This is a genomic window from Rummeliibacillus pycnus, assembly GCF_044359855.1.
Lineage (GTDB): Bacteria > Bacillota > Bacilli > Bacillales_A > Planococcaceae > Rummeliibacillus > Rummeliibacillus pycnus_A.
This window is the reverse complement of record NZ_CP132291.1, coordinates 3,402,617-4,325,362: the sequence shown is the minus strand read 5'-3', so window position 1 is coordinate 4,325,362 and position 922,746 is coordinate 3,402,617. Positions and strand designations below refer to the sequence as shown.

Sequence of the window (922,746 nt, the reverse complement as noted above, 5' to 3'; positions counted from 1 at the left end):
GCTCCTGCCCCTTTGGTTCCCACCACGGAAGTCACGGCGGTTCCAAAAGCATAGGACATCCATCGTGCACGTGACTCGGCATCTCCGTTAATCACATCTCGAACAAAAGAATCACTGATTGATTTCGAAATATAATCGTATGTTTCGATTGGATGGGCTATCGCTTGGATTGTGCTCTCTACCGTTTTTACTGGATGAACGACACTATCATTTTGATACATTTCCGTCTATAACATTACCAGTTTATACCTTATATAAATAACAATCTAGGCATCTCAAATTAATGAAAATCATACTTAAAAAGTCTTCAACCTCTGTAGAGATTAAAGACTTTATTTGCAGCTTATTTTCATAATTGTTTGAGTACCTGGCACCAAAACTTGATGCGTGTTAACGTTTATATAATAATTCTAATTATTTTTTCAGCCTTATGCAATTCTCCTAATAGCGGATTTTGATAGTCATAATAACTATCCATATACGCACGCACACCACCCAAAATATTTATCCCCTTAATATCTTCATTATTCTCTAATATTTCTAATGCCTTCTTATATCTATTATATATAAGTTGTAAAACGCCACTAGTGATAGCTTTAGCATATTCTTCTTCTAATTTATTTATTACCACTTTTATTTGTTCAATTAACTGCTTTTTCTAATCCATTATATCCTCCTATCTACTCGGAACTTCTCGTTGTCTCTTTTATCCATTCAGAGTACCAGCCTTGTGGTAATAATATTTGATCCCCATCGCCTTCTAGTAATGCTCCAGTTTTTGTATATTGCTTTTCAACTTTACCTATATTTAAAACTTGTCCTTTTGGTATTTCTATATTTTTAATCTACTAATAAATCAAGGTAATACTTATCATCTTCTTCTATTTTCTTGAAAATTAGTATCCTTAACCATATCCTATATTATAATCTGAAAATAAAAAGCACTTGTTGTCTTTAATCGACAATCAAGTGCTTTAAGTTCATCTGTTTTTAAATAGTATTAAATTTTTAAGTTTTATAATAACAGTATGACACCTTTTATATGTCATGGCAACTACTACGTTAAAACTTACAAGTTTGTACGAGTTCGTTAGTTTAATATACATTCCATGTGTTTATATTCATCGCCATGTAAAATGTCATCTCACCTAAGCCCGTACTTCCTTTTCCAGTCTATCATTTCACGTAATACTCTATGATGGTACAACCATCATGGAGTATTTACTTTTTAATAGCCTATTTTTTTCTTTCTACTGCAAACATACTTTATTCGTATTAATCTATATATTCTGCCGTACCTATAAAATCCAACTTATAGGTAATCTTATCTAGAAAGTTAACAATTTTACTTTCTTTACTATAATCATAATTATAAATTAAAATGATAGTATTGTATTTAGACTTTAACTTAATGTTATTGTACTGCTGTATTAATTGATTATCATATGAAAAATCCACCAAAATTTTTCCTATGTCATCTTCAGCATTAGGAATCCAGTCTTTTTCAATTAAGTCCCTATCATAATAACCTAATTTAAAATCTTTTTCAAAAATAGAGGGGATACTATCTCCATCTTCATTATATTTTATTTCAGTGTACTTTTCGAGTTCATCAAAGTCACTAAAGTATCCTAACCATAAAGAAACATCGTTTTTCATTTTTTTACCTCCTCAAATCTTCTGGTAAATCCATAATGCCATTTTTCATTCTATTTTCAGCCCATTCATTAAGCCCCTTAACAAAACTTCCATAGTCAGAGGCAGAATCAATAATCTTTAAAATTTCATTATGCGCTTTTGTTGAACCTCTGCTTCCATGGCGCCCAGGTGGATTTACAAATTCAACATCTTTGGTCAGAGACCTCATTTCTTTAATGTCATCCATACTAATTCCCCACTGCTTAAATTTAGGTGTTCTAGATACAAGATGCCATTCATGGTATCCTCCTGGACGTCTAATCCTATCTTCTATTTTACTTCTCAACTGAGGATTATTCCACATTTCCTCAAATTCTTTTGCTGATAGATTATCAAACCATTTATTAAACTCCTTGTTTCTTACTGATGGAATTTTCACATCACTTAAATGTTTACTGCCTTCACCAGTACCCTTAGCTCCCTTACCGCTACCCTTCGTCTCCACCTTAGCCACAGAAAGCAACCGATCTCTCAATCCAACACTATCCACCGTATTATACGGCACACCGCCTACATTCACACCAGCTAATTGGTGTTGGGGCGCATATGGAAATAAGTTTGGGATGGAGGTTTCTTTTAGTGCACCCTTTACTGTGCTTACTCCTGCTTTGGCAGCGGCTTTCGTCGTTGCCATTCCTGCCTTCGTTACAGCGCCTGCCCCTTTGGTTCCTACCACGGAAGTCACGACGGTTCCAAAAGCATAGGACATCCATCGTGCACGTGACTCGGCATCTCCGTTAATCACATCTCGAACAAAAGAATCACTGATTGATTTCGAAATATAATCGTATGTTTCGATTGGGTGGGCTATCGCTTGGATTGTGCTCTCTACCGTTTTTACTGGATGGCGGACGGCATCAAATATCCCTACCACAAAGTCTTTTCCCGATTCGTAGAGGCCGTCTTTGATACCTTTCGCTGTTTTCAGCATGGTGATGAATTGTTTCTGATCTTCATCTAGATTTGCATCGCCAAGTTCTTCCGCAATCTTCAAATATTCATCTACAGAAGATGCCTTTAAAAGTTTCTCTTTCAGTTCTTCGATTTTATCGACTTCTTCTGTGTCTGCTCTAGGACAGGTGCCTCCTACGTCCGTAAGCCAATCATCCAATTGATACTTATTTAAGGTACCGCTTGCATAGTTTTCTAGTTGGAGTTTCCCGCTGTTAGTTAGCGATTTAATCCCGTTTATGTAGTTTTGCATGTTCGATACATCTTTGGATAATTGTTCTAGTGCTTCAGTTTGATTGTAATCAAATTGATGAACTTTTTCTACTGTATCATTAATTTGTTTTTTCGCGTCATTGACTTCTTCAAGAAAGGATGCATCACTTAATTGTGGTAATGCAACAATGTCTTGTACCGAAAGAATCGTATCATTCGTATCGTCTGTTAGCGTGATTGTATGATTGGCTGTTTTTTGCAGACTATTTTTTAACTCTCCTGTTAAAAATTCTTCGACAATCCTACCATCACTAGCAGATTCTAGCGCAAGTAATTCTTTGTCCATGATATCTAGTTTACTCTCATAATCTTTTATAAAATCTTGATAATAGGACATAAATGGAATATGGACTTCTTTATAAAAGTCTCGTAGCGCATCACCGCTTTTTCCTTTAAAGGCATCTTCTAGTGTAAGTATCCCTTTCACTGCCTTTTCAACATCTTTTATCTCATTTTGTTTATTTTTTAATGATTTGAGCGTATCCTTTATTCCATTCTGTAAGCCAGTAACATCTAATATCTTCGTAATATCGATCCACCTCACTTAGCATAAAGTAAAACTTCCCACAGTGTAAATTTCTTATTTCAACAGTGTATAATCCCCCAGCTGATGATCCAACTCCATCATACTCTGAACAGCTTGTCTGCTTGCCTCTTCGTTTTGTATTAATAGGACTTTGTAGGCTTTTAAAGCTTGTTCGAGCGCTTGATGGAGTTTCTCACTTCAATCAAGTGACCAATAACCAATTCGGAAGCATGATGAAATTATGTTAAATTTTATAAATTATATCATGTAAAAAAAATACTATTAAGATTAATTTTACCTATTTATTGGAAATGGTATCGTTTACCCATATAATTACAGAAAAAAGCCCTTAACCTCCGAAGAGATTAAGGACCTTACTCGTACCCTATACTGGAGTTACAACAAGACGATTATCTACAGTATCTTTAGTTACAGTAATTACACTAGTATCGTAATCTAATGTGTAATTAGAAATAATTGCGCGACCATTAGCTACTCCTTCAAATGTGTAGTAATTAAGAGCGTAAGCTACCTCGGGCATAAAGATATTAAAACAACTTCACTATACACAAACATGCGAATAAAGATGGCGAAAAGGTGTTTGATAAAATGGATAAGCATAGAAAGAATACCACTCCTACTGAATAACAGGAGTGGTATTCTTTATTCAAAGCTAGAATCATTAAATTTTGTTAAGTATCTAAAGGTTGAAGCTAATCAAATTCACTTTCTAAAATTGTTTGATAATCTCTTGTTTTCTCCTAAACGCATCTTTTCCCCCTTCTAAATAATTTATTATATGACTCATAATATTTTTATCACTAATATATCCCTGCTTTTTGAGGATACTGTTTGTATCATTTGATTCTAATACTACTACTACTTGTTATTCATCAGCATAAGTTACTAATGTTGAATTATGTGTAACTATTACAACTTGTCGTTGGTTTTTAATATCCTTTAAACTTTTAACTAAAGTTTTATAAATATATAGGTTATCTAAATTATCTTCAGGTTGATCAGCAAAATCTTAAACAATAACAATATAGCCGGATCCATGGGAACCATTCAAATACAAGAAAAAAAAGCACTTTCCTTACTACAGGAAAGCGCCATTTTGTTAAGTAACATTTATTATTATTAATTCGTCTTTAAATTTTTTCCAATATATTGGACAATCTTGCGAAGTTCAGTAGATGACGGGCGTCCAAATGGACTTGTTTGTCTCTGTTGATATAGAAGTTGTCCATTTTCATCAACAAGGAAATACGCTGGCTCTCCATGCGTGCCATGATCCTCATATGGAGCATCTTCTCCATGATAAAAAACATCATATGCTTTTAATGTCTTTAAATCTTCATCAGCTAAAACAGTAAAGGTAAGGTTATGTTTATCAACCATTTCCTTTAAATTATCCAATTGATCTGTTGAAATTGAAATAAGATGTACATTCTTGCCTTCAAAAAAACTTTTGCTTTCTTCAAGCTCTTTTAAGTCATGATTACAAACTGGACACCATGATCCTCTGAAAAAGATAATGAGATGCCAACTTCTATGCTGATTTTGATGAGATACAAAAGAGAATTTTTCACCATTAGTTGTTGGAAGGGTGAAATCGGGAACTTTGTCACCTAAATTAAATGTAGTCATACTTTTCCTCCGTTTGTACTTTTTTGTATTATTTTGTATTTTAGATTTAATGTAAGATAAATTACAAATTAGCATTAATTTCATCGTGCAATGTAGTCATCTTTGTCATTATCTCCTTTTTCATATCAATTAAACCTTAACAAGAAATTTCTCTTTTTCATTTTATCTGCTTATGTGATTTAATTTTTCAAATTCCACCTTTATTTTCGACTTATTTCGGTTCTTTACAATCTGGCCATTCAATAAACAAGAACAAAGAAAAAAGAAGTAATTCATTGGGCTTCCTCGTCGGCCGAGGGACCATAGATTCCCGGTACCGGAATATCAAGCAAACGAAAATAAACCCCGAGTTGCGCACGGTGATGAATCATGTGACTTAATCCGAAGGTACGGAGCGCAATTGCCCGCGGCTCGCGGAGGATAATATGGTCGCCATGGCGCAGCGTCCATTCCTTGTCGAGTATTTTCTCATCGCATTCGTCTAGTAACTTTTTTAACTTACCGACGTTCGCGTCGAACTCCTCCAGAACGTCAGCGCGTTTTTTCAAAGCCTCTCTCCTCTGCGGTACGGTCGCAAGATCGAACTCAGGGTACTGAAAAATCGCAATTTGCCAATTTATCAGGTTGATCAGATGTGTGGCTAGCCCTCCGAGCGTCATTGATTTATCGTGCGGCTTCCAAGACATATGTTCATCTGACAAACCTTCCAGAATGCGGCGCGTAGCGGCCAGTTCATGCGTTGCGTCGCCAACGATCAGTTGTTTAATCATAATTTCCTCTCCTCACTTATGGTTTTGCGTACTATAAACTCAGTCGAGTGGGCAAGCATTCTACTTCACATCAACCCTTCTTTGTCTAAATCGAATTAATTTTGCAGCCTTTCCGTTATTCCATCTAGAATTTCTCCCCAATATACTTTCATTTCCTCTCGAAAATTCTTATCGGCAAGCTTTTCTTGATGAAAACTAATCGTTGTTTTATTACTTGCTTTCGATATAATACGGACTTGAACTGTTGAGGGTTTTTCCCATTCCTCTTTTTGCCATGTTAGGCGAAGCTGTTGTAACGGTTTAACAATCCGAATTTCCCCTGCACCCGTTTTCGCTAAATATTTCTGACCTGGTTCAAGAATGATGCTAGTACTCTCACCCAACCATAAATCTAATCCTTCCTTAGAAGTAATAAGCTCCCAAGCTTTCTCCTGTGAAATTGAAAAAGTTCTTCTAACTCCGACTTGAAATCCGACATCCTTTGTTTGTCCAATAATTCTTTGCTTTTTCATTTCTTCACCTCATAATTCTTAACAGTCTTTGTTAGTACTTTTACTTCGATTTACTTTCTAATAATTCCTTCCCTATTCAATTAAATTGCCCTTAAATGAAAACAGACGGATTTCTTAGAGAAACGCGCCTGATTGTTGGATAAGCCGGAAATTATTTCGTTTCTTTATCGGTCCATAAAACTTTGTATAAAAATGTGAGTTCAGCTTCTTCAATACCCGAGGGTAGTTCCCCATTTTCGCCTCCACCAGAACTCAGTTCATTTTTAGTAGTGCCTAGCCACGCTGCTAAGTAAACAGGTTTATTTTTTTCTAAAGTAACTTTTTCGCCGACTAGCTTACTGAAAGAAGAAGATTTCATGTTATTTGAATAAATCGTTGTAGCAATCCCAGATGATGTACCAATGATTAGTTTTAAAGAATGGCCATCATTTTCGATGTCACTTATTCCAAACGATATGAAGCTGTCTTGATATTTTGTTTCAGATCCATCCCAAGTCTTTAGCAATTCCTCTTTAAACTTACCATTTTTAAATACCTCTACTGAAAATTGCAATTCATCATCTTCTTTCGGAGTGCCATTCAGCTTGAAAAATTCAATTTGCCCCACACCTGTCTTGCTAATAAGAAGGTTTTTCTTTCTCGCTCATGTTATATGACTCAATGGTTATTTGCGTAGTTAATGGCGATTTTTCCTTTTCTAAAGTTTTTTCTTTTTCTACACTTACACACCCTGTTAACAACAAAGCAAAAAATATTAACAAGTAACGGTTTTTAAAGTGTCGCATTTCTTGCCCCAAAATTAATCAAGAGTTCACTAATTGATAGCCATTTTCAGTAGCTTAAGAATTTCAATTATCGGGCGCTATTCTTGAAAAAGAATTGTGCCTTTTTAGATAAAAGGCCATTTAATGGAGTAATTCTATTATGAAAGTTAAGGTAATTCGACAACTTTTAGTAGAACAATTACAAACTTGAGGGTAAGTGATACTTATACATTTCTAATGCATTCGTATGTTCTTTTAAAACAGACACAATTTTAGGATGAGGCTTAGTATAGATAACGGGATAGTCCTTTTCATCAAATTCTTCACTAACACGAAAAGCTAATTTTTCCTCTTCAATTGAAAATTGGGCATTAATTCCCTTTTTATTTCCACGAGCATCTACCCTAATCCATTTATTAAGTGATTTAAAGTAGATAGCATTTAAAGCGTGAATACAATACCCTTTTTCAGGTATATCAGACAACATCAATCTCTGATAACAAAAACCAGTAGGTATCCCCTCTAAACGTAATAAGGAAGCTAAGAGGTGTGATTTTGCATAGCAAATACCCTCTTTAATCTTTAAAACTTCTGAAGCATTACAAGAAACATCTTTCGATTGAATATCCCAAGAATGAGAAATTTCATCACGAACAAAATCAAAAGCTATTTTAGCTTTTTCTATTTCGGTTTGAGATGAATTGAAAAGTTCTACTGCTTTCTTTTTTATAATTGGGTTAGAATAATTAACTTCATTTAATTCGAGTAAATAATTATCTAATTTTTCGGACTCACAAATCAAATTCATTATCTACACTCCGGAATTTGTATAAAATGTAAAATATATAACTATTATACAATATACCTGTTATTCAAGAATATGGGCCTTTAATTGTAGAAAGACACTTTCTTTGTTTCAGAAAAGCGCCCGATTATTGAATAATTAATAATACTTCTATAGGGGTACCGTCAGGAAAATGCGGATCTACAACGTTTAGGAAATTTCAATATTAAAAAGCCTAATTTCTCAATTTAACGCGAAGAAATTAGGATTTTTTCATTACTCAATTAAAGTGTCCGATTATTTAACTTCTAGGACAAAAGCATAAAATGCATCACCATGAGATAAATTTCTATCTTCCTCGTCCATCCACCAGACATCATAGGCATAAAAATAAGTACCTTTTTCATTAGGGGCTATAAACTGATTATCATTTACCTCAATTTGCATTTCATTCTCATTTTTTATCTGTGTTAGATGAACTTCGTTGGGCTTCGGTTTGTAATCCATTTTCAATGTGATTTTCTCACCAGCCTGTACTTGTATAGGCTCTTTACCTTTTAGTAATTCTACTGGACCAGCAGTATCAGCACATTCGGCTTTTCCATTAGATTTAGGTCCCCAACAATATGAACCCAGTTTAGTTTCATATGTTTCTCTGTCAATCTCTATATTTACTTTTGGAGGCTTGTTTCCTGTTAAAACTCCATTTCCATCTGTATTTTTGGTAAGTATGCCATTACAACCACTTATTATAAAAACAAACAATAAAACAGCCATAACGGTAAATTTTCTCATTGATTTCCCTCCCTTTTATAAAAAAGATTTCTTTAACAAAATGGCCCTTTAATGATAAGCGCTGTTTCTTGTTACATAAAAGCGCCCTATAATGGAATAATTAAAATATGGTCTCAATCCAAAAGTCATTTAGTTCTTCTTGAACAAACGCACCAATTTATTGGTTAAGATTTAAACAAGCCTTGCTTCTTCCATTGGTCGAAATACTTTTGATAACCCATTTCCTCAGCAGTCATAGCATATTGAGTATCTCTAAATTTAAAAGTATGTGTTCCCGACAAAGCTTCATAGGTAGGATTTCTCTCTTTACCCCCGAATAGCATTTGGAATGTATTCACTTCCACTGAGTGTGTTGTTCCATTCTCATCTGTTTCAAAAAGAATGAAATCAACATCTTCATGATCTGTATGCCCCTTATACATCAAACCTGCTTCGTTTAATGACAAAAATAATTGATTCATGTTCAACCTCTACTTTATCTCTGAAGAATTCATTACCTTCTTGAACTACCCTGTCCATTAGTTTAAATACCTCTGTTCATAATCTCATATCCATTTTACCATAAATATCCATATTTTTAATTTTTTCGTAATATGCGTTATTCAATTAAATGGCCCTTTAGCTAAAGAAGGCACGATTCATTTTCTCTATAGAAACATTGAAGAATAGCGAGTTGAAAGAAAAAGTTATATTAACACAAACTATTTGATAATATAGACAGCATATTTTTTGGGATTGATAAAACCTAATTTACTACCTAAATTTATTGAAGCACCGTTATCAACATCGCAATCCCAGCGAGGTTGAATGTTTTCGGAGAGGCAATAATCAATAAATTGTTCAGCAACAATACTTGCTAACCCTTTTCCTCTGTAATTCGAGTCTGTTATTATATCTATTTCTGCATAGTTTTCAGATTTAAAAATTGAAACTCCTTCACTAATTATCTTTTCTCTCTCTAATACACAAAAACCAATCCCATTTTGAAGGAAATTCTCTGTAGAATCCCAATATTCATCATAGTATTTCTTATCAAATTCTAAAGAATGTTCAATTATGTAATTATTAATTTTGAAGACTTCATAATCTTTAAAGTTATTTCTTTTTCTATTTTTATATGTTAATAAATCAAAAGAAAAAGAATACCGTTCTATTTTTTTTACTTTATTTTCTAAATACTTTTCAATCAACTGATTCCAGGTACTTTCATTAGAAAATAATGTGAATCTTTTACCTTGAATAACTGATTTTTCAAAAATACTAACGCTTTTTAGAAACAGCTCGTTTGAAGAATACCCTGTAACAAAATACAATCCTGAAGCTGTTTGAATGAGCAATGATTTATATTTATCGGAATCTGCATATACAGAACCTTCAATAATTAAATCTAATACACTATGTACAAAAGTTGGCGCTTCTTTAAGATCTTTTTTTATAAGAGTAAAGTGTTCAGTTGGTACTGCAATCATATTGGCACACCTCCATTTTCGGAATATTCTCAACCTAATTATACATTAGAGCAATCAAATATGACCATACCAATCATTTGTTACCCCATTCAGAACCACTCTGTCTGTTCAATAAAAAACTGAAATCACACAAAAGATTCGGATCATCATTTGTATAAACGATTTAACTTTTTAAACAGGGGTAGCTTCACATGTCCATCAACCTAATATGTTAACTAAAACGAATAACATATATATCTTAAAAAAAGAGAAAAAGCTACTGAATAGGTTCAGTAGCTTTTTCCATAAGAAATTGAAATTTTATATATGAATTTTATAGCATTTTAGTTGTATCTATTAGTTTATATATTCCAATAAGATCGAGTATTACAGTCAAAAAAGAAATCTCTTTCTGTTTTTAGGGCGTAATAAATTTTATATAATAAACCATAACGCAAAAAAAGTCTACAATTTCTTTGATTTTTATTTTATAGTTTGATTACTGAATTCAGTAAAATCCATGGATAAATATAATATTGAAAGGAAAATGTTTATGAAGCACAAGCATGTCTCAGTTTTAATTGTTGGGGGAGGACTTACTGGACTTACCTCTGCCCTATTTCTTGCACGTCATAACATTGATTATTTACTCGTTGAAAAACATGCTGATACAGCTATTCATCCAAAAGCAGGAGGGATAACTTTTCGTACGATGGAATTATTTCGCCAATTAGGATTAGAGGAAGCTATCCGTACTACGAGTAAACCATTAGATAATATTCGTGGGCGTATTGCTGTAGAAACAATCAAAGACATAGACCTAGCAGAATTAAAACAAGGTGAGAGTACTCAGAAGGAAATCGACAATAAAATAGTTAAAATGATTGAAAAGATTAGCCCTTCAAAAGCAGCATCTTGTTATCAAATGAATTTAGAACCTATCCTCCTTCAAGCTGCTGAAAAAGGAAAAGGACATATACGCTTTAATACCGAGCTTGTGACGTATCAACAAGATGATTTAGGGGTAACAGCTACTATAATTGATCGAAACACAGGAACGGAAGAAATCATTCGAAGTGATTATTTAATTGCTGCAGATGGAGCCAAAAGTTCAATCTGTAAGCATATAGGAATTCCAACTACAGGAAGAGGAGTCATAGGTGGCCATTATATTAATATCTATTTCCAGGCGGACTTAAGCACTTTTCTGCAAGGAAGCCAGTTTGGTTTTTATCAAGTCTTGAATCCGGAAGTATTTGGCGCACTTATCACAGTGAATAATCGAGATCAATGGATTTATCATGTCGCTTATGATCCTTCGAAGGGAGATCGTCCTGAAGATTTTACTGAAGAAAGATGCCGTGAGATTATTAAAAAAGCTATAGGGGTACCCGATCTTGATTTTGTCATCTTGAGTACTTTACCTTGGGCAGCTGTTGAAAGAACAGCCACTAGATTTCAAGATAATCGAGTCTTTCTAGTTGGAGATTCAGCTCATCTCATGCCACCAACAGGAGGATTCGGTTCGAATACAGGTATTCAAGATGCTCATAATTTAGCTTGGAAATTGGCGGCAGTGATACACAAACAAGCCCATCCAAGATTGCTCGAAACTTATCATGATGAAAGACACCACGCTGTGCAGGTAACAACGAAATATGCCAGTGATTTGTTGTTTAGTGCTGTAAATAAAGGAATAAGTACCCTCAATAATATGGATCATCTTGCAGTTACTGTAGGTTATAAATATTCCTCGAAAGCCGTTATCGAACAAGAACCAACTACACATAGAATGGATCGGTTAGAGCTAAACGGAAGACCAGGAACACGCGCACCGCATTTGTGGGTAAATTATCAAGGTAAGTGTATATCTACGCTAGATTTAATAGATGGAAATTTTGTCTTGTTTACGGGGGAAAATAATAGTCTGTGGCACACTGCTGCTCAGAATGTATCTTCTCACTTAGGTATCACGATTAATGTTTATAGTATCGGTTCACAGGGAGATTTGGTTGAGCGTGAGGATAGCTGGGAAACATTGTACGATGTTACTCCTCATGGAGCTGTATTGATAAGACCAGATGGTTTTGTAGCATGGCGTACAAAAGAAGGAGAATCAAATCCAAATCTGATTCTTAAACAGGTCATGACTAGCTTACTATGGTAAATCTGTTTAGACTATTGTTTTTTACACTGTAGGTTCCTTTCCCAAAAACAAAAAGCCTAATTTCTCAATTTATTGTAGAGAAATTAGGCTTTTTTCATCACTCCATTAAAGCTCCTTATAGTTTAATGACTTGATTTACTGATTATATTTTATAGATATAGTTTTTGTTGCAACTTTTTCTTGAAATGCCTTATCATGCTCAACAATAACCATTGTGGGATTAAATTGTTGAATAAGCTCTTCAATCTGCATACGCGAATAAATATCAATAAAATTTAATGGTTCATCCCATATATATAAATGAGCTTTTTCACATAAACTTTTAGCGATAAGCAGCTTTTTCTTTTGTCCACCTGAATAATTAGAGATATCTTTCTCAAATTGAATTCGTTCAAAATCCATCTTACGTAGAATAGATTTAAATAACGTCTCATCAATCTCATGCTCTTCAATAAAGTCCGATAACGATCCCTTCAAATGAGAAGTATCTTGTTGGACATAGGAAATGATGAGTCCTGAACCTAAATTAACTGAGCCTGTATGCTGTATTTGATTTCCTAGAATTAGTTTTAGGATACTACTTTTCCCGCTTCCATTCTTTCCATCAAGTATAATTCGGTCCCCTTGTTCAACTTTGAAGCTAATTGGTTCATTTACTATTTGGTCATCATACTTAACAGAAACATCAGTCAAAACAACCAATTCATTTGACTGAAATTTTAATTGTTCTAGTTTTAACGACTCAGTTTTCTCCACATTTTTTAGTAATTTTGACTTTTCTTCAATTGCTTTTTGTTGCCTTGCTTCAAGGTTCTTCGCTCTCTTCATCATCTTGGAGGCTTTATGTCCTACAAAACCCTTATCTAACTTAGATCCTGAATTCGTTGTTCCATTTTTGGAAGCTTCCACTTGATGAGACCAACCTGCTGACGACTTTGCAGACTTTTTTAATCTCCCTATGTCTTTTTGTAGACGCTCATTTGTAGCCTCTTCGTATTCTTGCTGTCTATCAAAATTTAACTTCCAAGAAAAAAAGTTGCCACTTTGCACTTCAATATTTGCTCTATTTATAGACAAGATATGGTCAACACATCCATCTAAAAAGATTCTGTCATGTGAAATCAAAATAAACCCTTTTTTCTTCCTTAGATAATCAGAGACCATCTTTCGTGCATCAGTGTCTAGATGATTGGTTGGCTCATCAATTAATAGAAATTGACCCTCATTCAAAAACAGTGCAGCAAGCAACACCTTTGTTTGTTCTCCATTTGATAATGTGTTAAATGGTCGATATAAGGCTTCGGCATCAACATTTAAATAGGATATTTCACGTAGAAATTCCCAATCTTCTGCTTGGGGACAAATTTCTTCAAGGATTTCATGAGTGAACTTGTTCTTATCCGAAACTGGGTAAGGGAAATAATTAAATTCCACGGAAGAAGTGATTTTCCCACTATACTCATAATTACCTAATAATAAATTAAAGAATGTCGTTTTACCTCGTCCGTTTCTACCTATAAACCCTAGTTTCCAATCCGTATCTATTTGAAAGTTTACACCTTCAAAAATATTATCAAAGCTACCTGGGTATGAAAAAGTTAAGTCTTGAACATTTATCATTGACATAATAATTCCTCCTTTATATATCAAACATTTCATATAAAGTCGGAATATCCATCATTTTTTTATTCCTCTATATAAGTTTGATGGATATTAACGACTTATATAGAGCATTACATGTGTAACAATAGTGTCTGAATCACTCATTTTTCTCTCTCCTTTATTTGTTAGGTTACAGTTACGGATTAAAAAGCATTAACTTACCTATAGGAGAATAAAAAAATCCTCCCAATTTGTAATCGGAAGGATTAGTATTTCACGTATACTTAGTAAGTTCTTATTAATCATTGGAATCATGACAAATAAAGAATGAACTGATTTGTAAAAATGGACAGACTAACCCTATATTTTGTAGTTTGAAGTTATTAATTTCAAATTTTTAAATACAGATTAGTTAATCATTATTCATCCATCAGTCCTCTCATAATTCTATTTTTAGAGTAACATTCTTTTTAATGAAATGCAATTTTACAATTATTTTTTAGCTCAATTTACTGTTCACTAGTACGACGCTCCAGATGGCGCTTTCCGCGGGCTCACCTGTCTCGCTTTCCCGCAGGACTATGAATGTACCTCTCTGAAATAACATCGCACGAAGGAAATGCGAATGCATTTTCGATGACTCGCCATCTTCCGCTCCATAGACAATGTTTCAATAGGTATGGTTAATCGGTAATTCTTTTTAGGATATGCACCACCGATAAAGTTGGCACCAACTTTTTGACCCAATGGAAAGATTGTGAGACACCGCTCTAGTATCCACGAGACCTCTGAAAAACTGTAGTAATACAAATATTTATAGTATATATCTGCTATTGAATGAAGTGGTCATACAAGATTATTATCATAATAATCAAGCTACTTTTACTTTTTCAGTGCCTTGGTATCCACTGGAGCGGTGCTGGATGTATTCAGCAATTACAATATTTCGATATATCCTTCTGTTCCATGCACGCGAATTCGTTGCCCATCTTTTATCAGTTTGGTAGCATTTTCCACTCCGACAACTGCTGGTAATCCGTATTCACGGGCGATAACTGCTCCATGGGTCATCAGTCCACCAACTTCGGTGACTAGGCCTTTTATGGATACAAACAATGGTGTCCAACTAGGGTCAGTAAAGGAGGTGACTAATATATCTCCATCTTCTAAATTAGCTTCTTCTATGTTTAAGGTGACACGTGCTCTTCCCTCTATAACTCCGGATGAAACAGGTAGACCTACAATAGCTTCGGATGGGAGATTTTCTCGTTTGTACTCCCCTACACTGATTTCACCATCTGACGTGATAACGCGTGGTGGAGTTAGTTTTTCATATAATTTGTACTCGTCTTTTCGAAAGCTTACGATCTGGTAATCTAATTTATTTGTGCGTACGACTTCGTGAAGTTCTTCAAAAGTGAGATAGTATATATCTTCTTTTTCATGAATTATGCCCTTTTGTACGAGTTGTTCTGCTTCTTTCATTAAAGCCTGCTTATAAACGAAGTAGCGACTAACCATTCCGTATTTCGGATATTCCCGATAACCGATGAAATTCCGGATTAGATCGATCATTCGTTTTGTTTCTTTAGCTTTTTGTTCACCATCCGGTAATTGCTTCAATCGCTCTATTAACTCTTGTTCCTTTTTCAAAGCAACACGAAGCCCTTGCTCAAATTTCCGATTGCTGGCATTTGGCTCTAAGTTATTGATGTTATTTAGAATCATGGGGACAAGTGTAATTGGTTTTTCACTCCATCGAGTTCTAGAAATATCGATTTCTCCGGCACATCGCATTCCGTATTTGCTGAGATAAGCTATTATTGCGTCTCGGGTATCGTGCCCACCATCAAACTTAATCAGTTCATCCAAAAAGTTATCATCTTTTACATGTTGTAAATAATCAATTATTTCTGGATAAGGACGAATCACATCTGCTACATCCAATAGGGCTAGACCCATTTCAGAAGTAATATTGTTTGGTACAGATTGAGAAAGTGTGTCTGCTACGTTTTTTTCACCTAACCACTCGTTCATTTTTTCATTGATCCATGTTGAAGCATTTATAGCTGCCATAAATAAACGCGTACTCTGTGGGTTAAATAATATCTTCTGTAATTCCTTGATATCTTCTAGAATAAAATTAAATAAATCCGACCCTGATTTCGTTTGGATGTTTTGTTTTAACTCTTCTATCGATGTTTGACTACTTTTGATCAAATCAGTAACGATTGCCGGGTCACTTTCGATTTGTGCTTCCGAATCCGCATGCGACACACCTTTATTGCTTTTACCGGGACTCTGTTCTTCCTTTTCATTTGGTAGCAATTTTATAAAATCTCGCTCTATTATAGTCATGAGTGCGTCTTTCATAAGCGGATCGTGTTGTCCCATGGTATTTAATAAAATGCTTCTACTGACAGGTGAAGCCAGTTGGTGCGTGACTTCAACAAACAATCTTCCACCTGCTTTACGCATAGGCGCACGAGTCGTTAACAGGTAAAAAGACAATCCAAGTGGTTTCATGGGATCGGTCATCATTTGTTGATGACCAACAGATATATAGACGTGATTTTCTTGATCATTCACTTCAGGAACGGGGAAAAGAGTCGTGATTGGGCGACTCTGTACAATATAAAATGTGTCATCAACCAAACACCATTCGATATCTTGCGGGCAACCAAAATAAGCTTCGATCTGTCTTCCGATGCGTGCTAGTTGTAAGATTTGTTGTTCAGTAAGTGTTTGAGTATTTTGCTGATCAGAATCGATCGGCACGGTCTCTGTTCCGCCTTCTTTTCGTGCATAGATAGCCAATTTTTTTGTTGCTATCATCTTATCGACGATTATATCTTCCTGTACTTTATAACAATCTGCAGATACCACCCCTGAGACTAGTGCTTCTCCAAGCCCAAAACTTGCATCGATTGATAGTAACTTTCGGTTAGAGGTAATCGGATCAGCGGTAAATAAAATCCCTGAAGCCTGTGGGAAAACCATCCTTTGAACGATAACGGATAAATATACTTGTCTGTGGTTAAAACCATTTTGTATTCGGTATATTACCGCTCGATCCGTAAATAGAGAAGCCCAACATTTTCTGATATGCTGCAAGATAGCTTCTTTTCCGATGATATTTAAATAGGTGTCTTGTTGACCAGCAAAGGAGGCATGTGGCAAATCTTCAGCGGTTGCACTAGAACGCACTGCATAAGCATGGTCATCGCCAAACTTAGTGAGATAGTCAGCAACTGCGCACGCAACATCGGAAGGAATTTCTACTTCCATAATGATTTGTCGAATCTTACTGCTGATTTCACCAATTTGATCTCGTTCTTCTACTTTTAGCATTGTTAGTCGATCCAACAAAGTATGATACGTTTCGTTTTGTTCGATGGCTTTTTGATATCCCACTGTTGTAACACAAAATCCTTGTGGTACTTGTATTCCTTGAATTTTTGATAATTCCCCTAAATTCAACCCTTTTCCGCCAACAAGCAATAGCTGTGTTTTTTCTATCTCCTGAAAATCGATAACCAAAGAACTCATCTACATCTCTCCTAACCATTAGTGTGTTATCGATTTTAGCAGTAGTAAATGAGAATAAACAGTCTTATATTGAGCATTTCTTATATGTTATAATTAAGGTAGGAAGAGTACAAAAAAGCTAAACCTTACCATAGATATTAAACTGATGCTCGGTTCATCCACTCGAAAGTGTTTCTGTACACAACTAAGTTGTACCCTAGGGTTGGTAACTGAAGCTGGATTTTGTAAAGTAATAATAAAGTTCTTTAAATTTAAATATGAAAATATACGAGGCTGAGAAATAAGTATATTTTCAAAGATAATTTAAAAATTTCACATCGGGGTTTCCCAGATTCCTCAGAAATTAATCGATTTAAACTTGAACAGAATGATTTTGACTAAAGCATACACATTCAAGGCAAATAGTGCCTGTACCATAATACTCGTTCATCAATTTTGTTCAGTTTATTCCGCACACTTACCTTCCTTGAGTTTCTACACATTATCAGGAAATACTGTCACAATCACACCATCCGTATTATTGCCCGATACCTCATAACGAAGATTGGCTGGCACATTAATAGTGGTATTTTCTGTAACTGGATAATAAAAGACCTCATATTTTTGACCATTTACTGTAGCAGAAATATGTTTTTCTTCTTTTATAAAGTCTAAATATTCCTCTAAAACAAAATTCTTTTCTTTCATAATCGCACTATGTGGTAAACCGACATAGCGGATATGCCATGGTTCATATTGAATTCCCGTTATGTCCGTTTTATCCTCTGGATAACGTAGAGTAAACCCGTATTTCCAAGCGTTCTCTTTAATCCATTTTCCCTCAGGTGCTACCTCCATCTTCCCTTGGCTACTTCCTACATCAAGCGATAAACCTAAATTGTGTTCGCTGTAACCTGCTGGCAAGGCACGATTGGAACTCATTTCCTTATAAAGTTTATTTTGTTCGCCAAAATTTCGAAAACCACTCGAAATTAAAAAACTAGAAACTCCATCTTCTTCCGCATCAAGAGTCATATTCGAAAATTTATGTGCTATTTCTTCTGATAAATATGTTTCGTTATTAAACAAGCTGTATCCTTTTACCAATTCATTGCGAGCATTTAAATTGACGACATCTGATTTTATACTTTCAGAGTGAATCGGGTACTTACTGTTGACCAAAAGCAAATTTCCTTGATAGATCTGTTCTGCTAAAATTTCTACTTTTTGTGTATTTTCAGAAGCTGTCCTACCTTCTACTTTATCATTCTCATTATGAGCAGTTATTATAATATCTTTTTCACCTTGAAAGAACGGTACTATATTAAAGGCTTTAACACCTAGACATAATATAAAAATTAATAAAAAACCCCACTTCTTCACCTTAAGTTTCCTCCTTGTTCTGCTTTACTTAAAATATTATAGGTAAAACTAATTAAGAAAAAGGTAGGGTAAATCTTAAGTTTTTCTTAAGTTTTTCTTAAATTCATCATAAATTACGTACTTAAAGTGAAGCGATCTTAACTATTTTGTTCACTTACCTTTTGTTGAAATAAAACATCAAAATCCACTATTTTGAAAAAAATCTATTTTAACATTAACTTCAATATGCACCTAAAAATACTCTTTTCATCTTCAACTAAACTGCCACATTAGTAAAAAAGCGTCTCAACTTATTGCAGAAACGCACACGTTAATTGAATATCATCTAAAGTCTCGCTTTTTAATTTATCAATAAGTTAGTTTCTTTTTTAGGTAATACTGCTGATTTTCTTTGTTTGGATGTTCTTCAATTACACCTACTATTTCATAACCATTCTTTTGATAGAAATTTGGGGCTTGAAAGCTAAACGTATCAAGTTGAATTAGTTTGCACCGGTTCTCTCTAGCTATGTTTTCTATACAATTTAATAACTCTTTCCCATATCCTTTACCCCTAAGTGATTCATCAACCCATAGGTAATCAATATGTAAGTTATACCAGAAAATTGTTCCTGTTATGCCCCCTAAAATTTCTCCTCCTTCATCCCTAAGAATAAAGCTAATATTCTTGACTGGATGTTTTACATCATCAGGTAGCTTAGAAAGATTATGTTCAATTACTTTTTTCCGAATAAATTCATTATCTTCTTGATTCCATTGTTGAGTTATCAGCATAATTCCCCTCCTAATAGTTGCTGAATTTATATTTATTACTTTTCTTTTTAAAGTACATTTCTTCACAATCTTTATAGTGATATTAACATAAATATCCAATAAAAAAGATCATCTCACCCCCACCTCGTAGAAATCTATAGAGTAGAGATGATTTTAAATCAAGCTTTATTATAAACAAACAAGTAAAATAATTTTTTGAAAATACCAACTTTTTACTCAGGAAAATATTGAAAAATTTATAACTCCTGATATTCTTAAATTTGGGGATATGTCCAAAGTAGGAAATGGAGTATTAAAATAATCAAAGGGAGTTCATCGATGAGAAGTAGCTTAAAGATTAAAATGTTAATGGTTTTTTCAATTTTACTTGTTATTTCGTGTTTTCTGATTAGCGTTTTTGTTTATCGTTCATCGTTAGATCTAGTGAAAGAGTCTGTTGGTCAACAAAACTTAGCTATGATTGATCATGCAATCGCTAAGATAGATGATAAAGGTTATCAAAATTTAGAAATTGGTGCTAAAAAGGAAGGGTATTATCTAGAATTACAAAAAGAACTAGGCTCTGTTAAAGAGTTTTATGATGTATCTAGTTTGTATACGATGTCTCGTGTGAAAAAGGGTGGAGACTACGAATACTACTATATGGTAGATAGTACGCCAAGTGAGGAATCAACGATTGGTGTTCAAGAGGAATCACCAGAATCATATCCTAAAATGAAACAAGTATTTGAAACAGGGAAAGTACAATTTCAGTTATCAAATGATGCAAAATATGGTGCTGTACTAGCTATTTATGCTCCGATAAAAAATAAGTCTGGAGAAGTGATTGGATTATTGGGAGCAGATTTGGACGCAACAGCTGTTTATAAAGCCATGGATGCCAATAAAATGAAAATTATTACTATTACACTGATTATCTTAATAGTAGGAATTTGCATTGTTTACTTCTTCACAAATTATTTAACGAAACCTATACGAAAATTAACATCACAAGTGAGAAAAGTTGGTAATGGTGATTTAACTGTCGTGATAGAAACAGGTCGAAAAGATGAAATTGGACTTTTAACACAAGCATTTAAACAGATGGTATTAGATTTACAAAATATTATTCTTGGCATCAACGTTGGGTCCAAACAGTTAATTGACACGACCAATTCAGTGGCTAAAAGTAGCGAGAAGGCAAGTGAAGCAATTAGCCAAATTTCTGCGTCCGTTCAGGAAGTATCTGCAGGAGCGCATGCACAGTATAAAAGCTCGGAGGAAAGCTCTGTTACATTAGAGCAAATGTCAGAGGGTATTCAACAAATTGCTGAAGCTTCTTCAAATGTATCTCAATTATCTTCGATTAACTTACAAAATGTAGAGCTCGGAAATAGTAATATTGAAAAAGTAATTCATCAAATGAATGTTATTCATCAATCTGTTCAATTATCGGCAAATGCAATTAAAAAACTTGAAAATCAATCAAATGAAGTTTCACTTATTATAAATATCATTCGTGACATTGCTTCACAAACGAATCTACTTGCATTAAATGCTGCGATTGAAGCGGCGAGAGCTGGTGAATCCGGAAAGGGCTTTGCTGTAGTAGCTGAAGAAGTAAGAAAGCTAGCTGAGCAATCTGAAAAATCAGCAAATAGCATATCGGATTTGATTTCTAAAATAAATGTTGATACGAGTTTAACAGTACAAACAATGAATGTTGTAACAGAAAATGTCGAAGACGGTATACAAGCTGTTGAAGAAGCTGGAAAATCATTTGAAAGTATTCTCCACTCTATTCATGGCGTAGTATCTCATACGAAACAAGTTTCTGTAACTTCAGAAGAAATGTCAGCATTCTCGGAGGAAATTACAGCAGGAGTCATGGAAACGACGATGCTTGCAAATAAGGCAGCAAAGGCAACAGAAAGTGTTGTCGACCGAACAATAGAACAAGAAAACTACAATCAAGATATCCTTCATGCCGTTTTAAGACTTAATAAAATGGCGGAAGATCTTGAAAAAACTGTTTCAAAGTTTGATGTAGGTGTCAAAAACCCAGACAATTCCCATATGATTTAAGAATGAAAAGATAATCTTTAGTATTAAATTCTAATATTATGTAATTTTGCTATCGATTATTTTTTTGAGGTTGGGATGGGACTGAATCCTTTAAATGAGACAGTCTCAAAAAAGCATCATCCTACCAGTTGTCGATAAGAATCGGCGACTGGTTGTTTAGTTTTATTTGAATTCGAGTATTGTTATCTTTAATTTTTGAGATTTTCCCTCATAAGGGATGCTACTTGTATATTTTCTTGATTAGAAGTCTTTTCTAATTGTTCGATAATTAACTTCTGTCTTTCCACAGGGTGATTCTGACTTAGTTTAGCTTTTGCTTCAATTTTTGTAATTTTAATTTTGAACGCTACAATCCCCTTACTCATTCCCTCAATAAAACTAGGTTCAACTGTGCCCAAATTGTATGGACTATCAGGACTTTCATATTTATTTACTAAGTTATTTAAAGAATCAAATATCACTTTGTCATCTTCAAGTATCTCCATCATTCCATATAAATGTATAGCTACATAATTCCAAGTAGGTACTGCTTTAGTTGTTTCGTACCAAGAAGGTGAAATATAACAGTGTGGACCTTGAAAAACCACAAGAACTTGTTTGTCTTCTACATCCTTCCACTGTCCATTCGCTCGTGCAAAATGACCATATAAAGAATTTTCATCTTTATTTAATATCAGTGGAAGATGAGTAGCGTAGGGTTCTCCTTTATTCTGAGAAAATACTGTCGCGAAGCTGAACCTTTCAATAAAGTCATAAATAATATCTTTATTTTTGATTTCAAAATGTTTAGGTATAAACATAGTTATGCTACCTCGTTTCAATTTAATTTGAAGATGGTTTTATCCTAAATATTTGTGAATCTGAGTAACAGTACCAGATTGATTTTAGGTACCAGTGGTTTCTATTTCTTAACCCTTCGGCATCTTGCTCATATCCATATACAACACATTCCAGCGGTGACCATCTAAATCAGCAAAACCAAATCCGTACATCCAACCTTGGTTCTCAGAGGGGGCACCAAAAATTGTACCTCCAGCCTCTACTGCCCTCTTCGCTATATCATCTACTTCTTCTTTGCTGTCTGCATCAATGGAAAATAATACTTCAGTAGCTTGTTTTGTATCGACTATTTCATGCTTGGTAAAATTTTCGAAAGTGGAAATAGGAAAAAGCATTACGGTAGCATTATTATCTCCGATGACTAATTGCACTTGATCGCTATTGCCAAGTGGTGTATTAGTCGAAAATCCAAGTTTGCTATAAAACTCTTTTGATTTATTTGTATCTTTAACCGGCAAGTTGATCCAAAATTGTTTTGTCATAATCATTTCTCCTTTTGTAGTTTAATTCTACTCTCCCATATATTCTTCAGTAAGGTATTAAACACCTTCTTCCACTACCCTTCCCCTTTAGTTCAATAACTATAAATCTGGAACAGTAAAAGGCTTGCCGATTACTTTTTTCGATCAAGCCTTTTTATAATTAACTGTTTAAAGAAGAAGCACCTTTTTTAAAATATTCCTGCCGTTTAGCACCTGATACAGCTTTCAATGCCAATAACCCTAATAGGAAGAAGGCAAATGAACCTATTAACCCCACCAGACGGATCGAAGTTAATTCAGCGGCTAAACCTATTAAAACCGTTAAAGCAACAATGAAACCTGCTTCAATGACACTAAAGATGCTTCCGAATCTTCCCATCATCCTCACAGGAACATGATTTTGGTAGAAAGTCAAATACCCTGTATTAGCGAACGTTACAGCAATCCCCATTAAAAATACACCCGGCGCTGCATTAAAAAAGCCACTCGAACTATAAAGTACTATATAACCTATTGAGGTAAAAATGGTACCAATACCTATTAAAAGATTAACTGCAAGTTGTTTTGAAAATACTGAATTAATAATTGATCCTATTATTATTCCAGCTCCAAAGATACTTAGTAAAAACCCATAATTGGTGTCTGAAATTGAAAGTACTCCTTTAGCAAATGCTGCCTCGAGAGAATCTATTGCAGTCATGAATATAGTAGTACCACTAAATAATAAATATATCTTTGTGACATAGCTATTTCCCTTACTGAAATTAAAAACAACCCGAAAATCATTTTTTATCAAATTCCATGTAAATCTTTGCTTCTCTGTCTCTTTGAGTCTTGAATCAACATTAGGTAGCATCATTATAATAAGTGCCGAAAAAAATAACGCCACTGCATTCACATGGATGGCAGTATAAGGAGTACCCATCCAAAATAAAATCCCAGCAATAGTAGGACCTATTAGTGAACCACAAGAGTTGATAAAACTACGTAGTGCATTAAAACGTTGCCGATCTTTATCAGGTATTAGTTTAGTCATATAAACCATAGATGTAGGTTCGAAAATAGCACTTCCCATATTAATGATAAACGCTAGTACATAAACATAAATAAGTGAAGGTGAGAATGGAATTAACGCAATACATATTGCTCGAAAAACATCTAATCCCATCATAAGTTGTCGAGTATTTACCCGATCAATTAAACTACCTGCCCAAGCATTCGAACATATAGTTGCAATTGGACGTAGTATATATAATAAAGCAATTGCAAGTGGGGAACCTGTTTCATTCAATATAATTAAATTTAGTGCGATTAGGTAAACCCATGCACCCACATTTGAAATGCCTATTCCCCCTAATAGTATTAAAGGATACTTCCATCTGGACATAATCACCACTCCTATTTTATTTGTTTGTAAAACAAAATAAAAAAACTCACCCCCAAGATAGTTATCTTGGGGGCGAGTCATATCGCGGTGCCACCCCAGTTCATCTCTACATTGCTGTAGAGGCCTTATCAAGTACGGCTTTGTAAATAAATTACCTGCGATACTCTATCTCTTTAACGTGAGAATACGTTGCATCATCATTGTTCCAACAAACAAATCCAATGCACAGCTCCAAGCCTTGTTTCAACACATTTCCTATCCCTCTTTTTCAGCTACCAGAGGTCTCTGTAGATAGTACGGATGTTTACTCTTCTTTTCACAGCTTTTATATAGAATTTTCTAAATATTATACTATATTAAATTAAAATTCAATATAAAAAAGAAGACCACTAATTATTTCTATTTCAATTATAGAATTATTTGCATTTATAGTATTGGTGTTACAGAAATTATTTACTTCATGCATACCACAACTTATTCTTATTCAACAAAACTGCCCTTCTTCTATAAAACTTTCGCAAAAGAATGATATAAATTATACAAGCATATCCCTCAATTTAAATAATCTAGATAATAAAAATTTATTCATTTCTAGATACTCTTTATGAGTAGTAATTAATCTGATTTATGTTAGAACACTTTATTGATACTTCTCCTATTTCATACTTATAAAATCGTCGATTGAGCGAGTGACTGTCACCTAACAGCATGAGTCCATTCATAAAAATCCTCACTTTTTACCACAGGAATCGTAGTTTTCACAACCATAGAAAAGTTATCTTCAATATGTTGTTGAATTACTAAAATTGAATGGTTTAATTGATTATTTTGCTAATGCAAAATACGACTTAACTAAAATTATGTGAAAATAACACATAATTTTGATTAAGTCGTATCGCTAATTTTCTATTTTGTTAAAATGAAGCTCGTATTATTTTAAACTTTTAGATAAAAAACCTGAGCAACACTAAATCTTGTAACCTATTTAAAATTAAACCTTTTAGTCAACTGTTAGTCTAGAATCTAACATTTCGCTTGATTTAAAAATAGCTTATAGTTTCTAATACATACTTTCCATTTTGTAATTGGTTAAATTTCAAATAAACGTTGATTCTGTTCATTGGGCTATAGTTTTTTGGTTGGAAAGAAAACTCAAAAGTTGCAAACCCAGTACCAACATAAGAATCTTCATTTTTTATTTGAGATGTTGTGACTTTTTTTACTGCCTTAGAATAGTTTGCAATGTCTGCTTTTGAATTCGCTTTACGTGCATCTTTTACTTTATATTTGTATTTATCCAACGAATAACCGTATCCGAGCATATAGTTAGTATCTGTTTTGGTCACTAAGTGTTTTTTCGCATATACTTTAAAATTATCTGTGTTTCCGTCACCTAAAGAAGTACCGTAAATTTTGATTAGTTTTGCAGCTTCTGGTCTTAATTCGCTCATAACTGTTTTTGTTTTAAATTTCTTAGGTAAAGTGATTACTCCTTTTTTTGAAACTACCGGTGTAGTACTTGCTGTTTTAACCGCTTTACTTGTAGATGTAACGTTACTTGTCGCTGAAGCTCCTACTGTCCCATATACTAAGCTGCATGCAAGGATCATTGACATAACGATAACTTTTTTGAATTTCTTACTTCGTTGTTTCATAAAGTTTTTACCATCCTTTTCGCATTATCTTTTATCCAATTTTTATCATTGATAATTTATTTTACCATAATAAAATCCACAATTTACTTAACATCACTAATACAGGATAAATTTACTGAATACGAATTATAAGATAGAAATATCTTCCTATCCACTTTTAAAATTCCATTAAATTTTAGCTTTTATTTATTATTTATTGACTATAAAACCCTCCGTAATTCCTAAGTAAAATTGTAAAAAGTAGGATAGATCAACAAGCAATTAAAAATGGAAGATATCAACTTCTCCTTAACCCCAAAAAGGCTATCCTTTTTGGGACGCCTTTTTTCTTCGCTTATCGCTTTTTTTAAATTTTATTTCTAAAGGTGAATTTGGATAAACATTTTACGCATGAATAAAGCATCATCTATTATCATTATACTTGCCATTTTCTTATCCTCTTTCTTTGTTCTAAGTAAACGATTTAAAAGTATGTTTCTAGTACTTTTAGTATTCTACCGTTGTAAAAATTCAGAAATAAATCTTTGTTATGCACAGACTTATGACTCATTGTACCAGTAAGTTTTTTACCGTTTAAGTATGTTACCCCATCTTTTACAACAATGCTGTTACTTACTAACTTATCCTCGACAAACACTTTATTTGTATTTTTCATAACCTTGCTGACTTTCTTAGTCTGACCTGGGGTTACAAAATAGCCATTTTTAACTGATACTTTTATCCCTTGTAGAGTTACTGTTTGGTTCTTTTTCAAAACAACATAACCTGAACCATAAATACGTTTATTACTAGCATAAAAACTTTTTTCATACTTTGAATCGGATGAATTTCTTGCAGATGTGTAATTCTTTTGCGCCTTCATTTCTCTTATGGTGTATTCAGATGTTGTTTTATGCTTGTACTCGAAGTCAAGATTTTTTGCTTGTACTTCTGAAGTTTGCACTGTTGTTAGAGCCGTGATTGCTAGTAAGGCAGTTAAAGCGAAAATTAAGAATTTTTTAAATTTCATGATTAGTTACCCCATCCTTTTTCTTATAAAATTTTATCCAATATTTATCATTTACGATTTATTTTACCATAATAGAAACAACAAATTACTTAACATCACTAAAACAGGATAAATTCACTAAAATATGAATTATAAGATAGAAACATCTTCCTACTCACTTTTAAACTTGCGCTTAAAGAGTAGCTTATCTAACTGTTCGATGAAAAAATGGCAACTCCGTCGTTCACCAACTCTTTTCATAAATGTATTCTTTTTATGATACAAAATATAGAAATAATAAAAAGGACTGCATTTACAGTCCTTTTCATTATTCATCCACCTTTACACGAATTTCCCCTGAATAGTAGTTGCATTAAACCTTTTTAACTACAAACTATCTAAATAGCAAACTTTCGCCTATTTCTTCTATAAAACTTTCGCAAAAGAAAGATATAAATCATGTCATATATAAAAGTAGCAATTGAAAGTATCGTAATCAGTTCTGTTCTGAAATAAATATAGAATGCAATACCAGCAAATAAGCTTCCTAGCATTTTAAAAATCGCGATAGACATAGATTGACCGCTTAAATTACCTCTTCTTAATAATAGAGAAATAAATAGTACAGACATCATTAGATTTTGTGAAAAGGCAGCATATTTCCCTTCAACATCATTAAACTCATATGTCATCGCCATGATGATAAGAAAACTAACTGCGAGTGCTAAGAGAAATGACGAATAAAAATACTTTGATGAAATAGCACTTTTGTTTTCTTTTCGTCCATAGATTAGATATTGCATCAAAATAATAATGTCTAGTAAAAACCAAATAAGTGTAATCATTTCTTGTGGCCCCGTATGTCGGAAAATGAATGTAAAAATAAATTCCCATGAAATATTTGCACAAATGGCTACCATCGGCATTCCATAATTTTTATCTTGAAATCCACGTTTGATGATTAACATATAAGCAATAATCCAAAAAAGACCAGTGCCTAATTGTAAAATAGAAAGAAGGTCTCCCTGATTGAGCAAACACATCCCCCTCTATAAACAATCTTGATAATAAAAAATTTATTCATTATCTAGATACTTTATGAGTAGGAATCTGTTTTATCGATACTCTTCCCAAATTTCAAATGGGCCTCAATAAATCAAATAGTCTTTCTAAATTCTTGAGGATTCATACTACTATTCTCTTGTAATTCTTCAACTTCAACCTTCTTTTTCTTCGGTTTCCAAACAGATAAAATAGCCAAAGCTAAACTAACATCTGCGATCCACTCCAAGGCTATGGTAGATGTATTCCAACTTATTGAATCATCAAAGAAGAATAGTTCGCGTAATCCTTCTGTCATAAAGCGCATTGGCAGCCAAGGATAGATCCAGTCCTTATAAAAGGCTGGCATTACTTCTGGTGTCATTTGTAGTAAAGGAATGCCGAAGAATAATAACAATACGAATATCGGAATACCCGCAAATCCAATCCAGCTTAGGACAGCGAATATCATTAATGTAAAGCTACAGCTTGCTAAAGTTAAAAATAGCGCTGTATCCATAAAACTTGGAAACTCATAATCTAGTATTGATGATGCCACCCAAGTTAGGCCAAATCCTGCTACAACACCGATCAACAAGCTAACCAATAGCTGAAGTAATCGTGCTCCCAATTTTTCTTTTTGATTGTTAAAGCTACGTTTTTGCATTGAAAGATAGATAAAAACTGCTCCTATTAGACTACCAAACCAAAGTGGTTGGAACAGCGATAAAGGTGCATTACTTAAGGTACCCGTTGGATGAACCATTGTCGTTGATTTTGTAATCGGTGTTGTTAAAATTTTAGCCTGCTCTACCGATAATTTTGCATTCTTTGCTTGTAATGCACTTAATATTTCTGTACTCATTTTTCCGTTGATTTTATCAACTATTCCATTTAAAGCTTGGTTTACTACATTTGCTATATTGGCATTTTTCCCTTGATTCACCAAAAGTTTAATTTCTGGTGAAACAGGTGATTTTGTTTGTAAAGACATGTATTTTTCACTAAAATCCGATGGAATGACGATTGCCCCATAATAGCTTTGGTCATCCATTCCTTTTTGCATATCCTCTTGATTTTTTAGGTCCCATTTAATCATTGGCTCGTCATTCGTTTTATTCTTTTCAGACGCTTGTTGAATACCCTTCAAGATGGTTTCACCCACATTATTCTTGCCTATGCCTTGATCTTCATTGACTACCGCAATTTTCAAGTTTTTTGGTGTTTGATGAGCAGTTGGAATTTGCGTACAACTAAAGATGAAAATCAACAGCAACGCAACAATTGGTGCAAGTATTAAAAATTTATAGTTCTTCATCAAATCTCTCCTTTCAGATAATGAACACGATGTTCATTTATAAACATACTGTTTATTATATTCAAGATAGTGTAATATACAATAAACAATAAAATTCACCTTGTTGATTTTTAAACACTTATATACTATATGTTCATTATCTATTGATTTAGGAGATGTTTTTATGACTCAATCCAAACAAGATCGCCGAATACTGAAAACAAAAAGTGAAATTAAGCAAGCATTGACAGAGCTAATGGAAAAGAAGCGTTTTGAAGCGATCACCGTTCGAGATTTAACGGAAAGAGCGAATATTAACCGAGGTACATTTTACTTACACTATCAGGACAAATATGACTTATTGGAACAATGTGAAGACGAAGTTATAAAAAACATTTTAGAGAATGTACGTGACGTACAGGTATACGATTTAGAAGTATTAATCGCAAACGAAAAACCTTTTCCTTTTATCGTTACAATTTTAGAATATATGCGAGAAAATGCCGACTTTTTACGAGCTATTCTTGGACCAAATGGGGACCCCTCATTTCAGGAAAAATTAAAAGAAGTCATGATTCAAAACTTCTTCTTTAAAAAATTAAATAATCCTTCAACAACTGTACCTATTGAAATCTTGACAACTTATATTTCGGCCGCTCATTTAGGAGTGATCCAACAATGGCTAAATACCGGGATGAAGCAATCACCAGAAGAAATGGCCTCGATTCTTTTTAGAATTATTACGAAAGGACCCATTGAAGCAATCGGTCTTGGTAGACATACACATAAAAAATAAACGAATTTTATCTATGTAGAGATACGGTATGATCCAACTGAAAAAAGACAATAAATTTATTTAATTTTAAAACCTAAAACAAGCATAACCCCGTTCTAAACTTAGGACGGGGTTATGCTTGTTTTATTTTCTATATAAGATTCTTCACTGTACTTAAAAATATAACAATAAAGTCGTTTAAAAATCTAGGTTATATTTAATAATAGCGCCCGATTGTTGAATATGTCTTTTTAAGTAAAACGCACCTGAATATATTCTCCTGATACAAGGATAAACTCCATCATTATGGGAATTATATCTTTCAAAAGGTGGTGTGCCTAATGAATAAAACTATACTCCCCATATTCATTATCACTTTTCTTCTGCTCAGTTTAGGTGGAGAAAATACAGAAGCAAAGGTGGATACTGAAGCAATACCCCAAAATCAATTTCCAAGTTTAATGGAAAGGGCATTCCTAAGAAGCTTAGATGGAACAATTCTTGATATAATGCAAAAGCACGGTGATAATCAGTTATTCGAATATGGGAGAATAGAAAAGGTATCTGGAAACGATCGATATGACATTACATTAAGAGTGATCGGATTTGAAGGTGCGCATGGCCCTCCATACAAGTTAATTCGTATGACTATCCGGATACCCGCTGACAAAGGAGATACCAATTATACTGTTTTATCCTATTCCCATCGACATATCTCTGACAAAGAATTTGAGCAGTTAACTAAATATGCTACGTATGATTAATGTAAATATCCTATGGGCCAGCCTTTAGGCAATGGGATAGCGATATTCCTTGTTAAAGAAAATGGCCTTAAATGAAAAAATGAACACTTATCCTTTTTCAAGGATAGCGCCCATTAATTGAATAACGTTTATCCTTCTATTAGCTGGTTTAGTTCAATAAAAAAGGTCATCTTAAAAGACTGAACTGACCCCACTGGGTTAGACAAAACAAAAAAGCATCTTTAAAGGAATTCGGGTATTAGTTACCTAACTATTTCTTTGGAGGTGTTTTTTCTAATGGGGACAAGAGTAAGTTATCCGTATGAAATAAAAATGAAAGCAATTGAAATGAAATTAGCGGGAATTCCAGTACGGGAAGTAATGGAAACTTTGAACATTCGAAATAAAACACAGGTAGAAACATGGATGCGATGGTATAGAAATGGAGAAATTCATCGCTTTGAACAGCCAGTTGGCAAACAATATACCTTCGGTAAAGGTCCTGAATATGAAAGCGAACAGTCAAGATTAGAAATGGAGAATCGTTATTTGAAACAACAAATTGAAGTGTTAAAAAAGTACGCAGAATTGGAGAGGAAGTGGTTGGACAAGTAGCAGTGGAATTAATCGATTCATACAGAGGGAAAGTAACAGTACAAATAATTTGTGCTCATTTAGGTGTACCAAGATCTACTTATTATCGTTGGAAGAAAATATCAACCAATACAAAATCAAAAATCGCTCTTGAACAAAAGATAGGCGATTTATGTAAAGCAAATAAATTCAGATATGGTTATCGAAAAATTACAGCTCTTTTACGAAAAGAGGAGTTAGTAAACCATAAAGTTGTTCAACGTGTTATGCAAAAATATAATTGGCAATGTCGTGTGAAAGTGAAAAAGCGTAAAGCTACTGGACAACCCTATTATGTAGCTGAAAACTTAATGAACAGAGAATTTAAAGCAACGCAGCCACTGCAAAAACTAGTAACCGATATTACGTACTTGCCTTTTGGGGGAAAGCAATTATATCTTTCAAGTATTTTAGATGTATATAATAGTGAGATTGTAGCGTATTCGATTGGAGATTGTCAGGACACAACATTTGTATTAGATACACTGTCTCAAATCGATAATTTACCCGAAGGATGTATTCTTCATAGCGATCAAGGTTCGGTTTATACGTCCTATACGTATCAAAGAGCAGTAAAAGCAAAAGGCATTACCATGAGCATGTCCCGTAAAGGAACGCCCGCTGATAATGCCCCAATCGAATCGTTTCATGCGACGCTAAAGTCAGAAACGTTCTATCTCGACGGATTAACTCGCACTACAACGGCAATTGTAGAGCAAACCGTACGGGACTATATAACTTATTATAACAATACTCGAATTCAAATAAAACTAAACAACCAGTCGCCGATTCAATATCGACAACTGGTTGGATGATGCTTTTTTGAGACTGTCTCATTTTAAGGGTTCAGTCCCAGACAGCTCCGTTGTTTTTATTGCTATTCGCTTTTTTCTGTGCTCGCCAAGTATTAATCATACTAGGAACCCCTACAATCATACTCACCATAAAACTCCACATTACAAACCGCCAATTTGTTGTGAATATCGCCACTCCTATGAAAATTGCTAACTGCCCCACAAGTGCAAACCATGAAGTTATCCAAGCAATTTTTAGATTTTCTTTCATTCCCTTCACTCCTCTTATCTATTATAAATAGGATTGATCCCATACAAAACTACTGTTTTGTTATATACCAATTATTTTAAATCCCCTTATTTAAAGCAATTGCTATTCTCTACTAAACAGTTATATATTCACAATTATAACACATTAAACTATTTTTAGTTTTTCTTATATATACTTTCATCTTTCTTATTCTTTAACTAAATACTGCGTTAGTTTAAGTGAATTCTTCACAATCTTCACTATACAATTTACCATTTTATTCAACAGTCTGGCCCTTTAATGTAAAAAGCACAGATCCATTACTCTGGAAATGCGCCCGATTGTGGCAGATCGTTAGTTCAATTCAATTTACCCTTTAATAGCCCTTTAAATCGCTGACGTTCCTTTTTGTCCCTTAGCAAATTTCTAACCCTCTTTCTCGATGAAAAATATTGCCTAATTTCTTTATCTCCTTCTATCAATTTAAGCACAGATGGTTGAGTAATCACTAATTCTTGGAACCAATATTTTTCTTTAACTAAACTTATATTAACTTCAGTCTTTTCTTCTTTTGATAAGGTTAGGTATTTAACATAAGAAAAAATATTTTTTATTATTCCCCAAATTGCTTCTTCGTTTGTCTTCATCTAATTCCCTCATCTATATTTTTGTTGTTCAATTAACCTGGTTCGTTAGTTCAAGTGTAATCCTCCACAATCTCGATTGCATTATAAATATGTGTTTACTTTTCTCAACAAAATGACACTTTAAATAAAAGACGCGTTTCTAAGTAAACGCGCCCTTTAATGGAATAACTAAAACATCTCTCAAACTTATATTATTTAAAATAAAGCCTCCGGTAGCTTAATTAATACAAACCCCTATATAAAATTTCACAATAGTTATTATTCCTCTAATACAAATGTATTTTCTACCCCTATCATCTTCTTTAATGTTTTACCTAAAGCATAATGATTGGGTAAATCCTTTTGTAAAATACAAATTATATTCCCTGCTTCTTCAGGAGACAAATTTGTTAGCTGCAAAAATTCAGCGTTATCATAAATATACGAAACTAAGTATTCGTAATAATCATCATTTCTATCTTCAACATTTAAGCCCACATTGTATAATCTAACTCTTGTCCCCGCCCATATCTTGCTTTTATCATTAATGTTTGCTAAAGGAATCCATTTATCTATTTTCATGTGACACCTCTTCAAAGTATTGTATCCTAAATTAACCCCACCGTTAGTGTAAGTTCATTTGTTGATAATCTCAATTGGATTATACAGAAATAGGTGATTACTTTCCTCCACAATCTGGCCCTATACATCAAGAAAGAGCGCAATTTCTACTATAGAATTGCGCCCTATAATTGATAAGCCCTCCAATTAAATTTCCACCTAGTTCTTCTTAGTTCTTCAATTATCATTAAAGTCGAGAAAACAATGGTGGCACTAAGAAAAATTATTGCAAAGATTAATCCAGACATAGCAGAATTAAAGACTCCGCTATTTATTCTTCCATCCCCACCTCCAAGACTTCCACCAAGGAACACAGTAAAGACCAAACCTAAAATTAGTACTAAACCAGAGTATAAAAACTTCCTCATATTAATTCACCCTTTTAAACTTTTGTAATTCACTGTAGTTATTGAACAATCCTGCCCTTTAACTCAATACCAATTATTTCAAAAGCTTATTATTTAGGCAATCCCTGGCCCGATTGTTGAATAACATGACTGGCGGATTTTAAACGACTTTATTGTAAATTAAACGACTTTATTATCTCTGTACACCAACCAAAGGAAAAACTGTGTTGCTATCAAATGCTTTGAAAGTTTAATCTGTTTTCAGCTTAGCATAAGGTTCGTCACTAGGTGGTGTTAGAATAAGGAAAGGATATGATTTTGTATCTCCGCTGTGGATTGGATCTTGTTTAGTCATCCTTGGGGTAATTTCATTATTACCATATTTACAAAAGAGAAAGACGGAATAAGTGGTTTAAAGTTTATTTACATCTTTATTCCCTTTTCGCTAAATTTACTTTTTGATTATGCATTGATAATGATAGCTTTTTGCTAGGTGTCTAGTCTTCAATTCGGTAGCTATATTATTCTTATAAAGCAAGCATCTTTCTTGTTAGCTTAGATTACAAAAAAAGATGTAGTGTTTATAATAAATTGTTATCAAACTTTGTTTTATACCAACATACGCAAAATATTACCAAGCTCATTGATCAATAAGTTCTCACTTAAATATGCCTAATAATATTCGAATGTTTAAATGACTTGTAAATACTAAATCCTAAAATAATTCTGTGAGTACCTGGCACCATACTCTAAGCTTCCGTATATCCTCATATAGTTTCACTGCTTTTTCCGTTCCTTTCCTTCCCTTCCCTGCTTGGAAATGCATCAGATAATACAAAAGATTTTTATCGCTGCCTTCCGCTTCAATTTTTTCTACAAGGGCAACATTAAGTTCATATCTTCTTCAATCAACCTTTCTACCGTATTTCATTAGTTTTTCATATCATTTGACAATGAATTTTATTTAATTTAACATAAACTTAAAATATTTTAATTAAATTTTTTTAAGTTTATTGCAGAAAGGAGAAAATAATGTGTTGAATGAACTCTTTGAAGATTTGTATATGAAACTTACTATGAATTTTTATAAAAAGACCGCTCACGGCCAAGTAGAGATTGAAAATTTAAGTGCTGTAGAAATGGCATGCCTTGAAGTTGTATATTTCTTAAAAAAACCTACCTATAGCGAGCTTGCAGAGTTTTTTAATATATCACAGCCGAATGCAACTTATAGAATCAACAAATTGATTAAAAAAGGGTATCTTACAAAATTCAATGACGAAAAAGATAAACGTGTATATTACCTCCAAGTAACAGATAAATTTATGGAGTATTACTCTCTTAATGATAATTTTATTAATAAAATAATTACAAATTTGAAAAACAAATGTACCGCAGAGGAAATAGAACAATTTGAAAAAATGTTAAAAATACTAACAAAAGAAGCTATGGAATAATTACAAATGGAATTAAAATTCGCAAAATAAAATAAGCAATATTTAAACAGTGGTGCAGTTCTACGTAGCAAGAAGATGGATTCAAAAGATATTAATTCGGAACCCATTCAGAGGTATTTCACAACAATGATACTTATAGAAAGAGATGTTAATATATGAAAAAAACAATAAAAGAACAAAAGTCGATATTAATTATTCTTCTAAGCAATATATTCATTGCATTTCTCGGAGTTGGTCTCATCATTCCAGTTATGCCATCATTTATGAATATCATGCATTTATCAGGAAAAACGATGGGTAATCTTGTCGCCGTATTTGCGGTGGCACAACTACTTATGTCACCACTCGCAGGTCGTTGGGTTGACCGTTATGGCAGGAAGAAAATCATCACAATTGGTTTATTCCTTTTTGGTATTTCAGAACTTATCTTTGGTTTAGGCACGCATGTATCGGTGCTTTATCTATCAAGAATGTTAGGGGGAATTAGTGCCGCCTTTATTATGCCAGGTGTTACTGCATATGTTGCAGATATTACATCAGTTCAGGAACGACCAAAAGCGATGGGTTATATTTCTGCCGCAATTAGTACTGGCTTTATTATAGGACCTGGCTTTGGTGGCTTTATTGCTGAATACGGTATACGCATGCCCTTCTTCTTTGCGGCAGCAATTGCCTTTTTAGCGTGTATTTCATCAATATTTATTTTAAAAGAGCCGCTAACGAAGGAACAGCTTGCAGAGATTTCTGCTAAAACAAAGCAAACAAGCTTTATAAACGATTTAAAAAAATCACTTAATCCACTTTATTTCATTCCATTTATCATTGTATTTGTACTCGCCTTCGGTTTATCTGCATATGAAACTGTTTTCAGCCTATTTTCTGATCATAAATTCGGCTTCACGCCGAAGGACATTGCAGCCATTATTACAATAAGCTCAATCTTCGGTGTTATAGTACAAATATTTATGTTTGGAAAAATGATAGATAAACTCGGTGAAAAGAAATTGATCCAATTATGTTTAATTGCAGGTGCAATATTAGCGGTTACGTCCGGCATTGACGACATTTTTATCAAAAACTGCCGGTAACGAACAAGGATTTATTGCTGGAATGAACTCAACCTATACGAGCTTAGGTAATATCATCGGACCAATGTTAGGCGGAATACTATTTGACGTAAACATCCACTATCCTTACCTTTTCGCAGCTGTTATTATGGTCATTGGCCTCGGTATTACATTTGTGTGGAAAGAAAAACAATTGACAGAAAGCTTGGTGGAATAATTAGAAAAGTGCGGGAAGCCTTCGGAACAATCAAAACCCAAATTTTTCCTGTGGTTCTTCAAAGTAACTCTCTTTGTGGGCCTAGACAAACCCATATTTCACGATAAATTTGAAAAATCCCTTTTGAAAAAAGATTGATCAAAAGGGATTCTTATTCAACAGATTTAAGTTTGATATTTATAAAAAAGTTTGATTATTTTCTATCTTTAGGAAATATTAATAAATTGATTGTGAAATAGGATCACTAATAAGGACGACCGAATTGTATCCAATCACTTTTGGTTAAAACGGCCTTGTTCCGGGTCCCCGGACTATTCAACATATGCCAAGATGTATATTGTTCGGCATAAGGATTAAATGCTGAAATTCCGTCAACAGGAACAATGACATGATATCCCCGAAAAGCAGCGCTTGTCGCTGTATGAAGAACTGCACCATTAGCTGCATACCCGGTAACGATTACGTTTTTAATGTCGTGCTCTTTTAGGATTTGATCGAGATCGGTTTCATAAAATTTATCAACGTTTGATTTCACAACAGGTTCATTGGACAAGGGAGAAAGCTGAGGAGCAATATCTGAGGCATTTCCATTATGTGTAAGACTATAGACAACTAACATGCCCCGTTCACGGCTTTTCGTCAGTAACGGTTTGATATTTGAGATGGATGCAATACAGCGAGGATTATTACATATCGTCGCTTCCATATCTAAAACGAGCAGTGCGCTTGTTTTCGGATCAACAGTGACAATTTGCAGCTTAGGCGGAGGCGGAGCAAGAACGTAATTCCATTCATCAATGATCGTCGTGTTATTTCTTGTTGCATAATCGATCAAATGATTACAGTAAGGACAATAATAAATCATCTTCATCCTCCCCAAGGCATCTTATATGTTACCTAATTTATTCAGTCAAATTGAAAAGGTGAGGATAGGTAATTGGTAAAAGTTAATTGAATTCTCTAAATTAGACACTGTTCTGTAGCTTACGTTTTACATTCGCTACAAAAACATTTGCCAAATGAAACCTCTTCTCTATTTTTAAGGTGTGTTGTAAGACTATTTTTTATCATTGTGTTGTTTTGAATTATTTGGAGGTTTATTTAACTATGAAATATATACCCTGTATGATTACAATTGGAAACTTTATTTGCGGACTTCTTGCCATTCGTTCTTTGTTCTTTCAAGATTTCTATTCAGCAGTGTTCTTCATTTTTTTTGGTATGTTTCTCGACTTTTTCGACGGCATGGTCGCACGTAAACTAAATGCAGTTTCGGACATTGGGAAGGAACTGGATTCTTTTGCTGATTTGATCACGTTTGGTGTGGCTCCTGCTATGCTCGCTTATAATGTAGCGTTGTATAGTATTCCGTTTATTGGGATTTTGTGTACGCTGGCATATGGCACTTGTGGAGCGATTCGCCTTTCCAGATTTAATGTTCTTCAAAGCAAGTCTCCGACATTCATTGGAATGCCTATTCCATTAGCAGGAATATGTCTTGTTATATTAAGTTTCATGAATAACTCAATCGTATTGGCATTAAGCACATGTGTACTTTCATATTTGATGGTAAGCACAATTAAGTTTCCACATTTTAAAAGACTTACGGTTGAAAATTCCGAGGTGGAAAAATGGGAACAATTCAGGAATTAATCGCATCTTATGGGTATCTAGCAATTTTTTTAATGTTGATTCTTGGCATAGTTGGATTGCCGGTACCCGATGAAGTCCTAATGACAATTGTCGGTTATTTTACAAATATTCATATCCTGAATTATGAACTTTCTATTTTCATTAGTTTTGCTGGAGCGCTTATGGGGATGATGATAAGTTATGTAATCGGAAGAAAAGCTGGTCGTCCTTTAATAGCCAAATATGGGAAATGGATCGGATTGAAAGAAAAGAGAATGATGAAAGTGGAAAGGTGGATGAATAAATATGGGCCGTATTCACTTGTTTTCGGGTACTTTATTCCCGGTTTCAGACATGTAACCTGTTACTTTGCGGGAATCGGCAAAATGGAATTAAAAACATATATTACGTTTGCTGCGATTGGTGCTTTTTTATGGTGTTTCACTTTCATTACAATTGGAAAGTTCATTGGGATTATACATGATTAATACAATCCCATTTCCTAGATACATAACCCAATTGGCTATCATCGACGTTGAGTGTTGAATTCAGAATGGACCATTCGATACTCGTTTCAGACCATTGAATAACCTAAAAGGAGTCCACTCGATAACCAGACAGTCTATGTCGCAACATCAGAACGATATTAATCAGCTTTAAAGATCTAATTTATTTTCGATAACGTAAGAAGTAATTCTTAGCTTTTTCATTATGGATTTGAAAAATAATCTTATAAAAATGGCATTCAGATACTGGAATGGGCAGGATGGCGTATACTGTTAAAGGTTTTAAAATTAAATAACTTTAATATCAATGAACCCCTGTTTTCCCACTCGCAAATCTGTTGTTTTTTTATTGATCTTTCTTCAGGTTCAATAGACTAAGATCTACAACCTAAAACAAGAAGTACTAACCAAGTTAGTACTTCTTGTTTGTATTCATATTATTTTTTGTCCGAATACACCAATTGGAGCAAATTCATCTAGTGTATCAAGAAATAGAAATTATTTGAAAATCTACCACATCACGCTTATGCTTTAGCTCAAATATTACCACATGTTAAATCAACTGAAGCTTTGTGGGACGCTAAGTATAATAATCATGATTTATTCCCAGGGAAATATGAAGAAATTCATATGCCAAATAACAGCGGAGTTCCTTTTATATTAGGTTGTATTTTCTTTGTTTTGGGTTTTTCTTTCATATTCGGAATGTGGATTCCAACAATTATCTCTACAATCGGGATATTCATATGCTTGGCATTATGTTCATATTGGTGCAGGATTACAAACAAGTGCCTTTACTGCTGCCCTATTAACAACACTGGGGACTCATGGAGCTCACGTAACATTTGGTACATTTTGGGGATTATTAATTGTTCTACAACTAAAAAAACGTGGGTTGACACCAGAAACAACTAATAAATCGTTTATTTTCTCTCTTTATTGGCACTTCTTGGATTTCGTTTGGATCTTTATTTTCAGTTTTATTTACTTGAAAGGAATGGTCTAAAATGGAAAATATATTCCCTCGTAAACAAGTAATAGGTTTTGCACTTTCAATAATCCTAACTTTGATCGCTGTTAGTGTTTATTTTCTTCATGTTTCCTTTCCAGTTGTAATGACAAGTTTACTTGTAACAGCATTTATACAAGCAGTTCTTCAATTGGTTGTATTTATGCATGCAGGTGAAACGAAAGATAAAGGAGCAATATTCACCAATATTTATTATGCTTTAATTATTGCTCTCGTTACTGTCTTCGGGACAATATTATGTATGGTTTGGGGATATTTATAAAATAATTTATAGTAAATAAATTCTATATTTTTAAGATACAAAATAACAACCCTAGGAAGAATAATAAAGGATTCTGACACGCCTTTATTATTCTTCCTTAATTTTTAATAGCAGACAAATCCCTTTGAATAAGAACAAAATAAAAAATGTACATAATCCACTTTTATCAGGGCTATGTACATTTTTATTTTGATAATAGTTAAGTTGACGCATTGAAGCTATTTTTATTATTCAACACATACTCTTAAATTAAACCTTTTCTTTTTAACTCTTCAATTATCTTTGATTCTTCAGGGGTTGGAACTGAAGATTGTTCTTCTTGAACTGGAAGTTCAGATTGATTTAATCCCCAATCATTTAGTATGATTAACAACTCATCAGAAATCCGAATGTCTCTTTCTCGAATTTCATTTAGCCCCCAATCATTATGCTGGTTAGAAAGATCAAGTAATAACTGTACTTTTGATTTCTTGTAACTTTCTTGTTTCTTTTTAAAGTATCCATTACTTGCAATAATGTTTAGCTTTTTCTCAAAAGGAATCTTATTTCCAATATGTTCCACCAACTCTTTTACTTCTCCCTCCGAATTGCTTGGAAAATAACTTGATTGCCATTTTTGAGGAAGAATATGCTCTATTTCCCATTTCTCAGGAAGTAGTTCCTCCTGGTTTTGATAAGCAAGAATCTTCAATATCATACGAACAGTATTACGGTGAGCCATTTTAATCTTCCCTTTTAATTCCTGTTCATTTATTGTAGCAAAATCAAATATTGGCATAGAGGATCTAATAATTTCAGAGTTTAAATTCAAGATTCCTCGCTTTACAGCATTAATAGTTGGCGTAACTATATACCTTGCAGCCAAAACTGCAAGTAGTTTCTTAAGAAATTTCAAGAATAAATCTTCAAAATCTTGCGAACCATGGTATTTAAGATAATATATAACCACTGGGTATTTCCAAAATTCATTTGGATACGAAGTTAACCCATCAAGTACTTGTTTAATTTCAATATTTTTCGACCAGTCTTCATCTTCGATTTCTACACGATTATTAACTACAAGCCATAAGTTAAGCACCGTATTCAGGTTTTTCATCACGTCGCTCTTATATAACTGCTCAAAATTATTCCTTGAATAGTATTTCCTTATTCCTGGTGTTGTTGTATTTCTATCGTTTTCTAATGCTCTCAAATAGAACATATAATAATAAAACAGTTTTTGAATGCTTTCATTCGTATTTGTAGCTTCATCATCAAGTTGTTGCCATTGTTCAATAAAAACTGCCCTTCCTTCAGCATCCAAGTGATTATAGATCTTTGCTTTAAAAATATCTGCATCGGATAAAGCTAATCCTCTATCGTTCAGAGTTGAGAAGATAGTTAACGCCGTATCTTGTGAATCTGCCGTAATTGGTAATAAAATCGCTTTGTTCAAAACATTACGGATGAACCAGAAAAACAACTCTGGCTCACTAGTAGCATATTTCTCTATTAGCTCTGTAAATAATTTGTAGTTTAACGAATAGTTATCTTTCGCACTTTCTTCAATAGTGCCACTGATAAGAATTTTGGCGAAAGTTTCGTTTCCTTCATCTCTCATCACCCTGGATTCAATAAGCGTTTTTTCGAAATCAACCTCAGCAGTTAATTCATCCTGTTCCCACAATGCCGATTCAATTTGTCCCTTAAAATTTTTAACTTCTTTTGTTTCTGTCATTGAATTAAGTTTTGAGTAAAGTGCACGAAGCAATAAAAACAAAGATGTGATTCGTTGTTGACCATCTATAATTTCCTGTTCATAATTCTCATTCTCGTAAGAAACAATCGTTCCCAGAAAATAAGTGCTTTCATTATCATTTTCTGTGTACTCTACTAAATCCTCAAAGAGCGTTTGAATTTGTTCGTCAGCCCACGCATATGGACGTTGATACTCAGGGATAATGAATTTATTAACTTTGCCGGTTTCTAATAATTGTTTGACACTCTGTTTGTTCACTTCGATTGTTGTAGCCATAGTATATTCTCCATTCTGTAATTTACATTGCGTATAGGTATTCTTTGATTACATCAATTCTTTAGTAATATAAACTTCTGAGCTTTTTCAAAAGAGGTTTTTATATTTACGAAAATTATTAACTAAAGAAATTGTATCAATGTTATATATTTACAGCAACAAAAAAAGGACAACCAATAGAAGGAAATAGATTCACAAAATCAACGGTGACACATTCTATTTCTGATAGGTTAATAACATACATTGTAGTTTGGTCTTGCACAATTTTATCTGCTTGCCCGGCATTTTTCATTATGACAAGTGCTCTTTTCTTGTTCTTATCCCACTCTTTAATTTAATAATAAAGGTGTATAATATATTTATAACTTAAATTTATCTGAATTCTCTTTTAAAAAGTGCTTTTCGTTTCGGCGAAAATAATAAATTTTCGGAAAACTTTTATTAACCATTCTCACAATAAATAAGGTATGAAAAATTATGGAGGAATTTTATGATAACTAATTTTGACAATCTATTTTATCAAGCTCTTCAAAAGGTTATAACAGAACAAGAAAAAATAGGGAATAACCTTACTAATGAAGAAATTGAAAAATTAGTTTTAAATACAGTAGATGGGGATTTAATTAAAGAAATTTCTACGAGTTTTTTCCAAACCCTAAAGGATAATATGTATGAACCTCTAGAGATAGATAGACTAGCTCACCTAGAATTTCAATCTCGTATAAAACAAAAATGGTTGCGCCCACTTTCAATGTTAGATGGTTTCATAAATATTTCTGAAGAATTATGCACAGACTCGATAGATACCTCAAATGAAATAGTGAAACTTGATAATAACAACTCAGAACATAGTCTACGGTTTTTTACTATTATGAAATTGCTTTCTAAGCTTATCATCATTTCTAAAGAAATAAGCTATTTGCTTAAAGGTGGTTTTTCTGATGCTGCGTTATCTAGATGGAGAACTTCACATGAAACTAAAATTATCTTAATGTTATTTTGTAAAAACTATAATTCAACAAATTTACTTAACGAGTTATTAAAAAGATATAATGATGCTGCTATTGTTGAAGAATATAAAGAAATTATAAGTTCAGTGGATCTAAATAAAATGGATCCTTATTTTATAAATTTAAAAATCAAATATCGTGATATTCTAGATAATTACGGACAAGAATTTAAATATAGTTATGAATGGTCCAGACCATTATTTAAAGGTTCAAACGGCGTCATTACTTTTAAAATGTTAGAAAGATATATAAGAGATCATAATGAAACTAATACATTTTATAAAAAAGCTAATTATCAAATACATTCAAGTCCATTGGGTACTTTTGAAAGTCTAGGAACTATTGAGTCTAATGATATAGACTATCCACCATATATTTTTGGACCAAGTAATTTTGGATTGAGAATTCCTGGGCAATTAATAGCTCTAACTTTATATGAATCAATCGCTACCTATTTGCTACTAAATACATCTTTAAATTCAGTAATAAATACAAATGTATTAGAATTATTTCTAAATGAAATCCTTAATACATTCGATACCGTAGAAGAAGAAATAATTCAAGAAGAAACCAGCATGATTGAGTAACATTAATAGGTGGCTTTTTTTATCTATCCATAGGTTTAAAGATTGTCTATTCAAGAAAACAACAATGAACATCTATGCTCACGTAACTGCTAAAGTGAAAGAAAGTGCTATTCAGAAGTTTGAAGAGTATTTAAGTATTTAGACAATAATCAGAGAAATGATATACATATCATTTTAGATTCATTAAAATTACTTCAATACTAAAATGAAAAGAGGTATATGCATATGGAAGCTTTTCTATCCCCTTTAAAAAATTTTGTAATTGATGACTACGAGAAAGATTTTGAGTTTACTGATAAAGATCATAACGTTATCTTTCAAATTCATTTTCAAAGTGATGCGAAAAAGTTTATTTTTGAAAAATCTCTTGGAAAATATATCGAAAATATTGGATATATTAATGCAAAAATCATAGAAGATAATTATATCTCCTTTTCACCATTAATAGGCTTAAATGATAAAGAACGTAGTCAGCATATTTTTTCATTTAGCATAGCAAATCAATTTTTTGTACAAGCCTTATGGTTCATTAAAGACAATGCTGTAACTCCAGTGTTTGCAAGTGTTTGTTCTTGTGAATATAATGGGAATCTTGAAGAAAAACCTGTGATTCTATTAAACCAAAAAAATTATTTTACGAAAGCCAATGGTGATATAAATGAAACTCATTTCACTTTAGAAGAAATACAACAAGCAAGTTTTTGGTATTCAGCAATCGTTGAAAATCAGATTAAAAATTCTTCTAAGGTAGAAATCGAACTCAATAAAACGATAAATACAAGTTTGTATAGTTACAATGAGACTACTTCTTTAAGTAGATCCTTCATGTATTTAAATACTGTAAGACAAGAAACTTTCTTACCTGCAAAAATTGCAATGTATATATCCATATTAGAAACATTATTTGCCGTAAAAGGTGAAAATACGCATAAAGTTGCAGAAAGAACCAGTATTTTTATAAGTGAAAAAGCTAAAGATTCTATGAAAATATATGAAGATATTAAAGAATGCTATAAATTTAGATCAGATTATGTGCATGGTTCACATATTAAACATTCCAACGTGAAAACTATACAAGAAATTTGTATTAAGCTAGATGAAATTGTACGTTTGGTAATGAAAAAAATAATAGTTGAACATCCAGAGTTAATTTACGTGAATAAGAAAAAGGAAGGAAAACTTTTATTTGATGATGTTAATAATAAATTCAATGAACTAGTATTAACTAAACATCTCAAATAAAAACCACTCGTTCTTAGCTACGTCTTTAGCTACGGTTTGTTGAAACCATATGAAACTCAATGAAATAAAAAAAGTGCCAAAACCCTCATCTATCAAGGATTTTGACACTCATTGAAACCGTATGATTTCGTCTTATGGAGAGGAGACGGTGGGATTCGAACCCCCGTCCAGAAACTCTGATACTTCAGTTACTATGCGTGTAGTTTGTCTATTTAGTATTCGCGCAGCATTATGCCGATACATAGAACCACAAGGAGTTGGAGGCTTTTACACCGTCCATTATATATCGATTTATTCCAATAGGGAGTATTACATATTTACGAAATAAGAAAAACATAGGGAGATTTTAATCTTCCTATGTTTTCATTCATATTATTTATCTGTTTGTTCTTGCTTTTTTTTCAAATACTCCGCTCGTATTTTTTCAAGTTGCTGCTTTTTATCAAATTTGGCGGGCTTGTGTTTTTCATGATACTTTGTCACAGCTGCCTGACCTTTGGTATCCAATTGATATTTCCCCACTTTATTCACCTACTTTTCTTGTCTTTAAAGAGAATCTATTATACCTTATTTTGCTGAAGTAAACCTAATTACTTTATTATTGTACTGCTAACCTTGCATATATCTGCAAAAACATTAAAAACTTAGTAAAATAATTCATCGCCAAATGATATTCATTATACTTATCTTTACGACCTTGAATTTGCTGATTCATTTTAAAATCACTAATTTTGACCAAAATAAATCCCTTTATTACCTATGTTATTAAATTAATGCATGTCTTTTTTATATCTCCCTCTACTCACGATTAAAAAACCTGTGAAATGCTCCCTTCACTTCATTATCGACTCTAACAGGCTTGTTATGCGCTCTTAAGAGTTTGATACGAAAGGTTATAGTAAGCTAACTCAAAGTTGAATCTGTTAAGACCTTATCGTATCGCTACGAAAAACGGTCAAACGATTAAGTTACACAAATCCTACTAATACCAAAAATATTCTATGCTATCACTTACTTCTTCATTTACAATTACAAGTAAAGAAGGAGGAAAAAGAGAATGGATTTTTTTATAAATAATTCAGTAATAAATACCATGGCAATTCAATTAGCACTTATTCTAATAATTATGCTTGTAGCAGGTGTTGCTATAGGGTTGGTTTTGAAAATTATTAAAGCCCCACAGTGGGTATTCAAGCCTTTTATTACGTTAGCCATCCTAGTTGGAATGTACTTTGCGTTCAAAGTCATAACTTAACTTAACAAACCTTCAATCGAGTGGTCAGCATGGCATTGTGAAAGCCTCTTGTGCTGAACTGTGTACATATGGCAATGCTCCATCTGCTGTCATTCGAGTTCTGTACAGCGCTCTAAGACGCATCGAGAATGAACACATGGATAGTTGGTCATCTCAATCTCGTTGAGTGCTGTATACAGAACAGAATAAAGTTCGATAAAAAGAAATTCTAAAAGCCATTTTTTATAATAAGTTAAAAGAAAGCACATTGAACAAAGATTGATCAAAATGCTTTCTTTTTCGGTAATTTAATATACAGTTTTTATGAATAAGTTGGATTATTTTTTTTGTAGCTCTTGTTCAACTAATGCCCCCAGTAAGTTTAAGTACATTATTTCACAATCTTTAAATTATGAAACATTATTACAAAGCAACAACGCTACATTAGTCAACATCTCTATTAGACATTACTGAACTAATTCTATAGTAAGTGTAGTAATACCAATTGGTGCTGTATCTCGTATCGTACCATCATAACCGACTTTTACCTTATCACCAACCTGAAATGTTACGTCGGGATTCTTCGCAAGATTTACATAAATTATTCCTGAAACTACATTATCTTTATCGTCTTCTTCAGTTACATAGACTATGGCAGTCTGTCCATTTATCTCTTCAATGACTCCTGTAAAAGTTGCTTTTACTTCACTCTCTGTATATTTAAATATTAAAAAGCAGCATAATAGAAATATAAATATCAAACCAAATTTCTTTATCAAAATACAGTCATCCTTTAAAATAATATTTATCTTTTTCACTGATTAATTCTGCAAATAGAAAAAGAAATCCTTCCTACATAATAATCATTCATTTTTATCTGTTTATTCAACTAAACTGCACCATTAGTAAAAATATCAATAGAGACTTAGAGAAGAGTTTTACCAAAAGTGCTTTTAAATGATAAAGGATAACATCTATATGACATTGCCCTTTTTACTAATACACACCAAGTATATACCTTCACAAATATTGAGTTTAATTTTTAGTAAGGTATTGTTTTACCTTATTCGCATCTTCAGAAGGGTATTGATATTCGAGGATACTAGCTACTACAATAGCTACTTGCTCAAACAAGTCAATTGTTTCAAATAACGAATTCCAAACTTGTTCGTAATCTCCATTAGGATATGTTTTCATCAATCTTTCCCAAATGTCGTTATCAAGGTAGCACTTTAGGTATTTGCTGTTTTTTCCTACACTTAATGAAAAATTGGTTTCTATACCAACTTTCCACTCAAGCATTTTTAGTAACATTTCTCTTACACTATTTAAATGGTCATAAGCGTAAAGTATTTCTTGTCTCCATAACCCTTTTGCTACATAAGTTGATACCCACCAAAATTCATTACAGCAATCCGCAAAAAATTCAGCAGAAGGTTTTTTTACCCAGTAAGCTTTATCTGTTGGTTCAGAAAGCTTAGGCATGTTCCCATCTTTATCCAATAAAATTACTGTTAATCCATCTTCAGAACAATAAATATCTTTTTCCTCAATCGGAATCAACATTAAATCAATTCTATTTCCATCCTCAAATAACATTAGATAGGTGAATCTCCCACCCAATTCAGGTGGAAACATTGCCATATCTTCTGGTGTTTGCATTATTATTCTTTTCCCAAAAACATTTACCCAATCAGGTTTGATTAGAAACGATTGAAAGTCAGTCACAAGATAAACAATATCATAATCTCTGAAAGTATCTTTAGGTACATTAAAATTTGTTCGGGAACCATTCATTGCAACAGCTCGTACTCTCTCATCTTTCTCGGCAACTCGTAATATCAATTCCATCATTTCTTTTTCTGAACGCATTTTTTTCCTCCTAAATAATTAAGCAATTATTATGCATTACAAATTATCCTTATTCCTGCAATTGATAAAGTTTCAATAGATTATAGTTCTTCTTTTTACTCGAAAATTTGTGTTTGAATTTTCGTATTACACAAATCAGAATGGTTAAGAGACATTTTACGAGGACTTAAAATGCTAAGAGAGCGAATACAATTCCAAAAAGAGCGAATAAAGCACTAGATGGAGCGAATAAATCTGTTGGAAGAGAGAATAAACCCCTTTAAAGAGCGAATAAACTCTCAAATTCGTTCTTCGCTTATCGTTGACACTTACCAAAACTAATTAAAATTTCAATCGATATATTTTTTTAATTTCTTTATACTTTTTTTAAAATCATCATCATATTTACCATCTGTAATAAAATTTCTTAATTCAATAAATTCAGTACCTGCTTTATAAAATTCTTTTAAAAAAATATCTATATCACACACTAAAATTTGATCTTCTAAAGATAATATTAATTCCTTTTTTGATTTCTTTTCCAACATAATTTCTAATGGCAAATCGGGATAATAAACCTGCCCGTATCCTTCATCTAAAAAATCAAAAAGAGCATTCGTATAGTAATGCCAAAGTGTATTAATACTGTCTAAATTTTCGAAATCTGCTATACTTTCATTTTTGTGTTTAAACGTAATTGTTCCATCTAATATCAATAAATCTTCTACAATTAAATCCTCTTTACTATCTGTAAAACGCTTTATTTCATCTTGTTTAACCAAAGGAACGCAATTATCCTTATCTTCCAGTAAAATGTATGTTTCTATTTTCATTTATTCATCCCCCTTACTCTATTTAGTTCTCGGATATAATTGATGCAAATGTCCTTTATTAATTCCTAAAACATAAGTTACACCATCAATTTCCCAGTTACTTGCTTAGCCTTAGTAGAAGGTAATTCAGATAGCTCTTTTCTATTTTGTTTAGCATACTAATTGCGAATTATTATTTCCTAAATCTCATATAAATTTAGAACCGTAATCTGTTACACCAGCAAAACAAAAATATCCCCTGCAACAAGCCGTTTAAAGTCATATTTCCCACTCTATGATATAATTTTAAATGCAATTTATATCTTATAGTAAAAGATTGGTGAATTATGTAATGATGATACAAAAGACAGGTTCTTGTACAACACTTTTAGTTGGAAAAAAAGCTTCGATTGACGGCTCTACAATGATTGCGCGAAACGAAGATAGTGGTAGTGCTGCGTCTAATCCACAACGATTTGTTGTCATGAATCCAGAAGATCAACCAAAAATTTATAAATCTGTTCAAAGTACGTTTGAAATCGAGCTCCCTGAAAATCCTTTGCGCTATACATCAACTCCAGATGCAAGTGATGAATGTGGGATTTGGGGAGAATCAGGCATCAATAGTGAAAATGTGGCGATGACAGCAACGGAAACGATTACCACAAATTCACGTATTTTAGGTGTTGACCCACTCGTTAAAAGTGGAATTGGCGAAGAAGATATGTTAACGATCGCTCTACCTTACATTCGTTCTGCAAGAGAAGGTGTACTTCGTTTAGGTGAAATTTTAGAAAAGTACGGTACATACGAATCAAATGGTGTAGCGTTCTCAGATAAAGACGAAATCTGGTATTTCGAAACAATCGGTGGTCATCACTGGGCAGCGATTCGTATTCCAGATGATGCATATGTCATTGCACCGAACCGCTTCAACATCGATTATTTTGATTTTGAGTCTCCTGATACACTTTACTCAGAGGATTTACCAGAGTTAATCGAAAAATACCACTTAAATCCAGATACAGATCAAGTGAACTTACGCCACATCTTTGGCAGTGCATCTGTAAAAGATACACGTTATAACAACCCACGCGCATGGTATGTTCAAAAATTCTTTAATCCAGAAATTGAACAACAATCGATGGATCATGATCTGCCATTTATATGTCGGGCAAATCGCAAAATCACTGTAGAAGATGTAAAATGGGCATTAAGCTCACACTTCCAAAACACACCTTTTGACCCTTACGGTGAAGGTGATGAAAAATCGAAGAGCATCTATCGCACAATCGGCATTAACCGCAACCAAGAATCGCATATTTTACAAATTCGTAACGATGTACCTGCTGAAATTGCAGGCGTGCATTGGTTAGCATTTGGACCAAATACATTTAACTCTGTTGTGCCATTTTATGCGAATGTAACGGATACTCCTGCATGCTACCGCGATACGACAGCGACGTTCGATATTAGCAAAATCCATTGGTTAAGCCACACTATCGCTTTACTTGGCGATACGGATTTCAATCTTTATAGCGATTTCCAACGTGCATTTGAACAAAATACCGTTGCAAGTTGCCGCAACGTTCAAATGAACGCAGATAAAGAAGCAATGAAACAAGCTGATATTCAAACTTATTTAGAACAAGTGAATGAACAATTCGCTGATATTTGTTTTAAAAACACGAATAAGTTATTAGGCGACATGGTTGGCGTTGGTACGAAGAGGATGAAACTAAACTTTTCATTAAATGATTAACATATGAAAAAGCTGTGCAAAATTTGCGCAGTTTTTTTGTTTTTCATATATTTTTATTTAGGCGAGTGTTTTCCGAAAGTGTCACTAAGAACTCTTCTTTGGGGTGGTCAGATGGCCATACACTTATACTACTTAATTTTACTTTGCTTGGGAAACTCACATAAACAAAAAAGAGTCTATATTTGTTCACATTATGAGGTATACTTCATCTAGTTCTATACCAAGAATACTCTGGCTTAGGTCTTTTAAATCATTGATGTCTTCTTCTGATAGTTGCACCTTAATATAGCCATTGGTAGAAAGCATTCCTATGGAGAATCTTTTTCATACGAGGATTTTCAAAATCTTAAACAATAGCAAAATATCCGATCCATGGTAACCCTTCAAATACAAGAAAAAAGACCCCTTTCCATACTACAGGAAAACGCCCGATTGTTGAAGAACAATAAGTAGTTCACCTGCTATAGTTGAAAATATTTATATCCAATCAGATTTACTTAGACGGTTGTCTATCTATAAACCTGTTTAAGAATTTGACAATTTATTCCACTCGCTTAAATAAGGGACAAAATCTAATTCTCTTGGTTCATCATTCAGCATGGAAATGAATTCTAATTTATTCCCATCTGGATCTAAAAAATAAATACTGGCAGCTGGCATCCATGCTTGAACAATCGGTTCCTCGTTGCCTTTTCCCTGACTTCCAATAACCTCAATTCCTTGATCTTGCAACCATTGAATGGAATGAATCAAGAATTCAAACTCTACTTCAAAAGCAAAGTGCCTTTTTTCGATTTCACTTGAAACTGGCACCAACCATAAACCTAGCATTTGGTAGCCTGGTTCTCCAATCCAAAAAAGGCGTTTTTTTCTGTTGCATATCCTAATTCAAGTTCTAACTTATCTTGATAAAAATTGATAGCAACTTTTAAATCCTTTACTTCCAAATGAGTTTCATAGAGTTTTTTTATCATTTTAAATGTTCCTCCTTCTAAGATTACTTAACAACAATCATCATATTAAGATTAGCAAAAACATCTAAATATTTCGAAATATCTATTTCGATAATTGGCCCTTAAATGAAAAAAGCACTAATCCTAATATTCAAGGATAGCGCCTTTTAATGGAATAACTAAAACATGATTTCAATCTTAAATCTTCTTTCGCTAAATTAACCCCGTTAGTCTAAGTACAACCGTTTACAAACTTTTTAACTTTAAATGAACAATCTCCCAAAAGGGCTATTTCAGCAACTTCTGAACAACCTTCATTTTCCAAACTCCGAATCCTATCAAAGATCCCAACATATTAAGTATAAAATCATCAATATCAAAACTTCCTCTTTTTGTAACCAATTGTATTACTTCAATAACGAATAACAATATAATCATTGCAATTGAAAATACACTTACTTTGTTTAATTTTTTTATAAAGTAAGGCAGATAGATACCCATTGGCAAAAACATAATAAAATTACCAACAAGGTTTTTTATAGGTATATCAATATTCATACTTCCTCTATAAATTGCCTTTATATATGTACTTATAGTTTTAAATGGAACAAAATTAGAAGACCTCTTCATATATTCAATCAAAGTCAAATCTGTCCATATATAACCTCTTGCCCCCCCAAAGAATAATAGAACTACCAATGCGAGTAAATAAAAAATAAAACTAATGCTTAAAACAATCTTTATAAACCTTTTCATTTCCCTCTCCTTTTTCTCATTTTATGTGTTCTATTGAATCGACTGTTGCAATATTATATCAGCCTTCAACTAAACTGCTAGTTACTTTAAGTACAAAATTTCATATTCTCATCGGAGCTTGAACCTAGATATCTAGTTGTTGTTCAATAATATGTGACTTAAATGAAAACAGACGCATTGCTTAGAGAAACGCGCCCGATTGCGGAAAATCCATTAAATTATAAAAAGAAGGATGCAAATCTCGATAAGTGTTTTGTCCTCCTACACCCAAACCAAACTAATTATTTACTTTTATAAAAAAAGAAGCCTGTTCCATTTTCTTGTTGAAAAAATCCTGATTGAACATTTGAGTTCTCTATCATATTTTGTTCCTCTGCTGTAATATGAATTTTGAATTTTTCTTTTTTGATTTCATTCGTTGCTACCTTTTCTGAGGATGTTTGTTCTTTCGTCTTTCCATTTGACCCATCTGCATGTGCATTTAGTAAGGTTAACGATGAAACGGCAATAACAGCAATAACGCTAATTGCAGACCCTTTATGCGACTTCTTTTGGAATTTTTTTATCATAAAAATTCTCCTCTTTATATTTTTTTTATTTCTACTTAAATTTGCCAAACCGGGTGCTTGATAAAAATTTGAGAAGTGTTCTAAAAGACTGATAATCGTATGGCCATACGAGATTTTTTCCTCTTCCTCCATAAACGTGAGGGCATATGCATCACATGCAAGTTCCTGGTCATCCCTCATGCAAAAGTATGCAAACCAAAGAATTGGGTTAAACCAATTAATGATAAGTAAACTATGCATAATCCAATTTACTCCAACATCTCTCCTTTTAATGTGGGCTAATTCATGGTAAAAAATATGTCGTAGTTGTGGATCAGTGAGCTGATTAATTAGCTCTCTTGAAAGCAATACTCTTGGACGAAAAAATCCTAGTACTGTTGGACTTGATATTTTACCAGCTAAAACTATTGGGATACTATTTTGAACAGACATAGTTTTTTTACAGTTCTCAAAAATGTCTGTAATTCTCTTATCCGTAATAACAGGTTGTTTTTTTATGAAGTTGTATAATCGGCGATTAATACAATACGTTGTAAGGCTTAATGCAAAAACTCCTATTAACCAAATGTATAAAATAATAGTATGAAAGGAAATAGGTGTGTTCTTTTGCTTCTCATCACTGACTATTGCTTTATTACTTATAATATCGTTACTTTCTTTGGCCATTTTTTGTTGCGAAACAGCAGCATAGTGTTCCTTCTCCATGTTTTTATTGCTATGTATAGCTGTCGTTACATGAATACGTTCTTTATTTAAATTATCCTCTGGTTGGGTTTGAAATGAAATGATTGTTTTATAACCATACGATAAGATTGAATAAATACTAAATGAACTATCCGGGGACCAAGGAAGTAGTAATCTGACTATTAATATCATCCACAGTAAGTAGTTCCATCTTGATGTTAGTTTGTTTCTCAAGAGTGTTTTAACTATTAATATCAGTCCCACTGCTATGCTGGCCATAATGGACGTTTTTAGTACCCAATCAAAAAACTGAGGTAGATAGTATACAAAAATATCGGTCATTTTTTCTTATCCTTCCTCTGGATTTCCTTACTCTTTTCATCTAAAATTCGTTTAAGTTCGTTAATGTCTTCGGAAGATAACTTTTCTTCTTTTAAAAAATTTACAAGTAAAGGTTTAAAGGCAGCACCATAAAATCGCTTTAGTAATGATTTTGTTTCTACTTGTAGATAACTTTCTTGTGAGACCAAAGGAAAATACGTATACAAACGTCCTTTATCATGATGATAGGATACTGCTTCTTTTTGAACTAATCTGTTAATAAGAGTTCGAATGGTCTTTGGTTTCCAGTCTGTTGTTGACTCCAGTTTTTCAATTATTTCATTCGCTGTTTGGGGTGGCCTTGCCCAAAGGACTTTCATGACTTCCAATTCAGCCTCCGATATTTTAGGTAATTTCTCCATTTTATAGAATTACACCCCCCTTAATATTACAATTGTAATCTATAAATTAATATTACAATTGTAATCCTATAGTGTCAACCATATTTTTCCTCACGATTTCTCCTAAACTTTATCCAAGTTATCTATGTGTTGTGCAACAATCTGGCCCTTCGTATTATAAGGTCAGCCAGAGAAATCTGGTTGACTATTTTTTATTCAATTTATAGATTGATAATAGCCGGGGTAGAACGTTCTGGCCCTTGGGACTTGATCCCGACATTTAAACTGTTCGCCCTCTATTTGTTAACACACGATTAGGCTGGTTGGGACATAGTGATCCCGTATAACAAGCGAAGATATGAATGACAAGATAGATAGAGGTTACCGGTCAATCCACTACAACCAATCACGATCATGTTAGATACCACCACTAACTACTCGTTTTAGCATACATTCATCATTTGCGTTACTTCTAAATTTTTAGTCCTTGTAACAAAGCTTTTTTCCCGATTGTGTATAATTACTATGAAATTAAATAATGTGATAGTCTTAGAAAAGAAACAATTTAAATAGTAGGACAACCCAATTTTCAACAGAAATTTTGATAAACAATGATTTTGCAATTGGCCAAAGAATGTATATTTTTTCATAAAAAAGTTTGACTATTTTAATAACCTATATCACATTTAATTGTCTTTTAAGCTTTTTTGATATTCCTTAATAAACTTTAGAAAGGGTGTAACAAAGTTTGCGGTATTTGGTAAATTCAATTCAATAAATTCTTCTAAGTTTACGCAAAACAAGTATGAAAATATCGTATTTTGCTTCATCTTCGTTTCGCTTGTACCATTTTCAAATCGTTTCATTGTCGATTCACTAACACGTTCTTCTTGAGTAGCGTGTTGTTCGACAACTTCGTTATACTTCGTTGTTAATTCTGCCAACGTCAATCTAGCCAAATGTCTTTCGTATTTAATTCGTGCTGGAATACCCTTGTTTTTTGTCATTAATAACCCTCCTCAACATCATTATCCAATAAATCAAATCGAAAAACATCCGACAGTTTGAACCGACTTAGTTCAAAAATACGGGTTACGAAAAAACCGAAACGTAAATCACGCTTCGGTATCAGTCGTATCTAATTTATCATTAGAGTATGGTTATTGATCTGCAGGCCTGTCCCCAAAACAAATGAAGTCTTTTTTCACTAAGATTTCATCATACAATTTTTAATTTGATAAATTTTTAAAATATAATAATTAAAAAGACATCAATTGAATGAGGGACTGGCATCCTCCCAAATAGGACAAATATTTCTAAACATTCCTTTAATGAAAGGTGCTTTAAGCTAATTTCTTGTTTTAAAATACTGCTTTTGAAAAAGCAAATCATATTTAGGTCTAATATTTCTAAATTCCTTTATATTTTTTGATAAATCATTATCCCATTTTCCATTAGCTAAAAATGAAAACCATTCAGGTGTACCACACGTGCCTTTTCTTATTCTTAACTTATAATCAAATGGTTCTAAAATTGCAGGCGTTTTTGTATTAAATGGATCGATAATATGAATTTTTAAATGTGGATTCAAAAGCATAGCATTATACAATCTTAAATTAACATGTTTATCTGAAAAACTATAACCTATAATTGTAATTTCCTCTACTTGCTTTAAAATTTCTTCAAAAAGATAGAGCTTTTCTTCACCGGGTTTTAAATCAAATTTTATACTATATTTGTCTCCTCCCATTTTTATAGATGATCTTAAAAATTGCATTATTCCATTTTCATCACTTACGATTATTTCATTTGACATATTCGCAAGAGTACCATTTATATAGTATTTTAAATCATGATGAACTTTATAATTTTTATTTAAATATTCTTTAGCTGTAGAACAGTCTTCTAAAGAAACATGGAGAAGATTTTTATCATCGTTGTATGTAAATTCATTTAAAGCACCATGCAATTTTAAAAGATTTATTCCTCTAGAATTCTGAATAAAATTCATTTTATTTAGATTTAAGTCTTCTCGTTTGATAAGTTCAAAACTCAAGGTATTATTTAAATTATAATTATCAATTGGAATATTTAATTTATTATCACTACCAAAACTAATAGGAATCCCCATCTCTAGACACAACATTTCAATATACAAATCATGGTTTAATGAAACAACCCAAAGTTCCTCATTATCAGGAACATATTCACTAAACTTTTTGTAATAATTCATATTAGAATCAAATATTGAAAAGTTAAATTTTTGATATATCCATAGCATATAGGTGATAATGTCATAAAATTTGCTAAAAGCATAGTGTAATGAATCTCTTTTTGGTTGGTCTACAACCATTTTACCTAAATTTTGTATTTCTTTTAAAAATTCCTCATAGTTGCAGTTATCATCTTGATAAAACTTTATATAAATGTCATATACTTCATCGAATATTTCTTTGTCTAATGGCCTACCTTCACCATATGGATCGTGACTTTTCCACATTTCAATGAAATTTTTTGTTTTCTCAGGAGTTAAGAAAGAAAAGAAATCCCTAGTTAAATTATGGGCTAAAGGCATTCCCAAATCATACGAAAACCCTGCTCCAATAAATAAAAGTTTTTTCAATACATTCATCCCTCTTTCATACAGCAATATAAAAAGCTTCTATTGTTAGTAATAGTTGTGATTTAGAAAAATAGATTATTTATTAATATATAACCCAAATAAATTTTTCCTGAATATATACAATTGAAGGATTAAATCAGTTAAGAATGAATACTTAGCCACGCTAATGTTACACATCAAAAAGGAACTTCTTGTTCTTCAATTGTCCTTGTCATCATTGCTCCAATTCTTTTTTCTAATCTGTTTCCTAGTTCAGAAATACTTCTCCATATTATTGTATTAATTTGTTTTACATCGAAATGCCCTGCTTCGAAATCAGTATCCCTACATGTAAAAATTACTTCTTTCCCCATACCCTGAGCAAATCCTGCTTCATAATAAACTCCATTTCTATGTTGAGTAATATCTGCAATTACAAATTCTGCCTTTCCTATTTCTTCTAATATTTGAGGGACAATTAGTTGATTATGTTCTTTATCATCAATAATCATTGGCTTATACCCCTGCGCTCTAACAACTTCAATTATTTTTTCTCTTGCTTCTTTCATATACTTATCAAATGACATTGCTATAAATACAGACTTTAAAATTTCAGGAATTTGTATTCTGTTTCTAATAATTTCACGATGTACAATTTTTTTAAGTCCTTCAATTGATTTATCAGATGAACCAATATTATCTATATATATTAATGAAATAAAAAATTCTCTATCATCTAACCCATTTACAAACTCCCAAAATTCATCATAAATATAATAGTAAGAATAAAGTCCAAATAAGTCCTCGTACTCTTTATGTCTAGTTATTAAACTAATTTCATATTCCATCTCATTGAAGTAATCCTTTATAAACCCTTCACTTAACCTAAAATACCAGTACTCAAAATCCTCCTTTTTTTCCGCCATTACAGAATAGTCATCATTCAGCTGTTCCCTCCAGAGTTGGTGAGAATTTATTATTCCTGTTCTAAATGATGATAATATTTGGTCATTAGGTAAATAGTTACTATATGTATTCTTTATATTACCCATGATAAAGCTCTCCTTTTTTTACTAAATTTTACTATACACAAAATTACTATATCAAATTAATATGTTCTTTATCTACTATCTATATGGGTCATCTTATGAATTTAGGCTCGATTATTCTTTGGTCGCCTATTTACTTTTTCTTGAAAGATTTCATTACAAACAAGTTTTTGTAATTGCTTTATTTATATTGCTATACTCTGTTCTACTGATAAAACACAAGCAAAGCCCTATATCTTATATCTTAACAGACCGAAAAAAAGCAATATAAAACCAATTCTATTACATTTTTATAGGCTAATTTAACGATGACATTATTACTGATTGTTTTGCTAAAACGGTAACGAATTCAGGTTATATACTTCGAAACCGAACCCGTTATCCTTATAGGAGGGCATTTTTCCGTAATTCAATATCTGGAATTTTTCATAAAAATAGTATAAGACGAATGCGTTTGTAGAAATATAAATTGTAATATTTTACATCAAATCATTGAAAATACTCAACCAACTTTTTCTGTTAATACATAAATAATTGATAGGCTTTTCATTTCTTTTAGACTTTATCGCAGCTGAATATGCCATCTAAACAACTTTACCTTTAAAGATTCTTATTTATTTTCATACAATCTGATTAGTATAATGTAAATAGATAAAAAAAGGAGGGAGAATTGATGTTAACAGGCGTCTATTGGTTGTTGGCTATTGTGATTATTATTGCATTGATTTTTACGCTGACGAATGGCTTACATGATGCGAGTTCCGTTGTTGCTACGATGATTGCTTGCAAAGCTGCTAGTCCAGTTCAAGCGGTGCTGATTGTTGCGATTTTTGGATCGCTAGGGGTTCTTTTTAGTGGAAATCAAGTTGCTGATACTGTTTCAGCAATCGTTAAAATCTCTCCGGGGATTCATCTTATACATATATTAATCGCATCCATTTTCGGTGCTGTAGTTTGGAATCTCATTACTTGGAAAATCGGGATTCCATCCAGTTCCACCCATGCTCTTATTGGAGGGCTTGTTGGGGCTGCCTGGATTGCAAATGGACCTAACAGCATTTTATGGGGAGTTTCGGAGCTCTTTTCAGGTAATCACCAGTTAGTAGGGATTATGAAAGTGATCGTTTCACTGATTCTTTCCCCTGTCCTAGGTTTCGTCATTGCATTTGTAATTCAAAAAATATCTGCTCTGCTGTTAAGAAATGCTAAATTCAGCATTAATGGTACGATCAACAAGTTGCAATGGATTGTGGCGGCTGCTCTGGCATTTAGCCATGGATCAAATGATTCTCAGAAAATAACCGGGTTAATTTCACTGGCACTTATATCTGCCGGGATCGTGAATTCTCATGGTGTTCCACTTTTTATTAAATTAGCAGTAGGCTTGGTGATGTTCATCGGTACTGCTTTAGGTGGATGGAAAATCATGAAGACGATTGGAAACAAAATATATGATCTCAGACCAATTCATAGCTTAAATTCGATGCTCTCTTCAGGAACTTCAATCCTACTCGCTACTTTTACTGGTGCACCCGTTTCTACAACACATGTGGTTGTGGGTGGTATTATGGGGGTTGGTTCAGCAGACGAATATCGAATGGTAAACTGGAACATTGGTAAAGAAATAGTTACAGCTTGGTTTATCACCATCCCATGTTCTGCCATAGCTGCTGCTATTGTCTACTTTTTAATGAATGGGAGGATTTTTTAATGAGTGATCACAATTTTTTAGATAGAATATTCCCTAAAAAGTATGATTTCTATTCCATGCTTTTGAATCAGAGCAAAACAAATTATGAAATCATTAATTCTTTGGACAATTGGATTAAGGACAAAGGTGAATCTGATGATTTACTTAATAAGAAAAAAGAAGCTGATAACATACGTTTTCAGCTTGAGCATGACCTTGTAGAGGCATTTGCAACGCCCTTTGACAGACAAGATCTTTATTCCATTTCTGTTGCGATGAACAAAATTAGTGACTGCTCCATATCTATATTTAAGACCATTAAGGCTTTAAACATCGAAGCGGACTCTACAATCTTAGGAATGACTAACTTATTAAGTCAGGGCGCGTTAGAACTTAGTGACGCAATATTAATTTTGGAAAAAAAACCTGATGAATGCCAAAGCAGAATTACAGAAATTAGAATAGCTCAACAATCGATGGAAGATATCTATATTTCAGGACTGGCAGAGCTCTTTACAAACAATGATTCTATTACCATCTTAAAATATAAAGAAGTATATGATGTTTTAAAAGAAGCAGCTATATTATTGGGTGATACGGTGGATATTTACCATAGGATCTGCGTTAGGATGATATAAAAAGCTATGTTTTACCAAAGTAAAGAAGATGCTGTTCTGTATTTTGCAGACAGCATCTTTTTTGAATTCTATCGGCTACGATAATGATTATTTCTCGATTCACATCTTCTATTGCCTCGCAGTTTCTCTAATCGATTTCTAGGACTTAAAATGCTTAGAGGGCGAATACAATTCCAAAAAGAGCGAATAAAGTACTAGAGAAAGCGAATAAATCTGTTGGATGAGCGAATAAACCCCTTAAGAAAGCGAATAAACTCTCACATGCCCTTCCGCTGCTATTTCGAATATCCAAATCATCATTCCTTCATATCCTCAAATCGAATAGAACGTGTATGGACTGTATGGTGCCAAGCTTTATTTTTGCTTGTGAATACTCCTATTAACGTAATCGGGAACCATGAGAATTGGAACACTGGAAATAGTATGAGCCCCCAATAAGATTTCAAAGGTCGTTTCTCTAACAGCATGACTAATGGGAATTGCAAAAATAAGGCGATGTTTAACGCAATCCAAGCCCAGTCGGGAACTATTTTTAAAAAGGGAAAGTGAGTATATAAAGGAGTTCCTAATTGCAAATAGGTCATGACCCACACCGCTGCAACGAACAGGAACCGGATAGGCTGGAATAAGTACAAAGCCGCATCAAATTCAGAAAAATTACGTGTTCTAACGGCATGGCTTAGAAGTGGCTTCATATATCTCATTGCGCATTCAGTATGCCCCCTAATCCAACGTACCCTCTGCCTAAATGAGCTCCTAAATGTGATGGGTTTTTCATCATAAATAATCGCATCATTAGCCCATGTGGGATAGATTCCTCTCATTACGCAACGCGCCGTAAATTCTACATCCTCCGTAAGCGATGTTGCATTCCACCCCATCTCCTTTAGTAAAGCAGAATCGAAGCACATTCCTGTTCCAGCCAAGGTGTTCGGCATCCCCCAATTTTGCCTAGCCTGTTGCCACATCTTATTCATGAACCAATAACTAATCGCATAAGAGAGTGTAACCCATGAATCATATGGATTTTTCGTTTCTACATAGGCTTGGATTACTCGATGGCCGTTCATGAGCTTGTTATTCATCTCATGCAAAAAGTTTCCACTAACTAAATTGTCCGCATCAAATACGACCACTCCATCAAACTGTCGATCTCTTTGCCATAGCTGATTCAGCATCCACTCAACTGCGTATCCTTTTCCCTTTCTGACATCATCAAACCTCTCCATTGCATGAACTCCATGCTCACTCGAAATCTGAGCGGTGCGGTCTGTACAGTTATCACAGATGACGAATACTTCATACAATTCTTTAGGGTAATCCAAGTTGTTGAGGTTATCTAGGAGTGGGGCAATCACCTTCTCCTCATTATGTGCCGCAACAAGGATTGCAAATGACTTTTCTGGTGAGTGCTTCTCTTCTGTATCCTCTTTTCCCTTTTTATAACCAGCTAAACTGATGATAAATTGAAAAATAGTAATGGAAAAAATAATCACTTGCAATATGTCAGCAATTATTATGAAAAATAGATGCATAAGTTCTTCCTTTCGATATTAAGGATTCTCACTTTGAAATGACAGAGCGATGTCTACTAAGTGCCCTGTATCATCGTAGGATCCAATATCTGTTTTTCCATTGCCATCAAAGTCGGCAACAAATCCGATTCTCCCACTGCCATGAGCCCATGGACCAAAGTTATTATCTAGCGGAACAAACCGGCTATTCCCTTTGTTCTCGTATACTTGCCATACGCCAGTCACCGAATTATAGACGATTAAATCGCTTTTTCCATCTCCATTCGGATTACCAACAAGTAATTGATCACTCGGGTTTAAGTTAATCCCTTTAATTGGTTTAGAGTTCGTATATTGGCCATTCCCCTGATAATAGAGAATAGATACATGACGGTCTTTACTTGATACACAAAGGATGTCGTTTTGATAAGAGCTTTCAAATCGTCCTATGTATAATTTTGAATCCTTAGAAATAGGAGATTGCACCGTACTTATGACAAGTTTATTCTTCACATAATGAATGAGTTTAATATGCCCTTCTTTTGTGCCAATCATCCCTTTTCCTTTTTCTGATTGGAATTCCCCTAAGGATTGAAGCCCAGAAGGCAGCTTACCAAGCAATATAGGAGTTAAAAACTGACCTTCCCCTGCAAAAAAGATCTGGAGCTCCCCTGTTTGTTTGTTGTAGCTAATCAAGTCCTGCTTTCCATCACTGTTCCAATCAGAAAGGATAACCTCTTCTTCAGCCGCAAAGGTATGCTTCGTCCATACTTGTGCTGCATGCTGCGGACGATTACGAGGCAGTCTATATGATTGAGGTATCACCAGCACACGATGCTTTTCGACTACAATCACATCAGCATGTCCTTGTCCTGTTACATCGCCTAATAATATTTGCTGAGTTGTTGTTCCGGGAGGCACCGTCACACGATGAGCCGGGGTAAACGGCACAATATCATGGAGTGACATCCAGCGGTATCCCTCTTTTTCGAAACCATCCAACAGCTTATGAAGATTCGATCTTGTGCCGTCTTCCTTATACTTAAAGACTGGTAACCCATCCCTTATCAATTGTTTTCCATCCACTCCCAGCTGTTCCTCCAAATAAGGAAACTCCAGAAATGGGTGAAAGTATAAAGAAGCTAGACCATCGTCATTAGCCGCCTTTGATAAAATCCGGTCTACTGATTTTTCGTCCTTAACATAACTGTAAGGTGTCGGCACATAAACGGACCCTAAACTGCTTTGACCATAATCATTCGAATCATCGTAAACATTTATATCCTTAAGCGAGCGAAGGGAAAAAAAATCAGGCTGATACAGGATACCTATGAAGGAACGGAACACCTTCTCCTGAACTCTGGTGTCATGATAATGGGGTGTTTCCCAAAACTTCGGTTGTAAGCCAGCTTTATCAAACGCAGCAATACTTTTAGTAATTCGTTGAGCTGCATACGAACTTTCCTTCGTTTCAGGTGCCCCTTTCACTTTAAACTCATTGCCAATTCCAGAATTCTGATTGTCATTAGGCTTGGCGGAATCTCCAAATTGATGACTGTATCCATGCATTCCCAGGATAGCGCCCCGTTTCTCACCTTCTTGTAGTAGTTTGATGAAATTACTCACCACTTGATCGGGATTAGGTTCATCTATTCCTCTTTCCTTCCATGTTCCATCCATTTCAACATTTATCCATCTTGGAATAACGGCCACATGATAAGGTATATCCTTCGTCTGGATGTATTCCATCACAGCTCGTAATTTTCCTAAACCTTCCAAACTACCATATACACCACCAGGCCCGATGTCCTCTAGTCGAATCATCGCATGCCGCTTTTTTGTGTTTGGATAGATGTTGTCTCCTGTAAAAGTAATTTGGTATAGTAGTACAGAAACTGCAACAATTACGGCAGCCGCAATAATGCCTACCCATTTCCAAAACTTACTCTTCAAGCCTTATTCTCCTCCAACCCCATATATTTCAAATATACTTACATTAAGTACTATTCCCTCATTTGAATAAATTAATCATTCTAAAGTGCAATACTCTTAAATTCGTGAAAAGATCAAAATAAAAATACGACTTAACAAAAACTATGTGAAAATAACACATAATTTCGATTAAGTCGTATCGAAAATTTCTTATTTTATTGAAATGGCGTTTGAATAACTCATCTTTTTCAAAGTACGTCTATTATCACATTTTAAATATTTATTAATGCCTATACACGACACTCGACCAGTTATTATAAGAAGTAAGTGATAAGAAAACAAAGAACGGTCTTTGTAGCATTTATTGAAATTCCTCAAAAATTCCATCAAGAAAAATGACAGCACAACAAGGTTTTTGGAAATATTTGTAGTATGATAATCTATAATAGAAAAATTACTTAAGTTAAGAGAAAGAAGATGTAAATATGTTACCAATCATTATAGGAATTATACTCATTGTTTTAGGAATATGTTTGATTCCTATAGGTTATTCAGAATTTAAAGAAGAGTTAAAAATGGTTAAAGAAAAGTCGGTTTTTAAACGTCTTTTTGTATATTTTATCACGTTCATTGGGCTTTTAGATTTCGATGGTTATAGTGGATGGATATTACTTCTGGCGTTATTATTAGTATTTAGTGGCGGTGCATTTATTATTTTAACGATATTATAATAACCCGAATGTATTTAAATTCCCCCCGTAAAAGAAATGAAGAAGATTATTTGATATTTTTAGTCAAATACGCTTCTTCATTTAATATAAAACAACAATCAAAAAAACTAATTAAAGTATACAGCAAAGCGCCCACGAAAAAACACGTGGGCGCTATTTGACGCTTACTTTTAAAATGTTACGTACACAATAACAGTAAATGCATATAAAAGGGCAATCTAAATCTATCCTTACTGTTATTAAAATTATTTGGTCATTCCATATATCATTCCAGATATATAAGGAATCAACCAAATGAACCATACTAATATACTTAACTTATGGAATTTCCCCATCATTTTTGAGTCTTTTTTTATCAATACAATAGTAGCCCAAATTGCATGAAATAACATTAATAAGATTGCTAATAAACCTGTTATGCCATGAAAACTAAATAGAGATCCTTCTGTGGCCATTTTTTCCATCATGGTAGTTCCAAGTGTATCGCATATTAAGCCTATCCAAAAAATAATCACATGCCATAACTTTAATGTTTTTTGAAATTTTTCTGACCATACTCCTACTGAATAAAAAACTAGTGCTGCTGAAATAAATATAGTAGCAAAGATTAGCATTTCAATCACCCGATTCATAGCATTATTTAAATGTTTTTTTCCCTTAAAAGTAATACTTTATACTCTAAAAAAATGTATACACCTATTGCTCAGACTTATTATAAAAAAGAAATATGAACAACAGATGAACAACAACATAAAAATTAACTTCTACTTTAATAATGTGAAATTTGGTATTATCTTTTTGCGGTAAATTACATTGCTAGTCGTATCATTAATGCCCGAAAAACGGAAGACTAGTTAAGAATAATATATTAAAAAAACTACGAAATCATAGTTGGTAGCTTATAATATACAGCCATTCCTTTAAAAATAAACATCAAATCTTCGTAAGCACAATCCCACCAATTGCAGTTAATACACCAATGACTTGATAAGCTTTTAGTTTTTCTTTATAGAGCAAGACACTTCCGAGTACGACGACTAAACAACTTAGACTCACGATTGGGAAGACAATACTTGCGATACCTGTGTCTAGTGAGAAAAAGTAGCTACTGTAGCCTATGACACTAAAGCATCCGATGACAGAGCCAAATTTCACTTCAGAACGAAGCCATTTTTCTCTCGTGATTAGGCTTTGGATGATTAAGTATACGGCGCCACCACCGTACATACAAACTAGCGTATTGATCGAATCGATTTGTAATTGTGAAGAGGTTTTCATCAATATACCAAGAACGCCAAAGCATAGAATTGAAAGTAAAATTCTGTACATCCATGGCTTGTATTTAATTTCCCCAGCGCTGCCAGGTGCATATTGAATGACCGCCGCAGACCCAAGCATGACCACAATTCCAATCCACTGAATGAGTGTAATATGCTCATGGAAAATAAGTGCTGCACTCAAAATCGGAATTACCGTATAGGTGCTAATAATCGGAGATGTTAAACTCGCAGGTCCCTTTTCAAACGCCTTCGACATTTGAATGTTACCATTTGCATTTAATATACCAATCACTGCACCTAGTACAATCGTTAATATATTAAATGGTGCAAATCCTTTGATGGTTCCGTAACCAATCATTAACAAAAATGCGATCAGGTAAAAGAAAAATTGCATATGTACCTTTGACATTCCTTTTCCAGATGTCGCCTTAAAAATGAGATTATTGATACCAAAACAAAACATCGTCAAAACTGCTGCTACAATCCACATAATTATCCTTCTCTCTCGTTGATACTGCTAATTTTAGTATGAAAATTGCGGATATTGAACAATTTTGAAGATTTTCATCATATCTTGCATGAAATTGGTAGGTGACATGCATGAAATAGAAAATCTGATTCGATTTGTTGAATCGGCTATACTGACTTTCAGTAGAATTATTGTAAAAACTTTAACCAGTAATTTAATTATATTTTAATGTCATATTATACTTTCAACTATAAAAACCCAGTTACTTTTACTTACGTAAGAGTAGCTGGGCCTTTATATTACTTTTTTTCTAATCATTTTTTTACATTTTTACTATTTCATTCTTTGTAAAGACTAAAAATGTACTTTTATAAAAGCATCTATCCTATCTTCTATTAATCTGCGGATTCATATTCTTCAAACTCTTCATCATCAATTACAAGGGAATGAAGATTATTTTGAATAAATCTGATGCAATTTAACGCAATCATCTGTGCAGGATTTGATGGATTACCATCTGGTAATATAGGAGCTACAGAAAGGTCGGCAACTTTAAGATTTTTAGTACCATGAACATTCAGGAATCCATCAACAACTCCATTTTGAATGTCCTTTCCCATTTTACATTGACCTCCAAAATGATCGAAATTTGTGTAAGAAGCTTTTGCATATTCAGCAAGTAATTTTCTCTTTTCTTTTTCATCGGTTAAATGAAATATTTTTTCTTTAGGATATACAATCTTATAAATTCCTTTCGGGTCTTTTTTCCGAGCTTTAATAATAATTTTGAATGTTTCAATATACTGATCCACTACATAATTTAAATCATCAAGGTTATCTAGTGGATTAAATTGAATAGATGGATATGCTTCAGGATCACTATGTGCTGCAAGGATGGTACCTCTGCTTTTAGGGTTTAGGTCAGCAATAGCAATACTCATGACATTCCTACATTTATTCTGATTAAATTCCCAATTATGAATGAATACATCTTGAATCGGTATAAAGGCTGGAATTGGAACTCCTAATAATTGAAGACGACGTCCAGGACCATCATCCTTATTAAAAGCACTAAGAACTACTGGCTGAGGATCAGTAGACAGTACTTGCAGAAGGCGGTTTGTTTCTACTTTTACTCCCATGCCAACATAATATTGAGTTTGAAAATTGTGCCCAACTTGCGGGCTTTCTACTAGCGGTTGTATCCCAATATTAGCCAGATCGTCAAGATTACCGATTCCTGAGCGTTGTAAAATGACCGATGAGAAAATACCTGCTGAGATTATTATCCCTTTTCGAGAATAAGCTCGTTGTGTTACTCCGTCTTTGATATATTCAACGCCAACTGCAATCTTTTCACTTTCTTTATGTTTAAAAAGAATTTTATTTACTGTTGATTTTGCGTATATTTTCAATTTTCTACTTCCAATACCGAACTCATCTGGATTGGTCTCATCTCCTTGTGATACGATATTTTCATTTAAATATCCAGTTGCAGTCGACGATCGAATGAACACACCATCTCCTATCTCTTCCTGAATTAATTGTGCTTTAAATGACGTAACATCTCTTATTCCATTATTGTTGTAATCCTCTTTAATTGGAATCTTTAGAACTTTAGATGTTGCCTCAACTAAAGTCTGAATAATTCCATTGCTCGGTATGATTTGCTGTCTTATAAAAATCGGTCCATTCGTTCCTCGATCATTTGGGCTTTGTGTTTGTCCAGTGTATGTTTCATTGGCTTCAAACAAGGAGCTTATATTGTCGTATTTCCATTCATTATTTCCGACAATTCTCGCCCATTCATTATATAGTTCTCTGCTTCCTCGAACTGCAGCCATAAAATTATGTTGTGAGCTTCCTCCTATTACTCTTCCCGACCTTAATCTAATCTGTTGGACGATATTTTCTGCTGTTTGCGATAAAACATTAAATGAAAGTGTATTATCATTTGCTCTATTTGCTGCTGTTAAAAAGGAAGGACTTTCATTCTTCATGTTTGTTCCAGCTTCAAGTACAAGTAAAGAAGTGATATTGTCATCAGTTAGCTGTTTGGCAATTACCCCTCCTGCGGTCCCTGCTCCAATGACTATATAATCAAAAACATTCTTTTTTTGCTCATTATTTTTATGCTTTTTCTGTTCCATTTTCTACTACCTACTTTCTTTTAATATTGGTATGATCCTTATCAAAATATGTAGACAAATTCTTTTTGTATAGGTATAAGTTCTATTATTTATTAGATATTTTTGATTATTGGAACCTTAAAGTAAATATTCTTTTTAGCTGAAGACTTACTTGCAAAAATTGTTTTACTGAGTAGTTTTTTCACATTTAAGTAATATTCTGTATGTTCCTACTGCAAGAAGAATACCAAATTATATATTTTGAATGATGCAATCTGTTATATTTGTTTGTTATTTCAAATACAAATGATGTTTGTAAAAATTCTTTAATTTGCGGTTTAGTATGGATGTGATACAAGCCTGACACTTGAAAAATCCAACGATCCAGACAAAATAATTAAACTGAACAAACACGAAATTCATCCTGCCATCAAATAACAGTCTTATATTTGTAATAGCTTTAATAATGAATCTTACTACTATATACTTTAAAATAATATGAGATTACATATTACATTAAAGGAGCCATACAAAATGAAAAAATCTGTACACGTCGTTGGTGCAATTATTGAAAATGAAAAAAATGAGATTTTCTGTGCATTACGAAGCCCTAATATGACACTTGCAAATTACTGGGAATTTCCTGGAGGTAAAATCGAAGCTGGAGAAACACCTCAACAGGCATTAAAACGTGAAATTTCAGAAGAATTCAGCTGTGAAATTGAAGTTGGACAAAAAGTAGAAGATACAACATATGAATATGAAAAATTCATTGTCCGTTTAGAAACATACATGGCTAAAATTGTACATGGGGTTCCTACCATTAGTGAACATGCTGATGCACAATGGGTACATCGTCAAAATCTTTCACAAATGGGTTTTGCTCCCGCTGATATTCCGGCAGTAAATAAGTTAGCAATCCAAATATAAAATAAGATTGGCGTGAATTGAATGGAACAATTGATCAGTAAAATTGAAAATTCATTACATAAGGGCTTTATCAATCAAAATAAACCGGTGGCGGCTCAATTCAAACCGAAACTACTTACGAATAAAGCACATGAAAATGTTCTATCTACTTTGTTACAAGAGCTAAAAACGTGTAAAACCTTTACCTTTTCAGTTGCTTTTATCACTGAAGGTGGATTGGCTACGTTAAAAACAATGCTCTATGATCTAAATAAAAAAGGGATTAAGGGACGAATTTTAACATCAACATTCCTAAACTTCAATCAACCTAAAATGTTCAAAGAACTATTAAAGCTTGAAAATGTTGAAGTCCGGTTAACTGGAGTAAAAGGTTTCCATTCAAAAGGCTATATTTTCGAACATGAAAATTATTATTCATTAATCGTAGGAAGTTCAAATTTAACAGACAGTGCCTTAAAAGCAAATTTTGAATGGAATGTGTTTTTAACTTCTCTTGAAGAAGGCGAAGTTATTCATCATTTTAAAAACCAATTTGAGGATGCGTGGAACGAAGGTATTCTATTAACTGAGGAATGGATTGCTAATTATAAACAAAACTATGTTGCAGTTCCTTTTATTAAAAATCAAGCAAATATAATTGAAGCTAAAACAGAATATCTAACTAATGCATTGGCTGAAAGTCTATCTATTAAGCCAAATAAAATGCAGTCTGAAGCACTTGAACAACTTAAAGAATTACGAGCAACTAATGCCACAAAAGGGCTAATTATTTCTGCAACAGGTACTGGTAAAACATTTTTATCTGCGTTCGATGTTCGTAATTTCCAGCCCCAAAAAATGCTCTTCATCGTTCACCGAGAACAAATCTTGAAAAAAGCGATGGCAGATTATCGTAAAATATTGGGCGGTCATGAAGATGACTTTGGTATTTTATCTGGCAACTCTAAAGATATAAATGCGCGTTATTTATTTGCTACGATTCAAACAATTTCATCCGAGCGCTATCTACAACAATTTGAAAAAGATGAGTTTGATTATATCTTAATCGATGAAGTTCATCGTGCAGGGGCTAAATCTTATCAAACGATTTTTAATTATTTCGAACCTGAATTTTTATTAGGCATGACAGCTACACCTGAGCGGACAGATAACTTTAATATTTTTGAGTTATTTGATTACAACGTTGCTTATGAAATTCGTCTACAAGCTGCGCTTGAAGAGGACATGCTTTGCCCTTTCCATTATTTTGGTGTAACAGATTATGAAAAAGATGGCATCATAATTGATGAAGTTACCGAACTACAAAATCTCGTTTCACATGAACGTGTACGACATATTATTGAAAAGATAAACTACTATGGTTATTCTGGCGAAAAAGTTCGAGGTCTAATGTTTTGTAGTTCCAAAGAAGAAGCTTATCAACTATCTGCTGCTCTAAATACTTGTGGTTTGAAAACATGTGCTTTAACCGGTGAACACTCTCAAACTGAACGTGAAGAAGCCATTGCTAAATTGAATTCTGGTGTGCTTGAATACATATTAACTGTTGATATTTTTAATGAAGGTATTGATATTCCCTTCTTAAATCAAATCGTTATGCTACGCCAAACACAATCAAGTATTATTTTCATTCAACAATTAGGACGTGGCTTACGAAAACATGATTCAAAAGATTATGTAACAATAATCGATTTTATTGGTAATTATAAAAACAATTATTTAATTCCAATTGCCCTTTCTGGCGATCAATCTATGAATAAAGATAATGTTCGCCGTAAAACTGTTAATACTGATTATATTCAAGGTATTTCTACTATTAACTTTGAGGAAATTGCGAAGAAACGTATTTTTGAGGCCATCGATAATACAAATTTATCGACTTTAAAAACATTGAAGGATGCTTTTACGGAATTAAAAAACCGTATAGGAAAAACACCTTCTATGGCCGATTTTGTGCATTATAATTCACTCGATCCAGAAGTAATTATCAATTATTCTAATAATTATTATTCTTTCCTTGTAAAAATGAAAGAAGAACTCCCATCTTTAACTGAATATGAATTAAATGTTTTGTCTATGATTTCACGTGAATTTGTAAATGGTAAAAGAATACATGAAATAGCACTAATTGAAGCCTTAATAGAAAATGAGACAATTACTAAATCTGAGTATATTGATATGTTAAGAAAATACGGTACTTATTATGATGAAAAAACCCTACTTTCTGTTGAAAGCATGTTTTCATTATCATTCCACTCCAAAAATGATCAAAAGAAGTATGGTTTTAAACCTATTATCGAATTACAAAACAATGTATACCAATTTAATGAAGATATTCAGGAAAGTTTAAGAGACCAATACTACAAAGATTTATTTAAGGATATAGTTAATTGCGCTAAAATTAAATTTGAACAATATGACATCACACGTCCATTGACGCTTTATAAAAAATATTCTCGTCGTGATGCATGCCGATTATTAAATTGGCCTAACGATGATTCTTCTACAATTTATGGTTATCGTGTTAAACATAACACAGTCCCTATTTTCGTTACTTATCACAAAAAAGATGAAGTTGAGTCCAGTGTTGACTATGGTGATGAATTTATCGCTCCTGACGTATTCCATTGGTTTACTCGCAGTAACTTAACCCTAAATTCAAAAGAAGTTAAAGAAATTTTAGCTGCAAAAGAAAACAATACGACCATTCATCTCTTTACAAAAAAGGATGATGGTGAAGGTTTTGACTTTTATTACTTGGGTGAAACAGCAATAGTTGAAAACACACCAAAGGAAGAATCTATGTTAGATAAACAAGGAAAAGAAATTCCGGTTGTAACAATGGACATGGTACTGGAACAACCTGTGCAATATGAGATTTATCATTATTTAGTAGAAGAATAAGCCCACCTGTTAAGTTGAAAAAAACATCTGCACTAGGTATAATTAACTTAACATGAAATACAATAAATAGACCGCCGATGTTGGTCCATTGACGGTTAATTATAATAGTTAGTTCCCTCAGGGGGATTGGCTATCCAGTGGAATTAACCCATCTGAGCTACCGACTCAAGGATGGGTTATTTTTTATGGTTAAATGTGAGTATTGTTACAACTAAAGCTGCGAATGTTACCGCAAACATTAATGCTTCAAATACTGACATGGCATCGCCCCCGGGCCCACACGATGTGGGTCATGCAGACGTTACCACAGGATGTGGTGCTTTTAGTCTGCGTTCCTTGATTGGGAGTGTGCCAACCACCCTTGAGTACCAAACTATTACAAGTATATTATAACGAACATTCGTTCTCGTTTATAGTAAAGAAGGATATTTTTAACACATAATATTCTGTTCCCTCTTATTAACTTGGCGACACAGCTCCAACTCTCGACACCTCAGACCGCTCACTTAATCTAGTTACTTCTTTCTTTAACCAAAAAATAATAACTATCCCCCACTTCCCCCAAATACAAAGGCACTTCCACCACCCTACCCAACATCTCCTTAAAACTCTCCACCTTCCCAGTCCCAACATCATAAACCTCCCGATACAACCACTGCCGATGCACATTATGTATTCTTTCCGGCCGCCATTTATAAATCACTTCATGCAAATCAACAACTTGCTCAGGAGTTTCGGCAAAATAAAATGCATAACTGTGAGTTCTATCCGAAACCTTCACCGCATATAACAGGATTCTCTTCATGCCAAGTTCATCACGATCATACATTTCAAAAAATTCTTCCTTCTCCTGCTCCGTTAACTGAATCTCCATCAGCTTTTCTTTGCGATCTTTTTCATTTATTTTCCCTCTTCCTATCACAAAGTAGATGAAATGAGCTAAAAAGGATTCGTCATATTCAATGGCATCTTTCATTAAATCTTTGACAGAAGTAATGCTCATCACCTACTTTGCATGTTCATTATTAATATCTCGGATTTGTCCTGTTGATTTGGAATAGTTTACCGGGACTGTACCTGTTGGGCCGTTGCGGTTTTTGGTGACGATTAGTTCGAGTACTTCTGAGACTTTGTTATAGTCCATGTTGCCTTCTGCTTCTAGTTTTTCGTAATAGTCTTGTCGGTATAGAAGGATGATGACGTCTGCATCTTGTTCGATATTGCCGGAATCGCGTAGGTCGCTCATGAGTGGGCGTTTGCTGGCGCGATTTTCGACGCTGCGGTTTAGCTGGGAGAGGCAGACGACTGGGCAATTGAGTTCTTTTGCCATTTGTTTGAGTGCCCAGCTGATTTGACCGATGGAAAATACTTGGTTAGTGGTAGCTTCTACACTGGTGATAATTTGTAAGTAATCGATGAAGATAATCGGTTTGCGTGCTGGATTTTGGTGGATGATTTTTCTTGCTTGTGCACGAATTTGATTGACGGTTATTCCCCCTCGATCGTCGATATGGATCATTGCTTTTAATAGTTTGTTTAACGTATTCAACCAATCTTTCCGTTGTTTTTCTGAGAAAAGATTGTAAGGGTCACGCATTTTCAATCTGCTAATTTTGCCACAGTCGGAGATTAATCGCTCGATGAGTATCTTCTTGCTCATTTCGAGTGAAAATACGATTGGTAAATAGCCTGCCCATCCTGCCTGAAGTGCAAAATGGTTCATGACATCCGTTTTCCCCATGGAAGGTCTGCCTGCAATAATTGTCAGCTCACTTGGTCTGAATCCCTCAATGAGCTTTTCCAGATCAACTATGTTAGTTGGGACAACTTGTTGTGGTGGCATCGGTTTGAACGGAAGGTGTTCCAATTCTAGAAGGTCCTGTTGAATATTTGTTTCAGTTGTGTGAAGATCTGTTTGTAAAGTGTCTAAAGCTTTTTGTACGGATTCAATGGACCAATCGTCTGTATGTGCTTGAAACAAAATGGCGTTCTTTTTCTTTTCACGCCAAGAAGTGATGAGCATTTCACAATAAGCATCGAATTTGGGGCTACATGCAAAGTTGGTCAGGCTTGCTAAGTAAGTGGCACCTCCTGAGACATTAGGGTCCATTACTTGAAGTAAAGTGATATAATCAACGGGTTTTCTGTCGTTTGCTAGATTATACATTTCTTGAAAAATAGCAGCATGTCGCTGGATTTGAAACATTTCTCTCCAAATGCCACTATCTGTTACGAGATTGTTTTCCTCAAGCATGGTTCCTAAAATACTTTTTTCTAGCAGTTCAGCACTAATGTTTTTTGTCATTTTATTCTTCCCCCGCATTTAGATTGAGTTCGATTGGTTTGTAATGACTTATTGGTTGATTCGTCTGTGTTCCTTGCTCGTTGAGGTAATTTTCAAAGTTGGTTGGTCGAAATAAGGTACTTGGACGTAAATAGTATTTCATTTTCGGGTCATTTTTCCATTGTTTAACTTTGTGATCAATGACTTTCTGAAAGTCCTCTAGATAATTCCCTTCGATGATTCGTGCTTGGATGATTCTTTCGTGCTGGGCTGTAACTTTGAATTTTTTCCCTGCTTTTTTATTCAAATAATTGATAACGGCAGCTGTTATCTCTTTTTTCTTCTTCTTTTCTTCTTTTAAATACGGGGCCATCTCGATCTCTGTAAAGAGTTTCATCTGATCTGTTGACGCGGTTTCTTTTGAAATATTGGAAGAATCAATTTGAACCTCCAGTTCATGATAAAGAAGATCATAATTGATGCGATACCACTTTCGTTGGTCATATTTCGTCGAATTAAACTTCTTCGTAGAGATGATATAGTTCATTTTTTCAAGTTTAAGAAATGTCCGTTTAATCGTGGTGACCGATAAAAACGGAAATTGTTTGACCCAACTTTCATAAGTATGCTGATACCAAGTGTGGCCGTCGTCTTTAAGTGGTGAACCATTCAAACGATAATGCAGCTGTTGAAGTATCATGGCTTCATTTATTCCTAACATGACTGCTAGATCTGGTATGACCAGAAGTGGTGTTTGATTTATGATTAGTTTCATTACAAATCCCTCCAGTTAAGTTCTCGCAGCAGCATCTGCCACTGCGAGTAGAATTTCCGTTTCCATTGCAAACTATTACTATGTTCCTTGATCTTGATGCTGCCTATTTTCTTCATAGTAGGTAAATACATTTTGCAAATAGGACTCCCATGAGCTGACATCCCGCAGGAATTTGGCCAATAAAAATGCCCCCTCCTCCGTCCATAAATAGAGAATGCATGCGTGTTTGGAATCCTTCAGTTCCCTTTTCACTTTTACAAGCTCATCCCCTGTCACTACAAAAAAATGCTTACCATCCATAAATTTGTTGCGCTGACGATCAAAACCCCTGATCAAACTTCTAGGTCCTACGCCCAGTCTTTCTGCTAGGTTCTTTGTTGTGAGAACGGGTAAATCGTTAAATATCATGTAATCTCCTCCTCACCTCTTAAATAGACAGATGTTTTGAAAAGAGGACAGGTTTGATGAAAATTTTTTGTACGAAAAAAAACACTCGATTTTTTTTCGAGTGTTTTTGGTCTATCATCTAGTACGATCCTTAAATCATTTTTTCAGAATCGCATCATCAACCGAATATAAAGTGAAACTTCCATCAGTGGGGTTTTCTTCATCCCCCACTGATGGTTAGTTGAACCAATCGGGCTTTTACGGGCAGTTATCCCCCACCTATCCTCTTTGCTTCTCTCTCAATCTTGAGGTTGGGGTATTACTGCCCGTTAATGCGGGATAAATCTCTTTCCATGATGCATCTAATTTTAGACTTTTATCATCAATAAATTGTACTCTCTTTGTCTTTTATCTCAGGTATTCGGATGGTAATCTCTGTACCTTTTCCTTCTTCACTATCAAGTCGAAAACTAGCTCCTTTTATAAGAGATAGTTTATTAAATGGATTGGTAAAACCTAGTCTTTCATTTTTACCACTTAATAGTTCCTGTTGTTTTTCTTGAGGAATGCCAACACCATTATCCTGAATAATGATTTTTACGTTCTTCTGTTCCCGTTCGATTATTAGCCGCAGTGTTCCGCCATCTGGATTTTTAGAAATGCCATGTTGAACAGCATTTTCCACTAAAGGTTGAATTGTCATTGTGGGAATATAGGTTTCAATTGCTTCGTCGATATTATACACAATATTTAACCGTTCCCCAAAACGCATTTGTTCGATTGCTAAATAAGCTTGTACTAGTTCTACTTCATCTACTAAAGAAACGAGTGAACGTTGTTTGCGGACATCTAATTTTGCTCGGAAGTATGTAGCCAAATAATCTAACGCTTCACGTGTTTTCTCTTGATCTTTATAACTTAGTCCAATAATGGTATTCAATGTGTTATACAAGAAATGTGGCGTTATTTGAGAAGAAAAGCGACTCAATTCATTATTAACTGCATCTAGTGCGGATTTTTTGATTGATAGTAAGGACTCTATTCGAACTTTTAATTCCTCCATATTAACTGGTTTTTGCAAGTAATCATTTGCTCCCAGCTGGAATGAAAGAACTAAATCGTATATTTGACTAGCTGCTGTTAAAATAATAACTGGCAACTCTACTAAGTCGTATTCCTTTCGAACTGTTTTACAAACCTCATATCCTGTCATATTAGGCATCATTAAATCTAAAATCATTAAATCAACCTTTTCTGTTTTTACAATTTCCAATGCTTCTTCCCCACTACCAACTGCTATCACGCTATATTCCAATGATTGGATCATATTAATGAGGACTTTTAAGTTTGCAGGCTCATCATCTACAACTAATATGGTATAAGGCTTTGTGCCAGAAATTTTTTTTGATAATACCTGCTTTTCTTGTTCTCTTATAGGCGAAGAAATAATTGGCTCTGACTTTTTATTACTTTCTGTTTCCGTAGGTTCGAGCAACTGAAGTTCATTTGCTATTGGAATAGTAAATGTGAAACAAGAACCTTTTCCGACTTCAGAAGCAACCCAAATACGCCCACCTGTTTCCTCTACTATTTGTTTCGTAATACTTAGTCCTAAACCGAGTCCCTTTGCGTTTCCAGACTTACTACTCTCTTCTTGATAAAAGGTAGAAAATATGAAGTCATAATGCTCTTTTGTTATCCCCCGACCAGTATCCTCTACTGATACAATCATTTGTTCATCTCTTACTTTCGCAGAAATAGTTATTGTTCCTTTCTTAGTAAATTTAATAGCATTGTGTATCAGATTAAAAAAGACTTGTTTGAGTTTTTGTTCATCTGTATAGACAAGTGGCAAATTCCTTGGAATATTGTTTACTAATTTGACGGGTTGCGTTGATGGAATTAAATACGCCATCTCAGCAAGTACATCTTCCACTATATAAATGCTTATTGGTCGCGGAACAATAGAAATTTCTCCTTTTTTAATTTTCGCTATAAATAACAAATCGTTTACTAAACTTGCTAACCTTCTTCCAACATTGTGTATTAATATAACACTTTCTTGTTGCTGCTTTTTTAATGGTCCCTCCGTACCTTCCATTAGTGATTGTGAAAGGTTAAGAATTACATGGAGAGGTGTACTCAGCTCATGCGAGGTCTTTGCTAAAAACTCATCCTTTAGTTTGTCATATACGAGAAGTTCTTCAGATAGTTCTTCTACTTTATGAAAGGCCAATTGAGAACGGTAGTTCATCAATAAGGATAAACTCATCGCCATGATTAAAAATAATACGAGCGATGAACTTTCAATTTCTATTTCATATAATAATTGCATTGCAAGTAGGAAAACATAAGCTAAAAAAGAAATTACACTAATTAGAACATATTTAGATTCATCCGTTTTTTGTAAAGAAGCTTTGACTAAAATAGTAAATATATAGATATAACTAACACTAGTAGTAAGTGATACTACTATTTGAACGGATTGAAAAGGAATATATTGGAATATATCATGAATTGTGCAAAACACTAGTAACGAAAATGCTTGAAGAGCCATCATCGTACTTAATAGAGTAACGACTTTTTTATTAGCAAACGAGTTAAAAAAATGATAGATAAACAAAAGGAAAAATATAATGGATAAACTATGAACAAACATCTGTATTTCTACTTGTACAGTTGGGGTGATTTCTGGAAACAATAAGTAAATCCATCTTTCGTTTACAGTAGAGACATACACGCCTTCCGATAAACAATACAGACTAAAATACACTTCATATCGATTTCTTTTTTTATTTTGAAAATGTACAGCTAAATAAATCAAGGAAAAAAGAAGGTATCCTGCAATGAGTAATGCTTGAATAAATCTTTCCCTTTCTTTTTGGGCTAGTATTTGATCAGCCTTACCAAATTCTATTGAGTTGACAATCCCACCTCTAGCATATTCTTGGTTCGCCACTTGAATAACGATATCCAATGTTCGATCACTACTATTCTCTAATAAGACATACTTTTTGAAATCAAATCGATAGTCTTGCTTTTTTTCAGAAGGAACACCTGCTGATCCAAGTTCGACACCGTTTATATACACTTTACTTGCGTCACGAATCGTATTTAGCTTTATCCCATAATGATCATTCTTTGGAACATGAATAAGTAATCGGTAGGTGCCAACACCGTAAGGAGTAGTATCTTTTGAAATATAATTATTCCAATCTTCAGGCACATGAATTAATTTATGTATACTTCGATAATTTTCAAATACATCCTTATTCGGACTAGGAACGATTAATTCATTCGGATAAAAATCCCACTCTCCATTAAGCTCGACAATACTTTCCTTCGTCGAATCCCATTTCTGCAAAGAAAGAACACCATTTTTTGCTAGAAATGTATTCGAATCGAATAAATGAAGGGAACGAAAAATACTTAAAGTAGTTATAAGAACGATACCAATGGATATTATTATGAATGTCTTGCTTTTCTTCACTTAATCATTTCCTTTCAAAAAATTACCACTTCTCTACTGTACAATGAGCATCACTCTATTTACAATGGTTGTCTGTCAAATATGAGTCTATTCCCCCAAAAAATTGTGGGTTTTTTATACACCATAGAGCTTTTTCATGCTTACATCAAATGCAATGACATGTTTCATATAAATTCCCATCTCTTAACTAATTCATAGAAGTCTTCACAAAAACCTTATCGAAACCTGCTCTTGTACGATCTCTTAGGATCCAACATACTAAACTGATTCTCATAAGGGTGTGGTTTGCGATACGAACTCAAAATGGTCCCAGGGTGTCTACTACCTTCCTTCACTTCTACTAATGTTAGTATGTTTGTGTTTGGCTAACCACTGCTTCTGTCTTCGTGGCTCGGGACTTGTACTCTATAGACTACGCTCATGCTGAGCACCAAAAAAAACACTCGATTTTATTTTCGAGTGTTTTTGGTCGATCTAACATGATTCTTAATTTATTTTCACATTCTTTTGCAACTTATCTATTTGGTTTTCAGTTGATTTTATTTCTACTTTGCTGCCTACTTCATCTAATGATTTATCTTTCTCGATTTCATGCATGTCGAGAACGTGTTGTGAAGGCGGGATGATGAGGCTTACAACGACGATTGTAATTCCAGAAATAACAACTCCTGAGAAACCAGGTATTAACCACAGCTCACTTAACAATCCGATAAAGCCATCCGATTCAATTTTCGGTCCAGGAACATGTGTAAGAGATGTAATAATATAATAGACAAGTCCTACAGAGATACTAGCCCAAACAGCTGGTGTACTTACTCGTTTCCAGAATGGACCTAGGACAATTGGCCAGAATATCGTAACAAATATAATATCCCACGCCAAATAGGCTAAATCGATTACTTTTTGTGCACTGACAGCCAATATGAAACCTAATACAGCACTGACTAGTATCATTATTCTTGAGAATAATAATAACTTTTTTGAATCCGGATTCTTATTTATAAAATCGAGATAAATGTTTTTCGTCACGATCCCTGATGTAGCAACGTAACAAGCTGCAACAGTTGACATCCCCATGGCAGCCATCGCTGTTAAGAATATCGCTGATAACAACGGAGGGAAATAACCTTGTGCAAAGGCTAACATCAGTGTTTCAGGATTAGAACTATTTGGGTAAATTGTTTTAAAAGCTTCTCCTAACATACCCGGCATCCAACTGATCGCTATAATGACTATACCTGCAATTATCATACTCTTCTGTGCTACACGCGGACTTTTTGCAGCAGCGACCCTTTGTCCTAAATCCACAGCCGGAATATCACCAAGTGCTAAGACTAAATAGAGCGTCCAAAATTCTGCTCCACCCTTATTAAATAATTCACTTATATTCCACCAGTCAGGGTTAAAAGTAATATCAGGATAATAGAACATGATAAATATTGTGATACCTAGAATCCCAGCAATCGCAAGTGTACCTTGAACCACTTCAGTATATGCAACAGCCCATAAACCACCTATAACGGAATATAACGCTGTTAAAGATACAAACAATAAAGCAGCTGGTAAAAAATCGATTTGTAGAAGGGTTTGGATAATATAGGTTCCCCCAACAGTTAGTGCGCCCGCATTGAAAACACCAAATGCGATTGCCATCACAATTCCTGTATAGGCACCTAATTTTTTGCTACCATATCGTAAGCCATAGTAATCTGCTAATGTCCAACCTCTTAATCTTCTAAGAGGCTTAGTCCATATTAATGCGCCTAATATCATACATGTACCTAGACCACCCATTGTAGCAGATCCCTCAAATCCACCACTTGTATAGCCTGAACCAACTGCTGCAAAGAAGAATGGAGCCGCTAATAATGCGGCAATCAAACTCCCCGTTACAACAGACAATGGCATACTCCAGCCCGCCACTATTAAGTCCTCAGCTGTCTTGACACGTTGATACCCCTTGAAACCAATATAATATATAAAAATCAAGTACAAAGAAAAAACAACTATATTCAACAATTCGATTACTCCCTAACTAAACATTATCCATTCATAACTCCGCCACCATTAGCACCCAAAATTTGTCCTGTATAAAAATCAGCATTTTCTGATGCTAAAAACAAGACACTTTTAGCGATTTCTTCTGGTTGGGCTAATCGTTTTAATGGGTATTTTGCTGACTCTTCCTCGATATAATTGTCACCGAAGGCTAACAAAATATCTGTATGTGTCGCACCTGGTGCTACAGCGTTAACGTTAATATACGGTGCCAATTCTCTAGCCAATGATTTAGTAAATGCATTAATACCACCTTTTGCAGCTGAATAATGCGCATATTCTTCACAGCCTAAGCTTCCTAAGTCAGAAGAAATGTTAACGATTTTACCTTTTTTTCTTTTCTTCATTCTTATCGCTGCTTCTCGGCAATTATAAAAGTTTCCATAGAGATGAACCTTTATCATTTTGTCCCACTGTTCATCAGTCATTTCTGTAATGGGCGCATTTTGTGCAATTCCTGCATTGTTAACAAGAATATCAATTTCACCTAGCTGACGGTCCATGTACTGAAACATTTCAGTTACTTGTTGTGAATCTGATACATCTGCGTTGAATTTTAACGCTTCTACACCATATTCTTCAGCTTGTATACGAACAGTCTCTGCAATTTGATCGTCTCCTACATAATTGATCAAAACATTAGCACCTTCTTTTGCAAATGCTAATGCGATTGCTTTACCTATCCCCATACTTGAACCTGTAATAAGCACATTTTTTCCTGCAAGTTTTAAGTCCATTATTTTCCATCCTCTAATTCAAATTTCGTAATAAGTGCTTGCAATTCCTCTGCTGTATGGCCTAAAGCTGCAGAAGCATCTTTTACTTCCTGCATTGCTAATAATTGATTTTCTGTTGAATTTGAAACACTTAGTGAAAATTCTGCGGATTGTTGTGCAGATGTTTTCATATTATTAAGCGATGCTGCAACTTCTTCAGATGCCGCAGATATTTGTTGTGATGCTGCTGAGATTTCTTGAATTTGTCCCGCTACTTCTTCCGTAGAGTTCAATATATCTTTGAAAATAGAACCTGCTTGCGTTGTAAAATCTATTCCGACTTTTACATTTTCTTTTCCTTTTTCCATGACAATTATGGATGCATCTGATTCTGATTGAATTTCATTAATAATCTTGTATATTTCTGAAGCAAAATGTGAAGATTGTTCGGCTAATTTCTTAACTTCACCAGCAACTACAGCAAACCCTTTCCCCTGCTCACCAGCTCTTGCTGCTTCAATGGCTGCGTTGAGAGCTAATAGATTGGTTTGCTCTGCTATATCGGTGATAAAGTTTACAATTCCACTAATTTTACTTGAGTTATCATTTAGTCCTCGAATCGTAACATCCATCTGACTAACAGATTCTCTGATTAAATTCATTTGATCAATAATTTGTCGAATGACTTCATTACCTTGTTTCGCCGCATTAGTAGTGAGCTGAGATGACTCTGAAGCGGTATATGCTGACTCGGCAATTTTTTGTATACTTTCGGCTGATTCTCCCATTGCAAGTGCTGTTTCTTCAGTCATTACCAATGAAGTTTCAGCATTTTGGGCGATATGTTCCATTTCTTTAGAAACTTGTGAAGCATTACTATACGTTTCATTTGCATTCGCAGTCAGTTGGCTGGCTGATGAAGCCACGTTGTTTGATGTGTTTTTAATATTCGATATGATATGTTGTAAATTTGAAACCATTGTTTTAATCGATTGGGAAAGCTTTCCTACCTCATCATTTGAAGTCTTAAGCTCTACATCTTTTAAATCACCACTTGCCACTTGATTTGCAACGACCACTGCTTTATTGAGTGGTTTGAGTAGGCGCGTGATTGTAACATATAGGATGCCTAGTAAAATCAAAAGACCTAAAACTGCCGTAATTATCTGTTTCGTAATACTTTTAGTAATAATCGTATTAATATAATCGGCTGAATAATCTATCCCTAATACTGCAACTGTCTTTCCGCTTTCATCTTTTAGTGGCGCAAAGACAGTTCTCCATGAACCGTATGGATCCTTGAAAATATCTGTTACTTCAGGTCGATCATTCTCTATAGCAAGTTTTGCAGCTTTTACATGAGCTGGGGCAAGATCAGTAAATAATTCCCCTGCATTATATACATCATTTAAATTTTTGGTATAACCAAGTGTGGTAACCCCATCCGGTTCCATTTTCCATATGTAACTCCAATACATAATTCCTTGTTTTTCTTTTATGTTGTCTAATTTACTTTGCAAGTCTATAAATTTCGGATCATTCTCTCCATTTACTGTTAGTATTTCCGATATCTCTTTCGGGCTTAGGTTCATGGAAGTCAATAAGCCGACACTTTTTAATTCTTGTTTAAGGTTTTTTTCCATCTGGCTTTGTAATTGCGTAATACTTTGAGTTGTAATTACTGCGAAAAGTGCAATTACAATAATAGAGACTGTTAATAATAACTTATACTTTAATGAGAGCTTTTTATAAAAACGCATAGCGACCCCTTACATCTCCTTCTACTTTTTTCTTGCTAGAGTAATATTGAATCAGTACATCTTGAGTAACGAGCAAGTTTTCACACTAAAACAACTTTGGACCCACGATTTTATATGTATCAACATTACAATAAGCCTATATATTTCACTTAAAAAATATAACACACATTCTAATATGTGGCAATGACACATGCCGTTGTAATCATTTATTTTTATCAAATACCTACTAAAAACCCATAAATACATACATAAATTATGCGAATTTTCATACATGAAAATAAAATATTTTGTGTCATGCCTGTTGATTATCCAGTTTTTTTTATTAAAAATGGATGATCAACTGATGCCCGCTACGGATTGCTCTCTTTCCTGCGTGCTTATTTAACTAGCGGCAATTTTAGCACAATAAAAAGTTTGAACATTAAAAAATATTGTATAATTAGGTATATATTACAATACAGATATGGGGGAACTTTATGAAAACTATAGGACTAATTGGTGGAATGAGTTGGGAGTCTTCGGTTGAATATTATCGAATCATAAATGAAGAGGTTAAAAACAGATTGGGTGGATTACATTCTGCAAAATGTCTTTTATATAGCGTTGATTTTACCGAGATTGAACGCTATCAAGCGGAAGGTGATTGGGAAAGTGCAGGTAAATCATTAGGAGAAGTTGCAACATCTTTAGAAAATGCAGGTGCAGAATTTATAGTAATTTGTACAAATACGATGCATAAAGTAATAGATTATATAGAAGCAAAAATTTCAATTCCTGTTTTACACATAGCTGATGCAACTGCCAATCAAATAAAAAAATCAAATATTACAACTGTGGGATTATTAGGTACTAAGTACACTATGGAGCAAGATTTTTATAAATCCAGAATAGAATCTAACGGAATTAGAGTTTTAGTTCCAAATGATATCGAAAGAGAAATGATTAACAAGGTTATATATGAAGAGTTATGTTTAGGTAACATCAAGCAATCATCAAGGGATTATTACAAGGAAGTTATCAAAAACTTAGTTACAAATGGTGCTGAAGGTATCATATTAGGGTGTACGGAAATTGGATTATTAGTCAAACAAGAGGATTCAGAAGTTCCTTTATTTGATACAACAGAAATACATGCAATTGAATCAGTTAATAAAGCATTAAAATATCAGGTGGTATAGGCAATAACGGGGGCTTTTGCTTAAAAGCTATGAGTTGCGTTCATTAAACTTAACAAAATCGAAAAATAGAAAAAAGCATTAACTATTTCTTATGAGGATAGTCATGCTTTTTCTTTTTAATTAAAATGCTTTTTTGTATTTTGTGATTCAAAAGAGAATGTCTTTTTACTAGTGCCCCTTTTATTTATACTTACATATTAAATTATTGAGTTAATAAGATATCTGAGTTCCCTCCAAAATATCCTAAAATCCTACACCCCACTATACATTTCCTTCTCCTCAAATCAGTACGAATCTAAAATGTAAAATTTATTGACTTTTTCCTCATTTTATTTCAAAGTATTGTAATTTTTCACAATTACAGTGGACAAATACCTAATTTCCGTTAGAATTAAACTGAATATAAAGGGAAATTGAACGTCTTTATCCATTAAATCCATTTTTTAACACAAATAATTCACTCATCAATCTTTAGTATGTTTTGCGCCATTATATGGAGATATTTTTTGGGTATGATCTTTCGATGTTTTCTTATATTCATTTCTTTCCCTAGAACATCTAAGTCTCTGGTCTTAGAAAAAATAAGTACCAAGACTGATATGGGTTATTTTCATATTTATTACAATAAAAGGGATTGAAAATTAAAAGAAAGGGGAAAATTGTTTTATGGATATCACTAAAATTTTTATTTTCTAAAAAGTGTGATATTTCACTATGTACTCTACGTATATTTTATTTCGTGTTTAATTTGTTTTTAGGAGGAGATTTACTTTGTCGATTATTACCAAATGGGCTTTTGGTAACAAGCCCGCTGTCGCTTTTTTGACCGTTCTCATATTAATCATCGGTGTTGTTAGCTATTATAGACTGCCTATGGAGTTTTTACCCTCTGCGGATAATCCGCAAGTTACCATTATTTCGATGGGCCAAGGAACGGACTCCAAAACAATGGAATCTGAAGTCACTGATCCCATTGAACAGGCCGTTAAAGGGTTAAAAGGAAAAAAATCCGTCTATTCAACGACTGGAGATGGATTTTCTAAAATAGATCTGAACTTCGAATCAGGCTATGATATGAAACAGGCTAAACAAGATGTAGTAGAGGCAATGAGTAAAGTCACTTTACCTACCAATATCTCAAAGCCAATCATTTCACAGCTGAACACCTCGATGATTCCAATTGTCAATATTGCCGTTACCTTTAAAGATGGGTTGACGGATAAAAACAAGGAATTTGCACGTAAAGAGCTTCAATCTCGTTATCAAGAAATCAAAGGGGTTTCTAGTGTAGATGTTTACGGGATTACTGATTCTATCGTTTCAGTTCATTTAGATGATAAAAAATTGGCTAAAAACCAAGTCTCACTTCAATCAGTTATGGGTATTCTTCAGGGTCAAAACACCGCTGTAGCTGTTGGTGAAAAAAATATTGATGGTAAAGCAAGTAATATCAAAGTCATCGGTGATGTCACAAGCATAAAAAAATTGCAAGATTTAACTGTAGCACCAGGCGTTAAACTTAGCGATATCGCAACGATTAAAGAAACTACGGATGCTAATTTCATCAGCCGTTTTAATGGAAAAGACAGTTTAAACATTAGCATCACGAAGGACAGTCAATCGAATGCTGTAGCGATTAGTAAAGAAGTTGAAAAAGTAACAAAAGAAATCAATAAAGAATATGAACAGCAGGACTCTGTCATCTATGTTTCTTCAGCTGATATGGTACAAAACTCTGTTCATACGATGATTAAAGAGGTGCTCATAGGGGCTCTATTTGCTACTATTGTCATAATGCTCTTCTTACGAAATATCCGAACTACTATGATCACGATTGTATCGATTCCTTTATCACTTTGTTTCACCCTATTCCTTCTATCAAGATCTGGAGTAACATTAAATATTCTAACGCTCGGTGGTGTTGCTGTTGCCGTTGGACGTCTAGTTGATGATAGTATTGTCGTCATTGAAAATATTTTCCGTAAAATGCAAACAGAGAAATTCTCTATCAGTATGGTAATTGATGCAACGAAGCAAGTAGGCGTTGCAATTACTGCTTCAACCTTAACAACTGTGGCTGTATTCTTACCTATGAGCCTGTTAAGTGGAGGCCTACAAGAATTCCTTTTGCCATTCGCGTTAACAGTTACCTATTCCTTACTTGCTTCATTGCTCGTTGCGTTAACTGTAGTACCGTTAATGAGTGCTGGATTATTAAAAAATACAAAGCTTCCGGAACATAAACCAGCTGTTCGTTTCCCTAAAATCGTAAATTGGTCCTTAAACCATAAATGGATTATCTTCTCGATTTCCGTGTTCTGTTTTATCGGATCAATCGGCGCTTACTTTATGATTCCAAAAGGTGCAGTTGACAACTCTTCTGCAGATTTTGTTACAGCAACGCTCACTTACCCGACTGATACACCTTTTGAAAAAGTAAAGGAAAAGTCATTTGAACTTGAATCAACTATTCAAAAAACGAAGAACGTTAAACAAGTGTTTACACAGATTGGCTCTTCTGCTGAAAATGCGCAATACGGCGTAGTTGGCTCTTCAACAGAAGCATCCTATAGTATTCTTTTGGACGATAAAAAGGACACAGATCAGGTAGTTAAAGCGTTAGAAAAGGAAAAAGGTCAATATCAAGATGCCACTTTAGAAGTTAGTGCATCCTCCTTTATGTCTGGCGGAGCGAGTACAAATATTACCATTGATGTAGTTGGTGATAATGTAGGTGAACTCGAAAGTGTAGCAAACAATATTAAAGAAAAAGTAAAAGATGTCAAAGGTGTAGAGAAAGTAACGACCAATCAGGAAGAAAAGAAAACCGTGTATTCCTTTACTGTTAATCCTTCAAAAGGAAACACAGAACAAATTGCACAGCAGTTAGGTGTTATGTTAAATAAAACACCAATTGGCACAATTAATTTAAAAGACACACAAAAAACAGTATTCCTAGAACCACTCATAGACACAAAAACACCTAAGGATTTAAAAAATATAAAAGTACAAACCAATTCAGGCCCTGTACCAGTATCATCCATTGCATCTTTACAAAGTGAAGAACGATCAACTAACCAATTCCATAAAGACGGGAAAACATACCTTCGAGTTACAGCAACTGTTGATCCTGCAAAACTGTCTGAAATCTCACAAGATGTTAATACAGTGATTTTTGGTGATAAAAAAGATAAAAAAGGAATCGATGTACCTGATAATATCAAGGTACTAGTCGGTGGAGCAAGTAGCGATCAAGCGAGTGATTTTGCCGATTTATTCCTTATTATGCTTGTATCAATTGGCATTGTCTTCTTGATTATGGTTATTACATTCAAGTCGATTAAAACACCAATTGCTATATTGTGCTCTCTTCCACTTGCTGCTATTGGGGCTATTTTAGGTATCCTCATCAGCCGCATATCAGTGGATATTACGGCCCTTTTAGGTGCATTAATGCTGATCGGTATCGTTGTTACAAACGCCATTGTATTATTAGACCGCGTCAAACAAAACGAACGCACGATGATTATTCGCGACGCACTAATCGAAGCAACAGCTACAAGAATGCGACCTATCTTCATGACCGCAGTAGCAACAATCTGTGCTATGCTTCCACTATTATTGAAAAAATCCGAGGCAGGAAGTTTAGTCTCACAAAGTCTTGCAGTTGTGGTGATCGGTGGATTAGCGATGGCTACCCTACTTACGCTGATCGTGATTCCATGTGTATATGAACTACTTTACTTTAGAAAATCGAAAAAACAACGCATGAAAAAAGTAACGATTGAAGAAAGCTCAAACGATTCAGAATCAACGATTGCTTAATCACGTTGATATGAAGACGAGAAAAACCAGACTTTAGCTTGAAGGCTAGAGTCTGGTTTTTATTTTATCCTTTTGCAATCTTTTTTTACTTTTACGTCAATGTCAGTTATTTTTAACATCTTTGTACCCTCAATAATACTCTCTATATAAGGATCTTCAAAAATACGTTGACCTAGGTATTTTCTTTAGAGGTATTACTCCACTTTACCACTTACTTAACTATGCAGACTTCCACTTAACCATGGACGTTGTCTATACGGACCTACCGGGATTTGGATAAGGCTGGTTTTTTCTTGTGGACTCATCTTGTAAATCTCATCACATATGTTCGCATCAAACCCGAGGAGTGGGTGCCCTCCGAATCCGAGGGCTGACGCGACTAGCAGGAGTCTTTGCACCAGCATACCCGCTTCCATTTGTTGGATGCGATATCCCCTGTATCCCATTTCCGTTTTGAAATGATTTTTGTCCCCTGCCACATGTAGACAAAGCGGGACTTGGAACATATTTACATTGCCTCCGGACATTCCGTGCTGTAACCGTAATCGCTGATCTCCGAGTTGTACTTGACGTAACGCATGGGCAGAGCTGTCATAGTGATATGCTCCGTTCGGAATGCCCTCGACATTATACAAACATCCGTAAATAGAGACACGGGACTTCTGTTTCTTTTGTACTCCATCCAAATCATTTTGATACGAGAATGAATCCATCGCGCCCTTAAACAGTGTGGCAAGCTGCAGTTGACTTACCTTTTCCAAAACGAAATCTATATCCGGTGAAAATCGCTTTCGACAGGCCGACGCCAAATCATACGATAATTGCTTCACATAAGGCAGAGTCACCGTTTGACCCTCACAATTTATTTGCTCCTCCTTGATCTGTCGGAACGATCTCGTTGATTCCAACAAAGACGCTTCATTCATCTCGGTTAACATCGGAAACTCTGTAATCCTTCGTGATTGGACGTAATGAGTAGACTGAATTGCTGTCAACTCTTGGCATAATTCAGTGGCAGAATCATCCCCATCTATGTTACTTCTGTTGAAACAGCTTGTTGATTCCTCCGATAGGGGAATCAACGCATACACACTCTCCTCTTGTTCGGAAAGCCCAAGCAGGTGGTTGATGGCTCGATCAAGGAATTGAAAGTATACCCCAGTTGCGAAGCCAAAAGATTTCGCTACTTCCAATAATTGTCCAATCAGTACACCAGCATCCAACCCTTGAAGTCGGTAGGCAAAGTTATTGTATTTAAAAAAATTTTTCCAAAACATTGTCGATACAAAAACAGTACCAAAACAATCGGATATGTTACAGCGATTACCAAGTGCCCGGGATATATATGAATCGAAATTTCCTTCTCGCAGCAACACTAAGCCATGATGAGCTACATCATAATGGTAAACGCCGGCAGGCAAATTCTCTATCTTCAAATAAACGTACAATTCGTTTGGATACAGCGCCCCACCGGAAGGAACAAACCGCCGTTTCGACTGCATTAGGTCTATGGCTTGATCGCTGAAATCCAAGTTCATCACAGACTCGCTAAATTGAGTTAGACCAAATACATACCAGAGAAAATGACCGATTCTGCTTAAGTCAGGCTTTACAGTTGCTTCCGGCCTTTTAAGCGTCAACGGTACTTCTAAAGAAAGCGGAATCACAGGTAAGCCACGATAGAGCTTATACGTAAGCGGTGCATCATCCCAATCCACTTCCCTGTTTGGCTCGTTTGCATTTTCAATATCAAAATGGAGATTGTGCAGAAATGCCTCAAGATTCATCCTCCTACCTCCTAACCACTGGTTATGGGAACGGATGCGGATATGGATTTAACTGTCCAAGTGTTAGCGGTTGTTCCTTAAACCTTAGTTCCATTGGCACCCGGAGCACCCTCTCAAGCCCTGTTATTCGGGTAAGATGTTGACCGAATGTCATTGGCAGCATCCCCGGAATTAGTACTTTAACGCAAAACAATCCGTTTTGTTTGATTTCCGGTGTCGTTTGGTCAACCACGATCACATCGAGGTTCAATCCCCTAAACACCTGGAGAATATCCCGCAGATCATCCGTAAGATCTGCATGCACTGCCTCCCATTTAAATTCCTCATCAAACGTTCGCAATGGCCGACTATCATCCAACAAAAACTGTAGGCGTTCTTGCGCTTCCGGCAACCCATACAGCATCCCATGATCATCCATCTGACGTACCAAGGAAGAGTCTTTCAACATTCGCACATACTCCTCCCGGTTTGCTTCTAAATTCGCATCAAGTATTCGCATCATGCCAGCCAACTCATGAATCGCACTTTTCGCCGCTCGTAATGGATCCAGATGAGCACCGGCCGCACTGATGATATTCAACCCCATTTTTTCCCTGTTTTTCGCTAAAACCAAAACACTTGGAATTCCGTTCTCCATCGTCGAGTTATAAAAATAGAGATCATATCCACCAACCGCCCGCACACGATCAATCATCAACTTTAATTCTTGATCATTAGTAGAATAAGGGTCAAGACGTGGGAGTGCCAGCTCTGCGTACCAAGTCATCAGGAACGAATCACGCTCTACAACTTCCATAATACCGTAGAAAATTGCCTCCTCTATACTACCTCCTACCGCACATCCATTGGAAGTTTCATAGACAAATCCCTCATCGTAGCCCAAGCTGTAATAAGCAAGTAACTCTGGAATCAGAATAGGACGCTCTTGCAAAAACGAATAACCCCAAACCCAATCGATGGATTGATCAGGATTAAACGGTTTGAACGGAAAATTAGGCAGCGCATACTGTTCCTTTGAATGCACACCTACCTTGAGAGGATTAAGCGCTCGGTCTTCCAGATTGCGGAAGCTGTCATGAACCACTGTTTGTTTTCCACTTGGAGAAAGGCCACAGTACCGTTCTAACCCCTCCAAGATAGCCGTGGCCTCACTAACCTTGTATGAATGAGTTCGACCTGCCACACCCTCGTCTCCCGTAAACAACGGCAAATTAACACTTGCATCGGCAAATGGCAACATGAGGTTATACATTTTACCATTTAATAAACCAGTCCGCTCATCCAGATAATCCTTGCTTAGAATATTTTTTAGGTCATCCATGGAACGACAGCGGAAGCTGTCAGTACTGATCTTCAGACTAGATTGTAATGTAATTCGGGCCGCGGCTGGTGAATCATTGGGTAATCGACTACAGACCGGACATAACGGGTCAGGAAGAAACGGATGCCATGAACTCTTTAGCGATTTTAGATTGATTAAACATAAACGACCTTCCGAATAAGCCTGATCTCCATCTAATATGCTCTGTACCTCTGCCTCGAGAAGGTGCGCCATTTGCAATAGTCCCGTACGCGATGCCCAAGCATCACACGAAATTCCACCGTGAACCTTAGCCTCAAGTCTCTGGTCCATCTCCCACATCTCTTTACGGTCTAGCCCTGCCATGATACGTCGCTTATCTGCACACTGGGAGCAGCCTGGTATTTCCGGACGTACTAGTGGCCCTATCACTCCTTCTCCATATGAAACAAATCCTCGCAGCCAAGGTATACCGGTTGGCCGCAATACCTCTTCCGACTTTTTATGAATGGAAGGATTCAATGTATCGTGTAATACCAGAACCAGATTAATCGTTTCTGGTACTCCAGCCTCGAAATCGTAGCGGCGTATTACTTCGTATTGAGTGGATAGATCCTCCCACACACGTTCAGCTAATAATCCTTCTCCAACAACCATCACGACCGCACTCACCGGAATCCTCCCTCATCTCGTAATAACACGCCAAACAGCCCTGCGAGTCCCTCTTTCAAAAATGGTTCAAATGCTAGATCAAACACTAAAAGCCGTTTGTGATTCCGTTCTAGGATTTGTATAGCGGACTGCAAAATCTCGGACTTATTCTTCTCATCATAAGCGGAGATAACAAGGCTTAGTGGCACCTTTTCTTCCAGTATAACGGATGAAACTTCCTGCGCTTGCACCAGGTGGGAAGCCGTAGGGCATTGTACCTTCATAAGCGCCTGTTGTAACGCTTTTCGCAACGCCAATGTAATATTCAAATCTACACCACCATACCAGCCGTCATTCGTTCCTACCCAAATGACAGGAAAACCGTTCACTTCCTCTCCTAATCCGATCGTCGGTGAGCCATGCATTGTGGCCAGTGCCTCCAAATAAAACCGGCAGTGTTCATCTTCTACTGTTTCCAAGTGCAACCGAGCAACATGATTTTTTTTATTTATCAGCTGCTTGCTTAGCTCTTTATCCAAACACCTTTGCAATCCCCGGCAAATACCTTCAGTAACCGTTTCCCCCGCTCCAACTCCGATGAATTCCTTTATTTCTACCCCATTCTCCTCTTTTTCCTTATATGATGGTAGGGTAGCAGCGAGTAGTTCGACCGCTTGTGACACATACGATTCTATCCCAGCCAGTCCCGCTTGCCTCCGCGCTTCCTCATGCGTCAGACCTGTACAAACAATGTCTGGTAAAAGCTCAGCGGGTCCCTCAGATAACATATCAACCGCTTGAACGCGACACTGAGCTAAAGGCAGCTGCTTTAGATCTCCTTCCTCCCAAATATGAAAAATTCCTGATACTTCCGATGTCAACTGGCTGAAGTAAAGTAATAATCCATTCGTTTCATCTTTGCTTAAGCTTCGTTCAAGATGCACATCCAAATCTGTTACCCATTCGCTAGATACGTTTCCATCCTCCAATGGATGAGGCAAAAACGAATGCCAGTTTCCTTCCAATGTGTCTAGATCAAGCAGATAGAATAGGTTCCTCTGTTCAGATTCGGTCACTCCTGTAATCTCTTTAAACAATTCAAATGTGATTACATTGGCTAACATTGCCCCTGCTGTTGCAGAGAAAGCGGTGAACTGTTGCTCTTTAGAAAGTACAGCTCGGTGTATGCGCCTCCACGCAGACTCCCAACACCCCTTAGAGTCTGGATGCACTAGCGGACCCGCAATTCCCACCCCCTGTTGGCATATAGCAGGGAGAAACACCTTCTTTTCTTCCCTACAAACCTTATGAAGAACTTGGAGTTTCTCAATATCGCACTCCTGAGACACATACAATATCGAATCAAACGGTTGAACAATATCCCGCCAAGATCGTTCCCCTTCCTTCTGCGGGCTAACCTCTTCTACCTCTACCTCGATGTCTGTTTTACGGGCATGTGCCACGAGTTCCATCAACCGCCGTCTATTGGTCGACACCGAGTCCGTGATTAGAACATGGATCTTGGGCAATCCGGATTCAAGTAATGAAGAAACCAACGAAACAAAAATAGGGCCCCCGCCAACTGCCAACACTTTTGCCTGACGATAGGTTTGAAATCGGTACGCACTCGAATCACCGAAACTGTCCAAAAACTCAATTTGAGAGGCATACTTATTAAGAACCTGATCCGCCAATTGATGAGGAAGATCTTGGCTCACATCCCGAACATACTCATTTCGGTACAGCGCTTCCGCAATCTCATAGACACGATCCCGATATGGTCCAGGCAATCCATCTGTCAAATTCCCTAACGTGTTTTTCCCGTTGAACATCGGTATCAGTTTTTCAATCCACTGAACGATCTCCTGACCTTCCACACGAAAAGAACTTTTATTATTTCGAAAATACACACCACTATTTGAATCGGGGAGAAAAAATGTGTCCCTTTTTACTTTCAGACGCATCATAGGGGTCAAATTTGGCATTACGCTCCTCCTTAACCATAGTTATTCCTAAGCGTATATGACTAACATTTCATCCTATGCACCGTAACTTGTTTCATATGTTTAATCTTATTAAGAAAAGTCCCTGCAACAACTGCAGGGACCTTGGCAATCACGGTTTTTGTTAGAAATCTAGAAATAAGTGTGGCCACGACTACCTTAGCGACCACCGCAACGGAAACAATTAGAGCAACTAAAACAATTAGAGCATCTAAAACAATTAGAACAATTAAAACAGGTAAAGAAGCAACTAGAGCATCTAAAACAATTAAAACAGGTAAAGAAGCAACTAGAGCATCTAAAACAATTAGAACAATTAGAACATCGATTAGAACAACGGCCAAAGCCACCCATAGGACTGAGCTGCGCAACTGGACTTGTGGATCCATTTGGGTCCAAAGCAACTGCCTCACTCATATGGAAATCGCCAACATTCAACATCTGGAGTTCGTTATGGAAATCATTCATTCTTGCCACCTCCTGAAATTAAATTAACAAGATGTGCTAAGATCATAAAAATGTAAACAAATAAAAATGAACTAAATCAGCTGTGTAATAGGTGAATCCACTAGTTCAAATACCTCCTAAACAATTTATGAACAATGAATGGATATTGCTACTGATTTCAATGCCTTATATCTACCAGGCATAGAACATTTCAAATATCTTCTTATAAAACGAAATATAAAAAATCACCAAATCAATTAGTTTTCACCAATGAATATAATGACTTCTTGCAACCTACAAAAACACGAAAATGGATTGTTCAAATCCAAACGAAATATTACCTCAAAGAAGTTTCTACACATGGTTTGCGTCACACTCATTGTTCTTTACTATTTGAGGCAGGAGCAAAAATTAAAGAAGTGCAAGATCGACTAGGACATAGTGATATTCAAACTACAATGAACATCAATGCTCATGTCACAGCTAAAGCAAAAGAATCAGATTCAAAAATTTGAAGCGTATTTAAATATTTAGCTACTACGATTTTTTCCCGTAGTTAGCTACGGTTTGATGAAACTATTTGAAATCAAATGAAATTTAAAAAATGCCAAAACCCCTTTATATCTAGGATTTTGACACTCATTGAAATCGTATAATTTCGTAATCTAGAATCAAATGTTACTATGACGGCTGCTAACTCCTTATAGTTCAATTGTTTATAACTAAATAAGTTACTAAGTGTAATTAATTCACCTTCAACTAAGATAGCTATACAAGATTTTTAATAAAAAAACTAGCTCTTTTTACTTTTTAAGCGGCTTCCTCTCTATCCTGTAGGACTCGCCATCTTCCGCTTCTTAGACAATATTCTAATAAGTATAGCATTTCCATTTAATGTTTGTGTTTTAAATCAAATCTTTGAATTATGAAATTGACTCTAATCTGTAATTATAAGATGGTCCCCAAATGAGTGTGTTTCACTTTCAGTTTTATTATCATTATTTTGCCAAGTAATTGTATAGTGAGCATTTTTTATTTTTTCTTAAATTTCCTTATTAGTAAGATTTTTTACATAAAGAACCATACTATTATTATAGATGAATTTAGGAGTTTCTTTTGTTGAACCTTCCCCAAACCAATAAGCGTCCCCAAAAATTTTTTTCCAATTATCGTTTATAGTTACTTCTGGTTTTTTTAATTTTTCGAAATTTTCGATTTCTAAATGAATAGTAACCTTTTTAAAATTCTCTTTAGTGGGGTTTTCTAAATACTTTACGCCACCAACTTCCGAAAAATCTTTATTAGTCAAAGATGACACTTTTGAATTCATTTGTATTGAAGGGGTTGTTTTGTATGTAGATGATGAACATCCAAATAAAACGACCATTAATAAAAAGAGAACTGTAATAGATGAAAAATTAGTTTTGTTCAAAAATCCATCTCCTCTCATAATCTTAAGAAAGAAGCAAAGGTTTCACAAAAGAAACTTTTGCTTCTTAATCATAGTTTAAAATCACAGTGATTATTACCAATAAATTGGTTATCATCCCATATTGTCCATATGGGGGTTCTAAATTTCTCCTCCCCAACAGGACAAATTATTTCCCCCATAAAATACTCTACTCTAATCACTGAGCTTCCAATATGCTATTTCTCTTTTCACTCTACGTTCCACAATAAGTAATAAACGGCCCGTCCTCTTTTGGCGGTATTTGTAAATGCTGATGTTCTGTTTTTACTGTAAATGGTGAGCGGAGGGCATCGACTAATGTTTCAACATAGGTTAAATCACCTTGATTAGCAAATTTGAGTGCTTCTTCTACATAATAATTTCGTGCAATAATCGCTGGGTTTATCTTTTGCATAGAGGCCTTTGCTGCTTCTAAAGATGTATTTTCTTTTTGTAGGCGGCTATGCCAATTCTGTTGCCACGCTTTAAAATCATCTGTTTCAAAAATTTCTAGCTCTTGGTCAGTACTAAGCCCTCGGAATGTGTTCGTATAATCTGCCTGTTGTTGATGCATTATCGTTAATAGTTGGTCTATTAATGCAGCATCTTCTCCCATTACTACCTGTAGCCCTAACTTTTTACGCATGCCTTCTAACCAATATTGCTGAAATGCTTTTGGGTATTCATCTAGCTTAGCCTGTATTATTTCTAAAGCTTGCTCCTCATCCTCATGCACAAGTGGTAATAAAGTTTCGGCTAGTCGCGCTAAATTCCAACCACCGATTTTCGGCTGGTTTTCATACGCATAGCGCCCTACTCTATCTATAGAGCTAAAAACTGTCGACGGGTCAAATGTATCCATGAAAGCACACGGTCCAAAATCAATTGCTTCGCCACTAATTGTCATATTATCGGTATTCATCACACCATGAACAAAGCCTATTTGCTGCCAGCTTGCAATCAACTTAGCTTGACGATGAACCACCTGACTGAAAAACTCAGCATATCGATTTTCCTTATTTGCAAGTGTAGGATAGTGACGTTGAATTGCATAATCTGCAAGTGCTCTTAAATCCTCTTGCTCACAAAAATGTCGTGCGAATTGGAAAGTACCCACTCGTAAATGACTTGATGCGACTCGTGTTAAAATCGCACCATCTAATACACACTCACGGTAAACAGGCTCGCCCGTTTTAACAATGGCTAAGCTTCTCGTCGTCGGAATATGAAGTGCATGTAATGCCTCACTAATAATGTACTCTCTAAGCATTGGACCAACTGCAGCACGCCCATCTCCCCCGCGTGAATAAGGCGTTCTTCCAGATCCCTTTAATTGAAAATCTTTTAGTCCTTGTTTCGTTTCTTGCTCACCAATTAAAAGTGCCCGTCCATCTCCAAGCATTGTAAAATGTCCAAACTGATGCCCTGCATAGCTTTGTGCAATTTGAGCTGCTGATTCAGGCATCTCATTACCTGCTAAAATTTGCAGTGCTCGTTCACTCTTTAATTTATTAACATCAATCCCAAGCTCATCAGCTAATGGTTCATTGATAACTAAAAACGAAGGATTACTCACTGGATTTAATGTTGCAACTTTATAAAAGGAAGCAGGTAGTGACAGGTAGCTTTGATTCTCTTGCATATTTTCTCCTCACTTTTTTAAATTCTTATTTACAGTATAAAGGAAATTCATGAGAACAAGTGATACAGATATCTACCATCTCGAACATGAGATTTATCTATTGAGTATTTGTATTAATCTACATACATATCCATATCAATTTCACACCCTTTAAGGGCTAAAAAGTTCAGCTTCTCTTTTAAATCCACAAATTCTCAGCATTGCTTTGGTACCTAGCACAAACGCTTTAATATCGTTAAATTTTCTTTTAGAAACATTGCATTTTCTTTTATTCCACGACGTTTACACCAACCAATACTATTAAAAGCATCAGTAAATTGATAAAAAGGTAATATATCTTCTAAACTTTTCAATGGTCTAATACTGTTATAGCCATCTTTATATGCATTATACAATGATCTATCTAAGCTTAAAAAATCTCGATTTATCTTTGTAAAATCGATTTCTGTTGAACCAAATCGTACGCTTTCAAAATCAATCACTCCTGAAACTTGGTCTCCATCAACAATAATATTTGCTGGACGAAAGTCCATATGTATAAAACTAGGTCCATCAGGGGAAGGTAACTGATTTTTCATCTCCTCAAATTTCTTGATTGCCTGTTTGTATAAGCGTTCATCAAGTACTTCCTTTACATCCTCTGCAAAACTATAAAATTGACGCTCCACAAAATTGGGCCAATTAGAATATTCATTTTGTATCCATTCTACTTCTTGTCCGTTAGTTGGATTGACGTTATGCATCGATGCATGTAGGACCCCAACTTGGAAAGCTAGTTTTGGAGAACCTTGAGATGTTAACGGTTTTCCTTGTAGTTTTGATAATAAAAAAGCACCTATACAATCTTCATCACCTTCCCAATAATCGAGCATTTTAGGAATAGCAACGTTTCCTTTTAAGATCTTATATGCCTCTAACTCACGTTGAAATTTTATTTTGGTATAAGGGATTTTAATATAGACCGTTTCTCCATTTAACAAATCACATTTATAGACAGTCGAACTATGAGAATCTTCAACATCATCAATTGATCGTACCTTTAATCCAAATTGATTAACAAGACGATTTAACATTTAGATTCACCCTCTCTTTTAAATCCAATCTTTATTGAATAATAGATTAAAAAATATCTATATTTCATTATATGATAATTAGAATATTTTGTAATTTCAGAGGGCTATCTGATGTAAAATAAATATGCAATTAACATGAAGTAGAAAATATGAATTATCTCATCATAATTAATAAATGAACCTTGAATAAGCTAATTCAAGGTCCATTTTATTTTATATTTTACTTTTTATTTTTTTCGTTTTGTTCAGTTGCATTTACAGCTCGTTTGAAATCTTTTCGATAAATTACTTCTTGCATCGATGATAGTGCATTATCTTTTGTCGTCAACTGTTGATGTGGTAACTTATGATCTTTCAACGAAAACACTCCTTTCTTTATTACTCTTCCACAGTTTTTCCTATGTAACGATGGATATACCTGAGTTTTTTAAGCCAAATTAAAAAAATCAAATAACCACAGTCTTACCATAACTGTGGTTATTTTTATGCTTTATTAAATCCATAAAGGACAGCGACAAATACAAGACCAGTAAAAACGAATCCAGGACAATTAAGACCATTCATATTTGGTCAAAAATAATCAATCATTTCTTTTCCAGCTTCTCAATTTGCTGCTCAACACGCTCCCCTAGTTCTGAAGATGCCTTACTCAAATAATTTAAAACAATCTTTTGCGTTTCAGATGATATACCGGAGAGATCATTTGCTAGGTTATTGACTAAATTTTCTTGCTGGTCTGGCGGTAAAGATTCGTAATACTCACCAGCTTGTGTAAAGTCATCCTGCTTAGGGATATCAGACCGCACCAGCTCTCCTTCCACATACCTACCACTACCGCTTGTTACGAGTGAAGAAGGTGACCAATCTTTTTGGTGATTAACTGGTATGTCACGGAAATTTGGACCAATGCGCCGACGCTGTGAGTCCGTATAAATATTGGCACGACCTTGCAATATTTTATCATCTGATAATTCAGCACCTTCTAGAAGATTGGAAGGTGAAAAGGCCAATTTTTCTACCTGCTCCATATAGTTATGTGGATTTCTATTCAATACGAGTCGGCCAACTTCTTGCATTGGATATTGCCGTTCATCCCAAACCTTTGTAGGATCTAACGGATCATAAGGAAGCTTTGCCACGTCATTTGGATCCATAAGCTGAACATAAAGTCGATATTCAACAGTTTTTCCGGAGGCAATATTATCATATAAATCTTGACCCGCTATATCGGGATTTATTCCTGACAACTTGGCAGCCTCATGACTGTTTAAATACTCCACACCTGCAAGTGGAAGCCAATGGTATTTGATAAAATAGCGAACACCTTGTGCATTTCTCCAAACATAGGTATTCACACTGTGCCCTGGAATATGACGAAAACTTTTCATTGTACCAGCGTCCGAGAAAAGGCGAACAACAAGATGTGTAGATTCCGGCGCGCTAGCTACAAACGCCCAAAATCTTTCTGGAACAATTAGATTGTTTACTGGTGATGGAGAATTGGCTTTGATAAATTCTGGAAATCGCATGGCATCTCGAATAGGAAATACGGGGATATGGTTGAAAAGCAAGTCAAAAACACCTTCATCTGCGTAAAACTTGGTGGAGAATCCAACAATATTACGGGAAGTATCTGGAGTACCTTTCGTACTAACAGCAAACGAAAACCTCACAGTTACGGGAACCTGATGTCCTGGATTTTGTAAAAAGCTAAGCTTCGTATAGTCTTTCATAGAGTTCTCAGTCTGAAAGTATCCGAAAGCACCATAGCCCTTTACATGTACTGGTCTTTCGATAATTTTGGCATGAACAAAGTCCTCCAATGTTTCATGCAAGATTGAATCTTGCTGAAGTACAGGCCCTCTATCACCTACAGTTTGGGAATCAGTTATAACTTTTTTCCAATGTGGTGGAACTTGGTTACTCATTAAATCAGTTTGAGTTTGAGACATTGTGTTTTGGTTCTGAGATTTATTAGAATTAGAATCGTTTTGTACTTTTAACCTATCCAGTGGACCACTATTGTTTTCTTCCATCATTTACCTCCTGTGTTCAAAGGTCTAATCATTCAGTATTATTTACGTAAACACACACGCAATTATTACTTTTGCTATTTCCTCAAACACTTGTACAAGAATAAACTTGTTTAAAAATAATGAAGTCTTTTATAAAATAAAATTGATGTTAAAAAATGGTATGAAATTGGTGTAGATTTATAGTTTGATAATTGGGAGTAAAGTTTAATTCAGAAATTTTTTCATTTACTTTTTATTGCAACGTAGCGTTGCGGCCTTGCTACTATTGGTTTCGTTTGCAACCGAAATAAATCTGGTATGGTGATGATATCAAATATAAAAAGGAGTGATCAAAATGAAAATTAGCAAATCGATTTTAGATTATCGTAAAAAAAATGATTTAAGCCAAGAACAATTGGCAAGTAGAATTGGTGTGACGAGACAGGCAATTTCAAAATGGGAACAAGAGAAAGGTGCCCCTGATATTGAAAATTTAATTTTATTAAGCGATGAAATGAATATTAGCTTAGATAATTTGATTAAAGGTGACAGCAATATTAAAAAGCAAATCGTGAATAATGAAAAAACAGTAAAGTTCCATTTTCTAGTCATTTTATTTTTAGTTGCTATTGTAATTTATATAGCGTATTTTGCACTTGTACATGAAATTTTTATGATTGGATTCTTAATTGCAACGCTCTTTATGCTAGGTATTGAACTTTATGCGTACATGAAAAATTTTCGAATTAAAAAGTAATTATGTTATTTATCTTTCCTCTTCAAATGAGTACAGCAAATCATTTTAGGACAAAGACTGCAACAAATAAAACTTAAAAACCACCTACTTGATTAACTTGTAGGTGGTTACTGTATTTCTGGAGTTAGAATTAAACAACTCTATTATCTCTGCATAATGTCTTGTTTAATATGTTCTTTCCCTTTTCTCCTACTCCATCATTCCAAAAACCGCGGTTCTCTTTTTTCAATAAATGCTGCAACGCCTTCTTTGATGTCTTCTGTTTGGAACACATGGCCAAAATAGTGGGCTTCGGTTAGAAGAGCTTCCGATAGGTTTTGTTCAGATCCCTCATCGATTGCTTGTTTTGCATAGGCTAATGCTTGGCGTGAATGAGTGGCTATTTTTTTTGCCAGTTGTATACCAGTTGTTAAGCCATACCATTTCGGTACAACAGCATTCACTAAACCTATTTCTAGGGCTTGTTCAGCAGCTAGGGATTCCCCTGTGAAAATGATTTCTTTTGCTTTCGCCTTTCCTACTAATCTGGCAAGTCTTTGCGTGCCACCAGCACCAGGAAAAAGTCCAAGTTTTATTTCTGGTAATCCTATGGTAACGTGCTTTTCTGCGATGCGAATATCACAAGCTAAAGCCAATTCACACCCACCACCAAGTGCAACACCATTTAATATACAGATAGTTGGATAAGGCAATGCTTCGATTCGATTTAGTGGGTGTTGTAGCCATTGTGATTTTTCCTTAGCAACATCTACGCCTTTTCCCATCCATTCAGGAAAAGACTTAATGTCTCCTCCTGCCATAAACGCTTTTCCCCCATCTCCCGTTATAAGTACAACTTTGATAGTTGGTGTTTGTTCAATTATATCTATTTTAAAATGTAATTCCTCGACTACATCGGCATCAAGTATATTCACAGGTGGATTTTGGATCATAAGAATTGCTATTTGATTTTCAATTGTTAAACTTACCTTTTCTTTACTATTCATAAAACCCCTCCTTCGATACCATATATATCGCGTAACTCAAACTTCTTTACCTTCCCAGAAGGTGTACGGGGAATGTCATCTACAAAAACTACTCTTTTAGGCGTTTTATAACTTGCTAAAAACTGCTTACTATATTGGATTAACTCTTTTTCAGATATCTTGGCATCCTCTTTCAACACAATTACTGCACATACAGATTCAATATACTTTTTATCGGGTATCCCGATTACAGAGACGGCTTTTACCGCTTCATGTCGATAAAACACATCTTCAATTTCAGCTGCATAAATATTTTCTCCACCACTTCGAATCATATCTTTTTTACGACCTGCTATTGATAAAAAACCATCTTCATCAAATTTTCCTAAATCTCCTGTTTTACACCAACCATTATAAAATGTTTCTGCTGTTGCTTCAGGCTTTTCCCAATATCCTTCAGAAACACCTGGACTTTTAATCCAAATTTCTCCAACCTCACTCGGTAATGCCTCACTTCCATCGTCCTTCATCACTCGCATTTCGGTTAATGGAAGTGGTTTTCCAACCGTTTCACTTTTCGTTATGGAGTACTTTGGATCTAAACAAGTAGCAATTGGTTGTCCTTCCGTTAAACCATACACTTGTACAATCCCAACTTGTGGATATAAACGATATATTTCTTCTATAGCCCAAGGCATCAATGGGTCTCCACCAGTAAAGATTGTTTTTAAATGTGCTAACTGATAATCCGACAGATTCGGTAAATTTAACATCTCGTAAATCATAAATGGGAATAAGAAACAATCCGTCACCTGTTCTCTCTCAATTACCTTTAGTACACGTTCTATTTCGAATCCTTTACTTTTGGTAATGATGACCGTTCCGCCCATTAATAGAACGGGCAATGCCACATCTTCCATTGCGCCAACATGATACAACGGCCCAGTTGTCATGGCAATTTCATTTCCTGTAAAACCCCATTGCATAATTTGAATTGTTGAAAACCAAAAGGTCGTATTATGTGTCCAAAGTGCTCCTTTTGGTCTGCCGGTTGTTCCAGATGTGTACATGAGCATAACCGGGTCATTTAAAGAGATATCGATATTCTCCACTTCTTCGGTCGATCCGTTTGATAATAAACTCCAATCATCCGCCCATGATGGCTTTTTCCCATTATTAGTAAGACAAATGAAATATTCCGTACAGATTTTTTCATATATTGGTGTAATTTTTTCGCCAAATTCTTCGTGAAGACAAAGGATTCTAGTTTTAGAATCATTGAGAATATATTCAAGTTCATTTGCTGTAAGTCTAAAATTAATGCGTACAGCAATCGCACCAACTTTACCAATGGCAAAATATAATGCAAAATACTCTAAACAATTGTAAAGAAGAATCCCTACACGATCCCCTTTTTTCACACCTATTTTCAAAAGCTGATTCGCATAAGCATTGGATTTTTCATGTAGTTCTGCAAAACTCCATGAATGGCCTGATTCTTCTTGCACTGCCGTTTTTTGCTTCAATTGTTCATCTGGTGCTCTATACAGTCGCCTCGTGAAATGACCGATATCCATCTACAATCTCCTCGTTTCTTCTCAAAATCTGATGAGAGTCTATCTCTATTCGCTTTCTTAACATTTATATTATGTTCGAATCAAAAATATTAATATTGCAGATTATTTTGTGGTAGTTATTGATAGAGAATTTACAAATAACTCTTAAATGGATTTATTAGGAGTTTTGCATTTCTCCCTCTTCTTTATCTATTTTCAAAAAAAAATTAGAAAGATATTTCTATCTTTCACTTTAAATATACGTAACTACTAATATTTCTAAATTCAATTGGAGATGTTTATATAATTTGAATCAATTTCATAATTCAAAGTAATTAATTTAGATCTAAATGCTATATCAATTAGAACCATATCAATGGAGCGGAAGACGGCGACTCCTGCGGGAAAGCTAGGTGGGCACTGAAAAAGTTAAAAAAGCGGTATTTTTATGATAAAAATCTTATGTGGCTATCTTAGTTGAAGTGGAATTAGCGAAGACTCCTGTGGGAAAACGGACTAGACGAGACCCCGCAGGAAGCGAAAATTCTTTTTGCTTTGCAAAAGGAATTTTCTGCGACGAAGCTAGCGAAGCGATGCAGGAGCAAAGGGTTCTCGCACGAGGAGGCTCGTCAGTTCGCCCACGGAAAGCGCAGCTAATTCCACTTCATTCAATATTCAATTAAGAATTTATTATCTATATCTATAATCTGATTTAATTTTTTTATATGATTCATAGTTAACATTTAAACTCTTTTTACTAACTTTAACGTTCTTTCAATACTATTAGATTGAAATGTGGCATATGTATGTCAAAAGGGGGTCGATAGAATTGTTAGGATTTATCGGTGTATTTGGTAGTTTGGCATTATTAATCTATTTAACTATTAGAGGTGTGAATGTACTTATTGCAGCTCCTTTTGCCGCATTAATTGCTGCCGTTTTCAGTGAAATTACGCTGTTCCCTCAATTAGCAGCAGAAGGAAGTCCTAATCTTCTTACCAGTTATATGAACGGATTTACCGGATTTATCGGATCATGGTGGTTGATGTTTTTAGCAGGTGCTATTTTCGGAAAAGTTATGGAAGATAGTGGTGCAGCGGATAGTGTTTCCAAATGGATTGTTGAAAAAATAGGAGTGAAATATGCTGCGTTATCCGTCGTTATTGCTTGTGCGGTCTTAACATATGGCGGTGTTAGTTTATTTATCGTTGCTTTCTCCGTGTTCCCAATGGCATTGAGCCTATTCAAACAAGCAGACATCCCTAGACGATTTATACCTGCAACATTAGCTCTTGGCTCTGTTACATTTACAATGACTTCGGCAGGCTCTCCAGAAATTCAAAACTGGATTCCAATTACTTATCTTAAAACAACACCGTATGCTGGGTGGGAAGTTAGTTTAGTTGTTTCCATCTTCATGGCTGCTTTTGGTTTTTGGTGGTTGAAACGTATGATCTCAAAAGCAATGGAAAAAGGCGAAAGATTTGTAGCAAAAGAGTTTGATAAAATCGGTGGAAATAGCAACCGTCCACTTCCAAATCCTTTGTTAAGTATGACACCGTTACTAGTTGTGCTTGGCTTCTCATTTATTTTCCATGAACGTTTAGGAACATCTGCACTTATTATTGCTTTAATTGGCGGAATATTAACTACCTATTTAATTAGTTTCAAATATATGAAAGATAGAAAGAAGGCAATTGCAGATGGTGGACTTGGTGCTGTTATCGCTATAGCTAATACAGCTGCTATTGTTGGATTTGGTGGCGTTGTAAAAGAAACACCTGCTTTTTTGTCAGCAGTAGATTTTATGACACATATCCCTGGTAGTCCATTAGTTGGCGGCGCATTAGCTGTTGCAGTTTTAGCAGGTTTAACTGGTTCCTCTTCTGGTGGCCAAGCAATCGCATTGCCATTAATAGCACCGCATTATTTAGATGTAGGTGTTGATCCAGAGGCGTTACACCGTGTAGTAGCAATATCTTCCGGTTCTCTTGATACACTACCGCATAGTGGCTATGTTGTCACAACCATTCATTCCATTGCACAAGAATCATATAAAGGAGCCTATCCTGCTTTCGGTGCCTTAACTGTCATCATCCCTCTATTAGGTTCTATTCTGGCAATCATATTATTTTCAATCTTTTGATTTTTAGGATGTGGATGTTCCGCTACAGACGGCGCTTTCCACGGGCTCGGCTTCAATCTCCTCGGGCCAACACGATGTTGGTCACGAAGCCGTTGCCACAGGACGTGGCGTTCTTAGGCTTTGTTCCTTAAAAGATGTGATCCTGCATCGCTTCGCTAGCTTCGTTGCAAGAAGGAAATGCGAATGCATTTTCGAGGAGTCGCCGTCTTTCGCTTCACAATTAAATAAATTGATTCATATGGGTAAAATAAAATAGAACATCAAAATCTGAATAAAAATAAAGCTATTTAACTTTTGTTCCTAGATTTGTAAAAACCTTCTATCATATTGAATGATAGAAGGTTTTTAATGAAATACCTAAAATATGATCTTAGTCTTAAAACCAATTAATTCTTCTCTTACCAAAGCGCTGATTGTTTAAGTCTAATATTTAACAATCTTAGATTAGTAAGCACGAGCAAACCAAACCGTATGTTTTGCTTCTTTACCACAATGAAGGCATGTGTGCTTTGTTGTCGGTGGGTTAAATGGAATGTTCCGTGTTGTGAATTTTGTTTTTTCTTTTATATTTTCTTCACAAGCATCCTCTCCGCACCAACCAGCTAATATCCAGCCAGGAATTGTTCCATTTTGTTCGGATTCTGCTAGATGTTGTTCTAACTGTTCGATTGTATCGATATGTGTGTGTGAATTCTCCGCACGGAAAGCTTTTGCTTTTTCAAATAGACGAGTTTGCATTGTTTCAAGTTCTTTTTTAATGCTTTCAACAATTGATTCTAAAGGTACGGAAACTTTCTCCTCTTCATCACGTGCTTTCATTAAACCTTGACTATTTTCTAAATCACGTGGACCAAGTTCAATACGTACAGGTACACCTTTTAACTCCCATTCATTAAATTTATAGCCTGGTGATTGATCAGAATCATCAAGACGAACGCGAATTCCTTTCGCTTTTAAAGCTACATAGATTTCATCTAATTTCTCGATAATTGCAGGGTTCTTTTTCCATGGACCAACTGGAATCAAAACAACTTGAGTCGGTGCGATTTTTGGTGGTAAAACAAGACCTTGTTCATCGCCATGAACCATGATGACCGAACCAATTAAACGTGTGGACGTACCCCAAGATGTTGTATGAACATATGCGTGTTTATTTTCTTTATTTAAATATTTTATATCAAATGCTTCCGCAAATTTTGTACCTAAGTAGTGAGAGGTACCTGCTTGTACGGCTTTTCCATCTTTCATCATTGCTTCAATGGAGAATGTATCAATCGCACCAGCAAAGCGTTCTAATGGTGTCTTTTGCCCATCATAAACTGGAATTGCAAGTAATCCTTCTACGACTTCTTTATAAATAGTTAACATTTGCATTGTTTCCTTACGTGCATCTTCTTCATCCACATGAGCAGTATGACCTTCTTGCCATAAAAATTCAGAGGTACGGATGAATGGAAGAGTTTTCTTTTCCCAACGGAATACATTTGCCCATTGATTAATTAAAACTGGGAGATCTCGATAACTTTTAATCCAGTTTGAATACAAATGTCCAATCATTGTTTCTGAAGTTGGACGCAATGCTAAACGTTCATCTAATTTTTCTCCTGCAGCTTCTGTTACCCAAGGAAGCTCTGGTGAGAATCCTTCAATATGATCCTTTTCCTTTTGGAAGAAGGATTCTGGGATTAACATTGGGAAGTATGCATTTCGATGACCGGTTTCTTTAAACCGTCTATCCATCTCTTCTTGAATATGTTCCCATAATTCATAACCATCTGGCTTAAATGCAATACAACCACGAACTGGGGTGTAATCCATTAAATCTGCTTTTTGAATTGTATCAATATACCATTTTGAAAAATCGTTAGTTTTTTGTGACATCGTCTTATCCTCCTAAGAAAATGAAATAACTTTTAAAAATAAAAAAAGCATAAAGAGTCCTTAAAAAAGGACGTCTTTACGCTAATAGACGTGGTACCACCTTAGTTCGACATTAATAATTAATATTAAGTCCTTTAAACGTTTGTAACGGAACGACTCGGTTAGTTTTTATCTAACATCTCCGTGGTAGGGTTCAATAAGAAGGGGTGATATAGCTTTCAGCCAAGGCTATATTTTCTGTTTCACAATCCTTATTTACTTGATCACATCATTGATTACATATTTATAAATTAATATATCAATTTACTAAAAGCAATTCAATTATTACTGTATCACAAACAAAAGCTACTAAAAAATAACTAAGCAGATAAGGATTTGACGAAGCAGCAGAGACTCTAAAAGAGGAAAAGAATTTAATAAAGCACGGCTAAAAGACTTGTTGTCCGTTTGTAGCCGTGCTCAATCCTATCTTACCAATATCCAAGTAGCTTCCACCATAAGCCACCGATTATAACAAAAATGAGAATCGTAACGACAGAGACCATAAAGCCTACCGTCCACCATTTATTCTGTTCAATATAACCTGCACCAAAGAATACAGGAGCAGGACCAGAACCGTAATGGGTTGTGGAACCAAATAGATTACTGAATGCTGCTAATAGGATCGCCGCAAGCATGGCTGGTGCTCCCGCTTGAAGCATAACAGATAGAAACGCGGCATACATGGCACTAATATGCGCTGTAGAACTCGCAAAGAAATAGTGTGAATAGAAATAGATAAGCGCTAATATCAATACCGCAAACATCCAGTTGTATCCAGACACTACCGAACTGACCTCTTTACTAAACCACGGAATCAGTCCAAGCGTGTTCATGAAAGAGGCCATCATAAATAGCGTCGCAAACCAAACAAGCGTATCCCAAGCTCCTTGTTCATTTTTAATATCTGACCATGTTAGTACTTCTAATAATAAAAGTAAGGAAAGCCCTATTAAAGCAGCTGTTGTGGCACCAATGCCTAAAGAATCCCCACCAATCCAAAGTCCTAAAATAACGATAAACACTGCAATCATGCGTTTTTCAGAGCTTTTTAATGGTCCAAATTCATCTAATTTCTCTTTTGCAATTCGACTCGCTTCTGGAGTTTGTTTAATCTCTGGAGGAAAAATCTTATAGATTAAAAATGGAACAACAATCAATGCTACTAATCCTGGAACAATCATAGCAGTTGCCCATCCAAACCACGTTAATGTCACTCCAGCGGTATCACTCGCAAGCTTAACAATTAAAGGATTGGCTGCCATAGCTGTCATAAACATAGCAGATGTAATCAAGTTCCCTTGAAATCCTACAGTCAAAAGAAAGGCTCCCATTTTACGTTCTGTACCATCTTCCGGTTTTGAACCAAATGTACGTGATAAGGATTGGATAATAGGAAAAATCACACCACCTGCACGTGCCGTATTACTCGGAATAGCAGGCGCCAAAATTAAATCACTTAACAATAAAGAATACGACAAGCTTAACGTTTTCTTCCCAAATAATCGAACAAATACATAAGCTATACGTTCACCTAAACCCGTCTTAATAAATCCACGCGAAATAAAGAACGCAATAACGATAAGCCAAATCGTCGAATTACCAAACCCACTTAGCGTTTCTTCAATTGTTAGCGTATTAGTCACCGCGATTACTGCCATAGCAATAATTGAAATGGCTCCCATAGGTAATGGTTTTGAAATAAAACCGACAATTGTTGCAACAAACACAGCAAACAAATGCCATGCACTTTCTTTTACTCCAGCAGGTGTCGGTATAAACCAAATAATCACACCAACTGCAATAGTAATGAAGAAAGGAATCCATTTTATGTTACTTCCTGATGTTTCTTTCATGCCAACAAACTCCTTTCATGTCTATCTTCTATAACAAGAACGTCCTCCGTCTCAAATTTCCCCATGATTGGTTACTCACATTGAGTTTAACCAATTTAAATTATTAACTATACACCCATTTCTTTGAAAACTATAATATTATAACTAGCTTACGACCTAAATAAAAGTATTTTTTAATCATTTTATGTATTTTTTTCGGATTTCACCAAAACTTGAAGTTAATAAGATTACAAAAGACTTACTCATTCATTAATTCAAACGTCTCGTGAACTGTAGCTTTGTAAAAAAAATTACCATTTGAATCAACTTCATAAATCTATTTTTGTTTTTTAAATACGAACATTTTACACATTTACTTTTCAATATTCAGATTTGGATGTTCCGCTAAGACGGCGCTTTCCACGGGCTTGGCTTCAATCTCCTCGGGCCAACGTTGAAGGCGCCGAAAAACGATTTTACTCCAAACATTTATAGTACAAATCTGCTGTAACATGAAGTGGAATCAGCTTCGCTTTCCGCGGGCGAACCGACGAGCCTCCTCGCTACGCTCCGGGGTCTCTTTGGCTCGCTTTCCCACAGGTAAAGATTGCTCCTGCATCGCTTCGCTAGCTTCGTCGCATAAAATTCTTCTTGCTCCTGCTGAGCAAAAAGAATTTTCGCTGATTCCACTTCAATAAAAATTGCATCACAAAATTTTATTATTAAAACTCATACATTTCGACTTTTCAGTGGTCTCCAATAAATTCCTGAGTGCATTTTCGAGGAGTCGCCGTATTTCGCTCCACAATGAAAAAAATTTGGATACAATTAAATGTTCGTATATTTTTTATTAATTTTGCACTATGAAATTGAATCATTTATAACAAAGTTCGATATTTAATAATAGAGATCTCGAAAAGATACTACATAGTTTCCATGAAATAATCCATATGATGCTCCTCATAAAAAATACCTTATTTTTAGTGCAAACTAATCCTTAATCACTAAAGGTTTTATCTGATTTTTCTAAAACTGACACCTTCATTTTTTATAGAATTGATACTTTTAAAAAGACCAATCCTTTGCTAATGTTATTTGTAATTAAGAAAACTGATTAAACAAGTAGGACTTCGTAGGACTAGTGAGTGCGCAACTATTCCTTGATGTCCATAAAAAGGAAGGTTTTATTATGCAAAAAACTGTAAGTTATTCTACTAACAAAACACGTACTTTTGATTTAATTTTAAAATCAATGTGTATTGCACTTGTATTCGTTGCAACACTCTTGTTAAATATCAAACTTCCGATTACAGCAAATGGCGGTTTGGTTCATCTTGGTACAGCAATGCTCTTTATCGTATCGATTTTATTTGGTCCTAAAACAGGTGCAATTGCTGGAGCCTTTGGGATGGGGTTATTTGATTTAGTATCTGGTTGGACATTGTGGGCACCAATCTCCTTTGTATCTCGTGGCTTGCAAGGGTACATAGTGGGAAAAATTGCTTGGTCGAACGGACGTAATGGGAACAGTATCGCTTTCAATCTACTAGCTACTATCGTTTCTATGCCACCAATGATGGCTGTTTATTATATTGGCGAAGGAATTCTATATGGTAATTGGATCGCACCAGCTGCTTCTATTCCTGGAGATCTTGTTCAAAATATTTTGGGGCTTATCATATGCATTCCGGTTTGCGCTTTCTTGAAAAAAATTCCTGCTTTTAAATCGTAAGAATCTGTTGATTTGCAATTAATAAGCGTATTCAAAATGAATACGCTTATTTTTTATTCCTTTAATCCAAATTTAATACATTTAACCCTCATTTAAATTAGTGAGGTAATATTGAGCAAAATTGATTCTCCTTTATTGGCAATTGGTGGATTCCTTAATATAATGCCCTATCATCATTGTGAACGACAGGACTTTTATTTATGTATTCAAACATCCAAGCACTTATCCTATGCCTAAATACCATAAAGCACCTCATCGTCACAAATGGCATAAAGTAGACGATGTATGGAAGCCTGGAAAACCATATTAAAAAAGGAGATTTTAGAAATGGATCAAAAATCATGGGAAGAAGTTAGAAAAGCTATTGAAGATGAAGAACAAGAAAGACTTTTTTATTATAACGATGAAGAATGGTGGGTTAGTAGACTATATGGTGAAGAAAAAAGTTTTCTACTTACGCGAGGAAAAGACTCCCATACTCAAAGATTTGATACTGCTCAAGAATTATTTAATAAAGGTATTGTTGATGGAAAACCATTTATTGAAAGAATAAAAGACTTTTATTAAGTATATATAAACAAAAAATACCAGGTGCTCATTAAAATGTGAGTCCTGGTTTTTTCATTTAAGAGGCAAGAGCCCTGTTCAATACAAGGTTCTCACCTCCGAGAAAGTCCCTAATATTCAATTAAATATAATGTCCAACTTTTTGGGATTCATTGCAAACATGATCTTTTTTCACATAATATTTTGTCTTAACTGTCCTTTATGTGGGATAGCCCATGAAATCATTAGTATTAGACAAATTGCCGATGCGAGCCAGAACAGATTGGAAAGTCCGAGTTGTTGTTCCAGTCTATATCCTATTACGGGTCCGAGAGCGGCTCCTAAATCAAGGACGATGGTATAAATCGTCATTAACAATAAACGGTTTGTCATATTTGATGCATAATCAGTTGAAACACCATCTAGAACGGTGGTAATGACTGATGCCACTAAAAGATGGGCAAGAAGGACAGGTAGCCAAAGAACTAGCTTTAGTGGGAATGGTATCAAGAATAAAAAGATGGATGCATTTACTAAGAAAAGGACCAATACCATGTTTTTTTGTTTTGCACGGTCAAATATGCTTCCAATTTTCGGTGTTAAAAAAGGTGTTATTCCCCACCGTAACGCCTGCATAACTCCTGAAAGGGTTGCTGCGCCTACCATAAATCCAAACAAATGAATTTGATTCGTAAATTTCCCCTCTATAATATGACTTAAAGTTGCTGTTAACATGCCGTCCAAAAGCATGCTTAAAAGGAATGCCGTAATAAGGATTTTCAGAAACATTTTGTTATGAAATGGTTTCAGCCATGTAAACCAAGTTTGTGCTGGGGGTTTAATACCCTGTTCCGTTTGGATTGTTTTCGGTAAGTATTTAAAAACCAATGGAATGCTCAAAAAGACCATGCTACCCAAGATTAAAGCAATCAACTTCATCCCAAAAAGGTCCGCTAAAAGTCCTCCTAACAACATCCCAAATAGACTCCCAAGACGATACAGACCATTATATGTTCCCATCAAGTTACCGCGGTTAGCATCTGTCGAGTATTCAAGCACCAATAAATATGCACCCAATTTAAAAAGCGACCATGCTAGCCCCCATATAGAACGCAGCAGAATCCATATTGGATAATCTTTAACAAAACCATAACCTAACGTAGTCAATCCACTTAATAGAACAGCAAATAAAATTAAATTCCGAAAGCTAACTTTCTTATAGATATACCCAATCAACGGATTTAACGGTAGCCTAACAAACCGATTAACAGATAAGATGATACCTACCTGCATCAAGGATGTTAATCCAACTGATCTCCAGTGTGTCGGCAACACTATATATAGCATGGAATCACCCGCCAAGCAAATAGCTGTGATTAGTGCGATAGCAATAATCGATTGCTTATGTTGTTGATTCATGTGTCACCCCCTGAACGAAAAACCAGTCCATGGCAGTTGGACTGGTTTATATTCTTTAACCGCAACAAGAGCTAATCAATTCCATTTAGTGGTGTATTTTTTATAGAGATCCGATTTTCTAAAGCTATGCAGTTTCGACTTTTACAACAGCATCTTCAAATATTTTTCAAAGTTAACGCCTGCTTCTTTCGGAGTTTCCTCCAAGGAAGTATCATGGATTGCTGCAGTTAAAAAGCTTTTTGCTAGTTGGACTGATTTTCTTAAATCATCCCCGCGCATCATGCCTCCCATAATGACTGATGCAAATAAGTCTCCTGTACCGGAATAGCTTTTACCGTTGTACGGCATCGCATCATAAAATGTGCTACTTCCATTCAAATACATATTTCCGATAAACTGCTCATTCGTGTGGGCAGTCGGAGGATTGACTCCCGTGATCACTACTTGGGCACCGGTTTCTTGTTGCAAAATCTTGCCACCTTCTTCTATTGCTTGAATGAAGTCTTTTTCATTTGAATAACTATGTAGCTTGTCATAGGATAATCCGGTTAATAGACAACATTCCGTAACATTCGGGGTTATCACATCGGCACACTTTACAAGTTCTCTCATTCGTTGAAGCAATTCATCAGTAAAAAGCTTATAGGCCTCTCCCATATCGCCCATTACCGGATCAACAAGTAAGCGTGTTTCTTTTGTTTGAAATGTATCTAAAAAACGAAAAATATTATTAATTTGCTCTCGGCCTGTAACGAAGCCTGTGTAGATGCCATCAAACGTTACATCCAGCTTGCTCCATTCATCCTCAAAATAGTGCATTTTATCCGTAAAATCCTCGCAAAAAAAGCTTGGATAACCAGTTTGCGCAGACAGTATAGCAGTCGGCAAAGGACATGCCTGCACGCCCATTACTGAAAGAACCGGAATAGCAGCCGTTAATGAGCATCTTCCAAAAGATGATAAATCCTGTATTACCGCAACTTTTTTCATAGTAACCTCCATATGGTGTATGTATATCCAGCTTAAGCTTAAACTTAATCTATCGTATCACAAAAATAGAGTGGGAAGAATCCTTAATAATAGTTAGACTAGGTAATATCTATTTCAACACATTAACTTTTCCATATACAGATTGGTATGCTCCGCTACAGACGGCGCTTTCCACGGGCTTGGCTTCAATCTCCTCGGGCCAACGTAGAGGGCACTGAAAAACGATTTTACTCCAACTTGTATAGTACAAATCTGCTGTAACATGAAGTGGAATCAGCTTCGCTTTCCGCGGGCGAACCGACGAGCCTCCTCGCTGCGCTGTGGGGTCTCTCTGGCTCGCTTTCCCGCAGGAGTCTTCGCTGATTCCACTTCAAAAAAATTGCATTACAAAATTTTATTAAAACTCATTCATTTTGACTTTTTCAGTGGTCTCTAATAAATTCCTACGGGGCTTTCAGCTCAAGCTTTTACCGTAGGACTCTGAATGAACTTCACTGAATGAACATCGCACGAAGAAAATGCGAATGCATTTTCGAGGAGTCGCCGTCTTTCGCTCCACAATGAACAAAATTGGATATCATGAAATATCTACCTAATAAAAAACACCGATTTTCTATTAAAATCGGTGTTTTCTCAAATTATTAATATTATGATCCAAAACTTCAGCTCAAATTGAATGATGGATTGCCATCCAATTCCATCTTTGATCGAATTATCTACCTCTAAAATACAACACTTTAAACCACTGATTCACTAAAAACGGTATAAAGGATAATACATAAATATAGCCTAATTGAAGTCCACTTAGTTTTGCTACTTCAAACACGCCCGTGAGCCATGGCATAAATAATACTAAATGTAAGCACACAACCCCTATTATAAATGCTAGCCAAGTATATTTATTTGAAAATACACCGATTGTAAAGATCGATTCTTTCGATCTGGAGTTGAAGCCGTGTACTAATCTTGATAAGCATAGCGTTGTAAATGCCATGGTGGTTGCTGTTATCGTATCGCCAGTTGCCAATCCCATTCGAAAAGCAATAATTGTAGAGATGGCAATTAATAAACCCTCTATCATCACTTGAGTCGTGAATTTTTTATTTAGTAATGGTAAGTGAATATTTCTGGGTTTTTCCTTCATGATTTTTTTACTATGTGGCTCTAATCCTATGGCAATCGCCGGTAAACTATCGGTCAGTAAGTTAATAAATAATAAATGCACCGGTGCAAAGGGAACTGGCAGTCCGAATACAGTAGCATATAGAACAACAAAAATCGCACCTGCATTGCCGGATAATAAGAACATGATGGCGTTTTTAATATTCGCATAAAGGCTTCTTCCATTAGAAATCGATTTGACAATTGTTGAGAAATTATCATCCGTTAAGACCATAGAGGATGCATCTTTTGCTACTTCCGTGCCGGTGATTCCCATCGCTACACCGATATCGGCTTGTTTTAAAGCAGGTCCATCATTGACACCATCACCCGTCATCGCTACAACATTTCCTTTTTCCTGCCATGCTTTCACGATACGCAACTTATGCTCTGGTGATACGCGAGCGTAGACAGAGATATCTTGAACCTTATCTTGGAGCTCTTCATCTGTTAATTCTTCAATTTGATATCCTTCAATGGCTTCGGATGGACTTTTTAAAATACCTATTTGTTTGGCAATAGCAGTAGCTGTTATTTTATGGTCACCAGTAATCATCACTGGTTTAATGCCCGCTTTTATACAGCTCTCAACCGCTGCTTTGGATTCTTCTCTAGGAGGATCCATCATAGCTATTAAGCCAACAAAAATTAGATCTTTTTCGTCGTCTACATCGATTGTTCGCTTTCCAATGTTTTTGTAGGCGATCGCTATTACTCGTAAACCGTTCTTAGAAAAATTACGATTTACATGTTCAATTTTTTTACGATGTTCTTCCGTAAAAACACTGATTCCATTAGATGTCTCGATTTTTACGATTTTAGAGAAAAGAACATCTAATGCGCCTTTTGTAATCATCACATTTTGCTGATTGATACGATTCACTGTACTCATCAGCTTTCTATCTGAATCAAAAGGGATTTCAGAAATTCTTGGATTGTGTTCTCTTACGGCTAACTCGTGAAGTTGATACGCCCTTCCTAATTTGACGAGTGCCGTTTCGGTAGGGTCACCTATTTCTTTTTGATCACTTGTCACAGCATCATTACATAATAATGCCATTATCATACATTTTTCTTGGATTACATTGTCTTTATTTAGTTGATTATACGGAATGACTTTTTGATCCACATATACATGTTGGACAGCCATTTTATTTTGAGTGAGTGTCCCTGTTTTATCTGAACAAATAACAGATACACTACCCAAACTCTCGACAGCATAGAGCTTTCGTATAATGGCATTTTCTTTTGCCATTTTCTGTGTCCCAAAAGCTAGCACAATAGTAACGATTGAACTTAACGCTTCGGGAATTGCTGCAACTGCAAGCGATACAGCAAACATAAACGATTCTACTAAAGGACGTCCTCGAACAAGATCAATCGTGAAAATGAATAAACAAATGATTGTAATCCCTAAAGCTAATTTTTCACCAAAATGATCAAGACTTACTTGTAAAGGTGTTTTCTTCTCTTTTGCAGTATCTAGTAAATTTGCGATTTTTCCGATTTCAGTATCCATTCCAATTGACGTAACAATAACAGTACCTCGTCCATTAGTGACAAAGCTTCCAGTGAAAACCATATTATTTTTATCGGCAATTGGTACGTTGTCTTCTGCAATAGGATCCGTACTTTTCGCTATTGCTAATGATTCACCTGTCAACGAACTCTCATTTATTAGAAGATTATGACTTTCTAATAATCTTCCATCAGCACTAACATAATCTCCAGCTTCTAAAAAGAGAATATCTCCTACTACTATTTCTTCCGAAAGAATCTCTACGATTTGATTATTTCGCAGCACTTTCGCCACTGGGGAAGTCAATGCCTTCAAATTATCCAAAGACTGTTCTGCCTTGATATGTTGAACAGTGCCAAGAATTGCATTTAAAATAACGACAATCATAATGACAATCGTACTTCCCACTTCACCTAATAGAAATGAGATGGAGGCGGCAACCAATAAAATAATGACTAATAAATCTTTAAACTGTCCAAAGAAAACGGCTAATGTACTTGTTTTTTTACTTTCCTCCAATTCATTAAATCCATATTCTTCTTGTCTTATTTGGACGTCATAATCACTCAAGCCTTCATTTGTCACATCCAACATATCCATAACTTCGACTGATGATTGTTGATGAAATTCTGACATATGCTTCCCCTTTCTTTGTGATCATTAGAATATCTACGAATGAAAGAAAATTTTAGCAGATACCCTAGTAGCTATAGATTCTAAAAAAAATTCAAATGCATCCTGGTGAATTCGCAAATTGATTGGAAGGAAGTTAACTATAAAAGATATTCCCAGAGCAGTAGAATGCCAGTCCAATTGATTTACATGAAACCGTATCTTTGTTATTCACCTTAAACTTCACAATATTAAGCTTTAAAGAATACTTCGATTAACTAATCTTTCAATTTGTAATCTGGAAGATTTCTGTTATGCACTTTACTCTTCTACCTCCAAATCACTGTAGCTCTTATACTATATTCACTGTATTCTTCCAGTATGATTAGAATAGATATAGAAAAGAAATTAATTAAGCTTTTGAATTGATATACTCCCTTCAATAACAAGGTTTCGTATATTTTGGACACTACTTATTGACGGTGGAACTTTTGAAGTGAGGTTAGCAATATGGAATACTTTCTTCTATTAATAATTCATTTTTTCGTTTCACTGTAGAATCTTAATCATCAAATTTTGAGGACTTAAAACGTCTCTAACGTGGCTACAATTCATTTTTCGTGAATTGAGTTTCATATCATTATTTATTGTTGTATGATCCATACGGTCCTTGAATAGTATCAAAAAAATGTTAAAATATTGTTCATAATCATGATTTTTGAAATAAAGGAGAGGTTTTTTTGACAAAAAAAATGAATAAAGCAATTTGTATTTCAATGATGACAGGGTTACTAGGAGCCGCTACGGTTATGACATTCGCTGATACATCAACTGCTTCTGCAAAAAGCTTATATAACATAAAAAGCGGAAAATTAATTTCCATTAAAACAGGGAAAATGGTAAGAGGATACAAAGTCTTTAAGTCAATCTTGTTTAAGGATGGGAAAAAATATACAGGGATTTACAAGGGGGTACGATATAAAAGCGGCAAGAAGTTAACAGGCACTTACAAAGGGTACCAATATAAAAGTGGCAAGAAGTTAACAGGTGCTTACAAAGGAATCCAATATAAAAGCGGAAAAAAATACACAGGAACAAAAGATGGGATATCTTATAAGGAAGGTAAAGTTGTCTCAGCCAAAAATGTAAGTACAGTTGACAAAACCACAATTGTCTATGTACAAGATAAACAATTACTTACAGCATTAAATGATGTCTTAGGTCATAAAAATCTATCTCAAAATATCAAAGTAGCTGATTTAAGAAGTTTAAAAGGAACATTATTCTTGAATGGAGATACAGATGAAAGAGAAACCTTTGGGATGTTCGATATTGAGAATATTCAACCGCTCGCATTCTGTACAAATATAAGCGAATTATCTATTGCCAACAATGCGATTCATAATTTATCCCCACTTTCAAAACTAACAAATTTAAAAAAATTAGATATTCGCTTCAACAATCTACAATCGATTGATTCACTCGAAAAATTAGTAAATCTAACTGAATTAAAAGTGTCAGGAAATACGTTAAAAGATGTCATAATCCTCAGCAATATGACTAAATTACAAGTATTAGATGCGTGGAATAATAAAATTGAAAACTTAGATGGTATTGATCATTTATCAAAATTAGAAACACTCAATCTAAACGATAACAAAATCAAAGATATTTCAAAAATTACCCATTTACAAAATCTAAAAGAACTAAATTTGTCTAACAATATGGTAAAAGATATTCATAAACTAAGTGAATGTAAAAACCTAGAGACCCTTTACTTATCTCATAACAGCATTTTCTCAGTAGATGGATTAGAAACATTAGCACATTTAAAAACACTATATATAAATAATAACTATTTGACATCAATGGCTTCACTTGCACCAATCACAACTTTAACTACGCTTCACATTGAAGAAAATGAAATTCCAAAAGCATCAATCCTTCCAGTTGGAACATGGCCATCTATGCAAGATTATTCAAATGATTCGAATAACTAATTAACGAAGCCCCCTCCCCCTCTCTACCATTCTGAGGGGGTTTTTCATAGTCTAAAATCACTGTTGTTTCGAGAATATTTTGGTTTCTCAACAAGAAACACATTTCTTACCACTTATTCGCTCGATTGACCAACTTATTCGCTCTATTTTAAATTTTATTCGCTCATACAGCAATTTAAGTCTTTCAAACTTCTCTAGATCCACTTGCTTAAATACAATCTATGAGCAACAAAATACACAAAAAAGACCGTCGATGATTATCATCGGGCGGTCTTTTAAATTTGATCTACTTGATTAAATTAATACCCATCTTAGCCCCAACCTATATTCGTTCCCCTATGCAAACACTCTCAATTTATCATTCAATTTTTGGTAGATGATTTTCATGTATGGTTCGCTGCATTTTTCAACTGCTTCATCTAACGTCATCCATTGAATGGCGCTATTTTCATCGGGTTTGATTTTCGTTAGTTCGTTTTCATCTGCCTCGATCAGATAGGTCACGTTAAGATGTACATGTGTAGCAACTTGCTTGCCCTTTTTCACATGACCGTCTACTCCGAGAATTTCCATCGAGTAGATTTCTTCAGATAAAGGTTTGATATTCGTTAAACCCGTTTCTTCCCCCGTTTCCTTTAAGGCAACGTGCAAAAGATCGGAATCCCCATCTGCATGCCCCCCTATCCAAGACCAAGATTGATAAATATTATGATATGCCATCAAAACTTTTGTGTGATTGTGATTCACAATCCAAGCAGAAGCAGTGAAATGGGCAAATTCATTTTCTCTCGTTAAAATATTGGAAAATGTATCGATATACTGCACCATAACGTCCCGTTCTTTTGCTTCTTGCTCATTGTAAGGTTGATAAGCAACTAGTTGATTTCTTAAATTCAAATGTCTCGGCCCCCGTTAGTAATTCTTTATTATCATTTTAATTGTAGCTTTTGAATAATAATTGGTCAAAATCATCTTGCAGAGACTCGTGTAGATTTGTAATAAAGATTGATTTAATTAACGTTTATTAACATTGATATGAGAACAAGTGCACTTCACCACAAAGAATGAAAATGGATACCCATGTCTATACTGTTTCTATGGCTGGCGAAGAAGGTCGATTCACTATGTATGGTGCCATAGAGCCCGTCCGTTAGTCTGACTCCAACTTCTCGATGCATCACAGACTGACGTGCCCTAAATGGGTAGCACTTATGAGAGATTAATCCTTTTTGGTAGTTCAGCCTTACCCTTATTCTAATAGAAGGATGATGCTTTCATTTTTCAATCCAACTTAATAATGATATTACTCAGAGGCTCGGCCTTTTTTAAAAAGTGGTTTAAGCGGGGCTATTTTATCAATTTCAATTTCCAACCTTTTTTAAGTAAGAATTGTTGCTGCTGCTGTCATTAATTAAGATTGGTCGAATCCTTGAAAGACTACCATTCAACACAGCTTCTCTAACAGTCATTCCTTCTTTTCGTTTTCGCTCCATGTTAGTTTCAACTATACCTATAAGCATGAGCACGCCGATTAATTGCAAGGAGAACAAAAATTTATTCATTCTATATCATGGCTTTTTAATAATAACGGAAGAATATACAGAAAATACTACTTAAATAGGGACAATCTGTAATCTTCAGGAGGGCTACCTTGTTCAATCAGATAGTAAAAACTTTACCCAATTTATTTACGATTGGAAATTTATTATGCGGTGTTATTTCAATTACCTTTATTATGAGTGGCTTTTTAGAAGTAGCCTCCATTTTTATTTTCCTTTCGGCTATTTTAGATTTTCTTGACGGAAGGATTGCGAGGAAATTAAAAGTGAATAGTGAACTTGGCGTAGAATTGGATTCCTTAGCTGATATTGTTAGTTTCGGAGTTGCTCCTGCACTACTATTTCATTCTATTGCAACACCTTCAATTTTAACTTCTTTAGCATTTATCCTTTTCCCTACGATGGGAGCATTAAGATTAGCTAAGTTTAGTGTTAAACCAACGATTGGGTATTTTAATGGATTACCTATTCCAGCTGCTGGACTAACATTGGTTGGAATGGGAATGTTTTCATATAGCAATGCATGGATTACCTTAATTCTCGCACTCTTAATGGTAAGTCCAATTAGGATTAAAAAACTTTAATTTTATTGGCCATTGTAAAAAACGTAACCTTTTCGAAAAGGGAATAGTTTTCATAGGAACCTTTCAAATACACGAAAAAGGACACTTTCCTTACTACAGGAAAGTGCCCGATTGCTACCAAGAATTCCGTGTACCGCACCCATTCATCTGGAGTCTTGCCAGAAATAACAATATTTCAATTATTGTTATTTTCCCCCTTTTCTTCAGCCATTGCTGCAGCTTTAGTAGGGTGAACAGTTCCAAACGGATGGTTAGGCGGAGTATAGATTGAATAAAGTTTTAGCGGAATACTTCCTGTATTTGTTACGTTATGCCATGTTCCAGCAGGGATAAAAATGGCAAAATCATCTTGGACATTTCTTTTAAAGGTTAAATTATCTTTACTCTTGCCCATTTGAGCTACCCCTTGACCCTGCTCTATACGTAAGAATTGATCGACATCAGAATGTATTTCTAGTCCAATATCTTCTCCGGGATTTATACTCATTAATGTTAGCTGTAAATGCTTTCCTGTCCATAAAGTAGTACGATACATATTGTTTTGCTTTGACGCTTCGTTAATATTAATGACGAATGGGTTAGCTCCATTATCAGTGACCATTTCTTTATCTTGAAACATGCTGATTCTCCTTAATTTAGATATATCATTAATTCTTGTTCGGCTTGTTTTGCTGCTTGGGCATATCTTTCAAAAATTGCTTTCAACTCAGAATCCGTACAACTCACTGCATATGTTCCAATTTTTTTGTTACGTTTCTATGTCCAACGATTAGCTTCGTAAGTGTTCTACTTCTAGTTCAGTTAAATTATTGTTCATTATTTCCCCTCCTTTATGTTAATAAATTCTCCCTTTTTTTATATTTTATACCCTATTGTTTTGACTACTACTGTTAGTTACAGCTTAATCAATTTATATAAAATTTTAACTATCAAACCCAAACTATCTAGAATGGAATCTGGTCACTTCATTACTTTGAGGAAATAATAGATCAGCTACCTTTTAAAAATTATCCTGATGGTAATCAAGATTTACTATTCTTTGAGTCTTATGGCAAGGGATTCGATATGCTTATAATGGGGACTCGGTACATCTTAAATTCAAACCTTAAACTAATCGAAACTATAGAAGGAATTAGAATTATCATCACATCAGGATTTTAATCAAACTTTATTACAAATTATCAATCTTTATTATAAACGTTCAGACTTTTTTATTAATTATCAAAATTAATTCAAAAGCTACAACTCGTGAGTACTAAAAAGGTCATCGCGAAATCACACATAGAAAAGCGAAAAACCCTACTGACTTAATAACAAAAGCCCCATACTGAACTGACCCAATAAAGTTAGACAAATAGTTTAGGCAGCTTCTAAGACCTGAGTTCGGTATTCTACTGGACTTAGGTCTATTAATTTTGCCTTCATTCGTTTGTGATTATAATACTCGATATAATCATGTAGTTCTTGTTCAAAATGTTCCATACTCTCAAAATCCTGAAGATAAAGAAGTTCAGATTTTAACAAGCCAAAGAAATTTTCAATGACGGCGTTATCTAAACAGTTGCCCTTACGGGACATACTCTGCGTAATGTGGTGTTCTTGTAGGGTCTTCTGATACTTCTTCATTTGGTAATGCCATCCTTGATCGGAATGTAGAATTACTTGATCTCCTGGTTGAAGACGATTAATAGCTTGATCTAACATCTCTCCAACAAGTCGATAAACAGGACGGCTCATCACTTTATACGCAATGATTTCACCATTACACAAATCTAACACAGGTGATAAATAACGTTTCTCTCCGAATAGATGAAATTCCGTAACGTCTGTTACCCATTTTTCATTCATTTTCTTTGCCTTAAAATCACGTTGTAATAGATTTGGTGCGATTCGACCAACGGTCCCTTTGTAAGAACGATATTTCTTTATACGTACAAGACATTTTAAGCCCATCTGATTCATTAGACTATTAATTGTTTTAGGATCGTGAGTATAACCATATTTCTTCAATTCTTTAGCTATACGACGGTAACCATAACGACCTTTATGTTCGTGGTAAATCATTTTAATTGCTTCTTTTACTTGTCCGTATTTATCAGTTTGATCTAATCGATTTTCCCAATAATAATACGTACTACGGGGAATGCCAGCGACTTTAACCAACTCCACAACGTCATATTTATGCTTTAGTTCAACTATTACTTGCGCTTTGATTTTGTTTGTAATTTTTCTTGCATTTGAACTAAAGTATTTAACTTTTTTAAGTAGGCGTTCTCCATTTCTAAACGCTTTATCTTTGCTTGTAAAGCCTCTAGCGAGCCTTCATCTGATACTACAACTTTTGATTGCATCTTATTCGATTCTTTTTTCATTGGAGGGCGCCCCTTTTTCTTTGGTTCTAGCGCATCCAGCCCCTGTGTTTTTAATAACCATTCCCATTTATAAACTGTACTTGGAGAAGAAATATTAAAATTACTCGCTGTTTCTCGAAGAGAAGCGCCTGTTTCGTTCATAAAATTAAGTACGTCTAGTTTAAACTGAACAGAGTAAGCTGTATAGTCTTTTTCAAAACCATTCATTCCTTGGGCCTCAAATAATTTTACCCAGTTGATAACTTGAGATTTGGTTGAACCAATACTTTCTGCAATCTTTTTATAACTTTCAGTTCCATTTAAATAACGTTTCACTGCGTCTAATTTTGTCTCCATTGTAAATTTAGTCATAAAAACACCCCGTAAATGTTAGTTAGTGTCTAACATTTACGGGGCAGTTCATACCTTCTTATAAGGTATGGAGCTTTATTATTAAGTCATTTGTAAAATGAGTATCCAAACATTAAATAACATTAAAACAAGATATATTATCATATACCTTTTTCTAAATTTAATTTTTTTAGAATAAATAATATATAAATATATAATATTTAATATAATTAAAAATAATAGATACACATCAAACAATTTATACATTTTACTGCCTCATTTTTATCTGGGCTTAACTGAATATACTGATGCCGCTCTTGATGTTGTAAGCCATATATTCATGCCATTCTTTCTGAAGACATATAAACTTTTTTATAGTAAAATTACAGTTTTTTCACATAAATTGACTTAATATAAAGGGCGCCAAATCCATCAGCTTTTCCTTCTAAATCGTGTCCATCTACATCAACAAAACGGATATTTTTTACTTTCGTCCCTACTTTAATATTCGAAGTTGCACCTTTGACGTTTAAATCTTTCACAACGGTTACGGTGTCCCCTTCTGTTAAAGGATTTCCTACGCTATCGCGAATAATGCTCGCCTCTTCTGCTTCTTGTTGCTCATGTGCTGTCCATTCGTGTGCGCATTCCGGACAAACGAATAATGCTCCATCTTCATAAGTATATGACGATTGGCATTGTGGACAATTTGGAATTTGTTCCATCTTCTTTCCTCCAATTGATTCTTTTTCCCCTCTAGCTTGCCATAAAATGCTCAATTCTACAATCTATTTCTACAAACGTCATAAAAAAGATATAAATTCCACTAAATAATGGGTTCGGTTAATAGGGGGGAAAATACTAATAGATGAATAACGCGTTAATTAGCAGTTATTTCGAGATTAAATTGGTAATATAAATGGCAAATATAAAAACGCTCAAAATCTGAGCGTTTTTTTGACGAATTAATTTCTAAGCTAATTTAACTAAAGTCCCATTAGTTAAGTATCACAGTTTTTTTAAATGAAATCCCAAGATAACTATATTTTATATGAACCTTATTTATTTCCTTGTTATGAGTTACACTTATTCCATAAATTCCATCATTTTTAGAAGCAGTTCTGTTATCTAATTTTTCAAAGTTAGAAGAAGGAGCAGTGCCTACTTTGATAGCTACATCTTCTATATTCGCAAATCCATATTTTCTTGCCTCCTCGTTGTTATAATTATCCGTTATGATAAAACCTTTTAACGCATTACTAACTTGGATTTTTGTTTTTGAAGGAATATCATTATTATTCACTGAAACATCTAATATTTTCACTTCTTGAAAGCCTTTATTACCAATTCCAACAACAACTGATTCATTATCTTCAGTTGAAGTAATTGTACCTATCTCTAAGGGTGGATTTAATTTCACTAAGAAATAAATACCACCTATTATTATCGCTAAAATTAGAACTAAAATCCAAAGTTTCTTCTTCAAATTTCCCCCATCCTTTGCATTATCTCTCTTCCACTATTTTAACATAATTTTCCTAACCTCCTTCAAAAAAATAAGTTCGCTTGTTTATAAGCGATCTTCCTTAACTAAAAAATTATTTGGATTAAAAAACAAAATGTTTACCTTTATGTATATTAATGTAAAAATATATATATAAAATTTTAAGAGGTAGGAACTAACGTAGTTATTGGGAGCAACTAAACTTACTTCATATCAAGCTAAACACAAAACCATAGGAGTAAAACTTATTGCAGTGTCTGGTATTACTGATGGTGGCAAAACACAAGTACTCCCTGATTTCTCAGTATCTTAGTGAAAAAACAAATTAATACAAGGAAGTGTTATAATGATCGAATCTAAAGATTCATGGTTTTTCATTTATGATACTCAGTTTTTAGTAGGAGCAATTATTATAATTATTCTATTGGTAGCATTTATTATTTTTTCAATTATTAAAAGAAGGAAAAAACTAAACAATTGAGTTTAAACATTCAATAATATTTATTTAATTATTAAAAAGTTATCATACCAGTCATATTAGAAATTGCGTATAATCAACATCATCTAGCTGATGAAACAACAATTATACAAGAATCTAAGGAATGGGAAATGATAGTGTTTAATGATCATAATATCATCTTATTTAATAATCATACTGGAGAATATTGGAAGACTCCTGAGGAGAAAAGGAACAGTCCAAGAACCCTGCAGGAGCGTAGTGAAGCGGATTGGCGCCCGCCCGCGGAAAGCCTCTTTATTGTTGCAATTCAGTAGTATTTACAGGAAGATAAATTTTCTCCGGATAAGTATAATCTCCATACTCCTTGTTATTAATCCGAATATAATTTTCTGTCTCACTCGTTATGATGTTATTTTGTAACGTTTTTTTATTTTCTTCACTTAACGTATTATAAATTGGTTTGTATTCGCTACCTGTCTCTGTATTTTTCCAAACCATAAATTGCATTGCTCTTGGTACTGCGATAAAGGTGTTCTTTTGAATGGTTGGATTACTTACGCCACTTAGCAAGATACCACGGGTTGTATCGTATAGATTGCTTTTATCTCCAATATTCGTAATTGTATTGTTTTCGATAATCGGATTAGACCAATTCATTACGCGGATGGCATCAGAGCGCATATTTTGGATTGTATTATTTCGTATCACCACATTTTTATGTAGGCTGCCTTCTGAATACTTATGTGTCCCGATAGCTCGATCTAATCCATCAAATACATTATTTGTGATGACAACATCGTTATTGGCTTGCTTATCATACTTACTCCAATTATGTGTGAATCCTTGAGTCGAAAGGTCTGGTGTATCTAGATTAATACCTTCTTTGTCATGGCCATCCATATGTAGAGAAGATGTAAAGGAAGAATTCTTGATGACTACATGATTAGAAGCATCCAATTCAATAAAGTGACCACCATTCATATTTTTAAATTGAATATTATCAACCGTGATATTCTGGTTGTGCCCCATGACAATGCCTAATGTTTTCAAATCGTAGTTTAAATCGATTGTAGCCGTCCCTTTACCAATAAGTTGAATATTTTTTTCTCCTTCAAACTTTCCATACACATGCTCTTTTTGAGCTTTCGATGGTCGAACAAATTGTAAAATAGAGTTTGATGGCATCATTTTTTCAGTTCCAGTATCTGTACCTTTTAAGATTGTCACACCATCTTCAAGCTGGATGGTCACATTGGAGGGTACATATAAAGCATTCGTCACTGTATAAGTTCCCTTTTTTAAAATGAGTTTACCACCGCCTGTTTTTTCTAACTTTTCAAGATAAGATCTTAACATGTAATAAGTTTTCGTATTGCTATTATATGTAGAGAACTTCGTCATTTTGGAATCTAATGTTTTCGTTTTTGTCGTTACTGTATAGGTTGGCTTTGGTTGAGCCTTTGCCTTTGCCTTTGCCTTTGTCTTTGCCTCTGCTGTTGAAGCTATTCCCATAACTAATAACAATACTGCTGCGAGTATCACAATCGACAAAGTAGATTGCTTCCAACGTTTAATATTTCTTTTCTTACAACTTCCTACTATTAAATTAGTCAAAATGAATCCCTGCCTTTCTACCTAATTTTAATGCATAGTAAACCCAAATTCCATGGATTTAATTGCTACAATTATTGCATTCCTACGATTTTTTTAGTATAACTTACATTTTCATTATGTTCTCTATAAAATACATAGATGCGTAAATTCATCCAATATTTGATCAAATATCTTACAATTAATGAGATTTCAGAATTAGCCCAGGTACTCATAAACCGCAAAAACTCTAATTCCTTCACCTTTCAATCTCAGGATATAAAGCTTTCATGCATTTAAAAGATAGAATTTCATGACATATTTATCATGAATAAAAAAACGCAGCTGATAAATCATCAGTTGCGTTTTTTGAATTGCTTTATTGTACCCAGTTGTCAAATATCATAGTTTCATTATTTAAGCATTGATAGCTCATATTAATAATAATGAATATCCTCTAACACATATTTCCCATTTTTTAATTGATTAAATTTAAGGTAAACTGTGACAGTATTCATTGGACTATAGTTTTTTGGTCGGAAATTATATGAAAAATTAGCCCATCCATCTCCTTTATATGTGTCATTAATTGTCACTTTAGAAGTAGTTACTTGCATAACAGCTTTCGAGTAACTTGATAAAGAACTTTTAGAATTTGCTTTTCTGTTTGCTTTTACTCTTTGTTTGTAATTATCTTTTGAATATTGATGTCCAAGTAAATAGTTTGTATTTGTATGTGCTGCTACGTGTTTGTCAACATATGAATTAAAAGCTGTTGTCTTCCCATCTTTAAGAGAACCACCGTAAATTTTAATCAGTTTTGCAGCTTCCGGTTTTAATTCGTTTTTCACTGTACTCATTTTAAAATTTTTAGGAAGTGTTAGTACTCCTTTTTTCGAAATAGTAGTCGCTACAGTTTTTGTACTTGTAGATACAGCTGTTGCATTCAAGGTTTTTGCTCCAGCCCATGTTGTGCCAAATAAAAGACTACCTGCCACAATCGTAGAAATTAGCATACTTTTTTTGAATAAATTTTTCCTTTGTTTAAACATGTTTAAATCACTCCTATTTTTCTGATAAAATCCTATTTTGATAAACATTTGTCTATTTTATCACAAAAAATCTAATTTCTACCTTCTCAAATAAAATAAGTATAAATTACTCAATTACTTATTTTTTATATAAATCGATGTTCTTGGTTTTGTTTCATCAAAAAATATATTTTTCATTGTCTATCGTTCAATTTTCATATTTTAAGCTATTCCATTTTAACAGATTGACTTTTCAATATTTAGATATGGATGTTCCGCTATAGAAGGCGCTTTCCACGGGCTTGGCTTCAATCTCCTCGTCACTACGTTCCTGCGGGGCTTTCAGCTCAAGCTTTTCCCGTAGGAGTCGCCTTCTTTCGCTCCACAATGAATAAAATTGGATATCATTAATATTCGTATATTCTATATAAAATATTGGATTTTAAATATGATTAATATGTGAATTTAGTTATAACTTAAAAGTTATTTTTACCATTTAACTACTCTATTTTTACTAAATATTTTATTGGACAAAAGACTTTTTTTCATTTTATTTGATGGATTTCGAGGTATAATATTACTATATATTTCTAAAAAAGGAATGAGTACTTTTATGTTGAGAGAACACACAAGATATTCTCGTCTTGCAAATATTACGAAAATGATCAACACGAAGCTCGATTTACGTGAAGTGCTAAACCAAGTAACAGCCGCTATATCTGAAGAAATTGTTCAATGTCATTCTGTCTGCATCTATTTACCACAACAAGATGGTTCATTTAAGGGGTATGAAAGAATTGGAAATAAGTTAGGTCTGCAAATAATTATCCCTGATAGTGATTTGCTCGTAAAAGAAGTCATTGAAACAAAGAAAACAATCTATATTCCGGATACATCAAAGGATCATCGCCCTGACCCACGAGCTTTGGAAGAATTTCAGATTCAATCATTATTAGTTCTACCTATCGCTTTTGAAGAAGAGTTATTCGGTCTTGTCTATTTATTCGATAATGGAATACCTATGTGCTTGTCTGAAACAGAAATTCAAACGATTGAGGCATATGTGAATATGGCTGCGGTTGCTATTCAAAATGCAAACAATTTAACTTATAAAGAACATCTTATTAAAGAAAAGCAGTTATTGCTTGATGCAACAAGTGATTTAGCAATGTGTTCAACCATGCAAGAGAGTCTTGATAAATGTTTTTTCTATCTTGTTCAAGTTTTAAATACAAATAATATCGGTATTCATTTATTTGATCCGGTGTCTAGAAAGAGATTTAAGCCAGCAACCATAAGTAAAGAAGGTGACTGGACAGAAGAAGAATGGCTCACTATACATAAAAAGGCAAATGTTGACCTAAGCAACGATGCTGTAATGCAAGAAGTATTTAAAACAAAAAAAGCCATTTTCATACCTGATGTCTATAAAGATGAAAGACCTAATCACGATGCTTGTCGTGAATTTGGTATGAAGAGTCTACTAATGCTCCCTTTAAACTCAATGGGTGTGAATTTAGGACAAATATGTGTTGGCATTCTTGAAGAAGAAGAAATTTATTATACAGAAACGGAATTTCAACTAGCCCAGTCCATTATCAATGCGACAGCATCCACTTTATCAAATCTTCTATATATGGAGAAGCAAGCAGTCATTATCGAGGAAAGTACATCGAAAATAATCGTGAAAAATCAAGAACTTGAAAGTGTTGTAGCAGAATTACAACAACTAAGTCGAGAGAAAGAATTACTACTCAACTCTGCAGGAGAAGGAATCTTTGGATTAGACCTTAATCGAAAGATTACATTCTGCAATCCAGCAGGAGCACATATGTTAGGTTACGAAACAGAAAGCGAATTAATCGGAAAATCTGTAAGCACTATTCTTGGAGATCAATCAGAAAGACCCAAAAATATTTTAAAGCTTAACCCGAATAGTTGTATGAAAGAAGGGAAATTTTTTAGAACAGACAATTCCAGCTTTCCTGTTGAATATGTTGTCTCTTTAATCAAGGAAAAAGGTGAAATTATAGGTGAAGTTGTTACATTTAAAGATATCACGCGAAGAAAGCAATTGGAAAAAGAGATCACGTACCAGGCACATTTTGATAGCTTAACAGATTTACCTAACAGAATTCTATTAACAGAAAGATTAACTCAAGGAATACTGTATGCACAAGAGAATGCGGAAAAAGTAGCCGTTTTGTATCTTGATTTAGATCGTTTTAAATATATAAATGATTCACTTGGTCATAGTTTTGGAGACCTATTACTAAGTGAAGTCGCTAGTCGTCTTCGAGAATGCGTACCGAACTCAGCAACATTATCACGTCAAGGTGGAGACGAATTTGCTATCTGTTTACCCCATATCCAAAATGAAAACGATGTCTTACAAGTTGTTAATCGGATCATAGCTACTTTTGCTAAGCCCTTTAATTTACTAAACAATGAAATATATATAAAGACGAGTATTGGAATCAGTCTATACCCTGATCATGGCGAAACGACTGAAATTTTAATCAAAAATGCCGACACAGCTATGTACAAATCAAAAGAAACAACAGGGACTAGTTATCACTTCTTTAGTAAAGCCATGGATATAAAAACCTTTGAAAATATTAAATTAGAAAATGATCTTTACAAAGCTTTACAACAAGATGAACTTGTTCTCTTTTATCAGCCTCAAATCAACTATATAACAGATCAGCTTGAGGGCGTTGAAGCTTTAGTAAGATGGAATCATCCAGAACATGGAATAATACCACCAGATAAGTTTATTCCGATTGCGGAAGAAACAGGTTTAATCGTCCCGATTGGTGAATGGGTTCTTACAGAAGCTTGCAAACAGATAAAAGCATGGCATAATCAAGGTTTTCCATTAAAAAGTATGTCCGTAAACTTATCAGTACGTCAGTTTGAACAAAACAATCTATTTTCTATCGTTAAAAACGTATTAGACAAGGTGGGACTTTCTCCTGAGTATTTACATCTAGAGCTAACAGAAAATCTGATTGTTAAAAATACAGAGTTAACCTTAAAAACAATGAAACAATTAAATAGTTTAGGTATTAACTTAGCGATTGATGATTTTGGCACTGGCTATTCATCTTTAGGATATCTAAAAAAATTGCCCATCTCTACTTTGAAAATTGATAAATGCTTTGTTCAAGACATGATAAGGGATGAAGCTGCAATTACAAATACCATCATTACCTTAGCTCGAAATTTAAAGCTTAACGTGATTGCTGAAGGTGTCGAAACAAAAGAACAAGCAGAATTTTTATCTTCTCATAACTGTTATTTGATGCAAGGGTATTTTTTCAGTAAACCATTGGCTGCGGAGGATTTTGTGGGAAAATATTTTTCGGATAATTCTAAATTGATTAAAATATAATTTATTTCTAGATAAAAAATACGAATATTATTTGCCTGATTTAGAACAAACGATTAGCTCTTCATTACACTACAGACGGACGCTTTCCGCGGGCTTGGCTTCAATCTCCTCGTCATTACGTTTAGGGCACTGAAAAACGATTTTACCCCTAACTTTTATAGTACAAATCTGCTTTAAGTGAAGTGGAATCAGCTTCGCTTTCCGCGGGCGAACCGACGAGCTTCGTCGCAGAGAAAATCTCGCTCCGGGGTCTCTCTGGCTCGCTTTCCCGCAGGTAAAGATTGCTCCTGCGATTACTCGTCGCAGAAAATTCTTCTTGCTCCTTGAGCAATAAGAATTTTCGCTGATTCCACTTCATTAAAAATTGCATCACAAAATTTTATTATTAATATTTCCCTGCATTTAAGCTTTTCCCGTAGGATTAGAATAAGCCCTCACTGAATTAACACCGCACGAAGTAAATACGAATGCATTTTCGAGGATTCGTCATCCTCCGCTTCATAGACAATGTTCTAATTGAAATGGCATATAACGATGGCCCACTTAATGTTCGTGTACTTTATTAAATCTTTGCATTATAAAATTGATTCAGATATAAATAAATCATGAAAGTTACTCAAGATTCCCCTTCTCTATATGGCTCTTTGCAAGCTTTGAGTAAGATTGCAAAGGTACTAGCTACAAAATTAAACATTAGAAAACCTCACCAATATTGAACTGCGCCCCAATTGTTAGACACCATCTAACAATTGGAGGTGCAGTTTTTTTATGGTCAAATATACTGCTGAAGATAAATTACAAGCTGTTGAGCGTTACTTAAGTGGAAATGAAAGTTCTCATGAAATTGCTAAGTCTTTGGGGACTGATAATAAAGCAATCCTTAAATGGGTGAAACAATTTGAACATAATGGGGTAGACGCTTTTATTAAACGATGTACAACTTACACACAAGAGTTTAAACTAGATGTACTAAATTTTATGACTGAAAACGGCACATCTTTAAACGAAACGGCAGCTATTTTTAATATATCTGCCCCTTCCACTATTACTGTTTGGAAAAAACAACTTGAAACACATGGTATAGATGCTCTTCAGTCAAAGAAAAAGGGGCGTCCAACGATGAAAAAAGAAGTATGGAAACAAACAAAACAAGTACCGGCTTCAGGGTCTGTCGAAGCACTTGAAGAACGAATCAAACAACTTGAAATGGAAAACGAGTATTTAAAAAAGTTGAATGCCTTAGTTCAAGACAAGGAAATATCACCAAACAGGACAAAGCACAAGTAGTCTATGAGTTAAGGCATAAATATCCGGTGAAAGCACTTGTAAAACTCGCTGGCATTCCACGAAGTACTTACTATGATTTAGTAAGACGTATGAATCAACCAGATCCAGATGCCGATTTAAAAGCGAAAATAAAGGCGATTTATGAAGAACATGAAGGGCGTTATGGCTATCGCCGTATTCGTGACGAGCTAGCGAATCATGGGCAGAAAGTAAATCATAAAAAAGTTCAACGCATAATGAAAGGGCTTGGTTTAAAATGCCTTGTACGTATGAAAAAATATAAATCCTATAAAGGAACAGTCGGTAAAATCGCACCGAATCATTTAGACCGCCAATTTAAAGCAGAAGCACCAAACGGAAAATGGGTTACGGATATTACAGAGTTTAAATTATTTGGAGAAAAGCTGTACTTATCACCTGTTTTAGACTTATTTAACGGTGAAATCATTACGTATACAATTGGTTCTCGCCCAACGTATTCGCTTGTTTCGGAGATGTTAGAAAAGGCTTTAGAGCGCCTACCTGAAGCGCATCAACTACTGATGCATTCGGATCAAGGTTGGCATTATCAAATGAAGCAATATCGCCATACCCTTGAATCAAAAGGGATTGTCCAAAGCATGTCTCGTAAAGGAAACTGTTACGATAACTCTGTCATGGAGAATTTCTTTGGAATTATGAAATCTGAATTTCTTTATATGAGGGAATTTGAAAGTATAGAGCATTTTAAAATAGAATTAGAAAAATATATTAATTACTATAATACGAAACGGATCAAGGCAAAATTAAAAATGAGTCCGGTGCAATACCGAACTCATTTTACCCAAGCTGCCTAATGAAATAATTGTGTCTAACTTTTAGGGGTCACTTCATATCTACTTTTGCTGGTGAGGTTTTCTAATATACTTTTCCTGCGAATACTAACTTCTATTAAATACAAGCGTGTTGTTTAGGATAAAATAGGAAGAATATTCTTCTATAATCTTACTTTCAAGATGCTTATGTCTCATTGTTTATTGATTGTAGCGGAGGATTGCTCGACTCCCGCCGGAAAAGCGTGGCAGCTGAGTCCCTCCAGGTAGCGCTTAAGGAACAGAGTCTAAGAACGCCACATCCTGTTGCCCCGAAGCGGCTCAGCGCATGCCCGCAGGAAAAGGATCAATCCGTAGTGGGTATCGGTTGATCATCCGTTTTTAATGAATAATAAACACGCATGATCAAGATATAAATTAAATTGTAGTAAGATTTACTCCTCTTATATCAAATATAGCTATAATTTTGCTGTTGTGATGCTTCAAGTTTAAATAATAGTTCATCTGGTGATAATGGTTTACCACACAAGTAACCTTGAATATAATCACAATCAAGTTCAGCTAAAAATTCAAATTGATCGATTTCTTCCACTCCTTCAGCAACGATTTTCAATTTAAGATGTTTTGCCAAAGAAATAATCATTGAAATAAGTAAAGCGTCTCTATCATTTGAGTGGATATTTTTTACAAACGCACGATCTATTTTCAAACAATCAATAGGAAAATCCTTTAAATACGATAATGAAGAATAGCCAGTTCCAAAGTCATCGATTGCGATTTTAACTCCTAACTGCTTTAAATTATGCAACGTCTCAATTGTATAATGTTTATCCATCGTCATACTTTCCGTAATTTCAAGTTCTAAATAATCCGGAGACAAATGCGTTTTTTCCAATGTATCTTTTACAATCTCTACTAAGTTATGTTGTAAAAATTGCCGAATGGATAGATTAACAGCCACGCCCAAAGTTGAAATTCCTTCATCATGCCATTTTTTGGTTTGTCTACAAGCCGTCTCTAATACCCATTCTCCAATTGGAACAATAAGACCCGTTTCTTCTGCAATTGGTATAAAAGTAGCTGGAGAAATCATCCCTTTTTTTGGATGTTTCCATCGCAGCAAAGCCTCTACAAAGTCAATACGCCCTGTACTTACATCAACCTGTGGCTGATATTCCAAAAAAAGTTCTCCATTTTCAAGCGCATTATGCAAATCATGTTCAAGCAACAGACGCTCTTCAAGATGTTGTTCCATTTTTGGTTTATAAAATACGTAACGTTTCACTTCTTTTCGCGCTTTACGCATGGCAATTTGTGCATGTTTTAAAAGCTCTTCAATGCTTTGCCCATGATCAGGATAAATAGTAACACCAATATTTAAATTAACTTTTAACTGAAAATGTTGAATCTGAAATTGTTCTTTCATAACCTGATGAATTTGATTACAAACTTTAACTATTTCCTCTTGCTCTTTTACCTCTTGAAGGATGATTGTAAATTCACCACCACTTATTCTACTGATAAATATTTCAGTTGGAAGTGATTTACGTAAGCGATGTGAGACTTCTTGTATTATTGTATCTGTAAATGTTGTACCAAGCGATTCATAGATGACCTTAAGTCGATCTATCTTTATCATCAGAATAGCTGTTTTTGTATCTTTCTTCTGAAGCTCTGTCGTCAGTAGTTCATTTAAGAGCCTTGAATTTGGTAATCCTGTCAATTCATCATGAAAAGCTGTATAGTGAAGAGATTCTTTAGAACTTTCCAATTTAGCTTTCGTCTCTATTAACAACTTAAAAGGCTCTTCCACTGATGAATAATATAGTGCCTTTAAGAAATAGTGATAGCTCACTAATTGAAGTACATGTCCGATAAAATTTCGAATATCGTTTACTTTAAAATACGAAGTAAACATCACATCACCAAGAATCATAAAGATTGACCCTATTATAATCATTGTTTTTTCAATTAGACTTGAATTTCTATTTTTCCACAAATACACAATCAATGTAATTTGCAATAGAAGAGATAGAAATTGAAGGGACTTCTTTAATAAGGTTGGACCCACACCATCGATGAATAGTGGTGGAAGTAAATTGTTTGTGTTGAAAACCAATATCATCCAAATTGCTGCGTATAAAAATGCAAAACCATATGTAATCCGACGCTGGGCAGGCCTAACCTTTTTGGGCTTCAATATGTATATGATCAATAAACCAATAGGTAATGTTAAACGGCCAATGATATAGAACCAAGTAGCTGAATATGGTGAACTGTTTTCTATAAAAAATGGCATGCCTTTATAGGACAGCGTATGAATCATTTCTATTAGTCCTAATGCGAGAAAAAGTGCTCCAATATACAATCGTCTATTCGATAAAACATAAGGAACAATCAACCATGCCTGAATAGCAATAGAAAAAGACGCAACAATAATGAGTATTTCCATCATCAAATGAATACCCACATAATTTTTTTCTCCAAAGATACTATAGAAATGATTATTATATATTAGGACTAGCGAAAGAAGAATAAGTATACACACTAGTTCCCATCGGTATTTTTTAAAAAAATCAAGAATGTCCATATTATCTCTTTATCTCCTTCAACTTCACAAAATAGAAATGCCAATTAATTACAATTTATTAATTGAATATAGCTATTTATTCCGTAAAAATCAACTTTAACAAATACATTATACCTATAAATAATACAATATTATATAAATAATATAATCATTTTCTTGAATTACTTATTTTTTTCACGTTTTAGTCATTAATTAGCCACTAAACGACACTTAGTTTTACATAATAAAAAAACCGTTGATACTTATCCATCAACGGTCAGTTAAAAAGCTAAAGAAATATTAGTAGTTGTAGTCGTAAAACTTTGGCACTTTCATCCGAATTAAATCTACCTATTCTAGGTTCTACTATTTTTTCATCGCAAACGCAGTACCCTTGACTCTACTCAAAACTAATTAGTGCAATACACTTTTTTACTTTTAGGTTTAAAAATTTTACATCAAGTATCCTCAGATTGACTTGCTTGCTCTGAAATAGCATATACGTCATGTCATATTCTGAAACAAACTTTGTACTATGCTTTTGAGTTGATAACCCACTCTACTTCAATTCCCCGATTATCCTCTATTTATTAGCAAACAAAAAAGGCACCCTATAAGGATGCCTTTTGTACTTAACGAATAAACGTTTTCGTAAGAATTAAAGTTTAGTTACGTTAGTAGCTTGTGGTCCGCGGTTGCCTTCTTCTACGCCAAATTCAACTTTTTGACCTTCTTCAAGTGATTTGAAACCTTCACCTTGGATAGCTGAGAAGTGTACGAATACGTCGTTTCCGCCTTCAACTTCGATGAAACCGAAACCTTTTTCTGCGTTAAACCATTTTACTGTACCTTGTGTCATTTAAATGACCTCCATTATTGTTTATTAATAATTTATCTTCCAATAGATAAAAAAAACGCCTATTAAATGCGATCGATACAAATACGATCACTTTTAACAGGTGAATGCTTTGTTTCCGATTAGCCGAATTAATTATTACATTCATTGTATAGCAGATATTACCATGAGTCAACTATAAAATGAATTTTTTTTGCCAAATATAAAATCTTTTTTAATAAGGCTACTCTTTCTTCTCTCTAAGTATGAACGCACATATCTATTGATGATCATTTTTTGCATACCTGAGTGCCAATCAAAGCTGCTCTAAATATCTTTTATCCCAATTTTAATTGAATAATAGACCTCATCAAAAAGGGACTAAAAAGAATAGCCTTTTTAGTCCCTACCTTCTCAATGTTTTGTAAAGCTGCCAATATCAGTACCTTTGACTCCACTCAATGCTATCCAAATTATAAAACTTGTTATTTTTTTGGTTTAAACGTTTTACAACAAGTATCTGCAGAATGATTAGCTTCTTTAGAAATAGCGTGGAAGTCAAAATCTGAAGCAAACTCTGTATTCATTTTTGGGGAGCTGTAATCCATCTCTACTTCAATTTTTTCAGCCCCACAGATATTATCTTCCTTATGGAAAAAACAATCTGATACAGTACAGTTTACCTTTACATTTGGCATAGCGATCCTCCTCATTGATTTTCATGAAAAATGTAGAAAAGGATTTTCAATTCCTCTTCCATATTCCTCACAATGTATTTTAACCATTCGGAGGTTTTTTATTTTCAATTGAATCAATTTCATAAATCTTTTCAATATTTGGAGCCTCAAATCTCGCCCGCCGAAAGCGCCGTATGGAACGGCATACTAAGTAAATACTTAAAATGATATATTATCCCGAATTATTGAGTTGTTTAATTAGAAAATATTCATATTTTTTTACTAAAAAAGCATTTATGAAATCGACTCATTCAATAACCAAATACAAACAATTTTATTAGTTCTAAATTACCGTTGTTTCCGCACCATAAGAAACAAGAGTAACGACCCTGTTTTTGTCTAATTAGGACGAAAACAAGGTAAAAATTAACTATTAAATTAATTTTTAACACCACATTAATATTAAATATGCTATATTCTATTTTGAGTTAATTAGTCTCAAAATTGGCAAAAGGATGGGTGGAAGAAATGAAAGGCAATAAGTCAGCAGCTTTTAAAATTTTATCAAGTACACTTGCAGTTAGCATGTTGTTAGCAGCCGTTACATCAAATGATGCACATGCTTCAAAACCTTCAAAAACCAAGGTTCAATCACAAGTTAAACTTCGTATTATGGAAACAACAGATGTGCACACTAATCTACTAGACTTTGATTATTACAAAAATAGCGTAGCACCTAAATTGGGTTTAGCTAAAACAGCAACGCTTGTAAAATCAGCGCGATCTGAAGTGAAAAATTCAGTATTAGTAGACAACGGTGACTTGATTCAAGGGACTCCTTTCGGTACTTATGAAGCGAAAATTAATCCGTTAAAGGATGGAGAAGTTCATCCAGCCATTAAAGCTATGAATATCATGAAGTATGACATGGCGACACTTGGAAATCATGAATTTAACTATGGATTAGATTATTTAGATGAAGTATACGATGATGCGAAGTTTCCTTTTGTGAATGCAAACGTATATGTGGATGATCACGACAACAATCCACAAAACGATAAAAACAAGTACACTCCGTACAAAATTGTCAATAAAAAAGTAAAAGATGAATCTGGTAAAACAACCACGATTAAAGTCGGATACATCGGTTTTGTTCCCCCTCAAATCAACGAATGGGACAAAGCAAATCTAGATGGTAAAGTTATTACCAAAAATATCGTAGAAACAGCCAAAAAATATGTTCCTGCTATGAAGAAGAAAGGTGCAGATGTAGTCATTGCATTAGCTCACTCCGGTTTCAATGGAAATTTAGACAATACAGAAGATACAATCTATGCTTTGAGCAAAGTTTCTGGAATTGATGCAATTACTTTTTCACATACACATAAAGTATTCCCTGCTAAAGACATTGCGAGTTTAGACGCATTATTCAAAGATTCGAATGGACAACTATTACCTGGAGTTAATAATGATAAAGGAACAATCAACGGCGTTCCTGCTGTTCAAGCTGGCTACGGCGGTGGTAATTTAGGCATTATTGATTTAACTTTGAAAAAAGAAAAAGGCAAATGGAAGGTATCTAATTCTCAATCTTCAACAAGAGCAATCGAAAATGTAACAGCTGACGAAACTGTTGCAAATGCCGTTAAAGCTAATCACGAAGCTACATTAAAATATGTCAATACACCAATCGGTAAAACAACTGATGATATCTATAGCTATTTTGCACTTGTACAAGATGATCCATCCGTTCAAGTCGTGACAAATGCACAAAAATGGTATGTAGAAAAATATATCGCCCTAAACAAGCCTGAATTCAAAAACCTACCAATTCTTTCAGTAGGAGCACCGTTTAAAGCTGGACGTAATGGCGTGGATGAATACACAGAAATTAAAAAAGGTGATTTAACAATCCGCAGTGCAGGTGATTTATACCTATATGACAACACGTTAAAAGCGGTAAAAGTGAAAGGCTCAGTCGTAAAAGAATGGATTGAAATGTCAGCAGGTCAATTTAACACGATTGATCCTACAAAAACAACGGAGCAGGCTTTAATCAATTCTGCTTTCCCAGTATATAATTTCGATATAATTGATGGTGTTGAATACCAAATTGATGTTACAAAGCCAGCTAAATATGGAACAGATGGTAAACTAGTAAACCCAACTTCAAATCGTGTAGTAAATCTAAAATATAACGGTAAGCCAATTGATCCTGATCAAGAATTTATAGTCGTAACAAATAATTACCGTGCAAATGGTGGCGGAAACTTCCCTGGAATTAAAGGAAGTCAGTTAGTAGTTGATTCAGCTGATGAGAACCGTCAAATTTTAATGGATTATATTTCTGAAAAGAAAGAAATTACACCAACTGCTGATGGCAATTGGTCTATTGCACCAATCTCACAAAACGTGAATGTAACCTTTACGACTTCACCAAAAGCTGAACAATATATCATGAAAGAAAGTCCATTCTCTTATACAGGTAAAACAGATTTAAGAGGCTTTGGAATCTTTAACATTAACCTTCATCGTTAATTAAAGATGCAGTTGTTATCTGAATACACTTAAATACATTACTTAATTTCTCAGACAACTAAATAAATACACAGCATTCAAAACTCTATGCTGTGTATTTTTTTGTGATAAAAAAGCTTTTCCAAGCCATATTAAGAATGATCCAAATTGAAAGGAGAATTTAACATATGGGAAGAGATAATAAACAAGGCAAAAGCAAGAACAAAAGATCATTACCCCAAACTCCGAAAAACGAAAAAATAGCGCCACAAGCTGCAAAAGAAGAGACCGCTCAGGAGTTACTTGAGCTAGAAAGCTTGGTTGCTAAAAATAAACAAAAGAATAAGCAAAAATAGGAGGTCTTCATTTGGAATATCAACGTGCACAAGAAATTGTTGCCTCACCTAAAGAATATGAAGTGAGCTATAACGGCGTTTCTATATGGATCGATAAGTTACTCAATGAAAGAACTGCAACCGTCCATTTAAGACATTCATTAGAAGAACGTTCTGAAGTGGATATTTCGGAGTTGAAAGAAGAATATTTGCTGCAGTAAATTGCTGATCCCATTGGAGTGTTCCAGTGGGATTTTCTTCACTGTGTTTCTTACAGTTTTATGTTGGTTGAAGATTTGACTCTATTTCGTGAATTGAACTGTTTTATTCATAAATACAAACAACCTTATCCCTATTCCATCATACAAAATATATCATTTTAATAATCTGAATATTTTGCATTTTCCGATTATTTTTGTTACTATATTATTAAGGAATCTTCATCACAAAGTTTGTACATTAGTTGAGGATTAAATACTTTTCAAATTCAAAGGAGGTATATATACATGACAAAAGTAGTATTAGTAAATGGACAATACTTAGCGATTATCAATGAATCACATGTCGTTGAAACAAGAGAATTACCAGAAGGTATTCAACTTGGGGCGATGTGTGAAGTTGAATACGACCATACAACGGGTCAAATCATTGTAGATGGACAGATTCTTTAATCTGAATCCATCTTTTTTTGAGGAAAATTATAGTTTACATACTAAGTGTAGCTTGATAAAAAATAACACTCAACTTCTTCTAGTAGATTCCCCTCCATTTTGTAAGCAGAATTGATCCTGATAGCTTACGAAGCATATCACATCCCCTCTTTATCTCATTTGAGGCCACTGAAAAAGCAAGTAAAAAAATAGATGTACGTTTATGTTGAAAATCTAGTATAGCTATCTTCATTGAAGTGGAATTAGCGGAGAGTCCTCGAAAATGCATTCGCATTTTCTTCGTGCGATGTTCATTCAGTGAAGTTCATTCAATATCCTGTGGGAAAACGAGCTAGACGAGACCCCGGAGCGAGATTCTTTCTGCGACGAAGCTAGCGATGCGATGCAGGAGCAAAATCTTTTCTGCGACGAGTAACCGCAGGAGCTCTAGCGAGGAGGCTCGTCAGTTCGCCCACGGAAAGCGGAGCTAATTCCACTTCATTCAATAACAGCTATATACTATAAATATTTGTATTACTCGTAAAAAAGTTCTTATTTAGTTGTATAATCGCCCTGTTAATTCAAATAGTATAAAGACCATTCTCCCGCAGTATTTATACTGTACTACTTTACCTCCTACTGATATTTAATTAAGAAAGCTGCTAAACATCTATTTGCACTCCCCGTATCTGCATTTACTTCAAAACCTTCATAATCTGCATAGTCGCTAACATTTAAATCATTTTCCGATTTATACTTTTTATAACTACTAAAATACCCTCTCCCCTACCCTCATTTATATTAAGAATCTGAATCACATAGTCCCTATCCATAACAAACAGTTCCTATCTTTAGTTTTATAAATACATCAAAAAAAACGATTAAATTTATTTAAAAACACTATTGTATAAAAATCAAATATTATGTATAATAACAACCTATCGAGATACAATTTAAGTCATTTTAATTTTTTTAATATATAAGATACATTAGGATTAGTAAGGAGCATGGCTATGTTTAAGAAAAAGAAAGCAGATAAAGGAAGTAAAGGAGTTAATGCATATGTATTAATTTTTTCTTTAATCGTAATTTCTGCAATTTTAACGTATATTGTGCCAGCTGGACATTATGATACAAAAGTAGTGGATGGTAGAAGTGTTATTAAGCCAGAGACTTTTTCATTTGTGAATAATCATCCAGTTGGTCTATTAGATTTATTTAGTGATATTCACAAAGGAATGGTGAATGGTGCAGGTACGATTTTCTTCGTATTAATTATTGGTGGTGTATTCGGTATTATTAATGCCACAGGTGCACTCGATTCATTTATCGTAACATTTGCACGCAAAATGAAAAACCGTGAGAAATTAGTTGTACCCATTTTTATGCTGTTCTTTGGGATTTGTGGAGCAACAATGGGGATGTCAGATGAAGTGGCTGTTTATGTAGCACTTCTTGTACCATTAACCATTGCATTAGGATTTGATGCCGTTACAGGCTTTGCTATAGTAGTAGTCGGTGCCTCAATGGGTTTCACAGCGGGCTTTTTAAACCCATTCTCTGTCGGGGTTGCACAAGGAATCGCTGAACTCCCAACATTCTCAGGGATCGGTTATCGTCTAATTGTATTCGTTGTGTTCTACGCAACAGCAGCTATCTTTGTTTATCGTCATGCGATGAAGGTTAAGAAAAATCCTGATTTAGGAATTTACGGTAAATTCGAAAAGTTAAGTCCACATACAAAAGAAGATGTGTCAATTACTTTCACATTACGTCATAAATTAGTGTTAACTGCCTTTTTATTAAACTTTGTGATTTTAATTATCGGTGTTATGAAATATGGCTGGTACATTCCAGAAATCGCAGGGTTATTCTTAATGTTCGGTATTATTATGGGGATTCTCGGTGGTCTTGGAGCATCTGAAATTGCCGATAGTTTTGTAAAAGGAACATCAGAACTAATCGGTGGTGCCTTAATCATCGGATTAGCACAAGCTGTATTAGTTATCTTTAAAACAGGTGGTTTGATGGATACTATCCTACATTTTGCCTCCACCCTATTAAATGATCTGCCATCAACATTCACAGCTGTTGGTATGATGATTTTGCAAATGATCATCAACTTCCTAGTCCCATCACAAAGTGGACAAGCTGCACTGACAATGCCAATCATGGCACCATTAGCTGATTTAGTAGGTGTCACACGCCAAACTGCTGTACTTGCCTTCCAATTAGGTGACGGTATCGCAGCAAGCATGTTCCCTACAAACGGCGCGCTAATCGCGGCACTTGCAGTTGCAGGTATCCCATGGAACAAATGGGTGAGATGGTACTTAAAATTCTTTATCATTATCTTCATAATTTCAGTGATTTTGTTAGTGATTGCAGAAAAGATGAATTATGGTCCATTTTAATAGATAAAATAAAAACTCTAAAGCGAATGAGATTCGTTTTAGAGTTTTTTTGTTTGACTGTTTGGATATTTCAAAGCATATTATTGCAACAAACTTACGCTGACATATCCTTGCGTTCGTTTTCTACTTTTTTCGGTATGGCATCATTATACGGCATATTGCTATGTCCGTAGCTACGATGAATCATCATATACACTAAACCAATCACAATAACTACAACTCCTGAAACAATCACGATATAGTTATCATACCAAGCTACATCTGGTGTTCTTGGCCAACACATGTTGATCATTGCGATTATTCCATAGATAAGCGCTCCAATATTGATAGGTAGCCCCCACTTGCCCAATTGATACTTACCACTTGGTTTCCATCCTTTTAGTCTAGCTCTAAGTGCAGCGAGAACGACCATTTGGAATCCAAGATAAATGCCAAATGACGCAAAACTAACTACCTTTGTAAGCGCATCTGTAGATACTTTTGATCCTAACACAATTATAGCTGGAACAATTGCGGCAAGTAGCAACGCATAAGGAGGAATATGACGGGTAACTGAAAATTTCTTTAACCATCGGCTTCCAATAATCATGTCATCTCGTCCATACGAATAGGCAAGTCTACTTGCTGCCGCCTGTAAACTTATTGCACATGAAAGGAAAGAAATCAGCACAATACATAGTACAATTTTCGCGCCAACAGCACCAAATGCCTTGTTTAGCACTGTATCAACAGGCGTTGCATCCTTACCTGAAATAACTGCTGGGATATCAGCAACTGAAAGTACTAAAGAAAGGCAAACAAAAGTTGCTGCAGCTCCACCAATGTAAATCGTCCGACGCATTGCCTTTGGGATAAGTACACCTGGATTCGGTACCTCTTCAGCAACATCACCACAAGCTTCGAACCCATAATATAAAAATGCTCCAATTAAGCCAGCTGCTGCAAATGCATACATGAAGCTATGATTACCTTGAGCTCCAAAAGAATCAAAAAGCACACTTAGATTATGATGCCTTTCTGTGATAAGCAGCCAAAACCCAACTGCAAGCGCTCCAATAATCTCTGCAACAAAACCAATAACTGCTGCAGCTGCAAGAACCTTTGTGCCAAGAAAATTGATGATCGTTGATAAGACAAGTAAACCTACTGCACAAAGAATTGTTGAATTCACCGATACCTCAAAACCTAAAACTTGTGCTATAAAAGGACCAGCTCCGTATACAACACTAGCAATTGTCACAAGTAAAGCCATTAGGTAAACCCAGCCCGTCATCCATGCATACTTACGTCCCCATAATCTTCGAGCCCAAGGATATACTCCTCCTGCTACAGGGAATTGCGCAACAATCTCACTAAAGACTAGTGCCACTAATAACTGGCCTAGTCCACAGATGAGAAGACTCCAAATCATAGGTGGGCCACCTTGCGCAAGTGCGAAAGCAAATAGCGTGTACACACCTACTACAGGAGAGAGGTAAGTGAACCCAAGCGAAAAGTTAGCCCAGGGGCTCATGTCGCGGCGAAATTCAGATTCATAACCAAGTGCAGCCAGTTGTGCAGCATCACTATCATGATGGTCCGACGTAGATCCCTCAATATTTTTGTTCAAATTTTCTTGCATGTTTTGAACCTCCTTTTAAATGTAATTACATTTTTATAAGCAAGTATTGTGCCAACACACAGAAATATATGAACATTCAGTGAATTATGATTAAGTAGAAATATTATTTAGAATTTGAATTTCATTTTTGATATTATGTATTCAATTATGAATCAATTATTTGTATTAGTAGGACTCACTTACTATAATTAATCCCGTTTACAATATTGCCATATAATATAGTTTTGCTCCCACCTATGTTCCTATGAGGTTTTGAATAATTTATGCATAATTGCCTACCCATCCCTAATACACCGACAAGCAAATCTTCTGCATCCTTTTTCTAAGTTTCTTCGGACCATGCTCTCAGAAACTTCACTAATAAACATCACCTCTATTAAATATTGGGCATGTAAATATTGAGTAGAGTATGATATGGTATATTCTCGACAACTAATGATTTGAAGGTGAAGAACATGCTAGAAGTAAGTGATAGTAAATTAGCACAGTATGTGGTACACCATGTAAGCGATGTGCTTGTTTTGGGAGAAGAGGCATTCTCTCAGCCAGAGGTCATGCTCGAAGCTGCCTTTACCCAATTAGCGTTTAACAAAATCGATTGGGATCAGCAATACGAATTTTTTCACGAAACGGATATTGGATTAAATGAAGTGTACACTTATGTGAAGTCTATCTTTGATAATGAAAGTAGTTTCCTAGAACAATCAAATCATATCGCTACACACCTACAAAGTGTATCCCAACATCCTAATATAAAAGATGGCGAATTGTTTATTGGATTATTCGAAAATTGCCTTTGGAATACAGAGATGAAAAAGGTCATCGCCATTGTAAAAATTGATGAAAAAGAAATATTCTTAGATGTTAAAAACGAACAAAACAAAGTGATTGTCAATGGCATCGATGGTATTAATGTGAAGAAAATCAATAATATGGCCGTCATCGTAGATATGGGGCCTGATGAAGCACCTGCTGTCTTTATCAAAACGAAAAAGAAAGAAGATGTTATCTACTGGCAGGAGCGCTTTTTAAAGATTAAGGTAGCGGATGAAGATTATCATAAAACGAAACTAGCTTTAACAGAATGTAAAAAATACATTTTAAAAGAAGATGGTTTTTCGAATACCGAGAAGTTGGGTTTTTTAAACAAAACGCTCGATTATTTTAAAAATGAAGAAGAGTTCGAAGTAAATGACTACATTGACTCGGTTTTTGAAAGTGCTGAGCCCGTACAAAAAGATATCATCGTAAATACAGTAAAGCCCTACGAAACAGTTATTTCTGAAAGTGCAATTGAAAAAGCCGAAAAAAGTTATAAGCGTAAAATTAAACTCGATTCCAATATTGAAATTCAGGTTAACGTACGTGATATCGAACAAGTGGATGAACTAATCGAAGTTGGCTATGATGAAACAACAAATCGTAAATTTTATAAAATCTATTTCCAAGAAGAAATATAATCATAATTACGTATTTTACGTGGTATCAAGCGTTTATACCCTACTATGCTCTAAACGAAAGAAAGATAAAAAATCGAGTTGGCTCTTACCTAGAATCAACTCGATTTTTTTCATTGGACATTTGAAGAATCACACCAGCTATTTTCTAGTTCTTTTTTCTCTGGTAGTTCCTTGTAAATATCAATTAAAAATTTTTCCTTGATTTTATTACAATAAAGGATGGTCTACGTTCTTCACTAATTAATTGAGGCATTTGTTCTAACCCAGCAGGAATGGACTTTGGTTCAATAATTTTTTCCAATACAAGACCATTGTTAATAAGTGTATTTATTAGTGTTGAAATTGTTCTATGATATTTAATTACTCCATCAACATACCAATGTTGCTCTCTTTTTCCTTCTTCTTGATAATGATCCAAAGCCCAATGCAATCTATTTCCATCAAGATCCTTTTCCCAGTTATCCATTTCTTTTCGAGCTGTTACAATAGGATGTTCCGTTGAGAAAATGAATTCTCCATTGTTGTTTAATAAATTACTAACCTTTTCAATTAAAGTTGAGTAATCTTCAATATAATGAACTGCCAAAGAGCTTATGATGATATCGAATTTTTGATTTAGTATTTCTAAATCTTCCATTGGCATACAAATATATTCTATTTTCTCGTGATTATTTTCTTTTAAAGCACTTTCTATCATATTTCTAGAGATGTCGACACCTAAAACCTTTGATGCACCGTTCTCAGCACAATACTTTGCAAATTTACCATTCCCGCATCCTAAATCTAATATGCATTTATCATCAAGAGCTGAAATTACAGATTTTATTGCTGGTTGTTCCACAAAATCATTATAGGTTACTCCACTTTCACGTAAAGAAGAGTAGTTTTTAAAGAAAATCGGATTGTCATAAATATTTTGTTTCAAAAATATCCCTCCAATTTGGATTACATCTTAAACACTAATTTCCTTGAACTACCTTAAAAACAATACCATATTTTACTAATTTAGCATAACTTCTTTATTCTACTCCCTCTCCCATCAAAAGCTACTTATAAAGGTACTCTCTCTGTTGCACCTCAAAATATGTACATTGCTCCAGGCGAAAGAACAAAGAAGGATCTTATTGCCTCTGTACCAGAAGGAATCCTTGTAACAGATTTATCTGTCCTTCATTCAGGTACGAATACAATCTCTGGTGACTTCTCGGTTGCCGCAATAGGATTCCATATAAAAGACGGCAAGATTGCATCACCTGTCAAACAAATTACAATCGCCGGAAACTTCTATGAATTATTGAATGACATTGAAAAAACTGGCACAGATCTACATTTCAAACAAGGCGGATTTGGTTCCCCTTCTCTATTAGTGAAAGAACTTTATGTAACGGTTGATTAAGTTAAAGTCATACTAAAAAGAGTTGAATCTGCGAATACGTAGATTCAACTCTTTTTGTGATTATCGAGAAGTTAACTTTTCATAAATGCTGTTTTTTTCTCAAGTTTTCTTTAACTACTACTTCTTCTAGTATATCCACATTAAAAATTGTGTAGATTTATTCCCATGAGTATCTATCAAATACACTTCCAACTGGGTTCCTATTTTATATAGGGGGATTGTCCCTTTAGCTGTGCCGTTGCTTGAAGACATTAATGTTTTAATCTTTTTCTTATTTTTGTAGATGTAAATTTTTGCTTTAGGTTCGGTGTTGATTGTTACTGTTTTACCTTTTATGGACGAACTGTAAATCCAAGGTCCGGTTTTATCTTTTACCGTTACTGTGATAGTTTTGCCCTTTTGTCCCAATTGATTTTTTCCATAGACCGCTACTTTTGTTCTTGCTTTAAGCTTCGGCATAACATAACTAAATGTACCATTATTAGATACATGCACAATCTTAGATTTATATTTTGGCGCTTTCACAATAACATCTGTATATGGCTCCGCATTACCTTTAATCGTATGTTTGTTATCATCAATTGTCACAGAAGTCGGTGTTTTCGGAGCTTTTTTAAAGATATTTTTTACAACAAATGTATGTGTTTTTTTATGTTTTGCATAGTCTTCAGCAATGATTTTGTATGTGCCATTTTTCGTCGCTGTAAAGGTTGTCGTCGCATTAGTCGTTGTTTTGCCATCTGGTAATGTTAGTTTTTTGATACCTACATAATCTGTAGCTTTAATGGTAACTTTAACATCGTTTTTCGTATTTTTTGTCGTGCTTAAAGATGAACTAATCTTTGGACTATCCGTATCGATGGATGCATTAAAACCGTCTTCTTTTACGATATGACCAAAGTAGTCTTCTACTGAAATATGATAGGATCCATTTTTCTTCATAGTGTAAGTTGCATGATTTCCGCTTACTGTTAAAGAGTTTGGCAAAGTGAATGTCTTGATGCCAACATTGTCATTTGCAGTAATATCAAGCGTCATTGTATTTTCATCACGATTGTAAATTTCTTTGACGTTTAATGTTGGGGCTTCGTCGTCTATTGGATTGACGGTTATTCTATTCTTTTCATCATAGATATTTCCCGATTCTTTGCTTCTAGCTTGTACTATGATCTGATATTTACCAGAACTATTCGGTTCGAAGACAAATGTTTTTTTATCGCTATAGGGTTGAACGACTCTTTCATCGTATCCTGATTCACTACTCACTAAAAATTGATACTCGACATCCGTACCACCCTCTGCTTGTGCAGAGAAATTGTATCGTATCGGTGCTTCTTTATCATCTAATGATAAATCAACCTTTTTTACTCTATCTGCCTTTGTTTTGAAATGGTATATTATATCTGAATCGTTCGGATTTGATTGGTAGCCAGAAACTGCACTCTTTTCAAATGTTAGCGTATAGTTTGTATACATTTCAAGTGGGTCCATTGTAATTTGGATGACATTCTTGTTATAGGTCACAGTGATCGGAACCACTTTACCTGAATCTGATTTTACAATTACTTTGGATGGATCTAAAGCGGTGATTTTTTCATTCATATAAACAGTAAAAGCAAGATCTGTTGGCATAGCATGCTCATTATCATTAAAAGGGGAATCTATGCTGTATTTTGACCCACTATAAATTGTTGCTACACCTAGCTTGTCAGATTCAACTGATTTGTCATAATGAACAACAGCTTGTTTGTTATCTATATTTTCAATAGAAACGAGCCCATCGTCCGCAAAGGCATCAATCATGTTTTTGTTGCCATAGAGTGTATACAAATAGTCTGATGTTCCATATGTATAAACGTCAATTCCTTGTTTAGATGATATACCAAATGTATAGTCATTACTAAATGCGAAGCTATCATAACCTTCATCAAACTTCACTTTTCGAATCAAATCTTCAGTCTCATTTGACGCTAAACTGTAACCACCATCATTTGTGTAAATATATTTTTCATCTGGTGTAATATCAACACCCCAAGCATATTGTTCAAATCCACTTTTCCATTCATAAGAATTTTTCAATTCACCTTTTTCCACTTCAATGGCAAATAGATTTGCAGATTGAGGATAATATAATTTTGATAAATGTTGATTATAAATAATATGCCTTCTTAAACGAAGACTTCTATAATTTGAACTGCTAATGATTTCTTTGTCACCATCATTTAAATTATAAATATGAATTTTTTGTTTTTCACCAGAACCTGGTGTTACATATAAAAAGCCATCCTTATCTATTGCCATATCAAATGGATCTTGATTTAAATGGATGATACGATCAACCTTAAATGTTTTCGTATCAATAACAGCAATGGCTCCCTTTTCTAACTTGTCCGCGCCTGTATGCTTTTGCTTCAATTGCGTAACATACAACTTGCCATCATACAAAGTCATATTTTCTGCGGGATACGGCAATATCAATTCGTCTACTTTCCCTGTTTTATAATGATTGCGATAAATCATATTCTTACCTTTATCCGTCATATATAGAATATCTTCTTTAGCATCGATCTCGCTATCGTACGGCAAAAAATCCAACTTTGTAGTCTGTGCAGAACTATCTGTTGGCTTCCAAAGAAAAATACCAACAAACATAAAACTCGCTAGCATTAAAATTCTCAGGCTAGTTTTCAACTTTATCTCCCTCACTTCCTTATGTAATTATATCATTTTTCTTGTATCTAACTTGAAATAAAGCAAAAATATATTATTTCAGATGATAATTACAAAAGAAGGAAATTTCAAGATTAAAACGAATTCTACATAAAAATAGGGCGATTCTTTTTGATAAAGATCGCCCCTACTTTCTATTTAATGTTATATCAATATCCGTATTAAACTATAAATAATATATGAAAAATACTATAAATGATAAGATTGCAAGTAATAAAATCGTTAAAGTTTCTTTAAAGGTATCCTTCACCCTAATATGCGTTAAGATTCCACCTATCCCAGTAATCCCAAGAACAAGTGCTCCTGCCATCGCATAACTAAGTTCCCAATAGCCTATGAGAAGTAGTGCAGCACCCACTATTTCCACAATTCCTGTTACCACTCTAAACCATTGTGGTAATCTCCAATGTTTAAAACTTTCCACATGCATTTCATAACCTACTACCTTGCCTATTCCCGCCAGAGCAAACATGAGTATAAGAATTGCTTGAAAAATGTAAGCTAATATTTCCATGTTTTTTTCTCTCCTTTTTTGATGACTAAATTGGCTATTACGCAAAAATTGTTACTACATTATATTCATTCACGTAATTTGATGTTCCAACATTTTCTACAAAATAAGTCTACGAGTGAACTTTCAATGAAGAGAAGCCCTTAGTGTGTTCTATAAAGATGCAGATGGAAACATATTTCACACGTATTCAACCTATGCTCGAGGTATTGATATGCTTAACAATACGTATCAATTTCTAGATTTGGTTCCAAAGGACAGCTTCACTAAATAATGCGACTGCATCTTTGGATAATGGTTGTGTACTTCCAATTCAGACTGAGATTGATGCATGGATGAATGAAGAAACTAAACAGCAGAACAGATATAGGAGAAAATAAATGGGAAGAAAAAGTTATGATAATTCTTTAAGTATAAAATGATTAAAGAACTTTGCAACGGCAAATCAGCAATGGAAATTGAGCGAGAATATGATATTCAACGTTCTACTGTTTTGAAATGGCTCCGAGATTTCATTAAAGACGGAGCTTTTGGTGATTATGCATTATCGCCAACAGAAAATCTGAGGCTTGAACAGTTAAAGGGAAAAGCCAGAAAAAGAGAAGTTGAGTTAAGGCTTCATGGAACGTCCACGAGTGAAAACTTAGAATGGCTTTTAGAATATGATTCTGATTTACAGCAATGGAATGAATATGCCACGGAATGGATAAAAACGGTTGTAAGAAGCAAATCCTTAACACTTTCATCTCTATCAAACTTTTTTAAGAAATATGTTATTCCCTATAACTAGGTCTGTGCAGGAGTTCATTTCTTAATGAAATATAAATGTAGCTTTAAAATAAAATTTGAACAAAAACACCTCATAAATCCTTACACTAAGATTAATAAGAAGCATCCATTTTGAAAAAAGATTAATCAAAATGGATGCTTCTTTAGCATTTTTTAGTTTTATTATAAAAAAGTATGATCATTTTCTACAGCGTTACTTCATAAACGCGCCCGATTGTTGAAGATCGTTATCACAATAAAGCAACCCGTTAGTTCATCAAATTTACTTATTTTTACTATGCAGTTCAAATGATTCTTCAAATTCTCCCCATTTTACATTTACTTTTATAATTTCATCCACATTTACTTTTGCCCCACCTCGTGAACTTCCTTTAGAAGTAAATATTAATTCTTTAGGAGGTTCAGTGAATTCCTCTGTTGATTTCCCGCCACTACTAATTGTTTCGTAAGAATATTCAAGTTTTTTCATAGAAGACAACTCTTTTAAAGTTCCTTTGTATTTTAATACAAATTCATGGTTATCTTCGTTAGAGTAAGTTAGTGTTCCCTTATTATCTCCCCATGTTTCTGTTCCTTTATAAATATACCGACCAACCGGATTGGGGCTATAGTTTCCTAGACCTCTTATATTGACGTGAGGCACTTCATGTTCTTTACGGCACTGCACACAATAAAATACAAAGCCACTTAGATCCTGTAAATTTTGACAGTTTTTTTATTTTTAGGGGGAATATTGAAATTCATGTCGTATTTATTATATTTAATAGACTATATAGGGTACAAATTAAATCTAATATTATTTAACAGTTGAAACTCTACCGTTGTTTGGAGCTTTATATAAAGACTCTTTAGTTCAATTTGAGATTTAATATCTGGCGATATAATCCTGACATGCTACATTGGGCTTTAAGCTCTAACAGAAACTTGGATAGTCAGATATGTCATACTGTTTTTATTGGAGGAAAAGTGATGAAAAAAACTAATAGTCCATTTAGTTATGGAAATGAAACTGAAGGTGAATACCGTCATGGTATACTACAACTAATAATATATAAGAAAAAAGGAATTAGATATTCAATTACAAGTTAGAGGTGAAATTATAATGTATGCAGATTTACATATTCATTCACACTATTCCGATAGTACCCGTTCTCCTGAGGAAATTGTCAAGAAGGCAAGAGAGCTCGGCATTGACTTATTATGTGTAAGCGACCACAACACAACAGCAGCTTATAACGAGCTTATACCTTTGTGTAAAGCGAACCAAATTAAATTAATTCGAGGAGCAGAAATCTCTACCTCTTTTGAAGATAAAGAATTTCATGTCCTCGCTTATGATTTCAATTTTGAAAATAAAGAGATTATTGATATTTGCAAACAATGCGAGTCGGTTTATGCTGATATTGATTTAGAATTAATAAAAAAGATGAGTGTTGACTACAAGGAAATAAGTATAGAAGATTTTAATTCTTACAATCGAAATCTAAAAAACGGTGGTTGGAAAGGTTTTGACTACCTAAAGACCAAAAACTTAGTTATTGATGTTCCTAGTTTTTTTAAGCTCATCAGTGATTATAATGTTAAACCAAAAAATTCATTTCCATCAATAGAATATGTAATAAATGTAATACATAATGCAAATGGTAAAGCAGTTATTGCCCATATCGGAGAAACAATGAAGAATAATCTTTTAGAAATAGAACCTCGTTTAAAAAAACTTAAAAATATGGGCGCAGATGGCTTTGAATGTTATTACACAACTCATACAGAAGAAACAACAAATGTTCTTATAGACTTTTGTCAAAAAAATAATATGTTAATAACCGTAGGCAATGATGACCACGGTGGATTTAACAATAGATCAAATGTTATATATGAAATGGGAGCAATTAAGGTAGATTTTAGTAAGTTGAATTTGAAAGATATTGAGATTTTGGGTTAAATTTAATAACCATGTATGGTAGCACAAAACAGGCTTTTTTCATTATAATAAAAAATCGCCATTAAAAACGGTGCGGTGAACCCTACTATGTCTTCAGAGTAAATAGCTTGTCTTGAAAAGGCTGACAATTTTATTGTGTTTTTAAAGAAAAGGATTACAGAATATACAACCATTGTTTCATTAACAGGGGCTTTAATAAAGTCCCCTTTTTTTCACATATCCCTAAGTCTATTAAAACACCAAAATTCCCTACTTTTATTTTGAAAGAAGGGACTTTTCTTTGTATTAAATTATAAAATTTTAAATTAAAGCACTACACTACATTGAATAAGAAAACTGCATTCCATACAGGTTTTTTATCAAACTTTATTATAAATGATAGAACTTAATTATAAATTATCAATCTTTATTTAAAAACCACAATTAAAAATACATCCATTATCTCTATAAAGATTTAATGGATGTATTTTTATTACAAATAAAAGTTTGATTATAAAGTTTGATTATATATAATCAAACTCAAATCTCCTGAATATAAGGTCTAGTTTTATTCTATTATACTATTTACCCTATATTATATAACTCTCGCTTGTTTTCATTTGGTAAGCTTAACTTTTAGATTCCATTAAAGTTTCAAAATCCTCCACACTTAAAGGGCGGCTAAATAAATATCCCTGAAGTTCATCGCATTCAATTTCTTGAAGGAATGTTTTTTGGGTTTCATTTTCCACACCTTCTGCAATCACTTTGAAATTCAAACCTTTCGCCATCATGACAATCAATTTAACGATTGCCGCATCTTTCTCACTCTTCTCTAACGCGGAGATAAATGAACGGTCTATTTTTAGATGATCAATTTGGAATTCACTTAAATATTGCAGAGATGAATAGCCAGTTCCAAAATCATCTATTGCTATTTGGAAGCCCATTTGTTTTAGCGCTGAAAGTTGAGCGAGATTCTTTTCGATTGGGCCCATAGCAATACTTTCTGTAATTTCCAATTCAATATCATTTGGATTTGCACCAGTCTCATTGATAATGTTTGAAACCATATCCATAAAGTCATTATGTTTAAATTGTAAAGAAGAAATATTCACTGCTATTCTTAGTTTTGAAAATCCTTTCTTCCTCCATGAAACGGACTGACGACATGCTTTCCTTAAAACGCTTTCTCCAATCGGCAATATCAGACCGGTTTCTTCTGCAAATGGAATGAAATCTAAAGGTGGTACAAGTCCTTGCCCAGGTCTTTCCCAGCGAAGTAAAGCTTCTGCACCAATAATTTCATTGTTTTTCAGTGAGATTTGAGGCTGGTAGTGGATTATAAATTCATCCCGTTCAATACCCTTTCTTAACGAACTTTCTAACTCCATCTTAGGTTCCATACTCATTGTCCCATTGTAAATCTTATAATTATTTTTCCCGTTATCCTTTACCTCGTACATGGCCGTATCTGCTTTCATTAAGAGGGTATCCCAATCACAACCATGGTCAGGATAAATCGATATACCAATACTAGGTGTGATGTGAAGCTCAAATCCCTTTATATAAAAAGTTTCTCTCAAGGTTGTTAATATGTTTGATGCTATTTTTTCTATCTTCTGCACGTCTGTATTTTCGATTAATAATGCATATTCGTCTCCACCAAGGCGACAAACAACTTCGTTTGGAACGCTTTTAACCAGTCTATCTCCTACTTCTTTCAACAATAAATCACCATATGAATGGCCAAGACTATCATTAATTTGTTTAAAACGATCCAGGTCAAGGAGCATAAATACAATCTTTTTTTGATCTACATTCGAATTATTAATGGCTTGTGAAAGCCTTTTCTGAATATATCTGCGATTAGGCAAACCTGTAACCACATCATGAAACGCAAGAAATTCCATTGAATTAACTGTTTCTACTAGTTTATTCGTTCTTTCTTTTACTTTTAATTCAAGACCTTCATTTAAATTATTTAAATCCTTCACTAATTTATCATTTTCTAACAAAGTAAAAATTTGTCTTAAAATTACCAACAGGATACATACTACCAATCCGATAATAACAGGATACATTTTGTATAGGGTGAAAATAAAATAAACAGACAGCAATAAGACACCCATATATGGAATAAGATATTTAATAAATATGTTTTCGCTTTGTTTCGCATTATTTGTAATCGGCTCTTTCGTTGGAAAAGGCTCATGATATATACCTGACAATCCGATCATAAGAATGGATAGGATCCAGCAAGGTTCATTAATACTTCCCAAAGAATATGAATTCGTCATTTTTAGATAGGAAAAAATAGTATCCGCGATAACTTGAATTAATAATCCAGAAATTAAAAAGAAAGTTGTCTTCTTAGAAAAGATACTATTTGATGCGATTAAAAGGCTTAAAATCCCTACAAGTACACCGAGGTCTAAAACTGGATAAAGTAATTCGGTGATATAAAATTGAATGTTTGTATGTTGATTTAGTAATGGATATATTAAGAAGATCCAACTAAACGTTATTGCTGCAGACATTACAATTAACGTATCGAGGCAATATCTAATCGTAAACAATTTACTTTTAATCGCATTCATTAGTAAAAGGAGAGCTATGAAATAGAATCCATTTTGCACTACCCAAAATATTTCTGCCGTATAAGAAATGTCTTCACTGCGATTAAGAATGAATGCATTAACAATCCAAATAACCATTCCGGTTAGATAACTAAGAACGCCTAAACCAAGAAATAGCCAGAAACTTTTAGCTTGTCCTTTATGCTTTAAAAAAGTGGAAGTGAGCCATCCAATCGACGCGCAGCATGCAACTATTTGAAAGGCAACTCCGCCCCATTTGATAAAATCTTGGTTATTTCTAAAGACCATATTCCAAAGGATGTTTGCAAGAATAAATATTACGATAAAGGAATATGCAAACCGCTTTGTTCTAAGACCGTACATCTTGTTTCTCCATTCTTGATTTACTCAAAACTATGTAAAATTTATAATCATTATTTATTTGATACATTCCAGCTGTATTTTTCCTTATTTTGATATACTTCTTTAGAATAAATTATAGAAGGGATTACATAATCGCCCTTGTAGTATATTTTTTCACTAACTGCTTCCAATGGAATTTTGTATACAATTTTTAATGCTTTGTAGAAAGATCTTTCAAGGAGAACAACACAATAATCTATATGATGAGACTCAGTATATTTAGTGAACAACCGAATTAGTCTTTCAAGGTTTTTACCTCTATATTGTTTCAATATAGCAACCTTATCAATTTCTATCACTGAGTTTGGATCAAGTTGAATCAATTCTTTCTGATGGAATGGATATACCGTGTTTATGTTATTAGTAGGATCTAGAGCATATTTCTTGAATTCAATAGTTCCCACTTTTTGATCATCTGAATCTGTTATTATATATCGATCTGATGGTACGGTTCCATTTTCCAGACCATATCCCTTCTCCAGCCAACATTCCATCCAAATTTGATTAAAATCATTTAACAATGCCAAAGAATCTACTTTTATGTACATGACGTGCTCCTCCAATAAAATAAAAAAAATCACAAAAATATCAACGTTTATATATCATAGGTCTATTATACCTATAATTCATTAAAAATTTAAGTAGCATTGTCAAAATAAACGTACATATATTTTCCTGTTTTTTGATGCTTTCCTTTAACTATAAGCCAATTGTTATCACAAATCAGACCTTTTGGATTATTTTTCAAATAAACCTTTATTATCATTAAATTACCAACTCAATTTCCGCTATCTACGAAATATTGAGTTGTATCCAAGATAAGCACTTTTTATATCCTAACAAACACTTAATCTCACTACATTTCCATATAAAAAACTGCTACCCATTTGGATAGCAGCCTCAATAGTTCTTACATTCAATCTAAAATTTTCGTATACCAAGCTGGATGCCCTTTTGTCGATTGACTACCTTTACTGATATAGCGGAATGAAACATTACACGATTCTAGTTTTTCCATAAATGGTTTTATTTCCTCGTTTGCTACTACCCAAATGCTCCCATCTTGTAGTCGATAATCGACAATTTCAAAACCTAGATCATTCAAAAATTTTACGATCGATATTTTCCCTTGTATTAATACATTCTGAATGAGCTCTGGTGGAATGTCATTGATTGTAGATGCTGAGACTATTTTTGATTCATTCTTTTCCTTATTCGTATAAATTAATGTGGGATTTTTCGGTAAATCTTCTTTAATGGCTAGCTTTTCTACTACATTTTTATATTCTTCTATGAATGAATGATTTTCATCAGTAATCTTCTCAGTAGTAAATGGATCACTCAATTTGTTTTCTTGAACAGGTTTAGTAGATATTTTTTTATTTTGAGTTTGAAAGTGTATTTTAGGTTCTTGCTCAGTCATCATATTCACGCTAAAATCATGGAGTACTTTTGAAGTTTCTTCAGCACCTATAGGTAAAATCCCTAGATCAGAGAGCTTTGACCACAGACCTTCCATTGCTTTCTTTTGATTGCAGTAAAAGTCCCTACCGCTAACATGCCAGAATTTCCACCCCGCTTGCTCAAGTGTTTCTTGACGTTGTTGATTTTCTTCATACTTTTCGGGACCTTTCCATCTCTCTCCGTCGCACTCCACAGCAAGACGATCATGCATGCCCTCAATTACAAAATCAATTTTGTAAGGACCTACTTTTACTTTAGGAGTAACTCGATAATCCTTTGATAAAATCATGTTAAGTACATCGATTTCAAAAGTTGATTCACATAGGCTTTCTAATTCTTCAATCTGGCCTATTTCACTCTTTGGATTTTGGCTTTCATTAAGTAAATCTGCTTCCATTAATTCTACAATTTCTACCGATGGGAAATTCTGCTCTGCGATTTTATATAAGGATATTTCACCATCAAATAAAGATCGATTTGGAACGTCTTGAATATAATTATGCATTAATTCAGCTACAACCTCACGATTTGCTCCAATTAGTTGAGGATTAGTTTGTTCAGAATCCCCGACCACAATTACTTTTTCTCCTCTTAGTAAAGCATTTATAGTAAATAAATCGCATTGACTACTTTCATCAATGATGATGACATCAAATTTCTCATTTGTAATTGGGAAGTTTTGGATTACTTGGTCAATTGGCATCATCCAAACTGGAATCGATGATTGTGCCCGTTTCACAGCTTTCCGTGTTTCACGATTTAATCTTGTAGTATATTTTCCTTCGTCTTTTTCGATTTTTTGACTATAGGATTTCCATGCTGATAAAGCTTCTTTTTCTTCATCAGTTATTCGAGCGAGTTGTGTAGCCCATGTTGCATCTGATACGATTTCTCGAATGTATTTCTTTTGCGTATTTAATTCATTTTGAAGTTGTTCATTCAGAGCATTACAATTCGTATCATCATCTTCATTTAACCATGTTTCCATTTTCTTCAATGCAAATGCTTCTATATACTGATCCTTTTCCAGTTTCACCTCACCGAAGTTTTTATTTAGTCCCTCAACGGTGAGTGGTAGTTTATGTTCTAATAGATCGGTGAATTTTTTCCACTTCGTAATCTTTTTGTCCACTTTGTGTAATTCTTTTAGTTCCCCTAATAAAGCTTTCCAAGCATCATCGTCTTTGACTTGCATTGCATAAAGGAATTGTTTTACAATAGCATGCATATTTTCACTATTCACCAAAGCTACTAACTTCTCAATTTCAACATCATATTTTTCTTGCCATCTTTCTAATCTGATATAGTTTAATGTATGTTCGATTTCTCTTTTTAAGTTTTCGTAATATGCGAGATCAAAAATATTACTTATTTGAAGCTGTTCAACTTGAAGTTTCGATGATAATTCATAATCTAGATCTACAAGGTCAATGATTTGTGATAAAGCGTCAATTCTTTCTTCCAGTATTTGAGGGAACTCTCGCCACGTGATATCGACGCCTGGAATACCCATTTCATTCATATTCCCATTAAATAATCTCGATAATTTTGTAATTAGATTCCTGTATTCTAGATGCTTTTGGATTGTCGTAACATCTTCTAGCTTCTTAAGAGGTTTTCCGTCTAGTACAGCTGTTTGAAATAAATATTGCGTCGTTTTTCCTTTTCGAATGAAGAACAATCGATTCGGCTTTTTACCTGAAAGAATCCTCTCTCGCGCGATAATCAAGTCTAATTGAATTTCACTATTTAGCTTTTTAGGCAACACAATTTTGTGGTGGATTAACTCATGATATAAAGCAAGTGCTATTTTAGTATGCTGCTTTAACTCAATAACGAGTTGCACCCAAAACGCTCTTCGCTTCTCACTAGAAAGTAAATCCTGAATAAACTTACTAACATTTTCATCCTCAACTAGATGATGATTGGCGATGATTTCCTCAACTAATGCTTTCATAATGAGTAGAGTTGATTTTTTTTCAGGTGTACGTTCTATTGGCATTATATATTGCAAGTCAATTTCATCGAGTAATTGCTTCTCTTCCTCAAGTAACGCTTTAAATGTTGATCCATTTAGAATATCCGAATTGGTAGGCAATATTGTATCAATTAACGTAGAATCTTCTTTTTTGAAAGAATTTTGTAATGTACAGAATTCTTCCCACTCGTCATGACTCAAAGGAAATTTCATAATTAAAGGAAGATCGTCTTTTATCCATTGATAATGGACATCTGTTTCGGCTAGACGTTTTGCTACATCATATTTAAACAGTTGCTGATCTCCGTACAAAATAGGTGTTCCTTCTGATTTCGCATATTGTTTCAGGCTATTTCTGTACGTTGCTTCATTTTGTATACTTTGATTTAATAATTGTTGATTTTGCTCTATATTTTCTTTTAATTTTTGTAGATTTAAGGCTTCTAACTTTTCTCCAATTAGTCGAATGGATTGTTCGATTTCATTGAATGCATTTGTATCCTCACTTAAGAAAGGTGCACATAAATCTCGAATTTCTTCTGGAATTTTATTTTTCAATTCTCTTAATTGACTATCTTCTTGAGTTGTAATGAGGATTTTTTTGCCTTCAGCTAAATAGTGAGAAATGAGATTGGCGATAGTGTGTGTCTTCTCTGTTTCTGTAGGCACATGAACTGTTACTCCATTATCTTGTTCAATACGTTTTACAATCTCTTTTTGCTGCTCATTCGCATTTAATGGGAAAAATACTTGATTTGGTAATGTTGATTTCAACAAATTCGATTTATTTGTACTATTTGGATGATATTGTTTAGGAATAGGAGTATCCCCTAAAAAAGCATGGATTGAATCAGGAAGTTCTATCTTGTTTTGATCAATCGCAGAAATAATTTGTTGCAAATCATTTCTAATAATCGCTGAACTTTTTGCACGTACGATTAGCAATGACTGATTTATGATGACAGGTGCATGATTATTACTTGTTTCAAAGCTACTATTTTCAATAAAACGTCCGTTTGGATCTAGTAAATGAACCAACTGTTTAAATTCACTTGATAGGTCATCTGAAAAGTTGAAATTCTCAATATTGTCAATTAGGATATCGATTTGTTCTCTATTCAGAAATGTCTTCCCACTAAATAATTCATTTTCAAACTTTAATCCTTTTGTTTCCTCTTTTAACGTAATCAAGTCTGATTCAGCATGAAGCGTCAACATCACATTTGTCGTAAACAGTGGGAGCTCTATCGTTTCTCCTTCATCTGCTCCTGACCATTTCAATAATCCCTTTGATAGTACTAATTCGATTGAATCATTTTCTAGCTCTAATCTATTGACCAATTCGAGAAGTTCAGCGTAGAAATCATTGGCACGAGCTAACCGTTTTTTCCTTTCTATCCACACTTTCCATTCTGATAGACGTTGTGAATCTAATTTGATGTTTTCTTCATTTTCACCGAAATGAAAGAACGTTTCGTTCACTTTTAACGTGTGTTTGTAACTCGGTGTACTCGGCTCTTTTTTATAATCTGCATCACTCATCCATTTGTCTAACTCAGGATATGGACTTGGACTTTTGAGTAATGTGTTGTCGATTGTAGGCTTATGTATTTCTAGAAGATTTGACGGTCGCCCACATCTATTTCCAATAGTGCATCCTTCAACTTTACCTAATTCGTCCCAAATCCATGTCTTTTCATAATCTTGAATCGAACGAATGGGTTTTCCATTTAATGATGAAAGTGCTAATAAATATTCAAAAAAACGTTTCGCTTTATCATTCAATTGCTCTTTCAAAATCGACACCCCTATCTTTTATTCGTTTTCTCAATAAAGTGAACCTTTACTCAATACGGGATTTTCACAATCCACACTGAGTATTAGTTGAACCCCATTTCCCCTCTTGTCTCTTACTTGATTCTTAAAGTGGGATCCTTTACTTTCCGTTAATGCGGAATAAAAAGCCTAGAAGTATATATAAACTCCCTTAACTCTTAATGTATATGCTCTAGAAAATGGACTATGCCCTGTTTTCTTTATTCGATCATTTTTATAGTTGAATTAATTTCATGAATGCTTTTCTAATTAAATTGCGAATATTATACTCTTTATTTCCTCTATAGACGAAACTAGATTTTCTATGCTGAATATCAAAAAAGTAGCCTTACACATTTAGTTTCGTGTAAGGCTACTTTGATCTATTATTAGCTGCATTTATTTATGATTTTTCAAAAGCGCTTGAATTTCCTGTAATGTTGGAAGCCCCGTCATGGCACCTTTTTTAGTCGTAGATAATCCTCCTGAAATATTTGCAAAGCGAATCATCTCGGCAATTTCTGTTTCTAAATGGTCTTTTAGTGATTTGGCTGATTCATTGAGTGAATAGAGAATCCCAGAAACAAATGCATCACCTGCTCCAGTAGTATCAATCGCCTGACATGTCAAAGCAGGAACTGTTCCAATCTTCCCTTTAAAATAATACAAACATCCTTCAGATCCTAAAGTGACCAAAATCAGCGGCACTTTAGGTAATAGTGCAATTCCTTCTTCCATGTTACTGCAACCTGTTAAAAAGGATAATTCTTCATCGGAAACCTTTAAGATATCCACATAGGGAATTGTAGCAAGTATGGTTTCTTTGGCCTGCTTTTCGGAACGCCAAAGGTTTGGCCGAAAATTCGGATCGTAGGAAATCAGCATTCCCGATTCTTTTGCCCTCTTAATCGCCTCAAATGTCGCTGATTTAGAAGGCTCGTTAATTTGAGAAATCGACCCAAAGTGAAAAATCTTATGTTGTGTAAATAGCGATGCGTCTAATTCTTCTTTTTGCAAAAATTGGTCCGCACTTGGGTTTATGTAGAAACTAAAATGGCGTTCCCCTGAAGCCTCCAGTGAAACGAATGTTACACCAGTTCGTGTTTCTTTCGTAAAAATCATTGAACGAGTATTCACGCTAACCCCTTCTAAAGTTTCCTTCAAAAAATGCCCAAGCACATCGTCTCCAACTTTACCAAGAAAAGTCGCTTCCCCTCCAAGTTTCGCAACACCAACAGAAACATTCGCTGGTGCACCACCAGGAGCTTTCTGATACGTTAGATTGTCAGCATCTAGAGGAATAAAATCAATTAAAGCCTCTCCTAAGCATAAAACACCTTTCATGAACATTACACCTCCTCATTTAATTGAAATCACTAACAACATTGTTTACTAATCAATTTTATAAACGTTGCATTGTTTTTTTCAAACGACAATTATGCTTTTTTTAAATGAATACTTTTCGTACGACTAATAGGTATAGTTGAATCATGCTCGACAACTATGACTGTGGCAAAGTTAGCATAATATTGATCTTCGTGAGCTTTTGGCGATAAAATAATCAGTTTTCGTTGTAGTTCGGTTTCATATAATTTAAACACTTTTTCTTTCCTTGTTTCATCTAGGGCACTATCAAATTCATCTAGTATTATAAAACTTGGCGAAGTATTCAAATTTTGTAATAAAGCTAAGGCGAATAATAGTGAGCTTAGTGATTCCTCTCCACCGGAAACCCCTTTTCCAAGCTTGCCGCGACGAGCTTTTGTCCCAACATCTTCTAATTTTCCACTATGACCGATTTTGCGGACTTTAATAAATAATTGGAAGATAATTCTTCCTTTTTTATCTTCGAAGCGCTCACATTCGATTTTCCCTTCAAATTGAAATTCATCCATATACTTTTCAAATAATCGGTTAATTTTTAACACGTTCATATTAATGGTTGTTTCTAGTTTATTTTCCATCTCTTGCGTACGTTCACGATGGAGTACTAAAAATTCTTCTGTTTTACTGACCGCTTCACTTTTTTCATCATAGTCTTTTTTAACGGCGTAGTAATTGTGCTCCGCTTCTGGTTTAACCTCTTCTGTTCTGGCATTATTAAAATTCACTTTAGCAGTTGAATTATCGTTTATTAATTGTGTAATCGAGGAATTCATCATTAAATCTTCTTGTAGTGCTTGTTTATAAATATCTGGGACAATTTTTTGTAATTCTATCAATGTTAATTGCTGATTTAAAATGGATGCATCTAGTGTTTCAACTTCTTCTTTTGTTTTGATAATAATTTTGTTGATTCCTTGTATTTCATAATTCGTATCTCGTTGGTCACTTTTAAGGTCTAAGTTTTGGTGACTATATTTTTGTTTTTTTTCATTTAAATCACTCATCTTTTGTTGAAGTTTTACTAATTGTAATTCGAATTCGTTAAGTTCCGTACGCACTTGAGAGAATTGTTGTTTTTTTGTTGTTAATGAGTTTTGCAGATGTTTTACTGTGCCAAGCTGCTTATAAATGGATAACTCTTCTTGTAAACGTTTTAGATTATAATCTTCTTGACTAAACTGTTGGTGCATTTTTGTTTGTGATAGCTGTAATGATTCTATTTCTGAAGTAATTTGCAATTTTTGTAGTTGTAAGTTTTCGAGGTACTGCTGTTTCATCTTTTTCCGATCGGCTTCAAGCATTTTTGATTCGGCTGCTTGTACATCTTTTAACACACTGTATAATGTTTCGACTTCTTGTTGAGCTTGTTGAAATGTTTTCTTAAGCATTGTCAACGTTTCTTCTAATTTTTGCAGATTTGTTTGTACGAGTAGACGTTCCTCTGCAACGGCTTTCTCATTTAAGATAAAAGTCTCTTTTTCTTGTGCGCCACGAAGTCCTTGCTGGTCGACTAATATGTTTTGTTGAATGATTGGATAATCTCCATCTAAAAACTGCTCAATCCACCAAAGGGCTTTTACAGCATAGTTTTGCTTTCTTTCACTTAATCCGTCTCGTATTTTTAATTTTAAATATGGGATCGATACGATTAGACGACCGGGAACAATTTTAGGTAAGGAAACATAATACAAATCATTCACTGGTGTAAAGTTTATTGCATTGTAAAAAATCGTGTATTTAATGGCATTCAATTGATTTTCGTCTTTTAATTTTGCTGTCGAATCTAATGTTACTAAGTCTCGTAGTGCGAATGCTTCAATATTTCTCGCTTCGATTGCTTTAAATCCTTCTTTTTGCCGTTCGGATAAAAGCTGATTGTTGTTTAAGTATTCTAATTGAGCACGTAATGCTAGTAGCTTTTGCTCAGTTTCAGATTGTTTTTTATATGATTTGCGTATAAATGTTTGCAATGTTTCAATTTGTTCTTTGACTTGCTGAGAGCTGACATGTTGTTGAAGAAGCATTTTGGCGTGTTTTTCTTCTTTATTTAACTGTGCGAGCTCTACTTGAAGTGTCGCTAGCTCGTTTGTCACATCGTCTTTGTTATGATTTTGCACTGTTAGCTGTTTTTCGATTTTAGTAAGTTTAGAACGGATTTCTTGTAATTTCTTTTGTGCCGCCAATTCATGCTGTTTCGTTTCTTGTTCAGAATATCGTAAGCCATTTCGAAGTTGTTCGGTTTCAGCTAATTGTTCTTTTAGTTTGGTTATCTCTTCAGCTAAATTAATATGTTGAATTTGCAATGTTCTATGTTTTGATTTTGTTTGTTGCTGAATGCTATTTTGTTCATTTGTCTGTTGCTCTAATTGAATCAGTACTTTTTGGTTCTCTGAAATTTTTTGTTCAATCGTAGCGAGTTTCGTTTTTTCATCCAACATTGCCCTTTCTTTTCCCTTGATAACTTCGGTAGCTTGCGTTTTTTTCTCTTTATATTTTTCTATCAAAGTAAGAGTAAAAATAATGTGGCGTTTTCCGAATAGTAAAAGCCTTTTTTGATTGTCTTTTAACCGATCGTATTCCTGCTTGGCAATTTTCAATAAAAAATCTGCTTGTTTTACCGTACCTTTTGCGGATTCAAGTTCAACTTCTAATTCTTTTAATTTATCAATAGCCGCTTCCCACGAACGTAGGATTTCATCGATTTTATGCATTTCGCTAAATCGTCGGAAACGTTCTTGTGGTGCCATTTCTGCAAATTGGTTTACTTCTTGTTGGTACCAAATTAAATAAAATAAGTCGGGGTCTATCTTATATTTATACTGTAAATCTTCTTTATACATTGTGAAATTCTGATGTTGACTATCACCAGAACGATAGATATCTTTTTTAGAAAGTTCATCAATTCCATCCCCCACCCAGACTTGATATTCACGCTGGATTATCCCTCGATTTTCAGCTTGTTCAAGGATGAGACGAAAAGAAATATATTGTGGTGCATCAATACGAGAAGGGCCTTCATTTTTAAATGTTAACTCTAAATTTGCATACCATTTTTTCTCATAAGGTAAATTGTTGGAACGCAATCCTTCCAAATCAATTTTACTTGAATATAAAATTGCTCCCATACAAAAGGAAATAGTTGATTTTCCTACACCATTTGGACCTGTAATCAAAACATGTTCACCGATTTCATCTCCAAGAATAAGGCGCGTTGGTTTAAAATCTCTAACACCACTAAATTGAAGTCGAATTGGAATCATTCAAATTCCCCTCCTGTACATACAAATTATAGCGTTTAAAAAATTTCAACACTTCCTCTTTACTGAGTTGTGTGGAATGTGCAAATTCAGCTGAACGACGTAAGAAGGAATCGGAAAACATGTGCACTCCTATTGTCGTTAAACTATAAGCTTTTTCTGTTGTGGCTTGATCATACTCTTCTACTGCACCGATTTTTTTCAACTGATCAATATTCGCTTGTAACTTGCTACTAGCATTTAATGTTTCATGACCAAAGTCTGTTAAAATTTGTTGTAACAAGGTATATTCATGGTTTAGTACCTCTTGTTGGTAGAACATATACAATAGAATGGCCAATGCTTCTTTACTCAATGTCGATTTGGCATCTTTAGCAGATACGCGCATCATCACAATGACACGATCGCGTTTTTCATCATATAAAACTTGAAAATAGCGGCTTAATGCTTCATTTGTTCGATTAATAAATGAAAAAAAAGCCTCATTATCATTTTTTATATTTAATATTTTTTCAACTTCTTTTCTTTTTAATCCATAATTGCCTCCACGAATAGATGCGGATGAAGAAAATAGCAATTGCATAAAGGCTAATTCTTCTTCAACAGATAGATAGGCATGTAAATTATTCATTATGCTGAGATTGTTTATGTTTTGATTGTACATGGAATTTTCGATCGTCATCTTCTATCCACTCCCATTCTTTCTCATATTGCTTCGGATTGTCTTTTGTCGGATCTATATAAACTTTTTGATTGTTTGATAAAGCTGAAATCGCCAACAGAGAACGGATAGCATCCCCCCATTTTTCTGAACTCGATTCTATAATTAACGCCTCAATCTCACTGCTACCTTGTTCACCTAAATAAGTTTCAATGACATCTGTATGTATAACCGATTTTGTCATTTGCCAAGAAGCATTTTGGAACATATCATGCACCGTTTCCCCTTCGATTACCTCTTCATCAAAAATTGTTTCTTCCATTTCTTCGATTGGTTTGTTTACTTTCGGTTCGTATGTTTCTAGATAATGAATGGCATCTCCAATATCTTGACCACCAATGGGTGCTGCAAATTTGACAGGTATCCACATTCCATCTAATTGTTCATCCTCATACTGTCCTTGTTCCATAAAACTAAATAAATCGTAGGTAGTTGGAATATTAGAATCCATAGGTGGATTGTACATTTTCAATATAAATGCACGCATTTTCTCTGGAGAAATACGATGGATAATCGGTGTATGTTGAAGTGATACAAATCGAATATATTTGGTTAAAAGCCCTAAGCTCATTTCCGTTCCTTTGGATAATGACGCTGTACCACGCTGAACAAGGTTACTCATCACTAAACTTTCTTCCATAGTTTGAAACTGCTCCAACCGTTCTTTCATCTTATCTTCAAGTTCTTTCATCAATTGATGGATAATTTCTAACTGTGGCAAGGCATTACGATCAGCCAAATATTCCAATTGACGATATTCCAACTTTTCGATTGCTTCTTCCACATTTCGAATCATCGAAGCGATTTTATTTCCTCCTGAGATGCCATGGTCATCATAAGCTGCACTAAGTTCTGCATCACGTCTTGCCTGAAAGAGTGACCTTCCAATATCATCTTGCAGATAATAAGCTAAAGAATCATTTGCTAACCGAATCAAAGCATCCATCATTCGTTTGCCACGGTCCATCATTTTGATCTGTCGACTTTGTTTGGATAACCAACTATATTTAGTTAATACATGAATAATTGACTTTAGCTGTTCTATTGAAAATGGCTCTTGATCTTGATATTTGTTACGAAATCGATAGTACAATGTATCAACGTTATCAATTTCTTCAGCAAGTCCAAGGGATTCTTCATACAATAATTGCAACACTTTTAAGAAACGAAGGATTTCAAGTGGTGAATCATAAATTTGTTGGGATTTTAATTCGTTGAGTACACCAGCAAGTGATGCGATATCACGCATCGTTGTTTTTAGTTCTGATTGGTTAATGGGCGTTTGAAATATGGAAATAGGAACATCATTTACTTTTGAATCCATTTCATCCATTGCTGCTCACCTCCTAACTGTTGTTCTTGCTCATGTTGACCATTTTGTAGTTCTGTTTGAAGCCAGATTTCATAGTTCTCGATAGTTGAATATTCATGATAATCGCGTGCAATTATTACAGTTGGAATCCTTTCTACAAGTTTTACTGCATTCTGTGCAATTATAAGACCCGCTTCATCATAATCTGTCCAAACGATTATCTTTTTTACTTGCTTTGTTGAAGTTAATTGCTTCAATAGCATTTTGTGAGCAGTTCGAATTTGTCCATCTAAACAAAGCACAAATGACATTGTTTTTTCAATAAATGACGGCTCCTTAACCATTCTCGTTAAAACAGCACGATTTTCTACAAGAAATAAGTAATGTGCCTCCGATTGATAATGATCTTGTAAAATACTATCATCCGTTAACGCATGGACAGCACCGTATGTATATTGACTCATTTTACCGCAAAGTTGGCCGCTAAAATAAACCGGCACAATTTTCCCAAGACTAACTAATCCTAATATTGCACTGTCCAAGTCAAAAATTCGTTCTAGTTCCTCAACAAATTCTTCACGATCTTTATCAAACATTTTAGAACCACCAATGTCATCAAATACAGTTGCACCAATTTGCTTAAAATCAAACAATGTTTCTTTACTTGCAAGTTGGAAGTACCCAATACAAAACATTAAAAATTTTTGACGTTTCTGAATCGACCAATTTGCTTTCAATGTTGCTTCATTTGCAAGTTGTGAAGGTATTTGATATAGGAAAGTTTCAAATATTTGAATATACGGCTGTAACTCTTGATTAAATGTACATGAATGGAAGTAGTCCAGAATGAGTTGGTATTGATCTTCTAATTGCTGATTCTTGTCATGCATTGTTTGATGGGTATATTTCACATAACTCGGTCCCATGCGATAATGCATTTCCTTTGACGTTCTTCCATCTGATTGTAGTCGAATTTCTTGCACAATCCATCCTGCAGTAAGCCAATCTTGAATTGTTAAAAAGGGTTCGTCTAGTTGTCTTTTTGCATGTAACGTAAAATGATATGTTAATAGTTTAGATGGGGGCTGGGAAGACTGAAGCTGTGTACCAATTTTAATCAAGGCTACCCTTTTATATGTACGAACTGTTTGTTTGGTAATCGTATATTCAACTATATGGTTAGTAATTGGTCTTGGAGTTTTTTCTACCGTTTCTCCTTTTTTTAAATAAGTATCGATTATAAATTGCTCAAGCATTTTTCCCCCTCATTTCATCTCAAAATATGTACGTAAAATTAGAATAAATATCATGTTTATGTTCCTCGTATATAATAAACGATACACTATTTTTATCTTTGTTAATAACATTCCATTAAAGTTACATTATCTCTTTAATTGTAAGTGAAAAGGACTAACATTGCATTTTAAATAGATTTTTGGTGCACTGTCACGGACACTATTGATGACATTCTTGTACATTTTTATCACATTATTGATTAATCATAAAATTTCAATTGAAATCGTAATAAATAGTAACTTAGATTCAATAAGTGACAGGTGACGGGTACCCAGCATCGAACTCGGTGAAGTATTCAAATTTTGTAATAATGCTCAGGCGAATAATAATGAGCGGTTTAAATTAGACGATGGTAAAGACGTTATTAAAGGCTTGTATTACATCTAAAATTGTAAATGGTCTCCATTTCCGTTTAGGAAAGTACCCATTTATCAGGGTTTCCCCCATCCTTGTTAAACCAGCGTACCTGTTTGTTTAATGATTTCTATCTAAAAAAAGCAGTAGATAACTACCTGCCCAAAGAAAATATGCAAGCTTAATTATTATAAACATCGAAAACTCAAATGAAGAAAGTTTTCTTTCACGCTTGGTCTTTTTCAAGTGCCAATAATAAAAGAATGTACATAGAAGTAGCAAAACAATCGATAATTCGTTTATATTTTCTAATAGGTTAATAATAATAATCACCTCACATTGATTGTATAAATTCCCCTTTTGAAATATTGTAGACCTTTACCAAAAACTTTATCATAAAAACCATTTAGAAAATTGTTCAACATTAAAACTAAATAGAGCTAAATCATAAATAAAAACAGCCTAATCATATGTTTAGACTGTTTCCTTTCAAAAATAAAAAACTTATTTATCTCTTAAACTACAAATAATCCTTTTTGTGTTTTTTTCAATTGCTCAGTTAACTCTTCAATTTTACCAATCACTTCAAGTCGTTGTTGTTTTTGTTCCTCAAGTGAGGTTTTCACAGTGGACTCCAAATGGTTATTTGCTTGTACGACAATATCTAAAATGGAACGGCTAGGAATACTGACTAACTCTTGTGATTTGTCAGTAATTTCTTGAATATTCGTTATCCAATTAGAAAATTGCTCGAATTGGTTATTACTAATGACTTCATTTACACTGCTTTGTACTTTTTCTTGTATTTCTTTTGTCGCTTTTTTTGAATCTTCCTCAATTGTGGTAATGGTCGATACAGTAGACTCAATGAGGTCCTTTTGATAAGTGAATGCTTGTAATGTTTTTTCGCCTACTTCTGTTTGAAGTTGTTGCCATGTTTTTAAACTGTTTAACAATCCATCCCATAATATATCCACACTCTTTGCTACTTGTTCGTTCGCCATTTAAAATTCCTCCCTTGTTTTCGTTCATATATAATGAATGCAAACCATTGCATATCATCCAAATCACTCATCCTCTTCCCCTTTTTCTGGTGAAGACTGATTGAGGGTAAAGAAAGGATTGTATACATTAAAGAAATTATTCAACAATGTTTGATACTGACTTAAAGAACCTGCCCACATATCCAAATATCGTTCCCCCGCCTCAGTTATTGCATAAATACGTTTAGCAGGTCCCTTTGTTGTTGTATCCCATTCCGATGACACTAAGGCGTCTTTTTCAAGCTTTCGAAGTAGACGGTAAAAATTCCCTTGATCAATAGAATCAACACCAAACTGTGTGATTTTCTCCATCAATTCATAACCGTGTGAATTCCAATTACGTAAGTGTAACAACATGAGCGGGATTAAGAAATTTTGGGGTGCGCCAAGATTTGAACTGTTTTTTTTATTCTTTCCTTTCCCTGATTCCATCACTCTCACCTCCCCATTCATCACTACACATAAGTGTAATTTACACCTATATATCCACATAGTATGTTGACTGCATAAAAAAAATTAATAAATTACTAATCTATTTTTATTCATATTTTTAAAACCATAGCCATAAGTTAGATTTATAAGTGTTTGAAAAGGAGATGATTTCCAATGAGTCAAACTGCAACACTCGATCCTTTTAAGATTTGGAAGGATATGTACGAAAAAACGGAAAGTACATGGCGAGGAGCGATCCAAGACACGCTTGGAACAGAGCAATTTGCACAAGGTTTAGGGCAAATCCAAAATCAATATGTACAATATCAAGAAATGGTCAACACAATAACTGAATCCTATTTGAAACAAGTAAATATTCCAAGTCGTGAAGAAATAGCAAAAGTAGCATCCCTGATTATTAACGTCGATACAAAAATTGACGACATGGAAGACTTAATCGATGAACAAAAGGAATCTACTACTGATGAAATTGATCTACTGAAAAAAGATATCAGCAATTTAAATCATAAATTAGATCAAGTGCTTGAATTACTAAAAAAATAAAGCAATGATCGCAATCTCTACCACTACTAGTTTTTTTACAAATCAAAATGAATGGTAATTTCTAAAAAAAAAACGATAAATTGAGGAGTGAATTTTTTTATGTCAGCAATGGAAATAAGAGAATCAGGACAATCAAACCCCTTAAAACCACTTACAAATCAAGTAGCAATCGTGACAGGTGCATCACGTGGAATTGGTGCAGAAATAGCAAAAGTATTAGCAGAACAAGGTGCAACAGTTGTTGCTACTTATAGCTCATCTGAAAAAGAAATGCAAAAAGTCGTACATGAGATTGAAGAAAAAGGCGGTCATGCAATTGCATTAAAAGCGAATGTTAGTGAAGCAGACGATTCACAACGCCTTATCGAAGAAGTATTAAAACAATTTTCTAAAGTTGATATTCTTATTAATAATGCTGGGATAACAAAAGATCGCTCATTCCGCAAAATGTCAAAAGACGAATGGGATCAAGTGATTAATGTCAATTTAAATGGGATTTTCCACACGACATCTGCAGTGATTAATCACATGATTGAAAGAAAGTATGGACGTATTATTAATATTAGTTCCATTATCGGCCAAGCTGGTGGCTTTGGTCAGACGAATTATGCAGCTTCAAAAGCTGGAATACTAGGATTCACAAAATCCCTTGCTTTAGAGACAGCTAAAAATGGGATTACCGTCAATGCCGTTTGCCCTGGGTTTATTGAAACAGAGATGGTTGCAGCTATGCCTGAAAATGTCAAACAAAACATTGTTGCAAAAGTACCTATGCAACGATTAGGCACAACATGTGAAATAGCGGAAGCTGTACTGTATCTCATTCAAGCAAGCTTCGTGACTGGCCAAGAGATTAATGTCAATGGCGGACTATATATGTAACGAATTAGAAATTTAAAGTAGACTATACAAATTGAAATTATCGGAGGTATCATATGCTTGCTTCAAAATTAAAGTCTCCAACTGATGAAAGCTTGAAAAAAGTAAAAAGACTAACAGAAGTTTTCGTAATGGAACCGGAGCCACAAGTAGGTCAAACGCCAAAAGAAATCATTTGGACAAAAAACAAAGCAAAATTATACCGCTATCAGCCAGCAGTAAAAAAGACGAATAAAGTACCCATTTTAATGATTTATGCACTTATTAATAAGCCCTATATATTAGATTTATATCCTGGCAACAGCTTGATTGAACATTTAACGAATAAGGGCCATGATGTCTATCTTTTAGACTGGGGAGTACCTGGCCATGAAGATCATCATATGAAACTAGATGATTATATCGTAGACTATATTCCACGGGCTATCAAAAAAGTGCTGAGAAAGTCAGAAGCAAAAGAATTAACGCTGCTTGGGTATTGCATTGGTGGAACCATGTCAGCTATTTTTACTGCATTGAATCCACATCTTCCCATCCGCAATCTCGTTTTATTGACTAGTCCAATTGACTTTACGGATGCTGGACTCTTTACAAATTGGTTGGATAAACGATACTTCCAGCTTGATAAATTGGTGGATACGCTAGGCAATATTCCATTTGAGATGATAGATTTTGGAAATAAGTTACTAAGCCCTATTTCAACTACGTATGGTCCTTATGTTTCTATAGTGGATCGTGTAGAAGACGAGAACTTTGTTTTAAACTGGAAACTCATGCAAAAGTGGTTGAATGATGGCGTTCCTTTCCCTGGTGAGGCTTATAGACAGTGGATTCGAGACTTCTATCAGGACAATAAACTCATTAATGATGAATTAGAAATTCGCGGAGAAAAAGTGAAGTTAGCCAATATTAAGGCAAATCTTCTCAACATTTCTGCTACGCGCGACAACATTGCTCTACCACATCAAGTTGCTCCGTTAAATGATAAAGTATCAAGCCAAAATAAGACACTTCATAGCGTTGAAACGGGTCACATATCAGTTGTCACTGGACGCAAAGCAATCAAAGAAATTCATCCTTATATTGAAAATTGGATCACTGAAAATTCAAAGTAAGTTAAGAAAAAGAAGCAACGGATCAACCGTTGCTTCTTACTTATTTCAACATTTAAATTGAATTTCTGATTTTGTCTGGTTAACTGACAATATGATGTTCAGATAAATATCGTTAGGGTAAAAAAACTCCTGATTAGTATATATCTGCTACTGAATGAAGTGGAATTAGCTCCGCTTTCCGTGGGCGAACTGACGAGCCTCCTCGTTCCTGCGGGGTCTCGTCTAGTCCGTTTTCCCACAGGAGTCTACGCTAATTCCACTTCAACTAAGATGGCAATACAAGATTATTTTACTTTTTCAGTGGACTCACGATATTCCTATAGGAGTCAGTACCCTACACTCCAATCAATTTTTCAACTATTTAAATAACTACATTACTTATTAAACTATACTTATTAGGAACACCACTTATTAGAACAATGACAAATTAAATTCCCACTAATTCCCTCTCGTTATAGATAATTTCTCCATCAATCATAGTTGTTTCTACTTTTAAATCTTTAATCTGATCTTGGCTGGTATTTAAAATGCTGTCATTTAGGATAACAAGATCAGCCAATTTCCCGATTTCTATGCTTCCTTTTATCTCTTCTTCAAAACTCGCATAAGCGCCATTCCAGGTGTATAGTTTGATAGCTTCCATAACGCTTATGGATTGACTGGAACCAATCTCCATACCTGACTGACTTTTTCTATTAACAGCCACATGAATTCCTAATAAAGGATTATAGTCAGTAACTGGAGCATCTGATCCACCTGCTGCTATGATTCCACAATCAATAAAGTCACGAGCTGCATACATATGATCAACGCGATCACCATAGTGATTTACATATATCTCTCCGAATTCATAAGGAAATGGAGGATTTGGAATCGGTATAATCTCAAGTTTTTTCATTCTTTCTTGTAAATCCGGCGATGAAATTCCAGCATGCTCAATCCGATGTCGATGGTTTTTTCTTGGTGATTCCTCTAGCGCCTTTTCTACACAATTTAAATACATTTCAATGGCTTTATCACCTTGTGCGTGTACAGTAATTTGGTAGCCTTTTTTATGTGCTTCACCTAAAACTCGGTAAATTTCTTCTTCGCTATAATAAAGAATTCCATAATTGTTAGGATCACTGGAGTATGGCTCACGGGTTGCAATTGTAGGTCCGGTGCTACTTCCATCAGTAAACAATTTTGCTGGTCCTACTTTAAATCTTTCATCTCCTGTACCCGTTACCACACCAGCTTCGACCATTTTATTCACAAATTCTTGGGAGTTACTTATCTGACATATCATTGCGTATACTCTGACACGAATATCCCTACTTTTCACAGCCTGTTGCAGTAAACGATAACTCTCAGGGCCCTGCCCACCAGCCTCATGTACACTTGTTATGCCTGCAGCAATGAAATGATCTGAAGCAATTTTCACACCATTCCGTAGTTCAATGTCTGTATAACTTGCAACATCGCCCATTGCCATATTTGCTGCTTCCATTAATTTCCCTGTCAATCTTCCTTCCAGATCCTTTTCAATAACCCCTCCAGCAGGATTCGGTGTATTCTCGTCTATTTGCGCTATTTCAAGTGCTTTACTATTTACCACGCTTATATGGTTACAGGTTCGTGATATAATAATAGGATGTTCTACTGAAATTGCATCTAATTCAGCGATTGTTGGATATCGTTTTTCCTTTACAGCGGTTTCATTAAAGCCACAAGCGCGTACCCATTCACCCTTAGGAGTTTCTAAGGATTTCCTTTTCAAATCATCTAATAGAGCCTCAATGGAATCTATATGTTCAGCTTTACAATTTACTGCAAGCTGATCCAGCCCATAAAACATAAGGTGAATATGGGAATCTATGAATCCAGGGAGAAGTGTTTTTCCTTGCAAATCGATGACATTCGTTTTTTCACCAATGAAACTCTTAACCTGTTGATCTAAACCAACAAAGACGATGCGATTATCTTTAACAGCTACTGCCTCTACTACAGTATTATTTTGATCTACCGTGATAACTTCTCCATTTACAAATACAATATCCGCTTCCATAAACACACTCCTCTTTAATTAATTAAAATGAGCCAATTTCATAAATCTATTTTCGGTTTTTAAATACGAACATTTCAGCATATTAACTTTTCCATATTTAGACATGGATGTTCCGCTACATACGGCGATTTCCACGGGCTTGGCTTCAATCTCCTCGGGCCAACAGGATGTTGGTCACGAAGCCGTTGCCACAGGACGTGGCGTTCTTAGGCTTTGTTCCTTAAAATCGTTCCCTGCGGGGTCTCACCTGTATCGCTTTCCCGCAGGAGTCTTCGCTAATTCCACATCTACAAATATAGCTATACAAGATTTTTATAATAAATTTACATCTATTTTTACTTTTTCAATACCTTTCTACGTTCCTTCAGGCATTCTATTATTGTATTAACAATAAACGTAAAATCTTCTTCAAGCTTAACGGATAAGCTGTCCCATATTTATTTCAAATCAATTTCATAGTTTAATTTATAATTCTTATTCAAAAAGGCTGGACAATCCCATTCACAGACAAGGTCTTTAGCCAAGGAAACCAGCCAGTCCTTCGTTATATGGTGCTTTACTCCATCTACAGTGATAAATACTTCACCATCCGTTACATAGAAAACCTCCTGTTCTTCCAGATGCCACATTCCTTTATCCTGTTCACCTACCCAAGGTTCCCACGTTTTCACGCCTAATTGCTGTGCTTCTTCGGCTGTAATTTTTTTCGCAAAAAACAATATCATCACCTCACTTTCTTATAGGTAATTATGGAAAAAGACGTTCTACAAACGTACTGTCTCAACATTTATCTCTTTTAACTGTTTGAATTCCTTTTTTATAAAGTAAATAGCAATAAGAACTCCAGGAATTTCTGAAGCAGGACCTGAGTACCATATACCTTCTACACCCCAGATTTTCGGAAAGATAAACATAAACGGGAACGTGAACAACAGCGTTTTACTTACATTTATAAATGTTGCTCTCCAGTTTCTCTCCTGTGCTTCGTAATAGCCTGAGATAAGTAAACTAACAGCATTTAATGTAAACATGCAATTAAATACGATTGTCGTCCAGATGCCGAGCTGCTGTAATTCCGGATCGCCGCCCGAGAAAAATGACACAATGGGACTTGCAAAAATGATGAGTATAGCTGTTATCACTGCAAAGAAGGCTAATGTAAAAACGAGCCCCATCTTAATTGCATCTCTAACACGATCATAATTGCCAGCACCGTAATTATAACTAATGATAGGTTGAAGTCCTGTCATCCCACCGAGTGCTGCTAAGGCAAGCAGATTTGTAATGTAACCGTTTTGAATAGTGAAAGCAGCAACATGCAGGCCACCACCGTAACGTTGCAGTAAATTATTGAAGAAAATGATGGAAAAAAACATCATCAACTGACCTGAGAAAGAGGCAAATCCCGTCCAAGCAACTTCACCGATTGTCTTGATGTTAATCATAATATCTTTGATTTTTGGTTTAAGTTTTGTTTTGCCAAACCAGAAATACAACATCAATAAAACAGGTATAGATTGCGAGATTGTATTGGCCCATGAGGAACCCATCATCCCCATATCAAACTTTGTTACCATAATCCATTCTGTAATCCCTCCAACAGTGGCACCAACAAGCCAACTGTTCATGGATAAAATAGGTTTTTCATCAATATTAGTTAAAATACTTAAAACAACGGCCAATATCGTTAATGGCAAGGAAATCCATAAAAGATGGCTGTATTGCACCGCATATGGAAGTACTTCCTGACTTGCCCCAAACAATGTCATTATTTGATTTTCAAAGATCAATCCCAGTCCAGCTATCAATACGGAGATGAAAAGTGTAAACCATAAAGTTTGTCCCATTATTGCTCTAGCTTCTTCAAGCTTTCCCTGTCCAAGTCGAAGGGAAATGACTGCTCCAGCACCCACTCCAAAAAGAACACCAAGCATACGAGTAATAACCATAACTGTAAATCCTATTCCAATTCCTTCAATTTCTAAAACTTGAAAGCCACTAACGAAATAGCCATCGATTACAGCTACAACCCCTAGAATCACGTTAGCCATAATTCCTGCTAAAGCAAATCGCAAATATAGTAATGGAATACTTTTGGTTCCCAGCATTGAATCATTCGCAGTCTTCATTAATACTTCTGACTGTTCATGTTCTCTCTCAGGTGAAGGATGTTTTTTCGCTATTCCCATAGGCATATCCCCCCTATTAATAATTTACGAGCAAGTTAAGCCAATTAATTTGCATACCAACCTACAGGTTTGACATGCTGATGAATATTGATTTGCTTCATTTCCATAAAATGTTCCAGTCCAGCAGAACCTAATGATCTGCCGATTCCACTTTGCTTATACCCTCCCCAAGGGCTATCAACATAGGCAAGGTGATAACTATTAATCCAAGTAATTCCTGCTCGTAATTTACTAACAATACGTTTTGCTCGATCCATATCTTCAGTAAATACTGCACCTGCTAATCCATAGATGGAGTCATTTGCCTTCTGAATGGCATCTTCCTCATCTTTAAACTTCTGTACGACAAGGACTGGACCAAAAATCTCTTCCTTAACAATACGCATATCCTCATTTACATCAGCAAAGATTGTTGGTGCAACGAAAAACCCTCGCTCTAGCCCATTTTCTGTTAAGCGCTTTCCTCCGCACACTAATCTTGCGCCTTCTTCAATCCCACTTTTAATATAACTTAAGACTTCATTCATATGAAACTCGTTTGTAAGCGCTCCCATTTCACTGTTCTCGCTTTCCCCGTTACCCACTACAATTTTGTTTGCGCGCTCCGCCAGCCTTTCCACAAACTTATCGTAAATAGGCTCTTGTACTAGTAAACGAGATGCAGCTGAACAAACTTGACCGGCATTATGGAAAATACCAAACATCGCATTTTCTACAGCGGCTTCAAAATCCACATCGTCGAACATAATAAGTGGAGATTTACCACCCAATTCAAGCGTTATTTTCTTCATATTGCTTGTAGCTGCATGCATAATACTTTGACCTGTTTTTGTTCCCCCAGTAAAGGAAACCTTGTCAACATCAAGGCTCTCAGCAAGCTCGTTCCCAACTTTTGACCCTGGTCCCAAAACCAAGTTCGCCACTCCAGCGGGAATTCCTACCTCTTCAATAATCTCAAATAATTTGAAGGCGCTTACAGGTGTTAACTCAGAAGGCTTAAGTACAATCGTATTCCCTGCTGCAAGTGCCGGAGCAATTTGCCAAGCAGCCATCATTAGAGGGAAGTTCCAAGGTACAATCAAACCACAAACACCAATCGGTTCATGAATAATGATTGTTTCAGAAGAATCAGCACGAATGTACGATTCCTTTTTTAATTCTTTAACCTGATCAGCGTAATAACGGAAGGTTTGTATTGCTACAGGAATATCCGCAGTAGTAGTAGCTCGAATAACCTTTCCATTATTCAACGTTTCCAAAAAGGCTAATTCAGTTGCCTTTTCTTCAAGTCGGTCTGCTATCTTATAAAGGTAAGCTGCTCTTTCTTCAGCCGATAAATTTGACCAGATACCGCTGTCAAATGCTTTACGAGCGGCCTTGATTGCCTTCTTTGCATCATCCACTGAACCGTCAGCGGTTGATGCAATTACCTCTCCGTTTGCAGGATTTATAATATTTTTTCTTTCTCCAGATAACGCTTCTACCCATTCCCCATCAATGTACATGTTAATTTTCATGAATATCTCTCCTTTAACCAATCATATCGAGCATTTTGAAACTAATATGCGCTAGATTTACCAGTAGTGTTTTTTGATTATAGAGAGGGAATGATTTGAGACGTTCTTTTTCAAATCGGAATCCGCCCGCATCTCCCGTAATAATCCATTGAGCTAATAACTTACCGAATAAAGTCGAGAGAGAAGCACCATGGCCAGAATAACCTGTTGCAAAATATGCACCTTCTTTGGATTTACCTATTAACGGGAATGTATCAACTGTAACCCCGATAAATCCACCCCAACGATAATCTATTTTGCTTCCGGCCAGTTTTGGCATTATTTTAACCATGGCATCATAAACACTTTGATACACTTCTTCCCCTAAGTTAGGACGTATATCACCACCGCCGAAAACAATCCGATTATCTGGTGTACGTCGGAAATAGTAAAGGAAATGGCTTGTATCGAACACCATACGATCTTTAGGAATGACGGCATCTACAACTGATTCTGGAAGCTGTTCAGTAGCAATAATACGAGCCGAAATTGGCAGTACTCCTTTGTTTAACTCACTAATGATTTTTCCAGAGTAGCCATCTGTAGCCACAATAATATCTCTCGCAGTAACAGTCCCTTTTTCTGTTACAACTTTCACGTTGTTTTTGCCATACTCAATAGATAATGCTTTCGAATGCTCAAATATTTGTGCACCAACTGATTTAGCGGCTTCTCCCAGACCAATTGCATAGTTCAGCGGATGGAATGAGTAACTCGAATTGTCTACTAAGCAGCCATGATAAAGCGGAGAATCAATCTCTTGATGCAGCTGATTTTTATCAAGTACGGTTGATTCGTACCCGAAATGTTTGTTTAAGTATTCGCTTTCATTTTTCAATTCTTCAAAATGCTTAGGTTTGTAAGCGGTTACAATATGACCCGTTCTTCTAAAGTCACAGTTAATTTGATGCTCTTCAATAATGTCTTTAACCAGTTGAACACTACGTAAAGAAAGATCATTAAGCTGTCTCGCTTCTTCAGGCCCATACTTTTTGGCAAGCTCTTGCATCGTTGGCTTATAACCTGGCAATACCATCCCACCATTGCGACCGCTGGCACCATATCCAATCGTTTCTTGTTCAAGTACTACGGCACTTCTCCCTAATTTTTGTAAATGATACGCAGAAGAAAGACCTGTGAAACCTGCACCAATAATGACAACATCTGCCTCTAAATTTCCTTCAAGGGGCTTTCCTTTTGTATAGCAGTTTGCAGTCGCTTTCCATAATGAAAGAGTATCCATTCGATCCATTTTTTTCATCGCTTATTCCTTCTCCTTTCGTGACATGTATGTTACAATACTGTCAAAATTATTCTGACTATTCAAACTACTTGTCATTATCATATGATTTGGAGCTACCTCCACGTCAATAGTTTTTTGAAAGCTTTTTGGATTTATTTTCATAAAAAAGTGGAGTAACTCCACTTTTTCTATAGGGGGAACATCTATGAAAATCGGTACATTTGCAAAGCTTTTTCATGTTACAACCGATACTGTTCGTTATTACATCGAATTGGGCTTATTGCTTCCGGACAAAAAAAACACTCAGTATCAAATGAACCAATCGTGCCACGATGACATGGCTTTTATCACCAAATTAAAAAAATTCCACTTTTCACTTCAAGAAGTACAAGAAATTCTAACGTATCAGCGTGTTACAAATTTCTCGGACCATGAAGATATCAACTACTACAACAACTTGCTCATTGAAAAAAAGAAACAGCTAATCAAGAAAAAGGATGAAATATCAAAGGCAATCCAATTGATTGAAAAAGCGATTCAATCCAGCTCTCTTACATCCAAAGAGGGAAATTTTACAGGAGTCCCGCTTTCCTTCGTAAATCTTCTCTATTGTCCAAAGTGCCACATCCTGCTTGAAATGAAAGATGTGACGATAAAAAATAATTACATTCAAAAAGGTGGGTTAACTTGTACTTGTGGGTACGAGGCAGCTATTGAGGAAGGGATTATCATCACCACTAACTTATATGAGACATCTCCATATCCTTCTTATTTTTACGATATAGAAACGATTAAAGAGATGAATCACAGTATGATTAATTTATTTGAAAAAGGTAACTTTTGGTTTCAAAAAGTTCTGCAAAGTATAGATTTAAAAAACAAATTAATTGTGGAAACAAATATAGATGCATTTGTGACACTTCCTAAATATATCGATACTCTTGATATGAGCGCATCCTATGTATTCAGCGGCTACTCACTTGCAATGCTCAAAAAGGTTAGAAAAAGAATTGAGGGTAAAAATCCTAAGCTAAATGTACTTTATATTTTGAATACGGATCTAAACCTGCCATTGAAACCTTTTAGCATCGATGTATTTGTGGACAGTTACACAACAAATGATTTCTCACTACTCAACCCACAGTTTCCCATAAATATTCTAAAAAACTATTTTCATAATGATTCAATAATTGTTGGTGGGTACTCTTATTATGACAACTGGTCCAAATCCTTGATAAACATTTCTTCCTTATATCCGAATTCACATCAACACACTTTATATCCAAAATACATAGACGAGAATTTATCAGTTAACGGATTTCAAATATCACAAAGCGAAAATATCGGTTACTGTACAGATCCGGGACCTTTTTTTGATTATCATGTGAAAAATGATAAATTCCACATGTCAATGTATTTAGCCAGTACTTCAAGCTAGAATATAAAAAAGGCGTTCCTAAAAGGACTAGCTTACGGATAGGACCGCCTTTTCATGATAGCGCTTACATATTTCTTTAAAAAATAAAAAAAAAACAAAAAGGCCTGAAAAACTTTTCAAGCCTTGAGTCAGTTGGTATCCTGTTAAATTTTAGAATTGAGAATGAATGAAGTTATTTGGTAATAAGTATTTCCTTCAAAAATTAAATCAGGATTTATTTTATAATCTCTATAAAATGTTTTAATATCCTAGCTGTTAATCCCCAAATTGTATGCTTCTCATAATCAAAAAACCATTCTTCCATTGCACGTGATCTCCATTGATACTGAGAGCCGTTCGCAATTTTTTCAAAAGGAAAATCTGGTGAAGGTTCTGGTTCAAAGGATACTAAATGCATATACGGCTTGTAATCCAATAGCCATTTGATTGGTACCGTAAATACCTCTTCAACTTCTTCTGTGTTGTAAGAATGAATAATTTGATCATAATCAATGGTTGCTACAAAAGGGAATACGACAAATGATGGAGAAGCAATGTAAGGACTTAATTGTCCTATAAGATTAACAGTGGTTGGGTCGACTCCTAATTCTTCATTTGTTTCTCGTAAAGCTGCAGAAAATGGTGATTGATCAGTTGAGTCGATTCTTCCACCAGGAAAACTAATATCACCTGGCTGTTTTCTCATCGTGTATGAACGTACTTCGAAAAGGATATGCCATTCTCCGTGTACTTGAACTAAAGGGATCAAAACGGCTGAACGAAAAGCTGTTTCCTCCCCTATAAATAGTGGTTGATTTTGATTTAATTGTTGCTTCAGTTTATCTAAGAACATGAAATTTCGCTCACCTCAAAGTTTAGGTTGTTATTTATCGTATCACTAAAAGTTAAATGGATAAAGTATATCAGAATCCTTTGGTTTCATAATTTATTCGACTTGCATGCAGAAATACACTAGGGTTTATTCCTTTATCTATCGAATATTAATTTCCCATAAAAATAACAGCCTGATTCATTACTTAATCAGACTGTTTCGTTTATAAATATCCAACTCCAACTCCAACTCCAACTTACTTATGATACGGTTCACTGAAATATATCTAAATGAGGTTTATATAGTAAGCAAATATTTTCTCATACCAGTAACTATCAACGTATTTCCTTGCTTCAGTAATTCGCTTCTTCGTGGCACATCTATATGAATTTTTTCTATTTTCGAATCGCTGCTTTTTCTCTGAAATCAATGAATAGAACTAACTTAATCCTTAAAATAAACACTTAGAATTCCATTTGATCATACGACTCTTTTGAAATTTCTATTACTTGCATTCTCCAAAACCTATTTATATTTCCCTAGTTTCTTCCCTTAGCCATACTCTCTCTTCTTCATTTAAATAAGGAGCTAGCTTTGTGTATACCTCTTGATGATAATTGTTTAACCATTGCTTTTCACTTTCTGTTAACATATCTTTATTGATACCGGCTAAATCAATTGGGCAATACGTAATAGAATCAAACTTCATAAATTGACCAAACTCTGTTTTCTCGTCTTCAACTACGAACAACATATTTTCAATTCTAATTCCATATTTACCTTCAAGGTATATTCCCGGTTCATTCGTAATAATCATGCCTTTTTCTAATATAACATTATTATTATCATTCCTTATGCTTTGTGGTCCTTCATGAACATTTAAGAAAAAACCTACCCCATGTCCAGTCCCGCATTTATAGTCCAAACCATACTGCCAAATTGGTTGTCTTGCTAAAACATCTAAGTTAGAACCTGTTGCTCCATATAAATATTTTACTGAGCTTAATGCAATAAATCCTTTTAACACCAAAGTAAAATCTCTTTTTTGTTCATCGGTAAGTTTTCCTAAAACAATCGTTCTTGTAATATCTGTTGTTCCATCATAATACTGACCGCCCGAATCAATTAGAAAAAGACCTTCATTCTTAAGAGTATATTGCGTTTCTTTATTGGCTTTATAATGCATCATCGCAGCATGTTCTTTATAACCTGCTATCGTATCAAAGCTAGGTCCAACATATCCTTCCTGTCCCCTTCTGAAATCCTCTAATCTTTCTTCTGCAGTAATCTCAGTGATTTCTTCTTTATCTACAAAGTCTTTTAGCCATTTTATAAATTTCACCACGGCTAAACCATCTTTTATTTCACACGATTTTAAATTTTTTATCTCAACTTCATTTTTAACAGCTTTTAAATTAGTCGTAATGTCAGGATTTTCAATTTTCTCAGTATTACTGTTAATGGCATTATATAATCTAATATTTGTTTTATTCGTATCAAAAATAATGGCATCGCTGCTTGAAAGATTCCCCAGGAAATTTTGTATTTCATGATTCGCTTTTAACTCGATTCCTTCAGCCTCCAGTTCTAATTTTACCAAAGGGGGAACCTTGCAAGAATCAATAAATAAATAACATTTATGTTCTGCTACGATTACATTAGCTATTACAACTGGATTGTTAGGCACATCGGCTCCTCTTATATTCAAAAGCCATGCAACGTCATCAAGGGAGGTTAAAATATAATAATTTGCTCCTTTATTTTTCATTTCTTTTCTTACTTCATTTAATTTTTCTACTCGTGATTTGCCTGCATATTTTACGTCATGAGTAAAAATTGTTCCTATAGGAATCTCCGGTCTACCTTCCCAAAGATCACCAATTAAATCTTGATTCATTTTTAATTCGATTCTCTTTGCTTTTAGATCTTTTTCCATCTTTTTAACCATATTAATTGAAAAAACATTTCCGTCAAAGCCTACAATGCTTCCTTCTTTAAGAACATTTGCTAGCCATTCTGGATAAGACGGTACCCCTGGATCCATCATTCTAAATAATCTGATTCCTGAGCTCTCAAGCTGCTTTTCAGCTTGAATATAGTACCTACCATCTGTCCATAACCCCGCATCATCTAATGTAATAACTACAGTACCTGCTGACCCTGTAAATCCTGATATCCATTGTCTACATTTCCAATGTTCTGCTACATATTCACTCAAATGTGAATCATAACTCGGAATTATATAAGCATCCATTTGATTTTCTTTCATTAGCTGTCTTAACTTTTCGACTCTATCTCTGATATTCATTACTAATACCTCCATTTTCCTTAAGACTAATTTCTTTATTTTCACGATCATAAAGCCATGCAGCTAGTACTATACTAATTATTCCGGCTGTAAGCTTTGATATGATAAACCCTACTAACATTTCTGGGGCTACTCCTGACACAAATCCAAATTGACCACCAAATACAAATGCTCCACTTACCCCAAAGGCAGTACATACCACTTTTCCTTTAGGATTCATTTCCTTATATGTTCCAAATACCAACAAATTACTAGCCAAATTCCCTAGAATTCCTGCTACTGACACTGAATTAATTCCAAATTTATCCCCTATTTTTTCAAACCTATTTTTAAAAATTCGATTAATAAGTGCTAGCATAGGATATGCCCCAGCTAAAACAAATGCGATCTTGCCTACTATAACAGTAGATTCAGATAGTGGTGCTAATCCTGAGACAAGCCTTACACCAAATATCACATCTATTCCTTGTAAAAGTAATCCAACAGTACTCAAGCTTATGATAAGCTTTCCAAATACATTAAAAGCTTTTATAAAAACATGAGGAGCTTTTAATAATCCTGCCCCTAAAATAATGGTAAAAACAAATATAGGTACTAGATTCCATACTAATATATTGATATTTATTTTTTGCCATAAGCCTGCTGCAAGACATCCTATTGGTATAGTAATAATTCCAACCAACACACCCTTAGAAAAGTATTTTTCATCCTCTTTAGAAAGCATCCCTAACGCTACGGGTATTGAAAAACTGATTGTGGCTCCTAATGTAGATGCGATGATAATTCCTGAGAATTCCCCCATTTCCTTTGTCAAGGCTAGCTCATTAGCCATTTGATAGCCCCCCATATCTAAAGCTAAAAATGCTGCAGGAACGATAGAAGGATCTAGATGAAAAACTCTACAGATTGGAATAATCACAGCCGATAAAAAATTTGTAAATATAGGGGCTAAAGAAAGTATTCCTATCATGCCAAGCCCTAAAGCCCCCATGGTCTTTATACCTTCTTCAAATTTCTCCCCCAGTTTCAAATGATTTCCGGTAATATAATCAATAGCTCCAATTACAAAAAAAGAACCGATTAGATATAATACAAATTTATCCATTGTTATTATCACTTTCTATTAACTTTATATAATGTCTCTACTAATCAGCATGTGTAGTATGAAAACTACTATTGTAGATATAATTAGGTGTATTAACAGCTATAAGCTTGACCTTTTTGTTCGTATAATTAGCCCAATTATGGGCAATATTTGAGTCCATATGAACACTATCACCAGGATATACTTCATGCCTCGTATCATTTATGTAAACTGTTAATATACCTTCTAAAACATAAATGAACTCTTCTCCCTCATGCTTATAGGATAATATTTCTTCATCTTTCTTTTGAGGAAGAATTTCTATTAGCCTTGGAACAAGTTGTTTATTTTCCAAATCTGAACTTAAACTATACTTAATAAAACCACCTTCTACTAAATCCATTATTTCTTGTTCATAACTTCTTAAAACCATATCTTTCCTTTTATATGGATAATCAAAAAAATGTGTTAAATGTACTTCCAAAATATCAGCCAGTTTTTCAAGTGAATCGACTGCTATGGTCGTAAGCCCTCTTTCTAATTGAGACAGAAATCCAACAGATAGTTCACTTTTTTCACTTAACTCTTTCAAAGTAATTCCTTTTTCAGTCCTCAATTTCTTTATTTCCATTCCTATATTCATCACGTCACCCCGAATTTCATTTTTGTGAATAATATAATATATATTAGAGTAATACGCAATATATTATGAAATTATTTCATGGATATGAAATTCATTTAATGAACATTATCATATATTCACTCAAGAACAGTCCGTAGAATTACACAATCTGGTATAAAAAAGATGCAGGATCTATTAGATCCTGCGCCTAGATTGTTAAATAATAAAATACGAAAAAGAGCTATCTTATTTTGCCTTACTCAACTAAAGCGCCAATAACTCGAAGGAGAATATCTCGTAATATTCTATTTAATAGTTTTATATGGTATATTTGGTAAAAGAGGTGAAGTTTATGAAAAGGAATATGATTATATCAATACTAATCGTTTGTTCTAGTATTATTATTTATTTTATTCTTGCAGGTAACGGTTTAACTAATTTCGATTCTTTTGGATTAATCATAATCTCTTTGCTCGCTTTCATTATCAGCCTATTAATGGATATTAGAAATAAAATAGATAAACAAAATAAAAGACAGGTACGTTCTAGATAGTTTGGTTTACCATTAAATAAAGGCTCTGTAAAATGATATTCTTGTTTTGTTTAATGAATCTACTTGAGCGAGGCTACAACTCCTGTGGGAAAGCGAGAGCCCGACAAGCCCCGCAAATGAGTTGAAATTTTTTTTGCCCTTTAAAGACTTACTCTTGCTACTTATGATACGGTTCACCGTAACCTCTCTCTATAACTTCAAATTAAAAAAGAACCTTTAATCTGAAGATAGATCAAAGGTTCTTTGTTTTATTTTTATTGATAATTTATATACTAGTCTTCACTTAGACGAAGTGACTTCGCTGTTGAAGCATGAAGTTCGTTGAAAAGCTCTGGGTTTTCGACTAGTTTCTTGCCATAAGAAGGAATGATTTCTTTGATTTTTGGTTCCCATTCTTTCATATGTTGAGGGAAACATTTGTTAATTACATCAAGCATAACTGGAACAGCAGTAGATGCACCAGGAGATGCACCTAGTAGTGCAGCAACTGAACCCTCAGCACCAGTAATAACTTCCGTACCGAATTGAAGTGTACCTTTGCCGCCTGCCTCAGTATCTTTAATAACTTGTACACGTTGGCCAGCTACTACGATATCCCAATCTTCACTTTTAGCATTTGGAACGAAATCACGTAACTCTTCAATACGTTGTTCTTTCGATAACATAAGCTGTTGAACTAAGTATTTTGTTAAATCCATGTTTTTGGCACCTGCCGCTAACATTGTGAAGACATTATTCGGTTTTACAGAACCGATTAAGTCCATGTTTGAACCAGTTTTTAAGAATTTAGGTGAGAACCCTGCAAATGGTCCAAATAGTAATGATTTTTTGTTATCAATATAGCGTGTATCAAGGTGTGGTACAGACATTGGAGGCGCACCAACTGCAGCTTTACCGTATACTTTTGCATGGTGTTGCTCTACAATTTCAGGGTTTTTACATACTAGGAATAAACCGCTTACTGGGAAACCACCAACATGTTTACTTTCAGGAATACCTGTTTTTTGTAGGATTGGTAGACTTCCACCACCTGCACCGATAAAGACAAATTTCGCGCTATGGCGTTCAACTTGACCGTTAGCGTTGATTACTTTTACATCCCATGAGCCATCGCTATTGCGTTTCATATCTTTTACTTGATGGTTGTAGTTAATTTCAACATCTTGATTTTTTAAGTTATCAAATAAAATACGAGTTAAAGCACCGAAGTTAACGTCCGTACCAGAGTCGATTTTAGTTGCTGCAATCGGTTCGTTTGATGTACGGCCATCCATAATAATTGGAATCCACTCTTTTAGTGTGTTTGCATCATCAGAGTATTCCATACCTTGGAATAGATGATTTTTTGAAAGCGCTTCAAAACGTTTTTTCAAGAACTCTACATTTTTTGCCCCTTGAACTAAACTCATATGAGGTAGTGGCATGATAAAGTCTTGTGGATTGCTAATTTTTTTATTATCTACAAGATAAGACCAAAATTGTCGTGAAACTTGGAATTGTTCATTAACATTAACCGCTTTACTAATTTCGATAACGCCATTTTTTTCACTAGTATAGTTAAGTTCACACAATGCAGAGTGCCCTGTTCCTGCATTATTCCATTCGTTAGAACTTTCTTCACCTGGTTTATCTAGTTTCTCAAATACTTTAATGTTCCATTCCGGTACTAATTCTTTCAGGAGTGTTCCCAAAGTCGCACTCATGATTCCGGCACCAATTAAGATAACATCTGATTTAGTTTGTTTGTTACTCATTTTTACCTTCCTTACATGCTAAGATTTGCAGAAAGGATGTAGGCGCTCTTGCCTAGGCGTCACAGCAAGCCAAGGCGCAACCTAGTTACACACCTTTTCTGTATCAATTATAACCTTTACATAGTGTATCACATTTATTTATAGATTAAAATATACACTCTAATATACATTAAAAGATGGTAAAAAGCGAGAAATCAGTCCATAAGGCCCTAAAAACATGAAAAAACCAAGGCATTTCTCCACCTTCCACCCACTATATATCCGTTTATAAAATAGTTGGATACTCCGATAGCAACACTAATTCAAAATACTTTAGAACTTTTCAGTCCCAAAAGCTCATCACGCTACACTCTAATTATGGTCCTTAGCGCTGTTTATTATAACAATATGGATATCTTCTCTAATAATCCAACCTTCAGATTGCAAAGTGATTCATGCAACTTATTTGTACTAGAACAGTTAATAATAAATTTCTGCATTAACACACAAATATGCCCTTTTACGATTAAATTCAATTTTTCCACAAGTTTTACTTTTTAACGAATCTTGTTAAAAAAATCAAATATTCTCTAGTTAATAACCTTGTTAGCTTTGAATCCGCCTAATCTATGGTTAATATGCGTGAGATAGTTTAAACTCAACACGTTCGAGAAAATACACAGCAAGAGTTAGGGGACGTTAGAGATGACACAATCAAACAACATCAAAATTGTAACAGCAGATCCATCTGGTATTGGTTTATTTGGTTTAGCAATCGTTACACTAGTTGCTTCATCAGTAAAACTTGGTTGGACAGAAGGATTAGGTCTAGTAATTCCGTGGGCCATCTTTTTAGGGGGTATCGCACAATTTTATGCATCAATTTTAGATTCAAAACATAATAATGTTTTTGGCATGTCAGCATTCGGCGCATATGGCCTTTTTTGGATGGGAGTAGCAACAACTTGGTTTATCCAATTGGGTGCCTTTGGTGAAGCACTAAAGAACAGTGCGGATGTTCATCAATTAGGAATTGTTTATTTAGGTTATCTAGGCTTTTCGGTTTTCATGACAATTGGCGCATTGGAGACAAACAAAGTATTATTTGGAATCTTCTTCTTAATAGACCTACTATTTATCGGTTTAGGATTAAGCACTCTTGGTATTATGGAATATGGAATGCATCTACTAGCAGCATACTCTGAGCTAGCAATTGGTCTTCTTTCTCTATACGGAGCAGGCGCTAACGTGTTAAACAAACACTTTGGTTTTGAATTTCTGCCAATCGGTAAACCATTTGGTCTTATTAAGCCACGTGAAAAGAAGACTGCTACACAATTAAGTACTGAAAACTAATAAAAAAGCTACGCCTTTGAGCAAGATATTCTCTCAAAGGCCGTAGCTTTTTCTTTATATCTCTTTTAAACTACACTGCTGTGAACTTCAAGCAGCTACGCAATAAAACCGTTGGCTTTCTACAAATCAGACCACTAAGATTTAACTGTTTGCTATTATTATTTAAAACAATGCCTTCTTATTCAAGAAATGTTGGAAAACTTATATGGTTTTCCATTATAAATCATCAATTAGAGGGTGGTTTTATTTACATAATATTAGATAACTCTATTTTTATTTGTTCGCGAAATGCTGAATCTTTTAAAAATTTTAGTTGAAAGCTATTTATATTTCTAGAAAGTTTTATTTGCTCTAGTAAAGTTAAATTATTAGCAAAAAATGCTATTTCAGTTTTATTTCCTTCTTTATCGGTTGCATACATGCCAATTGTAATGATAAATGCCGTAGAGCCGCCTTTTTGTCCTGCGTGAATAAGCCATTCCTTATTCTTTGGGTGTTTCATTAATTGCTCCATAACAGGATCCAGATATTTATACACATTTTCATTAAAATAAGTTTTACTATTTAATTTGTCCATGATTGATACATAGTCTTTTGTAGTAGATCGAGGTAAACGATCCGACCAAATTTTTTGAAAATCCATATTTAAGTTTGTTTTTAATTTTTTCTTTTCTTCTTCAGAGAGAGGTTGATTTAACCATTTATTATGGATATCAATCGCTCTTTTTCGATACTCAGACATATCCATTTTCTTTAGGACTTCTAGAGTTTCTTGTTGTGATAGATTTTTTTCATACATTAATTGAACAGGTATGTATAATGCACTTGTAGTTGGATATATAGGGTCATGATTTGAAATACCTAAACTCTTTGGTGCATGATTGATATTTTGAAGTCCAAGTATTTCATGTAAGTATTCTGTATTTGCGTTAGAGCTATATACAATCATTCCTTTTACTATCTCATATAAAGGTACGCTAACAATGTCTTGATTTTTTTTCAATTGAGCAAGCCATTCCTTATGGGACCCGCCATCTGTTTTCGGAATATAGAACTTATCCAAATCTGTTAATTCCACATTTTTATTTGGGTTAATTTTTCCTTCAGCTGCTTGTTGTGCATATTCAATTGCTAATATAATTTTTACAGTACTTGCTAAAGGTAGTAGCTGATTTTCATTAATATTTAGCCAATTTTGATTGTTGTGTTTTATAGATATTGAAACGTTTCCACTTTCAACCTTTTCCTTTATAAAATGAAGGATATAGTTAGGATTTAATTTTCTCTTTTTCCTCAGACGTATCAAAACTCCAGTTGCTATTATTAGAAGTAACAAAACTACAATACTTCCAATAATCCATGACATATTTTGCAATTTATTAATTCTCTCCTTATGTATAGTTGTAATCGTTAAAGTTTAAATCTCCTTTTATCAAACCAAAACTCCATAAACAGATAACAATATATTCCATTATAACATTTTTACTTTTTAATTTAGATTTGGTCTGTATAGGTATAATAAAGATTAAACTTCCGGAGTATACTTTCTTGATAGTTTTCTGCTAACTCTGCGATCTTCTCGGCCTGATAATCAGTTATTTAATAAGAAAGAATTTTCCTCGCAAAAATATTTTATGGTATGATGTTTAGGCTGTGTATCTACCCTATGGCACAATTCATTTACAATCATCTAAGAAAAGAGGTATTTATGCACCCCACAAATTTATCCAAGCGACATTGGTTGCTCATTCTAACACTTACTTTATTAACATTTGTTCTCGGGACAAGCGAATTTGTTATTGTCGGAATCTTAACCGATATTTCCTCGAGCCTGCATATAACAAATGCCCAAGCAGGCACACTCATTTCTGCGTTTGCGATTACATTTGCAATCGCCACACCACTAGTGATGTCAGCAACAAGTCATTTTCCAAAACGTAAATGGATGTTATTTTTGATAGGATTTTTCATCATCCTGAATGCTTTGTGCGTAATTTCGACGAGCTATATCATGCTCCTTGTACTTCGGATGATGACGGCAATTGTAACAGGAGTATTAATATCCCTAGCCATGATTGTTGCAAGTGAAACCATGCCGATTGAAAAACGCGGAATTGCTATATCATTCGTTTTCGGTGGTTTCACACTTGCAAATGTCGTTGGAGTGCCAGTTGGTACTGTCATCGCCGAATCGTACGGCTGGAATGCCACTTTCATGTTAACTACTTCCCTAGGGGTATTGGCGTTTTTGGCATCCTTTTTCGTCTTGCCTAATAAGCTCAGCCAAACACGCAGTTCGATAAGAGATCAGTTTTCATTATTGACCAAGCCACGAATTTTGATGGCTTTTTTCATTCCTGCTCTCGGATTTGGCGCAACTTATGTCGTCTTTACGTTCCTTGTTCCCATCTTGAAGGGAATGGAAGTGCCAAATCATTCAATTAGTTTAATCTTGTTTGGTTACGGATTTATCTCGATTTTCAGTAACATCCTCGCCGGTAAAATTGCCAGCCACAATGCAATCGGTCGCCTTAGGTTTGTTTTTCTCGTGCAGGCAGTCGTTTTGATAAGTTTATTTTGGACTACAAATCATTATATTTTAGGACTTGCAAACATTGGCTTAATGTCGTTAATGTCCATCCTCTTAACAACATCTACTCAGCTTTATTTAATAGATCTTGCCGGAATTTATCAACCAAAGGCAACAGGACTCGCTGCTTCGCTTATGCCAGTGGCAAGTAACGTAGGTATCGCTTTTGGTTCTGCATTAGGCGGAATAGTATATCATCAAGGGAATTTAATGAATGTCACATGGGTCGGTGGGATAGTTGCAGTCTGTGCAGGTCTTCTAACTTTCTTTAGTCATCATTTAGACCAACAACTAAAGAAATAATCATAAGAGGAAATCTAAAAGTGCACGGCATGCTTCCTATTGTATCTTCAGAAGCACAAAAATCTTACCATAACATAATTAATGAGATTAAATTATCCCTTTATAAATTATAAAAAAAGAAGTATCAAGAACATTTTTTGTTCTTTGATACTTTTTTAATACATACTGACCAAAACGTTTAACTCTAAGTTAAGCGTTTTTTATATTTTAATCTAACCTATTGTTATATGTCATTTCAATTAGAAAATTGTCTATGAAGCGGAAGATGGCGAGTCCTCGAAAATGCATTCGCATTTCCTTCGTGCGATGTTGATTCAGAGAGGTCCGTTCATAGTCCTGCGGGAAAGCGAGACAGGTGAGACCCCGCAATTCTTTTTGCCCCACAAAAAGAATTTTCTGCGACGAGTAACCGCAGGAGCAAAGGCTTCCGAGGAGGCTCAACGCTCGCCCCGGAAAGCGCCATCTGGAGCGGCATACTAAGTAAATTCTGGGAATGAAATATCATCCGAATTTTTCACTAAACACCGAATTCCTAAAGGATCCAGAACAGTTTAATTAAACAAAGCTTGGATAACTACACAAACACGCTCTGATAGAAAACATATCTTATAAGGATCTTACAAAAGGAGGTGATAAAATGGTGCAAGTTCTTGATTACCAAGCTTCTGAACCTTTAAGCAGTTTTAACCCAGAAAATGCTTTTACAATTCCACAAGCTCCATTTAAAGTTCTTTTAGCATCGATTCAAATAACAATCCCATCCACTGCAACAAGAAATAATCGCGTTGAGCTAGTTTCAACCGTGGGCGTGGCAGGAATTACCAATATTTCTCAAATTGTATTTAGAATCTTCCGTAATGGAAAAGAAATCTTTAATACTCAAGATGGAGTAGAATCAACTGGTTCAGAGCAAAACTACGTCTTTACATTCCAAGCCATTGATTCCAATTTAACAGCTGGCGCTAACTTCTATCAGCTTACCGTTGAGAATATTACACCCAACACACAAGCAAATATTGTTGGACCAGTTTCTTTTAGTGGCCTAGCTATTAAAAGTTAACGAATAGCTCTTTCTATGCATCTTGACCGTTTATGCCTAGTACAAATTTGTGGTATAAACTATCAATTTTCATCGTGTTGATTTATGGAATAAGATGCATGTCTTGTGAAAAATAAGCTGTATAGAAGTTATTAAAAATTATACTTCCTATACAGCTTATTTTATTCATTTATATTATTACTTCCCTGAACTAAAATTTATTAGATGATACAGAATAACAAATACCAAAACTTCATTTACTTATGCTAAGGTTCTCCGTAATGGGACTAAATACTGTATTATAATTAATCTTAAAAAACAACTAAGGATTCATAATCTATTTTATAATTTTTAGTCATATAATGCCCCCAAAGATAAAAGGTAGCATATACCTGCCAACCTTCCCATTTGAATAAGTTTTTCTAATATGGGACGAGAAAGGTCTGATAGATCAAGTAGGTGGGATTGTTTGGGCTAAAATAGCACTCGTCTTTTATCGATTGCCAACATCTTATTTTTATGCTCGAAAGCTTTCTGCATATTTTAATGCAAGCTGTGTTCGGGAAGTTACTTGAAATTTTCGATACAAATTTTGCAGATGCTTCTTTACTGTATTTTCACTGACATATAAATAATTGGCAATTTCTGCATTTTTAAATCCCTTACATAAATAGATTAACAGCTCTTTTTCACGTTGTGTAATTTGCAATGACTCGCCTGGCTGAACATATTGATGTAATAAATAAACATTTTCAATCATCCGCTTTACATATGAAAGCTTTTGACTATCATGCTCTGCAAATGGTATTTCCCCTTCTTTTCGCAAAAAGCCAATAGCCGCTATTGGCTTTTGCTGATTATACAGATACATACCCATTTCATCTATAAAATCATTTAATTGTAAAAAGTGCTCATAATACCGCTTTTTCTTCATCGATATTACTTCATTTCGTTGCATTAATTGAATATCGGGTTGGCTTTGCATATTCACTGGGTGTAAAGGATCATAATATTTATATTCATGTAGATAATTTTGTACCGTATATGTCTCTACATTGAAACAGACAGGCTGTTCATTTAACTCCCCTTCTGCCACTTCCCAAAATACCGTATGCTCATATTGAAAACATTCACTCAATACTTGTAACATATTGAGTTTAAATTCTTCACTTGTTTGTTGCATATTCATATTTGAAATCCTAAAGGTTGCTTCTAATAAATCCCCCACCTCTTTATGCTCATACAATACTAATTCCTCCTTTTTCTATTAAATTCATATTCTCGTTCAAAACTAATTATCCTTTTGGGTAATATCTATTTTTTTCATCTCAATTTAATATAAATTTGTAAGTCAAAACTATAATGAGGTGATCAGATGAATTTACAAGAATATGCATCATATGATGGTCTTGGATTAGCGGAGTTAGTAAAAACAAAGCAAGTGACACCACAAGAACTTACAAAATTAGCGCTACAAGGTATTGAAAAAGTTAACCCTTCGATTAATGCCGTTGTCAGCGTGTTAGAGGAAAAGGCTGACAAAACAATTTCAACATTAAATGATAATCAACCATTTGCAGGTGTCCCATTTGTAATTAAAGAACTTGTACTCCATGCGGAAGGTGTGCCACATAGTATGGGCAGTCGTGTTGCAGAAAATGCTGTAATGTCTGTCGATAGTGAATTAATGAAACGTTTTAAAAATGCTGGTTTAGTATTAAGCGGTACAACCACAACACCAGAGTTCGGCTATAATGCCGCAACGGAAGCTGTCATTTATGGTCCAACACGTAACCCATGGAATCTAGACCATAGCCCTGGTGGTTCAAGTGGCGGTGCAGCCGCTTCTGTCGCAAGTGGCATCGTCCCAATCGCTCATGGTAATGATGGAGGTGGATCCATTCGTATTCCTGCATCATGCAGTGGTATCGTCGGCTTAAAACCTTCACGCGGTCGCGTGCCAATGGGACCTTATAATAGTGAGGCATTAAATGGGCTAGCAATTGAATTTGCGCTGACAAAAACCATTCGTGATACCGCTACATTACTGGACCAAGTAGCTGGGCCAGACTTAGGATGCTACTCGATTATTCAAAGCCCAGAAATGCCTTATAGTAAAGCAATTCAGCAAAAGGTACGTCCACTGAAAATTGCCTGGACAACAGAAACAAATTCTGGTACATTGGTTGATCCGGAATGTATCGAGGCCGTTCATAAGGCAGTAAAATTATTAGAAGACTTAGGGCATGAAGTAGTCGAAGCTCGACCAGTTTACGACGAAGCACCATTTTCACGTGCAACGGTAAATATTTGGACAGCGAATATTTATAAAATGATTGTGGGGGCAGCAGAATTAACAGGTAAAACACCTTCACGCGATAATATTGAAGCAGCCATTTGGCAATGCTATGAATATGGTAAAAACTTAAAAGCTAGCTCACTTTTAGAAGCCATTAATACGAATGCACTTGTATCACGTCAAGTAGCCACATTCTTTGAAGATTATGATGTGCTTTTAAGCCCAACAATCGGCACATTACCAGCGAAAATTGGTGAGCTAAATGCGGATAATCCAAATATCTCGGCGATTGAATGGACAGAGCAAATTTTCACATACGCGCCTTTTACTAATTTATTTAACGCAACAGGTCAACCATCGTTATCATTACCGCTTGCGATGAGTGCGTCTAGCTTACCAATCGGGCTGCAATTTACAGGACGCTTCGCAGACGAGTTAACCCTACTACAGCTTGGGAAACAATTAGAAGAATCAGCTCCATGGAAAGATCGTAAACCACCCGTACATGTGGGTGCAGAAGTTACGGAAATTGCGACAACATAAAAAAAGTAGGTGCAAGATTTTTTCTTGCACCTACTTTTTGCTAGTTTATGGACATGTACGACATTCCATTAAAAGGTTGCTATAACAACATCTTAATAATTCTTGAACTATATCCTCATTTACTTATGATACGGTTCACCATAATATGTTTAAATGAGATTCTTTTATAGCTTATTTTTGAAAGCTTTTAGATAAAAATCAAATTTCTGAGCTGCATCTATTAACGATCCAGTTGCGTAATATCCTTCTTTTGTTTTATTAATACAACCAATTAACGGAGATGAAAGAAATTCCAACATTTGATTTATCTCCTCGATGGATGGGAATGGAGTAGATTTAATCTGATTTTTTAAAAGCAAATATATCTCTCTTGGTTGCATAATACCTTCTGTCAAGGGATCTTCACTTTCATCAGACAAACATTTCATAATTGCTTGAAGTAAATTCCCTTCTCTAATTATTTTATTTCTGTCCTCTTCAATTACTTTTAAATTAATTATTCCATTTTGCGAAAATAACTTTCTATAAGAGTCCGATCTAAGTGGGACTTCAACATGCATTTTAATTAAATGTTCAAGTTGGTCAAGATCTATTAAAACTACATTGTGTTTTTCTGCTCTTTGAATTAATCTTTCTCCTTGAAACTCTGGTGCAACAACAATTGAATAATTGGCATTATGCTTTTTTCTATGTTCAATTAACGTATCAAAGTTAATTTGAGACTCTGTTACTCCTCCACTATAAGTTGACTTCGCATCCACTGCTACTATATATGAAAATTTAGGTGAGGTCGGAGCTTGAAGGAGAATATCTGTTTTGCCTGCCCCGCCTAGCCATTCTGATTTAAAACCTAATAAACTAAAAGCTTGAACAAGAACTTTCTCGAATCGATTAGGATTCGAGGAATCTCTTGATGAAATTCTTATTTCACTTAATAATGCTTGTATTCCTAACTCTTTATTTTGTGTTGCTGTTTTTCTTTCAATAATTTCTCTTTTAGGAATGGAAAATAAACTTCCTAATAACTCACAAAAGTTTTCCCCACGTTTAGTTAAGCCAAATAATTGAGGAGACGTTTCTTGTATGAGGCTAGCATTTTTTAGAATATGAATCCTCTTATGTATTTCTGTCTTATTTTCACTTGGAAATCCATGAGAAACCTTTGCAATTACTGCTAATTGTTTTGCGCTCAGTTCCTCTTTTTGGAGTTCAAATAAAATTTCAAATACAAAAGAAAATTTGTGGTTAAAACAACAAGCAAAATCAAGTTCAAAATTTCCTGTAGGAAATCTTCCCCCTAATTTAGTTGTTTGAAATAAAGTCTTTGTCTTTCGTTCAATAAAGTTTAAATTAATTAAACTGGAAATAAATGCTCGAGCAGATGATTCAGATATGCCAAATGTATTTGATGAATAGTCAGCTATAGTAGAAAAGTCTGTAGGGCTGTCCATCATAATTAGATAATCTAATATTGTATTATGAATATCATGAATAGCACCAGGATAATATCCAATACTGGTCTTTCTTTGTTCGATATCATCTTCCGTTAGTTTACACAATTCTTGTGCCCAATCTGACATAGGAATTTCTTTTTCATTTAGCGTAGGATCTACAAAACTTTTTAGATTCTCAGATTTAAAATATCCTACTTTACCTAGGAAAAAACCTCCTAAATCTGTAATATAGTATTTTAGAGAAAAGTCCTCAAAACTAATAAATTGTAAATCCTTCAACCAACCTAATCTAGCATGAACTTCTGATTTTGTTTTCCAATTTAATTTATACTGTACACTTGCCACATTTTGAATTTCTGAGGAAATCTTAGGACCATTAATAAGTATCGCTAATATTTCAGTAAAAAATTTAATATTTGCTGCCAATAGAGCTTCTAAATATAAGTTATCTTCACTTTGTAACCATTTATCTGCCTCATCTGATATTTGCCATCCTGTTTTGTTTTTTTTTACAATTCCAGATGGTCTTAATCTAACATACAAATCCTCTAACGTATGACTGGCTTTACTTCCAGGAACCACAATTTTGGTATTAATTGGTTCTTGCTTTTTAATATATGTTAAAATACATTTCAAAGATTCTGGGAAACCGTTCTCCCCCCTTGGAATATTAGGCATAGCAGAAACCCTTGTCTCCCAACTTCTTGTATTAGGATAATCATTACTTTGCTCCATTAGTACTCCCCCCAAAGAAATTTAAACATTTTAATATCGTATCTACTAAAAACTCATTTACTTATGATACGGTTCACCCTGTATATTTCTAAATTCCCATTCAATTTTATTCTGATTACCTTAAAATTTTAACATTAAAATCCAAAATTCTTAAACAATACAAAAAATAGCCTCACACAATTCAAATTGTGCAAAGCTACTTTTTCCTTAGAAGCAAATTACTCGCTTAATTCTTTTTTCATCTCTTCAAGCTCTTCAATTTGTTCTTGAGTGAGTTGAATTAATTCGGCTAGTTTTGGATCAATCTCTTTTGAAGCTTGTAGTTGTTTTAATGTTTCCTTTGCATCTTCTAGCATTATTTCGATATTTTCTAATTTTAAAATGCCCATATTTCGTATGACTCCCCAAACTGTTTCATTTTTTCGCTTTCTCATTATAGCTTACTTCTCTAATTATCGCATGAAGAATAGCATATAGTAATTTTTAGTAACACTCTTGAAGTTTTCTAATAAAATAAAAGATAAAGGACGATTCAATAGTTGTTGAAAAGTACAAAGAAAGGCGCTGATCCTATTGAAAACAACACTGCCACCATTATTAGCCTATTTGATTGTTTGTATAATTGCCATCCTAGCCCCTGCATCTGATGGATATGATACGGTCAGTTGGAAACTACTTGTTGGACAAATTTATGCAATTCCCGTTTTAATTGTTGTAGCTTTCATAACCTTTTATATGAATAAAAAACGTGCAAACAAATAAGAAAAATTCAAAGGATAGCAATCGCTATCCTTATTTTATTGCTATATTTTCGCAAAGGGGTAAATCAATTGAAACCCATTGAAGAATTGGAGACGTTTCATTTTACTGACTTAGAAATGAATGATGAACAAGCAAAATCAGAAGAAAAGATGAATTTATCCGCAGAGAGTTTGAAACATTTATTTTTTTATTCGCATGATCCTATTTTACGAAGTAACTGTTCTAAACTATTATTTGACCTATATTTTGCTAAATCCGACTGGAAACAAATTGAGCTACTCGGTCTTCTTGATGAACCAAGCATTGAAAAAACCTATCGCTTAATCGCTAGAGCATGTAGCAATCACTCTTTAATAATATCCAATTTTGTTTTGCTTCGCTGAAGACGGCGATTCCTCGAAAATGCATCCGCATTTCCTTCGTGCGAGGTTAATTTAGTGAAGTGTATTCAGAGTCCTACGGGAAAAGCTTGTGTTGAAAGCCCCGCAGTAACGTTAGCGCTACTAAGTCGAAGCTAGCGTTAGCGATGCAGACTTCAACGAGGAGATTGAAGCCAAGCCCGTGCAAAGCGCCTTCTGTAGCGCAACATCCAAATCTGAATATGAAAAAGTAAATGTGTTGAAGCTACCCTTTTTAACCTGAACATTCCCAATATAAATTCCTTTTAACCTTTTGTCTAAAAATCATAAGATTTTATTACCTTTTGTAAATATATTAGGTAATCTATTTTTAGTAATATAAACAAATAGACTACCACACAAGTGGTTTTCTGAATATTCTGTCTAAATAACGAGGGGGATATTTATGAAAGCAAGCATTGTTTTTTTGAATGGTGAAGTAATTACTGTAGATGAACAAGACTCTATCCAAGAGGCTCTAGCGATTTCTGAAAATAAAATATTGGCAGTTGGTTCAAATGATGAGATGAAGAAATTTATTGGTGATTCTACTCAAGTAATTGATCTGGATGGAAAATCACTGCTCCCTGGGATTATTGATGCTCATTTACATTTGGTTATGTATGGTGCTTTTCAACTAAATATCAGTTGTAAAGAACCTGGTATGGACTCAATCGATGCGATTTTGACTGCATTAAAAGAAAGAACTGCTAATACACCTAAGGGACAATGGATTCGCGCATGGGGGTTCAATGAAAATACTGTGAAAGAAAAACGATATCCTACTCTTGCAGAACTAGATGCCATTTCTACAGATCATCCCATTAATATTACACGAACTTGCGGCCATATTGGCGTTGTCAATTCAGTTGCCTTAAATCTTGCTGGTATTGATGAAACAACTTCAAATCCACAAGGAGGCGTTATTGAAAAAGACGCTCAAGGTAAATTAACTGGACGCATAATTGAAAACGCTTATATGCAATTGAATGAACAAGCTGGTTACACAAATGAAGAGATCCATCAAGCGATTCAAATTGCCCAACAACATTTCTTAGAAGTTGGAATTACAAGTGTTCACGAAGCTGGAACATTTTCAAAAGAAAGTTTCCGTTCTCTACAACTAGCCTCCCAAAAAGGCGACTTAAAAATACGAGTCTATGCAGTAATCGCTAGTTTAGAAGACTGTACGCAGTTCACATTAAATATGATGGAATCTGGCGTAGTTACTGGAACTGGGAACGAATTCTTTAAAGTGGGGCCAGCTAAAATGTTTACAGATGGTAGTAGTACAGGCCCAACCATTGCTACTCGTGAAGGTTATACAAGCAATCCAGAAAATCATGGAATTCTCTATTACTCAGAGGAAGAAATTTATGAAGTTCTTGGCAAAGCACACGAATTAGGCTATCAAATTACCGTTCATGCACAGGGTGATCAGGCGATTGAAATGTATTTGAATGTTGTCGAACGAGCTTTAAAAGAAAATCCACGCGAAAATCATCGTCATCGTATCGAACATGCTGGTATTTCAAGCCCTGATTTACAGCAACGTATGAAAGAGTTAAAAATGATTCCAATACCAAATCCACCATTCCCATATGAATTTGGTGAAAGTTACTTAACGAACTACGGCGAACGTACGGACTATATGTACCCTGCACGTGACTTTATCGACCAAGGTATTATTGCTGCTGCTGGTTCAGACTCCCCTGTTACAACCTATAATCCGTTCATCGGGATTCATGAGGCAGTTAATCGTGTCACTGCAAATGGAACTCCTTTTGGTGACAAACAAAAAATTGACGTACTCGAGGCAATTCGTCTGTATACCTATAATGGTGCATATGCAAGCTTTGAAGAGAATATCAAGGGTAGTTTAGAATCTGGAAAATTAGCGGATGTCATTGTACTTGACCGTAGCATTTTGAAAACACCTCTTCAAGAATTGAAAGATATTCAAGTTGAATTGACCGTTCTTGATGGCGAGGTTCTATTCGAACGTTCGAAAACGAAAATTTAGTAAAGGGACATATTCCAATTACGAGAATGGAGGACTCCAATGTCAATAAAAGTCTCAAGCTGTCAATTTGAATTGCAAAAAGTAGATAACTTCTCTACTTTTAAAGATCAAGTTTTACGAGCATTTGACGATGTTCCACTTTCAAGTGATTATGTACTATTACCAGAGTTATTTACGATGTCTTTACTCACAACATTTAAGGATTACGAACAATTTACAGAAAAAGATAATGAGCAACTGGGTGTATTTTTAGAAGATTATATTCAGTTTTTTAATGAGCTTTCACAAAAGAGAAAACAAATTATTATCGCAGGTTCTACAATTGAGCCCACTGATCAAGGTTATTACAATACGACCTATATCTTTGATGGGAAAGGCAACATTTTTAAGCACCGGAAGACACATATTTTCCCTGCTGAATCTGCTTGGGACATCATTGAGGGTGATGAGTTAGAAGTATTTAACATCGGTCCTGTAAAATTTGGCGTTGCCATTTGTTATGAAATGGAAATTCCAGAAATTGCACATATCTATAGTCAAAAAGGGGCCGACATTATCTTCTGCCCTTCCTACACCTTCACTGAATACGGTTTCTGGAGAGTTCGTCATTGTGCTCATGCAAGAAGTATAGAAAACCAACTCTATGTAGTCCACTGTCCTACGATTGGTGAAATACCCGGACCGATTCATAACGGTTTTGGGACAACTGCTATTATCGGACCAGCTGACTTACCATGGACAACTAATGGCGTGATTGCAGAGGCTATGAGTACCTCAACTGCAGTCGTTACGGTTGAGCTGTCTATTGAAGATCTTTATGAAAATCGCAAAAACGGCGCTGCTACAACATATAAAGATCGTGTGCGTAGAAAAGAGATTTATACAATTAAAGCTCCAATCAATTGAAACTCTATACCATAGTTTGTTGTTGAACGAATGCTTTTACGGGTAGTTGCTCCCCCACTCATCCTTTTACTTTACTTAAGTCTTAAAGTTGGGGGCTTACTGCCAGTTCATGCGGGATAAATTAATGCCAAATTCAGAGGGGGATTTTATGAAGAACATTAAACTATTATTATTTATTCCGTTTATCGGAATGTGCCTCTTTTTGCCCTTTGCAAATAAAATAGAGCCTTATGTAGTCGGTTTACCATTTCTCCTTTTCTGGATTATTTTATGGATGATTTTATCGTCACTCCTGTTAGCAATTGTATATAAACTAGACCCTGAAAACCAAGGAGGAGATGAATAATGAATATTGCATTACTGATTATATTTGCATTTGCAGCGATTGCCCTTTTCCTTGGTATTAGAGCGACACATGGTAAGAAAATGAATGTAGAAGAATTTGCAGTTGGCAATAAGGGATTTGGTACATTATTCATTTTCCTTCTAATTGCAGGTGAAGTTTATACTACTTTTACGTTCCTCGGCGGTAGTGGATGGGCCTATTCTAATGGGGCAGCTGCTTTTTACGTACCTGCGTATATTTGTTTAGCATACGTATTATCTTACTGGATTGCGCCAAAGATTTGGACCTATGCAAAGAATAATAATATTATTTCTCAGCCAGAATATTTTGCTTCTAAATATAAAAGCCCGATTTTAGGATTAGTTGTTTCATTTTTGGGTGCCATCGCATTAATCCCATATATCGTTATACAGTTAAAGGGATTAGGCATTATTGTTTCGGAAGCGTCATATGGGGGCATTAGCTCCATTATGGCAAGTACAATCGGTGCCATTATCATTACAATCTATGTCACCATTTCAGGTATCCACGGCTCTGCATGGACAGCGGTGTTAAAAGATATCATGATTTTAGGAGTAATCATTTTTTTAGGAATTTATATTCCATTCCATTACTTTGGCGGTGTACAACCTCTTTTTGAAGCCGTCGAAAAAGTAAAACCGGAAAGCTTAACCCTTTCTACTTCAGGCTTGAGTATTTCTTGGTTTGTCTCAACAATAGTTTTAAATGCATTTGGATTCTACTTATTACCAAACTCCTTCTCAGTTGTTTTGTCAGCTAAAAGTGCCAAGTCATTAAAGAAAAATGCGATTACCCTACCTTTGTATACACTGTTACTTCTATTCGCATTTTTCATTGGATTTGCTGCCATCATAGAAATTCCAGGATTACAAGGGGCTGAAGGTGATCTATCGTTGCTTCGATTAACGATTCAAACATTTGATCCATGGATTGTAGGTGTTGTTGGAGCTGCAGGCTTGCTGACTGCATTAGTACCGGCATCTGTTATGTTAATGTCCGCCTCCATTGGATTAATGACTGGATTTTACAAACTCGTGAAGCCAAAAGCAACAGATCGCCAACAATTACTTGTTTCAAAAGTCTTCGTTTTTGCAATTATCGCTGTAGCATTCATCTTCACGATTACTGGAGGAAATGCACTGGCAATCTTAAATATTATGTCATACAGCCTAATCACACAACTCGTTCCAGCACTACTATTTAGTTTCTATAAAAATCGTATTTTAAATAAATTCGGTGCTATGGCGGGAATTTTCGCAGGTGTCTCGGTCGTCCTATATGGCGCCATAACATCTCATAAACTAATCGATTTCTTCCCGAACATCCCGCATGTGCTTAATGACATCAGTACGGGCATGATCGCTGTGATTATTAACTTTTGCGTAGCGATTATAGTAAGCTTAGCAACTAATCATCTAGTTGCGAAAGATAAGGAAAAAGTAGATACTCTTGCTGCATAAGAAGATAGACATAAAAATCGGGCGTTTATTCACAACGATGAATAAACGCCCTAATTTTGTTCTATCAGATTTCAAAGCTTCGAGACCAAAATATAATTATTTCAATATTGATAGTAGTTCGAGCATTATATTTTATTCTTGCAAATCTCTTCAACTCTGTTGGATTGATCATAGTTACATTACTTGCCTCCATTATTAGCTTATTAATAGATATTAGTCTATTATTCCACCATCTTTGCATTAACATAAACAATTTCCATTAATAAAATAGCTACCGCGAACATAATTAAATATTCAGTCTGTTTGGTGCCGATTAAGCCGCAAATTAATAGCAAAATACCGAGAATCGCCATTGTACTACCTACTAATTGTGCTAATTTGAATTTGTCTTTTACTCTTTTTTCGTTATATCCTGCTAATAGCCACGTTTGTTTTTTTACACCTACTAAATAACCCATTACTAGAAAGAATACACCTATTAATACTAAATTCATTTCCATTTAAATCAGCCTCCTAATAGTGTTTGATAATTGCAGGTACAATATAGAAAGGAATAAAAAGAGTTGACAACAGATACAATAAAATCAAATCCACTTCGAATTCTATCTTTAAAAATCCTTGATTATCAATAAATAAAATAATTACCAATAAAGCATTTAACAAAAACATACAACGTAATGACCACTTTGAAATATTGGCATTCACTCGATCATCGAATTCTATTTCTTCTTTTTGCATATTACTTCGCTTATATTTAGCAAATACAATTAAACATACTATACCTCCGAGAAGTACCCACTTTATTAAAGAATTATCAAGAAACTCCAGCACGATAATAAAGAAAAGAATGGGTATATATGTAAATAACTTAGTCATACTTCCTCCTCCATCCAAAATAATTTTTCAATTGATGTGTCTAATGCAGCAGCAATTAATAAACACACCTTAATCGTTGGGTTATATTTTTGTGCTTCGATTAAGTTCATAGTTTGTCTCGTGACACCAATAAGCTTCGCTATATCCCCTTGTGTTAAATTTCCAATTTCAATTCTTCTGACTTTAACATTGTTCTTTACTTGAATATCTTTCAATCAAAGGCCTCCTTCCATAAGACAAAAAATCGGTGTCACTTAGTTGCCGTTTCGCAATAGAATTTCTATAAATGTAAAAATTTACTATAATTTGAATTGTAACATATATTTTACTTTTGTCATATATACACGACAATTTTTCCTAAAAAAAATTGACTTGCAACAATCTACAAGTCGATTTCTCTTGAATTTACTGCGTTTTTCCTCCCTTATTATAAATACTTGAAATTTGAAATACCTTATGAAAATTGAACGTTCTTCTTATAAATATTGTCTCTGAAAGGATAAGCATTGTCACTACTAATTTAGCCTCGGTGTTTATAAAAAAGACGCGATGTTTTGTCCCTTTGGATCTGTTTATCTAATTTATCTAAAGGGATGTTTTTATAGTAATAAGAAAATCTGAACTGAAGGGCGGATTAAGAAACTGTTGAGTAGCAATAAAGTTACTCCACTAAAGGGCCATATTGTTTAGTAACCCATCTCCAGTAACATGGATGAATATGTAAGTTGGGAAAAAGTAAACTTCGAAACACTCTGCACTAGTTATACATATAATTCAAAATATACGCAAAAAATCCAACACCTATTGAAACTCTTCTAGTAATAAGAACGTATAGAAATACAGAAAGGAAGTGTCTATATGTTTTTTGGTGATATGATGTTTACATTTGCTCCGATATTTATCGGAATAATATTTATTATTGTTTTGGGTTTTATAATTTTCAGAATACTATCGAGTATTAAGCAGGGCATTAAAAATAAAAATTCTCCCCTTCTAACGGTGCCAGCAGAAATTGCCTCAAAGCGGATTCACGTTCAAGGTGACCATTCCCACACTACATATTATGTAACGTTTGAAGTACAAAGTGGAGATCGAATGGAATTAATTGTTGAGGGCAAGGAGTATGGAATGCTAGTTGAGCAAGATCTTGGTTTATTATCATTTCAAGGCACGCGTTATATTTCCTTTGAACGCCAAAAATAAGCATAAACGCTTTGCACCCGCTGTACTATTTTAGCCATTAGACGAGGAGTGCTGAATAATCGAAAAAGTAATCTGGGTTAAAAGTAAGATGAAAACGATCAGTGCAAAACAAGATGATGGCTTGGCTGTAGAGAACCAGTATTGAAAATTGTTTTTAACCCAACGAAGATGGTTGTTAAATATAAGAATACCGAAGTAATTGATGAACTAATTAGATCTAGTAATAATACGTAAGCAATTCTCAAGTTAGTTTTTCCACAATCGGGCGCATTTCTTTAGTAAGGAATGCGTCTTTCTTCATCTAAAGGGCAATTATATGGAATAATATTCTTGATGTTGGAATATACGTAAATTTGGAATATTTAAGCAATCAAAGAGCTATACAAAAGCAGTGTGTTCTGGAAATGCACTGCTTTTGAATTGAGTAGGGTACAAAGAATATAGTATCTAAGTGGGTAATTTGTTAAAATGAGTAAATAATTAAATTGTTATCTAATTTTAGGGAGAGAGCTGATTTATAGTGATTAATAACGGGAATCTACCAATTGTTTCATGGGTACTTTCTTTTCTATATATTTCAATATTCATTTTAGATAGGCTTGTATTTAATGGGAATCTATTTCAATTTGGAAGCGGCAAAAGCTTTAATCTGATGCAACAAAATGAATGGTATCGAATCTTAACAGGAGCATTTTTTCATAAAAATATTTTGCATTTATTAGCAAATGTTTTTGGTATTTACTACGTTGGACTTATTTTAGAAGATAAAATCGGCCATTTGATTTTTTTACTCATTTATTTAATTGGTAATATCGGTACTTACATAATTTATTCAATTCTTATATCTTATACTGACGGAAATGGTGCATCACCAGGAATTTATGCATTGATTACTTGTATTATTATTTTACATTTTAAGGATTCAACTTTCTTAAATCTAAACTTTAAATCCTACCCAGTTCAATTTACAATCGGGTATTTCATTATCGGCAATTTTTTTAATTTGGGTGCATTCACGGTTCATTTGATTGGTGTTGTTATCGGTGCGATTCTTACTTTCCTATTTCTAGTTGTCGGTATATTATTATAAAATTATCCTTTAAACATTTCTTATGTTAAATTACAATTTGATCTTCAACAATCGGGCGCATTTCCAGAGTAATGGATCTGTGCTTTTACATTAAAGGGCCATTAAAATAACGTTCCTCTTTTATAGGTAACGGATTTTTGGCGGGAGGCTAGAAAAATGGCAGAAAAAAAGTTTGATATTTTAATGTTATTTCAAATGATTTTTGCAATCTTAGTCATGTTGATTAGTATTTACGCTTGGGTTTCGGAAAACTATAACTTGCTACCATTGATGTTCATATTCATGAGTGCAACGTTCATTATTATTGGCTTGCGAGAATATAAAAGAACAAAAAATTTATCGTGGGGTATCTTCTATTTGTGCGTTTCGCTCTTCATTTTATTTGTTGCGGTTGAAGGCGTTATGATTAATTAAATAGACTTAATTAATCAACAGACTGCATTGGAGTTCAAGAAGAGGTGTTTTTAAAACACTAGATAACGATCTTCAACAATCGGGCGCAATTATTAAAAAGGAATTGTATCTTTTTTAGCCAAAGAGCCAAATTCTTTAATTAGTATGATTGGAATTATCTTGGGGAAAATATCACTAATTACAAATTGGGGGTACGTGAGTGAAGAAAAGTGTTTCATTTTTATTTTTATTCATTGGGTTTTTTCTTTGTATCAGTGGTGGATGGCAATCTGTTAAAGCAACACAAAAAACGAGTATAGAAAAACACTACCACGAATTAGGGTACAAATCTGTTTCAAATGCAATACAAGAAACTGAAGTCCATTATAAGACAAACTTAGTATTACCAAAAAAACTACCGCCATTAGATTTTAGCCACTCTTTTGGTAGGTTTAGCAAAGAAAACGAGTATCTTGAAATAGAATATTTAAATGAGAAGAAGCACTTAAATTATATTATTAATATATTTCCTGCGAAGTATGGTAATAAGCTACTTCCGTTTTCAGATACTAAAATAACTCTAAAAGATGGAACCCAGGCTTATTATTCAACTTCGGGAATGAATGAAAAAAGTGTTATGATCCTTATATTTGAAAAAAATAATTGGACGTATATGCTATGTATTCAGGAAAGTTTAATTGATAATCCTTTGTCTACTTTAGAAGAAGTTGCAAACTCATTTTAAATAAAAGAATACAACGATAAGTTTTTAAATTACTTATTAAACAACCAACGGATTCAACAAATCGGGCGCTACCCTTGAATAAGGGTAAGCACCCTTTTTTTCATTTAAACCAGCTAATAGAAACTGATTGTTATTCAATTATAGGGCGCTATTGTTGAGCAAACACAGGTAGAAAATGATTAAACTTTTTTATAAAAAATTATTCACTAGCCACAAACAACCCAAGCATTTTGACCAAACTTTTTTCAAAATGTTTGGGTTTCTTCTGTTGAAAAATCAATTTTTGTAGCATGCTTTTGATCAAACTTTATTACAAACCAACATTACCATCTGAAATTGAATTTCTAACTCCCTTTTTCATATAAAGTCACAACACAAGCTCCACCAAGACCTAAATTATGTTGCAATGCAAGTCTTGCACCTTCTACTTGTCGATTTCCCGCATCTCCACGCAAATGCCAAACTAACTCCGTACATTGCGCTAAGCCGGTTGCGCCAAGAGGATGGCCTTTTGACATTAAGCCTCCCGAGGGATTGATGACATATTTTCCGCCGTACGTATTGTCCCCATCTGCAATTAATTTTGATGCTTCGCCTTCACCACAAAGCCCTAATGCTTCGTAGGTGATAACCTCATTTGGTGTAAAACAGTCATGTAGTTCGATTACATCCACTTCTTCTGGACTGATTCCTGATTTTTCATAAACCTCCTTCACTGCACGTTCTGTCATACCTGCGCCAACTAAATGGAGGTTATCCTCAATGCTATCAGGCGTATCGGTTGTCATGGATTGAGCTACAATTTTCACTGTCTTTTGGATATTATGTTTTTTTGCAAAACGATCACTACAAACAATGACAGCTGCTGCGCCACATGTTGGTGGACAAGCCATAAATCTTGTGAGCCCTGGATAAACTATAGGCGCATCCATGACCTCAGCGAGTTGTAGTTCTTGTGTAAATAAAGAATAGGGATTGTTAACGGCATGCTTTCTTGATTTTAAAGCCACCTTGCCAAAGATATCCACTTCCGCATCATATTTTTTTAGATACTCTAAACCTGCAGCTCCAAATACTTTTAACGCAATCGGTCCATCTGGTAAATCAGGGTTTAATTTCTCGAAACTGTTGTTAAGCCATTGGAATGGCGATGTCCGATCTGTCCAATTATCACCTATAACACCCGGTTTCATCTCTTCAAAACCAAATGCAAGCACACAATCAGCTGCACCTGATTCTACTGCTTGGCGTGCCATGTAAAGAGCAGTTGAACCAGATGAACAGTTATTATTTACATTAATGATAGGAATTCCTGTCATCCCAACTAGGTATAGTGCTGATTGACCACAGGTGCTATCTCCGTACACATAGCTCGCATAAGCTTGGTTGACTTCTTGTAAGTCAATTCCCGCATCAGCAAGTGCTCCTCGAATTGCTTTTGATGCCATAATTTCATAGGGCTCATTTCTCCCCGGTTTTTCAAACTTAACCATGCTTACTCCAATTACATTTGCTTGACTTTCCATAAATACCCTCCTATTTTTTCGAATTATGTTTGATCATTTTACAACAAATCCACAAAAGACAGTTTCCTATTATCGTGGTGACATTCGGATGCCACCATCTAAACGAATAACCTCTCCGTTCAAATATTCATGCTCCATGATAAATGTAGCCAGCTCCGCATATTCTTGAGGTCGTCCTAGTCGTTTCGGGAACTCCACACTTTCTGATAATTTCTGAATCACCTTTTCGGATAATGTATCTGCCATTGGTGTCATAAATAATCCTGGTGCTATGGTATTCACACGAATGCCAAACTGAGATAAATCACGGGAAACTGGTAATGTCATCCCTGCTACGCCAGCTTTACTTGCACCGTATGCTGCCTGCCCCATTTGTCCATCAAAAGCAGCTACAGAAGCCGTATTCACGATTACGCCTCTTTCACCAGAATCGGTAAGTGGTACGTTATTTTTCATTTCATTAGCTGCTAATCTTAACACATTAAATGTACCAATTAAGTTTATACCAATGACTTTATTGAAATCTTCTAAAGGTAATACACCTTTTCTACCAATGGTTTTTCCTGATGTGCCAACACCTGCACAATTTACACAAACGTGAATCGCTCCAAAAGCTTCAATTACTTGGTTGATCCCATTTTGAACGGATTCATCATCAGCTACATTTACCAATGCGTACTGAACATTTTCACCAAATTGTTCGACTGCTTCCCTTGCATTCTCTTCATTTACATCAAAAATAACGACCTTTGCGCCTTTCTCTACTAATCTTGTTACAGTCGCTAACCCTAAACCTGAAGCGCCTCCCGTTACTACCGCTACCTTATCTTGTAGATTCATTTTCCAACAACTCCTCTAATTTAGATTGCTTACCCAAAACCCCTTGTTCTGCTAACCTCTGGATTGCTTCTGTATCAAAGCCTGCATCTTTTAAAATTTCTACCGAATGGGTTCCTGTTTGTACACCCGTGAAAAGGTACTCTGCTGGTCGTGTCGAAAACTTGATTGGAAATGCAATTTGTTTTTGTGTACCACCAGCTAGTTTAGGAACTGTAACAACTAAGTCCCTTGCCTCAATTTGTGGATGTTGAACTGATTCAGAGAAATGTAAAACTGGCTCGACACAACCGTCAAAATCATCTCCGAGAATCGCTAACCATTCATCAAATGTCTTTTCTTTGAAAGCAGTTGTTAGGACCTTTTTGTATGCTTGCTGATCCTGTAAACTTTCACTACTACTCAAATCAAATAACCTAGGATCTCCAATTAATTCACAAAGCCTTACCTGAAATTGTGGCTCCAAACTGCCAACCGAAAAATAGCGGTGATCTTTTGTCTCATAATAATCGTAGAATCCGCCACCATTTAACAATGACGATTCAGCTTCAGGTTCAATTCCACCAACCAAATAGCCGGATCCATACATAGCATTTAATGCAAAAACAGCATCCGTTATACTTAAATCGATAGATTGCCCTTCCCCTGTTTGTTGACGGTGATAGACGGCTGCTAATATACCAACCACCGCTGGAAGTGAGCCCCCTGCAAGATCTGCAACCTGAATCCCAGAAGGAACAGGGATTTGATTTTTTCTAAAGGAATAGCTTGTTGCACCTGCTAATGACAAAAAATTAATATCATGACCTGCTCTGTTTCGCAGCGGTCCAGTTTGACCATAACCCGTAATCGAGCAAAAGATAATTTTGGGATTAATCTGTTTCAACTTTTCATAGCCAATACCCAATCGATCCATAACACCTGGTCGAAACTGCTCAACGACAATGTCGTAATCCTGAACTAATTTATAAATGACTTCCTTTGCTTCATCATTCTTCAAATCCAATGCTAAAGATCGTTTCGAGCGGTTAAGATGTCCAAAAGCTGCCGACACATCGCCATCCATCGGGTGCAAGACTTTCGTAAGATCTTCACGATTTGGTGATTCCACTTTCAGCACATCAGCTCCCATATCTGCCAGCATCATCGTCGCAAATGGACCTGGCAATAGGGTTGAGAAATCTAAAACTTTCAAACCTGATAAAATTCCCACATTTATCCCTCCCTCGTATTGCTACTTTGCATCATGGAACTATATTTAGGACTTCCTAGCCACTGCTATTTCCCCAATACATCCTTACTAATAATTTCCTTCATAATTTCAGATGTTCCCCCATAAATACGCTGTATTCTTGCATCTGTAAAAGCTCTTGAAATTGGATATTCCTCCATATAACCGTATCCCCCAAATAACTGTAAGCATCCATCCGCAATACGACCTTGAGCTTCTGTTGCAGATAGTTTCGCAATGCTTGCATCTGCAGTAGACAGCTGGTTATTTTCCAAAAGCGCTAGACATTGATTGACATATGCTCGATTGATTTTTGCTTCGGTTGTCATTTCGGCGATTTTATGACGAATCGTTTGAAGTTTGCTAAGAGGCGCTCCAAACGCCTCTCTTTCATGCAGATATTTAACCGTGATTTCCAAAGCCCCCTCCATAGCACCACATGCACCAACAGCAAGAATCGTTCTTTCTCTTGGTAATTCATGCATCAATGTGATAAATCCACGATCTAGTTCTCCTAAAACTTGTCCCGTGGATACCAAGACATCTTCAAAAAACAATTCAGAGGTATCAGCAGAATGAAGGCCGATTTTCTTTAATTTCTTTCCTTTTGTTAGCCCTTTACTTGTAGCATCCACTATAAAAAGCGTCGTTCCTTTAGATGCAGGGACTGTTGGATTTGTTTTGGCTACAACAATGGCAAAATCGAAATGTTGACCATTCGATATAAATGTCTTCGAACCATTGATAAGATAATCACCAGTTTCTGCATTTTTGATCGCAGTTGTTTTAATCCCTTGAAGGTCACTTCCAGCACTAGGCTCAGTCATAGCAATTGCACCAACAAGTTCTCCAGATGCCATTTTAGGTAAATAATATGCCTTTTGTTCTTCCGTCCCCGAATTAAGAATGTAATGGGCTACGATATTTGAATGTACTGCTAAATTTCCTGAAATTGAATTAAATCCAAGCCGACTGAATTCGTCAATAATGCTTGCTGAAAACTGAAGAGGTGCTCCTAAACCACCATATTGCTCTGGAATATCTACACAAAGCAATCCTTCATCACCTAGCTTTCGCCACAGCTCTTTTGGAATAATTCCATCCTCTTCCCATTTACTGTAGTGATCTACAATTTCTTTTTTGGCAAACGCCTGAATTGTTTTTTTAAACAATGTGATTTCTTCTTCAATCGCTATTGAATTTTTCATCTTTAGTCCTCCTCCGGTGAATCTTTCAATCTATTTATATTGCAAATTCCTTGCCAAGTTTTTATTCTGCTAAATAAAGCTTTTTATTCACTTATGGTGTAAACTAAAATTAACGGAATATTGTAAATTGTAAATAAAATTAACGAGATATATTAACGGCTATTTTTTATGAAAATGTACTTGAAAGGATTTGATGGATGTGTTCATATCTGATCTCATGACAACGAATTTTAAATCCTGCACCAAAGAACAAACCTTAAATGAAATTCTCCCACTGTTTACACAAACTCAATCTAATATTCTTCCAGTGGTGGATAATAACCATAAATTGATAGGAATCATTACGAAGAACAAAATCTTTCAACTATTAACCACTCAACCATCTTTTGATATGACGATTGAACACTATTGTAATGATCGTCCCATTTTCCTTCGTCCAACTAATGATATAGATGAAACAAGAGCTATACTTTTGAAACATAATGTGGGCCACGCACCAGTTGTTAACGAAGATATGATTCCCATTGGAGTCATATCAACAGAGCAACTGCTTTTTTCGTATAATGTTGTCTATAGCCAACTATCCTCTATCCTTGAGATTGCCTATGATGCGATTATTCTCGTTAATCAAAAAGCAGAAATTACGATGGTTAATAAAGGGTTCACTGATTTGTTTGGATTAAATAGTAAGGATGTTTTGGGTAAATCTACTACAGATTTGTTTCCAGAATTAGAAGTTGAAAATGTCATTAAAAGCGGAATTAGCATTCACAATACTCCACAGGTTATTGAGGGACAACATTCCCTTATTTCGATCTTGCCGATCAAAGAAAATGGCGAATCAGTTAGCGCCATCTGTAAAGTAACTTACCGCGGGTTAACGCATTTACACGAAGCCTTAACAAAAGTGAAAAAACTTGAGAAACAGCTATCTGACTATAAAAATGAAATTAGTGAAATGAAAGGAACAAAGTACACATTATTTGATATTGCGGGTGAATCTGAAGCAATTCAAAAAGTAAAACACGAAGCAACATTAGCTTCTAAAAGTATGTCTACCATTTTAATTATTGGAGAAAGCGGGACTGGAAAAGAGTTATTTGCTCAGGGAATCCATACCGCTTCGAAGCAGCACGGATCCTTTGTCCAAGTCAATTGTGCTGCGATACCACCTGAATTGCTTGAATCTGAATTTTTTGGATATGCAGATGGGGCCTTTACTGGTGCTAAAAAAGGTGGTAAGAAGGGTAAATTTGAATTAGCACAAAACGGCACCATCTTTTTGGATGAAATTGGTGATATGTCTCTCACTCTTCAGACGAAAATATTACGAGTGCTACAGGAAAAAGAGTTTCAACCAATTGGCAGTTCTAAAACCATTCATCTAAATACGAAAATCATTGCTGCCACCAATCAAAATATTGAAAAACTCGTTGCAGATGGCAAGTTTCGAGAAGATCTCTATTATCGCCTTAATATTATGCGGTTAAATATTCCACCTTTAAGAGAAAGAATGGAAGATCTACCCGACATCATTCAGGCAATTATAAAACGATTGAACCAAAGTGGATTTTATATTCGAGGTGTCACACATTCTGCTTTAACAAAAATGTTGAAACATTCTTGGCCAGGAAATATACGAGAATTGCAGAATGTTATAGAAAGAGCCGCAAACCTAAAGTCTGGTGATTACATTGATGCCGATAATATTGCGGATATCAACACGCTCACGAAGGAAGTAGACATACATCCTAGGACAACCTCTACGTATAAAGATATGCTTGACACTACAGAAAAAGACCTCATTATCTTAGCTTTAAAAGAAGCTAAAGGAAATAAAACAAAAGCTAGCCAATTACTAGGCATCAGCAGACCATGGCTCTATGCAAAAATGAAGAAATATCATATAGAATAGAATTTCGTTATAACATATATAACTAAAAAGAGGTTGTCCTAGTCCAGAAAGTCATTAAACACCATTTAAAATTAGAGAGAATAGTAATTTTTCGTGGTGCTAATCCGTTGATTTCCGTTCCGGGTGGATGCTTTCCGTGGGGCGTGAGTTGAGCCTCCTCCTTCGCTACGCTTCGTGCGGGGTCTCAAGCTTCACGCTAATCCCACAGGAGTCACCACCCTTCACTCCAATCAACTTTTTATAAAGTTTAAAGTAAATTACTCTTCTTCTCTAATTGTGTAAATAGGATTTAGCAAGAGTAATTAACTTTTCACGTCCGATATTACCTCTTATTTCAAAATTAATACCTTGGTCTTGATTGTTTTTTACTACCAGCGTAATCATTTTTCCATTAATAAAAATTTGAATTGATATTTATAAATTTCCTCTTAAATCTAAGTTATATTAACAATTGTGTTTAACAGGTAGATAACATAAAAGGATGAAACGATACGCTCGCTCCATCCCTTTATGTTTTCGGTTCTTTTATGCTATGTTAATCTTTATTGTTGTTTATAAATATAAAATAAGAACTGTTAAAAATATGATGATAAAAAATGTAATAATCGTATAGCCAATATATCTAATACCTTTAGGTTGTTGTTTTAAATGCCATTTCTTATTACTAGATGGAAAACCCATTGCCTCATTATCTGATTTTAAAGGGTTGAAAATTTCATTCTCACTTGATGTTTTATTTTCCTTCATGCGAATTCCCCCTTTGTAATAACTATAGTTTATATTATACACAACAATTCCTTTAATAACATTTTATTACTTTTTATTTAAATTTCCCAATTCGTCGTCAATCTTTGCATATCCCCCTGTTATTTTGAAACTAACGCAGAAATATCTGCTTTTAATACCAATTCGCCATCGTTTTTAAATGACAATAAAAGCAAAGTAACTTCCCCATCTTCCTTTCTTTCTTGCTTTTTAATAACCTCAGTCGTGACATAAAGGACATCATCAGGAAATACTGGTTGAACAAACTTTAAATGATCAATCCCTGTCCCAGCGATGAGATTGTCACCCAATACGTTTAAATCCGTCCAAAGCTTAAAGGAAACGCTAATCGTATGTAGCCCTGAAGCAATAAGTCCTCTAAATCTACTTTGTTTTGCCTTTTCCTCATCAATATGCATATATTGTGGATCAAACTGTAAGGCAAAGGAAATAATTTCATCCTTTTTCATCTTATAAGATTCTGTCTCAAACTTTTGTCCAATGATTATCTCATTAAATTTCAATTTCATCACCTCAATCCATATCTTGCAATTACCATGCCAAATAATTTACTCTTATGGCTTATTTAAGAATACAAAAACAGATTGTAAAGCTTCCTTAACGACTGCTGTTTAGAATACTTTACAGATTGTAAATAGTTTATTACACAGCTTTTTTACCATAAAATTAAAATAGCGATACTAATTTACATTTATAAGAAAGTATTTGATAAAATAGATTTTGTAAAATAACACAAATTAACAGTTCTCTTAGTGGGCTATTAGGAGTGATTAAGAAGTTGGGATATTTAGTTATTGCATTAATAATAGTTGCAATTGTATTTGGGGGATACCACTTATTAACGAAAAATAAGAAAAAACTAAAAAAATTTAGGGAAGAATGGGAGTCCGGAGAGTTTTTTCAACGTAGTGAAGATGATCAATCCGTAACAATGTACTGGGAAAATAAAAAAAATAATAATCCCAATTATGACGGTGTTGACCAGTTGACGTGGGATGATTTAGATATGCACAATGTTTTCCAAAAAATTAATTACACGCAGACTTCGGTCGGATCAGAATATTTATTTAATCAGCTTCGAGATATAGATCCAACTCATGAAAATATACAAGATGAAGAAGAACTGTATAAATTACTTGAAAACAATCAGGCCTTAAGGGAAGAGATGCTATTAATACTATCCGGACTTGGAAAAAAGGATTATACAAACTCTTCTTCATTTTTCTATGAAGAGTACAGTAAAATTAAGTATGCAGCTATTTATGTACTTCTCGCATTATTACCATTTGCTTCGATTTTTCTGATGTTTTTCAACCTAAAATACGGGATTCTGAGTTTAATAGGATCTTTTCTAATGAACACTACAATATACTATAAAAACAAACTTAAATTAGAAAATAGTTTGTATTCTATATCTTATATAGCATCCATCATTCACACTGGGAAACGCTTTGCTTCTGTTAAAAACCCACAATTTACAAACTTAGCAAACAAGTTTAAGAAAAATGTGGAACCAATCAAAAAGGTTTTATTTTTGGACAGACTAGCTTCAATTGGTAGAGGCGAAGGAGATATCGATGCTTTTTTTGAGTATATTCGAATAATATTTTTATTGGACTTTATTTCATACAACAATATCATTAAAACGATTTCAAATAATAAAGTAGAATACCGTGAATTATGGGAACTGATTGGGCAACTGGATGCAGCAATAGCTGTTGCATTTTACCGTAAATCACATAATGAATATTGTACCCCTACTTTTGTGAAGAAAGAGGAACTTTCGTTCAAGAATATGTTTCATCCACTTATTAAAAATCCAGTGACAAATTCATCGATATTAGGCAAGAGTACACTCATTACAGGGTCAAACGCATCAGGAAAATCAACGTATATTAAAGCAATTGCTATTAATGCGATCTTGGCACAAACAATTAATACAGTTTTAGCAGAAAGCTGGACAATGAAACCAAGTTATATCGTAACTTCAATGGCAATTCAGGATAATGTACTAGATGGAGACAGCTACTTTATAGCTGAGATCAAATCACTTAAACGTATTATTCAATTGTGTGAACAAGGTAAACCGTGTATATCATTTATTGATGAAATACTGAAAGGGACAAACACAATTGAAAGAATAGCAGCATCAGCCTCCATAATGGAATGGCTTTCTTTAAACAAAGGCATGAATATCATTGCTTCACATGATATTGAACTAACTGTAATGGCTAGTAGTGTCTATGAGAATTATCACTTTAGTGAATCAATTGAAAATGGCAAAGTTTATTTTGATTATACAATTCATCCTGGAGCATCGAAGACAAGAAATGCTATTAAGCTTCTTGAAATACTGAATTATCCAGAAAACATCACAATCAAAGCAACCAAATTAGCTGAGTATTTTACCGAGCAGAATGAATGGGAAGAAATAAAAGAAAGTAAGTAAGATTCCTACAATAAGAAAAATGATAGTCGAATGTTGTTTATTTACAATTAATGAAACAAATCATTCTCTTAGAACGTATTAAAAATAAAATACAATTTGTGAGGAGACAAAAAATGAGTGTCGCTGTTAAATATCAAGAAAGAGTTAAACAGGATTTAGAACTAAACGAACAAATTATTGATGTCATCGCTGGAAGAACGGCCCCTACTAATTGGGTAATGAAACTTCTTCCTGAAATTTCTTGGCTTACAAAAGAGAATATGCCAATGGTATTAGCTATTACAGACCAAAGATTACTTGTCTATAAACAACAAATAAATTTGGACATTCAGCTCGCTATTGGAATACATCGTTCTGATATAACTGAATGTAAAGACGCAAATGGTCTACTAAATGGAGCAGTTCAAATAACACTAAAAGATAATCAATCTTACAAGTTTGTTTTTAAAAAGGAACTTGTTCCCGCTATTCTAAAAGAAATAAACAAGTAATTGCCAAAAGAGGACATTGAAGAAAACAGTGTCCTCTCTATTTTTTATTATATCAACAATAATTATTTACAGAGCCTAAATAAAAAAGACCGTAGAGAAACTCGTTATTCTACGAGTTTCTTTACGGTATAAACCTCGAGCATATTGCTCTTAGCTCCTTTTATATCACCAATCCCACTTGTACCTTTTCTCCATCAATCTTCACATCAAAAGTTTCCTTTACTTCAATACTTTCATTGTAATAAAGGTTGTTCACTAATAGCGAGGATTTTAATAGCTCTGTGAATCTTTCAATGACTACTGTATTCCCTTTAAATGCAAGATCAATGTATTGCTCGACTGGTAGGTTTAGATGTTTCCGTTTTTCTTGTACCTGTCGGATTAGTTCACGGATTTGACCTTCCTGTTTTAAATCCTCTGTTAATCGAATATCTACCAAGACTTCAAATTGTGCTTCCTCTGCTAAAGCAAATCCTTCTGGTACATGAACATCCTTAAGGATATGTTCACTAAGTAATGTCAACAGTGCACCATCTAATGTAAATTCAAGCTTTCCTTCCTGTTTAAAGGTTGTTTTCTGATCTTCCTCAAGATGTGTTACAAGTTCCTTAATCTTATTCACGTTTTTGCCAAATGCCATTCCGGCTGTTTTGAAGTTGAGCTTATACTCGACAGTCAGGAACTCATCTAAGCTATTCACCCATTGAATTTGCTTTATATTTAATTCATCCTGAATAATAGTTGAATATGATTCGAGTCCTGAATTTGGTGTTACTACATTCATCGTAGCTAAAGGTTGTTTTACTTTAATACCCTCCGTATTTCGAATTCTTCTTCCAAGCTCCACAATCTTCAGTACTGCTGCCATTTCATCCTCAAGTTGAAGCTGAATTTCCTCTTCATGAACCTTTGGATAATCGGCTAAATGTACAGATTCCCCTGTCAATTTAGTATAAATTTCATCTGTAATATAAGGTGTAAAAGGTGCTGCAAGCTTACTTACAGTTGTTAATACTTCAAATAAAGTACTGTATGCAGCAATCTTATCATCAGATAGTCCATTTGCCCAGAAACGAGCGCGTGAACGACGGATATACCAGTTACTAATCTGTTCCAAAAGCTCACCAATTTCTCTACTCGCCTGAGTAAAATCATACTTTTCCATCGCCTTTTCAACAACTTGAACTGTATGATTCATGCGGGAAAGAATCCATTCATCTAGCTTTGTACGGACACCTTTTTTTCTAACATCATATTGAAAACCATCAATATTTGCATATAACTGATAGAAATGAAAGACGTTATCAAGTGTATCAACAAATTTAGATTTCGCTTCCTGGACAGTTTTATGTGAAAAGCGCTTTGGATTCCACGGTGCACTGTCCGTCATAAATGACCAGCGAAGTGCGTCTGCACCGTACTGCTCTATCATCTCAACTGGATCTAACGCATTCCCCTTACTTTTCGACATTTTGCGTCCTTCACCATCTAACACATGACCAAGGGATAATACACTTTTATATGGAGCCTGCCCCTTATATAAAGTAGAAACTGCTAAAAGACTATAGAAAAATCCACGTGTTTGGTCAATGCCTTCGATGACGACATCTGCTGGGAATTGCTCTGCAAACTTAATGTCCTGATTAAATGGATAATGTTGCTGTGCAAATGGCATGGAGCCGCTATCAAACCATACGTCAATTACTTCAGGAGTACGATGCATATCTCCAGAACAGTTTGGACAACAACCAACTACTCCGTCGATATATGGCTTATGCAGCTCAATATCTACTATAGGATTCTTTGAAAGCTGCTTCAGCTCTTCCATACTCCCCGGTGCTACCTCATGTCCGCAGCAATCACATTGCCAAACATTTAATGGTGTACCCCAATAACGATTTCGGCTAATATTCCAATCAATCACATTTTCTAAGAAGTTTCCGAATCGACCGTCCTTTATATGATGAGGATACCAATCCACTTCTGCATTTAAATTCAATAATTCATCACGATGATCGGACATTTTAATAAACCAACTATCTGTTGCGTAATAAAGAAGTGGTGAATCACAGCGCCAGCAATGCGGATAACTATGCTCGTATTTTTCCTTATCAAACAATACGCCTTGCTCTGCAAGCATTTTAATAATGTCAACATCACAATCTTTTACAAATCGTCCTTCTAGTGGAGGAACTGCTTTTGTATATCGTCCTTGCCCATCCACAACATTGACAAAGGAAAGTTTATTTTTTTGAACAACTTTATAATCATCCTCACCGTAAGCAGGTGCGATGTGTACAACACCAGTACCAGATGATTCAGTAACATAGTCTGCCAACACGACTTCATGACCTTTTTCAACTTTGACAAAATCAAGTGGTGCCACATATTTTGTTCCCTCGTAATCCTTTCCGTACTTTTCATCTAAAACCGTCATATCTTCACCAAATAGTTTTGATACTAATGATTTCACGACAATGTAAATTTTATCGTCTTGTTGCACACGTACGTATGTTAAATCTGGATGTACTGCTAATGCCACATTCGCAGGTAAAGTCCAAGGCGTCGTCGTCCATCCAAGAAAATACTCATTTTCTTTTCCAACTAGTTTAAACATAGCAGTTACTGATAAATCTTTTACATCTTTATACCCTTGCGCCACTTCATGTGAACTCAATGATGTTTGACAACTTGGGCAATACGGTGAAACGCGATGGCCTTTGTAAAGCTCTCCAGATTTATGAACATGGCTTAAAATTGCCCATACCGATTCAATATAATCATTTTCAAGTGTCACATAAGGATTCTCCATATCAATCCAGTAGCCTAATTGCTTAGTAAAGCTACGCCATTTTTTTTCATAGCGAAAGACGGATTCCTTACATTTTTTCACAAACTTCTCAACACCATATTCTTCAATCTCTTGTTTGCCTGAGATGCCAAGCTCTTTCTCAACTCCAAGTTCAACAGGTAAGCCGTGAGTATCCCAACCAGCCTTACGCTCCACATAGTACCCCTGCATTGTTTTATAACGTGATACGATATCCTTCACTGTACGACCAAACGCATGACCAACATGTGGCATGCCGTTTGCTGTTGGTGGTCCTTCGTAAAAAACAAAGGGTTTCTTACCTTTTCGATTAAAAACGGACTTCTCAAATGTATGTGCGTCATGCCAACGCTCTCTTACTCTAGTTTCTCGTTCAAAAGCTGATTCTTTCATCTGTAATTCCTCCTATACATTTGTATAAAAGGCATACAAAAAACACCGCCCCCTTCGCAAAGAAAGGGACGGTGTTACCCGCGTTTACCCTAATTCTATTGAATAAATCCGATCTCAATAGCACTCAGCGACGTACAATCATACGCGTTCCTTTTAACGGTAGAACCCCGAGTTGACTTACTGTCCATTCAGCCAACTATCTCAGAGACGATTTTCATTGTTTGTTTGAACACTGATTCACACCACACATCAGCTCTCTGTTGATCAATACAAATAACTACTCTTTCTCTTCCACGAATTTGTATGCTTTTATTAATAAACAATTATAAATGGAGCAATTGCCAAAAGTCAAATTCAAATTACTTAAAATTAAGAATTATAGATTTATTCCATGTGAATTTCACTCTTCATCGAAATAGTAAGACCAGCTTGCAGTTCACATTTTTAAGTTTTTGTTTAAGAAATCCCGACTAAAACTCCTCTTTGGATCCTCTATGTTGATTCTTATATCACCGATTCCTTAGTTCCCAATCAGTACTTGTAAACTCAGGTGCGATGTTTTTTTGATCCGTTTTAATTTGAGGTTGCAACACATACCATCCTCTTTCATTTACAGTGCTGTCAGTAGTATATCGGAAGCGAATAAACTTCGTTCCCTCTGGTATTTGGTAAGACTGTTCTTGCCATTGATCACTAGCTCCTGTAAAGAATCCAAGCTCATTCCATGTTGTTCCATCTAAAGATATTTCAACATTTCCGATATCCGAACCTTCTTCCATTCGGTACCACGTTAGAAAAGAAAGAACGGACGGCTTTTGAATGTTCACTTTAGCCTGTAATATGGCATTTTTTTGGTCACCATATCCGGCAAACCATGCATTTTTATTTCCTGGAATAGCGACTGGGATGGCATCTGCAGCCTGTCTTGCCACAAGTCTTCTCGTTTGATTTATAGATTCGGTATTACGTGTTGGATGTACACGATTGGTTAGCAAGATAACGATGGCTTTATTTTTGGGGCTAATGACTAAAGAAGTTCCTGTATAACCTGTGTGCCCTATTGTATTCACATCCGTTAATCCATCCATATACCATCCTTGATTTAAATCAAATCCAAGACCATGGTCATTGCCAGGAAACGCTTGATTCATATTTTGCTCCATTAATTTAACCGTCGAAGGTTTTAAAATGAGCGCTTTACCATATTTTCCATCATTTAAAAACATCTGTCCTAAAATTGTTAAATCATGCGCGGTAGAGAACACGCCTGCGTGGCCAGCTACACCATCTAAAGCCCATGCATTTTCATCGTGAACTTGCCCCCATACAATGCCTCTTCCAGTCCACGGCTGATATTCTGTAGCAGCAATTCTAGGTTGTAAATAAATGTCAGGATTGTACATAGTATCTTTCATACCTAATGGATCCGTAATATATTGTTTAACATATTCATCCAGTCTTTGCCCTGTCATTCTTTCAACAAGAACACCCAATGTAATCATATTTAAATCACTATACGTATACTTCGAACCAGGTGGATTCGCAAGACTATGTTTTAAAACGGCTTTTAAGCGCTCTTCTCTAGATGCTCTCATTTTATATAACTCGATTCCTTGTTCAAATCCAGATGTATGGGTCATCAGTTGACGAATTGTAACATTCTCTTTCCCGTTTTCTGCAAATTCAGGTATATACTTTGCTACTGGGTCGTCGAGTTGAAATTTTCCTTTCTCATATAATTGCATTGCTGCAATGGTAGTAAAAATCTTACTAATCGAGGCAATATCGAAAATAGTATCTTGTTTCATTAGAATAGGTTGGTCTGCTTCAGTAAATTGATCATCCAAATATCGGTAGGCATATCCATATGCTTGCTCTTTTACTGTGATACCTTTTCTTGTAACTGAAACAACTGCACCAGGCATCACTTTTTGGTTGAATGCATTTTGAATAACTTGATCGATTTCGTTCAAAGGTGCCTCAACCATTCCTGCATCCTTTGGTTTACCATCACGTATAAGTTGTGCTGATGAACCTGGATGATCCCATGAAAATTTATCATACTGATAGTTCACCTCAATTTTTTTAAGTTTTGATGCATTAGTAAAGTCTAGAATTCCTAATGAAAATGTCGCACTTATTATGCCAATTGAACATGTTTTCCATAACCACGTTTTCAAACGAATCCCCCCTATTTATATTGCAGCCCGAATCCAAAATCATATAGTTTAGGTATTGTTACGGGTAACTTTCCATTTGGTTGAATCTCCCCTGTTAATACTTTAGTTAGCGCTCGTGTTGATATATCACGATTACCATATGTCAAGATATTTGCATCTACTTCTGGAAAGGCCATAATGTCATAAGGGTTTCTCATAGATGCTACAACAACAGGTTTTCCTGTTTGTTTCAAAGCTTTTACGAGTGATTGTTGTGCACTATTCGTATTGGCATTATAGGTCGTCACAATAATAACATCCACATTTTGAGCTTTAGTCACTGCTGTTTGAATTTGAACAGAAGAAGGGGTTGTACCGGTAATAGAATCAATTGAATTCATCCCTTTTTCTAAGAGAAACGTAGCTAATCTTTCTGAATTTGCGACTGTTGGTCCTGTTACTAAAATTTTTTTCCCCTTATGTAGCGGTAATATTTGATGATCATTTTTAATTAATGTAATGCTAGTTTCAGTCAATTTATCTGCGATCTTTAAATTTTCAGATACTCCAATGCTACCTATTGCTTCTTTTTTAACGAAAGGCTGTTGAATAATTCCACGTTTATATTTTGCAAGTAAAATTCTAGAGACAGACTGATCTAATCGTTGTTTGCTTATTTCTTTTGACTTTACAGCTTTTAGCACGGCATTATATGCGATTTCTACATCTGGTGGATTAAGTAAAATGTCTGCTCCCGCTTGAAATGCTACTTTAGGTATTTCATCCATTGGCAAAACATTTGCCCCGGACATATCTAAACTATCGGTTATAATTAACCCATCATATCCTAATTGTTTGCGAAGGACCCCTGTCATAATTGGTTTTGATAAAGTCGCAGGAAGCCCAGAGTTATCAAGAGCCGGAACAACTATATGCGCCGTCATGATGGCATCAATGCCGTTTTGAACGGCTTTTTTAAATGGTTTTAAATCCACATTATTTAATGTTTGCAGATTATGATTCACTATCGGTAAGCCATAATGTGAATCTACATTTGTATCTCCATGACCTGGAAAATGCTTTCCGGTTGCAATGATATTTTGACTTTGAAGCCCATTGGCCTGGCGGATTCCTAATAAAGCAACTAGATCTGGATTTTCAGAATAGGATCTCACACCGATTACTGGATTTTCTGAATTTACATTTACATCTAAATCAGGAGCAAAGTCCATATTAATGCCTAAGCTTTTTAATTCTAATCCCATAATTTCAGCTGATTTCCCTGCTAAATCTGCAGATCTTGTTGCACCAAGTGCCATATTACCTGGGAATACGGTAGCAGGTTCTGTAATACGTGCAACAACTCCCCCCTCTTGATCTGTAGAGATGAATAAGGGAATTTTTGACCCTTGTTTAAGAGCAATTTCTTGTAATCCATTTGACAATGATTGTACCTGACTCAGCTCAACAGGGGTTCCAATGTTTTGAGACCAATTGAAGTATATGACGCCACCAATATGATATTTCTCAATAATTTCCTTAAAGTTTGCCCCGCCACGTTTCTTCTCTATGTTGATTGCATCATAATCTGGATCAATAGGTGTTTTTCCGTAAGCATGTACGATAAAAAGTTGTCCTACTTTTTCTTCTATTGTCATGAGCTTTACTTTCTCTTTAACCCACTTTTTTGCCATTCTTTCCTCATTACCATTTGAATTTTTCTTCGCTTGAGACATAGGAACATTTGATAATGTAAAAAAAAGCATTAGTGTCAAAATGAAAATAACAACCCTTTTCTCCATTTAATCTACCCCTTTGCTCAATATTTTAGTCCTTTCACTTTCAAGTCTAACACTTCATATATATTGATCTATTCAACTTTGTATCATTTTATCAGAAAATTTATAATATTTAAATTTATTTCGTGAAGTTTTTCATAAATATTGGAACTATGACTAATGATAGTAACTTAGTATGCTTATCAGTTAGTTTTAGATGTTGACGTGTCGATCCATCTTTCATAGAAAAAAATTAATTTCAATTAATGTTGTAACAATATTAGTGTACGACACATAGTATGTGAGTATACTGTATCACATATAGTAAATAAACAAGGAGGTGGGTGTGGTGTATGAGCACTTTATTGAATTCATTAACGACAGAGCTTAGGAGAGGGACATTGACTTTAGCTGTTCTAAGTCAATTACAAACTCCCCAATATGGATATTCACTCGTTCAATCATTGGAAAAATCAGGTGTTTCAATTGACCAAAGTACATTATATCCTTTGCTTCGCAGATTAGAAAAACAAGAGTTAGTATCGAGTAGTTGGGATACTGCTGAGAGTAGACCTCGTAAATATTATATTTTAAGTGAATATGGATTAGAAATTTTCATGCAGTTAAAAAAGGAATGGATAAAAAATTCGAAAGTTCTGTACGGATTATTAGACGAGGAGGAAGATAAATGAATCTGATTGATATTTATATAAAAGAAGTTACTAAGAGACTTCCTGAAAATAATCGTGAAGATATTAAACTTGAGTTACGGTCCACCATAGAGGATATGCTACCTGATGATTACAATGAAGAAAATGTAAAGGCGGTTCTTGAAAAATTAGGGAGTCCAGTCACGTTGGCTAGTGGTTATCGAGATCAGCCAATGCACTTAATTGGTCCACGCTATTTTGATGTATATGTGACGCTTCTAAAAATGATTTTACCGATTGCCGCTGTCATTTCGTTAATTTCAATGATTGCCGTATATTTAATTGGATATAGTGGAGAACAAGCGGTTATTAATATTATTTGGAGGCTTCTGGGCAAAGGAATAGATACCATCATTGAAGTAGCGATCCAAGTATTCTTTTGGCTAACACTTGTGTTTGCTATTTTAGAAAGATCAAATAAAGAAAGAGATGAGCAGCCATTAACAGCAAGCCTTAAAAAATGGACTCCTGATGATTTAAAAAATATCCCCTATGTCCCTAAGAAAAAAACGATTTCAAAAGGCGAAGTATTTGGAAGTTTAATGTGGACTGCGATTTGGTCAACTATTTACTTTTATGCGAATCATCTTGTAGGTGTATATGAACGCGGAAGAAACGGACTTGAATTGGTGACTCCAACTTTTAATCAGGAAGTTTTACTTGGATATTGGCCAATCGTTCTTGTTGTAATTGGTATCGAAATAGCATTAGCTCTTTATAAATTAATAAAGGGGCAATGGACAAAAGGAATAGCAATTTGTAATACTGCATTCGAGCTTATTTCAACCATTGTATTCATTGTTATCCTAACAAATCCGAATCTGATGAGCCAAGATTTTATTACGTATATAGCTGATTTATTTACCATAACAGTTAATCAATTTGAAACACGGATAGTTAGCGGCGGAATTTCCATCTCTATTTTATTTGCAGCAATCAGTGTATTTGAAGGTTTCCGCAAGGCTAAAATAAAAATGAATTAATTATTAATATCGTACGATTACCTCCCCTTCATATCTAAATCCATAAATGACCGAAAATAGACAATTGCATATACATTTTCAATTATCCCGCATAAATTATTACCAGATCATTTCAGGGGAGTTCTTCTCCCCTTTCTAATTTCAAGAAAAATTGCGCTTTCCCTCCTCTTCCTCTCCCATTTTAGTAGCACTTTTTATTTCGAATAGTAATCGATCTCCTGTTTAGGTATTTGCTAGGTTAATAACACAGTTCAAATTTTTGATATTTCCCCCATATTTACTTGCCCATTTTTGATTAGTTTAATATGAAAAATTTATTTCTGGATAGTTTCAATTAACAGACATACAAGTTGAAAAAAATAGTTATTAATAATGGTCATATTTTAACTAATCCAGTACATATTATATAAAATATATTTTTTGATGAAATGAAAAAGGAGGTGCGGAATTATGACAAAAGTAGTTTTAATAAATGGCAAGTATTTAGCCATCTTAAATGAATCACAAGTTATTGAAACAAGAGAATTACCAGAAGGTGTTAACCTTGGTGCGATGGGAGAAGTTGAATACGACCACCAGACCGGTCAAATTATTATTGATGGACAGATTATTTAATCTGACTCCATCTTTTTTTATGATTAAATCTTTTCTTTCGATTCCTGTTCCGCTACAGACGGCGCTTTCCACGGGCTTGCCTTCAATCTCCTCTTCCAAACACGATGTTGATAACGAAGCCGTTGCCGCAGGACGTGGCGTTTTTGGACTTTGTTCCTTTAAATACGTTCCTACGGGGCTTTCAATCGCTTTATTTCCAAATAAAAAACAGCTACCTTCACTATGAGAAGGTAGCTGTTTTTAAATTGAGGACTGATTGCCTTGTTGTCCTCTTATTATAAAAAATACTTTGTAAGTGCTTTCTTATTGGTTTGCAAGAAAATGTTAAAGAACTGTGTAGACTGTGAATTTTCCCAGTGTAAAGTACCGCTTTTACCAAATAAACAATCCTACAAGCATTGCACTTAATAATGAAACAGCAATACCACTGATAAGAAGTTTCCACACATTTTTACCGATAATCGCTGATTTCTTTTCGTTTAAAAGTGAGCTAAATGCGCCGTAAATCATACCAATTGTACTGAAGTTCGCAAATGATGTTAAGAATGTTGCTGCTACCGCAACAGTATGTGGAGCCATTGAATGAATATGTTTCGTTAAATCTATCATAGCAACGAATTCGTTGGTTGCTAATTTCATCCCCATTAGTTCTGCAACATACATAGCATCTTTTGTGGGTAAACCAAGCAAATATGCAAATGGACTAAAGATGTACGAAAAGACTTTTTGAATCGTTAATCCATGAACTACTAAACCTAAAATTCCATTCACTGCAGCTGTTAAAGCTACATAGCCAACAAGCATTGCCGCAATAACGATGACCATGTTCATACCAACTAGCATACTGTTAGAAATGGTTGAGAAGAAATCCTTCTTCTCTTCTTTAGTTGGTTTATAAACGATATCCTCTTCGTTTGGAACGTCAACTGGATTCAGCATATTGACAACAAGCAAAGCGTTTAAACAGTTTAGCGGAATCGCACAGAAAACATACGTCGCTGGAACCATTGATAAGTAAGCGCCTACAATAGATCCACTAATACAACTCATACTCATAATCCCAAAAGTAAGTAAACGATTCTCTTTTAAATTATCCAATTGATTTCGAATAACAGCTAATGCTTCCGTGTTTCCTAAAAACATCATTTGGATAGAGTAGAAACTTTCTAATTTTGGTAATCCTGATACTTTAGATATTACCCAACCTACTTTATCAATAATCCAAGTCAAAATACCGAAGTAAGATAAAATATCAAAGAATGTAACAATGAAAATAATTGGCACCAATGCACTGAAGAAAAAGTCCACATTGTGATGTGCTAAAGCACTTGGCCAAACAAATGAAATCCCCTCATTTGCACACTTAATTAGCCAATTAAAGAAGTCGGCAATCTTATTAATAATCCAACCACCGATCGTCGTTTTTAACATAAACCACGTAATCAGTACTTCAGCTATAAGAATTGTAACAATGGCACGCCATTGTATTTCTTTCTTGCGAGGCGAGCATAGGAATACGATTCCCATAACAATAATTAACCCCAACATGTTCAATAAAAAATACATATAAGCAACTCCTGGCTATAAGAATAAGCAACAAAAAAGCCCTTACATTTTTCACAATTGAAAGAATGAAAAGTAAGCGCGTCAGAGTAAAAATAGTCCAATTCACTTGAAAAACTACTTTTATTCAAACTTTCCTGTAGTTAAGTAATGAAGGATTCTAAGTATTAACAATCATTCCATCAATGATTCAATACAAGGAAATACTTTTGTTTAATTGATAAGAATATTACACTCCGCAAATTGAATTATCAATATTTTATCATTTAGTCGCAATAATAAAATTAACTTGAAAATTCTTAAAGGTCAGACGACTAACTTTTATAATGTACAAAAATTAATTTTCTCTACAATATTAGTTATTCCACAAATTCATGTTTCTAATCAATCACTTATCATTTATGTTTATTCAAGAATGAATCAATTCCATAATTGTATTTCTAGATAAAAAATACGAACACATTATTTGCTTGATTAGAATAAAAGATTAGCTCTTCATTCCGCTACAGACGGCCGCTTTCCCCGGGCAAGCATCAAGCCTCCTCCTCACTTCGTTCGTGCGGGGTCTTGATTCGCTTGCTCTTCCCGCAGGAGTCGCCGTCTTTCGCTCCATTAGAAATATTCTATAGGATATGGAATGAAACAGCGTTTATTCAAATTTATTATGTTCACATTTTTATGCTAAACATCGAATTATAAAATTGATTTGAATAGGAAATAATAATTTTCTTTCCCCTTTATTTCCCAATAGCTCAAAATCTTGATACATAAGAGTTAATTTTCATTTTTTTCAGAAAAAACTTTTTTAAATTTTTATGAACAAAATTCTATTATAATGAAATTATCTTTTTATGAAGAATTGAAGTGCAATTTTTGACAAATAACTGCGGACAAAGGGATAGTTGGGAGAGTAAAAATGCGCAATATTATTACCATCATAATTGGTTCTGTTTTAGTTGGGTTTGCTTTTAATTTTTTTCTAATACCGCATAAAATTCTAAGCGGTGGATTAAGTGGCATTGCAATAATTCTAGGTATTGTCACTCCTTTAAATACAGGTGTGTTAAACTTCTTATTAAACCTACCTTTACTTATAATAGGATTATTAAAATTAGGAAAACGATTTATTGGTTACACGATTTTGTCAGTCATTGTACTTTCAGTTAGTCTATATGTAATTCCTGTTTACGACATATCAGATGAACCTATTTTAGGGTCGCTTTTTGGTGGCGTTCTAGCAGGTGTTGGTGTTGGAATTATCTTCCGTGCCTCAGGATCTTCTGGAGGATTCGATATTATTGCTATGCTGTTAGCAAAAAAAAGAGATTTTCCACTTGGTGCTATAATTTCTTCTATGAATGCTGTTGTTGTTTTGATCTCAGGTTTTGTATTTAGCTGGGATGCTGCTTTACTAACGTTATTATCCATCTACGCATCTGGCAAAGCGATTGATATGATTCATACAAATAACATCAAACTAACACTTATGATTATTACTTCTAAAGGTGATGATATGAAGAAGCAGCTTCTTACAACTCTCTATCGAGGTATTACAATTATGGACGGCGAAGGTGCATATACTGGAGAGAACAGAAAAGTTCTAATTACGGTCATTACACGTTATCAACTTTCAGATGTTAAAAATATCATTCATGAAGTGGATCCTCGCGCTTTTGTCAATATTACGGAGACAAAAGAAGTGATCGGTATGTTTGACCGGGGATAATAGTATTTCAATCTTCAATTGATTGAAGAAAACGATTAACATAATACCTGATAAATTAAGTAAAAAATAGAGTATAAAAATACTCTATTTTTTTTGCATTCAAAAATCTACATTTTTCACTTACTCTTTTTAAAACATGGTTATTACATATCCACATATGATGCAGAAAAGAGTTAACGAAAAATAATTTTCGTTAACTCTTTTATTAGTTCTTATGAAAGTCTACCCTTAAAATCTTCATAATTAAATTGATGAAGAATACGACAATCTCCATTTTTATCTTTAATCATAAGATTCGGTAGCGCCATTCCGTTGAACGTATTTGTTTTTACCATTGTATAAATCGCCATGTCACCAAATACGAGACGGTCGCCATTTTTCAATGGTTGATCAAAGGAATAATCTCCAATGATATCGCCTGTTAGACATGTTGGACCACCAAGACGATACGTATATGATTTTTCCCCTTTTTCTCCTGAACCGAATAGAGGTGGACGATACGGCATCTCTAACACATCTGGCATATGACAGCATGCGGAAGTATCTACAATTGCAATATCGATACTATTTTTCAGTGTATCAAGTACTGAAGTTACTAGGACACCAGCATTCAATGCAATTGCTTCGCCAGGTTCTAGATAAACTTCTACATCATATTTTTTCTGAATTCTTGTTATACATTCTTCCAGTAAAGAAATATCGTAATCTTCTCTTGTAATATGATGACCGCCGCCAAAGTTAATCCATGCCATTTGAGAAAGCCATGGTCCGAACTTTTCTTCAATCGCGTCAAGCGTTGTTGCTAAATCATCAGAATTTTGCTCGCACAGTGTATGGAAATGAAATCCTGAAACACCTTCAAGTAATTCAGGACGGAATTGATTTAATGTCACACCGAATCGAGAACCTATGGCACATGGATCATAAATTTCATGACCTTCTTGTGTCGAGCATTCTGGATTGATACGTAAACCTATACTTTTCCCAGCACTTAATACTTTATCGCGGTACTTTTCGACCTGTGAAAAGGAATTGAAAACGATATGATCACATAATTCGATAATCTCGTCGATTTCATCTTCACGATAAGCTGGTGAAAAGACATGATTTTCTTTACCCATTTCTTCATATCCAAGCTTTGCTTCGTATAAACCACTACCGGCAGTACCACTCAAGTACTCACCAATCATTGGATACATTTCATACATTGAAAATGCTTTTTGAGCGAGTAGAATCTTGCATCCTGTTCGATCCATAACACCTTTTAGAATTTGGAGATTCTTCTCAAGTAATGATTCATCTACTACAAAACTTGGAGTTGGAATTTCACTAAATTTCATCTTAGTCTACTAACTCCGGATTGAAGCTTTCTTTCCAAGGAAGTCCCCATTTGTTTAAGGCATCCATGAATGGATCTGGATCGAATTCTTCAATATTGTAAACGCCTTTTTTATCCCAAGTTCCTGTCATTAACATCATAGCGCCAATCATAGCAGGTACACCTGTAGTGTAAGAAACGGCTTGTGAGCCAACTTCTTTATAGCATTCTTCATGGTCACATACATTGTAAACATAATAAGTTTTATCTTTGCCGTCTTTTTTACCACGGAAGATACAGCCGATGTTTGTTTTACCTTTTGTGCGTGGACCAAGTGAAGCAGGGTCTGGTAATACAGCTTTTAAGAATTGAAGTGGAATAATTTGTTTTCCTTCATATTCAATTGGTTCAATAGAAGTCATACCAACATTTTCAAGGCATTTCAAGTGAGTTAGGTAGCTTTCACCAAATGTCATGAAGAAACGAATTCGTTTAATTCCAGGAATATTTAAAGCAAGAGATTCGATTTCTTCATGGTGTAATAAGTACATATCTTTTTCGCCAACTTCTGGGAAGTTATACTGACGTTTGATTTCCATTGGTTCAGTTTCTACCCATTCACCATTTTCCCAATAGCTACCGTTTGCAGAAACTTCGCGGATATTAATTTCTGGGTTGAAGTTTGTAGCAAATGGATATCCATGGTCACCTGCGTTACAGTCAAGAATATCAATGTATTCTATTTCATCAAATTCATGTTTTAGAGCATAAGCAGAAAATACACTTGTTACACCTGGATCAAAGCCGCTACCTAGAAGTGCTGTAATACCAGCTTCTTCAAATTTTTCACGGTAAGCCCATTGCCAGCTATATTCAAATTTTGCAGTATCTTCTGGTTCATAGTTTGCAGTGTCTAGATAGTTTGTTTTTGTAGCTAGACAAGCATCCATGATTGTTAAATCTTGATATGGTAATGCCAAGTTCATTACGATATCTGGTTTTACTTCTTCAATTAACGCGATCAATTCATCTACGTTATCTGCATCAACTTGTGCAGTCGTAATTTTAGTACCTTGTCCATCTAACTTTGCTTTTAAAGCATCACATTTTGATTTTGTACGGCTTGCAATACAAATCTCTTCGAATACTTCACTGTTTTGAACAGCTTTATGAATGGCAACAGAAGCCACTCCTCCACAACCAATAATAAGTGCTTTTCCCATCATTATCGCTCCTAACAATATATTTTTTACAAAGCATTTCTTGGTATCTTTTCAGCAATCAAAGTTGCTCCAGATTAATTCTTTCCAAGAAAACATTCATTGACACAACAAAAAAACAAATCAATGCGGCTTTTCACGCTTATCCCACGATATAGATTCTGTCATTTCAGTTCTATACTGAGATAAACGGGCGTTTTTCGCTTTCCAATAAAAAAAGCAAGTGCATAACGCATATCGCGCATCACTTGCTTTTGATATAAAGACAAATAGAAAGAAAATGTACAAGTATTATTACATATGTATCCTTTAACCATAAAATATCATGATTTTACGGCTGAAAGCTCTTTACTATTCAAATATATCATATTAGGATCAGAGTCTATATAGCAAACAATTACTTTTACCACTCTTATTGACCGTTTCACAAGTTGATGTGCGCTTGCACTGGTTGTAAAGTAACCAACTTATAAAATTTGAGCTTCTAACTCAATCAATAAGGCAACGAAAAAGTTGCCAATCGGCATTTGACCCGGCACACCGTTGCCTTAACTCTCCAAAAGGAAAATGGTCAAAATCATCTGCTTGGAAAACCCCGATAGTTTGTATATCAGCTTTCCAAAATTCATAACTCAATCATAATATCAACTAATAACCAAATTATCAATAGGGAAAATTGAAAATAATTCGATATTCTTGAGTTGATAATATGTTATTTTTTGATTTTTACGTTTGTTCCGCATTTCTCTAAATGGAAAAAATGAATCACCGTGAAAACAAAAAACGAGCCATTTCTCAATAATTATCAAGAAATAACTCTCTTTTTAAGGCAGTATAAATGTTTTAGCGTCCTCTTTGCAAAGATTAAGAAATCCTTGATATCAATTTTTCTACTATAACGATTAATACTCTGCTCTCAAAACTCGAATATTAAAGATTTTGTGGTAAATAACAAAATACAAAACAGGCAACGCTAATAACATTAACATTGAATATTGCATTGGGAGCGTCGTATTAATCAGATTGCCTAGAACAATAAAAATAATCGTAGCCATTACAAATTTTAACATTTCCATTACTCCTTCCTTTTCAGTAGCAGTTTTAACTTTCATTTCATAAAAAGTTTTTGGTATTGCATAACAAAAAAATGCGACTTTGTAAATCTAATTTGCATTATCTTATAAAAAGAACATAGAAAATTACGTTTTATTAATTCTATTTTACACCTATATGTCTGTTTTGTGAACAAAATGTGTAGATTTTTTTAGAAATTAAAAATTTTATCCTTATTTTTACTTTGTTGTAACAGTTCTTTATTATTTCGAACTAATTTGTCCAATAATTTGTAACAAATTAAAAAGGCCCCTTTTGAGGAGCCCTTTTCTTAAGCCCTAATTTCAATTAGAAATTAGAAATCTTAATTGTGTTTAATTATTTGGATTTTTGACTATTAGAAACCTAAAATATTTTTTTCCTGTTCCTCTTTCGGCACCATACTTCCCCCAGTTGCCCAAACAATATGTGTAGCATTCGGATTTTGAGCCGCTTCAGGTAATTGTTTTAATCCGATAAATCCTGCAGTTGCAGATGGCTCAACGATAATTTGTTCAGCCTTATATAACTCACGAACAAAATGAGATAATTGTTCATCTGAAATCGTCATAATACCATCTAATAAAGGTTCCAACTGTTTTCCTACGAATGAGGATGGGCGACCTACTGCTAACCCGTCAGCAATCGTTCGATTGGATAATCCGATATCCTTTACAGAAATTTGATCGTGTAGACCTGTTGCCATTCCTAAGAGCATGCAAGGTGATTCCGTTGGCTCAGCAAAATAACAATGTACGTATTCGCCAAAACTTTCCTTCAGACCATAGGTAACTCCACCTGGTCCGCCACCAACTCCACATGGAATATATACATAAAGAGGGTGATTTGCGTCCACCACAATCCCTTCTGTTTTAAGTTGATGCTTCAATCTTCTCCCTGCAACTGCATAACCACCGAATAGTTGTTTTGAATTCTCGTCATCAATAAAATAACTATTCGGATCTGCAAGCGCCTCTGCTCTCCCTTTATCAACAGCTAAGCTAAAATCTCCACTATGTTCAACAACTGTTACAGCCATTTTCCTTAAAAGCTGCTTCTTCCACTCTTTCGCATCATGCGACATATGAACCGTGACCTTAAACCCAAGCGTTGCACTCATGATCCCGATACTCAATCCTAAATTACCTGTGGAACCCACCACAATTGTATATTTACTCAACAAATCTTTAACGCGCTCCGACGTAAAAATAGCGTAATCATCATCTTTCGTTACAAGCTGGTGCTCCATCGCAATTTTCTCCGCAGCATAAAGCACTTCATGAATCCCTCCACGTGCCTTAATAGAGCCGCTAATTGGTAAAGCATCATCTCTTTTTAAGTAAAGTTTTCCGGCTACTCCTAGTTTCTCCTGCATTTGCTGAATGTACTGTAATGGAGATTCAATTCTTCCCTTATTTATTTTCGTTTCAGGAAATACCTTTTGAAAATAGGGTGCAAAGCGATTTAACCTCTCTTCTGCATCATCGATAAGTTGTGAGTCAATTTGATAATTAGTTGATTTCTTCGGATTTTGCCAAAGTATCGATTGCCTAGTTTGTAGTCTTTCAATTAGTTCTTTAAAAGGTGCTAAATCCATTCCCATCTCCTACTTTCTTTTAGCGTTCTTTTCATTATACTCTATGAAAAAACACAAGAAAAATCCAGCATTTCTTCTAATTTATGAAGAAATGCTGGATTTATTTAGAATAGCTTTAATCACTAATCATCTCTCTTTTTAAATAGTTATTTGATCATAAATGTATCAAAAAAGTACATACAATCATTCTAGAATGAGATACTTGCCAAAACTAACCCCAACAATCCTAATATTGCAATGGGTGCTAAAGCTTTTCCTGAATCGTTTACACGAATATGAGAGATGGCGCCACCAATTCCCACTGCAGTAATCAATACTGCACCCCAAAAAACATATTCTTGATACCAATAACCTACTATTAAAAAGGCAACTGCTACAGTTTCCACTAACCCAGTAATAACTCTAAACCATTGTGGTAATTTCAAATGAGTGAATGTGTTCTTATGGCTTGTCGAGCCGAAAATTTTACCAAGTCCTGCATATACAAAGACTAAAGCTAATAACCCCTGTAAAATCCATATGAAAATATCCATCATTTTCACCTCCCTACTTGTTATTCACAATCGTTATTTCAACAATTAAGGCAACCTCATCTTAAAATGACCTATCATCATTTCTGTTGATTTTGCTACCTATATACAGCATATTCACCCTCTATAAAAGCGGTTACTTTAAAGCCTTTACAAGAGTTTTCGTGCAATTAAAGGAGACATTAATTGACGTAAAAAAACTACCTAATATTCAAATACTAGATAGTTTATTAATTTACTCTGTATAGATAACGCAGGAATAGAGTTTTTTTTAGATTAGTAAGGTCTGCGCTCCTTTATCTACAGGAATTTGATATTTTCTAACGATAACTTAAGGACTATGCCACTCTTACAATCACAAACGAATGGAGGCTAAATTAAAAGACCTAAGTCTGGTAGAATACCGAACTCAGGTCCTTGAAGCTGCATAAATTATTTGTCTAACTTTATTGGGTTATTTCATTATCATCTAATACACTTTGCATCCCAAGTAGCTCCAAACAGGATCTCAACAATGGATTGGAGAATTTGGAGAGTATCATCTGGCATCATTTTTCTTTGATGAAGATAATTATCCGAACTCCATGTAAACAATTCTTTTCTATTTCGAGGTCTGGACCAATTTCTTGTAATACATCCAATACTCTTAGTTACTCATCCATCATTTCAATTCCTATACCATCTCCTGGTTTAAGGCCATTTTTCATTTATTCATCACCGCCTCCACTATTTAAAAAGTGTAACGCTGCTTCTCTATAAATTGCTGTCGTAACAGCCAACTCTTCAATATCTACATACTCATTTATTTGATGTGGAATATCTCTGTCTCCTGCTCCTATCGTAACAATTGGAACCTCATGCATATAAAGGAATGTCCCATCCGTTGCTCCAGGTACACCATTATACATGGGTTCTGATCCTGTTACATTTCTGACAGCTTCATAAGTTGCTTGGACAACAGGGTCTTCTTTTGAAGTGCTGGTTGCAGGACGATTATCTAAAACCGTTAATTTTACTTTGAAATCCGGATCATCCTTCTTTAGTTTTTCGATAATCGTATTGATTTTGCCAAGCAATTCATCATGATCTTGAGCAGGTATAGTTCGAATATCCAGTGTCATCATACAATGATCTGGTATGACATTAATTTGCGCATCTCCTTTAACAGGCGCTTTAAGAATGGTTGGTGTAATAGAAGGCCATTTCAAAAATGGATCTTCACCTAATCTTTGTTGCTCTTCTTTCTCTAGTTTTTCCAGCTCCACAATCAGTCTAGCCATTCTCCAGTTTGGATTAATCCCGCTCCAAGACATGGCCCCATGAGCCATCTTGCCAAAGACATCGACTTGAAGACGAATCGCGCCACGCTGTGCTATACAAATTTTATTTTCTGCAGGTTCACATATAATGGCACCATCTACGCCATCCGCCCATCCTTGTTTGATAAAATGCTTAATACCAAGCATTAAACCCTCTTCATCAACAGGGATGCAAAGAATTATTTTTCCATTAAAAACTTCTTTATCTAGTAGTAGCGATTGTACTGCTGTAATCATGCATGCTAAATTACCTTTTGTATCATTTGTACCTCTACCATACATTCGTCCATCAACAATTTCTGCGCTAAAAGGATCATATGTCCATGCCTCTCTATTTCCTTCCGTTACCACATCTGTATGGCCTTCAAAAAGGAGAGTTTTCCCTGGTTTACCTGAGTCAATAACCCCAATCACGTTTGGCCTTCCTGGTACCACTTCTTCCACATAAGTTTCGATACCGATATTTTCTAAATACGCTGCAACAAACATTGCAACTTTTGTTTCGTTGCCTTCCGGATCATTTTCTCTGTAAACACTAGGAATTTGCACAAGTTTTTTCGTCAAATTAATAACTGCCTTTTTATCTCTTAAATACGTTTCGTTAATTGCTTGAATTTCCATGCGCTTCTCTCCCTTATTTATAATTAATAAAAAACGTAGAATTCATAAAATTCCATAAATAAATTATATTTTATAAACACTCTCATTTAAGTAGACACTATGTTAATACTTAACCGTAAAAAATTAACATAGTGTCTATAAGTTTTAAGCTTAATATTCCTTTGTACACCTTTCTACTTCGATATTGTTTAATCAAGCTTTGAATAGAAAAACCAGCATTTCTTCACATATACATGAAAAGACGCTGGTTTATAGTAAGTATTTATATAATTTATATCATCCGGCACTTACTAATTCCTTAAAAAAACTCATACATACATCCAGAAGGAACGTACTATTTGAGGTGGTTTACTTGTGTATTCTTCCACAAAAACTCATTCCCACTCCTCTTCTAATACAGCATAATAATACTCATCCCACCATTCAGTTCCATTTGGAATACATTTTTTGAAATAGCCTTCTCTTCTCATTCCAATCTTCTCCATAACTCGATAGGAAGGTATATTCTGGGGTTGACATGTTGCAATAATCCTATGTAATTTCAACTTTTTAAAACCATATTCTAATACGGCTTGAGCTGCTTCTGAAGCGTATCCATTATTATAATATTTCGGATTAAACACCCACCCAATTTCATAAGTATGTTCACCAAAATACTTAAAAAATGCGATGTGACCAATGACAATTTTCCCATCCTTCAATACCACAGCAAACTTCTCAGCATTTTCACCACTATTTTCATTAACAAATTCCTTGGCATCTTTTTCGGTAAAAACGCCTTCAGGTATATATTTCATAACATTACCATTTGATGTGTACTCATAGACATCTTGCCAGTCTTCTAATTTTAATTTACGTATCATTAGCCTTTTTGTTTTTATATCCATTTCACTCTCTCCTATCTAACAATATTCATCCATTTATCTTTATTTCAATAGTAAAGATATAAAAACCTCTAAAAATCTAATTTTTAATTCTACTTTTTCTAACCTTCCCTACCCTAGTGAAATAAACCATGTATGTCTTACACTGCAACAAATTATACGAACAGAGCCTTATTAACCCTTAACTTGTTTATCAGCCACATGTATAAACAGTTAATCGGATTAAATATATATCAACTAATTTCACTAAAACACTCTTGAATAATCTGAACAATTATTTAAATAAGAGATTCAATCATATAAATTATGATCATAAATGACTGCATACTTAACATACAGTAAATCCAGCATTCCCCCACCTATAATCTGGAAAAACACTGGATTCCCTCGAGCATAATTTTATTAGATGCGATTGATTGTCCAATCTAACAATAAAGAAAATTCTGTAAATTCCAATCATTTATCTTTTATTATTTTTCAAATTCATGATTACATCTTCCAACTTCTCGAATTTCTTTTCAAAACGGAGAAATAGATATACAGTAATTGCTATTGGAAATCCAAAATTACCAAGTAAACTTACCCAAAGTGGAAATTCTGTAGGAGTCATTTTCTCACCTCGTTTCTATTAAGTGATTGCTTACAGCCATTAATTCGATCATTTTCTCTTTCGTAAAATCCCCAAAATCCATCGATTTCTTCTAAATCGTACATTTTTATGATATTAACTAATTTGAGTTGGAGTTCTTGTTCTAGATCATCTCTGTTTTGAAAACTAGTTTGTTGTAGGGTTTTTTTTATTTTGGGTTTGAAAGCCTTTAATACCTTTTCAACTGCTTCAGTGTCATGTTTTGAATCAATTGCCAACTGATATAAAGTTTCAACCATTAAAATCCCCCCTTCAAAATCGAATTATAAAATACAATTTTCCGAAGATAAATTCAAATCTCTTCTAAGTTTCTTTATTGCTTTATTGCGAGACTTTGATACGGCTTGCTGTGACTTTTTTAAATAGCTTCCAACTTCTGAGTCTGTCCATCCTTTTATATAAACAAGGTAAAGTATATTTCTTTGGTTGGATGTTAATCTCTGCAATGCCTTATAAATACTAGGATCTGTTATATAATCTAGAATGTTATCGGATTTTAATTCAAAATCTTCGTGATAGATTGCAAAGTCTTTTAGAGACATTTCTGAATCTTCTTTTACTGGTTTATCTAGTGTTAACGGAAAACGATAATTCACTTTACTAATTTTTTTATCCAAATTTATTGCATGAAAGTAAAGTGTTGAAGAGATATATGCCGTAAATCGAATATTAAAATAAAATCCTCGAAACGCTTGATCTAACAGTTCTTTATTTTGAAAAGTTGGATGACAAATGGACTGTTTCAACAATTGATAATTCGCTTTTTCGGATAAAAAATCTTTAATAACTGGATTATTTAAAAACTCTTCATTATCTTGTATGAATTCAAGGAATTTGCAACACTCTTTTTCATTCACCAACTTTAATCCCCCCTTAAACGTAGTTAAGCAATTTCGATTAAATGAATATATTTTCCTAATATCACAAAACTGATATGTGGATACTGTTTAATCCTTTTGTATTACATTAATAAATATTCTTGAATTTTTATTAAATAAAAGAAGATTTTGGAATAAAAATAACAACCTTTAACAAAATATTCAAAACTTGTTTTAATAATATTTTAGTAGTTTTTTTCAAAAACATGCAATATTATTAAAAATATTTTTGTGTAAATTGATTTCGGCTGCTTAAATCCCTAAATAACTACTGTTTTTCTACTCGAAAAACGCGTTTTACACCTCATTTTCTAAACAAAAAAACGACCTGATTATATACAGGTCGTTTACTTATCAAATCTTTGCAATTTCTTTTTATCAATTTTCCCAACATGCGTTTTTGGTAGTTCTGATACGAAGTGTATACGTCGAGGAATTTTATACCCCCCAAGAAATTCTCTACAAAGGGCTTGAATTTCTTCTTCGTCATGAAATGCATCATCAGCTACGATAAAGGCCGTAACAATTTCACCTAAATGATGATCAGGAATTCCTATAACGGCTACCTCTTTTACTTTTGAATGTGTGATAATGCATTGTTCAACTTCTTGAGGATAGACATTTTCCCCACCCGAAATGATCATTTCTTTTACACGTCCTACGATAAAAATATCTCCATCTTGATCCATCTTTGCTAAATCCCCAGTACGAAGCCATCCGTTGACAATGGTTTTAGCAGTTTCCACAGAGTTATTCCAATATCCACTGAACATATGCTTTCCTTTTATATATAGTTCCCCTACCTCATTACTTCTACATTCTCTTCCACTTGAAGTTAGAATCTTTATGAGATTGAATTGCATACATTTACCAACGGATCCTAGCTTTTTTGCTGCTTCTTCAGGTTGAATGACGAAATTATTTGGTCCAGCTTCTGTTAATCCATAGCCCTCTTTAAATCGTAATCCCCTTCTTAAGAATGCTTCATGTACCGTGATTGGGCATGGGGCACCGCCTGATATAAAAACTTTTATTGTTGGAAAAGTTGAATTTTTGAATTCATCTGTTTCAATCATCATTTGATACATTGTTGGGACAAATAAGGATATGGTTGTCTGATAATCATTAAGAGCTTGAATCGCTTCATGAGGATTAAACTTTCTTCCAATGACAACAGTTCCTCCAGCCATAAGGATTGGAATGGATAAGGCATTAAGCCCTCCAGTATGAAATAAGGGCATATAATTCAATGTGCAATCATCACTTCCAAGATCCCAACTAATGATTGTATTAAAGGCATTCCAATTTATCGAATCGTAGGATAATACAACTCCCTTGGGTTTGCCAGTGGTCCCTCCTGTGTAGATCAACAACCATGCATCATTAGAATTCCAGTCACTTTTCGGTAAATCTTCATCATCAACTTGAAGATTCAGTGTAATTGAATATGATTTTATTTGCGTATTGTTCGCTGCAAGCGTAACAAATTGATATTCATATAATAGTAGTGAGGGTGTACAATCTTGCAAAATATAGTTAAGTTCTGGCTGGCTTAATCGCCAGTTTAAGGGGACATAAATGTAGCCCCCTATTCCGCAAGCAAAAAGAATGGCAAATAAATCAATCCTATTTTCAGCAATGATTGCAACTCGATCGCCCTTTTGTAATCCATTGTTCCCCAAAAATTTTGCCCATTTTTTCACTTCATCTGCTAATTGTTGATAGGTCCAACTTCTAGCAGTTGCAAAATCGACCAATGATGTTTTATCGGGAGTGATGGAAGCTCTATTTAATATCCATGATTGCTCAGTTTGCATGTTCTTCCCCCTTACATCATGATCCCACCATCTACATGTAATACATGACCTGTGATATAACTCGCTTCATCTGAAGCTAAAAATAGATAAGCATTCGCGATATCTTCTGGAACAGCTAATCGCTGAAGGGAGACAATTGATTCCATTTTCTCTAATATTTTTTCAGGCATTTTCTCTACCATCGGAGTTCTAGTAAAACCGGGTGCAACTGCATTGACATTAATTCCTTTTCTGCCAAGTTCTTTCGCCCAGGTTTTCGTCATCCCAACAATAGCAGCTTTTGTGGCAGCATAATTTGTTTGACCTACATTACCATAAACACCACTAACCGATGAAGTATTAATAATTTTCCCAAAGCCTTGTGCCACCATAGAAGGAACAACAGCTTGCGTACAATTAAATACGCCTTTTAAATTTACATCGATGACTTGATCAAATTGCTCTGACGTCATTTTCGAAAGCATCGCATCATTGGTTATCCCTGCATTATTCACTAAAATATCAATCTTGTTATATTGTTCGAGAACTTTTTTAACGACAGTGTTGACACTACCCGGCTCTGCAACATTAATTGGATAAAAAGCTACATGGTAGTTTTCTTCAATTAGTTCTGCTTCAATTTTTTTACCAGCTTCGTTGTTAAAATCAGCAATGATGACAGTTGCACCTTCTTGCGCAAAACGTTTAACGGCAGCTAATCCGATTCCACTCGCTCCTCCTGTAATAATAGCCACCTTATTTTCTAATCTCATCTCGATTCCCCCTTTATATAAATTGTTCAAGTACTCCAAGTAATTGTGGTAGATCATCGATTAATGGTGAATGGCCACAATTTTTCAGTTTCACAACTTTAGCACGCCCTTCAAAATCTTCGATAATCTCTTTTGTCATACTTTCCGCTACAACATAATCACGTTCACCATAGAGAACAAGAGTAGGTATTTGAATTTTGGTCACTTCGTTTTGTCCACTGCTCACTTCATTATGAATTGTACTAATATTAAATGTATTTAACACATGATAAACATCCGCAAGATTACGTTGTGTTAGCATGTCATCAATATACGCTTCATATTGCGCTTCACTAGGTTGGTTATGCGAATAAATAAGCGCATTCCATACAGCTTTTAACCCTTCACGGTTCTCAGTATCATATAGATTTTGCATTGGTAATGTTTTAGTGGTATCATTTTCTACTTCTTCTAAAGTTAGGAGTCTTTTGGTTAGATTCGGTGTACCGTCAAGATTCGAATCATAAAATGCGTAACCCCTTGTAGAAGCTGATGCTAGTAGGATAAGTTTATGGCATATACCGGGGTAATCTGCGCTGAATTGCATAGCAACAGCACCTCCAGTAGACCAACCCATTAAAGTAAAATCTTTTAAACCTAATGCATCAACCCAAAGCTTTAAATCCTCACTAAAGTCACTTATATGTGATACCCGCTTATTATAAGAAGATTGCCCAAACCCTCTTAAATCGGGTGCTAGAATAGTAAATCTTTCATTCAATGCATCCATCAATACATCCCAATGTTTTGAAGATGTCATATTACCATGGACTAGGATGAGAATTTCCTCGCCACCTGCTCTTTCACGATATGCAATTGTTTCTCCATTTGTTAACTGTACTTTCTTTAATACTTCTTGATGATTTGTCATACAATCTCCCCCTCTTGTTTTCCCCATTGAATCGTTACTGCTCCCCATGCATAACCAATTCCAGCACTAACAAGTGTCACGATGTCACCATTTTTTATCTTACTTGCTTCTAATGCTAATTCTAATGATAATATTTGATCGATTTGGCCAATATGCCCGTAATGTGAAAGATAAACTGATTGAGATTCTTTTAACCCTAGCGAATGGAGTACATAATCATGCGCTGATTTTTTCATATGTAGCATGGCAAGGTAGGATAATTTGGATTCGTCATAGCCACTTTTCGCTAAAGATTGGCGAATTACCTTTAAAAAGTTACTTAATGATTTTTGTTCAAGGCGTGCTTTCATCCCCTCAGGGTCTGTCACATTTAATCGATATGCACCTGATTGTAATAATTCTGGTGTTAACGGTTGCTTTGTTCCGCCAACAGGTACAACTACATCCTCAGAAAATGAGCCATCTGTGATTACATCGCACTCAAGTACGATATTTTCCTTCACTCCTTTTCGCAATATCATTGCCCCACCGCCAGCCCCTAAGTTATACATAAAACGTGTGCGGTCATTTGTATAATCTATGAAATCATGATTGCGATAACCACCTGCCAGTAAGATTGTATGAATTTCATCGTCTGCTAACATCAAACTCTTAGCAACCTTCATCGCCATGATGGTCGTTCCACATCGAAGCTGTATGTCAAATGCCCAGGCATTTGACGCACCAATTTCTTCCTGAATTTTAATTGCTGCGGTCCATAATGGATATTCCTTATGTTCCTCGCCTATATAAATAATGACATCAATTTCCCTGGGAGATTGATTCGCTTTTTCTAATGCCTTTTTCGCAGCCCATATAGCCATTTGGACTGTGTGATCTTCTGGCCCTGCAATCGTCTTTTCAATAATTCCTAATTTTGTTTGCACAATATCGACTGGAACATTGGATTGTCGACTAATCTCTTCTGCTGTCATGCGATAATTTGGTAAATAGATTCCTGTACTGACAATCCCAACATTCATTCGAATCGCTCCTTATCGTTCGCCAATGGTACGGATGGTGGCTGCTGTTTGTGTTTCACTTTTTTTGTCTTCCAAGTCAAATATTTCGAATAGATTGTACCTACAATACCTTTGGGGAAGAAAATTACAGCAAGGATATAGAGTAATCCAAAGAAAATAATCCAACGTTCAAAAATTGGATAATCTTTTGCAAGACCTGATAAATAATGTTGAGCAATTTCAATCACGAAACTTCCGATGATTGGCCCAACTAGAGTACCAACGCCTCCAATGATGGTCATTAACAGTGCATCTAATGTAATATCCATTGACATCACGCTTGTATTGACGAAGCGAAGAGAAATCGCATAAAGTGATCCTGATAAACTGGCAGTCACACCAGCTACTACTGAAGCAATTACTTTGTAGTTTAGTGTTTTAAAACCTAACGATCTGGTCCGTTGTTCATTTTCACGAACTGCGATCAACACTTTTCCTAAAGGAGAAGATACAAACCTTCGAAGTACAAGGAACACCACTACTAAACAAACTAAGACGAAAAAGTAGAAGAAAATGCGATCTCTAAATGCATCTGGAGCTCTAAATGTAAAACCATCATTCCCTTTTGTGACAGTACGCCATTTTTCGGCTAGCACTAAAAACAATCCTGATATGGCCAATGTCAGCATAGCGAAGAAATGACTCTTTAAACGAAGTGTCAATAAACCTACCAGGAAACTAACAATACCTGCAAAAAACACGCCGATTAGTATAGATATAAGGAAAATTGTCATTGTGTTGTCATATGTACTAAGCATAATTGCTGTAGTATAGGCACCGATTCCAAAAAACATTGCATGACCAAATGACACAATTCCGGTATAGCCAAGTAAAATATCATAACTCATCGCTAAAATACTGAAGATAAATACTTGGGTCATTAATATTGTTAGTGTTCTAGAATCTGCAATATAAGGAAAGAGGATCAACGCTAAAAGAATTATCAAAAATATTATATTTTTAATAGAATAGAATTTTTCCAACTTCATTTTTTAACCCTCCTTCGCATTTGTGAATAAGCCTTGAGGACGGAAGATTAATACAATCGCCATCAATATCATATTGACTGCAAGTGACAAATACGGTACATAGTACGCCATGAAACTACCTGCAAGCCCCACCAGTATGGCTGCCATTAATGAACCAGAAAAGCTCCCCATGCCCCCTATTACCACTACGATAAATCCTAAAATCGCATATTCCATTCCCATTTCAGAATAGATAACCCCAGAGTATGGTGCCATTAGTACACCACCTAAAGCTGCAAGAGCCGACCCTGTCATAAATACAAATAAAAAGACGCGTTTGATGTTAATCCCTAATACTTGCACCATTTCTTTATTCATCACACCAGCTCGCACAATTAATCCGATCTTTGTTCGTTTTAATATATATTGGAATATTCCGAAAATAATAAGCCCAATTACGATAATAAAGATACGATATTTAATTACAATTACGTCGCCAATTTCCCAGCTTCCCACTAAATAGGAAGGTACTTCTACTGGAATACCATTTGGTCCAAAAACCACTTTTATAAATTCGGATAGTACAAGCATAAATCCTAATGTGATTAAGATTTGTTGTACATGGTTGCCATATACTGGCGTAATGATTAGCTTCTCAGTAATCCATCCGAACACAAGCCCTGTGACAATTGCGCCAAGTATACCAACTAAAAAACTTCCTGACCAAATATAAGCGAAAATTCCTGCATAGGCACCCCAAACAAACAGTCCGCCATGTGCAAAATTCAGAACATCCATCAAACCAAAAATAAGTGTCAACCCAGCTGCAAGTAAAAAGATTAGCATTCCTGTCGCTAGACCGTTTATCAATAAATTAAAGAATAAATCCATACTCGGTTCCTCCTAACCAATTCCTAAGTATTTCCGCTTCAATTCCTCATCTCCAATCAAGTCATTCATTAACCCTGAATGGACGGTTTTGCCATCATCAATTAATGTGTAGGTATCCCCAATACGACTAGCCATTATAAAATTCTGCTCAACAAGAATAATGGTTGTTTTCTTTTTCATCTCCGTAATCGCCTCCATTACCTTTTCAATAACAATGGGCGCTAATCCCTTGGAGGGCTCATCGATTAACAAAAGCTTGCTGTCATTCACAAATGCTCTTGCCATTGCTAACATTTGCTTTTGCCCACCTGATAAATGACCTCCCGCTTTTTTCCAAAACTTTTTCAAATCAGGGAACAATTCAAGTACATAAGTTTGTTTTGCATAAATTTCATCTGTTTCTTTCCGCATAGCCACTTTCATATTCTCTTCTACTGTTAATTCATTAAAAATCCCTTGATCTTCTGGTACATACCCAATCCCTAAATTCGCAATATCATATGGTTTTCTTTTTGTAATGTCTTGCCCGTCAAAAAGTACGTTTCCATGCGTGGCAGGAGTCAACCCCATAATAGTTTTTAACGTAGTCGTTTTACCCGCTCCATTTCTACCTAGCAATACGGATACCTCACCAGCACTCGCTTCAAATTCAATTCCTTGCAAGATATGATACTGACCAATATGTGTTTGTAGGTGATTAAGTTCCAATAAGTTGTTCATCATAGAGTCCTCCTAAATAGGCTTCTTGAACAATTTTATTGTTCATTATTTCTGAAGGTGTACCGTCTGCTAAAAGTCTTCCATTAAAAAGCACCATAATCGAATCCGATAAATCCAAAATCATGTCCATTTTATGTTCGATTAATAGAATGGTTTTATCTCCTTTTTCTTTAATCGAACGAATCACATCCAAAATAGCTGGAACTTCTTCTAAAGACATCCCTGCAGTTGGTTCATCTAGCAATAAAATTTCTGTATTTAGCGCTAACAACATCGCTATTTCTAATTTTCTCTTTTCACCATGAGAAAGCTGACTTGCGATTGCATTTACTTTATTGCCAAGTAATACTTGATCTAGTATTTCGATGGCTTCATCAGTAATCGCCTTATATTGCATATAATGTTTGAAAAAATTGAATCGAATTTTTTCACGAGATTGAACGGCAAGTCGAACATTCTCAAACACAGTTAGATTAGGAAAGACATTGGTAATTTGAAAAGAACGTCCAAGCCCTTTTCGCGTCCTTTCGATCGGCGAATCATTTGCTAAGGATATTCCTCGCAAAAAGATATTTCCTGATGTTGGCTTCAATTCTCCACTTAGAAGATTAAAAAAAGTTGTCTTTCCTGCTCCATTTGGTCCAATTATGGATTTAAAGTGTTTTGCTGGCATTTCGAGATTCACGCCATCAACTGCTAGATGGCCACCAAATTGAATACTTAAATTTTCCGTTCGAATGATCGATTCCAATGTCATTCCTCCTTCGTCTTGCTCTCTTGAAATCTTCTTTAAATAAAAAGATTTGAAGAGAGCTAGACCTCTGATTTGGTCTATAGCTCTCAGTTATTAATCTTTATTTTGTGATAATCAAGAAACTATACAAAGTGATTCACTAGTTGTTCCGCTACAGACAGCGCTTTCCGCGGGAATAGCTTCCTTTTTGGTTACTGAAAAAGTGTTTAAATACAAATATTAATAGTATAAATCTGTTTTCTGCATGATGTGGAATTAGCTTCGCTTTCCGCGGGCGAGCGTTGAGCCTCCTCGGAAGCCCGTACCGTGCTTCACTGCGGGGTCTCACCTGTCTCGCTTTCCCGCAGGAGTCTTCGCTAATTCCACATCAACCAGGATAGTTATACAAGACTTTCATTATAAATTCTCATCTTTTTTTACTTTTTCAGTTCCTTCACTGCAAGGCTTTCACCTCATATCCCCCTAGGATTTTGAAAGAACCTTTTGAATTAACATTGCACGAAGTAAATGCCAATGCATTTTCGAGGAGTCGCCGTCTTTCGCTTCATAGACAAAATCCTAATGGTATTTAGATAAAGAACAAAGGCTCAATCTAATATTATTAATTCGAGTTGTTTAGGAAAACTTTGAATTACGAAATCAATCCAAAGTTTCATTTTATTTTTTATTGAGTATTGGTGGTGCTGTCTCTTCAGGTGTTAGTTCACGAATTAAAACAGGTACTGGGTAGTCAACGCCTTTTTTTGTTTCCAATTTAATCGAATACATAGGTTGTAATGCTTGATGATCCTCTTTACGGAATGTCATTGTTCCTTTAGGAGTATCAAAAGACATGCCTTCCATTAATGGTATAAGGTTATTGCCATCCGCATCACCATCTGATTTCTTTAATGCTTCTACAATCGATACAGCAGCTGAGAATCCACCAGGTGTAAATAAATCAGGTACTGTATTGTTAAATCTTTTTTTATGTTCTGCTACTAGCCAATCATTCACTTTGTTATTTGGTAGTGTGTGATAATACACAGAGAATCCTTCCATTCCAACTAGTGGCTTCATCAATTGAAGTGCAGTAATATCTGGAGCACCTGTTGAAATCTTGATTCCCTTTTCAGTTAATTTAAGATCTGCGATTTGATTCCAAGGTGAATTTGCTCCAGCCCATACAACAAATAAATAATCAGGTTTTGCTTTAATAATTTTCTGTAGGTTAGAAGTGAAATCCGTTGCAGCTGGATCTGCATACTCCTCTAACACTACTTTTGCACCTAATTTTTCTGCAGCTGTTTTAAAAGCTTTTACCCCATCCAATCCGAAAGCATAATCTGGTGCAAATGTTGCAATTTTTGTTCCCTTTTTTGCAATCGCTGCAGCAGCTGCATAAGCATCTTGAGAAGAATTTCGGGCTGTACGGAAGATAAATGGATTAAACTCAGAGCCCGTAATACTATCTGCTACTGCTGGCTCTACGATCATGATTTTCTCGTATTCTTCTGCTAACGGTAAGACTGCTAGAGTATCGCCAGAGCTAGAAGATCCAACTAAGAAGTCCACCTTGTCATCTTCTAGTAATTTTGTCGCTTTTTGTACGGCTACCTCTGGTTTTGTTTCCGTGTCTTCCCAAACTACTTCAATTTTCTTCCCAGCAACTTCCCTCTTACCGTCTGTTGCATAATCAAGCCCAAGTTCAAAGCCTTGTTTTGTCTGTTTACCATATGATTCCAACGCACCAGTTAAAGAGGCCAATACACCAACTTTTATAGTTCCGCCTTCTTTTTCTTTCTCATTAGAAGCAGAGCCATTGGATTTTTTGGTACTTCCACATGCAGCAAGTAATACCATTACTGCAACTACTAAAAAGAGCAACCATTTTTTCATTTATTTACCCCCCTCTTATTTTTAAAGCGCTTACACTTTGCTGTAGTTGTATCATATCTGTTCTTAGTTACAAACCAGTTACAAATAAAAAGACCCAACGTGTTTACGCTAGGTCATCTTAAAATCATGTCGAACATTTGAATGGTTGTTTCCATCGGTTCAATATTCAATTCTTTCTTTAATACTTTCTCACATTTTTCGTACCATTTAACTGCCTGCGCCCGATTCTGTAACTGATAGTAGCCATACATAATTAAGCGATATGCTTCTTCCCATGTATCATCGAGTTTTAACAACTGCTCTGCCCAATAGATGGTTTGGTTAAATTCTTTTAATCGGATATAATTCTGTGCCAATCGTTCTATAGCTTCTAAATAAAGATATTGTGTTTCCTCACGAATATCTTGAAGCCATATTAATTGGTGTTTGTCTGCAATCAATTCACCTCTATATATTCGAATGCCTCTTAAAAGCCATTCATTTGAAAAATAAGGATCCTTTTCCTGCATTCCAAAAGATATAAATTGTCTAAATGAATCTATATCACTTGTTATACAATGTTTTGTCATCAGTTTGTACATTGACTGCTTTCGAATAACATAGGCACTTTCCGCTCGAGGCAAACGGCTCGGTTCTAGTACTTTTAATAAAGCATTATAAACTACTTTAAAATCTCTCGTACTAGCTTCTTCTGTAGCATCTGGCCACAAGGCATTTATCAACTCTTCTTTAGACACAAATCTTGTTTGATTCAAATAGAGATAGATCAATAATTCTTTCGCTTTTTCTCGCTGCCAAGTTTTTTCATCGATTTCTTTATCATCTCTATACGCTGTAAATTTCCCTAATAAATGTATTGTATATAAATGTTTCGGAACCGGAAGATTAGTAGCCACTTCTAATACTTGATAAATTCTTAGAGTATAAGGGGATGGATTTTCTTGTAAAGTCGTCCATTTTTGCATCATTTGCCACCATACAATGCTCTTCCTAGGTCCAAAAATATGTTGGTTTCTAATATAAAAATCAAATTTCTTTTCTACGATAGTAGATATACAGAGATTAAAATTTGATACAAATGCAATTTCATTATTTTGTAAATAAGCCAAATAAGCTTCCCAAAAATGGACAATTGTCAACCCAAAATAATCTTTTGTATTTTCAAATTTTTTATTAGCTTTTTTAAGTGTTTCTTTTGCTTCTTCGAAGTGTTCATGCTCCACAAAGATAACGGATAACGCGACATAAAGCAGGGCTGAAACCCAGTGATCATGTACTCTTTCTGTCTCAATTAAACCTAGTTGCGCATACATGATGGCTTGATCAAGTTGACCTTGCCGACTTTTTACTATTGCAAGACCCATATAGGATTCTGCCTTTGCACGATTCACCTGAATACGATCCATTATTTCAATCGTATTTTTATAGCATTGTTCTGCTTCAACTATGTCAGAAGGATTCAAAGCTAGTAGTGTATGCCCTTTACGTAGGTATGCTACTGCAAGTATATATTGTGCATGCTCATTTTCTTTTTTAGTAATACTTTTATTTGCCGATTCTAAAGCTATCACATGTTCACCTAATAATAATAATATGAACGCATGTAAAACATCCGTCTCTCGATACGCATCCGATACTAGACTACTTGTATCTAATCGATTCTCTAGTAGATTTTTTGCCTCATGAAGTTTTCCTTGTCTTAATAATATTCTTGCATCTAAATTTCCTCGCATCAGTATGTCAGGAGGGAGCCCTACCTCCGTAACCCACTCTTCTGCCTCATATGGCTTGCCTAGATTCACTAGATTTTCTGCATATTGTTTTTGTATAAACTGGAGATGACTTTCTTCTAATTCCGCTCTTTCTACTAATTCAAGCGCTTCTTGCAAATAATTTTCAGCAAGCGATGGTTGAATAGTATCCAAATAGATATGTGCAATTCCAGCCTTTGCTTTAAAAATAACGTCATAAGCATTGCATTCCTCAGCAAAATGAATACATTTTTCATAAGCCTTTTTTGCTTTTTCATATTGTGCACGAAAACGTTGGCTTTCTCCTTCAAAATAGTAAAGTTGAAAGTGTTCCGCCATCGTCTTCTCAGACAACTCTCGAATTCGTTCGATAAACCAATCAAATTTTCCAACATCAATAAACTGATTTGCAAAACAAATTAAAGTCGAAGCAATAAAATCTTCATCTTTCGTTTTCATCGCATGAAATACAGATTGTACAGAATTTTGTTTTTTAGTGTAATACTTAGCAGCCTTAAGATGCAGCGAAATATATTCTTCTAGCTCCTGCTCCATCATTTTAACTTCTAAAAATTGCTGAAATAACACATGATATCGAAATTCTGAATGCCCACTTAAAGGTTGGATGAACACATGCTTATGCACGAGATTTTGGAGCAGTTCTGAAAATGGTTCTCCATAAAATGTTTCAATTAATTCATAAGAAAACGTTTCGAATATACTAAACTTCATAATGGCTTCTTTTTCGAATTCATCCAGTGACTCAAATACTTCCTCTGATAAATAATGGAAAAAGTCATTTGTCGAAGGATTCTGCAATTTCTTAATGGATTTCTCTAAATTAATTGTTTGAGTCGCAAGGAATAAAATAGCGATTGCCCACCCCTCAGTTGTTTGGAGTATATGTTGTACTTGCTCCTCCGTAATATGCCGATCAAAATAATCTTCAAAGAAAACTTGAATTTCTTCAGCTGAGAAAATAAAATCCTCTTCAACACATTCGACTAATTGATGATTGATTCTTAGATTCCGTATATAACTCCATGAAGGATCTGTTCTAGATGAAATAATAAGATGAATATTTGGTGGCAAATGTACGATCAACTTTTCCATGACGTAATGGATATGAAAAATATGATCTACTAGATAGTAATCATCTAACACTACAAAAAAGGGGGTATTTATTTTGCAAAACTCATTTACAAAAAGGGTAAAAAGCTTATTTAACTCTTCTACCTTTGGGAACATCGAAAGTTGATCCCATCCGCTCATTTTCTCTCCAAAAGAAGGCCGCACGCGTCGTACGCTATAAAATAAGTGACGTAAAAAAGGCAAAATATCATCATCATCTTCAGTCACTTGATACCATGAAAAAGCTATATTTTGATCTGATAAAAATTGTGCCAAAGCTGAAGTTTTACCGAAACCCGCTCCACTATGCAAAATAGTAAGCTTAGCCTGATGGCTTTTGGCTAATTTCTTCATTAATTTCGATCGTCTCATATAATGGATAGCCGGTTCTGGTGGAATAAGTTTAGATAACAATATGTTGTCTTCCATATTGAAACCTCCTTTTCATTCCTATGTAAGTAATATTTTAACATATTCATATAAATTCTTATGTAGAAGTTCGATTTACGACTATTAATATATGCAGGAAAATATGTTGAAAGACTTTGAGGATTATTTTGTGGTTAACTTTAGGAATGTGATTGTTTTGAGATGAAAATCAGACTTACAAAAAACTTCATATAGGTATTCTAATTACCTATATGAAGTAAAGACTTACCCTAAACAGGGAATACAATGATAAATGTAGTACCTTTCCCCTTTTTACTTTCTACTTTAATCGTACCCCCAACTTTATGGATAGCATTATAAACCATGACCATGCCAAGTCCCGTCCCTTGCTTTTTCGTTGAATAATAAGGTTTTCCTAATGACGAAATCTGTTCATCCGTCATACCAATTCCTGAGTCCTTTATTTTTAGAATGATGCTCCTCTTTTGCTCAGAGACTTCAATTTCCAGTTTACCGCCTTTTTCTTTCATAGCCTCTATACCATTTTTGTATAAATTAATGAAACATTGTTGTATCTGACTTTTATCGAAACTTTTATGCAGAGAATTTTGAAAACGAATTTTTATATCTACATTATGCATATTTGCATATGGCATCAGTATGTTTTTCGCATACTCTGTTTCTTCTTTTAAATTAGAATCTGCCATATTTTCATATTGAGGTTTGGAGAAAGTAAGAAAATCACTAACAATTTTTTCTGCACGTAATAATTCTTGTAACGAGTAATCAACATAACTTTTTTCTTTTGATGGAATCGAATCTGATTGACTTAATAATTGCAGAAAGCCGTGGGTTGCGGTAAGCGGATTTCGTATTTCATGAGCTACACTAGCAGATAATTCACTAATTATTTGGAAACGATCTGATTGCATAATCAATTTTTGCGCTCTCATATTGGCAATAAGTCGCTCTATCATACTAACCATAATAATCATCATAATTAAATGAGTTCCAGTTGCATTAATAGCTAGTATCCAAAATTCGTGATTTAATGGTGTTTGGAAGCTAAGTGTAAAAAGATAAAAAACCATCGTTAAGAAAGAAACCATTCCGGCAAATGGAATACGATACTTAGTATCAAAAGAAAGAAACTTTTTGCTGCATAACGAGGCAGCTATTAAAATTACCGTTGAAAAGAGAAATGACTGTATAATGCCATCTCCACCAATAAGAAATCGATATAAATTGAGTGCAAAATAAGGTATAAGCGCATTATTAAATCCCCAATAAAGTGCAATAATGATAAAAGAAATATATCGTAAATCGAAGATAAATCCGCTCTGTAAATGAATCGGTAATGACATACAACTAATCACTGAAATTGTAGCCATAATCGAAAAGATTAGATTAAAATGAGGATAATTTTTTGCATCGAAAAATATAAAATAACCTATAAATGGTATAAGTAAAAACATGAAATCTAATAGTAATGTTTCAAACAAAATCGTACGTCCTTCCAAAAAAAATTGATGCCTACTTTATTTTTACCATAGCTTTATCTCTAAAGATATGGTAAATCTGTAAATGGTACATTTGATTCAACTTTCAATATTATCTTTATTTTCAAACACATATCAATAATAGTATATATAACTGGATTATAGTACTACCTTTCTTATTCAAAACTGTCATAAATAAAACCAAACTAATTCTTTCATTATCATACTATTATTCAATCTAAAATTATTGCGAATTGTTATTATTTTGGTATTTTCCTGTTTTAACTTACAGAATTTATATTCCACCTGAAACACTTAAGTTTTCACCTGTAATACCCGTTGCTGCATTTGATGTTAAAAAATACACGCCATCTGCAACTTCTTCTGGTGTTATCAATCGTTTCATCGCTTGTTTTGGATAAATAATTTCGGCAAGTGCTTGCCCTTCATCAAGCCCTTTTTCCTCTAATTCTTTGATTTGTCTATCTAAAAGTGGAGTTTTTACCGGTCCGGGCAAAATAGCGTTTGCAGTAATATTATATTTCGCTCCTTCTAGTGCTGTCACTCTTGTAATGCCAATCACGCCATGTTTTGCTGCTACATAAGCTACTTTTTCCGGAGTTGCCTTATCCCCGTGAATGGATGATATATTGATAATTCGGCCATATTGCTGATCTTTCATGTATGGCATTGCATGTTTTGTCATAAGAAAAGTTCCTTTTAACATGACATCTATTAAAAGATCCCATTGTTCTGTTGGAAAATCCTCAATTTTTGCTCGATATTGGAGCCCTGCATTATTGACAATGACATCTACTTGCCCCTTTCTAGCAACATGTTGTATGGCTTGTTTCACTGAGATTTCATTCGTCACATCTAACTGGATAGCTTGTACTCTGCCTGGATATATTTCTTCTAAGTTCTTGACTTGGTCAAGGCACAGATCTGTTGCAAATACGAAATCATCTTGCTCTACAAATTTTTTCACTAACGCTTGTCCTATTCCTCCAGCTGCACCCGTTATAATCACATTTCTCATTTATTTCCCTCCATTTGTTTGAACTATATTTTTTAGTAGATTCCATGAATAAACCGTAACTTTCCATTCATATTTTCTATTTAATAAAATTAACATCTATAGATTACAAATGCCTGTATACCATTTCTGAAAACAATTAATTCTATTTAATTAGATGATTTTCTCTCGATTTTTAGAACATAGATCCTCTAAAATCTATTAATTTTTAATAGCTGATTTAGCGTAGCTTTCAGTTAAACGAATACCTCACATTGAAGTTTATCTAGCAGCAAGTAAAACATACTATTTGTATAAATAAAAAAACTGTAATATACAATCAGATCTTGTATACTACAGCTTTTTAACGATGAAAATTTTGTTCAATATTCACTGAATCTCCATTCAAGTACATCTTCCAGAGATTATTCTTTTCTCAAATACTATCAAAAAGGTTGCTATCTGTATCAATTTCATAAATGCTTTTCTAGTTAAACAATACGAATATTTTCTAAATAAATAACTCAATATTTCGAATAAAATTTCATTCACAGTACTTACTTATTATGCCGCTCCAGATGGCGCTTTCCGCGGGCGATCGTTGAGCCTCCTCGGTCAGTTCGCCCACGGAAAGCGGAGCTAATTCCACTTCATCCAACAGCGGATATATACTATAAAAATTTTCTTGTGGCACTAATTGATCAATCGTTTACATTTCTAATTATAATGGTAAATTACGTTTTCTAAAAATTAAAATACCTATTCCAGCGGTAAGTATACCAATAAAACATAGTATGATAGATGTTTGCACTATATCGGCACTTCCGCTTACGATTTCACTTGGTCTAAACAAAGAATAAATAGTTATATTTCTTAACCATTCTACCTTATCGCTTATCTTACCGATCATATCTAAGCTAAAGAAGCCAAACGCTATCACACCTGAGATTCCAAGTGCTTTCTTTTCATCATTTGACAAGCAAGATATTAAAAATGAAATCCCACCTACTGCAATGAAAAGGAATAACGTTGCGATATTAAGTTGAATAAATTTAATTGCATGAAATGAATTTTCTCCTTTCATAAATAGACCGTATCCCACAAAACCAGCAATGGTCGTAATTAGCATAATAATAAAAACACCTGTTAATAAAACGCTTGCTTGTGTAAAAGCAATCTTCCCTCTTGTAGTAGGAGTAGCTAATAAATACGCCATTGAACCTTGATCAACTAATTTCGCCATTAGCTGAGTAGGCAACATAACACAAAAGATTGTTAAGATAATTGTTAGGATTACTCCATAATATTCACCCGAAATATATGATTCAAAGCTTCCAAAGCCATTCTCAAATCCAAATGCCTTCATAACACCTTTTGGCATAACTTTCATAAAATCATTTAGAGATTTTGTATTTTCTGCGATACTAGGATAAACCCAAACCATTAGAAGCATATAAAAGGCTGATCCTATAGCATAATTCATCATTCCTTTTAGGTGAACTTTCATCATGTGCTTATAAAGTGAAAAATTCATTATAATCCCCCCGCATTATCATAATAATTCATGAAAATTTCCTCGAGGTTCTGAGTAAACACATCTATATTTCGCACATGATATTTGGCGGTTTCTGCCAAAAATTCATCAAAGTTTCCCTGTACAGCCACTCTCACCTTATTTTTTTCATAAAGTTCAACCTGCAAGTTCGATTTTGCAAAAGCTGCTGCATCAGAAGAATTTTGAAAGGTTACTTCAAAAAGCTTACGTTGCATGGATTGTAATTCATGAATATCTTTTACCGCAATTACTATTCCGTCCTTAATGATTGCGGCCCGATCACACGTTCTTTCAATTTCAGGCAAACTGTGTGATGATAATAAGATTGTCTTTCCTTTTGCTTTTTCTTCAAGAATTAATTCAATAAACACTCTTTGCATTAACGGGTCTAATCCGGATGTCGGTTCATCTAAGATAATGACTTCAGGATCATGCATTAAAGCAGCTACAATCCCTACCTTTTGTTTCATTCCTTTAGACATCTTACGTATTGGAGTATTTACATCAAATTGAAGGCGTTCAATTAATTTTTTGCGCTTTGATAGGTCTTTCAATCCTTGCATTTCACTCATAAAATCTAGAAAACCCTTACCAGTCATCCCTTCAAGAAACGCTATTTCTCCTGGCAAATAGCCAATAAATTTTTGAACTTCACCTTGGTTTTTCCATGTATCTAAATCATTAACCTTTATAAATCCAGTATCCGGTTTCATAAAACCCATAATATGACGAATTGTTGTCGACTTCCCAGCACCATTTGGCCCTAAAAATCCGAAAACCTCACCTTGCATTATCGAAAAAGATACATTGAATATTCCTTTTCCATTATTGAATTTTTTTGTAACATTATGAACTTCTAACACGCTAACACCTCCTGAATAATTATGAAATATCTGTTCCTTTACATTTCATAATCATATTAAACTTTGGCAATAATCGTGTCAATATAATTATGAAATATTAATATGTTATAATTTCATAAATAAGAAATTTCAATTTGAGGAGAAGGAAATGAACGGTTTTGAGAAAAGAGCTGCTTTAATAAAAGATAAAATTTTAAAAACGACTCTTGAAATGTTAAAAACATTGGAGCCTAGCAACTTACGTATTGCTGATATTGCTAAGACTGCCCAGGTTTCACAAGTGACTATTTATAATTATTTTGGTGGTAAAGAAGCGTTAATACATGAAGTAGTCAAAAATTACATTGATTCATCTATTTCTGATTTTCAGAAATACATGCAACAGGATGGGACAGTTAAGGAAAAGATCGAAAAAATGATTCTACAAGATAAGGAAGCTTATCATACCTTATCACCATTTCTAATTAACCAGTTACTCACCGAAGACAAAGAATTGGCTGAGTATGTTCAAAAGGAAACTAATGAAAAAATAATTCCCTCTATGATTAAACTGATAGAGGATGGGAAAGAAAATGGAGAAATTTCAGAAAAAGTTACAACGCAAGCTTTTTTAGTATTCATAAACTTTTGTTTAAAGCATTATCAAGAACTTGTGGAAATGGTTAATCAAGAAAACAATACAGATTTAATTGAAAGTATGCACCATATTTTCTTTTACGGCATATGTGGTAAAGAAGAGTAGATCATTGAAGGTTCTTGAGTTACTCTTCTTTCAAAAGAATCCATGATTACAGTAATTAATTATTCAAATGGGGGAGATTATGAAAATATTTCTATTAATTAGCCAAATCTTTTTTCTAATTTGTATAGTTTTCTGGTTTCCGATTTTCGGATTGTCGTTTATGAGTTTTGATGCGGGCTTCAACCTATATAACGTAACTTTTGTCTTAGCAATTGGACTCTATCCGATTGCGGTAATAGTTTGTTCCATTATTGCTTGGATCTTTCGATTACGTAAAAGACGCGTTGCTATCATCATCAATCTTATACCAATGTTGTGGATTCTGCTTATAGGTCTGCCAATACTGTATATTATTATTTTTCAATAAGAACTAGATTATAAGACTAGTTTTGTAGGAATACAATAAGTCACTTTTTAGTGGCTTTTCTTTTTTTCTAAATGAATTGTATGAGAATTTTATCGCTGAACGAAAGATTTCAGCCTACACAGATTATGATAAAACTCAAGTGAGCTATCCTTCTACTATTTTAATTATCTTTTTTTACTTCTTCGGATATTCCATCGCCTCCTCTTCATAATCCCTATTCTTTATTTCTAAATTTCCTCTTACAACACTATTATTCTGTTTTATTTTTAAACTTTCTGAAAATATAGATTGTTTTTTAGTTTCAATAAGTTTATTATATTTATAATACAAATAAGATTACTAAGGATTAATTGAGGAGGGATTTTTTAATGAAGAAATTTTTTACAGCAATTATTTTACTAGTTGTATTAGCTTCATTATCAGCTTGTGGTAAAGATGCCGAAAGTAGTGCTGAAAGTGGCAAAAAACTTAACAAATTAGAACAAATTCAAAAAGACGGTGTTATTAATATTGGTCTTGAAGGAACGTTCCCACCATTTAGCTACCATGATTCAAAAGGAAAATTAACGGGTTTCGAATATGAAATTGCAGATCAAATTGCCAAAGATTTAGGCGTGAAGCCCAACTATGTTGAAACAAAATGGGATTCACTAATAGCTGGTCTTGATACAGATAAATATGATTTTGTTGTAAATAACATCTCTATTACCGATGAACGTAAACAAAAATACGACTTCACCATTCCTTATATGGTTTCAAGTGCGGTATTAGCAGTTCGAAAAGACAATACAGAAATCAATTCACTTAAGGACTATAAAGGTAAAAAAAGTGCACAAACAGTTACTTCTAACTTTGCACAAGATGCAAAGAATCTAGGCGCTGAAATTGTTCCAAACGAAAATTTAACACAATCCCTTGACCTAGTAACTCAAAAACGCGCTGATGGTACAATCCATGATGAAGTAACTTTCCTTACTTATTTAAAAGAACATCCTGATGCAAATTTACGAGTCGTAGACGGTAAAGTAAGTTCTACAGATATTGCGCTTATCCTAAACAAAAATCAAGATGAATTCCGCGAAAAATTAAACGAAGTTATTCAAAAAAGACTTGATGATGGTACTTTCTCTAAAATCTCAGAAAAATACTTTAATAAAGATATCATGAACAAATAGTCTTCAGATTTAGAGATTGTTAATTCTTGCAACTCTATTTATTCACCATAGGAGGTCGTTTAATGGAACGTTCACTTGAAGTTGCAATGGAGGCATTATGGCCAGTATTAAAAGCGGGTCTAACGATCACTCTTCCTTTATCTCTTATTTCATTTGCTTTTGCCATAGTCATTGCAATCATTACAGCATTAGTTAAACTTTCACACTTCAAGCTGTTAAAGGCGATCTTCAGTATTTATGTATGGATATTCAGAGGTACACCATTACTTGTTCAGCTATTTATCGCATTTTATGGTCTACCTTATGCTGGAATTGAACTTGACCCTTGGACAGCAGCGATTATTACATTTGCCTTAAATACAGGAGCCTATTCTTCGGAATCAATTCGGGCATCAATTTTAGCAATTCCGAAAGGACAGTGGGAAGCCGCAGAATCTCTAGGTATGAGCTACGGTCAAGTATTACGTCGCGTAATTGCCCCACAAACTTTCCGTATTTCTCTACCCCCTATTACGAATGACTTTATCGATTTAGTAAAAGGAACTTCTCTTGCAGCAAGTATTACGATTGCAGAAATGACCATGATTGGACAACAAATTACGGCTGTTACATATGAACCCCTAGCTATATATTCATTGGTTGCGCTGATTTATCTTGCTTTCTGTTCAATATTAACTTACTTCCAAAGCCGTTTAGAAAAAGCCGCTTCCAAATACGTTTAAGGAGGGATTGTCCATATGGTTCAATTCAAAGATATTACGAAAAGATTTGGAGATCATATCGCCCTAAAAAATATTTCAATCCAGTTTCATGAAGGTGAAACTACTGTAATTCTTGGACCATCTGGTTCTGGAAAATCAACTTTACTTCGATGCATTAACTTGCTAGAATTACCAAATAGAGGGTTGCTTGCCATTCCTCCTACAATCATTTCATTTGATCAACCAATATCAAAGATTGAAAAGATGACCATTCGAAAAAATACAGCAATGGTGTTTCAAAGCTTTAACTTATTTCCTCACCGAACTGTTATCGAAAATGTTATTGAAGGTCCAGTAACTGTACTTAAGCAAGATAAGCAACAATCACTCGAAGACGCAAAGGAATTACTTTCAAAAGTAGGCATGTCACAGCGCGAAAATCATTATCCGTCTCAGCTTTCTGGCGGTCAGCAGCAGCGCGTGGCTATTGCTCGAGCACTCGCAATGAACCCGAAATTCTTATTGTTCGATGAGCCAACTAGTGCCCTAGATCCCGAACTTGAGGGTGAGGTTTTAAAGGTATTACAGAAGTTAGCTGAAGAAGGAAAATCGATGATTATTGTCACACATAACTTGAACTTTGCTCGTAAGGTTGCTGATAGGATTTTGTTCCTTGAAAACGGTGAGCTGTTATTTGACGGATCAACCGACCAATTTTTCAATAATACATCAAATGAACGTATTCAAACGTTCATTCAATCTATGGAATTTATTTAAAGGAGACGATCATATGTCAAAAGATAAAACTAATGTAGAAAGTTTCGATTTAGATCATACAAAAGTTGTTGCACCTTACGTTCGATTAGCAGGTGTAAAGGAAGGTCAAAACGGTGATGTTGTGCACAAATATGATATCCGCTTTAAACAACCAAACAAAGGTCATATGGAAATGCCTGCACTTCACTCACTTGAACATCTAATGGCAGATAATATCCGTAACCAGTCAGACAGAGTCATCGATCTATCACCTATGGGATGCCAAACTGGATTTTATTTATCATTCATCAACCATAATGATTATGAAGATGTTCTAAATATTCTAGAACTTACATTAAAAGATGTTCTTAATGCAAAAGCTGTACCAGCTTGTAACGAAGTACAATGTGGCTGGGCAGCAAGTCATAGCCTTGAAGGTGCTCAAGAATTAGCAAAAGAATTTTTAGCAAAACGCGATGAATGGCATCAAGTTTTTGGTGAATAATTTTTATTATACGAACTTGAATTCTTAAAAATAAAGATTTTATTTAATGCATAGGGCTATCTTAATCGTGAAATTCTTCACATTAAGATAGCCCTTTAATTATCTGGATTTCTCCGTTTCAGAAAAGTTTTAAGTTTTTTAATCGAATCCAAAATAAAAAATGCACACCACTAAAATAAATTAGTAATGTACATTCGTTTACTTCAAGCTACATTTTATTTTAGAGTAAGTTTAAATATTATTAAATGATTTCCAAAAATGTACGTGATCGTTTTTCTATTTCTTCTGATGATGAGGATATTTTCTTGAAGTCTTCGATTGTCACATTAATTTGTTCGTTTGTTTTCTCCACATTTTCAGATACCCGATTAATACTATCTGAAACATTTTCAATTTCTTTCACAATTCCTTCAATATTTTCTTTAACCTCGGTTATAGAATGTTCAACTCTAACAGAGAGTTTTCTCACTTCTTTTGCAACTACGTCAAAACCACGACCGTATTCGCCTGCTCTTGCTGCTTCAATTGCAGCATTTAATGCCAATAGATTGGTTTGAGAAGCAATTTCACGAATTGTTTTAACTATTCCTTTAACGGAATCAGCCTCATTATGTAAGCTTACTAAATTGTCTACATTTTCCTTAGAATCATCAGTTATTCGATTTATGGTATGAAGTAAATCTTTACTTCTTGTTATACCTGCTTCTGAGCTATTAAATAATTGTTCTGACATTTTCTTTAAATTATCTGCTACATCAATAATCATGTTTTGGCGTTCAGTTATATTTGAAGCAATTTTCAATACACCTATCACCTTTTTACTATTAGCTGCAAATATAGGCATATAGGTTACTTCTAACCACACAGAATTTCCAGATGAGTCCATTCTCTCCACTTTGTCTTGAAAACTTTTCCCTGAAAATAAATTCCTCCAAAATCTTTCATAATCTACGCTTTTCACATATGAAGTAAAACAAAATTCTTTATGACTTTTTCCATACATCTCTTCCACTCGATAACCTAAAGTCTTTGCAAAAAGCTCATTTACATATTCTACTTCCCGATTTAAGTTGAATTGGATCATCGCTACATTATTTTCAATGGAGCTTAGCAAAAGTTCTTTATTAATTTGACTATCTGCTATCAACACATTTATCACGTTCCTTAATTAGTCTAAGTTAACTGTATTTATGTTTTTTATGTACGAGCAATTCTCTCAATTAGTTCATTTATAACATTGTACGAGTATTTTACTTTTTTATCAAACATAAGTTGCAACACGTTAGGATATATTACCTATAAAATTTAAATGAAATTACATTATTTTATAACTTATAAATAATACTTCCATCAATTTTCTAGGATTATTAAACTTTGTACAACATATGTGTATTGTTATTTGAGGTTGAGATTCAATAAATAAACTAAATCCAAAGTCTCCTACTGCAAGGGGGCTTAATATTATGAGTAATTTCCTAACAGAATGAATTGTCTAATAAGGTTCATTTAGAATGCCACAAGCAACTGCTACAAGATCAGTATCACCTTATTATTGATTTTGACCAACTAAGGTTGAATTTCCCAGATAAGAAGAATCCGATTATTGACTTGATTAACTAATACTCCACAAATATTAAATGTCATAATTTCAAGAAAATAGAATACGGTAATTCACATTTTTATATATCATCTCATTTACAATATAATCCATATCTTATAAACTTAATGTATCCATACAGAATAATTTGATATTTACCATCATCGGAGGATTGATATCATGGTAGCACTAAAATCAAAAAGGGTTTTATGGTTAGTTTTCGGCTTACTAGTTTTATCTTCAAACTATATTTTATATCGTACTTCATTTGGTATTTCTAATTTGCCTGAAGATACAAATGGCGTTGTATTAGGTTCGCTTTTAGACTTTATTGTAATTGTTCCATTAACTTTTCTGCTGTATCAAAAAAAGTTTACATTAAAGAAAATGGTTCTTCTTGCTGCTTCAGGGTGTATCGCAGCCCGTTTCATCATACCAATGGAGCATTTGCAGCCATTTGTTGCTTTTACATGGATAGGTTTTGCCATTGAAGCTGCTCTATTTTCACTTGAACTTTCACTACTACTTTCACTTATGATTTACATGCCAAAAATTATTCGCACGACAAAAGAAAGCACATTTTCTACCGTCTTTGCGTTCCCACAATCAGTTGATCAACATGTAAAATCTCATAGGCTCGTTCATATCATATGTTCAGAAGCATTGATGTTTTATTACGCCTTCTTCAGTTGGCGAAAGAAACCTCAAGAAGGATTTACACTTTACAAAAATTCAAGTTATATCGCCTTTCAAATAATGATGGTTCATGCTATTGTTATTGAAACACTCGGAATTCATTGGTGGCTTCACGATAAATCAATTATTTTATCAATCGTATTGCTTATCTTCAACGTCTATTCCGTATTCTTCTTTATAGCTGACTTGCAAGCAATGCGATTAAATCCGGTGACATTCCAAAAAAATTCGTTACTCATTTCTACTGGTATTTTGAAACGTTCAGAAATCCCATATAATTTAGTAGAAGAAATTATTGTGGATAGCGACACTTTACAGAAGAAATCTTCAAAAGATACACTTGAATTTATTGTTCGTGATTTTGAAAAAGTTCATCCTAATGTGTTGTTAACACTTAAGCAACCAGTTGATGGAATCTTCTATCTAGGGATACGAAAAAAATACAATCGAGTTGCAATTCGAATTGATCAACCAACTGAATTCATAGCTGAGTTACGAAATCAAACAGCACAAAAAAATAAGTAGTTCATTTTGAGAAAAAATTAAAGCCTCTTTACATTAAAAAGTAAAGAGGCTTTTGAGTTACAATTTCAAGTATTAACGAACAGCTTTTAGTATTATCTCTCTATCATTTCTTCCAATTTCCGTTTTACTGCCGGCCAATCCTCGTTTGTCACGCTATACATAACAGTGTTTCTTATCGTTCCATCTTTACGCATCATGTGATTGCGAAGGACTCCTTCTTTTTGCGCACCAATTCGCTCAATTGCTTTTTGGGAACGCTTATTTTCATGATCTGTTTTAATTTGAACACGTCTCAATTTTAGAACTTCAAAGCAATATTGCAGTAATAAGTATTTACAATTTGTATTTACTGCTGTGCGCCAATAAGCTGGTGTAAGCCATGTGAAGCCGATTTCTAATCGACTATTTTTCTCATCAATATCCATAATTTTAGTTGAACCAATAATCGTTTTTGTTTTTGGATCCATGATCACAAATGGGAACTCTACTCCACTTTCTTTATTGGCCAGTGCATTCGCTACATATTTTTGCGTGTCTATTAAAGAATCAATTGTAATTGATAAATATCGCCAGATTTCTGGATAAGTAGCAGCTTCTAAAATCCCTTCAATATCACTTTTTTCCATCGGTTTTAACATAACCTGTTCATTATGTAATGTTGTAAATTCCATTTCAATTCACTCCTTTTCTCTAAACTATCTTATTTTTGGTATGTTTAACATAACCAAATCAACTACAAATGCCCATACCAGAAGTGAAGTATATCACTAGAATTCAGCTAGTAATTGACAACAAAAAAGAGCATATGCAAATTACATGCACATGCTCCTATGATCAATTCAAAATGAATTATCGAATTGTTTTTAATGCTGTTGACCATGCAATAACTTGATCTAACATTTGATTTACTGAGTCAGCTTGAACATCTTTTGGTTTGAAAACTGAACCGTTTTCGAAGTCAGTGAATAGTGATAATGCTGGATGTACGCGTACATCCGCTACTAATAATTCACCTAAAATACCACGTAAATGTTCTGCTGCACGAGCACCACCTACTGAACCGTATGAAACGATACCTGCTGCTTTGTTATTCCATTCTTCACGTAAGTAGTCTAATGCGTTTTTCAATGCACCTGTGATTGAGTGGTTATATTCTTGAGCGATAAATACAAAACCGTCACAAGCAGCAACTTTTTGTGACCAAGTAGCTGCACCTGATGCATCTAATCCAGGTTCGCCTAATAGTGGTAATTTGAATTCTGCGATATCAATAATTTCGTATTCTGCATCACCGCGTTTGTCTGCTAATTCTTTAACCCATTGACCTACTTGTGGACTTACTCTTCCTTCACGTGTTGAGCCTAAGATAATACCTATTTTAACCATTTTATCTCCTCCAGTTTGTTTTTCATCTATATTCTTACCAAATAAACTTTGTAAAAAACCCATTTTTAATATTTCACCTCCTTAAAAATATTCTTTTTCGAATTCCATCGTGCTTCGAACTGTATTAATTGGACGTACCAGTTTTTCAATTTTGTCACGCTTCTCCTCTAAAAACGGAGGTAATGATAAAATTTCGCCCATTGTTTCATAAGGCTCGTCACCCATAAATCCTGGACCGTCCGTTGCCCATTCAAATAAAATGCCTGGTGCAACAGGTACATACAAGGACTCAAAGAAGAAACGGTCTACGTAACCAGATGTGCCAAAACCGAAACTTTGCATACGATTAATCCATTCATACAATACCTTTGTATCTTCTACACGGAATGCAGCATGATGGACTGTTCCAAAACCTTGTCGTCCTTGAGGTAAAACTGTGTTATGTTCCACAATAACTTGTGCGCCATTTCCACCTTCACCTACTTCAAAAAGGTGCAATGAGCCATCCTTTGTAATTTCTTTAAAGAGCATGACTTTTTCTAATACTTCTTTGAAATAGTCAAACTGTGCAATACGTACATGAATTGGACCAAGTCCTGTTATTGCGAACTCTAATGGAACAGGGCCTTTCTGCCAAGGTTTACCTGCTTCAACACCTTTATTTAACTCATCTGAAATTAACATATATTGCTGATCATCAAAATCAACAAAAGATAACGTCTTCTTACCAAATTGTTCTTTTATCCCCAGATGCTTCACTTCATATCTATCAAATCGTTTTACCCAATATTCAAGTGCTATATCTGTTGGTACGCGGAATGCTGTTTTATAGATTTCATTTGTACCATGTGTTCCTTGTGGGATATTAGGAAAATCAAAGAACGTCATATCCGTACCGGCACTTCCTTTATCATCCGAAAAGAATAAATGATACGTTTGAATATCATCCTGGTTCACTGTTTTCTTTACTAAACGCATGCCCAATATAGTAGTGAAAAATTCATAGTTTTTTTCAGCACTACTAGTAATAGCTGTTACATGATGAATACCTTTTATATGGTTCATTTTTTTCCTCCTATTTTCCTTGTTTTGTTATCATTTACTCTTTTAAATAGAATAATTCAAGTTATCTCGATTTCGAGATATAATTTAAAAAAAATTAGATTTTCTCTGCCTGATATCCAATCTTCTTCATCAGCTCTATTATATTATCTAACTCATTTTCTTCTAGACACCCAAATATGCTCGCGACTTTTTCTTGATGCAGAGGAAAAATCTGATCCATAAGCTCATTGCCTTTTGATGTCAATGTTGCATAGATTACTCGTCGATCATTTGGGCAATCTCTACGTGAAACAAGTTGTTTTTTCTCTAATTTGTCAATCACATACGTAATGCTGCTACTTGCAATTAGTATTTTTTTACCAACTGTTTGAATCGGTTGATCTCCTTTATGATAAAGAAGTTCAAGTACTGCAAATTCAGTTGTGTTTAGATCGTATGAAGCTACATCTTTTCGAATAACTTCTTGAATCGCTTGGGAGGCACGAAATATGACTGTTAAAGCTTTTAATTCCTTATTTTCTAGTTCCATTCGTATCACCACTTTTATTATCTTAAATTCTAGTATCTTTAATTCGAGATAATAGTAACACATCTTCGAAAATAAAGTCAACGCATTTATCCTAGAATTAGTGCTTTTAATTTCATGAGGACAACGATCCTTATCGCTGCCCTAGTTTTAGATATTTAACCATCTTATTCATCTGGAAAATTCACGGTCGTATTAAACACACCTAATTTATTTTCTTTCGCAATTTCATCAATCGTCCGTGTAATTTCTTGAATAGTCTTTTCCTTATCCTTCGTTTCTGATCTTACAACGGCTTCTATTTCCTTCTTGTTTTCCGGATAAACGGAAAGTATAAAGCCAACTTGATATCCATTTTTCTTCAGCTGCTCTGTAACTTTTTCAATCAATTGTGCTTGTTCAATTTCTTTCATATTGATTGCATCTTCATTTTTTTGTTGTTCTTTCTCCATTATTTTCATAGATGGTGTTGCTTCAGAACTCGTAATATAATGTCCAATTGAAGTACATATAAGTAACCCAGCTAATAATGTTCCATTAAATATAACCTTGCCATTCATTTTCACCATCTCTCACCCTCTCCATTAACAAGCTACTAAACACTATGTCAAATCTCTTCAAAATATTTGTACTTTAGTAGATTTAGTTGTTATTTAATTTAGAGTCAGAGTTTCCATGCTTTTATAAACAAAGAAAAAAGCCTCACTTAATAATGAGGCATGATCAATTAACTTCTATAGTGAAAAGTAAATGTGTTAACATGTTCGTATTAAAAAATGGATTTATAAAATTGATTCAAGCGAAAAACAATTACTTTACTTCTGTGTGGAGCAATGAAAAAACGAAGGCATCATGAGATTGATTATTTTGATAGATGTAACCTCTTAACAAGCCTTCCTTTTTAAAGCCTATTCGTAACAATAATTGATTAGATGCAGTGTTTTGCGGATAGGTAACTGCCCCAATTCTAAACAAATCTAAATCATCAAAAGAATATCGTAACACTTCTTTTACTGCTTCTGTTGTAAAACCTTTGTTCCAGTATGCAGGATGAAGTTCATATCCAATTTCAGCTTTTTTACTTCCAATGTTCAGATTATTTAACCCAATTGTACCAACAAAATCTCCTGTTTCTTTCACAATCATTCCCCATCTTATGCCTTTAATGCCCTCGAACGTTTTTTGAAACGAATCAATCATTTTAATAGCATCTTCAATACTTATCAAAGGATTCATTCCATAATACTTAGTCACCTTCTCATCTGACATAATATTAAAATAGGATTGAGCATGTTCTTTTGTAATTTGAACTAACTGAAGTCTTTCAGTTTCTAATTTTGGAAACTCCATTACACATTCTCCTCTCTATTAATCTTTCAACCCCAAAATTTTCTATACTACATAATCGTTAGCATTTGATTCTTAGCAAATTGAATAACCATGTAACAATCGAATGATTCTACTTTCTATCATAAGATTCTTGAATCTAATAATTATATATAGAAAAAAATTGAGTCAGTGGAATTTTTCTACCTTGATTGTGCCAATGATGATAGTCATTAAATAATTCTAGAATATTATGGTTATACCGTTTTTCAACTAACTCATGTATTTGAATAAAGCTTCTCCAATAGTCAAACATAATACTCGATAAACTCTCTGTGTAGGATTCTATGCCAAAATCATCTAAGGAATGATGTCCATACTCACTTGAGAATTCTTGAATTAATTCCTTCTCTACTTGTAAGATCTGTTGAAAATCTGCTTCATTAAGGAGTAGCTTTCTTGGCAAATAAAAGCACATGCCCTCTTCAAACCAAATACTATTTGCCCGTTCATCATCAAAATCATCTACAAATAAATCGAGATGATGTGTTAGTTCATGTGCAAGTATGACAATTAGGTGTTCTTCAGAATAGCTCTCGTAAAACAGTCGAATCTTATGTAAGTTTTTATTATCTAATTGTCGAATAAATAACTTCCGCCATTCTTCGATATCCGGAGACATATAGATTACATTTTCATTCGTGAACGCAGGTATTGGAATAGTAGAAAATGTTTCCGTCGCTAATTGGGTAGAAGTCCATACTACTGCATTCGGGCTATCATCTAACAAGAAATCTCTTTTTAATATTTGCTCATATTCATTCAATTTCTTTCTAAATTTTTGAATAATTTTATCGTATTGATCATATTCACTTTTGCTTTCGAATGCATAAACATGTTTCATTACCCTACCTCACTTATCTATTAAATTCTCTATGTTTTCTAAGAAATCATCCTTCTGTTAAAAATAATAACGCTTAGTTTCCATTATCATACTTTCCAGTTAGGTTGTCCCACTGAATGAAAGCACCGTAGGATCGTAGGTGGCCACTGAAAAACTCAAAATGCATAAATATTAATAATAAAATTTTGTAAAACATATTTTGTTGAAGCGGAATCAGCGAAAAATCTTTTTGCTCAGCAGGAGCAATCTTTACCTTTGGGAAAGCGAGCCAGAGAGACCCTCAGCATTATTTTCTTTCTCAATCTTGATCTATGAAAAAAACAAATTTTTCATTTAAAAAGCATTGAATTATTATCCATATAATTATAACATAAAAGTAATTATTTGTTAATTCAATAATAAATGAAAGAGGTGAATACAAATTAATAAGAAAAACTTCATCATTACTATAGCAATAGCTATTTTCCTTTTAATAATTGGACATCTATATTACAGATTTGATGTATCAAAAATTGAGAAAAAATATCCTCCAGTTGGAGAAATGATAGAAGTAAATGAGCATCAAATACATATTTATAAAAATGATGAAAAATCTAAATCTAAACCTACCCTTGTATTAACTTCGGGAAGTGGTACAACAACGCCTTTCGCAGATTTTTATCCGATTTACATTAAATTAGATAAAAATATGCATTTCGTCTTATATGAACGGCCTGGTTATGGTTGGAGTGAAGGCACTTCTTCTTCTAGAGATATCGACACAGTTGTAAAAGAATTGCGCGAGCTGCTACAAAAATCACAGGAGAAGCCACCTTATATTTTCATTGGACATTCAATGGGAACACTTGAAATCATACGATACGCTCAATTATATCCTGAAGAAGTAAAGGCTTTAGTGACGATTGATGGGATAAGCCCTCAATATGCCAAAAACTATCAACTAGGCATATCGCAAAATCTAGGTTGGATTGCTATGAAAGGACTTCGAGATTTCGGAATTATGAACTTACTTGCAAAAACTGGAGCAATGGAGAGTTTATTCATTGATATTGATGGCTTACCACAAGAAATACAGAATCTAAAAGTGAATATGGCATTAAAAAATATGAATAACCCTAATATGAAAGAAGAACTAGAACAGATGAGCGAAAACGGAGAAACAATTTTAAGTAGTGGAACAATTGGGGCTATTCCTATTCTTGTTTTTTCAGCCACAAACAATGGTTATGATCATTGGGAGGAAACGCAACAGGAGCTATTATCCATTTCGACTCACACAAAACAAATCCTTTTTGAAAACACAAATCATTATATTCATCATGAAAAATCGAAGGAAATTGCAAAAGAATTAAAACAGTTCCTTATTAATCTTCAAAAATGAACTGGGTTAAACAGAAATTTTGGCCAAAGGGAAATTGTTCACCTCCTTTTTAGCGAATATTGAAATTTTTTGCATAGCCCTCACGTATAAATATAGAAGGACATTAAATTTCCCCGTAACAATTCCATTGGAATTGTACTCCTTATTCTTAGTCTGGCGCTTATCTATGGTTCAACGAGATCTTTTATAATCATTGACGAACAAGGCATTCAAACACAAGGAGCGATCGCTAAAAAGTACAATTATTATTGGAAAGATATAAAAAGAATTGATAATCAATTTGAGAAATCAGCTGAAAAGCGCAGACATTATATTTACTATCTTCATAATGGCGAAAAGCTAACGATTATGCAAAATGGACTATTTACTCATGAAGTAACGAGTAAAATTTACAGGATGGAAAAATATGAGAATATTGATTTTAATGAATATTGGTAGTTATTTCATTTTTAGTAGTAATTTGAATCTGCGCTATCTCTAATTAAGTTAACTATCCCACCACCTGCATACACTACTCTATAATTTCTATTTTCCTATTGTTATAAAAAACAAATTATGGTGTATTATGGATATAGATTCATAAAAAGGAGATGATTTTGATTAGAAAATGTTTATCAAGACACCCAATTATGAATTTGCTATTTATGATTGTTTTCTTTTTGTTATTCACATCTTCTGTCAATGCACTTAAATGGGCGTATCCCTTTGTATCATGGGATGGGTATGTCTATCAAGTATTAGATGAAAGGATTCCAGACGATAAAATCGGTAAGGAGCTTGGTGAAGTCGATACGATACCAGATGAAATTGGCGATTTTAACGGTAACGCCTCAAATCGGTACGATATTGGAACAAAATATTATCAAATTATAGGTAAAAAAACTTCCAAAGTAATCGCTGTGAGAGATGGTAATGAGTATCTGAAGGCAGCCATTGAATATAAACAAACCTTCTCCCTTTCATTCTTTTTAAAAGAACATTCAAAGATGATTAAAATGATTGGTTTGGCCATAATCGTGATTATTTTATTAATACTTTTCCGTAACTTAGCTATAAAAGGAAAAAATAAAACTTAGGAGGATTTATGACAAATAAAAAAAGCATTAGTGTAATTACAATTATTTCTGCATTATTATTTTGTACAATAATTGTAGCCGTTTCGTTATCTCCATTATCAGAATTGGGGGAACATGCAAATAAGTTTAACTCTCAGGGAATGTGGGAATCGATTGGTAGTATTCTTCTCTTTTATGCGATTCCATTATTCATATATCTCATAGGATTAGAATGGATAAAATACATTATGACATTTCTATGTGCTTTTGGCATTATAATTTTTGCTTTCGTATTATTTATTGCTTTGGTCATCGGAAATTCAATAAATTCAATTCCAGAACTGGTTAATGTCTTAGTCGTTTGTAGTTTAGCTATTATAGTCAATGTGATTTGGTTCTTTGTAGCATTTCGCAAAGAGAGAATATCCCCTCTTAGAGCTCAGGTTTAATATAAACAAGAAACCAGCAAATATCTGCTAGATATTTGCTGGTCGTCCCTTTTCTTATTTAAATAAATTAATCGTTGTAATAATGATTGGCATTCCAAATACATCGATTAAAAAAGCACCGACTATAGGTACGATTAAGAATGCCCTGCGTGATGGACCGAATTTATTTACTACTGCAGACATATTAGCCATCGCATTTGGAGTTGCCCCTAAACCATGACCTAAGAATCCTGCTACCATAACAGCTGCATCATAACCTTTTCCTAATAAGCGGAATAATACAAAAACTCCGAATAGGACAATAAATAGAGCCTGTGCGATAATAATACCAAAAAGAGGCAATGCTAGGTCTGCAATTTCCCAAAGCTTAATACTCATTAATGCCATTGAAAGAAAAACACCTAACGAAACATCACCAATTAGGTTAATTTCCTTCATATTAACGAAGCCAGGTTTTACTCGATCCATAATATTACGGGCTACAACAGCAGTAAACATAGCTCCAACATAACCTGGCAATACAAAGCCTGTTAGTGATGTAAAAAAGTCTCCAACATATGTACCTACAGCCATACAAAGTGTAATTAAGAATACTTGATGCATAAATGATTTTTCTTCTACTGGTTTCTCATCGTTATCAATATATTCTTCCATTTCATCAGTAGATGGTTTTAAGTTAAATTTGTTAACCAAATACTGTACAACTGGTCCACCTACTAAACCACCTGCAACTAAACCACAGGTAGCTGCTGCCATTCCAATCGTTACAGCCGAAGAAACTCCTAATTCTTCGATTGTTTGACCATAAGCTGCAGCAGCCCCATGACCACCTTCCATGGAAACTGCTCCTGCCATTACCCCGAATAAAGGATTAATATCAAAGATTTTAGCCAATGAAACTCCAATTACATTTTGCATTAGTGCTAGAAAGCCACAAGCTAACCAATAAATAATTAATAGTTTTCCACCGAGCTTTACCAGTTTAAAACTTGCTCCCAAGCCAATTGTCGTAAAGAATGTAACCATGAAAATAGATTGTAAAGAAGTATCTAATACGATTTCTACGATTCCCGTCGTCTTTAAAATTGTTGCAACAATCGCAAAGATTAAACCACCAACAACTGGAGCAGGAATACAAAATCGATTAAGAAAATTCACTTTCTTTACAAGATATGTTCCTAGTAAATACAAAGCAACAGCTAAAAATAGAGTCGCAATTTGGTTGATTTCAATCATTTATTTTCCCCCTTTTGAAGAGCAATCACCGCTTCATTAATTAAATAAGCTCCCAATTTAACCGTTCTATTATTCTCATCAACCTCTGGATTTACTTCACAAATATTAAAACTTGTAACTTTAGGATTTTCACATACATAGCGAATAATGTTTCTTACAATTTTCGGTTCCAGGCCAAATGGTGATGTTGCGCTTACCCCTGGTGCATGTGCTGCACTTAATACATCTGTACATAAGGTTAAAAGAATCACGTCACAGCGTTTTATAAATGTATCCACTGTTTCTATAGTAGATTCAAAGCTCATTTCATCCTCATATAAATATGTAACCCCTAATCCATCCGCACGATTAAATAATTCTGTTGTATTACCGTAGCGCTGTATACCGCATACAAAATATTCTGCATTTTGATCTTCATCAAGAATTTGTTTGAACATGGTACCAGAAGAAGTTTGTTCATTATATTCACGTAAATCAAAGTGAGCATCGATATTTATTAAACCAATTCTAGACTCTTTTCCTACGCTTTCTCGAACTCCAAGATAATGTCCATAGAGTGTTTCATGCCCCCCACCTATGACAATACATTTTGAATTTGCATTTAATATTTCTTTCACATATCTACCTAACTCCGCTTGTGCTTCTTCTAATAGTTTCCCTTCGCAAGATACATTTCCTACATCATATAAACCTATTTCTTGAGACCCTCTCCAAGCAATGCTCGCTAATTGCTTTCTAATTTCAGTTGGTGCCTTTCTAGCGCCAACTCTCCCCTTGTTTCTTCTAACACCTTCATCACATTCAAATCCAATAATAGAAAGTTTCTTTCCTGATATCTGTTGTAGCTGATGAGCAGGAAGACAGTTTATAGCTTGATGATAACGAAAACTTTCTAAACGGATGGTACTATCTGTTCTTCCACTCCAAATCAGAGCATCTGTTTCTTTATACATTCTCTACACTCCTTTGTGCTTTCGAAAAATTCTATAATTTCAGTATAAAATTATTTTTTTATAATTTCTAATACTCATTTTTAATATTATAATAGTTAAAAACTATAAATGAGTTAGGAGTTATTTATATGGATTTAAAACAAATGACATATTTCATCACAATCGTTAAATATCATAGTTTTTCAAAGGCAGCTAGAGCGCTCCATATATCACAACCATCATTAAGCAACTCTATTCAAAATCTAGAAAGAGAGCTTGGAACTCCGCTTTTAGAACGCACTACTCGTAATTTACAACTCACAGAAGTGGGGAAATTATTGTATGAACGAGCTAATATAATGTTGCAAGAAATGAATATTTTGCAAGAGGAAATACAAGACATTATTGATGGAGATCGTGTTGAAATTATCATTGGAATGATTGAATCAGCTAATAGATGGTTTGCCAGATTAATGTATGAACATAAACAAACTTATCCTCATAATGATTTTACGTTGATCGATACTCTTTATAGTAAAACCGTATTAGAGGCTCTATTGCGATACGAGGTTCATGCGGTTGTGACAAACCAAGAAATCATCGATGAAACAATTGAAGCCGTACCGTTATATACCGAAAAATTTGTGGTGGTTCTTCCTAATAATCATCCTCTAATGTTTAGAGAAAACATTGATTTACAAGATTTATGTAATGTGCCTTTAATCTTAGGAATGCCTTCTTTTCAAACATGTTCCCAGATTATGAGGGCATTTGAACATGTAGAACTTAAGCCACAAATTGAATTCCAAATTGAACGATTTGAAATGGCTAAAATTTTAGTAGAAAATGGCGCTGGTATTACTATCCTCCCTGAAAACTATGTAAAAGATGCTTTACCTTCAACCTTATCTTATCGTTATATTAATAATGATTTATTACAAAGAACCGTATATTTTTGTTATGTTAAAAATCGGCATTTTCCAAGCGCAATCTTAAGTTTCTTTCAGCTGATAAAAAACAACTTCAAAATAACTCTAGTATAAACTTCTTAATTGCTACGAATTCCGCTTGAAAAACTAACATAACATCTATATCAAGATAAACAAAAAACAGGCTTTAATGGAAATTATCCTACTAAGATATCCTGTTTGATAGTATTTAGGACTTCTTGATTTAAATTACGACAGCGGTACTACTTATTACCATTTTAAAATAATATCACCATTACATTTTGTACGCTTCATATATTCATATTCATCGCAATAATTCATATCAGAGGTGAGTAAATTGGAAATATCTATTATTTTAACAAATAGCACTCCAAAATATATTCAAATATACGACCAGATTAAAAAAGCAATAATCGATAAAAAGTTAGTATCACAAAGCAAGTTACCTTCCAAGCGTAATTTGGCAGCTGATCTAGATGTTAGTGTACATACTGTGAAAGAAGCATACGAACAGCTAGATGCAGAGGGATTTATATACAGTAAGGAGCGTTCAGGTTACTTTGTTTCGCCTTTTGAATTTGAATGGCAGCAATCTCAGAATACAATTCTCCCCTCCCCTTCTATAGAAAGCATCAATTCAAAAGTAGATATTGATTTTCATAACGGTCATATTGATACTGCAACTTTTCCTTATTCAAGTTGGCGGAAATTATACACTAAACACTTTCAACCTCAAAACTTGATGAATAACACTTGGCAAGGAGAGCCTATACTCCGTCAAGAAATAGCATACTATGTTCAGCGATCACGAGGTGTACAATGTAATCCATCACAAGTTTTTATCTATGGTGGTACACAGCATCAATTACAGGCACTATGTAACTTTTTCGGACCGTCAATTCAAGCTGGAATTGAAGAGCCAGGTTTTAAACGAGCTCGGACTATTTTTAATCAACACTGTCTTCATACACATCACATACCTGTCGATGAGTTTGGGGTTACTGTACCAACAGAGAAAATCAATCTATTGTATACAACACCAGCCCATCAATTTCCATTAGGGATGGTTATGTCCGTGGAACGCCGTGCAGCATTATTAAAATGGGCTGCTGAAGAAAAAGCTTTTATTATTGAAGACGACTATGATTCAGAATATCGTTTCAAAGGGCTACCAATTCCCTCTTTAGCTAAAATGGATCAACTACAGCGTGTCATCTATTCCGGTACTTTTTCAAAAACACTTGTCCCGTCGATTCGGATTAGCTATATGATTTTACCTAATGCACTTGTGGATTCATATTCTGAATTCTACAAAGAACAGAAAACGGTTGTTTCAAAAATCGATCAGCTCGTTCTTGCCGATTTCATAGCCCAAGGGCAATTTGACAAGCACTTAGCAAAAATGCGTACACTTTATCGAAAAAAACAACAAGCATTGATTTCAGCAATTAACATGCATCTATCAAAAGAATTTCAAATAATTGGCGAGAAATCAGGTCTACACATAGTATTAAAACTGCCTAACTCTCTAAGTGAAAAAGAGGCCATAGAAAGGGCATTTTCAGCTGAAGTAAAAGTCTATCCATGCACCTCCTCTTACCAACAATCTACAAATCAGCAACTCGTTATCATTGGATATGGAGGTTTATCATTAGAGCAAATCGAGGAAGGAATAATGAGACTGAAAAAGGTTTGGAGCAATTAATCCAAAGAGCTTCTCTCTAATAAAAGAAAGAAGCTCTTTACTGAATACTAATATTTCTTATTATTTATCCTACCTGTTTTTTCGAAAAAGCCAATCGATAAAAGATTATACTAAATAGGGAAATAGCAGCCATCACAATGTACAGTTGAGATTCAAAGTGAACTAGTAACCATCCTCCTAATACGGGTCCTATAAATCCTCCTAAATTTTTAAACTGTGAAGCCCCTAGATAGGTTGCTTTTTGAGTGGCTGGTGCGATTTCTTCGATCAATGCATTCATCATTGGAAACGCGAATATTTCACCGATTGTAAATATGATCATCCCAACAATAAATACCCAAGAAGTAGTGGCAAAATTAAAAATGACGAAACCAGCTGCAAGGAAAAGAATCCCGATAATTAGACTTTTCATGATGGATATTCTTTCTGTATAAATCCCAATTGGTAACTGCAACGCCAATACAACAATGGCATTTAGCGTAATCAAAACAGAAAATAGCTTAACCCCATTTTCAATATTCAAATTTATGTACTGTGGCAATGTTGAGTCAAATTGAGAATAGCCTAGACTAACAAGGATCCCTCCTGCAAGTAAGTACAACAGTTTTTGATCTGCAAAAACGACTTTGAACATTTGCAAAATCGTTTGTTTTTCTTCATGCTTTTGAGGTGTTACTTCATATTTTTTGAAAATGAAAATCAAAAATACACCGTAAATTGCATACATCGACGCCGTGATTAAAAAAGGGACCTTTGCATTGGACATGCCAGAAATCCATACACCACAAAGTGGACCAATTACTGCTGCTATATTAATAGCTGTGTAGCGAAATGAAAACAAGCGTCTTCTCTTCTTTTCTACTGTAAAATCAATCATCAACGCCTGAGTTGCAGGTTCAAAAAACGATCGACATAACCCATTGATTGCATTTAGCACGATAAACAATCCAACAACACGGACAGTCGCAAAACCCACAAACACTGCACTCCAAATAAAGATGGTTGTTAAAATGATAAATTTCCGCCCAAATTTATCAGTTAAATAGCCACCTATAAAACCACCAAATGTTGCACAGAGTTGCGCAATTCCTAATGTTACGCCAATGATTAATGGAGAGGCATGTAACTCATTTTGCAAATAGATTGCTAAAAAAGGAATGGTCATAAAACTAGCAATACGGGTAAAAATTGTTCCATTTAAAATGATCCAGACAATAGGATGGAAATAGGACAAAAATTGCATTAGTCGAACTCCTTTTAAGTAATGACACTACTTTATCCTAAACTACCACAATTTACAATATGGCTTAATCATTCATTAGATTCATAAACTTATAATTTTATCAAACAAAAATACACTTAAATCAATTTCATAAATCCATTTTTGGTTTTTAAATACGAACATTTTACACATTGACTTTTCACTATTCAGATTCGGATGTTCCGCTACAGACGGCGCTTTCCACGGGCTTTGCTTCAATCTCCTCGGGCCAAAACGATGTTGGTCACGAAGCCGTTGCCAGAGGACGTGGCGTTCTTAGGCTTTGTTCTTTAAAAGTTGTGCTCCTGCGGGGCTTTCAGCTCAAGCTTTTCCCGTAGGACATTGAATTAGCTTCCTTGAATTAGCACCGCACGAAGAAAATGCAAATGCATTTTCGAGGACTCGCCGTCTTTCGCTCCACAATGAAACAAAATTGGATATCATTAAATGTTTGTATTTATATGAGTTTTCATTATGAAATTGATTCACTTAACAAAGGAAAACACCAATAATCCAAGAGATTAGATCAGCCAAATTGAAACTATTCATATATTTGTATTGCCCAATAGTTTCAAAAAAATCTTCTACATTTAAGCGACAAGCAAATAATAGGCAACAAACATGCCAATATTGTTTTTATAAAGGTTAAATTAAAAAAACAATAAGTATAGCATTTATATGTATCTGTTACTTCCGAATAATCTATCAACATATAACATTCCCCAGGAAATATTCTGATGATTTTTCCGCACAATTTCATTATTCGCCTTCGATGCTATCTTTCTAATGATAATTACTGATTTACAATTCTTTTCAATCTCTCAATATCAACTTAATAGTTATGTTTTATAGTGAAAATAAGTAAAAAAGAAGATATTACCTGTATATCATTTGGAAGAGAATAATCTAGTATTTTGCCTATTAAATTGAACAGACCAATAAAAAAATAATCTTTCATCAGATTATTGAGAATAGCAAAAAGAACAAAATAATGTTTACGGTGAAATTTAAATACTTTTACTAATTACACTAAATCGGTTGTTAATGAGGCAATTTGTCTTGCTCTAAATGTTCGTTAACAACATTGTCTGGACGTCTACATTTGGCGTCCAGTTTTTTACTTTTAAAATGGGACAAGCTCTACTTACTTTTAAGTTTATGTTTTTATCATTAACTTCAGTTTGCATTCCTCAATGAATTATTCTGATGATTTCCACGCTACAAAAAAACAACCCTCTAATTAAATTATCGAGTAAGTTCTCAAGTAACAGATAACCAAACAATATATCATTAAGAAACTTTTTAAAATAACACCCGTCACTAATAACATGGTAAACTATAATATATGAATGTATTGGAAAGGAGGAAGGTTTACATTAATTAAGCCGTAAATCTATGAAAAAGACTTTACTACTAACACTTTTTACAACAATATTATTTGCTACCTCTGTTTTTATCATCATTCAACAATTTTCTAAAACTGCTACTGGACCATCCGAAAAATACATAGAAGATCAAAGTGTGGAAAGTTTTATCGGCTCCATTGCTGAAAATGCGCGGGACATCGCATCTAACCATGATTTGTATGCTTCTGTTATGATTGCCCAAGCAGTGTTAGAAAGTAATGGAGGGACTAGCGATCTTAGTTCACCACCAAATAATAACCTTTTTGGCATTAAAGGTTCATATAAAAAACAATCTGTAACCTTTCAAACCTCTGAAGATAATGGTACTGGTCAAATGCACCAGATACAAGCTAAGTTCAGAAAATATCCTAACTATAAAGCTTCATTAGAAGACTACGCTGAACTACTTCATAAAGGCGTTTCTTGGAATACAAAGTATTATCAAAAAACATTTAAAAGTAAAACAAAATCATATAAAGAAGCAACAAAATATTTAACTGGCACCTACGCAACAGATACCAATTACCATCAAAAGTTAAATGCCCTGATTAAACAATATCATTTAACTCAATATGATCACTCAGCTAATGATCCAAAACAAGTAGTCGTAAAAAGCGGTGAAACACTTCATTCCCTATCAAACAAATACGGTGTGTCAGTGACATCGATTAAACAATGGAATCGATTAAATACCAATGCCATAGAAAGTGGCCAAAGACTTTTCATTTATCAATAATTAAGGCTACTCTATAATCAAAAAACCCACTTTTAAGTCTAACAAGCTTAAAAGTGGGTTTTTAATTTATGGAAATATAAAAATCTATCCTACTAAATAGTGTTGAAGCACAGGGAAGAATGTATCTGATAAAACAATACTAATCAGTGCTGCCACAATCATTGCTAGGCTTGAATAAGTTCCTTCTAACTCCCCTATTTCAAACGCTTTAGATGTGCCACAACCATGTGCCCCCATGCCAAGAAGTAACCCTTTTGCCGCTGATGTTCTAATACGAATCGATTTAATTACAAGTGGCCCAACAATACTACCTGTCAACCCTGTGACAATCACAAAAACAGCTGTCATTGTTGGCTCCCCACCGATAATTTCTGAAATATCCATCGCAATTGGAGTTGTAATGGAACGTGGCACTAAACTATTAATCATTTCATTAGATAACCCGATCCACATCGCAAATAAGAATGATGAAACAATTGCAACAGCAGAACCTGTTACAAGACTTGCTCCGATTGCTAAAGCATGTTTTTTTAATAAAGCAAAGTTTTTATAAATCGGAACTGCAAATGCAACAGTTGCTGGTCCCAAAAGATTAGATAACCAAGTAGCTCCTGAATTATAGTCTGAGTAAGAAGTATGTGTAACAAGCAATACTACTATAATAATTAATGGACAAATTAATAATGGCGATAATATAATCCAATTCATCTTTTGATATACTTTTTTACTTAATAGAAAAATAATAATTGTCCCCAAAAAACTAATGATACCTATTAGGCTCATACTTTCTTCATCCCTCTTTTTTGTACATAATCCGCAACTAAACCTGTACATGCCATCACAACAATTGTACTAAGAACAATCACTGTAACAAGTTTAATACCAATTACTCCAAGAATTTGATCATATTGCACAACACCTACTGCAGAAGGAACAAAGAATAATAATAACTCACCAGTTAATAACCCAGCCCCAAGATCTACCCATTCGAGTTTAACAATGTGCAACTGTAATGCTGCGAATAATAAGATAAGCCCAATAATACTACCTGGAATTGGTAGATGACTTACTTTTGCAATTCCATCCCCTAAAAGCAAAATACCGTATAGAAAAATAATTTGAACAATTATTTTTAGTATCTTCATCAAAAATCACACCTTTATTTTCAAATAGAAAAAACCGTCCGCTGCAGTAGACGGTATTCGCGGTAACCGTCTGACCTTCGTACGATTTTTTCAACATATTTACTTTACTCTAAAAAAAAGCATTCGTAAAATATATATTTTTTATATTTTGTATGCCTAAATGGCATAGTTCGGTGCGATATATTTGATAAATCCTTTCGTCGCATGAGATACGTAATGACCTTTTTTAGCAATAAGTACAATTTCCCATGGAATTGATGGGTTTACGATTGGAATTGCCTTTACTTCCTTTGGATTTACCTTCTCTGCAATCGCTTTTGGAAACATAGCAACGCCGAGATCATGTTCTACCATCTGACTAATAAAATCCCATTGAGAACTTTCATAAGCAATATGTGGCGTAAATCCTGCCTGCTCACATTCTTGTAATATGCAATCATGTAGCGTGAAATCTTGACTAAAAAGTAGCATTGGCTCATTTTTTAAATCCTTCATCATGACTGTTTCTTTGTTTGCTAAAGGGTTGGATCGATTAACGATTAGCATAAGCTGTTGGGACGTGTAAGGAATAACATGAAATTCTTCCATATCTGCTGGTAACATCACAAAGCCAAGATCTAACTCACCTGTTGCTACTAAATCTTTAATTACATTTGCGCCTCGTTCATCAATTTCAATCGTAATCCCAGGGAATTTTTCTTGAAATCCTTTAATCATTTTAGGGAAAAACAGAATCCCAATTAATGGAGGCATGCCGATTTTGATTTTCCCTTTTTGCAAGTGGGTTACATCTTCTAAGACAACATCTAATTCTTCAACTAAATTTAATATTTTTAAGGCCTGTCCATATACGACCTCTCCTACATCTGTTAATTCACTTCTTCTTGCAGAACGATGAAATAATGTGACATCTAACTGTTTTTCTAATGATTTGACGACTTTACTAAGCGTAGGTTGTGTAACATGTAAAGCTTCAGAAGCTTTTGTAAAACTTTTATATTTTGCAACAGTAACAAAATAATTTAACTCTCTTATTTCCATTACATAACACCCTTCCTATCCAGAATAACCAATTTACAGCTATTTATATCGAATTATTAATAATTTTTTGGTAATTTTAAACTATTTTTTAAGCGAAATAAGTTTTATTTAATCAGAAAGTACGATATGATTAACAGGTACAAAGTTATAAAAAATTAATTCGCAGTATATTATGAAAGTAGGTCTTTTTGTGAAACTAGGTAAAAAACTATTTCTATCATTTAGTGTATTTATCTTAATTATAGCAGTGACTTCTATAATCAATATGATCAATGCCAAAAAATCAGCAAGTTCTATAGATGAATTAGTTAATCATCGTATTGAACAGGTACAATTAGTAAAAGATGTTCAATATGAAACGGCACAACAAGGTTCATATCTACGAGGTTACATCTTACAAAATCAAGATATAGCACTTGATGAGATGAAAAAAGAACAACAAAATTTAGATAAAACACTAGACAGATTAGAAAAAACCGCTAGATCATCAACAATGCAACAACTAATTAAAGATTCAATTACGGAAAAAGCAAATTTTGACCAATACGCTCAAGAAACCGTAGATGCATTCCAAAGAAAAGATACGAAAAAAGCAATTCAGCTATTGAATGACAAAGTACAACCTACAAATGAAAAAATTTTAACAAATACTGAAGGTATGACGCAACATCAAAATAAAGAATTAGACAGTATTAAAGAAGCTACGAGAAGTGATGCTTCATTTGCCTTAAATACTGTCATCTGGGGTTTAATTATTGAACTTATAATCGCTATATTGTTAAGTATTATTATGATAAAAAAATTAACTGCTCCTATCCGTCAATTATTAAACGCAATAACTCGTGTTGCAAATGGAGATTTAACAGGTAAGCTTATTAAACTTAAAACTAAAGATGAATTCGCCGATTTAGCAAATGCTTTTAATAAGATGAAAGACAATTTACAAGGATTATTATACAAGACTAAGAGCAGTTCAGATCATTTAAGCACTACAGCTTATGAATTATCAACGAGTACATCTGAAGTTGCTTCTACTATAGATGATGTATCTAATTTTGTTGACATGACTGCTCAAAATGCTAAATTATCTTTAGTCGCTTCAAAAGACAGTGCAAATGCTATGGATGAAACAGCTTTTGGAGTTCAAAAAATTGCTGAATCTACCCAAAGCTTACTGAATAATGCTTTAGAAACATTGAATCACTCTAAAGAAGGTCAACAAAAATTAGCTGAAGCGAAAGATCAAATGCAAGAAATTTTTGATGCTACTGTTCAAGTCACAGATTTAACTAAACAATTAGGGAATCAAACGAAAGAAATAGAAAAAATTACACAAGTAATTACTGATATTACGGAACAAACAAACTTACTTGCACTTAATGCAGCCATTGAGGCAGCTCGTGCTGGTGAACACGGAAAAGGCTTTGCAGTGGTTGCTGATGAAGTACGAAAATTAGCTGAAGAATCAAAAACATCTGCTACTCATATTGTAAACTTAGTTGAAACAATACAACGTAATACTAAGAATGTTGAAGAAGGTGTAACTCAAGGATTGAATACAGTAAAAGAAGGTGTTACTGTTATCAATCAAGCAGATGTTTCCTTTGGTTCTATTACCGAATCTGTACGTTCAATGACTACTCAAATCGAAGAAATTTCTGCTTCATCCCAACAAATTTCTGCAAGTGCAGAAGAAGTTGCTGCTTCCATTGCAGAGATTTCAAATCAAGCAGAATCTGCATCCGATCAAATGGAAACTATCGCTGCATCCATACAAGAACAAAATGCTACTGTACAAGAGATTGATCATATATCCAAAGAATTAAAGGACAGATCTGTTTCTTTAAAAGAAGATATTCAAAAGTTCACTATTTAAAAAGGTTTTATAGCGTATAAATAATGGGAGTTGTCCAAAATAATGGACGGTTCAGACCGTAGACACACACGAAGAAATTCGATTTTATCTACGGTCTTTTTTTATTATTTATCGAAACGTTGATTTCCGTTACGGTGAACCTTTTCCTATGGCAAGTGCTAATATTAAATCCCCTATTATCACTATTCTCTTACTAATTACAAATATTTCTCCACTATGTTAATATATACTTAGTTCTGTGACATGGAGGGTTTATATGGCAAAGTTTGAGAAGATTGCTGAGAATTTGTTTTGTATTGATACGTATGATTTAGGATTACCGAATCGGACGAGCTCTTATTTGTTGAAGGATGAGAAAATTGCATTGATTGAAACATCTGCAAGCCCATCCGTACCATATATTTTAAAAGTATTAGAGGAATTGGATATTTCACCTTCTGATATTGATTATTTAATTTTGACGCATATTCATTTGGATCATGCAGGTGGTGCCGGCGTTTTTATGCAGCATTGTCCTAAAGCAAAAGTGTTTGTGCATCCAAAAGGTGTGCGTCATTTAGTAGATCCAAGCAGATTGATTGCTAGTGCAAAATCAGTATATGGTGAAAAATTTGATGGCATTTTCGGTGAGATTCTCCCAATTGCTGAAGAACGATTCCATCCAGTAGAAGATGGTAGAAGTTTAAATCTGGGAGCATCTACTCTCACTTTCTACCATACAAAAGGACATGCAAATCATCATATTTCCATCCATGATTCGATAACGAATGGGATGTTTGTTGGAGATACAACAGGAGTATATTATCCTGATATGGCCGAGGAAGATTTTGACGTAATATTACCTTCTACTTCTCCAAATCAATTTGATCCTGATTTAATGGAAGAATCCATTCAACTTTATGAAAAAATAAAACCTGAAATGATTTACTTCGGTCATTATGGTGCATATTCAAATCCAGAATTTGCGTATGAAGAAGTAAGACGGTATTTACCAATTTTCGTTCAAGCAGGCCGTCAAGCTATGCAAGAAGAAAGTGAATTTACAATGCAAGTAAATCGTACTGAGCAAATATTGACTGAAATAATATTTAAAGAATTACAATTAAAAGGATTACCAGAAAATCAGCCAATTTTCAAAGTAATCCCACTCGATTTAGCTGTGAGTGCTATGGGGATAATCGATTATTTGATAAAAGCTGAACAGAGTTCACATGTAAAATAGTTTAGGTAACAAAAAATAAAAGAGTGATGCGCAAAAATCATATGCCATCACTCTTTTAACTTATTCAATTAAACTGGAAGAAGTTTTTCTACAACGATACTATTTACTGCATTCATATATGCAAGAGCACTCGCTTTGATGACGTCTGTGTCAGTTGCTTTTGCTATATATTTTTCACCATTGTACTCAACTTGAAGCTTTACTTTCCCTAGTGCTTCCTTACCTCGTGAAACACTAGATATTTTATATTCAAGTAGTTTAATATCCATATCGATAATTTCTTTCATAGCAGAGTATAGAGCATCGATTGGTCCAGTTCCAACTGTGCTTGCGCTATATATTTCGTCACCTTTTTTGACTTTGATACTTGCAGATGGGAATGTTGTATTACTAATTACTTGTAGATCAACAAGCTCATAGAATTCGTCACTATGGTGCTCGATTTTTTCTGCCATTTGATGACGAACAAAGTATTTTTCTACAAGAATATATAAATCGTGGTTGTATACTTCTTTCTTAGCATCTGCAAGATTTAAGAAATCAACAAAAATTTCTTCAAATTGTTCATCTGAAATTTTACCAATTGATAACTTTTCTAATGCATTTTTCACTGCATGACGACCTGAACGAGCTGTTAATACGAGTTCCATATCGTCTAGACCTACTTCTGTTGGATGGATGATTTCATAGGCATCGCGTGATTTCAGAAGGCCATCTTGGTGAATTCCTGAAGAATGGGCAAATGCATTTTCACCTGTGATTGCTTTGTTTACTTGCACATCTAATCCCATTAAGCTACTGACGAGTTTCGATGTATTCATAATTTCCTTTGTTTTAATGTTTGTTGCAACATCACCAAAGTAATTGCCACGTGTGTGTAATGCCATAACTACTTCTTCTAAAGAAGCATTACCTGCGCGTTCACCGATACCGTTAATTGTACATTCTACTTTATCTGCACCGTTTTTGATTGCAGCAAGTGTGTTTGCTGTTGCCATGCCAAGATCATTATGGCAGTGAACACTTAGTAAAACTTGGTCATTTAAGTTTTTAATACGATCATTTAATCTATAAATCATTTCACCAAATTCTTCTGGAACTGCATAGCCAACTGTATCAGGTACATTGATCATCGTTGCACCTGCCTTAATGACGGCTTCAATTGTCTTCCAAAGATATTCAAAGTCTGAACGTGACGCATCTTCTGTTGAATATTGAACTTGTGGTATTAGTGATTTTGCATATTTTACTGCTTCCACGCCGATATCTAAAATTTGATCTTTAGATTTACCGAATTTCTTTTCAACATGGATATCAGATGTACCAAGTACCATATGAATCATCGGATTTTCTGCATACTTTACACTGTGATATACTGCATCAATATCAGCTTTTACAGCACGAGCTAACGCTGTAATCATAATATCATCTGTGTTACCAACTTTCATCGCCACTTCTTTTACCGCATTAAAATCACCTGTAGATGAAGCTGGGAAACCTGCTTCAATAATGTCAACTTGTAGTTTTTTAAGTTGTTTTGCTACTTCTAATTTTTCGTAAATATTCAGTTTTGCACCTGGTACTTGCTCCCCATCACGTAAAGTTGTATCAAAAACCCAAATTTTTCTAGACATTGTCAACACTCCTCTTTTTTTAATAAAATAAAAAATCCCGTCTCTATAAAAACTATAGAGACGAGATTATACTCGCGGTACCACTCTAATTGAACAATCTAAGATTGTCCCCCTTATTCAATAGCTATCACTATCTATCCTGATAACGGTAGGAATCCGAACTCCATTACTGTACTTTTCACGGAGTAGCTCATGGACGAGTTCAAAAGTATCTGACGACCGATTCACACCATCCATCGGCTCTCTTAGCGCTCACAACACTTTTTACTATTTCCAATCTTTGCTTTGATTTATGTGATTGATAGGATTGTAACGCAGAATGTTAACCACTGTCAACAGAATTTTTAGAAAATTTTATCATTTCAGAACTATTATTGGTCGATCGTTTCGCCAAATACACTCGACAGGTGCTTCAAAAAATGCACTTAAATTTTCACTTGTCAACATTTCTCTCGTTTTACCTTTCGCGAATACTTGCCCTTTTTTAAGTAATAATGTATTTTCAAATACCGGCAAAATTTCTTCTACATGATGTGTAACATAAATGATTGTAGGACCGTTTTCCATATTCGAAATATCAGAAACTGTTTTTAGTAAAGCTTCTCTTGCGATAAAATCAAACCCTGTTGCAGGTTCGTCTAAAATAAGTAACTCAGGTTCTCCCATTAGTGCACGACCTATTAAGATACGTTGTTTTTCCCCTTGTGATAAAGTTTCATAATCCCTATCTGCATATTCTATTGACCCTAATTGATGTAATAACCGAATTGCTTTTTTTCGTATTTCAGCAGTGGGTTTTTCATATAAACCGATGGAAGCATAGGCACCGCTTAATACAATTTCAAAAGCACTGTCCCGTGGATTTAGTTTTTCTTGAAATCCAGCTGAAACAATACTTATTTTACGTCGTAATTGATCACCTAGAACCGATTTCCCAAAAGTTTTTCCAACAACTTCTACTTGACCACTTGTAGGAAAATAATAGGCACAAAGCATATTTAATAATGCGGTTTTCCCCGCTCCATTCAATCCATATAAAACCCAATGCTCTCCCTTTTGAATCTCCCAATCAATATGTTGTAATATCCACGATTCATCTCTTCTTAAAGAAACATCTTGTAAATTCAGGACCATTTTAACATCTTCCTTTTGTTTCCATCTAATTTTTTAGTATTTTCATATAATATTTGAGACCTCTTTTAATTTTTCTCTAGTGCTAATTTAATACCAAATCCAACTAAAACAGTACCTGTAATACCTTCAATTGCCAATTGAGTTTGAGGCTTCATCATGAAGGTACGTATAGCATTTAAAAGAAGGATATAAAAGACAAACCAAATTGCTGTTAAAGCAACATATGTCAACCCCATCCAAACGAAAGGCAAAAATGAATGTATATTTGGGTCCACAAATTGAGGTAAGAAAGTTAAAAAGAATACCGCTACTTTAGGATTTAGTAAATTTGTTAAAAATCCTTGTTTAAAACAAGAATGATCATCATATTTCACCTCATCTTCTTTCAAAATCTCCATATCTTGTTTTTGTTTTCTCATAGAAATAAATGATTTTACACCTAGATAAATTAAATATCCCCCACCTATATATTTAAAGATGGAAAAGATAAATGCAGATTTTGCGATTAGTGCAGACAAACCTATAACTGCTGCTAATGTATGAATTAACAAAGCACAACAAGTACCTAATATCGTTTTTAAGCCACCCTTTTTTCCTAGAGTTAAAGTATTTTTTGTCGCAATCGCTGTATCAGGTCCAGGTAAAAGTATTAGTAAGATACACATTGTCACGAATAACCAATACTGTTCCATTTTATTCACCTCTTTCATTTATGGATATTATTTTATCAGAAAATTCTAAATAAAACACATGTATTTTAGTTTGTTCTCTACGCTACTAAAGTACTTACGAAGCACAATAGTTATATTGATATACTTTATATGAAATATATCCTGAGTGTTAATTCTCCAGTTTTATCCATTAAAAAATGGATGATCAACCGATACCCGCTACGGATTGCTCGCTTTCCTGCGGGCGTGCGCTGAGCCGCTTCCTTCGCTACGCTTCGTGCAGGGTCTCAGCTACCACGCTTTTCCCGCGGGAGTCGAGCAATCCTCCGCTACAATCAATAAACAATGAAACACAAGCTCCTTAAAAGTATAATTACAGAAGAATATTCTTCCTTTTATATCCTAATCAACACGCTTGAAAATATCTAATAATAATTAAATTATATTAATTTCACATTGACATAGATACACACTATTAATTCTTTGTAGTTCATAACATATTCATCATTAGTAATACATATTTTGTACTATCAATAGTTTAAAAGATTGTAATCATCTTTTTTACAAATAGTATTGATGATATGCATTCTATTAAATAAATAGATAAAGGGGGATGTTTAGATGAAAAAGGTATTTGTTCTACTTATTATAGTACTTTCAGTGATTTTAACTGCATGTGGAGGTTCTGGGACAGATAGTTCTGATAGCGGTACATCTACGATTGAAAAGGTTAAGAAAAACAAAAAAATCGTAATTGGGACTGCACCTGGCTATGCGCCTTTCGAAATGGTAGATTTGAAAGGAAAATATGTTGGTTACGATATCGATACAGCAAAAGCAATTGGAAAAGCTCTTGGGGTAAAAGTTGAATTTAAAGAATATGCCTTTGATGGATTAATCGCTGCTTTACAAGTTGGAGAAATCGATATGATTGTTTCTGGGATGACGATTACTGGACCACGTGCATTATCTGTCAGCTTCGCAAATCCATACTATAAAACAAAGCAAGTAGCACTTGTACCAAGTTCAGATACGACTACAAAAAAATGGACGGACTTAGACAAAAAAGGAAAGAAAATTGCTACAGTTATCGGTACAACAGGACAATTAATTACAAAAAATACATTCAAACATGCAGAAATTAAAGATTATAAAGAAATGCCTGCAGCAGCACTTGCTATGATATCTGGTCAAATCGATGGTGTAGTTTATGACGAATCTTCTGTTCGTATTTGGAGCAAAGAAAATGGCAAATCTAGAGTAATTGACAATCAAATTTCAGCTGAAAATTTAGGTATTGCTATAAAACATAATGATTTAAAAACTGTACAATGGTTAAATTCATTCTTATACAGCTATCTTGATGGACCAGATGAATTGAAATCAAGAAAATATTGGTTCGAAAGTGATGAATGGTACGCCAACATTAACAACAAAGTAGAAGCCGAATAACGAATATGGAAGAAAGTATCGTTTATACAATCCTTACTTTCTTCCTTTTTTATATATGACAATATTTTTCCTAAAGGAGGAGGAACTTTATGATCTATCAACCGGATTGGAGTATTATCACAGATAATCTAGATATATTTTGGACAGGCTTGCTGTTAACTCTTAGAATTTCTGCTCTTTCTTTACTTTTAGCCATCCCAATCGGCATCATTGTTGGTATGGGACGTATTTCTAAAAATCGTTTAATCAATTTTCTCGCTTCTGCTTATGTTGAAATTATGAGGGGTATACCATTAATTGTTATTCTTATTTGGATTTATTTCGTATTAGGGCAATTTTTAAAATTAGGCTCCTTTTGGGGTTCAATATTCTCTTTAGGTATTTTCTCCGCTGCTTTTATTGCTGAAATTGTGAGAGGCGGTATTCAATCTATCCCTAAAGGGCAAATGGAAGCAGCGAGGTCCTCAGGTATGTCTCATTTCCAAGCCATGAAACTCATTGTACTACCACAAGCAATTCGGAAAACGCTACCGCCCATGGCATCTCAATTTATATTATTAATAAAAGACTCTTCTCTTGTATCAACAATTTCTGCAGTAGATTTAACATTAAAAGCTACTAACTTAGCAGCAATATCCTATCGCTATATTGAAATTTGGTCATTTGTAGCTGTAGTATATTTTGCCGTGACATTTACCTTATCACTAATCATCAGACAATTTGAGAAAAGATTGTTAAAAACTGAATTCTAGAGGGGGGACACAATATGATAACGATCAAAAATGTTTCGAAGAGTTTTGGAAAGAACAAAGTCTTAGAGGATATAAATCTATCCATTGATAAATCTAATGTCGTTGCACTAATTGGACCAAGTGGTGCAGGTAAATCCACTCTTATTCGCACCATTAATGCACTTGAGGAGATAGACCATGGTGAAATTCTTGTTGAAAATGTTCCTATTCATCAAAAAGGAACAAACATTAATAAAGTTCGAACACAAATTGGTTTTGTTTTTCAAAGCTTTAACTTATACCCATTTTTAACTGCTTTAGAAAATGTCACAATTGCACCAATTAAAGTAAAAGGTATTGCAAAAGAGAAAGCGATTGCTCATGGAAAAGAGTTACTTGATTCATTGGGACTTGGAGACAAATTTGAAGCTTATCCATCCCAATTATCTGGAGGTCAACAACAAAGGGTTGCAATTGCTAGAGCTCTTGCTATGGAACCACATGTGATGCTTTTTGATGAACCTACTTCAGCCTTGGACCCTGAAATGGTTAAAGAAGTATTAGACGCAATACGTAAATTAGCACATGAAGGAATGACAATGGTTGTTGTTACTCATGAGATGGGGTTTGCCAAAGAAATTTGTGATCAAATTGTATTTATGGCTGAAGGGAAAATCGTAGAAATAGCTCCACCAGTAGCGTTCTTTTCAAACCCTAAATCTGAAAGGGCAAAATCGTTCTTATCAAAAGTTTTAAATCACTAACTCTTTGCAACTATTAATATCATTTTCTTTCTCTTTAAATAACAATTTTTCTTATATAAAAAAAGCACTCTTCTATGAGTGCTTTCTTTACATATTATCCAAGTAATTCATGTTTAACTACTTCATAAGCTTGGCAAATTGATGCCAACTTATCTGCTGGTTCGTTTTGAATTAACTCATTTGCAATTGTATAAAGATTTGCGTCATCATGATCAGCAAGATCCATTAGAATTTGTCCTTCAATCTTATCTATATAAAACTCAATAGTGCTATCCATTTAAAATACTCCTTTTATTTTTCCTATATGAACATCTTGTTATATACATTTTTTAGCCTTATATATCTTACATGGTCAGACATCTTACTTCCAGTCTTTTGCTCTATTTTCTATTTATATTGTGTCAAATATTTGACACTCTCTTTTCTTCGCTGTATGGAATCGTTTTCATTATTTCAGGCGGAAATTTCAGAACTTTAAATTCAACACTTGCATTAAAGAACAAATGTTCTTATAATATAATTGAGGTGACAGACTTGCATCCGCTAGATAAACAAAAGAGCACACTTTCCCCCAATGACAAAAACGCTTTAGAAACCGTAGCGAAAGAATTACTACAAACTTCATCAAAAGAACTTCTATTAGAAAAACTTTCTATTTATGAGATTCAACAAAAAAACAAAACGGTTGCTCGTTAGAACAACCGTTTTGTCAAAATTGATTATTTACTTATTAACTTTAACATTAGGATTATCATAGCCACGGAATGTGTATGGCTCATCTGGCTTTTGTGTATCTTCTATCTTCGTTACTTTTAAATAAGGAATATTCGATTTGAAAGGTTGATAGTATATTGTCGATAATTTTCCTTCTACATTAACCCATTCATCATTTTTAAAATGTTGATCCTCTGGAAGTTGTACAAGCATGCCATAAACACCGGCATCTGCGATACAGTGAATAACACCAAATCGTAATACAAACACTTGATTCTTCCCTAATTCATGATCTTGGTAGATAAACCCTTTATAAGAAACTGTTTTCCCCATGAATTCTCCAGGGAAATTATACAATGTTTCCATCCCCATTAAGAAATTATTATCATTTAAAGCAACAGTGTCCATTTTAGAAAACTCATCTAACTCTTGTTGCATTAAATCTAAATAACCATCTTTTCCAAAAAACACACTCGTATCCGGTTTTAGATACTGTGGTTTGATAAACTGGTCACCCTTTTGTAACGTATTGATTGATTGGAAAGAAAATCCCTTCGACCTAACAACTGTTGAATCGAGTGTAGCAATTGGCAAGCATAATCCAGTTATTAGAGGAAAAGCAAACAACCCATAAAAAAGAATTCTTTTCCACCATGGTTTATCTTGCTCATGTTCATGGTCATGCCCACAATCACATTCTACTTTTGAATCACCTTTTGCAATATTGAAAATTTGCACAACTGTTAGAGTACCAAATAATATAATACCTAGAATGTTAATATACTCATATTTCATATTAATGTATTTCGCATTATCGCCTGAAGCAAAGAGGTAATAAAAGAAATACGTAAATCCCATTAAGATTAAAGCTCGGATCATCAATATTCCCCTCCTAGACTAGCATAGAGCTGATAAATACTAATACAAAAATATACAAAATCAGCACTGCAATGAATTTTTTCTTAAAAGTATGATACATCATTAATAAATTTTTGATATCTACCATTGGACCAATTAATAAAAAAGCTACCAATGATGATGTAGAGAAAGTGCCTCTAAATGATGCCGCGATAAATGCATCTGCTTCTGAACATAATGACAAAATACCTGCCAACAACATCATTACTAACGAAGATGTTGCTTTTGTTTGGCCAAGATCCATTAACACAGATGTTTTCACAAAAATTTGCATAGAAGCCGCGATAAATGCACCAATAATTAAATATTTACCTACAGAAAAGAATTCCTCAACTGCATGATTTAATGTACCCACAAATTTTTGCCAAAGAGTAGTTGCATGTTCATGATGGTGATCATGCTCATCTTCATCCAAAAGTTGTGTCCCCTTGTATTGGTAAGATAGTATAATCCCAATAATAAAGGCAATGATAATAGCAAATCCTGCACGATACCACACCATTTGCCAGTTATTTCCGAAAGCGATGAATGTTGAAAATAATACGATTGGATTTATAATTGGTCCAGTTAACATAAATGGAATTGCCACATGAAGAGGAACTCCCTTTTTAAGTAAACGATGGACAATTGGGATTATCCCACATTCACATGAAGGAAATAGCGCTCCTATCAACGAACCATATAAAACAGCTAGCACTCTATTTTTAGGTACAATTTTTGCAATCATCTGATCGGTAACGAACATTTGAATAATACCTGAAATAAAAACACCAATCAGTACAAATGGGAACGCTTCTATAATTATACTGATAAAGATGGTGTTTAGTTGTAAAAATGTAGACACGCTTCTCAAAACCTTCTTTTCTATCTATTTTTAAGCATTAGCATTATACTCTTTTTTTTATAAAAAAAGAAGTTTATCCAAACTAAAACTCCAATATAACTTGACTTTATTTAGAGGATTTTGGTTGCATATTTTTTAATAAAAATCCTGCATTGCTTACATACTCTTCTTTTGGGCCAAATGTTAGATTTCTAAATTAAAATTTTTACCGTTTGCGCTTTATAATTAATGATTCGTTAAAAATGCCCATAGAAAAAGCACACCCATTTGGATGTGCTTAATTACTAATACTTATCCTATTTATTTATACTGTAGTAACCCTAATCTTAATCTTTCATCAATATCTAATGGTCTGAGAATCTTACTTTATAGTCCCCATTCCTTCTAACATAATTTTGGCATCTGTATTGAGATAAGCTAAAACTTCTTCTCGAAGAAATAAAGACTCTTTTCCTTTTATAACGAGCTTTAATCCTCTTATATCAAATTTTGACGCGTATACATTAATTGCATTGATTGTATTAATTTCAGACCTTGTTAATGGCTTAGCATCTTGATTTTTCTTATCAAGGATAAAGTTTAGAATTTCTCTGGCGTTACTATTTAAATGCACTTTAAAATGTTTTACCAAATCTGAATTTTCTTCGATATGTCTTCTTGCAGTAACAAAATCCAATTCATTAACTGAATTATTTATAACTGAAATAAGTTCTTTACTCTCCAAAATGCTTGCCTCTTTCTAACTGTTTTCTTTACTTTATCGGTTTAAAGAAGAAAAATTAAAGATAGATATTAAAAATGTACTTATTATTAAGTTGTGATAGGTTCCAAATGTAGGACAGTAAGTCAAATGATCTGCTGTTGACTTTATATTTTTTTAACCTAAAGGTTCCAATATAGAATCAGCATATAATCCCCCTCCCCGTTGTAGACTTGAAGTTTCAATTGTTTGATATAATATAGTATCCATTTATCGTCTCTAATTATTTTTCATAACATCACTAAATATCACTGAAAGCATATAATACTCTGAAAGGATTGATGACTATGCCATGGCAACATAAAGTAGCGTACTTAATAGGTCAGCCGGTAGGTATATCGCTTTCAAATGGGCAAGGTACATCAGGCGTATTGTGTGATGTATCAGATGGAAAGCTGCTTGTTATTGAATATCTGTATCATACTCAATTTGCGTTAAAAAAATATGATTTCCACATGATTCAAGATGTAAATGGATTCCCACCTTGTTATAATCAACGATTATATTAATAATTCATTACAAACCGACAGCTCAAAATTTGGGCTGTTTTTTAATTCACAAAATCTTCGAACTACGACATAGTAACTTTTTTTAAGTTCCTTGTATTTATATAAAGTGGCCATTTTTATTAAAACGAATTATTTTTCTTATTACTCCCATACTATCTATGTTTGAAAATGTTCAAATAAGAGAGGAAGTGCAAGTATGGGAATTCTTAGCGGAAACCCTAAAGACGAGCCATTACACTACGGAGAAGTGTTTAGTATATGGACACATCTTGCTGTAAATTATGGTTTCATTGCTGGTTATCAAACATTTTATAATCATGCTGGTGATGAAGATTTAAAAACAATAATCGAAGACATTATCTACACTTGTAGAGAAGAAGCAAAACAGTTAGATAAAATATTAAAAACTAACGGTGTTGCTCTACCACCCGCACCACCAGAAAGGCCAGTTGCAAGAATTGAGGATATTCCTCCAGGTGCGAAATTTAATGATCCAGAAATTAGCGCTGCCCTAACAGGTGACCTTGCTGCTGGGCTAGTTACATGTAGCCAAGTTATGGGTATGTCTACTAGAGAAGATATTGCGCTAATGTACGCTCAATTCCACACAGATAAAGCTCAACTTGGAGCAAAATTGTTACGTCTTAATAAAACTAAAGGTTGGTTAGTTCCACCACCAATGCATTACCCTGAAAAATAATAATTATTAAACCTGACACAATGATCCCCAGTACTATTCAACTGGGGTTTTTTCATTTCTTTCAGTAGTTGCAATAAGGCATTTTAATCTTCCTTTTTACTGCACATTTCCCTTCATCTGTTCACTTAATCCCCATCATAAATCCTGACTATAAAGCCCCTCTCCACAACAGGAATATGAAATCCCATTTTGGCATTCCCCCTATGAATAAAACAAATTTTCTTTAAGTAATTCCATTGCATGGTCTAGCTGTTCTTTCGAGTATTTTTTTGTCGCCCCTAATGGAATCCTTCCTTTTGTTTCGCAATGGTAATGAATACTAGTCAAGGATGTGTTCCATTTTAGATGTAATGTTTCGTATACATTTTGTAAAGGCACATTGACATACTTCCTATAAATGGATATAATCTCTGTAACAAGATTTACATAAAGGAGAAATGGTGGATTTGGTCATAAATAAAGTAAAACAATTCCGCGTTGTTAGAGACATCACCCAAGAACAACTCGCTTCAGCTGTTAACATCACCAGGCAGTCCCTCATCGCTATCGAGAAGAACAGATATAACCCTAGCTTAGAATTAGCATTAAAATTATGTGAATTTTTTAATTGTAAAGTGGAGGACTTATTTCAATTAGATAAAACTGGGGAGGAATAACATTGAAAAGCAAAGCTATTGAACAAGCGATACCTTATATTACCATCCTTTTACTAGGAACTATATTAATTTATTTTAGTGACGGTCTTGAAGCAACTCTTCTTTATATAGTAGCCTTTATCTTCTTCGGATTAGCATTTGCGCTATTAAAAAAGTTATTCTTTAAGAAGAAAACAGAATCAGAAGAGTATCCATTGCCAGTAATGGATGAAAGAATTGAAAAGCTGAGTTTGAAATTTATGGCTCAAATCTTCGGTCTTTCTCATTTTGTTGGTGCTGTAATACTATTTGTTTTATTTATAAATAACAAAAGCTCGATGATACGGGTAGAGTATGTTCTGTATTACGTGATGGGAGTTCTTTTCTTTACTATGATGTTTGGCTTAAAAATCGTAAAGAGATTTGATCAGTAATTGAAAAAAGAACCTTTTGGTTCTTTTTTCGTTTTCGTAAATCAATATTTTTTTATTGTTTTTCGATAAAAAAGGTGGTAGTATAATTTCATTAAAGAAAGGAAGTTGAAAAAATGAATAAAAACATCATAAAAGTAACAAATGGTTTGGTGATGGCTGGAATTTTTCTAACATTATTAGCTCTTATTTCTTTGCCATTGGTAATGACAGCTTTTTTTAAAAGTGCCTTATCTATGACCGATACAAATTTAGATATGGTTGTAGTCATTGCGATTTATATCTGTGCTATTCCTTACTTAATAGCTCTATTCTCATTAAAAAAGATGTGCAAACTATTATTGTTAAATCAACCTTTTTCATCAGATATGCCAAAACAATTGAAAATAATCTCTAAATGTTCTTTCAGTGAGTTACTTCTTTTTAATTTAACTACTCTAGGATTATTCATTGTATACGACATATACCTATATGCGTTCACAATAGTATCATGTCTAGTTATTTCATTTGTCTCATTAGTAATATGTCTATTAAGTCTTGTTTTCGCAAATCTATTTAAAACAGCAATTGAAATAAAAAATGAAAATGATTATACAGTTTAATTAAGAAAGGAGATACTATGACCATTCAAGTGAATTTAGACTTAATTATGGTAAAAAGAAAAATGAGTTCTACTGAACTTGCTGATAAATTAGGAATCACTAAGGCTAATCTCTCTATTTTAAAAAATAACAAAGCGAAAGCTATTAGATTTACAACATTAAATGAAATTTGTAAAGCTCTAGATTGTCAACCAGGTGACATCTTGGAATATGTTAAAGATGAATAATGAATGAGGATAGCTTCGGCAAGTAGTTTTCTTGCTGAAGCTGGTATTGTTGCTTATTTGCGTTCTAATTATTTTTGAGATTTTTGTTTTTTTATATAAATAATTATAGCTACTATTATTAATATTATAGGTGTAGCCCAAAGTATCTCTGTAAACTTACCAGATGATATACCTTGAAGACCGTATAAATAAATACTTACTAGTGTTGCTGTAATTACTAACAAGGTTTCTTCTAAAAACATTATCATTATTAAATCTCCTCTATAACTCTATTTGTTAATAAAAACATATTACTAAAAGAAAGTTGAAGATACATATCTTAGAACTTTATAATGAAGCCAAAAAGAATGGTATTAAGGCTAAAGGTAGTAATTCTAGTATAACGAGTAGAAAAATGCCCTCTAAAGTAAAAAAGTACTCTTCCATAGATTCATTCTACTATATAATCCATCAGTTAAAGTATAGAAAATTAAGTTATTCCCAGTGAATATATATTGAATTTTTTTTAAAATGTAGATATTTTATATACGTCTCGATTAATGTATAAATCTTCTTTTATAAAAAAGAGCACCAAACAAACGCAGTAATTGCGTAAATTCAGTGCTCACTCCTGGTTGTTCCAGTAATCTTATTAGTATTTTTCAACCTATTTATTCAAATTACATTTAGCTTTTCCATTATTACGATAGCGTTGTTTGTCTTGTTTCATATTTTCTTTTAAAGCGCTAATAACACGTTTCAGTCGCTTATTTTCTTTGTTTTTATTAGCTAATTGTCGTTTCAAGTGATAGTTTTCAGCTTCGATAAACTTGTAGTGTTCCCATGCTGATTGTTCTCGTACAGTTTGCTCATTCATAGTTAAACACCTCGGCACGATTTTTTATTTAGCTAACACTTATTCTAAATCTGATAAACGTGATAATTGCTTATCTACTTTTACTATAACATGTTGATTGAATTTATTCATCCACTTACTTGTTTACTTCTTCAAAGTTTCTGCGTATACTTTATCTCGCTGTGAGTTGGAATACCTTTATTCCAGCTAATCTCCTGTTTTCCGTATCCAGTTGGTGGTGGTGCACAACTTTAAGTTGACCGTCGCATACGCACTACATTTCTGGTATATCAATTACTATAATTAAATCTTCATCTATTTGTCTTACCAAGAGCATTCACCCCAGTGATCTAATTGTATCACCCAATATATTTCCGTATATTATCATTTTTTTGTTTTACCCTTTTATAGGACCTTATAAGACAAAATAAGAAGCTTCGCCTTATGTCAGGTGAAAAAGTTAAGTATAAGTTCATTTTCACTAAAGAGACCTCTTATGTGCCCTTTCGCAACTCCTACGTTAACGAAGTCTTAAAAAAGCTATTCTAACATTTTGAGCTACCACGAATAACTGTACATGGATTACGTCATTCGTGTGCGTCACTTCTGATTGCATATGGTGTAGATATCAAAGTTGTTCAAAAAATACTTGGCCATGCACATATCGAAACAACCATAAACAACTATACTCATGTGACTACCGAGACAATTGAAAAAACAACAGATTTGCTTATAAATTACTTAAAAGAATCAAAGAAAAAGCTCTGGTGGTCAAAAAGCCAAAATAACAAAAAAACCACCCTAATTAAAGGGTGGTCTGAGTGTAAGTGATAGGTTCGGAAAAGTCCGTCAGATTAAGCTTCTAGAAGTAAATCTTCTGGGTTTTCGATTAAGTCTTTAACCATTTTTAAGAATCCAACAGATTCTTTACCGTTGATTAGGCGGTGGTCATAAGATAATGCTACGTACATCATAGGACGTAGTTGGATTTCGTCACCAACTGCGATTGGGCGTTTTACGATGTTGTGCATACCTAGGATTGCAGCTTGATCTCCGTTGATGATAGGTGTAGACATTAATGAACCGAATACACCACCGTTTGTGATAGTGAATGAACCACCTTCAAGATCTTGAAGTGATAATTTTTTGTTGCGAGCTTTTGTTGCTAAGTCAGCAATTGAAGCTTCGATTTCAGCAAAGTTTTTGCGATCAGTATCACGAACGTTTGGTACAACTAATCCGTCTGGAGTAGATACGGCAACACCGATATCAAAGAATTTGTTGTAGTGAATTTCGTCACCAACGATTTTAGCATTTACAGCTGGGTATTTTCTAAGAGCAGCTGTTACTGCTTTAGTGAAGAATGACATGAATCCAAGGCGAGTACCGTCATGTGCTTCTTGGAATGCATCTTTTTTACGTTTACGAAGTGCCATAACGTTTGTCATATCGATTTCGTTGAATGTAGTTAGCATTGCAGTAGTTTGAGATACTTCAAGTAAGCGTTTTGCTGCAGTTTGTTGACGACGAGTCATTTTAACAGCATCAACACGTGATTCATCTACAGCTTTTACAGCTGGTGCTGCTTTTGGTGCTGCTTGTTGTGGTGCAGCAGTTAGCGCTACAGGAGCGTTTCCGTATGCAGCAACATCTTGAACACGTACGCGACCTTGTGGATCTACTGGTGAAACAGCTGCAAGATCGATACCTTTTTCACGAGCTAATTTACGTGCTGCTGGACTAGCAATAACACGTTCGTTAGATGAAGTTTCTTCTACTACTGGTGCAGCAACAGGTTTTGCTTCAGCTTTTGGTGCTTCTTGTTTTGGTTCTTCAGCTTTTGGAGCTTCTTTTGGAGCTGGTGCAGCTGCGCCTGCTTCAACTTTTGCGATTACAGCGCCTACTTCTACAACATCGCCTTCATTTGCTAAAATTTCAGTAAGAACGCCTGCTTCTTCAGAAATGATTTCAGCGTTTACTTTATCTGTTTCTAATTCAACGATGAATTCGCCTTTTTCTACGTGGTCACCAACTTGTTTAACCCAACGTACGATTTCACCTTCTGTAATAGATTCTGCTAATTCTGGAACGATAATTTCTGCCACTTTAATTTTCCTCCTTTAGTTTATTGCTCTACTATTTTGCAACAGCTTGGTCGATTACGGCTGTTTGTGCTTCTTTGTAAGAGTCAGCGTCACCTTCCGCTGGGCTAGAATGTTCAGGACGTCCTACATAAACAACATCTTGAGCATCTGTTGCTAAATCGCGTAGGAATGGATCTGCAAAGAACCAAGAACCCATGTTTTTAGGTTCTTCTTGTGCCCATGCAAGTGTTTTAACGTTAGGGAATTTTGCAAGGATTTCAGCAATTTCTTCTTTAGGGAATGGATATAGTTGTTCAACACGTACTAAATGTAAGTGTTCAAAACCTTCACCTTCGCCTACTTTTTCTGCAATATCGATTGCCATTTTACCTGACGCAAATACTACTTTTTCGACTTTTTTCGCATTTTTACCTGTTGTTGGGTGTTCGATTACAGTACGATAGTGACCATTTGTTAATTCTTCAACATCAGCTGCTACGATTTGGTTACGTAGAAGTGATTTTGGTGACATCATAACTAATGGACGTACTGATTCAGTACCAAGAACAGCTGCTTGATGACGTAATAAGTGGAAGTAGTTTGCAGCGCTAGAAAGCATTACAACTGTCCAGTTATTTTCAGCTGATAATTGTAAGAATCGTTCTAGGCGAGCACTTGTATGTTCCGAACCTTGACCTTCAGCAGAGTGTGGCATTGATAATACAACACCTGATTTAACGCCCCATTTAGCACGAGTTCCTGAGATGAAGTTATCAAACATAACTTGTGCCATGTTTGCAAAGTCACCATATTGTGCTTCCCAAATTGTTAGAGCTTTTTCGTTTTCTAAGTTATAACCGTATTCGTAACCTACGATTGAAGCTTCAGATAATGGGCTGTTAATTGCAGCAAATGAAGCTTGTGAGCCAGAGATGTTGTGTAAAGGTACGATTTCTTTACCGTTTTGTTCGTCATGTAGAACAAGGTGACGTTGAGAGAATGTACCACGTTGAGCATCTTGACCAGTAAGTCGTACTGGGTAACCATCTTGAAGAATTGTACCGAAAGCAAGTGTTTCAGCGTGACCCCAGTCGATTTTCCCTTTACCTTCGAAAGGATCGCGACGACGGTTTAAGATTTTGCTTAATTTTTTGAATACGTTGAAGTCTTCTGGGAATGCAAGAAGTTCTTCATTCATTTTTTCTAAGCGTTCTTTTTCAACAGCTGTTTCGATACCTTCTGGGAAACCATTCTTCACTGCATCTGGCATTTCGTGGCTAGTTACTTGACCTTTACCAACTTCTTTTACATGATCAAGTGCAGCTTGTAACTGATCTTTGATATCTTTTTGAAGTTTTGTAACTTCTTCTTCTGTTACAACACCTTCAGCAACCAATTCTTTTCCGTACAATGCACGAACTGTATCATGGTTGTGTACAATATTGTACATTGCTGGGTTTGTAATCATTGGTTCATCCATTTCGTTATGACCATAGCGACGGTAACCAATTAAATCGATTACAATATCTTTACCGAATTTTGCACGGTATTCAACAGCGAAACGTGCAACTTGAACAACTGCTTCAGGAGAATCAGCGTTTACATGAATAACTGGTACTTCATAACCTTTTGCAGGGTCTGAAGAGTAAACTGTAGAACGAGAATCATAACGTTCAGTTGTGAAACCAATCATATTATTTGCAATAATATGAACTGAACCACCTGTATTGAAACCATTAGTACGAGAGTAGTTTAGTGTTTCAGTTACAATCCCTTGACCAGCAAATGCTGCATCACCATGAACTAAGATGGCAAGAGCTTTACTTGCATCATGTCCTGGAAGACCTGGTTTAGAAGTATCATCTTGAGCAGCACGTGCTTGACCAGTAACGACTGGGCTAACTACTTCTAAGTGAGATGGGTTGTAAGCTAATTTGATTGTTGTACCATTTTGAGCTTTGTATGTTGCACCAAGGTGGTATTTCGCATCATTTGACCAACCTTTTGTAACTTCTAAAGAGCCGTCTTCAGGTATAAATAATTCACTTGGTACATGAGCAAAGTCAGCTAACATCATTTCATATGATTTGTGAACATTATGTGTAAGCACATTTAAACGACCACGGTGAGCCATACCGATCATAATGTCTTTAGCGCCTTTGACTTCTGAACCTTTGATGATTTCTTCGATTAATACAACTAATGCGTCAACACCTTCGATTGAGAAACGTTTAACCCCAACAAAAGTTTTGTGCAAGAATTGTTCAAAGCCTTCAACTTTGTTTAGCATGGAAAGAATTTCTTTTTTGTCTTCTGAAGAAAGTTTTCCATTAAGTGAGCCGCTTTCAATCTTAGATTGAATCCAATTTCTTTCATCTTTACCTACAACATGATTAAATTCATAAGCAATTTTGCTTGTATAAATTGATTTAAGGTAATTAATAGCATCTAATCCATTGTGAACGTTTACAGGAATATCGTTAAATAAAACAGATGCAGGAATTTTCACTAAATCCTGATCAGTTAATCCGTAAGTAGCCGCTTCAATGCGAGTAGAGTCTTTAGTTTGATTATTTAAAGGATAAATATCTGCTGCTAAATGTCCATGTGCACGGATATTATCTGCATATTGTACCGCAGCTAAAATTTTAGCAATATTTCCTGGTTCAACTGATGTAGAAACTTCAATTGACTCTACAACTGGAGCGCCGTATTGTTCAAATAAAGCCACAAGATCTGCATCGACTTCTTCAGGAGATGTTAAGTATAAATCATACATATCCATTACATAGCCAAGGTTTGGACCTGAAAAAGCAGCCCATGGAGAGCTTGCAAGTGAAACGTTGTTTGACATGAGAATTACCTCCAACTTTTTTGCCAAGTGGCAGTTCCATTAATTAAAAAGTATAATTCTGAAAATCCACTGTATATTTTACCATTCTTCCTGCTGAAGATACACGTATGTATTGCTGTATGCTGGAAGAACTTTTTCCTTTCAATCTTACTACTCTTCACAAAAAATTCAATATTATTGAGAGAATTGAGCAATTTTCATCTTGAATGATGGAATTAGCGAATAAATCCTAAGAAAAATGCTATTTTTCAGAAGGTAGTATTACTTTGAATTTTGTTCCCGTACCCAGTTTACTAGTTACAGTTATTTTACCGCCATACTTATTGACTAACATCTTCACGATACTAAGTCCTAAGCCTGTGCCACCTTCATCTCTTGAACGTGCTTTATCTGCACGATAGAACCGTTCAAAAATATGTGGCAAGTCATTTTCAGCGATCCCAATACCGTTATCTTCGACTTCGATTTTGCAATTCTTCATGTCATTTGTCAAGTAAATTTGAATATGTACCTTTTCATCAGAATACCGAATAGCATTTTGCAACAAGTTGCGTAAGACTTGTCCATAAGCATTTGATGAAATAGCTGCATACTGTATCGTTAGGTTATGATGCTCGACATTGATTGTAGCCTCTGGATGAAGAATGATTTGTTCTTGAATGATATCGGATGTAATTGCTTTTATATCACATTTTTCTTCATAATCTTTTGATTGACCTCTAGCAAGCTCTAACATTTCTTCAATTAGACTTTTCATGCGTTTAATTTCTGCTAATGATGTTTCAAGTGACTCATTTAATACTTCTGGGTCATCCTTTCCCCATCGAGAGATTAAGGATAAATGTCCTTCTACAACTTGGATAGGCGTTCTAAGCTCGTGTGAGGCATCTGAGATGAATTGTTGTTGTAAAAGGAAGGATTGCTCTAGTTCACCCATCATCTTGCGATAGACGCGTAATAGATCACCAATTTCGTCATCTTGATCATACTCCATATGGATTGGAGCTTGAAATCCCTTTTCAGCAACTGTTGTCATTTCCATGCGTAAATCTCGTAGTGGTTTTAAAAGAACAGTTGCTAACGCATAGCCAATGTATGCGGATAATACCAATGCTCCTACACCTAGTATTAACATAGCCATAAGCAAATAATTCATCAACGAATTAAATGATGTTAATGGATGTGCTAACTGTATATATCCTTGAAAAGGCCCTATTTGTAGTTTACCAGTTGCAACAAAGCTTTTTGTCCCACCAATCTTTTGTTTATTGACAACATAACCTTCAGGAGGAATATTACTGGGCACATCAGGAATTTTAGAAACGGTATCGTTAATGCGTAAGATTTCGATACCGTCTTTATTTAATATTCGGACCGTTTGATCTTTGTTTACGATAGAATTCATCAATCCCTTATTTGAACGTATATCGTCAATGGTTAACCCACTTCCTTGTGATTCAAAAAAACCTGTTAAATCATCCATTGTTCGATTGACTATTTGTTGTTGTTCTGATAATAACCACGTATGAATCGACCAATATAATACGGAGCAAATAATTGCAAAACTAACAAAAATAACAAAAGCGGACGTAAGCGCCCACTTTGTTTTTAAGGATTGATTTCTAAAAGATAGACTATTTAGATTTTTCATTCTCTCATCACATACCCTACTCCTCTAACAGTTTCAATGTAAGTACTCGCTTCTTTTGGTAGTTTTGATCGTAAATGACGAATATAAACATCTACTACATTTGTTTCAACATCCGTTTGATAGCCCCATACATTTTCAAGTATTTGATCTCTGGTGGATACTCGATTTTTATTATTAATAAGTAGACTTAATAAGTCGAATTCAGTTTTTGTAAGTTCAAGTAGGCTATCATCGACATATGCGCAATACGCATCTTGGTTAATTTTGATGTTTTTGTATTGGAGTAATGGTGTTTTCTTTTGCTCTTGGCTTGTTCTTCTTAAAATTGAACGAATTCGTGCAAGCAGTTCTTCAATTGCAAAAGGTTTTACGATATAATCATCTGCTCCAGCATCGAGTCCGGCTACCCGATCCATTACTGCATCTCTAGCAGTTATTAAGATAATTGGTACTTGTGAATGGCTTCTTACCCTTCTACACACTTCGATACCATTTAACTCTGGAAGCATCACATCTAAGAGAATGACATCAAAATGTTTGTCCTCATTAAGTGCCTCTTGTAACCCTTCTCGCCCGTTATAACAAATTGTTACATTAAATTGCTCGTGCTTTAATTCAAGTTCGATAAAGCGCGCTATATTTTTTTCATCTTCTACCAATAAAATATGCTGTGTCATGTACATCTCCGCCATTCTTACTTACAGGCAAAATGATAGGAATCTTTTCCTGATATTTTTTTAGCATAATATAATGCTGTATCTGCTTTATCTAATAATAGTGCAATTTCAGTACCATCTTCAGGATAACTTGCTACTCCGATTGAAGAGGTTGGTGAGAAATGTTCATTACCAATTTCCCATCCCAAGCGAAGGATTTTTTGTATTCTCTTTATTGTTCGATCAATTTGTTTTTCTCTTTTAATTGTATTTTTAGACATCTTCGTTAAAATGACAACAAATTCGTCTCCGCCAATACGTGCGATAATATCGCTGTCTCTTAAGCTTGACGAAAGTGCCTTACCAAATTTTCTAATAAATTCGTCTCCTACATCATGACCATATACATCATTTATACTTTTAAAATTATCTCCATCAATAAATAAAATAGCTACAGAACTATTAGAAGAGTCTGCATTATTAGCAATTTCTTCAAACCTTTCTAAGAGATATCGTCTATTAGGTAATAGTGTTAAACTATCATGATACGCAAGGAATCGAAGCTTTTCTTCCATTTCTTTACGCTCTGTGATCTCACGAGCTACTGTTACAAATTGTTTTACTCCATTACGTTCCGAATCATTTACTGCAGATACTTGTACTTCCATCCAAAAACTTTGACCACCTTTTGAAAGAATTTCTAATTCTAATTTCGAATTCCCCAAATCTTCCATTACAGTATCGAACACTTGAACCAAGAGTTCAGTACTAGTTGGTGCTAATATTTCAGAAAAGAATTTTCCAAGTAACTCTTCGTTATCGTACCCTAAACGAGCCTCATGATTTGGTGAAATGTATAGGATAATACCATCTTCACTTGTTATGATGATTAAATCATTAGTATGCTCTGTTATCAAACGAAATAGCTTTTCTACATTTCTAAGATTGGTCATAATAGATTTTTTTTCGGAAATATCAAAACTTATTGCTAAGAAATTTGTAATATCTCCTTTCGCATTTTTGATTGGTACAATCGTTGTATCTGCCCAATATGTCCTTCCATATTTTGTGCGATTACAAATTTCTCCACGCCATATTTCACCATTTAGAATACAATTCCATAAGTTTTGGTAATATTCATAAGATTGTTCACGTGAACTTAATATTGCATTAGTGAATCCAACTAACTCAGTTGAAGAATACTGCGTCTGCTTTTCAAAGCCAGCATTAACATATTCAATAACGCCATTTGCATCTGTAATACAAATATTAGCAGCTATATTTAATGCATCCTTGTAACTATCTAACAATAAATTTGTTTGTAGTAAATCATTTTTTAGTTGGGATGTACTTTTAATTTCTTGCCATTGAATGCAGATGGCCATAACACCATGATCCATATAGACAGGTGAGAAACTAACAAGGAAGTTCCTTCTATCCCTATCTTTTTTCTCATGTGTAAAAATGACAGACGATGTACCGATACCACGAAAACTATCTTCTATATATTGTAAATACTTATTTTCATTCTCAGTGTCGATAAAACCTGAATCTATAAGATTTTGATTTTTTTTAAGGCTGTAATCAAATACGTTATTAAAAATTGGATTCACTTCATATATTGTAAAATCTTTTAATAAGATAACAGTAGGATCAATCTTATCTTCAAATAAGGATTGTAAAAACACATATTTTTCTTCTAATGTTTTTTGATCTGATATATTGTTTGTTATTGCCAATAAATATGTACGTTCTCCTTGAAAAATAGGAGTACAAACTGTCTCATTTGTGTATCCAGTTTCTGAGAACAAATAAAAATCACGATAGGTTATTTGCTGTTTCGTAATAATTGCCTTACGATAATTCTCTTCTATAGTGTTTCGAACTTCTGAATGTATAACATTTGCGAGAAATTCGCCTTCTGGATTTGTTTTAAATACTGTTTCAGCGGACTGATTTATATATAAATATTGAAATTTATCTTGTACAAGTTCTAAAAGGAAAACAAAACCTTTATTTAGTTGATAAAGGGCATTAAATTGCTCTTTTGTTATAAAAACTTCTGACATGCCAACACCTCTTTATCAATTAGTAAATTGTGATGGTAATCTTTTTGAAGCAAATTCAATAAGTGAATTATACGATTGTTGTTCATTCGTTTCTTGAATTGCTTTATAAGAATAATTTTCACCATCAACTTCTAAGGTATAAGTAGCAGTAACTGTAGCGTTTCCTACTAATTTTAAACTGTAATGATCCTGTTCCTGTTGTACTAGGCATTGAACAAAGCCTCCAGGATTGAATACGGTAATTTTCTCTTTTGCAGTAAAATCTAAGATTCTTGATACTAATGCAGAAGCCGTCATGGCAGTTCCACATGCATTTGTAAATCCTACACCTCTCTCGAAAGTTCGAACATATATTTCATGATCACTGATTGGATAAACATAACTTACATTAACTCCGTCAGGACAAACTGGATTTGGACCATTTAAGTAGGAAGCTAACTTTTCTTGATGTTCTGTATTTTCAATTTTTTCTTTTGAAACAAAACCAATTAAATGCGGATTAGGCACTGAAACAGCTGTAAAAGCGATATCGCTTGCTAATTTAGTGTACTCTTCATTAATCAAAGTGGTCTTGTCTTCCACTTTCATCGGTAAAGAAGAAAGTTCAAATGAAACTGGTGCAATTTCTACACCAAAAGTTGGAACCCCATCAAATAACTGTTCTTCTTTTGCTACATGTAGAGTTGCTTTCATCGTTTCAATCAATCCTTCTGTTACTTCATTCTTTTCTAATACATAGCGAGCAACACATCGTAGACCATTTCCACACATTGAAGCTTCTGTACCATCTGCATTGATAACGCGCATTTTAGCTAACCCTTTTTTTGAAGGTGTTACTAATAATAATCCATCTGCTCCACCTTGATTTGCAGTATCGCAAAGCCATTTCGCTAAGTTCACCCAATTAAGTAACATTTCGTCTTTCGTTTCATATAAATAAAATGTATTTCCTGAACCATGAACTTTCAATAAATTTAAAAACATTAAAACTGCCTCCATTCTCTATGTTTATCATAATTCTATTCAGAAAAGCATACAACCGCTCAGTTTCAAATGCCAAGTAAAATAATTACGAAATTTTATCATTTATATGACTAATTATCTTTTATAAACCGCTAAAATATAGTTATTTGTATCTACAAGAACACAGTCACACTAAGTATATTATATTATTTTCTGTGAAATTAGTATCTTTTTGCTTATTTTTGGTTAGAAGAAAATATAGCTTTTCTTTATATTATCAAATTTCAACTATGCAATAAATTACAAAATAATTTTAACCTTTTAAAACATGTTCACATTTGTCATTTTTATGATTATTTTTTTTTCAAAAAACAACAGTTTTTTCTTTGCATTTTGAAAAATTCTTAGTATAGTAAAAGTGCAAAATAATTTCATAAGTGATTCCTATTTTTTATAGAGTCAATAGGGAAGGCAAATGGTGCGCCACCAGTGTTCGCTGGTTCTAGTGGGTTCGATTCCCACCCCGAAATTTTTTATGCAACATTAAATGAAAAATTTCGAGCGGGGATAGAACTGGATTAGAAGTTCACCCCTAAAAAGGAGGCGTTCAGCATGATTAAGCGACGTGAATTGCAAGAATGTAATGAGCTTTTTGAGTTGTTAAGTCACCCATCTGTCTTCCCTTTTGTGCGTCAAAAGGCAGAGACAGCAGATGAATTTTGGTTTATGACTAGCCAATTGATGGAAGATGAAGAAAACGGTAAGGTAGTATCGCGTACAATTACCGATGATTGGGGCCAACCTATTGGAACAATTACTTTGTATGATGTGCAAGATGGCGCAGGATTCCTAGGTACATGGATTGGTGTTCCACATCAAGGAAAGGGGTATAACCAAAAGGCAAAAGAATTATTTTTGAAAGAATTATTCTTTGAATTAGATTTTCAATGTGTCTTTCTTAAAATAAGAAAAGAAAACACAAAATCTATACGTGCTGCGGCTAAACTTGGTTATGTAATGGATGCCAAAGACAGTCATCCCTCATTATATGAAGAGATTAACCGTGGTGAGAAGAAGTTCGAATTATTGAAGATTCAAAAAGATACTTTTTATTTTTGTATGGCAACTCAAGAGAATACTTCAGAAGAACAGGCAATGTAAATATCAGAAAGGTGAGGACGTTGACTTGCAGATAACACTTAATAATACTGCGGACGTTGAACCCTCGAGTCATTTCAGCCCCCCGTTTGAAAACTGTCAAATTGTTTTCGATTCAGGACTGCAAATAACTGCAGGGTCTGAAAGTATGAACTCCGTTTATAGACAATAAAGACCATTTAGTCGCCTATGTGAGGCTTACTAGATGGTCTTTTTGCATTCGATATTCAATTTCTACTATTCTATAAGGCAAGTAAATATTATTTTGTGTATTGAGTAATTAGATCAACCATTTCATCTGGCGTTTTTGGAGACTCAGCTTCTCGCATGTTCTTGATTAGTGAGTCTTTATGAGCTTTTAGTGTTTCCATCGCTTTCATAAAGCTTTGATTATTTAGCTCTTCCTCTTGTAAAACTTCTGCAAGGCCTTGTTCGAAGAATAATTTCGCATTTAAAATTTGATCTCCACGAGATTTCTGTAAAGAAAGTGGTATTAAAAGCATTGGTTTTTCAAGGGCTAAAAATTCAAAGATTGAATTGGAACCAGCTCTAGAAACAATATAATCAGAAGCATATAGTAAATCTGGTAATTCTGTTGTTACATATTCAAATTGCTTGTAGCCAGGCATATTAACAAGTGCTTCGTCTAAATGACCTTTCCCACATAAATGAATAATATTATGGTTTTTTAACAATTCTACCATATTCGAACGAACAGCATCGTTGATGAATTTAGATCCTTGGCTACCGCCCATTATTAGAATGGTTTCTTTTCCATTGTGGAAACCACACATTGCAAGCCCCTTGTCTTTTTTTCCTTCAAATAACTCTGAACGAATAATGGAGCCAGTGCATGTCGCTTTTTCAGCTGGCAAATGATTTAATGTTTGTTTAAATACTGTGAAAATATGTGATGCAAAAGGAAGTGATAGTTTGTTAGCTAAACCAGGTGTTACGTCTGATTCGTGAGATACTACCGGGATGCCAGATAGTTTGGCCGCCATGACAACTGGTACAGAAACAAATCCTCCTTTCGAAAAAACAACAATCGGTTTTACACGACGCATAATAGTTAATGCTTGTGAAATTCCAGCCAACACGCGAAATGGATCGGTAAAGTTTTTCATAGAGAAATATCGTCTTAACTTCCCACTTGAAATTGCATGATATTGCAAATCAGGGAAAGCCTGACCGATAATGTCTTTTTCGATTCCGTCTTTTGAGCCAATATAGTGAACATCATAGCCTTTTTCTAAGAATGATGGTATGATAGCTTGATTGAGTGAAACGTGGCCTGCAGTACCGCCACCAGTTAATATTACAGTTTGCTTAGTCATTATAATTCTCCTATTCTACTCGAACAATGAAGGACCGGCTTGCTTTTGTTTTGAACAGGTACTTATTTTACTATACGAACTACTTCAATAAAACATGTCAATAAAACGGCGGCGATCGTATTTAGGAATCTGACCTAAGGTTGCTATAGTATCGCAACTTTTATCGGGTTCGCTTCATGTGGACCCGCCCCAGCTTGAATATCAACATAATGGGAGATGAAAACAAGTGCATGAAACAACTACGATAAGAGCAAAATGGATACTCATGTTAAAAATTGTATTCCCTATTCTTATCACCCAAATTGCGTTATATTTGATGTCATTTTTTGACACCTTAATGTCAAGTAAATATAGTACTGCTGATTTAGCAGGTGTTTCCATTGGTTCTTCGATATGGATGCCTATTTATACTGGATTATCAGGCATTCTCTTATCTATAACCCCTATTGTAGCACAATTAGTCGGTGCGAAAAGAGAGAAAGAAGCAACATTTTCAATTCAACAAGGTTTTTATGTAGCAATTGCACTTGCATTGATTATTTTGTTTGGCATGATTTTGGCGATTAATCCCTTGCTATCTAAAATGTCATTGGAACCTGATGTACACCGAGTTGCTTATCATTATCTTATTGCTATGTGTATTGGTCTAATTCCTTTATTTATATACAGTGTACTACGTTGTTTCATAGATGCATTAGGACGTACAAGAGTTTCAATGATAATTACTTTACTAGCTACTCCGATTAATATTATTTTTAACTACTTCTTTATTTTTGGGCATCTTGGGTTTCCTGAACTAGGTGGTGTCGGCTCTGGTGTTGCATCTGCCATAACGTATTGGCTTATTTGTGGGATTGCTATTTTCATCACGATGAAAAAAGTTCCATTTTCAGGTTTCAAATTGTATCAAAAACTACCAAAGATAAATTTATCTAAATGTATGGAAATAATTAAACTTGGATTGCCCATTGGCTTATCTATTTTTGCCGAAGTAAGTATTTTCTCAGTCGTTACAATATTAATGAGTAATTACAGTACATCCGTCATCGGTGCTCATCAAATCGCGATGAATTTTGCAAGTCTGTTATATATGATTCCTTTAAGTATCTCAATGGGAGCAACGATTCTGATTGGTTATGAAACTGGAGCGAAAAGATTCAAGGATGCCAAAGCATATAGCCTATTATGTATAGCAACAGCTGTATCTATTTGTATTGTTTCTTTAACTATCCTCCTTACTTTTAAAGAGCAAATCGCAGCAATTTATAGTGATGATCTTAATGTCGTAAATCTTGCTGGTCACTTTTTAACATATGCTGCATTCTTCCAGCTTTCAGATGCGATTCAAGCACCAATACAAGGTGCACTTCGTGGATATAAGGATGTGACTATGACATTTGTTATGGCATTAATTTCATATTGGGTTATTGGGTTACCACTAGGCTATATATTAGCTAATTTTACCGACCTTGGTCCTTACGGCTATTGGATTGGTCTTATATCCGGTCTAGCTACAGGGGCACTCACCCTGAGTATTCGACTTCGTTTTGTACAACGAAAAATACAACGAATGGAATCTCCTTCTTACTGAGGGGGATTCTTTCGTTGCATTTATATAGATTTATCATAGACCTTATTACTCATTTTAAAATTCCTGAACGAATAATTTTAACATTCACATCTACTTTAAAATCTAATGTTTTGTAGATTTCTTTCCAATGGCCTTCCTTCCAGATTTTTGATCGGCCAGCTCTTGCTTTTTTTCCAACACCTAAAGGATCTGATGATGCATCTTGGCATTTTTTGATCATTTTCAATGTTTCACTTTTAATTTTTTTCTCCAGAAATTTTTCTACTTTGTCTTTCACTTTTTGTTCACCAATATGATCTAAAGGGAACTCATCTATATTCACTTTAAATGTAGAATTTAGGTAGACTTTCGCTGATTTACCTTGTTCTTGGATTTTAATTTTCTTTTTATATCGAATAATATCGACTGTTAGTGGTGTTTTTTTATCTTCCTCTTTAAATATATACGATAATCGAGCTGAATCCGCTTTTCCATAAGCTGCTAGGACTAATAATAGGGAATCCCTTTTACCTAGGGTTGTCCCTGTAAATTTTCTACCATTAAAAAGAGCAAGCCCTTCTGCTATTGGGGTTTTATTCTTTTCATCTCTATCCAAATAAGGTAAAACTAAATCCTGTCCTTCTTCAAATAGCATTGAGCCTGCTTGTTGGATGTCTAAGCCTTTTGGAAAAACAGAATCCCTCTCTGCACTATCTATAAAGTTCTGATAATATTCTCCTAATCCAGATGGTAAAGACTTTTTAACATCAATAAAGTCTTTGGGAGAACCTTTTGTAATGGCAAATTTAGTAGTAATAGGATTTTGAGCATTACGATAGAAAATATCTAAAAAAGGATAAATATCATCATATGCACTTTCCTCTGCCATTAAGTAAGTAGAAAGTTCTGATAAATCAAGCGTTAGTGCTGTCTTTAAATCTGCTTTGTTTCGAACATCTCTTGGTGTTAGCCCTTCTGATTCAACGATTGTAACTTTTGTAGGATCGTTAGATGAACTCGGATATGCGTAATAAGCTTTCAAATCCCCCATATGGCCTTCGATTCCTGCAATTGATATAACTGCAAAATTTTTGTATAATCGTTCATCCCAACAGCCAGCAAGTAACACAACACTTAACATACAAACTATTGTGACTTGTCGCATTTGGAATCTCTCCTTCTATTCTTCAAAATGATGATCACAGGTAAAACAATAGTGAATGGATAATATAAGTAACCAATATATTTTCGAATCAAATCTACTTGATATATACCTACTAAGAACAAAGTTACGACTAAAATAAAACAATGCAAAATAATCATCATTCGTTGCGGATGTTTTCTTTTTTTAGAAAAAAGTACAATACGAATATTAAAAATAAATAGGTTAATCGTTAAAATGCCCCAAGCAAGCCAAATGTAAATAAAAAATATATCTAGTCGTTTAACAAATGTAACTTTTTGGGATTTTAATATATAAATAATGGGCTCAGGAATTAAATTAATTTCTTTTAATGCAAAGTAAAATTCTGTTCCGATAACAGAAACACCCATAAAAATAGAAACAATTAAATGAAAAATAAATAATGGTTTCCCAGCTACTTTTTCATTTTCCAACACATATTTTCTTAATATTAAATAGCTTTCTATTCCAATAAATGCTATTGAGCTATTATGCATACCACTTAACCACTGAGACACCGTACTTGTACCAAGTGGCAAAATATTACTAAATTTCAGTTCATGTGTTGCAATCAATATAAACACAATGAAAATAATCACCAATGGAATGATTAATACACCTAAATTTATTACTGTTGAAGGCCTACTCAAACTGATATATAAAGAGACAAGAAGAATAAGAGTTAAAGTAATGATGGGAGGCGTACTTTGAATAACCCAAGTGTTTAAGGTATATTGCATATAGCCTAAAAAGCCAATAATAAGCGTAAGCCAATATAAAATATAAAGCCAAGATGTAATTTTACCTAATACGAATCTTTGGTAGTATTTTTCGAATAAGAGCAACTGTATAAAAACAATGATTGCAGTAACAGCAAACATTATCCAAGCGTCTCTTCCTCCCCCTTTAATGAGCCCATGCTGAAACGAAATGTAAATAATACCTGTTTGGATAAAAAATAACATTACAAAGAATTGGGCTTTTGTTAACTTAAAACTCATTTATTATTTCCTTCTGGATCAAAAGAACTTACTTGTGGTTCCGGTTTTACAAACGGCCCACGAACAAATATTTTTTTTATTTTTTTAGGCTCAAAAGGCACTATCGGAGAAAAGTAAGGCGATTTTAAAGAGCTTAAATTTAATAAATGAACGAATAAAACAAAACTACCAATGACAATCCCGAAAAAGCCCATAAAAGCAGCGGCTAACATAAATGGAAAACGTAAAATCCGAATGGACATATTCATCTCCACAGATGGAACCACATAACTTGAAATGGCAGTCAAAGCCACAACTATTACCATCATGTTAGAAACAAGTCCAGCAGTCACAATAACAGTTCCAATTACTAAGCCACCTACAATACCAATTGTTTGTACAACAGCTTGAGGTAACCGAATACTCGCTTCCCTGATTAACTCAATTATAATTTCAAGTAACAACGCTTCTATAATCGGTCGGTATGGAATTTCTCCAATATCTAACTTGAGCTTTTTACTTAACTCCAAAGGTAATACCTCAAAATGAAAGCTGACAATGGCAATATAAAATGCAGGCAAAAATACCGCACTCAAAAAACTGAATATACGTACTATTCTATAAAAAGAACCAACTAAAACACGCCCGTTATAATCATCAGGTGATTGATAAAATGAAAAAAATGTAACAGGTCCAATTAGTACCGTCGGTGAAATACTTGTTAAAATAGCAATTTTACCTTCAACTAAATTTGCCAAGACACGGTCAGGTCTTTCTGTATTTAAAAGTTGGGGAAACGGGGAATATACGGACTCCTCCAAATAGTCACCTACTTCTCCGGCTGTATACAAAGTTGGTGTTCTTTCTTGCATCAATTTCAATTTCCTTTCAACTTCCGACACTGATTGTATATTAGCAACTTGATCCAAGTAGATATAGTAGACATCCGTTTTTGTTTCAACACCGATTTCCATTTTATTTACTACTAAATTTGGCACTCGAATTCGTTTACGAATTAATCCTATATTTACATCAGCGTTCTCAATAAACCCTTCATGAGAACCACGAACTATATGTTCGTTTAAAGGTTCATCAGGAGCACGATGTGGTACCTCTGGTAAAGTAAGATGTACCATCTGCTGTTCTGTCATTAAAATAATGATGGTTTCACCTTGGCAAATATATTCAACGAATTTTTCCATTTGGAAAGGTTCTTTCACAGAAGCCATTGTCTCTGTCCATTTTTTTTCATCCACTGCTGCTTGAAGTTTCAATACGTTAAGTTGATCTTGAACATCTCTTTTGTTAACCATTGAACTGTAATAACATAGAATCGCATATTTTTCGTTCGGCCATGAAATCTCTTTTGCTGTAAAATCAACAGAATTATAAAAGGTAGATTTTAGTTTATCGACCATGGATTCAAGGAATAGCAAAATAGTACCCCCTTTTTCTTCTAGTATGGAAAATTAATTCTGATTTCAAACAAAAAACCAGCCAAATTTTAGGCTGGTTTTTATATTTATATGAAATTATAAATCTATCATTATTTTTGGATAAACTGTTGCGTCCAGTAGTTACCGTTTGCTGAAAAACCTACGCCGATATGAGTGTATGAAGCATTCATAATGTTAGCACGGTGTCCTGGAGATTGCATCCAAGCTTGTACCACTTCTTGTGGTGTTTTTTGTCCTTGTGCGATGTTTTCACCTGCTGATTTATATGAAATTCCAAGAGATTTCATTTGATCAAATGGTGAACCGTATGTTGGACTCGTATGATCGAAATAGTGGTTTTTAGCCATGTCATCTGATTTTGCTTTTGCTGATTGCATTAATTTTGTATCAGCTTGTAATGCTGGTAAGCCTTCTTTTGCACGTTCAGCGTTTGTTAATGAAATAACTTGTTGCTCAAATTGTGAAGCAGATGAGCTGTTAGAATTGGTTGTTGAATTGTTTGATCCTTTGTTTGAAGATGTTCCTTGGTTGGATCCAGTATTTGATGTAGTACCTTTATCTGATCCTGTGTTTGAAGTTGTTCCTTGGTTGGAACCAGTGTTTGATGTAGTACCTTTATCTGACCCTTTGTTTGAAGTTGTTCCTTGGTTGGAACCAGTGTTTGATGTAGTACCTTTATCTGACCCTTTGTTCGAAGTTGTTCCTTGGTTGGAACCAGTGCTTGGTGTAGTACCTTTATCTGACCCTTTGTTTGAAGTTGTTCCTTGATTTGAACCGGTGTTTGGTGTAGTACCTTTATCTGATCCTGTGTTTGAGGTTGTTCCTTGGTTTGAACCATTATTTGGTGTAGTACCATTGTCTGAACCATATAGAGAAGCTAAATACTTATCTAGTTCAGCTTTAGTAAATTTTTTAACTTTAATAGTGTCAAATGAATAATTATTTAAACTCACCCAATTATACGCTTGATTATATTGCCAATTACAGTTTGACATTGAAGTTTGCTTGGCTGTATCAGATGTGATTGTTTTAGCCGAAGCTTCCATTGCTCCACTTTGAACTCCCACCATCATTAGTAGGCTTAATGGTAATGCCCATTTTGTCATTTTGTTCATTCTTGCATTCCTCCTTGTCTGCATAAAGCTTATCGTACGTATGCGACAAAAAGTTGCCCAATGATTACCACTTTCTCCAAGAGGGGTATCATTGGGCAGTATTAAAGCATCTTATTTGGTAGATACTTGAAGTCTATCTGATTATTGCTATTTCGAAAGGGTTGACAGCTTTATAATTTCATAGTCAGTTTAGTAGACCAATGACTTCTAATTCTCCAACATTTTCGCCAATTATTACAAGGTTTGGATCCATATGGACGTATTCTGGAAGCCATTGAGTTAAACCATATGCATACTGAAAAAGCATCGGATTTTTTATACCCTTTACAGGAACATATCCTTTCATTCGGTAAACAGATTCAGGGATTGTACGTACCCAATTCTCAAATTCCTCTTGTGTAAAATCTACTGAGTCAGGGAAAGTGACAAGACGAGAGCTTAAATGTAAATGATGACCTAAATCTGCTTTATGGATAGCTGAAGGTCTTGCTGTTGCATGTAAACTTTGTAAAAACTTTAAAGGTATTTTAGCATTTGTTGTCTGTATTATTTGTGCATGAGGATTTAAGCTTTGTATTTCAAACGTAACTTGAGCTCTTTCCGCTTCAGTTAATAAATCCATCTTATTTGCCAAAATTAAATGGGCATGACGAATTTGTTCCAAAAATAATGAACGTGATTGAGGAGACATTTTATCTCGTTCTAACCAGCGTTTACTATCTGCAACGGTAACAATCCCTTTAATATTCAATTTGTCGGCAAATAAAGGAGAATAAACTGCATCTAACGCCTCTACTGGATGAGCTGCACCAGTTGTTTCAATAATCAGTACGTCAAAATCAGATTCTGCTAATAACGATTGAATTTGAGCTTCCGTTTTTTCAGCTCCAGAACAGCATATACAGCCGTTTAGCATTTCTTTTAATGGAATCCCTTCCTCCACTGCTTGTGAGTCAAAATTCAACTTACCAAGCTCATTCATAATGACTGCTGGTTTTAGGTTTTGTTCTTTAAATTGGCGAATCATATCCACCAACATTGTCGTTTTACCACTGCCTAAAAATCCGCTAAATAAAAATACGTCTTTCATAATGATCACTCCTAAGATAAACTATCTAGCTACGATTGCTAGTAATAAGAAAATTGTTGTGTTTCCTTTTTTCTGCTATTTTTACAATCTGAAAAAAATAAGAATTAGACTAAAGAATCTGTTCTCAAAATTTCGTAGATCAACTTTACTTGCTATCAGTAATCTGCACTTGGGATCAAAAGAATAATTTTGATTTTGATGGATTTTTAAACTACTAAATCATTATCCATACTCAGCAAGTCCATTAGCACCTCTTAAAGTTCAAATCCTTAATAATAAAGAGCTGACAAGAATACGTCAGCTCTCTTCATGATTATTTAGATAACTAAAGTCATCTATTTGATTTCTGTTTTCACAATTTCCATCGCTTTTTTCAATTGTGGATCGTCTTTTTTAATTTTCAAGCGAAGTTCTTCCATCAACGCATAAGTAGTATCACCTTTTAATACTCCAGTCACTTTTAACTTATGGTCTTTTTGGAACTGTTCAACAGCTACTGTTGTTGAAGCATCGTATAAACCATCGGCTTTACCTGGATTATAGCCAACTGCCTTCAGCATTTTTTCAGCTGCTTTTACTTGGTCAGAAAGAGATCCTTCTTTTAGTGCCTTATCTGGACTTAAATATGGTAGAGAAGCATAGCTTGGGTAATTTACTTTGTAATCTGGTTGAATTCCTTTTTCGTGAATCCAGTTGCCATCTGGTGTTAACCATTTAGCAATTGTAATTTTAAGGTTTGATCCGTCTGGAAGGTTTGCTGCTGTTTGCATAGTACCTTTTCCAAATGATTTCTCACCGACTAATTTTACATTTGCAGATTCTCTTAATGCACCCGCTAAGATTTCGGAAGCTGAAGCACTACCACCATCTATTAACACAGTAACAGGCACTTTTACTTTTCGGCCACTTTTCGCAGTGACAACTTCTTTTTTACCATTACGGTCTTCAAATTGGACAATCGGTTCGCCAGTTTTAACAAATAAACTAGCAATATCCTCAACAGAATTTACCAAACCACCTGGATTTTGGCGTACATCAATGACAAGGCCCTTCATACCCTTACCTTCCATTTCATCTAATGCACTTAATAATTCTTTGTACGTATTGTCTGAGAAGCTAGTAATTTGGATATGAGCAATTTTGTCCTTTTCCATTGTTGCATAGACAGTTTCCACCGGAATCTCGTCACGAGTAATTTTCATGGTGATTAATTTATCAGCACCACCACGTTGAATTTCTAACGTTACAGAAGAACCTTTTTCACCGCGGATTAATAATACAGCTGCTGAAGCTGTCATCCCATCGAGGCTTTTGCCATCAACTGTTTTAATAATATCATTTGTTTTAACACCTGCTTTTTCTGCAGGAGAATTTTTAATCGGTGACACAACAACAATATGACCGTCTTTTTCTTGAATTTCTGCACCAATTCCTTGGAAGCTAGAAGAAATACTTTCATTAAATTGTGTTGCTTCCTCCTTATTCATATAGTCTGAATAAGGATCACCTAATGCACTAATCATACCGTCTACTGCACCGTTGACTAATGCATTTGTATCAATGTCTTTGTAATAGCCTTTTGATATTTCATCATAAGCATTAAATAATTTTTGGAATTCGCTATGAGTAGGTGTACGAACTTCTACTACTTTTTCTTCTCCAAAAGTTAAAGCAAAGATTGTGACACCTGAAGTTGCGAGAATTAAAACAATAATCATCATGATAAAAGCGAAAGGTTTCATACGTATGTATTTACCCGCAGGTTTTATTTCTTGGCCGGGTTCTCCTTGTTGCTCTTTTTGTGGCTCATTGTTTTGTTCTGGATCAACTTTTGTTTTATCATCCATCTTGTTCACCACTTTCAATCTAACAGTGTTCAAACACTACTTATACCATAATATCAGGAATTATGCTCCACGAAAAGAAAAAGACTGCCAAATTCTTGACAGTCTTAAAAAATTTCATAATTTGAATCAAATTCATTAATCTATTTTGAGCTATTAAATACGAACAAATTCACACATTAACTTATTAATATTGGATATAGATGTTCCGCTACAGCGCATTCCACTAGCTTGGATTTAATCTCCTCGTTACTACGTCTAGTGTACTGAAAAAGTGTATAAATACAAATATTAATAGTATTAATCTGTTTTATGCATGATGTGGAATTAGCTTCGCTTTCCGCGGGCGAGCGTTGAGCCTCCTCGCTCACTTCGTTCCCTGCGGGGTCTCACCTGTCTCGCTTTCCCGCAGGAGTCTTCGCTAATTCCACATCAACAAAGATAGCTATACCTTAATATAACGGCTAAATAATCATGACAACAGTTGAATCATATCCCCATTTATATCGATGAGGTACTTTAGGATACTTTTAAGGATTACCATCGTTTATATAATGTATGTCTACTAAATCATGAATAGACTAGTCACTGGATTTGTGCTTTAACGATTTCAACATTCCTATTTTTATCCACTTTATCAGTACCTTCTTCTAAATAAACTTTCTTCTCCCAATTAATATAGTACGTATTCCCTTTTACTTCTACAGATAGTATAGTAGGTGAACCATTACCATTCGTATGCTTATCAATAACTAATTGTTCTACTTCTTTTTGAGGTAGGGTATCATCGATATTAGAGCAACCACCTAGAAATATTAGTACTGTATTTAATAATACTACTATAGAAATTCTATGAGATTTCAATTACACTTCTACTTTCGGTAAATATTCACATTTATTATTTTATATAATAGTCATTTTATGCTACAAATAAAGACTCTTTAATCATCCAGTACAATATAGGTATTCTAATACAACATAGCTTTATTATTGAGGAATAGCCTACCTCTTATTTATTGCTACTACAATCCTCTTTTATACTCTAACTTTCTAGACACTTCTCTCTAATAATGATGAGTGTCTTTTTATATTGAAAAGAAATCGATAGAATAGAAAAAGACAGTATCATTAATGACTACTAAAATATGCGTGAGTTCTCACCGTCTATTAATTTCACATGAATATACATCGACGTTCCACTATAAATATGCTTTGGAACATCTGATAAATCGAGTTTTTCACTCAAATGAATCGTTTTATCATGATTTGCTTTTATTGTAATATTATATGGACCATTTACATTCATGAGTGACTCCGTTCTTACACCATCATCTATGTACGAGTCTAAAAATTCTAACTCAAATGAAACATCTTCATTGCTATGATTATGTAAAACAAGGTTGCACTTCCCATTAATTAAGTCTTCTCTCACATGTTCAAAATTGCATGAACCATTGCCCTCATAAGAAACTGCCATAATACCACTTGCTAATGTTTCTTGGTACATCGTAATTAGAAGCTTTGGTAAAAATGTATATACTATTATAACGATTACTATCGCTCGAAAATGATATTTCTTTAAACCAATAACAAGTAAAATCACGGAAATTATAAACAAGATGGACCCAATTATACCAAGCATGCTATACCCATCTTGTAAATGGATTGGAAATGACATGAATGTCGAATGTGCATCTAATAATTTATTATTAGGAAACGGAAAAAATAAAAACATACATATACATAAAATTGCAGCTGAAACCATTAATGCTACTTTGTTTCTTATCATTTTTATTACTACTCCATTTTTAAAAGAATTTTATTTCCTCGTTTTTCTATAACTTTGTCTGCTAATAAATTTGCTTATATTTGTTTCATGTAGCTCCCCCGAAAAATCTCCTAAAAACTCGGTATAAAGAATTGTATTAAAGTAACGACTAAAGTGGAAATAAGCCATGTTAATTTTAACTTTCTTTTAACATCCAATGTTGTCGAAACAGATACATTTACAATCGATAAAATCATAACATTCATAAAGAAAAGGAAATAATAGATGATTAGATATAACACCCATAATTGACTTTGTATTATATCTGGTAATGGTGTAACTACGAACAAAATAATAAACATTGTAAAAGATATTATTAGCCAAATAAATATAATAACATACATCTTGTTCCAAATAGGATGTTGCATAAAATCTGATTTTATTTTAGAAAAGTTATAAAACAATTGATTAAAAGCTAACAAAATGGCTGAGATAGCTATTACAAAAATTAATTGATTTAGAATATTGTTATTTATTGTAATTGAAGAATTATTCATGTATAAGTCAATTACAAACGCTAAGACAATTAAAAAAACAATAACTGTTAATTGCTTTATCCAAAATGTCTTAATGATTTTTCCTCCTCATTTTTTCACTATTTCTTCTTTAATAATATATTCTTTTTGCATTCTATTAATTTATGTACTTGTAAAATTCCATTACATTCTCATAAATATTCTAAGATATCGCTTATTTTTATAAATAAAACATTCCTGGTTCACTGTAGATGGAAAGGGTTGCCTCTTCTAATTGAGTGATGCGTATTAGAAGAATGATGTGCAACAAGAAAACATGAATCCACTAGTTTTGTTGTTTCTGAATTAATAAAAATAGTTCCCTAATAAAAGCACCGATAGCTCCTGAAAGAAAAATAATCACTAAAACATTTATCAATCTGATAAATGGATAAGGTGACAGAACAACTTGAACAGAAGAGATGACAATCATTACTCCGAAGAGTATAGACATAATAATTAGACTTTTTGGGGAAATTTTCTTCAACTAATTCACTCACAATCTCAAAGGATAATTTCCAGTATTATCAAAATTATTGTAACACGAAACAGTAAGACATGATGAACGTTTCGTAGATTATGTAAAATAAAAAAGACAGGATTACCTGTCTACTCATGCTTATCTAATTTTCCAGCTATAGCTTTTAATATTTCATTCTTCTCTTGTTGGACTTGAAGGAATTTAATTAAAAACCAAATTACAAATAGAACAGGAACTATGCAAAAAATGATTGGAATAATAGAAATAATTACATTACCCCATGCGATTTCACTCATTTATTAGTCACCTCTTTTTTGGATAATTATACCACAATATTCCGAAAGTTTTTTAGAAAATAGTTAAAGGAGCTACCTAATGAACTATCTAGGTATGTTGCTTGTAAAAAATATTTCTTCATCTCATCACTCCTATATAATAGAGAGAATTCGACAAATTAACCAAATATCCATTAATCCAAAGGTGTTATTCCTACAACAACATCTAAATTAATTGGTCCCTGTTCATTCATAAATGGATCACTATATTAAAACATTCTAGTTTGTTCGTTGATTCTCGTGATTACTCCACGGTGATACTCAAATTTTCCATTGTTCCATATTTTATATTCAAGCTCCAATTTAATGAATTAAACCAATAAAAAAGTGACCAATTATAACCACTTTTTTGAAAATGGTCACTTTTGGTCACTTGTTAAAAATTGTAAACCCACAAACCCTTGCTACGACTAGTCTTGAATAGCCGCTTCAAGCGCTACAACAATCATATCGTTGAATGTAGTTTGGCGTTCTTCTGAAGTTGTTGCTTCACCAGTTAATAGGTGGTCAGATACTGTTAAAACAGCTAGAGCTTGACGGTTAAATTTAGCTGCTAAAGTATATAATGCTGCTGCTTCCATTTCAACTGCAAGAACTCCATAGTCTGCTAATTTTTCGTTTTGGTTATCTTCACCATAGAATAAGTCAGCAGTGTAGATATTACCTACACGCAAGTTAAGACCAGCTGCTTCCCCTGCTTTGTATGCTTTAAGTAATAAATCGAAATTAGCTGTTGGTGCATAGTCGATTCCTTTGAAAATGATTTCATTCATTTTTGAGTCAGTAGTAGCTGATTGTGCAAGAATGACGTCACGGACTTTTACATCACGTTTAAGAGCGCCACAAGTACCAACACGGATTAGTTTTTGGCAACCATATTCTTGCATAAGTTCAGTTGTATAAATGGAAATAGAAGGTACGCCCATACCTGTACCTTGAACAGAAATACGTTTTCCTTTATATGTACCAGTGTAACCGAACATATTACGTACTTCATTATATTGAGTAACATCTTCTAAAAAAGTTTCTGCAATATATTTTGCGCGTAAAGGATCTCCTGGTAATAGTACGATCTCTGCGATTTCGCCTTGTTTAGCGTTAATGTGGATACTCATAATTTATCTCCTTTTTCAGTTCATATTGAAATTCATTTCGTATTCATGTCATTTACTTCATAATACTTTTCCTATTGTATCAAGAACGTCTGACATCTGACAAATATTATTCAAAATATTTCTCTTCATATAGTTGCCAAAGTTCATCAAAAACAACCGCACTCATTTCTGGATCTGCTTTTTCTTCTATATATCTAGAAATGGTTTGAAAATCCTCATCCTGTTTTGGGAAACCATGATCGTGAAAAGCAGCTTCACCAAAGTCTGCTTTTGAATCGTTTTTTCCTCCCCTGAAAGTTACAATAAAATGATAAAATGATGGTATCATATCGTTTCCTGCCTTTTGTTTCATTATATATTACTATCCAATTATCTAAAAACACACATTTTCGACTAATGCATTAAATAGGATTTTATACCCTCTTCCAATTTATATGATTATATCATGAGAGATATTATTAATTCTCATTTTTTACACTATATAGTTCAAAAATATTACTCCTTTAAGGAAGTAATATTAGCATGTCAATAATCCTTTCAAATATTACAATAAATCCATTAGGAAATAAACTCCAACGATCGTATTAGACTATCAGTTTAGAAAAAACCATATCCAAACTAGCGATAAATACTCTTCAAAATGCAATAATTACAAGCTATTTAGCAATAACCCCCTTCGTATTAAGAACAGATTAACAGTAATAAACTTTTCTTAAAAATCTCTAAAAAACCCCTTGTTTTTTCATTAAATTGGAAACTTTCTTATTGTTGCTTCGTTCTATTACTCGGATGCGATACAAATACAAATGAAAACATGAAATCGACGCATCACTACCCTATTTAGGTAGTTTTTCAATGAGGAGATGATTAAAATGAAAATAGTAAAAACTTTACTATCTTTCATGGTCATGTTTGCCACTTTAATTACTTTTACAGCAAACAGTGACGCAGCAACAACAAACACAATGAGCGCAAAAGTAGCGAATAGCGTATATGTTCGCTCACAACCTTCTGTGAATGGGAAAAAAGTTGGAACACTTTGGAAAGGTGACACTGTTATTGTATATAGCAAGTCAAAAACTGGCTGGGCAAAAATCAAATTCAACAAAAAAACAGCTTATGTATATTCATCTTATTTAACATTTGCTAAGAACACTGAAAAAAACAAAGATCAAAAACAACAAACAACTGCAACTACAAGTACAAAACAAGTTACTACTAAAAAAACTACTACAAAATCTACTAGTACTTCAACAAGTAAAAAAACAACATATCGTCCTGTAACAACAAATACTTACTACTATGTTGAAAACGGTAAAAAAGGCAAAATGTATTCAACAAACAAACGCAATTCAACTGGTTGGACTTATTGGTATAAACAAACAGGTACTGACAAGAAACAAACTATTTTAGTTCGTGAATCTGCACAAGGTTTAGATTACAAGTTTGCAAAAACTGGTACTGTTCGCCAAATCGCTTATCCTTTTACGAAAGGTCAAGTATTTAAAGCAGATACAAATAACAGCAAAATTGTTTCTATTCAAAACAAAATGACAGTAAAAGCTGGTACATTTAACACTGTTGTAGGCGTTAAAGCTGCTGATGGTTCTATTACTTACTATGCTCCAAATGCTGGCGCAATTAAAACTGTTAAAAATAAAAAAGCCACTTTTGAATTAACAAAAGTAACAACTAAATAAAGTGAAACTTCACTTAAGATTGAGATTTTTTCATTCCCGTCTTGAGTGAGCGTTGAACTAATCGTACTTTTGCGATCAGTTGATCTTACAGATCTTCTAATCTCTTACTTGAGTTTTGAAGTGAGGATCGTACTGACTGTTAATACGAGATAACCTTAATCTTGGGCTACTTAAAATGTGTAGAAAATCACTTTTTAGGTAGCCCTTCTTACGAATTAATTTACGATTCCTACTATTATTCATGCAAAAGAAATCATGCGGTAGATTATAGGTATAAACTTTTCTGAATATTACATTATTCTATTGCATAGCATTGATTAAAGTGTTAATATTTCATTAATTAAAACTTTTCCTACAATTAAATTTGAATTCTTATCCAGAGAGATGGAGGGACTTGGCCCTGTGAAATCTCAGCAACCACCATTTTTGGTAAGGTGCTAATTCCAGTAGATGTATGTCTAGCAGATAAGAAGATTGACTTTCGTTTTTTTAGGTCCTCTTCTTTAGAGGGCCTTTTATTTTTTTATAAAAAGGATGATGAAAATGACAGAAAACCACATTTCAACTCGCTTAGCTCAAATCGGGACCAATACGGATCCTAACACAGGTTCTATTAACACACCTCTTTATCTTTCGACTGCTTATCGTCATGCAGGGCTTGGCCAATCAACAGGCTATGATTATACACGCACAAAAAACCCTACTCGTTCTGTTCTAGAAGAGGGTATTGCAAATTTAGAAAATGGAGATGCTGGCTTTGCCTGTAGTAGTGGGATGGCTGCTATTCAATTAGTGCTTTCCTTATTTAAAACAGGTGACGAAGTCATATATACCGATGATATATATGGTGGTACATATCGACTTGCCGTTCAATATGAACAACAATATGACATTAAAGCTCATTTCACGCCTTTCCAATCAGTTGCTGAAATTGAAGCGTTAATTAATGATCATACAAAGGCTCTCTTTATCGAAACACCGACAAATCCATTAATGCAGGAAATTAATATTATTCAATATGCAAAACTGGCCAAAACACACAATCTTCTACTGATTGTTGATAACACTTTTTTTACTCCATACTATCAACGACCAATTGAGCTTGGTGCAGATATTGTGATTCACAGTGCTACAAAATATATAGGTGGACACAATGACGTGCTTGCTGGACTTGTTGTTTCAAAAGGAGAAGAACTTTCAGAAAAACTACTTTATAACCATAATGCATCAGGTGCAACACTTGCACCTATTGATAGCTGGTTATTACTAAGAGGTTTGAAAACACTCCATGTTCGTATGAAACAACATACAGAAAACGCAAAAAAAATCGTAACTTACTTAGAACAAGAGCCTTTAGTAAAAGATGTTTTATATGCTGGATTAGGTGGAATGGTATCTTTCCGATTACAGCGTTCGGAATGGATAGGACCTTTCCTACAAAACTTACAATTGATTGCATATGCAGAGAGTTTAGGTGGCGTTGAAAGTTTTATCACCTATCCTGCAACACAAACACATGCAGATATACCTGAAGAGAAACGCATAGCACGTGGTGTCGATAATTCGCTCTTGCGATTTTCAATAGGCATCGAAGAAGCTGAAGATTTAATCGCTGAACTGAAAAAGGTTTTTGCTACTATTCTACAAGAGGTGACGATTCATGACGCAAACTAAACAATCCATCGAAACAAGCTTAATCACTGCTTCTACAAGAAGTGATTATGAACAAAAAACAGGTGCAGTCAATGTGCCAATTTATCTTTCTTCTACATTTGATCAAGAACACTTTGATTCATTTGGTCCTTATGATTACAGCCGATCCGGTAACCCGACTCGAGATGCACTTGAAAAAACAATTGCCGAACTAGAAGGTGGCACACGAGGATTTGCTTTTTCTTCTGGCATTGCAGCTATCGCCTCTGCCCTTCTTACTTTAAATGCAGGTGACCATTTAGTCGTTACGAGTGAAGTTTATGGTGGAACTTATCGATTTGTTACACAAGTATTAACGAAATATGGCATCACACATACTTTTGCTGACTTTACAAACCTACAAGAAGTTGAAGCAGCCATTCAACCAAATACAAAGGTTTTATATGCTGAAACACCTGCAAACCCTTTACTAGGCATTACAGATATTCGAGGAATTGTTTCGATAGCCAAAAAACATGGTTTACTTACTTTTGTTGACAACACATTTATGACACCACTTTATCAACGGCCTTTAGATTTAGGAGTGGATGTAGTTCTCCATAGTGCCACAAAATTCTTAGGTGGGCATAGCGATATCATCGCAGGTTTAGCTGTAACAAAAGATGAAGAACTAGGTAAGCAAATTTACTTTATACAAAATTCAATGGGTGCAATTTTAGGTGCACATGATTCCTTTTCATTAATTCAAGGAATTAAAACACTAAATGCACGTTTAACACAATCATCACAATCTGCATTGAAGATTGCTTCCTATCTTGATCAGCATGAACTTGTGGAAAATGTCTATTATCCTGGTTTATCCAGTCACCCTGGTTATGATATTCATGCTAGCCAAGCTTCTAACGCAGGAGCTGTACTATCCTTTACCTTACCTAATCGTGAATTAACGAAAGCTTTTGTAGAACATGTACAAATTCCAATTTTCGCAGTTAGCCTTGGAGGTGTTGAATCTATTCTTTCATATCCTGTAACCATGAGTCATGCAGCTATTCCAAAAGAAGAACGTGATAAACGAGGAATTACGGAAGGTCTTCTACGTTTCTCTGTTGGCCTTGAAAATATTGATGACTTAATTGCTGATTTTGAACAAGCCTTTCATATTGCGAAAAAACAAATAACAGTTCCAAAATAATAGAAAAAGCTGATGACCTATCCATAACAGGTGCATCAGCTTTTCTTCTATTTTAATCGATAGAAACTTCTACTTCTTATGATTCAAATAGCTTTAGGTAATCTGCATAACCTTCTTGTTCAAGTCGGTCTTTTGGAATAAAACGTAATGAAGCAGAATTAATACAATAGCGAAGTCCACCCGTTTCCCTAGGACCATCTGGGAAAACATGTCCTAAATGTGAATCAGCATCTTTGCTTCGAACTTCAGTACGTCTCATGCCAAAACTAGTATCAAAATGCTCTGTAATTCCTGCACCTTCTACTGGTTTTGTGAATGCTGGCCAGCCACAACCTGAATTGTATTTATCTTTTGAAGAAAATAGCGGTTCACCTGAAACGATATCTACGTATAATCCTTCTTCAAAATGTTGATCAAACTCATTTTGAAATGGTGGTTCTGTCCCTTTTTCTTGTGTTACTTGATATTGCATTGGTGTTAATTCTTTTAGTCTATTTTCTTTATTCATCATGTTCCCCCCAATGTTGTTGCTGAAATGCAACTCGTCCTGAGCCAATAGAATAGAGTTCATAATGTGTTGGGTTCTTCTTATAATAATATTGGTGATAAGGTTCCGCTTTATAAAATGGCTTTGCTTCTAATATTTTAGTGGCAATTGGCATTTTAAATTTCCCTGACTCTTCTAGTGCTTTTTTAGATGCTTCTGCAATTTTCTTTTGTTCTTCGTCATGATAAAAAATAGCAGTCATATATGATCTTCCTCGATCATGAAATTGTCCACCTGCATCTGTCGGATCAATTAACGTCCAATAAGTATCAACCAATTTTTCATAAGGATATACTTCTGGGTCAAACGTAATTTGTATCGCTTCAAGATGCCCTGTTAATTCAGAACATACTTGCTGATAGCTTGGGTTTTCCACATATCCCCCTGTGTAGCCAGAAATGACAGATTCAATGCCAGGATGCTCATCAAATGGTTTTACCATACACCAGAAACACCCACCTGCAAATGTTGCTTTTGCTGTTGCCATACTTTAGACCTCCTATTTTGTAGGAATTACTACATCAAGTATAATGCGGTTTTCTTTTAAATTGAATTCTTTTGCTTGTACATGTCCTTTTAGATTTTCACCAAGAGGTACATTCATTTTTGTCAAATTCAAATAGATTTGTTCTTCTTTTGGTTGAATTACCATCCAATTAGGCAAATCAACAGAATCCTTCAACAATTTAAGGGCAGTGTTAGGTGGTATATCTAGCATTCCAACTTCAACCGTTTTTTGCTTCAATAGTAGATTTCCATCTTCGATTGTTGGTTCAAACGTCAATGTAATGGGCAGTTCCATTTCAAACACTGTTAAGGTACTTTGCAATGTCACATCTTCACCTACAGACATTTTCACTGGGATTTTAGAGGTTTTCATTGAACTTTCTATTAAACGATTGGCCATATTCTCAAAGTCTTTTGGTGTTGTATGAACTTCCAAATGGCTACCATCTGGAAGTTGACTTGCAGATGGGGTCGGTGTTTCAGCGATTGGTCTTGTAATAAGATATACAGTAGAAACTATCACAACTATCACAAGTGTGCTGAGAAGTAAAAAGGCCGCTTTCCATTTATTCATCTGTGGAATCCTCCTCCTTAAAATCGAATTGACCATGTGATAGTTTATTTAGATCAACCTCATGTAATGTTTTGATAATCCTTGCTGTCATTTGGTCGTAACCTTTCGCATTAGGGTGGAAAAAGTCAGTATGATATACCATATTATCATTTGAATCAAATAGATCCACTACATTAATAAATACTGCATGACCATCTTGATTTGCAAATCCTCTTATATCAGAATTCCATTCTTGCATTATAGTATTCATATCTGATTTTTCTTTTGTAAAGATAGACAATGGATTATATATTCCTATAAGGATAATCGGTGCATTAGGATTACGTTCTCGAATAAGTTGCATAATTGTTTCATACCGTTGTTGAAATGCTGGTCTTTTATCGTCAAAAACTTCTTTTGTAAGATCAGTAATATTAGAACGGACAATTTTCATCAAGTCGTTTCCGCCGATTGTCAAAGATATGATATCAGCTTTTTCGAGTGCATCATCAATTTTGCCAGATTGAATCTGATCGATTAATTGATCACTTCTGCGTCCTCTTTTTGCAGTATTTGTGACCGTTACTGATTTAACACCTCGCCAATTTTCCATCTCTTTTTTCATCCGACCAACATATCCTTGTTTGTCTAGTTCATCCCCAACTCCCTCTGTTAAAGAATCCCCTAATGCAACATATTGTATGTCTTTAAGCTTAATCATTTGTGTAACAGCTATTTTGTTTTCTTTTTGTGAATTACTCATGATACCAGGTGCTTCGCAAGCAGCTAAGATAAGCACAGATATCATCAGTATTACCCATTTTTTCACTTCTAATTCTTCCTCTCATCTCGACCTTATCGCACAAATGAAAGAAAGCAGGGAATGATTAGGATTCCCTGCCGCCTGTAATTAATCTGTATAGTAGCAAAAGCCAATTGCTCCTGGCCCTGTATGTGTACTAATGATTGGCGACGTATAGCCAAATTTTACATCATTATAGCCTGACTCTTCAATCATTGTTTTTAATGGATCTACCATTTTTAACCCTTGTGCATGAGCAATACCGACACCTTTAATAACTTTTCCATTTGTATCTTCTTGGAATTTTTGAAGTAAGTATTTAATAACTTGTTTATGGCTACGCACCTTCGCGACAGGATTATATGCTCCTCCCTCAAGGGATGCAATCGGTTTAATATTCAATAATGAGCCAATTAAACCTGTTCCTTTTCCGATACGGCCACCTTTTATCAAATTATCCAATGTATCTACAACTACATACAAATTTGTATTTGAACGTACATGATCTAATCTTTTAATAATTTCTTCCATTGTTTTGCCATCTTCAGCCATCTGAGCAGCCTCTAAAACTTGGAAACCTAGGGCAAAGGAAATGAATCGTGAATCTACTACAACAACTTTTGTTTCTGTCATTGTTGCAGCTGCTTCTGCTGATTTTACTGTACCACTCATACCACCAGTCATGGTTAGAACTAGTACTTCATCTCCATTACTACCTAATTCATCAAATAATTCTTTAAAGACTCCTACTGCAGGCTGAGAACTTTTAGGCAGTTCTTGAGCATTAGCCATTTTTTCTAGAAATTCAACAGGACCGATGTCAACCCCATCAATATATGTTTCTTTATCAATTTGAATTGTTAATGGTACTACATGTATATGATATTTTTCAATTTCTTCTTTTGTTAACTCTCCGGTCGAGTCAGTTACAATATGAATTCGCCCCACGTTGACACATCCTTTTGTTCATTCATTTCATTATAAAATTATATTGTTATATAGTAAACCGAAAGCCTTACCATTTATATTACTAGTTTTTGTTTTATTGAACATGTGACATTTGTCAATCTTATTGATTTTTTGTCGAAATCACAATCAAAGAGTTTTAGATTGTTGGTTGGGGGTTAATTTATATTTGTAGTATGACAATATGTTTCCATAAAAAAAAGTGCTACTTTAGCAGGCAGGCACTGAAAAAGTCTAATTACCATTTATAAGCGAGTACTTGAATCCGTTGATTTCCGTTCCGAGCGGACGCTTTCCGCGGGCGAGGCCGAGCCTCCTCGTCGCTCTGCTCCTGTGGGGGCTCGACTTTCTCGCTTTTCCCGCTGGAGTCGCCGCTCTCCACTCCAATCAACTTGGGTTGACGGATGTGGTAACTTTTGAATTAGTCGGAAGTACATACCACCCATTAATAACATATCTATGCATAAAGTAGTAACCTGTATTCGAGCTGAGTGTGTCAAATACTCACTAAAAAAGAGTGACTATAATAATATAGTCACTCAAATCATACTTTAAAACTTTTTATAACCCTACTTATTATAGATTAAATAGGAAAACTTCACTTGATCTTCTGTTTCAAATTCTTCTGATTCGGAAGCTACTTTCCATTCACTACCATACTCTGGGAAATACGTATCACCTTGATAAGAATGTTGAATTTTCGTTACATATAATCTATCTGCAATTGGTAGGGCCAAGCGGAAAATTTGTTCTCCACCGATGATCATAATTTCTTTATTTTCCTTCTTAGCTACTTCTAATGCCTCATCAAAGGAATGAACGACAACAATCCCGTCCCTTTTATAGTCCGGGTCACGTGTAATGACGATATTCGTTCTTCCAGGTAAAGCTTTGCCTATTGATTCGAAGGTTTTTCGTCCCATAATCATCGGTTTACCCATTGTTGTTTTTTTGAAATATGCAAGGTCACCAGGTAGATGCCATGGCAATTCATTGTTAATGCCCATTACTCGATTTATGTCATGCGCTACGATTAAAGAAATCATCATTTAAAACCTCCTCACACTGAAATTGGGGCCGCAATACGGGGATACGGATCATAACCCTCAATCGCTAAGTCTGCCATTTCATAATCAAAGATTGAATCCTTGTCTGTTTTAATCACTAAATTAGGTAATGTTCTCGGTGTACGAGATAATTGTTCTTTCACTTGATTTAAGTGATTTTTGTAAATATGTGCATCTCCTAAAGTATGCACAAAATCCCCTACCTCTAATCCACATTCTTTCGCAATTAAATGCGTGAGTAATGCGTATGAAGCAATATTAAAAGGTACACCAAGGAAAACATCTGCGCTACGTTGATATAGTTGGCAAGAAAGTTTACCATCCGCTACATAGAATTGGAAAAGTGAATGACACGGTGGTAATGCCATGTCATCAACTTCTGCAGGATTCCAAGCCGTTACGATATGTCGTCTTGAATTTGGGTTCTTTTTAATCGATTCAATGACGTTTCGAATTTGGTCGATTGTACCACCTTTTGCATCTGGCCATGAACGCCATTGTTTCCCATAAACAGGTCCTAAATCACCAAATTTTTGTGCAAATTCCTCATCTTCTAAAATGTTATTTTGAAAAACAGTCATTTGTTCATCAAACTGTTGTTTAAACATCTCATCTTTTAACACGCGATGACCAAAGTCCGTCATATCCGGTCCTTTATAATCTTCGCTTTGTACCCACTTCTCAAAAGCCCATTCATCCCAAATATGATTATTTTGAGCAATCAAAGTACGAACATTCGTATCGCCTTTTAAAAACCATAACAATTCCGTTGCTATTAAACGGAATGCTGTTTTTTTCGTCGTCATTAAAGGGAAACCATCTTGTAGATTAAATCTCATTTGATATCCAAAAACACTCCATGTACCTGTTCCAGTACGGTCTCCCTTATCATTACCATCTTCTAGAATATGGCGGCAAAGGTCTAAATATTGTTTCATCGATATGGCCTCCAATTTACATACTATTTCTTATGATAACATTGCTGATAAATGACGTAAATTATGAGTTTCGATTTTTCCAGTTTAATGAGAATAGATTTTTATGAATTTAACTGAATAATCACCAATATCTCTTACTTCCTGTTTGCATAAAAAAAACTGTCAAATAACAGCCTTTTTTATGTGCTGCTAACTCCCATTTTTAAATCAGCTAGCAAAACAAAAAAAGTTACACCGTAATTATCATTATGGCATAACTTTTTCCTCTCAATATATAGGAAATCCTAATTCCCTCTACTTGGATTATGATTATTTTCAACATCGTTTCCTATTTTTTGATCTGGATCTTTTGAATTAGAATCGGAATCTTCATGATTTTTATTTTTCAATTCACTCTGTAGATTATTCGTTATTTTATCTTGAGTAGCCTGAAGATTTTGTTCTAAATCGCTTAGCTTTTCTTGCTTATGCTTTACATCCACACCTCGCTTGATATCATCAGCAATTTCCGATTTCATTACCGTTTTTTGCCCTTCCATCTTGTTGGCAAGTCTATGGAGCATCTCTGCTTGATCTAATGACATCACTTGGGTCAATAACTTTTCCTCATCACTTTTTGAAGACTTTTTCTCTTTATCCTGATCTAATCCTAGTGCATCACTACGGCCTTCAGCTTGTTTTTTGGCAATTTGAGAATTAAGATCTGCAATTTGTTTTTCATAAACCTTCAATTGTTCTTTAATACTTGATAAATTGCCACCTGAGTCAAGCGTATTTTGCATTAAATCACTTTTTTGCTCCATTAATGCTTCTCGCTGCTTGATCAAGCTTTCAATCATCGAATCTTGTTTTCCCTGTTGCATATTGCCGAATAATTGGTGTGCTTGCCCACTAATCGTTACGGTATCTTTAAAAATGCTACTTTTTGAAAATACACTTTGAGACAACGTTTTCGAAGCTGCTGCTACACCAATCGCATGATTTGTAGGATCTTGCGCAGATATTCGCATTAAAATCACCTCCTGCTTATATATCGGCTAAAATTGAAATTCCTCTAGGAGAATAGTTGTTGTATTAGGTTCCATAAGGATATTCCAATTAAAAAACAAATCGATAGTGCTACAGCGATAATAGTTCCTGTATCACAAATTCGTATTTATTATATAAAAAAACCATCAAATAACTTTCGATGGTTTTAAGAACTATATATTCAAGGTACTTAAATAATTTTTGGTAACTGTAGTTATCATAAAATGCAATTCAAAAATAAAATACTTTATCTTGGCCGTGAAAAGCCTCTCCCAATAATATCTGAAGCATTCAGGAAGACGACAAATGATTCGGTATCTTGGTTTTGAATCAGTTCTTTTAAATATACCGCTTCTGATTGCTCTACTACGCTGAATAATAAGGCTTTTTTATTGCGAGAGTAACCACCTTCGGACCAGACTTTGGTAAAACCACGGTCAATCTCATTTTTGATAAGATGCGTAACTTTCTCTTCATTTTCCGTAATAATTAATACCAGTTTGGAAGAAGAAGAATGTAATTGAACAAAATCAATAACTTTACTGCAAATATAGATAGTGATCATGGCATATAAAGCAAGCTCCAAGTCAAAAACAAACATTGCAGCAATCACAATCACTGCATCAATAATCATTTGAGCATAGCCACTAGATAAACCTGTGTATTTTTTTATCAGTTGACCAATTATTGTCGTTCCACCTGTCGATCCATTTCCTCTAAAAACAAGTCCCAAACCAACTCCTGTGATGATTCCACCATAAATAGCTGCTAACATGGGATCATGGATTTTATATGGTAAATAAGAAGTACCCCAAATAAAGAAGGGTAAGAGAACGGTACCGACCAGTGTTTTCACACTAAAATCTTTTCCTAACAAAAAATAGCCAAGAAAGAAGATAGGTATGTTAATGCACCACTGCACAATAGCAGGTGTCCAATTGTACAAATCATATAACAATGTACTAATCCCAACAACACCACCAGCTGCTAATTTCGCTGGTAATAAAAAGGTATTGTACGATATGCTTACCAACAATGCTCCTAATGCAATTAAACTATAGGAGCGTAATTCTTTTGATAAATTCATTTAAAATTTCCCTTCGTCTTATTTTGAATTTTTTCGTTCACATTCAATCATTTTAACTGATTTCATGATTTATAAATAGCTGATATTTTTGTTTATGAGGAAATAATTCATTTTCAATTATAAAAAGTGTAAGAAATCTACTCCTGCATCGTAAAAAGACCTCCCAACAATTTTATAAATTGTTGAGAGGCCCTTACTCAGTAGTCTATAATTTTTTCCTAGCGATAAACCTTTGTAATACTACGTTTTCACCAAATTCCAACGTTAAGATAACCATTTCGGTGGTGTATCCTTAGACCAGTAAATCTCCCCTAAGTTATTATGTGAGGCAAATTGGTCAACATATGTGTGATAGTGGAAATTGTAGTAGTAACCGTCGAAAGGACGGTTTTCTGTGCGTACATGGAAGCGAATGACGTCTTTTCCTGAAGCGACATTATAAATATGAAACATTTTTTCTGAGTAAGCACCACTTGGTTTTTCAGTAATTGCTAAATTTTTCATATTCGCTTGATCAACATTGTCTAAAGTCATATGAATAGCTTCTTCGATTTTAGGGAAAATAACATTGTCAAATTCATCACTGATTTTCGGTCCAATTTTACTACCGAATTTCATATAGGCTTGTTCTTTTGCTTGGTCTAAAACGTTGTCAGAAAATACTTCCGTATCTTCTATATCATTGTCATTATATACTGTATTTATGTAATTTTCTGTATTTGATGATTGTTTAGATAATTGGGTTTTATGGTTTCCACTATGCTCTAATAGGTTCTCCCATATGGCATGACTAGGTGTAATGAACCCAAGTGTTAAAACCGCAACTGTTGAAACTAATACTTTTTGAAGCCAGTTTTTCATATCAATTTCACCTACTTATGAACATTTTTAAAACATCTCATTTATACTATATACGAATTTTGTAAGTAAAGGTTCCATCTTTTTGTAAATCATTGTACAATTAATTAGAACTTATATGTAACTAATATGTTCGTTTTTGTACAGAAGGAGGGCAAATATTAATGTCAATTGCAATCGGAATTGGATTTTTGGCGCTATTATTCTATTTAATGTCTCTTTGTATTACAGACTAATGCAATCCATTATACAAAACGGGAGAACTATAGGGAGATTTCTCTCATAGTTCTTTTTTATTAATTTGCGATGCTAACGGATAGGTTACTATATTTTGGATCTTCTAATGCTTTCAGGATGAAGTTTGCAACATCTGCACGAGCTATACTTCTTCCCTTTTCTGGAATCCCCTCTACTGCTTCTCGATATTTTCCAGCTGGTGCTTCATTTGTCAAACCCATTGGTCTAACTATTGTATAATCCAAATTATTTTTCATGATTGTGTCAACAGCATGTCGATGATCGAGTAAGGGATATTTTAATGTTTTCATAACCATCTTCCCAGAAATCCCTGGTATTTCACCATCTATACCTGCAGATGCTATATAAACTATTCTATTCACATGATCTGTATTCATTCCTAAAACGATATTTTCAATCATTTTGCTAAGTTCTGTTGATTCTTTTAATCCTTTGCTTGAAGCAAGGCATGATACTACTGCATTTTGCCCTTTTATAGCAGTTGCAACATCATCTGCTTGTAAAGCATTCCCGTGATAGATATGTAAAAAAGGATGCGAGATTTGAAGCTTCGAAGGTGTACGAACGAATGCTGTCACTTCAATACCTTTTTCAAGTGCTAATCTAACAACATGCTGCCCTACTCTTCCTGATGCACCAAAAACAACTATTTTCATCAAATACCAACTCCCTCATAATTTATTATAACGAAATCGTGGCTTTGAAATAAAGAAGGATGATTTGCCTATTTTTTAATAATAAGTTATTTATGAGTAAGGTATTCTGTAAATAATGGCCGAATAGAGAACTATCTTTTAAAACCATCTTTTAATGCAAAAAGTGACGAGAATCATTGTTCTCGTCACTTTATTAATACAATTCACAGATTTTTTTAATGTGATATTTCAATAATTCCATAATGGAACTTCGCATTCAATCGAATATCTCGTTGAAAATGATAACGTTCAAATAACGGAGACTTAAAGTGAGCTTTTAAAACTACTCGTTTTTTCGCTACACGTTTTGCCTCAGCTATCCATTCGTCTGATAATGAATCATGTAATCCAGCATTTCTTAAGGGGATAAAGTTTATTGATTCCTCTATTGTTTCCTCGAACATTGGATCCATATAAACAACATCAAATGAACGATCTGGTTGTTGCTTCAAATAATCGATTGCCAAACTTGGAATGACAGAAATTCGCTCCATACATTTTAATAGAGGCAACTGTGTAATGTCATACCTTTTCATTCCCTCACTGACGATAAACGCCACATTAGGATTGCCTTCACAGCCCACTACTTTTCCAGATTCACCTACAGCAAAAGCCGCTAACATACTATCCGATCCAATTCCTAATGTACAATCCAGTAGAGAATTGCCTTCCTGCAAATTAACAGCATCCAAAAGAGGATCATGTTCCCCTCTTGCAACACGTTTTAAGCGAAATGCAGCAGAACTTGGGTGGAAGAAAAATGCCTCTTTTGCACCAAAAGGATAATATTCAAAACGATTTTTCCCTGCTACTACTACATTTGCATGCTCAGTCTCTGCAATTTTCATAATAGATCTTTTTTGTCTCTCTACAAATGAGGCGTAAAGTGCCTGACATGCTTTTGCAGCTAATTGACGGGACTCATTGTCAGGACGCCCGGCAGTTGTAACAATTGTTTTTATTTCGCACATACTTGGTCTAGCACACCTGCTAAATGATCACGAACTTGTTCCATAGCAAAGCCTTCAATTTGTTCACGTGGAATAAAGTAAGCTAAATTGCCATCTTTCCAAATTGCAATTGAAGGAGAGCTTGGTGGCACTTCTTCAAAAAAGTTACGTATTTGAGCAGTTGCTTCACGATCTTGACCCGCAAAAACAGTTACCAAATGATCGGGTTTGTGTTCAGCTTTCTCAATAGCAGCAGCAACAGCTGGACGTGCAAGACCTGCTGCACAACCACAAATCGAATTAATCACAATTAATGATGTTCCTTTTGATTCTTGCATATGATCAGCCACTTCATCAGGTGTTTTCAACTCTGTGAAGCCAACATTAACTAACTCTTCACGCATTGGTTTTACAATGCCTTGCATATATTCTTCGTATGCGTTCATCATTTCATCCTCTTTCTGTTATCTCTATAATCCTTGATATATCGGATTTTCATCTTTTTTATTGTAACTATAATTTCAAAGAATTTCATCTTTCTTCACTCTAAATGTTATTTTTCAGTTACTTTTTTGTTACTTTCTTAAATTCCTATAATCCTTGCTATTATTACGATACTGGTTAAAGTATAAGAAAATCCCCTCTCCTAATATATGTTGGGGGGTAACCATAACTTTTATATTCTTTGCGCATAACCAATACAATAGTTCCGAAGTGCAGTAATATCCGAACTAAATAAAAATTTTCAACATTTTTTAATTTCCAGAGGGAAGAATATTGAATTTATATAAAAATCCCCTCATTCATGCATTTTATGTATATTGATATTGGAGTCGAACTAAATAAAAAAGAGGAACCTTATTGAAAGGATTCCTCTTGTTTTTTAGATACTTCTAAAACTAACTAATTAAAAATTAAAGTTTTACAATGTTTGCAGCTTGTGGTCCGCGTTGGCCTTCTTCAACTTCGAATTCAACTTTTTGACCATCTTCTAAAGATTTGAAACCGTCGCCTTGGATTGCTGAGAAGTGAGCGAATACGTCTGCTCCGCCTTCAACTTCGATGAAACCAAAACCTTTTTCTGCGTTAAACCATTTTACTGTACCTTGTGTCATTTAAATGACCTCCATTAAAGAAATTATTAATATATAAGCTTTTTAAAAGAAAAAAATTCACATATTACAAAAAGTACCGAAGAAACACGATTACTCTTTGTAATATGCGAATTCAACTTTTTTCCTATAAAGGACTTTATTAAGTTCATTATATAGTCTAAATACACATTTGTCTAATATCATTTTAGCTCAAGAAATATAAACATTAACCCATCCGATCAATGGAAAAACTTACGCTAAATTTCAATGTTTATTCTAAGCTTAATTAACACTTAACTCTATTCTTTTCCCATGAGTACTAATGTAGCTCCTGTTAAATCGACAATTCTTTCAGGTGATACAACTAACAGTCTCCTACCATTCACTTCAACTTCTTTGCACTTTCTGAAATCCTTCTTCGAGTGAAGTGTGTGAGTGTTCATACTTTCTGGGTATGTTGCTTTTAAAAAATACTTCTTCATCTCATCCTTCCTTTCTTACAGAAGAAATTCGACAATTCAACCAAATATCCTTTAATCCAAAGGCGTTATTCCGAAAATGTTATCTAAATCGATTGGTCCTTTAATTTCCATAAACGGATCACTGTAATATAGTTCTCTAGTTTGTACGTTGATTCTTGTGATTACTCCTCGATGATATTCAAATTTCCCGTTGTTCCAAATTTTATATTCAAGTTCTAATTTAGATTTTAACGCCATCATAAGATTCATCTGCATATCATCCAGTTCCCATTCATCTAGTTGTGGTTTTTGGATATAACCATCACGTTCTCTATCTTTTTTCAAGAAATGTACATGCTCTGGCATCATCATAGCCATTGACCATTTAATGCTGCCACGATCTTTTAATTTTGCTTCTTCGTATATCTTGTATAATTCTTCTTCAGATGTCATATTACATTTCTCTCCTTATAAGTAACTGGCAACACCGCAAGAACATTAGCGATAATAAAAGTACGTTTCTCATGTTTTAAAAAACAAAATGCTTGGAACTTGTCACTAACAACTTTTATGACTTTTACTCGCCTTTTCGTGATTTCACCTGTTTTAGACATATACATAATCGTTAATAATTGATGATACTGCATAGCTTTTATTAGCTGTTCTTCCATGACGTTACCTCCTCGAAATAGAACATCTGTTCGTTTTTAGTTATTATATAGAACATTCGTTCTTATTTCAAGCATAAAAAAATGCCATACCATCATAGATTGGTAACATGGCTTTTGTTTTTGTATTCAATTTTTCAATAACTTACAAATTTTTTAGGTATCCACTACTATTTATATAGTTAATTTGATATAGTTAATTTGGATTAAGTTAGATAAAGGAGATTTTAAATGAACAAAAAAATGTATACAATTATTGCTTCAGTCGTTCTCATCGTTATCCTTTTTACTATTGGTTTTTATATTAAAATGAAACCACCAACAATAGATAAAAATGAAGAAATGACTAGCGTATTAAAATCTAGTGATTTAGCTTCTTACATAGATAAAATATCTTATAATATCTCAGAAAAGCCGGATGAAGATAAAAAATATGCTGTAGATGTCATTGTTAAGGTAAACGATGATTTTGATAAGATGAATTTATATGAAAGATATAATATCTTTAAATCTTCACTTGAAGAATTTAATACAGAAAAGGATCTTCCTGATTGCAATGATGATTCTAAGTGTGAATTTGGAGACTTTATCGTACAGAGTCCAGCGTCTAAACATACCACTGCTAATCCATTCCTTCATATTGGGATTGATAGTTATATTGTAGATGGAAAAGAATATTTTTCTAATGAACTATTTGATAAATTTGCATCTAAACAAGAAAAAAAGGATCTAGAAAAAGATATAGAAAAAGATACTGATAATACAACGGTCGATAATAAACAAAATTATTATTATACAAAAGAACAACTTGAAGCTGACCCTTACGCACCTTCTAAAGACCCTGCTGATTATAATGAAAACGGTGAATTTGTACCGAAAGATGGCCCATCAGATAATCCTGCAGATTATAATTCTGATGGAGAATATGATCCAGTTAGTGATATGACTCAAGAAGAAATCAAAGCAGAATTAGAAGATATGTTACGTAGTAAAGGTATTGGTAAATAATTTCCGCATCTACTTTTCTTAGGATAAATAATGATATATACGCTTAAATAAAAATGTACCCCTCATTAATATAGGTGAGGGGCTTTTTTCTGCTTAAAAAAGGAAGAAAGTTAAAGAAAATTGTTTAGGTAATAAATATGAAATATAAAAAGTATTTGTATATATAGCTTATCCATTACCTTAATAACAGCTTATGCAAAACCATATTAAAGTTCAAAGATGGTCACCTAATTTAGATAAATATTAATTATTTTTTATGTATTAAAACTTTGAAGCACTTCAATAATTTCTTTTTTAAGCTTTCTTAATTCTTCACTAAGTAATTGCAATTCTAATTTAATTTGTTCAATATTATATTCCATCCACTCTCCCCTCCTATTTATATAATTCAATAAATAGGCCTTAATTCCTCTATATATAGAATTAAAATGGAAAATAAGTAAATTAATTTCAGTAAAACTATTGAACAACATGTTATAATGTGTTATTATTAGTATATAGAAAGGCGGTGAATAAGTGGAATACTTAGTAACAATAATAGCCGTACTTACCAGCTTAGTTACACTTCGAAAAATCTGGCACGATGGAACGAAGAGTAAACAAGAAGCTGAAAAGATACGGCTAGAAAACAGAAAAATGAGACGTGGGGGTTAATCCCCACCCTCTTTTCTAAGTATACCATATATGATATGAAAATTTTATTATCGATACTTGTGATTCTTTGGTTAGCAATTCTGGCATTGAAATTTAGAGGACTGTATTATGAACGTCAAAAGAAAAAACTCTTAAATGAGCAGAAAGAACTTTTAAAAAGAAAGGAATAAGAAAATGGACATTGATAATTATATGACTCCGACTGAAGCTGCCTTTCGGTGGGGAATTCCTACATCAACAATGCAAGAACGGTTGAAGGGGCGAACCAATAAAATGGCTGTAGAACTGCAACAATTGAAAGAAGAAGGTTTGATTAAGCACTTTAAACTACCTGATGCAAAACGGGGAGAATGGATTATAACCGTTAAGGCTATGGAGAAATGGTATGGACCTGAACCAACTAATTAAAAAATGAGCCCCTCGCCTATATTGGTAAGGGGCTTTTACCTACTTATTTCAATTTAATTTTCTGACCAGCATAAATTAGATTTGGATTTTTTATTCCGTTCAATGCTTGAAGCTTTGCAACAGTTGAATTGTTATTGTGAGCAATAGCGCTTAAAGTATCTCCTGATTTCACTGTATAGATGGTATTCTTTACTTTGTTATTTGTTGTCTTATTGGTAGTGGAAGATGTTTTTACAGGTTTACTTACTTGAGTGACTTTTTCCTCACCAGTAAACCATTTAAGCGATTTGCTACCTGTTAATCGATTTAAGTCCACTCCTCCATTAATTCCTGCAATTGTTCCTTTATCCGTATATTGATGTAAATCACAAGGATACTTAGGTTCAATTATAGATTTACCATCTGCAGCATAACGTGGAATCCATACAAAGTCTGATTTTGAATAGTCTAAGTTGAATGAATCGTATAGATGATGAGCTACATAAATACCGATTTTTTTAGCTCCTTGTTTTCGCAGTTCTGCAATAAATGCATTGGTACCTGCTCTCATATCTTTCATAGTTGCCACTTCTACATCGGCAACAAAGAACTTCGGTTTGTGTCCACCAGCTGTAGCACGATTATAAAAGTCTCTAGCTTCAACTTTAGCATCCTCAACACTAATAAAACGTGTGAAAGCATAGACACCAAAAGGAATTTTGTATTTATCGCAACCATTTGCATGGGTTTGATAAACCAAATCTTTTGTTGTAGATCCATCCTGTACTCGTAGGATTGCTAGGTCACAGTCAGTAGCTAAAGCCTTGTAATCAGCGTTTGGTTGCCATTTTGAGATATCTACGATTTTCCCCATATTATTTTAACCCCTTTTCTTTTAAGTGTTGTTCTTGTTCACGTGCTTGTTTTGTTACGATATAACTATTCTTCCAAACTCCATAAATGACTAAGATGAAAGGTACTGCAGCTATTAGAACATTCACAAAAGCACCGATAGATTCTTTCGTATACCAAGTAAATCCAATTCCAATTGATTGCAAAAATAAAAGGATTGCTGATAGCAATCCTCCAAAAAGTGCAATATATTGTTTTAACTTTTCTTTTGTCATTTTACATCATCCTTTTCTACTGAGTATTTTTCGATGCGATCCACACGACTTTCTAGTGATGTTAAACTTCGATTAATACCTTCTAATGCAATTGCTGTTTTCTCTTGCGATTCATCAGAGCGTTCCAGATGATGCATAAGTTTGTTTTCACGTTTTTCTGATTGCTTCATGACGTATATCACTAATGCTATACATAATATAGACCACACGAATTGGCTTGTTGCTATTTCGCTTGCTGCTGTTACATCCATTGACTGCACCTACTTTTATGAGCCGTAAAAAGGCTAATTTGATTTTTGGCATAATAAAAACGCATCCTCATAGATACGCTAAAAAAATTTTATATAAAAACACACCCAATTGGATGTGTTTTGTAAATTTATTTTCCTTTAAAAAGATAATTATGCATTTTTTCAGAATCTCTTTCTTTTACAATTTTTATTTTTTCAGTAAATTCTTCTTTTGTTATAAGATTTTTTGACTCCAATAACTCAAACAATGCGGTTATTTCTGTCCAGTTTATCATACTAACCACTGATTGTCCTACTTGAAGCGACCATGGTTCTTTTCCGTCTGTTTCTTCGTATGTTACATTAAGTTCATACTTCTTATTTCCGAAATTATCTTTTTGGTAAGAATATGAATATACGTTTCTTTTAGCTTTTATTTCAATTTCTTTTTCAGGGATTTTTATTTCAACAATTCCAGATCCAAGAGAGTTTTCATATAATTTCTTTTCAGATTCTCCATTTACAATTAAAGAAAATTCAATTACTTTAATTTCTCCCTGTTCTTCTTTATTAGAAATTAAAACATTAATGCCATCAAAATGAACACCATCTACTATGACTAGCATTTTTTAACACCTCATATCCTAACTTTTGAAATACTATCTCTTAAATAAATTTCGTTCTTTTATCATCTTTCTTTTCTAATGCAACTACTCGTTGTTTCAACGAATCAATTTCTTTTTGCAATTTTTCATTTTCTTTATTTACTATTTTAATAATTTCATTTTCTAACATCTTTTGAAGTTCTCTTTCCGAAGTCATAAAAAATTCATCTCCTCTCTATCTACTAAATTTCGACAAAGAGGAAGAGTTTACCTTTAGTAAATTACGTTTGTTACTGATAATTTATTTATATTTCACCTCTTGTACATAATTGTGCTTGTTAATTTAAATCTTTGTCTGTTATGTTTTCTTTACTATAAACGGATGTGAATACATGAATATTATCATTCAAGAAACGCCTATAGCACTATTTGAACTTGATGAAGTTGAAGTAACTACTTTAAGTGATCTTTATAATTATTCCATCATCAAAGAACAAGTTTTATCAAGTCGATAGGAAACACTTTAATTTTACGTTTCCTTTGTATGAATTTATTAATAAATAAGTAAAAGAAAAAGAGCATTCAGTATAAACTGTCTGCTCCTTTCAGATAATAAAAATGACGCTAGTCGATTGACTAAGTTTGTTGCTCATCATGTTCCTGACATTCAATCGAAAGTCTACATGTACTTTCAGATCATAGCTTATCTAAAATCTTGAATTTGACGAACATTTTTGCAAAAAACATGATAGTCTAGATCATTGTGTTCTATTAGTCCAATGTATGCATACGAATTTGAGTCAAAATCAATCACTTCATTAGGTTGATAGATTCGGAATTCCATATCACAAAAACCATCTTGAATTTGATTTTCAATATAGGCTACTTTTACTAAATCACCATCTAATTTAATCCCTAAAAATTCATGGTTAAACGGAAATTGGATGGTTTGAACTTTTGTTAAATTAATATAAGTTGTTCTTAATACTTTCAATATCTTCCCCTCCTTATACTGTTTTCAATCAAAAATTGAAGTGTAATTTAATTATAGATGTTTCCCAAAAAATAAAAAAGACTTATCGGCTATCGTTTAACTACTGGATTTAATGAATTAAATTTACGTTTCAATATACTGATAAAATCAGGCTTATCTTTATCAAACACTACTTCGATACGCATTCCTGATTCTTCGTAGATCTCTTTTACTTCGGTTATACGAGCGTCCATGGTAATACCCCAGTCTTTATTTTTCTGTGTGGTAATATCACCTAAATCCCAATCTCTTTCATAAACAAATGGTGACTTTGTAAGGATTTGTCCTTCCATGTAAATTTCTTGTTTATACTCATCTAATTTCTCATTGCCTCGGTCTCTTAAATCAGCTTCAATATCTGCAGTTGGTCTTGGTACATCTACTGTCGTAGACATACCACTTTCATCTGTACCGTCTTCTTGAGTAACCTCTTCAACATCTCGAGCATCAACGAATAATTCATAGCGATCTAAACCTGTTTCAGTATCACCAATCGTAATGATACGCCTTTCAACTCCCTCACCTTGACCAGCAACATAAGCCATGTTTTTGTAATCAAGATAAGATTCAGTGTATCCCATCGATTTAAGACTATTAAACTCAGGAGAAAAAATGACAGGTGGATTATCCCGTTGAATTGCAACCCTGTTAACACCTTCTACCACATCAAATACAAACTGTTTATTTTTTAGGTCTACGCTGATGTTCCAACCCAAACCGCTCTGTTGTGATATAGTAGTCATTTCATCAGAAAGGACATCGAAACGGGCTGAGCGATTAATTGTATCTCCTCGTTTTTGGTCAGGAGCAATAACTAGATTAGGGATTTTTCGTTTTGCATCAACTGTATTAACAGCACAAACATTTACATAGTGCTTCATGACCGTTTCCGCACTATCGTTGATTACATCATTCGATTTACCATCTGGCGGTAGAATCAGTCGTTGAGTAAGCCATGCTTTCAACGGTTTTGCTTTGATGATCCAGTTCTCTGTCTCCTTTCCGTTTTCATCGAGCTCTATTTCTCGATGCTTAATCTGATATACCTTGTGCAACTGGTTATGTGGAAATATGATCCTATCTTTTATTAGCTCACTTGCGCCTCGCATATACCGATTGATTTTAAGCTCAACATCACCGATTTCATGGTGTTTACGGGTAAGCTGTAAAGATTCATATTTGGTTAGTTCATCGATTAGATTAAATTCTAGGTCTATGATTCTTAGTGATAACATGACACACCTCACCTCATTATTGCAAAATTAATACCCATCACAATAACTGTGGAAGGCATATAAAAAGCACACCCATTTGAGTGTGCTTTTACAAATAATAATTGTTATAATTCTATTAAAACTCCATCAACTATAACACTACCTTCATGGATATTTACCATATTTGATACCCTGTTTTGAATCTCTGATTTTGCTTTATTTTTCAAAACCCATGATTCTATAGCAGTACATACATCTTCACAAAATCTATCTACTCTTAATATTAAACTAGTATTAACTCTATTATTGTGTGAACCTTTGAATTCTCCATCTACTATCTTTGGGGCCATAAATATAAACTGTGAAAGCACCTTTTGTTTATCCTGGTCACTAATATCTGCAGAACCGCCATGCAAATAAGAGCATCTTAGGGCATAGGCATCATTTCCATTTAAATGAACTTCTTGTTGACCTTGTGTCTCAACAGTATATTTAGAAAGCATATATTCATCAAACCACTGAATATATCTTTTGCTTGAATATAACTTTGGATTTTCCAATTCACCACAAATATCAGGTAGTGTTAAAGCTGTTGTTAAAGCTGCATACCAATTCTCATTCTTTATAGCTATTCTTACTGAACTAGTAAAGTTTGAAATGTTTTTTTCGACTTTAATTTCGCTGTCTATTATACTCACTCCTCTCTATCTCTAAACTTCGACAAAGCGGAAGAGTTTACCTTTGATAAATTTCAGCTACTTTTGACAATAAAAATAACGCTAATCGATTGACTGCGTTTACTGAGCTACATATTCAATACTTGTAATTATCTCATACTGTTCTGTAGAAATCATATTCGTTACTACAAACCCTTTAAGACTTTCATCAGTATATAAAGGGTGTTTCAAATCATAAAATCTTTTCACTGTATTGTACCACATGTTACATCGCTCCCATTTTTAGATTCATAATTTCAATTACTGCATTTCCAAGATCCGTTTCCAATTGGCTAATTTTCATTTTGTCTTGCATAGATTCAAATACCATTGTTGCTACATCATTTTGTGTGTTCTCAATACCTTGTTCTTTTTGTTGTTCTTGCTCTTTTTCTATTCTAAATTCAAACAAATCTTTCTTCTTAATAACTTGTAACATAGTCACACCGCCTTTCTAAATATAAGAAAATCCAAGAGCCTTAATATAGCTATAAGTACTAGCTGTATTTTTAAGGACTTGGATTTTTACGTTGACTGCATAATTTTCAGCTGTTTTCATTCGGTTTGTGAACTTGTATGCTTCCCCTGCTAATACTGCCGATGTTACATCTTCCCAAGTAGGCGAAGTATCTAATCCGTTATTACAAATGAATATTTTAAAATCTGCATTTGTTGCAATGGTACGGATCACTCGAACTAATACTTCCAAAGGTTGAACTGATTCAGGTATAAGACTTGCCGGTTTAAAGTATGCAACTACTCTATCTTCCTTACGTGTAAATGTGATTGTTCGTGTGGTTGATAAAGAACCATCACTCACAGTTATAGTAAGTGTAGTTGCTGTATTAACTGGCATTTGCTTCCACACACTGGATAAGTCAGCTGTGTATTTCTGACCACGCACAGCATTTGTAATGGTACGAATTGTAACTCCATTAGCTTTTTCTGTGATTGTTAAGTTGTCTGTGCTATTAGCATCATTGACTGTGTAATCGTATGTGAATGGGTCTGTTTTTTGACCAACATTTGTATCTGAACCACTGATTGTTGGTGCTTCGTTGAATACTAGGCTATATACTCCAGATGAAGCTGTATCAGATACTGTTGTGCTAGAATATATACGCATTGCTGGTCTAGCGTAAGTAGATGTTGAGTATTTACCGACTTGTCCATTTATACCACCGTACGTAACTACACAATATACACTTGTGGAGTCGTTAGGCACAATTGATCTAGTCCAATATTGTCCACCTGCAGTACGTCTACTATCTGAACTAAAATATGGTATTAGAGACCCTTCAAAAGTTCCACCGCTTATTTCTGACAATGATAATGCATAAATTAGTCGTGTTAAATCTACAACAATAGTATCATTTGTATGCGATACTATTGTTGTAGTTAATAATTTACTTTTTAAATCATTAGATAGCGTATTATAAAATGTTGTTCCAAAATACGTATCTAATTCTGAATTTGGATAGACGCCAGCATTTGATGAAAACTTTACTAAATCGGCTACCGTTTCTTTTATTAACGTAGTATATCCACTACCCTGTTCAATAATAATCCAGTTATAATTAGCAGATGGGTCTTTGACTAAACTCCCAACAGATAAATTACTAATCGCTTGTACCATTGAAATCACTCTCCTTTCTAAATATAAAGTCTCTTATTCGTAGTATCATAAATACCATTCACTAACTCTATATCATTCAAGTTTTGGAATGTTTCAATCATGATGTTTGCGTTAACTCCTGTTAATAATGAAGCTTTCAACATTTCAAGTTCAATCGCTACGTCAATTAGGTTGCTGTTGGTATCAATCATTTGTTCTTCTAAGATGTCAGTTCGAATGTCCAACGCTTCAATCAAGGTGTATAGATTGCTGACTGTGTTTGTCGAAAGTGTAGATTTTACTTCATTAAACCAATCTTCAAACTCTAAACGCTTCTCATTTGAAAAACGACCAAACCAGTATGAATATTGTTGTTGGAATACTGATGTTGGTACTGTAATTAAAGACTGAACTATTCCGCATAAATTCTCATCACTTCGTTCATCTGTTAAATCATCTGCTAGTAAAGTGGCTGTATTTGCTCTTACTAATATTTTGGCAAGTGATAATTCCCAAATGTACTGATCACGTTGTAATTCTGGTGGAACTGGATTACTTGACGGTGTTCCTTTCTTCACAAACGCGCGAATGTAACGATTAGCGTTACTTAAATCAAGTCTTAGGACAATACGGTCTATACGGTTTTGTGAAACTTCTGGTAAATCATGTTGCAAATAAAGTGGTAACGTATTTTTATATGAGTGACCCTTGATTAATGCTTTACCAGGCTCTACATAAGTTTCTAAAGTATCAGAATTAACTTTCACCATTAGTCCATAAGCATTTTCACTAAGTAACAAACCACTTGAAAGTACATCTCCAAAATAGTCCGCAAAGTCGCTTGCATAATGCCAGCGTTCATCACCGGGAGCCGAGTTAAAAAACTTAAATATTTCTGCCATTTTTTCACCTTCCTAAACTGCGTTATAAAGCTTTTTCCATGATAAATTCAGTATCGCTCCTTGCACATTACTGTCCGCTGTATAAGCAATCTCATTCTCTCCGAGTGTTAGTCTAAAGGTAGATAAAGAAGAGTCTAAGTCTAGCCAGTGCATGACGTTTCTTGCATTACCTTTTTCATCCACAAAATAAACTCCGAAATCGTCTGGGTCTGTATCAATTATCATTCGTTCTCCTTCTAATAATTCTTGGTTAACTTTGATAATTTGATTAGTTGTTCGATTCAAAATCATAGGGTTCAACGCTGGACCAAAGAATTCAATTTGTAATGGTGCTGGTGCATCGCCGTTGTTGTCTATGATTCTCTCATCACGTTGAATCCCCATTTGAAATGGTTGACTAAAAGGGAATTGGAATAAAGGCTTAAAAGCCGGTTCTTCTTCAATCGCAAGTGATTTCCAAAATGGATTGTGAGCAACAAGTGATACTGAAGCACTTTGAATTTTTTCTACTCGATCTGAACCATCTGGATATTCTGGAACACCATCGGCAACGCAAGTGATGATTCTCACCACTGCATCATTTTCATACCTCAAAATCCCTGGTCCTAGCTTTGGGTTAAGTATCCTAGCAACCTGCGTACGCATTTTTGATACATCGCCATAGGATTGTGAATTATCAGCAACAATTAAAAATTTAATCCCTATTTCACGTTCATCTAAGATTGCATCAAGATATGTTGAACCATCTTGAAAGGGGCTTTTTTGAGATTGAATTTGTGCTGATACATCACCAAGACCCGTAATTTCTTGCAAATAAAAAGGAGCATCAGCAAATTTCACTGACTCCCCTCTACTGTTTGTAAAAGTAGCTGTTTCCATTTGTGACCTCCTATACGAATTGCAAACCAAGTTTTTGAAGCTGGCGTTTTTGTTGTCTAGCCATTTCAGCTTCGGACATTGGACGGGTATTGTAGTGGTTATGGATTTCGGCTGTACCTCCACCAGAGCCATTATCTCCATCAACTTCTACCTTGACTTTAACAGCTAATTCTTTGCTAACTGTAGATTGTAGCGATGCACTATAACCTAAGGCATCGGTTTGTACTAATGATTCAGCAAGTTGTGTTTTAACACCATCCGCAACGTTTTGAGCAGTTTTAACAGCATAAGATTTCATGCGTTCCATACCATTACTAATGCCAAGGATTAAATTTTGACCAATCATCTTGTCACCCCAACGAGATGGTGAGTGAATATCTAAAGCCGATTGAATTGTCTCTTTAATAGAATTTGCAATCGATTGAGCTTGAGCAAGTAAAGATGGTGTAAGCTCTGTTAAACCATTCTGCATACCCTTGATGACATTACGACCAATTTGAGGCATTGATTTTGTAAGAGCATTGAACTTGTCAGTTGTTTGACCTGTAAGGTCTTTAATAGCTGTTTGCCACTCCGCATTGTATGTTGCAAGTTGCGCTGCAGTATCAGTTCGTAATTGTGCTATCTGTGCATCTGTATTTGCTCGTAAATCTGTTAATTCAGAAGTTGCTATATTCGTAGCAAGTTCTGATTTTTCTTGCCACAAGCCTACATAATCTTGCAACTCTGTATCAGATAAAGTATTTAAGGCAGCGATTTGACTTGCAGCACTCGGACCTAATGCTTGTAACTCTTGTAGTAATCCTTTGTCAATTCCTCTAGCTGCTAAACTTGCCATGTTTTCAGACCAAGAACGTATTGTGTTTACTTGTGCTTGCAAGTTGTCTTTCAACTGCTGGCCACTGGTCTCAGCAGCATCTGGTATTTCATCAAAAATACCCACAAAGTTTTTAATTGTATTAGCACGATCTGCTAAGGTTTTGTCGTATTCATCATTTAAAGCCTTTTCGCCATCAATCAGTTTTTGATTAGCTTCTTGGATTTTTGCTGTAAACTCTTCGTTTAGAGCTATCAATCCATCATAGATTTCTTTCTTTTTGTTCGCTGCTAGTTGCTCAAAGTATACACGTTCTTCACTGTTTTTCTTGTACTTCTTAGACATATCTGTAAGGAGTTGAACTTCTTGTGCAGCTGTCAATTTACCAGCATTTAATTTCTTCTCATAGTAAGCTTTATCATCATCAAACTGTTCTTTAATCATTTGTTTCTTTGCTTTAGAAATCTTTACATCTATCTTAGAAATAGCATTTGTTACACTGCTATACTTGGATTTCATGTTTTCTAATGACTTAATGTATTGTGATTCATCTATTTTGCCAGCGCTATACTTGTTATTTAGATTAGCTAATTCAGCATTGAAGTCTTGTTGTAACTTTACTTGTTTTGCATGACGTTCTTTTTGAGCTTGCACTGCTTTTGCAGTTGTAGCCTTTTGGATTTTAGCTGCAACTACATTCTGAGCATTTGCAACCGACTTATACTTATTCCCTAATGCTTTAGCTTGTTTTACATAGCTTGAAGTACTAATTGAGCCAGCTTGTAGTTTAAGATCTAGCCCACGCATACCTTCATTAAATGCCTTTTTAGCTGCAGCCGCAACTGATCTTGCAGACTTAGAAACAATTCCTTTTGTCTTAGAAATACCTCGAGCATAACCTTGACCTGTATATTGACCTTGTTGATCCATAACACGAGAGGGTGAATGGATATCCATGAATCCGGTAATTGCATCTTTGGCAGCTTTTGCAACTGATTTTGCAGCACTAGCAACATCTTTTACCTTAGAAGTAATACCGTTTATCAAGCCTTGTATGATGTGCTTACCAACTGCCACTAGGTCAATGCCATCCAAGAATGATTTGGCTTTATTCCAGCCGTTTTCTACTTTCCCCTTAATCTCTGACATCTTATTTCCTACTGCGCTAACCATCTCACGGAACTTATTAGTTACAGCAGACACCATTTCAGAAACTTTGTTGGATGCAGACGTTTTCAGTTCGCCAAATTTATTAACTACACCTGTAACTAATGAAACTACTTTATTGACTGCTGATGTCTTTAATTCATTAAATTTGTTAACCGTACTAGTAACAAGACTTGTGATTTTGTTGATCGCACCAGTTTTTAATTCGTTGAATTTATTTACTGCTGATACTACTAAATTTGCGACTATAGATATCACTTTTGACTTAAGTTCGTTTATCTTAGTAGTTGCTTGTGTTTTTAAATCATTAAATTTAGCTATACCTTTTGCAGCTAATTCACCCAATTTCAAAACTACGACTTTAGCTAACTCTGTACATTTTTCTTTAATCGTATCCCAGTTTTTATATAGAGCAACTCCGACTGTAATAAGTGTTGTAATAACAGCTACTGCTATACCGATTGGTCCAGTGAGCAATCCTAATCCTCTAATCAACCAAGGGAGTGCCTTAGATGCTAGATTAATAATAGTTGTAGCAACTGATGTAATTTTCGGTATTAAGCCAAAGATACTTGATGCAAATGAAGTAATAGAAGGGATTATCTTTAAAAATCCTGTACCAACACTCAATATCCATGGCAATACTACCATAATCACACCTGTAAGCGATGTAACAATCGCGATTATTTGACCTATAACTGGATTACTAGACATCATATTATTGGTCCAAGATAAAAAGCTATTAGCTAATTCAAGGATTTTTGCACCTAATGGTGCCATCCCAATACCTAGATTGACTATAAATGTTGTTAAATTTCCGATTAGCGACATTACTGATGGTGCGGTTTGAACCACATAATCACAAAACTGTTGAAATGCTTTATTTTCAGAAAGAGATTGGCCCCATTCTTTAAATTTAGACATCATGTTTTGCAATGAAGTAAGCATATCCGAACTCATTGGAGCAAATGCTGAAAACGCGCCTACAATGCCTAAAATTGCATCACTAAAAATACTTTTAATCTTTGGCATGTTAGTTTGAACATAGGTAATAAACTCTTGAAACTTCTCTGATTTACTCAACCCTGCCGACCAAGTCGCAAATGATTGCGTCATTGATAAAAAGCCTTTTGATGTGCTATCTGCTAGTGGTGCAAATGCAGTTAACATGCTTGCTAAACCTTTAAATACGTTTCCAAACGCCTGTCCAAATCTTATGAGCATTGGTGCACCAGTCGTATTCAAGTAGTTTAGAAACTTCTGAATTGGTGGAGAATCAATATTCTTTTGCAAGCTAGACATCAATTTATCAACTGCTTGAGCACTTGAAACAAATAAAGGCTTTAGAGTATTGAGAATGCTATTTGTTACCTGCATAGCCTTATTAGTTGCAGACAAAATCGGTTTTTGTGTTGCTTGAGTTAAGCTTTGATATGTAGCTTTAACACTCTCAATAGATGCTTTCGTCTGTTTTTGTGATTCATTCAATACAGCATTTTTTTCATAGAGGGCTTTAATGTTTGATGTTGCCATCATTGCAACAGAACCAATACTTGCATAAGCAACTGTAAATGCTGCACCTAAACCTGCAGCTTGTCCTGCAACTGTTCCTATTACTGGGCCTAGTGAACCAATTAGACCACCTAAATTGGCTATAATAGGTGATATCGCTGGCAATACAGAAATAAATGCACCTTGTAATGATGTACCAATAATCTCACCAAAATTCCTCATTGATGATGCGATTTTGCCCATCATTTGTTGACCAGCTTTCCAACCTTCACGGAAGTTGTTCCAGTCTGCTTTAACTTGAACAACCACTTTTGAGCTAGATAAGGCAAGCATCTTAGCCTTTAACATTGCGTTAGCTTTGTTAAAACGGCTTATGTCAGCTCCGATGTTTGCATCACTTCGCTTATATTGAAGACCTGTAAGCGACTTGCGTACTAACATCATCTTGCGATTAAACTCACGTACATTGGCACCAATATTAGCATTAGCACCTGTTGCCGTTTTTCTTATCGCTTGATCAACTTGTTTCATTTTTGAAATAAAGTTCTTTATGTTAGCACCAACAATGGCATTAAACTTATCAACTGACATACTCTCACTCCTTTACAATGTTTTTAGTGATATTCGCTTCATTGCTTCTTGTGCTTTTCTATGTCGTGTGAAGTCTTTCGGAGGCTCTTGAATGCCTAAGATTTCACGGCGAGTCTTATCTGCATTAAACAACTTCTTAACATTCACACGCTTTTCATTTTGCGCTCTAGCTATAAATATCGCTTGTACAGACATGTCTTCATAATTCTTGATGTCACGTAACATAGCACCTTTCATCAAGTTGTTATACTCATGTAAGGTCAAACTGTATAAATACGTTAGATCAACAATGTTTAGATATTGAACCGCATCAATTTCTAAGCGGTCGAAGTCTATGCCTCGATTTCTGCCTTCGATTTCATCATGCGGTCGTACATCATTTTGTTTTCCGCTTTCTCTTCGTCCGTTTTCCCGAAGTCCTTCGCTTGTTCGAACGCTTCCCAGTACTCCCGAACCTGTTTCTTGAAAAAACCCGATGATTGAATAACCTTGTATGCTTCTTTTAGCAATGGTTCTGTATCTTCGTCTTGATCAATACGTTCTTCTAAAGCTGTTTCAATTTCTGAGAGAGATGGTTTTCCTTTAGCTAAATGAGCTAATGCACTATCCCAAAAGGCTGGTAAGAATGTTACATCGCCACCAACAAGTCCGGTCAAAATGTTTATCAGACCGTTTTCTAACTTGCCTGTTTGTTCGTTAAATGTTCCATATTGTTTATCTGCATGTTTTAAAAATGCGAATGACGGCTTTGCCTCATAATCTTTTTTACTAATTGTTAATGTAGCCATATTTGCGATTCCTCCATTTTTTTAGATATTAAAAAGCGAGAGCAAAAAGCCCTCGCCTAGTTATTATTGTTTAAGTCCAGTTGGTGCAGCTTTACGATCATCAGCTTCACCTTGATATTCGCCTGGTTTTTCAAATCCATATTGACCAAATTCAATGACTTCAATTGGTAATTTATCAATCTTACCTTCTTTTGCTGTACCATAAACTTGTAACGTGCCTGATACTTCTTCATAACCATCTTGAGAGTTTGAACGTTCAATAGATTCAACAATGCAATAAGCAAATAACGCATCATGTTTATTGTCATCGCTAAGCTGAACATCAACTTCCCATACTTTCAACTGCTTTTTATTACGAATAGCATTGATAACAGCCATTTGCCCTTCGTCTTTACGTTCTCCGTATGCACTAAACTCAAATGATTCTGAGTTATTACCATAACCAACGATACGGCCGAACTTCGTTTGTTCATCTTTCATATCTGTTTCAAGTGAATAACTTGATTCTGTTTGGTTGGCAATAACAAGCGCTGCCGTACCAAATACTACATCAACCGGTTGTACTAAGAGAATCGTATCCTTACCGTTCTTCATTTATCATTTCTCCTTTTCTAGTGATATTTTCAAAGTAAAAACGCCATGACGGTGAATACCATCGATGTCTGTAAAGACACGAGCATCACTGTATGACGTTTTTATTGTTTTATAGCCTGTTACAGCTAGTTTGTATATAAAGGCTTCATGAACAGCAGATAAAATCTTATAAGCCTCACTATTACCTTTGTAGTTGCTCCAAATATGAAGAGTAACTGTTAAATCGGCTACATCATTATTTTTTACACCAAATGGATCTATACTTGGCTCACCAACGACTACATACGGGTATGGAGTTGATTCAGTTACATAATCATATATTCCTGATTGTTTATCAGCTTTATTGAGTAGGCTCGTGATATTGCCGTCTCCACGCAACCTATCTAATATTGCTTTCTGAGTAGGCGCGAATGCTAATGACATTTAATCACCGCCCTAACTTTTTCATTTCTTGAACATAATACTTTCTCCCGATTTCAATAGCTGGAAACCAGTAGGGGTGTGCTTTCATCCCTTTAGTAAATACAAATTCACCATATCTCTCGTCATAGAAAACCCAACCGTCTTTTCTTCCGTTTCCATTAGTCGCATAGATACCTGTACCATATTCGATGTATATTCCGTAGTCAGCTCCGACAGAGATAAGAGCAGTCAATCCATCAACAGACGTATCGACTACAATAGATTGTCGTAAAAATCCTGAGCTTTCTGGTGCAAGCGCTCTTGCCTCACTCTGTATGAGCATTGCTGTCTCATGAATAATACGTTTAACTTCTTTTTCAATCTTTTCAGACCATTTATTTATCGCCCGTTCAAGCTCTTTGCTACCAAAACGAATTATTGTCATAACGGGACCTCTTTCAGCTTTACACGATAGATTTCATTTGCTCCACCTTGGTCCATAGGTTTGCCAACAAGTTCATATTCAACATCCTCAAAACGCACAAAATACTTGTTTAACAGCTTGTACTCGTATGGATAATACAAATACCTATCGAATGTATTTTTCAACTGCATAGCTGTGTATTGCTCGTCTGAAGACGGTGTATCAACAAAGCATTCCATCGCGAAAAGTGTTTCTGGACCACCTTCGGTAAAACCTCCAGAATCATCCTCGACACCTTCTGTAATATGGAATATTTCTACTTCATGTGGGAATTCATCGTAATGCATGGAACCTCACCTTCTTGAAAGGTCTTAAAACACTGTAAATGGATTCTGGAAAATCAGTAGCGTATGAATAGCTAACTGAACCCATACTACGCGAAGTCAAACCTCTTTGAGTTTTAAGATTATACTCAATTCCTTGCCCGATAAATATTTTAACTCCACCTTGTAAATTTTCTTCATCGAACTTGTTATTACAATATTCAATAGCATGATCTAATAGCAAATTAGCCATTATTCGAACGTACTCATCATCCTTATCTGTTTTAACTTTTGCAATAACCTTCAATTCTTCTAATTGTTCTGTTGTAGGAAATGCCAAATTATTCACCTACAATCAACGCGATAAGTTCATCCTTTTTTGTTTTTCCTGTATGATCAATTTCTTCTTTGTCTAGAAAGGCTTTTAAGTCATCAACTTTAATTTTTTCTAGTTCTTCCTTAGATAATGCAAATAGATCAACATCACCATCTAGTTGAGTTACTTCACCATCCACCAATTCATAGCCTTGATCTTTGTAATAAACTCGATATGCCTTTTCGGATACTTCTAATTCTTTCTTACCCTTTTTAACTGTCACTGAATTAGCCACTTAAATTCCTCCTCAAATTAAAATAAAGGCGACATCTAGTCGCCTAATTTTTAAGCTGTAACGTCTGGTGTCATTGCTGCAAATGATTCATCTTGTAACGTCATGAATCCGACTTGTTGAGTAACACGTAGTGCAAACATATCACGTTCGAATAAATTGATAGGTTCGTTATCTTCACCAAGTACTGTTGTTAATGTTGCATCTTCTGAAATTTTATATTCCATGCCTTGTGGGATACCGTAACGAGCCATATTCCAATCGGCAGCCATTAACAAGGCTTTTGTGTAATCCCATGATTTCGCATCTACATAACCGATTGGTAAACCAAGCGCTTGTGAAGTTGCACCTGCAGTTGCATCATTAAAAATTGGTAGACCATTACTATCTTTAGCACCACGTAATTTTTGGCGGAAACGACGGATAGTAGTAAAACCATTCACATCTTTATCCCCATCTTCCACAAGTGCTAAAATGCCATTCAATTCATCATAAAGTTTCCCTGCATCGTCATGAGCAAGAATGTTACCAGCTGTTGTTGCACGTTCAAATACGGATACACCTGTACCAAAAGGTGAGGCTGTACCAAATAGTGCAGCTTGGTCAAATTTAATTGCAAAAGCTTCAGCAATTGCAGGTCGCATTTGATTAAAGAAATCTTTTACTGTGTAGCGTAAGAACTCTTTTGAAACTGGAATAATAACACCAAGTTTTTTAGATTTCATTTTTGCAGTTAGCCATGTAGCTTTAGATGTTTGGATCTTTTCACCTTCACCAACCCAATATGCTCCAGGTCCTGTAGCTAAATAAGTGAATTCTTTTTCTGGTTTTGTCATTTCTTCAAACTTGGCAAGTTTTGTAATAGCTGATTGCTGCATGAAGTCTTTTAATACCAATGTTCCTTCATCTTTAGGTACAGCCCCTGTTACTGCATCTTGCAATAATACGTTTGCTAGATTAAAACCAGCAAAAAATTGAATGTTTAACTTTAAAGGCTTAAATGGTACATTTGTTTTCATTTACTTCTCCTTCTTTCCTAGAAATTTCGGATATTTACCGATTTTGCCATGTCTCTGATAGATTCAGTTGAACCTCCACCACCTGGATTAGATGGTTCAGGAATACGTCCACCGTCTTTAAATTTGGACTCTACTTGTGTTTGTACTGCTTTATTAAATGTTTCTTCAAACTTTGTAAGATTCGCTGTTGTATTTTCCTCGTTATCAGCAATGAAGAAATCTAATACATCAACAGGCAATCCTTTGTCGTTCGCTAGTTTAATAGCGTTATTCATTAGTTTTTCACGTTCTCGTGCCTTTTCTGATTCTTCGAATTGCTTTTTCAGCTTTTCTAGTTCAATTTCAGCCGGTGTTTTTTCAGGATTACGTTTCTTTACTTCATCATCAACTAAAGATTCGAGGTTATTCGCTTTCCATGTTTCTAGTGATTTATTGGAATGCACATCTTTCTCAGAATCAATTGCACTACGAACATCTGCATTGACCTTTTGTACCAACGCAACATCTTCTTTCTCGATAGCCTTATATAAATAAGTGTCTAGTGTTGCTTTGTCGCCACCTTCAACCAATGCTTTTAACTGATCTAAATCGTATTTCATTTCAATTCCTCCTTGGCCCTCTGCACGTTTTACCCACAGAACGCATAATAAAAAAAGCCTGTTTAATGTCTATTGCTCAAAGACGTGTATTATTTCTTTTCAAAATTAGATAATGATGCAGTGATCCAAAATCCGATTGCACAAATAAAAATTAACGTCCAGTAAGGATGTTCATAAATGTTTTCCATTATTTAAACTCCTTTCCCATTCATATCGCTCCTCTATGCATAATAAAAAGCCGTTCGCTAGAACGACTTAACCCCAATCCATCTCGAATATTAAAAACTTTATGATTTCCCATAGGAACCAACCACCAATAAGGATTATTGGAATCCCGATAATACTCATAAAGAAGCAACCACCTAAAGCCTCAAGATTAGCTAAGCAACCTTGGCCATTTTCTTGAAGTTTCTTCACTTGTTCGTCTGCCATTACCTCACCGCCTACTATCTTCTCATTTAAGTATAATGGAAATTAGTAGATTGTATGGAATTACGCAACAAATTTCTTCTCCCACTCCTCATATGTTTGGACCGGAACAACAACATTTGGTGGTTTAACCTCTTTCTGAGCCTTCTTAAGTGCCTTTGCATAAGTAAGGCCATCTTCCATGTATTTATCAATACGATCTGCAAGCTTTTGTTGATAGTTGGCATCGCGATAATCTCTACCTCTCCGAAGTTCTGGAAGCATTCCGTTTACAAGGTAAATAACTACACATCTACAGTTTATATCCATCTTAGCTACATACCATTGATGTGGTCCTTTGGCTTTCATTCCTTTAAAGTGGAAATAACCGTTTTTATCAGCTTTCTCACCATCTAGTTTTCTGTGAGCATTTCGGACATCATTATCAAGTGCTGACAACCAAACTTTCGTGACAGTTGCATATTTACTAGCTTGTTTATATACCTGTTCATCTGAAAGAGATAGTGCGCGACCTCCCTCAGTCCTAGCAACAGTCCTAGCTTTTTTCTTGCTGAAATTGACTGCATTTTCAATACGCTTCGCCATTTTCCAGTATCCTTCACCAGCAATTAATGATTGTGATATTTCAATATTTAACCTATGAACGATTTCGTTCCTATGCCTTTCAAGCACTAAAGGTAAAGTTAGATACTTAATAGCATTCCTTAATGATATTTGTACAAGGCTTTTAGCTGGTGGAGCAAAGCCCATTTCAGTACTTGCAAACACTTCAAAAAGATATGCTGTTTTCAAGTAATTCTCTACATAAATTGTTTCATTCATTTCTGCTATCATGCTAACAATGCTCTTATAATCCTCTGATAACTCTGTAGCTATGTTATCTAGCTCTTTCGATAATCGATTGTACTTATTTAAGTCTGTATAGCTTGTCTCATCGCTTTTAACAAACTTGATATACATTTTATTCAGTTCATCTAAAATGTTCTGTAAACGCAAAGAAAAGACTAATTCAATATCTGATTCAACCTTTTGGATTAGCTTTTCGATTTCTTGTTTAATTTCTTGTTGGTTCATAGGTTAATCACCTAACCCTCCTAAACTCTCGCTATAGGCATCCTTCTCTTTTTTCATTTCATCAAGCTCATACTGAACATCATCAACAATGGTCAATGCACTTAAACGAGTGCGTTCTGATACAAGGCCTAATAATGCCTGGTTAGCTTGCGCCTCAGATAATAGATCAACTGGAATGTTACGCTTAAAGGTGAAAAATACCTTTAGATAATCCTCATTACTACACTTACCACGTTTAGACCATGAAGAACACAATACCTTGAATTGGTAACGAAGCGCTGCACTCATTTTTCTCTCCATCGTCATACATTTTGTTTCAAGTGCCATGAGTTTATATCTCAAAGCAATTCCTGTGACGCTAGTACCAAATGTGCCATCTCCAAAATTAACTGATTGAGAGAAACGAAGAATGTTTTCTTCTAATCTATCAAGGTGATTTTCAATCATTTGATCATTGATATCTTTCGTGAGGTATTTTACTTCGTCATTATCTCCAAGAAGTTCAAATACCCCTGACTTATTAAGATTTTCAATATCTTTTTCATCCATTCCTACACCACGAAGAATTAAATATGCTAGACGATACTGTTCAATCTCATTTGAAGCATCTGAAAGTGTTCTGTCGTATGCATCAATTAAGCTATAAACTTTCTCTACATCGCCTTTAAGCTCTTCGTTGTTAGGAAGTCCAAATAATGGGACAAAGTCGAATAGATTTTCTTGTTCATCAATTAATGTATATGAACCACCTTTGTTATCTGATTGGAAGTAATAAGTCTTTGTTTCATCATAGAACTCCGCTTTATACACTTCACCTTCTTCAGTTGAAGTTATGAAATAACGCATTGCATAAGTTGGCTCTGTGATGTCGCTAGTTCCTGATAAAATAAACACTTCCCAAGGATTGATGTTCGTTATTCGCTCATTGCCTCCTGTATCGATATAAGCTAAACGAGCGCCATAACCACAAATTGCAGCTTTCTTACCCCATTCGCTATCCTTATCCTCAACTGCATTACGAATATTGAACGTTTCCATCTCAGTTAATAATGGAGGCTGTACATTTGATTTACTCTCCCCACGATCCATATCATAAGTAATGGGAATACCGAACATATAACCAACTTTCGTGTCCACGATGTCACTATCAAAGCTATTATTGAGCATGTTATTGACTTTGTTATCAATTCGTTTAATAGCGCCTGTTTCAAAGTCCTCATACTCAATCGTTTTACGCGATTGAATAGGCACTGCATCTGCTTTGTATCGCTCGTACTGTGCAATCATACGGTTGTGTTCATTCTGGTGCACTTCAATCATTTCTTTTATTAGAATTGGTGTTATTCCGTTCTTTTTAATTGCACCAATAAAATCCTTCATGTTATCACCTACTCCCCTTTTCTATTTTGAGGTCTAGTTTCTGTATATATTCCGTATCGAATGGCATCCTGTACGTCATCCCATAACTTCACAGGCTCACCAGTCTTTTCATTCCATACGTACATATAAATTTCATCATCAAAACGTTTAATGGCATCTCGAACGATGAAAAACTTTTTCAATTTATACAGCCTTCCCACTTCTTCAATGCCTGCAACGACCTTTTTATCAGCATTTAACGCTTTAATTTTCTCTCGACGGAAACGACGAACATGTTCAGGTCTAGCAGAATCGCAATAAAAAAGGATATTGCCATATCGAGATTTAATCCCTTTAGCTATATCCACCCAATAATCTATTTCCTCATGTTGTGCAGCATGTTCCTCTACAAGATAAATTGTTCCGTCTGATGTTTTACCAAGGACCACAATAGAACCAAAGTGTTCATAACCCCAGTCGACACCAGCAAACCATTTAACAATCTTATGTCTAACATTTTCAAACTGCTCTTGTGAGATATAATGTACATCTTTCTTAAAATCTTTGTAGATAACACCTTCAGCAGATACCCACAAACCGTGAATATCACGATCAGTAAACATTCCGCTTGGAGTTGAAGCAACAATACTTTCTACATACTCAGAATCCAAAAAGATATTATCGAACAATATGAAATTGAAAGCTTTTATATTCAATCGACCATTCGCTAATGTTTGACCGTCATTGTCGATATAATCCTTTTTAACGCTATGTGCCGGGTTTTCTGGATTGGTATCAATTAAAATACGAGCACCCTTGTAGGAACAACGTGAAATAACTTCTTTCACGAACATATCGTGAAGTGCTGTTCCTTCATTTAGCAATGCTCCTGCTGCAGTAAAACCACGAGCTTTTTTCCAACTATCTGATTGCGCACCATCAAAACAATAAACTTTGTTACCAAAAATTGTGACGGCATTCGATTTATTCAACTTCAACTCTTTACCGAGTATCGCTTCCATATCATCTAAGATGTTACGACGTATACTCGCTTGAGTAGCACCACCGATGATGAATGATAGCCCTTGCCCCTCGTACTTTGCTATGTGCATTAAAAAAAGCAGTATAAACACGAATGTTTTACCTGCTCGTTTTGCGCCACTGGCAACAAGTATTTTAGGTTTCTCATTGATAAAGCTGTCCATAACCTCTTTTTGCTTTGGTGTTAGCTCGGCCATTATTCATCACCAGCCATTTTACGTAACATTTTAGCAATTTCGGATTCTTGTGAACTACCGTTATCACTAGACAACTTGCTAATTGCTATTCGTTCTTTTTCTACTTTGAGTTGCTTCAACTCGTTTTCATTGAGGATATCCGTGTATTTGGTCAAGAAATCCAGTGCCTTCATTTTGTCAGCAAGTTTAACGGAAATACCGTCCTTACCTTGTTTAACCTCGGTTACGATAGTTCCATCAACTTGCGTAGATTCTTTTAGATCTACATAATTGACTGTTTCCATTATTGGCTTTTTCATTTTCTTATCTACTAGGGGGCCATACATTCCAACAACCTGCTGTTCCCTTTTACCGAAGGAAACATAGTCGGTTATATCAGCGAAAGCAATGTCAATCCATTTTTGAAGTACTGCTCTAGACTCAATCATGATGCCGTTAGCAATTTCTTTCTTAATACGTGTAATTTCATCACGAATCTTAGTATTTCTGAGTGCTTTGCTACCATTAACTGATGCTGCCATGTAATCACATTCATACACCTTCTGGTAAGCTTTCGTTGCATTCCAATACTTTGTATAATACATACAAAAAAGCCACTGTTTATCAGTTAATTCACCATTTTCATTAAGGGAAATATCAACCGATTCAGTGGCTTCTTTTTTTGTTGAACTTTCTTTATTTCTTGTATGCACACTTTTTTGTTTTGTGTGCACACTTTTTTCTTCTTTTTCTTTACCCCATTTGCGTGTTTTCCATGACTTTACCGTATTAAGGGATACATCATATTTAGCTGCTATGTCTTTGTACTTCATACCAGCATTGTAGTCTTTCTCAGCTAGCTTATATTTTTCAGCCACTCATTCACACCACCTCCTGATAAAAAGGAATTGTAAAATACCTTTAAAAAATTTTAGAAATTAAGGATTAACGTTCGATCCATCTTGTATTGTTTACCTCAATTTCGTGTATTAATTCTTCTTCACCTTCACCAATTATGTAATGTTGCCTTATTTGTTTTTTTTCCGATTGGTAGAACTTCATCTTTTCTTTTTTTTCAGTTTCATATGTTACTTCTATTTCTTTTATAAAGGGTTGAAGCATTTTTAATTTTTTGGAACAGAGAGGTATTAATAATTCTTCATCTTTTTCAAAGTAGTCAATCCAAACCTTAATTGTATCTGTTTCAATAAAGTCCATCGTTTTACCGACTGTCGCTTGAAGCGAACAATTCCATACCACATCAGTTCCACCATATCGAACTACTGAGTAATAGGGAATATCTTTATCATCTGCACTCATAGCTTCAAAATCATCTGTTAATAGCACTCTATACTTTTCTCTTCTATTGACATTATCTGAAGATAATTTTCTAACAGGAGTCGCACTAGACAAAAATGTTCTGCTATTCTCTATAACTTCTTTTTTTAAATTATTTATTTGAATCCATGCAACTCCAAATGCAACGATTCCTCCAAGTACACCACCTATATAACTTCCAAAAAAAGATACCCAAGAATTTTCATCACCTATAGTCCAATTTCCAAGCGGAATTCTTATTATTTGGCCTATTATTATTGGAATTGCAACAACAAGAAAAACAATTAATATAATTATTACTCTATTACTTTTAAATGATTTCATTTTATTAAACCTCCCACAAACAATATAAAGTATTATATTGCGGAAGTATATTACATATCTGATAAACAAAAAAAGCATCACAAAGGATGCTAAAAATTTAACCTTTTACTCTAATATTTATTATACTTTTGATCTAAATTTTGTTCTTTATCTGATTTTGACTCTTTAACAAACTCTAAGTTACTTAAAAGTGAATTAAAAAATATTCCCGTTGCTCTTCTTTTATATGAATTAAGCACTAAGAATAATGCTATTATAGCTAAGATGCTTGTACCTAGTATCGATATTCCCATAATGATATTAGTAATTTTGGGATTAATTTTTTCTGAATAATCTATAAGGAGCTTATATATTGAAATAATAGCTGTAATTATTGCTACAAATGCAGGCATATATTTAGATGCATCATTATTCTCCTCAAGTTGTTTAGCCCTTGCTTTTACTAATAATTGCTGATTCTTGTCCATATTTTTTATTGCTTCAATATTTTTATAAATTGCTTCTGAACCAAAATCTGATTTTTCCGGAATAAAGTTTCCATCAATGAATTCCTTTAACTTTTTATCATCTTTTTTTGTCATTTCGATAACATTAATGATAAAAATTTTATTATCTTCAGTATTTTCTTGAGTATTTTGAGTCATTTCAGCACCTCCGATTTAATTATACAAAAATAATTTATAGGAAGTATATTACATATCTGATAAACATAATAAAAAGGACACCATAAAGATGTCCAATAAGGGGAGATTAGTTGCATTGAGATTCACATCTCATATAAACGAACAATACCGTCAAGCCTACGATCAACGTTTTGGATACTCAATGCTTCGTATTATTCGCTTATATCAGATGCACTCCATTTTAGCAGAGTATAACCAACGGAAATTATCTTCTTGGGTTGGTTGGTCGGTTTGTTTTAACTACCGTAAGGTAGTAACATAGATATTCTTCTAACCAGGGAAGAATTCAACGCGCCGACCTGCCTCCAAGTTTACACTGTAAATTATTGTGCATGCAAAAAGTGGTCTTTTTGTGCGTTTTGTGCGTTTTGTGCTTTCTGTGCGCTGACAATTACATCCATGATATGGTGCTTGCGATCTTTTACATAAGTAACACTAACACTTAATTCTTCAGCAATAGCTCTGTAAGTCCAACCATCAAGTAAGCGATCATAAATAATATTTGTTGGTAAATCTGAAAAACTATCAGTATAGCTTTCTAGAATCATTACTTTTGAACGTAAAATCAATAGGCGACTATGTTGTCTGCGTTCTCGTAGATCCATTTGTTTTAACTCCGCTTTGCTTTTCCCGCTTGAACATTTTGGCATTGCAGCGTCCATTCCATATTGTGCTACTCCCCAATTAATCATCGGTACTGAATAACCAAAAATAATTTGTTCCAGTCTTGCAATTTCTTTTTTCATCATCATATAATCTTTAATCATTTCATTAACTTTGTTGGTTGTATCTGCAAGTAGCAAAGTGATCACTCCAATCTAATTCTAAATAAAAAAGGAGCACCAAATAAACGCAGTAATTGCGTAAATTCAGTGCCCCTGGTTGTTCCAGTAAGCTTATTATTAGAATATTTTATCATAATTATTAGATTTTATATAGCATTATCATATATTGTCCTCCAACCTACTGGTAGAACATTATTCACTTATTTTTAATTTACCTTCTTTTTCCTTAATAATTATATTTACTATATTTATTAATAAATCAATTATTCTTTTATTTTTAGTCAATTCTGATCTAATAAAAATTATTATACATATACCAAAAGTTACAGTAGAGCTAATGTCTAAAATCATAATAGATTTATCTGGTAAATTCATTTGAGTTTGGTTTTGTTTTTGAAGTATGTAGTTTAAAAGTTTATCTACTGTTAGTATTTTTAAAAGCAAACTTCCTAAAACACCTGTGAATACAGGTACTATCAAACGCCAGATTTTATATAGAAAGTTATTTTTTGAATAATAAACCAAGTAGTCTTTTATAATATAATAATCAAATATATTATCTCCAACACTTAGGATTATTTCTGATTTTAGTAATTTAAGATTTTTAGTTAAACTATTACAAGATTCTTTACTTAACCATTCATAAAAACTTTCTTCAAACAATTCACTCTTCGAAATCCAATGATATAATTTGGAATTATCGTTTTTAGCTGCCTCATTTTCAAATGCTTTTTCTCTTTTTTTATTAATAATTTTACTCGAAATGTTAAAATACCACTGTAAAAAATAAAACATAAGAATAATCGAATACAAATTACCTAATAATTTAGTTAGGTCAGGGAATAAAATAGCGAAAAATAAGAATAAAAACAAACCTCCCAAAATAATGATAATAGGTTTTAATATCTTATTTCCCCATATTTTCTTTGGCCAAGTCACGAATATTTCATTTGCCAATTTTCCTATAATTGAATTAATCCTTTTTAATTTTACTATCATTTTACAATCTCTAACCTACTTTTATTTAATATATTCAATACACACATTCCTTTTAGATAATTATACCTAAATATTGAATAATTTGAACTATTTTTTGTGATTTAAATGTGATTTTTTCCATCACCCCCCCTTTTTTTAGGTAAATAAAAAAGAGCACCAAATAAACGCGAAAATGCGTAGATTCAGTGTTCCGAGTTAATCCAGTATGCTTATTATTATGATATGAATGTTTTTATATAAATAGCGAAAAGAATCAAAGTGTAAATCTTAATCCTGGTTAATAATATATTTTAAAATACTGAACCATTCTTTACACTCTTGTAATGCACGTTCTTTAGATATGTTTTCTGCCTCACTGCTGTATTGTGAATAAAATGTAATTTTATAGTATGGATTCTCTAAATCATTTACAAATATCCCTAATTCTATACTCTTAGTTTCTTCTTCTGTTTTTGTACTTCCTGAGAGTCCACCAATAACTGCACCAACCCCACCTGCTAAGACTCCACCAACTATAGCTCCACCTAATTGCGAACCTCTTGATGTTTCGGTTATCAATACACCATTTTGTATAATTTCTGTCTCCATTATATTATTAAAATCAATAATATGATCTTTATAATAATATGAATTGTAATCGTATTCATTAACATAATATCCTTGTATGATGGTTACTCTCTTATTTTCAGTATCCATTCCAATTCTTGCAATTTTTTTGGGTGAGACAAAACATCTTGTTTCGTTTAAATGTTTAAATTTCCAGATAGCTTCACCAAATTTATCATTAATTGCCTCACTTTTTTTCTCATTATTATCTATGACACCCCAAATGATTAAAATTACTGATAGTCCATAAGAAAAAAATGTTAGAGCTAATAATAAACCCATATAAGCACTATTATCATCTACTATTGCAGTTAAAATACTTAATATTATTGGTAATAAAAAAGTAATTATTAAATAGAACAAGTTCAGTCCTCCTTTTGTATTAACCTAAACATTACAAAAGGTTTATTTAAATGTAAATACTTTACACCAATTTATTTTTATTTTAAAGATTATACTGACAAACCACGAAATATTAATTTGATTAATCATCTCAACAAAAACTTTTATATTTCAAAACTTCTGAGTATACTTAATCTCACTATGAGTAGGCATCCCTTTCTGCCAGCTAATCTCTTGCTTTCCGTACCCCGTAGGTGGCGGGTCCACAACTTTAAGTTGACCGTCACATACTACATACACAGCATTTTCATGTAAATCGATTTCTGCGATTAAATCTTCATCTATTTTTCTAACCAAGAGCATTCACCCCGCTGATCTAATAGTTTTATCCAAAATCTCGCCGATTTCTAAAAATTCATCCCTTATCGGACAACGTAAACATTCACTTGTATATTTCTCAGAATCTCTGTATGGACATCCAGTGCATCTATATGCAAACAGCAATCGTTGCCGATCTAATGCATCGTTACGTATGCTAGAAATCATTTATCTCACCACTTTAATATTTTTTATTAAAACTCGAATCTTTTAAGATTCTAGACCGTATAAACTATTAACAATTTGGTAAACATGGAGCTAGACGGTCTGCCAACCGTCTACTCACAACACTTTTCTTAGTTACACGTTTGAATTGCCGTTCAAACGTGTTTTTTTATTGAAAATTCACTCATGATGCACTTCCTTTCGCGAATTTGTTATATTCATCTTCCAATCGTTCATCACACCAGTGGTTATAGAATCCATTCCGAGTCATATTAATAATCTCAAGATATTCCTCCATTGCTTTTCGTTCTTCCTTTGATAGTTTAGATTTTCTATTAATCATAATGTACATAGTAATCTCCTTATAAAAAATATTCTATGTAATTGGTTATCTTTAAATAATTTTGGATATAATCATAAAATTATAAAATAAATGGTATTTTTAATATATTTACTTTATAAAACAGTATATTATTAAGTCATAAAAACGTTTAGGAGGAATTATTTTGAACAAAATAGTGAAATATAGCATAGCTACTGCATTAACCTTTACTACAATTTTGGGTGCTTCAATAGTTACAAATAACAATGATGATAATGCACAAGCCGCAAGCATCTATTCAAGTTGTAAAACATTTAACGCTAAATATCCTCATGGCGTAAGAATATCATCCAAAACTAAAGATACTGTTCACAAACGAAATGGCAGTGTAGTATATAAAACTTCCCGTGCAACAGTTTCAAAAAAAATCTATAATAAAGCTGTTAAGTACAATTCTGATTTAGATAGAGATAATGATAATATTGCATGTGAAAAATAATTATTATTTACGAGATGCATCTTTTAGCGATGTATCTCTTTTTATTTCTTGTCACGCAACCACCACTATCACTTTGCTTTGTTCCGCTAAGAAATCAACTACATACTTCAAAGCACCTTCACGATCAAAACCTGAAATATGCATCAATTGAGCCACATAACTTTCAAAGTTGTCACTGAATACTTTCTCTTTGAACTCTTGATACTGGCAATATGCAATGACGATTTGGTCTACGATGTATTTGATTTCATTGGTTACAGTCATTTAATTTCCCTCCTCTATTGGCGAATCTAAATCATACTGTTTGATTCGTTTGTCATTTGTGTGTTCAAATTTGATAATCGCTGTATTTTTAAGAGTCCTTGAGATAAGTGCTTTAGTGTAAATCTTCTCTAGTTGCTCTCTTGTGCAATTCGTTGTGATGATGGTTGCTTTATCCTGGCGAGACTCTAAAACTTCTGTCAGAACTTCTAAAACCGTCTTATTCGCCTTATCATCTGAACTTTCGTTTCCTAAATCATCAAGGACCAAGAAATCCACTCTCGAAAGTAAATACACAAAATACATAGATGTATGAGGATTATCATTGTTTTTCCACGAATCTTTAATTTCCATGATCATGCTTCTTACATTCACGAACACACACTCAACATCTTGTAATGTTTCATTGAGATTTCTAACGATTGCCATTGCTAAGTGTGATTTTCCTGCCCCAGTTTCACCTTGGAACAAAGTTGTAAATACCTTTTTAGCTTTGTAATGAGTAACTGCTTGTCTCGCTAAACGTAAGTTTTCTCCTTCTTCTGAAGCCCTTACTTTATAATTTTTGAATCCTGCAGCTTTTATGGTTTTGTCTCTAAAGAGAGAACGATAATACAATGTGTTTCTCCGCTTATCCCGTTCACGTTCAATTGCTTCATCTGACATTTTTTTACGAAACTTTGCATCTTCCTTTTCGAGTTCGCATTTAGGACAAACTTCTATACCGTCAATCATCATCATAGGCATTGGTTTGCCGTGCTTTAAGCATTCATTAGAAGTTAACGCCGTCAGAATATTGCTTTGGAGCTGATGTACTAGTTGTTCCATTTTGTTCACCTCGTTTACTAGATTCATATTTTTCTAAGTCAGCTAACGTTTTTAGCTTTGCACTTTTCCAGTTGCGAATGATTCCCTTTACATAACTAAGCTTTCGTTTATTCTCATCGATAGCAATTTTAAATGCCTCTAATGTTAATTCTTCGGATGTGTCTTTAATCATGTATTCAACTTCTTGAGATGTATACGAATTAAGTGCAGCAAAATTATTTGATTCTATTAATTCAAAGATTTGAGATGACAACGACGACCGACTTTCTTGTTGGTTGTTGTCAGTACTTAGTAATTTATCAGTATTTGGTTTATTCAATACTTGGTTAATATCAGTACTTAGTAGTGTTCGATTCTCTACTTCTTGAAAACCTACTTCTTGCTTTTCAACTTCTTGCTTTTCTACATGTTGAAAATCGGTAAGTAGAGAATTATCCTGTGGTATTTCATGTACGATTGTTTCCCATTCTTTAATACGCTGTCCTTGTCGTATAGGTCTACGTTCTACATATCCGCATGTTTTTAATTCATTAAATCCTGCTCTAAAAGATGCTTTGCCGTCCGTGGAATGTTTTACTAATTCATCAAAATAGAACACCCAATCATCTGGCATTGACAGCATATAAGCTATAATTCCTTTCGCTTTCCATGAGAGCCGTGTGTCGTTAAGTGCGGTGCGATTCATTACTGTGTAGTTGTTATTTTTAGCGACTCGCATGATTCCCATTCTTGAACCCCCTTAAATCCTGTTATTTTCGCATATCGCTAAACCTTTGCTAACCTTAATAACTCGATATCCCTCATACCTTTTCATGTACTCAAGAACTAATAGTTTAATTTCATCCGTATTCCCCTGTGCCTGTTCAAATATCCAAGTTGGTAAGACTACTTTTCTTTGAGTGTTCATTAGTCAATTAAGTAGCCAATTTCAAACGTTTTAGATAGCTTCTTTGTACTTCTGCAATAAGCACAATTTTCACAACGAATTGGTTTGGCTTGTCCTTGTTTAGTATTGATCATGCTTGGTATCATCGTTTCTACATACTCTAACTCGAAGTCAAAACGTGAATCATCGAAGTGAAGTATTGCTTTATTTGGTGGATTTTCCTTTGTTACAGCCACGATGTAGGGCTTTAATACAAATCCCGTTGATTGCTTAATAATTTCACGATAGATAGCCATTTGAAGAACGTAATCATAGGCTTCAACAAAAGAAACATACTTCTGATACTTCTCACTCCAATAACGTTTAGAAAGACTTTGTGTAGTCTTTAAATCGCTAAAGAACCCTTGCTGAAGATTAATGTTGTCGACTTTGATTTTCCAATCAGCACCGAATAAATGTCCTTTGAATATTTGTTCTTTTTCTCCAGTTAGTGCGAACATTGCAAATTCATCATTTTTAAGGGTTTCAATCATGCTATCTGCTTGTACAAAGTCCGAATACTTACCGCCACGACTTTTAAAAATTGAGTCATGTTCTTTTTCACAGAATTGATTGAATGTATCTTCACTTTCGAATGCTGCGTGTGTGTAAGAACCAACTGTTAAGGCACTTGAAAAAGGTTCTTGATATTCTCCATTTAACTTCGCAATTTCTGAAGCTTCACATTGCATCATGCTTTTGAATTGGGAAACCGAGAAATACTCTCGGTTTGCCTCTTGTGAGTAGTAATTCTCACTGTTCAAAGCTAATTTCATTGTTGTCAACTTTAGGAACCTCCTCTACCTTCCTTTCAGGTTTTGGGGTTTCTTCTTTCTTAGCTTCACTAAATGCATTAGCTAATCCACTAGATTCTTTTTTACCTGCGTTTTTATCAAACCAATCTTCAACTTTTGACATACCATCTTTTAAACTGTTAGCAATTTTAATTAGTTCAGCATAATCATGTTCCGTAAATGATTCCGCATTGTACCCAAGCTTTTCTTCGATCATTTGTTGTGTAACTCGATAATTCTCTTTGAACCCCGTTAAAACGTATGATATACGCTCCTTTAAAGGTTGATTATTTTGCCCTTGTAGTGTTTTGTTGCATTCTTCAATAGCTTTATCAATAATGTCCCCTGGGATAATTCCTAAGATACAAGCACGCAATCTACGGGCACCGTCGTTTGCCACTTTTTCGTATATATCTCGTGGATCTGTCAATTGTTTAATGTTGCCTTTCGCTTTCATGGAATGTTTAACAGTAAATACTTTTTCTTGTCGTACGTTTGTTTCTAAATCCCAGCAATAAGCTTTTGCTACTGATTCACCATTCCGTTGTTCTAATTCTTGAATCCCAAACGCTAAGTTACCCCAGTTTTGTGCTAACACTTCTGCTAATCTGATAGATGGCCCTATTACTCGTTGTCCACCTCTTGAATATTGATACATTGCTACTTGTGCTAATGCTGGACGCTTACAATTATCTATAATTCGTTGTTCGGATTGAAAAATATTTCGTGGAAATGATTTTGCCATGAAAATTTGACCTTTGACTTCTTCCATTTCTCTAGAGGCACTAGCTTGTGCTAGTACCCCTTGCACTTGAAATTGTTGTTGCTGCTGATATTGATTAGATAAGTCGTTCATTGAATATTCCTCCTTGTTTGTGATAAGATATCGTAAATATGTTTTATCAGGGCCACTTGTGCGAGTGGTCTTTTTATATTTCCCGAATAACTCCAACCTTTTTTAAATGATCCTCAAGACAAGAAGTAGAACAGAATACTTCATCTTCAAAAATTACACCTTCATAACCTTGAAACACTAAGTCTTTGCATTCTTTACATCTTCCAACTGGAGATGCATAAGTTTCTTCATATCCTAATCCTGCAACCATTGGATTTTCTAACATAATCAAACCTCCTATGACGCATTTATTTGTACATATTTGTTATACTCAGTAGCAGTTAATAGTGTGAAAAACTCAATCCCATCAACTTCAACAGAAGCTCGATATGGGTACGCTCCAATTCGAGTTGTAATATCATAATCTGTGAAATGTTCGAAAAAATTTGATGGTCTACCTATTTGAACTCCTTCGCTGACGCAATCAATCGTGATAGCAAAATCACTTTCTTTTTCTTTGATATCTTTTAACTCATTTACTAGCTCAGCAACACGCCCGATTATATCTGTCATGTTTACACCTACTTTCCGATGCTCTTAACTCGCATCACGAAACGCATAAGTTGTTGAGCTTTCCACACTCAAGAACATGAAGTTGCTACGCTCCATATCGCCATTTGTATAAATACTACATATTGTGTTTGCGATTTTATGTGCTTCGTGACAGGAGTTACCCTGTCGTGTTATAATAATATTTGGACATAAAATATTAGGTTTGACTAAATCCGTGACTGATTAACTTCTTCCAAAAGTTAGTCAGTTTTTTTATGAACATAAACCGATTCCTCCGATGATGATCATTGCTGCAATTCCTCCGTAGAACCAAAGTGCGTCTAATAACGTAATCTTTTCTGATTCGAACAAGAAATTGTTTATTTTCTTCACCTAGCAACTACCTCCACATTTAGACCAATCTGCCCTAATCTTTCAGCTAATTCCATCAAACGTTCATGTTCTTGTTTTACTTTTTTAAGCTTTCTAATTTCTTTAATAGATGAAATAATATCTTCTGCACACAATTCAGCAGTTGCGAAATTATTACGTTCGATATTGATTGCTAATTCTTTTTGTAATGAATCGATATGGTTATGTTCTTTTTCTACTTTTGACCAATCCTGTGGTCTGAAATTTAATCTGTTCATTGTGCACCTCCGATAGCTAGATAACCATTACTTGCTAATGATCTATAATGTTTGTCCCACAACTCCACGTAACTAATTCCAGCTTCCATACACATAATAGCTACCAAGTGGTCAATAGCTGTTTGAGCTTCAACAAGTTCATCTAATGTATTTTCTATATCTTGCATTTCAAAATGCTGTACATTCCTCAATGGCTTTACTAAACTAGTTTTTTCAAGTTGTTCAATCGCTTCGTTCATTTCTTCAATGGTTTTTTCTTTTACTGCTGAACGATGTAAGTCTACATTGGGACCGTCTAACCATCTCGTACCAGTTCCTGTGTACTCATTGCGTAAAGTGATCGCAAATTTCGGATTGTCATATTTTTTTGTAAGTTTCCTTCCAATATCTGCAGGTACTTTCGACCGGCCATTTTCATACTTTGAAACTGTTTCTCGTGATACGTTAAGTTCGATAGCTAATTGTTGTTGATACTTGTTCCCTCTCAACTCTTTGAGAACACTAGGTACATTTGTTTTCTTCATTTTTATTCGCCCCTTTGTATTCAGGCGGTCACATCTCAACTCCTAGTAAACTCTTAGTAGACCGCCAAATTTTGTAATAGTTGATAGAATTAAATAACGGATTTAAAGTACGTTGTATTTGTTTCAATCCAATCAGTGTGGTTATCAATCCACTCGAATAATGCTTTTGTTGGGATCAACACACCCGCTTCACGGAAGACTGGGAAATCAGCTCTTCCAAGTAATTCAGAAGTCTTTGTTTCACCTATATGGAACAACTGCATTAGTTCTTTCCGTGTGATTAATGGTGGCAGTTCCTTTATTCTTATAGCCTCTGAAACTGCATTTTTGACTTCTTCATGAATTATTTTTCGAAGTTCTTCTGTATCAAATTGAATGTTAAACATAATCAGAAAGCACGCTCCTTTTGTTGTTTTCTCTTACACCCACCAATAAAGAATTAATGTCATCGCGATTGGCTATTGCTGTATCTCAAATCAACTCTTGAATTTCTTAGCTTACTCCACTCGATTAATTTCTTATTGGTAGGTGCAAAGTGCGATAAATAACTTACATCGCCTCTTTGTTACTCAATTTGTGTAACTTTTTATTAAAAAAAAGTTCATCAATTGGTACATCTAACAATTCAGCTATAATTTTTGCATTTTCTAATGAAGGTTTCACAAATCCATATTCAATATTTGCATAACCAGAAGGGTTTTTGTAACCTAACTTTTTAGATAAAAAAGTAATCGTTATCCCTTTAGCTTTTCTAGCTGCTCGTAATTCTTCGTTCATTTTCTCCACCTCACTTACTCATTTTGTGTAACTTTATATTTTCATTATATTTACTCATTTAGAGTAAGTCAACTGATTTTTATTCTTTTTGAGTATTTTTTTACATATTTCGTGTAACTGGTGATAGAATTAATTATATTAAGGGGTGATAAAGTGGATACATTAGGGACTCGTCTTTCTTATTTAAGGGAAAAAAAAGGTTGGACCAAAACATATGTAGCAAACAAACTTGGCATAAAAACAGTTTCAACATATGCAAACTGGGAATATGACACTAGACAACCTGATAATGACATGCTCGTAAAAATAGCCGATTTATACGTTGTAAGTCTTGATTATTTACTTGGTCGTTCAGATGTTATGAATCCAAAAGTATTTGAAAATGCAGGTATCACTAATGACGAATACACAAACTTAACCCCATACCAAAAAGAAGTGGTTGATTTCTTTCTAACACGAGAAGATTTATTTTTCCACGATCGTCCTGAACGGTTATTAGATGCATTAGAACAGTTTGAAATCTTCTATGAAGTGTGGAAGAAACAGCAAGATAAGAAGTAATTCAAAAGGGATATAGTTTACTGTGTCTCTTTTTTTACATATACATTATAGGTATTTAAGCTCATTACAATATAACTCTATAATTTCTTTATCCAGTTTTATATTACAATTTATGTAAAAATATTTTTTGCTAGAAATGGAGATGTACAGATTGAAAAAAGTGTTAGCCCAAATTTCAATTGCTTTATTTGCTTTAGGGATGTTATCTGCTTGTGGATCATCAAAGGATGATACTTCAGCTGAAAAAGAAAACGGTGTTAAAGAAACTCAGACTAAAGAAGGGACAAAAACTAATGCAGATAAGGCCGAGTCAAAAGAAATTAAAGATGGTCCATTAACGAAAGTTGGACAATGGACTAAAGAGGATGGAGGCACAAAAGTAACACTAGCCAAAATAGCAAATCCAAATAAAGAAATAAACCTTGACCCTATAAAATTGAATATAAAGACAATAAAATTCCTTGAAAGAACAAATATACAAGATAGCGAGAAAGAATACATCAAAGAGCTTTACAATAAGGATATTTCTAATAAATTAAATGTTATTCAAATCTCATATACTGTTGAAAATACTTCTGACAAGGATATAACGTTTTTTGCATTTAACAAATTGACTACAAATACTAAACAACAAATTGACGGAATGTTAAATTTAATAATGAACACAGATCCACGACAATACGTTGGTAAAGTGGTTACTGATGGAACCTTAGTAGTACCATATTTCCAAGATTCATTTGATGATTTATCATTATTAACTATTTTGACTGATAACGTATTTGATACAAATAACGGGAAGAATTATCATGCACCCGAAAAAGTACAAATTAAATTTTAAGGAGATTAAGTAATGCCTTCTACAAATATAACAATCAGATATTATAATGTTTTTATAACAAAAAATGCGGAATTAACAAACATTGATTTTCGAGATTTTTTAGACTATGTAATAGGTATTAATAACAGACAAAAAGGTGAAGTAATTTTAAAAAAAATGAAACTTGATACTCAAATGAGGAATGCATCTGATCGTGCATTCACAATTGCAGACTATAGAATTAGAAAACCAAAACAAGGTGAAAAATATACAGATGAATACGGTGAAATAGAAAATGATATTTTTGAACAAACAAACTGTGTTTATCAACATACTGAAAAGCTTTTTATCTGCGAATACAATTATTATGGAGCAAAAATAAATAAAATCAAAGAGTATTTCGAAGAATTTCTACCAGCTGCTACCACATCAACAGACCCTAAATGGGGGATAGAATTTATAGAACTATCTCCTACCCATTCCATTGAAAACATGTTACACGCGAGAGATATCACAAAATTAAACATTAAGCTTAATCTAACATCTAACCAAATAGATATTTTTAGACGAAATGCAGAAGAACAGCAAGAGTTCACAGCACAATTAGAGGGTAATGCCGAAATACGAGAACAGGTACATGGATATCTAGAAACGACATTACAAGAGATGATTCGTACCAGAAATCTATTCGGTGGAGCAATACGAAGTATTATTTTTTCTAAGGGAAAAGATTGGAGAAATAATCCATTTCATATGGATGCAATCAAAACTTTATTGTGTTATATTGATGTCGAAAGCGATTTATTTGAAAATATCATTGTTTCTTATACTGATAGAAATGGTAATAAATTTGAAAACATTGATTTAAAGCATTCTAAAGTATTAAGTAAAAATATAAGTTGTGACGGAGATTCATGGGAAATAATTACTGATGCAATTGAAGATTATTATTACAATATTAGTAATCGATTAGGTCAAGGAAACCATCAAAACTATCCAATTGATCACATTCTTCAAAATAACGAATATCCATTTTAGGGATTAATACAACAAAAGAAAGGAAGTGAAATTATGAGCAGTTTACAAAAGAACATTGTCAATTACATAGCGAAAGTAGGAAGTAAACTAATAATTTTCATTAATGCTTTAATTCTTTTACTTTTTATTATATTGTTAATAATTAAACCAGCTAATAAGTACTTAAATAAAATTTTCAATGGATTCATTGCTGATTTTCTTGTTGCAAATGCTAGTAACTTAATTTCACTTTCTGCTATCTTTATTGGGATTTATTTCACAATCTTTACCTTGATAAGCACATTAAATTTAAATTCATCCATCGCCAAATTATCCGAAAGGTATTTTAATATGCTTATCAATTTCATTAGAAATGCATTTGGATTTACGTTTATATACGCCATTTTCTTGTTATTTATTAATAAAATGTCAGAAGAATTAACTACAAAAACTTCACTTTTTATCAGTTTAATGAATTTAACTAATCTATTATTATTTATTTATATAATAGTTGCAGCCGCAAGAATTGCAATTTTACTATATGCTGCATTTAGTGTGGATATAGAAAAACTAAGCGATTTAAAAGATTCAGCAAAAAAAGACCAAGAACATATAGAACTGTTTATTTCAGATACAAGAAATTTTATTACTCGTTCTGAAAATAATTTTACAAAGCTTAATTGTTCTATCAAAGAATTGGAAGATTTTATAGAAAAACATAAGGGAACTTAATAATAAACTGTACTATTAAAAAACCTCACTTCCAATTAGTGGGGTTTTACTTTATAATAAAATAGAACGTACGTTCTTAAGAAGGTGATTAAAATGAGATTTTGCTACAGTCATTTAGAGGATTACATCAAAAATCTTTATCTTAATATCGGCATTACACGCCCTGAACAAATTGAAATGAAGACAATTGCTTCAAAATTAAATTTAAACTTACTTCACGTTCCGTTTAAATCTATGTGTAGTGGTAGCTTAATATGTATTGATGTGGGATTAACAAATGAACAACAATGGCAGCAATTTGGCCATGAATTATGTCACGCCTTATGGCATTCAGGTAATCAACTTGGTATCTCCCCTAGTTTTCGGGAATATCAGGAGTGGAAGGCTGTGGGGTTTGCTTACCACATGTGTGTGCCGACATTTATGATTGATTCAATCAATTTACCAAACAGTCATAAAGACGCAACATTGATAATTTCAAGTATTTTTAATGTTGAATACGACTTTGCTTTTAAGCGTTTAGATAAGTACAGCTCAAGAGTACTTTTACATTCTGGTTAATAAATACATAACAGACTAACAAATCTTAGAAGACAGACTTTAAATTAGACCGTCACAAAAAATTGTGTGTGATAGTTTTACATTAGAGGTGAACGCTTATGTACTTTAAACAATTAGACAAAACAACATGGCTATGCATTGGGGAAGTTTCGAAACACCCAGTCACAGGAAAACGGAAGCAAATTTCACGCAGAGGAAAGACTAAAAAAGAAGCTGAATATCGTGTTAAAGAAGCAATTAAGGAAATAGAAAAAAACTATCTCTTTGATCCTAAAATCAAGTTCGCTGAATTTGTTGAATCATGGTTCGAGTTATACAAAAGGCGTGGCGTTAAACAATCTACACTAGATAATCGTCGCTACTGTATAAACGTTTTAAACACGCATATGCGTAAAACTGAAGTAAAAAAAATCACATCGGTTTTTTATCAAAATGTATTAAATGAACTTCAAGATGGAGCAACATCGCATACTTCACTTAAAGGCATCCATAGTGTCGCTCAAATGATTTTTAAATACGCTGTTGAAGTTGGAATAATTGAAAAATCCCCGACTGATGCAACTTTTGTTCCTCGGCCACGCAAAAAGATTGCAGATATGGATGGTTCTGAAACTGAAAAACTTTATTTAAACGCAAATGAACTCAAACTGTTTTTAGAAGCATTAGATAACTATAATAGTCCTGTGATCAAAACGTTAATATATTTAATTACATTTACAGGAATGCGCCCAGGTGAAGCGATATCACTGTATCCTGTAGATATAAATTTTGAAGAAATGACAGTAAATATAAATAAAACAACCTATCGAAAGGATGGGAAAAAAGGAGAGTTTGAGTTAACTACTCCGAAAACAGCGAATAGCGTTCGTGTTGTTGATGTTGATAAATTTATTATAGACAAAATTCGTGACATGCAAGATTTTCAATTTGTACGTAATTATATAGAAAGTGAGTATCTATTTAGAATGCCAGATGGATACCCACCTACTGTCGATTATTTACGTAGTGTTACTCGAAGACTTGGAGAAAAAATGGGAATAAAAAAACAACTGCACACATACATGCTACGGCACACTCACGTAAGTTTGCTTGCGGAAGCTGGTGTAGATCTTCCTTACATCATGAACCGGGTAGGACATAAAAATTCCAAGACAACTACTGAAATCTATTTACATGTAACAAATGGTATGAGAGAAAACGCACGAAGCAAAATGCATATGAAATTTAGCAATTTAATAAAAAGGTAGGCTCGCGCACGAGACCTACCTTAAAAACTAAATGCAACTTTCTAAAATTCCCTTAATTCGTTCCAACTCATTTTTTACACTTGAATGATAAACATTCATTGGGTCAAGAAAATCCGTTTTTGCAATAGAATTATCATTAGTTACCGAAACTTCTTTAATTAACTCTAAAGCATCTTTTGGATATTTTTTCAACAGTTCAAGATCAACAGGTGTAATTCCAATTGGAATTCTAGCCACTATTTTTTGAAGATCAGACATGCTTTATTCCCCCTTTCTATCTTTATAGATTTATCTTATTCTATTAGAATATTTTTACAATATTTTTCGTAAATAAATGTTACTTTATTGTTACTTTTTTTAAATTTCAAGCTGAGTTAAAGATTACAAACGTTGATTTAACAGCATTTATCAACTTTATGAACGCATATATTCTTCGTATGCGTTCATAATTTCATCCTCTTTCGTATTTTTTCAGATTCCTTGATAAATAAGGATTTTCACCTCTTTATTTTATATGTACTTTCATATTATTTCATCTTTTTTCACTCGTTTTGTGATTTTCATGTGATTTTCTCGTGATTTTTCCCACAATAACTTTAGCGTAATACCTATAGTAAATAAAGGAATTATTACACCTTATACACTTCATAGTGTTTACTACTAGAAATAGTTCAGACAGCAATATATAAAATTGGTAAAGTTAAAATATATAAAAAGGAGGTTAAATATATATGAGGAAACTCTTATAAGTAACAATAGTTACTACTTTATTATTGAGTGCTTGTGGAGCATCTACGGAAACAAAAGATTCAAGATCAGAAGCAAATCAGGAAAGTAATAATATTCTATCTAAATATGGAGAAGTAAATAAATTCTATAATAAGGCTAAGACAGGTCCAATGAACTTGGAAAACCGGTGTAAATGTAGCTGATATAAAACCTAATAAGGATAGTATTATTTACAAAACAACTTATAAGTTGTATAATATATATATAGAAAGGAGGCGAACAAGTGGAATACTTAGGAATGATAATAGCCTTAGCATTCATCTTCCTCAAACTTCAATCTAAATGGCTCGACAACCAAAAAAAGAAGTTAGAAAATGAACAACTAAGGCTACAAAATAGAAGAACAAGACGAGGGGGTTAAACCTCTCGCTTGTATCCTAAAGTATACCACAAGCTTATGAAAATTTTCATTGGATTACTTATCCTTGCTTTAATTATTTGGATTGCTTTAAGTTTTCAAAGTAAAAAGCTTGACAGAGAACGTAAAAGATTACTTGAGGAACGAAACGAATTAATGAACAACAAAGAAAATGGTGATGAATAAATGGAAATTGACAATTACATGACTCCATCCGAAGCATCATATCGTTGGGGAATTCCAGAAAGAACATTAAGGGAAAAGTTTGTTATGTCCAGAAGAGAACATTTAATCAAAGAGGAAATCAGTCAAGGATTGATTAAGTACTTTGTTAAACCAGAAGGTAAGCGTGGAGAATGGATAATCTCAGTAAAAGCAATGGAAAAATGGTATGGTCCTGAACCTGAAAAAAAGTAAAAAATAAGCCCCTCACCTATATTGGTAAGGGGCTTTAAAATTACACTTTTTCTACGTATTCTTTATTTGCAGTAATATATAATCCTGATTTAGTTTTTAAACGATAGGATGAACTATATTTAACAATTCCTACAATTGTGTACTTAGTACCTTTCTGGCACAATTCCATACGATTTGATTCATCGCTAAAATTAACACCTTTATAAGCGTAGCAGTTTTTCTTAATACGATATAAGCCAGTACCACTTTTATAATAACTAGGTGCTTCAACTATTGAGGAAACTTTAATGATAGGATTTGATTTTGCTTTAACTGCATTTTTAAATCTTGTCCATTCGGCTGGATTACTAACCCATGGTGCTGGACAATTCTTCCCTGTCACATCATAGTGACGGCATAGATCATCAACAGTGAGTTTATATTTTTTACATAACTCAGCCACAATATCAACTGTACGGTTGAATGTAGATTCTTCAATCTTTCCAGCTTTATTAATGCACATTTCAATTCCAATAGTTGTACAGTTTGCATCACCGTAATATGAACCGATATGACCTTTTAGCTTATCAATCTTGCATTTATTTTCGTTAGCATGATAGCAAATCTCATCTAAAGGAACAATACATAACGCTTCTTTTTCATCCACAAAGATATGTGCACCAGCATAACGACCACCTGCACCATTTCCAAAGTAAGTTTTATGATTAGTTGCACTTGCACCAGGATTAGCGGTGTAGTGAAGGACGATTCCTTTTAATGCTGCTAATTTCGTCCTTGGTCTGCTGTATTCATTTTCGTTGATATAAGAGTTTTTATACGTTGCCATATTATTTACCACCCTTCCCTAACTTGTTTGGGTCAAAATACTTGGTAACGAACTTAATATTAATACCAATTCTGCTTAGATTTTCTACTACACTCATACCTTCATAAGCTACGATTAATCCGACGCCTAACTTGATTACATAGCCTTTTGCATCTACAAAAGCATCTACAAAAACTAAAAAAGCCAGTGCTACGAATAGCCCGACTTTGCGAATCAAACCGATATAATTAACAGATGAATTTAGCTTTTTCTCAACTGCAGATGCTAATAATCCGGTAACAATATCAAAGATTATGAAACTTAAAGCTACATACCATACATTTCCTACTACATTTGTAATATCGAATCCTGTTCCTAATTTTGTTGTCATTAGTTACACCTCATTTCTGCAAAATAAAAACCTTCCACAGATTGTGGAAGGTTTTTATTTTGGTGCTAATATTATTTAACTAAGTTCTTAATTTTTTCTAACTGATTTACTAGACTAATGTTACCTTGTAACTCTGATCCAGTTGCATTTTCCTACTCTTCCAAAGTTTCTTTTTGTATTTCTTTAATATTCAAGTAAATAATCAGGAACAAACCTTTCTCCTAATATCCATGTGTTCTTTTCTGCTCTTATAACATAAGATGTTCCTTCATCGATATCTGATTCTAAGTTTGTACTATTAAATTCATTTTTTATTCTATTTAATACAGAAACCTTTTTTATATAAAGTTTTGACAATTCAGGATCTAGATAGTGATCTAACCCATGGCAACTATAATAGTTACTGTATCTTTTGTGGACAGCTTAAAACGATTTGATTCTTCGATAATAGCTTTCTCATTGATTTCTCTAGCAGTACCATTATTCAACGACATAAATTTCCATCTATTACAAAACACAAAAAAGGCCCGGAAAGAGACACAAGGAATGCCCCATCACGAGCCCATTTAATATGATATTTGTGTTTCATTAGGGATACCGACTACCCTTACCATATTACCAGATCAAATGATGCTCTATTACTTACCTAATTTCATTTTTAGAAAGTTGTAACTTTTTCATAGATAGAAAACTTACGGTGGCCAGGAATGTCACAAGCAAAGCCCATTAAGACAGTTAAACCTGTTACATTAGAACCTGAAACAGTAGGACGAACAAACATACCTTCTGGTTCACGGTGAACCATTGATTTACCAGCTTCGGTGAATGACAATTCTTGTGTACCAGTTTTCCAGTTTAAACACATCAATTGTGTATTACCTAATTTGGTAGTTGTTCCACCCTGTCCGTCACTCATTGAACCACCGTTAGCAGTCATTAAAGCTGAATCAGGACTGAACCATTCTTTTTGGCCACCTTGTGCAGTATCTTTTGTCCAATATGCAGTACCAAACATTAAGTAAATATAGTCACCGAAAATCCCCCAACCATTAGGTGTTAAATTAGCAATGTTATCAGGGTCTGCTTTACCTGTTGAAGTTGCTTTTGCCCATTTAACTTTTGGTGCATTAATAGTTCCTAATTCCGTAAACGTAATATCTGCCATTTTTAATGACGTTTTGTAAGCGTCTGTGTAAGTGATTTTGAAAACAGTAATTTTCATTTTACGGTTTTCGTCCAGATACTTAACAGCTAATAAACCATTAACATTATCAATAGATACTGTTGCAGAATCACTATCTAAAAGACCCGCAATTCGTTTGTTTAAAGTAAACGTTTTAATTTGACTATCGCCATAAACATTCGATTTACCTTCAAATGATTTTGTTCCGTACATTGGGAATCTTGCAACAATTTTCCCTACAGGATGACCGTCATCGAAGCCAGCAGATTTGTTCTTTGCACGGTTCTCACATGGTGAATCATAATCTGCCCACATATAAACACCATCTGGTGCATACTCAATAGCAACTTGTGTACCATGACCCCAACCGCTTGCACCTGTTTTGTAATAGCATGATTTTTCAGTTTCAGAATTTGTCCCTAAATATGTTCCCGTCATTGCAGATTCGTCGTGCATCAAATGTGTAACTGTACCCAGTGCATTTGTTGTTTTAAATTTAGTCAAAGAAATGTCACCTTGTGAACCACCCATTTCAGGACTTGTTGAACCGTCTTTACATTGCGATAAAATTAAAGATTTATCACCTTTATAATCTTGAACAAATGATTGTAAAACTGTCTTTTGACTTGATGGCAGTGCATTAATATTTCCGCCACCTAAATTAGTGTTCAATGCCCCAACTGTAATGTTTGCCTTGATTGCTGTACCACTTGTCGCCATAAAAAACATCTCCTATATAAGTTTATTTGGTGGTTGACTAATCAACCAAAATAAAAACCCTATACCTATTCTCTTTTGAGAGGTTTGGTATAGGGTAAAACAGTTTGTGGAAATCACACATATTTTTAATGCAAGGGTTTTATCATGCTTCAAAGGTATTCGCTTATATCAAACTGCGAGACATCCCTCCATTTCAAGCCTCGCTTGCAATACGACATAGTATAGCTCCTCATCGAATGATTACTTATTTTCCTTCTTGTTTCGTAACTCCACCTTGTAAACCATTATAAGAATTCGAAGTGGATTGCTTACCAGCATATCCGAGATAACGTACAGGGAACATCGTATCGGTAACTTGTTTAGCTTTTATCTTAATTGGATCTGTTTCAATGTATCCAGCAGTATCTGTTGTAACAACATTTTCATCAATCATACCTGCACCAAATTGATAGAAATAAACCATCTTATCAACAGTATCAACCACCATGATTTCCCAACTATCTTCACGATAAGTAGAAGGGTTACGTTTTAAACCAGTTGAAGTAGGGAACTCTTTACCGTCACGTAAACTTGAGTTTGACATAGTTGCTGTGTAAGAACCCGTTACGTCCAAGCCCATTTTTGCAATGTGAGAATGTCCACTAACAGAAGTAATCACAGTACCAGGACCTTGGTGTTTGAAGTTCGTTGTAATAGAAGTACTTACCCATGAATGATCAGTAATTTTAGCCTTGTTGCCTAAACGACTATTTTCATAAAAATACCAAGGACCATTAGTTGCATTAGGTAACTGATTTGATATTAATGAAATTGCATTAGGATTTACTGCTGAATCTATTTGAGAATACTTTTTAATAGCTGATTTAGTAGTATGGTATACATCTTTGCCGTTGATAAAATCATCCAGGATTGCTTTGATAAGTTCAGTATTTCCTACCCAATAATCATCACCCGAATTGGCTTGATTGTAAGTACGCGGACCGCCATCACGAGTGAATGGTGTACCCGTTAACGCAACATGAGAGAACACGACTACTTCTTTAGTAGTTTGTAATGCAGTGTTAGCAAACCATTCTACTTGGGCTTTACCATATGCACCGAAGTCAGTTAATGGAAACTTAGATTTACCATTATCATCTAACTGATAAGGTACATCGTAAGAATTAAGAACAATTACACGAATGTTCTTTTCTGGAAAATCGATGTAACAATAAGATCCCGTTGTACGAGCAACAGCTGCATTGTAAATAGCTTGTGTAAGTGCAGTTTTGTAAGAAGCATTGTCTTTGCCAAGAGTGTCTAAATTACGACTAGATGCAGCATAAGATTGAAACTTAGTCCATGCAGCGTTTTGAGTAGCATTCATTGTAATTGACTTTAACATAGAAGTTAAAACCACAATATTTGCATCACTCATATTCTTTGAACCTGTTGTAGGGTCACCTACAAATAGTTTTCTAGTTACACGGAATTCTTCTGGGTCCATAAAATTTTCGAAATTATCATTGAATGTTCCGTTAGAATTCAAATATGAAGTATCAAAATGAATTTTAGCGTTCGCACCTTCACGGAATATAGGATCTAACACATTACCTTTTATAGTAGATTTCATATCCCCTGCCTTATCTCCAAATTTAATATCGTAAATGCAGTTGTCATCATGGTTGCCTTTAGCAAACAAGGTTGGAATCCCAGTATCTTTTAATACATTCATAGCTGTACGTAAATTACTTACTGAGCTAGAACGGGCCATTTTACCATCAATAATATCTCCACCATGGATAATAGCATCGACATTAAAACGCTCTACAAATGCAGCTACGTTTTGTAAGTGAGAAAATGACATCGCATTGTCTTTTAATGCTGTTGATAAACCGTCATCAGAATTTGCTGTATCTGCTGATGAACTATCGTAGTGAGTATCAGTAATAAAAGGCATTACTAAAAAGCGATTGTCGTTCGAACGTACAGCGTCTCTTAAGATAGAAATGTTGTTAGCATTTATTAAACTACCATCTGTTTTGTCCTCCAAGTTACGGATTAGTTGATTAATGTGTTTGTCGAAATACGGTTTTGGTGTTGTCAAAATAAATTCCTACTTTCTTTTTGTATTTTGGCGGGCATGTGCCCATAATAGAAAAAATGAGTATCTTAATCTGTGATGCATTCCATCTTAGCGAAATATAAGTTTAGGAATTTATCTTCTTGAGTCGGTTGGCTGGTTTGGTTAAATCTACGAGGGAGAATTCTTTAAGAGCGAAGTTAAAACCATGGCTCCCCCTATTAATTCCCCTTCATATATTCAGAAATCGTATGACAACGTATGACAAATAAATTTTATGAAACATGTTCTTTAACCTTGGTTTTAGCCCTACGAATATGCGTTTGAACCGTGCTCTTAGTAACTTTGAGCTCATCTGCAATTTGTTGGAAACTTTTTTGTTCGACAACATGTTTTATATAACAAACTCGTTCTCTGTGGCTCCATGCTGAAAATATCATTGCTAACTTTTTCTTTTCATCTTGAGTCATATAAAGCTGCTTAGAATTAATGTCATAAAGTTCATCTGTAATATCTGGAATAACATCAATTGATTCAAAGAATTGTTTTTGATAAATGGATTTTTTATCAATGCCTTGGTATGAACCTGGTTCTCTTCCTATCTCCATCCATTCCATTGCAAAGGTCATACTATCAATCATTCTATTGATCAGTGTTTCATCTTCAAAATTATCTTTATCCAGTCGCACCTTCATGTGGTGCAATTCTGCACGACTTTCTTTATATTCACCTAGTAATCTATCTGCCCAGTTATCCATGTATATCGCCCCTTTTTAACAAATAAAAAAGGATACCAAACTACACGCCATATTGACGTGAGCTTAGTATCCTGTCGGTTCTTCCGTAGAGGATTAATTATTCGATTTGTTATTTATACTAATTATACCATATCTTGTCCGTTTATACGTATTCTTTCAGAGCGAATAACATCTAAAACTTTGTTGTTTTTCCAAGTGATAATATCTTCGCCATGGCTTTTAGCTGCAACTTCGGTTAATTGTCCATCGTTCACAATGTAGACGGCATTTTTACATAAATCAACCTTTGCAATCATATCTTCATCTATTTTTCTAACCAAGAGTACTCACCCCGCTGATCTTATTGTTTTATCTAACACTTGGCCAATTTCTAATAGTTCATCTCTTACCGGACAGCTCATACATTGTTTTGTATAGTGATATGCTCCTCTATAAGGACATTTCATGCACCGATTATTAAATAATAGCCTCTGCCGTTCTAATGCTTCATTTCGTAACATTGAAACCACCCTTTTCAATTATTTTTTATAAGCATGAATCTTTAAATTTACTTAATCGTATATTCAATTAACAATTTGTTAATAATTGAGTTAGACGGTCTGCCAACCGTCTACTCACAACTACTCTCTTTTCTATTCTTGCACGTTTGAATGTCGGTTCAAGCGTGTTTTTTTATTATGAAATTACTCGTGATACATTACCCTTTGCAAACTTGTTATATTCATCTTCCAATCGTTCATCGCACCAATGATTATAAAACCCTTTGCGAGTCATATTGATATATTCCAAGTATTCTTTCATTGCTTTGCGTTCATCTTGAGGAAAGTTTGTGTCTCACTTATGTCGTCCCTCCCACTCCATTTTCGCCATGATAATAGCTCCTGCAATGGATGCTGTTGTATAGATAAAATCTGAAACTGACAATCTGCTATTCTCCTTTATGTCGCTAAATCTATGTTGTATATTTTTACTATAATTGTTCATTACTTCTATATATTATGGTATAATTGCCAAATTGAAAGGAGGTTTAATAATTGGACGAATTTCTTACTACATTCGCCTTTATACCAATTTTAGTCATCTTATTATATTTTGCCGTAATTATATTTGTTTTTTATTTCATGGTGAAAGTCCTTCTAAATCAGAAAGAAATCAAGGGATTTCTAAAAGATATTTCTGAAAAGCTTGATCAAAAAGAAGATTAGAAGGGGAAACCCTTCTTTTTTGTGTCACTAAATCTTCGAACTACGCCACTACAAGTAAACGGTTATTGTTATTTTTGGTACCTTCATTATTTTATGGTATAATTTTTTAGTTTAATATTATATTAGATTGGGGATATATATTTGAAACATTTACCACAGAAAGTAAATCTTTTAGAACTAGTGTCTGGTATTACTGATTATAACAATTTTGTCGTTTCAGAAATAAATGATCATGTTTTAAGAATTGCTGTTATTGATGGTGAATTTCATTGGCATGAACATGAAACAGACGAATACTTTATGGTGCTTGAAGGGGAACTTTTCATTGACTTAGAAAACGAAAAGTCTATTTCATTACTCCCTGGTGAAGGATACAATGTGCCAGCACATACAAAACATAGAACCCGCTCAAATATTAGAACTGTGAATATTTGTTTTGAAAAAAATGATAATGATATAAAGGGAACTCCTTAAGCACCAATATGATTGGTGCTTTTTTATTACACATTATTCTTCTACTGTTCACTTAAACCCCATCACAACAAACCCTGGTTGCTGCTCAAAATCAGTGATGTAAGTAATCCGTTTTGCAATTTCTCCACCCGTAAATTCCATACCGTTCCATTCCCTCAGAACAATGAAGTCGCCCTCTTGAAACCCACGGTCATTCTTTCTAATTTCGAAAGTTTTATTGCCACTGATAACTGCTGCAAAGTACTTTGGTAAAATCTTTAAGCTATGAGTTATGGTCATTACGCAACCCCCCCACTTTGTTTTCATCCGCCAAGAAATCAACAGCATACTTCAAAGCACCTTCACGATCTAAACTTGTAATCTGCATCAATCGGGTTACATATCTTTCAAAATTGTCACTGAATACTTTCTCTTTGAATTTTTGATACTGGTAGTATGTAATGACGATTTGGTCTATGATGTATTTGATATCGTTTGTCGCAGTCATTAGTTAGCCTCCTTAAATAATTTTCTTGTACGATAATTCAATCGAAAATTTTTCGGAACACTCACTGTGTAATTTTCCGTCATTTCAAACAAACGACTTCCTGTCGCTTCATCCACTGCAAGCATTTCAGGAAACTGTAGTTCACTTGACAGCAAGATTGGCAAGTTGTTTAAATACCGATGATTAACAATGTCGTACACCTTCCGTTGCTGCCATTCAGTAGCTTGTGGTTTACCTCCAGCTGGCTTGTATAGATCATCAATGAAAAGAACTTCCACTTCCTTAGCTCTTTGCGTTATGGCTTCTTCTTTTTCGAAAGTGTTCGCTTGCATTTCAGCAATTGTTGAAACAAATGGGAAGTACATAACTGGAATGGAACCTTTGGTTATCAAGTTGTTACTAACGGCCATCAAAAGATGTGTTTTACCAACCCCAGGTTGACCAATAAGAGCAATGCTGTTTGTCCGAGTGTTTCTGACGTTTTTGAAATGGGTGAAATACTCTTCTGATTTTTCTTTCATGCGTTTTACGTAATTACTTAATCCTTCTATATCAAAATTGTTAAATCGCATTTTCTGAAATTCTTCCGTGATATGAGATGAATTGATAAGTCCTTCAATCTTTCGTTGATTCGTACAAGAGCAGTCCACCCATACTTGCTCTTTACGGACATAGCGACCATCACCCCATACATCTGCATCACGCCACTCAGTCCAGCCTTTTTCATCCTTGCAGATATCGCATTTGTAGTTAGTCGGAGCAATATCCTCTTGCGATCTCATAAGGGTTTCTTGCTCCTTCATTTTTCTGAGAACTTCCTCGATTCCCGTGAATGCTTGTTCCATTTTGTTCACCCCGTTTGTTAGATTCATAGATTTCAGCTTGTTGACGAGTAATTACAAGATTCTCTTTCCATTTCGTTAAAATCGAAGTTGCATATTTAACTGGATTAGTAACTTTTGGATTTGAAGCTGTAATTTCTAATGCATATAAAACTAAATCAGCTGTAAAATCATCCACCAACCCACCAAGCTTTTCTTCAATCATTGGCCTAACGATTGAGATATTTTTTTCGTAGAAGTTAATGATCTTAGCAAAGCTTTTGTCGGGCTGGTTGTTAGGTTGATAATTTTTAATATTGTTATTATTTATATTGATACTTTTAAAACTGTTACTATTAGTGGTGTCATTTTGTATGGTTACGATTTGTTCCTGTACGTTTTGGGATGGTAACGTTTCGTAAGGGCACGATTTGACCCCATACGGAATATTTTGTTTTAAAAGATAGAGATTTTTAGAGAAACCATTTTCTAACCGTTCTCGGACAATTTCGATATAGCCTTTATCTATCAACACCTTGCGATGCTTCAAATATCGTTTTTTTGAAATGTTTAATTCAGCACAAATTAATTCTACACCTGGAAACGCCTCATGATTATTGCCTGCAAAAGCTGATAAATATCCATAAATCGCTTTAGCCTCAATACTTAAATCTTTATCACGCGTAATCATTTGAGGTATTAGCCCGTAACCTTTTGAAAGTATTCCTTCGTATATAACTCCGTTGATATTTTCAGCCACTTCAGTACCTCCTTAAATCCTGTTAGTTTCGCATATTACTAAACCATTGCTAACCTTTATTACCCGATAGCCGTTATATCGCTTCATTCTTAATTTCATCCGTATTGCCCTGTCCCGCTCGAATATCCAAACTGGTTTTCCATTAAGCGCCGAACAACTCGCCTGTGAAGATTTGTTCTTTTTGTCCTGTTAGGGAGAACATTGCAAATTCATCATTTTTAAGTGTTTCAATCATGCTATCTGCTACTACAAAGTCTGAATACTTACCACCACGACTCTTAAAAATTGAATCTTGTTCTTTTTCGCAAAATTGATTGAATGCACCTCCACTTTCGAACGCTGCATGAATGTAAGAACCAACTGTTAAGGCACTTGAAAAGGTTCTTGATATTCTCCATTTAACTTCGTAATCTCTGAAGTTTCACATTGCATCATGCTTTTGAAATGGTAAACCGAGAAATACTCTCGGTTTACCTCTTGTGAGTAGTAATTCTCACGGTTCAAAGCTTATATTTCCTGAATAACCCCGATCTTTTTTAAATAATCCTCAAGACAAGAAGTACAACAGAATACTTCGTTTTCAAAAATTACAGCTTCATAGCCTTGATACACTAAGTCTTTGCATTCTTTACATCTTCCAACTGGAGATGCATAAGTTTCTTCATATCCTAATCCTGCAACCATTGGATTTTCTAACATAATCAGACCTCCTATGACGCATTTATTTGTACATATTTGTTATACTCAATTGCAGTTAATAGTGTGAAAAACTCAATGCCATCAACCTCAACAGAAGCTCGATATGGGTAATCTCCAATTCGAGTTGTAATATCATAATCTGTGAAATGTTCGAAAAAATTTGATGGTTTACCTATTTGAACTCCTTCGCTGACATAATCAATTGTGATAGCAAGACTACTCTCTTGTTCTTTGATAACCTTTAACTCATTTACAAGATCTGCAATTCGACCGATTAGATTTGTCATGTTTTCACCATCTTTCTGATGCTTAACTCACATCACGAAACACTCAAGCTTTTAAGGTTTTCGCACCTTTAAAAGATGAAGATTTGCCGTCTCCATAACGTCAAATTTGTATAAATACTATATTAGATACGATTTTTGCGTGCTTCGTGACAGGAATTAACCTGTCATGTTATTTTTAAGTCAGCCAGTTAATTCCCCATGAAATAGCTTGTTTTTTTATTGTAATAATGGGATAACCCCTCTTCATGTGATTTAGCTATTTTTACTAAGCGATCATGTTCACGTTTTGTATGCCGGATTTTGCAAAGTTCTTTTATTGAGTTATTAATATTTTCCGAACATATTCCTGCAATACCGTAATCTCCTCTCTCAAGGTGTATAGACAATTCTTTTTGTAATGAATCAATATCTTCATGTAATTTCTCTGCTGCATTCCAATCCTGTGGTCTGAAATTTAATCTGTTCATAGTGCACCTCCTATGGCTAGGTAACCATTACTTGTTAACGGTCTATAATGTTTGTCCCACAACTCCACGTAACTAATTCCAGCTTCCATACACATAATCGCTACCAAGTGGTCAATGTCTATTTGAGCTTCAACAAGCTCATCTAACTGCATCTGTCACTGCATTTTTTACTTCTTCGCGTATCATTTAGCAAAATTCTTTAATATCAAATGGAATATTATTCATAGAAGAACATCCTCCTTAAGAAACACGTCTTGGAACATAGTTTTCTATATACTGAATTGCTATTTGAAGATCTTGGCGCTTAACATCTTTGTAACTAGCAACTGCAAAACGGTCTTTGATTTCTCTGTAGATTTCGCGGAATAGCTTTGACCGGTTAGCTATGTGATCTTCGATTTCATAAACTTTACACGCAACAGCTTTTTGCAACCGACGTTGCTCTCCATAATCTAAAGTGATTTGTTCTTCAACTTTTTCGTTGATTTTAGACAATTCTCTTCGAATTTTATGCTGTTCTTGCTTAATACTTTGAGTGTCTTCTATGAGATCTGCTGTAGTTCGTAAAACTGTTACTAACGCTTGGTCCTTTGATAGAGGGATGACCTTTTCCTCTTTAATCTCGTAGTAATCATCAACCAATGACTCGTAAGCATCCCATGCTTTATCTGAATTAATTGATTTGGCATGAAGCCAAGCTCCCTTTTCAGTCCATAAATATAAGCGACTAACCGAGCCTTGAAATTCACGATTTGTTACTTTTAAGTCTTTTAGATCTTCACCAGTTAATAAGAAAAAATGTTTTCCTTCTTTATAACGAGATTCATTGTATTTGAAGTTGTAACTGATCTTGTCTGATGTTGTTTCAAATGCTTCAGCAAGTTGTACTGTAGTTAAAACACGCTGATTATTTTGTTCAATGGCTTGTAAATGGTTCATTTTGTACCTCCTAGGCTAAATTTTTGATACATTTCGTATCATAATTAATAAAAAAAACGTCAGGAAATAGTTCTTTCATCGATACATCATAAAACTGTTCAAATTTCACCATTAACGGAACTGAAGGATTTCGTGTACCACTTTCAAGTTTCCTGACATAAACTTCTGAGATATTTATTTTCTTGGATAATTCAACTTGCGTTAAACCTAACTTTTTACGCTGTTCAATTAACTTTTTACGCATTATTCTTCACCTCCTTTTCGATACATTTCGTATCCTCAACTAGAATATATCAGATACATTTCGTATCGTCAACACTTTTTGATACTTTTTGTATCTTTCTGTTTTATAGATACTATTTGTATCTGTTTTTGTTTATAATCTATATATGCAAATGTATGTTCTAAAACTGTGAGGTGGTATAAATGTTAACTGAAAACTTAAAGAAACTAAGAGGAAAACAGACTCAAGACGAAATTGCTAAAAAATTAGGTATTTCTAGAGCTAGATATTCACACTACGAAAACGGTATTCGTGAACCTGATAATAACATGCTAGAAGCATTGGCAGATTTATTTAATGTAACTATAGATGATTTATTAGGTAGAGAAATAAATCAACTTACTAAAAACCATGTAGATTTTACCAAAGATGAAAAAGATATAGCTAAGCGATTAAAGACATTTAGAGATGAAATAGAAAACAGCGATGGTCTAGCATTTGATGGTGAACCAATCAGCGAAGAAGCTAAAGAATCTTTAATCGAATCGATGGAACATATATTCCGCCAAACACAAAGGATTAATAAAAAATACACACCTAATAAATATAAAGATAGAGAATAAACATATTAGGAATTGTGAGGCGATTATATGTTGAAATCCGTTGTTAAGGAATTAGTAGAAAAATATAACACTAATAATCCTTACGAAATCGCAGAATGCAAAAATATAATTGTGATTAATTGGGACTTACACGAAGAAATCAGAGGATACTATAAATACGATCGTCGAAATCGATATATTGTTATTAATGGCAATTTACCACAAGAAATGCAAAGAGTTGTATGTGCACATGAATTAGGGCATGCAATACTACATACTAGGTACAACACTCCATTCATGCGACAAAATACATTTTTTTCTGTTTCCAAAATTGAAATACAAGCAAATACATTTGCTGCAGAACTATTAATCTCTGATGAATCAGTAAGAGATTGCAAGTGTTTATCTATAAACCAAATAGCCGCTTTACATAACGTACCAACAGAACTTGTCAAAATGAAATGTAAAGGGCTATTTTAATACCGATAAAAAGAACGTATGTTCTTTTTATCGCAAATCAAATATTAAATTCAAATCCACACTACGGTGTTCTTGGATAGTAAGAAAAACCAGGATACTTTACTACATTCCATTTTTCCTTTCTCAATGCACTCATTAATTCTGGTCCTACTTTTAAATTCTCGTATACTAGTTGATGAGGTGTAATTGCCATCCACTGATTCAGAGAAACATCTTGAAAACGGTCACTTTTAAACATCTCCAAAACCCATACACTTTGCTTTCCCGTGTTTTGAACATAGTGTCCCAAGGCACATGGTACATATCCTACATCACCTGCGCGGTAATCAAAAGTACGAGCTGTACCATTGGCTGCAAAGACTGTCATTCGTGCTGTCCCGGACCGCAACTTGGGTTGAAATTGGAAAGTTGTTTGAATCAACAATTCGAACTGTCCCACCTGGAAAAACTTCTGGCTCCTGTGCAAGCAAACGATGCTTAAAGGATAAAGGCACATTACCTTGGGGGTCTGTAACTTGTTGAGTTTCCAGTGAACCGGGAATAGTTCCCTGGAAAATATAAACTTATTTTTTCGGAATGTGTTTAAATGTACTTGTTGGTACACCAAAATTTGCTGATAATACATCTTTAGGAGTATGTGAGAACCCATCAGAGATAGATAAAGTATTAAGGTCGGAGAAATTACCGTCAGGGAATACGAGCAAAAACTCGCAACCTTCTTCCAACCCTTGAATCGAATGCGGTATTCCTGGAGGGAAGTACCATAAGTCGCCTACGCCAACGTCAGCAATTAAGTTCTTCCCATTCTGGTCAACCGATGTAATGCGTGCTCTACCAGCAAGCATAATAGACCATTCTGCTTGCTGATGCCGATGCAACTCACGCACACCACCCGGAGTAAGAGCCATATTAACACCAGCAATCGTGGTCGCAATCGGAAGTTGTCTAACTGTCACTTCTCGTGACCAACCACCATGATTCAACTGCATATGGGTATCGGAGAAAGAAAATTTTAGGTTAGGCAGAGTACCAGAATCTGTGGTAGGTGGGACCAACATATCGGGATCCTCAAGGTCTCGACAAATATCCCGCGGACCAATATCCCACCATCCATTACAATCTCGAATCGGTTGTGGTATGTCCGTTTTTTGATCGGTTCTCCAAAAAATCACTCCTCTAATTCTTTTACTAAGTATTCGCCACAAGTTTATAGCTCAATTTAAGATATGAATAGAATTAGGAATAACAAACATTTCCTCCCCTAACAGTTAACTGTGCTTAGTATATTAGTCTTTTTAATAAATGGTCTTTAAAAATGTTCCCTGCTCAAAATAGTACATTTGTTTGCTTTAATTTATATTATAGAGCGGTAGTTCTTATAAAAAAAATACCCCCTCATTACATTGGATGACAGGGCTAGTGGTTAACTTTATAAAAAGCAATTTGATTTTTATTAACATTGAAGTGAGGTAGGAGATAATGTAAAGAAGAGAAAGTTTTTAGGTAAAGAATAAGAAATAAATACATGAAAAGTATTTGTATATATAACTCATCCCTTACATTAATAGCTTATGCAAAACTAAATTAATGCTTAGGTTTGTCACCTAATTCACATTTTAAAATGTAAAAACAATTTGACATTTATAAATAACTGCATATAATAAAAATGTAAAAATGTTTTTACATAAAAGAGGCATTAAGGTGGTTTAGATTGGAAAATAATATTAGAAATATACGAAAAAATATGAAACTCTCGCAAGAAGAACTTGCTAATAAATGTGGGGTTACAAGGCAAACCATCAATGCTATTGAAAACAATAAATACGATCCTACATTAACATTGGCATTTAAGTTATCCATACATTTAAACACACAAATTGAAAACTTATTCTTTTATAAGGAGGAGTAAAAATGAGATTTCAAAAAGCTGATGAAATGGAAAAGTATCAAAGTGATCAATCCGCAAAAAATGGATTTATTTTTTATACAATCTCTTTATTGATTTGGTCTTTATATGATTTATTTATAAAAGGTAACTCGGGTTGGCAATTTACCATATTATTATTCGGTAATGCTGTTTATTTTTGGTCAAGATTGATTTTCAACAGAAAAATGAACACGTAAATGGAATATAGAATATGTAAATCAAAAAGCCCTTACCAATGATGGCAAAGGGCTTTCTTAAATTTATTTCAATTTATTTTTCTGACCTACATAAATTAGATTTGGATTTTCATATTAAAAAAAGTCAACAATTGAGTTGACCTTTTTATTGAAATCGTTATTATTTTCTCTTTATGAGGCAGTTGGAATTGTTGTTGTATTCACAGGTGTTCCTGCATCATTTTCTGTTGATTACTCTTCATCTACTGAATCAACTTGTTCACCATCATCTTCCGAATTAGCTTGTTCATTGTTATCTTGTTCTTGTGAATCAGCTTGTTCATTGTTATCATCTGATTTTGGTTCTGTAGTTGTCGTTTCATGATCCGTTTTTGGTGTTGTAGATTGTTCAGCTAAAGATTTTACTCGTTTAATTTCATCTGTAGCCAGTTGTTGAAGTTCTTTAGATTTCGTTGATAAGATTTCATAATCTGATGCATTTAATCTATTTTTTCTTTTATCAGATGATAGTTGTTTGTCAATCGCACGAAGCTTATTGATTTCGGCTTTCAATTTTCCTGTATAACTTTTATATTTTTTAGTTGCTACTTTCTTGCTTAAATCTTTATCTACTGTTCCATCTTCACTTACAGCAAAAAATGAGTTTATAGATTTAGAAAGCTTGGTAATAGTAGAGTCAACATTATTTAAGCGTTTTTCAACTGTTTTACTGAATTTAGATTTAGAAACTGTTTTGTTCTTTAATTCTTTTTTACTTTGATTTTTTTGATTTTTTTCACTTTGATCTTTTTTATTTTGATCTTTTTTATTTTGATCTTTTTCTTCTTTCTCATTTTCTCCAGTATTAGAATTTTCAACTTCTTCTTGGACTTGTCCTTTTGGCTGATGTTCTGACTTTCCATGATCTGAGCCTTTCGCGCTTGCGAATGAAGCTGAACCTAAAACTAAACTAATTGCTACTGCACTGGATAAAATTTTTGTATACACTTTTGTTTTCATTACCTTTTCCTCCTAATGGGTAACGGCAGCTGGCTGGCATAGATTACTCCTTAGCCCCGATAGCTTTGTGACATCAGATTTCCCTGATTGTACCTTTATTTTTAAATCATTTAATTTATCGGTGTTATTATGAAAAGTTTAAAGAAAGAAATTTATTTTTTGATTACGTAACAACTATTCATATGTACACACTATTTTGGGGTTACTTACATAATTTAAATAGTAACTGGAGAATAGCTGAGGGAGGCTTGGAAATGGCTAACAGAAACAACTATCGAAATGGTCAAAATGGGGAATCGCCAGAACTTATTGCTGCTAGACTAGCCTTTATTGGAGCAGCACTCACTACTTTAGGTGATGGAATAACGACCATCGCTACAGGTATTACATTGCAGGAATTAGAAAATCAACATAATCAAAATAATCGAAACAACCAAAACAACCAAAATAATCAAAGCAGCCAAAACAATCAAAGTTCAAGAAAGCAAGATGAGCAGTCTAAACAAATAGAAAGATTGCAAAAGCAAGTGGATCAATTGACTAGACAAATGGCAAGAAAGTAGATTATTGAATTTAAAAGAAATAATTAAATCTCTTATTTTTATAAATGAACCAGAAAACCATGATACTTTATTCAAAAAGTTTCATGGTTTCATTTTTTTCAATATGCAATTAAATGATCTCGCTTTCTCTACGAATTACCGGAACAATCGCTAGAACATGATCGATTTTAAAAGTGCGCTGTGCATTTTTTAGGAAACAATAGGCTATGAATGTATCATCGGTTATTTTCATGATTTTCACTCGTCTTTTCGTGATTTCACCTGTTTTGGACATATACATAATGTTCACTAACTGATTACGATTCATCGCTTTTACCAGCTGTTCTTTCAGAATGCGACCTCCTCTTATTCTTCTATATAGAATATACGTTCTGTCCGAAGGAATAATGAATGTAGATTGCATATAACCAGCATAAAAATGCGTAGTTTCATATTATTTTAAATGATAAATGTAGCCCGCCATCAACACTTTTGTTAAAAGAGCCAGGTGTAACCCCTTTTACTTATTTTTTTATAGTTAAATCAACTCTACTATTTATTATATTGTTACTCTAATTATTTTAATCCTTTTTCCTTCAATAGCTTTTCTTGTTCTTTTGCTTTAGTTGTGACAATATAGCTATTTTTCCAAACGCCATACATTACGAAAAAGAATGGAACTGCAGTGACCAACACTTGATTAAAGGCATTAATGGATTCTTGCGTAAACCACTTAAACGTAACCCCGATTGATTGTAAAAATAAGAAAATTGCTGATAGCATTCCTCCAAACAAAGCTATACACTGTTTTAACTTGTCTGCCGTCATAGTACTCCCTCCTTTCCTTCTTTCTACCGCTAGTTAATGCGTAATTTATTTGGTTTGTCATTTTGACACTTTTTTTCGCCCCTCCATCATTAGATACTATTCGTTCTAAACAACCAAAATACGTCATATGCTATAGAAAAATCAAAAGATAGTTTAAAATCGATTTTCCAACTTATTTGTCACCAATTTACGAAAATTGTAGGGAAATCTATTTTGATTCCATGTATTTAAATTTTTATTGTCCTTTTTATTGGAGTCACTTAAATGTAATTTGAATAATAACTCAACATAAATGAGGTATGTGAATGAAAGAGAATAAACAATATAATAGGCCTCTAGAACAGGACATCAAAAATTCTGATAAGCTGGATTTACTCTCAGGAGTTATCACCACATTGGGTTATGCTGTCGGGGTTTTGTCTACGCTAGCAGCGATAGAGGAAAAGCAAGAAAACCCAAAGGAAAATGTACAAATTCAACAAGAACATTTACGTCAATTGAATCAAATGCAACAGCAACTTGACCATTTGACAAGGCAAATAGCTTTAATAGAACGGAGGACGCGTTAATATTGCATTCATAATCATTTATATGTCTTGCTTCAAAGAATCATTTCATTTTTCATTTTGAAAACTCGTAGTATCCACCATTAAACTATGCAATAATAAACCGATTAATAACTCTTGATGTTCAACAAAATCAAAAAACAAACGCGGAACTAATGATTTTTTAGTTCCGCGTTTGTTTTGGTTATATTGGATAATTAATAGATATATATTGAATTATGTATTGTAATTAGGGCTCGTTTGATATTCAAATGTCCTATAAAATATTTGAAGGAAAACGGAGTGATTTGATCTGAAAAAACCAATCGGGGTATCCCTCATAAGCTATTTTTACATTTTTGGTATAGCTGCATTAATATTCATCACGTTTTTCTATCACCAAATTGCATACAAGTTTGGTTTTGCAGAACGATTTGGCTTTCCCGATTTTCCAGAAGAGTTATTCAGAGTTCTATTGGCCATTGTTACTTTAATAGTAATTTATGGCTATATGAATTTAAAAGCATGGGGATTTTGGCTAATGATTTTATATTCTTTAAGCTTTGGGATTGTTAGCTGTCTTTTATTACTCTCCTATAATAAACAGCTGTTCATCGGAAATTTTATTTGGTCAGTAATCGTTTTAATTTATTCGATTTCTGCGCACAAATCTTTCTTCAATACAAAAAATATTAAGAAAGTAAGATAGCAAATTTACTTCAAATGATTTACAAACACTATTTCAAATATTCACCTGACTCAAGATACACTTTGATAAATTGCATGCATGCTTCTTGCTCTCGAAAGCATTCATGAAAAACATCTGATTGTAACATTTCAAAAAAGCGCTCAGTTTTTCTAATCGAAATGTTGGAAAAGGTAATTTCTTGCCCAGGTAATAAGCTATTTATTTGTTCATTTATTGACATTAAGTTCGCTTGTTTATCCACATATTCAAATAAATCCAATTGATGACTCATTAGACAGACCACTCCTTATCTATAACATTCTATGGATATTCTTTTTTTCCTGCTTGTTATCTATTCTTACCTTATTAAAATAGACAGGTTACTACATTTGCCCAATTTCCATAAGGTGATTATAAGAGGTGATAGGAAATTAAATGAATACATGTTTGCTGGCAAAAACAGAGCTCTGTACTGAATGATCTATAAAGGGCAATGGACGGAGGACATGGTGCAATTAGTTACTATGAAGTATTGGCTAATCTGGCTCCTTGTATTTTATGATAATTTTCCTTAAGTAAGTTAATTTCAATCACTTCAATGTGGCTTGTAGATAAACAATACACTAAATAATCAATCATAAGAAAACCGTCACATTCATCATTTGTGACGGTTTTCATTATCTATAATGTTGGAAATATCTATTTGCCCATAAAAGGTTTTAACGCATTAACCCATATAGCATAACCTTCGCCATTTAAGTGCAGACCATCACTTGTATATTTTGAATCCAATTGATCACCTTTTAAAAATTGATCGTAAATATTGACCATTGGAATTTGATGTTTACTTGCTAATTCTTGAAGGCCTTCATTTAACTTAATTATTTGCGAATTGCGAACTCGATAACCATATAGTTCATTATTTACTGGTAAAACGGACGTGATGATTATTTGGGTATTTGGACTTTTTTCTTTAATAGTTGATAATATTTTATCGTAATTTTTTAATGTTTGGTCTTCAGAATAACCTTTTGCAATATCATTGACGCCAATCATTAATACAATACGTTTTGGTTGACCGCTTGTGATTGTTTCTAATCTTTTTAACAGGCCAATTGTTGTATCTCCACCGATACCACGGTTTAATATTGGCTCAACTGGAAACTCTTCTGCCCATTCATTGTATAAAATCATGCTATCACCTAACATAACGGTTGACTCTTTTGTAACAGTCAATCGTTCAAACAATGTTTGTCGTTGTTCATAGTGAGCAGGTCGCAATACAACAGAATCTAAAGTTGCCTCTTTTTTGTCCATTTTCATTTTCATGTCTGCAAAGCTATTTGATTGTACAAATACCGTGATCAAAATAGTCAAAAGAATTATGTTTACGATAAATGAGATTCTCAATCTTTTTTCCATATGAATCACCTTCTTACATTTTTTTCAGTCACATTTGTAAACATTTTTACACTAATACTTTATTTTATCTTTTTAAGTTCCTTTAAGCGAATAAAAACCTTATTTTTTTCATTTAACATTTACGAATGTTATATAATCTACTATTCCTTGTACAATTGCCCTACCTTGTTCATATAAACGTTGATCATCTCGCAACTTTTTGATGTCTATTATAGAATCCATAAATCCTCCTTCAATTAAAATGGCAGGCATTTCTGTTTCTCTTAAAACATAGAAATCTGCTTCTTTTATTCCTCTATTTTTTAGTGACATTGCAGCTACCACTTTCGGATGTATATGCCGAGCTAACAGTGCAGACTTAGGATTATTTACTTTAGGCGTCATGACAAACGTTTCTACACCGGTCCACGTTCCCCAATTTCCGGTACTTGCATTATGATGGCTAGAAATATAAATATCAGCTTTCTTCTTATTTGCAATCTGAACGCGATTGTATAAACTACGATCGGTTTTCCCCGTATGATCGTCTACTCGAATGCATTTCATCATTGGATATTTACCTAATTCATTCAATATAGCTTGCACAACTTTATTATTAAAATTCCATTCCCTCTCTCCATCTGGCGATTGTTTTCCATGTGTAAATTCCCCATGTCCTGCGTCGATTGCAATGACCCAATTATTCTTCATTAAAATTCCCCCTTTTTATATTAAATAGAGGGAATTTTAATAAAGTAGACAATAAAAAAAATCCTACAGAAAACAAAATGTATTTTGTAGGATAATTGAAAACATATTAGAACTAGGAATCATAAATTATCGTAAATTCAAATTAGATTCACCAACTTGATTTTGCACAAAATTTAAAGTTAATACTTATAGCAAGTATACCTTGTTTATTCAAATTCATAAATTCGACATTGCATTGATTATCAAAATTAATTTTATAGTACGTTTATCTTTTTCGCCATTATTCTCCATTTCAATTCTCGACAATTATAGTGTATAGAGTAAAAAAAGCAAATCCTTAAGCCCAAGATTCTTTATTTTAGATGAATAGTAATGACTTGCTTATCCATTTCGACATAATCCTCTTCCTCTGGAAAATGAACAGATGATGGGACATAACAAGGAATCAGGTAAACAGTTGATGCTTCTTTTGTCGCTTCTTCTGTTACTTCTTCTGCTGTTTCTTTTGTTGCTTCTTTTGGAATAGCTACAAATTGCATATAGCTGTCTGGTTCGTTTTTTACTTTATTTTGAATTCGACCATTTTGTATTCGATACTTAGTTCCTAAATCATCGGCCATTTTGAAATATAATTGATATGCATCTGCTTTATCTGGATCATATATATCTGCATTAAATGTTGTTGTAGTTGGTGATACAACTACATTTTTTATATAGGCATATTGTTTATTTGGTAAGTTAACACGTTTATTAATCGTATACGTTTTTGTATTCTGTATCAATTTGGTTGTAGAGATTTTAAAGTCAAAATCCCATGATACTCTATCTGAAAGGTAAATATTATTGTATTGTAGCTGGATTTGCAATGTTTCCGATTGAACTTTTGGAATAGTGTAATTCACATTAATTTCATAAGATTTATCAGCACTTTTTGAATAATCTATTGTACCTTGCATAGGATTAATCTTTTCACCATTTAAAAATAATAAAGGTGCATCCTCAATCTCGCCAAGTGATTTGGAAGGTTTAAATTTTAATTTTATATATAAATTTTGTGCATCAATATTAACTGTTTCCACAGTCATAGTTCCTTCATCCTTTTTAACTGTTTGGTTAACTATTGTTGTATAAGGATCATCTTCAGTTGCTTTTAGAATGTCAGTTTTTTCAACAATTTCTCGTGTGGTGTCAGATGAATGATTTATTGATGAATCAGATGGGAAATGGGTTAATATCAACATTACGACAGTTGCAATAACTCCACATGTAGCTGTAGCTGATAAAATATTCCGTTTATAAATATCTCTTTTGGGTTCTATTTTTGCTTGCAATCGTTTTTTGATTTGTTTCTGCTCAAAATTAGTAAGTGGAGAATCATCATACGCTGAAGTATCTAGTTTTATAAGATTGAATATTTGATAAAGAGATTTCATTATAGACCCTCCCCAAAGATTTTATTTTTTAATCCTTTTAGCTTCTTGCGCCCCCGCGATAATCTGTTATATATAAATGATTTTTCTAGCTGTAGCTCTTGAACGATTTCATTTGTTCCCTTTTCTTCTAAATAATATTTTTTAAATATAGCTTGATCCTCATCCGATAAATATGACAGTAAATTATGTACTTCCGCTGATAGATCCCTTTGTATCTGACTAAGCTCCGGTATTTCTTCAACTAAACTTTGTCTTTCTATTTCTTTTATATGCTTTCTTAATCGATCAATCATTTTATATTTACTTATGGTGGCAATCCAATTTTTTAGTGAGCTTTTGGATGAATCAAAGTGATCGATATTTTGCCAAATACCGAGGAATACATCGTCCACACATTCTTCAATATCTTGTTTTCTCGATAACTTTTCACTAATAATACACTTAATCATGCCCCCATATTGAGCAATGATGTAATTAAGTGCTAGCTCATTTTGTTTTTTTAATTGCTGCACTACATTTTGTTCTGTTATCTTCATAAGCCACTCCTTTAAAATAAATTCTATCTTTGAATTCGAATCAATTTGAAAAAAACTATCAATAGTAAAAAAATTTTACGATTTATGTATTTTCTTTAATATAATTTCGTACGCTGTTTTTCACATCACTCATCTGAATTCGACATATTTTTCTCTATACTACTATTTGTTTCAAAATTCGACTTCTGATTTACTTTTTAGTTAAATGTTTTTTTCGCTATTTTTCTCCAATCCAGCATTCGACAAAAATCAATTTGTTTGGTTTCAAATAATACGAAGGATTTTCAATTTACCAAAAAAGAAGATCTGCAAACAGAAATTTTAAGATACTTTGTATCGTCAAAAAAGCCGAACCACATATTCGTAGCTCAGCCTTTTAAATATAAAAATCTCCAATATACAGGTTACATTTCCCAGTATTATGTTAACTAAATATTGAGATAATTGAAATCCCAAGATATAAACTAACTTAAATAGTGTTTCATAAAAAACTAGTCTATCTCGTTAATTGAACGCATCTATTTTAAAAAAATTATTCTTTAATCCACTCCAACAATTCAATACGATTGCCAAATGGATCAAAAATATAGATTCTATTTGCGCCAGGAAGTAATTCATCTTCTACATACTCCACTTGGTTCTTTGAGAAATATATTTTTAATTCTTCAATATTGTCTATTTCAAATGCAGGATGTGCTTTTTTAGATGGAGAAAATGGTTCTTCTATTCCTATATGCACTTGAATATTTCCAGATGCAAACCAAACCCCACCGTTTTTCTTTAATGTTTCTGGTTTTTCAACCTCTTCAAAACCTAAAATATCCTTGTAAAATTTACGAGCAATTTCTTCACTACCTTTTGGAGCTGCTAATTGAATATGGTCAATTGATTTAAAAAGAAATGACATATTGATCTTCCCCTTTTGTTTTAGTGAGGTCCCTTACTTCATTCTATTACCAATCACTACCATAAGTAAATTTTATATTGTTTATATTTTGTTATAAGTAAATCTTATTGAATTGTAATTTTAGCATTTGGACATCTTTTTGAAAGGATTTCCATGAACTCATCTCGATCTTTAGGAGAAATAACTACATTTTGATACTGTCCATATTCAATATCAAGCCTTTTTAATGACAAAGCCGGGCTTGATAATGGATTCATCGTTTTCTTTATAGATTTGATACTTTCAAATGGAATTATCTTTTTAAAAGGTCCATATCTGATAATTAAGTTGTCCTCTTCTAAAAGATAGAATGTAGTAAGCCATAGCCACAGTATCAAAATGGGTAATAAAAAGGTCAAAGTCATGGTGAGTAATAATTCACCGAGCGAAGGTGTTTCTTTAATAATTGCATACCCTCCACTACAAATAGAAAAAAGCATTGCTGTCCATACGATTACAGTTAACCACCAATCATTTTTTGAAGTAAATTTCAAAAAGATCTCTCCTATCATGATTTATATATATGAATCAATATCATAAGTGCTTCTCTAGTTAAAAAATACGAATATTTTCTAAATAAACAACTCAATAATTTGTATAATATTTCATTTCTAGTATTTACTTAGTATGCCGCTTTAGATGGCGCTTTCCGCGGGCGAGCGTTGAGCCTCCTCGGAAGCCCGTACCGTGCTTCACTGCGGGGTCTCACCTATCTCGCTATCCCGCAGGAGTCGCCATCTTCCGCTTCTGAGACAATGTTCTAATAGATATGTCGTATAACAATGGCCCATTTAATGTTCATGTTTATTATCAAATCTTTGAATTATGATAATGATTCATATAACTATACAAAGCCGAATGCAAATCGATTTCAATTTTATTCCAGATATTATCCTTGTATGATGTAAAATTATTGAGTTTATATTAATTGGATTTTTAATATCTTTATAAAATAACAAAAACCGCCCTTAAAAATAAGGGCGGCCTTCGTCATCTTGTACTGATTGGTTAAGTTTATTTCTGGAAATGTTATGGAGTTTGATTATTATTTTTATTTTTATAAGTGAATTGAATTCATTAAAAGAATTTATTGTTTGAATTATTTTTCTTTAGATATGTCCTTGTTTATTCTTAACCTAAGTTAAGTGGAAAAATAGTCTATTCTAGTAGAAATTATATGAACTATTTACTTGCAATAGGAATTAAATTTGTAAATAATTACAATTCATCAACATTATTTAACGTAATGAACCTCATCATATTTAATAATAGATAAACTGTTTGAATTAGCATTCAACCATTTATTAATACTTACACTTATATAATACTGCTCCCATCAAAAAATAGTCTTAATAATTTTTACAAATTTCCGAACAATATTGAACTTATTATTTAGAATAAAGCACTTAGGATTACTCAGTCGTACTATTCACCAATTCAATTATTGAAGCTTCTATTTTATGCTCAATCTCTTCAACAATCTTGAAATTCACGTACCTTTTATAAATATCCTCTAACTGTTCATGAGATTTTTTTGCGTCAGCTAAATATGCTGTCCCCTCATTCATTTTTTCTCTGTACCTAGCTGAAATAGTGGTAATTTGATCCTCATACATTTCATCCGTTTCTGGATAAATTGCTACATTGTATAAATCAATTATTTCATCGCCTTCACGATTTGGGAAGTACTCATGTGGTGCCGTACTATCGAAGATGGCTATACCAAGTTCACGGAATATCAGCATATCTAAGCTGTTTGGATCAAAACCACAATGATATATTTCGACATCGAAACCATTACTTTCTGCTGTTTCAGCTAATTTTTTCAATAAGGTTGATTTTCCTGAACCTGGTCTACCCTTTAAAAAATATCGTTTGCGAATGTCTTCAGTTAAATTTGGAATGAAGTCAACTGCTCCCTTTGGTGTAGCTGCTCCTAAAAATCGATGTCGGACATTTGATTCCTTATTTAAAGTGATTTCTCTAAAGAAGAATGATTCAAGCTCTTCTGTCAAACTATTTAATTTTTCATAATCCATATTCGATATATAAATTGATTCCCATTCATCGTGAATAGCTAACGCATCTGCAAATGCCTGATAGGCTGCAACGTACGCTTCTTTTTTCTCATTGATAAGATGAATGATCGCATCCTTTTTGGCACTCAGTTGCTGCGAATCCCACGCAACTCCTAAATTTACATATTCCTCGATTGCTCCAGGTGCCTTTGGTTCAATGATATGTGGTGCCGTTCCATCTACAATCCCTACTTTTATAGCAGGAAAAATGATGCCATCAATTGAGTCAGAATCTGAAGAACAATGAATGTATTCCACATCATATCCTTTTTCTTGAAATGCACTCGCTAAATTTTTCATCAAAGTTGATTTTCCGTTTCCAGGACCACCTTTTAATATGAACACCTTTTCTAACACAGCAAAATTGGAATCAAATTGGCTGTAAAATCCTTTTGCTGTATTTCCTCCTGCAAAGTAATGCAACTCTTTTCCTTTCACGTCCAACAATTCTCCTCTCAAACGAGATGTGTTCTATAAGATTAAATTATGCGAAGTGGAAGTCATAGGTGATTGCCTACTTTACATGAAATTGGAGTTTATTAGAATTATTAAATCAAATGAACCTTTTTTCCATAAAAAAAAAAGAAAGAACCCTTTTGGTTCCTTCTTTTCCATGTACAATTCTAAAATTCGATATCTTGGAGTAATATTATAACAAAAAATTACATTTTTCCCTATTTTAATATTTTAGTATGTGCGATATGGGTAATGAGTGTGATGATAGTGTGGATAGTGACCATGATGATGCGCTGGGTAATGTACTGGATATGGTGTATGATAATGGTGGTAATTATGGTAGTGGACTGGGTGTGTGCCATAATGATGCATTCCGGGGTACATTCCATGCTGCATTCCGTGGTGATAACTTCCTTGTGGGTACATGTTAACCATTGAATCACTCCTTCCTTAAGCATTATATAAGTATTATATGAATTAAATAATAATATACCGAGTATTACTGCCTAGCTTTTTTATTAAATCCAACCATAGAATATTAATATTGAATCCTATTTAGATTGTTTCGTGTATAAAAAAACACCTAGCAAAATTGATTGCAAAGGTGCTTTCGGGTTAACCTAACTTTTCGCTCTATTTAACTGTTTTGTACAGTTTCTTTTTGTGAATATAATTATTATTTAATTAACCCTTCATTTTTCAAGTAATCTGTGGCCACTTTTTGAGGACTTTTTCCTTCGACATTTACTTGGTAATTCATTTCTCTCATTTCATCATCAGTAATTTTTCCTGCAAGCTTATTTAGCGCATTTACTATTTCAGGATACTGATCAGATGTTTCTTTTCTTAATAACGGAGCACCTTGATAAGGTGGGAATAAATGCTTGTCATCTTCTAAAACAGTTAATTGATATTGTCTAAGTTCACTATCTGTAGAGTAGGCATCAACCAAATTGATATCTCCAGTTTTGATTGCCCCATAACGAAGTTTTGGCTCCATCGTCACTAGATTTGAAAAATGAATATCATAAAGTTTCTTGATACCTCGATAACCATCTTCTCGATCGTCAAATTCTAAAGTAAAACCAGCCTTTATCTTATCTTGAACAGCTTGTAAATCAGAAATTGTTTTCAACTGATACTGTTTAGCTAATTGCTGTGGGACTGCCAAAGCATAGGTATTGTTATATTGTAACGGTTTAAGAAGTTCCATATCAAATTTTTCCAGCATACCATCTCTTGCTTGTTTATATACTGTTTTACTATCTGTACTACTTGCCGTTTCCTTTAAGAATTCAGAAATGGCTGTTCCAGTGAATTCAGGATAAATATCAATACTGCCTGATTTCAACGCGTTGAATACAAATGAGGTTTTCCCTAGCCCCGGTTTTAACTCTACTTTTAGATCTGTATCATTTTCAATAAGCAGCTTATACATATTTATTAATATTTCCGGTTCTGAGCCTAATTTACCAGCAATAACAATCTCTTTTTGCTGATTGTTTATAACAAATGGTGTCACCATAACGAAAAAAGCCAATACCACAATGGTACCTAATGTTATCATCGATTTTTTATAAGAGAGGTGTTCGAATTTTTTCAGTAGAAAATCAAAAACAAGCGCCAATAAAGCTGCAGGTATTGCACCGAGTAAAATAAGCGAGGCATTGTTACGATCTATACCCAACAGAATAATATCTCCTAATCCCCCTGCTCCAATCAATGCCGCAAGAGTTGCTGTACCAACGATTAGTACCATTGCTGTACGAATACCTGCCATAATGATTGGCATAGCTAAAGGAAGTTCAACTTTTAGTAATCTTTTTCTTCGATTCATCCCCATTGCCATAGCTGCTTCGATTAATGAAGGGTCAACTTCCTTAATACCAGTATATGTATTTCTAAGTATTGGAAGCAGTGAATATATCACTAATGCTATAATCGCTGGCACTTTCCCTATACCAAATAAAGGAATTAAAAGGCCTAACAATGCTAATGATGGAATTGTTTGCAATACAGCAGTTATTCCGATGATTATTTCAGCCATTTGTTTCTTCTTAGTCAAAAAGATCCCTAGTGGAATTGCAATGATTACGGCAAAAAATAGGGCAATAAAAGATATTTGGATATGTTCCAACAATGCATTAAGAAGTTGATCTTGTCTTTCATGAAACACTTTAATTAGACTATTCATGCGCACTACCTCCTTCTAGCAGGTCGTTGGCTAAATATCGGATCATAATTTGTCTATTTATTATTCCAATTACTTTACCATCTTTTTCAATAGCTACTTGTTCTTGATCTATTAATTTCTCTAAAACTTGATCTAATGTACTTGAAGCAGAAATAGTACATGTAGGCATTTGTGACTTAAGTGGTTGAATGATTTTCTCCAGATATAGTGTTTCATTTAATCCATGCTTATTATTACTACCTATAAATCCTCTTACAAAATTATTTTTAGGATTCTTAATAATCTCATTCGGGGTAGCTAACTGTTCAATTTCCCCATCCTTCATCACACATATCCTATCAGCCAGCTTTAGAGCCTCTTGTATATCATGCGTCACAAAAACAATCGTTTTCTTTAAATTCTTTTGAAGCCTTAGCAGATCATCTTGAAGTTTTTCACGACTAATCGGATCAAGTGCACTAAATGGCTCATCCATTAAAACAATATCAGGATCAGCGGCTAACGCACGGATGACACCTATTCTCTGTTGTTGTCCTCCAGATAGTTCGCTTGGTGTACGATTTAGATATGTATCTGGTTCTAAGCCAACCATATCTAAAAGCTCTTTTGCTCTCTGCTGTGTTTTCTCACGATTCCATTTTTTAAGCTCTGGAACAACTGAAATATTTTCTTCTATTGTCATATGTGGAAAAAGAGCAATCTGCTGCAAGACGTAGCCAATATTCCATCTTAACTCATTGATGTCATATTCACTTATTTTTTTGTCATTTATTAAGATTGTCCCATCAGATAATGGGATTAGACGATTAATCATTTTAAGTGTTGTTGTTTTACCGCATCCACTAGGGCCAATGATCACAAAAAATTCTCCTTTTTGAATCTCAAGATTTAAAGAATCCACAGCCAATGTTCCGTCCTTGTAACTTTTTGATACATTTTCGAATTTTATCATTTACTCCAATCACCCTTTCCATTGTAATTCCATTATCCACTATATTTATAGATAATCGAAATATTAACTATTTATATTGTTCCCCCTAAAAAATAAATAGAATTTCTTTAACACTTTCAACATCTTGATAGCAAAAAAACCTCCAGACAAATTAATGTCTGAAGGCATTTTAACTTAAAATAGCTACGGTCATTCGAGTTATTCAATTTTTCAAAGAGTTCACCCAATTATTTACAACAGTTTCTGTAAATCCTGTATAATTTGTACCATCTGTTTTAACTTTTGCAGTAGCTCCATTAAAGTCTTCTAAAATAAGCCATTTATCATGAACTTGAATACTTTTAAGTGGCATATAGTTTTGGAATAATACAGTTTTCTTATTAGTTTTCATATTCCATTTATAGAAATGCGAATCATTTGGCATAGTATAGTAAATTGAATTCTTATCAATTGTGAAGGCTTGTGCATTCATTAAGAATTCATATTTCTTACTTGTTGCAGGATTTTCAGAACGATAGTTCCATGTATGGTCTTTGGCTAATTGTTGGTCAGTAATTAGGAAATAATTTAATCGATATCGATCCCCACGGTCAGGCATTGGATCATTCCAAGTAATATCTAGATTGTACCATTTCCCATCTACTTTAACCTTATTCCACGCATGGTTTTCTCCGTGAACTTGCCCGGTAATATATCTTGTGTCAACACCTGCTTCTGTCAACAATCGGTAAGCAGCTAATGCATATCCTTGACATACAGCTTTGTGATCAAATAATGCTGCATATGCAGAATGTCCCCCATCTGTTGCATCAGAACTATATGCAATATGTTGTGCCAAATATTTATTGACAAAATAAACTTTTTCAAAATCAGTCATTTGTTTCAAATGATTATTTTTTACAATTTCTTTTACCTTATTATTAATCTCTTGTTCTTGTTTTTGTGTTGTTAAATAATAAGCTTCTACTTTTATTTGGATAAATCCCATATTAGAAGTAATATAATATGAATAACCAGTGAGGTTACCGAATCCATAATTCCCGGTAGAACTTATTTCGTTAATAACATCCTTGAACATTTTTTCTGCTTCTTTGGATTTGTATATTGGAAGCTTCGTTGGAATTGTAAACTCCAGTTTCACTTGATCTAGATTCTTTAATACTTCTTGTTTTAATTGTTGTTCTGTTGTTATCGCTGGAACGTTGTCATTAGCATAAACATTATAATGCCAATATCCTGCTCCCCCTAGACAGATTAAGATTCCTAGTAATAATGCAAGAAATCTTTTCATCCACTTTTCTCCCTTCAATTGTGTTTATCTATTAATAAACGAATTTAATTTTTATGTTTACTATAATAATAACTATAAGGCCAAAATCTCTGATTTGGACAAGTAATATATGGTACAAAGTCCAATTAAAAAACAGCCTAGACAAAAGTATTACGTCTAGACTGTGTATTTTGATTTGAAAGTTATTGCTTCTAAACATATTATTCTAGTACTTTCCAATTTGACAAAGCATTTTATCTTTTTTCTTTTGGTAATTGGTAAAATAACGGTATAATGGTGACATTCATAAAAGAAGGGACGATGGGTGGACGATGATTAATTAATCTTATTTTTAACTATTGAAATTCCATTATTTCAATTTCTAAAAAATAGGATTAGTCTGCCCATTTTCTATAAACAAGTTAAGCTATTTATTTAAATGGCTTATTTATGTTACCAAAAAATTAGACTAATCCTTCCAAATTAACTTGGGGGATTTTTTATTCCCCCTTTAAAGAGAGGGATACCATATATGAAGGAACTTGTAAAATTCTATAATATTAGCTTTCAATTTCGGGATCAACTGTTATTTGAAAACATAAATGCTTCCATTCAAGTAGGAGAAATCATTGGGGTTATTGGAAAAAATGGCGCCGAAAAATCTACGTTATTGCAGCTGATACAAGCTAATTTAATGCCCTCAAAAGGACAGTTGCAGCTAGTCCAAAAACTGATGACATCTTTTTATGTAAAACAAAAAGTTGAATCTTAGAAATCAGTTAAAAGGCATGAGCCCGGTAGAATCCCGAACTCATGCCCACATTGGATTTAAATTACTACCTATTTAATTGATTTATTTTTTCCTAACTAACTTTATAGCTTTTAAACTGATTAATTGAGTACCCTATTGAACAATATCTGCATTTGTTACAAACTTACTTTTATCTAACTTGAGAACACTTCGTAATGTCCTACTTACTTCATATAAACTTTTCTTCTCTGGAATATAATAGTCAATTGTATCAACTTTTTGATCAGCGCCTTTTATTTCGATTGTATTAATTGAAAGGCTTTTTAGTTTTGAGTATTGCTTTTGTAATGCATATAGATCATTCATCGATAAATCTGTTTCAATATTTTTTCCGAGTATATCTGACAATTGCCCCACTTTAAAAATGGTGCCAGCAGTCATTGCTTGATCAATTGTTGCCTCCAAAAATTGCCTTTGTCTCTCATCACGAGAATAAGTAACATCAACACTTCTTTTTCTCATTCTTACAAAAGCGAGAGCCTCTTCTCCAGAAAGGTGAGACTGTCCTTTTTTGAAGTTAATTTTCTTATTATGATCATATATATTTTTTTCCCAAAATCCTTCTTTGATATCAATTGTAACACCGCCAAGTGCATCCACTACATCGCGAAAAGCTTCAAAGTTAACCGCAATAAAATGATCAATTGGTATATTTAATAATTTTTCTACTGTTTCTACTTGAAGTTTCGCTGCACCATACCCAGTTATATCACCATAGGTATACGCAGAGTTTATTTTATGTATTCCCGTATATTCTCCTGCATTTTCGATTTTCACTCTAGTATCCCTAGGAATGGTAACCATATTCATTTCCTTTGTATTAGGATCTAATGTAAGTACGATTTGCGTATCTGCTCTACCATCTTTTTTCTTACTAGAGTAATCTTCAATTCCTAATAGCATTATGGAAATAGGATCTTTGCTAAAAGTGACATCCTCTTCCCTAAGCTCAGAACGATTATTTTCTCGTTGTAAGTTAACCGTTGAATGATCTAAAGCATTTTTCACTTTAAAAAAGGCAAAAGCACCGTAACTAATAGTTACTAAAAGTAATACTATACTAGTTCCAATAATCCACCTTAAAGCCTTGTATTTTTTTCTTTTACGTTTTAGGGCGACTCTACTATTTCCCATAAAAAATTCTCCTTATAATTATAGACTTGAATCAAGTTCAGAAAGCCATTTTCGGTTTAAGAATACGAATATTTTCTAAATAAACAACTCAAAAATCGGATAAGTTTTCATTTCCAGTATTTATTTAATATGCCACTCCAGATGGCGCTTTCCGCGGGCGAGCATTGAGCCTCCTCGGAAGCCTTTGCTCCTGCGGTTACTCGTCGCAGTTAAAAGAGTGCTCCTGCGGTTACTCGTCGCAGGACATTGAATGAGCTCCCTTGAATTCGCACCGCACGAAGAAAATGCGAATGCATTTTCTAGGACTCGCCATCTTCCGCTCTATATTAAATCTTTGAATTATGAAATTGATTTACTTATAAAAAAATTGCTATATTAATAAGGTGCAAACAGATTGTTAACGAATATAGGCATAACACCAGTGTTAAAGCTCGTTTATGTGTGATAATAAATCTTTCTACTTTTGACCACCATTTATTTTTACAAATAAGTACCACATTAATGAATATCAGCAAAAAAAACAGCCCTGGAAAAGCTAGAAACAAACTAAAATCTCCAATAGCTAAAAACGCTTCAACAAATAGCATATAGCCAAATAGCTGTAGCTTGTCAGTGTTTAACTGTAAATTTATCATTCATTTTTCAAAACAAAGTTTTATCCTCGAAATAAAGACCACTCCGTTTCATTTGTTTAAATAATTGGAATTTTTTCATTAATAAACCTATTATAACAAAAACGACGAAAACCAGCACCAAAATTAATTGTCCTGGTTTTAATTAGAACTACTTTAACTTAATCTAAATAAACGTCATATATCCCCAGATTATAAAAATACCTACACCCACAAAGAATAAAGCATGTCCAAATGAAGAGTGTTTTACGGCTTCAAAGAAGATTTCTTTAATAGTGACGATTACAATAATACCTAACGCGAAACTAATAATAAATGACCACAACAGAGGATATTTCATCCCTATTAGGCTTCCTACTATCGATCCTAAAGCAACAGGTAAAGATACAATACTTGTAATTAATAAGAACATTTTAAATCGAAGTCCTGCTAAAAAAAGTGGAATAAACATCGCGATACCCTCAGGAATATTATGCAGAATAAGAGCTTGAAGGATAGGCTTGCTAATACCAACATTCTGACTTGCTCCAAATGCTATACCTAGTGGAAAATTATGAATCGTAATACTTATAGCCAATAGTAATCCGGTTTGAATTAATCGATCCTTTTGTAGACTTTCCGTTGAAATTGTAAATTTATGTGAGATTTCATGTATTTTAAAAAATCCCAAAATACCCAAAAGAATTCCAATTATAAAGACAATCTTTCCTCCTAAATGTATACTTTCAGGTGCTATCTCTAAACAGACTAGTCCTAATATTAATCCAGTACATAAAGCATTTATTGTTGAGATTTTTCGTTGAAGTTTTTTAAAAAATATAGCTAATACTCCTCCTAGACCAAAGCCTACTGCTGTAGCCATAAAACCAACAGCTCCTACATAATACATATAATCCCTCCATATCTTGACTATACACATTATGGGGAAATAAAAGGATTTATTCAGGGGGAATAGATTAAAAAGTAAATTGAATAATCTTTTTTATGGGCTTTGTTAAATAATACAGTTGAAATATTATTAGTATTGCTACTGACGGACGCTTTCCATGGGTCTCGCCACCTTCCAGTCAAGAAAGATGCATAAAAGAATCACATCGGATATGAAGAGCGTGTGGAAGTCGCTATCGATGAAAGGTGCTTGATGCAGTTATTGTTGTTGGACATGAAGGTGGTGGCCATTTAGGACGAGATGATATTGGCACAATGGTTCTCGTACCACAAGTAGTAGATGCCGTTAAAATTCCTGTCATTGCTTCTGGAGGAATTGGCGATGGTCATGGTTGGATGGCTGCGCATGCTTTAGGAGCCGAGGGAATAGAAATGGGGACACGATTTATCGCAACGCAAGAATGTGTTCATGCATCCTCCTCATATAAACAAGCATTAATCGATGGTTCAGAGACTGATACGCTTGTTATTAAACGTTCAATTGGAGCACCTGCAAGAGTTTTACGTAGTAACTATGCTAATCAAATACTAGATGTTGAAAAGTTACTCCTTCATATGAAGCAATAAAAGATTATATTTCTGGAGCTGCCAACAAACGTTGGATTTATGTTGGTATACAGAAAGAAGTTTTTGGCTTTGGCGGTCAAATAACTGGTATGATTCATGATATTCCAACTGTTTCAGAGCTATTGAAACATATGATTGATGAGGCAGAGATAATACGAAGTAAATGGGGAAATCAGTAAACATCGTTGAGAAATGAATTTGAGCATTTCATTCTACTATCTATTCAGAATGTTGGTATTTTGAAAAAAATTAACAGTATCCATTTACAGAACTATATATTAAAAGAGCTACTCTAACTGTTTCTAACAACTAAACAATTCAGAATAGCTCTTTTTAAATGTTTAATTTCTTAGTTCATTCTCAGCTGTAGCTTTTCCAAAAATCATTTTCAATAGAGGTGGTGTCACAATTGTTGTTATTACGACAACAATTATCATTGGTGTGTAGTATTCTTCCGGTAATAATTTATTGTCCAGTCCCGTGGCAGCAATGATTAGAGCTACTTCCCCGCGAGAAATCATGCCAGCCCCTATGCCCATCGACGAATGCGTATTAAATCCAGATAACCGAGCTCCAAGTCCTGATCCAATGAATTTTGAAAGGATTGCAATTAGTGAGAAGACAAGAATAAGTCCTAATTGATCCCCTATCCCTTTAAATGATACTGATAACCCAATACTAACAAAGAATATAGGAACGAAAATACCGTAAGCAATTGGTTCAACCTTACTCTCAATATTCTTTTTGAAATTTGTTTGAGAAATGGCAATCCCAGCAACGAAGGCACCAATAATTCCTGCAATTCCTAAATACTCCGCAAAATAAGAAAATCCAAAACAAATGATTAATGCACCACTTAATAATGTTTCAGTTACTTTAAGCTTCGCAAAAAGTTGCAAGAATTTCGGTACTAACCATTTCGAAGCCAAAATAATAACCACAAAGAATAGAATTTTCTTCACAATTAATAACGAAATGCTCACATCAGAACCACCGAAGAAGCTCATCGCAACAGCTAATAGTACGACTACGATAATGTCATCCAATACAGCCGCTCCAAGTAAAGTTGCACCTTCTTTACTATCTAGCCAACCTAATTCTCGTAATGTTTGTACTGAAATGCTGACAGATGTTGCAGATAATAATAATCCAATGAAAATACTTTCCGCTGTAGACAATCCAAAATAAACAGATCCAAAGTATCCCAAAATAATCGGCACAATAATGCCACCAACTGCCACGAGCAATGCAGCTTTTTTATTACGATTTAAATCTTCCAAATTTGTCTCAAGACCAGCTAGAAACATTAAGAGTAGCACACCAATATCACTAAAGGCCTTTAGTACTTCCGTATCCTGTACCCAGCCCAGTAACGCTGGTCCTAAAATAATCCCAACAATAATTTTCCCTAGAACGGATGGTTGACCAAGCCTTACACTTATATGTCCCGCAATTTTCGTTGCGAATAAAATGATTACAATTTGAAGAATAAACAAATTATTGCCCCCTCTTTTTTAAATTTAGCCAGCGCTGGCGCTTTTTACACAAAAAAACACATGGCGGTGCCAGATTGACTGACTCCTCCATGTGTTACGTTCAAATATTTGATTTAACTATATATTACAGGATACTATTTTATTTGTAAAATGATAACTCGTAAACAAGTAAAACTTCTTATATTCTACCTCAAAATCTCACGCTCCTCTGTTCCATTTTCATATATTAATCATTTGAGGCATGGAAAAAGTTACAACTAATTAAATAACTTTTAGATTTAAAACGTGGGTATTTTTTAGCGTTTCCTATAAGAGTGTTGAAAAATACTAAAGCTTGAATCAGATTTGCCAAAGCAGTACCTGTTATGCAATAATAAGAACAGATGTTCTTGTTCAGGCGTTCTCTAATTTAAATTAGAGAACTATTCAACTAAAATCTGTTCATATCCTTCATTTTTTAAATAATATATTTTTCGAATATTTCGAATTGTAAAATACACACTTTATTTGGTATATTATTACTTGGGTGTTTTTTATCTTTAGTGTAAGAATTATTAAAGTTGAAATATGTAAAATTAATAAAGCGAATTAGAGGTTCAGAAATACATAACTATCCAATGAACGATTTTTTAGACAAAAAGTTGATAGATTATGATTTGATAACACCTATAATTTTCGAATATTTAAATATTTGATTTTACTAGAAAAGCATTTATGAAATTGACTTACTTACGTAAATTAATTACTAATTCATTTGTTGAAATTAGTTGGCAATAACTTTGACAAATACTAAAGGATTAAATTAATACCCTACTTAAATTTTAAAATACAAATAAACAATCATCCATTCATGCTTAATCTAAATGATAAATTTTAATGGAATTTACTATTATTCAAAGTGAGGAAGAAGAAAAAATGAAAATAGGAGAATTTTTGGAAAAAATTCAATCTACAAAAGATACAATTCGATATTATGAAGAACTCAGCTTAATAGAACCATTAACGAAAGGTGATAAGAGAGATTATACTGAAAAAGATATGAATGACTTTTATATCATTAAAGAAATGGAATCATTAGGGCTTACTATAAGAGAGATTCAAACTATATTTCACATAAAGCGTTCTGCTGGATTTCATTCACCTAGTTTACTTCAAGATATTCAAGATAAAATAAATGGAAATATAAGGAAAATTGAAAGTATAGAAAAAGAATTGTCTATACGTAAAATGAAACTAAATTGTCTTTTATCAAAGTTAGAAAATTTACATAATAGAGATTAAATCCTTTTCAATCATAAAATACTGATTATCAATATTGCATTGTCTATACAAAATTAAATACTTCAAGATTACTCCTAAAACGATATTCTGATCTCTGCTTTTCTCTCGATTGCTTATAGTTCCAGGTCTTAGATCCCAATTTTCAAACTTATTATTTGAAAAATATACGTATGAATCAATTTCACATATCCATTTTCTGTTTTTAAATACGAACATTTCAACATATTTACTATGTATTATGAAATTGATTCATATAATATCAGAATTAAATTTTTTCTAAAAAAGCACTTCAATTGTAATGTTTTATTAACAACTGAAGTACTTATTTGGATAGCATGACTTGTTTGGATTATTGTTTTCTACACTTTTCTACCCATAAATTAACTTACACTCACTTAGTATTAGCACTACTTAACTGTCCACTTTCATTTTTGGCAATCCATTTCTTTATATTTTGAGCTACTGAAATAGGTTGTTCTCTATACAAACTATGTCCCGCATCTTGAATACTTGTTATGGTGACTGATTTAGCTAATTGCTGAAATTCCTTGCAAGCAGCTTCTCTTACATTGTTTAGTTCCTCCGGTTCAGAACCTGTTAATAGCAAGATAGGTACTTTGATTTTCTCCAAAATATTTTTTACTGGCTCTTCAAACATGCCCGTAATTAACGCTTGAATCGTATCTAATTCTATAGCTAATCGAATTTCATTATCTACTTCTTTTACTTGTGCACGAGAAGCTTCTTCTATCTCCTTAGACCATGTCAAAACTTCTTCTTTTTCTGATTCTATAAAGCATTTCCAAGAATCATAACGTGTTTCATTATAAAATTGTTCGGATTCTTGTAGTTGTTTTTTTAATGAACCCAATTCAGATGGTGTAATATAACCGCCATCCAATAAAATAATACCTTTTAACTTTTCTGGGTATTTAGCTGCGTAATATAATGCTAAATTCGCTCCTAAAGAATGACCCATTAGATAAAATGAATGCTTTTCAAAGTTGCTTAGCTTTTCATGAATCTTTTCTGATAATCGCGAGGGGCGATAATCTGAATTCTTTTTACATTTTTCAGCATGTCCGTGGCCTGGTAAATCAAAAGCTACTATATGGTAACCATCAAGAAATTTAGAGAACTCTCCAAACGTTAACCCTGTATTTCCCATTCCGTGTAAACTGACAATTGTTGCATTTTTAGGATTTCCCCATTCATAAAATTCTTTTCCCATTATACATCCCCCTTTTGAATAGTAATTTCAAACACTTAAATTATATAGTAAATTATTTTAATGAAAAATATTGTATTTATGTACTATTTTACCACCACAAAATTTAAAGCCCTGATTGCAATAATCAATCAGGGCTTCAACTCTATAATTTTTTCAAAAATTCTTTCATTAAGCCTGGTAAGTCTGGCCATGCATGACCACTTACAAGATTTCCTTCTGAATGAAGATGCTCTTCAATATAAGTACCACCTGCAACTTGTACTTCTGGTTTGCATGCAATATAAGCAGTCAGCTCACGTCCTTTAATGATATCCGGAATTACTGCAAATATTTGAGCAGCATGACAAACCGCTGCGATTGGCTTATCTGTCTCAAAGAAATGACTCACAATACCTGGTATATATTCATTTAGGCGAATATACTCTGGTGCACGACCACCTGGGATGATCAACCCATCATACTCTTCTGGATTAATTTCTTCAAAGCTAGCATTCGCATCTAATCCATAGCCTAGTTTTTCTGTATACGTATCTACACCATCGATAAAATCATGAACAACTGTTTGAATTTTTTTCACACTTGGAGCAGCAATCGTTACATCAAAGCCTTCTTCTAGACAGCGAAAATAAGGATAATACACTTCCAAAGCCTCTACTGCATCCCCGGTTAAAATTAAAATTTTCTTTGTCATTTTGTCATCCCTCCATCAAAATAATTTACGCTAATAGAATTAGACATATGCATTCAAAATCCTTTATAAAAGTGAAGTTACAAATGACAGATTCATGAACACTGTTCTATGATTATGAACAAAAGAGAGAATAAAATAATTCAACAAATAAATTTAAATGAATCAATTTCATAATTCGAAATTTTGATATAAAACGCGAACATTAAATAAGGAATTGTTTGTGCTATAACTATTAGAATATTGTCTAGTAGCGGAAGATGGCGAGTCCTCGAAAATGCATTCGCATTTCCTTCGTGCGATGTTGATTCAGAGAGGTCCATTCATAGTCCTGCGGGAATGCGAGAAAGGTGAGACCCCGCAGTGAAAATTCTTTTTTCCCCACAAAAAGAATTTTCTGCGACGAAGCTAGCGAAGCGATGCAGGAGCACTCTTTTAACTGCGACGAGTAACCGCAGGAGCAAAGGATTCCGAGGAGGCTCAACGCTCGCCCGCGGAAAGCGCCATCTGGAGCGGCATATTAAGCATATAGTATATTTGAAGTATAATCCAAATTATTGGGTTTTATATTTAGATAATATTCGTTTTTTGGGGCTAGAAAAGTATTTATGAAATTGATTCAAATATATAAAAAAATTGACCTAGCGAGAATAGAAATCGCTAGGCCTTTATTTAGCCTCATATTATAGAATTTCTAGACTGGTTAAAAAGTAATTCTTATCATCCATTGGTAAAATGGATTCGAGATTTTTAATCTCTTGTACTTTTATCTTTTTCTTTGACTGCAAATCATATGTCTCTAAGAAAAACTCCCTGTCTTCGTTTGAGTAAATATAGTATATTTGATTGTTGTTAAAAGTTACTTGTCCAAATCTTCTATTCCCCTTTTTTTCATGGTGTAACTGCAATATCTTCTGAGTTTTCCCGGTTGCATCGCTATATTCAAAAACCTCACCTAATCCATTTGCATAATAGAAATGACCATTGTTTACATAAGCTGAGCGATTAAAATTATATGGTAAAGCATTTGTAACCTGATCTTCAGCGCGATATTTAATAAAAGGTTTTGTCTTCACTTTATTTGTTTCACGGTTTACAATCACCAATTCTAAATCTTCCCGATTATTTGCTTGATAATTTGTCATGACGAAATAGAAATTGTGTTTATCTGCTACTACAGGTGTTAAAGCATCTAAATCCGCTGCATTTTCTAAAGGTAGATCTAGTAATTTTTTAGTTTTTGCTTCCTTTTTAAGTTGTACTTCCTGTAAAGCAAACTCTCCAGTTATTAAATCTTGCGTTAACACAATGATTCGATCTGATAATTGCCCCACAGATGATACGAAATGTGGAACTTGTGAAATATGGAAGTCTCCTTCTTCCCCAAAACGAATTACCGTTTTATAGTCATGTTTTGTACTAAAGCCTGTATTGTAAAGACTATAAAATTGTTTTGTTTTCGGAAGATACCCTGTTTGTATTCCACGTAATTCTTCGGAAGGTAAATCATAAATATTCAACTTATCTCCAAGTAGCATTAGTCGATTGGATTCTTCTATTAAAAGCTCATCGGTATTGAAATATGTACTACCGTCTTCTAAACCCGATAATTTCAACCCCCGTGCATTTCCCTGTTGGTCGATAAAAATTACCCGGCTATCGCCCTTCCCTTTTTGTAAAACCTCAGTTGTAGATGAGGCATAAAGAACAGCTTGTTGCTTCTTTAAAAAATTTTGTTGTTTCAAATCTCTAATTGTAAGAGTAGCACCATTTAATTTTGATGCTTTTTTATAACTATTGAATGCAAATATACCGACTATTAATAGCACAATCATCACAACAAAAATAATACTCTTTTTCAATTTCATTGAATCCTCCCATAAATTTACACGAATCAATAATATATACTATTATTTTACCATATATTTTCAGATTAATTTGTGTAAAAATAAAAACCGATTCCACTTAGAGAATCGGCCTAACCTGCAACAACATCTTGATAATACCAATTTAGAAAATCTTCTTTTCGTACAACATTAAGCATACAAGGTGTGCGTTCTTGTTGTTCCAATTTTTTCCATTCGGTATAAAATTGACGTTCTACATGTAAAGTTATATATGGTAGTTTTGCTTGAGCTTTTTGTGAACGAATGTTTTCTAAACGTGCTCCTGCAAAAACATAGTTTAAATGTAATCTTTCAAAAGCAATCTTTAATATTTCTACTTTGGCCAATTGATTATATCCTTTTCCCCAATAAGGGCGCCCTAACCATGTACCTATATGGCATAGTTTTTGTTCTTCGTCTATACCTTTTAATGTAATAACACCGATCAATTGATTTTTTTCATTGAAAATCATTCGGGAAAGTTGTTGGCCTAGTCGTTCTTCTAATTGCATTAGTCTAATAAAATCTCTTGTTCCTGCAACAGAACACTGTGCATCAGACATTCCAAGTGCCTTTCGAACTTCTGGAATACTTGTCATTTTAGATATTTCTTCTGCGTAATTTACATCATGAGGAACTAAATTAATACATACCATTTTCAAAACCTCCCTGAAGTAATATTTTCTCCAATGTTGCTGGTTTCTCGACCTTTATGTATTATTATCGAAAACCGTAACCATTTCTGATTGGATAGCTATAATTATAGTCATAAAATAGACACATTTTCAAATATTTGATGTTAAAAAATAAAAAATCACTTTACAATTATTTAATTTGTTCTTCTCAATATTTAATTGTGTAAAAATTCAGATAAAAAGAAGGTTTAAGATTTATAAATGTAGAAATAATAGTGGGACAAAAGCATAAGGAGATGTTGTGAATGAAGGATCTTAACACGGCTATTTTTCTTTTGGTATTAGGTATTGTTTTATTGGCTGCAGGAATTATTGCACCGATTTATAGTATTGAAATCCGGTGGTTATTAGGGATAATGAGTGTTGCATCCTTTTACTCAAGTTATGCTATGTATTCAGCTATGGGACGCCGCCGAGGAGAAAATATGATTCATTCTTAAGATGGTTATATTGATCCAGTTACGCACGCCACCCCCTCATTCGAAAGCTGAAAGGCCACTATTTATTAGGGCTTTGTATAGCTTGTGGGGGGACACAGGATGTGCGGACTTAGGCTATCTTCATTCTAATAAGAGCATCACCCTTTTATTGAAAAAGCACCTAAAAGTCAAAATTAACTATAATGCCCCCTCACCTATATATTGAAATTAGATATCCTCAAATTGAATTTGATGAATTCCCGCTTTATGGCTTTTTTCAAAATACGTTTGAATCTCCATTAAAACAAATTGTGGGACTGTTGTTTCACAATCACATTTTAATGCTGGAATGTTAATAACATTGATAACCCCATTGTTCGTTTGATAGCTATTTGAAATATGGATATTTTTCTTTTCACAATTACATTTACCACAAATCATTGCGACTCCCCTAACTCCATCTATGCCTATTTTAATAAATCTCTACAAGCTTTAGGTATAACTATAGACTTACTATATAACATATTATATTGATTCTTTCTTCTTAATGTCAATAATAAAAAAGATATTTATCTTTTCTTATACTAGAAAAAAGAGTAAGGAATAATGAATTATTCCTTACTCTTTTTGAGTTTATTTACTAATGCTATTTTTGTTCTCTCGTTACTGTACGCGCTTCAGTCATTTGTTTCCATACTGAGCCCATTGCTTCTTGTCCTTGTGAAATACGAACAATCGCCATTTTCACTTGTAATTTCACTTCAAATTCTGGATCATTACTTGCTCCTTCTAGCGCATCTAAACAAGCCTCAGTACCTGTTTCATATAAGAACATTGCTGCACGCCAACGGACAAGTTTGTTACGATCTTTTAATGCTTCCATCATAGCTGGTTCAAATTCTACAAAACCTAAATCACTGATGCAATCACCTGCAGTACGGCGAACAGAAGCACTTTTGTCTTGTAATGCTTGGACTAAAATTGGAACAACCATTTTATCTTCAATCATACCAAGGTAGACTGTTGCAAGTCGTCTAACGGACATTTTTTCATCTAATAATGCTTTTTGGAGTAAAGGTAGATCGTCTACTTCTGGATCAACCATTTGATCAAGTAATTGGAAACGAGTTTCCCAATCATCCACATCAAATTCTTGCAGTGTGATTTTTCGTTTGTTTTGTGCAACAGTAGCTCTTTGATCGCTCGCATTAATCAGTTCTACTATACGACTTTCTGGGAATGCTGCTTCTAATTCATCGACCATACTTTGGCCAATATCCTCTTTTTCTCCATATCGAACACCATAGTCGACCCATTTACGTTGTAAAATATAATTTTCATCGGCTTGCATCGCTTGATTAAAAGCATCGATAAAGCGCTTTGCTAGGCCAAAACGTTGTTCAGACAGACTATCAAAAACTTTCACTTGAAGTGGAATGCCTTTGAACATTTGAACATGAACATACACTTCACCATAATGTTCATCTACTTTTTCACCCGATGTTGTTTCATTTTGTTCACCAAATGCATTACGTACAGCTGCTAAAATATTTTCCCAATCGTATTTAGAAATTCGTTCAACTGCTAGAAAATCTGCAACATGATAGACACCTTTGACGCCTTCAATGGTTAAAATCTCTTGAATTTCTTTTGGTGCCTCTTCTTTGTTTTTATCATTATAATTATTCGCAGTACCAAATGGTAACTCCTGATCAAGTATTACTTTCATCGTATTTGGACTTGGAGTTGGTTCAATTGTAACTATTTTCATTATGTTTCCTCCCTATCTTTAACCATTCACGATATCTTGTAAGTATTCCCATCTTTCAATAAGGTGTTCATATTTTGCATTTAATTCTTCTAATTCAGCGGTCAAATTCTGCAACAAGGTAAAGTCTGAACCAGCTCCTGAAACACCTTCTTCAGCAGCCATTATATCTTCTTCTACTTTGGCAATCTCCTCTTCGATGGTCTCCCATTCTTTTTGTTCTTTAAATGATAATTTTTTCTTTTGCATTTTTACTTTTGGTTCTTTTACTTTTTCTACTTTTTCTACTTTTTCTTCTTTTACATGTGGTAAGGCTTGAATTTGTGATTGTTTTGCAAGATAATCACTATAAATTTCTAAGCTTTCTTCAATACCACCATGACCATCAAATACCCATAGTTTCTTTGCAATACGGTCCAAGAAGAAACGATCATGTGAAATGGTCACAACAACCCCAGGGAATTGTTCGATGAAATCTTCTAAAACTGAAAGCGTTTCGATATCTAAATCATTTGTCGGTTCATCTAGCAATAACACATTTGGTTGTTCCATTAAAAGTTTTAGTAAATATAGTCGTTTTCTTTCTCCGCCTGATAATTTACCAATTGGTGTCCCATGAGTGTGTAATGGGAATAAAAAGCGTTCTAACATAGAAGCAGCTGAATGATGCTCGCCTGTAGCGTCTTCAATATCATTTGCTGTTTCACGAATGTATTCAATCATCCGTTGATTTGCATTCATCTCAGGAAGGTGTTGGGTAAAATGTGCAATCCGAACAGTTGAACCTACATCAATTACACCTTTATCTGGAGTAATATTGCCAGCAAGCATGTTTAATAATGTACTTTTCCCCGCTCCATTCGCCCCAATAATCCCAATTCGGTCCCCTTGTTGTAAAAGGAAAGAGAAATGTTCTAGAAGGTTTTTATCTTGATAGCCCTTTGATATATCATTGGCCTCAATTACCTTTTTTCCTAATCTAGAAGTAGCAAGTCCCAGTTCTAGGTTCATATCATCTGATTTATGTTCTAGATTTTCGGAAAGCTCTTCAAAACGTTGGATCCGTGCCTTTTGTTTCGTAGATCGAGCTTGAGCACCGCGTCTAATCCATTTTAACTCTGATCGATAACGGTTCCGCATTTTTGCTTGAGTAGCTACGGCCATTTCTTGTCGTATAGCTTTTGCTTCTAAATATGCAGCATAATTTCCGTTATGTTTGTATAATGTTTGATTTGCAATTTCATAGATATGTGTTGAAACTGCATCGAGGAAGTAGCGATCATGCGTGATGAAAATAACTGCTCCTTTTAAACGTAAAACCATATCTTGTAACCATTCAGTTGATTGAACATCCAGATGGTTGGTAGGTTCGTCTAGTAAATATAAATCTGCCGGTTCAATTAAAACCTTCGCTAAAGCAACTCTTTTTTGTTGTCCACCTGAAAGATTGACAACTTGTTCTTCAAACATTTCAATGCCAAGCTTTGTTAAGGCTGTTTTTGCTAAGGCATTGACATCCCATGCTTGTTGTTGATCCATCTGTTGTTGCAAACGGAAAAGCTGTTCCTGTAAAGTAGTAGATTCTGGTTTGTGGCTTAGTGCAATTACTGTTTCTTCGTATTGACGATTTAGCTTTAAAATTGGAGAATCCCCAGCAAAGACAGCTTGTAGTACGGTTTCCCCAGGTGAAAATTCAGGATTTTGTGGTAAATAAGCTACACGATATTTATTGGGACGATCTAAATCAATCGTGTCCGCTTCAAGTTCGCCAGCTAAAATTGCCATTAGTGTAGACTTACCAGTACCATTAATACCGATTAGACCAGCTCTTTCTCCTTCAACGATCGTAAATTCGATATTTTCAAATAGCGTTTTATCGCCCACTGTTTTTGTACAATTTGAAACGATTAAATGACTCATAATTCCCCTTCTCTTTCTAACTTCAGTTGTTTTAAAAAGTCTACCATAAATTGATGGCGTTCTTCAGCCAATTGCTTTCCTTTAGCTGTAGTCATTAAATCTTTTAACAATAGAAGCTTTTCATAAAAATGTGTAACAGATGCCGTTTCTTTTTTGCGATATTCCTCTTCTGTCATTTGCTGACGAGATTCTTCCTTCACATCATACAACTTACGTCCTTTCGCTCCACCAAATGCGAAAGTTCTTGCAATCCCTACTGCACCAATCGCATCCAGTCTGTCCGCATCTCGTACAATTTTTGCTTCTAGTGATTTTGCCTCAAGCTCATTACCCCCGCGGAATGATACAGCAGCAATTATTTCTTGAATTTGTTGAATCTCTTCTTGCGTTAACTCCAGTTGATTTAAAATTGTTATTTCATTTTCTTTTCCAGTGGTATACTTTGGATCACTTACATCATGTAATAAAACAGCTAATTGGACCAATTCTTCATTAGCTGATAGTTCTGTTTTTAAAATTGCTTTTGCATTCATCATGACACGTTCAATATGCTGAAAATCATGACTAGCGTCAAATTGTTCGTAAATGGATTTTACAAATTGTTCGCATTGCTCCACTTTATTCATAATTAAATTACTCCTTTTCTTGCAGTAGTTCTATTATACCGAGAAATACACGATCATTGTGCATTGACGAATGAATTCACTAAAAAAGACTATTTCCACTACAAAATTTGCAATGGAAATAGTCTTTCTAGTTGATTATTAGAATAATCCTACTGCGTTGCCATTTTCGTCTACATCCATTTTCAATGCAGCAGGTACTTTAGGAAGACCAGGCATTGTCATAATATCACCTGTTAAGCAAACGATAAATTTAGCACCAAGCTTTGGAATGAGTTCACGGACTGTAATGGTAAATCCTTCAGGGCGACCTAGTAATTTAGGTTGGTCAGACAATGAGTATTGCGTTTTTGCCATACAGATTGGCATTGAATCCCAACCGAATTTTTCGATTTCAGCAATTTGTTTTTGTGCATTATCTGTAAATTTCACATCTTGAGCACCATAAACCTTTTGAACAATTGAACGTACTTTATGTTCAATTGAATCCGTAACATCATAAATTGGTTTGAAGTGATTTTCTTTATTTACAACTTCTAGCACTGCCTTTGCAAGCTCTATACCGCCTGCACCGCCTTCTTCCCAGACATTTGTGCGAGCCACTTTAACGTGTTGATCATTACACCATTCCATAATTTCTTCAATTTCTGCTTCTGTATCTGTAATAAAACGGTTCAAAGCAATAATCGGCTCTACACCAAACTGACGAACAGTATCGATATGTTTTCCAAGGTTTGTAATGCCTTTTTTAATCGCTTCAACGTTTTCTGTTTTTAGTTCTGTTTTATCAACACCGCCATGCATTTTTAATGCGCGTGCCGTTGCTACGATTACTACCGCATCTGGTTTAATGTTTCCTTGAACAGCTTTAATATCCATGAACTTTTCAGCACCTAAATCAGCACCAAATCCAGCTTCTGTCACAACGATATCAGCAAGCTTGCGTGCAGTATTCGTTGCTTGGATTGAGTTACAGCCATGTGCAATATTCGCAAATGGACCACCATGAATAATGGCTGGAGTACCTTCAATTGTTTGGACTAGATTTGGTTTGAACGCATCTTTTAATAGAAGAGTTAGCGCTCCTTCAACACCTAAATCACGAACAAAGACAGGTTCTTTGCCATAAGTATAGCCGATCACAATATCAGAAAGTCTTTTTTTCAAATCTTGAAGGTCTGTTGCCAAGCAGAAAATTGCCATGATTTCAGATGCAACGGTAATATCAAAACCATCTTCACGTGGTGTTCCTTGTCCAGGACCACCTAGACCTATTACAATGTGGCGTAAAGCACGATCATTCATATCTAATACACGTTTCCAAATAATTCGGCGTGGGTCAATATTAAGTATATTTCCTTGATGAATATGATTATCAATTAATGCTGATAGTGCATTATTTGCAGTTGTAATTGCGTGTATATCGCCAGTAAAATGAAGATTTATATCATCCATAGGTAATACTTGAGCGTAACCACCTCCTGTGGCACCACCTTTTATCCCCATAACAGGTCCCAATGAAGGTTCCCGCAGAGCGACCATAACATTTTGTTCTAATCTATGTAAAGCATCTGCAAGCCCAACAGTTACAGTCGATTTTCCTTCTCCAGCTGGTGTTGGATTCGTTGCAGTAACAAGAATTACTTTTGCATTTGGTGTATATTGCGATAGTTTACTAACATCGATTTTAGCTTTGTATTTCCCATAAAGCTCTAGAGCATCTTCTGGAATACCTGCAACTTCTGCAATTTCTGCTATTGGACGCATTGTTGCATTTCTTGCGATTTCTAAATCTGATAAAGGTTGGGTAGTTTTTGACACAGCGGTTCCTTCTTTCCGTTTCAAAAATTATAGATGAGCTTTATAATTGATCCTCACCCTCTTACTAACCTAACCATACTATAAAATAGAATATTCAGCAATTAGAGCTAAGTATCGACAAATAATTGACATTTTTTATATAATCATGTATAGTTTATCCATCATTTATTATTGGGGGAAGTGAAACTTCACTCCGTGTGGATTTTCTTGTCCCCTATGAAGTGTTAGTAAACAAATCAGATTTTACGGACAGTTGATTCCTTACTTTCCTGTCTCACACCTGGGTCTTGAAGTCGAAGTGGATGTTTGGACTTGCCGCTAATGCTTAATAAATGTGAAAATTTGAATTTTGTTGTTGGGAGGAACGCGAATGCACCACGGAAAAGTAAAATGGTTCGATAACGAAAAAGGCTATGGTTTTATTGAGTACAATAATGGTGATGACGTTTTTGTCCATTTCACTGGCATTCAAGAAGAAGGTTTTCGTACTTTAGATGAAGGACAAAATGTGAGTTTCGATATTATCGAAGGAAACCGCGGTCCCCAAGCGGCAAATGTAATTAAATTATAAATATAAAAGCTACTCAGTCGAATGACTGAATAGCTTTTTTCTATACCCCTACCCTTTTTGCTTCAATTCTGACGATTTGATGCTTATTCACTTCATTTACGATAAATTGAAAACCGTCTGCTTCAAAGAAATCTCCTTCTTTTGCATTATCTTGATGTGACATAAACCAGCCACCAATTGTATCAATCGCTTCCTCATCAATTTGTACACCCAACATATCATTTACTTGATTAAGCAATACTTTACCATCGAAACTAAAATGGCCTTCTGCTACTTTTTGAATCTCTGGTAATTCATCACCATCAAACTCGTCTCTAATTTCACCAACAATTTCTTCAATAATATCTTCTATCGTTACAAGTCCTGATGTGCCGCCGTATTCATCAAGTAAAATGGCCATATGAATTCTCTCTTTTTGAAATTTAACTAGTAGATTGTTAATTGGGACTGTTTCAATAATACGAATAACTGGTTGGATATAATTCTGCACTGTTTTAGATCCGCTTTTTTCATCTATAATAAGCGCTGATAAGAGCTGTTTCATATTAACGATTCCTATTACGTGGTCTTTATCACCATCAGTAACTGGATAACGTGTATATTGCTCCAAATTCATCAACTCAAAAACTTCATCTAATGTTGTTTCCTTATCAAAACTTACAATTTCAGTTCGAGGCACCATAATTTCCTTTGCAATCCGTTCATCAAACTCAAAGATTTGATTCACTAATTTATATTCGGAAGGATTGATTTCACCATTCTTATAGCTATCGGATAAAATCATACGTAATTCTTCCTCACTATGAACTTCTTCTCCTTCGGATTGCATTTTCAAGCCAAAAATACTCGTCAAAACTCTCGCTGATCCATTTAATAATTTGATTACTGGATACATGATGTTATGAAAAAGTATTAACACCCCTGAAAAATTCAAGGTAATCTTCTCTGCTTGTTGAATCGCAAAAGTCTTCGGTGCTAATTCACCTACTACAACATGTAAAAACGTTACAACTGAGAAAGCAACAATAAAGGACAGCAAAGTTGCTGTACTTCCTTCTACACCAATTGCTTCAAAAAGCGGACGCAATAGTTTATCTGCTGCTGGTTCGCCAATCCAACCTAAGCCGAGTGCGGTAATAGTAATACCTAGCTGACATGCAGATAAATATTCATCTAGATGTGTTAGCACCTTTTTCGCTTTTATCGCTTTTTTGTTGCCCTCTGCGAGTAACTGATCGATTCGCGTTGTCCTCACTTTTACAATTGCGAATTCAGTTGCGACAAAAAATCCGGTCATCGCAATTAAAATAACAAACAGAACTAAATTACTGGCTATTTCAATGTCCAAATACGGTCTCTCTACGTCAAATACACTTTTTCAACGTAGAGAATTCACCTCCTATTTTTTCTTACTATTCTAAATTTATAGGAAATCATATTAAAAAAGCAAATTAAAGCTGTTATTAATATATTATTTTTTTCTAAAAATTATAAAAGAATTCACTTTTCCTTATAAAAAGAATTTGTTTAACAACGCTATTAATGTTTCATACGTTTCGCTACGGAAGGAACCGCTTTCCCACAGGAGCCGTCGCCTTTCGTTCAAGTAAGAATACAATAAAAAATCAACAATATCATTTAACAGAGCCTATAAAAAAACACCTTAATTAAAAGGCGTTTTGTTTACAATATTTATCTTACAGCTACAACTGCAAAAAACTCATTATATAATGCTTGCAAAATCACATTTTCAAATTTTTCTTGGACACCAAATGACAAACTTACTTCTGACGACCCTTGGTTAATCATTTCAATATTCGCACCAGTTTTTGAAATAGTTGCAGTTGCTCGTGCTGCTAAACCAGTATTATTTTTCATACCTTCTCCCACAACAACAATCATCGAAAAACCGTGGCGGAAGTATGCATCATCTGCATGTAATTCTCTATAAACACGATTAACAATTCGTTCTTCTTTCTTAGGTGATAATTGGTGGGTACGAATAATAACCGAAATATCATCCAATCCAGATGGTGTGTGTTCATATGAAATCTGTTCTTCTTCTAAGATTTGAAGTAATTTACGCCCAATTCCTATTTCTCTATTCATCAAATATTTTCTTACATATAAAATGGAGAATCCAGAGTCTGCTGAAATCCCTGTAACTGGTCGAAGATTTTCTTTTCGGTTTGAAACGATTCTTGTTCCCTCTGCTTGAGGATTGTTTGTATTTTTAATGTTAACTGGGATACCTAGTTTAACCACAGGCATTAGTGCTTCATGATGAAATACAGAAAAACCGGCATATGAAAGTTCTCCCATTTCTCTGTATGTAATTTCTTCAATTTCTAAAGGATTAGTTATCACATTCGGATTTACGCTATATACACAATCCACATCTGTAAAGTTTTCATACAGACTAGCTTGAACAGAAGCTGCCAAAATTGATCCTGTAATATCAGAACCTCCACGATCAAAGGTACGTAATACACCGTTTTTAGTATATCCAAAGAAACCTGGAAAAACGATTACTTCTGCAGAATTTTTTAGAGCGTTTAGATTAGCATAAGCTTCTGGCTGAGCTTGAGCTCGTTCAGGTCCACTATTTACAATAAGTCCCGCCTCTTTAGGACTAACATATTTTGCTTTAATACCAATATTGTTAAAAAACTGCGCTATCATTTTGGCATTATTATCTTCGCCACTTGCTTTTAATGTATCAAGTAAATATTCCTCACTAATTTTGGAAGCCTTATCAATTCGTGCATGTAAATCTGCTGCAATTTCTTCAGTAATTGAAGGGTCAAGGCCTAAGCCTTCCGCATTTTCTTTATACCGATTAACCACATTTTGCAGTTTTTCTTCATACTTGATGTCTGCAATAATTGCTTCTGCTAATTCAATTAATAAATCAGTAACTTTAAAATCCTCACTATATCGTTTACCTGGTGCAGATACTACTACAAATCTTCGAGTAACATCAGATTTTACAATTGCAGCTACTTTTTTAATTTGCTCTGCACTAGCGACTGAAGTTCCACCAAATTTACATACTTTCATCTCATCAGATCCTTACGTTAATTTTCTTTTGTACCCCTATAGCAAACAATTGTTTTTTCACAGTGTACAGATTATATTAAAAATAGTCAATACATTTAGTTAAATTACTATTCTAAATTTATACAATTGATCATTTTTCAAAATATCTAGGATACAATTATATTCGTTTCTTTAGATTTTCTCTACAACATTTAAAAAAACACCATAAGAAAACTTATGGTGTTTTTTACAAAAAATCTATGTTTTAGATTATTATGATTTTGTATAAGACTTTAATAATTCTTGACCTAAAAACTGTAACTGCTCACCGACTGTGCAAGATCCAATACAAAATTTATGAGCACCTGCTTTGCCACGTTCTTTTCGCATTTGTTTTTTAACTAAACAGCCTTCGCAATAGTTTCCTAACAGTTCATCGATATCTTTTACGATGGTGACCTGCTCCATCAAAGTGAATCACCTCATTTGCAGTATTTGTCTATTCTACTACCGATATGTGTTAAGATGCAAGTATAGAACTTGGAAGTGGTGATGAGATGTTAGAAGTATATATTGATGCTGCAAGTGCAGGAAATCCAGGTCCCAGTGCCATTGGCGTTTTCATAAAGGGCGAGGGTCACCAAGTTAAAATAAGTGAACCCATTGGTATTACAAATAATCATGTTGCTGAATTTATGGCTCTTATTCGGGGATTGCAAGAAGCGGCAAAGATAACTACTGGTATAATTTCTGTTCGTTCTGATTCTAAAATCGTAGTTGCTTCTATTGAAAAAGAATTTGTAAAAAATGAAGAGTATAAACCTTATTTAGAAGCTGCATTGAAACTAACAGGACAATTTGATTTGTTCTTTATCAAATGGATTCCAGATTCACAAAATAAAGCTGCAGATGCACTTGCTAGACAAGGGATCCAAAAAGGAAAACAACATTGAGTGGCAGTTATATAAAGAAAGAAGGATTGAACTTTAAATCATCTAAGTTCAATCCTTATTATTACCTTTTTAAATTGTTTGATGCTGTGGCTTACGAATTGTTTTTATAAAATAAACTAAACATGTAATGAAGACTACTACTGCTGCAACTACATAAACAGCATCATAATGATAATGCGTTGCTACAATTCCTAGCAACCACGATCCAAGTGCAATCCCTACATCGAATAGAGTGAAGAAAGTGGCTGTTGCGTAACCACTTCGACTATGTTCTGTTGATTGAACGCAAAGTGATTGAAAACTTGGCACCAATGCACCATACCCCAAACCAACCAAAACACCCGCTACTAAAAACAATACAGGCCCATTTACTGAAGCTAATGTCAATAATCCAAGTACAAAGAAAAGGAATCCAGGGATTATAACATATTTCGGGCCTTTCGTATCATATAGTTTCCCTGTGACTGGGCGTGTTAGAAGCATAGCTGCTGCATACACTAGATAAAACAAGCTAGCTACTCCCATCAAATGTTGTTCCTTAGCATAAACTGATAAGAAGGATAAAACACTTGAATATGAAATTGCAATAAAACAAGCAAAAAATGCATATGGTAAAGCCTTTTTCTCAAATAAATCAGAAAGTGTAAAAGAGAATTTATCCGATTTTGGTGGAACTGGCAAATCATCTAACTTAATAGTCATTGCACATAGACCACCTAATATAACAACAATACTCATTATAATAAATAACAACTCAAAATCTAAATATTGAATGACAAGTAACCCAACAAATGGCCCTAATACTACTGCTAAGTTTAGAGACATTGTAAAATATCCTAATCCTGTACCTTTTCGTGATCTTGGCACTATGTCTGCTGCAATTGAGTTATTTGCAGTTGTTAAGATACTAAAAGAAATACCTTGAATAAAACGCAATATGAGTAGTAACAAGAATGGTTTTATAAAGATGTATAAAAGAGTTGTAATTAGATAGAGGATCAAACTCATTAATAGCATTTTTCTTTTTCCGACTATATCAAGGGCTTTCCCTGTAAATGGTCGAATAAGAATTGCAGAAAGCAAGAAGATTGAAAGGAGTAACCCTGCATCACCCTCTGAACGATGAAGCTCTCCTGTCGTATATAGTGGGAGTACAGAAACTAATCCATAAAATACAAAAAACACGCTCATATTCGTGCAAAATAAGCTAATAAATCTTTTCGTCCATATTCTATTTTGGTCTTCCAAAAAATCATCATCCCTTCAATTTTCGTAAGAGAGACAAAAACATCTGTTGTTCTTCAATAGTTAATCCTTTGGCACTTGAATTTTCAAATTGTATTACAGCTGCTTCAACTGCTGGATACTTTTTAAGTCCTTCTTCCGACAATGTAACGATCTTCGAACGACGGTCTTCTCCATCATGTCGTACTAACCAGCCAAGTTGTTCTAATCTTGTAACTGTTCTTGTTACAGTTGGTGCTTCAACATTCAAATACTTCCATATTTCTGTTAATGTCATCTTTTTATGCTGATGCACCGTAAACAAAATAGACCATTGGCTATTGTATAAACCATAGTCCTTTAAAACAGTATTTAAATTGTTAGTGAATTGTCGTGTCGTTTGAAAGATTTCGTGAAAAATAATGTTCATAATGTCCTCCGTATATTATTTACCTAGGTAAATAACTATAATTAGTGTATTCCTAAGTTTTATATTTGTAAATAGTTTTTGTCATACCACAAAAATGAAATCGCTAACATTGTATTAATACAATAAAAAAACTTAATAACCGCTTACCGGGCTATTAAGTCTTTTGATTATTCCATAATATTCATTAAAGCTCCAATAGCTCCACTGAAACCATGATCTTCTAAAAAAACAGGCGTTTTCTTTTTTAAAATAGTATAGTCGGCGATTATTTCTCGCAACTTGTCATTTTGGTCTAGTGTTGTACCAATATAGATAATATGCTCAACATCCATTTGTTCAGCTAATTGAATACTTAGTGTCGTAATTACTTCACCTACTAAACCTTGTACAGTTGCTAAAATATCTGCTGATTCGTATTCTGCAGATTCTTTTATACCCACTTTTCCGAAATTACTAGCAGTTAAGGAAGGTTTTAGCTCGACTGGCGTCTCAATGCCTTGAAAAATCTCTTCCACCAACAAATCAATATCTTGTCGGTTACCATTTTTAGCAAGCTGAAGTATTTCCTTATAATCTTTAATACCTGTAGTTAAAGCTGCAAGACCGATTAAAGTACCTCCACCTACACCTGTTCCTCCCACTCTCATATGCTCCATGTCATCCATATAATGAATAGAAGTACCAGTGCCTACATTCGTAATAATACTTTTATCAAATTGATGGTCTTCTTTCGCTAATTGGTAGCGAACCCCCTTCAACGTAGCTTCGAATTCTACTATATAGTGAATCGATTTATCCGAATCTAACATCGCCTTAATTTGTCCTGTTCGGCCACCTGTTAGACCAATTTCTTCGATATCTTCTTGTTGCTGAATCCATTCTAGTATAGCTGGTAAATCATTTGACGGGAAATGCTTTAGCTGTATTTCATGCTGATCATTTAAATATGCCAACTTTGTCAGCGTTCCCCCAGCGTCTATTCCTATTGCCTTTGTCATACAAATCTCCTTTTTAATCGCCCACTAACACTTTACTCCGTAATATTAGAATGTTCAATTTGCATTTTTGTTTTACTTTGCTTGGTAGAGGATTGATTCCTACTACAACTGTTTGACTTGCTTTTTCTAGTCTAATCTAAACAGCTTTAGTCAAAGCCTGTCATATGTAATCGACTTCAAATACCGGAAACAATGTGTCTCTTTGCATATCAATTTTTACAACAGCCAACGGTTATAATTCCTATCAGATAATACCACTTAATTTTTTCATATTATAGCATAATGGCTATACTTTGAAAATGCTTTCAAAGATATATATCCCCATAGAAATATAGGCAATCAAATGCTTTTACAAATTAGAATAAAAGGATGTTTATTTATGAGGAGACGCTATGCAGAATACAAATGGATTACGAATTTAAGAAAAATAAAATTGCAGAAGAAAGAGGAATAATCCTTTTACAGGTAATAAACGATTATCAACACCGATTCGAACCTGCAAGTAGCTGCAGCTAAAAGATTGCCCTCCGCTTTTAATTACATCTGACTTCAACAATATAATAAAGAGTTCCATTCCTGTAGGCGGGAATGGAACTCTTTTATTATTGATTATTTAATTTAGTATATATCAAGAGCATTTGTGTGATTTCGTCATCCGTTAAGACTTTGAAATAATCTTTTTTCAGTTCTTGACCTAGTACTGTTGCTTGTTCCAGTACATCTAATCCTAACTGTGTTAATGCTAAATAAGAGATACGACGATCTTCAGAGTCTGCTTTTCGAAGACAGTAATTATTGGTAATTAACTTGTCCGATAAATGCGTTAAAGATGCGGGTGCAAACTCTAGATATTTGGCAATATCTGAAGGTCTGCTTGGACCATTATCTTTTAAATAACTAAGAACTAATATATGAGATATGCCTATGTTAACTTGGAAAAGTTTTTTCCAACGCAAAATCATTTTCGCATTTACTTTATCCATCTCATGAAGTAATTCAAATAGGGTTGGATTTTCTTGCATGCTCTTCCACCTCTTTTATATAAATTATTGTGCCGAATAGCCACCATCAATTACTAATTCTGCACCAGTGATGTAGGAAGCTTCATCAGACGCTAAGAATAATGATGCATTCGCAACTTCTTCTGGTTTACCAAGACGGCCCATTGGAGTTGCACGGATTAACATATCCATAGCTTCTTTAAATTGACCTATATTAGCTGTCATAGGAGTTTCAATCACACCTGGGAATACAGTGTTTACTCGGATATTAAATTTACCAAGTTCAGCAGCTGCAGCACGTGCAATTGCTCTTAATGATCCTTTAGAAGCTGTATAAGAGTTTGTACCTGAACCGATTAATGCAGTGTAAGAACATGTGTTAACAATTGATCCTTTACCAGCTTCCTTCATATATGGTTTAACATGTTTGATCCCTAAGAACGGACCAAATGAGTTGATTTTGTGTATCAACGCCCAATCATCTGCAGTAATATCATCAGGTGATTTTTGAGATGAAATACCTGCGTTGTTGATTAAGATATCAATACGTCCATATTTTTCAACGATAGCTTTTGTTAGTTCTGCCCAGTTTTCGTCAGAAGTAACATCAAGTTTCATACCTTCAACGCCATCAATTTCAGCGATTTTATCTAAGTTTTCCTCACTAATATCAGCAGCGATAACTGTTGCTCCTTCTTTAGCAAATAATTCTGCCATTTTAGCTCCCATACCTGATGCTCCACCAGTTACAATTGTAATTTTATTTTCTAATCTACCCATTTGCAAAATCTCCTTTAACGTTAAAAATTTAGACGTCTAAATAATAGCATTTGAAAATTTTTTAAGCAAAAGATTTAAACTTAAATGTAGATTTAATTTTCTATTTTGCCGAATTTGAGATAGGATATAGTTAATGCTTTACATCGAACGGAGGAAGTCCCAATTGAAACAACAAAAAGAATTATATAAAGAAGCAATGGCCGTTTTAAAAGCGACAAGCCGAACTTTCTTTATTCCTATAACCTTTTTAGATAAAGAGTTAAAAACTACTGTTGCAACAGCTTACTTATGCATGCGCGCAATCGATGAAATCGAAGATCATAAAGAATTGCCAAATCAAATAAAAACAGATTTACTAAATGCAACAAGCAAATTATTATTAAAACCTTTTGATAATGAAGCTTATCAAAAATTATTAGAACCATATGCAGATCAATTACCTGAAGTTTCTTTGCGTCTTGCAGACTGGTTATCCCTTTGCCCAGATGAAATTCGAGATACAGTAGCTGCTTCAACTAGTGAAATGGCAGAAGGTATGGCAAAATGGGCAGCTAAAGGCTGGATTGTTAAAACAAAAGAAGATTTAGATGAATATACTTACTATGTTGCAGGTCTTGTTGGCACAATGCTTTCTGATATTTGGCGTTGGGGAGCGGGTATCGAAACAGATCGTGAGCTTGCAATCGGATATGGTCGTGGCTTACAAGCTGTCAATATTTTGCGTAATCAAGAAGAAGATAAAGAACGTGGAGTAAGCTTTGTTCCAGAGGGTTGGACACGCGATGATTTATTTAAATATGCGCAAGAAAATTTAGCTAAAGCAGACGAATATAATAAAAGCATTCCAAAACGTAGTGTATTAATGTTCTGTAAAATCCCATTAGCATTAGCTCATAAAACGCTTGAAGCCATGCTCAAAGGTCATGAAAAGATGACTCGTAAAGAAGTGGAACAAACTGTAGAGGAAGTTACAGCAGAGTAGAATTTTATAGTATGAAAGCTGGTAGCGAATATGCAACCAGCTTTTTTTATACACTACATTGTTTATCCATTACTATTTTTTATAACATGTTCACACAATTTTCGGAAATTATCAATAAATTTATCATTTATTTCTTTTGTTCTTTTTTTAGGACCTTTTGTACGACCTCCAGCTTGACGAATTTTCTGATTAAAATGCCGTGAATATAAAAGCTGATCAATATTCTTCGAAGTATATTGCAAACCATTTTGATTCATCACATAAGCACCCCTAGCTAACACCATCGCGGCGAGTCCATAGTCTTGAGTGATTGTAATGTCCCCTTTATGGATTTGATTGACTAGTGCAAAATCGACTGCATCTGCACCTTTTGACACGATTACGGTTTTCACCCCTTCTATTTCAAAATGGTGAGATGTATCACAAAAGATAATTACTTCTAATTGAAATTCCTTTGCTATTTGAATGGTCTCTGATACAACAGGACAGCCATCGGCATCTATACATATTTTTGACATCTGACTTCCCTCCTATATATAGTTTACCTTATTAGTTAACCTAACATTAATTTGCTAAATTGTCACAATTGTTAGCGTTTTCACGTATAATTATCTATCAATTTTGCATTTTTATAATTTTCAGAGATTGAAAACCCATTTGATTATGTCTAATATATGTTTATAAGTCAAAATTATATGGGGGTTTTTCTTAATGGTAACAACTATGTCAGATTCACAAAAAACAGCAACTGAGTATATTGATAAAGTGTATAACAATCTTAAAGAACATCATGGGCATGAACCTGAGTTTTTACAAGCAGTAAAAGAAATTCTCTATTCTTTAACACCTGTCTTTGCTAAGCGTCCTGAATATATGCAAGCAAGCCTTTTAGAACGAATTGTTGAACCTGAGCGTGTTGTAAAGTTCCGTGTTTCTTGGGAAGATGACAATGGTAAAATCCAAGTAAACCGTGGATATCGTGTACAATACAGTTCTGCAATTGGCCCTTACAAAGGTGGTCTTCGCTTCCATCCATCCGTAAACGAAAGTATCATTAAATTCTTAGGTTTTGAACAAATTTTCAAAAACTCTTTAACTGGCCAACCAATAGGCGGTGCTAAAGGTGGTTCAGATTTTGATCCTAAAGGTAAATCAGATGCTGAAATCATGCGCTTCTGTCAAGCATTCATGACAGAGTTACACAAATATATTGGACCAGATGTTGACGTACCAGCTGGTGACATCGGTGTGGGAGCTCGTGAAATTGGTTTCTTATTTGGTCAATACAACCGCATCCGTGGTGCATATGAACCAGGTGTGATTACAGGTAAATTACCTCGCTTTGGTGGATCTTTAGCTCGTAAAGAAGCTACTGGCTATGGCTGCGTTTACTTCGTACAAGAAATGTTAAAAGAAATTGATATGACATTCAATGGTGCAACTGTTGTCGTATCTGGTTCAGGTAACGTTTCAACTTACGCAATTGAAAAAGCGCAACAATTAGGCGCGAAAGTTGTAGCTTGTTCTGATTCTAATGGCTATATTTATGATCCAAATGGTATCAACTTAGATACAGTTAAAGAAATTAAAGAAGTGCGTCACGGTCGTATTAAAGAATATGTTGAAATACATCCAGATGCAACTTACAAAGAAGGGTGCAATGGTATTTGGACAATCCCATGCCACATTGCCCTTCCATGTGCAACACAAAATGAAATCGATGAAGGGTCAGCAAAAATCCTTGTAAAGAATGGCGTGAAAGCTGTTGGTGAAGGTGCTAATATGCCATCTACTCTACAAGCAATTAATGTCTACTTTGAAAATAAAGTACTATTTGCTCCTGCCAAAGCAGCAAATGCAGGTGGTGTAGCCGTTTCAGCATTAGAAATGGCACAAAATAGTATGCGTCTATTCTGGACTTTTGAAGAAGTAGACGAAAAACTACATGACATTATGAAATCAATTTATCTAAACAGTGTAGAAGCTTCGAAAGAATTTGGTCATGAAGGAAATCTATTAATCGGTGCGAACATTGCAGGTTTCTTAAAAGTAGCCGACGCAATGATCGGACAAGGTGTAATTTAAATCAATAAATCAATTTTCTAAAGTAGTAAATCCATATGGGTTTACTACTTTTTTATCATTTTATTTATTTATTTGTGCTATTTTTCCTTTTTTTAAGATTTTTTTCACTATTACCAATAACAATAACTTACAATAACATTGAAATGGGGGTATGAAAAATGGAACTGATTTACAAAGGAAAAACAAAGGATGTATTTAAAGTAGATGATAGTCATTTAGTATTACAGTTTAAGGATGATGTTACTGGTGAAAATGGGGTATTTGATCCAGGTGCAAACACTGTTGGGTTGACGATTGATGGTGCGGGTCGCGCTGGTCTTAGCTTAACAACATTCTTTTATAAGAGACTAAATGCTATCGATGTTCCGACACATTTTATTTCTTCAAACATCGATGAAGCTACAATGACTGTGAAACCTGCAACTGTTTTTGGCAAAGGGCTAGAAGTTATTTGCCGATTCCTTGCAAATGGTAGTTTTTTAAAACGTTATGGTGCTTATGTTGAAGATGGCCAAGAACTCGACTCGTTCGTTGAAGTAACGATAAAAGACGATGAACGACAAGATCCGCCTATTTCAAAGGACGCATTAGCTATGCTAGAAATTTTAACTGAAGAAGAATATGAAGTATTAAAACAGCATACTATTGACATTTCAAATTTTGTAAAAACTGAATTAGCCAAAAAAGGGTTAACTCTACACGATATTAAGTTAGAATTTGGCCGTGACGCAAAAACTGGCGAAATATTATTAATCGATGAAATATCTGGTGGGAACATGCGCGCTTATAAAGGTAAAGAATACATTGAACCATTAGAACTCGAAAAAATAATGTTAGCGAATTAATACACTATACCTAACGATAGATCCCTCTTCTTCCGGATATAACGTTAGGTTTTTTTCTCTGATTTATCTGAAATATTTTACTTTACGAAATATACGATTTATAATAAAAATAATTCGTATTACGTAATAAAGGAGTGTTTCAATTGATAGATAATATATTAAAACGTCAAGATGTTCCTGTTGCTGAGACTTGGGATTTATCAGATCTAGTTCCAAATGAAGAGGCATACAATGCCGGTGTCAAAAAAATCCTTGAAGATGCGAAAAATTTCAACACCAAATATCAAGGTCATATTACAGATGCAAAGCAAATTGTAGATGTTATTTCTGATTATGAAGCTTTAGTTGAAGCAAGTATTCCATTTGGTTCATTTGTTGAATTAGACCTTGAAGTCGATCAAACAAATGATGCTTCACAAATTCGTACAAGTAAATTTGGAACAATTTCTTCCCAAATCGCTAGCTTAGTATCTTTTGTACATAGCGAAATTTTAGAATTACCTACTGAATTATTAGAAGAAGCGATTAAATTAGCACCGAGCTATTCTCACTATATAAATCGCTTAATCGATAAAAAAGCGTATCAACTACATCCTGAAGTTGAAAAAACTTTAGCTGCACTTGGTTCTACTTTTGATGCCGCTTATGGTTTGTACAATACTGCGAAATTAGTTGATATGAAATTTGAAAACTTCACTGTTGGTGATCAAAGTTACCCATTAAGCTACAACCTTTTTGAAGGCGATTGGGAATTAGAATCAGATACCGATGTTCGTCGTCAAGCTTTTAAAGCTTTTTCTGAAAAGCTTGCTAACTATCAACATACAACAGCTAAAACTTATAACACTCATGTTCAAACAGAAAAGACTATAGCTGATTTACGTGGTTATGATTCTGTAACTGATTATTTGTTATTTGACCAAGAAGTTGATCGTGATTTATACAATCGTCAAATAGATGTCATTATGAAAGAATTAGCTCCTCATATGCGTCGCTATGCAAAACTTTTACAAAAAGAACATGGCTTAGAAAAAATGACATTTGCCGATTTGAAAATTTCACTAGATCCAAACTATGAACCATCCATTACAATCGAAGAATCAAGAGATTATATGAAAAAGGCGCTTGCTGTTATGGGTGAAGATTATCTCGAAATGATTGATCGTGCATTTGATGATCGCTGGATTGACTTTGCAAATAATGAAGGTAAATCTACAGGTGCATTCTGTGCTAGTCCATATGGTTCGCATTCCTATATTTTAATTTCTTGGACACAACGCATGAATGAAGTCTTTGTATTAGCTCATGAGCTTGGTCACGCTGGTCACTTCAGAAATGCGCAAAAAAACCAATCACTATTTAATAGTGAATCATCTACTTATTTTGTAGAATCACCATCAACTATGAATGAAATGCTGGTGGCTAACTATTTGTTAAATAATTCAGATGACCCTCGCTTTAAACGTTGGGTGATTGCTACAATTATTGCACGTACTTACTACCATAATTTTGTTACACACTTATTAGAAGCAGCTTATCAACGTAAAGTGTATGAATTAGTAGATGCTGGAGAAAGTGTGAATGCAACAATTTTAAACAATTTAAAACGCTCTGTTTTAGAAGAGTTCTGGGGAGAAGACGTAGAAATTAATGAAGGTGCAGAGCTAACTTGGATGCGTCAACCACACTATTACATGGGCTTATACCCTTACACTTATAGTGCTGGGCTTACGATTTCTACACAAGTTTCACAACGTATTTTACATGAAGGTCAACCTGCAGTAGATGACTGGATAAAAGTTCTTCAAGCCGGTGGTACTAAAACACCTGTTGAATTAGCTCAAATGGCTGGTGTAGATATTACAACAGACAAACCACTGCAAGATACTATTGCCTTTATCGGCTCGTTAATTGATCAATTAGAAACATTGACTGAAGAAATTCATCAAGTTAAATAATACATTACTTATTTAATTATCGAAATAAGTATTGAGTAAATAAACAGCGTATCGCTACAGTTCCTTTTCTGTGACGATTCGCTGTTTTAGATTTAGCAACTTGTTCAATATTTATAACGATTAATTTGCGATACATCATTTTCATTTCCAGCATTTTTTATAACTTCCTGATAAACTTGAATTGTTTTAGCATACATAGTATCAATGGTGAAATGTTTTTCAAATGTAGCTCTACTATTATCTCCGAGTTGCTTGCGTAAGCTTATATTTTCAATTAATAATGTTATCGCTTTCTGAATTCCTGAAATACTATTGTCAACTAAGAGTCCTGAGTGCTGATCTATTATTAATTCGCTAACTCCTCCCACATTGGAAGCTATTGTGGGGATGCACGCTCTCATAGATTCAATAATAACCAGTGGTAATCCCTCATAATCAGATAACAAAACATTAATATCTGCTTGTTCTAGGAATCTTTCTACATCATTTCTTACACCTAGAAAAGAAATTCGATCTTGTAGATTTTGGTCATTCTTTCGTTTTTCATTCTGCTCTCTATTCGGACCATCCCCAATTAAAATCAATTTCCAAGGTATCTCTTGCATATTGGAAAGTGCTTGAATTAATAAATCTTGACGCTTTGGTGTTGCAAATCGAGCAATCATTATAATAAGTGGTGTGTTATTTGATATTTTTTCTGTAGTTTTTTGCGTGGGAATACCGTTGTGAATCGTTTCCATCTTCTCCTGCAAAACAAGCTTTCTTTGAAGGGCTAGTTGATAGTCATAAGTCGATACGGTAATAATTTTTGAAGTGTGTTTTGCTAAATACTTTTCAACCTTTTCTAAGATAAGGCGTTTCATTTTCGATACACCTTCACTAAAAGACCAGCCGTGTACTGTAAATACTGTTGGAATACCCAGTGATTTTGCTGCAATTCTACCAATCACTCCTGCTTTTGAAGAATGCATAGCAACTAAATCAGGTTGAAAAGATTTTAGTCTCTTGCGTATTTCAATAATTGCTCTGAAATCCTTCCATAAATGAAACTTCCTTTTCATAAAGTACAATGGTTCTATTTCAACACCCAAATCTTGTATCTCTATGATTTGCTGAATAAAAGGTTCATTTGATGTAAGTATTAATATCTGATGTCCATTTTTATGAAGTTGTTTCACTAATTCGATTAAATGGGATTGTTCTCCTCCTATTTCATCAAGCCTCGAAATTAGTTGTACTATTTTCATAGTGATTATCCTTTCTTTTTGTATTACAAACTAAACTCTAGCATGTTTTCAAATACTGCTAATCAATTAATTTGAAAACAAAACTATATAAAATGCCAAACATTAGTGCATTACAATTAAGAAATACGATTAAAATCCTTACTATGTATACTTATCCTCCCTCATATAAATTATTAAGTCACTATTTTTATGCAAAAAAGGACTGAAACTGTATTTTAGCTTCAATCCTTTTACTTAATGCTACTAAGACATCTATTAAAGAAATTTATTTCGTTATATTTCTTACTTGGCGTTTTTTTGTCCATAAACCTACAATGATTAATAAAATCACACTTAAGATTGGGACAATTTGTTCCATCATTGGGAACGTAGATTCAACTATGCGATGTCCGTATTTATCATCTATTACCATTGTTCCTGCAGTGTAAGCAATTAATAATGCACCAATCCAAATAAGAATCGGGAATTTCTCCATTAATTTGATAATAATCTGACTACCAAAAACAATTAAAGGAATACTTACAAGCAAACCTAATGCGACAAGACCATTATGTCCGTTTGCTACACCTGCAATCGCAAGGACATTATCTAAACTCATTACAAAGTCTGCTACGATAATGGTACGAACTGCTGCCAATAAATTATTACCACTTTTAACATCCGGATCTTCTTCGCCTGATTTTAATAAATCAAACGCTATATAGAATAATAATAGACCGCCTACCACTTTTACAAATGGTATTTGTAATAACCAAACAGCGGCAAATGTTAATACTATTCTTAAACCAATGGCACCGGCTGTACCAATGATAATTGCTTTTTTTCTTTGATTTTTTGCTAAATTACGGCATGCAAGTGCTATAACGACTGCATTATCACCGCTTAGAACAATATCTAACAAAATAATTGAGGCTATTTTTGTCAGGAATGCTGCATCCATTTATTCTCCTACTTTCTAAAAATGCTATCTTGTATAATTCTACTCTTTTCCCATGAAATGAAAAGCGAAAACTATATTTTTTTAGGATAATTTTCTTTTATAGCTGTCATCAATTATTCTATACATTTTTACAAACATTCACTACATTTCTAAATCAGTTTACGATTTATGCAAGCGATTTATGCTAGTATTAACTTTTCATCTGAAAAGAATCGTTCCATAGATCCTAGTTTTCCCCTTCTTCTTCAGAAGTATTTAGATGTATTTTTTTATTCTTTTTGTTAATACTGCATTATAGTTCTTTCTTTAAATAGACCTAACCTTTTCACTCTGGTAAAAGAAAGGAAACTAGTCATGCTATCACAAGAAACAATGGATATTATTAAATCTACTGCACCTGTTTTAGAAATACATGGTAAAGACATTACAACTGTTTTTTATAAAAGATTATTTGAATCGCATCCGGAACTGTTAAATATTTTTAATCAAACAAACCAACGAAAAGGACGCCAACAATTAGCATTAGCAAATACGGTATACGCAGCTGCAGTTCATATTGAAAAATTATCTGAAATCATGCCAGTTGTAAAACAAGTTGCTGAGAAACACCGAAGTCTTGGCATTAAACCTGAACATTATCCAATCGTTGGTGAAAACTTATTAAAGGCCATTAAAGAAGTTCTAGGAGACGCAGCCACTCCTGAAATTATGAACGCTTGGACTGAAGCATACGGTGTTCTTGCTGATGCATTTATTTCAACAGAGGAAACTTTATATAAAGAATCAGAAAACAAACAAGGTGGGTGGCGATTCTTTAAAGACTTCAAATTAGTTGATAAGGTCACAGAAAATAAATTAGTCACTTCATTCTACTTTAAACCGGCAGATGGTGCACCTCTTCCAGATTATAAACCAGGTCAATATATTACTGTACATGTAACAATTCCAGGTGAAAAATATACGCATAATCGTCAATACAGTTTATCAAAAGCATTTGACGGCGAAAACTATCGAATTTCTGTTAAACGTGAAGTTGTAAATGAACCAGTCGGAATCGTATCGAACTATTTACACGATCATCTCAATATTGGAGATATACTTCCTATTAGTGCTCCTGCGGGTGTATTCTTCTATCAATCAAAACCAGATACTCCTGTTACATTTTTAGCTGGTGGTATTGGTATTACTCCACTGATGAGTATGCTACAAATAGCTGTGAAAGAAAATAATGCTCCCATCAATTTTGTTCAAAGTGCCAATACTACAGATTTAGTTGTATTTAGTAAACCTTTACATGATATAGCACAACAATACTCTAATTTAAATTATTTCGAATTGATCACCGAAACATCTGGATATATTTCGAAGGAATTTTTAGAACAGTATGTAGATTCATCAAGTGATGTTTATTTATGCGGATCAGTACCATTTATGCTAGCAATGATCAAGCACTTGCTTGTAATTGGCGTTTCTAAAAACCGAATTTACTATGAATTCTTCGGACCTTCAATGGCACTTGATATTGAAACATAATTTTTTAAAAGTAAGGATTAATAATAGCACTTTCCCGCAGGAATCGCTTCTTTTCTCTCAAGTAAGAATGCATGAATAAAAGAGCGTCAATGAATCGGCGCTCCTTTTTGTATGTGGTAGTAAATTAAATTTTATCATTATTCCTTTTTAACACTATTCTGTTTAAGATGAGTTAACGCTACTATTTTAATCGATGTCGCCAGAATATAACCGACAACAACAATATATATAAAGGACTTTTGCATTTGATTGAGAAAAATAAGATACGTAATGCAAATCATCAAAATAGTGTACATTAGAATATCAAACCAAATTTTCTGTTCTTTATTCTCCATATCATTTCACCTTTCGCAAAAGGATTTACTTTATACATTGCTATACCCGATATATTCTACAATACACATGCAAACACCCTCCAAATAATTTGACTTTTTGGATTTTATACTAACTTTTCATATATAATTAATATTGCATTTACAATTTTACAAAGAAGGAGAATTTAGCATGAAACCAAAACTCTTAGTTATGAGAGAAATTGAAAATCATACAATGGACCAATTAGCTGAGCACTTTGAAATCGATTACCAACCATCTTGTTCTCAAGAACAGTTACAAAACTTAATACAAGATGCACAAGCGCTATTAACAATGGGTGCAACTATTGACGAAGAGCTCATAAAAAATGCGCCTAATTTAAAAATTGTAAGTAATATTAGTGTTGGCTACGATAATTTTGATACAGATGCGATGAAAAAAGCTGGCATTATCGGGACACATACACCATACATTTTAAATGATAGTGTTGTAGATTTGACATTTGGTCTCATGTTAAGTGCTGCTAGAAGAATTTCAGAACTCGACTCTAAGGTTAAAAAAGGACTTTGGACAGTAAAAGCTGATATAAACTACTACGGATTAAATGTTCATCATAAACAATTGGGAATTATCGGTATGGGGCGAATTGGTGAAGACCTAGCAAAATGTGCAAAAATGGGGTTCTTAATGGATGTTTGCTATAACAATCGTCATAAAAAACCTGAACTAGAAGAAGAAAATATCATCTGGAAACCGTTAGAACAGCTACTTCAAGAATCAGATTTTATCGTTATGCTTACGCCTCTTACAGAAGAAACAAAAAACATGATGGATGCCTCAAAATTTAAACTGATGAAAAATACCGCTATATTCATTAATATGTCGAGAGGTGCGACAGTAGACGAAAAAGCATTATACAATGCCTTAAAAAATAAAGAAATCTACGCAGCAGCTTCTGATGTTTTTGTACAAGAACCCGTTGATTCTGGCAATCCTCTACTCCAATTGGATAACTTTACTGCTACTCCTCATATTGGTTCGGCGAGCCATGAAACAAGAAACAACATGTCACAACTTGCAGCAGAAAATCTGATTGCGGTTTTTATTAATGGTAAAAATCAAAATGTTGTACCTGAATTACAGTTCCTTGTTAAATAATATGAATAGAAGCTACAGCATTCTCTATGATTATGCTTATCCTGTTCTGCCAAAGTTACCCTCACAAATTGAATTATTTCGAACAATATCTAAATGTGATGTATACTAAGATGAGAATAAGTTGTTCATAAGAATTTGCATGTAAAGGACGTAACAATAAATGGATGTAAATAAAAGTTCAGGTAAAAACTCTAGTTTTCTTACTAATGATGAATTAGCTGTATATGAATTTGCATTTCGCGATGAATTTAATGGTATGCATATTCCTCAGGAAAAACAGGAGTATTATATTGAAAAAATACTTAATGCCAATGAGGACGCCATTTTACATTTAAGAAAAAAAGGCGCGATTGCGATATCTAGAGAAGTCTTACAAGAAGATAATATTTTTGGGGCATAATAGGTAAAATAAGCAAAAAGGTCGAACATTAACTACTATATCAGTGGTTTGTTCGACCTTTTTATACTATTTATTTTTTCAATTTTGGATAGCCAATGATTATGGCTACAATTGCGCAAATCCCCATCAAAATTGGGTAAAACGAATATTGCATCATCTCGATTGTTGAAATCCCCGCAACACTTGCTGCAGCTAGAAGTTGGGGTGAATACGGCACGAATCCTTGCCATACACTAGCGAAAATATCCAGTAAGCTGGCAGATTTCCGGTGATCCACTTCATATTCGTCTGCAATTTTTTTGGCAAGAGGTCCTGTCATTAGTATGGCGATTGTATTATTTGCTGTTGATATATCCGTCACACTCACAAGAGAAGCAATACCAAACTCTGCTCCTTTTTTCGAGCGAATACGTTTTGAAATGGAGTAAAGTAAGTACTGAATACCACCATTATGTTGAATCAATGCAACAAGCCCACTGATTAATATTGCAATAATCGCTATATCTTCCATTCCCATCATACCGTTACTTACAGCTTTGATGAATGAAATAACCGTAAATTTCCCGTTGATAAATCCTATTAATCCAGAGACTAAAATACCTCCGATTAATACTTTTAATACATCGATACCGATTAATGCAGCAATCAGTACAAGTACATATGGAATTACCGAAACAATTGAATAATCATAGTTTCCTTTTAAAGCATGTCCCTTACCTATCGTCATGAATCCTAGAATAATTGCCGTTACAATGGCAGCAGGTAATACAATACGAAAATTCACTTTAAATTTATCTTTCATATCCGTACCTTGTGTTCGTACTGCTGCAATTGTCGTATCAGAAATAACCGATAAATTATCACCAAACATTGCACCACCCACTACAGTAGCCATTGCAAGTGCCATTGAAATACCAGTCGCATCAGCAATTCCCACTCCAATTGGTGCTAGAGCAACAACAGTCCCCATGGAAGTCCCCATAGAAAGGGAGATAAAACACCCAATGAAAAATAAACCTACTAATAGGAAATTTTGAGGTAAGTACGTTAACCCCAAATTAACAGTCGATTCAACTGCTCCCATTTCCTTTGCTACATTTGAGAAAGCACCTGCAAGTACAAATATAACCACCATAAGCATTACATTTGCATCGCCTGCTCCCTTCGTGAAAATTTCAATTTTCTTTATCATCTTTTCTTGACGATTCATAAGAAAAGCGAGAATACAACTTACTCCTACTGCTACATTTAAAGGCATCGCCGTAAAATCATTAGCTAAAATGCCTGTTCCTATAAATAAAAGTACAAATACAACAAATGGCAAAAGTGCCCATTTATTGCCTTTTTCAATCTTTTCCATGTATAAAAAATACCCCCTACCGAGATTGGGCTAAATTTAAATCAGACAAATTTAATCATACTGAAAAGATGTGAATTTGTAAATTTTTTATATCTTTCGAATATTCACTATAAAGCCTTATTAGGTAGTCCCTTTTTTATATATTTTCTCGTACTAATAGTTTTTCTTCAATTGAGTTTCTCGTTATTTTGATAAAATTAATCAATCCTAATACAAAGAAAATAATACTAACGGTTAATGCAATGTATCTTAACCCCAACACTTCTGTAAATATCCCAACAATACTAATAGCAAAGATACCTACAGCGGACGCATAAATTGTAAAAATACTTGTAAACCTTCCAAGACCATTCGCTAATATTTGATACCCAGATACTTTCTAATAATGAAATACGATTACGATCCATATCATCCACTCGTATTTTTATTTACAAAAAAACCCCACCCCCAAGACATTAGTCTTAGGTACGGGATAGTGGATTCTACGATACGTGTTGCCAACCTAGTTTACTGCTACATTACTGTGCGGAGCTACGACGTTTTACCTAACGCTTATACTGTTACCCTTATAACTGTAGTTCCCGTCACACAATCATTCTAATAAGAAATCCCATTTGATACTCCGAGACTTGGTTCAATATTTCGTTCTTGCTCTCTTTCATCTACCCAAGCTCTCTAAAAAGAACATCCATATCTACTCTTCTCTTCTTAGTATTTCGAAAAATTATAACTTAGGTGAAATTTAATTATCAATATATTTAGAATATACATTATAGTTTTCTACATACATAAATCATTTCATAACTATTTTCATCGATTGGCGTTTCATTCCAGTCTTTATATATTCCAAGAATTTCAAACCCATTGTTAGATAATATTCTTTCCATTTCTTTTGGAAAAACGTAGCGCAAAGTGATATGAGTTCTTTTTTCATTTACATTAACACCATTCACTCCTGCAAATTTCCGAATAGTCGTGTAATGTTGAAGCTGAGTAAGAGCATCATAACGGCTAATCGTATAAACATCAACCTTTTGTTGTGAAACCTGGTCTATATAGCTTCTCCAGTATTCCTCTGTAGGTGGTTGTAATAATTCATCTAAACTTGGAAATCTAGTTCCGAAAATGAATAAACCTCCATCGTGCAAATGCTTATGTACGGATGATAGCAAGCCATCTAGTGCATTATTCGTTAAAAAATGCTGGAATGAGTTGCCAACAGTAAAGATCAAGTTACTTTTCACATCTAAATTTAAATTAGTACAATCTTGTTTTTCCCACTTTATATTTAATTCAAGTTCAGAGGATTTCTTTTCAGCTGCTCTTAACATCCCTTCATGAACATCCACACCGATTAACTCTTGTCCGGCTTTAGCTAAAGGGATTGTAGCCCTTCCAGTCCCGCATGCAATATCAATGATTGGCCCATCAATCGTTGATGCATACTTCTCTAAAAATTTTATGTCCTCATGATACATATCATTTTCTTGATCATATAAAACGGCATCTTCGTATTCCTCAAAATTGTCGATTCCCATAAACTATTCTCCAATTCTTTTAGCAAAAATATTCCTTACAAAGTTCTCTTTAAAATCAGTATATTCATTAATGCCAATTGACTTTTTATTTATATAAGCTAGCTTTATATTCAAGTATTCTTTTCTAACATCTTCGTGTTCGTTTAAATAATCTCTGAAAAAGATTAGATTGTTCCATAACTCTCCATTATATTCAACCAAGTGGATAAAATGTGTTTTGACTTCATTCGTATCATCTGTGAATTTTGCGAAGACAATCTCATTCGATCTTTCTACTCGTAACCGTAAAAATCCACTTTCTTTTAGCCCTTTTATAAGTTCTCCATCTAATAATTCCAAATCATTAACACCCATTAAAATATCAATAATTGGCTTTGCAGGCATTTCGACTATGGCAGTGCTTCCGATGTGTTCAATTTGATTTTCGTTCACATTTGTATGAAGGAGAATATCTTTTTTCACCCTGGAAAACTCATCTTTCCATTCAATTTCGTAAGGCACGATTTTAACTTCATTTTTACCTAGCCCTAGTTTCATATTATTCTCCTCCATATTTTTCGATTGAACTTTGTTAAGTTGTCAAAACGAACTTTTGGAATTTATCTTCTTCCTCTGAAAATGGATTATGATTACTTTCTTCGAAAATAGTGAAAGTTGCATTAGGAATTAAATTTGCAATTTCAGCTCCATGTTTCATGGGACATTGGGAGTCAAACTTACCAGAATAGATAAAGCTTGGTACTGTAACACTTTGTAAATCCTCTCTAATATCATATGTAGGATATTCAACTTTTCTAAAAAAGGTTAAGCGATTTCCAACTGTCTTGCCGCTGTTTGGCTTTCTAAGAGATTCTTTTAATTTTTCTTCAGAATGAAAAGACATCAAGGACCATTCATAGCTAATCTTTTTTCGTATTTCTAGCGGGGTTAAAGGATCATTCAACTGATCCATAATTTCAACTATTCGATTGAAGTGAGGATTTTGAGGACAATAGATACTATCTGGATCTACGCCGTATTCAAAACTTGCAGCTGCTCCACCAGCAATAATTTTCGTCAGTGATTGTGGTTTATTTATTGCATACTTCAAAGCAAGCATTCCACCAGTCGAATGACCAGCAAATCCCCATTTGTCGATATTTAAAGCTCCACGAATTGCTTCTAAGTCAAGCACTGATTCGTCCATACTAAATCTGCTGTCGTCCGTAACTTTTACCGAATTCCCTGCTCCACAAAGATTAATTAAGTAAACATGATACTTTTCCGTGAATGGGTTTGCAAAATTATTCCCACGCTCATCATAAGCACTATATAGATGTGTGACTGCTAAGGGTTCCCCTTGTCCTTTTTCAAACAGTTCAAATCTTCCTCTTGTCGTATCTATAAATCGCTTATTCCACATGTTATGACCCCCTACTATATTGTTTTTCATAAAACATCGCTTCATATTGTTCCATCTTCCCGATAATGCTCTCCACCTTGTTACCGTATATATAAGTATCTTAATAGTTGATTCTTAGTATAAAAACCCGCCTGATGATATACATGATTTGCGCTATCATTTGTGTTTGATACGCATAATTGGATTTTATCTATACTTTCATACATAAAAATACGAGTTAACACTTCTTTTAATAGAATTGTTCCAAGTCCTTGATTTTGGAAGTGTGGACTTACGGCGATAAATTCGATAGATGCCTCACCATGTTCAGGAGCAACTTCAAAATATGCATATCCCTGTATATTCCCTTTATCATCTTTTAATATACGCAACTCCTGCTGTTCATTGATCCGATTTAGTATAGTTTTTGCATCATAATATGTATTTGGGAAAGCTTTATTATGTATATTTGCAAATCTCTCGAAATCTGAAATTTGGAATAGATCACTTTTTATATTTTTAAGAGGTATAAAATTTTCTCTCTCAATCTGTAATACAAGATGCTTTCCCGTTTGGGCAGCATTAATTTCTTTCATAATTGAAAGAGCCCCTTTATTTTGCTCGTTGATAAAGAAGTAAAATGTATGAATAGAGGGATATTTCCCTTGGATTTCATGCCATAATTTCATACTAATTTGTTGAGGATTTAAATCTGTTTTAACAAAGGGTCCCCATACTTCAGCGCTTGCTGATTCTTCATCAATATCAAGACCAATAGCCGCCATTACACCATCAAGATCTTCAACTATTAAAAATGTCTTTCTCCCATTTTTATCTATAAAATCTTCTTCCAATGATTGAAGTATTTCTTCATACGATTCGCCGCAATAACCGATATGGTGATTTTGATTTTGATTTAAGCCGCATAAAAATTGGGCCAATATTGCAAAATCAGTTGCTCTACTAATACTTATTTCCATTATTTTCACTCCATTAATACTTTTTAATTAGATTGTTTTATTTTGTTACTTTTCAACTTTCATACTATTTATTTCCATATAAAATCTAAAACTCCTTCTCATTAGTCATAATTCATTTCAATCATCATCTTTGATCTGAGCAAGTTAAAATTGGATTTACCCTGTTAGTGAGCTATCTGAAGGGGTTATTCATTATACAAAAATAGCCTCGTTGGCAAGCATAATATTTCTAACTATTATATTTGGAGTGCTAATCTATACGAATATTTTTTGATTAACTAACGAACCACAAAATACCCAAAATTTCTAATTAAATAAAAAGAGATACCTCAATTTTAATGAGATATCTCTTTTCTTTAATAAGTTCCACCTAATGAAATTATAAGCAGTACAATAAGCCCTATAATAAATGCCCCAAATATGATTCCTGGAATGATAAGCGTAAAAAATGCTTTCCAGTTTGAAAAACGATGTGCAATTGCAACACCCGCAACACTGATTACAAAGGACCAAATTCCAGCTGCAATGGAAACTAACATAAATACGATTGCTGAAATAATCGTTACGGCTGAAAACTCTATACCTGTATCAAAATAAGTTAGGGGCGAGTTAGCCATCCATAAAAGCAGAAATGGCGCTATCCCAATGGTTGGCACATAAGATAAACTTGTAGCCTTAAAAATATCTTCAAAGTTACCTTTTCCTCCAAAAATTTTACCTACAAGCCATGTAAAGAATGTACTGATTGTAACAGAAAAAATACCTATAAAAGGTCCTACCAAAATACAAGTAAGAAGCAGAATCCATGTCGAATAAGTAGGATAATAATCTGAAGCTGCTAAACCTGTTATACCACTAGCTATTCCACCTAATAGCACAAAAATTAATGAATATGTCCATTTTTTATGATCTATTAAATATTGAGCCGTCTTTTTGGGGTGTAACCAAGTAGAGAAAAAAGGTTGAATCTTATAATTTTGAGGTTGTTCTTGAGGTTGGTTCATTAAATATTATGTCTCTCCTTCCAATATAGTATTAATTTTAACAGAAAACCTCTGTAAAATAGAGAAAATTTTTAATGAACCATTCTGAAATTAGCAAAACTATAATAATACTTCATTAAAATAAGGCCCTATATGTTCAATATAAAGATCCGCATCTTCCTTTGAACCTAATGTAAGAATAGTACGATAACCATCTATTTTAAGTGTAGCATTAATTTGATGTTTCTTTAATTGCTCTTGAATTTGTTCTGTTGTTAAAATATCGAAATGTATAAGAACCCCAATTTCAAGTAAATCAAAAGGTTCTCCTTTGGTATTTACTGCATAAATTTTTTCTACTTTTTGCGTTTCTTTTGAAACAAGAATTTGACTAACACGGAATTTGTTCTCCAATACTTTCATCCACTTTCTATCTTATATTAATTTGAAGTATTATCTACTTTGCAATGATAAATGGCTATTTCTTTTATTATAACAAATAAGGCTATAGCGTTACGCTATAGCCTTTAACTTCTTTAGATATATTTATTTCACCTCAATAACAAAGATATACGAAGCTCTGCCATTTTTCCATTTAGCAAAAATTTCGATGACATGTTTTCCTTTATCAGATGGCAGCGCTATTTCAGAATCCTTAACTGGAAGTGTTTTAGTCTGATTTTGGCCTTCCCATAAGTTTGCCGTTATAGTCGGGTTAGAAGCATCGCTAAATTTGACAGTTGCTGTTGAGTTGGGCCCAACAGACTGTGCTATTAAATCTTCTCCAATGCTTATTGGATCAGCAGCATCAGCAATAACTCCTCTATTTGAAAATAAACCTTTTGTTTCCCATTTATATCCTCCTCTTGAAGCATTGATTGTTTGATTTTTAATTTCCACTGAAATATTTGGTGGCTCATCTGGTATGCTCGAACATCCCGAGATTTCAAATAAGATAAACAAAAAAGCTACAAACATATACCTCCACTTTCTCACCTTTCCATCCCCTTTTATTAATATTTATATAAAAATCCCAGTAAACATATATCTACTGGGATCTCGTTGATTTAATTATTTACCACCTATAGACTGTTCCCCTTCCTTGTCTACTAGAAGTACCCGTTTCTCAGCATCAATAAGCTCACATGCCGTAGATAAGCCCGCAAGCCCTGCCCCGATAATAATCACATCATATTTCATCAATCCCCCCTTATGATTTATTGTACAAATGGTTAAGTATGGCTACCTTTGATTATTTAGACTCTGTTCAAACCCCGACTAATGGGTTGTACATTCAAAATTTTACAAAATAATATATTTTAAGTATTAATTTACAGTATAATTTGATTAAATTACGAAAAATAAAAAAATTAATTAAAAGTGAGTGTGTATATCATGATTGAATCTTTTACCCTTCCTATATTTAATTATCAAAGAAAAATCCAAGTTTACTTACCTAATAATTATAGGGAAGTAAATAAAACATACCCTGTGTTATATATGCATGACGGACAAAATGTTTTCGAAAATAAAGATGCAATTGAAGGAATTGCTTTAGAAATTAATCAATATTTAGAACAAAATAAACTGGATATTATAGTAGTTGCTATTGACCAAAACACTTACTGTGATGAAAGGATAAATGAATATTGTCCATGGCCCAACGGAGCATTTAGCGAGAAATTTATAGGTAATAAGAGCTTATCAGGCGGAAAAGGAAAGGAATATGTAGATTTTATTGTTAATGAATTGAAACCTTTAATAGATTGTAACTATCGTACTGAGGAAACTCAAACATATATGGCAGGAATCTCCCTCGGAGCTCTAATATCAACTTACGCAGCTTGCTGTTATTCTCATGTATTTAAACGAGTTGCAGCAATTTCATCTGCATATTATCGTAATCAAGAAGAAATTGAAAAACTTTTAAAAACGAGTAATCTAACACACTTAGAAAGATTCTACCTAGACTGCGGAACAAAGGAATCAGGAGAAAACGATGAAATTAGCCAACTGTTTTTATTATCCAATAAGACAATCTATGAAATCTTAAGTGAAAAAGATGTGACATTACAGTTTAATATTATTGAAAATGCTGAACATCATTACAAAGCTTTTAAAGAACGCGTTCCTAACTTTATCACTTACTTGACTACTGAATCGGTTTAGTAAAAGGATCATTTTAGTTAAAGAGAAAATAGATTCGCTAAAGAGTTTTAGGCAAAATAAGTTGCGGATAAATGGGGTAAAGTGTTATTAAATACTAAATTACCCCTAAAGATGTTCACACACTTAGGTTATGGCGTAGAAACGGATTCCCTTCGTTAGAATCTCCATGATAACTTAGATCTTCTCGCCTCAACTAGTTAATGTTAGTAGAGACAAACAACTATTAGCAGGCTTGCATACATTTCATTATGTTAATTAGATGTCAGTCCTTATAGTTGCTTTGTCTTTTTTCCAAAAGCTATCCATCTTCCATCAATATCTTCAATCACAAATTCCTTATTACTATAATCGGTATTAGATAATGAACGAACTATTTTTACTCCAGAATTATTATATTCTTCTTGAAGTTCTTCTTGATTGTCAGTAATAAAATATGCGTCATACCCATAACCATATAAAATTCTATTGGGTACTACCTCTTTACCGTTTGAATTCGTCAATATTATTTCGGTTGAATCTCGATATAAGCAAATATGTGGTTCCTTTGATTCCATATAAGGTACGGCTTTAAAACCCATTTTTTTCGTAATAGTTTGCTGTTTTCAATATGTCTTTTGATGGAAAGATGCAATGTGACTCTAATAATAATTTCTGCATTTATTTTCCCCTTTAATATTCTTTATACTAAATTTCTTCAAGATAAGAATTAACAAATAACTTTTAACATCTGCTAATTTACCAAAACACCTCACATTTAACAATCATTTTGTCATAAGATTTTAGAAAAATATAAAAAGCCAAGGAAAACAAATGTTTTCCTTGGCTTTTCATCTACGTTCTAGTATTTAACGAATATTTATGACCCCTACGAGATTCGAACTCGTGTTACCGCCGTGAAAGGGCGGTGTCTTAACCGCTTGACCAAGGGGCCAATATATGGCGGAGAAGGAGGGATTTGAACCCTCGCGCCGGTTACCCGACCTACACCCTTAGCAGGGGCGCCTCTTCAGCCTCTTGAGTACTTCCCCATATGGCTCCGAAGGCAGGACTCGAACCTGCGACCCTCTGATTAACAGTCAGATGCTGCTACCAACTGAGCTACTTCGGAATAATGAAATGGTGCCGGCGAAAGGAGTCGAACCCTCGACCTACTGATTACAAGTCAGTTGCTCTACCAACTGAGCTACACCGGCATATCATGGTGGGTCGGGACGGAATCGAACCGCCGACACTTAGAGCTTCAATCTAATGCTCTACCAACTGAGCTACCGACCCATGATAATGATATTTTTTATTCTTTTTTAAAAAAAATGGCGGTCCGGACGGGACTCGAACCCGCGACCTCCTGCGTGACAGGCAGGCATTCTAACCAGCTGAACTACCGGACCATTTTGGTTGCGGGGACAGGATTTGAACCTGCGACCTTCGGGTTATGAGCCCGACGAGCTACCGAACTGCTCCACCCCGCGATAGTAATATTAACTTGATTGAAAAATGGAGGAGGAAGAGGGATTCGAACCCCCGCGCGGTTTGACCCGCCTGTCGGTTTTCAAGACCGATCCCTTCAGCCAGACTTGGGTATTCCTCCAGGTAATATGGCGGCCGAGGGGATCGAACCCCCGACCTTACGGGTATGAACCGTACGCTCTAGCCAGCTGAGCTAGGCCGCCATAATAATATTAAATTTAAAATTGGTGGAGCCTAGCGGGATCGAACCGCTGACCTCCTGCGTGCAAGGCAGGCGCTCTCCCAGCTGAGCTAAGGCCCCATATGTATATGAAATGGTCGGGAAGACAGGATTCGAACCTGCGACCCCTTGGTCCCAAACCAAGTGCTCTACCAAGCTGAGCTACTTCCCGATTTGGTGCGCCCAGCAGAAGTCGAATCCACAACCTTCTGATCCGTAGTCAGACGCTCTATCCAGTTGAGCTATGGGCGCATATATAAATCAAATCATTTCATTATATTTAAAAATAAAAGATGGTGCCGAGGACCGGAATCGAACCGGTACGGTAGTCACCTACCGCAGGATTTTAAGTCCTGTGCGTCTGCCAGTTCCGCCACCCCGGCATCTCTTAATGGAGCGGAAGACGGGGTTCGAACCCGCGACCCCCACCTTGGCAAGGTGATGTTCTACCACTGAACTACTTCCGCATTAAGGACAAGATTTATTATATAGTATCTATTTTATAAATGCAATACTTTTTTATATAAAAATAATAATTGTTATACTTTCCGTTTGAATCTTTCTTAAGAAGTTTAACTAAACTCTTGTCTAAAAGCAACAATAGACTGTCTAAAAAATTTAAAAACAATATGATTGTCGGTTATTTTCCAAATAGGGTACTCGAGAATTCTCTCAGTAAGAGTATTATCCCCTGGGTTAGATACCTTTTAAATAAATTACTTTTCTGGCCATGGAAAATCATTTTCATAATACTTCTCTTTTAAACGATTTAAATCATAACTCCATTTTCTAATTGCATTAGCATACCTTTTTCTATCTTCTTCTCTTCCCATTTTTAGACGAATTCTTTTATGCAGCTCATTAGCAGTTGCTTGTAAACCATAACTTTCTATGAACTCCTGTAAAGCTAACCAGCGCTGTTCATCCGTGCGACTTGTTATTTGGTATCCAAAATTCCGAAGTTCGCTGTAGCTGGGATGGCGGTATCTATAGGTTTTAGGTGTAGTCTTTTTGATATTTTTTTCAACGTTATAATAGTTTTCAATTTCCACTTCTTTAAAAATACGTTTCAAAATATATTGAATCATTTCTACTTTTAATAAGTCTATACAATCGCCTTTTTCTTCTAGAACTTCAACAAATTCTATAAAATGTGCGCGATTCCTTTTGACGGAATAAAGAGAATAAAAGTTATAAGCTTTATTGGAGAAATCATTTCCTTTATCTTTATAAAACAATTGAAATCGGCTATCATTTTGATACGTTTTTATTTTTCTATAATAAATTATGTATAATAAAATGTTTAGAGCATCTTCATCTTTATATGAATATAATCTTCCTGACTGCACAAGTCCGTGTAATAAATGTTTTATCATATCAATCATTTTATTCGAATGATAAGCATATAGAACTGCTCGTAAATTCTTTGCTGGTACTTTCAAAAATAATTGATGGTAGAATACATAGTTCTTTTTTAATTCTCTTTTAATTGATCTGCTTTGAAAGTAATCAAATTTCGTAATTGCTTCACTAATAATCTGCATAAATTCCTCTAAGTATTCTTCAACATTTTCTTCTTTTATAGCGATTTTAAGCAAATATACTATTATTTTGACTTTCTCTTCATTTGTGATATCGTCACAAAGTAAAGCTGTGATTCCTTCAGTAAAGTCCATTTTTTTGTTTCTTTTATTAATTTCTTTTAATAAAACTTTTCTTTCATTCTTCAAGTTATAATTTACTTTGTTCAGAGTTTTAATTTTGCATTGTAATTCTTCAATTTTTTCTTTTAATTGTCGAATTTGCTGATCTCGATTTTCAATTTCTGTTTTTAAAGACTTTATTTGTTTTTTGTTTATACTTTCTATTTCTCCTAAGCCTTGTCCTAATTGTATTGTAATCGTTTCTAATAAAGTTTCTTTAGAAAACATCATTTCACCTCTTTATAAATATTCTTATTTAGAAAACAATTATCCCCTTATTTTTACATATTACCCTTTTGTTATTTCCTATTATTCGCCATCAAATATATGGTTCCTTTTATTACGTAAAATTATTTAATGGGAATTTTAAGTTACAATAAAAAAATTCATAAAAAAGACATCTCCTTCAATGTTCAAAAGAACAATGAAAAAGATGTCTTCTATTTTTTAACGGACTACTACTGCATATTTTAAAGCATTATATGCACGTTCAAATTCATATTCATTAACCCAGTATATGCCTTTATTATTAGGATCAACCACTTTATAACGTTTTGTTTTACTGCTATAGCCTGCTAGTGTTGTAACATGTAAATTATCCACCATTTTAACGTTTTTCCCCGCTGAGCCCATATTCCAATTTGTCCATTTTGGTTTTGAGAAGTCCAATGTAACATAGACAACTATTGGATGACCAGCTGCTAACTCAGTTCGCAATTCTTTTGTAGAAGCTCCTGTTATATCTTTAACAGTACTACTATATTTCTTTCCATAATTCGCTAATGGATTTGGAAAGATTGATTGAAACACACCATCAATTGCATAAAAAGGTGATCCAGCAAACCCTTTATAAGGATTCTGTTTTGTTTTAGGCATATTATTTAAAAAATTTTTATAGCTTATCTCTTTAGCATATCCTTTAAATTGTAATGCCTGCTGTAGACTAGCCCCTTCACAACCAAATGGTGCATATAATGGCTTCATCTGATTGATATAGGGAACATCTAGTGAAATTGCATCTTTATCTCCACTCGATTTATAAATATATTTTTTCGTCAAAAGCGTACCTGATATCCAACCATATTTAGAACCTACTTTAATTTTGTACCAATATGTTTTTTGGGTATCCTTTTTTCGAACAGTTGGTTTAATGGTTGTCCCTTTCTTTAGTGTTGTTAAAACTTTATATTTCGTTCCAACGCCAGAGCGGACATTTCCCGCTGTTTTTAAAACATATTCATTTGACACTTTTTCTTCAGATGAAGCAGCTTGCGAAGTTAATGGTTGTGTTGTGAAGTCAGTAAAGCTAGCTGCTACTAATGCTGAACTTAATGCAGTAATGCTAAGTAATTTTGTATATTTTCTTGTTGTAGTTAATAACACTGTAAGCCTACTTTCTATGAACTATTTATGTAAGATACAGGGGGAATTCCCCTAATCTACTAAATAGTATCATAAATATACACCTTACTAAATCTGCATTATTACCCCTTTTCTACTTCATATTTAGTAATCCAGTCACTATAGCTTCCTGTGTATAATTGTACGTTTTTATACTCCATTTCTTTAAGGACTGCATAAAGTGGTGATGCTGTTACACCACTTCCACAATAAACCGTAATTGGTTCATCCTTACTCACTACATCTAGTAAAGTATCATTTGGAGCTAAATATCCATTTTCTTTTAATTGTTCCCAATCATAATTTAATGCACCAGGAATGTGCCCTGCTATTTTGTCTATTGCTTCTTCTTCACCTCTATAGCGAATGTTTGCTCTAGCATCTAGCAATGTGCGTTTTACTTTACCATCAACAATAGCTTTTACTCCATCTCGATCAGTATAAAGTTGATCCTGCCAGTTCATCTCTAATTGAGTTGGTGCAGCAATCGTTTTTTCACTGGTAGTTTTGAAGCCTGCTTTCTGGAGAGCTTGATAACCTTCTTGAATAACTTTTACATTTTTGAAGCCACCATATTGCAACATCCACCATGCTCTCGTTGCGAATGGTGAACCTCCCTGGTCATAAATTAAAATGAATTGATCTTGCTGTAAACCACTTTGTTCAAACAATATTTTTAGTTGCTCTTTATCTGGCATAGGATGTCTGCCTGCATTCTTTTGCATATCCGATAAATCTTTTTCTAAATTCCAGTACACGGCATTATTAATATGATCTTCTTCATATAAAGTGAGGCCTTCATTAGGATTTTGTAAGTTGAAACGAGCATCAATCCACTTATAATCATGTTGCTTTGCTAATTCTAAGTCTTTTACTGAAACAAAAACATTTCCCATTAATTTTTCACTCCATCCATTAATGATTCATAAATCACTTTCCATCCCTCTAATTTACTGTTTTCGTGGAGCAATGATTTTTCAATATCAATTTGTTGAGTTGCCTGTCTACTAATGTACAATCTTAGGTCTTCAGCTTCTTCAGCTATTACATTTTCTAGCCATTTTTTCATACGTTCAGATTGTGTATCAAGATAGACTTTTGCGTCAGGCTTTGTTAATTCTTCGAGAGCCTCACGAAGTTTATTATTATCTCCTTTTTCAAAGAAAGACTTACTATTTTTAAAATAAGATTTTACGGATTCATAAGGTTTTGTACTTGTAAAAGGACCTGTAAATTCTAATATGCTTGGTTCTTCTACTTCAAAAGGCATAAATGAGAAGCTTGCATTGATGTCTTTTAATTGTTTTGTATCATATGAATAGCGCTCTTGTACTTTTTTCAAAATGAATTTTACTAAGCGGAAGTTTGTAACACGCATTTCTTGTTCAAAGTCAAAACTCAAGCTAGATAATACTTCTTTTAAAGCAATATCTAATGCAACTGCTGAAGACTTCATTGCAAAAGTTGTAGGATTATAGCCTTCCTTGAAGAAATCTGGATAGCGATAATATACACGTTGCAACACGAAATACAGAAGTTCATCTAGTTCTTGTAATGTGTCTCTTTCAATGGTTTGTGCAGCAGAATTCATATAATGTGTATGAATATATTGTTCTAATTTTGCAAGTTCCACTAATCGTTCATCTTTGCGTTTTATATTGTCTTCTGTTTGTTGGATTAACATTCTTAATCGCTCTTGGGCTTTTTCTGTTTCTTCTACTAATGCTTGTACGGCAAGTGCTGTTAATTCTTCAGATAAAAAGTGGTGGAAGTTTTCTTCGAATAAAGCCATACCAGAATCAAGTGTTTTACTTTCAACCTTTTCTTGTAAAGCAAGCAGACTAGAAACGCCAAATAGTCGCGGTTTACGAATACCAAAACGTTGTAATTCTTGTCTAACATAAGTTTTGACATCATCAGCTTCATCATCATTTGAAGCAAGATCAATTGCGTTTACAACAAAGAACATTTTATCTAATTCAAAGGCATCTTTTACACGACCTAATTGAATTAAAAATTCGCGATCCGCTTTTGCAAATGCATGGTTGTAGTAAGTGATGAATAAAATAGCATCTGCGTTTCGAATGTATTCAAAAGCCACTCCTGTATGTCTCGCATTGATTGAGTCTGCTCCCGGAGTATCTACTAGTGTTACACCCATACGTGTTAACTCGCAATCATAATAGAAATCGATTGTATCAACAAAACAGCTTCGGCTTTCTTGGGCAACAAATTTCTCAAATTCTTGGCGGTTAGTGCGTACTGTGCTACCAAGTTTCTCCTTAAATTCAGGATAGCCTTCCTTGAAAGCGCGAATAAATGATTTATGAACATGTAATCGTTCATCTTCTAGTTCTTTTGATAATGTTTCATCAATTTTACTGAATGCTTCCTCTAATGAGGATACTCGAACACCTATTGCTCCAAAGCTTGCAATAATGTCCTCTTGCAATTGCACCGTAGTTTTTAAATGTACATCTGCTGTTTCATGTGGATGATCCGGTGTAACAGGACGTATCTTATTGATTGCAGCAGTGGTTGGGTTTGGTGATACCGGTAATACTTTTTGCCCCATTAGTGCATTTGAAAAAGAAGATTTACCTGCGCTAAATGCACCAAACAAAGCAATCGTGAAATCTTTTTGTTCTAGACGTTGTACTTTATTTTTCAAATAATTTGCGACTTCCGTGAAACCTTGAATTGGTGAAACAGCATTTGCAGTCTTCATAGCATTTTGAAGAGCTGTTGCTGTATGAAAGGACACTCCCTCATGGTTTTGTTCTTCATCTATTTCATCAATATCCAATTGTTCTTCTTTTACTAGCATGGATGGATCAAATTGACGTATTTTTTCGAATGCCGCCTCATGTTCTTTTGACCAATTGGATACATATTGATCTGCTTCTTTATTTACTGTTTCGATTGAAACCGATTTTTGCACTTCAAAATACTTTTCTTGCTGTTCGATGACTTCCACAGCTTCAATAATTTCAACTTTTTTTTGTAATGCTGCACCCTTTTTCTTTAATGGTGCAACTGTTGTGAATGAAAGTTCTTCAATATACGATGCTTTTTCAAATTTCCAATCATCTGTGCTTTGCTTATACCATCTCATTGTGGCATTTGCTACTCGAGTTGCGAAGTTTAATAGTGCATCACCAGCAATACCAGAGTCTAATTTTACTTGCTCTTCAATCACTTCCATTGGTGGCTTCAAGGTGAAACCATCAATTTCATGAGACATCTCGTCCGTTAATGCATTCACTTCCTTAAGAGACTGCTTCATTAATACTCTTAAATGACCTGAAATTTGATTTGCCGTAATTGAACAATACAATTCATAAAGGGCCTCTTTACGAGATTGTTGTTCAGCTTGAGTTTTCTTCGCAGCAAAGAACATTCCCATCTTAAAATTAGGCTGAATACTTTCGAGATAAAGCATTAATTTCTCACGTAATTCAAATGGCATAATAGCAGCGTTTTCCAATAGCTCATCACGATTGTTATCAAAACTTTTTTGCCAATTTGAAGCTGAATACAACTCTAATTGATGTATGACTGTTTGATAATCTGATGTAATTTCAACACGATTTCCCCAGTCTTCTTTTGATAATATTTCTTCATTATTAGCTAATAGTTCTTGTTTATTTGATGTTAAATATTCGTCATGCTCTTTGTGAAGCTGTTGTAATGTCTTCTCAGCTACAGCAAGCAAATTATCCTGCCAGCCAATCATACTATTCATAACGATTTCTTTTACTTTTTTGAAATCATTATGTGGATTAGAAGCATCACGTAATGACGTAAAGAAAATGCCCTTTGGCTGTACACCCCAGTTTGCAAAAGATGTATAAACTGAATTTGAAAAATCTTCGAATGAAAGTTCATTTTCTTTATGCTTGTCAATTTGATTAACAATTAGAAAAAGATTTGGATTATATTTCATCAAATTTTTGGTAAATTGGAAATTTAATTCAGATTGAACGTGGTTGTAATCCATCACATAAAAAACAATATCCGCTAAATGTAGAGCAGATTCAGTCGACATTCTATGTGCATCATCTGTTGAATCAACCCCTGGTGTGTCCATCACAGTGATTCCTTCTGGTAAAACCGAATATTGATGACCAATTTCTATTTGTGAAACAAGTGCACCATTTTTCGCAAAATCTTTCACCGTACGGATATCATAATCCCCATCAAAAATCACAGGATCTTCATCAGTTAAATATGCAATAGCATAATTTTGATCTGCTTTATGCACTTTTACTACATTTGCACTTGTTGGAATAGGGCTTGATGGTAAAAGTTCTTCTCCTGTTAAAGCATTAATCATACTAGATTTACCTGCAGAGAAATGTCCTGCAAATGCAATCATATATTCTTTATTTAAAAGCTTTTCAGCAAATAATTTTGTTTTTTGTAATCGTTCTTGGTCTTCATTTTGTTGATATATTAAATATTGAACTGCAGTTTGCTTTAAGAGTTTTTTTAATCGCTGCTCGAATTCTGTCATGACAATCTTGTACCCCTTTTGATAAGTAATAAGTTCATTCTACCATGACAAAGCAAAAAAAATCCTCCTATTTAATAGAAGGATTTAAAAAATTATTTTAAATGTGCGGTTGTCTGATTGAAAACATATTTTCCTATTACTCCATAAATAATAAGTGTGGCACCTATAAATGCATAAATCAATTTGACCGCTCCCTTTTAAAAATTATCCGTATATAAGTTTCATCGTTGAACATGAAAATCATTCTCATTTGATAATTTAATAATAATAAAAATTCTATATTTCGTCAAGGTTTACTATTAAATTCTCTACTAGCATGATAATATAATAAAAAGGTCACATTTAAAGGAGATAACAATGAGCACTTCGACACAAGTTCAAACTATTCTAAATGGTACAATCCTTTCACTCAAAGCTGTTTTACCCAAAGAGGTTCACGTTTCATCTCCATCCATTACTTCAGACCCTTACGAACAATCTGAAATCAGTGTGTTAATAGGTATGGTTGGAGATATGAGGGGACGTATTATCATAGATTCTACTCCAAGAACTTTTAGTGCCATTGGTGAAGCTATGTATGGAATGCAACTTGATGGTGCAATGTTAGAATCTTTTACTGGTGAATTCGGGAATATGGTTGCAGGAAATCTATGCACGTATGTTGCTGAACAAAATTTAGAACTTGATATTACTCCACCCACAGTAATGGTTGGGCATACAAAACTTTTTGGCTTTAGACATGCATTCAAGTTACCTGTAAATGCAGAAGGAATTGGAGACTTAACTATTTTGTTGACAATTGACCCTACCTAAATAGCATATGCATGAAAAAAATGCCCATGACAAAAATGGACATTTTTTTATTTAAATGAAGAAACAGCTCGTTATATGGAAAATCACAAACTCTTTCAAACCAAGAACATTAAATTTAGAGTTAGACCAGAAAAACTTGTGACTTTGGGTTTAACCATCTTGCTAGTTAGATATGATAAAAAGTGATATTGATTGATTTATTCCTCTAAATCATCTAAATCTATTAGCTGTTTCATTCTCAAACGATAGATATAAACATTTGGAATAAGAAAACAAATAAATAAAATGACACCAATTAGAGTGCCTTGTGACAATTCTGAATTTGGTGTAATCGTAATAAGATAAGAAACTAATACTGAAATGCTTAAGATAATTAAAGTGGAAAAAATAAACGACTTTTTGGGATTACGAATTTTATTCTCGTGCTCAACACTAATACTCATTGATAAATAAGCAGCTACAATACCTGAAATCATAAATACAAGCCAAACAGGATTGTCAAGCATTGCTTCAATACCGTTTATAAATAGTTCATATCCTAAGATACATAGAATCCCAAATGTCTGCACAATATAAACAATTCTTGTATTTTGCAGATTTCTAAGTACTAATCGCTCGTCCGTAATCTTCTTCATTCAAAGTCCTCCTCCTCAATCCAAAATATTTCATCTAAGGTGCCATTTACTGCATAACAAATCTGTAGACACAACTTTAAAGATGGATTATATTTACCCTTTTCAATTAAACTAATTGTTTGCCGAGTGATTCCAACAGCATCAGCTAATTGTTGTTGTGTTAAATCAGCTTTCACTCTTGCAACTTTTACCGAATTCTCCATATAACCACCTCTGATAAATAAAATGTAACATATAAATTACATTATGTAAAATATATATTGCATAATGTGATTTATACTAACCCCCTCTAATTTCTGTATTATCGAGAAAATTTCCCCTATAGTTAAGATTCCAAACTATTCCTTTAGAGTTGGTTCAATTTTATACAACTATATTATCTTTTTATATGACATAATCAACGAGATCTTATAATTGCATTGAATAAATCCCAGCTCTTTGTAAGCAAAAAGAAACCATCGATTTGCTGTTTAATACAGAAAATCGGTGGCTTCTTTTATCTTAATTTTGATTGTATGTTCATTTCATTAAAGCTCTCTCTTCTTTACGCATGGAAATTTGTGCCGTCTGTTGTGGCTTTAATAATGCCCTTACGTACAACAAAGTTTCCAAAATGCTCGCGTTCTTCTCTTTCTTTTGCATATTGGAATAATAATGACTTAAGCTCGGCTAAAATTTCAGCTTCATCGATATTTTCACGGTACATTTTACTTAAGCGATCACCTGTAAAGGATGCCCCTAAATACATATTGTATTTACCTGGCCCTTTACCGATAAAGCCGATTTCAGCAAGTGCTGCACGAGAGCAACCATTTGGGCAGCCTGACATACGAATGACGATTTCCTCATCATGTAATCCAGCCTCATCAATGATTTCATCAATTTTTGTAATTAGTGAAGGTAAGTAGCGCTCTGCCTCTGCCATCGCAAGTCCGCATGTTGGTAGTGCCGTACATGCAATGGAATTTCGGCGAAGTGCTGAATAATGTTTACCATCCGTTAAATGATATTGATCGATTAGAGATTGAATTTTACTTTTCTTTTGTGGGGAAATATTTGCAATCATTATATTTTGGTTTGGTGTCATACGAAATTCGCCTTTATGCACCTTTGCAATCTCTCGTAGCCCAGTCATTAGCGGGTAATCTTTTGTATCCTTAATACGACCATTTTGAACAAACAGTGTATAATGCCATTCTCCATTGTCGCCCTTTATCCATCCATATTCATCGCCAGTTCGTGTAAAACTAAATTCTCTTTTTTCCTCTAGCTCAAAGCCAGTGCGACGTGCAAGCTCCTCCTTAAACCATTCAAGACCTACACGATCAATTGTATATTTGAAGCGTGCATTTTTACGATTTGAACGGTTTCCATAATCCCGTTGAATTGTCACAATATTTTCTGCTGTTACTAATAATTTTTCCTTTGGAACAAAGCCAATTAAATGCGCTAGCTGCGGATACGTAGATTCTTCACCATGCGTCATCCCCATACCACCACCAACAGCAATGTTAAACCCTGTTAGCTGTCCATTTTCCTCTATTGCAATAATTCCGATATCTTGAGAGAACACATCTACATCATTACTTGGTGGAATGGCTAAACCTATTTTAAATTTACGAGGTAAGTAATGCTCTCCATAAATTGGCTCTACCTGCTCTGTTTGAGGTGTTTCAAGCACTTTTTCACCATCTAGCCAAACTTCGTGATATGCCTTCGTATGTGGAAGTAGATGTTCACTTAGTTTAACTGACCATTCATACACTTCTTGATGGAAAGATGAGTGATGTGGATTCACATTACTCATGACATTTCTGTTCACATCACCACATGCCGCAAGAGAATCGAGTAACACGGAATTCATCTTTTGCATATATGATTTAACATTCCACTTTAAGATGCCATGAATTTGGAATGTCTGGCGCGTTGTCACCTTTAATGTATTGTTTCCATACGTATTCGCCATTTCATCCATCATTAGCCATTGCTCAGGTGTTGCGACGCCCCCTGGCACACGAACACGAACCATAAATTGATAGGAAGGCTCAAGCTTTTTTCGCTGACGATTTAAACGCTCATCGCGGTCGTCCTGCATATAGCTACCATGAAATTTAATGAGTTGCTGGTCAGATTCTGGAATCTTCCCCGATAAGGGCTCTTTAAATGATTCAGCAATCGTGCCTCGTAAATAATTACTTTCCTCTTTGAATTTTTCATTCGCACTCGGTGTCCCCTTTGGTGCTTCAACTTTTCCAGTCATCGAATTGCCTCCTCTAGTAAACATCTCTTTGATATCGTTTTTCTCTTTGTAGTGCGGCTAGTTTCTCTTCAGCTTCTTTACGTGACACATTTCCTTGTTGTTCAATAATTTGAATAAGTGCTTCGTGTACATCCTTAGCCATCGTTTTTTCATCGCCACAAATATAAATAACAGCTCCATTTTCAATCCATTCGTAAACCTCTTTTGCTTTTTCAAGAAGACGATGCTGTACGTAAATTTTTTCCTCCTGATCTCGTGAGAAGGCAACGTCCATTTTCGTTAATGTGCCCTCCTCTAAATAGCGGAGCCATTCAACTTGATATAGGAAATCTGTGACAAAATGTTGTTCTCCAAAGACTAACCAGGAATCCCCTGCCTGCTGCTCTGCTCGCTCCTCGATAAATGAACGGAATGGTGCAACGCCTGTCCCTGCACCAATCATTAGTATCGGTATTTTGGCATCCGGAAGCTTAAAATTCGGATTTTCTTGAACAAAGATTGAAACCGTATCCCCTATCTCTAGTTGTTCAGCAATTTCACCAGAAGCTACACCAATTCGTCTTTGATCGTGTGCAGTATATGAAACCTTCCCGATTAATAAAGACACCTCATCTGGATTTGCTGTATAACTTGATGCAATACTATAGAGTCGTGCCGGAATTGGACGTAGCACATCAACTAGTTCCTGTGGTGATCCCGTAAAATCATAGTCTTTAAATAGATCTGCTAGATATCGCCCTTCCTTATATTCCTTCCATTTTCCATCTAACAGTTCATTTGTTCCTTTTATATAGGAAGCAAGTTTTTCAATAAGTGGTTTTGTAAGCACCGTAATTTCCACATAATTTCTTAACACCTCTACTATTGGCAATGTCTCGTTTTTGTATTGAACATACTCATCACCTTTAAAACCTGCTACCTCAATTAGTTCTTCAACAACTGACTGATGATTATGTGGATAAATTCCAATACTATCACCTGCTTGCCACTTAATGCAGGTATCTTCTAATGAAAGCTCGAGATGGTACGTTTTTTTATTGGAGCCGTCCATATTTAAATTGATTTTTTCTACTATTTCCGCCTGATATGGATACTTTTTAGAATAAATAGAGGCATTAGTATTCTCAATTATTGGTTGTGAAGTATTACCGCTTGATGGTACAAGTGTTTTTGCCAATGCTTCAAACCACTGCTCTGCTGATTCCTCATAATCTACATCACAATCTACGCGTTCTAATAATGGCTGTGCCTCAAGCTCCTTCAGTCTCTTGTCGAAGTCAGCACCTGTTTTACAGAACCATTCATAGGAGCTATCTCCAAGAGCTAGTACGGCGTAATGTAAATCTGGAAGCTTAGGTGCGCGATTACTATGTAAGAATTCATAAAAAGGCATCGCATTATCAGGTGCCTCGCCCTCACCATGAGTACTTGTAATAATTAATAAATTATCAAGCTTCTTTAAATTCTTTACTTTAAAATCAAGCATCGAAGAGATGTCAACATCAACTGACTGTCCTTCTAGCAAAGCGCCTAGCTTCTCAGCAAGCTTTTGACTATTACCAGTTTGTGAGCCATAAATAACCGTGGCTGTAACTGTTTGTTGAGGAACCAATATTTCTTGCACCTCTGTTGCCTTTGCAATAACCTGTAGCGGTGCACTTAAATAACCATTCAGCCAAAACTTCTGCTGCTCTGTTAAATTAGGTAAGAGCTCATTTAAAAGTTGAACTTGCTTTTCTGTAAATGGACTATTGCTAACTTGTAACGTCATTTCTTCACCTCATCTATATTAGCTTGCATAGGATGTTCGTAATGCCTTTATTGCCTCTCTTGTGCGCTCTAGTAAAACATCAAGCACTCGATCACCATAGCCAAGACTGTTACAAACTGTCACAAGCTGAAATCCTTCTAATTCTTCTTCTATATGCTTTCTAAGCAGTCCCTGGAATAACAAATAGGGAACAATATACCGTGATCTATTTGGAGATTGCACTATTCTTTCAACAAAATTACTAAATTTCGGTCCATTTCCATATAAAAAAGCAATTTCTACATGACGAATACCGTATCTGAGCTTAAAGCGTGTCGCAATTTCCGCGAAATCTCGAACAACTGCTGGATCACTGCTTCCCCGACCAATGAGCAATATTTCTGCATCAGGAGCTATCTTAGGGGTCTTCTCTTCAATCCGCTCATTAATTTGCGCAATTAGGTTAGGATGAATGCCGAAAGGTTTTCCATATGAAAAGACAATATGAGGATATTTCCTTTCTATTGGCTTAACAATTGCTGGAATATCTTTTTTCGCATGATTTGCTGTTAACAACAATATCGGAACAAGTGCAATTTCTGATGCCCCTTTCTGAATGCAACGTTCAATTGTTTGCTCAATCGTTGGCTCTACTAACTCTAAAAAACAAATCTCCTGCAGTGCGATTGGAATGTATTTTTTAGCACGTTCTACAAAGGCTCTTGCTTCATCAATCCCCTCCTGAACACGCGTACCATGTGCAATATATATAACTGCCTGCATATAGTTACCTCCTAATAGACTACTAGTTCAGTCTCTTTTTGTTTCAGATTTGATTGCTCTTCAAACCATTGGATTTTTTCACGTAGTTTGACAACCTCCCCTACGATAATCATCGAAGGGTTTGAAATATTCGATTCTGCTACAATAGATTCAATGGTTTCAAGTGTTCCGGTAACTGTTTCCTGCTTATCATAAGTACCCCAATGTACAAGGGCCACAGGCGATTCCTTTGCTCTTCCAAATTTAAGAAGTTGTGACACGATATATGGTAGGTTTTTTACCCCCATATAAATAGCAAGTGTTTCGATATGGACTAGAGACTCCCATTTTAGATTGTCATCCTTTCCAGCCTGACGATGACCTGTCACAATTGCAAAGCTAGCGCTTAAGTCGCGATGTGTTACAGGAATACCTGCATAGGCAGGTGCCGCAATGCCTGACGTAATGCCCGGTACAATCTCAAATGGAATTTTCTTATTGGCAAGTACCTCTGCCTCCTCTGCACCTCTACCGAAGACGAATGGATCGCCACCCTTTAAACGAGTGACTATCTTCCCCTGCATGGCATAACGTACGAGTGATTCGTTTATACTTTCCTGAATCATGGCATGACGATTTGGTAGCTTACCACAGAAAATGAGCTCGGCGCCTGGTTTCGCATAGCTTAATAATTCCTTATTCAATAATCGATCGTATAAAATAACGTCTGCCTCTTTAATGCAACGGAGTCCCTTTAACGTAATAAGCTCGATATCTCCTGGACCTGCACCTACAATATATACTTTACTCATTCAATCACCTCTAAGATGTAGCATTAGGTTTTAAAAAAAGGCACCCAGCTATATAAATCTTCACAATACATCTAGTGAAAGATTCATATAGCTGGATGCCTCTAGTTGTCTAGTTGGCTAACCTTATCATTATTTACCTTTTGTATTTTTTTGAAATCGTTGCTTTTCAACCCGATTAATTTGAACGATAACACCATCCTGAATCGTAATTTGTACTTCTCCGAATTGGATACCCTCGATGGCTTTTTCAATAGCTTTTAATTTTTCTTGCTTAGTAATTGGCATTTGCATTCCCCTTACTTAAATACTTAGTAAACTAATAGGTTTTGTACACTTGAGATTATTTTAGACTTGTTAGTATTTTTTGTCAATTGTTTTTTTATAAATTTTTCAATATGAAAGCCGCCTAACCAAAAGCTAGGTGGCCCTTACCGAATTACTATATGTTTAATTCTTTTATTAGTTGCTGTACACATTCCTCTATAGAGTATTGCTCCGTATCTAATATTATTTCCGGATTAATTGGAGCCTCGTAGGGTGCTGAAACTCCTGTAAAATTTGGTATTTCTCCAGCCTTAGCTTTTTTGTATAACCCCTTAGGATCTCGCTTTTCACAAATCTCCACAGATGCCTTTACATATACTTCAAGAAATTCTTCATCTTCTACTAATTGGCGAACGACTTCCCGATCCTGACGATACGGCGAAATAAATGCGGTGCAGACGATTTGACCTGCATCTACAAATAGTTTTGCGACCTCACCGATTCTACGAATATTTTCTTTTCGGCTTTCTTCATCAAAACCCAAATCCTTATTTAGACCGTGACGAATATTATCACCATCAAGCACATATACTCCCTTTCCACGGTTAAAAACCTCACGGGCAAATGCATTTGCAATCGTTGATTTTCCAGATGCTGATAGACCAGTAAACCAAAGAATTACACTTTTTTGCCCACTTTTCTCCTCACGCTCTTCCTTGGTAACAGACGACTCATGCCATACAATATTTTCTGCCATAATTATTGCCCCCTATACTTCTGCTTTTTCTCTCATACCCTTAATAAGCACTTCGACAACCTCTTTACGGCTAAAGGTTGTTGGTGGTACCTCACCATTACGTAGCATTTCGCGAACCTTTGTACCAGATAAAATAATATGATGTTCACGGTCATGAGGGCATGTTTTAGTTGTTGCCATCCCTTCACAAGCTTTGCAATAGAAGCTATGTTCAAATTTAAGAGGTTGAATCCCTAGCTCTTCAGCAGTAAATTGATCAAAGATTTTTTGTGCATCATATGTTCCATAGTAATCACCCACACCTGCATGGTCACGGCCAACAATAAAATGAGTGCACCCATAGTTTTTACGTACAAGTGCATGGAAAATTGCCTCTCTTGGACCTGCATATCGCATCGCAGCTGGGAAAATACCTAGATGAACACGATTTTTGGGATAATAATTTTCAAGTAGTACTTGATAACTTTCCATTCGTACTTCAGCAGATATATCATCGGATTTCGTTTCACCGACTAATGGATTTAAAAAAAGACCATCAATTGTTTCTAAAGCTGCCTTTTGAATATATTCATGCGCACGATGAACCGGATTTCGAGTTTGGAAGCCTACAATTGTATCCCATCCTTTCTCATCAAAAATGGCACGTGTTTCAGCTGGTGTAAACGTATATTCTTCAAATGCAGGTTCTTGTCTATGAATTAATGTAATGTCCCCGCCAACATATGTATTTGGTCGAGAGTAAAGCTTTGATACACCAGGATGTGCCTCGTCCTTCGTACCGTAGATATTTTCAGCTTCTTTTTGTTTATCTGGCGTATAGATAGAGGCAATCTCAATCACACCATATGTAACACCATCTTTTTCAAGCTTTACTGTATCTCCAATTTCAATAGTTGCTATCTCATCGTCTGAAATGGGTAAAGTAATAGGAATACTCCAAACAGTTCCATTAGTTAGTCGTAAACGTTCGACAACTGATAGATAATCCGCCTCATTAAAGAAGCCTGTAATTGGACTGTAACCACCAATACCTATTAGCTCTAAATCACTTAAAGCAATTGCGTCAAGTGTAATTGTTTTATCTATTAAAGAAATATTTAGTGATGGATTGTAGCGAGATACTAACTTTCCACCGTGAACAGCGTTTGTCATATTCAATTCCTCCTCTAATTAGCCATGTAGGCCACATTCTGTTTTCCCTATATTTTGCCAGCGACCTGAGCGTAAATCATCAACTGTCCAAGCCGGCTTCGTGCATTTTTCACAGCCTATGCTTGGATATCCCTGATCGTGTAAAACGTTATACGGTAAATTTTGATTTGAAGCATAACGCCAGACATCTTTCCACGTCCAATAAATAAGCGGACAAACTTTGATAGCCTCGAATTTTGAATCTTTGTTAAAATACTCTGTATTTGCTCGTGTTGGACTTTGCTCTCTACGGAGCCCCGAAATCCAAGCAGTTGCATCTGACAACTCCTCATGCAGTGGCTCAATCTTTCGAATTCTGCAGCATTCATTTGGATTTGTTTCCCACAGCTTTTCACCATATTGGGACTCCTGCTCCATGAGTGAAAGCCTTGGCTGCTTCATTTCAATTTGAAGACTTGGATATTTTCCTTTCACCTTTTGAATAGTTTCGTATGTTTCTTGAAAATGAAGATTTGTGTCTAAAAAAACAATTCTTGCATCCGGTTTTATTTTTGCGATCAGATCAATAAGTACGATCCCCTCAATACCAAAGCTACAGCCATAAACAAGCTGATCTTTATACGTATCATAGCTCCACTTTAAGACTTCAAGCGCTCCCTTATAAAGAGGATCTTGTTCGATTGCAGGAATTTTCGCTTCTTCAAATGTTTCAAAAGTAAGCATTTTTTACCCTCCTCCCCATAAAAAAAGGCGCTCTAATGGTTATAACCACTAAAAGCGCCTCCAGTTGTCTGGTTAGCTAATATAATATTGATTCACGAATAAGTGAATTGTTTCGAAGTATAAATCAGATATAACCAACCTGTCAACTAGTATTCTAAAAAAACAGAAAACAATAAATATTTTTTAATTCTTAGTTGACTAATAGGAAATAAGTGTTTTAATATTACATAAAGCAAAACGAGCTGATCAGACAAACTGAAGGCTACAGTAAATGACACTGAGAATGTGTGATTGACTGTAGTCTTTTTCGTTATTTACTGTCTCGTACATTAATATTCTTTCGATGCTTTTTAGAAAACAACAACTAATAAGTTAAAGGAGTGTGAAAAGTATATGAAAACTACCAAAAAATTCGCTGCATTTTTCGTTGCAGGCTCACTGGCAATGGTGATTAGTGGGTGTTCTAGCTCTGATCAAAAGGGATCAGCAAGCACTGATAAAACAATTAATTTACTAAATGTATCCTATGATCCTACTCGAGAATTGTATGAGGAGATCAACAAATCCTTCACAAAAGAATGGAAAGAAAAAACAGGACAAACCGTTAAAATTCAGCAATCTCATGGTGGCTCTGGAAAGCAAGGACGTGCTGTAATCGATGGCTTACAGGCGGATGTTGTAACACTAGCGCTGGCTTATGATATCGATGAAATCGCTGCAAATCGTAATCTAATTAATAAGGACTGGCAAGAGGAATTACCCGATCATTCCTCCCCATACACTTCAACAATTGTGTTTCTCGTACGTAAAGGAAATCCAAAGCATATTCAAGACTGGGACGATCTTGTGAAGAAAAATGTCTCCGTTATTACACCAAACCCAAAAACTTCTGGAGGAGCACGCTGGAACTATTTAGCTGCATGGGGTTATGCATATCGTCAATTTCACGGTGATGAGACAAAAATTAAGGACTTTATGCAAAAGCTGTATAACAATGTAGAGGTCCTTGACTCAGGTGCTCGTGGTTCAACAACAACATTTACAGAGCGAGAAATTGGAGATGTTTTAATTGCATGGGAAAATGAAGCTTATCTATCATTAAAAGAACTTGGTAAGGACAAATTTGAAATAATCACACCATCATTAAGTATTTTAGCAGAGCCACCTGTAGCAGTTGTTGATAAAAATGCTAAAGCAAAGGGCACTGAAAAAGTAGCAAATGCTTACTTAAACTATTTATATACAGATGAAGGTCAAGAAATTGCTGCTGACAATTATTATCGTCCACGTAACGAGAAAATTTTAAAGGAGCATAAAAAGCAATTTCCAAACCTTAAATTAATTACAATCGATGATTTTGGAGGCTGGCAAAAGGCTCAGAAGGAGCACTTCAGCGATGGTGGTACGTTTGATTCCATTTATACTCCTAAGAATCAGTAAGGAGGAGTTTGATGACAACCGCTTTATTACGTAAGAAAAAACTAACCGTTCTTCCGGGATTTAAATTTTCACTTGGTTTTACATTACTTTACTTAAGTATTTTAGTTCTGCTACCTCTTTCCATGCTCTTCTGGAATACTATGCAGTTAAGTTGGCATGATTTTATTAAAACTATTACAGATGCTCGTGTTGTAGCGTCGTATAAGCTAACATTTGGGACTTCGTTTGTTGCAGCGATTATTAATGTCGTTTTTGGCACCATAATTGCTTGGGTACTTATTCGCTATGATTTTGTTGGCAAAAAGCTTATGGATGGTCTTGTCGATCTTCCATTTGCTCTGCCTACTGCTGTTGCAGGGATTGCGCTAACTAATCTATATGCACCGAACGGATGGATTGGTAACCTTTTTCCTTTTAAAATAGCATTCACTCCACTTGGAATCATTATTGCTTTAACATTTATCGGATTACCATTTGTAGTTCGAACAGTACAGCCGGTGCTACAAAACTTTTCATCGGAATCTGAGGAAGCATCTGCTAGTCTTGGAGCAAGTCGCTGGCAGACATTTACGAAAGTTATTTTCCCTGAGCTAATCCCTGCCATCTTAACTGGCTTTACACTTGCCTTTTCTCGTGCTCTCGGTGAATATGGTTCTGTCGTTTTCATCGCTGGTAATATGCCGATGAAAACAGAAATAGCACCTCTTCTTATAATGACGAAACTTGAGCAATATGATTATGCAGGTGCAACCGCGATAGCTATTGTCTTACTCATATCTTCATTCGTGATTTTACTAGTAATGAATATAATTCAATGGCTAGTTAATCGAAAATATAGTGCATAGGAGGAGTAAAGCATGGAAAAACAATTGACAATTGCTCATACTGAGGTCACCTCTAAGCAGAAGGCTGGAAATGCAACCTTAAAAGAGCCATGGGTTATTCGTTTTACACTTACGACCATTTCTCTATTATTCCTTCTATTTTTTTTAGTACTTCCACTTGTAACGATTTTTATTACCGCCTTCAAAAAAGGAATGGAAGTATATATTGCATCGGTTACCGAAACCGATGCTCTTTCTGCTATTAAGTTAACATTGCTAGTGGCCACTATTGTTGTCCCAATTAATACAATTTTTGGAGTAGCTGCTGCATGGACCATTACAAAGTTTGATTTTCGAGGAAAAAATTTATTAACGACATTAATCGATCTCCCATTTGCTGTTTCCCCTGTAATCGCAGGTTTAGTATTTATTTTGCTGTTTGGTGCGCAAGGGCTATTTGGTGAATGGCTATTAAATCAAAATGTTCAAATTGTATTTGCATTACCAGGCATTATTTTAGCTTCACTCTTTGTTACAGTTCCATTCGTTGCAAGAGAACTTATTCCATTAATGCAAACACAAGGAACGCAAGAGGAAGAGGCTTCAATTAGTTTAGGAGCAGGTGCCTTTACGACTTTTATCAAAGTTACACTCCCAAATATTAAATGGGGTCTATTATATGGGGTCATTTTATGTAATGCCCGTGTTATGGGTGAATTCGGTGCCGTTTCAGTAGTATCAGGGCATGTTCGTGGTCTAACAAATACCATGCCTCTACATATCGAGGTTTTATACAATGAATATCAATTTTCGGCAGCTTTTGCGGTTGCATCATTGATGTCGATATTAGCACTGATTTCAATCATTATTAAAAACATAATTGAATGGAAAACGAAGCAGCATTAGGAGGAATGTATATGAGTATTACGATTGAAAATGTAAAAAAGCAGTTTGGTAGTTTTCAAGCTTTAGACAATATTTCTTTGAATATTGAAACAGGCGAACTCATTGCACTGCTTGGTCCATCCGGATCTGGTAAAACGTCGTTACTTCGTATTATTGCAGGTCTTGAAAATCTTGATGAGGGTGTTATTTTATTTGACGGAGAAAATATTACTGAGATAAATGCAAAGGAACGTAACATTGGATTTGTTTTCCAACATTATGCACTTTTTAAGCATATGACGGTATTTGACAATGTTGCTTATGGACTAAAGGTTCGTCCACGTAAGTCTCGTCCATCTAAAAAAGAAATTGCTAACAAGGTACATACACTTTTATCACTCGTGAAACTTGAACACTTTGCTAATCGCTTTCCTAACCAATTGTCTGGTGGTCAAAGGCAGCGTGTCGCACTTGCCCGAGCACTTGCTGTCGAACCAAAAGTGCTTCTGTTAGATGAACCATTTGGAGCACTTGATGCAAAAGTACGAAAAGATTTACGACGCTGGCTACGAAAAATGCATAACGAGTTTCACGTAACAAGTATTTTCGTAACACATGATCAGGAGGAAGCTTTAGATGTTGCTGACCGAATCGTTGTTATGAATAAAGGACGAATTGAACAAGTTGGTACTCCTGAAGATGTATATGACCATCCAAATAGTCCTTTTGTTTATGACTTTCTTGGCAATGTCAACCTATTTAAAGGACGATTAAAAAACGGTCAACTTGTTCATGGAAACTATACAGGCCCAGTCGATGAAGGATTTACTCAGAACGATGTTGAGGCGATCGGCTACGTTCGGCCACATGATATTCAAATTGAACGAACAGCCATTTTAGAAGATATGGTGCCTGCTAAAATTATTTTTATTCATGCTATCGGTCCAATTGTCCAAATTGAGCTACATCGTCAGGATGTTGATGAATATTTGGAAGCGGAGTTGTCAAAGGAACATTTCCGTTCATTGAAATTACAGCGTGGTGAGCAAATTTATATTCGACCAAAACAATTAAAGGTCTTTATTCCCGAGGATTTTTCAATTTAATATAATCATATTAAAAGTTAGTGCTGTATAAAAAGTCTATTTTCAAAATGAGAAAAGAGACAACGAAAACAATACGTTTTCGTTGCCTCTTTTCTTTTTAGGGACTTATTAGCCACCCATGTAAATTGACCACCAATTTTCTTTAAGCAGTTACATCACGTTTTACAAATGAGATAAAGCTTGCTAATAAGAAAAGTACTGCATAAATTGCTAAAATTGTTAGAGAAAACGGCATTGTCAAGCCTTCTACAATAGAATATCCAGTCTCAAATTGAGTTAAATCCGTGTTTGGAATCCACAAATATTTAACAAATTCATATTTACTTAAAAATACAACAATGCTAGATCCCATAAAGCTAATAAATAAAGTAAGTCCAATCGCTAAAGAACTAGAACGGAAAATACTTCCAATCATAAAGGCGAAAACAATGGACATAAGAATGTCTCCAAATGTTAACAAATACATATACATTGAATGAGCAAGTAATGAAGATTCAACTACTTTATTCCCTTCAACAATTAAGTTTGTCCCTGAGGAGAAACCGTATAAAACTGCTCCTACAATTAAGTTTAATATCCATGTAAGTATTGCCATTGATATTGCAAAAATAATGACTGTTAGTAGTTTTGAAGTCAATATTTTTGCACGATTAACTGGACGTGTAAGAAGCATCTTAATTGTCCCTGTTGCAAATTCACTTGAAACAATGCCCGCAGCGATAATAGTCGCAAATAGACTGACTAGCGATAAAAGCATAGAACTATCTTCAACATAAGCTTGAGCACTTCCAGCATCAACAGGCTGTACATTGTTTTTTAAACGATATTCGGAAATTTGAATTGAATCTTCCGCATTTTGTAATTGTTTTTTCGAAAGATCTCCACCGTTAATCATCGATTGTTGTTGTTTAATAGATTGTTGTTCAACCGTTTTCCAGTCGCCATTATTTTCCATTTCCTTGTTATTTGCCCATTTATGAACTCCAGCCATTGTAAAAATCGATAAGACTAAAATAATGAGCATCATCCAAGTTCCCTTTTTATACCATAATTTCATCCACTCATTTTGCAGTAGTTTTAGCAATTTGGCCACCTCCTGTCATTTCTAAGAATTGATCTTCAAGTGATTCATGATACTGTTGTACAGTATAAATATCAATTCCCGCGGTTATTAGACTAGCAATAAGTTTTGGCACAGCTTCTCTTTCGATTGCTACCAAATATCCTTTTGAATGCTTTTCAAATTTATAACTTTGCTCCTTCAGTATCTGTTCACAAGGCTGTTCAACTTCAATATAATATGTAGATTGTTGTTCATCAGCCATTTCGCGAATATCAATCAGCTCTCCATTTTTGATAACTGCAATTCGATCACAGATTAACTCGATTTCCGCGAGCAAGTGACTCGATACAAAGATTGATACGTTCTCTTTTTTAGCAATTGTTCGAAGATGTTCCCTAAATTCTCGAATTCCTGCAGGATCTAATCCATTCGTTGGCTCATCTAAAATAATAAACTTTGGATGATGTAATAACGCCTGAGCTAATCCTAGTCTTTGTCGCATCCCAAGTGAATAGGTCGACACTTTTTCATTAATTCGATTTTCAAGTCCAACTAGTCGTACAACTTCTAAAATTCTTTCTTTTGGAACATTGTTGTGCATTCTAGCAAAATGAAGTAAGTTTTTATAACCTGACATAAATTTATACATCTCAGGATTTTCTACGATAACGCCCACTTTGCTGATTGCTTTTTCAAAGTCCTCTAAAAGGGAAATGCCATCGATTACAACTTCACCAGCAGTAGGCTTCATTAGCCCTGTCATCATTCGGATTGTTGTAGTTTTACCTGCACCGTTTGGACCTAGAAATCCTGTGATTTGGCCGGGATAAAGCTCAATGTTCAAGTCTTTAATAATTTGTTTTCCTTTGATTGTTTTTGATAAATGCTTCAATTCAACGATTGGTTTCATCAAATCATCCTTTGCTATATTGTTTTTTCATCCACTGTACAGCATCTTGCTGCCACTCTTCTCTAACATTCTCCAATGTTTCAAATGAATGAATCCTGCCATCTTTTAATAACAGTAACGCATCTAATATTGGCTCAACATCATGGAGTTCGTGTGTTGATAATAAGATCGTTTGATCCCTCCCCTCTATAAATTTTATAAGTCCTTTTAACAAAGATTCTCTAACCATGGGATCCAATCCTGAAAAAGGCTCATCCATTAAATAATAGGAAACATTTCGACCAAGTGTTGCAGCCATTTTAATACGTCCCCGCTGGCCTTTTGACATTTTCTTCATTTTTTTATCAGTCTCTACTTGCAAAAATGCTGCAATTTCTTCAGCCTTGGCAGTTGAAAAGTCTCCAAATTGTGATGCATAAAAAGTAAATATCTCTTCACCTGTTAAATGTGGATAAAACTCATCGATATCAGGTAAATACGCAATATTTTCAGCGCTTTGATGTGTAATAACCACACCATCTATTTGAACACTACCTTTTGTAGGAGTCTTAACACCCGCTAATAGTCGAAGTAAAGTAGATTTACCACTACCATTTTCCCCTACTAAACCGATGATTTTACCAGGTGGCAGTTGAAAAGTAATATCTTCTAAAACAGTCTTTTTCCCATAGCCATAGGCTACGTGTTGTGCACAAATCACTACTAGTCACCCCCATGTTTTTGAAGCTGTTCTATGATTTCCTGTTTGGTAAAGCCAAATGCAGTTACGTTATGAAAGAACTGCTCTACAATTTTTTCTTTCGTATGTTCTCGTAAAGATGAAATCTCACTTTCATCACTTGTTATATACGTACCTTGTCCTCTTTTAGTTTCAGTTAATCTCATCTGCTCCAACTCCTTATATACACGTTGAACCGTATTAACGTTTACTCCCACTTCGACTGCATATTCTCGTACAGATGGCATTTTATCACCTAATTGACGATTTCCCCGTATAATATCTCCACAAATTTTTTCAACAAGCTGTGTGTAAATAGGTTTATCTCTTGAAAAATCAACTGTCATTCCTTAACCACCTTTTCACACCATTTAATACTAAAGATCATTATGATTAATGTGACTAACCAACTTAATATATCTTCACGTAAATATAAGTCTTCTATAAAAAAATCTGAGTGAAAAACTTGAATGATGGGATCCATAAAACGATTAATCCATCCATTTGTTTTGGGACCATTTAAGAAGAAATCACTATATAGCCCATAATTTGTTATTTTGTGAGTACCATATGAAATCAAAAACAGTAACAACATTACTACAATCATTGCAAATCTTCCAAGCCATTTTTTAAGATATAAATAACATGTATTAAGCAACAAAGTTAGAGATAACGCTGAGACTAACATTGATGTAGATAAGTAATTTACTACAAACATAAATTTAATATCTTGTACAATTGTCATCTTACCTTCGATTGATACTGCGACAACCATAACAACCGTCGTAAGTAACACTAAAATAAGATTTGAAAATAAGCTAAATATTAATTTTGCACCTATTAATTCATAGAATGGCGCAGTGCTATGTAACCAAATGTCAGCATGTCTCAATTCTCGATTAAGATTTTTGACAAATTGAACACTAACAATTAGAAATGTAAAAATAGACAGTATCGTTGCCATGATGAACGTCACATTATTTTGGTCTATAGAAGCATCTATATATTTATTTACTAAATATGGAATACCTACAGTAACAATAATACTGAAAACACATGCCACAAAAATCCATTTATATTGTAATTGCCATTCTCTCTTTAATAATCCTAAAAACCTTTTCATACTTCCACCTCTGTTGCTGTTATAGTGTACTAGTTATATATTACACTATAACTCCTTCCATTACAACTTTAATTTTTCAATATAGTGGAATTTTATCTATTAAACATTTCAATTAATCCCTAATTTCACCACTTCACCAGTTCATCATTTCTTTTTCACACTTCATTCACATTTCTCACCTAGAGGTGTGACTTTTATCACATCGTAAGCGTTTTATTTTTTATATCATGAGTTCGAGAAGTAAATGTAATACTGAAATTACAAAGGAGGGGTCAACATGGCTAACAAAAATGAGCCCGAAGAAAACCTAAAAGGGACTTTCTATCTAGTATTAACTTTAGGGGTAATTATCGTGGCTGTTTGGGCTGCATGCTTTGGTCTATTTCTTGATCGCTTTTAATCAGAAGGAAAGAAGGGAAAATGATGCATCTTCATAAATATGAAAAATATTGGCTTACATTTGGTGTTGGGTCCCTAATCGTATTTTTATTGATTACCGGTATTATGGCATTTCACAACGGGAGTCACCCACCAAGTGCAAAGAACACAATCAACCATGAAAAAGTTGATGAAATCGCACCATTTAACAATCCTGGGGTACATAAAGTATCTGGTAAGGGCTGGGATTATGAAGTAGTTATAGTAGCTTCTGCTTTCTACTACAATCCACCAGAACTAAAAGTGCCAGTCGGCTCTAAAGTTAAATTTATCGCTACTTCAAAAGATGTTGTACACGGTTTTGAAATTTCAGGAACAAACGTCAACATGATGTTAGAACCAGGTTATGTTTCTGAATATACAACGACCGTGGATAAAGCTGGTGATTACTTAATCGTATGTAATGAATATTGTGGAGTAGGTCACGCTCAAATGCATTCTATGCTTAAGGTGGTGGATAAAAAATGAGTCAAACAGTAATCGATCAAGCTAAAGTAAACAAAAAAGAAACAACTATTTCAAGAAAAGCGGTTACTAAAACTACTGAACTATTAAAAGTAGATTCTAAAGATGCCAAACTTTCAATGGCTCATATTTATGTTGCATTTATCGCCCTATTCTTAGGTGGTACTGCAGGTCTATTACAAGTTTTAGTACGTTCAGGTCATTTTGAATTACCATGGGGTATTGGTTATTATCAAGTATTAACGGTCCATGGTGTATTGCTCGGATTAATATTAACAACATTCTTTATCTATGGTTTCCAAATTGCAGCAGTTAGTCGTACTTCAGGTACATTATCTCCAAAACAAAGATTAATTTGCTGGATTGGTTTCTGGACAATGACAATCGGTACTGCAATGGCTGCAACAATGGTGCTGTTAAATCAAGCTTCTGTACTTTATACATTCTACGCTCCATTACAAGCACACTGGATTTTCTATTTAGGTTTAACACTTGTTGTTGTTGGATCTTGGATTGGTGGCCTAGGTCAAGCACTTCGATGGATGCAATGGCGTAAAGAAAATCCTAATCAAACATCACCATTACTTTCTTTCATGGTAGTATGTAATAACTTAATGTGGTTTGTTGCAACAATTGGTGTTGCTGTAGAAGTGTTATTCCAATTATTACCTTGGTCTCTTGGTCTTGTAGAACGTGTTGACATCTTATTATCTCGCACCTTATTCTGGTCATTTGGTCACGCACTCGTTTACTTCTGGTTATTACCAGCATACATGGTTTGGTATGTTGTCGTTCCAAAAGTAATTGGTGGTAAAATTTTCTCTGATGCTCTAGCTCGTTTATCATTTATCTTGTTCGTATTATTCTCAGTTCCAGTTGGTCTTCATCACCAATTAACTGAACCTGGTGTTGATGGATCTTGGAAATTCTTACAAGTTGTACTAACTATGATGGTTGTTATTCCATCACTATTAACTGCTTTCTCACTGTTTGCGACATTTGAAACTCGCGGACGCGAACTTGGCGGAAAAGGGTTATTCAATTGGCTAAAAAAATTACCTTGGGGAGATGTTCGTTTCTTCGCTCCATTCATGGGTATGTTAATCTTCATTCCTGGTGGTGCTGGTGGTATCGTTAATGCTTCTCACCAAATGAACCAATTAATTCATAATACGATTTGGGTAACAGGGCATTTCCACTTAACAGTTGCTACGGCCGTTGTATTAACTTTCTTCGGTGCAGCTTATTGGTTAGTCCCTCACCTTACAGGTCGTACATTAACAAAAGAATTAAATCGTCTAGGGATTATTCAAACAATCATTTGGGCTGTTGGTATGGCAATTATGTCTAGCTCAATGCATATCGAAGGTTTGCTTGGCGCTCCTCGTCGTTCAGCATTCTCTGATTACGGTGGCGCTGAAATTGCAAAAACTTGGGCTTCTTATCAAATCGCTCAAGCTGTTGGTGGTACATTATTATTTATCGGGATTATCATATTCCTAATTATCTTTGTAAAACTTTGCTGGCTTGCTCCAAAAGGTGAACAAGAATTCCCTATTGGAACAGTTGCACCAAATGCAGAAAAAACTCCAGCTATTTTTGAAAACTTTAAAGTTTGGATTGTTATTTTAGTAGCATTAATTTTAATCGCTTATACATTCCCAATCTATGATATTATTCAAAATGCCCCTCTTGGTTCTAAAGGTTACAAACTTTGGTAATAATTATCATAAAAAAATCCGCTTTCTCTATTGTGAGAGAGCGGATTTTTTGTTCATCTTACTATTCAAATTATCTTTCAGTCGCTGGTACAGCAAAAATTGGTGCTATTTGTTTCTTGTATTGCGCTTCTTCTTCATTTAATAGGATATGGATATCGCCATGATCATTTGAAGTTCGGATAAGTCGCCCCATTCCTTGTTGTAATCGTAATAGCATGAATGGAAGTTCAACATCATGGAAAGGATCATCAGTAAAAGCACGTTTCGCATCAAATAATGGATCATATGGTGGGAATGGTAAGTCAAAAATAATAACACGAGTTAGCGCTTCTTCTGGCAGGTCTAAACCTTCCCATAAATGATAAGAGCATAATACTTGTAATTTACCTTCTTGGAAATCTCGGACAATAGAAGAAAGTTCACGATCCCCTTCAAAACCAACCTTAGCTGCAATTCTTTTGTTAATTTGTGCTTTGAAAATTGCCATCGCTTGTTTAGATTTAAATAGTATTAATGTCTGATTACCTTCTTCTAATAATTCCTCAACTCTACGTATTTTTTCTGCTTGATTTAAATGATGTAATACAATTTGCATGACTTCTTCATAATCAAATGGAGAGGCTACTGAGAAGGATTGATAATCTTTAATACCTAAACTACCTGCAATATAACTGAAATCTTTATTTATAGACAAAGTTGCTGATGAGAAGATGTAAGGTATTTTTTTCGAGAATACTTTTTCTTCTAATACTTCTGTAATTAGACGTGGCATAATAACAAGTGTTTCTTCCCCATCTGTTTCTTCTAACCAGTCAACAGCGTCCCCTTGTGCAATGAAGATTCTCATAGCTGCTTCATATTGTTCCAAAAACTCTTCTGCCATTCGTAATTCATATTCAGGAATAACATAAAGCTCTGATTCAAAAACAAATTCCTCTAACAATGTTTCAACAGTATCAATTACTTTTTTACCTAATTTCATAAGCAATGGAGATTTCTTAATTCTTTTACGATCCTCATCTGAACTAATTACATCATCACGTAATTGATCAAAGAATAGTTCGTGACCATCTTGCAATTGTTCCATTGTATACAATGTTTTTTCACGTAATCCATCAACCATCAATCGGTCGATAAGTTGCACAATTGTATAATCTTGTACTTTATAAGTCATTGCTTTTTGAGCTGCATACTCCAATAAGTGCCCCTCATCTAATACAATCATAGAAACTTCAGGCAATAATGCTAATTGACCTTCACGTTCACGTGATTCTTTAGTCGCGATATTTTCCATTAAAAAATCTTGAGAGCAAATAATAAGATCTGTTGATTCTCGATAATGTGCACGATGCAAGGTTTGACCGCAGCGATTGCGCAAATCACAAACTGAGCATTGTTGAATTGAGTTGTAATTGACTAGATTCCATTCTTCATCGCTAATATTGGGATAGTCACTATGTTGACCATACAAGCTTAGTTTTCCTTGTCCAAATACTCCGTCTGGAATTGTTTCTGCAATATCATCTAAATATTCGCCATCAGAAAATTTTTCTGCTTCCTCATAACGCTTTAAGCATAAATATTGGTCACGTGATTTCGCTAAACGTACATCGATTGTTAAATCTAAATATTGTTGCAATTTATAAATATCGCCACCCTCTTTCACGAGCTGGTCGATTAATGTTTCATCTGCACACGCTATTAATGCTGGTTTTCCAGTATATCGAGCATATGCAATCGCAGGTAAAAGATATGCGATTGTTTTTCCTGTGCCTACTCCCGCTTCTGCGAAAAGAACAGACTTTTCACGTAATACTTTTTCGATTTGATAGGCCATGAAAATTTGCTCATCACGACATTCTAGCCCTTTTTCGGGTAGTTCGTCGTATAAAATATCGCCAATCCAGTCTCCTAGTGAATCAAAGAAAGACTTTTCTTTGGATAAGGCAAATGGTATAGATTGTCTCATTCAAATTCCCCTCTCGTGCAGACAACGAAACGGAAGGGGTCTCCCCCTCCCGTCAATTACATATTCATAAAATAAGTCTACAATATTATAGAAACGTTCATGTAATAATAAAATATGATTTTGCAACATTAAATAGTAATTTATTTTTCATCTTTTATCATTAATCTTGTTTTGGTGTACGTTTACCCCAAAATTGATAATAATCTGTTTTGATAAATCCATTAAATAGTTTACGTTTCTTTGTTGCTTTTTTTCCATATAACACTTCAAAGTTTTCCATCGATGATAACATATAAACTGACCAGGATGGATACTTATTCATCATGATACCCATATCATGTATCATTTTCTCAAGTAATTCTTTATCACCGATACGTTCGCCATATGGTGGGTTTCCAATCATAACCCCATCCGTAAGATGCGTTGTAAAATCTGTTACTTGCATTTGTTTCCAAGAAATTAAATCAGCAAACCCAGCTTCACGGGCATTTGTTTTAGCGATTTCCACCATACGATGATCTATATCTGATCCGAAAATTTGAAGAGGTTGATCATAATTTGCAACATCTTCAACTTCCATTCGAACTTCATCCCAAATTTTTTGCTTCATCCATGGCCATGCTTCACTAATAAAATCACGATTATATCCTGGAGCCATATTTTGTCCAATCATTGCAGCCTCTAAGGCGATTGTACCTGAACCACAGAAAGGATCTACGAATGGACGACTCGGATTCCATTTGGAAATATAAACAAGTGCAGCAGCCAATGTTTCTTTTAATGGTGCTTCCCCCTGATCCAAACGATAACCACGCTTATGCAAGCCTGTACCACTCGTATCAATAGTCAACATTGCTTCATCTTTTAAAATAGAAACTTCAATCTTATATTTAGGACCAGTTTCTTCTAAGAAACCAAGTCGTTTATAATAATATTTCATACGCTCAACAATTGCTTTTTTCGTAATAGCTTGGCAATCAGGAACACTAAATAATTTGGATTTCACTGATTTACCTGAAACAGGAAATTCAGCATCAACCGGTAAATACTTTTCCCATTCGATTGCTTTAACACCTTCAAATAATTGTTCAAACGTTTTGGCAGGAAATTTCCCTACTACGATTTTCACACGATCTGCTACACGTAACCATAAATTTGTTTTTGCGATATCCTTTTCATCGCCTTCAAAATATACTTTGCCGTTCTCTGTAGATGTTGTATATCCTAAAGTTTTAAGTTCATCAGCTACAATAGATTCTAAACCCATTGCCGCTGTGGCAACTAATTGAAATTTCGTCATACCTATTTCCCTTCTAACTCCAATTCCCAAAATTCTAGGAATTCCATTAGTTCATCTAATGGAAGCGGTTTTGAATAGTAATATCCTTGAATCATATCACAATCCATACTATCGAGCAATTTAACTTGTTCACTCTGTTCAACACCCTCTGCAATGACTTTCATATGCAAACGGTGTGCCATTTGAATAATGGCATCGACAACAGCTTGATTATCATTTAACGAGCAAATTTGTTGAATGAAACTCCGGTCAATTTTCAAAAAGTTTAATGGGAATTGTACCAAATAACTAAGTGACGAATATCCTGTACCAAAATCATCGATTGAAAGCTTAAATCCCATTTGTTTTAATTTTACTAATTTCCGAATGGTTTCTCTTTCATTATTCATTATGGTACGTTCCGTTAGTTCTAATTCAAACTGGCGTGCTGGTAAATTATTTTTTATAAATATTTGTTCGATTGAATGTACAAAACCTTTTTGATGGAAGTGAATACTTGATATATTTATTGCAATGGGTACATTCTTAAAACCTGATCTCGCTAGTATATGTGCGTCTTGGCATGCACGATCAATAATACATTCACTAATAGGAATAATTAAACCAGTTTCTTCAGCATATGGTATAAATTCAGCTGGTGATACATTTCCAAGTTTCTCATTGTTCCATCTCACGAGTGCTTCAACACCAATGATTTGATGTTTTTTAATATCTACTTTCGGCTGGTAGTATAGTTCAAAACTTTTTTGCTCAATTGCTCTTCGTAACTCATTATCTAAAAGTAATGCTCGTTTGGCATCTGTTTGTAAATCATCAAAATAAAACGCAAATTGGTTTTTGCCATTTTCCTTTGCATAATACATCGCTTTATCAGCTTTATTTAATAACGTCTCAGTTTCTGCTCCATCATGCGGATATATGCTTATACCAATACTTGATGAGATATATAATTTTTGATCTTCTATGATGAACGGTTCTTCTAATAGATGAATAATCTTTTCACTTAAATGGACAGCATCACGCGGGTGATGGATATCTGTAAATGTAATAACAAACTCATCACCTCCGTAGCGTGCCAATATATCTTTGTTTTTTAGCAATGTTTGTATTCGTTTTGTAACTTCAACAAGCAATTGATCTCCAACTGAATGGCCAAGTGTATCATTTACTTGTTTAAATCGATCTAAGTCCAAAAACAAAATTGCATGTTGATAATTATGACCTTTAGATGAATCCAATAAAACATCCATACGTTCGCTATAAGCAAAACGGTTTGAAATTCCAGTTAAGGAGTCGGTCATTGCACGTTTTTTCAGCTCACTCTCAAAAGTTTTTTCTTCTGATAAATCAGAAAACACCCCACAATACCCTATAACACTCCCCTCATTATTAAGAACTTTTGATATTTTAAGCCACTCAGGGTATACATCTCCTGTTTTTCGACGATTCCATATTTCTCCTTGCCATTCACCTTTTTGACTGAGATTATTCCACATTTGTTTATAAAATTCTATTCTATGAACACCAGACTGTAGTACATCTGGCTTTCTCCCTAAAACTTCTTCTCTTTTATAGCCAGTTACGAATTCAAAAGCAGGATTCACTTCTACAATTCTACTATTTAAGTCAGTAATCATTACTCCTTCAGAAATTGAATCGAGGATTTTAGGTGTTATGTATTTACAATTGTTAGTTATATTATCCTGACTAATTGTTAATTGAAGATCTTGTTTCATCATAGTATTTTTATCACCTTATCCCTAAAAGAAAGGCTCTCCAGTTCCTGGAGAGCCTGACTAATCTTGTTTATAGTGTTTAGCATCATTAAAAGACCATAAGCCATGTTTTGTGCCCAAGTACTATAACGGCTTTCGCCTTGTACGACTGGGTAGTAATCATCTATCTACGTAAGTATAAATACTTACGTCTCTCCATCCATTCATTTCCTTCAGGAGAACGCCCCTACCATAATTTGGGTTGCTCACTCGCGGGGTTTACCTCGTTCCACCTGTTACGTTTCCGCAACAGCTTCGTCACTGTGGCACTTTCAGAGAGTTTCAACCATATCCCAAAAGGACTTAGGCTTTCCTCCCGCCGTCAGCCATTAGACTGCCTTAGCTTATTTATTCACTAAGCACGAACACTACGGTCATCTCAGAGCCGTGCGAGCATGGACTTTCCTCAACAACGTCAAGCGTTGCAGCGATTACTTGTTCTTTTATGATGACTTGACTATTATATCTCTAATGTTTTTCTATTTCAAGCGTTTTCTTATTGAATGTGAAAATATTGTGAAACACGGTTTAGTCATAAAGCTTGTCGCCGAATACATGCTTCTCTAAATTAGCAATACGTTTTAAAATATCAAAATTTGTATTGTTAGCATAAGCTGGCGAAGGGACTTGACGTCTTGCTTCTGATGATGATGTTGTTGTTTGTGATTGTGCTGTTTTTAACTCATTTTTTAATAATTCTATTTCTTCTTGTTTTTTTGCTAATACTTTTTCAAAAGATTCATAGTCTTGTATGATGATATCTAAAAATTGATCTACTTCATCTTGACTATATCCTCTAATACCTGTTTTAAAATCTTTATCTAAAATCGTTTTAGCTGATAATTTAATGTCCATATCCATCTTCCTTCCATATAAACGTAGGTCTTATAATTATAGCACATTTCCCCAAAGTTTATCGTAGTTGCTTCCAGTGTTCAGCAAAATTATTCATATTATTTCCCAAGCAATAATTTTTTCTTTTCATTTCGTAGACATCTTTTCTCTATTTCGGTTAACTTTCTTTGTTTCTGATCTTTTCCCCATAATAAACTGTCTTTTACCAGTTGATATGCTTGTTTTGTATAAAAAAGCGCCTTATCATAATTTTGATGACGATGTTCATCGATTTTAGCTAGTTCTATATAAGCAATAATTTGCTGACGTTCTTCGATATAAGGGATTGCTTGATTAAAAGAATAATATGCCTGCTCAAAATCGTGCTGCTTTTTTTGTTGAAACGCTAAATGAAAATATGCATAGCCTGTCTCATTGCTATCATATTGACGTGTTACTTTTTCTAATATTTCCCCACTTTTTGCAGTATCAGATAAATCCCCAAACCATTTTCCAATGTTCGTATACGTAGTCGCAGACTCTTCTTGTATACCATCACATAATAATTTTGTTGCCTGGATGTATAAGGTGATTAAAGACAATAAATCATATTCATTGTGTTCAAGAACTTTCACCAATGTTCTAGGATCGCCACTTTTTACTGCATCTAAATAGATAATAGGCGCAAGGTAACCTGGTATATCTCCCTTACGCCGGAATCCAAGTTTTTCCTCTTCTACTTGTGACAGTTTCATTCGGGATAAGTCATTTTTCCATATACGTTTTGAACCATGCAACAGGTCGATTTGCTTCTGCTCAGGTAGCTTAGGTAAATCCTTTTTATGCAAAGTAAAGCGCGTTTGTAACTGAGGCCAATCGAAACTTTTACCATTATACGTAACGATAGTTTTATTTTCCTTCCAAAGTTTTGATTCCCATAAAAACGCGACTTCATGGCTAGGATCTGCTAATACATATTGCTTTAATACAAATCCACCTTGTTCGGCTTCTAATATACCGTTCAAAAAGATCTGCGTACCAACACCTTTTAAGCCAGTAGTCTCTGTATCATAAAACACTAAATTGACATCATCCGTTAATGCAATAGGATGATGATGATTCGTACTTTCCCATAATTGAAAGGCATCATACAGTTCACCTAAGTGAAAATTCCCATGCTGATATTCAGCTGAATAATGCTTTTCAAGTAAAAAGACTGTACCAAAATCGTTATCAATTCTCTTCAATCCTACTTGTTCCCATTGTTTTGCATATACTGGCACTGCTGGCTTTTTAAACACTTCTTTTTGCTCTTGTTCAGTTTTTGATACCTTTTTTAGCATCTTCTTCATTTGAAGAATTTTATTTTCATATGACATTTAATCATCCAACTCTGCTAATAATATTGATTTCAAAAAAGTTAATACTTGTTTTTTTTCGTCACTATTTAAGTCTTGTGCACCTATACATGAAGGGCATCCTTTTTGACACGGGCAATTAACAATATGCTCATAGACATGATGCAATAAATCTTCCCATAAATCATATACACGTTCGCTCAATCCAATACCTCCTGGATAGCGATCATATACAAAAAACGTAGGTTTTTCTGAATGTGTTGCTTTCACTTGTGGCACAACATGAACATCGCTACGATCGCTTTGGATGAATAATGGTATAAAACTATTCATAGCGTATGCAACTCCTGTCATTGCTCCTGTTAAATCATCTTCCTTCCAATGTTCAGGTTGGTCGAATGATAGCCATGTTCCACTTGTATGGAGTTCTTCTGGTGGCAAATGGATTGGTCCACTCCCGATATTGTCATGTGTCCCAAATCGTATTTTCTTGAAAATGGTAGCTGTAGCGAGTGTCATGATATCTCCAAACGCCACCTCTCCATGTCCAATTGTTCTACTTTTATCTTCACTAATGACTTTTAATTCTACTGCTAAATTGGCATCTGTAAAATAATCAACATCTACTTCTCGAACATATGCCTTTTTTTCTTCCCAATCTAATTTTTCCACTTGGAACTGGGTCCCTTGATGTAAATAAATGGCTTCTTCATGAAGTAATGTTAATGCACTATAGCGATCCATTTCACCAATGACTTTACTATGTGCTGGAATGGATTGATCGATAATTACAACATTTTCCTGAGAAGCTGATCTTAGACTAATGTCATGCGCTGGAAAACTATCACTCATCCAATGCCATTTATCTGAAGTCTTTAAAAGTACGCCTTCTTCTTGTAAATATTCTAAGAAATCTTGTACTTCAAATTCTGCATAACTATCATCTACCCTAAATGGCAATTCAAACGAGGCGCATTTTAAATGGTCCATAAGGATTAACATATTTTCTGGGTATACTCGTGCCTCTTCAGGTGAACTTTCAAATAGATACTGTGGATGTTTGATAATATATTGATCTAATGCAGTGGACTGAGCAACGTAAATAATTAGCGCATCATCTTGTCTTCTTCCTGCTCGCCCTGCTTGTTGCCATGCACTTGCTATATTACCTGGGTAACCCGTCATGATACATGCTTGCAATTGACCAATATCAACTCCCAATTCTAACGCATTGGTTGAAATAACACATTGTATCGTGCCATCTCGTAAACCTTTTTCAATAACGCGACGCTCAGAAGGTAAATAGCCACCTCGATACCCACGGATTGTCTCATCCTGAATTTTCTTGGTAGTAAGTGATTTCATATAGGTGACGAGCATTTCAACACGTACTCTACTTTTCGCAAAAATAATTGATTGGATTTTTGAATGATATAGCTCTCTTGCTAAGTCCCGTACTTCTAAAATAGCACTTCTTCTTACACCAAAAGCAGGGTAGATTATTGGCGGGTTATAAAATAGAAATGTTTTCTTTCCAGTTGGTGCACCGTTATTAGTGATTAATTGTTGTTTTGTATTTGTTAGGTTTTCTGCTAATTCTTTTGGATTTTTTATCGTAGCTGATGTACAGATAAAGACTGGATGGCTACCATAAAAATGACAAATTCTAAGAAGGCGTCTAAGTACATGCGCTACATGTGAACCAAAGACTCCTTTATACGTATGCAGTTCATCTACGACAATATACTGTAAATTTTCAAATAATGAAACCCATTTTGTATGATGTGGCAGTATTCCTGAATGCAACATATCTGGATTAGTCATCACTATATGACCTGCTTTACGAACTTTTTGCCGAATCCCAGGAGCAGTATCGCCATCATATGTATAGCTTAAAATTTCTTCTCCGCTATCCTCGATTAGCTTATTTAAATCGCTTTTTTGATCTTGTGCTAAAGCCTTTGTAGGGAATAAATATATTGCTCTAGACGCACTATTTTCCATTATAGCTTGCAGAACGGGCAAATGATAACAAAGTGATTTACCAGAAGCAGTTGGTGTAACTGCCGTAAATGATTGACCATTTGTAGCATACTCAAACGCTTCTCTTTGATGAGAGTACAGTTGATCGATGTCTCTTTTATGTAATGCTTTAATAAGAGAAGGGTGTAAATTATTTGGAAAATCAACTAATTTAGGTGGCTTAGCTGGAATCGTATGTACATATTCAACACGGTCTTGCATTTCAGGATTAGATTGCCAATCTTGCAGTAATTCTTCAATAGATTTTCTTTTACTCATTAGTTGACTCATCCTTTTGTAAAATACGTTGCAATGTTTCTAATGTGTATGTAACCGATTGAATCGATTGAAATAATCGTTTTTTACTCGTTTTTTGATAAAATGATTGGACTATAAACTGATCCATTGCTTCTACAGCATTTTGGACTTGAATTTTATGCATATGCTTTGGCTTATTCGCATCTATCCAGGCTTCAACTTCGTTTTGCCAAGTTAAAAGCTTTGTGTGGTACAAATCTGCATGCGGTTTTACATCATTAAAAAAATCAGGAGATGTGTCAGTTTCTCTCATTTTCAAAAATCGTTTCCAACATTCTTTGCATTCTTCTAGTAATTCATCTATTAAAATTTGTAACATTACACACACCTCCATTTTCAATTTACTTCTTACGTATTAGTGTATCAAAAAAGATATCATTTCACTACTTTAAAGCGAACAAATATTCTTTTTGTTGTTCAATTAAATCAAGGCGGTTTGCTACATGTGTAATATTCTTTTCAAGTGTTTTGTTATACATTTCTTCTTCATGGTTTACTCTGTTTTGTAAAAGTTCGTCCACCATCTCAATTAAAGTAATCAGCTTGTTTATTTTTCGCATAATGTATCGCCTCCTGCTATAACTTTTCAAGGCTGAAATAGTAATTCCTTTGTAGAGGACAAAACAAGTGCATATTCGACGATAATAGTTTTATTTTTCAGCTTATTTCTCATGAATTTCTCATCAAATAACTACCTTAATTTATGGTATTATAGAATGCAGATGAGGTGTTATTATGACTATTCGATATCCCAATGGAAAAAAATACACGCCCACATCAAAACAAGAATCAAATCTTTTGAAAAAGAAAGATTTATCTTATAGTAATCGTGGGAAAACTCTAGAGGAAGAGATAGATGAAACGAATGAATTTTACTTACAACGGCACATTGCAGTAATTCATAAGAAACCTGTTCCAATACAAATCGTCAAAGTGGAGTACCCATCAAGAAGTGCTGCCGTTATTCGTGAGGCATATTTCCGAACGCCATCTACAACCGACTACAATGGTGTATATAAAGGTTACTACATTGATTTCGATGCTAAAGAAACAGAAAATAAAACATCATTTCCTTTGAAAAATGTTCACCCTCACCAGGTCTCTCATATGGAGGCTTCGGCTAGACAGAAGGGAATCTGTTTTTTGTTAGTGCGATTTTCTTCCCTTGAACGCTATTTTGTAGTACCTTTAGAAATGCTGTTATCAGCATGGGATAGAATGTTAAAGGGTGGAAGAAAGTCTATTCCGCTAAGTGAGTTTGAGGGACAGGCAATTGAGATTCAACCTGCCTATGTCCCAAGACTAGATTATTTAAAAGCAATCACACAATTGCTACCATAACTTGATCGTAGTTATGAGAAAGTGAGGAGAATGTTGTGGATCAACAAGTTAATTCTCGGCAACAACGAAAGCAACTTGAAGAACAACAGAGAAAACGACATACAAAGAAAAAAGGGCCAAGAGAACCCAAAGGACCCAAACGTTCTTTGATTAAAAAGATAATCATAGCCATTTTGGCTTTAGGTATTGCAATATTTGCAATAGGTGCTACTGTTTTTGCAATTTATGCTGCGCAAGCACCAAAATTAGATGAAGAATTATTAAAAGATCCAGTATCATCAAAATTCTATGATGCAAATGGCAAAGTATTCTATACTATGGGTGATCAACAACGGGAACATGTCAAATATCAAGATATCCCAGCTGGAATGAGAGATGCGATTATCGCAACAGAAGATTCTCGTTTCTTCGAACACCATGGGATAGACTTTATTCGCTTAGGTGGCTCAGTTTTAGCCAACTTCCGATATGGATTTGGCTCACAAGGCGGCAGTACATTAACCCAGCAAGTAATTAAGAACTCATTTTTAAGTGGTGAGAAGACATTGAAACGTAAGGCTCAGGAAGCTTATTTATCCATTCAGCTTGAACGTGAATATTCAAAAGAAGAAATTTTTGAAATGTACTTTAACAAAGTCTTAATGTCTGGTCGTATTTATGGTTTCGGTACTGCAGCAAAATACTTCTATGGTAAAGATCTAAAGGATTTAACTTTAGATGAAGAAGCGCTATTAGCTGGTATGCCACAAGCACCAAACGCATACAATCCGTTTAAAAATCCTGAACGTGCAGAAAAACGTCGTAATATTGTTTTAGGTTTAATGTATCAACATAAGAAAATCACAAAAGAAGAAATGGAAGCTGCACAAAAAGTGGATGTCAGAAAAGGACTTCTTCCTGAAAGTAAACGAAAAACAGCTTCTACTTCAAAATATGATGCATTTATTGATGTTGCACTAAAAGAGTTAGCCGAAAATGGTGATGAGAAGGCATTAGAAGAAGGCGTTAATGTATATACAACATTAGATCCTACAGCCCAAAAAGTCGTTGAAAAAACAATGAATAACTCTGCTAACTTCCCTACAAAAGATATTCAGGCTGGTCTATCAGTTATTGATACACAAACAGGCGCAATTGTAGCAGTTGGTGGTGGACGAAATTATGGTCCAGAACGTGGATTTAACTACGCAGAAGCGTTAACAAATCGCCAACCTGGTTCAACGATGAAACCATTAATCGATTATGGTCCTGCAATTGAAAATCTAAAATGGTCTACTGGTCAAACAATTGTCGATGAGCCAATGACTTATACAGGTACAAACCAACAAATTAACAACTTTGACCATCAATACAAAGGGACAATTACAATTCGACAAGCGTTATATAATTCTCGTAATATCCCTGCTATTAAAACGTTCAAAGAAGTCGGTACCGATAAAGCTAAATCATTTATAAAAAATCTTGGCATTGATGCAAATAATGTAACAGAATCTGACGCAATTGGCGGTGGTAAGATTAACCTATCTCCAATTGAAATGGCAGGTGCTTATGCAGCGTTTGGAAATAACGGTATTTATACAAAACCGCATGCCATTAAGAAAATTGTTTATCGTGACGGAAAAACCGCTAAATCCTATACACCAGATCCTGTACCTGCAATGAGTGATTACACAGCTTATATGGTAACAGATATGTTGCGCGATGTAGTAAGTTCTAAATACGGCGCTTCAGGTACTGCTGCAGGTATTCCTGGGCTAGATGTAGCAGGTAAAACTGGTACTACTAACTATAGTACACAACAATTTAATGATTATGGGCTTCCTGCAACAGCTGTTCCAGATTCATGGTTTGCTGGTTACACATCCAAATACTCAATTGCTGTTTGGAGTGGATATGCAGATTACAAAACACCAATTACAACAAGTGCAGAACGTGTTCTTCCTCAACAATTATTTAGAACCGTTATGTCACAAATTTCAGCGTATACGCAAACACCTAATTTCCAACAACCAAGTTCTGTTGTTCGAGTAGGAAATGAATTATACGTTAAAGGGCAACAGCCAGTGTCATATACACCTAAAGTTGAGAAAAAGGATACACAAAAATTGAATGCACCAACTGGTTTAAAAGCATCTTATGATGATCAATCTAAAGCTATCAATTTATCTTGGTCTCATGATGCTAGTGGAGATGTATCGCCAAAATTTAAAGTTTCAGTTTCTGTTGATGGCGGAGGTTCTCAAACTTTAACTGAAACATCTAATACTTCATTTACCTATAATGGGGCAGAAGTTGGAAAGACTTATGTATTCTCAGTAGTAGCAGTTGCTGGTGATCAAACAAGTAGTGCTGCAACAACAACTATACAAATTCAAGCATCAACACCTAAACCTGATGTAACAAAACCGGATCAAACAGAGACTCCAACGTCTCCGGATCAAACACAAGATCCAAATAAACCAACAGATGGGAACAATCAGGGGAATACTGACAATTCTAACGGCAACACAAATACAGACCAAAATAACCCGAACGACCAACCAAATCAAGGTAACTCAAATGGGAATGATAATGGGAATCCCTCCAATAATAACGGGAACGGTAATGGAAATTCTTCCAATAATAACGGGAACGGTAATGGGAACGAAAAAAATAAAGCAAATTTGAATAGTGTGAACAGGAAAACTACACCTGATCAGCAGTTCCAAAATCAATCACAAACTCAATAAAAAAACGCGAGAGAAAATTCTCTCGCGTTTTTTATATAGTATAAAGGATGCCATTTATTTATTGTAAAAAATGAAAGTATATTAAGGGCCACTTTTACATACTTTCATTTTCTACCAAAAATATCCGGCATCCTTTTAGTGTTTTAATCGCAATCTTGCACATTTTTTTTTCGTTTCAATATACAATTCATCTAATTGGCGATAACATGCATATTGCCCTGGACGTGCTTTTATAAAAGATAATCTTTCCATCGCATTTATCGGCAATATCTCATATTGTTCATTTTCATCTAAAGCATCTTGCTGGCCAGATGCTTTCAATACAAAAGATTCATATAATTGAATAGCATTTAACATGATTTCTTTCGCTTTACCATCTCGAATAGTATGAGATTTGTGAATAGATTGTCGTAACAATTCCCATTCATCCATCCACTTTTCTAAACTTTCCTTTGAAATGGCCTCTTTCTTGCATTCAATCATCTGTTTACAAGACCTTTCTTTGCTCTCTTTTGCCCTTCTCGACAGATATCAAATAATGGACATGCATTACAGTTTGGATTTTGTGCTTTGCAGTGATAACGACCAAAGAAAATTAATTGATGATGCGTTTTAGACCAATTTTCCTTTGGTGTTTTGTTCATCACTGTTTGTTCTACTTCTAATACACTATCCTTCCACTTGCATAAACCTAAACGCTTGGTAACACGTTCTACATGTGTATCAACTGCTAAAGCTGGCTGACCAAAAGCAACAGATAGTACAACGTTGGCTGTTTTACGACCTACTCCAGGCAATGTAACCAATTCTTCACGTGAATTTGGGATTACGCAATTATATTCGTCAAGTAATCGTTGGCAAAGTTTTTGGATGTTTTTAGCCTTACTTCTATATAGACCAATTGACCGGATATCTTGTTCTAGTTCCTCTAAAGGAACAGCTAAATAGTCTTCAGGCTTTTTATATTTTTTAAATAATGTACCCGTTACTTTATTTACTAATACATCAGTGCATTGTGCTGATAGTAACGTAGCAATTGTCAATTCAAACGGATTGTCATGTATTAGTTCACAATGTGCATCCGGAAACATTTTTTCCATTTCATCTAAACAGAATTCCCATTGTTTTTTCGTTAACATTTACAATCCTCCTTTTACTTATTACGATCTAACCAGTTGTAAAAAGGGACATTGCTCGCTGGTGGTTTTTGTTCTGTTCCTTTTTTTTCAGGTTGAATTGCATTTTTTTGTATTGTATTTTTACGAAAGTTCTTTGAATGTTTATTTGCATCCTCAGGTGTTTTAACGTTATTTTTTTTCCATTCAAATAGAATTCGGTCTATATAACGTAAACTAAGCTTTTGTGATAATACCGCTTCCATCAATGCTTTACGAATAACTTCTGGAGAATGTCTATCTTGATCTAGCCACATTGAAATCATTTCGGTTTCCATTGGCGATAAAAAACGACCAAATTCTTGTTCAAAAAGTTGAAATAATTGTCCTTCCTTTAATTTTGAAGTTTCTTTTTCATTATTTTCACTTTTCGCAAAAACACAATCGATAAGCCTACTCCATATAGGCATTAAGTTTATGACTTCATAAAGTACACCTTGGTCATCTAACTTTTGATGGATTTCCATAAAACCTTTTTGCATAAGGCGTTGCATACTCGATGAAATCATATCCTCAGTCAAATTCATGCGCTGTGCAATATTAGCAGGTGTTGGGAATTCATTTCCTTCTTCATGAAAGGCATTCAAATGCATAATTAGCATGGCTTCAGTATCTGAAATTTGTAACTCCTTATAAAACTGAAAAAAAAGCTGAGAAATATTGACACTTCCCCGCTCAATCCAAGTTTGGAGCCGATCTGCATCATTCATCATCGTCGAACTCCCCTTTATTTTAAATTGAACAAGAAGAATCGCCTAAGCAATCCTTCTTGCGTTTTGTGATGGTTTAAATATACTGTGTCTCGAATTTATACTTATGGATAAATTCTGTTCAATAGACGTGGGAATGGAATTGTTTCGCGTACATGTTCTGCGCCTGTAATCCAAGCAACAGTACGTTCTAATCCTAAACCGAAGCCTGAGTGAGGTACTGAACCGTATTTACGTAGGTCAAGATACCATGCATATGCTTTTTCATCTAGTCCATATTGAGCAATACGTTGTTTCATTAACTCATAATCCCAAATACGTTCAGAACCACCAATAATTTCACCGTATCCTTCTGGAGCGATTAAATCTGCGCATAGAACAACATCGTCGCGATCAGGATGTAGTTGCATGTAGAATGGTTTGATACCTACTGGATAACAAGTAATGAATACTGGTTTGTCGAAATGTTCAGCGATTGCTGTTTCATGTGGCGCTCCGAAGTCATCGCCCCATTTGATATCGTCAAATCCTTTTTCATGTAATAAATCAATTGCATCATCATAAGAAATACGTGGGAATGGTGCTTGTACTTTTTCAAGTTTTGAAGTATCACGACCAAGTAATTCTAATTCTAGTTTGCAGTTTTTAAGAACAGATTGCACGATATATGAAACATATTGTTCTTGAATCTCAAGAGATTCATCATGTTCAACAAACGCCATTTCTGGTTCAATCATCCAGAACTCGATTAAATGACGACGAGTTTTTGATTTTTCAGCACGGAACGTTGGGCCGAATGAAAATACTTTTCCCATTGCCATCGCTGCTGCTTCCATATAAAGTTGACCAGATTGAGAAAGATATGCATCTTGATCAAAATATTTTGTATGGAATAATTCAGAAGTTCCTTCAGGAGCTGAACCTGTAAGTATTGGTGGGTCTACCTTTTTAAATCCATTATCGTTAAAGAATTCATATGTTGCACGAATGATTTCGTTACGAACAGCCATATTAGCATGTTGTTTTTTAGAACGTAACCATAAATGACGGTTATCCATTAAGAATTCTACACCATGTTCTTTAGGTGTAATTGGATAATCATGTGCGTCAGAAATAACTTCAATTTCTTTTACTTGTAGTTCATAACCAAATGATGAACGAGTATCTTCTGTCACTTCACCAATGATGTATAAAGAAGTTTCTTGGTGAATTGATTTTGCAGTAGCAAAAGTTTCTTCCGATACATCTGCTTTTACTACTACGCCTTGTACAAAGCCAGATCCATCACGTAATTGTAAGAATGCAATTTTACCACTTGAGCGTTTATTTGCTAACCAAGCGCCAATTTTTACAGTTTCGCCGACATGTTTTGGCATGTCTTGAATTGTAATTTTTTTCATGTTACCCTCCAGCATTTTAAACATTTATTAGAAATCCTAATAATGTATATTCAAGTTATTTTTTTGCAATGAGATTCAAAATTATTTTGTTGAATAAAGAAATAGTAATTTCAATTAGTTAATAATAAATTCTTACTAAATATAATTTCTATGTCTTTCTCATTGTCACAACGGTTCTTGGGTACCGCAAAATTCTACAACTGCTGCGTACTTATGTAAAAAGTATCTGCAATTGAGAAGTATATAACACCATTATATACAAGTTTTCCAAAAATTTCGTGTGAAATGATTTGAATTTCATTTTCGTTAGAAATTTTTATCAATTGCAGGTATTTGATAATCTACCGTTGTGATGTTTGTAAATATTATAAATTCGAAATACGTTTCCACCAGCGTCCATTATCGAACATGATGTATACATAATTGAGTTTATCTTGTTTGTTAAGGTAAGTAATTTCCCATACTACTCCTGGCTTTTCTAGACCTAATTTTGTATGAAGTACTTTTTTCACATCACCATTTTTAGTTGCTTCGGAAAGAGCTTCTTTTTTAGAAATACCGTCTTTCATCAAAACTTCCGTTGGCTTTTCTTTATGATCTTGTGGAACAAAAACAGCTTTATTTTTTCCATTACTATCTGTACCGATAACCGTTACATACGAATCTTTACCATGATACACATAAGTATCTGTAACTGTTTTTAATTGATGATTTTGTAAAACAGCTTCTTTTGCAGTCTTTTCCGCACTGTAAAATGGTGAATAAGATTTCCAACCTACTATAACGATCAGTGATAACGACAGGATGAGTAAAAAAATTGAAAAGAACTTTATCCAGTTTTTCATTATATCACCTTATGTTTCATTTATCACGTAGCTAAATATGCTAACGAGCCGCTCCCGCTTTACTCTTGTCCAGCTTTACTTGTCCGAAGCCTCTCGAGGTCGGCTTCTGACCATCCAGCACATGACGGAGCTTAACGGGCGCGTTCCGCTTTTAATCTTTATTATACCAATCTTCTAATTCGAAGACCATATGTTCAAGTGACACTTTTTTTACTGGAATGTCAGGTAAAGCCTCAATAAATTCTGATCCATATGATTTCGTTTCAATCCGCCGATCAAGGACAATAAATACACCTTTATCATGTGAAGAACGTATTAATCTACCGAAACCTTGCTTGAAACGTAAAATTGCTTCTGGTAAAGATAATTTATAAAACGAATTCAACCCTTGGCTTGTCATTCGCTCTGCCCTCGCCTTAAAAAATGACTCTTCTGGTGATGAAAATGGCAATCGCACAACAATGACAGCTGATAATGCATCTCCTGGTACATCTACACCTTCCCAGAAGCTATTTGTCCCAAATAGCACAGAGTGTTCAAAACGTTGGAACATTTTCAACAAGCGCATACGGCTGCCTGAAGACATCCCTTGAGCGAAAAGCATATAATCATCAAGTGTACCGGTTTCTTGAATAAGTTCTACCGTCTTTCGTAACATATCTTGAGCCGTAAATAATACAAAACATCGCCCTTCAGTTGCTAGAACAGTTTGTACAATGGCCTCTGCTACAGATTCAATATAAGCTGTCTGTGTTACCTTCTTTATATCAGGCATATCATCCACTATATATACACTTGCACCGTCATAATACGATTTTGGAGCTTGGAATTGATACAAAGGTACATTTTCTGAAAGCCCTAGTTGATTAGCGATAAAACGTCTGTCATTAGGAACTGTCAACGTACCCGATGTCCAGACAATCCCAGTCTTGTGACGGAATGATTGCAAGACATTCGTAATTGAATCTTCTACTCGAACAGGTCTTTTAAATATATGAAGACTTCCCGGCATACTTCTCGTATCTATTTCTAACCAAGCTGTATCATTTTCTTGATGACTTAAGAAAATAGCATCCCATTCTGCTAAACGTATTTTTAGTTCTCGAAGCTGATATTGCCAATCCGCCAGATTTGCTTGTTGCTTGATTGACAATTCATCAGGATATCTCAAATAGGTTGTTGTTATAGATTCTGCGAGATTTAGCCAGTGTGTTAATTTACGACTAAATTCCACACCAAAAGGTTGCGTCAATTCGATGTTTGTTAGTAAAAAACTTTGCTTATTTTGTCGATGCTTTCCCTTTTGCAATGGAAGTTGATTTAATAACCGATGAATCGCATGGTCAAATAGTTTTGTTATGTCTTGGAATTGTAATTCAAGAGCAAACAATTGGCGCAATGGAATTTTATCTTCTTCTTGCATACAAAGATAAAAAGCATGCTCAATTTTATGTGTTTCAGTTGAACCTATTTGCCCAAATAGATACTTCCATTGAGTATAAGAGAAAATTTTCTCATCTCTTAATGTTGCAGCTTGCAAGAATTGATGCCCTTCATCTAATATCCAGCCATTCAAATGCTCTAATATTGGCTCTTCCCTACCTAAATCCGCTAATACCATCGCATGATTTGTAACAACTAAATCTGCATCCCTGCAATTAGATAATGCTTGCAAATAGAAATCATAGGTACTCTTATGATGCGTTTCAGAAGTTGTTTGTGTTCGGCGGATTTTATCTACAAAATACTGCCCACCTCCAGATAAGGTTATTTCACCAAGATCACCTGTTTCTGTACCTTGTAGCCAGACTATCATTTGCATCTTCGTAAAGTTTTCATCGTAAGAATCTTCCTTTACTTGCAAAAGATCACACATTCGATCGATATCTACATAATGTTCCATCCCTTTAACAATAGCTGTAGAAACCTTGGTTTTTAAAACAGCTTCTGCCTTTGGTAACTCTTCTTGTAATAATTGATCGAGTAAATGAGATGTATACGTACTTATTCCCACTGTACAATGATTCTTTTTAGCAAAAATGATAGACGGGATAAGGTAAGCAAGTGTCTTTCCAATCCCAGTAGAAGCCTCTGTCATTATTTCTTGCTTTGTAACAAGAGCTTGCCATACTGCATCCATCATTTTAAATTGATCAGGACGTACTTCAAATGTATTGAATGCTTCTTCAAATAATTTTTCTTTCTCTTTAAAAGATGAGGGATAGTGTAGCTTCTCACTCTCCATTTTATTATTTTTCATAGGTTTTTTTAATGCAATATCACGATAATATAAATGACTCTCACTATTATTTGGTTGCTTTCTTTTTATATGAATCGCATCTAAAAATAATTGCGATAAATCTGATTTTAAGCGAAATGATCTCTGATGAAGTTGCTCAATCGTTACAAGTTGAAGTGACAGAAGCTCTTCCCAACAAGCTTTTAATAAGTAGGCTGTAGCAAGTGCATCATCATCAGCCCGATGAGCATGAGCTAAGCGAATTCCTAGTTCCATTGTGATATCTTGTAATTTAAAACTATATGCAGTTGGAAAAAGAATTTTCGATAATTCAACTGTATCCATGTGTTTTCCGATCCATTTCGGTAAACCTGCTCGTTTAAACTCTGCTTGTAAGAATGGCAAGTCAAAATCAGTATTATGAGCAACAAAAACAGTATCTTGCAGAAGCTCATAAATTTGTTGTGCTTGCTTCTCAAAAGGAGGGGCATCATGTACTTCTTTATCTGTAATATGCGTTAAATCTTGAATGAAATAGGGTATTTTCTTACCAGGATTCACAAAGGAAGTGTATGTGGAAATTACTTTCCAATCTTTCATCAAGACGATGGCGATTTGAATAATTCGGTCTCCTTGTTGTGAGGAATGACCTGTTGTTTCTAAATCGACAATGGCGTAAGTTTGACTTTCCATTTATTCTTCACAACTTTCCGTTCTTGTTATATTCAAGATTTTATCATATTTCGAAAGGAATAGCTGATTTTGGTGATAGATCATTTAGGTTTTATTAAAAATAATTTTGTTTTAAGAAACAATTAGTTTGATTCATAGATTTGTTCGCATATTTTGCGAATCTACTAATTGATTTTTTAAATGAGACAATTTCATTAATGCTTTTCTAATTAAAAAATGCGAATATTTTCTAAATAAACAACTCAATAATTCGGATAATATTTCATTTCCAGTATTCACTAAGCATATCGCTCCAGATGGCGCTTTCCATGGGCGAGCTGACGAGCCTTCTCGCTTGTGCTCCTGCATCGCTTCGCTAGCTTCGTCGCAGAGAAAATCTCGCTCCGGGGTCTCGTCTAGCTCGTTTTCCCACAGGACATTGAATGAACTTCACTGAATGAACATCGTACGAAGAAAATGCGAATGCATTTTCGAGGACTCTCCGCTAATTCCACTTCAACGAAGATAGCTATACTAGATTTTTATCATAAATTCACATCTATTTTTACTTTTTCAATGCCCTCCTCACTTACCCACAGGACTATGAATGGACCTCTAATAAATATGGCATATAACAATAGTCCATTTAATGTTCGTGTTTTTTATCAAATCTTTGAATTATGAAATTGATTCAAATGAGATTTTATTCAGGGAATGGGTAGGAAAAAAGCTTAGTATCTGAACGACACTAAGCCTCTTATTTGATCAACTAAACCATCACAGTTGCTTCTGGTTCATAATTGATCAATTGTTTTACTTTATTTTGTTCATCTAGAACTGCAACAGTTGGCTTATGCTTTGTAGCCTCTTCTAAAGTCATGTAACCATATCCAATAATAATTACAATATCACCTGGCTGAACTAATCTCGCAGCAGCCCCATTTAGACAAATCACACCTGAGCCTCGTTCTCCTGCAATGGTATATGTTTCAAAACGTGCACCGTTGTTATTATTAACAATTTGAACTTTTTCATTTGGTAAGATTCCAACTGTATCTAATAAATCGGCATCAACTGTAATACTACCAACGTAATTCAGGTCTGCTTGTGTTACCGTGGCACGATGGAGTTTAGAAGTCATCATCATTTTTAGCATTTTTTATATCTCCTCAATAGTAAAAAGAATATTATCAATTAATCTTACGTTTGAAAAATAAACAGCTGTAGCAAGTAAAAATTGATTTGTTTCAGGATGAATTTCTTGTAAATCTGGATAGCTCCGTAATTCTAAATAGTCAATATGACCAGATGTTTTCGTTTCAATCATATCTATCGCATTTTGAATGGCAAACTCTTTATCATGATGTTTTAGAAAATTGTCTTTTGCTTGTTGTAATGCCTGTTGAATTACTGGTGCTTGCTTTCTCTCTTCAGCAGTTAAAAAGACATTTCGAGAACTTTTTGCCAGCCCATCATCTTCTCGAACAATTGGAACACCGCATATAGTTACTGGAAAATTGTAATCTCTAACCAATAGTTTAATTAATGCTAATTGTTGTGCATCCTTTTGACCAAAATAGGCATTAGTTGGTTGAACAATATGAAACAGCTTTGAAACGACTTGCAAAACACCGTTAAAATGTCCTGGTCTTGCTGCGCCACAAAGAATTTTAGATGCAGGACCTGCTTCAATTCGAATACCACCATCTGCTGGATACATTTCATCTACAGTTGGGACAAATAAGTAATCTACACCTGCTTCTGAAGCTATTTTTTCATCTCTAGCTAAATCTCTAGGATAGTTTTCATAATCTTCGTTTGGACCAAATTGAGTTGGATTAACAAAATCACTCATTACGACAAGATCATTATCTTGTCTTGCAGCTTTCGCTAGTGTCGAATGTCCTTCATGTAAGTAGCCCATTGTTGGAACTAAAGCTATCTTTTTATTCTCCAAATGATGCATTTCTAGTTCTTGTTGAAGCTCAACGATGGTTGTGATGATTTTCATCTTTTAATTCCTCCATATAATTGACCAAGTACTTCATCTGGCATCGTAAATTGATGCTGTGGTGCTGGAAATGCACCTTTTTTTACCTCATCTCGATAAGCTTCAATACCTTGTTCTATTTCCTTACCCACTTCTGCAAAAGTTTTTACGAATTTTGGTACATGGTGGTTACCATATCCTAGCGCATCATGGAATACTAAAACTTGGCCATCAGCTTCTTGGCCTGCACCAATTCCGATTATTGGTATCTTTAGTTTCGCAGATACCACTCCTGCTAATTGATGTGGCACGCATTCTAATACAATAGCGCAAGCACCTGCTTCTTCAAGTGCTAATGCATCCTCTATTAGCTGTTCCGCTGCTTCAGCAGTTTTCCCTTGTACTCTATAGCCACCTAGTACTTCTGCAGACTGTGGTTGTAATCCCAGATGACCAATAATAGGTATACCAGCAGAAATCAGTGTCTTAATGGATTTTATGAGTAGACCTGCACCTTCTACTTTTAATGCATTTGCACCTGTTTGCTGGAATAATTGGACGGCATTTTTTAGAGTATCTGTAACATCCCCATGGTAGCTTCCAAATGGCATATCCACCACGATAAAAGTATCTTTTGCTCCTCTTCTTGTAGCTTTCCCATGATGAATCATATCATCCAATGTTACTTTAACCGTTGAATCATAACCTAAAATGACCATTCCAAGCGAATCACCAACTAGAATCATATCGACGCCAGCATTTTCTGCTAGCATTGCTGAAGGATAATCATAAGCTGTTAACATAACAATTTTTTCTTTACGTTCTTTCATCTTTAGAAATTCAGTTGTACTTTTCACTCAAGTTCCTCCTTTTAATGAGGAAGAAAACAAAAAACCCTTCTGTCAAAAATGGACAGAAGGGTAGTGTAATCATCACATTGAATCGTTTTCTTCCGTCCCTGTCTAAAAAGATCAAGGCAGATTTTTTTGTTGTAGTAAAAAAGAATACAATTTGAGGTACGGTTCCCAAAGGATACTGTCCTGTGATAACACTATAACAATATTTAAAACGATAAACAATATTTAATTTTGAAGTTCAATATCAGCAGAATAGATGTTTTCAATCGTTCCATCGTCAAGTTGTAATTGTAAAATACCATCTTTTGTAATGCCTAGCGCTTTTCCTACAAAAACATCACGAAGCGTTGTCGCTTTAATACGACTACCAATTGTACAGGAATACTTTTCCCATAAAGTTTTAATTTTCTCAAAGCCCTCTTCTACATATTGCTTACTATATTTTTCTAGATAATAAAGAAGCTTCGCTACAAGCTTTGCACGGTCAACTTGTTTACCTGAAGCTATTTTTAACGATGTGGCAATGTTTACAATATCCTCATCAAAATCTTCAAGTTCATGATTTACATTAATACCAATTCCCATAATAATCGCATTTACTCTATCTGGATCAGCTTGCATTTCTGTTAATATACCAGTACACTTCAAACCATTTATTAATAGATCATTAGGCCATTTAATATCTGGCCGTACTCCAGTCACATCTTCTATGGCACTTGTAATGGCAACAGCAGCTACTAAAGTAAACTGCGGTGCGTCATAAGGAGGAACATCGGGACGCATGATGACACTCATCCAAATTCCTTTTCCCATTTGAGATTTCCATTCTCGCATTAAGCGCCCTCTACCTTCAGTTTGTTCCTCACATATAATTACTGTTCCATCAGGCGCTCCATCTTGAGCAAGTTGATGTGCTACTGTTTGAGTTGATGTTAATGATTCTTCATAAATTATTTGATTTCCAAAGTGCTCCGTTTCAAGTGCAGCAGTGATCTTTGCAGGGTCTAGTGTATCTGGTGTTGAAAGCATGATGTATCCCTTTTTTCGAATAGATTGAAATGTATAACCTTCTTCTTCCAATTGTTTCATATGCTTCCAAATTGCCGTTCTAGAAATATTTAAGTCATCTGCCAATTGTTGTCCTGAGATTGGCTGACCATTTGCGGCAGATAAACGTTTTAATAGTTCGTATTTAATGGGTACGTTCACTCAAAAACCATTCCTTTATATAGATGTATTGTCACGATAAATCAATCACTTTTAAAACGTTGATATAACGCTATTTATTATATTTAATACTATCATTAAATGTCGCTTGATATATTAGATTTTATATTAAATTTATTATTTGGTCACTTCTTGGTCACTTTTCGTCACTCATTTTTAATATCCTTAGACCGACTTAATGGCGGTCTTTTTAAACATTATATAAAATTTACAATAATACACTGACATGTATCTATATTTACTTTATAGTAAAATTAGTACATTTAAGGAGGGGATAATTTTGAAAAAGAAATTAATGTATGTAGCTCCTATGGCCCTAGCACTATTACTTGCAGCGTGTGGTGGAACTGAAGATAAAAATAATAGCAAAGGGGATACTAAAACTGAAACTACTGTATCAACTCAAAAAGATACAAAAGCTGAAGCTTCCACGGATGAAAAATACTATTTCAAAGATGGTATAGTAAAAATTCATGATCTAGAAATTGAAATTACTAAAGAGAAAGTTATAAAACCTGGTGAAAAAGGCAATGAATATGGAGAAAAACCCGTTCTAGCTCTTTGGTATAAAGTTAAGAACCTTACAGACAAAGAAATAGATCCATCTACTGCGTGGTTTGCAGTATTTGAAGTTATTCAAGATAATAATAAGAATTCAGTAAATAAATTAGAAGTAGGTTCCTTACCTGATGAGCGTTTTTTAGATAGCCAGTTAGAGACTATCAAGAAAGACGGTACCGTTGAAAATGCAGTAGCTTATGAATTAGATGATTTGAAAACACCAGTAAAATTGATTGCAAGCCAAGGTATTGGTGGCAAAAAATTAGGAGAACAAACTTTCAAAATTCAATAGTTTACTGTTTCGAAAATCTTTAATTAAATGTTTAAGACCTTATTGGTGGTCTTTTTATTTTGACAACCAATTATAATGAGCAATATCTACAGGAGGAGGATTATACGTACTCTCCTCGACTTTTTTCTTATTTCCAACTACCCTTCCACATTGACTTCCAACCCTACTACTACCCTAGTATTCAATCTAGCACATTAAAAACCCTTTATTTTCAACGGTTAAACCTTCATTTTAAATATCCCAGATTACTGCAACTCTAGCAAAATGATTCTCCTCATTCATGCATTTTTGTATATAGACATTGGAGTCAAACTAAATAAAAAAAGAGAAACCTTTTTGAATGGTTTCTCTTTCTTAGATACTTCTAAAACTAACTAATTAAAAATTAAAGTTTTACAATGTTTGCAGCTTGTGGTCCGCGTTGGCCCTCTTCAACTTCGAATTCAACTTTTTGACCTTCGTCTAAAGATTTGAAACCTTCGCCTTGGATTGCTGAGAAGTGAGCAAATACGTCTGCTCCGCCTTCAACTTCGATGAAACCGAAACCTTTTTCTGCGTTAAACCATTTTACTGTACCTTGTGTCATTTAAATGACCTCCATTATAATTTATTAATATATAAGCTTTTTAAAAGAAAAAAATTCACATATTACAAAAAGTACCGAACAAACACGATTACTCTTTGTAATATGCGAATTCAACCTTTTCCTATAAAGGACCTTATTAAGTTCATTATATACTATAAATCTCTATTTATCTAATATCATTTTATCTCAAGATATATAAACAATCCCCCTCGTTAACAAAATCTATTCGATGACAAAGGAAAAGAGAGCTTGTGATAGCTCTCCTTGGTTCCCCCTTATTTTACAGTGATTACTTTCTTCACTTTAACCACTTTTTCACCGTTGATTTGTTTAACATACAGTACTTCCATGATTTCCTTTTTAAGCTTTCATATTTCTTCACTTAGCAGTTGTAACTCTAATTTAATCTTAAATATAAGACTTTTATCTCATTCATTATATATAATTTTACTTATTTTATATTTATTTTTTAGTTAATATTGTTATTGAAATAAAGGAAAGGAGAATTATGGATGAAAAAGACACTAAAAATTATTATGGCTAGTATAATTGCCTTAGCAATGTTTTTCTCAACATTTCAAATTCAAAAACCATTGGATAAAGAGTCCAAAAAAACAAGCACTATATCTTTTAACAAACAAACTGCAGAAGCAAAAGGGTTATTCCCAATTTTTAAACCTAAGCCAAAACCTAAACCAAAGCCTAAGAAAAAGAAAAAAACAACTGCTCAACTTTATAATGGAGCAAAAAAGAAAGGGGCTAAAGTTAAAGGTAGAAATTCTACATATAAATATTCAAAAAAACTTAGGAATTTACCAACAAAGGTAAAGACAAAGTATTCATCAAGAGATTTTTATAAAAATGGAAAGCTTGAGACTCGTAGATATTATGGGAAAAATGGTGACTCAGAAACAGATATACATTATACAAATCATGGAAATAATAAAAACCATCCAAAAGTACCTCATAGACATAATTGGTATTACAAAGATGGAAAATTGAACCCTGGAAAAGGTTATTAATTTCAAAAAGGAGAATTATAAATGGATTTAAATTCATGGGAAGAAGTTAGAAAAGCTATAGAAGATGAAGAACAAGAAGTTAGTTTATTTTATAATGATGAAGAATGGTGGATTAGTAGGCTATATGGAGAAGAAAAAAGCTTTTTACTTACACGTTCTAAAGATTCTTTCACACAGAGATTTGATACTGCTCAAGAACTATTCAATAAAGGAATTGTTGACGGTAAACCATTCATCGAAAGAATAAAAGACTTTTATTAATAAAAACCAAAAAAGACCAGGCACTCATATTTACTGAGCATCTGGTCTTTGATTTACACTTTTTCTACATATTCTTTATTAGCAGTAATATATAAACTATTTTTAGTACGCAAACGATATACTGAACCATACTTAACAATTTTCACAAAATATTTTCCGTGATTTATCTGGAAAATATAAACTATTTCTTTTTTCATCATTTTTACAAAAATCTAATAAATAGTAGAGCGTATTTTCAATTAATTTGATAGAGTCGGATACTTGATATTGAGAATTGTCCATATGGTAAGGAAAAGTAGCCAAATCATCAGGAAGTAAGAAGGTGCTTTTTGCTATTCTTTTTTAATAAATAAACAAGTTAATTCAGAGAAATACAGACGTTTTAAATGAATCGTAACAATATTTTTTTCGCTTTTTCTTTTGAAAAAGTGTATGGCAATTGTATGGCTTTTAAAAAAATCGTGTACCCATGGAAAAGTTAGGCTCTGCCTAACCCCACTATGAAATTTTGGTATTTTTTCCTTATACCTTTTCTCTATTCAAAAGACTTTGGCACCTGGCTTACTTAGTTCTTCCTGTTGCATTTATTTATAAATCTAAGTTTGGAATACTTTTATAAGTTCGTATTCCTTCTTAAAAGAGTTCATTGTGTGTGTAATATATAATTTATTCTGTTTAGAATCTGTAATACAGAAAAAGAAAATTTCATGTGAGTTTATTAATATATATTTATATTAAAATACAACTCGGTCGATTTTAAACATAAAAAATAAAGAAAGATTTTCCCCCAACGAAAATCAGTCTCATTTTCTCTCAAATTTATTTTGTTCACTATATTAAATTACATAAAATTAAAATATATACCAAATTTATAAAATGTGGTATATAATGGATTAAAAAATGGAGGTGTTACTTTTGAAGAAAAAATTTTTGATATTAATTATAATTAACGCACTTATTTTCACACTCGTTTTTAGTAGTGGGGCTAATCCTACTCAAGCTAGTGAAGTAAATGAAAAACCTATTACTTTTGAACTTGACAACGAAGAATTCACAGTTACTGTCGAAAAAGAAAATTCAAATGATATTTCTTTTATTTTGGAAAATGAAAATATCAAGGATAATGTACACGTAGTTTATAGTACCGGTGATATTACTGTTACTTCAGCAGATGGAACTTCAAAAACTTATAATCTGAAAGATTTTGAAACTAACGAAGAACCTGAAGTAGTTCAATCTGAAGAAGCAAATGGAGTTCCAATTGAGCAACTTGAACCTAAAAATGGAGCTAGCATACTTTCAACTAAAACAAACACATCTTTATTAGCAGCTACATCATCTGCGTCATATATTAGCGACATCAATGCATCTTTAGGCTTTGGTTCCAGTGCTACATGGGAAAGTAAAGGAAGTTACACATATGGCGGTAAAGCAGTATATGTGTACGAAGGAACATATTGGAAATATACAGAAGCATTAAAAAAATATAATTTCTCAGCAAGTACTGCTATTTCAGTTATACTAGGTGTAATAGTAGCTATTGGTGCAAGTGGTTTTACTGTTCCAACTGTTATCTCTATCTTAACTTCTCTTGGAGTAACAGTAGTATCAGAAAAAATTGCATATGCTATTAGCCCAAGTATAGGAGTGAAACAAAAACAAATTGGTCGTGGTTTTTATGTTCACGGAAAAGGTTACACATTAAAGACAAAAAAATGGTATAACTACTTAGAAGTCGTTCATGAAGGTAAAGTTAAATTAGAACAATATTCTTCAGATGATTACGCCTACTGGTATAATAATTATAGTGATAAACACGTAGCTGAAGTTGCATATCAACAATATCGATATATTGAAGGATTACGTGGAGATCCACCTCACAAATCTGAATTTTCATGGAGTTAAACTCCCAAAAAACTTTAAGCTCTACCCATTAAAAAGGTAGAGCTTGTTCTTTTTCTAATAGAGAAGGAATTAATAATAATTAAAAAAAAGGGGGGGGATTTATGAGAATGATTCTAGATAATCTATATTTCAAACTCATCCTTATTTTAATAGTTACATGTACTGTAAGTATCTATTCTTATACCAACGCAAACTTGTATCAGAATATAAATGGACTAAAACAGTACTCAGTTTATTCTCTAATTATATTAATAATAGCTGGAATCCTTTTATTTTCTAAAACAAATTCATTGAACATTAAAATACTATATTGGGTTTTAATGTTGTTATCTATTGGATGTTTAATTATATATAATTATGAAAAACCTGAATATACCTATAAAGAAGCCGTAAATCTAATAAAAGATAAAGAAAATTTAGATATAATTAATAAACCACAAATTAACATGCACACAAAAAAAGATAATCAGTTATATGAAATTTATAAAATTGTTGGAAAATCCAAAGGTACAGTCAAAACCTTTTCATTCGATCCATATACAGGAGAAATTTATGAAATTAAATAATATTCTTGAATTAAAATCTATAATATTGTACTTTACCTATTTCCGTTTAAAAAAATAAAACACCAACGGAAAATTTTCCACAGGTTTATATTTCAAAAAAAACTTTTATAATGCAAAATATTCCATCGTCGCATTGACTTCATCCTCGCTCATACCTATATACTTCATAGTGATTGATGGCGCCGAGCGATTAAATAACTGCTGCAACACCGCCACATCCTTATTTTGCTTATAAAGATGATACCCAAACGTTTTTCGCATGGTATGCGTGCCAATATCATCCCTACAGAGTGCCTCTGCAGCACTCTGTAGGCCTGTTTGGTGGATAGAAATATGGCTATTCCCTTTCTGATTCGGGAAAAGACACGTAGAAGAGCTCATATCGCGAGTATAGTCCTTGATTAGTTCTCTAGTTGCTCTCGGAATCAAAAATAGTTTCGTTTTCTTCGTTTTTTGCTCCGTAATCACTAAGTGCGTTTTCCCTCGAACATCTTGGATCATTAAAGGCACCAGATAACTCACACGCAGCCCCACATTATTCCTAAATTAAATTAAAACAAATCCCTGGTACTCGCATATTTGGAGAGCGTCCACCGAAAATCTTCAATTTCTGACTTCGTACGTAATGGCTACACATTCGCTTCTTTGGTCATTAGAACCCCTCATTCCATCTGTTTTCATACAGTATTGTGTATCTTATTATGTAATCATAGATTTAATCGCGTTTCTGACAAGAAAAGTTTTTTGTTTTTTCTATGCTTTTTAGTAGGCTTTTCACTAAAGTTACGCTATAAGCATAGCCACCAGTAAAAAAGTTTATATCCAAATTTTTGTATAAATCTAAAATAAATTTTTAAAAGTTACGGCTAAATTCGAATTTTTACTGTCTAATAAATATAGAGGAAAGATAGGAGGCGATTATTCTGCCAAAGAAAAAATCAATGTCAAAGAAAGAAAAAGAAGCATTATTCTCGCTATTCCAAGAATATCAACAAGATATTTTACACTTATGTGAAAAATAGTGAGGATGCTTTAGATGTAGTACAAGAAGTTGCATATCGAGCCTTTAAGAAGTTCGATACATTAAAAGAAATGAATTATTTCAAGACATGGTTGTTCAAAATCACAATAAATTGCTCCATAGATTGCTTAAGAAAGAATAACAAGATTATCATTGAATCTAGCGACTTGGAAAACTTATGGGACGGTTCAGATAATGATCTAGATGTTCCTCTCAGCCTTTCATTACAAGATATTTTAGATGAGTTGGATATGACAGAGAAAACGGTAATCTTATTAAAGTATTATCAAGAATATACGTTTCAGGAAATTTCTTCGGTTATGTACTTGCCGTTAAGTACTGTTAAAACTATTACATATCGCGCTTTGAAAAAACTCAAAAAAATTGTAAAGAAGGAGGATATCTATGGAGGATAATAATCAAATTCAAAAGAACTTAAATTCAATTAAAATTCCTAATGAACTAAATGAGAGGGTTATGAAAGGTTTTAAGCAAGCAGAGGAGGAAATGAGCAATCAATCGTTAAAGAAAAAAGGAACTTTTAAAAAGAAATTCTTCCTCGGGTCTTCTGCCGCTGTTCTGTTTATAGGGCTTTTTATCGGTTCTACTTTTGTTTCACCAGCAATGGCTACACTCGCTTCCAAAATCCCCTTGTTCAATACGGTTTTTAATAGAGGGACAATTGAAGATGCATTAACTAAATATCTGAGGGAAAAAGGCTTTGAAGTAAAACACATTTCCCAAGATTATATAAAGCACACGCTCTTAATTTCTATTGATTCTAAACAATATGACCATCAAAAAAAAGAGGTAGAGCAAGCCGCAAAACAATATCTACATCAGGAAGGATACAACAAAATTAACATTAAGGTAAAAAGAAATACTGGAGACATAGTACTTGAGAACATAAAGGAATATCCTTTAGAAAATAAAGATTTTCTCTTTGAAATTAGGAAACAAATGAAGGAAGCTGGATTCAATTTAACGTACAATCAGTTCATGATAAAACCGAAACCAGCTGAATTGACGTTATTAATTCCTGAAAGTGACTATAACACAAGAAAAAATGAAATCATTCGTATTGTGATAGAAGCTGGTGAGGCTTATAATGTAGGGGATTTTAAAATATCATTTGAGACATTTATTTTTGATCAACGTGAGCGTAACACTAGGTGGATGAATATTGTTAGTACTCTTAATGAAGTGTTGCTTAATAATGAAAAATATTCCATAAAGTCATTTGGTTACTCTGTTAAAGACAAGGTTAAATTATATGTTCAATTAAACATTCGGGCAGGAGATTCAAGAGCAAAAGAAAAAGCAAAGCTCATTGAACAAGACATTCATGAATTTCTCTCCTCTCAGGAAATTAAAAAAACGATTAAAGACGACCAGTATCAAATTGAAATAACAAGTAAAGATAATAAAAAAATAAATTAAAAAACAGGAGATAATCTCCTGTTTTTTTATGTTAGTCAATATAATCAATTCTAAGATCTTTGTCCATTTTATAGTTTTCGGAATGGGTTGCAAAAAACTCAGCTTTGCCTTCTATACCATCACAATAATCGCTAATACCTCTCCAGACGATATCATATGCTGGATTCCAAATTCTATTTCCGGGGACATCCATCTGTGGGGCTACAAAATCATCGGCATTTTGCGGATCATATTCGTATAATCTATAAGCTATAAAACTATCGGTGCCTTTAATTGAAAGTGGAGTATGCCCAAGTACTCTTATACCAAAGTCTCCTCCACCAGAACTAGCAATTTTTCTATCTGCACTCGTACGGAAAGTATTGTCGTTGTGCAAAGTGAACCAGTCAGTTTGAATAGTTTGCCATCCTGCAGCAAATGTTGAAATAGACTTATCTTCTACTGGATAAAGTTCCGCCACAACCCCCGTTTTTTCATCTACACGGATTGAATGACGTTATCTTCACCAAACATTTCCTTCGCACGTTCTATGGTCACTGCTGAAATTAATTTAAATGATTTCCTCTTGATTTTAATTATTCTTTTTAGTTAGTGCTTATGTGATGTTAGAGTTCTCACAGGACAATGCATTAATTAATATTTAAATACATATCAAACACCTTTTAAATCACTCATCAACAAGATAATGAAGTACATATTTCAAAACCGTTATAGCACCTTCCACAAACTCTATACCTTGTCCTGTTATTACTTAGGTCTGCAATGAACCTAACTTAATTACACACCCATACAAGCACACGATAATTAAAGTCACTTTTAATCGTATCGATATTTAATTGATTTTTTAACAAGTAAAAAGCAAAAGGTACACAAGGGTTAAACGGTAAATATATGGTGCTCAAGAGTATTTTTTCGAAAGCTGTAAAATGGGGAGTTATTAAAGATAATCCTATGAAGAATGTGGACGAACCAAAAGATAAAGTAAGACATAGGGGAATGAAATTTTATGATGAAAATCAAATAAAACAACTTTTAGCTACTTTAGAAAACGTTGATATGAAATTTAGAATTTCAGTAAAATTAGCATTATTTGTTGGTTTACTCATGGCAGAAATAGGAGGAATACGAATAGATTGTTTAAATTTTGATGATAATACAATTTTGATCAATAAGACTTTGCAATACGACAAGGATTTTAAAAAGTATTTTTTAGGACCAACTAAAAATAAAAAATCTCGCATCGTTAGTGTACCCTCTACATTTATGAAAGAACTTAAACTATATGCTGAAAAACAAGAAAAATTAAAGGAAGTACATGGAACAGAATGGAACCCATTGTTAAACCAAGAAGGCAACAAGATAGATTTACTAATTTCAAGAGATGATGGATTTTCTAATTATTCTCATAACTTGTAGCGTTGGAGAAATTTTATTAAACGATACAATTTACCACCGCTTAATTTTCATGGATTACGACATTCTTGGGCTTCTTACATGATTAGTAAAAATGTGAATTTCAGTCATACAAGAACAATTAGGGCATTCAAGTATTCAAGAAACATTAAATACTTATAGTCACTTGACTAAAAAAGATAAATCAAAAGCAAGTGACCTGTTTGACGTTTTAATTTAAATAGTCGCTTTTGGTCACTTGCTCTAAATTACAAAAAATATTTACATCCTAAATATTGTTATATCAACGGTTTTATATTCCACTGTCACGTTCACTCAAAAACCATTCCTTTATATGTTGTTGGTCATTAGACAGACGATTCTCAAGAATTTCTGTTAATATTTTTTCAAGAGTTTCTTTTAACCACGATCCGCCTTTTTTACCACTCCATTTAATTAAATCATGCCCTGATACAACTAAATCCGTTTTCTTTTGAATAGCTAAATTCGCTTTATTCTGTTCAATTTCTTCTACAGATTTAGGTTGTGTTGGGATATTTTCGAGATAGTCAGCAAATACATAAGCTGTTTTCAAAACTTCTAAGTCAAATTCAAAATAATGTCTCTTCGTCCATCCTTGAGAAATTAATGATTGGTATGCCTCAATTATATCTTTTACAATTTTTTTCTCGTTATTTGAGCATTTAAATGTATGCATGATTTTTACATCTTGTTGAGGTTGTAATAAGCAGAAAAAAGCCCATCCTTTCCAAGATTCCATTCCCGCTTCAAAATTTTCCCAACTACCAATTTGGATATATTCACCTGGTAAAAACTCATCTAAACCGGATTGTTTAATATTTTGCATCGCTTTTTCAGGATGTTCACTAACAAAAATCTTGTCGAATTCAGCTTTTATACGTTCTTTTGCGATAAAATGTAGATCTTTAGCTTGTTTTGAAATACCCTCAAATGTAGAGTCTTCTATTTGAAAACCTAGTTGTGCACTAAAACGAATAGCCCGTAGCATTCGTAAGGCATCCTCTTTAAATCGCTCTATTGGTTCTCCAACAGCTCTTATTACACCATTTTGTAAATCTTCTTTACCACCAAACAAATCAATAATTTCCTGATTTCCTGACATGGCCATTGCATTAATCGTAAAATCTCGTCGTTTTAAATCCTCTGCTAATGATGACACGAAATGTACTTCATCTGGGCGACGGTGGTCTTGATAGGTTCCTTCTGTACGATATGTCGTTACCTCTACAGGACTTAATGGATGTATTACAAGAACTGTACCATGCGAAATACCGACATCAGCTGTATGAATAAAAACAGCCTTTACCTCCTCAGGTACTGCATTCGTCGCCACATCAACATCATTCGCCGGATGACCTCTTAATGAATCACGAACTGCACCACCTACTATAACAGCCTCATACCCATTTTCTTCAAGTAACGATATTACGTCAAATGCAGCTTCCCATGCATTTTGTTTAATCATATTTTCGTGCCACCTTTTCATAAAGCGCCTCATATTGTTCCACAATATTCGATGAATGGAATCTATGATTTGCAGTATAAATAGCTGATTCTCCAAATTGCTGTAACTTTTTGTCATCTTGTAGCAATTCAATTGCAAATTGTGCAGCCTTCTCATAATCGCCGAGTTCCACAATATAACCATTTTCACCATGCTCGATCACTTCAGGAATTCCACCAATATTCGTACCAATCCCTGGTACTCCACAAGCCATCGCTTCTAACAAAACTAGTCCAAATGCTTCTTTTTCAGACATTAATAACTTTAAGTCACTCATTGCATAAAGCTCCGATAGATTTTCTTGCTTACCTAAAAACAAAATATCTGAAGCAAATTCACACTTTTTCACTTCATGCATGATTTGATTTTTCTCTGGGCCATCGCCAACTAATAATAATTTGGCAGGCATTGTTTCACGTACTTTTATAAAAGTTCGAATGATATCCGGTACGTGTTTTACTTTTCTAAAGTTTGAAACATGTATTAACACTTTTTCGTTTTCTAGTATGTCAAAATCCTTTTTTAGCTGAGTTCCATCTTTTGGTGTATATTCACGTTCATCTACAAAATTATAAATCGTTTCAATCGGTTTTGCTGTTTCGATTAGATCATATGTCTGTTGTTTCAATGAGTCGGATACCGCTGTTACTATATCTGACTTTTCAATACCATATCGAATTGCACTTGTTAAAGCAGAGTCATATCCTAAAACTGTTATATCTGTTCCATGTAATGTAGTGACAATTCCAATATCTTGTCCAGACATATCACGTGCTAATGCTGCACATACCGCGTGAGGTATCGCATAATGTACATGCAATACATCTAACTCTTCACTTTGAATCACGTCTGCCATTTTACTCGCTAGTGCAATATCGTATGGTGGATATTGAAAAACAGAATAATTATTTACTTGAACTTCATGATAAAAAATATTTGGATAAATTTTATTTAAACGAAAAGGCATACTAGAAGTAATGAAATGAATCTCGTGACCTCTTTCCGCCAACATTTTACCTAGCTCTGTTGCCATAACCCCAGAGCCTCCAACGGTCGGATAACATGTGATACCGATTTTTAATTTTTTCATCCGACCACTCCCTTTCTATTTTCTGCGTTCTTGTATTAAACGCCAGTCGATAAATCCTTCTTGTAATCCCTTTAATAACACTTCTGCAGTACCCATATTGGTAGCTAACGGAATTTGATAAACATCACTTAAACGTATCAAAGCAGAGACGTCTGGTTCATGAGGTTGAGCAGTTAATGGATCACGGAAGAATATGACCATATCCATATCATTATTGGCAATCATACTCCCAATTTGTTGGTCCCCGCCTAATGGGCCTGAACGGAAACGCGTCACATCTAAGCCTGTTGCATCAATTACTCTTTGCCCAGTTGTACCTGTAGCAAATAACTCATGCTGCGATAGAATGTCACGATATGCTGTCACAAATTGCACCAAATCATCTTTTTTCTTGTCATGCGCAATTAATGCGATTTTCATATTACCTTCCCTACCTTTTATAATATGTTTTCTAAACCATAAACTAATTCTTTTAAATCCATTACCTTTTCAATGGATAATTTTACACCTGTCATGAAGGATTTACGATCAAATGAATCATGACGCACTGTTAATAGCTCTCCCGTCCCACCAAATAACACTTGTTGATGTGCAACCAATCCTGGTAAACGTACACTATGGATACGCATTCCCTCAAAATCCGCACCCCTTGCCCCAGGAATATTTTCATGTTCTTCTGGATGACCTTGTTTATGAGATAATCGATTTTCAGCCATCAATTGAGCTGTTTTTACCGCTGTACCAGAAGGCGCATCTAATTTTCTATCATGATGCATTTCAATGATTTCAATGTCAGGAAAATAGTTTGCAGCCATTTGGGCAAACTTCATCATTAAAACAGCACCAATCGCAAAGTTAGGTGCAATAATACAGCCTATTTCTGATGACTTTGCAAGATTAGTAAGTTCTTCTAACTGTCCATCAGTAAAACCTGTTGTTCCAATTACAGGGCGTACACCTGCAAAAAGTGCAGTTTTCGTATGTTCATATCCTGCTAATGGTGTTGTTAAGTCTACAAAAACATCTGCTTTTACGGCATCAAATAATGTATGTAATTCTGTATAAACAGGTACGTCATATTGTTCAGGAAATTGTTCATATTGAGCTAAGTTTACTGCTAAATCTTTATGATCTAATACTGCCACTAACTCCATATTGTCATCGTTCATTACTGTGTGGACTGCTTCTTGTCCCATTTTACCTCTTGGTCCAGCGATTACAACTCGAATTATCATTACTTCTCTTCCTTTCTATTCCAACGATCTTGATCTCGTATTTTTCCTTATCCTAATCAACTAAAATGGTAGTTGTCAAAATCCATAAAATACATGATAATATATTCTTGTGTTAAGTTATTAAAATTGGAAAAACCATGTAAAAATGAAGGAAACACTTATAACTATTACTGTATCATCTATCCTAGATGATTTCGATAAATGCAAATATTTTTCTACACATTTATCGTTATTATACTCTACAACTTAAAAATGAGGTGAAATTGTATGTCAAATATTAAAATTAAAAATACTTTGTTCATCATATTAGGTGCTGCCATTTTTAGTTTTGGTTTTGTAAACTTTAATATACAAAACCATTTAGGTGAAGGCGGATTCAATGGTATTACGTTAATCTTATACAACGTATTCCATTTTGATCCTGCTATCATGAACTTAGTATTAAATATACCTATGTTTATCATCGGTTGGCGCGTGCTTGGTCGAAAAACCTTTATCTATACAATTATTGGTACCGTATCTGTTTCTGTATTTATAAAGTTATTCCAAATTTATCAGTTCCCAATCGATTTGCACAATGATATGTTCCTTGTCTCTTTATTTGCCGGTGTATTTCTTGGAATTGGACTAGGTATAATCTTCCGTGTAGGAGGTACAACCGGTGGTGTCGATATTATTGCCCGTCTAGTCAATAAATTCTTCGGATGGTCAATGGGAAAAACGATGTTCATTTTCGATGCAGTTGTTATTATTTTATCATGGATAACTTTCTTAGATGCTCGTTCTGTTATGTATACCTTAGTCTGTGTGTTTGTAACAGCACAAGTAATCGACTTTGTTCAAGAAGGCGCTTATTCAGCAAGAGGTGCCATCATTATCTCAAACAATAATAATGAGATTGCAGAACGTATTGCCAAACAAATGGATCGTGGCGTCACTTTTTTAAAAGGGTATGGTTATTACACTAAAGATGATCGTGAAGTAATCTATTGTGTAGTTGGGAAGAATGAAATGTTTAAATTAAAAAGTATTGTTCTATCAGTTGATCCACATGCTTTCATGTCTGTATCTGAAGTCCACGATGTTAGTGGAGAAGGTTTTACACTAGATGATCAAAAAAGACCCATCGAATAAATTTACTTCTATGAATACTTTAATTGCAAAATGATAATAAGGGCACCTTCTTAAGTCCTCAATAAGACTTTGAAGAGTGCCCTTTAACATCAATTATGGCAATTCACATGAACATGTTGTTCATATTGTTTAAATAAATCTTTTAAAGATGATACCAATGCATTACCTGCTTTTCCCAAGTAATGTTCCTTAACAACCTTAATAGGGGTTTCAATACCGTCTTGTAAACTATAACCTCTTAATAAACTTTCAACAAATACTTGACTATGATGTGTTGCTAGTGTACAACTTGCTGCAACGATAACCCCATATTTCTTATCAATTTCTGCAGTAATTGTTAAAGTTTCATATATATTTTTTGCGGCCATCCCTGAAGGAAGTCTTGCATGACCTGCAATAAATATAGTATTCATAATCTCATCCCCCTCGGTAATCTTATGAAAATTCACCTACGTAAATATCATACTATACCGAGATAGAAATAGACAATACTTCAAAAAACCAACAATTATTCTAAGCTAATCGATACAAACTGTGATTCAATATATGGTTCTATTCCCTCGTGTCCACCTTCACGCCCAACACCACTTTCCTTCATTCCACCAAATGGTGCTTGTGTTGTAGAAGGTACGCCATCATTCCACCCAATAATCCCATACTCTAATTTTTCAATCAGTTTCATGCCTTTAGATACATTGTTAGTAAATACATATGCAGCTAAACCATAAGGCGTGTCATTTGCTAAAGTAGCTGCTTCTTCAATGGAAGTAATTTTTTGAATTGGTGCTAAGGGCCCGAACGTTTCTTCATGCATAACAATCATAGAAGGATCTACATCGCAAAGTACAGTTGGCTTATAGAAATTCTCTCCTAGTTCTTGTAATCTTTCACCACCGTAAGCTACCTTGGCACCTTTTTGTATAGCATCTTCAACTTGTTCAATCACTTTATTTAAACTGCTCTTATTAATAAGCGGACCAATATCTGCCGTTTCTTCAATACTATTTGCTACATTTAGACCTTTTACAGCCTCAACAAATCTCTCGACAAATTGATCATGAATTCCTTCTTGTACATAAATACGATTCGCGCAGACACAGGTTTGACCAGTGTTCCGAAATGCTGAAGCAACTGCCTCTCGTACAGCCAGATCAATATTGGCATCATCTAGTACAATTACTGGAGCATGACCTCCAAGTTCTAATGATAAACGCTTTACTTGTGCTGCACTTTGTTCAATTAATTGCTTACCGACTTCTGTTGATCCCGTAAATGTAATTTTCCGGACTTTTTGATTTGCCATTAGTTCGTCGCCAATTTCTTGTGACGAGCCAGTTACCAAGTTGACAACACCTTTTGGGAATCCTGCTTGTTCACATAATTCTACAATTTTTATCGCAGTTAATGGACTTTCACTCGATGGCTTAATAACGATTGTACAACCTGCTGCAAGAGCTGGACCCATTTTTCGAGCTAGCATACCCGCTGGGAAATTCCAAGGTGTGATAGCTCCTACGACTCCAACCGGTTTCTTCCAAACTTGCAAACGCTTATTGGAATTATGCGTTGGAATTGTTTCGCCATAAATCCGTTTCCCCTCTTCTGCATACCAATCTAAAAACGAAGCAACAGAGTCAACTTCTCCGCGAGATTCACGAATTGGTTTGCCCATTTCTAGAGTCATCGTTTTCGCTAACTCTTCCTTATTTTCAAGTACTAGCTCATGTAGCTTGCGAAGTAACTTGCCTCTATCATATGCCGTTGTTTGTGACCAAGTTGCAAATGCAATGTGTGCTGCTTCAATCGCTTCTTTTGTTTCTTTTGTACCGCCATTTGGTACATGTCCAATAACTTCGTTTGTTACTGGATTGGTTACATCACGTGTAGGTAAATCCTTTCCTACCCATTTGCCATTAATATAATTCCCATATGATTTTACGATTGTTTGCTGACTCATATTATCCCTCCAATGTCTTTATTTCCAATGTGGTACCATTCTTTGCTGTAACATATCCCGATATTGCTTTGTTGATATAGGTAGTGCTTTTTTTGTATCATGATCAAAAATAACTCCATGTTTGCGTATTAAATCATATTCATCTATATCACCGTTCAAATACTGTTCTTCTACTACAGCAATATCCTCTTGCAACCAAACTTTGCGATTTTCGCGAATATAAGCACGTTCCTTTTCAGTCGCAATTTCATTAATTTCAAATAAATCAAGATCGCGATCGATTTCCACGATGATAACCCCATAATCCTTTTTCGCACGCTCGATTGATACGTACTCATCAATAACATCATCTAATACAGCTTTTGGATCTCTTAAAAGTGGATCGCCTAATCCACCTCCACCCGCTGATGGACGTGTAAATGAATCGCCTTTTTTCACTTCGACATTAGAAAAAATCGCACCTAAAAATTGTTCATTTTCTTTATTTGGATTCAACCAAGCACCATGTGGAGATGATGGAAGGCCACCTGAAATCCCCCATGTAATAGAACGTGAGCGGTCACAACAATAAGACATCACAGTATCCTCAATTTCCGTTAGAATACCGCCTTTTTCTACACCACACCCACCTCGATATTGGCCTGGACCACCTGAATCGATAACAATTTCATGCTTTGTCGTTACGACCGGAGATAACCTTTCTTGTCCTTCACACGGTTGTACACTTAGACCTACTCCAAATACTGGAGACATTGCATTTGCTCCATCTCTTTTATGGCGACCACCATGTCCACCAGCCATCCAGTCATACCACATAAAGTAATTACGATCTTGTCGTGTATCCCAACCACCAATTAACAAATATTCAAGGTTGAAAGAACATGCTAGAGCACGCTCTGGCATAATACGTGACCATAAGTCAAAACAAGCATTTAGGATTTTCTCGTATGCGCCTGAGCAAAATCCTGTTACTGCTATTGGATACGGCGCATTAACAACTGAATTTTCAGGTAATTCGATATGAACTGCTCTATAAAAGCCTGAGTTTAACGGGATATCAGGGAAGAATGTCTTCGTTCCCGCATAAGCCGCTGACATGGATGCACCAAACCCTGCATTTAAGAAGCAGCCTATATATCGATGTGAACCGCTTAAATCATAGAAAACCTCATCATCTTGAATCGTCATTTTAATTTGAATTGGGATTAAACCATCCCCAATCTGTGGATCCATATCAAGATAATCTGTCGTTTCCCATGTACCATTTGGTAATGCTCGAATATGCGATCGTGCAAGTCTCTCTACATAGTCTTGTACTTCTGCAAACGCTGTCTCAATCGTATCAATACCGTATTTATCAATAAGAGCAAGCAACTGTGTTTCTCCTACTTTTGTTGCTTCTACTTGTGAACGCAAATCACCAAGACGTTCTTCAGGAATACGCATATTTGATACGATTAAATTTGCGACATCCTTTAAAAACATACCTTTACTAATAATACGAGTCGGTGGAATACGCATTCCTTCGCCAAAGTGTTCTTTTGATTTAATATCAAATGATCCTGGCACAGAACCACCCATATCCGCCCAGTGACCATTAACTTGCATAAAGGATATTAAACGACCTTCATAAAATACCGGGCGAATCAATCGAGTATCATTAAAGTGTGTCCCCCCACGGTATGGATCATTTATTATAAATACATCACCAGGGTGAATGTCATCTTTGAAATCTTCTATTACTGCTTTTGCTGTTAAATGTAGGGTACCAACATGAACAGAAATATCTTGTGTTCCTTGCATGACTGTATTTCCATTTGCATCACAAATAGCTGAGCTGAAATCACGGTTATAAATAACAAATGAATAGCAGGTTCTTAAAATTTGTTCTGACATTTGGTCAACTAAATTGACATATGCATTTTTTAAGACCTCAAATGTGACAGGATCTAATTTACTTTGGAATAATTCCGTTTTTGTTGTCATGGCCAGTCTCCTTTACAATTTAATATTGAACAAGTATATTGCGGTATTCATCAACTTTCGCAATAAATGTTGGTGGAATTAAAATTGTAGAATCTAGTTGGTTAATAATTGCCGGTCCTTGAATTTGAATATCTGTTGGCAATTTGTCACGATAAAAAACCGGAGTATTGACGAAACCATTTGATTCTTCAAAGTATACTGGTCTTTCTTCAACAAAAGCATCTTCTAATGTACCTTCTACAAGCACTTTTGGTAATTCAGGTTTTTCAACAATACCAATTGCAGCTACACGTAAGCCATAAACCTCTACTTCTTGAGAAGGATTAAAGAAGGCAAATTCACGCTCATGTTCTCTATGGAATTGTTCTAATACCTCCTCCATAGAGGTAAGTTTGCTTACTGTAATAGATAAAGATCGCCATTGTCCCGCGTACCTCATATCGACATAACGGATAAAGTTCATATCTTCCTCTGCAATACCTTCTTCTTTTAATAAAGCAAAAGCATCAGTTTCCATAGATGCAAATTCATTATCTAACTCATCTACTGTAATTTTCTTGGCATTTGCCATAAATGTTTTCGTAATATCGTGCTGAACATCTACCATTAAGCAACCCATAGCTGCAGCAACACCAGCATACGGTGGGATAATCAACATTGGAATATCCATTTCCTTTGCTAAATAAGCACCATGCATACCTCCAGCACCACCAAAAGCAACTAATGCAAAATCTCGTGGGTCATATCCACGACGAACAGATATTAATCGTAATGCATCACACATATTTGCATTTGCGACTTTTAGAATAGAATCCGCAGCTTCTGCAATACCTAAATCAAATGTTTTTGCAATACTATCACGAATCACTTTTTCTGCCGCTTTTTTATCTAACGACATTTTGCCATCTAATAAGTTCATACCTAGACGACCTAATACTACATTAGCATCAGTATTTGTTGGCTTTGTACCACCTCGACCATAACTAGCTGGGCCAGGCTCTGCTCCAGCACTTTGCGGACCATTACGAAGTGAACCACCTTCATCTGTCCAAGAAATACTACCACCGCCTGCGCCTATTGTTAGGATTTCTATGCTTGGAAAGCCTATAGGATAACCATATTCAATATACCAATCCTTTGTAATACGCAATTCACCTTCATACATAAGTGAAATATCTGTGCTTGTCCCACCCATATCAAAACCTATTGCATTTTTATAACCACAAAGGTTAGCGATATATTTACTCGCAATCGCTCCAGCAGCAATACCTGAGCTGGCTAAACGTGCTGCGTAACGTGGGACTGTTTCAGATGTCATTACTCCACCACCAGAGTGTAAAACTAGAATATCTCCCTCATATTCAAGCTTCTTCATCTCATCTTCTAAACGATGAATATAATTGCTGACTGTAGGACCAAGTACCGCATTAACAATCGTTGTACTCATCCGATCTGTTTCGAAAATTTCAGGTAAAATATCATTTGAATTACAAATGTAGACATCTTTACCTAATTCATCACGTAAAATCTCTTTTACTTTTGTCTCGTTTTCTCCGTTTACATAAGCATTTATAAAGCAAATAGCAACTGATTCAACACCACGTTTTTTTAACTTTTTACCTAATTGACGTACTTCATCTTCATCAATGTATTCTAAAATATTTCCAGCATAGTCAGTACGTTCTGACACTTCAAAGCGATCTCTACGTTTAATATATGGAGGTGCCACGTCATTATAAGCATCCCATAAATCAAGTCTTGTACCATCTCTTATCTCAATAACATCACGGAATCCCTTTGATGTTACAAGTGCGGTTTTCGGTAATTTTCTTTCTATTAACGCATTTGTCCCAACTGTTGTACCATGTGAAAATTGGATAATGTCTTTTCCAGATAACCCAGTTTGTTTTACCCCTTCAACAATTCCTATCTCTGGACTTTTTGGTGTAGAGGATACTTTCGTTACTGAAATTTTCTTTTCCGCTTCATCAAAAACAAAAACATCTGTGAAAGTGCCTCCGACATCAACTGCAAAACGATAATTCGACATACATTCATCCCCCTTGGCAACATGTTTTTGTGATACAACATTTATCAAATAACATCCTCAGTAAAAACCTTGACTTGCTTATTTTTCTTGTCATCATTAACAATATCTTCTTCAGCTAAAATGCGGTTAATTTCTTTATCCATTATTTTATTTGCATTTTCTGCTCCATATTTTTTCATTGAATATTTATAAAGGATGGCTCCAAATGCAGCCCAAGAAATAATTATGACCCATTCGTATGGCCAAACGAGTGCGGATGGCATCCCTGGCATATAAAGTGCTAAAACCCCTACGGATAAAATAATTGCAATCCAGCCAACTAAAGTACCACCTGGTACTTTAAATGGACGTTTTAAATTTGGTTCTCTTTTACGTAAAGCAATAAACGCGCATGCCACAAGAACCCAAGCTACTACTAATGCCATACCACCAGCATCCACAAGCCAAACTAACGCTGGTCTACCAAATAATGGCGCTAAAGTTGTTAATACCGCAATTAATAAAATCGCTTTATGCGGTGTCTTATATTTTGGATGAAGTTCTCCTAATGATTTTGGTAACATTCCGGCTTTTGCTAAAGCAAAAATTGCACGACTTCCTCCTACATAGAAACCAAGCCAACTCGTTAATATGCCTCCTATACCACCTAGTACAAGAATATTCCCCATCATTTTACTGTTTCCAAAAGCTTTCGCCATGGCATCAGCTGTTACTAGATTTGATTTCGCGATTTCTGCTGGTGTCAGCATATATGAGACTCCGAAAATAACCCCAACATACCAAATAATTGCTAATAATACGGAAATTATTAATAATTGCCCAATTCGTTTACGTGGTAAATTGATCTCTTCAGCCGTCTGGGGAATTACATCAAAACCAACAAACATAAATGGAGTCATAATAAGCACGACCATAATACCGCCCCAGCCATCTACAAATAATGGCTTCATATTCGAAACATCGCCTGCTATTGAACTTCCTGTCACAAGTAGCACTCCTGAAATTAAAATAACAAGTGTTAAAATGCTCATAACGACACTTGTTACTTTCATTCCTCGATAATTAATAAACGCCATAATAATGGAGCCTATTACTCCTACAGCCACCCAAGTGAAATTTACATCCCAACCTGAAATTGTATACATATAACCTTTACTATACCCTGGTACGACATATTCAAAAACTGTTGGTAACGCCACTGCCTCGAACGCTACTACTGATACATAGCCTAGCACCATTGCCCATGTTGCTATAAATGATATCTGCCTTCCAAGTGCTTTATAACTAAAGTACAGTTCACCGCCCGAGAGAGGCATCGCCGAGGCAAGCTCGGCGTATGCAAGACCAATAAAAATAACTAAAATTCCTCCGAATAAAAAAGAAATAATCGCACCTAACGAACCTGCTCCAGTGATCCACAATCCAGCTGTAACTACCCATCCCCAACCAATCATTGCACCAAATGCTAATGCCATTACATCGCGATTACCAAGAATCTTCAAAAGTTTTTGATCTTCCACATAAATCCCCCTTTGTTGAAAGAACTTATTTCTTATTTTGTTGCTACTTTTTGAGTTAACTGTTGTTGTATTTCTAGTACAACTTCTTTAACAATAGCAATCATTTTATCTACTTCTTCACCAGTAATAATTAGCGGTGGAGAGAAGCATAAAATGTCTGTTTGTTCATAGGTTACTGCACGACAGATAACACCTTTTTCATGCAATGCTGCAACAATACGTGGAGCTACCCCTAACTCCTTTGCAAAACGTTCATTTGTTACTGGATCTTTGACAAATTCAATAGCTCCTAACAAGCCTTTTGCACGTACATCTCCAACAATTGAAGATGAAGCTTTAATTTCTTGGAATCCCTTTAGTAAACGGTCTCCCATTAATGCTGAATTTTCAACAAGTTCTTCTTGCTCCATAATTTCAATATTCTTAAGTGCTACTGCGGCACCTGTAGGATGTCCACTATAAGTAAACCCATGGAATAATGTGCCAACAGATTTTTCTTTTAATACTTCATGGACATTATCTTTTACAAGTACACCACCTAATGGGAAATATCCACTTGTTACGCCTTTTGCGAATGCAAGTAAATCAGGTTCAACCCCATAATGCTCTACTGCAAACATCTTACCTGTTCGTCCAAAACCTGTAATTACTTCATCGACATGCATTAAAATTCCATATTCATCACATAACTTACGTACTTCGATTAAGAAATCGTCTGGTGGAATTAAAACACCACCTGCCCCCTGAATTGGCTCGGTCATAAATGCTGCAATTGTTTCTGGACCTTCGTTTTCAATTGTTTCACGAATAGACTGGATAGATGCAGCTGTTCCAATTTCATACGGTGATTTGGCATGTACAAAACCATTCATTGTAACACCAGCCATATCCCAAAATTCAGGAATACCTGTTGCACTCGTTGCTCCAGCAGATACTCCATGATAGCCTCGATTCATTGCTACAATTTTATTTTTTTCCGGTTTCCCTAAAATCCTCCAATAATGACGGATTAGCTTAATCGCAGTATCATTTGACTCAGAGCCACCAGATGTTAGGAAGACTGCATTTAAGCTAGGTGGTGCAAGTTCTGCAATTTTCTTCGTTAATAATATTGCTGGTTCATTACTAAATGTAGAAAAACATGAACTGTATGCTAATTGTTCCATTTGTTCTTTTGCTGCTTCTCCAAGTTCTTTACGGCCATGTCCAATATTGACATTCCATAATGATGACATAGCATCAATATATTCTTTACCTTCTGTAGAAGTTAAATAGATTCCTTGACCTTTTTCAAAAATAACCTTTGCACCTTTTGCTTGCTGTTCTTGAATTGATGTAGTTGGATGAATAAAATGTTGTTGATCCCATTTCACTAACTCTTTCGTATTCAAAATAATTCCCCCTTATGATTTGCTAATTACCAGATACTAAAATGATTTTCTGCATAATAAAAGCCAGCTCAAAAAAGCAGCATAAAGCTACACTTTTTGGAACTGGCTGATACCTGCGATTTAGATAGCCTGTAATGCATTCTAACAGGTTAGGCAGTATTATCATTTTTTATAGCATATCATATCCCGATCGAATTGTTAATAATTTTCCGAAATTTTTAATTATTTTCTGCACTATGTACACTTTTTCTTTTTTCGAAAACAAAAAAAACTAAAAAAACATTTATGATTAGAACAAACTAACCATAAATGCTTTTAGATATTTCTATTCATCTCTGTTATTCATACCTGTATAAATTAACAACAAACGTAACAATTCCATAATAGCTGTTGCTGCCGCTGCTACATATGTTAAGGCTGCTGCGCTTAATACTTTTCTAGCATGTGGTTCTTCTTCATTGCGAATGATACCTAAACTAACGACTTGGTTAAGAGCTCGTTTTGATGCGTCAAATTCCACTGGTAACGTTACTATTTGGAAAAGTACACCTATTGCAAGTAGTATTATACCAACAAGCATTAATGATCGCATTGATGAACTAAGCATACCTATCATTATGAAAATCCAAGAAACATTTGAAGAAATGTTCGCTGCAGGTACTAGTTTTGAACGAAATGTTAAGAAAGCATAGGCTTCCTTATGTTGAATTGCGTGTCCACATTCATGCGCTGCAACCGCTGTACCAGCCACTGAAGCGTTGTGATAATTATCTGAAGATAGTGCTACTGTTTTGCTTGTTGGATCATAATGATCGGATAAAACTCCTGGAGTTTCTACAACACGAACATTACTTAATCCATTATTGTCCAAAATGGTTCTAGCTACTTCTGCACCTGTCATGCCAGACGTGGAACGAACTTCTGCATAACGTTGATACGTTTTCATCACTTTACGCTGAGCATATAGTGGTAACAACATTAATACAAGAAAATATACGATATACATTGCTATTGACAATTATATCATCCTCCTATTACTAGATAATTTTATTTTAAAGGTAATTATTTTTACTCGCAAACGAAAACCGTTTCTGTGAAACAAAATATGCTAGTGTAATACAAGCAATGGATAACCAAAATGTGAAATAACCAATTTCCGCCATATACTGAGCAAGCATACTGTAAATAGGCATTTGACCAAAAACATAGTCAATCACATCATTATGCAACGTCCAAATTGCTGCAATACCTACATGAGTAATTTTAATATCATACATTGGAATATATAATATTGCTTGTACAGCCATTGCGAAATGAGAAATAACAAGCATCCAGCCAAGATAACCAATTGAACCCATTTCTAATAATGCTAATATATTCATCACCACTGCCCAAAGTCCATACTTCACCAATGTAATCAGTGCTAACGCTTCTATTAACCGCCAGTTTTTATCGAATATCCATCCTATCAGTGCAATAGAGAAAAACAAAGTTGCTGTTGGACTATCTGGTACAAAAATATAAAAGATTGGTTCTGTTATAGATAATTGTCCACCATACCAAATATATCCTCCAATTGTACCTAAAATGTTAACTATCAACAACATCCAAAGAAAAGTCTTATTTGATAATATGTTCCAAATAAAAATGAATAATTTATTCATCATTGACCCCTTTTAAAAAAATTTTATTAAATATGTTATAACCTTTTTTAGTATTGTACGTCTATGTATATGCATAGAAAAAAGAGCCAGTCTCCTGACTCTTCTTTCTAACAATTATTCTGCTTTTAAACTAGAAATGAATTTTGCTAATTTTTGAAGATCTTCGTCTGATCCTTTGTATTGACCAGCAGGCATAGTACGTATACCTTCATGAGCAATTTTAGCGATTTCTTCTGGAGCCAAACCTGTATTGGTTAAATTAGGACCTGCTCCACCTTGAAGTTTATCACCATGACAGTTGATACAAGATTGTTTAGCATATACTTTGTATCCTGGATCTTCTTGGTTAATTTCAACTGCTTTAACAATTTGACCTTGTTTTTTAGCAGCAGCCCAGTCGTGATTTACTACTGATTCCCAAGTTAAGTAAACCATAGAAGCAAGTGCTAATAACATAAATGCTACTGGCAGCGGGCGTTTAAGTGGTCTACGTTCTGGACCTCTATCTAAGAATGGCGCTAACATTAATGCACCAACTGCAATAGCTGGAACAACAATTGCACCAATCGTATTGTAAGGGCCTGAAGCATATTCATATTTAAGTAATTGATATAAGAATAAGAAATACCAGTCCGGCATTGGAATATAACCTGTGTTTGTTGGATCTGCTTGTCCCTCTAATGGAGATGGATGAGCAACTGTTAAAATTAAATAACCAACTAAGAAAACCGCACCAACCATCCATTCTTTTAATAAGAAGTCTGGCCAGAATGGTTCCGTTTTGCCAGGATATTCGGAATAATCTGGTGGATATACGTTTTTGTTATCCTTTTTTGGAACACGCGTATCTCCTACGAATTTCATTCCTTTTCCTTTATGCATTTTGTCCCCTCCTTAAGGAAATATTAGTGGCGAAATTGTATGTTCTACAATGGGCCAGATATCCCTTGTCTACGAATCATGACAAAGTGTGCAGCAAGCAACGCAAGTAAGCAAGCTGGTAAGAAGAATACATGAATCGCAAAGAATCTCGTTAATGTTTCTGCACCAATGATATTAGCATCACCAGCTAACAATATTTTAATTGCCTCACCAATAAATGGAACTGACGCTGCGATTTGAATACCTACTTTTGTAGCAAATAATGCTTTCATGTCCCAAGGAAGTAGGTAACCTGTAAAGCCAAGGCCTAACATTACGCAGAAGATTAGAACCCCAACAATCCAGTTTAATTCACGAGGTTTTTTATAAGAACCTGTAAAGAATACACGTAATGTATGAAGGAACATCATAACAATTACGAGGGAAGCGCCCCAGTGGTGCATACCACGCACGATTTCACCGAATGCTACCTCATTTTGAAGGTAGTAAACAGATTTCCATGCATTTTGAATATCGGGTACATAGTACATTGTTAAGAACATACCAGATAAGATTTGAATAACAGTAACAAAGAACGTTAAACCCCCGAAACAATATACGAATGCAGAGAAATGATGTGCAGGGTTTACGTGCTCTGGAACTTCATGGTCGGCAATATCACGCCATATTGGTGTAATATCAAGACGCTCATCGACCCAATCATAGATTTTATTAAGCACTGTTTTCGTACCCCCTTACAATTATACTAGAGTGTTTGCTCTTGTTTTTCCGATCATTAATAGACCGTCTTTTTCCTTTACTTCAAACTCGTCTAACGGACCAAGAGGCGGTGTACCCGGAATGTTTTTACCAGTTTTTTCATAACGACCTCCGTGACATGGGCAATAGAATTGGTCTTTAAATTCTGGAGCACCATTCCAGTTAACTGTACAGCCTAAATGTTTACATACAGGTGAAAGTGCGATAATTTCATCGCCATTTTTATAAACCCACGCTGTGTTTGTAACATCTGATTTGTACCAAGCGTCAACTTGTTCAAATGTAAAATCTACTTTTACAGGAGTTTCAGAAAGTTCTGTAACTTTTTTATCTGTTAGTATAAAGTCGCCCCCTGGTTTCTTTTGTAGAATTGGGTCAACTGCAAAGCGAGCCATTGGCATTAACATACCAGCTGCCATGAAACCACCAACACCTGTTAATGTGTAGTTCAAAAATTGACGTCTTGTGACACGATTGTTACTCATCCTTTTCCCCCCTCTAACTTCAGGTAAGTCCAATGGACCAAACTTATACAAAATAGTAAAACTAGGACATATCTATGATATATCAACTAAAATGTTAGGTCAATAACGCAATTAACTGTTTTATGTTCATTTGTGAACATTTGTTGAAAGAAAAATGCTACTGTTCTGACCATTTTGAAGATAGCATTGGTATGACTTGTCTTAACTGATCACTTAGTACTGATTGTCTAATCTTCTGATCCATATCACCTAATGGAATAGACGGTAACCATATGACGTCGTAATTTGGCACAATTTGATTCCATTCATGGTCTGACGTTACAAAGAAAACATATTTAAAACCAGCAGCAATTAATTCATCATGGATGGCAATGATTATATCTTTTCTTGACATAGACTTGGTATATGTAATTGGAGATGTTAAAACAATACGTCCTTTGAATTGTTGCTCAATGAAATTAGTTATTGACATTAAGAATTCTGCCCCAGAAGCACTCTGTTTTATACCTAAATCTGAACCTTCTAAAATAACTAACGGAACAATAGCCGTGTCAATAAACTCTTTTTGCTTTAAAAATGAATCAATATCTTTACTTGTCCAAAACATTAAAATTCCTCCTAAAAGTAAAACTTCATCCAATGATGGATGAAGTTTTTATTTTTCCACATTTTTTATAACATTTAATAATGCAGACAACTTATAAAACTTCTCTTTGTCATTTTGATCTAGTGCTTCATCGATTTGTTTTAAAATGGCTTCTTCTTGAAATGTTTTCATACTATCTTTTAAAATTTCCTCTGCTAGTTGACGATCTGATTCGCTAATTTGTAAATAGTTTGGCATATAAGGATTTTCCTCTAATACCGTTAAGTACTCACGACTCGGTGGCACTTTTGGAAAATTTAATTGTATGAACATTTCCTCATCTGGGTGAAGCCTCAAATCATGGAAGGATTTTTCCGCATCTGCTGTCATAATGTTACCTCGATAGAAGCGAAATGGTATGCCCGATGAATCCGTTGTTGACATGACCATTGCTCGTGGGCAGTAATGTGCTTCTTCAACAAAATGAATATGTTCTAATAATTCATCATGACCAAGCAGATAATTTAAAATCCATACACACTCACGTCGTTTCATTTGGTACTTTTTTAAAAACCAGCGGACAAATTCTTTTTTGTCCAAGACAGAAACGGATGCGGTCATTTTGTATGAGCCTCCTCTCATTCAAAAGTTTGTAAAAGGTCTTGCCAAGTCGGTTCATCTGGTTGCAATGCGATCAACTGATTGACTACTGCCTGTGCCTCTTCACGTTTACCATCTTCAATTAAGAAATAAGCATACTTTTCAAGGAACAATGGATCTTCCTTATGGTCATTATATGCTAATTGATAAAAATCGTATGCACGTTCATAATTTTCTAATCGATCATATGAGACGGCTGCAAAAGCTGATAAAGTAGACCAGTCAAAGCTTTCTTGTTCTAGATGTTCAATCAACTCAATAATTTCTTCGTCTCTTTCTTCCTTAGATAAAATTGACACAAGCGTAATAATTGCCTCCATATACTCACTATCTAATGCAATTGCTTGGCGCAAATATTCTTCTGCTTCTTTAGGTAAACTATTTTTTAGAGCCATTTTCCCTGCGAATAAATACAATTCTTTATCATATTCATCACGAGTTAATCCCTCTCTAATTATTTCAAATGCCTTTTTATTATTTTCAAGCATTGCATAACTTTGAGCTAATAATAAATAAGCAGAGAAATAATCCGGGTCTAATGTTTTTAAATCTTCAGCATAGTGTATTGCAGTTTCATACATTTGTGACTGAAACGCAGAATATGCAGCTCCAAATAGTAAATCAGGAGATGTATTATCTTCAAGCGCTTTTTTATAAAAGGTTAGCGCTTCTTCAAAAGCAGCACCAGCACGATGTACTTCTGCTAAACGTTCAACTAAACGAACACCTGCGATCTCTGTTTGCGCTTCGTATAATTCATGATATTTGCGAGCAGCTTCCGTAAAACGTCCCATTTCCATTAATAATTCTGCTTTTGAGAAATGTAATAATGGTTCATCTGGTAATAAATCTAATGCTTCATTTATACGTTGTTCAGAAACTTCATATAACCCTTGCATTTGATAGTAGTCTGCTAAAGCTAATAGAACTTGCGGATATTCTGGTGCATCTGGGCTAATGGACATAAATAAGTTTAATGCCTCATCCTCTTGCTCTCGCTCCATCAAAAGTGTTGCTCTATCAATTTTAAGTTGTGCTTCATCTGGAAATAAATATTGTAAGTGTTCTAATAATTCATCCGCTTCATCTAAAAAGCCAAAATTCATAAAGAAACCTACTACTTCATATTGCATATCAGGGTCTACCTGAATTTTAAAATCTTCAAGAAGATTTTGAATGCCTTCTAAATCACCTTGTTGAATAGCATCAATCATTTTTTTCTGTATATCCATTTTGTCACCTGATTCTTCTATTTATACCGGATACCTGTACGTTCCGCTTTTAACTTATCCAGCTTTTGACTCCAGCCTCTCGGGGTAATATAACCTCAACCCTATGAGGCCAAAAAATGCCTCTTCGTGTTGAGAACTTTTACCTGTCAGTTGCCCACTTGATGTGGGTCAGATCGCAGTTGCCAGTATATGGCGAACTTATGCTATCTCCACTTAATGACTGGCGCCCTTCGCTTTTAACATTATGCTACATGACTGAGGCTTTATACACAAGGAAAAACTCTCCTAATATAGGAGAGCTCCATGCAAATGAATCTATTAAATTATTCTTATTAAATCTTCAAAGAATGTTGGATACGATACTGCGATGCAATCTGCATCATCTAATTGAACAGCTCCATCTGTTAATAAGGAAGCTATGGCACCCATCATACCAATTCGATGATCTCCATATGTTTTGAGTGACGCACCGTGAAGTTCTTCTACTCCATGGATTATCATACCGTCTTCTGTTGCTTCTATATTCGCACCTAATTTTTTCAACTCTTCTACTACTGCAGTAATACGGTCAGTTTCTTTTACTTTTAATTCAGATGCATCTCGTATAATGGTTGTCCCTTTTGCCTTTGTAGCAAGTAAAGCAATAATGGGGATTTCATCGATTAATCGAGGGATTAATTCTCCATCAATCGTTGTTCCCACTAATTCAGATGTTCGAATAGTAATCGTACCAGTAGGTTCAGCAGCATTTTCATCATCCACTATTATATCCATATTAGCTCCCATTACGTTCAGGACATCAATAATTCCAGTACGTGTATGGTTGAGACCAACATTGTGTAAAGTAATTTCACTATTTTCTGCTGTTGCACCTGCTACTAAAAAGAATGCTGCTGAAGAAATATCGCCTGGTACATTTACATGTGTCGCATGTAATTTTTGACCACCTTTATAGGAAACGGTACCATTTTCTACGTTTATTTCTGCTCCGAATTGACGAAGCATTCTTTCTGTATGATCACGTGAAATATCTTTTTCGTGAATGACTGTTGTTCCCACTGCATTTAAACCAGCAAGCAATATTGCAGATTTAACTTGTGCACTAGCAACTGGCATCGTATATTCAATTGCTTTTAATGGACTACCCTTGATAGCTAAAGGTGTATATTGCCCATCCATTCTTCCTGTTATTTTTGCCCCCATGTCTCGAAGGGGGGCAATAACGCGTTTCATTGGTCTTTTTCCAATAGAAGCATCACCGTTTAAAATGGAATGAATAGTAGATCCTGCTAGTAGCCCTAACATTAATCGAGTCGTTGTACCAGAATTACCCGTATACAAAATATCGACAGGTTCTTTCCAGTTGTCCATCCCCTTACTATTGATCACTATATCTGTTCCATTTAGCTCAATTTCAACACCTAATTTTTTAAAGCAATCAATCGTACTTAAACAATCATCACCTAGTAAAAAACCACTTACTGTTGTACGTCCTTCAGCAATACTGCCAAACATAATGGAACGGTGAGAAATAGATTTATCCCCTGGTACTGTAATTTCGCCTTTTAATGAAGGCTTATTATAAATTAAGTTCACCTCTGCCAAATTCAACGCACCTACCTTTATGAAATATATACCTCATATGGACTGCGTCTCTCGATACAAGCAGCCGCTTTTTCTCTGTCTTCTGTATTTTGAAAACTAACTACTAATATACCAAATACATCTTCTCGTGTTTCTACAATTCGGATATTCGTGATACTAATACGCTCATCTGCTAAATATGCTGTAATTTCAGCAATACTACCAGGATAGTCAGGTACATCAATATATAAATCATATGTCGAATAAAGTGCACCCTGTGCTGTAACAGGAAGATCGTCTCTGAAACTCTTTGCTTCTGCAAAAAAAGATTCAATTTGTACATCGTCCCCACTTTCCAAAAGTGTTTGAACTCTATACATTTCCTGTTGCCAGTTAGCAAGTTGATTTGTGATTTGCTTACGATTTTGAAGCGTAATATCTCGCCATAATATCGGATTCGATGAAGCTACTCTTGTTATATCCCTAAAACCACCTGCCGCTAGCATCTTAGTTAAGGTATTACCTTCACTTTCTTGAGCCAGCTGATGAACTAAAGAAGCTGCAACAATATGTGGAAAATGACTCACTACAGACGTCATTTGATCATGTGTATCCGCTAAAACCGTCATAAGCTTTGCTCTCGTATATTGTAGTACCTCTTTTAACTGCTGAACTCTACTATCGTCCTCATCTTCATGTGGTGTCAACATATAATAAGCATTTTCAAAAAGGTATGGCTTTGCAGCAAGTACTCCACTTTTATGGGAGCCTGCCATTGGATGTCCTCCAATAAATGTAATACCTAATTGTTTTAACTCTACTGCCTTTTGCATAATCAGTGATTTTGTACTTCCTGTATCGGTAACTATCAAATTCTCGGGAACATCCCAAGTTTTCATTTTCTCCATCCACTCAATCGTGGCGTTAACAGGTGTCGCAAAAAGTAGGATGTCTACATTTTTTACTGCGACCTCTGGTTGTTTCGTCACATCTTGCACTACACCTAACACTTTAGCACTTTGAAGGGTATTATCATTTGCATCATAACCAATCACTCGAACATTCGGTGATTTTTGAAGAGCTAGTGCGATTGAACCGCCTATTAAGCCGAGCCCTACGACAAGGACTGTATGCTTCAAGCAATAACGCCTTCTTCTTCTAAGATTGCTGTTAATTGTGTTAGTAAGCCTTCATTTTGTGTTTGTGTGCCAATTGTGATTCGAATATAGCCTGGTGTTCCAAGAGCATTACCGCTTCTAATGATAAAACCACGTTGCATTAATTTTTTGAATATAACATCACTGTCAGCTTTTACTTCAATTAAAATAAAATTCGTATCTGTTGGATAGTAGTGTAAGCCATGTTCATCACAATAAGTTTCAATTTGCTTTTTGCCCTTTGTATTTTCGACGCGACATTTTTCAATATATTCTTGATCTTGTAAAGCAACTTGAATAACAGCTTGGCTTAGTACTGTATTATTAAACGGTCCACGGACTGGATCCATTTTCGCAATTATATCTTTGTTTGCAGCTCCATAACCGACACGGAATGCAGCTAATCCGTAAGCTTTAGAAAAAGTTCTTAAAATAATGATGTTTGAATAATCATGAATATATGAAATAGTATCTTTGTGATTATCATTTGTGACATATTCAAAATAAGCTTCATCTAATACTACTAATACATTTTTAGGAACTTGATCTAAAAATGCTTTTAATCTTACATCTTCAATCACAACACCTGTTGGATTATTTGGACTACATACCCAAACTACTGCCGTATTTTCGTCAATTGCTTTGAGCATGGCATCTAAATTATGGTTACCATCGTTTAACGGTACCTCACGAATTTCTGCACCTTCAATTCTCGCATTTAATGCATATTGAGAAAAGGTTGGATTCCCCATAACTGTATTTACACCAGGATGTAATAGAGCACGAGAAATAATGCTAATTAATTCATCTGAGCCATTTCCGAAGATTAGTTCATCTCCTGAAACTCCAAGATGCTTTGCAACCGCTGCTCGCATATCAGTAGCATACCCATCTGGATAGAGGGCGAAGTTAATGGATTCTTTTGCGATAAACTCATGTACTTTTGGAGAACAACCAAAAGGATTTTCATTTGAAGCTAATTTGACAATTTCATCTAAGCCGAACTCTTTTTTGACCTCATCAATTGATTTACCTGGTTGATAAGCTTGCATACCATTAATTTGGTCTTTCCATTTCATAAAACCATCTCCTCTTTCTCAACTTGGTTATTTTGTTAAGTCTGGTCGTAATTTAACAGCATCATTTAAATAAATATGTTGAATATCCTTTTGTGTAACTTCCGTATTTACATGTACTAATGCTCGAATACATAATGGTAATGCCCCAGGTACATTCATCTCATGCATGCACATAACAGGTACATAATCCCAATTAGGTAATGTACGAACTGCCTTTGCAGGAAATGCAGAGACAATATCTGGTGTTGTAGATATAACAACTGAAGCAACATCTTCTGGATTAATTTGATTTGCTGCAATAATACTTTGCATTAATTTGGTTGTATCTTGTAAAACAAGATCTGCATCATCATGCTCAATTGTAATGGCACCTCTTATGCCTCTAATCATAAGCTACCTCCTCTACCAACTCTCTTAAAAGAAGATCAATTTCACGACATTCATCTTGCGAAATTTTTTGCACAAATGGTTGACCAATCTTTTGTAATAGGACAAATTGTAATTCGCCATATTCTGCCTTTTTATCTTTCATCAAAAAAACTAGTAGTTCTTCGAAGGTGAATTTTGCTACTGCGTCAAATGGATAACCATTTCTCAATGCAAATTGTAAAAATTCCTTTGTAAACTTACGTGTTACCTCACCATAGCGTTCGCTAAGTAGTAAAGCATACACCATTCCAATCATCACAGCCTCACCGTGAGCTAATTTCCCAAAACCAGATGCTGCCTCCATCGCATGACCATATGTATGACCAAAATTCAAATATTTACGAACAGAATGCTCTTCCTCATCTTGTTCCACAATATTAGCCTTCACACGAATACCTTGTTCTAGATTTTTCTCTAATTGTTCTTTGGATAAACCAAGAATAGACCTGAAGCCCATTAATTGATGTAACCATTTTTCGTCTGAAATTAAAGCATGTTTTATAACTTCAGACATTCCAGATCGAACCTCACGCTCTGGTAAACTCTCAAGAAAATCAATATCAAAAATGACACTTTTCGGTTGATAAAAAGCTCCAATCATATTTTTTCCTAATGGATGGTTTATAGCTGTTTTACCACCTACCGCACTATCATGAGCAAGTATGGTCGTTGGTATTTGTATGAATGGTACACCTCTCATAAATGTTGCAGCCACGAATCCTGTTAAATCACCTACAGCTCCACCACCAAAAGCAAATAGGAATGATTTACGTGTACATTTTTGTTCTAGTAAAAAAGATTGAGCAGCAAAGTAATTGTCGAAAGTTTTACACGCTTCCCCACCTGGTAAAACAAAAACTTCAAATGGATATGGAAAATCATTTGTGAACTTTTCTTTATGAATTTGCCATATATGTTCATCCGTAAAAACAATTAGACAATCTGCTTTTGCAATTGTTTCTTCCAATGATTGAATGGCTTTAGTTAAGTTACCACTGCCAATTTGTACTTCATAAGCATGTGATTGTGCTTTAACAGGAATATTCATTTTTAAAACTCCTTCGTATATTGCTTCATGGCTTCAATTTGTGCTTTTAGTTGTGATATTTGATCACTGTGGAATTGTTCAACGATTGCTTTTGCAGTTTCAAATGCAATTACATGTTCAGCAACGACTGAAGCTGCAGGAACAGCACAGCTATCTGAACGTTCTACACTTGCTTTGAAGGGTTCTTTGGTATCAATATCTACACTTTGTAGTGGTTTATATAATGTAGGGATTGGTTTCATAACTCCACGTACAACAATTGGCATTCCTGTAGACATCCCACCTTCAAGTCCTCCAAGGCGATTGGTGCGACGTGTATAGCCATTTTCTTCTGACCAAATTATTTCATCGTGAACTTCACTACCCTTTAAGTGTGCCATATCGAACCCTAGACCAAATTCAACGCCTTTAAAAGCATTAATACTTAACATGGCTGCTGCTAATTTGGCATCTAGTTTGCGATCATACTGTACATATGATCCAATTCCAGCAGGTATGCCTTCTACAATTACTTCTACAATACCACCAATTGAGTCACCTGCTTTTTTCGTAGCGTCAATGGCCTCAACCATCTTCGCGGAAGCTTCAGGATCTGCACAATAACATGGATCCTCTTCGATAATTTCACGGATCTCATTTGCGGATTTACCAACAGTTGTTTGTCGATCTGCAATAATCCCACCAATTTCTGTTACGTGAGATACAATACGGATTCCAAGTTCATTTAATAATGCTTTTGCTACAGCTCCAACTGCCACACGGACAGTTGTTTCCCTTGCAGATGAACGTTCAAGTACATTTCTTAAATCACGATGTCCATATTTCATCCCACCTACTAAGTCTGCATGGCCTGGGCGAGGTCTTGTAATTTTTCTTTTTATATCATCTGGATTGACGCCCTCTGGAAGAGGTTCTGCTCCCATAATTTTTGTCCAATGGGTCCAATCATCATTTTTTACAACTAAAGTAACTGGAGAGCCAAGTGTTTTGCCATGACGAACACCAGAAGTAATTTCTACAGTATCTGTTTCAATTTGCATACGGCGTCCTCTACCATGACCTCCTTGACGTCGTTTTAATTCTTTATTAATCATCTCAGCAGTTAATGGTAACTGAGCTGGTAAACCTTCTATAATGGTTGTTAGTTGTGGTCCATGTGATTCTCCTGCTGTTAAATATCGCATAACACTTTCTCCCTTCAACTCGTTAAAGTATATGTTTTTCACTATAACACATTTTACTGTAAAAAAGCAGTATGTTTACTGGAATTTTAATAATAATCATTCAATTTATATTTTATATCTATTATCCTGTACCTTGTAATCACTTCAGCTGATACAGATGTGTTCCCTTAAAAAAAAACCGCTTTTCTCAAATAATATTCGAAAAGCGACTTTGAAGTTTTGCATAGAATATATGTAGTTTTTACATTTTCTTATAAAAGAATGTATCTTCTATATCAAATGAATATCTTGATGGATTAAAAATTTGCTCTGTACTTCCAACAAATAGCACTCCACCTGAACGAAGAGAATTGCTAAAGTTTTGGTAGATTTGATCTTTTGCCTCTTCTGTGAAATAAATCATCACATTTCTACACACAATTAAATCATAATGATGATCGTAGGCGTCCTTTAATAGATTATGCTTCTTGAATGTCACTGTTCTCTTAATCTCATCTTTCACTTTATAAAATGAGCCTTCTTTATCAAAATACTTTGTTTTAATATTAGCAGGAACTTCTGTAATTGAGCGTTCTGGATAAACACCCGCTTTTGCTTTTGCAATAGCATTTTCATCTAAATCAGTTGCCAAAATGGAAATTTGAGATAAAGGCAGATAATTTGATAATACCATTGCTAAAGAATAAGGCTCCTCACCAGTTGAACATGCTGCGCTCCAGATTTTTAGTCTCTTATTACTTTGTAAAAGTCTAGGAAATATTTTATCTTGCAGTACTTCCCAACGCTTTCCATTTCGATAAAATTCTGATACATTAATCGTCATTCGATCTAAAAATTCATCGAGAAGTTCACGATTTTTTTCAATACCTTTGAAAAATTCACTAAAACTATTGAACCCTCTTTTTTCATAAAGAGAAGTCAATCGTCTTTTCATTTGCGCTTCTTTATATAAAGCTAAGTCGATGCCAGTCTTACGTTTAATATTTGTAATAAATTCTTCGTAATCAGTCATATGAGTCTCTTTCCTCTCTTTAGTCCTATATCTATTATACCGAATTGAGTATAATTCATAAATAGAATAAATTGAGAGATTATTGAAAAAATATAGTATAAAAAAACTGTTCATCCAAAAGATGAACAGTTTTTTAGAAACTAGTGTAATTCGTCTGCTTTGAAGAATAAACCAATTTCGCGTTCTGCTGAAGCTAATGAGTCAGAACCGTGGATTACGTTTTCTGATACTGTTGTAGCGTAGTCACCACGAATTGTTCCTGGTTGAGATTCAGCTGGGTTAGTAGCGCCCATCATAAGACGTGCAGTAGCGATAACGTTTTCGCCTTCCCATACCATTGCAAAAACTGGACCTGATGTGATGAATTCTACTAATTCACCAAAGAAAGGACGTTCTGCGTGTTCAGCGTAGTGTTTTTCAGCAAGCTCTTTAGAGATTGTCATAAGTTTAGCACCTTTAAGTACGAAACCTTTACGTTCGAAACGGTCTACGATGTCACCAACTAATTGACGATTAACACCGTCTGGTTTTACCATTAAAAATGTTTTTTGAATAGCCATTGTAAAATTACAACTCCTTAAGATTATCTAGGGTTTAGACCCTACTTGAAAATATTATCATTGAACGACATATTGTTCAAGATTTACTGTTAAAATTTACGTTTCCCCATATATAAAGCAATATCTCTTAGAGATTTTTTAACAGAGTTATTAGGTAATGCATCTATTTCTTCCAAAGCTTTTTGTAAATAAAGATTACTAATATGATAAGATTCCTCGATAGCATCTGATTTTCGGATTTTTTTCAAAAAAGCTTGTCTTTCGTCTTCATTCATCGTACCTTCTAATGCCTTATCAATCAATGGACGAATATCAGCATCGTCTTTTACTAATAAAACTGGAAGTGTGATATTACCTTGCATAAGATCACTGCCCGCTGGTTTACCAAGTTGTTTATCTGTTGCAGTTAAATCAAGGATATCATCAATAATTTGAAACGACATTCCAACATAATACCCAAAGCGCTTTAAATGATTTGCAACCTGCTCTTCTGCTCCAGCAGCAACAGCACCTAAATGGCAACTAGACGAAATTAATAATGCCGTTTTGCGCTTTATACGTCGGAAATAGTCTCTAATATTTTGCTCTAAGTGCATTTTATCTTCAATTTGAATAATTTCACCTAGACAAATTTCGACCATTGTATTTGATAGAATTTCATGTGCCTTTTGAGTTTCAATTTTGGTCATATATTCTAAAGCTTTAGCAAATATAAAATCTCCTGTATACATAGCTACACGATTATTCCATTGTGATTTAACTGTCGGGCGACCTCTTCGAAGTTCTGAATCATCAATTACATCATCATGTACAAGAGAAGCCATGTGGATTAACTCTAGCGGTACCGCTACATTCTTCATTTGATGAATATCGTATTGACCAAATTTTGCACCTAGCAAAACAAAGACTGGACGAATACGTTTCCCTCCAGCTTTCAGCAAATGGAGAGAGGCATCTTTCAAATAGTGTGAAGATGAATCCAACGCTGTTTCTAATTCTTTTTCGATGATTCTTATGTCTGATTGTAAATCAGCATAAAGAAGTTTTAACTTCATCTTTTCCACGCGTATAAACCTTCTCCCACACTAGATTTCTTTTTTAAAGCCCATATGCATAGCAGCAGCTCCACCGCTATAAGATTTATAAGTTACATTTTGTAAACCAGCTTCTTCAAACATTTTCTTTAACTTTTTCATACCTGGAAAGTCATTAGCTGATTCTTGTAACCATGAGTATTCTTTATAACTTTTTGCAAAGAGTTTACCGAACAATGGCATTACATAACGGAAATAGAAACGAAATAGTTGACGATAGCCCGGAATTTCTGATTGTGAAGTTTCAAGGCACACGACTTTACCACCTGGTTTTACTACACGTTTCATTTCTCGAAGTACTTGCATATAATCAGGAACATTTCGTAATCCAAAGCCAATTGTTACATAGTCAAAAGTGTTATCAGGAAATGGTAATTCCATTGCATTTCCTTGTATCAACTCAATTTGTTTTATAGATTTTGTTTTTTCAATTCCAACATTCAACATATTTTGACTAAAATCTAGGCCCGTTACATGTCCAGTTTCCCCTGTAGCTTCTGCAAGTGCAATAGTCCAATCTGCCGTTCCACAGCAAACATCAAGAGCCTTAGAACCTGGTTTAACCGCAATATGATTCATCGTATCTTTGCGCCAGTTTTTATGCATTTGGAAACTGATGACAGAGTTCATCTTGTCGTAACTATCGGAAATGTTTTCAAAAACTTCATGTACACGTTCTTCTTTCGATTGTGGTGACACTAATACTCAACCTTCTCTCATCGTTTGATGTTCTCGGACATCACTTTCAATATGCTGTAACATTATTGTTTTCACTTCATCTAGTAGAATCGGAGAAGATTTAATACTTCGAATTAATTTAGATGAAAGATCAGAAATTTGATGTTGAAGAATTTGCTCATAAGACATACTTACATACTCTTCATGTTGCTCCAAAATTTTCATAAAACGTGTCTTTTGATGCGTTTCTTGCCATTGCTTCATTTCCCGTTTAAATCTTGCTAAGACCAAACCAAGTTCTGCAATTTCAATATAGCAGTCAAAGTCATATCGTTTCATAAATTGTTGGGTAGCCATTGCTTCAATCACTCGAATAGCTTCAAACCATTCTTCAAGGTTACGTTTTTCTGGTTCATAAACAGCAGTCTTACATTCACTAATTTTAACGACTGCTCCCGATAAAGAACGAATCAGCTGAATATCTGAGATTGCAGCAAGTGTTGTGTAATACATACCGCTATAATAGTCTCCTCCAAGCACTGTAAGCTGTTGACTTTTCGATGTAGCTTCTTGTTCATCGATAAGTTCATGCCCATGTAAAGCAGCATAAATCATTGCTACTGCGCTCGCTGCAAAATCTAGTTGTTGTGACCATTGTTCACCATTTAATTTTGGTAACAATAAATATAACAGTTGATCATCTTCAATAACTGGCTGACCTGTAAATTGAAGGAGCGTTCTATGATGCAATTGCTTTAAAATATTATTTTTTAGTTGCGATACTTGTTCTTCAATAATAGTTGCATTCATAAACTTTTCTCCATTCAGTTCGTTTCCTGTTGTCTATTTTGTTTTAACTATTTATCTTTAATATTATTTTTTTGAATCACTTTCAACAACGCCGATAGTTGTTTGAATCTCTGCTTTACCACGAATTTTCATGGCAGATGTGTGCTCAGTAAATTGTGCAATCATAACTTCGCCATTATCTAACTTTTCAGAGTGGTGAAATTTCGTATCATTCCCTCGAGTTAAACCAATGACATGAACTCCATCTTCTTTTGCACGAATTACAACATAATCATTTTGAGCCATTTGAAGTTTCTCCTTTTTTCGACTTTTCTCCATCCATCATATCACAAAAAAGCGTGAGATTTAAGACATTTGAATGAACGATAGTATTTCCGAACGTTTTACTTCATCATTCTCGAAAATACCTTTCGCTACAGATGTTACAGTTTTAGCCCCTGGCTTTTTAATTCCACGCATTGTCATACACATATGTTCTGCTTCAACCACTATATAAACTCCTTGTGGATTTAGCATTTCCATTAAGGTATCTGCAATTGTACCAGTTATACGTTCTTGTAATTGAGGACGATGCGAAATAGTTTCAACTGTACGCGCTAATTTACTAAGCCCTGCAACCACACCATTTTGTGGAATATACGCAATATGCGCTTTACCATAAAATGGTACTAGATGATGTTCGCACATCGAAAAGAACGGAATGTCTTTTACTAGTACTACTTCATCATGACCTTCATGAAATACAGTTTCGAAATATTGTCTTGGGTCCTCATGTAATCCTTGGAACATCTCTGCATACATTTTAGCTACTCGCTTTGGTGTATCTAAAAGACCTTCTCGAAATGGATTTTCTCCAACTGCCTCTAAGATCATTGTTACTGCATTCTCTATTTTTTCTAAATTCACATTCGAAGTTGAATGGTCAATTTTTCCTAAGTTTTTTTCAATCAACATAAATCCCCCATTATATCTATAAAGAGTCTCAAAATGAGAGTACCACACAAGCCTTGCATTCGCAAAATCTGAGTGCGATTTTGACTATTTTCACACGATATATGATATTTTTTAATTCCTTATAATTTTTATTCATAAAATATGTATGTATTACTATTATTTTACTTTAATATACCTCAAGACGAGCAAAACTTAGTTATCTTCCCCAAAGCTTACTCGGTCGAAAACTGAAAAGACAATAACAATTCTTTTAAATATATCAACAATCCCATATAACAAAGCAAAAATAAAAAAAGAGTAGCCAAATTGGCTACTCTATGTAAAACAGATGCTTGTATTATTTTACAGCATCTTTAAGCGCTTTACCTGGTTTGAAAGCAGGTACTTTGCTTGCAGCGATTTCAATTTCTTTACCTGTTTGTGGGTTACGACCTTTACGAGCCGCACGTTCACGTACTTCGAAGTTACCAAAACCGATTAATTGAACTTTATCACCCTTTGCAAGAGCTTCTTGGATAGTTTCAAATACTGCTTCAACTGCTTTAGAAGCGTCTTTTTTTGAAAGATCTGCAGTTTCTGCAACAGAGTTAACTAATTCTGTTTTATTCACACCATTCACCTCCTCTCAAAGGGTCTGGACTAAATCATGTAAAAAGATTATCACAACCCTTTTCGCTGTGCAACAATATTTATACTCCTTTTACCAACTTTAAGCAAATAAAAACTTTATTGCACAAAAAAAGGTCTATTTACCTATGGTAAATAGACCTTAAAATTAAATTTTCTTTTTATAAAATAAAGGTCACCATTCCGTGGTCTCCTTTATTAACCATTTTCTCAACTGTTTGTCGCATTCTTGCTTTTGCGTGTTTTGGTACTGCCTCCGTTTTATAAGCAATACTTTCCTTCATCACTTCGAATAATGGTGTGCCAAATATTTGTGTTTCCCATAGTTTTTCACGATCATGCAAATATGCATAAGTTAAATCTTTTAATAATTGCTGACTATAAAACTCTGAGCCAATAAGTGGAGCAAACTCTGCTTCCATATCAATACGCAAAATATGATAAGAAGGAGCCTTAACTTCCATTTTAACCCCAAAGAAATTATTTTGTTTAATCATTTCAGGTCTAGTTGGTTCAAATTCTTGAAGTGTTGGCAATGTAACACCATATCCATCTTTATGTGCTTGCTCAATTGCCTCGTGGAATCGTTGGTAAGATTTTCTCGCTTGTTGCGATTCTTTAATAAATAATAACCAATCTTTCTTACTTAGGATTGGTTCTTCTAACCACTCTTCACAGATAGATTTGAAAATTTCATTCTTTAATTGCAAGCTAATAACTGCATGACCTAAGCCTGCATCAACACTTTTAACTTGTGCAGAAGCAATGAAATCTTCATGTAAAAGTTCTTTTGTTAAGCGCTCAATATCTCGAATTTTATTCACTGAAGACTTCCAATTATCAATAGATTGATTGATTAATTTGTTTAATTCGTGACTATCATCTAATACATCTAACCAATCTGGTTTATCCATTTCTAGTTTTGCAATTGGAAACTCATAGAGTGCTTCTTCAAGAATATGTCGTACTTCATTCAATGACATTTGATCAACTGAAGTTGAAATAACTGGTGCGTTGTATCGTTCGTGTAATTCGCGGCATAGTTCTTTTGCATTATCATGTGCAGGCATTTTACTATTTACAACAATGACAAATGGCTTACCAATTTCCTGTAATTGCTCAATAATATCTTGTTCAGCTTGACTAACAGCGTCTCTAGGAATTCCATTTACTGTGCCATCCGTTGTCATTACTACACCAATATTTGCATGTTCTCTAATAATTTTATCTGTACCAATCTTCGCTGCTTCTTGAAATGGTATCGGTTCATTATGCCATGGGGTATGTACCAATTTTGGACCATTTTCATCCTCATAGCCTTTCACCCCATCAATAATATAGCCAACACAATCTGCAAATCGAATTTTAAACGGCATATCTTGATCTCCGACTGAGATTTGTGCACCATTAGCTGGTACAAATTTAGGCTCTGTCGTCATAATAACCGGCCCTGGAGAACTTTGTGGAAGTTCATCTTGTGCTCTTTGGCGTTCCTTTTCATCCTGCATATTAGGTAAAACCATAATATCCATTACACGCTTTGTAAACGTTGATTTTCCGACTCTAACCGGCCCTACAACACCGATATAGATATCACCGTTCGTACGTGTCGCCATTTGCTCGTACACTTCTTGTGACATAATCCTTCCCCCTTTTTTTCAGCACTATATCCTATGCGCAAAAAAAGCGTTTCATGCACACGACATGAAACGCTTTTAAAGAATAAAGTGAAACTTTCTGCAATACTGGTGTTTTTAATTTCCGGTTTTACTAACTGGTTGAACCAATCAGGCTTTTACAGGCATCTAACTCCAAACTTTTTTGCTTTTCTTTTAGTTGATTATTAATCAGGTCTTATTACCTGTTGATGTAGGTTAAATTATTTCTTATCTGATTTTGATAAAAACTCCACTTCATTTTTATCATTCACAGTATATGGTAGTGAATAGGCTGGTAGAATCGGATATTTATCAGAAAGTAAGTAACGTATATCTTCACCTTGTTTTACTTTCACTTTTCCTTCATCAAGAATCCTCTGTAATTCAATTGAATAATCGATACATATTTCACCGGTACCTTTCACAACTAAAGGTAATTGAGTATTAGAATATGGACTTGGAACAGTTGGCGCTTGTTTGTACCCCATTTTTTTATAATCGATTTGATAGACATAATCTTTGATTTGTTTTGAAATAGGTACAAATCCATTAACGCCCTTTTTAATATTTAGTTCTCGTATCATTTCAGCTCCACGTAAATCCACTAATTTTACTTCTGGATTTTTACTTTCTGCTTTCCAGATTACGTATTGATAAATACCACCTTTTTCAAAGGAATTACCTGGCGCTTTTGTAATATACCCTTGTGTTAGCTTTTCAAAGTTGATTGGATACTTAATATATTGATCTACATCTTGATCTCGGTTCTGGATTGGTAATAATCCATTTGTATCTTTTCTAAATTGGTCTACTGCCTTTTGAACAGTTAGTAGCTGTGCCTCATCTGGCATCTGATTTTCCACTTTTTCTTTATCTGGATACATACAGCCCGATAGTAATATAGCAATAAGAGATATAAATAATAATAAATTAATTTTTTTCATCTACTACCCTCATTTATTTGATGATTTAAAAAGTCATTACTACAAACACCATCGTTAGGAATCCAATGATGAGGAAAACATAGGCTATTAAAGCCACAATTGTACTTATAAAGCTGTTTTTTATTTTTTGTCTACTTAAATAAATCAACCCTGATGCAATTAGCAAAAAACCGATGGAATAAAAGGATACCCACATCATATCCATTGGCGATATACCTGTGCCTGCTAGTAGCACTAATTCTTTCAACAGTACAACCACCTTTCATATGTACAGCGAGGACTTTTCTCATAGATGACAGTATAACATAAAAAAACAAGAGATGACTTGTGTACATCTCTTGTTTTCTATTAACAATAGAGCACTAGTATAGTAATTGGCTAATTCTAGGATACCCTTTTTATATTCGTACAATTTTGTGACAACTACTTTTTATCCTCAATTTTTAGGAAGTAAGACTACACTTAAAGAAGTGACTCTTTATTCGTAAGTAGCATCCAATTCTTGTGTTTTTTCTCTTAACATTAGTTCTTTTACAACTTTATGAGGATCTTTCCCTTCAAATAGCACTCCATATAATGCTTCCGAAATTGGCATAGAGACATCATATTTTGCTGCTAGTTGATGAGCAGCTTGTGTTGTTCGAACACCTTCAACAACCATACCCATTTGCTCAAGAATTTCATCTAAAGATAAACCCTTCCCTAACATGTTACCAGCTCTCCAGTTACGAGAATGGACGCTTGTACAGGTAACGATTAAATCGCCCATACCAGCTAGTCCTGCAAATGTTAAAGGATTAGCACCTAATTTCACACCTAAACGTGAAATTTCAGCTAAGCCACGTGTAATTAGCGCGGCTTTCGCATTATCACCGAATCCTAGACCATCTACAGCACCTGCTGCTAGTGCAATAACGTTTTTCAACGCACCGCCTATTTCTACTCCGACTACATCTTCATTTGTATATACACGAAAGTATTGGTTCATGAATAGATCTTGAATTCGTTCTGCAGAAGCTATATTTTCACATGCAGAAGCAACAGTAGTTGGATGGTGTTGAACTACTTCTTCTGCATGGCTTGGACCTGATAAAACAACAATATCTTCAATAAATTTTGCAGGAATTTCTTCGCGCATTATTTCTGAAATTCGCATTAAAGAATCGGGTTCAATCCCTTTTGAAACATGAACAAAAAGTACTTTCTTGTTTAATGTTTGTAACATTTTTTGGCAAGTTTCACGAATACCTTTTGTTGGAACTGCCATAACAATGATTCCCGCATGTTCTACAACCTCGGCGATATCCGAAGTCGCTTTTAAGCTATCCGGTAAAATGGTGCTTGGTAAATATTTTGCATTTGTATGTTGGATATTTATTTCATTTGCTTGTTCTTTACGATGTGACCAAAGTAAAGTATCATGGCCATTCTCTGCTAAGACAATGGCTAAAGATGTTCCCCAAGAACCTGCTCCTAGTACTGCTACGCGATTCATGTTGAAATCCCCTTTCGACTACGTATTCTTTTATTACTAATCACGAGCTCGTGTGATCAATTTAATTGGTGTACCTTCAAAATCAAATGTATCACGAATGCGGTTTTCTAAGAAGCGTTCATACGAGAAATGCATCAATTCTGGATCATTTACGAACACCACAAATGTTGGTGGTTTTATAGCCACTTGTGTCACGTAGTAAATACGTAAGCGGCGTCCCTTATCTGTTGGTGCAGGATTACGAGCAACTGCATCTGAGATTACTTCATTTAATATGCTAGATTGAATACGCATTGCGTGATTTTCACTTACACGATTAATAACTGGTAAAAGTGAATGTACACGTTTTTTCGTTTTCGCTGATACGAATACGATTGGTGCGTATTCTAAGAATTGGAATTGTTCTCTTATTTCTTTTGTTTTTTCATTCATTGTTTTTTCATCTTTTTCGACGACATCCCATTTGTTCATGACAATAATAACCGCTTTACCTGCTTGATGTGCATAACCAGCTATTTTCTTGTCTTGTTCTTGGATGCCTTCTTCGCCGTTTAAAACGACTAAAACGACGTCTGAGCGTTCAATTGCTCTTAGTGCACGTAGAACACTATACTTTTCTGTAGACTCGTATACTTTACCTTTTTTACGCATACCTGCTGTATCGATGATGACATATTCTTGTCCATCATATTCATAGTTAGAGTCAATTGCATCACGAGTCGTACCTGCTACATCACTTACAATAACGCGGTTATCACCTAAAAATGCATTTACAAGAGAAGACTTACCAACGTTTGGACGGCCGATTAATGAGAATTTAATAACATTTTCATCATATTGTACTTCATCTTCTTTTGGAAAATGCTTTGCTACTTCATCGAGTAAATCCCCAAGTCCTAGACCGTGAGAACCTGAGATAGGGAATGGATCACCAAAGCCCAATGAATAAAAGTCATAAATCATATCACGCATATCAGGGTTATCAACCTTATTCACTGCTAAAACAACTGGTTTATTTGTTTTATATAAAATTTTCGCTACATGCTCATCTGCTAACGTAACGCCTTCACGACCATTGGTCATTAAAATAATGACATCAGCTTCGTCCATTGCAATTTCTGCTTGATGACGAATTTGGTCTAAAAAAGGTTCGTCTCCGATATCGATACCACCTGTATCAATAATATTAAATTCATGTGTTAGCCAATCCGCAGAACTGTAAATACGATCACGCGTTACACCTGGAATATCTTCCACGATTGAGACACGTTCTCCTACGATTCTGTTGAATATAGTCGATTTACCGACATTTGGACGGCCGACAATTGCTACGATCGGTTTCGTCATAACTTTCTACATCCTTCCGACTTCTAATAAGTGTTATTATACAACAAAAAAGATGATGGTACCTGATTAGTTCACCATCACCTACAATTAAAGTCATTTTGTATACTTATTTTATCAAAATTTGACTGTAATGCAAGAAAAAACAGACGAAAGCATACTAGCCATCGCCTGCTCCTGATTATTCTATCCCGCAATAACGTACAGTAATACCCCTATTTCAAGACTCAAGTGAGAGATCAAGAGGTGAAAATAAAGAACATCCACTGCCCGTAAAAGCTCGTTTGGCTCAACTACCACTCATTGAAGGTTAAAGAGCCCCACTGAGTGAAGTTTCACTCTATATTCATTATTTATTGAAGTTTTTAAGTTTATCACCAATTACATCGCCAAATGAGAAGCCCGTTGTTTCTTCAGGAAATTCAAACTCTTCCACTTCAGATTCATTCTCATTTTTTATTAAATCTTTGATGCTAAGAGATAAACGTTTTTCATCTTTGTTGACAGCAAGTACTTTGACTTGAACTTCTTGGCCTTCTTTTAACACTTCGTGTGGTGTTGAAATATGATTATGTGAAATTTGAGAAATATGAACAAGACCTTCTACACCAGGGAAAACTTCTACAAATGCTCCGAATGTAACAAGTCTTTTTACTGTACCCGTTAATATTGCACCTACAGGAGCAGTTTCTTCTACACTTGACCATGGACCTTCTAAAGTTTCTCTAATAGATAAAGAGATACGTTCTTGTTCAGGATCAACTGAGATTACTTTTACTTTTACTTTTTGTCCTTCTGAAAGAACCTTAGAAACATCTTCAATGTGTTCGTGTGAAACTTGAGAAATGTGCACAAGGCCGTCAACTCCACCAAGATCAACAAACGCACCGAACGATGCTAAGCGTTGAACCGTACCTTCAATAATATCACCTACATGAATATTGTTGATGACTGCCCCTTTTTTCTCTGCTTTTTGTTCTTCAACAACAGCACGATGCGAAAGAATAAGGCGATTTTTCTCTTGATCCATTTCTACAATTTTATAAGTTAAAGTTTTTCCTTTATAATCATCGAATGATTCAACGAAATGATCTTCAACTAATGAAGCTGGTACAAAACCTCGAACGCCCAAGTCAACTACTAGGCCGCCTTTTACTACATCTTTTACTTCTGCTTCAATAACTTCACCATTTTGGAATTGTTCAGTTAATACCTTCCAAGCACGCTTTGCGTCTACTTGACGTTTTGAAAGTACGTATTGTCCTGGTTTTTTATCATCAGGTTGTTCAATTTTCGTTACTAGTAATTCTAATTCATCATTTACGGAGACAGCGTCAGAAGCTTTATCCACATGTAAGCTTGAAAGCTCACTGATTGGTACTACGCCATCAAAAGGTGCACCAGCGATTGTTACTACAGCAACTTTATCTTCAACTTTTTCTACTTTACCTGTAACGATATCGCCTTCTCGGATTTCTTTTACTTCATTTAAGTTCATTTCTTCAGACATATGTAATCCTCCTTCACAATGTTCACTCTCTATTTTATTAGAATTTGCTAGTAAAAACAAAAATTAACCCTTTAAATACGATTATTTTTTATTTTCAGGATGATGTTCGTCCAATAACGCTTGTATATGCGCCATTATCACATCAGTTACCTCTTCCGCTTTAGCTCTATTTTCTCGGTAAGGTTCAATATCAATTGGCTCTCCAAATACAACTTTTAATTTCCGAAATGGTTTATATGGACCGATAATGGCACAAGGTACAACATTTGCATCTCCACGTAATGCAAAGAAACCTGCACCTGAGAATCCTTTACCAAGCTTGCCAGTTTTGTTACGTGTTCCTTCTGGGAAAAGGCCAACAACCTGACCTTCTTTTAGTGTATTGATGGATATGCGAAGTGCTTGGCGATCGCTCAGTCCTCGTTTTACAGGAAATGCATGAACCTTGGGAAGAATACTTTTTAAAATTGGAACTTCAAAAAGTTCTTCTTTCGCCATAAAGTTAACAGGTCTCGGAGAGCAAATACCTACGATTGGAGGATCAAGATTGTCTATATGATTAGAACAAAGTAGAATACCGCCTTCTTTCGGAAAATTTTCTAAACCTATAACTTCAATACGATAAATTGGCTTCAATACAGTAAAAACAACAGACTTAGCAAATTGATAAAAGTCCATAATTATGCCATCCTTTCACTCGCTAATTTTAAAATCGCATCAGCTGCTTGTGTGATTGTTAAATCAGTAGTATCTAAGAAAATAGCATCTGGGGCCTGTACAAGTGGAGATGCTTCGCGTTCACTATCTATTTTATCACGCAAAGCAATTTCTTCTTGTAGTTTTTCAATTGATGAGTCAATGCCTCTTTGCTTGTTATCTTCAAAACGACGACGAGCACGTTCCGCCACTGTTGCTGACATATATACCTTCAATTCAGCATTAGGTAATACCGCTGTAGCAATATCTCTTCCATCCATAACAACGCCACCACGTTCTGCCATTGCACGCTGCAGCTCTACCATAATTTCACGCATTGTAGCATGGCAGGATACTCTTGAAACATTTCCAGTAACCTCATTGGAACGGATTTCTTTTGAAACATCTTGTCCATCAAGAAACACAAGTTGTCCACGTTCTGATGGTTTTAGTTCAATAGTAGTTTTAGCTAATAAACTTGTAACACTTTCTGCATTCTCTAAATCTATATGTTCTTTCAATGCTTTTAATGTAAGAGCGCGATACATTGCACCAGTATCAATATAAGTGTAGCCAAGTTTCTCTGCTACAATCTTAGCAATTGTACTTTTACCAGCCCCTGCAGGACCATCAATAGCGATTTGAATATTTTTCTTCACGGTTTCAACCCCTTCTTTCCGTAATATTGTAACACAGAAAAGCGGAGGGTGCTCGTCCAGCTTTATCGGTCAAATGTCCCCCCGACAGAGGGGCGCTTTTTGCCCCGTCAGAGGAGGGTTATAGGAAGATAGCCTAAGTTCGCCACGTCGTGTGACAACGGCTATCGGACCCACATCATGTGGGCCCCGAAAAGCTAGCACCCGCAGCTGGACAATAGAAAAGCGGAGGATCCAGTCCACTCCTTATCTTAACTAGATTCTTAAGACATCGTTTTTAAAGAAAAAAAGCCCTCAAAATGAGGACTAAAAAGCTGTTTCTTTTTTACGAATTTGTAACTGTCTTTCAAAGCAAAAGCGAATAATATTTTGCTTATCAATATCATCGGTATTTGTAAATTGCAGTGGCGCAATAATCGTGTTATCTCTTTCGATAAAACGTACTACTTTTGCCGATGTTTGAACATACTTTATACCATCATTTGAATTAGTAAACGGCAGAACAATCGTCAATTGTAAATCATCATTCTCTTTAAAAGCTACAGGCTGATTGATAATAATTGCTAATCCTCCAGCACTAATATCTTCTGTTATAAATTGATAAAACTGATGATCAAATTCGACCGCAACGTCGACTGGAGTAAGGACCCTTACAAATTCACGTCTTTGTATTTTAATAATCTCATCATCAGTAGGAAAGGAAAGCATAATCATTGGTATATTAGATTTGATTCTTCCTAATACTTGTGTTTTGAAAGCATGCGCTACTTTTGAATCATCTACAAAAGATGCTCGATATTGGCTACCTTCAAGGAGAAAAGACGTTTTATTCGTTTTTACGTTTATTGGATAGTCTATATAGATCGAATTGTTTTTTTGCTCTACAATTTTGCAACGAAAACGTTCTGACGTTTCTGAAGAAATTGTTTCTAAAATAATGTTCGTACCTATTTTCAATTCCATTGCAATCTCCCTTTATGATTCTTAGGTTGTGTTTTTATTATGCCATGGAATAGCCATTTTAGCTATATAAAATCAAAATATAGGTAATGGTATTTAAGAAAGCTTCTCTTTTTTTATAACTTCTCCAGTCTCGGTATCCACTAAAATTTTATAAGTATGTGGAACTTGAGATGTATCCATACGAACTGTTAATTCATAACATAATCTTTCAGTATAATCTTTATTTTCGGTATATGCCAAGTCTTCATTAACGACTTTCACATCCTTATTGAAAAATTCATCCCAATTTATTTTCTTCACTAATTGTGGCTTAAGTTTTTCTTTTTGAATATATTCGATTCCATTTAAACCTACTACTTCACCAGTATCTTTTGCAATTTTGACTTGTACTCCATCTGCGTAAACTTTTGCTTTTGTCTTTTCATCAATTCTTGCATAAGTTATATGCCAAACATTGCTATTTTCTCTTGCATCTGTTTCTTTAACATCTTTATAGCCTAATTCTTTTAATCGTCGATCTGCAGATTGTTTTAATTGATCTAAAGGCAGTGCTTTATTATCAAATGGTCTTTCTACTAGATAAGACAGTAGATGTCCACCCTTTTGAGTTATATCCGCATAACCTGTTCGTTCTCCTTTATGAAAAATAATATGATAGAAAGGATAAGGTGATCCCTTTTTACTTGGATTCACGGATAATGTGGCATTACCAAGTTCTGGGAACATCACATAAAAACGGGCAATTGCTTCGTCTTTTGTAATTTGCTTATCATTTAGCTCTTTTAATTCTTTCTTTTTTTCATAGTCTGATTCACTTGCTGTTAAAGGAAAATCACTTTCCGTATAGGTTTTCACAGACTGTGATAACTTATTAAATCCTGCTGTATTTTTTTCTGTTGTCTGTTCTTCTAACCACTGTTTATAATTATTGTCTGCTTGCAATATATGTGCAGTTGCAATTTGCCAATCAGATGTAAAATTAGTTAAATTATTCGATACTTGTTTGGCGTTATCATGCCATTTAGCAGCATTTTCTTGAGAGGTTAACGTCATTTTGGCATTATTACCTAATCTTCCTAAATAATTCATCCATTGTGTCGTAAAATCACGATCTAAAGGTAAATCTGCTATCGAATAGCGCATGTCAGAAGATAGTCTCCAGACATCTTGCAATGAATTTTGAAACGCGGTAGGATCTTTGAAAAGTAAAGACTGTTGCACCGCTTGTTGCAATTCATTTAATTGTGCAGAAGCATCTGCCATCTTACCTGTATATTGTCCATGTAATAAATACTTTAACTCTTTGTTTTCACGATTAGATGCAAAACTGAATATTAGACAAGCAACGATAGCGTAACTTAACAAAAATATTGTTTTTTTCATCTCTATCCTCCTTTAAATACAGAAAATGTGCTCGCCTATTTGTGTAATTTGTTTTCTTGTCCAAATCCATTGACTAGTAGCTGTTTTGGGATTGAAATAATATAATGCATGTTGTGAAGGATCCCAACCATTCATAGCATCTATAACAGCTTCCATAGCTTGCTTGTTTGGCGTTAACCAAATTTGTCCATCAGCAACAGCCGTAAAGGCTCTTGGTTGGAATATAATGCCCGATATTGTATTCGGGAAATCTGGACTATCCAGTCGATTTAAAATTACTGCTGCTACAGCTACTTGCCCTTCATATGGTTCTCCTCGTGCTTCTCCATAAACTGCATTCGCCATTAGTTTCAAGTCCTGTTCGGTAAAATTGTTAGGCACTTGCATATTTGTTCCTGCGCCTGTTCCCGCAGAAGATTTCTGTTGTCCACCATAATAAGTGAATTTATTTCCCTTGTTAATTTGATCCATTACATATGCTTTATCGTATTGTGAAACAGATGTTAGTTTAGTTTTCGTCGTTGCTCCTGCTACCCCATCTATTGGCAGCCCATATTGCTCTTGGAAATTCCTTAATGCCCAATAAGTTCCATAGCCAAATTTCCCATCAATTGTACCGTTGTAATAACCGATATACTGTAGCCTTGATTGCAATTCGATGACATCATCTCCAAACGCACCTCTTGAGATTATTTGATCTGAAAAAGCATCACTATTTTGCGGTACTATACTCGTCAGGAAAAAGCTGAGAATCAATACTAACAGAATTTTATAGCGTCTCATTTCATATCTCCTTTTTCCTTAGGATGGTTTAATATGTTTTTTTTATACAAAAAAACTGAGAGTAAATTTTCACTCTCAGCTCAGACTATTTATATCTTTTTTTCTGCAAATAACATTTGTACTAAATGTTGATGCGCTATTTTTACTTTGCGTAAAGCAAACCACCATAAAAACAGCATAAAAGGAATCATTATATACGTCCATTTTCCTTCGATTGTAAAAATAAAATTATAAATAATATGCAATATCAACGGTGCAAAAAGGGCAAGTATACGGCACTGTATCGATAAATCTTCTTTTGAAAATTTTGCTCTACCTAAATAATATCCCATAACTACACCAAATAAGGCATGACTTGAAACCGGCATTAATGCTCTCATAAATGCTGTATCGACGCCAAATGATAGCATATATAAGATGTTTTCAACAGTTGCAAATCCTAGTGAAATACTAACTCCGTAAAGGACGCCATCGTAAGGATCATCGAATTCTATATGATGATAAATAGCTATCATTAAAATAAACCATTTAAAAAATTCTTCCACCACTCCTGAAAAAAATACATCTTGAACAATTATATTGGGGAATACTTGTTCCTCTTTAATAACATATTGCAGAAACAAAATAGGAAACGTTAATATTGCACCATATAAAAATGTGTGGAACAATGTTCTTCTAGGCTCCGTCGCCATTTGATTTCTTAGATAGAAATAGCTAAAGAGAGCTAGAGCAGGAGCAATGGATACTGATAAGAGTACAAACATTTAGTAGCTCCTTTCATTCCATCTTCTTTTATTATACCATTCTATATGATTGATAAAGAAAATTAGGGAGGATTTGTTATGAAAAAAACGATTTTACTTGTGCATACTGGTGGTACTATTTCAATGCATGTCAGCAAAGAATCAGGAGCTGTTGTACCCGATTCGACAAATCCTTTAATGCAAGAAAGTAAAAAGCTAGAAAAAATTGCACATATCATAGAGCTTGAAGCCTTTAATTTACCTTCACCTCATATGACACCTCAAAAAATGCTAGCTTTGCGAGACTTGATCTTACAAACAATAGGCAACAATAATAATATTGATGGTGTTGTGATTACTCATGGTACAGACACTTTAGAGGAAACTGCTTATTTTCTAGAATTAACGACAAATTTAGAGATTCCTATTGTACTAACAGGTGCTATGCGTTCATCAAATGAGTTAGGTGCTGATGGAGTATATAATTTGGTAGAATCTGTTCGCGTAGCTTCTTCAGAAGATGCAAAAAATAAAGGGGTACTAGTTGTGATGAATGATGAGCTTCATTCTTCAGTGAACGTAACAAAAACTTCCACAAGTTCAGTTGCAACATTTCAATCACCTCAATATGGACCACTTGGACTTGTCACGAAATCGATGATTCATTTTCATCAAGCACCGTTGAAAAGAGAGTATGTAGAAGTTTCAAAGCTTGATAAAAAAGTAGCTTTATTTAAAGTATATGCTGGTATGGATGCTGATTTAATACGCTCAGCAATTGATTATCAATATGATGGGGTAGTCTTGGAAGGTCTTGGACAAGGAAATATTCCTCCTGCAGTCTTACCAACGATTGAAGAATTATTAAAACTTCAAATCCCCGTAGTACTTGTATCTCGTTGTTTTAATGGTATTGCACAAGGTGTATATGGCTACGAAGGCGGAGGTAAAATGTTAGAAGATATGGGCGTCATTTTCGCAACAGGATTAAACGGACAAAAAGCACGCTTAAAATTATTAATCGGGCTTAACCAAGTTAATAAGCCGATTGATGTTAAGAAATTTTTTATCTAACACCTCGTTCCGTTGCCCGCTCCTGAAGGTCTTGGCAGCCGGTTCTTCGGCAAATCTTATTTGTACCGAAAGCGCTAGCTCCAGGATAGGAGTTTCGGTACATTAAATTTCTTTTTTCTACCATTTTCCGTTAAATTGTTTTAAAACACAAAAAAGTATTTAAAAAACCAAATATTAGTTTAATGATTTAATTTTTTTAATTTCCCAACATTTAGTCTCAAAACAAAAGCAGGGCCATTTCAATTTTACTTTGAAATGCCTTGCTTTTATTTTTCACAAGAAAACTTTATTGTTTTGCTTGAATGTATTTAGCGATTAAATCGCCATGGAATCGTCCGTTTTCAATGAAGATTTCATTGGCATTATTTCCTGCTGCGATGACACCTGCAATAAACAGACCTGGTACATTTGTTTCCATTGTTTCAGGGTCAAATGTTGGGCGTCCAGTTTCTTGATCTTCTGTAACACCCATATTTTGAATAAACGAATGATCCGGATGATAGCCTGTCATAGCGAATACAAAATCGTTCTTCACAGTAATTTCTTGGCCTTCTTGGATCAGAATTACTTCATCTTCTTTAATTTCTTTAACGTTTGTATTGAACATCATATTAATTTTACCGTCTCGTGCAAGTACAGCAAAATCCGGTAATACCCACGGTTTAATACTTTGAGAATATTCAGCCCCACGATAAACGACTGTAACACGAGCTCCTGCTTTATGAAGCGCTAGTCCTGCATCAATTGCTGAGTTTTTACCACCAATAATTAGAACATCTGTATCAAAGTAAGGATGGCCTTCTTTAAAATAGTGATTCACTTTAGCCAATTCTTCACCTGGAATATTCATATAATTTGGATGATCATAATAACCAGTTGCAATGATTACATACGGAGTTTCATAAACTTCTTTGTCTGTATTGACGATGAATTTACCATTTTGAGGGATTACAGATTCTACTTTTTCAAAACGATGAATTTGAATGGATTTTCGTTTCACTACTTCACGATAATAGACAAGTGCTTGGTTACGTTTAGGTTTTTGTTGTTCTATAATAAATGGTACATCACCAATTGCTAATTTTTCACTTGAGCTAAAAAATGTTTGATGTGTAGGGTAGTTAAAGATTGCATTAACGATATTACCCTTTTCAATTACAATTGGGTTTAAGCCAATTTCTTGTAATGAGATAGCTGCTGCTAAGCCACAAGGGCCACCTCCGACAATAATTGCATCTTCTTGACGCATAAAAACCGTCACTCCTTATATAAATAAACATCTCTAATTTTAAGAGAAGTTGTCGAATTATCATAATTGTATATTATACGCTTACGAACAATAAAAAAACAGGCATGTGTTCTATTTCACATACCTGTTTATGCTTATTGTGCAGGAATCGCAATAGTTGTACCCGGAGGAATGCTATCTCCTGTAATACCATTTGCTTCCTTAATAATGGCAATACCAGCATCACTTCCATAGAAATTTATTGCTATACTTTCAATTGTTTCACCTTGTTTGACATTATACAGACGTCCTGCAGCTTTTGCCTCATTATAGATTTGTTGCTGCTTTTCTTGTGCTTTTGCTGCTTCAATCTCAGCTTGAGCGGCTTTTTTTTGTGCTGCTTTTTCTTCTGCAACTTTCTTCTCAGCAGCCAGTTTCTCAGCCTTTTCTTTTTTCGCTTTTTCTTCAGCCGTTAATTTCTTTTCTTCGTTACTTGAAGTTTTTATAGCCTTTTTTGATAGGTTATCTTCGTTCGTTTCTATTTGAACTCCACCATGATCAATCTCCGTTTTATTGCTATTTTTTTGATTAGCAAAATAACCGAAGTATACAAGCATTGACACTGGAATTAAGATAAAAATAATAGCTAAAACCGTTAGTAATTTATTATTGCGATTTTTTTTCTGCTTTTTCTTATTCTGATGGCCATGTTGCTGTCTTCTAGTCATTCTCGAAGGATTTGTCTCTTGTTCAGGCTCAATATTAATAGCTTGTCGATGTTCCTCAATTTTCTCTCGATAATCTTCTTGAGACATCTATATTCCCCCATTTTGATATTACTCAACATTATTATGACGAATTACTAGTTAAATGTAAATATACGTTCAGTTGTAACTATGGAAGTATCGCATACAGTCTTTCTTCCCATTCAGGAAGCTCTTTATATTCACTAAAAGAACTTCGTTTATTAATAATTTCATCATAATTAACTCCACAATAATGACAGCAATTTGTCGGTTTTTGTTCCAACTTTTGATCAAAATATGCAACCAATTGCTCTCGCATACAATGCTCTCCTTTTACAAATGCTGCCACTTGAGATATTTGCTCTATTTTTTGTTGTTTTAGACTAACTAATTTTTGAACTACTTCTTCTGCAGGTAACTGTTCCATCCAATAAGAAAGTACGCGATACCCCGTTTCATTTATCTGTTGTAAATCAATCATCTTTTTAGGGTTATCTCCACGACTTACATACTCTTTAAATAGTTCAACATGAAATGCCTCCGGTAAATCTTCTGTTACTACATATTGCGTATATTCTTCATCTCTTGGTGAATACACTAGAATCGCTAATGCTTTTTTGCCATCACGTCCAGCCCTTCCAACCTCTTGCATATAGTTAGCCATCGTAGAAGGTATATGATCGTGAAGTACTTGGCGTACATTTTCTTTATGTACGCCCATACCAAAAGCAGTTGTGGCACAAATCCATTCCAATTCACCTGATAAAAACTGTTGTTGTATAAATTGACGATCTTCAGGTCCCATCCCTGCATGATATGCTGCAGCTCGAATATGATTACCCGTTAAAGCTTCTGCATAGGCTACTGTCTTTTTCCTAGATTGAGAATAAATAATTCCAGGACCTTCAGTTTGCTTAATATGTTCGATAATCCATAAAAATTTATCTTCAATTGATTGAGTTCTTACTACATCATAGTGGAGATTAGCTCTTTCCACAGAATGAATATATTCGAATGGATTAAGCATATTTAGATATGTTTTTATATCATTAACAACCGTCTTTGTTGCTGTTGCGCTTAACGCTAGTATAGGTGGTCGTTGTTGTTTTGGAATCCATTCCGTTATTTTTAAATAGTCTGGGCGGAAATCAAATCCCCATTGCGAAATACAATGTGCCTCATCTACAACTATTAAAGAAAATTGGATATTTTGAAAAGTATTTTGAATCATCTGCGTTGCAAGCATTTCTGGTGATGTAAAGATGAATCGATAACTGTTAAGGTTTTGCAAAGCTAATCGCTTCTCAGTGCCTTGCAAAAAAGAATTTAATGCAATCACCCTTTTTTCTCCAAAGCTTTTTAGCTGTTCTACTTGGTCTTGCATAAGAGAAAGTAACGGAGAAATGATTAATACTGGACCATCTAAAATATAGCCAGGAAGTTGATAACAAAGTGATTTCCCCATTCCTGTTGGAAGAAGAGCGATAACATCTTTGCCCGCTATTATGGCTTCAATCACTTCTTTTTGGCCAGTTCGAAATGTTGTATAGCCAAAATGTTGCTTTAATAATTGCTCCAACTCTACCATTTTATTTTCCTCCCTTTGCAGCAATGACTAAACGAATTTGAAAATAAGATAATTGTGGAAGTTGTTCTCGTATTAACTTTAATCTTTTACTTCCCGTTTCATTGAGTACTTGCAATACTTTTCGAACATCTTCTTCACGTATAAATTGAACAAGAGGAAAATGTGGATTTGTCATTGCCATCTCAACAAAATGATCTTCAATGGTACTGATTTTTAAATGTCGCATATAAGAAATTTGCTCTAGTGAATATCCTTTTTCATATAGCTCTGCTGTTTTCTTAGTTGAATCTGTTAGTAAAACTTCAATTCGAATATTCTCAGTAAGCTGAAATAATAAAGGGAATTGTTCTCCATAAACTGAAAGATAATCAAGCCATGTATGTAAAAACTCAACAAACATCAATTGTACATCTAATTCTGAGCAATCAAATTCAAATGCAAGCTGTTGCCAAGTCCATCCTGTAAGCTGATATCCTGTCAGACGTAGCATCATTATTTGCTTCGATTGCTCTCTTATTTCTAATTGATTCATAGAAGTTTCGATTTCATCTCTTAGCCGCAAGTGAAATGTAGATTGCTTAAAGGAATGACCTTTTAAAAACTTTTTAACCCAAATTTGGATTTCTTCTTCTTTTTGTATGGGTATAAAACGCCAATCTTCAGCATGAATATGTGATAATGTTTGAACAATCAATGATAAGCGTTTAAAGAAGATATGTTCATTCCCTCTATAAAACCAACCGTTAAAGTAATAACTAGATGATTTTTCTAAAATACCTTCTCCTCTTAGCGTGAGTTGTAACATTTGTTTTTCATCATAAAAAACCCAGCCATTTTCAATTAATTGTTCAAACGCTTCATCAAAAATATTTTTCGAAAGTTTTGGGATAATACAAAAATATGGTTGCAGTCCAAATGTCCCTACATCTTGAATAGTTTGCCCTGAGCGCTTTCCACGCAATAAATAATATGCCGCTGATTCTGAACGCTGACCATTAAATTTTTGGAAAATATGTAACAATAATTGCTGTATATACATCGATATTCCTCCGATAAAAAGTAATTTAGGTTGAAATGTGAGGAAAAGCGTTTTAGAATGAAAAAGAAGCTATTGGGATTGAAAGTAAAAGGAGAGAAGTAGAATGGCGAAATTTACCATTGTTGATAAAGATACTTGTATCGCTTGTGGCGCATGTGGGGCTGCAGCGCCAGATATTTATGACTATGACGATGAAGGCATTGCCTTCGTTATTTTAGATAATAACATGGGGACTGCTGAAGTTCCAGAAGATTTAATGGAAGACATGGAAGATGCATTTGAAGGTTGCCCAACTGACTCTATTAAAGTAGCAGATGAATCTTTCGAAGGCGATCCTCTAAAATACGAATAGTCATATTGTTAGCTACACTGAATAAACAAATAACCAAGAAGTGCATGGGTAAATGATTAATTTCCCTATGCGCTTTTTGTTTTGTAAAAATGATTCTATTAAATCTAACACCATTTTAAACAAATGCAAATCATTCCGTATGGATTTCTTGAATTAACTTTTGAATGAATTTAATGCAAGGTCTATTAAGTAATTTCCTTATTGCATTCTCCCTCTGTATAAGGTACTATTTTAGTATCAGGTACTAATAGTAACTATTACAGGAGGCTATTATGGATAATTTATTACAATTAAAAGACAAAAATATCGTGGTAATGGGCGTTGCAAATGATCGTAGTATTGCTTGGGGTATTGCTAAAGCATTAATGACAGTTGGCGCTAACGTTATATTCACATATCGTAAAGAACGCTCTTTAATGAAATTAGAAAAACAACTTGCTAAGTATGAAGATATGCAACCACTTGTGGTGCAATGTGATGTAAATAGTGATGAAAGTATTCAACACGCATTCCAAGAAATTGGTGAAAAAGTTGGTACAATTCATGGGATTGTTCACTCAGTTGCATTTGCACATGCAGAAGACTTAAAAAATCGTTTTATTGAAACATCTCGTGAAGGTTACGCATTTGCACAAGATACTAGTGCTTACTCATTAATCGCTGTTGCTAACGCTGCAAGACCTTATATGACAGAAGGCGGTTCAATCGTTACAATGTCTTACTTAGGTGCTGAACGTGTACTTGAAGGTTACAACGTTATGGGTGTTGCAAAAGCAGCGCTAGAAGCTTCTGTAAGATACTTGGCTTCTGATGTCGGTGCGGATGGCATTCGTGTAAATGCTATTTCTGCGGGTGCTATTAAAACACTTGCTGCAAAAGGTGTACCTTCTTTCAATCAGATTTTAAACAAAATGGAAGAAACCGCACCACTTAAACGTAATGTTACACCTGAAGAAGTAGCCAACATGACTGTTGTTATGCTGAGTCAATTATCTAGTGGAGTTACTGGAGAAGTGATTTATGTAGATGGTGGCTACAATATTATGGGCGTATAAGCTTACAATACTGAAATTCTTATTTAAAAGGAAAAGGCAAAATGCATCATCTGCCTTTCCTTTTTTTCTTTATTATTTTGTTAAATGGTCAACAATTTCTTGTACAGACCCGGCTTCAACTAAATGTAAATTCCGCCCAGCCCACATCGCCATTAAGCTATAGATATCTAATTCCTGAGCTCTTCTTCGAATACTCATAGTTAGGTCATTTTGATATGGGTAAGGTGCAATTTTATTACCTTCCATGAAAATCATAAAATCATTTTCAATACCTCTTGCTAATTTACCTGAATATACTTTTGTTAAAGCTGTTATATCTTCTTCTGCTTTTAAAATTTGTTGTTTATGGATTTCAGGCGCTCCGCTTTCTTCACTTACCAGAAATGCAGTCCCAATCTGAACAACCTCCGCACCTGCTTCTAATGCTGCTTGAATTTGTTCTTTCGTAGCAATACCCCCTGCAGCAATCACAGGAATGGTTACTTTCCCCCTTACGCCTTTAAGTAAATCATGTAAAGAAACTAATTCTTCCGGGTCAATAAATGAACCACGATGACCACCTGCTTCTTCTCCCTGCATTACAACTGCATCTAAACCATGTTCTTGCACTAATATCGCTTCCCCAACAGTTGTCGCAGTTCCGATTGTATAGATTCCATGTTGTTGAAGTTTTTTTACTATATCATCAGTAGGCAATCCAAAAGTGAATGAGCATACTTTTACATCTTCTTCAATTATGACATCTATTTGTGCATCAATATCAGATGTTGATAGAAGGGCACCTTCATCTGGAATCATTAATTTTTTTCGATAGGGTTTTAACACATTATAGGCATCTTCTAGTTCTTCTTTTGTGGTATCCACATCGTTTGGTACAAATAAATTTACAGCAAAAGGTTTTGTTGTTGCTTCTTTTACTTTTTTAATAAATGCTCTCGTAACTTCAGCGCTTAAATATCCTGCACCTATTGAACCTAAAATCCCTGCATTTGCACTTTCTACAACCATTTCGGGGGTTGTAACACCAGCCATTGGCGCTTGTATAATAGGATATTTCATTTTTAATTTTTCCAATAATGACATCTATTTTCCTCCTCTAGTAACCTTCATAAGTTATACTCACTTCTATTTATCATGTATAAGTTGCATTTTCTATTCAACACTTTACCTTAATTAGGGAACAAACCAAACATCTTATATTACCTTGTATTTTCCTATTTTCAAATTTCTATATTGAACAAAATATCCATTATTAGTTTATCAATAACATCTGAGTTATGTCTATTTTGTGAATCATCATATAATAACAATATTTCACATATACCTTCCATGTACTTGGAGATGATGTAGTGTTGTATTTTTGTTATCCACAGGCATGACTTCAATATCCTTGGGCAAACACGATGTTGGTCACGAAACCGTGGCCAAAGGACGTGGCGTTCTTAGGTTTTGTTCCTTAAAATCATTCCTGCAGGGCTTTCAGCTTAAGCTTTTTCCGTAGGTCTCTGAAAGAACCCCACTGAATTAACAGAACTTAAACACCGTTCGTTTAAAGTAGAATGGTATGTTCATTGAAGTTACGTTTACAAAAAACTACTTCTCAATTCATATAATGAAGCAAAAAGAAAAAGCCTTCGAAGAGAAGGCTTTTGACTATTAATTTAAAGATAGATTACTAGTTTACACCAGAAATTCGACCGTAGCCAACTAGGTATTTATTCCACCAGTCAAGTGATTCCACAACAACACCATTATTTTGTGCATCAAGCATTCTTCCGCCACCTAAGTAGATCCCAACGTGTGCTACACCGGAGCCATAACTAAAGAACACTAAATCTCCAGCCTTTGCTTCACTTGCACTTACTTTTTGTGTTGCCAAATATTGTTGTGCTGCTGTACGAGGTAGTGATACACCGGCTTGTTTAAATGACCATTGTGTTAAACCAGAGCAGTCAAAGCCAGTTGATGGATTACTTCCTCCCCAAACATATGCGCGTCCTAGGTATTTGCTTGCTTCGGCAATTGCGCTTTTTGCAGAGCCTGATCCTGAAACGCTAGGTGCTTGTTGATCGCTATCCGTTACTTTAGCACCGTTTGTACCATTACCAGCATTACCTACACTATCAGTATGTATTGAATTACTAGTTTTACTTACAGAAGCTTTTTCCAACTTTTTGGCTTCTACAAACTGTTTTTCTTGTAATGCTTTCAGGCGTTTTGCTTCTGCTTCTCGTTTTTTACGTTCTTTTTCAAGCTTTTCTTGTTGTTTTTTTGTTGCAATTTGCTCTTTTAATTTTAAAGACTTTGCTTTATTTTCAGCTTTTTTGGTTTCCAAATGATTTTCTTCATCTTGCATTTCTTGGAATTGATTTTGTAGTTTTGCTTGTTTTTCTTGTAATGCTTGTTTTTCTTCTGCTAATTTAGCTTTGTCTGCTTTGTCTTCATTTCTTAAATCTTGATCTGCATCTAAAACGGTTTTAACAGCAATAACTCGACTTATTCCATCTGAAATACTATCCGCACCTAAAACAGCTTCAAGATATGGATCTAATGTATTATCTTGACCTTGGTATGCTTTTAAACGATCATTAATGATTACTGAACGTTCTTTAATTTTTTTTTCAGTTTCACTAATTTCTTTATTTGTTTTGTCAATTTCATTTACGGTTTTTTCATATTCTTGTTGCTTTTTGTCGAGCTGTTTTTGCAATTTTTTAATTTCTTTATTTAGTTTTTCAATCTTATTATCAATTTCAGCTTTTTTTTGTATCATCTGTGCCGATGTTTTAGCATCTACTTGTATTGGTTCTACAGTATACATAAAGCCACAAGTTAGTGCTAGAGTAACAATTGCTGAACGACCCCATTTTGTACTCATTTTCAATCTAATTCAACTCATTTCTATTAATTTTTTCTATGTACGGTTTCTATATTCTATTTTATAATAGCATGAATCATATATTTGTATAGTCTTTTTCTCCTGTTTTAACAGAAGCGTAATTGCTGTTACATTTTTGTCATAATGTGTTATTGTTATTTTTTATTCTACATAATACTACATTTTACTTCAGCCAAAATCTTTTCGAACAGTTTATTTTTGTGATAAACTCTTACATATATTTGGATGAAAGGACTGTTTTTATGCAATATGCACTACTCGGCGATCTCCATTCCAGCGTATCGGATACAAAAGCTGTACTAGCCGATATTAATGCAAATGCTGAAAATGCTGCAATAATTGGACTCGGCGATTTATATGAATGCAAAATTGGGAAAAAGAGAGCAAAAGAAATTGTTGGTATTACGCTAGATGAAGCAGCCGAACTTTCTGATGAATTCACGCGATTATTGCAATTTCCATCTGTTCGAGGAAACCAGGAAGAAAGAATTATGAAAGTAACAGGTTTAAATACTTTTTTGACCTTACCAGAATCACTAGAAATTGAAGGTGCAGAAATTATTCATGGCCACCAATTTAAGTGGTCATCCGATTGGAAACCATTTTTAGAACAAATCGAAGCACCTATCGTATTCTTCGGGCATAGTCATGATGCTGCGCTTTATAGAAAAGGGCATAAAAAGGAATTTCAATATGGACAACCTATTCATTTAAAGAAGAAAAAATATGGAGTCAATGTTGGTTCTGTCATTGAAAACCGTGAATGGTGTTTGTATGATTCAGATGAAAGAACAGTTACATTTATGAAAGCACAATCATAAGCACTGGGGATGATCCCTTAGTGTTTTTTTATTGACTTAAAGAAGTTTGTTCTTTATGATTGGAACCAAAATGATGGAAAAAAGGCATGATTGAAGGAGAGAATTATTAATGGAATGGCAACAGCTAGAATACTTTCAAGTACTAGCGAGAATTCAACATATGACAAAAGCCGCTGAGCAATTGTCAATTTCCCAACCAGCACTTAGCCGCTCAATTGCACGTTTAGAAGACGAGTTAGGTGTCCCTCTATTCGAGAGACAAGGACGCTCTATTATTTTAAATCGGTATGGAGAAATATTCGTGAAACGTGTTCATAACATAATGCGTGAATATCAAGATGGTCTGCATGAAATTCAAGAGATCGTAGACCCAAACCACGGCGAAGTTTCTCTTGGCTTTTTACATACACTCGGAACAAATGTCGTACCAGATTTAATCATGCAATTCAGAAAACAACACCATGATATTCATTTTACTTTAAAGCAAAACCATACCCATCTTCAGCTTAAGCAACTACAATCAGGCGAACTCGACTTATGCTTAATCGCTGAAATGGAAACAGAAAAGCCGATTCAATGGACAGAGCTTTGGCGTGAAGAATTATTTGCTATCGTACCCATTTGGCATCCTTTAGCTACACATCGAACAATTACAATGAAAGAATTAGCAAATGAATCATTTATATTATTAAAAAAAGGGTATGCGTTAAGAGTTCAATTAGATGGATTATTCAAAAAAGCACACTTTGACCCAAAGATTACCTTCGAAGGCGATGAGGTAGCAACAGTTGCTGGTTTTGTAGCCGCCGGACTTGGCGTCTCCATTTTACCAGATGGCGAAGAACTCAATCCAAAAAGGATTGCCAAAATACACATAAGCGACTTAAAACTTGAACGTGTAATTGGTATGGCTTGGTCTGAAGGTCGCTTCCTCTCTCCAGCGACGAAGCAATTCCAACAATTCATTCTTGATTATTTTAAAAATAGCTAAAGAAAATCCTCTTCCGGCAAATTTCGGAAGAGGATTTATTGTATTTTATAGAGAATATTGTAACAACTTAATCAAACTTCATATTGGACTAATCAATGTAAATAGTCACCTGATTACCATCAAAATTAGACAACCATTCAATACAATCAAATTCTTCGATATCGAAGTCATTTGTAAATTTATCGCCACCATAACCATCTTTACCTTCAAAATAAAAAATTTCAGCAATTCCATTTACCCTTTTTTCAACATTAGGCAATTTAAAAGTTACTGTTACTTGCTTTCCATCATAAGGATTGAGTTTTTTTGCTAGTGGTTCATCATCTAAGAATAATAAGCTTGGGCCTTTCATTAATTGAAGATGTAATTTACCTTGTATAATCATACTCTCTATCCCTTCTCAACCAGCTCATAAATAGTCATTAGAAAAGCGAACTAAGTTTCATTGCTTAGCTCGCCCTAGTAATTACATTAGTCGATTGTTTCACCAATAGCTGCTAATCGATCTTTTACTTCTTTTTCAGATAAGCGATTACGAGCAATATATCGATTACGTTGGTGCACTCTACATTCATGTGTACAACCGCCTAAATATTTATTTTCATTTTCTTCAGTACATAGGATTTGCTTATTACATTCCGGGTTTGCACAGTTAATATAACGTTCACATGGTTCCCCGTCAAAATGGTCATGGCCCACAATAACATGTTCAACTTGGTTAACGGGTACAGCGATTCGTTCATCAAAGACATAACATTGCCCTTCCCATAATTGTCCTCTTGCCACTTCATCTTTTCCGTATGTGACAATGCCACCATGGAGTTGGTTAACATTTTCGAATCCTTCTCGCTTCATCCAACCTGAGAATTTTTCACAACGGATACCCCCAGTACAATATGTTAGAATTTGTTTTCCTTCAAATTGTTCTTTGTTTTCGTGTATCCACTCTGGTAGTTCACGAAATGTTTGAATATCTGGTCTAATCGCTCCTCTAAAATGACCTAAATCATATTCATACGTATTTCGTGCATCGATAATAACTGTATTGTCTTCTTGCATTTTTTGATAAAATTCACCGGGTTCTAAGTAAGTACCCGTTAATTCATGTGGATTTATATCTTCTTCTAAATTGAAGTTAACTAATTCTTTTTTAGGGCGTACATGCATTTTCTTGAAAGCATGAGCCTCTACCTCGTCTATTTTAAAAACAATTCCTTCAAATAAAGGATCTGCCTTCATATATTCCATATAACTGTTCGTTTGCTCCACCGAACCTGAAACTGTCCCATTTATACCTTCAGATGCTATTAAAATACGACCTTTTAATTCTAATGATTTACAAAAAGCTAAATGCTCTGTTGCAAATCTTTCGGGATCATCGATCTTTGTGTAAAAATAATAAAGTAAAACTCTATAATTCATATTTATCCACCTATCCTATAATATTTGCAAGATATCTGAGATAGACTCTATTTCCAGTTACTAAAATCGAAAATTATCATTGCAGATTTTATGCTTCAATACATAAAATATCTAACAAATTATATATGCAATCATCGTCATTTGCAAAAATCTTGCCTATTAGATGATGAAATAGTTCACTTAAAAAATTACTTTGTTTAATAATGCTGTTGTTATTTCATCAGTTTCTCTGCAGGAGTCACCGCCTTTCACTCAAGTAAGATCATTAAAACAACAATATCATTTAACAAAGACTTAAAATTTATAACTAGAATATAGCATAACTCCATCCAAGGTGAATTTTATTTTTCGGAATTATTCTTTCCCGGGAAATAAATAAAAATGTTTAATCCTTTCTAACTCAAATCAATTTCATAAATTCAAATATTTGCTCTTTCATATGCAATATTAATTAGAACATTGTTTTTAAAGCAGAAGATGGGGAGTCCTCGGAAATGCATTCGTATTTTTATAATAGAAAAGCATTTACGAAATTGACTAGCTCATATATTTTATTAATCTTCTGACAATCTTTTTGAAGAAATACATCCTAAAGGTTGACAGGAACAAAAATTAAAAAGGCTATCTTTAAAGGATAGCCTTCTAATCTAAATATTTTATTCATTTATAAATTGTTTACGCTGTTTCACAATCCATTTTTTTAGACTTGAGAATAGTAATAGCATAATTGCAGTAATTATAATTCCTTTTATTATATTGAAAGGTAAAATACCTGTAACAATTGAATTTCTAAGAGCTATACCTGTTTCAGTTGGTACATTTAAGAAATAATTATACATTGGCATAAATAGGTAATAATTCAATACACTCATACCAACTGCCATTGTTAATGTACCAATAACTAAACCTGTTGTTAAACCTTTTGCACTTGATAAACGTTTATATATAAAGTATACAGGCATGATAAATAGAATACCTGTTGTAAAGTTTGCAATTTGTCCTACTGGAACACCTGTAGGACTACCTACATAGAACCAGTTTAATATGTTTTTAATAAATTCAACAACGATTCCTGCTAATGGACCCATCGTAATTGCAGCCATAATTGCTGGTACATCACTAAAATCGACTTCTAAAAAACTAGGGAATGGAGGTAATGGGAAATTAAAAATCATTAATACAAATGATATACTACTTAACATCCCTATTGAGACCATCTTTTGCAATTTTGTGTTTTTCATTGTTTTCTCTCCTTTTGCCGATTCACTTCAAAAAGAGGAAAGGTCCGGAACCTATAATATGCAAAAAAACCCTCAAGCTTTAACAGCTTAAGGGAGAATTAGGCATAGTCAAATAAGCGTCCATCAATACTATAAATTAAAATATATAGTAAATAGACGACCGTACCTTCACCTTCTCCCATCCAGACTATACTGTCGGCCTTGGAATCTCACCAAGTCCTGCCTTACGGCTCGCGGGCTTAAGAGTAACGCATTAATCTCTAATACCGCCGATCGGGAATTTCACCCTGCCCCGAAGATGAATCAATATGATTTTTTTATACAATGTAACTATATAAAAAAAATAGCTCTTTGTAAAGGTTTTATACTTATTTTTTATAGGAAAATTTGGTATTCCTATAAACATAGTACACTTATAAATTAAGTATTTATGAATTGAATACAAAAGAGGATGCCAAAAAATCTTATGAAAGATTATTTGACATCCTGCATCCCAACTTTAAACTTTTGATTTTTCTTATTGTATTTCAAGAGGTAAATAAAAAATAAAGCTTGTTCCTTTATCTACTTCGCTTTCAACTTTAATACGCCCTTTATGTGCCTCCACAATGTTCTTGGCAATAGCAAGTCCCAAACCAGTACCACCTTTACCTCTTGTTCTTGCTTTATCTGCCTTATAGAAACGTTCAAAAACATACTCTAAATCTTCTTTTGGAATTCCTGCACCGTTATCTTTTACTTGAATACGTGCATAAGAAACTTGTTGATCCACAATTACATGCACACTTCCATTTTGCCCAGTATGACGAATTGCATTATCTATCAAATTCGTTAATACTTGTTCAATTCGATCTTCATCTATACTAATTCGTATTGATTCATCGAAAGTAGATGAATAGGCCAACTCAATATCTTTTTCCTTTGCAGCCTGTACAAATTTTTGGGTAATTCGTTCAAATACAGGTGTAATCGGTACTGAATCTTTATATAAAGTGATATTACCAGACTCCATACGAGCAAGATCTAGTAAATCAGTTACAAGCCGTCCCATACGTTGAGACTCGTCATAAATAATACGTATCATTTCATTACGTTCATCTTCACTTGATACTACATCATCTATAATGGCTTCACTGTAACCTTGTAACATTGCTATAGGAGTTCGTAATTCATGTGACACATTAGCGATAAAATCTGATCGAAGCTTGTCTAAGCGATGTTCTTCCGTTTTATCTCGCAATACGGCAACGGCTCCCCGTACAGAATCTCCGCTATAAAGTGGACTAATTGAAATCAAGAAATACGTGCCATCCAACTCAAGTTCTTCCCGTAATTCTTCTTCCAAGTCAATCACATGCTCGAGCATATGAAAAATTTCTGGAGGAATCGGTCGATCACTATCAGATCCTTTATTGATAAACCATTTTTGTAATAATAATTCAGCCGGTGGGTTACTTAATATTATAGTACGATCACTGTTGAATGTTATCACTGCATCCGTCATAGATGTCAATATACTTGAAAGTTGTTCTTTTTCCTGATTTATAACTTCCATATGATGCTTTAATTGACGCCCCATTTGGTTAAATGCAGTGCCTAATTGACCAATTTCATCATTTTGCAATACAGGAACTTTTTTATCGAAGTTTCCTTTTGCTAACTCGAAAGCAGCCTCTCGCATTTTACGTAATGGAGATGTAATTCGAGTTGATAAGAAGAAAGCAAAGAATGTTGTTAATATAAAAGCAATCGCTGCAGCTAGAAAGACAATTTTTGTTGTCTCATTTGTTGTACGATGTATTGCATCAGGACTTTGATAAATAAAAACAACACCATGATTCATTTTATGAGCATTTAAGGGAAAGGCCATAACTATATACGATTCTACATGATCCTTTTCCGTTGATGATGGTAGCATCATTTCCTTGACTACCGGTTTGTTTGAAGTAAAAACTTGATTAAATGATTTTTCACCAATAATTTTATCCTTAATCTTAGATTGGTTTAGACCTTCTTGAAGTGAAAATGCTAATTTACCTGTTTTATCAACGATTACTGCATTAGTTTCATCACTCAAAATATCGCTGATAATCGATTTTGTGGATGCTATTGATTCATGATCATCTACAATCCTTGCAATTGTAGTCGCTTCTTGGCGAAGTAATGCCTCAGATTGTTGGGCATGGTATTTAGATAGAAATTCTAACATTAATACTGTAAAAACAAATAATACAAATGAAACGAGAAGCAAAATGGTTACCCATAGCTTCCCGACAACACTGTTCCATATTCTAGTCATTGACTACCTCAAATTTATAACCAACGCCCCATACTGTTACAATCATTTTTGCCGCATTTTCAGATACACGATTTAGTTTTTCTCGTAAACGTTTTACATGCGTATCAACAGTCCTTAAATCACCGAAGAAGTCATAATGCCAGACTTCTTTTAATAATTGCTCGCGATCAAATACTTTATCAGGTGCCTTTGCTAAGAAATATAGTAATTCATATTCTTTTGGTGTTAAATTTACTTCTACTCCATCAGCAGAAACACGATGTGCATCATGATCAATAGTTAAATGCGGGAATACCACTAAGTCTTTAGAAGATGATGAAACGGAAATCGGCGAAAATGCAGCAGAACGACGTAAAATAGCTTTCACGCGTAATACTACTTCTCTTGGACTAAATGGCTTTACAATATAATCATCAGCACCACTTTCGAATCCTTGTACTCTATTTGCCTCTTCACCCTTAGCAGTTAGTAATATAATAGGCGTTGTTTTTTGGTCACGAATCTCTTCACAAGCTTCTAAACCATCTTTCTCTGGCATCATGATATCTAAAAGAATACAATGATAATCATTAACCAGAGCCTTTTCTACTGCTTGTTCACCATTTTCTGCTTCTTCTACTTCATATCCTTCTCGTTCTAAATACATTTTTAATAAACGACGAATACGATCTTCGTCATCTACCACTAAAATCGAAATTTGTTCACTCACAATTATGCCTCCCAGTATTCTATATATTTATTGTACAATCAGTAATAAAAAATGAAAAGAAAATAAAAGCCTTTCCCTCATATCAAGGAAAAGGCTTTTATTCGTAATTCGTTATCCTGCATATGAGTGTAAACCAGCGATGATTAAGTTAACTGCTACAAGGTTGAACATAATAATGACAAAGCCAATTACAGCAAGCCATGCTGATTTTTCACCTTGCCAGCCTTTCGATAGACGTAAGTGAAGAAAAGCGGCGTAAAATAACCAAGTAATTAAAGCCCATACTTCTTTTGGATCCCAGCCCCAGAATCGTGACCAAGCTTCTTGTGCCCAAATCATAGCAAAGATTAATGCCCCTAATGTGAATACTGGGAAACCAATTAATACTGAACGATAACCAATTTCGTCTAATAATTGAGAGTTTGCACGTTTTGCAAGTGGTTGTACCATACGTGAAATTGGTTTACGTAAGATTAATCGAATTAAACCATATAATACAGTACCAAAAATAATAGACCAAACTACAGTTGTTAATTTTTTTGCATTGACAACAGCAGGCACTTCAGCTATCGGTTCCATTTTACCTGGAGATTTTAGTTCATACTTGTGCATACCAAATAATGCTGGGTTGTTATAGGTGATTTCTTGTTGTGCACCGTTTTTATCAACATATGTAAAATCTGCTTTATATCCCATTAAGTTAAACGTTGATGAAACGATTACAAATCCAATAACTAAGACTGCTGCATACATTACTACTTCTAACCAAATACTACTTTTTGTACGCTTAGTTGTATCAACTTTTTTCAACAAATAAATTAAACCCGCAACTGCACTTATTGCTAAAATTGACTCACCGATCGCTGCAGTTATAACGTGGATATATAACCAATAACTTTTAAGCGCAGGAATTAATGGACTAACCTCACGTGGGAACATACTTGCATAAGCAATGATTAAAATAGCAATCGGCAATGCAAATAGGCCCAGAGCAGGTACTTTATAAATGAAGTAAATTAAGATAAATGCGCCGACAACGAACATACCAAATGCTGTTGTAAACTCGAACATATTACTGACTGGTGCATGTCCAGCATAAATCCAACGCGTAACGAAATAACCCAGATTTGCGATAAATCCAATGATCGTAATTGTAATCGCGATTTTACCCCATTTTTTATTAGATACAGATGCATCTTGTTGTGCACCTTTAACTGCTCCTCCAAAAAATAGCGTAGCAACTAAATACGCGATAAATGCGAAAAATAGTAAAGAGCTACTAATACCAATTAAACTCATAAAGTATAGTCACCTTCCTTTTCTTTCTTTTGATCTTCTTCTTGATTATCCTGATCCTGTTGGTCAACCCAAACAGGTAGGTGAGCAAATTCAGTTACTATATCTAAATCTTTTTTCATACTAAACCAGTTTTTGTTTGTATGTGCAGCCAATAGAAGGCGCCCATCTTTTGTTTTTTGAAGCCACAAACGACGGTGACTCCAATAAGACCCCATAACTACACCAATCATAAAGATTATACCGCCAAGTGCCAGAACAGGAAGTGTCTTATCTTTCCGGATAGTTAACCCAGATACATTACGTGTTTCAACATTTGCAAATTTCATTTTATATTTTGTTGTACCAAGTGGTTCTAAAGTTTGTCTGATTGCAACGAAACTCGTTTCACCTTTTGGCGTTTCAGGTGTATACATTTTGAAGATAAATGCTGGATTGTTTGGTATTGGTGAATCAGATTGTGGCTCACCATTATCAAATCCAGAGAATGTTGGATAATAACCTTTTAGTTCTACCTTTGTTTTATTACCTAAATCATATACTTTTTTAGGATTTGCTAAATCTATATTTACTTCGCCTAGAGATTTCCCTGTTTGTTTATTGATTAAGTTAAAATTCATTGCTTTGAGCTCATTTAATCGGAAATCCATTTGGTAAAGTGCATAGCCATCATATTTTAACGGGTCATTTACTTTAATTGAGTATTTTTCTAATTTTTTTAAATCTTTTGTATCTCCTGCAACACTTACGTCTTTTGCTTTATATAAAACAACATCAGTTTGATAATTTTTCGCTACAGAGTTGACTGCAGCTTTGGATTGATTGAATTCTTTTTTTTGCTCATTTTTTTTGTATGTCTCGAAGGTGAATTTATTACTATGTAGGTAATAACCTTCCATACCTGGGATTGATTCAGTTTCACCTTCACGAATCCATAATGATTCATCGATATAAAAGCCAGGCATCAAGCGTAACATAACACCGAAAAGGAATATGATTAATCCTATATGATTGATATATGGACCAGAACGAGCAAAGCGGCCTTTTTCTGCAAGAAGGACTCCATCTTCTCTGCGAACTTTGTATTTTAGTTCCTTCATTTTCTTTTCAGCTAAATTTAATGATTCATCTGCTTTTTCTGAAGTCATCTCTTGTTGACCAAAAATCCGTTGACGTTTCATGAAACTTTCATGACGTTTTACACGTTGGTTTTTTAACGATTTATACAGTGGAATGCCACGGTCTAGGCTAGCCACAATAATTGAAATAGCTAGTAATCCGATTAATGTTTGGAACCACCATGAACTATAAATATCGGTTAACCCTAAGTTGTAATAGATTTTGCCAAAGGTTCCATAGTTGTCGATGTATGCTTGTTTTACATCTTCACCTTTCATTACATTTACATAAACAACCTGAGGTAAAAACGTACCAATAGCTGCTGCTACCAAGGTGATCACAATTAACGAGACACCAATTTTAACACTTGAGAAGAAGTTCCAAATTTTATCAATAATTGTTTTGTTATATGTTTTCGAACGAATAGCTCTTCCTTCATATCGCATATCAACGATCTTTTGATTTTTTTCTTCTTCTGTAAGAGGTCGTCCACATTTTTCACATAGATGCGTTCCTTCGGGATTAACATGGCCACATTCGCAAGTTATATTTTTCATCCTTTAGAACTCCTTCTTATGGTTTAATACTTGTAAGGTATTTTTTAATATCTGTTTCCGTCATTTCTCCAATGATAATTTTCGCTATTTTGCCGTCTTTGTCTATTAAAACTGTAGTTGGTAATGGATCTACGTTATAAGCCCTCATAACACTTCTTGTTTTGTCAAGTAAAATTGGAAACTCGACACCTAGCTTATTTGTATAGCTTGATACTTCTAAATCAGATTCAGCGATATTAATACCTAAAACTTGAACACCTTGGTCTTTAAATTGTTTGTACTGATCATTAATAGCTGGCATTTCCTTTTTACAAGCTTGACACCATGTCCCCCAGAAATTCAATAAAACACCTTGGCCTTTATAATCCGATAATTTATGTGTATTACCATTTAAATCTACTAATGAAAAATTGGGTGCATCGTCACCTTCTTTTAACAGTTGTACGTTATCCTTGTGTGCAGTTGTATACACAGTGTAAACGATTGCTGCGACTAGAACGGCTAAAATGATTAATCGTAAATATAATCTTTTTTGTTTTTTCTCCATTGTTGAAGTAAAGCCCCCTTAATCACTCCAGAAACAATCCACTCTATTATAACAAATTTTGGCTTATTTACTTATATATATATATGAATGGTTTGTGAATCTTTTGTAACATAAAGAGTAAAATCTAGCCGATTTTACCCGTTTCTGAAAGAACACGAAGTTGTTTTACTTCATGAGCTGTTAGTTCACGCGACTCACCTGCATTTAAACCATGTAGTCCTAAAAATGCAAATTGTTCACGTTTTAGCTTTTCTACTGGGCATCCAATTGCTTCAAACATTCTACGAACCTGTCTATTACGTCCTTCGTGAATTGTAATTGCAATAATAGATTTTCCGTGTTCGCGATTTGATGAAAGTACTTTTACCCGAGCAGGAGCCGTTTTACCATCTTCAAGCATGATTCCTCGTTCTAATTTTTTCAAATCTTCTCTTCTTGGTTCCCCTTTAACTTTAGCCACATACGTTTTATCAATGTTATAACGTGGATGCGTTAATAAGTTTGAAAAATCGCCATCATTCGTCAATAACAATACACCTGAAGTATCGTAATCCAATCGGCCTACTGGGAAAATTCTTTGCTCTACATTAGGGAATAAATCTAATACAGTTTTACGACCACGATCATCTGAAACTGCTGATATTACGCCTCTTGGTTTATATAATAAATAGTAAACCTTTATTTCTTTTTCAATTTTAACGCCTTCTACTTCGATTGAATCTGAAGCAGTAACTTTTGTACCAAGCTCTCGAACCACTTGTCCATTCACTTTTACTTTACCTTCTGTAATTAATTCTTCTGCTTTTCTTCTTGATGCGATTCCTGCGTGAGCAATCACTTTCTGTAGTCTTTCCATTTGGTCACCTCATTAAACTTATGCTATTAGCCTTCAAAAATTATTGCATATTTTTTCTAATAATAAAAGTATTAGAAGTTGCACTGTTACTTTTAAATTTTAACAAATCTATATATTTACATTTCCCTCCTGATTCTGATCAAGCGCGTTCCACTTTAATGAGCTCTGATAATTTTTTATCCACAGCCCTAGCAAGTTAAATATTAAACCTTGTGACAACCGTCTTGGCTCACACGATTCAATACTAAATCGCTACACTTTCATCGCTAATAAAAGCATTCTCGCGCTTTATAAGGCGGGGTAGACAATTACTATTCCTTTCAATATCAATAATTCGATTTAACATAGTCAATATAGAAAAAGGGACTGTCCTAATAGTGAATGAATAACTCACTATTGAACAGCCTACTATTTTTTCTGTTAGACATCCCGCTAAGCGCACAAACCGCATGAGCCAACTGAGTTGTCTCATACGGTTCGTTCTCGCGCTTTATGCAATTCGGGGTGCTAATTTAATTTCTTCTACTATTTTAAAGACTTATTAGCCGTCTCCTCTTATTTCCAAATCATATGAACAGGCTCATCGATCAATGGCTGTCCATCAAGATAAAACGACCAAATTCCAATATCACCTTGTGCAATCCTCGGCATTCTTAGGATTGATTTTACTTTTTTCTCTTCTTCCTTTGAAATTAGAGCATAAACAGGTTGCTCCAATTCAACTTGTAGATCATCTCTTACTTGATATAATCCCTGTTTTGCCAATAATCTTTTATCATATTTTTGGAAAGCAGTTTCTGCAAATCCTGAATGAACTTGCCAGTCATTTGATTCATTCAATGTTACTACAATAACTCGCTTACCATCTTTTTCAAAATACGTTGCAAGTGTACGGCCAGCAACTTTTGTAAAACCTGTTTTTCCGGCAATTGCATATTTATTGTAGTGTAGAAGTTTGTGTTTATTTTTCCAAACTGTTGGATTTTGCAAATCATTTTTGTAATATTTTGTGGTAGCTATTTTACGGAAATTTTTTTCTTGCATTCCAATTCTCAACATTTGAGCTGTGTCATATGCAGAGGATAAATGCTTGTCATCATGCAAACCTGATGGATTTTCAAAATGCGTATCCCATAATCCATACAGTAACGCATAGTCATTCATCAATTTTACAAATCCACCAACTGAACCGCCTACTTCTTCTGCAATTGCTGTTGCAGCATCATTTCCTGATCGCAAAAGTAAACCATTAAGTAATGTTTTTAACGTAGTCTTTTCACCTTCAACAAGGTATATTGATGAGCCCTCACTCAATGTTGCTTTTTTTGAAATTGTCGTTTCAGTGTTTAAATCAGATTCCTTAACTGCTACAAAAGCCGTCCACATCTTGGTAAGGCTTGCAATTGGTAGTTTTTCATGTTCGTTCATACCAATTAATAATCTTCCTGTATCTGCATCAATTACTGCGTAAGAACTTGTAGCTGCTTCTGCTGTTTTTTCAAATGGCATTAGAACGATAATACAACTCAATACTACAACAATCCATCGACGCAAAATGTCACTCCTTTAGCGATCAGTCTGTTTGTGGTTCTTGAAAAGCTTCTTGGAATTTAGACATAAACAAATCTGGTTGTTCATCTAGATCAGCGGCACCTTCTTCTGGGAGCTCTGGTAATTCGTTAATATTCTTCATACCAAAATAATTCAAGAATTCTTTTGTTGTACCATATAAAATGGCACGGCCAGTACCTTCAGCTCGCCCAACTTCATGTACTAAACCTCTTGCATTTAAAGTATGTAACGCTCTTTCACTTTTTACACCTCTTAAATCATCAATTTCGACACGAGTAATTGGTTGTTTATATGCAACGATTGCCAATACTTCAAGTGAGGCTTGAGATAATGATTGAGCTGGAGGATTTTCTACCAATTTTTGGATCAAGTCTGCGTGCTCAGGTTTTGAAATGAGTTGAAATGTACCTGCCAATTCTTTTATAACGATGCCTCGTTCTTCGTGTTTCTCGTAATGTTCCATCATTTGTTGTATTGCTTCTGCAATTTCTTCTTCTTTTGTTTCAGTAATAATTGAAAGTTGTTGGATCGTTAATCCGTCTTCTCCGATGATGAAAAGAAGACTCTCAATTCTGCTCATCAATCGATTCAAGTTGTTCATCTGTTATTTCTTCCTTCCGTAAAATCACCGTTAAATCTTCAAAATTATTATCTTGTTCAACGGCTACTACTTGGCGTTTCATGAGTTCTAAAATCGATAAAAACGTTACAACAAGTGTACCCTTATCTTCATAAGGAAATAAATCGAAGAAATTAGCACGTCCATGGGCTGATTTTAAAACATCAACAACTGCACGCATTTGATCTTTTATCGAAATTTCTTGCTTTGTCACTTTTGTTGTAAGTGGCGCTTTTAACCGTTTACGGTTCAGCATCTTTTGAAATGCTGCTACCATATCGTAGACATTCACAGAAGTATCAAACAAAACTAATTGTTCTTCAGGCATAAATGCGGATAAATCTGCTGGGGGTCTTGTAAAATATTTTGTACGGGTTGTTTCCATTTCTTTTAAATTAATAGCTGCATCTTTAAATTTACGATATTCTATTAATCTTGCTACGAGTTCTTCACGAGGGTCCGGTTCATCTACTTCAAATTCCTCATCATCAAGATCACCTTCGTGAATTGGCAATAACATTTTACTTTTAATCGCAAGCAATGTAGCTGCCATTACTAAATATTCACTTGCTTCATTAAGCTCTAACACTTGCATCGCTTGAATATGCTCCATATACTGTGCAGTAAGCTCTGCCATAGGGATATCATATATATCGATTTCCAAGCGATGGATTAAATGTAATAATAAATCGAGAGGGCCTTCAAAAGCCTCTAATTTTACTTCGTATGACATAATTTACCACCTGACAATTTATCTTCAAAATTTAGTATAGAGGAAAGGAGAGCAAAATGCATCCAATGCATCACCCTTTATTCATCGAATTTCTTACTTATTTCAATGGCAATCAAGATTACTTTGAATGTCATGAAGTCTTAGAGGAGTATTGGAAAGAAGTAGCACCAAGAGATAAAAAACATCCGCTTACAGGATGGATTCAACTAGCAACGTGCCTTTATCACTGGAGACGCGAGAATTTTAAAGGAGCTCATACCATATTAAAAAAGGCAGAACGTACATTAAGTGCTTCTATTTATGATCCGCTTTTAGAAGAAATTAATACATCCAACTTATTACATCAAATCCACCTAACTCAAGAAAAAGTGAATAATCATGAACCTTATATATGTTGGTATATTGATATTCAGTCGCCTGATTTAAAATTAAAAGTAGAGCAATCTATAGCTACATTGCCCCCAAGCGATACTTATTTTCTTCAAAATAAACATATGCTTAGAGATCGTTCCAATATTCTTTTAGCACGTCAAGAAAAAAGAAGAAGCAGACATTAGTGCTTTTTGTCTGCTTCTTCTAACATCGTTAGACATTTTTGGATAAAGGATTCTGTTAAAGAATCAGGTACGATTGAATCACATAAATCCATTTCTGAAAGCTGTCGAATCATTTCTACTCCAAGTCCTTCTCCACGATGAGATGGGTCTACTGATATATGTCTAACAACCCATTGACTATCTTGTATCTCTACACCTACAAGACCAATAGTATCTTCTTCTTGTTTCCATAAGAACAGTTGCCAGTTTGGATCAGAATTATATTGACAAATCGCCTCTTGTAACTTTTTTACATCTTTATGTTCGGGCATAAAAGACAAGAGCCCCATCGCAATTTTTTCGTTTGCTTTCTTATAACGACATAACATATATTAGATCCCTCTTTTTTTGCCTTTAAACATCCTTGAATATCCTACACGAAAAGCAAAAAATGCGCAAATTTTTTCCCGTTATTTGGGAATTGAATTTGGTGCTATAAAAAACCAGTAAATAACACCCCATATACCTGACATTACGAGTAAGGATATTAACAAAATAATATTATTTTTTTTCAAAATTAGGTTACCCCCTTCCAATTGATAGCGGAAGGTCTAACTTCACAAGATCCTCATAACTTTCACGTTTCACCGCTAACTGATGTTCACCGTTCTCAACGAACACAACAGCTGGTCTTGGTATACGATTATAATTACTCGCCATTGAATAACCATATGCACCAGTACAAAATGTTGCAAGAATATCGTTCGGCTTGGCCTCTGGTAGATTTATGTTCTCAATCAGTTTATCACCAGATTCACATAGTTTTCCAGCAATCGTATAAGTTTCTGTAGCAGGTTGTGACATTTTGTTGGCAATTACACCATCATATTTAGCATCATATAGAGCCGGTCGTATATTATCTGACATACCTCCATCTACAGCTAAGTACTTACGTGTATTTGGAACCTCTTTTTGTGACCCAATCGTATATAGTGTTGTACCTGCATCACCAACTAATGAACGACCAGGTTCAATCCAAATTTCAGGCATTGGTAACTTTAACTTTTCGGCTTCTCGTTTCACTGTTTTAATCATATCATCAACATATACTGCTGGTTTTAATGGCGCATCTTCCTCTGTATAACGAATACCAAATCCGCCACCTAAATTTAAGACAGTCGTATGGAATTGATAATGTTCTTGCCATTCACCCATTTTTTCTGTCAACTTTTTCGCTGCTAAACGAAATGCAGCTGTATCAAAAATTTGAGAGCCAATATGACAATGCATTCCTTGTAATTCTAAATACGGATCATTAAATAGTGCTTTAAAAGCAGCATCTGCTTGACCATTACTTAAATCAAAACCAAATTTTGAATCAGACTGGCCGGTTGTAATAAAATCATGGGTATGCGCTTCTACACCAGGCGTTACACGAATTAATACATGCATTTTTTGCTTTCTTTGAGCAGACAATTTTTTCAATACGTCAATTTCGTAAAAATTATCAATAACAATGCATCCTATCTTAGATTCAAATGCAAATTCTAATTCATGTAAACTCTTATTGTTTCCATGAAAATGAATTTTTTCGCTTGGAAATCCTGCTTGTAAAGCAGTATATAATTCACCACCAGAAACTACATCAACAGACAACCCTTCTTGGGCAGCCACTTGATAAATAGCAACGCTTGAAAAGGCTTTGCTAGCATAAGCAACTTGTGCTGAGACGGAAGCATTATTAAATGTATCGACAAAGCCTCGCGCTCTCTTTCTAAATAAAGCAATGTCATAAACAAAAAGTGGTGTACCATATATTTTTGCTAATTCTACTGTATCGACACCACCGATAGATAAATAGTTATTTTCTGTAATAGTTTGAGTTCCATATAAATGCATCCAATCTCTCCTATCGTATCCATGATCATTTGTAAGAATACACGGAATTTTCTATAACATGAACTTTAACACGATAGAAGAGCAGATGCAATGGCACACAACATTAAGAACGTTTTCGATCCTTAGCTCCAACAAAAAACGGTCTTGGTGCATCATTTGTCATTGGATAACGTAATAGTACATGTGCGAAAGCATTAGGGAAGAATGGAATAAGGGGCCATAAAAAAGGAACGTTCATTGGTTTTAATGATGCCATATACCATACTGTACCTAAAATACCGATAAAGAAACCATTTACTCCAAAGGCGGCTGTAAGTAATAATAATAAGACTCTGAAAATCTTAACGGATACACTTAGTTCGTACGATGGAATTGCAAAAGTGAAAATAGCAGTAACTGCTGTATAAAGAACAACTTCTCCAGAAAACAGTCCTACGTTTATTGCAATTTGGCCAATAACGATACCTGCTACAAGCCCCATTGCCGTTGATAAAGGCGTTGGCGTATGGATAGCTGCTAGTCTTAAATACTCTATACCAATATCTGCAACCAGAATTTGTACAAGGAGAGGAATAGAGGTTTTTTTATTGAGACCTATAAAGTCCATAAATGAAGGGACGTATTCGGGATGCTTAACAAGTAGAAACCAAAGAGGCAGTAAGAAGAAGCTAAGAAAAGCTCCAAAAAAACGTAGAAATCGTACAACTGTTCCAATTGCAGGTGCCTGTCTATACTCTTCAGCATGTTGCAAATGATGAAAAAGAGTGATGGGCACTAATATAACCGAAGGTGATGTATCAACAACAATCGCAATATGTCCTTCTAATATATGTGCAGCCACAATATCAGGTCTTTCACTATATCGGACAAACGGTAATGGATGGAAGCGTTGTTTTATTAACCATTCTTCTAAGGATTTATCAGCCATTGTCAATCCATCATGTTGGATTTTCTCTAAGCGTTTTCTTATATAATTTAGATGTTCTTCATTGACGATTTCTTTTAAATAGACAATAGCTAAATCCATTTGGCTTTTTTCTGTCACTTGGTGTAACTCAAGTCTTAATGATGTATCACGTATTCTTCTACGAATGAGAGCTGAATTTAGGATAATACTTTCTGTAAAACCATCCCTTGAACCTCGAATTACTTTCTCATTGTCTGGTTCCTCAGGATTTCTTCCTGGATAGCTTCTAAAATCTGCTGTAATCGCGATACCAGATGGTGTAATAAAAGCTATTTGTCCACTCATGATAGCCGTTAATAATTTCTCTTTTGAAGTTTGCAGCTCCCAAGCAAAGAAGGGAAAGCATTCAAAAAAATAATCTGCTTCTGCCTGAATGCTTTCTTTCTTTGATTGTTCTTGGCCCTTTTCTAGCTTAGATGTATCTGATTCGTCTTTGTCTGGTTTTGGCGATCCTTCAGCTTCCCCTGACGTAAATTTATCTCTTTTATAAACAGCTGTTGGCTGGATTGCTGTTAATAGCCGAGTGTAATTTGGACTATCAATTAAACCATTAATATTAATCGTAAAAACTTCCATATTATGAACATGGATATATTTCATATTGATATCGAAGCTTTCACTTTTCCCAAATTGGGAAATCATGAAAGCTTCTGCTGCTTCGTTACTTTGGAAAATTGCTTGCGTTTCACTATTGGTACTACTACTCATAATCTGCCACCTTTACCAATTGTTCATACTGCTGATCTGTTAGCCAAATTTTCAGCTGTGCTAAAATTCGCTTTTCTAAACGGGAGACTTGAACTTGTGAAATACCTAATCTTTCAGCAATATCACTTTGAGTACAGTCAAGATAATAGCGTAAATAAATGACAGACTGTTCACGTTTACCTAGCCTTTCTAGCATATCTTTTAATGGAATATGTTCAAATGGCTTTTCTGATCTTTCGTCTTTCATTTGATCCATTAAACTAATTGGATCACCATCACTTTCAAAAATTTGCTCATGAAGTGATGCAGGATCTCGCAAGGCATCACTTGCCATAGCTATGTCGTCAATTGACACATCTAGTATTGTCGCCAATTCTTGAATTGTTGGCGGTCTTTCATTGTCTTTTAGAAAATCATCTGTTGCATGACGAATTTTATAATTTAATTCCCGTATTGAACGGCTGACTTTAACCATCCCATCATCACGAAGAAACCGCTGAATTTCCCCGATAATCATTGGTACAGCATATGTCGAAAATTTCACTGGATAAGATAAATCAAATTTATCGACAGATTTCATCAGTCCAATACACCCAATTTGGAATAGGTCTTCTAAATCGGCACCCCTTGAAGTAAAACGTTGAACAATTGACCATACAAGTCGGGTATTCCCCTCTACCATCTCTTTTCTAGCTGCTTCATCCCCTGCCTGCGCTAATTTAATCAGTTCTCTCATTCTTTCCTGTGTCAGTAATTCTTTTGACGCTTGCGGGTTTGATGTCATGTTCTCACCTTACATAAAGCGGCTCTTGTACTGGTTGAAATTGTTTCTTAAAGGTGACGGCCGTTCCTTTCCCAAGTTCTGATTGTACTGCTAGCTGATCTGTGAAGCTTTCCATTATGGTAAAGCCCATACCTGACCTTTCTAGCATTGGTTTTGTCGTATATAGTGGTTCCATAGCTTGTGTCACATTTTCTATTCCCATGCCTTGATCTAAAATCGTGATTGTTACTTCTCTTCCTTGGCGGGAAGCCTGAACTGTAACAATACCATTTGGATTTTCGTCATAGCCATGGATAATAGCGTTTGTTACAGCCTCAGAGACAACGGTTTTTATCTCTGATAATTCTTCTATCGTTGGGTCTAATACAGCTAGAAAACTTGTGATTGCAATTCTAGCAAGTCCCTCATTATCACTAATCGCCAAGAATGATAGCGTCATTTCGTTATCCATGAAGAATCCCTCCTAAACTTTGGATGGCTTCTTGCTCTGATTCATGCCAAATATATTTTCCTAATCCTGAAAACTGAAAAATTTTCTCCATTGTAGAAGAAGGTTTGATGATTAATGTACGACCATTGTGTACCTGTAGGTCTCTCATTCTACCTAAGATTAGTCCTACTCCTGCACTGTCCATAAACTGTAACCCCTCTAAATTCCAAATAATATCTTGTACATAGCCACTATAGATGGCTTGCGAAATATCCTCTCGAATATGGCGCGCTGCATGATGATCCAGCTCTCCTTTTAATCTGATAATCGCAATTTTTTCTGATGTAATTTCAATATGGTGCTGCATTTACATACCTCCTTTTCAAAAACTATTCTACGGAAGAATAGGAGAATCCTATGTCCTGACAATTTAACAATCAAAACGCTAAAGATAGAAAAAATACGACAACTACCATCCGTTAGTATGGAAATAAATCTATTCTTTTAATCACTTGAATTTAGTAAATCATAAAAAAAATGCCACATTGGTCATATCAACCAATGTGGCATATCTAGAATATTCGACTATTCAGTAATAACATCTTCAATTAGTTTTGGTGCTTTTACTTCTGCAGAAGATATTACAATATTTGAGTAGATTTTGTCTACTACTTCTTTTACGTCTTCACGATTCGAATAAATGGTTACAAGAGATTCTCCAGCTTGTACTGCATCGCCTACTTTTTTGCGTAGCACTAAACCAACTGCAAGATCAATTACAGATTCTTTTGTTGCACGTCCAGCTCCTAGTAACATGGCTGCCGTACCGATTTCATCCGCCACAATTTGACTAATAAAGCCCGCTTCTTTTGCAGGTACTTCAAATGTATATTGTGCTTGTGGAAGCAATGATGGATCATCGATAACGGCTGGGTCACCACCTTGACCCTTGATGAATTTTTTGAATACATCAAGAGCTGCACCGTTTGCGATTACTTCTTCAAGTTGGTTACGTGCTTCTTCGATTGTGTTTGCATGTCCGCCTAGTACAACCATTTGAGAGCCTAATGTTAAGCAAAGTTCTGTTAAATCTTTTGGACCTTTTCCGCTCAATGTATCTATTGCTTCTTTTACTTCTAATGCATTTCCAATAGCGTAGCCTAATGGTTGGTTCATGTCAGAAATGATTGCCATTGTATTGCGACCTACATTCTTACCAATTTGCACCATTGCATGTGCTAGCATTTTAGAATCTTCTACTGTTTTCATAAATGCACCATCACCTGTTTTAACATCTAAAACGATGGCATCTGCACCAGCTGCAATTTTTTTACTCATAATGGAACTTGCGATTAAAGGGATACTTGGAACAGTACCTGTAACATCACGCAAAGCATATAATTTTTTGTCTGCTGGTGTTAAATTACCACTTTGACCGATTACTGCTAATTTAATGTCATTTACTTGTTTCATAAATTGCTCAGTTGTTAGCTCTACGTGGAATCCTTCAATAGATTCTAATTTATCGATTGTACCACCAGTATGACCTAATCCACGGCCACTCATCTTCGCAACCGGAACACCTACTGCAGCAACTAGAGGTCCAAGTACAAGTGTTGTTGTATCACCTACACCACCAGTTGAATGTTTATCTACTTTTACGCCAGCAATACCCGAAAGATCGATTTGATCTCCTGATTCAACCATTGCCATTGTGAGATCCGCACGTTCACGATCTGTCATATCTTGAAAATAAATAGCCATCGCTAGGCTACTTGCTTGATAATCAGGAATTGAGCCATTTGTATAACCTTCGATAAAGAAGCGAATTTCTTCACTTGTTAATTCGTATCCATCACGCTTTTTCTCAATAATATCAACCATTCTCATGGAATCATCCCTCGTTTATTTTAATAGTTGTAAAAAACTTTCACCGTATTCAGGTAGTTTCACATCAAAGTTATCAGCAACTGTTGCACCAAGTGATGCAAATGTATTTGTTTTTGGAAGTGCTTTTCCTTCTTTATATCGTGGTGAATAAGCAATCAATGGAACAAATTCACGAGTGTGGTCTGTTCCTGGGAATGTTGGGTCATTACCGTGATCAGCAGTAATCAAGAGTAAATCATCTTCGTCCATTAATTCTAAAACTTCTGGAAGACGGCGGTCGAATTCTTCTAATGCTTCACCATAGCCAATTGGGTCACGACGATGACCATATTTTGCATCGAAATCAACAAGGTTTATGAAGGATAAACCATGGAAGTCTTTTTTCACAACTTTGACTAGTTGATCCATACCATCTGAGTTGTCTTGTGTACGGATAGCTTCAGTTACACCTTCACCATTGTAGATATCAGAGATTTTCCCTAATGCTATGACATCTAATCCAGCGTCTTTCATTTCGTTCATAACTGTACGACCAAATGGTTTTAATGCATAATCATGACGATTTGACGTACGACTAAAGTTTCCTTGAGTACCAACAAATGGACGAGCAATAACGCGTCCTACTAAGTATTCAGGTTTTAATGTGATTTCACGAGCGATTTCACAAATTTTATATAGTTCATCAAGAGGTACAACATCTTCATGAGCCGCAATTTGAAGTACAGGGTCAGCAGATGTATAAACGATAATGGCACCTGTTTCCATATGTTCTTTACCGAAATCTTCAATTACTTCTGTACCTGATGCTGGTTTGTTACAAAGCACTTTGCGTCCAGTTCGTTCTTCTAATTCATCGATTAATGATTGTGGGAATCCTTCTGGGTATACTTTGAATGGTTTATTAATATTAAGGCCCATGATTTCCCAGTGACCTGTCATCGTATCTTTACCAACAGATGCTTCTTGCATATAGCCGAAGAATGCTTCTGGTTTTTCAACTGATTCCATGCCTTCTAGGTCTTCGAGACCGATTAAGCCACGAATATTCGTATAGCCGAGGCGTTGCATATTTGGCATTGATAGCCCTTTCATTTCATGTGCAATATGTCCAAGTGTATCAGCACCTACATCATTAAATTCAGCCGCATCTGGAGCCTCACCAATCCCAACTGAGTCCATAACGATTAAATGAATACGTTTAAATGGTTTTGTGTTCATCAAATTCTCCTCCTTGTTCATACATACATTCATTCTATCAAATTTCGAAAAAAAATAAAGGTCAGACATCTGACGAAAGGTAAATATTATGCTCTAGGGTGGAATTGTTTATACACTTCAGATAATCTTGTCTTACTAATATGTGTATAAATTTGTGTTGTCGCAATATCTGCATGACCTAGCATTTCTTGTACAGCTCTCAAATCTGCTCCATTTTCGATCAAATGTGTCGCAAATGAATGTCGTAAAATATGCGGTGTTAATTCTTTTTCAATTCCAGCTTTTTCGGCATAACCCTTCATCAATTTCCAACAGCCTTGTCTAGTTAATCTTTTCCCTCTTTGATTAATAAATAACGCTTCCGTACGTAATTTTGCATTTTCTAATTGAAATCGAGCCTTATTTAAGTAGTTTGTACAAACTTCAATAGCAGAACCACCTAATGGAATAATACGTTCTTTCCCTCCCTTACCAAATACTCTTACAAACCCCATCGTTAAATGGATATCATCTAAATTAAGTTCAATACATTCACTTACACGCATTCCAGTTGCATACAGCAATTCCAACATGGCACGATCGCGAACACCCTGAGGTTTTGCAACATTAGGTGCTGCGATCAGTCGATCTATTTCTTCTATTGATAATACTTTTGGTAATTTCTGTTCAATTTTTGGCATTTCAATATGGACAGTTGGATCGTTATCACATCTCTTTTCTCTAAGCAAAAATTGATGAAAAGAACGAATGGATGAGATATGTCTTGAGACAGTACGTGCAGATATCCCTTTGTTACGCAATGATTGTAAATACTGCAGAATATGGAATCGGTCAATATCATCGAAGGTTTCTAGCTGTTGAGTTTCAAATATATCTTTTGAATAGTCTTTAATATCGCGTTCGTATGATTGTAGTGTGTTTTCAGATAATTGACGTTCGACTCGTAGAAAATGTATATAATCTGCAATCGCATCTTTTATTTCTTGTTGCACAGCTGAATCCCTCCTAAATTCAAATTCTATCTGGCTTCAGCGGCTAGACTCTCGAGTCGCATCGCTCCCTCGGTCGAAAGCTAAAAAGACACTTTCGATTCGGGCGCTTTTGCGCTATTCGAGCCCGAGCGAGCCACTTCAGCACTCAAATAAAAAAAGGACAGCACCACCGCCATCCTTTACTAATTCGCTATAAACTATTGTTCATTATTAAGTTCTATGTTTGTTTCTTCTTTAGTATGCTTTTCATTACAACGCCAGCAAATACCATGGAATGTTAATCGGTGATCTTTAATTTGGAAATTCCAGCGCTTTTCAACGACTGCTTCCACATCTTCAAGTAAGTCCTCTTGAATTTCATCGACGGCGCCACATTCGATACATACGAGGTGATGATGAAAGTGAGCTGCTCCTTCTTGTCGTAAATCATAACGAGACACTCCATCGCCAAAATTAATCTTGTCGACAATTTTCAGTTCTGTTAGTAACTCTAATGTACGATATACAGTTGCTAGACCGATTTCAGGTGCTTTGTCCTTCACTAAAAGGTAAACATCTTCAGCACTTAAATGATCTTCCTCATTTTCTAAAAGTACTCTAACCGTCGCTTCTCGTTGCGGCGTCAGTTTATAGCTAGCACCATGTAATTGTTTTTTTATACGATCAATACGGCTCTCCATACGACGCCCCCCTAAACTTCTACCATTATACCAAATGTTTATTTCTCATTACAAGATTAAGCGACTAAATTCTTTGTAATGATTCTTTATTGATAATAATTATCAGTAAATAATTAAAACATGAAATGGATGATAAGAAGTTCGATGAAAAAGATTATTATAGTCAATATACTGATAACAATGATTCTCTTCCAATGTATACCCTTTTTCCGACTATTATAAAATGGTTTTGGTACGAGGACAATAGAAAATAATAATAATAAACATGTGTACATAAACTGCACCGGAAACCACCAAAGTGCATAATTCCAAAAAGCATTTTGTGTTGCAATTAAATATGCTGAGCAAAAACCGAAGAAAGCACTTTTACTTACAACAACCAGTCTTGTAATATGTCTAAACCATTGGTGCGTAGCAAGTAACACTAAAAATACGTAGGGCATGATTATTGGCCATAACGATTGCCACAAATTTGGCTTACCATCTAACTGTAATCGGGGGTCCATAATAGAAATTAGCCATTCACTTTGAGCTGGTGTAGTCATTTTGAATGCGATAATACCTCCGATAAAGCCAATTGAAATGATCAGAAAAAAATAAGTTATTTGCAATGAGCGATTCACTAGGTCACCTACTTTCTAATAGTACAACCTATGCTCGCCACTCTTAAAAATACCTTATTTTACTAGATTATTTTTTGCCCACATAATAGCTAATATTGTTTTAGCATCGAAAATACGTTGTTCTTTTACTAATTGCTCCGCTTCTTCAATGGAAACTTCCATTAATTCGACAAATTCATCTTCATCTAAACTCGCTGGTTGTGCAATTTCAAATAAGTTTCTCGCTACATATAAGTGAATCACTTCATCCGCAAAGCCTGGTGAAGTAGCAAACGACTGAATAAAATCAAGGTCCATTGCACCATACCCTGTTTCTTCTTCTAATTCTCTAATTGCCGTTAGTTCCGGTTTTTCTCCTGGTTCTAATTTCCCTGCAGGAACTTCAACAATACTGCGTTCAAGTGGCTTTCGGAATTGTTCCACCATTACAATTTTCCCTTCACTTGTAATCGGGATAATTGCTACAGCCCCTGGATGCTTGACTAATTCTCTTGTTGCAGTTTTACCATTAGGTAATGTTACTTCATCCACTTGTACTTTAATCACACGACCATCAAAGATTTGCTTTGTAGCAATCGTTTTTTCTTCAAATTTTCTCATGTAAAAAACCCTCTCTATTGTTCTTTTACTATAAATCATTGTACCATTATCATAAAAGGAGGGGATATGTTTTGAAAAAACGTCAATTAGGTTCGAGTGATTTACATATTTCTGAAATTGGATTTGGCTGTATGTCTTTACCAACAGATTTACAAGATGCTTCATATATTTTGGATGCAGCTCTTGACTATGGTATTAATTATTTTGATACAGCAGACCTTTATAACCAAGGCTTAAATGAAGAAATCATTGGTCAACTTATTAAAGAAAAAAGACAAGATATTATTTTAGCAACAAAAGTAGGAAATGTTTGGGATTCATCAGGTGATTCTTGGCACTGGGATGCTTCTAAAACACATATAAAAGAAGGTATTAAAGATAGTTTACACCGCTTGCAAACAGATTATGTAGATTTGTATCAATTGCATGGGGGTACGATTGAAGATGATTGGAATGAGGTTACAGATGCATTTGAAGAATTAAAACAAGAAGGACTGATTCGTGAATATGGTGTTTCTTCTATTAGACCAAATGTCTTGAAACGTTTTTTACCAACTAGCAATGCCGTTTCTGTTATGATGCAGTATAGCTTGCTTGATCGTAGACCTGAAGAATGGTTGGATTTCATCGCTGATCAAGGCGCATCTGTTGTAACACGGGGTTCAGTTGCGAAAGGGTTGTTAACCAATGAATGGCAAAAACGTCTGACAAAAACAAATGGTTATTTGACTTATTCCAAGGAAGAACTTGAAAATACTTTAACAAAACTTGCCCATTCGACAACTTCCATTCATGCAGTTGCACTTCAATCAATTTTGCAGCATCAATCAATTGCTTCTGCAGTTGTCGGCGCAAGCTCAAAAGAACAATTAGCCACAACAATTAAAGCCTATGAAGAGATGAATGCAATTAGAAATATGGACGAACTTATTCGTCTTACAAAACAAGATACCTATTCATCTCATCGTAATTAAAAAATGCGTTAAGGCGTTTGAAAACTCCTTAACGCGTTTTTTGTATTTCACTAAAATTTAGTGCCTTTATCTCCATACTCTTCAAGTAATTCAGCAAAAGATTTATTTTTTTCACGTTGTTTTCGTTCAAATGCAAGTTGTGCTTCTTTTTCTTCTTGCTGTTGCTGTTCTTTTGCTACTAGCTCTTTTTTTGCAAGTTTTAACTTAGCCAAAACATCACTATTCAGTTGATCTTGTAGAGTTAGATTTTCTTCTTTCTCAACTGTCTTCGATTGAGATTGCGTTCTTTGTTGTCTTTTTTTCTTTGCCATTTGAAATTTCCCCTTTTTTGCTTTTTGTCGCTTTTTACGATCTTAATATCATTTTCATTCAATTTTATCTCTAGAGCATGTACTTTATCAACAGTAAATACGGATCCATCATATAATATAGTAAAGAAAAGATTACCTATGAAGATGGATTTTATCCCCTTGGGAAAAGTTTCACTTTATCCAATTTTGGCTTTAAGTATACGAATCTTACCATAAAATTTGCCTTTAACATCTACCGTTAATTACAATAAATGTATTAAATGATGTGTGTTATACAAATCCCACTGAAAAGTGCGCCGAATATTTGAAGGATGCACACGAGATGATCTTCAAAAATACACTACATGTCATTCCATCAATTCAAAAATCCATTTTAATTAATTTCAAAATTCAGAATAAAGCAAGGGATTAATATTCAAAAAGGATGCCAAACTATTAATATTTTCAGCCTTTTTTCGAGTAGCTATTTCAAGAGCGCCGTATAAGCTATATCAACAAAGATAGAAAGTGGTGTTGCGTGTGAAAAAAAGAATTATTTGGATTTTTGGTTTAATAACCGGAATTGTAGGAGGTATCGTTACACTGTTAGGTTATTTAGTAACGAGTCGAATTATCTATATAAAGAAAAAAGATGATGATTTCATTTTAGAACGCGAAAAAAAGGCGTTGCGCTATGACGAAAAATGGTATGAATCAGTTGCCAAAGAGCACTTAAGTATTTCTTCACCTAACGGATATTTGATTAAAGGGATATATTTTAAACCTTTACAAACAACAAATACAATGATTGTTTGCCATGGTGTGACAGAAAACAAAGTAAACTCTGTAAAATATGTTCGATTATTCGAAAGACTTGGGTTTAATACGGTAGTCTATGATCACAGAAGACATGGTGAGTCCGGTGGTAAGACAACAAGCTATGGGTATTATGAAAAATTTGATCTGCAAGCAGTACTTCATTCAATAACGGAAAGATTGAACGATGATGCAATTATTGGCGTACACGGTGAATCTATGGGAGCTGCAACGACATTATTATATGCCGGAACATTAGAAGACAAAGCGAACTTTTATATTGCTGACTGTCCGTATTCTGATTTCTCTGAAGAACTTTATCATTTACTCACAAAACAAACACCATTTAAAAGTCCACTCGCTATTAGACTCGCTAATATATTTTTGCGAGTACGTGACGGCTATTGGTTAAAAAGCATAGCTCCTCGTAGAGCGGTTACGAATATTGAAAAACCCGTACTTTTCATTCATAGCTTACCAGATGATTTTATATTACCTGGAATGACAATCGAATTATATCGATTAAAGAATGGTCCTAAAATGTTAAAACTATTTGAGGAAGGTGCACATGCCCAATCATTCAATGCAAATCCTCAAGAATACGAAGAAACTGTTCGAGAATTTATAAAAGAATATGTGTTGAATAAGAACGATTCCTTAAAAGTCTAATTCTTAGGGCTTTTCCCCTATCTGATTCTATCGGTTAATAATTTCTCGCCAAATTATACTGAGCGTTACACTTTATAATCGCACACAAAATAAAAATGCCAACGAAAGAAATTTTCGATGGCATTTTTTTAATTGGATATTCCACTATTTATAATTGAGCTATATCTAAGGACTGTCCATAAAAGCAAGTTTTTCACTCACTTACGGACAAAACGTTTTATTTATCTCAATTTATTCATTTGGTTCATCATTTGTTTGATTTGTTTTTCAGATGGTTTACGACCCATTTGAGTCATCATAACACGTAACATTTGTTCGTTAATAGGTGGGTTTTCTTTTAAGTATTTCATCATATATTGACGAGCGATAAAGAATCCGCCAACTAAACCTACGATTAATGCTACTACTATTAAAGTAATCGCTAATCCAGTACTCACTAATTTTCCTCCTCTAAAATTCGCATACGAGAAAAGTATCTCCAAAGAGGATTATACAATAAAAACTACTTCGATACTACTATTTATCTGATTTATCCCTTTGCAACAACTGAAAATTTAGGCGGTTTTAGCCAACCACATTCCATTTCATTTTTGTTAAATCCGATAAAACCCGAACTAATCTTTGATAATGTCGCAAATAGGTCTAATTCTAACATACGAGATCCAACACAAGTGACAACCATATAATACGGTTGAATTTCAATATGTAAATCACCTTTAAATTCGTTTGTCAAAAAGATTTCATGGTTCTTCATATGAATTGCAGAGAAATTTTTATATAAATATTGTTCGATAAATGCTTCAATTTCTTTTACCGGTAATAATTCACATAAATAAGCTAATTCCTGCGAAGGATAAAAAGTATTATTTTCAGTTTTCAAGTTTTTAATTAATTCAAATAATAACCGTTCTCTCCCGTATACAAATGACTGATGCTTTTTTTTGACATGAAAGATTGAGTAAACACGCATCTATTGTCACTCCCTTCTTTCATGTAATTATACCTTCATTTTATCGAATATTTTGTCAATTTCAACTGTAAATAATACACTTTCTTTGTCAAAAAACAAAAAGTAGAGGCAAATTACCTCTACTTTTTAGAAGTTTTATTTTTCAAATAGTGCTTTTACTTTTGATACAACATTTTCAACTGTAAAGCCATATTCCTTCATAACGATTTCACCTGGAGCACTTGCACCGAAACCATCAATTGCTAGTACATCACCTTCGAAACCTGTATATTTATGCCAGCCAAATGATGATGCCATTTCGATTGCTAAACGTTTTGTTACTGCTTTTGGCAATACGCTTTCTTTGTAAGCTGCATCTTGTTCTTCAAAGCGTGCAAAATCAGGCATAGAAACAACAGTTACATCAATACCTTCTTTTGCAAGTTCAGCTTTAGCAGCAACTGCTAGCTGTACTTCTGAACCAGTTGCAAGAACTAATGCATCTGCCACTACTTTGCTTGCTTTTTCTACAATATAAGCGCCTTTCGCAACGCCATCGTAAACTTTTTGTACTTCAACATTAAGAACTGGTAAGTCTTGACGAGATAATACTAAAGCTGTAGGGCGGTTTTTAGAAGATACTGCAAGTTTCCAAGCTGCTGCTGATTCGTTAGCATCTGCTGGGCGAATAACAGAAAGATTTGGCATTGCACGTAATGCTGCTAAATGTTCGATTGGTTCATGTGTTGGACCATCTTCCCCTACTGCGATTGAATCATGAGTGAATACGTATGTTACAGGAAGTCCCATAAGTGCAGAAAGACGAACTGCTGGACGAACGTAATCAGAGAATACGAAGAATGTACCTCCAAAAACGTTTAAACCACCATGAAGCGCCATACCATTAAGAGCTGCACCCATTGCAAATTCACGAACACCGAACCAAATGTTACGACCCTCGCGATCAGTTGCTGAGAAGTCGCCTGCACCTTTAATCGTTGTTTTGTTTGAACCTGCAAGATCGGCACTACCACCAAAGAATGCTGGGATTTTTTTAGCTAATGCATTAATTACTTCACCTGAAGATGAACGTGTTGCAATCGATTTGCCAGCTTCGTAAGTTGGAATTTCAGTATCAAAATCTGCTGGAAGTTCACCTGAGATTGCTTGTTCTAATTGTGCACCTAGTTCAGGGAATGCTTCTTTGTATGCATCAAATTGTGCATTCCATGCTACTTCAGCATCTTCACCTTGAACTTTAGAAGCTTGTTTAAATGTTTCGTATACTTCTTCTGGTACAAAGAAATCTTCATTTTCCCATTCGTATGCTTGTTTTGTAAGCATTACTTCATCTGTTCCAAGTGGTGAACCGTGGGAAGCCGATTTACCAGATTTGTTTGGTGAACCAAAACCAATTACAGTTTTCACTTCAATTAAAGTTGGTTGACCTTTGTGCGCTTTTGCTTGTGCAATTGCTTTATTAATAGCTTCTATGTCATTGCCGTCTTCTACTAATAAGTAGTTCCAGCCATATGCTTTAAAACGTTCTGCTGTATTATCAGAGAATGATTTGTTTAAATCACCATCTAATGAGATGTCATTACTATCATAAAGAACAATCAGTTTTTCTAATTGTAAATGACCTGCAAGTGAAGCAGCTTCTGCAGAAACACCTTCCATTAAGTCTCCATCACCGCATAATGCAAATGTATAGTGATTAATAATGTCGTTTTCAGGCTTGTTATAAACACCTGATAAATGTGCTTCAGCCATTGCCATACCGACAGCCATTGAAATCCCTTGTCCAAGTGGACCAGTTGTAGCTTCTACACCAGCTGTATGACCATATTCAGGGTGTCCAGGAGTTAATGAACCCCATTGACGGAAGTTTTTAATTTCTTCCATTGGAAGGTCATAACCACCTAAATGAAGTAAGCTATATAAAAGCATTGAACCATGTCCTGCTGATAAAACAAATCGGTCACGGTTAAACCATTTAGGATTTTTTGGATTATGGTGTAATTGTTTTGTCCAAAGAGTATAAGCCATTGGTGCTGCACCCATTGGAAGCCCTGGATGGCCAGAGTTTGCTTTTTCAATTGCATCAATAGACAAAGTACGGATTGTATTAATTGCAAGCTGATCTGCTTGTTGAGTCATGAATAGACATCCTTTCTTAAAGCAAAATATTATTCTATTACAGTGTAGTCAACATTTCTACATAAAACAATGCTTTTTAGGCAATTGTTCAGTTAATTTAATGGTTTGCTTCTTTGTTGTTTTGCACGTAATTTTGCTGGAGTTACTTCATCGCCATTTGGATCGAAAACACGAACATTTTCAATTGTACCTCGCATTGACTCACGGAAAGTATCTAAATATTCTTTTCGAAGCTTAGTTTGTTCTTTTGCTTCCTCAACAGTTAAACCTGCTTCTTTTGACTTTTTTGATAAATAGTTAATTCGTTGAATTTTTTCTTTTGGTAACATGTTTAACACACCTTTCATAACTACATTAACATAAAGGTATGCAAAAAAAGCTCCAAGCGCAAGCTTAAAGCTTCAGTTTATCGACAAAACCTATCAAAATTTGCTATTTGTCTTTCTCAAACGATCATTTCCAACAAATGGATGGAGATTAAAACAGACTTATGAATAGATAAATAGCAGTCCCCCAAATAAATAGTGCAGAAAGTTTATTTAAGATGTCAAATACTGTCCCAGATATATGTAATTTTTTCATACCTGCTCCAACAATCATTAAACCTAAAAACCAAATCCATGAAACACCTATACACGCAACAGCAAAAAGAATTTGTTCAGTTCCTTTATATTTCAATGCACTTGTACCGATGACGCCAACTGTATCTAACAACGCATGTGGATTTAATAAAGATACTGATAATGCAAAAAGAACTTGTTGTTTAAATGGTAGTGCTGACTTATCTTCCATATCTGCTGTACTTGAACACCATATCACCTTACCCATATATAGTAAAAAGAAGAAACCACCTATTAATAAAATGAAACGAATCCATTCAAATTGAAGTACAATCATTGATAATCCAAAAACTGCCAATACAATTAATAATGTATCGCAAAGTGCTGCTGCAATAGCTGCTGGTAAAGCTTTAAATACGTTTGGTTGTGTAACGCCTTGAGAAAAAACAAAGATATTTTGTACACCTAAAGGCAAAATTAGACCGAATGCTAAAATTAATCCATGAAGAAATGCTTGCATTGTTCAACTCCCTTTCTTTTTACTATCGTACTATGTTATATAATTAAGAAAAGGTCCAATTGGTTGGTAATTCTCCCATCCAATTTTTCAGAAGGGAGTTAAATGAAATGTGGAAACCGGCAAGAGATGCATCGATTAGTTTACAAAACCAAATTATTAACTGGGTAACTGAACAAATCAAGTCCGGTGATTGGGGAGTAGGAACTAAGCTACCTACACAGAGACAACTTGCATTAGAATTTGATGTTAATCGTAGTACAATTCAACAAGCGTTAGAAGAATTAAAAGCAGATGGTATTTTAGAATCTAGAGTTGGTTCTGGTGTATTTGTTGCTAATGACTCGTGGAACCTTTTGGCAAAAAATACTCAACCAAATTGGCAAAAATATATTGAAGCAAGTATTCATAAGCCTAACTACCATACCATTCAACTAATAAACGAATATGAGCAAGACGATTCTATTATTCGATTAGGAACTGGTGAACTCTCTCCTACTTTATTGCCGACTAAAAAATTGCAAGAATCCCTACAAAATCTTTCATTTGAAGGAAAAGATTTTGGTTATTCTTCCCCTCAAGGTAGTACAAAATTACGTCAGGCATTATGCCACTATTTAAAAAAACGTGGTATTACGACTAAAACAGAAAATATATTAATCGTCTCCGGCGCATTACAGGCCCTTCAATTAATGGCAGTGGGGTTATTTGAAACAGGTTCAATTGTTTTTCAAGATCATTGTTCCTATCTAAATTCAATTCATCCATTTCAGTCATTTGGAATGCAAATGAAATCCGTTAAGCGTGATGAGTCTCTTAAACAAACATTAAAATCAAAGAAAAAAAATCGGCAATCTATTTACTATTCAGTCCCTACTTTAAATAACCCAACTGGGCGAGTTTGGACCTCAAATGAAAAACAGTATTTTTACAATACTTGCAAAGCACTACGAATCCCCATCATCGAGGATGACGTTTACTCTGAATTATTATTTGAGACTGCAACACCTTCTATTAAATCACTCGATTCATCTGGACAAGTTCTTTACATTGGAAGTGTTTCCAAAACATTGAGTCCAGGATTACGAATTGGCTGGGTCGTTGGACCAACACCTGTTATTAAAAGATTAGCTGATATCAAAATGCAAATGGATTATGGATCAAGTGCGATTTCACAAGAGATTGTTACATATTGGCTTGCATCAGATCTATATGAGAATCATTTAATCGAACTGCGAGATCATTTAAAGGTTCGTGCTAAATTTGTTGAAAATATTCTTGCCGAACAATTCAGCTCGATTGCAACATGGGAAAGTCCTCAAGGGGGATTTTATATTTGGCTAAGATTTAATGAATCTATTGTGACAAAAGATTTTTTCTTAAAACTTCTAAAAAGAAATGTACTGATTAATCCTGGTTTCATCTATGATGCAGAAGATTCAAATCACATTAGAATATCCTACTCATATGCATCATTAGATAATTTAAAGGTAGGATTAGATATCTTATATGAAGAAAGTATTTCGATGACAAAAAACAGTTGTACTCCTTAGCGTGGAGTACAACTGATTTTTCTTAAATCTATGTTATTGGATACTGTCGAATTTTCATCTAAAGTGCTAGCCAATAAGTGCACAAAGCTTTATCACTCTTTGTAATCTCTGGCACAATAACTATTCCTTTCAATATCAATCAAATTTAAAAACGTCTTTCTTAATATTAGATATTAAATGAAATGAAAACTTATTTATCCTGTTCTTCTTCATATTCTTTAAAACGTCTGTGAACAGTTGCTTTACTAATTTGAAATCCTAGGCCATTTAAAGTTGCTGTTATTTCTTCAAAGGTCATGCCCTTTTGTCTCAAACTAATTATTTGCTCAATAGGTGCATCAATCCGGTCTCTGCCTTCCGGATTACCTCGATCCTTCAAATTATTTTCGGGTCTGTAACCATTTTGAACAGCTCTTTTCATACCTCGACGTATTTTCGCATTATGTAGTTTTCGTTGATACTCCTCTACAAGAGCTAAAATTTCAAGTAACATAGTATCCATATCATTCAACTTAATATTGCCGGAATCGCTTAAGGTAAATATATCAACATTCATCTTTTGCAACAAATGCAAAACAGCCATTCGTCCATTACCACGTCCTAAACGTGTCTCATCTTGAACAAATAAGGTGAAAATGTGATATTCCTTCATAAACTCTAGTAAATCTAATAAACCTTCACGATCAATATCATAACCACTATGTCTGTCTGTAAATACTTCTGCTACTTCATATCCTTCTAATTTTGCAAAGTCTCTTAGTTCAATCTCTTGTCTTTCTATTGATGTATCTTGTGTTTCCTTTTCTGTGCTTACACGACAATACAATACTGCTTTATTATTCATCATTTTCTGTCACTCGCCAATTCTATTCCTTCATCTTTCGAAATTGTTTTTTTATATTCTGGAATAATTAAAGTATGACCAGCTATTATTTTATCGTCAAACATATTGTTTTCATTTTTTACTAAGCGTACCCACTCGTCATTTGATAAATCACCTTTGTATTGATCGGATAATGCCCATAGTGTATCTCCTTCTTGTATTTCAATGTTAGTATATTTTGTCGTATCTCTATTTGCTATAAAAAGAATAATCATACCAATTGTTACGAATACGATTAGTAATGCTGTATTTTGATTTCTATTAACCCAGTTCATATGAATCTTCCTTCCATCGAATGTTTGTTCGGAATGTATGTTCCCAATATAAACCGAACACTTGTTTTTTGTCAAACACTTTTTCGAACCTACGTTTGCATTGTTTGTTCGGTAATGCTATACTAAATTTAACAATTAGAAGAATACTAAGATAAGAGGTGAATGGATTGAAAAAAGTATCGAAAAGACAAGAAGATATACTTGAATTTATTAAAGAAGAAGTTCGTACAAAAGGATACCCACCTTCCGTCCGAGAAATTGGCGAAGCAGTTGGATTAGCATCAAGTTCTACTGTCCACGGACATTTAAATAGACTTGAAAGCAAAGGACTTATTCGTCGCGACCCAACAAAACCTCGTGCAATAGAAATTTTGGACCAAGATAATATTTCAAAACAAGGTGTAATGCATGTTCCACTAGTTGGAAAAGTTACTGCTGGTCTGCCAATTACAGCTATTGAAAATATAGAAGAATATTTCCCTATTCCAAACTATTATGGAACTTCAGATGATCATATTTTCATGCTTGAAATCATGGGCGAATCTATGATTGAAGCCGGTATTTTAGACGGCGATTATGTCATAGTAAAACAACAAGCAACAGCCAATAACGGTGATGTTATTGTCGCTATGACAGAAGAAAATGAAGCTACTGTAAAACGGTTCTATAAAGAAGATGGTTTTTTCCGACTTCAACCAGAAAACTCTTCAATGGACCCGATTATTGTAGAAAGTGTCTCTGTTCTTGGGAAAGTGGTTGGTTTATATCGTAACGTCCACTAATCAATCATATGAAAAAGCATCCAAATCTATTCTAATTAAATAGATTTGAATGCTTTTTTATTTTGAGTTATTTGATTTTTACGTTTAAGATCAAATAATTTCCGGATTTTTTTGTTACGCAGTCAATATAACATCTGCTTGAATCACACTGCCAAATGTATGATTAGATTTCTATTTTTTAAGAGTGGTGAAGATATTTTAGTTGTTGGCTTATTAGGATATGTTATTGGATTTTTAGACAGTTATTTAAAACTTCAAAAATCTGATTTAAAAATCTTATTCAATTAAATTAAAGTGTGCTTTAGCTCAACAACAAAAAATAATATTGTTGTGGTAAATGAGGTCATTTGTTGTACAAAAAGGATAGACGAATAAAGGAATTCTCCCTGTTCATCTATCCTTTTTCTTTTAAACCTATAAATTGTGACGGCTCTCTTTGTGTGCCTTACTATTTAACTGTTATTACTTTCTTTGTTTTTACTATTTCTTCACCATTGATTTGTTTTACATATAAAGTCAATGTATAGTCACCTTTTTCTGTCGGTGCTTTAAATGAAGCTGACTTTGAGGAAGAATAGTCTTTGATTATAGTCTCTTTATTTGTGTATCTTACTTTATATGTGTATTTATATTGTAAGTAACCACCTTTAGCTGATGCTTTGATTGCAACTGCTTCAGTTGGTTTGAAGGTCGTCTTAGGTGTTTCTAGTTTTAATTTTGATGGTGTTACTGCTTTGATGACTTTGATATAAAGTAAGTCGTAGTGTTGACCGTCATCCTCATGTTTAACTATATTTTTAATATGGTAAGCCCCTACTTTCTTCCCAGTAAAGGTATAAGAATGGTGGTCAGGAATTACACCATTGACAGGTGGCATTGCCCAATTATAGTAAGGGTCATCAGGTCCTTTTATATACACATCCAACCATTCATCCATTGCAGGTGTTATGACCGTAGATACTCCTTGAGGAAGAATGTCTCCTTTGGAAGAATTAAGTTTATGCCATACTCCTGTACCATAAGCTGCATCAGTTATCATCGATTCTATATCTAATCCCTCTTTTGGTAATCCCTTAACTGCTTTGATTTCTACAATATACTCTCCTTTTACCATTTTAGAACGTGTTGTTGTTCCATATTCACCCTGATATAAGTAAACTTCAGTTGGTTTGCTTACTACTTTTCCTTTTGAGTTCTTTATGGTTACTGTTATTTTGACTTTTGTATTTTCTGTTGTGTCTTGTTTTTGATTCTCTGGTAGAATGCTACTTGTCATGAATTTTGGTAGTAGGTAGTCTTTTGTTCCTACTTTGACTTTGTATTTAATAGTTTGACCATTCTTGATGTGTTTTGTGTCGTATTTGACAAAAGGTAAAGATGGAATTGATTGAGTTGTTTTCGATTGTGTTGTCTTTGCTTCTACATTGAAAATTGGTGTTGCAGTCAATAAAGATAAACCTAAAATTGCTGTTGATGCTAGTAATAATGTTTTTTTGAATAACATAATGTTCCTCCTAATTTATTTTAATTTAGTATAAATCATCCATTACATATTGAATAGACACTATAGTATAGTATCGTTTATAAAAATTCAAATTTAATTAGCTATATGAAATAAGTTCGATGAGTACATAAAAGAAAATCAATAATTAAAAAAGCGTAAAATTTTTGTGGGCAAATCGTGGATAAAATAAAAATATTGCCCACGAACTAATATTTCGTGAGCAAATAAAAAAGCGTTGAGGCTTACAGCCCCAACGCTTTATATCTTAATACATTTTCATGTATTGGTCACGTTCCCATTGATGTACTTGAGTTCTAAACATATCGAATTCGATTTCTTTTGCTTCACGGAAGTTAGCATAGATATGAGAACCAAGAGCATCTTGGATTACTTTATCTTCTGCAAGAGCAGCAAGAGCATCATTTAAGTTAGCTGGTAAGTTACCGATACCTGCTTCAGCACGTTCTTCAGCATTCATCACATAAATGTTACGATCTACTGCTGGAGGTGGTGTAAGTTGTTGTTCGATACCATTTAAACCAGATTCTAAGATAACTGCCATAGCTAAGTATGGGTTAGCAGCTGGGTCAACTGAGCGCACTTCAATACGAGTAGATAGGCCACGAGAAGCTGGAATACGAATTAATGGTGAACGGTTTTGAGCTGACCATGCGATGTAGCAAGGTGCTTCATAACCAGGTACTAAACGTTTAAATGAGTTTACAGTTGGGTTAGTTACTGCAGTGAAACCTTTAACGTGTTTTAATACACCTGCCATAAATTGATAAGCAGTTTCGCTTAATTGTAAATCTGCTGATTCATCATAGAAAGCATTTTCTTTACCTTTGAATAATGAAACGTTACAGTGCATACCTGAACCATTTACACCGAATAATGGTTTTGGCATGAATGTTGCGTGTAAACCATGTTTACGGGCAATTGTTTTTACAACCAATTTGAATGTTTGAATGTTATCACAAGCAGTAATTGCATCCGCATATTTGAAGTCAATTTCGTGTTGACCTGGAGCTACTTCATGGTGAGATGCTTCAATTTCAAAGCCCATTTCTTCAAGTTCAAGCACGATATCACGACGGCAGTTTTCACCAAGATCTGTTGGAGCTAAATCAAAGTAACCGCCGTGGTCATTTAACTCAAGAGTTGGTTCGCCTTTTTCATCTAATTTAAATAAGAAGAATTCAGGTTCAGGTCCTAAGTTGAAGCTTGTGTAGCCCATTTTTTTTGCACGGTCTAAAATGCGACGTAGGTTGTTACGTGGGTCCCCTTCAAAAGGAGTTCCATCAGCTTTGTATACATCACAGATAAAACGGCATACAGTACCTTTGCCTGTTGTCCATGGGAATACAATAAAAGTATCTAAATCTGGATATAAGTACATATCAGATTCTTCAATACGTACGAAACCTTCGATTGAAGAACCATCAAACATCATTTTATTATCAAGTGCTTTTTCTAATTGGCTTACTGGAATTTCAACGTTTTTGATGGTACCTAGGATATCTGTGAATTGTAAACGAATAAATTTAACTTCTTTTTCTTCTACAAGTTTACGAATATCGTCTTTTGTGTATTTTCCCACACTAATCACTCTCCTATAAATATGCAATAAATTTTATAATACTCGACTCTTATGAAAAGAATCGAGATAAATCACCTTGACGAATTGAGGATTTCTGCATTCTCTGTGCTTGTTGCATTTCTTCTCTTAGAATACGTCTTAAATCATCATCTGTAATATCAGTTTTAGTTTGCTGTGCCAATACTGGCTCATTCTTCATTGCGAAGACTTTCTTGATACCTGCCATGTTAATGCCTTGATCTAGCAAATCTTTAATTTCTAGTAAAACATCAACATCATTCAATGAAAACATCCGGCGATTACCTTCCGTTCTTGCAGGTGTGATTAGCTCATGTTCTTCGTAATAACGAATTTGGCGAGCGCTTAAATCAGTTAGCTGCATGACTATACTGATCGGTAGTAAAGGCATGGTCTTACGTATTTCCTTACTCATTTCCCTTCACCTTACCTTTCACAAGATTTATAATACACGATGTTAGTTTTCTTGTCAATATGATGTTAGGATTTCTTACATTTATTTTTAATTATTAAAAAAAGCCCGTCAACATTGAGTTAACGAGCAAAATATAAATGCTGAAGCGCCTCATCCAGACCTGAAAATCACAAAAGCTTTCGGTTTTCGACAGTGAAATTATTTCAAGGAAGATAGCCTAAGTTCGGCGACATCCTGCTGCAACGGCTATCGGGTACGTATCCTTAAGGGTCTAGCGCGTGAAGTCAGATAGTTCTAGAATATTTCTAGCATGCTAAATCAGCTTTGTAAATTTTGAACAGCATTTAATATGGCATACTTTACATGCTCATATGTTAAGCCACCTTGTACGTAGGCAGTATAAGGTGGACGAATAGGGCCATCAGCAGATAGCTCAATACTTGCACCTTGTACAAATGTACCTGCAGCCATAATCACATCATCTTCGTAACCTGGCATTGGGGCCGGTTCTGGAGCAAAATGTGCATTGACCGGTGAGTTTGCTTGAATAGATTGACAGAACTGAATCATTTGTTCTGCTGTTTTAAATGATACAGATTGGATTAAGTCTGTACGTTTCGCATCATAACGAGGGGCAGGCGTCATTCCAATTTCTTCTAGAATGGCAGCTGTAAAGATGGCACCTTTTAAAGCTTGTGCCACAACATGTGGCGATAAGAAAAATCCTTGATACATATCCGTAAGTGCATTTAAGGAAGGACCTGCTTCTGCACCGATACCAGGAGATGTCATGCGATATGCACATTGCTCAACATATTTGGCTTTACCAGCTATATAGCCACCTACTTTTGCAAGGCCACCACCAGGATTCTTAATTAAAGAACCTGCCATTAAATCAGCACCCAGTTCTGTCGGTTCTACTGCATCGACGAATTCACCATAACAATTGTCTACGAAAATAATGGCATCTTCTTTAATAGCACGGATCTTTTTGATCATGTGAGCGATTTGTTCTATTGTAAACGAAGGTCTTGTTGCATAACCTTTTGAACGTTGAATGGCAATTACTTTCGTTTTATTTGATACTACCTTTTTGACAGTTTCCCAGTCAATATCTTGGTCATCTATTAAGTCAACATGTCGATAACTAATGTTGAAGTCTTTCAAAGAGCCTGTATCTTTGTCCCCGCCGTCTACGATAGATTGTAATGTATCGTAAGGTTGACCAGTCACATAAATTAGTTCATCTCCTGGGCGCAAAACACCAAAAAGACTAAGCGTAATCGCATGTGTACCAGAAATTATTTGTGGACGTACTATTGCTGCTTCAGCACCAAATGTTTCGGCATATACACGTTCTAAATTATCACGACCTTCGTCATCATAGCCGTAACCAGTTGAAGGATAAAAGTGACTTTCACTAACATTATTATTACGAAAAGCAGAAAGCACTTTTTGTTGGTTATAAAAAGCCATTTCATCAGCTTGATTCAAATAAGGTTTCACTTTTTCCTCTATTTTTTTTGATAAGGCTAAAGTTTCTTCTGTTAAATTGGACACATATGCCATCTCTATCGACTCCATTTCTAAATTAAGTCCTATTTAATCTTATCAATTCTTTCTAATTCGTCAACTATTCGTCTCTATTCGGCACTTCAAGTCTAGTTTTAATAAAATACGGATTTAATCTCTTCTATTAGAATTACTATTGATTTCTTCAAAAAGAGCAAACAAAAAGACGATTCACTCAAATGGTGATCGTCATTTTGCATACCAGTATTATTAGTAAGTAGAATTAGAATTCTAATTCCCCTTCCCAAGAACTCATGCCGCCTTCCATATTTGTTACATCATAGCCTAGTCCATCTAAATAAGAGCATGCACTAAAACTACGACCTCCAGCATGGCACACGAATATATATGGTGTGTTTTGATCTAATTCAGCCATTCGTTCAGGAATTTGACCTAAAGGAATGTGGATTGCACCAGGAATAATACCATTGGCTACTTCTTCATCTTCACGAACATCAACAATATGTAAATCTTCGTTTGCATCTAGTTTTTCTAATACTTCTTCAGGGGTAATTGTTTTCATTCATTAAATCCTCCATTTTCAATCTATCTATAGTATATATTGGGATTTGCAATTGAGCTACTTTTTTAAAGAATCTCCTCCATGTATAATAAAAAGCCATTCTATAACAAATTTAGTTACGAAACGGCTTCTCATGATCAAAAATCTATAATGCTTTAAAAAAGGTATAGCGAATTACTCAACTTCTTGTTGTAAATCTACAGACTTTGATGGAGAAAATGTTGATATCGCATGTTTGTAAATCAAATGTTGTTTGCCATCTACTTCAAGTAATACAGTAAAATTATCGTAGGAACGAATTGTTCCTTTTAACTGAAAGCCATTTAATAAGAAGACGGTAACGAAAATACCGTTTTTACGTAATTGGTTTAAATACGTATCTTGTAAATTCATTGATTTCATGAAGATCCCCCTTAACCTCTGTAATAGTATTGTATATTCGCCTTTTCTAGTGAATTTCCTTTATTTTTGTAAAATATTATCAATTATTTTTATTGTACCCAATTGTGCATCATACCAATCAATATCCATCTTATTTCTGAAATAAGTAAGTTGACGTTTGGCATAACGACGTGAATTTTGTTTTAATTGATCGATTGCTTCATCTAAAGATACTCGACCATCCAAATATGCATAAATCTCTTTATAGCCGATTGCTTTAATTGATTGCACATCTCGAATTCCTCTATTGTAAAGACCTTTCACTTCCTCTAATAGACCTTTTTCCATCATCATATCGACTCGCTGATTAATCCGATTGTATAACAGTTCTCTATCCATATTTAGTCCGACTATTCGATGCTTATAGAGTGGGGTATTTCCAAGATGCTGTTCCACATCAGATTTTTGTATATCACTGTGTTCAGCCATTTCTAATGCGCGAATAACACGTCTTGTATTATTTGGATGAATCTCTGCTGCTGTTTTTGGGTCAACTGCTGCTAATTTTGCATGCATTGCTTCGGGACCGACTTTTGCCAATTCTTGATAATACGCTTGACGCACAGTATCATCAATTTTCTCTTCTGTAAAACGAAAATCAAATAGCACCGCTTGAATATAAAGTCCAGTTCCACCAATGATTATTGGAAATTTCCCTTTTGCTCGAATTTCGTCAATTTTGGCACGGACTAGTTTTTGATAATCTGCAACAGAAAAGGTATCAGTAGGTTCTTTTATATCTAGTAAGTGATGCGGAATTCCTTCCATTTCTTCAGGTGTTATTTTAGCAGTTCCGATATTTAGTTCTTTATAAACTTGCATCGAATCCCCATTAATAATTTCACCGTCAATTGCCTTTGCTAGTTCGATACTTAGTGCTGTTTTTCCAACAGCTGTTGGACCAACTATTGCAATAACATCTAATTCTTTTTGTAACATTCTTTTTTCTCCAACCATTGTATTATCGTTTGAAACACTTGCTCTTTATTGGTTTCGTTTAAAATTTCATGTCGCATACCTTCAAAAAGTTGTACGGTAACATCATGTAAACCGCATTTTTGCATTTGCTTTGCTACACGCCATATCCCCTTTGTAAATCCACCAACTGGATCATCAGAGCCACTAATAAGTAGTATAGGTAAATCATTCCGGATACGTTGTACTTCCTGTCGTTTTGACAATGTAATAATGCCTTGCAAAAAATCTACATAAAATTGATTTGAAGAGATAAAACCACAGTCTTCATCTGCTATATATTTTTCTACTTCTTTAGCATCTGTACATAACCAATCAAACTTCGTTTCCGGTTTTTGAATCGCATGATTAAAATTACCAAAAGAAAGCTTATCCATAACGCTACTTTCTTCAGCTTTCCCTCTAATTTTTGCTAAATATTTTGCGAGATTTACACCAGCATAATGCTCAATGCCGACAGCTCCTGATCCACAGTAAATCGCTTTATCCAGTTCCGCGCTATATAATTCTGTGTATCTTCTCGCGATAAACGAGCCCATACTATGTCCAAATAAAATCATAGGTGGTAGATTCCGATTTTGTCGTACTGCATTTGTCACAGTCTTAACATCCTCAACTACTTTTTCAAAACCATTTTGTTCACTAAAAAATCCTTTTGTCGCTTGATTTAGTTTTGCAGTTCTACCATGACCACGATGATCATGCATTGAAACTAAATATCCTGCATTTGTTAAAATTTCAGCGAATGGAACATATCGTTCATGATGCTCAGCCATACCATGTAGAATATGAATATGACCCTTCGCTGTTGTTAATGGTTCATACACAGAAACCGCTAGATGATGATGATCCCTTGAAGAAACTGTCATTTGTTCTTTATTCATATAATTCCTCGCTAGCAAAATGGGATGCGTCATATAAAAACTCTTCTAGTTCTTTATGATATTGTTGCTCTTCACCAGGCGAGTAATGTAAATATTTACTCATTATTCTAGTAACTGATTGTTTATATTTTTTCACACTACTTATATTAAAGAACATTCTAGAAGAACGACGAACAAAGAAATCTACTGGTGTATAAGCCATTTCATATTGAATTGAATAGATCAACTGTGCATGTAAATCTAAAGGTAATTGTTGGTCGCCTTCTTGCACATCTAAGGTGTGAATAATACGAAATAGATCATCAATATTTGTACCATAACAACGTACTAAGTGATAGGCTTCATCAAAAGTTAAACCATAACGCGTACCTTCTTGTGCTTTGTAATGTGTATATGCATCAAAGTTTTGGGAATTAATACCCTTTGCTCCAGATAGAGATAATTCGGCAGTAACACATGGCCCAGCTTTTTTAAATTGTTTGCGTGAAACAATTTTATCGACAATTTTTTCTGCCATTTTACGATAACCTGTTAACTTCCCGCCGGCAATCGTCAACAGACCTGTAGAGGATTCCCACACTTCATCTTTTCTAGAAATTTCAGATGGATCTTTTCCTTCTTCATAAATAAGAGGTCGTACACCTGCCCAACATGATTCTACATCATTTAAAGAAACATCAATTTCTGGGAACATATAATGAATCGTTTCTAGTAAATAATCTATGTCATCATCTGTAGCTACAGGTTTAATGGGATTATCATCAAAAAAAGTATCCGTTGTTCCTACATATATTTTCTGATCGCGAGGTATTGCGAATACCATTCGACCATCTGGAGTATCAAAATAAACCGATTGCTGTAACGGGAATCGTGATTGATCAATAACAATATGAACACCTTTTGTTAATCTCAGTTTCTTGTTGTTGTCGATTTTATCTTTTTGACGCATTATATCAACCCACGGACCCGTAGCATTGACAACAGTATTTGCTTGCAATGACCATGTTTTTTGAGAAACTTGGTCATGTACTCTAGCACCAACTACTTTTTTGCCATCATAAACAAAATCTTCTACCTTCGCATAATTTAAACATACAGCTCCTAGCTCAACCGCTTTTTTTAATATTTCAATTGTTAAACGAGCATCGTCTGTACGGTATTCAACATAATAGCCTCCACCTTTAAGGCCGTCTTGTTTTAATAATGGTTCTTTTGCTAACGTTTCTTTTGGTTTTAGCATGGAACGTCTTTCTGATTTTCTAACGCCAGCTAAACTATCGTACATTTTCAAACCAAGAGATGTTGTTAAAGGTCCAAATGTACCTCCTTTATAGAAGGGTAATAACATCCATTGAGGTGTTGTAATATGAACGCCGTTTTCATAGACAATTTCTCTTTCTCTACCCGTCTCCTTAACTACATCAACTTGCAATTGCTTTAAGTAACGTAAACCACCATGCACTAATTTTGTAGAACGACTTGAAGTTCCTGCAGCAAAGTCTTGCATTTCAACTAATGCTACAGATAATCCTCGAGATATAGCATCTAGCGCAATACCAGCACCAGTTATACCTCCACCTACAACTAAAATATCGAATGAATAGTTGTTTAATACGTCAATAATTTGATCTCTTTTTGCAGCTGAAAACACGTAAGACTCCTCCTCTGACATCCATGCATTACATTACTCGTTTAAACATTTTCTCGATTTCATATGTTCTAAAGTGAACAATTACAGGTCTACCATGTGGACAAGTAAATGGATTAACTCTTATTTTCAAATCTTGTAATAGTCTCTCCATTTGTGGTTTATCCAAATAATGATTGGCTTTAATGGATCGTTTACAACTCATCATAATAGCTGCCGCTTCACGTAATTTCTTTATATCTGTTTTACGCTCTTTTAAAACCTGTTCGATTAATTCTTCAATAATTTCTGATTCAAAGTCTTTTGGGAACCAGGTTGGATGCTCTCGTACTACAAATGAGTTTTGACCAAATTCCTCGAGATAAACCCCTACTTCTTCTAAAGCTTTCGCATTTTCACGTAATGTTAATGCTTCATCAGCTGAATAATGGAAAGTTAGTGGTAATAATAGCGATTGGCGTTCATCTGAATTTACTTCTCCAACCTTATCTTTAAAATATTCATATTTAATACGTTCTTGCGCTGCATGTTGGTCGATTAAGTAAAAACCATCTACACTTTGAGCAACAATATACGTCCCATGAATTTGCCCCACAATTTCAAGTTCCGGGAATGGATCTTTTGATGTTTCATCTGGAACAATTTCTTCTAGCTCTACTTCATCTTCTGACCACACATCCACTTGATTTGAACCTAGATTATTTATTCCTTGTGACGCTTTAATCTCTTCCCAACTTTCCTCTACTGCGAAACCTTTAGCTGGCTCTGTATTAACTACACCTTCTTTAGAAATCGGTGAAAAATCTAGGTCATTTATTTTTTCCTCTTTTTTCGGTTTCTCATTGAATTGGGGCATATTCGTTGTATTGTAATTAATTGTTTTCCAAAAGTTAATTTGTTCTGAAGATGCTTCTGGTTTCTTCTTTTTCTGAGCAATTTCCGGCACTTGCATCGAATTACGAATTGCTTTATGAAGAGATTCCTCAATTAACTGCATTAAATCTGCTTCTTTACTTAAACGAATTTGCTGCTTTGCGGGATGTACATTGACATCTGTTAAATACGGATCTCCTTCTATATGGATCACCGATATAGGAAATCTACCGATTGGCAAAAATGTATGATAAGCATCAATGATCGCTTTTTGAATTGTATAATGACGTACCCAACGACCATTCACAAAGATCGACATATAATTTTTAGAGGCTCTTGTGATTTCTGGAATTGTTGCGTAACCTGTTATTTTATAGTCTTTCGATTCACCTTCAAAACGAACCATTTTCTTGGCATTTGCTACTCCATAAATTGCCGCTAATACTTGGCGCAAATCACCACGCCCATTTGTTTGCAATAATTCATGCTCATGATGTGTTAACTTAAATGCAATAGTGGGATAGCAGAGTGCTAACCGATTCATCAAATCAATCGTATGACCAAGTTCTGTTTGAATCGTTTTCATATATTTTAAACGTGCTGGCGTGTTGAAAAACAACTGAGAAACAGTAATATCTGTTCCTTTGCGAAGAGAGCCAGGTTTTTTGTCGATGACATGACCACCTTCAAGATGCACTTCAATTCCTGCTTCACCATTAGAAGTTATTAAATCTACTTTCGATACAGAAGCGATACTTGCTAATGCTTCCCCACGGAAACCCAGTGTTCGAATACGAAATAAATCATGCTCATTATTAATTTTACTTGTTGCATGTCTTTGAAATGATATTAGCGCATCATCTTCATCCATCCCGCACCCATTATCAATTACTTGAATAGAAGTCATTCCGGCTTCTTCTAATACCACTTCAATTGAGGTACTGCCTGCATCAACGGCATTTTCAACTAATTCTTTGACTACAGAAGAAGGGCGTTCAACCACTTCACCTGCTGCAATTTTATTGGACAAAAATTCGTCCATTATATGAATATGCCCCATTTTAGGCACCCCCTATTTTTGTAATAATGATTGTTGCAATGTATAAACAAGTTGCAATGCATCCATTGGTGTTGTACCAGATACATTTAAACGTTTTAATTTTTCAAGTACATCTTTTTCAGCATCTGATAATTCAGGTACTGTTACTTCTTTAACAACAGGTTCTTCCTCTTCAAAGAGAGATAGTTGTGTTTCTGGTTCTTCACGGACGGTTGACACCTCTTGCTGTGGTACTTCTTCTACCGTTACAACTGCTGCAGCTACTTCTTTATGACGAAGTGTTGGTTCCACATCTGTTGCTTCAAATTCAGCAAGCAATACGCGCGCACGTTCAATGATTGGTTTCGGTAATTCCGCTAACTCTGCTACATGAATACCATAACTCTTATCAGCTGGGCCACTCTTTACTTTATGCAAGAACACAACTTTGCCATCTTGTTCAGTAGCTGATACATGAACATTTTGAAGACGCTCTAATTCATTTTCTAATGTAGTAAGTTCGTGATAGTGTGTAGAGAATAGTGTGTTTGCCCCAATTCTATTATGGATATATTCCATCATGGATTGAGCCAACGCCATGCCATCATAGGTAGATGTTCCACGTCCAATTTCATCAAATAATAATAAGCTGTTAGCAGTAGCATTTGTAATGGCATGTTGAGATTCTAACATTTCTACCATAAAGGTACTTTGGCCACCTGCTAAATCATCTGCCGCTCCAATACGGGTGAAGATTTGATCAGTAATTGGTAGTTCAGCTTCATCGGCTGGTACGTAGCAACCCATTTGCGCCATCACTGTAATTAGGGCAACTTGACGCATATACGTACTTTTCCCCGACATGTTAGGACCTGTAATGAGCATCATATTTTGGTCGGTATTTAAAATACAGTCATTTGGTACGTACAGTTGTTTATTCATCATTTTTTCAACAACAGGGTGACGGCCATTGACAATTTTCAATGCACGTCCTTCATGGAATGTTGGTTTTACAAAATGATACTTTTCAGTTACTACAGCAAAGCTTGTGAAGACATCCAGTTCACTAATATCAGATGCCAATGCTTGAAGACGTGGAATAAATTGTTTTAAGTACTCACGAATTTCAGTGAACAATTGATATTCAAGTACTAAACTTTCCTCTTCCGCATTTAAAATGATGGCTTCTTTTTCTTTTAATTCTTCTGTAATATATCTTTCAGCATTTGCTAATGTTTGTTTTCTTTCATAACGAGTAAGGTCTACAGATTGGATATTCGATTTCGTCACTTCGATATAGTAACCAAATACACGGTTATAACCGATTTTTAAATTTTTAATACCAGTAACTTCACGTTCTTTTTGCTCTAATTGGGCAATCCAGTCTTTTCCGTTCCGAGATGCATAACGTAATTCATCTAGTTTTTCATTGAATTCTTCGCGTATTACATCCCCTTCTTTAATAGAAATCGGAGGATGGTCTGTAATGGCTTTACTTAAATAGCTTTCAACATCCTCGCATAAATCGAGTGTTTGACCTAGAGGCACTAGATGTTCTTTGCCAGAATTGTTTAACTGATCTTTAATCGCAGGTACTTGTCTTAAAGATTCACGTAATTGTGCAAGATCACGACCACCTACACTACCAAATGCCACACGACCTGCTAATCGTTCTAGATCATAAACTTTTTTCAACAGTTCTTGTAATTCTGCACGGAGGAAATAATCTTCCAATAAATCCGTTACGATACTTAATCGTTTTTCGATTGCTTTTCGGCTCGCCAATGGTTGGTGAAGCCATTGTTTTAATTTACGACCACCCATGGCTGTCGCTGTTTCATCCAAAAGCCATAATAATGTGCCTTTTTGATCTCCACCACGCAGTGACTGGATTAGCTCTAAATTACGTTTGGAATTTGTATCGATATTCAAATAATTTTTCACTTCATGGTAAGTAAATGGTTGAATATGTGATAACGAGCGCATTTGTGTACGTTCAAGATAACGTAATAAAATGCGACTTGCTTCGTGTAATTCTTCTGGTGCTTGTTTCAAATATTGCAGGCTAGTTGCTTCAGTCATACCTTCATTTTCAAGCGAAAGTACAATTGAATAGGTATCAGCTAATTCTTGTAACTCTGCAAATAATTCATCTTTCACCACTAATTCGCGAATATCAAATGCTTGTAGTTGTTGGATTAAATCTTTTTTATCGCCTTCCACATATGTAGTGGTGGATTCACCAGTCGATAAATCAAGATAGCTAAAAGCAAATTCATTATCCTTTAATTTTGTGCTTGCTGCGATAAAATGATTGGATTTTCCATCAATCGCTTTGCCTTCCATAATCGTTCCCGGTGTAATAAGTTGAATGACTTCACGTTTAACGACACCTTTTGCTAATTTTGGATCCTCAGTTTGTTCACAAATCGCTACTTTATATCCTTTTTGTACAAGTGTTTCGATATAATTTGGTGCAGAATGATGTGGTATACCACACATTGGAATACGTTCTTTCATACCAGCATCTCTACTTGTTAATGTAATTTCTAAAATTTGTGATGCTTTCAATGCATCATCAAAGAACATTTCATAAAAATCTCCTAAACGGAAAAATAAAAAAGCATCTTGATAGTCTGCTTTTACTTGTAAATATTGTTGCATCATAGGTGTGTAAGCCATATTATTACCTCTCCTGTGTTCCTATATCTTATCTTTATTATAACAAATCAAAGTCAAAAAATCGTTTTTGACTTATTATAGAAAGTATTTCCACTAACCTATTTTGTTGTTTATTTGTATAAACTGTACAGAATAAAAAAAGACAAAATAATATAAAACTCTTCTTTTTTCGAGGTATTCCTTTTCTTAAGTCTATAAGTCCAGTAAAATAGAGCGCGAAGAAATATTTTTTCTGATATAATGATTCAAAAAGAAAAAAAATTCATTTTATAATGTTTTTATATAAAGGAGAATCCATCGCAATGTCAAAAATGTCTTATTATCTAGGCGTTGATATTGGTACTACTTGCACGAAAGCTGTTTTATTTGGTAACAATGGCCAAGTAATAAGTATGCATCATGCAGGGTATCCACTCTATAGTCCTACTCCGAATGTTGCTGAACAAAATCCAGATGAAATTCTACATGCTGTGAAAGAAGCTATTCGTATTGCTATTCAAAAAAGTAGTATCGACGTAAATAATTTAAAACTCGTTTCATTCAGTGCAGCTATGCATAGTGTGATTGCAATTGACAAAAACGGTAAACCGTTAACAAACTGCATGACTTGGGCAGATACCCGTGCAACTGATTGGGCAGACAAAATAAAAAATGAAATGAATGGTCATGAAATTTATAGACGTACAGGTACGCCCATTCATCCTATGTCCCCTCTTTGTAAAATTACTTGGTTAAGTCATGAAAAACCTGAGATTTTCAGCCAAACATATAAATTTATTAGTATGAAAGAATATGTATTCCACAACTTTTTCGATCGCTATATTGTAGACCATTCGATTGCTTCCGCTACTGGTATGTTCAATCTACAAAATCGCGATTGGGATGAAAACGCTTTAGAAGTTGCTGGTATTACAACTGCTCAATTGTCTGAGCTGGTACCAACCACTTATTATCTTGATGGTTTAAAAAAAGACATTGTTGCTGAAATTGGTATACCTTCTCATATCCCATTTGTCATCGGTGCAAATGATGGTGTACTTTCAAATCTTGGTGTTAACGCAATTGATCCAGGAGTTGTCGCTGTCACAATCGGTACGAGTGGTGCTATCCGTACCGTAACAGATCACCCTGTAACAGATCCAAAAGGCCGGATTTTCTGCTATGTGTTAACAGACAAGCATTGGGTTGTAGGCGGTCCAGTAAACAATGGCGGTATGACTTTTAGATGGGTACGTGATGAATTGGCAGCTTCTGAAGTAGAAACGGCTAAACGATTAGGAATCGATCCATACGATGTGTTAACGAAAATTGCTTCGAATGTAAATCCAGGTTCTGATGGATTATTATTCCATCCGTATTTAGCCGGCGAACGTGCTCCATTATGGAATGCGAATGCCCGTGGATCATTCTTTGGATTAGGATTACATCATAAGAAAGAGCATATGATCCGTGCCGTACTAGAGGGTGTTATTTTCAACTTATATACGGTCTTTATCGCATTACAAGAAGTAATTGGCATTCCAAAGAAAATCCAAGCAACTGGTGGTTTTGCGCGTTCTGAATTATGGCGCCAAATGATGGCAGATATTTTCAATCAAGAAGTTTCAGTACCTGAAAGCTTTGAAAGCTCATGTCTTGGAGCAATTGTTCTTGGTATGTATGCATTAGGTGAAATTGACGACTTCTCTATTGTTTCAGAATGGGTAGGCTCAACTCATGTGCATAAACCAATCCCAGAAAATGTAGACGTTTATGTTGAACTGATTCCCATCTATATTCGTATTTCTCGATTACTTGAGCAAGAATATCATGATATAACTAAATTCCAGGAAAAACGGGTAAAATAATAGTCATTTATGTTTCTTGAACAACTAAGAGCAATACTACTCATCAGTAGCGTTGCTCTTTTTTTGTAATTTTTGTCTTAATAAAATGTTTATTTCATTATATATTCGATAACTTTTGGAAAATATTTTGATAAAGGCTGATTAGTATCAACTTTTAAGGTTTCAAAATTGTCAGGCTTTTTACTATTTTGAATCGTATATTCAAATGCTTCTTTTGAATGTATTTGCGGAATTTGACTTATGAGTCTCTCTCTTTTAGCTAGTCGATCATTGATTAAATTATAGTCATCTATGTAACACTCAATATATTTATATTTCACATTAAATCTTGCTGCTAATTCTACCCCTTTCTCAACTAGCTCTTCATAAAGACATGGGCTATCTAAAATCACACTCCGGCTTTGGGCTAAATAAAATTCAATTAACGCCCAATCAACATCGTACGCAATTTGTCCTGTAATCTGAAAATCAATAGCTTTTTCTGTTATAGAATTTATTAAAGCCGATTTTACAATATCATGATCTACAATAATCATATTTTCACGACTAGCAATTTCTTTTGCTAAAGTGGATTTTCCGGATCCAGGAAAACCAGACATTTGAATGAAGTACATTATCTCAAATCCCTTAACGATTTTTTCTATATATCACATGTTTTAAATGCTTCCAATCCTTATTAAGTTGTTCTTTTGATAGAATTTTCCATGGATTAAAGATCGTTTGCCCATGCTTATTGAAAAATAAATCTTCACCTAAATGATATGCTGCATGTTGAATAATGCTATTTTCATCTTCCCAGATGATAAGATCTTCGGGTTGAAGCTCATCACTCAAACATTCCTTGTAATGATAGTGCGCTAATTTTTCAAGAAATGTTTCTTGATGAATCCATTCATTGATAAACCAGGGTTGTCTACCTTTAGTAAGGGCATACACAACGGCAGCTAAACAGTTTGCACCTTGTACATGGCCAAATGTATTCGCAAAAGGCTCTAAATATGCAGGCAACCATTCTGGAGATGTAACACATTCTCCTTTATCCCACCATTCATAAATCATCGTTGTAAGTATATCTTCTTTACAAGATTGCGAAAGATTCTCCCACATAGATCGCTGAATTACAATATGTTCATTGATAACAAAACTTGTTGGAATATTATCCAATTGATGAACAAATGAAATTGGAATTACAAGTCCTCTTTCTAGCTGCACTTGAACTTTTAGTATGAATTGTCTTTGCTCTTCAGATATTGTTTCAATCCACTCTTTTTGTGCTATGACAACATAATTTGCATTTTTGACATTCCAATATTCATATGCATTCACATACTCTACTTGTCCATATGTACTGTGTTTATAAAACTCATTTATGGGCATCAACAAAACATCTGTAAAGTCAAATCCTTCATTAAATTGCTCAGTTGAAAAGAAAAATAAATCTTTCTCCGGTACATAGCTGTCCATCCATGAAAGTAAGTTTCGTTTAGTAGGCCTTATTTGCATTATGTATTCCTCCAAAGATTTTTTATTTTTAGGTATTCTCTATAACTTAAATTCAACTAATCTCAATTAATAATGGGATGAGATAAATTTAGTCTTCCAAGATTGCTTCACGTTATGTTTCCATTAGCTAAACCACTTTCTTATTTTCCATATTAATTACCATTATATCTATAAATGGAAAAACCAGATACATTTTTATGTAAATAAAGTGGCGGTGTATGCCCCGATACTCATACCGAAAAACTGGTTGCCGAGACCTCACAGAGAAATGGTTTTTGTGTCGAGTGTAGGCACAGTAATGGTATTCATTAGATATTTGGATGGCAGATCACAGCATTTGGTATAGAACTATAAAATTATTCATGCATTTGGTATAGAACTATAAAATTATTCATGCATTTGTTGGGAGACAAAAGCATGAATAAACTAGCATTTTTACAAAACAAAAAAGCCAGTTACCATACGAAATGATAACTGACCTATTCAATATTTAGAACTTATTTATTTCTTTTCAACAGCATGTCCGCCAAATTCATTGCGAAGTGCTGCGACTACTTTTCCTGTAAATGTATCTTCTTCTAAAGAACGATAACGCATCATTAGTGAAAGTGTTGTAACAGGAACTGGTGCTTTTAATTCAAGAGCAGTTTCAACTGTCCATTTACCTTCACCAGAAGAATGCATAATGCCTCTAATTTCATCTAGTTTTGGATCTTTAGAAAATGCATTTTGTGTTAATTCCATTAACCAAGAACGAATAACAGAGCCGTGATTCCACATTTCTGCAACTTTTTCATAATCGTAATCATATGGGCTTTTTTCTAATACTTCAAAGCCTTCTGCAATAGCTTGCATCATACCATATTCAATGCCATTATGAATCATTTTCAAGAAATGGCCACTACCTGATTTTCCAGCATATAAATAACCTTTATCTACACAGATGTCTTGGATAAATGGCTCGATTACTTTAAATGCCTGTTCTTCCCCACCAATCATCATACAAGCACCATTTAATGCACCTGATGTACCACCACTTGTACCGATATCCATGAAGAAAATTCCTTGTTGTTGCAAGTCTGCAGAAATTTGAATAGCTTCTTTATAATGTGAGTTACCACCATCAATTAAGATATCACCTGCATCAAGAATTCCTTTTAACTGATTTATAGTATTAATAGTAATATCACCAGCAGGTACCATCAACCAAATAACACGTGGTTTAGGAAGTGCATTGACCATTTCTTGTAATGAAGAAAAAGTTTTACCACCTTCAACTGTGAAATTTTTTGAAGCTTCCGTATTCACATCAAAAGCAAATACTGTATGTTTATGTTCCATTAAATTCAAACCAAGGTTATACCCCATTTTCCCTAAACCAATTAAACCGATATTCATCTATAGCGCTCCTTTTTCGTTTATATTCGATATTCGTGATTTCATTATACTAAAAATTATTTCTATATTAAATATAAATAGAGAAAAAAATTTTCTTTTTACTAATTATGCTATACTACAGGTACTATTATTATTTGAAAGGAACTCGTTTATGACACAAAATACAATTAAGAAAATAAGTTCTCTTTATCCTCGTTTAAGCGAAAAGGAAAAGAAAATTGCGGACTATATTCAAGGAGATCCATCTCATATTATTAATAAAACCATTAACGAGGTTTCTGCTGATTTAAATATTGCGGATGCAACTGTTTTTCGTTTTTGTAAGCGCTTAGGTTTTAAAGGATATCAGGCGATGAAGATTGCATTAGCATCTGAAGTAATTACACCAATCCAGCAATTTCACGAAGAAATTTCAGAGAATGATGATGAAAAAACGATCTTTCAAAAAATATTCAAATCAAATATTCAAACACTTGAAAATACAATGCATATTTTAGACGATGGATCCATTAAAAGAGCAGTATTGCTCATGAATCAAGCGAAGCATATTTATTTTTATGGTACTGGTGGTTCTGCTGTAATTGCGATGGATGCCTATCATAAATTCGTACGAACAGGCGTTAAATGCTTTGCTTTTGTCGATTCCCATTTCCAACTGATGTCCGCTTCACAATTGTCAACAGATGATTTAGCTGTAGTTATCTCGCATTCAGGACGCAATCGAGATACTCTTCAAATTTCAAAGACTGCTAAAGAACATGGTGCTTCTATGATTGCCATAACGGGCTTCCCTAAATCACCAATCGGTCAATTAGCAGATGTCGCTCTTTATACAAGTTCTGAAGAAACCGAATATCGCTCTGAAGCTTTATCTTCAAGAATTGGGCAACTAAGTATAATCGATGCACTATACGTTAATACAATGGTACAACATAAAGATGATGCAAATCATGCACTTGAAAAAATGCGTCATGCCATTTCACAAACTCGAATATGAGAAAATGGAGAAGACTTTGTGGTTCAAACAAAATCTTCTCCATCTCTTCCAAAAAATCCTCATTAACTATTAAACAAATGCGTTAAGTATTAATGCACACGCAAACGCCACGAATGAAAGAATTGTTTCTAAAGCTGTCCAAGTTTTAAAAGTTTCTTTAATAGATAAACCTAAATATTCTTTTACCATCCAGAAGCCAGCATCATTAACATGTGAGAACATTAAGGATCCAGCACCTGTTACGATTACGAGCAGTTCTAAGTTAACACCAGGCATGTTCGCAATTATAGGTGATACAATCCCTGCAGCAGTTGTAAGTGCGACTGTTGCCGAACCTGTCGCAATTCGAATCAACCCTGCAATTACGAATGCTAATACTAAAGGTGATACAGAGAAGTTTTGAGCTAGGTGACCGATTGTGTCACCAACACCACTCTCAATAAGAATTTGTTTAAATCCACCACCAGCACCAATAATTAAAACAATCGAACCAACAGGTACTAAGCAATCTTCTGTAAATTTCTTAATTGCTTTTTTGTCTTGTCCAAGTCTGAAACCAAGGAAATAATAAGCCGAGAATACTGAAATAAGTAACGCAATTAACGGACTTCCGATAAATGCAAATGCACCTTCAAGCGTTTTTCCAACATGCATATAGGGAGCCATTGTACCAAGAACCATTAAAATAACAGGAAGTAAAATTGAGAAGAATGAAATAAATGTACCTGGCATCTGATTTTCTGCTTTATCTTCTACATGCACGAATTCAGGCTCATCCTCAGGTATAACACGTTTGCTAATATATTTTGCAAAAAGTGGTCCACCAATAATACCAGCTGGAATTGCAATAATTAATGAATAAAGAAGTACTTTACCTAAATTAGCATTGTAAATTCCAATTGCAGCAACTGCACCAGGATGCGGTGGTACTAAACCATGTACAATTGATAATCCTGCGATTGCTGGTAATGCAATCAATAAGATATTTTTCTTAGAAGCTTTTTGAATTGAAATCACAAGTGGAAGTAAAATTAAAATCCCAACTTCGAAGAACACTGGAATCCCAATTACAAATCCAGAAAAGAACATTGCCCATGGTAATTTTTTTTCACCAAATACTTTGATAAAGAAATTGGCAATTCTTAAACCTGCACCAGATTCAGCAAGCATTTTCCCTAAAATTGCACCAAGTGCGATAATTCCAATTAAGTGACCAAGTGTACCGCCTACACCTGTTTCGTATGCTTTCACAATTTCATCTAAGTTCATACCAGTGAAAATAGCAAGGAAAAGACTAGCAACTAGTAGACTGATAAATGCATGCCATTTAAAAACTGATACACCGACTATAACAATAACTATTGCTAATAATGTGATAATTAATAAGTATGCGTCCATATTCTATCCCCCATGTCTCAAATATTCGCTTCACATAGAATGTAAGCATTTTCATTAGCCTTATTATACGGAAAAAAATTTCTTAAATCAATAACACTTCAGAAAAAAAATTCATCCTTTTACTACTGTTATTGAACAGTCTTACTTTTTATGCCCTAAAAATATACAGACTATATAAAAAAAGTCGGTGTAATGAAGCTACCGACTTTTTTCGCTTACTTATGGAATGATGATGACTCTAAAGTACTTGATACATTTGATGAAGATGATGAGCTAGATGAGCTTGATCTATCTGATGATGAACTTGATGATGAGCTTTCATCTTCAAAATCCCATTCTTCTTCAAAATCTATTGGATGGATATTAATGCAGATCGTTGTTTCTCCTACTACTTCCGCTAATAACTCTCTTTCGATGGTGATAATAAAATGTTCACCGTCTGGTCCAATAACCGCTTCAATACAATTTGGTTGCTGTAAAACGCGGATATGCACCTCTTCTTTACCTGTTGGTTCTTCATCACGATAATGTAGTTTGATCCGTTCACGATATGGAACTGATTCAGAAAATACTGCAGTTTTGGAATGATTGTTGTATGCGTACCATACATTAATATCATACTTACCTGTTACTTCTACGAACTTTCCATTTTTCTTTGCTTGATAAGTATGATTGATCACCCAACAACCTAAAATACTTGATGGACTATTTGGTGGACGTAAAGTTTCACTACACTCCGTTCTTTTTTTGCCCTTTGCAATCACTGCTTTTGTCACAATATGACGTAACTGTTTCAGCATGATTCCTCCTTTGCTTCCGTTCACCACATCATATGCGGCTTTTGCCTAGGGGGTGCCTAATTCTTAGATAAAAAAATCTTATTCATATAAAACAATGTTGAGCTTTGACTCCCGAGCTTTTCATGAATAATTTTTTGACCTATATCAAATGTTGGTTACGGATATCAACAATCTAACGCATCCGTTCCTTGGCAACATTTACCTCCACACTCTATTCACAGAAAAAATCAGAATAGGCACGGTTAGCCCAGAGAGGCCGTGGAGGGCTCGAATCGAAATCATCCTTTCAGACTTTAAGATGTCGACATAGAGTGCGTTTTGAGGAAGATGGCTTAAGGGCGCCACCTCGTGTGACAGAGGTTTTTTGCGATTAGTGATCGCAAGAAAAATTGCTATCTAGTTCAAGTCTTATGAACAGCGAAGGGCTAAAGATTATAGAAAAAATAAAAAAAGGATGTCTAATAAGTGTAGAAGACCACTTATTAGACATCCTTTTTCTTATATGTTTATGAACAGCTTCCTGGCTGTGAGTTACGTACTTTAGAACCTGTTTCGCCACGTAATACGTCGCCACCTGTAGATTCAACAATTTCATCTGTCACATTATTAGCAATTGTATTAGATACAAGTTGTAATAAGTCATTAACATCGCCTTGTGATTGCTTGAATTCTTCAACAATAGGTATTGCATCGATTTCTTCTTCGATTTTTGCAATTTTTTCTTCAATTAAATTCAAGGCTTTTTCTTTACCATAATATTGGAAGTTTACAGCTTGTTTTTGTAAGCTTTTTAAGCTTGCAATTTTTTCACGGACAAATTGATTTTCATTAATCTGTGCTTCAGCACGTTTAAAGAAATCGACTTCCTCTGTATTCGCAATCATGTGTGCGACTTCACGTGCTTTTGCGATAATATCGTCTTTAGTAAATAATTCTGTCATCCTGCATTCACCTCTTGACTCGATACCACTTCGATCAATTCACCATGTAATGACCACGTTTTTGCTTCTGTCACTTTTACTTTTACAAGTTTTCCAATGACTTCTTTTGGTGCTACGAAGTTAACGAGTTTATTTTTTCTTGTATAACCAGCCAACACATTTGGATTTCTTTTACTTTCGCCTTCTACTAATACTTCAACAATTTGACCATCGTATTTCTTTAGAGCCTGGCCACAATATTCGTTTACAACATCATTTAAACGTTGTAGTCGATCTTTTTTTACTTCTAATGGTATATTATCTTTCATTTTCGCTGCAGGTGTACCTTCGCGAGGAGAATAGACATAAGTATACGCCATTTCAAAACCTACTTCTTTATAAAGGGAAATCGTTTCCTCAAATTGTTCTTCTGTTTCATTTGGGAATCCTACAATAATATCTGTAGTAAGTGCTACATCTGGTATAGCTGTTCGAATTTTACGTACTAATTCTAAGTAGCTTTCACGTGTATACTTACGTGCCATAATCTTTAACATATCACTAGAACCTGATTGTACTGGTAAGTGAATATGTTCTACTAGATTTCCTTTTTTCGCAAGTACTTCAATTAAATGATCATCAAAATCTCTAGGGTGACTAGTCGTGAAACGAATACGCGGAATATCAATTTTACGTAATTCGTCCATTAAATCTCCTAATCGGTAGTTTCGGTCATCAAAGTCTTTACCGTATGCATTGACATTTTGACCTAGTAATGTGACCTCTTTATAGCCCTGTGCTGCTAAGCTACGAACTTCTTGGATAATATCCTCTGGTAAACGGCTACGTTCTTTCCCACGTGTATATGGAACAATACAGTACGTGCAGAACTTATCACAACCATACATAATATTAACCCATGCTTTTGTATTACCTTTACGTACTTTAGGAAGGTTTTCAATTACATCGCCTTCCTTAGACCACACTTCAACAACCATTTCTTTTGATAGATATGCTTCATTTAAAATTTCTGGTAAACGATGAATATTATGTGTACCAAAAATCATATCTACTTGATCATACGTTTTTAAAATTTTCTTTACAACTGCTTCTTCTTGTGACATACAGCCACAAACACCAATTAGTAAATCTGGATTTTTTTGTCTTAATGGTTTTAAGTGACCTAGTTCACCAAATACGCGGTTTTCTGCATTTTCACGAATAGCACATGTATTCATTAAAATTACATTAGCTTCCTCAACATTTTCTGTTGGCTCATATCCTAATTGGATGAAAATACCAGCCATAACTTCTGTATCATGTTCGTTCATTTGGCAACCATATGTGCGTATTAAAAATTTGCGACCTGTTCCCATACCCATGAATTCTTCATCAATCTTAAAGTCATTGTGGTATTGTACGTCTTCTTTCCCGCGTTTCTTCGCGTCTTTTAAAGATGGCGCTGTATAGTCAGATTGAAAATATTTGCTATAGTCTTTTTCTGTTTTTGCAGTGGTAGATTTAGTAGTTTTTACTTGTTGACTAGCAAGTCGTTGTTCTTCATTCATCGGTATTCTCCTTTCGTTCGAGTACCCATTTACCTATTATACTGAATGATAGTCTATTCCTACAAGATATGAGTTTGAAATGTCTTTTATTAGACATAATGATTGCTTTTATATTAGTGGGAAATAGATAGTTAAAAAAATCGCCCATTCGTTTAGAATGAGCGATTTTACCTTTATAAAGAGTAAATTTAAAAGAACTTGAAATTATATAAACTCTTTCATCAGTTCATTTAATTCTTCTTCTTTGATCATAATGTCTGCTTTGTTAAGTGGTTCTTCATTGTAGCCAATAATTTTTTCTTGATATGAAGGTTCAGCGTCGTTTTGATAGATAATGCCTGTTACTAGACCTTCATGTTCCATTACAGTTTTCATCGCTTCAGCACGATTAGTTGAATCGTACCCTTCTATACTTGATAGTTTTGTAATGTGTTCTTTGAACCAATCATATGTGTTAACTTTGTTGTATGTCACACATGGGCTAAATACATTGATAAATGAAAAACCTTTATGTTTCATACCTGCTTCAATAATCGCTGTTAATTCTTTTAAGTCTGTTGAGAAACTTTGTGCAACAAAAGTAGCACCTGAAGATAGAGCGACTTCTAACGGTTTTAGTGATGGTTCAATTGCGCCACCTGGTGTTGATTTTGTAACAAAACCAGCAGCAGAGCGTGGTGAAGTTTGGCCTTTTGTCAAACCATAGATTTGGTTATCCATGACAACATAAGTGATATCAATATTACGACGGATTGAGTGGATTGTATGACCCATACCTATTGCAAAACCATCTCCGTCACCACCTGTAGCGATGACATTTAAATCACGGTTAGCCATTTTTAAACCTTGAGCAATTGGTAATGCACGTCCATGAATACCATGTAAGCCATATGAGTTAATATAACCTGATAAACGACCTGAACAACCAATACCTGAAACTACCGCAAGTTCATGTGGTTCGATTTCAAGGTTTGCTGCAGCACGTTGAATGGCAGCTTGCACTGAAAAGTCACCACATCCTGGACACCAGTTAGGTTTTACAGTGTTACGAAAATCCTTAAATGTTACCATCTGTTAGCAACTCCTTTACACGGTCAAGTAATTCCATTGGTAAGAATGGTGTACCGTCATATTTTGTTAAGTTTACAATTTTATCATGGTAACCCATGTTTAATTTCATAATATTAGCTAATTGACCTGTCGCATTATTTTCGACAACAATCACTTTTTTCGCATGATCGATTAATGACTTCATTTCTTCAACTGGGAATGGGTGAATTAAACGAATATGCGCATGGTTTGTTTTAATGCCTTCTGCATCTAACATTGGACGGATTTCTTCTAATGCACCTTTTGTAGAACCAAAACCTACAAGCAATACATCGGCTTCTTCGTTAGGTGCATCCGTAAATACTGGTGTATCAAAATGTACATGTTGTAATTTACGGAAACGTTTGTCCATTTGAGTTTTACGGTTTCCTGCTGCTTCAGAAGGCTTTCCTTCTTCATTATGTTCAACACCAGTTACATGGTGAATACCGTATTTTTGACCTGGGACCACTCGTGTAGAAATACCATCTTCTGTTACTGCATAACGTTTAAAGTATTGTTTATCTTCGATTTCTGGAAGTTCATCCATATTTAATTTACCACGGTTAATTGTAATCTTAGAGTAGTCAAATGGTTCAACAGTTTGTTTACCAAGTGATAATTGTAAATCTGACAGTACGATAACTGGTAATTGTAACTCATCTGCAATATTGAATGCTTGAATCATATCGTAGAATGCTTCTTCACCAGTTGATGGCGCAATGACTACTTTTGGAATTTCACCGTGAGTTCCATAAAGCATTGCCATTAAATCTGATTGTTCTTGTTTTGTTGGAAGACCTGTAGATGGGCCACCACGTTGTGTATCAACGACAACTAAAGGTGTTTCTGTCATACCTGCAAGACCAAGTGCTTCCATCATAAGTGAAAGGCCAGGACCTGCTGATGCTGTGAATGCACGTGCACCACCGTAGCTTGCACCAATAGCCATTGTAGCAGCTGCAATTTCATCTTCTGTTTGAATAACAGTACCACCAAATTTAGGTAATTTTTCAATTAAGTATTCCATAATTTCTGATGCTGGTGTAATTGGGTAAGCACTCATTATACGAGAACCTGCTGCAAGTGCGCCAAGTGCCATAGCTTCGTTACCAATCATGAATAAACGATGTTTGCCATCTCCGGGTTCAAGTTCGAATTTACCAACTTGATCTTTTAGCAATTCATCCATCATTTCATGACCTTTAGCGATTGCTTCCATATTCTTTTGTACAACAGCTTCACCTTTACGGCCGAAGATTTCATTGACAACACTTTGGAATACTTCATCATTAAGGTTCATAAGTGCAGCAGTTGCACCAATTGCAACCATGTTTTTCATAAGTGACGTACCAAGTTCAGTAGCAATTTCTGTAAATGGAACTACATATAATTCAGCTTGGCAATCTTCTGGTTTTTCAGGTTTAAATTTAGCATCCGCTAAAATTACTCCTTCAGTTGTTAATTCTTTATAGTTAACCTCGATTGTTTCTTGGTCAAATGCAACCAATATATCTAAATCATCTGGAATCGTATGTACAGTTGACGTACGTACGTTAATTTTATTATTCGTATGGCCACCTTTAATACGGGAAGAGAAATGGCGATATCCATATAAATGGTAACCTAAGCGGTTCATCGCAGTTGAGAAAATTTCTCCGGTACTTTCAATACCTTCCCCCTGTTGCCCACCGACTTTCCATGAAAGCTGATGTAACATTTATCAACATCTCCTTAATATATATTAACGTCTAAGCTTTTTATCCTTCATAATTTTATCATGAACATGCGTATGAAACTATTGTTATTAGATGATTTCACTGAAAATCAGACCTTTGACGGAAAAGATTATTTATAAAATTGTAGTGGAAAGCGTTCATTTAATATATATTTTCATTCAAAAACATAAAAAAATACCGGATATGTCCGGTATTTTTTATCTATCTAGTTGCACACGCAAGCCACTCGATGATTTATATGCTATGAACCCTATAGTCGTCGCTCCTACGGTTCCTTGTCGCAGAAAACATCTTCCTCACATCGTGGCGTTCTTAGGCTATCTTTCTTACTTAAAGCTGAACGTGCGTCCTTCGCTTTTATACTTTATCCAGCTGCGGGCGCAAGCTTTTATTCTTATCTTCCTCGTTTTTCAACGAGTAATTTTAAAGCTGTTCGGTCTTCTCCAGCTATTAGTATATCTGTAAACGCTGGTGAACAAGTTAAATCTGTACCACTCGGCGCTACAAAACCTCTCGCAATCGCGATCGCTTTTACAGCTTGGTTAAGTGCACCTGCCCCTACTGCTTGCATCTCTGCATATCCTTGCTCTCTAATCACTGCCACTAATGCACCTGCTACAGAATTTGGGTTGGAGCGAGACGATACTTTCAATGAATCCACAACTATTCCTCCCTTAGTTTGAAAAATCAGGGACATTTTGATTGTCCATGGAACATTGTATGCACGATATGCAGGATATAGACTAATTTAAGGTACGAAAGGATAATCTGCATTTATATAAATTCTTTCAAAGCTTTTCGCTTTACCTGATTTATCATCTAGCTCTACAAAAAAGCCACTAAATACTTCTCTACCTTGTTTTGGTACTTCAAAACGAGCTGGCATATTTGTTTTAAAACGATAAAGTACGCTTTCTTTTTTCATCCCAAGTACTTCATCATACGGTCCTGTCATGCCTACATCTGATATAAATGCCGTACCTCCTGGGAAGATACGTGCATCTGCTGTTTGTACGTGTGTATGTGTCCCAACAACAGCCGATGCTTTGCCATCTAAATGCCAGCCCAAAGCAATTTTTTCACTAGTTGTTTCTGCATGAAAATCTACGAACACAAGTGGAGATACTTTTTGTGCTTCTGCAACTAGTTCTGTTGCCTTTGCAAATGGATCACCATGTGGTGGTAAGAAGGTACGACCATGTAAATTTATTACAGAAATCGTTTGTCCCCCTTTTGTAACGGCAACCATTCCTTTGCCTGGTGCTTCATCTGAAAAGTTTGCTGGACGAATTAAGTATTCCGCATCATCGATAAAGTCAAAGATTTCTTTTTGATCCCATGTATGGTTTCCCATTGTAATCACATCAACACCCATCATGAGTAAATCTTGATAAATACGTTTTGTAATACCTCTACCAGCAGCTGCATTTTCTCCATTCGCAATGACAATATCAACATTATATTTTCTTTTTAATCGTGGTAAATAAGATTCAACTGCATCTAACCCTATGTCTCCTACGATATCTCCGATAAATAATACTTTCATTTTCTACACCCATTCCCATTAAAAAAGGCTTCTCAACCGAAGTTCTAAGAAGCCTTTTGTCAATTAAATTATTAAGAGGGTTACTCCCTATATAATACATTTTAATAGATAAAAACTATTTTGCATATTCAACAGCACGAGTTTCACGAATTACGGTTACTTTAATATGTCCTGGATAATCAAGTTCATCCTCAATTTGTTTACGAATATCACGTGCTAATCGATGTGAAGCTAAATCATCAATTTGATCCGGACGTACAATTATACGAATTTCACGGCCTGCTTGAATTGCAAATGATTTTTCTACGCCTTCATATGACTCAGAAATTTCTTCCAGTTTTTCAAGGCGACGAATATAATTTTCTAAAGTTTCACTACGTGCACCTGGTCTTGCTGCAGATAATGCATCAGCAGCTGCCACTAATACTGCAATTACAGATGTTGGTTCTGTATCGCCATGATGCGATGCAATACTGTTAATTACGACAGGATGCTCATTGTATTTAGTTGCTAGTTCTACACCGATTTCAACATGACTGCCTTCTACTTCATGGTCAATTGCTTTACCGATATCATGAAGTAAGCCTGCTCGTTTTGCTAAAATAACGTCTTCTCCCAATTCAGATGCAAGTAAGCCTGCCAAATGAGCTACTTCTACAGAGTGCTTTAAGACATTTTGGCCATAGCTTGTACGATATTTCATACGACCAAGAATTTTCATTAAATCTGGATGTAAATTATGAATTCCTACTTCAAACGTTGTTTGCTCACCTGTTTCGCGAATTTGCTCATCCACTTCACGACGTGATTTTTCTACCATTTCTTCAATACGAGCTGGGTGAATACGGCCATCTTGCACTAGCTTTTCTAGTGCTAGACGAGCAGTTTCACGACGAATTGGATCAAAGCCAGATAAAATCACTGCTTCTGGAGTATCGTCGATAATTAAATCGATACCCGTTAACGTTTCAAGTGTTCGGATGTTACGACCTTCACGTCCAATAATACGGCCTTTCATCTCATCGTTTGGTAAATTAACGACAGATACAGTCGTTTCTGCGACGTGGTCTGCTGCAAAGCGTTGAATGGCAAGTGATAAAACTTCTCGTGCCTTTTTGTCAGCATCCTCTTTAGCACGTGTTTCAGCTTCTTTGGTCATGACAGCAATATCAGTTGATAATTCGTTTTCTACTTGTTTTAAAATGATTGCTTTTGCTTCTTCGCGGGTTAATGCTGAAATGCGTTCAATTTCGGATTGTTGTTTGGCAACAAGTTCTTCCACTTTGCTTTCCATCTGTACAATATGCTGTTGTCTCTCAGATAGAGCCTCTTCTTTACGCTCTAATCCTGATTCTCTCTTATTCAGAGCGTCATCCTTGCGATCAAGATTTTCTTCTCTTTGCAATAACCGGTTCTCTTGTTTCATAAGCTCAGACCGGCGTTCACGGATGTCATTTTCTGCTTCAGTTCGAAGTTTGTGAGTTTCATCTTTTGCTTCAAGTAGTGCTTCTTTCTTAAGAGCTTCCGCTTCTCTTTTACCTTCTTCAATAATAAGTTCTGCAGAATTCTTTGCACCTGTCACTTTTGAATCGTTCACTTTTTTCATGACGAAATAGATAACAACGGCACCGACGATGAGTCCAAGCACAGTGGAGATGATGATTTCCATCATTCGAACACCTCCTCTTGCTGTTTTCATATTCTGTTTCAGTCGGCTTTATATTGATAATTCAATATAGTGCCAAAATTTCATTTCAATTTAGAAATAATACAAGTTAATTGTATAGTTGATAACTAGACCTGTCAAGGATTCACAGTTTTTGGATATACATAATAGACCCCTTCAAAATTCCTTGAAGGGGCCTTTCGAACGAAACTATTCTTCTTCAAATAGTGTTGGATTTTCTTCGCTTTCTTCTGGTACATCATACTCATCTGCAGAAATGCCTGAAGCAACACGAATTTTTTGAGCAATTTCATCACTAATTTCAGGGTTTTCTTTTAGGAATTGTTTTGCATTTTCGCGTCCTTGACCTAGACGTTCATCTTCATAGGCATACCAAGAACCACTTTTTTGAACGATATCTTTTTCAACACCGATATCGATAATTTCTCCTTCTTTTGAAATCCCTTCACCATACATGATATCAACTTCTGCTGTTTTGAACGGCGGTGCTACTTTGTTTTTCACAACCTTAATTTTCGTACGGTTACCGACCATATCATTACCTTGTTTAATCGTTTCTGCTCGGCGTACTTCTAAACGGACTGATGCATAGAATTTAAGTGCACGTCCACCTGGTGTTGTTTCAGGATTACCGAACATAACGCCAATTTTTTCACGAATTTGGTTGATGAAGATTGCAATGGTATTAGACTTATTAATAATACCAGATAGTTTACGTAATGCCTGTGACATTAAGCGTGCTTGAAGACCTACATGTGAGTCGCCCATTTCGCCTTCGATTTCGGCTTTTGGTACGAGTGCTGCTACAGAGTCTATAACAATAATATCAATTGCGCCACTTCTTACAAGTGCTTCTGCAATTTCTAAAGCTTGTTCACCAGTATCTGGTTGAGATAGTAACAATTCGTCGATATTAACGCCAAGTTTAGAAGCATAAACAGGATCGAGAGCATGTTCAGCATCAATAAATGCTGCTTGACCTCCATTTGCTTGTACTTCTGCGATAGCATGTAGTGCTACAGTAGTTTTACCAGAACTTTCTGGTCCATATATTTCAATGACACGACCTCTAGGGTAACCACCAACTCCAAGTGCTGTATCAAGTGCTAAAGAGCCGCTTGAAGATGTAGAAACTTTGCGGTCTGCCTGTTCTCCTAATTTCATAACAGACCCTTTACCAAATTGCTTTTCAATTTGTTTAAGAGCCATATCTAATGCCGCTTTACGTTCGTCCAATCTAGTTCCTCCTTTAAAATGGTTCTCTTTTATTTCTGTCTCTACTATACTTCTTTTCTGAGAAAAATACAAGAAAAAAGCGAACGTTTATTCGTAAATCTTTTAAATATTATTAAATACCGATAGATTAATAGAATTTGAAATCTATATTTTAGCTGCTTTTTTTAATCAAAATTAAATTTTACGTGTTCCAAAAATTATATTTTAGAATACCCTTTTTCCGATAAAAGTTGGATTAAATAGTGAAAAGCAAATTTCACTGCACGAAGACGATTTGTATTACGCACACCTGATAATTGTAAGCGATACGTATGGGGTTTATCATCACCAATTGCAATGCCAATCCATACCGTACCAGCAGGCTTGTCACCATGCGCTTCAGGTCCAGCTGCCCCCGTTAATCCAACGCCAATATCAGAATTAAATTTATCCTTAACAAGGCTTGCCATTGCTCCAGCACACTCAGCACTCACTACACCAAATTGTTCTAATATTTCGTCAGGCATACCTAGTTGCTCTTTTTTAACTTGTTCAGTATAAGTTACCATACCACCTAGTAAAGATTGACTAATACCTGGGTTTGATGCCAGCTCAGATTGGAAAAGACCAGCTGTTAAACTTTCTGCTACAGCAATTGTCAGATTATTAGTAATTAGTATTTCTGCTACTTTACTAGATAATGAATCATCGTCAACTCCATACAAATACTCACCAACACGAGATATAATTTCTTCTTTTGTTTGATTGATCAATGTCCATGCTTGTTCATCATTTTCAGCGTTTGCTGTTATACGTAATGTTACTTCACCATCTGAGGCAAGTGGTGCAATTGTTGGGTTTGATTGATGTTCTAGTAAATCTTGTATACGTACTTCAAGCTCTGCTTCTCCAATGCCATAAAAACGAAGCACATGTGACACAATCTTCGTGCCTTTATGAAGACGAGCTGCGAGTTTTGGTTTTGCTTCAAATTGGAACATTGGCTCAATTTCTTTTGGTGGCCCAGGTAGTAGCATATAAATACGGTTATTATAATCAAAAATCATACCCGGAGCCAAACCATGCTTATTAACTAACACATCGCAATCTTTTAATACTAGTGCTTGTTTACGATTATTTTCAGTCATATTACGATTTTGTTTTGCAAAAAATTCTTCAATTGACTTCATTGCAAACTCATCATATACAAGCTCTGTTTGTAAATATTTCGCAATTGTTTCTTTTGTTAAATCATCTTTTGTTGGTCCTAAACCCCCGGAAAAAATAATGAGATTTGCACGTGATTCTGCAATTTTAATTGCTTCTTCTAAACGTCCTACGTTATCCCCAACAACTGTATGATAGTAAACATTTATACCAAGCTCCGATAATTGATTGGAGATAAAACGTGCATTGGTATTCGTGATTTGTCCTAATAATAATTCAGATCCTACCGCAATAATTTCAGCATTCATCAATGATATCCCCCTTATAATTAGAAAAAAAGACTCATTCATTTGAATAAATCAAATGCCACAAATGTGGTTGCCAAACGAAAATATTGTTTTTCGTCATGCAAAATGAGCCTAAAATATATAACATTATATTACTTTGATTCTAATAAAATTTTACGGTTCAACCAGAAGTAGTCTATTCCAGACCAAACTGTGAAGAATAATGCGATATAAAGCATGATTGTCCCAAATGGAATACCCCACATTTCAAAGAAAATGTTATGAAGTAATAATGAGGCAATCGCCACAATTTGTGTCCATGTTTTGATTTTACCTAGTTGATTAGCAGCTACAACCTCACCTTGTTCTGCACAAATTAATCGTAATCCAGTTACTGCAAACTCACGGCTAATGATTACGATGACAACCCAAGCCGGTGCAGCTTCCATTGCTACTAATAAGATAAATGCAGATGATACAAGTAATTTATCTGCTAATGGGTCTAAAAATTTACCTAAATTTGTTACTAAGTTATATTTACGTGCATAGTGACCATCAATCCAATCTGTCACAGATGCAATAATAAAAATCAAAGCACCAATAAAATGTTCAATTGGTAATGTTACACCCAATATGGACAAATCTCCCCATCCAAAATCTAATACCATCATAATAACGAAAATAGGAATTAGACAAATTCGAGAAACTGTGATTTTATTAGGAATATTCATTTGTTTCACCTTTCTTAGCAAAGGAAAAAGTCATCTTTAAAAGATGACTACTTTACTTCCTCGAATTTAATAACGATATTTTGAGTATAACGTTCTGCAGGAGTTGCTGCAAATTTAATTTTCTCACCATTTACATATACACTACCATTTGCAGATGCTCCAAGTCTAACGCGAACACTTTTCTTACCAGTCGCATCTAGATCAAGTTCATCACCATTATTATACATTTGATCTGGCTTGTATATTTTTGATTCACTGGAAATTTCAGTGCCGTTTTCATCTTGAATACCAACCCATGTACTACCTAAAACTTTAACTTTTATTTTAAAGTCTTTAGCGCCTGTTAATGTATACGTAGTAGTTACACTATCATTTTCTAATGTACCTTTAGAAATTTTTTGTTTTGATTTTCCTGTTGTATCTTTTGATACTTGAACTTGCTTTGCTTTTGAATCAGCTACAGTCTTCCCTTGTACTAATTTATCCTTATTACTATTTGTCTGAACGTTAGTTGATTCAACTTTGACGTCTTGTTGTTTTGGTTCATCCGCAACATCATTACTTGAATTATGTTGATTTAAAAACCAAATTGCTGCAATAATAATGATGATAAATAAGGCAACAATTACTTTAGGCATCCAGTCGGAACTTCCCTTAGTCGCCTTTTTTGTAAGACTACGACGTTGATTAGGTTGTTGGATGTTCGCCGTTGCTGTAACATTTTCTACTGTTTTATTGGCAGGGATTTCTCCTTTAAAGGTTTCTAATAACTCATTAGAATCTAAACCTACTGCTTCCGCATACTGCTTAATAAATGCACGTACATAGAATGATCCAGGCATAACACTGTAATTGCCTTCTTCAATTGCAGAAAGATAACGTTTTTGAATTTTTGTAATTTCCTGTAAATCATCCAGACTATAACCTTTTGACATTCTCGCTTCCTTTAAACGAGCTCCTAGTTCTGTCAATTGTAAACACCTTCCTGTTAAAAATTAAATCCTCCAAAACCGCCGAAACCACCCGAATCTTGTAAAAAGCTATTATGACGCTCTAGCACTTCGTATGTAATTTCTTCATCTGGATGATGTCTTAATTCGATAATATAATCAAAGTCTTCAATTGTATATTCAGAATGTTGCACGAACATATCAGGATGTTCAATCACGATAATCGTTGGTAATTGCATAATCTCACGAACTAATTGTTGATGACGCTCATCAGAAGAACGTCTAGTAACGACTCCATCTAAGATGAACACATTATTACTGTTAAATTCATCACCAAGTAGCCGATTGCGTATAGTTTGTTTAATCATTGTAGAGGATAGAAATAACCATCGCTTGTTCGCACAAACACTAGCAGCCACGATTGACTCTGTTTTTCCAACACGAGGCATACCGCGTATTCCTATTAACTTACGACCTTCTTTTTTAAAAATTTCAGCCATAAAATCTACAAGTATTCCTAGTTCATCACGAACAAAGCGAAATGTTTTTTTCTCATCTGCTTCTCGTTGGATATAACGACCATGTCGAATAGCTAAACGATCTCGAGTAGTAGGTTGTCGAAATTTCGTGACTTTAATCATTTCCATTGTCGAAACAATATTTCTAAATCGTTCAATTTGTTCTTCTTTTTCAGCACGTAAAAGCATACCTCTTCGCACTTGATCGACACCATTAATCGTTACTATATTGACCCTAAGCATACCTAATAATGATGCAATATCACCTAATAATCCGGGGCGATTGATTTGTATTTCATATTCAAAATACCATTCTTTCACATACAACGATCCCTTCTATTATAAGACGCTTAAAACATTTCTATGTTCCATGATAGCTGATTTTTCTACATATGAAAAGAAAAAAAGGAAGGGGTTGTCTTAAAAGTGTAAAAAAACACTTTTAAGGCACCCCCAAGCACATATTAAGTACTACAATAGCAGATTTCCCATGAGGTTACTCGTTGCAAAAGAGTTGTCCAAAAAATATTTTGAACAATTTACACTACTGTAGATTCTTACTTTGCACTAGTTTAATTACGCAATTCGCTAATGCTTCTTTTTCGTTTTCTGAAGCAACGCCCCACAGATCAGAAAGTACTCTTTGTTGTTCATTCTTAGGATCGATATTAGTTGCTAAATACTCTCCGATTTGTACCGCCGCTTCTTGAATCACTTTATTGGACATTCCAGCTTGTTCAGCCTTTGAAACATTTTGGCCTAAAAAGGATGTCCAATTTTGCCAATTTTCAATGATAGGCATATAATCCCTCCCTTTCATATCAAGTATGTGTAAAGTTCAAAATTATATGTACCAACCACCATTAATTCGCAGAATTTGTCCTGTAATATAATCTGCCTTTCCAGATTGTAAAAACGCTACTAAATAAGCCACTTCCTCAGGCTTTCCTGCACGTTCTAACGGAATTTCGGATACCAGTGAAGACATTTCTTCATCATTTAGGTGCCCATTCATTTTCGTATCAATTAAACCAGGCGCAACTGCATTGACACGAATACCATTGTAAGAAGCTTCTTGGGCATACGCTTTTACAAATGAATGAATTGCACCTTTAACAGTGGAATAAAGTGTTTCTCCAGCTCCACCAGCTTCACCCCAAATCGATCCAATCATTGTAATATAGCTTACTTCATGCTGACGTAATTTTGGAGAGAGTAAGCTAATTAACTGAATTGGTGTTTGTACATGTACTTTCCAGAGTGCATTCATATCTTCACTTGTTGTATCTTCTACAAGTTTATATAGTGCTTGACCACTGGCAACAACAATTGCTTCTAGTGAAAACACTGATTGTGCAATTGTCTTTGCTGCAAATTCAGCTGTTAAATCTGCATGTATCGTCATGAATTCTTGTTCTGGATAGGCATTAATCAAATCTTTGGTCAAATTCTTTATCATATCAGATGAATGATTGTATTGCATATACAAAGACCAGCCATTATCTGCTAGTTCACGGCAAATGGCACTTCCGATTGAACCGGAAGCGCCTAATACTAAAGCAAATTTTTTCATTTCAATTCTTGACCTTCTGATGCGAGTACTGTTTTGTCACCGTCAGAGAGAGGTAAGATTTTGAAGACTGTTTGCTGAGATTCGCCTTGTAAAGATTTAAAAGCTTCTTGAACATCTGCTACAGTTAACTCTTCAATAGCAGAAACTGAGTCAAATAAATTCATATCATTAAATTTATAACGTGTGAATTGATTTGCAATAAATTCAATTGAGTTGAGAGCTCTTAAGTTAAAGCCGATTCTACGACGTTTTACACGCGCTAATTCTTTCTCACCGAATGGCCATTCTTCTTCTACTTTTTTTAATTGGTCTTTGATTGCTTGAATTAATTTATCTGGTTGATAAGTGTCAGAACCAATCATTGCAAAGCCAAAGCCGTGTTCTAAAGAAAAATCATATGAGTAAGATTCATCAATTAACCCCTCTTCATAAACTTTAGTATAGAAATCAGAAGAGCGTCCAAATAAAATATCTAGAGTTAAGCTAATTGCCAATTCATGTTTTAACATGTCACGCCCAGATAAATTAGTTTCTTTTGCTTTTAAGCCTACAGAGACTTTTGATTTAATAACATCCATACGTAAAGTACGTTCAGGAATTGCTACTTCCATTTGCTCATTTACTTCAATACGTTTAATTGGAGTCGGTTTTGCAAATTCTTTTTTCGCTTGATTTTCGCGAATTACTTCCATCATTTTTTCTGGTTCTAAAGCTCCAATTGCAAATAAAAGCATGTTAGATGGATGATAGAACGTATGATAACATGTGTATAAATGATCTGCTGTAATTTTGTCAATAGACTCTACAGTACCTGCAATATCAATTTTTACAGGATGTTCTTTAAACATATTTTCAATCGTACCGAAGTATAAACGCCAATCGGGTTGATCATCATACATCGTAATTTCTTGACCAATAATCCCTTTTTCTTTATTTACCGTTTTTTCAGTGAAATATGGTTCCTGTACAAAATTAAGTAAGGTTTCTGTACTTTCATTAAGATGATTTGTTGCAGAAAATAGATACGCTGTTCTGGTAAAAGAAGTGAAAGCATTTGCAGATGCGCCATACTCACTAAATTTTTGGAACACATCTCCATCTTCTTTTTCGAACATTTTATGTTCTAAAAAGTGGGCAATTCCATCAGGTACTGTAATCGCATCTTCTTCACCAATTGGCACAAAAGAACGGTCAACTGATCCATATTTTGTGGTAAACGTCACGAATGTTTTAGAAAATCCTTTTTTCGGTAAAATATAAACATCTAAGCCATTCTCTAGCTTTTCATAATAAAGTGTTTCATCTAATTGATCAAAACGAATTGTTTCCATTATTTCACATCCTCCATTCCACTTAAGAAATAGACGGTTTCTTTGTGCAATTGTTTAGCCATATCTACAACGTCTTGTTTTGTCACGGATTGCCATTTCGCTTGCCATGCTTCTACATTGAAATCTTCGTCTAAATCTTTATACTGATCGTAAATTTCAATTTGACCACGTGCAGAATCTAGCGCTTCTTTCAATTGGTTTTGGAGCATTGCCTTTGTTTGTGTCATTTCCAAATCCGTTATTTCACCATTCTGCATAGCAGTTAATTGTTCATCAATTAATTGCAATGCTTTCTTTTCATTTTCTGCATCGATTCCCGACATTACATATACTAAGCCATATTGTGCAGAGTAGGAACTTGAGCAATAATAAGCCATACTTTCTTTCTCACGCACATTCATGAATAGTTTGGAATGAGCATAGCCACCAAATATGCCATTAAAGATTTGCATTTTTGGGAAATCTGCATCTTTAAAGAAAACAGGTGTGGTAAAACCGATATGCAGTTTACCTTGCTTCATTTCTTGCGTTTCCTTAACGTAAGAATCAGTTGGCTGAATCTTAGGTAAAGCGTTCTTTTCAAATGATGATTTACGATTACCAAATGGTAATGCCTTTTTTAATTCTTCAATCATTTTTGTTTCATCAATATCTCCAACTACATAGATATCAATCGCATCTTCTGCTAGCATACGTTGATATGTATCAGTTAAAGATTGAGGTGTGATGGCTTCAACAGCTGGAATTGTACCATTTGCAGAAGTAGATGCTGGATGATTCGGTGCTAAAAGTTTTGTTAAACGATTTTGTGCATAGCGTGATTTATCATCAAAAATCGATTGAATACGTTCTTTGACCATTTCCTTTTCGCGAGCAACAATGTTTTCTTTAAAAACACCATTCTCAAAATTCGGGTCAAAAACTACGGTATGCATTAATTCTAAAACTTTCTCTAATACATCACCATGTTGCAAATATTGATCATTGACAGTTTCAACGTTTAGTAAAACGGTATGTTCATTTCCTTTTTTAGTTGTATCTAAATACAATACTGTACCGTATAAATCATCTAGATACATACGCATACTAGCAGTAGATGGGAATTTGGCATTACTGTGTTGCAAAACATTTGATAAAACAGTTCTTTCTGCAGCCTCCTCTACCTTTAAAGGTCTTCTTAATTTCAGCGAAAAATTCACTGTTTTAAATTGATCAGTTACTCTTGTATGAATATGAACGTCTTTTGCTACTTCTATAGTTTTAAACATTCAAACCCCTCCTATCTACTTAATATAACAAACCATTACTCCAACTATACATGTCAATTGAATAAAATTGCAACTAATGTAAAAGCAGGTTAAGTGTTAGACTTTTTGACCATCTTTCAGTCATGTACTCTACCTACCCTTCAAGTATTGACAATAAAAGTTGTTAGTAAAAATAAAAAGACTGAGCAAGAAGCCCAGTCTCGATTAATTAACGTTTGCCTTTCACATATGGTGTACCAGATGCTTTTGGTGCTCTCGCTTTTCCTATAAACCCAGCTAAAGCTAAAATTGTTAATACATAAGGTAAGATTAACAAAATTACTTGAGGTACGTCCTTAATCACTGGAATTGAAGCTCCAGCAATACTCAAAGATTGTGCAAAACCAAAGAATAATGCTGCACCCATAGCACCTAGTGGATGCCATTTACCAAAGATCATAGCTGCAATAGCCATGAAACCTTGGCCACTGATTGTACCTTGACTGAAGTTTCCTGCGATTGCTTGTGCATAAATTGCACCACCAATACCACCAAGTGCACCAGAAATCATCACTGCAATATAACGCATTTTTGTTACATTTACACCCATAGTATCTGCAGCCATTGGATGTTCCCCTACTGCACGTAAACGTAAACCAAATGGTGTTTTGTAAATAACAAACCAAGCAATAAATGCGAAGACGATCGCCAAAATAGATGTTCCATAAACGTCAGTAAAGAACATTTTACCTAAAATAGGAATATCCTTCAGCCCTGGAATATCAAAACGTGAAAAACGTTCTGCAATAGAATCCGTTTGACCTTTGTCATATAACATTTTAACTGAAAATACAGCAACTGCTAATCCTAACATGTTAAGTGCAACCCCTGCTACCGTTTGGTCAGCACGGAATGAAACGGCTGCAACTGCTAAAATTAGTGAGAATACAATACCTGCAACCATTGCAACAAGCAAACCAACCCATGGTGTCCAGCCACCAAGAGAATCTGCAAACGTTAAGTTGAATACTATACTACTGAAGGCTCCTATAATCATTATACCTTCAAGACCGATGTTAACAACACCTGATCGTTCAGTGAATACACCGCCAATTGCAGTCATTATTAATGGTGCTGCATAGAAGATAGCAGAAGGAATAATGAAATATAACACTTCTAAAAAGCTCATGTTATTTTTCCTCCTTTTTTTTCTTACTTAGACGTTCAAGTGCTACTCGAATGATATAACCTGATGCTACGAAGAAAATAATCAATGCAATAACAATTGATACGATTTCTACTGGGATTCCAGCTTCGTTTGGCATGTTTAGACCACCATTTTTTAATCCACCAAAGAGTATAGCTCCTAGTAATACACCAAATGGTTGGTTCGCACCTAGTAAGGCAACAGCGATACCATCAAATCCGATACCAGTAAATGCTGTCATCTTAGTAATGTTTCCGAATGTACCTAGTGCTTCCATTGCTCCACCAAGACCTGCGAAGATACCAGATATAACCATAGCAAGAACGATATTTTTACTTACATTCATACCTGCATAATCTGATGCATGTTGGTTAAAACCAACAGCTTTTAGTTCAAAACCACGAGTTGTTTTCTCTAATATGAACCACATCACAATTACAGCAATAATGGCAACGACAAATCCCCAATGCAATCTTGAATAATCTGTAATAGATTCAAAGAATGGAGATCTAAGTGAGGCTGAGTCATGAATCTTTTCAGTCTTTTCTCCACCATTCGATAATGCTGAAATGGTTGCATTCGCTACATGAAGTGCAATATAGTTCATCATGATTGTAACAATAACCTCATGCACTTGTAATTTTGCTTTTAATAACCCTGGAATAAGCGCCCATAATCCACCTGCAACTGCTGCTGCTAATAATGCTAATGGAAGATGAATTATTTTAGGAAGGTCAAATGCATAACCTACATAAGCTGCTGCTAACCACCCTACAATTAATTGTCCCTCTACACCGATGTTAAATAACCCAGTTCGGAATGCAAAGGCTACAGCTAAACCAGCAAATACATATGGTGTAATTTGGCGAATTGTTTCACCAATGTTATAACTATTACCAAATACCCCATTCCATAATGCGATATAACCATCTACTGGGTTAAATCCACTGACAAGCATCACTATTGCACCTACGATTAGGCCTAATAAGATCGAAATGATAGGAACAAGAATATTTGTCGTACGTTTAGACACTATTCGTCACCTACCTTTTTTTGATCATTGTGAAGTGATTGGCCAGCCATTAATAAACCAAGTTCTTGTTCTGTTGTTCTATGTGGTGCCACTGTATCAATAATAGAACCATCATGAATTACAGCAATCGTATCAGATACATTCATTACTTCATCCAATTCAAATGAGATAAGTAATACCGCTTTCCCTTTATCACGTTGTTCAATTAAACGTTTGTGGATAAATTCGATTGCGCCTACGTCTAAACCACGTGTCGGTAATGCTGCAATAAGTAATTCTGGATCACGATCAATCTCACGACCAATAATTGCTTTTTGTTGGTTACCACCTGACAATGCACGTGCAGGCGTCATCTCGTTCGGTGTACGCACATCAAACTCTTCAATGATTTTCTTGGCGATATTATTTACATTTTTATAATCAATAATGCCACCTTTAGAAACCGGTTTTTGGTAATATGTTTGTAAAACGATATTGTGTCCTATAGGGAAGTCTAATACAAGACCGTGTTTGTGACGGTCTTGAGGAATATGCCCTATCCCTGATTCTGTAATTTTACGAGGTTTTAACCCTGTGATATTCTTACCTTTTAAAGTGACCGTACCATGCTTCACCTTGCGAAGACCAGTTATTGCCTCGATTAGTTCAGATTGACCATTCCCATCAATCCCAGCAATCCCAACAATTTCCCCAGCTCGAACGGTAAGATTTAAATTCTTAACTTTATCAACACCGCGATTATCGGCAATAGTTAAGTTTTCAATATTTAATACAATATCAGTTGGATGCGCTTCCGTTTTTTCAGTCTTGAAGACAACATGTCGTCCGACCATCATTTCGGCAAGTTGATCTGGATTAGTTTCAGCTGTAATAACTGTTCCAATTCCTTGACCTTTACGGATAATTGTTACACGATCTGAAACTTCCATAATTTCTTTTAATTTATGCGTAATTAAAATAATAGATTTACCCTCTTCAATTAGGCGCTTCATAATCTGCATCAATTCTGTAATTTCTTGAGGTGTAAGTGACGCTGTTGGTTCATCGAAGATTAGAATTTCAGCCCCACGATATAATGTTTTTAAAATTTCAACACGTTGTTGCATCCCGACTGAAATGTCTTCAATTTTAGCATTTGCGTCTACGTTTAGACCGTATTTTTCAGATAGTGCTTGTACTTTTTTCGCTGCATCACGAATGTTGATCAAACCCATTTTAGTAGGTTCGCTACCTAAAATAATATTTTCAGTCACCGTGAAATTTTCAACTAACATAAAATGTTGGTGAACCATCCCAATTCCAAGATCATTAGCTTTGTTAGGATCTGTAATTTTGACTTCCTTGCCATGAACTCGGATTGTTCCTGCCTCTGGTTGATATAAACCAAAAAGAACGTTCATCAACGTCGATTTTCCCGCACCATTTTCTCCTAATAGTGCATGAATCTCGCCTTTTTTTAGCTGAAGGGTGATGTTATCATTTGCTACGAAATCGCCAAATTGTTTGCGAATTCCAAGCATCTCTATCACATATTCCAATGTGTTCACTCCCTTGGACACTATAAATTTATGAGTGTAATTAATAAACTAACAAGGTTAAAAAATTAACACACGAAAGCATTTAAAGAGGAATTATTTTCAGAATATTAATATCTGTAATTTTACAAAAATAGATAAAAATCAGATTGCATTTTAGAAAAAAATTCTCTTAAAATCTTCAACTACCTTCATCTATTAATTTTTTAATAGATAAAAACATCATAAAGGCCAGAGATGATGGCCTTTATGATAATAATGGTAGAATATTATTTTCCTTTTCCTGGTTTTTCAGGAACTTTAATTTCACCACTAATAATTTTCGCTTTGTATTCGTCAATTTTCTTTTGTGTGTCAGCAGTAATTGCACCATGAGAATCAGCTAAATCAACACCATTGTCTTTTAAACCAAAAGTAATCAATTTACCACCAGGGAATTTACCATCTTTTGTTTGTTTAGACACGTCTTCTGCTGCAATATCAACACGTTTTAATACTGAAGTTAAAGTAACGTTTGTTTTGTCATCTACTTTACCTTCATCATATTGGTCACGGTCAACACCGATTACCCATACGTCAGCTTTTGGATCTTTTTTCTTACGTTCTTTTGCTTCAGTGAATAATCCATTACCTGTACCACCCGCTGCATGGAAGATAATGTCTGAACCAGAATCATACATACGTTTAGCAATTGTTTGTCCTTTTGCAGCATCGCCAAATGTACCTGCATATTGTACATCAACTTTAACTTTTGGATTTGCAGCTTTAGCACCTGCTACGTAGCCTGCTTCAAATCCACCGATAATATCGCCTTCCATACCACCGATGAAACCAATTTTACCAGTTTTAGATTGTAAAGCTGCAGCAGCACCTGCTAAGTAAGAAGCTTCGTTTGCACGGAACATAATTGAAGCAACATTGTCTTGTCCTTCAACTACTGAATCGATAATAGCGATTTTAGCATCTTTTTGTTGTTTTGCTACTTCAACTACTGAATCATGTAGATTAAAACCTACAGCGTATACTAAATCAAAGTTACGACGGATTAAACTGTTAAGATTGGTATTGTAATCGCTTTCAGCAGCAGATTGTAGATAGTCATAACCACCGTTACCTTTTGACAAGCCATTATCTTTACCGAATTTTTCAATACCTTCCCAAGTTGACTGGTTGAATGACTTATCATCAATACCGCCAATGTCAGTTACCATTCCTACTGAGAATGAGCTTTTGTCGTCGCCTTTTTTTGTTTCTGCATTATTAGTACCACAAGCTGCTAATAATGTACCAGATGCTAAAAGTGCAGAAAGTGCTAAACCAATTTTACGTTTTTTCACTTGAAATCCCCCCAAAAAGTAAGTTAATTGTATTTTCGATAGCAGGAATGAATACTTATTTTACACACGTTTTCGTACTACATGGAAACTGAATTTATCAGCTCTGAAATAATTACGTGAATAGAGCACCACACGATCGTTATCATCATAATGGAGCTGTTTTAAAACTAAGAGCGCTGTTTCACGCCCACATTGTAATATTGGAGAAACTTGACTATGATAGCCAACAGGATCTATAAATGTAACTGCATATGCTACATGAATTTCCCCAGATTCCTCTAAAGCAGAGAAAATGGATGAATTATGTCGAAGCAAGAAATCTGCTGCTAAATATTTTGCAGGTACTTGGTCCACACAATACACGACCGGTTCACCGTCTGCTGTACGCACACGTTCAATCGTTATTAAAGATTCATCAGCATCACATTGAAAGCGTTTTATATCTTCTTCATTCGAAAGGTGCTCGGTAGAACTTATGTAGTTTGTACCAGGCTGCATTCCAGCATCCTCTATCATAGAGGAAATACTTGAGAGTTGTTCAATCCCCGATGTAAATAAAGGTTTTGGATTAACAAATGTACCTACACCATGTCTTCGAACAATAATATTTTCTTCTTCCAACAGTCTTAAAGCTTCACGAAGTGTTGCACGACTGACTCCAAGTGATTTCGATAATTCAAATTCAGAAGGTAGTTTTTCATTTTCTTTGTAAACACCTTGTTCAATATCTGCCTTTAAATGATCAATCACTTGAAGATAGAGATGACGATGATCAGACTTAATTGTCATATAAACCACCACCAAAAGAGATCAGAGATCAGACATCAGACGTAAAACATTCCTACTAATCAGACATTACTATACCATTTTTGTTTAGGTAAATAAATAACTTTCACAAAAAACTGTGTTAAAACAGATAAATTTTTATATTACTATTCTAATATAGATATTTTTTTTACATTCTTTGGTTATTTTCAAAATTATTTATTAAAATTATTTCCCAATTAGGACCTCTCTTGGTTTGCTCTTTTCTGCTGGGCCAACAATCCCTCTTTCCTCCATCTGATCCATAATACGCGCAGCTCTTGCATAGCCAATTTTAAGCTTTCTTTGAAGGAAAGATACGGATGCTGTATCTTGTGCAGCCACTAATTGAACAGCCTCTTCGAAAAGCTCATCTGTATCATCTAAATCTTGAACTTCTTCTTCTTCAGATGGAATCATTTCTTCTTGATATTGAGCTTTTTGCTGTGCTATAACAAAATCAACAATCTGTTCTACTTCATTATCTGAAACGAATGCACCTTGCACACGAACGGGTTTCGATTCACCAGCTGGTAAGAATAACATATCACCTCGTCCTAGTAAACGTTCAGCACCACCCATATCAAGAATTGTACGAGAATCGATGGCAGACGATACTGCAAAAGCAATTCGTGATGGTATATTCGCTTTAATAATCCCCGTTATTACATCAACACTTGGTCTTTGTGTAGCAATGATTAAGTGAATTCCAGCAGCACGAGCCATTTGTGCGAGACGTGTAATCGAATCTTCCACATCACTAGAAGCAACCATCATTAAATCTGCTAATTCATCCACAATGACTACAATAAATGGCATTTTCGGATGCTTTTCTCCGTTTGCTTCGTTGAATTTATCGATTTGTTCATTATACCCTTCGATATTACGTGTACCAGTATGTGAAAATAGATCATAACGTCTTTCCATTTCAGAGACTACTTTTTTCAATGCTTGTGAAGCTTTACGAGCATCTGTGACAACTGGTGCTAGTAAATGAGGGATACCATTATAAACGTTTAATTCAACCATTTTCGGGTCAATCATCATCATTTTAACTTCATGAGGCTTTGCTCTCATTAATATGCTAATGATGATACCGTTAATACAAACGGATTTACCACTTCCGGTTGAACCAGCTACAAGTAAGTGTGGCATTTTGTTTAATTTCGCCAGTTTTGCTTCACCTGTAATATCTCTACCTAATCCAATTAATAGTTTTTCATCAGGCTTATTGTTTTCTTTAGACTCTAACACTTCACGTAAACTTACAATCGCAACTTCCTTATTTGGTACTTCAATACCTACTGCAGATTTACCTGGAATTGGAGCTTCAATTCGGATATCTTTTGCCGCAAGTGCTAATGCTAAATCATCTTGTAGTCCAACAATTTTACTAACTTTTACTCCACGATCAGGTAGCACTTCATATTCAGTAACAGCTGGTCCTAGGTGAACTTGCGTAACAGTCGCTTTGACTCCAAAAGATTGGAAAGTCTGTTCCAATTTAAGCGCATTATCTTGAATTAATTCAAACTCACCACTTTGGTCAGTATGTGGTGGCAGTTTCAAACTATTCATCGCTGGTAATTGATACGCTTCATTTTCAACTACATTAGAAGTATCAATCGCTGGGTGATCTACATCTTGATGTGAACTTTCTTCTCCAATTACAATCGTTTCAGGTTCAGGTTCTAGTTGGACTCTTTGAGTAAAGGCAGAAATAATTGGTTCTCTGCGCTCTTCAACCACTGGCTCTACTTCTGTTGCTGCATGATGCTCTTCATCATGAATCGGCGAATCTGATTCTACTTTTTTTCGATTTTTGCGAGAATTCCCCTTCTTTTCAGCAGCCTTTAGCTTTTTAGCTTCTTGACGGCGACTCACAGAATTCCCGGAATCTTCCTTCATTTGTAGGATTGATTTTTTTATGGATGGCCATTTGCTAGCCAAATACGGAATAAGCGCTTTTCCTGTTATTAAAACAATACCAATGAGTACCATTAACCAACCGGCAATTTTAGCACCTGCAGAGTCAAATAATGCATAAAAACATGCAAATAACACTGCACCAATCATACCACCGCCTAATGCGTGGCTATGATCTTGTATACCATCACTAGTAATTAATATTCGCCATGTCTCTTTTAAAACGGAATTACTTTGAATTGCATTCCCTTCAAATAGTTGTTCAAACAATGCAATATGACTAAATAATGTTAGTCCCCCTGTAATTAGCAAACTTCCTAATATTAAACGATTTTTTAAATTGGGGACCGTACGTTTCAACATTAATAAAAGTGCACTAACGATAAATAAAAACGGAACAATTATAGCCCAGTTTCCAAATAAAAATAGCGCTATAAATTGAAACAATCTCCCTACAGGGCCATATTCAAAAAATATAATAATTGCAAAACCAATTAAAATGAGACCAATAATTTCATACATTAATGGATGCAATGGTGTATCTTTTTTTGCTTTTGATGATGTTGACGCTTTTTTTGACTTTGCTGGTCCCTTTTTCGCTGTTGCCATGCCTCCACCTACTTTCATTAATCATTCATTTATTGAAAGGAAAAAAGGATTTCCTACCATACCAGAGGTTAGGAAATCCTTTTTGTCCGCTTACGCATTAATATTCCATAATAATAGGGATAATCATTGGTCGGCGTTTCGTTTTTTGGAATAAATAAGAGTTTAGCGTGTCACGGATTTCTTGTTTTATACTTGTCCATTCATATGATCCTTTATTCACATATTTTTCGACAACTGTTTTCACTAGTTCTGAAGATTCACTTAGTAACTCTTCAGATTCTCTTACATAAACAAATCCACGAGATAAAATTTCTGGACCTGAGGCAATTTTTTTCTGTTGACGATTGATTGTTACGACAACGATAAAAATACCATCTTGGCTAAGTAATTTACGGTCACGTAAGACGATATTGCCAACATCACCGACACCTATACCATCGATTAAAATATTACCAGCAGTTACTCGGCCACTCATACGCATTTTACCGCTCTTATATTCGACAATATCACCTTTATCAGCAATAAAAATTTGAGATTTTGATAAACCCGTTTGTTGAGCTAATTTAGAATGTGCGATAAGCATACGATATTCCCCTTGAATTGGGATAAAGTATTTTGGTTTCATAAGATTTAACATCAACTTCAAATCTTCTTGTGCTCCATGTCCTGAAACATGAACTTTTTTATCAGCTGACAACACTTTAGCACCTGCTTTTGCAAGGCTATTCATTGTATCAGCAATTTGCACCTCCATACCTGGAGATGGTGTAAATGTAATAAGTACTGTATCTGTAGATTTAATACGGATATCGCGGTGGTGTTTGCGGATGATTTTTTCTAATCCTTCTAGTGGTTCACCTTGGTTACCAGTAATAATTGCTACAATTTCTTCATCAGGATAGTCATTAATTTTACTAATTGGAATAATTCGTTCTGGATCTACAGAAAGATACCCTAAACGCATACCAATTTCAAATGCATGTTCTAAACTACGTCCAACAACTGCAATTTTGCGATCAGCAGCTGTTGCTTGATCGAATACTTGTTGAATGCGAATAAAGTTTGATGCATAAAGCGCAACTAAAATTCTTCCTTCTGCATGGTGGAACGTTTTTGCTAGTTTTTCGCGAATAACATTTTCTGGGATTGTATATCCTGGGCGTTCTGCTTCAGTTGAATCAGACATTAAGATGAATACTCCTTCTTCACCTAACGTAGCCATTTTCCCAATATCCGGTTTGTATTTACCTTGAGCTGACTGGTCAAATTTAAACTCTCCAGTATGCACAATCGCACCTTCTGAAGTATGGAAAGCAATACCTAATGAATCTGGGATGCTATGAGTTGTATGGAAAAATGTCACATAAGTTGATTGGAAATTCATACGACTCTTGCTAGTTACTTCAAAAAATTTGACCGGGTATGGAGCAGGTAAATCTTTTAAATGTTCTTTTGCCAATGCAATTGTCAATTTAGATCCATAGACAGGTGCACTAACTTTTTGTAAAAGATATGCTACTGAACCAATCGCATCTTCATGACCGTGTGTAAGGAAAATACCTTTCACACGAGATTTGTTTTCTTCTAAGTACGACATGTCAGGAATAACATAGTCTATTCCTAGCATTTCATCCTCAGGAAACATAAGTCCACTATCTACGACAAAAAGCTCTTCGTCGATTTCAACGACATACATAGCTTTTCCGATTTCACTAACGCCACCTAGTGGAATGACGCGAATAACTTCATTTTTTGTTTTTGCCACTTGATTTCCTCCTAAAATAATCCCGAACACAAACCACTTACTCCCATTATATCTATTGTTGGGAGTTTTCACAAACAAAAAAAGAATGGGCAAGGCTACCCATTCAAAAAATTATTTTCTAGAATTGTTTTTGCTTTTCCAAATATTCTTCCCACGCATGGTCAAAAGCTAATTTTTCTTTATCTGTCAGTCTTACAATCGGTAATCTAACATTTTCTGACCCTATTCCTATTTTGGCTAATGCGTATTTTACAGTTGAAGGACTTGGTGTAGAAAATAAAGCTCGAATTAATGGTAATAATGCTTGATGTATCGTTGCTGCTTCTTGATTACGACCTTCTTTAAATAATGCAATCATTTTTTGCATATCATTTCCCACTAAATGTGATGCAACGGAAATAACACCTGAACCACCAATTGCTAGTAGAGGTAATGTTAAGCCATCATCCCCTGAGTATACTTCCAAACCATCAGGAGCTCCAGCTATAATTTCGGTCATTTGATCTAAACTACCACTAGCCTCTTTGATAATCTGAATATTCGGAATTTCACTTAAATCTAAAATGGTTTTCGGTTGTATATTCACGATTGAACGTCCTGGAATATTGTACAGCATTACTGGTAACGATGTGGATTTTGCAATTGTTGCAAAATGCGCATAGATACCTCGTTCACTAGGTTTGTTGTAATAAGGACAAACTAACATAACTCCATCAACGCCAACTGCTTCAACCTCTTTGGTAAGTTCCAACGAAGCTTGCGTATTATAGCTCCCAGTCCCTGCAATAACAGGGATTCTTTTATCAACTTTTTTCAAAACAAAATGAATTAAAGCAACTTTCTCGTCATGTGACAATGTTGGCGATTCACCTGTTGTGCCACAAACAACAATTGCATCGGTACCGTTTGCTATTAAATGCTCTATTACTTCTGAAACCTGCTCAAAATGAATTGAACCATCTTCACGAAACGGTGTAATCATAGCAGTAGCAATATTACCAATATTCACTTGTTAAGTGCCTCCTTAGATTAATCCGTCTTCAATCATCTTCTCTGCGATTTGAATTGAATTTAATGCAGCACCTTTCAATAAGTTATCTGCCACAATCCAAAGATGGAAAGCATTATTTTTTGCTAAATCTTTTCGAATACGTCCTACAAATACTTCATCTTCACCTTCAGAAAAAATCGGCATTGGATAGATCTGAGATGTAATATCATCTTGCACGATGATTCCTGGAGCTTCTTGTAATACTTTTTTAATATCTTCCACAGTTACGTTTTCTTGATCTATTTCAATATAAACAGATTCAGAATGCCCAGCAACTACTGGTACACGAACACAAGTAGCAGCAACTGGAAGTTCTTGCGCATGCATAATTTTCTTTGTTTCATTAATCATTTTCATTTCTTCATATGTGAAACCATTTTCAGTGAATACATCGATTTGTGGAATTACATTTCTAGCAATTGGATAATGCTTTTTATCACCTTTTACCGGTAAAACATGTGCTTCTACATTTTTTGCTTGGTCAAAATGTAAGCTTTGATCTTTTAGTTCTTCAATAGCGCTTATTCCTGACCCTGACACGGCTTGATATGTAGAGACGATTAAATTTTTTAATCCAAATGCTTTTCGGATTGGTTCAAGTGCTGCAACCATTTGTATAGTTGAACAGTTTGGATTTGCAATAATACCTTTGTGTGTTGCTAAATCTTGCGGATTTACTTCTGGTACAACTAATGGTACTTCTGGATCCATACGAAACGCACTTGTATTATCAATCACAACTGCTCCACGTTCTGCTGCAGCATGTGCTAATGCTTTAGAGACGGAACCACCCGCACTAAATAATGCAACATCTACTCCTGCAAATGCTTCTGGAGTAGCCTCTTCTATTGTGTATGTTTGACCATTAAAAGTAAGTTCCTTACCAGCAGAACGTTTTGATGCAAGTAACTTCAACTTTCCAATAGGAAACTTACGTTTTGCAAGCTGTTCCATCATTTTTGTTCCTACTGCACCTGTAGCTCCAACAACTGCTACTGTATATTCTTTAGCCATCATACATCTCTCCTCAACTCTTCATTAGATATTGGCGCTATTGTATCATAAGTCTTAAGGTTTTAATATAATAATTTAATTATTTAGTATATTGAATTATTAAAGGCTGTAATTGTCTCTTTTCTAAAGAAGCTACAACCGTAGGTAATAACTGCGTAAAATCAGAAATCAATGAATTCGGTTTGCCAATCGGATTATCTTGACCAAATGGAATGAAGAAGATATTTTTAGTATTTAACAATTTCATGATATTTACTCCATTCAATCCAAGTGCGTCATTTGTTGAAATTCCTAATACAACAGGGCTACCATTTCGTAAAGTAGCTTTAGCAGCCATCAATACTGGAGAATCCGTTGCTGCATTTGCAAATTTACTAATAGAGTTTCCAGTCATCGGAGCAATAACCATACAATCTAGAGGATTGGAAGGTCCAAAAGGTTCTGCTTCTACGATGCTTTTAACGACTTCATGCCCGGCTAAAGCTTCTATTTTTTCAATCCACTCTGCACCGGTACCGAAGCGTGTTGCAGCTGTTAATACCGAATTTGTGATAATAGGCACAACAGTTGCACCTTGTTCAGTTAAAGTTGCAATTTTAGGTATTACATCTTCGTAAGTACAGTGTGACGCAGTTATGCCAAGGCCAATACGTTTTCCCTCTAACACTTTACCCCTCCTTTAGCTCATTATTTTTTCGTATGATTACTTGTGCTAATAGATTTGCTGCATCCTGTGGAAAATACTTTCCTGGAAGGCCAGGTAGTAAAATATAGTTTACACTCTGGGCATCTTCAACATTTAAGCATCCCGGAGCTGATGCTACATCAAAGATTTTAACGGATTTATCAAATTGTTGATTGAATTCTTCTGTAAACCATTTATTTGGGATTGTATTGATTAAATAATATGGTTTTGTCATATTTTCAGGTATTAGCTGCGAAGCTACGTACCCATAGGCAATTGCTTCTTGGATTTGACTGTTTGACCTTGCTAAAATATGCACATTTGCTCCTAATTTGTGCAACATGTATGCAAGCATTTTTGCTACTCGACCAAATCCAGTAACATAAAATGATTTCCCATAAACCGATGCACTCTCGAGCTCATAAAATGCACAAAGCATTCCCTCTGATGTTAATCTTGCATTTAGCCATATATAGGATTCATCTTGTAAATAGTAAATCACTCGCTCTTCGTCTAGATATTGAATTTCTTGCTGTAACGATTGATTACTTTTACCTACAAATATGACTGCATCCTTTTGTAACTCCTCGAAAGCATATTTAGGTAAATCGACAGCATGAATTGGCAATACGATTCTTTGTGGCTTCTCTGTCGAAACAATCTGTTGTATTTCGTCATTCCAATTATCTGTATACTTATAAATTACTTGTTCAAAATCAAGAGAAAGCTGCACCGCTAACTCCTTAAATCGCAAATCCTTCCCCAATATTAGCCATTTCTCCATCGTCATTTTATATACCCCGATGAAAGAGGCTGTGTTTTTTTAAATAAAATGCGATCTTCTCCAATTAACGATATTTCTGTCCATGGAATAAATGATTGTACCTTATTTTCTTTTGATTGAAAAGGTAAACGATAACCTTTTTGAACTAATTCAAAACCGTAGATTTGCCCAGTTTTAGCATTAAGTAAACACTCAGTTTCAGCGAGTAATCCACAACGTACACCATCGTTAATCTGAATCAACTCTTTTTCTGCAAGCTCCGATAAGAGCATTCAATCCCTCCTTTTCCCGTAATAACAGTGTATGTCGCCCAAGCTCTTCCCGTGCATAAAAAAGCTAAGGAGACACGCTTATATCCCCTTAGCTGGCTGAATCACAGATTTTGCAAATGGTTTTGTTAACAAATTTCGAATAACTCGATTGACACTTTTTTCATCAACAGCATATAGTTCCTGCAAAGTTTGTTCAACTGATTTCTCTTCACCGAATATTAGTTCATTTTTGGCATTACGATTCATAAAATCATTCGATGTTTCAAGTCCGAGTATTAAATTACTTTCTAATTGTTCTTTCGCATACTGAATCTCAATTTCAGATGCTCCATCGTTTACCAATTGCTCTGTTATTTGAAGAATTGTTTCTTCCAATACAGTAAGTTTATCCGGGGAAGTACCACCATAAATCATAAAAGCTCCAGCATTCTCATATGCAGAATAATAGGAGAAAATTGAATACGCTAATGCCTTCTCCTCTCGCACTTTCTGAAATAGTCTTGAGGATGTCGTATCTCCTAAAATATTGTTGACTACTAGTAAACTTACTAAATCAGAGTCTTTTACTGTCAGCCCCTCGTAACCTAAGGCAAGATGAGATTGTTCCGTATTACTTTCTTTATTTGTTTGCCCATGAACAAATTTTGGTATTGTTACGATTTTTTTCGTTTGATGAGTAGTGTTCGTAAACTGATCAAATAGTGTAATGATTTTATTTACTAGCTGGTCCGATACATTGCCAGCAACTGAAATAACGACTCTATCTGGTGTGTAATTTTCATCCATATAAGTTTCAATTTTATCTTTTGTAAAGGATGTTAACGTTTCTTCTGTTCCTAAAATAGGGGCCCCCATTGAATGATTGGGATACATCACGCTCCAAAGTCGTTCATCCACATCATCATCAGGTGTATCTTCTACCATCGCCATTTCTTCAAAGATGACATGCCGTTCTTTTTCTATGTCGGTTTCTGCAAATTTAGAATGGAAAAACATATCAGCTAATATGGTTATTGCCTCGATTGCATGATGATCTAGTGTAACAGCATAGTAGCATGTATTTTCCTTTGACGTAAAGGCGTTTAATTGTCCACCAATTCGGTCAAAGGATTCTGCAATTTCTTTAGCAGTTCTACTATATGTACCTTTAAATAGCATGTGTTCGATAAAATGTGTGATACCATTCTCTTCAGGACGTTCGTTTCCAGAACCTACATTGACCCAAATCCCCATTGAAACAGATCGAACATAGGGTAATTTTTCTACTAATATTCGCACTCCATTTTGACATATATGCTTTGTAACCAAATGGTTTCCTCCTTATGTAAAAAAGAGGTTGCCATTTTATACAAAACGGACAACCTCGTGATTTTTAAATTGTGAATGCAAAACTAAGATGAAACATGAACGTGAGCTTTTCAGGGCTTAACGGGCGTGTTCCGCTTTTATTTTATCCAGCTGCTCACGCCAGCCCCTCGAGGTCGAATAACCTGTACCCTTTGAGGCAAAAAGCGCCTCTGCGGGTACAGGACATTCGCTTGTCGGGGCTTAACGGGCGTGTTCCGCTTTTATTTTGATTCTTCGCGTTCTTTTTCTTCTTTGAGTACTACTTTACGTGATAAGTTGACACGGCCTTGACGGTCGATTTCAATTACTTTCACCATTAATTCATCGTCTAATTTCAAGACGTCTTCTACTGCTTTTGTACGTTCTTCTTGAATTTCGGAAATGTGTAGTAAACCATCTTTACCTGGGAAGATTTCAAGGAAAGCACCGAATTTTTCGATACGTTTTACTTTACCCATATAATATTCGCCCACTTGTGCTTCGCGAACAATATTTTCGATGATTTCTTTTGCACGGTTAATCATTGCTTCGTCAGAAGATGAGATGAAAATTGTTCCATCTTGTTCTGTATCAATTTTCACGCCAGTTTCTTCAATGATTTTGTTGATTTGTTTACCACCAGGTCCGATAACATCGCGGATTTTATCTGGATTAATATGGATACGTTTGATTTTTGGCGCATATGTTGATAGATGTTCGTTTGGTCCAGCAAGAGTAGCAAGCATAGAGTCAAGAATAATCATACGACCGCGTTTTGCTTGAACTAAAGCTTCGTCAAGGATTTCACGAGAAAGTCCATCAATTTTAATATCCATTTGAAGTGCAGTAACACCTTTAGCTGTACCTGCAACTTTAAAGTCCATATCACCAAGGTGATCTTCCATACCTTGAATATCTGTTAAGATTGAGTAATAATCGCCTTTTTTAACAAGCCCCATTGCAATACCGGCAACTGGTGCTTTAATTGGCACACCTGCATCCATAAGTGCTAGACATGATCCACAAATACTCGCTTGTGAAGTTGAACCATTGGATTCTAATACTTCTGATACACAACGAATAGTGTATGGGAAGTCTTTTTCATCAGGAATGATCGCTGATAATGCACGCTCACCTAGAGCACCGTGACCAATTTCACGACGACCAGGGCCACGCATTGGACCAGTTTCACCAACAGAGAATTGTGGGAAATTATAGTGGTGCATGAAACGTTTAGATTCTTCCACTCCAAGACCATCAATAATTTGAACATCACTTAATGCACCTAATGTACAAATAGATAATGCTTGAGTTTGTCCACGAGTGAATAAGCCTGAACCATGTGCACGAGGTAATAAACCTACTTCAGAAGATAATGGACGAATTTCGTCTAATTTTCGACCATCTGGACGAATTTTTTCTTCAGTAATTAAACGGCGTACTTCTTCTTTCACCATTTTATCTAAAATTTGATTTACTTGTTTTAATGTTTCTTCGTCTGCTTCTTGCTCTTCGTATTTTGCTAAAACTTCTGCTTTTACAGCTTCAATTGCTTCATCACGAGCATGCTTTTCATGAGTCTGGATTGCTGCATTCATCTTTTCTTCATATTCTGAATTGATTGCTTCAGTCAACTCTGCATCTAATTCATGAAGAACAACTTCAATTTTTTCTTTACCAGCTTGAGCTGTTACTTCTTCTTGGAATGCAATTAATTTTTTAATTTCATCATGACCGAACATGATTGCTTCAAGCATAGTTTCTTCCGGTACTTCTAGAGCACCTGCTTCAACCATGTTAATTGCATCTTTTGTACCAGCAACTGCTAAGTTGATGATAGAATCTTTCCATTGTTCAACTGTTGGGTTAACGATAAATTTATCGTCTATCATACCAACTTGAACGCCGGCGATTGGGCCATCAAATGGAATATCAGACACCATAAGTGCTAATGATGAACCAAGCATTGCTGCCATTTCTGTACTGCAATCTTGATCTGCTGACATGACCATTGAAATAACTTGTACTTCGTTACGGAAGCCATCTGGGAAAAGAGGTCGAATTGGACGGTCGATTAAGCGTGATGTAAGAACCGCTTTTTCAGATGGGCGTCCTTCACGTTTAATAAATCCACCTGGAATTTTACCAGCAGCGTATAATTTTTCTTCGTAGTTTACTGTTAATGGGAAGAAATCCGCTTGTTTAGGATGTTTGGACATTGTTGCGTTACATAACACAGCTGTTTCTCCATAACGTACCATAACGGCCCCATTAGCTTGTTTTGCGAGCTGACCAACTTCAATTTGCAAAGGTCGTCCTGCCCATTCATAGGTAAAAACCTTTTTCTCGTTCATATATTGAACTCCTCTCTTAGAAAGAAAACCTAATCACATATATGTTTATGTTATGTAGTTACTTGTAGTTTATCAAAAAAAATAATGCTTTGCGAAACATTTCTCTAAACTTCAGTTTCAATTATTAAATAGGAGGTTAGATTTATTGAAGCATAAAGAAAAAGCGGGACAAGCCCGCTTTCACAAAATTGCATTTTATCGACGTAAGCCGAGTTTAGTAATGATTTCACGGTAGCGTTGTACGTCATTTTCACGTAAGTATTTTAATAAGTTACGACGACGTCCGACCATTTTGAATAAACCGCGACGAGAGTGGTGGTCTTTTTTGTGAACACGTAAATGTTCGTTTAAGTTGTTAATCTCTTCCGTAAGGACAGCGATTTGAACTTCTGGTGAACCAGTATCACTTTCATGAGTACGGTATTCAGCAATGATTTCGTTTTTACGTTCTTGTGTTAGTGCCATCCTATTCACCTCCTAAATTGAAATATCCCCAATTACTGAGCTACTCGTTGGTGATTCGAAGTACCAAGTAATGGTTAAGTGACAACTGTAAGCAAGTCACTTTAGAAATATTAACACAAAGATTTCCCTCATGCAACTATAATTCATTAAACTAGCAGTGACTTAAGTATTCCATTGCATGTTGTTTATCTAATTCAATTTGAGCTTTTAAAGACTCAATTCCATCAAATTTTTGTTCACCGCGGAGATATTTATACCAATCCACTTTTACTTCTTCTCCGTATATATTTTTATCAAAATTATTAATATATACTTCAATTGTTAAATTCTTTTCATCAGGATTTTTGAAAGTAGGTTTAAATCCTACATTACATACACCATCATGCCATTCATTTTGAACAAGTAAGCGAACTGCATAAACACCTATGGCTGGGATAAAAGACCCTTCCGCTTCTTGAACATTGGCAGTGGGAAAACCAATTTGTCTACCGCGCTTGTCCCCATGAACGACAATTCCTGGGATTTGAAAAGGACGACCTAGAAGTAGACGAACCCGCTCCATATCTCCTTCTTTTAACGCTTTGCGAATATTAGTTGAACTTATTTTATCTGATGCTTGCTGTTGCTTTTCAACTATTGAAACTTCATAATCTCCATTACTCATTTCTTCTAAATCCTTCATCGTACCACGTCCCATCGCACCAAATGTGAAGTCGAATCCTGCTGTTACATGTTTTATATTTAAATTACGGATAAACACATCTACAAATTGTTGTGGGCTTAATATAGCAAAATCTGATGTAAATCGAACGACAAATACTGTATCTACTTGTAGTTCTTCTAAAATTTCCAATTTTTGTTTAAGAGGCGTGATGTAAAATACTTGTTCTTTGCGTTGTCCTAAAACAATAGATGGATGCGGGTCAAATGTCATTACCGCTAATTTTAAATTTTTATTTTTTGCATTTGTTTTTGCTTCTTCTATAACAGCTTGATGTCCTCGGTGTACCCCATCGAAAAATCCAACTGCTAAAGAATATGGTCCCTCAATTTCCTTTGAACTAATTTGATGAGGGTACATCAGTTGAATGACTTTCATGCGACTGCCTCCTAATCAACTTTCGGGAACATTTTTTCTGGCTTCATAAGTCCCTTTTTCTCCGGATGCTTTACATAGACAGCAACCGCTTTGTTATTTTCCATATAAACTATTTTATCATGTTCTTCAAGAGAAGGATGCATCGGTAAAACTTGACCATTAATTATTTTCTTAAGAATATCTGGTGTAATTTCAATTTGTGGAAAATCCATCAATGCATATTCTAACGGTTTAATGCAATCTCTTAATTGTTCATTCTCTACTTTTTCTTGTAATTGCTCTAATGTCACGCAATCATCTATTGTAAACGTTCCTGATTTTGTACGAACTAAGGATGCCATATGAGCAGGATAACCAAGTTCCTCACCAATTTGAACAGCTAGTGTACGAATGTAAGTCCCTTTGCTACAGGCAATACGGACAGGGAAAGTAATACTCTTTCCTTCATATATTTCACAATCATCAAGTAAATCTAGCGCATAAATTGTTATTTGACGAGTAGGACGATCAACAACTTCACCACTTCTAGCATATTCATATAATTTACGCCCATTTACCTTGACAGCTGAAAACATCGGTGGTGTTTGAGATATAACACCTGTTAATGATTTTAAAGCTTCTAAAACTTGCGTGCGAGTAATATGTTTTTCTGTTGTATCTTCTTCTACAACTTCGCCTTCAGCATCTTCTGTTGTAGTGGTTGTCCCAATTTCTATGATTGCTTCATATACTTTTCCAGTATCTGTTAAATATTCAGCGAGTCTTGTTGCATTGCCAATACAAATTGGTAGTACACCTTCAACACCGGGGTCTAATGTCCCTGTATGCCCTACCTTTTTTGTATGTAAGATTTTACGGATTTTAAATACACAATCATGAGAGGTCATGCCTCTTTCTTTCCATAATGGGAGAATGCCATGCTGCATGCATATTCACTCCTTTACTTTTAATTTTATTTCGACTACACACTCCAGTCCCACTGTGTTAAATAACTTTAACCATTGAGGCAAAAAGCTCCTCTTCAGGTTAAAAATATTTACCTTTAGAAAGTCCACAGGATGGTGATCGATAGCCATCGCAACACGAAGTAGCAAACTTAGGCTATTTCCCATAATTCGGGCGTGTTACGCTATTTTTATTAACAGAAAAAGCCTGCAAATAATAGATCTGCAGGCTTTTTTCGATTATTCTTGCGAATCGTGTAGTTGACGTAACAATGTATCAATTCGATTACCGTACTCAACAGATGAGTCAAACTCAAATGAAATTTCGGGTGTAATTCGTAAACGAATACGTTTACTAATCTCAGATCGAATAAAGCCTTTTGCTTTTTCTAGACCTTTCATCGTATCTTGACGTTCTCTTTCTGAACCTAAGCTAGTAATATATACAGTTGCTTGTTGTAGGTCACCTGTTACATCTACATCTGTTACAGTAACAAATCCAACTCGTGGATCTTTTAACTTACGACCAATAATATCTGCAAGTTCTTTTTTCATTTGTTCTGCAACACGGTTTGAGCGCATTGACATAATCGTTTCACCTCAATTTCTATAAAAACTCTCGTTGTATGTTGAGACATTGCCATTCAGGGTTAGATTCTAGAAATGCAATGGCACGTCCTAGCTCTTTTTCAGCTGCTTGTTGCGTTGATGCAACCGATACAAGTGCTAGAAGTGTTCTTTGCCAAACATCTTGATGATCAATTTCCGCTATTGAGACATTGTATTTTTGTTTTGTACGAGTAATCATACGCTGTAATACAGCTCTCTTCTCTTTTAGCGAATGTGCAGAAGGGACAAAAAATTCACACTCTGCATATACAATCATTAGCGTTTAATCTCTTCCATGATAAATGCTTCAATTTCGTCGCCAACTTTAATATCGTTATAAGCTTTAACTGTGAAACCACATTCATAACCTTTTGCAACTTCTTTAGCATCATCTTTGAAACGTTTAAGAGAATCTAATTCTCCTTCAAATATTACAATACCATCACGGATTACTCGAACGCCACTATCACGTGTTAATTTACCTTCAGTTACATAACCACCAGCAATTGTACCTACTTTAGAAACTTTGAATGTTTCACGTATTTCAGCAGATCCAATTACTTTTTCTACGAACTCAGGATCAAGCATACCTTTCATCGCAGCTTCAATTTCTTCGATTACTTTATAAATGATTTTGTGAAGACGAATATCTACGCCTTCTGCTTCAGCAGCACGTTTTGCATTAACGTCTGGACGTACGTTAAAGCCGATAACGATTGCATTTGAAGCAGCTGCAAGTGAGATATCTGATTCAGTGATAGCTCCGGCGCCTGTATGAATAATTTTCACGTTTACGCCTTCTACATCAATTTTCATAAGTGATGCAGCCATAGCTTCTACTGTACCTTGAACATCTGCTTTTACGATTAGGTTTAATTCCTTCATATCGCCTTGTTTCATTTGTTCAAATAAGTTATCAAGTGTTACACGTTGTTTTTCTGAACGTTGTAATTGGATAGCAGTAGATTCACGAGCTTCCCCAACTTGACGAGCTGTTTTTTCATCTTCAAATACTACGAAGCGATCTCCAGCTTGTGGTACTTCATTTAAACCTGTAATTTCAACTGGTGTTGATGGACCAGCAGATTTTACGCGACGACCTAAATCGTTGACCATAGCACGGACACGACCGTATGTATGACCTACTACGATTGGATCGCCGACATTTAAAGTACCGTTTTGTACTAATAATGTAGCAACTGAACCGCGACCTTTATCTAATTGTGCTTCAATAACAGAACCAATTGCACGACGTTTAGGATTTGCTTTTAGCTCGCCTACTTCAGAAACAAGTAAAATCATTTCTAATAATTGATCGATGCCGTCACCTTTTAAAGCTGATATAGGAACAAAGATTGTATCGCCACCCCAATCTTCAGGAACTAAACCATGTTCAGTTAATTCTTGCATAACGCGATCAGGGTTTGATGTTAGTTTATCCATTTTGTTGACAGCTACAATAATTGGAACTTCTGCAGCTTTTGCATGGTTAATAGCTTCAATTGTTTGAGGCATTACACCATCATCTGCAGCTACAACTAAAATTGTTAAATCGGTGATTCTTGCTCCACGAGCACGCATTGTTGTAAATGCTGCGTGTCCTGGTGTATCTAAGAAAGTAATTTTTTTACCTTTTACAACAACTTGATAGGCACCAATATGTTGTGTGATACCACCAGCTTCACCTTCAGTAACTTTTGTATTACGAATTGAGTCCAATAATGTTGTTTTACCATGGTCTACGTGGCCCATAATTGTTACAACTGGAGGACGTTCTTTGATATCTGCTTGGTTTTCATTTTCATCTTCTTCGAAATAAGTATCAAGGTCTGTAACATCAATACGTACTTCTTCTTCTACTTCTACACCGTAATCAGCACAAATTAACTCGATTGCATCTTGTTCTAATTCTTGGTTGATAGTAGCCATAACACCAAGCATAAATAATTTTTTGATAATTTCAGATGGTTCACGCCCTAATTTTTTTGCTAAATCACCAACTGTTAAATATTCAAAGAAAGTAATTTTTTCTGGTAGTTCTTTTTTCACAGCTGGTTGTTGTACTGGTTGTGGACGGTTTTTACGACGTTGACCACCATTGATCCCTGGTTTTCGTCTTTGGTTAAAGTTACGATTGCCGCCTTGAGAATTTCCTCCGCGACCTCCGCGATTGTTATTATTGTTATTACTATTATTACCGTTATTATTTGAACGGCCTTGACTATTATTTGTATTTTGTTTTGGTTTTGAATTATCTCTTGAAGTCGAATTATTATTCATAGTACTTCCTTGTGTAGTTTTTTGTTTTGTTTGAGCAGGACTAGAAGAGGTTTGCTCTTTTCGTGCTACAGGACGAGTTCCTGGCTGTCCTTTTGATTGTTCCTTGTTATATGTTGGTTGTGTACTGCTGTTCTTTTTATATACACCATCCAATTTGCTAATCGCTTCTATTTCTAACATAGACATATGGTTTTTTACGTCAATTTGGAGCTTGGATAACTGTTCGATCACTTCTTTACTTGACTTACTTACTTGTTTCGCATATTCATGAACTCGTAATTTTGTCATGTATTCACCCCCGGTTAGATTTCGTTGAGTAGCACTGACAGTTTTTTTGCAAAACCACTGTCCATAATAGCTACGGAAACTCTCGCCTCCCTACCAATAGCGTGTCCAAGAAGATCTCTTGTCGCAAATTCATGTAGCTCAACGTTAAAAGACTTACATTTATCTTGCATTTTTTTTCGTGTATTTTTGGAAGCATCAGTTGATAAAATCACAAGTTTTGCGTTTTGTCCTCGTACTTCCTTAATTACTTGTTCTTCTCCGGTAACCACTTTACGAGCACGAGTGGCTAACCCTAATAAATTATAGATTGCTTGTTCTGTATTCATGCTGATGGTTCCTTACGAACGATTGCCATTAAATCATCGTACACTTGATCAGGAATTTTCACTTCAAGTTGACGTTCAAACACGTTTTTTTCCTTAGCTGTTTTGATGGCTGTTTCAGATTTTGAAACATATGCACCACGGCCGGATTTTTTACCTGTTACATCAACAGTGACTTCTCCCTCTTTTGTACGAACAACACGAATCATTTCTTTCTTTGGAAGCATTTCGCCTGTAGCGATGCATTTTCTTAAAGGTACTTTACGATTGATCGGCATCAGAACTCACCTTTCCTCTGGCGTTGAGAGTCGATTGGTAAGAAATAATACAATCCTACCAACCATTCTACTCTTCTTATTCTTCGTCGTCTTTATATAAGTCCACTTCTACTTCTTCAGCATTAGTTGATTCATTATCTATATCTTCATAAACATCAGTTTGTGCTTCTTGACGAGGATAAATTCCTAATTCAGTTGCATCTGTTTCACTTTTAATATCAATTTTCCATCCAGTAAGTTTTGCAGCTAGTCTTGCATTTTGGCCACGTTTACCGATCGCTAATGATAATTGATAATCAGGTACTACAACTGTAGTAGATTTTTCTTCTTCATTTACCTGTACATCTAACACTTGAGAAGGACTTAAAGCATTTGCAACGAAAACAACTGGATCTTCTGACCATTCAACGATATCAATCTTCTCATCGTGTAATTCGTTAACAATTGTTTGAACTCGTGCACCTTTAGCACCAACACATGAACCTACTGGATCTACTTCTTCATTGTGAGCTACAACAGAGATTTTAGAACGGTCACCAGCTTCACGTGCGATTGACTTAATTTCAACTGTACCTTCAAAAATTTCTGGTACTTCAAGTTCAAATAAGCGACGTAATAGACCTGGATGAGTACGTGAAACGAATACTTGAGGACCTCGAGAAGTGCGTTCAACTTTCGTAATATATACTTTAATACGATCATGAGGTTTGTAAACTTCACCTGGAATTTGTTCGTTTTGTGGAAGAACCGCCTCGATTTTACCAATTCCTACATAAATATTACGAGGATCTAAGCGTTCTACAACACCATTAATGATATCATCCGCACGGTCTACATATTCTTCGTATACGATGCCACGTTCAGCTTCGCGGAAACGTTGTGTAACAATTTGTTTTGCGGTAGTTGCTGCAATACGTCCAAAGTTACGTGGAGTTTCTTCTTCTTCAACAACATCACCTAATTCATAATTAGGATTTATTCTTTGAGCATCTGCTAAAGAAATTTGTAAACGTTCATCTTCCACTTCTTCAACAACATCTTTACGAGAATATAGTTTCATTGTGCCGCGTTCTAAATTTAAGTCTACACGGACATTTGCAGCTTGGTTATAATTCTTTTTATATGCATTAATTAGTGCTGCTTCAATCGCTTCAACGATCACCTCTTTTGAGATACCTTTCGCTTCAAGTGCGCTTAGTGCACCGACTAATTCCTTACTCATTGTCTATTTCACTCCTAAAGTTAACGTTCTGCTGAAAAATCAATTGCCAAGCGTGCTTTTGCAATTTTTTCTTTCGGTATAAGAACTGTAATTTTTCTAGTTTTTATCTGTACAGCAAGTTCAGCGCCTTCGTCTGTGTATGATTTTAAATATCCTTCAAATTCTTTCATACCGTTGATGGCTTCATATGATTTAATATGCACAAATTGATCAATTGCTTTTTCAAAGTCTGCATCTTTTTTTAGTGGACGTTCTGCCCCTGGGGAGGAAACTTCAAGGAAATAATTTTGTTCAATTGGATCAACTTCATCCAGTTTTACACTTAGTAATTCACTAACTTGAGCACACTGCTCAATGTCAATGCTTCCTTCAGGAGTATCCACATAAACGCGTAGAAACCAATCGTGACCTTCTTTAACAAATTCTACTTCGACTAATTCAAGGTTTAGACTTTCTACTATTGGCGTTACTAATTGTTCTACTTCAGTTGTAACTTTGCTCATACAATCCTCCTGACTCACTTAGTTGTCATAACAACAGAAAAGAGCGGGAAATCCCACTCTTTTGCTGCCGTTCTATCAACAAATAATTGACTAAATCATAACACAATTTAGCAGCAAATGCAACCAGCTCTAGAAGAGAGACAGTTGGTTCGCATCTGGTAGCCCTTCTAAGCATCCTAATTTATCCATATACTCAATTAATGATTTTGAAACTCGCCCTCGAATTTGTAAATCCTCTTTAGAAAGGAATTCGCCTTCTTCTCTGGCTTTTTCAATAGCGTATGCTACGTTATTTCCTAGTCCTGGAATCGCATTGAATGGTGGAATTAAACTTTGTCCATCAATAACAAATTCTGTTGCCTTTGAACGATATAAATCAACCTTTTGGAATGACATGCCTCGTTCACACATTTCAAGTGCTAATTCCAACACAGTTAATAAGCTTTTTTCTTTTGTCGATGCTTCTAAACCTTTTGCATCAATCTCATCAATATGTGCACGAAGCATTTGTGAACCGTTTACCATTGCGATTAAATCGAAATCATCAGCACGTACAGTAAAGTATGCACAGTAATACACAATTGGGAAATGTACTTTAAAGTATGCTATACGAACAGCCATTAATACATATGCAGCTGCGTGAGCTTTAGGGAACATATATTTAATCTTTTTACAAGAATCGATGTACCATTCTGGCACACTTTCTTTTCGCATTGCTGCTTCCATATCATCAGTAAGCCCTTTCCCTTTACGTACATGCTCCATAATTTTAAATGCTAATGATGGTTCGAGACCTTGGTAAATTAAATAAACCATAATATCATCACGACAACCAATAACTTCAGATAACACACAAGTGCCATTTTCGATTAATTCACTGGCATTTCCTAACCATACATCTGTACCATGTGATAAACCTGAAATTTGTACAAGTTCTGAGAAAGTAGACGGTTTTGTTTCTTCCAACATTTGACGCACAAATCTCGTTCCAAATTCCGGTATACCTAATGTACCTGTTTTACAATTGATTTGCTCAGCAGTTACACCCAAAGATTCTGGTCCTGTGAAGATTTTCATAACTTCAGGATCATCGGTCGGAATCGTTTTTGGATCAATTCCTGTTAAATCAAGAAGCATACGAATAACCGTCGGATCATCGTGTCCAAGAATATCAAGTTTTAACACATTATCATGGATAGAGTGGAAATCGAAGTGTGTTGTTTTCCACTCTGCATCCTGTGCGTCAGCCGGAAATTGGAATGGTGAGAAATCGTATATATCCATATAGTCTGGTACTACAATAATACCGCCCGGATGCTGACCTGTTGTTCGTTTTACTCCTGTACAACCTTGTACAAGACGATCTATTTCTGCGCCACGCATATTTATATTATGGTCTGTTGCATATCCTCTTACATATCCGTAAGCTGTTTTTTCTGCAACTGTACCAATTGTACCTGCCCGATATGCATAATCTTCACCAAACAATACTTTCGTATAGTTATGTGCACGTGGTTGGTAACTACCACTGAAGTTTAAATCGATATCGGGAACTTTATCCCCTTTGAAACCCAGGAATGTTTCGAAGGGAATATCATGACCATCTTTTTTGTAGTGTGCTCCGCATTCAGGGCAATCCTTGTTTGGTAAGTCAAACCCAGAGCCAACGGAACCATCATTGAAGAATTCTACATGCTGGCAATTTGGACAAACATAGTGAGGTGGCAATGCATTAACTTCTGTAATCTCCATCATTGTCGCAACTAGCGACGATCCAACTGAACCACGCGAACCTACTAAATAGCCATCACTTAATGATTTTTTTACAAGCTTATGTGATATAAGGTAAATAACAGAGAATCCATGGCCAATAATAGAGCCCAATTCTTTTTCAAGACGTGCCTCTACTATTTCGGGAAGGTTTGGTCCATAAATTTTATGCGCCATATTATAACTCATTTCACGAACTGTTTCTTCCGCACCTTCAATACGAGGAGTGTACAATTTATCTTTTACTGGTACAACATCCCCAATCATATCTGCTATTTTTTGTGAATTTGTCACAACAAGCTCTTTCGCTATATCTTCCCCTAAAAACGCAAAATCTTGCAACATTTCATCTGTTGTTCGTAAATGAACTTTTGGCAATTCATAACGATTTAAAGGATTTGCGCCACCTTGAGAACGTAATAGGATTTTACGGAAAATCGCATCATTTTCACTTAAATAATGCACATTCCCAGTTGCTACAACAGGTTTATCTAATTTTTTCCCGATTTTCACAACTTTACGAATTATATCTTCTAGATTCCATTCATCGCGAATTAATTCAGCTTCAATTAAAGGTGCATAAACGGCTTTGGGATGTACCTCTAAATAATCATAGAATTTTGCTACTTCCATCGCTTCGTCCATCGATTTTTGCATAACTGCTGTAAAGAATTCACCTTTATCGCAAGCAGTACCTATTAGTAGTCCTTGGCGATATTTTTGTAATGATGAACGTTTAATTCGTGGCACTCGATAGAATGTTTTAACATGTGATTCACTGACAAGTTTAAACAGATTTTTTAGTCCATCATTATCAACAGCTAAAATCGTACAGTGTGTAGGACGTGCTCTTTTAAAAGCATCTCCTCCACCTATATGTTTGTTGAAGTCATCATGATATTTAATATCTTGTTCGTCGGCTTCTTTTAATAAATGTAACAGTAGAAAGCCTGTAGCTTCTGTATCGTAAATAGCACGATGATGTTGCGTTAAATCAATACCGAATTTTTTACATAATGTATTTAATCGGTGGTTTTTCATTTCTGGATGTAAGAAACGTGCAAGCTCTAAAGTGTCAATTACAGGGTGATGAAAATCATCAATTCCTGCTTTTTTATAAGCTTCATAAAGGAAACCAACATCGAATGTTGCGTTATGCGCTACAACAATTGCCTCTCCGATAAAGTCATGGAATTTTGCAATCATGTCGACCACTTCAGGTGCATCTCTGACCATATCGTCGGTAATACTTGTTAATTCAATCGTTGTAGCAGACAACGGATGATGTGGGTTGGCAAAACTTTCGAATGTATCGATTACATCGCCATTCTTAATCTTTACTGCCGCAAGTTCAATAATCGTATCATATGCTGCAGACAACCCTGTTGTTTCCACGTCAAATACAACAAATGTATCATCTTCAAGTAAACGATGTTGGTCATCGTATGCGATTGGCACACCATCATTCACTAAGTTTGCTTCAATACCATAAATAATCTTAATGCCATGTTTTTTACCTGCATTATAGGCATCAGGGAACGATTGTGCTATCGCATGATCCGTAATTGCAATTGCAGGATGCCCCCATTTGGCTGCTTGACCTACAAGCGATTCGACTGAGGAGACAGCATCCATTTGACTCATTGGTGTATGCAAATGTAATTCTACACGTTTTTCCCCTTCTGGTGCTTTATCCACTCTTAATGTTGGTTTAATCTCCATCATGTCTTGAGCCATCACGATTAAATCACGAACAAACGTATCATTTTGAACAGAACCACGTACCTTTAACCACATTCCTTTTTTCGCCATTTGCATAAGAGCTGCATCCTCTTTATCGCGTGAGAACATTTTGACCAAAATAGAATCAGTGTAATCGGTTAACTTAATTGTTAACAATGACCGCCCGCTTCGTAATTCTTTTACTTCCACATCGAAAACAAATCCTTCAATTACTACTCGTCGTTCCTCATCTTGAATTTGGTGAATTTCCATCATAGGTTCATCCGGTTTAATTGGGATACCCAATTGGAAAGGTCTATCAGTAGCATCGGACAAATCAGGATTTTCTTGTTTTTCTTTTTCACGTTTTTGCATATCCATTACAGCTTTTTGTGCAAAAGCAGCTTCTTCTTTACGACGCTGTTCAAGAAACGCTTGTTGTTGTTCCGCTAAATCTTCCGTTGTTTCTTTTAATTGAAAATCGATCGCCATATAAGGGAAACCAAAATGCATATATGCCTTTGAAATGACCTCTGCATATTTACTTTTTAATGTCATCAATTGGAATTCTTGTTGACAATTGAGCATTAGCTTTTGTCCATTCCATTCAGGGAATTGTTTTACTAACTCTTCTCTTAATGGTGGAGACATTTCATCAATTTCTTCGACAATCTTCAGCCAGTAATCTGAAATTATTTGTTGTGATACTTGATGATTTTCTGCTTCTATATCAACGAATACATTCGCAATCTGAGAAAACGCTGCTTCTAAACGCATTTGAAAATCTTGATATACTCGAAAAGGTAATATATTTTGTAATTTCAATGAAAAGCGCCAAACACGGTCTGTTTTATGCACAGTCAAGCGTGTCATTTCAGCCGCTTCAAAAAATGGCATAAAGACGTCTTCTGTCATATTAATCTGTTGTAATAAGAGCTGGAATTTTAATTTTGAATCTTGTTCGTTTGCCATCTTCCCACCTACTTTCTGTCTTACATATATGAACAAACCGCTTCTTTTTTTATTACGGGTAACTCCTTATGTTGGCGAACCGACGAGCCTCCTTGCAGGATTCTCCGCATTTCGCTCTAGTAAGATTCATTAAATAATCAACAATGTCATATAACAGATCCTTAAATAAAGAAAAGAAAGTACAAGTGTACTTTCTCTCCTAAAATGACCCGTAGCAATCGTTAATTATTCAGCATGAAAGAAATTATTTAAGCGATCTACTAGCTCTTCTTTCGCCCATTCGAATGTTTCACCTGATTGACGGAATTTAACTTCAACAATACCTTCTGCAGCTTTTTTACCAACTGTTACTCGTACTGGTAAACCGATTAAATCTGCATCCGCAAATTTAACCCCTGCACGTTCTTTACGATCATCATATAGCACATCATAGCGGTATGATTTCAACAATTTGTAAAGGTCTTCAGTTAAGCCTTTTTGCGCTTCATCTTTTTCGTTTACTGAAATTAGGTGAATATCATATGGTGCAACTTGTTTAGGCCATACAAATCCGTAGCTATCTTGGAATTGCTCTGCAACAGCTGCCATTACACGAGAAACACCAATACCATAGCAACCCATGATAAATGGTTGTGAACGACCATTTTCATCTAAGAATGTTGCTTTCATGGAATCACTGTATTTTGTACCTAATTTAAAGACATGTCCAACTTCAATTCCTTCAGCAAATTTAATTGTACCTTTACCATCTGGTGTTGGATCACCAACTTGTACAAAACGTAAGTCTTCATAACGATCAATAGCAAAATCTCTACCTGGATTTACATTAATATAATGATAGCCATCTTCGTTGGCTCCACTTACACCATTACGGATTGATTTGATAGCATTATCTGCTATTACTTTCACATTCACAGGTAATTTTACTGGTCCTAATGAACCTACATGGCAATTTAATAATTCAAAAATAGCGTCTTCTTCTGCTAATTCAACCGATTCAGCATCTAATGCGTGTTTTAGTTTAATATCATTAATTTCGTGATCACCACGAGCAAGCACTACAACTAATTCGTCATCTACATTAAATACTAATGTTTTGATACATTGTTCTGGTTTAACATTTAGGAACGTAGCTACGTCTTCAATTGATTTTTGATCTGGAGTTGCTACTTTTTCGAGATCCTTCATTTCTTCGCTTGAATGTGTATAGTCAACATTTACCTCAGCCATTTCAATATTAGCTGCGTAATCTGTTTCATCAGAATAAGCAATTGTATCTTCACCAATTTCAGATAACACCATGAATTCGTGTGTATCTGTACCACCTATTGAGCCAGAATCGGCGATTACTGCACGGAATTTCAAGCCAAGACGAGTGAATATATTTGTATAAGCTTTAACCATATCTTGATATGTTTCATCTAAACTTTCTTGGTTTGCATGGAAAGAATATGCATCTTTCATCACAAATTCACGACCACGTAGTAGACCGAAGCGTGGTCGTTTTTCATCTCGGAATTTAGTTTGAATTTGATATAAAGCTAAAGGCAATTTTTTATATGATTTTATTTCATCACGTACTAGTGAAGTGATGACTTCTTCATGAGTTGGACCAAGAGCAAACTGGCGATCATGACGGTCTTTTAAACGCATTAATTCAGGGCCGTAAGCTTCCCAACGACCGGATTCTTGCCATAGTTCAGCTTGTTGCAATGATGGCATTAATAATTCCACAGCACCAGCTGCATCCATTTCTTCACGGACAATTTGTTCAATTTTTTGTAGTACTTTAATTCCTAATGGCAAGAATGAATAAACCCCACTTGTATTTTGGCGAATAAAACCAGCACGTAATAAGAGCTGATGAGACTTAACGTCTGCATCAGCAGGTATTTCGCGCAAAGTTGGGATAAATGTTTTGCTTTGTTTCATCAAAAAAACCTCACTTTGAGCAATATATAATTAGTGTAACTTTTTTCAGCATATGTCTCCCACCTCTATTGGTGGTGAGTTAATGCAAACTTTTTCTGTTATTTTCAGTGGATGTCCAACAATCACTAAAGTAGTTAAAGCCTCTTAGACATAATTACGCCGAGGCGTAATTGATTTTAAAAGAAGAACCGTTGTATATCATTCCAGGTTACCGCTATCATGAGAATCATTAATAGTACAATCCCCACGAAATGGACCATTCCTTCTTTTTGACGATCAACTGGTTTACCACGAACAGCTTCGAATCCGAAGAATAATAAACGACCTCCATCTAATGCAGGTAATGGAAGTAAGTTCATGATTCCTAAGTTAATACTTAATACAGCTGCCCAGTTCATAATGTTAACAAATCCGTATTTTGCAACTTCTTCAGTTGCTTTGTATATACCTACCGGACCAGATAATGCATCAATCGAAAATCCTCCTGTAATTAACGATCCGAGGATGGTAAAGATTTTAATAATCCAATGATAAGTCTCTGAAAAACCAAATGCAATTGCTTTCAATGGATTTTTTTCCACAGGACTTTGATATTGCACACCAATTTGACCTATTGTTTGTCCTTCTATTGTCTTTTTAGTTGGCGTTACTTTGATGCTTTCATTACCACTATTTCGTTTAAGATCTAATGTTAATTGATTTTCAGGATTGTTTTGAATCGCATCTGATAATTGTTGCCAACTATCAATAGATTTACCATTTATAGCTGTTACGACATCACCTTTTTCCAATCCTGCATTAGCAGCTGGGCTATCTTTTACAACACCAGCAATCACTGGTTCATATGTCGGTACGCCTTGCATTAACGCAATAGCGATAAACACAATAATTGAAAGAATAAAGTTAAACAATGGGCCTGCAAAAATAGTCATTGCTCGTTTACCCACTGATTTTGAATTAAATTGACGGTCATATGGAGCAATAATAAGTTCACTACCATTTTCTTCGATAACCGCATTGCGCGCTATATTGTAACGTACAAGTTTTTCATCTTCATCATAACCTTCAACCCATAATTCTTTTTGAAGATCTGCCTTTTCCACTTCAAGGAATAGCATGTCAGGCAATTGCTTGTTTTGGTTTAAAACGATTTTCGTTACTTCGTTTTGATCGTTCAACAGCATTCCAATTCGATAACCTGGTTGAAGTTCAACCACATCTGCATCGTCTCCTGCCATACGGACATAACCACCCATTGGCAATAAGCGAATGGTATACAAGGTTTCGCCTTTATTGATCCCTAATATCTTGGGACCAAAGCCAATTGCAAATTCACGCACTAATATACCAGAACGTTTTGCAAAGATGAAGTGACCTAGTTCATGGAAAAACACGATGGAACCGAATACTACGATGAATGCAATGATTGATTGCATGGAATCCCACCTTTTTCAGCTTGTGTAAAATCACTACTATTGCTATTTTAGCATGCTTTGAACTGTTTTTCTCGTTTCTTTATCAACATGTAAAATAGTTTCTAAATCTGGATGTTGAATGTTCATATGATCGTTCATCATTTTTTCGATAATGTCTTCAATTTCAAGGAATTTAATTTCCCCTTGCAAAAATGCACCAACAGCAGCCTCGTTTGCGGCATTCATAACTGTTAAAATTGTACCACCCATTTTGCCAGCTTGATATGCGAAATCTAAGCAACGGAAACGATTTAAATCTACATTTTCAAAATGCAATTGACCAATTTTTGCTAAATCTAATCTTTCAGCTGCCAGTCTTGGTAATCTCTCAGGGTAGCTTAATGCATATTGAATTGGTGTACGCATATCTGGGGTACCTAGTTGAGCCATTATACTTGTATCATGATATTCAACCATTGAGTGAATAATGCTTTCTCGATGGATTAATACATCAATTTTGTCATATGGCATGTCATATAATACCGCAGCTTCAATTACTTCTAAACCTTTGTTCATCAAGGTTGCTGAATCGATTGTAATTTTGGCTCCCATTGACCAATTGGGGTGATTTAATGCTTCTTTAATCGTTACATTTTCAAGCTCTTTACGTGTTTTGTCACGGAAGCTACCACCTGAAGCGGTAAGAATTAAGCGTGATATAGACTTACGGTTTTCACCTTGCATTGATTGCCAAAGAGCAGAATGTTCACTATCAACTGGTAAAATTGGCGCACCATATTTTTTTGCTTCACTCATTACTAAGTGTCCAGCTGTCACAAGCGTTTCTTTATTGGCGATTGCAATTGCTTTCTTTTCGCGAATTGCTGCTAATGTTGCTTCAAGACCTATACTTCCTAATACTGCGTTTAATAAAACGGTTGCTTCTGAAAAAGTAGCTACATCTACTAATCCTTTTGTTCCATAAGTAAAGTCAATATGAGAAAACTCTTTAGAAAGAGTATATGCATCTTTCTCTAATTGTACAGATACTAATTTGGGTTTAAACTCACGAATAATATCTTTTGTTTTTTCGATATTTTTACCTGCTGCAAATGCCACAATTTCAAATTCATCCGCATGTTCTCTTACAATATCTAATGTTTGCAAGCCAATGGAGCCTGTAGCTCCTAATAAGCTAATTGATTTCATTTAAAAGACTCCCTTATCCAATGAAGTGCAAGAAATAGAGCAATGGTAAAACGAATAATAGACTATCAAAACGGTCTAATATCCCACCATGCCCGGGCAGTATTTTCCCAGAATCCTTCACACCATAATGACGTTTAATTGCTGATTCTACTAAATCACCTAATTGACCAAATATAGAAGCTACAATCGATACTATAATTAATGTTACGTAAGATATATCTAATTTGGCAATTAATTGGAAAATAATTACTGCAATAATAGCTACAACGATTCCACCGACAAAACCTTCAACTGTCTTATTTGGCGAAATCTCTGGCCATAATTTATTTTTCCCGAGTTTTCTACCAATGAAGTATGCTCCTGAATCAGTAGTCCATACAATAACTAATGCATAAACAACATATGCTAAACCTTCTGCTCGTGTTGTAATAAAGAAGTGGAATCCAATTCCAACATACATAGCACTTGCTAATAAAAAACCTACATCATCAAACGTAAATTTATTTTTTACTAGTACTGTGTAAATCAGCAATAATATTGCAATTATGAATAGATATTCAATCTTTGAATAAGATGTTGCATTTTGGACTCGTTCACTCCAATCATCTGGCATTAATATAACAAACAATGCAAATAATGTGATGATTCCTGGAAGTGAGAATAACGAAATTCCTCGCATTTTCAATATTTCATATAACCCTACTGCCGCCATTACGTATATCAAAATGGTAAATGGTAATTGACCATAGATGACGAATGGTATAAACAGTGCAGCGGCAATTAGCGCCGTAATAATACGCTGTTTCAATCTTCCTTATTCTCCTTTCAATCCACCATATCGGCGATTGCGTTTTTGATAGTCTTTAATAGCATCATAAAAGGCATGCTCGTCAAAGTCTGGCCATAGGATCTCCGTAAACCAAAATTCAGTGTAAGCAAGCTGCCACAACATAAAATTACTCAAACGAATTTCTCCACTCGTGCGAATTAATAAATCAGGATCTGGTAAATTAGCAGTCATAAGTCCAGATGAAATATTCTCCTCTGAAATATCTAATACATCTAATTCTCCATCCTTAATTTGTTTGGCTATTCGTTGCATAGCAAGTACTAATTCTTTCCGACTGCCATAGTTCAATGCAAAGTTAAGAACCATTCCTGTATTTTCTTTTGTTTGATTCATCGCGTTTTGAACTGCGCGCTGTGTATGACCTGGCAATTCATCCATTTCGCCAATCATTTCAATTCGAATATTTAGCTCCATTAACTCAGGCAGAAATGAACCTAAAAATTCTTCAGGTAACCGCATCAAAAATTCTACTTCTTTTCTTGGGCGTTTCCAGTTTTCTGTTGAAAAAGCATATAACGTAATGGCTTTTACTCCGATTGCATTTGCAGCTCGTGTAATTTTACGTACGTTTTTCATTCCTTCATGATGTCCAGCAACACGAGGTAATGCACGTTTTCTCGCCCATCTTCCGTTACCATCCATAATAATTGCTATATGGGCAGGCACTTGTTCATTTGAAATATCTGAAATTCGTTCCTGTAAATCTTGACGTTGTTTATCTGATTTTCCCCATACGAGTTTGTTTAACATTTAGAATCCTCCACTAACTTACAAATCGGAACGTATACTACTTCTATCATATCAAAAATACGGATTTTTTTCCTTAATCTTAACAAAAAAAGACGTCCCTGTACTTATAGGACGTCTTAAAAAACACAAGGTTCTAAAAAATCAATTACGCCTCAGCGTAATTGCGTACAAATTTCGAACTGTGTTTGCACAATTTGAATTTTGTAACATCCACCTGAGACTTTAACTAATGTCAGCGATTTTTTAAACAACTGCTTATAGTAGAAAAAAATTCTGTATTCATCTTTTCACCAATAGAAGTGGAGACTTCTGCTGAATGATTAAACAGACATAATTTCGCTTTCTTTTTCTTTTGCAACTTCATCGACTTTAACAATATTTGCATCTGTTAGTTTTTGGATATCATCTGAGAAACCACGTAAATCATCTTCAGTAATTTCGCCAGCTTTTTCTAATTTTTTAAATTCATCATTAGCATCACGACGAACATTGCGGATGACAACTTTCGCTTCTTCTGCTTCTTTTTTCACTAATTTAACTAGTTCTTTACGACGTTCTTCCGTTAGAGCCGGAATTGTTAATCGAATAACATTACCATCGTTCGTAGGTGTGATACCAATATCAGATTTCAACAATGCTTTTTCGATATCACCAAGAACTGTTTTATCATAAGGCTGAATAACCAATAGTCGTGCTTCAGGAATTGAAATACCAGCTAGTTGATTAATAGGGGTTGGTGCGCCATAATATTCAACGCTTACATGGTCTAGTAACGAAGCATTTGCACGACCAGCGCGAATAGATGCTAATGCACGAGTAAACGCTTGAATCGATTTTGTCATTTTTTCTTCAGCTTTTGCCATAACTTCTTTTGACATTATGAATTCCTCCTAACAACTGTTCCGATTGTTTCGCCTAATACGGCGCGTTTAATATTACCGTTTTCAGTAATAGAGAACACGATTAATGGAATATCATTATCCATACATAAAGTGGACGCTGTTGAATCCATTACTTGCAATCCTTGTTGAATTACTTCTAAGTATGTTAGATTATCATATTTTACTGCATCTGCATTTGTTTTTGGATCTGCAGAGTATACGCCATCTACGTTGTTTTTAGCCATTAAAATGACATCTGCATTAATTTCAGCTGCACGTAACGCTGCTGTCGTGTCTGTAGAGAAGTAAGGGTTACCTGTGCCCGCTGCAAAAATAACAACACGTTTTTTTTCTAAGTGACGAACCGCTTTTCTACGGATATATGGTTCTGCTACTTGCGTCATAACAATTGATGACTGCACACGTGTTGGAACGCTAAGATTTTCAAGTGAATCTTGAAGTGCTAATGCATTCATAACAGTTGCTAACATGCCCATATAATCGGCATTTGCACGTTCCATGCCCATTTCAGCACCAATTTTCCCTCTCCAAATGTTTCCGCCACCGACTACTAGGGCAACTTCTACCCCTAGATCAACAACCTCTTTTACTTGTTCTGCTACTGATTTAACAATTTTAGGTGATAAGCCAAAGCCTTCTTCTCCAGCAAGGGCTTCTCCACTAAGTTTAATGACTACTCTTTTGTACTGTGGCATACTCATTGGAACCTCCATCATGCTTTTTTCTTGAAAAAGAGGGAACACCATAAGCTGTGCTCCCTACTTTTTTTACATTAATATTTAATAATATCGGTATTAGTTACCTTTAACTTGGTTCATTACTTCTTCAGCGAAGTTATCTTCACGTTTTTCGATACCTTCACCAACTTCATAACGTACGAATGAAGTTAATGTACCGCCAGCTGCTTTTACAAAGTCGCCAACTTTTTGATCTGGGTTTTTAACGAATGGTTGGTCAAGAACACAGATTTCTTCGAAGTATTTACGTAAACGACCTTCAACCATTTTAGCAACGATGTTTTCAGGTTTACCTTCGTTAAGAGCTTGTTCAGTTAATACTTTGCGTTCGTGAGCAATTTCTTCTTCAGAAACTTGGTCATGAGCAATGTATTTAGGGTTTAATGCAGCGATGTGCATTGCAACGTCTTTTGCTGCATCTGCATCAGTTGTACCTTCAACTACTGCTAATACACCAATGCGTCCACCCATGTGTAGGTAAGCACCGAATGCATCTGCATCAGTTTTAGTAGCTACAGTGAAACGACGAAGAGTGATTTTTTCACCAATTGTAGCAATTGCTGAAGAAATATGGTCAACAACTTTTGCACCGTTTTCCATAGTTGTTTCTAAAGCTTCTTCTACTGTTGCTGGTTTAGCAACTAATAAGTGATCAGCTAATTCTTTAACTAAAGTTTTGAAACCTTCGTTTTTAGCAACGAAGTCAGTTTCAGCGTTAACTTCTAAAAGTACAGCTTCATTACCTTTTACTTCGATATAAGTTGTACCTTCTGCAGCTACGCGGTCAGCTTTTTTAGCAGCTGATGATAATCCTTTTTCACGTAGGAAATCGATTGCTGCTTCCATATCTCCATCAACTTGTACTAATGCTTTTTTACAATCCATCATACCAGCACCAGTTTTTTCACGTAATTCTTTAACCATTTTTGCAGTTACTGCCATTGATAGTTCCTCCTTATAAATTCATATGAAATTATTATCATTCTCAAAAAAAGGTGATAAGAGGGTTTAGCCGCTTATCACCTGTTTTCTAATCAGAAATTACTCAGCTGCAACCTCTTCAGCTGGAACTGCTTCTTCTTCACCTTGTTTAGATTCGATTAAAGCATCAGCCATTTTTGCAGTGATTAATTTAACTGCGCGAATTGCGTCATCATTTGAAGGAATAACGTAATCGATTTCGTCAGGATCACAGTTAGTATCAACCATTCCTACTAACGGAATGTTTAATTTGCGAGCTTCTGCTACAGCAATACGTTCTTTGCGTGGGTCTACTACGAACATTACGTCTGGTAGATCATGCATATCACGGATACCGCCTAAGAATTTAACAAGACGTTCGTGTTGTTTTTTAAGTTGAACAACTTCTTTTTTAGGTAGAACTTCGAAAGTTCCGTCTTCTTCCATTTTTTCGATATCTTTCATACGTTTTACACGTTTTTGAATAGTACCGAAGTTTGTAAGAGTACCACCTAACCAACGTTGGTTGATGTAGTAGTTACCTGAACGTTCAGCTTCATCTTTAATAGCTTCTTGAGCTTGTTTTTTAGTACCAACGAAAAGAACTTTACCACCATCTTGGCCAACTTGGCGCATGAAGTCGTAAGCTTCTTCTAATTTTTTAACTGTTTTTTGTAAATCGATAATGTAGATACCGTTACGTTCAACAAAAATGAATTTTTTCATTTTTGGGTTCCAACGGCGAGTTTGGTGACCGAAATGTACACCAGCTTCTAGTAATTGTTTCATTGAAATTACTGACATGAGTGTTTCCTCCTGATATGGTTTTTTTGTCCTCCGTATTCATCATCTGTAGGAGTAACTCATAATGAGCACCTTCTCCGTGCATCAGAATACGTGTGTAATGTAACACCACTTGATAATATATCACACAGTCTTGTCCTATGCAACCTTTTAGTGTTGAAATTTCAGTAATAATTCAATTTCTGTTTTTCCTTTTTGCAGCATTTTTGCAATTTCATCAATGGTCTTTCCACCACGATATAATTCTTGGATTTGTTCATCCAGAGTTAGTTTCTTTTCCGGTTCAACAAGGTGCGTCAGTTCCTCTTTAAAGGATTCATTTTGCACTGTTATGGTTGGTGTTGTTGTAGAATTATTTTTATATGCCTTTGCTGCGACGTTTCTCGGCAAATTATAAGTTGGTACTATGACTTCTTCTTTTTTAGTAGATTGGTCTTCTTGTATCCCGTCAATATCTTTCTCTGTAGTAGTATGCTTATTCTCGTTTTCATGTATTTGTCTATTTCTATTCATCATTGTTAATTCTTTAATTAATCGATCATTTTCATCACGCATTTCTGCTAAATAAGCACCAACTGCATTATACATTTCATCCTTTAATCGTTCCTGACTCTTTTCAATATCTTTTAGTCGAGAAATTTTCGTATAAAGTAAAATAATGAAGTAAAAGCTTAACACTTGTGCAATAAATAAAAACACTAAAATTGTCGCTACCATTATAACTCCTATCCGCTAAAATCTACAAAATGTCCTTTGAAAGGATGTTGAATCTGATCAAGAGTGGGAGATTCATGTTTCTTTTTTTTGCCTCGTTGCTTTTCATTTTCTCTATCATCGGATGGATCATCTTCTCTAATTTGAGCAGTTTTATCAGATTCTAAAACAGCTGTTCTATTTCGTTCAATTTGTTTTTGTAATGCATGATTAGCAAAATCTTGCCCTGCATTCACTTGCTGCTGTGCTTGTTCCGTTATTTTACCCGCTTCAAAAGTCTTAGGTAATGCAATTTGTAATTCTACCCCTTTTAAGCTCATACATTTGCCTCCAGTGATTATACATTTTGCATCTCGGCTGATAATAAATTACGTAATTTAAAGAGCGCCTTTGAATGTATTTGAGATATTCTTGATGTAGAAAGTTGAAGCATTTCTCCAATTTCAGTTAGAGTTAACTCTTCTGTATAAAATAAACTCAATACTTGTTGCTCTTTTTCGTTTAGTTTTAATATGTTCTCGACTAAATCATCTAATAGTTCTGTTCGAACAATTTCTTGCTCAGGTGTACGTACTTGTTCGTCCCTAATGGCAAATGTCTTGACCTCTGAATCATCTTGATCTGAAGAATGCTCGTCCATAGATAAAATATTAGACATAAAATGTTCTTGCATTGTTTGATATACATCATCTACACTGACGCCTAATTCTTGAGCTACTTCTTCTGGTGTAACATGCCGTTGTAGTTGTTGCTCCATCGCTTCAATCTGTGCTTCTAGTTTTTTTGATTTTTCCCTAGCAGATCGCGGCAACCAATCTTCCTTTCTCAGTCCATCTATTATTGCGCCACGGACTCGGAAAGAGGCATATGTATCAAATTTTAAATCTCGTGATATATCAAATTTGTTAAGTGCGTCGAATAATCCCATCATGCCAAGGCTTGTCAATTCATCTCTCGATACATTTTTGGGTAAACCAGTACTAATACGTTGTACATGGTAAGAGACGAGTGGAGTATATTTTTTTATTAACAAATCTCCTGCACGAGGATCACGTTCAGCTGCCCAGCTTTGCCAAAGCTTTTGTTCTTCATTTGACGTTGGTTGCATCATCGAATCCACCTCGTTGTCTTTTCTAAATGACATGTATATTATATCAAATCTTTACTATAAAAGGGAGCCAAAATAAGCTCCCTTTCAAAATTATTCGTCATTTGACATCATTGTTTTGACAGCTTTCGCTAATTCTTCTGCTTGATTGTCACTAAGGGTACTGGAAGTCTTCTCTTTCAATGAATGTTGTTCTTCAACTTCCCCATCAGATTGTATTGTTGTTTCTTGAACTGTTGATTCTTCATCAGAAGGAGTGTACATAACAAACGCAATAATAAAACGAACTATATAAGTCAATAAAAACACAATGACAGCAACAATGAATGAATGAATAATAATACTTGTTGGGTTTTCTACTGATTGAAATGTCATTAAAAAATAAATTGTAAAAGCTATTACAGCTGCCCAACAATTAGATAAAAATGAACCTACCATTATATTTCTTTCACTCCTTGATTGACAGTACGAATATGTAAAACGGAAGTTGAAGTGTCGAATTCAATCGTACGCCCACTACTTCCACCAGTATCTTCTGCAACTATAGGAATTGATAACATCTTTAGTTGCTGTTTCACTGCCTCTACATTTCTAGGGCCAATTCGCATCGAATCACGATTCGATGTGAATTGGAACATTTGAGCCCCTCCTGCAATCTTAGCTTTTAATTTAAACGAATGAACGCCTTCTCTTTTTAATTGTTCCACCATGGCCGGTATACCCGTATCAGCAAATTTCGCTACATTAATTGATTCACTACGACCTAACTTTGAGTCTGGCAACATAACATGAACTAAACCTGCAATTTCTTTTGATTCATCATAAAGTACTACACCTACACATGACCCTAAACCTGATGTTCTAATTGTATTTGGTGATTTTGCTATATCCATTTGAGCAATACCAACTTTAACAACCGTGCTTATACTCGCTAACATATTATGAAACCCCTAAAGATCTAAATATCGTTTCAAAAGAGTCAGGATCCGGCAATAAGAAGAAGTGTCCACGGACTGTTTCTGAATCACCCATATGTTCTTCAAAAATAGTAGTATCAATAACAATTACATGATCACCGATTTGTGAAACTTCAACAAGGCCAAAACTAATAATTGCACCAAACATATCAACAGTTAAAGCAGGTGGTGTAGGATAAATTTTCAAGCCAGTAAAATCTGATAATGCAGATAAATAGGAACCAGATAGTATATTTCCAAGTTCCTGCATAGCAGATCGTCCTAACTCTGAAACTGGTGGATTTCTAAAATCAAATGATTCATCATGGATTAATTTTTTGATAAAATGATTTGCTTGTTCTACCGGAAGAATAAAAAACATTCCACCTTCCGCATCACCTTCAATTCGAAGATAAATACCCGCAACAACACTTTCAGCACCGCCAGCAAATTCCATCATCTCATTAAATGAGACCATTTCAACTTTTGGGACCCGCATATCGATTTTAGTATTCAACAAATCCGAAAGAGCTGTAGCAGCGTGAGCAGCCCCTATATTTCCAATTTCTTTTAAAACATCTAAGTGCAAAGACGTTATTTTATTGTAAAATGTCATTAGATTTTACCATTCCTTATTTTAAGGTATTAAGTACTTTCTCTAAATTCAATAATATTAATAGTCTTTTATCTACTTTTGCAACGCCTGAGATAAATTCTTCTTCATAAGATCCTACTACTTCAGGTTGTGGTTCAATTGCTACTTTTGGAATGTCCATTACATCATTAGCAGCATCGACGATAAATCCTACTTCCATTTCATCTAATGAAATAATAATAATACGTGTATTTTCATTTTCAACTGATGATTTCACGTTAAAACGGTCGCGAAGATCGATAATTGGTGTAACTACACCACGTAGATTAATTACACCTTTAACGTATTCAGGAGTTTTTGGTACACGTGTAATATGCATTGTTTTTTCAATTCCTTGAACTTGATTTACTGGAATCGCGTACTCTTTATCACCTAGTTGAAATACAATTACTTTTACACTTTCTACATCAAGTGAATTTGCCATTATGGACACCTCTTTCTATAAGTACGTTATTTAATTAGTGAATTACAGTCAACGATTAATGCTACTTTACCATTTCCTAGAATAGTAGCGCCGGAAATCGCAAATACATTTGTCAGATAGTTTCCAAGTGATTTTAAGACAATTTCTTGTTGTCCTATAAATGAATCTACTACTAACCCCGCCATTTTCTCACCTTTACGTACAAGTACAACTGAATGGAATTCATCATCTTTTGATTCATCGCGAGGTACTTCAAAGATTTCATCCAAATATACAAGCGGAACAACTTTTCCACGGAAGTCAATTACTTTTTGATTATGAGCATTCATAATATCAGATTTGCGAATAATTGATGTTTCTATTATTGATGATAGTGGAATTGCATATATTTCTTTTTCAATTTCTACTAACATTACAGAGATTATAGATAGTGTTAGAGGCAATTGAATAGAGAATAATGAACCTCTACCTTCAGTAGAATCTATTGTGATATTACCGCCTAGTGATTCAATTGTTGATTTTACAACATCCAGCCCCACACCTCGACCAGATATATCAGAAATTACATCAGCTGTTGAGAAGCCAGACGCTAAAATCAGTTCATTTACTTGATTATCTGTCATGGAAGTAGCAGTTTCTAGCGATACAATTCCTCTAGAAATGGCCTTTTCTAATACTCTTTCACGATTAATGCCAGCGCCGTCATCTTCTAATTCAATAAAGACATGATTACCACTATGATAAGCACGCAGCACTATTTTACCCACTTCAGTTTTTCCAGCTGCTTTTCGTTTTTCCGGGCTTTCAACACCATGGTCTAGCGCGTTACGGATAAGGTGTACAAGCGGATCACCTAACTCATCAATTACAGTACGATCTAATTCAGTCTCAGCACCGATAATCTCTAAATCTACTTTCTTGTGTAAATCACGAGTTAATTGACGGACCATTTTAGGGAAACGGTTGAAAACAGTTTCAACTGGTACCATACGCATTGTTAAAATAATATTTTGCAAATCACCTGAAATGCGTGACATTCTTTCTACGGTTTCATTTAATTCACTATGATTTAATTCTGATGCAATAGATTGTAAACGCCCACGGTCAATGACAAGTTCTTCAAATAGATTCATTAAAATATCTAAGCGTTCAATATTAACTCGAATCGTCTTACTACTTGTGTGTGAAGGTTTCTTTTCAGGTGCTTTTTTAGCATCTGTATTAGTAGTTACTGGTATAGTAGAAGTATTCTGTGCAACTGGTACTTCTGCTACTGTTACAGCAATTTCTTGTTTTACAAGCGCATGATAATCAATTGGTGTAACTATTACATTTTCTACTTCAGATACTTTCAATAATTTCTTTTGTACATCGTTTGCTGAATCTTTTGTTACCAAAGCAACATAGAAATCATTATCAAACTGCTCTTCTTCTAGTTTTTCAACAGTTGGCGAGGATTTAATTACATCCCCTAATTTTTCTAATATATCAAACACCATAAATACCCTTGCTGCTTTTAATAAACAATCTTCACGTAAGTGTATAGCGATTTCATATGTATTGAAATCTTGTTCATGCGATTGTTGAATAACAGTTAACTCAAATTCATCATATCGTAAGGCTTCAGCACTAGAAACAGGTCCACCTACAGTAGATTCTTCAGCAGGAATATCCACTCCATCAATTGGCTCTCCATTTTCAATACGTTTTAGTTTAGCAACAGTAGCTGTTACATCACGTTTACCATCACCACCATTAGCAATATCATCAATCATCGCTTCTAAATGGTCGACAGATTCAAAAACAACATCCAAAATCTCTGGAGTGACGGTGATTTTCTCATTGCGAATCGCATCCAATACGTTCTCCATTTTATGTGTCAAATCAGCTAAATCTTCAAAACCCATTGTCGCTGACATACCCTTTAAAGTATGCGCATTACGGAAAATTTCATTGACTATTGCTAAATCATGTGGATTTTGTTCTAATGCTAATAAGTTTTCATTACAAGATTGAAGATGCTCTTTACTTTCATCTATAAAGACCTCTAAATATTGGTTTGTATCCATTAAAAGCCCCCCTTTAAGGCAAATATTTCATAATTATATTTGAAATATCATCAACATCTGCAACTTCGTCAACTAATCCTGTTGCGTAAGCAGATTTTGGCATACCATAAACAACACATGTATCTGCGGATTCAGTAATAGCAATGACATTTCCATTGTTTTTTAATGCTTGCAATCCTTTTGTACCATCTGAACCCATGCCTGTCATAATGACAGCGATTTTATCAAAATCATTGTATTTACTATTATCTTCGAACATGACATCCACAGAAGGTCTATGCCCTCCGCGGGGTGGTTCTGATTGATCTAATTCAATACAATAGGACATGCCTACTTTTCGAATATGTAGATGAAAACCTCCCGGCGCAATATACGCAACACCTGCTTGGAGAATATCTCCTTGTTCAGCTTCTTTTACGGTAATTTTGGCCAGTTGATCTAATCGATTAGCCAATGATTTCGTAAATCCTTCAGGCATATGTTGCACAATAAGTATAGGTGCTGGGATATTTTGCGGTAGCCGAGTAATAACTTCCTGCAATGCTCTAGGGCCGCCTGTTGACGTACCAATAAGCACCATTTTCTTAGAATGCGAATTCCATTTCACAGGAGGATTAACTTGAATACCTCGTTGAATATCATCTTTAGTATTCACGCTACTATGGGAAAGAGTAGATACTTTTTCTTTCGGAATAGTTGTCTTCTCCAAATCCTTCTGTTCTGCATGTCGTAATTTAGATACATGTACTGTAGCCGCATTTTCTACAATTCGAATTACTTCAGATTGAATCTTGTAAAGGTCCAATGAAATTGGTCCACTTGGTTTTGCGACAAAATCAACAGCGCCACTTGCCATTGCTTCTAATGTTATCTTTGCGCCACTTTTTGTTGTGCTTGATAACATTACAACTGGAACCGGACATTCTTTCATTATTACTTTTAGCGCTTCAAGTCCGTTCATCTCTGGCATTTCTACATCCATCGTTACAACATCTGGTTTAAGCATTTGAATTTTCCTTATTGCATCTTTACCATTACGAGCTGTCCCGATCACTTTAATATGAGGATGATCACCAAAGAAATCTGATATCATTTTCCTCATAAACGCTGAGTCATCAACTATTAATAGTTTTTTCGGTTGGGTAATAGACAACTAATCACTTCCTTTCGAAAAAATACTTTTTAATTTAGAAATAAACTTATTCGATTGAATTGGAACGATAATTTCTTTCGTATTTCCTTCGATAAATCTATTCGTTATTTCTTTCAATGTCTTCGTAATTTGAGCGTTAGGATATAATATTGAAAAAGGAACTTGTCTTTTTACTGCTTGACGAACAAGTTTATCTTCTGGTAGTGCACCTAATATCGTTACTTCCTTTGCTAAAAAACGAGCCATTGTTTCTTTCAATCTATTCAATGTATCGGAGCCTTCTTCATTAGTTAAAACTCTATTGCAAAGCAAATAAAAATTTTTCTCACGATCTTTGTAATGGATATATTTCATCATTGAATAGGCATCCATAACAGAAGTAGGTTCTGAAGTTGAAACAACGATAATATCATCTACAGCAACTAGTAAATCTAATGACCAATTTGTGGCGCCAGCTCCCATATCAAATAAAATATAATCATAGGTTGCTTGCAGATTCTCAAAAGCAGTCAATAGCCGTTCAAACATAAGATCAGACCATTCTAGCAATCCCGCAAGCCCTGTTCCACCTGAAATATAATGCAAGCTATTAGGTCCCTCAAAAATTACTTCTTCTATTGAGACATCCCCTTGCAAATAATCCTTTAAACTACTTCTAGAACTTTTGCCTAATAGGATATGAATATTTCCCATCCCTATATCCATGTCTACAATTATAACTTTTTTACCATATGCGGCTAAAGTATTAGAAAAATTTGCTGTAAAATTACTTTTCCCTACTCCACCTTTACCACTAACTACAGCAATCGATTGCCCTACAATCTTACTTTGTTGCATTTTCAACCTTAATGCTTCAGCCTGATCTCTCATATGTTATCTCCCTGAAAAAGCAATTCAATAATATTATTGATAGATGCTTCTTCAATATCTTCTGGTACTTCCTGACCATTCGTGTAGTAAGCAAGTCCCTTCTTATATTTAACCATTAAATTGATCATTGAGCCAATAGTATTTGTTTCATCTGTCTTTGTAAATATTAATTTTTCCACAGGAAATGCTAAAAATTGTTCAATAATTGTTGCCATATCGCGTTCTTTCGCTGTCATAGACAAAACTAAGTAATTTTCTACATTTTTTTCAACATCAATTAACTGTTGTAAATCCTTAATATATTTTGCTTCTTTATAATTTCGACCAGCAGTATCGATAAAGACTAAATCTAACTGTTCAAATTTTATTAAGGCTTTCTCATAATCTTCCCTACTATAAACAATTTCCACTTGTGCTTGTAAAAGATTCGCGTATGTTTTGAGTTGTTCGATTGCAGCAATCCGGTATGTATCTGTTGTGATAAAACCTATTTTCTTTTTCTCTTGCAATACTGCTCTTGCTGCCATCTTTGCAATTGTAGTTGTTTTACCAACACCAGTTGGACCTAATACATTAATATATTGTTTATTAAATGAGATGCCGCCGAAAGGTAAATCCTTCAATAATTTCATTAGATACTTTTTTGCTATTTCTTGTAGTTCTTTTTGTGATAAATCTTCTTTACTATTTTTTACAACTGCAAAGAGCTCATCACCTATTTGCGTGATGAGCTCAGGATTAATCTCTTGCTGCTCTAATCTTTCAATAATAGCTGATAGTTCATCTGGATATTGAACGCTAATAGATTGGCGTTGCATAGATTTCATCATTATTTTTAAATCTGCAAGTTCTTTTTTTATTTCTTCCGTTTGTTCTTCAGTAGATTCTGACTCAATAATCATTGGTTGTTGTACAATTCTAGAAGGAATCCTAGCTTCTATTGAATTTGTACGATCAATCCCCGCTACTACTTCAAAGCTTTTCTTTTTGAACATACCTAAAAAGCCTTTTGAGTATAAAACTTTCGAACTTGCAATAATTGCATCATCACCTAAATCTGCTTGTACTTTTTTCATCGCAGCAGTCATTGATGGCGCTATATATTTTTTCATTTTCATTAAACGTTCACCACCCCAACACTTTGAATCTCTATTGATGATTCTAATTCATTATACGAAAGAATTGGAATTTGAGGGAAATATCTTTCTGTCAATTGTCGTAAATACATTCGTACTGCAGGAGAACATAAAATGACAGGTGATTGTTCAAAGAATGCAATACGTTCCACTTCTTTTGCAATTGACTCTAAAATAGCTTGCGACTCAGTTGGGTCCATTGCTAAATAATTACCATGATCGGTTTGTTGGATACTATCAGCAATTGTTTTTTCGACTTTCGCAGAAACAGTCAATACTTTTAACTCTGTTTGTCCAGAGGCATATTGGGTTGTAATTTGACGCGCTAAGGATTGTCGAACATATTCAGTTAAGACATCGACATCAGATGTTAACTTCGAATAATCTGCTAAAGTTTCAAAAATAACAGGTAGATTTCGTACAGATACATTTTCTTCTAGCAATTTTGCTAATACTTTTTGAATTTCACCAATGGATAATGGTGTTGGCGTTAACTCGTCTACTAATATTGGTGCAGTTTCTCTTAGGTGATCGATTAATTGTTTTGTTTCTTGACGACCTAATAGTTCAGACGCATTTGCTCTAATAATCTCCGTTAGGTGCGTTGAAACAACACTTGGTGGATCAACAACTGTATATCCTAACATTTCTGCTTCCTCTTTTACCTGCTCAGTAATCCATTTTGCTGGTAAACCGAAAGAAGGTTCTACAGTATCAATACCTTCAACCGAATCATCATCTCCGGGACTCATTGCTAAATAATGATCTAACAATAATTCACCACTTGCTAACTCATTTCCCTTTATCTTAATACGATATTCGTTTGGTTGAAGTTGAATATTATCTCGAATTCGAACTACCGGTATCACAATCCCTAATTCTAGAGCCAATTGACGGCGAATCATGACAACGCGATCAAGTAAATCTCCACCTTGAGAAGCATCTACAAGAGGAATCAAACCATAACCGAATTCAAATTCAATTGGATCAACACTCAGTAAATTGACAACATTTTCTGGACTCTTTAAATTATCAGTAGTTTCAACTTCTTCAATTTGTTCAAGTTCTTCTATGTTCTCTTTCTTAGCATGATTTAAACTATATGCAACAATCGCTAATACCGCTGCAACTGGAATTGTATAAATAAATTTTATTGGTGTAACAATTCCAAGGATAAAAATAGTTCCGGCCGCTATGTAAATTAATGTTGGATTGGCCAATAGTTGACCTGTAATATCTTTACTTAAGTTACCATCAGATGCCGCACGAGTTACCACAATACCTGTAGCTGTAGAAATAAGTAATGCTGGTATTTGAGATACAAGGCCATCACCGACTGTCAATGTAGTAAATAAATGGACAGCATCAGAAAATCCCATATCCATTTGCACGATCCCGATGATCAAACCAACAATTAAGTTGATTAAGACAATAATGATCGCTGCAATGGCATCACCTTTTACGAATTTCGTAGCACCATCCATTGAGCCATAGAAATCTGCTTCATTACTAACTTTTTCTCGACGCTCTCTTGCATCTGATTCTGATATCAATCCAGCGTTTAAATCTGCGTCTATCGCCATTTGCTTCCCTGGCATTGCATCTAATGTGAAACGTGCAGCCACTTCTGATACACGTTCAGCCCCTTTAGTGATTACGATAAATTGGATAATTACCAAGATAACGAATACAACTAAACCAACTAGCACGTTACCGCCTACTACGAAGGTACCGAAAGTTTCAACGACATTCCCTGCATCTCCACCAGTTAAAATCGCTCGAGTAGTTGAAACATTTAAACCTAATCGGAACAAAGTTAACAATAATAAGAGAGATGGAAAAATTGAAAATTCTAATGCTTCTTTCATGTTCATAGCTGTTAGCATTACAAGTAATGCTAGCGTAATATTAATGATAATTAAAAAGCTTAACAACCATGGTGGTAAAGGGATGATGAGCATTGCCACAATCATTATTACTGCAGCTAATACTCCTATGTCGCTAAATTTCATGTTTGTCCCTCCCATTAATAAACTCTAAATTTTTCTTTTAACACGATATACATACGCTAATACCTCAGCTACAGCTTTGAAAAATTCATCTGGAATATGTTGTCCAATCTCAACCTGATCGTACATAGCACGAGCTAAGGGTCGATTTTCCACCATCACCACATCATTTTCTTTTGCAATTAATTTGATTTTCTGAGCAATGAAATCTGTGCCTTTTGCAACTACTTTTGGCGAATCCATTGTCTCATCATCATATTTTAAGGCAATTGCGTAGTGAGTTGGGTTTGTAATAACCACGTCCGCTTGTGGTACTTCTTGCATCATTCGACGCATGGCCATTTCACGTTGACGTTGTTTAATTTTAGATTTGATGAGGGGGTCCCCCTCTGAATTTTTATATTCATCCTTTATATCCTGCTTGGACATTTTTAGGTTTTTTTCATAATCAAATTTTTGATAGAAATAATCGAGTACAGCTATTAATAACAACACAATAGATGCTGCAATACCCATTAAAACAGTAAGCTTAGAAACTGTTACAAGAGAATCCCCTGGAGTTTTGAATGATAAGCTTAATACATCATCAATATTCATCCATAATATCGCCGTTGTAACTGCTCCAATTAAAGAGATTTTCAAAATCGATTTAATTAATTCGATTACTGATCTGAGTGAAAAAATTCTCTTCATTCCTTTAATAGGATCTAGTTTTGTTAAATCGAACTTTAATGGTTCGGTTGTGAACAATAGACCAAATTGAAGAAAGTTCCCAACGATTGCTGCAATTACTGCAATAGCCATAATTGGTAATACAACTACAGCCGCTTTAGATATTACTTCTTTATAAACTTTTACCACAAGCTCGATCGACAAAGAATCAACAAGCATATATTTTGTAAAGGTTTGATTAAAAAAGGACATAACGCCATCTCTCATGGAGGTCGCTGCGACTAACAGAAATAAAAACACTGATAACATGACGAGTGCACTTGTTACATCCTGACTTTTTAATACTTGACCTTTTTTACGAGAATCTTGACGTTTCTTAGGTGTCGCTTTTTCTGTTTTCTCACCAGCAAAGAATTGCAAATCTAACTCAAGCAATTGCATACTATCCACCACCTATAAGAACCATAAAATCTCTCATACTAATAAACATAAAATTAAATAGTTTTTGCATAACTGCAACCATTACACCCATCATGACGATTAATACGATGAAACTAACGCCGATTTTAATAGGAAATCCTACGACAAAAATATTTAGTTGTGGTACAGTCCGAGCAGTAATGCCTAGAGCAATATCTACTAAGAACAGTGTTGCGACAATTGGCACTGACATTTGAAAGGCGATTCCAAAAAGCGTACCAAAAGTTTTCAAAACAAACTGTGGTAAATCGCTGGATCCAAACGCAGGCCACACACTATCCATTGGAATATATTTATAGCTATAAAATATCCCATCTAAAATTAAATGGTGACCATTTGTCCCTAATAATACTAAAAGAGCTAATGTATTAAAAAATTGGCCTAATAAAGGACTTTGCGCTCCAGTTTGTGGATCAATAACGTTTGCAATTGCAAACCCCATCTGGAAATCAATAAATCCACCTGCTATTTGTATAGCAGACATAATTATATAAGCAATAAGACCTATAGATAGACCAACAACAGCCTCTTTCATCATTAATAATATGTATTCTCCATTAATATCGAATGGTTTTACATCCATCGTATAATACATCATCCATGACAATACAACAGCAAGCGTAATTTTTACTTTAGCAGGAATCGTTTTATATGAGAAAAATGGAACTGTCATAAAGAATGCCGAAATTCTTATAAGAATAAGAAGAAAGATGGTTATGTTCGGAACTAATTTAACTAATTCATTCATTCTCTCACCCTATAAAACGACCTAAATTTTCAAATATATCTTTAGTGTATGAAGTCACTTGAGTAAGCATCCAGGGACCAAAAAAGATAATAGCAACAAGTACTGCAATAATTTTTGGTACAAAAGCTAGTGTTTGCTCTTGAATTTGTGTTGTTGCTTGAAAAATACTAACTAAAAGACCTGTTACTAATGCAACAAGTAATAATGGACCTGATGCAAGTAATATAACTTTTATTGCTTCTTCTGCAACTTTAATGACTACTTCTGCTGTCATAATTCCCCATCCCCTAAAAGCTTTCTAATAGTGATTTCACCACAAGATACCAACCATCTACTAATACAAACAACAGTATTTTGAATGGTAGTGAAATCATTACCGGTGGTAGCATCATCATACCCATAGACATAAGGACACTGGCCACAATCATGTCTATTACCAAGAAAGGAATGAATATCATAAAGCCCATCTGAAATGCTGTTTTTAACTCACTAATCGCATATGCAGGAACCATCGTTGTAAGTGGAATATCATCAATCGTTTTAGGACGTTCCTTTGCTCCAGAATACTTTAAAAATAAATCTAAATCCTTTTGTCTAGTGTTTTTACTCATAAACTCTTTGAACGGCTTACTCGCATTTGAGTATGCTTCATCCAAAGTGATTTTCTCATCGAATAAAGGTTGTAATGCATTTTTATTTACTTCTTGGAATGTTGGCGCCATGATGAAAAACGTTAAAAACAGGGCTAACCCTACAAGGACTTGGTTTGGTGGCATTTGTTGTGTTGCCAATGCTGTTCGTACAAAAGATAATACGATGACTATTCTTGTAAAGCATGTCATCAAAATTAATATACTTGGTGCTAAAGATAATACTGTAAGCAACAACATCAATTTGACAGCTGAAGATACATTTGTTGGATCGCTATTGGAGAAGTAATTGACAAAATCACTCATTCATTTTCCCTCTCCTTCTGCTTCCATTCCTCTAATTCTTTGCGACGATTTTGTTGAATCTCCGACAATCGTTTTTGAAACTCTTCCTTAAATTCTTCGTCTGACGAATCTCCCTCTTTTTCAGAGTGACGACTTTTAAACTTTGAAAAAAGCTCCGAAACATATGGAACTTGTGCTGAAAGTTCTTGTTTGTCATTGTATAAACTTAACAAGTGCTCTTTTTCTGTGTTGTCCTTTACTTCTTTTAAGATATGTACGTCATCACCTACACCAACTAAATAAAGTGAATTTCCAACTTTTAAAAGTTGCACTGATTTTTGCTGACCAAGAGATATGCCGCCAAGATTTTGCATTAACTGATTTTGTTGATATTTGTTGTTGCGTCTATTAACAAATTTAAGCACACCATAAAGTAAGGCGATGACAAAAATAAGCGCTAATACCATTCTAATGTAATCCCCTGCGGACAAGCCAACACCTGTCGATTGATCCTTGCTCTCGACAGGTGACGGTGAATCATCTTTACATGCATCAGGATTTTTTATGCAATCATATGCAGAACTATTAGACTCAGCATAGACAACAATTGATTGTTGAATAGGTTGAATTGTTACAACGGTAAAAAGCGATACACACAACATTAATTTTAATAATGTTCTATAAAGCATTATACTAACCTAACGCTTTTTGGATTGCTTCTATTACTCTATCTGCTTGGAATGGTTTTACAATGAAATCTTTTGCCCCAGCCTGAATTGCATCAATAACCATTGCTTGTTGCCCCATAGCTGAACACATAATAATAATGGCACTAGGATCTTTTTGTTTAATAGCTTTTAGTGCTGCAATACCATCCATTTCTGGCATTGTAATATCCATTGTAATTAGGTCAGGCTTTAACTCATTATATTTTTCAACAGCTTGTGCACCATCACCAGCTTCACCAACAACTTCAAACCCATTTTTAGTTAAAATATCTTTGATCATCATTCGCATGAATGCTGCATCGTCCACAATTAATATACGTTTTGACATGATTAACTCCTCCAATTATTACTATCTTAAATTATTAAGTCGATCCGCTTTACTTAAGATATCTGTAATACGTACACCAAAGTTTTCATCGATTACAACTACCTCACCTTTTGCTATTAATCGGCTATTTACAAGAATATCTACTGGTTCACCAGCTAATTTATCCAACTCGATAATTGAACCACTTGCTAGTTCTAAAATTTCTTTAACAGAGCGCTTTGTACGACCTAATTCAACAGTAACTTGCAACGGAATGTCAAGTAACATATTTAAGTTTCTAGCTTCTGATTGTTTTAAATTTGTATTTTCGAAGCTAGCAAATTGAGCTTGTTGAACATTTAAAGGTTGTTGTGGTGCTCGTTGTTGCATCGTAGCATATGGTTGTTCATATACCGGTTGAGTTGGTTGTTGTTGTTGCATAGTTGGCATTAAATCCTGTACAGGTAACTGTGTTGCTGTTTCTGCTTGAGCAACTGGTTGTTGAACTGGACTTTCCTGTTGCACTTCTGCTGTAACCGCTACTTCTTCTTGCTCAGGATTCATCAATTGTTGCACTAAAGATTTACTAAATTCTAAAGGTAACAATTGCATAATATTTGAATCTATTAAATTACCTATCTTTAATCGGAATGATACTTTTACAAGCAATTCCTCTGATGGGATATTTTCTGTACCTTGATCTTGTGAAAAATTCATTAAATCGATTGTTGGTGGTGAAATATCCACTTTCTTATTAAAGATAGTTGACATGGATGTTGCAGCAGACCCCATCATTTGATTCATTGCTTCTTGTACAGCACTTAAATGGATTTCTCCAAGATCATCTGCTGGAGCTACTCCATCTCCACCTAACATTAAATCAGCAATAATAGCTGCATCAGACTGTTTGATAACAAGTAGGTTCATCCCCATTAAGCCTATTGTGTATTCAACTTGGATGGCTACATAAGGATGTGGAAACTCTTCTTCCAACTTATCACGGTTGATCATACTAATTGTAGGTGTAGTAATTTCAACTTTTTGACCTAGTAATGAAGATAAAGCTGTTGCTGAACTACCGAAAGAGATATTTCCAATTTCTCCAAGTGCATCTTGAGACATTGGATCTAAATAATCTTCCACATTATATTCTGTCTGAGAAGACGGTTCATTATTTTTATCGATAGACTCGCCTCTTAATAAGGCTTCAATTTCTTCTTGTGATAACATATCATCACTCATCATCGTCTCCTCCTTTCAAAGACTCTATTACTTGAATAGCCATTCTATTTTTTAACTTACCTGGTTGAACGGTAAATTTAGGTATTCCCCCAACCTTTAAGGGTAGAGGTTGGTTAATTTTCTGATTTAGTTGAATCACATCACCGTATTGCAGTAATAAGAAATCTTCAATGCTAATATCAGAATTGCCTAGTTCAGCTACAACTTCCAAATCAGATTGCTTCACTCGTTTTTCGATAATCGCTGTTTGTTCTGGAGAAACTTCTTTTTTATTTGATTGCATCCAGTATCGAACAGATAAGTTTGGAACGATTGGTTCTAAAACAACGTGTGGAATACAAATATTGATCATACCACTTGTTTCACCAATGATAGAGTTAAATGAAATAACAACAACTGTTTCATTTGGTGATATCATTTGTAAGAATTGCGGATTTACTTCTAATTCTGTTAAAACTGGATCAATATCCGCAATATTCGCCCAGGCTTCTCTCAAATTATCAAAAGATCGCTCAAATAGGTTTGTCATAATTTTCGTTTCAATTTCTGTAAGATTATCAACGTTACTATGACTTGCCCCTGTACCACCCATCAAACGATCTAACATTGAATAAGCAATATTAGGATTGATTTCCATTAAAATATTACCATCTAAAGGGGGAACTTCAAACACATTTATCAAAGTCATATTCGGAATTGATCGGATAAACTCTTCAAATGGTATTTGATCGACTGATGCGACAGTAATTTGCACGTAAGTTCTAAGCTGTGCTGAGAAAAACGTTGTTAGCAAGCGTGCAAAGTTTTCGTGTATTCGCGTTAAACTACGAATCTGATCTTTCGAGAAGCGGAGGGCACGTTTGAAGTCATAGACCTTTACTTTTTTTGACTCCTCTTCTTTTTTAATGTCATCTGCCGTCATTTCCCCTGTTGATAACGCTGATAAAAGCGCATCAATTTCGGATTGAGATAACACATCTCCTGCCATTTGCCCACCTCCATTTACAATTCAACTAATGATTACTGAATAATGAGAGAAGTAATATATACTTGTTGAACTTCTCCGTCTTGCATTAGTTCATTAATCTTCGTTTTTAACGTATTTTCAAGCATTTCTTTACCTTTTTTACCTTCTAAATCTGCTTTTGACATTTCAGATAATTCTCCAATTAAGATACTTTTCACTTGGAAATCACGTTTTGTCAATTCTGCAGCTGCATCTTTACTTGATGTTTGAATTTTGAGTGCAATTTTAGCATAGTTATCATCTGCAATATTGGTTGTTATTTCTTCCATATCAACCGATTCTGCGACGATATCATCAATATTTTGTACTGAAGATGCCGTTCCCTTATTTAATTGAGTCATAACAACAACTGCAACAACTCCAATAAGCGTAATTGACACTAAAATAATTAACATAATCGATAGTAGCTTATTATTCTTCATCTTTGTCACCTCTTAAGTGCGGGTTTGATAGGAGTTGCACACTACGATAAAATTCAATCATTTTTTTTTGAACCTCATCCATAGTTTCTAATACAACATATTTTCGCCCGGTCGTTAACGTGATTGTCGTATCAGGAAACTCCTCGACCGATTCTATGTATAAAGCATTTAATGAGAACGGTTTTTTATTTAGTTTCGTTAGAGCAATCATAGGATGTAAGGGCCGGGTGTATGAGAGCCGGCCCAGCCCCCTTCCTTTACCTTAAATTTAACTGCAGATCAATTATCGTTTAAGATTTACCAATTCTTGCAAAATCTCATCAGAAGTTGTGATAATACGTGAGTTTGCTTGGAAACCACGTTGTGCTACGATCATCTCAGTAAATTCTTCAGATAAGTCAACATTGGACATTTCTAGGAAGCCGGATTCAATAGAACCTCGACCCTCTTCTTTTGCATTTCCTGTAACAGGTTGACCAGAGTTATTAGATGGTTGAAAGTAATTTCCACCTACTTTTGTTAAACCTCCAGGATTCGCAAATCGAGCAATTTGAATTTTCCCTACTGCTGTAGGAGTAGTATTACCTGGTAGCATAACTGAAACTGTACCATCTTGACCGATTGTTAACTCTGTTGGACCTTGATCCATAGGTACAGCAATTTGACCACCATCTCCTACAACGTTCTTTCCATCAGCAGTTACTAATATTCCGGTACTATCTAAATAAAAGTTACCTGCACGAGTATAATAGTTGTTTGTTCCATCTGATACCACAAAATAACCGTCGCCTTGTATTGCACAATCCAGTCCTCGGTTTGTTGTTTGCATAGAACCTCCTTCATGAATTGTATCAATTGCAGCAAGTTGTGAACCAAGCCCAACTTGTTTTGGATTTGTTCCGCCTTGAGTACCATTAGGCGCTGTGGCACCTTGTGTTGTTTGTGAAATTAAATCTTTAAAGACTACGCGACCTTTTTTGAAACCAGAAGTGTTAACGTTTGCAATATTGTTACCAATAACATCTAATTTTGTTTGGAAATTGCGAAGACCACTAATTCCAGAATACATAGAACGTAACATAAAATAATTTTTCTCCCTTCAGATTAGAGTGTACTACCTCAGTCAATCGGTAATACGAAGGCACCCTCAAAAGGTCCTGCCTTATCCCAGCACAATTGTGCCGTCAATGTTGGTAAATAATTGATCTTGTGCTTCATGACGGTCCATTGCTGTAATAACCGTTGCATTTTTTGCACTCACAATAAGTGCTGCGTTGTTTGTTAAAACGAGTGAATCATTGACACCTTTAGATTTTGCTTCAAATACTTTGTTTGTAATGCGCTCCCACTGATAATCATCAATATGAATATTGCGCTCTTGGAGTCTATTAGATGCATGTTTACTCACTTTTAACTGTTTTGTCGTTTGTTCAGCTAATAACTCACTAAATGATTGTTTTTCTAGTTGTTTTACATTTACTGTTTTTTGTTTAATTCCTGATTGTATAGGATATTGCTGCTGAATATATTTAATTGTCGGCATATATTAATCCTCCATTATTCAGATATAGAGGATAATTGATCTGCTTGAATTTCTTTATCATTTGATAGCACTAAAACAATGTTGCCATCAGAAGTTTTTTTAACAGATTTCACAGTAGCTTTTATTTCTTGATTTTCTTCTGTGTACGATACGTTTTTCCCTATTAACATACTAGCTTCCACAAGTGAATTAGCTGGATTTTTTTTTGATTCTCCACTTAATACTTCAGAAATATTAGCTGGTGTTAGTTTCTTTCCATCTTCCAGTGTGATAATAACACTATCACCGTTATAAGAAATCTTACTTACAACACCACTTCCTGAATTCACAATAGCATTTCCTTTTTCATCTTTTTCAGATGTTAATTCATGCCAGTTAACAGATTTTCCAATAAAATTGTTATATTGCATAAGCTGTGATTGCTTCGAAATCTCAGATAGTGTATCAACCGATTTTGCTACATTTTGCATTTGTTCTAGGGATGAAAATTGAGCCATTTGAGCAATGAATTCTTTATCATCCATAGGACTGGTAGGATCTTGGTTTTGCAATTGTGTAACAAGTAATTTTAAAAAAGCATCTTTATCTAATGAACTATTGCCTGTCTGTCTTGTACTATTTTTTTTATTAGATAAATAGAAATCTGATTTTACAGTTTTATCTGTTGCTGCATTATTTATTACAGTTGTATCTGCCATTCTCTAAACCTCCAATTCCATTAAGAAATCATTAAAGTTTGACTTCTCTTCTTCATCCTTCTTTTGTTGTTGCTGATCATCTGAATGCTGTCTAAAAGCATGTTGGAACTGCTGTTGTCCTTTTTCATGACGATTTGTTTCATTTAATGCTTGAGCAACATCAATTCGATCTAATTGTATATTTTGGTTTACTAATCCTTGTTTTAACTGTTGTAGTTGGCTTTCAAGCATTTGTTTACCAATAGTGGTGGATGCTAAAAATCGCGCCGTCATTATTCCGTCTTTTTGTACAAGCTCTACACGAATAGATCCTAGATTTTCTGGATAAAGCTTAATTAATAACTTTGTTCCAGCAGCATTGTTCGAAAATTGACTACGATTCATAATTGCTTGAAATTCTTTCACGAATGCTTCTGCTTGAGCCGCTTTAGTTGTCGGTAGTGTTAATGAAACAGTTGTTGTTGCAACTTTAGAAGTTGTTTGGATTGTGCTAACACTTTCGCTTGCTGTAGTATCAGCTAATTTAATATTTAGTTGTTGAATATCATTTGTTTTTGTCTGTTGTGTCTCACTTTTTGCTACTGCAGTTTGTTCTACTTCTGATGCAAGTGTGGATAACAATTCCTTTACTTGAAATGATTGATATTCTTGTTTCACCATTAAATCTGTTTTAGGAGCTACTAGTTCTACTACTTTCAAAAACTGCAAAACTTGTGAAGCTTGCGATTTAGATATTTTAGAGCTTGATTCACCTTTAATAGATGACATCAGATTTTGGATGAAAGTAAATTGATTTTGGTCAATTCCTGCAAGCATATCCCAAACATCTTCGGCTTTGGATTGATTTCCTGTTAACTGCTGTAATGCTTTTTGTAAATCTTCCTTATTAATCCCTAAAGCTTGAAGGATATTATCTAGTGATAATCCTCCCGAAAAATCTTGTTGTTCTAATTTTAAACCTAATGTAGCACCCAGTTCTTGTAACGATGATGCATTAATGATGGATGATAGGTCATTAATTGATATTGTTTGTTCTCCTTTTGAATCATCTACAAGTTTAGATACAGTTCCAAGAAGCCCTTCTAAACCTTTTGATAAATCAAATTTGAATCCACTTGTTGTAGTCTTTGTTTCTTTACTTTCAGGAGTTTCTTGTACTACTCCTGTTGCTTGTGCTCCTTGAGACTCTTTTGTATCTGAGCTCACTGAGTGATTTGTGGCTATCTCTTTTCTCGAAAAATCACTTTTTCTTGCTCCGGCTTGATTCTTTTGGGAAACTGAAGAGTTTGCCTTCGTTAACACTTCTGCAAATCCTTTGCTATTTGATGAAGATTTAGAATTATGTACTTCTGGTTTTACTGATTTGGAAACTTTCAGCAATTCAATATTCACTATTTCACCTCCTTTCAACGTAAATTAATTAGTTGCTTTTAGATAGCAATTCTGTATAATGTGCAGCTTTATTAGGTGGCATTTTTTCTAGAATTGCTGCTAGAGTATCTGGTTTTAATTTTGAAAGAATTTTCAATGCCTCTGGATCCTTCATGTTTATAATAGCTGGTGCAGCAGCTTTTGGCGTCATTTTTTCATAAGTTGTAACAAGATCACTAAATTGTGCTTGAGTCACGTTATTGCCTTTTTCAAGTTTTTTTATCTGTAATTCTAAACGATGCTTTTCAATTGCCATTTTAGACTTAGCACTTTTTGAGTCTTCAACTTCTCCATGCAATTTGGCGATTTCTGCATCCTTTTCTTGAACTTGTGCTTTCAAATCTGCAATTTGTTTTTCGTTATTAGAGTTAAATTTTGTTATATCTTTTGCTTTTTCATCCGATGAAGAAGTTCCGGTTATTTCTTTGGCTTTTTCAAAAATATTTGTACCTGTAACTTCTGCAGCTATCAAGAGAACAGCAGATACGAAGAGCAATGGAATAATACCCCAAAAGAATAACTTCTGAATGATGCTAGGTTTCTTTTCCTCTTCTACTTCTTCGACTTGTAACTTTTGCTTATTTACTTTTTTTCTAGGCTTTGTTGCCATGTTCTCACCTGATTTCATTGTTGTAATAAGCGATGGAAGAAAGTTCATCTAATTGAATCATTTCAAGACGATCTTGTTCTTTTTGATAGGTTTGATAATCCTTTTCTTTCATCTTTTCATATTTTCGACATTCTAATGATTTTTCTAGCAATTTATCTTTATGCCATTCCATTTTGGAACGAGCACGGATAACTTTTTGTTGAGTATCGTCTATTGATTTTTCAACACTATCTAAAAATCTTGAATAGTGATGGATTTCATCAATCGTTGCGCCATTTGCTAATTTCTTTTCCTGAAAAACGATTAAATCTTCCTTTTTCCTCAAAAGATCGTATAACTTTGTAGCTACATCTTCAAATGACTTACTAGCATCTTTATATGCGATTTCAGTTTGATCTTTTTCTTGTTGTTTCACGGTTATCACTTTATCAAAGCGATATTTATAAACTTGCATTTACCGACCACCGCCATTCGATAATTTCACTAATTCAGCAACACTTTCTTCCATACTAACTTTATCCATATATCCTTGTTTTAGAAATGATGTAATCAATGGCTCGTAAAATATGGCTTCATCTATTTCTTTTGATGTACCTTTTTTATAGGCACCGATATTAATCAAATCCTCTGATTTATCATAGGTGTAATAAAGTTCTCTAAGAAGCTCTGCCGCTTTTACATGTTCAGGCGTTGCAATATGGTTCATTAATCGACTAACACTCTTCAAAACATTGATTGCAGGATATTGGCCTTTGTTTGCTAACGTTCGATCTAAGACAATATGTCCATCAAGTATACCTCGTACAGTATCTGCGATCGGTTCATTCATATCATCACCGTCTACTAGTACTGTATAGAATGCTGTAATAGAACCTTTTTCATTTGTACCTGTACGTTCTAGCAGCTTTGGCAGTATCCCGAAAACTGAAGGTGTGTATCCTTTTTGAGCAGGAGGTTCGCCAGTTGCAAGTCCAATTTCTCGCTGTGCCATCGCAACACGTGTAACAGAATCCATCATCAGCATGACATTTAACCCTTTATTCCGGAAATATTCAGCAATAGCGGTTGCAGTAAATGCACCTTTTATCCGCATTAATGCTGGCTGATCAGATGTTGCAGCAACTACGATTGATCTTTTTAAACCTTCTGGACCTAAGTCACGTTCGATGAACTCTCTAACTTCTCGTCCACGTTCACCAACCAATGCTATAACATTTAAGTCAGCTACAGTATTTCGAGCAATCATTCCAAGTAGAGTTGATTTCCCAACCCCTGAACCAGCAAAGATACCAACACGTTGGCCCCTACCTACTGTTAACATACCGTCAATTGCTTTAACACCAACCTCTAGTGTTTCGTCTATTGGTGGTCTAGTTAGAGGATTAGGAGGATCTTCTTCTGTTTGTACTGTTGCCAAACCTTTTGGCAAGCTACTCCCATCAATCGGTAGACCCATTGAATCCAATACTTTCCCAATAAGTTCTGGCCCTACCTTAACTTCTAAAGGTGTTCCAGTTCCTTCAACTAAACAGCCAATTGAAATTTCACGGAGAGATGTATATGGCATTAACACTACGATTTCATCTTTAAATCCTACTACTTCAGCGAGAATCTCTTGGTGACCATGTTTGACAGTATTTACGTGGATTTTACATACATCTCCAATTGAGCTATCTGGTCCTTGTGATTCAATCATTAAACCGACAACTTTTGTAACTCTGCCAAACTTTTTGAAGGTTTGTATGGATGATATATGCTCTAATAAATCTGCCGCTTTCATCATACTCAATCCACGCTTTCTAAAACTTCTATAAGTTTTAATCTTAGTTCGTTTAACTGCTGGTCGATACTAACCATAATTCTGCCGTGATTTGTTTCAATATAACAATCCATTTCGCCGATATCCTCATTAACAAATATCATAAATGGAACACCGACTGGGAACATTGAACATAATTCTTCACGATGATCCGTTATCAGTTGGTGATACGTTGGTGGAACATATAATTTGATTTCTTTCATTTCTCTTGCTTCTTTTAATCCTCTTCGGACGATATCGATGAATCGCTCAGGATTTTCTTCTAAAGTTGTACCTAGTATTCTTTCAGCGGAGCGAATAGCAAGATCTAATATGATTTCTTCTTGTTCTTGTAAATACTTCTCCGCATTTGCCTTCGATTGAATAATTGTATTATTTGCTAATTGAATTGCTTCTGACATATTAGCTTCCGCTTTCAAGCGACCTTCTTCAAGGCCTTGCTGAAAACTTTCATCATAAGCCTGTTGCTGTAATATGATTTTATCCTCTTGCCATTTATTTTTTGCTTCATCCAATGCTTGTCGCTCGCTCAAACATTGCTTTTCAAAGATTTCTCTTTGATATTGGATATTTTGATGAGCTTCACTGAGTAGCTTATCTCTTTCTTCCAAAATATTCTGTGGTGTTATATCTTCTTCTACATCTTCTTGTGGAAGAAATAATTCTTTTATTTCAATGGTGCGGAAATTTTCTTTAGATGTTTCGGGATCATCGAATCGTATAATCCTAGACAATGACGTCATCTCCTCCGCCACGAGCAATAATAATTTCACCTGCATCCTCTAATCGACGTGTTACAGCAACAATTCGAGATTGCGCCTCTTCTACATCTCTTAAACGAACAGGACCCATTACTTCCATTTCTTCTTTGAATGTCTCTGCCATACGTTGTGACATGTTTTTGAATATAATTTCCTTTACTTCTTCGCTTGAAACTTTCATAGCAAGTAGTAAATCTTCGTTTTCGCAGTCACGAATAACACGTTGAATCGAACGATTGTCCAATGTAACAATATCTTCGAAAACAAACATCCGTTTTTTAATTTCTTCTGCAAGTTCTGGATCTTGAATTTCAAGTGCATCAAGAATTGTTTTTTCAGTTTGACGATCAACGCCATTCAGAACTTCAACCACTGCATCTACGCCACCAGTTTCTGTGTAATCTTGGGTAACAGTTGATGATAATTTTCGTTCAAGGACAGATTCAATTTCACTTATCACTTCAGGAGAAGTAGAATCCATAGTTGCAATACGTTTTGCAATATCAGCTTGAACTTCTTGTGGTAAAGAAGAAAGAATTACACCTGCTTGTTGCGGTTCTAAATAAGATAGAATTAATGCAATCGTTTGCGGATGTTCATTTTGGATAAAGTTAAATATCTGAGCAGGATCCGTACGGCGTGCAAAGTCAAATGGTCTTACTTGTAGAGATGATGTTAAACGGTTAATAATTGCTTGCGCTTGATCATTTCCAAGTGCTTTTTCTAATACTGTTTTGGCATAACCAATACCGCCTTGCGAAATGTAGTCTTGCGCAAGTGCGATATTGTGGAATTCTTCAATGATTCCCTCTTTTATCTCTGGTTCTACTTTTTTAACGCTTGAGATTTCTAATGTTAGTCTTTCAATTTCTTCTTCATTTAAATGTTTGTAAACAGCAGCTGAGACTTCTGGTCCTAATGAAATTAATAGGAGTGCTGCTTTTTGTTTACCAGATAGGCCTTTTTCTTTCTTAACCACAGCTTAAACCTCCCACTAATCTTCTGAAATCCAAGTTCTTAATAATTTTGCAAACTCATCTGGTTTTTCTTTGGCCATCTTTTCGAGTTGTTTTCGACGTAGTGTCGTTTCGGTTTCTTTTTCTTCAGAAATATCATCTACTTCTAAAGATTCATCATCTTCATATTCGTATTCATCATCTTCATATTCTTCTTGTCTTCTTGAACGAATAATAAAGAAAACTAATAGAATAATCACGACTAGTAAAATACCGCCAACAACCCATATCCACCACGGAATTGAACTTTGAGTTACAACTGGCGTCATATTTCCATTTAATTTTTCAACGCCAACTGTCACTTTTTGATTTAATTGTGCATTTGTTAACTGTCCAGCTTCATTCTTATCAATTGAAGTACGTACAACTGAATTAAGCATATTTTTAATATCTGTTTGTGTAGAAGCTGGCAATGATGTTGGATCATTTGGTTTTGGTGGTTCAATCAACACTTGAATTCCAATATCACGAATACGATAAGGACTTTCTTGAATTTGTCGGTGAATACGATTTACTTCGTAGTTAACTGTATCTTGCGTTTTTTCATAATCACCGTTACCGTTAGTTGATGATTGATAATTAGTAAAATTATCTGTACTTTGCCCTGCTTCTGGTGTTCCACCTGCAGCAGCTCCTGCACCTGTATAAGTTTCACTAATCTTTTGGGCACTGATTTGGATACCAGCCATATTCTTTTTGTCAACTGGTTCAACTAAATCTTCTTTTCGTTTTTCTTGTGTAAAGTCAATATCAGTCGTTACCGAGACAGCCGCTTTCCCAGCTCCCATTAATTGTCCAAGCATTGTTTGAACTTGACGTTGAAGATCACGTTCTATTTGTTTTTTTACTGCTAACTGTTTCTCTGCATCTGATGATGCTATACCATTCCCAGATAAAGATGAACCTTGTGAATTTAAATCGTAGTATTCAAAATACTGGTTTGTAATAACAATATTTTCAGGTTTTAAGTTAGGCACACTTTTTGATGCTAAATTATATAATGTTTGAATTTGTGAATCTGTAAACTGATAGCCTGGCTCAGTGTTTAATACGATGGAAGCACTAGCTTCTTGTTGCGTATCACTAACGAATACGCCTTGTTGAGGTAATGTAAGCATTACTTTTGCGTCTTTGACACCTTTTACTTCCTTCATAAGGTTTGCAAGTTCTGTTTGCATAGATGCTAATTTTAATACATTAAACTCATTATCTGTCATACCGAAGCCTGCATTTTTTGAGAAGAAAGAGTAATCAATTTGGCCAGATTGTGGATATCCTTGTGATGCTAAATCTACTTTTAAGTTATCTACTTGATCCGCTGGTACTGCAATAGCAGTTCCACCATTTGTTACTTGATACTTAACTCCTTTTGAATCTAACTGTTCTTTAATTTGTCCAACTTCAGCAGCTGATAAGTCTGAATATAAAGGTGCATATGTTACTCTCGTAGCAAAGTATGTAATAATAGAAGCAATTAATAATACAGCTAGAATTGAACCGATAATTGTACCTTTTTGCACTTTTGTTCGACTACCCCAAAACCCACCGAATTTGGTTTTGATATTCTTTAGTCTTTCATTCATTTTAAGCCTCCGGTTATAGTGACTGTTTCAAATTCTTATAACATTGCGATAACCTTTCTATTAAACTGTCATTCGCATGATTTCTTGGTAAGCTTCTACTACTTTGTTGCGAACCTGTAATGCGGTATTTAATGTGATATTCGCCTTTTGAGCAGAAATCATTACATCATGAAGCTCTACATTTTCTCCATTTACTAATTTATCTGTCATCTTATCAGAAGCTATTTGACTATCATTAACGGCAGAAATAGCATTTTTCAATACCGATCCAAAGCTTTCTTTATTTGACGGAATTGTCTGTGACACTGTTTGCGTCAACGTTGGTTGAACTGGTTGTGTAATAGAAACTTGTGAAATCGCCATTGTTCCTCATCCTTCCTTAGTTAAAATTACTTACCAATTTCAAGCGCTTTAGATAGCATTGATTTATTGGCATTAAATACGGTTACGTTTGCTTCATAAGATCTTGTTGCTGAAATTAAATCTACCATTTCTTTTAATGGATCTACATTTGAAGTCTGAACATACCCATCTTTATTTGCATCTGGATTAGTTGGGTCATAAACGAGTTTATATGGGGTTTTAGTATCCTCATTAATACTTGTAACTTTCACACCATTTCCCACCGATGCATTTCCACCACTCCCCATAGCTACATTTAGGTAATTTGAAAACGAATTTTCTTTTGGAACTAAGGATACAGTTTTTCTTGTGTAGGGAACCCATTCACCATTTACCTTTTTTGCACGTGTTGTATCGACATTCGCCATATTAGAAGAAATTACATCCATTCGAAGTCGTTGTGCAGTCAAAGCAGATCCAGTAGTGTCCATACTTTGGAAAATCGTCATATTTATCCTCCTTTAGCAACGGTTAATAGTGAATTCAACTTACCATTAACTCGATCGATTAATGCATTATAATAAATTGTATTTTTCGCTAAACTTGCCTGTTCTTTATCCATATCCACACCATTCCCATTTTCTCTATAACTCAAATTAGAGTAACTATATACACCTGGTGTTTGGGGATCTGTTTGAAAATCAATATGCTTATCGTTAGTCCGATACGCTTTTATGTATGAGTCTTGAGCATCTGACAACATTTTACTAAAGCTTACATCTTTAGCTTTATAGTTAGGTGTATCAACATTTGCTATATTTTGTGCTATTGTTTTTTGTTTTACGCTAGAATATGACAATCCATTTTCAATATTACTTATAGTGCCTCCAAAAAAGCTCAAATCGTTCACCTCAATTCGACTTAAAATGTCAAATTCTCTAATATTTCATCACGTTCTAATTGTAATAAAGATGTTATAAAGTGTCTATCATTTATAGCATCTTTTTAATAGGACAAATAAACTATTTTTATATAAAAAATGGTAGCTACAGCATTTTTTACGTACATTTATTGATACTTTGTAATCACAGTATATTTTCACTATATATATAGTAGAAAACGATAAAATATAGGCTATTGCATCTTTTTCGATGTTAAAAACTCACTTTTATAATATATTTTTGGCAAAATTTTTCTCTTACTTTCTTCCTGCTAATTTTCATTTCACTCTAAAAGTCATTACGGAAGGTAAATATCATATTTTTATTAAAAAAATGATATTAAACTGAAATAATAATTCAAAATAACTACTATTCATACAATTAATTAGTCATAAGTGAAACTTAGGAGTTTAGTTTGTTAAAAACCGGCATCATACTTGATAATTAAGTGGTAACACATTTTGAATGTTTATTAGCTTTACAGACGAAAAAAACCTTTTCTGTTTGTTACAGAAAAGGTTTTTTTTAGTTATTTCATTAACGCATTTTGATTTCAGCTAATGCATTTAAAAATTTACTATTCAATACTTTAATATAAGTACCTTTCATACCTAATGAGCGTGATTCGATAACGCCCGCAGATTCTAATTTACGTAAAGCATTAACGATTACTGAACGAGTAATTCCAACTCGATCCGCAATTTTAGATGCAACTAATAATCCTTCTGAACCATCTAATTCTTCAAAGATATGTTCAATTGCTTCAAGTTCACTGTAAGATAGTGAGTTAATAGCCATTTGAACAACAGCTTTACTACGAGCTTCTTCTTCAATTTCTTCCGCTTTTTCACGAAGGATTTCCATACCTACTACAGTTGCGCCATATTCAGCTAGGATTAAATCGTCATCTTCAAATTTACTTTCTAAACGTGCAAGTACTAGTGTCCCTAAACGTTCTCCGCCACCATTAATTGGTACAATTGTTGTTAAACCAGATTTAAATACTTCTTGAGTTTCAACGGGGAATGCACTATGTTCATCGAAGACATCTAAGTTAGAAGCAGTTTCAGAGAAGTCGTATAAGTGGCGAGTGTATTCTTCTGGGAATTGACGATCTTCAAGCATTTTTTTCAAACGTTCGTTTTCAATTTGTTGATTTGCAGCTATACCTAGTAATTTACCTTTACGGCTTACGATATATACGTTACTTTCGATTACTTCACCAAGTGTTTCAGCCATTTCTTTAAAGTTAACTGGTTTACCTGCTGATGCTTGAAGCATCGAATTAATTCTTCTTGTTTTAGCTAATAAATTCATTTTTATTTAGCCTCCTGTAAATTTTCCTTAATTTATGCAATATTCAAAAGGTTTTAAATTTTATGCAATATCTTAGATTATAAACTATAAAATAAACTGTGACAAATCTTTATTCTTGACAATTTCGGTAAGTTTTTGGTCAACATAGTTTTCAGTAATTTCTATATGTGCTGGTGAAATATCTGCAGCTTCGAAGGAAAGCTCTTCTAAAAGTCGTTCAACAATAGTATGCAAACGTCTTGCACCAATATTGTCTGAATCTTGGTTTACATTTGTTGCAATTTCAGCAATACGTTCGATTGCTTCATCTGTAAATACAATATCAACACCTTCAGTAGCAAGTAAAGCTTGATATTGTAAGATAAGTGAATGATCTGGCTCTTTTAAAATCCGTACAAAATCTTCCTTCGTCAACTTTTCTAATTCTACACGAATCGGGAATCGCCCTTGTAATTCAGGTATCAAATCAGATGGTTTTGACATATGGAACGCTCCTGCTGCCATAAATAACATAAAGTCTGTTCTCACAGGACCATATTTCGTATTTACAGTTGAGCCTTCTACAATTGGCAAAATATCACGTTGAACACCTTCACGTGAAACATTTGCATTCCCACCACTACTGTTGCTTCTTGTCGCTATTTTATCAATTTCATCAATAAAAATAATACCAGATTGTTCAGCTCGAAGAATAGCTTCTTCTGATACCTCATCGCTATCAATCAGTTTGTTTGCTTCTTCGATTGTTAAGATACGTCTAGCATCTTTTACTTGTAAGCGGCGTTTTTTCTTTTTAGGTGGCATTAAACTCGAAAGCATATCGCCCATATTCGTTCCACCCATATCCATTCCGCCACCTGGGAACATACCCATCATATTGGTTTGTTGTTCTGTTACTTCTATAGTTACCCATTCGTTTTCTAATTTCCCATCGCGTAAATTATCGGCTATTTGAGAACGTTTTAAGGTAACTTGTTTATCTTCTTCTGTATTCTCTTCTGATGTGTCATTTTTTTGACCAAAGAGAGCTTCAAAAGGATTTTGCGTTGTTTGCTTCTTACGCATACTAGGTACTAGCAGCTTAACAATTTGATCATTTGCCAAACTTTCAGCTTGTTCTTTAACTTCTTCTTGTTTCTCTTCTTTTACTAGTCGATTAGAGATTTCAACCAAATCTCGAACCATGGATTCTACATCACGCCCAACATAGCCTACTTCAGTAAATTTTGTGGCTTCTACTTTAAGAAATGGAGCTTTCACAAGGCGAGCAATACGTCTAGCAATTTCAGTTTTACCAACACCAGTTGGACCAATCATTAAAATGTTTTTTGGTATTACTTCGTTTTTCATCTCTTCAGAAAGTAATTGTCTACGATAACGATTACGAAGTGCTACAGCAACTGCTCGTTTAGCTTGGTTTTGGCCTACAATATAACGATTCAAATACTCCAACATTTCTCTAGGGGTTTTTTGTTGTGTCATATTTTTAGATCCTCCACAATAATATTATGGTTCGTAAATACACAAATATCTGCTGCAATTTCTAAAGATGCCTTCGCAATTTCTTTTGCATTCATCTGATCTCCAGCATATTGTTTCAATGCTCTACCAGCTGACAATGCATAATTCCCTCCGGAACCAATAGCTAAAATTCCGTCATCTGGTTCAATTACTTCACCCGATCCAGATACTAGCAATAAAGTCTCGCTATTCATGACTAGTAATAATGCTTCCAACTTTTGTAGCATTTTATCGCCACGCCATTGTTTTGCTACTTCTACTGCAGCGCGTTGTAAATTCCCATTATACTCCATCAATCTACTTTCGAACATTTCAAATAATGTAAAAGCATCTGCCACAGAACCAGCAAAACCTGCAAGTACTTTACCATTATATAAACGACGTACTTTTTTAGCAGTATGTTTCATAACTACAGAATTTCCTAGTGTAACTTGACCATCACCCGCCATGGCACTTTGACCATTGTGCTGAATAGCAAATATAGTTGTTGCGTGCAAATCCATTTTTTAAAACCTCCTCCAAAATATTAAGCTCTGGGATGAGCATTCATATATGTGTTTCGTAGATGTTCTTTCGTTACATGCGTATAAACTTGCGTTGAAGACAAACTTGAATGACCTAATAATTCTTGAACTGTTCTTAAATCTGCTCCATTATTTAAAAGGTGCGTTGCAAAGGTGTGTCGTAACATATGCGGGTGTATTGATGTATGTAACTCCGCTTGTTTCATCATGTCGTTTAATATAAAGCGAACGCCTCTAGCTGTAAGAGCGCCACCTCGCATATTAACAAATAACTCAGAATGCTGTATGCCTTTTATAAGTTTAGGACGAGACTCTTCTAAATAGTGTTGCATTGCTTCTGCTGCAAAATGACCAAATGGTACATAACGCTCTTTTCTACCTTTCCCCATCACTCTAAGGATATTCAATGAAAAATCAATATCCTTTAATTCAATAGATGTAAGTTCGCTTACACGAATTCCAGTAGCATATAGAAGCTCTAAGATAGCCATATTGCGTAATGATTTTGAATCTGCACCTTCATTGGCCTTGAAAAGTTTTGTTAGTTCTTCTTCGTAAAAAAAGTGTGGTAACCTTACTTCTTTTTTGGGATGATATAATGCTTGAAATGCAGTGTCGTCCAAATCATATTCCTTATTTAAAAATTTAAAAAAGGAACGGATAGAAGAAATCTTTCTTGAGATTGTTGTTCTCGCTTTTTTTTCTTCATACATTTTAGTTACATAAAGTCTAGCGTGTATGTATTCGACTTGAGCCAAATCCGCCACAGCTTCTACTTGTAGAAATGCGAAAAATTCGAGTATATCCGCTCGATAGTCTCGAACTGTTAAAGGTGAAAAGTTTTTTTCTAGTTGAATATAAGTAACAAACTGTTCAATTGCCTGATCAAATTGTATGTTGTTCATCGGAACGCCTCATTTACTCATGTTCTCAATTCTATTTTCTCACTGCCAATCAATTATATAAAGTGAGAACGCTTTCTAACAACTTAGACTATGGCAATTTTCAGTAGATTTATGACATATTTGTGTACATTACCTTTTCACATACATATTTTATGTTAGTATGTCTAATTATGGAATTTTCTAATCTAAAAAACATAATTTAGAGCAAAAAAATTTCAGCAAAGAAAAACTGTTGCAAAGAAAAAAGCCCTTAAAAGTATAACAGCATTTAAGGACTTACGCAAATTAAATATTCGTAGAAGCTTTGAAATCACGCAAAGTGTTTAAAGCACGTTCTGCATGTTTTTCTCCACGTTCTTGTTTTGATTTGATCTTTTCACCTAAGGCTGGGAATAATCCAAAGTTAACATTCATTGGTTGGAAATGTTTTGAATCGGCTTCAGTAATATAACGAGCCATACTTCCTAAAGCTGTTTCAGCAGGGAAGATACATAGATCTTGTTGTAATGCTAAATGAGCTGCGTTCACGCCTGCAACTAATCCACTTCCAGCTGATTCAACATATCCTTCGACACCTGTCATTTGACCAGCAAAGAAAATATTCGGGCGACTTTTTAATTGATATGTTGGTGCTATAGCTTTTGGTGAGTTGATAAAAGTATTACGATGCATTACACCATATCGAACGATCTCAACGTTTTCTAAACCTGGAATCATAGAAAATACACGTTTTTGCTCGCCCCATTTTAAGTGTGTTTGGAACCCAACAATATTGTAAAGTGTACCAGCTGCATCGTCTTGTCGAAGTTGGACAACTGCATATGGACGTTTATCTGTTTTCGGATCTTCAAGACCAACTGGTTTCATCGGACCGAATAACATTGTTTTTTCACCACGTTCTGCCATTACTTCAATTGGCATACAACCTTCAAAATACTTTTCTTTTTCAAATTCGTTTAATGGAGCTTTTTCAGCTTCTACTAACGCTTGACGGAAAGCATAGAATTCTTCTTTATTCATTGGGCAGTTTAAATAAGCCGCTTCCCCTTTGTCATAACGTGATTTTAAATATACTTTATCCATATCTATGCTGTCTTTTTCGATAATTGGAGCTGCAGCATCATAGAAGTATAAATAATCTTCACCTGTTAAATTCTGAATCTTTTCTGCTAAAGCTTTTGAAGTAAGCGGACCTGTAGCAATTACTGTAATACCATCTTCAGGAATTTCTGTTACTTCTTCATGAATCACTTCAACAAGTGGATGATTTTTCACCTTTTCAGTAATATAGCCTGAAAACTCGTGGCGATCTACTGCAAGGGCACCACCAGCTGGTACAGAACAATTATCTGCAGCTTCAATAATAATAGATTCCATTTGGCGCATCTCTTCTTTAATAACGCCTACAGCATTTGTTAAATTATTTGCGCGTAGAGAGTTACTACAAACGAGTTCTGCAAATTTATCTGTATGATGCGCAGGTGTTTGTTTAACTGGTCGCATTTCATAAAGACGTACTTTTACTCCTCTTTTAGCAATTTGCCAAGCTGCTTCACTACCAGCCAAACCTGCTCCGATTACATTAACTATTGGTGTCATTCTATTTTTTACCTGCTTTCTAAAAACACATTATTGTGTTGGTTCTTCTTTGTAGTCACAACTTGTACATTGGACTTGAATACCTTTTTTGATTTTCTTTTCTACTAATAATTCATTACATTTTGGACACGGACGGTTAATAGGCTTATCCCAAGATACGAAATCACATTCTGGATAGCGGTTACAACCATAGAAAATACGTTTTGTCTTGCTTTTTCTTTCGACGATTTCTCCCTCTTTACATTTTGGACACTTCACGCCGATTTCCTTCACTATGGCTTTAGTATTACGACATTCAGGAAAATTACTACAAGCCATGAATTTTCCATAGCGACCAAGTTTAAATACCATAGGAGATCCACAGACTTCACAATCTTCTCCTGCTGGCTCATCCTTAATCTCTACTTTTTCCATCGCAATTTCTGCATGCTTTAGATCTTTTTCGAATTTTTGATAAAAATCATCTATGATTTTAACCCATTTAATATTTCCATCTTCAATACTATCTAAATCTTTTTCCATTTGAGCTGTAAATTCGATATTTAAAATATCTGGGAAAAATTCAAGTACTAAAGAATGAACAATTTCACCAAGCTCAGTTGGTACAAATCGTTTAGTTTCTAATGTTACATATCCACGTTTTTGAATGGTATCTAAAGTTGGTGCATAGGTGGATGGTCGCCCAATACCTAGTTCTTCAAGTGTTTTAACAAGACGAGCTTCTGAGAAACGTGGTGGTGGTTGTGTGAAATGTTGTTTTGGTTCAATTTCTAAACTTTTCACTATATCCCCTTTTTCCATTGGGGGCAAAAGTTTATCTTTTTCTTCTTTTTGATCATCAGAGCCTTCAATGTAAAGTTTCATAAACCCAGGAAATTTCACATTCGAACCTGATGCTCGGAATATAATTTCACCATTAAGTAAATCTGCTGTTACCGTGTCTAGTATCGCTGGTGCCATTTGACTTGCCACAAATCGATCCCAAATTAAACGGTATAAACGCAATTGATCTCTCGATAATACAGCCTTCAATTGATCTGGGTGACGCAAAGTACTAGTTGGACGAATTGCTTCATGGGCATCTTGTGCATTTTCTGATTTCTTTGCTTGTTGAGTAATTAATGTTGTGAATTCCTCACCATAATTTTGCTCAATGTATTCATGTGCTTCCTTTTTGGCAGTTTCAGAAATACGAGTAGAGTCTGTACGCATATATGTGATTAAACCGACTGTACCTTCTTTTCCAATATCGATACCTTCATACAGTTGTTGAGCAAGCATCATTGTTTTACGTGCCCGGAAGTTTAATTTCCGAGCTGCTTCTTGTTGTAATGATGAAGTGGTAAAAGCAGGTGAAGCATTTCGTTTACGTTCACGTTTTACAACTTTTATAACTTCAAAATCTTCACCTTTTAACTGGTTAAGAATTTGCTGAACTTCTTGTTCATTTGATAATTTAACTTTTTCCTTTGTATTACCGTAGAAAACTGCATCAAATGATTGTTTGCCTTTTTGGAAGTTACCATCGATTGTCCAATATTCTTCTGGTTGGAAGTTTTTAATTTCGTTTTCTCTGTCAATGATTAGACGTAATGCAACCGATTGAACTCGACCTGCTGATAAACCCTTTTTGACTTTCTTCCATAATAATGGGCTTATGTTATACCCTACAAGACGATCTAATATTCGTCTTGCTTGTTGTGCATCTACTAAATCGATATCGATTGGACGTGGATGCTTAAATGACTCTTTTATCGCATCTTTTGTGATTTCATTGAACACTACACGACAATCTGATTCAATATCGATATTAAGTGCTGTTGCTAAGTGCCAAGCTATTGCTTCTCCTTCGCGGTCTGGATCGGCTGCGAGATAGATTTTTTTTGCTTTTTTAGCTGCTGTCTTTAAATCTTGCAATACAGGTCCTTTACCACGAATTGTAATATATCTTGGTTCGTAATTATTTTCTGTATCAATACCCATTTGACTTCTTGGAAGATCACGAACATGACCAATAGAAGCCTTTACTTTATATTTTTTTCCTAAGTATCGCTCGATAGTTTTTGCTTTTGCGGGCGATTCCACTATAACTAAATAATCCGACATTTAAGTTCCCCCTTATAGAGGTGAAGTTTCATTTTCCAAAAGAAATACCTGTTGCAAAATGTATAACAGAAATCTAAAATTTGCAACCCTTTTTCATTTAGAAAGTAAAAATCCTTCTATTTCTTCTATAATTTGATAGCCATTCCATACTGGTGTAGCGCCTTCTAAAAGTAACTTATGCGGTCCTTTAGAAAGAGGTTTCGTAATATCACCAGGTACAACGAATATATGCTTACCATTTTCTAAACCATGTTCAATTGTACTTAACGTTCCACTTTTTTCTGCAGCCTCTGTGACAAGTATTCCTTCTGAAATTCCACTGATTATTCGATTTCGCATTGGAAAATACCACTTTTGAGGTCTTACATAGGGTGGATATTCGCTAATAAGTAAATGTTCTTGCTCGATTATTTCTGCAAGCTTTCGATTTTCTTTTGGATACAAGTGGAATAAGCCATGTCCTAATACTGCAATCGTTTGACCAGCATAACGAATAGCCGATTCGTGAGCCATTCGATCAGCACCTTTTGCTAGCCCACTGACAATGATATAATCATGATCTATTAATGGCGGTACGACATAGTTTAATATTTTCTCAGAATAACTTGTAGCTTGTCTCGATCCGACTATAGCAATTCTACGCCAATTCTTTAAAATATCAACTAAGCCTTTTGTATAAAGTACAACTGGTGGGTCGTATAATGCAAGTAATTTGTTGGGATACATTGGATGATGAAATGGAATGGGGAAGATATTATGAGCTTCGTACGCTTGTTTTAATGGGGATATGAGCGTATTTGCATAGTTTTCTTGTAAGCGCTTTGATTTTTCGACAGATATATTCAAATATCGTGCAATTTCTTGAACTGGCATTTGCTCTAGCTTTTGCAGGTCAGGATCTGCTTCAAGCAATGCTTGTAACCTGTTTAGGGGAACAGGAAATACATAATGTAGAGCAAGTAGCCTTTCTGTAAATTTCACATCTAACATGACTTCCCTCCATTATAATAGAATGATTAATATTAAGAAAAAAAGTGCAGTACTAGTAATTAGTACTACACTTTCATTTTAATGGGTTTTACACTTTTCGTACAAGCCTTTTTCTTTTATGACACGAATAAAAGTTTCACCAATTACTGCTGGTGTTTCAGCAACTTCAATACCACATGCATTCATCGTTTTAATCTTCTCAGCTGCTGTACCTTTACCGCCAGAAATAATAGCCCCTGCATGCCCCATACGTTTTCCTGGAGGCGCAGTTTGACCACCAATGAATCCAATGACAGGTTTTGTCATATTATTTTTAATCCATTCAGCGGCTTCTTCTTCTGCAGTTCCACCGATTTCACCAATCATAATGACACCATAAGTTTCCGGATCCGCTTCAAATTCTTTTAATACATCGATAAAATTTGTACCGTTAACAGGATCACCACCAATACCAACTGCTGTTGATTGGCCGATTCCTTCCACTGTTAATTGATGGACAGCTTCGTAAGTTAATGTTCCAGAACGAGAAACAACCCCTACATGTCCTTTTGTATGAATATATCCAGGCATAATACCGATTTTACATTCATCTGAAGTAATAACACCTGGACAGTTTGGGCCAATTAAACGTGTTCTCTTGCCTTCCATATAACGCTTCACTTTTACCATATCAAGAACAGGAATATGTTCTGTAATACAAATAACCATATCTAAATCCGCATCAACTGCTTCAAGAATAGCATCTGCTGCAAATGGTGCTGGGACATAAATAACAGATACATTAGCTCCTGTTGCATTAACTGCTTCAATAACCGTGTTAAATACTGGTACACCTTCTACAAATGTACCTGCCTTACCTGGCGTTACACCTGCAACAATTTTAGTTCCATATTCTAGCATTTGTTTTGTATGGAAAAGAGCTGTCGAACCTGTAATACCTTGTACCATTACTTTTGTATCTTTGTTGATATAAATACTCATCCCGATTCCGCCTTTCTTAACCTACAAGTTCTACAATTTTTTGAGCACCATCAGCCATTGAATCTGCAGCAACGATATTTAAACCTGAATCGTTTAATAATTTTTTGCCTAGATCAACATTCGTACCTTCAAGTCGCACAACTAATGGCACATTTAAACCTACCTCTTTCGCAGCTACGATTACGCCTTCTGCGATTACATCACATTTCATAATGCCACCAAAAATGTTAACGAAAATCCCCTTAACATTCGGATCAGAAAGTATGATTTTAAATGCTTCTGTTACTTTTTCTGCAGTTGCACCACCGCCAACGTCCAGGAAGTTAGCGGGACTACCGCCATAGTAACTAATTGTATCCATTGTAGACATAGCAAGACCAGCACCATTTACCATACAGCCAATGCTACCATCCAAAGTAACATAGTTTAAATCGTATTTTGAAGCTTCAATTTCTTTTTGATCTTCTTCATCAAAATCTCGAAGTTCAACGATATCTTTATGGCGATATAATGAATTGCCATCAAAATTAAATTTAGCATCTAATGCTTGTACTTCTCCATCACCTGTAATAGCAAGTGGATTAATTTCTAGAATAGATGCATCTTTTTCTGTAAACGCTTTATATAATCCTAGCATTAGATTTGCAGTTTTATTAATCAAATTATTGGGAATATTCATGTTAAAAGCAAGACGTCTTGCTTGGAATCCAGTTAAACCTAAAACTGGGTCTACTACTTCTTTAAAAATTTTCTCAGGCGTTTCTGCTGCTACCTCTTCAATATCCATGCCACCTTCTTCAGAGCCCATTACAGTTACTCTTGAAGTTGCACGGTCTACTAAAATACTAAGATAGTATTCTTTCTTGATGTCTGAACCAGCCTCTATGTATAGGCGTTTGACTTCCTTACCTTCTGGGCCTGTTTGGTGAGTGACAAGCACTTTACCCAGTAATTCTTTAGCATAAGAACGTACTTCCTCTAAATTCTTTGCGATTTTGACACCGCCTGCTTTCCCACGACCACCTGCATGGATTTGTGCCTTTACTACCATAACTTTGGAATCTAACTCTTTCGCAACTTTAACTGCTTCTTCTGGTGAGAAAGCAACTCGACCAGTAGGAACCGATACCCCATATTGACGAAGAATTTCTTTTCCTTGATATTCATGGATATTCATCCTTGTTCCTCCCATCTAAATTTCATAATATTATGAAATACATATATATTGTATAAAATCTACACAATAATGTCCATAGCCTACTTTATGTCATTTTTTTAATGAAAAATGCCGTATTATTCTATTATCAAAAAAACACTAATTTTCTGATAGAAAGATTAGTGTTTTTCATTTGGAAATTTTTCATGTAATTGATCTAGACGATAGATAAAAGCAAATACCTCTGCTACTGCTTGATATAGTTCTTCGGGAATCGATTCATTTAAATCTAATTGTCCTAATAATTGGACAAGACTTGCATCTTCTTGTATCGGTATATTATGAAGCTCTGCTTGTTCCAATATATTTTCAGCAATTTGCCCTTTTCCTTTTGCGATCACTTTTGGGGCATCTGAAGTTATCGAATTAAACGATAGTGCAACTGCTTCTTTTCTTGTTTGTTTTTCATCGGTCATATACGAAGATCTACTCCTTTATTTTGTTCTACAGTTGTAGTTTGAGTATTCGTTTTTAATGACACTGGTTGTTTTGAATAATTTTTTATAAATAAGCCAGATAGTTGATAATCATGTTGAGATAATCCATGTTTAAGAGCAGCTTTTAAAGGTTCCGCTAATGCGGTTAACCCAGCAGTTTCGTTATACAAAGTAACTGTGACCACTCTACTTTGTACTTGCATATCAATAACGGTTTCCTTCAATGAATTTAGCTGTAAATAAAATAATATACGTGCATAATCCGAATCGATTTTACCATTTTTTTTCATTCGTCCATTCCATTGCAACGTCGCCTCTGTTTTTTTGCCGAAGAACTCTAGTGGTACTTGCATAATAAGTTGATGTTGTGGACCATTTTCACCTGATAAATACTGCATGCCATTCATACGCGCCACAACTTGTTCTGCTACGCTTTTTGTCGTACTCGATACTGAATCATCTTGTAATAAGCCTAGTAGCTGTGGCTTTAATTGTTGTGCGATTTGTTGAATATCAGAAGATTTGTCCAACAATTTTGCTTCATAGCTAAGTCCTAAATTTCCTAATGTTTGTTTGATTGCTGTTTCAAACGCTTTACTATCAAGATGTTGTGCTAGTTGTTGCTCTGTTTGCTCAAGCATTTGTTGAAATACTGGTGAATTTGAATTCATTGCCAATTGAGTAAGCTTGCTAAATAGCTGTTCATTTGCTGATTGTCCTGCATTTAGCATGAGCATCATCTGCTGTTTTGCAGATACCCCTTGTGAATCTGACTGGAAAGGCTGTAATTGTGTTGATTCACTAAAAACTTTTAATAATTGTCCTTGTAAGTCTTTTGCCAAGGCTTGAATTGACTGTGGTGTACTATTTGCTACATTAAACTTCTCCAATGTTTGGAGCAGTCCTTCTTTCTGAGATGCAGATAATAGTGATTGACCCTGAATAGCTGATTTAAGCTGAGGTAATAATGTACTCATATCTTTTGGCGATGCTAATTGCAGACTATTCAATAATTTGGCAGGTGAATTAATTGACTGCTGTTGCATTTGAATAGCTTTTTCAATCCCTTGGAAGTTCTGTGCATTTGGTTGAGCAATAGCTTTTGAGATTGCTTGTTGTAACGTTATTTTTTGTGCATCTGAAAGTAGTAGGTTTTGTTGCAATGATTCTTTTACTTGTGGTAGTAATGATGCAACTTCCTTTGAATTCCCTACTTGAATTTGAGATGTAAGTTGCTGTAATAAGTTATTTGCGTTCGTATTTGTTGTTTGTAGCATACCCGTATTCCAGTTAAATATATTGGCATTCTTCGGCATGATTCCTACGTCTTTTAAAAGCTGCAATATAGTTAATTTATCTGCCGGTGATGATGCTGAAGCCGATAAAATATCCAGCATTTTCGCAAATAACACGCCACCCGTTTCTACAGCAAGGGGGCTCTTTACCATTTGTAATTGATTTAATAGCTGTTCACGCATCGCTTGTGGAATAGATGAATCTTGTTGCAAGAGTTGTTGTAGACTTCCTAGAGTGTCTGTAAAGCCTTGTTTCATACTCCCTTGTAAAACAGCCTGGAAAGTATTTTGCTGTATAGGTAGTTTTAGTTCAATTAGCTTTTGCAAAACGTTTAGCGCTTCTTTTGAAGTGACGTTTTCTGGTAGTGACTTCATAATTTGCTCCGCTTGTTGCAATTGTTCTTTAGAGAGAGGCAAATTATTTTTCAAAAAATAGGTTGCTACTTGTTTCATCTCATTCGTTTGCGGTAATTGCATAGAGTCAAGTAATTGGGTTACTTGCTGTGACATAGATGCTGATGGCGCCATAGGTCCTGATACAACTTTTAGTTGTAAATCTGGTTCTACCCCTGACACTTGGAAGTAATGAGAGTTTCCTGTTTGGAGAGGCGCTTCCATTTTCGCCATTAAGCGTTGTCCACCAATTTGAATTTCTGCCATTTGGTCTGGGAATAGTTGTTTAATGGTGCCATGAATGACTTGTCCTTGTTTTAGAGCTAATGGTTGCTGATTCATTGCTCCACTCGACTGTTGAAGTTGAACTGATGATAATGAAGGATAATTCACCTTTACTCACCCTTTCTGAAGGATCATGGATTTAATTGGTTCGAATGATGTTCGATGGATTTCTGTAGGACCGTATTGATTAAGTGCTTCTAAATGCTGTTTTGTACCATAACCTGCATGTTTTTCAAAACCATATTCCGGATATTTTTTTGCCATTTCTTCCATATAATCATCTCTCGCTGTTTTCGCTAGAATAGATGCTGCAGCGATTGCTAGACTTCTTGCATCCCCTTTGATGACGGATTCCTGTGGTATATCAATAGGAAGCTTCATTGCGTCTGCTAACACAAAATCCGGCTTCTCAGAAAGTGATTCGATAGATGCTTTCATCGATTGTTTCGTTGCTTCGTAAATATTTATCTCATCAATGACACTTGCAGGCTGAAAATGGATGGCAGTGGAAATTGCACATTGTTGGATTTTTTCAACGTAGCTTTCTCTTACCTCTTTTGATAATTGTTTAGAATCATTTAAGCCTACTAGTGTAGGACAAACCTCTGGTAGGATTACAGCTGCTGTGACAACAGGACCTGCTAATGGACCACGTCCTGCTTCATCCGTACCTGCGATAAGCGCATGCGAAAACGCTCTATATGATTCGTCAAACGCTAGTTTTTTCTTATGCTCTGATAATAAGTGGTCGTATTTTTCTTTACGATGATGCCATTGTTTTAATGCATTTTTGACTCCTTGTCGCGTATCCTTTTCGAGCTCAGCCATCCAAGGTTGCCATTCTGTTTCTTTTAGTAAAGCTTGTTTCACTTCTTTGATCGTACTCACACAAATTCTTCCCTTCAATACCCTTTTTATCGGCAATCTTTTTTTAAACTCCAGAAAAAAACCTTTTTTACCGAATGGTAAAAAAGGTTGATTTTTTAAGAGGCAAAATCTTCTACGAAATCAAATGTTAGCTTACCAAGCTGTTGTCCTCTTATATCACGTACGATTAATTCGGCTACTTGGTCATAATCAACTTCTCCCCCGGAAATATAAACGCGTCGTAATTTCCCAATATGATCAAATGTCTCTACAATTTCTTCACTCAAATTAGAGACTTGATAGCGTTCTTCCATTCGTCCAGGATAATGCATGCTTAAAAATTTCAAACCAAAAATAGCTAAGTCGTCCATATTCGTAATTGTATCTTTTATAGCACCTGTTAACGCTAGTTTATAACCTACCTCTTGGTCTTCAAACTTAGGCCATAAAATCCCTGGTGTATCAAGTAGCTCTAATTCTTTTCCAACTTTTATCCATTGTTGCGATCTAGTGACACCAGGCATATTACCTGTTTTTGCAACATTTTTCTTTGCTAAACGGTTAATAAGCGTGGATTTACCAACATTTGGAATACCCACAATCATTGCACGAATAGCACGAGTCTTTAAGCCTTTCGCTTTCATACGTTCCCATTTATCCGCTAGCAGCTCTTGTGCAGCTTTCGTTACTTGTTTTAATCCTTTTCCATCTAAAGAATTGATGGCAATTGCTTTATGGCCTTGTTGTTCAAAAAAAGCTATCCATTTTTTGGTTTGCGCTTCATCTGCCATATCAGCTTTGTTTAATATTAATAATCTTGTTTTTTGATGAATGACTTCGTCAAGCATCGGATTTCTTGATGACATAGGTAAACGCGCATCAATTAATTCGAAAATAATATCGACAAACTTTAAATTTTCCGTTACTTGTCGGCGCGCCTTGGCCATATGCCCTGGAAACCATTGAATCGTCATTTTGTTCACTCCTATTTGTTAATTCACTTTGCCCATTTGATCGAGTGGCCAAAAGACAACATTTGTTTTCCCTATAATTTTATCAACAGAAACGATACCTATATGGCGACTATCCTTACTGTAACGGCGATTATCTCCCATGACAAATACATAGCCTGGTGGGATGGTATCACCATGTACACTCGGAATATCCTTTAGTGAAAAATCTTCTGTTAAGGTACCACCATCAGTAATTTCATTTTTGAATTTTTGTAAATATGGTTCAGCAATTGCTTTACCATTTATATATAATTGATCATTTTTATAAACTAATTTATCGCCCGGTAAACCAATTACTCGCTTAATATAATCCTTTTTTTCTGGTGCATGGAATACAACAATATCAAAACGATGGATATCACCTATACGGTAACCCAGCTTATTTACGATCATACGATCTCCATTTTCAAGTGTAGGCATCATCGATTCACCATCTACCACAATAGGCGTAAATAATAAGTATCGAATTCCAGCTGCAAGTGCAAATGCAATAATCAGAGCTTTCGTCCATTCCCACAACTCATTCTTTTCCTTTTTTGCTTTTTCCATAATCGATGTCCCCCTTGACTATTCTACTTATTATTGTACAAGGATTTATTGCTTCAGGCAAAAAGAAAGAGAGCTTGAAATGCAAGCTCTCTTTTCTTCCAAAATAAGCTTATCGAATTTCTTTAATACGAGCAGCTTTACCACGTAAGTTACGTAGGTAGTATAATTTAGCACGACGTACTTTACCACGACGAGTAACTTCTAATTTAGCGATTTTTGGAGTATTTACTGGGAATGTACGTTCAACTCCAACACCATAAGAGATTTTACGAACTGTGAAAGTTTCGCTAATACCGCCACCACGACGTTTGATTACTACTCCTTCGTATACTTGGATACGTTCGCGAGTACCTTCGACTACTTTAACGTCGATTTTCACTGTATCACCAGCACGGAATGCAGGGATATCAGTACGAAGTTGTTCTTTAGTGATTTCTGAAATAATGTTTGACATTGTTTTCTCTCCTTAGACAGATGTTCTTGCAGGTCACTGCGGTTGCTACAGCGGAACACCGTAATACGGCATTTTCATAGAAATGCATCTCAAATATTAGCATAGATTGTTACCTGTTGCAAGTGTTTATACTTTACAGCTTTTTAAGTTTATTTAAATATTTTTGTTGTTCTGGTGTTAATTCGATATGCTCTAGTAAATCCGGTCTGCGATCAAATGTACGCTTTAGAGTTTGTTCCATGCGCCATTGTTCAATTTTCGCGTGATTTCCTGATAATAATACATCAGGAACCTTCATGCCACGAAAATCTGCAGGACGTGTGTAATGTGGATGTTCTAGTAATCCTGTAGAAAAAGAATCTAATACTGGTGAATCATCATTTCCAAGAACTCCTGGTAATAGTCGGACAACACTATCAATAATTGTCATGGCTGCTAATTCACCACCAGTTAATACGAAATCCCCAATTGATAGCTCATCCGTTACCAAGAATTCGCGTATACGTTCATCATAGCCTTCATAATGGCCACAAACAAACACTAGATCTTCTTCTTGCGCTAATTCTTCCGCTTTAGCTTGTGTATAGCGTTCCCCTTGTGGACACATAAGAATGATGCGTGGTTTCTTTCCATCTGCTACAAGAGCTTCTACAGCGTTAAATATAGGTTCAGGTTTTAATACCATTCCTGCACCTCCACCGTATGGATAATCATCTACTTGAGCATGTTTATTGTTTGAAAATTCTCTGAAATCAGTAACAGAAAATTTTACTGCTTCTTTTTCTTGTGCCTTTTTTAAAATGGAGGATCCAAACACCCCTGAAAACATCTCAGGAAATAAAGATAGTACGTGAATATTCATCATGATAATAAACCTTCTATTACTTCTATAACGATTTTCTTTGCATCAATATCAATTTCTTTGATAAATTCATCTACAACTGGAATGTAATGGTCTTTACCATCTATTCCTTTCACAGTCCACACATCGTTTGCAGCTGTTTCAAAAATTCCCTTTACTTGACCAATTTCTTTTCCATCTTGGTCGTAAACAGTACATCCAACGATTTCGTGATAGTAAAATTCATTATCTTGTAATTCGTCTTCTTCGAGTTGTTGTTCATTTACTTTTAATATTCCATCGCGGAATGATTCCACATCATTAATGTTTGGGTAACCTTCAAATGATAAAAGAATAAAGTTTTTATGACTACGTGAAGAAGCAATTGTAAGTAGTAAAGGCTTTTTCTCACCTTGTTTAAAAAGACCTAATTGTTGACCAACCGCATACCGTTCTTCTGGAAAATCTGTTTGAGAGATTACTCGTACTTCTCCACGAATACCATGCGTGTTGACAATTTTACCTACGTTATACCATTCCATATTATTCACCTCTTTAAAATAGGGGGCCCACAGAATGTGGGTCAAATAGTCGTTGCTCCTGCGATTACTCGTCGCAGAGAAAGATTGCTCCTGCGATTACTCGTCGCAGAAACAATTGTCGCAAGACGCGATGCTTTTAGCTATCATCCTTAATCCGAGCCATTCCGCTTTTATTCTATCCAGTTTCAACAGCTAGATATCGAGTCAAAACATTTTCAATCCGAAAGCTTTTGTGGTGATTTCCGGATCCGAACTAACCGTTTCAGCTTTTATATATAAAAAAGGAAGGAACGTTTGCTCCTTCCTAGTTTTAACTAATCTAGAATATCGATATAAGTCTTTTTCTTGTGATGGCTGCCTGCTGCTGAATAAACAATTGTACGAATTGCTTTTGCAACACGTCCTTGCTTGCCAATGATCTTTCCGATATCACTAGGATGTACAGAAAGTTTATAAACAATACGATTGTCGTTTTCGTCAGTAATAATTTTCACTTCGTCTGGATAATCGACTAAAGGTTTTACGATCGTCTCAATCAGCTGCTGCATAAAGCCACCTCCGATTATTTACCGATTTTAGAGTTATGGAATTTTTCCATGATTCCTTGTTCTGAGAACAAGTTACGTACTGTATCAGATGGTTTCGCACCATTTGCTAACCAAGCTAAAGCTTTAGCTTCGTCAATTTTAACTTCTTCTGGAGAAGTTAGTGGATTGAAAGTACCGATAGTTTCGATTGAGCGACCGTCACGTGGTGAACGTGAGTCTGCTACTACGATACGATAGAAAGGAGATTTTTTAGCTCCCATACGTTTTAAACGAATTTTTACTGCCATTGTTTAATTGCACCTCCGAATAGTTTCACACAAGATAGTATAATAGCAAGCTTTGGATTGTTTGTAAAGTGTTTTTTCTTAACACACTATATTTTAGCGTATTTTTTTTATTTAAACAAGGAATCTAAGCCAGGAAGTTTCATTTTCTTTTTCCCTTTTTGCGCCATACCTGTCATTTGTTTCATCATTTTTTTCATATCATCAAATTGTTTAATTAGACGGTTTACATCTTGAACAGATGAACCGGACCCTTTTGCAATGCGTTTTTTACGGCTTGCATTTATAATTTCAGGATTTGTTTTTTCAGCTGGAGTCATTGATAAAATAATGGCTTCTATATGACCAATTTGTTTATCGTCGATTTTAGCATTTTCTAACCCTTTAATTTTGTTTGCACCTGGTAACATTTTCAAGATTTCATCTAATGGTCCTAGTTTTTTCACTTGTCCCATTTGTTCAAGGAAATCATCCAATGTGAAGCTTTGCGTTTTGAATTTTTCTTCTAATTCTTTCGCTTTTTCTTCATCTACTGTTGCTTGTGCTTTTTCAATTAGCGACATGACATCGCCCATGCCAAGAATTCGAGACGCCATACGTTCTGGATGGAATGGTTCAAGAGCATCCATTTTTTCACCCATACCAACAAATTTGATTGGTTTTTGGGTGACAGAGCGAATAGATAATGCTGCTCCACCACGTGTATCACCATCAAGTTTTGTTAAAATTACACCTGTAATACCGACTGCTTCATTAAAGCTTTCGGCAACATTCACAGCATCTTGCCCTGTCATTGAATCGACAACTAGGAATACTTCGTCTGGTTCTTTTAATGCACGAATATCTTTTAACTCTTGCATTAATTTCTCGTCAATATGTAGACGACCAGCAGTATCAATCAATACAACATCATGATGTTCTTCTTTTGCTTGTTCTAAAGCTTGCCGTACGATTTCAACTGGTGAAATATCTGTTCCTAATGAAAATACAGGTAATGATAATTGTTTACCAAGTGTTTGTAATTGTTGTACCGCGGCTGGACGATATACGTCGGCTGCTACTAGTAATGGCTTACGGTTATATTTCTTACGTAATACATTTGCTAGTTTACCTGTAGTTGTTGTTTTACCAGCACCTTGTAAACCGACCATCATAATAACAGTAGGTGGTTTTGTAGCAAATTTAATCAGACTTTGCTCTCCACCCATTAGTTCTGTTAACTCGTCTTTTACTATTTTAATAACTTGTTGTCCAGGTGTTAAGCTTTTCATAACTTCCTGACCTACTGCACGTTCGCTAACTTTTTTTATAAAGCTTTTTACGACTTTCAAGTTAACATCAGCCTCGATTAAAGCAAATCGAACTTCACGCATCATTTCTTTTACGTCTTGTTCGTTTACTTTCCCTTTGCCTTTAATCTTGTTAATCGTCCCTTGGAGTCGCTCCGCTAAACCTTCAAACGCCATGCATGTCGCCTCCTAATCACATTGCTTTAACTGTTCAATAAGTGCCAACTGATCTGCTTTTTCTGATTGAACATCAGTTATACTTTCTGTAAGCTTTGCAAGTATTTGCTGTCTGTTTTGGAATTTTTCAAAAAGTTGAAGTTTTTCCTCGTATTCTTCAAGCATTGTTTCTGTTCTACGAATGTTGTCATAGACTGCCTGACGAGATACATCATAGGCTTCTGCAATCTCACCTAGTGAATGATCATCTAGGTAATAGAGTTGCATATAACTACGTTGTTTTTCTGTCAATAATGCTTGATAAAAGTCAAAGAGAAAGTTCATGCGTGTTGTTTTTTCAAGTAGCATATCGAAACCTCTCCTCTTTTTTACATATTCTTCTGTATCATAAAGATAAATGCTATTTCTGTCAAGTAAAAATACTTGTCTATTTTATCAAACGTTCTCTCTCAGATGCCTGGATCAGATTGCCATTACGACTGAGTTCACTCAACGCAAAAACATCTGCCACACAACATAGAAAACTTAGGAAAACTCCTTTCGACACGTTACAAATAAGACGCTATACTACTCTACTTACACAAAGACCGAGAAAGCTTTGTGTTAAGAGAATGAGAGCTACCTGAGACTGAACTGTGTAAGACAACGTAGCTGGATCATGCTTTTTGTAAACTTAGCGTGATGGTACTTTCGATAAAATATCAACAGTCCCCTTAACAATAGCCCAATAAAAAAGCGATTCGTAAAAATTCTACGAATCGCCTTCTGCTTTTAATATTAGTCTTTCGAATTGGATAATTGTTCGTCTAATGCATCAGCAAATAAGCCATATACATAACGCTCTGAATCAAATGGTTGTAAATCATCCATTTGTTCTCCAAGACCAACGAATTTCACTGGAATGTGCAATTTGTTACGAATAGCAAGCACAATACCACCTTTTGCAGTACCGTCTAATTTTGTCAAAACAATCCCTGTAACATTTGTCGCTTCTTTAAAGATTTGCGCTTGTTGTAACGCATTTTGTCCTGTTGTTGCGTCAAGTGCTAGTAAAACTTCGTGTGGTGCCGACGGAATTTCCCGGGAAATGACACGATGGATTTTTTCAAGCTCATTCATCAAATTGACTTTATTTTGTAAACGTCCTGCTGTATCACAGATTAAAATATCTGCGTTGCGGTTTTTAGCTGCACGAATAGCGTCGTACATAACTGCTGCTGGATCTGATCCTTCTGATTGTTTAATAACTTCAACACCTACACGATCTCCCCAAACTTGTAATTGATCGATCGCGCCAGCACGGAAAGTATCACCCGCTGCAAGTAAAACATTTTTACCTTGTTGTTTGAAACGATGTGCTAGTTTTCCTATCGTAGTTGTTTTACCTACACCATTTACACCAACAAACAAAATAACAGTTAATTCGCCTTCTTGAATATTTATCTCCGTAATATCAGCTTCGCCTTGTTCGTAAATTTCTACTAGTTTTTCAGAAATTAATGTTTGAATACCTTCTGTATCTTTAATATTTTTGCGTTGTACTTCAAAACGCAACTTTTCTGTTAGTTCCATAACCGTTTCGATACCAACGTCTGCTTGTAAAAGCAAATCTTCTAGCTCTTCAAAGAATTCTTCATCTACATGGCGATAACGAGCGACTAAATCATTCACTTTTGAAGTAAATGAATTGCGAGTTTTCGCTAAACCTGATTTGAATTTTTCTGTGATTGAAAATGCCGAGAAGCCACGTTTTGGCTTTTCCGCTTTTTCAGGCTCAACTTGTACTTCTTCAACTTCTGGAAGTGTTTCCTCTAATACTTCATGTTGATCTAGTTTTATAGCCTCTGTAGTTGTTCCTAGCTGCGCTTCTTGTGAAGTTTCATGAACTACTTCCTCAATAGGAGACTCTATAGTTGGCACTTCAACTTCTATTTCTTCTAGGCTTTCTTTTTGTCCCTCTACCTTTTCAACTTCTTCTTGTTCTGGCTTGGGGCCACCCATTAACTTTTCTTTCATACGCTTTAAAAAGCTCATGTTATTTCGCTCCTCTGTCCTAGGATGGAACAGGTTCTTCCTGTTCTAATTTAACGGATACAAGCTTAGAGACACCTGATTCTTGCATAGTAATACCATATAAAACATCAGCGCCTTCCATCGTTCCTTTACGGTGAGTAATGACGATGAATTGTGTTTCTGCACTAAACTTTTTCAAATATTGACTATAACGAGCAACATTTGATTCGTCAAGAGCTGCTTCAACTTCGTCCAAAATGCAGAATGGGACTGGGCGTGTTTTTAATATCGCAAACAATAATGCAATAGCTGTTAATGCTCTTTCCCCACCTGACAATAGACTAAGTCGTTGAAGCTTTTTACCTGGAGGCTGTGCCACAATCTCAATACCTGTTTCAAGTATATTATCTGGATCGAGCAATTCTAAATCTGCATGACCACCACCGAATAATTCTCTGAATACTTTTTGGAAGTGTTCACGAATCTCAAAGAATGTCTCGCTGAAACGATTAGTCATTTCTTCATCCATTTCACGAATAGCTTCATGTAATGTTTCTTGTGCCTCCATTAAATCACTACGTTGACTAGATAAGAATGTATGTCGTTCTGAAACAGTAGCATATTCTTCAATTGCGCTGATGTTGACTGTTCCTAACTCAGCAATAGATTGTTTTAACAATTTAACTTTACGTCTTGCTGTATCCACATCCATATCAAGTGAGGGTTCAAGTAACGCTTCTTCGAATGAAAGTTCATAATCTTTTTCAAGTTGTTTTGATAAATTTTCATGCTCTACATCTAGACGATTTAGTTTCACTTCATAATTACGCAATCCATCAAGGAGACCTTGATGTACACGCTGTAATTCTTTTAATTCTAAATCTGTTGAATCAACCTTTTGCTGAACATCAATACGATGCCCTTTTGTTTGTTCAACGGTTTGGACAAGCTCATCTCTTCTCGTTTGTAACTCTAAAATTTTAGCAACAATTTCTTCCTCAGTTGGTCCATTTAGATCGCCGCCATTCGTCAACCATTCAATTTCTTTCGTAATGTTTTCAACATCTACAATTGCTTGCTCAAGTTGAGAATTGGCATCCAATACAGCTAATCTAAGCTGAGAAACTTGTTCATTAAGAACTGCTAAATCAGAGCGTTTCAGAGCATACTGTTCTTGTAAAACATCACGTTCAGATTCACTTTGTTGTTTTAAAACATTTAGCTCTTCAACTGTTTGATTAATCTCCGTTAACTCTTTTGCAAGTTCTTCCTTACGGCGGTTGAAATCTGCCAATTGAACTTCTAAAGATGTTTTACGACCAGACGCATCTTGTTGTTCATCACTAAACATAGAGACACGTAATGATAAACGTTTTGTCGTTGCTTCCAACTCACGATGACGAGCACTTAACTCTACCTCTTCTGCACGGATTTCTTCACCTAGTACTCGCAGTTGTTCAAGTAGTGCAGACTTTTCTGTGACTTGTTCTTTCCATTCAGCTACAACTTTTTCCGCTTTCTCAATAGAAGATTGCATGTCGGAAAGTTGTGCAGTTAAACCTTCCAGTTCTGCTTTACGGCTAAATAATGATGCTTGCTGTTTTACAGAACCCCCTGTTAATGAACCGCCCGTATTTACTACATCACCATCTAAAGTAACGACACGATAGCGATAGTTACAAGCTTTTGCTATTTGAGAAGCCCCTTGTAAATCTTTTGATACAAGTACATGCCCAAGCAAGTTTTCAGCGATTGTACGGAAAGCAGGATCAAATGTTGCTAGTTCATCAGCTGTATTGATAAATGATGGGTGGTTTGCAACTGTTTGTAATATATTAGCAGGTATTTTACGAGATTTCATTACATTCTTCGGCAAAAATGTTGCTCTCCCTGCATGTTGTTGTTTCAACCATGCAATGGCCTTACGTGCATCAGCATCTGTTTCTGTGACAACATGTTGCATCGCGGCACCAAGAGCTGTTTCAACAGCTTTTGCATAATCACCATCAACATGAATTAGTTCAGCTACTGCACCATGTATACCTTGTAATTGTTGGTTCTCACGTGCAACAAGGACAGCCTTAACCCCTTGATAGAATCCTGAAAAATCTGCTTCAAGTTCAGCAAGTGTTTCTTGACGTGACTTCATTTGTTGTAAATGTTGGTAACCTTTGAAAAGCATTGCTTGTTGATCATCATATTGCTTTCTAGCATGTTGTACATCTTGTTGGCACTTTTTATATTCTTCAAGTTTTTGTGCAACTTGCTGTTCAACTTTTTTCAGTTTTTCAGCTACAAGTTGTTGTTCATGTTGTAATTCTTTCAGCTCTGTGATCATTTCAGTGGATTGACTTGAAATTTTCACTGAGTTTTCAGCCTGTTCAGCTAATTGCTTTGTAATATTTTTCACTTCATTTTTAACAGTTGCTTCTTCGTTTAATCGGTCGATATAAGTATCTTTCCATTTATCAATTTCTGCTTCAATCTCAGAAGTTGAGCGATTTAAGTTATCTTCTAACTGTTTCACTGCTTTTTTCAAATTTTGTAGTTCATGCTGACGTTCTGATAATTGTGCTTCTTTATCTGTATTTATTTGCTGCCAACTGTTACGAGAAGTGATTGCTTTATCAAGTGATTGTTGAAGTTTCGCAAGTTGTGCCGTTGCATTCATGCGTTTTTCAGCCATTAACACTTTACGACCTTCAAAACGCTCAGCTTCTGCACTCACATCTACTAATTGATGCTGAGATTCATCTAGTAATGTATCCAAATCACTTAATTGTTTTCGAAGCATTGTAATATTAGATTCTTTTTCAGCAATTTGAGTTGCGTGAACCTGTTCTTTTGAAAAAAGTTCTTGTTTTTCTTTTACAATTTGCTCCATTGAGCGATTTAGATTTTCTATATCCTGAACTAATACAGCAATATCAATGCCCTTTAATTCATTTGTCATTTTCAAATAATCTTCAGCCGCAGATGCTTGAATATGTAATGGTTCGATACGTTTATCTAACTCATGTAAAATATCAAGCACACGATGCAAATTATCATCTGTTTCGAATAATTTATGCTCTGCTTTTTTACGACGTTGTTTATATTTCAAAACGCCTGCAGCTTCTTCAAATATTGTACGTCGATCATCTGGACGGCTATTTAGTATTTCGTCAACTCGTCCTTGAGAAATAATCGAGAAAGCTTCTTTTCCTAAACCTGAGTCTAAAAACAAATCCGTAATATCTTTCAACCGGCATTGCTGTTTATTGAGCAAATACTCGCTATCCCCAGAACGATAGACACGACGAGTAACGCTTACCTCGTTATATGGAATCGGCAAGCGTTCGTCCTCATTGTCTAAAATTAACGATACTTCTGCAAAGTTAAGCGGTTTGCGCGAATCACTTCCGGCAAAAATGATATCTTCCATCTTTGCACCACGAAGGGACTTAGCGGATTGTTCTCCAAGTACCCATCGAATCGCATCTGTTACGTTACTTTTACCACTACCATTTGGGCCAACAACTGCTGTAACGCCTGGTACGAAGTCTATACCTATTCGATCGGCAAAAGATTTAAAACCAATCACTTCAAGCCGTTTAAGAAACAAAATTAACCCTCCTGATCATTCGCTAATTGTACTTTCAACGCACGCATAGCGCATTGTGCTGCTTTTTGTTCTGCTTCTTTTTTAGATTTACCGTTACCTACTCCAAGTTCCTTGTCATTTAACATTACTTGAGAGACAAATGTACGGTTATGTGCTGGACCATTTTCTTTAATGATTTCATATTGTAGTGTACCAGAATTGTTTTGTTGTACCATTTCTTGTAATTGACTCTTGAAGTCCATAACATGTGAAAATGCACCGAGCTCAACTTTTGGGAATACAACCTTTTCCAAAAAGCCAACAACTGTTTCTAAACCTTGGTCTAAATATAAAGCACCTATAAATGCTTCAAAACAATCCGCAAGTAATGCAGGACGTTCACGACCGCCTGTAATTTCTTCCCCTTTACCTAGCAACACATATTCGCCAAAGTTTAATTCGTTGGCAAAAACCACTAGAGATGGCTCACAAACCATTGATGCACGCAATTTTGTAAGTTCACCTTCACTCATTTTAGGGAATTTTAGGAATAAAAATTTAGAAACAGTTAGCTCAAGTACAGCGTCTCCTAAAAACTCAAGACGTTCATTATCTTCAAATAATTTACGACGATGCTCATTCACAAATGATGAATGTGTAAAAGCATTGTATAACAAATTTGCATTATCAAAATACAAACCTAATCGATCCTGTAATTCAGCAAATTTAAGCCGAGCCTGTTCTGAAATTGCGCCATTTTTTTGTGAGAGTCCTTGTATTCTCATCTTTATCAACCTTCTTATTTTCCATTTGGTACATCCTCTAGTTTACCTTTTTCTTTCACATTGTGCAAAAATAAAAAGATAACTTCCTCCGCAATCATTGCAGAGGAAGTCCTAAGTATTGTATGTTATACGCTCAAATTAGTCGACTTTGCTTGAGATAAAGTTAACTGCATCACCTACAGTTGCAATTTTCTCTGCATCCTCGTCATCAATTTGCATATCAAATTCTTCTTCTAATTCCATTACTAATTCTACTACGTCTAATGAATCCGCACCTAGATCATCACGGAAAGAAGCTTCTAGTTTCACTTCGCTTTCGTCAACACCTAAACGGTCAACGACAACTTTAGTTACACGTTCGATTACTGTTGCCAAATTGTTCACCTCCCCTCAATGATTATACAAGAATAATGTTTGTATTAATAGCAAAACCTACATAACCATTCCACCATCAACATGTAATGTTTGGCCTGTCATATAGCTTGCATCATCAGAGGCTAAAAATGCAACTACTTTTGCTACATCTTCTGGTTTACCCAATTTAGCTAATGGAATTTGAGAAAGCATTTGACCTTTAATGTCTTCTGGTAATTCTTCTGTCATTTCAGTATCAATAAAGCCTGGAGCTACCGCATTAACGAAAATATTACGAGCAGCTAATTCTTTTGCAGCTGTTTTTGTAAGACCAATAACACCTGCTTTTGCAGCAACATAGTTTGCTTGACCCGCGTTTCCTGCTACACCTACGATTGAAGCAATATTAACAATACGACCTGAACGTTGCTTCATCATTTGGCGTGAGACTGCTTTCGTACAAAGGAAGACACCTTTTAGATTAGTATTCATAACAGCATCCCAATCTTCTTCTTTCATACGCATCAATAAGTTATCACGTGTAATTCCAGCATTATTTATTAAAATATCAAGAGAACCATATGTTTCAACTGCTTTCTTCATAAGCATTGAAACCTCATCTGAATCAGATATATTCGCCTGAACAGCAATAGCAGCTCCTCCATTTGCTTCGATCTCAGCTACAACGGCTTCAGCTTTTGCTTGACTACCACTATAATTTACGACTACTTTTGCTCCAAGTTTGGCTAAATGTAGTGCGATTGCTCGTCCAATACCTCTTGATGCACCTGTAACAACTGCAACTTTACCTAATAAATCTGCCATTTAAGCCCACTCCTTTGCCGCTTCTAACACTTGCTCAAATGTTGCTTCATCATATACACAATATGTTTTCACTTTACGATCTACTTTTTTCACTAAGCCACTTAAAACTTTTCCTGGACCGCATTCAATGAAGACATCTACACCTTCATCTAGTAGTGTACGAACTGAATCTTCCCACAATACTGGTGAATATAATTGTTCAACAAGTAGATTTGGAATATCTTCTTTTGATGTAACAGGTTGTGCATTTACATTTGCAATAACTGATACATCTGCATCGTGCATTTCAATTTTAGCTAACATTGCTTCGAGTTTATTTGCAGCCGGGCGCATTAACTCTGAGTGGAAAGGACCACTAACAACTAATGGAATAGCGCGTTTAGCACCTGCTTCTTTTGCTTTTACAGAAGCTTCTTCTACACCTTTAGCTGTACCAGAAATAACAATTTGACCAGGACAATTTAAGTTAGCAAGTTGGACTACTTCTCCAGTAGCCGATACTTCATCTGTTACTTGCTTTAAAGCTTCACGGTCTAAACCTAAAATAGCAGCCATTGCACCAAGACCTGCTGGTACTGCCTCATTCATATAATTACCACGATTATGTACCGCTTGTACTCCATCTGCAAATGACATAACACCTGAAGTGACAAGCGCAGCATATTCACCTAAACTATGGCCTGCAGTAAAATCTGGTTTAATCCCTGCTTGTTTTAACTTTTCAGCGATCATCACACCTGTAGTTAATAATGCGGGTTGAGCATGGTAAGTTAATGTTAGTTCTTCTTGTGGACCTTCTAACATTAATTTTGATAATTCTATTCCTAACAGTTTGTCAGCTTCATCATAAAATTCTTTACATGTAGGTTCATTAGAAACAAATTCTTGTCCCATTCCTACAGTTTGTGAACCTTGCCCTGGAAAAACAAAAGCAATTTTCGTCATTTTTTCATTCCCCTTTGTATAAAACAATTAATGATTTTTATTATTGTTCATTTTGCTTATCTTTGCTAATAGTTGCATCAATTGTTGGTATTACATTATGTTCAACCATTTTACGCGCTTGGCGAATTGCACTTGCGAATGCTCTAGCATTTGATGAACCATGCGCTTTAATCACTGGTGCTTTTAAACCAAATAACGCTGCACCACCATATTCAGTGTAATCCATTTTATTTTTTAATTCTTTTAAATTATTTTTCATTAAAAGCGCAGCTACTTTTGATTTCGTAGAAGCCATAAATGCTTCTTTCATCATTTTGAAGACGCTACCTGCTGTACCTTCAATTGTTTTCAATACCATATTACCTGTAAAGCCATCTGTTACGACAACATCCGCAACATGATTTAATAGTTCACGTGCTTCGACATTCCCGATAAAGTTGATTGGTGCATCTTTTAATAATGTGAATGCATGTTTTGTAAGGTCATTTCCTTTTTTATCCTCAGTTCCGATATTTAATAAACCAACTGAAGGGTTTTTAATACCTCGAACTTGTTGTGCATAAATGCTTCCCATTATTGCATATTGTACTAAATTTTCTGGTTTCGCATCGGCATTTGATCCTAGGTCTAACATATCAAAGCCACTACCATCTAAAGTAGGTAATGTTGTTGATAATGCAGGACGATCAATACCTTCAATACGATGGACAATAAATAAACCAGCCGCCATTAGTGCTCCGGTATTCCCTGCTGAAATACAAGCATCTGCTTCACCATTTGTAACAGCCTCTGCCATTTTAACCATAGAAGCATCTTTTTTACGACGTACAGCACGTACAGGTTCATCTGTACCCTCGATTACTTCTAGACAATCAATAACAGTAATATGACTTAAATCTTTTAAATATGGCTGCATTTTTTCTTTTTGACCATATAGTAAAATTTCTAAATCACTTGATGTTTCTAATGCTTGATAAATCCCTTCGATAATGGCTTGTGGGGCATTGTCTCCACCCATACCATCAACTGCTAATTTCATTTAAATTTCACCTTTACCTTTCGTTCGATACATTTCAAATTGCCCTGTAAAAACGGTATTACCCTCAACGGTTGAGGTAACTGTGACAAACGTACGATTACGATCATTGTCTTTACCAGTAACAATCGCTTTTGAAACTACACGGTTTCCTGCTTTCACTGGTTTCAAAAAATGAATATCAGAGTGGACAGTTAAAGCTAATTCATCGTTGATAACGGCAACTGCTAAAGAATTCGCTTGCGCAAACAAGTGATGTCCCCTTGCAATTCGGTTTCGTTGGAAAACATGTTCTTCTCCAACATCAAAGATTGATAAAGCACGTTCATCCAATTCAATATCAATAATTTCACCAATGACTTCATCTATAGGTAAAGTTTTAACTTCATTTTCAAAATTATTTGCGGCAACGTCCTTTATTCGCTCACGTAGTTCTGGAATGGACAATTCCATACGATCAAGCCTTATAGTTTGAACGCTTACATTAAACTTTGTAGCAAGCTGTTCATCCGTGACGAATGGGTTTTGTTGAATCGTTTGCTGCAATAATAGTTGTCGTTCTTTTTTAGAGTACTTCATATTATTCATCGTCGCCCCTTAATATTAGCACTTGGTACTAATATCAGTATATAAATTTAAAAAAGAGAATGCAAGTGTTGTTTTTCTAAGCACTCCTGCATCCTCTTATATTAATCGATTCTTTCCCCATCAAGAGCACCTGATGACTGAAGATTATGTCGCAACACTTTATAATTTTCATCATGCCAAAATGTATCAGACTCGATAAGTTTAACCGCATCCTGTCTAGCCACTTCTAATACTCTATAGTCATGAACAAGATCTGCCATTTTAAATTCTGGTAAGCCACTTTGTTTTTTTCCAAAAAAATCACCAGGTCCGCGAAGTTCTAAATCTTTTTCCGCTAATCGAAAACCGTCATTTGTTTCCGTCATCGAAATCATTCTTTCTTTGCCTTCTTCACTTTTCGGATCTGCGATTAAAACACAATAAGATTGATGTTTTCCCCGTCCTACACGTCCTCGTAATTGATGTAGTTGTGCTAATCCAAAACGTTCAGCATCATAAATAACCATAAATGTTGCATTTGGAACATTTACGCCTACTTCCACTACTGTCGTAGAAACTAATACATCTAGCTTCCCTTCACTAAACGCACGCATCACTTCATCTTTTTCATTCGCAGGTAATCGACCATGCATCAGTCCGACTTTGAACTTCCCTTTAAACAAAGTCGCCAACTGTTGATAAACGTCTACAGCATTTTGTACATCAAGCTTATCTGACTCTTCAATCAATGGACAAATCACGTATGCTTGACGACCAGCGACAAGTTCTTTCCCCATACGAGAAAGCACTTGATTAAATTGTTCATTTTTTACCCAAAGCGTTTCAATTTTTTTTCGTCCTGCTGGCATTTCATCAATGATTGAGACATCCATTTCACCAAAAGCAGTTATTGATAATGTTCGTGGAATTGGCGTAGCAGTCATAAAAAGTACATCTGGACTTTCACCTTTTTCACGCAATATCCGGCGTTGTTCAACGCCGAAACGATGTTGTTCATCAGTAATAACAAACCCTAATTTATGGAACGTTACATCTGGTTGAATCAATGCATGCGTTCCAATCACTACATCTATTTCACCCTTAACCAATCTTTCTACTAATTCTCTTCTCGCTTTTGCTTTTATAGAGCCAGAAAGCAATGCTACTTCTACACCAAAAGGTCTTAGCCATTCATCGAGTGATGCGGCATGTTGTTCTGCCAAAATTTCAGTAGGAGCCATTAAAGCACCTTGAAATCCCGCTGTCACAGCTGAATACAATCCAATTGCCGCAACAACCGTTTTCCCAGACCCAACATCCCCTTGAAGTAATCTATTCATACGATGTGGAATTAATAAGTCCCTTGATATTTCATTAACAACGCGTTTTTGTGCATTCGTTAATTCATATGGCAAAGAAGAGATAAATTCTCGAACCTTTTGTAAATCATAGTGAATGACAATGCCTTGTTCCTCTTCACGCCGTGTTTTCCTTAATGCTTGAATTTTCAATTGAAATTGTAATAATTCCTCATAAACAAATCGACGTCTGGCCTGTTTTGCATGATTAGCATCCTTTGGAAAATGAACACCTTCTAATGCTTCCTGTAAGGTTAACAATTTATAGTCACTTCTTAGATGATTAGGCAACGACTCAGGAAGTGCATCTTTCAACTCATCTAATGCTTGTCGCATAAATTGGCGGAATTTCTTTTGTGTAAGCTTTCCTTTTAAACTATATACTGGCTCGAAATCAGCTTGATCTGTTTTCGGACCAAATGTTACATTACTTCCGTTAATCACTTGACGTCCTCTATCCCATTTACCAGTTACTGTCACTATCGTACCGGGGATAAGTTTATTACGTAAGTATCCTTGGTTAAAAAATACAAGTTTAATAAGATGACGTCCTGCTAGCATTTGGACTTGTAAACGTGATTTGTTTTTACCTAAGTATAGGACTACTGGTTCACTTTCAATTCGGCCTTCCACTGTCACTCTTTCGTTATGTGGCGTTTCCGCTAAATCTTTTAAACGAAAATCTTCATGACGATATGGAAAGGTCCAAATTAAATCATCTAGCGTTTCAACGCCCATCGTGCTCATCGTTTCAGCAGATGATTTTCCAACTCCCTTTAAATCAGTTACTTTCTGCAATAAATCAGTCACGCTGCAACACAGCCCCGCCGAAGATTTTCGCTTCAAGTGCCTTTCCTGTTGGTGTTGCCGCTAAGCCACCTTGTGCAGTTTCTTTTAATGCTACTGGCATCGTTTGTCCGATGCGGAACATAGCACCGATTACTTCATCAGTTGGTATACGGCTTGTAACACCCGCTAATGCCATGTCTGCAGCAACCATTGCATTTGCAGCTCCCATCGCATTACGTTTCACACAGGGCACTTCTACCAATCCTGCTACTGGGTCACACACGAGTCCCAGCATATTTTTTAAAGAAATGGCAAAGGCATGTGAGCATTGTGCTGGTGTACCACCAGCCATTTCTACAATTGAAGCGGCAGCCATAGCAGCAGCAGAGCCTACCTCTGCCTGGCAACCACCAGCTGCTCCTGAAATTGATGCATTATTTGCTACTACAAAACCAAATGCTCCAGCCGTAAATAAGTAACGAATCATTTGTTCTTTTGTTGGATTCAATTTATTTTTGACTGCAAAAAGCGTACCGGGCACAACACCTGCAGAACCTGCTGTAGGTGTTGCGCAAATTGTGCCCATAGCAGCATTTACTTCGTTTGTTGCAACAGCCTTACTTACAGCATCTAACAAAAAGTCACCGGATAAACCTTTACCTGATTGAATATATTTTTGTAGTAAAACTGCATCTCCACCAGTTAAACCTGTAACGGAGTGTACACCTTTTAAACCTCGTTCTACAGCTTCTTCCATCACTTTAAGGTTACGAGACATTTGTTCCATAATTTCTTCTCGGCTGCGTTCTGACATTAATATTTCTTGTTCTATCATAATTTCAGAGATTAGTTTATTTTCTCGTTCAGCACGTTCTACCAATTCTCTCACATTACGAAACAATACTTCCATCTGCTATACCTCCTAGTTTTTAATACGAGTTACCTTCGTAATATTAGGTAGAAGTTCTATTTCTTCTAAAATTGAATGGTCGATGTTTTGATCAACCTCTATTACCATCAACGCCATATTACCCCGTTCTTTACGCGAAACTTCCATATGACCAATATTAATATTATGCTTAGCAAGACTATTTGCTACATTTGCTATACAACCTGCTCGATCATCGTGAACAACTAAAATAGCTGGCATACCACCTGATAATCGAAGTGGGAATCCATTTAGTTCTGTAATTTCAATCGAGCCTCCACCAATTGAAATACCAACCATCGACATTTCCATGTCATCATCACCAATTACAATCCTTGCTGTATTCGGATGATCTGTATGATCCGTTTCAGTAATAAATTCATATGTTAAGCCTGCATCTGCGGCATTTTTAAAAGCAGTTTTAATTCTTTCATCAAAAGTATCATAATCGAGTAGTCCTCCGATTATAGCTACATCAGTTCCATGACCTCTATACGTTTCAGCAAAAGAGCCATATAAGTGAATTTTAGCCCATTTAGGTTGTCTTCCAAATAAATCTCTAGCAACACGACCAATTCGAGCAGCACCAGCAGTATGGGACGAAGAAGGTCCAATCATAACAGGACCGATAATATCAAAGACGGATGTAAATTTCATAATTTCTCCCCACATTTTCAATTTATTTTTCAATGCTAATATTACACGAATACTTTCGTATTACCAAACGTTTTAGATCTATCTAGTTTTCCGCTTTGTGGGTTTGAACGAGCATCCTCTAATTCAAACATAGACTAAGTTAATGGCTACTGTTGATTTTATTATCCAAAGCACTAGCATGCTGAGCTTCAAAAACCTCATGATCCACTACTTTGTCTCACTCGGTCATTGCTCAGGTAGCAACGATTCGTTGCAAAACAAAGCTTTTTTGCACTTTGTGAAAGCCACGCGGGCAAAATAACTAATCTTTTCGACTATCAACGAGCCTATTTAACTGCACCTAAATATTAAAAACGGCCAAGAAAAATGTCTCTCGGCCGTTTTTAGTAAAATATTTTGGGTTTTATTCTACAGAAATGATGTAAGGATATAATGGTTGTTTACCATTATGAACTTCAACTTCAACTTCTGGATATTGCTCTTCGATAAATTCAATATATTCATCCACTGTTTCTTTTTCTACATCTTGACCATAAAGAACAGTAACAATTTCTGAATCTTCATCAATCATGTCACTAACAAGTAATTCAGAAGCTACTTTTAATGAAGGAGTTGCTTGAATAATACTACCATCTTTAATAGCCATGAAATCATCTTTATGAATTTCTACCCCATCGATTGAAGTGTCACGTACTGCAAATGTAATTTGCCCTGATTTCACATTGGCAAATGCATCTGTCATATGTTTTTTGTTTTCTTCAACTGAAAGTTCAGGATTGAATGCAAGAATTGCAGACAAACCTTGTGGAATCGATTTAGTTGGCACGACAGCTGCATCAATATCTAATAATTCAGCGGCTTGTTCAGCAGCCATTACAATGTTTTTGTTATTTGGTAAAATTAATACCTTTTCGGCTCCTACTTCCTTAATTGCATTAACGATATCTTCAGTTGAAGGATTCATTGTTTGACCGCCTTCGATAACGTATGAAGCGCCAACACTTTCAAGTAATTTCGCAACACCTTCACCCATTGCAACTGTGACGATTGCATATGGTTGCTTTTCCACTTCTTTTTTTGCAGTGTTTTTAAAGTCTTCTTTATGATGTTCTTCTCCAACAATCGCAGTGTGTTGAAGACGCATATTATCTACTTTTACTTTTACTAAGCTTCCATATTGGTGACCATAAGAAATAACTGCTCCTGGTGTTTCAGAGTGAACGTGAATTTTTACAACTTCATCATCGGAAATGACAAGTAATGAATCACCGAATCGACTCATATCTTCTCGGAACTCAGCTTCGTCAAATGGCTTTTTACCTTCTTCAAAACGGACCATGAATTCTGTGCAATATCCGAAAACGATTTCAGAAGTATCCATAAAGTCTTGAACTTTATGGTGTTCTGCGTTAACTAAGTCTTCAATTGATTCTACTTTTGTAGCAGTTGGAATTTCTTCACCTTTTAATGCTGCAGTAAAACCTTCATATACAAATACTAAACCTTGACCACCACTATCAACGACGCCAACTTCTTTTAATACTGGAAGTAAGTCTGGGGTTTTAGCAAGCGCTTCTTTTGCAGCAGCTAATAATTCTTCCATAACTACAACAATATCTTGCTCTGTTTTTGCAACTTCTACTGCCTTTTCAGCAGCAACTCGTGCAACTGTAAGAATTGTACCTTCAACAGGCTTCATAACCGCTTTATAGGCTGTTTCCACACCATATTGTAATGCTTGTGCAAATTTAACCGCATCTAATTCATTTTCTTTTTCGACAGCTTTACCGAATCCTCGGAATAATTGAGATAAGATAACGCCTGAGTTACCACGAGCTCCCATCAATAAACCTTTTGATAACGCTTGAGCTGTTTTACCGATACTTTCGCCCTTATTAGCAACAGTTTCTTTTGCACCTGATGTCATCGATAAATTCATATTCGTACCTGTATCACCATCTGGTACAGGGAATACGTTTAACGAATCGACATATTCTGCATTTTGAGATAAATGGCTTGATCCAGCTTGCACCATTTCCGCGAATTTAATCCCGTCTAACGACTTCATTTGAATGAGTTCCTCCTCTTACACGTTCGCTACGCGAACACCTTGCACATAGATATTAACTGAATCGACAGCCATGCCTAGTGTTTTATCTAGTGTATATTTTACTTTTGATTGGACTTGATAAGCTACTTCTGAAATTTTAGTACCGTAACTAATCATGACATACATATCGATATGTAAACCTTCGCCTTCTTGACGTACGATTACCCCTTTTGCAAAATTTTCTTTGCGGAGTATATCTGTTAAACCGTCACGAATTTGATGCTTACTAGCCATACCGACAATACCGTAACATTCGATTGCTGCTCCACCTGCAATTTGTGCAACAACATCATTAGAGATATCAATACGACCGAATTCGTTTTTCAATTCTACTGACATAAGAATGCCCCCTGATTTTCTTTTGACTATCTCCTATTGTACTATACAAATTTTGATTATAAAAGAAAACCTATCATTTCGTCTAGTTATAGTCTGTAAAGGTTTTTTTCTTGAAAGTCTTTCAAAATCAGTTGCAATGACGAAAAGTGTGTGTTAAATTATTAAAGTATGTGAAATACCGAAGTGAAATCATGAATCTTTCAACTTCTTTATGAGGAGGGAATTAATATGCCAAAACAATGTGTCATTACTGGACGTAAAGCTGTGTCTGGTAACAACCGTTCTCACGCAATGAATGCTAACAAACGTACTTGGGGTGCTAACCTTCAAAAAGTTCGTATCTTAGTAAACGGCAAACCTAAACGTGTATGGGTTTCTGCTCGTGCATTAAAATCAGGTAAAGTTGAACGCGTTTAATTTGTTCATCTAAATAAAACGACAGGCTGACTATTGTCAACCTGTCGTTTTTTCTTTTCCCTTTTTCTTTTTTGCAGTTGCATTCTTTGGATCTGCAGGATCATTTGTAACCATTTGTAAACAAAAACGAGCAAAGCTACTAACTACTTTTGGTAATTGAAATGTGTATACTTTCACCTGGTCACTCCTTATCATCGATACTTCTTATCATTAAACATATGCCATTAGAAAATGAAATAGACGCATATTCACCTATTATTTCATTACTAGCAAAACGAGTAGTCCCTATATCGATTATTTCATCTGTTGTTTCATATTTCACATTTCGTAATGTTACATTTTTCACTGCATCACCAAATGCAAAAAAGGATAAATATTTGAAATAACGTTCTGATACTATTCTATGTTGTCCCGGCCATAAAAATTGCAAACAATTCAAATTATTTATCATTTTTATTTCAATAGATGGATGCATTTTTTGTACACGATATAAAATGTGTAAATTAGCCTCGTAATGATCAAGCCTACCACCAGTAACACCCGTTAAAATAATTTCAGTAGGTTCATAATCTAAAGCTTTTAAAATCGCTAATTCTGTATCTGTTTCGTCCTTTTCTGGAATATGGCGTTCAATTTTAGGTACGCGCTCTTGTACCAATTGCCATTCTTCATTCGTGAGTGAATCGAAATCACCGACAGCTAAATCTGGTGTAATTCCTCTGTTCAATAAGTACATTGTGCCGTGATCTGCACCGATAAATTTAGCATCATCGAAAGAAAGGAGGAAATCGCTTGAAACGACTTCCTCCTCTGGACCTCCTGCACAAACAACAACGACTGTCATCGAATTGCTTGTTCTCCAGCCGTTAGAATTCTTTGTAATGCCTCTTTGCGATTTTCTTTACCATAAATAGCAGATCCCGCTACAAAGATTGTAGCACCTGCTTGAGCACATGGTACGATAGTTTCTGTATTGATGCCACCATCAATTTCTATTTCAACATTTAAGTTTTTTTCTTTAATTAATGCCGAAAGTTCTGCAATTTTTGGTACAACAGAATGAATGAACTTTTGACCGCCAAAACCAGGATTCACTGTCATTAATAATACTAGATCAACATCTTCTAAAATATGTTTAATCGATTCAATTGGTGTATGTGGATTTAATACTACTCCCGGTTTTACACCAAAAGAACGTATAAGTTGAATTGTTCGATGTAAATGACGACAAGCTTCAACATGTACTGTGATGTAGTTAGCACCTGCTTTTGCAAAATCTTCAATATATTGATCTGGATTTTCAATCATTAAATGGACATCTAAAGGTAGTGTTGTTTCAGGACGTAATGCTTCTACAACAATTGGTCCCATGGTTATATTTGGTACGAAATGGCCATCCATTACATCTATATGAATTAACTTCGCGCCTGCTTCTTCTACTTCTTTTACTTCAGTTGCTAATTTTGAAAAGTTAGCAGCTAAAATAGATGGTGCAATTTGAATCATAATTAGTACCTCGGCTTTCTATCAGTGATTTCTTGTAAGAATTGCAAATAATGCTCATAGCGATATTGTTCCACTGTTCTATCTTCTACAGCCAGTTTTACTGCACATTTTGGTTCTTTAAGATGCAAACATCCTCGGAATTTACATCCTTCTGATAAGGAGAACAATTCTGGGAAACATTGTGTCAGTTCTTCCTTTTCTATCGTATCAAAATCAAATGAGCTAAATCCAGGGGTATCCGCTATTAGCCCACCTGCTAATTCAATAAGTTCCACATGGCGGGTTGTATGCTTTCCACGTCCAAGTGCCTCAGAAATAATGCCCGTTTTTAATGCTAATGATGGCATTATTGTATTAAGTAAAGAAGATTTCCCAACACCAGATTGCCCTGCTAAAACGGTTGTTTTCCCTTTCAATAGAGGTGCCATTTTCTCCAGTAGATTAGGATCTTCTTTATACGTTTCAATCATTGTATAACCAATTGCTTCGTATTCGGCTCTGTACTTTGCAATTTTTTGCTTTTCTTCATCGTTTAGCAAATCTGTTTTTGTCAAACAAATAATTGGATGCACTTGAAATGATTCCAAAACCACTAAAAAACGATCAAGTAAAATCGTATTAAAAGCTGGCTCTTTTGTTGAAAATACAAGAATTGCTTGATCGATATTTGCTACTGGTGGGCGCACAAGCTCATTTTGGCGTTCTAAAATGTTTGTAATTATCCCATCATTATTTCCCTCTACTTCGTATTCTACATAATCTCCTACAAGAGGTGTAATACCTTTATTACGAAAGACGCCACGACCACGACATTGAATGAAGTGCTCACCGTCTTGGACATAATAAAAGCCACTTAATGCCTTACGAATTTGGCCTTTTGCCATGCCCTTCCTCCTCATTTTAAATCGTCATAAGATATTGTTTCATCAATAATAATTTTATCGTCTCGAACAACTCGGTAAATAGCCTTCTGTCCTTTTTCTATTTCAAATTGCAATCGTTTTTCCTGTGTTGAATACAATTGGAATTCTTGTTCAATATCAGCAATTGAATGTGTACGGTCTTGAATATAAATACGAACTTGTTGCGGTTCACCATCTACTTCTGGTTCATATGGAATTTTAATTGATTTTACATAAGTTTTAACTGGTTTTTCCTGTACACCTTTAGATAAGACAACTTCAATTGTACTCCCAACATTCACTGTTGCACCAGCTTTTGGAGATTGAGAAATGACTTGTCCTTTCGGAACTGTATCAGAATATTTTTCACTACTAATTCGGATATTAAACCCTGAAGTTTTTGCATACGTATGTAACGCATTCTCATTATAACCAAGTAAATTTACGACAGTTGCTTGCTCGACACCTTTACTCACAGTAAACGTAATTGTCGTATCTTTTGGTATAACTTTTTCTCCCTCTTCAGGCGATTGTTTAATAATTGTTCCTTCATTTTTTTCAGAAAAAGTCTCATCTATTTTGATATCTTTAAAACCTTGTTTTGTGAGAAGTTCTTTGACTTGATCAATACTTTGACCTATATAATTTGAAATATCCACCTTTTTCGGACCATCACTAACTATAAGATCTATCTCCGTCCCTTTTTTCCGCTCTCTTCCGGGATCAGGTGTTGTCGCAATAACATGATTTTCTTTTACATCATCTGACTCTTGTTTTGTTTGGTTACCTATGACAAATCCTGCATTTTCTAATGTACTAATTGCCTTTTCTACCTTTTGATTTGTTACATCAGGTACAACCAATTTCTTTTCATCAAATAAATCTGGGAATAAAAATAAAACAATTAAAAAAATGAATAATAAGCTCAAGAGGATTCCAACAAAAATAAGTGCTTTATTTTTCTTTTTGCCTTTTTTCTTGTCGTTTTTCTTGTCGTTCTTCTCCTCATTTTGCTCTTTATCCCTTATAGGCATTGCTTTCGTTTTCTGTAAATCCTGTTCATGTTCAACTTCTTGTTCTTTTATAACTGGTATGAGCTTTGTTACATCATCGTCAATCGGTGGTCGGAATTTTGATTCATGACTTCGTTGTTCGGACAATACAGTCTCTAAGTCCTCAGACATCTCCTCCACTGATCGATAGCGATGATCTGGATCTTTTGCTGTAGCTTTTAATACAACATTTTCTAAGCTTTGTGGAATAGCTGGAACGATTGCACGAACTGATGGCGTTTCTGATTGCAAATGCTTTAATGCGATGGCAACTGCTGATTCTCCTGAAAATGGTAGCTCACCTGTCAACAATTCATATAGCACAATTCCTAATGAATAAATATCCGATTTTTTTGTAGCTGTACCACCACGAGCCTGTTCTGGTGATAAATAATGCACTGTACCTAACACCGAATTGGTACGTGTAAAGGAAGTGTCTTCCAATGCCATAGCAATACCAAAATCAGTAATTTTCACATTTTCTTCTTCGTCCATTAAAATATTCTGTGGTTTAATATCTCTATGAATAATTTGATTTTGATGAGCATGGGCAATTGCAGAAGTCAATTGTTTCATGATATTCACGCATTTTGTAGGTGCTAGTGGGGCATAATTTTGTATGTATTGTTTTAACGTTTGCCCTTTTACGTATTCCATGACTAAATAATGCATATCACCATCTTCACCAACATCATAAATACTGACAATATTCGGATGTGTAAGGCTAGTGGCTGACAAAGCTTCTCGCTGAAAACGACGATGCATCTCTTGTGCATTTGAAAAATTATAATGTAAAATTTTTATCGCTACATCACGATCTAAAATCATATCATGAGCTAAGTAGACATTAGACATACCACCGCCACCAATGACGTCGAGAATTTTATAGCGTCCACTGATTCTTTTTCCAACGAGCATTCTTACACCTCCTCAGAATCTTTTGATAATAGGATGAGAGTAATATTATCTTCTCCACCATGATCATTTGCTAATTGCACAAGTTGATTGCCTTTTTCTTCTATAGTCGATTCCTGCATTATAATATTGTGCATTTCTTTTATTGAGATTTTATTGCTTAATCCATCCGTACAAATTAACATAAAGGAACCATCTACTAATTCAACTTTATAGCTATCAGGTTCAATAGTAGATTCTGTTCCTAAGGATTTAATAATATAGTTTTTCTTCGGATGACTTGCAGCTTCTTCCTCACTAATTTCACCATTATCTACGAGAATATTGACATACGAGTGGTCTCTTGTGACTAAACGAATTTCTTCGTGGGTAACAAAATACACACGACTATCACCTACATGGCAAATGGTTGCATTATTTCCATCAAAAAGAACTGCAATAAGCGTTGTACCCATGCCTTGGCAATCCTCATGCGTCAATGAGTAATGATAAAGCGTTTTGTTGAGTTCTTTTACTGTTTCAATTAACCATTCTTTGATCGATTCATTAGACGTAAAATGGGCAGCATCAGCTTGCAAAAATAACTCTTCAAAATGTGTAACGGCCATTCGACTTGCAACATCCCCCGCATTATGACCACCCATACCATCTGCTACTATAGCCAGCTGGTATGAATCGTCATGGGAGATAAAAGTTGCCGAATCTTCATTTACTGCTCTTTTCTTTCCAATATCACTTACAACTGTATATCTCACAACGTATCACCTCATTAGTGGGTTGTCTCTTCTTTTCTCTCCTTCGCACGTAATTGACCACAAGCTGCATCAATATCAGAGCCGTGCTCACGACGAATTGTAGCGTTGACACCATGTTTTTTTAATGTTTTCTCGAAATCGAAAATCTTATTTCTTGGTGTACGAACATAGTCACGTTCTGGTACATAGTTTACTGGTATTAAATTGACGTGGCATTTAATACCTTTTACAAGATGTGCTAATTCTTCTGCATGTGCAACAGAGTCATTTACACCTCCAAATAAACCATATTCAAAGCTAATACGACGGCCAGTCTTTTCAGTATAATACTTTACAGCTTCTATTAATTCTGGTAATTTGTACGCTTTTGCAATAGGCATTAATTGTTGACGTAATTCTTGATTTGGTGCGTGTAATGATAATGCAAAATTAATTTGCAATTGTTCATCTGCGAATTTGTAAATTTGTGGGATAATACCACTTGTTGAGACGGTAATATGGCGAGCACCAATGTTTAACCCTTTTTCATGGTTAATCACTTTTAGGAATCGCATCATAGAATCGTAGTTATCAAATGGTTCACCAATCCCCATAATAACAACTGAGCTTACGCGTTGCTCTTTTTCATCTAAAGCTTGTTGAACTTTCACAACTTGTTCAACGATTTCACCTGGTAAAAGATGACGTTTTAAACCACCTAATGTAGATGCACAGAAAGTACATCCAATCCGACAACCTACTTGAGTCGTTACACATACAGAATTACCATAATCATGAGCCATTAATACAGTTTCGATTGAATATCCATCTTGTAATTGGAATAAAAACTTGATGGTACCATCTTTTGACTCTTGTTTAACTAAAGTATTTAGTGTGCTGAATGCAAATTCTTGTTGTAATTTATCACGCAATCCTTTTGAAAGGTTTAACATTTCATCAAAGCTTGTGACGCGTTTTATATATAACCAATCAAAAATTTGAGCTGCTCTAAATGGTTTTTCACCATGTTCTTTTAGCCAATTTTGTAATTGATCAGGTAAAAGTGAATAAATTGATTCACGGAGCTGGGGTTTTTCTTTTTTTACTCTTGCTGGGGTTTTTATTTCTTGATCCATTAGTTTTTGGATCCTCCTTTTTTTCTGAAAGCAGCAACAAAAAAGCCGTCGCTACCAAAATCGTGTGGAAAGACTTGCATCATGCCTTCTGTTTTTAGTGCTTGTAATGATTCCGGTACTTCTTCTACTTTGGATAATTCCATATCAGGATGAGCTTGTAAAAAGGCTTCAACAGTACCGTTGTTCTCCATTTTATCAATTGTACATGTACTGTAAACCATTTTGCCTTCATTTTTTAATAAAGTATATGCAGAATTTAATAATTGAAGCTGAATTTTTTGAAGTGTTTCAAAATCCTCTTCTTTTTTTGTGTATTTAATATCCGGCTTACGTCGAATAACACCAAGTCCACTACAAGGTGCATCTACCAAAATTCGATCAAACGATTCAGCATCAAATATTGAAGTTGCTTTTCTTCCATCTAAAACTTGAGGATGAATAATTGATAAACCTAGACGATCAGCATTTTGCTGAATTAGTTTAATCTTATGTGGATGTAAATCAGTTGCAATTAGTTCCCCTTCGTTATTCATCTTTTCGGCAATATGTGTTGTTTTGCCTCCTGGTGCCGCGCACATATCCAATACTCTCATACCAGGTTTAACTTCTAATGCATATGCCGGTAACATAGAGCTCTCATCTTGAATTGTAATTAGCCCCTCTTTAAAAGCTGTAGAACGAGCCACTTGTCCTTCAAGGATGTGCAAGCATTCCGGCATCACTGTACTTCGTTTTACTGAAAATTTCTCATCCCATAAACTTCGAAGGGCTTCGTCTACAGTTGCTTTCGCTGTATTTACACGAACTGTTTGCAATGGTGGTAGATTGTTTTCATATAACATATCTGTCGTTTTTTCCAATCCAAAGCCATCGATATAACGACGGACAAGCCATTCTGGGTGACTTGTTTCGATTGCTAAACGTGTTGCACTACTCTCAATTTCTGTTGTTTCTCGAATTCCGTCACGTAAAACGGAACGTAATATACCGTTTACAGTTGCACTAACTCCTCGATGGCGAGCACGGTGTTTTGCGATTTCAACGGCTTCATTTACAGCTGCATGGTCAGGAATCTTCGTTAAGAAAACAATTTGATATAAAGACAAACGTAATAACCATCGAACCCAATCTTCTATTTTCCCACGTACATAGGGCTCTAAATAGTAATCAAGCGTCATTTTATATTGCAATGTACCATACGTGATTTCTGTTAGTAAGCCACGGTCTTTTGCATCAATTTTATATTTTTCAATGGTTTGATGTAACAATAAATTGCTATAAGCTTGTTGTTTATCAACAGCAAGCAGAATCGAAAGTGCTGCATCACGGACATTTCCATTCCAAATTGGTGCTACATTTTTATTTTTACTCATTCAAAATGGTCCCCAATCTGTAATTTAGAACCTACACCATTTAAGTAATTGACAGCTTCCATCCGTTTTTTACCTGCTGGTTGTAAATCTAGAATATCAATTGCTTGTCCTTCACCAGTTGCAACTGTGAAGAATTTTTTTGAAATCCCAATAACTGTTCCAGGCTTTTCGTTATGTGTAGTATTAGATTTTCTAGCCCACCAAATTTTGACGTTTTGGTCATCAAGTGTTGTATATGCGATTGGCCATGGATGTAAGCCACGAATTTGATTGTAAATATCTGTATTATTTTCTGTCCAATCAATGCGTTCTTGTTCACGTGAAATATTATGAGCAAAAGAAACCTTTGCCACATCTTGTGGAATACGTTGATTTGTACCATCAATAATAGAAGGTAATGTAACTTTTAATAAATCGCGGCCAACGATGCTTAATTTATCAAATAATAGGCCTGTATAGTCCTCTTCTTCAATTGATAGTGGTTGTTGAGCGATTATATCACCTGCATCTAACTTTTCAGCCATATACATGATTGTTACGCCAGTTTCTTTTTGACCATCGATTACTGCTTGATGGATAGGAGCTCCACCACGATATGAAGGTAGTAATGAGGCATGAACATTAATACAACCAAGTCTTGGTGCATCAAGAAGTTCCTTAGGTAAAATCTGACCAAATGCCGCTGTTACGATTAAGTCAGGATTAAGGGAAATAATTTGCTGCAATTCCTCAGAACCTCTTAAACGTTCCGGTTGGATTACTTGTAAGCCCAGTTCCATTGCAGCTGCTTTCACAGGAGGCGGTGTTAAAACATGTTTACGACCAACTGGACGATCTGGTTGGGTAACAACAGCTTTAATATTATAGCCTTCCTCATTTAACATTTTTAAGACGGGTACAGAGAAATCGGGGGTTCCCATGAAAACAATCGAAATCATTGTTCTTCATCCTCCTCAGCATACATTTCTTCTATTTCTTCAAGAGTGTAGATTTTTGTGATTTTTTTATCAAATAAAATGCCCTGTAGATGATCTACTTCATGTTGAATAACACGTGCATCATAATCATAAGCTTCTAGTTCATATAATTCGCCATTACGATCCTGGGCTTGTACTTTCACATATAACGGACGCTCAACATCTCCATATAAATCTGGAAAACTTAAGCATCCTTCTATATCCACTCCTGTATCGGCAGAAATTTCAACAATAACAGGATTAACTAGTTCTAAGACTTCACGTTCTTCTCCCAGTTCTACTACTGCAGCTTGAATGCTTTTATTTACTTGCGGGGCCGCAATACCAACACCTTCATTTTCAAGCATTGTTTCATACATATCATCTAGTAATTGTGCTAATTCAGCGTCAAAACTAGTGACTTCAGCTCCCTTTGTTTCTAATACTTTAGCAGGGTTTTTTACAATTTCTAATAATGCCATTTTGGACCTCTTTCCTAGACGTACGAATTAGATGGATGAAGGGTCTAAATCAACGGTTAGTTGAATACCTTTTTTAATCCATTCCGTACGATACATCCGAATAAGTTGTTGTAATGTTTCCGTTAAATTCGGTTCTTTTTTATATTTTATCAAACATTGATAACGATATCGATTTTGGACTCGACTAATGGAAGCTGCAGTAGGTCCGATTAAACCAACTTGTGGAGATAATTTAAGTTTTAACCAATCCATTGCTTTTCCAGCATACTCAGCTGCCATCATAACATCTTCATGTGATATTTGAATAAGGACAACATAGTAATATGGCGGGTAAGCAAATTTATGTCGCATCGCCATCTCTTGCTCATAGAATGGTTCATAATGCTGTTCTTTTGATAATTGAATCGCATAGTGTTCAGGCGTATAGGTTTGGATAATTACTTCACCCGGTAGATCATGGCGACCAGCACGGCCACTTACTTGTGTTAACAATTGAAAGGTTCGTTCTGCTGCACGGAAATCAGGAAGATTCAATGAAGTATCTGCACTTAATACGCCTACTAATGTGATTTTGGGAAAATCAAGTCCCTTGGCAATCATTTGAGTGCCTAGTAAAATATCTGCTTTTCCTGAACCAAAATCATCCAGTATACGTTCATGGGCACCCTTTTGTCTTGTTGTATCGACATCCATTCGTAAGACTCTTGCTTCCGGAAAGACTTTATGAATCTCTGCTTCAATTTTTTGCGTGCCCGTACCAAAAAATCGGATATATTCACTATGGCATTCAGGACATTCTGTTGGAACATGTTCTTCATAGCCACAATAGTGACATTTTAACATTTCCGTAGAACGATGATAGGTCATAGAGATATCACAATTTTTACATTGTACAACCGTTCCACAATCACGGCATAAAACAAAAGATGAATAGCCTCGGCGGTTTAAAAATAGAACCATTTGTTCTTTTCTCTCAAGCCTTGCTTGGATTGCATCAGCTAATGCTGTAGAAAACATGGACCGATTCCCACTATGAAGTTCTTCACGCATATCTACAACTTGAACAGCGGGTAATGATTGTTGTTTAGCTCTTTTGGATAACGTTAATAAAGCAAATACGTTTTTCTTTGCCCGTGCAAAAGATTCTAGAGAAGGTGTTGCACTACCTAAAATAACCGGGCAATGATGGAACTGACTACGCCAAATTGCTACATCTCTAGCATGATAGCGTGGTGTATCTTCTTGCTTATAAGTTGATTCATGTTCCTCATCTAAAATAATAAGTCCTAAATTCTTAAAAGGAGCAAAAATAGCGGATCTAGCCCCAACTGCTACTTTTACTTCACCACGGCCAATCTTTCTCCATTCATCATACTTTTCACCTTTCGATAATCCACTATGCATAACCGCCACTAAATCACCAAATCTCGCTCGGAAGCGTTCGGTCATTTGAGGGGTTAATGAAATCTCAGGTACTAAAACAATAGCCTCTTGTCCATTTTCAATTGCTTCTTGAATAGCTTGTAAATAAACTTCTGTTTTGCCACTTCCTGTTACACCATGTAATAAGAAAGTTGTTGCTTGCTTCGCTTTCATCGATTTTAAAATTTGTTTAAGCGCTGTATCTTGCTCGTCTGTTAAAGCAAGTGCTATAGACTTTTTTGCATCTTTTGCAAAAGGATCACGATATACTTCCTCTTGAAAATATTGTGCAGCTCCCTTTTCTACAACCGCATTTAATACAGCTAATGTAATGTCTAGTGTCTCACAAAGCTCTTGTGGGATGAATTCATCTCCGGCGTGTTCGACCATCCATTCTGCTACTTGTACTTGTTTTTTTGCACGTGCGGATATAGATGTAGCAATTTCTTGCAATTTAAAAACATCATCTATTACTTTCACCTTGCGAACAGCTTTTACTTGCCCTTGTTGTTTGACAATTGTTTTTTGCTCTACGAAACCTTGCTTCATACAATATTTAAGCGGCCGTAATAAATTAGCCGCTTCAACTTTTTTATATGGAATCATTTCTTTTTGACCAAACAAAGCCTGTAGCTCAGCAGGTAAATTAGAAAGCTCTGTCGTTAGCTTAATCGATTTCTCATATTTTGCCCGTAAAGCTGATGGTAACATAACTTGTAGTGCATCAATTTCATAGCATAAAGTATGAACTGTCATCCATTCGGCAAGCTCTAGCATTTCTTCTGTTAATACAGGTTCGATGTCTAATACTTGAGCAATTGGTTTAATCTTATCAAGTGGTACATCTGTTTGTTCTTTTAATGCAGTGATAAAACCAAGGACGTTTCTTGGACCAAATGGAACTTTAACACGACAGCCTACTTCTACTAATTCTTGCAACTCCTTAGGAACTGTATAATCAAAAGGTCTGTCCACTGGATAAGCAGAGACATCGACAATGATTTTTGCAATCATTTCTACATACCTTCTCTTTTTAAGATGGTAGTGAATAGTTCAAAAGCAAGTTCCTCTTTTGGAAGGTGGACAAAGGCTTGCTGGAAGTCTTCTTTACCTACTAATGTCACTGTATTTGTATCAGTACCAAAACCACTATCTGATTTAGAAACATCATTAGCAACAATATAATCTGCATTCTTTTTGTCTAGTTTTCCCTTAGCATAATTTAATACATCATTTGTTTCTGCTGCAAAACCAATTAATAATTGACGTTTTTTACGTTCACCTAAAGTAAGCAGAATATCTTTTGTACGTTCAAGCTCAATACTTGAATCTCCAGCTTGCTTTTTCATTTTTTGAGAAAACTGATTTTTTGGTCGATAGTCTGCTACTGCTGCCGTTTTTACCACGATATCTGCATCGTCGTATTCTTTTAAAATAGCCTGTAACATATCTTCGGCACTTTCCACTGGAATTACTTTTACCCCTACAGGCGGAGTCAACGACACTGGACCTGAAACAAGAATTGTTTCTGCACCAAGCTTTTGTGCAGCAGTTGCCATTGCATATCCCATTTTCCCAGAAGAAAAGTTTGTTAAATAACGTACTGGATCAATTCTTTCTCTCGTTGGTCCAGCAGAAATAACCACTTTCTTCCCTCGAAGTGGTAAATACTTAGGTTCAAAAAACGCTTCTACTAAAGAAACTATTTTCTCAGGTTCTTCTAAACGACCTTTACCTACATAGCCACATGCCAAAAATCCTTCTTCCGGCTCGATAAATTCATAGCCATCTGAAGTAAGTCGTGCAATATTTCGTTTAACCGCTGGATGTTCATACATATGAACATTCATAGCTGGGGCAATCCAAACTTTAGATGTTGTAGCAAGTAAGGTTGTTGTTACCATATCATCAGCTATACCATTGGCAAGTTTTCCTATTATGTTAGCTGTAGCAGGAGCTACGATTACAAGATCTGCCCAATCCGCTAAATCAATATGTGCAATAACTGCGGAATCCTTTTCATCAAAAGTATCTGTATATACATCATGTTTAGACATGACTTGAAAACTTAAAGGGGTAACAAAACGGGTTGCAGATTCTGTCATCATTACTTTCACATGTGCACCTGCTTGTGTAAGCTTACTAACAAGTAGCACTGCCTTATAAACTGCGATACCGCCTGATACACAAAGTAAAATGTTCTTATTTGCAATCATGTTTTTCTTCCTCTCGAAACAACATAAGCCCCCAAAGAAAGGAACTTCTCTGGGAGCTTCTGCGTCGTTAGTAAATCAATTACGCTTCTGCGTAATTGCGCCCAGATTTTAATCGAATTTGCTCGATTAATTCCTCTTAAAAATCTGTGGCTTTAATCTAATTCAACGGGAGCACTTACGCCCTCTGAATTAGATTAAACTTCATCTTCGTAAACTTTTGTTTCGTCTTGTTCTTCTTTTGTAAGAACGCCAGCAGCTACTTCTTCAAGTGCTTTCCCTACATTTTTATCAGAAACATATGAAGATAAATGTTCTGGACTACCTTCTTGCATAGCACGTGCTCTTTTAGAAGCAAGGCTCACAAGTGAATATTTTGAATCAATTTTAGTTTTTAATACGTCAACAGATGGATATAACATCTATTATTCTCCTCTCAACATAGCTAAATATTGTTTTTCTACACGTTCGCGTCTACAATGTTCAGCAAGAACAATTGCATTGACACGTTCACAAGCTAATTGTACTTCATCGTTTTCCACGACATAATCGTACAAATTCATCATTTCCAATTCTTTGTTTGCAGCAGCTATACGTGTTGCAATCACGTCTTCTGTTTCAGTTCCACGACCTACTAATCGTTGTTGTAATTCAGAAAGACTAGGTGGTGCAAGGAAAATGAATAGGCCATCTGGCACTTTTTCACGAATTTGTGCTGCACCTTGAACTTCAATTTCAAGGAATACATCACGACCTGCATCTAATGTTGCATTGACATAATCAATAGGTGTTCCATAATAATTACTCACATATTGGGCATATTCAAGTAGTTTGCCTTTTTCGATTAGTGCTTCAAATTCTTCTTTACTTTTGAAGAAATAGTCTACACCATCCACTTCACCCTCACGTGGCTTACGAGTGGTCATGGAAATAGAATATTCATAATTCGTATCTGGTTGTGAGAATAATTCTTTCCGCACTGTACCTTTTCCTACACCGGAAGGACCAGATAAAACAATCAATAATCCACGTTCTCTTCTCATTAACTCTCCCTCATCGTTCCAAATAATAAATCATACAATAATTGATGCTATTATTCAATATTTTGAACTTGTTCTCGCAATTTCTCTAAGATTGTTTTTGCTTGAACAACCGCAGCTGCTGCTTCGACTGATTGGTTTTTAGAACCAATAGTATTAATCTCACGATGTATTTCTTGCATCAAAAAGTCGAGCTTCCGACCGATTGATGTATCCTCTTGTAGTGTTTCATCTAACTGTTTTAAATGACTAGTTAAGCGATCTAATTCTTCTGCGATATCTGCTTTTTCTGCAAAAATTGCTACCTCTATTATAAGGCGCTCTTCTAAATTATCTGCTTGACTAATTTCCTTTATACGTTCTACTAGTTTTTCACGATATTTTTCTACTGCTTGAGGCGAAACACTTTTAATAATGGCAATTTGCTCTTCTAAAGCCTTTTTAAAGCCTTTAACTGCTTCTACTAATTCCTGACCTTCTCTTTTTCTCATTTGAATAAGAGCTGTAGCTGCATCTTCGACCGCTTTGTCCACTGCATTTAAAATTTCTTCTATTGGAAGTTCTTTTACTTGTAGTGTTAATGCTTGGTCAAGCTCTAAAATTTCCGACATTGACCAATGTTCATCAAGTGGAATTTGTTGTCTTAACTCTTCTCTTGCTTCTTTGTAAGCATTGACAAGTGGCCAATTAATTTGCACAACTTGTCCAAGCGATGCTAATTCTTTCACATAAACGGATACATCTAATTTCCCTCTAGCTACTTTTGTAGAAAGTACTTTTTTTGCATATACTTCCGCTTCGGTCCAATCTTTAGGGAATTTAGTTGAAATTTCCAAAAAGCGGTGATTTACTGAACGGATTTCTACGGTTAATTGCAATTGATCCGTTGTTGTGACACCCCTGCCAAATCCAGTCATACTACGCACCAAGGTCAGTCACATCCTTCTTTGCATACTATTCATAAGTATAGCATAAGATATACGTAATTGCGTATATTGATTAACTGGTTATCTATCCATTGTACGCTAAAATTTTATTCCGTGCTGATTTTTTTATAAAAAAAGAAGTTTTATGGTATCAAATATATCCTATATATAATATGGAAGAGAACATGAAATCCCTTTTGAATATATTGTGCGGATTGGTATTTTAGAATGTGTAAAAGACATATTCACATAAAAAAATGGTAAGATAGAACAAAACGCTTTGAAAGAGGAATTTACATATGGCATATGATGGCTTATTTACACTAGCGATGACCGAAGAATTACAACAACTTGTCACTGGTCGAATCACTAAAGTGCATCAACCGAATGCACAAGAAATCATTTTAACAATACGAGCTAATGGCACTAATCATAAATTATTATTCTCAATTCATTCATCTTACGCACGCGTACATTTAACAGAGCAGTCAGTTGAAAACCCTGCAGAACCACCAATGTTTTGTATGTTATTACGAAAACATATTGAAGGAGGTTTTATCGAATCCATCAAACAAATTGATGGTGACAGAATAATTGTATTAACAATTACAAGTAAAAATGAAATTGGAGACCCGATTACTAGAGAATTACATGCTGAAATCATGGGACGACATAGTAATCTCATTTTAGTAGAACAAGATACACAAAAAATAGTCGATAGCTTAAAACATTTACCACCTGCAATGAACAGTTATCGTACTGTTCTTCCTGGTCAAATCTATGTAGCACCTCCTGCTCAGGACAAAGTAAACCCTACAAAGGTTACTGGTGAAGAATTACAAACATATTTTGCTACCGAAAAGACTGCACAAGAGATTGTCCAGCATTTTACCGGCTTTTCTCCTCTTCATGCAAATGAGTTTTTATATCGTGTGAAAGAAGGTAGTAAGCATGAGATCGATCTATTCCCAGTATTCATAGAAGAATTTAACAATGGTGGTAGTCAACCAACTTATATAGAAGTAAACGGTAAAACTCAATTCTCACCAGTTGTGCTATCTCATTTAGAAGGAAAGCCAACTACTTATCCAACATTAAGTACTTTGCTAGATCGAGTATTCTTTGCTAGAGCTGAACGAGACCGGGTAAAACAACAAGCTGGTGACTTAGAACGTTGGCTACAAAATGAAATTAATAAATTGAAATTAAAGTTGAAAAAACTACAGAAGGATCTAAATCAAGCCTCTAAGTTAGATCAATATCAACTTTTCGGTGAATTATTAATGGCAAATCTATATAATTTTGAAAAAGGCCAAAAAGACATTACTGTCGTTAATTATTACGATGAAAATAGTGCAGAAGTGAATATTCCATTAAGTGAACGCAAAACACCTATTGAAAATGCACAAAGCTATTACACAAAATATAATAAAGCAAAAAATGCACTTATCATGGTGAAACAACAAATCGATAAGACAAATGAAGATTTAACCTATTTTGAAATGCTTTCACAGCAAGTACAACAAGCTTCACCTCATGACATTGAAGAAATTCGTGAGGAATTAGCAGAACAAGGCTTTATGAAAATGCGTGCCTCAAAACGTCGCAAAAAAACTACAAAACCTGCTCCTGAAGAATTTATTTCTACTACAGGCACGCGTATTTCAGTAGGCAAAAATAATAAGCAAAATGATTATTTAACATTTAAAATTGCAAGAAAGTCTGAAATTTGGCTTCATACAAAGGATATCCCAGGCTCTCATGTTGTCATCCATAATTCTGACCCTGATGAACAAACTTTAAGAGAAGCTGCTACATTATCTGCTTATTTCAGTAAAGCAAGGGATTCCTCATCTGTTCCCGTTGATTACACAGAAATTCGTCAAGTGAAAAAGCCTAGCGGTGCTAAACCTGGGTTTGTAATCTATTTTGAGCAAAAAACAATCTACGTTACTCCAGACGAAGAACTGGTGATGAAGTTAAAGCAAGCCTAAAAAAACGATCAGATTACTTTATGGTAATCTGATCGTTTTTTGTTTGAATACAAAGAGTAAATGAGGGGAAAACTAACAAAATCAATAATGAAAGGCGGTTTGATACTCATGAAGTATAAATTAGTTCGTAGCATGCTTGGTCAACCTAATAACACTGCCGATCAAAATATGACTAATACATTAGAAGATGCCTCAATAAAGAAGTTAAAGGAAGTAGCTAATCATGTAGATGACGTTATTTTCAAGAATATTCCTACAATTGAAGGCGTCGTAACTGTCATTTACTCTACTTCACTTGTGGAAAAAATGACAATGCAATCCATGGTATTTATTCCATTAGCTAATTATATAAATCAGATTCATCAAATTGGAGAACCGATAAAACTTGCTAATATGAAGAAGATAATTAACACCCTAAATTCCGGGCAAACCCTCTTATATTTCCATGAAACCAAAACCTTGCTTCATATTGATACTTTTAGTGCTCCTGGACGAGCAATTACAAATACCGAAACCGAATCGACAGTTATTGGACCACAAGATGCCTTTACAGAATCATTAGAAACAAACATTTCCTTAATAAGAAGACGAATAAAAAATCCTCAGCTAAAAAATGAGAATCGTACAATAGGAACCGAAGCTGCCGTTAAAATTACAATTATGTACATGGATGATATCGTCAATAAAGACTATTTAAATAGATTAAAAAAACGACTAAATGAAATTCATTTTCCAACGTTTAAAGATATTTCTGAATTAAAACAGCTAATAGAAGATAATCCATTTTCTCCATTCCCACAATATTATATGACTGTACGCCCAGATAAGATTGACCACAGCCTTCTGGACGGTAGAATTATTGTTTTAATGGATAACAGTCAAGCAGCCATCGTTTGTCCTTCAACATTTTTTGAGATGTTCACTACAGTTGAGGATTATTATAACCGTTGGACGACAGCTTCCTTACTTCGAACTCTTCGGTTTTTTGGATTTTTCTTAACAATCATCATCACACCTACTTACATTTCTGCAATGACTTTTCATCCAGAGGTTCTACCTTATGATCTCTTAGTGAATTTGCAGAAATCTAGAAGTAAAGTCCCTTTCAGTCCGCTTTTTGAAGTATTGTTTATTGAGTTAATCATAGAAGTATTGAGAGAAGCTGGGTCACGATTACCAACAAAAGTTGGTCAAACGATCGGTATTGTTGGAGGTATTGTAATTGGTACTGCAGCAGTTCAAGCTGGATTGTTTAGCAATATTTTAATTGTATTAGTTGCCACTTCTGCATTACTCTCCTTCTTACCACCGATATTCTTAATGAGTAACGCCAGTAGATTTGTTCGATATATTTTTATCTTATCGGCAGGACTATTAGGTTTGTTTGGTCAAATGCTAGCATTTGCTTGGTTAATAACGCATTTACTTCGTTTACAATCTTTAGGAACATCATACATGGCACCTGTTATACCTCGTAAGGCTACTGATTTGATGGATAGTGTTATTCGATTTCCAATAGCGTTCTTAAAATCGAAATCAGGAATTTCTAAAGCACAAAAAAAGTAGATTGCTTTTTCGAAAGTGAGATGTTTTTTTTATTGAGCACAAATAATCAAAAACTGTTAAATAAATATCATGTTATTTTTTTGGCGCAAAGTTCAATGATTGGTACTGGTATACTCACTTTACCTCAAAGGCTTAGTTCAGTCGGTTACAGTCAAGTACTACTCCCTATCCTTTTTGGAATCATTGCAAGTTTAACACTCGGGCAGATGATTTGGCTTATATCAAAATACCCAACTAAAAATTTATTTCAGATTAATGAAATTTTACTCGGGAAGATATTAGGTAAAAGTATTAATGTTTTAATCGTACTTCAATTTACTCTTTTTTGTGCAGATATTATTAGTGACTACATGCATCTCATACAAAGTACAGCACTACCAGAACAAACAGTAACGATTCCTGCACTTCTTCTTCTCCTTTTGCTCATATATATTACAAACGGAGGTATTACAACCATTGCACGTTTTTGCATTATGACTTTCTTTCTAACAACAGGCTTGGTTTATTTTACACACTGGGCAATAGAAAAAGGAGATTTTAGTCATATTTTCCCATTATTTAATTACAACGGTAAGGAATTTTTCGAGGCCGTCAAAAAAGGATATTTTACAATATTAGGTTATGAATTAATTATGTTTTATTTTCCTCTTATTAAAGATCAAAAAAAGGCTTATCAACATGCTTTGATTGGCGTTTGGATTAGTATAATACTTTGCCTTCTAACTTCTGTAGCGAGTGTTATGTATAATTCAGAATGGCAGCTTAAGCATGTTGAATTTCCAGTATTAAATATCTTCAAAGCCGGAGGATTTACTTTTGTTGAAAGAATAGATGTTTTCGGTATGGCGCTTTGGGTATTGTTGATTTTGTCTACAGTTACTATCTATTTATGGAGCGCAAAAAAAGGATTGGATATACTAACATCTAAAAGAAAAAATTATTATTTATATTTCCTTGTCTTTGTTATTTTCCTTTTGGTGAAGTTGCCATTTGATCAAGCAACCCAAAAAAAAATATTTTTAGTAAGCGATTATGGTGGATACATTTTAATTATTTGGCCGATATTTTTAGGGTTTTTATATTTTCTTAGACAAAAGCAGGTGCAAAGATGACTCGAAACAGTGTTTTTATTTCCATAGTTTTTTTATTACTTTTCTTGTCAGGATGTTCTCAAGATAAATCAAAGATACCTTTAGAAGATGTTGCAATGGTTGGTGTCATGGCATTTGACTATATTGAAGAAAACAAAACAAAGTTAACTGTAGTAATTCCACAGTATTCTCAAAAAGCACAAAAGAATATACAAACGATTTCTGTTACTTCTGATATAGTTTCTAATGGCATTAGGAAAATCGGTAAGCTTTCTGATAGAAAAGTGGAATTAAATCAATTACGTATTGTACTGATTAATGAAGATTTTGCAAGACAAGAAAAAGTAAGGGATATTATTGAGTATTTATACAGAAATCCTCAAGTTGGTAATAAAGTTTATATTGCTGTTGTTGAAGGGAGTGGTGAAGAATTATTAAAAGGAAAGTACCCCGATAAGCAAAGTGTTATCTATTATTTAAAAGATTTACTACAACCTAAAGCGACAACTGCCTTTAATCCAAATACTGATATTCATAGTTTTGTGTACACCTCAACAAGTCCAGTATTTGATCCAATTCTCCCTGTGTTAACCAAAAAGGACAGTAAAATTGATATTGAGAAAATCGCACTATTTAGAAACGGTCATTTATTTGGAACAGTATCACCAAACGAAGCCTTGATCATTCAAGCTTTACAAGGAAAAAAGAATCTGGCTCCACTATATCTAAAATTGAATAATAGAGATACTGAGGAGAAAATTATGCTAGATTTAATTAAAAGTAAGGTGAAAATAAAGAGTAATAAAAACATGAATTCCCCAAAACTAACTATTACATTGAAAATTGAAGGCATTCTCAGTGAATATAAAGGGAAATTTAAAAATAAATTGGAAAATGGCCGAAATCTAACCATCCTTGAAAATGCAGTAAATAAACAAATCGAAACAGATATTAATCAATTTTTAGAGAAACTTAAAAAAATGAAAATTGATCCAATCGGTTTAAGTGAAAATTTCCGAATGTATCACAATGGAAAATGGACAAAAGAAATGACAAAGCAAACAATCAGTAAATTAAACGTGGATGTTCATGTAGAAACTTCAATACTTAGTACTGGTACTTTAAAATAAATAAAAGGAGTACTACCGTTCGTTATATGTAACACTCCTTTTTAAATTGACAATGCTATTGTATCCCTTTTAAGAAGGCAAGACGATTACCACTTGGGTCAATAACCACAAATTTACTTTCTAACTCTTGCAAAGGTGTCCATTGTTTTACGTGATCTTTCATTTTTTCATAAGCGTCTTTTGTTGGAAGTTTAAATTGAACTTCTTGTAGCCCACTATGAATATCGAGTGGATGTGCAACATTACTTCCACTCCATGTATTTCCTGCAATATGGTGATGATATCCTCCCGCTGATATAAAGAATGCATCATTTAGAATAAGTTGTGATTCAAATCCTAATGCTTGATTATAAAATGCTAATGTTTTTTCTATATCATCAATACGGAGATGTACATGACCAACAGTTGTACCCTGCGGCAGTTTACCATCCGTATCAAATTGAGCAAGTTCCACTAGTTCTTTAATGTTTAGTGGATTGCTGCCTGCTGGATATTGATCCCACTCTTCTTTAGGGCGATCTGCATAAATTTCAATACCGTTGCCTTCAACATCAGATAGATAGAATGCTTCACTATAGCCATGATCACTTGCACTATCAAGTTTTGCTATTGGAATGATACGTTCGAAATGAGGGAAACGGTTAGCTTGTTCTAAAGGACTATCTACTGTATTTTTGTTACGCAATATTTCAAAGAATTTCGTAGCAAAAGCTTCTCTACTTGGAACAAGAAATGCGATATGAAATAACCCTGTACTTTTAGCTGGTTGTAATTTTTTAGCCGTTTTTCTTAATTCTAAAAGCACCTTTGTATCATCTTTAGCTCCTAGGTAAGCATAATCCTCTGTTTTATTAAGGACTGTTAAGCCCACAACTTGTTCATAAAAAGCAATTTGCCGAGTTAAGTCGACAACTCTTAAAACAACACGCGCTACAGATGTTTCCGCATCAATTGTATATTGCGGTAAAAATTCTTCTATTTTTTCAATCATCTAAGAAAACCCCTTTTCCGTTAAATCCTTAGTTTATCAATAGGTTTTCTTTTATTTTAATACAGAATGAAGAAATTAACAAATGAATACTAAGAATTATTAATGCCATATGAAGCCCTCAACGATACATAAAATTATTAGTTGGTGTCAGTTAAATAGAAGTGACTATTTACAACAACTTCACTTCATAAATGTTAAAAATACTCAAAAACAAAAGACCTTTTGCTTTTTTTAGCAAAAGGTCTTTTTATGATTATTATTAACATTGAGCAAAACGCTCTTATAGTTTTCCTGCTTTCAAATCAGCGTGCCATTGTAATAAGCCTGGAATATCTTCTTCTTGAATCGCACCATTTTCTTTTGCAGCTTCAACTAATGCTTCGAAGTTTGATAGACTTTTATATGATACACCAACTTGATCAAAGTTTTCTTGTGCGCGAGGTAACATGTAAGAATACACTGAGACAACTCCTAGTACTTCTGCTCCTTCACGACGAAGTGCTTCTACTGCTGTAATACTTGAACCACCTGTTGATATAATATCTTCCACAACGACTACTTTTTGGCCTTCGTGAAGTTTACCTTCTGTTTGATTACCACGACCGTGGTCTTTTGGTTTTGAACGGACATATACCATTGGTAAATCTAAAATATCACTCACCCAAGCAGCGTGTGGAATACCTGCTGTCGCTGTACCTGCAACAACTTCTGTTTCAGGGAAGTTTTCTTTGATTAATTCAGCAAGACCATTCGCAATTGTTTTACGTACTTTTGGATATGAGATCGTTAGTCGAGTATCACAATAAATTGGTGATTTAATTCCTGATGCCCATGTAAATAAATCGTTAGGGCTTAATTCGACTGCCCCTACTTCTAATAATCCTTTTGCTACTTCTTTTTGAATTGTCATGTTATTGTCCTCCCCATTGTGCTTGTACTGTGTGATACGCTTCTACTACATCATCTGCCTGGGTAATGGCACGTCCTACAACGATATGTGTTGAGCCATTTTCTTTAGCAAATGAAGGTGTTGCCACACGTTTTTGATCATGTGATGCACCACCAGATAAGCGAATCCCTGGTGTAACTTTTAAAAAGTCTTTACCACATACTTCTTCGATTGCTTTTGCTTCTAAGACTGAGCAAACTACTCCATCAAGTCCTGATTCTTTTGCAAGCTTCGCATAGTTAAGTACAGATTCTTCTAGCGTGGTTGCTATTTTTTGTTCTTGTTGCATTTGTTCTTCAGAAGTTGATGTAAGCTGTGTTACCGCGATTAATGCAGGACGTTTCTTGCCAGCCGGCGTCCCCTCCTGTAAACCTTCTAAAGCTGCTTTCATCATCGAACTTCCACCTGCAGCATGAACATTTACAACATCTACACCTAATTTTGCTAAACCTCTCATTGCTGATTTAACAGTATTCGGAATATCATGAAGTTTTAAATCTAGAAAAACTTCGTGTCCTTGTTCTTTTATTTTTTTTATGATGGACGGACCCTCTTGTAAATAGAGTTCTAGGCCAACTTTCACAAATAATGGTTCATGAAATTGCGAGAGAAAGTTAAAGACATTCTCTTCTGATGGAAAATCTAATGCGATCATCGGCTTATTTGTCATTTATCGGTGGCTCCTTCCAATAATATCTGTTATTTTTTCGCATGCTAATTCGTCTAATTTATGTGGTAGTTCATCAATGATATTTGGGCACACAAAAGGATCTACAAAGTTTGCAGTACCAACAGCTACAGCACTTGCGCCCGCAGATAAGAAATCAATAACATCCTCAGCATTTGTAATTCCACCCATACCAATTATCGGAATTTCCACTTGCTTGCTTACATCGTAAACCATACGAATGGCAACCGGTTTAACAGCTGGACCTGATAATCCACCAGTTCCATTAGCGATAATTGGTTTTCCTGTGATAGGGTTTAGTCGCATTCCGATTAATGTATTAATCATTGTGAGACCATCCGCACCACCTGCTTCTACTGCCTTTGCAATATCTACAATATTTGTGACATTAGGTGAGAGCTTTACATATACAGGAACATTTGATACAGCTTTGACAGCAGCTGTTAGTTCACCAGCTGTTTTCGGATCTGTACCAAATTGGATACCACCACATTTTACATTTGGACAAGAGATATTTAATTCTAATGCTTTAACATTTGGTGCTGCTGAGATTTTTTCTGCGACAGCTACATAATCAGATGTTTCTGTTCCAGCTACATTTGCAATAATCGGAACATCATATTGTTCAAGCCAAGGTAATTCATACTCCATCACATGTGCTAAACCTGGATTTTGTAATCCGATTGCATTTAACATTCCAGAAGAAGTTTCCGCTACACGAGGTGTTGGATTCCCTCTTCGTGTCTCCAAAGTTGTAGCTTTGATCATAATGGCACCTAGTTTAGATAAATCATAAAGGTTTGCATATTCTTGACCAAAACCGAAGCAACCTGACGCAGGAATAATCGGATTTTTTAATGTTAAACCGGGTAGTTCTACTTGTAAACGGTTCATAGTGCAACCACTCCTCTCGGGAAGACTGGGCCATCTGAACAGATCTTCAAATAATCCTGTGCAACCGCATCAGTTGTTTCGCATACACAAGCATAACAAGCACCTATACCGCAGCCCATTCTTTCTTCAAAAGATAAGAATCCTTTTTTGTCTGGAAATGCTTGTTCCAACGCTTTTAACATCGGAATTGGACCACAACTATAGAAAACTTGGAAGTCTGGGTTAAGCTGTGCTAATAAATCTGTTACGAACCCTTTTGAGCCGTAACTTCCATCAGCAGTGACAATATAGGTCTCACCTAGTTCAGTGAATTGTTTTTCATAAAAGACGTTATTGATTGATTGGAACCCTAACACATGTATTGTGCGAACACCTTTTGCATTAAGTTGTTTGGAAAGCTCGTATAATGGCGGTACACCAATACCCCCTCCGACAAGTAATGCTGTTTCACCATTCTTAGCCTCTTCTACTGGGAAGCCATTACCTAAAGGTCCAAGTACATCCACTTCATCTCCAGGCTGTTTTAAAGCAAGCATTTTGGTTCCACGGCCTCCAGCACGATAGAGCATCGTAAATTCCATATGTTCTGTATCAATTGAGCAAATACTTATTGGTCTTCTAAGCAATGGCTCATAACTATCTGAAACACGTAAGTGTACGAATTGCCCAGGTTGTTTCATTTCAAGGGCAAGCTGACCAATTAAGGTCAGCTCAAAAATATCGTCTGCAATTTGTTTATGACGAACAACTTTCATTCTTTCTTGTCGAATCATGCGTTCACCTCAAACTCTGCTTTTGGCATAGCAGTTGCTGTGAATGTCATAGATTCAATGACACGTAGAATTGCTTCTGCTGTATCAAGCGAAGTTAGACAAGCAACTCCATTTTCAACTGATTCACGACGAATTCTGAAACCATCACGCGCCGGTTGTTTACCTTTTGTAAGTGTATTAATTACTAATTGTGCATTACCATTTTGAATAACATCTAGCAATGTTGGACCATTAGAGCCGATTTTATCCACGATTGTTGATTTGATCCCCGCTTGTGCTAAAGCTTCTGCAGTACCTGGTGTTGCCAATATTGAGTAGCCAATTTCAACAAAGCGTTTTGCAAGTGCGCTAGCTTCTTCTTTATCTTTATCTGCCACTGTCATTAATACTGCACCGTGATCTTCAATCTTCATGCCTGCTGCTACAAAGCCTTTGTATAGCGCTTTTTCAAGTGTGCTATCTTTACCCATTACTTCACCTGTTGATTTCATTTCAGGTCCTAATGTTGTATCAACACGACGAAGTTTAGCAAAACTAAACACTGGTACTTTTACAAACACGCCATCCTTCGCTTGAGCTAATCCTGTTGAATAACCCTGCTGCGGAATTGATTGGCCAAGGATTGCTTTTGTTGCAACATTTGCCATTGGAATATTCGTAATTTTACTTAAGAAAGGTACTGTACGTGATGCACGTGGGTTCACTTCGATTACATAAACAACATCTTTTGAAATAACATATTGAATATTCATCAACCCTATAATTCCTAAACCTTTTGCAAGTCTTGTTGTGTAATCCACTAAAGTATCAATATGTTTTTGTGATAAGTTTTGCGGTGGATACACAGCTATTGAGTCACCAGAGTGAACCCCTGCACGTTCGATATGTTCCATAATCCCTGGGATAAGAACATTTTCACCATCGCAAATTGCATCGACTTCAATTTCTTTACCAGTTAAGTAACGGTCGATCAAAACTGGATGCTCAGGAGATGCTTCAACCGCATGTTCCATATAGTGTTTTAACTCATCTGTGTTATAGACAATTTCCATTGCACGCCCACCAAGTACATAAGAAGGTCGAACTAGGACTGGGTAGCCGATTGCTTCAGCAATCGCGATTGCTTCTGGTGTATTTGTAGCTGTTTTACCTTTTGGTTGAGGAATGTCTAATTCGTGAAGTGCTTCCTCAAAACGGTCACGTGATTCAGCACGGTCGATTGAATCCAATGATGTACCTAAGATTTTCACACCACGAGCCTCTAATTTATCTGCAAGATTGATCGCTGTTTGACCACCGAATTGAACTACAACGCCCATTGGTTTTTCGAGGTCGATAATATGCATTACATCTTCAATTGTTAATGGTTCAAAGTAAAGCTTGTCTGAGATTGAGAAGTCTGTTGATACTGTTTCTGGATTTGAATTGATGATAATTGCTTCGTATCCTGCTTCTTGAATTGCCCATACAGAGTGTACAGTTGCATAATCAAATTCAACCCCTTGTCCGATACGAATTGGACCAGAGCCAAGTACGATCACTGATTCTCGATCAGAGCGAATTGATTCATTTTCATCTTCGTATGTGCCATAGAAGTATGGTGTTTCAGATTCGAATTCTGCTGCACATGTATCTACCATCTTGTAAACTGGGATGATGCCGTGCTCTTTACGGAAGTCGTATACTTCACCTTCTGTCATACCCCATAGTTTTCCAATTGTTTCATCCGCAAAACCATTTTTCTTTGCATGACGTAAAACTTCAATATCTTGTGGATTTTCTTTTAAAGTAGTTTCGTAATCAATGATATTTTTGAATTTATCTAAGAAGAATAAATCGATTTTACTCCATTCATGGATTTGTTCGATTGTTACTCCTCTTCTAAGTGCCTCGCCCAAGAAGAATAAACGTTCATCTCCTGCTTTTTTAACACGTTTTTCAATCCACGCATCCGATAGTTCTTCAGCATTTTTCATTTCTATATGTTTATGCCCTGTTTCTAATGATCGAACAGCTTTTAACATAGCTTCTTCAAAATTACGACCGATCGCCATAACTTCACCAGTTGCTTTCATTTGTGTACCTAAGTTACGTTTGGCAGTTTCAAATTTATCGAAAGGCCAACGTGGTATTTTCGCTACAACATAGTCAAGTGCTGGTTCGAAGCAAGCATATGTTTTACCTGTTACAGGATTAATCATCTCGTCTAATGTTAAGCCAACTGCAATTTTGGCAGCTAGTTTGGCAATTGGATACCCTGTTGCTTTTGAAGCAAGCGCTGATGAACGAGACACACGAGGGTTTACTTCGATAATGTAGAAGTTGAAGCTATCAGGATCCAGTGCTAGTTGTACGTTACAGCCACCCTCGATGCCTAGAGCGCGGATAATTTTTAAGGATACATTTCGTAACATATGATATTCGCGATCAGTTAGTGTTTGAGAAGGAGCAACTACAATTGAGTCACCTGTATGAATTCCTACTGGGTCAACATTTTCCATGTTACATACAACAATGGCATTATCTTTTGAGTCACGCATTACTTCATATTCAATTTCCTTGTATCCAGCAATTGATTTTTCAAGTAAGCATTGTGTTACTGGGGAGTATTTCAAACCTGATGAAACAATTTCATGAAGATCTTGTTCATTGTAGCAAATACCACCACCTGTACCACCTAGAGTGAAGGCTGGGCGAACAATTACTGGATAGCCAATTGTCTTTACGAAAGCTTCAGCTTCTTCTAAGTTGTGAATGATTTCTGACTCTGGTGTTGGCACATCTAATTTATACATTAGGTTACGGAATAGGTCGCGATCCTCTGCTTGATTGATCGCATCTAATTTTGTACCAAGAATTTCAATGTCTAGTTCATCTAAAATACCTGAGTTATGAAGCTCTATAGCCATATTTAAGCCAGTTTGACCACCAAGTGTAGGTAAGATGGCATCTGGACGTTCTTTTCGTAAAATACGTGAGACAAATTCAAGTGAAATTGGTTCGATGTAAACCGTATCTGCAATTTCAGTATCTGTCATGATTGTTGCGGGATTTGAGTTAATCAGAATAACTCGGTAACCTTCCTCTTTAAGAGATAGGCAGGCTTGAGTACCTGCATAGTCGAATTCTGCTGCTTGACCAATAACGATTGGGCCGGAACCGATTACTAAAATGGATTTGATATCGTGACGTTTAGGCATGTTGTTCTTGCTCCTCTCTAGTATTGTTATTCATTAACTCGATAAATTCGTCGAATAAGTGATTTGGATCTTCAGGTCCAGGTGAAGCTTCAGGATGATACTGCACAGTGAATACTGGGTATTTTTTATGACGTAAGCCTTCGCAAGTACCATCATTTAATGCAACATGAGTAACTTCTAAATCTGTTCCATCAAGTGAATCACTATCAATTGCATAGCCATGATTTTGAGAAGTTAATTCTGTACGACCTGTGCGTAGATCTTTTACCGGGTGGTTTGCTCCGCGGTGACCAAATTTCAATTTGAATGATTTTGCTCCGCTTGCAAGTCCGAATAATTGATGTCCTAAGCAAATACCGAACATTGGCACTTTTCCTATTAGTTCTTTTACAGTTTCGATAGCCTCAGGTACATCTTGTGGATTACCTGGACCATTCGATAACATGATGCCATCTGGGTGATAAGCTAAAATATTTTTTGCTGTTGTGTTATATGGTACAACAATGACATCACAATCGCGTTTGTTTAACTCACGAAGAATACCATGTTTCATACCGAAGTCCATTAATACGACACGTTTTCCACGTCCTGGAGATGGGTAAGCACTTTTGGTCGAAACTTGAGCAACTTGGTCTATCGGAAATGTAGTATTACGTAGACGATTGATTACTTCTTCAACATTTACTTCTACGCCTGCTTCTGAAAGATAGCCTTTTACAGCACCTTCCTTACGAATTAAGCGAGTTAGTTTTCGTGTATCAATTCCTTCAATACCAGGAATATCTTTCAACTTGAAGTAGTCATCTAAAGTTCCTTCGTTACGGAAGTTTGATGGTGCTTTAGCTAATTCATGAACTACGAAACCTTTGATTGATGGTGAGATTGTTTCAAAGTCATCACGGTTAATACCGTAATTTCCTATTAAGGGATATGTCATTGTAACAATTTGACCACAGAATGAGGGGTCTGAAAGCGTTTCTTGATAACCCGTCATCCCTGTTGTGAATACCACTTCACCATCTGATCCTTTGCCACTCCCAAATGCTTGTCCTTCAAATACTTCGCCTGTTTCTAAAATGAGTTTTCTTGTTGTCATTGTGCATCCTCCCATACAATATTGCCATTGTAAATTGTTAGTGCTGGCCAGCCAGTCGCTTTCCATCCGTTAAATGGTGTATTTCTTCCTTTTGATACAAATCCTTCAGCATCTACAACTTTTTCATTTTCTATGTCAATTAGTACTAGATCAGCTGCTGCGCCAACTTCCAATGTGCCATAAGGTAAATTGAAGAGTTTGGAAGGTTTAACTGTCATCCAATCAATTAGTTGTCGTAATGTCCATTTTCCTGTTTTCACAAATTGTGTATACAGTAATGGAAATGCTGTTTCAAATCCAACAATACCAAATGGTGCTCCAACCATACCGCAGCATTTTTCTTCTTTGGTATGTGGTGCGTGATCCGTTGCGATACAGTCGATTGTTCCATCAAGTAAGCCTTCATGAAGTGCTTTCCAGTCATCGTTTGCACGTAAAGGGGGATTCATCTTCCAATTGGCATCATCGCTTGGAATGTCCATCTCCTCTAGTAGTAAGTGGTGTGGGCAAACCTCAGCTGTCACTTTAATACCAGCCGCTTTAGCGTCTCGTACAACGCGAACAGATTCTTTTGTTGATACGTGGCATACATGATAGTGAGCTCCAGCTGCCTCGGCTAATAGCACATCACGTGCTATTTGAACAGATTCACAGATTGAAGGAATCCCTGGAAGCCCTAATTCTTTATTGCGTTTTCCATCGTGCATTACCCCATCATAGATGAGTGAGTTATCTTCACAATGGGCTACAACCGCCATGTTAATAGCAGCTGCATCCTTCATTTGCTCAAACATTGTTGAAGCTTCTTGAACGCCTACTCCATCATCTGAGAAGGCAACTGCACCATGTTCTTTTAATGCTTTTAAATCTGTGCGAGCATCACCTGATTGCGCAACTGTTAATGAACCATATGGCAACACGCGAATAACTGCACTTTTTTCAATTAAGCCATTAATCATATCTAGATTTTCAACTGAGTCTGGTACTGGTTTTGTATTTGGCATTGCACAAATAGTTGTGAAACCGCCTTTTGCTGCTGATGCAGATCCTGTTGCGATTGTTTCTTTATGTTCAAACCCTGGTTCGCGTAAATGAACATGAACATCGACAAAACCTGGTGAAGCGACGTAGCCCTTACCATCGATTACTTCGTCCGCTTGCTTACCAAGGTTTTCACCGATTGCAGCAATCTTGCCGTCCTCGATGAAAATTTCTCCTACTGTCAGTTCCCCCGCTACGCTCACTAACTGTACATTTTGAATAAGTTTTGTCATCGTTAATTTCTCTCCTTTAAGATGGTTTCAACAATAGCCATTCGTACAAATACACCGTTATGTACTTGCTTGAAGATTCGTGAACGGTCACATTCGACTAAAGATGAATCAATTTCAACTCCTCGATTCACTGGTGCTGGATGCATGATGATAGCACCGTCTTTCATTTGTTGTTCACGTTCTACCGTAAGACCGTATTGCTTGTGATAGCCTTCTGTTGTGAATCCTTCATAAGCTGCATCGCGTTCATGTTGAACACGTAGTAGCATAATGACATCGCTTGTTTCGATGAGGTCATCCCACTCATGATGAGCATCCGTGTATTTCCCTTGCCACTCAGGAGGGCAAACTATATTAACATTTGCACCAAATCGACGGAGTGCTGTAATATTTGATTTTGCTACTCGGCTATGGGATACATCTCCAGCGATTGTAACATTTAACCCTTCGAATTTCCCGAACTCTTTGAATATTGTGTATAAATCTAGCATAGATTGAGAAGGATGTTGTCCGGCTCCATCTCCTGCATTGATTACAGATAAGTTAATGCCTTCTAATAATTCTTCATAATAGGCATCCTTTTTATGACGAATAACTACTGCATCCATACCAATTGATTCTAACGTTTTCACTGTATCGTACAACGTTTCACCCTTTAATGTACTTGAAAATCCTGCTTCGAAAGGTATCACGGTTGTGCCTAAGCGTCGTTCAGCTGTTTCAAAACTAGTTTTTGTTCTAGTACTTGGCTCGAAGAATAGGTTTGCTACTAAGTAGTCTCGTTCTAGTTGTGGTTTTGCCCCCGCTTCAAACTCTGCAGCGCGTTTCAAAATTGCTTCGATCTCTTCGTTAGATACATTTTCCATTGTCAGTAGATTTTTCATCATGTGCCTCCTAGTATTGTTGAAATAAAAAGCCTCCTTGGTAATTCAAGGAGGCGGAGGAAGGATATGACATGATAGACTTGTACTTTTTTCTCCCAAGTTTATCGTATCGAATCACCCTTCTGTGCCTCTCTGGGCAACCTTTAAAAGGTAAATTATATGTTATTTAATTTTGCTGTTGTTCATTAAGCTCTTCTTTTTGCAACTCAATGTCCGGTTGTGCTTTACCAGGTAAGATTAGATTTAACACTACACCGACGATTGCCGCTAAAGCCATCCCTTGGATTGAGAACGTATCAGAGAAGACGATCTTTGCACCGCCAATTCCTAGGATCAGGATAACAGATGCAATAACTAGGTTACGTTTATCATCGAAGTCGATCTTATTTTCAACTAGCATTCTCAAACCACTTGAAGCGATAATACCGAATAGTAGAATCGAAACCCCACCAAGTACTGGTGTTGGAATCGTACCAACAAGTGCCATTAACTTACCGGAGAAAGCCAAGATGATTGCACAAACTGCTGCTCCACCAATTACCCAAACACTGAATACTCGAGTTAGAACAAGTACTCCGATGTTTTCGCCATAAGTAGTTTTTGGTGGACCACCGATTAATGAGCTGATTAATGTACCAAGACCATCACCTAGTAATGATCGATTTAAGCCAGGATTTTTAATGAAGTTACGGTTTACTACTTTTCCTAAAACTAGTTGGTGACCAATATGTTCTGAAATTGTTACGATTACGATTGGAACCATCGCTAGAAGCAATGTTGATGTAATTTTAAAGTCGTAATCGATACCTGGAATTAAGAAATCTGGTGTTTGAATCCATCTTGCTTCAATGACTTTGTTGAAATCAATTAATTGTGTTCCAAAAAATGCATCTGAAATAAGAGATGCGATGTAACCAACAATCATTCCGATTAATATTGGCATTGTACTAATAACGCCTTTAAAGTAATTGTTACAGATGATTGCTGCGATTAAAGTAATCAAAGCTACTACAAAATAAGGTAGACTGTAAACCGCATCTGGTGTATTAGCATTTTTGTACATTGCCATGTTGACTGCAGTTACCGCTAAGCCCAAGCCAATTACCATAATAACTGGAGCTACTACAATTGGCGGCAAGATTTTCATAATCCATTTATAGCCTGTTTTCCAAATGAATAATGATACAAGTCCGTACACTAATCCGACTGCCATTGCTCCAATCATTGCACTACCAGAACCACCTGCAAAAGTTGCTACTTGAATTGGCGCTATAAATGCGAATGATGAACCTAAATATGCTGGTACTTTAAACTTCGTTACTAATAAGAAAATCAGTGTGGCAATACCACTTGTTAACAAAGCAATGGCTGGTGATAAATTTGTTAATGTTGGAACTAATATTGTTGAACCGAACATTGCAAACATATGTTGCAAACTTAATGTAATCAACTGACTTGTTCTCGGCTTGTCATTGATATCTAAAACAGCTTTTGACATATCTATATTTCCTCCGTATTTTACGCTTTAACTCTTAATCGTAAATTGCTACTAAATCTTGGTCATCTACTTCGACCATGGTTACTTCGATTCGTTCGTGGCTAGCAGTTGGAATATTTTTCCCAACGAAGTCGGCGCGTATTGGTAGTTCACGGTGACCGCGGTCTACTAATACAGCAAGTTGAATTTGAGAAGGTCTACCGATATCCATTACAGCATCCATTGCTGCACGTACCGTTCTGCCTGTATAAAGAACATCATCAACTAAAATTACTTTTTGATTCGTCACATCGTACGTAATATCTACTTGTTGTACGAATGCTTCTCCATTTGAAGTTTTAATTGATAAATCATCTCGATATAAAGAAATATCTAATTCTCCTGATCGAATTTCCTTTTTCTCAATTATATTAATTTTTTGCGCTAAGCGTTTTGCAAGAAATGCACCTCTCGTTTTAATTCCTACAAGGATACATTCATCGATACCTTCATTACGTTCGATAATTTCATGTGCAATCCGAGTTAACGCTCTGTTCATTGCTGCTTGGTCTAAAAGTTCGGCCTTTTTCGTCACAAGCTTTGCCTCCTTTCTTAACTGTTCTAGCTAAGGCGGCTACGGAACGAGCCGCGTTTCACTTATAAATCAAAAAACCTCTTGAGCTAAGAGCCCAAGAGGATATAGGTATACTTATAGATATGTCAAATAAACTGTATATGCGTACAGTAATCTCACATTCTTCGCATCCCTTTCCAGCCTCTCTGGACTGTCTTTAAAAGGTGAATATTAGATTTTTACTAAAGTTATTATATACTTCTATGACTTAAAGTGTCAATAGTTCTTTTTCAACTCTTCTAGTAGTTGTTGATAATCATCAGGTAAAGGAGCTTCAAATTCTAAATACTCGTTTGTTGTTGGATGTACAAATCCTAAAATCCCCGCATGTAATACTTGACCACTAAAATCGATTGTTTTCTTTGGTCCATACTTTGGATCACCCACTAGAGGATAACCAATATAATTCATATGCACACGAATTTGATGTGTACGGCCAGTTTCAAGACGACATTCGACTAAGGTATAATCCACACCAAATCGACCAATCACTTGGAAATGTGTTACCGCATGTTTTCCATTATCGACTACACCCATTTTTTGGCGATCTTTTGTATCACGACCAATTGGCGCATCAATGGTACCCTTATCATGTGGAATATGTCCATGAACTAATGCTGTATAACGACGAGTCACAGTTTTATCTACTAATTGTTGAACAAGTGATTCATGTGCCTTATCATTTTTGGCTACCATTAATAGACCGGATGTGTCTTTGTCAATACGATGAACAATACCTGGGCGCATAATGCCATTAATTCCTGATAGATCTTTACAATGATACATTAGGCCATTTACTAAAGTACCTGTTGTATGACCTGGTGCAGGATGCACAACCATACCTTTTGGTTTGTTGACAACAAGAACATCAGAATCTTCATAGACAATTTCAAGATTCAAATCTTCTGCAATAATTTCAAGAGGTTCTGGCTCAGGAGGTGTAACAGTAATTACATCGCCTTCTTTTACTTTATATTTTTGTTTTATTGCTTGTCCGTTCACGACAACAAAACCATCCTGTACAAATCCTTGAATTTGTGTTCGTGACCAGTCTTGTTGCATTGAGGCAAGGGCTTTATCGATACGTTCGCCTTTAACCTCAGCTGTTACAGTAAATGTGGCTGACATTACTTCACCTTTTTCTTTTCTATTTTATCTTCAAATAGCATATAAATAATTAGCATTATTACTCCAAATGTTAACGATGCATCAGCAATATTGAATATTGGGAAGTCATAGTTAATAACTGGAATAATTACATGTACAAAATCGACTACTTCACCACGGAACACTCGGTCGATAAAGTTACCAATTGCACCGCCTAATAATAGCATTAGACTAACTTGGAACAATGGTTTACCTTTTCCTTCTTTATGAAAGTAATAAATAATCCCTACAATTACTATAAGTGTAACAAGGGCAAATAACCAAAATTGACCTTGTAACATCCCCCATGCTGCACCACGGTTTCGATGTGAATATAAGCCAAAATAAGGATCAATCAATGTGATACTTTCACCATAATTCATATTTTTGACAATGCTCCATTTTGACAGTTGATCAAGTATGATCACGAATATAGCTATTCCATAATATTTATACACAGCAAATCCTCCGTTTACTCCCGAATCTAACTTATTTTATCATATAATGACCTGAAGCGAAAAATAGACTAATTAAATGCTTAATAGAATATTTCTATCCAGCTGCGGAAAACAGCCTATTGGGTGTTCACTTGAATTGTGCCCAATGAATATTATTATTTTTTACAGCACTTAATTAAAAAGAGTCGTCCACTTGTAATGGACGACTCAGCTTTCAATATAATGAAATATTGTTGTCTATATTTTCGAAAGCATTTAATTATTCTACATCTGCGTAATATTTTTCAATTACATTTGCACAGTGTTCACATAGTGTTGGGTGGTTATGGTTGTGTCCTACTGTTTTTGAAATTGTCCAGCATCGTTCACATTTTTCGCCTTCTGCTTTTTCAACAGTTATAGCGACTTTTTCAGTCTTCACTGCATTTTCAGGAGCATCAGCTAATTGACCACCTAAAGCAAATTCTGAAACGATGTTAAGTTGTGCAAAATGAATATTTGAATCGTTTAGAAGTGCCACTGCTTCTCCATCACCATAAACAGTTACTTTTGCTTCTAATGATTTACCAATTGTTTTTGCATTACGAGCTTCCTCTAAAGCTTTCAATACAATATCGCGAACGTTCATAATTTTTGTCCATTTTTCTGTTAATGCTGCAAAGTTTTCTTTTTGAACAGCCTCTGGCATATCAGTTAGTTGAACACTTTCAACGTCTTTATATTGTAAATATGACCACATTTCATCTGTAGTGTGAGGGATGATTGGTGTCATAATTTTCAATAATGCATGTAATGTGTCATACATGACAGATTGCATTGCACGACGAGCATTCGCATCTACACCTTCGATATAAACAACATCTTTTGCAATATCTAAGTAGAATGAGCTTAGTTCAGTTGCTACAAAATTATTTACAGCTTTATAAACAGTTGCAAATTCATAGTTATCATATGCATCACGTGCAGTTTTGATAAGATTTTGAAGTTCCATGTACATATATTGGTCTACTTCACGAAGATCTTCATATGCTACATAATCGTTTTCTGGATTAAAGTCATGTAAGTTACCGTGTAAGAATTTAAGTGTATTACGGATTTTACGGTATACTTCAGAAACTTGTTTTAACATATCCATAGAAATACGAACGTCAGCTGTATAGTCAACGGATGCTACCCATAAGCGCAAGATGTCTGCACCGTATTGGTTCATAACTTTACTTGGTGCAATGATATTACCTAGTGATTTACTCATTTTACGGCCATCGCCATCTAATACGAAACCGTGAGATAGTAGACCTTTGTATGGAGCATGGCCATTCATCGCAACAGAAGTGATTAATGATGAGTTGAACCATCCACGATATTGGTCAGAACCTTCTAAGTATAAATCTGCTGGGTAACGTAGTTCTGGGCGTTCTTCTAATACACCTTGATGTGATGAACCTGAATCAAACCAAACGTCCATAATGTCATTTTCTTTTGTAAATTCACCATTTGGAGAACCTGAGTGTGTAAATCCTTCAGGAAGTAATTCTTTTGCTGTTTTTTGGAACCAAATATTAGAACCTTGTTCACGGAATAGTGCTTGTACGTGTGCAATTGTTTCTTCCGTAATAATTTCTTCACCGTTTTCAGCGAAGAATACTGGAATCGGAACACCCCATGCTCGTTGACGAGAAATACACCAGTCGCCACGATCACGAATCATATTGTAAAGACGAGTTTCACCCCATACTGGTGTGAAGTTTGTGTCGCGAATTGCTTGTAGTAATTCTGGACGGAATTTATCAATAGATGCAAACCATTGTGGCGTTGCACGGAAAATGACAGGTTTTTTTGTACGCCAGTCATGTGGGTAAGAGTGCGTAAAGAATGTTAAATTTAATAATGCGCCGACTTCTTCAAGTTTCTCACAGATTGGTTTGTTTGCTTTGTCATAGAACAAACCAGCAAATTCGCCAGCATCTTCAGTTAAGCAACCTTTATGATCTACTACTGAAAGAATTTCTAAGCCATAGCGTTTACCAACTTGATAGTCATCTTCCCCGTGACCAGGTGCTGTATGAACACAACCAGTACCAGCTTCAAGTGTTACGTGATCGCCTAGCATAACTAACGATTCACGATCGAACAATGGATGTTGTGCTGTAACATTTTCAAGATCAGTTCCAGCGATTTCACGGTCGATTTCAGGATTTTCCCAACCAATTTTTTCTGCAACTTTTTCTAGTAAACCTTTTGCAATAATGTATTTTGCACCATTTGCTTTCACAACTGCATATGTGAATTCAGGGTTTACAGAAATACCAAGGTTTGCTGGCATTGTCCAAGGTGTAGTAGTCCAGATGATGAATTTTTCATCATTATTAACGACACCTTTACCATCTTTTACGTCAAATGCTACGTAAATTGAAGGTGATTTGATATCTTGATATTCAATTTCTGCTTCAGCTAGTGCAGATTCACTTGATGGGGACCAGTAAACAGGTTTCATCCCTTTATAAATGTAACCTTTTTTAGCCATTGCACCGAATACACCGATTTGACGAGCTTCAAACTCAGGTTTTAAAGTGATATAAGGGTTTTTCCAGTCTCCACGTACACCGATTCGCATAAATTGTTCGCGTTGACGTTCTACTTGTTCATATGCATAGTCTTTACATAATTCACGGAATTCAGCAATAGTCATTTTTTTACGGTCATGACCTTTGTTTGTTAAAGCTTGCTCGATTGGAAGACCATGTGTATCCCAACCAGGAACATAAGGAACAAAGTAGCCAGTCATTGAACGATGACGATTAATCATGTCTTTTAATACTTTATTTAATGCATGCCCCATGTGAAGATCACCATTTGCATATGGAGGGCCATCATGAAGGATGAAAGCTGGACGGTCTTTTGTGCGTTCAAGTACTTTCGCATTGATGTCCATTTCTTCCCATTTCTCTTGCATTTTCGGTTCGTTGTTTGGAAGATTTCCACGCATAGGGAAATCTGTTTTTGGCATCAATAGGGTATTTTTGTATTCCATATTGAATAAATTCCTCCTTTAAAGGTATCCTTAGCTTTAAAAAATAAAAAAACTCCTCATCCCAAAAAGGGACGAGGAGGAGTTATCTCGCGGTACCACCCTAGTTGCGCCGTTATAATGACGCCTCTTTAGACACCGTAACGTGGTGTAAACGAGATTGCTTACTCGATTCAGCAATCTAGTTCAGGAGTGATTTTCTTTTATAAGTGTTTCGTTTGAGCTTCCACTATCCTCAAATCGCTTAGGCAGCACTTATAAGATACTGTCTCCATCATTACTTTTTATATAGATATATGATGACATTATAAAAAATCAAAGCCATACAGTCAAGTATCTAAATTAATCTTGTGGTAAATCTAAACGTTCTAATTCAGTTGTATCGACTTCATATTCCATTAAATGATCCCAGTCATCCGATTCGATTAAATCTAGTTGAGCTTCTACAATCATTTTGAAGCGATTTCTGAATACTTTCGATTGTTTTTTCAATTCTTCAATTTCCAAAGCTATGCGGCGTGCTTTAGAAAGGGCTTCATTGACAATACGATCCGCATTTTTTTCTGCTTCTTTGACAATCAATTTTGCTTCTTTTTGGGAGTTACGACGAACTTCTTCTGCTGCTTCTTGAGCAATAACAATCGATTTTTGTAATGTCTCTTCGATCGAATTATAGTGACCAATTTGCTCTTTGCTTGAAAGAAGTTTATCTTCCAATTCCTTTTTTTCTTTTATTACTAGTTCATAGTCTTTGATAACTTGTTCTAGAAATTCATTTACTTCATCTTCGTTGTAACCTCTAAAACCACGACTAAATTCTTTGTTATGTATGTCAAGTGGCGATAATGGCATATTTTTGCACCTCTCCTTAACAGCATTTATTCATTTATTATACCTTTGTCTATTAGTAAGTTCATCTAGAATTACAAAATTTTTATTAAAAATTATGATTTCCGTTCTATTCGACCAATTTTAATGCGAATTTTCTCTTTTTTTGTTCTTCCTTCAATCGTTTTTATGACTAAGCGACCATATCCGCGAATGGATAACAAATCCGATTCATGTAATTCAAAAGCCACTTGTTCACGAACTGCAAAATTCACTTTTACTTTACCTGCGTTAATAAGCATAGCCGCCTTTTGTCTGGAAATTGGATAAACTGACGCTAATACGGTATCTAATCTCATCGAACTCGTTGTAAGCATCTGATCAATCCAATGTGATTCAACGGGCAATAATGAGGTCCCTGATTGCAATTCTTCTACATGCACTTTCGCTTTACCAACGCTAACCAGATTCACTCTAATATAATCGAGTATTTCTGTAGCTACAGCAAACTGAACAGATGACTCATCTACTCTGATATCCCCAAATTTTGAACGATCTAAGCCAATTGAAAGTAAAGCGCCTAGTACATCTGGATGCTTCAACTGGATAAACTTAGAAGGGAATTGAAGTTCACAGATTGCAATATTAAAATCGTCATCAGATGGTTGGAAATAGTCTGGATAAATAAGCAATCGCTTTCGTTCGGACTCGTCGAATCGTCCATTTGCATCTACTAGCACACTACCATTTTTTCCAATAATCGATGTTATGATTAATTGCTGACGGGGATCTAAGAAATCTGTCAATTTGGGTGCATAACGATCCTCAACTTCGTTTTTCCACCCCATAGCTTGTTCAATAAAAGTTTTTTCTTCTGGTCTAAAATGTTGAAAAATTTCCTCCACCATTTATCACCCTCCTATCAAAATTCATGCAGTAGCATTCTATCTGTTCAAAGCACATTTTGTTTTTAATAAAAAATCCCCACTATAGTATGTGGGGATTAGAATTTTTAAATAATAAAAGATAAAACATTTATTACACCCATGTGCACTAAATTTAAAACAAATAATGCTGCAATCGGTGAAATATCAATCATACCAATTGGCGGAATAAAACGTCTAAAGAAATCTAAGTAAGGGTCACAAATTTTAGCCAAAAATCTACCTATTGGTGAACCATACGCTGCTGGTATCCAAGACATTAGTATATACACAATTAGCGCGATTGAATATATTTGAAACAAATAAGTTACGATTGTAAATATGGACATGGACAATTAAACACCTCTATTGTATATCTTCATAGTAATAATCCGAAATATTACCGTCTACTTCTACATTATCAGGTGTACATAAGAATATATCCGTACCAATTCGTTTAATGTCTCCACCTAAGGCAAAAATAGTTCCGCTTAAGAAATCGATAATACGTATACCTTGATCACGATCAATACGTTGCAAATTTACTACAACAGCTCGCTTGTTTTTTAAATTATCCGCAATATCTTGTGCTTCTGCATAAACTCGTGGTTCTGATAAAATAACTTTTGATGTTTTTTGAGTTATACTTACAAGATTCGGTACATTTGAATGCTCTATATGTTTTTGACGTTCTTTTACAGTTGGTTTCTTAACGGCTGCTGGTTTACTTACCGCCGGCTTCACTTGTTGTCTTGGAACTGATGGTGTTGGTTGTTGATGAACAGATTCTTGTTGTTCTCTACGTTCTTCAACATAGTCATCTTCTTCTTCCAAATAAAAAAAGTTTTTCAGTTTATCTTTCATCTTCATTAGAATCCCTTCTTTCATTGCCAACTAGAGCTGTGCCAATGCGGATAAAAGTTGCACCTTCTTCAATTGCAATTTCATAGTCGTTAGACATGCCCATTGAAAGTTCAGTACATGGCGCATATTCATAACCTTTACTAGCAATCTCTAACTGTAATTTTTTTAGTCCTTTAAAAACACTTCGAATGAGCTCTTGATCTTCTGTGTTAGGTGCCATTGTCATCAAGCCTACCACACGAATATGTGGAAAGTTTGATAATTGTTCGATAAAGGTTATCACTTCTTCAGGTGATAGACCGTGTTTTGCTTCTTCAGCAGATACATTGACTTGTACAAAACAATTTACGGTTTGATTGGCACGTTTATGGATTTCTTCTGCTAAACTAATACGATCAAGTGAATGTAAATAATCAATTTGATCAATTACTTTACGAACTTTTCTTGTTTGCATCGAACCAATGTAATGCCATGTTGCACGGTCTGCAATTGTTTCACGTTTTTCTAATAATCCTTCGGGACGATTTTCACCCAAATGAGTTAAGCCGGCATCTAGTGCTTCAATAGCACGTTCCGTAGAAACTTGCTTTGTAACAGCAATAATTGTGATGTCTGAAACTTCTCTGCCAGCTTTTTGACAAGCCACTTGAATGTTCTTCTGAATATCTTTTAAATTATTAATAATTAATGTCATGGTAGCCTCATCTTTTCAAAGATACTTGTTACCTAATTGTATCAAGCCTAGTGCAATTTATCAATGAATACCCTTAATAGTTTAATCTAATCCTTTTACTAGGATAACATCTTTCCCTACTACAATTATATCTTCAATGGGTATTTTTAAAGCCTCCTTTTGGCTACCCGAGAATGCCATAAATTTTTTGGGTTCTGCTACAACAAAAGCTTCAACATATCCTGTATCCTTGTGAACAACCGCATCTTCAACATATCCTAAGAAACGCCCACTATTTGCGGCAATAATTTCTTTACGCTGAATTTCCGAAAAGCGCATTCGCATCCCTCCTAGAGCATTTTATGTATATATATGAGAAAAAAGCATCAATCTTGTATGTGAGATTGATACTTAATTTTAAAAGCAGAACACGCCAATTTAGCTTTGTTAATCAAATATAAATATTCTTCACTTGCTAATTACACTTATATGGCAAGTGAATATTTAATCCGAAATATTGACGTGTTCAGCTAGATATTTCTAAAATCGATCGATTCGTTTATTACTTCTCACTAGCCTGTTCCTGAATCGTTTTCAAAGCACTTTTTTCTAATCTAGAAATTTGCGCTTGCGAAATCCCTAAGTCTTTCGCAATTTCTGTTTGAGTATGTCCATAATAATAACGTTTGGAGAGAATATTTTGTTGTCTTCTATCCAATTTTTGTATTTGTTCTTTAATTGATACATACGTCAACCATCTATCTTCTGAAACAGTTTGATCTTTCAGCTGATCCATCATATAGACAGGATCTCCACCATCAGCATATATTGGCTCATGTAATGACATCGGTTCTTGGATTGCATCAAGTGCAAATAATATATCTTCCTGAGGCAAACCTGTCATACGCGCTAAATCAGTTAAGTTCGGCTCACGTAATTCTTCAGTTAAAAATTGCTCTTTTGCTTGCATAGCTTTATATGCAATATCACGTAATGATCTAGACACACGTAGTGGATGGTGATCTCTTAGGTGTCTTCTAATTTCACCTATAATCATTGGTACTGCATAGGTTGAAAATCGAACATTATGTGATAAGTCAAAATGGTCAATTGATTTTAATAAACCTATACACCCTACTTGAAATAAATCATCAGCCTGTTCGCCTCTATAAGCAAAACGACCGACAATACTTAATACTAACCGTAAATTACCCATCACAAGTTGTTCTCTTACTTCTTCTTGTCCACTTTGTAATGCAACAAATAATTTCCGCATTTCTTCATGCTTCAAAACAGGTAACGTGGATGTATCAACACCACATATTTCAACTTTTGTTCGCATATTTTGCCCTCCGGATGCTTCATCACTGTTAGTAAATTCAGTGTGTCCGAAACGGATAATTATATGCGCTTTATTTCTCTCCAAATTCAACCATTATGACGTTAATTGATTCAAATGATTGCGCAATTCTTGAATAATTTTCTTTTCTAAACGGGAAATATAAGATTGAGAAATACCTAAATGGTCCGCTACTTCTTTTTGTGTCATTTCTTCTTTCCCCGCAAGTCCGAAGCGACACTCCATAATATAGCGTTCCCTCTCATCTAATTTTTGAATAGCATGGAACATATGTTGACGTTCCATCTTTTTTTCTACATCATCGGTGATTAAGTGTTCATCTGTTCCTAAAATATCCGATAGTAGTAACTCATTTCCGTCGCCATCTGAATTTAATGGTTCGTCTAATGAGACTTCACCTTTCATACGACTCGTTTTACGCAGATGCATTAATATTTCATTTTCAATACATCTTGATGCGTATGTAGCCAATTTAATTTTCTTATCAGCATTAAATGTTTCGATTGCTTTGATCAATCCAATCGAACCAATACTGATTAAATCTTCTATTGGTGTTTTAGCATTATCAAATCGTCTTGCTATATACACCACTAGTCTTAAATTATGTTCGATTAATATATCTCTTGCATGCATATCACCATTCTTGAAAGCAGTAATCATTTCTTGCTCCTCCTCTTTTTTCAAAGGTGTAGGCAAGGATTCATGACTACCAATATAAAATGTACCTGTCTGCCTAAAGCTTGCAATTGCTTCAACTAACCAACGCCAAAATCGACGAATCATTATTAAAACCTCCATTCATTAAATGTGATATAAAGCAGTAAAATGTAATATGGCATCTGCCTCTTGCGGAAACGGGGTGTTTTGAATTGTAATAATTAAAAAACCAGGTGAAATTGGGCGAGTTTCTTCGTCCATAATAAGCCATTTATCATAACGGAGAGCTAAGCTGTAAGTCTTTTTCTCTTGAACAGTTGTAATTGGAATAACAGCCACTTTTTTTCGGTATTCTTCGGGGAACATATCCAAAACATATGGCTCATTTACATCCCATCGAAACAAAGCCATTTTCAAATTTTCAGGTAAAGAGTTTTCTATTGCTTTATAACGTACAAAATGAACAGGTTTTCCAGATAACGGCTCAACTGTCGTATTTCCTGTATCTATAAAACATTTTAGAGAAATTGTGATATCTCCTAATCGCAATTCACATAATTGAACTAGACGTTGCTGCAAGGTATCACCCCTAGCAACCTGCAATCGATTTTTTAACAAAAATAATCCTGCCGTCGCTACAGCTCCGATTATTATGAATAAGGTAAATACTGATGCATTTATCCACAGTGGCTCGAATGCTGTAAATAATCCACCTGCAAACAAAGCTGCGACAAAACACATAAGCGCTCCCTTCCACCATTTGCGGATTTGCAAGCCAAAAGCAGTCGTAATCATTAAAATAAATGCAATGACCATCATGAGAAAATGGTGTCCAAATATAACGATCCAAATGCCAGCAAGGAATGCACTGATTATAAGTCGCATTCTTTTTTGTTGCATATAACAAATTGAATTGGTAAAAGAAAGAATAACATAGTTAAAAAGTGCATTAATTAAGATCATTACTTCGCCATACAATTCACCACCTCCCACATAGAAAAGGTAACATATGATAGCTTCAAAAAATGTCAAAGGGTGAATGTAGGAAGCAGAAACTTTCCGACAGAATCATTCATTTTTCTAGGTAACTTTCGTTTGCAAAATTACTTCTAATTAGATTTAGATTATTCTTAGTTTTTTTCAAATATTCGCCTTTTGTTCTCATATAATAATCAAAAAAACCTTTTCAAATCTTTCGTTTGTAAATGAGGTGAGTAGAAACCACTGTTTTTCAAATTGTCCATAAAAGATCATCTTTAGACAGAAATCTATTTCTATTTTTTCTCTTTAAATAAGCACAACTGCTAAAATTGTACCAATAGTTAATTGGGGTGAAAAATATGCATAATATAAAAAAGACTACCTACTTAGATATACTAAGTAGGTAGTCTTTTCCACTTTAAAATTTTGCATTAACGGCGTTTGTTACGGTTTCTTAAAAATGTCGGAATATCCAATCCATCGTCTTGTGAATTGGATTGATATTGTGTTGTTTGACGTGGGCTTTCTTGAATTGGTTGTACAATTTCTTCTGAACGAACTTCACGACCTGCCATTTGTTGTACAGGTGTTGGTTGTTGACGAGGTGTACCAATTCCACTACGATTCCCATTACGTACTTCATATTGAGGTTCATCTTCTGAAAACTCAGTCGCAATGACTGTAACCACGATTTCATCTTTTAGATTATCATTGATAACCGCACCGAAGATAATGTTTACATCTTCATCAGATGCTGATGAAACAATATCAGCTGCTTCTTGAACTTCATATAAGCTCAAATTAGAGCCACCAGTCATATTCATAAGAACACCTTTTGCACCATGAATAGAAGTTTCAAGTAATGGACTTGAGATTGCTTTTTTAGCAGCCTCTATAGCACGTGTTTCACCTGAAGCAATACCAATACCCATTAATGCAGAGCCTTTGTTAGACATAATTGTTTTAACATCGGCAAAGTCCAAGTTGATTAAACCTGGTACGGCGATTAAATCCGAAATACCTTGTACACCTTGACGAAGAACATTATCAGCTTCGCGGAATGCTTCAAGCATTGGTGTGTTTTTATCAACAATCTCTAATAATTTATCGTTTGGAATAACAATTAATGTATCAACTGCCTCTTTCATAGCAGCAGTTCCAGAAAGTGCTGACTTTTGGCGTTTTTTGCCTTCAAATGTGAATGGACGCGTAACTACACCAACTGTTAATGCACCAAGATCTTTGGCTATTTGAGCAATTACAGGAGCTGCACCAGTACCTGTACCGCCACCCATACCCGCAGTAACAAAAACCATATCCGCACCACTTAGTGCTTCTTCAATCTGTTCTTTACTTTCTTCAGCAGCTTTTTTCCCCACTTCTGGGTTAGCACCTGCACCTAATCCACGAGTCGATTTCGCACCGATTTGCATTTTCACTTCAGCATTTGATAATTTTAATGCTTGTGCATCTGTATTTACGGCGATAAATTCTACACCTTGTACACCATGTTCAATCATTCGGTTAACGGCATTATTACCTCCGCCACCAACACCGATAACTTTAATTACAGCAAGTTGATCGTCATTTGTTTCAAATTCTAACATCTCTATTCCTCCTAATTTTGCTAATAATGTGTAGAGAACATCGCCCTTATTATTCTAAAAATCTATTAAAGAAGCCCTTAACTTTCGTAAGAACACCATCTCTATGCTCTTGTGATTCAAATAGCGAAGAACTATTTTGTTGTTCTACATGATGATCTTCACGCCCTGCAGGTACCAAAGGAACATTATCGGTAACATCTCTGTTAAATTGTGATTCTTTGTATGCATAACGTATTAAATTTACAGCTGCTGTATATTCAGGATCTCTTACGCCAATGTAATCAGGCACATAAATTTTGACACTTGTTTGTAAGACATGACGTGCTAATTGAGGAAGACCTTCTAATTTTGCAACGCCACCAGTCAATACCACTCCGCCAGGCAAATCTTGAATACCCATTCGATATAATTCATCAATAATTAAATCAAAAAGTTCTTCAAGTCTAACGCCAATAATTTCGGATATGTATCTTTGACTAAATTGCTCTTTTGTATCTGCACCTATTACTGGAACTTCAAATAATTCATCATCTGAAGCATCATCATAATATGCATGTCCAAATTCTGTTTTTATCTTTTCTGCTTGCTCAGTAGGGGTTTTTAATACAATCGATAAATCTTTTGTAATGTGTTCACCGCCAACTGGAATCATCGCTGTATGCAAAAAATGTCCGTCTTTGAATACTGCAATTGTTGTTGAACCTCCACCAATATCGATGAATGCAGTTCCTCTATTACGATCATCTTCCGTAAGCGCAAATTCACCAGCTGCTAACGGTTGCAAATAAATTTGTTGAATTTCTAATCCAGCCTTTTCAACACAACGTAGGACATTGTGTAAAACTGTTTTTGATGTGGTAATCATAGTACCATCCATTTCTAGACGAATACCGATCATTCCTCTAGGATCATTAATCCCATCTAAACCGTCCACGATATATTGGCTTGGAACAATATTGACTAATTCACGATCTGGTGAAATAGACATAAGTTGTGCAGATTCTATTACACGATCTAAATCCACATCAGTAATTTCGCGATTCTCGCTATTAACTGCAACTACACCTTTTACATCATGAAGCTGAACTTGATTAGCAGGTATACCTAATATTACTTTATTGATAGACATGCCTACCATTCTCTCAGCTTGATCGATTGCTTTTTTTATAGATTGTACAGTAGCATCAATATCTACAATGCTTCCTCTACGAATACCTGATGACTTGACATTACCAACACCAATTACATGCACAGTCTCCTCATTAACCTCTCCGATGAGGACTTTAACAGAAGAAGATCCTATATCTAACGAAACGTATAATTCTGAATGATTCAAACTGTGGCACCTCCTTCAACAACTCTTAATAATTATTCTATTGTAAAATTATGAACTTGTCTAAATAAATTCAGGAAAACTATTTAAAATTCCTTCATATATACTGTTTTTTTTAACTTTTGATGCATTTTTTATTATTTACATAGTGTTAAAAGCTCGAAATTCTGTCTGTGTAGACTGAAAAGATTCTAAAATACTATTTTTACATGTATTTATACACTTACTTCTAACTCTAATAATCACAAATAAATATTTAGCACTATTTTTATAGTTTTTCTTAGACTTATTCAATTACATTTCTGTTTAAGCTAAGATTACTATATTTATAGCCTAATTAAAACTGATTACCAGAATAAATAGAATAAATTTAGATTATTTATACAATTTTTGGACTTACAGGATACAATTACTTTTCAGATGCCCCATACTCACTTTTATAAGAACGATAAAAAGTTCCAACTTCTAAGTCAATTACCCCTTTTTCACCTTTTTTGACTTGTGAAACGATCGATGGATAATATTTCAATTTTGAGGCAAGCGTAGGAATCGATGCTCTTACTTCAAATCCATCATTCATGAACATTTGAATTGCATATGGATTTGAATCATTTGGTATAGCATTCACTTGAGAGATTAAAGCGATTAATTCATCATTCAACTTGCTAAGTTGTTGAATCATTTTCATTCTCGTTTTTTCATCCTCAAAACCTACCAATATCGGCATATTCAAACTAGCCGGTATATTATTCAAATGTAAAATTGTGCCGTTGTTTAACACCAAATTATATTGGTTATTTTCCTTTAAATATGCAACTTGATCATATTCAGTCACAGAAATCGTGATATCATTCAACCATTTTCTTTTTACTGATACATTCTTTACAATTTGTTGTTCCTTTAATAATTTTTCTACTGTACTACTTTTGAATTCCCATAGAGAGTTCCCTTTTTCAAGACCACTATGCTTTATGTAATATTCTTTACTCTTTAGGTGATTTCCTTCAACTGTAATTTTTCCAATATGACTCATTGGAGATTGAAAATACAGAAGTGTCAGTAAGGTTATAACGAAAATGGCAATGAGTACGAGAAAACGACGATTTGTTCTTTTTTTTCGACGCTCTTTTAATGTCGGAATTCGTTCTTCGATATCAATAATTTTTTCCAAACTGATCACTCCTTTCTAAAATTATCTTTCTTTCGAAAAATTCCACACTATCCCAATTGCGATCCATGTTACGACAAGGGATGTTCCCCCGTAACTAATAAACGGTAAGGTCACACCGGTTACCGGCAACAACCCTGAAACAACTCCGATATTCAAAAAAGCTTGAAAGCCAATCATCCCTATTAATGTTGCAATACTATATAACGAAACTTTCATACTTGATTTATACGCTAATTTAAAACCAGCGTAGATTAGTAAACCAAAAGCACAAATTATCGTTGCAGCCCCGATAAATCCCATTTCTTCTGCAATAATTGAAAAGATAAAATCATTCTGTGGTTCGGGCAAGTATAAATACTTTTGTCGGCTATTTCCAAAGCCAAATCCATATAGTCCTGCTGGACCTATAGCAAGCAATGATTGTATTGCTTGAAAACCACTACCAAGTGGATCTGACCATGGATCTAAAAACGCTTCTATCCTCTTTAAACGATAAGGAGCTGAAAGTATTAACCCTACTAGCCCTACAACACCGGCAATGATCAGGAAAGCGTAAAAACGAATAGGATAACCAGCTATAAAGAACAGCAAAAACACAGAAACGATTAAAATAAAGGCTGATCCAAAATCAGGTTGTACCATTATGAGCGCTATTGGTAAAAATAAATATAAAAAATGCCGCCAGTGAATTTTAGATTCCGTTGCTTTTTGATTCGCCAGAATAAAGCTTAGTTTGACGATTGTGGCAATTTTGGTAAGTTCAGATGGTTGAAGACTAAGTGGTCCAAGTGCGATCCAACTTTGAGAACCATTTCGAACAACACCAATTCCCGGAATTAATACAGCGACAAGTAAAAGTAACGACAGCCAATATAGGAGCGTCCAAGTCTTTTCCAATTGTAGTCCTTTATAACGGCTACAAATGAAAAAGGCAAATAACGCTACTCCTAAATAAATTAACTGTTTAACTAAAAAAGGTGCTGTTTGACCGTAGTGAATCTTCCCCCAGTAAGTACCGGCAGAGTAAACAAAAACAATGCCAATGACAGTCAAAAATAACGTTGCAATCATTAACCAAAGTCTCTCACGTTGTATCAGGCAAGGCATCCTTCCTATTACTTAATAATGACAATTATTTCAAATTCATAACTGCTTCGATAAACAAATCTCCACGTGTTTCAAAGTTTGGATATTGATCCCAACTTGCGCATGCAGGTGAAAGTAAAATGACATCACCTTCATTTGATAATTCTGCTGCTTTTGGTACTGCTTCTTGAATATCCTTAGCATGGACAATTGTTTTTACACCACAAGAAGTAGCGAATTCTGCAAAACGATCTGCTGTTTGACCAGATACCACAACTACATGAACATTTGACATAAATGATCGTAATTCTTCGAATGAATGACCACGATCTAAACCACCTGCTAGTAGTACAATTGGTTGTTTAAATGCTTCAAGTGCACTACGCGTAGCAAGTGTGTTTGTTGCTTTTGAGTCATTAAAGATTTTACGTTGTTTCCATTCACGAACAAATTGTGTGCGATGTTTAACACCAGTAAATGAATTTAATACGTGTTTCATTTTATCTTTCGGACAACTCATAATAATAGCTGCCGCTACAGCTGCAAGAACATTCTCTAGGTTATGTTTACCAGGTAAAGCGATAATATCACGTTTTATAAATGGTTTACCTAACCAATAAATCATTTCATCATCTGCACTAATTCCATCCTCATTTATATGAGTCGTTGTAAATGGAATTAAGTGAGCATTTGATTTTCGAGCATATGAAGCAACGATTTCTTGGTCTGCGTTATAGATTAAATAATCTGACGCATCTTGGTTACGTGTGATACAGAATTTAGCATCACCATATGCTTCCATGGATCCATGATAATCGATATGTGCTTCAAATAAATTCGTCCAAATGGCTATTTTAGGTTTAAACATCTCAGTTCCCATTAGTTGGAAAGAAGATAATTCTGTCACAATAATATTATCGGCTTCAGCAGTTTCGGTTACAGTACAAGCTACTGTACCAATATTCCCTGCAATTAATGGCTTCAAGCCACCTTGGTTCAAAATATGGTATAGCAAAGTAGTTGTAGTTGTTTTACCATTTGAACCAGTAATACCAATCATAGGCGCTTCACTAATTAAGTAAGCTAATTCCACTTCTGTCCATACTGGAATTCCACGTTTTACTGCATCCGCTACAATAATATTTGTATATGGTATACCAGGGTTTTTAATAACTAATTCGAATCCTTCATCCAATAAATCTTCTGGGTGACGGCCACATATTACGGTAATTCCTTGTTGTAGAAGTTTTTGTGCATCCTTATTTTCTTCAAATGGTTTTGCATCATTCACTGTTACAAATGCACCCATTTTATGAAGTAATTCTGCGGCAGCTACACCACTTTTAGCTAGACCTAATACTAATACTTTTTTGTGTTCCATTATGGCTATGTTTTTCATTATAATACCTCCGGAACCACTGCGATCAATGCCGCCACTAATGCTGTTAACCAAAACGTTAGGACAATACGCCATTCTGACCAACCTGATAGTTCAAAATGGTGATGTAGTGGACTCATTTTAAAAATTCTTTTACCTGTCAATTTGAAACTGGTTACTTGCATAATAACAGATAAAGTTTCAAGGACAAAAATTATTCCGATTATTAATAATAGTAGTTCTTGACCAACTAGGATGGATAACATAGCTAACGCGCCACCTAAAGCTAGTGAACCTGTGTCGCCCATAAATACTTTTGCAGGGTTTGCATTGAAGATTAAGAAACCAAGTAAAGCACCCACAACTGAAAAGGCAAAAATGGCAACATCCAATTGATCATTTAAGAGTGCCAACACACCATAAGCTGCAAAAGCAATCGAAGCTGTTCCTGATACTAATCCGTCTAATCCATCTGTTAAATTGACTGCATTTGAAAAGCCAACTAACCAGAAGATTAAAAACAGCATATAGAATACGCCTAAATGTATTGCAAAATCTGTAAACGGAATTTGAACTGTATTATGAAACGTTCCTAACTTCATTAAGAAATAGGCCGCAATCGAAATAACTATTTGTGCGATCAGTTTTTGTAAAGATGTTAATCCCAAATTACGTTTGAAAATAATTTTGAGTCCATCATCTAAAAATCCAACTACTCCATATCCAACTAGGACGAGTATCAAAATAATTGATTGAGATGTAAATGCACCCTTTACTAAACTCATAATTACTGTTGTAGCAATAATGGAAAGTAAGAAAATGACACCACCCATGGTAGGGGTACCTGCCTTTTTCATATGCGATTTTGGTCCTTCTTCTCGAATGCTTTGACCAAATTTAAAGCGTCTTAACATAGGGATAATAATTGGTCCTAATATGACCGAACTAATAAATGAAATTGCTAAAATAATTAGCATTGTTTCGATTGACATGAAAAAATTCTCCTTCTAACCTTCTTTAGTACATGTACTATCATAGTAGTTTCAGTTACATTTTTAAAGACTAACATTACTGATTTTCTAAATAAACGTGAATAGTCCCATCTTTAACAATTTGTGCGTCTGCTTTTGGAATTTGAGAAACAATTTTATTTCCTTCTCCATGCCATTCTAAACGAAACGGATACAACATTTCTGTAATCTCTTTTTTCGTTTTGCCAACTAAATCGGGAACACGAACTTTTTCAATATCTCCCCAACGATATGGTTTTTCTAACTGGTCTTTACGATCCGTTATTCCTACAATCGGATGAATATCTTCAATAATTTGCCCAACAATTGGAGCCGCAATGACACCACCAAATTGAGAGCCATGCTTTGGATTATCGATAGCAACATAAACCACAACTTTCGGGTCATCTGCTGGGGCAAAGCCGATAAAGGATACGATATATTCTCCATCTTTATAACGCCCATTTTCTGCTTTTTGTGCAGTCCCTGTTTTTCCGCCAATTCTCAAATGATCTCTATAAGCACTTCTTCCTGATCCATTCGCAACAACAGATTCCAGAGCTGCTCGGACCTTCGCAGATGTTTCCGGTCGAATTACTTGGCGTTTTTGAGTAGGCTCATATGACTTAAGAACTTTACCATTTTCACTATTAATGATGTTTTTGACGATATAAGGCGTCATTAGTTTTCCACCATTAACAGCTGCAGAAACTGCCTGTACTTGTTGTATAGGCGTAACCGATATTCCTTGGCCAAATGAAGTCGTCGCATGTTCAACAGGACCATAATTTTTAGGTGAAAATAGAATACCTGTTGATTCCCCAGCCATATTAGAGCCTGTCACCTGTCCAAATCCAAAGTCACGGATATACTGTTGAAGTTTAGTTGGCCCAACACGTCTTCCTAATTCGATAAATCCTGGGTTACAAGAGTTTTCAACAACTTCAAGGAATGTTTCTTGACCATGCCCTGCTCGTTTCCAACAGCGCAGCCTCGCCCCTTCTACCATGGCATAACCTGGATCATAAAAGGAATCCTTTTCTAAATCAACTACATTTTCTTCTAGAGCTGCACTTAAGGTTATTATTTTAAATGTAGATCCCGGTTCATAGGTCATCCAAACTGGTAAATTACGATTATAAATCTTCGAATCTACTTTTTGGTACTCGGCTGGATTATATGTAGGAAATGAAGCTAATCCTAGTATCTCTCCAGTGTTAGGATTCATAGCAATTCCAATTGCTTGATCCGCGTCATACTTTTCCATAGCTTGAGACAATTCTCTTTCAATAACCTTTTGAACATCCATATCGATAGTCAACTCTAACGATGCACCATCTTGCCCTTCCCTCCACCCATCTTCCACGTGAGGTAAATTAGCACCTTTGGCATCTGTAAATAAACGAATAGCTGATTGCTTACCTAATAAAAGATCGTTATATTGATATTCTAACCCTGCTAGTCCTTGCATGTCACTACCAGTAAACCCTAATAATCTAGAGAGTAATTCGCCATACGGATAATCTCTAATATAATCTAAACCCGTATACAGACCTGGAATTTGTAGCTGTTGTATATGCTCAGCTACCTCACTAGTAATGTTTTTACCTTGTGGTGCAATCTTAACAATCGTCACCTTTTGTGAAAGCTTTTTTTCCAAATCTTTTTCGTCCATTTGCAATATTGGTGCCAATTGTGCTGCAACTTTTTCAGGTTCTTTATTTTGAGCAGGCATAAAATATAGTGTAGGCGCCAATTTATTTCCCACTAAAAGCTTGCCATTTCGATCGATAATATCGCCTCGTAAACTCTTCATTGGCACTTCACGGTCCCAATTCTCTTCTGCCTTTTTTGTTAAAAACTCATGTTGTATAAATTGAACGACAATCAATTTTCCAATAAGCAAAAAACCTAAACAGATAAAAATCATCAACACAAATTTTAATCTCACACTTGCTTGTTTAGTTACCCACATTGTTCGACAAATCACACCTTTTTACATTCAAAATATGATTGTAAAAAGGTGACTATGCTTTATCTAAAATATTCTTTTGAAACTACTTATATTGTTGTTGTGGTTTTTCCAATGTTAATACTAATTTTTTATTCCCATCATATACTGTACCTGGCTTTATATTTTGCTTTTGTACGTATCCATCACCGTTTACGTCAATCTCAATACCCGATAAAGATTGGTACGTTAATATGTCACGTAAAGACCACCCTTTAAAATCTGGTATTTGTATATTACCTGATGTTTTGATAAACGCATGACTTGTTGCGAATACTGATTGTCCTTTTTTCGGATATTGGTCCGTTATTTTACCTTTAGATCCAATGCGTATTGTTTGGATATTTTTTGATTCTAGATTTGTAATGACGTTGTCCGATTCTTGTCCCACAACATCTTCCATTAAAATGGATTTTTCAGTAGTGGACTTGGATGGCTTGATGTTCAAATATTTTAAACTACTATCCATCACTGTATTAAATATTTTTGACGTCGGCTCTGAGCCTACTTCGGTTACACCTAAATGTGGCTTTTCCACTGCAACATACATGATTAACTTTGGATTTTTAGCAGGAGCCATACCTAAAAATGAATATAGGAAATTATTCTTTCCCCAATAGTAGCCTCCATTTGGGTTAGGAATTTGCGCCGTACCTGTTTTACCTGCTACTTCGTATTCCTTACTTGCAAATTTTTGTGCTGTACCTTTTTCTGAAGTAACGGTTGTTGCTAACGTATCTCTTACTTGCTTAGCTGTTTCCGCTGAAATAGGATTTCCCTTTACAATCGGCTTATGTTCTTTAACAATTTCACCTGTGTTCGGATCAACAACTTTATCAATTACATAAGGTTGCATCATTTTACCATTATTAGCAACTGCCGTTTCTGCCTGAATTAATTGAATGGGTGTCACTGTAGATCCTTGACCGTACGTAGTTGTGACTCGGTTAATTGGATATTCATCTAAAATTTTCCCTGTTGCTTCGTTCGGTAAATCAATACCTGTTTTTTGACCGAAGCCAAATTTTTTCATGTATTGAATGAATGTATCATCACCAATTTTTTTCAACAGGTTAGCCATCCCAACGTTTGAGGAACGTTGAATCCCTTCTAAATATGTAATTCTACCCCATCCTACTTGGTTAGCATCTCGAATCGTACGATCGTACACTGTATATTGACCCGATTGGAACTTGTCATTCGGATTCCATTTACCTTCTTGAATTGCAGTTGCAAGTGTAAATGTCTTCATCGTCGAACCTGGTTCAAGAGTCGTTTCAGTCATTTTGTTAATCCAACTGTTATCTAACCCCTCACCCGTCTGAGGATTAAAAGTTGGACGTTGAGAGACTGCTAATATTTCACCTGTTTTAGGGTCTGCTACAACAGCAACCATTGATTCAGGATTATATTGCTTATATACCTTGCTCATAGAATCTTCTAAGAAATTTTGAATTGTCTTATCAATCGTTAGATAAACATTATCGCCATCTTTAGCGGGTTGAACCATTTCCTTACTATTCGGCAATAGATATCCGAATAAGTCACTTTTATACTGTACGTTGCCATTCACACCTGAAAGTTCTTTATTATAAATAGCTTCTAAACCCATTTTCCCTACTGTAGGAGCTTGCGGATCTTTATCATTTTTCTTTCCCGCTATACCAATTAAGTTAGATGCAAAAGTTCCGTTAGGGTAGAATCGCTTTTTATCTTCCATGAAAATAATTCCTGGAAGTTGCTCTTTTTCAATTTCTTTCATTGTTGCATGACTAATATCACGACCTGCTGCCCCAAACTCCACTTGATAAGTGTCCTTTTTTTCCGGGGTTAGCTTTTTATATATTGCATCTTCATCCATATCAATATATTTTGCTAATACAGCAGCTGTTTTCTTGGGATTTTCAACATGCATCACTTTGTTCGTGCCTTTGGACGCTTCGGGACTGACAACAGCAACTAAGCGGTAGCTAATAGCATCTTTAGCGATTACTTGCCCTTGTCTATCTAAAATATTTCCTCGATCTGCTGTAATTGTTTTTGTTTTTTCGTATCTGGCAGTTGCTTTTGCAGCCAACTGCTGACCTTCTGCTTGTCCTGTTACTTGAATATAGAAAATTCTAAAAAACATTAAAAAAAATAGGAGCCCATAGATGATTAGCATCGTGGAGGCTCCCCATTGAAACTTACTCTTTTTCATTGTCCTGACACTACTTTCACGTTATTTTCGTTGAGTTTTAAGCCCAAAGCTTTCGCTTTTTTCCAAATACGATCATATGTTGAAAGTTCACTTACTTCCATAGACAATTCTGAGTTTTGTTTTTTCACTTCATCTATACTCATTTCAGTCTTTTGAATTTCAACTGAAGTGCTATTGATCGAAGATTGAATGTTTAAATTCATTACAGCAATCACCGCAATCGCTGCAACCATTGCAATCATCAGAACTTTTTCTGTTTTTGTAATTATACTCTTGAAAGGTTTTTTCGCAGGTTTCGGGACAAGCCCTTCAGAAGCAACTGGTTGCTGAATATATATATGATGTTCCTTCTGATCAAGTAGTGCCATGTTATCAACTCCTCTTAGTCTTTGATTCTTTCAGCAATGCGTAGTTTTGCAGATCGCGCACGGTTATTTACTTCTAGTTCTTCATCTGTTGGTAATATCGGTTTTCTTGTGACAAGTTTTATATCTGGTGCTAACTCTTCTGGAACTACAGGTAAGCCAGGTGGTAATTCAGGTAATGATGAAGCTTCTTTGAAAATTGTTTTACATAAGCGATCTTCAAGAGAATGGAATGTAATGACACTTACTCGTCCACCCACATTAATCACATCAATCGCTTGTTGCAAAGACTCTTCAGCTGCTCCTAACTCATCATTAACAGCAATGCGAATTGCTTGGAAAACACGTTTTGCAGGATGTCCTCCTTTGCGTCTTGCTGCTGCTGGAATTCCTTCCTTGATTAGATCTACTAATTCACCTGTTGTACGAATTGGCTCTTCTTTTCGTGCCTCTTCAATTTTACGTGCAATTTGTTTTGAAAATTTCTCTTCTCCATAACGGTAAAAAATTCTAACTAAATCGTTGTAATCCCACTCGTTGACAACATGATAGGCAGTAAGTTCTGCTGTTGTGTCCATTCGCATATCAAGTGGTGCATCTTGATGATAACTAAAACCTCTTTCCGCATTATCAAGCTGTGGTGACGAAACCCCCAAATCGTATAAAACTCCATCTACTTTAGAAATCCCTAAATTGGCTAGTTCTTCTTTCAAATAGCGGAAGTTTGAATGGACAAACGTTACACGATCGATATAAGGAGCTAAACGAGCTTTTGCGTTGTCAATTGCAGTTAAATCTTGATCAAAACAGATGAGGCGTCCTTCATTAGATAATTGGCTAACGAGGTACTCGCTATGTCCTGCACCGCCTAAAGTACAGTCCACATAAATACCGTCAGGACGAATGTTCAATCCATCAACGGTTTCTTTCAGTAATACGGTCGTATGATTGAACAACTGAAATCCTCCTCTTTGTTGTTATATATCAAAGTCAATCATATTCTCAGCAATCTCGTTAAACGAATCCTCAGATTCTGCAAAGTATGCTTGCCAAGATTGCTGTGCCCAAATCTCAATTCTGTTGGACACGCCGAGAATGACGCATTCTTTTTCTACATGGGCATATGAGAGTAAATTCATGGGAATGTTAATACGGCCTTGCTTATCGATTTCTACCTCTGTTGCGCCTGAAAAGAAGAATCGCGTAAATGCACGTGCATCCTTTTTCGTAACAGGCAACTTTTTCAACTTTTCTTCGAGTTTCCTCCACTCTTCAATAGGATACCCAAACAAACATTGATCCAATCCTCGAGTGATGACAAAACCTTCTGCGAAATGTTCTCTAAATTTTGCTGGTATGATTAAGCGGCCTTTTGCATCAATGTTATGTTGATATTCCCCCATGAACATGGTACTCACCCCACTATATGAAAATAGATTACCACATTCCCCCACATTCCACCACTAATTCATAAGTAATTCAAAGCCAAATTTTAAAAATGTGTAAATTGTACTTAAAATCTTATTCATGTCTACATTTTCAAATACTAATAGATAATTTATGCCATGAGCTCGCATTATGTAGATTCTCTTTTTCTATATAACGAATCACACTATTACTTTTCTCACAAAAAAAGGTTATCTCAGTGAGATAACCTTTTGGTTTTTGTTATGTTTTGTTTTACACAATGGTTTTTTTAAACAATACTGTTTATATTTCGTCAGTTTCGCTACAGGAGGACGCTTTCCGGCAGGACTATGAATAGACCTCTCTGAATTAACATCGCACGAAGGAAATGCGAATGCATTTTCGAGGAGTCTCCGCCTTTCGCTCAAGTAGAATACATTAAAAATCATCAATTCTATATAATGGAGGATATTCATTTAAGAATTCTTCAAAATTAATTCTCTTTTACTACTTGGGTCGTTACAAAAAGATTACATTATGCTTTCCATTTATTGAGAATGGTAATTCCATCATATCTTTCACTAGGTCTTCACCATATTCGTTTATAAACTGGAATGGATTGAATGTTCTTTCTTGTAAACCACCGCCTGGTAGTATGCGATCTTCAACCGTACGATATTTTCTTAACTCTACATCATGTTTTAACAAGATTTCTTGTTCAATCTTACGCATTAGAAAGTCAAGTTGCGATTCATGGATTGATAAGTTTTTATCAACTAATTTTTCCAAATGGATATTGTTGTTACGTAAATGATCTTGTAATCCATCATATTGCGATTGCAGTAGCTGTTTTGTTTGTTCAAGTACTTCTTTTGCACCTGCATCATATACTTCATTTTCAAATGAAGATTTTAAAGAGGCTGTTTTCCCTGCAATGGCGTCAGCTACAGAAATTTGTAATTCATCAAGTATCGGCTGTACTTGTCGATCTACAATTGTCATATTCATGCGGGGTACAAAAACTGGCACTTTCATATTTAATGTTTCGAATGCGTCTTTTAGAGTAGACCAATATGCTAGTTCACCAGGACCCCCGACAAATGCAAGCACAGGGAATACCATATCTTGCATTAATGGTCGAGTGACAACATTATTACTTAAACAGGTTGGATTTTCTTTTGCTAGTTTTAACATTTCACTTTTTGTAAATTGAACATTTGCCATATGATTGATAAATTTACCATCATGGCGCTCTAATAAGAAACGTTCCCCATCTTTTACATAGAAAAGATTAGCAGCTTCTTTAGTCGCACCGATTGGAGTACCATATCCTAATTCAGCAAGATCTGCTTCTCGAATTGTTACGACATCTGCAATTGTTTCTGAAAGTTGAACTAGTTTTTCAAAATAGGGCGCTTCATATTCACGTAATTTTGGATTAGAAGCATCGATAAATAATAAACCCTCTTCTTTAAACAACCCATTCATTAATTGTACAAAGAAATCTGTGTATGTTGTGCTCTTTTGTAGAATAGCGTCAATGTTTGCTATTAGATTTTCTGTATAAGCTGTCTCACCATACTGCTTAAAAGTCTCGTTGATGAAATTGCGAACCATTTCAACATCTAACGCTGTAGTAGATGCCATCGTTTTCTTTTTCGGACGTTCACCATAAATATGTTTTTCTAAACGTCCATTTACTGCTGTGAAGGTATGATTAATCTCATCAATATCATGATCTTCTCCAGCAATCCAGAATACAGGCACAACAGGTATTCCTAGATTTTCACGTTGCTCTTTTGCTAATAAAATAACGGAAATTGCTTTATGGACAGAGTATAAAGGACCAGTTAGCAATCCAGATTGTTGACCTCCAACAATGACTACCGCATTATCTTCTAATTCTTGTAAATGTTCTTCTGCCTTACTCGAGATTTCAAAAGACTCCATAAAATCACGAATAATTGCCACTAATTGCCCACGACGAATAGGATGATTTTGTAAATCCTCTAAACGTTGTGAAAATGATTCTGCTCTATTTGGATAATGAAAAAATGATAATATAGACGATTTCTCCTTACGATAATCATCTAGTAAAGGATTCGTTATAGGAATCTCAATTTGCTCCAATTTCATAATATTGTAAACTCCTCTATGATAGTTAACTATATTGAAGTATAGCATTTACCTTGCGTATATATGAAAAAATACGCTCAAACGGATAGAAGAATAAATATTTTTTGAACGATTGCCACAAGTAATACTGCAATATATGTAAATGATAAAACTAAAAATAGAAAACGCCATATTTTACGAAATAAAGGCATTAACTCAATTTCTTTCTTTGTTCTCCATTCAATTACTGTAAACACCATCGCAATTAGTATTGCAATAATTAAGACCGTAAAACCTATATCAAAGGACCAAAAAAATTTTACGGTCTTGGGTATTGAAAAAAACAATATTATAGTTGTTATGTCTGCTGCTTTGCTAAAGTGATTCACTGATTCCTTGGTGAACTTTTTTAACATTAGATATAGTATTCCTAAAATAAGAAACGGGCATAACACGAAAATATCCAATATAACGGATAAAATCGCCATCAATTTCTTACACCACCTTCTTGCATCGCCTGTAATAATGAATAACAAGTTGATAGCATGTGGACTGCATAGCCTCTTTCTTGAGCTAAATCGATGATGCCACCTAAAATCGTATCAATCTCCATTATTCTTCCATTCAAATAATCCGCAAACATTGAAGAAGTATTTTGTGCGGTATTTTTACATACATTTGCTACATCCTCAAATGAAAGCTCAGATTTTTGTTCAGGAAAGGCTGTCATTACTTCTTGATATAATTGGTGCAGTATTTTTTCGCTAGATGGATACTCGATAAGCGCACCATTTTTCACTCTTAGTATAGTGGTTAGAGTATTCACAAAGCAATTCAATAGTGCTTTTCGTAACAACATTTTACTGTAATCATTCATTAAAGCAACAGGAAACTCATTTGAGGCTAGTAATGAATACTTTTCAACATTTGATTGTTGACCTCTGTAATTTGCTATTTTCAAAGCACCAATACCACGATGTATTACACTGTGGTTATCAACTTTTTCAGCCCCAAATTCCACAGATCCCATTAAAATCGTATTCTGTTTAAGATTTTTTGCAAACTCTATATGCCGAATGCCATTTTGGATAAATAATAGCTCTGTATCTTCTGATAACTGATTAAATAATGGGGTTAACTCATTAAGATGGTGATATTTTACTGCAATAATCCAGATGGCTTGTTGTTGTAAATCTGTAGCATTTGTACTCACAACAAATTTCTGGACACTTTTCTCACCATAACAATTCGTAAATGTTACTCCTTCATTTTGAATAGCTAATCGCTGTTTTTCTGAATGAACAAGCAATTCTACTGAATGTCCAAATTGAGCGAGAGAATTAGCGATAACAAGTCCAACGGCTCCTCCACCAACGATAACAAAATGCATCTGCACACCTCTTCTTTATACTTAACCCTAAAAAGGATCCACCTTAATTGGCAAACCTTGCGGATATCATTATTATACTGGATATACTGGATGTTTTCGATATGGTGTTAATAATTGCTGCTTGGACTCTAACTAATCTAATTCTTATAAAATTCGAATATCAGGGTAGAAACATATATTACTTCAAGAAAAAAGGAAACATCTATTCAGATGTTTCCTTTTTTAAAAATTGCGTACCCGTTTCAACCCATTGAAGCAATTCCGAATAATTATGTTGAAGTTGATCATAGTCATCTTTCAACTCAAAATAAGCTTCTGATAATTGATCAAAACTTGTTAACGCTTGCTTTAAATGCGTTCTCATCATTTGTTTGGGCTGAGACTTTGCATTATCTAATTCCTTTTCGTGAATTTTACGTAATGTTTTATTCCATCTAAATCCACATGCTTGTTTTGTCCTACCTAAAGCTTCCGCTGCCTCCTGGAAGCCTGCTAATTGCGAGCGTCCTTCACTGACTGCCTGTAACACAATTTGTGCTAGGCGGTCATCATCTTGCTGAAGCCATTGATCTTTTCGCTTTTTTAATTCCATACATATCACCTCGCATTTTTTACTACTATATGCGAGATTTTCAAGTTTAGAAGTTATTTTGTTTTTGATAGAAACTGTTTTACAGCTTTATGGTGTTCTTCACCTTCCCATAATTTTGCACATGTTTTGACTTCATCCATAACACGGTCAAACAAATTACGTTCACGCCATTTCCGTAACTCCATTTCTTTATATGCTTTGTGGACACTTGGATGAATTTTCTTCATATCTGCTATAAATTCAGCTAAAGCTAGTTCTTTATCGTTTTCAAAAACACGCATAGCAAAGCCAATTTCGTAAAGTAATTCTGCTGGGTATACTTTTGCATCTACTAACATTTTCAGTGCTCGATCATGGCGTAAACCTCTTTCAAATAAGTATGTTCCCCCACCCCATCCGGAAGTAATACCTAATGTCCCTTGTATAAAGCCACACTTTGCTTCTTTTTTAACTAATCGAAAATCGCATGCAGTAGCTATCTCGCAACCTCCACCTACAGCAGCACCATTAATGAGTGCAATTGTAGGGACTGGTAATGTTGCAAGTTCATATAAAATTTTCGCCATTTTACTTAGCATTCCAAAAGCTTGTTCTTCCGTAAAGAGATTATGAAATTCTGATAAGTCCCCACCGGAGCAAAAAGCTCGATCACCTTCACCTGTAACTACTAAAAAACGTACAGATTTATGATCATGTACGTATGTAATAACTTCTTTAAATCCTTCCATTACTTCATCATTAATCGCGTTACGTTTTTCCGGTCGATTAATTGTAAATGTTAATACACCATCTTGTTCTGAAAAATAATAAGCCATTAAAATATCCCCTTTGCTTAATAATTTGAAATTATCAATTATTTTACCATAAAAATCATATATAAATATATTTAGCTTTATCATTTAAATAAAAGGTTAGGCTCTGCTAAACTTTACTGATGATTATTACACAGTTGAAGTAGCCGTACGTTCCCTCTTCCACTAGCTTCCTCTTTTTTTAAGCATTGCTTCGTTATAACGTTTGACAAGTTTTTCGGCAGTAGTGTCGGGACATACACCTCCACTTCTATAATACTTTCCCTAGATTGTGTTCCTTCAAAAAATCCATTTGAGTAGTTTTATTCAATTGTTTTTATACCCCAACAAATAGTATAGGCCTAAAAACAATGATGAAGTTTAATTAAAAATAAAAAAAGACCACTTGAGAGCCATGGTCTCTCTAGTAGTCTTTTTTAGAACAAATACTGAATTATTTGCTCACAACTTCTTTACCTTTGTATTGTCCACATGCTTTACATACATGGTGAGCCAATTTAAGTTCACCACAGTTTGGGCAAGCAACCATACCTGGTACAGCTAGTTTAAAATGTGTGCGACGTTGACGTTTCGCAGTTTTAGAAGTTCTTCTAAATGGTACAGCCATTGATGGCACCTCCTTACAGATCGGTTATTCGTCTGTTTGATCAAAATACTTAGCTAATGCAGCCAGTCTTGGATCCGTTTTTTGTGCGTCTTTTTCTTTTTGACTTAAAAACTCATCTTCCGTTAAATAAGACCAATTGGATTTATTTTTTGGAGCTGGATTTTCAGCACCTTCTTTGAACACTTGTAATGGAATTTCTAATAAAATTAGTTCTTCTAAAACAGGGTCAACATCTATTACTTCCCCTTCAACAGGATGAACATTATCATATTCATCTGCATTTACTTCGTCAGACCAGCTAAAAACTTCATCTGATTCAATATCAAAAGGGAACTCGACATCTTCCCAAGTTCGTGAACAAGGAAGTGTAAGTGTGCCTGTCAATTGGAAATGACAATTCATTTGACCTGCACCAAAAGTGCAGAATCCTTTTACATGAACGGGTGTAATACGGCGAATGTCCGTATTACGACGCATAAGTCCGTCCAATTGAACAATTTCGTCAATTGGCATCCCGTTTTGGCGATATTTGGATAATTGTGGGATTGCCCATTTCATACGTTTATCACCTCAAGACAACAAAGTTGATTATATAATGCTAATTTATAGATGTCAAGATATTTTCTTGTCACTAACCAAAAGTCCTCGTATAATCATATTACTAAGTATAAACGGGGTGAAGATTTGATTGCAACTGGTGTAATTGTCGAATACAATCCATTTCATAACGGACATCTCTATCATATCAAAAAATCACGTGAACATACAGATGCAGATGTAATGATTGCAGTAATGAGTGGTCATTTTTTGCAGCGGGGTGAGCCTGCCTTTGTTGATAAATGGGCTAGAACGAAAATGGCACTAGCTAGTGGAGTGGATCTAGTCATTGAACTGCCATACGTTTATGCTACGGCTCAAGCAAGTGACTTTGCTAAGGGTGGGGTCCTATTACTAGAAGCCTTACAATGTGATTTTTTATCTTTTGGAAGTGAACAAGGAGACATTGCACCGTTTTTGCATACTTATAGCCTTTTAGAGGCAGGAAACGGTGCTTTTCAAGAAAATATCAAGAAATTAGTTAAAACCGGTTTAAGCTATCCTCAAGCTTTAAATACAGCCTACCAACAGCTTATCCCAAATAGCGGGCATACATACGCTGATTTAACAAAGCCTAATAATATTCTTGGCTATCATTACGTAGAAACTGCCCAAAAATATCATACACATGTAAAGCCGATTACGATTCAACGTATACAAGCAGGGTATCATGATGCGATACAGGATGGTACGACAATCGCTAGTGCAACGGGTATTCGTCAAGCGATTCAGGAACAACACTCCATACAAAATGTCACTTCATTTTTACCGGAGGCATCTTACAGTGTATTAACAGATTGGCACAAAGAATATCACCATTTCGCAAATTGGGAACTTTTTTGGCCATATTTGAGATTTTCCATTCTACGTCTAACACCGGAACAAATTGCATCATTCGCAGAGGTTACTGAGGGGATAGAATTTTTAATCATACAAGCTGCGAAGGAATGCCAAGATTTTAATAGTTTTATGCAAAAAGTAAAATCTAAGCGTTATACTTGGACAAGAATACAACGCATGATTACGCATATTTTCACTAACTTTACATGGCAACAGCTAAAAGCGTCGAATCTTCCTAGCTATATTCGCATACTTGGTATGACCCAAAATGGGCAACGTTATTTATCTGAGCGAAAAAAACTTTTTACTTTACCAGTTATAAGTCGTGTTGCAAGCTCCACTGATGCAATGTTACTTCAAGATATTCATGCAACTGATTTATATATGCTAACTCTTGGAAAAAATAAAATGGGCATGGATTTTAAAATCCCGCCCATTCGTTATTGATTATTTCTTTTCCGGAAGATTTTCTAAATATTTCAAAGCGTCATCTACAGTTTTAACGGGTACGATTTTCATTTTCGTGCCCAATTTTTTTGCCTCTTTTACAGCTTCTTGGTAATTAGATTGAATTCCAGGATTCTTCTTCTTCACAATTTCAGGTAATGTGTCATTTGGTGCAAAGAAAATTTCAACGCCAGCATCGTTTGCAGCAATTACTTTTTTATCAATTCCACCAATCCGACCAACTTCGCCTGTTTCGTACATTTCACCCGTACCTGCAATATTGTATCCTTTTGTTAAATCACCTTTTGTTAGCTGGTCAATGATTTCTAGAGTGAACATTAATCCAGCTGATGGTCCACCAATATCTTCTGCATTAATGACAACTTTAGGGTTTGTAGTAATCGTTGTGCTATCTGCAAATGATATACCTAGACCAATCTTCCCTTGTGCTCCAGGAATCTCTTTAAGTGTAATTGATTTCTCCATAATAATATCATCGTGTTTAATTTTAACTTTTACTTGATCTCCCTTTTTCTTTGTTTCTAAATAATCTACAAGTTCTGTATGTTTATGAACTTCTTTACCATCAATACCGATGACTTCATCGCCAGTATTTAGAATCCCGTCTGCAGCACCTTTTTCAACGACAGAGTAAACATATACTCCATTGTAATGAACCTTATAGTCGAGACCCGCTTTTTTATAAGCTACATACTTTGCATTAAATTGAGAATCTGTCATAAGTTTAAGCTGACGGTTGTTATAATCTTTATCACTTTCATTTGGGCTTCTGACTTGGCTCGTTTTTAAAATTTCTTTTTCATCGCTAAAATGAGCTAAAGCATAAGTAAATGGGGTAGCGACAGACATTGCGACAGTCATCATATTTAATTTCCCTTTACTCGGCTCATCTGCATGCTCAACTTTTACATAGTTATCTAAATCATATGCACCGCCTGGCTGCATAATATAATAATGCATCGGATAAACAAAACCTAGGATTATTAGCGCCGTTAAAATAATTAATGCCAAAAACTTTTTTAAATTCATTTGGTACACCTCACTTTAGTCATATCATATGACGCTACATTAGAAAATTTGTTCGCTTACACCGTTTAATTAGTTTATCACTTGTTCTCATAAAATTATAAGAATGGATGATGTTCATCGTATTACACTACAGCAATATATTGATATGCTGGCTTTTTATTCTTTTATTACTTTTACAACCTGGACTAGCCCACGAAGGTGCCGATACAGGTATGGAGCTCTTTATTGATCATTTGTTTCCATACTTACTTCCGTATCTTATACTGACTCAATGGCTTTTACGATTAACAAACGTCTCCAGTATACCACAGCATTCGAAATGGAAATTTTACTTACAAGTTTATTCTCTTAGTGCATTAGGAGGCTTTCCTACTGGTGCAGCGACTATTAGCTTTTTGTATAAACAACAGCAAGTCACAAAAAAAGAAGCCCCATTGTTATTAGCAATTTGCCATGCTCCAAGTCCTCTTTTTGTTGTTGGTTTTGTCGGTGTTGAAATTCTAAAAAACCCCAATAGCGGCTGGTATATGCTCGCATTAATTCATTTTGTTAATATTGTCATGCTCGCTATTTTTATTCTTAAATTCCGAAAAAAAAATACCCATTCGATTGTTTCGCAACAACCAGATACCGTTACATCACCACTTATTGAAAGTATCAAAAATAGCTTACCCACGGTTCTACTAGTAGCTGCTACAGTTATTTTTTTTACAACCATAAGTTTTGTATTGACTGAAACTTTGTTACGATTTGTCCATCAATTACCTAATGCTATTATGCTTTCACTCTATAGTCTTCTTGAAATGACATCTGGCTTAGACGCTTCACAAAACTTATTTGCAAATTCTAAGTGGTTAGAATTGATAGTAATTACTATCTTATCGATGCAAGGTTTAAGTATTCATTTACAAGTTGCTGTTCTTGCCAAAGAAGCAAGAATATCCATGAAACCTTATGTATATACAAGAGTTTTCCAAACATTATTGATTCCTTTTTTATATTGGTTAATTTTTATTTCTCATTAGGCTTACTTAGATATCCCATCTTTATAGAGTAGGGTTATGTGTGAAGTTTCACTTTATAATAAAAAAGTTACCACGCATTAATACGTGGTAACCTTTCATTATTTTTCAATAGATTTTTGTTTGAATTTTTCTATCAATGCTTCTTCGACAATAGCAGGAACTAAGTCATGAATATCTCCACCATATTGTGAAACTTCCTTCACTATACTAGAACTTAAAAAAGAATATTTGTTTTGAGTCATGATAAAAAAGGTTTCAATTTGTTTATCTAAAAAACGGTTCATCGAAGTTATTTGCATTTCATATTCAAAGTCAGATACTGCACGTAAACCACGGACGATTGCATTCGCATTTTTAGACTTCGCATAGTTAATTAGTAACCCCGATGAAGAGTCAATTTTTACATTTGGCATATTCTCTGTAACTCTTGCAATTAAATCCATCCGTTCATCGACATTAAATAACGGATTTTTGCTTGAATTATTCATAACAGCTACATATACAATATCAAAAATATCTGCAGCACGTTTAATAATATCTAAATGACCATTAGTGATCGGGTCAAAACTTCCCGGTACTACAGCGATTTTATCCAACGTAATCTCCTTCTCCCTCTGCTAGACGATAGAATGAAATAATCGTACCACCATATTTTTCTTCTCGGACTTTATGAAAATTTAAAAACTCATCTGGTAAATTCGTTTCCGTATCATGCTCACAGACAATTGTCCCACCATCTGATATCACACCGTTTGATACGATGTCTTCTACCATTTTATAATATTGACTCTTTTTATATGGTGGATCTAAAAAAATCAAATCTGCACAAACTTCTTTTTTTATCAAAATTTTTAATGCACGTGTTGCATCATTTCGATACATCTCTGTGCAATCTTCATAGCGGCACTTTTCAATATTGGATTTTAAGTTTTGGAAAGCACGTCCATCTTTTTCTATGAAAATGGCCTTGTTCATTCCTCTACTTAATGCTTCGATACCTAAGCCACCACTACCTGCAAATAAATCAAGTACAATTCCTCCATCGAAATATGGGCCTAAAATATTGAATAAGGATTCCTTTACTTTATCTGTTGTTGGTCGTGTCGTCATACCATTAACTGCTTTTAACGGCATTCCTTTACGTTCTCCTGAAATTACTCTCATCATTCACCAAACCTTTGTGCCTATAAATACGGCGTATCTATTGCCCATTCTTGCTTGTAATAATATCAATGCGTTTATCTGATTTCTCGACATTTACGAGGAATAATCGAACTAGCCAAGCTTCTTCTATGAAGTAATCATTACCATATTTTTCGATTGGTTGCGATATAAAATCATAACGATGATCATTATATACGTAGAATGGTTCATCCATAGGGAATCTAAATGAGCGTGAATCACTCTTTACATAGAATCCATTGGTTCCTACTTTTGAAGTATATCCAAGGTTCTTTAATATTGGTTTTACTGAATATAGAATACGTCCATCTTTAAATATAACTTGCATATTTTTTTGTTGCAATTCATTTATATAAACTGGACGTTTATCTTCAAATAATAATGGTGCTATTTTCCCCCCATTATTAGCATTCATATCAAAGAATGATGTTTTTAATTGCAGAGATTCAGATAACAAATGATCAAGGGAAGTTGTTGTTACTTCTTTACCTTCCATTTTTTCTAAACCTTTTTTCCATATTGCCAATTGATCCTGATTCATATAATTTTTCAACACAGCAATCATTTTCTTTGCCTTATCAGACCCCAATGTGCGATCTGATAAAAATGATGCTACAATTGCTGGTGCCCATGATGGAGAGGTATCAAATTTATATTTTTGATAAATTTGAGATAAGATTACTTTTTGTTCTACTGTTTTTTCGTTCAGTTCAGATGTAAATAAAATACGCCCTGCAGATTTTCTCTTTTTATTTGTTTCAATAACTGCTACATGTTCAAAGTTCTCTAAGTTTAAACCCTTTAGAGAATTTGCTAAATCACCTGTGATGTCATTCATACCGTAAAGCGTTAGTTGATCATTCGTAAACACTTTTTTCATTTTACTTTTTTGCCAATATAGAGATGTTACAGGACCATTTCCACTAAACATTGTATATTGGACAAGCTTCAATGTTTTACTATCCACTTCGGGTAATCCGGTAATCCATTGGCCACCTGAACGAGTTTCATCAGTAATATGTACAGTAGTATGTACAGGCGTCCCTTTTTGTAAAGTTAAAAAAACATCCTGCAGAACCTGCCCCGATTTTAGCCCTTTTTTAGATACAGGGATTACATAGGCTAAAGTTTGTTCTTCTGTTTTTCCTTTTTGTAATCCGGTTAGCGTTTTGTTTAACCTACTACAGTTGTTTTTATCCTCTGAAGAACAAGTTTTGTTTATACTCTTTGTTGGCCATTTAAACTTCATGTTTTCATTTGGCAGTGAACTTAGGTGATGATTAATAATCAGTTTTCCTTTCCGATAAACAACGTCGATATCTTGATTATAGTGAAAGGCCTTGTCTTCTTCTTTTAATTGATCAGAATAGACATGGTACTGAAAAGTCAACATAATACCATTTATAAATAACAGTATGGAAAATAAACTGGCTGCAAATTTCATGTGCTAATCCTCCAAATCATGATACTATGTGTTAAGAAAGGACGTGTATAATATATGATTCAACAATTCATAGAACTAGGAGAAGGCTACGGGGACATTTACGAGCTTTGTGAACTAATGAAAACAAATAAGCATCGTATTAGTCGTACATTTATATTTACTGCAACAGATGGTGATAAAAAAGTAGCATCAATCGCTTCTGTATTTGAACCTGTTGGTGACAGTAAATTTACACCGATCTATATTTGCCGAGAAGGGATTCCTTATTCGACTGAAAAGCCTTCAAAACGTTTAGAAATTTTCGAGGAGACTGCAAAAGAAGTAGATCAATTACTGATTACTTTAGATGTAAAGCATTCCTCTGTTTATGCTGAAAAAGAGCTATATTATCAATACTTGATTGGTATACTACGCCTTTATCACTACATCCCATCATTGCACTAATTGCTTATTTTAGTAGCAAAACTATATTGACACTAGATAAATTTTACTATCATTATTCTATATCGACAGAGATTGTTAATCCTTTATAGACCCGTTTTGTAATCATACTCTTTTGCTTTATCTGGTTTGGCATTTTCAAACTTCGTAGAGACAAATGGACGATAAGACGGTAAGACTTCTCTCACATAAGGGAGACGGGTCAATTTAGCTATAGTACTTTCAATTTCTTCTTGATTGCAATATAAAACGACATATTTTAGTCTTCTTGAAATATAATGTACATGCCCATATCTACGCATTGATTTAGCCTGTTTTAGGTGATGTACATATACGATTAAGCCTTGTCGATCTCTCATTTGGATTCCCTCTTTTCTTACCATCAAGAATACCATAGCTTTGAATTTTCACGCAACCAAGTTTAGCTGACAGGATAGAGGTAAATCCGTTATAATAGAAAAATAAGTCTGCATTTTGAGGAGGACTAATATGGGAAAGAAAACGAAAGTAGCAATCGCAATTGCTGCGGCAAGTGCAGCGGCTTGGGCAGGGTCTAAAGCTCTTTCTAAACCACAAAAACGTGAAAGTAAAGATGCATTAACTTATGAGCATCCAGTAGTTTTAGCACATCGTGGCGGATCACATTTAGCACCAGAGCATACAATGGCAGCATTTCGTAAAGCCGACAATCTTGGTGTAGATGGATTTGAGATTGACATTCGTCTTACGAAAGATGAAGAAATCGTCGTATTTCACGATGATTATGTCGATCGTACTTGCGATGGTACTGGACGCGTGGCTGACCTAACATTAGATGAATTATGTAAGTATAATTTTGGATATAATTTTGTTGATTTAGATGGTTATCTCTCTTTCCGTGATGAATTTGAATCGATTGTTACTCTACGTGAATTATTGACTGAGTTCCCGGATAAGTTCGTAAATATTGATATGAAAGATGCGCCTGATACATATGAAGGTGGCCTTATGCCTTCTAAACTATGGCGTTTAATCGAAGAACTTGATGCAGCAAATCGTGTAGTAGTTACTAGTTTTTATGATGAACAAATCGACCGTTTTAACCTCTATGCTCAAAGCAAAGTAGCATTAGGCGCAGGGCAGGCTGAAGTAAGAAAAGCTTATACTTCTTTCACAAGTCAATTTGGACATTTATATCATCCTAAAGTTGATGTGTTCCAAATTCCAGAAAAACATGGCGTTTTTGCATTAGATAATCAAAGCTTCATACAATTTTTAAACGACTTAAATATTCCAGTTCATTATTGGACCGTCAATGATGCATTATCAATGAGAAAATTAGTCAATATTGGGGCAAGAGGAATTGTCACAGATCGCCCTGATTTGGCAGTCAAAGTTGTCAATCTATAAAAAGACATTAAATGTATCCATCCAAAAAGAGGTTTCTACTAAAAGTAGAAACCTCTTTTTATTTTAATAAGCTAAACGCGCCCTATTTAAAGCTAAATACTGCTTACTGTGACAAATGTTGTCTGCGAAGAAGCAAGCAGCGTGATAGAGGCGCAGCAAATATCGGATATAAATCCAATGGACTCTCCATGGGCTGGTACGTGAAGCTGGATAGATTTAATAATTATTAAATTCATTTATTTTCTTACGCAGAACATGAACAGCTACCACCTGAACCGCACCCTCCGCTACTACAAGAGGAACCAGATTGGAAGAATGGATTACTTACAGGTACTTTAACAGCTTCAGAGACTGTTTTTCCAATTAGTAAACTAATTTCATCCAATAAATTCTGGTATTCATTTTCTGCAATTCTAAGTGCAGAAACTTTATCATTAACATCAAGTTCACGTTTTTTTACACGAATTGATTTCATAATCGTTTGATAATCTGGATGGTATTTTCCAAATCGTTGTACATCCTCGTACTGCTCTTTCATCCGCTGAAAATCATTAATTTCACGAACAAGTCCGGCATCTGAATAAACCGCCTCATGCGCCCTTTGAAGGCTCGCAAATTGTTCGGAGGAACGGATCATAGTGTTCAGTACTTCTACTTCTTCAAGAATTAATGCCCAATCAGAAGTCATTATCATCTTTATTTCCCCCAATCTACTCCTATCATAACAGATTTAACATTGACTTGTATGATTAGAGGATTATAACTATTAGCTATTTTTATTTTTTTCTAACATAGTAAGAATTTCTTTCACAACTTTTTCATCAGAAAAAGGTAAAATTCCCCCTGCTACGATTTGACCTTCTTCATGACCTTTTCCCGCAATGATTAATATATCACCTTTTTTGCAGCTATTAATGGCATTCTGAATGGCCTTTTTCCGATTAGGTTGCATTCGATATGGCTTCATGTGAATTCCTTTTACAATAGAATTCAAGATATCACTGGATGGTTCGCCTCTTGGATTATCATCTGTAAGCCAAATATAATCTGCATACGCATCAGCTATTTCTCCCATTTCAACCCTTTTCCCTTGATCTCGATCGCCTCCACAACCAAAGACAACCACTAATCGCTTTGTCGTTTGTAAACGAAGTGCACTTAATAGGGCTTCTAATGCAGTGGGGGTATGTGCGTAGTCTATAATAATTCGGAATCCTAGTGTATTGGAAACTTCTTGCATTCTTCCTGCTGGTAATGTTAATTTACCTGTATATTTGGCAACTTCCTCTAAAGGAAATCCTAATTCTGTTATTGTTGTAATTGCTGCAAGTACATTATATTGTAAATACTCACCTTGAAAAGGAATCATTATATCAACTGGTATATCATGATCCTGAATGAGCAATTGCATTCCTTCTTCTATAGTCTGTTCATGGATAATACTACAATCTGCCAATAAACTTTTTCCGAAACTTTTAACAATTGGATGTTCCATTCTAAGTTGTTTACAGAATGGATCATCAATGTTAACTATAATTTGCTCAGAAAATAGACATAATCTTTTTTTAGCTGCTAGGTAATATTTTTCGCCACCATGTTCTTCATAGTGGTCTCGGCTTACATTCAAATACACACCTATATCAATATTACAATCATCAAGACGATGTTCTGATAATGCAAGCGATGAAGCCTCCATGACAAGATGTGTTACGCCTTGACTTACACAATAAGCAAAAATTCTATACAACTCTGTTGCTAATGGCGTTGTTAATGGTTCCAATTTAACTGTTTGTTTCTTACCCTTTATAAATAACCCAACAGTTCCAAGGACCGCTACCTTGACATTCAACGACTGTAATAATTGACCGATAAAATGAGTTACGGTAGTTTTTCCATTCGTTCCCGTTACTGCAATGATTGTAAGTTGTTCATCATAAGCACCGTAAAGTTTTTTGCTTGCATACGATAAAAAAGTTGAGCAATTAGGGACCCAAATAACTGGAATTTGTAGATTGACTTTTGCTTCGTATCGACTATGTACGATAGCTACAGCTCCATTTTGTATTGCGAGTTCTTTATAATCCCAACCATCGAATTTTTTCCCTTTTCTTGCAACAAATATGTCACCAGGTTTCACATCACTCGCTCTATCAGTAATACCTTTAATTTCAGTACGTATTGAACCACATTCTAATTCACAGGGCCATTCTTTTAACAATTCTGCCAAGATCAACTATGTTCCTCCTGCACATTTTATTAACATATGAATACATTACTATAACCCCTTCACCACTTATATGGTATGAAAATCATGCAGAATATGTCACGAGGAGATAGGAGTCACAAAATGATTATTCAAAAATTTGGCGGAATTGCTATGCAATCAAAAGCTTCACGTAAGCATTGCCTTCTCCATATTAAAAGAGCTATAAAAGAACACGGTAAAACAATTGTTGTTGTGTCTGCCATGGGCAGATTTGGTGATGCTTATGCTACTGATACTTTATTAAATATTACAGATGCATTTAGTACTTCAACAAAAGCGAAAGATTTAGTTGCCGCATGTGGGGAGCTAATTGCCGCTGCTGTTCTATCATCAGAGCTAAAGCAATCTGGAATAGATAACCTGTTACTTTATGGTGCTCCACTTGGAATAACAACTACTAATAATTTTGGAGATGCTGAAATTATTGATATTAGCGAAGAAACGCTCTTATCCGCCCTAAATCACTATGATTGTATTGTTGTTCCTGGCTTTCAAGGAATTACGGATGAAGGTGAGATTGCCACTCTTGGTAGAGGTGGTAGCGATTTAACAGCCGCCGTTTTAGGTGCAACTTTACCAAATGTATTAATTGAGTATTATAAGGATGTACCTGGTGTCATGACAGGTGATCCCCATCTGGATAACGATGCAGAACTTATTAGAGAGCTTCCCTATTCAGAGTTTTTGACATTATTAAATAGTGTTCATCCTTTAATTCAAAAAAAGGCAGCGGAAATGGCACAACAGCACCATCTCACGCTGCATATTCGAAATGTCTTTTCTTTAGAATCTGGAACAGTTGTATATCCAGATGAAGATTAATTATTTGCTTGATCTCGTTGGATGAACACTTGTGTAAAATGTTTACCAAAAGCACCGGTACCTATTTGATTAAAATTCTTATTCAATAAGGTGTCACGATGTTTTTCTGAATTTAAAAGTCCATTAATTGCTTCTGGCGCATCCAAATAATCCTCTGTAATATTTTCTCCAGCAGAATCAAATTGTATCTCCGCATTTTTTAATCTATCTTTAAATGCATTACTTTCTTGTTCTTCTTGTGAGATTTTATTGACCGCAAGTTTTTCACTATGCGCCATTGCCAACTTATTTAAATCTTCCTCAGACAATAGTGCTGGTAATCCTTTTTGGAGTCTATACACATTCGTTAATTCAAATAATTGTTTTTGATTTTCTTGATCTATTTCTTCTTGCTTATATGAAGATGGAACAGTTGGTGTAATCAAATCCCCCACATAAGTCATGTCATATGGGTGTTGTTTAACAAGCGTTTCTCCATCTATATATCGAACCGCTTCTAACGTTTTATCTATTGCATCAAAATATAACTGTGCATACAATCCATCATACATGACTAAAATGCGAGACTGCAAATCCTCTTCATTTAAGATAAAAGTATAAATATTATCTTTAACTTTTACGTTTACTTCCGTATCTGTAATTGTATTGCGATACAATTCATCTATTCCTTGACCGATTTTAAAAGGAGCTGCATTAGAATCAGCACCGGTAGTATAAACTTGTTTTACTTTATGATCTTCAACACCTACAAGAATATAGTTACTTGGTGACTTTTGATATACCCACCAATCGAAATCATATGCAGAAGGGCTCTTTCGATCTGGAGTTCCTAATTTTTCTTTTAGCTTTTTAGTTGAAAGACCAACTAATGTTGATAGCCCTTTAGTTGGTCTTTCAACTGTAGAATTGTTCATGTCTGGTGCTTGTTTTTGAGGAATCACCTTGCCATTTGAATTAGGCGCTAATGGTTCGTTTTCTTTAACCGGTTGATTTATATAGAAATAAACGACTAACAGTGCCGTCAAAATAATTAATACTCTAACAAAAACTTTCAATTTAATCTCTCCAATTTTTTAGTAAATTCATTATACCAATTACATAGATGGATTCACAATGTTGTCATTGCAACCAGTGCCATTTTGCTCTATTATGAAATTGAACGTATATTGTACAAAAGTGTCGAAGGAGGATATTAGAATGTATTTTGAAAATACTGGACTTGAGAACAAAATTGCACATATTACATTACTTGATGACTTAATGAGTCAACATGGTTTAATCCGAGCTACTGGCTGGGATTACGAACGTATTACTTGGGATCGAAAATTTGTTGTTCAAGATGGTACTTACTATTTACGAATATTCGGTTACACAAATGATGGTGACAACGGTTCAAATGATTCCAACATCACTTTATTAAAACCAGTTCTTGGAAAACACTATTTCCCACATGGCATTGAATATGGTGAAGATGAAATCTTCCCTGCTAATTTAGTAAAAACATGTCAAGATGTGTTAGCCTCACTTTCAAAAGAACTAAATCAATTTAAAATTCAATCATAATGCAATTATTCATTCAAATGCCGTACAAAATGTTCAATTTATTACATTTTGTACGGATTTTTTATTTAAAGGCTATCTTAATGGATACTGTTGATGTTTTATCCAAAGTATTTGTTCAAATATCCTCAATCAAATTTACATAACTTATTTAAATGTTTGACTCCTATCGTTTTGTAACTAAAGCGAAAAATATTTAAAAAAGCTCTTTTTTTAGCATGATTTTCAAAAAACTTCTCATACTATCACTGTCAAATATATATGGGTGATTAGGATGATACAGCGCATATTCACAAAATTCTTTCCATGGTTCATTTTTGGTTTAAGTTTTCTATTTTCAATATTCTATGCACAGCCAATTCTCTTAGCATTTTTGACAGCACTTTGTTTTAACCCACTAATTATTAAATACGAAAACCAGTGGAATAAATCTCGTCGCTTTATAGTATTCGTTCTTTTCTCGATTTTCAGCATTATTGTGCTAGTATGTTGTTACTTATTATACACTCTAATCATTTTAAAATTTGTTGGATTTTCTCAATGGATTCCACAATTTTTAGATACAATCAATGCAAGATGGATCTATTTTCAATTCAAGTTAACAAACATCATGCATGATTTACCACGTCCTATCATACTCTCTATACAACAATGGATTGAGCAAATGTTGAGTAGTTTACAAAAAAATGTAACTACATATATTCAGGCAGATCGACTACTCAATTTAGTTCAAAGAGTTCCTTCAGTAGCATTTAAGCTATTCATTTATTTCTTAGCACTATATTACTCAATGTTAGAGATACCGAACATTCTCAAATCTTTTAGTAAGTGGTTACACCTTGAAGGAAATTCTTCAGCTAAAGTTTTTATTCAACACCTAAAAAAAGGTACACTTGATTTTTTAAAAGCACAATTGATAGTGAGTGTTGTGATTTTTTGCGTTACATTATGTACTTTATTATGGATTACACCTCGTTATGCAATTCCTATGACGATCCTTGTTTGGCTTGTCGATTTGCTTCCAGTATTAGGTGGAATGATGGTTTTAATTCCGTGGTCTATTATTTGTTGGATTAATGGACAGACCTTTGAGGGAACTGTTCTATTTATTTTAGCTATTGTTGTCCTAGTACTACGTCAAATACTTGAAACAAAAGTAACTAGTAGTCATCTTGGCCTCCCACCTTTAACTACCATAATTTGTATGTATGTTGGATTTGAAATGTTTGGATTTATTGGTTTTCTTATAGGTCCATTTATAGCCATTTTAATCGTTGTGATTGAACAATTTAGAAAAAGTTGGAGAATCGCCAATAAAAAAGACTAATTTCTTTTCATACAAGAAATTAGTCTTTTATTTTGTTTATTGATTATTTAATATAGCCTTAATAACTGAGGTTGTGGGACCACCACTATAGAATACATAAAGTAATAAGTAAACAATAACGCCGGTAATCGCAACAAAGAACCAAATAATACTTGTGATTGGTGCAATTTTACGGTGACGTTCTAGTTTGTTTGAAAATCCTGCAATTAGCGTAATAATACCAAACACTGCGCCTGAAGTTGCTAAAATAATATGGAACACCAAGAAGATTGTATAATACATTCTCAAATGTTCAGGACCGCCAAAAGCAGTATTACCGAGGAATACCGTTCTTGAAATATAAATAATAAAGAATAATAATGCTGAAATTGCAGCAGCAATCATTGTTTTTTTATGTGCTTCAATTTTCTTTTGTTTAATAAGCACCCAACCGATCGCAATTAGTATTGCACTAAGAACGATGAAAGAAGTACTAATCGTTGGTAATATAGGTACACTCATTTTTTTACTCCTAACAATCTAGTTTAATTAATGGTATTGATTTGCATATAAACGTTGTCTTTCTTTTAATGCTTCTTCAGTCATTTGATCTGCATTTTTTTGATCATTTCTATACCACATAATAAATACTCGTCCAAGAATACATGCGAAAATTATTTCTTGGATAATCTTCATGATTACACCACCAAGTTGTTGATCTTCAACCGGTGACATATTTGTAAATAATTCAGGGCCAGATAATGATAGTCCTTGTAAAGTTGAGCTTGGTACACAAAGTGCCATTGATTTCATCCACATTTCACCATTTGTATAAGTCGCGTAGAACGCAGTAGATGAGAAGATGATTAGAGCACATGCTGGCGTAATTAAAATTGCATTGGCAATTATATAGAAAAATTTATTTAAATCTTTCATGCGAGGTTCACCCTCAACTGTATTTAGTAATGGCCAATACATAAATAATGCTGACATAAATAGTACAAATGTATAAATACCATGCAAAGTTTCATCTAATTTAATATAGTCTAACACCGCGGGTAAGTGGTAAAAAGAGAATAATAAGACAAAATTGAAAATGGCAATCATCGGTTTTGTCAAAAAATGAAATGCTGGTTTTATAAAAGGTAAGTTAATTGTACTTTTCCATAACCAGTTTGGAATACCAATAATAAAGAAAATAGGAATAAACAATAGTAAGAAAGCCATTTGAACCATATGCATTGTAAACATAATATGTGCCATTAAATCAATGGGCGATCCGATAATGACATATAGCATAACCATTGCGAATACAAATGATACGGCTTCCCCTTTTTTTAGAGGTTCACTATATTTAAAGTCTTTTCTCCATTTTGTTGTCACTAAAAAATACAGCACTGTAAAGAACACCAATACACCAATTAATGTTGGGCTCCACATAGCTCGAAATCCAAAAATACTCAAAGGCATCGAAGTTCGCTCCTTTACATTCAATACCTTCATTATAAGGTGCTTACATTAAAACAGCAATGAACGAATATTGACAATTTCCTCTGAGTTTCCACGAATCTATTACATATTATTAATCAACTAATCTGCATTTTCATTCTTTATTCCTCTTAAATTCAAAAAAAGACCGAGTCTATTTGATATAGACTCGGTCTTTAAGTGTAGCTACTAGATCCAAATGATTGTTATAAAAGCAAGAACCATTGTGAATGCAACAATTACACTTGAGTACAAGAAGAATTGGATAATTCCTGTACCTTTTTCGCTTAAGTGCATGAAGTAATACAATTGAAGTCCGACTTGAACTGCAGCGAATAATAAAATTATTGGTAGTACCAGATAAGCTGAAAATCCAGCTTGAACTGCAGCGAATGCGATAAATGTCAAGAAAATCATGATCGCAAAGACAGTTACTTGGTTACGCATCGCTTGACCAGCTTTACGGCGAGACAGTTTGTATTCTGCATCGTTTCTAGCTTCTACGTGTACGTCATGTGACATTATTTTATCACTCCCATCAAGTAAACTACAGTGAAGATGAATACCCAAACAACATCGATAAAGTGCCAATATAATGATGCAATGAAGAACTTAGGTGCATTATACAGGTTTAAGCCGCGTTTTGCATTACGTAGGATTAATAATGTAATCCATCCTAAACCGATGACAACGTGCAATCCGTGCGTACCTACTAAAGTATAGAAAGAAGATCCGAATGCACTTTGAGTAAATGTAAAACCTAGGTGAACATAGTGATTGAATTCATAAATTTCAAAACCTAAGAATCCAAGACCTAAAAGAACTGTAATAGCTAACCAAGCTTGCATTGCTTTAAAGTTATAGTTTTTCATGTGGTACATTGCATACACACTTGTTAATGAAGAAGTTAACAGTAACATTGTCATAATGAATGCAAGTGGTAATTCAAATAAGTTTTGAGTAGTAAATTCCATACCACTTGGCCCTTTGTCTTTAAGAGCTAAGAATGTAGCAAACAAGGTAGCAAATAGAACAGTTTCACCGCCAAGGAAAATCCAAAAACCAAGAACTTTGTTTTTACCTTCTACAGTTGATTGTTCTGGATGTTCTGGCCAAGATTGTGGGGTGAATTTAGTTTTCAAATCCATTATTTGTTACCCCCTTTTTCATTCATTATTTCTTCTTTACTGATATGGTAACCCAAATCATCTTTAAGAGAACGATAAATCATAGAAAGAACAGTAATTGCTAAACCAATAATTAATACTGCTAAAGACCATGGTTTATCAGCATCTGGATGATAAAGTGCACCGAAACCTGCTATGAATAAACCAACTACCATTACGAATGGAACAAAAGAATTATTTGGCATATGAATATCTGAAATAGGTTCAGCATATGACATACCTTCTTTGTTTCCTTCCATTTTTTCAATCCAGTAAGTATCTAAACCACGAACAAGTGGAGTTTGTTTGAAGTTATAAAATGGTACCGGTTGTGGAATTGCCCATTCAAGAGTACGTCCGTCACCCCATGGGTCACGACCAACTGGTTCACCTTTAATAGTAGTGATAATAACATTAAGTACCAAAATAATTACACCAATAGCCATTAAGAATGCACCAATTGTTGAAATGTAGTTAAATGTATCGAATCCTTGGTTTGGTAGGTACGTGAACACACGACGTGGCATACCCATTAAACCTAAGAAATGTTGTACAAAGAATGTACAATGGAAACCAACAAAGAAAAATACAAATGTGATTTTACCAAGTGTTTCATTCAACATTCTATTGAACATTATTGGCCAGTAGAAATGTGTAGCCGCTAATAATGCTAATACAACACCACCAACGATAACATAGTGGAAGTGAGCTACGATAAAGTAAGAATCATGTAATTGGTAGTCAAGAGGAGCTGCAGCTTGCATAACCCCTGTTACCCCACCAGCTACGAATGATGGAATGAAACCAAGTGAATAAAGCATTGGCGTTGTGACTTTAATTGAACCGCCCCACATTGTACATAACCAGTTGAAGATCTTCATACCAGTCGGTACAGCGATCGCCATTGTAGCAACAGCGAAAATGGCGTTTGCAGTTGCTCCAAGACCTACGGTGAACATATGGTGAGCCCATACCATGAAGCCTAAGAAACCGATTAAAATTGTCGCAAATACCATTGAAGAGTAACCGAATAATCGTTTACGAGAGAATACTGCGATAGCTTCAGAGAAAATACCGAAAGCAGGAAGAATTAAGATATATACTTCAGGGTGACCGAAGATCCAGAATAAGTGCTCCCAGATGATTGTGTTACCACCCATAGTATGGTCAAAAAAGTTTGCTCCAAACATACGGTCAAAGATCATAAAGAATAATCCTATAGTAAGTGGAGGGAATGCGAATAAAATTAATGCACTTGCTACAAAAGTAGTCCAAGTGAATAATGGCATACGCATAAATGTCATACCCGGAGCACGCATATTAATGATTGTTACAAGGAAGTTAATCCCTGAGATTAACGTACCTGCACCAGAAATTTGTAAACCAATAGTATAGAAGTCAATACCATGACCAGGCGATGCCAAAGATAATGATGCATAAGAAGTCCAACCAGCATCAGGAGCTCCACCAAGGAACCATGAAAGGTTTAAGAAAAGACCTCCGAAAAAGAATAACCAGAAACCTAGTGAGTTTAGGAATGGAAATGCAACGTCACGTGCACCAATTTGTAATGGTACAACAGCGTTCATAAATGCGAATAGCAATGGCATAGCAGCAAGGAAAATCATTGTTGTACCATGCATTGTCATAATTTCATTAAAGAGACCCGCACTTACAAAATCATTATTAGGTTTTGCAAGTTGGATACGAATGAGCATTGCTTCAATACCACCGATTACGAAGAAAAGCGTACCGGCAATTAGGTATAAAATGGCGATCTTTTTATGGTCTACTGTAGTTAGATAGTCCCAAATAGTTGCGCCAAAGCCCTTTTTCTTTGCAGTTGAGCTCACAACCTTAACCTCCTTCAAAATGTTTCAAATAAAATTCTACATTATTTTTCTACAGACAAGCCCATTATGTAGGCAGCTAAAGCATCAAGCTCTTGATCTGTGAATTTTTTACCTTTATTAATTTTTTCAGGTTGAGGCATAGTATTACCTGGTTTAACGGATTGAGGATCATTAATCCATTTTTTTATGTTCTTTGTATTGTGATCTAATACACCTGCAACACGGTTACGATCGCCAAATGTAGCAAGGTTAGGTGCAATACCAGTTCCTTTTCCTACACCAGAAGTAGCGTGACATGTGATACAGCTAGTTTTAAATAATGCTTCACCTTGTTTTTCAAGATCGCTTGTAGCTACTTGCTTATCAGAAGCTTTCATTTCTTTGACCCAATTATCGAAATCTGCTCTGCTTAAAGTTTTTACTTTAAAGTCCATTAATGCATGTGAAGGACCACAAAGTTCAGCACATTTACCATAGAATACACCTGTTTCAAGGTCTTTTGATTGTTTATCGAATTCTAAGAAAAATTTGTTGACGTTATCAACATTTGTATCCATTTTTCCCCCGATAGCAGGAACCCAGAATGAGTGTTTTACGTCTCCTGAAGTGAGGTTGAAGTAAACTTTTTCACCTGTTGGTACTACCAATTCTTGGGAAGTAACAATTCCTTCGTTAGGATATTCAAATTGCCACCAATATAATTTTGCAGTTACATTGACAGTAACAGCTTTGGCATGACCATCAGCATCTTTTGCATCCATCGCTTTTGTATCAGCGAGTTTATAAGTAAGAGCAACTGTTGGTACAGCTAATATTAGAAGTAAGATAATTGGAATAGCAGTCCAAATAACTTCTAGAGTAGTACTACCTTCTACTTGCTTAGGAATAACATTTTCTCCAACTTTTTTGCGTCGGAATCTGATAAGTGCAAGTACATAGATTACTACTACTACTAAGATTACGAGCGTCATAATTGCAGTTGATAAAAGCATTAGATTATGTTGATCTTTGGCTACTTCACCTGCTGGAGATAAAGTTGATAAATAATCTTTACCACAACCAGAAAGGAAAACAATAAGTGCTGTTAACATTGCAAAAATACGCCACTTTTTAAGCCCTTTCATCATAGCTTAATTAAACCCCTCTTTCTTTGTTGTATTTCATGTGTAACCAGGACTGTGGTTGTTCTATATGAATTCTTATAAAGAAAGAATTCCAACGTTAGCTAAAGACGGAAAAGATAATCATTGAAACAAATAAAATAGTCATATAGTTCAAAGAATAGATGAACATTTTGTTTGCCCATTTCAAATCGTCTTTGGCTTTAAAACCTGATATTGCGAGTATGAACCAGCCTAGATTCAATGTAGTTGCAAGAATGATAAATCCTAAACCTAGCTTCATTAATAAAAACGGTAGTGGAAATAACAGTACTATCCAAATTAGCATAGACTTTTTCGTTCTGTTAAAGCCTTTAACAACAGGCAACATCGGTATTCGTGCAGCCCGATATTCTTCTGTTCGCTTCATTGCAAGTGCATAAAAATGCGGTGGTTGCCAAGCGAACATAATACAGAATAATGCAAAAGTACCTGAACCTAATGAAGGATCAACAGCAGCCCAGCCGATAACTGGAGGAATTGCACCGGATATACTTCCCACAATTGTGTTACTTACAAATCTTCTTTTTGACCACATTGAATATAAGACGACATAGCTTATAATTCCCGCAAGACCCCACACACCGGCAGCAAATGATGCCATAAATAACAAAATTTCACCCACAAATAGAAGGACGAGTGCTGTTGTCATTACAAATCGAGGAGTGAATCTACCAGTAACTGTTGGTCTTGACTTTGTACGCGTCATCACAGGATCTATATCTTGGTCTATATAATTATTCATCGCACCAGAACCTGCAATAATGAAAGCTGATCCTACTATTGCATAGAACATTATATCCAATTCCTGTAAGAAGTGTCTGTCTGTAAATTGAAATGCTAACCAAAGCCCTGTAAAAGCGGTTACTAAATTTGAATTAACGATTCCAATTTTGATAAGTGCTAGGAAATCTTTCACAAAGGAACTTGTATCTGGCTCACTATTTCTACTGGTAGTAAGTACCCGACTATTAGACATTATACCCTTCCTTTCAATTTGATAAGCATATCCTGTTAATCCTACTATAACTAAAATCTGTAATTATTTCTAGACGAAAAGTTAAATTTCGTGTAGAGGAAAAATAGGGAACAGGTAGCTCTATTACAACATATCTATAGTAAATCATTTTATCTCTAAATATTGTGAAAGTTATGAAACGAAATTATGAACAATTTGTGAAATCGCTTGCATATAAAAAAAGTCAATACTTTTTACAAGTTGTATTTTAGCTATATTTTCGATATTATCAAAATTGCAGGTATCGCTAAAATATGATTACTATATTCAAAGTAGGTGTCAATTATATGCAACAAAGTAAATACATGAAATGGTTTGCTGTTGCTGCAACACTTGGAATGGTGCTCATTTTGTTGGGCGGGGCACTCGTTACAAAAACGGATAGCGGTATGGGCTGTGGAAGAAACTGGCCCGATTGTAACGGTTCTTTAATACCAAAACATATTACAACTGAAGTACTTATTGAATTTTCTCATCGCGTAGTGACTGGCTCTGTATCCATTTTAATCTTCATTTTATCTTTTTGGTCTTGGAGAAAGCTTGGACATGTTCGCGAGGTAAAATTTCTATCCTTTATGGCCTTATTCTTTTTAATAGCACAAGCTTTAATTGGTGCTGCACAAGTGCTTTGGGGACAAGGTGACTTCATCTTAGCATTACATTTTGGTATTTCTCTTATTTCTTTTGCTGCGGTATTATTGCTAACTCTAATTATTTTTGAGGTTGATCAGAAGTTTAATGTAAACAGCATACATATTGGACGTAGATTAAAAATACATACAATAGGAGTAACAATTTACTCATATCTTGTAGTATATACAGGTGCTCTTGTTCGTCATACCAATTCGAGTTTAATCTGTCCAGATTGGCCACTTTGTCACAATAATTCTGTCGGATTACCAGACAACTTTTATGAATGGGTCCAAATGGGACATCGTCTTGCTGCGGCATTAATTTTTGTATGGATATTATTTATTGTAATCCACGCCATGAAATATTATAAGAATCAACGTGTACTATATTGGGGATGGATTATAGCATTTATACTTGTATGTCTACAAGTTATAGCAGGTATAGGTGTTGTCTTAACACGCTTAAATATTATTATTGCTCTATTACACACATTATTTATTTCTCTATTATTCGGTCTGCTATGTTATATGATTCTACTTATTTCTAGAAGCGATCAAAAATAACACAATTAATTTATCATTCTAAAAAAACACGACTTTCAATTGAAAGTCGTGTTTTTCTTTTACACTTTTATTCTATCTCGTTACATTAGCTAGACTACTCTAGTCTGAAAGGGCAGCTTCCACTTTATTTTTAAGATTCCATTTCAATTAGTAAATCTCCCGTTGAAATAGCATCTCCTGCTTCTACAAAGATATTTTTAATCACGCCATCTTTCGGTGCTTGTACAGTTGTTTCCATTTTCATGGCTTCAGTGATTAACAAATGCTCACCACGTTTTACAGGACTACCTGAAGATACAACAACTTTTAATACAGTTCCTGGCATTGTTGCACCAATTTGATTTGCATTTGACGGATCCGCCTTTGGTTTTCGTTCTCCGGCTACTTCAACTGTCATATCTTGAATGACAATTTCACGAGGTTGTCCATTTAGTTCGAAATAAAGCACACGCGTACCATCATGTTGGGCCTCACCAATAGATACTAGTTTGATGATTAAAGTTTTACCTTTTTCAATCTCTACTTCGACTTCTTCCCCTAGTTTTAAACCGTATAAGAAAGTTAGTGTATCTAATACAGAAACATTATCGAATTTCTTAGCCGTTTCCATATATTCTTCAAATACTTTTGGATATAATGCTGAAGCTAATACTTCATGACTTGTAATCGGTCTATTATATTTGTTAAATAAATTATCACGAAGTTCTTTTAAATCTACTGGCTCTAATAATTCCCCAGGTCTTACTGTAATTGGTTTTCGCTCTTTTAATATAACTTTTTGTAATTCTTCTGGGAAACCACCAAAAGGTTGACCTAAGTAACCTTGGAAGAGTTCAATTACTGAGTCTGGGAAATCAATTGTTTTTCCTCGTACTAATACTGATTCCTCATCTAAATCATTTTGTACCATAAATAACGCCATATCGCCAACCACTTTAGAAGATGGCGTTACTTTGACAATATCCCCAAATAGTAAATTTACGCGAGAATACATTTTCTTTACTTCTTCCCAACGGTCTCCTAGTCCAACACCTTTTGCTTGTTGTTGCAGGTTACTATATTGACCACCAGGCATTTCATGAACATAAATTTCAGAATGAGGGCTGTTCATACCACTTTCAAAATCTTTGTAGTATTTACGAACATCTTCCCAGTAGTATGAAAGCTTTTCTATGCCATCGATATTTGCACGTACTTGTCGATTGCTACCTTTCATCGCATAGTACAAACTGTTCGAACTTGGTTGTGAGGTTAAACCAGCCATTGAGCCCAATGCTGTATCAACGATATCAACTCCCGCTTCAGCTGCTTTTGCATATAAGTAAATGCCATTACCACTTGTATCATGAGAATGTAAGTGAATTGGTAAATCAGTTGCTTCTTTTAATTCCGAGATTAATCGATAAGCTGCTTCCGGTTTTAATAAGCCAGCCATATCTTTAATAGCCAAAATGTGGGCCCCAGCTAACTCTAACTCCTTCGCCATATCTTTATAGTACTGCACAGTATATTTTGCTCTAGAATCATCTAGGATATCTCCCGTATAACAAATAGCAGCTTCTGCAATCTTCCCTGCATCTCTTGTAGCGTCAATTGCTACTTCCATACCTTTGATCCAGTTTAAACTGTCGAAAATACGGAATACATCAATACCTGCATCTGCAGAATTATGAATAAATTCTTTAATCAAATTATCAGGATAGTTCTTATAACCAACTGCGTTCGCACCACGCAATAGCATTTGGAATAATACATTTGGTATTTGTTCACGTAATTTAATCAATCGTTCCCATGGGTCTTCTTTTAGGAAACGATATGCAACATCAAAGGTTGCACCTCCCCACATCTCAAGTGAGAAATAATTATCCATAATACGTGCAGTGTCTTCTGCAATTTCATGCATATCATATGAACGAACTCGTGTTGCAAGTAGGGATTGATGCGCATCACGCATAGTTGTATCTGTTAACAACAGATCATCTTGTTCGCGTATCCATTTCACTAAACCTTCAGGACCTCTTTCATCCAAAATCTGTTTTGTTCCTGCTGGAATGGTTTGGAAACGTTCAATTTGTGGTTTATGTGGCTTTGGATAGATTGGCTTTTGTTTTTTCTCGATACCCGGGAAACCGTTAATCGTTACATTACCAATATAGCTAAGTAATTTTGTACCACGGTCACGTGCAGGCTTAAATAAGAATAATTCAGGTGTAGAATCTATAAAACTAGTGTCGAATTCCCCATCAATAAACTTAGGATGTTTTACAACATTCTCCAGAAATGGGATATTCGTTTTAATTCCACGAATACGGAATTCTTGTAGATTTCGATCCATTTTCGCAGCAGCTTCTTTAAAGGTATTACCCCAAGTAGAAACTTTTACTAATAAAGAGTCATAATGTGGGGAGATAACCGCACCTTGGAATCCATTACCAGCATCCAAACGAACACCAAAACCTCCGCTTGAACGATATACCATTAATTTCCCTGTATCTGGCATGAAATTATTTTGTGGATCTTCAGTCGTTACCCGAGATTGAATAGCAAAACCAAATAACGGTATTTTAGATTGTTCTGGAATGTTAATATTGTCCCCATGTAATGTATAACCATTTGCAATATTAATTTGCGCATGGACAATATCGATACCTGTTACCATTTCTGTAATTGTGTGTTCTACTTGAACACGTGGATTTACTTCGATAAAGTAAAAATCATTGCCAGCTACTAAAAATTCCACTGTACCAGCATTAATATAACCGACATTCTCCATCAATTGAACAGCTGCATTACAAACTCTCTCACGCAATTCATGCGAGATTGAATTTGATGGAGCAATTTCAACTACTTTTTGATGACGACGTTGAATTGAACAGTCGCGTTCATATAAATGAACTAAATTACCCTCTTTATCTCCTAAAATTTGTACTTCTATATGTTTTGGATGAAGGATACATTTTTCAACATACACTTCATCAGAGCCAAATGCTGCCTTTGCTTCCGATTTTGCACGATCATATGCTTCTTTCGCTTCTTCTGCATTATGTACAACGCGCATACCACGACCTCCGCCACCAAGAGCAGCTTTAATCATTAATGGGTATTCATATTCTTCTCCAAAAGATAATACCTCTTCTAGAGTATCAACAGGACCATCTGTACCAGGAATAACAGGTATTCCTGCTGCAACTGCCTGTTCTCTTGCTTTTACCTTATCTCCAAACATGTCTAAGTGTTTAAAAGTTGGACCAATGAAAATTATGTCTTCTTCTTCACAACGTTTTGCGAACTCCGAATTTTCAGATAAAAAACCATAGCCAGGGTGGATAGCATCTGCTCCTGACTCTTTTGCGATTTGTAAAATCCCTTCAATATCTAGATATGCATCAATTGGTTTCTTGCCATCCCCAACAAGATAAGCTTCATCTGCTTTATAGCGGTGGAATGAACCGCTATCTTCCCTTGAATAAATTGCAACTGTGTGAATGTTTAATTCTGTACAAGCTCGAAAAACACGAATTGCAATTTCGCCGCGATTTGCGACTAGAATTTTATTAATCGGCATAAAGATCCCCCTAATCAATTATTCTCTTTTTTAACAAGCATGGAGACATTTGCTAGTATCCCCATAGCTAAAGATAACAGAATTACCGATGAACCGCCATAACTAATAAACGGAAGTGGTACACCAGTTAAAGGGATAATACCACTCAATCCACCTACATTGGCGAAAGTTTGAATACCAATCCAACTTCCAATACCTGCAGCAATCATGCGTGCCATCGGATCTTTTGCTTTAATTGCAATACGCATTGCTTTGTATACGATAAAACCTAACCCAAATAATACAATTGCTACCCCCAATGTCCCTAACTCTTCTGAAATAATTGCCAAGATAAAGTCCGTATGTGGTTCAGGTAAATACCCCATTTTTTGTACAGATTGTCCTAATCCTAATCCTTTAACGCCACCTGAGCCAATTGCATAATAACCATTTACAATTTGATATCCAAAAGCATCAGAGTCTTTAAATGGATCGAGATATGCGCTTAATCTTCCCATTCTTTTTTCAGTAAAGAATGAATCTTTGAAAATAAATAGCCCTATTAAACCGACAACTGCTAAACCTATTAACCAACCAATAATCTTACTAAAAGTAGTAAATTTCATGCCACTAGCAGCCATAACTGATAATGCAATCATCGTAATTAAACCAATTGCCCCCAAATCAGGTTCTAATCCTATAAATAGAATAACCGTACCAAAAACCAATAACGGAGGCATAATTGACTCATTAATAATATCTAATTTTCCAGTCTCTTTTTTCTTTGCAAAGAAAGCTGCAAAATAAAGAATTATCCCTAGTTTAGTAAGTTCAGATGGTTGTAAATTTGCAAACCCAAAATTAAGCCAACTCTTTGCACCAGAATTACTTGGACTATAACCAAATAAAAATACAGCAGCCAACAAAGAAAGCATGGTAGCAATAATCAACATCATCATATTTCTATCCTTATAACGCTTATAAGGTATTATTAAACCTATAAAAAAGGTTACAGCCGCAAGCGATAAATTCATCAGTTGCTTTTTATAAAAATAATCCGGCGGTTCTTGTAATCTATTGACAGCCCAGAACATACTTGAACTATAAATCATCACTAATCCAAACAAGCATAATAAAAGATATGTAAAAAACAAAGGGTAGTCAAAATACTTAGCATATTTTTTGAAATAAGTTTTCATATTATTACCTCATTTATCATCTAGCAAAAAAACCCAAACAGCTTTGTGTTTGAGTTTTTTACTTATTTCTCTGTGAATGCATCGTGCAATGCAGACAACTCTTTCTCCAGTGAATCGAGAATTTCCCTTCCCTTATCACGTTCAAGCAAACCTAGTTTAACTGCAAAGTCAATTTCTCGAGATAAACCAAACATTTGCGTATCTAAAACTTCTTCGTACAAAGGGCATTGTGGCATTGTCAAATGTTCCATTTGCACTCTTATTAATCTTGCTATTTTATCCGCATCGGCAATTAGGAGTTCCAATGCTTTCTCCTGATACGAACTTTGTGATTTTGTATCCATGAGGACGCCCCCATTACCTGATATTTCTTCAACTCTATCTTAATAAATTTTATCTTTTGCAAAGAAAAAATGCAAGCATCTATATTTCAAATTGAGAATCATAATATTATTTCTTTCTATCCATTGATAAAAAGCGTTATACTTAGAAGTGAAATGGAACATTGAAGGAGGAAAATCTATGGAATCCATCATTCAAATTAAGGGTGCAGTCAACTTTCAAATTACATTAGATCCTACAGTTTGGATTTTTGATGACCGTAAGCTAGATTTAGAAAAATATTTCATCGAAAAGCCTGAAGAGGTAGATCCTGATGAAGAATATATCGAAAAAGCAGGGAAATTCTGGTCTCGTGAAATTATGGAAGGTGCTACTTTCCCACCAACTTTAAAAACCGAGCGTAAATTTGATCGTAAGGAAATGATGACAGGTACTTTCGGTATAAAAATTGAACCTTTCATTAATAATGCTGAACCAAAAGAAGATGCAACAACTGTTGTATTTGAAACAAACAATGGCGCACAACATCGTCATAGCATTGAAGATGCGAAAAAGTTTATTTTCCAATTTAGTAAAGAAGGTAAAATGCTGAACGAAGATGGTCCTGTCTACTTATTATTAAGAGATGGTTCCAACTACGAAAATCCTATTAAAGGAATCGTAGGAATGCAAGTAGAATAGGGGGGGAATTATTATGCGAGTTAAATGCGTAATCTGTGATACTCTTAGCGAAATCCCTGATTTCTCACCAGTAGCTAAGAAATTACGCAATCGTCCTATTCACACTTATATGTGTCCAACTTGTCACGATCGAATTACAGAAAAGACAAATGCAAGACTTGCTACTGGTAAATTTCGCTTTATCCGAAGTGCAGTTCAGGAAGATGAAGAATTTTAAATATTTCACAGAGCATCCTTTAGGATGCTCTGTTTTTTTGTTTTGGCTATGTTTTTTTGGCTCTGATAATCTTCATTGTTGATTATTTAAGCAAAACTTGGAGTGGAAATGGCGTAGACTCCTGCGGGAAAGCGAGACAGGCGAGACCCCGCACGAAGCGAAGCGTAGGAGGAGGCTCACCGCCCGCCCGCGGAAACCGAAGCCCTTTTCAAGTTTATCAACAGCGTAATTTAACATAGCCTTTTGTTTAAAAAAGAGATTTTTTAAAAAGTGGAGGATATATTTTCAATAAAGCCCTTTCGTACTAGAGAAAGGATAAAGTGCTTTTTGCTTCTGATGTTACTCTTCGTAATGATAATTTACTCTTTCTGCTAGCTTTCTCGTTATAAAAGGAGTTGTCCAAAATGGACAACTCCTTATCTTTATGAAGCAGCTTCTCTTTTCTTATCTCTACGCAAACGAACTTTATAGACGATTAGTACTAAAGCTGCAACTATTAATCCTTCAACCATTGGTAAGAAGAATGCTAAAAAGGTTAATATGATACATCCAAAGAACAAGAAAACATAAATCACAGCAGTTTGCCATTTTTTTAATGCTGATCTTGCAAATCCAAGATGATACACAATTGCAGTTAATACGAAGATAACAGCTAATAAAATATAGCCTGCTACCGTATAGCTTGGTGCATTCTCATAAATATAACGAGCAACACCTGACATACGATTAAATACTTGATCATGTCCATCTGTAGAAGTAGATGTAGCGACTTGCATAAAATTCAGTTTCAATAATAAACCGGACTTAAACAAGATATCTCCCTTCCTCTCGACCCGCGAGAATAATTACTAATTATTCAGCGCTACGTTGTTTTTTTGCAGCTTTTTCACGTTCGTTTTTGTTAAGAATTTGTTTACGAAGACGAATAGACTCTGGTGTAACTTCTAAATATTCATCATCGTCTAAGAATTCTAATGCTTCTTCAAGTGTTAAGATTTTTGGTGTTTTAATAACGTTTGTTTGGTCTTTTGTAGCTGAACGAACGTTTGTTTTTTGTTTCATTTTAGTGATGTTAACAGTAATGTCATTATCACGAGTATTTTGACCTACAATCATACCTTCGTAGATTTCAGTACCTGGTTCTACGAAAAGTACACCTCGGTCTTCAATTTGCATCATACCGTAAGTAGTAGCTTTACCAGTTTCCATAGAAACTAGGGCACCATTACGACGACCACCTACACGGCCAGTAGCAACTGGTTGGTAAGAATCGAATGTATGGTTAATAATACCGAAACCTTTAGTTAATGACATAAATTCAGTTGTGTAACCAATCAAGCCACGAGCTGGCACCATGAAGATTAAACGAACTTGTCCATTACCTTCATTGACCATATCTTGCATTTCACCTTTACGATCTCCAAGTGATTCGATGATAGAACCTACAGAATCTTCAGGTACATCGATTTGTACACGTTCTACTGGTTCACATTTAACGCCATCAATTTCTCTAATAATAACTTTTGGTTTTGATACTTGTAATTCGTATCCTTCACGACGCATGTTTTCAACAAGGATTGATAAGTGAAGTTCACCACGTCCTGAAACTGTCCATGCATCTGGAGAATCTGTTGGTTCTACACGTAAAGAAACGTCAGTTTGTAATTGAGAAAGTAATCGTTCTTCAATTTTACGTGAAGTTACCCATTTACCTTCGCGACCTGCGAATGGAGAATTATTTACTAAGAAAGTCATTTGTAAAGTTGGTTCATCAATACGCATTGGAGGAAGTGGGTCTAGGTGATCTTGTGGACATACAGTTTCACCAACGTTAATTTCTTCCATACCAGATACAGCGATTAAATCACCTGCATATGCTTCTTGAATTTCTTCACGTTTTAAACCGAAGAAACCAAACATTTTCGTAACACGGAAATTTTTCACTGAACCATCAAGTTTTGCTAGAGATACTGATTGCCCTACAGCGATAGTACCACGGAATACACGACCGATACCAATACGACCAACGAAGTCATTATAATCAAGTAATGCAACTTGGAATTGAAGAGGTTCTTCACGAGTATCAGCTGGTGCTGGGATGTGACTGATAATTTCTTCGAATAAGCATTTCATGTTTTCTTCTTGTTTAGCTGGGTCTGGATCTAATGATGCAGTACCGTTAACGCCTGAAGCGAAAACTACTGGGAATTCTAATTGATCTTCATCTGCACCTAATTCAATAAGTAAGTCGATTACTTCATCAACAACTTCTTCAGGGCGAGCTGAATCTTTGTCAACTTTGTTTACGACTACGATTGGTGTTAATTTTTGTTCTAATGCTTTTTTAAGCACGAAACGAGTTTGAGGCATACAACCTTCGTAAGCATCTACTACAAGTAAAACGCCATCTACCATTTTCAAGATACGTTCAACTTCACCACCGAAATCGGCGTGTCCTGGTGTATCCAAGATGTTGATTTTAGTATCTTCGTAGTGAACTGCAGTATTTTTTGCTAAAATCGTAATACCACGTTCACGTTCAATATCGTTAGAGTCCATTGCACGTTCTTCAACATGTTCATTTGAACGGAATGTTCCTGATTGTTTTAATAATTGGTCGACTAAAGTTGTTTTACCATGGTCGACGTGGGCAATAATTGCTATATTTCTGAGATCTTCTCTTAAATTTGTCATTGTTCCACTCCACATTCTTTTTTCGAGTCCATAACTGTGCTAGTATAACATAAAAAATAGATTTATGTCCTACTTTAGCATGTCTTTTTCAACTTTTTTATTTTTTACAAGTGAAAACCTTGCTAATCTTAGTATTTAGTTCGACAATAGTATTACAATAATTTTTTGGAGGATTGTTATGAATAAAGCAAAAATCGTCATGGCTATCTTTGCTCTTGCAGGGGTTTTAGCTATGTGTTCAATAGGCTGGGCAATAGCTGTAGGAAGTACTTTAGGAATAATCGGAGGCATTGTAGCTGTTTGTGCTGTTTTCGGTTTTGCCTTTAAAACAAAACGTCAATTTAGAGATCAAGGCTTATTATAAAATTAAAAGGTAAGGTGTTTCATCCCGCTACTACAGCACTTTGAACCCTTTAAGCCGATACTGTCTTTTCAGTTTTCGATATAGGTACTATTTTGAGGAAGATAGCTTAAGTTCACCACATCCTGTGATAAAGGATGTGGAGTTCATGTCGTTTGAATCCTCGAGTGGTGACGTACGGAACTGTATATAGTAAAAGGGATTGTCTTCAAAAGTTGGGTTTCTTCAACTTTAAGGACAATCCCTTATTTATTTATTATCATATTTTAGTTGAATATAATGATTAATAATTTCACTGTGAATCGTAGGATTAGCTACGATAAAAGTATCTTGTTTTAATAAGTTAATAGGTTCATTTTTTAAATTACTAGCGATTGCACCTACCTCATTAGCAATCACTACACCCCCTGCAACATCCCAGGGAGATAATCTCATAGATATATATGCATCCATTCTTCCACAAGCAACAGAAACTATTTCTAAAGCAGCTGAACCATATGACCTTGTCCCTCGAACTGTACGAACGAGTTCAATCATTGGCAAATGCTCGATTTTTTTATTAGGCGTCACCCAAGTGGCATTCAATCCAATAATTGCTTTATCTAATGAAATTGCTTCAAGGGGCTTTAACGGAATTTCGTTCATAAAAGCACCCTGTCCCTCTTCTGCAAAGTATAACTGGTCCCTCATAACATCATATATATATCCCAGCTTTCCAACCCCATTAATATAAACACCAATTGAAATGGCAAAATTTCGATGTTGACGGATAAAATTCATTGTTCCATCAATTGGATCAATTATCCATACAACGCCATCCAGTGAATCAATTTTCTCACCCATACCTTCTTCCCCTAAAATTTTGTGTGATGGATCGAATGCCGTAATTTTTTCAATGAAAAATAATTCTGTCTCGCGATCAATATTTGTTACTAAATCATTTGCATCCGCTTTCGTCTCAATTTTCCACTTTTCAGAAAATGAACTTCGTATGCGTTCCCCTGCTTCCATAATGATGGCCTTTGCAAATTCATGAACTTTAGTAATCTGCATAATTTTCTCACCTTTCCTTGAAAAAACGAAGAGCATTTCATTTTTTGTATATTATAACAAAAAAAACACCTGCTTCTCATAATGATAAGCAAGTGTCACCTTAAATTTTTTGCGCTATATCTAGGCGAATGCATGGAATGCCTCCAGTTCCATATGAATTTCAGCCAATCTTGCCTTACTTTGAGCAATTTGCTCTTTATCATTCAATTGCATCGCATCAAATAATGTAGCTAATTCATAATCCACTTCTAAATGAAGACCTTTAATATATTGCTTTTCAAAATCCACTTTACGAATAATATGAACAACTTGTTTCATGCTGATCAGCTCCTTTAATTTGATGGTAAAATGATAAGAAGATGGAATTTTCTGACCATTTTCTACATTATATTCACTGTACGAAGAATGGTAAGTCCTTCTACAAGATTTTTTCCCATTTTTCAAATAAAATAAACATAAAGTTAAAAAAGGAGAGAAAAAATTGACAGTAAAATGGACTAACAAAGACTTTGAAGTCTTTACAACACCCGGACTTGAACAACGTATGTCAGCACTCATCAAGAATGTACGCCCTAAATTTGAAGAACTTGGAATAACGTTTAGTACATACTTTTCTTCGAAAATAGGGGAAGAGTTTTACCCACATGTAGCAAAACATGCAAGACGAAAAGTAAATCCACCTATCGATAGTTGGGTAGCATTTGCACCAAATAAACGTGGGTACAAGGCACTTCCACACTTCGAAATCGGCCTTTTTAAATCGCATATTTTTATCCTTCTTTGTGCCATCTATGAAGCACCTACAAAAAAGGAAATAGCTAACAATCTACTAAATAATATGAATTCTTTCGATGAACTTCCTGAAACTTTTTTTATTACAGGAGATCATTTTGATCCGAATGGTATTCCTCTAATGGATGCAATGAAAGACGGTTCACTCGAAAAACTTCTAACCCGTTTACGTGATGTGAAAAAAGGGGAATTTATGATTGGTCTACAATTACCAAAGGAAAAAACAGTAAAACTTTCCGCAAAAGAATTTGACAAAATAGTTGTAGAAACCTTTGATACATTGATCCCAATTTATAATATTATGGTAAACAAAAAATAATAGTGTAAAAGCAATCGGCTATTTCTCGACTTGAGTAAACCGATTGCTTTTTAATTATCTTCTGCGTTTGCTAATCCCTTTAATAATTGTGCCGTTTTGACTCGTTTTCGTCTGTTTTACAATATCGTAGCTGACATAACCACTTTCTTCTTCAAATTCACGGAAAATAGTTTTCTCTTCTGCCATAGAAGGCACTATTTCTTTTAAACGGCGATACTTTGATAACACTTCTTCACGTTTTACGCCATTTTCATATGCCTTTTCAATTGTTTGAAAAAATGCGATCACATCAACTATTTCATCTGTAGACCAATTGATTGAAAATGGATATGAGTATTCCATAAGATTCCCTACCTTCATCATGGTATTATACCAAATTGTTTCACATTATTATTGTAAACTCTACTGGAAATGGACTGCAACTTTTCCCGTCGTCTGTTAATAGTATATTCCCTGGGAAATGACTTTATTCTATAAAAATATTGTAACGAATATCGGTAACAAGATCGCCCCTATAACTGCAGTCAATGTCATCGAAACCGAGCCCATAGATAATGTTCTTTCTCCATACTCAGTAAGTTTACCTATCCCTATACCATGAGCACTACTCCCCATTGAGATTCCTCTTGCGATTGCGGTGTCAATTTTGCAAATTTTGTAGAGGTATGGTCCGATTATAGCACCAATCATTCCGGTAATAATGACAAACACTGCTGCTAATGTAGGATTACCACCTATTACATTACTAATCTGCATCGCGACAGGAGATGTTATTGATTTTGGAATCAATGTCCTCATATACTCATTTTCTATACGAAATAAAACTGCAAGCGACAAAACACTGCCAACACCTGCTATCATTGCAACTGCAATACCAGTAATAATTGCCTTATAATTTCTTTTGATTAATTCTTTTTGTCTATATAATGGTAATGCTAGACTTACTACAGCGGGTCCAAGGAGTCGATCAATCCATTGACCTCCAACCATATACGTTTCATATGGTATATGAAATATCAACAAAGCACCAACTATGATGATTGCACTTGTAAATACAGGAAATAGAATTGGATGGTAAAAACGTTCATACACTTTTTTCATTAGAAAAAATACAACTACAGTGGATACACAAATAATTATAGCTAGCATATTATGCCCCACCTTTTTGTTGGATATTTTCAAAGCAGGTTTCCTTGAGATTTTCCATTTGAACTTCTTTTTGTTTTTCTAGATGAATTTCTACCATTTGCGTTGTTTTTCCAGAAGCAACTATTGAAACAATTGTACTTACTAAAATGATTCCAATAATGGTCATTCCTTGCCATGATAGCAGTTCAGAATAATTAACGATTCCTACAGTTACAGGTATAAAGAATAATGTCATATAAGCAAGTAATGTCTCTGCTCCACTTGCAATCCAATTTTCAGGAATAACTTTTGTTATTAATAAAATAAATAAAATGACTAGCCCAATAATACTTCCCGGGAATTTAATATGTAAAATTGCCATTAACCACTGTCCAAATTCGGATAATAAATACAAAACTGCTATTTGCCCTATTATTCTTAAAAACATTAATCCGTGTTGTTTCATAACAGAACACCCCTTTATTTTTTAATACATAAAAACTTATCAGAATATTCCGAATCTGTCTACTTCACGTTCGACAATCCACTCCGATATTTAATAAAAAAAGCTAGCCTTTGTAGAATATTCTACAAAAGCTAGCTAAGTACCTAGCAAATATTTAATTAATCTTCTTTGTTTTCATGGGCACGGTCTTTTTTCAAGATTTTTGAAATTAGTTCATATACAAGTGGAACGATTAACAATGTTAAAATCGTTGAACTGATTAAACCACCGATAACAGTAACGCCTACACCTTTAGAAATTAGGCCACCACCTTCAGCACCCATTGCTAATGGAACTAATGCACCGATAGTTGCAATAGCTGTCATTAAGATTGGACGTAACCGTGTTGCACCTGCGTCAAGTATTGCTTCACGCATTGTTTTACCAGCATGTTCCATATGAATGATTCGGTCTACTAATACAATCGCATTTGTTACTACGATCCCTATTAACATCAATAACCCAATCATGGAAGATACACTAATTGTTTCACCTGAAATGTATAAAGCAACAAGTGCACCGATAACTGTAAATGGTAATGAGAATAGGATAGCAAATGGAGCTAATCCTTCACCAAATGTTACGACTAATGTAAAGTATACAATGGCAATTGCAGCAGCAATCGCTAACCCTAATTGAGTGAAGGCTTCTTTCATATCTGCTGTAACTCCGCCCGTATTAACTTCTACATTATTTGGTAAATCTAATTTATCAATTTCTTTTTGAACTCCTGAAGATGCTTTTGTGATATCTTTTGATGTAACAGTTGCTGTTACACTAGCATAAATTTTACCTTTACTACGGTTTACTTGTGTTGAAGTTGTACCTTCTTTAACATCAACAACATCTGACACTTTTACTTTTTTACCTACAGGTGTATCAATCTCTTCATCTAGCACTTCTTGGAATTTATCTGGAGAAGCTGCCTCTTTATGAACATTGACATCCAGTTCTTTACCATCTCTTGTGACTGTTGTTAAAACTTCAGTTTGTGTATTTGGATTAATCGCCATCGCAATTTGTCCTGTTGTTAATCCTAAAACTTTTGCTTTGTCTTGATCAATCACTAATGTTTTTTCGGTGTAATTTTCAGCTAATGAAGATTTAACATCTTTTAAATTATCTTGATCTTTCATAATTTTTTCTATATCTTTTACTACTGGTCTGATATCTTCTACCGTGTTTCCGTAGACTGAATATGAAAGCTCATTACTTGATCCTGAAGATGAGAAGTCTTGGCTCTTCCATGTACCTTTTTGATTAGCATTTTGAACTTCTTTAATAAGTTTTTCTTTTACATCACTAAAGTTTTTCGTATCTTTATCATAGATGACATAGACTAAAGCGCCATTTGATTGACCAGGCATCATTGGATTAGATCCACCGATCGATGATTGGACTGTCTTAACATCCTTTTTATCCATAATCATTTTTTCGATTACTTCTACATCATCAATCACTTTATCACGTGTTTCACCAGGTTCAGGTGTATAAGTTAGGTATACCATTTTTTGTTGATCATCTGGTAAGAAACTAAATCCAACTAATGGTGCTAAGAATAAACTTGCTACAAGAATTACAATCGATCCTATAGAAGTTATTAATTTATGGTCTAATACCCATGATAGAATGCGTTTATAGCCTTTTGCTAATGCACCATGCTCTTCTTTTTTAGTTTGAACTTTGCCATACAGTTCTTTTTTAAATAATGCATGTGCTAAGGCTGGAACAATTGTGATGGCCACTATTAGTGATGCGATCAACGCAAATGCCATCGTTAAACCGAATGGTAAGAATAACTCTCCGACCATACCTCCAACTAATCCAAGTGGCAAGAACACTGCAATTGTTACCACTGTAGAAGATAAAATTGGTCTAAACATTTCAAGAGTAGCTTCACGAATTAAAGCTCTACCATGTAATTTCTCGCCTTCAAGGTAAATTCTTCGATAAATATTTTCAATAACAACAATCGAGTCATCGATTACACGACCTATTGCTACTGTCATAGCCCCTAATGTCATCATATTTAATGAAATATCCATTTGTTTTAATACAGTTACTGCAATTAATAACGACATCGGAATAGATACAACTGAAATAATCGTTGAACGGAAATTTCTCAAGAATAACATGATGATGATGAATGCAAAGATTGCACCGTATAACAATTTGTCAAACATCGTATTCACTGAGTCTTGAATTGGTTGACCTTGGTCTAGTGTTACATCAATGTTCATACCTTTGTTATCTTTTTCGAATTTCTTAGCTTCATCTTTAACATCATTTACTACATTCACAGTATTAGAATCTTGAGATTTTACTACCTGTACAGATATTGCTGGTTTACCATTTGTACGGGAAACAGATTCGACTTCACCAACTACTTTGATGGAAGCCAATTCACCTAATTTTACAAACGGGCTCGCTTGTGGAGCTTGTAGCGCTGCTTGTTCCCCTACTTTACCTTGAGATGCTTGTGCCTGTGCAGCTTGCGCTTGTGCTTTAGCAGCTGCTGAATTTGCACTTGAGCTTTGCATTGTTACGGGAATTTCTAAGTTTTTCAAGTCTTTAATTGTTGTCATTTTACCATCAACAACAACTGATTGTTCTTCATCCTTGAATTGGAACATACCTAATGGAACTTTCGTATCCATTGCTTTTACATATTGCTTAATCGTATCTTCTGTTAAGCCGTATTTCGCTAATTTCTTTTGGTCATAAGTTAGCTCAACTTTATCTACTTGTTGACCAGTTACTGATACAGATGCAACGCCATCAATACCTTCTAATTTAGGTACGAAATAGTTTTCAGTTGTTTTTGTTAAATCTGCAATAGATTGATCCTTATTTGCAACACTTAAAGCTACAACTGGGAAAGCATTGATATTAACACGATCTACAGTTGGCTTTTGAGCAGTTTCTGGAAGTTCTACTTTTTCTAGTACTTCCTTAATATTACTAACTGCTTCTTTCATGTCTGTACCATACTTAAACTCTATTTGTAGACTTGAAGCATTTTGATAGGAATTGGAATAAACAGCTGAAACACCCTTTAGATGATTCACTGCTTTTTCATATGGGATTGAAATATCGTCAGCTACCTGCTCTGGTGTTGCACCTGGATAAACTGTTGTTACCGTTGCAACTGGAATTGTAATATCAGGTAATGTTTCTAACTTCATCTTAAGTCCTGAATATACCCCGGCAACAGCAACAATAATCGATAGTAGCCATACTGCCAGTTTATTTTTCAAAACAAATTTAATAAGCGAGTTCATTCATACACCGTCCTTTTTGACTAATTGGTCACAATTCAATATAATAATGACTAGCTAGTCAAAAGTCAAACCATAGAATAGGAAGAATTATAGAAAGAGTGAAAACATGTCTAAACGTGATCTAATTATTGAAAAATCTATGGAGATCTTATCAGAACGTACAATAGCCTCTACGTCTATCCAAGACATTACCAACGCATGCGGCATATCAAAAGGAGCTTTTTATCTTTCTTTTAAATCAAAAGAGGAACTTCTTATTGCAATTTTTGAGTATATCATCAAAGATATGACATCTAAGTTTCAAAGCATATTAAGTTTACAAGTAGCGCCAAAAGAAAAACTAACACAATATTTTGTATTAGCATTTGAGTTATTCGAAAAAAATTCGACTTTTATCTCAACTCATTTTCGTGAGCTTGTTACTATTGTGGATCAAGATGTGACGGAAAAAATACAAAAACATTTCTTAATTGCTGACAATATGACTTTATTGTTGCTTAGAGAGGCTTATAGTTCCCAGATTGAAGATAGCCAATTTGATTTACTAATATGTATCCGAGGGCTGATGAAAGGTTATGCAGAATTCATTGTATTCCAAAAACAGCCAATTGACTATTATGAATTAAGTAAGCTTTTGGTAAATCGGATTGATATACTTGTTAACGCCAATTTAAAAACATTAATAACAAAAGAAATGTATGAACAAAAAAATCGTCATATCAGTCATATTCAAAAAAATGATATAATCGTTGAAATAGAAAATTGTAAAGAAGATTATGTAAACGATTCTTTTACAATAGATACATTCGATTTAATCATTGAAGAATTACAAAGTGAACATCCTCGTAAAGCATTACTACTAGGTATGTCATCCAATTTAAAAACGAATAACCATTTGAGATGGCTCTCTGTTTTACTAAAGCAATTTTGTGATGAAATGTAAAAAAAGAGCAGCACAACAATTTTGTTGTGCTGCTTTTTTGTTGTTCGTTCTACATGTAACCCCAGATCATTGCAAGCAATGTACCGAATACAGTGATTAAACCAACAACTACTGAGTAAATAATTGTAATGTATAAAGCTTTCTTGTCTTCTGTTTCACCGATATGCATGAACAATACTAACTGTACAATTGCTTGTGCAGCAGCTGTTACAAGTAGAATTGTAATAGCAACACCGTTAGACATATCTTTAAACATTATTACAGTCAATGCTAAGAGTGTTAAAACAAGAGAACCCACAAAGCCCATTACATGCTCTTTTGGAAATAGTTCTTTCATTATTACAACACTCCTTTCAAATAAACAAAGCTGAAGATGAAGATCCATACAACATCAAGGAAGTGCCAGTATAGAGAGAAGATAAATGCTTTATTTGCTGTTTTTGCATTTAATCCACGTTTTTTAACTTGCATTAAGATACTTGATCCCCATAATAGACCGAATGTTACATGGAGACCGTGAGTACCTAGTAAAGTCATCAAAATAGACAGGAAGGCACTTGTTTGAATTGTAGCACCATCATGAATATATGTTAGGAATTCATTAACTTCAACGCCTAGGAAGACTGCACCTAGTAATAACGTTAAAATGTAGAATACCATCATTGCTTTAGTACGTCCAATACGCATTGCGTGAACACCTAAACCAATTAAGAAACTACTAGTTAATAGAGCAAAAGTTTCTACCAATACTGGTGGCATTTCAAATAATTCTTTACCTATTGGACCTGAACCTGTGCGATCAACTAATGAAAAATACACACTAAATAATGTCGCAAAGAGGATTATTTCGGCACCAAGGAAAACCCAGAAACCAAAGATTTTTAAATCATTTTCTTCTGTGCTGTACTCTAATGGGACTGATTTGTTAACTTTTGACATTATTTTTCACCTCTCAATCGACGTTCAGTTGCTTCGATTTCAGCCACTTCAATATAATGACCATCATCTTTTTCAAATGAACGATAAGCCATAAATCCTAATGTTAGAACACCAAATACGATTACTAGAGACCAAACACTAAATACGAAGAAGAATGAGAATAAGAACATTACACCAGCCATCCACATTGGAGCGCCACTGTTGTTTGGCATATGAATACGTTCATATTTGCCTGCTGTAATATCTCTTCCTTCTTTTTTCGCATACCAGAATTCATCTAATTGATTGATTTTTGGTACGATAGCGAAATTGTATTCTGGAACCGGACTATGTGTTGCCCATTCAAGAGAACGTGCATCCCATGGGTCGCCATTTTCATCACGTGGACTATGACGGAAGCTGTAGTAAATGTTATAGCAAATTAACATAAAGCCAACTGCCATTGCAACAGCACCAAGGAACGATACCATACTCAATGGACCATAACCTGTGTCAGCTGAGTATGTGTACATACGACGCGCATAGCCATCTAAACCTAAGATAAATAGTGGGAAGAAGGCTACATTAAAACCTACTACAATAGTCCAGAAAGCTGATTTACCTAATTTTTCATTCAAACGGAAACCAAAGATTTTTGGCCACCAGAAATGATAACCTGCTAATACCCCAAATACTGTACCTGGGATTAATACATAGTGGAAGTGAGCAACTAAGAACATTGTATTGTGATATTGATAGTCCGCACTTGACATTGCAAGCATTACCCCTGTAACCCCACCAATTGTGAAGATTGGAATAAATGCTAATGCCCAAAGCATTGGTGTTGTAAATGTAATTTTCCCGTGTCGCATTGTTAGCAACCAGTTAAATATTTTAACACCAGTTGGAACGGCTATAAGCATAGTTGTAATAGAGAAAATACTATTAACCATTACACCATGTCCCATAGTATAGAAGTGGTGAACCCATACCATGAATGAAAGTAATGAAATACCAACCATACTCATTACCATTGATTTATAACCAAATAAGTTTTTGCGTGAGAATGTTGAGATAATCTCACTGTAAATACCAAATGCTGGTAAGATAACGATATAAACTTCAGGATGTCCCCAAACCCAGAACAAGTTAGCCCAAAGCATATCCATACCACCATCTTGCATAGCAAAGAATTTAGTACCAAATTGACGGTCTAAAGTCATCAATGCAAGTGCTACAGTTAATACTGGGAATGCAAATGTAATAATAACATTTGTAATTAATGCTGACCAAGTGAACATTGGCATTTTCATTAATTTCATACCTGGTGCACGCATTTTCATGATTGTAGCAATGAAGTTAATACCAGTCATTAAAGTACCAAGACCTGCGATTTGTAAAGACCAAGCATAATAGTTATTACCAACGCCAGGGTTAAATTCATTACCTGCTAATGGGAAATAAGATGTCCAACCTGCGTTTGGTGATCCCCCAATTATGAATGATACATTTAATAATCCACATCCAGCTGCGAATAACCAGAAGCTAAGTGCATTTAATCTTGGGAATGCCACATCTCGTGCACCAATTTGAAGTGGTACAACGACATTCATCAAACCTATGATAAATGGCATTGCCATGAATAGAATCATGACTAAACCATGTGTTGTGAAAATTTCATTATAATGTTCTGCGTTAAGCAATTTGTTTTCTGGAACTGCTGTTTGTGCACGCATTAATAATGCATCAATTCCACCTCTAAATAGCATAATCAATGCTACTAAGATATACATGACACCAATTTTTTTATGGTCAACAGTAGTAAGCCAGTTTTTGTAAAGCCAGCCCCACTTTTTGAAGTAGGTCAAACCGACAACAATGGCAATAGCGCCAACAACGATACTAATTGCTGCACCCAAAATCATCGGCTCTTTCATCGGAGCGAATAATTCTTCCATGTTCATGTGTGTAACTCCTTTCTTGCCTCATTTCTATTATTAAAAAATTGAAGCGATACCTTATTATTTAGACATATCCATGCCTTTCATATCCATGCCTTTCATATCACCCATGTGATCCATATTGTGTGAATCATTTTTGTGTGACTCACCATGTTTGCTCATGTCCATTTCTGGAGCTGGTCTGAATGATAAGTGTGTAGAAGAGAAACTTTCACGTCCTACAAATGGTGTTTTTAATAATTTATTGAATTTTGCTTCAGTTAGTTTTGGTTCATTTGCTTTTACATCTTTTACCCATTTGTCAAATTTATCTTGTGACATTGCTTGAGTTTCAAATTCCATTTGCGCAAAACCTTCACCACTAAAGTTAGAGTTACGCCCCATATACGACCCTTCTACATCCGCAGCAAGGTGAAGTTTATTTACCATATCACTCATGGCATATTTTTGACCGGCTAACTGTGGAATCCAGAAACTTGTAATTGGACCAAATGAATATAATCTAAATTCAATTGGACGATCTGTTGGGATATTTACATAATTAACTGTTTCAATATTTTGTTCTGGATAGCTAAAGTGCCATTTCCAATTTGAAGATGATGCATAAATAACAAGCGGTTTTTTGTTGTCATAACCTGTTTGTTGATGTTCAACTTTTGATGTTGTAAATACCGTTACAATAGATAAAACTGTTACTATAATAATTGGAATAACAGTCCATGTAATTTCTAACTTTGTACTACCCTCTTCATGTGGCGGTTCATAACCTGCTGGTTGTTTAGATGCACGATATTTCGACAACATGAAGATAAACAATACATATACAACCAATAAGATAAAAGCCATCACTATTATAGAAAAGATGATTGTATCTGATAAAGTTTTCGCATTTGGCCCTTTTGTATCGAATACCATTAATGGTTGACATCCAGATAATATCATTGTCATGAACGCCATTACAGCAGGCATAATAAGCACTTTTTTCTTCATAATGTACTCCCTTCTCAAAAAACAATTAAAACAACTGTCTTTCTAAAATCTATTGAATTAGCTTTCTGATTGAAGATTGCTACAGTTATAGGTATGTGAGCATATGAAATTCACTCAATGGTTTAATAGCTACTTTCATATGAACGGACATTAGTTAACTATTCTCACATTCTATACAGTGAAAATCAGGCACCCAAGTTTTCGCACCCTTTTCTCCTGAGGATTTTCAATCTTTCACTCAATCCATTTGAAATTATACCTCCTTCTTCTTAATAAAAAAATAAAAATTACTCAAATACAGCAATTAATTTGTCGTATTTTGAACTTTTTGTGGACATAATTTGTATAAAATGTGTACACACTTTAAATTTTAGCCTAATTAATTACAAAAAAACCTACAATAAACAATTAAATTCTAGTAAATTATATTTATTCTCTTATTTTCCAAGTAGTGCTGCTTACATTTTCTGAAAAGAGAAAATCACCTCCAACGTGTTCAACGTTAAAGATGATTTTATGTCATTTCAATCGATTATTTTTTCAATTTGAAAAGGGAATCATAAAAAAAATTAACTCTAAACATTCAATTTTTATAATGCAGGAGCCGATCCTCCATCAATATTTACAGCAGTACCATTTACATAGGAAGCTGCATCAGAAACTAGAAATGTAATCACATTAGCCGCTTCTTCTGTATCCCCTATACGTCCAAGAGGAATCGACTTACCCATTTTTCTTGAATACTCTTCCCAAGTCAACTCAGGAGCTTCAGTTTGCCATTTACGTTCAATTTGTTCACTGCGAATTAATCCTATGCAAACCGTATTGACTCGTACATTCATTGTCCCTACATCTTTACTCATCGCCTTGGTTAAAGCCATTCCTGCAGCACGGCTAACCGTTGTTGGTAGTGAAGATTTTGATGGTGTTTTGCCAAACACTGCTGTGACATTTACAATAGCGCCTCCACCTGCTTGTTCCATGTGAGGCAATGCTGCTTTTGATGTATAAATTGCCCCAAATAATTTTAAATCTAAATCACTTTTCCAGAAATCCGAATCCACTTCTAAGAAAGATTGGGCTGCTGAAGTACCAGCATTATTGACCAAAATATTTAACTTACCAAATTTCTCAACTGCTTTTGCAATGACATTTTGACAATCTTCTTCTTTTGTAACATCTGCTACTACAGTTAACACATCTTTACCTGTTTCATCTAATATACTTTTAGCGGCTTCTTCAAGTGCTGATGCTGTTCTAGCGCAAATAACAACATCTGCACCTTCTGATGCTAATTTTAATGCAGTTGCAAGACCAATGCCTTTACTAGCACCCGTTACAACTGCAACTTTTCCTTTTAAGCCTAATTCCATTTTCCATCTCTCCTAATATTCAAATATTATTATCCTAGTTTACCCTATCTTTCTTCTAACAAGAAAAAAACATAAGATAATTATGACTAATTTGATAATTCTGATTATTCAAATCTATCCTTGCATGAATAAAGGAGTAGTTCGCCATTATGTTTTTATCGAAATGTTCGTATTTAAAAAACGAAAATAGATTTTTGCAATTTATTCAAATAAATGTTTTTAAAATTTTTTATAAAAAAACCTCTTAAGATACATAACTGTATCTTAAGAGGTTTTTTGATTTCAATTATTTTTTAGCAACAATGTGAATTGGGTTACCAAGAGCTACTTCGGCAGTTTCCATTGTAATTTCACCTAAAGTTGGGTGAGCATGAATTGTCATTGCTACATCTTCAAGTGTCATACCAGCTTCGATTGCTAATCCTATTTCAGCGATCATATCAGATGCACCAGCACCGATAATTTGACCACCAATTAGTAAGCCATCTTCTTTACGAGCAACAAGTTTTACGAAACCTTCTGTTTCGTTCAATGCTAATGCACGACCGTTTGCAGCAAATGGGAATTTACCAGTAGTTACTTCAAAGCCTTCTTCTTTAGCTTGATCTTCTGATAAACCTACAGTAGCCATTTCAGGATCTGTGAAGCAAACAGCAGGGATTGCAAGATAATCAACAATTGATTTTTCTCCAGCGATTGCTTCAGCAGCTACTTTTCCTTCATATGAAGCTTTGTGAGCTAGTTGTGGTCCAGCAACGATATCACCGATAGCATAAATATTTGGTACGTTTGTGCGACATTGTTTGTCAACTTTTAAAAGTCCACGTTCAGCAAATTCAATACCAACTGCTTCTAAGCCCATTTCATCCGTATTTGGACGACGACCTACAGTTACTAATACGTAATCTGCTGCTACTGCTTTTGCTTCGCCATTTACTTCATATTTTACAGTTACGCCTGTTTCAGTTTCTTCAACACCTTGTGCTAAAGCTCCTGTTTCAATTGTAACACCTTTTTTCTTAAGACCTTTTTTAACGATAGCTGTCATTTGTTTTTCAAAGCCAGCAAGGATATCTTTGCCACCTTCAAGGATTGTTACTTGAGAACCTAGGTTAGCATAAGCAGAACCAAGTTCAGTACCGATGTATCCTCCACCAATAACAACAAGTTTTTCAGGTACTTCTTGTAATGAAAGTGCGCCTGTTGAATTTAGCACACGATTTGAAAATTTAAATGTTGGAATTTCAACTGGACGAGAACCAGTTGCGATAATTGCATTTTTGAAATTGTAAGTTTGAGCTGAGTTTTCAGTAATCACTCGTAATGAGTTAGCATCATGGAAATAAGCTTCACCTTTTACAACTTCAATATTGTTGCCTTTTAATAATCCAGCAACACCGCCAGTTAATTTTTTAACAACAGAATCTTTGAATTCTTGTGCTTTTTTGAAATCTAATTTCACTTCTGGAACAATTACACCCATATCTTCTGAATGTTTAGCTTGTTCAAAGCGGTGACCTACAGAGATTAAAGCTTTTGATGGGATACAACCTACGTTTAAGCATACGCCACCTACGTTTTCACGTTCAACAACTGTAACTTTTTGTCCAGTTTGTGCTGCACGGATTGCTGCTACATATCCACCAGGACCAGCACCGATGACAATTGTATCTGTTTCGATTGGAAAATCTCCTACTACCATTTTTATTACGCCTCCATTAATAATAGTTCCGGCTCACTTAACAAACGTTTAATATTATTTAACGCATGTTGAGCAGTCGCACCATCGATCATTCTATGATCAAAGCTCAATGATAATGCTAACACAGGTGCGGCTACAATTTCACCATTTTTTATTACAGGTTTTTCTGAAATTCGACCAATTCCTAAAATTGCTACTTCAGGATGGTTTATTACTGGAGTAAACCATTGCCCACCTGCTGAGCCGATATTTGTGATAGAGCAAGATGCACCTTTCATTTCGTTAGGTGCTAATTTACCTTCACGAGCTTTTGTTGCTAATTGGTTTATTTCATCTGATACTGCAAATACAGATTTGCGGTCAGCATGTTTAATAACTGGAACTAGAAGACCTTTATCAGTATCAGCTGCAATACCAATATTATAATAATGTTTTTGTATAATTTCTTGTGTTGCGTCATCCAAAGAACGGTTGAATTCTGGGAAATCACGCAAAGTACTTACTAATGCTTTTACGACATAAGGTAAGTAAGTTAATTTTATACCTTTTTCAGCAGCAATTTCTTTGAATTTTTTGCGATGTGCAACTAATTCTGTAACATCCACTTCATCCATTAATGTAACATGTGGAGCAGTTTGTTTAGAATGAACCATTGCTTTTGCAATAGCACGACGCATACCAGACATTTTCTCACGAGTTTCTGGGAATTCACCTTCAAACTCAACAGGTGCTGCTGCCACTTCTGTTACCGGTGCTTCTTCAGTTACTTTTGTAGCTTCAACTTCTGCAACAGCAGGTTTTGCACCACCGTTTTTAAATGCTTCGATATCTTCTTTTAAAACACGACCATTTTTTCCTGTGCCTGTAACTTGTTTAATATCTACGCTGTTTTCACGAGCAAATTTGCGTACTGAAGGCATTGCAATTACTCTAGCTGTCGGATTAATTTCTGTTTCTTGAACTGCAGCAGATTCAGCAGCTTGCACAGGTTCTTTTTCAACTTCTTTACCATCTTCAGCAGTTGCTTGAACTTGTGCTTCTGTTTCAGATGTATCTTCTCCCTCATCTTTATGACCGTGAAGTTCAAGTTCTTCGTATCCAGGAGCATCAATTTCTAGAAGTACTGTACCAACAGTTGTTAAAGTACCTTCTTCTACAAGTACCTTTTCAATAGTTCCTTCAACTGGAGATGGAATTTCAACTACTGCTTTATCATTTTGTACTTCTGCTAAAACTGTATCTTCTTCGATTTTATCACCTGGTTTAACGAACCATTTTACGATTTCTCCTTCATGGATTCCTTCTCCAATGTCAGGTAAGCGGAATTTATAAGCCATTTCAGTCACATCTCCTTTGTGTAAGTAAAAATTAAAACTCTAAAACTTTTTTAGCTGTTGCAACAATATCTTTTGAGTTTGGTAACCACACAGCTTCTGCTTGCGGGAATGGATATACAGTATCTGGTGCTGTTACTCGAAGAACTGGTGCTTCAAGGCTTAAAATAGCACGTTCTGTAATTTCACTAACTACATTTGCTGCAATACCTGCTTGTTTTTGAGCTTCTTGTACAACGATTGCTCGCCCTGTTTTTTCTACAGAAGCAATAATTGTTTCAATATCTAATGGTTGAATTGTACGTAAATCAACAACTTCTACTGAATAATTTTCTTTTTCTAATGCTTCAGCAGCTTTTAATGATTCATGCACCATTGCGCCGTAAGCAAAAATAGAAAGATCTTTACCTTCACGTTTTACATCTGCTTTTCCAAGAGGAATTGTGTAAGATTCTTCTGGTACCTCTTCACGGAATGAACGATAAAGTTTTAAGTGCTCTAAAAATACGACTGGGTCATTATCACGAATTGATGAAATTAAAAGACCTTTCGCATCATAAGGAGTTGATGGAACAACTACTTTTAAACCTGGTTGTGATGTTACTAAACCTTCTAAACTATCTGAGTGCATTTCAGGTGTATGTACACCACCGCCGAATGGTGAGCGGATTGTAACAGGTGCTCCAAGACTACCTCCCGAACGATATCGCATACGTGCTAATTGTCCGCAAATTGAGTCCATTACTTCATATACGAAGCCGAAGAATTGAATTTCAGGAATTGGGCGGAATCCTTGCAAGGCAAGACCAATTGCAAGACCACCGATACCAGATTCAGCAAGAGGTGTATCGAATACACGATCCTCACCAAATTCTTTTTGAAGACCTTCAGTAGCACGGAAAACCCCTCCGTTAACACCTACGTCTTCACCGAATAATAGCACTTTTTCGTCATCTTTTAATTCACAACGAAGTGCGTCTGTAATTGCTTGAATCATTGTCATTTGTGCCATCGGTTACTTCGACTCCTTCTCTGTGTAGATTTCATATTGTTCTTGTAGGTTATATGGTAAATCGCCATCATTCATATTTCGGATAAGATCTGTAACTTTTTGTTTTGGTGCTTCATCCGCTTTTTTGATAGCAGCTTTAATTTCTTCTTTCGCTTTTTCAATCACTTCAGCTTCTTTTTCTTGACTCCATAATCCTTTTGCTTCAAGGAAATTACGGAAACGAACGATTGGGTCTTTCTTTTCCCATTGAGAATCAGTTTCTGAAGTACGGTAACGTGTTGGATCATCGCCCGCCATTGTATGTGGACCATAACGGTAACATACCGTTTCAATTAATGATGGGCCTTCGCCTGCGATTGCACGTTTACGAGCATCACGAGTTGCTACATAAACTGCTAATGGATCCATACCATCTACTTGAATACTTGGTATGCCTGCTGCAATCCCTTTTTGAGCGATTGTTGAAGCAGCTGTTTGTAATTCTCGTGGTGTAGAAATTGCGTATTGGTTGTTTTGTACAATGAAAATTGCTGGTGATTTGAAAGCACCTGCAAAGTTAATTCCTTCGTAGAAATCACCTTGTGATGAACCACCATCACCTGTATATGTTACGGCTACTGCCTTTTTACCGCGTTTTTGAATACCTAGTGCAACACCCGCAGCTTGAACGTATTGAGCACCAATAATAATTTGTGGTGAAAGTACATTCACATCTTCAGGAATTTGACCGCCTACAAAATGTCCACGAGACCATAGGAACGCTTTCCAAAGTGGAAGACCGTGCCACACGATTTGTGGTACATCTCGGTAACCAGGTAGAATATAATCTTCTTTTTCAAGAGCATAATGTGAAGCGATTTGAGAAGCTTCTTGACCAGCAGTTGGTGCGTAGAATCCTAGACGTCCTTGACGGTTTAATGAGATGGAACGTTGATCTAAAATACGAGTAAAGACCATACGACTCATTAATTCTACCAATTCTTCATCCGATAACTGTAGGTCTACCTCCTCGTTTACGATTTCCCCTTTTTCGTTTAAAATCTGGAACATTTCAAATTTCTCTTCGATCTCGTGTAAATTAGCTACTGGATCGAATTGTTGAGCTTGTTTAGAAGCCATGTTATCACATCTCCTTCATATCTGTATTATAATCTTATTACATAATTAGTAATACAACAACTATTATTTACAGTATACTGAATAATAATTTCTCGGTCAATCCTAGCATTCATAATAATTAAATTATGTTATTACAAACCTTATTCAATTGCTGTATTATATAGTTTTTGTAATCTGTAATATAAAACAGTGGCACTTTTCCGTTCTTTACTAGCACAGTTTTTACAACTTTAATTATTACCTTTTCTTTCGTTTCTAAAACAATCTTTTCTTCTTAATTAATTTCTTTTCGTTGAATGAACAGTTTTGTACGTTATAATGAATTAGGAACTTTTTTTGAAAGGAAGAGTACAATGATTTTAATGCACGATATTATTCGAGATGGTCATCCAACATTACGCGCAGTTGCAAAAGAGATGACTTTTCCTCTAACAATAGAAGAAAAAAAGTTTGGTGAAGATTTACTTCAATTTTTAATTAATAGCCAAGACCCTGAAATTGCAGATAAACACGGATTACGTTCTGGAATTGGTATTGCAGCACCACAAGTTAATGTATCTAAAAGAATGTTTGCATTACATTTACCAGATCCTAAAGGAAAACAAATTAGTATGGTCGTTGTCAATCCGAAAATCGTCAGCCACTCAGTTGAAGGATCTTATGTATCCGTTGGAGAAGGTTGCCTATCTGTTGACCGTGATGTACCTGGTTATGTACCACGTCATGCACGTATTACAGTAAAATTCTTTACTCTCGATGGAGAAGAAAAGAAAATGCGATTAAAAGGCTTACCTGCTATTGCATTCCAACATGAATTAGACCACTTGAATGGAATTATGTTCTACGATCATATTAATATGGCCAACCCATTCGCAGAAATTCCAAATGCAAGTCCATTAGAAGATTAAATAATAAAAAGCTGTTCAATCCATTACGTAAAATATGGATTGAACAGCTTTTTCTATTTTTTTAACATAATCCTAACTTTCTCATAGCTTTTGATAGACCATCATCATCAACATGGTCTGTCACAAATGTGGCTACTTCTTTCGCCTTTTCATGACCATTTCCCATAGCTACGCTTGTTCCCACAGCTTTTAACATTTCAATGTCATTAAGACCGTCACCAAAAGCAATCGCATCTGTTATATCGAAATCCGTATGATTTAAGAACTGTTTTATACCATACGCTTTCGATACATCGTGATTAATAACATCTACTGAATATTCATGCCAGCGGATTAGTTTTAACTCTGGATATAATGTCGCATATTGCTTTTCTTCTTCTTCATCAACATATAACAAGATCTGATAAGTATCTGAGTGCTTATAATATTCTTCATTAGCTTCTGGCATTGGATAAAATAATGAGTCCATGCTTACCCGTACTTTTGGGTTATCTTTTGTTGCTGAAGTCATTTTTAAATGGTCTAAATAGACAATCGGACTATTTTCGTGTGTTGCTTGAGCTACTAGTCTTTCAACTGTTTTGATTGGAATAGGACGCTTGGATATAACACGCCCTTTATAAACGACATATTGTCCATTAAAGCTAATATATGAGTTTAAACCAAGTTCATCTAAAACAGGTTTTAAAAAGAAAGGAGAACGACCAGTTGCAATTGCCACCTCATGCCCATTTTCTTTTGCCTGCTGAATCGCTTTATACGTTGACTTTGGAAGCTTCTTTTCCGAATCATACAGTGTTCCATCAATATCAAAAAACAATATTTTCTTTTTCATACTTATTACAAACCTTCTTTCTATAATTTAACTGTTAAGTAAATCATCTTTACATTTATTGGTTAATTTAGTATAATAACTTTAAGGAGTGATACGCCATGTTCAAACGTCTTAAAAAACAATTGTTAAAAAGGCTTCGTGGCTTACTCGAGAAAAAATCGATCGCTTAAAGTTACTTTGCCCTTCATATTTTGGAGGGCTTTTCTTTATTTTAGTTTACCTACATGATAATATAAAGAAAATGCAATTATTTTGAACGTATTAAAGGAGAGCAAAAAAATGATTTACAAAGTTTATTACCAAGAAAATGTGCTTGAAGTACCAGTTCGCGAAAATACTAAAAGCTTATACCTTGAAGCTGAGGACGTACGTGAAGTACGTGAAAGACTTCAAGGCCGTGGTTACAACATCGAATTTATTCAATTGCTTGAAGGAAACTATTTAGAATACGAACAAGCAAGTGAAAATTATAAATTGGAGAATCTCTAATTTAATGAAGTTTGTAAAAAATGACCAAACTGCGGTTTTCGCACTCGGCGGACTGGGCGAAATCGGCAAAAATACGTATGCAGTTCAATTCCAAGATGAAATTATCTTAATTGATGCAGGTATTAAATTCCCTGAAGATGATCTTCTAGGAATCGATTATGTAATCCCTGATTACACTTATCTTGTAAGAAATGTCGATAAAATTAAAGGTCTTTTTATTACTCATGGTCACGAAGACCATATTGGTGGTATTCCATATTTACTTCGCCAAATTAACATTCCTGTTTATGGTGGTAAATTAGCTCTTGGATTGTTACGCAACAAATTGGATGAGCATGGTTTACTTCGCCAAACAAAACTTATTGAAATTAATGAAGATGACGTGATTAAATTCCGTAAAACTTCTGTTAGTTTCTTTAGAACAACACATAGTATACCGGATGCATTCGGCATTGTTGTGAAAACACCCCCTGGTAATATCGTGCATACTGGTGACTTCAAATTTGATTTCACTCCAGTTGGGGAACCAGCTAACTTAACGAAAATGGCTGAAATCGGTCGTGATGGCGTTCTTTGCTTATTGTCAGATAGTACAAACGCTGAACGTCCAGAATTTACAATGTCTGAACGTAAAGTTGGGGAAAGTATCGATGAAATTCTTCGTAATGTAGAATCACGTATTATTTTCGCAACATTTGCTTCTAATATTCACAGATTAAAACAAGTTACAGACGCAGCGGCTAAACATGGCCGTAAAGTAGCTGTTTTTGGTCGAAGCATGGATAATGCAATCAATATCGGTCGCGAATTAGGATATATTACTGCACCTAAAGAAACATTCGTTGATGCACAAACTTTAAATCGCTTACCTGCAAACGAAGTTATGATTTTATGTACTGGTAGCCAAGGTGAACCGATGGCAGCACTTTCTCGTATTGCTAATGGTACACATCGTCAAATTCAAATTCAACCTGGCGATACAGTTGTATTCTCATCTTCACCAATTCCTGGTAATACAATAAGTGTGAACAAAACAATTAACTTGTTATACCGTGCAGGGGCTGAAGTTATTCATGGTTCATTAAATAACATCCACACTTCAGGTCATGGATCTCAACAAGAGCAAAAGCTAATGTTACGTTTAATTAAACCAAAATTCTTCATGCCAATTCACGGTGAATATCGTATGTTGCGTATGCATGCAGGTTTAGCTGAAGATTGTGATGTTGATCTTAATAATACTTTTATCATGGAAAATGGTGAAGTACTTGCTCTAAGTTCTAATGAAGCACATGTTGCTGGTCGTATCCCTTCAGGTTCTGTGTATATCGATGGTAACGGCATAGGAGATATCGGTAATATTGTATTACGTGATCGTCGTATCCTATCAGAAGAAGGTCTTGTCATCGTTGTAGTAAGCGTGGATATGGAACAACAAAAAATGGTTGCTGGTCCAGATATTATCTCACGTGGTTTCGTTTATATGCGAGAATCAGGTATGATGATAAACGAAGCACAACAAATGCTAAATAAGCATTTACAACAAACATTGCACGAAAAGACACCTCAATGGTCAGAGTTGAAAAACGAAATCACGGATGTCTTAGGACCATACTTATTCGAAAAAACAAAACGACGTCCAATGATATTGCCAATCATTATGGAAGTTTGATATCTATATAATAAAAATCCCAACATTCTAGAATGTTGGGATTTTTATTTACACAATATATTTTATTATTCAGCTCTAGATAGAATTTAAGTCAACCCAAAATACGATACTTACCATTTCTAATATACTTAAATTTTCTAGAAACAAGTAAGAAAGTATCGTGAAAATGAATTTGTAGTAGGTTTGTTTTCTAGCCCCATCTAATTCAGCATCTTCTTCTCAAACCGACTAATATCTGCATCTGCTCCAATAACAATTAATATATCACCTTCAAGAATTAATTCATCAGCCTGTGGTGAAACAATAATTTCTTTTTCTCGTTTAATCGCTACAATGTTAACACCATAGCGTGCACGGATATCTAATCCAATAATCGTATGCCCCTCTAAAAGATCATTTGCCTTAATTTCCATAATAGAATGTTCATCTGAAAGTTCCAAATAATCAAGTACATTATTGGACATCATATTATTAGCAATTCGGATCCCCATATCTCGTTCTGGATGTACTACGTGGTCTGCTCCTATTTTACGAAGCACTTTTTCATGATAATCATTCTGTGCTTTTACAGTAATTTTCTGTACACCTATTTCTTTCAACATCAATGTTGTTAAAATACTAGATTGAATGTCATCTCCTATTGCCACGATGACATGTTCAAAATTTCGAATCCCTAATGACTTTAAAACAGACTCATCTGTTGTATCAGCTACAACAGATTGGGTGGCAATTGCTGCAAATTCATCGACACGTTCTGGATGCTTATCAATGGCCATTACTTCTGCACCTTGATTTACAAGTTCATTGACTATACTACCTCCAAAACGACCTAATCCGATAACAACAAATTCTTTTTTCATGCTAAATACCTCCGATTCCGTCGCTTTATCTTCATCTATTTTAACAGACAATTTCCTTTTTGGCTGTTAAAAGTTATCTAGTATCATTAGCCGCTTTTGCCTATAAATAAAAAAGATTGCTCGTTATAGAGCAACCTTTAATAAGTATGAAGATTAAGCATTACGTACTTCGTCAAGAACACGGTTAACACGTTTTTCAAGCATTTTCATGCCACTTCCACCTGCTTGGAAGTGACGAAGTTTACCTTCTTTATCAAATACATAATATGCAGGTACATATTGATTTTCAAAAGTATCGGTAAGTTTCATTTGACTATCTACGAAAATTGGTTGAGTAATTCCATGTTCTGCAGCCACATCTTTAATTTCTTGAAGATCTAAGTCTTTATCAGAACGTGGCATATGAACAGCTACTACATTAAGTTCGTCTTTATATTTATCACGGAAATTATTAACTTCTGGCATTGCTTCTTTACATAAATGGCAGCTAATTGACCAGAAGTGAATTAATGTAGGTTTTTCGCCAACTAAGTCAGCTTTAGAAACTTGGCCGTTTAACCATGCTGTTTCTCCTTCTAATTCAGGCATATCTGAACGTAATTTCATAATTTTCCACCCCATAATTTAATAATGTATGTTGTTACTATATGCATTTTTTTAAAAAAGGACCTAACAATATGTTAGGCCCTTGACTTTCTTACTATAGGAATTAACCTTTTAGTAGAGCATCGCCTGGGTGCCAGTTTGCTGGGCAAAGACCACCAGTTTGTAATGCTTGAAGTACGCGTAATACTTCATCTACGTCACGACCAATGTTGTTGTGGTGAACAACTTGGTATTGTAATTCGCCTTCAGGGTTGATAATGAATAGACCACGTAGTGCTACGCCTTCTTCTTCAATAAGAACACCGTATTCTTTAGCAACTGATTGGTTATGGTCCGCTGCTAATGCATAGTTTAATTGACCAATACCGTTATCAGTACGATCTTGGTTAATCCATGCTAAGTGAGTGTGGATTGTATCAGTTGATACACCAATTACTTCTGCATCAAGATCTTCGAACTCGTCGAAACGATCTGACATTGCAGTGATTTCAGTTGGGCAAACAAATGTGAAGTCCATTGGATAGAAGAAAAGAACTGTCCATTTGTCGTTTTTCATATTTTCTTCAAGACTAACTTTACCAAACTCTTTGTTTGGCATTACTGCATCCATTTCAAAGCGTGGAGCTTGTTTTGCTACCATACGTTCTGCCATGATAAATCCCTCCATAAGTAAATATTTTATAAATGTATGTAGCTCCATATGCTACAATCCATTTATTACGATAACAAATACATCTATTGAAAGCAAAGAATTCAACTTACAAATTGTTCGTTGTTTAGTTATAATGTGACAATTTATCAACTTTTGAAATATTTTCAAACACTCCCCAAAGAGCAAAATAGTTGATAAGACAAAATTAGATTTTTACTCATCAAATGGCTTTTGTGGACGTTGACGGCAATCCTTCTCAGAATTAATGTCGTTTCTGGCTAAATCCCGCCATTCATTACATCTCGCACAAAAATTTGTATCAAATTCTTCATTATAACGTAATAATGAAAAACATTTATAGCAATAATCTTGTAATTCATCCGTCCTAATAAACTTTCCGTTAATAGCTAAAAATGTCCCCAAATATTTGTGTTTAGGCTGTTTTTTCATTGAAGTTTTCTGTCCTCTCAAAATAATGTACCTTATCAACGTTCTGAATTCTCGTTTAGTTCATTTCAATATCATTATGTACCTATAATATATCTAACGACAACAAATTACATAATAAAAAACAATGGATCACTTCTTTTTAGCAAGAGCAATCCATTGTTTTTGGGTTTGTGTATGTTGAATTTAAGTTGATTTGCCTATTCTTCTTTAGAGCCCAGGCAGCGTTCACATTCATATAACGCAGATTCGACTTGCTCCACAATTTCACACCCGCATTCTGTACAAAGTTTTGGATATTTTTCATTTTGTTCGTTTTGCATAAAGATCTCCTCCTAATTATAGATAATGTTTTGCTACCATGACTTTGTATTAAGATATATGTTGGTAGCTTGGTATCGTTAAGAATTCTTCAAATTCTTCTTGTAATGTTAAATTCATAAAAATTTCAGCAGCTTCTTCAAAGCGACCAGTTGAGAAGTTTTCTTCCCCTACTTGTTCAGCAATTTTTTGTAATTCTTGTTTCAACACCTCTTTGAATAAGGCTACATCAATCTTTTGGCCATCTTCTAATTTACCCTCAGGATGTCGAATCCATTGCCATACCTGTGTACGTGAAATTTCTGCTGTTGCAGCATCTTCCATCATATTATTGATTGGAGCAGCGCCATTCCCTCGTAGCCAAGAAGCAATATATTGCACCCCCACACTACAGTTAATACGTAAACCATCTTCAGTAATCGTACCTTGTGGAACTTCTAGTAAATTTTCAGCAGTAACATGCACATCTTCACGTTTACGTTCAATTTGATTTGGATTTTTCATATGCAGATCAAATTGTTCCATTGCAACAGGTACTAATCCTGGGTGTGCTACCCATGTTCCATCGTGTCCATCTGTCGCTTCACGGCGTTTATCCTCTCGAACTTTTTCGAAAGCAATTTCATTTGCCTGTGGATCATCTTTAATAGGAATTTGAGCAGCCATTCCCCCTATTGCAGGTGCATTTCGCTTATGACAAGTTTGAATACACAATTGTGTATACGCTCTCATAAATGGGGATGTCATCGTCACTTGGCCTCGATCCGGTAAAATAACATCTGAATGATTACGTAATCGTTTGATATAGCTAAAAATATAATCCCAACGACCACAGTTTAAACCAGCTGAATGTTCTTTTAACTCATATAAAATCTCATCCATTTCGAAAGCCGCAGGAATCGTTTCAATTAAAACGGTGGCTTTAATCGTCCCTTGTGGAATTCCTAGATAATCTTGTGAGTAGACAAAGATATCATTCCATAGTCTAGCTTCTAAATGACTCTCTAATTTTGGTAAATAGAAATACGGCCCTGAACCTCTTGCAATTAATTCTTTTGCATTATGGAATAAAAATAAACCGAAGTCAAAAAGGCTTCCAGACATAGGCTCACCATTTACTTCTACATTTCTTTCTATTAAGTGGAACCCTCGTGGACGAACTAATAATGTAGCTGTTTCATTATTTAAGCTATATACTTTGCCATTTGAAGATTGAGTGAAGGAAATGATTTTACGGACTGCATCATACATATTGATTTGCCCTTCAATCATATTCTCCCAAGTTGGGGAAGTTGCATCTTCAAAACATGCCATAAACATTTTTGCTCCAGAATTTAATGCATTAATGACCATTTTACGCGTTACAGGTCCTGTAATTTCAACACGACGGTCTTGTAAATCTTCAGGTAACGGGGCAATTGTCCAATCCTCTTCTCGGATTGACTTCGTTTCATCTAAAAAATTTAAAGAAGCACCCTCATCTAATTGTTTTTGACGAACCTCTCTTCGTTCTAATAAAGCTTTTCTTCGATCGTTAAATTGCTGTTGTAATGATGCGATAAATTGTAATGCATCTGGAGTTAATATTTGCTCAGTTGATGCATTTTGTGAACCTAATATTTTAATAGTAGGTGTTGCCGTTTGCTGACTTCCCAAATCGATCATCCTTTCAAATCAACTATGCTGAAGAATAGAGAAGGCTGTTTGTTACTATTTCTTAAAATCAATTAAATCTAGTTTTTGTGTAAGCGATTTAAAAGATAAATAGGTCTGAACTAGAAATAGGTACAAACAGCCGTAATATATTAATTAGATAAATTGTGCAGTTTCTGTAGAGCCTTTCATAGCTGTTGTTGAAGAAGTTCCACCTGAAATAACTTGTGATACTTCATCAAAGTAGCCAGTACCTACTTCACGTTGATGCTTTGTAGCTGTATAGCCTTTTTCTTCACTCGCAAATTCTTCTTGTTGTAATTTAGAGTACGCAGCCATACCGTTATCTTTGTAATCATGAGCCAATTTGAACATGCTGTGATTTAGTGCATGGAAACCAGCTAAAGTAACGAATTGGAATTTGTAACCCATTTTACCAAGTTCAACTTGATATTTTGCAATTGTTTCATCATCTAAATTTGCTTTCCAGTTGAATGATGGAGAGCAATTATAAGCCAATAGCTTACCTGGGAATTGAGCATGAATTGCATCTGCAAATTTCTTTGCCTCTTCTAAATCTGGTTTAGATGTTTCACACCAAACTAAATCCGCATATGGTGCATAAGATAAACCACGAGCAATCGCTTGATCGATTCCAGCTTTTGTACGGAAGAATCCTTCTGGTGTGCGTTCTCCAGTGATGAATTCTGCATCACGTGGATCAATATCGCTAGTTACCATATCAGCTGCATCTGCATCTGTACGTGCAATTAAAATAGTTGGTACACCGGATACGTCAGCTGCAAGTCGTGCTGCTACTAAATTACGAATTGCATTTTGAGTTGGTAATAACACCTTACCACCTAAGTGACCACATTTTTTCTCTGATGCTAATTGGTCTTCTAAGTGAACACCAGCAGCACCTGCTTCAATCATACCTTTAATCAATTCAAAGACATTTAAAGGACCACCAAAACCTGCTTCTGCATCTGCTACGATTGGCGCAAACCAGTCGAAATTGTCTAAGCGACCTTCAGCATGATCAATTTGGTCTGCACGTTGTAGTGCTTGGTTGATTCGTTTAACTACTTGTGGTACAGAGTTTGCAGGATATAAAGATTGATCAGGATACATTTGACCAGAAAGGTTTGCATCTGCAGCTACCTGCCAACCACTTAAGTAAATTGCTTGTAAGCCTGCTTTTACCTGTTGTACTGCTTGATTTCCTGTTAAAGCACCTAATGCATTGATGAAATCTTCTTCATTTAGAGATTTCCACAAACGCGCTGCACCCTTTTCCGCTAAAGTATGTTGAATTTGTACAGAACCACGAAGTTTCACTACTTCTTCAGCAGTAAATGGACGTTCAATCCCTTTCCAACGCTCTTCTGTTGCCCAGCTTTTTTCAAGTTGTTCAATTTGTTGTTGTCTTGTTAACATATACAAACACACCTTCCACTTTGACTTTGTTGAACGCTAGCTTTCTATCTAAAAATACACCCCTACATTTTGTTGCATAACAGCTACCGTTGTTATAAACTAATATACAACAGGCAATGTATTTTGTAATTGTTTTTGGATGAAATACCTTTTTTTTACGATAAATGAATTAATTTCTAAGACGAAGTAAGAATTCAGGATTGGTATAGGAGGAGCATGACATGATACAAAGTACAGAAGTTTTAGCGAAAGAATTAGCCGAACAGTATAGTAATTTATTAGTAGATTGGATACCAAAAGGAGCCTCAATCGCTATAGCTGTAGGCGAAACTTACATCTATTACGAAGTAGGTGCATACGATATTCTTTTAGAAAATGGAAAGAAGTTTAAAAAAGGAAGCATTGCTGATCGTGTTATTAATGAAAGAAAGAAAATTGAAACTGTTATAGATCAGGAACTTTTGGGTATCCCCTATTATGGTATTGGCTACCCTATCGATTTTTTAGGTAAGCCTGCTGCATTAATTGTTATATTGTCTCCAAATCATCCCGAAGCGAAAAGAGACCCTTTTCGTTTTATAACAGGTAAGCAGCAAGACCAGTGGGTACCAATTGCAATTGATAAGATTTCCCATTTTGAAAGCCTTAATAAGAAGAATTGGTTTTATGCGGATAGTGAACAATATAAAATAAATTTGACGCTAAAAGAGCTCGCAAGAAGATTACCAGACTATTTTTTAAGGATTCATCGTTCCTATATTATTAACATTCATGCCATCAGTCGTATCACTCGTGACTTCTCCTCAAATTTAATCATTATTATGAAAGATGGCAATGAACTACCTGTAAGTAATTCTTATTTAAATGAAGTGAAACGAGTTCTAGAGTTTTAACTATTGAAAATAAAAAGGAGTCCTTGGTTGGATTAAAACATAAAGGATTGACTCTAAAAATCATTTATACCAATGTAAAGATAATCTTAAAGATTTTAATATAAAGAATACAAAGGCTCTATTATATAATATTGTTGATTTTTTAATGCATCTTACTTGAGCTAAAGGCGGCGACTCCTGTAAGAAAAAAGCTAGACGAGACCCCACAACGAGATTTTCTCTGCGACGAAGCTAGCGATGAGATGAAGGAGCAAAAGATAAGGCTCGTACGCCACTGAAAGATAGCCTTCACATGTAAAGAAACGGATGAAATATTAACGGTATTGTTAAACAAATTCAATATCAAAAAAGATAGATGAAAGCGGACTATAATCTGCATCATCTATCTTTTTTTGTACTAATTAAAACCGAATAATTTTATTTTCACCAAAAAGGTTGAAAAATATGAGCAATTTTGTATAATAGATAGCGTTTCAGTAAACTAAAAGTTTTGTAAGAGTAAACTTTTGTTACTCCAAGTTGGGCAAAAGTAAACTTAATTAACTGCAAGTTTACGAATAGTAAACAAATTGAGGAGTACAATAGATGCAAATCGGCAAAAAAATTAAACGACTTCGTCTAAAAAAGGACCTTACCCAAGAAGAATTAGGTGAAAGAACAGATTTGAGCAAAGGATATATCTCTCAACTAGAAAGAGATTTAAACTCTCCTTCAATCGAAACACTCTTCGCATTATTAGAAGTCCTTGGTTCAACACCAAAAGAATTCTTTGATGATGATGTTGAAGATCAGAAGGTCGTATACACCGAGGAAGATCACAACATTTATAAAGATGAAGAAAAAAAATATAGTATAGAATGGCTTATTCCAACTTCAAATGAAAAAGAAATTGAGCCTGTCATGATTACTTTCGAAGAACATGGTGAATTCAAACAATTTGAGCCATCTCTATCCGAAACCTTTATATATGTGCTAGAAGGTCGTGTACGACTTGTATTAGGTAAACAATCATTTATTGCAAGAAAAGGAAATACAATCTACTTTGATGCTTCAGATAGTCATCAATTGTTCAATGATTTTGCAGGCAAGACGGAGTTTTTACTTGTCGCAACTGAATCATATTTGTAGCTTAGGAGGACCGTAAATGTCGGAAAATGCAATTATTCACTTTGATAAAGTTTCAAAATCATTTAGCGACGGAACTGTTGTATTGAAGGATATCAGCTTTGAAATGGAACGTGGTAAATTTTATACCTTACTCGGACCTTCAGGCTGCGGTAAAACAACCATTCTACGTCTAATCGCTGGTTTTATGGAACCAACAAGTGGCTCTATTTATTTTAATGGTAAAAAAATTAATAATGTTCCTGCAAATGAGCGACAAGTTAATACTGTATTCCAAGACTATGCACTATTTCCACATTTAAATGTGTTTGAAAATGTAGCATTTGGCTTACGTATTAAGAAAGTAGGCAATGTAGAGATTACGAAGAGAGTAGAAGAAGCATTAAAATTCGTAAACTTAGCCGGCTATAGTCAACGTGAAATCTCAGAAATGTCTGGTGGTCAACGTCAACGTGTTGCGATTGCACGAGCAATTGTCAATGACCCTGAAATCATCCTATTAGATGAACCACTTTCCGCACTAGATTTAAAGCTTCGTACGGAAATGCAATATGAACTTCGTGAATTACAACAACGTTTAGGTAAAACATTTGTCTTCGTCACGCATGACCAAGAAGAAGCACTCGCAATGTCAGATGAAATCTTCGTCTTAAATGAAGGTCATATAGAGCAAAGTGGATCTCCTGTTGATATTTATGATGAACCAATTAATCGCTTTGTAGCTGATTTCGTAGGTGAATCCAATATTGTTCCAGGTACGATGATAAAAGATTTTGAGGTTACATTCACTGGTAAAACCTTTGAATGCGTTGACCAAGGATTAAATCCTAATGAGAAAGTTGACATCGTTATTCGCCCAGAAGATTTAGAAATCACAGATATTGACAAAGGAAAACTTGTCGTTAAAGTAGATACACAACTATTCCGTGGCGTACACTATGAACTTTCTACTTATGATCAGGATGGCAATGAATGGCTTGTTCACTCACTGAAAAAAGCAGATGTTGGTGCAAAAATCGGCTTAGACTTTGATCCAGAAGCAATTCACGTTATGCGATTAAACGAAACTGAAGAAGACTTTGATAGACGATTAGAGTCTTATGGAGAAGAAGACAATGCGTAGAAAAGGGAATTTGCTTTCACTCATCCCTTATTATATTTGGATACTCTTCTTTGTAATTGCACCAATTTTATTAGTGTTCTACTATTCTCTTTTAGATTTACACGGCCATTTTACTTTTGAAAACTATAAGAATTTTTTTACTAGTGTTTATTTAAAAATGACACTAAGCTCATTCTGGTATGCGTTCCTAATTACACTATTCTCATTATTAGTTTCGTATCCAGCCGCTTATTTGATTACGAAAATGAAGCATAAGCAGCTTTGGCTTATATTGATTATTATTCCTTCATGGATAAATCTACTATTAAAAACATACGCATTTATTGGGATTTTCGGGAATAAGGGTCCGATTAATGCATTTGCTAAAGCAATTGGGTTACCAAATCAACAAATTCTATTTACAGACTATGCATTCGTATTTGTTTCTGTATATATCTTTATCCCATTTATGATTTTGCCGATATTCAATGCGCTCGATAAACTAAACCCCGCATTAATTGATGCATCACGTGATTTAGGGGCTTCTAAATTAACAACATTACGCAGGGTAATTATTCCATTGACGATGAATGGTATTAAATCCGGGGTTCAAGCTGTATTTATCCCTTCCCTATCTTTATTCATGATTACTCGATTAATCGCTGGTAACCGTGTTATTACACTCGGTACAGCAATTGAAGAACAATTCTTAACAACGCAAAACTGGGGAATGGGTTCAACAATCGCTGTATTCTTAATTATCTTTATGTTTATCATCATGCTAATCACTGGTGAAAGACAGAAAGGAGCGGCACGTATTGGAAAAACTAAATAAAAGATCGAAACTCTATTTAGCCTTTGTCTTTGTCGTTCTTTACGCACCGATTCTGTATTTAGTATTTTATTCTTTCAACAGTGGCGACTCCATGACGAATTTTAATTCGTTTACTTTTAGCCATTATAAAGATGTTTTCCATGATTCTAGATTAATAGTTATTTTGATTAATACAGTTGTTGTAGCTTTGCTCTCTGCTTTAATCTCAACAATCATTGGGACTCTTGGTTCAATCGGTATCATTGCGATTCGTAACCGCAAACTTCGTAATACACTTTTATCATTAAATAACATTCTGATCGTTAGCCCTGACGTTATTATTGGTGCTTCTTTCTTAATCTTATTTACGATGATTGGGGTTAAATTAGGCTTTATTTCTGTATTACTATCTCATGCAGCATTTAGCATCCCTATCGTTGTTCTAATGGTATTACCTAAACTACAAGAAATGAGTTCTTCACTAATTGATGCAGCACTAGACTTAGGTGCTAGTCGTCGTGATGTATTAACACGTGTTATTTTGCCATTTATCAAACCTGGGATTTTCGCTGGTTTCTTTATGGCATTAACTTACTCTTTAGATGACTTTGCAGTAACTTTCTTCGTTACTGGAAATGGATTTAGTACTTTATCTGTTGAAATTTACTCAATGGCAAGAGCGGGGGTTTCCTTAACAGTTAATGCTATTTCCGGTTTAGTATTCTTTGTTACATTAATTCTTGTATTGGGTTATTACCTTATTACAAATCATCAGACAAGAACGGGGGCTCATAAATGAAATCCTTAGTACGAGCAACCATCGGTATTTTACTTGTGTGCGGCATTCTTATGTATACTGCACACGCTATGGATACAACATCAGGTAAATCTGGTAAAGACATATTAACTGTCTACAACTGGGGAGAATATATCGATCCAGCTTTGCTTAAAAAATTCGAAAAAGAAACAGGCATTCATGTAATATATGAAACATTCGATTCTAATGAAGCAATGATGACGAAAATCGGACAAGGTGGGACAAATTATGATATCGCTGTTCCATCTGAATATACGATTGAGCAAATGAAAGAGCGTCATTTATTGAAGAAAATTGATCAAAGTAAAATTCCAAATTTAAAAAACATTGATCCAGATTTCTTAAACTTGGATTTTGATAAACATAACCAATACTCTATTCCTTATTTTTGGGGTACAGTAGGGATTGTTTATAACCCAAAACTTATAAAAGGTCATAATTTTGATAGTTGGAATGAATTATGGGATCCGACATTAAAAGGTAAAGTAATTTTAGTCGATAGTGCGCGTGAAGTAATGGGTGTTGGATTAAATAGTATGGGTAAATCACTTAACTCAACAGATAGTAATGTGTTAAATGCAGCTACAAATAAATTGATCAAAATGGCACCAAATGTGAAAGCAGTTATTGGCGATGAAGTTACACAAATGATGATTAATGGAGATGCTGAAGTTGCATTAACTTGGTCTGGCCAAGCTGCTGATATGATGAGTGAAAACGAAGATTTAACATACAGCGTTCCTAAAGAAGGATCAAACTTATGGTTTGATAATATGGTTATACCAAAAACTTCCAAAAACTATGAAGGTGCTCTGAAATTCATTAACTTCATGTGTGATCCAAAAGTAGCTGCTCAAAATGCTGAATATGTTGGTTACTCTACACCTAACAAAGCAGCACTTAAATTATTGGATCCTAAAGTGGTAAATGATGAACGCTACTATCCTTCAAAAGAAGTTCGAAATAAACTTCATGTTTATAAAAATTTAGGTAAAGAAAAAATCGGAGAATACAACGAATTATTCTTAAAATTTAAAATGTCTATAAGATAAAATTTAAAGTTCTGCACTAAATCGATAAAGCCATTAAGAATGCACTTAAATTGATGATGTAAATAAGATATTTGAATCAAAAAGAATTCGCGATACCCCTGCGGGAAAGCGAGCCAGGCGAGGAGGCTCGTCGGTTCACCCCCGGAAAGGGAGCGAATTCTTTTTGATTTTATTAATTTTCTATTATTTATTTTATCCATTTATTTTTTAGCCACCCCCCTTTTCAAAATCTCCCTTTTGCATAAAACCTATTTAATTGAATCGCAAACAGACAAGCTATATAATTTAACATAATGTAAATTCAATACTTAGTGAGACGAAATAAATAAGGAGAAACAGAAATAGATGAATAAAAACAATAGATTTGCGCTCATTTTATTAATGTTTGATATATTTATAGCAATGAGTGCCATTGGGTTGATTGTGCCTATTATGCCCAGTTATTTAAAAGAATTTGGTGCTAAGGGAGAAGAGCTTGGCTTTTTAATTGCCATAATTGCCTTTGCACAATTCATTTTTTCTCCAATCGCAGGAAGCTTATCGGACCGATTAGGCCGAAAGAAACTAATTGTTTTTGGATTGATTTTAAATGGCATAAGTCAAATATTATTCGGTATATCCAACCATTTATGGGAACTGTTTGTTTTACGTTTTTTAACAGGTATGGGTGCTGCCTTTATCACACCACCCATTATGGCGTATACGGCAGATATTACAACACTTGAAGAACGCGGAAAAGCAATGGGTTTAATTGGTGCAGCCATTTCCTTTGGTTTTATGATTGGACCTGGTATTGGTGGAGCCCTTTCAAATGTTAGTATTCACTTTCCTTTCATTGTAGCTGGTAGTGCTGCAATCTCTGCAGGGATATTTTCGTTACTATTTTTACCCAACGTGAAACCTACCGTTGTTGACAAGCCAACTGGCAATAATATCATCAAAGAAATGATTCGTTCAATTAAGACACCTTATTTTGTGCTTTTGATTGTTGTTCTTGTATTCTCATTTGGAATCGCAAATTTCCAAGCGACTTTATCTATGTTTGTAACATATAAATTCGATTACACTCCGAATGATATCGCCATCATCATGACTGTCGGTGGTTTTGTAGGCGTTATCGTTCAAGGTGTGTTACTTAACCGTTTGTTCAAGCGTTTTGGTGAAATGAACATTATCTTAGTAAGTCTTATTTTTGCAGCTATCTCAATGCTTGGCATGATTTTCGTTAGCAGTTACTTTACAATCCTATTCGTAACAACCATATTCCAAACAACAACTACCTTGATAAGACCCGCAGTAAATACACTTATTTCAAAAGTCGCGGGGAATGAGCAAGGATATGCTGCAGGGATGAATAATGCTTATATGAGCCTAGGTAATATGATTGGTCCAGCATTAGCAGGGGTACTATTGGATTGGCATTTGAATCTTCCATTTGTACTTGGTACCGTCATCTTAATTGGATGTTTCCTTATTACCTTCATTTGGAACAAAAAGTCTTTTGCAGCTCATTAATCTAGATATTAAAAATTCGACACGCTCCAAAAGAGACGTGTCGAATTTTTATTTCTTTTTATTTTTTACTAATGCTTCAACATCTAATCGCTTTATTTCTTCTGTTTTCTTGGCTTTTGTTAGATTTCCCCTCATAAATATTCCTCGAATGGTCTGCCAACCAAAGCGTCTTAATGTAATGTCAATAAAGAATAATATCATCGCTATTAATAGTAACCAAGTTGTAATGTTTTGCTGCTCAAAGCTACTTTTGGGAAGCTTACGAAATGCCTCACTCGGCTCTTTTAATACTTTTCCGCCCGTAGTATCAGCAATTTGTTTAAGGAGTTCTGAATTTGGCTGTTGCAATTGATATTCTTTACTGTAAGGTATGGTTACACCTGCTTTATACATTCCATCATCTTCATTTTTAATGCTGAAGTAGACAAGCCCTGGTTTATGATCGATATATACTTTTGTTTTTCCAGGGGCCACTGCTTCTTCTGTTATTTCTACTTTTCCCCCGTTATCATCTACTACTGCTATATCCATAAAAGCCGCATGTTTTGTGGCATCTGTTACTAAATAGGAGCCATCCGATTGCTGTGAAATTGTATAGGGAATTTCATCATATGAAGGAAGAATTTCCGAAACTGCAGTATTCCAGAATCTTGACCATTTATCCCAGCGTGCCCAATCACCTGCCCACTTCCCTGATGTGTCAGATGTATAAGCAATTGATTTACCAAGTCCGTAATTCCATTCTGCAATCACAGGATCTTTCTGTTTACTCTTAGCAATGACTTTTGAAGTTTGTTTAGCAGTAGTTGCAATATAGGCATTCATTTGCGGCACACCATCTGTAAACAGTGCATTCCATGGTGCACCAGAAGTAATCATCGGATAAAAAGGATTATCTTCTATATAGGTTCGTGTCATCATGGATGTTTCACGTGATAAAATCGATGGTACCGTTTCTTCATCTCGGACATCATAAAAACGACCTGTTCCAAAACGTGCGAGTTCTTCTAAAAGTCTGCGATCTGCATCATCACCGATCGCAACTGTTGATAAAGTAATATTTGATTGCTTTCCACCTTCTATTAATTGCTCATATGAACTACTTGTCGAAGATTGGCCGTCTGTTAGTAAAATAATATGCTTTCTCTGAAGCTTTAACGGTTCTAATTGCTGATATGCCAATTGAAGCGATTGGAAGATTTCTGTTCCACCATCTGGATTAACAGATAAAATATCAGCTATCACTTGTTTTTTGTTTTTCAATGGGGCTGTATCAATAATACTCCATGGGCGATCATCAAAAGCGATAAAACCAAATGTATCATTTTTTCGCAATAATTCTACAGAACGTGCTGCTGCTTCTTTAGCCAGTTCAATTTTGTTTCCAGTCATACTTCCAGAACGGTCCATGACGATAACTAATCCCAAAGACGGAAGCTGTTCCTTCCCTTTAACCTCCATCTCAACGGGCAAAAGCTTCTCAATTGGTGTTTTAAAATAACCACCTAAACCATAACTACTATCGCCACCGGTCATCATAAACCCTATACCAAAGTTTTTGACAGACTGTTCAATCATACCCATTTTCGCTTCTCCAACCTCATGACCTGGAACATTATCAAAAATGATGGCATCATATTGCAAATACGACGTTTGTGTAGAAGGTAATTCGGAAGCTGAAATTGTCTTTACTACAAGCTCTTTTTGAACAATTAATTTAGATAAAGCAGTGGACTTACCATCTCCGTGAACAAGTAAAATACGAGGCTGCCCTTTAACATTTGTAACACTCATCCATTTATTATTTTCAAGGAATGGATCATTTGCTACTTTTAGTGTAGCTTCGTATTTTAATAGACCTTGTTTTTTCGCTATATGCTTAAAAGTAACTGTATTTTTCCCAGCATCTAAGGCAACCTTTTTCTTTGCAATTGTTTCATCATTTAAAGCAATTAAGAGTTCCCCATCTGTTGCTTCTGTAGTTTCTACTTGAATTTGTAATGATTGTTCTTCACCAGCATGTGCAACATTTGGTGTTTGAAAATTCGTAATAGCCGCATCTGTCATCTGATCATTTTTCAGCAGAACGGTATCAATCTGAATCCCATTATGTTTAAAATAGTTTAATTGGTTTTCTATACTTCCTGCAGTCTCTAAACCATCAGAAAGTAAAATTACTCTTGTTGCTTTATTTGTTTCTAACATATTTGTGACCAGTTGCAATGCACTTGAGATATTTGTTTCACTAGTATCAGCCATATCTTGCCACTTCGTAACTTGCACGGTATCTTTCGTTAAACCAGAATCTGTTTGAATGCCCTTAGCAAAACTATAAATCCCCGTATATTGGGAATTCTTTCTATGCTGTAAACTTTTTTCTATCCAAGATGCAGCATCTGAATCTGTTCCTTTCAATGAAGCAGAACGATCCACTAAAAAGACAACCTGCTCATCTTGATTAGGAAATGTAATATAGGGTCTCGCAACAGCAAAGAGCAAGCAAAAGATAGCTGAAAATCGCAAGAAGAAAATAACCCAATGCTCACGCTTTTGTAATGTTTTTTTCTTTAAAAACCAGCTGATATAAATGACAATAGGAATCGCTAGCAGTAACCAAAAAGGTTGATCAATACGTAAATCCATGTCTACGTTGCACCTCCCATTCTGCTACTAGTAAAACAATCATAATCACGATAAGAATTGCCATGATTGTTGAGTCGACTTTATTTGTGGTAGCCTTTGCTGTTAGTTCACCGAATTGATACGAAGATCCTTCAGATAATGTTTTTTCTTGCTGTTCAAGTGCAACCACAAAATATAAAGGCTCTCCATCTGATTTTACATAATATACCCCTGGTTTTGCAGGGGCCACAAAACTTCCTCCATCGGTTAGACTATTGATATATTCATCGTTTGCAGAGTAAATATCGTAACCCTTATTACTTTCTGGTAATGTAACAGTTCTTTTTTCTCCTGGTTTAAATGTACCAAGCTGACTTTCCACTGCAGTTAGTTTCTCATTTGCACTCCATAAAAACAGAGGAAATGAAGGATATAAGGCCCAATCCGTCATTTGCATATCTGTTAGTACAACAATATGACCGTTTTTCGTTTGTTGTATAAAGGGCTTATCACCAACAGTTGCTAATGTCTTTGCATTTTTTACTTCAGGGTATAACTTTTCTACATAGATATCGTCAATTGGTGCATATGAAAAGAGAGTTTTATCTATTACCTTCACAGACCCTTCAACTTGAAAAGCCTTCTTGTCATCTCTCCCAATGAGTAATATAGGATTTTGTGATTGTGTTAATAGGTTTGTTTGGTTTGTCACAAGTAAGTTATGTCCTTGGATTGTCTTCAATTGCTTTGTAGAGACGGTACTTGTTGAGGAATCAATTGATTGAAATGCTTTCACAACTAACTGATGTAAAGTTTGATCCACATAAATTTGTGTATTATCAGTTGCAAGTACTGTACTCATCGATTGGTCGGCAGCATAATCATCATTTACAAATAGTTTTGCGGTTACTGCAGCTGTTAATTTTAAATTATCTAGTTTTATTTTTGTTATTTGATTCGAATTTAGATGGACCAATTTTTGGGAAATCTCTTTATTGTTAGCATCATAGATTTTTAATGTAGCTTGTTGGTCCTTTTTTGTTTGATTGTCAAATTGTGCGATTGCTTGCATGCTATTACCGGTTTGTATTACGCCAAATCGTTGCAGTGAAATGTTTTGGAACTTTCTATCTGCTCCTTGGATAATCCATTTCACATTTTCGGTTCGTTTAGGTAATTGTTTGCGATCCATAGAATCTGTAAAAACATATACAGCTGTCGATTTCTTACCAATAATACTTTGTAGAAAGTCCATCGTATTTGGCCAATCTTCATGGCTATATGTAACTTGTAATTCCTTTATGGCTTTCTGGATTGCAGCTGTATTGTGCTCATCACGTAATATGATTTTAGGTTCTGCACCTATTGTAATAATGGTTACAGATTTACCATCAAGCTGATTAGATAAAGCAAGCATCTCCTGTCTATGCTTTTCAAAAACAGTTTGATTCCCTTCTTTTGCTAGCATTGTAGCTGATGTATCCACGACCCAAATAATTTGTTCACCCGCAATGGTTTTCGATTTGATATATGGTTGGAGGAGTGCAAACACCATTAAAAGTAATGTCAACATTTGCAAATAGAACAATGCATTTCGTTGTAGATGTTGTAAATAGGGAGATACCTTCGTTTCCTTCATAACCTCTCGCCAAAAAAGTGTTGAAGATACATCTTGTATCACATATTTTTTTCGAAAGAAATAATAGATTAAGACAAGTAGCGGGATGATAGCTGTCCATATATACGATAAATTCGAAATGCCCATTTAAATCACCTCACTGTATCCAACATGCCTTCGTAAGTTGTTGAAATAAAATATGCTGTATCCCGTCATACGTTTTCACTGGCAAAAAAGCAATCCCATATTGATGGCAAAGTGCCTCCAATTGCTGTTGATGTGCCTCACGCAATTGCTTGTAAGAAGTAGTAACATTTTGAGACATCGAAACATTCAATGGTTCTTTTGTTTCTACATCTACTAATTGCACATCCCCTGTATAGTTAGGTGCAATTTCTTGAGCTGTTTGTAATTGTAAAAAACGTACATCTCCAGCTACTTTTGGCGTTTGTTTCAAAAACGCTTGCCATTCTTCTATAGGTTCTAAACCATCAGAAATAATAATTAATATCGTGGAATCCTTCGATACTATGTTCATCGCATTATTAGCAAATGATTTATCCACTATATGGTTTTCAAGCTTTGCCACTGTTTGCTCAAAGGCATATTGAAAGCTCGCCCCTTTTCTTCTAAAAGGTGGAACAGGGGTATCTGTAACATAGCTAAAGGATAAGTGGTCATCTTTAATTAGAACTATACTGCCAAGGGCTGCAGTTAATAGTTTTGCTATTTCCCACTTATCATCTTGTGCCATCGATTTTGTTGTATCTAATAAAATGTGAACGCGCATTTCCTGTTCGTCTAAAAATCGTTTGATAAAATATTTTTCGGTTCTTGCATAGATATTCCAATCCAATTGGCGGACATCATCTCCAGGATGATATTCTCTAAAATCAGAGAAATCGAGCGATGAACCAAATCGATGGGAGCGGTGTGACCCTTTATGTTGTCCACGTATTCTCGATCTACTTTGTAAACTGTAACGGCCAATTTTGCTACCCCATTCAACTGGTAAAACGTTTTTCTTTATATTCATACATTTTGTCCTTGTTGTACTACTTCGATAAATTGATCAATCACTTCGTCAATTCGAAGCCCTGTGGCGATGCCCTCATAATTTAGTAATAAGCGATGGCGTAAAGCAGGCTTTGCGACTGTTTTTATGTCAGCAATTGAAACATGAAATCTTCCATTCATAAGAGCTCTCGATTTTGCTAACTTTACAATACTTTGCAAGCCCCGAGGACCACTTCCATACTCGACATATTGTCGAATCATTTCTGGTGCAGATGGTTGATCAGGATGTGTTGCAACAACTAAATCAACTGCATACTCCAGCATATCGTCAGCTATAATAACTTCCTTTACCATTTGTTGTATATCTATTAATTCGTCTGCGGATAATCTTTTTTCTAACTTAATATTTTTTGCACCAGTGGTTCTTTTCATAATTTCCATTAATTCATTTTTCGTTGGACTTGGAACTTGAATTTTGCATAGGAAACGGTCCATTTGAGCTTCTGGTAGTGGATAGGTTCCTTCCATTTCAATAGGGTTTTGTGTAGCTAAAACAAAAAAGGGCTTTGCCATTTGTTTTGTATCTCCAAGTACCGTCACCGTTTTCTCCCCCATTGCTTCAAGTAATGCACTTTGAGTTTTAGGTGTCGCACGGTTAATCTCGTCCGCTAATACCATTTGGCTAAAAATTGGACCTTCTTGGAATTTAAAATGCGATTTTCCATCATGCATTCTTTCAATAACACTAGTACCCGTAATATCTGTTGGCATCAAATCTGGTGTAAATTGAATTCGTTTAAAAGATAAATCCAATACCTCTGAAATTGATCGAATAAGCATTGTTTTCCCAAGACCAGGGAGGCCTTCTAAAAGTGCATGCCCATCTGCTAATATTGCGTATAAAGTAAGGTCAATCGTCTCCTCTTGCCCGACTATATAGCGTCCTATTTCTTGTCGTACTAATTTTAACTGTTCACTTATTTGCTCGTATTGCTCAGCAGTGTATGACATGATATTCCCCCTACTATTCCTCAACTGATGAGAAGTATTTTTGTACGATTTGATTTAATTCACCAGGGAGTTGTAATCGCTCTGTCGTTTGCATATACGACTTCTTATAATTATCTGTTACTTCTTTATAAGAGCGAACAGATCCCTTTGCAATTTTCCCATTATTGCTTTCTTGAATAGATGTTGGATCACCATCTTTCAGTTTGCCTCCATCAGTTGTTGTTTTCCCCTTTTCTCCGATTCGCTTTGGTACAGCTACTAAACTACGATTTCCTGTACCTGTTCCTGCAGAAAGTCCGTAACCAGGACCTCTACCATTTCCAGAACCATTACCTGCTCCATTTCCTTGTTTATTACTAGAACCACTACCTGATCCACCGTTACTTTTGTTGCCGTTGCCATTGCTGCTTCCCTGACCTTGGCTTTGTCCTTGGTTATTAGCTGAACCTTGACTATTTCCTTGTGAAGAAGAGGAAGTATTATTTTGAGTAGTATTTTGGCTATTGTTAGCGGAATTATTTGAATTTGATTGTGTTGGTGAACTATTATTCTGAACCATCGATTGATTGGATTGTGCAGTCTGGTTAAGGGCAATCTGTAAATTCGGACTGATTGGTGTTCCCGAATTACTTAATGCCTTTTGAGTCTGTAAAGCTTTTTTTGAAAGAGAAGCGGTTGCTTGTTGTAAGTCTTTTAATTGATGTTGCTCCTCTTTTGATAAACCTTTCCCACTTGCAGCTTTTTTATCTTCTAGCTTTTGCTTTTGAAGCTCTAGTTCTTTTTGTTTTTTCACGACTGCTTGTAATGCAGCTTCCGTGGTTTTCGCTTTTTTTAACTCATTTTGAAGCTCTTCCATTACTTTCTTTGTTTCTTTTGTTTCTGCTTTTTTCCCTATATTTCCAACTTCCTTTTTAACCTCTGCTGTCATAAGTTCTTCTTCTTTTACATTATTTGCTGTTTGCTGTGCAGTAGAAGGGAACAAAGATAATAAAGCAATACCTAAAATCATTGTTATACTACCAATGAGCGTCTTCGTAAGCCATAAACTTTTTTTACGTTTCTGGTAGTTGACTAAAGCATATGGGGCTATTTTCTCTGTTTGTATTACCAATTGTTTTGCCAAGTGAGATTCAAAATCTTCTATCGAATAGACAGTGCGCAATAGATTATCAGGAAAATAGTTATCTAAAGCATTTAAGGTTTGTTTTTTAGATGGGCGTTTCCACCATAAATAGATAGCTGCTATAAAAAGTGTTATAGCAGCTATTCCCAATGCAATTTCTTTATAAAAAGGAAGGACAAAAAAGCGAGATACAAGCATTATGACAAATGCGAACAATAATGCGTAGGCAATCATACGCTGACTGTATTTAAAAAAATATTCAAACAGCATACTACTACGAGCTTTTTGAACCGCTTTAGACGTTTGACTACGATTACTCATTTGTCACACTCCTTATTTTTTCTTTTTCATATTGACACGTAGCTTTTTCACTGAAATAAATAGACAAATAACTGTAATAGCTATATAAAAGATTAAATAGCCTGCCCAGACTGGAAAATGTATTTTTGTCAATTCAAAAAGTGCGTCAGACGTTTCTGGTGAAATTAATGTCAACATTAAAGCAATTGGATTAATGGTTGCCCAAAAATGTGAAATAGGTGCTGGACTTTTTAATGGCAATGATCCAGGGGAATTTTCTATCGTACTAATCCCAATCATAAAGAAAAATGCGGTTATCCCCGTCAAAAATAACATAGCACCATATGTGGTAATCATCGAAATTATCGTTTTACGAATTAATGTTGAAAACATGACGCCGATACTTGCAATTGCTAACATCGTTACAATCAAAAACGCAAAAATAATAAGTAATTGTCCAGGAGAAATACCGCCGAATAGGAAAACTAAACTATAAAGTGGTAATCCTGCAATAAGCAGTAATAGTAAAAAGACAATCGATGAACTCATTTTGCCGAAAATGATTTGAAAAGAGCTTTGAGAAGATGTCAATAAAATATTCAACGTCTGTTTTTCACGCTCTGTACTTATTGCCCCGGCTGTTAATCCTGGTGTGATAAACAAGATCAGCGCCATCTGTACATATGTCAGCAAACCGAATAGAATTACACTTTGTTGCGGGTTAATAAAACCGCTCCCAGTAAAATTCGTTGACATAAAGATGAAACCAAACACGAAGACACTTAACACAAGTAAATAAAACAAAATTCCTGCAAAGCTTTTAAAAGAACGGAAACGTAGCTTCAATTCCTTTATTAGTACTGGATTGTTAAATGCTGATCTCATTCCTTTTCTACCTCCTCCGTAATCGCCATGAAAACATCTTCTAAATCTTTTTCATCCTCTGCAAAGGACAAAATAGGCACTTCATGTTGTACGATTTGCTTCAATAATTTCATCTGATCCTCATCAGATCCATTAAAGCGGAAGTTCAATTTATTTTCTGTTATTTCGATCGATGATACAAAAGGATTTTCCTCAAGGAATTGTTTGGCTAATTTCATATCATATCCAGCTTGATATTTCACCGTAATAAATCGCTCTCCCATAAGCTGTGCTTGTATCTCAGCTACAGAACCATGCGCAATAAGTTTCCCTTGTTCGATAACACCTATTTCATCACACATTTCCGCAAGCTCTGGAAGAATATGTGATGAAATTAAAATGGTTTTTCCCATTTCCTTGAGCTGTTTCAAAATATCTCTCATTTCTACTCGTGCTCTTGGATCAAGACCAGATGCAGGTTCATCCAATATTAATACCTTCGGATCATGAATCAATGTTCTTGCTAGACATAAACGTTGTTTCATCCCCCTTGATAACACATCAACATAGTCATATCTTTTATGAGATAAATTTACAAGTTCTAGTAATTGAGGGATAAGTTTAGCTCTTTGCTCAGCAGGAATTCCATAACTCGAACCAAAAAAGTCTAAGTACTCCTCTGCTTTCAATTGATCATAAACACCGAAAAAGTCAGGCATATAACCGATTAGTTTACGGATATATTCAGGATTTTGTGTAACACTGATGCCGTCTATTAATGCTTCACCTGCTGTTGGTTGTAATAATGTTGAAAGTATAGAGAAAGTTGTAGATTTACCTGCACCATTCGCGCCAACAAAACCAAAAACAGTTCCCTCATTAATTGTGAGGTCAAGCCCTTTTAATGCGTAAAAGGAGCCGTATTTCTTCGTTAATCCTTTAATCTCTATCATGACTTCACCTCCCCTTTTAGTTGTAATGCAGGAATTGTCGTTCTTTGATCATCTGACATTTTACGCTCTAATTTAAATTTTACTTTTCCATCAACCGATATATAATCTTCAATATTCTTAGTTAACGTAAAACGTCCATCATTAATTGGCTCATAAGTTGATGTCTTTTCATTGAAAATTTGCAGTAGTACATTTTTAGTATCTGTATTAGCCATTTGTAATTCTGTCCATACGAACTTCTTATTTTGAAGCATCTCTGGAATAGTCCAAATAAATTCATATGTTCCTTGATCTATATACCATATCGAACTATTTTCTGAAGATCGATCAGCATACCCTGCATTTGAAATGGAATTTATGTCGAAACTCATTGAATTCGCAGGTAAAACAAATTCTCCAGTTAAATTTGTCTTTGGACTAAAGCTTTGAACGACTAAATTAACGGCTGACATATCGGCTTTACCACTTTTCAAAGAAATCGGGGTAATGGAATTGTCTATCCATCCAACAAGTGCAGGTTCTTCTGTATTACTGACTAATTCATAAACAGACTCTTTTAACATTTGCTTGCGATTATTTATAATATCATCTTTCGCTTTTACTGCATTTGAATAATTCGTTAAAATTGGCATTGCTGGTAATAACAACGCACCATTAATTGTTTGTGTGACTTTAAGTGTTTGTTTTGGCTTCATAGTGCCTAACTTTAACCATTGGCTACCATACCAAATCGATACATCCTTTACTGTGTAAGGTAAATTATTTGTCACACTTCCTTTTAACACACTTTTCTCTACTTCTAAATCAATATGGAAGCTCCCCACATTGGGTATTTGTGTCTGACCAGCTATTGTTGATACAGACCAATATCGATTGTTGCGTAAGGTTACTTCTTTCTCATTTTGGAATTGCTCTATAACACCTTGTTTATGGATTGAACCCACATCAAAATTATGTAGCAAGGTTGCCGTGCTGTTTGGTGATACCGTAAACGTAAAATCACCACTACGATTTGTTAACAACGAATTCATATAATACCCTGTCAAACTATCATCTTGGTTGATTTTATAAATAGCAGATTGTTGAATTTGCGGTTTTGCTAAACGATCCTTCGCACCATAAGCAAATACTAAAATCGATACGAAAAGTGAAAGTGCGGGAATAATCCACCAAGCAAACTCTCTTTTGTCTTTCTTTTTAAGAACAAAATACAAAAGTGGCCCTACGATGAAAATATAAATAATAATAACGATAACTAAAAGCATAGTTGATACTTGAAAAGTAGGGAATAATTCATTCCATTGCTTATCGCCCTCAATAAAACTCATGTTAGCGCCTGAACTGTTATTAACTGCACTAATAGGAATAACTTTTTGTAGTAACTGATTGTAATCTTTTTCAGTGGAAAGTGGCTCATCACCTAAAGAAAAGGCTGTTTGAATAATTTGTCCGTTTCCTAGATCTCGCTTAGCAGCTAAAATGTCACGATTAACTTCTAATATTGTTTTTGCTTGCCCCACTTTCTTTGCTTGATAAGCTGTAAATACATTAGAAAACTTCGTATGTTTTATTGTTTTTTGAATATCTTTAGGTGAAATAGTTGCAGTTTCATTGCTTAATAATAAAGGTAAATAGTTTTCGAATATTCCGATTTCCCCATCCAGATTATCAGAAGCTCCGATGACAATCGTTCCCCCTAATTTAACCCAATCTAAAAGGGATTGCTGTTCTTCTTCTTTCAATGATGCAATAGAATATTCATCAACAACCACAACATTAGCCATTGACCAACCATTAGCAGTTGTTGGAATCAGATCTTGCTTTAATTGACCAAGATGAATTATCTCTGCAGGATTAGAACTATTCGATGAAATTTTTGTAAGTGCAGATAAGCGATCAACACTATTTGTAAAAGTTAAAACAAATATTCCATCTCTTTCATACATTTGTGGCTTGATCTCAGCATCACCTGTAAAACTAATTTCAGTCCCTTTTTTCCAGCCACCTTTATAAATATGAATTGTTTTGTTTGAGCCATTATTACTTCCTTGTTGATTCATGAAATAATCGAGCATTAATTTGATCGTTTTTGTCTCATTAGCACCTATTTCTAAAGGAACTACTACTCCCATACCTCCAGAATAATTTTGTTGATTGTCAATGACGATATCTCCGGAAAATGCATCACCACTGTTTGTAACTGTCAGCAATACAGGTAATCCCATCGTATCTTTATATTTATTATCCAAGCCAGCGCTTACTTTTACATCTATTTTTGTTTTAGCTGCAGCATCTAACGTGAAGGTTGGCAATATGCTTATAAATAAGATCAAACACGAAAAGATTATTGATAGCCTCTTCTTCAAAAAAATAACCTCCTTTTTCTCTCTTTGATACTATTACGATTTCCCAACAAATAAGGTTCCTTATTTGTAAAAAATGATAAAATATTACATAAAATTATATAAAAAAAAGAGCCAAAGGCATTCAATTAAGCCTTTAACTCTATTCTCTTATTCTGAATTACACACCATAATTACGTAAAAAATGTTCAACAAAACGAACATTTACATCGATTAAATCCTCATCCGGTTTAATAGATGCATGATGCAAACCAAAATCCGTATTAGCACCGCTCCAGAACATAGCACCAGGGATTTCTTTTAAGAAGAAACCAAAGTCTTCACCTGTCATTGCAGGAGGACATTCATAAGGCATTACACCAGGAGTTTCCTCTGCACTTGCTAATAATGCCTTCGCACATTGCTCTTGGTTATACACTTGATAGTATGATGAACCATAGTCTATTTCGACTTTGCACTCATAAGCAATTTCAGTTGCCTTACATAGAGCTTCAATGCGATTTTTTATTAGAGCCATTGCAGCTGCTGACATCGTACGAATGGTACCTTCTAATCGTGCATTTTCTGCAATGACATTTTGCACATAACCTGAAGTCATTTTACCGATTGTAATAACACCACTATCTAATGGATTTAGATTACGACTAATAATTGATTGTAATTGAATCATTAGGTTTGCGGCTGCTACTGTCATATCCTTTGTATTATGAGGATAAGCAGCGTGTCCTCCTACACCATGAAGGTCGATAAATAACTCAGATGTATTAGCAAATAACATTCCTGGTCTAGTTGCCACTGTTCCAACTGGATATTCTGGCGCAATATGCATTGCAAAAATATAGTTAGGAAGCAAATCAGGACGATTCTTCTGCATCCATTCAAGCATCGGTTTAGCACCGCCAGGACCTTCCTCGGCAGGTTGGAAATAGATGATGATTGTATTTTCTGGCTGCTGTTTTGAGAAGGCTTCCACTAATCCAAGTGCTATTGTCATATGGAAATCATGACCACATGCATGCATAAAACCAGGATGTTCTGATGCATAAGGTAATCCTGTATTTTCAGTGATTGGCAATGCATCAATATCCGTACGCCACCCAACTTTCAATTGTGGATTCGTCCCTGCAATGGTTACAATAATTCCTGTTTTCCATGTATCAATTTTGAAATAGGGTTTCCATAATTCTTCAATCACATTAAGTAAATACTTATGCGTCTTTTCCTCATGAAAGCCAATCTCAGGAATTCTATGTAAATCCCTTCTGATTTCCAATAAAGACTTCATCGTTCAACACCTCTTATAATTGACGAAGGTCTTGCATAATTTCTGTTTTAGATTTTGTTTTTTCATCGATTTCTTTAATCACTCTTGCTGGAGCTCCGACTACTACAGTATATGGAGGCACGTCTTTTGTAACGATGGCACCTGCTGCAACAACAGCACCTTCTCCAACACGGCAACCTTCTAAAACTACTGCATTTGCACCAATCATAACATTGTCTTCAATTACTACAGGATCAGCGCTTGGTGGCTCAATAACACCTGCAAGAACAGCACCTGCACCAATATGACAATCTTTACCTACAGTAGCACGACCACCTAAAACAGCGTTCATATCAATCATCGAACGATCTCCGATTTCAGCACCAATATTAATAACACTTCCCATCATAATAACAACATTGTTACCAATTGTTACTTGATCACGTATAATCGCACCTGGTTCAATACGTGAATTAATTCCTTTTAAATCTAAAGTTGGCACTGCTGAATTACGGCGATCATTTTCGATCACATAATCTTCAATAACATCTTTATGAGCTTCTAATGTTTTTTGCACTTCTGCCCATTCACCAAATACAACAACAGAATTGCCTTCTCCAAAAACCTTGCTACCTTCTCCAAATGCTAATGAAGAAACATTATTACCCTTAACATAAACTTTTACAGGTGTGGCTTTCTTAGCATTTGCTAAATATGAAATAATTTCTTGTGCGTTTAATTTTTGCATTCGACAATTCCTCCTATTTATATAGAAATATGCCCCTATTGTACACGAAAAATGAGAATATTTCATTTATTTTTTTGAATAATCATACAAACATTCTGCATGTTTTTTCACAAGTTCCACAAAAGCAGCCACTTGTCTTAACTCAAATGACGATTCATAACCAATTAACCATGTATCACGTGTTAGTTCAAATTCTTCCTCATTATTGGTTATTGGAATCGTATTAACGTCTTCTTGTCCACTTAATGTAATTGAAGGCAAAATTGCATATCCTATTCCATTTAGCGCCATTTGTTTACAAGTCTCAATTTGGTCTACTGTAATTTGATGACGTGGATTTGAAGAAAAATGGCGTTGCCACCATTGTTGAATTTCCTGATAATAATTTGAATCGCTTTTAAATTGAATAAATGGTCTATCAGTATTAAAAACGTCGTCAACAGACGTAATTTCCTTATCGACTAGGTACAATGTATCTCTGAAAAGATGCTGTTTTGCCCCCTTCCAATCTGTATGTCCACGCACAATTCCAACATGTGCTTCACCATCATAAAGTGATTTTACAATTTCAGAACTCCAACCTGTGATTAGCGAAATTTTCGCATCTGGATATTGTGTCACAAAATCCTTTAGTACTTTAGGTAACCATGTATGCCCAACAATAGATGCACATGCAATTTTAAGAGTCCCATGTACTTTGGAATTCAACGATTGAATGGATTCGTATATTTCTTCCTTTTTTGTTATCATCTCAACCGCAAATTGAATGACAAGTTCTCCGGCTGGTGTAGCTGTTAGTCCTTTTTGGGATCGTATAAAAAGTTGCGCTCCCCAATCCTTTTCTATCGATTGTAAGCGTTGAGACAACGCGGGCTGAGACAAAAATAACCGCTCTGCTGCTTTACGCATATTTCCTTCTTCAGAAAGCACTTTGATGATTTGAGCTTCTGGTGTATTCATTCAAAGAACCTCCTCTTATTCTAAAAAACCATATCCTTATCTTCATACAGATGATAGCATTTTTCAATACTTACATTCTAGTAAGTCTATTTAGCTTTATTGGATAACCATTTCTATAGCGCCAAATAAAAAAGGCCCCAAATCTGGACCTTCTTTCAAACTATGATATTACGCATTAAATTGATAGATATGTTTTTTTAACTGTTTTAAGATTACACGTCTCGTCATAATACCAACAAATCTTTCCTCATCGTCTACTACACATAAAAATGCATGGTTAATGACTAAATCTAATGCTTTTTGGAATTTATCGTTGATATTTAGCGTAGCTACTTTTGTTTCCATAATATCGTTTACTTTTATGTTGTCTAATTTTTCGTATTCAATATGGTCGAGCCCTAATATAGATTCTGTAATCATACGCATACTAAGTAAACCCTGGAGACGATACCCGGCATCGAGTACGGGAATAGAAGAATAACCGGTTTTTGTAAGCACAAGTAAGGCATGCTCAGCATTATTTCCTAATTGTACATGTGCAACTTTTTCTGAAGATATGATTAAATCAGCAATCGGCATTTCAAGAAAATCTCTACTAGTCATAGAAATCATAAGTTCTACTCCTTCACTTCACTTGTTCAAAATTGAACAATAAACTACAACTTCATCTTACCATATGTTATTCAAAGATTTCCATTATTGCACTTGAAAGCATTTTCATTTTCACATTTTTCATCAAAAGTTGCCATGCATAAAAAGTTATTATCTATAAAATAAAATGTAGTAAATCATTACAATCCCCATAAAAAGACCAGCGATTCCATACATCCAGAAAATCGGATTTAATATGTTTGGATTATTTTCAACTGTTTCTGAATAGGATTCATCATGTGTTCCTTCTTGAACCTCTTGATTCTTTGCAACTCGCATTGTCCAAATTAACGAGACCACACAGATTAGTAATCCAACAAAAATTAAAGGCCAAGTCCATACTCCCATAGAAAACCCTCTTTCTTTTTTTATAGTATGACACGGTTATATATCGTTTATTCATTTAAAATGAATGGTGCTATCTATAAAAAAAGAGCCCTAAAAAGAGTGAGGGCTCTGAAAAACGATTTTATCCTTAATTTTTATAATACGATTGCTTCTGCATCGCTTCGCCGCAGAAAATTCTTCTTGCCCCTACTAAGCAAAAAGAATTTTAGCTGAACCCGATTCATCAAAAATTGAAACACAAAATTTTATTAAGAACATGCTTCCATTCAGAAGCTTTTCTCTTCTAAAAGAGCCCATTTCTTCAGTTTATTAATGGAATTGTTTTCATTAGTTCGCATAATGGTAAAGGTTTACTAAATAAAAATCCTTGTGCTTTTTTACATTGATGGTCTTTTAAAAAACCTACATGTTCCTCTTTTTCAACACCTTCAGCGATCACATCTAATCCGAGACTATGTGCGAGGTGAATAATTGTTTTTGCAATGGCGCGGTCTTTTTCATCTGTATCCATATCTCTAATAAATGATTGATCAATTTTAATAATATCGATAGGATATCTTTTAATATAGCTTAATGAAGAATAACCTGTGCCAAAATCATCGATTGAAATAATCAATCCCATACTCTTTAGCTGTTTCAAAATGATCATTGTATCTTCAGCATCTGTCATTGAACTTTCAGTAATTTCAAGCTCTAACATTTCAGGTTTTACATCATATCGATTTAAATATTGGAGAATTTTTGAAGCTAATTTATCTTCTCGGAATTGTTTTGGTGAAATATTAACAGCTATTCTGACATTTGTAATATTTTGCTTTTTCCATTCTCCTAGTTGTTTACACGCTTGCTCTAATACCCAATCTCCAATTTCTATAATCAATCCTGAATCTTCTGCTATTGGAATAAACTTATCGGGTGATACAAATCCAAATTTAGGATTTTGCCATCTAAGTAAAGCTTCAAAACTCGTGATTTTTTCTGTCTCCAAATCAATTTGCGGTTGATAATAGACGATTAGTTCCTCTTTTTCTATAGCTCTACGTAAATGCGCTTCCATAAGTGCAGTATTTCGAAATTGATCTTCCATTGCATTTTGATAGAAACGAAATCCTGAACGACCTCTCTCTTTTACATAAAAAAGAGCCTGATTGGATTTTCGAAGCAGCTCTTCCACACAATCGCCATCATTTGGAAAGCATGCAATACCTATTGATGCCGAAATAGATAATTCTAAATCACCAATATTAATTGGTTCTTTTAACAGGTCTATAATTTGCATAGCTATTGATTGTATCTGTTCCTTAGTAGCATTTTGCACAACAAATATAAAATGATCACCATTTAGTTTATATAGATAACTACTGTCATTTATGATATATGAAATACGCTTTGCGGCTTCGCTTAAAATAATATCCCCTACAGAAGAACCATAATTTTCATTAACTTTTTTAAAACGATCCAAATCAATTGAAAGTACTGCTACTTTTTGCTTTTGACGCTTAGCCTCTTGGATTACATCTGGAAAATGCTCATTGAGAGCCTTATTATTCCATGCACCTGTTAATTGATCATGGTAAGACAAATAAGTAACACTTATATTCTTATCATTGTATGGCGTTATATCACGAAATAAAAGTAGAATTTTAACAACTTTTTGATTTTCTATAATGGGAATACTCTTAGCAAAAATTACGACAGTTTTCCCTTCAATCGTTTTAATACCACAATCCGCTAATTCAAGTGGCTTTTTCAATAAAACAGTTTCTTTAATTAGTTTTTGTATTTTATCTTTTGAAAATATCGATACGAATTCATATAAAGACTTCCCAGTTATATAGGATTCCTTGTAGCCGAATTTTGCCTTCGCAGCTTGGTTACTGTTTAAAATAGTGCCATCTTCATCAATAGTAACAATAGAATCTAGATTTTGTTCTAACAAGGAAATAAATGATGAATCCTGGTGTTTCTTATGTATTGTGCATAAATAGAAAGTGTCATGTCCATCTTTCCCTACCAATATACTGATTTTGTGATTACTATCAAAATTTATCTTCATTTCATCATGAGGCTGCATTAACATAGGTTTTAATGCCAACCAAATATCGTTTGGCAAATATCTCTCTGCTAATTGAGTTTCTTCATGGAAATGCCCAAACTCTTTTTGGCAATTTTCATTTGCAAAAAAAACATTAAATAGATCTCCTATTCGGAATATCATAAAAGTAATGACAGAAGGCTCAAATTCACTATAATAGTTAGCGATTTTTTTTAAAGACATCAGGTCTAAAGTTGTTCTCTTCATGTATTGCCTCCAATGAAAACATGTACTATATGACTATCATAATAGATTTAGCTCAAAATTTATATAAAAAATAAGAATAAATCGAATAAAACACGAATTGAAAACTTTCTAATAATATTCCCTTATTCAGGTAGATACTAGCCGCCTTAAGGAAAGCATTCCTCAACCCTTAGAAGAAAGGAACGACGCTTAGGGTTGAGAATGTTTGACTGATAAATCTAAACTAGCGTTTACCGCTTTTTATTCTTCATCTGTTAATATACGTAATGATTCTTTTAAAAAGATTTCTTGACTATTAATCCATTGTTCAGATTCCTTCTTACCTTTGTAATGATACACACCATCTGTCCCTTGAATACGAGCCTTTACATTATCACGTAATTCTGTTTTCATAATTTTCATAATACGCTTTTTAATTTCTGTATCGAAAATCGGGAATAAGATTTCGACACGTTTGACCATATTACGTGTCATCATATCTGCAGAAGAAAGATATAATCTATTTTCTCCATTATGATTGAACCAGTAAATTCGAGAATGTTCTAAGAAACGGCCAACGATACTTGTTACTTTAATATTCTCACTTATTCCTGGTACCCCTGGACGTAAACAGCATATACCACGGATAATTAATTCGATTTTAACACCCGCGATTGATGCTTCGTACATTTTCATGATTAACTCTTTATCTGTTAAAGAATTCATCTTTGCACGTATATGACCTTTACCGTATTTTTTGTGACAAATAATTTCTTCATTGATTAGTTTGATGAACTCACTTCGAATATCATATGGTGATACGACTAAATGGTGGAAATTAGGCTTTTCTGTATATCCACTTAAATAATTAAAAAAGTTTGTTGCATCAATTCCAATTTTTTTATTTGTTGTGATGATTCCCATATCTGTATAAATTTTAGCTGTAGCATCATTATAATTTCCTGTACCTAAATGTACGAAACGCTCAATCCGACCTTGGCGTTTACGTACAACAAGCGTAATTTTAGAATGTGTTTTTAAATTATGCATACCGTAGATGACCAAACATCCTGCTTGTTCTAACTCTTTTGCCCAATGTACATTATTTTCTTCATCAAATCGTGCTTTTAACTCAACTAGAACCGTTACTTGTTTACCGTTTTCCGCAGCTTGCTTTAATGCTTGAATAACAGGCGAGTTACCACTTACACGATATAGTGTCTGCTTAATTGCAAGTACAGTTGGATCTTCCGATGCTTCTGTTACAAAATCAACAATCGGTGCAAAAGATTCATATGGATGATGGAAGAACAAATCTTGCGTTAAAGCTTTTTCAAATAAGTCTTCATCTGATTCTAAATCTAGTGGTGCTTGTGGTATAAAAGTTTCATATTCCAAATGTTCTCTACCTTCAACAATCATCTTACAAAATGAGAATAGGAACGTTAAATCTAATGGGCAATCCAAACTATAAACATCTGCTTCCCAATCTTCTAACACCTTTAGTAGATATTGCAATACATCTTCATCCATCTCACCTGAGCGGACTTCAATACGACTAACAGCACCCCATTTACGCTTTTTCAGCTCTTTTTCAATCTCAACAAGAAGATCACGGGCACCCTCTTCATGAATCGTTAAGTCTGCATTGCGTGTTAAACGAAATGATTGTGCAGATTTCACTTTATATCCCCAAAATAATTTATCAATATTTGCAGTAATCACATCTTCCAATAATACACCTCGAATTTCATTACTAGCAGATGGAATCCGAATAAAACGATCCAATACGGAAGGAACTTGAACTATAGCAATTTTTTCTCGGAATTCTGGTTCTGCATTCTTTTGTTCTAGATGTACTATGATATTCATTGTTTTACTAAGTAGTGTTGGAAAAGGACGGTATGCATCCACTGCAACAGGCGTTAATACCGGGAAAATAATTTCTTCAAAGTACTCATTTAAAAACGTATTTTGTTCTTTATTAAGACTATTTGTTTTTTGTAAGAAAACCTTTTCTTTTGGCAACTGTTTAAGTACTAAATCTTTATAAACCTCTGTTTGACGGGCAACAAGTGCTTGTGAACGTTCTAAAATATGAGCCAATTGTTCCTTCGGCGTCAAACCTGACTTATTTTCTGGCTTATGGAAATCAGCTCTAACTTGATCTTGAAGACCAGCAACTCTTACCATAAAGAATTCATCTAAATTTGAACTAAAAATAGCTAAAAACTTCAAACGCTCTATTAATGGATTATTGGTATCTTCAGCCTCTTGTAAGACACGCTCATTAAATGCCAACCAACTGAGTTCACGATTATTGTAGTACTGTGGTTTAGCAATTTCTTCTAGATTTATTTTTGTAGCTTCCATCTTTTATCCTTCCTTTTCTATAAATCGTAAAGTAACGTCCCCTGGAAACAATCTATCTATATGCTTTTTCTGACGGCATACTTTATACTTTTCTGCTAATGCATTTCCACTTGAGTAAATATGGACCATTATTCCTTGTCCATTTTGTTCAATTTCAATATTTTCTACTATTTTTCGCTTTGATGCATCAAGTGCATAGGCAAACTTTAGTAAGGCACCTATACCCTGTATTTGCTTTAACTCTTCTTTTGTGAACCATTCACCAAATGGCTCAATATATCTTTTAAAGTCATCTCTGTTTTTATATGATGCTAATAATGCTAATCGTACTCTCTCTTTATGGCCTAAACCGTCTATTGATCGATTAGACAGTAAATAGAATGTATGTTGGCTTGCAGCATCAGCTTCGATATATTCCCCTAGATAGAATAATTTCGCAGCTTGCAACATCATTGCTAAATCAGCATCCGTATATTGTAATGCACCATGCTTGCAAAACTCACGATATACTCCTTCACAAAGTCTCACAAAATATTCATTGTGTTCTTTAGATTTTCCAAATTCTTGCGCTAGAAAGTCAACGTTAGATTCAAGAACATGGTACTTATCAAAGGCTGTTGGATTCTCTTTTAATATTTTTTCTATAACAAGCCCTTCCCTAAGGCCTTTTCGACTAAATTGGAAAATTGGACTTTGTACAACATCCATCAATGCTTGAAAAACTTCTAGTACAGGCGCAATAATATCCGCTCTATCACTGGACAAGCCATCAAGTTGTTTTAATTCTTCAAAGCTTAATTCTGCAATTTCTAAACGGATTGTATCAAAATCTTCTTTCGTCATTTTATATTGATGTATCCCTGAAATCGGATAATTCTTTTTACGCTGATCCATTTTCGCCATATTACGTGCACTTCCACCAATACCAATGACAGGCAATGTAAGCCCTGCTAACCAGCTTAAAGTTAAAAACTGTTCTTTCGCAAACTGATAAATCTTATTTCTTTCTTCAATTGTTAACGTATCACTTTTCATAAATTGCTGCTTTAGTGATACAGAACCAAATGGGAAACTGTGCGATTCAACTAAATCTTTATTGTTAAAATATGTGATTTCAGTACTTCCTCCACCCATATCAATTGTCACAGCCGATGGTGTTGCTATTGTATGAACTACCGCGAAATATCCATAGAATGCCTCTTGTTCTTCAGATAATAATTTAATTTCAATGCCTATCTCTTTTTTCATTTTCTCTAAAATTTCCTGACCATTAGTTGCCTGACGAATAGCTGCAGTTGCAGTTGCTAGTACATCATTTATACCGTAGTCATGTAACATCTCTTGAAAAGTGGCCAGGATATTTTGCAACTTCAAAATTCCCGGTTCTGATAATTTTCCATTAGGTAGAATATAATTCCTTAATCGAGCGACAACTTTAATATTTTCAAATTCTTTCATCCCACGTTTTAGATCGTATTTGTACAACACCAGTCTAATAGTATTAGATCCAATATCAATGATTGCTGTTTTAAAATTCCTCACTAATGTCACATCCTCTTCTTTTCAACACTCGCTATATACAATGAATTATAATATTGGTATCATAGTATATTATAGATTGAATGGTCAGAATTTTCCCTCACATCATACTTATTTCGATTTAGATTCTATGAAAGGTAGGTTTTTTATGAGTAATTACCATAAAGATGGAGAAATAGCTACAGCCATTTATACGGTTAACAAGCATGCAAAAACTGCCCTCGATAATCGACCACTCTACACATTAAAACGCCTAGCTCTAGAGAAAATGATTCGTTCAGGTCGTGCTAAAAAGTTAGGTCTGCATTTTGTCAAAAACCCACGTTATAGTCAACAACAATCCGCAGTGGTCATTCAATGTGCTGATTATTATTTTCACACTTTACCTAAAAAAGAAGATTTTAATCAATTGCCTCACTTAGGGCATCTTGATGAAACATATCGTAATCCACGTAGGAAAATGGGACTCAATGTAGCTAAGAGTATATTGAATAATTTCTTAGATTTAAAATGTACTAAACAGCTACCTAAAAAGAATAAATTGACACCCAAGAAAATTCACGATGAAAAAAAGAAACATGATTATTATAAAAACAGCAGTTATTTTTATGGCCATTAATTTAAATTACGCAGAAAAGGATTTGTCCTCAAGCTCCTTTTGGACAAATCCTTTTCAACGAAGCCAGTGAAGCAATACAAGTTCGTTTTTTCTGTGACCAGTAACCGAAGAACCTAATGACTTTTATAGTATTTTTATTAGTACATAGGGCTATCTTAAAAGTAATTCTCCATACTTTTAAGGCAGCCTATTTCTATTTCTTATAATACGTATTCATCCACTTTTAAAATCAATTCGGCAATTTCTGGTTTACTAATTTGATCTTCTGCTCCTACTTCTTCTCCTTTATGTCGCAAATCATCTGTTATTAAGCTAGAGAAAATGATGATTGGTAATTTTTTTAATACTGGATGTGATTTGACTTGCTTTGTTAAATGGTGGCCATCCATTTGTGGCATTTCAATATCGGTGACCATCAATTGAACATATTTCGTAATATCATCTGTTTTTTCCACGATACCTAATAGATAATCTAAAGCATCTTTTCCATTTTCAAAGAACTCAACATTTACATAACCAGCTTCAAGCATAGTATCATGCAACAATTTGCGTAATAATGGAGAATCCTCTGCAATGATAATTTTCTTTTCTGAACGTTCGCGGTTTCCTAATTTTTTTACAGAAGCTACATTAATACCTGAGTCAGGATTAATATCTACCATTATCTTTTCAAAATCTAACAATAATAACATGATGCCATTTCGTTTTATGACACCAATTACTTGTGAATTACCACCTTGATACATTTCTGATGGCTTTTCAATTTGATCCCATGAAATACGATGTATCTGCGTTACATTATCAACATGAAAAACAACACGTTGTCGATTGAATTCAGCAACAATATATTTTTGCTGTTCGCTA

877 protein-coding genes, 14 tRNA genes, 1 other RNA gene, 12 pseudogenes, 3 riboswitches and 5 other annotated features (2 of these 912 only partly in view) are annotated in these 922,746 nt (G+C 34.9%); of the genes and pseudogenes, 193 read left to right on the top strand and 711 right to left on the bottom strand.

Going from position 1 to position 922,746, the window contains the following annotated elements; all coding sequences use genetic code 11:
- From Q8X41_RS21045 to Q8X41_RS20970, 16 genes and pseudogenes are all read right to left on the bottom strand, one after another.
- On the bottom strand, positions 1-221 hold the 5' portion of the coding sequence (locus tag Q8X41_RS21045) for a hypothetical protein (RefSeq protein ID WP_397538200.1). It extends 586 nt beyond the left edge of the window; 221 of the gene's 807 nt are visible here — the first part of the coding sequence; the start codon lies at positions 219-221; the stop codon falls past the left edge of the window.
- A gap of 176 nt (positions 222-397) precedes the next feature.
- Positions 398-631, bottom strand: a complete 234-nt coding sequence (locus Q8X41_RS21040) for a hypothetical protein (RefSeq protein ID WP_397538199.1) — start codon at positions 629-631, stop codon at positions 398-400.
- A gap of 285 nt (positions 632-916) precedes the next feature.
- Positions 917-1,100 (bottom strand): annotated as a pseudogene (locus Q8X41_RS21035) (hypothetical protein).
- 175 nt (positions 1,101-1,275) lie between these two features.
- Positions 1,276-1,659 carry an immunity 22 family protein gene (locus Q8X41_RS21030; RefSeq protein ID WP_397538198.1) on the bottom strand — a complete coding sequence of 128 codons (384 nt, stop codon included), beginning with the start codon at positions 1,657-1,659 and terminating at the stop codon, positions 1,276-1,278.
- A gap of 4 nt (positions 1,660-1,663) precedes the next feature.
- Entirely contained in the window at positions 1,664-3,466 is a 1,803-nt protein-coding gene (locus tag Q8X41_RS21025) for a ribonuclease YeeF family protein (RefSeq protein ID WP_397538197.1), read from the bottom strand.
- 36 nt (positions 3,467-3,502) lie between these two features.
- A pseudogene (locus tag Q8X41_RS21020) lies at positions 3,503-3,631 on the bottom strand (DUF5344 family protein); the annotation flags it as partial.
- 202 nt (positions 3,632-3,833) lie between these two features.
- The gene (locus Q8X41_RS21015) at positions 3,834-3,989 is read right to left on the bottom strand and encodes a hypothetical protein (RefSeq protein ID WP_397538196.1); all 156 of its coding nucleotides are present in this window, start codon (positions 3,987-3,989) and stop codon (positions 3,834-3,836) included.
- 189 nt (positions 3,990-4,178) lie between these two features.
- Positions 4,179-4,469: pseudogene (locus tag Q8X41_RS21010) on the bottom strand (TrlF family ATPase); the annotation flags it as partial.
- Positions 4,470-4,588: 119 nt separating this feature from the next.
- Complete coding sequence (locus tag Q8X41_RS21005; RefSeq protein WP_397538195.1) at positions 4,589-5,098, bottom strand: peroxiredoxin family protein; 510 nt, start codon at positions 5,096-5,098, stop codon at positions 4,589-4,591.
- 272 nt (positions 5,099-5,370) lie between these two features.
- Positions 5,371-5,868 carry a DinB family protein gene (locus Q8X41_RS21000; protein WP_397538194.1) on the bottom strand — a complete coding sequence of 166 codons (498 nt, stop codon included), beginning with the start codon at positions 5,866-5,868 and terminating at the stop codon, positions 5,371-5,373.
- A 95-nt stretch (positions 5,869-5,963) separates the two neighbouring features.
- On the bottom strand, positions 5,964-6,380 hold the full coding sequence (locus tag Q8X41_RS20995) for an SRPBCC domain-containing protein (RefSeq protein WP_397538193.1): 417 nt from the start codon (positions 6,378-6,380) through the stop codon (positions 5,964-5,966).
- 151 nt (positions 6,381-6,531) lie between these two features.
- Positions 6,532-6,987, bottom strand: a complete 456-nt coding sequence (locus Q8X41_RS20990) for a hypothetical protein (protein WP_397538192.1) — start codon at positions 6,985-6,987, stop codon at positions 6,532-6,534.
- Positions 6,988-7,343: 356 nt separating this feature from the next.
- Positions 7,344-7,952 carry a transglutaminase family protein gene (locus Q8X41_RS20985; protein ID WP_397538191.1) on the bottom strand — a complete coding sequence of 203 codons (609 nt, stop codon included), beginning with the start codon at positions 7,950-7,952 and terminating at the stop codon, positions 7,344-7,346.
- Positions 7,953-8,225: 273 nt separating this feature from the next.
- A complete protein-coding gene (locus Q8X41_RS20980) occupies positions 8,226-8,723 on the bottom strand; it encodes a hypothetical protein (RefSeq protein WP_397538190.1) in 498 nt (165 codons plus the stop codon).
- Positions 8,724-8,887: 164 nt separating this feature from the next.
- Entirely contained in the window at positions 8,888-9,184 is a 297-nt protein-coding gene (locus tag Q8X41_RS20975; RefSeq protein WP_397538189.1) for a hypothetical protein, read from the bottom strand.
- A 240-nt stretch (positions 9,185-9,424) separates the two neighbouring features.
- A complete protein-coding gene (locus Q8X41_RS20970) occupies positions 9,425-10,192 on the bottom strand; it encodes a GNAT family N-acetyltransferase (RefSeq protein WP_397538188.1) in 768 nt (255 codons plus the stop codon).
- Between the two features lie 532 nt (positions 10,193-10,724).
- Here Q8X41_RS20970 and Q8X41_RS20965 point away from each other — a divergent pair.
- Positions 10,725-12,338 (top strand): FAD-dependent monooxygenase, encoded by a 1,614-nt coding sequence (locus tag Q8X41_RS20965; RefSeq protein WP_397538187.1) that lies wholly within the window; start codon positions 10,725-10,727, stop codon positions 12,336-12,338.
- Between the two features lie 135 nt (positions 12,339-12,473).
- On the opposite strand, the gene Q8X41_RS20960 is transcribed toward Q8X41_RS20965, so the two are convergent.
- The 4 genes from Q8X41_RS20960 to Q8X41_RS20945 all read right to left on the bottom strand — a co-directional run bounded on the left by Q8X41_RS20960 (position 12,474) and on the right by Q8X41_RS20945 (position 19,625).
- On the bottom strand, positions 12,474-13,964 hold the full coding sequence (locus Q8X41_RS20960) for an Lsa family ABC-F type ribosomal protection protein (protein ID WP_397538186.1): 1,491 nt from the start codon (positions 13,962-13,964) through the stop codon (positions 12,474-12,476).
- A gap of 912 nt (positions 13,965-14,876) precedes the next feature.
- Complete coding sequence (gene ppsA, locus Q8X41_RS20955) at positions 14,877-17,489, bottom strand: phosphoenolpyruvate synthase (RefSeq protein WP_397538185.1); 2,613 nt, start codon at positions 17,487-17,489, stop codon at positions 14,877-14,879.
- Positions 17,490-17,963: 474 nt separating this feature from the next.
- Positions 17,964-18,851 (bottom strand): VanY-A/VanY-F/VanY-M family D-Ala-D-Ala carboxypeptidase, encoded by an 888-nt coding sequence (gene vanY, locus Q8X41_RS20950; protein WP_397538184.1) that lies wholly within the window; start codon positions 18,849-18,851, stop codon positions 17,964-17,966.
- Between the two features lie 348 nt (positions 18,852-19,199).
- Positions 19,200-19,625 (bottom strand): GNAT family N-acetyltransferase, encoded by a 426-nt coding sequence (locus Q8X41_RS20945; RefSeq protein ID WP_397538183.1) that lies wholly within the window; start codon positions 19,623-19,625, stop codon positions 19,200-19,202.
- Between the two features lie 318 nt (positions 19,626-19,943).
- Here Q8X41_RS20945 and Q8X41_RS20940 point away from each other — a divergent pair, with 318 nt between their 5' ends.
- Positions 19,944-21,689 (top strand): methyl-accepting chemotaxis protein, encoded by a 1,746-nt coding sequence (locus Q8X41_RS20940; protein WP_397538182.1) that lies wholly within the window; start codon positions 19,944-19,946, stop codon positions 21,687-21,689.
- A gap of 188 nt (positions 21,690-21,877) precedes the next feature.
- Here Q8X41_RS20940 and Q8X41_RS20935 read toward each other — a convergent pair whose 3' ends face one another.
- The 7 genes from Q8X41_RS20935 to Q8X41_RS20905 all read right to left on the bottom strand — a co-directional run bounded on the left by Q8X41_RS20935 (position 21,878) and on the right by Q8X41_RS20905 (position 29,400).
- A complete protein-coding gene (locus tag Q8X41_RS20935; protein ID WP_397538181.1) occupies positions 21,878-22,489 on the bottom strand; it encodes an FMN-binding negative transcriptional regulator in 612 nt (203 codons plus the stop codon).
- A 108-nt stretch (positions 22,490-22,597) separates the two neighbouring features.
- Positions 22,598-23,011 carry a VOC family protein gene (locus tag Q8X41_RS20930; RefSeq protein WP_397538180.1) on the bottom strand — a complete coding sequence of 138 codons (414 nt, stop codon included), beginning with the start codon at positions 23,009-23,011 and terminating at the stop codon, positions 22,598-22,600.
- A 160-nt stretch (positions 23,012-23,171) separates the two neighbouring features.
- Positions 23,172-24,398 (bottom strand): MFS transporter, encoded by a 1,227-nt coding sequence (locus Q8X41_RS20925; RefSeq protein WP_397538179.1) that lies wholly within the window; start codon positions 24,396-24,398, stop codon positions 23,172-23,174.
- 65 nt (positions 24,399-24,463) lie between these two features.
- Positions 24,464-24,727, bottom strand: a binding site (T-box leader).
- 711 nt (positions 24,728-25,438) lie between these two features.
- On the bottom strand, positions 25,439-26,053 hold the full coding sequence (locus tag Q8X41_RS20920; RefSeq protein ID WP_397538178.1) for a hypothetical protein: 615 nt from the start codon (positions 26,051-26,053) through the stop codon (positions 25,439-25,441).
- 463 nt (positions 26,054-26,516) lie between these two features.
- Positions 26,517-27,062, bottom strand: coding sequence for a hypothetical protein (locus Q8X41_RS20915; protein WP_397538177.1), 546 nt, complete (start codon positions 27,060-27,062; stop codon positions 26,517-26,519).
- Between the two features lie 377 nt (positions 27,063-27,439).
- Complete coding sequence (locus Q8X41_RS20910) at positions 27,440-28,078, bottom strand: hypothetical protein (protein ID WP_397538176.1); 639 nt, start codon at positions 28,076-28,078, stop codon at positions 27,440-27,442.
- A 119-nt stretch (positions 28,079-28,197) separates the two neighbouring features.
- Entirely contained in the window at positions 28,198-29,400 is a 1,203-nt protein-coding gene (locus Q8X41_RS20905; protein WP_397538175.1) for a YhgE/Pip domain-containing protein, read from the bottom strand.
- Between the two features lie 163 nt (positions 29,401-29,563).
- On the opposite strand from Q8X41_RS20905, the gene Q8X41_RS20900 reads away from it, so the two are divergent.
- The 3 genes from Q8X41_RS20900 (at position 29,564) to Q8X41_RS20890 (ending at position 32,345) form a co-directional block, all read left to right on the top strand.
- On the top strand, positions 29,564-30,175 hold the full coding sequence (locus Q8X41_RS20900; protein WP_397538174.1) for a TetR/AcrR family transcriptional regulator: 612 nt from the start codon (positions 29,564-29,566) through the stop codon (positions 30,173-30,175).
- A 320-nt stretch (positions 30,176-30,495) separates the two neighbouring features.
- The gene (locus Q8X41_RS20895; RefSeq protein ID WP_397538173.1) at positions 30,496-30,918 is read left to right on the top strand and encodes a hypothetical protein; all 423 of its coding nucleotides are present in this window, start codon (positions 30,496-30,498) and stop codon (positions 30,916-30,918) included.
- A 276-nt stretch (positions 30,919-31,194) separates the two neighbouring features.
- Positions 31,195-32,345 (top strand): IS3 family transposase gene (locus Q8X41_RS20890; protein WP_397538172.1). Its coding sequence is split into 2 segments (ribosomal slippage): positions 31,195-31,468 and positions 31,468-32,345, totalling 1,152 coding nucleotides; the frame shifts between segments, so codons are not numbered across the junction.
- A gap of 31 nt (positions 32,346-32,376) precedes the next feature.
- Here the strand turns inward: Q8X41_RS20890 and Q8X41_RS20885 are convergent.
- The 3 genes from Q8X41_RS20885 to Q8X41_RS20875 form a co-directional block, all read right to left on the bottom strand.
- The gene (locus Q8X41_RS20885; protein WP_397538171.1) at positions 32,377-32,595 is read right to left on the bottom strand and encodes a hypothetical protein; all 219 of its coding nucleotides are present in this window, start codon (positions 32,593-32,595) and stop codon (positions 32,377-32,379) included.
- A 338-nt stretch (positions 32,596-32,933) separates the two neighbouring features.
- Positions 32,934-33,221, bottom strand: coding sequence for a hypothetical protein (locus Q8X41_RS20880; RefSeq protein ID WP_397538170.1), 288 nt, complete (start codon positions 33,219-33,221; stop codon positions 32,934-32,936).
- A gap of 258 nt (positions 33,222-33,479) precedes the next feature.
- Positions 33,480-33,782, bottom strand: coding sequence for a hypothetical protein (locus tag Q8X41_RS20875; RefSeq protein ID WP_397538169.1), 303 nt, complete (start codon positions 33,780-33,782; stop codon positions 33,480-33,482).
- Between the two features lie 1,420 nt (positions 33,783-35,202).
- Between Q8X41_RS20875 and Q8X41_RS20870 the strand changes: the two genes are divergently transcribed.
- Entirely contained in the window at positions 35,203-35,625 is a 423-nt protein-coding gene (locus Q8X41_RS20870) for a MarR family winged helix-turn-helix transcriptional regulator (protein ID WP_397538168.1), read from the top strand.
- 155 nt (positions 35,626-35,780) lie between these two features.
- Positions 35,781-36,909 (top strand): annotated as a pseudogene (locus Q8X41_RS20865) (MFS transporter).
- Between the two features lie 244 nt (positions 36,910-37,153).
- Here Q8X41_RS20865 and Q8X41_RS20860 read toward each other — a convergent pair.
- Positions 37,154-37,774 carry a cysteine hydrolase gene (locus Q8X41_RS20860; RefSeq protein ID WP_397538167.1) on the bottom strand — a complete coding sequence of 207 codons (621 nt, stop codon included), beginning with the start codon at positions 37,772-37,774 and terminating at the stop codon, positions 37,154-37,156.
- 242 nt (positions 37,775-38,016) lie between these two features.
- Here Q8X41_RS20860 and pssA (Q8X41_RS20855) point away from each other — a divergent pair, with 242 nt between their 5' ends.
- From pssA (Q8X41_RS20855) to qoxD (Q8X41_RS20835), 5 genes and pseudogenes are all read left to right on the top strand, one after another.
- Positions 38,017-38,562, top strand: a complete 546-nt coding sequence (pssA, locus tag Q8X41_RS20855) for a CDP-diacylglycerol--serine O-phosphatidyltransferase (protein WP_397538166.1) — start codon at positions 38,017-38,019, stop codon at positions 38,560-38,562.
- Positions 38,541-39,029: a DedA family protein gene (locus Q8X41_RS20850; RefSeq protein ID WP_397538165.1), complete on the top strand. Its 489-nt coding sequence runs from the start codon at positions 38,541-38,543 to the stop codon at positions 39,027-39,029. Before pssA (Q8X41_RS20855) ends, Q8X41_RS20850 begins: the two co-directional genes overlap by 22 nt.
- 561 nt (positions 39,030-39,590) lie before the next feature.
- A pseudogene (locus Q8X41_RS20845) lies at positions 39,591-39,815 on the top strand (cytochrome ubiquinol oxidase subunit I); the annotation flags it as partial.
- A pseudogene (locus Q8X41_RS20840) lies at positions 39,802-40,053 on the top strand (cytochrome c oxidase subunit 3); the annotation flags it as partial. The pseudogenes Q8X41_RS20845 and Q8X41_RS20840, both read left to right, overlap by 14 nt.
- A 1-nt stretch (position 40,054) precedes the next feature.
- Positions 40,055-40,339 carry a cytochrome aa3 quinol oxidase subunit IV gene (gene qoxD / locus Q8X41_RS20835; RefSeq protein WP_397538164.1) on the top strand — a complete coding sequence of 95 codons (285 nt, stop codon included), beginning with the start codon at positions 40,055-40,057 and terminating at the stop codon, positions 40,337-40,339.
- A 244-nt stretch (positions 40,340-40,583) separates the two neighbouring features.
- Here qoxD (Q8X41_RS20835) and Q8X41_RS20830 read toward each other — a convergent pair whose 3' ends face one another.
- Together Q8X41_RS20830 and Q8X41_RS20825 are read right to left on the bottom strand one after the other, a co-directional pair.
- Entirely contained in the window at positions 40,584-42,353 is a 1,770-nt protein-coding gene (locus Q8X41_RS20830; RefSeq protein WP_397538163.1) for a DUF262 domain-containing protein, read from the bottom strand.
- 142 nt (positions 42,354-42,495) lie between these two features.
- Complete coding sequence (locus Q8X41_RS20825; RefSeq protein WP_397540319.1) at positions 42,496-42,687, bottom strand: DUF1643 domain-containing protein; 192 nt, start codon at positions 42,685-42,687, stop codon at positions 42,496-42,498.
- A gap of 156 nt (positions 42,688-42,843) precedes the next feature.
- On the opposite strand from Q8X41_RS20825, the gene Q8X41_RS20820 reads away from it, so the two are divergent.
- On the top strand, positions 42,844-43,950 hold the full coding sequence (locus tag Q8X41_RS20820) for a DUF5677 domain-containing protein (protein WP_397538162.1): 1,107 nt from the start codon (positions 42,844-42,846) through the stop codon (positions 43,948-43,950).
- Between the two features lie 225 nt (positions 43,951-44,175).
- The gene (locus Q8X41_RS20815) at positions 44,176-45,192 is read left to right on the top strand and encodes a hypothetical protein (RefSeq protein WP_397538161.1); all 1,017 of its coding nucleotides are present in this window, start codon (positions 44,176-44,178) and stop codon (positions 45,190-45,192) included.
- A 372-nt stretch (positions 45,193-45,564) separates the two neighbouring features.
- On the opposite strand, the gene Q8X41_RS20810 is transcribed toward Q8X41_RS20815, so the two are convergent.
- Positions 45,565-45,714: a hypothetical protein gene (locus Q8X41_RS20810; RefSeq protein WP_397538160.1), complete on the bottom strand. Its 150-nt coding sequence runs from the start codon at positions 45,712-45,714 to the stop codon at positions 45,565-45,567.
- A 535-nt stretch (positions 45,715-46,249) separates the two neighbouring features.
- Here Q8X41_RS20810 and Q8X41_RS20805 point away from each other — a divergent pair.
- Positions 46,250-46,447: a hypothetical protein gene (locus tag Q8X41_RS20805; protein ID WP_397538159.1), complete on the top strand. Its 198-nt coding sequence runs from the start codon at positions 46,250-46,252 to the stop codon at positions 46,445-46,447.
- A 446-nt stretch (positions 46,448-46,893) separates the two neighbouring features.
- On the opposite strand, the gene Q8X41_RS20800 is transcribed toward Q8X41_RS20805, so the two are convergent.
- The 3 genes from Q8X41_RS20800 to Q8X41_RS20790 all read right to left on the bottom strand — a co-directional run bounded on the left by Q8X41_RS20800 (position 46,894) and on the right by Q8X41_RS20790 (position 49,110).
- Entirely contained in the window at positions 46,894-47,244 is a 351-nt protein-coding gene (locus Q8X41_RS20800; RefSeq protein WP_397538158.1) for a hypothetical protein, read from the bottom strand.
- Positions 47,245-47,461: 217 nt separating this feature from the next.
- On the bottom strand, positions 47,462-48,298 hold the full coding sequence (locus Q8X41_RS20795) for an aminoglycoside 6-adenylyltransferase (protein WP_397538157.1): 837 nt from the start codon (positions 48,296-48,298) through the stop codon (positions 47,462-47,464).
- Positions 48,299-48,627: 329 nt separating this feature from the next.
- Positions 48,628-49,110, bottom strand: a complete 483-nt coding sequence (locus Q8X41_RS20790; protein WP_397538156.1) for a hypothetical protein — start codon at positions 49,108-49,110, stop codon at positions 48,628-48,630.
- A gap of 331 nt (positions 49,111-49,441) precedes the next feature.
- On the opposite strand from Q8X41_RS20790, the gene Q8X41_RS20785 reads away from it, so the two are divergent.
- On the top strand, positions 49,442-50,851 hold the full coding sequence (locus Q8X41_RS20785; protein WP_397538155.1) for a C69 family dipeptidase: 1,410 nt from the start codon (positions 49,442-49,444) through the stop codon (positions 50,849-50,851).
- Between the two features lie 525 nt (positions 50,852-51,376).
- Here Q8X41_RS20785 and Q8X41_RS20780 read toward each other — a convergent pair.
- The 7 genes and pseudogenes from Q8X41_RS20780 to Q8X41_RS20750 form a co-directional block, all read right to left on the bottom strand.
- Positions 51,377-51,825 (bottom strand): annotated as a pseudogene (locus Q8X41_RS20780) (VOC family protein).
- Between the two features lie 267 nt (positions 51,826-52,092).
- Positions 52,093-52,560: a VanZ family protein gene (locus Q8X41_RS20775; protein WP_397538154.1), complete on the bottom strand. Its 468-nt coding sequence runs from the start codon at positions 52,558-52,560 to the stop codon at positions 52,093-52,095.
- A 281-nt stretch (positions 52,561-52,841) separates the two neighbouring features.
- Positions 52,842-54,155: a M56 family metallopeptidase gene (locus tag Q8X41_RS20770; protein ID WP_397538153.1), complete on the bottom strand. Its 1,314-nt coding sequence runs from the start codon at positions 54,153-54,155 to the stop codon at positions 52,842-52,844.
- On the bottom strand, positions 54,152-54,556 hold the full coding sequence (locus Q8X41_RS20765; protein WP_397538152.1) for a BlaI/MecI/CopY family transcriptional regulator: 405 nt from the start codon (positions 54,554-54,556) through the stop codon (positions 54,152-54,154). Before Q8X41_RS20765 ends, Q8X41_RS20770 begins: the two co-directional genes overlap by 4 nt.
- Before the next feature lie 665 nt (positions 54,557-55,221).
- On the bottom strand, positions 55,222-55,542 hold the full coding sequence (locus Q8X41_RS20760; protein ID WP_397538151.1) for a hypothetical protein: 321 nt from the start codon (positions 55,540-55,542) through the stop codon (positions 55,222-55,224).
- Between the two features lie 341 nt (positions 55,543-55,883).
- Entirely contained in the window at positions 55,884-57,158 is a 1,275-nt protein-coding gene (locus Q8X41_RS20755) for a hypothetical protein (protein ID WP_397538150.1), read from the bottom strand.
- Positions 57,159-57,334: 176 nt separating this feature from the next.
- Positions 57,335-58,189, bottom strand: coding sequence for a hypothetical protein (locus Q8X41_RS20750; protein ID WP_397538149.1), 855 nt, complete (start codon positions 58,187-58,189; stop codon positions 57,335-57,337).
- Between the two features lie 670 nt (positions 58,190-58,859).
- Here Q8X41_RS20750 and Q8X41_RS20745 point away from each other — a divergent pair.
- Positions 58,860-59,897 (top strand): anion permease, encoded by a 1,038-nt coding sequence (locus Q8X41_RS20745; protein WP_397538148.1) that lies wholly within the window; start codon positions 58,860-58,862, stop codon positions 59,895-59,897.
- Positions 59,897-60,514 (top strand): DUF47 domain-containing protein, encoded by a 618-nt coding sequence (locus Q8X41_RS20740; RefSeq protein ID WP_397538147.1) that lies wholly within the window; start codon positions 59,897-59,899, stop codon positions 60,512-60,514. Before Q8X41_RS20745 ends, Q8X41_RS20740 begins: the two co-directional genes overlap by 1 nt.
- 296 nt (positions 60,515-60,810) lie before the next feature.
- Here Q8X41_RS20740 and Q8X41_RS20735 read toward each other — a convergent pair whose 3' ends face one another.
- Positions 60,811-62,049 carry a glycosyltransferase family 2 protein gene (locus Q8X41_RS20735; RefSeq protein ID WP_397538146.1) on the bottom strand — a complete coding sequence of 413 codons (1,239 nt, stop codon included), beginning with the start codon at positions 62,047-62,049 and terminating at the stop codon, positions 60,811-60,813.
- An 18-nt stretch (positions 62,050-62,067) separates the two neighbouring features.
- Positions 62,068-63,981 (bottom strand): DUF2334 domain-containing protein, encoded by a 1,914-nt coding sequence (locus tag Q8X41_RS20730; protein WP_397538145.1) that lies wholly within the window; start codon positions 63,979-63,981, stop codon positions 62,068-62,070.
- Positions 63,982-64,445: 464 nt separating this feature from the next.
- On the opposite strand from Q8X41_RS20730, the gene Q8X41_RS20725 reads away from it, so the two are divergent.
- Positions 64,446-64,691 (top strand): hypothetical protein, encoded by a 246-nt coding sequence (locus Q8X41_RS20725; protein ID WP_397538144.1) that lies wholly within the window; start codon positions 64,446-64,448, stop codon positions 64,689-64,691.
- A 245-nt stretch (positions 64,692-64,936) separates the two neighbouring features.
- Here Q8X41_RS20725 and Q8X41_RS20720 read toward each other — a convergent pair whose 3' ends face one another.
- The 3 genes from Q8X41_RS20720 to Q8X41_RS20710 form a co-directional block, all read right to left on the bottom strand.
- Entirely contained in the window at positions 64,937-65,305 is a 369-nt protein-coding gene (locus tag Q8X41_RS20720) for an HsmA family protein (RefSeq protein ID WP_397538143.1), read from the bottom strand.
- 319 nt (positions 65,306-65,624) lie between these two features.
- Positions 65,625-66,461 (bottom strand): EamA family transporter, encoded by an 837-nt coding sequence (locus Q8X41_RS20715; protein ID WP_397538142.1) that lies wholly within the window; start codon positions 66,459-66,461, stop codon positions 65,625-65,627.
- 374 nt (positions 66,462-66,835) lie between these two features.
- A complete protein-coding gene (locus Q8X41_RS20710; RefSeq protein WP_397538141.1) occupies positions 66,836-68,590 on the bottom strand; it encodes a GMC family oxidoreductase in 1,755 nt (584 codons plus the stop codon).
- 513 nt (positions 68,591-69,103) lie between these two features.
- Between Q8X41_RS20710 and mutT the strand changes: the two genes are divergently transcribed.
- Both mutT and Q8X41_RS20700 read left to right on the top strand, forming a co-directional pair.
- Positions 69,104-69,499 carry an 8-oxo-dGTP diphosphatase MutT gene (gene mutT / locus Q8X41_RS20705; RefSeq protein ID WP_397538140.1) on the top strand — a complete coding sequence of 132 codons (396 nt, stop codon included), beginning with the start codon at positions 69,104-69,106 and terminating at the stop codon, positions 69,497-69,499.
- Between the two features lie 21 nt (positions 69,500-69,520).
- On the top strand, positions 69,521-72,403 hold the full coding sequence (locus Q8X41_RS20700) for a DUF3427 domain-containing protein (protein WP_397538139.1): 2,883 nt from the start codon (positions 69,521-69,523) through the stop codon (positions 72,401-72,403).
- 511 nt (positions 72,404-72,914) lie between these two features.
- Here Q8X41_RS20700 and Q8X41_RS20695 read toward each other — a convergent pair.
- From Q8X41_RS20695 to Q8X41_RS20660, 8 genes are all read right to left on the bottom strand, one after another.
- Entirely contained in the window at positions 72,915-73,406 is a 492-nt protein-coding gene (locus Q8X41_RS20695; RefSeq protein WP_397538138.1) for a hypothetical protein, read from the bottom strand.
- Positions 73,407-73,409: 3 nt separating this feature from the next.
- A complete protein-coding gene (locus Q8X41_RS20690) occupies positions 73,410-74,708 on the bottom strand; it encodes a replicative DNA helicase (protein WP_397538137.1) in 1,299 nt (432 codons plus the stop codon).
- A 1-nt stretch (position 74,709) separates the two neighbouring features.
- Positions 74,710-75,462 carry a conserved phage C-terminal domain-containing protein gene (locus tag Q8X41_RS20685; protein ID WP_397538136.1) on the bottom strand — a complete coding sequence of 251 codons (753 nt, stop codon included), beginning with the start codon at positions 75,460-75,462 and terminating at the stop codon, positions 74,710-74,712.
- A 78-nt stretch (positions 75,463-75,540) separates the two neighbouring features.
- Complete coding sequence (locus Q8X41_RS20680; RefSeq protein WP_397538135.1) at positions 75,541-75,870, bottom strand: ORF6N domain-containing protein; 330 nt, start codon at positions 75,868-75,870, stop codon at positions 75,541-75,543.
- Between the two features lie 361 nt (positions 75,871-76,231).
- Positions 76,232-79,339, bottom strand: a complete 3,108-nt coding sequence (locus Q8X41_RS20675) for an ATP-binding protein (RefSeq protein ID WP_397538134.1) — start codon at positions 79,337-79,339, stop codon at positions 76,232-76,234.
- A 486-nt stretch (positions 79,340-79,825) separates the two neighbouring features.
- Positions 79,826-81,358: a sodium:solute symporter gene (locus Q8X41_RS20670; RefSeq protein WP_397538133.1), complete on the bottom strand. Its 1,533-nt coding sequence runs from the start codon at positions 81,356-81,358 to the stop codon at positions 79,826-79,828.
- A gap of 23 nt (positions 81,359-81,381) precedes the next feature.
- Positions 81,382-82,134 carry an SDR family NAD(P)-dependent oxidoreductase gene (locus tag Q8X41_RS20665; protein ID WP_397538132.1) on the bottom strand — a complete coding sequence of 251 codons (753 nt, stop codon included), beginning with the start codon at positions 82,132-82,134 and terminating at the stop codon, positions 81,382-81,384.
- Complete coding sequence (locus Q8X41_RS20660; RefSeq protein WP_397538131.1) at positions 82,134-83,873, bottom strand: methyl-accepting chemotaxis protein; 1,740 nt, start codon at positions 83,871-83,873, stop codon at positions 82,134-82,136. Before Q8X41_RS20660 ends, Q8X41_RS20665 begins: the two co-directional genes overlap by 1 nt.
- 476 nt (positions 83,874-84,349) lie before the next feature.
- Between Q8X41_RS20660 and Q8X41_RS20655 the strand changes: the two genes are divergently transcribed.
- Positions 84,350-85,051: an aspartate/glutamate racemase family protein gene (locus tag Q8X41_RS20655; protein ID WP_397538130.1), complete on the top strand. Its 702-nt coding sequence runs from the start codon at positions 84,350-84,352 to the stop codon at positions 85,049-85,051.
- A 771-nt stretch (positions 85,052-85,822) separates the two neighbouring features.
- Entirely contained in the window at positions 85,823-88,876 is a 3,054-nt protein-coding gene (locus Q8X41_RS20650; RefSeq protein WP_397538129.1) for an efflux RND transporter permease subunit, read from the top strand.
- A gap of 215 nt (positions 88,877-89,091) precedes the next feature.
- Here Q8X41_RS20650 and Q8X41_RS20645 read toward each other — a convergent pair whose 3' ends face one another.
- The 4 genes from Q8X41_RS20645 to Q8X41_RS20630 form a co-directional block, all read right to left on the bottom strand.
- Positions 89,092-90,663, bottom strand: a complete 1,572-nt coding sequence (locus Q8X41_RS20645; protein ID WP_397538128.1) for a SagB family peptide dehydrogenase — start codon at positions 90,661-90,663, stop codon at positions 89,092-89,094.
- Positions 90,664-90,685: 22 nt separating this feature from the next.
- Positions 90,686-92,635 (bottom strand): TOMM precursor leader peptide-binding protein, encoded by a 1,950-nt coding sequence (locus Q8X41_RS20640; protein ID WP_397538127.1) that lies wholly within the window; start codon positions 92,633-92,635, stop codon positions 90,686-90,688.
- Positions 92,632-94,599 carry a putative thiazole-containing bacteriocin maturation protein gene (locus Q8X41_RS20635; RefSeq protein WP_397538126.1) on the bottom strand — a complete coding sequence of 656 codons (1,968 nt, stop codon included), beginning with the start codon at positions 94,597-94,599 and terminating at the stop codon, positions 92,632-92,634. Before Q8X41_RS20635 ends, Q8X41_RS20640 begins: the two co-directional genes overlap by 4 nt.
- A gap of 177 nt (positions 94,600-94,776) precedes the next feature.
- Positions 94,777-95,034, bottom strand: a complete 258-nt coding sequence (locus tag Q8X41_RS20630; protein ID WP_397540318.1) for a hypothetical protein — start codon at positions 95,032-95,034, stop codon at positions 94,777-94,779.
- A 317-nt stretch (positions 95,035-95,351) separates the two neighbouring features.
- On the opposite strand from Q8X41_RS20630, the gene Q8X41_RS20625 reads away from it, so the two are divergent.
- Positions 95,352-95,579, top strand: a complete 228-nt coding sequence (locus Q8X41_RS20625; protein WP_397538125.1) for a tyrosine-type recombinase/integrase — start codon at positions 95,352-95,354, stop codon at positions 95,577-95,579.
- A 527-nt stretch (positions 95,580-96,106) separates the two neighbouring features.
- Here Q8X41_RS20625 and Q8X41_RS20620 read toward each other — a convergent pair.
- The 5 genes from Q8X41_RS20620 to Q8X41_RS20600 all read right to left on the bottom strand — a co-directional run bounded on the left by Q8X41_RS20620 (position 96,107) and on the right by Q8X41_RS20600 (position 101,157).
- Positions 96,107-96,496 carry a hypothetical protein gene (locus Q8X41_RS20620; RefSeq protein WP_397538124.1) on the bottom strand — a complete coding sequence of 130 codons (390 nt, stop codon included), beginning with the start codon at positions 96,494-96,496 and terminating at the stop codon, positions 96,107-96,109.
- 232 nt (positions 96,497-96,728) lie between these two features.
- On the bottom strand, positions 96,729-98,156 hold the full coding sequence (locus Q8X41_RS20615) for a YdiU family protein (protein ID WP_397538123.1): 1,428 nt from the start codon (positions 98,154-98,156) through the stop codon (positions 96,729-96,731).
- A 212-nt stretch (positions 98,157-98,368) separates the two neighbouring features.
- On the bottom strand, positions 98,369-99,229 hold the full coding sequence (locus Q8X41_RS20610; RefSeq protein WP_397538122.1) for an aminoglycoside phosphotransferase family protein: 861 nt from the start codon (positions 99,227-99,229) through the stop codon (positions 98,369-98,371).
- 220 nt (positions 99,230-99,449) lie between these two features.
- Entirely contained in the window at positions 99,450-99,587 is a 138-nt protein-coding gene (locus tag Q8X41_RS20605; RefSeq protein WP_397538121.1) for a YfhE family protein, read from the bottom strand.
- Positions 99,588-99,813: 226 nt separating this feature from the next.
- On the bottom strand, positions 99,814-101,157 hold the full coding sequence (locus tag Q8X41_RS20600; RefSeq protein ID WP_397540317.1) for a catalase: 1,344 nt from the start codon (positions 101,155-101,157) through the stop codon (positions 99,814-99,816).
- Between the two features lie 442 nt (positions 101,158-101,599).
- Here Q8X41_RS20600 and Q8X41_RS20595 point away from each other — a divergent pair, with 442 nt between their 5' ends.
- A complete protein-coding gene (locus Q8X41_RS20595; protein WP_397538120.1) occupies positions 101,600-102,001 on the top strand; it encodes a helix-turn-helix domain-containing protein in 402 nt (133 codons plus the stop codon).
- Between the two features lie 197 nt (positions 102,002-102,198).
- Here Q8X41_RS20595 and Q8X41_RS20590 read toward each other — a convergent pair whose 3' ends face one another.
- Positions 102,199-102,987: an enoyl-CoA hydratase gene (locus Q8X41_RS20590; protein ID WP_397538119.1), complete on the bottom strand. Its 789-nt coding sequence runs from the start codon at positions 102,985-102,987 to the stop codon at positions 102,199-102,201.
- A complete protein-coding gene (locus Q8X41_RS20585) occupies positions 102,984-104,543 on the bottom strand; it encodes a class I adenylate-forming enzyme family protein (RefSeq protein WP_397538118.1) in 1,560 nt (519 codons plus the stop codon). The genes Q8X41_RS20590 and Q8X41_RS20585 overlap by 4 nt, the downstream gene beginning before the upstream one ends.
- Before the next feature lie 808 nt (positions 104,544-105,351).
- Between Q8X41_RS20585 and Q8X41_RS20580 the strand changes: the two genes are divergently transcribed.
- Positions 105,352-106,668: a GntP family permease gene (locus Q8X41_RS20580; RefSeq protein WP_397538117.1), complete on the top strand. Its 1,317-nt coding sequence runs from the start codon at positions 105,352-105,354 to the stop codon at positions 106,666-106,668.
- A gap of 444 nt (positions 106,669-107,112) precedes the next feature.
- Here the strand turns inward: Q8X41_RS20580 and proS are convergent, their stop codons facing one another.
- Together proS and Q8X41_RS20570 are read right to left on the bottom strand one after the other, a co-directional pair.
- Positions 107,113-108,549 (bottom strand): proline--tRNA ligase, encoded by a 1,437-nt coding sequence (gene proS / locus Q8X41_RS20575; protein WP_397538116.1) that lies wholly within the window; start codon positions 108,547-108,549, stop codon positions 107,113-107,115.
- A 63-nt stretch (positions 108,550-108,612) separates the two neighbouring features.
- Positions 108,613-108,830: a binding site (T-box leader), on the bottom strand.
- 189 nt (positions 108,831-109,019) lie between these two features.
- Complete coding sequence (locus Q8X41_RS20570; protein WP_397538115.1) at positions 109,020-110,444, bottom strand: anion permease; 1,425 nt, start codon at positions 110,442-110,444, stop codon at positions 109,020-109,022.
- A gap of 1,168 nt (positions 110,445-111,612) precedes the next feature.
- On the opposite strand from Q8X41_RS20570, the gene Q8X41_RS20565 reads away from it, so the two are divergent.
- Together Q8X41_RS20565 and Q8X41_RS20560 are read left to right on the top strand one after the other, a co-directional pair.
- Positions 111,613-112,155 carry an ECF transporter S component gene (locus Q8X41_RS20565; RefSeq protein WP_397538114.1) on the top strand — a complete coding sequence of 181 codons (543 nt, stop codon included), beginning with the start codon at positions 111,613-111,615 and terminating at the stop codon, positions 112,153-112,155.
- Between the two features lie 327 nt (positions 112,156-112,482).
- Positions 112,483-112,722, top strand: a complete 240-nt coding sequence (locus Q8X41_RS20560; protein ID WP_397538113.1) for a hypothetical protein — start codon at positions 112,483-112,485, stop codon at positions 112,720-112,722.
- A gap of 171 nt (positions 112,723-112,893) precedes the next feature.
- Here the strand turns inward: Q8X41_RS20560 and Q8X41_RS20555 are convergent, their stop codons facing one another.
- The 3 genes from Q8X41_RS20555 to Q8X41_RS20545 all read right to left on the bottom strand — a co-directional run bounded on the left by Q8X41_RS20555 (position 112,894) and on the right by Q8X41_RS20545 (position 118,426).
- Positions 112,894-114,120 carry an MFS transporter gene (locus Q8X41_RS20555; protein WP_397538112.1) on the bottom strand — a complete coding sequence of 409 codons (1,227 nt, stop codon included), beginning with the start codon at positions 114,118-114,120 and terminating at the stop codon, positions 112,894-112,896.
- Between the two features lie 141 nt (positions 114,121-114,261).
- Positions 114,262-115,110, bottom strand: coding sequence for a pyridoxamine kinase (locus tag Q8X41_RS20550; RefSeq protein WP_397538111.1), 849 nt, complete (start codon positions 115,108-115,110; stop codon positions 114,262-114,264).
- Between the two features lie 712 nt (positions 115,111-115,822).
- Positions 115,823-118,426, bottom strand: coding sequence for a cation-translocating P-type ATPase (locus tag Q8X41_RS20545; RefSeq protein WP_397538110.1), 2,604 nt, complete (start codon positions 118,424-118,426; stop codon positions 115,823-115,825).
- 716 nt (positions 118,427-119,142) lie between these two features.
- Here Q8X41_RS20545 and Q8X41_RS20540 point away from each other — a divergent pair.
- Positions 119,143-120,402, top strand: a complete 1,260-nt coding sequence (locus Q8X41_RS20540; RefSeq protein WP_397538109.1) for a leucine-rich repeat domain-containing protein — start codon at positions 119,143-119,145, stop codon at positions 120,400-120,402.
- Between the two features lie 336 nt (positions 120,403-120,738).
- On the opposite strand, the gene Q8X41_RS20535 is transcribed toward Q8X41_RS20540, so the two are convergent.
- Positions 120,739-121,299, bottom strand: coding sequence for an NUDIX hydrolase (locus tag Q8X41_RS20535; protein ID WP_397538108.1), 561 nt, complete (start codon positions 121,297-121,299; stop codon positions 120,739-120,741).
- 754 nt (positions 121,300-122,053) lie between these two features.
- Between Q8X41_RS20535 and pssA (Q8X41_RS20530) the strand changes: the two genes are divergently transcribed.
- Positions 122,054-122,545: a CDP-diacylglycerol--serine O-phosphatidyltransferase gene (pssA, locus tag Q8X41_RS20530; RefSeq protein WP_397538107.1), complete on the top strand. Its 492-nt coding sequence runs from the start codon at positions 122,054-122,056 to the stop codon at positions 122,543-122,545.
- A 175-nt stretch (positions 122,546-122,720) separates the two neighbouring features.
- Here the strand turns inward: pssA (Q8X41_RS20530) and Q8X41_RS20525 are convergent.
- From Q8X41_RS20525 to Q8X41_RS20500, 6 genes and pseudogenes are all read right to left on the bottom strand, one after another.
- Positions 122,721-123,137: pseudogene (locus tag Q8X41_RS20525) on the bottom strand (cupin domain-containing protein); the annotation flags it as partial.
- A gap of 767 nt (positions 123,138-123,904) precedes the next feature.
- Positions 123,905-125,268 (bottom strand): IS3 family transposase gene (locus tag Q8X41_RS20520; RefSeq protein ID WP_397538106.1). Its coding sequence is split into 2 segments (ribosomal slippage): positions 123,905-124,794 and positions 124,794-125,268, totalling 1,365 coding nucleotides; the frame shifts between segments, so codons are not numbered across the junction.
- A gap of 362 nt (positions 125,269-125,630) precedes the next feature.
- Positions 125,631-125,972 carry a zinc ribbon domain-containing protein YjdM gene (locus Q8X41_RS20515; RefSeq protein ID WP_397538105.1) on the bottom strand — a complete coding sequence of 114 codons (342 nt, stop codon included), beginning with the start codon at positions 125,970-125,972 and terminating at the stop codon, positions 125,631-125,633.
- 272 nt (positions 125,973-126,244) lie between these two features.
- Positions 126,245-126,733 (bottom strand): hypothetical protein, encoded by a 489-nt coding sequence (locus tag Q8X41_RS20510; RefSeq protein WP_397538104.1) that lies wholly within the window; start codon positions 126,731-126,733, stop codon positions 126,245-126,247.
- 772 nt (positions 126,734-127,505) lie between these two features.
- Complete coding sequence (locus Q8X41_RS20505; RefSeq protein WP_397538103.1) at positions 127,506-128,825, bottom strand: right-handed parallel beta-helix repeat-containing protein; 1,320 nt, start codon at positions 128,823-128,825, stop codon at positions 127,506-127,508.
- Between the two features lie 413 nt (positions 128,826-129,238).
- On the bottom strand, positions 129,239-129,853 hold the full coding sequence (locus Q8X41_RS20500; protein ID WP_397538102.1) for a hypothetical protein: 615 nt from the start codon (positions 129,851-129,853) through the stop codon (positions 129,239-129,241).
- Between the two features lie 592 nt (positions 129,854-130,445).
- On the opposite strand from Q8X41_RS20500, the gene Q8X41_RS20495 reads away from it, so the two are divergent.
- Together Q8X41_RS20495 and Q8X41_RS20490 are read left to right on the top strand one after the other, a co-directional pair.
- Positions 130,446-133,226, top strand: coding sequence for an EAL domain-containing protein (locus Q8X41_RS20495; protein ID WP_397538101.1), 2,781 nt, complete (start codon positions 130,446-130,448; stop codon positions 133,224-133,226).
- A gap of 768 nt (positions 133,227-133,994) precedes the next feature.
- A protein-coding gene (locus Q8X41_RS20490) for an IS3 family transposase (protein ID WP_397538100.1) occupies positions 133,995-135,349 on the top strand; the annotation gives its coding sequence in 2 pieces (ribosomal slippage) (positions 133,995-134,448 and positions 134,448-135,349; 1,356 coding nt in all).
- 424 nt (positions 135,350-135,773) lie between these two features.
- Here Q8X41_RS20490 and Q8X41_RS20485 read toward each other — a convergent pair.
- The 3 genes from Q8X41_RS20485 to Q8X41_RS20475 form a co-directional block, all read right to left on the bottom strand.
- Positions 135,774-137,795, bottom strand: a complete 2,022-nt coding sequence (locus Q8X41_RS20485) for an EAL domain-containing protein (protein WP_397538099.1) — start codon at positions 137,793-137,795, stop codon at positions 135,774-135,776.
- Positions 137,796-138,552: 757 nt separating this feature from the next.
- Positions 138,553-138,753 carry a cold-shock protein gene (locus tag Q8X41_RS20480; RefSeq protein WP_397538098.1) on the bottom strand — a complete coding sequence of 67 codons (201 nt, stop codon included), beginning with the start codon at positions 138,751-138,753 and terminating at the stop codon, positions 138,553-138,555.
- A 461-nt stretch (positions 138,754-139,214) separates the two neighbouring features.
- Positions 139,215-139,427, bottom strand: a complete 213-nt coding sequence (locus Q8X41_RS20475) for a DUF1540 domain-containing protein (protein ID WP_397538097.1) — start codon at positions 139,425-139,427, stop codon at positions 139,215-139,217.
- 507 nt (positions 139,428-139,934) lie between these two features.
- On the opposite strand from Q8X41_RS20475, the gene Q8X41_RS20470 reads away from it, so the two are divergent.
- From Q8X41_RS20470 to Q8X41_RS20450, 5 genes are all read left to right on the top strand, one after another.
- Positions 139,935-141,944, top strand: a complete 2,010-nt coding sequence (locus tag Q8X41_RS20470; RefSeq protein WP_397538096.1) for a bifunctional 2',3'-cyclic-nucleotide 2'-phosphodiesterase/3'-nucleotidase — start codon at positions 139,935-139,937, stop codon at positions 141,942-141,944.
- 167 nt (positions 141,945-142,111) lie between these two features.
- Positions 142,112-142,279, top strand: coding sequence for a hypothetical protein (locus Q8X41_RS20465; RefSeq protein WP_397538095.1), 168 nt, complete (start codon positions 142,112-142,114; stop codon positions 142,277-142,279).
- Between the two features lie 11 nt (positions 142,280-142,290).
- Positions 142,291-142,479 carry a small, acid-soluble spore protein, H family gene (locus Q8X41_RS20460; protein WP_397538094.1) on the top strand — a complete coding sequence of 63 codons (189 nt, stop codon included), beginning with the start codon at positions 142,291-142,293 and terminating at the stop codon, positions 142,477-142,479.
- A 285-nt stretch (positions 142,480-142,764) separates the two neighbouring features.
- Entirely contained in the window at positions 142,765-142,929 is a 165-nt protein-coding gene (locus Q8X41_RS20455) for a hypothetical protein (protein ID WP_397538093.1), read from the top strand.
- A gap of 986 nt (positions 142,930-143,915) precedes the next feature.
- Positions 143,916-145,322, top strand: coding sequence for a YfcC family protein (locus tag Q8X41_RS20450; RefSeq protein WP_397538092.1), 1,407 nt, complete (start codon positions 143,916-143,918; stop codon positions 145,320-145,322).
- 94 nt (positions 145,323-145,416) lie between these two features.
- Here the strand turns inward: Q8X41_RS20450 and Q8X41_RS20445 are convergent, their stop codons facing one another.
- A complete protein-coding gene (locus Q8X41_RS20445) occupies positions 145,417-146,943 on the bottom strand; it encodes an APC family permease (protein WP_397538091.1) in 1,527 nt (508 codons plus the stop codon).
- 455 nt (positions 146,944-147,398) lie between these two features.
- Between Q8X41_RS20445 and Q8X41_RS20440 the strand changes: the two genes are divergently transcribed.
- A complete protein-coding gene (locus tag Q8X41_RS20440; protein ID WP_397538090.1) occupies positions 147,399-148,403 on the top strand; it encodes a nucleoid-associated protein in 1,005 nt (334 codons plus the stop codon).
- Between the two features lie 184 nt (positions 148,404-148,587).
- Here Q8X41_RS20440 and Q8X41_RS20435 read toward each other — a convergent pair whose 3' ends face one another.
- On the bottom strand, positions 148,588-149,328 hold the full coding sequence (locus tag Q8X41_RS20435; RefSeq protein ID WP_397538089.1) for a class I SAM-dependent methyltransferase: 741 nt from the start codon (positions 149,326-149,328) through the stop codon (positions 148,588-148,590).
- Positions 149,329-149,424: 96 nt separating this feature from the next.
- On the opposite strand from Q8X41_RS20435, the gene Q8X41_RS20430 reads away from it, so the two are divergent.
- Positions 149,425-149,799, top strand: coding sequence for a metallopeptidase TldD-related protein (locus Q8X41_RS20430; RefSeq protein ID WP_397540316.1), 375 nt, complete (start codon positions 149,425-149,427; stop codon positions 149,797-149,799).
- A gap of 126 nt (positions 149,800-149,925) precedes the next feature.
- On the opposite strand, the gene Q8X41_RS20425 is transcribed toward Q8X41_RS20430, so the two are convergent.
- Positions 149,926-152,490 carry an Ig-like domain-containing protein gene (locus Q8X41_RS20425; protein WP_397538088.1) on the bottom strand — a complete coding sequence of 855 codons (2,565 nt, stop codon included), beginning with the start codon at positions 152,488-152,490 and terminating at the stop codon, positions 149,926-149,928.
- A 205-nt stretch (positions 152,491-152,695) separates the two neighbouring features.
- Positions 152,696-153,043 carry a DoxX family protein gene (locus Q8X41_RS20420; protein ID WP_397538087.1) on the bottom strand — a complete coding sequence of 116 codons (348 nt, stop codon included), beginning with the start codon at positions 153,041-153,043 and terminating at the stop codon, positions 152,696-152,698.
- A gap of 145 nt (positions 153,044-153,188) precedes the next feature.
- Here Q8X41_RS20420 and Q8X41_RS20415 point away from each other — a divergent pair, with 145 nt between their 5' ends.
- Positions 153,189-153,314 (top strand): DUF899 family protein, encoded by a 126-nt coding sequence (locus tag Q8X41_RS20415; protein WP_397538086.1) that lies wholly within the window; start codon positions 153,189-153,191, stop codon positions 153,312-153,314.
- Between the two features lie 144 nt (positions 153,315-153,458).
- The gene (locus Q8X41_RS20410; RefSeq protein ID WP_397538085.1) at positions 153,459-153,830 is read left to right on the top strand and encodes a hypothetical protein; all 372 of its coding nucleotides are present in this window, start codon (positions 153,459-153,461) and stop codon (positions 153,828-153,830) included.
- Between the two features lie 261 nt (positions 153,831-154,091).
- Here the strand turns inward: Q8X41_RS20410 and Q8X41_RS20405 are convergent, their stop codons facing one another.
- Entirely contained in the window at positions 154,092-154,496 is a 405-nt protein-coding gene (locus Q8X41_RS20405; RefSeq protein WP_397538084.1) for a hypothetical protein, read from the bottom strand.
- Positions 154,497-154,931: 435 nt separating this feature from the next.
- Between Q8X41_RS20405 and Q8X41_RS20400 the strand changes: the two genes are divergently transcribed.
- The gene (locus Q8X41_RS20400; RefSeq protein WP_397538083.1) at positions 154,932-155,771 is read left to right on the top strand and encodes a PHP domain-containing protein; all 840 of its coding nucleotides are present in this window, start codon (positions 154,932-154,934) and stop codon (positions 155,769-155,771) included.
- Positions 155,772-156,379: 608 nt separating this feature from the next.
- Here Q8X41_RS20400 and Q8X41_RS20395 read toward each other — a convergent pair.
- From Q8X41_RS20395 to phaQ, 11 genes are all read right to left on the bottom strand, one after another.
- Entirely contained in the window at positions 156,380-158,713 is a 2,334-nt protein-coding gene (locus Q8X41_RS20395; protein ID WP_397538082.1) for an EAL domain-containing protein, read from the bottom strand.
- Between the two features lie 50 nt (positions 158,714-158,763).
- Positions 158,764-159,300, bottom strand: a complete 537-nt coding sequence (locus Q8X41_RS20390) for a hypothetical protein (protein WP_397538081.1) — start codon at positions 159,298-159,300, stop codon at positions 158,764-158,766.
- Between the two features lie 368 nt (positions 159,301-159,668).
- Complete coding sequence (locus Q8X41_RS20385; protein ID WP_397538080.1) at positions 159,669-163,991, bottom strand: hypothetical protein; 4,323 nt, start codon at positions 163,989-163,991, stop codon at positions 159,669-159,671.
- 417 nt (positions 163,992-164,408) lie between these two features.
- Positions 164,409-165,353, bottom strand: a complete 945-nt coding sequence (locus tag Q8X41_RS20380; RefSeq protein WP_397538079.1) for an aminoimidazole riboside kinase — start codon at positions 165,351-165,353, stop codon at positions 164,409-164,411.
- 92 nt (positions 165,354-165,445) lie between these two features.
- Positions 165,446-168,655: an AAA family ATPase gene (locus Q8X41_RS20375; protein WP_397538078.1), complete on the bottom strand. Its 3,210-nt coding sequence runs from the start codon at positions 168,653-168,655 to the stop codon at positions 165,446-165,448.
- Positions 168,630-169,334 (bottom strand): hypothetical protein, encoded by a 705-nt coding sequence (locus Q8X41_RS20370; protein ID WP_397538077.1) that lies wholly within the window; start codon positions 169,332-169,334, stop codon positions 168,630-168,632. The genes Q8X41_RS20375 and Q8X41_RS20370 overlap by 26 nt, the downstream gene beginning before the upstream one ends.
- Positions 169,276-170,706 carry a hypothetical protein gene (locus Q8X41_RS20365; RefSeq protein ID WP_397538076.1) on the bottom strand — a complete coding sequence of 477 codons (1,431 nt, stop codon included), beginning with the start codon at positions 170,704-170,706 and terminating at the stop codon, positions 169,276-169,278. The genes Q8X41_RS20370 and Q8X41_RS20365 overlap by 59 nt, the downstream gene beginning before the upstream one ends.
- Positions 170,682-171,941: a DUF2399 domain-containing protein gene (locus tag Q8X41_RS20360; RefSeq protein ID WP_397538075.1), complete on the bottom strand. Its 1,260-nt coding sequence runs from the start codon at positions 171,939-171,941 to the stop codon at positions 170,682-170,684. Before Q8X41_RS20360 ends, Q8X41_RS20365 begins: the two co-directional genes overlap by 25 nt.
- 514 nt (positions 171,942-172,455) lie before the next feature.
- Positions 172,456-172,662: a hypothetical protein gene (locus tag Q8X41_RS20355; RefSeq protein ID WP_397540315.1), complete on the bottom strand. Its 207-nt coding sequence runs from the start codon at positions 172,660-172,662 to the stop codon at positions 172,456-172,458.
- A gap of 188 nt (positions 172,663-172,850) precedes the next feature.
- Positions 172,851-173,339 carry a hypothetical protein gene (locus Q8X41_RS20350; RefSeq protein WP_397538074.1) on the bottom strand — a complete coding sequence of 163 codons (489 nt, stop codon included), beginning with the start codon at positions 173,337-173,339 and terminating at the stop codon, positions 172,851-172,853.
- Between the two features lie 63 nt (positions 173,340-173,402).
- On the bottom strand, positions 173,403-173,810 hold the full coding sequence (gene phaQ / locus Q8X41_RS20345; protein ID WP_397538073.1) for a poly-beta-hydroxybutyrate-responsive repressor: 408 nt from the start codon (positions 173,808-173,810) through the stop codon (positions 173,403-173,405).
- Between the two features lie 174 nt (positions 173,811-173,984).
- On the opposite strand from phaQ, the gene Q8X41_RS20340 reads away from it, so the two are divergent.
- From Q8X41_RS20340 to phaC, 3 genes are all read left to right on the top strand, one after another.
- Complete coding sequence (locus Q8X41_RS20340; RefSeq protein ID WP_397538072.1) at positions 173,985-174,374, top strand: polyhydroxyalkanoate biosynthesis repressor PhaR; 390 nt, start codon at positions 173,985-173,987, stop codon at positions 174,372-174,374.
- Between the two features lie 108 nt (positions 174,375-174,482).
- Positions 174,483-175,256 carry a 3-oxoacyl-[acyl-carrier-protein] reductase gene (fabG, locus tag Q8X41_RS20335; RefSeq protein WP_397540314.1) on the top strand — a complete coding sequence of 258 codons (774 nt, stop codon included), beginning with the start codon at positions 174,483-174,485 and terminating at the stop codon, positions 175,254-175,256.
- 53 nt (positions 175,257-175,309) lie between these two features.
- Positions 175,310-176,368 (top strand): class III poly(R)-hydroxyalkanoic acid synthase subunit PhaC, encoded by a 1,059-nt coding sequence (phaC, locus tag Q8X41_RS20330; protein ID WP_397538071.1) that lies wholly within the window; start codon positions 175,310-175,312, stop codon positions 176,366-176,368.
- A 427-nt stretch (positions 176,369-176,795) separates the two neighbouring features.
- On the opposite strand, the gene Q8X41_RS20325 is transcribed toward phaC, so the two are convergent.
- The 5 genes from Q8X41_RS20325 to Q8X41_RS20305 all read right to left on the bottom strand — a co-directional run bounded on the left by Q8X41_RS20325 (position 176,796) and on the right by Q8X41_RS20305 (position 183,421).
- Positions 176,796-178,415: an amidohydrolase gene (locus tag Q8X41_RS20325; RefSeq protein WP_397538070.1), complete on the bottom strand. Its 1,620-nt coding sequence runs from the start codon at positions 178,413-178,415 to the stop codon at positions 176,796-176,798.
- A 437-nt stretch (positions 178,416-178,852) separates the two neighbouring features.
- The gene (locus tag Q8X41_RS20320; RefSeq protein ID WP_397538069.1) at positions 178,853-179,134 is read right to left on the bottom strand and encodes a cupin domain-containing protein; all 282 of its coding nucleotides are present in this window, start codon (positions 179,132-179,134) and stop codon (positions 178,853-178,855) included.
- Between the two features lie 45 nt (positions 179,135-179,179).
- Positions 179,180-180,604: an MATE family efflux transporter gene (locus Q8X41_RS20315; RefSeq protein WP_397538068.1), complete on the bottom strand. Its 1,425-nt coding sequence runs from the start codon at positions 180,602-180,604 to the stop codon at positions 179,180-179,182.
- A 44-nt stretch (positions 180,605-180,648) separates the two neighbouring features.
- Entirely contained in the window at positions 180,649-182,121 is a 1,473-nt protein-coding gene (locus Q8X41_RS20310; RefSeq protein ID WP_397538067.1) for an aldehyde dehydrogenase family protein, read from the bottom strand.
- A gap of 13 nt (positions 182,122-182,134) precedes the next feature.
- Positions 182,135-183,421, bottom strand: a complete 1,287-nt coding sequence (locus Q8X41_RS20305; protein ID WP_397538066.1) for an NAD(P)/FAD-dependent oxidoreductase — start codon at positions 183,419-183,421, stop codon at positions 182,135-182,137.
- A gap of 187 nt (positions 183,422-183,608) precedes the next feature.
- Here Q8X41_RS20305 and Q8X41_RS20300 point away from each other — a divergent pair, with 187 nt between their 5' ends.
- Complete coding sequence (locus Q8X41_RS20300) at positions 183,609-184,841, top strand: MerR family transcriptional regulator (RefSeq protein ID WP_397538065.1); 1,233 nt, start codon at positions 183,609-183,611, stop codon at positions 184,839-184,841.
- Between the two features lie 214 nt (positions 184,842-185,055).
- On the opposite strand, the gene Q8X41_RS20295 is transcribed toward Q8X41_RS20300, so the two are convergent.
- The 5 genes from Q8X41_RS20295 to Q8X41_RS20275 form a co-directional block, all read right to left on the bottom strand.
- A complete protein-coding gene (locus Q8X41_RS20295) occupies positions 185,056-185,673 on the bottom strand; it encodes an NUDIX hydrolase (RefSeq protein ID WP_397538064.1) in 618 nt (205 codons plus the stop codon).
- A 508-nt stretch (positions 185,674-186,181) separates the two neighbouring features.
- Entirely contained in the window at positions 186,182-187,960 is a 1,779-nt protein-coding gene (locus Q8X41_RS20290) for an aminopeptidase P family protein (RefSeq protein ID WP_397538063.1), read from the bottom strand.
- Positions 187,944-189,065, bottom strand: a complete 1,122-nt coding sequence (eutH, locus tag Q8X41_RS20285; RefSeq protein ID WP_397538062.1) for an ethanolamine utilization protein EutH — start codon at positions 189,063-189,065, stop codon at positions 187,944-187,946. The genes Q8X41_RS20290 and eutH overlap by 17 nt, the downstream gene beginning before the upstream one ends.
- Before the next feature lie 40 nt (positions 189,066-189,105).
- Complete coding sequence (locus Q8X41_RS20280) at positions 189,106-189,687, bottom strand: helix-turn-helix domain-containing protein (protein ID WP_397538061.1); 582 nt, start codon at positions 189,685-189,687, stop codon at positions 189,106-189,108.
- 804 nt (positions 189,688-190,491) lie between these two features.
- Positions 190,492-191,973: a malate:quinone oxidoreductase gene (locus Q8X41_RS20275; RefSeq protein ID WP_397538060.1), complete on the bottom strand. Its 1,482-nt coding sequence runs from the start codon at positions 191,971-191,973 to the stop codon at positions 190,492-190,494.
- A gap of 684 nt (positions 191,974-192,657) precedes the next feature.
- Here Q8X41_RS20275 and Q8X41_RS20270 point away from each other — a divergent pair.
- Positions 192,658-193,308 carry an acetate uptake transporter gene (locus Q8X41_RS20270; RefSeq protein WP_397538059.1) on the top strand — a complete coding sequence of 217 codons (651 nt, stop codon included), beginning with the start codon at positions 192,658-192,660 and terminating at the stop codon, positions 193,306-193,308.
- A 247-nt stretch (positions 193,309-193,555) separates the two neighbouring features.
- Here Q8X41_RS20270 and Q8X41_RS20265 read toward each other — a convergent pair whose 3' ends face one another.
- Positions 193,556-194,674, bottom strand: a complete 1,119-nt coding sequence (locus tag Q8X41_RS20265) for a serine hydrolase (protein ID WP_397540313.1) — start codon at positions 194,672-194,674, stop codon at positions 193,556-193,558.
- Positions 194,675-195,016: 342 nt separating this feature from the next.
- Between Q8X41_RS20265 and Q8X41_RS20260 the strand changes: the two genes are divergently transcribed.
- Both Q8X41_RS20260 and Q8X41_RS20255 read left to right on the top strand, forming a co-directional pair.
- Positions 195,017-196,201, top strand: a complete 1,185-nt coding sequence (locus Q8X41_RS20260) for an MFS transporter (RefSeq protein ID WP_397538058.1) — start codon at positions 195,017-195,019, stop codon at positions 196,199-196,201.
- A gap of 637 nt (positions 196,202-196,838) precedes the next feature.
- The gene (locus Q8X41_RS20255; protein ID WP_397538057.1) at positions 196,839-197,261 is read left to right on the top strand and encodes an exosporium protein C; all 423 of its coding nucleotides are present in this window, start codon (positions 196,839-196,841) and stop codon (positions 197,259-197,261) included.
- A gap of 496 nt (positions 197,262-197,757) precedes the next feature.
- On the opposite strand, the gene Q8X41_RS20250 is transcribed toward Q8X41_RS20255, so the two are convergent.
- Entirely contained in the window at positions 197,758-198,486 is a 729-nt protein-coding gene (locus Q8X41_RS20250) for a response regulator transcription factor (protein WP_397538056.1), read from the bottom strand.
- Between the two features lie 129 nt (positions 198,487-198,615).
- Between Q8X41_RS20250 and Q8X41_RS20245 the strand changes: the two genes are divergently transcribed.
- A complete protein-coding gene (locus Q8X41_RS20245; RefSeq protein WP_397538055.1) occupies positions 198,616-200,082 on the top strand; it encodes an amidase in 1,467 nt (488 codons plus the stop codon).
- A 164-nt stretch (positions 200,083-200,246) separates the two neighbouring features.
- Here the strand turns inward: Q8X41_RS20245 and Q8X41_RS20240 are convergent, their stop codons facing one another.
- The gene (locus Q8X41_RS20240; RefSeq protein WP_397538054.1) at positions 200,247-202,271 is read right to left on the bottom strand and encodes a restriction endonuclease; all 2,025 of its coding nucleotides are present in this window, start codon (positions 202,269-202,271) and stop codon (positions 200,247-200,249) included.
- A 218-nt stretch (positions 202,272-202,489) separates the two neighbouring features.
- The gene (locus tag Q8X41_RS20235) at positions 202,490-202,705 is read right to left on the bottom strand and encodes a hypothetical protein (RefSeq protein WP_397538053.1); all 216 of its coding nucleotides are present in this window, start codon (positions 202,703-202,705) and stop codon (positions 202,490-202,492) included.
- Between the two features lie 139 nt (positions 202,706-202,844).
- Between Q8X41_RS20235 and Q8X41_RS20230 the strand changes: the two genes are divergently transcribed.
- From Q8X41_RS20230 to Q8X41_RS20205, 6 genes are all read left to right on the top strand, one after another.
- Positions 202,845-203,033, top strand: a complete 189-nt coding sequence (locus Q8X41_RS20230; RefSeq protein ID WP_397538052.1) for a DUF4017 family protein — start codon at positions 202,845-202,847, stop codon at positions 203,031-203,033.
- 68 nt (positions 203,034-203,101) lie between these two features.
- Positions 203,102-203,416 carry a hypothetical protein gene (locus tag Q8X41_RS20225; RefSeq protein WP_397538051.1) on the top strand — a complete coding sequence of 105 codons (315 nt, stop codon included), beginning with the start codon at positions 203,102-203,104 and terminating at the stop codon, positions 203,414-203,416.
- A 421-nt stretch (positions 203,417-203,837) separates the two neighbouring features.
- Positions 203,838-205,454: an amidohydrolase gene (locus Q8X41_RS20220; RefSeq protein ID WP_397538050.1), complete on the top strand. Its 1,617-nt coding sequence runs from the start codon at positions 203,838-203,840 to the stop codon at positions 205,452-205,454.
- A gap of 39 nt (positions 205,455-205,493) precedes the next feature.
- Positions 205,494-206,360, top strand: a complete 867-nt coding sequence (locus Q8X41_RS20215; RefSeq protein ID WP_397538049.1) for a nitrilase-related carbon-nitrogen hydrolase — start codon at positions 205,494-205,496, stop codon at positions 206,358-206,360.
- Between the two features lie 148 nt (positions 206,361-206,508).
- Positions 206,509-206,706, top strand: a complete 198-nt coding sequence (locus Q8X41_RS20210; protein ID WP_397538048.1) for a DUF3311 domain-containing protein — start codon at positions 206,509-206,511, stop codon at positions 206,704-206,706.
- Positions 206,706-208,187 carry a sodium:solute symporter gene (locus Q8X41_RS20205; protein ID WP_397538047.1) on the top strand — a complete coding sequence of 494 codons (1,482 nt, stop codon included), beginning with the start codon at positions 206,706-206,708 and terminating at the stop codon, positions 208,185-208,187. Before Q8X41_RS20210 ends, Q8X41_RS20205 begins: the two co-directional genes overlap by 1 nt.
- A gap of 221 nt (positions 208,188-208,408) precedes the next feature.
- Here Q8X41_RS20205 and Q8X41_RS20200 read toward each other — a convergent pair whose 3' ends face one another.
- From Q8X41_RS20200 to Q8X41_RS20190, 3 genes are read right to left on the bottom strand one after another with little or no spacing between them, the layout of a single operon-like run.
- A complete protein-coding gene (locus tag Q8X41_RS20200; protein WP_397538046.1) occupies positions 208,409-208,687 on the bottom strand; it encodes a DUF3784 domain-containing protein in 279 nt (92 codons plus the stop codon).
- 13 nt (positions 208,688-208,700) lie between these two features.
- Complete coding sequence (locus Q8X41_RS20195) at positions 208,701-209,063, bottom strand: hypothetical protein (RefSeq protein WP_397538045.1); 363 nt, start codon at positions 209,061-209,063, stop codon at positions 208,701-208,703.
- Positions 209,060-209,278, bottom strand: coding sequence for a helix-turn-helix transcriptional regulator (locus Q8X41_RS20190; protein ID WP_397538044.1), 219 nt, complete (start codon positions 209,276-209,278; stop codon positions 209,060-209,062). Before Q8X41_RS20190 ends, Q8X41_RS20195 begins: the two co-directional genes overlap by 4 nt.
- A 643-nt stretch (positions 209,279-209,921) precedes the next feature.
- Between Q8X41_RS20190 and Q8X41_RS20185 the strand changes: the two genes are divergently transcribed.
- The 4 genes from Q8X41_RS20185 to Q8X41_RS20170 all read left to right on the top strand — a co-directional run bounded on the left by Q8X41_RS20185 (position 209,922) and on the right by Q8X41_RS20170 (position 212,494).
- On the top strand, positions 209,922-210,266 hold the full coding sequence (locus Q8X41_RS20185; protein ID WP_397538043.1) for a DUF2500 domain-containing protein: 345 nt from the start codon (positions 209,922-209,924) through the stop codon (positions 210,264-210,266).
- A 520-nt stretch (positions 210,267-210,786) separates the two neighbouring features.
- Complete coding sequence (locus Q8X41_RS20180; protein WP_397538042.1) at positions 210,787-211,356, top strand: rhomboid family intramembrane serine protease; 570 nt, start codon at positions 210,787-210,789, stop codon at positions 211,354-211,356.
- A gap of 156 nt (positions 211,357-211,512) precedes the next feature.
- Complete coding sequence (locus Q8X41_RS20175; RefSeq protein WP_397538041.1) at positions 211,513-211,770, top strand: DUF3953 domain-containing protein; 258 nt, start codon at positions 211,513-211,515, stop codon at positions 211,768-211,770.
- A gap of 199 nt (positions 211,771-211,969) precedes the next feature.
- Complete coding sequence (locus Q8X41_RS20170; RefSeq protein ID WP_397538040.1) at positions 211,970-212,494, top strand: hypothetical protein; 525 nt, start codon at positions 211,970-211,972, stop codon at positions 212,492-212,494.
- Between the two features lie 344 nt (positions 212,495-212,838).
- Here the strand turns inward: Q8X41_RS20170 and Q8X41_RS20165 are convergent, their stop codons facing one another.
- The 4 genes from Q8X41_RS20165 to Q8X41_RS20150 form a co-directional block, all read right to left on the bottom strand.
- Positions 212,839-214,020 carry a lipid-transfer protein gene (locus Q8X41_RS20165; RefSeq protein WP_397538039.1) on the bottom strand — a complete coding sequence of 394 codons (1,182 nt, stop codon included), beginning with the start codon at positions 214,018-214,020 and terminating at the stop codon, positions 212,839-212,841.
- A 69-nt stretch (positions 214,021-214,089) separates the two neighbouring features.
- Positions 214,090-214,860 (bottom strand): SDR family NAD(P)-dependent oxidoreductase, encoded by a 771-nt coding sequence (locus Q8X41_RS20160; protein WP_397538038.1) that lies wholly within the window; start codon positions 214,858-214,860, stop codon positions 214,090-214,092.
- The gene (locus tag Q8X41_RS20155) at positions 214,844-216,070 is read right to left on the bottom strand and encodes a CaiB/BaiF CoA transferase family protein (RefSeq protein ID WP_397538037.1); all 1,227 of its coding nucleotides are present in this window, start codon (positions 216,068-216,070) and stop codon (positions 214,844-214,846) included. Before Q8X41_RS20155 ends, Q8X41_RS20160 begins: the two co-directional genes overlap by 17 nt.
- A 65-nt stretch (positions 216,071-216,135) precedes the next feature.
- On the bottom strand, positions 216,136-217,296 hold the full coding sequence (locus tag Q8X41_RS20150) for an acyl-CoA dehydrogenase family protein (RefSeq protein ID WP_397538036.1): 1,161 nt from the start codon (positions 217,294-217,296) through the stop codon (positions 216,136-216,138).
- A 199-nt stretch (positions 217,297-217,495) separates the two neighbouring features.
- On the opposite strand from Q8X41_RS20150, the gene Q8X41_RS20145 reads away from it, so the two are divergent.
- Positions 217,496-219,211 carry a sigma 54-interacting transcriptional regulator gene (locus tag Q8X41_RS20145; RefSeq protein ID WP_397538035.1) on the top strand — a complete coding sequence of 572 codons (1,716 nt, stop codon included), beginning with the start codon at positions 217,496-217,498 and terminating at the stop codon, positions 219,209-219,211.
- A 552-nt stretch (positions 219,212-219,763) separates the two neighbouring features.
- On the opposite strand, the gene Q8X41_RS20140 is transcribed toward Q8X41_RS20145, so the two are convergent.
- Together Q8X41_RS20140 and Q8X41_RS20135 are read right to left on the bottom strand one after the other, a co-directional pair.
- Positions 219,764-219,958: a hypothetical protein gene (locus tag Q8X41_RS20140; protein WP_397538034.1), complete on the bottom strand. Its 195-nt coding sequence runs from the start codon at positions 219,956-219,958 to the stop codon at positions 219,764-219,766.
- A 119-nt stretch (positions 219,959-220,077) separates the two neighbouring features.
- Entirely contained in the window at positions 220,078-220,506 is a 429-nt protein-coding gene (locus tag Q8X41_RS20135) for a MaoC/PaaZ C-terminal domain-containing protein (protein ID WP_397538033.1), read from the bottom strand.
- Between the two features lie 269 nt (positions 220,507-220,775).
- Between Q8X41_RS20135 and Q8X41_RS20130 the strand changes: the two genes are divergently transcribed.
- Both Q8X41_RS20130 and Q8X41_RS20125 read left to right on the top strand, forming a co-directional pair.
- Positions 220,776-222,446 (top strand): hypothetical protein, encoded by a 1,671-nt coding sequence (locus Q8X41_RS20130; protein WP_397538032.1) that lies wholly within the window; start codon positions 220,776-220,778, stop codon positions 222,444-222,446.
- A 113-nt stretch (positions 222,447-222,559) separates the two neighbouring features.
- Entirely contained in the window at positions 222,560-222,937 is a 378-nt protein-coding gene (locus tag Q8X41_RS20125; RefSeq protein WP_397538031.1) for a hypothetical protein, read from the top strand.
- A gap of 160 nt (positions 222,938-223,097) precedes the next feature.
- On the opposite strand, the gene ileS (Q8X41_RS20120) is transcribed toward Q8X41_RS20125, so the two are convergent.
- The 3 genes from ileS (Q8X41_RS20120) to Q8X41_RS20110 form a co-directional block, all read right to left on the bottom strand.
- Positions 223,098-226,160, bottom strand: a complete 3,063-nt coding sequence (gene ileS, locus Q8X41_RS20120; RefSeq protein ID WP_397538030.1) for an isoleucine--tRNA ligase — start codon at positions 226,158-226,160, stop codon at positions 223,098-223,100.
- Positions 226,161-226,221: 61 nt separating this feature from the next.
- Positions 226,222-226,463 (bottom strand) — a binding site (T-box leader).
- Between the two features lie 206 nt (positions 226,464-226,669).
- On the bottom strand, positions 226,670-228,277 hold the full coding sequence (locus tag Q8X41_RS20115; protein ID WP_397540312.1) for a serine hydrolase: 1,608 nt from the start codon (positions 228,275-228,277) through the stop codon (positions 226,670-226,672).
- Positions 228,278-228,351: 74 nt separating this feature from the next.
- Positions 228,352-230,121 (bottom strand): glycoside hydrolase family 3 protein, encoded by a 1,770-nt coding sequence (locus tag Q8X41_RS20110; RefSeq protein WP_397538029.1) that lies wholly within the window; start codon positions 230,119-230,121, stop codon positions 228,352-228,354.
- A gap of 329 nt (positions 230,122-230,450) precedes the next feature.
- Here Q8X41_RS20110 and Q8X41_RS20105 point away from each other — a divergent pair, with 329 nt between their 5' ends.
- The 3 genes from Q8X41_RS20105 to Q8X41_RS20095 all read left to right on the top strand — a co-directional run bounded on the left by Q8X41_RS20105 (position 230,451) and on the right by Q8X41_RS20095 (position 232,405).
- Complete coding sequence (locus Q8X41_RS20105; protein ID WP_397538028.1) at positions 230,451-230,789, top strand: PadR family transcriptional regulator; 339 nt, start codon at positions 230,451-230,453, stop codon at positions 230,787-230,789.
- Positions 230,786-231,790 carry an HAAS signaling domain-containing protein gene (locus tag Q8X41_RS20100; RefSeq protein ID WP_397538027.1) on the top strand — a complete coding sequence of 335 codons (1,005 nt, stop codon included), beginning with the start codon at positions 230,786-230,788 and terminating at the stop codon, positions 231,788-231,790. The genes Q8X41_RS20105 and Q8X41_RS20100 overlap by 4 nt, the downstream gene beginning before the upstream one ends.
- Before the next feature lie 450 nt (positions 231,791-232,240).
- Positions 232,241-232,405, top strand: coding sequence for a hypothetical protein (locus Q8X41_RS20095; protein WP_397538026.1), 165 nt, complete (start codon positions 232,241-232,243; stop codon positions 232,403-232,405).
- Positions 232,406-232,777: 372 nt separating this feature from the next.
- Here the strand turns inward: Q8X41_RS20095 and Q8X41_RS20090 are convergent, their stop codons facing one another.
- Entirely contained in the window at positions 232,778-233,971 is a 1,194-nt protein-coding gene (locus tag Q8X41_RS20090) for a NupC/NupG family nucleoside CNT transporter (RefSeq protein ID WP_397538025.1), read from the bottom strand.
- A 913-nt stretch (positions 233,972-234,884) separates the two neighbouring features.
- On the opposite strand from Q8X41_RS20090, the gene Q8X41_RS20085 reads away from it, so the two are divergent.
- Complete coding sequence (locus Q8X41_RS20085) at positions 234,885-235,694, top strand: YitT family protein (protein WP_397538024.1); 810 nt, start codon at positions 234,885-234,887, stop codon at positions 235,692-235,694.
- A gap of 212 nt (positions 235,695-235,906) precedes the next feature.
- Here Q8X41_RS20085 and nspC read toward each other — a convergent pair whose 3' ends face one another.
- The 5 genes from nspC to Q8X41_RS20060 form a co-directional block, all read right to left on the bottom strand.
- Positions 235,907-237,034 carry a carboxynorspermidine decarboxylase gene (gene nspC / locus Q8X41_RS20080; protein WP_397538023.1) on the bottom strand — a complete coding sequence of 376 codons (1,128 nt, stop codon included), beginning with the start codon at positions 237,032-237,034 and terminating at the stop codon, positions 235,907-235,909.
- Between the two features lies 1 nt (position 237,035).
- Positions 237,036-238,235, bottom strand: a complete 1,200-nt coding sequence (locus Q8X41_RS20075) for a saccharopine dehydrogenase family protein (RefSeq protein WP_397538022.1) — start codon at positions 238,233-238,235, stop codon at positions 237,036-237,038.
- Between the two features lie 899 nt (positions 238,236-239,134).
- Positions 239,135-239,302 (bottom strand): hypothetical protein, encoded by a 168-nt coding sequence (locus tag Q8X41_RS20070; protein ID WP_397538021.1) that lies wholly within the window; start codon positions 239,300-239,302, stop codon positions 239,135-239,137.
- Positions 239,303-239,682: 380 nt separating this feature from the next.
- Positions 239,683-240,921: a D-serine ammonia-lyase gene (locus tag Q8X41_RS20065; protein WP_397538020.1), complete on the bottom strand. Its 1,239-nt coding sequence runs from the start codon at positions 240,919-240,921 to the stop codon at positions 239,683-239,685.
- A gap of 188 nt (positions 240,922-241,109) precedes the next feature.
- Entirely contained in the window at positions 241,110-241,454 is a 345-nt protein-coding gene (locus Q8X41_RS20060; protein WP_397538019.1) for a DoxX family protein, read from the bottom strand.
- A 350-nt stretch (positions 241,455-241,804) separates the two neighbouring features.
- Between Q8X41_RS20060 and Q8X41_RS20055 the strand changes: the two are divergent.
- Positions 241,805-241,882: pseudogene (locus Q8X41_RS20055) on the top strand (hypothetical protein); the annotation flags it as partial.
- A gap of 276 nt (positions 241,883-242,158) precedes the next feature.
- Here the strand turns inward: Q8X41_RS20055 and Q8X41_RS20050 are convergent.
- The 19 genes from Q8X41_RS20050 to Q8X41_RS19960 form a co-directional block, all read right to left on the bottom strand.
- Positions 242,159-243,391, bottom strand: coding sequence for a M20 family metallopeptidase (locus tag Q8X41_RS20050; RefSeq protein WP_397538018.1), 1,233 nt, complete (start codon positions 243,389-243,391; stop codon positions 242,159-242,161).
- 374 nt (positions 243,392-243,765) lie between these two features.
- A complete protein-coding gene (locus Q8X41_RS20045) occupies positions 243,766-244,278 on the bottom strand; it encodes a GNAT family N-acetyltransferase (RefSeq protein ID WP_397538017.1) in 513 nt (170 codons plus the stop codon).
- A gap of 457 nt (positions 244,279-244,735) precedes the next feature.
- Positions 244,736-244,885 (bottom strand): YvrJ family protein, encoded by a 150-nt coding sequence (locus Q8X41_RS20040; RefSeq protein ID WP_397538016.1) that lies wholly within the window; start codon positions 244,883-244,885, stop codon positions 244,736-244,738.
- On the bottom strand, positions 244,882-245,163 hold the full coding sequence (locus tag Q8X41_RS20035) for a helix-turn-helix domain-containing protein (protein ID WP_397538015.1): 282 nt from the start codon (positions 245,161-245,163) through the stop codon (positions 244,882-244,884). Before Q8X41_RS20035 ends, Q8X41_RS20040 begins: the two co-directional genes overlap by 4 nt.
- A gap of 24 nt (positions 245,164-245,187) precedes the next feature.
- Positions 245,188-245,781 (bottom strand): sigma-70 family RNA polymerase sigma factor, encoded by a 594-nt coding sequence (locus tag Q8X41_RS20030; RefSeq protein WP_397540311.1) that lies wholly within the window; start codon positions 245,779-245,781, stop codon positions 245,188-245,190.
- A 368-nt stretch (positions 245,782-246,149) separates the two neighbouring features.
- On the bottom strand, positions 246,150-247,619 hold the full coding sequence (locus tag Q8X41_RS20025; protein ID WP_397538014.1) for a class I adenylate-forming enzyme family protein: 1,470 nt from the start codon (positions 247,617-247,619) through the stop codon (positions 246,150-246,152).
- Positions 247,620-247,630: 11 nt separating this feature from the next.
- Positions 247,631-248,371: a 3-oxoacyl-ACP reductase FabG gene (gene fabG, locus Q8X41_RS20020; protein WP_397538013.1), complete on the bottom strand. Its 741-nt coding sequence runs from the start codon at positions 248,369-248,371 to the stop codon at positions 247,631-247,633.
- Between the two features lie 13 nt (positions 248,372-248,384).
- Complete coding sequence (locus Q8X41_RS20015) at positions 248,385-249,281, bottom strand: alpha/beta fold hydrolase (protein ID WP_397538012.1); 897 nt, start codon at positions 249,279-249,281, stop codon at positions 248,385-248,387.
- Positions 249,278-250,303, bottom strand: coding sequence for a 3-oxoacyl-ACP synthase (locus Q8X41_RS20010; protein ID WP_397538011.1), 1,026 nt, complete (start codon positions 250,301-250,303; stop codon positions 249,278-249,280). The genes Q8X41_RS20015 and Q8X41_RS20010 overlap by 4 nt, the downstream gene beginning before the upstream one ends.
- The gene (locus Q8X41_RS20005; RefSeq protein WP_397538009.1) at positions 250,300-251,331 is read right to left on the bottom strand and encodes a branched-chain amino acid ABC transporter permease; all 1,032 of its coding nucleotides are present in this window, start codon (positions 251,329-251,331) and stop codon (positions 250,300-250,302) included. Before Q8X41_RS20005 ends, Q8X41_RS20010 begins: the two co-directional genes overlap by 4 nt.
- A gap of 3 nt (positions 251,332-251,334) precedes the next feature.
- Positions 251,335-252,201, bottom strand: a complete 867-nt coding sequence (locus tag Q8X41_RS20000; RefSeq protein WP_397538007.1) for a branched-chain amino acid ABC transporter permease — start codon at positions 252,199-252,201, stop codon at positions 251,335-251,337.
- A gap of 12 nt (positions 252,202-252,213) precedes the next feature.
- Positions 252,214-252,921 (bottom strand): ABC transporter ATP-binding protein, encoded by a 708-nt coding sequence (locus tag Q8X41_RS19995; protein WP_397538006.1) that lies wholly within the window; start codon positions 252,919-252,921, stop codon positions 252,214-252,216.
- A complete protein-coding gene (locus tag Q8X41_RS19990) occupies positions 252,899-253,672 on the bottom strand; it encodes an ABC transporter ATP-binding protein (RefSeq protein WP_397538005.1) in 774 nt (257 codons plus the stop codon). The genes Q8X41_RS19995 and Q8X41_RS19990 overlap by 23 nt, the downstream gene beginning before the upstream one ends.
- A gap of 660 nt (positions 253,673-254,332) precedes the next feature.
- Positions 254,333-255,553, bottom strand: coding sequence for an ABC transporter substrate-binding protein (locus tag Q8X41_RS19985; RefSeq protein ID WP_397538004.1), 1,221 nt, complete (start codon positions 255,551-255,553; stop codon positions 254,333-254,335).
- Positions 255,554-255,666: 113 nt separating this feature from the next.
- Positions 255,667-258,864, bottom strand: a complete 3,198-nt coding sequence (locus Q8X41_RS19980) for a BTAD domain-containing putative transcriptional regulator (RefSeq protein ID WP_397538003.1) — start codon at positions 258,862-258,864, stop codon at positions 255,667-255,669.
- A gap of 230 nt (positions 258,865-259,094) precedes the next feature.
- On the bottom strand, positions 259,095-260,327 hold the full coding sequence (locus Q8X41_RS19975) for an ATP-binding protein (RefSeq protein ID WP_397538002.1): 1,233 nt from the start codon (positions 260,325-260,327) through the stop codon (positions 259,095-259,097).
- A 292-nt stretch (positions 260,328-260,619) separates the two neighbouring features.
- Positions 260,620-261,363 carry a 3-hydroxybutyrate dehydrogenase gene (locus tag Q8X41_RS19970; RefSeq protein ID WP_397538001.1) on the bottom strand — a complete coding sequence of 248 codons (744 nt, stop codon included), beginning with the start codon at positions 261,361-261,363 and terminating at the stop codon, positions 260,620-260,622.
- A gap of 697 nt (positions 261,364-262,060) precedes the next feature.
- Entirely contained in the window at positions 262,061-262,873 is an 813-nt protein-coding gene (locus tag Q8X41_RS19965) for an ABC transporter permease subunit (protein WP_397537999.1), read from the bottom strand.
- Positions 262,873-263,757, bottom strand: a complete 885-nt coding sequence (locus Q8X41_RS19960; RefSeq protein ID WP_397537997.1) for an ABC transporter ATP-binding protein — start codon at positions 263,755-263,757, stop codon at positions 262,873-262,875. Before Q8X41_RS19960 ends, Q8X41_RS19965 begins: the two co-directional genes overlap by 1 nt.
- 148 nt (positions 263,758-263,905) lie before the next feature.
- Between Q8X41_RS19960 and Q8X41_RS19955 the strand changes: the two genes are divergently transcribed.
- The 5 genes from Q8X41_RS19955 to Q8X41_RS19935 all read left to right on the top strand — a co-directional run bounded on the left by Q8X41_RS19955 (position 263,906) and on the right by Q8X41_RS19935 (position 268,003).
- Complete coding sequence (locus tag Q8X41_RS19955; protein WP_397537995.1) at positions 263,906-264,499, top strand: TetR/AcrR family transcriptional regulator; 594 nt, start codon at positions 263,906-263,908, stop codon at positions 264,497-264,499.
- Positions 264,500-265,234: 735 nt separating this feature from the next.
- Positions 265,235-266,041 carry a transporter substrate-binding domain-containing protein gene (locus Q8X41_RS19950; protein ID WP_397537994.1) on the top strand — a complete coding sequence of 269 codons (807 nt, stop codon included), beginning with the start codon at positions 265,235-265,237 and terminating at the stop codon, positions 266,039-266,041.
- 62 nt (positions 266,042-266,103) lie between these two features.
- The gene (locus tag Q8X41_RS19945; protein WP_397537992.1) at positions 266,104-266,763 is read left to right on the top strand and encodes an amino acid ABC transporter permease; all 660 of its coding nucleotides are present in this window, start codon (positions 266,104-266,106) and stop codon (positions 266,761-266,763) included.
- Between the two features lie 15 nt (positions 266,764-266,778).
- Positions 266,779-267,519 carry an amino acid ABC transporter ATP-binding protein gene (locus Q8X41_RS19940; protein WP_397537991.1) on the top strand — a complete coding sequence of 247 codons (741 nt, stop codon included), beginning with the start codon at positions 266,779-266,781 and terminating at the stop codon, positions 267,517-267,519.
- 13 nt (positions 267,520-267,532) lie between these two features.
- Positions 267,533-268,003: an S-ribosylhomocysteine lyase gene (locus Q8X41_RS19935; protein ID WP_397537990.1), complete on the top strand. Its 471-nt coding sequence runs from the start codon at positions 267,533-267,535 to the stop codon at positions 268,001-268,003.
- A gap of 241 nt (positions 268,004-268,244) precedes the next feature.
- Here the strand turns inward: Q8X41_RS19935 and Q8X41_RS19930 are convergent, their stop codons facing one another.
- Positions 268,245-269,153 (bottom strand): methyl-accepting chemotaxis protein, encoded by a 909-nt coding sequence (locus tag Q8X41_RS19930; protein ID WP_397537988.1) that lies wholly within the window; start codon positions 269,151-269,153, stop codon positions 268,245-268,247.
- Between the two features lie 627 nt (positions 269,154-269,780).
- On the opposite strand from Q8X41_RS19930, the gene Q8X41_RS19925 reads away from it, so the two are divergent.
- A complete protein-coding gene (locus Q8X41_RS19925) occupies positions 269,781-270,821 on the top strand; it encodes a beta-carotene 15,15'-monooxygenase (protein WP_397537986.1) in 1,041 nt (346 codons plus the stop codon).
- A 92-nt stretch (positions 270,822-270,913) separates the two neighbouring features.
- Here the strand turns inward: Q8X41_RS19925 and Q8X41_RS19920 are convergent, their stop codons facing one another.
- The 7 genes from Q8X41_RS19920 to Q8X41_RS19890 form a co-directional block, all read right to left on the bottom strand.
- Positions 270,914-271,492, bottom strand: coding sequence for a GNAT family N-acetyltransferase (locus Q8X41_RS19920; RefSeq protein ID WP_397537985.1), 579 nt, complete (start codon positions 271,490-271,492; stop codon positions 270,914-270,916).
- Positions 271,493-271,670: 178 nt separating this feature from the next.
- On the bottom strand, positions 271,671-272,270 hold the full coding sequence (locus Q8X41_RS19915) for an NADPH-dependent FMN reductase (protein WP_397537983.1): 600 nt from the start codon (positions 272,268-272,270) through the stop codon (positions 271,671-271,673).
- A gap of 18 nt (positions 272,271-272,288) precedes the next feature.
- Positions 272,289-273,272, bottom strand: coding sequence for a ring-cleaving dioxygenase (locus Q8X41_RS19910; protein ID WP_397537982.1), 984 nt, complete (start codon positions 273,270-273,272; stop codon positions 272,289-272,291).
- Between the two features lie 94 nt (positions 273,273-273,366).
- Complete coding sequence (locus Q8X41_RS19905; protein ID WP_397537980.1) at positions 273,367-273,801, bottom strand: MarR family winged helix-turn-helix transcriptional regulator; 435 nt, start codon at positions 273,799-273,801, stop codon at positions 273,367-273,369.
- A gap of 164 nt (positions 273,802-273,965) precedes the next feature.
- On the bottom strand, positions 273,966-274,367 hold the full coding sequence (locus tag Q8X41_RS19900) for a hypothetical protein (protein WP_397537979.1): 402 nt from the start codon (positions 274,365-274,367) through the stop codon (positions 273,966-273,968).
- A 241-nt stretch (positions 274,368-274,608) separates the two neighbouring features.
- Positions 274,609-275,148: a GNAT family N-acetyltransferase gene (locus Q8X41_RS19895; RefSeq protein WP_397537977.1), complete on the bottom strand. Its 540-nt coding sequence runs from the start codon at positions 275,146-275,148 to the stop codon at positions 274,609-274,611.
- 136 nt (positions 275,149-275,284) lie between these two features.
- On the bottom strand, positions 275,285-276,028 hold the full coding sequence (locus Q8X41_RS19890) for a hypothetical protein (RefSeq protein ID WP_397537975.1): 744 nt from the start codon (positions 276,026-276,028) through the stop codon (positions 275,285-275,287).
- Positions 276,029-276,569: 541 nt separating this feature from the next.
- Here Q8X41_RS19890 and Q8X41_RS19885 point away from each other — a divergent pair.
- The 3 genes from Q8X41_RS19885 (at position 276,570) to Q8X41_RS19875 (ending at position 278,913) form a co-directional block, all read left to right on the top strand.
- Positions 276,570-277,409 (top strand): alpha/beta fold hydrolase, encoded by an 840-nt coding sequence (locus tag Q8X41_RS19885; protein ID WP_397537974.1) that lies wholly within the window; start codon positions 276,570-276,572, stop codon positions 277,407-277,409.
- Between the two features lie 596 nt (positions 277,410-278,005).
- Positions 278,006-278,485 carry a hypothetical protein gene (locus tag Q8X41_RS19880; protein WP_397537973.1) on the top strand — a complete coding sequence of 160 codons (480 nt, stop codon included), beginning with the start codon at positions 278,006-278,008 and terminating at the stop codon, positions 278,483-278,485.
- 8 nt (positions 278,486-278,493) lie between these two features.
- Positions 278,494-278,913: a DUF5391 family protein gene (locus tag Q8X41_RS19875; RefSeq protein WP_397537972.1), complete on the top strand. Its 420-nt coding sequence runs from the start codon at positions 278,494-278,496 to the stop codon at positions 278,911-278,913.
- A gap of 54 nt (positions 278,914-278,967) precedes the next feature.
- On the opposite strand, the gene gltS is transcribed toward Q8X41_RS19875, so the two are convergent.
- On the bottom strand, positions 278,968-280,149 hold the full coding sequence (gene gltS, locus Q8X41_RS19870; RefSeq protein ID WP_397537971.1) for a sodium/glutamate symporter: 1,182 nt from the start codon (positions 280,147-280,149) through the stop codon (positions 278,968-278,970).
- The gene (gene hutG / locus Q8X41_RS19865; protein ID WP_397537969.1) at positions 280,146-281,102 is read right to left on the bottom strand and encodes a formimidoylglutamase; all 957 of its coding nucleotides are present in this window, start codon (positions 281,100-281,102) and stop codon (positions 280,146-280,148) included. Before hutG ends, gltS begins: the two co-directional genes overlap by 4 nt.
- A 128-nt stretch (positions 281,103-281,230) precedes the next feature.
- Here hutG and Q8X41_RS19860 point away from each other — a divergent pair, with 128 nt between their 5' ends.
- Positions 281,231-282,124 carry a LysR family transcriptional regulator gene (locus Q8X41_RS19860; protein WP_397537968.1) on the top strand — a complete coding sequence of 298 codons (894 nt, stop codon included), beginning with the start codon at positions 281,231-281,233 and terminating at the stop codon, positions 282,122-282,124.
- A 244-nt stretch (positions 282,125-282,368) separates the two neighbouring features.
- A complete protein-coding gene (locus Q8X41_RS19855; RefSeq protein ID WP_397537967.1) occupies positions 282,369-283,736 on the top strand; it encodes a PLP-dependent aminotransferase family protein in 1,368 nt (455 codons plus the stop codon).
- Positions 283,737-283,800: 64 nt separating this feature from the next.
- Here the strand turns inward: Q8X41_RS19855 and Q8X41_RS19850 are convergent, their stop codons facing one another.
- Positions 283,801-284,979, bottom strand: coding sequence for an MDR family MFS transporter (locus Q8X41_RS19850; RefSeq protein WP_397537966.1), 1,179 nt, complete (start codon positions 284,977-284,979; stop codon positions 283,801-283,803).
- Between the two features lie 1,413 nt (positions 284,980-286,392).
- Between Q8X41_RS19850 and Q8X41_RS19845 the strand changes: the two genes are divergently transcribed.
- Entirely contained in the window at positions 286,393-287,139 is a 747-nt protein-coding gene (locus Q8X41_RS19845) for a glucosaminidase domain-containing protein (protein WP_397537965.1), read from the top strand.
- Positions 287,140-287,223: 84 nt separating this feature from the next.
- On the opposite strand, the gene Q8X41_RS19840 is transcribed toward Q8X41_RS19845, so the two are convergent.
- From Q8X41_RS19840 to Q8X41_RS19830, 3 genes are all read right to left on the bottom strand, one after another.
- Positions 287,224-287,922, bottom strand: a complete 699-nt coding sequence (locus Q8X41_RS19840) for an LrgB family protein (protein WP_397537964.1) — start codon at positions 287,920-287,922, stop codon at positions 287,224-287,226.
- Positions 287,919-288,284 (bottom strand): CidA/LrgA family protein, encoded by a 366-nt coding sequence (locus Q8X41_RS19835; protein ID WP_397537962.1) that lies wholly within the window; start codon positions 288,282-288,284, stop codon positions 287,919-287,921. Before Q8X41_RS19835 ends, Q8X41_RS19840 begins: the two co-directional genes overlap by 4 nt.
- Before the next feature lie 156 nt (positions 288,285-288,440).
- A complete protein-coding gene (locus Q8X41_RS19830; protein ID WP_397537961.1) occupies positions 288,441-289,325 on the bottom strand; it encodes a LysR family transcriptional regulator in 885 nt (294 codons plus the stop codon).
- Positions 289,326-289,515: 190 nt separating this feature from the next.
- Between Q8X41_RS19830 and Q8X41_RS19825 the strand changes: the two genes are divergently transcribed.
- Positions 289,516-291,201 carry a methyl-accepting chemotaxis protein gene (locus Q8X41_RS19825; protein ID WP_397537960.1) on the top strand — a complete coding sequence of 562 codons (1,686 nt, stop codon included), beginning with the start codon at positions 289,516-289,518 and terminating at the stop codon, positions 291,199-291,201.
- 256 nt (positions 291,202-291,457) lie between these two features.
- Positions 291,458-292,423 carry an MBL fold metallo-hydrolase gene (locus tag Q8X41_RS19820; protein ID WP_397537959.1) on the top strand — a complete coding sequence of 322 codons (966 nt, stop codon included), beginning with the start codon at positions 291,458-291,460 and terminating at the stop codon, positions 292,421-292,423.
- A gap of 68 nt (positions 292,424-292,491) precedes the next feature.
- Here Q8X41_RS19820 and Q8X41_RS19815 read toward each other — a convergent pair whose 3' ends face one another.
- The 3 genes from Q8X41_RS19815 to Q8X41_RS19805 form a co-directional block, all read right to left on the bottom strand.
- A complete protein-coding gene (locus Q8X41_RS19815; protein WP_397537958.1) occupies positions 292,492-294,057 on the bottom strand; it encodes a 2-isopropylmalate synthase in 1,566 nt (521 codons plus the stop codon).
- Positions 294,058-294,110: 53 nt separating this feature from the next.
- Positions 294,111-294,347 (bottom strand) — a binding site (T-box leader).
- A 67-nt stretch (positions 294,348-294,414) separates the two neighbouring features.
- On the bottom strand, positions 294,415-295,191 hold the full coding sequence (locus tag Q8X41_RS19810) for an ABC transporter ATP-binding protein (protein WP_397537957.1): 777 nt from the start codon (positions 295,189-295,191) through the stop codon (positions 294,415-294,417).
- Positions 295,192-295,256: 65 nt separating this feature from the next.
- On the bottom strand, positions 295,257-295,883 hold the full coding sequence (locus Q8X41_RS19805; protein ID WP_397537955.1) for a LysE family translocator: 627 nt from the start codon (positions 295,881-295,883) through the stop codon (positions 295,257-295,259).
- A 600-nt stretch (positions 295,884-296,483) separates the two neighbouring features.
- Here Q8X41_RS19805 and Q8X41_RS19800 point away from each other — a divergent pair.
- From Q8X41_RS19800 to Q8X41_RS19790, 3 genes are all read left to right on the top strand, one after another.
- Positions 296,484-297,314, top strand: a complete 831-nt coding sequence (locus Q8X41_RS19800; protein ID WP_397537954.1) for a transporter substrate-binding domain-containing protein — start codon at positions 296,484-296,486, stop codon at positions 297,312-297,314.
- A gap of 89 nt (positions 297,315-297,403) precedes the next feature.
- On the top strand, positions 297,404-298,066 hold the full coding sequence (locus tag Q8X41_RS19795; RefSeq protein WP_397537953.1) for an amino acid ABC transporter permease: 663 nt from the start codon (positions 297,404-297,406) through the stop codon (positions 298,064-298,066).
- A 14-nt stretch (positions 298,067-298,080) separates the two neighbouring features.
- The gene (locus Q8X41_RS19790; protein ID WP_397537952.1) at positions 298,081-298,809 is read left to right on the top strand and encodes an amino acid ABC transporter ATP-binding protein; all 729 of its coding nucleotides are present in this window, start codon (positions 298,081-298,083) and stop codon (positions 298,807-298,809) included.
- 94 nt (positions 298,810-298,903) lie between these two features.
- Here the strand turns inward: Q8X41_RS19790 and Q8X41_RS19785 are convergent, their stop codons facing one another.
- The gene (locus tag Q8X41_RS19785; RefSeq protein ID WP_397537950.1) at positions 298,904-299,086 is read right to left on the bottom strand and encodes a UPF0158 family protein; all 183 of its coding nucleotides are present in this window, start codon (positions 299,084-299,086) and stop codon (positions 298,904-298,906) included.
- Between the two features lie 257 nt (positions 299,087-299,343).
- On the opposite strand from Q8X41_RS19785, the gene Q8X41_RS19780 reads away from it, so the two are divergent.
- The gene (locus Q8X41_RS19780; protein ID WP_397537948.1) at positions 299,344-299,505 is read left to right on the top strand and encodes a hypothetical protein; all 162 of its coding nucleotides are present in this window, start codon (positions 299,344-299,346) and stop codon (positions 299,503-299,505) included.
- Positions 299,506-299,532: 27 nt separating this feature from the next.
- Here the strand turns inward: Q8X41_RS19780 and Q8X41_RS19775 are convergent, their stop codons facing one another.
- From Q8X41_RS19775 to Q8X41_RS19765, 3 genes are all read right to left on the bottom strand, one after another.
- The gene (locus tag Q8X41_RS19775) at positions 299,533-300,402 is read right to left on the bottom strand and encodes a TIGR03943 family putative permease subunit (RefSeq protein ID WP_397537947.1); all 870 of its coding nucleotides are present in this window, start codon (positions 300,400-300,402) and stop codon (positions 299,533-299,535) included.
- A 13-nt stretch (positions 300,403-300,415) separates the two neighbouring features.
- Positions 300,416-301,294 carry a permease gene (locus tag Q8X41_RS19770; protein ID WP_397537946.1) on the bottom strand — a complete coding sequence of 293 codons (879 nt, stop codon included), beginning with the start codon at positions 301,292-301,294 and terminating at the stop codon, positions 300,416-300,418.
- Between the two features lie 352 nt (positions 301,295-301,646).
- Positions 301,647-302,009 (bottom strand): hypothetical protein, encoded by a 363-nt coding sequence (locus Q8X41_RS19765; RefSeq protein WP_397537944.1) that lies wholly within the window; start codon positions 302,007-302,009, stop codon positions 301,647-301,649.
- Positions 302,010-302,332: 323 nt separating this feature from the next.
- On the opposite strand from Q8X41_RS19765, the gene Q8X41_RS19760 reads away from it, so the two are divergent.
- From Q8X41_RS19760 to Q8X41_RS19735, 6 genes are all read left to right on the top strand, one after another.
- Positions 302,333-302,554, top strand: coding sequence for a hypothetical protein (locus Q8X41_RS19760; protein WP_397537943.1), 222 nt, complete (start codon positions 302,333-302,335; stop codon positions 302,552-302,554).
- A gap of 196 nt (positions 302,555-302,750) precedes the next feature.
- On the top strand, positions 302,751-303,254 hold the full coding sequence (locus Q8X41_RS19755; protein WP_397537941.1) for a DUF3231 family protein: 504 nt from the start codon (positions 302,751-302,753) through the stop codon (positions 303,252-303,254).
- Positions 303,255-303,700: 446 nt separating this feature from the next.
- Positions 303,701-303,910: a helix-turn-helix transcriptional regulator gene (locus tag Q8X41_RS19750; protein WP_397537940.1), complete on the top strand. Its 210-nt coding sequence runs from the start codon at positions 303,701-303,703 to the stop codon at positions 303,908-303,910.
- 2 nt (positions 303,911-303,912) lie between these two features.
- Positions 303,913-304,323 (top strand): hypothetical protein, encoded by a 411-nt coding sequence (locus Q8X41_RS19745; protein ID WP_397537939.1) that lies wholly within the window; start codon positions 303,913-303,915, stop codon positions 304,321-304,323.
- 113 nt (positions 304,324-304,436) lie between these two features.
- On the top strand, positions 304,437-304,922 hold the full coding sequence (locus Q8X41_RS19740; RefSeq protein WP_397537938.1) for a DUF2975 domain-containing protein: 486 nt from the start codon (positions 304,437-304,439) through the stop codon (positions 304,920-304,922).
- Positions 304,923-304,939: 17 nt separating this feature from the next.
- On the top strand, positions 304,940-305,149 hold the full coding sequence (locus tag Q8X41_RS19735; protein WP_397537936.1) for a helix-turn-helix domain-containing protein: 210 nt from the start codon (positions 304,940-304,942) through the stop codon (positions 305,147-305,149).
- Positions 305,150-305,217: 68 nt separating this feature from the next.
- Here the strand turns inward: Q8X41_RS19735 and Q8X41_RS19730 are convergent, their stop codons facing one another.
- Together Q8X41_RS19730 and Q8X41_RS19725 are read right to left on the bottom strand one after the other, a co-directional pair.
- Positions 305,218-305,397, bottom strand: coding sequence for a hypothetical protein (locus Q8X41_RS19730; RefSeq protein ID WP_397537935.1), 180 nt, complete (start codon positions 305,395-305,397; stop codon positions 305,218-305,220).
- A gap of 398 nt (positions 305,398-305,795) precedes the next feature.
- A complete protein-coding gene (locus Q8X41_RS19725; protein ID WP_397537933.1) occupies positions 305,796-306,005 on the bottom strand; it encodes a hypothetical protein in 210 nt (69 codons plus the stop codon).
- A gap of 546 nt (positions 306,006-306,551) precedes the next feature.
- On the opposite strand from Q8X41_RS19725, the gene Q8X41_RS19720 reads away from it, so the two are divergent.
- Positions 306,552-306,815, top strand: coding sequence for a tyrosine-type recombinase/integrase (locus Q8X41_RS19720; RefSeq protein WP_397540310.1), 264 nt, complete (start codon positions 306,552-306,554; stop codon positions 306,813-306,815).
- Between the two features lie 23 nt (positions 306,816-306,838).
- On the opposite strand, the gene odhB is transcribed toward Q8X41_RS19720, so the two are convergent.
- From odhB to dapF, 6 genes are all read right to left on the bottom strand, one after another.
- Positions 306,839-308,089, bottom strand: a complete 1,251-nt coding sequence (gene odhB, locus Q8X41_RS19715; protein ID WP_397537932.1) for a 2-oxoglutarate dehydrogenase complex dihydrolipoyllysine-residue succinyltransferase — start codon at positions 308,087-308,089, stop codon at positions 306,839-306,841.
- A gap of 31 nt (positions 308,090-308,120) precedes the next feature.
- On the bottom strand, positions 308,121-310,922 hold the full coding sequence (locus Q8X41_RS19710) for a 2-oxoglutarate dehydrogenase E1 component (protein ID WP_397537931.1): 2,802 nt from the start codon (positions 310,920-310,922) through the stop codon (positions 308,121-308,123).
- 241 nt (positions 310,923-311,163) lie between these two features.
- Entirely contained in the window at positions 311,164-312,573 is a 1,410-nt protein-coding gene (locus tag Q8X41_RS19705; protein ID WP_397537930.1) for an ATP-binding protein, read from the bottom strand.
- On the bottom strand, positions 312,570-313,250 hold the full coding sequence (locus Q8X41_RS19700) for a response regulator transcription factor (protein ID WP_397537929.1): 681 nt from the start codon (positions 313,248-313,250) through the stop codon (positions 312,570-312,572). The genes Q8X41_RS19705 and Q8X41_RS19700 overlap by 4 nt, the downstream gene beginning before the upstream one ends.
- Positions 313,251-313,267: 17 nt before the next feature.
- Positions 313,268-315,298, bottom strand: coding sequence for a PAS domain S-box protein (locus tag Q8X41_RS19695; RefSeq protein ID WP_397537928.1), 2,031 nt, complete (start codon positions 315,296-315,298; stop codon positions 313,268-313,270).
- Between the two features lie 15 nt (positions 315,299-315,313).
- Positions 315,314-316,282: a diaminopimelate epimerase gene (dapF, locus tag Q8X41_RS19690; protein ID WP_397537927.1), complete on the bottom strand. Its 969-nt coding sequence runs from the start codon at positions 316,280-316,282 to the stop codon at positions 315,314-315,316.
- A 591-nt stretch (positions 316,283-316,873) separates the two neighbouring features.
- On the opposite strand from dapF, the gene Q8X41_RS19685 reads away from it, so the two are divergent.
- Complete coding sequence (locus Q8X41_RS19685) at positions 316,874-317,422, top strand: GNAT family N-acetyltransferase (protein WP_397537926.1); 549 nt, start codon at positions 316,874-316,876, stop codon at positions 317,420-317,422.
- A 257-nt stretch (positions 317,423-317,679) separates the two neighbouring features.
- Here the strand turns inward: Q8X41_RS19685 and Q8X41_RS19680 are convergent, their stop codons facing one another.
- A complete protein-coding gene (locus tag Q8X41_RS19680; protein ID WP_397537925.1) occupies positions 317,680-318,756 on the bottom strand; it encodes an undecaprenyldiphospho-muramoylpentapeptide beta-N-acetylglucosaminyltransferase in 1,077 nt (358 codons plus the stop codon).
- Between the two features lie 226 nt (positions 318,757-318,982).
- Between Q8X41_RS19680 and Q8X41_RS19675 the strand changes: the two genes are divergently transcribed.
- Positions 318,983-320,347: an MATE family efflux transporter gene (locus tag Q8X41_RS19675; RefSeq protein ID WP_397537924.1), complete on the top strand. Its 1,365-nt coding sequence runs from the start codon at positions 318,983-318,985 to the stop codon at positions 320,345-320,347.
- 49 nt (positions 320,348-320,396) lie between these two features.
- Here the strand turns inward: Q8X41_RS19675 and Q8X41_RS19670 are convergent, their stop codons facing one another.
- The 11 genes from Q8X41_RS19670 to Q8X41_RS19620 form a co-directional block, all read right to left on the bottom strand.
- The gene (locus Q8X41_RS19670; RefSeq protein WP_397537923.1) at positions 320,397-321,491 is read right to left on the bottom strand and encodes a Ger(x)C family spore germination protein; all 1,095 of its coding nucleotides are present in this window, start codon (positions 321,489-321,491) and stop codon (positions 320,397-320,399) included.
- Positions 321,473-322,510 carry a GerAB/ArcD/ProY family transporter gene (locus Q8X41_RS19665; protein WP_397537922.1) on the bottom strand — a complete coding sequence of 346 codons (1,038 nt, stop codon included), beginning with the start codon at positions 322,508-322,510 and terminating at the stop codon, positions 321,473-321,475. Before Q8X41_RS19665 ends, Q8X41_RS19670 begins: the two co-directional genes overlap by 19 nt.
- Positions 322,507-323,925, bottom strand: coding sequence for a spore germination protein (locus Q8X41_RS19660; RefSeq protein WP_397537921.1), 1,419 nt, complete (start codon positions 323,923-323,925; stop codon positions 322,507-322,509). The genes Q8X41_RS19665 and Q8X41_RS19660 overlap by 4 nt, the downstream gene beginning before the upstream one ends.
- Before the next feature lie 110 nt (positions 323,926-324,035).
- Positions 324,036-325,061 carry a CAP domain-containing protein gene (locus Q8X41_RS19655; protein WP_397537920.1) on the bottom strand — a complete coding sequence of 342 codons (1,026 nt, stop codon included), beginning with the start codon at positions 325,059-325,061 and terminating at the stop codon, positions 324,036-324,038.
- Between the two features lie 184 nt (positions 325,062-325,245).
- Positions 325,246-326,151, bottom strand: a complete 906-nt coding sequence (locus Q8X41_RS19650) for a CobW family GTP-binding protein (protein ID WP_397537919.1) — start codon at positions 326,149-326,151, stop codon at positions 325,246-325,248.
- Between the two features lie 335 nt (positions 326,152-326,486).
- Positions 326,487-327,998, bottom strand: coding sequence for a S41 family peptidase (locus Q8X41_RS19645; protein ID WP_397537918.1), 1,512 nt, complete (start codon positions 327,996-327,998; stop codon positions 326,487-326,489).
- A gap of 582 nt (positions 327,999-328,580) precedes the next feature.
- The gene (locus tag Q8X41_RS19640) at positions 328,581-328,859 is read right to left on the bottom strand and encodes a hypothetical protein (RefSeq protein ID WP_397537917.1); all 279 of its coding nucleotides are present in this window, start codon (positions 328,857-328,859) and stop codon (positions 328,581-328,583) included.
- Positions 328,860-329,133: 274 nt separating this feature from the next.
- Complete coding sequence (locus tag Q8X41_RS19635; RefSeq protein ID WP_397537916.1) at positions 329,134-329,784, bottom strand: hypothetical protein; 651 nt, start codon at positions 329,782-329,784, stop codon at positions 329,134-329,136.
- 1,163 nt (positions 329,785-330,947) lie between these two features.
- Entirely contained in the window at positions 330,948-331,115 is a 168-nt protein-coding gene (locus tag Q8X41_RS19630; protein WP_397537915.1) for a hypothetical protein, read from the bottom strand.
- A 449-nt stretch (positions 331,116-331,564) separates the two neighbouring features.
- On the bottom strand, positions 331,565-332,269 hold the full coding sequence (gene deoD / locus Q8X41_RS19625) for a purine-nucleoside phosphorylase (RefSeq protein ID WP_397537914.1): 705 nt from the start codon (positions 332,267-332,269) through the stop codon (positions 331,565-331,567).
- Between the two features lie 106 nt (positions 332,270-332,375).
- Positions 332,376-332,621 carry a YozE family protein gene (locus tag Q8X41_RS19620; protein WP_397537913.1) on the bottom strand — a complete coding sequence of 82 codons (246 nt, stop codon included), beginning with the start codon at positions 332,619-332,621 and terminating at the stop codon, positions 332,376-332,378.
- 520 nt (positions 332,622-333,141) lie between these two features.
- On the opposite strand from Q8X41_RS19620, the gene Q8X41_RS19615 reads away from it, so the two are divergent.
- The 3 genes from Q8X41_RS19615 to metC all read left to right on the top strand — a co-directional run bounded on the left by Q8X41_RS19615 (position 333,142) and on the right by metC (position 336,814).
- On the top strand, positions 333,142-333,969 hold the full coding sequence (locus tag Q8X41_RS19615; RefSeq protein WP_397537912.1) for an SH3 domain-containing protein: 828 nt from the start codon (positions 333,142-333,144) through the stop codon (positions 333,967-333,969).
- A gap of 369 nt (positions 333,970-334,338) precedes the next feature.
- A riboswitch (SAM riboswitch) is annotated at positions 334,339-334,441 on the top strand.
- A gap of 71 nt (positions 334,442-334,512) precedes the next feature.
- Positions 334,513-335,643 (top strand): methionine biosynthesis PLP-dependent protein, encoded by a 1,131-nt coding sequence (locus Q8X41_RS19610; RefSeq protein WP_397537911.1) that lies wholly within the window; start codon positions 334,513-334,515, stop codon positions 335,641-335,643.
- Complete coding sequence (gene metC / locus Q8X41_RS19605; RefSeq protein WP_397537910.1) at positions 335,630-336,814, top strand: cystathionine beta-lyase; 1,185 nt, start codon at positions 335,630-335,632, stop codon at positions 336,812-336,814. The genes Q8X41_RS19610 and metC overlap by 14 nt, the downstream gene beginning before the upstream one ends.
- A 76-nt stretch (positions 336,815-336,890) precedes the next feature.
- On the opposite strand, the gene msrB is transcribed toward metC, so the two are convergent.
- The 17 genes from msrB to Q8X41_RS19520 form a co-directional block, all read right to left on the bottom strand.
- On the bottom strand, positions 336,891-337,322 hold the full coding sequence (gene msrB / locus Q8X41_RS19600; RefSeq protein ID WP_397537909.1) for a peptide-methionine (R)-S-oxide reductase MsrB: 432 nt from the start codon (positions 337,320-337,322) through the stop codon (positions 336,891-336,893).
- Complete coding sequence (gene msrA, locus Q8X41_RS19595) at positions 337,315-337,848, bottom strand: peptide-methionine (S)-S-oxide reductase MsrA (RefSeq protein ID WP_397537908.1); 534 nt, start codon at positions 337,846-337,848, stop codon at positions 337,315-337,317. Before msrA ends, msrB begins: the two co-directional genes overlap by 8 nt.
- Positions 337,849-337,860: 12 nt before the next feature.
- Positions 337,861-338,442: a YpmS family protein gene (locus Q8X41_RS19590; protein ID WP_397537907.1), complete on the bottom strand. Its 582-nt coding sequence runs from the start codon at positions 338,440-338,442 to the stop codon at positions 337,861-337,863.
- A complete protein-coding gene (locus Q8X41_RS19585; protein ID WP_397537906.1) occupies positions 338,435-339,250 on the bottom strand; it encodes a GDSL-type esterase/lipase family protein in 816 nt (271 codons plus the stop codon). The genes Q8X41_RS19590 and Q8X41_RS19585 overlap by 8 nt, the downstream gene beginning before the upstream one ends.
- 81 nt (positions 339,251-339,331) lie before the next feature.
- The gene (locus tag Q8X41_RS19580) at positions 339,332-340,171 is read right to left on the bottom strand and encodes a DegV family protein (RefSeq protein ID WP_397537905.1); all 840 of its coding nucleotides are present in this window, start codon (positions 340,169-340,171) and stop codon (positions 339,332-339,334) included.
- A gap of 587 nt (positions 340,172-340,758) precedes the next feature.
- Complete coding sequence (locus Q8X41_RS19575; RefSeq protein ID WP_397540309.1) at positions 340,759-341,235, bottom strand: dihydrofolate reductase; 477 nt, start codon at positions 341,233-341,235, stop codon at positions 340,759-340,761.
- A gap of 14 nt (positions 341,236-341,249) precedes the next feature.
- Positions 341,250-342,194: a thymidylate synthase gene (locus Q8X41_RS19570; RefSeq protein ID WP_397537904.1), complete on the bottom strand. Its 945-nt coding sequence runs from the start codon at positions 342,192-342,194 to the stop codon at positions 341,250-341,252.
- Positions 342,195-342,478: 284 nt separating this feature from the next.
- Entirely contained in the window at positions 342,479-343,204 is a 726-nt protein-coding gene (locus Q8X41_RS19565) for a hypothetical protein (RefSeq protein WP_397537903.1), read from the bottom strand.
- A 266-nt stretch (positions 343,205-343,470) separates the two neighbouring features.
- A complete protein-coding gene (locus Q8X41_RS19560; protein WP_397537902.1) occupies positions 343,471-344,310 on the bottom strand; it encodes a YitT family protein in 840 nt (279 codons plus the stop codon).
- A 264-nt stretch (positions 344,311-344,574) separates the two neighbouring features.
- Positions 344,575-345,171, bottom strand: coding sequence for a YpjP family protein (locus Q8X41_RS19555; protein ID WP_397537901.1), 597 nt, complete (start codon positions 345,169-345,171; stop codon positions 344,575-344,577).
- Between the two features lie 293 nt (positions 345,172-345,464).
- Positions 345,465-346,082, bottom strand: coding sequence for an NAD(P)-dependent oxidoreductase (locus tag Q8X41_RS19550; RefSeq protein ID WP_397537900.1), 618 nt, complete (start codon positions 346,080-346,082; stop codon positions 345,465-345,467).
- 215 nt (positions 346,083-346,297) lie between these two features.
- Positions 346,298-347,092: a class I SAM-dependent methyltransferase gene (locus Q8X41_RS19545; RefSeq protein ID WP_397537899.1), complete on the bottom strand. Its 795-nt coding sequence runs from the start codon at positions 347,090-347,092 to the stop codon at positions 346,298-346,300.
- Entirely contained in the window at positions 347,080-347,517 is a 438-nt protein-coding gene (locus tag Q8X41_RS19540; protein ID WP_397537898.1) for a BrxA/BrxB family bacilliredoxin, read from the bottom strand. The genes Q8X41_RS19545 and Q8X41_RS19540 overlap by 13 nt, the downstream gene beginning before the upstream one ends.
- Before the next feature lie 468 nt (positions 347,518-347,985).
- Complete coding sequence (locus Q8X41_RS19535) at positions 347,986-348,186, bottom strand: cold-shock protein (RefSeq protein WP_397537897.1); 201 nt, start codon at positions 348,184-348,186, stop codon at positions 347,986-347,988.
- 278 nt (positions 348,187-348,464) lie between these two features.
- Complete coding sequence (locus tag Q8X41_RS19530; protein WP_397537896.1) at positions 348,465-348,647, bottom strand: hypothetical protein; 183 nt, start codon at positions 348,645-348,647, stop codon at positions 348,465-348,467.
- Between the two features lie 51 nt (positions 348,648-348,698).
- Positions 348,699-349,079, bottom strand: coding sequence for a YolD-like family protein (locus Q8X41_RS19525; RefSeq protein ID WP_397537895.1), 381 nt, complete (start codon positions 349,077-349,079; stop codon positions 348,699-348,701).
- Positions 349,076-349,297 (bottom strand): transcriptional regulator, encoded by a 222-nt coding sequence (locus Q8X41_RS19520; RefSeq protein WP_397537894.1) that lies wholly within the window; start codon positions 349,295-349,297, stop codon positions 349,076-349,078. The genes Q8X41_RS19525 and Q8X41_RS19520 overlap by 4 nt, the downstream gene beginning before the upstream one ends.
- 228 nt (positions 349,298-349,525) lie before the next feature.
- Between Q8X41_RS19520 and Q8X41_RS19515 the strand changes: the two genes are divergently transcribed.
- Positions 349,526-350,302 (top strand): hypothetical protein, encoded by a 777-nt coding sequence (locus Q8X41_RS19515; protein ID WP_397537893.1) that lies wholly within the window; start codon positions 349,526-349,528, stop codon positions 350,300-350,302.
- 828 nt (positions 350,303-351,130) lie between these two features.
- Complete coding sequence (locus Q8X41_RS19510; protein WP_397537892.1) at positions 351,131-351,364, top strand: helix-turn-helix domain-containing protein; 234 nt, start codon at positions 351,131-351,133, stop codon at positions 351,362-351,364.
- Positions 351,365-351,407: 43 nt separating this feature from the next.
- Here Q8X41_RS19510 and Q8X41_RS19505 read toward each other — a convergent pair whose 3' ends face one another.
- The 5 genes from Q8X41_RS19505 to Q8X41_RS19485 all read right to left on the bottom strand — a co-directional run bounded on the left by Q8X41_RS19505 (position 351,408) and on the right by Q8X41_RS19485 (position 353,522).
- Positions 351,408-352,217 (bottom strand): GH25 family lysozyme, encoded by an 810-nt coding sequence (locus Q8X41_RS19505; RefSeq protein ID WP_397537891.1) that lies wholly within the window; start codon positions 352,215-352,217, stop codon positions 351,408-351,410.
- A gap of 1 nt (position 352,218) precedes the next feature.
- Positions 352,219-352,470, bottom strand: a complete 252-nt coding sequence (locus tag Q8X41_RS19500) for a phage holin (protein WP_397537890.1) — start codon at positions 352,468-352,470, stop codon at positions 352,219-352,221.
- A complete protein-coding gene (locus tag Q8X41_RS19495) occupies positions 352,467-352,721 on the bottom strand; it encodes a BhlA/UviB family holin-like peptide (protein ID WP_397537889.1) in 255 nt (84 codons plus the stop codon). The genes Q8X41_RS19500 and Q8X41_RS19495 overlap by 4 nt, the downstream gene beginning before the upstream one ends.
- Positions 352,722-352,849: 128 nt before the next feature.
- Positions 352,850-353,326, bottom strand: a complete 477-nt coding sequence (locus Q8X41_RS19490; protein ID WP_397537888.1) for a hypothetical protein — start codon at positions 353,324-353,326, stop codon at positions 352,850-352,852.
- A 40-nt stretch (positions 353,327-353,366) separates the two neighbouring features.
- On the bottom strand, positions 353,367-353,522 hold the full coding sequence (locus Q8X41_RS19485) for a hypothetical protein (RefSeq protein WP_397537887.1): 156 nt from the start codon (positions 353,520-353,522) through the stop codon (positions 353,367-353,369).
- 175 nt (positions 353,523-353,697) lie between these two features.
- Here Q8X41_RS19485 and Q8X41_RS19480 point away from each other — a divergent pair, with 175 nt between their 5' ends.
- Entirely contained in the window at positions 353,698-353,820 is a 123-nt protein-coding gene (locus tag Q8X41_RS19480; protein ID WP_397537886.1) for a hypothetical protein, read from the top strand.
- 188 nt (positions 353,821-354,008) lie between these two features.
- On the opposite strand, the gene Q8X41_RS19475 is transcribed toward Q8X41_RS19480, so the two are convergent.
- From Q8X41_RS19475 to Q8X41_RS19350, 26 genes are all read right to left on the bottom strand, one after another.
- Complete coding sequence (locus tag Q8X41_RS19475) at positions 354,009-354,299, bottom strand: hypothetical protein (protein ID WP_397537885.1); 291 nt, start codon at positions 354,297-354,299, stop codon at positions 354,009-354,011.
- An 89-nt stretch (positions 354,300-354,388) separates the two neighbouring features.
- Positions 354,389-355,585 carry a siphovirus ReqiPepy6 Gp37-like family protein gene (locus Q8X41_RS19470; RefSeq protein WP_397537884.1) on the bottom strand — a complete coding sequence of 399 codons (1,197 nt, stop codon included), beginning with the start codon at positions 355,583-355,585 and terminating at the stop codon, positions 354,389-354,391.
- Between the two features lie 92 nt (positions 355,586-355,677).
- Positions 355,678-356,250 carry a hypothetical protein gene (locus Q8X41_RS19465; RefSeq protein WP_397537883.1) on the bottom strand — a complete coding sequence of 191 codons (573 nt, stop codon included), beginning with the start codon at positions 356,248-356,250 and terminating at the stop codon, positions 355,678-355,680.
- A gap of 99 nt (positions 356,251-356,349) precedes the next feature.
- Entirely contained in the window at positions 356,350-356,493 is a 144-nt protein-coding gene (locus tag Q8X41_RS19460; RefSeq protein WP_397537882.1) for an XkdX family protein, read from the bottom strand.
- A 1-nt stretch (position 356,494) separates the two neighbouring features.
- A complete protein-coding gene (locus Q8X41_RS19455) occupies positions 356,495-356,707 on the bottom strand; it encodes a hypothetical protein (RefSeq protein WP_397537881.1) in 213 nt (70 codons plus the stop codon).
- Positions 356,708-356,722: 15 nt separating this feature from the next.
- Entirely contained in the window at positions 356,723-357,904 is a 1,182-nt protein-coding gene (locus Q8X41_RS19450) for a DUF6273 domain-containing protein (RefSeq protein ID WP_397537880.1), read from the bottom strand.
- 17 nt (positions 357,905-357,921) lie between these two features.
- A complete protein-coding gene (locus Q8X41_RS19445) occupies positions 357,922-358,785 on the bottom strand; it encodes a hypothetical protein (RefSeq protein ID WP_397537879.1) in 864 nt (287 codons plus the stop codon).
- Positions 358,786-358,797: 12 nt separating this feature from the next.
- Positions 358,798-359,664, bottom strand: coding sequence for a phage tail domain-containing protein (locus tag Q8X41_RS19440; RefSeq protein ID WP_397537878.1), 867 nt, complete (start codon positions 359,662-359,664; stop codon positions 358,798-358,800).
- Positions 359,665-359,674: 10 nt separating this feature from the next.
- Positions 359,675-363,751, bottom strand: coding sequence for a hypothetical protein (locus Q8X41_RS19435; RefSeq protein ID WP_397537877.1), 4,077 nt, complete (start codon positions 363,749-363,751; stop codon positions 359,675-359,677).
- Between the two features lie 12 nt (positions 363,752-363,763).
- A complete protein-coding gene (locus tag Q8X41_RS19430; protein WP_397537876.1) occupies positions 363,764-363,991 on the bottom strand; it encodes a hypothetical protein in 228 nt (75 codons plus the stop codon).
- Between the two features lie 92 nt (positions 363,992-364,083).
- Positions 364,084-364,539, bottom strand: coding sequence for a tail assembly chaperone (locus tag Q8X41_RS19425; RefSeq protein WP_397537875.1), 456 nt, complete (start codon positions 364,537-364,539; stop codon positions 364,084-364,086).
- Positions 364,540-364,602: 63 nt separating this feature from the next.
- On the bottom strand, positions 364,603-365,133 hold the full coding sequence (locus tag Q8X41_RS19420) for a phage major tail protein, TP901-1 family (protein ID WP_397537874.1): 531 nt from the start codon (positions 365,131-365,133) through the stop codon (positions 364,603-364,605).
- 3 nt (positions 365,134-365,136) lie between these two features.
- On the bottom strand, positions 365,137-365,556 hold the full coding sequence (locus Q8X41_RS19415; RefSeq protein WP_397537873.1) for a DUF3168 domain-containing protein: 420 nt from the start codon (positions 365,554-365,556) through the stop codon (positions 365,137-365,139).
- A gap of 4 nt (positions 365,557-365,560) precedes the next feature.
- Entirely contained in the window at positions 365,561-365,980 is a 420-nt protein-coding gene (locus tag Q8X41_RS19410) for an HK97-gp10 family putative phage morphogenesis protein (RefSeq protein ID WP_397537872.1), read from the bottom strand.
- Positions 365,977-366,306: a phage head closure protein gene (locus Q8X41_RS19405; RefSeq protein WP_397537871.1), complete on the bottom strand. Its 330-nt coding sequence runs from the start codon at positions 366,304-366,306 to the stop codon at positions 365,977-365,979. Before Q8X41_RS19405 ends, Q8X41_RS19410 begins: the two co-directional genes overlap by 4 nt.
- Complete coding sequence (locus Q8X41_RS19400; protein ID WP_397537870.1) at positions 366,293-366,622, bottom strand: phage head-tail connector protein; 330 nt, start codon at positions 366,620-366,622, stop codon at positions 366,293-366,295. The genes Q8X41_RS19405 and Q8X41_RS19400 overlap by 14 nt, the downstream gene beginning before the upstream one ends.
- A gap of 1 nt (position 366,623) precedes the next feature.
- Positions 366,624-366,893 (bottom strand): hypothetical protein, encoded by a 270-nt coding sequence (locus Q8X41_RS19395; RefSeq protein WP_397537869.1) that lies wholly within the window; start codon positions 366,891-366,893, stop codon positions 366,624-366,626.
- A 50-nt stretch (positions 366,894-366,943) separates the two neighbouring features.
- Complete coding sequence (locus tag Q8X41_RS19390) at positions 366,944-367,909, bottom strand: phage major capsid protein (protein ID WP_397537868.1); 966 nt, start codon at positions 367,907-367,909, stop codon at positions 366,944-366,946.
- Between the two features lie 17 nt (positions 367,910-367,926).
- Entirely contained in the window at positions 367,927-368,508 is a 582-nt protein-coding gene (locus tag Q8X41_RS19385; RefSeq protein WP_397537867.1) for a DUF4355 domain-containing protein, read from the bottom strand.
- A gap of 255 nt (positions 368,509-368,763) precedes the next feature.
- Entirely contained in the window at positions 368,764-368,940 is a 177-nt protein-coding gene (locus Q8X41_RS19380) for a hypothetical protein (protein ID WP_397537866.1), read from the bottom strand.
- A gap of 60 nt (positions 368,941-369,000) precedes the next feature.
- On the bottom strand, positions 369,001-370,011 hold the full coding sequence (locus tag Q8X41_RS19375) for a phage minor head protein (RefSeq protein WP_397537865.1): 1,011 nt from the start codon (positions 370,009-370,011) through the stop codon (positions 369,001-369,003).
- A gap of 3 nt (positions 370,012-370,014) precedes the next feature.
- On the bottom strand, positions 370,015-371,391 hold the full coding sequence (locus Q8X41_RS19370; protein WP_397537864.1) for a phage portal protein: 1,377 nt from the start codon (positions 371,389-371,391) through the stop codon (positions 370,015-370,017).
- An 8-nt stretch (positions 371,392-371,399) separates the two neighbouring features.
- Entirely contained in the window at positions 371,400-372,608 is a 1,209-nt protein-coding gene (locus tag Q8X41_RS19365; protein WP_397537863.1) for a PBSX family phage terminase large subunit, read from the bottom strand.
- On the bottom strand, positions 372,608-373,465 hold the full coding sequence (locus Q8X41_RS19360; protein ID WP_397537862.1) for a terminase small subunit: 858 nt from the start codon (positions 373,463-373,465) through the stop codon (positions 372,608-372,610). Before Q8X41_RS19360 ends, Q8X41_RS19365 begins: the two co-directional genes overlap by 1 nt.
- 67 nt (positions 373,466-373,532) lie before the next feature.
- Entirely contained in the window at positions 373,533-374,249 is a 717-nt protein-coding gene (locus Q8X41_RS19355; protein WP_397537861.1) for a hypothetical protein, read from the bottom strand.
- A gap of 110 nt (positions 374,250-374,359) precedes the next feature.
- Complete coding sequence (locus tag Q8X41_RS19350) at positions 374,360-374,893, bottom strand: hypothetical protein (protein ID WP_397537860.1); 534 nt, start codon at positions 374,891-374,893, stop codon at positions 374,360-374,362.
- A gap of 115 nt (positions 374,894-375,008) precedes the next feature.
- On the opposite strand from Q8X41_RS19350, the gene Q8X41_RS19345 reads away from it, so the two are divergent.
- Positions 375,009-375,194, top strand: coding sequence for a hypothetical protein (locus Q8X41_RS19345; RefSeq protein ID WP_397537859.1), 186 nt, complete (start codon positions 375,009-375,011; stop codon positions 375,192-375,194).
- A gap of 61 nt (positions 375,195-375,255) precedes the next feature.
- Here Q8X41_RS19345 and Q8X41_RS19340 read toward each other — a convergent pair whose 3' ends face one another.
- The 5 genes from Q8X41_RS19340 to Q8X41_RS19320 all read right to left on the bottom strand — a co-directional run bounded on the left by Q8X41_RS19340 (position 375,256) and on the right by Q8X41_RS19320 (position 378,559).
- Positions 375,256-375,735, bottom strand: coding sequence for a hypothetical protein (locus tag Q8X41_RS19340; RefSeq protein WP_397537858.1), 480 nt, complete (start codon positions 375,733-375,735; stop codon positions 375,256-375,258).
- Positions 375,736-375,909: 174 nt separating this feature from the next.
- Complete coding sequence (locus Q8X41_RS19335) at positions 375,910-376,716, bottom strand: hypothetical protein (RefSeq protein WP_397537857.1); 807 nt, start codon at positions 376,714-376,716, stop codon at positions 375,910-375,912.
- 267 nt (positions 376,717-376,983) lie between these two features.
- The gene (locus Q8X41_RS19330) at positions 376,984-377,685 is read right to left on the bottom strand and encodes a hypothetical protein (RefSeq protein ID WP_397537856.1); all 702 of its coding nucleotides are present in this window, start codon (positions 377,683-377,685) and stop codon (positions 376,984-376,986) included.
- Between the two features lie 150 nt (positions 377,686-377,835).
- Complete coding sequence (locus tag Q8X41_RS19325) at positions 377,836-378,021, bottom strand: DUF3954 domain-containing protein (RefSeq protein WP_397537855.1); 186 nt, start codon at positions 378,019-378,021, stop codon at positions 377,836-377,838.
- A gap of 370 nt (positions 378,022-378,391) precedes the next feature.
- Complete coding sequence (locus Q8X41_RS19320) at positions 378,392-378,559, bottom strand: hypothetical protein (protein WP_397537854.1); 168 nt, start codon at positions 378,557-378,559, stop codon at positions 378,392-378,394.
- Positions 378,560-378,713: 154 nt separating this feature from the next.
- Between Q8X41_RS19320 and Q8X41_RS19315 the strand changes: the two genes are divergently transcribed.
- Positions 378,714-379,028 (top strand): excalibur calcium-binding domain-containing protein, encoded by a 315-nt coding sequence (locus Q8X41_RS19315; RefSeq protein ID WP_397537853.1) that lies wholly within the window; start codon positions 378,714-378,716, stop codon positions 379,026-379,028.
- A gap of 51 nt (positions 379,029-379,079) precedes the next feature.
- On the opposite strand, the gene Q8X41_RS19310 is transcribed toward Q8X41_RS19315, so the two are convergent.
- The 11 genes from Q8X41_RS19310 to Q8X41_RS19260 form a co-directional block, all read right to left on the bottom strand.
- On the bottom strand, positions 379,080-379,292 hold the full coding sequence (locus Q8X41_RS19310; protein WP_397537852.1) for a hypothetical protein: 213 nt from the start codon (positions 379,290-379,292) through the stop codon (positions 379,080-379,082).
- Complete coding sequence (locus tag Q8X41_RS19305; protein WP_397537851.1) at positions 379,293-380,117, bottom strand: ATP-binding protein; 825 nt, start codon at positions 380,115-380,117, stop codon at positions 379,293-379,295.
- Positions 380,062-380,844, bottom strand: coding sequence for a DnaD domain-containing protein (locus tag Q8X41_RS19300; RefSeq protein WP_397537850.1), 783 nt, complete (start codon positions 380,842-380,844; stop codon positions 380,062-380,064). The genes Q8X41_RS19305 and Q8X41_RS19300 overlap by 56 nt, the downstream gene beginning before the upstream one ends.
- Before the next feature lie 179 nt (positions 380,845-381,023).
- Entirely contained in the window at positions 381,024-381,818 is a 795-nt protein-coding gene (locus Q8X41_RS19295) for a PD-(D/E)XK nuclease-like domain-containing protein (protein WP_397540308.1), read from the bottom strand.
- A complete protein-coding gene (locus Q8X41_RS19290; RefSeq protein ID WP_397537849.1) occupies positions 381,796-382,692 on the bottom strand; it encodes a hypothetical protein in 897 nt (298 codons plus the stop codon). Before Q8X41_RS19290 ends, Q8X41_RS19295 begins: the two co-directional genes overlap by 23 nt.
- A 73-nt stretch (positions 382,693-382,765) precedes the next feature.
- Positions 382,766-382,957, bottom strand: coding sequence for a hypothetical protein (locus Q8X41_RS19285; protein ID WP_397537848.1), 192 nt, complete (start codon positions 382,955-382,957; stop codon positions 382,766-382,768).
- A gap of 11 nt (positions 382,958-382,968) precedes the next feature.
- Positions 382,969-383,244 carry a hypothetical protein gene (locus Q8X41_RS19280; RefSeq protein ID WP_397537847.1) on the bottom strand — a complete coding sequence of 92 codons (276 nt, stop codon included), beginning with the start codon at positions 383,242-383,244 and terminating at the stop codon, positions 382,969-382,971.
- A 368-nt stretch (positions 383,245-383,612) separates the two neighbouring features.
- Entirely contained in the window at positions 383,613-383,873 is a 261-nt protein-coding gene (locus Q8X41_RS19275; protein WP_397537846.1) for a hypothetical protein, read from the bottom strand.
- On the bottom strand, positions 383,870-384,397 hold the full coding sequence (locus tag Q8X41_RS19270; protein WP_397537845.1) for a helix-turn-helix domain-containing protein: 528 nt from the start codon (positions 384,395-384,397) through the stop codon (positions 383,870-383,872). Before Q8X41_RS19270 ends, Q8X41_RS19275 begins: the two co-directional genes overlap by 4 nt.
- An 89-nt stretch (positions 384,398-384,486) precedes the next feature.
- Complete coding sequence (locus Q8X41_RS19265; protein ID WP_397537844.1) at positions 384,487-384,783, bottom strand: DNA-binding protein; 297 nt, start codon at positions 384,781-384,783, stop codon at positions 384,487-384,489.
- Positions 384,784-384,946: 163 nt separating this feature from the next.
- Positions 384,947-385,174: a helix-turn-helix transcriptional regulator gene (locus Q8X41_RS19260; RefSeq protein WP_397537843.1), complete on the bottom strand. Its 228-nt coding sequence runs from the start codon at positions 385,172-385,174 to the stop codon at positions 384,947-384,949.
- A 153-nt stretch (positions 385,175-385,327) separates the two neighbouring features.
- Here Q8X41_RS19260 and Q8X41_RS19255 point away from each other — a divergent pair, with 153 nt between their 5' ends.
- From Q8X41_RS19255 to Q8X41_RS19230, 6 genes are all read left to right on the top strand, one after another.
- On the top strand, positions 385,328-385,735 hold the full coding sequence (locus Q8X41_RS19255) for a helix-turn-helix domain-containing protein (RefSeq protein ID WP_397537842.1): 408 nt from the start codon (positions 385,328-385,330) through the stop codon (positions 385,733-385,735).
- Between the two features lie 151 nt (positions 385,736-385,886).
- Positions 385,887-386,573: a hypothetical protein gene (locus tag Q8X41_RS19250; protein WP_397537841.1), complete on the top strand. Its 687-nt coding sequence runs from the start codon at positions 385,887-385,889 to the stop codon at positions 386,571-386,573.
- A gap of 12 nt (positions 386,574-386,585) precedes the next feature.
- Positions 386,586-387,590 (top strand): hypothetical protein, encoded by a 1,005-nt coding sequence (locus Q8X41_RS19245; protein WP_397537840.1) that lies wholly within the window; start codon positions 386,586-386,588, stop codon positions 387,588-387,590.
- Positions 387,591-387,623: 33 nt separating this feature from the next.
- A complete protein-coding gene (locus Q8X41_RS19240) occupies positions 387,624-388,301 on the top strand; it encodes a hypothetical protein (protein ID WP_397537839.1) in 678 nt (225 codons plus the stop codon).
- 93 nt (positions 388,302-388,394) lie between these two features.
- Positions 388,395-388,862 (top strand): ImmA/IrrE family metallo-endopeptidase, encoded by a 468-nt coding sequence (locus Q8X41_RS19235; protein ID WP_397537838.1) that lies wholly within the window; start codon positions 388,395-388,397, stop codon positions 388,860-388,862.
- Positions 388,863-388,960: 98 nt separating this feature from the next.
- Positions 388,961-390,109, top strand: a complete 1,149-nt coding sequence (locus tag Q8X41_RS19230; protein ID WP_397537837.1) for a tyrosine-type recombinase/integrase — start codon at positions 388,961-388,963, stop codon at positions 390,107-390,109.
- A 27-nt stretch (positions 390,110-390,136) separates the two neighbouring features.
- On the opposite strand, the gene Q8X41_RS19225 is transcribed toward Q8X41_RS19230, so the two are convergent.
- On the bottom strand, positions 390,137-390,367 hold the full coding sequence (locus Q8X41_RS19225) for a hypothetical protein (protein WP_397537836.1): 231 nt from the start codon (positions 390,365-390,367) through the stop codon (positions 390,137-390,139).
- 901 nt (positions 390,368-391,268) lie between these two features.
- Here Q8X41_RS19225 and Q8X41_RS19220 point away from each other — a divergent pair.
- Entirely contained in the window at positions 391,269-391,442 is a 174-nt protein-coding gene (locus Q8X41_RS19220; protein WP_397537835.1) for a hypothetical protein, read from the top strand.
- A complete protein-coding gene (locus Q8X41_RS19215; protein WP_397537834.1) occupies positions 391,443-391,673 on the top strand; it encodes a helix-turn-helix domain-containing protein in 231 nt (76 codons plus the stop codon).
- A gap of 40 nt (positions 391,674-391,713) precedes the next feature.
- Here Q8X41_RS19215 and Q8X41_RS19210 read toward each other — a convergent pair whose 3' ends face one another.
- The 7 genes from Q8X41_RS19210 to Q8X41_RS19180 form a co-directional block, all read right to left on the bottom strand.
- Positions 391,714-392,499 carry an N-acetylmuramoyl-L-alanine amidase gene (locus Q8X41_RS19210; RefSeq protein WP_397537833.1) on the bottom strand — a complete coding sequence of 262 codons (786 nt, stop codon included), beginning with the start codon at positions 392,497-392,499 and terminating at the stop codon, positions 391,714-391,716.
- Position 392,500: 1 nt separating this feature from the next.
- Positions 392,501-392,869: a phage holin family protein gene (locus Q8X41_RS19205; RefSeq protein WP_397537832.1), complete on the bottom strand. Its 369-nt coding sequence runs from the start codon at positions 392,867-392,869 to the stop codon at positions 392,501-392,503.
- A 658-nt stretch (positions 392,870-393,527) separates the two neighbouring features.
- Entirely contained in the window at positions 393,528-394,772 is a 1,245-nt protein-coding gene (locus Q8X41_RS19200) for a hypothetical protein (protein WP_397537831.1), read from the bottom strand.
- Positions 394,773-395,016: 244 nt separating this feature from the next.
- Positions 395,017-396,858 carry a metallophosphoesterase family protein gene (locus tag Q8X41_RS19195; RefSeq protein WP_397537830.1) on the bottom strand — a complete coding sequence of 614 codons (1,842 nt, stop codon included), beginning with the start codon at positions 396,856-396,858 and terminating at the stop codon, positions 395,017-395,019.
- A 251-nt stretch (positions 396,859-397,109) separates the two neighbouring features.
- Entirely contained in the window at positions 397,110-397,592 is a 483-nt protein-coding gene (locus tag Q8X41_RS19190; protein WP_397537829.1) for a sigma factor-like helix-turn-helix DNA-binding protein, read from the bottom strand.
- Between the two features lie 122 nt (positions 397,593-397,714).
- A complete protein-coding gene (locus Q8X41_RS19185) occupies positions 397,715-397,912 on the bottom strand; it encodes a DUF3954 domain-containing protein (RefSeq protein ID WP_397537828.1) in 198 nt (65 codons plus the stop codon).
- A gap of 6 nt (positions 397,913-397,918) precedes the next feature.
- Entirely contained in the window at positions 397,919-398,092 is a 174-nt protein-coding gene (locus Q8X41_RS19180) for a hypothetical protein (RefSeq protein ID WP_397537827.1), read from the bottom strand.
- Between the two features lie 534 nt (positions 398,093-398,626).
- Here Q8X41_RS19180 and Q8X41_RS19175 point away from each other — a divergent pair.
- Both Q8X41_RS19175 and Q8X41_RS19170 read left to right on the top strand, forming a co-directional pair.
- Positions 398,627-398,797 (top strand): hypothetical protein, encoded by a 171-nt coding sequence (locus Q8X41_RS19175; protein WP_397537826.1) that lies wholly within the window; start codon positions 398,627-398,629, stop codon positions 398,795-398,797.
- Positions 398,798-398,938: 141 nt separating this feature from the next.
- Positions 398,939-399,271 carry a cupin domain-containing protein gene (locus Q8X41_RS19170; protein WP_397537825.1) on the top strand — a complete coding sequence of 111 codons (333 nt, stop codon included), beginning with the start codon at positions 398,939-398,941 and terminating at the stop codon, positions 399,269-399,271.
- A gap of 48 nt (positions 399,272-399,319) precedes the next feature.
- On the opposite strand, the gene Q8X41_RS19165 is transcribed toward Q8X41_RS19170, so the two are convergent.
- The 10 genes from Q8X41_RS19165 to Q8X41_RS19120 form a co-directional block, all read right to left on the bottom strand.
- Positions 399,320-399,550, bottom strand: a complete 231-nt coding sequence (locus tag Q8X41_RS19165; protein WP_397537824.1) for an ASCH/PUA domain-containing protein — start codon at positions 399,548-399,550, stop codon at positions 399,320-399,322.
- Positions 399,534-399,758 (bottom strand): hypothetical protein, encoded by a 225-nt coding sequence (locus Q8X41_RS19160; protein ID WP_397537823.1) that lies wholly within the window; start codon positions 399,756-399,758, stop codon positions 399,534-399,536. The genes Q8X41_RS19165 and Q8X41_RS19160 overlap by 17 nt, the downstream gene beginning before the upstream one ends.
- Positions 399,758-400,540: a DnaA ATPase domain-containing protein gene (locus Q8X41_RS19155; protein ID WP_397537822.1), complete on the bottom strand. Its 783-nt coding sequence runs from the start codon at positions 400,538-400,540 to the stop codon at positions 399,758-399,760. Before Q8X41_RS19155 ends, Q8X41_RS19160 begins: the two co-directional genes overlap by 1 nt.
- Positions 400,509-401,339 (bottom strand): DnaD domain protein, encoded by an 831-nt coding sequence (locus Q8X41_RS19150; protein ID WP_397537821.1) that lies wholly within the window; start codon positions 401,337-401,339, stop codon positions 400,509-400,511. The genes Q8X41_RS19155 and Q8X41_RS19150 overlap by 32 nt, the downstream gene beginning before the upstream one ends.
- A 142-nt stretch (positions 401,340-401,481) precedes the next feature.
- A complete protein-coding gene (locus tag Q8X41_RS19145; protein WP_397540307.1) occupies positions 401,482-401,730 on the bottom strand; it encodes a PD-(D/E)XK nuclease-like domain-containing protein in 249 nt (82 codons plus the stop codon).
- A 116-nt stretch (positions 401,731-401,846) separates the two neighbouring features.
- Positions 401,847-402,038 carry a hypothetical protein gene (locus tag Q8X41_RS19140; protein WP_397537820.1) on the bottom strand — a complete coding sequence of 64 codons (192 nt, stop codon included), beginning with the start codon at positions 402,036-402,038 and terminating at the stop codon, positions 401,847-401,849.
- 11 nt (positions 402,039-402,049) lie between these two features.
- A complete protein-coding gene (locus Q8X41_RS19135; RefSeq protein WP_397537819.1) occupies positions 402,050-402,325 on the bottom strand; it encodes a hypothetical protein in 276 nt (91 codons plus the stop codon).
- A gap of 188 nt (positions 402,326-402,513) precedes the next feature.
- Positions 402,514-402,792 (bottom strand): hypothetical protein, encoded by a 279-nt coding sequence (locus Q8X41_RS19130; protein WP_397537818.1) that lies wholly within the window; start codon positions 402,790-402,792, stop codon positions 402,514-402,516.
- 240 nt (positions 402,793-403,032) lie between these two features.
- Complete coding sequence (locus tag Q8X41_RS19125; RefSeq protein ID WP_397537817.1) at positions 403,033-403,731, bottom strand: ORF6N domain-containing protein; 699 nt, start codon at positions 403,729-403,731, stop codon at positions 403,033-403,035.
- Positions 403,732-403,741: 10 nt separating this feature from the next.
- Entirely contained in the window at positions 403,742-403,975 is a 234-nt protein-coding gene (locus tag Q8X41_RS19120; protein ID WP_397537816.1) for a helix-turn-helix transcriptional regulator, read from the bottom strand.
- Positions 403,976-404,157: 182 nt separating this feature from the next.
- Between Q8X41_RS19120 and Q8X41_RS19115 the strand changes: the two genes are divergently transcribed.
- Together Q8X41_RS19115 and Q8X41_RS19110 are read left to right on the top strand one after the other, a co-directional pair.
- Entirely contained in the window at positions 404,158-404,577 is a 420-nt protein-coding gene (locus Q8X41_RS19115) for a helix-turn-helix domain-containing protein (protein WP_397537815.1), read from the top strand.
- 27 nt (positions 404,578-404,604) lie between these two features.
- On the top strand, positions 404,605-405,036 hold the full coding sequence (locus Q8X41_RS19110) for an ImmA/IrrE family metallo-endopeptidase (RefSeq protein WP_397537814.1): 432 nt from the start codon (positions 404,605-404,607) through the stop codon (positions 405,034-405,036).
- A gap of 61 nt (positions 405,037-405,097) precedes the next feature.
- Here Q8X41_RS19110 and Q8X41_RS19105 read toward each other — a convergent pair.
- A pseudogene (locus Q8X41_RS19105) lies at positions 405,098-406,205 on the bottom strand (cupin domain-containing protein).
- Between the two features lie 542 nt (positions 406,206-406,747).
- Here Q8X41_RS19105 and Q8X41_RS19100 point away from each other — a divergent pair.
- Both Q8X41_RS19100 and Q8X41_RS19095 read left to right on the top strand, forming a co-directional pair.
- On the top strand, positions 406,748-406,945 hold the full coding sequence (locus Q8X41_RS19100) for a helix-turn-helix transcriptional regulator (RefSeq protein ID WP_397537813.1): 198 nt from the start codon (positions 406,748-406,750) through the stop codon (positions 406,943-406,945).
- A gap of 2 nt (positions 406,946-406,947) precedes the next feature.
- Complete coding sequence (locus tag Q8X41_RS19095) at positions 406,948-407,160, top strand: hypothetical protein (RefSeq protein WP_397537812.1); 213 nt, start codon at positions 406,948-406,950, stop codon at positions 407,158-407,160.
- Positions 407,161-407,391: 231 nt separating this feature from the next.
- Here the strand turns inward: Q8X41_RS19095 and Q8X41_RS19090 are convergent, their stop codons facing one another.
- The gene (locus tag Q8X41_RS19090) at positions 407,392-408,159 is read right to left on the bottom strand and encodes a hypothetical protein (protein WP_397537811.1); all 768 of its coding nucleotides are present in this window, start codon (positions 408,157-408,159) and stop codon (positions 407,392-407,394) included.
- A gap of 21 nt (positions 408,160-408,180) precedes the next feature.
- Positions 408,181-408,263: riboswitch (cyclic di-GMP riboswitch) on the bottom strand.
- A 150-nt stretch (positions 408,264-408,413) separates the two neighbouring features.
- Here Q8X41_RS19090 and Q8X41_RS19085 point away from each other — a divergent pair.
- Complete coding sequence (locus Q8X41_RS19085) at positions 408,414-408,722, top strand: translation initiation factor 2 (RefSeq protein WP_397537810.1); 309 nt, start codon at positions 408,414-408,416, stop codon at positions 408,720-408,722.
- Between the two features lie 109 nt (positions 408,723-408,831).
- Here Q8X41_RS19085 and Q8X41_RS19080 read toward each other — a convergent pair whose 3' ends face one another.
- Positions 408,832-409,029 carry a transcriptional regulator gene (locus tag Q8X41_RS19080; RefSeq protein WP_397537809.1) on the bottom strand — a complete coding sequence of 66 codons (198 nt, stop codon included), beginning with the start codon at positions 409,027-409,029 and terminating at the stop codon, positions 408,832-408,834.
- Positions 409,030-409,277: 248 nt separating this feature from the next.
- Positions 409,278-409,529, bottom strand: a complete 252-nt coding sequence (locus Q8X41_RS19075) for a phage holin (RefSeq protein ID WP_397537808.1) — start codon at positions 409,527-409,529, stop codon at positions 409,278-409,280.
- Positions 409,530-409,834: 305 nt separating this feature from the next.
- Between Q8X41_RS19075 and Q8X41_RS19070 the strand changes: the two genes are divergently transcribed.
- Positions 409,835-410,098, top strand: coding sequence for a hypothetical protein (locus tag Q8X41_RS19070; RefSeq protein ID WP_397537807.1), 264 nt, complete (start codon positions 409,835-409,837; stop codon positions 410,096-410,098).
- A 713-nt stretch (positions 410,099-410,811) separates the two neighbouring features.
- Here Q8X41_RS19070 and Q8X41_RS19065 read toward each other — a convergent pair.
- From Q8X41_RS19065 to Q8X41_RS19010, 12 genes are all read right to left on the bottom strand, one after another.
- Positions 410,812-411,054 (bottom strand): hypothetical protein, encoded by a 243-nt coding sequence (locus tag Q8X41_RS19065; protein WP_397537806.1) that lies wholly within the window; start codon positions 411,052-411,054, stop codon positions 410,812-410,814.
- A gap of 407 nt (positions 411,055-411,461) precedes the next feature.
- Positions 411,462-412,184, bottom strand: coding sequence for a GDSL-type esterase/lipase family protein (locus tag Q8X41_RS19060; RefSeq protein WP_397537805.1), 723 nt, complete (start codon positions 412,182-412,184; stop codon positions 411,462-411,464).
- 108 nt (positions 412,185-412,292) lie between these two features.
- Entirely contained in the window at positions 412,293-412,874 is a 582-nt protein-coding gene (locus tag Q8X41_RS19055) for an N-acetylmuramoyl-L-alanine amidase (RefSeq protein ID WP_397537804.1), read from the bottom strand.
- A 353-nt stretch (positions 412,875-413,227) separates the two neighbouring features.
- Positions 413,228-414,307, bottom strand: coding sequence for a hypothetical protein (locus Q8X41_RS19050; protein ID WP_397537803.1), 1,080 nt, complete (start codon positions 414,305-414,307; stop codon positions 413,228-413,230).
- Positions 414,307-414,843 (bottom strand): sigma-70 family RNA polymerase sigma factor, encoded by a 537-nt coding sequence (locus Q8X41_RS19045; RefSeq protein WP_397537802.1) that lies wholly within the window; start codon positions 414,841-414,843, stop codon positions 414,307-414,309. Before Q8X41_RS19045 ends, Q8X41_RS19050 begins: the two co-directional genes overlap by 1 nt.
- Before the next feature lie 532 nt (positions 414,844-415,375).
- Positions 415,376-415,750: a VOC family protein gene (locus Q8X41_RS19040; protein WP_397537801.1), complete on the bottom strand. Its 375-nt coding sequence runs from the start codon at positions 415,748-415,750 to the stop codon at positions 415,376-415,378.
- 104 nt (positions 415,751-415,854) lie between these two features.
- The gene (locus tag Q8X41_RS19035) at positions 415,855-416,283 is read right to left on the bottom strand and encodes a PH domain-containing protein (RefSeq protein WP_397537800.1); all 429 of its coding nucleotides are present in this window, start codon (positions 416,281-416,283) and stop codon (positions 415,855-415,857) included.
- 918 nt (positions 416,284-417,201) lie between these two features.
- Positions 417,202-418,305, bottom strand: a complete 1,104-nt coding sequence (locus Q8X41_RS19030) for a PRK06851 family protein (RefSeq protein WP_397537799.1) — start codon at positions 418,303-418,305, stop codon at positions 417,202-417,204.
- Between the two features lie 249 nt (positions 418,306-418,554).
- Positions 418,555-418,758 carry a hypothetical protein gene (locus Q8X41_RS19025; RefSeq protein WP_397537798.1) on the bottom strand — a complete coding sequence of 68 codons (204 nt, stop codon included), beginning with the start codon at positions 418,756-418,758 and terminating at the stop codon, positions 418,555-418,557.
- Positions 418,759-418,999: 241 nt separating this feature from the next.
- Complete coding sequence (gene opuFB / locus Q8X41_RS19020) at positions 419,000-420,517, bottom strand: osmoprotectant update ABC transporter permease/substrate-binding subunit OpuFB (RefSeq protein ID WP_397537797.1); 1,518 nt, start codon at positions 420,515-420,517, stop codon at positions 419,000-419,002.
- Positions 420,510-421,469 (bottom strand): ABC transporter ATP-binding protein, encoded by a 960-nt coding sequence (locus Q8X41_RS19015; RefSeq protein WP_397537796.1) that lies wholly within the window; start codon positions 421,467-421,469, stop codon positions 420,510-420,512. Before Q8X41_RS19015 ends, opuFB begins: the two co-directional genes overlap by 8 nt.
- Positions 421,470-421,671: 202 nt before the next feature.
- On the bottom strand, positions 421,672-422,760 hold the full coding sequence (locus Q8X41_RS19010) for a transglutaminase domain-containing protein (RefSeq protein ID WP_397537795.1): 1,089 nt from the start codon (positions 422,758-422,760) through the stop codon (positions 421,672-421,674).
- Between the two features lie 511 nt (positions 422,761-423,271).
- On the opposite strand from Q8X41_RS19010, the gene Q8X41_RS19005 reads away from it, so the two are divergent.
- Complete coding sequence (locus tag Q8X41_RS19005; RefSeq protein WP_397537794.1) at positions 423,272-423,511, top strand: ATP-binding cassette domain-containing protein; 240 nt, start codon at positions 423,272-423,274, stop codon at positions 423,509-423,511.
- Positions 423,512-423,643: 132 nt separating this feature from the next.
- Here the strand turns inward: Q8X41_RS19005 and Q8X41_RS19000 are convergent, their stop codons facing one another.
- Both Q8X41_RS19000 and Q8X41_RS18995 read right to left on the bottom strand, forming a co-directional pair.
- A complete protein-coding gene (locus Q8X41_RS19000) occupies positions 423,644-424,684 on the bottom strand; it encodes an LCP family protein (protein WP_397537793.1) in 1,041 nt (346 codons plus the stop codon).
- A 798-nt stretch (positions 424,685-425,482) separates the two neighbouring features.
- Entirely contained in the window at positions 425,483-426,205 is a 723-nt protein-coding gene (locus tag Q8X41_RS18995; RefSeq protein WP_397537792.1) for a ZIP family metal transporter, read from the bottom strand.
- Positions 426,206-426,456: 251 nt separating this feature from the next.
- Here Q8X41_RS18995 and Q8X41_RS18990 point away from each other — a divergent pair.
- A pseudogene (locus Q8X41_RS18990) lies at positions 426,457-427,010 on the top strand (NAD(P)H-dependent flavin oxidoreductase); the annotation flags it as partial.
- Positions 427,011-427,172: 162 nt separating this feature from the next.
- Here Q8X41_RS18990 and Q8X41_RS18985 read toward each other — a convergent pair.
- Positions 427,173-428,327, bottom strand: a complete 1,155-nt coding sequence (locus Q8X41_RS18985) for a cation:proton antiporter (RefSeq protein WP_397537791.1) — start codon at positions 428,325-428,327, stop codon at positions 427,173-427,175.
- A gap of 915 nt (positions 428,328-429,242) precedes the next feature.
- Between Q8X41_RS18985 and Q8X41_RS18980 the strand changes: the two genes are divergently transcribed.
- Entirely contained in the window at positions 429,243-429,608 is a 366-nt protein-coding gene (locus Q8X41_RS18980; protein WP_397537790.1) for a MerR family transcriptional regulator, read from the top strand.
- Between the two features lie 391 nt (positions 429,609-429,999).
- Here the strand turns inward: Q8X41_RS18980 and Q8X41_RS18975 are convergent, their stop codons facing one another.
- The 4 genes from Q8X41_RS18975 to Q8X41_RS18960 form a co-directional block, all read right to left on the bottom strand.
- A complete protein-coding gene (locus Q8X41_RS18975; RefSeq protein WP_397537789.1) occupies positions 430,000-430,839 on the bottom strand; it encodes an alpha/beta fold hydrolase in 840 nt (279 codons plus the stop codon).
- Between the two features lie 142 nt (positions 430,840-430,981).
- Positions 430,982-431,530 (bottom strand): DJ-1/PfpI family protein, encoded by a 549-nt coding sequence (locus tag Q8X41_RS18970; RefSeq protein ID WP_397537788.1) that lies wholly within the window; start codon positions 431,528-431,530, stop codon positions 430,982-430,984.
- A gap of 680 nt (positions 431,531-432,210) precedes the next feature.
- Positions 432,211-433,395 carry a hypothetical protein gene (locus Q8X41_RS18965; protein WP_397537787.1) on the bottom strand — a complete coding sequence of 395 codons (1,185 nt, stop codon included), beginning with the start codon at positions 433,393-433,395 and terminating at the stop codon, positions 432,211-432,213.
- Positions 433,396-433,505: 110 nt separating this feature from the next.
- Entirely contained in the window at positions 433,506-434,069 is a 564-nt protein-coding gene (locus Q8X41_RS18960) for a GNAT family N-acetyltransferase (protein ID WP_397537786.1), read from the bottom strand.
- Between the two features lie 284 nt (positions 434,070-434,353).
- On the opposite strand from Q8X41_RS18960, the gene Q8X41_RS18955 reads away from it, so the two are divergent.
- On the top strand, positions 434,354-434,548 hold the full coding sequence (locus tag Q8X41_RS18955) for a hypothetical protein (RefSeq protein WP_397537785.1): 195 nt from the start codon (positions 434,354-434,356) through the stop codon (positions 434,546-434,548).
- 207 nt (positions 434,549-434,755) lie between these two features.
- Here Q8X41_RS18955 and Q8X41_RS18950 read toward each other — a convergent pair whose 3' ends face one another.
- The 5 genes from Q8X41_RS18950 to Q8X41_RS18930 all read right to left on the bottom strand — a co-directional run bounded on the left by Q8X41_RS18950 (position 434,756) and on the right by Q8X41_RS18930 (position 440,659).
- Positions 434,756-434,968: a hypothetical protein gene (locus tag Q8X41_RS18950; protein ID WP_397537784.1), complete on the bottom strand. Its 213-nt coding sequence runs from the start codon at positions 434,966-434,968 to the stop codon at positions 434,756-434,758.
- Between the two features lie 205 nt (positions 434,969-435,173).
- Positions 435,174-436,298 (bottom strand): conserved virulence factor C family protein, encoded by a 1,125-nt coding sequence (locus Q8X41_RS18945; protein ID WP_397537783.1) that lies wholly within the window; start codon positions 436,296-436,298, stop codon positions 435,174-435,176.
- An 18-nt stretch (positions 436,299-436,316) separates the two neighbouring features.
- On the bottom strand, positions 436,317-438,215 hold the full coding sequence (locus Q8X41_RS18940) for an ABC-F family ATP-binding cassette domain-containing protein (protein WP_397537782.1): 1,899 nt from the start codon (positions 438,213-438,215) through the stop codon (positions 436,317-436,319).
- On the bottom strand, positions 438,212-438,841 hold the full coding sequence (locus Q8X41_RS18935; protein WP_397537781.1) for an HD domain-containing protein: 630 nt from the start codon (positions 438,839-438,841) through the stop codon (positions 438,212-438,214). The genes Q8X41_RS18940 and Q8X41_RS18935 overlap by 4 nt, the downstream gene beginning before the upstream one ends.
- Positions 438,842-438,979: 138 nt before the next feature.
- Positions 438,980-440,659 (bottom strand): formate--tetrahydrofolate ligase, encoded by a 1,680-nt coding sequence (locus tag Q8X41_RS18930; RefSeq protein ID WP_397537780.1) that lies wholly within the window; start codon positions 440,657-440,659, stop codon positions 438,980-438,982.
- Positions 440,660-441,029: 370 nt separating this feature from the next.
- Here Q8X41_RS18930 and Q8X41_RS18925 point away from each other — a divergent pair, with 370 nt between their 5' ends.
- On the top strand, positions 441,030-441,230 hold the full coding sequence (locus Q8X41_RS18925) for a cold-shock protein (RefSeq protein WP_397537779.1): 201 nt from the start codon (positions 441,030-441,032) through the stop codon (positions 441,228-441,230).
- Positions 441,231-441,270: 40 nt separating this feature from the next.
- Here the strand turns inward: Q8X41_RS18925 and Q8X41_RS18920 are convergent, their stop codons facing one another.
- The 3 genes from Q8X41_RS18920 to Q8X41_RS18910 form a co-directional block, all read right to left on the bottom strand.
- Positions 441,271-442,578: a hemolysin family protein gene (locus Q8X41_RS18920; RefSeq protein ID WP_397537778.1), complete on the bottom strand. Its 1,308-nt coding sequence runs from the start codon at positions 442,576-442,578 to the stop codon at positions 441,271-441,273.
- A 344-nt stretch (positions 442,579-442,922) separates the two neighbouring features.
- The gene (locus Q8X41_RS18915; protein WP_397537777.1) at positions 442,923-444,290 is read right to left on the bottom strand and encodes an aspartate kinase; all 1,368 of its coding nucleotides are present in this window, start codon (positions 444,288-444,290) and stop codon (positions 442,923-442,925) included.
- Between the two features lie 252 nt (positions 444,291-444,542).
- Entirely contained in the window at positions 444,543-444,737 is a 195-nt protein-coding gene (locus Q8X41_RS18910; protein WP_397537776.1) for a zinc-finger domain-containing protein, read from the bottom strand.
- Between the two features lie 89 nt (positions 444,738-444,826).
- Here Q8X41_RS18910 and Q8X41_RS18905 point away from each other — a divergent pair, with 89 nt between their 5' ends.
- A complete protein-coding gene (locus Q8X41_RS18905) occupies positions 444,827-445,222 on the top strand; it encodes a ribonuclease HI family protein (protein WP_397537775.1) in 396 nt (131 codons plus the stop codon).
- A 69-nt stretch (positions 445,223-445,291) separates the two neighbouring features.
- On the opposite strand, the gene Q8X41_RS18900 is transcribed toward Q8X41_RS18905, so the two are convergent.
- The 5 genes from Q8X41_RS18900 to Q8X41_RS18880 form a co-directional block, all read right to left on the bottom strand.
- Positions 445,292-446,470: an MFS transporter gene (locus Q8X41_RS18900; RefSeq protein ID WP_397537774.1), complete on the bottom strand. Its 1,179-nt coding sequence runs from the start codon at positions 446,468-446,470 to the stop codon at positions 445,292-445,294.
- Between the two features lie 7 nt (positions 446,471-446,477).
- Entirely contained in the window at positions 446,478-446,876 is a 399-nt protein-coding gene (locus Q8X41_RS18895) for a MarR family winged helix-turn-helix transcriptional regulator (RefSeq protein ID WP_397537773.1), read from the bottom strand.
- A gap of 167 nt (positions 446,877-447,043) precedes the next feature.
- On the bottom strand, positions 447,044-447,874 hold the full coding sequence (coaW, locus tag Q8X41_RS18890) for a type II pantothenate kinase (RefSeq protein ID WP_397537772.1): 831 nt from the start codon (positions 447,872-447,874) through the stop codon (positions 447,044-447,046).
- Positions 447,875-448,476: 602 nt separating this feature from the next.
- Positions 448,477-448,896, bottom strand: coding sequence for a MarR family winged helix-turn-helix transcriptional regulator (locus Q8X41_RS18885; RefSeq protein WP_397537771.1), 420 nt, complete (start codon positions 448,894-448,896; stop codon positions 448,477-448,479).
- A gap of 24 nt (positions 448,897-448,920) precedes the next feature.
- A complete protein-coding gene (locus Q8X41_RS18880; protein WP_397537770.1) occupies positions 448,921-449,655 on the bottom strand; it encodes an SDR family NAD(P)-dependent oxidoreductase in 735 nt (244 codons plus the stop codon).
- A 163-nt stretch (positions 449,656-449,818) separates the two neighbouring features.
- Here Q8X41_RS18880 and Q8X41_RS18875 point away from each other — a divergent pair, with 163 nt between their 5' ends.
- On the top strand, positions 449,819-450,637 hold the full coding sequence (locus tag Q8X41_RS18875; protein WP_397537769.1) for a squalene/phytoene synthase family protein: 819 nt from the start codon (positions 449,819-449,821) through the stop codon (positions 450,635-450,637).
- 62 nt (positions 450,638-450,699) lie between these two features.
- On the opposite strand, the gene Q8X41_RS18870 is transcribed toward Q8X41_RS18875, so the two are convergent.
- Positions 450,700-451,155 (bottom strand): YaiI/YqxD family protein, encoded by a 456-nt coding sequence (locus Q8X41_RS18870; protein ID WP_397537768.1) that lies wholly within the window; start codon positions 451,153-451,155, stop codon positions 450,700-450,702.
- A 193-nt stretch (positions 451,156-451,348) separates the two neighbouring features.
- Here Q8X41_RS18870 and gdhA point away from each other — a divergent pair, with 193 nt between their 5' ends.
- From gdhA to pepF, 3 genes are all read left to right on the top strand, one after another.
- Complete coding sequence (gdhA, locus tag Q8X41_RS18865; RefSeq protein ID WP_397537767.1) at positions 451,349-452,722, top strand: NADP-specific glutamate dehydrogenase; 1,374 nt, start codon at positions 451,349-451,351, stop codon at positions 452,720-452,722.
- Positions 452,723-452,880: 158 nt separating this feature from the next.
- Positions 452,881-453,567 carry a phosphoribosylaminoimidazolesuccinocarboxamide synthase gene (locus Q8X41_RS18860; protein ID WP_397537766.1) on the top strand — a complete coding sequence of 229 codons (687 nt, stop codon included), beginning with the start codon at positions 452,881-452,883 and terminating at the stop codon, positions 453,565-453,567.
- A gap of 143 nt (positions 453,568-453,710) precedes the next feature.
- Positions 453,711-455,525, top strand: a complete 1,815-nt coding sequence (pepF, locus tag Q8X41_RS18855) for an oligoendopeptidase F (protein WP_397537765.1) — start codon at positions 453,711-453,713, stop codon at positions 455,523-455,525.
- Between the two features lie 104 nt (positions 455,526-455,629).
- Here pepF and Q8X41_RS18850 read toward each other — a convergent pair whose 3' ends face one another.
- Both Q8X41_RS18850 and Q8X41_RS18845 read right to left on the bottom strand, forming a co-directional pair.
- Entirely contained in the window at positions 455,630-456,772 is a 1,143-nt protein-coding gene (locus Q8X41_RS18850; protein ID WP_397537764.1) for a glycosyltransferase family 4 protein, read from the bottom strand.
- A 265-nt stretch (positions 456,773-457,037) separates the two neighbouring features.
- Positions 457,038-457,712, bottom strand: a complete 675-nt coding sequence (locus Q8X41_RS18845) for a TerC family protein (protein ID WP_397537763.1) — start codon at positions 457,710-457,712, stop codon at positions 457,038-457,040.
- A gap of 354 nt (positions 457,713-458,066) precedes the next feature.
- Between Q8X41_RS18845 and hmpA the strand changes: the two genes are divergently transcribed.
- From hmpA to Q8X41_RS18830, 3 genes are all read left to right on the top strand, one after another.
- Positions 458,067-459,245, top strand: coding sequence for an NO-inducible flavohemoprotein (hmpA, locus tag Q8X41_RS18840; RefSeq protein ID WP_397537762.1), 1,179 nt, complete (start codon positions 458,067-458,069; stop codon positions 459,243-459,245).
- A 504-nt stretch (positions 459,246-459,749) separates the two neighbouring features.
- On the top strand, positions 459,750-460,718 hold the full coding sequence (locus Q8X41_RS18835) for a 2-hydroxyacid dehydrogenase (RefSeq protein WP_397537761.1): 969 nt from the start codon (positions 459,750-459,752) through the stop codon (positions 460,716-460,718).
- 160 nt (positions 460,719-460,878) lie between these two features.
- Entirely contained in the window at positions 460,879-461,118 is a 240-nt protein-coding gene (locus Q8X41_RS18830; RefSeq protein ID WP_397537760.1) for a hypothetical protein, read from the top strand.
- 70 nt (positions 461,119-461,188) lie between these two features.
- On the opposite strand, the gene Q8X41_RS18825 is transcribed toward Q8X41_RS18830, so the two are convergent.
- From Q8X41_RS18825 to Q8X41_RS18785, 9 genes and pseudogenes are all read right to left on the bottom strand, one after another.
- A complete protein-coding gene (locus Q8X41_RS18825; protein WP_397537759.1) occupies positions 461,189-462,478 on the bottom strand; it encodes a Na+/H+ antiporter NhaC family protein in 1,290 nt (429 codons plus the stop codon).
- Positions 462,479-463,248: 770 nt separating this feature from the next.
- Positions 463,249-464,016 carry a class I SAM-dependent DNA methyltransferase gene (locus tag Q8X41_RS18820; RefSeq protein ID WP_397537758.1) on the bottom strand — a complete coding sequence of 256 codons (768 nt, stop codon included), beginning with the start codon at positions 464,014-464,016 and terminating at the stop codon, positions 463,249-463,251.
- Between the two features lie 3 nt (positions 464,017-464,019).
- Positions 464,020-464,553 carry a GrpB family protein gene (locus Q8X41_RS18815; protein ID WP_397537757.1) on the bottom strand — a complete coding sequence of 178 codons (534 nt, stop codon included), beginning with the start codon at positions 464,551-464,553 and terminating at the stop codon, positions 464,020-464,022.
- Positions 464,554-464,587: 34 nt separating this feature from the next.
- Positions 464,588-465,418, bottom strand: a complete 831-nt coding sequence (locus tag Q8X41_RS18810) for an alpha/beta fold hydrolase (RefSeq protein ID WP_397537756.1) — start codon at positions 465,416-465,418, stop codon at positions 464,588-464,590.
- 80 nt (positions 465,419-465,498) lie between these two features.
- On the bottom strand, positions 465,499-466,377 hold the full coding sequence (locus Q8X41_RS18805; protein WP_397537755.1) for a GNAT family N-acetyltransferase: 879 nt from the start codon (positions 466,375-466,377) through the stop codon (positions 465,499-465,501).
- 356 nt (positions 466,378-466,733) lie between these two features.
- Complete coding sequence (locus Q8X41_RS18800; protein WP_397537754.1) at positions 466,734-467,381, bottom strand: Yip1 family protein; 648 nt, start codon at positions 467,379-467,381, stop codon at positions 466,734-466,736.
- A 99-nt stretch (positions 467,382-467,480) separates the two neighbouring features.
- Positions 467,481-467,774 carry a hypothetical protein gene (locus Q8X41_RS18795; protein ID WP_397537753.1) on the bottom strand — a complete coding sequence of 98 codons (294 nt, stop codon included), beginning with the start codon at positions 467,772-467,774 and terminating at the stop codon, positions 467,481-467,483.
- A gap of 132 nt (positions 467,775-467,906) precedes the next feature.
- Positions 467,907-468,356: a hypothetical protein gene (locus tag Q8X41_RS18790; protein WP_397537752.1), complete on the bottom strand. Its 450-nt coding sequence runs from the start codon at positions 468,354-468,356 to the stop codon at positions 467,907-467,909.
- 78 nt (positions 468,357-468,434) lie between these two features.
- A pseudogene (locus Q8X41_RS18785) lies at positions 468,435-468,560 on the bottom strand (FAD-dependent oxidoreductase); the annotation flags it as partial.
- Positions 468,561-468,755: 195 nt separating this feature from the next.
- Between Q8X41_RS18785 and Q8X41_RS18780 the strand changes: the two are divergent.
- The gene (locus tag Q8X41_RS18780) at positions 468,756-469,529 is read left to right on the top strand and encodes an alpha/beta hydrolase (RefSeq protein ID WP_397537751.1); all 774 of its coding nucleotides are present in this window, start codon (positions 468,756-468,758) and stop codon (positions 469,527-469,529) included.
- Positions 469,530-469,798: 269 nt separating this feature from the next.
- Here the strand turns inward: Q8X41_RS18780 and Q8X41_RS18775 are convergent, their stop codons facing one another.
- From Q8X41_RS18775 to Q8X41_RS18685, 19 genes are all read right to left on the bottom strand, one after another.
- A complete protein-coding gene (locus Q8X41_RS18775; RefSeq protein WP_397537750.1) occupies positions 469,799-470,083 on the bottom strand; it encodes a glyoxalase in 285 nt (94 codons plus the stop codon).
- Positions 470,084-470,388: 305 nt separating this feature from the next.
- Positions 470,389-470,460 (bottom strand) — tRNA-Glu (locus Q8X41_RS18770).
- A gap of 6 nt (positions 470,461-470,466) precedes the next feature.
- Positions 470,467-470,557: transfer RNA gene (locus tag Q8X41_RS18765), tRNA-Ser, on the bottom strand.
- 3 nt (positions 470,558-470,560) lie between these two features.
- Positions 470,561-470,637 (bottom strand) — tRNA-Asn (locus Q8X41_RS18760).
- Between the two features lie 9 nt (positions 470,638-470,646).
- A tRNA-Thr gene (locus Q8X41_RS18755) sits at positions 470,647-470,722 on the bottom strand.
- A 6-nt stretch (positions 470,723-470,728) separates the two neighbouring features.
- Positions 470,729-470,804, bottom strand: a tRNA-Phe gene (locus tag Q8X41_RS18750).
- 36 nt (positions 470,805-470,840) lie between these two features.
- Positions 470,841-470,917, bottom strand: a tRNA-Asp gene (locus Q8X41_RS18745).
- A gap of 4 nt (positions 470,918-470,921) precedes the next feature.
- Positions 470,922-470,998: transfer RNA gene (locus Q8X41_RS18740), tRNA-Met, on the bottom strand.
- A gap of 26 nt (positions 470,999-471,024) precedes the next feature.
- Positions 471,025-471,117, bottom strand: a tRNA-Ser gene (locus tag Q8X41_RS18735).
- 8 nt (positions 471,118-471,125) lie between these two features.
- Positions 471,126-471,199, bottom strand: a tRNA-Met gene (locus Q8X41_RS18730).
- Between the two features lie 22 nt (positions 471,200-471,221).
- Positions 471,222-471,297: transfer RNA gene (locus Q8X41_RS18725), tRNA-Ala, on the bottom strand.
- Between the two features lie 14 nt (positions 471,298-471,311).
- Positions 471,312-471,388: transfer RNA gene (locus Q8X41_RS18720), tRNA-Pro, on the bottom strand.
- 3 nt (positions 471,389-471,391) lie between these two features.
- Positions 471,392-471,468: transfer RNA gene (locus Q8X41_RS18715), tRNA-Arg, on the bottom strand.
- Between the two features lie 42 nt (positions 471,469-471,510).
- Positions 471,511-471,599 (bottom strand) — tRNA-Leu (locus Q8X41_RS18710).
- A gap of 9 nt (positions 471,600-471,608) precedes the next feature.
- Positions 471,609-471,683: transfer RNA gene (locus tag Q8X41_RS18705), tRNA-Gly, on the bottom strand.
- 249 nt (positions 471,684-471,932) lie between these two features.
- Positions 471,933-473,147: a hypothetical protein gene (locus Q8X41_RS18700; protein ID WP_397537749.1), complete on the bottom strand. Its 1,215-nt coding sequence runs from the start codon at positions 473,145-473,147 to the stop codon at positions 471,933-471,935.
- A 219-nt stretch (positions 473,148-473,366) separates the two neighbouring features.
- A complete protein-coding gene (locus Q8X41_RS18695) occupies positions 473,367-474,302 on the bottom strand; it encodes a C39 family peptidase (protein WP_397537748.1) in 936 nt (311 codons plus the stop codon).
- Positions 474,303-474,403: 101 nt separating this feature from the next.
- The gene (locus tag Q8X41_RS18690) at positions 474,404-475,216 is read right to left on the bottom strand and encodes a sulfurtransferase (protein WP_397537747.1); all 813 of its coding nucleotides are present in this window, start codon (positions 475,214-475,216) and stop codon (positions 474,404-474,406) included.
- Positions 475,216-478,836 (bottom strand): dynamin family protein, encoded by a 3,621-nt coding sequence (locus Q8X41_RS18685; protein WP_397537746.1) that lies wholly within the window; start codon positions 478,834-478,836, stop codon positions 475,216-475,218. Before Q8X41_RS18685 ends, Q8X41_RS18690 begins: the two co-directional genes overlap by 1 nt.
- A gap of 357 nt (positions 478,837-479,193) precedes the next feature.
- On the opposite strand from Q8X41_RS18685, the gene Q8X41_RS18680 reads away from it, so the two are divergent.
- A complete protein-coding gene (locus Q8X41_RS18680; RefSeq protein ID WP_397537745.1) occupies positions 479,194-479,649 on the top strand; it encodes a chemotaxis protein CheX in 456 nt (151 codons plus the stop codon).
- Between the two features lie 197 nt (positions 479,650-479,846).
- Here the strand turns inward: Q8X41_RS18680 and Q8X41_RS18675 are convergent, their stop codons facing one another.
- From Q8X41_RS18675 to Q8X41_RS18630, 10 genes are all read right to left on the bottom strand, one after another.
- Entirely contained in the window at positions 479,847-480,284 is a 438-nt protein-coding gene (locus Q8X41_RS18675; protein ID WP_397537744.1) for a hypothetical protein, read from the bottom strand.
- On the bottom strand, positions 480,281-480,487 hold the full coding sequence (locus Q8X41_RS18670) for a helix-turn-helix transcriptional regulator (protein WP_397537743.1): 207 nt from the start codon (positions 480,485-480,487) through the stop codon (positions 480,281-480,283). Before Q8X41_RS18670 ends, Q8X41_RS18675 begins: the two co-directional genes overlap by 4 nt.
- A 341-nt stretch (positions 480,488-480,828) precedes the next feature.
- Positions 480,829-482,544, bottom strand: a complete 1,716-nt coding sequence (cysI, locus tag Q8X41_RS18665; protein WP_397537742.1) for an assimilatory sulfite reductase (NADPH) hemoprotein subunit — start codon at positions 482,542-482,544, stop codon at positions 480,829-480,831.
- A gap of 13 nt (positions 482,545-482,557) precedes the next feature.
- On the bottom strand, positions 482,558-484,315 hold the full coding sequence (locus Q8X41_RS18660) for an assimilatory sulfite reductase (NADPH) flavoprotein subunit (RefSeq protein WP_397537741.1): 1,758 nt from the start codon (positions 484,313-484,315) through the stop codon (positions 482,558-482,560).
- A gap of 18 nt (positions 484,316-484,333) precedes the next feature.
- A complete protein-coding gene (locus Q8X41_RS18655) occupies positions 484,334-485,077 on the bottom strand; it encodes a sirohydrochlorin chelatase (RefSeq protein ID WP_397537740.1) in 744 nt (247 codons plus the stop codon).
- A gap of 11 nt (positions 485,078-485,088) precedes the next feature.
- Positions 485,089-485,868, bottom strand: a complete 780-nt coding sequence (gene cobA, locus Q8X41_RS18650; RefSeq protein ID WP_397537739.1) for a uroporphyrinogen-III C-methyltransferase — start codon at positions 485,866-485,868, stop codon at positions 485,089-485,091.
- Between the two features lie 129 nt (positions 485,869-485,997).
- Positions 485,998-486,153, bottom strand: coding sequence for a YezD family protein (locus tag Q8X41_RS18645; protein WP_397537738.1), 156 nt, complete (start codon positions 486,151-486,153; stop codon positions 485,998-486,000).
- Positions 486,154-486,307: 154 nt separating this feature from the next.
- Positions 486,308-486,889 carry an adenylyl-sulfate kinase gene (gene cysC / locus Q8X41_RS18640; RefSeq protein WP_397537737.1) on the bottom strand — a complete coding sequence of 194 codons (582 nt, stop codon included), beginning with the start codon at positions 486,887-486,889 and terminating at the stop codon, positions 486,308-486,310.
- A gap of 12 nt (positions 486,890-486,901) precedes the next feature.
- The gene (sat, locus tag Q8X41_RS18635) at positions 486,902-488,041 is read right to left on the bottom strand and encodes a sulfate adenylyltransferase (RefSeq protein ID WP_397537736.1); all 1,140 of its coding nucleotides are present in this window, start codon (positions 488,039-488,041) and stop codon (positions 486,902-486,904) included.
- 18 nt (positions 488,042-488,059) lie between these two features.
- Positions 488,060-488,764, bottom strand: coding sequence for a phosphoadenylyl-sulfate reductase (locus tag Q8X41_RS18630; RefSeq protein WP_397537735.1), 705 nt, complete (start codon positions 488,762-488,764; stop codon positions 488,060-488,062).
- A 393-nt stretch (positions 488,765-489,157) separates the two neighbouring features.
- Here Q8X41_RS18630 and Q8X41_RS18625 point away from each other — a divergent pair, with 393 nt between their 5' ends.
- The 4 genes from Q8X41_RS18625 to Q8X41_RS18610 are packed head-to-tail and all read left to right on the top strand — an operon-like array spanning position 489,158 to position 493,019.
- Positions 489,158-490,204, top strand: coding sequence for a sulfate ABC transporter substrate-binding protein (locus tag Q8X41_RS18625; protein WP_397537734.1), 1,047 nt, complete (start codon positions 489,158-489,160; stop codon positions 490,202-490,204).
- An 11-nt stretch (positions 490,205-490,215) separates the two neighbouring features.
- Positions 490,216-491,049: a sulfate ABC transporter permease subunit CysT gene (gene cysT / locus Q8X41_RS18620; RefSeq protein ID WP_397537733.1), complete on the top strand. Its 834-nt coding sequence runs from the start codon at positions 490,216-490,218 to the stop codon at positions 491,047-491,049.
- A gap of 12 nt (positions 491,050-491,061) precedes the next feature.
- On the top strand, positions 491,062-491,934 hold the full coding sequence (gene cysW / locus Q8X41_RS18615; protein ID WP_397537732.1) for a sulfate ABC transporter permease subunit CysW: 873 nt from the start codon (positions 491,062-491,064) through the stop codon (positions 491,932-491,934).
- A gap of 11 nt (positions 491,935-491,945) precedes the next feature.
- Positions 491,946-493,019, top strand: coding sequence for a sulfate/molybdate ABC transporter ATP-binding protein (locus Q8X41_RS18610; RefSeq protein ID WP_397537731.1), 1,074 nt, complete (start codon positions 491,946-491,948; stop codon positions 493,017-493,019).
- Positions 493,020-493,161: 142 nt separating this feature from the next.
- On the opposite strand, the gene Q8X41_RS18605 is transcribed toward Q8X41_RS18610, so the two are convergent.
- Genes Q8X41_RS18605 through Q8X41_RS18585 form a run of 5 tightly spaced genes read right to left on the bottom strand, consistent with a single transcriptional unit; the run spans position 493,162 to position 496,833 of the window.
- Entirely contained in the window at positions 493,162-494,112 is a 951-nt protein-coding gene (locus Q8X41_RS18605) for an ABC transporter permease (protein WP_397537730.1), read from the bottom strand.
- Positions 494,081-494,992, bottom strand: coding sequence for an ABC transporter ATP-binding protein (locus Q8X41_RS18600; protein WP_397537729.1), 912 nt, complete (start codon positions 494,990-494,992; stop codon positions 494,081-494,083). Before Q8X41_RS18600 ends, Q8X41_RS18605 begins: the two co-directional genes overlap by 32 nt.
- A gap of 4 nt (positions 494,993-494,996) precedes the next feature.
- The gene (locus Q8X41_RS18595) at positions 494,997-495,692 is read right to left on the bottom strand and encodes an ATP-binding cassette domain-containing protein (protein ID WP_397537728.1); all 696 of its coding nucleotides are present in this window, start codon (positions 495,690-495,692) and stop codon (positions 494,997-494,999) included.
- Positions 495,693-495,694: 2 nt separating this feature from the next.
- The gene (locus Q8X41_RS18590) at positions 495,695-496,057 is read right to left on the bottom strand and encodes a GntR family transcriptional regulator (RefSeq protein WP_397537727.1); all 363 of its coding nucleotides are present in this window, start codon (positions 496,055-496,057) and stop codon (positions 495,695-495,697) included.
- Entirely contained in the window at positions 496,054-496,833 is a 780-nt protein-coding gene (locus Q8X41_RS18585; RefSeq protein ID WP_397537726.1) for a hypothetical protein, read from the bottom strand. Before Q8X41_RS18585 ends, Q8X41_RS18590 begins: the two co-directional genes overlap by 4 nt.
- 277 nt (positions 496,834-497,110) lie before the next feature.
- On the opposite strand from Q8X41_RS18585, the gene Q8X41_RS18580 reads away from it, so the two are divergent.
- The 3 genes from Q8X41_RS18580 (at position 497,111) to Q8X41_RS18570 (ending at position 499,457) form a co-directional block, all read left to right on the top strand.
- Positions 497,111-497,233 (top strand): cytochrome c oxidase subunit 2A, encoded by a 123-nt coding sequence (locus Q8X41_RS18580; protein ID WP_397537725.1) that lies wholly within the window; start codon positions 497,111-497,113, stop codon positions 497,231-497,233.
- 23 nt (positions 497,234-497,256) lie between these two features.
- Positions 497,257-497,739 (top strand): cytochrome c oxidase subunit II, encoded by a 483-nt coding sequence (locus tag Q8X41_RS18575; protein WP_397537724.1) that lies wholly within the window; start codon positions 497,257-497,259, stop codon positions 497,737-497,739.
- 116 nt (positions 497,740-497,855) lie between these two features.
- Complete coding sequence (locus Q8X41_RS18570) at positions 497,856-499,457, top strand: b(o/a)3-type cytochrome-c oxidase subunit 1 (RefSeq protein ID WP_397540306.1); 1,602 nt, start codon at positions 497,856-497,858, stop codon at positions 499,455-499,457.
- Between the two features lie 70 nt (positions 499,458-499,527).
- Here the strand turns inward: Q8X41_RS18570 and Q8X41_RS18565 are convergent, their stop codons facing one another.
- The 9 genes from Q8X41_RS18565 to Q8X41_RS18525 form a co-directional block, all read right to left on the bottom strand.
- Positions 499,528-501,426, bottom strand: coding sequence for an ATP-dependent DNA helicase (locus Q8X41_RS18565; RefSeq protein ID WP_397537723.1), 1,899 nt, complete (start codon positions 501,424-501,426; stop codon positions 499,528-499,530).
- A 160-nt stretch (positions 501,427-501,586) separates the two neighbouring features.
- The gene (locus Q8X41_RS18560) at positions 501,587-502,726 is read right to left on the bottom strand and encodes a class I SAM-dependent RNA methyltransferase (protein ID WP_397537722.1); all 1,140 of its coding nucleotides are present in this window, start codon (positions 502,724-502,726) and stop codon (positions 501,587-501,589) included.
- 2 nt (positions 502,727-502,728) lie between these two features.
- Positions 502,729-504,465: a putative bifunctional diguanylate cyclase/phosphodiesterase gene (locus Q8X41_RS18555; protein ID WP_397537721.1), complete on the bottom strand. Its 1,737-nt coding sequence runs from the start codon at positions 504,463-504,465 to the stop codon at positions 502,729-502,731.
- A 91-nt stretch (positions 504,466-504,556) separates the two neighbouring features.
- Positions 504,557-504,944, bottom strand: an RNA gene (gene rnpB, locus Q8X41_RS18550) — RNase P RNA component class B.
- 85 nt (positions 504,945-505,029) lie between these two features.
- The gene (gene gpsB / locus Q8X41_RS18545) at positions 505,030-505,362 is read right to left on the bottom strand and encodes a cell division regulator GpsB (protein ID WP_397537720.1); all 333 of its coding nucleotides are present in this window, start codon (positions 505,360-505,362) and stop codon (positions 505,030-505,032) included.
- A 92-nt stretch (positions 505,363-505,454) separates the two neighbouring features.
- Positions 505,455-506,714 (bottom strand): ribonuclease H-like domain-containing protein, encoded by a 1,260-nt coding sequence (locus Q8X41_RS18540; protein WP_397537719.1) that lies wholly within the window; start codon positions 506,712-506,714, stop codon positions 505,455-505,457.
- Positions 506,715-508,994, bottom strand: coding sequence for a DEAD/DEAH box helicase (locus tag Q8X41_RS18535; RefSeq protein WP_397537718.1), 2,280 nt, complete (start codon positions 508,992-508,994; stop codon positions 506,715-506,717).
- Positions 508,987-509,352 carry a YppE family protein gene (locus Q8X41_RS18530; protein WP_397537717.1) on the bottom strand — a complete coding sequence of 122 codons (366 nt, stop codon included), beginning with the start codon at positions 509,350-509,352 and terminating at the stop codon, positions 508,987-508,989. The genes Q8X41_RS18535 and Q8X41_RS18530 overlap by 8 nt, the downstream gene beginning before the upstream one ends.
- Positions 509,353-509,416: 64 nt before the next feature.
- Positions 509,417-509,593, bottom strand: a complete 177-nt coding sequence (locus Q8X41_RS18525; protein ID WP_397537716.1) for a hypothetical protein — start codon at positions 509,591-509,593, stop codon at positions 509,417-509,419.
- A gap of 175 nt (positions 509,594-509,768) precedes the next feature.
- Here Q8X41_RS18525 and recU point away from each other — a divergent pair, with 175 nt between their 5' ends.
- Positions 509,769-510,374 carry a Holliday junction resolvase RecU gene (recU, locus tag Q8X41_RS18520; RefSeq protein ID WP_397537715.1) on the top strand — a complete coding sequence of 202 codons (606 nt, stop codon included), beginning with the start codon at positions 509,769-509,771 and terminating at the stop codon, positions 510,372-510,374.
- A 35-nt stretch (positions 510,375-510,409) separates the two neighbouring features.
- Positions 510,410-513,103, top strand: a complete 2,694-nt coding sequence (locus tag Q8X41_RS18515) for a PBP1A family penicillin-binding protein (RefSeq protein WP_397537714.1) — start codon at positions 510,410-510,412, stop codon at positions 513,101-513,103.
- Between the two features lie 135 nt (positions 513,104-513,238).
- Here Q8X41_RS18515 and Q8X41_RS18510 read toward each other — a convergent pair whose 3' ends face one another.
- The 10 genes from Q8X41_RS18510 to Q8X41_RS18465 all read right to left on the bottom strand — a co-directional run bounded on the left by Q8X41_RS18510 (position 513,239) and on the right by Q8X41_RS18465 (position 524,200).
- On the bottom strand, positions 513,239-513,586 hold the full coding sequence (locus Q8X41_RS18510; RefSeq protein ID WP_397537713.1) for a YpoC family protein: 348 nt from the start codon (positions 513,584-513,586) through the stop codon (positions 513,239-513,241).
- Positions 513,583-514,242, bottom strand: a complete 660-nt coding sequence (gene nth, locus Q8X41_RS18505) for an endonuclease III (protein WP_397537712.1) — start codon at positions 514,240-514,242, stop codon at positions 513,583-513,585. The genes Q8X41_RS18510 and nth overlap by 4 nt, the downstream gene beginning before the upstream one ends.
- 14 nt (positions 514,243-514,256) lie before the next feature.
- On the bottom strand, positions 514,257-514,991 hold the full coding sequence (locus Q8X41_RS18500; RefSeq protein WP_397537711.1) for a DnaD domain protein: 735 nt from the start codon (positions 514,989-514,991) through the stop codon (positions 514,257-514,259).
- Between the two features lie 101 nt (positions 514,992-515,092).
- Entirely contained in the window at positions 515,093-516,388 is a 1,296-nt protein-coding gene (asnS, locus tag Q8X41_RS18495) for an asparagine--tRNA ligase (protein WP_397537710.1), read from the bottom strand.
- Between the two features lie 365 nt (positions 516,389-516,753).
- Positions 516,754-517,233: a DUF5590 domain-containing protein gene (locus Q8X41_RS18490; RefSeq protein ID WP_397537709.1), complete on the bottom strand. Its 480-nt coding sequence runs from the start codon at positions 517,231-517,233 to the stop codon at positions 516,754-516,756.
- 151 nt (positions 517,234-517,384) lie between these two features.
- Positions 517,385-520,165 carry an ATP-dependent DNA helicase DinG gene (gene dinG / locus Q8X41_RS18485; RefSeq protein ID WP_397537708.1) on the bottom strand — a complete coding sequence of 927 codons (2,781 nt, stop codon included), beginning with the start codon at positions 520,163-520,165 and terminating at the stop codon, positions 517,385-517,387.
- 748 nt (positions 520,166-520,913) lie between these two features.
- On the bottom strand, positions 520,914-521,300 hold the full coding sequence (gene panD / locus Q8X41_RS18480) for an aspartate 1-decarboxylase (RefSeq protein ID WP_397537707.1): 387 nt from the start codon (positions 521,298-521,300) through the stop codon (positions 520,914-520,916).
- 3 nt (positions 521,301-521,303) lie between these two features.
- Positions 521,304-522,155, bottom strand: a complete 852-nt coding sequence (gene panC, locus Q8X41_RS18475) for a pantoate--beta-alanine ligase (protein WP_397537706.1) — start codon at positions 522,153-522,155, stop codon at positions 521,304-521,306.
- Positions 522,152-522,991 carry a 3-methyl-2-oxobutanoate hydroxymethyltransferase gene (gene panB / locus Q8X41_RS18470; RefSeq protein ID WP_397537705.1) on the bottom strand — a complete coding sequence of 280 codons (840 nt, stop codon included), beginning with the start codon at positions 522,989-522,991 and terminating at the stop codon, positions 522,152-522,154. Before panB ends, panC begins: the two co-directional genes overlap by 4 nt.
- Before the next feature lie 225 nt (positions 522,992-523,216).
- Positions 523,217-524,200, bottom strand: a complete 984-nt coding sequence (locus tag Q8X41_RS18465; RefSeq protein WP_397537704.1) for a biotin--[acetyl-CoA-carboxylase] ligase — start codon at positions 524,198-524,200, stop codon at positions 523,217-523,219.
- 298 nt (positions 524,201-524,498) lie between these two features.
- On the opposite strand from Q8X41_RS18465, the gene Q8X41_RS18460 reads away from it, so the two are divergent.
- The gene (locus tag Q8X41_RS18460) at positions 524,499-525,071 is read left to right on the top strand and encodes a DUF5067 domain-containing protein (protein WP_397537703.1); all 573 of its coding nucleotides are present in this window, start codon (positions 524,499-524,501) and stop codon (positions 525,069-525,071) included.
- A 385-nt stretch (positions 525,072-525,456) separates the two neighbouring features.
- Here Q8X41_RS18460 and Q8X41_RS18455 read toward each other — a convergent pair whose 3' ends face one another.
- Positions 525,457-525,657 carry a cold-shock protein gene (locus tag Q8X41_RS18455; RefSeq protein WP_397537702.1) on the bottom strand — a complete coding sequence of 67 codons (201 nt, stop codon included), beginning with the start codon at positions 525,655-525,657 and terminating at the stop codon, positions 525,457-525,459.
- 512 nt (positions 525,658-526,169) lie between these two features.
- On the opposite strand from Q8X41_RS18455, the gene Q8X41_RS18450 reads away from it, so the two are divergent.
- The gene (locus tag Q8X41_RS18450; RefSeq protein WP_397537701.1) at positions 526,170-526,679 is read left to right on the top strand and encodes a hypothetical protein; all 510 of its coding nucleotides are present in this window, start codon (positions 526,170-526,172) and stop codon (positions 526,677-526,679) included.
- Positions 526,680-526,700: 21 nt separating this feature from the next.
- Positions 526,701-526,940 carry a hypothetical protein gene (locus Q8X41_RS18445; RefSeq protein WP_397537700.1) on the top strand — a complete coding sequence of 80 codons (240 nt, stop codon included), beginning with the start codon at positions 526,701-526,703 and terminating at the stop codon, positions 526,938-526,940.
- Positions 526,941-526,993: 53 nt separating this feature from the next.
- On the opposite strand, the gene Q8X41_RS18440 is transcribed toward Q8X41_RS18445, so the two are convergent.
- Positions 526,994-527,137, bottom strand: a complete 144-nt coding sequence (locus tag Q8X41_RS18440; protein ID WP_397540305.1) for a DUF5776 domain-containing protein — start codon at positions 527,135-527,137, stop codon at positions 526,994-526,996.
- A gap of 718 nt (positions 527,138-527,855) precedes the next feature.
- Here Q8X41_RS18440 and Q8X41_RS18435 point away from each other — a divergent pair.
- Together Q8X41_RS18435 and Q8X41_RS18430 are read left to right on the top strand one after the other, a co-directional pair.
- Positions 527,856-528,845 (top strand): hypothetical protein, encoded by a 990-nt coding sequence (locus tag Q8X41_RS18435; protein WP_397537699.1) that lies wholly within the window; start codon positions 527,856-527,858, stop codon positions 528,843-528,845.
- A gap of 101 nt (positions 528,846-528,946) precedes the next feature.
- A complete protein-coding gene (locus Q8X41_RS18430) occupies positions 528,947-529,411 on the top strand; it encodes a hypothetical protein (RefSeq protein WP_397537698.1) in 465 nt (154 codons plus the stop codon).
- Between the two features lie 105 nt (positions 529,412-529,516).
- Here Q8X41_RS18430 and Q8X41_RS18425 read toward each other — a convergent pair whose 3' ends face one another.
- A complete protein-coding gene (locus tag Q8X41_RS18425) occupies positions 529,517-529,933 on the bottom strand; it encodes a tyrosine-type recombinase/integrase (RefSeq protein ID WP_397537697.1) in 417 nt (138 codons plus the stop codon).
- 489 nt (positions 529,934-530,422) lie between these two features.
- Between Q8X41_RS18425 and Q8X41_RS18420 the strand changes: the two genes are divergently transcribed.
- Entirely contained in the window at positions 530,423-530,848 is a 426-nt protein-coding gene (locus Q8X41_RS18420) for a sigma-70 family RNA polymerase sigma factor (protein ID WP_397537696.1), read from the top strand.
- A complete protein-coding gene (locus tag Q8X41_RS18415; RefSeq protein WP_397537695.1) occupies positions 530,838-531,872 on the top strand; it encodes a DUF4030 domain-containing protein in 1,035 nt (344 codons plus the stop codon). Before Q8X41_RS18420 ends, Q8X41_RS18415 begins: the two co-directional genes overlap by 11 nt.
- A gap of 31 nt (positions 531,873-531,903) precedes the next feature.
- On the opposite strand, the gene Q8X41_RS18410 is transcribed toward Q8X41_RS18415, so the two are convergent.
- Positions 531,904-532,332 carry a hypothetical protein gene (locus Q8X41_RS18410; protein ID WP_397537694.1) on the bottom strand — a complete coding sequence of 143 codons (429 nt, stop codon included), beginning with the start codon at positions 532,330-532,332 and terminating at the stop codon, positions 531,904-531,906.
- A 434-nt stretch (positions 532,333-532,766) separates the two neighbouring features.
- Between Q8X41_RS18410 and Q8X41_RS18405 the strand changes: the two genes are divergently transcribed.
- Entirely contained in the window at positions 532,767-533,288 is a 522-nt protein-coding gene (locus Q8X41_RS18405; protein ID WP_397537693.1) for a tyrosine-type recombinase/integrase, read from the top strand.
- Between the two features lie 289 nt (positions 533,289-533,577).
- Here the strand turns inward: Q8X41_RS18405 and Q8X41_RS18400 are convergent, their stop codons facing one another.
- Genes Q8X41_RS18400 through dapB form a run of 4 tightly spaced genes read right to left on the bottom strand, consistent with a single transcriptional unit; the run spans position 533,578 to position 537,135 of the window.
- Complete coding sequence (locus tag Q8X41_RS18400; RefSeq protein WP_397537692.1) at positions 533,578-534,771, bottom strand: CCA tRNA nucleotidyltransferase; 1,194 nt, start codon at positions 534,769-534,771, stop codon at positions 533,578-533,580.
- On the bottom strand, positions 534,764-535,900 hold the full coding sequence (gene bshA, locus Q8X41_RS18395) for an N-acetyl-alpha-D-glucosaminyl L-malate synthase BshA (protein WP_397537691.1): 1,137 nt from the start codon (positions 535,898-535,900) through the stop codon (positions 534,764-534,766). The genes Q8X41_RS18400 and bshA overlap by 8 nt, the downstream gene beginning before the upstream one ends.
- Positions 535,901-535,915: 15 nt before the next feature.
- Complete coding sequence (mgsA, locus tag Q8X41_RS18390; RefSeq protein ID WP_397537690.1) at positions 535,916-536,320, bottom strand: methylglyoxal synthase; 405 nt, start codon at positions 536,318-536,320, stop codon at positions 535,916-535,918.
- A gap of 17 nt (positions 536,321-536,337) precedes the next feature.
- Positions 536,338-537,135, bottom strand: a complete 798-nt coding sequence (gene dapB / locus Q8X41_RS18385) for a 4-hydroxy-tetrahydrodipicolinate reductase (RefSeq protein WP_397537689.1) — start codon at positions 537,133-537,135, stop codon at positions 536,338-536,340.
- Positions 537,136-537,402: 267 nt separating this feature from the next.
- Here dapB and Q8X41_RS18380 point away from each other — a divergent pair, with 267 nt between their 5' ends.
- Complete coding sequence (locus Q8X41_RS18380; protein ID WP_397537688.1) at positions 537,403-538,269, top strand: YitT family protein; 867 nt, start codon at positions 537,403-537,405, stop codon at positions 538,267-538,269.
- 89 nt (positions 538,270-538,358) lie between these two features.
- Here the strand turns inward: Q8X41_RS18380 and Q8X41_RS18375 are convergent, their stop codons facing one another.
- The 40 genes from Q8X41_RS18375 to prsW form a co-directional block, all read right to left on the bottom strand.
- Positions 538,359-538,682, bottom strand: coding sequence for a DUF3870 domain-containing protein (locus Q8X41_RS18375; protein ID WP_397537687.1), 324 nt, complete (start codon positions 538,680-538,682; stop codon positions 538,359-538,361).
- A gap of 95 nt (positions 538,683-538,777) precedes the next feature.
- A complete protein-coding gene (locus Q8X41_RS18370) occupies positions 538,778-540,226 on the bottom strand; it encodes an NAD-dependent succinate-semialdehyde dehydrogenase (protein ID WP_397537686.1) in 1,449 nt (482 codons plus the stop codon).
- Between the two features lie 18 nt (positions 540,227-540,244).
- Complete coding sequence (locus Q8X41_RS18365; protein WP_397537685.1) at positions 540,245-542,212, bottom strand: hydantoinase B/oxoprolinase family protein; 1,968 nt, start codon at positions 542,210-542,212, stop codon at positions 540,245-540,247.
- Between the two features lie 19 nt (positions 542,213-542,231).
- Positions 542,232-544,262, bottom strand: a complete 2,031-nt coding sequence (locus tag Q8X41_RS18360; RefSeq protein WP_397537684.1) for a hydantoinase/oxoprolinase family protein — start codon at positions 544,260-544,262, stop codon at positions 542,232-542,234.
- Positions 544,263-544,306: 44 nt separating this feature from the next.
- On the bottom strand, positions 544,307-545,782 hold the full coding sequence (locus tag Q8X41_RS18355; RefSeq protein ID WP_397537683.1) for an APC family permease: 1,476 nt from the start codon (positions 545,780-545,782) through the stop codon (positions 544,307-544,309).
- A 32-nt stretch (positions 545,783-545,814) separates the two neighbouring features.
- Entirely contained in the window at positions 545,815-547,173 is a 1,359-nt protein-coding gene (locus Q8X41_RS18350; RefSeq protein WP_397537682.1) for an aspartate aminotransferase family protein, read from the bottom strand.
- A 325-nt stretch (positions 547,174-547,498) separates the two neighbouring features.
- Positions 547,499-548,191 (bottom strand): zinc metallopeptidase, encoded by a 693-nt coding sequence (locus Q8X41_RS18345; RefSeq protein WP_397537681.1) that lies wholly within the window; start codon positions 548,189-548,191, stop codon positions 547,499-547,501.
- Positions 548,192-548,225: 34 nt separating this feature from the next.
- Positions 548,226-548,837 carry a DUF1405 domain-containing protein gene (locus tag Q8X41_RS18340; RefSeq protein WP_397537680.1) on the bottom strand — a complete coding sequence of 204 codons (612 nt, stop codon included), beginning with the start codon at positions 548,835-548,837 and terminating at the stop codon, positions 548,226-548,228.
- A 114-nt stretch (positions 548,838-548,951) separates the two neighbouring features.
- Positions 548,952-549,719, bottom strand: coding sequence for a c-type cytochrome (locus tag Q8X41_RS18335; protein ID WP_397537679.1), 768 nt, complete (start codon positions 549,717-549,719; stop codon positions 548,952-548,954).
- A gap of 44 nt (positions 549,720-549,763) precedes the next feature.
- Positions 549,764-550,438, bottom strand: a complete 675-nt coding sequence (qcrB, locus tag Q8X41_RS18330; RefSeq protein WP_397537678.1) for a menaquinol-cytochrome c reductase cytochrome b subunit — start codon at positions 550,436-550,438, stop codon at positions 549,764-549,766.
- A gap of 21 nt (positions 550,439-550,459) precedes the next feature.
- Positions 550,460-550,963: a ubiquinol-cytochrome c reductase iron-sulfur subunit gene (locus Q8X41_RS18325; RefSeq protein ID WP_397537677.1), complete on the bottom strand. Its 504-nt coding sequence runs from the start codon at positions 550,961-550,963 to the stop codon at positions 550,460-550,462.
- A gap of 157 nt (positions 550,964-551,120) precedes the next feature.
- A complete protein-coding gene (locus Q8X41_RS18320) occupies positions 551,121-551,570 on the bottom strand; it encodes a DUF2487 family protein (RefSeq protein WP_397537676.1) in 450 nt (149 codons plus the stop codon).
- A 48-nt stretch (positions 551,571-551,618) separates the two neighbouring features.
- A complete protein-coding gene (locus Q8X41_RS18315; protein ID WP_397537675.1) occupies positions 551,619-552,170 on the bottom strand; it encodes a ReoY family proteolytic degradation factor in 552 nt (183 codons plus the stop codon).
- A 17-nt stretch (positions 552,171-552,187) separates the two neighbouring features.
- Positions 552,188-553,441, bottom strand: coding sequence for a tetratricopeptide repeat protein (locus Q8X41_RS18310; RefSeq protein ID WP_397537674.1), 1,254 nt, complete (start codon positions 553,439-553,441; stop codon positions 552,188-552,190).
- Between the two features lie 318 nt (positions 553,442-553,759).
- Complete coding sequence (aroA, locus tag Q8X41_RS18305) at positions 553,760-555,046, bottom strand: 3-phosphoshikimate 1-carboxyvinyltransferase (protein ID WP_397537673.1); 1,287 nt, start codon at positions 555,044-555,046, stop codon at positions 553,760-553,762.
- 17 nt (positions 555,047-555,063) lie between these two features.
- A complete protein-coding gene (locus Q8X41_RS18300) occupies positions 555,064-556,164 on the bottom strand; it encodes a prephenate dehydrogenase (RefSeq protein WP_397537672.1) in 1,101 nt (366 codons plus the stop codon).
- On the bottom strand, positions 556,161-557,261 hold the full coding sequence (gene hisC / locus Q8X41_RS18295) for a histidinol-phosphate transaminase (RefSeq protein WP_397537671.1): 1,101 nt from the start codon (positions 557,259-557,261) through the stop codon (positions 556,161-556,163). Before hisC ends, Q8X41_RS18300 begins: the two co-directional genes overlap by 4 nt.
- Positions 557,262-557,288: 27 nt before the next feature.
- Complete coding sequence (gene aroH, locus Q8X41_RS18290) at positions 557,289-557,651, bottom strand: chorismate mutase (protein WP_397537670.1); 363 nt, start codon at positions 557,649-557,651, stop codon at positions 557,289-557,291.
- A complete protein-coding gene (gene aroB, locus Q8X41_RS18285; RefSeq protein ID WP_397537669.1) occupies positions 557,644-558,738 on the bottom strand; it encodes a 3-dehydroquinate synthase in 1,095 nt (364 codons plus the stop codon). Before aroB ends, aroH begins: the two co-directional genes overlap by 8 nt.
- Positions 558,739-558,740: 2 nt before the next feature.
- On the bottom strand, positions 558,741-559,922 hold the full coding sequence (gene aroC, locus Q8X41_RS18280) for a chorismate synthase (protein ID WP_397537668.1): 1,182 nt from the start codon (positions 559,920-559,922) through the stop codon (positions 558,741-558,743).
- A 241-nt stretch (positions 559,923-560,163) separates the two neighbouring features.
- A complete protein-coding gene (locus Q8X41_RS18275) occupies positions 560,164-560,934 on the bottom strand; it encodes a CheR family methyltransferase (RefSeq protein WP_397537667.1) in 771 nt (256 codons plus the stop codon).
- Positions 560,935-561,074: 140 nt separating this feature from the next.
- Positions 561,075-561,494, bottom strand: coding sequence for a nucleoside-diphosphate kinase (ndk, locus tag Q8X41_RS18270; RefSeq protein WP_397537666.1), 420 nt, complete (start codon positions 561,492-561,494; stop codon positions 561,075-561,077).
- 89 nt (positions 561,495-561,583) lie between these two features.
- Complete coding sequence (gene hepT / locus Q8X41_RS18265) at positions 561,584-562,558, bottom strand: heptaprenyl diphosphate synthase component II (protein ID WP_397537665.1); 975 nt, start codon at positions 562,556-562,558, stop codon at positions 561,584-561,586.
- Between the two features lie 21 nt (positions 562,559-562,579).
- On the bottom strand, positions 562,580-563,287 hold the full coding sequence (locus tag Q8X41_RS18260; RefSeq protein WP_397537664.1) for a demethylmenaquinone methyltransferase: 708 nt from the start codon (positions 563,285-563,287) through the stop codon (positions 562,580-562,582).
- Between the two features lie 6 nt (positions 563,288-563,293).
- Entirely contained in the window at positions 563,294-564,076 is a 783-nt protein-coding gene (locus tag Q8X41_RS18255) for a heptaprenyl diphosphate synthase component 1 (RefSeq protein ID WP_397537663.1), read from the bottom strand.
- Between the two features lie 63 nt (positions 564,077-564,139).
- Positions 564,140-564,361, bottom strand: coding sequence for a trp RNA-binding attenuation protein MtrB (gene mtrB / locus Q8X41_RS18250; RefSeq protein WP_397537662.1), 222 nt, complete (start codon positions 564,359-564,361; stop codon positions 564,140-564,142).
- 60 nt (positions 564,362-564,421) lie between these two features.
- The gene (folE, locus tag Q8X41_RS18245) at positions 564,422-565,024 is read right to left on the bottom strand and encodes a GTP cyclohydrolase I FolE (RefSeq protein ID WP_397540304.1); all 603 of its coding nucleotides are present in this window, start codon (positions 565,022-565,024) and stop codon (positions 564,422-564,424) included.
- 343 nt (positions 565,025-565,367) lie between these two features.
- Complete coding sequence (locus Q8X41_RS18240) at positions 565,368-565,640, bottom strand: HU family DNA-binding protein (protein WP_397537661.1); 273 nt, start codon at positions 565,638-565,640, stop codon at positions 565,368-565,370.
- A 178-nt stretch (positions 565,641-565,818) separates the two neighbouring features.
- On the bottom strand, positions 565,819-567,297 hold the full coding sequence (gene spoIVA / locus Q8X41_RS18235; RefSeq protein WP_397537660.1) for a stage IV sporulation protein A: 1,479 nt from the start codon (positions 567,295-567,297) through the stop codon (positions 565,819-565,821).
- Between the two features lie 239 nt (positions 567,298-567,536).
- The gene (locus Q8X41_RS18230; RefSeq protein ID WP_397537659.1) at positions 567,537-568,259 is read right to left on the bottom strand and encodes a hypothetical protein; all 723 of its coding nucleotides are present in this window, start codon (positions 568,257-568,259) and stop codon (positions 567,537-567,539) included.
- A 25-nt stretch (positions 568,260-568,284) separates the two neighbouring features.
- The gene (locus tag Q8X41_RS18225) at positions 568,285-568,506 is read right to left on the bottom strand and encodes a DUF2768 domain-containing protein (protein ID WP_397537658.1); all 222 of its coding nucleotides are present in this window, start codon (positions 568,504-568,506) and stop codon (positions 568,285-568,287) included.
- Positions 568,507-568,737: 231 nt separating this feature from the next.
- Positions 568,738-569,754: an NAD(P)H-dependent glycerol-3-phosphate dehydrogenase gene (locus tag Q8X41_RS18220; protein ID WP_397537657.1), complete on the bottom strand. Its 1,017-nt coding sequence runs from the start codon at positions 569,752-569,754 to the stop codon at positions 568,738-568,740.
- A gap of 36 nt (positions 569,755-569,790) precedes the next feature.
- The gene (der, locus tag Q8X41_RS18215; protein ID WP_397537656.1) at positions 569,791-571,101 is read right to left on the bottom strand and encodes a ribosome biogenesis GTPase Der; all 1,311 of its coding nucleotides are present in this window, start codon (positions 571,099-571,101) and stop codon (positions 569,791-569,793) included.
- Positions 571,102-571,447: 346 nt separating this feature from the next.
- Positions 571,448-572,608, bottom strand: coding sequence for a 30S ribosomal protein S1 (gene rpsA / locus Q8X41_RS18210; RefSeq protein WP_397537655.1), 1,161 nt, complete (start codon positions 572,606-572,608; stop codon positions 571,448-571,450).
- A gap of 81 nt (positions 572,609-572,689) precedes the next feature.
- Positions 572,690-573,286: a lysophospholipid acyltransferase family protein gene (locus Q8X41_RS18205; protein ID WP_397537654.1), complete on the bottom strand. Its 597-nt coding sequence runs from the start codon at positions 573,284-573,286 to the stop codon at positions 572,690-572,692.
- Positions 573,287-573,288: 2 nt separating this feature from the next.
- Complete coding sequence (gene cmk, locus Q8X41_RS18200) at positions 573,289-573,963, bottom strand: (d)CMP kinase (RefSeq protein ID WP_397537653.1); 675 nt, start codon at positions 573,961-573,963, stop codon at positions 573,289-573,291.
- Positions 573,964-574,266: 303 nt separating this feature from the next.
- Complete coding sequence (locus Q8X41_RS18195) at positions 574,267-574,923, bottom strand: flagellar brake protein (RefSeq protein ID WP_397537652.1); 657 nt, start codon at positions 574,921-574,923, stop codon at positions 574,267-574,269.
- Between the two features lie 93 nt (positions 574,924-575,016).
- Positions 575,017-576,306 carry a PepSY1/2 domain-containing protein gene (locus tag Q8X41_RS18190; RefSeq protein ID WP_397537651.1) on the bottom strand — a complete coding sequence of 430 codons (1,290 nt, stop codon included), beginning with the start codon at positions 576,304-576,306 and terminating at the stop codon, positions 575,017-575,019.
- 12 nt (positions 576,307-576,318) lie between these two features.
- Complete coding sequence (gene sleB / locus Q8X41_RS18185) at positions 576,319-577,089, bottom strand: spore cortex-lytic enzyme (RefSeq protein ID WP_397537650.1); 771 nt, start codon at positions 577,087-577,089, stop codon at positions 576,319-576,321.
- 89 nt (positions 577,090-577,178) lie between these two features.
- Positions 577,179-577,853: a glutamic-type intramembrane protease PrsW gene (prsW, locus tag Q8X41_RS18180; RefSeq protein WP_397537649.1), complete on the bottom strand. Its 675-nt coding sequence runs from the start codon at positions 577,851-577,853 to the stop codon at positions 577,179-577,181.
- 78 nt (positions 577,854-577,931) lie between these two features.
- Here prsW and Q8X41_RS18175 point away from each other — a divergent pair, with 78 nt between their 5' ends.
- A complete protein-coding gene (locus tag Q8X41_RS18175) occupies positions 577,932-578,906 on the top strand; it encodes an asparaginase (RefSeq protein ID WP_397537648.1) in 975 nt (324 codons plus the stop codon).
- A gap of 286 nt (positions 578,907-579,192) precedes the next feature.
- Here Q8X41_RS18175 and Q8X41_RS18170 read toward each other — a convergent pair whose 3' ends face one another.
- The 4 genes from Q8X41_RS18170 to Q8X41_RS18155 all read right to left on the bottom strand — a co-directional run bounded on the left by Q8X41_RS18170 (position 579,193) and on the right by Q8X41_RS18155 (position 583,507).
- Positions 579,193-580,155, bottom strand: coding sequence for a YpdA family putative bacillithiol disulfide reductase (locus tag Q8X41_RS18170; protein WP_397537647.1), 963 nt, complete (start codon positions 580,153-580,155; stop codon positions 579,193-579,195).
- Between the two features lie 134 nt (positions 580,156-580,289).
- Positions 580,290-580,949 carry a LysM peptidoglycan-binding domain-containing protein gene (locus Q8X41_RS18165; protein WP_397537646.1) on the bottom strand — a complete coding sequence of 220 codons (660 nt, stop codon included), beginning with the start codon at positions 580,947-580,949 and terminating at the stop codon, positions 580,290-580,292.
- Between the two features lie 79 nt (positions 580,950-581,028).
- Complete coding sequence (locus Q8X41_RS18160; RefSeq protein ID WP_397537645.1) at positions 581,029-582,468, bottom strand: RecQ family ATP-dependent DNA helicase; 1,440 nt, start codon at positions 582,466-582,468, stop codon at positions 581,029-581,031.
- A 1-nt stretch (position 582,469) separates the two neighbouring features.
- Complete coding sequence (locus tag Q8X41_RS18155) at positions 582,470-583,507, bottom strand: helix-turn-helix domain-containing protein (protein WP_397537644.1); 1,038 nt, start codon at positions 583,505-583,507, stop codon at positions 582,470-582,472.
- Between the two features lie 103 nt (positions 583,508-583,610).
- On the opposite strand from Q8X41_RS18155, the gene Q8X41_RS18150 reads away from it, so the two are divergent.
- Positions 583,611-583,859 (top strand): ferredoxin, encoded by a 249-nt coding sequence (locus tag Q8X41_RS18150; RefSeq protein ID WP_397537643.1) that lies wholly within the window; start codon positions 583,611-583,613, stop codon positions 583,857-583,859.
- A gap of 272 nt (positions 583,860-584,131) precedes the next feature.
- A complete protein-coding gene (locus Q8X41_RS18145) occupies positions 584,132-584,914 on the top strand; it encodes an enoyl-ACP reductase (protein ID WP_397537642.1) in 783 nt (260 codons plus the stop codon).
- A 72-nt stretch (positions 584,915-584,986) separates the two neighbouring features.
- Here Q8X41_RS18145 and Q8X41_RS18140 read toward each other — a convergent pair whose 3' ends face one another.
- On the bottom strand, positions 584,987-585,997 hold the full coding sequence (locus tag Q8X41_RS18140; RefSeq protein WP_397537641.1) for an NAD(P)H-dependent flavin oxidoreductase: 1,011 nt from the start codon (positions 585,995-585,997) through the stop codon (positions 584,987-584,989).
- 592 nt (positions 585,998-586,589) lie between these two features.
- Positions 586,590-587,792 (bottom strand): NlpC/P60 family protein, encoded by a 1,203-nt coding sequence (locus tag Q8X41_RS18135; RefSeq protein WP_397540303.1) that lies wholly within the window; start codon positions 587,790-587,792, stop codon positions 586,590-586,592.
- A gap of 263 nt (positions 587,793-588,055) precedes the next feature.
- On the opposite strand from Q8X41_RS18135, the gene Q8X41_RS18130 reads away from it, so the two are divergent.
- Positions 588,056-588,634, top strand: a complete 579-nt coding sequence (locus Q8X41_RS18130; RefSeq protein ID WP_397537640.1) for a metallophosphoesterase family protein — start codon at positions 588,056-588,058, stop codon at positions 588,632-588,634.
- A 109-nt stretch (positions 588,635-588,743) separates the two neighbouring features.
- Complete coding sequence (locus Q8X41_RS18125; RefSeq protein ID WP_397537639.1) at positions 588,744-589,625, top strand: LysR substrate-binding domain-containing protein; 882 nt, start codon at positions 588,744-588,746, stop codon at positions 589,623-589,625.
- Between the two features lie 88 nt (positions 589,626-589,713).
- Here Q8X41_RS18125 and Q8X41_RS18120 read toward each other — a convergent pair whose 3' ends face one another.
- The 12 genes from Q8X41_RS18120 to Q8X41_RS18065 form a co-directional block, all read right to left on the bottom strand.
- Positions 589,714-590,010, bottom strand: a complete 297-nt coding sequence (locus tag Q8X41_RS18120; protein ID WP_397537638.1) for a hypothetical protein — start codon at positions 590,008-590,010, stop codon at positions 589,714-589,716.
- 86 nt (positions 590,011-590,096) lie between these two features.
- A complete protein-coding gene (locus Q8X41_RS18115; RefSeq protein ID WP_397537637.1) occupies positions 590,097-591,047 on the bottom strand; it encodes a rhodanese-related sulfurtransferase in 951 nt (316 codons plus the stop codon).
- 656 nt (positions 591,048-591,703) lie between these two features.
- A complete protein-coding gene (locus Q8X41_RS18110; RefSeq protein ID WP_397537636.1) occupies positions 591,704-592,288 on the bottom strand; it encodes an ECF transporter S component in 585 nt (194 codons plus the stop codon).
- 166 nt (positions 592,289-592,454) lie between these two features.
- Positions 592,455-592,592, bottom strand: a riboswitch (FMN riboswitch).
- A gap of 213 nt (positions 592,593-592,805) precedes the next feature.
- Entirely contained in the window at positions 592,806-594,587 is a 1,782-nt protein-coding gene (locus Q8X41_RS18105) for an ATP-binding protein (protein WP_397537635.1), read from the bottom strand.
- A complete protein-coding gene (locus tag Q8X41_RS18100; RefSeq protein WP_397537634.1) occupies positions 594,580-595,296 on the bottom strand; it encodes a response regulator transcription factor in 717 nt (238 codons plus the stop codon). Before Q8X41_RS18100 ends, Q8X41_RS18105 begins: the two co-directional genes overlap by 8 nt.
- Positions 595,297-595,407: 111 nt before the next feature.
- The gene (gene ccsB, locus Q8X41_RS18095; RefSeq protein WP_397537633.1) at positions 595,408-596,595 is read right to left on the bottom strand and encodes a c-type cytochrome biogenesis protein CcsB; all 1,188 of its coding nucleotides are present in this window, start codon (positions 596,593-596,595) and stop codon (positions 595,408-595,410) included.
- Complete coding sequence (locus tag Q8X41_RS18090) at positions 596,592-598,268, bottom strand: cytochrome c biogenesis protein ResB (protein ID WP_397537632.1); 1,677 nt, start codon at positions 598,266-598,268, stop codon at positions 596,592-596,594. Before Q8X41_RS18090 ends, ccsB begins: the two co-directional genes overlap by 4 nt.
- Before the next feature lie 16 nt (positions 598,269-598,284).
- Positions 598,285-598,815 (bottom strand): thiol-disulfide oxidoreductase ResA, encoded by a 531-nt coding sequence (gene resA / locus Q8X41_RS18085; protein WP_397537631.1) that lies wholly within the window; start codon positions 598,813-598,815, stop codon positions 598,285-598,287.
- Positions 598,816-598,939: 124 nt separating this feature from the next.
- Entirely contained in the window at positions 598,940-599,671 is a 732-nt protein-coding gene (locus Q8X41_RS18080; RefSeq protein WP_397537630.1) for a pseudouridine synthase, read from the bottom strand.
- Positions 599,672-600,226: 555 nt separating this feature from the next.
- The gene (locus Q8X41_RS18075; RefSeq protein ID WP_397537629.1) at positions 600,227-601,225 is read right to left on the bottom strand and encodes a D-alanyl-D-alanine carboxypeptidase family protein; all 999 of its coding nucleotides are present in this window, start codon (positions 601,223-601,225) and stop codon (positions 600,227-600,229) included.
- Positions 601,226-601,244: 19 nt separating this feature from the next.
- Positions 601,245-601,844, bottom strand: a complete 600-nt coding sequence (scpB, locus tag Q8X41_RS18070; protein WP_397537628.1) for an SMC-Scp complex subunit ScpB — start codon at positions 601,842-601,844, stop codon at positions 601,245-601,247.
- Positions 601,810-602,595, bottom strand: a complete 786-nt coding sequence (locus Q8X41_RS18065) for a segregation/condensation protein A (protein WP_397537627.1) — start codon at positions 602,593-602,595, stop codon at positions 601,810-601,812. Before Q8X41_RS18065 ends, scpB begins: the two co-directional genes overlap by 35 nt.
- A gap of 56 nt (positions 602,596-602,651) precedes the next feature.
- On the opposite strand from Q8X41_RS18065, the gene Q8X41_RS18060 reads away from it, so the two are divergent.
- Positions 602,652-603,152 carry a DUF309 domain-containing protein gene (locus Q8X41_RS18060; RefSeq protein ID WP_397537626.1) on the top strand — a complete coding sequence of 167 codons (501 nt, stop codon included), beginning with the start codon at positions 602,652-602,654 and terminating at the stop codon, positions 603,150-603,152.
- On the opposite strand, the gene Q8X41_RS18055 is transcribed toward Q8X41_RS18060, so the two are convergent.
- From Q8X41_RS18055 to Q8X41_RS18000, 12 genes are all read right to left on the bottom strand, one after another.
- Entirely contained in the window at positions 603,149-603,520 is a 372-nt protein-coding gene (locus Q8X41_RS18055) for a GNAT family N-acetyltransferase (protein WP_397537625.1), read from the bottom strand. The genes Q8X41_RS18060 and Q8X41_RS18055 overlap by 4 nt on opposite strands.
- A gap of 193 nt (positions 603,521-603,713) precedes the next feature.
- Positions 603,714-605,030: a diaminopimelate decarboxylase gene (gene lysA / locus Q8X41_RS18050; RefSeq protein WP_397537624.1), complete on the bottom strand. Its 1,317-nt coding sequence runs from the start codon at positions 605,028-605,030 to the stop codon at positions 603,714-603,716.
- 103 nt (positions 605,031-605,133) lie between these two features.
- Positions 605,134-606,705 carry a spore germination protein gene (locus Q8X41_RS18045; RefSeq protein ID WP_397537623.1) on the bottom strand — a complete coding sequence of 524 codons (1,572 nt, stop codon included), beginning with the start codon at positions 606,703-606,705 and terminating at the stop codon, positions 605,134-605,136.
- Positions 606,698-607,489 carry a SigF/SigG family RNA polymerase sporulation sigma factor gene (locus tag Q8X41_RS18040; RefSeq protein ID WP_397537622.1) on the bottom strand — a complete coding sequence of 264 codons (792 nt, stop codon included), beginning with the start codon at positions 607,487-607,489 and terminating at the stop codon, positions 606,698-606,700. Before Q8X41_RS18040 ends, Q8X41_RS18045 begins: the two co-directional genes overlap by 8 nt.
- A gap of 4 nt (positions 607,490-607,493) precedes the next feature.
- Positions 607,494-607,940: an anti-sigma F factor gene (gene spoIIAB, locus Q8X41_RS18035; protein ID WP_397537621.1), complete on the bottom strand. Its 447-nt coding sequence runs from the start codon at positions 607,938-607,940 to the stop codon at positions 607,494-607,496.
- A complete protein-coding gene (locus Q8X41_RS18030; RefSeq protein ID WP_397537620.1) occupies positions 607,933-608,286 on the bottom strand; it encodes an anti-sigma factor antagonist in 354 nt (117 codons plus the stop codon). The genes spoIIAB and Q8X41_RS18030 overlap by 8 nt, the downstream gene beginning before the upstream one ends.
- 218 nt (positions 608,287-608,504) lie before the next feature.
- Positions 608,505-609,809 (bottom strand): pyrimidine-nucleoside phosphorylase, encoded by a 1,305-nt coding sequence (locus tag Q8X41_RS18025; RefSeq protein ID WP_397537619.1) that lies wholly within the window; start codon positions 609,807-609,809, stop codon positions 608,505-608,507.
- 15 nt (positions 609,810-609,824) lie between these two features.
- A complete protein-coding gene (gene deoB, locus Q8X41_RS18020) occupies positions 609,825-611,027 on the bottom strand; it encodes a phosphopentomutase (RefSeq protein ID WP_397537618.1) in 1,203 nt (400 codons plus the stop codon).
- Positions 611,028-611,113: 86 nt separating this feature from the next.
- A complete protein-coding gene (gene xerD / locus Q8X41_RS18015) occupies positions 611,114-612,007 on the bottom strand; it encodes a site-specific tyrosine recombinase XerD (RefSeq protein WP_397540302.1) in 894 nt (297 codons plus the stop codon).
- Positions 612,008-612,216: 209 nt separating this feature from the next.
- Positions 612,217-612,699 (bottom strand): Fur family transcriptional regulator, encoded by a 483-nt coding sequence (locus Q8X41_RS18010; protein WP_397537617.1) that lies wholly within the window; start codon positions 612,697-612,699, stop codon positions 612,217-612,219.
- Positions 612,700-612,812: 113 nt separating this feature from the next.
- The gene (locus Q8X41_RS18005; protein ID WP_397537616.1) at positions 612,813-613,322 is read right to left on the bottom strand and encodes a hypothetical protein; all 510 of its coding nucleotides are present in this window, start codon (positions 613,320-613,322) and stop codon (positions 612,813-612,815) included.
- A 54-nt stretch (positions 613,323-613,376) separates the two neighbouring features.
- The gene (locus Q8X41_RS18000) at positions 613,377-613,922 is read right to left on the bottom strand and encodes an NUDIX domain-containing protein (RefSeq protein WP_397537615.1); all 546 of its coding nucleotides are present in this window, start codon (positions 613,920-613,922) and stop codon (positions 613,377-613,379) included.
- Between the two features lie 71 nt (positions 613,923-613,993).
- On the opposite strand from Q8X41_RS18000, the gene Q8X41_RS17995 reads away from it, so the two are divergent.
- Positions 613,994-614,896 carry an aldo/keto reductase gene (locus Q8X41_RS17995; protein WP_397537614.1) on the top strand — a complete coding sequence of 301 codons (903 nt, stop codon included), beginning with the start codon at positions 613,994-613,996 and terminating at the stop codon, positions 614,894-614,896.
- A gap of 50 nt (positions 614,897-614,946) precedes the next feature.
- Here Q8X41_RS17995 and Q8X41_RS17990 read toward each other — a convergent pair whose 3' ends face one another.
- The gene (locus Q8X41_RS17990) at positions 614,947-615,207 is read right to left on the bottom strand and encodes a YqkE family protein (protein ID WP_397537613.1); all 261 of its coding nucleotides are present in this window, start codon (positions 615,205-615,207) and stop codon (positions 614,947-614,949) included.
- A gap of 519 nt (positions 615,208-615,726) precedes the next feature.
- Here Q8X41_RS17990 and Q8X41_RS17985 point away from each other — a divergent pair.
- The gene (locus Q8X41_RS17985; protein WP_397537612.1) at positions 615,727-616,671 is read left to right on the top strand and encodes an alpha/beta hydrolase; all 945 of its coding nucleotides are present in this window, start codon (positions 615,727-615,729) and stop codon (positions 616,669-616,671) included.
- 221 nt (positions 616,672-616,892) lie between these two features.
- Here Q8X41_RS17985 and Q8X41_RS17980 read toward each other — a convergent pair whose 3' ends face one another.
- From Q8X41_RS17980 to Q8X41_RS17960, 5 genes are all read right to left on the bottom strand, one after another.
- The gene (locus Q8X41_RS17980) at positions 616,893-617,108 is read right to left on the bottom strand and encodes a YneF family protein (protein WP_397537611.1); all 216 of its coding nucleotides are present in this window, start codon (positions 617,106-617,108) and stop codon (positions 616,893-616,895) included.
- 92 nt (positions 617,109-617,200) lie between these two features.
- Complete coding sequence (sirA, locus tag Q8X41_RS17975) at positions 617,201-617,641, bottom strand: sporulation inhibitor of replication protein SirA (RefSeq protein ID WP_397537610.1); 441 nt, start codon at positions 617,639-617,641, stop codon at positions 617,201-617,203.
- Positions 617,642-617,776: 135 nt separating this feature from the next.
- On the bottom strand, positions 617,777-619,780 hold the full coding sequence (tkt, locus tag Q8X41_RS17970) for a transketolase (protein ID WP_397537609.1): 2,004 nt from the start codon (positions 619,778-619,780) through the stop codon (positions 617,777-617,779).
- Positions 619,781-619,872: 92 nt separating this feature from the next.
- Entirely contained in the window at positions 619,873-620,109 is a 237-nt protein-coding gene (locus Q8X41_RS17965; protein ID WP_397537608.1) for a DUF896 domain-containing protein, read from the bottom strand.
- Between the two features lie 148 nt (positions 620,110-620,257).
- On the bottom strand, positions 620,258-620,860 hold the full coding sequence (locus Q8X41_RS17960) for a LysE/ArgO family amino acid transporter (RefSeq protein WP_397537607.1): 603 nt from the start codon (positions 620,858-620,860) through the stop codon (positions 620,258-620,260).
- Positions 620,861-620,967: 107 nt separating this feature from the next.
- Here Q8X41_RS17960 and Q8X41_RS17955 point away from each other — a divergent pair, with 107 nt between their 5' ends.
- Positions 620,968-622,410 (top strand): PLP-dependent aminotransferase family protein, encoded by a 1,443-nt coding sequence (locus Q8X41_RS17955; RefSeq protein ID WP_397537606.1) that lies wholly within the window; start codon positions 620,968-620,970, stop codon positions 622,408-622,410.
- Between the two features lie 190 nt (positions 622,411-622,600).
- Here the strand turns inward: Q8X41_RS17955 and Q8X41_RS17950 are convergent, their stop codons facing one another.
- Positions 622,601-623,257 carry a recombinase family protein gene (locus tag Q8X41_RS17950; protein WP_397537605.1) on the bottom strand — a complete coding sequence of 219 codons (657 nt, stop codon included), beginning with the start codon at positions 623,255-623,257 and terminating at the stop codon, positions 622,601-622,603.
- Positions 623,254-623,568, bottom strand: coding sequence for a LysM peptidoglycan-binding domain-containing protein (locus Q8X41_RS17945; RefSeq protein WP_397537604.1), 315 nt, complete (start codon positions 623,566-623,568; stop codon positions 623,254-623,256). The genes Q8X41_RS17950 and Q8X41_RS17945 overlap by 4 nt, the downstream gene beginning before the upstream one ends.
- 167 nt (positions 623,569-623,735) lie before the next feature.
- Between Q8X41_RS17945 and lexA the strand changes: the two genes are divergently transcribed.
- The gene (gene lexA, locus Q8X41_RS17940) at positions 623,736-624,350 is read left to right on the top strand and encodes a transcriptional repressor LexA (RefSeq protein ID WP_397537603.1); all 615 of its coding nucleotides are present in this window, start codon (positions 623,736-623,738) and stop codon (positions 624,348-624,350) included.
- Positions 624,351-624,798: 448 nt separating this feature from the next.
- Here lexA and Q8X41_RS17935 read toward each other — a convergent pair whose 3' ends face one another.
- The 11 genes from Q8X41_RS17935 to mutS form a co-directional block, all read right to left on the bottom strand.
- Positions 624,799-625,854: a hypothetical protein gene (locus tag Q8X41_RS17935; RefSeq protein ID WP_397537602.1), complete on the bottom strand. Its 1,056-nt coding sequence runs from the start codon at positions 625,852-625,854 to the stop codon at positions 624,799-624,801.
- 265 nt (positions 625,855-626,119) lie between these two features.
- The gene (gene glnA / locus Q8X41_RS17930) at positions 626,120-627,454 is read right to left on the bottom strand and encodes a type I glutamate--ammonia ligase (protein ID WP_397537601.1); all 1,335 of its coding nucleotides are present in this window, start codon (positions 627,452-627,454) and stop codon (positions 626,120-626,122) included.
- Between the two features lie 49 nt (positions 627,455-627,503).
- Complete coding sequence (locus Q8X41_RS17925; protein WP_397537600.1) at positions 627,504-627,887, bottom strand: MerR family transcriptional regulator; 384 nt, start codon at positions 627,885-627,887, stop codon at positions 627,504-627,506.
- Positions 627,888-628,205: 318 nt separating this feature from the next.
- Positions 628,206-629,456 (bottom strand): aminotransferase class I/II-fold pyridoxal phosphate-dependent enzyme, encoded by a 1,251-nt coding sequence (locus Q8X41_RS17920; protein WP_397537599.1) that lies wholly within the window; start codon positions 629,454-629,456, stop codon positions 628,206-628,208.
- Positions 629,457-629,682: 226 nt separating this feature from the next.
- Positions 629,683-629,982, bottom strand: coding sequence for a rhodanese-like domain-containing protein (locus Q8X41_RS17915; RefSeq protein WP_397537598.1), 300 nt, complete (start codon positions 629,980-629,982; stop codon positions 629,683-629,685).
- Between the two features lie 174 nt (positions 629,983-630,156).
- The gene (gene hfq, locus Q8X41_RS17910) at positions 630,157-630,384 is read right to left on the bottom strand and encodes an RNA chaperone Hfq (protein ID WP_397537597.1); all 228 of its coding nucleotides are present in this window, start codon (positions 630,382-630,384) and stop codon (positions 630,157-630,159) included.
- Between the two features lie 60 nt (positions 630,385-630,444).
- Complete coding sequence (gene miaA, locus Q8X41_RS17905) at positions 630,445-631,362, bottom strand: tRNA (adenosine(37)-N6)-dimethylallyltransferase MiaA (RefSeq protein WP_397537596.1); 918 nt, start codon at positions 631,360-631,362, stop codon at positions 630,445-630,447.
- Complete coding sequence (locus Q8X41_RS17900) at positions 631,344-632,282, bottom strand: lysophospholipase (protein ID WP_397537595.1); 939 nt, start codon at positions 632,280-632,282, stop codon at positions 631,344-631,346. The genes miaA and Q8X41_RS17900 overlap by 19 nt, the downstream gene beginning before the upstream one ends.
- Positions 632,275-633,933: a glycerol-3-phosphate dehydrogenase/oxidase gene (locus Q8X41_RS17895; RefSeq protein WP_397537594.1), complete on the bottom strand. Its 1,659-nt coding sequence runs from the start codon at positions 633,931-633,933 to the stop codon at positions 632,275-632,277. The genes Q8X41_RS17900 and Q8X41_RS17895 overlap by 8 nt, the downstream gene beginning before the upstream one ends.
- Before the next feature lie 28 nt (positions 633,934-633,961).
- Complete coding sequence (gene mutL, locus Q8X41_RS17890) at positions 633,962-635,863, bottom strand: DNA mismatch repair endonuclease MutL (protein ID WP_397537593.1); 1,902 nt, start codon at positions 635,861-635,863, stop codon at positions 633,962-633,964.
- Positions 635,864-635,875: 12 nt separating this feature from the next.
- The gene (gene mutS / locus Q8X41_RS17885) at positions 635,876-638,524 is read right to left on the bottom strand and encodes a DNA mismatch repair protein MutS (RefSeq protein ID WP_397537592.1); all 2,649 of its coding nucleotides are present in this window, start codon (positions 638,522-638,524) and stop codon (positions 635,876-635,878) included.
- A 302-nt stretch (positions 638,525-638,826) separates the two neighbouring features.
- On the opposite strand from mutS, the gene gntK reads away from it, so the two are divergent.
- A complete protein-coding gene (gntK, locus tag Q8X41_RS17880; RefSeq protein ID WP_397537591.1) occupies positions 638,827-640,371 on the top strand; it encodes a gluconokinase in 1,545 nt (514 codons plus the stop codon).
- Positions 640,372-640,460: 89 nt separating this feature from the next.
- Here gntK and Q8X41_RS17875 read toward each other — a convergent pair whose 3' ends face one another.
- From Q8X41_RS17875 to gnd, 3 genes are all read right to left on the bottom strand, one after another.
- Positions 640,461-640,985 (bottom strand): AAA family ATPase, encoded by a 525-nt coding sequence (locus Q8X41_RS17875; protein ID WP_397537590.1) that lies wholly within the window; start codon positions 640,983-640,985, stop codon positions 640,461-640,463.
- A 13-nt stretch (positions 640,986-640,998) separates the two neighbouring features.
- Positions 640,999-641,874, bottom strand: a complete 876-nt coding sequence (locus Q8X41_RS17870; protein ID WP_397537589.1) for a hypothetical protein — start codon at positions 641,872-641,874, stop codon at positions 640,999-641,001.
- Positions 641,875-642,375: 501 nt separating this feature from the next.
- Positions 642,376-643,272 (bottom strand): phosphogluconate dehydrogenase (NAD(+)-dependent, decarboxylating), encoded by an 897-nt coding sequence (gene gnd, locus Q8X41_RS17865; protein WP_397537588.1) that lies wholly within the window; start codon positions 643,270-643,272, stop codon positions 642,376-642,378.
- Between the two features lie 151 nt (positions 643,273-643,423).
- Between gnd and Q8X41_RS17860 the strand changes: the two genes are divergently transcribed.
- Positions 643,424-644,269 (top strand): MurR/RpiR family transcriptional regulator, encoded by an 846-nt coding sequence (locus Q8X41_RS17860; RefSeq protein ID WP_397537587.1) that lies wholly within the window; start codon positions 643,424-643,426, stop codon positions 644,267-644,269.
- 69 nt (positions 644,270-644,338) lie between these two features.
- Here the strand turns inward: Q8X41_RS17860 and Q8X41_RS17855 are convergent, their stop codons facing one another.
- From Q8X41_RS17855 to Q8X41_RS17255, 121 genes are all read right to left on the bottom strand, one after another.
- A complete protein-coding gene (locus Q8X41_RS17855) occupies positions 644,339-645,667 on the bottom strand; it encodes a GntP family permease (protein WP_397537586.1) in 1,329 nt (442 codons plus the stop codon).
- 215 nt (positions 645,668-645,882) lie between these two features.
- Positions 645,883-646,464, bottom strand: a complete 582-nt coding sequence (cotE, locus tag Q8X41_RS17850; RefSeq protein WP_397540301.1) for an outer spore coat protein CotE — start codon at positions 646,462-646,464, stop codon at positions 645,883-645,885.
- A gap of 509 nt (positions 646,465-646,973) precedes the next feature.
- Positions 646,974-647,408 (bottom strand): RicAFT regulatory complex protein RicA family protein, encoded by a 435-nt coding sequence (locus Q8X41_RS17845; RefSeq protein WP_397537585.1) that lies wholly within the window; start codon positions 647,406-647,408, stop codon positions 646,974-646,976.
- Positions 647,405-648,955, bottom strand: coding sequence for a tRNA (N6-isopentenyl adenosine(37)-C2)-methylthiotransferase MiaB (gene miaB, locus Q8X41_RS17840; protein WP_397537584.1), 1,551 nt, complete (start codon positions 648,953-648,955; stop codon positions 647,405-647,407). Before miaB ends, Q8X41_RS17845 begins: the two co-directional genes overlap by 4 nt.
- Before the next feature lie 204 nt (positions 648,956-649,159).
- Positions 649,160-650,026: a 2-oxoacid:ferredoxin oxidoreductase subunit beta gene (locus Q8X41_RS17835; protein ID WP_397537583.1), complete on the bottom strand. Its 867-nt coding sequence runs from the start codon at positions 650,024-650,026 to the stop codon at positions 649,160-649,162.
- The gene (locus Q8X41_RS17830) at positions 650,013-651,764 is read right to left on the bottom strand and encodes a 2-oxoacid:acceptor oxidoreductase subunit alpha (protein WP_397537582.1); all 1,752 of its coding nucleotides are present in this window, start codon (positions 651,762-651,764) and stop codon (positions 650,013-650,015) included. Before Q8X41_RS17830 ends, Q8X41_RS17835 begins: the two co-directional genes overlap by 14 nt.
- A 413-nt stretch (positions 651,765-652,177) precedes the next feature.
- Positions 652,178-652,444, bottom strand: coding sequence for a stage V sporulation protein S (locus Q8X41_RS17825; RefSeq protein WP_102692595.1), 267 nt, complete (start codon positions 652,442-652,444; stop codon positions 652,178-652,180).
- 87 nt (positions 652,445-652,531) lie between these two features.
- Positions 652,532-653,329, bottom strand: a complete 798-nt coding sequence (locus Q8X41_RS17820; protein ID WP_397537581.1) for a TIGR00282 family metallophosphoesterase — start codon at positions 653,327-653,329, stop codon at positions 652,532-652,534.
- A 115-nt stretch (positions 653,330-653,444) separates the two neighbouring features.
- Positions 653,445-654,998, bottom strand: a complete 1,554-nt coding sequence (gene rny / locus Q8X41_RS17815) for a ribonuclease Y (protein ID WP_397540300.1) — start codon at positions 654,996-654,998, stop codon at positions 653,445-653,447.
- Between the two features lie 207 nt (positions 654,999-655,205).
- Positions 655,206-656,252 (bottom strand): recombinase RecA, encoded by a 1,047-nt coding sequence (gene recA, locus Q8X41_RS17810; protein ID WP_397537580.1) that lies wholly within the window; start codon positions 656,250-656,252, stop codon positions 655,206-655,208.
- Between the two features lie 197 nt (positions 656,253-656,449).
- Positions 656,450-657,706: a competence/damage-inducible protein A gene (locus Q8X41_RS17805; RefSeq protein ID WP_397537579.1), complete on the bottom strand. Its 1,257-nt coding sequence runs from the start codon at positions 657,704-657,706 to the stop codon at positions 656,450-656,452.
- Positions 657,707-657,837: 131 nt separating this feature from the next.
- Positions 657,838-658,416, bottom strand: a complete 579-nt coding sequence (pgsA, locus tag Q8X41_RS17800) for a CDP-diacylglycerol--glycerol-3-phosphate 3-phosphatidyltransferase (RefSeq protein ID WP_397537578.1) — start codon at positions 658,414-658,416, stop codon at positions 657,838-657,840.
- Between the two features lie 47 nt (positions 658,417-658,463).
- Entirely contained in the window at positions 658,464-659,387 is a 924-nt protein-coding gene (locus Q8X41_RS17795; RefSeq protein WP_397537577.1) for a RodZ domain-containing protein, read from the bottom strand.
- A 17-nt stretch (positions 659,388-659,404) separates the two neighbouring features.
- Entirely contained in the window at positions 659,405-660,205 is an 801-nt protein-coding gene (locus Q8X41_RS17790) for a DUF3388 domain-containing protein (protein ID WP_397537576.1), read from the bottom strand.
- 223 nt (positions 660,206-660,428) lie between these two features.
- The gene (locus Q8X41_RS17785) at positions 660,429-660,686 is read right to left on the bottom strand and encodes a DUF3243 domain-containing protein (RefSeq protein WP_397537575.1); all 258 of its coding nucleotides are present in this window, start codon (positions 660,684-660,686) and stop codon (positions 660,429-660,431) included.
- 42 nt (positions 660,687-660,728) lie between these two features.
- Positions 660,729-661,457, bottom strand: coding sequence for an elongation factor P 5-aminopentanone reductase (ymfI, locus tag Q8X41_RS17780; RefSeq protein ID WP_397537574.1), 729 nt, complete (start codon positions 661,455-661,457; stop codon positions 660,729-660,731).
- Positions 661,454-662,788, bottom strand: a complete 1,335-nt coding sequence (gene yfmH / locus Q8X41_RS17775; protein ID WP_397537573.1) for an EF-P 5-aminopentanol modification-associated protein YfmH — start codon at positions 662,786-662,788, stop codon at positions 661,454-661,456. Before yfmH ends, ymfI begins: the two co-directional genes overlap by 4 nt.
- Complete coding sequence (gene yfmF, locus Q8X41_RS17770; RefSeq protein WP_397537572.1) at positions 662,788-664,056, bottom strand: EF-P 5-aminopentanol modification-associated protein YfmF; 1,269 nt, start codon at positions 664,054-664,056, stop codon at positions 662,788-662,790. The genes yfmH and yfmF overlap by 1 nt, the downstream gene beginning before the upstream one ends.
- 208 nt (positions 664,057-664,264) lie before the next feature.
- The gene (locus tag Q8X41_RS17765) at positions 664,265-665,224 is read right to left on the bottom strand and encodes an ABC transporter permease (protein ID WP_397537571.1); all 960 of its coding nucleotides are present in this window, start codon (positions 665,222-665,224) and stop codon (positions 664,265-664,267) included.
- Position 665,225: 1 nt separating this feature from the next.
- Positions 665,226-666,275 (bottom strand): ABC transporter permease, encoded by a 1,050-nt coding sequence (locus Q8X41_RS17760; RefSeq protein WP_397537570.1) that lies wholly within the window; start codon positions 666,273-666,275, stop codon positions 665,226-665,228.
- A complete protein-coding gene (locus tag Q8X41_RS17755) occupies positions 666,275-667,813 on the bottom strand; it encodes an ABC transporter ATP-binding protein (protein WP_397537569.1) in 1,539 nt (512 codons plus the stop codon). The genes Q8X41_RS17760 and Q8X41_RS17755 overlap by 1 nt, the downstream gene beginning before the upstream one ends.
- Before the next feature lie 266 nt (positions 667,814-668,079).
- A complete protein-coding gene (locus tag Q8X41_RS17750; protein ID WP_397537568.1) occupies positions 668,080-669,147 on the bottom strand; it encodes a BMP family protein in 1,068 nt (355 codons plus the stop codon).
- Between the two features lie 60 nt (positions 669,148-669,207).
- Positions 669,208-669,936 carry a GntR family transcriptional regulator gene (locus Q8X41_RS17745; RefSeq protein WP_397537567.1) on the bottom strand — a complete coding sequence of 243 codons (729 nt, stop codon included), beginning with the start codon at positions 669,934-669,936 and terminating at the stop codon, positions 669,208-669,210.
- 204 nt (positions 669,937-670,140) lie between these two features.
- Entirely contained in the window at positions 670,141-672,486 is a 2,346-nt protein-coding gene (locus Q8X41_RS17740; protein WP_397537566.1) for a DNA translocase FtsK, read from the bottom strand.
- 97 nt (positions 672,487-672,583) lie between these two features.
- A complete protein-coding gene (locus Q8X41_RS17735) occupies positions 672,584-674,251 on the bottom strand; it encodes a ribonuclease J (protein ID WP_397537565.1) in 1,668 nt (555 codons plus the stop codon).
- Between the two features lie 118 nt (positions 674,252-674,369).
- The gene (gene dapA, locus Q8X41_RS17730) at positions 674,370-675,260 is read right to left on the bottom strand and encodes a 4-hydroxy-tetrahydrodipicolinate synthase (protein ID WP_397537564.1); all 891 of its coding nucleotides are present in this window, start codon (positions 675,258-675,260) and stop codon (positions 674,370-674,372) included.
- 15 nt (positions 675,261-675,275) lie between these two features.
- Positions 675,276-676,316 carry an aspartate-semialdehyde dehydrogenase gene (locus Q8X41_RS17725; protein ID WP_397537563.1) on the bottom strand — a complete coding sequence of 347 codons (1,041 nt, stop codon included), beginning with the start codon at positions 676,314-676,316 and terminating at the stop codon, positions 675,276-675,278.
- A 79-nt stretch (positions 676,317-676,395) separates the two neighbouring features.
- Complete coding sequence (locus Q8X41_RS17720) at positions 676,396-676,983, bottom strand: dipicolinate synthase subunit B (protein ID WP_397537562.1); 588 nt, start codon at positions 676,981-676,983, stop codon at positions 676,396-676,398.
- Between the two features lies 1 nt (position 676,984).
- On the bottom strand, positions 676,985-677,791 hold the full coding sequence (locus Q8X41_RS17715) for a dipicolinate synthase (protein ID WP_397537561.1): 807 nt from the start codon (positions 677,789-677,791) through the stop codon (positions 676,985-676,987).
- The gene (locus Q8X41_RS17710) at positions 677,788-678,057 is read right to left on the bottom strand and encodes a YlmC/YmxH family sporulation protein (protein WP_397537560.1); all 270 of its coding nucleotides are present in this window, start codon (positions 678,055-678,057) and stop codon (positions 677,788-677,790) included. Before Q8X41_RS17710 ends, Q8X41_RS17715 begins: the two co-directional genes overlap by 4 nt.
- Positions 678,058-678,135: 78 nt before the next feature.
- On the bottom strand, positions 678,136-679,365 hold the full coding sequence (locus tag Q8X41_RS17705) for a M16 family metallopeptidase (protein WP_397537559.1): 1,230 nt from the start codon (positions 679,363-679,365) through the stop codon (positions 678,136-678,138).
- Between the two features lie 260 nt (positions 679,366-679,625).
- Positions 679,626-681,737 (bottom strand): polyribonucleotide nucleotidyltransferase, encoded by a 2,112-nt coding sequence (pnp, locus tag Q8X41_RS17700; protein ID WP_397537558.1) that lies wholly within the window; start codon positions 681,735-681,737, stop codon positions 679,626-679,628.
- A 195-nt stretch (positions 681,738-681,932) separates the two neighbouring features.
- A complete protein-coding gene (gene rpsO, locus Q8X41_RS17695; RefSeq protein ID WP_066785740.1) occupies positions 681,933-682,202 on the bottom strand; it encodes a 30S ribosomal protein S15 in 270 nt (89 codons plus the stop codon).
- A gap of 151 nt (positions 682,203-682,353) precedes the next feature.
- Complete coding sequence (locus Q8X41_RS17690; RefSeq protein ID WP_397537557.1) at positions 682,354-683,301, bottom strand: bifunctional riboflavin kinase/FAD synthetase; 948 nt, start codon at positions 683,299-683,301, stop codon at positions 682,354-682,356.
- A gap of 11 nt (positions 683,302-683,312) precedes the next feature.
- Positions 683,313-684,227, bottom strand: coding sequence for a tRNA pseudouridine(55) synthase TruB (gene truB / locus Q8X41_RS17685; protein ID WP_397537556.1), 915 nt, complete (start codon positions 684,225-684,227; stop codon positions 683,313-683,315).
- Positions 684,228-684,485: 258 nt separating this feature from the next.
- Positions 684,486-684,833: a 30S ribosome-binding factor RbfA gene (gene rbfA / locus Q8X41_RS17680; RefSeq protein ID WP_397537555.1), complete on the bottom strand. Its 348-nt coding sequence runs from the start codon at positions 684,831-684,833 to the stop codon at positions 684,486-684,488.
- 19 nt (positions 684,834-684,852) lie between these two features.
- On the bottom strand, positions 684,853-685,131 hold the full coding sequence (locus Q8X41_RS17675; protein WP_397537554.1) for a DUF503 domain-containing protein: 279 nt from the start codon (positions 685,129-685,131) through the stop codon (positions 684,853-684,855).
- Positions 685,131-687,422 (bottom strand): translation initiation factor IF-2, encoded by a 2,292-nt coding sequence (gene infB, locus Q8X41_RS17670; protein ID WP_397537553.1) that lies wholly within the window; start codon positions 687,420-687,422, stop codon positions 685,131-685,133. Before infB ends, Q8X41_RS17675 begins: the two co-directional genes overlap by 1 nt.
- Before the next feature lie 14 nt (positions 687,423-687,436).
- Entirely contained in the window at positions 687,437-687,748 is a 312-nt protein-coding gene (locus tag Q8X41_RS17665; protein ID WP_397537552.1) for a YlxQ family RNA-binding protein, read from the bottom strand.
- The gene (gene rnpM, locus Q8X41_RS17660) at positions 687,745-688,023 is read right to left on the bottom strand and encodes an RNase P modulator RnpM (protein ID WP_397537551.1); all 279 of its coding nucleotides are present in this window, start codon (positions 688,021-688,023) and stop codon (positions 687,745-687,747) included. The genes Q8X41_RS17665 and rnpM overlap by 4 nt, the downstream gene beginning before the upstream one ends.
- 76 nt (positions 688,024-688,099) lie before the next feature.
- Entirely contained in the window at positions 688,100-689,245 is a 1,146-nt protein-coding gene (nusA, locus tag Q8X41_RS17655) for a transcription termination factor NusA (protein WP_397537550.1), read from the bottom strand.
- A 20-nt stretch (positions 689,246-689,265) separates the two neighbouring features.
- A complete protein-coding gene (rimP, locus tag Q8X41_RS17650; protein ID WP_397537549.1) occupies positions 689,266-689,748 on the bottom strand; it encodes a ribosome maturation factor RimP in 483 nt (160 codons plus the stop codon).
- A 129-nt stretch (positions 689,749-689,877) separates the two neighbouring features.
- On the bottom strand, positions 689,878-694,212 hold the full coding sequence (locus tag Q8X41_RS17645; RefSeq protein ID WP_397537548.1) for a PolC-type DNA polymerase III: 4,335 nt from the start codon (positions 694,210-694,212) through the stop codon (positions 689,878-689,880).
- A 225-nt stretch (positions 694,213-694,437) separates the two neighbouring features.
- Positions 694,438-696,144: a proline--tRNA ligase gene (locus tag Q8X41_RS17640; protein WP_397537547.1), complete on the bottom strand. Its 1,707-nt coding sequence runs from the start codon at positions 696,142-696,144 to the stop codon at positions 694,438-694,440.
- A 176-nt stretch (positions 696,145-696,320) separates the two neighbouring features.
- The gene (gene rseP / locus Q8X41_RS17635; RefSeq protein WP_397537546.1) at positions 696,321-697,580 is read right to left on the bottom strand and encodes an RIP metalloprotease RseP; all 1,260 of its coding nucleotides are present in this window, start codon (positions 697,578-697,580) and stop codon (positions 696,321-696,323) included.
- 42 nt (positions 697,581-697,622) lie between these two features.
- Positions 697,623-698,768 (bottom strand): 1-deoxy-D-xylulose-5-phosphate reductoisomerase, encoded by a 1,146-nt coding sequence (gene dxr, locus Q8X41_RS17630; RefSeq protein WP_397537545.1) that lies wholly within the window; start codon positions 698,766-698,768, stop codon positions 697,623-697,625.
- A gap of 13 nt (positions 698,769-698,781) precedes the next feature.
- A complete protein-coding gene (locus tag Q8X41_RS17625) occupies positions 698,782-699,576 on the bottom strand; it encodes a phosphatidate cytidylyltransferase (RefSeq protein WP_397537544.1) in 795 nt (264 codons plus the stop codon).
- A gap of 6 nt (positions 699,577-699,582) precedes the next feature.
- On the bottom strand, positions 699,583-700,368 hold the full coding sequence (locus Q8X41_RS17620; protein ID WP_397537543.1) for an isoprenyl transferase: 786 nt from the start codon (positions 700,366-700,368) through the stop codon (positions 699,583-699,585).
- 320 nt (positions 700,369-700,688) lie between these two features.
- Positions 700,689-701,246 (bottom strand): ribosome recycling factor, encoded by a 558-nt coding sequence (frr, locus tag Q8X41_RS17615; RefSeq protein ID WP_397537542.1) that lies wholly within the window; start codon positions 701,244-701,246, stop codon positions 700,689-700,691.
- The gene (gene pyrH / locus Q8X41_RS17610) at positions 701,246-701,971 is read right to left on the bottom strand and encodes a UMP kinase (protein WP_102692635.1); all 726 of its coding nucleotides are present in this window, start codon (positions 701,969-701,971) and stop codon (positions 701,246-701,248) included. The genes frr and pyrH overlap by 1 nt, the downstream gene beginning before the upstream one ends.
- A 93-nt stretch (positions 701,972-702,064) precedes the next feature.
- Complete coding sequence (tsf, locus tag Q8X41_RS17605; protein ID WP_397537541.1) at positions 702,065-702,949, bottom strand: translation elongation factor Ts; 885 nt, start codon at positions 702,947-702,949, stop codon at positions 702,065-702,067.
- Between the two features lie 99 nt (positions 702,950-703,048).
- Positions 703,049-703,771 (bottom strand): 30S ribosomal protein S2, encoded by a 723-nt coding sequence (gene rpsB / locus Q8X41_RS17600; protein WP_397537540.1) that lies wholly within the window; start codon positions 703,769-703,771, stop codon positions 703,049-703,051.
- 150 nt (positions 703,772-703,921) lie between these two features.
- Positions 703,922-704,488: a hypothetical protein gene (locus Q8X41_RS17595; protein ID WP_397537539.1), complete on the bottom strand. Its 567-nt coding sequence runs from the start codon at positions 704,486-704,488 to the stop codon at positions 703,922-703,924.
- An 8-nt stretch (positions 704,489-704,496) separates the two neighbouring features.
- Positions 704,497-704,805, bottom strand: a complete 309-nt coding sequence (locus Q8X41_RS17590; RefSeq protein WP_397537538.1) for an RNA polymerase subunit sigma — start codon at positions 704,803-704,805, stop codon at positions 704,497-704,499.
- Between the two features lie 17 nt (positions 704,806-704,822).
- Positions 704,823-705,596 carry a FliA/WhiG family RNA polymerase sigma factor gene (locus Q8X41_RS17585; RefSeq protein WP_397537537.1) on the bottom strand — a complete coding sequence of 258 codons (774 nt, stop codon included), beginning with the start codon at positions 705,594-705,596 and terminating at the stop codon, positions 704,823-704,825.
- A gap of 90 nt (positions 705,597-705,686) precedes the next feature.
- Positions 705,687-706,031 carry a hypothetical protein gene (locus Q8X41_RS17580; protein WP_397537536.1) on the bottom strand — a complete coding sequence of 115 codons (345 nt, stop codon included), beginning with the start codon at positions 706,029-706,031 and terminating at the stop codon, positions 705,687-705,689.
- Positions 706,031-706,531, bottom strand: a complete 501-nt coding sequence (locus Q8X41_RS17575) for a chemotaxis protein CheD (protein ID WP_397537535.1) — start codon at positions 706,529-706,531, stop codon at positions 706,031-706,033. Before Q8X41_RS17575 ends, Q8X41_RS17580 begins: the two co-directional genes overlap by 1 nt.
- A gap of 1 nt (position 706,532) precedes the next feature.
- Entirely contained in the window at positions 706,533-707,165 is a 633-nt protein-coding gene (locus Q8X41_RS17570) for a chemotaxis protein CheC (protein ID WP_397537534.1), read from the bottom strand.
- A gap of 16 nt (positions 707,166-707,181) precedes the next feature.
- Entirely contained in the window at positions 707,182-707,628 is a 447-nt protein-coding gene (locus Q8X41_RS17565; RefSeq protein WP_397537533.1) for a chemotaxis protein CheW, read from the bottom strand.
- A gap of 26 nt (positions 707,629-707,654) precedes the next feature.
- Positions 707,655-709,697: a chemotaxis protein CheW gene (locus Q8X41_RS17560; RefSeq protein WP_397537532.1), complete on the bottom strand. Its 2,043-nt coding sequence runs from the start codon at positions 709,695-709,697 to the stop codon at positions 707,655-707,657.
- A 13-nt stretch (positions 709,698-709,710) separates the two neighbouring features.
- Positions 709,711-710,850 (bottom strand): chemotaxis response regulator protein-glutamate methylesterase, encoded by a 1,140-nt coding sequence (locus Q8X41_RS17555; protein ID WP_397537531.1) that lies wholly within the window; start codon positions 710,848-710,850, stop codon positions 709,711-709,713.
- Positions 710,851-711,720, bottom strand: a complete 870-nt coding sequence (locus Q8X41_RS17550) for a MinD/ParA family protein (RefSeq protein ID WP_397537530.1) — start codon at positions 711,718-711,720, stop codon at positions 710,851-710,853.
- Entirely contained in the window at positions 711,717-712,838 is a 1,122-nt protein-coding gene (flhF, locus tag Q8X41_RS17545; protein ID WP_397537529.1) for a flagellar biosynthesis protein FlhF, read from the bottom strand. Before flhF ends, Q8X41_RS17550 begins: the two co-directional genes overlap by 4 nt.
- Positions 712,838-714,868, bottom strand: coding sequence for a flagellar biosynthesis protein FlhA (gene flhA / locus Q8X41_RS17540; protein WP_397537528.1), 2,031 nt, complete (start codon positions 714,866-714,868; stop codon positions 712,838-712,840). Before flhA ends, flhF begins: the two co-directional genes overlap by 1 nt.
- Positions 714,869-714,892: 24 nt before the next feature.
- Entirely contained in the window at positions 714,893-715,978 is a 1,086-nt protein-coding gene (gene flhB, locus Q8X41_RS17535) for a flagellar biosynthesis protein FlhB (RefSeq protein ID WP_397537527.1), read from the bottom strand.
- 1 nt (position 715,979) lies between these two features.
- Positions 715,980-716,765, bottom strand: a complete 786-nt coding sequence (gene fliR, locus Q8X41_RS17530; protein ID WP_397537526.1) for a flagellar biosynthetic protein FliR — start codon at positions 716,763-716,765, stop codon at positions 715,980-715,982.
- Positions 716,766-716,769: 4 nt separating this feature from the next.
- On the bottom strand, positions 716,770-717,039 hold the full coding sequence (fliQ, locus tag Q8X41_RS17525; RefSeq protein WP_397537525.1) for a flagellar biosynthesis protein FliQ: 270 nt from the start codon (positions 717,037-717,039) through the stop codon (positions 716,770-716,772).
- Positions 717,040-717,052: 13 nt separating this feature from the next.
- Positions 717,053-717,721, bottom strand: a complete 669-nt coding sequence (gene fliP, locus Q8X41_RS17520) for a flagellar type III secretion system pore protein FliP (RefSeq protein ID WP_397537524.1) — start codon at positions 717,719-717,721, stop codon at positions 717,053-717,055.
- Positions 717,718-718,389: a flagellar biosynthetic protein FliO gene (locus tag Q8X41_RS17515; RefSeq protein ID WP_397537523.1), complete on the bottom strand. Its 672-nt coding sequence runs from the start codon at positions 718,387-718,389 to the stop codon at positions 717,718-717,720. The genes fliP and Q8X41_RS17515 overlap by 4 nt, the downstream gene beginning before the upstream one ends.
- A 4-nt stretch (positions 718,390-718,393) precedes the next feature.
- Entirely contained in the window at positions 718,394-718,756 is a 363-nt protein-coding gene (locus Q8X41_RS17510) for a response regulator (RefSeq protein ID WP_397537522.1), read from the bottom strand.
- Positions 718,757-718,777: 21 nt separating this feature from the next.
- A complete protein-coding gene (fliY, locus tag Q8X41_RS17505) occupies positions 718,778-719,977 on the bottom strand; it encodes a flagellar motor switch phosphatase FliY (RefSeq protein ID WP_397537521.1) in 1,200 nt (399 codons plus the stop codon).
- Positions 719,970-720,965, bottom strand: coding sequence for a flagellar motor switch protein FliM (gene fliM, locus Q8X41_RS17500; RefSeq protein ID WP_397537520.1), 996 nt, complete (start codon positions 720,963-720,965; stop codon positions 719,970-719,972). Before fliM ends, fliY begins: the two co-directional genes overlap by 8 nt.
- 32 nt (positions 720,966-720,997) lie before the next feature.
- Positions 720,998-721,426, bottom strand: a complete 429-nt coding sequence (fliL, locus tag Q8X41_RS17495; RefSeq protein ID WP_397537519.1) for a flagellar basal body-associated protein FliL — start codon at positions 721,424-721,426, stop codon at positions 720,998-721,000.
- Positions 721,416-721,637 (bottom strand): flagellar FlbD family protein, encoded by a 222-nt coding sequence (locus tag Q8X41_RS17490; RefSeq protein WP_397537518.1) that lies wholly within the window; start codon positions 721,635-721,637, stop codon positions 721,416-721,418. Before Q8X41_RS17490 ends, fliL begins: the two co-directional genes overlap by 11 nt.
- A gap of 72 nt (positions 721,638-721,709) precedes the next feature.
- Positions 721,710-722,507 (bottom strand): flagellar basal body rod protein FlgG, encoded by a 798-nt coding sequence (gene flgG, locus Q8X41_RS17485; RefSeq protein WP_397537517.1) that lies wholly within the window; start codon positions 722,505-722,507, stop codon positions 721,710-721,712.
- 81 nt (positions 722,508-722,588) lie between these two features.
- Entirely contained in the window at positions 722,589-722,969 is a 381-nt protein-coding gene (locus Q8X41_RS17480; RefSeq protein ID WP_397537516.1) for a TIGR02530 family flagellar biosynthesis protein, read from the bottom strand.
- A 14-nt stretch (positions 722,970-722,983) separates the two neighbouring features.
- Positions 722,984-723,667, bottom strand: coding sequence for a flagellar hook assembly protein FlgD (flgD, locus tag Q8X41_RS17475; protein ID WP_397537515.1), 684 nt, complete (start codon positions 723,665-723,667; stop codon positions 722,984-722,986).
- A 3-nt stretch (positions 723,668-723,670) separates the two neighbouring features.
- Positions 723,671-725,059 carry a flagellar hook-length control protein FliK gene (locus tag Q8X41_RS17470; RefSeq protein WP_397537514.1) on the bottom strand — a complete coding sequence of 463 codons (1,389 nt, stop codon included), beginning with the start codon at positions 725,057-725,059 and terminating at the stop codon, positions 723,671-723,673.
- Positions 725,060-725,087: 28 nt separating this feature from the next.
- The gene (locus Q8X41_RS17465; protein ID WP_397537513.1) at positions 725,088-725,708 is read right to left on the bottom strand and encodes a MotE family protein; all 621 of its coding nucleotides are present in this window, start codon (positions 725,706-725,708) and stop codon (positions 725,088-725,090) included.
- 4 nt (positions 725,709-725,712) lie between these two features.
- On the bottom strand, positions 725,713-726,162 hold the full coding sequence (gene fliJ / locus Q8X41_RS17460) for a flagellar export protein FliJ (RefSeq protein ID WP_397537512.1): 450 nt from the start codon (positions 726,160-726,162) through the stop codon (positions 725,713-725,715).
- Positions 726,163-727,488, bottom strand: coding sequence for a flagellar protein export ATPase FliI (gene fliI / locus Q8X41_RS17455; RefSeq protein ID WP_397540299.1), 1,326 nt, complete (start codon positions 727,486-727,488; stop codon positions 726,163-726,165).
- A gap of 5 nt (positions 727,489-727,493) precedes the next feature.
- Positions 727,494-728,270 (bottom strand): flagellar assembly protein FliH, encoded by a 777-nt coding sequence (gene fliH / locus Q8X41_RS17450; protein WP_397537511.1) that lies wholly within the window; start codon positions 728,268-728,270, stop codon positions 727,494-727,496.
- On the bottom strand, positions 728,254-729,267 hold the full coding sequence (gene fliG / locus Q8X41_RS17445) for a flagellar motor switch protein FliG (RefSeq protein ID WP_397537510.1): 1,014 nt from the start codon (positions 729,265-729,267) through the stop codon (positions 728,254-728,256). The genes fliH and fliG overlap by 17 nt, the downstream gene beginning before the upstream one ends.
- 15 nt (positions 729,268-729,282) lie before the next feature.
- Positions 729,283-730,887, bottom strand: coding sequence for a flagellar basal-body MS-ring/collar protein FliF (gene fliF / locus Q8X41_RS17440; protein WP_397537509.1), 1,605 nt, complete (start codon positions 730,885-730,887; stop codon positions 729,283-729,285).
- A 60-nt stretch (positions 730,888-730,947) separates the two neighbouring features.
- Complete coding sequence (gene fliE, locus Q8X41_RS17435) at positions 730,948-731,250, bottom strand: flagellar hook-basal body complex protein FliE (RefSeq protein WP_397537508.1); 303 nt, start codon at positions 731,248-731,250, stop codon at positions 730,948-730,950.
- A 26-nt stretch (positions 731,251-731,276) separates the two neighbouring features.
- Positions 731,277-731,738 (bottom strand): flagellar basal body rod protein FlgC, encoded by a 462-nt coding sequence (flgC, locus tag Q8X41_RS17430; protein ID WP_397537507.1) that lies wholly within the window; start codon positions 731,736-731,738, stop codon positions 731,277-731,279.
- A gap of 2 nt (positions 731,739-731,740) precedes the next feature.
- Positions 731,741-732,130 carry a flagellar basal body rod protein FlgB gene (gene flgB / locus Q8X41_RS17425; protein ID WP_397537506.1) on the bottom strand — a complete coding sequence of 130 codons (390 nt, stop codon included), beginning with the start codon at positions 732,128-732,130 and terminating at the stop codon, positions 731,741-731,743.
- A gap of 577 nt (positions 732,131-732,707) precedes the next feature.
- Complete coding sequence (gene codY, locus Q8X41_RS17420) at positions 732,708-733,487, bottom strand: GTP-sensing pleiotropic transcriptional regulator CodY (RefSeq protein WP_397537505.1); 780 nt, start codon at positions 733,485-733,487, stop codon at positions 732,708-732,710.
- An 84-nt stretch (positions 733,488-733,571) separates the two neighbouring features.
- Complete coding sequence (gene hslU, locus Q8X41_RS17415; RefSeq protein WP_397537504.1) at positions 733,572-734,969, bottom strand: ATP-dependent protease ATPase subunit HslU; 1,398 nt, start codon at positions 734,967-734,969, stop codon at positions 733,572-733,574.
- Positions 734,966-735,511 (bottom strand): ATP-dependent protease subunit HslV, encoded by a 546-nt coding sequence (gene hslV / locus Q8X41_RS17410; RefSeq protein ID WP_397537503.1) that lies wholly within the window; start codon positions 735,509-735,511, stop codon positions 734,966-734,968. Before hslV ends, hslU begins: the two co-directional genes overlap by 4 nt.
- A 23-nt stretch (positions 735,512-735,534) precedes the next feature.
- On the bottom strand, positions 735,535-736,437 hold the full coding sequence (gene xerC, locus Q8X41_RS17405; protein ID WP_397537502.1) for a tyrosine recombinase XerC: 903 nt from the start codon (positions 736,435-736,437) through the stop codon (positions 735,535-735,537).
- 285 nt (positions 736,438-736,722) lie between these two features.
- Positions 736,723-738,036: an FADH(2)-oxidizing methylenetetrahydrofolate--tRNA-(uracil(54)-C(5))-methyltransferase TrmFO gene (gene trmFO / locus Q8X41_RS17400; RefSeq protein WP_397537501.1), complete on the bottom strand. Its 1,314-nt coding sequence runs from the start codon at positions 738,034-738,036 to the stop codon at positions 736,723-736,725.
- A 30-nt stretch (positions 738,037-738,066) separates the two neighbouring features.
- Positions 738,067-740,142, bottom strand: coding sequence for a type I DNA topoisomerase (topA, locus tag Q8X41_RS17395; protein WP_397537500.1), 2,076 nt, complete (start codon positions 740,140-740,142; stop codon positions 738,067-738,069).
- 93 nt (positions 740,143-740,235) lie between these two features.
- Positions 740,236-741,132, bottom strand: a complete 897-nt coding sequence (gene dprA, locus Q8X41_RS17390; RefSeq protein WP_397537499.1) for a DNA-processing protein DprA — start codon at positions 741,130-741,132, stop codon at positions 740,236-740,238.
- A gap of 78 nt (positions 741,133-741,210) precedes the next feature.
- The gene (gene sucD, locus Q8X41_RS17385; protein WP_397537498.1) at positions 741,211-742,113 is read right to left on the bottom strand and encodes a succinate--CoA ligase subunit alpha; all 903 of its coding nucleotides are present in this window, start codon (positions 742,111-742,113) and stop codon (positions 741,211-741,213) included.
- A 16-nt stretch (positions 742,114-742,129) separates the two neighbouring features.
- Positions 742,130-743,290, bottom strand: coding sequence for an ADP-forming succinate--CoA ligase subunit beta (sucC, locus tag Q8X41_RS17380; RefSeq protein ID WP_397537497.1), 1,161 nt, complete (start codon positions 743,288-743,290; stop codon positions 742,130-742,132).
- Positions 743,291-743,448: 158 nt separating this feature from the next.
- Complete coding sequence (locus Q8X41_RS17375; protein WP_397537496.1) at positions 743,449-743,745, bottom strand: EscU/YscU/HrcU family type III secretion system export apparatus switch protein; 297 nt, start codon at positions 743,743-743,745, stop codon at positions 743,449-743,451.
- Entirely contained in the window at positions 743,742-745,847 is a 2,106-nt protein-coding gene (locus Q8X41_RS17370; RefSeq protein ID WP_397537495.1) for a hypothetical protein, read from the bottom strand. Before Q8X41_RS17370 ends, Q8X41_RS17375 begins: the two co-directional genes overlap by 4 nt.
- Before the next feature lie 6 nt (positions 745,848-745,853).
- Complete coding sequence (locus tag Q8X41_RS17365) at positions 745,854-746,627, bottom strand: ribonuclease HII (protein WP_397537494.1); 774 nt, start codon at positions 746,625-746,627, stop codon at positions 745,854-745,856.
- A 95-nt stretch (positions 746,628-746,722) separates the two neighbouring features.
- Positions 746,723-747,580, bottom strand: coding sequence for a ribosome biogenesis GTPase YlqF (gene ylqF / locus Q8X41_RS17360; protein WP_397537493.1), 858 nt, complete (start codon positions 747,578-747,580; stop codon positions 746,723-746,725).
- Between the two features lie 18 nt (positions 747,581-747,598).
- Entirely contained in the window at positions 747,599-748,168 is a 570-nt protein-coding gene (lepB, locus tag Q8X41_RS17355) for a signal peptidase I (RefSeq protein WP_397537492.1), read from the bottom strand.
- A 109-nt stretch (positions 748,169-748,277) separates the two neighbouring features.
- Positions 748,278-748,622: a 50S ribosomal protein L19 gene (rplS, locus tag Q8X41_RS17350; RefSeq protein WP_397537491.1), complete on the bottom strand. Its 345-nt coding sequence runs from the start codon at positions 748,620-748,622 to the stop codon at positions 748,278-748,280.
- 133 nt (positions 748,623-748,755) lie between these two features.
- A complete protein-coding gene (gene trmD, locus Q8X41_RS17345) occupies positions 748,756-749,484 on the bottom strand; it encodes a tRNA (guanosine(37)-N1)-methyltransferase TrmD (RefSeq protein ID WP_397540298.1) in 729 nt (242 codons plus the stop codon).
- Complete coding sequence (rimM, locus tag Q8X41_RS17340; protein WP_397537490.1) at positions 749,484-750,005, bottom strand: ribosome maturation factor RimM; 522 nt, start codon at positions 750,003-750,005, stop codon at positions 749,484-749,486. Before rimM ends, trmD begins: the two co-directional genes overlap by 1 nt.
- 314 nt (positions 750,006-750,319) lie before the next feature.
- On the bottom strand, positions 750,320-750,553 hold the full coding sequence (locus Q8X41_RS17335) for a KH domain-containing protein (RefSeq protein ID WP_397537489.1): 234 nt from the start codon (positions 750,551-750,553) through the stop codon (positions 750,320-750,322).
- A 14-nt stretch (positions 750,554-750,567) separates the two neighbouring features.
- Positions 750,568-750,840, bottom strand: a complete 273-nt coding sequence (gene rpsP, locus Q8X41_RS17330; RefSeq protein ID WP_102692688.1) for a 30S ribosomal protein S16 — start codon at positions 750,838-750,840, stop codon at positions 750,568-750,570.
- A 107-nt stretch (positions 750,841-750,947) separates the two neighbouring features.
- Positions 750,948-752,303: a signal recognition particle protein gene (ffh, locus tag Q8X41_RS17325; protein ID WP_397537488.1), complete on the bottom strand. Its 1,356-nt coding sequence runs from the start codon at positions 752,301-752,303 to the stop codon at positions 750,948-750,950.
- A 12-nt stretch (positions 752,304-752,315) separates the two neighbouring features.
- Complete coding sequence (locus tag Q8X41_RS17320) at positions 752,316-752,651, bottom strand: putative DNA-binding protein (RefSeq protein ID WP_397537487.1); 336 nt, start codon at positions 752,649-752,651, stop codon at positions 752,316-752,318.
- Between the two features lie 429 nt (positions 752,652-753,080).
- The gene (gene ftsY / locus Q8X41_RS17315) at positions 753,081-754,337 is read right to left on the bottom strand and encodes a signal recognition particle-docking protein FtsY (protein WP_397537486.1); all 1,257 of its coding nucleotides are present in this window, start codon (positions 754,335-754,337) and stop codon (positions 753,081-753,083) included.
- 19 nt (positions 754,338-754,356) lie between these two features.
- The gene (gene smc, locus Q8X41_RS17310; RefSeq protein WP_397537485.1) at positions 754,357-757,920 is read right to left on the bottom strand and encodes a chromosome segregation protein SMC; all 3,564 of its coding nucleotides are present in this window, start codon (positions 757,918-757,920) and stop codon (positions 754,357-754,359) included.
- A gap of 2 nt (positions 757,921-757,922) precedes the next feature.
- Complete coding sequence (gene rnc, locus Q8X41_RS17305; RefSeq protein ID WP_397537484.1) at positions 757,923-758,684, bottom strand: ribonuclease III; 762 nt, start codon at positions 758,682-758,684, stop codon at positions 757,923-757,925.
- Positions 758,685-758,822: 138 nt separating this feature from the next.
- Positions 758,823-759,059: an acyl carrier protein gene (acpP, locus tag Q8X41_RS17300; protein WP_397537483.1), complete on the bottom strand. Its 237-nt coding sequence runs from the start codon at positions 759,057-759,059 to the stop codon at positions 758,823-758,825.
- Between the two features lie 57 nt (positions 759,060-759,116).
- Positions 759,117-759,863 carry a 3-oxoacyl-[acyl-carrier-protein] reductase gene (gene fabG / locus Q8X41_RS17295; RefSeq protein ID WP_397537482.1) on the bottom strand — a complete coding sequence of 249 codons (747 nt, stop codon included), beginning with the start codon at positions 759,861-759,863 and terminating at the stop codon, positions 759,117-759,119.
- Positions 759,864-760,808 carry an ACP S-malonyltransferase gene (gene fabD, locus Q8X41_RS17290; RefSeq protein ID WP_397537481.1) on the bottom strand — a complete coding sequence of 315 codons (945 nt, stop codon included), beginning with the start codon at positions 760,806-760,808 and terminating at the stop codon, positions 759,864-759,866.
- A gap of 40 nt (positions 760,809-760,848) precedes the next feature.
- Entirely contained in the window at positions 760,849-761,847 is a 999-nt protein-coding gene (gene plsX / locus Q8X41_RS17285; protein ID WP_397537480.1) for a phosphate acyltransferase PlsX, read from the bottom strand.
- Positions 761,848-762,423, bottom strand: a complete 576-nt coding sequence (fapR, locus tag Q8X41_RS17280) for a transcription factor FapR (RefSeq protein WP_397540297.1) — start codon at positions 762,421-762,423, stop codon at positions 761,848-761,850.
- Between the two features lie 110 nt (positions 762,424-762,533).
- A complete protein-coding gene (gene recG, locus Q8X41_RS17275; protein ID WP_397537479.1) occupies positions 762,534-764,579 on the bottom strand; it encodes an ATP-dependent DNA helicase RecG in 2,046 nt (681 codons plus the stop codon).
- On the bottom strand, positions 764,572-765,468 hold the full coding sequence (gene sdaAA / locus Q8X41_RS17270; RefSeq protein ID WP_397537478.1) for an L-serine ammonia-lyase, iron-sulfur-dependent, subunit alpha: 897 nt from the start codon (positions 765,466-765,468) through the stop codon (positions 764,572-764,574). Before sdaAA ends, recG begins: the two co-directional genes overlap by 8 nt.
- Before the next feature lie 12 nt (positions 765,469-765,480).
- Complete coding sequence (gene sdaAB / locus Q8X41_RS17265) at positions 765,481-766,143, bottom strand: L-serine ammonia-lyase, iron-sulfur-dependent subunit beta (protein WP_397537477.1); 663 nt, start codon at positions 766,141-766,143, stop codon at positions 765,481-765,483.
- 403 nt (positions 766,144-766,546) lie between these two features.
- Positions 766,547-768,211 (bottom strand): DAK2 domain-containing protein, encoded by a 1,665-nt coding sequence (locus tag Q8X41_RS17260; protein ID WP_397537476.1) that lies wholly within the window; start codon positions 768,209-768,211, stop codon positions 766,547-766,549.
- A gap of 18 nt (positions 768,212-768,229) precedes the next feature.
- On the bottom strand, positions 768,230-768,592 hold the full coding sequence (locus Q8X41_RS17255) for an Asp23/Gls24 family envelope stress response protein (RefSeq protein ID WP_397537475.1): 363 nt from the start codon (positions 768,590-768,592) through the stop codon (positions 768,230-768,232).
- 228 nt (positions 768,593-768,820) lie between these two features.
- On the opposite strand from Q8X41_RS17255, the gene rpmB reads away from it, so the two are divergent.
- A complete protein-coding gene (rpmB, locus tag Q8X41_RS17250) occupies positions 768,821-769,009 on the top strand; it encodes a 50S ribosomal protein L28 (RefSeq protein WP_397537474.1) in 189 nt (62 codons plus the stop codon).
- 36 nt (positions 769,010-769,045) lie between these two features.
- Here rpmB and spoVM read toward each other — a convergent pair whose 3' ends face one another.
- From spoVM to Q8X41_RS17175, 15 genes are all read right to left on the bottom strand, one after another.
- The gene (gene spoVM, locus Q8X41_RS17245; RefSeq protein WP_397537473.1) at positions 769,046-769,186 is read right to left on the bottom strand and encodes a stage V sporulation protein SpoVM; all 141 of its coding nucleotides are present in this window, start codon (positions 769,184-769,186) and stop codon (positions 769,046-769,048) included.
- A gap of 4 nt (positions 769,187-769,190) precedes the next feature.
- Positions 769,191-769,853 (bottom strand): thiamine diphosphokinase, encoded by a 663-nt coding sequence (locus Q8X41_RS17240; RefSeq protein ID WP_397537472.1) that lies wholly within the window; start codon positions 769,851-769,853, stop codon positions 769,191-769,193.
- On the bottom strand, positions 769,850-770,515 hold the full coding sequence (gene rpe, locus Q8X41_RS17235) for a ribulose-phosphate 3-epimerase (protein WP_397537471.1): 666 nt from the start codon (positions 770,513-770,515) through the stop codon (positions 769,850-769,852). The genes Q8X41_RS17240 and rpe overlap by 4 nt, the downstream gene beginning before the upstream one ends.
- Before the next feature lie 2 nt (positions 770,516-770,517).
- The gene (gene rsgA / locus Q8X41_RS17230; RefSeq protein ID WP_397537470.1) at positions 770,518-771,399 is read right to left on the bottom strand and encodes a ribosome small subunit-dependent GTPase A; all 882 of its coding nucleotides are present in this window, start codon (positions 771,397-771,399) and stop codon (positions 770,518-770,520) included.
- Between the two features lie 11 nt (positions 771,400-771,410).
- Positions 771,411-773,387, bottom strand: coding sequence for a Stk1 family PASTA domain-containing Ser/Thr kinase (pknB, locus tag Q8X41_RS17225; protein ID WP_397537469.1), 1,977 nt, complete (start codon positions 773,385-773,387; stop codon positions 771,411-771,413).
- A gap of 2 nt (positions 773,388-773,389) precedes the next feature.
- Entirely contained in the window at positions 773,390-774,139 is a 750-nt protein-coding gene (locus Q8X41_RS17220) for a Stp1/IreP family PP2C-type Ser/Thr phosphatase (RefSeq protein WP_397537468.1), read from the bottom strand.
- 14 nt (positions 774,140-774,153) lie between these two features.
- The gene (gene rlmN, locus Q8X41_RS17215; protein WP_397537467.1) at positions 774,154-775,254 is read right to left on the bottom strand and encodes a 23S rRNA (adenine(2503)-C(2))-methyltransferase RlmN; all 1,101 of its coding nucleotides are present in this window, start codon (positions 775,252-775,254) and stop codon (positions 774,154-774,156) included.
- Complete coding sequence (rsmB, locus tag Q8X41_RS17210; protein ID WP_397537466.1) at positions 775,254-776,627, bottom strand: 16S rRNA (cytosine(967)-C(5))-methyltransferase RsmB; 1,374 nt, start codon at positions 776,625-776,627, stop codon at positions 775,254-775,256. The genes rlmN and rsmB overlap by 1 nt, the downstream gene beginning before the upstream one ends.
- On the bottom strand, positions 776,624-777,565 hold the full coding sequence (gene fmt / locus Q8X41_RS17205; protein WP_397537465.1) for a methionyl-tRNA formyltransferase: 942 nt from the start codon (positions 777,563-777,565) through the stop codon (positions 776,624-776,626). Before fmt ends, rsmB begins: the two co-directional genes overlap by 4 nt.
- The gene (gene def / locus Q8X41_RS17200; RefSeq protein ID WP_397537464.1) at positions 777,562-778,065 is read right to left on the bottom strand and encodes a peptide deformylase; all 504 of its coding nucleotides are present in this window, start codon (positions 778,063-778,065) and stop codon (positions 777,562-777,564) included. The genes fmt and def (Q8X41_RS17200) overlap by 4 nt, the downstream gene beginning before the upstream one ends.
- Before the next feature lie 27 nt (positions 778,066-778,092).
- Positions 778,093-780,501, bottom strand: coding sequence for a primosomal protein N' (gene priA / locus Q8X41_RS17195; RefSeq protein ID WP_397537463.1), 2,409 nt, complete (start codon positions 780,499-780,501; stop codon positions 778,093-778,095).
- Between the two features lie 2 nt (positions 780,502-780,503).
- A complete protein-coding gene (gene coaBC / locus Q8X41_RS17190; RefSeq protein WP_397537462.1) occupies positions 780,504-781,703 on the bottom strand; it encodes a bifunctional phosphopantothenoylcysteine decarboxylase/phosphopantothenate--cysteine ligase CoaBC in 1,200 nt (399 codons plus the stop codon).
- 194 nt (positions 781,704-781,897) lie between these two features.
- Complete coding sequence (rpoZ, locus tag Q8X41_RS17185) at positions 781,898-782,122, bottom strand: DNA-directed RNA polymerase subunit omega (RefSeq protein WP_397537461.1); 225 nt, start codon at positions 782,120-782,122, stop codon at positions 781,898-781,900.
- A gap of 3 nt (positions 782,123-782,125) precedes the next feature.
- Positions 782,126-782,743 carry a guanylate kinase gene (gene gmk, locus Q8X41_RS17180; protein ID WP_397537460.1) on the bottom strand — a complete coding sequence of 206 codons (618 nt, stop codon included), beginning with the start codon at positions 782,741-782,743 and terminating at the stop codon, positions 782,126-782,128.
- A 50-nt stretch (positions 782,744-782,793) separates the two neighbouring features.
- Positions 782,794-783,669, bottom strand: coding sequence for a YicC/YloC family endoribonuclease (locus tag Q8X41_RS17175; RefSeq protein WP_397537459.1), 876 nt, complete (start codon positions 783,667-783,669; stop codon positions 782,794-782,796).
- Positions 783,670-783,965: 296 nt separating this feature from the next.
- Between Q8X41_RS17175 and Q8X41_RS17170 the strand changes: the two genes are divergently transcribed.
- From Q8X41_RS17170 to Q8X41_RS17155, 4 genes are all read left to right on the top strand, one after another.
- Complete coding sequence (locus tag Q8X41_RS17170) at positions 783,966-785,660, top strand: NFACT family protein (RefSeq protein ID WP_397537458.1); 1,695 nt, start codon at positions 783,966-783,968, stop codon at positions 785,658-785,660.
- A gap of 108 nt (positions 785,661-785,768) precedes the next feature.
- Positions 785,769-787,226, top strand: coding sequence for a spore germination protein (locus Q8X41_RS17165; protein WP_397537457.1), 1,458 nt, complete (start codon positions 785,769-785,771; stop codon positions 787,224-787,226).
- Positions 787,227-787,246: 20 nt separating this feature from the next.
- The gene (locus tag Q8X41_RS17160; RefSeq protein ID WP_397537456.1) at positions 787,247-788,338 is read left to right on the top strand and encodes a GerAB/ArcD/ProY family transporter; all 1,092 of its coding nucleotides are present in this window, start codon (positions 787,247-787,249) and stop codon (positions 788,336-788,338) included.
- Positions 788,335-789,447, top strand: a complete 1,113-nt coding sequence (locus Q8X41_RS17155) for a Ger(x)C family spore germination protein (RefSeq protein WP_397537455.1) — start codon at positions 788,335-788,337, stop codon at positions 789,445-789,447. The genes Q8X41_RS17160 and Q8X41_RS17155 overlap by 4 nt, the downstream gene beginning before the upstream one ends.
- Positions 789,448-789,502: 55 nt before the next feature.
- Here the strand turns inward: Q8X41_RS17155 and Q8X41_RS17150 are convergent, their stop codons facing one another.
- From Q8X41_RS17150 to Q8X41_RS16950, 41 genes are all read right to left on the bottom strand, one after another.
- A complete protein-coding gene (locus Q8X41_RS17150) occupies positions 789,503-790,438 on the bottom strand; it encodes a VOC family protein (protein WP_397537454.1) in 936 nt (311 codons plus the stop codon).
- Positions 790,439-790,718: 280 nt separating this feature from the next.
- Positions 790,719-791,348, bottom strand: a complete 630-nt coding sequence (gene pyrE / locus Q8X41_RS17145; RefSeq protein ID WP_397537453.1) for an orotate phosphoribosyltransferase — start codon at positions 791,346-791,348, stop codon at positions 790,719-790,721.
- Between the two features lies 1 nt (position 791,349).
- Positions 791,350-792,057 carry an orotidine-5'-phosphate decarboxylase gene (pyrF, locus tag Q8X41_RS17140; protein WP_397537452.1) on the bottom strand — a complete coding sequence of 236 codons (708 nt, stop codon included), beginning with the start codon at positions 792,055-792,057 and terminating at the stop codon, positions 791,350-791,352.
- Complete coding sequence (locus Q8X41_RS17135) at positions 792,058-792,969, bottom strand: dihydroorotate dehydrogenase (protein WP_397537451.1); 912 nt, start codon at positions 792,967-792,969, stop codon at positions 792,058-792,060.
- A complete protein-coding gene (locus Q8X41_RS17130; RefSeq protein ID WP_397537450.1) occupies positions 792,966-793,742 on the bottom strand; it encodes a dihydroorotate dehydrogenase electron transfer subunit in 777 nt (258 codons plus the stop codon). The genes Q8X41_RS17135 and Q8X41_RS17130 overlap by 4 nt, the downstream gene beginning before the upstream one ends.
- Positions 793,739-796,942, bottom strand: a complete 3,204-nt coding sequence (carB, locus tag Q8X41_RS17125) for a carbamoyl-phosphate synthase large subunit (protein ID WP_397537449.1) — start codon at positions 796,940-796,942, stop codon at positions 793,739-793,741. Before carB ends, Q8X41_RS17130 begins: the two co-directional genes overlap by 4 nt.
- Positions 796,935-798,038 carry a carbamoyl phosphate synthase small subunit gene (locus Q8X41_RS17120; protein WP_397537448.1) on the bottom strand — a complete coding sequence of 368 codons (1,104 nt, stop codon included), beginning with the start codon at positions 798,036-798,038 and terminating at the stop codon, positions 796,935-796,937. Before Q8X41_RS17120 ends, carB begins: the two co-directional genes overlap by 8 nt.
- Positions 798,035-799,312, bottom strand: a complete 1,278-nt coding sequence (locus Q8X41_RS17115; RefSeq protein WP_397537447.1) for a dihydroorotase — start codon at positions 799,310-799,312, stop codon at positions 798,035-798,037. Before Q8X41_RS17115 ends, Q8X41_RS17120 begins: the two co-directional genes overlap by 4 nt.
- A 2-nt stretch (positions 799,313-799,314) precedes the next feature.
- The gene (locus Q8X41_RS17110; protein WP_397537446.1) at positions 799,315-800,196 is read right to left on the bottom strand and encodes an aspartate carbamoyltransferase catalytic subunit; all 882 of its coding nucleotides are present in this window, start codon (positions 800,194-800,196) and stop codon (positions 799,315-799,317) included.
- A 166-nt stretch (positions 800,197-800,362) separates the two neighbouring features.
- Positions 800,363-801,694, bottom strand: a complete 1,332-nt coding sequence (locus Q8X41_RS17105; RefSeq protein WP_397537445.1) for a uracil-xanthine permease family protein — start codon at positions 801,692-801,694, stop codon at positions 800,363-800,365.
- Between the two features lie 34 nt (positions 801,695-801,728).
- A complete protein-coding gene (gene pyrR, locus Q8X41_RS17100) occupies positions 801,729-802,268 on the bottom strand; it encodes a bifunctional pyr operon transcriptional regulator/uracil phosphoribosyltransferase PyrR (RefSeq protein WP_397537444.1) in 540 nt (179 codons plus the stop codon).
- A 255-nt stretch (positions 802,269-802,523) separates the two neighbouring features.
- Positions 802,524-803,435, bottom strand: a complete 912-nt coding sequence (locus tag Q8X41_RS17095) for an RluA family pseudouridine synthase (RefSeq protein WP_397537443.1) — start codon at positions 803,433-803,435, stop codon at positions 802,524-802,526.
- Positions 803,435-803,911: a signal peptidase II gene (gene lspA / locus Q8X41_RS17090; protein WP_397537442.1), complete on the bottom strand. Its 477-nt coding sequence runs from the start codon at positions 803,909-803,911 to the stop codon at positions 803,435-803,437. The genes Q8X41_RS17095 and lspA overlap by 1 nt, the downstream gene beginning before the upstream one ends.
- 259 nt (positions 803,912-804,170) lie before the next feature.
- Positions 804,171-806,942, bottom strand: a complete 2,772-nt coding sequence (gene ileS, locus Q8X41_RS17085; protein WP_397537441.1) for an isoleucine--tRNA ligase — start codon at positions 806,940-806,942, stop codon at positions 804,171-804,173.
- A 64-nt stretch (positions 806,943-807,006) separates the two neighbouring features.
- Positions 807,007-807,226: a binding site (T-box leader), on the bottom strand.
- A 55-nt stretch (positions 807,227-807,281) separates the two neighbouring features.
- Positions 807,282-807,791, bottom strand: a complete 510-nt coding sequence (locus Q8X41_RS17080) for a DivIVA domain-containing protein (RefSeq protein ID WP_397537440.1) — start codon at positions 807,789-807,791, stop codon at positions 807,282-807,284.
- 92 nt (positions 807,792-807,883) lie between these two features.
- Positions 807,884-808,672 (bottom strand): RNA-binding protein, encoded by a 789-nt coding sequence (locus tag Q8X41_RS17075; protein ID WP_397540296.1) that lies wholly within the window; start codon positions 808,670-808,672, stop codon positions 807,884-807,886.
- Between the two features lie 107 nt (positions 808,673-808,779).
- On the bottom strand, positions 808,780-809,040 hold the full coding sequence (locus Q8X41_RS17070; protein WP_397537439.1) for a YggT family protein: 261 nt from the start codon (positions 809,038-809,040) through the stop codon (positions 808,780-808,782).
- A gap of 16 nt (positions 809,041-809,056) precedes the next feature.
- Positions 809,057-809,560 carry a cell division protein SepF gene (locus Q8X41_RS17065; RefSeq protein WP_397537438.1) on the bottom strand — a complete coding sequence of 168 codons (504 nt, stop codon included), beginning with the start codon at positions 809,558-809,560 and terminating at the stop codon, positions 809,057-809,059.
- A complete protein-coding gene (locus Q8X41_RS17060; protein WP_397537437.1) occupies positions 809,544-810,248 on the bottom strand; it encodes a YggS family pyridoxal phosphate-dependent enzyme in 705 nt (234 codons plus the stop codon). Before Q8X41_RS17060 ends, Q8X41_RS17065 begins: the two co-directional genes overlap by 17 nt.
- 81 nt (positions 810,249-810,329) lie before the next feature.
- Complete coding sequence (locus Q8X41_RS17055; protein WP_397537436.1) at positions 810,330-810,566, bottom strand: PRC-barrel domain-containing protein; 237 nt, start codon at positions 810,564-810,566, stop codon at positions 810,330-810,332.
- 223 nt (positions 810,567-810,789) lie between these two features.
- A complete protein-coding gene (gene sigG / locus Q8X41_RS17050) occupies positions 810,790-811,569 on the bottom strand; it encodes an RNA polymerase sporulation sigma factor SigG (RefSeq protein ID WP_397537435.1) in 780 nt (259 codons plus the stop codon).
- A 93-nt stretch (positions 811,570-811,662) separates the two neighbouring features.
- On the bottom strand, positions 811,663-812,370 hold the full coding sequence (gene sigE / locus Q8X41_RS17045; RefSeq protein WP_102692744.1) for an RNA polymerase sporulation sigma factor SigE: 708 nt from the start codon (positions 812,368-812,370) through the stop codon (positions 811,663-811,665).
- An 18-nt stretch (positions 812,371-812,388) separates the two neighbouring features.
- Complete coding sequence (locus Q8X41_RS17040) at positions 812,389-813,222, bottom strand: sigma-E processing peptidase SpoIIGA (protein WP_397537434.1); 834 nt, start codon at positions 813,220-813,222, stop codon at positions 812,389-812,391.
- A gap of 434 nt (positions 813,223-813,656) precedes the next feature.
- Positions 813,657-814,832: a cell division protein FtsZ gene (gene ftsZ / locus Q8X41_RS17035; protein ID WP_397537433.1), complete on the bottom strand. Its 1,176-nt coding sequence runs from the start codon at positions 814,830-814,832 to the stop codon at positions 813,657-813,659.
- Positions 814,833-814,881: 49 nt separating this feature from the next.
- On the bottom strand, positions 814,882-816,168 hold the full coding sequence (ftsA, locus tag Q8X41_RS17030) for a cell division protein FtsA (RefSeq protein WP_397537432.1): 1,287 nt from the start codon (positions 816,166-816,168) through the stop codon (positions 814,882-814,884).
- Between the two features lie 406 nt (positions 816,169-816,574).
- Positions 816,575-817,336, bottom strand: coding sequence for a cell division protein FtsQ/DivIB (locus tag Q8X41_RS17025; protein ID WP_397537431.1), 762 nt, complete (start codon positions 817,334-817,336; stop codon positions 816,575-816,577).
- 21 nt (positions 817,337-817,357) lie between these two features.
- Positions 817,358-818,443 carry a putative lipid II flippase FtsW gene (gene ftsW, locus Q8X41_RS17020; protein WP_397537430.1) on the bottom strand — a complete coding sequence of 362 codons (1,086 nt, stop codon included), beginning with the start codon at positions 818,441-818,443 and terminating at the stop codon, positions 817,358-817,360.
- A gap of 25 nt (positions 818,444-818,468) precedes the next feature.
- Complete coding sequence (murD, locus tag Q8X41_RS17015; RefSeq protein ID WP_397537429.1) at positions 818,469-819,821, bottom strand: UDP-N-acetylmuramoyl-L-alanine--D-glutamate ligase; 1,353 nt, start codon at positions 819,819-819,821, stop codon at positions 818,469-818,471.
- On the bottom strand, positions 819,821-820,792 hold the full coding sequence (gene mraY, locus Q8X41_RS17010; RefSeq protein WP_397537428.1) for a phospho-N-acetylmuramoyl-pentapeptide-transferase: 972 nt from the start codon (positions 820,790-820,792) through the stop codon (positions 819,821-819,823). Before mraY ends, murD begins: the two co-directional genes overlap by 1 nt.
- 76 nt (positions 820,793-820,868) lie before the next feature.
- The gene (locus tag Q8X41_RS17005; protein WP_397537427.1) at positions 820,869-822,785 is read right to left on the bottom strand and encodes a stage V sporulation protein D; all 1,917 of its coding nucleotides are present in this window, start codon (positions 822,783-822,785) and stop codon (positions 820,869-820,871) included.
- Positions 822,786-822,867: 82 nt separating this feature from the next.
- Positions 822,868-824,985 carry a penicillin-binding transpeptidase domain-containing protein gene (locus Q8X41_RS17000; RefSeq protein ID WP_397537426.1) on the bottom strand — a complete coding sequence of 706 codons (2,118 nt, stop codon included), beginning with the start codon at positions 824,983-824,985 and terminating at the stop codon, positions 822,868-822,870.
- Positions 824,986-825,017: 32 nt separating this feature from the next.
- Positions 825,018-825,389 (bottom strand): cell division protein FtsL, encoded by a 372-nt coding sequence (gene ftsL, locus Q8X41_RS16995; protein WP_397537425.1) that lies wholly within the window; start codon positions 825,387-825,389, stop codon positions 825,018-825,020.
- Between the two features lie 14 nt (positions 825,390-825,403).
- The gene (rsmH, locus tag Q8X41_RS16990) at positions 825,404-826,342 is read right to left on the bottom strand and encodes a 16S rRNA (cytosine(1402)-N(4))-methyltransferase RsmH (RefSeq protein WP_397537424.1); all 939 of its coding nucleotides are present in this window, start codon (positions 826,340-826,342) and stop codon (positions 825,404-825,406) included.
- Positions 826,343-826,363: 21 nt separating this feature from the next.
- A complete protein-coding gene (mraZ, locus tag Q8X41_RS16985) occupies positions 826,364-826,795 on the bottom strand; it encodes a division/cell wall cluster transcriptional repressor MraZ (protein WP_397537423.1) in 432 nt (143 codons plus the stop codon).
- A 517-nt stretch (positions 826,796-827,312) separates the two neighbouring features.
- Entirely contained in the window at positions 827,313-828,929 is a 1,617-nt protein-coding gene (gene bshC / locus Q8X41_RS16980) for a bacillithiol biosynthesis cysteine-adding enzyme BshC (RefSeq protein WP_397537422.1), read from the bottom strand.
- A 77-nt stretch (positions 828,930-829,006) separates the two neighbouring features.
- On the bottom strand, positions 829,007-829,396 hold the full coding sequence (locus Q8X41_RS16975; RefSeq protein WP_397540295.1) for a DUF3397 domain-containing protein: 390 nt from the start codon (positions 829,394-829,396) through the stop codon (positions 829,007-829,009).
- Positions 829,396-830,298, bottom strand: coding sequence for a ketopantoate reductase family protein (locus Q8X41_RS16970; protein ID WP_397537421.1), 903 nt, complete (start codon positions 830,296-830,298; stop codon positions 829,396-829,398). The genes Q8X41_RS16975 and Q8X41_RS16970 overlap by 1 nt, the downstream gene beginning before the upstream one ends.
- 202 nt (positions 830,299-830,500) lie before the next feature.
- Positions 830,501-830,890: a transcriptional regulator gene (locus tag Q8X41_RS16965; RefSeq protein ID WP_397537420.1), complete on the bottom strand. Its 390-nt coding sequence runs from the start codon at positions 830,888-830,890 to the stop codon at positions 830,501-830,503.
- A 53-nt stretch (positions 830,891-830,943) separates the two neighbouring features.
- Positions 830,944-831,705: an enoyl-CoA hydratase/isomerase family protein gene (locus Q8X41_RS16960; protein WP_397537419.1), complete on the bottom strand. Its 762-nt coding sequence runs from the start codon at positions 831,703-831,705 to the stop codon at positions 830,944-830,946.
- Positions 831,706-832,135: 430 nt separating this feature from the next.
- Complete coding sequence (gene rpmF, locus Q8X41_RS16955; RefSeq protein ID WP_102692762.1) at positions 832,136-832,309, bottom strand: 50S ribosomal protein L32; 174 nt, start codon at positions 832,307-832,309, stop codon at positions 832,136-832,138.
- 24 nt (positions 832,310-832,333) lie between these two features.
- Complete coding sequence (locus Q8X41_RS16950) at positions 832,334-832,867, bottom strand: YceD family protein (RefSeq protein ID WP_397537418.1); 534 nt, start codon at positions 832,865-832,867, stop codon at positions 832,334-832,336.
- A gap of 126 nt (positions 832,868-832,993) precedes the next feature.
- Between Q8X41_RS16950 and Q8X41_RS16945 the strand changes: the two genes are divergently transcribed.
- Positions 832,994-834,193 (top strand): nucleotidyltransferase, encoded by a 1,200-nt coding sequence (locus Q8X41_RS16945; protein WP_397537417.1) that lies wholly within the window; start codon positions 832,994-832,996, stop codon positions 834,191-834,193.
- Here Q8X41_RS16945 and Q8X41_RS16940 read toward each other — a convergent pair whose 3' ends face one another.
- Complete coding sequence (locus Q8X41_RS16940; protein ID WP_397537416.1) at positions 834,194-835,243, bottom strand: SepM family pheromone-processing serine protease; 1,050 nt, start codon at positions 835,241-835,243, stop codon at positions 834,194-834,196.
- Positions 835,244-835,353: 110 nt separating this feature from the next.
- On the opposite strand from Q8X41_RS16940, the gene Q8X41_RS16935 reads away from it, so the two are divergent.
- Positions 835,354-836,268 (top strand): hypothetical protein, encoded by a 915-nt coding sequence (locus tag Q8X41_RS16935; RefSeq protein WP_397537415.1) that lies wholly within the window; start codon positions 835,354-835,356, stop codon positions 836,266-836,268.
- A gap of 98 nt (positions 836,269-836,366) precedes the next feature.
- On the opposite strand, the gene coaD is transcribed toward Q8X41_RS16935, so the two are convergent.
- The 3 genes from coaD to Q8X41_RS16920 are packed head-to-tail and all read right to left on the bottom strand — an operon-like array spanning position 836,367 to position 838,894.
- The gene (gene coaD, locus Q8X41_RS16930; protein ID WP_397537414.1) at positions 836,367-836,864 is read right to left on the bottom strand and encodes a pantetheine-phosphate adenylyltransferase; all 498 of its coding nucleotides are present in this window, start codon (positions 836,862-836,864) and stop codon (positions 836,367-836,369) included.
- On the bottom strand, positions 836,857-837,432 hold the full coding sequence (gene rsmD, locus Q8X41_RS16925) for a 16S rRNA (guanine(966)-N(2))-methyltransferase RsmD (RefSeq protein WP_397540294.1): 576 nt from the start codon (positions 837,430-837,432) through the stop codon (positions 836,857-836,859). The genes coaD and rsmD overlap by 8 nt, the downstream gene beginning before the upstream one ends.
- A 37-nt stretch (positions 837,433-837,469) precedes the next feature.
- A complete protein-coding gene (locus Q8X41_RS16920) occupies positions 837,470-838,894 on the bottom strand; it encodes a hypothetical protein (RefSeq protein ID WP_397537413.1) in 1,425 nt (474 codons plus the stop codon).
- 54 nt (positions 838,895-838,948) lie between these two features.
- Between Q8X41_RS16920 and Q8X41_RS16915 the strand changes: the two genes are divergently transcribed.
- Positions 838,949-839,338, top strand: coding sequence for a methylthioribose kinase (locus tag Q8X41_RS16915; RefSeq protein ID WP_397537412.1), 390 nt, complete (start codon positions 838,949-838,951; stop codon positions 839,336-839,338).
- An 83-nt stretch (positions 839,339-839,421) separates the two neighbouring features.
- Here the strand turns inward: Q8X41_RS16915 and Q8X41_RS16910 are convergent, their stop codons facing one another.
- A complete protein-coding gene (locus tag Q8X41_RS16910) occupies positions 839,422-839,694 on the bottom strand; it encodes a YlbG family protein (RefSeq protein WP_397537411.1) in 273 nt (90 codons plus the stop codon).
- A gap of 130 nt (positions 839,695-839,824) precedes the next feature.
- On the opposite strand from Q8X41_RS16910, the gene Q8X41_RS16905 reads away from it, so the two are divergent.
- A complete protein-coding gene (locus Q8X41_RS16905) occupies positions 839,825-840,724 on the top strand; it encodes a glycerophosphodiester phosphodiesterase (protein WP_397537410.1) in 900 nt (299 codons plus the stop codon).
- A 244-nt stretch (positions 840,725-840,968) separates the two neighbouring features.
- On the opposite strand, the gene Q8X41_RS16900 is transcribed toward Q8X41_RS16905, so the two are convergent.
- Entirely contained in the window at positions 840,969-841,418 is a 450-nt protein-coding gene (locus Q8X41_RS16900; RefSeq protein ID WP_397537409.1) for a YlbF family regulator, read from the bottom strand.
- A 72-nt stretch (positions 841,419-841,490) separates the two neighbouring features.
- The gene (locus Q8X41_RS16895) at positions 841,491-842,957 is read right to left on the bottom strand and encodes a UDP-N-acetylmuramoyl-L-alanyl-D-glutamate--2,6-diaminopimelate ligase (RefSeq protein WP_397537408.1); all 1,467 of its coding nucleotides are present in this window, start codon (positions 842,955-842,957) and stop codon (positions 841,491-841,493) included.
- Positions 842,958-843,071: 114 nt separating this feature from the next.
- Here Q8X41_RS16895 and Q8X41_RS16890 point away from each other — a divergent pair, with 114 nt between their 5' ends.
- On the top strand, positions 843,072-843,812 hold the full coding sequence (locus Q8X41_RS16890) for an aspartate kinase (protein WP_397537407.1): 741 nt from the start codon (positions 843,072-843,074) through the stop codon (positions 843,810-843,812).
- Here Q8X41_RS16890 and Q8X41_RS16885 read toward each other — a convergent pair.
- A complete protein-coding gene (locus Q8X41_RS16885) occupies positions 843,809-844,867 on the bottom strand; it encodes a CAP domain-containing protein (RefSeq protein WP_397537406.1) in 1,059 nt (352 codons plus the stop codon). The two genes, Q8X41_RS16890 and Q8X41_RS16885, sit on opposite strands and share 4 nt — an antisense overlap.
- A 142-nt stretch (positions 844,868-845,009) precedes the next feature.
- On the opposite strand from Q8X41_RS16885, the gene Q8X41_RS16880 reads away from it, so the two are divergent.
- On the top strand, positions 845,010-845,375 hold the full coding sequence (locus Q8X41_RS16880) for a YugN family protein (protein ID WP_397537405.1): 366 nt from the start codon (positions 845,010-845,012) through the stop codon (positions 845,373-845,375).
- Positions 845,376-845,646: 271 nt separating this feature from the next.
- Entirely contained in the window at positions 845,647-846,699 is a 1,053-nt protein-coding gene (gene ytvI, locus Q8X41_RS16875) for a sporulation integral membrane protein YtvI (protein ID WP_397537404.1), read from the top strand.
- A gap of 36 nt (positions 846,700-846,735) precedes the next feature.
- On the opposite strand, the gene Q8X41_RS16870 is transcribed toward ytvI, so the two are convergent.
- The 7 genes from Q8X41_RS16870 to cyoE all read right to left on the bottom strand — a co-directional run bounded on the left by Q8X41_RS16870 (position 846,736) and on the right by cyoE (position 853,324).
- A complete protein-coding gene (locus Q8X41_RS16870; RefSeq protein WP_397537403.1) occupies positions 846,736-847,200 on the bottom strand; it encodes a DUF420 domain-containing protein in 465 nt (154 codons plus the stop codon).
- A gap of 27 nt (positions 847,201-847,227) precedes the next feature.
- Positions 847,228-848,148, bottom strand: a complete 921-nt coding sequence (gene ctaG / locus Q8X41_RS16865) for a cytochrome c oxidase assembly factor CtaG (protein ID WP_397537402.1) — start codon at positions 848,146-848,148, stop codon at positions 847,228-847,230.
- Positions 848,149-848,355: 207 nt separating this feature from the next.
- Complete coding sequence (locus Q8X41_RS16860; protein ID WP_397537401.1) at positions 848,356-848,688, bottom strand: cytochrome C oxidase subunit IV family protein; 333 nt, start codon at positions 848,686-848,688, stop codon at positions 848,356-848,358.
- Complete coding sequence (locus Q8X41_RS16855; RefSeq protein WP_397537400.1) at positions 848,688-849,314, bottom strand: cytochrome (ubi)quinol oxidase subunit III; 627 nt, start codon at positions 849,312-849,314, stop codon at positions 848,688-848,690. The genes Q8X41_RS16860 and Q8X41_RS16855 overlap by 1 nt, the downstream gene beginning before the upstream one ends.
- Positions 849,314-851,185, bottom strand: a complete 1,872-nt coding sequence (ctaD, locus tag Q8X41_RS16850; protein ID WP_397537399.1) for a cytochrome c oxidase subunit I — start codon at positions 851,183-851,185, stop codon at positions 849,314-849,316. Before ctaD ends, Q8X41_RS16855 begins: the two co-directional genes overlap by 1 nt.
- Before the next feature lie 41 nt (positions 851,186-851,226).
- On the bottom strand, positions 851,227-852,312 hold the full coding sequence (gene coxB / locus Q8X41_RS16845) for a cytochrome c oxidase subunit II (RefSeq protein ID WP_397537398.1): 1,086 nt from the start codon (positions 852,310-852,312) through the stop codon (positions 851,227-851,229).
- 94 nt (positions 852,313-852,406) lie between these two features.
- Positions 852,407-853,324, bottom strand: coding sequence for a heme o synthase (cyoE, locus tag Q8X41_RS16840; RefSeq protein WP_397537397.1), 918 nt, complete (start codon positions 853,322-853,324; stop codon positions 852,407-852,409).
- 326 nt (positions 853,325-853,650) lie between these two features.
- Between cyoE and Q8X41_RS16835 the strand changes: the two genes are divergently transcribed.
- Positions 853,651-854,559 carry a heme A synthase gene (locus Q8X41_RS16835; protein ID WP_397537396.1) on the top strand — a complete coding sequence of 303 codons (909 nt, stop codon included), beginning with the start codon at positions 853,651-853,653 and terminating at the stop codon, positions 854,557-854,559.
- Positions 854,560-854,689: 130 nt separating this feature from the next.
- Here the strand turns inward: Q8X41_RS16835 and pyc are convergent, their stop codons facing one another.
- The 3 genes from pyc to Q8X41_RS16820 all read right to left on the bottom strand — a co-directional run bounded on the left by pyc (position 854,690) and on the right by Q8X41_RS16820 (position 859,646).
- On the bottom strand, positions 854,690-858,124 hold the full coding sequence (gene pyc, locus Q8X41_RS16830; protein WP_397537395.1) for a pyruvate carboxylase: 3,435 nt from the start codon (positions 858,122-858,124) through the stop codon (positions 854,690-854,692).
- Between the two features lie 14 nt (positions 858,125-858,138).
- Positions 858,139-859,302: an FtsW/RodA/SpoVE family cell cycle protein gene (locus Q8X41_RS16825; protein WP_397537394.1), complete on the bottom strand. Its 1,164-nt coding sequence runs from the start codon at positions 859,300-859,302 to the stop codon at positions 858,139-858,141.
- Between the two features lie 62 nt (positions 859,303-859,364).
- The gene (locus Q8X41_RS16820) at positions 859,365-859,646 is read right to left on the bottom strand and encodes a DUF1507 family protein (RefSeq protein WP_397537393.1); all 282 of its coding nucleotides are present in this window, start codon (positions 859,644-859,646) and stop codon (positions 859,365-859,367) included.
- Positions 859,647-859,824: 178 nt separating this feature from the next.
- Here Q8X41_RS16820 and Q8X41_RS16815 point away from each other — a divergent pair, with 178 nt between their 5' ends.
- Together Q8X41_RS16815 and Q8X41_RS16810 are read left to right on the top strand one after the other, a co-directional pair.
- A complete protein-coding gene (locus tag Q8X41_RS16815) occupies positions 859,825-860,325 on the top strand; it encodes a peptidyl-prolyl cis-trans isomerase (protein WP_397537392.1) in 501 nt (166 codons plus the stop codon).
- 13 nt (positions 860,326-860,338) lie between these two features.
- Positions 860,339-860,542: a YlaI family protein gene (locus tag Q8X41_RS16810; protein WP_397537391.1), complete on the top strand. Its 204-nt coding sequence runs from the start codon at positions 860,339-860,341 to the stop codon at positions 860,540-860,542.
- A 422-nt stretch (positions 860,543-860,964) separates the two neighbouring features.
- On the opposite strand, the gene Q8X41_RS16805 is transcribed toward Q8X41_RS16810, so the two are convergent.
- Both Q8X41_RS16805 and typA read right to left on the bottom strand, forming a co-directional pair.
- Positions 860,965-861,357, bottom strand: a complete 393-nt coding sequence (locus tag Q8X41_RS16805; protein ID WP_397540293.1) for a YlaH-like family protein — start codon at positions 861,355-861,357, stop codon at positions 860,965-860,967.
- Between the two features lie 37 nt (positions 861,358-861,394).
- Positions 861,395-863,236 carry a translational GTPase TypA gene (typA, locus tag Q8X41_RS16800; RefSeq protein WP_397537390.1) on the bottom strand — a complete coding sequence of 614 codons (1,842 nt, stop codon included), beginning with the start codon at positions 863,234-863,236 and terminating at the stop codon, positions 861,395-861,397.
- 178 nt (positions 863,237-863,414) lie between these two features.
- On the opposite strand from typA, the gene Q8X41_RS16795 reads away from it, so the two are divergent.
- Positions 863,415-863,600: a DUF5325 family protein gene (locus Q8X41_RS16795; protein ID WP_397537389.1), complete on the top strand. Its 186-nt coding sequence runs from the start codon at positions 863,415-863,417 to the stop codon at positions 863,598-863,600.
- Between the two features lie 246 nt (positions 863,601-863,846).
- On the opposite strand, the gene Q8X41_RS16790 is transcribed toward Q8X41_RS16795, so the two are convergent.
- On the bottom strand, positions 863,847-864,650 hold the full coding sequence (locus tag Q8X41_RS16790) for an inositol monophosphatase family protein (protein ID WP_397537388.1): 804 nt from the start codon (positions 864,648-864,650) through the stop codon (positions 863,847-863,849).
- A gap of 120 nt (positions 864,651-864,770) precedes the next feature.
- Entirely contained in the window at positions 864,771-864,968 is a 198-nt protein-coding gene (locus Q8X41_RS16785) for a hypothetical protein (RefSeq protein ID WP_397537387.1), read from the bottom strand.
- 163 nt (positions 864,969-865,131) lie between these two features.
- Here Q8X41_RS16785 and Q8X41_RS16780 point away from each other — a divergent pair, with 163 nt between their 5' ends.
- Positions 865,132-865,761 carry a YktB family protein gene (locus tag Q8X41_RS16780; RefSeq protein WP_397537386.1) on the top strand — a complete coding sequence of 210 codons (630 nt, stop codon included), beginning with the start codon at positions 865,132-865,134 and terminating at the stop codon, positions 865,759-865,761.
- A 54-nt stretch (positions 865,762-865,815) separates the two neighbouring features.
- Here Q8X41_RS16780 and Q8X41_RS16775 read toward each other — a convergent pair whose 3' ends face one another.
- From Q8X41_RS16775 to Q8X41_RS16760, 4 genes are all read right to left on the bottom strand, one after another.
- A complete protein-coding gene (locus tag Q8X41_RS16775; RefSeq protein ID WP_397537385.1) occupies positions 865,816-866,103 on the bottom strand; it encodes a UPF0223 family protein in 288 nt (95 codons plus the stop codon).
- A gap of 129 nt (positions 866,104-866,232) precedes the next feature.
- Positions 866,233-866,910, bottom strand: coding sequence for an LrgB family protein (locus Q8X41_RS16770; RefSeq protein WP_397537384.1), 678 nt, complete (start codon positions 866,908-866,910; stop codon positions 866,233-866,235).
- Position 866,911: 1 nt separating this feature from the next.
- The gene (locus tag Q8X41_RS16765; RefSeq protein ID WP_397537383.1) at positions 866,912-867,355 is read right to left on the bottom strand and encodes a CidA/LrgA family protein; all 444 of its coding nucleotides are present in this window, start codon (positions 867,353-867,355) and stop codon (positions 866,912-866,914) included.
- Positions 867,356-867,513: 158 nt separating this feature from the next.
- Positions 867,514-870,675, bottom strand: a complete 3,162-nt coding sequence (locus tag Q8X41_RS16760) for an efflux RND transporter permease subunit (RefSeq protein WP_397537382.1) — start codon at positions 870,673-870,675, stop codon at positions 867,514-867,516.
- Positions 870,676-870,781: 106 nt separating this feature from the next.
- Between Q8X41_RS16760 and Q8X41_RS16755 the strand changes: the two genes are divergently transcribed.
- Positions 870,782-871,618, top strand: a complete 837-nt coding sequence (locus Q8X41_RS16755) for a TetR/AcrR family transcriptional regulator (protein WP_397537381.1) — start codon at positions 870,782-870,784, stop codon at positions 871,616-871,618.
- 49 nt (positions 871,619-871,667) lie between these two features.
- Here Q8X41_RS16755 and qoxD (Q8X41_RS16750) read toward each other — a convergent pair whose 3' ends face one another.
- The 9 genes from qoxD (Q8X41_RS16750) to pdhA form a co-directional block, all read right to left on the bottom strand.
- Complete coding sequence (gene qoxD / locus Q8X41_RS16750) at positions 871,668-871,955, bottom strand: cytochrome aa3 quinol oxidase subunit IV (RefSeq protein ID WP_397537380.1); 288 nt, start codon at positions 871,953-871,955, stop codon at positions 871,668-871,670.
- A gap of 2 nt (positions 871,956-871,957) precedes the next feature.
- Positions 871,958-872,557, bottom strand: coding sequence for a cytochrome aa3 quinol oxidase subunit III (gene qoxC, locus Q8X41_RS16745; protein WP_397537379.1), 600 nt, complete (start codon positions 872,555-872,557; stop codon positions 871,958-871,960).
- Positions 872,557-874,500, bottom strand: a complete 1,944-nt coding sequence (qoxB, locus tag Q8X41_RS16740; protein ID WP_397537378.1) for a cytochrome aa3 quinol oxidase subunit I — start codon at positions 874,498-874,500, stop codon at positions 872,557-872,559. Before qoxB ends, qoxC begins: the two co-directional genes overlap by 1 nt.
- Positions 874,501-874,557: 57 nt before the next feature.
- A complete protein-coding gene (qoxA, locus tag Q8X41_RS16735) occupies positions 874,558-875,487 on the bottom strand; it encodes a cytochrome aa3 quinol oxidase subunit II (RefSeq protein WP_397537377.1) in 930 nt (309 codons plus the stop codon).
- Between the two features lie 590 nt (positions 875,488-876,077).
- Positions 876,078-876,860: an SDR family NAD(P)-dependent oxidoreductase gene (locus Q8X41_RS16730; protein WP_397537376.1), complete on the bottom strand. Its 783-nt coding sequence runs from the start codon at positions 876,858-876,860 to the stop codon at positions 876,078-876,080.
- Between the two features lie 286 nt (positions 876,861-877,146).
- Positions 877,147-878,562: a dihydrolipoyl dehydrogenase gene (gene lpdA, locus Q8X41_RS16725; protein WP_397537375.1), complete on the bottom strand. Its 1,416-nt coding sequence runs from the start codon at positions 878,560-878,562 to the stop codon at positions 877,147-877,149.
- A gap of 5 nt (positions 878,563-878,567) precedes the next feature.
- Positions 878,568-879,899: a dihydrolipoamide acetyltransferase family protein gene (locus Q8X41_RS16720; protein WP_397537374.1), complete on the bottom strand. Its 1,332-nt coding sequence runs from the start codon at positions 879,897-879,899 to the stop codon at positions 878,568-878,570.
- A 31-nt stretch (positions 879,900-879,930) separates the two neighbouring features.
- Positions 879,931-880,908: an alpha-ketoacid dehydrogenase subunit beta gene (locus Q8X41_RS16715; protein ID WP_397537373.1), complete on the bottom strand. Its 978-nt coding sequence runs from the start codon at positions 880,906-880,908 to the stop codon at positions 879,931-879,933.
- 3 nt (positions 880,909-880,911) lie between these two features.
- Positions 880,912-882,027: a pyruvate dehydrogenase (acetyl-transferring) E1 component subunit alpha gene (gene pdhA / locus Q8X41_RS16710; protein ID WP_397537372.1), complete on the bottom strand. Its 1,116-nt coding sequence runs from the start codon at positions 882,025-882,027 to the stop codon at positions 880,912-880,914.
- 353 nt (positions 882,028-882,380) lie between these two features.
- On the opposite strand from pdhA, the gene def (Q8X41_RS16705) reads away from it, so the two are divergent.
- Positions 882,381-882,935 carry a peptide deformylase gene (def, locus tag Q8X41_RS16705; RefSeq protein WP_397537371.1) on the top strand — a complete coding sequence of 185 codons (555 nt, stop codon included), beginning with the start codon at positions 882,381-882,383 and terminating at the stop codon, positions 882,933-882,935.
- A 61-nt stretch (positions 882,936-882,996) separates the two neighbouring features.
- On the opposite strand, the gene Q8X41_RS16700 is transcribed toward def (Q8X41_RS16705), so the two are convergent.
- Positions 882,997-883,770 (bottom strand): Cof-type HAD-IIB family hydrolase, encoded by a 774-nt coding sequence (locus Q8X41_RS16700; protein ID WP_397537370.1) that lies wholly within the window; start codon positions 883,768-883,770, stop codon positions 882,997-882,999.
- A gap of 279 nt (positions 883,771-884,049) precedes the next feature.
- Here Q8X41_RS16700 and Q8X41_RS16695 point away from each other — a divergent pair, with 279 nt between their 5' ends.
- Together Q8X41_RS16695 and rnjA are read left to right on the top strand one after the other, a co-directional pair.
- Positions 884,050-884,259 carry a DNA-dependent RNA polymerase subunit epsilon gene (locus tag Q8X41_RS16695; protein WP_397537369.1) on the top strand — a complete coding sequence of 70 codons (210 nt, stop codon included), beginning with the start codon at positions 884,050-884,052 and terminating at the stop codon, positions 884,257-884,259.
- Positions 884,260-884,263: 4 nt separating this feature from the next.
- The gene (gene rnjA, locus Q8X41_RS16690) at positions 884,264-885,931 is read left to right on the top strand and encodes a ribonuclease J1 (protein ID WP_397537368.1); all 1,668 of its coding nucleotides are present in this window, start codon (positions 884,264-884,266) and stop codon (positions 885,929-885,931) included.
- A 200-nt stretch (positions 885,932-886,131) separates the two neighbouring features.
- On the opposite strand, the gene Q8X41_RS16685 is transcribed toward rnjA, so the two are convergent.
- The 7 genes from Q8X41_RS16685 to aceA form a co-directional block, all read right to left on the bottom strand.
- A complete protein-coding gene (locus tag Q8X41_RS16685; RefSeq protein WP_397537367.1) occupies positions 886,132-886,791 on the bottom strand; it encodes a potassium channel family protein in 660 nt (219 codons plus the stop codon).
- Between the two features lie 153 nt (positions 886,792-886,944).
- Positions 886,945-887,397 carry a TlpA disulfide reductase family protein gene (locus Q8X41_RS16680; RefSeq protein WP_397537366.1) on the bottom strand — a complete coding sequence of 151 codons (453 nt, stop codon included), beginning with the start codon at positions 887,395-887,397 and terminating at the stop codon, positions 886,945-886,947.
- Positions 887,398-887,500: 103 nt separating this feature from the next.
- Positions 887,501-888,049, bottom strand: a complete 549-nt coding sequence (locus tag Q8X41_RS16675) for a peroxiredoxin (protein ID WP_397537365.1) — start codon at positions 888,047-888,049, stop codon at positions 887,501-887,503.
- A 213-nt stretch (positions 888,050-888,262) separates the two neighbouring features.
- Positions 888,263-888,499, bottom strand: coding sequence for a hypothetical protein (locus Q8X41_RS16670; protein WP_397537364.1), 237 nt, complete (start codon positions 888,497-888,499; stop codon positions 888,263-888,265).
- 197 nt (positions 888,500-888,696) lie between these two features.
- A complete protein-coding gene (locus Q8X41_RS16665) occupies positions 888,697-888,819 on the bottom strand; it encodes a YhfH family protein (RefSeq protein ID WP_397537363.1) in 123 nt (40 codons plus the stop codon).
- 49 nt (positions 888,820-888,868) lie between these two features.
- Complete coding sequence (gene aceB, locus Q8X41_RS16660) at positions 888,869-890,473, bottom strand: malate synthase A (protein WP_397537362.1); 1,605 nt, start codon at positions 890,471-890,473, stop codon at positions 888,869-888,871.
- Positions 890,474-890,626: 153 nt separating this feature from the next.
- Entirely contained in the window at positions 890,627-891,910 is a 1,284-nt protein-coding gene (gene aceA / locus Q8X41_RS16655; protein WP_397537361.1) for an isocitrate lyase, read from the bottom strand.
- Positions 891,911-892,131: 221 nt separating this feature from the next.
- Here aceA and Q8X41_RS16650 point away from each other — a divergent pair, with 221 nt between their 5' ends.
- The 7 genes from Q8X41_RS16650 to Q8X41_RS16620 all read left to right on the top strand — a co-directional run bounded on the left by Q8X41_RS16650 (position 892,132) and on the right by Q8X41_RS16620 (position 899,228).
- Entirely contained in the window at positions 892,132-892,803 is a 672-nt protein-coding gene (locus Q8X41_RS16650; RefSeq protein WP_397537360.1) for a LytTR family DNA-binding domain-containing protein, read from the top strand.
- A gap of 585 nt (positions 892,804-893,388) precedes the next feature.
- Positions 893,389-893,931 carry a helix-turn-helix domain-containing protein gene (locus tag Q8X41_RS16645; protein WP_397537359.1) on the top strand — a complete coding sequence of 181 codons (543 nt, stop codon included), beginning with the start codon at positions 893,389-893,391 and terminating at the stop codon, positions 893,929-893,931.
- A 16-nt stretch (positions 893,932-893,947) separates the two neighbouring features.
- A complete protein-coding gene (locus Q8X41_RS16640; protein ID WP_397537358.1) occupies positions 893,948-895,051 on the top strand; it encodes an ABC transporter ATP-binding protein in 1,104 nt (367 codons plus the stop codon).
- A complete protein-coding gene (locus tag Q8X41_RS16635) occupies positions 895,044-895,865 on the top strand; it encodes an ABC transporter permease (RefSeq protein WP_397537357.1) in 822 nt (273 codons plus the stop codon). The genes Q8X41_RS16640 and Q8X41_RS16635 overlap by 8 nt, the downstream gene beginning before the upstream one ends.
- Positions 895,849-896,643, top strand: a complete 795-nt coding sequence (locus Q8X41_RS16630) for an ABC transporter permease (protein WP_397537356.1) — start codon at positions 895,849-895,851, stop codon at positions 896,641-896,643. Before Q8X41_RS16635 ends, Q8X41_RS16630 begins: the two co-directional genes overlap by 17 nt.
- A complete protein-coding gene (locus Q8X41_RS16625; RefSeq protein ID WP_397537355.1) occupies positions 896,640-897,713 on the top strand; it encodes a PotD/PotF family extracellular solute-binding protein in 1,074 nt (357 codons plus the stop codon). The genes Q8X41_RS16630 and Q8X41_RS16625 overlap by 4 nt, the downstream gene beginning before the upstream one ends.
- Before the next feature lie 345 nt (positions 897,714-898,058).
- Complete coding sequence (locus tag Q8X41_RS16620) at positions 898,059-899,228, top strand: MFS transporter (protein WP_397537354.1); 1,170 nt, start codon at positions 898,059-898,061, stop codon at positions 899,226-899,228.
- A gap of 48 nt (positions 899,229-899,276) precedes the next feature.
- On the opposite strand, the gene Q8X41_RS16615 is transcribed toward Q8X41_RS16620, so the two are convergent.
- The 16 genes from Q8X41_RS16615 to Q8X41_RS16540 all read right to left on the bottom strand — a co-directional run bounded on the left by Q8X41_RS16615 (position 899,277) and on the right by Q8X41_RS16540 (position 921,266).
- Positions 899,277-901,871 carry a VWA domain-containing protein gene (locus Q8X41_RS16615; protein ID WP_397537353.1) on the bottom strand — a complete coding sequence of 865 codons (2,595 nt, stop codon included), beginning with the start codon at positions 901,869-901,871 and terminating at the stop codon, positions 899,277-899,279.
- Entirely contained in the window at positions 901,855-903,615 is a 1,761-nt protein-coding gene (locus Q8X41_RS16610; RefSeq protein WP_397537352.1) for a BatA and WFA domain-containing protein, read from the bottom strand. Before Q8X41_RS16610 ends, Q8X41_RS16615 begins: the two co-directional genes overlap by 17 nt.
- Positions 903,616-903,625: 10 nt before the next feature.
- On the bottom strand, positions 903,626-904,504 hold the full coding sequence (locus Q8X41_RS16605) for a DUF58 domain-containing protein (RefSeq protein WP_397537351.1): 879 nt from the start codon (positions 904,502-904,504) through the stop codon (positions 903,626-903,628).
- Positions 904,501-905,496: an AAA family ATPase gene (locus Q8X41_RS16600; RefSeq protein ID WP_397537350.1), complete on the bottom strand. Its 996-nt coding sequence runs from the start codon at positions 905,494-905,496 to the stop codon at positions 904,501-904,503. Before Q8X41_RS16600 ends, Q8X41_RS16605 begins: the two co-directional genes overlap by 4 nt.
- Before the next feature lie 13 nt (positions 905,497-905,509).
- Positions 905,510-906,940, bottom strand: coding sequence for a hypothetical protein (locus tag Q8X41_RS16595; RefSeq protein WP_397537349.1), 1,431 nt, complete (start codon positions 906,938-906,940; stop codon positions 905,510-905,512).
- Between the two features lie 12 nt (positions 906,941-906,952).
- Positions 906,953-907,804, bottom strand: a complete 852-nt coding sequence (locus Q8X41_RS16590) for an ABC transporter permease (protein WP_397537348.1) — start codon at positions 907,802-907,804, stop codon at positions 906,953-906,955.
- Positions 907,801-908,736 carry an ATP-binding cassette domain-containing protein gene (locus Q8X41_RS16585; RefSeq protein ID WP_397537347.1) on the bottom strand — a complete coding sequence of 312 codons (936 nt, stop codon included), beginning with the start codon at positions 908,734-908,736 and terminating at the stop codon, positions 907,801-907,803. Before Q8X41_RS16585 ends, Q8X41_RS16590 begins: the two co-directional genes overlap by 4 nt.
- A complete protein-coding gene (locus Q8X41_RS16580; RefSeq protein ID WP_397537346.1) occupies positions 908,733-911,102 on the bottom strand; it encodes a hypothetical protein in 2,370 nt (789 codons plus the stop codon). The genes Q8X41_RS16585 and Q8X41_RS16580 overlap by 4 nt, the downstream gene beginning before the upstream one ends.
- Before the next feature lie 157 nt (positions 911,103-911,259).
- Entirely contained in the window at positions 911,260-912,384 is a 1,125-nt protein-coding gene (locus Q8X41_RS16575; protein WP_397537345.1) for an N-acetyldiaminopimelate deacetylase, read from the bottom strand.
- A gap of 13 nt (positions 912,385-912,397) precedes the next feature.
- Positions 912,398-913,111 (bottom strand): 2,3,4,5-tetrahydropyridine-2,6-dicarboxylate N-acetyltransferase, encoded by a 714-nt coding sequence (gene dapD / locus Q8X41_RS16570; RefSeq protein WP_397537344.1) that lies wholly within the window; start codon positions 913,109-913,111, stop codon positions 912,398-912,400.
- Positions 913,112-913,177: 66 nt separating this feature from the next.
- The gene (locus tag Q8X41_RS16565; protein WP_397537343.1) at positions 913,178-914,071 is read right to left on the bottom strand and encodes a LysR family transcriptional regulator; all 894 of its coding nucleotides are present in this window, start codon (positions 914,069-914,071) and stop codon (positions 913,178-913,180) included.
- 168 nt (positions 914,072-914,239) lie between these two features.
- Positions 914,240-914,683, bottom strand: coding sequence for a cyclic-di-AMP-binding protein CbpB (gene cbpB, locus Q8X41_RS16560; RefSeq protein WP_397537342.1), 444 nt, complete (start codon positions 914,681-914,683; stop codon positions 914,240-914,242).
- A 150-nt stretch (positions 914,684-914,833) separates the two neighbouring features.
- Positions 914,834-915,070, bottom strand: a complete 237-nt coding sequence (locus tag Q8X41_RS16555) for a short-chain dehydrogenase (protein ID WP_397537341.1) — start codon at positions 915,068-915,070, stop codon at positions 914,834-914,836.
- A gap of 301 nt (positions 915,071-915,371) precedes the next feature.
- Positions 915,372-917,372 (bottom strand): EAL domain-containing protein, encoded by a 2,001-nt coding sequence (locus Q8X41_RS16550; RefSeq protein ID WP_397537340.1) that lies wholly within the window; start codon positions 917,370-917,372, stop codon positions 915,372-915,374.
- Positions 917,373-917,612: 240 nt separating this feature from the next.
- A complete protein-coding gene (locus Q8X41_RS16545; protein ID WP_397537339.1) occupies positions 917,613-919,724 on the bottom strand; it encodes an RNA degradosome polyphosphate kinase in 2,112 nt (703 codons plus the stop codon).
- Positions 919,725-919,727: 3 nt separating this feature from the next.
- Positions 919,728-921,266 carry a Ppx/GppA family phosphatase gene (locus Q8X41_RS16540; RefSeq protein WP_397537338.1) on the bottom strand — a complete coding sequence of 513 codons (1,539 nt, stop codon included), beginning with the start codon at positions 921,264-921,266 and terminating at the stop codon, positions 919,728-919,730.
- A 145-nt stretch (positions 921,267-921,411) separates the two neighbouring features.
- Between Q8X41_RS16540 and Q8X41_RS16535 the strand changes: the two genes are divergently transcribed.
- Complete coding sequence (locus Q8X41_RS16535) at positions 921,412-921,882, top strand: YkyB family protein (RefSeq protein ID WP_397537337.1); 471 nt, start codon at positions 921,412-921,414, stop codon at positions 921,880-921,882.
- 200 nt (positions 921,883-922,082) lie between these two features.
- Here Q8X41_RS16535 and Q8X41_RS16530 read toward each other — a convergent pair whose 3' ends face one another.
- Positions 922,083-922,746 carry the 3' portion of a chemotaxis protein gene (locus tag Q8X41_RS16530; protein WP_397537336.1) on the bottom strand. Its footprint extends 242 nt past the window's final position, so the window shows 664 of its 906 coding nt (coding positions 243-906); its start codon lies off the right edge, out of view; it ends in the stop codon at positions 922,083-922,085.

What these genes read in the sequence shown, in the direction of transcription:
- flhB (WP_397537527.1), bottom strand. Translation starts at nt 715,978, where the DNA reads ATGCAATTGCTTGAGTTAGATTTGCAATTCTTTGCTGGTGAGAAAACA.
- pknB (WP_397537469.1), bottom strand. Translation starts at nt 773,387, where the DNA reads ATGCTCGTTGGAAAAAGAATCAGTGGACGCTATAAAATTCTCGACGTC.
- Q8X41_RS20690 (WP_397538137.1), bottom strand. Translation starts at nt 74,708, where the DNA reads ATGACAAAAAACATTAGTGCTGAACTGCTAGAAAAAAGTATTTTAGGA.
- Q8X41_RS17065 (WP_397537438.1), bottom strand. Translation starts at nt 809,560, where the DNA reads ATGAAGATGAAAGATAAACTGAAAAACTTTTTTTATTTGGAAGAAGAA.
- Q8X41_RS19705 (WP_397537930.1), bottom strand. Translation starts at nt 312,573, where the DNA reads ATGAAAAATCTAAATAGTCTATCTTTTAGAAATCAATCCTTAAAAACA.
- Q8X41_RS19265 (WP_397537844.1), bottom strand. Translation starts at nt 384,783, where the DNA reads ATGTTTAACATTCAATTTGATACAGAAGAACTTCGAAAAATAATTCAT.
- Q8X41_RS18060 (WP_397537626.1), top strand. Translation starts at nt 602,652, where the DNA reads ATGCATCCAATGCATCACCCTTTATTCATCGAATTTCTTACTTATTTC.
- Q8X41_RS18575 (WP_397537724.1), top strand. Translation starts at nt 497,257, where the DNA reads ATGCATCTTCATAAATATGAAAAATATTGGCTTACATTTGGTGTTGGG.
- Q8X41_RS20475 (WP_397538097.1), bottom strand. Translation starts at nt 139,427, where the DNA reads ATGCCAAATGTAAAGGTAAACTGTACTGTATCAGATTGTTTTTTCCAT.
- Q8X41_RS19275 (WP_397537846.1), bottom strand. Translation starts at nt 383,873, where the DNA reads ATGAACAGATTAAATTTCAGACCACAGGATTGGTCAAAAGTAGAAAAA.
- Q8X41_RS19700 (WP_397537929.1), bottom strand. Translation starts at nt 313,250, where the DNA reads ATGACACAGCATATTTTATTGGTAGAAGATGAAAAAAATATAGCGCGC.
- Q8X41_RS19995 (WP_397538006.1), bottom strand. Translation starts at nt 252,921, where the DNA reads ATGAACAACTTATTGGAACTTAATCACCTACAAACACATATTGGTCAG.
- Q8X41_RS20005 (WP_397538009.1), bottom strand. Translation starts at nt 251,331, where the DNA reads ATGAAGTTGGAAAAATTCTATTCTATTAAAAATATAATATTTTTGATA.
- Q8X41_RS19405 (WP_397537871.1), bottom strand. Translation starts at nt 366,306, where the DNA reads ATGCATTACGATGAATTCCCACATGAAGTAGAAATATTCCATATTACA.
- rsmB (WP_397537466.1), bottom strand. Translation starts at nt 776,627, where the DNA reads ATGAGTAAAAATAAAAATGTAGCACCAATTTGGAATGGAAATGTCCGT.
- Q8X41_RS20315 (WP_397538068.1), bottom strand. Translation starts at nt 180,604, where the DNA reads ATGGGAATAGCGAAAAAACATCCTTCACCTGAGAGAGAACATGAACAG.
- fabD (WP_397537481.1), bottom strand. Translation starts at nt 760,808, where the DNA reads ATGACGAAAATTGCTTTTGTTTTTCCAGGGCAAGGTTCACAAACTGTA.
- Q8X41_RS20725 (WP_397538144.1), top strand. Translation starts at nt 64,446, where the DNA reads ATGTTACCAATCATTATAGGAATTATACTCATTGTTTTAGGAATATGT.
- Q8X41_RS16610 (WP_397537352.1), bottom strand. Translation starts at nt 903,615, where the DNA reads ATGGGCATTTCGAATTTATCGTATATATGGACAGCTATCATCCCGCTA.
- Q8X41_RS18145 (WP_397537642.1), top strand. Translation starts at nt 584,132, where the DNA reads ATGGATAATTTATTACAATTAAAAGACAAAAATATCGTGGTAATGGGC.
- Q8X41_RS20215 (WP_397538049.1), top strand. Translation starts at nt 205,494, where the DNA reads ATGTCAATAAAAGTCTCAAGCTGTCAATTTGAATTGCAAAAAGTAGAT.
- sdaAA (WP_397537478.1), bottom strand. Translation starts at nt 765,468, where the DNA reads ATGGAAGTATTGTTTCGTAATGTGAGAGAATTGGTAGAACGTGCTGAA.
- Q8X41_RS19390 (WP_397537868.1), bottom strand. Translation starts at nt 367,909, where the DNA reads ATGAAAACAAATGTACCATTTAAGCCTTTAAAGTTAAACATTCAATTT.
- Q8X41_RS19655 (WP_397537920.1), bottom strand. Translation starts at nt 325,061, where the DNA reads ATGAACAAAATGACAAAATGGGCATTACCATTAAGCCTACTAATGATG.
- msrB (WP_397537909.1), bottom strand. Translation starts at nt 337,322, where the DNA reads ATGAATAAAGAAAATAGACTAAAAGAATTAACACCAATGCAATATCAA.
- Q8X41_RS16670 (WP_397537364.1), bottom strand. Translation starts at nt 888,499, where the DNA reads ATGAAAAAACAGCCTAAACACAAATATTTGGGGACATTTTTAGCTATT.
- Q8X41_RS18340 (WP_397537680.1), bottom strand. Translation starts at nt 548,837, where the DNA reads ATGAATAAATTATTCATTTTTATTTGGAACATATTATCAAATAAGACT.
- Q8X41_RS18810 (WP_397537756.1), bottom strand. Translation starts at nt 465,418, where the DNA reads ATGTGGAATAAGCGATTTATAGATACGACAAGAGGAAGATTTGAACTG.
- Q8X41_RS18115 (WP_397537637.1), bottom strand. Translation starts at nt 591,047, where the DNA reads ATGAATTATAGAGTTTTACTTTATTATTTTTACACAAAGATCGATGAT.
- Q8X41_RS18860 (WP_397537766.1), top strand. Translation starts at nt 452,881, where the DNA reads ATGGAACTGATTTACAAAGGAAAAACAAAGGATGTATTTAAAGTAGAT.
- Q8X41_RS20395 (WP_397538082.1), bottom strand. Translation starts at nt 158,713, where the DNA reads ATGTACGGTCTTAGAACAAAGCGGTTTGCATATTCCTTTATCGTAATA.
- Q8X41_RS19840 (WP_397537964.1), bottom strand. Translation starts at nt 287,922, where the DNA reads ATGAGCCTAATAGGTATCATTAGTTTTTTGGGGACAATTATTATTTTT.
- sirA (WP_397537610.1), bottom strand. Translation starts at nt 617,641, where the DNA reads ATGCGTGTTTACTCAATCTTTCATGTCAAAAAAAAGCATCAGTCATTT.
- Q8X41_RS17640 (WP_397537547.1), bottom strand. Translation starts at nt 696,144, where the DNA reads ATGAAACAAAGCAAAACATTTATCCCAACTTTGCGCGAAATACCTGCT.
- Q8X41_RS18680 (WP_397537745.1), top strand. Translation starts at nt 479,194, where the DNA reads ATGAGCACTTCGACACAAGTTCAAACTATTCTAAATGGTACAATCCTT.
- fliM (WP_397537520.1), bottom strand. Translation starts at nt 720,965, where the DNA reads ATGGCAGGAGATGTGTTATCTCAATCCGAAATTGATGCGCTTTTATCA.
- Q8X41_RS16645 (WP_397537359.1), top strand. Translation starts at nt 893,389, where the DNA reads ATGCAAATCGGCAAAAAAATTAAACGACTTCGTCTAAAAAAGGACCTT.
- Q8X41_RS20135 (WP_397538033.1), bottom strand. Translation starts at nt 220,506, where the DNA reads ATGAAATTGAAATTTAATGAGATAATCATTGGACAAAAGTTTGAGACA.
- Q8X41_RS20720 (WP_397538143.1), bottom strand. Translation starts at nt 65,305, where the DNA reads ATGCTAATCTTTGCTACTATATTTATTTCAGCAGCACTAGTTTTTTAT.
- Q8X41_RS20270 (WP_397538059.1), top strand. Translation starts at nt 192,658, where the DNA reads ATGACACAATCAAACAACATCAAAATTGTAACAGCAGATCCATCTGGT.
- Q8X41_RS16600 (WP_397537350.1), bottom strand. Translation starts at nt 905,496, where the DNA reads ATGTCATACACTGCTGAGCAATACGAGCAAATAAGTGAACAGTTAAAA.
- cobA (WP_397537739.1), bottom strand. Translation starts at nt 485,868, where the DNA reads ATGAGTAAAGTATATATTGTAGGTGCAGGTCCAGGAGATATCGAGCTT.
- gntK (WP_397537591.1), top strand. Translation starts at nt 638,827, where the DNA reads ATGTCAAAAATGTCTTATTATCTAGGCGTTGATATTGGTACTACTTGC.
- Q8X41_RS20350 (WP_397538074.1), bottom strand. Translation starts at nt 173,339, where the DNA reads ATGGCGAACGAACAAGTAGCAAAGAGTGTGGATATATTATGGGATGGA.
- Q8X41_RS19385 (WP_397537867.1), bottom strand. Translation starts at nt 368,508, where the DNA reads ATGAAATACGATTTAGATCAGTTAAAAGCATTGGTTGAAGGTGGCGAC.
- Q8X41_RS17955 (WP_397537606.1), top strand. Translation starts at nt 620,968, where the DNA reads ATGTGGAAACCGGCAAGAGATGCATCGATTAGTTTACAAAACCAAATT.
- rsgA (WP_397537470.1), bottom strand. Translation starts at nt 771,399, where the DNA reads ATGGCAAAAGGCCAAATTCGTAAGGCATTAAGTGGCTTTTATTATGTC.
- Q8X41_RS19160 (WP_397537823.1), bottom strand. Translation starts at nt 399,758, where the DNA reads ATGACTGCGACAAACGATATCAAATACATCATAGACCAAATCGTCATT.
- Q8X41_RS18510 (WP_397537713.1), bottom strand. Translation starts at nt 513,586, where the DNA reads ATGATTGAATGCAAGAAAGAGGCCATTTCAAAGGAAAGTTTAGAAAAG.
- Q8X41_RS18165 (WP_397537646.1), bottom strand. Translation starts at nt 580,949, where the DNA reads ATGTCTCAAGAAGATTATCGAGAGAAAATTGAGGAACATCGACAAGCT.
- Q8X41_RS19010 (WP_397537795.1), bottom strand. Translation starts at nt 422,760, where the DNA reads ATGAAAAGATTTCTTGCATTATTACTAGGAATCTTAATCTGTCTAGGG.
- Q8X41_RS17165 (WP_397537457.1), top strand. Translation starts at nt 785,769, where the DNA reads ATGAAGTATAAATTAGTTCGTAGCATGCTTGGTCAACCTAATAACACT.
- pyrF (WP_397537452.1), bottom strand. Translation starts at nt 792,057, where the DNA reads ATGACAAATAAGCCGATGATCGCATTAGATTTTCCATCAGAAGAGAAT.
- plsX (WP_397537480.1), bottom strand. Translation starts at nt 761,847, where the DNA reads ATGAAATTAGCAGTTGATGGTATGGGTGGAGACAATGCCCCACAAGCC.
- cysC (WP_397537737.1), bottom strand. Translation starts at nt 486,889, where the DNA reads ATGGCAGAAAATATTGTATGGCATGAGTCGTCTGTTACCAAGGAAGAG.
- Q8X41_RS19630 (WP_397537915.1), bottom strand. Translation starts at nt 331,115, where the DNA reads ATGAGTGAAATCGCATGGGGTAATGTAATTATTTCTATTATTCCAATC.
- scpB (WP_397537628.1), bottom strand. Translation starts at nt 601,844, where the DNA reads ATGAACAACTTGAATCGATTGATGAGCAGAATTGAGAGTCTTCTTTTC.
- coaW (WP_397537772.1), bottom strand. Translation starts at nt 447,874, where the DNA reads ATGACAAAGGCAATAGGAATAGACGCTGGGGGAACGCTGACAAAGTTG.
- Q8X41_RS18815 (WP_397537757.1), bottom strand. Translation starts at nt 464,553, where the DNA reads ATGAAACTAGGGCTAGGTAAAAATGAAGTTAAAATCGTGCCTTACGAA.
- trmD (WP_397540298.1), bottom strand. Translation starts at nt 749,484, where the DNA reads ATGAATATTCACGTACTATCTTTATTTCCTGAGATGTTTTCAGGGGTG.
- nth (WP_397537712.1), bottom strand. Translation starts at nt 514,242, where the DNA reads ATGTTAACGAAAAAACAATGGGAATTCTGTTTAGATGAAATGGAAAAA.
- Q8X41_RS20105 (WP_397538028.1), top strand. Translation starts at nt 230,451, where the DNA reads ATGAGCACTTTATTGAATTCATTAACGACAGAGCTTAGGAGAGGGACA.
- Q8X41_RS16855 (WP_397537400.1), bottom strand. Translation starts at nt 849,314, where the DNA reads ATGGATTTGAAAACTAAATTCACCCCACAATCTTGGCCAGAACATCCA.
- Q8X41_RS20595 (WP_397538120.1), top strand. Translation starts at nt 101,600, where the DNA reads ATGAAAATTAGCAAATCGATTTTAGATTATCGTAAAAAAAATGATTTA.
- metC (WP_397537910.1), top strand. Translation starts at nt 335,630, where the DNA reads ATGACGCAAACTAAACAATCCATCGAAACAAGCTTAATCACTGCTTCT.
- Q8X41_RS19225 (WP_397537836.1), bottom strand. Translation starts at nt 390,367, where the DNA reads ATGTCTGATCTTCAAAAAATAGTGGCTAGAATTCCAATTGGAATTACA.
- Q8X41_RS19415 (WP_397537873.1), bottom strand. Translation starts at nt 365,556, where the DNA reads ATGTCATTAGCATTCGCGCCTACTCAGAAAGCAATATTAGATAGGTTG.
- Q8X41_RS20570 (WP_397538115.1), bottom strand. Translation starts at nt 110,444, where the DNA reads ATGAAAGAAACATCAGGAAGTAACATAAAATGGATTCCTTTCTTCATT.
- dxr (WP_397537545.1), bottom strand. Translation starts at nt 698,768, where the DNA reads ATGAAATCAATTAGCTTATTAGGAGCTACAGGCTCCATTGGCTTGCAA.
- Q8X41_RS20785 (WP_397538155.1), top strand. Translation starts at nt 49,442, where the DNA reads ATGATGATACAAAAGACAGGTTCTTGTACAACACTTTTAGTTGGAAAA.
- Q8X41_RS20010 (WP_397538011.1), bottom strand. Translation starts at nt 250,303, where the DNA reads ATGAATGTTGGGATTGTCAGTACAGGAATCTATTTACCAAATTATCGC.
- Q8X41_RS19365 (WP_397537863.1), bottom strand. Translation starts at nt 372,608, where the DNA reads ATGGCCGAGCTAACACCAAAGCAAAAAGAGGTTATGGACAGCTTTATC.
- Q8X41_RS17110 (WP_397537446.1), bottom strand. Translation starts at nt 800,196, where the DNA reads ATGAAAAATCTACTGACAATGGAAAATGTATCTAACGAAGAGATCGAA.
- Q8X41_RS20745 (WP_397538148.1), top strand. Translation starts at nt 58,860, where the DNA reads ATGTTAACAGGCGTCTATTGGTTGTTGGCTATTGTGATTATTATTGCA.
- Q8X41_RS19915 (WP_397537983.1), bottom strand. Translation starts at nt 272,270, where the DNA reads ATGGGTTTTTTACAAAGTTTATTTGGTAAGAATATAGATGAAAAACAA.
- Q8X41_RS19985 (WP_397538004.1), bottom strand. Translation starts at nt 255,553, where the DNA reads ATGAAAAAATGGTTGCTCTTTTTAGTAGTTGCAGTAATGGTATTACTT.
- Q8X41_RS19910 (WP_397537982.1), bottom strand. Translation starts at nt 273,272, where the DNA reads ATGAACCATATAAAAGGTATTCATCATGTAACAGCTATTACTAGTAGT.
- Q8X41_RS18630 (WP_397537735.1), bottom strand. Translation starts at nt 488,764, where the DNA reads ATGCTTACTTTTGAAACATTTGAAGAAGCGAAAATTCCTGCAATCGAA.
- cysW (WP_397537732.1), top strand. Translation starts at nt 491,062, where the DNA reads ATGGAAAAACAATTGACAATTGCTCATACTGAGGTCACCTCTAAGCAG.
- Q8X41_RS19550 (WP_397537900.1), bottom strand. Translation starts at nt 346,082, where the DNA reads ATGAAAATAGTTGTTTTTGGTGCATCAGGAAGAGTAGGGCAGCATGTT.
- Q8X41_RS17950 (WP_397537605.1), bottom strand. Translation starts at nt 623,257, where the DNA reads ATGATGAATAATAAAGCAGTATTGTATTGTCGTGTAAGCACAGAAAAG.
- rnpM (WP_397537551.1), bottom strand. Translation starts at nt 688,023, where the DNA reads ATGCCGATCAATCGTAAAGTACCTTTAAGAAAATGCATCGCTACAGGC.
- Q8X41_RS19200 (WP_397537831.1), bottom strand. Translation starts at nt 394,772, where the DNA reads ATGGCGACAAGTGGTACAGCAATCAAGGCAAACATTACAGTTGGGGCA.
- Q8X41_RS19350 (WP_397537860.1), bottom strand. Translation starts at nt 374,893, where the DNA reads ATGACTCAAAATACTCAAGAAAATACTGAAGATAATAAAATTTTTATC.
- Q8X41_RS17935 (WP_397537602.1), bottom strand. Translation starts at nt 625,854, where the DNA reads ATGTTATTCAAAAAAACATTATTACTAGCATCAACAGCAATTTTAGGT.
- Q8X41_RS19830 (WP_397537961.1), bottom strand. Translation starts at nt 289,325, where the DNA reads ATGGAAATAAGAGAGTTAAATTATTTTGTTACTGTTGCAAAATATAAA.
- Q8X41_RS20790 (WP_397538156.1), bottom strand. Translation starts at nt 49,110, where the DNA reads ATGAAAATAGAAACATACATTTTACTGGAAGATAAGGATAATTGCGTT.
- Q8X41_RS18080 (WP_397537630.1), bottom strand. Translation starts at nt 599,671, where the DNA reads ATGGAAAGACTACAGAAAGTGATTGCTCACGCAGGAATCGCATCAAGA.
- Q8X41_RS19335 (WP_397537857.1), bottom strand. Translation starts at nt 376,716, where the DNA reads ATGATAGTAAAATTAAAAAGGATTAATTCAATTATAGGAAAATTGGCA.
- Q8X41_RS19485 (WP_397537887.1), bottom strand. Translation starts at nt 353,522, where the DNA reads ATGACTTCGGAAAGAGAACTTCAAAAGATGTTAGAAAATGAAATTATT.
- Q8X41_RS18610 (WP_397537731.1), top strand. Translation starts at nt 491,946, where the DNA reads ATGAGTATTACGATTGAAAATGTAAAAAAGCAGTTTGGTAGTTTTCAA.
- Q8X41_RS16620 (WP_397537354.1), top strand. Translation starts at nt 898,059, where the DNA reads ATGAATAAAAACAATAGATTTGCGCTCATTTTATTAATGTTTGATATA.
- Q8X41_RS19970 (WP_397538001.1), bottom strand. Translation starts at nt 261,363, where the DNA reads ATGAGAAATGTGATTATAACGGGTGCAGCTGGAGGAATAGGACAAGCG.
- Q8X41_RS20915 (WP_397538177.1), bottom strand. Translation starts at nt 27,062, where the DNA reads ATGAAATTTAAAAAATTCTTAATTTTCGCTTTAACTGCCTTACTAGCA.
- proS (WP_397538116.1), bottom strand. Translation starts at nt 108,549, where the DNA reads ATGTCACAAAAAACTAACGATTTTTCAAAATGGTATATTGATACAATT.
- Q8X41_RS20045 (WP_397538017.1), bottom strand. Translation starts at nt 244,278, where the DNA reads ATGGATATAAAAACAAAAAGGCTAATGATACGTAAATTAAAATTAGAA.
- Q8X41_RS18490 (WP_397537709.1), bottom strand. Translation starts at nt 517,233, where the DNA reads ATGAAAAACTGGATAAAGTTCTTTTCAATTTTTTTACTCATCCTGTCG.
- Q8X41_RS18995 (WP_397537792.1), bottom strand. Translation starts at nt 426,205, where the DNA reads ATGTATTATGTAGGAGCTGTTGGTTTTATGGCTACAGCAGTAGGCTTT.
- Q8X41_RS17465 (WP_397537513.1), bottom strand. Translation starts at nt 725,708, where the DNA reads ATGGCAACAAAGCCTAGAAAAAAAGTAAATAAGCAAAAGTTACAAGTC.
- Q8X41_RS18960 (WP_397537786.1), bottom strand. Translation starts at nt 434,069, where the DNA reads ATGGTATGTATTAATTTAGTTCCTCATGATGTAAATTACGCAGAAGAA.
- fliI (WP_397540299.1), bottom strand. Translation starts at nt 727,488, where the DNA reads ATGAAAGCGGCAGATTTATTAGAGCATATATCATCCATACAAACCTTC.
- Q8X41_RS17135 (WP_397537451.1), bottom strand. Translation starts at nt 792,969, where the DNA reads ATGAACCGTTTACAAGTAGAACTACCCGGTTTAACATTAAAAAATCCG.
- Q8X41_RS20760 (WP_397538151.1), bottom strand. Translation starts at nt 55,542, where the DNA reads ATGACAAAAAACAAGGGTATTCCAGCACGAATTAAATACGAAAGACAT.
- rpsP (WP_102692688.1), bottom strand. Translation starts at nt 750,840, where the DNA reads ATGGCAGTAAAAATTCGTTTAAAACGTATGGGAGCTAAAAAATCTCCT.
- Q8X41_RS19980 (WP_397538003.1), bottom strand. Translation starts at nt 258,864, where the DNA reads ATGGAAGACAACATATTGTTATCTAAACTTATTCCACCAGAACCGGCT.
- flgC (WP_397537507.1), bottom strand. Translation starts at nt 731,738, where the DNA reads ATGACGATTTTCCAAAGTATGGACACTACTGGATCTGCTTTGACTGCA.
- Q8X41_RS20140 (WP_397538034.1), bottom strand. Translation starts at nt 219,958, where the DNA reads ATGAAGGAAAATAAAACATCAAGTGAGAATGAAATTTTCAACCCTTTA.
- Q8X41_RS16790 (WP_397537388.1), bottom strand. Translation starts at nt 864,650, where the DNA reads ATGCAGATTACTAAAGTTCATGAATTTGCAAAGGCCATCATTATGGAA.
- Q8X41_RS20360 (WP_397538075.1), bottom strand. Translation starts at nt 171,941, where the DNA reads ATGCTTGAGCAATTTATAATCGATACTTATTTAAAAAAAGGAGAAACG.
- coxB (WP_397537398.1), bottom strand. Translation starts at nt 852,312, where the DNA reads ATGATGAAAGGGCTTAAAAAGTGGCGTATTTTTGCAATGTTAACAGCA.
- mgsA (WP_397537690.1), bottom strand. Translation starts at nt 536,320, where the DNA reads ATGAAAATCGCATTAATTGCGCATGACAAGAAAAAAGATGATTTGGTG.
- dapD (WP_397537344.1), bottom strand. Translation starts at nt 913,111, where the DNA reads ATGCAAAAATTAAACGCACAAGAAATTATTTCATATTTAGCAAATGCT.
- Q8X41_RS18140 (WP_397537641.1), bottom strand. Translation starts at nt 585,997, where the DNA reads ATGTCATTATTGGAAAAATTAAAAATGAAATATCCTATTATACAAGCG.
- Q8X41_RS18580 (WP_397537725.1), top strand. Translation starts at nt 497,111, where the DNA reads ATGGCTAACAAAAATGAGCCCGAAGAAAACCTAAAAGGGACTTTCTAT.
- Q8X41_RS16815 (WP_397537392.1), top strand. Translation starts at nt 859,825, where the DNA reads ATGGAATCCATCATTCAAATTAAGGGTGCAGTCAACTTTCAAATTACA.
- Q8X41_RS21000 (WP_397538194.1), bottom strand. Translation starts at nt 5,868, where the DNA reads ATGATTAAACAACTGATCGTTGGCGACGCAACGCATGAACTGGCCGCT.
- sdaAB (WP_397537477.1), bottom strand. Translation starts at nt 766,143, where the DNA reads ATGAAATTTACATCCGTCTTTGATATTATCGGTCCTGTTATGATTGGA.
- Q8X41_RS20150 (WP_397538036.1), bottom strand. Translation starts at nt 217,296, where the DNA reads ATGAAAAATTCAATAGCGATTGAAGAAGAAATCACATTGTTTAAAAAA.
- Q8X41_RS20560 (WP_397538113.1), top strand. Translation starts at nt 112,483, where the DNA reads ATGGATCAAAAATCATGGGAAGAAGTTAGAAAAGCTATTGAAGATGAA.
- flhA (WP_397537528.1), bottom strand. Translation starts at nt 714,868, where the DNA reads ATGAAATTTAGCGACATAGGAGTATTAGCTGCAGTAATAATGATTGTG.
- Q8X41_RS20340 (WP_397538072.1), top strand. Translation starts at nt 173,985, where the DNA reads ATGAGTCAAACTGCAACACTCGATCCTTTTAAGATTTGGAAGGATATG.
- Q8X41_RS20630 (WP_397540318.1), bottom strand. Translation starts at nt 95,034, where the DNA reads ATGAGTGAGGCAGTTGCTTTGGACCCAAATGGATCCACAAGTCCAGTT.
- Q8X41_RS17875 (WP_397537590.1), bottom strand. Translation starts at nt 640,985, where the DNA reads ATGTACTTCATTCAAATGTCTGGTTTTCCTGGATCCGGAAAATCCACT.
- Q8X41_RS20680 (WP_397538135.1), bottom strand. Translation starts at nt 75,870, where the DNA reads ATGATATTTAACGATTTACCCGTTCTCACAACAAAGAACCTAGCAGAA.
- Q8X41_RS19135 (WP_397537819.1), bottom strand. Translation starts at nt 402,325, where the DNA reads ATGACAAATCTAATCGGTCGAATTGCAGATCTTGTAAATGAGTTAAAG.
- Q8X41_RS16770 (WP_397537384.1), bottom strand. Translation starts at nt 866,910, where the DNA reads ATGCTAGCTATAATTATTTGTGTATCCACTGTAGTTGTATTTTTTCTA.
- Q8X41_RS19850 (WP_397537966.1), bottom strand. Translation starts at nt 284,979, where the DNA reads ATGCAATTTTTGTCCTATTTCCATCCTATTGTCTGGATCATTTTAAAT.
- Q8X41_RS18905 (WP_397537775.1), top strand. Translation starts at nt 444,827, where the DNA reads ATGTTAGAAGTATATATTGATGCTGCAAGTGCAGGAAATCCAGGTCCC.
- Q8X41_RS17835 (WP_397537583.1), bottom strand. Translation starts at nt 650,026, where the DNA reads ATGGTAACATTTAAGGATTTTCGTAACACTGTAAAACCTAACTGGTGT.
- Q8X41_RS19845 (WP_397537965.1), top strand. Translation starts at nt 286,393, where the DNA reads ATGAAAAAGACTTTACTACTAACACTTTTTACAACAATATTATTTGCT.
- Q8X41_RS20695 (WP_397538138.1), bottom strand. Translation starts at nt 73,406, where the DNA reads ATGAGCATTACTTCTGTCAAAGATTTAATGAAAGATGCCATTGAATAT.
- Q8X41_RS20710 (WP_397538141.1), bottom strand. Translation starts at nt 68,590, where the DNA reads ATGGAACAGAAAAAGCATAAAAATAATGAGCAAAAAAAGAATGTTTTT.
- murD (WP_397537429.1), bottom strand. Translation starts at nt 819,821, where the DNA reads ATGAAAAACATAGCCATAATGGAACACAAAAAAGTATTAGTATTAGGT.
- Q8X41_RS17965 (WP_397537608.1), bottom strand. Translation starts at nt 620,109, where the DNA reads ATGTTACCAAAAGAAAAAATTCAACGAATTAACTATTTATCAAAAAAG.
- Q8X41_RS18500 (WP_397537711.1), bottom strand. Translation starts at nt 514,991, where the DNA reads ATGATGAATGATGCAGATCGGCTCCAAACTTGGATTGAGCGGGGAAGT.
- Q8X41_RS20965 (WP_397538187.1), top strand. Translation starts at nt 10,725, where the DNA reads ATGAAGCACAAGCATGTCTCAGTTTTAATTGTTGGGGGAGGACTTACT.
- Q8X41_RS16950 (WP_397537418.1), bottom strand. Translation starts at nt 832,867, where the DNA reads ATGAAATGGGCAATCCCACAATTATCCAAATATCGCCAAAACGGGATG.
- Q8X41_RS17080 (WP_397537440.1), bottom strand. Translation starts at nt 807,791, where the DNA reads ATGCCATTATCGCCACTTGACATACATAACAAAGAATTTAGTCGTGGT.
- Q8X41_RS18660 (WP_397537741.1), bottom strand. Translation starts at nt 484,315, where the DNA reads ATGACGTTACAAGTTAGCAATAGTCCATTTACAGAAAAGCAAGTTCAA.
- Q8X41_RS19235 (WP_397537838.1), top strand. Translation starts at nt 388,395, where the DNA reads ATGAGATTTTGCTACAGTCATTTAGAGGATTACATCAAAAATCTTTAT.
- Q8X41_RS20545 (WP_397538110.1), bottom strand. Translation starts at nt 118,426, where the DNA reads ATGTCAGAATTTCATCAACAATCATCAGTCGAAGTTATGGATATGTTG.
- fliP (WP_397537524.1), bottom strand. Translation starts at nt 717,721, where the DNA reads ATGAGTGATTTTGTCAATTACTTCTCCAATAGCGATCCAACAAATGTA.
- Q8X41_RS17960 (WP_397537607.1), bottom strand. Translation starts at nt 620,860, where the DNA reads ATGCAAGCATTTCTTCATGGATTAATTTTAGCATTCGGTCTAATTTTG.
- ctaG (WP_397537402.1), bottom strand. Translation starts at nt 848,148, where the DNA reads ATGCCTTTGAGTATTTTTGGATTTCGAGCTATGTGGAGCCCAACATTA.
- Q8X41_RS18380 (WP_397537688.1), top strand. Translation starts at nt 537,403, where the DNA reads ATGTCAAATATTAAAATTAAAAATACTTTGTTCATCATATTAGGTGCT.
- Q8X41_RS17690 (WP_397537557.1), bottom strand. Translation starts at nt 683,301, where the DNA reads ATGAAAGTCATTCAACTGATGTACCCTCATCAAATTAGTTCAAAGGAA.
- Q8X41_RS18845 (WP_397537763.1), bottom strand. Translation starts at nt 457,712, where the DNA reads ATGGATGCAGCATTCCTGACAAAAATAGCCTCAATTATTTTGTTAGAT.
- Q8X41_RS20365 (WP_397538076.1), bottom strand. Translation starts at nt 170,706, where the DNA reads ATGGATGAAATGGATTCAAAAGTAAATGATGTTCCTATTTCCATATTT.
- fliQ (WP_397537525.1), bottom strand. Translation starts at nt 717,039, where the DNA reads ATGACAGCAGAAGTAGTCATTAAAGTTGCAGAAGAAGCAATAAAAGTT.
- Q8X41_RS19650 (WP_397537919.1), bottom strand. Translation starts at nt 326,151, where the DNA reads ATGAAAGACGTATTTTTATTTAGCGGATTTTTAGGCAGTGGTAAAACG.
- Q8X41_RS18645 (WP_397537738.1), bottom strand. Translation starts at nt 486,153, where the DNA reads ATGCCAATTACTAAGCAAGAAAAATTAAAAGCTATTGAAAAAGCCATC.
- Q8X41_RS20930 (WP_397538180.1), bottom strand. Translation starts at nt 23,011, where the DNA reads ATGACAAAACAATTTTGGATCAACTTGCCGGTTAAAGATACAAATAAA.
- Q8X41_RS18315 (WP_397537675.1), bottom strand. Translation starts at nt 552,170, where the DNA reads ATGACCGCATCCGTTTCTGTCTTGGACAAAAAAGAATTTGTCCGCTGG.
- Q8X41_RS16615 (WP_397537353.1), bottom strand. Translation starts at nt 901,871, where the DNA reads ATGGATTTACGTATTGATCAACCTTTTTGGTTACTGCTAGCGATTCCT.
- Q8X41_RS19795 (WP_397537953.1), top strand. Translation starts at nt 297,404, where the DNA reads ATGATCTATCAACCGGATTGGAGTATTATCACAGATAATCTAGATATA.
- Q8X41_RS20070 (WP_397538021.1), bottom strand. Translation starts at nt 239,302, where the DNA reads ATGTTAAAATTTGTAATGGCTACGATTATTTTTATTGTTCTAGGCAAT.
- bshC (WP_397537422.1), bottom strand. Translation starts at nt 828,929, where the DNA reads ATGAAATTGGAGCAAATTGAGATTCCTATAACGAATCCTTTACTAGAT.
- Q8X41_RS18190 (WP_397537651.1), bottom strand. Translation starts at nt 576,306, where the DNA reads ATGAAAAAAACAATATTTTTGTTAAGTTACGCTATCGTTGCTTGTCTA.
- Q8X41_RS20880 (WP_397538170.1), bottom strand. Translation starts at nt 33,221, where the DNA reads ATGAAGACAAACGAAGAAGCAATTTGGGGAATAATAAAAAATATTTTT.
- Q8X41_RS20600 (WP_397540317.1), bottom strand. Translation starts at nt 101,157, where the DNA reads ATGAGTAACCAAGTTCCACCACATTGGAAAAAAGTTATAACTGATTCC.
- Q8X41_RS20480 (WP_397538098.1), bottom strand. Translation starts at nt 138,753, where the DNA reads ATGACACAAGGTACAGTAAAATGGTTTAACGCAGAAAAAGGTTTCGGT.
- pssA (WP_397538166.1), top strand. Translation starts at nt 38,017, where the DNA reads ATGAAATATATACCCTGTATGATTACAATTGGAAACTTTATTTGCGGA.
- Q8X41_RS19440 (WP_397537878.1), bottom strand. Translation starts at nt 359,664, where the DNA reads ATGGAAACAGCTACTTTTACAAACAGTAGAGGGGAGTCAGTGAAATTT.
- Q8X41_RS20960 (WP_397538186.1), bottom strand. Translation starts at nt 13,964, where the DNA reads ATGTCAATGATAAATGTTCAAGACTTAACTTTTTCATACCCAGGTAGC.
- rplS (WP_397537491.1), bottom strand. Translation starts at nt 748,622, where the DNA reads ATGTCAAACATTATTTCAGAAATCACTAAAGAACAACTTCGTACTGAT.
- fliR (WP_397537526.1), bottom strand. Translation starts at nt 716,765, where the DNA reads ATGAATGAATTAGTTAAATTAGTTCCGAACATAACCATCTTTCTTCTT.
- fmt (WP_397537465.1), bottom strand. Translation starts at nt 777,565, where the DNA reads ATGATTTCGATTGTTTTCATGGGAACCCCCGATTTCTCTGTACCCGTC.
- hmpA (WP_397537762.1), top strand. Translation starts at nt 458,067, where the DNA reads ATGCTATCACAAGAAACAATGGATATTATTAAATCTACTGCACCTGTT.
- rnc (WP_397537484.1), bottom strand. Translation starts at nt 758,684, where the DNA reads ATGAGAATACAAGGACTCTCACAAAAAAATGGCGCAATTTCAGAACAG.
- fabG (WP_397538013.1), bottom strand. Translation starts at nt 248,371, where the DNA reads ATGAGATTAGAAAATAAGGTGGCTATTATTACAGGAGGAGCGAGTGGA.
- Q8X41_RS18365 (WP_397537685.1), bottom strand. Translation starts at nt 542,212, where the DNA reads ATGACAACAAAAACGGAATTATTCCAAAGTAAATTAGATCCTGTCACA.
- Q8X41_RS19610 (WP_397537911.1), top strand. Translation starts at nt 334,513, where the DNA reads ATGACAGAAAACCACATTTCAACTCGCTTAGCTCAAATCGGGACCAAT.
- Q8X41_RS19490 (WP_397537888.1), bottom strand. Translation starts at nt 353,326, where the DNA reads ATGCTAGTCATAGTAGATGGTGTTCATTTTGATGGCATTAATGTTTTA.
- typA (WP_397537390.1), bottom strand. Translation starts at nt 863,236, where the DNA reads ATGACAAATTTAAGAGAAGATCTCAGAAATATAGCAATTATTGCCCAC.
- Q8X41_RS19040 (WP_397537801.1), bottom strand. Translation starts at nt 415,750, where the DNA reads ATGTCATTTCTTTTTAAATCAATTGACCATATTCAATTAGCAGCTCCA.
- Q8X41_RS18310 (WP_397537674.1), bottom strand. Translation starts at nt 553,441, where the DNA reads ATGGATATACAGAAAAAAATGATTGATGCTATTCAACAAGGTGATTTA.
- Q8X41_RS20980 (WP_397538190.1), bottom strand. Translation starts at nt 8,723, where the DNA reads ATGAGAAAATTTACCGTTATGGCTGTTTTATTGTTTGTTTTTATAATA.
- qoxD (WP_397537380.1), bottom strand. Translation starts at nt 871,955, where the DNA reads ATGAAAGAACTATTTCCAAAAGAGCATGTAATGGGCTTTGTGGGTTCT.
- Q8X41_RS16795 (WP_397537389.1), top strand. Translation starts at nt 863,415, where the DNA reads ATGAATAAAGCAAAAATCGTCATGGCTATCTTTGCTCTTGCAGGGGTT.
- tkt (WP_397537609.1), bottom strand. Translation starts at nt 619,780, where the DNA reads ATGACTCAACAAGCAGATCAGCTTGCAATTAATACAATCCGTACTTTG.
- Q8X41_RS18965 (WP_397537787.1), bottom strand. Translation starts at nt 433,395, where the DNA reads ATGAAATTGAAAAAGAGTATTATTTTTGTTGTGATGATTGTGCTATTA.
- Q8X41_RS18530 (WP_397537717.1), bottom strand. Translation starts at nt 509,352, where the DNA reads ATGTTACAAATTTTAATAGATGAATTACTAGAAGAATGCAAAGAATGT.
- prsW (WP_397537649.1), bottom strand. Translation starts at nt 577,853, where the DNA reads ATGTTTGTACTCTTATCAGTATCCATTGCTCCTGCTCTAGCTCTCTTT.
- Q8X41_RS16575 (WP_397537345.1), bottom strand. Translation starts at nt 912,384, where the DNA reads ATGAAGTCTTTATTGGAAATCAGAAGGGATTTACATAGAATTCCTGAG.
- Q8X41_RS18275 (WP_397537667.1), bottom strand. Translation starts at nt 560,934, where the DNA reads ATGACTGATTACGAAGAATTTATTACAAATATTAAACGTAAGACTGGC.
- Q8X41_RS18830 (WP_397537760.1), top strand. Translation starts at nt 460,879, where the DNA reads ATGGATGTAAATAAAAGTTCAGGTAAAAACTCTAGTTTTCTTACTAAT.
- Q8X41_RS19680 (WP_397537925.1), bottom strand. Translation starts at nt 318,756, where the DNA reads ATGACTAAGCAAACTGTAATATTAACTGGTGGCGGTACTGCAGGCCAC.
- Q8X41_RS16590 (WP_397537348.1), bottom strand. Translation starts at nt 907,804, where the DNA reads ATGAGATCAGCATTTAACAATCCAGTACTAATAAAGGAATTGAAGCTA.
- Q8X41_RS17585 (WP_397537537.1), bottom strand. Translation starts at nt 705,596, where the DNA reads ATGATGCAACCAACGTCAAATGAAGAACAAAAGCTTTGGCAAAGCTGG.
- Q8X41_RS19495 (WP_397537889.1), bottom strand. Translation starts at nt 352,721, where the DNA reads ATGGATGTAACAGCAGCAAGCGAAATAGCAACAAGCCAATTCGTGTGG.
- mtrB (WP_397537662.1), bottom strand. Translation starts at nt 564,361, where the DNA reads ATGGCTCAAAATGATTATGTTGTAATTCGTGCAAAAGAAGATGGAGTT.
- Q8X41_RS19740 (WP_397537938.1), top strand. Translation starts at nt 304,437, where the DNA reads ATGAATAAAAACATCATAAAAGTAACAAATGGTTTGGTGATGGCTGGA.
- Q8X41_RS19230 (WP_397537837.1), top strand. Translation starts at nt 388,961, where the DNA reads ATGTACTTTAAACAATTAGACAAAACAACATGGCTATGCATTGGGGAA.
- Q8X41_RS18835 (WP_397537761.1), top strand. Translation starts at nt 459,750, where the DNA reads ATGAAACCAAAACTCTTAGTTATGAGAGAAATTGAAAATCATACAATG.
- Q8X41_RS20040 (WP_397538016.1), bottom strand. Translation starts at nt 244,885, where the DNA reads ATGACTCCTACAGAATTTCCACTTTGGGTAAGTTTACTTGGTAATTTT.
- lepB (WP_397537492.1), bottom strand. Translation starts at nt 748,168, where the DNA reads ATGGAAAAAGCAAAAAAGGAAAAGAATGAGTTGTGGGAATGGACGAAA.
- hfq (WP_397537597.1), bottom strand. Translation starts at nt 630,384, where the DNA reads ATGAAATCAATGAATTTACAAGATACGTATTTAAACCAATTACGTAAA.
- Q8X41_RS19000 (WP_397537793.1), bottom strand. Translation starts at nt 424,684, where the DNA reads ATGGGAAATAGTAGAGTCGCCCTAAAACGTAAAAGAAAAAAATACAAG.
- Q8X41_RS18375 (WP_397537687.1), bottom strand. Translation starts at nt 538,682, where the DNA reads ATGAATACTATATTTATTGCAGGTCATGCAAGACTTCCTTCAGGGATG.
- spoIIAB (WP_397537621.1), bottom strand. Translation starts at nt 607,940, where the DNA reads ATGGATAACGAAATGACGCTATCATTCTTGGCGATTAGTGATAATGAG.
- Q8X41_RS16765 (WP_397537383.1), bottom strand. Translation starts at nt 867,355, where the DNA reads ATGAAACAACACGGATTAATGTTTTTAAGAATAATAGGGCAAATAGCA.
- Q8X41_RS19180 (WP_397537827.1), bottom strand. Translation starts at nt 398,092, where the DNA reads ATGTTACGAAATGAAGCATTAGAACGGCAGAGGCTATTATTTAATAAT.
- Q8X41_RS20885 (WP_397538171.1), bottom strand. Translation starts at nt 32,595, where the DNA reads ATGAAAGAAAATCTAAAAATTGCTTGGATAACTTCATGGTTTGCACTT.
- cysI (WP_397537742.1), bottom strand. Translation starts at nt 482,544, where the DNA reads ATGACTGGAAAAGTTGAAGCACCAAAGGGGACACCGAGTGCGAATGAA.
- mutL (WP_397537593.1), bottom strand. Translation starts at nt 635,863, where the DNA reads ATGGGGCATATTCATATAATGGACGAATTTTTGTCCAATAAAATTGCA.
- ylqF (WP_397537493.1), bottom strand. Translation starts at nt 747,580, where the DNA reads ATGACGATTCAATGGTTTCCAGGGCATATGGCCAAGGCGCGCCGACAA.
- rlmN (WP_397537467.1), bottom strand. Translation starts at nt 775,254, where the DNA reads ATGGATCAAGAAATAAAAACCCCAGCAAGAGTAAAAAAAGAAAAACCC.
- Q8X41_RS17945 (WP_397537604.1), bottom strand. Translation starts at nt 623,568, where the DNA reads ATGAACTGGGTTAATAGAAATCAAAATACAGCATTACTAATCGTATTC.
- Q8X41_RS19620 (WP_397537913.1), bottom strand. Translation starts at nt 332,621, where the DNA reads ATGAAACAAAAGGCAGGAAACGATATGATACCATCATTTTATCATTTT.
- Q8X41_RS16960 (WP_397537419.1), bottom strand. Translation starts at nt 831,705, where the DNA reads ATGGCTTATTATTTTTCAGAACAAGATGGTGTATTAACATTTACAATT.
- Q8X41_RS16915 (WP_397537412.1), top strand. Translation starts at nt 838,949, where the DNA reads ATGATTCAACAATTCATAGAACTAGGAGAAGGCTACGGGGACATTTAC.
- Q8X41_RS17765 (WP_397537571.1), bottom strand. Translation starts at nt 665,224, where the DNA reads ATGAGCTTTTTAGAAGTGTTATATTTCATTATTCCTTCTGCTATCTTC.
- Q8X41_RS18065 (WP_397537627.1), bottom strand. Translation starts at nt 602,595, where the DNA reads ATGTCATACGAAGTAAAATTAGAGGCTTTTGAAGGCCCTCTCGATTTA.
- Q8X41_RS20165 (WP_397538039.1), bottom strand. Translation starts at nt 214,020, where the DNA reads ATGGAAAGTCAAGCAAATGTAATTGGAGTAAGCATGGTTAAGTTTGAA.
- aroC (WP_397537668.1), bottom strand. Translation starts at nt 559,922, where the DNA reads ATGCGATATTTAACAGCAGGAGAATCACATGGACCACAACTAACAACC.
- Q8X41_RS19380 (WP_397537866.1), bottom strand. Translation starts at nt 368,940, where the DNA reads ATGGCAGACGAACAAGTGAAGAAACTTCAAGAAAATGGCCAAGGTTGC.
- Q8X41_RS16910 (WP_397537411.1), bottom strand. Translation starts at nt 839,694, where the DNA reads ATGAGAGATCGACAAGGCTTAATCGTATATGTACATCACCTAAAACAG.
- Q8X41_RS19730 (WP_397537935.1), bottom strand. Translation starts at nt 305,397, where the DNA reads ATGATAATGTTTTTAGAAGAAACCTTGTTAGTAATTACAGCAACACTA.
- Q8X41_RS19090 (WP_397537811.1), bottom strand. Translation starts at nt 408,159, where the DNA reads ATGAAAACAAAAGTGTATACAAAAATTTTATCCAGTGCAGTAGCAATT.
- Q8X41_RS19725 (WP_397537933.1), bottom strand. Translation starts at nt 306,005, where the DNA reads ATGAATGAGCAAACTGTACGAGAACAATCAGCATGGGAACACTACAAG.
- Q8X41_RS20500 (WP_397538102.1), bottom strand. Translation starts at nt 129,853, where the DNA reads ATGTTTAAACAAAGGAAAAATTTATTCAAAAAAAGTATGCTAATTTCT.
- Q8X41_RS20035 (WP_397538015.1), bottom strand. Translation starts at nt 245,163, where the DNA reads ATGGTTGAAACTTTATATCAGTTGGCAATTGATTCAAAACATGACACT.
- gdhA (WP_397537767.1), top strand. Translation starts at nt 451,349, where the DNA reads ATGGTAACAACTATGTCAGATTCACAAAAAACAGCAACTGAGTATATT.
- mraZ (WP_397537423.1), bottom strand. Translation starts at nt 826,795, where the DNA reads ATGTTCATGGGGGAATATCAACATAACATTGATGCAAAAGGCCGCTTA.
- Q8X41_RS16680 (WP_397537366.1), bottom strand. Translation starts at nt 887,397, where the DNA reads ATGAAATTACGTTCAGATATGCCTGAATTAGAAGGAGAAACAGCATGG.
- Q8X41_RS19205 (WP_397537832.1), bottom strand. Translation starts at nt 392,869, where the DNA reads ATGACAACAAAATTAGGAACAGGATTCGATATTACAAATGTAGTAGGA.
- sigG (WP_397537435.1), bottom strand. Translation starts at nt 811,569, where the DNA reads ATGCGAACAAAAGTTGAAATATGTGGTGTTGATACATCCACGTTACCT.
- Q8X41_RS19545 (WP_397537899.1), bottom strand. Translation starts at nt 347,092, where the DNA reads ATGTGCGAAATAAAAACAATTGTTACAACTGCCGGGCGTCCTGACAAT.
- Q8X41_RS16695 (WP_397537369.1), top strand. Translation starts at nt 884,050, where the DNA reads ATGATTTACAAAGTTTATTACCAAGAAAATGTGCTTGAAGTACCAGTT.
- pyc (WP_397537395.1), bottom strand. Translation starts at nt 858,124, where the DNA reads ATGCCGATTAATAAAATTCTAGTCGCAAATCGCGGCGAAATTGCAATT.
- rpoZ (WP_397537461.1), bottom strand. Translation starts at nt 782,122, where the DNA reads ATGTTATATCCATCTGTTGACGTATTAAAAACTAAAATTGATTCAAAA.
- Q8X41_RS19805 (WP_397537955.1), bottom strand. Translation starts at nt 295,883, where the DNA reads ATGGAACAGTATTGGTTATTCGTGACAATGTGTATCTTACTAATACTT.
- Q8X41_RS19310 (WP_397537852.1), bottom strand. Translation starts at nt 379,292, where the DNA reads ATGACTGTAACCAATGAAATCAAATACATCGTAGACCAAATCGTCATT.
- Q8X41_RS18780 (WP_397537751.1), top strand. Translation starts at nt 468,756, where the DNA reads ATGATTGAATCTTTTACCCTTCCTATATTTAATTATCAAAGAAAAATC.
- topA (WP_397537500.1), bottom strand. Translation starts at nt 740,142, where the DNA reads ATGTCGGATTATTTAGTTATAGTGGAATCGCCCGCAAAAGCAAAAACT.
- Q8X41_RS19065 (WP_397537806.1), bottom strand. Translation starts at nt 411,054, where the DNA reads ATGAGTCATCAATTGGATTTATTTGAATATGTGGATAAACAAGCGAAC.
- Q8X41_RS18925 (WP_397537779.1), top strand. Translation starts at nt 441,030, where the DNA reads ATGCACCACGGAAAAGTAAAATGGTTCGATAACGAAAAAGGCTATGGT.
- Q8X41_RS19950 (WP_397537994.1), top strand. Translation starts at nt 265,235, where the DNA reads ATGAAGAAATTTTTTACAGCAATTATTTTACTAGTTGTATTAGCTTCA.
- Q8X41_RS18805 (WP_397537755.1), bottom strand. Translation starts at nt 466,377, where the DNA reads ATGGAAATAAGTATTAGTAGAGCAACTGATTTTGCAATATTGGCCCAA.
- Q8X41_RS16730 (WP_397537376.1), bottom strand. Translation starts at nt 876,860, where the DNA reads ATGGAATTAGGCTTAAAAGGAAAAGTTGCAGTTGTAACGGGTGCTAGT.
- Q8X41_RS19800 (WP_397537954.1), top strand. Translation starts at nt 296,484, where the DNA reads ATGAAAAAGGTATTTGTTCTACTTATTATAGTACTTTCAGTGATTTTA.
- rpsA (WP_397537655.1), bottom strand. Translation starts at nt 572,608, where the DNA reads ATGTCTGAAGAAATGAACTTAAATGAAGTAAAAGAAATCCGAGAAGGC.
- Q8X41_RS18540 (WP_397537719.1), bottom strand. Translation starts at nt 506,714, where the DNA reads ATGTCATATGAAAATAAAATTCTTCAAATGAAGAAGATGCTAAAAAAG.
- Q8X41_RS17260 (WP_397537476.1), bottom strand. Translation starts at nt 768,211, where the DNA reads ATGAAGTCGTTAGACGGGATTAAATTCGCGGAAATGGTGCAAGCTGGA.
- Q8X41_RS19565 (WP_397537903.1), bottom strand. Translation starts at nt 343,204, where the DNA reads ATGCGAATATCTGCGCAAGATCCTACAAATCATGCGATTGGTGTAGCA.
- Q8X41_RS16700 (WP_397537370.1), bottom strand. Translation starts at nt 883,770, where the DNA reads ATGAAAAAGAAAATATTGTTTTTTGATATTGATGGAACACTGTATGAT.
- Q8X41_RS19615 (WP_397537912.1), top strand. Translation starts at nt 333,142, where the DNA reads ATGAAAATAGTAAAAACTTTACTATCTTTCATGGTCATGTTTGCCACT.
- lpdA (WP_397537375.1), bottom strand. Translation starts at nt 878,562, where the DNA reads ATGGTAGTAGGAGATTTTCCAATCGAAACAGATACAATTGTCATCGGT.
- Q8X41_RS19935 (WP_397537990.1), top strand. Translation starts at nt 267,533, where the DNA reads ATGTCAAAAGATAAAACTAATGTAGAAAGTTTCGATTTAGATCATACA.
- Q8X41_RS16650 (WP_397537360.1), top strand. Translation starts at nt 892,132, where the DNA reads ATGATACAAAGTACAGAAGTTTTAGCGAAAGAATTAGCCGAACAGTAT.
- Q8X41_RS20390 (WP_397538081.1), bottom strand. Translation starts at nt 159,300, where the DNA reads ATGTACATAAAAGTAGATTCTTTGGCATTGTTAAATGATTTTAATCAA.
- Q8X41_RS20100 (WP_397538027.1), top strand. Translation starts at nt 230,786, where the DNA reads ATGAATCTGATTGATATTTATATAAAAGAAGTTACTAAGAGACTTCCT.
- aceA (WP_397537361.1), bottom strand. Translation starts at nt 891,910, where the DNA reads ATGTTAACAAGACAACAACAAATTGAACAACTTGAAAAAAGCTGGGCA.
- Q8X41_RS19130 (WP_397537818.1), bottom strand. Translation starts at nt 402,792, where the DNA reads ATGAACAGATTAAATTTCAGACCACAGGATTGGAATGCAGCAGAGAAA.
- mutT (WP_397538140.1), top strand. Translation starts at nt 69,104, where the DNA reads ATGAAAAAATCTGTACACGTCGTTGGTGCAATTATTGAAAATGAAAAA.
- Q8X41_RS19540 (WP_397537898.1), bottom strand. Translation starts at nt 347,517, where the DNA reads ATGAACGCATACGAAGAATATATGCAAGGCATTGTAAAACCAATGCGT.
- Q8X41_RS20940 (WP_397538182.1), top strand. Translation starts at nt 19,944, where the DNA reads ATGAGAAGTAGCTTAAAGATTAAAATGTTAATGGTTTTTTCAATTTTA.
- Q8X41_RS16565 (WP_397537343.1), bottom strand. Translation starts at nt 914,071, where the DNA reads ATGAATACACCAGAAGCTCAAATCATCAAAGTGCTTTCTGAAGAAGGA.
- Q8X41_RS20240 (WP_397538054.1), bottom strand. Translation starts at nt 202,271, where the DNA reads ATGGAGCAAAGTAATGATTATCCTAATACAAGAAGTTGGGAGACAAGG.
- Q8X41_RS20945 (WP_397538183.1), bottom strand. Translation starts at nt 19,625, where the DNA reads ATGCTGATAACTCAACAATGGAATCAAGAAGATAATGAATTTATTCGG.
- Q8X41_RS20245 (WP_397538055.1), top strand. Translation starts at nt 198,616, where the DNA reads ATGAATTTACAAGAATATGCATCATATGATGGTCTTGGATTAGCGGAG.
- tsf (WP_397537541.1), bottom strand. Translation starts at nt 702,949, where the DNA reads ATGGCAGTAACTGCAAAAATGGTTAAAGAATTACGTGAAAAAACTGGT.
- Q8X41_RS16550 (WP_397537340.1), bottom strand. Translation starts at nt 917,372, where the DNA reads ATGAAGAGAACAACTTTAGACCTGATGTCTTTAAAAAAAATCGCTAAC.
- cbpB (WP_397537342.1), bottom strand. Translation starts at nt 914,683, where the DNA reads ATGATTTCTATGACTAGTAGAGATTTTCTTGAAATGCCGATTGCTGAT.
- Q8X41_RS17060 (WP_397537437.1), bottom strand. Translation starts at nt 810,248, where the DNA reads ATGACATTAATTATTAATAATTTAAAAGATATTCAGAAGAACATTCAA.
- Q8X41_RS20715 (WP_397538142.1), bottom strand. Translation starts at nt 66,461, where the DNA reads ATGTGGATTGTAGCAGCAGTTTTGACGATGTTTTGTTTTGGTATCAAT.
- Q8X41_RS19885 (WP_397537974.1), top strand. Translation starts at nt 276,570, where the DNA reads ATGATAGAAGTAAATGAGCATCAAATACATATTTATAAAAATGATGAA.
- Q8X41_RS19025 (WP_397537798.1), bottom strand. Translation starts at nt 418,758, where the DNA reads ATGGTTAACATGTACCCACAAGGAAGTTATCACCACGGAATGCAGCAT.
- Q8X41_RS20645 (WP_397538128.1), bottom strand. Translation starts at nt 90,663, where the DNA reads ATGAATCTTGAGGCATTTCTGCACAATCTCCATTTTGATATTGAAAAT.
- Q8X41_RS19635 (WP_397537916.1), bottom strand. Translation starts at nt 329,784, where the DNA reads ATGATAAGAAACAAAGTAGCATTAATGGTTTCAGCTGCAATTTTATGT.
- Q8X41_RS20095 (WP_397538026.1), top strand. Translation starts at nt 232,241, where the DNA reads ATGACAAAAGTAGTTTTAATAAATGGCAAGTATTTAGCCATCTTAAAT.
- Q8X41_RS18045 (WP_397537623.1), bottom strand. Translation starts at nt 606,705, where the DNA reads ATGAGTAGTAGTACCAATAGTGAAACGCAAGCAATTTTCCAAAGTAAC.
- Q8X41_RS20255 (WP_397538057.1), top strand. Translation starts at nt 196,839, where the DNA reads ATGGTGCAAGTTCTTGATTACCAAGCTTCTGAACCTTTAAGCAGTTTT.
- Q8X41_RS18055 (WP_397537625.1), bottom strand. Translation starts at nt 603,520, where the DNA reads ATGTTATGTCGTTATAAGAAAGCAAACGAAAAAATTGCGATGGGGCTC.
- Q8X41_RS20770 (WP_397538153.1), bottom strand. Translation starts at nt 54,155, where the DNA reads ATGACCGATATTTTTGTATACTATCTACCTCAGTTTTTTGATTGGGTA.
- sigE (WP_102692744.1), bottom strand. Translation starts at nt 812,370, where the DNA reads ATGATTCGTCGATTTTGGCGTTGGTTAGTTGAAGCAATTGCAAGCTTT.
- Q8X41_RS18915 (WP_397537777.1), bottom strand. Translation starts at nt 444,290, where the DNA reads ATGAAAGTATGTAAATTTGGTGGAACTTCAGTCGCTAGTGCAGAGCAA.
- Q8X41_RS20305 (WP_397538066.1), bottom strand. Translation starts at nt 183,421, where the DNA reads ATGAAAAAAATGGATCGAATGGATACTCTTTCATTATGGAAAGCGACT.
- Q8X41_RS17155 (WP_397537455.1), top strand. Translation starts at nt 788,335, where the DNA reads ATGACTCGAAACAGTGTTTTTATTTCCATAGTTTTTTTATTACTTTTC.
- Q8X41_RS18325 (WP_397537677.1), bottom strand. Translation starts at nt 550,963, where the DNA reads ATGAGTAACAATCGTGTCACAAGACGTCAATTTTTGAACTACACATTA.
- trmFO (WP_397537501.1), bottom strand. Translation starts at nt 738,036, where the DNA reads ATGACACCAATAGTTAATGTAATCGGAGCAGGTTTGGCTGGTAGTGAA.
- Q8X41_RS20205 (WP_397538047.1), top strand. Translation starts at nt 206,706, where the DNA reads ATGAATATTGCATTACTGATTATATTTGCATTTGCAGCGATTGCCCTT.
- Q8X41_RS18000 (WP_397537615.1), bottom strand. Translation starts at nt 613,922, where the DNA reads ATGAGAAAATTTGAAGAAAAAACGATTGCTACAAAGCAAATCTTTGAT.
- Q8X41_RS20550 (WP_397538111.1), bottom strand. Translation starts at nt 115,110, where the DNA reads ATGAAAAAAGTTGCGGTAATACAGGATTTATCATCTTTTGGAAGATGC.
- Q8X41_RS20450 (WP_397538092.1), top strand. Translation starts at nt 143,916, where the DNA reads ATGGCTATGTTTAAGAAAAAGAAAGCAGATAAAGGAAGTAAAGGAGTT.
- bshA (WP_397537691.1), bottom strand. Translation starts at nt 535,900, where the DNA reads ATGAAAAAATTAAAAATCGGTATCACATGTTATCCGACCGTTGGAGGC.
- ffh (WP_397537488.1), bottom strand. Translation starts at nt 752,303, where the DNA reads ATGGCGTTTGAAGGTTTAGCGGAGCGACTCCAAGGGACGATTAACAAG.
- Q8X41_RS16535 (WP_397537337.1), top strand. Translation starts at nt 921,412, where the DNA reads ATGAGTAATTACCATAAAGATGGAGAAATAGCTACAGCCATTTATACG.
- Q8X41_RS19835 (WP_397537962.1), bottom strand. Translation starts at nt 288,284, where the DNA reads ATGAAGATACTAAAAATAATTGTTCAAATTATTTTTCTATACGGTATT.
- Q8X41_RS18175 (WP_397537648.1), top strand. Translation starts at nt 577,932, where the DNA reads ATGAAAAAAACGATTTTACTTGTGCATACTGGTGGTACTATTTCAATG.
- Q8X41_RS19045 (WP_397537802.1), bottom strand. Translation starts at nt 414,843, where the DNA reads ATGAAGATAACAGAACAAAATGTAGTGCAGCAATTAAAAAAACAAAAT.
- Q8X41_RS19125 (WP_397537817.1), bottom strand. Translation starts at nt 403,731, where the DNA reads ATGAACCATTTACAAGCCATTGAACAAAATAATCAGCGTGTTTTAACT.
- pyrE (WP_397537453.1), bottom strand. Translation starts at nt 791,348, where the DNA reads ATGACAATTCAAAAAGAAGTAGCAAAAGGATTATTAGAAGTAGGGGCA.
- Q8X41_RS18560 (WP_397537722.1), bottom strand. Translation starts at nt 502,726, where the DNA reads ATGACGAAATTTCAATTAGTTGCCACAGCGGCAATGGGTTTAGAATCT.
- Q8X41_RS20465 (WP_397538095.1), top strand. Translation starts at nt 142,112, where the DNA reads ATGGGAAGAGATAATAAACAAGGCAAAAGCAAGAACAAAAGATCATTA.
- Q8X41_RS16835 (WP_397537396.1), top strand. Translation starts at nt 853,651, where the DNA reads ATGCAACAAAGTAAATACATGAAATGGTTTGCTGTTGCTGCAACACTT.
- fliY (WP_397537521.1), bottom strand. Translation starts at nt 719,977, where the DNA reads ATGAGTGATGATATGTTATCACAAGAAGAAATTGAAGCCTTATTAAGA.
- Q8X41_RS19155 (WP_397537822.1), bottom strand. Translation starts at nt 400,540, where the DNA reads ATGAGATCGCAAGAGGATATTGCTCCGACTAACTACAAATGCGATATC.
- Q8X41_RS20060 (WP_397538019.1), bottom strand. Translation starts at nt 241,454, where the DNA reads ATGGATATTTTCATATGGATTTTACAGGGGTTATTAGCTTTAGTCTTT.
- Q8X41_RS16810 (WP_397537391.1), top strand. Translation starts at nt 860,339, where the DNA reads ATGCGAGTTAAATGCGTAATCTGTGATACTCTTAGCGAAATCCCTGAT.
- Q8X41_RS19110 (WP_397537814.1), top strand. Translation starts at nt 404,605, where the DNA reads ATGTTGAAATCCGTTGTTAAGGAATTAGTAGAAAAATATAACACTAAT.
- Q8X41_RS16760 (WP_397537382.1), bottom strand. Translation starts at nt 870,675, where the DNA reads ATGAACTCGCTTATTAAATTTGTTTTGAAAAATAAACTGGCAGTATGG.
- Q8X41_RS20795 (WP_397538157.1), bottom strand. Translation starts at nt 48,298, where the DNA reads ATGCGTTCAGAAAAAGAAATGATGGAATTGATATTACGAGTTGCCGAG.
- Q8X41_RS20265 (WP_397540313.1), bottom strand. Translation starts at nt 194,674, where the DNA reads ATGTCATGGATTATTGGAAGTATTGTAGTTTTGTTACTTCTAATAATA.
- Q8X41_RS17725 (WP_397537563.1), bottom strand. Translation starts at nt 676,316, where the DNA reads ATGGCTAAAGAATATACAGTAGCAGTTGTTGGAGCTACAGGTGCAGTA.
- Q8X41_RS17920 (WP_397537599.1), bottom strand. Translation starts at nt 629,456, where the DNA reads ATGGCATATGTGTCCAATTTAACAGAAGAAACTTTAGCCTTATCAAAA.
- Q8X41_RS19670 (WP_397537923.1), bottom strand. Translation starts at nt 321,491, where the DNA reads ATGCGACAAGTCACAATAGTTTGTATGTTAAGTGTTGTGTTACTTGCT.
- Q8X41_RS19375 (WP_397537865.1), bottom strand. Translation starts at nt 370,011, where the DNA reads ATGAACCAACAAGAAATTAAACAAGAAATCGAAAAGCTAATCCAAAAG.
- Q8X41_RS16825 (WP_397537394.1), bottom strand. Translation starts at nt 859,302, where the DNA reads ATGAAAACTTATTTCAAAAAATATGCTAAGTATTTTGACTACCCTTTG.
- Q8X41_RS19645 (WP_397537918.1), bottom strand. Translation starts at nt 327,998, where the DNA reads ATGGATGATAAAACAAAAGTTGATCCAGAACAAAACAATGAGCCACAA.
- Q8X41_RS20025 (WP_397538014.1), bottom strand. Translation starts at nt 247,619, where the DNA reads ATGCAAACTGAGCAATCATGGATATTAAATAGAGCTTCCATCACTCCC.
- Q8X41_RS17480 (WP_397537516.1), bottom strand. Translation starts at nt 722,969, where the DNA reads ATGCCGACAATTAAATATATTCAGCAGCAATATCCTATACAATCAGGA.
- hutG (WP_397537969.1), bottom strand. Translation starts at nt 281,102, where the DNA reads ATGTATAAAGAAACAGATGCTCTGATTTGGAGTGGAAGAACAGATAGT.
- Q8X41_RS19245 (WP_397537840.1), top strand. Translation starts at nt 386,586, where the DNA reads ATGCCTTCTACAAATATAACAATCAGATATTATAATGTTTTTATAACA.
- fabG (WP_397540314.1), top strand. Translation starts at nt 174,483, where the DNA reads ATGGAAATAAGAGAATCAGGACAATCAAACCCCTTAAAACCACTTACA.
- ppsA (WP_397538185.1), bottom strand. Translation starts at nt 17,489, where the DNA reads ATGAGTTCTTTGGTTATCGATTTTCAGGAGATAGAAAAAACACAGCTA.
- Q8X41_RS18655 (WP_397537740.1), bottom strand. Translation starts at nt 485,077, where the DNA reads ATGCAGGCAGTTATATATATTGCACATGGTACGCGTGTTCAGGAGGGG.
- Q8X41_RS18150 (WP_397537643.1), top strand. Translation starts at nt 583,611, where the DNA reads ATGGCGAAATTTACCATTGTTGATAAAGATACTTGTATCGCTTGTGGC.
- spoIVA (WP_397537660.1), bottom strand. Translation starts at nt 567,297, where the DNA reads ATGTCACAAGAAGTGTACGAGCAAATGGCGACACGTACGAACGGTGAT.
- Q8X41_RS20090 (WP_397538025.1), bottom strand. Translation starts at nt 233,971, where the DNA reads ATGTATTTTTTATTGAACATGTTGGGGTTAATTATTGTTATGGGAATC.
- ymfI (WP_397537574.1), bottom strand. Translation starts at nt 661,457, where the DNA reads ATGAAAAAATTTGCTTTAGTATTAGGCGCTTCCGGTTCAATCGGAAGT.
- Q8X41_RS16975 (WP_397540295.1), bottom strand. Translation starts at nt 829,396, where the DNA reads ATGGCGATTTTATCCGTTATATTGGATATTTTCGTGTTATGCCCGTTT.
- Q8X41_RS19735 (WP_397537936.1), top strand. Translation starts at nt 304,940, where the DNA reads ATGACCATTCAAGTGAATTTAGACTTAATTATGGTAAAAAGAAAAATG.
- Q8X41_RS17000 (WP_397537426.1), bottom strand. Translation starts at nt 824,985, where the DNA reads ATGCTAATCATCTATGGGCTCCTATTTTTTTTAATGTTTTTTAGAATT.
- Q8X41_RS20050 (WP_397538018.1), bottom strand. Translation starts at nt 243,391, where the DNA reads ATGGAAATTCAAGCAATTAACGAAACGTATTTAAGAGATAAAAAGGCA.
- Q8X41_RS20410 (WP_397538085.1), top strand. Translation starts at nt 153,459, where the DNA reads ATGATTAAAGAACTTTGCAACGGCAAATCAGCAATGGAAATTGAGCGA.
- Q8X41_RS19530 (WP_397537896.1), bottom strand. Translation starts at nt 348,647, where the DNA reads ATGAAGAAGTATTTTTTAAAAGCAACATACCCAGAAAGTATGAACACT.
- Q8X41_RS17160 (WP_397537456.1), top strand. Translation starts at nt 787,247, where the DNA reads ATGTTTTTTTTATTGAGCACAAATAATCAAAAACTGTTAAATAAATAT.
- Q8X41_RS18555 (WP_397537721.1), bottom strand. Translation starts at nt 504,465, where the DNA reads ATGATGAAACAAGATCTTCAATTAACAATTAGTCAGGATAATATAACT.
- Q8X41_RS19050 (WP_397537803.1), bottom strand. Translation starts at nt 414,307, where the DNA reads ATGAAATCTCTTTATCAAATATTCAATCTTATAAAACTAGATACTTCA.
- Q8X41_RS19015 (WP_397537796.1), bottom strand. Translation starts at nt 421,469, where the DNA reads ATGATAAAATTCGAAAATGTATCAAAAAGTTACAAGGACGGAACATTG.
- Q8X41_RS19095 (WP_397537812.1), top strand. Translation starts at nt 406,948, where the DNA reads ATGAGATTTCAAAAAGCTGATGAAATGGAAAAGTATCAAAGTGATCAA.
- Q8X41_RS20110 (WP_397538029.1), bottom strand. Translation starts at nt 230,121, where the DNA reads ATGGAGAAAAGGGTTGTTATTTTCATTTTGACACTAATGCTTTTTTTT.
- Q8X41_RS19455 (WP_397537881.1), bottom strand. Translation starts at nt 356,707, where the DNA reads ATGTTACAAGTTATTAAGAAGAAAGATTTGTTTGAATTTAGAATAGAA.
- def (WP_397537371.1), top strand. Translation starts at nt 882,381, where the DNA reads ATGATTTTAATGCACGATATTATTCGAGATGGTCATCCAACATTACGC.
- yfmF (WP_397537572.1), bottom strand. Translation starts at nt 664,056, where the DNA reads ATGTTTAAAACTATAGAAGTAGCAAAAGACGTTCATATTCATACAAGA.
- Q8X41_RS18195 (WP_397537652.1), bottom strand. Translation starts at nt 574,923, where the DNA reads ATGGAATTGAAAATAGGTACGAACATTATTTTAGAAACAATTTCTTCA.
- Q8X41_RS16715 (WP_397537373.1), bottom strand. Translation starts at nt 880,908, where the DNA reads ATGGCACAAATGACAATGATTCAAGCAATTACAGACGCACTTCGTTGT.
- Q8X41_RS17620 (WP_397537543.1), bottom strand. Translation starts at nt 700,368, where the DNA reads ATGTTAAACAAACTCGTATGGGGAAAATCAGATAAACAACGTCAAGAT.
- msrA (WP_397537908.1), bottom strand. Translation starts at nt 337,848, where the DNA reads ATGGCAACAGCAAAAGCAACATTTGCAGGTGGGTGTTTCTGGTGTATG.
- xerC (WP_397537502.1), bottom strand. Translation starts at nt 736,437, where the DNA reads ATGAACAACATACAATTTGATCAGGCAATTGAACAGTTTGTTACTTAT.
- Q8X41_RS17105 (WP_397537445.1), bottom strand. Translation starts at nt 801,694, where the DNA reads ATGTCAAAAGCTGTTTTAGATATCAATGACAAGCCGAGAACAAGTCAG.
- panC (WP_397537706.1), bottom strand. Translation starts at nt 522,155, where the DNA reads ATGAAAATCATCACAACCATCGTTGAGCTTCAACAAGAACTAGAAATG.
- sucD (WP_397537498.1), bottom strand. Translation starts at nt 742,113, where the DNA reads ATGAGTATTTATATCAACAAAGATACAAAAGTAATGGTACAAGGTATT.
- Q8X41_RS18440 (WP_397540305.1), bottom strand. Translation starts at nt 527,137, where the DNA reads ATGAAAAAAGAAATAGTTTATATTTTCCAGATAAATCACGGAAAATAT.
- fliJ (WP_397537512.1), bottom strand. Translation starts at nt 726,162, where the DNA reads ATGCAAGTTTATAAATATCGCTTTGATAAAGTGATAACCGTGAAACAA.
- cysT (WP_397537733.1), top strand. Translation starts at nt 490,216, where the DNA reads ATGACAACCGCTTTATTACGTAAGAAAAAACTAACCGTTCTTCCGGGA.
- Q8X41_RS20075 (WP_397538022.1), bottom strand. Translation starts at nt 238,235, where the DNA reads ATGGGAAAAGCACTTATTATTGGTTGTGGAGGAGTGGCTTCTGTTGCC.
- Q8X41_RS17870 (WP_397537589.1), bottom strand. Translation starts at nt 641,874, where the DNA reads ATGCAAATAAGGCCTACTAAACGAAACTTACTTTCATGGATGGACAGC.
- Q8X41_RS17510 (WP_397537522.1), bottom strand. Translation starts at nt 718,756, where the DNA reads ATGTCAAAACGTATATTAATTGTGGACGATGCAGCATTCATGCGAATG.
- deoD (WP_397537914.1), bottom strand. Translation starts at nt 332,269, where the DNA reads ATGAGTATCCACATTAACGCTAAACAAGGCGAAATCGCAGAGATCGTA.
- Q8X41_RS18010 (WP_397537617.1), bottom strand. Translation starts at nt 612,699, where the DNA reads ATGGAGAGCCGTATTGATCGTATAAAAAAACAATTACATGGTGCTAGC.
- Q8X41_RS20260 (WP_397538058.1), top strand. Translation starts at nt 195,017, where the DNA reads ATGCACCCCACAAATTTATCCAAGCGACATTGGTTGCTCATTCTAACA.
- Q8X41_RS17990 (WP_397537613.1), bottom strand. Translation starts at nt 615,207, where the DNA reads ATGGCAAAGAAAAAAAGACAACAAAGAACGCAATCTCAATCGAAGACA.
- Q8X41_RS18585 (WP_397537726.1), bottom strand. Translation starts at nt 496,833, where the DNA reads ATGAAAAGGTTTTTAGGATTATTAAAGAGAGAATGGCAATTACAATAT.
- fliL (WP_397537519.1), bottom strand. Translation starts at nt 721,426, where the DNA reads ATGAAGAATAATAAGCTACTATCGATTATGTTAATTATTTTAGTGTCA.
- Q8X41_RS20295 (WP_397538064.1), bottom strand. Translation starts at nt 185,673, where the DNA reads ATGTTCTTAGATAAACTGAAGCAACAATTAAATCAAAATCAACCACTA.
- Q8X41_RS16625 (WP_397537355.1), top strand. Translation starts at nt 896,640, where the DNA reads ATGAAATCCTTAGTACGAGCAACCATCGGTATTTTACTTGTGTGCGGC.
- Q8X41_RS19290 (WP_397537849.1), bottom strand. Translation starts at nt 382,692, where the DNA reads ATGAACGACTTATCTAATCAATATCAGCAGCAACAACAATTTCAAGTG.
- Q8X41_RS21005 (WP_397538195.1), bottom strand. Translation starts at nt 5,098, where the DNA reads ATGACTACATTTAATTTAGGTGACAAAGTTCCCGATTTCACCCTTCCA.
- Q8X41_RS18895 (WP_397537773.1), bottom strand. Translation starts at nt 446,876, where the DNA reads ATGAACATTATTTTTCACGAAATCTTTCAAACGACACGACAATTCACT.
- Q8X41_RS17565 (WP_397537533.1), bottom strand. Translation starts at nt 707,628, where the DNA reads ATGGCAAATTCACTTGATGTAGAAAGTGTAAAAGTAATTGTATTTCAA.
- dprA (WP_397537499.1), bottom strand. Translation starts at nt 741,132, where the DNA reads ATGTTAGATGTGAAATTTACAGAAAGGCTACTTGCTCTACATTATGTA.
- Q8X41_RS18220 (WP_397537657.1), bottom strand. Translation starts at nt 569,754, where the DNA reads ATGAATCGCGTAGCAGTACTAGGAGCAGGTTCTTGGGGAACATCTTTA.
- gltS (WP_397537971.1), bottom strand. Translation starts at nt 280,149, where the DNA reads ATGATTGAAATCAACCAAATTGCGACTCTATTTTTAGCTGTTGCTTTG.
- Q8X41_RS20220 (WP_397538050.1), top strand. Translation starts at nt 203,838, where the DNA reads ATGAAAGCAAGCATTGTTTTTTTGAATGGTGAAGTAATTACTGTAGAT.
- Q8X41_RS17095 (WP_397537443.1), bottom strand. Translation starts at nt 803,435, where the DNA reads ATGTCAGCCACATTTACTGTAACAGCTGAGGTTAAAGGCGAACGTATC.
- Q8X41_RS19505 (WP_397537891.1), bottom strand. Translation starts at nt 352,217, where the DNA reads ATGGGGAAAATCGTAGATATCTCAAAATGGCAACCAAACGCTGATTAC.
- eutH (WP_397538062.1), bottom strand. Translation starts at nt 189,065, where the DNA reads ATGGATAAATTTGTATTATATCTAATCGGTTCTTTTTTTGTAATTGGA.
- Q8X41_RS20175 (WP_397538041.1), top strand. Translation starts at nt 211,513, where the DNA reads ATGGCAGAAAAAAAGTTTGATATTTTAATGTTATTTCAAATGATTTTT.
- Q8X41_RS18170 (WP_397537647.1), bottom strand. Translation starts at nt 580,155, where the DNA reads ATGCGTCAAGAAGATGCAATTATTGTCGGAGGTGGCCCTTGTGGCTTA.
- Q8X41_RS16940 (WP_397537416.1), bottom strand. Translation starts at nt 835,243, where the DNA reads ATGAATTTAAAAAAGTTTTTGGCATTAATTATTTTAACGGCGCTAATA.
- Q8X41_RS19320 (WP_397537854.1), bottom strand. Translation starts at nt 378,559, where the DNA reads ATGTACATTATGATTAATAGAAAATCTAAACTATCAAAGGAAGAACGA.
- Q8X41_RS19510 (WP_397537892.1), top strand. Translation starts at nt 351,131, where the DNA reads ATGGACATTGATAATTATATGACTCCGACTGAAGCTGCCTTTCGGTGG.
- Q8X41_RS19520 (WP_397537894.1), bottom strand. Translation starts at nt 349,297, where the DNA reads ATGGAAGAACAGCTAATAAAAGCTATGCAGTATCATCAATTATTAACG.
- Q8X41_RS17665 (WP_397537552.1), bottom strand. Translation starts at nt 687,748, where the DNA reads ATGAATACAGAACAAGCAATCTATAATTTATTAGGGTTAGCCACTCGT.
- Q8X41_RS20325 (WP_397538070.1), bottom strand. Translation starts at nt 178,415, where the DNA reads ATGGAAGCGGATATTGTATTTGTAAATGGAGAAGTTATCACGGTAGAT.
- Q8X41_RS19500 (WP_397537890.1), bottom strand. Translation starts at nt 352,470, where the DNA reads ATGACAAAAGAAAAGTTAAAACAATATATTGCACTTTTTGGAGGATTG.
- ileS (WP_397538030.1), bottom strand. Translation starts at nt 226,160, where the DNA reads ATGAAAGAATCAGCTTTTGAACGAGAAACTAGAGTAAGAGAGCGTTGG.
- Q8X41_RS20400 (WP_397538083.1), top strand. Translation starts at nt 154,932, where the DNA reads ATGTATGCAGATTTACATATTCATTCACACTATTCCGATAGTACCCGT.
- Q8X41_RS17745 (WP_397537567.1), bottom strand. Translation starts at nt 669,936, where the DNA reads ATGACAATTAAGTCTGATCATCGTCATCTCTATCTTCAAGTGATTGAT.
- rpe (WP_397537471.1), bottom strand. Translation starts at nt 770,515, where the DNA reads ATGATTCAAATTGCACCATCTATTTTAGCTGCTAACTTTTCAAAATTA.
- Q8X41_RS20185 (WP_397538043.1), top strand. Translation starts at nt 209,922, where the DNA reads ATGTTTTTTGGTGATATGATGTTTACATTTGCTCCGATATTTATCGGA.
- Q8X41_RS17590 (WP_397537538.1), bottom strand. Translation starts at nt 704,805, where the DNA reads ATGAGCTTAAAAGGGGTAGAATTACAAATTGCATTACCTAAGACTTTT.
- phaC (WP_397538071.1), top strand. Translation starts at nt 175,310, where the DNA reads ATGCTTGCTTCAAAATTAAAGTCTCCAACTGATGAAAGCTTGAAAAAA.
- Q8X41_RS20235 (WP_397538053.1), bottom strand. Translation starts at nt 202,705, where the DNA reads ATGAGAAAGCGAAAAAATGAAACAGTTTGGGGAGTCATACGAAATATG.
- Q8X41_RS20685 (WP_397538136.1), bottom strand. Translation starts at nt 75,462, where the DNA reads ATGAAACTAATCATAAATCAAACACCACTTCTGGTCATACCAGATCTA.
- Q8X41_RS17320 (WP_397537487.1), bottom strand. Translation starts at nt 752,651, where the DNA reads ATGCTACTTGAAAAAACAACACGCATGAACTTTCTCTTTGACTTTTAT.
- Q8X41_RS20515 (WP_397538105.1), bottom strand. Translation starts at nt 125,972, where the DNA reads ATGGAACAAATTCCAAATTGTCCACAATGCCAATCGTCATATACTTAT.
- Q8X41_RS20665 (WP_397538132.1), bottom strand. Translation starts at nt 82,134, where the DNA reads ATGGACTTAAAACTTGCAGGAAAAAATGTGCTTATTACAGGTTCAAGT.
- Q8X41_RS18430 (WP_397537698.1), top strand. Translation starts at nt 528,947, where the DNA reads ATGAGAATGATTCTAGATAATCTATATTTCAAACTCATCCTTATTTTA.
- infB (WP_397537553.1), bottom strand. Translation starts at nt 687,422, where the DNA reads ATGACAAAATTACGAGTTCATGAATATGCGAAACAAGTAAGTAAGTCA.
- pnp (WP_397537558.1), bottom strand. Translation starts at nt 681,737, where the DNA reads ATGAACGAGAAAAAGGTTTTTACCTATGAATGGGCAGGACGACCTTTG.
- Q8X41_RS17055 (WP_397537436.1), bottom strand. Translation starts at nt 810,566, where the DNA reads ATGCGCTTTTCGGAAATTCAGCGTAAAGAAATTATTGCCGCAAATAGT.
- Q8X41_RS20195 (WP_397538045.1), bottom strand. Translation starts at nt 209,063, where the DNA reads ATGACTAAGTTATTTACATATATACCCATTCTTTTCTTTATTATCGTG.
- Q8X41_RS16935 (WP_397537415.1), top strand. Translation starts at nt 835,354, where the DNA reads ATGTTCATCGTATTACACTACAGCAATATATTGATATGCTGGCTTTTT.
- Q8X41_RS20775 (WP_397538154.1), bottom strand. Translation starts at nt 52,560, where the DNA reads ATGAAAAGGTTTATAAAGATTGTTTTAAGCATTAGTTTTATTTTTTAT.
- Q8X41_RS20655 (WP_397538130.1), top strand. Translation starts at nt 84,350, where the DNA reads ATGAAAACTATAGGACTAATTGGTGGAATGAGTTGGGAGTCTTCGGTT.
- Q8X41_RS20555 (WP_397538112.1), bottom strand. Translation starts at nt 114,120, where the DNA reads ATGAATCAACAACATAAGCAATCGATTATTGCTATCGCACTAATCACA.
- Q8X41_RS21030 (WP_397538198.1), bottom strand. Translation starts at nt 1,659, where the DNA reads ATGAAAAACGATGTTTCTTTATGGTTAGGATACTTTAGTGACTTTGAT.
- Q8X41_RS20275 (WP_397538060.1), bottom strand. Translation starts at nt 191,973, where the DNA reads ATGAGTAACAAACAAACTAAATCAGATGTTATCTTAATTGGTGCCGGA.
- Q8X41_RS17820 (WP_397537581.1), bottom strand. Translation starts at nt 653,329, where the DNA reads ATGAAAGTATTATTTATCGGAGATATCGTAGGAGACATAGGGTTAGAT.
- Q8X41_RS19435 (WP_397537877.1), bottom strand. Translation starts at nt 363,751, where the DNA reads ATGTCAGTTGATAAGTTTAATGCCATTGTTGGTGCTAACATAAAGAAC.
- rpsO (WP_066785740.1), bottom strand. Translation starts at nt 682,202, where the DNA reads ATGGCACTAACACAAGAACGTAAAAACGAAATCATTGCTGAATACCGT.
- Q8X41_RS18040 (WP_397537622.1), bottom strand. Translation starts at nt 607,489, where the DNA reads ATGACATCAAACCCGCAAGCGTCAAAAGAATTACTGACACAGGAAAGA.
- Q8X41_RS20995 (WP_397538193.1), bottom strand. Translation starts at nt 6,380, where the DNA reads ATGAAAAAGCAAAGAATTATTGGACAAACAAAGGATGTCGGATTTCAA.
- Q8X41_RS18400 (WP_397537692.1), bottom strand. Translation starts at nt 534,771, where the DNA reads ATGATTAAACAAAATGCATGGGAAGCTGCATTTGACGTAATATCGTTA.
- Q8X41_RS20615 (WP_397538123.1), bottom strand. Translation starts at nt 98,156, where the DNA reads ATGCAAGAGAATCAAAGCTACCTGTCACTACCTGCTTCCTTTTATAAA.
- Q8X41_RS18090 (WP_397537632.1), bottom strand. Translation starts at nt 598,268, where the DNA reads ATGAAAAATATAACTTGCGAATGTGGCCATGTTAATCCCGAAGGAACG.
- Q8X41_RS18880 (WP_397537770.1), bottom strand. Translation starts at nt 449,655, where the DNA reads ATGGGTAGATTAGAAAATAAAATTACAATTGTAACTGGTGGAGCATCA.
- Q8X41_RS20445 (WP_397538091.1), bottom strand. Translation starts at nt 146,943, where the DNA reads ATGCAAGAAAATTTGAACAAAAATATTGAGGGATCTACGTCGGACCAT.
- Q8X41_RS20860 (WP_397538167.1), bottom strand. Translation starts at nt 37,774, where the DNA reads ATGATTTATTATTGTCCTTACTGTAATCATTTGATCGATTATGCAACA.
- Q8X41_RS17490 (WP_397537518.1), bottom strand. Translation starts at nt 721,637, where the DNA reads ATGATTGCTCTAACGAAACTAAATAAAAAACCGTTCTCATTAAATGCT.
- Q8X41_RS19875 (WP_397537972.1), top strand. Translation starts at nt 278,494, where the DNA reads ATGACAAATAAAAAAAGCATTAGTGTAATTACAATTATTTCTGCATTA.
- miaB (WP_397537584.1), bottom strand. Translation starts at nt 648,955, where the DNA reads ATGAATGAAGAACAACGACTTGCTAGTCAACAAGTAAAAACTACTAAA.
- rseP (WP_397537546.1), bottom strand. Translation starts at nt 697,580, where the DNA reads ATGCAATCAATCATTGCATTCATCGTAGTATTCGGTTCCATCGTGTTT.
- Q8X41_RS17845 (WP_397537585.1), bottom strand. Translation starts at nt 647,408, where the DNA reads ATGACAGAATTATTTACTAAAGACGATATTATCGCAAAAGCACGTGAA.
- ileS (WP_397537441.1), bottom strand. Translation starts at nt 806,942, where the DNA reads ATGGAATACAAAAATACCCTATTGATGCCAAAAACAGATTTCCCTATG.
- sucC (WP_397537497.1), bottom strand. Translation starts at nt 743,290, where the DNA reads ATGAATATCCATGAATATCAAGGAAAAGAAATTCTTCGTCAATATGGG.
- Q8X41_RS19785 (WP_397537950.1), bottom strand. Translation starts at nt 299,086, where the DNA reads ATGGATAGCACTATTGAGTTTTATATAGATAAGATTGAAGGACAAATT.
- ftsW (WP_397537430.1), bottom strand. Translation starts at nt 818,443, where the DNA reads ATGCCTTGCCTGATACAACGTGAGAGACTTTGGTTAATGATTGCAACG.
- Q8X41_RS18525 (WP_397537716.1), bottom strand. Translation starts at nt 509,593, where the DNA reads ATGCGAAAAATAAACAAGCTGATTACTTTAATTGAGATGGTGGACGAA.
- Q8X41_RS18135 (WP_397540303.1), bottom strand. Translation starts at nt 587,792, where the DNA reads ATGAGTACAAAATGGGGTCGTTCAGCAATTGTTACTCTAGCACTAACT.
- Q8X41_RS17645 (WP_397537548.1), bottom strand. Translation starts at nt 694,212, where the DNA reads ATGGCAAACGAACAAGATTCAAAATTAAAATTCCAGCTCTTATTACAA.
- Q8X41_RS19710 (WP_397537931.1), bottom strand. Translation starts at nt 310,922, where the DNA reads ATGTCAAACAACGTTTCACTTGCAAGCTCTCCATGGGCTGCTTTTTCA.
- rimP (WP_397537549.1), bottom strand. Translation starts at nt 689,748, where the DNA reads ATGAGCAAAGTTACAACTGAAGTAGAACAATTAGTAACGCCAATAGTA.
- Q8X41_RS19925 (WP_397537986.1), top strand. Translation starts at nt 269,781, where the DNA reads ATGGTAGCACTAAAATCAAAAAGGGTTTTATGGTTAGTTTTCGGCTTA.
- Q8X41_RS17375 (WP_397537496.1), bottom strand. Translation starts at nt 743,745, where the DNA reads ATGACCGATGAAAAACAAACAAGAAAAGAAGCAGTTGCACTATCGTTT.
- rimM (WP_397537490.1), bottom strand. Translation starts at nt 750,005, where the DNA reads ATGGAATGGTATAACGTAGGTAAAATTGTCAACACGCATGGTATTCGT.
- Q8X41_RS18935 (WP_397537781.1), bottom strand. Translation starts at nt 438,841, where the DNA reads ATGAATAAAGTGGAGCAATGCGAACAATTTGTAAAATCCATTTACGAA.
- Q8X41_RS20815 (WP_397538161.1), top strand. Translation starts at nt 44,176, where the DNA reads ATGGAAGCTTTTCTATCCCCTTTAAAAAATTTTGTAATTGATGACTAC.
- Q8X41_RS18125 (WP_397537639.1), top strand. Translation starts at nt 588,744, where the DNA reads ATGGAATGGCAACAGCTAGAATACTTTCAAGTACTAGCGAGAATTCAA.
- Q8X41_RS16900 (WP_397537409.1), bottom strand. Translation starts at nt 841,418, where the DNA reads ATGATAATGACTTCTGATTGGGCATTAATTCTTGAAGAAGTAGAAGTA.
- nusA (WP_397537550.1), bottom strand. Translation starts at nt 689,245, where the DNA reads ATGAGTAAGGAATTAGTCGGTGCACTAAGCGCACTTGAAGCGAAAGGT.
- Q8X41_RS19940 (WP_397537991.1), top strand. Translation starts at nt 266,779, where the DNA reads ATGGTTCAATTCAAAGATATTACGAAAAGATTTGGAGATCATATCGCC.
- Q8X41_RS19285 (WP_397537848.1), bottom strand. Translation starts at nt 382,957, where the DNA reads ATGTTAGAAAATCCAATGGTTGCAGGATTAGGATATGAAGAAACTTAT.
- Q8X41_RS16785 (WP_397537387.1), bottom strand. Translation starts at nt 864,968, where the DNA reads ATGAAACAAGTTGTTCATATTATTCGTAAAGTGGATTTTGAAAAGCAA.
- Q8X41_RS19445 (WP_397537879.1), bottom strand. Translation starts at nt 358,785, where the DNA reads ATGGCAGAAATATTTAAGTTTTTTAACTCGGCTCCCGGTGATGAACGC.
- Q8X41_RS18415 (WP_397537695.1), top strand. Translation starts at nt 530,838, where the DNA reads ATGGAGGATAATAATCAAATTCAAAAGAACTTAAATTCAATTAAAATT.
- Q8X41_RS16905 (WP_397537410.1), top strand. Translation starts at nt 839,825, where the DNA reads ATGGGAAAGAAAACGAAAGTAGCAATCGCAATTGCTGCGGCAAGTGCA.
- truB (WP_397537556.1), bottom strand. Translation starts at nt 684,227, where the DNA reads ATGCAGCATGGCATTCTCCCATTATGGAAAGAAAGAGGCATGACCTCT.
- Q8X41_RS19140 (WP_397537820.1), bottom strand. Translation starts at nt 402,038, where the DNA reads ATGTTAGAAAATCCAATGGTTGCAGGATTAGGATATGAAGAAACTTAT.
- qoxD (WP_397538164.1), top strand. Translation starts at nt 40,055, where the DNA reads ATGGAAAATATATTCCCTCGTAAACAAGTAATAGGTTTTGCACTTTCA.
- Q8X41_RS17830 (WP_397537582.1), bottom strand. Translation starts at nt 651,764, where the DNA reads ATGTTACATCAGCTTTCATGGAAAGTCGGTGGGCAACAGGGGGAAGGT.
- Q8X41_RS17675 (WP_397537554.1), bottom strand. Translation starts at nt 685,131, where the DNA reads ATGATTGTATATGCAGAGTGTGAATTTTTTGTCCCTTCTGCACATTCG.
- rpmF (WP_102692762.1), bottom strand. Translation starts at nt 832,309, where the DNA reads ATGGCTGTACCATTTAGAAGAACTTCTAAAACTGCGAAACGTCAACGT.
- fliF (WP_397537509.1), bottom strand. Translation starts at nt 730,887, where the DNA reads ATGAATGAAAGACTAAAGAATATCAAAACCAAATTCGGTGGGTTTTGG.
- Q8X41_RS18625 (WP_397537734.1), top strand. Translation starts at nt 489,158, where the DNA reads ATGAAAACTACCAAAAAATTCGCTGCATTTTTCGTTGCAGGCTCACTG.
- Q8X41_RS18565 (WP_397537723.1), bottom strand. Translation starts at nt 501,426, where the DNA reads ATGAGACAATCTATACCATTTGCCTTATCCAAAGAAAAGTCTTTCTTT.
- Q8X41_RS18335 (WP_397537679.1), bottom strand. Translation starts at nt 549,719, where the DNA reads ATGCATAAAGGAAAAGGAATGAAATTCGTAGGAGATACGCGTGTTCCA.
- yfmH (WP_397537573.1), bottom strand. Translation starts at nt 662,788, where the DNA reads ATGGAAACAATTCGTTTTGATCAATTAGATGAAACACTTTATTATGAA.
- dapF (WP_397537927.1), bottom strand. Translation starts at nt 316,282, where the DNA reads ATGTTTTTAAATTTATTGAAAGTTCATGGTTCAGGAAATACATTTTAT.
- Q8X41_RS19820 (WP_397537959.1), top strand. Translation starts at nt 291,458, where the DNA reads ATGGCAAAGTTTGAGAAGATTGCTGAGAATTTGTTTTGTATTGATACG.
- Q8X41_RS18775 (WP_397537750.1), bottom strand. Translation starts at nt 470,083, where the DNA reads ATGGAATCAAAGGAACCACATATTTGCTTATATCGAGATTCAACCGAA.
- Q8X41_RS19410 (WP_397537872.1), bottom strand. Translation starts at nt 365,980, where the DNA reads ATGACAATAATTCGTTTTGGTAGCAAAGAGCTTGAACGGGCGATAAAT.
- hslU (WP_397537504.1), bottom strand. Translation starts at nt 734,969, where the DNA reads ATGACACAACAAAAAACCCCTAGAGAAATGTTGGAGTATTTGAATCGT.
- Q8X41_RS16775 (WP_397537385.1), bottom strand. Translation starts at nt 866,103, where the DNA reads ATGGAATACTCATATCCATTTTCAATCAATTGGTCTACAGATGAAATA.
- Q8X41_RS18980 (WP_397537790.1), top strand. Translation starts at nt 429,243, where the DNA reads ATGAAAATAGGAGAATTTTTGGAAAAAATTCAATCTACAAAAGATACA.
- der (WP_397537656.1), bottom strand. Translation starts at nt 571,101, where the DNA reads ATGACGAAACCGATCGTAGCAATTGTCGGCCGTCCAAATGTCGGTAAA.
- Q8X41_RS19240 (WP_397537839.1), top strand. Translation starts at nt 387,624, where the DNA reads ATGAGCAGTTTACAAAAGAACATTGTCAATTACATAGCGAAAGTAGGA.
- Q8X41_RS17130 (WP_397537450.1), bottom strand. Translation starts at nt 793,742, where the DNA reads ATGATTCGACAAGAAAGAATGAAAGTTGTTCGTCATAAACAAATTGCA.
- codY (WP_397537505.1), bottom strand. Translation starts at nt 733,487, where the DNA reads ATGAATTTATTAGCTAAAACAAGAAGAATTAATTCGATGCTTCAAGCA.
- Q8X41_RS18105 (WP_397537635.1), bottom strand. Translation starts at nt 594,587, where the DNA reads ATGACTAGAATATGGAACAGTGTTGTCGGGAAGCTATGGGTAACCATT.
- Q8X41_RS19305 (WP_397537851.1), bottom strand. Translation starts at nt 380,117, where the DNA reads ATGGAACAACTAGTACATCAGCTCCAAAGCAATATTCTGACGGCGTTA.
- Q8X41_RS18360 (WP_397537684.1), bottom strand. Translation starts at nt 544,262, where the DNA reads ATGTCGAATTATCGTTTTGCAGTTGATGTCGGAGGCACTTTCACAGAT.
- Q8X41_RS20610 (WP_397538122.1), bottom strand. Translation starts at nt 99,229, where the DNA reads ATGTTAAATCGTCTTGTTAATCAATTTGGATTAAAGGTACGATCAATT.
- qoxB (WP_397537378.1), bottom strand. Translation starts at nt 874,500, where the DNA reads ATGAACATGGAAGAATTATTCGCTCCGATGAAAGAGCCGATGATTTTG.
- Q8X41_RS20925 (WP_397538179.1), bottom strand. Translation starts at nt 24,398, where the DNA reads ATGTCCAGATGGAAGTATCCTTTAATACTATTAGGGGGAATAGGCATT.
- Q8X41_RS18600 (WP_397537729.1), bottom strand. Translation starts at nt 494,992, where the DNA reads ATGAAACCAATCGTTGAATTGAAGCATTTATCAAAAACAATCAAAGGA.
- coaBC (WP_397537462.1), bottom strand. Translation starts at nt 781,703, where the DNA reads ATGATTGCAAATAAGAACATTTTACTTTGTGTATCAGGCGGTATCGCA.
- Q8X41_RS17120 (WP_397537448.1), bottom strand. Translation starts at nt 798,038, where the DNA reads ATGACAACAAGAAAACTCATTTTAGAAACAGGCGAAGTATTTGAAGGA.
- Q8X41_RS18885 (WP_397537771.1), bottom strand. Translation starts at nt 448,896, where the DNA reads ATGCAAGAAAATCCAACCCTATTTGAATTACTTCATGAGATGGATAAA.
- Q8X41_RS20975 (WP_397538189.1), bottom strand. Translation starts at nt 9,184, where the DNA reads ATGAATCAATTATTTTTGTCATTAAACGAAGCAGGTTTGATGTATAAG.
- Q8X41_RS19920 (WP_397537985.1), bottom strand. Translation starts at nt 271,492, where the DNA reads ATGGAATTTACAACATTACATAATGAACAGGTTATGTTAAAACCGATG.
- Q8X41_RS17570 (WP_397537534.1), bottom strand. Translation starts at nt 707,165, where the DNA reads ATGACATTTTACAATAAAATAACGTCTTTGCACTTAGATGTTTTAAAA.
- recU (WP_397537715.1), top strand. Translation starts at nt 509,769, where the DNA reads ATGACTATTCGATATCCCAATGGAAAAAAATACACGCCCACATCAAAA.
- Q8X41_RS20765 (WP_397538152.1), bottom strand. Translation starts at nt 54,556, where the DNA reads ATGGAGAAATTACCTAAAATATCGGAGGCTGAATTGGAAGTCATGAAA.
- gnd (WP_397537588.1), bottom strand. Translation starts at nt 643,272, where the DNA reads ATGAATATCGGTTTAATTGGTTTAGGGAAAATGGGGTATAACCTTGGT.
- Q8X41_RS18685 (WP_397537746.1), bottom strand. Translation starts at nt 478,836, where the DNA reads ATGACAGAATTCGAGCAGCGATTAAAAAAACTCTTAAAGCAAACTGCA.
- Q8X41_RS17115 (WP_397537447.1), bottom strand. Translation starts at nt 799,312, where the DNA reads ATGACAAAACTTATTCAAAATGTACAGTTAGTGAGCGTAGCGGGGGAA.
- Q8X41_RS19420 (WP_397537874.1), bottom strand. Translation starts at nt 365,133, where the DNA reads ATGAAGAACGGTAAGGATACGATTCTCTTAGTACAACCGGTTGATGTA.
- Q8X41_RS18950 (WP_397537784.1), bottom strand. Translation starts at nt 434,968, where the DNA reads ATGATTTGTGGTAAATGTAATTGTGAAAAGAAAAATATCCATATTTCA.
- Q8X41_RS18160 (WP_397537645.1), bottom strand. Translation starts at nt 582,468, where the DNA reads ATGGTAGAGTTGGAGCAATTATTAAAGCAACATTTTGGCTATACAACA.
- Q8X41_RS20905 (WP_397538175.1), bottom strand. Translation starts at nt 29,400, where the DNA reads ATGAAGAACTATAAATTTTTAATACTTGCACCAATTGTTGCGTTGCTG.
- rnjA (WP_397537368.1), top strand. Translation starts at nt 884,264, where the DNA reads ATGAAGTTTGTAAAAAATGACCAAACTGCGGTTTTCGCACTCGGCGGA.
- Q8X41_RS17785 (WP_397537575.1), bottom strand. Translation starts at nt 660,686, where the DNA reads ATGCCTATCATTGAAAATTGGCAAAATTGGACATCCTTTTTAGGCCAA.
- Q8X41_RS19815 (WP_397537958.1), bottom strand. Translation starts at nt 294,057, where the DNA reads ATGTCTAGAAAAATTTGGGTTTTTGATACAACTTTACGTGATGGGGAG.
- Q8X41_RS20875 (WP_397538169.1), bottom strand. Translation starts at nt 33,782, where the DNA reads ATGAAAATAGATAAATGGATTCCTTTAGCAAACATTAATGATAAAAGC.
- Q8X41_RS19165 (WP_397537824.1), bottom strand. Translation starts at nt 399,550, where the DNA reads ATGACCATAACTCATAGCTTAAAGATTTTACCAAAGTACTTTGCAGCA.
- Q8X41_RS20085 (WP_397538024.1), top strand. Translation starts at nt 234,885, where the DNA reads ATGCGCAATATTATTACCATCATAATTGGTTCTGTTTTAGTTGGGTTT.
- Q8X41_RS16685 (WP_397537367.1), bottom strand. Translation starts at nt 886,791, where the DNA reads ATGAAAAAAGAATTTGTTGTTATCGGATTAGGTCGTTTTGGAGGTAGT.
- Q8X41_RS18370 (WP_397537686.1), bottom strand. Translation starts at nt 540,226, where the DNA reads ATGAGTCAGCAAACAATCGTAAAATCATATGGGAATTATATTAATGGC.
- Q8X41_RS19080 (WP_397537809.1), bottom strand. Translation starts at nt 409,029, where the DNA reads ATGAATCGTAATCAGTTAGTGAACATTATGTATATGTCCAAAACAGGT.
- flgG (WP_397537517.1), bottom strand. Translation starts at nt 722,507, where the DNA reads ATGTTACGTTCTATGTATTCTGGAATTAGTGGTCTTCGCAATTTCCAA.
- Q8X41_RS16675 (WP_397537365.1), bottom strand. Translation starts at nt 888,049, where the DNA reads ATGGCAGAACGTATGGTAGCAAAACAAGCTCCACGCTTTGAAATGGAT.
- fliE (WP_397537508.1), bottom strand. Translation starts at nt 731,250, where the DNA reads ATGGCGATTTCACAAGTTTCTATTACACAACCAGTTCAACCAACGTTG.
- Q8X41_RS19210 (WP_397537833.1), bottom strand. Translation starts at nt 392,499, where the DNA reads ATGGCAACGTATAAAAACTCTTATATCAACGAAAATGAATACAGCAGA.
- carB (WP_397537449.1), bottom strand. Translation starts at nt 796,942, where the DNA reads ATGCCTAAACGTCACGATATCAAATCCATTTTAGTAATCGGTTCCGGC.
- Q8X41_RS17005 (WP_397537427.1), bottom strand. Translation starts at nt 822,785, where the DNA reads ATGTGGGTAACTAAACAAGCAAGTGTGAGATTAAAATTTGTGTTGATG.
- ftsL (WP_397537425.1), bottom strand. Translation starts at nt 825,389, where the DNA reads ATGGCACTACTTGATCAGAAGGAACATCATATATATATTCAGCAACCA.
- pgsA (WP_397537578.1), bottom strand. Translation starts at nt 658,416, where the DNA reads ATGAATATTCCTAATAAAATCACAGTTTCTCGAATTTGTCTAATTCCT.
- def (WP_397537464.1), bottom strand. Translation starts at nt 778,065, where the DNA reads ATGGCATTATTAGAAATTGTAAAAAACCCTGCTAAAGTATTAGAAACA.
- Q8X41_RS19055 (WP_397537804.1), bottom strand. Translation starts at nt 412,874, where the DNA reads ATGAAGAATAATTGGGTCATTGCAATCGACGCAGGACATGGGGAATTT.
- Q8X41_RS17255 (WP_397537475.1), bottom strand. Translation starts at nt 768,592, where the DNA reads ATGTCAGTAGAATTGAAAAACGAATTCGGTCGTATTGATATCTCTAAT.
- Q8X41_RS20495 (WP_397538101.1), top strand. Translation starts at nt 130,446, where the DNA reads ATGTTGAGAGAACACACAAGATATTCTCGTCTTGCAAATATTACGAAA.
- Q8X41_RS16555 (WP_397537341.1), bottom strand. Translation starts at nt 915,070, where the DNA reads ATGGGAGTATGGACTTGGCCTTTAATTTTTGTTGGATTACTAATCTGT.
- Q8X41_RS20735 (WP_397538146.1), bottom strand. Translation starts at nt 62,049, where the DNA reads ATGCATCTATTTTTCATAATAATTGCTGACATATTGCAAGTGATTATT.
- Q8X41_RS20900 (WP_397538174.1), top strand. Translation starts at nt 29,564, where the DNA reads ATGACTCAATCCAAACAAGATCGCCGAATACTGAAAACAAAAAGTGAA.
- Q8X41_RS20420 (WP_397538087.1), bottom strand. Translation starts at nt 153,043, where the DNA reads ATGGAAATATTAGCTTACATTTTTCAAGCAATTCTTATACTCATGTTT.
- aroB (WP_397537669.1), bottom strand. Translation starts at nt 558,738, where the DNA reads ATGAATATTCCTGTTAAAGCACAATCACATGCTTATGAAGTACAAATT.
- Q8X41_RS20310 (WP_397538067.1), bottom strand. Translation starts at nt 182,121, where the DNA reads ATGAAAATTAACATGTACATTGATGGGGAATGGGTAGAAGCGTTATCT.
- Q8X41_RS17170 (WP_397537458.1), top strand. Translation starts at nt 783,966, where the DNA reads ATGGCATATGATGGCTTATTTACACTAGCGATGACCGAAGAATTACAA.
- Q8X41_RS18110 (WP_397537636.1), bottom strand. Translation starts at nt 592,288, where the DNA reads ATGAAAAACACAAAATTGCAAAAGATGGTCTCAATAGGGATGTTAAGT.
- Q8X41_RS19425 (WP_397537875.1), bottom strand. Translation starts at nt 364,539, where the DNA reads ATGGCTACATTAACAATTAGTAAAAAAGATTATGAGGCAAAGCCGTCA.
- Q8X41_RS16965 (WP_397537420.1), bottom strand. Translation starts at nt 830,890, where the DNA reads ATGGAATTAAAAAAGCGAAAAGATCAATGGCTTCAGCAAGATGATGAC.
- Q8X41_RS17240 (WP_397537472.1), bottom strand. Translation starts at nt 769,853, where the DNA reads ATGACAGTCGTTGTTGTTTGTGCAGGAGGTCCAGAGGAGGAAGTCGTT.
- ndk (WP_397537666.1), bottom strand. Translation starts at nt 561,494, where the DNA reads ATGGCTATTCAAAAAACATTTTTAATGGTAAAACCAGACGGTGTTAAT.
- nspC (WP_397538023.1), bottom strand. Translation starts at nt 237,034, where the DNA reads ATGAAATTTAGTGAAATTCCAACTCCAAGTTTTGTAGTAGATGAATCA.
- rsmD (WP_397540294.1), bottom strand. Translation starts at nt 837,432, where the DNA reads ATGAGAGTAATTTCAGGAGAACGTAAAGGAATGCCGTTAAAAGCAGTT.
- deoB (WP_397537618.1), bottom strand. Translation starts at nt 611,027, where the DNA reads ATGAACACAAAACCATTTAAACGTATTCATTTAATCGTTATGGACTCA.
- Q8X41_RS19075 (WP_397537808.1), bottom strand. Translation starts at nt 409,529, where the DNA reads ATGACGGCAGACAAGTTAAAACAGTGTATAGCTTTGTTTGGAGGAATG.
- Q8X41_RS19535 (WP_397537897.1), bottom strand. Translation starts at nt 348,186, where the DNA reads ATGACACAAGGTACAGTAAAATGGTTTAACGCAGAAAAAGGTTTTGGT.
- Q8X41_RS18255 (WP_397537663.1), bottom strand. Translation starts at nt 564,076, where the DNA reads ATGAATGCAACTATTATTGAAGAACAAGTATCGCAACTAAAAAATAAT.
- pyrH (WP_102692635.1), bottom strand. Translation starts at nt 701,971, where the DNA reads ATGAGTATGCCACAGTACAAAAGAGTAGTCATTAAACTTAGTGGAGAA.
- Q8X41_RS19860 (WP_397537968.1), top strand. Translation starts at nt 281,231, where the DNA reads ATGGATTTAAAACAAATGACATATTTCATCACAATCGTTAAATATCAT.
- Q8X41_RS19590 (WP_397537907.1), bottom strand. Translation starts at nt 338,442, where the DNA reads ATGAATAAATGGAAAGCGGCCTTTTTACTTCTCAGCACACTTGTGATA.
- Q8X41_RS16870 (WP_397537403.1), bottom strand. Translation starts at nt 847,200, where the DNA reads ATGAGTGTACCTATATTACCAACGATTAGTACTTCTTTCATCGTTCTT.
- Q8X41_RS20375 (WP_397538078.1), bottom strand. Translation starts at nt 168,655, where the DNA reads ATGATTCCAATTCGACTTCAATTTAGTGGTGTTAGAGATTTTAAACCA.
- Q8X41_RS17550 (WP_397537530.1), bottom strand. Translation starts at nt 711,720, where the DNA reads ATGAGAGATCAGGCTGAAGCATTAAGGTTGAAAATGCAACAAAGTAAG.
- Q8X41_RS18955 (WP_397537785.1), top strand. Translation starts at nt 434,354, where the DNA reads ATGAAGGATCTTAACACGGCTATTTTTCTTTTGGTATTAGGTATTGTT.
- Q8X41_RS20635 (WP_397538126.1), bottom strand. Translation starts at nt 94,599, where the DNA reads ATGCCAAATTTGACCCCTATGATGCGTCTGAAAGTAAAAAGGGACACA.
- Q8X41_RS20585 (WP_397538118.1), bottom strand. Translation starts at nt 104,543, where the DNA reads ATGGATATCGGTCATTTCACGAGGCGACTGTATAGAGCACCAGATGAA.
- Q8X41_RS18445 (WP_397537700.1), top strand. Translation starts at nt 526,701, where the DNA reads ATGGATTTAAATTCATGGGAAGAAGTTAGAAAAGCTATAGAAGATGAA.
- ccsB (WP_397537633.1), bottom strand. Translation starts at nt 596,595, where the DNA reads ATGAGTTTAATTGGTATTAGTAGCTCTTTACTATTTTTCGCATTTATC.
- Q8X41_RS18970 (WP_397537788.1), bottom strand. Translation starts at nt 431,530, where the DNA reads ATGACAAAGAAAATTTTAATTTTAACCGGGGATGCAGTAGAGGCTTTG.
- Q8X41_RS19555 (WP_397537901.1), bottom strand. Translation starts at nt 345,171, where the DNA reads ATGAAAAACTGGCTTCAAAAAGTATTAGTTTCAACAGTTGCGGTTTTA.
- Q8X41_RS19810 (WP_397537957.1), bottom strand. Translation starts at nt 295,191, where the DNA reads ATGGTCCTGAATTTACAAGATGTTTCTTTAAGAAGAGATGAATCGTGG.
- Q8X41_RS17070 (WP_397537439.1), bottom strand. Translation starts at nt 809,040, where the DNA reads ATGTCCATATTTACAATCGTAACTTATTTGTTTCAAATATATTCAATC.
- sat (WP_397537736.1), bottom strand. Translation starts at nt 488,041, where the DNA reads ATGACAAACGCTGTTCACGGTGGAAAGTTAGTATCTCGCTACAATCCA.
- Q8X41_RS17335 (WP_397537489.1), bottom strand. Translation starts at nt 750,553, where the DNA reads ATGCAGCAGCTGATTGAGACGATCGTAAAACCTTTAGTCGATTATCCA.
- dapB (WP_397537689.1), bottom strand. Translation starts at nt 537,135, where the DNA reads ATGATAATTCGAGTTGTAATCGCTGGACCAAGAGGTAAAATGGGACAA.
- Q8X41_RS19300 (WP_397537850.1), bottom strand. Translation starts at nt 380,844, where the DNA reads ATGGGAATCATGCGAGTCGCTAAAAATAACAACTACACAGTAATGAAT.
- rbfA (WP_397537555.1), bottom strand. Translation starts at nt 684,833, where the DNA reads ATGTCAATGCGCTCAAACCGTGTTGCAGAACAAATGAAAAAAGAACTT.
- qoxA (WP_397537377.1), bottom strand. Translation starts at nt 875,487, where the DNA reads ATGAAGAAAAAAGTGCTTATTATGCCTGCTGTAATGGCGTTCATGACA.
- Q8X41_RS19575 (WP_397540309.1), bottom strand. Translation starts at nt 341,235, where the DNA reads ATGATTTCTTTAATCGTAGCGCATGACATAAATCGAGTAATGGGCATT.
- Q8X41_RS20830 (WP_397538163.1), bottom strand. Translation starts at nt 42,353, where the DNA reads ATGGCTACAACAATCGAAGTGAACAAACAGAGTGTCAAACAATTATTA.
- Q8X41_RS20820 (WP_397538162.1), top strand. Translation starts at nt 42,844, where the DNA reads ATGATAACTAATTTTGACAATCTATTTTATCAAGCTCTTCAAAAGGTT.
- Q8X41_RS17580 (WP_397537536.1), bottom strand. Translation starts at nt 706,031, where the DNA reads ATGGTAGGTTCATTTTTATCTAATTGTTGGGCAGCTGTAATAGCTTTT.
- Q8X41_RS20850 (WP_397538165.1), top strand. Translation starts at nt 38,541, where the DNA reads ATGGGAACAATTCAGGAATTAATCGCATCTTATGGGTATCTAGCAATT.
- priA (WP_397537463.1), bottom strand. Translation starts at nt 780,501, where the DNA reads ATGATTGCAAAAATCATTGTCGATGTCTCTGCTTATCCAGTGGACAGA.
- Q8X41_RS16860 (WP_397537401.1), bottom strand. Translation starts at nt 848,688, where the DNA reads ATGTCACATGACGTACACGTAGAAGCTAGAAACGATGCAGAATACAAA.
- Q8X41_RS20740 (WP_397538147.1), top strand. Translation starts at nt 59,897, where the DNA reads ATGAGTGATCACAATTTTTTAGATAGAATATTCCCTAAAAAGTATGAT.
- Q8X41_RS16665 (WP_397537363.1), bottom strand. Translation starts at nt 888,819, where the DNA reads ATGCAAAACGAACAAAATGAAAAATATCCAAAACTTTGTACAGAATGC.
- Q8X41_RS16880 (WP_397537405.1), top strand. Translation starts at nt 845,010, where the DNA reads ATGTATTTTGAAAATACTGGACTTGAGAACAAAATTGCACATATTACA.
- mutS (WP_397537592.1), bottom strand. Translation starts at nt 638,524, where the DNA reads ATGGCTTACACACCTATGATGCAACAATATTTACAAGTAAAAGCAGAC.
- Q8X41_RS18130 (WP_397537640.1), top strand. Translation starts at nt 588,056, where the DNA reads ATGCAATATGCACTACTCGGCGATCTCCATTCCAGCGTATCGGATACA.
- Q8X41_RS19685 (WP_397537926.1), top strand. Translation starts at nt 316,874, where the DNA reads ATGATTAAGCGACGTGAATTGCAAGAATGTAATGAGCTTTTTGAGTTG.
- ftsY (WP_397537486.1), bottom strand. Translation starts at nt 754,337, where the DNA reads ATGAGCTTTTTAAAGCGTATGAAAGAAAAGTTAATGGGTGGCCCCAAG.
- Q8X41_RS20370 (WP_397538077.1), bottom strand. Translation starts at nt 169,334, where the DNA reads ATGACGATCGAAAATTCCATGTACAATCAAAACATAAACAATCTCAGC.
- Q8X41_RS16545 (WP_397537339.1), bottom strand. Translation starts at nt 919,724, where the DNA reads ATGGAAGCTACAAAAATAAATCTAGAAGAAATTGCTAAACCACAGTAC.
- Q8X41_RS18120 (WP_397537638.1), bottom strand. Translation starts at nt 590,010, where the DNA reads ATGATTATACAAGGTAAATTACATCTTCAATTAATGAAAGGCCCAAGC.
- rny (WP_397540300.1), bottom strand. Translation starts at nt 654,998, where the DNA reads ATGGAAATCATCATCTCCACTGTGCTTGGACTCATCGTCGGTGCCGTT.
- Q8X41_RS17915 (WP_397537598.1), bottom strand. Translation starts at nt 629,982, where the DNA reads ATGAAAACAATTACCCCTGAAGAAGTATTAGAAAAACTAGATGCAAAC.
- Q8X41_RS17900 (WP_397537595.1), bottom strand. Translation starts at nt 632,282, where the DNA reads ATGAATAAAGAACAAATGACAGTTTCTTCAAGGGATCATCATCATCTA.
- gpsB (WP_397537720.1), bottom strand. Translation starts at nt 505,362, where the DNA reads ATGGATATGGACATTAAATTATCAGCTAAAACGATTTTAGATAAAGAT.
- opuFB (WP_397537797.1), bottom strand. Translation starts at nt 420,517, where the DNA reads ATGAATAGTCTAATTAAAGTGTTTCATGAAAGACAAGATCAACTTCTT.
- Q8X41_RS18030 (WP_397537620.1), bottom strand. Translation starts at nt 608,286, where the DNA reads ATGCAGCACCATATTGAAATTACATCAGAAAAAATTGCGATTATCAGA.
- mraY (WP_397537428.1), bottom strand. Translation starts at nt 820,792, where the DNA reads ATGTCAATCGAAACAATGCTAATTATTTTAGCAATTTCATTTATTAGT.
- Q8X41_RS19965 (WP_397537999.1), bottom strand. Translation starts at nt 262,873, where the DNA reads ATGAATTTTTCACTTTATAAGCACATGATGAAAGTTCACCTAAAAGGA.
- Q8X41_RS20565 (WP_397538114.1), top strand. Translation starts at nt 111,613, where the DNA reads ATGCAAAAAACTGTAAGTTATTCTACTAACAAAACACGTACTTTTGAT.
- Q8X41_RS17595 (WP_397537539.1), bottom strand. Translation starts at nt 704,488, where the DNA reads ATGGTAGCGACAATTTTAGTGTTTTTATTTATTGCACAAGTGTTAAGC.
- Q8X41_RS20935 (WP_397538181.1), bottom strand. Translation starts at nt 22,489, where the DNA reads ATGTTTATACCTAAACATTTTGAAATCAAAAATAAAGATATTATTTAT.
- Q8X41_RS21015 (WP_397538196.1), bottom strand. Translation starts at nt 3,989, where the DNA reads ATGCCCGAGGTAGCTTACGCTCTTAATTACTACACATTTGAAGGAGTA.
- aroH (WP_397537670.1), bottom strand. Translation starts at nt 557,651, where the DNA reads ATGATTAGAGGCATAAGAGGTGCCATTACAATTGAGCATGATGATGCA.
- Q8X41_RS19955 (WP_397537995.1), top strand. Translation starts at nt 263,906, where the DNA reads ATGAACGGTTTTGAGAAAAGAGCTGCTTTAATAAAAGATAAAATTTTA.
- Q8X41_RS19905 (WP_397537980.1), bottom strand. Translation starts at nt 273,801, where the DNA reads ATGGAACTAGAAAATAAGGAATTAAAAGCTTTAACAGTCATATTTCGT.
- Q8X41_RS17740 (WP_397537566.1), bottom strand. Translation starts at nt 672,486, where the DNA reads ATGGCAACAGCGAAAAAGGGACCAGCAAAGTCAAAAAAAGCGTCAACA.
- Q8X41_RS19260 (WP_397537843.1), bottom strand. Translation starts at nt 385,174, where the DNA reads ATGAACGAAGAATTACGAGCAGCTAGAAAAGCTAAAGGGATAACGATT.
- Q8X41_RS16635 (WP_397537357.1), top strand. Translation starts at nt 895,044, where the DNA reads ATGCGTAGAAAAGGGAATTTGCTTTCACTCATCCCTTATTATATTTGG.
- Q8X41_RS18940 (WP_397537782.1), bottom strand. Translation starts at nt 438,215, where the DNA reads ATGAGTCATTTAATCGTTTCAAATTGTACAAAAACAGTGGGCGATAAA.
- Q8X41_RS19945 (WP_397537992.1), top strand. Translation starts at nt 266,104, where the DNA reads ATGGAACGTTCACTTGAAGTTGCAATGGAGGCATTATGGCCAGTATTA.
- Q8X41_RS19460 (WP_397537882.1), bottom strand. Translation starts at nt 356,493, where the DNA reads ATGTGGTACAATACAGTGAAAAGATTTTATGATTTGAAACACCCTTTA.
- Q8X41_RS17150 (WP_397537454.1), bottom strand. Translation starts at nt 790,438, where the DNA reads ATGATTGAAAAAATAGAAGAATTTTTACCGCAATATACAATTGATGCG.
- Q8X41_RS19280 (WP_397537847.1), bottom strand. Translation starts at nt 383,244, where the DNA reads ATGACAGATATAATCGGGCGTGTTGCTGAGCTAGTAAATGAGTTAAAA.
- Q8X41_RS16920 (WP_397537413.1), bottom strand. Translation starts at nt 838,894, where the DNA reads ATGAAATTTGCAGCCAGTTTATTTTCCATACTGTTATTTATAAATGGT.
- flgD (WP_397537515.1), bottom strand. Translation starts at nt 723,667, where the DNA reads ATGGCAGATACAACTGTAATAAATAATGCAGCAACAGATAAAACTGTA.
- Q8X41_RS19695 (WP_397537928.1), bottom strand. Translation starts at nt 315,298, where the DNA reads ATGTCAGAAGTTTTTATAACAAAAGAGCAATTTAATGCCCTTTATCAA.
- Q8X41_RS16640 (WP_397537358.1), top strand. Translation starts at nt 893,948, where the DNA reads ATGTCGGAAAATGCAATTATTCACTTTGATAAAGTTTCAAAATCATTT.
- Q8X41_RS18155 (WP_397537644.1), bottom strand. Translation starts at nt 583,507, where the DNA reads ATGTATATACAGCAATTATTGTTACATATTTTCCAAAAATTTAATGGT.
- fapR (WP_397540297.1), bottom strand. Translation starts at nt 762,423, where the DNA reads ATGAAGTACTCTAAAAAAGAACGACAACTATTATTGCAGCAAACGATT.
- Q8X41_RS16720 (WP_397537374.1), bottom strand. Translation starts at nt 879,899, where the DNA reads ATGGCTTATAAATTCCGCTTACCTGACATTGGAGAAGGAATCCATGAA.
- hisC (WP_397537671.1), bottom strand. Translation starts at nt 557,261, where the DNA reads ATGAAATGGAAAGACCAAATTAATGGTATGCAAGCTTATCAACCAGGT.
- Q8X41_RS19665 (WP_397537922.1), bottom strand. Translation starts at nt 322,510, where the DNA reads ATGAGTTTTAAGTTAACAAAAGCCCAATTCTTTGTAATGTTATTTTTT.
- Q8X41_RS17855 (WP_397537586.1), bottom strand. Translation starts at nt 645,667, where the DNA reads ATGGACGCATACTTATTAATTATCACATTATTAGCAATAGTTATTGTT.
- Q8X41_RS18820 (WP_397537758.1), bottom strand. Translation starts at nt 464,016, where the DNA reads ATGGGAATCGACAATTTTGAGGAATACGAAGATGCCGTTTTATATGAT.
- qoxC (WP_397537379.1), bottom strand. Translation starts at nt 872,557, where the DNA reads ATGTCAAAAGTTAACAAATCAGTCCCATTAGAGTACAGCACAGAAGAA.
- Q8X41_RS20125 (WP_397538031.1), top strand. Translation starts at nt 222,560, where the DNA reads ATGAGTGTCGCTGTTAAATATCAAGAAAGAGTTAAACAGGATTTAGAA.
- Q8X41_RS17515 (WP_397537523.1), bottom strand. Translation starts at nt 718,389, where the DNA reads ATGCTTTATAGAACATTATTAAAATTAATGTTGTGTGTATCGCTTTTT.
- Q8X41_RS17925 (WP_397537600.1), bottom strand. Translation starts at nt 627,887, where the DNA reads ATGAGTAAGGAAATACGTAAGACCATGCCTTTACTACCGATCAGTATA.
- Q8X41_RS19895 (WP_397537977.1), bottom strand. Translation starts at nt 275,148, where the DNA reads ATGGAGTTTCCAAAATTAGAAACTGAAAGACTTCAGTTAGTTCAAATT.
- sleB (WP_397537650.1), bottom strand. Translation starts at nt 577,089, where the DNA reads ATGAGACGCTATAAAATTCTGTTAGTATTGATTCTCAGCTTTTTCCTG.
- hslV (WP_397537503.1), bottom strand. Translation starts at nt 735,511, where the DNA reads ATGGATTTGCACGCAACAACTATATTTGCTATTCAGCACAATGGTCAA.
- Q8X41_RS20380 (WP_397538079.1), bottom strand. Translation starts at nt 165,353, where the DNA reads ATGAAAGGTGTTTTATGCTTAGGAGAGGCTTTAATTGATTTTATTCCT.
- Q8X41_RS19760 (WP_397537943.1), top strand. Translation starts at nt 302,333, where the DNA reads ATGCCATGGCAACATAAAGTAGCGTACTTAATAGGTCAGCCGGTAGGT.
- Q8X41_RS20920 (WP_397538178.1), bottom strand. Translation starts at nt 26,053, where the DNA reads ATGAAACAACGAAGTAAGAAATTCAAAAAAGTTATCGTTATGTCAATG.
- fabG (WP_397537482.1), bottom strand. Translation starts at nt 759,863, where the DNA reads ATGGCAGATTTATTAGGTAAAGTTGCAGTTGTTACAGGTGCATCAAGA.
- Q8X41_RS17715 (WP_397537561.1), bottom strand. Translation starts at nt 677,791, where the DNA reads ATGACGATGGAGAAATGGCTAATATTGGGGAAGGATTTGCGATTTAAG.
- Q8X41_RS20015 (WP_397538012.1), bottom strand. Translation starts at nt 249,281, where the DNA reads ATGACAAATCATCAAGAAGTATTAAAGAAAGTACAGTTAACAAATGGA.
- Q8X41_RS20700 (WP_397538139.1), top strand. Translation starts at nt 69,521, where the DNA reads ATGGAACAATTGATCAGTAAAATTGAAAATTCATTACATAAGGGCTTT.
- Q8X41_RS20895 (WP_397538173.1), top strand. Translation starts at nt 30,496, where the DNA reads ATGAATAAAACTATACTCCCCATATTCATTATCACTTTTCTTCTGCTC.
- Q8X41_RS19355 (WP_397537861.1), bottom strand. Translation starts at nt 374,249, where the DNA reads ATGAAATCATTTAAAAGTAATAGAGTAATAATTATATTAATTGTTTTT.
- Q8X41_RS19215 (WP_397537834.1), top strand. Translation starts at nt 391,443, where the DNA reads ATGGAAATTGACAATTACATGACTCCATCCGAAGCATCATATCGTTGG.
- phaQ (WP_397538073.1), bottom strand. Translation starts at nt 173,810, where the DNA reads ATGGAATCAGGGAAAGGAAAGAATAAAAAAAACAGTTCAAATCTTGGC.
- Q8X41_RS18870 (WP_397537768.1), bottom strand. Translation starts at nt 451,155, where the DNA reads ATGTCAAAAATATGTATAGATGCCGATGGCTGTCCTGTTGTATCAGAG.
- Q8X41_RS18570 (WP_397540306.1), top strand. Translation starts at nt 497,856, where the DNA reads ATGGCTCATATTTATGTTGCATTTATCGCCCTATTCTTAGGTGGTACT.
- Q8X41_RS16585 (WP_397537347.1), bottom strand. Translation starts at nt 908,736, where the DNA reads ATGATAGAGATTAAAGGATTAACGAAGAAATACGGCTCCTTTTACGCA.
- Q8X41_RS20210 (WP_397538048.1), top strand. Translation starts at nt 206,509, where the DNA reads ATGAAGAACATTAAACTATTATTATTTATTCCGTTTATCGGAATGTGC.
- Q8X41_RS18690 (WP_397537747.1), bottom strand. Translation starts at nt 475,216, where the DNA reads ATGGGAAATGTTTTTGTTTCAGTAAAAGACTTAGAATTAGCAAAGCAA.
- Q8X41_RS18975 (WP_397537789.1), bottom strand. Translation starts at nt 430,839, where the DNA reads ATGGGAAAAGAATTTTATGAATGGGGAAATCCTAAAAATGCAACAATT.
- Q8X41_RS18700 (WP_397537749.1), bottom strand. Translation starts at nt 473,147, where the DNA reads ATGTTTTCTAAAGAAACTTTATTAGAAACGATTACAATACAATTAGGA.
- rpmB (WP_397537474.1), top strand. Translation starts at nt 768,821, where the DNA reads ATGCCAAAACAATGTGTCATTACTGGACGTAAAGCTGTGTCTGGTAAC.
- resA (WP_397537631.1), bottom strand. Translation starts at nt 598,815, where the DNA reads ATGGAGAAAAAACAAAAAAGATTATATTTACGATTAATCATTTTAGCC.
- Q8X41_RS20280 (WP_397538061.1), bottom strand. Translation starts at nt 189,687, where the DNA reads ATGAATATAGGAATGGAAATAAAGAAATTGAGGACTGAAAAAGGAATT.
- Q8X41_RS18230 (WP_397537659.1), bottom strand. Translation starts at nt 568,259, where the DNA reads ATGAAAAAAATTAATTTATTATTATTTATATCTCTTATTGCTATATTA.
- Q8X41_RS17575 (WP_397537535.1), bottom strand. Translation starts at nt 706,531, where the DNA reads ATGTTAGCGAGTATAAGCACGGTTGTTAAAGTTGGTATTGCTCAAATG.
- dinG (WP_397537708.1), bottom strand. Translation starts at nt 520,165, where the DNA reads ATGGAAAGTCAAACTTACGCCATTGTCGATTTAGAAACAACAGGTCAT.
- Q8X41_RS18850 (WP_397537764.1), bottom strand. Translation starts at nt 456,772, where the DNA reads ATGAAAATAGTACAACTAATTTCGAGGCTTGATGAAATAGGAGGAGAA.
- Q8X41_RS18535 (WP_397537718.1), bottom strand. Translation starts at nt 508,994, where the DNA reads ATGAGTAAAAGAAAATCTATTGAAGAATTACTGCAAGATTGGCAATCT.
- Q8X41_RS19370 (WP_397537864.1), bottom strand. Translation starts at nt 371,391, where the DNA reads ATGAAGGATTTTATTGGTGCAATTAAAAAGAACGGAATAACACCAATT.
- Q8X41_RS20470 (WP_397538096.1), top strand. Translation starts at nt 139,935, where the DNA reads ATGAAAGGCAATAAGTCAGCAGCTTTTAAAATTTTATCAAGTACACTT.
- Q8X41_RS16755 (WP_397537381.1), top strand. Translation starts at nt 870,782, where the DNA reads ATGTCTAAACGTGATCTAATTATTGAAAAATCTATGGAGATCTTATCA.
- Q8X41_RS20970 (WP_397538188.1), bottom strand. Translation starts at nt 10,192, where the DNA reads ATGATTGCAGTACCAACTGAACACTTTACTCTTATAAAAAAAGATCTT.
- Q8X41_RS20805 (WP_397538159.1), top strand. Translation starts at nt 46,250, where the DNA reads ATGGATTTTTTTATAAATAATTCAGTAATAAATACCATGGCAATTCAA.
- Q8X41_RS19270 (WP_397537845.1), bottom strand. Translation starts at nt 384,397, where the DNA reads ATGAAGAAAACAAATGTACCTAGTGTTCTCAAAGAGTTGAGAGGGAAC.
- Q8X41_RS16595 (WP_397537349.1), bottom strand. Translation starts at nt 906,940, where the DNA reads ATGAGTAATCGTAGTCAAACGTCTAAAGCGGTTCAAAAAGCTCGTAGT.
- Q8X41_RS17560 (WP_397537532.1), bottom strand. Translation starts at nt 709,697, where the DNA reads ATGGATACAAACCAATATTTAGAGGTCTTTATAGATGAAAGTAAAGAG.
- Q8X41_RS18800 (WP_397537754.1), bottom strand. Translation starts at nt 467,381, where the DNA reads ATGAACCAACCTCAAGAACAACCTCAAAATTATAAGATTCAACCTTTT.
- Q8X41_RS19775 (WP_397537947.1), bottom strand. Translation starts at nt 300,402, where the DNA reads ATGATCCGAGCTTTAATCTTAATGGGATTTACGTATTTCTTTTATTAC.
- Q8X41_RS20590 (WP_397538119.1), bottom strand. Translation starts at nt 102,987, where the DNA reads ATGAATAGTAAAGAAAAGGTAAGTTTAACAATTGAAAATCAAATAGCA.
- Q8X41_RS18670 (WP_397537743.1), bottom strand. Translation starts at nt 480,487, where the DNA reads ATGGAGAATTCGGTAAAAGTTGCAAGAGTGAAAGCTGATTTAACACAA.
- Q8X41_RS20000 (WP_397538007.1), bottom strand. Translation starts at nt 252,201, where the DNA reads ATGGATTTATTCTTTAATTTATTGATAAACGGTCTAGCGACAGGAATG.
- ftsZ (WP_397537433.1), bottom strand. Translation starts at nt 814,832, where the DNA reads ATGTTAGAATTTGAAACAAATGACGATCAACTTGCTGTAATTAAAGTT.
- Q8X41_RS19515 (WP_397537893.1), top strand. Translation starts at nt 349,526, where the DNA reads ATGAACAAAAAAATGTATACAATTATTGCTTCAGTCGTTCTCATCGTT.
- Q8X41_RS19115 (WP_397537815.1), top strand. Translation starts at nt 404,158, where the DNA reads ATGTTAACTGAAAACTTAAAGAAACTAAGAGGAAAACAGACTCAAGAC.
- rpsB (WP_397537540.1), bottom strand. Translation starts at nt 703,771, where the DNA reads ATGTCAGTAATTTCAATGAAACAATTACTAGAAGCTGGTGTACATTTC.
- Q8X41_RS18675 (WP_397537744.1), bottom strand. Translation starts at nt 480,284, where the DNA reads ATGAAGAAGATTACGGACGAGCGATTAGTACTTAGAAATCTGCAAAAT.
- Q8X41_RS19525 (WP_397537895.1), bottom strand. Translation starts at nt 349,079, where the DNA reads ATGACATCTGAAGAAGAATTATACAAGATATACGAAGAAGCAAAATTA.
- Q8X41_RS20160 (WP_397538038.1), bottom strand. Translation starts at nt 214,860, where the DNA reads ATGAATCTACAAGATAAGGTAGCGGTAGTAACGGGAGGCGCTTCAGGT.
- Q8X41_RS20660 (WP_397538131.1), bottom strand. Translation starts at nt 83,873, where the DNA reads ATGCGTTTTTATAAAAAGCTCTCATTAAAGTATAAGTTATTATTAACA.
- Q8X41_RS19005 (WP_397537794.1), top strand. Translation starts at nt 423,272, where the DNA reads ATGAAGGAACTTGTAAAATTCTATAATATTAGCTTTCAATTTCGGGAT.
- fliH (WP_397537511.1), bottom strand. Translation starts at nt 728,270, where the DNA reads ATGACGTCATTGTCTAGGATTATACGATTCGATGATCCCGAAACATCT.
- Q8X41_RS20750 (WP_397538149.1), bottom strand. Translation starts at nt 58,189, where the DNA reads ATGGGTAATATAAAGAATACATATAGTAACTATTTACCTAATGACCAA.
- Q8X41_RS16820 (WP_397537393.1), bottom strand. Translation starts at nt 859,646, where the DNA reads ATGGATACAAAATCACAAAGTTCGTATCAGGAGAAAGCATTGGAACTC.
- Q8X41_RS18455 (WP_397537702.1), bottom strand. Translation starts at nt 525,657, where the DNA reads ATGACACAAGGTACAGTAAAATGGTTTAACGCAGAAAAAGGTTTCGGT.
- Q8X41_RS17710 (WP_397537560.1), bottom strand. Translation starts at nt 678,057, where the DNA reads ATGCTCTTATCGGAGCTTGCAGAAAAAGAGTTGATTCAGATTAACGAT.
- flhF (WP_397537529.1), bottom strand. Translation starts at nt 712,838, where the DNA reads ATGAAAATGAAAAAATATATAGCGCCATCAATGACTGCTGCGATGAAA.
- Q8X41_RS20985 (WP_397538191.1), bottom strand. Translation starts at nt 7,952, where the DNA reads ATGAATTTGATTTGTGAGTCCGAAAAATTAGATAATTATTTACTCGAA.
- Q8X41_RS18450 (WP_397537701.1), top strand. Translation starts at nt 526,170, where the DNA reads ATGAAAAAGACACTAAAAATTATTATGGCTAGTATAATTGCCTTAGCA.
- panD (WP_397537707.1), bottom strand. Translation starts at nt 521,300, where the DNA reads ATGCTAAAAATGATGATGACTTCTAAACTCCATCGTGCCACGGTAACA.
- gmk (WP_397537460.1), bottom strand. Translation starts at nt 782,743, where the DNA reads ATGAGAAGAGAACGTGGATTATTGATTGTTTTATCTGGTCCTTCCGGT.
- Q8X41_RS18590 (WP_397537727.1), bottom strand. Translation starts at nt 496,057, where the DNA reads ATGACAGTTGATTTTTCAAGAGATAAACCTATTTACACACAGCTTGTT.
- Q8X41_RS16970 (WP_397537421.1), bottom strand. Translation starts at nt 830,298, where the DNA reads ATGCATTTTGTTATCGTTGGTGGAGGAGCCGTTGGACTTGTTATCGCT.
- Q8X41_RS20290 (WP_397538063.1), bottom strand. Translation starts at nt 187,960, where the DNA reads ATGAATATCAGAGATAGAGTCGAAAAGTTAAGACAGCTAATGAAAGAA.
- Q8X41_RS16890 (WP_397537407.1), top strand. Translation starts at nt 843,072, where the DNA reads ATGATTATTCAAAAATTTGGCGGAATTGCTATGCAATCAAAAGCTTCA.
- cyoE (WP_397537397.1), bottom strand. Translation starts at nt 853,324, where the DNA reads ATGTCTAATAGTCGGGTACTTACTACCAGTAGAAATAGTGAGCCAGAT.
- Q8X41_RS19790 (WP_397537952.1), top strand. Translation starts at nt 298,081, where the DNA reads ATGATAACGATCAAAAATGTTTCGAAGAGTTTTGGAAAGAACAAAGTC.
- Q8X41_RS19060 (WP_397537805.1), bottom strand. Translation starts at nt 412,184, where the DNA reads ATGGAAAAAAGATTGAGAATCTCATTTATCGTAAACATAATTCTTTTG.
- Q8X41_RS20200 (WP_397538046.1), bottom strand. Translation starts at nt 208,687, where the DNA reads ATGGAAATGAATTTAGTATTAATAGGTGTATTCTTTCTAGTAATGGGT.
- Q8X41_RS19295 (WP_397540308.1), bottom strand. Translation starts at nt 381,818, where the DNA reads ATGAAATTAGCTTTGAACAGTGAGAATTACTACTCACAAGAGGCAAAC.
- Q8X41_RS19890 (WP_397537975.1), bottom strand. Translation starts at nt 276,028, where the DNA reads ATGAAACATGTTTATGCATTCGAAAGCAAAAGTGAATATGATCAATAC.
- Q8X41_RS19070 (WP_397537807.1), top strand. Translation starts at nt 409,835, where the DNA reads ATGAAAGAGAATAAACAATATAATAGGCCTCTAGAACAGGACATCAAA.
- Q8X41_RS18025 (WP_397537619.1), bottom strand. Translation starts at nt 609,809, where the DNA reads ATGAGAATGGTTGATATTATTGAGAAAAAGCGTGATGGATACGAATTA.
- Q8X41_RS20440 (WP_397538090.1), top strand. Translation starts at nt 147,399, where the DNA reads ATGCTAGAAGTAAGTGATAGTAAATTAGCACAGTATGTGGTACACCAT.
- lysA (WP_397537624.1), bottom strand. Translation starts at nt 605,030, where the DNA reads ATGCATTTATATGGAACTCAAACTATTACAGAAAATAACTATTTATCT.
- Q8X41_RS19755 (WP_397537941.1), top strand. Translation starts at nt 302,751, where the DNA reads ATGGGAATTCTTAGCGGAAACCCTAAAGACGAGCCATTACACTACGGA.
- Q8X41_RS20455 (WP_397538093.1), top strand. Translation starts at nt 142,765, where the DNA reads ATGACAAAAGTAGTATTAGTAAATGGACAATACTTAGCGATTATCAAT.
- Q8X41_RS18825 (WP_397537759.1), bottom strand. Translation starts at nt 462,478, where the DNA reads ATGGAAAAGATTGAAAAAGGCAATAAATGGGCACTTTTGCCATTTGTT.
- Q8X41_RS19570 (WP_397537904.1), bottom strand. Translation starts at nt 342,194, where the DNA reads ATGAAACAATATTTAGACCTTTGCCGCCATATTCTAGAAGATGGTAAT.
- Q8X41_RS19085 (WP_397537810.1), top strand. Translation starts at nt 408,414, where the DNA reads ATGGCTAACAGAAACAACTATCGAAATGGTCAAAATGGGGAATCGCCA.
- Q8X41_RS19190 (WP_397537829.1), bottom strand. Translation starts at nt 397,592, where the DNA reads ATGGATAACTGGGCAGATAGATTACTAGGTGAATATAAAGAAAGTCGT.
- ytvI (WP_397537404.1), top strand. Translation starts at nt 845,647, where the DNA reads ATGATACAGCGCATATTCACAAAATTCTTTCCATGGTTCATTTTTGGT.
- pdhA (WP_397537372.1), bottom strand. Translation starts at nt 882,027, where the DNA reads ATGGCTTCTAAACAAGCTCAACAATTCGATCCAGTAGCTAATTTACAC.
- Q8X41_RS19480 (WP_397537886.1), top strand. Translation starts at nt 353,698, where the DNA reads ATGAATATTATCATTCAAGAAACGCCTATAGCACTATTTGAACTTGAT.
- miaA (WP_397537596.1), bottom strand. Translation starts at nt 631,362, where the DNA reads ATGTTACAAAAAGAATTAGATGTTATTGCAATAGTTGGTCCAACAGCT.
- Q8X41_RS20300 (WP_397538065.1), top strand. Translation starts at nt 183,609, where the DNA reads ATGAAAATCGGTACATTTGCAAAGCTTTTTCATGTTACAACCGATACT.
- Q8X41_RS17805 (WP_397537579.1), bottom strand. Translation starts at nt 657,706, where the DNA reads ATGAATGCTGAAATTATTGCGGTAGGATCTGAATTATTATTAGGACAA.
- Q8X41_RS16605 (WP_397537351.1), bottom strand. Translation starts at nt 904,504, where the DNA reads ATGAATATAAAGAAAAACGTTTTACCAGTTGAATGGGGTAGCAAAATT.
- Q8X41_RS20065 (WP_397538020.1), bottom strand. Translation starts at nt 240,921, where the DNA reads ATGGATTTAGCACCTTTTAAAGAACTAATTGAAAGACTACAAACTAGG.
- Q8X41_RS19120 (WP_397537816.1), bottom strand. Translation starts at nt 403,975, where the DNA reads ATGCGTAAAAAGTTAATTGAACAGCGTAAAAAGTTAGGTTTAACGCAA.
- Q8X41_RS18320 (WP_397537676.1), bottom strand. Translation starts at nt 551,570, where the DNA reads ATGTTTTGGACAAGTAAAGATATTGATTCATTTTTAAAGCAAAAAGAG.
- asnS (WP_397537710.1), bottom strand. Translation starts at nt 516,388, where the DNA reads ATGAAAAAAATTACAATTCAAGACATGCCAAAACATGTCGGCGAAACT.
- Q8X41_RS19560 (WP_397537902.1), bottom strand. Translation starts at nt 344,310, where the DNA reads ATGAATTTATCAAAAGAATTACGCTCCTATAGTTTAATTGCATTAGGA.
- Q8X41_RS19450 (WP_397537880.1), bottom strand. Translation starts at nt 357,904, where the DNA reads ATGGTACAAGCGATTAGTAATTTATCTGTTGGGAGTTTAGTCAAAGAC.
- frr (WP_397537542.1), bottom strand. Translation starts at nt 701,246, where the DNA reads ATGTCAAAAGAAGTTATGGCAAAAGCTGAAGAAAAAATGACAAAATCG.
- Q8X41_RS17860 (WP_397537587.1), top strand. Translation starts at nt 643,424, where the DNA reads ATGACACAAAATACAATTAAGAAAATAAGTTCTCTTTATCCTCGTTTA.
- Q8X41_RS19900 (WP_397537979.1), bottom strand. Translation starts at nt 274,367, where the DNA reads ATGGTGAAAATGAATGGCAAGGTTATATTTAATGGAACATTATTAGCT.
- Q8X41_RS18205 (WP_397537654.1), bottom strand. Translation starts at nt 573,286, where the DNA reads ATGGACTTTTATCAATTTGCTAAGTCTGTTGTTTTTACTGTATTGAAG.
- Q8X41_RS18910 (WP_397537776.1), bottom strand. Translation starts at nt 444,737, where the DNA reads ATGGAGCAGGTCACCATCGTAAAAGATATCGATGAACTGTTAGGAAAC.
- Q8X41_RS18945 (WP_397537783.1), bottom strand. Translation starts at nt 436,298, where the DNA reads ATGAAAATAGTTACAATTGAACCAACTCCAAGTCCAAATACGATGAAA.